Annotated in this window: 783 protein-coding genes, 15 tRNA genes, 3 other RNA genes and 1 pseudogene (1 of these 802 only partly in view); 410 read left to right on the top strand and 392 right to left on the bottom strand. The window is 67.8% G+C overall.

Annotation, left to right across the window (positions count from 1 at the left end):
• Positions 1–113 precede the first annotated feature (113 nt).
• Both ABNQ38_RS28200 and ABNQ38_RS28195 read right to left on the bottom strand, forming a co-directional pair.
• The gene (locus ABNQ38_RS28200; protein ID WP_377809093.1) at positions 114–1577 is read right to left on the bottom strand and encodes an NAD(P)H-hydrate dehydratase; all 1464 of its coding nucleotides are present in this window, start codon (positions 1575–1577) and stop codon (positions 114–116) included.
• 190 nt (positions 1578–1767) lie between these two features.
• A tRNA-His gene (locus tag ABNQ38_RS28195) sits at positions 1768–1843 on the bottom strand.
• Positions 1844–2211: 368 nt separating this feature from the next.
• On the opposite strand from ABNQ38_RS28195, the gene ABNQ38_RS28190 reads away from it, so the two are divergent.
• Both ABNQ38_RS28190 and glnA read left to right on the top strand, forming a co-directional pair.
• Complete coding sequence (locus ABNQ38_RS28190; RefSeq protein ID WP_012974531.1) at positions 2212–2550, top strand: P-II family nitrogen regulator; 339 nt, start codon at positions 2212–2214, stop codon at positions 2548–2550.
• Between the two features lie 294 nt (positions 2551–2844).
• Complete coding sequence (gene glnA / locus ABNQ38_RS28185) at positions 2845–4254, top strand: type I glutamate--ammonia ligase (protein ID WP_109050284.1); 1410 nt, start codon at positions 2845–2847, stop codon at positions 4252–4254.
• Positions 4255–4300: 46 nt separating this feature from the next.
• Here the strand turns inward: glnA and ABNQ38_RS28180 are convergent, their stop codons facing one another.
• On the bottom strand, positions 4301–4627 hold the full coding sequence (locus ABNQ38_RS28180; RefSeq protein WP_377809092.1) for a hypothetical protein: 327 nt from the start codon (positions 4625–4627) through the stop codon (positions 4301–4303).
• Positions 4628–4780: 153 nt separating this feature from the next.
• Between ABNQ38_RS28180 and ABNQ38_RS28175 the strand changes: the two genes are divergently transcribed.
• A complete protein-coding gene (locus ABNQ38_RS28175; RefSeq protein WP_377809091.1) occupies positions 4781–4975 on the top strand; it encodes a hypothetical protein in 195 nt (64 codons plus the stop codon).
• Between the two features lie 74 nt (positions 4976–5049).
• Positions 5050–5250, top strand: coding sequence for a hypothetical protein (locus tag ABNQ38_RS28170; RefSeq protein ID WP_377809090.1), 201 nt, complete (start codon positions 5050–5052; stop codon positions 5248–5250).
• 74 nt (positions 5251–5324) lie between these two features.
• Here ABNQ38_RS28170 and gatA read toward each other — a convergent pair whose 3' ends face one another.
• The 4 genes from gatA to ABNQ38_RS28150 form a co-directional block, all read right to left on the bottom strand.
• Positions 5325–6806: an Asp-tRNA(Asn)/Glu-tRNA(Gln) amidotransferase subunit GatA gene (gene gatA, locus ABNQ38_RS28165; RefSeq protein WP_377809089.1), complete on the bottom strand. Its 1482-nt coding sequence runs from the start codon at positions 6804–6806 to the stop codon at positions 5325–5327.
• Positions 6806–7093 carry an Asp-tRNA(Asn)/Glu-tRNA(Gln) amidotransferase subunit GatC gene (gatC, locus tag ABNQ38_RS28160; RefSeq protein ID WP_042691134.1) on the bottom strand — a complete coding sequence of 96 codons (288 nt, stop codon included), beginning with the start codon at positions 7091–7093 and terminating at the stop codon, positions 6806–6808. Before gatC ends, gatA begins: the two co-directional genes overlap by 1 nt.
• Before the next feature lie 88 nt (positions 7094–7181).
• Positions 7182–7499, bottom strand: a complete 318-nt coding sequence (locus tag ABNQ38_RS28155) for a hypothetical protein (protein ID WP_377809088.1) — start codon at positions 7497–7499, stop codon at positions 7182–7184.
• A gap of 117 nt (positions 7500–7616) precedes the next feature.
• On the bottom strand, positions 7617–8159 hold the full coding sequence (locus tag ABNQ38_RS28150; RefSeq protein WP_377809087.1) for a GNAT family N-acetyltransferase: 543 nt from the start codon (positions 8157–8159) through the stop codon (positions 7617–7619).
• A gap of 76 nt (positions 8160–8235) precedes the next feature.
• Here ABNQ38_RS28150 and ruvX point away from each other — a divergent pair, with 76 nt between their 5' ends.
• Positions 8236–8772, top strand: a complete 537-nt coding sequence (gene ruvX / locus ABNQ38_RS28145; RefSeq protein WP_377809086.1) for a Holliday junction resolvase RuvX — start codon at positions 8236–8238, stop codon at positions 8770–8772.
• A 23-nt stretch (positions 8773–8795) separates the two neighbouring features.
• Here ruvX and ABNQ38_RS28140 read toward each other — a convergent pair whose 3' ends face one another.
• Positions 8796–9230, bottom strand: coding sequence for a hypothetical protein (locus tag ABNQ38_RS28140; protein WP_377809085.1), 435 nt, complete (start codon positions 9228–9230; stop codon positions 8796–8798).
• A 16-nt stretch (positions 9231–9246) separates the two neighbouring features.
• Complete coding sequence (gene thyX, locus ABNQ38_RS28135; protein ID WP_377809084.1) at positions 9247–10188, bottom strand: FAD-dependent thymidylate synthase; 942 nt, start codon at positions 10186–10188, stop codon at positions 9247–9249.
• A gap of 134 nt (positions 10189–10322) precedes the next feature.
• On the opposite strand from thyX, the gene ssrA reads away from it, so the two are divergent.
• From ssrA to ABNQ38_RS28120, 3 genes are all read left to right on the top strand, one after another.
• Positions 10323–10683, top strand: a transfer-messenger RNA (tmRNA) gene (gene ssrA / locus ABNQ38_RS28130).
• A 77-nt stretch (positions 10684–10760) separates the two neighbouring features.
• Positions 10761–11258, top strand: coding sequence for an SspB family protein (locus ABNQ38_RS28125; RefSeq protein ID WP_377809083.1), 498 nt, complete (start codon positions 10761–10763; stop codon positions 11256–11258).
• Positions 11259–11270: 12 nt separating this feature from the next.
• Positions 11271–11633, top strand: a complete 363-nt coding sequence (locus ABNQ38_RS28120) for a TfoX/Sxy family protein (protein WP_377809082.1) — start codon at positions 11271–11273, stop codon at positions 11631–11633.
• Between the two features lie 37 nt (positions 11634–11670).
• Here ABNQ38_RS28120 and ABNQ38_RS28115 read toward each other — a convergent pair whose 3' ends face one another.
• Positions 11671–12366 carry a COQ9 family protein gene (locus tag ABNQ38_RS28115; protein ID WP_109050292.1) on the bottom strand — a complete coding sequence of 232 codons (696 nt, stop codon included), beginning with the start codon at positions 12364–12366 and terminating at the stop codon, positions 11671–11673.
• A 24-nt stretch (positions 12367–12390) separates the two neighbouring features.
• On the bottom strand, positions 12391–12951 hold the full coding sequence (def, locus tag ABNQ38_RS28110; RefSeq protein ID WP_377809081.1) for a peptide deformylase: 561 nt from the start codon (positions 12949–12951) through the stop codon (positions 12391–12393).
• 216 nt (positions 12952–13167) lie between these two features.
• On the opposite strand from def (ABNQ38_RS28110), the gene rpsU reads away from it, so the two are divergent.
• The 3 genes from rpsU to ABNQ38_RS28095 all read left to right on the top strand — a co-directional run bounded on the left by rpsU (position 13168) and on the right by ABNQ38_RS28095 (position 16982).
• Complete coding sequence (rpsU, locus tag ABNQ38_RS28105; RefSeq protein WP_012974546.1) at positions 13168–13371, top strand: 30S ribosomal protein S21; 204 nt, start codon at positions 13168–13170, stop codon at positions 13369–13371.
• A gap of 220 nt (positions 13372–13591) precedes the next feature.
• Complete coding sequence (panB, locus tag ABNQ38_RS28100) at positions 13592–14425, top strand: 3-methyl-2-oxobutanoate hydroxymethyltransferase (protein WP_109050294.1); 834 nt, start codon at positions 13592–13594, stop codon at positions 14423–14425.
• 55 nt (positions 14426–14480) lie between these two features.
• Positions 14481–16982: a ligase-associated DNA damage response DEXH box helicase gene (locus ABNQ38_RS28095; protein WP_377809080.1), complete on the top strand. Its 2502-nt coding sequence runs from the start codon at positions 14481–14483 to the stop codon at positions 16980–16982.
• 23 nt (positions 16983–17005) lie between these two features.
• On the opposite strand, the gene ABNQ38_RS28090 is transcribed toward ABNQ38_RS28095, so the two are convergent.
• A complete protein-coding gene (locus ABNQ38_RS28090) occupies positions 17006–17389 on the bottom strand; it encodes a 2Fe-2S iron-sulfur cluster-binding protein (protein ID WP_085089807.1) in 384 nt (127 codons plus the stop codon).
• Between the two features lie 124 nt (positions 17390–17513).
• On the opposite strand from ABNQ38_RS28090, the gene pdeM reads away from it, so the two are divergent.
• From pdeM to ABNQ38_RS28070, 4 genes are all read left to right on the top strand, one after another.
• Entirely contained in the window at positions 17514–18251 is a 738-nt protein-coding gene (gene pdeM / locus ABNQ38_RS28085; RefSeq protein ID WP_377809079.1) for a ligase-associated DNA damage response endonuclease PdeM, read from the top strand.
• Between the two features lie 77 nt (positions 18252–18328).
• A complete protein-coding gene (locus tag ABNQ38_RS28080) occupies positions 18329–19801 on the top strand; it encodes a cryptochrome/photolyase family protein (RefSeq protein WP_377809078.1) in 1473 nt (490 codons plus the stop codon).
• 276 nt (positions 19802–20077) lie between these two features.
• Complete coding sequence (locus ABNQ38_RS28075) at positions 20078–20548, top strand: Fur family transcriptional regulator (protein WP_098739505.1); 471 nt, start codon at positions 20078–20080, stop codon at positions 20546–20548.
• Positions 20518–21693, top strand: a complete 1176-nt coding sequence (locus ABNQ38_RS28070; protein WP_377809077.1) for a CobW family GTP-binding protein — start codon at positions 20518–20520, stop codon at positions 21691–21693. The genes ABNQ38_RS28075 and ABNQ38_RS28070 overlap by 31 nt, the downstream gene beginning before the upstream one ends.
• Positions 21694–21745: 52 nt before the next feature.
• On the opposite strand, the gene ABNQ38_RS28065 is transcribed toward ABNQ38_RS28070, so the two are convergent.
• Both ABNQ38_RS28065 and ABNQ38_RS28060 read right to left on the bottom strand, forming a co-directional pair.
• Positions 21746–23746 carry a M1 family metallopeptidase gene (locus tag ABNQ38_RS28065; RefSeq protein WP_377809076.1) on the bottom strand — a complete coding sequence of 667 codons (2001 nt, stop codon included), beginning with the start codon at positions 23744–23746 and terminating at the stop codon, positions 21746–21748.
• A 52-nt stretch (positions 23747–23798) separates the two neighbouring features.
• Positions 23799–24404: a gamma-glutamylcyclotransferase gene (locus ABNQ38_RS28060; protein WP_377809075.1), complete on the bottom strand. Its 606-nt coding sequence runs from the start codon at positions 24402–24404 to the stop codon at positions 23799–23801.
• Positions 24405–24534: 130 nt separating this feature from the next.
• On the opposite strand from ABNQ38_RS28060, the gene ABNQ38_RS28055 reads away from it, so the two are divergent.
• The gene (locus ABNQ38_RS28055) at positions 24535–25590 is read left to right on the top strand and encodes a DUF2125 domain-containing protein (RefSeq protein WP_377809074.1); all 1056 of its coding nucleotides are present in this window, start codon (positions 24535–24537) and stop codon (positions 25588–25590) included.
• Positions 25591–25738: 148 nt separating this feature from the next.
• Positions 25739–26506, top strand: coding sequence for a class II glutamine amidotransferase (locus tag ABNQ38_RS28050; protein ID WP_377809073.1), 768 nt, complete (start codon positions 25739–25741; stop codon positions 26504–26506).
• Positions 26507–26567: 61 nt separating this feature from the next.
• On the opposite strand, the gene ABNQ38_RS28045 is transcribed toward ABNQ38_RS28050, so the two are convergent.
• The 4 genes from ABNQ38_RS28045 to ABNQ38_RS28030 form a co-directional block, all read right to left on the bottom strand.
• Positions 26568–27779 (bottom strand): ATP-binding protein, encoded by a 1212-nt coding sequence (locus ABNQ38_RS28045; protein WP_377809072.1) that lies wholly within the window; start codon positions 27777–27779, stop codon positions 26568–26570.
• 99 nt (positions 27780–27878) lie between these two features.
• The gene (locus tag ABNQ38_RS28040; protein ID WP_376959722.1) at positions 27879–28328 is read right to left on the bottom strand and encodes a DNA polymerase III subunit chi; all 450 of its coding nucleotides are present in this window, start codon (positions 28326–28328) and stop codon (positions 27879–27881) included.
• Positions 28329–28351: 23 nt separating this feature from the next.
• Positions 28352–29860, bottom strand: coding sequence for a leucyl aminopeptidase (locus ABNQ38_RS28035; protein WP_377809071.1), 1509 nt, complete (start codon positions 29858–29860; stop codon positions 28352–28354).
• Between the two features lie 129 nt (positions 29861–29989).
• Positions 29990–31390, bottom strand: a complete 1401-nt coding sequence (locus tag ABNQ38_RS28030) for an RsmB/NOP family class I SAM-dependent RNA methyltransferase (RefSeq protein ID WP_377809070.1) — start codon at positions 31388–31390, stop codon at positions 29990–29992.
• A gap of 374 nt (positions 31391–31764) precedes the next feature.
• Between ABNQ38_RS28030 and ABNQ38_RS28025 the strand changes: the two genes are divergently transcribed.
• From ABNQ38_RS28025 to ABNQ38_RS28015, 3 genes are read left to right on the top strand one after another with little or no spacing between them, the layout of a single operon-like run.
• Positions 31765–32943, top strand: coding sequence for a murein transglycosylase A (locus ABNQ38_RS28025; RefSeq protein ID WP_377809069.1), 1179 nt, complete (start codon positions 31765–31767; stop codon positions 32941–32943).
• The gene (locus ABNQ38_RS28020; RefSeq protein WP_377809068.1) at positions 32940–33482 is read left to right on the top strand and encodes a GNAT family N-acetyltransferase; all 543 of its coding nucleotides are present in this window, start codon (positions 32940–32942) and stop codon (positions 33480–33482) included. Before ABNQ38_RS28025 ends, ABNQ38_RS28020 begins: the two co-directional genes overlap by 4 nt.
• Positions 33483–33539: 57 nt before the next feature.
• Positions 33540–34304, top strand: a complete 765-nt coding sequence (locus tag ABNQ38_RS28015) for a TrmH family RNA methyltransferase (RefSeq protein ID WP_377809067.1) — start codon at positions 33540–33542, stop codon at positions 34302–34304.
• 41 nt (positions 34305–34345) lie between these two features.
• On the opposite strand, the gene ABNQ38_RS28010 is transcribed toward ABNQ38_RS28015, so the two are convergent.
• Positions 34346–36895, bottom strand: a complete 2550-nt coding sequence (locus tag ABNQ38_RS28010; protein ID WP_377809066.1) for an HWE histidine kinase domain-containing protein — start codon at positions 36893–36895, stop codon at positions 34346–34348.
• Between the two features lie 394 nt (positions 36896–37289).
• On the opposite strand from ABNQ38_RS28010, the gene ABNQ38_RS28005 reads away from it, so the two are divergent.
• Together ABNQ38_RS28005 and ABNQ38_RS28000 are read left to right on the top strand one after the other, a co-directional pair.
• Positions 37290–37904: an NUDIX domain-containing protein gene (locus ABNQ38_RS28005; RefSeq protein WP_377809065.1), complete on the top strand. Its 615-nt coding sequence runs from the start codon at positions 37290–37292 to the stop codon at positions 37902–37904.
• 47 nt (positions 37905–37951) lie between these two features.
• Positions 37952–38860: a LysR family transcriptional regulator gene (locus tag ABNQ38_RS28000; RefSeq protein ID WP_377809064.1), complete on the top strand. Its 909-nt coding sequence runs from the start codon at positions 37952–37954 to the stop codon at positions 38858–38860.
• A gap of 3 nt (positions 38861–38863) precedes the next feature.
• Here ABNQ38_RS28000 and recN read toward each other — a convergent pair whose 3' ends face one another.
• The 10 genes from recN to ABNQ38_RS27950 form a co-directional block, all read right to left on the bottom strand.
• Positions 38864–40540, bottom strand: a complete 1677-nt coding sequence (recN, locus tag ABNQ38_RS27995; protein ID WP_377809063.1) for a DNA repair protein RecN — start codon at positions 40538–40540, stop codon at positions 38864–38866.
• Between the two features lie 8 nt (positions 40541–40548).
• Positions 40549–41364, bottom strand: coding sequence for an outer membrane protein assembly factor BamD (locus ABNQ38_RS27990; protein WP_377809062.1), 816 nt, complete (start codon positions 41362–41364; stop codon positions 40549–40551).
• Between the two features lie 126 nt (positions 41365–41490).
• Positions 41491–42216: a protein phosphatase CheZ gene (locus ABNQ38_RS27985; RefSeq protein WP_377809061.1), complete on the bottom strand. Its 726-nt coding sequence runs from the start codon at positions 42214–42216 to the stop codon at positions 41491–41493.
• Between the two features lie 220 nt (positions 42217–42436).
• Positions 42437–43528: a protein phosphatase CheZ gene (locus ABNQ38_RS27980; protein WP_377809060.1), complete on the bottom strand. Its 1092-nt coding sequence runs from the start codon at positions 43526–43528 to the stop codon at positions 42437–42439.
• Between the two features lie 115 nt (positions 43529–43643).
• Positions 43644–44009: a chemotaxis response regulator CheY gene (locus ABNQ38_RS27975; protein ID WP_012974572.1), complete on the bottom strand. Its 366-nt coding sequence runs from the start codon at positions 44007–44009 to the stop codon at positions 43644–43646.
• Between the two features lie 245 nt (positions 44010–44254).
• On the bottom strand, positions 44255–46363 hold the full coding sequence (locus tag ABNQ38_RS27970; RefSeq protein WP_377809059.1) for an aminopeptidase P family protein: 2109 nt from the start codon (positions 46361–46363) through the stop codon (positions 44255–44257).
• A 158-nt stretch (positions 46364–46521) separates the two neighbouring features.
• Positions 46522–46992, bottom strand: a complete 471-nt coding sequence (locus tag ABNQ38_RS27965; RefSeq protein WP_377809058.1) for a TerB family tellurite resistance protein — start codon at positions 46990–46992, stop codon at positions 46522–46524.
• A gap of 96 nt (positions 46993–47088) precedes the next feature.
• Positions 47089–47979: a 50S ribosomal protein L11 methyltransferase gene (locus tag ABNQ38_RS27960; RefSeq protein ID WP_377809057.1), complete on the bottom strand. Its 891-nt coding sequence runs from the start codon at positions 47977–47979 to the stop codon at positions 47089–47091.
• Between the two features lie 120 nt (positions 47980–48099).
• Complete coding sequence (locus ABNQ38_RS27955; protein WP_377809056.1) at positions 48100–49308, bottom strand: hypothetical protein; 1209 nt, start codon at positions 49306–49308, stop codon at positions 48100–48102.
• A gap of 193 nt (positions 49309–49501) precedes the next feature.
• Positions 49502–51847, bottom strand: a complete 2346-nt coding sequence (locus ABNQ38_RS27950) for an ATP-dependent helicase (RefSeq protein WP_377809055.1) — start codon at positions 51845–51847, stop codon at positions 49502–49504.
• A gap of 581 nt (positions 51848–52428) precedes the next feature.
• On the opposite strand from ABNQ38_RS27950, the gene ABNQ38_RS27945 reads away from it, so the two are divergent.
• Both ABNQ38_RS27945 and ABNQ38_RS27940 read left to right on the top strand, forming a co-directional pair.
• Complete coding sequence (locus ABNQ38_RS27945) at positions 52429–53109, top strand: LuxR C-terminal-related transcriptional regulator (protein ID WP_376956509.1); 681 nt, start codon at positions 52429–52431, stop codon at positions 53107–53109.
• 326 nt (positions 53110–53435) lie between these two features.
• Positions 53436–54107 (top strand): LuxR C-terminal-related transcriptional regulator, encoded by a 672-nt coding sequence (locus ABNQ38_RS27940; RefSeq protein ID WP_377809054.1) that lies wholly within the window; start codon positions 53436–53438, stop codon positions 54105–54107.
• Positions 54108–54171: 64 nt separating this feature from the next.
• Here ABNQ38_RS27940 and ABNQ38_RS27935 read toward each other — a convergent pair whose 3' ends face one another.
• Both ABNQ38_RS27935 and ABNQ38_RS27930 read right to left on the bottom strand, forming a co-directional pair.
• The gene (locus ABNQ38_RS27935; protein WP_377809053.1) at positions 54172–54876 is read right to left on the bottom strand and encodes an alpha/beta fold hydrolase; all 705 of its coding nucleotides are present in this window, start codon (positions 54874–54876) and stop codon (positions 54172–54174) included.
• Between the two features lie 287 nt (positions 54877–55163).
• Complete coding sequence (locus ABNQ38_RS27930; protein WP_377809052.1) at positions 55164–55712, bottom strand: hypothetical protein; 549 nt, start codon at positions 55710–55712, stop codon at positions 55164–55166.
• 265 nt (positions 55713–55977) lie between these two features.
• Here ABNQ38_RS27930 and ABNQ38_RS27925 point away from each other — a divergent pair, with 265 nt between their 5' ends.
• Both ABNQ38_RS27925 and ABNQ38_RS27920 read left to right on the top strand, forming a co-directional pair.
• Positions 55978–56415: a YccF domain-containing protein gene (locus ABNQ38_RS27925; protein WP_377809051.1), complete on the top strand. Its 438-nt coding sequence runs from the start codon at positions 55978–55980 to the stop codon at positions 56413–56415.
• A gap of 121 nt (positions 56416–56536) precedes the next feature.
• Positions 56537–57238: a hypothetical protein gene (locus ABNQ38_RS27920; RefSeq protein WP_377809050.1), complete on the top strand. Its 702-nt coding sequence runs from the start codon at positions 56537–56539 to the stop codon at positions 57236–57238.
• A 9-nt stretch (positions 57239–57247) separates the two neighbouring features.
• On the opposite strand, the gene ABNQ38_RS27915 is transcribed toward ABNQ38_RS27920, so the two are convergent.
• Positions 57248–58453, bottom strand: coding sequence for a DUF3095 family protein (locus ABNQ38_RS27915; RefSeq protein WP_377809049.1), 1206 nt, complete (start codon positions 58451–58453; stop codon positions 57248–57250).
• 272 nt (positions 58454–58725) lie between these two features.
• On the opposite strand from ABNQ38_RS27915, the gene ABNQ38_RS27910 reads away from it, so the two are divergent.
• Positions 58726–59091: a hypothetical protein gene (locus ABNQ38_RS27910; RefSeq protein WP_377809048.1), complete on the top strand. Its 366-nt coding sequence runs from the start codon at positions 58726–58728 to the stop codon at positions 59089–59091.
• Between the two features lie 60 nt (positions 59092–59151).
• Complete coding sequence (gene mutL, locus ABNQ38_RS27905; RefSeq protein ID WP_377810130.1) at positions 59152–61065, top strand: DNA mismatch repair endonuclease MutL; 1914 nt, start codon at positions 59152–59154, stop codon at positions 61063–61065.
• 36 nt (positions 61066–61101) lie between these two features.
• On the opposite strand, the gene ABNQ38_RS27900 is transcribed toward mutL, so the two are convergent.
• Both ABNQ38_RS27900 and ABNQ38_RS27895 read right to left on the bottom strand, forming a co-directional pair.
• Positions 61102–61338, bottom strand: a complete 237-nt coding sequence (locus ABNQ38_RS27900; protein WP_377809047.1) for a hypothetical protein — start codon at positions 61336–61338, stop codon at positions 61102–61104.
• Positions 61339–61462: 124 nt separating this feature from the next.
• On the bottom strand, positions 61463–62074 hold the full coding sequence (locus tag ABNQ38_RS27895) for an NAD(P)-dependent oxidoreductase (RefSeq protein WP_109052168.1): 612 nt from the start codon (positions 62072–62074) through the stop codon (positions 61463–61465).
• Positions 62075–62207: 133 nt separating this feature from the next.
• Here ABNQ38_RS27895 and ABNQ38_RS27890 point away from each other — a divergent pair, with 133 nt between their 5' ends.
• Positions 62208–62645 carry a winged helix-turn-helix transcriptional regulator gene (locus ABNQ38_RS27890; RefSeq protein ID WP_377809046.1) on the top strand — a complete coding sequence of 146 codons (438 nt, stop codon included), beginning with the start codon at positions 62208–62210 and terminating at the stop codon, positions 62643–62645.
• Here the strand turns inward: ABNQ38_RS27890 and ABNQ38_RS27885 are convergent.
• Positions 62642–64327, bottom strand: coding sequence for an alpha-amylase family protein (locus tag ABNQ38_RS27885; protein WP_377809045.1), 1686 nt, complete (start codon positions 64325–64327; stop codon positions 62642–62644). The genes ABNQ38_RS27890 and ABNQ38_RS27885 overlap by 4 nt on opposite strands.
• Before the next feature lie 355 nt (positions 64328–64682).
• On the opposite strand from ABNQ38_RS27885, the gene ABNQ38_RS27880 reads away from it, so the two are divergent.
• Complete coding sequence (locus tag ABNQ38_RS27880) at positions 64683–64916, top strand: hypothetical protein (protein WP_174470271.1); 234 nt, start codon at positions 64683–64685, stop codon at positions 64914–64916.
• Positions 64917–65011: 95 nt separating this feature from the next.
• Here the strand turns inward: ABNQ38_RS27880 and oxlT are convergent, their stop codons facing one another.
• From oxlT to ABNQ38_RS27865, 3 genes are all read right to left on the bottom strand, one after another.
• A complete protein-coding gene (gene oxlT / locus ABNQ38_RS27875) occupies positions 65012–66358 on the bottom strand; it encodes an oxalate/formate MFS antiporter (protein WP_377809044.1) in 1347 nt (448 codons plus the stop codon).
• 663 nt (positions 66359–67021) lie between these two features.
• Positions 67022–67582 (bottom strand): 16S rRNA (guanine(966)-N(2))-methyltransferase RsmD, encoded by a 561-nt coding sequence (gene rsmD, locus ABNQ38_RS27870; protein WP_377809043.1) that lies wholly within the window; start codon positions 67580–67582, stop codon positions 67022–67024.
• Entirely contained in the window at positions 67563–68888 is a 1326-nt protein-coding gene (locus ABNQ38_RS27865) for a pseudouridine synthase (protein ID WP_377809042.1), read from the bottom strand. Before ABNQ38_RS27865 ends, rsmD begins: the two co-directional genes overlap by 20 nt.
• Positions 68889–68993: 105 nt before the next feature.
• Here ABNQ38_RS27865 and ABNQ38_RS27860 point away from each other — a divergent pair, with 105 nt between their 5' ends.
• Both ABNQ38_RS27860 and ABNQ38_RS27855 read left to right on the top strand, forming a co-directional pair.
• A complete protein-coding gene (locus ABNQ38_RS27860) occupies positions 68994–69446 on the top strand; it encodes a nucleoside deaminase (RefSeq protein ID WP_377809041.1) in 453 nt (150 codons plus the stop codon).
• Positions 69447–69689: 243 nt separating this feature from the next.
• The gene (locus ABNQ38_RS27855) at positions 69690–71195 is read left to right on the top strand and encodes a PAS domain-containing methyl-accepting chemotaxis protein (RefSeq protein ID WP_377809040.1); all 1506 of its coding nucleotides are present in this window, start codon (positions 69690–69692) and stop codon (positions 71193–71195) included.
• 72 nt (positions 71196–71267) lie between these two features.
• On the opposite strand, the gene purD is transcribed toward ABNQ38_RS27855, so the two are convergent.
• Positions 71268–72554 (bottom strand): phosphoribosylamine--glycine ligase, encoded by a 1287-nt coding sequence (gene purD / locus ABNQ38_RS27850; RefSeq protein ID WP_377809039.1) that lies wholly within the window; start codon positions 72552–72554, stop codon positions 71268–71270.
• Positions 72555–72626: 72 nt separating this feature from the next.
• Between purD and xseA the strand changes: the two genes are divergently transcribed.
• Entirely contained in the window at positions 72627–74261 is a 1635-nt protein-coding gene (gene xseA, locus ABNQ38_RS27845) for an exodeoxyribonuclease VII large subunit (RefSeq protein ID WP_377809038.1), read from the top strand.
• A gap of 36 nt (positions 74262–74297) precedes the next feature.
• Here xseA and ABNQ38_RS27840 read toward each other — a convergent pair whose 3' ends face one another.
• The 3 genes from ABNQ38_RS27840 to ABNQ38_RS27830 all read right to left on the bottom strand — a co-directional run bounded on the left by ABNQ38_RS27840 (position 74298) and on the right by ABNQ38_RS27830 (position 78117).
• Positions 74298–76211: a tetratricopeptide repeat protein gene (locus ABNQ38_RS27840; protein ID WP_377809037.1), complete on the bottom strand. Its 1914-nt coding sequence runs from the start codon at positions 76209–76211 to the stop codon at positions 74298–74300.
• A gap of 58 nt (positions 76212–76269) precedes the next feature.
• Positions 76270–77325, bottom strand: a complete 1056-nt coding sequence (gene pyrC, locus ABNQ38_RS27835; RefSeq protein WP_377809036.1) for a dihydroorotase — start codon at positions 77323–77325, stop codon at positions 76270–76272.
• 198 nt (positions 77326–77523) lie between these two features.
• A complete protein-coding gene (locus ABNQ38_RS27830) occupies positions 77524–78117 on the bottom strand; it encodes a hypothetical protein (protein ID WP_377809035.1) in 594 nt (197 codons plus the stop codon).
• Between the two features lie 206 nt (positions 78118–78323).
• Between ABNQ38_RS27830 and hisS the strand changes: the two genes are divergently transcribed.
• The 9 genes from hisS to ABNQ38_RS27785 all read left to right on the top strand — a co-directional run bounded on the left by hisS (position 78324) and on the right by ABNQ38_RS27785 (position 91025).
• Entirely contained in the window at positions 78324–79673 is a 1350-nt protein-coding gene (gene hisS / locus ABNQ38_RS27825; RefSeq protein ID WP_377809034.1) for a histidine--tRNA ligase, read from the top strand.
• A gap of 95 nt (positions 79674–79768) precedes the next feature.
• A complete protein-coding gene (locus tag ABNQ38_RS27820) occupies positions 79769–82813 on the top strand; it encodes a transglycosylase domain-containing protein (protein ID WP_377809033.1) in 3045 nt (1014 codons plus the stop codon).
• A gap of 179 nt (positions 82814–82992) precedes the next feature.
• On the top strand, positions 82993–85014 hold the full coding sequence (locus ABNQ38_RS27815; RefSeq protein WP_377809032.1) for a S8 family peptidase: 2022 nt from the start codon (positions 82993–82995) through the stop codon (positions 85012–85014).
• A gap of 131 nt (positions 85015–85145) precedes the next feature.
• Positions 85146–85406 carry a hypothetical protein gene (locus ABNQ38_RS27810; protein WP_377809031.1) on the top strand — a complete coding sequence of 87 codons (261 nt, stop codon included), beginning with the start codon at positions 85146–85148 and terminating at the stop codon, positions 85404–85406.
• A gap of 225 nt (positions 85407–85631) precedes the next feature.
• Positions 85632–86228: a 50S ribosomal protein L25/general stress protein Ctc gene (locus ABNQ38_RS27805; RefSeq protein WP_377809030.1), complete on the top strand. Its 597-nt coding sequence runs from the start codon at positions 85632–85634 to the stop codon at positions 86226–86228.
• A 95-nt stretch (positions 86229–86323) separates the two neighbouring features.
• On the top strand, positions 86324–86896 hold the full coding sequence (gene pth / locus ABNQ38_RS27800; RefSeq protein WP_377809029.1) for an aminoacyl-tRNA hydrolase: 573 nt from the start codon (positions 86324–86326) through the stop codon (positions 86894–86896).
• Positions 86897–87010: 114 nt separating this feature from the next.
• The gene (ychF, locus tag ABNQ38_RS27795; RefSeq protein WP_109052149.1) at positions 87011–88111 is read left to right on the top strand and encodes a redox-regulated ATPase YchF; all 1101 of its coding nucleotides are present in this window, start codon (positions 87011–87013) and stop codon (positions 88109–88111) included.
• A 148-nt stretch (positions 88112–88259) separates the two neighbouring features.
• Positions 88260–89930, top strand: a complete 1671-nt coding sequence (locus tag ABNQ38_RS27790) for a Na/Pi cotransporter family protein (RefSeq protein WP_377809028.1) — start codon at positions 88260–88262, stop codon at positions 89928–89930.
• Positions 89931–90137: 207 nt separating this feature from the next.
• Positions 90138–91025 (top strand): putative bifunctional diguanylate cyclase/phosphodiesterase, encoded by an 888-nt coding sequence (locus ABNQ38_RS27785; protein WP_377809027.1) that lies wholly within the window; start codon positions 90138–90140, stop codon positions 91023–91025.
• On the opposite strand, the gene ABNQ38_RS27780 is transcribed toward ABNQ38_RS27785, so the two are convergent.
• Positions 90979–91446: an NUDIX hydrolase gene (locus ABNQ38_RS27780; protein ID WP_377809026.1), complete on the bottom strand. Its 468-nt coding sequence runs from the start codon at positions 91444–91446 to the stop codon at positions 90979–90981. The two genes, ABNQ38_RS27785 and ABNQ38_RS27780, sit on opposite strands and share 47 nt — an antisense overlap.
• 121 nt (positions 91447–91567) lie before the next feature.
• Here ABNQ38_RS27780 and ABNQ38_RS27775 point away from each other — a divergent pair, with 121 nt between their 5' ends.
• The 7 genes from ABNQ38_RS27775 to ABNQ38_RS27745 all read left to right on the top strand — a co-directional run bounded on the left by ABNQ38_RS27775 (position 91568) and on the right by ABNQ38_RS27745 (position 96462).
• Positions 91568–92521: a LysR family transcriptional regulator gene (locus ABNQ38_RS27775; RefSeq protein WP_377809025.1), complete on the top strand. Its 954-nt coding sequence runs from the start codon at positions 91568–91570 to the stop codon at positions 92519–92521.
• A 122-nt stretch (positions 92522–92643) separates the two neighbouring features.
• The gene (locus ABNQ38_RS27770; protein ID WP_377809024.1) at positions 92644–93894 is read left to right on the top strand and encodes an MFS transporter; all 1251 of its coding nucleotides are present in this window, start codon (positions 92644–92646) and stop codon (positions 93892–93894) included.
• A gap of 11 nt (positions 93895–93905) precedes the next feature.
• The gene (locus ABNQ38_RS27765) at positions 93906–94325 is read left to right on the top strand and encodes a hypothetical protein (protein WP_377809023.1); all 420 of its coding nucleotides are present in this window, start codon (positions 93906–93908) and stop codon (positions 94323–94325) included.
• Between the two features lie 134 nt (positions 94326–94459).
• Positions 94460–94852: an NADH:ubiquinone oxidoreductase subunit NDUFA12 gene (locus ABNQ38_RS27760; RefSeq protein ID WP_098739448.1), complete on the top strand. Its 393-nt coding sequence runs from the start codon at positions 94460–94462 to the stop codon at positions 94850–94852.
• Between the two features lie 104 nt (positions 94853–94956).
• Positions 94957–95478 carry an outer membrane lipid asymmetry maintenance protein MlaD gene (gene mlaD / locus ABNQ38_RS27755; protein WP_377809022.1) on the top strand — a complete coding sequence of 174 codons (522 nt, stop codon included), beginning with the start codon at positions 94957–94959 and terminating at the stop codon, positions 95476–95478.
• 118 nt (positions 95479–95596) lie between these two features.
• Entirely contained in the window at positions 95597–95863 is a 267-nt protein-coding gene (locus ABNQ38_RS27750; protein WP_109052141.1) for a hypothetical protein, read from the top strand.
• A gap of 164 nt (positions 95864–96027) precedes the next feature.
• Positions 96028–96462 carry a DUF2155 domain-containing protein gene (locus tag ABNQ38_RS27745; RefSeq protein WP_377809021.1) on the top strand — a complete coding sequence of 145 codons (435 nt, stop codon included), beginning with the start codon at positions 96028–96030 and terminating at the stop codon, positions 96460–96462.
• Between the two features lie 59 nt (positions 96463–96521).
• On the opposite strand, the gene ABNQ38_RS27740 is transcribed toward ABNQ38_RS27745, so the two are convergent.
• Positions 96522–97184, bottom strand: a complete 663-nt coding sequence (locus ABNQ38_RS27740) for an alpha/beta hydrolase (protein WP_377809020.1) — start codon at positions 97182–97184, stop codon at positions 96522–96524.
• 346 nt (positions 97185–97530) lie between these two features.
• Here ABNQ38_RS27740 and epsC point away from each other — a divergent pair, with 346 nt between their 5' ends.
• The 7 genes from epsC (at position 97531) to ABNQ38_RS27705 (ending at position 102816) form a co-directional block, all read left to right on the top strand.
• A complete protein-coding gene (gene epsC / locus ABNQ38_RS27735) occupies positions 97531–98316 on the top strand; it encodes a serine O-acetyltransferase EpsC (RefSeq protein ID WP_377809019.1) in 786 nt (261 codons plus the stop codon).
• Complete coding sequence (locus ABNQ38_RS27730) at positions 98313–98798, top strand: Rrf2 family transcriptional regulator (protein ID WP_014248224.1); 486 nt, start codon at positions 98313–98315, stop codon at positions 98796–98798. Before epsC ends, ABNQ38_RS27730 begins: the two co-directional genes overlap by 4 nt.
• Before the next feature lie 45 nt (positions 98799–98843).
• Entirely contained in the window at positions 98844–99995 is a 1152-nt protein-coding gene (locus ABNQ38_RS27725; protein ID WP_377809018.1) for a cysteine desulfurase family protein, read from the top strand.
• 189 nt (positions 99996–100184) lie between these two features.
• Entirely contained in the window at positions 100185–100883 is a 699-nt protein-coding gene (locus tag ABNQ38_RS27720; protein ID WP_377809017.1) for a molecular chaperone DnaJ, read from the top strand.
• Positions 100884–100945: 62 nt separating this feature from the next.
• Entirely contained in the window at positions 100946–101275 is a 330-nt protein-coding gene (locus tag ABNQ38_RS27715; RefSeq protein ID WP_109086201.1) for a ferredoxin family 2Fe-2S iron-sulfur cluster binding protein, read from the top strand.
• Between the two features lie 110 nt (positions 101276–101385).
• The gene (gene mnmA / locus ABNQ38_RS27710; protein WP_377809016.1) at positions 101386–102573 is read left to right on the top strand and encodes a tRNA 2-thiouridine(34) synthase MnmA; all 1188 of its coding nucleotides are present in this window, start codon (positions 101386–101388) and stop codon (positions 102571–102573) included.
• 168 nt (positions 102574–102741) lie between these two features.
• Positions 102742–102816: transfer RNA gene (locus tag ABNQ38_RS27705), tRNA-Met, on the top strand.
• Here ABNQ38_RS27705 and ABNQ38_RS27700 read toward each other — a convergent pair.
• The 3 genes from ABNQ38_RS27700 to ABNQ38_RS27690 form a co-directional block, all read right to left on the bottom strand.
• Positions 102773–104422 (bottom strand): recombinase family protein, encoded by a 1650-nt coding sequence (locus ABNQ38_RS27700; RefSeq protein ID WP_377810129.1) that lies wholly within the window; start codon positions 104420–104422, stop codon positions 102773–102775. The two genes, ABNQ38_RS27705 and ABNQ38_RS27700, sit on opposite strands and share 44 nt — an antisense overlap.
• Before the next feature lie 92 nt (positions 104423–104514).
• Positions 104515–104694 (bottom strand): hypothetical protein, encoded by a 180-nt coding sequence (locus tag ABNQ38_RS27695; protein ID WP_377809015.1) that lies wholly within the window; start codon positions 104692–104694, stop codon positions 104515–104517.
• A 581-nt stretch (positions 104695–105275) separates the two neighbouring features.
• Complete coding sequence (locus ABNQ38_RS27690) at positions 105276–106064, bottom strand: hypothetical protein (RefSeq protein ID WP_377809014.1); 789 nt, start codon at positions 106062–106064, stop codon at positions 105276–105278.
• A gap of 280 nt (positions 106065–106344) precedes the next feature.
• Here ABNQ38_RS27690 and ABNQ38_RS27685 point away from each other — a divergent pair, with 280 nt between their 5' ends.
• Together ABNQ38_RS27685 and ABNQ38_RS27680 are read left to right on the top strand one after the other, a co-directional pair.
• On the top strand, positions 106345–106887 hold the full coding sequence (locus tag ABNQ38_RS27685; protein ID WP_377809013.1) for a hypothetical protein: 543 nt from the start codon (positions 106345–106347) through the stop codon (positions 106885–106887).
• Positions 106888–106916: 29 nt separating this feature from the next.
• The gene (locus tag ABNQ38_RS27680) at positions 106917–107204 is read left to right on the top strand and encodes a hypothetical protein (RefSeq protein ID WP_377809012.1); all 288 of its coding nucleotides are present in this window, start codon (positions 106917–106919) and stop codon (positions 107202–107204) included.
• 222 nt (positions 107205–107426) lie between these two features.
• Here the strand turns inward: ABNQ38_RS27680 and ABNQ38_RS27675 are convergent, their stop codons facing one another.
• The gene (locus ABNQ38_RS27675; RefSeq protein WP_377809011.1) at positions 107427–107729 is read right to left on the bottom strand and encodes a hypothetical protein; all 303 of its coding nucleotides are present in this window, start codon (positions 107727–107729) and stop codon (positions 107427–107429) included.
• A gap of 486 nt (positions 107730–108215) precedes the next feature.
• Here ABNQ38_RS27675 and ABNQ38_RS27670 point away from each other — a divergent pair, with 486 nt between their 5' ends.
• The 3 genes from ABNQ38_RS27670 (at position 108216) to ABNQ38_RS27660 (ending at position 114314) form a co-directional block, all read left to right on the top strand.
• The gene (locus ABNQ38_RS27670; RefSeq protein ID WP_377809010.1) at positions 108216–110678 is read left to right on the top strand and encodes a hypothetical protein; all 2463 of its coding nucleotides are present in this window, start codon (positions 108216–108218) and stop codon (positions 110676–110678) included.
• Positions 110679–111202: 524 nt separating this feature from the next.
• On the top strand, positions 111203–113107 hold the full coding sequence (locus ABNQ38_RS27665) for a MobA/MobL family protein (protein ID WP_377809009.1): 1905 nt from the start codon (positions 111203–111205) through the stop codon (positions 113105–113107).
• Between the two features lie 217 nt (positions 113108–113324).
• Complete coding sequence (locus ABNQ38_RS27660; RefSeq protein ID WP_377809008.1) at positions 113325–114314, top strand: hypothetical protein; 990 nt, start codon at positions 113325–113327, stop codon at positions 114312–114314.
• Between the two features lie 1076 nt (positions 114315–115390).
• On the opposite strand, the gene ABNQ38_RS27655 is transcribed toward ABNQ38_RS27660, so the two are convergent.
• Positions 115391–115849, bottom strand: a complete 459-nt coding sequence (locus ABNQ38_RS27655; protein WP_377809007.1) for a very short patch repair endonuclease — start codon at positions 115847–115849, stop codon at positions 115391–115393.
• Positions 115850–116167: 318 nt separating this feature from the next.
• Here ABNQ38_RS27655 and ABNQ38_RS27650 point away from each other — a divergent pair, with 318 nt between their 5' ends.
• A complete protein-coding gene (locus ABNQ38_RS27650; RefSeq protein ID WP_377809006.1) occupies positions 116168–118582 on the top strand; it encodes a DNA cytosine methyltransferase in 2415 nt (804 codons plus the stop codon).
• On the opposite strand, the gene ABNQ38_RS27645 is transcribed toward ABNQ38_RS27650, so the two are convergent.
• The 3 genes from ABNQ38_RS27645 to ABNQ38_RS27635 all read right to left on the bottom strand — a co-directional run bounded on the left by ABNQ38_RS27645 (position 118579) and on the right by ABNQ38_RS27635 (position 121799).
• Positions 118579–119904, bottom strand: coding sequence for an McrC family protein (locus ABNQ38_RS27645; RefSeq protein ID WP_377809005.1), 1326 nt, complete (start codon positions 119902–119904; stop codon positions 118579–118581). The two genes, ABNQ38_RS27650 and ABNQ38_RS27645, sit on opposite strands and share 4 nt — an antisense overlap.
• A gap of 25 nt (positions 119905–119929) precedes the next feature.
• On the bottom strand, positions 119930–121282 hold the full coding sequence (locus ABNQ38_RS27640; RefSeq protein ID WP_377809004.1) for an McrB family protein: 1353 nt from the start codon (positions 121280–121282) through the stop codon (positions 119930–119932).
• A gap of 94 nt (positions 121283–121376) precedes the next feature.
• Positions 121377–121799 (bottom strand): helix-turn-helix domain-containing protein, encoded by a 423-nt coding sequence (locus ABNQ38_RS27635; RefSeq protein WP_377809003.1) that lies wholly within the window; start codon positions 121797–121799, stop codon positions 121377–121379.
• Positions 121800–121953: 154 nt separating this feature from the next.
• Here ABNQ38_RS27635 and ABNQ38_RS27630 point away from each other — a divergent pair, with 154 nt between their 5' ends.
• A complete protein-coding gene (locus ABNQ38_RS27630; RefSeq protein WP_377809002.1) occupies positions 121954–122142 on the top strand; it encodes a hypothetical protein in 189 nt (62 codons plus the stop codon).
• Positions 122143–122289: 147 nt separating this feature from the next.
• On the opposite strand, the gene ABNQ38_RS27625 is transcribed toward ABNQ38_RS27630, so the two are convergent.
• The gene (locus ABNQ38_RS27625) at positions 122290–123204 is read right to left on the bottom strand and encodes a GGDEF domain-containing protein (protein WP_377809001.1); all 915 of its coding nucleotides are present in this window, start codon (positions 123202–123204) and stop codon (positions 122290–122292) included.
• 254 nt (positions 123205–123458) lie between these two features.
• On the opposite strand from ABNQ38_RS27625, the gene ABNQ38_RS27620 reads away from it, so the two are divergent.
• Positions 123459–125405 (top strand): sigma-54-dependent Fis family transcriptional regulator, encoded by a 1947-nt coding sequence (locus tag ABNQ38_RS27620; RefSeq protein ID WP_377809000.1) that lies wholly within the window; start codon positions 123459–123461, stop codon positions 125403–125405.
• 46 nt (positions 125406–125451) lie between these two features.
• Here ABNQ38_RS27620 and ABNQ38_RS27615 read toward each other — a convergent pair whose 3' ends face one another.
• Both ABNQ38_RS27615 and ABNQ38_RS27610 read right to left on the bottom strand, forming a co-directional pair.
• A complete protein-coding gene (locus ABNQ38_RS27615; protein WP_377808999.1) occupies positions 125452–129120 on the bottom strand; it encodes a hydantoinase B/oxoprolinase family protein in 3669 nt (1222 codons plus the stop codon).
• 167 nt (positions 129121–129287) lie between these two features.
• On the bottom strand, positions 129288–129869 hold the full coding sequence (locus ABNQ38_RS27610; RefSeq protein ID WP_377808998.1) for a GNAT family N-acetyltransferase: 582 nt from the start codon (positions 129867–129869) through the stop codon (positions 129288–129290).
• Between the two features lie 286 nt (positions 129870–130155).
• On the opposite strand from ABNQ38_RS27610, the gene ABNQ38_RS27605 reads away from it, so the two are divergent.
• The 24 genes from ABNQ38_RS27605 (at position 130156) to lpxC (ending at position 158203) form a co-directional block, all read left to right on the top strand.
• On the top strand, positions 130156–130938 hold the full coding sequence (locus tag ABNQ38_RS27605) for a TerB family tellurite resistance protein (RefSeq protein WP_377808997.1): 783 nt from the start codon (positions 130156–130158) through the stop codon (positions 130936–130938).
• Between the two features lie 130 nt (positions 130939–131068).
• The gene (locus tag ABNQ38_RS27600) at positions 131069–132211 is read left to right on the top strand and encodes a hypothetical protein (protein WP_377808996.1); all 1143 of its coding nucleotides are present in this window, start codon (positions 131069–131071) and stop codon (positions 132209–132211) included.
• Positions 132212–132329: 118 nt separating this feature from the next.
• The gene (locus tag ABNQ38_RS27595; RefSeq protein WP_377808995.1) at positions 132330–134162 is read left to right on the top strand and encodes an ABC-F family ATP-binding cassette domain-containing protein; all 1833 of its coding nucleotides are present in this window, start codon (positions 132330–132332) and stop codon (positions 134160–134162) included.
• Positions 134159–135037 carry a DMT family transporter gene (locus ABNQ38_RS27590; RefSeq protein WP_377808994.1) on the top strand — a complete coding sequence of 293 codons (879 nt, stop codon included), beginning with the start codon at positions 134159–134161 and terminating at the stop codon, positions 135035–135037. The genes ABNQ38_RS27595 and ABNQ38_RS27590 overlap by 4 nt, the downstream gene beginning before the upstream one ends.
• Before the next feature lie 7 nt (positions 135038–135044).
• Positions 135045–135737, top strand: a complete 693-nt coding sequence (locus tag ABNQ38_RS27585) for an N-acetylmuramoyl-L-alanine amidase (RefSeq protein ID WP_377808993.1) — start codon at positions 135045–135047, stop codon at positions 135735–135737.
• Positions 135738–135798: 61 nt separating this feature from the next.
• Positions 135799–136200, top strand: an RNA gene (rnpB, locus tag ABNQ38_RS27580) — RNase P RNA component class A.
• 788 nt (positions 136201–136988) lie between these two features.
• Positions 136989–137435: a division/cell wall cluster transcriptional repressor MraZ gene (locus ABNQ38_RS27575; protein WP_244592763.1), complete on the top strand. Its 447-nt coding sequence runs from the start codon at positions 136989–136991 to the stop codon at positions 137433–137435.
• Complete coding sequence (gene rsmH / locus ABNQ38_RS27570) at positions 137435–138409, top strand: 16S rRNA (cytosine(1402)-N(4))-methyltransferase RsmH (protein WP_109052125.1); 975 nt, start codon at positions 137435–137437, stop codon at positions 138407–138409. The genes ABNQ38_RS27575 and rsmH overlap by 1 nt, the downstream gene beginning before the upstream one ends.
• On the top strand, positions 138406–139215 hold the full coding sequence (locus ABNQ38_RS27565) for a hypothetical protein (protein ID WP_377808992.1): 810 nt from the start codon (positions 138406–138408) through the stop codon (positions 139213–139215). Before rsmH ends, ABNQ38_RS27565 begins: the two co-directional genes overlap by 4 nt.
• The gene (locus ABNQ38_RS27560; protein ID WP_377808991.1) at positions 139212–141083 is read left to right on the top strand and encodes a peptidoglycan D,D-transpeptidase FtsI family protein; all 1872 of its coding nucleotides are present in this window, start codon (positions 139212–139214) and stop codon (positions 141081–141083) included. The genes ABNQ38_RS27565 and ABNQ38_RS27560 overlap by 4 nt, the downstream gene beginning before the upstream one ends.
• A complete protein-coding gene (locus tag ABNQ38_RS27555) occupies positions 141049–142524 on the top strand; it encodes a UDP-N-acetylmuramoyl-L-alanyl-D-glutamate--2,6-diaminopimelate ligase (protein ID WP_377808990.1) in 1476 nt (491 codons plus the stop codon). Before ABNQ38_RS27560 ends, ABNQ38_RS27555 begins: the two co-directional genes overlap by 35 nt.
• Positions 142521–144020: a UDP-N-acetylmuramoylalanyl-D-glutamyl-2,6-diaminopimelate--D-alanyl-D-alanine ligase gene (locus ABNQ38_RS27550; protein WP_377808989.1), complete on the top strand. Its 1500-nt coding sequence runs from the start codon at positions 142521–142523 to the stop codon at positions 144018–144020. Before ABNQ38_RS27555 ends, ABNQ38_RS27550 begins: the two co-directional genes overlap by 4 nt.
• A gap of 9 nt (positions 144021–144029) precedes the next feature.
• The gene (mraY, locus tag ABNQ38_RS27545; protein WP_098739423.1) at positions 144030–145115 is read left to right on the top strand and encodes a phospho-N-acetylmuramoyl-pentapeptide-transferase; all 1086 of its coding nucleotides are present in this window, start codon (positions 144030–144032) and stop codon (positions 145113–145115) included.
• Positions 145116–145129: 14 nt separating this feature from the next.
• A complete protein-coding gene (murD, locus tag ABNQ38_RS27540; protein WP_377808988.1) occupies positions 145130–146551 on the top strand; it encodes a UDP-N-acetylmuramoyl-L-alanine--D-glutamate ligase in 1422 nt (473 codons plus the stop codon).
• Positions 146548–147669 carry an FtsW/RodA/SpoVE family cell cycle protein gene (locus ABNQ38_RS27535; RefSeq protein WP_109052119.1) on the top strand — a complete coding sequence of 374 codons (1122 nt, stop codon included), beginning with the start codon at positions 146548–146550 and terminating at the stop codon, positions 147667–147669. The genes murD and ABNQ38_RS27535 overlap by 4 nt, the downstream gene beginning before the upstream one ends.
• On the top strand, positions 147666–148925 hold the full coding sequence (gene murG / locus ABNQ38_RS27530) for an undecaprenyldiphospho-muramoylpentapeptide beta-N-acetylglucosaminyltransferase (protein WP_377808987.1): 1260 nt from the start codon (positions 147666–147668) through the stop codon (positions 148923–148925). The genes ABNQ38_RS27535 and murG overlap by 4 nt, the downstream gene beginning before the upstream one ends.
• An 8-nt stretch (positions 148926–148933) precedes the next feature.
• On the top strand, positions 148934–149173 hold the full coding sequence (locus tag ABNQ38_RS27525; RefSeq protein ID WP_244592762.1) for a hypothetical protein: 240 nt from the start codon (positions 148934–148936) through the stop codon (positions 149171–149173).
• A 7-nt stretch (positions 149174–149180) separates the two neighbouring features.
• Positions 149181–150599: a UDP-N-acetylmuramate--L-alanine ligase gene (murC, locus tag ABNQ38_RS27520; RefSeq protein ID WP_174470220.1), complete on the top strand. Its 1419-nt coding sequence runs from the start codon at positions 149181–149183 to the stop codon at positions 150597–150599.
• A gap of 14 nt (positions 150600–150613) precedes the next feature.
• Positions 150614–151543 carry a UDP-N-acetylmuramate dehydrogenase gene (murB, locus tag ABNQ38_RS27515; RefSeq protein ID WP_377808986.1) on the top strand — a complete coding sequence of 310 codons (930 nt, stop codon included), beginning with the start codon at positions 150614–150616 and terminating at the stop codon, positions 151541–151543.
• Positions 151540–152487 (top strand): D-alanine--D-alanine ligase, encoded by a 948-nt coding sequence (locus tag ABNQ38_RS27510; protein WP_377808985.1) that lies wholly within the window; start codon positions 151540–151542, stop codon positions 152485–152487. The genes murB and ABNQ38_RS27510 overlap by 4 nt, the downstream gene beginning before the upstream one ends.
• Positions 152472–153431 carry a cell division protein FtsQ/DivIB gene (locus ABNQ38_RS27505; protein ID WP_377808984.1) on the top strand — a complete coding sequence of 320 codons (960 nt, stop codon included), beginning with the start codon at positions 152472–152474 and terminating at the stop codon, positions 153429–153431. The genes ABNQ38_RS27510 and ABNQ38_RS27505 overlap by 16 nt, the downstream gene beginning before the upstream one ends.
• 86 nt (positions 153432–153517) lie before the next feature.
• Positions 153518–154792, top strand: a complete 1275-nt coding sequence (gene ftsA / locus ABNQ38_RS27500; protein ID WP_377810128.1) for a cell division protein FtsA — start codon at positions 153518–153520, stop codon at positions 154790–154792.
• Between the two features lie 124 nt (positions 154793–154916).
• Positions 154917–156851 carry a cell division protein FtsZ gene (gene ftsZ, locus ABNQ38_RS27495; RefSeq protein ID WP_377808983.1) on the top strand — a complete coding sequence of 645 codons (1935 nt, stop codon included), beginning with the start codon at positions 154917–154919 and terminating at the stop codon, positions 156849–156851.
• A 416-nt stretch (positions 156852–157267) separates the two neighbouring features.
• The gene (gene lpxC / locus ABNQ38_RS27490; RefSeq protein WP_377808982.1) at positions 157268–158203 is read left to right on the top strand and encodes a UDP-3-O-acyl-N-acetylglucosamine deacetylase; all 936 of its coding nucleotides are present in this window, start codon (positions 157268–157270) and stop codon (positions 158201–158203) included.
• Between the two features lie 269 nt (positions 158204–158472).
• Here lpxC and ABNQ38_RS27485 read toward each other — a convergent pair whose 3' ends face one another.
• The gene (locus tag ABNQ38_RS27485) at positions 158473–158892 is read right to left on the bottom strand and encodes a bacteriohemerythrin (RefSeq protein ID WP_377808981.1); all 420 of its coding nucleotides are present in this window, start codon (positions 158890–158892) and stop codon (positions 158473–158475) included.
• Positions 158893–159102: 210 nt separating this feature from the next.
• On the bottom strand, positions 159103–161469 hold the full coding sequence (gene ligA, locus ABNQ38_RS27480) for an NAD-dependent DNA ligase LigA (RefSeq protein ID WP_377808980.1): 2367 nt from the start codon (positions 161467–161469) through the stop codon (positions 159103–159105).
• A 161-nt stretch (positions 161470–161630) separates the two neighbouring features.
• On the opposite strand from ligA, the gene ABNQ38_RS27475 reads away from it, so the two are divergent.
• A complete protein-coding gene (locus ABNQ38_RS27475) occupies positions 161631–162167 on the top strand; it encodes a hypothetical protein (protein ID WP_098739412.1) in 537 nt (178 codons plus the stop codon).
• Between the two features lie 30 nt (positions 162168–162197).
• Here the strand turns inward: ABNQ38_RS27475 and guaB are convergent, their stop codons facing one another.
• The 4 genes from guaB to ABNQ38_RS27455 form a co-directional block, all read right to left on the bottom strand.
• Positions 162198–163676, bottom strand: a complete 1479-nt coding sequence (gene guaB / locus ABNQ38_RS27470) for an IMP dehydrogenase (RefSeq protein WP_109052109.1) — start codon at positions 163674–163676, stop codon at positions 162198–162200.
• A gap of 107 nt (positions 163677–163783) precedes the next feature.
• Positions 163784–164491 carry an RlmE family RNA methyltransferase gene (locus ABNQ38_RS27465; RefSeq protein WP_377808979.1) on the bottom strand — a complete coding sequence of 236 codons (708 nt, stop codon included), beginning with the start codon at positions 164489–164491 and terminating at the stop codon, positions 163784–163786.
• Positions 164492–164574: 83 nt separating this feature from the next.
• The gene (locus tag ABNQ38_RS27460; RefSeq protein WP_109052107.1) at positions 164575–165597 is read right to left on the bottom strand and encodes a Ppx/GppA phosphatase family protein; all 1023 of its coding nucleotides are present in this window, start codon (positions 165595–165597) and stop codon (positions 164575–164577) included.
• A gap of 113 nt (positions 165598–165710) precedes the next feature.
• Positions 165711–166934, bottom strand: coding sequence for an ABC transporter substrate-binding protein (locus tag ABNQ38_RS27455; protein WP_377808978.1), 1224 nt, complete (start codon positions 166932–166934; stop codon positions 165711–165713).
• Positions 166935–167520: 586 nt separating this feature from the next.
• Between ABNQ38_RS27455 and ABNQ38_RS27450 the strand changes: the two genes are divergently transcribed.
• The 7 genes from ABNQ38_RS27450 (at position 167521) to ABNQ38_RS27420 (ending at position 176632) form a co-directional block, all read left to right on the top strand.
• The gene (locus tag ABNQ38_RS27450; protein ID WP_377808977.1) at positions 167521–168867 is read left to right on the top strand and encodes an ABC1 kinase family protein; all 1347 of its coding nucleotides are present in this window, start codon (positions 167521–167523) and stop codon (positions 168865–168867) included.
• A 91-nt stretch (positions 168868–168958) separates the two neighbouring features.
• The gene (gene queA / locus ABNQ38_RS27445) at positions 168959–169987 is read left to right on the top strand and encodes a tRNA preQ1(34) S-adenosylmethionine ribosyltransferase-isomerase QueA (RefSeq protein ID WP_377808976.1); all 1029 of its coding nucleotides are present in this window, start codon (positions 168959–168961) and stop codon (positions 169985–169987) included.
• The gene (tgt, locus tag ABNQ38_RS27440) at positions 169984–171252 is read left to right on the top strand and encodes a tRNA guanosine(34) transglycosylase Tgt (RefSeq protein WP_377808975.1); all 1269 of its coding nucleotides are present in this window, start codon (positions 169984–169986) and stop codon (positions 171250–171252) included. Before queA ends, tgt begins: the two co-directional genes overlap by 4 nt.
• A complete protein-coding gene (queF, locus tag ABNQ38_RS27435) occupies positions 171245–171709 on the top strand; it encodes a preQ(1) synthase (protein ID WP_377808974.1) in 465 nt (154 codons plus the stop codon). The genes tgt and queF overlap by 8 nt, the downstream gene beginning before the upstream one ends.
• A complete protein-coding gene (gene queG, locus ABNQ38_RS27430) occupies positions 171696–172784 on the top strand; it encodes a tRNA epoxyqueuosine(34) reductase QueG (RefSeq protein ID WP_377808973.1) in 1089 nt (362 codons plus the stop codon). The genes queF and queG overlap by 14 nt, the downstream gene beginning before the upstream one ends.
• Before the next feature lie 125 nt (positions 172785–172909).
• Positions 172910–174109, top strand: coding sequence for an enhanced intracellular survival protein Eis (gene eis, locus ABNQ38_RS27425; RefSeq protein ID WP_377810127.1), 1200 nt, complete (start codon positions 172910–172912; stop codon positions 174107–174109).
• A gap of 117 nt (positions 174110–174226) precedes the next feature.
• Positions 174227–176632: a methyl-accepting chemotaxis protein gene (locus ABNQ38_RS27420; RefSeq protein ID WP_377808972.1), complete on the top strand. Its 2406-nt coding sequence runs from the start codon at positions 174227–174229 to the stop codon at positions 176630–176632.
• A 48-nt stretch (positions 176633–176680) separates the two neighbouring features.
• Here the strand turns inward: ABNQ38_RS27420 and ABNQ38_RS27415 are convergent, their stop codons facing one another.
• Complete coding sequence (locus ABNQ38_RS27415; RefSeq protein ID WP_377808971.1) at positions 176681–177160, bottom strand: CYTH domain-containing protein; 480 nt, start codon at positions 177158–177160, stop codon at positions 176681–176683.
• A 160-nt stretch (positions 177161–177320) separates the two neighbouring features.
• Here ABNQ38_RS27415 and ABNQ38_RS27410 point away from each other — a divergent pair, with 160 nt between their 5' ends.
• The gene (locus ABNQ38_RS27410) at positions 177321–177566 is read left to right on the top strand and encodes a hypothetical protein (RefSeq protein WP_109096524.1); all 246 of its coding nucleotides are present in this window, start codon (positions 177321–177323) and stop codon (positions 177564–177566) included.
• Positions 177567–177588: 22 nt separating this feature from the next.
• Here the strand turns inward: ABNQ38_RS27410 and ABNQ38_RS27405 are convergent, their stop codons facing one another.
• Positions 177589–177744, bottom strand: a complete 156-nt coding sequence (locus ABNQ38_RS27405; RefSeq protein WP_042694949.1) for a DUF3309 family protein — start codon at positions 177742–177744, stop codon at positions 177589–177591.
• 325 nt (positions 177745–178069) lie between these two features.
• Here ABNQ38_RS27405 and ABNQ38_RS27400 point away from each other — a divergent pair, with 325 nt between their 5' ends.
• On the top strand, positions 178070–178447 hold the full coding sequence (locus ABNQ38_RS27400; protein ID WP_377808970.1) for a hypothetical protein: 378 nt from the start codon (positions 178070–178072) through the stop codon (positions 178445–178447).
• A gap of 21 nt (positions 178448–178468) precedes the next feature.
• Here the strand turns inward: ABNQ38_RS27400 and ABNQ38_RS27395 are convergent, their stop codons facing one another.
• Positions 178469–179395 (bottom strand): CDP-alcohol phosphatidyltransferase family protein, encoded by a 927-nt coding sequence (locus ABNQ38_RS27395; protein ID WP_377808969.1) that lies wholly within the window; start codon positions 179393–179395, stop codon positions 178469–178471.
• The gene (locus ABNQ38_RS27390; RefSeq protein WP_377808968.1) at positions 179392–180090 is read right to left on the bottom strand and encodes a phosphatidylserine decarboxylase; all 699 of its coding nucleotides are present in this window, start codon (positions 180088–180090) and stop codon (positions 179392–179394) included. Before ABNQ38_RS27390 ends, ABNQ38_RS27395 begins: the two co-directional genes overlap by 4 nt.
• A 131-nt stretch (positions 180091–180221) precedes the next feature.
• On the opposite strand from ABNQ38_RS27390, the gene ABNQ38_RS27385 reads away from it, so the two are divergent.
• The gene (locus ABNQ38_RS27385) at positions 180222–180692 is read left to right on the top strand and encodes a hypothetical protein (RefSeq protein ID WP_377808967.1); all 471 of its coding nucleotides are present in this window, start codon (positions 180222–180224) and stop codon (positions 180690–180692) included.
• A gap of 59 nt (positions 180693–180751) precedes the next feature.
• Here the strand turns inward: ABNQ38_RS27385 and ABNQ38_RS27380 are convergent, their stop codons facing one another.
• The 4 genes from ABNQ38_RS27380 to ABNQ38_RS27365 all read right to left on the bottom strand — a co-directional run bounded on the left by ABNQ38_RS27380 (position 180752) and on the right by ABNQ38_RS27365 (position 185544).
• On the bottom strand, positions 180752–181840 hold the full coding sequence (locus ABNQ38_RS27380) for a BMP family ABC transporter substrate-binding protein (protein WP_098739394.1): 1089 nt from the start codon (positions 181838–181840) through the stop codon (positions 180752–180754).
• Positions 181841–181936: 96 nt separating this feature from the next.
• Positions 181937–182866 carry an ABC transporter permease gene (locus tag ABNQ38_RS27375; RefSeq protein ID WP_377808966.1) on the bottom strand — a complete coding sequence of 310 codons (930 nt, stop codon included), beginning with the start codon at positions 182864–182866 and terminating at the stop codon, positions 181937–181939.
• A complete protein-coding gene (locus ABNQ38_RS27370; RefSeq protein WP_377808965.1) occupies positions 182863–183939 on the bottom strand; it encodes an ABC transporter permease in 1077 nt (358 codons plus the stop codon). The genes ABNQ38_RS27375 and ABNQ38_RS27370 overlap by 4 nt, the downstream gene beginning before the upstream one ends.
• Before the next feature lie 27 nt (positions 183940–183966).
• Positions 183967–185544 (bottom strand): ABC transporter ATP-binding protein, encoded by a 1578-nt coding sequence (locus ABNQ38_RS27365; protein WP_377808964.1) that lies wholly within the window; start codon positions 185542–185544, stop codon positions 183967–183969.
• A 275-nt stretch (positions 185545–185819) separates the two neighbouring features.
• On the opposite strand from ABNQ38_RS27365, the gene ABNQ38_RS27360 reads away from it, so the two are divergent.
• Entirely contained in the window at positions 185820–186734 is a 915-nt protein-coding gene (locus ABNQ38_RS27360; RefSeq protein WP_377808963.1) for a YgfZ/GcvT domain-containing protein, read from the top strand.
• 94 nt (positions 186735–186828) lie between these two features.
• The gene (locus tag ABNQ38_RS27355; RefSeq protein ID WP_377808962.1) at positions 186829–187380 is read left to right on the top strand and encodes a PRC-barrel domain-containing protein; all 552 of its coding nucleotides are present in this window, start codon (positions 186829–186831) and stop codon (positions 187378–187380) included.
• Positions 187381–187422: 42 nt separating this feature from the next.
• On the opposite strand, the gene ABNQ38_RS27350 is transcribed toward ABNQ38_RS27355, so the two are convergent.
• Genes ABNQ38_RS27350 through crcB form a run of 4 tightly spaced genes read right to left on the bottom strand, consistent with a single transcriptional unit; the run spans position 187423 to position 190276 of the window.
• Positions 187423–188118: an ATP12 family chaperone protein gene (locus ABNQ38_RS27350; protein WP_377808961.1), complete on the bottom strand. Its 696-nt coding sequence runs from the start codon at positions 188116–188118 to the stop codon at positions 187423–187425.
• Positions 188119–188121: 3 nt separating this feature from the next.
• Positions 188122–188808: an HAD-IA family hydrolase gene (locus ABNQ38_RS27345; protein WP_377810126.1), complete on the bottom strand. Its 687-nt coding sequence runs from the start codon at positions 188806–188808 to the stop codon at positions 188122–188124.
• Positions 188808–189875, bottom strand: a complete 1068-nt coding sequence (locus ABNQ38_RS27340) for an RluA family pseudouridine synthase (protein ID WP_377808960.1) — start codon at positions 189873–189875, stop codon at positions 188808–188810. The genes ABNQ38_RS27345 and ABNQ38_RS27340 overlap by 1 nt, the downstream gene beginning before the upstream one ends.
• A complete protein-coding gene (crcB, locus tag ABNQ38_RS27335) occupies positions 189875–190276 on the bottom strand; it encodes a fluoride efflux transporter CrcB (protein ID WP_109052084.1) in 402 nt (133 codons plus the stop codon). Before crcB ends, ABNQ38_RS27340 begins: the two co-directional genes overlap by 1 nt.
• A gap of 109 nt (positions 190277–190385) precedes the next feature.
• On the opposite strand from crcB, the gene ABNQ38_RS27330 reads away from it, so the two are divergent.
• Positions 190386–190949, top strand: a complete 564-nt coding sequence (locus ABNQ38_RS27330) for a cysteine hydrolase family protein (RefSeq protein WP_377808959.1) — start codon at positions 190386–190388, stop codon at positions 190947–190949.
• A gap of 7 nt (positions 190950–190956) precedes the next feature.
• Here ABNQ38_RS27330 and ABNQ38_RS27325 read toward each other — a convergent pair whose 3' ends face one another.
• From ABNQ38_RS27325 to ABNQ38_RS27180, 30 genes are all read right to left on the bottom strand, one after another.
• Positions 190957–191814: a dienelactone hydrolase family protein gene (locus ABNQ38_RS27325; RefSeq protein WP_377808958.1), complete on the bottom strand. Its 858-nt coding sequence runs from the start codon at positions 191812–191814 to the stop codon at positions 190957–190959.
• 120 nt (positions 191815–191934) lie between these two features.
• The gene (locus ABNQ38_RS27320; RefSeq protein ID WP_377808957.1) at positions 191935–192675 is read right to left on the bottom strand and encodes an ABC transporter ATP-binding protein; all 741 of its coding nucleotides are present in this window, start codon (positions 192673–192675) and stop codon (positions 191935–191937) included.
• On the bottom strand, positions 192668–193915 hold the full coding sequence (locus tag ABNQ38_RS27315; RefSeq protein ID WP_377808956.1) for a lipoprotein-releasing ABC transporter permease subunit: 1248 nt from the start codon (positions 193913–193915) through the stop codon (positions 192668–192670). The genes ABNQ38_RS27320 and ABNQ38_RS27315 overlap by 8 nt, the downstream gene beginning before the upstream one ends.
• A gap of 128 nt (positions 193916–194043) precedes the next feature.
• Positions 194044–194490: a hypothetical protein gene (locus ABNQ38_RS27310; RefSeq protein ID WP_377808955.1), complete on the bottom strand. Its 447-nt coding sequence runs from the start codon at positions 194488–194490 to the stop codon at positions 194044–194046.
• A 1-nt stretch (position 194491) separates the two neighbouring features.
• Entirely contained in the window at positions 194492–194896 is a 405-nt protein-coding gene (locus ABNQ38_RS27305; protein WP_377808954.1) for a hypothetical protein, read from the bottom strand.
• Between the two features lie 181 nt (positions 194897–195077).
• The gene (gene proS / locus ABNQ38_RS27300; RefSeq protein ID WP_098739381.1) at positions 195078–196391 is read right to left on the bottom strand and encodes a proline--tRNA ligase; all 1314 of its coding nucleotides are present in this window, start codon (positions 196389–196391) and stop codon (positions 195078–195080) included.
• 155 nt (positions 196392–196546) lie between these two features.
• On the bottom strand, positions 196547–197023 hold the full coding sequence (locus ABNQ38_RS27295; RefSeq protein WP_377808953.1) for a hypothetical protein: 477 nt from the start codon (positions 197021–197023) through the stop codon (positions 196547–196549).
• A gap of 17 nt (positions 197024–197040) precedes the next feature.
• Positions 197041–197940 (bottom strand): hypothetical protein, encoded by a 900-nt coding sequence (locus ABNQ38_RS27290; protein ID WP_377808952.1) that lies wholly within the window; start codon positions 197938–197940, stop codon positions 197041–197043.
• 491 nt (positions 197941–198431) lie between these two features.
• Positions 198432–199007 carry a DNA-3-methyladenine glycosylase I gene (locus ABNQ38_RS27285; RefSeq protein ID WP_377808951.1) on the bottom strand — a complete coding sequence of 192 codons (576 nt, stop codon included), beginning with the start codon at positions 199005–199007 and terminating at the stop codon, positions 198432–198434.
• Between the two features lie 21 nt (positions 199008–199028).
• Positions 199029–199283, bottom strand: a complete 255-nt coding sequence (locus ABNQ38_RS27280; RefSeq protein WP_098739377.1) for a DUF1467 family protein — start codon at positions 199281–199283, stop codon at positions 199029–199031.
• Positions 199284–199339: 56 nt separating this feature from the next.
• Positions 199340–199744, bottom strand: a complete 405-nt coding sequence (gene mce, locus ABNQ38_RS27275; protein WP_098739376.1) for a methylmalonyl-CoA epimerase — start codon at positions 199742–199744, stop codon at positions 199340–199342.
• 69 nt (positions 199745–199813) lie between these two features.
• Complete coding sequence (locus ABNQ38_RS27270) at positions 199814–201529, bottom strand: ribonuclease J (protein WP_377808950.1); 1716 nt, start codon at positions 201527–201529, stop codon at positions 199814–199816.
• The gene (locus tag ABNQ38_RS27265; protein ID WP_098739374.1) at positions 201526–202299 is read right to left on the bottom strand and encodes a type III pantothenate kinase; all 774 of its coding nucleotides are present in this window, start codon (positions 202297–202299) and stop codon (positions 201526–201528) included. The genes ABNQ38_RS27270 and ABNQ38_RS27265 overlap by 4 nt, the downstream gene beginning before the upstream one ends.
• Before the next feature lie 58 nt (positions 202300–202357).
• Positions 202358–203155: a biotin--[acetyl-CoA-carboxylase] ligase gene (locus tag ABNQ38_RS27260; RefSeq protein ID WP_377810125.1), complete on the bottom strand. Its 798-nt coding sequence runs from the start codon at positions 203153–203155 to the stop codon at positions 202358–202360.
• A 10-nt stretch (positions 203156–203165) separates the two neighbouring features.
• The gene (gene nuoN / locus ABNQ38_RS27255) at positions 203166–204614 is read right to left on the bottom strand and encodes an NADH-quinone oxidoreductase subunit NuoN (protein WP_098739372.1); all 1449 of its coding nucleotides are present in this window, start codon (positions 204612–204614) and stop codon (positions 203166–203168) included.
• Between the two features lie 13 nt (positions 204615–204627).
• Positions 204628–206154, bottom strand: a complete 1527-nt coding sequence (locus tag ABNQ38_RS27250) for an NADH-quinone oxidoreductase subunit M (RefSeq protein ID WP_377808949.1) — start codon at positions 206152–206154, stop codon at positions 204628–204630.
• 25 nt (positions 206155–206179) lie between these two features.
• On the bottom strand, positions 206180–208294 hold the full coding sequence (gene nuoL, locus ABNQ38_RS27245; protein ID WP_377808948.1) for an NADH-quinone oxidoreductase subunit L: 2115 nt from the start codon (positions 208292–208294) through the stop codon (positions 206180–206182).
• Positions 208295–208303: 9 nt separating this feature from the next.
• The gene (gene nuoK, locus ABNQ38_RS27240; protein WP_014248409.1) at positions 208304–208612 is read right to left on the bottom strand and encodes an NADH-quinone oxidoreductase subunit NuoK; all 309 of its coding nucleotides are present in this window, start codon (positions 208610–208612) and stop codon (positions 208304–208306) included.
• Between the two features lie 2 nt (positions 208613–208614).
• Positions 208615–209229: an NADH-quinone oxidoreductase subunit J gene (locus ABNQ38_RS27235; RefSeq protein ID WP_377808947.1), complete on the bottom strand. Its 615-nt coding sequence runs from the start codon at positions 209227–209229 to the stop codon at positions 208615–208617.
• A gap of 18 nt (positions 209230–209247) precedes the next feature.
• The gene (gene nuoI, locus ABNQ38_RS27230; RefSeq protein WP_042693501.1) at positions 209248–209736 is read right to left on the bottom strand and encodes an NADH-quinone oxidoreductase subunit NuoI; all 489 of its coding nucleotides are present in this window, start codon (positions 209734–209736) and stop codon (positions 209248–209250) included.
• A 118-nt stretch (positions 209737–209854) separates the two neighbouring features.
• The gene (gene nuoH / locus ABNQ38_RS27225; RefSeq protein WP_109096496.1) at positions 209855–210865 is read right to left on the bottom strand and encodes an NADH-quinone oxidoreductase subunit NuoH; all 1011 of its coding nucleotides are present in this window, start codon (positions 210863–210865) and stop codon (positions 209855–209857) included.
• The gene (gene nuoG, locus ABNQ38_RS27220) at positions 210858–212921 is read right to left on the bottom strand and encodes an NADH-quinone oxidoreductase subunit NuoG (RefSeq protein ID WP_377808946.1); all 2064 of its coding nucleotides are present in this window, start codon (positions 212919–212921) and stop codon (positions 210858–210860) included. The genes nuoH and nuoG overlap by 8 nt, the downstream gene beginning before the upstream one ends.
• Before the next feature lie 15 nt (positions 212922–212936).
• Positions 212937–214226 (bottom strand): NADH-quinone oxidoreductase subunit NuoF, encoded by a 1290-nt coding sequence (nuoF, locus tag ABNQ38_RS27215; protein WP_109052068.1) that lies wholly within the window; start codon positions 214224–214226, stop codon positions 212937–212939.
• A gap of 16 nt (positions 214227–214242) precedes the next feature.
• Positions 214243–214869 carry an NADH-quinone oxidoreductase subunit NuoE gene (gene nuoE / locus ABNQ38_RS27210; RefSeq protein WP_377808945.1) on the bottom strand — a complete coding sequence of 209 codons (627 nt, stop codon included), beginning with the start codon at positions 214867–214869 and terminating at the stop codon, positions 214243–214245.
• On the bottom strand, positions 214866–216014 hold the full coding sequence (locus tag ABNQ38_RS27205) for an NADH-quinone oxidoreductase subunit D (RefSeq protein WP_244560922.1): 1149 nt from the start codon (positions 216012–216014) through the stop codon (positions 214866–214868). Before ABNQ38_RS27205 ends, nuoE begins: the two co-directional genes overlap by 4 nt.
• Before the next feature lie 107 nt (positions 216015–216121).
• On the bottom strand, positions 216122–216751 hold the full coding sequence (locus ABNQ38_RS27200; RefSeq protein WP_377808944.1) for an NADH-quinone oxidoreductase subunit C: 630 nt from the start codon (positions 216749–216751) through the stop codon (positions 216122–216124).
• 87 nt (positions 216752–216838) lie between these two features.
• Positions 216839–217384 carry an NADH-quinone oxidoreductase subunit B family protein gene (locus ABNQ38_RS27195; protein WP_174470176.1) on the bottom strand — a complete coding sequence of 182 codons (546 nt, stop codon included), beginning with the start codon at positions 217382–217384 and terminating at the stop codon, positions 216839–216841.
• On the bottom strand, positions 217375–217743 hold the full coding sequence (locus ABNQ38_RS27190; RefSeq protein ID WP_045580751.1) for an NADH-quinone oxidoreductase subunit A: 369 nt from the start codon (positions 217741–217743) through the stop codon (positions 217375–217377). The genes ABNQ38_RS27195 and ABNQ38_RS27190 overlap by 10 nt, the downstream gene beginning before the upstream one ends.
• Before the next feature lie 314 nt (positions 217744–218057).
• Positions 218058–218134, bottom strand: a tRNA-Asp gene (locus tag ABNQ38_RS27185).
• Positions 218135–218333: 199 nt separating this feature from the next.
• A complete protein-coding gene (locus ABNQ38_RS27180; RefSeq protein ID WP_377808943.1) occupies positions 218334–218561 on the bottom strand; it encodes a hypothetical protein in 228 nt (75 codons plus the stop codon).
• A 162-nt stretch (positions 218562–218723) separates the two neighbouring features.
• Here ABNQ38_RS27180 and ABNQ38_RS27175 point away from each other — a divergent pair, with 162 nt between their 5' ends.
• Both ABNQ38_RS27175 and ABNQ38_RS27170 read left to right on the top strand, forming a co-directional pair.
• Positions 218724–219008: a hypothetical protein gene (locus ABNQ38_RS27175; protein ID WP_377808942.1), complete on the top strand. Its 285-nt coding sequence runs from the start codon at positions 218724–218726 to the stop codon at positions 219006–219008.
• A gap of 147 nt (positions 219009–219155) precedes the next feature.
• Positions 219156–219554: a hypothetical protein gene (locus ABNQ38_RS27170; RefSeq protein ID WP_377808941.1), complete on the top strand. Its 399-nt coding sequence runs from the start codon at positions 219156–219158 to the stop codon at positions 219552–219554.
• 10 nt (positions 219555–219564) lie between these two features.
• On the opposite strand, the gene ABNQ38_RS27165 is transcribed toward ABNQ38_RS27170, so the two are convergent.
• A complete protein-coding gene (locus ABNQ38_RS27165) occupies positions 219565–220032 on the bottom strand; it encodes a hypothetical protein (RefSeq protein ID WP_377808940.1) in 468 nt (155 codons plus the stop codon).
• A 174-nt stretch (positions 220033–220206) separates the two neighbouring features.
• Here ABNQ38_RS27165 and ABNQ38_RS27160 point away from each other — a divergent pair, with 174 nt between their 5' ends.
• Positions 220207–220860: a DsbA family oxidoreductase gene (locus ABNQ38_RS27160; protein WP_376956745.1), complete on the top strand. Its 654-nt coding sequence runs from the start codon at positions 220207–220209 to the stop codon at positions 220858–220860.
• Positions 220861–220932: 72 nt separating this feature from the next.
• Here ABNQ38_RS27160 and ABNQ38_RS27155 read toward each other — a convergent pair whose 3' ends face one another.
• Complete coding sequence (locus tag ABNQ38_RS27155; protein WP_377808939.1) at positions 220933–222870, bottom strand: propionyl-CoA synthetase; 1938 nt, start codon at positions 222868–222870, stop codon at positions 220933–220935.
• 186 nt (positions 222871–223056) lie between these two features.
• On the bottom strand, positions 223057–223533 hold the full coding sequence (locus tag ABNQ38_RS27150) for a DUF3574 domain-containing protein (protein WP_377808938.1): 477 nt from the start codon (positions 223531–223533) through the stop codon (positions 223057–223059).
• 93 nt (positions 223534–223626) lie between these two features.
• Between ABNQ38_RS27150 and ABNQ38_RS27145 the strand changes: the two genes are divergently transcribed.
• A complete protein-coding gene (locus ABNQ38_RS27145) occupies positions 223627–223992 on the top strand; it encodes a hypothetical protein (RefSeq protein WP_377808937.1) in 366 nt (121 codons plus the stop codon).
• Between the two features lie 9 nt (positions 223993–224001).
• On the opposite strand, the gene ABNQ38_RS27140 is transcribed toward ABNQ38_RS27145, so the two are convergent.
• Positions 224002–224439 (bottom strand): Rrf2 family transcriptional regulator, encoded by a 438-nt coding sequence (locus ABNQ38_RS27140; protein WP_377808936.1) that lies wholly within the window; start codon positions 224437–224439, stop codon positions 224002–224004.
• Between the two features lie 157 nt (positions 224440–224596).
• On the opposite strand from ABNQ38_RS27140, the gene ABNQ38_RS27135 reads away from it, so the two are divergent.
• The gene (locus ABNQ38_RS27135) at positions 224597–225529 is read left to right on the top strand and encodes an NAD(P)/FAD-dependent oxidoreductase (RefSeq protein ID WP_377808935.1); all 933 of its coding nucleotides are present in this window, start codon (positions 224597–224599) and stop codon (positions 225527–225529) included.
• Here ABNQ38_RS27135 and ABNQ38_RS27130 read toward each other — a convergent pair.
• Positions 225526–226152, bottom strand: coding sequence for a LysE/ArgO family amino acid transporter (locus ABNQ38_RS27130; RefSeq protein WP_377808934.1), 627 nt, complete (start codon positions 226150–226152; stop codon positions 225526–225528). The genes ABNQ38_RS27135 and ABNQ38_RS27130 overlap by 4 nt on opposite strands.
• A 97-nt stretch (positions 226153–226249) precedes the next feature.
• On the opposite strand from ABNQ38_RS27130, the gene ABNQ38_RS27125 reads away from it, so the two are divergent.
• The 3 genes from ABNQ38_RS27125 to ABNQ38_RS27115 all read left to right on the top strand — a co-directional run bounded on the left by ABNQ38_RS27125 (position 226250) and on the right by ABNQ38_RS27115 (position 229576).
• Positions 226250–227173, top strand: a complete 924-nt coding sequence (locus tag ABNQ38_RS27125) for a LysR family transcriptional regulator ArgP (RefSeq protein WP_377808933.1) — start codon at positions 226250–226252, stop codon at positions 227171–227173.
• Between the two features lie 60 nt (positions 227174–227233).
• A complete protein-coding gene (locus tag ABNQ38_RS27120; RefSeq protein ID WP_377808932.1) occupies positions 227234–229048 on the top strand; it encodes a M3 family oligoendopeptidase in 1815 nt (604 codons plus the stop codon).
• A 105-nt stretch (positions 229049–229153) separates the two neighbouring features.
• Entirely contained in the window at positions 229154–229576 is a 423-nt protein-coding gene (locus ABNQ38_RS27115; RefSeq protein ID WP_377808931.1) for a bacteriohemerythrin, read from the top strand.
• 100 nt (positions 229577–229676) lie between these two features.
• On the opposite strand, the gene ABNQ38_RS27110 is transcribed toward ABNQ38_RS27115, so the two are convergent.
• Positions 229677–229752 (bottom strand) — tRNA-Lys (locus ABNQ38_RS27110).
• A gap of 23 nt (positions 229753–229775) precedes the next feature.
• Positions 229776–229851: transfer RNA gene (locus tag ABNQ38_RS27105), tRNA-Lys, on the bottom strand.
• A gap of 240 nt (positions 229852–230091) precedes the next feature.
• On the opposite strand from ABNQ38_RS27105, the gene ABNQ38_RS27100 reads away from it, so the two are divergent.
• Positions 230092–231621: a class I SAM-dependent methyltransferase gene (locus ABNQ38_RS27100; RefSeq protein ID WP_377808930.1), complete on the top strand. Its 1530-nt coding sequence runs from the start codon at positions 230092–230094 to the stop codon at positions 231619–231621.
• A gap of 18 nt (positions 231622–231639) precedes the next feature.
• Here the strand turns inward: ABNQ38_RS27100 and hisE are convergent, their stop codons facing one another.
• Positions 231640–231966, bottom strand: coding sequence for a phosphoribosyl-ATP diphosphatase (gene hisE / locus ABNQ38_RS27095; RefSeq protein ID WP_098739349.1), 327 nt, complete (start codon positions 231964–231966; stop codon positions 231640–231642).
• 135 nt (positions 231967–232101) lie between these two features.
• Entirely contained in the window at positions 232102–232809 is a 708-nt protein-coding gene (gene phoU / locus ABNQ38_RS27090; RefSeq protein WP_098739348.1) for a phosphate signaling complex protein PhoU, read from the bottom strand.
• Positions 232810–233009: 200 nt separating this feature from the next.
• On the opposite strand from phoU, the gene ABNQ38_RS27085 reads away from it, so the two are divergent.
• The 5 genes from ABNQ38_RS27085 (at position 233010) to mrdA (ending at position 238417) form a co-directional block, all read left to right on the top strand.
• Positions 233010–233561, top strand: a complete 552-nt coding sequence (locus ABNQ38_RS27085) for a TIGR00645 family protein (protein WP_377808929.1) — start codon at positions 233010–233012, stop codon at positions 233559–233561.
• 364 nt (positions 233562–233925) lie between these two features.
• Positions 233926–234966, top strand: a complete 1041-nt coding sequence (locus ABNQ38_RS27080; protein WP_012974729.1) for a rod shape-determining protein — start codon at positions 233926–233928, stop codon at positions 234964–234966.
• 94 nt (positions 234967–235060) lie between these two features.
• Positions 235061–235930, top strand: a complete 870-nt coding sequence (gene mreC, locus ABNQ38_RS27075) for a rod shape-determining protein MreC (RefSeq protein WP_377808928.1) — start codon at positions 235061–235063, stop codon at positions 235928–235930.
• A 71-nt stretch (positions 235931–236001) separates the two neighbouring features.
• Complete coding sequence (mreD, locus tag ABNQ38_RS27070) at positions 236002–236514, top strand: rod shape-determining protein MreD (protein ID WP_377808927.1); 513 nt, start codon at positions 236002–236004, stop codon at positions 236512–236514.
• A gap of 16 nt (positions 236515–236530) precedes the next feature.
• Positions 236531–238417: a penicillin-binding protein 2 gene (gene mrdA / locus ABNQ38_RS27065; protein WP_377808926.1), complete on the top strand. Its 1887-nt coding sequence runs from the start codon at positions 236531–236533 to the stop codon at positions 238415–238417.
• A 13-nt stretch (positions 238418–238430) separates the two neighbouring features.
• Here the strand turns inward: mrdA and ABNQ38_RS27060 are convergent, their stop codons facing one another.
• Positions 238431–239351: a DMT family transporter gene (locus ABNQ38_RS27060; protein ID WP_377808925.1), complete on the bottom strand. Its 921-nt coding sequence runs from the start codon at positions 239349–239351 to the stop codon at positions 238431–238433.
• 124 nt (positions 239352–239475) lie between these two features.
• Between ABNQ38_RS27060 and ABNQ38_RS27055 the strand changes: the two genes are divergently transcribed.
• A complete protein-coding gene (locus tag ABNQ38_RS27055; protein ID WP_377808923.1) occupies positions 239476–240207 on the top strand; it encodes an ArsR/SmtB family transcription factor in 732 nt (243 codons plus the stop codon).
• A 55-nt stretch (positions 240208–240262) separates the two neighbouring features.
• Here ABNQ38_RS27055 and ilvC read toward each other — a convergent pair whose 3' ends face one another.
• The 5 genes from ilvC to miaA all read right to left on the bottom strand — a co-directional run bounded on the left by ilvC (position 240263) and on the right by miaA (position 246364).
• Entirely contained in the window at positions 240263–241282 is a 1020-nt protein-coding gene (gene ilvC, locus ABNQ38_RS27050) for a ketol-acid reductoisomerase (protein WP_377808922.1), read from the bottom strand.
• 188 nt (positions 241283–241470) lie between these two features.
• Positions 241471–241977: an acetolactate synthase small subunit gene (ilvN, locus tag ABNQ38_RS27045; RefSeq protein ID WP_109096143.1), complete on the bottom strand. Its 507-nt coding sequence runs from the start codon at positions 241975–241977 to the stop codon at positions 241471–241473.
• 36 nt (positions 241978–242013) lie between these two features.
• A complete protein-coding gene (locus tag ABNQ38_RS27040) occupies positions 242014–243777 on the bottom strand; it encodes an acetolactate synthase 3 large subunit (protein ID WP_377808921.1) in 1764 nt (587 codons plus the stop codon).
• Between the two features lie 329 nt (positions 243778–244106).
• Positions 244107–245318: a PLP-dependent aminotransferase family protein gene (locus tag ABNQ38_RS27035; RefSeq protein ID WP_377808920.1), complete on the bottom strand. Its 1212-nt coding sequence runs from the start codon at positions 245316–245318 to the stop codon at positions 244107–244109.
• 17 nt (positions 245319–245335) lie between these two features.
• Positions 245336–246364 carry a tRNA (adenosine(37)-N6)-dimethylallyltransferase MiaA gene (gene miaA, locus ABNQ38_RS27030; RefSeq protein ID WP_377808919.1) on the bottom strand — a complete coding sequence of 343 codons (1029 nt, stop codon included), beginning with the start codon at positions 246362–246364 and terminating at the stop codon, positions 245336–245338.
• 133 nt (positions 246365–246497) lie between these two features.
• Between miaA and serB the strand changes: the two genes are divergently transcribed.
• From serB to ABNQ38_RS27015, 3 genes are all read left to right on the top strand, one after another.
• Positions 246498–247403 (top strand): phosphoserine phosphatase SerB, encoded by a 906-nt coding sequence (serB, locus tag ABNQ38_RS27025; RefSeq protein WP_377808918.1) that lies wholly within the window; start codon positions 246498–246500, stop codon positions 247401–247403.
• Between the two features lie 67 nt (positions 247404–247470).
• Entirely contained in the window at positions 247471–247722 is a 252-nt protein-coding gene (locus tag ABNQ38_RS27020; RefSeq protein ID WP_377808917.1) for a type II toxin-antitoxin system RelE/ParE family toxin, read from the top strand.
• Positions 247719–248099 (top strand): helix-turn-helix domain-containing protein, encoded by a 381-nt coding sequence (locus tag ABNQ38_RS27015; protein WP_377808916.1) that lies wholly within the window; start codon positions 247719–247721, stop codon positions 248097–248099. Before ABNQ38_RS27020 ends, ABNQ38_RS27015 begins: the two co-directional genes overlap by 4 nt.
• Before the next feature lie 6 nt (positions 248100–248105).
• Here ABNQ38_RS27015 and ABNQ38_RS27010 read toward each other — a convergent pair whose 3' ends face one another.
• From ABNQ38_RS27010 to ABNQ38_RS26950, 13 genes are all read right to left on the bottom strand, one after another.
• A complete protein-coding gene (locus tag ABNQ38_RS27010; protein ID WP_098739335.1) occupies positions 248106–248516 on the bottom strand; it encodes a bacteriohemerythrin in 411 nt (136 codons plus the stop codon).
• A gap of 227 nt (positions 248517–248743) precedes the next feature.
• Entirely contained in the window at positions 248744–249529 is a 786-nt protein-coding gene (fabI, locus tag ABNQ38_RS27005; protein WP_098739334.1) for an enoyl-ACP reductase FabI, read from the bottom strand.
• Positions 249530–249849: 320 nt separating this feature from the next.
• Positions 249850–250302, bottom strand: coding sequence for a DUF2892 domain-containing protein (locus ABNQ38_RS27000; RefSeq protein ID WP_377808914.1), 453 nt, complete (start codon positions 250300–250302; stop codon positions 249850–249852).
• A gap of 75 nt (positions 250303–250377) precedes the next feature.
• Positions 250378–251277, bottom strand: coding sequence for a PRC-barrel domain-containing protein (locus ABNQ38_RS26995; RefSeq protein ID WP_377808913.1), 900 nt, complete (start codon positions 251275–251277; stop codon positions 250378–250380).
• A 111-nt stretch (positions 251278–251388) separates the two neighbouring features.
• Positions 251389–252033, bottom strand: a complete 645-nt coding sequence (gene ureG / locus ABNQ38_RS26990; RefSeq protein ID WP_098739331.1) for an urease accessory protein UreG — start codon at positions 252031–252033, stop codon at positions 251389–251391.
• Positions 252030–252773 (bottom strand): urease accessory protein UreF, encoded by a 744-nt coding sequence (locus tag ABNQ38_RS26985; protein ID WP_377808912.1) that lies wholly within the window; start codon positions 252771–252773, stop codon positions 252030–252032. The genes ureG and ABNQ38_RS26985 overlap by 4 nt, the downstream gene beginning before the upstream one ends.
• Positions 252730–253212, bottom strand: a complete 483-nt coding sequence (locus tag ABNQ38_RS26980; protein WP_377808911.1) for an urease accessory protein UreE — start codon at positions 253210–253212, stop codon at positions 252730–252732. Before ABNQ38_RS26980 ends, ABNQ38_RS26985 begins: the two co-directional genes overlap by 44 nt.
• Complete coding sequence (gene murI / locus ABNQ38_RS26975) at positions 253212–254054, bottom strand: glutamate racemase (protein ID WP_377808910.1); 843 nt, start codon at positions 254052–254054, stop codon at positions 253212–253214. The genes ABNQ38_RS26980 and murI overlap by 1 nt, the downstream gene beginning before the upstream one ends.
• A 155-nt stretch (positions 254055–254209) precedes the next feature.
• On the bottom strand, positions 254210–255919 hold the full coding sequence (ureC, locus tag ABNQ38_RS26970; protein WP_377808909.1) for an urease subunit alpha: 1710 nt from the start codon (positions 255917–255919) through the stop codon (positions 254210–254212).
• A 26-nt stretch (positions 255920–255945) separates the two neighbouring features.
• Entirely contained in the window at positions 255946–256251 is a 306-nt protein-coding gene (locus ABNQ38_RS26965; protein WP_376956807.1) for an urease subunit beta, read from the bottom strand.
• Positions 256252–256264: 13 nt separating this feature from the next.
• Positions 256265–256567, bottom strand: a complete 303-nt coding sequence (locus ABNQ38_RS26960; protein ID WP_109050871.1) for an urease subunit gamma — start codon at positions 256565–256567, stop codon at positions 256265–256267.
• Positions 256568–256691: 124 nt separating this feature from the next.
• Positions 256692–257573, bottom strand: coding sequence for an urease accessory protein UreD (locus ABNQ38_RS26955; RefSeq protein WP_377810124.1), 882 nt, complete (start codon positions 257571–257573; stop codon positions 256692–256694).
• A gap of 81 nt (positions 257574–257654) precedes the next feature.
• On the bottom strand, positions 257655–258308 hold the full coding sequence (locus ABNQ38_RS26950) for a LuxR C-terminal-related transcriptional regulator (protein ID WP_377808908.1): 654 nt from the start codon (positions 258306–258308) through the stop codon (positions 257655–257657).
• A 456-nt stretch (positions 258309–258764) separates the two neighbouring features.
• Between ABNQ38_RS26950 and ABNQ38_RS26945 the strand changes: the two genes are divergently transcribed.
• Entirely contained in the window at positions 258765–259433 is a 669-nt protein-coding gene (locus ABNQ38_RS26945; protein WP_377808907.1) for a LuxR C-terminal-related transcriptional regulator, read from the top strand.
• Between the two features lie 117 nt (positions 259434–259550).
• Here the strand turns inward: ABNQ38_RS26945 and ABNQ38_RS26940 are convergent, their stop codons facing one another.
• On the bottom strand, positions 259551–260123 hold the full coding sequence (locus tag ABNQ38_RS26940; protein WP_377808906.1) for a type 1 glutamine amidotransferase domain-containing protein: 573 nt from the start codon (positions 260121–260123) through the stop codon (positions 259551–259553).
• Positions 260124–260255: 132 nt separating this feature from the next.
• Between ABNQ38_RS26940 and ABNQ38_RS26935 the strand changes: the two genes are divergently transcribed.
• The gene (locus ABNQ38_RS26935) at positions 260256–260612 is read left to right on the top strand and encodes a hypothetical protein (RefSeq protein ID WP_377808905.1); all 357 of its coding nucleotides are present in this window, start codon (positions 260256–260258) and stop codon (positions 260610–260612) included.
• A 31-nt stretch (positions 260613–260643) separates the two neighbouring features.
• Here the strand turns inward: ABNQ38_RS26935 and ABNQ38_RS26930 are convergent, their stop codons facing one another.
• From ABNQ38_RS26930 to dcd, 3 genes are all read right to left on the bottom strand, one after another.
• Positions 260644–261114 carry a DUF2948 family protein gene (locus ABNQ38_RS26930; RefSeq protein WP_377808904.1) on the bottom strand — a complete coding sequence of 157 codons (471 nt, stop codon included), beginning with the start codon at positions 261112–261114 and terminating at the stop codon, positions 260644–260646.
• 63 nt (positions 261115–261177) lie between these two features.
• Positions 261178–262470, bottom strand: a complete 1293-nt coding sequence (gene murA / locus ABNQ38_RS26925) for a UDP-N-acetylglucosamine 1-carboxyvinyltransferase (RefSeq protein WP_377808903.1) — start codon at positions 262468–262470, stop codon at positions 261178–261180.
• A gap of 51 nt (positions 262471–262521) precedes the next feature.
• Positions 262522–263076: a dCTP deaminase gene (gene dcd, locus ABNQ38_RS26920; protein ID WP_042696175.1), complete on the bottom strand. Its 555-nt coding sequence runs from the start codon at positions 263074–263076 to the stop codon at positions 262522–262524.
• A gap of 165 nt (positions 263077–263241) precedes the next feature.
• Here dcd and ABNQ38_RS26915 point away from each other — a divergent pair, with 165 nt between their 5' ends.
• Complete coding sequence (locus ABNQ38_RS26915; RefSeq protein WP_377808902.1) at positions 263242–263673, top strand: GNAT family N-acetyltransferase; 432 nt, start codon at positions 263242–263244, stop codon at positions 263671–263673.
• A gap of 50 nt (positions 263674–263723) precedes the next feature.
• Here the strand turns inward: ABNQ38_RS26915 and ABNQ38_RS26910 are convergent, their stop codons facing one another.
• Positions 263724–263870: a hypothetical protein gene (locus ABNQ38_RS26910; RefSeq protein ID WP_377808900.1), complete on the bottom strand. Its 147-nt coding sequence runs from the start codon at positions 263868–263870 to the stop codon at positions 263724–263726.
• 22 nt (positions 263871–263892) lie between these two features.
• A complete protein-coding gene (locus tag ABNQ38_RS26905) occupies positions 263893–264231 on the bottom strand; it encodes a hypothetical protein (RefSeq protein WP_109050879.1) in 339 nt (112 codons plus the stop codon).
• Positions 264232–264399: 168 nt separating this feature from the next.
• Here ABNQ38_RS26905 and ABNQ38_RS26900 point away from each other — a divergent pair, with 168 nt between their 5' ends.
• Genes ABNQ38_RS26900 through ABNQ38_RS26890 form a run of 3 tightly spaced genes read left to right on the top strand, consistent with a single transcriptional unit; the run spans position 264400 to position 267264 of the window.
• Positions 264400–265383 (top strand): SDR family NAD(P)-dependent oxidoreductase, encoded by a 984-nt coding sequence (locus tag ABNQ38_RS26900; RefSeq protein WP_377808899.1) that lies wholly within the window; start codon positions 264400–264402, stop codon positions 265381–265383.
• 32 nt (positions 265384–265415) lie between these two features.
• Positions 265416–266420, top strand: a complete 1005-nt coding sequence (locus ABNQ38_RS26895; RefSeq protein ID WP_377808898.1) for a glycosyltransferase family 4 protein — start codon at positions 265416–265418, stop codon at positions 266418–266420.
• Positions 266421–266424: 4 nt separating this feature from the next.
• Complete coding sequence (locus ABNQ38_RS26890; RefSeq protein ID WP_377808897.1) at positions 266425–267264, top strand: glycosyltransferase family 2 protein; 840 nt, start codon at positions 266425–266427, stop codon at positions 267262–267264.
• Here ABNQ38_RS26890 and ABNQ38_RS26885 read toward each other — a convergent pair.
• On the bottom strand, positions 267226–268275 hold the full coding sequence (locus ABNQ38_RS26885) for a glycosyltransferase family 2 protein (RefSeq protein WP_377808896.1): 1050 nt from the start codon (positions 268273–268275) through the stop codon (positions 267226–267228). The two genes, ABNQ38_RS26890 and ABNQ38_RS26885, sit on opposite strands and share 39 nt — an antisense overlap.
• A gap of 172 nt (positions 268276–268447) precedes the next feature.
• Between ABNQ38_RS26885 and ABNQ38_RS26880 the strand changes: the two genes are divergently transcribed.
• From ABNQ38_RS26880 to egtB, 10 genes are all read left to right on the top strand, one after another.
• Positions 268448–269392 (top strand): UDP-glucose 4-epimerase family protein, encoded by a 945-nt coding sequence (locus ABNQ38_RS26880; protein ID WP_377808895.1) that lies wholly within the window; start codon positions 268448–268450, stop codon positions 269390–269392.
• A gap of 77 nt (positions 269393–269469) precedes the next feature.
• Positions 269470–271404, top strand: coding sequence for a polysaccharide biosynthesis protein (locus tag ABNQ38_RS26875; RefSeq protein ID WP_377808894.1), 1935 nt, complete (start codon positions 269470–269472; stop codon positions 271402–271404).
• A gap of 161 nt (positions 271405–271565) precedes the next feature.
• A tRNA-Thr gene (locus tag ABNQ38_RS26870) sits at positions 271566–271640 on the top strand.
• A 36-nt stretch (positions 271641–271676) separates the two neighbouring features.
• Positions 271677–271751: transfer RNA gene (locus ABNQ38_RS26865), tRNA-Thr, on the top strand.
• Positions 271752–271887: 136 nt separating this feature from the next.
• A complete protein-coding gene (gene aroC, locus ABNQ38_RS26860) occupies positions 271888–272967 on the top strand; it encodes a chorismate synthase (RefSeq protein ID WP_377808893.1) in 1080 nt (359 codons plus the stop codon).
• 7 nt (positions 272968–272974) lie between these two features.
• Positions 272975–273583, top strand: coding sequence for a hypothetical protein (locus ABNQ38_RS26855; protein WP_377808892.1), 609 nt, complete (start codon positions 272975–272977; stop codon positions 273581–273583).
• Positions 273584–273647: 64 nt separating this feature from the next.
• Positions 273648–275798: a ribonuclease R gene (gene rnr, locus ABNQ38_RS26850; protein WP_377808891.1), complete on the top strand. Its 2151-nt coding sequence runs from the start codon at positions 273648–273650 to the stop codon at positions 275796–275798.
• 343 nt (positions 275799–276141) lie between these two features.
• Entirely contained in the window at positions 276142–277758 is a 1617-nt protein-coding gene (locus ABNQ38_RS26845) for a S41 family peptidase (RefSeq protein ID WP_377808890.1), read from the top strand.
• Between the two features lie 157 nt (positions 277759–277915).
• Entirely contained in the window at positions 277916–278083 is a 168-nt protein-coding gene (rpmG, locus tag ABNQ38_RS26840) for a 50S ribosomal protein L33 (protein WP_012974790.1), read from the top strand.
• 228 nt (positions 278084–278311) lie between these two features.
• Positions 278312–279685, top strand: coding sequence for an ergothioneine biosynthesis protein EgtB (gene egtB / locus ABNQ38_RS26835; protein WP_377808889.1), 1374 nt, complete (start codon positions 278312–278314; stop codon positions 279683–279685).
• Here egtB and ABNQ38_RS26830 read toward each other — a convergent pair.
• Positions 279609–280949, bottom strand: a complete 1341-nt coding sequence (locus ABNQ38_RS26830; RefSeq protein WP_377808887.1) for a PAS domain-containing protein — start codon at positions 280947–280949, stop codon at positions 279609–279611. The two genes, egtB and ABNQ38_RS26830, sit on opposite strands and share 77 nt — an antisense overlap.
• A gap of 70 nt (positions 280950–281019) precedes the next feature.
• The gene (locus ABNQ38_RS26825; RefSeq protein ID WP_377808886.1) at positions 281020–281211 is read right to left on the bottom strand and encodes a hypothetical protein; all 192 of its coding nucleotides are present in this window, start codon (positions 281209–281211) and stop codon (positions 281020–281022) included.
• Positions 281212–281575: 364 nt separating this feature from the next.
• Here ABNQ38_RS26825 and ABNQ38_RS26820 point away from each other — a divergent pair, with 364 nt between their 5' ends.
• The 10 genes from ABNQ38_RS26820 to ABNQ38_RS26775 all read left to right on the top strand — a co-directional run bounded on the left by ABNQ38_RS26820 (position 281576) and on the right by ABNQ38_RS26775 (position 290519).
• A complete protein-coding gene (locus tag ABNQ38_RS26820) occupies positions 281576–282025 on the top strand; it encodes a pilus assembly protein TadG-related protein (protein ID WP_098739305.1) in 450 nt (149 codons plus the stop codon).
• 123 nt (positions 282026–282148) lie between these two features.
• Entirely contained in the window at positions 282149–282544 is a 396-nt protein-coding gene (locus ABNQ38_RS26815) for a CidA/LrgA family protein (protein WP_377808885.1), read from the top strand.
• The gene (locus ABNQ38_RS26810) at positions 282541–283263 is read left to right on the top strand and encodes an LrgB family protein (RefSeq protein ID WP_174474659.1); all 723 of its coding nucleotides are present in this window, start codon (positions 282541–282543) and stop codon (positions 283261–283263) included. The genes ABNQ38_RS26815 and ABNQ38_RS26810 overlap by 4 nt, the downstream gene beginning before the upstream one ends.
• Before the next feature lie 18 nt (positions 283264–283281).
• A complete protein-coding gene (locus tag ABNQ38_RS26805; RefSeq protein WP_377808883.1) occupies positions 283282–283431 on the top strand; it encodes a hypothetical protein in 150 nt (49 codons plus the stop codon).
• A 255-nt stretch (positions 283432–283686) separates the two neighbouring features.
• Positions 283687–285384, top strand: a complete 1698-nt coding sequence (leuA, locus tag ABNQ38_RS26800; RefSeq protein WP_377808882.1) for a 2-isopropylmalate synthase — start codon at positions 283687–283689, stop codon at positions 285382–285384.
• A gap of 128 nt (positions 285385–285512) precedes the next feature.
• Entirely contained in the window at positions 285513–286499 is a 987-nt protein-coding gene (gene rfaD, locus ABNQ38_RS26795; RefSeq protein WP_377808881.1) for an ADP-glyceromanno-heptose 6-epimerase, read from the top strand.
• An 11-nt stretch (positions 286500–286510) separates the two neighbouring features.
• Positions 286511–287332: a prolipoprotein diacylglyceryl transferase gene (gene lgt, locus ABNQ38_RS26790; RefSeq protein WP_377808879.1), complete on the top strand. Its 822-nt coding sequence runs from the start codon at positions 286511–286513 to the stop codon at positions 287330–287332.
• A 4-nt stretch (positions 287333–287336) separates the two neighbouring features.
• Positions 287337–288470 (top strand): class I SAM-dependent methyltransferase, encoded by a 1134-nt coding sequence (locus ABNQ38_RS26785; RefSeq protein WP_377808878.1) that lies wholly within the window; start codon positions 287337–287339, stop codon positions 288468–288470.
• A gap of 143 nt (positions 288471–288613) precedes the next feature.
• Positions 288614–289381: a peptidoglycan editing factor PgeF gene (gene pgeF / locus ABNQ38_RS26780; protein WP_377808877.1), complete on the top strand. Its 768-nt coding sequence runs from the start codon at positions 288614–288616 to the stop codon at positions 289379–289381.
• 202 nt (positions 289382–289583) lie between these two features.
• Positions 289584–290519: a ribose-phosphate pyrophosphokinase gene (locus ABNQ38_RS26775; RefSeq protein ID WP_109047245.1), complete on the top strand. Its 936-nt coding sequence runs from the start codon at positions 289584–289586 to the stop codon at positions 290517–290519.
• Positions 290520–290592: 73 nt separating this feature from the next.
• Here ABNQ38_RS26775 and ABNQ38_RS26770 read toward each other — a convergent pair whose 3' ends face one another.
• Positions 290593–290802, bottom strand: a complete 210-nt coding sequence (locus ABNQ38_RS26770; RefSeq protein ID WP_109047246.1) for a helix-turn-helix transcriptional regulator — start codon at positions 290800–290802, stop codon at positions 290593–290595.
• 93 nt (positions 290803–290895) lie between these two features.
• Here ABNQ38_RS26770 and ABNQ38_RS26765 point away from each other — a divergent pair, with 93 nt between their 5' ends.
• Together ABNQ38_RS26765 and ABNQ38_RS26760 are read left to right on the top strand one after the other, a co-directional pair.
• Positions 290896–291564 carry an XRE family transcriptional regulator gene (locus ABNQ38_RS26765; RefSeq protein ID WP_377808876.1) on the top strand — a complete coding sequence of 223 codons (669 nt, stop codon included), beginning with the start codon at positions 290896–290898 and terminating at the stop codon, positions 291562–291564.
• Between the two features lie 120 nt (positions 291565–291684).
• Positions 291685–291972: a hypothetical protein gene (locus ABNQ38_RS26760; protein ID WP_377808875.1), complete on the top strand. Its 288-nt coding sequence runs from the start codon at positions 291685–291687 to the stop codon at positions 291970–291972.
• Positions 291973–291978: 6 nt separating this feature from the next.
• Here ABNQ38_RS26760 and ABNQ38_RS26755 read toward each other — a convergent pair whose 3' ends face one another.
• The gene (locus tag ABNQ38_RS26755; protein ID WP_377808874.1) at positions 291979–292368 is read right to left on the bottom strand and encodes a carboxymuconolactone decarboxylase family protein; all 390 of its coding nucleotides are present in this window, start codon (positions 292366–292368) and stop codon (positions 291979–291981) included.
• 290 nt (positions 292369–292658) lie between these two features.
• Here ABNQ38_RS26755 and ABNQ38_RS26750 point away from each other — a divergent pair, with 290 nt between their 5' ends.
• Together ABNQ38_RS26750 and ABNQ38_RS26745 are read left to right on the top strand one after the other, a co-directional pair.
• On the top strand, positions 292659–293438 hold the full coding sequence (locus tag ABNQ38_RS26750) for a molecular chaperone (protein ID WP_377808873.1): 780 nt from the start codon (positions 292659–292661) through the stop codon (positions 293436–293438).
• A 170-nt stretch (positions 293439–293608) separates the two neighbouring features.
• Positions 293609–295786, top strand: coding sequence for an ATP-binding protein (locus ABNQ38_RS26745; protein WP_377808871.1), 2178 nt, complete (start codon positions 293609–293611; stop codon positions 295784–295786).
• Here the strand turns inward: ABNQ38_RS26745 and ABNQ38_RS26740 are convergent.
• Positions 295770–296021, bottom strand: coding sequence for a hypothetical protein (locus ABNQ38_RS26740; RefSeq protein ID WP_377808870.1), 252 nt, complete (start codon positions 296019–296021; stop codon positions 295770–295772). The two genes, ABNQ38_RS26745 and ABNQ38_RS26740, sit on opposite strands and share 17 nt — an antisense overlap.
• A 174-nt stretch (positions 296022–296195) precedes the next feature.
• On the bottom strand, positions 296196–296420 hold the full coding sequence (locus tag ABNQ38_RS26735) for a hypothetical protein (protein WP_042443767.1): 225 nt from the start codon (positions 296418–296420) through the stop codon (positions 296196–296198).
• A 416-nt stretch (positions 296421–296836) separates the two neighbouring features.
• Here ABNQ38_RS26735 and ABNQ38_RS26730 point away from each other — a divergent pair, with 416 nt between their 5' ends.
• Positions 296837–297205: a hypothetical protein gene (locus tag ABNQ38_RS26730; protein WP_244592747.1), complete on the top strand. Its 369-nt coding sequence runs from the start codon at positions 296837–296839 to the stop codon at positions 297203–297205.
• Positions 297206–297209: 4 nt separating this feature from the next.
• Here the strand turns inward: ABNQ38_RS26730 and ABNQ38_RS26725 are convergent, their stop codons facing one another.
• The 3 genes from ABNQ38_RS26725 to ABNQ38_RS26715 are packed head-to-tail and all read right to left on the bottom strand — an operon-like array spanning position 297210 to position 299883.
• On the bottom strand, positions 297210–298157 hold the full coding sequence (locus ABNQ38_RS26725) for an ATP-binding cassette domain-containing protein (protein WP_377808869.1): 948 nt from the start codon (positions 298155–298157) through the stop codon (positions 297210–297212).
• Positions 298154–299149: an HlyD family secretion protein gene (locus ABNQ38_RS26720; RefSeq protein ID WP_377808868.1), complete on the bottom strand. Its 996-nt coding sequence runs from the start codon at positions 299147–299149 to the stop codon at positions 298154–298156. The genes ABNQ38_RS26725 and ABNQ38_RS26720 overlap by 4 nt, the downstream gene beginning before the upstream one ends.
• Positions 299146–299883, bottom strand: a complete 738-nt coding sequence (locus tag ABNQ38_RS26715) for a TetR/AcrR family transcriptional regulator (RefSeq protein ID WP_377808867.1) — start codon at positions 299881–299883, stop codon at positions 299146–299148. Before ABNQ38_RS26715 ends, ABNQ38_RS26720 begins: the two co-directional genes overlap by 4 nt.
• Positions 299884–300234: 351 nt before the next feature.
• Here ABNQ38_RS26715 and nifA point away from each other — a divergent pair, with 351 nt between their 5' ends.
• The 14 genes from nifA to ABNQ38_RS26645 all read left to right on the top strand — a co-directional run bounded on the left by nifA (position 300235) and on the right by ABNQ38_RS26645 (position 312296).
• Positions 300235–302133, top strand: coding sequence for a nif-specific transcriptional activator NifA (nifA, locus tag ABNQ38_RS26710; protein WP_377808866.1), 1899 nt, complete (start codon positions 300235–300237; stop codon positions 302131–302133).
• A gap of 122 nt (positions 302134–302255) precedes the next feature.
• Positions 302256–303152 carry an adenylate/guanylate cyclase domain-containing protein gene (locus ABNQ38_RS26705; RefSeq protein ID WP_377808864.1) on the top strand — a complete coding sequence of 299 codons (897 nt, stop codon included), beginning with the start codon at positions 302256–302258 and terminating at the stop codon, positions 303150–303152.
• A 187-nt stretch (positions 303153–303339) separates the two neighbouring features.
• Positions 303340–304902: a nitrogenase cofactor biosynthesis protein NifB gene (gene nifB, locus ABNQ38_RS26700; protein WP_377808863.1), complete on the top strand. Its 1563-nt coding sequence runs from the start codon at positions 303340–303342 to the stop codon at positions 304900–304902.
• A gap of 47 nt (positions 304903–304949) precedes the next feature.
• Positions 304950–305141, top strand: a complete 192-nt coding sequence (locus ABNQ38_RS26695) for a 4Fe-4S dicluster domain-containing protein (RefSeq protein WP_014248512.1) — start codon at positions 304950–304952, stop codon at positions 305139–305141.
• Between the two features lie 5 nt (positions 305142–305146).
• Entirely contained in the window at positions 305147–305722 is a 576-nt protein-coding gene (locus ABNQ38_RS26690) for a hypothetical protein (RefSeq protein WP_377808862.1), read from the top strand.
• On the top strand, positions 305719–306543 hold the full coding sequence (locus ABNQ38_RS26685; RefSeq protein ID WP_377808860.1) for a 4Fe4S-binding leucine-rich repeat protein: 825 nt from the start codon (positions 305719–305721) through the stop codon (positions 306541–306543). The genes ABNQ38_RS26690 and ABNQ38_RS26685 overlap by 4 nt, the downstream gene beginning before the upstream one ends.
• 30 nt (positions 306544–306573) lie before the next feature.
• Positions 306574–306900, top strand: coding sequence for a nitrogen fixation protein NifZ (locus ABNQ38_RS26680; protein ID WP_377808859.1), 327 nt, complete (start codon positions 306574–306576; stop codon positions 306898–306900).
• Between the two features lie 58 nt (positions 306901–306958).
• Positions 306959–307264 (top strand): nitrogen fixation protein NifZ, encoded by a 306-nt coding sequence (locus ABNQ38_RS26675; protein WP_098739283.1) that lies wholly within the window; start codon positions 306959–306961, stop codon positions 307262–307264.
• 29 nt (positions 307265–307293) lie between these two features.
• Positions 307294–308445 carry a cysteine desulfurase family protein gene (locus ABNQ38_RS26670; RefSeq protein ID WP_377808858.1) on the top strand — a complete coding sequence of 384 codons (1152 nt, stop codon included), beginning with the start codon at positions 307294–307296 and terminating at the stop codon, positions 308443–308445.
• A gap of 41 nt (positions 308446–308486) precedes the next feature.
• Positions 308487–308696, top strand: a complete 210-nt coding sequence (nifT, locus tag ABNQ38_RS26665; protein ID WP_098739281.1) for a putative nitrogen fixation protein NifT — start codon at positions 308487–308489, stop codon at positions 308694–308696.
• 5 nt (positions 308697–308701) lie between these two features.
• Complete coding sequence (locus ABNQ38_RS26660) at positions 308702–308986, top strand: hypothetical protein (RefSeq protein WP_377808857.1); 285 nt, start codon at positions 308702–308704, stop codon at positions 308984–308986.
• Entirely contained in the window at positions 308987–310198 is a 1212-nt protein-coding gene (locus ABNQ38_RS26655; RefSeq protein WP_377808856.1) for a DegT/DnrJ/EryC1/StrS family aminotransferase, read from the top strand.
• 36 nt (positions 310199–310234) lie between these two features.
• Entirely contained in the window at positions 310235–311122 is an 888-nt protein-coding gene (locus tag ABNQ38_RS26650) for an SIR2 family protein (RefSeq protein ID WP_377808855.1), read from the top strand.
• A gap of 118 nt (positions 311123–311240) precedes the next feature.
• A complete protein-coding gene (locus tag ABNQ38_RS26645; protein WP_377808854.1) occupies positions 311241–312296 on the top strand; it encodes a lipid A deacylase LpxR family protein in 1056 nt (351 codons plus the stop codon).
• Positions 312297–312300: 4 nt separating this feature from the next.
• Here the strand turns inward: ABNQ38_RS26645 and ABNQ38_RS26640 are convergent, their stop codons facing one another.
• Complete coding sequence (locus tag ABNQ38_RS26640) at positions 312301–312945, bottom strand: DUF4337 domain-containing protein (RefSeq protein WP_377808853.1); 645 nt, start codon at positions 312943–312945, stop codon at positions 312301–312303.
• A gap of 220 nt (positions 312946–313165) precedes the next feature.
• Between ABNQ38_RS26640 and ABNQ38_RS26635 the strand changes: the two genes are divergently transcribed.
• The 10 genes from ABNQ38_RS26635 (at position 313166) to ABNQ38_RS26590 (ending at position 325498) form a co-directional block, all read left to right on the top strand.
• Positions 313166–313732, top strand: coding sequence for a septation protein A (locus tag ABNQ38_RS26635; protein ID WP_377808852.1), 567 nt, complete (start codon positions 313166–313168; stop codon positions 313730–313732).
• Between the two features lie 120 nt (positions 313733–313852).
• Positions 313853–314155 (top strand): twin-arginine translocase TatA/TatE family subunit, encoded by a 303-nt coding sequence (locus ABNQ38_RS26630; RefSeq protein WP_377808851.1) that lies wholly within the window; start codon positions 313853–313855, stop codon positions 314153–314155.
• Positions 314156–314337: 182 nt separating this feature from the next.
• Positions 314338–315468 carry an SPOR domain-containing protein gene (locus tag ABNQ38_RS26625; RefSeq protein ID WP_377808850.1) on the top strand — a complete coding sequence of 377 codons (1131 nt, stop codon included), beginning with the start codon at positions 314338–314340 and terminating at the stop codon, positions 315466–315468.
• A 267-nt stretch (positions 315469–315735) separates the two neighbouring features.
• Positions 315736–316134, top strand: coding sequence for a response regulator transcription factor (locus tag ABNQ38_RS26620; RefSeq protein ID WP_377808849.1), 399 nt, complete (start codon positions 315736–315738; stop codon positions 316132–316134).
• Positions 316131–318368, top strand: a complete 2238-nt coding sequence (locus ABNQ38_RS26615) for an exonuclease domain-containing protein (protein WP_377808848.1) — start codon at positions 316131–316133, stop codon at positions 318366–318368. Before ABNQ38_RS26620 ends, ABNQ38_RS26615 begins: the two co-directional genes overlap by 4 nt.
• A complete protein-coding gene (locus ABNQ38_RS26610) occupies positions 318365–318589 on the top strand; it encodes a hypothetical protein (RefSeq protein WP_377808847.1) in 225 nt (74 codons plus the stop codon). Before ABNQ38_RS26615 ends, ABNQ38_RS26610 begins: the two co-directional genes overlap by 4 nt.
• Before the next feature lie 9 nt (positions 318590–318598).
• Positions 318599–321403 carry an ATP-binding protein gene (locus ABNQ38_RS26605; RefSeq protein ID WP_377808846.1) on the top strand — a complete coding sequence of 935 codons (2805 nt, stop codon included), beginning with the start codon at positions 318599–318601 and terminating at the stop codon, positions 321401–321403.
• 264 nt (positions 321404–321667) lie between these two features.
• Complete coding sequence (locus ABNQ38_RS26600) at positions 321668–323332, top strand: response regulator (RefSeq protein WP_377808845.1); 1665 nt, start codon at positions 321668–321670, stop codon at positions 323330–323332.
• A 52-nt stretch (positions 323333–323384) separates the two neighbouring features.
• Positions 323385–325106 carry a PAS-domain containing protein gene (locus tag ABNQ38_RS26595; protein ID WP_377808844.1) on the top strand — a complete coding sequence of 574 codons (1722 nt, stop codon included), beginning with the start codon at positions 323385–323387 and terminating at the stop codon, positions 325104–325106.
• Entirely contained in the window at positions 325103–325498 is a 396-nt protein-coding gene (locus ABNQ38_RS26590; protein WP_377808843.1) for a response regulator, read from the top strand. Before ABNQ38_RS26595 ends, ABNQ38_RS26590 begins: the two co-directional genes overlap by 4 nt.
• Positions 325499–325605: 107 nt before the next feature.
• Here ABNQ38_RS26590 and moeB read toward each other — a convergent pair whose 3' ends face one another.
• From moeB to ABNQ38_RS26560, 6 genes are all read right to left on the bottom strand, one after another.
• Positions 325606–326763 carry a molybdopterin-synthase adenylyltransferase MoeB gene (gene moeB, locus ABNQ38_RS26585; protein WP_377808842.1) on the bottom strand — a complete coding sequence of 386 codons (1158 nt, stop codon included), beginning with the start codon at positions 326761–326763 and terminating at the stop codon, positions 325606–325608.
• A gap of 13 nt (positions 326764–326776) precedes the next feature.
• Positions 326777–327061 (bottom strand): MoaD/ThiS family protein, encoded by a 285-nt coding sequence (locus tag ABNQ38_RS26580; RefSeq protein ID WP_161958122.1) that lies wholly within the window; start codon positions 327059–327061, stop codon positions 326777–326779.
• Positions 327058–328479, bottom strand: coding sequence for a TfuA-like protein (locus ABNQ38_RS26575; protein ID WP_377808841.1), 1422 nt, complete (start codon positions 328477–328479; stop codon positions 327058–327060). Before ABNQ38_RS26575 ends, ABNQ38_RS26580 begins: the two co-directional genes overlap by 4 nt.
• Positions 328476–329804, bottom strand: coding sequence for a YcaO-like family protein (locus tag ABNQ38_RS26570; RefSeq protein ID WP_377808840.1), 1329 nt, complete (start codon positions 329802–329804; stop codon positions 328476–328478). The genes ABNQ38_RS26575 and ABNQ38_RS26570 overlap by 4 nt, the downstream gene beginning before the upstream one ends.
• Before the next feature lie 129 nt (positions 329805–329933).
• Entirely contained in the window at positions 329934–331205 is a 1272-nt protein-coding gene (locus ABNQ38_RS26565) for a hypothetical protein (RefSeq protein WP_377808839.1), read from the bottom strand.
• A 183-nt stretch (positions 331206–331388) separates the two neighbouring features.
• Positions 331389–331934, bottom strand: a complete 546-nt coding sequence (locus ABNQ38_RS26560) for a GNAT family N-acetyltransferase (RefSeq protein WP_377808838.1) — start codon at positions 331932–331934, stop codon at positions 331389–331391.
• Between the two features lie 361 nt (positions 331935–332295).
• Between ABNQ38_RS26560 and ABNQ38_RS26555 the strand changes: the two genes are divergently transcribed.
• The 4 genes from ABNQ38_RS26555 to glyS all read left to right on the top strand — a co-directional run bounded on the left by ABNQ38_RS26555 (position 332296) and on the right by glyS (position 336324).
• Positions 332296–332745, top strand: coding sequence for a hypothetical protein (locus tag ABNQ38_RS26555; RefSeq protein WP_377808837.1), 450 nt, complete (start codon positions 332296–332298; stop codon positions 332743–332745).
• Between the two features lie 132 nt (positions 332746–332877).
• Entirely contained in the window at positions 332878–333177 is a 300-nt protein-coding gene (locus tag ABNQ38_RS26550; protein WP_377810123.1) for a hypothetical protein, read from the top strand.
• A 143-nt stretch (positions 333178–333320) separates the two neighbouring features.
• Positions 333321–334217: a glycine--tRNA ligase subunit alpha gene (locus ABNQ38_RS26545; protein WP_109051634.1), complete on the top strand. Its 897-nt coding sequence runs from the start codon at positions 333321–333323 to the stop codon at positions 334215–334217.
• 4 nt (positions 334218–334221) lie between these two features.
• Positions 334222–336324, top strand: coding sequence for a glycine--tRNA ligase subunit beta (glyS, locus tag ABNQ38_RS26540; RefSeq protein ID WP_377808835.1), 2103 nt, complete (start codon positions 334222–334224; stop codon positions 336322–336324).
• A gap of 31 nt (positions 336325–336355) precedes the next feature.
• On the opposite strand, the gene ABNQ38_RS26535 is transcribed toward glyS, so the two are convergent.
• Positions 336356–336994 (bottom strand): chemotaxis protein, encoded by a 639-nt coding sequence (locus tag ABNQ38_RS26535; RefSeq protein WP_377808834.1) that lies wholly within the window; start codon positions 336992–336994, stop codon positions 336356–336358.
• Between the two features lie 5 nt (positions 336995–336999).
• Complete coding sequence (locus ABNQ38_RS26530) at positions 337000–337359, bottom strand: response regulator (protein ID WP_109051631.1); 360 nt, start codon at positions 337357–337359, stop codon at positions 337000–337002.
• 158 nt (positions 337360–337517) lie between these two features.
• Here ABNQ38_RS26530 and ABNQ38_RS26525 point away from each other — a divergent pair, with 158 nt between their 5' ends.
• From ABNQ38_RS26525 to ABNQ38_RS26515, 3 genes are all read left to right on the top strand, one after another.
• Positions 337518–337988 (top strand): putative toxin-antitoxin system toxin component, PIN family, encoded by a 471-nt coding sequence (locus ABNQ38_RS26525; RefSeq protein WP_377808833.1) that lies wholly within the window; start codon positions 337518–337520, stop codon positions 337986–337988.
• Between the two features lie 133 nt (positions 337989–338121).
• Complete coding sequence (locus ABNQ38_RS26520; protein ID WP_377808831.1) at positions 338122–338580, top strand: hypothetical protein; 459 nt, start codon at positions 338122–338124, stop codon at positions 338578–338580.
• Between the two features lie 168 nt (positions 338581–338748).
• Complete coding sequence (locus ABNQ38_RS26515) at positions 338749–339360, top strand: DedA family protein (RefSeq protein ID WP_377808830.1); 612 nt, start codon at positions 338749–338751, stop codon at positions 339358–339360.
• A gap of 82 nt (positions 339361–339442) precedes the next feature.
• Here the strand turns inward: ABNQ38_RS26515 and ABNQ38_RS26510 are convergent, their stop codons facing one another.
• The 10 genes from ABNQ38_RS26510 to gltX form a co-directional block, all read right to left on the bottom strand.
• Positions 339443–340663, bottom strand: coding sequence for an HD-GYP domain-containing protein (locus ABNQ38_RS26510; protein ID WP_377808828.1), 1221 nt, complete (start codon positions 340661–340663; stop codon positions 339443–339445).
• Between the two features lie 123 nt (positions 340664–340786).
• Complete coding sequence (locus tag ABNQ38_RS26505; RefSeq protein WP_377808827.1) at positions 340787–342022, bottom strand: SLC13 family permease; 1236 nt, start codon at positions 342020–342022, stop codon at positions 340787–340789.
• Positions 342023–342044: 22 nt separating this feature from the next.
• On the bottom strand, positions 342045–342869 hold the full coding sequence (locus tag ABNQ38_RS26500; protein ID WP_377808826.1) for an MBL fold metallo-hydrolase: 825 nt from the start codon (positions 342867–342869) through the stop codon (positions 342045–342047).
• A gap of 218 nt (positions 342870–343087) precedes the next feature.
• Entirely contained in the window at positions 343088–345313 is a 2226-nt protein-coding gene (gene purL, locus ABNQ38_RS26495) for a phosphoribosylformylglycinamidine synthase subunit PurL (RefSeq protein ID WP_377808825.1), read from the bottom strand.
• Positions 345310–345999: a phosphoribosylformylglycinamidine synthase subunit PurQ gene (gene purQ, locus ABNQ38_RS26490; RefSeq protein ID WP_109075620.1), complete on the bottom strand. Its 690-nt coding sequence runs from the start codon at positions 345997–345999 to the stop codon at positions 345310–345312. The genes purL and purQ overlap by 4 nt, the downstream gene beginning before the upstream one ends.
• 112 nt (positions 346000–346111) lie before the next feature.
• Entirely contained in the window at positions 346112–347338 is a 1227-nt protein-coding gene (locus ABNQ38_RS26485) for an ammonium transporter (protein WP_377808824.1), read from the bottom strand.
• Positions 347339–347564: 226 nt separating this feature from the next.
• Positions 347565–348935 (bottom strand): TldD/PmbA family protein, encoded by a 1371-nt coding sequence (locus ABNQ38_RS26480; RefSeq protein ID WP_377808823.1) that lies wholly within the window; start codon positions 348933–348935, stop codon positions 347565–347567.
• 120 nt (positions 348936–349055) lie between these two features.
• Positions 349056–349487: a DoxX family protein gene (locus ABNQ38_RS26475; RefSeq protein ID WP_377808822.1), complete on the bottom strand. Its 432-nt coding sequence runs from the start codon at positions 349485–349487 to the stop codon at positions 349056–349058.
• Between the two features lie 175 nt (positions 349488–349662).
• Positions 349663–351039 (bottom strand): cysteine--tRNA ligase, encoded by a 1377-nt coding sequence (gene cysS, locus ABNQ38_RS26470; protein WP_377808821.1) that lies wholly within the window; start codon positions 351037–351039, stop codon positions 349663–349665.
• Between the two features lie 28 nt (positions 351040–351067).
• The gene (gltX, locus tag ABNQ38_RS26465; protein ID WP_377808820.1) at positions 351068–352423 is read right to left on the bottom strand and encodes a glutamate--tRNA ligase; all 1356 of its coding nucleotides are present in this window, start codon (positions 352421–352423) and stop codon (positions 351068–351070) included.
• Positions 352424–352602: 179 nt separating this feature from the next.
• Here gltX and elbB point away from each other — a divergent pair, with 179 nt between their 5' ends.
• The 3 genes from elbB to ABNQ38_RS26450 all read left to right on the top strand — a co-directional run bounded on the left by elbB (position 352603) and on the right by ABNQ38_RS26450 (position 354349).
• A complete protein-coding gene (gene elbB / locus ABNQ38_RS26460) occupies positions 352603–353271 on the top strand; it encodes an isoprenoid biosynthesis glyoxalase ElbB (protein ID WP_377808819.1) in 669 nt (222 codons plus the stop codon).
• Positions 353272–353407: 136 nt separating this feature from the next.
• Positions 353408–353977 carry a hypothetical protein gene (locus tag ABNQ38_RS26455; RefSeq protein WP_098739245.1) on the top strand — a complete coding sequence of 190 codons (570 nt, stop codon included), beginning with the start codon at positions 353408–353410 and terminating at the stop codon, positions 353975–353977.
• A 147-nt stretch (positions 353978–354124) separates the two neighbouring features.
• Complete coding sequence (locus tag ABNQ38_RS26450) at positions 354125–354349, top strand: hypothetical protein (protein WP_377808818.1); 225 nt, start codon at positions 354125–354127, stop codon at positions 354347–354349.
• 58 nt (positions 354350–354407) lie between these two features.
• Here ABNQ38_RS26450 and nadE read toward each other — a convergent pair whose 3' ends face one another.
• The gene (nadE, locus tag ABNQ38_RS26445; RefSeq protein ID WP_377808817.1) at positions 354408–356105 is read right to left on the bottom strand and encodes an NAD(+) synthase; all 1698 of its coding nucleotides are present in this window, start codon (positions 356103–356105) and stop codon (positions 354408–354410) included.
• Between the two features lie 264 nt (positions 356106–356369).
• On the opposite strand from nadE, the gene ABNQ38_RS26440 reads away from it, so the two are divergent.
• Together ABNQ38_RS26440 and ABNQ38_RS26435 are read left to right on the top strand one after the other, a co-directional pair.
• A complete protein-coding gene (locus tag ABNQ38_RS26440; protein WP_377808816.1) occupies positions 356370–357350 on the top strand; it encodes a hypothetical protein in 981 nt (326 codons plus the stop codon).
• Between the two features lie 165 nt (positions 357351–357515).
• Positions 357516–357926 (top strand): nuclear transport factor 2 family protein, encoded by a 411-nt coding sequence (locus ABNQ38_RS26435; RefSeq protein WP_377808815.1) that lies wholly within the window; start codon positions 357516–357518, stop codon positions 357924–357926.
• 27 nt (positions 357927–357953) lie between these two features.
• On the opposite strand, the gene ABNQ38_RS26430 is transcribed toward ABNQ38_RS26435, so the two are convergent.
• The 3 genes from ABNQ38_RS26430 to ABNQ38_RS26420 all read right to left on the bottom strand — a co-directional run bounded on the left by ABNQ38_RS26430 (position 357954) and on the right by ABNQ38_RS26420 (position 362244).
• Positions 357954–359201: a serine hydrolase domain-containing protein gene (locus ABNQ38_RS26430; protein ID WP_377808814.1), complete on the bottom strand. Its 1248-nt coding sequence runs from the start codon at positions 359199–359201 to the stop codon at positions 357954–357956.
• A 182-nt stretch (positions 359202–359383) separates the two neighbouring features.
• A complete protein-coding gene (locus ABNQ38_RS26425) occupies positions 359384–361126 on the bottom strand; it encodes an ArnT family glycosyltransferase (protein WP_377808812.1) in 1743 nt (580 codons plus the stop codon).
• On the bottom strand, positions 361123–362244 hold the full coding sequence (locus ABNQ38_RS26420; RefSeq protein ID WP_377808811.1) for a glycosyltransferase family 2 protein: 1122 nt from the start codon (positions 362242–362244) through the stop codon (positions 361123–361125). Before ABNQ38_RS26420 ends, ABNQ38_RS26425 begins: the two co-directional genes overlap by 4 nt.
• Positions 362245–362656: 412 nt before the next feature.
• Between ABNQ38_RS26420 and ABNQ38_RS26415 the strand changes: the two genes are divergently transcribed.
• Entirely contained in the window at positions 362657–364666 is a 2010-nt protein-coding gene (locus tag ABNQ38_RS26415; protein WP_377808809.1) for a methyl-accepting chemotaxis protein, read from the top strand.
• 160 nt (positions 364667–364826) lie between these two features.
• On the top strand, positions 364827–365492 hold the full coding sequence (locus ABNQ38_RS26410; protein WP_377808808.1) for a hypothetical protein: 666 nt from the start codon (positions 364827–364829) through the stop codon (positions 365490–365492).
• Between the two features lie 97 nt (positions 365493–365589).
• On the opposite strand, the gene ABNQ38_RS26405 is transcribed toward ABNQ38_RS26410, so the two are convergent.
• The 4 genes from ABNQ38_RS26405 to ABNQ38_RS26390 form a co-directional block, all read right to left on the bottom strand.
• Positions 365590–367287: a methyl-accepting chemotaxis protein gene (locus ABNQ38_RS26405; RefSeq protein WP_377808806.1), complete on the bottom strand. Its 1698-nt coding sequence runs from the start codon at positions 367285–367287 to the stop codon at positions 365590–365592.
• A 622-nt stretch (positions 367288–367909) separates the two neighbouring features.
• The gene (locus tag ABNQ38_RS26400; protein WP_377808805.1) at positions 367910–368854 is read right to left on the bottom strand and encodes an AEC family transporter; all 945 of its coding nucleotides are present in this window, start codon (positions 368852–368854) and stop codon (positions 367910–367912) included.
• 82 nt (positions 368855–368936) lie between these two features.
• Positions 368937–369605 (bottom strand): RraA family protein, encoded by a 669-nt coding sequence (locus tag ABNQ38_RS26395; protein ID WP_377808804.1) that lies wholly within the window; start codon positions 369603–369605, stop codon positions 368937–368939.
• A gap of 845 nt (positions 369606–370450) precedes the next feature.
• Positions 370451–370525 (bottom strand) — tRNA-Gly (locus ABNQ38_RS26390).
• Between the two features lie 161 nt (positions 370526–370686).
• Between ABNQ38_RS26390 and ABNQ38_RS26385 the strand changes: the two genes are divergently transcribed.
• From ABNQ38_RS26385 to ABNQ38_RS26365, 5 genes are all read left to right on the top strand, one after another.
• Entirely contained in the window at positions 370687–371247 is a 561-nt protein-coding gene (locus tag ABNQ38_RS26385) for a prolyl-tRNA synthetase associated domain-containing protein (RefSeq protein WP_377808803.1), read from the top strand.
• A gap of 169 nt (positions 371248–371416) precedes the next feature.
• Complete coding sequence (locus ABNQ38_RS26380) at positions 371417–372379, top strand: tetratricopeptide repeat protein (protein WP_377808802.1); 963 nt, start codon at positions 371417–371419, stop codon at positions 372377–372379.
• A gap of 58 nt (positions 372380–372437) precedes the next feature.
• Complete coding sequence (locus ABNQ38_RS26375; protein ID WP_377808801.1) at positions 372438–373106, top strand: LON peptidase substrate-binding domain-containing protein; 669 nt, start codon at positions 372438–372440, stop codon at positions 373104–373106.
• A 63-nt stretch (positions 373107–373169) separates the two neighbouring features.
• Positions 373170–373400: a Trm112 family protein gene (locus ABNQ38_RS26370; protein WP_377808800.1), complete on the top strand. Its 231-nt coding sequence runs from the start codon at positions 373170–373172 to the stop codon at positions 373398–373400.
• Positions 373397–373795: a gamma-butyrobetaine hydroxylase-like domain-containing protein gene (locus tag ABNQ38_RS26365; protein ID WP_377808799.1), complete on the top strand. Its 399-nt coding sequence runs from the start codon at positions 373397–373399 to the stop codon at positions 373793–373795. The genes ABNQ38_RS26370 and ABNQ38_RS26365 overlap by 4 nt, the downstream gene beginning before the upstream one ends.
• Before the next feature lie 42 nt (positions 373796–373837).
• On the opposite strand, the gene ABNQ38_RS26360 is transcribed toward ABNQ38_RS26365, so the two are convergent.
• The 4 genes from ABNQ38_RS26360 to ABNQ38_RS26345 all read right to left on the bottom strand — a co-directional run bounded on the left by ABNQ38_RS26360 (position 373838) and on the right by ABNQ38_RS26345 (position 379037).
• Complete coding sequence (locus ABNQ38_RS26360; protein ID WP_377808797.1) at positions 373838–375352, bottom strand: UbiD family decarboxylase; 1515 nt, start codon at positions 375350–375352, stop codon at positions 373838–373840.
• Between the two features lie 196 nt (positions 375353–375548).
• Positions 375549–376271 (bottom strand): acetoacetyl-CoA reductase, encoded by a 723-nt coding sequence (phbB, locus tag ABNQ38_RS26355; protein WP_063635164.1) that lies wholly within the window; start codon positions 376269–376271, stop codon positions 375549–375551.
• A gap of 148 nt (positions 376272–376419) precedes the next feature.
• Positions 376420–377595, bottom strand: a complete 1176-nt coding sequence (locus ABNQ38_RS26350; protein WP_376956998.1) for an acetyl-CoA C-acetyltransferase — start codon at positions 377593–377595, stop codon at positions 376420–376422.
• A gap of 113 nt (positions 377596–377708) precedes the next feature.
• Positions 377709–379037 carry an alpha/beta fold hydrolase gene (locus tag ABNQ38_RS26345; protein WP_377808796.1) on the bottom strand — a complete coding sequence of 443 codons (1329 nt, stop codon included), beginning with the start codon at positions 379035–379037 and terminating at the stop codon, positions 377709–377711.
• Between the two features lie 591 nt (positions 379038–379628).
• Between ABNQ38_RS26345 and phaR the strand changes: the two genes are divergently transcribed.
• Together phaR and ABNQ38_RS26335 are read left to right on the top strand one after the other, a co-directional pair.
• Positions 379629–380279 (top strand): polyhydroxyalkanoate synthesis repressor PhaR, encoded by a 651-nt coding sequence (gene phaR / locus ABNQ38_RS26340; protein WP_377808795.1) that lies wholly within the window; start codon positions 379629–379631, stop codon positions 380277–380279.
• 222 nt (positions 380280–380501) lie between these two features.
• Positions 380502–380720, top strand: a complete 219-nt coding sequence (locus ABNQ38_RS26335) for a hypothetical protein (RefSeq protein ID WP_109865343.1) — start codon at positions 380502–380504, stop codon at positions 380718–380720.
• Positions 380721–380747: 27 nt separating this feature from the next.
• Here the strand turns inward: ABNQ38_RS26335 and ABNQ38_RS26330 are convergent, their stop codons facing one another.
• The 8 genes from ABNQ38_RS26330 to ABNQ38_RS26295 form a co-directional block, all read right to left on the bottom strand.
• Entirely contained in the window at positions 380748–381938 is a 1191-nt protein-coding gene (locus ABNQ38_RS26330; RefSeq protein WP_377808794.1) for a glutathionylspermidine synthase family protein, read from the bottom strand.
• 418 nt (positions 381939–382356) lie between these two features.
• A complete protein-coding gene (locus ABNQ38_RS26325; RefSeq protein WP_377808793.1) occupies positions 382357–382737 on the bottom strand; it encodes a hypothetical protein in 381 nt (126 codons plus the stop codon).
• 281 nt (positions 382738–383018) lie between these two features.
• Positions 383019–383094: transfer RNA gene (locus ABNQ38_RS26320), tRNA-Ala, on the bottom strand.
• A gap of 38 nt (positions 383095–383132) precedes the next feature.
• Positions 383133–383219 (bottom strand) — tRNA-Leu (locus ABNQ38_RS26315).
• 136 nt (positions 383220–383355) lie between these two features.
• Positions 383356–384297, bottom strand: coding sequence for a methyltransferase domain-containing protein (locus tag ABNQ38_RS26310; protein ID WP_109048983.1), 942 nt, complete (start codon positions 384295–384297; stop codon positions 383356–383358).
• 212 nt (positions 384298–384509) lie between these two features.
• Complete coding sequence (mepA, locus tag ABNQ38_RS26305) at positions 384510–385439, bottom strand: penicillin-insensitive murein endopeptidase (RefSeq protein ID WP_377808792.1); 930 nt, start codon at positions 385437–385439, stop codon at positions 384510–384512.
• A gap of 193 nt (positions 385440–385632) precedes the next feature.
• On the bottom strand, positions 385633–386766 hold the full coding sequence (locus ABNQ38_RS26300) for an ABC transporter permease (protein ID WP_377808791.1): 1134 nt from the start codon (positions 386764–386766) through the stop codon (positions 385633–385635).
• 86 nt (positions 386767–386852) lie between these two features.
• A complete protein-coding gene (locus tag ABNQ38_RS26295) occupies positions 386853–388646 on the bottom strand; it encodes an ABC transporter transmembrane domain-containing protein (protein WP_377810122.1) in 1794 nt (597 codons plus the stop codon).
• 233 nt (positions 388647–388879) lie between these two features.
• On the opposite strand from ABNQ38_RS26295, the gene rpmE reads away from it, so the two are divergent.
• On the top strand, positions 388880–389104 hold the full coding sequence (gene rpmE, locus ABNQ38_RS26290) for a 50S ribosomal protein L31 (RefSeq protein WP_012974887.1): 225 nt from the start codon (positions 388880–388882) through the stop codon (positions 389102–389104).
• Between the two features lie 121 nt (positions 389105–389225).
• On the opposite strand, the gene ABNQ38_RS26285 is transcribed toward rpmE, so the two are convergent.
• Entirely contained in the window at positions 389226–389654 is a 429-nt protein-coding gene (locus ABNQ38_RS26285; protein ID WP_377808790.1) for a DUF1465 family protein, read from the bottom strand.
• A gap of 266 nt (positions 389655–389920) precedes the next feature.
• Here ABNQ38_RS26285 and ABNQ38_RS26280 point away from each other — a divergent pair, with 266 nt between their 5' ends.
• On the top strand, positions 389921–390409 hold the full coding sequence (locus ABNQ38_RS26280) for an Hsp20 family protein (protein WP_377808788.1): 489 nt from the start codon (positions 389921–389923) through the stop codon (positions 390407–390409).
• Between the two features lie 102 nt (positions 390410–390511).
• Here ABNQ38_RS26280 and ABNQ38_RS26275 read toward each other — a convergent pair whose 3' ends face one another.
• The 3 genes from ABNQ38_RS26275 to ABNQ38_RS26265 form a co-directional block, all read right to left on the bottom strand.
• Positions 390512–391111 carry a PDC sensor domain-containing protein gene (locus ABNQ38_RS26275; RefSeq protein ID WP_377808787.1) on the bottom strand — a complete coding sequence of 200 codons (600 nt, stop codon included), beginning with the start codon at positions 391109–391111 and terminating at the stop codon, positions 390512–390514.
• 131 nt (positions 391112–391242) lie between these two features.
• Complete coding sequence (locus tag ABNQ38_RS26270; protein ID WP_377808786.1) at positions 391243–391905, bottom strand: hypothetical protein; 663 nt, start codon at positions 391903–391905, stop codon at positions 391243–391245.
• A 253-nt stretch (positions 391906–392158) separates the two neighbouring features.
• Positions 392159–392248: transfer RNA gene (locus tag ABNQ38_RS26265), tRNA-Ser, on the bottom strand.
• A gap of 208 nt (positions 392249–392456) precedes the next feature.
• Here ABNQ38_RS26265 and rplU point away from each other — a divergent pair.
• The 5 genes from rplU (at position 392457) to ABNQ38_RS26240 (ending at position 396382) form a co-directional block, all read left to right on the top strand.
• Entirely contained in the window at positions 392457–392774 is a 318-nt protein-coding gene (rplU, locus tag ABNQ38_RS26260) for a 50S ribosomal protein L21 (protein WP_377808785.1), read from the top strand.
• 56 nt (positions 392775–392830) lie between these two features.
• On the top strand, positions 392831–393118 hold the full coding sequence (rpmA, locus tag ABNQ38_RS26255) for a 50S ribosomal protein L27 (protein WP_109048977.1): 288 nt from the start codon (positions 392831–392833) through the stop codon (positions 393116–393118).
• A gap of 162 nt (positions 393119–393280) precedes the next feature.
• Positions 393281–394603, top strand: a complete 1323-nt coding sequence (obgE, locus tag ABNQ38_RS26250; RefSeq protein WP_377808784.1) for a GTPase ObgE — start codon at positions 393281–393283, stop codon at positions 394601–394603.
• A complete protein-coding gene (gene proB / locus ABNQ38_RS26245) occupies positions 394593–395732 on the top strand; it encodes a glutamate 5-kinase (protein ID WP_377808783.1) in 1140 nt (379 codons plus the stop codon). Before obgE ends, proB begins: the two co-directional genes overlap by 11 nt.
• 5 nt (positions 395733–395737) lie before the next feature.
• The gene (locus tag ABNQ38_RS26240) at positions 395738–396382 is read left to right on the top strand and encodes an HAD family hydrolase (protein WP_377808782.1); all 645 of its coding nucleotides are present in this window, start codon (positions 395738–395740) and stop codon (positions 396380–396382) included.
• A 22-nt stretch (positions 396383–396404) separates the two neighbouring features.
• Here ABNQ38_RS26240 and ABNQ38_RS26235 read toward each other — a convergent pair whose 3' ends face one another.
• The 9 genes from ABNQ38_RS26235 to ABNQ38_RS26195 all read right to left on the bottom strand — a co-directional run bounded on the left by ABNQ38_RS26235 (position 396405) and on the right by ABNQ38_RS26195 (position 405978).
• A complete protein-coding gene (locus ABNQ38_RS26235; protein ID WP_377808781.1) occupies positions 396405–396983 on the bottom strand; it encodes a hypothetical protein in 579 nt (192 codons plus the stop codon).
• Between the two features lie 133 nt (positions 396984–397116).
• Complete coding sequence (locus ABNQ38_RS26230; RefSeq protein WP_377808780.1) at positions 397117–398292, bottom strand: divergent polysaccharide deacetylase family protein; 1176 nt, start codon at positions 398290–398292, stop codon at positions 397117–397119.
• A gap of 15 nt (positions 398293–398307) precedes the next feature.
• Positions 398308–399750: a S41 family peptidase gene (locus ABNQ38_RS26225; protein ID WP_377808779.1), complete on the bottom strand. Its 1443-nt coding sequence runs from the start codon at positions 399748–399750 to the stop codon at positions 398308–398310.
• On the bottom strand, positions 399751–401133 hold the full coding sequence (locus tag ABNQ38_RS26220) for a murein hydrolase activator EnvC family protein (protein WP_377808778.1): 1383 nt from the start codon (positions 401131–401133) through the stop codon (positions 399751–399753).
• 188 nt (positions 401134–401321) lie between these two features.
• Positions 401322–402899, bottom strand: coding sequence for a 2,3-bisphosphoglycerate-independent phosphoglycerate mutase (gene gpmI, locus ABNQ38_RS26215; protein WP_377808777.1), 1578 nt, complete (start codon positions 402897–402899; stop codon positions 401322–401324).
• Positions 402900–402988: 89 nt separating this feature from the next.
• Complete coding sequence (gene rlmH, locus ABNQ38_RS26210; protein WP_014248610.1) at positions 402989–403447, bottom strand: 23S rRNA (pseudouridine(1915)-N(3))-methyltransferase RlmH; 459 nt, start codon at positions 403445–403447, stop codon at positions 402989–402991.
• Positions 403448–403472: 25 nt separating this feature from the next.
• Entirely contained in the window at positions 403473–403817 is a 345-nt protein-coding gene (gene rsfS / locus ABNQ38_RS26205; RefSeq protein ID WP_377808776.1) for a ribosome silencing factor, read from the bottom strand.
• A 99-nt stretch (positions 403818–403916) separates the two neighbouring features.
• The gene (locus tag ABNQ38_RS26200) at positions 403917–404534 is read right to left on the bottom strand and encodes a nicotinate-nucleotide adenylyltransferase (protein WP_377810121.1); all 618 of its coding nucleotides are present in this window, start codon (positions 404532–404534) and stop codon (positions 403917–403919) included.
• 169 nt (positions 404535–404703) lie between these two features.
• The gene (locus ABNQ38_RS26195) at positions 404704–405978 is read right to left on the bottom strand and encodes a glutamate-5-semialdehyde dehydrogenase (protein WP_377808775.1); all 1275 of its coding nucleotides are present in this window, start codon (positions 405976–405978) and stop codon (positions 404704–404706) included.
• Positions 405979–406159: 181 nt separating this feature from the next.
• Here ABNQ38_RS26195 and ABNQ38_RS26190 point away from each other — a divergent pair, with 181 nt between their 5' ends.
• From ABNQ38_RS26190 to ABNQ38_RS26120, 15 genes and pseudogenes are all read left to right on the top strand, one after another.
• Positions 406160–406903, top strand: a complete 744-nt coding sequence (locus ABNQ38_RS26190) for a sulfite exporter TauE/SafE family protein (RefSeq protein WP_174470851.1) — start codon at positions 406160–406162, stop codon at positions 406901–406903.
• A gap of 20 nt (positions 406904–406923) precedes the next feature.
• Positions 406924–407412: an RNA pyrophosphohydrolase gene (locus tag ABNQ38_RS26185; RefSeq protein WP_377808774.1), complete on the top strand. Its 489-nt coding sequence runs from the start codon at positions 406924–406926 to the stop codon at positions 407410–407412.
• 183 nt (positions 407413–407595) lie between these two features.
• Positions 407596–407910: a lipid asymmetry maintenance protein MlaB gene (locus ABNQ38_RS26180; protein ID WP_377808773.1), complete on the top strand. Its 315-nt coding sequence runs from the start codon at positions 407596–407598 to the stop codon at positions 407908–407910.
• Positions 407895–408272, top strand: coding sequence for a response regulator (locus tag ABNQ38_RS26175; protein ID WP_109048963.1), 378 nt, complete (start codon positions 407895–407897; stop codon positions 408270–408272). The genes ABNQ38_RS26180 and ABNQ38_RS26175 overlap by 16 nt, the downstream gene beginning before the upstream one ends.
• Positions 408273–408306: 34 nt before the next feature.
• A complete protein-coding gene (locus ABNQ38_RS26170; protein WP_377808772.1) occupies positions 408307–410595 on the top strand; it encodes a chemotaxis protein CheA in 2289 nt (762 codons plus the stop codon).
• Between the two features lie 9 nt (positions 410596–410604).
• A complete protein-coding gene (locus tag ABNQ38_RS26165) occupies positions 410605–411144 on the top strand; it encodes a chemotaxis protein CheW (protein WP_377808771.1) in 540 nt (179 codons plus the stop codon).
• Positions 411145–411211: 67 nt separating this feature from the next.
• Positions 411212–413761 carry a methyl-accepting chemotaxis protein gene (locus ABNQ38_RS26160; RefSeq protein ID WP_377808770.1) on the top strand — a complete coding sequence of 850 codons (2550 nt, stop codon included), beginning with the start codon at positions 411212–411214 and terminating at the stop codon, positions 413759–413761.
• Between the two features lie 34 nt (positions 413762–413795).
• A complete protein-coding gene (locus tag ABNQ38_RS26155) occupies positions 413796–414716 on the top strand; it encodes a CheR family methyltransferase (protein WP_377808769.1) in 921 nt (306 codons plus the stop codon).
• A 3-nt stretch (positions 414717–414719) separates the two neighbouring features.
• A complete protein-coding gene (locus tag ABNQ38_RS26150) occupies positions 414720–415382 on the top strand; it encodes a chemotaxis protein (RefSeq protein WP_377808768.1) in 663 nt (220 codons plus the stop codon).
• A gap of 3 nt (positions 415383–415385) precedes the next feature.
• Complete coding sequence (locus tag ABNQ38_RS26145; protein WP_377808767.1) at positions 415386–416453, top strand: chemotaxis response regulator protein-glutamate methylesterase; 1068 nt, start codon at positions 415386–415388, stop codon at positions 416451–416453.
• A gap of 504 nt (positions 416454–416957) precedes the next feature.
• Positions 416958–417638 (top strand): annotated as a pseudogene (locus tag ABNQ38_RS26140) (methyl-accepting chemotaxis protein); the annotation flags it as partial.
• Between the two features lie 51 nt (positions 417639–417689).
• Positions 417690–417995, top strand: coding sequence for an STAS domain-containing protein (locus ABNQ38_RS26135; RefSeq protein WP_109048956.1), 306 nt, complete (start codon positions 417690–417692; stop codon positions 417993–417995).
• A 5-nt stretch (positions 417996–418000) separates the two neighbouring features.
• Positions 418001–418795 (top strand): ATP-binding protein, encoded by a 795-nt coding sequence (locus ABNQ38_RS26130; RefSeq protein ID WP_377808766.1) that lies wholly within the window; start codon positions 418001–418003, stop codon positions 418793–418795.
• Between the two features lie 65 nt (positions 418796–418860).
• Positions 418861–420054 (top strand): response regulator, encoded by a 1194-nt coding sequence (locus ABNQ38_RS26125; protein WP_377808765.1) that lies wholly within the window; start codon positions 418861–418863, stop codon positions 420052–420054.
• Positions 420051–421268, top strand: coding sequence for a PP2C family protein-serine/threonine phosphatase (locus tag ABNQ38_RS26120; RefSeq protein ID WP_377808764.1), 1218 nt, complete (start codon positions 420051–420053; stop codon positions 421266–421268). The genes ABNQ38_RS26125 and ABNQ38_RS26120 overlap by 4 nt, the downstream gene beginning before the upstream one ends.
• A 102-nt stretch (positions 421269–421370) precedes the next feature.
• Here ABNQ38_RS26120 and rpsD read toward each other — a convergent pair whose 3' ends face one another.
• Positions 421371–421985: a 30S ribosomal protein S4 gene (gene rpsD, locus ABNQ38_RS26115; protein WP_377808763.1), complete on the bottom strand. Its 615-nt coding sequence runs from the start codon at positions 421983–421985 to the stop codon at positions 421371–421373.
• A 255-nt stretch (positions 421986–422240) separates the two neighbouring features.
• On the opposite strand from rpsD, the gene ABNQ38_RS26110 reads away from it, so the two are divergent.
• The 4 genes from ABNQ38_RS26110 (at position 422241) to ABNQ38_RS26095 (ending at position 425564) form a co-directional block, all read left to right on the top strand.
• Positions 422241–423401 carry an NAD(P)/FAD-dependent oxidoreductase gene (locus tag ABNQ38_RS26110; RefSeq protein ID WP_377808762.1) on the top strand — a complete coding sequence of 387 codons (1161 nt, stop codon included), beginning with the start codon at positions 422241–422243 and terminating at the stop codon, positions 423399–423401.
• Between the two features lie 125 nt (positions 423402–423526).
• Positions 423527–424003, top strand: a complete 477-nt coding sequence (locus ABNQ38_RS26105; RefSeq protein WP_098739184.1) for an Hsp20 family protein — start codon at positions 423527–423529, stop codon at positions 424001–424003.
• A gap of 92 nt (positions 424004–424095) precedes the next feature.
• The gene (locus ABNQ38_RS26100) at positions 424096–424317 is read left to right on the top strand and encodes a DUF1150 family protein (RefSeq protein ID WP_377808760.1); all 222 of its coding nucleotides are present in this window, start codon (positions 424096–424098) and stop codon (positions 424315–424317) included.
• Between the two features lie 170 nt (positions 424318–424487).
• Positions 424488–425564: a hypothetical protein gene (locus tag ABNQ38_RS26095; protein WP_377808758.1), complete on the top strand. Its 1077-nt coding sequence runs from the start codon at positions 424488–424490 to the stop codon at positions 425562–425564.
• Positions 425565–425583: 19 nt separating this feature from the next.
• Here ABNQ38_RS26095 and ABNQ38_RS26090 read toward each other — a convergent pair whose 3' ends face one another.
• From ABNQ38_RS26090 to rmuC, 4 genes are all read right to left on the bottom strand, one after another.
• Entirely contained in the window at positions 425584–425784 is a 201-nt protein-coding gene (locus tag ABNQ38_RS26090) for a hypothetical protein (RefSeq protein WP_247879685.1), read from the bottom strand.
• A 134-nt stretch (positions 425785–425918) separates the two neighbouring features.
• Positions 425919–427943, bottom strand: a complete 2025-nt coding sequence (locus tag ABNQ38_RS26085; protein WP_377808757.1) for a methyl-accepting chemotaxis protein — start codon at positions 427941–427943, stop codon at positions 425919–425921.
• 176 nt (positions 427944–428119) lie between these two features.
• Entirely contained in the window at positions 428120–428338 is a 219-nt protein-coding gene (locus tag ABNQ38_RS26080) for a hypothetical protein (protein ID WP_377808756.1), read from the bottom strand.
• An 82-nt stretch (positions 428339–428420) separates the two neighbouring features.
• Positions 428421–429878, bottom strand: coding sequence for a DNA recombination protein RmuC (gene rmuC, locus ABNQ38_RS26075; RefSeq protein ID WP_377808755.1), 1458 nt, complete (start codon positions 429876–429878; stop codon positions 428421–428423).
• 147 nt (positions 429879–430025) lie between these two features.
• On the opposite strand from rmuC, the gene ABNQ38_RS26070 reads away from it, so the two are divergent.
• A complete protein-coding gene (locus tag ABNQ38_RS26070; RefSeq protein ID WP_377808754.1) occupies positions 430026–430634 on the top strand; it encodes an NUDIX hydrolase in 609 nt (202 codons plus the stop codon).
• Positions 430635–430642: 8 nt separating this feature from the next.
• Here the strand turns inward: ABNQ38_RS26070 and ABNQ38_RS26065 are convergent, their stop codons facing one another.
• On the bottom strand, positions 430643–431878 hold the full coding sequence (locus ABNQ38_RS26065) for a ChaN family lipoprotein (RefSeq protein WP_377808753.1): 1236 nt from the start codon (positions 431876–431878) through the stop codon (positions 430643–430645).
• Between the two features lie 327 nt (positions 431879–432205).
• On the opposite strand from ABNQ38_RS26065, the gene ABNQ38_RS26060 reads away from it, so the two are divergent.
• A complete protein-coding gene (locus tag ABNQ38_RS26060; protein WP_098739178.1) occupies positions 432206–432943 on the top strand; it encodes an SDR family NAD(P)-dependent oxidoreductase in 738 nt (245 codons plus the stop codon).
• A 51-nt stretch (positions 432944–432994) separates the two neighbouring features.
• Here ABNQ38_RS26060 and ABNQ38_RS26055 read toward each other — a convergent pair whose 3' ends face one another.
• Together ABNQ38_RS26055 and ABNQ38_RS26050 are read right to left on the bottom strand one after the other, a co-directional pair.
• Complete coding sequence (locus ABNQ38_RS26055) at positions 432995–434158, bottom strand: pyridoxal phosphate-dependent aminotransferase (protein ID WP_377808752.1); 1164 nt, start codon at positions 434156–434158, stop codon at positions 432995–432997.
• Between the two features lie 55 nt (positions 434159–434213).
• On the bottom strand, positions 434214–435653 hold the full coding sequence (locus tag ABNQ38_RS26050; protein ID WP_377808751.1) for a gamma-glutamyltransferase: 1440 nt from the start codon (positions 435651–435653) through the stop codon (positions 434214–434216).
• Between ABNQ38_RS26050 and ABNQ38_RS26045 the strand changes: the two genes are divergently transcribed.
• From ABNQ38_RS26045 to ABNQ38_RS26030, 4 genes are all read left to right on the top strand, one after another.
• Positions 435652–436989 (top strand): M48 family metalloprotease, encoded by a 1338-nt coding sequence (locus ABNQ38_RS26045; RefSeq protein ID WP_377808750.1) that lies wholly within the window; start codon positions 435652–435654, stop codon positions 436987–436989. The genes ABNQ38_RS26050 and ABNQ38_RS26045 overlap by 2 nt on opposite strands.
• 162 nt (positions 436990–437151) lie before the next feature.
• Positions 437152–438582, top strand: a complete 1431-nt coding sequence (locus tag ABNQ38_RS26040; RefSeq protein WP_377808749.1) for an esterase-like activity of phytase family protein — start codon at positions 437152–437154, stop codon at positions 438580–438582.
• A gap of 133 nt (positions 438583–438715) precedes the next feature.
• Positions 438716–439483 (top strand): DsbA family protein, encoded by a 768-nt coding sequence (locus ABNQ38_RS26035; RefSeq protein WP_377808747.1) that lies wholly within the window; start codon positions 438716–438718, stop codon positions 439481–439483.
• Between the two features lie 13 nt (positions 439484–439496).
• The gene (locus tag ABNQ38_RS26030; RefSeq protein WP_247879566.1) at positions 439497–440126 is read left to right on the top strand and encodes an HAD family phosphatase; all 630 of its coding nucleotides are present in this window, start codon (positions 439497–439499) and stop codon (positions 440124–440126) included.
• A gap of 26 nt (positions 440127–440152) precedes the next feature.
• Here ABNQ38_RS26030 and ABNQ38_RS26025 read toward each other — a convergent pair whose 3' ends face one another.
• The 5 genes from ABNQ38_RS26025 to ABNQ38_RS26005 all read right to left on the bottom strand — a co-directional run bounded on the left by ABNQ38_RS26025 (position 440153) and on the right by ABNQ38_RS26005 (position 444616).
• Positions 440153–440821, bottom strand: a complete 669-nt coding sequence (locus ABNQ38_RS26025; RefSeq protein ID WP_377808746.1) for an MT-A70 family methyltransferase — start codon at positions 440819–440821, stop codon at positions 440153–440155.
• A gap of 128 nt (positions 440822–440949) precedes the next feature.
• Positions 440950–441657 (bottom strand): Crp/Fnr family transcriptional regulator, encoded by a 708-nt coding sequence (locus ABNQ38_RS26020; protein WP_246307108.1) that lies wholly within the window; start codon positions 441655–441657, stop codon positions 440950–440952.
• Positions 441654–442274, bottom strand: a complete 621-nt coding sequence (locus tag ABNQ38_RS26015; RefSeq protein WP_377808745.1) for a YgjV family protein — start codon at positions 442272–442274, stop codon at positions 441654–441656. Before ABNQ38_RS26015 ends, ABNQ38_RS26020 begins: the two co-directional genes overlap by 4 nt.
• A gap of 415 nt (positions 442275–442689) precedes the next feature.
• Positions 442690–443256 carry a cold-shock protein gene (locus tag ABNQ38_RS26010; protein WP_109047933.1) on the bottom strand — a complete coding sequence of 189 codons (567 nt, stop codon included), beginning with the start codon at positions 443254–443256 and terminating at the stop codon, positions 442690–442692.
• A 253-nt stretch (positions 443257–443509) separates the two neighbouring features.
• Positions 443510–444616, bottom strand: a complete 1107-nt coding sequence (locus ABNQ38_RS26005) for an alkene reductase (protein WP_377808744.1) — start codon at positions 444614–444616, stop codon at positions 443510–443512.
• A gap of 195 nt (positions 444617–444811) precedes the next feature.
• Between ABNQ38_RS26005 and ABNQ38_RS26000 the strand changes: the two genes are divergently transcribed.
• Complete coding sequence (locus tag ABNQ38_RS26000; RefSeq protein ID WP_377808743.1) at positions 444812–445576, top strand: histidine phosphatase family protein; 765 nt, start codon at positions 444812–444814, stop codon at positions 445574–445576.
• A gap of 39 nt (positions 445577–445615) precedes the next feature.
• Complete coding sequence (locus tag ABNQ38_RS25995; protein ID WP_377808742.1) at positions 445616–446539, top strand: NAD(P)H-hydrate dehydratase; 924 nt, start codon at positions 445616–445618, stop codon at positions 446537–446539.
• 3 nt (positions 446540–446542) lie between these two features.
• Here ABNQ38_RS25995 and ABNQ38_RS25990 read toward each other — a convergent pair whose 3' ends face one another.
• Positions 446543–447283 carry a ribonuclease T gene (locus tag ABNQ38_RS25990; RefSeq protein ID WP_377808741.1) on the bottom strand — a complete coding sequence of 247 codons (741 nt, stop codon included), beginning with the start codon at positions 447281–447283 and terminating at the stop codon, positions 446543–446545.
• A 150-nt stretch (positions 447284–447433) separates the two neighbouring features.
• Here ABNQ38_RS25990 and aat point away from each other — a divergent pair, with 150 nt between their 5' ends.
• Positions 447434–448087, top strand: a complete 654-nt coding sequence (gene aat, locus ABNQ38_RS25985) for a leucyl/phenylalanyl-tRNA--protein transferase (RefSeq protein ID WP_377810120.1) — start codon at positions 447434–447436, stop codon at positions 448085–448087.
• A gap of 147 nt (positions 448088–448234) precedes the next feature.
• Positions 448235–449821 carry a hypothetical protein gene (locus ABNQ38_RS25980; RefSeq protein WP_377808740.1) on the top strand — a complete coding sequence of 529 codons (1587 nt, stop codon included), beginning with the start codon at positions 448235–448237 and terminating at the stop codon, positions 449819–449821.
• Here ABNQ38_RS25980 and ABNQ38_RS25975 read toward each other — a convergent pair.
• From ABNQ38_RS25975 to ABNQ38_RS25960, 4 genes are all read right to left on the bottom strand, one after another.
• Complete coding sequence (locus ABNQ38_RS25975; RefSeq protein WP_377808739.1) at positions 449719–450831, bottom strand: anhydro-N-acetylmuramic acid kinase; 1113 nt, start codon at positions 450829–450831, stop codon at positions 449719–449721. The two genes, ABNQ38_RS25980 and ABNQ38_RS25975, sit on opposite strands and share 103 nt — an antisense overlap.
• Before the next feature lie 39 nt (positions 450832–450870).
• The gene (locus ABNQ38_RS25970) at positions 450871–451734 is read right to left on the bottom strand and encodes a hypothetical protein (RefSeq protein ID WP_098739165.1); all 864 of its coding nucleotides are present in this window, start codon (positions 451732–451734) and stop codon (positions 450871–450873) included.
• A gap of 216 nt (positions 451735–451950) precedes the next feature.
• A complete protein-coding gene (gene bcp, locus ABNQ38_RS25965) occupies positions 451951–452415 on the bottom strand; it encodes a thioredoxin-dependent thiol peroxidase (RefSeq protein WP_377808738.1) in 465 nt (154 codons plus the stop codon).
• Positions 452416–452459: 44 nt separating this feature from the next.
• The gene (locus tag ABNQ38_RS25960) at positions 452460–455477 is read right to left on the bottom strand and encodes a bifunctional [glutamine synthetase] adenylyltransferase/[glutamine synthetase]-adenylyl-L-tyrosine phosphorylase (protein ID WP_377808736.1); all 3018 of its coding nucleotides are present in this window, start codon (positions 455475–455477) and stop codon (positions 452460–452462) included.
• A 99-nt stretch (positions 455478–455576) separates the two neighbouring features.
• On the opposite strand from ABNQ38_RS25960, the gene ABNQ38_RS25955 reads away from it, so the two are divergent.
• The gene (locus tag ABNQ38_RS25955; protein WP_377808735.1) at positions 455577–459323 is read left to right on the top strand and encodes an AsmA-like C-terminal domain-containing protein; all 3747 of its coding nucleotides are present in this window, start codon (positions 455577–455579) and stop codon (positions 459321–459323) included.
• 51 nt (positions 459324–459374) lie between these two features.
• Here ABNQ38_RS25955 and tyrS read toward each other — a convergent pair whose 3' ends face one another.
• Complete coding sequence (gene tyrS / locus ABNQ38_RS25950) at positions 459375–460643, bottom strand: tyrosine--tRNA ligase (RefSeq protein ID WP_377808734.1); 1269 nt, start codon at positions 460641–460643, stop codon at positions 459375–459377.
• 388 nt (positions 460644–461031) lie between these two features.
• Between tyrS and bfr (ABNQ38_RS25945) the strand changes: the two genes are divergently transcribed.
• Positions 461032–461514, top strand: coding sequence for a bacterioferritin (bfr, locus tag ABNQ38_RS25945; protein WP_109445571.1), 483 nt, complete (start codon positions 461032–461034; stop codon positions 461512–461514).
• Positions 461515–461528: 14 nt separating this feature from the next.
• A complete protein-coding gene (gene bfr / locus ABNQ38_RS25940) occupies positions 461529–462008 on the top strand; it encodes a bacterioferritin (protein ID WP_377808733.1) in 480 nt (159 codons plus the stop codon).
• Positions 462009–462057: 49 nt separating this feature from the next.
• On the opposite strand, the gene parA is transcribed toward bfr (ABNQ38_RS25940), so the two are convergent.
• Positions 462058–462702 (bottom strand): ParA family partition ATPase, encoded by a 645-nt coding sequence (gene parA, locus ABNQ38_RS25935; protein ID WP_377808732.1) that lies wholly within the window; start codon positions 462700–462702, stop codon positions 462058–462060.
• Between the two features lie 114 nt (positions 462703–462816).
• On the opposite strand from parA, the gene ABNQ38_RS25930 reads away from it, so the two are divergent.
• Positions 462817–463812, top strand: a complete 996-nt coding sequence (locus ABNQ38_RS25930; protein WP_377808731.1) for an L-threonylcarbamoyladenylate synthase — start codon at positions 462817–462819, stop codon at positions 463810–463812.
• Here the strand turns inward: ABNQ38_RS25930 and gcvA are convergent.
• Complete coding sequence (gcvA, locus tag ABNQ38_RS25925) at positions 463772–464710, bottom strand: transcriptional regulator GcvA (protein ID WP_377808730.1); 939 nt, start codon at positions 464708–464710, stop codon at positions 463772–463774. The genes ABNQ38_RS25930 and gcvA overlap by 41 nt on opposite strands.
• Positions 464711–465020: 310 nt before the next feature.
• Between gcvA and ABNQ38_RS25920 the strand changes: the two genes are divergently transcribed.
• The 4 genes from ABNQ38_RS25920 to ABNQ38_RS25905 all read left to right on the top strand — a co-directional run bounded on the left by ABNQ38_RS25920 (position 465021) and on the right by ABNQ38_RS25905 (position 469696).
• On the top strand, positions 465021–465965 hold the full coding sequence (locus ABNQ38_RS25920; protein ID WP_377808729.1) for a DMT family transporter: 945 nt from the start codon (positions 465021–465023) through the stop codon (positions 465963–465965).
• Positions 465966–466033: 68 nt separating this feature from the next.
• Positions 466034–467449: an FAD-binding oxidoreductase gene (locus ABNQ38_RS25915; protein WP_377808728.1), complete on the top strand. Its 1416-nt coding sequence runs from the start codon at positions 466034–466036 to the stop codon at positions 467447–467449.
• A gap of 153 nt (positions 467450–467602) precedes the next feature.
• Positions 467603–469009 (top strand): 3-isopropylmalate dehydratase large subunit, encoded by a 1407-nt coding sequence (gene leuC, locus ABNQ38_RS25910; RefSeq protein ID WP_377808727.1) that lies wholly within the window; start codon positions 467603–467605, stop codon positions 469007–469009.
• A 132-nt stretch (positions 469010–469141) separates the two neighbouring features.
• Complete coding sequence (locus ABNQ38_RS25905; protein ID WP_377808726.1) at positions 469142–469696, top strand: NADPH-dependent FMN reductase; 555 nt, start codon at positions 469142–469144, stop codon at positions 469694–469696.
• A 22-nt stretch (positions 469697–469718) separates the two neighbouring features.
• Here the strand turns inward: ABNQ38_RS25905 and ABNQ38_RS25900 are convergent, their stop codons facing one another.
• Both ABNQ38_RS25900 and ABNQ38_RS25895 read right to left on the bottom strand, forming a co-directional pair.
• Positions 469719–471029 carry a branched-chain amino acid ABC transporter permease gene (locus tag ABNQ38_RS25900; RefSeq protein WP_377808725.1) on the bottom strand — a complete coding sequence of 437 codons (1311 nt, stop codon included), beginning with the start codon at positions 471027–471029 and terminating at the stop codon, positions 469719–469721.
• Positions 471030–471114: 85 nt separating this feature from the next.
• The gene (locus ABNQ38_RS25895; protein WP_377808724.1) at positions 471115–472134 is read right to left on the bottom strand and encodes an aspartate-semialdehyde dehydrogenase; all 1020 of its coding nucleotides are present in this window, start codon (positions 472132–472134) and stop codon (positions 471115–471117) included.
• A gap of 212 nt (positions 472135–472346) precedes the next feature.
• On the opposite strand from ABNQ38_RS25895, the gene ABNQ38_RS25890 reads away from it, so the two are divergent.
• Positions 472347–473957, top strand: a complete 1611-nt coding sequence (locus ABNQ38_RS25890) for an ABC transporter substrate-binding protein (RefSeq protein ID WP_377808723.1) — start codon at positions 472347–472349, stop codon at positions 473955–473957.
• Positions 473958–473988: 31 nt separating this feature from the next.
• Here ABNQ38_RS25890 and ABNQ38_RS25885 read toward each other — a convergent pair whose 3' ends face one another.
• Complete coding sequence (locus ABNQ38_RS25885) at positions 473989–474594, bottom strand: cysteine hydrolase family protein (RefSeq protein ID WP_377808722.1); 606 nt, start codon at positions 474592–474594, stop codon at positions 473989–473991.
• 85 nt (positions 474595–474679) lie between these two features.
• Between ABNQ38_RS25885 and ABNQ38_RS25880 the strand changes: the two genes are divergently transcribed.
• Positions 474680–475564, top strand: a complete 885-nt coding sequence (locus tag ABNQ38_RS25880) for a LysR family transcriptional regulator (protein ID WP_377808721.1) — start codon at positions 474680–474682, stop codon at positions 475562–475564.
• Positions 475565–475566: 2 nt separating this feature from the next.
• On the top strand, positions 475567–476589 hold the full coding sequence (locus ABNQ38_RS25875; protein ID WP_377810119.1) for an alpha/beta hydrolase family protein: 1023 nt from the start codon (positions 475567–475569) through the stop codon (positions 476587–476589).
• Positions 476590–476595: 6 nt separating this feature from the next.
• Here the strand turns inward: ABNQ38_RS25875 and truA are convergent, their stop codons facing one another.
• The 3 genes from truA to def (ABNQ38_RS25860) are packed head-to-tail and all read right to left on the bottom strand — an operon-like array spanning position 476596 to position 478855.
• Complete coding sequence (gene truA / locus ABNQ38_RS25870) at positions 476596–477333, bottom strand: tRNA pseudouridine(38-40) synthase TruA (protein WP_377808720.1); 738 nt, start codon at positions 477331–477333, stop codon at positions 476596–476598.
• Between the two features lie 5 nt (positions 477334–477338).
• Positions 477339–478295: a methionyl-tRNA formyltransferase gene (fmt, locus tag ABNQ38_RS25865; RefSeq protein ID WP_377808719.1), complete on the bottom strand. Its 957-nt coding sequence runs from the start codon at positions 478293–478295 to the stop codon at positions 477339–477341.
• Positions 478296–478342: 47 nt separating this feature from the next.
• Positions 478343–478855, bottom strand: coding sequence for a peptide deformylase (gene def, locus ABNQ38_RS25860; protein ID WP_098739148.1), 513 nt, complete (start codon positions 478853–478855; stop codon positions 478343–478345).
• Between the two features lie 141 nt (positions 478856–478996).
• Between def (ABNQ38_RS25860) and cobS the strand changes: the two genes are divergently transcribed.
• From cobS to ABNQ38_RS25845, 3 genes are read left to right on the top strand one after another with little or no spacing between them, the layout of a single operon-like run.
• Entirely contained in the window at positions 478997–479818 is an 822-nt protein-coding gene (gene cobS, locus ABNQ38_RS25855; protein ID WP_377808718.1) for an adenosylcobinamide-GDP ribazoletransferase, read from the top strand.
• Positions 479815–480459 (top strand): histidine phosphatase family protein, encoded by a 645-nt coding sequence (locus tag ABNQ38_RS25850; RefSeq protein WP_377808717.1) that lies wholly within the window; start codon positions 479815–479817, stop codon positions 480457–480459. Before cobS ends, ABNQ38_RS25850 begins: the two co-directional genes overlap by 4 nt.
• Positions 480460–480511: 52 nt before the next feature.
• Positions 480512–481042, top strand: a complete 531-nt coding sequence (locus tag ABNQ38_RS25845; protein WP_377808716.1) for a pyridoxamine 5'-phosphate oxidase family protein — start codon at positions 480512–480514, stop codon at positions 481040–481042.
• A 135-nt stretch (positions 481043–481177) separates the two neighbouring features.
• Here the strand turns inward: ABNQ38_RS25845 and ABNQ38_RS25840 are convergent, their stop codons facing one another.
• The 3 genes from ABNQ38_RS25840 to mtgA all read right to left on the bottom strand — a co-directional run bounded on the left by ABNQ38_RS25840 (position 481178) and on the right by mtgA (position 484165).
• Entirely contained in the window at positions 481178–482548 is a 1371-nt protein-coding gene (locus ABNQ38_RS25840) for a DEAD/DEAH box helicase (protein ID WP_109047959.1), read from the bottom strand.
• A gap of 293 nt (positions 482549–482841) precedes the next feature.
• Positions 482842–483366, bottom strand: coding sequence for a flagellar basal body-associated FliL family protein (locus tag ABNQ38_RS25835; protein ID WP_377808715.1), 525 nt, complete (start codon positions 483364–483366; stop codon positions 482842–482844).
• A gap of 124 nt (positions 483367–483490) precedes the next feature.
• Positions 483491–484165, bottom strand: coding sequence for a monofunctional biosynthetic peptidoglycan transglycosylase (mtgA, locus tag ABNQ38_RS25830; protein ID WP_377808714.1), 675 nt, complete (start codon positions 484163–484165; stop codon positions 483491–483493).
• Between the two features lie 112 nt (positions 484166–484277).
• On the opposite strand from mtgA, the gene ABNQ38_RS25825 reads away from it, so the two are divergent.
• Complete coding sequence (locus ABNQ38_RS25825; protein ID WP_377808713.1) at positions 484278–487043, top strand: ATP-dependent DNA helicase; 2766 nt, start codon at positions 484278–484280, stop codon at positions 487041–487043.
• Between the two features lie 40 nt (positions 487044–487083).
• On the opposite strand, the gene ABNQ38_RS25820 is transcribed toward ABNQ38_RS25825, so the two are convergent.
• Positions 487084–488775, bottom strand: coding sequence for a methyl-accepting chemotaxis protein (locus tag ABNQ38_RS25820; protein ID WP_377808712.1), 1692 nt, complete (start codon positions 488773–488775; stop codon positions 487084–487086).
• Between the two features lie 207 nt (positions 488776–488982).
• Positions 488983–489930, bottom strand: a complete 948-nt coding sequence (locus ABNQ38_RS25815) for an AEC family transporter (RefSeq protein ID WP_109452611.1) — start codon at positions 489928–489930, stop codon at positions 488983–488985.
• A gap of 173 nt (positions 489931–490103) precedes the next feature.
• On the opposite strand from ABNQ38_RS25815, the gene ABNQ38_RS25810 reads away from it, so the two are divergent.
• The 4 genes from ABNQ38_RS25810 (at position 490104) to ABNQ38_RS25795 (ending at position 493889) form a co-directional block, all read left to right on the top strand.
• Positions 490104–490529: a tellurite resistance TerB family protein gene (locus tag ABNQ38_RS25810; RefSeq protein WP_377808711.1), complete on the top strand. Its 426-nt coding sequence runs from the start codon at positions 490104–490106 to the stop codon at positions 490527–490529.
• A 30-nt stretch (positions 490530–490559) separates the two neighbouring features.
• Positions 490560–491447, top strand: a complete 888-nt coding sequence (locus ABNQ38_RS25805) for an NAD(P)-dependent oxidoreductase (protein ID WP_377808710.1) — start codon at positions 490560–490562, stop codon at positions 491445–491447.
• Positions 491448–491669: 222 nt separating this feature from the next.
• Complete coding sequence (cimA, locus tag ABNQ38_RS25800; protein ID WP_377808709.1) at positions 491670–493271, top strand: citramalate synthase; 1602 nt, start codon at positions 491670–491672, stop codon at positions 493269–493271.
• Between the two features lie 150 nt (positions 493272–493421).
• Entirely contained in the window at positions 493422–493889 is a 468-nt protein-coding gene (locus ABNQ38_RS25795; protein ID WP_376957219.1) for a preQ0 transporter, read from the top strand.
• 77 nt (positions 493890–493966) lie between these two features.
• Here ABNQ38_RS25795 and ABNQ38_RS25790 read toward each other — a convergent pair whose 3' ends face one another.
• The 6 genes from ABNQ38_RS25790 to ABNQ38_RS25765 all read right to left on the bottom strand — a co-directional run bounded on the left by ABNQ38_RS25790 (position 493967) and on the right by ABNQ38_RS25765 (position 503454).
• The gene (locus tag ABNQ38_RS25790) at positions 493967–494641 is read right to left on the bottom strand and encodes a ChrR family anti-sigma-E factor (protein WP_377808708.1); all 675 of its coding nucleotides are present in this window, start codon (positions 494639–494641) and stop codon (positions 493967–493969) included.
• A gap of 10 nt (positions 494642–494651) precedes the next feature.
• Complete coding sequence (locus ABNQ38_RS25785; RefSeq protein WP_376957223.1) at positions 494652–495227, bottom strand: sigma-70 family RNA polymerase sigma factor; 576 nt, start codon at positions 495225–495227, stop codon at positions 494652–494654.
• Positions 495228–495477: 250 nt separating this feature from the next.
• Positions 495478–497454 carry a molybdopterin biosynthesis protein gene (locus tag ABNQ38_RS25780; protein ID WP_377808707.1) on the bottom strand — a complete coding sequence of 659 codons (1977 nt, stop codon included), beginning with the start codon at positions 497452–497454 and terminating at the stop codon, positions 495478–495480.
• Between the two features lie 47 nt (positions 497455–497501).
• A complete protein-coding gene (locus tag ABNQ38_RS25775; protein ID WP_377808706.1) occupies positions 497502–498662 on the bottom strand; it encodes a molybdopterin-binding protein in 1161 nt (386 codons plus the stop codon).
• An 8-nt stretch (positions 498663–498670) separates the two neighbouring features.
• Positions 498671–499588: a diguanylate cyclase domain-containing protein gene (locus tag ABNQ38_RS25770; RefSeq protein ID WP_377808705.1), complete on the bottom strand. Its 918-nt coding sequence runs from the start codon at positions 499586–499588 to the stop codon at positions 498671–498673.
• An 8-nt stretch (positions 499589–499596) separates the two neighbouring features.
• Positions 499597–503454 carry a response regulator gene (locus ABNQ38_RS25765; protein WP_377808704.1) on the bottom strand — a complete coding sequence of 1286 codons (3858 nt, stop codon included), beginning with the start codon at positions 503452–503454 and terminating at the stop codon, positions 499597–499599.
• A 289-nt stretch (positions 503455–503743) separates the two neighbouring features.
• Here ABNQ38_RS25765 and ABNQ38_RS25760 point away from each other — a divergent pair, with 289 nt between their 5' ends.
• Positions 503744–505132: a PQQ-dependent sugar dehydrogenase gene (locus tag ABNQ38_RS25760; RefSeq protein ID WP_377808702.1), complete on the top strand. Its 1389-nt coding sequence runs from the start codon at positions 503744–503746 to the stop codon at positions 505130–505132.
• Between the two features lie 4 nt (positions 505133–505136).
• Here ABNQ38_RS25760 and cowN read toward each other — a convergent pair whose 3' ends face one another.
• Positions 505137–505433: a N(2)-fixation sustaining protein CowN gene (gene cowN, locus ABNQ38_RS25755; protein WP_377808700.1), complete on the bottom strand. Its 297-nt coding sequence runs from the start codon at positions 505431–505433 to the stop codon at positions 505137–505139.
• Between the two features lie 221 nt (positions 505434–505654).
• Here cowN and ABNQ38_RS25750 point away from each other — a divergent pair, with 221 nt between their 5' ends.
• Positions 505655–507139 (top strand): tetratricopeptide repeat protein, encoded by a 1485-nt coding sequence (locus ABNQ38_RS25750; protein ID WP_377808699.1) that lies wholly within the window; start codon positions 505655–505657, stop codon positions 507137–507139.
• On the opposite strand, the gene ABNQ38_RS25745 is transcribed toward ABNQ38_RS25750, so the two are convergent.
• From ABNQ38_RS25745 to ABNQ38_RS25725, 5 genes are all read right to left on the bottom strand, one after another.
• The gene (locus ABNQ38_RS25745) at positions 507134–507865 is read right to left on the bottom strand and encodes a LytTR family transcriptional regulator DNA-binding domain-containing protein (protein ID WP_377808698.1); all 732 of its coding nucleotides are present in this window, start codon (positions 507863–507865) and stop codon (positions 507134–507136) included. The genes ABNQ38_RS25750 and ABNQ38_RS25745 overlap by 6 nt on opposite strands.
• A gap of 28 nt (positions 507866–507893) precedes the next feature.
• A complete protein-coding gene (locus tag ABNQ38_RS25740) occupies positions 507894–508670 on the bottom strand; it encodes an RNA methyltransferase (protein WP_109047974.1) in 777 nt (258 codons plus the stop codon).
• A 51-nt stretch (positions 508671–508721) separates the two neighbouring features.
• Entirely contained in the window at positions 508722–509852 is a 1131-nt protein-coding gene (locus ABNQ38_RS25735; protein ID WP_377808697.1) for a UDP-3-O-(3-hydroxymyristoyl)glucosamine N-acyltransferase, read from the bottom strand.
• Positions 509853–509946: 94 nt separating this feature from the next.
• Entirely contained in the window at positions 509947–510426 is a 480-nt protein-coding gene (locus ABNQ38_RS25730) for a cupin domain-containing protein (protein WP_377808695.1), read from the bottom strand.
• A gap of 127 nt (positions 510427–510553) precedes the next feature.
• The gene (locus ABNQ38_RS25725) at positions 510554–511237 is read right to left on the bottom strand and encodes an OmpA family protein (protein ID WP_377808694.1); all 684 of its coding nucleotides are present in this window, start codon (positions 511235–511237) and stop codon (positions 510554–510556) included.
• Between the two features lie 53 nt (positions 511238–511290).
• Between ABNQ38_RS25725 and ABNQ38_RS25720 the strand changes: the two genes are divergently transcribed.
• The 3 genes from ABNQ38_RS25720 (at position 511291) to ABNQ38_RS25710 (ending at position 513500) form a co-directional block, all read left to right on the top strand.
• Positions 511291–512328, top strand: coding sequence for a DctP family TRAP transporter solute-binding subunit (locus tag ABNQ38_RS25720; RefSeq protein WP_377808693.1), 1038 nt, complete (start codon positions 511291–511293; stop codon positions 512326–512328).
• A gap of 141 nt (positions 512329–512469) precedes the next feature.
• Positions 512470–513009: a hypothetical protein gene (locus tag ABNQ38_RS25715; protein WP_377808692.1), complete on the top strand. Its 540-nt coding sequence runs from the start codon at positions 512470–512472 to the stop codon at positions 513007–513009.
• Positions 513006–513500, top strand: a complete 495-nt coding sequence (locus ABNQ38_RS25710; protein WP_377808690.1) for a hypothetical protein — start codon at positions 513006–513008, stop codon at positions 513498–513500. The genes ABNQ38_RS25715 and ABNQ38_RS25710 overlap by 4 nt, the downstream gene beginning before the upstream one ends.
• Before the next feature lie 88 nt (positions 513501–513588).
• On the opposite strand, the gene acs is transcribed toward ABNQ38_RS25710, so the two are convergent.
• Complete coding sequence (gene acs, locus ABNQ38_RS25705) at positions 513589–515529, bottom strand: acetate--CoA ligase (protein ID WP_377808689.1); 1941 nt, start codon at positions 515527–515529, stop codon at positions 513589–513591.
• Positions 515530–515943: 414 nt separating this feature from the next.
• Here acs and ABNQ38_RS25700 point away from each other — a divergent pair, with 414 nt between their 5' ends.
• On the top strand, positions 515944–516168 hold the full coding sequence (locus tag ABNQ38_RS25700) for a hypothetical protein (RefSeq protein ID WP_377808688.1): 225 nt from the start codon (positions 515944–515946) through the stop codon (positions 516166–516168).
• A gap of 74 nt (positions 516169–516242) precedes the next feature.
• On the opposite strand, the gene ABNQ38_RS25695 is transcribed toward ABNQ38_RS25700, so the two are convergent.
• The 4 genes from ABNQ38_RS25695 to ABNQ38_RS25680 form a co-directional block, all read right to left on the bottom strand.
• Positions 516243–516662, bottom strand: coding sequence for an EVE domain-containing protein (locus tag ABNQ38_RS25695; RefSeq protein ID WP_377808687.1), 420 nt, complete (start codon positions 516660–516662; stop codon positions 516243–516245).
• Between the two features lie 17 nt (positions 516663–516679).
• Positions 516680–516964, bottom strand: coding sequence for a YciI family protein (locus tag ABNQ38_RS25690; protein WP_098739117.1), 285 nt, complete (start codon positions 516962–516964; stop codon positions 516680–516682).
• 139 nt (positions 516965–517103) lie between these two features.
• Positions 517104–517733, bottom strand: a complete 630-nt coding sequence (locus tag ABNQ38_RS25685; protein WP_377808686.1) for a 3'-5' exonuclease — start codon at positions 517731–517733, stop codon at positions 517104–517106.
• A 38-nt stretch (positions 517734–517771) separates the two neighbouring features.
• On the bottom strand, positions 517772–518374 hold the full coding sequence (locus ABNQ38_RS25680; protein ID WP_377808685.1) for an NUDIX domain-containing protein: 603 nt from the start codon (positions 518372–518374) through the stop codon (positions 517772–517774).
• A 262-nt stretch (positions 518375–518636) separates the two neighbouring features.
• Here ABNQ38_RS25680 and ABNQ38_RS25675 point away from each other — a divergent pair, with 262 nt between their 5' ends.
• Positions 518637–519680 carry an SAM-dependent methyltransferase gene (locus ABNQ38_RS25675; protein ID WP_377808684.1) on the top strand — a complete coding sequence of 348 codons (1044 nt, stop codon included), beginning with the start codon at positions 518637–518639 and terminating at the stop codon, positions 519678–519680.
• A gap of 364 nt (positions 519681–520044) precedes the next feature.
• On the top strand, positions 520045–522735 hold the full coding sequence (acnA, locus tag ABNQ38_RS25670) for an aconitate hydratase AcnA (protein ID WP_377808683.1): 2691 nt from the start codon (positions 520045–520047) through the stop codon (positions 522733–522735).
• A gap of 84 nt (positions 522736–522819) precedes the next feature.
• Here the strand turns inward: acnA and ABNQ38_RS25665 are convergent, their stop codons facing one another.
• The gene (locus tag ABNQ38_RS25665) at positions 522820–525924 is read right to left on the bottom strand and encodes a PAS domain-containing protein (RefSeq protein ID WP_377808682.1); all 3105 of its coding nucleotides are present in this window, start codon (positions 525922–525924) and stop codon (positions 522820–522822) included.
• 363 nt (positions 525925–526287) lie between these two features.
• Here ABNQ38_RS25665 and ABNQ38_RS25660 point away from each other — a divergent pair, with 363 nt between their 5' ends.
• Positions 526288–527340: an amidoligase family protein gene (locus tag ABNQ38_RS25660; RefSeq protein WP_377808681.1), complete on the top strand. Its 1053-nt coding sequence runs from the start codon at positions 526288–526290 to the stop codon at positions 527338–527340.
• 24 nt (positions 527341–527364) lie between these two features.
• Positions 527365–528108 carry a gamma-glutamyl-gamma-aminobutyrate hydrolase family protein gene (locus tag ABNQ38_RS25655; protein ID WP_377808680.1) on the top strand — a complete coding sequence of 248 codons (744 nt, stop codon included), beginning with the start codon at positions 527365–527367 and terminating at the stop codon, positions 528106–528108.
• 174 nt (positions 528109–528282) lie between these two features.
• On the opposite strand, the gene ABNQ38_RS25650 is transcribed toward ABNQ38_RS25655, so the two are convergent.
• The gene (locus tag ABNQ38_RS25650) at positions 528283–528690 is read right to left on the bottom strand and encodes a hypothetical protein (RefSeq protein WP_377808679.1); all 408 of its coding nucleotides are present in this window, start codon (positions 528688–528690) and stop codon (positions 528283–528285) included.
• Positions 528691–529130: 440 nt separating this feature from the next.
• On the opposite strand from ABNQ38_RS25650, the gene ABNQ38_RS25645 reads away from it, so the two are divergent.
• The gene (locus tag ABNQ38_RS25645; protein ID WP_377808678.1) at positions 529131–530690 is read left to right on the top strand and encodes a phospholipase D-like domain-containing protein; all 1560 of its coding nucleotides are present in this window, start codon (positions 529131–529133) and stop codon (positions 530688–530690) included.
• Positions 530691–530778: 88 nt separating this feature from the next.
• Here ABNQ38_RS25645 and ABNQ38_RS25640 read toward each other — a convergent pair whose 3' ends face one another.
• The 3 genes from ABNQ38_RS25640 to ABNQ38_RS25630 all read right to left on the bottom strand — a co-directional run bounded on the left by ABNQ38_RS25640 (position 530779) and on the right by ABNQ38_RS25630 (position 532941).
• Complete coding sequence (locus ABNQ38_RS25640) at positions 530779–531564, bottom strand: OmpA family protein (RefSeq protein ID WP_377808677.1); 786 nt, start codon at positions 531562–531564, stop codon at positions 530779–530781.
• Positions 531561–532154, bottom strand: a complete 594-nt coding sequence (locus ABNQ38_RS25635) for a DUF4398 domain-containing protein (protein ID WP_377808676.1) — start codon at positions 532152–532154, stop codon at positions 531561–531563. Before ABNQ38_RS25635 ends, ABNQ38_RS25640 begins: the two co-directional genes overlap by 4 nt.
• 148 nt (positions 532155–532302) lie before the next feature.
• Entirely contained in the window at positions 532303–532941 is a 639-nt protein-coding gene (locus tag ABNQ38_RS25630; RefSeq protein WP_377808675.1) for a DedA family protein, read from the bottom strand.
• 135 nt (positions 532942–533076) lie between these two features.
• Here ABNQ38_RS25630 and ABNQ38_RS25625 point away from each other — a divergent pair, with 135 nt between their 5' ends.
• The 3 genes from ABNQ38_RS25625 to ABNQ38_RS25615 all read left to right on the top strand — a co-directional run bounded on the left by ABNQ38_RS25625 (position 533077) and on the right by ABNQ38_RS25615 (position 534608).
• The gene (locus ABNQ38_RS25625; RefSeq protein ID WP_377808674.1) at positions 533077–533748 is read left to right on the top strand and encodes an NnrU family protein; all 672 of its coding nucleotides are present in this window, start codon (positions 533077–533079) and stop codon (positions 533746–533748) included.
• A gap of 126 nt (positions 533749–533874) precedes the next feature.
• Positions 533875–534309: a CBS domain-containing protein gene (locus ABNQ38_RS25620; RefSeq protein WP_377808673.1), complete on the top strand. Its 435-nt coding sequence runs from the start codon at positions 533875–533877 to the stop codon at positions 534307–534309.
• A 32-nt stretch (positions 534310–534341) separates the two neighbouring features.
• A complete protein-coding gene (locus ABNQ38_RS25615) occupies positions 534342–534608 on the top strand; it encodes a DUF2934 domain-containing protein (RefSeq protein ID WP_377808672.1) in 267 nt (88 codons plus the stop codon).
• A 17-nt stretch (positions 534609–534625) separates the two neighbouring features.
• Here ABNQ38_RS25615 and ABNQ38_RS25610 read toward each other — a convergent pair whose 3' ends face one another.
• From ABNQ38_RS25610 to ABNQ38_RS25600, 3 genes are all read right to left on the bottom strand, one after another.
• Positions 534626–535390, bottom strand: coding sequence for a cold-shock protein (locus ABNQ38_RS25610; RefSeq protein ID WP_377808671.1), 765 nt, complete (start codon positions 535388–535390; stop codon positions 534626–534628).
• Between the two features lie 175 nt (positions 535391–535565).
• Positions 535566–535751, bottom strand: coding sequence for a hypothetical protein (locus ABNQ38_RS25605; RefSeq protein WP_377808670.1), 186 nt, complete (start codon positions 535749–535751; stop codon positions 535566–535568).
• Positions 535752–535791: 40 nt separating this feature from the next.
• The gene (locus ABNQ38_RS25600; protein WP_377808669.1) at positions 535792–536382 is read right to left on the bottom strand and encodes a hypothetical protein; all 591 of its coding nucleotides are present in this window, start codon (positions 536380–536382) and stop codon (positions 535792–535794) included.
• Between the two features lie 235 nt (positions 536383–536617).
• Between ABNQ38_RS25600 and ABNQ38_RS25595 the strand changes: the two genes are divergently transcribed.
• The gene (locus tag ABNQ38_RS25595) at positions 536618–537565 is read left to right on the top strand and encodes an EamA family transporter (RefSeq protein ID WP_377808668.1); all 948 of its coding nucleotides are present in this window, start codon (positions 536618–536620) and stop codon (positions 537563–537565) included.
• Between the two features lie 111 nt (positions 537566–537676).
• Here ABNQ38_RS25595 and ABNQ38_RS25590 read toward each other — a convergent pair whose 3' ends face one another.
• The 7 genes from ABNQ38_RS25590 to ABNQ38_RS25560 all read right to left on the bottom strand — a co-directional run bounded on the left by ABNQ38_RS25590 (position 537677) and on the right by ABNQ38_RS25560 (position 545914).
• A complete protein-coding gene (locus ABNQ38_RS25590) occupies positions 537677–540241 on the bottom strand; it encodes an ATP-binding protein (protein ID WP_377808667.1) in 2565 nt (854 codons plus the stop codon).
• Positions 540242–540401: 160 nt separating this feature from the next.
• Positions 540402–541052 (bottom strand): maleylacetoacetate isomerase, encoded by a 651-nt coding sequence (maiA, locus tag ABNQ38_RS25585; protein ID WP_377808666.1) that lies wholly within the window; start codon positions 541050–541052, stop codon positions 540402–540404.
• A 51-nt stretch (positions 541053–541103) separates the two neighbouring features.
• A complete protein-coding gene (locus ABNQ38_RS25580; protein WP_109048004.1) occupies positions 541104–541808 on the bottom strand; it encodes an ABC transporter ATP-binding protein in 705 nt (234 codons plus the stop codon).
• 12 nt (positions 541809–541820) lie between these two features.
• Positions 541821–542645, bottom strand: a complete 825-nt coding sequence (locus tag ABNQ38_RS25575) for an ABC transporter ATP-binding protein (RefSeq protein WP_377808665.1) — start codon at positions 542643–542645, stop codon at positions 541821–541823.
• Complete coding sequence (locus ABNQ38_RS25570; RefSeq protein ID WP_377808664.1) at positions 542642–543589, bottom strand: branched-chain amino acid ABC transporter permease; 948 nt, start codon at positions 543587–543589, stop codon at positions 542642–542644. Before ABNQ38_RS25570 ends, ABNQ38_RS25575 begins: the two co-directional genes overlap by 4 nt.
• Positions 543590–543602: 13 nt before the next feature.
• On the bottom strand, positions 543603–544478 hold the full coding sequence (locus ABNQ38_RS25565; RefSeq protein ID WP_377808663.1) for a branched-chain amino acid ABC transporter permease: 876 nt from the start codon (positions 544476–544478) through the stop codon (positions 543603–543605).
• Between the two features lie 269 nt (positions 544479–544747).
• On the bottom strand, positions 544748–545914 hold the full coding sequence (locus ABNQ38_RS25560; protein WP_377808662.1) for an ABC transporter substrate-binding protein: 1167 nt from the start codon (positions 545912–545914) through the stop codon (positions 544748–544750).
• Positions 545915–546353: 439 nt separating this feature from the next.
• Between ABNQ38_RS25560 and paaX the strand changes: the two genes are divergently transcribed.
• The 4 genes from paaX (at position 546354) to ABNQ38_RS25540 (ending at position 550370) form a co-directional block, all read left to right on the top strand.
• Positions 546354–547298 (top strand): phenylacetic acid degradation operon negative regulatory protein PaaX, encoded by a 945-nt coding sequence (gene paaX / locus ABNQ38_RS25555; RefSeq protein WP_377808661.1) that lies wholly within the window; start codon positions 546354–546356, stop codon positions 547296–547298.
• 131 nt (positions 547299–547429) lie between these two features.
• A complete protein-coding gene (locus tag ABNQ38_RS25550; protein ID WP_377808660.1) occupies positions 547430–547915 on the top strand; it encodes a BLUF domain-containing protein in 486 nt (161 codons plus the stop codon).
• Positions 547916–548168: 253 nt separating this feature from the next.
• The gene (locus ABNQ38_RS25545) at positions 548169–549197 is read left to right on the top strand and encodes a hypothetical protein (RefSeq protein WP_377808659.1); all 1029 of its coding nucleotides are present in this window, start codon (positions 548169–548171) and stop codon (positions 549195–549197) included.
• A 120-nt stretch (positions 549198–549317) separates the two neighbouring features.
• Entirely contained in the window at positions 549318–550370 is a 1053-nt protein-coding gene (locus ABNQ38_RS25540) for a 2Fe-2S iron-sulfur cluster-binding protein (RefSeq protein ID WP_377808658.1), read from the top strand.
• A 30-nt stretch (positions 550371–550400) separates the two neighbouring features.
• On the opposite strand, the gene ABNQ38_RS25535 is transcribed toward ABNQ38_RS25540, so the two are convergent.
• The 3 genes from ABNQ38_RS25535 to ABNQ38_RS25525 form a co-directional block, all read right to left on the bottom strand.
• Entirely contained in the window at positions 550401–552485 is a 2085-nt protein-coding gene (locus ABNQ38_RS25535) for a methyl-accepting chemotaxis protein (protein WP_377808657.1), read from the bottom strand.
• Positions 552486–552797: 312 nt separating this feature from the next.
• Positions 552798–553814, bottom strand: coding sequence for a fumarylacetoacetate hydrolase family protein (locus ABNQ38_RS25530; RefSeq protein WP_377808656.1), 1017 nt, complete (start codon positions 553812–553814; stop codon positions 552798–552800).
• A gap of 49 nt (positions 553815–553863) precedes the next feature.
• Positions 553864–554988 carry a homogentisate 1,2-dioxygenase gene (locus ABNQ38_RS25525; protein WP_377808655.1) on the bottom strand — a complete coding sequence of 375 codons (1125 nt, stop codon included), beginning with the start codon at positions 554986–554988 and terminating at the stop codon, positions 553864–553866.
• Positions 554989–555146: 158 nt separating this feature from the next.
• Between ABNQ38_RS25525 and ABNQ38_RS25520 the strand changes: the two genes are divergently transcribed.
• Positions 555147–555692, top strand: a complete 546-nt coding sequence (locus ABNQ38_RS25520; protein WP_377808654.1) for a MarR family winged helix-turn-helix transcriptional regulator — start codon at positions 555147–555149, stop codon at positions 555690–555692.
• A gap of 9 nt (positions 555693–555701) precedes the next feature.
• Here ABNQ38_RS25520 and ABNQ38_RS25515 read toward each other — a convergent pair whose 3' ends face one another.
• Positions 555702–556331, bottom strand: a complete 630-nt coding sequence (locus tag ABNQ38_RS25515) for a transferase hexapeptide repeat family protein (RefSeq protein WP_377808653.1) — start codon at positions 556329–556331, stop codon at positions 555702–555704.
• A 274-nt stretch (positions 556332–556605) separates the two neighbouring features.
• Between ABNQ38_RS25515 and ABNQ38_RS25510 the strand changes: the two genes are divergently transcribed.
• From ABNQ38_RS25510 to ABNQ38_RS25500, 3 genes are all read left to right on the top strand, one after another.
• Positions 556606–558273 carry an FAD-dependent oxidoreductase gene (locus tag ABNQ38_RS25510; protein WP_377808652.1) on the top strand — a complete coding sequence of 556 codons (1668 nt, stop codon included), beginning with the start codon at positions 556606–556608 and terminating at the stop codon, positions 558271–558273.
• 27 nt (positions 558274–558300) lie between these two features.
• The gene (locus tag ABNQ38_RS25505) at positions 558301–558498 is read left to right on the top strand and encodes a DUF2783 domain-containing protein (RefSeq protein ID WP_377808650.1); all 198 of its coding nucleotides are present in this window, start codon (positions 558301–558303) and stop codon (positions 558496–558498) included.
• Between the two features lie 124 nt (positions 558499–558622).
• Positions 558623–560038, top strand: coding sequence for a CocE/NonD family hydrolase (locus ABNQ38_RS25500; RefSeq protein WP_377808649.1), 1416 nt, complete (start codon positions 558623–558625; stop codon positions 560036–560038).
• A gap of 77 nt (positions 560039–560115) precedes the next feature.
• Here ABNQ38_RS25500 and infC read toward each other — a convergent pair whose 3' ends face one another.
• Positions 560116–560679, bottom strand: a complete 564-nt coding sequence (infC, locus tag ABNQ38_RS25495; protein WP_377808648.1) for a translation initiation factor IF-3 — start codon at positions 560677–560679, stop codon at positions 560116–560118.
• 48 nt (positions 560680–560727) lie between these two features.
• Complete coding sequence (gene thrS / locus ABNQ38_RS25490) at positions 560728–562692, bottom strand: threonine--tRNA ligase (RefSeq protein WP_377808647.1); 1965 nt, start codon at positions 562690–562692, stop codon at positions 560728–560730.
• Positions 562693–562893: 201 nt separating this feature from the next.
• Between thrS and ABNQ38_RS25485 the strand changes: the two genes are divergently transcribed.
• Positions 562894–563139: an AbrB/MazE/SpoVT family DNA-binding domain-containing protein gene (locus tag ABNQ38_RS25485; protein ID WP_377808646.1), complete on the top strand. Its 246-nt coding sequence runs from the start codon at positions 562894–562896 to the stop codon at positions 563137–563139.
• Positions 563136–563483 carry a type II toxin-antitoxin system PemK/MazF family toxin gene (locus ABNQ38_RS25480; protein ID WP_377808645.1) on the top strand — a complete coding sequence of 116 codons (348 nt, stop codon included), beginning with the start codon at positions 563136–563138 and terminating at the stop codon, positions 563481–563483. Before ABNQ38_RS25485 ends, ABNQ38_RS25480 begins: the two co-directional genes overlap by 4 nt.
• Before the next feature lie 9 nt (positions 563484–563492).
• On the opposite strand, the gene ABNQ38_RS25475 is transcribed toward ABNQ38_RS25480, so the two are convergent.
• The 3 genes from ABNQ38_RS25475 to ABNQ38_RS25465 form a co-directional block, all read right to left on the bottom strand.
• Positions 563493–564779, bottom strand: a complete 1287-nt coding sequence (locus ABNQ38_RS25475; protein WP_377808644.1) for an EAL domain-containing protein — start codon at positions 564777–564779, stop codon at positions 563493–563495.
• 128 nt (positions 564780–564907) lie between these two features.
• Complete coding sequence (locus ABNQ38_RS25470) at positions 564908–565981, bottom strand: quinone-dependent dihydroorotate dehydrogenase (RefSeq protein ID WP_109048019.1); 1074 nt, start codon at positions 565979–565981, stop codon at positions 564908–564910.
• Complete coding sequence (locus ABNQ38_RS25465) at positions 565978–566352, bottom strand: DUF952 domain-containing protein (RefSeq protein ID WP_377808643.1); 375 nt, start codon at positions 566350–566352, stop codon at positions 565978–565980. The genes ABNQ38_RS25470 and ABNQ38_RS25465 overlap by 4 nt, the downstream gene beginning before the upstream one ends.
• 344 nt (positions 566353–566696) lie before the next feature.
• On the opposite strand from ABNQ38_RS25465, the gene ABNQ38_RS25460 reads away from it, so the two are divergent.
• Positions 566697–566915: a hypothetical protein gene (locus tag ABNQ38_RS25460; protein ID WP_109048021.1), complete on the top strand. Its 219-nt coding sequence runs from the start codon at positions 566697–566699 to the stop codon at positions 566913–566915.
• A 14-nt stretch (positions 566916–566929) separates the two neighbouring features.
• Here the strand turns inward: ABNQ38_RS25460 and ABNQ38_RS25455 are convergent, their stop codons facing one another.
• From ABNQ38_RS25455 to ABNQ38_RS25410, 10 genes are all read right to left on the bottom strand, one after another.
• Positions 566930–567250 (bottom strand): hypothetical protein, encoded by a 321-nt coding sequence (locus ABNQ38_RS25455; protein ID WP_377808642.1) that lies wholly within the window; start codon positions 567248–567250, stop codon positions 566930–566932.
• A 34-nt stretch (positions 567251–567284) separates the two neighbouring features.
• Positions 567285–568811 carry a phage terminase large subunit gene (gene terL / locus ABNQ38_RS25450; RefSeq protein WP_377808641.1) on the bottom strand — a complete coding sequence of 509 codons (1527 nt, stop codon included), beginning with the start codon at positions 568809–568811 and terminating at the stop codon, positions 567285–567287.
• The gene (locus tag ABNQ38_RS25445) at positions 568808–570838 is read right to left on the bottom strand and encodes a glycosyl hydrolase family 28-related protein (RefSeq protein WP_377808640.1); all 2031 of its coding nucleotides are present in this window, start codon (positions 570836–570838) and stop codon (positions 568808–568810) included. Before ABNQ38_RS25445 ends, terL begins: the two co-directional genes overlap by 4 nt.
• A gap of 30 nt (positions 570839–570868) precedes the next feature.
• A complete protein-coding gene (locus tag ABNQ38_RS25440) occupies positions 570869–571675 on the bottom strand; it encodes a hypothetical protein (protein WP_377808639.1) in 807 nt (268 codons plus the stop codon).
• Entirely contained in the window at positions 571675–573570 is a 1896-nt protein-coding gene (locus tag ABNQ38_RS25435; protein WP_377808638.1) for a hypothetical protein, read from the bottom strand. Before ABNQ38_RS25435 ends, ABNQ38_RS25440 begins: the two co-directional genes overlap by 1 nt.
• Positions 573571–573583: 13 nt before the next feature.
• Positions 573584–574153, bottom strand: coding sequence for a hypothetical protein (locus ABNQ38_RS25430; protein ID WP_377808637.1), 570 nt, complete (start codon positions 574151–574153; stop codon positions 573584–573586).
• An 81-nt stretch (positions 574154–574234) separates the two neighbouring features.
• Positions 574235–574507, bottom strand: coding sequence for a hypothetical protein (locus tag ABNQ38_RS25425; RefSeq protein ID WP_377808636.1), 273 nt, complete (start codon positions 574505–574507; stop codon positions 574235–574237).
• A 64-nt stretch (positions 574508–574571) separates the two neighbouring features.
• Positions 574572–575390: a phage capsid protein gene (locus ABNQ38_RS25420; RefSeq protein ID WP_377808635.1), complete on the bottom strand. Its 819-nt coding sequence runs from the start codon at positions 575388–575390 to the stop codon at positions 574572–574574.
• A 327-nt stretch (positions 575391–575717) separates the two neighbouring features.
• Positions 575718–575942, bottom strand: a complete 225-nt coding sequence (locus tag ABNQ38_RS25415; RefSeq protein ID WP_377808634.1) for a hypothetical protein — start codon at positions 575940–575942, stop codon at positions 575718–575720.
• A complete protein-coding gene (locus tag ABNQ38_RS25410) occupies positions 575939–576385 on the bottom strand; it encodes a Fur family transcriptional regulator (protein ID WP_377808633.1) in 447 nt (148 codons plus the stop codon). The genes ABNQ38_RS25415 and ABNQ38_RS25410 overlap by 4 nt, the downstream gene beginning before the upstream one ends.
• 155 nt (positions 576386–576540) lie before the next feature.
• On the opposite strand from ABNQ38_RS25410, the gene ABNQ38_RS25405 reads away from it, so the two are divergent.
• Both ABNQ38_RS25405 and ABNQ38_RS25400 read left to right on the top strand, forming a co-directional pair.
• A complete protein-coding gene (locus ABNQ38_RS25405; protein ID WP_377808632.1) occupies positions 576541–577083 on the top strand; it encodes a superoxide dismutase family protein in 543 nt (180 codons plus the stop codon).
• Positions 577084–577400: 317 nt separating this feature from the next.
• On the top strand, positions 577401–578888 hold the full coding sequence (locus ABNQ38_RS25400; protein ID WP_199235238.1) for a DEAD/DEAH box helicase: 1488 nt from the start codon (positions 577401–577403) through the stop codon (positions 578886–578888).
• 87 nt (positions 578889–578975) lie between these two features.
• Here the strand turns inward: ABNQ38_RS25400 and gstA are convergent, their stop codons facing one another.
• The 7 genes from gstA to ABNQ38_RS25365 form a co-directional block, all read right to left on the bottom strand.
• Complete coding sequence (gene gstA, locus ABNQ38_RS25395) at positions 578976–579590, bottom strand: glutathione transferase GstA (RefSeq protein ID WP_377808631.1); 615 nt, start codon at positions 579588–579590, stop codon at positions 578976–578978.
• 79 nt (positions 579591–579669) lie between these two features.
• Positions 579670–580494 (bottom strand): acyl-ACP desaturase, encoded by an 825-nt coding sequence (locus tag ABNQ38_RS25390; RefSeq protein ID WP_377808630.1) that lies wholly within the window; start codon positions 580492–580494, stop codon positions 579670–579672.
• 273 nt (positions 580495–580767) lie between these two features.
• Entirely contained in the window at positions 580768–581184 is a 417-nt protein-coding gene (locus ABNQ38_RS25385) for a F0F1 ATP synthase subunit epsilon (RefSeq protein ID WP_109048033.1), read from the bottom strand.
• A 146-nt stretch (positions 581185–581330) separates the two neighbouring features.
• The gene (gene atpD / locus ABNQ38_RS25380; RefSeq protein ID WP_109048034.1) at positions 581331–582752 is read right to left on the bottom strand and encodes a F0F1 ATP synthase subunit beta; all 1422 of its coding nucleotides are present in this window, start codon (positions 582750–582752) and stop codon (positions 581331–581333) included.
• Between the two features lie 86 nt (positions 582753–582838).
• Positions 582839–583723, bottom strand: coding sequence for a F0F1 ATP synthase subunit gamma (locus tag ABNQ38_RS25375; RefSeq protein WP_377808629.1), 885 nt, complete (start codon positions 583721–583723; stop codon positions 582839–582841).
• Positions 583724–583808: 85 nt separating this feature from the next.
• Positions 583809–585338, bottom strand: coding sequence for a F0F1 ATP synthase subunit alpha (gene atpA, locus ABNQ38_RS25370; RefSeq protein ID WP_098739059.1), 1530 nt, complete (start codon positions 585336–585338; stop codon positions 583809–583811).
• Complete coding sequence (locus ABNQ38_RS25365) at positions 585338–585907, bottom strand: F0F1 ATP synthase subunit delta (RefSeq protein ID WP_098739058.1); 570 nt, start codon at positions 585905–585907, stop codon at positions 585338–585340. The genes atpA and ABNQ38_RS25365 overlap by 1 nt, the downstream gene beginning before the upstream one ends.
• A gap of 382 nt (positions 585908–586289) precedes the next feature.
• On the opposite strand from ABNQ38_RS25365, the gene ABNQ38_RS25360 reads away from it, so the two are divergent.
• Positions 586290–586685 (top strand): hypothetical protein, encoded by a 396-nt coding sequence (locus tag ABNQ38_RS25360; protein WP_098739057.1) that lies wholly within the window; start codon positions 586290–586292, stop codon positions 586683–586685.
• Between the two features lie 110 nt (positions 586686–586795).
• Here ABNQ38_RS25360 and ABNQ38_RS25355 read toward each other — a convergent pair whose 3' ends face one another.
• Together ABNQ38_RS25355 and ABNQ38_RS25350 are read right to left on the bottom strand one after the other, a co-directional pair.
• Entirely contained in the window at positions 586796–587302 is a 507-nt protein-coding gene (locus tag ABNQ38_RS25355; RefSeq protein WP_246307125.1) for a cache domain-containing protein, read from the bottom strand.
• A gap of 210 nt (positions 587303–587512) precedes the next feature.
• Positions 587513–589819: a primosomal protein N' gene (locus ABNQ38_RS25350; protein ID WP_377808627.1), complete on the bottom strand. Its 2307-nt coding sequence runs from the start codon at positions 589817–589819 to the stop codon at positions 587513–587515.
• Between the two features lie 105 nt (positions 589820–589924).
• Here ABNQ38_RS25350 and fsa point away from each other — a divergent pair, with 105 nt between their 5' ends.
• The 4 genes from fsa (at position 589925) to ABNQ38_RS25330 (ending at position 594756) form a co-directional block, all read left to right on the top strand.
• Positions 589925–590581, top strand: a complete 657-nt coding sequence (fsa, locus tag ABNQ38_RS25345) for a fructose-6-phosphate aldolase (protein WP_377808626.1) — start codon at positions 589925–589927, stop codon at positions 590579–590581.
• Positions 590582–590598: 17 nt separating this feature from the next.
• Complete coding sequence (locus ABNQ38_RS25340) at positions 590599–591321, top strand: DUF484 family protein (protein WP_377808625.1); 723 nt, start codon at positions 590599–590601, stop codon at positions 591319–591321.
• Positions 591318–592268 (top strand): tyrosine recombinase XerC, encoded by a 951-nt coding sequence (locus ABNQ38_RS25335; protein WP_377808624.1) that lies wholly within the window; start codon positions 591318–591320, stop codon positions 592266–592268. The genes ABNQ38_RS25340 and ABNQ38_RS25335 overlap by 4 nt, the downstream gene beginning before the upstream one ends.
• Before the next feature lie 307 nt (positions 592269–592575).
• Positions 592576–594756, top strand: a complete 2181-nt coding sequence (locus ABNQ38_RS25330) for a methyl-accepting chemotaxis protein (protein ID WP_377808622.1) — start codon at positions 592576–592578, stop codon at positions 594754–594756.
• 117 nt (positions 594757–594873) lie between these two features.
• Here the strand turns inward: ABNQ38_RS25330 and lpdA are convergent, their stop codons facing one another.
• Together lpdA and ABNQ38_RS25320 are read right to left on the bottom strand one after the other, a co-directional pair.
• On the bottom strand, positions 594874–596271 hold the full coding sequence (gene lpdA, locus ABNQ38_RS25325) for a dihydrolipoyl dehydrogenase (protein WP_377808621.1): 1398 nt from the start codon (positions 596269–596271) through the stop codon (positions 594874–594876).
• Positions 596272–596431: 160 nt separating this feature from the next.
• The gene (locus ABNQ38_RS25320) at positions 596432–597019 is read right to left on the bottom strand and encodes a Uma2 family endonuclease (RefSeq protein WP_377808619.1); all 588 of its coding nucleotides are present in this window, start codon (positions 597017–597019) and stop codon (positions 596432–596434) included.
• Positions 597020–597197: 178 nt separating this feature from the next.
• Between ABNQ38_RS25320 and ABNQ38_RS25315 the strand changes: the two genes are divergently transcribed.
• Positions 597198–597356 carry an entericidin A/B family lipoprotein gene (locus ABNQ38_RS25315; RefSeq protein WP_042692070.1) on the top strand — a complete coding sequence of 53 codons (159 nt, stop codon included), beginning with the start codon at positions 597198–597200 and terminating at the stop codon, positions 597354–597356.
• A gap of 158 nt (positions 597357–597514) precedes the next feature.
• On the opposite strand, the gene ABNQ38_RS25310 is transcribed toward ABNQ38_RS25315, so the two are convergent.
• The 4 genes from ABNQ38_RS25310 to ABNQ38_RS25295 all read right to left on the bottom strand — a co-directional run bounded on the left by ABNQ38_RS25310 (position 597515) and on the right by ABNQ38_RS25295 (position 600305).
• The gene (locus tag ABNQ38_RS25310) at positions 597515–597928 is read right to left on the bottom strand and encodes a DUF6481 family protein (RefSeq protein ID WP_377808618.1); all 414 of its coding nucleotides are present in this window, start codon (positions 597926–597928) and stop codon (positions 597515–597517) included.
• Positions 597929–598068: 140 nt separating this feature from the next.
• Complete coding sequence (locus ABNQ38_RS25305) at positions 598069–598278, bottom strand: cold-shock protein (RefSeq protein WP_109052004.1); 210 nt, start codon at positions 598276–598278, stop codon at positions 598069–598071.
• Between the two features lie 197 nt (positions 598279–598475).
• Positions 598476–599921: a D-glycero-beta-D-manno-heptose-7-phosphate kinase gene (gene rfaE1, locus ABNQ38_RS25300; protein ID WP_377808617.1), complete on the bottom strand. Its 1446-nt coding sequence runs from the start codon at positions 599919–599921 to the stop codon at positions 598476–598478.
• A gap of 69 nt (positions 599922–599990) precedes the next feature.
• Positions 599991–600305 carry a hypothetical protein gene (locus ABNQ38_RS25295; protein ID WP_377808616.1) on the bottom strand — a complete coding sequence of 105 codons (315 nt, stop codon included), beginning with the start codon at positions 600303–600305 and terminating at the stop codon, positions 599991–599993.
• 130 nt (positions 600306–600435) lie between these two features.
• On the opposite strand from ABNQ38_RS25295, the gene ABNQ38_RS25290 reads away from it, so the two are divergent.
• The 3 genes from ABNQ38_RS25290 to ABNQ38_RS25280 all read left to right on the top strand — a co-directional run bounded on the left by ABNQ38_RS25290 (position 600436) and on the right by ABNQ38_RS25280 (position 603122).
• A complete protein-coding gene (locus tag ABNQ38_RS25290; protein ID WP_377808615.1) occupies positions 600436–601929 on the top strand; it encodes a sensor histidine kinase in 1494 nt (497 codons plus the stop codon).
• A gap of 119 nt (positions 601930–602048) precedes the next feature.
• Positions 602049–602237 (top strand): hypothetical protein, encoded by a 189-nt coding sequence (locus tag ABNQ38_RS25285; RefSeq protein ID WP_174471096.1) that lies wholly within the window; start codon positions 602049–602051, stop codon positions 602235–602237.
• A 90-nt stretch (positions 602238–602327) separates the two neighbouring features.
• Positions 602328–603122 carry a methyltransferase domain-containing protein gene (locus ABNQ38_RS25280; protein WP_377808614.1) on the top strand — a complete coding sequence of 265 codons (795 nt, stop codon included), beginning with the start codon at positions 602328–602330 and terminating at the stop codon, positions 603120–603122.
• Positions 603123–603141: 19 nt separating this feature from the next.
• Here ABNQ38_RS25280 and ABNQ38_RS25275 read toward each other — a convergent pair whose 3' ends face one another.
• The 3 genes from ABNQ38_RS25275 to tsaD form a co-directional block, all read right to left on the bottom strand.
• A complete protein-coding gene (locus ABNQ38_RS25275) occupies positions 603142–603570 on the bottom strand; it encodes a DUF2141 domain-containing protein (RefSeq protein WP_377808612.1) in 429 nt (142 codons plus the stop codon).
• Between the two features lie 137 nt (positions 603571–603707).
• Positions 603708–604727 (bottom strand): NAD(P)H-dependent glycerol-3-phosphate dehydrogenase, encoded by a 1020-nt coding sequence (locus ABNQ38_RS25270; RefSeq protein WP_377808611.1) that lies wholly within the window; start codon positions 604725–604727, stop codon positions 603708–603710.
• Between the two features lie 46 nt (positions 604728–604773).
• Complete coding sequence (tsaD, locus tag ABNQ38_RS25265) at positions 604774–605859, bottom strand: tRNA (adenosine(37)-N6)-threonylcarbamoyltransferase complex transferase subunit TsaD (RefSeq protein WP_377808610.1); 1086 nt, start codon at positions 605857–605859, stop codon at positions 604774–604776.
• A gap of 154 nt (positions 605860–606013) precedes the next feature.
• Here tsaD and hemC point away from each other — a divergent pair, with 154 nt between their 5' ends.
• The 4 genes from hemC (at position 606014) to ABNQ38_RS25245 (ending at position 611009) form a co-directional block, all read left to right on the top strand.
• Complete coding sequence (gene hemC / locus ABNQ38_RS25260; protein ID WP_377808609.1) at positions 606014–606952, top strand: hydroxymethylbilane synthase; 939 nt, start codon at positions 606014–606016, stop codon at positions 606950–606952.
• A gap of 26 nt (positions 606953–606978) precedes the next feature.
• Positions 606979–607749 (top strand): uroporphyrinogen-III synthase, encoded by a 771-nt coding sequence (locus ABNQ38_RS25255; protein WP_377808608.1) that lies wholly within the window; start codon positions 606979–606981, stop codon positions 607747–607749.
• A 135-nt stretch (positions 607750–607884) separates the two neighbouring features.
• Complete coding sequence (locus ABNQ38_RS25250) at positions 607885–609663, top strand: COG4223 family protein (RefSeq protein ID WP_377808607.1); 1779 nt, start codon at positions 607885–607887, stop codon at positions 609661–609663.
• The gene (locus tag ABNQ38_RS25245; protein ID WP_377808606.1) at positions 609660–611009 is read left to right on the top strand and encodes a heme biosynthesis protein HemY; all 1350 of its coding nucleotides are present in this window, start codon (positions 609660–609662) and stop codon (positions 611007–611009) included. The genes ABNQ38_RS25250 and ABNQ38_RS25245 overlap by 4 nt, the downstream gene beginning before the upstream one ends.
• Before the next feature lie 132 nt (positions 611010–611141).
• Here ABNQ38_RS25245 and ABNQ38_RS25240 read toward each other — a convergent pair whose 3' ends face one another.
• Positions 611142–612974, bottom strand: a complete 1833-nt coding sequence (locus ABNQ38_RS25240; protein WP_377808605.1) for a right-handed parallel beta-helix repeat-containing protein — start codon at positions 612972–612974, stop codon at positions 611142–611144.
• A 352-nt stretch (positions 612975–613326) separates the two neighbouring features.
• Between ABNQ38_RS25240 and ABNQ38_RS25235 the strand changes: the two genes are divergently transcribed.
• Both ABNQ38_RS25235 and ABNQ38_RS25230 read left to right on the top strand, forming a co-directional pair.
• A complete protein-coding gene (locus ABNQ38_RS25235; RefSeq protein ID WP_376957413.1) occupies positions 613327–614736 on the top strand; it encodes a hypothetical protein in 1410 nt (469 codons plus the stop codon).
• Positions 614733–615683, top strand: coding sequence for a glycosyltransferase family 2 protein (locus tag ABNQ38_RS25230; protein WP_377808604.1), 951 nt, complete (start codon positions 614733–614735; stop codon positions 615681–615683). Before ABNQ38_RS25235 ends, ABNQ38_RS25230 begins: the two co-directional genes overlap by 4 nt.
• Here the strand turns inward: ABNQ38_RS25230 and ABNQ38_RS25225 are convergent.
• On the bottom strand, positions 615622–616188 hold the full coding sequence (locus ABNQ38_RS25225) for an MAPEG family protein (RefSeq protein WP_377808603.1): 567 nt from the start codon (positions 616186–616188) through the stop codon (positions 615622–615624). The two genes, ABNQ38_RS25230 and ABNQ38_RS25225, sit on opposite strands and share 62 nt — an antisense overlap.
• Before the next feature lie 268 nt (positions 616189–616456).
• Between ABNQ38_RS25225 and ABNQ38_RS25220 the strand changes: the two genes are divergently transcribed.
• Positions 616457–616585 (top strand): hypothetical protein, encoded by a 129-nt coding sequence (locus ABNQ38_RS25220; RefSeq protein WP_256379242.1) that lies wholly within the window; start codon positions 616457–616459, stop codon positions 616583–616585.
• Between the two features lie 43 nt (positions 616586–616628).
• Here ABNQ38_RS25220 and ABNQ38_RS25215 read toward each other — a convergent pair whose 3' ends face one another.
• From ABNQ38_RS25215 to ABNQ38_RS25195, 5 genes are all read right to left on the bottom strand, one after another.
• Positions 616629–617684 (bottom strand): alpha/beta hydrolase family protein, encoded by a 1056-nt coding sequence (locus tag ABNQ38_RS25215; protein WP_377808602.1) that lies wholly within the window; start codon positions 617682–617684, stop codon positions 616629–616631.
• A 25-nt stretch (positions 617685–617709) separates the two neighbouring features.
• Entirely contained in the window at positions 617710–618111 is a 402-nt protein-coding gene (gene pspC / locus ABNQ38_RS25210) for an envelope stress response membrane protein PspC (protein WP_377808601.1), read from the bottom strand.
• A 62-nt stretch (positions 618112–618173) separates the two neighbouring features.
• A complete protein-coding gene (pspB, locus tag ABNQ38_RS25205; RefSeq protein ID WP_098739033.1) occupies positions 618174–618401 on the bottom strand; it encodes an envelope stress response membrane protein PspB in 228 nt (75 codons plus the stop codon).
• A gap of 81 nt (positions 618402–618482) precedes the next feature.
• On the bottom strand, positions 618483–619154 hold the full coding sequence (gene pspA / locus ABNQ38_RS25200) for a phage shock protein PspA (RefSeq protein ID WP_377808600.1): 672 nt from the start codon (positions 619152–619154) through the stop codon (positions 618483–618485).
• A gap of 17 nt (positions 619155–619171) precedes the next feature.
• The gene (locus tag ABNQ38_RS25195; RefSeq protein ID WP_199235430.1) at positions 619172–619336 is read right to left on the bottom strand and encodes a hypothetical protein; all 165 of its coding nucleotides are present in this window, start codon (positions 619334–619336) and stop codon (positions 619172–619174) included.
• Between the two features lie 179 nt (positions 619337–619515).
• Here ABNQ38_RS25195 and pspF point away from each other — a divergent pair, with 179 nt between their 5' ends.
• Positions 619516–620556, top strand: a complete 1041-nt coding sequence (gene pspF, locus ABNQ38_RS25190; protein ID WP_377808599.1) for a phage shock protein operon transcriptional activator — start codon at positions 619516–619518, stop codon at positions 620554–620556.
• Positions 620557–620647: 91 nt separating this feature from the next.
• Positions 620648–622252, top strand: coding sequence for a malate synthase A (aceB, locus tag ABNQ38_RS25185; protein WP_377808598.1), 1605 nt, complete (start codon positions 620648–620650; stop codon positions 622250–622252).
• Between the two features lie 32 nt (positions 622253–622284).
• On the opposite strand, the gene ABNQ38_RS25180 is transcribed toward aceB, so the two are convergent.
• Positions 622285–623052, bottom strand: coding sequence for a class I SAM-dependent methyltransferase (locus ABNQ38_RS25180; protein WP_377808597.1), 768 nt, complete (start codon positions 623050–623052; stop codon positions 622285–622287).
• A 193-nt stretch (positions 623053–623245) separates the two neighbouring features.
• Here ABNQ38_RS25180 and ABNQ38_RS25175 point away from each other — a divergent pair, with 193 nt between their 5' ends.
• The gene (locus ABNQ38_RS25175; RefSeq protein ID WP_377808596.1) at positions 623246–624202 is read left to right on the top strand and encodes an acetyl-CoA carboxylase carboxyltransferase subunit alpha; all 957 of its coding nucleotides are present in this window, start codon (positions 623246–623248) and stop codon (positions 624200–624202) included.
• A gap of 128 nt (positions 624203–624330) precedes the next feature.
• Here ABNQ38_RS25175 and mgtE read toward each other — a convergent pair whose 3' ends face one another.
• A complete protein-coding gene (mgtE, locus tag ABNQ38_RS25170) occupies positions 624331–625758 on the bottom strand; it encodes a magnesium transporter (protein WP_377808595.1) in 1428 nt (475 codons plus the stop codon).
• A 379-nt stretch (positions 625759–626137) separates the two neighbouring features.
• Here mgtE and ABNQ38_RS25165 point away from each other — a divergent pair, with 379 nt between their 5' ends.
• On the top strand, positions 626138–626440 hold the full coding sequence (locus tag ABNQ38_RS25165; protein ID WP_109051981.1) for an STAS domain-containing protein: 303 nt from the start codon (positions 626138–626140) through the stop codon (positions 626438–626440).
• 78 nt (positions 626441–626518) lie between these two features.
• Here the strand turns inward: ABNQ38_RS25165 and ABNQ38_RS25160 are convergent, their stop codons facing one another.
• Positions 626519–626839, bottom strand: a complete 321-nt coding sequence (locus ABNQ38_RS25160) for a hypothetical protein (RefSeq protein WP_377808594.1) — start codon at positions 626837–626839, stop codon at positions 626519–626521.
• A 385-nt stretch (positions 626840–627224) separates the two neighbouring features.
• Here ABNQ38_RS25160 and ABNQ38_RS25155 point away from each other — a divergent pair, with 385 nt between their 5' ends.
• Complete coding sequence (locus ABNQ38_RS25155) at positions 627225–627938, top strand: phosphatase PAP2 family protein (RefSeq protein WP_377808592.1); 714 nt, start codon at positions 627225–627227, stop codon at positions 627936–627938.
• A gap of 102 nt (positions 627939–628040) precedes the next feature.
• On the opposite strand, the gene ABNQ38_RS25150 is transcribed toward ABNQ38_RS25155, so the two are convergent.
• Positions 628041–628125: transfer RNA gene (locus tag ABNQ38_RS25150), tRNA-Leu, on the bottom strand.
• 186 nt (positions 628126–628311) lie between these two features.
• Here ABNQ38_RS25150 and lipB point away from each other — a divergent pair.
• Positions 628312–629058 carry a lipoyl(octanoyl) transferase LipB gene (gene lipB / locus ABNQ38_RS25145; RefSeq protein ID WP_377808591.1) on the top strand — a complete coding sequence of 249 codons (747 nt, stop codon included), beginning with the start codon at positions 628312–628314 and terminating at the stop codon, positions 629056–629058.
• Here lipB and ABNQ38_RS25140 read toward each other — a convergent pair.
• The 5 genes from ABNQ38_RS25140 to ABNQ38_RS25120 form a co-directional block, all read right to left on the bottom strand.
• A complete protein-coding gene (locus tag ABNQ38_RS25140) occupies positions 629055–629567 on the bottom strand; it encodes a hypothetical protein (RefSeq protein WP_377808590.1) in 513 nt (170 codons plus the stop codon). The genes lipB and ABNQ38_RS25140 overlap by 4 nt on opposite strands.
• Positions 629554–630432, bottom strand: a complete 879-nt coding sequence (locus ABNQ38_RS25135; protein WP_377808589.1) for a hypothetical protein — start codon at positions 630430–630432, stop codon at positions 629554–629556. The genes ABNQ38_RS25140 and ABNQ38_RS25135 overlap by 14 nt, the downstream gene beginning before the upstream one ends.
• 90 nt (positions 630433–630522) lie before the next feature.
• Complete coding sequence (locus tag ABNQ38_RS25130; RefSeq protein ID WP_377808588.1) at positions 630523–630813, bottom strand: acylphosphatase; 291 nt, start codon at positions 630811–630813, stop codon at positions 630523–630525.
• Positions 630810–632555 carry a long-chain fatty acid--CoA ligase gene (locus tag ABNQ38_RS25125; protein ID WP_377808587.1) on the bottom strand — a complete coding sequence of 582 codons (1746 nt, stop codon included), beginning with the start codon at positions 632553–632555 and terminating at the stop codon, positions 630810–630812. Before ABNQ38_RS25125 ends, ABNQ38_RS25130 begins: the two co-directional genes overlap by 4 nt.
• A 175-nt stretch (positions 632556–632730) precedes the next feature.
• Entirely contained in the window at positions 632731–633837 is a 1107-nt protein-coding gene (locus tag ABNQ38_RS25120; RefSeq protein ID WP_377808586.1) for a serine hydrolase domain-containing protein, read from the bottom strand.
• A 187-nt stretch (positions 633838–634024) separates the two neighbouring features.
• Between ABNQ38_RS25120 and ABNQ38_RS25115 the strand changes: the two genes are divergently transcribed.
• Complete coding sequence (locus ABNQ38_RS25115) at positions 634025–634906, top strand: hypothetical protein (RefSeq protein WP_377808585.1); 882 nt, start codon at positions 634025–634027, stop codon at positions 634904–634906.
• Positions 634907–634936: 30 nt separating this feature from the next.
• On the opposite strand, the gene ABNQ38_RS25110 is transcribed toward ABNQ38_RS25115, so the two are convergent.
• The 5 genes from ABNQ38_RS25110 to ABNQ38_RS25090 form a co-directional block, all read right to left on the bottom strand.
• Complete coding sequence (locus tag ABNQ38_RS25110) at positions 634937–635824, bottom strand: FkbM family methyltransferase (RefSeq protein ID WP_377808584.1); 888 nt, start codon at positions 635822–635824, stop codon at positions 634937–634939.
• 61 nt (positions 635825–635885) lie between these two features.
• Complete coding sequence (locus tag ABNQ38_RS25105) at positions 635886–637439, bottom strand: SpoVR family protein (RefSeq protein WP_377808583.1); 1554 nt, start codon at positions 637437–637439, stop codon at positions 635886–635888.
• A 79-nt stretch (positions 637440–637518) separates the two neighbouring features.
• Positions 637519–638811 (bottom strand): YeaH/YhbH family protein, encoded by a 1293-nt coding sequence (locus ABNQ38_RS25100; RefSeq protein ID WP_377808582.1) that lies wholly within the window; start codon positions 638809–638811, stop codon positions 637519–637521.
• A 148-nt stretch (positions 638812–638959) separates the two neighbouring features.
• The gene (locus ABNQ38_RS25095) at positions 638960–640906 is read right to left on the bottom strand and encodes a PrkA family serine protein kinase (RefSeq protein ID WP_098739016.1); all 1947 of its coding nucleotides are present in this window, start codon (positions 640904–640906) and stop codon (positions 638960–638962) included.
• A gap of 955 nt (positions 640907–641861) precedes the next feature.
• Positions 641862–642317, bottom strand: a complete 456-nt coding sequence (locus tag ABNQ38_RS25090; protein ID WP_377808580.1) for a response regulator — start codon at positions 642315–642317, stop codon at positions 641862–641864.
• A 189-nt stretch (positions 642318–642506) separates the two neighbouring features.
• Here ABNQ38_RS25090 and ABNQ38_RS25085 point away from each other — a divergent pair, with 189 nt between their 5' ends.
• Positions 642507–643373: a DUF4743 domain-containing protein gene (locus ABNQ38_RS25085; protein WP_377808579.1), complete on the top strand. Its 867-nt coding sequence runs from the start codon at positions 642507–642509 to the stop codon at positions 643371–643373.
• 121 nt (positions 643374–643494) lie between these two features.
• On the opposite strand, the gene ABNQ38_RS25080 is transcribed toward ABNQ38_RS25085, so the two are convergent.
• Positions 643495–644034 (bottom strand): c-type cytochrome, encoded by a 540-nt coding sequence (locus ABNQ38_RS25080; RefSeq protein WP_377808578.1) that lies wholly within the window; start codon positions 644032–644034, stop codon positions 643495–643497.
• Between the two features lie 387 nt (positions 644035–644421).
• On the opposite strand from ABNQ38_RS25080, the gene ABNQ38_RS25075 reads away from it, so the two are divergent.
• The 3 genes from ABNQ38_RS25075 to ABNQ38_RS25065 all read left to right on the top strand — a co-directional run bounded on the left by ABNQ38_RS25075 (position 644422) and on the right by ABNQ38_RS25065 (position 646705).
• Positions 644422–645207 (top strand): 3-deoxy-manno-octulosonate cytidylyltransferase, encoded by a 786-nt coding sequence (locus ABNQ38_RS25075; RefSeq protein ID WP_377808577.1) that lies wholly within the window; start codon positions 644422–644424, stop codon positions 645205–645207.
• A gap of 83 nt (positions 645208–645290) precedes the next feature.
• Positions 645291–646157: a prephenate dehydratase gene (locus ABNQ38_RS25070; RefSeq protein ID WP_109051966.1), complete on the top strand. Its 867-nt coding sequence runs from the start codon at positions 645291–645293 to the stop codon at positions 646155–646157.
• A gap of 239 nt (positions 646158–646396) precedes the next feature.
• Entirely contained in the window at positions 646397–646705 is a 309-nt protein-coding gene (locus ABNQ38_RS25065; protein WP_377808576.1) for a hypothetical protein, read from the top strand.
• Positions 646706–646713: 8 nt separating this feature from the next.
• Here ABNQ38_RS25065 and nudC read toward each other — a convergent pair whose 3' ends face one another.
• Entirely contained in the window at positions 646714–647634 is a 921-nt protein-coding gene (nudC, locus tag ABNQ38_RS25060; RefSeq protein ID WP_377808574.1) for an NAD(+) diphosphatase, read from the bottom strand.
• Positions 647635–647810: 176 nt separating this feature from the next.
• On the opposite strand from nudC, the gene hisN reads away from it, so the two are divergent.
• From hisN to rpmB, 10 genes are all read left to right on the top strand, one after another.
• Complete coding sequence (gene hisN, locus ABNQ38_RS25055; protein WP_377808573.1) at positions 647811–648593, top strand: histidinol-phosphatase; 783 nt, start codon at positions 647811–647813, stop codon at positions 648591–648593.
• A 10-nt stretch (positions 648594–648603) separates the two neighbouring features.
• Entirely contained in the window at positions 648604–649116 is a 513-nt protein-coding gene (locus tag ABNQ38_RS25050; RefSeq protein ID WP_377808572.1) for a hypothetical protein, read from the top strand.
• 81 nt (positions 649117–649197) lie between these two features.
• The gene (locus ABNQ38_RS25045; RefSeq protein ID WP_377808571.1) at positions 649198–651054 is read left to right on the top strand and encodes an extracellular solute-binding protein; all 1857 of its coding nucleotides are present in this window, start codon (positions 649198–649200) and stop codon (positions 651052–651054) included.
• A 74-nt stretch (positions 651055–651128) separates the two neighbouring features.
• A complete protein-coding gene (locus tag ABNQ38_RS25040; RefSeq protein WP_377808569.1) occupies positions 651129–652988 on the top strand; it encodes an extracellular solute-binding protein in 1860 nt (619 codons plus the stop codon).
• A 60-nt stretch (positions 652989–653048) separates the two neighbouring features.
• The gene (locus ABNQ38_RS25035; protein ID WP_377808568.1) at positions 653049–654158 is read left to right on the top strand and encodes a microcin C ABC transporter permease YejB; all 1110 of its coding nucleotides are present in this window, start codon (positions 653049–653051) and stop codon (positions 654156–654158) included.
• On the top strand, positions 654158–655243 hold the full coding sequence (locus ABNQ38_RS25030) for an ABC transporter permease (RefSeq protein WP_377808567.1): 1086 nt from the start codon (positions 654158–654160) through the stop codon (positions 655241–655243). The genes ABNQ38_RS25035 and ABNQ38_RS25030 overlap by 1 nt, the downstream gene beginning before the upstream one ends.
• A 39-nt stretch (positions 655244–655282) precedes the next feature.
• Positions 655283–656923 carry an ABC transporter ATP-binding protein gene (locus ABNQ38_RS25025; RefSeq protein WP_377808565.1) on the top strand — a complete coding sequence of 547 codons (1641 nt, stop codon included), beginning with the start codon at positions 655283–655285 and terminating at the stop codon, positions 656921–656923.
• A gap of 68 nt (positions 656924–656991) precedes the next feature.
• Positions 656992–657990 carry a methylmalonyl Co-A mutase-associated GTPase MeaB gene (meaB, locus tag ABNQ38_RS25020; RefSeq protein ID WP_377808564.1) on the top strand — a complete coding sequence of 333 codons (999 nt, stop codon included), beginning with the start codon at positions 656992–656994 and terminating at the stop codon, positions 657988–657990.
• Between the two features lie 228 nt (positions 657991–658218).
• On the top strand, positions 658219–658974 hold the full coding sequence (locus ABNQ38_RS25015) for a hypothetical protein (RefSeq protein ID WP_377808563.1): 756 nt from the start codon (positions 658219–658221) through the stop codon (positions 658972–658974).
• 241 nt (positions 658975–659215) lie between these two features.
• Positions 659216–659515 (top strand): 50S ribosomal protein L28, encoded by a 300-nt coding sequence (gene rpmB, locus ABNQ38_RS25010; RefSeq protein ID WP_012973047.1) that lies wholly within the window; start codon positions 659216–659218, stop codon positions 659513–659515.
• A 259-nt stretch (positions 659516–659774) separates the two neighbouring features.
• Here the strand turns inward: rpmB and ABNQ38_RS25005 are convergent, their stop codons facing one another.
• Positions 659775–660398 carry a regulatory protein RecX gene (locus ABNQ38_RS25005; protein WP_377808562.1) on the bottom strand — a complete coding sequence of 208 codons (624 nt, stop codon included), beginning with the start codon at positions 660396–660398 and terminating at the stop codon, positions 659775–659777.
• 182 nt (positions 660399–660580) lie between these two features.
• On the opposite strand from ABNQ38_RS25005, the gene ABNQ38_RS25000 reads away from it, so the two are divergent.
• The 6 genes from ABNQ38_RS25000 to ABNQ38_RS24975 all read left to right on the top strand — a co-directional run bounded on the left by ABNQ38_RS25000 (position 660581) and on the right by ABNQ38_RS24975 (position 665805).
• Positions 660581–661384 carry an ABC transporter permease gene (locus tag ABNQ38_RS25000; protein ID WP_377808561.1) on the top strand — a complete coding sequence of 268 codons (804 nt, stop codon included), beginning with the start codon at positions 660581–660583 and terminating at the stop codon, positions 661382–661384.
• Positions 661385–661524: 140 nt separating this feature from the next.
• On the top strand, positions 661525–662682 hold the full coding sequence (locus ABNQ38_RS24995; RefSeq protein WP_377810118.1) for an aspartate aminotransferase family protein: 1158 nt from the start codon (positions 661525–661527) through the stop codon (positions 662680–662682).
• Entirely contained in the window at positions 662679–663632 is a 954-nt protein-coding gene (argF, locus tag ABNQ38_RS24990; RefSeq protein ID WP_377808559.1) for an ornithine carbamoyltransferase, read from the top strand. Before ABNQ38_RS24995 ends, argF begins: the two co-directional genes overlap by 4 nt.
• Before the next feature lie 167 nt (positions 663633–663799).
• Entirely contained in the window at positions 663800–664741 is a 942-nt protein-coding gene (locus ABNQ38_RS24985) for an Hsp33 family molecular chaperone (protein ID WP_377808557.1), read from the top strand.
• A 126-nt stretch (positions 664742–664867) separates the two neighbouring features.
• Positions 664868–665464: a hypothetical protein gene (locus tag ABNQ38_RS24980; RefSeq protein ID WP_377808555.1), complete on the top strand. Its 597-nt coding sequence runs from the start codon at positions 664868–664870 to the stop codon at positions 665462–665464.
• 86 nt (positions 665465–665550) lie between these two features.
• Positions 665551–665805, top strand: a complete 255-nt coding sequence (locus tag ABNQ38_RS24975) for a hypothetical protein (protein WP_109051949.1) — start codon at positions 665551–665553, stop codon at positions 665803–665805.
• Positions 665806–665950: 145 nt separating this feature from the next.
• Here ABNQ38_RS24975 and ABNQ38_RS24970 read toward each other — a convergent pair whose 3' ends face one another.
• Positions 665951–667843, bottom strand: a complete 1893-nt coding sequence (locus tag ABNQ38_RS24970; protein WP_377808553.1) for a potassium transporter Kup — start codon at positions 667841–667843, stop codon at positions 665951–665953.
• 231 nt (positions 667844–668074) lie between these two features.
• Between ABNQ38_RS24970 and ABNQ38_RS24965 the strand changes: the two genes are divergently transcribed.
• The 6 genes from ABNQ38_RS24965 (at position 668075) to ABNQ38_RS24940 (ending at position 674968) form a co-directional block, all read left to right on the top strand.
• On the top strand, positions 668075–669133 hold the full coding sequence (locus ABNQ38_RS24965; protein WP_377808552.1) for a diguanylate cyclase: 1059 nt from the start codon (positions 668075–668077) through the stop codon (positions 669131–669133).
• A 139-nt stretch (positions 669134–669272) separates the two neighbouring features.
• Positions 669273–669839 (top strand): hypothetical protein, encoded by a 567-nt coding sequence (locus ABNQ38_RS24960; protein ID WP_377808550.1) that lies wholly within the window; start codon positions 669273–669275, stop codon positions 669837–669839.
• Positions 669840–669863: 24 nt separating this feature from the next.
• Complete coding sequence (locus tag ABNQ38_RS24955) at positions 669864–670385, top strand: hypothetical protein (protein ID WP_377808549.1); 522 nt, start codon at positions 669864–669866, stop codon at positions 670383–670385.
• Positions 670386–670489: 104 nt separating this feature from the next.
• Positions 670490–673756: an error-prone DNA polymerase gene (locus tag ABNQ38_RS24950; protein WP_377808548.1), complete on the top strand. Its 3267-nt coding sequence runs from the start codon at positions 670490–670492 to the stop codon at positions 673754–673756.
• A gap of 108 nt (positions 673757–673864) precedes the next feature.
• Positions 673865–674242, top strand: a complete 378-nt coding sequence (locus tag ABNQ38_RS24945) for a VOC family protein (protein WP_377808546.1) — start codon at positions 673865–673867, stop codon at positions 674240–674242.
• Positions 674243–674272: 30 nt separating this feature from the next.
• Positions 674273–674968: a helix-turn-helix transcriptional regulator gene (locus tag ABNQ38_RS24940; protein ID WP_377808545.1), complete on the top strand. Its 696-nt coding sequence runs from the start codon at positions 674273–674275 to the stop codon at positions 674966–674968.
• A gap of 7 nt (positions 674969–674975) precedes the next feature.
• On the opposite strand, the gene ABNQ38_RS24935 is transcribed toward ABNQ38_RS24940, so the two are convergent.
• Together ABNQ38_RS24935 and ABNQ38_RS24930 are read right to left on the bottom strand one after the other, a co-directional pair.
• Entirely contained in the window at positions 674976–675599 is a 624-nt protein-coding gene (locus ABNQ38_RS24935; RefSeq protein WP_377808544.1) for a division plane positioning ATPase MipZ, read from the bottom strand.
• A gap of 11 nt (positions 675600–675610) precedes the next feature.
• Entirely contained in the window at positions 675611–677215 is a 1605-nt protein-coding gene (locus tag ABNQ38_RS24930; RefSeq protein ID WP_377808543.1) for a CHAD domain-containing protein, read from the bottom strand.
• Positions 677216–677517: 302 nt separating this feature from the next.
• Between ABNQ38_RS24930 and ABNQ38_RS24925 the strand changes: the two genes are divergently transcribed.
• A complete protein-coding gene (locus ABNQ38_RS24925) occupies positions 677518–678711 on the top strand; it encodes a phosphoglycerate kinase (protein ID WP_377808542.1) in 1194 nt (397 codons plus the stop codon).
• Positions 678712–678773: 62 nt separating this feature from the next.
• Here the strand turns inward: ABNQ38_RS24925 and ABNQ38_RS24920 are convergent, their stop codons facing one another.
• Positions 678774–679952 carry an AAA family ATPase gene (locus tag ABNQ38_RS24920; protein ID WP_377808541.1) on the bottom strand — a complete coding sequence of 393 codons (1179 nt, stop codon included), beginning with the start codon at positions 679950–679952 and terminating at the stop codon, positions 678774–678776.
• A 150-nt stretch (positions 679953–680102) separates the two neighbouring features.
• On the opposite strand from ABNQ38_RS24920, the gene ffs reads away from it, so the two are divergent.
• From ffs to recR, 4 genes are all read left to right on the top strand, one after another.
• Positions 680103–680200, top strand: an RNA gene (ffs, locus tag ABNQ38_RS24915) — signal recognition particle sRNA small type.
• Positions 680201–680304: 104 nt separating this feature from the next.
• Positions 680305–682170 (top strand): DNA polymerase III subunit gamma/tau, encoded by a 1866-nt coding sequence (locus tag ABNQ38_RS24910; RefSeq protein WP_377808540.1) that lies wholly within the window; start codon positions 680305–680307, stop codon positions 682168–682170.
• A 3-nt stretch (positions 682171–682173) separates the two neighbouring features.
• Entirely contained in the window at positions 682174–682497 is a 324-nt protein-coding gene (locus ABNQ38_RS24905; RefSeq protein WP_063635355.1) for a YbaB/EbfC family nucleoid-associated protein, read from the top strand.
• Positions 682498–682558: 61 nt separating this feature from the next.
• The gene (gene recR / locus ABNQ38_RS24900) at positions 682559–683152 is read left to right on the top strand and encodes a recombination mediator RecR (protein ID WP_109051937.1); all 594 of its coding nucleotides are present in this window, start codon (positions 682559–682561) and stop codon (positions 683150–683152) included.
• 10 nt (positions 683153–683162) lie between these two features.
• On the opposite strand, the gene ABNQ38_RS24895 is transcribed toward recR, so the two are convergent.
• Positions 683163–684494: a class I SAM-dependent RNA methyltransferase gene (locus ABNQ38_RS24895; RefSeq protein WP_377808538.1), complete on the bottom strand. Its 1332-nt coding sequence runs from the start codon at positions 684492–684494 to the stop codon at positions 683163–683165.
• 40 nt (positions 684495–684534) lie between these two features.
• The gene (locus tag ABNQ38_RS24890; RefSeq protein WP_377808537.1) at positions 684535–684972 is read right to left on the bottom strand and encodes an acyl-CoA thioesterase; all 438 of its coding nucleotides are present in this window, start codon (positions 684970–684972) and stop codon (positions 684535–684537) included.
• Between the two features lie 192 nt (positions 684973–685164).
• Here ABNQ38_RS24890 and ABNQ38_RS24885 point away from each other — a divergent pair, with 192 nt between their 5' ends.
• A complete protein-coding gene (locus ABNQ38_RS24885; RefSeq protein WP_014248877.1) occupies positions 685165–685410 on the top strand; it encodes a hypothetical protein in 246 nt (81 codons plus the stop codon).
• 3 nt (positions 685411–685413) lie between these two features.
• On the opposite strand, the gene ABNQ38_RS24880 is transcribed toward ABNQ38_RS24885, so the two are convergent.
• From ABNQ38_RS24880 to hemA, 5 genes are all read right to left on the bottom strand, one after another.
• Entirely contained in the window at positions 685414–686241 is an 828-nt protein-coding gene (locus tag ABNQ38_RS24880) for an ABC transporter permease (protein ID WP_377808536.1), read from the bottom strand.
• A 24-nt stretch (positions 686242–686265) separates the two neighbouring features.
• Positions 686266–687150 (bottom strand): ABC transporter permease, encoded by an 885-nt coding sequence (locus ABNQ38_RS24875; protein ID WP_377808535.1) that lies wholly within the window; start codon positions 687148–687150, stop codon positions 686266–686268.
• 101 nt (positions 687151–687251) lie between these two features.
• Positions 687252–688028: an Hpt domain-containing protein gene (locus ABNQ38_RS24870; protein WP_376957533.1), complete on the bottom strand. Its 777-nt coding sequence runs from the start codon at positions 688026–688028 to the stop codon at positions 687252–687254.
• Between the two features lie 134 nt (positions 688029–688162).
• Complete coding sequence (locus ABNQ38_RS24865) at positions 688163–688708, bottom strand: hypothetical protein (RefSeq protein WP_377808534.1); 546 nt, start codon at positions 688706–688708, stop codon at positions 688163–688165.
• 190 nt (positions 688709–688898) lie between these two features.
• On the bottom strand, positions 688899–690113 hold the full coding sequence (gene hemA, locus ABNQ38_RS24860) for a 5-aminolevulinate synthase (protein ID WP_377808533.1): 1215 nt from the start codon (positions 690111–690113) through the stop codon (positions 688899–688901).
• Between the two features lie 469 nt (positions 690114–690582).
• Here hemA and ABNQ38_RS24855 point away from each other — a divergent pair, with 469 nt between their 5' ends.
• A complete protein-coding gene (locus ABNQ38_RS24855; protein WP_377808531.1) occupies positions 690583–691713 on the top strand; it encodes a DUF2235 domain-containing protein in 1131 nt (376 codons plus the stop codon).
• A 102-nt stretch (positions 691714–691815) separates the two neighbouring features.
• On the opposite strand, the gene upp is transcribed toward ABNQ38_RS24855, so the two are convergent.
• The 6 genes from upp to ABNQ38_RS24825 all read right to left on the bottom strand — a co-directional run bounded on the left by upp (position 691816) and on the right by ABNQ38_RS24825 (position 697512).
• On the bottom strand, positions 691816–692466 hold the full coding sequence (gene upp, locus ABNQ38_RS24850; RefSeq protein ID WP_377808530.1) for a uracil phosphoribosyltransferase: 651 nt from the start codon (positions 692464–692466) through the stop codon (positions 691816–691818).
• Positions 692467–692574: 108 nt separating this feature from the next.
• Positions 692575–693483, bottom strand: a complete 909-nt coding sequence (locus ABNQ38_RS24845) for a diguanylate cyclase (RefSeq protein WP_377808529.1) — start codon at positions 693481–693483, stop codon at positions 692575–692577.
• A gap of 95 nt (positions 693484–693578) precedes the next feature.
• Positions 693579–694223, bottom strand: a complete 645-nt coding sequence (locus ABNQ38_RS24840; protein WP_377808528.1) for a phosphoribosylanthranilate isomerase — start codon at positions 694221–694223, stop codon at positions 693579–693581.
• Complete coding sequence (pyrF, locus tag ABNQ38_RS24835) at positions 694220–694945, bottom strand: orotidine-5'-phosphate decarboxylase (protein ID WP_377808527.1); 726 nt, start codon at positions 694943–694945, stop codon at positions 694220–694222. The genes ABNQ38_RS24840 and pyrF overlap by 4 nt, the downstream gene beginning before the upstream one ends.
• 72 nt (positions 694946–695017) lie before the next feature.
• On the bottom strand, positions 695018–695593 hold the full coding sequence (locus tag ABNQ38_RS24830; RefSeq protein WP_377808526.1) for a biliverdin-producing heme oxygenase: 576 nt from the start codon (positions 695591–695593) through the stop codon (positions 695018–695020).
• A 23-nt stretch (positions 695594–695616) separates the two neighbouring features.
• Entirely contained in the window at positions 695617–697512 is a 1896-nt protein-coding gene (locus tag ABNQ38_RS24825; RefSeq protein WP_377808524.1) for an ABCB family ABC transporter ATP-binding protein/permease, read from the bottom strand.
• A 273-nt stretch (positions 697513–697785) separates the two neighbouring features.
• Between ABNQ38_RS24825 and ABNQ38_RS24820 the strand changes: the two genes are divergently transcribed.
• On the top strand, positions 697786–700314 hold the full coding sequence (locus ABNQ38_RS24820) for a methyl-accepting chemotaxis protein (protein WP_377808523.1): 2529 nt from the start codon (positions 697786–697788) through the stop codon (positions 700312–700314).
• Positions 700315–700434: 120 nt separating this feature from the next.
• Here ABNQ38_RS24820 and ABNQ38_RS24815 read toward each other — a convergent pair whose 3' ends face one another.
• Positions 700435–701214 (bottom strand): 3-hydroxybutyrate dehydrogenase, encoded by a 780-nt coding sequence (locus tag ABNQ38_RS24815; RefSeq protein ID WP_109448610.1) that lies wholly within the window; start codon positions 701212–701214, stop codon positions 700435–700437.
• Between the two features lie 60 nt (positions 701215–701274).
• Entirely contained in the window at positions 701275–702438 is a 1164-nt protein-coding gene (locus ABNQ38_RS24810; protein WP_377808522.1) for a DUF3734 domain-containing protein, read from the bottom strand.
• Positions 702439–702787: 349 nt separating this feature from the next.
• On the opposite strand from ABNQ38_RS24810, the gene ABNQ38_RS24805 reads away from it, so the two are divergent.
• Entirely contained in the window at positions 702788–702994 is a 207-nt protein-coding gene (locus tag ABNQ38_RS24805; RefSeq protein WP_377808520.1) for a hypothetical protein, read from the top strand.
• Between the two features lie 9 nt (positions 702995–703003).
• On the opposite strand, the gene ABNQ38_RS24800 is transcribed toward ABNQ38_RS24805, so the two are convergent.
• Both ABNQ38_RS24800 and ABNQ38_RS24795 read right to left on the bottom strand, forming a co-directional pair.
• Entirely contained in the window at positions 703004–704593 is a 1590-nt protein-coding gene (locus ABNQ38_RS24800; protein WP_377808518.1) for a cisplatin damage response ATP-dependent DNA ligase, read from the bottom strand.
• Positions 704590–705681 carry a ligase-associated DNA damage response exonuclease gene (locus ABNQ38_RS24795; protein ID WP_377808517.1) on the bottom strand — a complete coding sequence of 364 codons (1092 nt, stop codon included), beginning with the start codon at positions 705679–705681 and terminating at the stop codon, positions 704590–704592. Before ABNQ38_RS24795 ends, ABNQ38_RS24800 begins: the two co-directional genes overlap by 4 nt.
• Positions 705682–705720: 39 nt before the next feature.
• Here ABNQ38_RS24795 and ABNQ38_RS24790 point away from each other — a divergent pair, with 39 nt between their 5' ends.
• Complete coding sequence (locus tag ABNQ38_RS24790; RefSeq protein ID WP_377808515.1) at positions 705721–706650, top strand: pseudouridine-5'-phosphate glycosidase; 930 nt, start codon at positions 705721–705723, stop codon at positions 706648–706650.
• Between the two features lie 115 nt (positions 706651–706765).
• A complete protein-coding gene (locus ABNQ38_RS24785) occupies positions 706766–707182 on the top strand; it encodes a hypothetical protein (RefSeq protein WP_377808513.1) in 417 nt (138 codons plus the stop codon).
• Between the two features lie 165 nt (positions 707183–707347).
• On the opposite strand, the gene ABNQ38_RS24780 is transcribed toward ABNQ38_RS24785, so the two are convergent.
• A complete protein-coding gene (locus tag ABNQ38_RS24780; protein ID WP_377808512.1) occupies positions 707348–710395 on the bottom strand; it encodes an EAL domain-containing protein in 3048 nt (1015 codons plus the stop codon).
• 441 nt (positions 710396–710836) lie between these two features.
• Between ABNQ38_RS24780 and ABNQ38_RS24775 the strand changes: the two genes are divergently transcribed.
• Positions 710837–711964: a catalase family protein gene (locus ABNQ38_RS24775; RefSeq protein WP_377808510.1), complete on the top strand. Its 1128-nt coding sequence runs from the start codon at positions 710837–710839 to the stop codon at positions 711962–711964.
• Positions 711965–712006: 42 nt separating this feature from the next.
• Here ABNQ38_RS24775 and ABNQ38_RS24770 read toward each other — a convergent pair whose 3' ends face one another.
• The 3 genes from ABNQ38_RS24770 to ABNQ38_RS24760 form a co-directional block, all read right to left on the bottom strand.
• Positions 712007–712549, bottom strand: coding sequence for a hypothetical protein (locus ABNQ38_RS24770; RefSeq protein WP_377808509.1), 543 nt, complete (start codon positions 712547–712549; stop codon positions 712007–712009).
• A 95-nt stretch (positions 712550–712644) separates the two neighbouring features.
• A complete protein-coding gene (locus tag ABNQ38_RS24765; RefSeq protein ID WP_377808508.1) occupies positions 712645–713502 on the bottom strand; it encodes a pirin family protein in 858 nt (285 codons plus the stop codon).
• 176 nt (positions 713503–713678) lie between these two features.
• Positions 713679–715112: an ammonium transporter gene (locus tag ABNQ38_RS24760; RefSeq protein WP_377808506.1), complete on the bottom strand. Its 1434-nt coding sequence runs from the start codon at positions 715110–715112 to the stop codon at positions 713679–713681.
• A gap of 672 nt (positions 715113–715784) precedes the next feature.
• Here ABNQ38_RS24760 and glgC point away from each other — a divergent pair.
• From glgC to ABNQ38_RS24730, 6 genes are all read left to right on the top strand, one after another.
• Positions 715785–717056, top strand: a complete 1272-nt coding sequence (glgC, locus tag ABNQ38_RS24755; protein ID WP_377808504.1) for a glucose-1-phosphate adenylyltransferase — start codon at positions 715785–715787, stop codon at positions 717054–717056.
• 129 nt (positions 717057–717185) lie between these two features.
• On the top strand, positions 717186–718655 hold the full coding sequence (glgA, locus tag ABNQ38_RS24750; protein ID WP_377808503.1) for a glycogen synthase GlgA: 1470 nt from the start codon (positions 717186–717188) through the stop codon (positions 718653–718655).
• A 160-nt stretch (positions 718656–718815) separates the two neighbouring features.
• Positions 718816–719217 carry a DUF6516 family protein gene (locus ABNQ38_RS24745; RefSeq protein ID WP_377808500.1) on the top strand — a complete coding sequence of 134 codons (402 nt, stop codon included), beginning with the start codon at positions 718816–718818 and terminating at the stop codon, positions 719215–719217.
• Positions 719201–719572, top strand: coding sequence for a helix-turn-helix domain-containing protein (locus tag ABNQ38_RS24740; protein WP_377808498.1), 372 nt, complete (start codon positions 719201–719203; stop codon positions 719570–719572). Before ABNQ38_RS24745 ends, ABNQ38_RS24740 begins: the two co-directional genes overlap by 17 nt.
• 347 nt (positions 719573–719919) lie before the next feature.
• A complete protein-coding gene (locus tag ABNQ38_RS24735; protein WP_377808496.1) occupies positions 719920–720462 on the top strand; it encodes a hypothetical protein in 543 nt (180 codons plus the stop codon).
• Between the two features lie 14 nt (positions 720463–720476).
• Positions 720477–721475, top strand: coding sequence for a Kiwa anti-phage protein KwaB-like domain-containing protein (locus tag ABNQ38_RS24730; protein ID WP_377808495.1), 999 nt, complete (start codon positions 720477–720479; stop codon positions 721473–721475).
• A gap of 520 nt (positions 721476–721995) precedes the next feature.
• On the opposite strand, the gene ppdK is transcribed toward ABNQ38_RS24730, so the two are convergent.
• From ppdK to ABNQ38_RS24715, 3 genes are all read right to left on the bottom strand, one after another.
• Positions 721996–724689 carry a pyruvate, phosphate dikinase gene (ppdK, locus tag ABNQ38_RS24725; protein ID WP_377808493.1) on the bottom strand — a complete coding sequence of 898 codons (2694 nt, stop codon included), beginning with the start codon at positions 724687–724689 and terminating at the stop codon, positions 721996–721998.
• 363 nt (positions 724690–725052) lie between these two features.
• A complete protein-coding gene (locus ABNQ38_RS24720) occupies positions 725053–727305 on the bottom strand; it encodes a putative bifunctional diguanylate cyclase/phosphodiesterase (protein ID WP_377808492.1) in 2253 nt (750 codons plus the stop codon).
• A gap of 256 nt (positions 727306–727561) precedes the next feature.
• The gene (locus ABNQ38_RS24715) at positions 727562–731314 is read right to left on the bottom strand and encodes a vitamin B12-dependent ribonucleotide reductase (protein WP_377808490.1); all 3753 of its coding nucleotides are present in this window, start codon (positions 731312–731314) and stop codon (positions 727562–727564) included.
• Between the two features lie 766 nt (positions 731315–732080).
• Here ABNQ38_RS24715 and ABNQ38_RS24710 point away from each other — a divergent pair.
• Positions 732081–732536 (top strand): PRC-barrel domain-containing protein, encoded by a 456-nt coding sequence (locus tag ABNQ38_RS24710; protein WP_377808489.1) that lies wholly within the window; start codon positions 732081–732083, stop codon positions 732534–732536.
• Positions 732537–732655: 119 nt separating this feature from the next.
• Here the strand turns inward: ABNQ38_RS24710 and rpsA are convergent, their stop codons facing one another.
• The 3 genes from rpsA to aroA form a co-directional block, all read right to left on the bottom strand.
• On the bottom strand, positions 732656–734362 hold the full coding sequence (gene rpsA, locus ABNQ38_RS24705; protein ID WP_042694362.1) for a 30S ribosomal protein S1: 1707 nt from the start codon (positions 734360–734362) through the stop codon (positions 732656–732658).
• 190 nt (positions 734363–734552) lie between these two features.
• Positions 734553–735209, bottom strand: coding sequence for a (d)CMP kinase (gene cmk / locus ABNQ38_RS24700; protein ID WP_377810117.1), 657 nt, complete (start codon positions 735207–735209; stop codon positions 734553–734555).
• Between the two features lie 46 nt (positions 735210–735255).
• Positions 735256–736605, bottom strand: a complete 1350-nt coding sequence (gene aroA / locus ABNQ38_RS24695; RefSeq protein ID WP_377808488.1) for a 3-phosphoshikimate 1-carboxyvinyltransferase — start codon at positions 736603–736605, stop codon at positions 735256–735258.
• A 402-nt stretch (positions 736606–737007) separates the two neighbouring features.
• Between aroA and ABNQ38_RS24690 the strand changes: the two genes are divergently transcribed.
• The 3 genes from ABNQ38_RS24690 (at position 737008) to ABNQ38_RS24680 (ending at position 739505) form a co-directional block, all read left to right on the top strand.
• Entirely contained in the window at positions 737008–737397 is a 390-nt protein-coding gene (locus tag ABNQ38_RS24690; RefSeq protein ID WP_109051898.1) for a TIGR02300 family protein, read from the top strand.
• Between the two features lie 149 nt (positions 737398–737546).
• Positions 737547–737622: transfer RNA gene (locus ABNQ38_RS24685), tRNA-Ala, on the top strand.
• Between the two features lie 257 nt (positions 737623–737879).
• Positions 737880–739505, top strand: a complete 1626-nt coding sequence (locus ABNQ38_RS24680) for a tetratricopeptide repeat protein (protein WP_377808487.1) — start codon at positions 737880–737882, stop codon at positions 739503–739505.
• Between the two features lie 97 nt (positions 739506–739602).
• Here ABNQ38_RS24680 and ABNQ38_RS24675 read toward each other — a convergent pair whose 3' ends face one another.
• Positions 739603–740454, bottom strand: coding sequence for a transporter substrate-binding domain-containing protein (locus ABNQ38_RS24675; RefSeq protein WP_377808485.1), 852 nt, complete (start codon positions 740452–740454; stop codon positions 739603–739605).
• Positions 740455–740636: 182 nt separating this feature from the next.
• Positions 740637–740711: transfer RNA gene (locus ABNQ38_RS24670), tRNA-Val, on the bottom strand.
• 222 nt (positions 740712–740933) lie between these two features.
• Between ABNQ38_RS24670 and ABNQ38_RS24665 the strand changes: the two genes are divergently transcribed.
• The 8 genes from ABNQ38_RS24665 to ABNQ38_RS24630 all read left to right on the top strand — a co-directional run bounded on the left by ABNQ38_RS24665 (position 740934) and on the right by ABNQ38_RS24630 (position 749081).
• Positions 740934–741869, top strand: a complete 936-nt coding sequence (locus tag ABNQ38_RS24665; RefSeq protein WP_377808484.1) for an N-formylglutamate amidohydrolase — start codon at positions 740934–740936, stop codon at positions 741867–741869.
• A 467-nt stretch (positions 741870–742336) separates the two neighbouring features.
• A complete protein-coding gene (gene otsA / locus ABNQ38_RS24660) occupies positions 742337–743746 on the top strand; it encodes an alpha,alpha-trehalose-phosphate synthase (UDP-forming) (protein ID WP_377808482.1) in 1410 nt (469 codons plus the stop codon).
• A gap of 38 nt (positions 743747–743784) precedes the next feature.
• Positions 743785–744795 (top strand): glucokinase, encoded by a 1011-nt coding sequence (locus tag ABNQ38_RS24655; RefSeq protein ID WP_377808480.1) that lies wholly within the window; start codon positions 743785–743787, stop codon positions 744793–744795.
• A 173-nt stretch (positions 744796–744968) separates the two neighbouring features.
• Positions 744969–745361 carry a winged helix-turn-helix domain-containing protein gene (locus tag ABNQ38_RS24650; RefSeq protein ID WP_377808479.1) on the top strand — a complete coding sequence of 131 codons (393 nt, stop codon included), beginning with the start codon at positions 744969–744971 and terminating at the stop codon, positions 745359–745361.
• A 133-nt stretch (positions 745362–745494) separates the two neighbouring features.
• Complete coding sequence (locus tag ABNQ38_RS24645) at positions 745495–746631, top strand: acyltransferase family protein (protein ID WP_377808477.1); 1137 nt, start codon at positions 745495–745497, stop codon at positions 746629–746631.
• A 253-nt stretch (positions 746632–746884) separates the two neighbouring features.
• Positions 746885–747463 (top strand): YgjV family protein, encoded by a 579-nt coding sequence (locus ABNQ38_RS24640; protein WP_377808475.1) that lies wholly within the window; start codon positions 746885–746887, stop codon positions 747461–747463.
• A 145-nt stretch (positions 747464–747608) separates the two neighbouring features.
• Entirely contained in the window at positions 747609–748187 is a 579-nt protein-coding gene (locus tag ABNQ38_RS24635; protein WP_085090362.1) for a YqaA family protein, read from the top strand.
• A 48-nt stretch (positions 748188–748235) separates the two neighbouring features.
• On the top strand, positions 748236–749081 hold the full coding sequence (locus ABNQ38_RS24630; RefSeq protein ID WP_377808474.1) for a TrmH family RNA methyltransferase: 846 nt from the start codon (positions 748236–748238) through the stop codon (positions 749079–749081).
• Between the two features lie 9 nt (positions 749082–749090).
• On the opposite strand, the gene ABNQ38_RS24625 is transcribed toward ABNQ38_RS24630, so the two are convergent.
• Positions 749091–749552, bottom strand: a complete 462-nt coding sequence (locus ABNQ38_RS24625; RefSeq protein ID WP_377808473.1) for a hypothetical protein — start codon at positions 749550–749552, stop codon at positions 749091–749093.
• A 179-nt stretch (positions 749553–749731) separates the two neighbouring features.
• On the opposite strand from ABNQ38_RS24625, the gene msrA reads away from it, so the two are divergent.
• From msrA to ABNQ38_RS24600, 5 genes are all read left to right on the top strand, one after another.
• The gene (gene msrA / locus ABNQ38_RS24620) at positions 749732–750373 is read left to right on the top strand and encodes a peptide-methionine (S)-S-oxide reductase MsrA (protein ID WP_109448555.1); all 642 of its coding nucleotides are present in this window, start codon (positions 749732–749734) and stop codon (positions 750371–750373) included.
• Positions 750374–750526: 153 nt separating this feature from the next.
• Positions 750527–751072, top strand: coding sequence for a PAS domain-containing protein (locus tag ABNQ38_RS24615; protein ID WP_109050413.1), 546 nt, complete (start codon positions 750527–750529; stop codon positions 751070–751072).
• Entirely contained in the window at positions 751069–753000 is a 1932-nt protein-coding gene (locus ABNQ38_RS24610; protein WP_377808471.1) for a DNA translocase FtsK, read from the top strand. The genes ABNQ38_RS24615 and ABNQ38_RS24610 overlap by 4 nt, the downstream gene beginning before the upstream one ends.
• A gap of 82 nt (positions 753001–753082) precedes the next feature.
• Complete coding sequence (locus ABNQ38_RS24605; RefSeq protein ID WP_377808470.1) at positions 753083–753583, top strand: DinB family protein; 501 nt, start codon at positions 753083–753085, stop codon at positions 753581–753583.
• The gene (locus ABNQ38_RS24600; RefSeq protein WP_377808468.1) at positions 753580–754194 is read left to right on the top strand and encodes a pyridoxamine 5'-phosphate oxidase family protein; all 615 of its coding nucleotides are present in this window, start codon (positions 753580–753582) and stop codon (positions 754192–754194) included. Before ABNQ38_RS24605 ends, ABNQ38_RS24600 begins: the two co-directional genes overlap by 4 nt.
• A 10-nt stretch (positions 754195–754204) precedes the next feature.
• Here ABNQ38_RS24600 and ABNQ38_RS24595 read toward each other — a convergent pair whose 3' ends face one another.
• Together ABNQ38_RS24595 and ABNQ38_RS24590 are read right to left on the bottom strand one after the other, a co-directional pair.
• Complete coding sequence (locus ABNQ38_RS24595; protein WP_377808467.1) at positions 754205–756163, bottom strand: 7TM-DISM domain-containing protein; 1959 nt, start codon at positions 756161–756163, stop codon at positions 754205–754207.
• Between the two features lie 211 nt (positions 756164–756374).
• Positions 756375–757118, bottom strand: a complete 744-nt coding sequence (locus ABNQ38_RS24590; protein WP_377808466.1) for an MgtC/SapB family protein — start codon at positions 757116–757118, stop codon at positions 756375–756377.
• 254 nt (positions 757119–757372) lie between these two features.
• On the opposite strand from ABNQ38_RS24590, the gene ABNQ38_RS24585 reads away from it, so the two are divergent.
• From ABNQ38_RS24585 to ABNQ38_RS24565, 5 genes are all read left to right on the top strand, one after another.
• Positions 757373–757567 carry a periplasmic nitrate reductase, NapE protein gene (locus ABNQ38_RS24585; protein ID WP_377808465.1) on the top strand — a complete coding sequence of 65 codons (195 nt, stop codon included), beginning with the start codon at positions 757373–757375 and terminating at the stop codon, positions 757565–757567.
• A gap of 24 nt (positions 757568–757591) precedes the next feature.
• Entirely contained in the window at positions 757592–757858 is a 267-nt protein-coding gene (locus tag ABNQ38_RS24580; RefSeq protein WP_098738925.1) for a chaperone NapD, read from the top strand.
• Between the two features lie 82 nt (positions 757859–757940).
• Complete coding sequence (gene napA / locus ABNQ38_RS24575; protein ID WP_377808464.1) at positions 757941–760442, top strand: nitrate reductase catalytic subunit NapA; 2502 nt, start codon at positions 757941–757943, stop codon at positions 760440–760442.
• A gap of 14 nt (positions 760443–760456) precedes the next feature.
• On the top strand, positions 760457–760981 hold the full coding sequence (locus ABNQ38_RS24570) for a nitrate reductase cytochrome c-type subunit (RefSeq protein ID WP_199235386.1): 525 nt from the start codon (positions 760457–760459) through the stop codon (positions 760979–760981).
• The gene (locus ABNQ38_RS24565) at positions 760978–761595 is read left to right on the top strand and encodes a cytochrome c3 family protein (protein ID WP_098738922.1); all 618 of its coding nucleotides are present in this window, start codon (positions 760978–760980) and stop codon (positions 761593–761595) included. The genes ABNQ38_RS24570 and ABNQ38_RS24565 overlap by 4 nt, the downstream gene beginning before the upstream one ends.
• Before the next feature lie 78 nt (positions 761596–761673).
• On the opposite strand, the gene ABNQ38_RS24560 is transcribed toward ABNQ38_RS24565, so the two are convergent.
• Together ABNQ38_RS24560 and ABNQ38_RS24555 are read right to left on the bottom strand one after the other, a co-directional pair.
• Positions 761674–762048 carry a hypothetical protein gene (locus tag ABNQ38_RS24560; RefSeq protein ID WP_377808462.1) on the bottom strand — a complete coding sequence of 125 codons (375 nt, stop codon included), beginning with the start codon at positions 762046–762048 and terminating at the stop codon, positions 761674–761676.
• A 10-nt stretch (positions 762049–762058) separates the two neighbouring features.
• Complete coding sequence (locus tag ABNQ38_RS24555; RefSeq protein ID WP_377808460.1) at positions 762059–762886, bottom strand: hypothetical protein; 828 nt, start codon at positions 762884–762886, stop codon at positions 762059–762061.
• 261 nt (positions 762887–763147) lie between these two features.
• Here ABNQ38_RS24555 and carB point away from each other — a divergent pair, with 261 nt between their 5' ends.
• Both carB and greA read left to right on the top strand, forming a co-directional pair.
• Entirely contained in the window at positions 763148–766396 is a 3249-nt protein-coding gene (gene carB, locus ABNQ38_RS24550) for a carbamoyl-phosphate synthase large subunit (protein WP_377808458.1), read from the top strand.
• A 96-nt stretch (positions 766397–766492) separates the two neighbouring features.
• Positions 766493–766966, top strand: a complete 474-nt coding sequence (gene greA, locus ABNQ38_RS24545; RefSeq protein ID WP_063633617.1) for a transcription elongation factor GreA — start codon at positions 766493–766495, stop codon at positions 766964–766966.
• 46 nt (positions 766967–767012) lie between these two features.
• On the opposite strand, the gene ABNQ38_RS24540 is transcribed toward greA, so the two are convergent.
• The gene (locus ABNQ38_RS24540; protein WP_377808457.1) at positions 767013–767960 is read right to left on the bottom strand and encodes a dienelactone hydrolase family protein; all 948 of its coding nucleotides are present in this window, start codon (positions 767958–767960) and stop codon (positions 767013–767015) included.
• A gap of 193 nt (positions 767961–768153) precedes the next feature.
• On the opposite strand from ABNQ38_RS24540, the gene chrA reads away from it, so the two are divergent.
• On the top strand, positions 768154–769461 hold the full coding sequence (chrA, locus tag ABNQ38_RS24535; protein ID WP_377808455.1) for a chromate efflux transporter: 1308 nt from the start codon (positions 768154–768156) through the stop codon (positions 769459–769461).
• A 31-nt stretch (positions 769462–769492) separates the two neighbouring features.
• Here chrA and ABNQ38_RS24530 read toward each other — a convergent pair whose 3' ends face one another.
• The gene (locus ABNQ38_RS24530; RefSeq protein ID WP_377808454.1) at positions 769493–770050 is read right to left on the bottom strand and encodes an Lrp/AsnC family transcriptional regulator; all 558 of its coding nucleotides are present in this window, start codon (positions 770048–770050) and stop codon (positions 769493–769495) included.
• Positions 770051–770223: 173 nt separating this feature from the next.
• On the opposite strand from ABNQ38_RS24530, the gene ABNQ38_RS24525 reads away from it, so the two are divergent.
• The 3 genes from ABNQ38_RS24525 to ABNQ38_RS24515 all read left to right on the top strand — a co-directional run bounded on the left by ABNQ38_RS24525 (position 770224) and on the right by ABNQ38_RS24515 (position 772741).
• Positions 770224–771216: a mitochondrial fission ELM1 family protein gene (locus ABNQ38_RS24525; RefSeq protein WP_377808453.1), complete on the top strand. Its 993-nt coding sequence runs from the start codon at positions 770224–770226 to the stop codon at positions 771214–771216.
• Positions 771217–771373: 157 nt separating this feature from the next.
• Positions 771374–772030, top strand: coding sequence for a 2OG-Fe(II) oxygenase (locus ABNQ38_RS24520; protein WP_377808451.1), 657 nt, complete (start codon positions 771374–771376; stop codon positions 772028–772030).
• A 78-nt stretch (positions 772031–772108) separates the two neighbouring features.
• Complete coding sequence (locus ABNQ38_RS24515; RefSeq protein ID WP_377808450.1) at positions 772109–772741, top strand: 2OG-Fe(II) oxygenase; 633 nt, start codon at positions 772109–772111, stop codon at positions 772739–772741.
• A 45-nt stretch (positions 772742–772786) separates the two neighbouring features.
• On the opposite strand, the gene ABNQ38_RS24510 is transcribed toward ABNQ38_RS24515, so the two are convergent.
• Entirely contained in the window at positions 772787–773368 is a 582-nt protein-coding gene (locus tag ABNQ38_RS24510) for a tyrosine phosphatase family protein (protein ID WP_377808448.1), read from the bottom strand.
• Positions 773369–773656: 288 nt separating this feature from the next.
• Positions 773657–774364 (bottom strand): tRNA-uridine aminocarboxypropyltransferase, encoded by a 708-nt coding sequence (locus ABNQ38_RS24505; RefSeq protein ID WP_377808446.1) that lies wholly within the window; start codon positions 774362–774364, stop codon positions 773657–773659.
• Positions 774365–774724: 360 nt separating this feature from the next.
• Between ABNQ38_RS24505 and ABNQ38_RS24500 the strand changes: the two genes are divergently transcribed.
• The gene (locus ABNQ38_RS24500) at positions 774725–774907 is read left to right on the top strand and encodes a hypothetical protein (protein ID WP_109048109.1); all 183 of its coding nucleotides are present in this window, start codon (positions 774725–774727) and stop codon (positions 774905–774907) included.
• Here the strand turns inward: ABNQ38_RS24500 and ABNQ38_RS24495 are convergent.
• On the bottom strand, positions 774901–775839 hold the full coding sequence (locus ABNQ38_RS24495; protein WP_377808444.1) for an ImuA family protein: 939 nt from the start codon (positions 775837–775839) through the stop codon (positions 774901–774903). The genes ABNQ38_RS24500 and ABNQ38_RS24495 overlap by 7 nt on opposite strands.
• A 124-nt stretch (positions 775840–775963) precedes the next feature.
• The gene (locus ABNQ38_RS24490) at positions 775964–776416 is read right to left on the bottom strand and encodes an SH3 domain-containing protein (RefSeq protein ID WP_109048111.1); all 453 of its coding nucleotides are present in this window, start codon (positions 776414–776416) and stop codon (positions 775964–775966) included.
• 274 nt (positions 776417–776690) lie between these two features.
• Here ABNQ38_RS24490 and ABNQ38_RS24485 point away from each other — a divergent pair, with 274 nt between their 5' ends.
• Entirely contained in the window at positions 776691–777515 is an 825-nt protein-coding gene (locus ABNQ38_RS24485) for an EF-hand domain-containing protein (protein ID WP_377808442.1), read from the top strand.
• 104 nt (positions 777516–777619) lie between these two features.
• Here the strand turns inward: ABNQ38_RS24485 and hemN are convergent, their stop codons facing one another.
• The 3 genes from hemN to nhaA form a co-directional block, all read right to left on the bottom strand.
• Entirely contained in the window at positions 777620–779047 is a 1428-nt protein-coding gene (hemN, locus tag ABNQ38_RS24480) for an oxygen-independent coproporphyrinogen III oxidase (protein WP_377808440.1), read from the bottom strand.
• Positions 779048–779131: 84 nt separating this feature from the next.
• On the bottom strand, positions 779132–779572 hold the full coding sequence (locus ABNQ38_RS24475) for a DUF4112 domain-containing protein (RefSeq protein WP_377808439.1): 441 nt from the start codon (positions 779570–779572) through the stop codon (positions 779132–779134).
• A 175-nt stretch (positions 779573–779747) separates the two neighbouring features.
• The gene (nhaA, locus tag ABNQ38_RS24470) at positions 779748–780950 is read right to left on the bottom strand and encodes a Na+/H+ antiporter NhaA (protein ID WP_377808438.1); all 1203 of its coding nucleotides are present in this window, start codon (positions 780948–780950) and stop codon (positions 779748–779750) included.
• 346 nt (positions 780951–781296) lie between these two features.
• Between nhaA and ABNQ38_RS24465 the strand changes: the two genes are divergently transcribed.
• Together ABNQ38_RS24465 and ABNQ38_RS24460 are read left to right on the top strand one after the other, a co-directional pair.
• Positions 781297–781554: a hypothetical protein gene (locus ABNQ38_RS24465; RefSeq protein ID WP_377808437.1), complete on the top strand. Its 258-nt coding sequence runs from the start codon at positions 781297–781299 to the stop codon at positions 781552–781554.
• Positions 781555–781793: 239 nt separating this feature from the next.
• Positions 781794–782513, top strand: a complete 720-nt coding sequence (locus tag ABNQ38_RS24460) for a TerC family protein (RefSeq protein ID WP_377808436.1) — start codon at positions 781794–781796, stop codon at positions 782511–782513.
• A 44-nt stretch (positions 782514–782557) separates the two neighbouring features.
• Here ABNQ38_RS24460 and ABNQ38_RS24455 read toward each other — a convergent pair whose 3' ends face one another.
• On the bottom strand, positions 782558–782968 hold the full coding sequence (locus ABNQ38_RS24455; protein WP_377808435.1) for a cyclic nucleotide-binding/CBS domain-containing protein: 411 nt from the start codon (positions 782966–782968) through the stop codon (positions 782558–782560).
• Between the two features lie 152 nt (positions 782969–783120).
• Positions 783121–784338, bottom strand: coding sequence for a YbfB/YjiJ family MFS transporter (locus tag ABNQ38_RS24450; protein ID WP_377808434.1), 1218 nt, complete (start codon positions 784336–784338; stop codon positions 783121–783123).
• Between the two features lie 195 nt (positions 784339–784533).
• Here ABNQ38_RS24450 and ABNQ38_RS24445 point away from each other — a divergent pair, with 195 nt between their 5' ends.
• The 5 genes from ABNQ38_RS24445 (at position 784534) to ABNQ38_RS24425 (ending at position 789198) form a co-directional block, all read left to right on the top strand.
• Positions 784534–785478: a LysR substrate-binding domain-containing protein gene (locus tag ABNQ38_RS24445; RefSeq protein WP_377808433.1), complete on the top strand. Its 945-nt coding sequence runs from the start codon at positions 784534–784536 to the stop codon at positions 785476–785478.
• A gap of 140 nt (positions 785479–785618) precedes the next feature.
• A complete protein-coding gene (fdxA, locus tag ABNQ38_RS24440) occupies positions 785619–785948 on the top strand; it encodes a ferredoxin FdxA (protein WP_098738899.1) in 330 nt (109 codons plus the stop codon).
• 367 nt (positions 785949–786315) lie between these two features.
• A complete protein-coding gene (locus ABNQ38_RS24435) occupies positions 786316–786816 on the top strand; it encodes a CarD family transcriptional regulator (RefSeq protein ID WP_014248912.1) in 501 nt (166 codons plus the stop codon).
• A 189-nt stretch (positions 786817–787005) separates the two neighbouring features.
• Complete coding sequence (locus ABNQ38_RS24430; protein WP_377808432.1) at positions 787006–788001, top strand: hypothetical protein; 996 nt, start codon at positions 787006–787008, stop codon at positions 787999–788001.
• A gap of 300 nt (positions 788002–788301) precedes the next feature.
• Positions 788302–789198 carry an RNA polymerase factor sigma-32 gene (locus tag ABNQ38_RS24425; RefSeq protein ID WP_377808431.1) on the top strand — a complete coding sequence of 299 codons (897 nt, stop codon included), beginning with the start codon at positions 788302–788304 and terminating at the stop codon, positions 789196–789198.
• A 44-nt stretch (positions 789199–789242) separates the two neighbouring features.
• On the opposite strand, the gene purH is transcribed toward ABNQ38_RS24425, so the two are convergent.
• From purH to ABNQ38_RS24405, 4 genes are all read right to left on the bottom strand, one after another.
• Positions 789243–790847, bottom strand: coding sequence for a bifunctional phosphoribosylaminoimidazolecarboxamide formyltransferase/IMP cyclohydrolase (purH, locus tag ABNQ38_RS24420; protein ID WP_377808430.1), 1605 nt, complete (start codon positions 790845–790847; stop codon positions 789243–789245).
• 271 nt (positions 790848–791118) lie between these two features.
• On the bottom strand, positions 791119–792786 hold the full coding sequence (locus ABNQ38_RS24415) for a heparinase II/III family protein (protein ID WP_377808429.1): 1668 nt from the start codon (positions 792784–792786) through the stop codon (positions 791119–791121).
• Positions 792787–792951: 165 nt separating this feature from the next.
• The gene (locus tag ABNQ38_RS24410; protein ID WP_377808428.1) at positions 792952–794247 is read right to left on the bottom strand and encodes an RsmB/NOP family class I SAM-dependent RNA methyltransferase; all 1296 of its coding nucleotides are present in this window, start codon (positions 794245–794247) and stop codon (positions 792952–792954) included.
• Between the two features lie 147 nt (positions 794248–794394).
• Positions 794395–794469 (bottom strand) — tRNA-Gly (locus ABNQ38_RS24405).
• A gap of 201 nt (positions 794470–794670) precedes the next feature.
• Between ABNQ38_RS24405 and ABNQ38_RS24400 the strand changes: the two genes are divergently transcribed.
• From ABNQ38_RS24400 to ABNQ38_RS24385, 4 genes are all read left to right on the top strand, one after another.
• Positions 794671–795462, top strand: coding sequence for an enoyl-CoA hydratase/isomerase family protein (locus ABNQ38_RS24400; RefSeq protein WP_377808427.1), 792 nt, complete (start codon positions 794671–794673; stop codon positions 795460–795462).
• A 53-nt stretch (positions 795463–795515) separates the two neighbouring features.
• Positions 795516–796250 (top strand): aspartate/glutamate racemase family protein, encoded by a 735-nt coding sequence (locus ABNQ38_RS24395; protein WP_377808426.1) that lies wholly within the window; start codon positions 795516–795518, stop codon positions 796248–796250.
• 108 nt (positions 796251–796358) lie between these two features.
• On the top strand, positions 796359–797810 hold the full coding sequence (locus tag ABNQ38_RS24390; RefSeq protein WP_377808425.1) for a DHA2 family efflux MFS transporter permease subunit: 1452 nt from the start codon (positions 796359–796361) through the stop codon (positions 797808–797810).
• Positions 797811–798065: 255 nt separating this feature from the next.
• On the top strand, positions 798066–798956 hold the full coding sequence (locus tag ABNQ38_RS24385) for a LysR family transcriptional regulator (protein WP_098738890.1): 891 nt from the start codon (positions 798066–798068) through the stop codon (positions 798954–798956).
• A gap of 500 nt (positions 798957–799456) precedes the next feature.
• On the opposite strand, the gene ABNQ38_RS24380 is transcribed toward ABNQ38_RS24385, so the two are convergent.
• Complete coding sequence (locus tag ABNQ38_RS24380; protein WP_377808424.1) at positions 799457–800071, bottom strand: Hint domain-containing protein; 615 nt, start codon at positions 800069–800071, stop codon at positions 799457–799459.
• A 189-nt stretch (positions 800072–800260) separates the two neighbouring features.
• Positions 800261–800452 carry a hypothetical protein gene (locus ABNQ38_RS24375; RefSeq protein WP_377808423.1) on the bottom strand — a complete coding sequence of 64 codons (192 nt, stop codon included), beginning with the start codon at positions 800450–800452 and terminating at the stop codon, positions 800261–800263.
• Positions 800453–800604: 152 nt separating this feature from the next.
• Between ABNQ38_RS24375 and ABNQ38_RS24370 the strand changes: the two genes are divergently transcribed.
• From ABNQ38_RS24370 to ABNQ38_RS24355, 4 genes are all read left to right on the top strand, one after another.
• Positions 800605–800874 (top strand): ribbon-helix-helix domain-containing protein, encoded by a 270-nt coding sequence (locus ABNQ38_RS24370; protein WP_098738887.1) that lies wholly within the window; start codon positions 800605–800607, stop codon positions 800872–800874.
• 172 nt (positions 800875–801046) lie between these two features.
• Positions 801047–801691: a hemolysin III family protein gene (locus ABNQ38_RS24365; RefSeq protein ID WP_377808422.1), complete on the top strand. Its 645-nt coding sequence runs from the start codon at positions 801047–801049 to the stop codon at positions 801689–801691.
• A gap of 131 nt (positions 801692–801822) precedes the next feature.
• Positions 801823–803370 carry a lysozyme inhibitor LprI family protein gene (locus ABNQ38_RS24360; protein ID WP_377808421.1) on the top strand — a complete coding sequence of 516 codons (1548 nt, stop codon included), beginning with the start codon at positions 801823–801825 and terminating at the stop codon, positions 803368–803370.
• A 122-nt stretch (positions 803371–803492) separates the two neighbouring features.
• Positions 803493–803951 carry a MarR family transcriptional regulator gene (locus ABNQ38_RS24355; RefSeq protein ID WP_109096634.1) on the top strand — a complete coding sequence of 153 codons (459 nt, stop codon included), beginning with the start codon at positions 803493–803495 and terminating at the stop codon, positions 803949–803951.
• Positions 803952–803991: 40 nt separating this feature from the next.
• Here the strand turns inward: ABNQ38_RS24355 and ABNQ38_RS24350 are convergent, their stop codons facing one another.
• Positions 803992–804981 carry a D-glycerate dehydrogenase gene (locus ABNQ38_RS24350; protein WP_174474226.1) on the bottom strand — a complete coding sequence of 330 codons (990 nt, stop codon included), beginning with the start codon at positions 804979–804981 and terminating at the stop codon, positions 803992–803994.
• 262 nt (positions 804982–805243) lie between these two features.
• Here ABNQ38_RS24350 and ABNQ38_RS24345 point away from each other — a divergent pair, with 262 nt between their 5' ends.
• Together ABNQ38_RS24345 and ABNQ38_RS24340 are read left to right on the top strand one after the other, a co-directional pair.
• Positions 805244–805777: an SH3 domain-containing protein gene (locus ABNQ38_RS24345; RefSeq protein ID WP_377808419.1), complete on the top strand. Its 534-nt coding sequence runs from the start codon at positions 805244–805246 to the stop codon at positions 805775–805777.
• 108 nt (positions 805778–805885) lie between these two features.
• Positions 805886–807121 (top strand): argininosuccinate synthase, encoded by a 1236-nt coding sequence (locus tag ABNQ38_RS24340; protein ID WP_098738883.1) that lies wholly within the window; start codon positions 805886–805888, stop codon positions 807119–807121.
• A gap of 69 nt (positions 807122–807190) precedes the next feature.
• Here the strand turns inward: ABNQ38_RS24340 and ABNQ38_RS24335 are convergent, their stop codons facing one another.
• Positions 807191–809230 carry an elongation factor G gene (locus ABNQ38_RS24335; RefSeq protein ID WP_377808418.1) on the bottom strand — a complete coding sequence of 680 codons (2040 nt, stop codon included), beginning with the start codon at positions 809228–809230 and terminating at the stop codon, positions 807191–807193.
• A gap of 290 nt (positions 809231–809520) precedes the next feature.
• Complete coding sequence (locus ABNQ38_RS24330; RefSeq protein WP_377808417.1) at positions 809521–809802, bottom strand: hypothetical protein; 282 nt, start codon at positions 809800–809802, stop codon at positions 809521–809523.
• 54 nt (positions 809803–809856) lie between these two features.
• Between ABNQ38_RS24330 and ABNQ38_RS24325 the strand changes: the two genes are divergently transcribed.
• The 3 genes from ABNQ38_RS24325 to ABNQ38_RS24315 all read left to right on the top strand — a co-directional run bounded on the left by ABNQ38_RS24325 (position 809857) and on the right by ABNQ38_RS24315 (position 812771).
• On the top strand, positions 809857–810339 hold the full coding sequence (locus ABNQ38_RS24325; RefSeq protein WP_377808416.1) for a cache domain-containing protein: 483 nt from the start codon (positions 809857–809859) through the stop codon (positions 810337–810339).
• A gap of 116 nt (positions 810340–810455) precedes the next feature.
• Positions 810456–812117, top strand: coding sequence for a methyl-accepting chemotaxis protein (locus ABNQ38_RS24320; RefSeq protein ID WP_377808415.1), 1662 nt, complete (start codon positions 810456–810458; stop codon positions 812115–812117).
• 186 nt (positions 812118–812303) lie between these two features.
• Complete coding sequence (locus tag ABNQ38_RS24315) at positions 812304–812771, top strand: Dps family protein (RefSeq protein WP_098738879.1); 468 nt, start codon at positions 812304–812306, stop codon at positions 812769–812771.
• A gap of 99 nt (positions 812772–812870) precedes the next feature.
• On the opposite strand, the gene ABNQ38_RS24310 is transcribed toward ABNQ38_RS24315, so the two are convergent.
• Positions 812871–814541: a sensor histidine kinase gene (locus ABNQ38_RS24310; RefSeq protein WP_377808414.1), complete on the bottom strand. Its 1671-nt coding sequence runs from the start codon at positions 814539–814541 to the stop codon at positions 812871–812873.
• A 183-nt stretch (positions 814542–814724) separates the two neighbouring features.
• Here ABNQ38_RS24310 and mtnA point away from each other — a divergent pair, with 183 nt between their 5' ends.
• Positions 814725–815816 (top strand): S-methyl-5-thioribose-1-phosphate isomerase, encoded by a 1092-nt coding sequence (mtnA, locus tag ABNQ38_RS24305; protein WP_377808413.1) that lies wholly within the window; start codon positions 814725–814727, stop codon positions 815814–815816.
• A 12-nt stretch (positions 815817–815828) separates the two neighbouring features.
• On the opposite strand, the gene ABNQ38_RS24300 is transcribed toward mtnA, so the two are convergent.
• Both ABNQ38_RS24300 and ABNQ38_RS24295 read right to left on the bottom strand, forming a co-directional pair.
• Complete coding sequence (locus tag ABNQ38_RS24300) at positions 815829–816047, bottom strand: hypothetical protein (RefSeq protein ID WP_377808412.1); 219 nt, start codon at positions 816045–816047, stop codon at positions 815829–815831.
• A 150-nt stretch (positions 816048–816197) separates the two neighbouring features.
• On the bottom strand, positions 816198–816464 hold the full coding sequence (locus ABNQ38_RS24295; protein ID WP_377808411.1) for a hypothetical protein: 267 nt from the start codon (positions 816462–816464) through the stop codon (positions 816198–816200).
• Positions 816465–816939: 475 nt separating this feature from the next.
• Between ABNQ38_RS24295 and ABNQ38_RS24290 the strand changes: the two genes are divergently transcribed.
• Complete coding sequence (locus ABNQ38_RS24290; protein ID WP_377808410.1) at positions 816940–817191, top strand: hypothetical protein; 252 nt, start codon at positions 816940–816942, stop codon at positions 817189–817191.
• 82 nt (positions 817192–817273) lie between these two features.
• Here the strand turns inward: ABNQ38_RS24290 and ABNQ38_RS24285 are convergent, their stop codons facing one another.
• Together ABNQ38_RS24285 and ABNQ38_RS24280 are read right to left on the bottom strand one after the other, a co-directional pair.
• Entirely contained in the window at positions 817274–818059 is a 786-nt protein-coding gene (locus ABNQ38_RS24285) for a hypothetical protein (RefSeq protein WP_377808409.1), read from the bottom strand.
• A gap of 70 nt (positions 818060–818129) precedes the next feature.
• Positions 818130–819272 (bottom strand): Do family serine endopeptidase, encoded by a 1143-nt coding sequence (locus ABNQ38_RS24280; RefSeq protein WP_377808408.1) that lies wholly within the window; start codon positions 819270–819272, stop codon positions 818130–818132.
• A 295-nt stretch (positions 819273–819567) separates the two neighbouring features.
• On the opposite strand from ABNQ38_RS24280, the gene ABNQ38_RS24275 reads away from it, so the two are divergent.
• From ABNQ38_RS24275 to ABNQ38_RS24245, 7 genes are all read left to right on the top strand, one after another.
• Entirely contained in the window at positions 819568–820527 is a 960-nt protein-coding gene (locus ABNQ38_RS24275; protein WP_377808407.1) for a hypothetical protein, read from the top strand.
• Between the two features lie 6 nt (positions 820528–820533).
• On the top strand, positions 820534–821808 hold the full coding sequence (locus ABNQ38_RS24270) for a pentapeptide repeat-containing protein (RefSeq protein ID WP_377808406.1): 1275 nt from the start codon (positions 820534–820536) through the stop codon (positions 821806–821808).
• Positions 821809–822075: 267 nt separating this feature from the next.
• Positions 822076–822357 carry an integration host factor subunit beta gene (gene ihfB, locus ABNQ38_RS24265; protein ID WP_085090428.1) on the top strand — a complete coding sequence of 94 codons (282 nt, stop codon included), beginning with the start codon at positions 822076–822078 and terminating at the stop codon, positions 822355–822357.
• A 63-nt stretch (positions 822358–822420) separates the two neighbouring features.
• A complete protein-coding gene (locus ABNQ38_RS24260) occupies positions 822421–822822 on the top strand; it encodes a lipopolysaccharide assembly protein LapA domain-containing protein (protein ID WP_098738869.1) in 402 nt (133 codons plus the stop codon).
• Positions 822823–822924: 102 nt separating this feature from the next.
• Positions 822925–823884, top strand: a complete 960-nt coding sequence (locus tag ABNQ38_RS24255) for an ornithine cyclodeaminase family protein (protein ID WP_377808405.1) — start codon at positions 822925–822927, stop codon at positions 823882–823884.
• Positions 823885–824046: 162 nt separating this feature from the next.
• Entirely contained in the window at positions 824047–825840 is a 1794-nt protein-coding gene (locus tag ABNQ38_RS24250; RefSeq protein WP_377808403.1) for a sensor histidine kinase, read from the top strand.
• Between the two features lie 246 nt (positions 825841–826086).
• Complete coding sequence (locus ABNQ38_RS24245) at positions 826087–827028, top strand: DMT family transporter (protein ID WP_377808402.1); 942 nt, start codon at positions 826087–826089, stop codon at positions 827026–827028.
• Between the two features lie 98 nt (positions 827029–827126).
• Here ABNQ38_RS24245 and ABNQ38_RS24240 read toward each other — a convergent pair whose 3' ends face one another.
• Positions 827127–827552 (bottom strand): YkvA family protein, encoded by a 426-nt coding sequence (locus ABNQ38_RS24240; RefSeq protein WP_377808401.1) that lies wholly within the window; start codon positions 827550–827552, stop codon positions 827127–827129.
• Positions 827553–827742: 190 nt separating this feature from the next.
• Between ABNQ38_RS24240 and ABNQ38_RS24235 the strand changes: the two genes are divergently transcribed.
• The gene (locus ABNQ38_RS24235; RefSeq protein WP_149197763.1) at positions 827743–828504 is read left to right on the top strand and encodes an SDR family NAD(P)-dependent oxidoreductase; all 762 of its coding nucleotides are present in this window, start codon (positions 827743–827745) and stop codon (positions 828502–828504) included.
• A 75-nt stretch (positions 828505–828579) separates the two neighbouring features.
• On the opposite strand, the gene ABNQ38_RS24230 is transcribed toward ABNQ38_RS24235, so the two are convergent.
• Complete coding sequence (locus ABNQ38_RS24230) at positions 828580–828777, bottom strand: hypothetical protein (RefSeq protein ID WP_377808400.1); 198 nt, start codon at positions 828775–828777, stop codon at positions 828580–828582.
• A 359-nt stretch (positions 828778–829136) separates the two neighbouring features.
• On the opposite strand from ABNQ38_RS24230, the gene ABNQ38_RS24225 reads away from it, so the two are divergent.
• Complete coding sequence (locus ABNQ38_RS24225; RefSeq protein ID WP_377808399.1) at positions 829137–829685, top strand: NADPH-dependent FMN reductase; 549 nt, start codon at positions 829137–829139, stop codon at positions 829683–829685.
• Positions 829686–829757: 72 nt separating this feature from the next.
• Here the strand turns inward: ABNQ38_RS24225 and ABNQ38_RS24220 are convergent, their stop codons facing one another.
• Positions 829758–830963: an aspartate transaminase gene (locus tag ABNQ38_RS24220; RefSeq protein WP_098738848.1), complete on the bottom strand. Its 1206-nt coding sequence runs from the start codon at positions 830961–830963 to the stop codon at positions 829758–829760.
• A gap of 383 nt (positions 830964–831346) precedes the next feature.
• Here ABNQ38_RS24220 and ABNQ38_RS24215 point away from each other — a divergent pair, with 383 nt between their 5' ends.
• Positions 831347–831784, top strand: coding sequence for a c-type cytochrome (locus tag ABNQ38_RS24215; RefSeq protein WP_377808398.1), 438 nt, complete (start codon positions 831347–831349; stop codon positions 831782–831784).
• Between the two features lie 99 nt (positions 831785–831883).
• Here ABNQ38_RS24215 and ABNQ38_RS24210 read toward each other — a convergent pair whose 3' ends face one another.
• On the bottom strand, positions 831884–832801 hold the full coding sequence (locus tag ABNQ38_RS24210) for a cytochrome-c peroxidase (protein ID WP_377808397.1): 918 nt from the start codon (positions 832799–832801) through the stop codon (positions 831884–831886).
• A gap of 417 nt (positions 832802–833218) precedes the next feature.
• Positions 833219–833917, bottom strand: coding sequence for a cytochrome b/b6 domain-containing protein (locus ABNQ38_RS24205; protein WP_377810116.1), 699 nt, complete (start codon positions 833915–833917; stop codon positions 833219–833221).
• A 238-nt stretch (positions 833918–834155) separates the two neighbouring features.
• Here ABNQ38_RS24205 and ABNQ38_RS24200 point away from each other — a divergent pair, with 238 nt between their 5' ends.
• Positions 834156–834392: a DUF4170 domain-containing protein gene (locus ABNQ38_RS24200; RefSeq protein ID WP_098738845.1), complete on the top strand. Its 237-nt coding sequence runs from the start codon at positions 834156–834158 to the stop codon at positions 834390–834392.
• A 77-nt stretch (positions 834393–834469) separates the two neighbouring features.
• On the top strand, positions 834470–834960 hold the 5' portion of the coding sequence (locus ABNQ38_RS24195) for a metallophosphoesterase family protein (protein ID WP_377808396.1). 40 nt of this gene lie beyond the right edge of the window; 491 of the gene's 531 nt are visible here — the first part of the coding sequence; the start codon lies at positions 834470–834472; the stop codon falls past the right edge of the window.

Here is an 834960-nt window from a genome sequence, read left to right as displayed (position 1 = left end):
ACCCCGGAGTCTGGCCCTGCCGGCGCTCTACCGCAAGGGGGCGCGCGGACGCCGTCGTCAGGGGTACCGCCAACGCTGCCTCCGGACCGCCCCCGGCCCGTCCTCGGCGGGGGTTATCCCTGCGCTTTCAACGCCTTCAGCACACCGGGCAGCGCTCCCGCCAGATCGTCGGAGATCAGGCCGGGACCGAGTGCGCGCCCGGCCTCGCCATGCAGCCAGACCGCGGTGCAGGCGGCCTCGAACCCGTCCATCCCCTGCGCCAGCAGTCCCAGCACGATGCCGGCCAGCACGTCGCCGGTCCCGGCGGTTGCCAGATCGGGCGGTGCGTTGACGTTGACCACGGCACGTCCATCCGGGGCGGCCACCACGGTGTCGGCCCCCTTCAGCACGACGACAGCACCGGAACGCGCGGCGGCGGCGCGCACCCGTGACAGCTTGTCGCCGTCCATCCCCACCGAATCGCCGAACAGCCGGGCGAATTCCCCCTCATGCGGGGTGAGGACACAGCGCTGGTCGAGCCGGTCGAGCAGTTCGTCCGTCGATTCGGCGAAGCTGGTCAGCGCGTCGGCATCCAGCACGCAGGCGCGGCGGGCGTCCAGCGCGGCCATCACCGCGGCGCGGGTCTGCACGCCCCTGCCCGCCCCCGGCCCGACCAGCACCGCATTCCTGCGCGGGTCCTGCAACAGCCGGGCGAAGGCGCCGGCATCCTCCAGCGGATCGACGATCACGCTGGCGCAGCCGGCGGCATAGACCGCGAAGGCCTCCGGCGGGCAGGCGATGGTGACCAGCCCAGCCCCGGCGCGGAGTGCGGCGACCGAGGCCAGCCGCGCCGCGCCCGTCATCCGCGCGCCGCCCAGCACCACCGCATGGCCGCGCGCATATTTGTGGCCGTCCAGCGCCGGCCAGGGGAAGCGGTGGCTCCACAGCGACGGCTCGTTGACCGCGGTCTGCGGCGCGATGCCGTCGAGCACCCGGTCCGGAATGCCGATGTCGGCGACCACCACCTCGCCGCAAAGGGTGCGTCCGGGCAGCAGCACATGGCCGGGCTTGCGGCGGAAGAAGGTGACGGTCAGTGCCGCCTGCGGCGCGGCACCGAGCACCCTCCCGCTGTCGCCATGCAGGCCACTCGGTACGTCGACGGCGACGACGGTGCGGCCCTCCATCGCCTCGACGATGGCGCGGGCAAGGCCGTCGAGCGGCCGGGTCAGGCCGGCACCGAACAGCGCGTCGACGACCAGGGGATTGCCCTTCAGGATGTAGGGATCGGCCGCCTCGATCGGGCCGGGCCAGCGCTCCGCCGCCACCGCGGCATCGCCGGTCAGGGCCGAGCGGGTGCCGAGCAGCGCCAGCCGCACCGGCCAACCGGCCTCCAACAGCAGCCGGGCGATGACGAAGCCATCGCCCCCATTGTTGCCGGGGCCGCAGAGCACGGCGGTCGGATGCGGCGCCCAGCGCTCGCACACCGCCCGGACCACGGCGGCTCCGGCAGCCTCCATCAGGGCCGGACCGGGCACTCCGGCGGCAATCGTCAGCTGGTCGGCCCGATACATCTCCGCGACGGACAGAAGCTCATCCATCCCCCACTCTCCCCGACCCTGGCTTGCCTTGCCGTTTCCTGGGCGGGCGAAGATGCGCACGCCCGCTCTACCCGTAGGCGATGTCTTCACCCGGGAAAATCAACGCCGACATGCGAAAAACGCCCGCGACGGCGGTTAAGCCGTGCGGACGTTTATAGAACAGAATTTTTCCAAGACGCGAAGAAGAAGATGGGGCGATGGATGGGACTCGAACCCACGACCGCTCGGACCACAACCGAGAGCTCTACCAACTGAGCTACCACCGCCGCCGTCAGCGTTTCCGCCGTCGGGAGCCGCGTTATGCTCCACCGCGGCTGGCCGGTCAAGCGGCTTTTTCACGAAAAGCGAAAAAACTTCTTTCGGAGCGGACCGGCACCCCTTTCTCCCGTCCGATGGGACCTTTGAACGTCGATTGGCGCGGAGCGCTTGCGCCAGTTGCACAAATATTGTTCACTCCGCTGAATCCTTCGGCAGCACCCTGCCCCATCGGACGGCATCCGACCGTCTTATGACCAGCGTCGATGCCGCCGGACCGGATCGGCCGAATGTGGCACGCTCCATGCTTACCGTCGTCGCTGTCGGCAGTGCCGTGGACGGTGCCTGCCGGCGTTGGCACCTCGTACACGAGAGACCCATGAAGAAGATCGAAGCCATCATCAAGCCGTTCAAACTCGACGAGGTGAAGGAAGCCCTTCACGAAGTCGGGATCAAGGGGATCACCGTCACCGAAGCCAAGGGCTTCGGCCGCCAGAAGGGCCACACGGAGCTTTACCGCGGCGCGGAATACGTCGTGGACTTCCTGCCGAAGGTGAAGATCGAGGTGGTGATGGAAGACTCCCTGGTGGAACGGGCGATCGAGGCGATCCAGCAGGCCGCGCATACCGGCCGCATCGGCGACGGCAAGATCTTCGTCACGCCCGTGGAGGAAGTTGTTCGCATCCGCACCGGTGAGAAGGGCGCCGACGCGATTTGATCGCGCGACGTCCTCGCCTCGACCGTTCCGACCGGCCTCCCTCCGACCAGCATCCGCCAACATGCGCCGCTTTCCCCTCTCCCTCATGCCGGCCCCGGCCGCACACCTTGCCGAACGGCCGAAGGCCGCCTATGGCGAACGTGCGACTTTTTGGGTTGGCGCGTTGTGCGGGGAAGAAAGGCGTGAGATAACGTCCGCCGCGAGCGCCGCCCTCCGCCGCCAAAGCCCCGTAGGGGCTTCGACAGCGGCTTGACGCAGCGGGATCCAACCCTCTTAAAGCGTGGAAAAAGAGACATGTCCGACATCAGCAAGGTCTTCGACCTGATCAAGGAACACGACGTCAAGTACGTGGACCTGCGCTTCACCGACCCGCGCGGCAAGCTGCACCACACCGCTCAGCACGTCTCCACCATCGACGAGGACGTGTTCGAAGACGGCATCATGTTCGACGGTTCCTCGATCGCCGGCTGGAAGGGCATCGAAGAGTCGGACATGATCCTGAAGCTGGACCCGACGACGGCCGTGATGGATCCGTTCGCCGCCCAGCCGACGCTGAACATCCTCTGCGACGTGTACGATCCGGGCACCGGCGGTTCCTATGCCCGCTGCCCGCGCGGCATCGCCAAGGCCGCCGAGCGCTACACCGCTTCGGCCGGCATCGGCGATACCGTCTTCTTCGGTCCGGAAGCCGAATTCTTCGTGTTCGACGACGTGAAGTATTCCGTCGACATGAACAAGGTGTCGTACGAGTTCGCCTCGGACGAAGGCTCCTACTCGTCGGGCAAGGACTATGAGGACGGCAACCTGGGCCACCGCCCGGGCACCAAGGGCGGCTACTTCCCGGTCGCTCCGGTCGACAGCTGCAACGACCTGCGCGCCGAGATGCTGAGCGTCCTGGCCGAGATGGGCGTTCCGGTCGAGAAGCACCACCACGAGGTGGCCGCCGCCCAGCACGAGCTGGGCATCAAGTTCGACACGCTGGTCCGCACCGGCGACAACATGCAGTACTACAAGTACGTGGTGCACAACGTCGCCCACGCCTACGGCAAGTCGGCCACCTTCATGCCGAAGCCGGTGTTCGGCGACAACGGTTCGGGCATGCACTGCCACCAGTCGATCTGGAAGGACGGCCAGCCGCTGTTCGCCGGCAACCAGTACGCCGACCTGTCGGAGCTGGCGCTGTACTACATCGGCGGTATCATCAAGCATGCCAAGTCGCTGAACGCCTTCACCAACCCGTCGACCAACAGCTACAAGCGCCTGGTCCCGGGCTATGAGGCTCCGGTCCTGCTGGCCTACTCGGCCCGCAACCGTTCGGCCTCCTGCCGCATCCCGTACGTCGCCTCGCCGAAGGGCAAGCGCGTCGAGGTCCGCTTCCCGGATCCGTCGGCCAACCCGTACCTGGCCTTCGCCGCCATGCTGATGGCCGGCCTGGACGGCATCCAGAACAAGATCCACCCCGGCGACGCGATGGACAAGAACCTGTACGACCTGCCGCCGGACGAGCTGGCCAAGGTTCCGACGGTTTGCGGCTCGCTGCGCGAGGCGCTCACCGCGCTGCGCGAGGACAACGAGTACCTGCGCAAGGGCGATGTCTTCTCGGCCGACATGATCGACGGCTACATCGACCTCCGCACGGAAGAGATGATGGCCTTCGAGACCATGCCGCACCCGATCGAGTACAAGATGTACTACTCGGTCTGATGTTGCCTCGCGGCGTCCGGCAACGGGCACTGCGGCCGGTCATGCATCATTCGAAAGCCGCTCCCGGTTCGCGCCGGGGGCGGTTTTCTTTTTTGGCCTCTTCGATCCAGGCGCTGACATCCGGCGGCGCGCATCCCCTGCGTTCCGCGCAGTCCGCCTTCGCGCAGCCGCAGGCGGGGAACAGGCAGCCATCGCCGTTCAGGTCGGTTGCCCGCACCGCAAGGTCATAGCGCACGCCGCGCATGATGGCCGGTCCGGCGGTGCTGTGGCGCTCGTAATGCTCCACGACATGGCGGACGCGGGTGAGCAGTTCGCGCCGTTGATCGTGTCCCGGATCCATGCTTACGCCCCCAATCGCGATGATTGCCGACATCTACAGGGACGCCGGAAATCCCTCTCCTGTTCCGCCATCCAAGCGCAGTACGGCGCATGGGCGACGGTGGAGCAGGGATAAGGGTCGGGAATGATGAACCGGCTTGGCTGTTGCCACAGCAGTGATCAAGTTGGGTGACCAAGACGGGAGAGCATGATGGACCGCGATAAGCTGCGCCGCGTTGCCAAGGCGCTGGGCGACGTCCGCCTTTACGAAAAGCATCACACCGGCGAACTCATCACCATGCGCCTGCGCGACTCCCTGGCCGACAACCCCGGCTATGACGAGGAGGAGGTGGACAAGAAACTGATGGAACTGGCGCGGGTGGCGCTGGAGGCGGCGGAATAGCCGGGCCGGGGGTGACGATGCGGCGGATGGCCTGTTGGTGGGAATGAACCGAGCCAACGAAGGAGCGAGCCGCCATGGCCGACGAGAAGACATCCGATATGCCGCAGAACGACCGGTCCGCCAGCGACCGTCCGGCGAGCAAGCCGGTCCCGGTGAAGCCTGCGGTCGAACCGATGAGCGACAAGGACGAAGCGCCGCCGGGCACGCCGGGGACGGGCGAGAACATCGATCCGAAGACCGGCGAGACCTATGTTCAGGGCATCGGCGGAGCGTAAGAGCCGCCACCCCCACTCCAAACGAAAAGGGCCGGCTCGCAGGAGCCGGCCCTTTCGCTGTAAATCTACCCGCGTCACGCCACGAAGGGCGGAACCGCGGTGAAGTTGGCGGCCTTCTCGACGACCTGACCGACGCGCAGCAGCGTCTCCTCGTCGAACGGGCGGCCGATCAGCTGGAGGCCGAGCGGCAGGCCGTCGGCACCGAGGCCGGCCGGGACCGACATCGCCGGCAGGCCGGCGAGGTTGATCGGAACGGTGAAGACGTCGTTCAGATACATCTGCACCGGATCGTCCATCTTCTCGCCGATGGCGAAGGGGGTGCTGGGGGCGGTCGGCGTCAGGATGACGTCGCAGCTCTTGAACGCCTCGTCGAAGTCCCACTTGATGCGCGTGCGCACCTGACGGGCCTTGTTGTAGTAGGCGTCGTAATAGCCGGCCGACAGCACATAAGTGCCGATCAGGATGCGGCGCTGCACTTCCTTGCCGAAGCCGGCGCCACGGGTGTTCTCGTACATCTCCTTGAGGTTGCCGCCCTCGACCCGCAGGCCGTAGCGCACGCCGTCATAGCGCGCGAGGTTGGACGACGCCTCGGCCGGCGCGATGATGTAGTAGGCGGCCAGCGCGTATTTGGTATGCGGCAGGCTGACCTCGACCGGCTCGGCGCCGGCCTCCTTCAGCCAGGCGATGCCCTGGTCCCACAACGCGGCGATCTCGGCCGACAGGCCCTCGACACGGTATTCCTTGGGAATGCCGACGCGCAGGCCGCGGATGTCGCCGGTCAGGGCGGCGCGGAAGTCCGGCACCGGCATATCGACCGAGGTGGAGTCCTTCGGATCGAACCCGCACATGGAGCGCAGCATGATCGCCGCATCCTCGACCGTGCGGGTCATCGGCCCGGCCTGATCCAGCGAGGAGGCGTAGGCGACGATGCCCCAGCGCGAGCAGCGGCCGTAGGTCGGCTTGATGCCGACGGTGCCGGTGTAGCCGGCCGGCTGGCGGATCGAGCCGCCGGTGTCGGTGCCGGTGGCGCCCAGCGCGGCGCGCGCGGCGATCACCGCGGCGGATCCGCCCGACGAGCCGCCGGCGACGATCTTCTTCTCCCAGGCGCCCGGCGCGCCGGGGCTCCACGGGCTGACCGTCTCGCCCTGATGGGCGGTGATGGTGGCGGAGCCCATGGCGAACTCGTCCAGGTTCACCTTGCCCAGCATGACGGCGCCGTCGCGCCACAGCTGGGAGGTCACCGTGGACTCATATTCCGGCTTGAAGCCGTCCAGGATGTGGCTGCCGGCGGTGGTGGCGACGCCCTTGGTGCAGAACAGGTCCTTCACCGCGATGGGCAGTCCGTCCATCGGACCGGCGGTGCCCTGCGCGCGGCGCTCGTCGCTGGCCTTGGCCATCGACAGGGCGGCGTCCGGGGTCTCGGTGATGAAGATGTTGAAGGGACGCACGGCCTCGACCGCGCGCACATGCGCCTCGGTCAGTTCGACCGCGGTGAATTCCTTCTTGGCGAGGCCGTCCAGGGCTTCGGCCATCGTCAGATGCGTGAGCGCCGTCATCACTCGACCACCTTGGGCACGACAAAGAAGCCTTCGGCCGTTTCCGGACCGTTCGACAGGACCTGCGCGGCATAGCCGCCGTCGGTGACCTCGTCCTTGCGGCGGCGCAGCTTCTGCGCGGCGACGCTGGTCATCGGCGGCACGTCCTTCGTGTCGACCTCGTTGAGCTGTTCCACGAAGGTCAGAATCTGGCTCAGTTCCCCAGCCAGGGATTCCAGTTCCTCGTCCGGCACCTTGATGCGGGCCAGATGCGCGATCTTGGCCACCGTGGCCTTGTCGAGCGACATGCCTCTACTCTCTTCCAAAACATTGGAAATCGGCCGCGAAGCTAGCACCCGCCGGCTTCATCCGCAACGATTGCGGCCATTCCGCCGCTCAGAAGGCGCCGGCATCGCCTTTCGCAAGCCCGGCGGACAGCGCCAGCGGGCATCCGCAGGACGGGCATTGGGTGCGCTGCAACGCCTCCACCACCCGCGCGTCGGGGAGAAGAGCGCCCAGAGTCGTCTCCACCGCGGCGATCTGGCGCTTGTGGTCGGCACTGGCGCCGCAGGCGGCATCCAGCATGGCGCCGTAATCCGAACTGGACTGCGCGGTGATCGCCTTCGCCCCACCGGCGGCAAACAGTCCGGCACCGCCGGCGACAAGTCCGGCCAGCACCGCACGCCGGTTCGCATCCGCGCCCAATTTGCTCATCCGTCCGCTCCGTCGATGGTTCGGGCCGCCCGTCCGGGGCAGCCGCGTCCACAGGCGACCGACTATACGCCTCACGTCCCGCCCCGCCAGCGGCCCAATCATTAAATATTCGGAAGGTCAGGCGGCGATGGGAGCGGCCGAACACCAGCTCGCATGATCCACGCTCAGCTTGAACAGCGCGACCGGCTGGCCCCAGGGCGTCACCCGCGTCTCCAGCGCGATGGGCGCCATGCCCAGCTTGGCATAGAGCAGCAGGGCCGGCGTGTTGGTGTTGAAGCAGTAGAGCGTCAGTTCGGGCAGGCGGTGATGGTCGAAAGCGCGGTCGATCATCGTCCGCACCAGATATTCGGCGATGCCGCGCCGGCGCAGGGCCGGATCGACACTGACATTGCCGATGCTGGCGGTGCGGCCGTCCTCGAAGGTGGCGTAGTTGGCGTAGCCGACCACACGCTCCCGCCCGTTCTCCGCCAGGGTGACGACGGTGGGATCGCGGCGGATGCCCAATGTCGCCCGGACCTGATCCGGGGTCAGCGGCCAGACCGCCTGCGGAAACAGGAAATAAAGTTCCTCGGCCGTGCGGGCAAAACCGCAGAGCGTGGGGATGTCGGCGTCGGCAAGCGGCCGGTGCGACAGGACGGCATGGGAGAGGGGACTGCTCATACTTAGAAGAGTAAGTATCTTTGAGATCAACTCAAGCGATCTTGCGGTGACAAGGCCGCGGCCCTATGGTCGGGCGATGATTCACACCCTCTCCGAACTCGCGGCCCGGCTGGGCAAAAACCAACGATTGCTTGGCCTTGACGTCGGCACCAAGACCGTCGGGCTGGCTGTGGCCGATCCCGGACTGATCGTCGCATCTCCCATCGGTACGCTGAAGCGCACCAAATTCACCCAGGACGCACGCGAGCTGGGCAAGACCATCCGCGATTACGGCATCGGCGGGCTGGTGGTCGGGCTGCCGTTGAACATGGACGGGACGGAAGGGCCGCGCGCCGAGTCGGTGCGGGCCTTCGCCAACAATCTGCTGGAGCGCTCCGACCTGCTGGGCTGGGAGGCGGAGATCGCCTTCTGGGACGAGCGGCTGTCGACCTCCGCCGTTGAGCGCTTCATGATCGGCGAGGCCGACATGACCCGCAAGCGCCGGGACGAGGTGGTCGACAAGATGGCCGCCGCCTACATCCTCCAGGGCGCGCTCGACATGCTGGCCAACCAGCGCCGCCTCGCCGCCGAAGCGGACGAGGACGACGACGCAGACTACGACGACCGGGACTGACCGCGGCCCCGGCGGAGGTCCAGTCAGGCTTGGCGCTCAGGCCGAAGCAGCGCTGCACGGCGCAGCAGCTTGGACGGGTCGACCCCCTGCACCAACATCAGGGAGCTTGCCTTGACGAGAGCGGCCGGCGTGCCGGGGGTCAGCGCCAGCGCGCGACAGTAACAGCCCTCCGCCAGATCGGCGTGGCCGGCAGCGGCCAGCGCCTCCGCCGCCGCCAGCAGGCCGTCCATCGCCATGGCGAGATCGCCGTCGAGGTTCAGCGCCCCGGCAAAAGCCTGCACCGCACCCGGCAGATCGCCCTGGCTTTCCATCACCAGCCCATAGGTGGCCCACCAGACGGCGACGCCGGGACGGGCGATGATGGCTTGGGCAATCGCCTCCTGCGCCTCGGCCCAGCGGCCGGCCTGCGCGGCGATCAGGCCTCGGCGATAGATGCTTTCGGCCTGATCCGGCGTCATCGTCCTGGTTCCCCTCTTACGACTCGCTGCGGCCGAGCTGGTCCATCAGTTCGCGCCACTCGCGCTTGGACAGGCCGCTGGCCTCCTGGCTCACCGGCTCGCCGGCCAGCAGGCGCTTCACCACGCCCAGGCCGGTGCGCGACAGGTGGGCGCCGCCCATGCGGTATTCGGTGAAGGACTCGTAGACCGCCGGGACCCAACGCTTCACCACGTCCAGCATCGCGTCGGCATAGACGCGGATCTCATACTGGGCATGGGCATCGGCGCGCAGCGACAGGAAATGCAGAAGGTTGTGGAGATCGACCTTCCAGTACCATTGCGTGTAGTAGTTCAGCGACAGGTTCATCCGCGCCAGTTCGCGCGCCAGCCCCTGGCGGGAAGGATCGATGACCGAACCGTCCTCGCGGTTGTTCAGCATCTCCTCATAATGGCTGTAGGCGCGTTCGGAATCCTCGCGCAGCAGCCGCATGACGTTGGCGGCCTCCTCGCCCTCCAGCACGTCGCCGCGGCCCTGGCGGTTGACCACGGCCTGGGCGCCCAGCTGTTCCGGCGCCGGCACGTAGAACTCGCGGTCGAGGATGGAATAGCGCGCCGAATATTCGTTCACGTTCGCGGTGCGGTGGCGAATCCACTGGCGGGCGACGAAGATCGGCAGCTTCACATGGAACTTGATCTCGCACATCTCGAACGGGGTCGAGTGGCGATGGCGCATCAGATACTTGATGAGGCCGGAATCCTCGCTGACCTTCTTGGTGCCCTTGCCATAGGACACGCGCGCCGCCTGCACGACCGCAGCATCGTCGCCCATATAGTCGATGACGCGGACGAAGCCGTGGTCCAGCACCTCCAGCGGCTGATAGAGGATGTCCTCCAGGGCCGGGACGGTGGCGCGGCGGGTGGTGGCGGTGACGGCGCGCAGGCGATCGATTTCGTCGCGCTGCTCGGGCGTGATCGGCATGGTGACTCCGGGGTTACGAAGCCGGCAGTCTTACCAGACGGCGCGCGGCACGGGAACGGGACAATCCGTCCTCATGCGGGGGAAGCTCTGCGGAGGTGCTCGATACCTACGCATTTGGCGATCACGTCACACAGGCCCTTCCCTTGCCGGGCGGGAGTGCCTATATTCGCGACGTCGGTTCGCCGACTATGGCGATAAACGCCTTGTGGAATAAGCGTTGTGGACCCGGGGGCGGTACCCGGCGCCTCCACCAACCATACACCGGACTCGTTGACCGGGGTCGTTGGGGGCGAAACAGGATCGACACGCGTAGTAAAGGCATGGTTTTCGCTCGGCATGGTTCCGCCGTTATCGGGCCGTTGCAATAGTTGCCAACGACAACGTTGCTCAGGCTCGCCTCGCTGCCTAACGGCGGCTGGTAGCCTAAACCTAATCCCCGAGGGTTAGCGCCTAAGGGTGGGGCCGTGGGCCGCCTAGCAACAGAAGGCCCACACCTCTTCCCAGCGTTTCGTGCCGGCCCTTGGCCAAGGCGGGACGCAAGACCGATCGCGTTACCAGGGACCCGCCCAAGCATGCCGAAAGAGCAGCTCCGCTATGACCGGATGGTCGAAACCGCGTTGCGCGGCGTTGTCCGCGACGCGCTGACCGAGGTTGCCGAGCGCGGCTTGCCGGGCAATCACCATTTCTACCTGACCTTCCGCACCGGCTTCCCCGGTGTCGACATTCCGGATTACCTGTCCTCGCAGTATCCGAACGAGATGACCATCGTCCTCCAGTTCCAGTATTATGGGCTGGACGTGACGGACGATCATTTCGAGGTCACGCTGAGCTTCAACAACGTGCATGAGCGGCTGGTGATTCCGTTCGCCGCCATCACCACCTTCGCCGACCCGTCGGTGAACTTCGCCCTCCAGTTCCAGCCGCTTGCCGCCGCCGAATCGGCGGAGGTCGCGACCATGCCGCCCCGTGCCGCCGTCGAGCGTGCAGAGGAAAAGGCAGAGGAAAGCGCCCCGGCCGAAGAGCCGAAGCGTGGCGAGGTCGTGGCCCTGGACGCCTTCCGCAAGAAGTAACCTTCCGAACTGATGCCCGCCCAGCCGCCCAGCGAGTATGTCGCGACACTCTACGAGATGCTGGCGCCGCTGGGCGACGTGCGTGTGCGCCGCATGTTCGGCGGCTACGGCCTGTCCATCGACGGGCTGACCTTCGCGCTAATCGCCGACGAAATTCTCTATTTCAAGGCGGATGACGTGAATCGCGCGTCCTTCGCGGAGCTGGGCCTGGAGCCCTTCCGGCCGATGCCGGACAAACCCACCACCCTGTCCTACTACCCGCCTCCCGCTTCGGCGTTCGACGACCGCGATGAACTGCTGCCCTGGGCCCGGTCGGGGTTCGAGGCGGCGTTGCGGGCGGCGGCGAAGAAGGCCGCCAAGGCAAAGCGGACATAAAGCGCCCTCTCCCGCGTCGGGAGAGGGCGTATTCCCCTCAGATATTCTCGGCCATATGGACCGTGGCGTTGCTCGCCTGGGCGCCGGTGGTGCGCTGGCGCATCTGGCGGGCGAAACGCAGCGGGTTGGGGATGAGGTTCAGCATCGAGCCGAGCTTGCCGACCGACGAGGTCGCCTTGCCCACCGCCATCACGTCGGCCAGACGGCGGTCGATGAAGGCGCGGGTCTCGGCATGGTCGTCCGACTTGTCGTCCAGCCAATAGAAGGTGGAGGAGCTGACCACCGCCGCCAGCAGCGCCCGCTTGGTGTAGTGGTTGTAGTCGGTCGAACTGTCGCCGGCGGCGAACCACATGGCATCGACCGTGCGGTAAAGCAGCCGCAGGCCGAGCGCCACATTCTGCGGCATGGCCAGATAGGACAGCTGCCGGCGCTTGGCCTCGCGGTACGGCTCCAGCACCTCGAAATAGGTGCGGACGGCGAGCGAGATGCGTTCGCGCACCTTCATCTCGGCCAGCGGCTGGGCCTCCAGCCGGTCGAGCATCTGGCGGTCGGCCCAGTCGGCGAAATGCTCCACCGCATCGGTGACGCCGCCGGGGAAGGCGCGCAACAGCGCCGACGGCTCATGTCCCGCCGTCTGGGTGCCGTCGCGCAGGGACTGCAGGCTCCAGCCGTCGAAAACGACGTTGGGCAGGCTCGCCACCAGGATCTCGTCGCGAAGCGTGTCGATGCTCATAGCAAACTCTCCCTGCGCCGGCCCTCAGGTCCGGGACGGCGCGTCGGTGTCACGAGTCGCCGCGGCCAGCGCGGCGTTGAGGTGATGCATCTCCTCGGTGCAGACCAGGAGCTGTAGATCGTCCATGCGATCAAGATAGAGCACGCCATCCAGGTGGTCGACCTCGTGCTGGACCACACGGGCATGGAAACCCGAAGCCTCCCGCTCGATCCGGGCGCCGTCGAGGCCATAACCACGGTAGCGGATGCGCTTGTAGCGCGGCACCAGCCCGCGCAGGCCCGGAATCGACAGACAGCCTTCCCAGCCCAGGACCTTTTCGTCGGTCAGCGGCTCGATCACCGGATTGACCAGCACGGTGTTGGCCACCTCCTCCCCCTCGCCACGGTCGGCGGGGACGCGGAAGACGACGATCCGGCGCGGCTCGGAGATCTGCGGAGCGGCAAGGCCGACTCCGGGCGCGTCCAGCATGGTGGCGATCATGTCGGCCGCCAGCCGGGCGACTGCCGGATCGGTCGGGTCGGCGATGGGCTCCGCGATCTTGCGGAGTACGGGATTGCCCATCCGGGCGATTGGAAGCACTGGCATGTCTCTATATCTGGAGTGCGGGCACGGCCGGGGCAACCGTTTCCTGTGGTTCCCAACAGGGCTTATGGCCGGGCTTATGCTGGTGAACCGAAGACTCTCCTTCACAAAGGCGATGGGGCGTGCTACACACTGCGCCCACACAAGGGGTGCGCCCGCCGCGCATGCCTATTTGTTGCCTTGGCGCAACATGCTTCACTTGGAAGGGTGACGGTTAACGTGCAAGTTCTGGTCCGAGATAACAACGTCGATCAGGCCCTCCGCGCGCTCAAGAAGAAGATGCAGCGCGAGGGCATTTTCCGTGAAATGAAGCTCCGCCGTAACTACGAGAAGCCCTCGGAGAAGCGTGCGCGTGAGAAGGCTGAAGCGGTGCGTCGCACCCGTAAGCTGCTCCGCAAGCGGATGGAACGCGAGGGCTATTAATCGTCGGTCGCGCTTAGCGACTGCGAAGGGCGCGTGTGATGCGCGCCCAAGACCCCTTGTGTCTTGCACCCGACCGTCCCGCGAACCTCGCGAGGGCGGTTTTGGTGTATCTGCGCCATTTTTCTTGGTTCGACTGTGCGTCGGCCAAGCGTATTGAATGGTCAGCGAGCTGGACCGCCCCCCTTCGGCCCGCTGCATCCAGCCTTGGAAAGGCCCGATCATGAGCGCTTCCAACCTCACCGCCCGCCATTCGGTCCCGGCGCTGCGCGCCCGCAAGGGGGGCGAGCCCATTGTCTGCCTGACCGCCTACACCGCCCCGGTGGCCCGGCTGCTCGACCCACATGTCGACATCCTGCTGGTCGGCGATTCGCTGGGCATGGTGGTCTATGGGCTGGACAGCACGCTTCCGGTGACGCTGGACATGATGATCGCCCACGGCGCCGCCGTGGTGCGCGCGTCGGAGCGCGCCTGCGTGGTGGTCGACCTGCCCTTCGGCAGCTATCAGGAGAGCAAGGAGGCGGCCTTCCGCGCCTCTGCCCGCGTGATGGCGGAGACCGGCGCCCAGGCGGTCAAGCTGGAGGGCGGCATCGAGATGGCCGAGACGGTCGCCTTCCTGACCGCCCGCGGCATCCCGGTGATGGGACATGTCGGGCTGACGCCGCAATCGGTGAACACGTTGGGCGGCTACAAGGCGGTCGGCCGCGATGCCGAGGCGGCAGAGCGGATCGTTGCCGACGCCCGCGCCATCGCCGAGGCCGGTGCCTTCACCCTGGTGATCGAAGGCACGATGGAGGCGCTGGCCCGCCGCATCACCGAGGAGGTGGCGATCCCCACCATCGGCATCGGCGGCTCGCCGGCCTGCGACGGTCAGGTCCTGGTCACCGACGACATGCTGGGGCTGTTCGGCGCCTTTCAGCCGAAATTCGTCAAGCGCTACGCCAATCTGGGCGAGACGGTCAGCGAGGCCGCCGCGACCTACGCCGCCGAAGTGCGGGCCCGCGCCTTCCCCGGACCGGAGCATTGCTTCGGAATGAAGAAGGCGGCGGCGGTCTAACCACCCCTACTTCGTTCTTTCTACGTTCCAGGCGTTCCGGTACAGTCCGGCCGCCATGGATGCATCCCCCCCTGCCTCGATCCCGCCCAACGTCGCCGCGTGGTTCCGGTCGCGCGGCTGGGCACCCCACCCGCATCAGGTCGCAATGGTGGAGGCAGCCGAACGGGGCGAAAGCGCGCTGCTGATCGCGCCGACCGGTGGCGGCAAGACGCTGGCCGGCTTCCTGCCCTCGCTGATCGAACTGGCGGAACGACCGCGCGAGGGGCTTCACACCCTCTACATCTCGCCGCTGAAGGCGCTGGCGGTCGATATCCAGCGCAATCTGGAACAGCCGATCGCCGAGATGCGGCTGCCGATCCGGGCGGAGAACCGCACCGGCGACACGCCGGAGGCCAAGCGCCGCCGCCAGCGTACCCATCCGCCGCACATGCTGATGACGACGCCGGAAAGCCTGGCGCTGCTGCTCTCCTACACCGACGCCGACAAGCTGTTCCGCACTCTCCGCTGCGTCATCATCGACGAACTGCATGCCCTGGCCGGCACCAAGCGCGGCGATCTGCTGGCGCTCGGGCTGGCCCGGCTGTCGCGGCTCGCCCCTGCCGCCCGCCGCGTCGGGCTGTCGGCCACGGTGGCGGAACCGGAACGGCTGCTGGCCTGGCTGTCGCGCCGCGGCCGGCATGACGGAAGCGACTCCGACGATGTGCGCCTCGTGCTAGGCCGCAGCGGCGCCCAGGCGGAGGTTGAGATCCTGACCTCGCAGGAACGGGTGCCGTGGGCCGGCCACATGGCGATGCACGCCATGAAGGAGATCTACGAGCGCGTCCGCCGCCAGCGCACCACCCTGCTGTTCGTCAACACCCGCGCCCAGGCGGAACTGGTGTTCCAGGCGCTGTGGCGGGTCAACGACGACAATCTGCCCATCGCGCTGCACCATGGCTCGCTGGCGGTGGAGCAGCGCCGCAAGGTCGAGGGCGCCATGGCGCGCGGCGAGCTGCGAGCGGTGGTCGCAACCTCTTCGCTCGATCTCGGCATCGACTGGGCGGCGGTCGACCTCGTGGTGCAGATCGGCGCGCCCAAGGGGTCGAGCCGGCTGGTCCAGCGCATCGGCCGCGCCAACCACCGGCTGGACGAGCCGAGCCGGGCCCTGCTGGTGCCTGCCAACCGCTTCGAGGTTCTTGAATGCCGCGCGGCGCTGGAGGCGGTGCACGACCACACGCTGGACGGCGAGGCGCCGCGGCCGGGCGGGCTGGACGTTCTTTCCCAGCATCTGCTCGGCATGGCCTGCGCCGCCCCCTTCCTGCCCGACGAGCTGTATGAGGAGGTCGTCTCCGCCGCCCCCTATGCCGCGATGACGCGCGACGAGTTCGACGACGTGCTGGATTTCGTCACCACCGGCGGCTACGCGCTCGGCGGCTATGACCGGTTCCAGCGTCTGAAGCTGCGCGAGGATGGCCGGATGGCGGTGGCTGGCCCGGCGGTGGCGCGCCAGTACCGCATGAATGTCGGCACCATCACCCAGGAGGCGCTGCTGCGCGTCCGCCTGAACCGCGGCCCGGTGCTGGGCGAGGTGGAGGAGTATTTCATCCAGGGCCTGACGCCCGGCGACACCTTCCTCTTCGCCGGCCAGCTGCTGAAATTCCTCGGCGTGCGCGAGATGGAGGCGCAGGTCGCCAAGGGCGGCACCGGCGATCCGAAGGTTCCAGCCTATGCCGGCGGGCGGCTGCCGCTGTCCACCCATCTGGCCGAGCGCGTGCGCGCCATGCTGGCCGATCCGCGCCAGTGGAACGGCTTGCCGGAGGATGTGCAGGAATGGCTGCGGCTTCAGCGCTACCGCTCGGTCCTGCCCAACCGCGACGGGCTGCTGGTCGAGACCTTCCCCAAGGCAGGAAAGCAGTTCCTCGTCGCCTACGCCTTCGAGGGGCGCAATGCCCACCAGACGCTGGGCATGCTGCTGACCCGGCGGATGGAGCGCTTCGGACTAGGGCCGCTGGGCTTCGTCGCTACCGATTACGTGCTGGCGGTGTGGTCGTTGCGGTCTCCCACGGATATGGACGCGCTGTTCGACCAGGACATGCTGGGCGACGATCTGGAAGCCTGGATGGACGAATCGTCGATGCTGCGGCGGACCTTCCGCAATGTGGCGCTGATCGCCGGGGTGATCGACCGCCGCCATCCGGGGCAGGAGAAGACCGGGCGGCAGGTCACCTTCTCCTCCGACCTGATCTATGACGTGCTGCGCAAGCACGATCCCGGCCATGTGCTGCTGCGGGCGACGCGGGCCGATGCCGCCGGCGGGCTCACCGACATCCGCCGCCTGTCCGATTTCCTGGCACGGGTGCGCGGGCGCATCACCCACAAGGATCTCGACCGCATCTCGCCGCTGGCGGTGCCGGTGATCCTGGAAATCGGCCGCGAGCGGGTGGACGGCAGCGCCACCGACGAACTGCTCGCCGCCGCCGAGGCCGAACTGCTGGCCGAGGCGATGCCGGAACTGGCTCCGCCGCAGCCCGCAAAAACGGAAACGGGACGCCCGCAGCAGGGACGGTTGTCGTTGTGACACCGCCCCATGCCGATCGCAGGTTACTTGCGCAGTTCCGGCTCCACACCCGGCTCGCCGCTGAACTCGACCAGAATGGTCTCGTCACGGACGATGAACTGGCAGGCCAGACGGTAGGGCGGCGGACGATGGGCGTTCTCCGCCGCCTCCAGCAGGTCCCGGTTCAGCTTGCCGTTGACGGACAGGGTGACCTTCTCCTTTTCGGTCAGATCGATGGCCATCGGGGTCTTCCCGTCCAGATAGGTCACCTTGACGAGGCAGGATCCGCACTCGCCGTCCTGGCACTGGAACGGGATCGGGATGTCGTGCTTCTTCGCCAGCGCCAGCAGAGTGCCGGTATCGCCGGCGACCGCGTAGACGGTCATGTCCTTGGGCATGTTCAGGCCGGTGAACGTCACTGTGGCCATGGGTATCCTCCGGGTATGGTTGTGGTCCGCCATGCCTCCACGGCGGCGGCCCGTCCGGCTGCAAACATCATGCCCTTAATATTTTCATGGATATTGGCCACTTCCGATGATCGTCGGTAAACGAATGTTGTCAGCTTCCTCCCAAGCTCACGGCTCCGGCTGTCAGGGCGATGACAGCCGCGCCGCACTGACCTTCCGCGGCGCCGACCTGCTGGCCGACCCGTCGGGCGCGCTGCTGTGGCCGGCGGAGGGCATCCTCGCCGTCGCCGACCTGCATCTGGAAAAGGGCTCCGCCTTCGCCGCACGCGGCCGGATGCTGCCGCCCTACGACACGCGGGCGACGCTGGACCGGCTGGCCGGACTGATCGCGATGGCGCGGCCGGCGCGCGTGCTGTGCCTGGGCGACAGCTTCCACGACCGCCGGGCGGCGGAGCGGATGGACCCGGCGGATGTCGGGCGGCTGCGCGCCCTGACCGACGCAGTCGCCGACTGGGTGTGGATCACCGGCAATCACGACCCCGAACCGCCGCAGGGCTTCGGCGGCCGGGTGGCAGAAGAGCTGTCCATCGGCCCGCTGACCTTCCGGCACGAGGCCGAGCCGGGAGCCGTCGGCGAGCTGTCGGGCCACCTCCATCCGGCCGCCGCGGTGGCGCTCGCCGGGCGGCGGGTGCGCGAGCGCTGCTTCGCCCATGACGGGGCCAAGCTGATCCTACCGGCCTTCGGCAGCTTCACCGGCGGGCTGAATGTGCTGGACGCCGCCTTCGACGGGCTGCTGGCGCCGGGGTTCGAGGTGCTGATGACGGCGCGCGGCCGGGTCTACCGTTTCCCCTGCACCCGTTTGTCGCCGGACCGCGCGCGCTGACTCTGCCGACTGCTCTGGCCGAAGCGTGAGCGCAGCCTATATCGGGTGGTCCGGAGACGTCCAACCGAGCGCCGTGCATGTCCGCCTCTCCCATCATCGTCTGGTTCCGCAACGACCTGCGCCTTGCCGACAACCCGGCGCTGACCGCCGCCGCCCAGGCTTCGGCGGAACGCGGTGCGCCGGTCATCCCGCTCTACATCCTGGAAGAGGAGACCGGCGATCCCTGGCCGCTGGGCGGAGCGCAGCGCTGGTGGCTGCATGGCAGCCTGGAGCGGCTCGCCACCTGCTGCGCCCGCCATGGCTCTCCATTGCTGCTGCGCCGGGGCGAGCCGGGGGCGGTGCTGGAAAAGCTGATCGCGGAAACCGGTGCGGACTGCGTGCTGTGGAACCGCCGCTACGCCCCCGCCCAGACCGCCCGCGACGCGGCGATCAAGGAAAAGCTGAAGGCACGCGGTGTCGATACGCGCAGCTTCAATGCCGGCCTGCTGGCCGAGCCCTGGACCGTCAAGAACAAGAGCGGCGGTCCGTTCAAGGTCTTCACCCCCTTCTGGCGGCATCTGTCGGCCACACTCGACCCGCCGCTGCCGACCCGCGCCCCCGCCGCGCTGAAGGCGCCGAAATCCGCGACGGCCAGTGACACCCTCGAAAGCTGGGATCTGTTGCCGGCCAAGCCCGATTGGGCCGCTGGCCTGCGCAAGCGCTGGGTGCCGGGGGAGACGTCCGCGCGCTCGCGCCTCGCCGATTTCCTCGACGGGCCGGTCGGGGTTTATGGAACGGAGCGCGACCGGCCGGACCATCCCGGCACGTCGGCCCTGTCGCCCTATCTGGCCTTCGGGGAGATCGGACCGCGGCAGGTCTGGCACGCCGCCCGCCATGCCGCCGACGCCCGGCCGGAACTGGCGCCCGGAGTCGAGGTCTTCCTGCGCGAGATCGGCTGGCGCGAGTTCCAGCATCACCTGCTGCACCACGCGCCGGAACTTCCCGACAGCCCGCTCGACCGCCGCTTCGCCGACTTCCCCTGGCGCCAGGACGCGGCCGGCCTGCGGGCCTGGCAGCGCGGGCGTACCGGCTATCCCATCGTCGATGCCGGCATGCGTCAGCTGTGGGAAACCGGCTGGATGCACAACCGGGTGCGGATGATCGTCGCCTCCTTCCTGATCAAGGATCTGCTGCTGCCCTGGCAGGAGGGGGAGCGCTGGTTCTGGGACACGCTGGTCGACGGCGATCTCGCCCAGAATGCCGGCAACTGGCAGTGGGTGGCCGGCTGCGGCGCCGACGCCGCTCCCTTCTTCCGCGTCTTCAATCCTGTCCTGCAGGGCGAAAAGTTCGATCCGGAGGGCGATTACGTCCGCCGCTATGTGCCTGAACTGGACCGGCTGCCGCCGCGCTGGATCCACCAGCCCTGGGCAGCACCCACCGAGGTTCTGCGGCAGACCGGCGTCAAGCTGGGCGACGATTACCCGCGCCCGATCCTCGACCATGCCGTTGCGCGCGACCGGGCGCTGGCGCTCTACAACGAGCGCAAGGGCAAGGCGGAGACGGCCGACTGACGGGCAATCTTCATCGAACGGTCACCGACACGCCCGCAAACAGTCATGCCGGGCCGCTATCCTGCCACAGCGGCCCGGTGTGGTCGCCCTGCCCGTCCCAAATGGGCCAGTGAGAAGGACGGCGACCCCTGCCCCGCGGTCGTGCCACGTCCCGGCTCTTGAAAAAGACGGCCCCAAGAAGAACAATCGCCACTCGGCAAGGCGGTCCCTCCCCCGGGGCCGCCTTTTCCCTTGGCCGGGTTGCAACAGCCGACCGAGTGTTATAAAGTAACACCCATGTCCGCGCTTCACGACCATACCCACTGCATCGCCGATGCCCTGACCCGTGCCGACGCGCTCTGCGCGGAGCGGGGGGCCCGGCTGACCGCGCTGCGCCGCCGCGTGCTGGAGCTGGTGTGGTCCAGCCACCGGCCGCGCGGCGCCTATGCGATCCTGGAGGATCTCAGCCAGCAGGAGGGTAAGGCGGCGGCGCCGCTGACCGTCTACCGCGCGCTGGAGTTCCTGGTCGAACAGGGGCTGGTCCACCGCATCGAATCGCTGAACGCCTATGTCGGCTGTGCCGCGCCGGGGGATGTCCATTCCGGGCAGTTCCTGGTGTGCGAGGCCTGCGGCGACGCCGCCGAGATCGACGATCCGGGTGTCGGCGCCGCCATCGACGCCGCGGCGGCCGGGCGCGGCTTCCGTGTCCAGCGCCCCACCGTCGAGGTGCGCGGCCTGTGCAAATCCTGTCAGGAGAATCCCCGTTGAGCGCTCCCGCCGCCCCTCCCGCCCGTCTTCCCGTCTCGGTGCTGACCGGCTTCCTCGGCAGCGGCAAGACCACGCTGCTCCAGGCCCTGCTGCGCAATCCGGCCATGGCCCGCACCGCCATCGTCATCAACGAGTTCGGCGAGGTCGGGCTCGACCATCTGCTGGTCGCCAAGGCGTCGGAGAACATGGTGCTGATGGACAGCGGCTGCCTGTGCTGCACCATCCGCGGCGATCTGGTCGACACGCTGCGCGACCTGTTCCTGAAGCGGGTGAAGGGCGAGATCCCCGATTTCGACCGGGTGGTGGTGGAGACGACCGGCCTCGCCGACCCGGCCCCGATCATCCACACCCTGATGTCGGACCCGCTGCTGGCCGCCCGCTTCCGCCTGGACGGCGTCATCGCCACGGTCGATGCGGCGCACGGCTCGCTCCAGCTCGACCGCCAGCCGGAAAGCGTGAAGCAGGCCGCCGTCGCCGACCGCATCGTGCTGACCAAGACCGATGTCGCCACCCCGGCGGCGACCGTCGCCCTGATGCAGCGCCTCGCCGCCATCAACCCGGCCGCCCCGGTCATCCCCGCCGCCCATGGCGACATCGATCCGGCCAAACTGTTCGACGCCGGCCTTTACAATCCGGAGACCAAGAGCCCCGACGTCGCCCGCTGGCTGCGCGAGGAGGCCTATCGCGACGAGCAGGCCAAGGCGCATGAACATCATGACCATGACCACCATGGGCACGATCACGGCCATCACCACGATCACGACCATGGCGACCATTGCGGTCCCGACTGTGGCCATGAGCATCATCACCATGATGCCAACCGCCATGACGATCATATCCGCGCCTTCTGCATGGTGATCGACCGGCCGATTCCCTGGAACGGCTTCGTCGATTTCATGGAGGCGCTGATCGCCCAGGCCGGCGAGAACCTGCTGCGGGTGAAGGGGCTGCTGAACGTTCAGGAAAGCGAGCTGCCCGTGGTCGTCCACGGCGTCCAGCACATGTTCCACCCGCCGGTCCGTCTGGAGGATTGGCCCAGCGACGACCACCGCACCAAGCTGGTCTTCATCACCCGCGACGTCGGCCAGCCGGTGATCGAACCGCTGTTCAACGGGCTGGTCTGGGGCGAAGAGAAAGAGGGATAAGGTCGAAGGCGGGGCGCCATACACGCTGCATGTGTGGCCCCCGCTCCCTCTTCTACCGCTCCACCACCCGGCGCAGCGGGCTGTCGCCGGCGGCCCACACCCCGCGATCCAGTGCCTTCGCCCCCTCGAACACCAACCAGCTTTGCCGTCCGTAATGCGGCAGCGGCCGGAGCAGCGCGCGCAGGGCCTCGGCATCGGTGCCCGACACCACCAGCGCCGTCCGGCCGTCCACCGCACGCGACACCCACACCCTGGCACTGCCGCGTCCGGCCAGTTCCGTCGGCACCGGGGACAGACCGCGTTGCGCCAACTCCCGTGCCACCGCAGCGTCGGTCCCCACCAGCAGCACCGGCGCGGCCTTGTCGCCGCCCTCCTTCCCGGCACCGTCCATCAACCGCCCGGCTAGCATCCGCGCCGCGTCCGCCGCGTCACCATCCGCAGCGATCACCCGCTCGGCCTGAGGGCGAAGGGTGACGTCGCGCAGGATCGGCGGTGCCTCCCCCGGCGCCAGACGGCGGAACAGGTCGAAATCTGGGTCAACCGACACAGCCGTTACCGCCGCTTTGGCGGGCAGCCGCAGCATCGCCTGCCGGCCGTCGAGACGGACGATGCGGTCCTCCACCCCGGCCGCCGTCTCCAGCCGCACCGGCACCGCCAGGGCATAGGGCGCGTCGGCCTCCTGCCGCAGGGTCAGCAGCACACCGTCCCCATCGGCGCGGGCGTCCGCCAGGGTCAGCATCGGCGCACCCCGCCGCTCGACCCATTGGCCGAACAGCCCGCCGAGGTCGCGGCCAGATGCCGCCTCGAAGGATCGGCGCAGGTCGGACCAGCCGGCAGTGCGGAAGGCGAAGCCGTTCCAGAATTTACGGATACCGGCGTCGAAGGCGTCGCGGCCGATCTCCGCCTCCAGCATGTGAAACAGCATCGCCGCCTTGCCATAGCCGACGATCTGCGAGGCATCGTGCGTCTTGGACAGGAAATCCGTCAGCGGCCGGTCGCGCTCCACCGGCAGGGCGGCATAGTCGCGCAGCCAGTCCAGCCGCATCGCCCGCGCCGCGTCGCCGCCGCGCGCCTGGGCCGCCGCATAGTCGGCCATATAGGTGGTCAGCCCTTCCGCCCAATTGCCGCCCTCGCCCACCCGGACACCGTTGCCCCACCAGTTGTGCATGATCTCGTGGGTCAGCGACTGGCTGCGGATGAAGGGCAGCGGCAGCACCGCCCGGCCGATGGCGGTCAGGCCGGGAAAACCCAGCCCGACCGGAGGCGGAACCGAGACGATATTGAAGCCGTCGAAGGGATAGGCACCGATGCGCGCGGCCCCCGCCGCGATCGCCTGCTCCGACAGGCCGAGATAGCCGTCGGCCAGCCCCGCCTGCTCCGGATGGCGGTAGAGCCGCAGGCGCAAGGGGCCGGCCGGCCGCTCCTCCACCGTCCAGGCGCCGGCGAAGACGGAGGGTTCCTCGACGCTGCGTTCCTCCGCGAACACCGCACGGTAGCCGCCGGCCTCACTCTCCTCCTCAACCAACCGGCCGGTGGCGACCGCGACATAGGGGGCGGGCACTCGCACCGACAGGCGCCAGCTTGGCGGCTCGTCGGCGGCCGAGGTCGGATCGGGCAGCCAGCCGCCCAGCCCCGGCAGGAAGGCGCCCTCGCCATCCAGCGCCAGACCGGTGCCGGCGGCGAATCCCGGCAGCCGCCCACCATAGCGGATGGTCACCGCTTCCGCCCCTTCCGGCACCACCAGCCTCAGGCGGTCGCCGCGCCGATCCACCGGAACCGGCCTGTCGCCGGCCCGCACCTCCTGCACCGTCAGCGCCGGGTCCAGCCGCAGGGACTGCGCCCCGGCCGGCAGGGTCAGCCGGTCCACCGCCTCTATCCGTCCGGCAGCCGGATCGAGCGTCAGGTCGATGTCGTGATGCAGCGGTGCGGCGCCGGCCGGGGCGACCACGCCCAGGGCAAGTGCCGCTCCCGCGAAGGCCAGAGCCGGGATGCGCAGGATCGTCATGCCCATGAAGATGGTCGCCCCGACAACGGAGCGCCAGCGCGGCGTCACGCCGCCCGGATGTTGTCCAGGATGCCGTCCGCCTCCCTGAACGACCGCCGGATCACCCCGGAACGCCACGCACCCGGTCATACAGCTTCGACAGCCGGTCGTCGCAGATGCCAAGCTCCTTCAGATGCTCGACCGTGTTGGCGAGGTAATCGATGTTGGGGCCGCGCTGGCCGCAGCAGTCGGCGATGCGGCAGACGACCGACGCCTCGTCCAGACCGCGGCAATATTGCGGATGGCTGCGGTCGACGATGAAGCAGCAGGCACTGACAGACTCCTCCCCTTCAGCAGCCCCGCCATCGCGCAGGCGCACCCGCAGCATTCTCGGCAGATAGACGCGGTTGTCCATCTCCCGCTCCCACAGGTAATCCAGCGTGGCCGGCACATCGGCCGCCGCCACCCGGAAGACGATGCCACGGCAGGAGCCGCCGCGGTCCAACCCCAGCACCAGCCCCGGCCGCTCCGGCGTCCCGCGGTAGCGGTGGGAGGCGACGCAGAAGCTGCGGTGGTATCCCGGCAGGGTCGCCGCGTGCCGCTCAACAAAGGGGAAACCGGGGTTCCACATCAGCGAGCCATAGCCGAAGACCCACAGGTCGGCGCCGGGTTCGACGGCGATGTCGTGCGTCCAGGCGGGATGCGGAAGCGATGAGTCGGGAGCCATTGAGGATCGCTGAGGAAGATCGCTGGGAAAATTCGCAGGGAAAAACGGAACCGAATCGGCAGGCACCGAGCCTAGCATGCGGGTTCCGGGGTCGCTATAACGGTACGGAGATGGAACGGATATGCCACCGATGCAACCCAAAGCCCTTTCTGCCACGCCCCGCCGCCTGCTGACCGGCCGCCGGATCGCGACCATCCTCGTGCTGATGATGGTGCTGCTGCCGGCCGTGGCCTATTCGCTGTGGTGGTGGCAGGCGGCCCGCACCGTGCGCGACGGGCTGGAGACCTGGGTCGCCGACCAGCGCGCCAACGGCGCGGTGGTGGAGCATGGCGGACTGACCGTCCATGGCTTCCCCTTCACCCTGCGGGCGGAACTGGACAAGCCTCATCTGGCCACGCGCGGCGCCGAGTGGCAGGGCGCGCGTCTGGTGGCGGAGGCAGCACCCTGGAACCCCACCCGCATCGCGCTCACCTTTCCCGGCGAACATCGCCTGTCCGTCGTCCAGCCCGGGCAGCCGCCGGTCGACATCCTGGCCCCGAATGGTGGAAACGGCGACCTGACCATGCGGATGTCGGGCACGCTGGAGCGGCTCGCCCTGCGCTTCACCGGCCTGACCGCACAGGTCGCGGGCCAGACGGTACCGGTCGCCGCGCTGGACATCGGCGCCGCCCAGCCGGAGCAGCCGCCGGCCGAACGCAGGACCGCCGGCCTGACCCTGACGCTGACCGCCGACGGGCTGACCCTGCCCGACGGCATGCCGCCGAACCTGGGCCGCGAGGTGAAGCGGACCGAACTGACCCTGCGCGTCATGGGAACCCCGCCGCGGCCGGAGCCGGCCAGCCTGTCGGCCTGGAGCCGCGACGGCGGCACGGTCGAGGTCGACCGGCTGGCGCTGGACTGGGGTCCACTGGGGGCGGTGCTGTCGGGCACGCTGGCGCTGGACGCCCAATTGCAGCCGCAGGCGGCGCTGACCGCGGAAATCCGTGGCGCCCCCGCGGTTCTCGATGCGGTCAAGCCGATGATGCGCCCGAACGAGGCGGCCATCGCCAGGACCGTGCTGACCATGCTGGCCCGTCCGACCGGCCCGAACGGCGAGCCGGTGGTCACCGCCCCGGTCACCGTGCAGGACCGGTCCCTGTTCGTCGGACCGCTGCGCGTCGCCGCCCTGCCCAAGCTCGTCTGGTGACAAAAACGGGGCAGCCCCTATCCGAACGGCGGAAATGCAACACCTGCCGGCGCGCGTGACGGTTCCGTGACCGGCGCATCTTGTTTCACACGACGCATCGGGTCAAATTGACGCAGTCCTTGTCGCGGCTGCCATGGTGCGTCGGTCGATGTGTCGGTTTCTTGCCTATTGCGGCGAGCCTGTGTTCCTGGAAACGCTGGTCTGCACGCCCTGTCATTCCCTGATCGAACAGTCGATGCACGCCGCGGAGGCGAAGACCGAGACCAACGGCGACGGCTTCGGCGTCGGCTGGTACAGCGAGCGGACCGAGCCAGGCCGCTATTGCGAGATCCGCCCGGCCTGGTCGGACGAGAATCTGCAATCGATCTGCAGCCATGTCCGCTCCCACCTGTTCTTCGCCCATGTGCGGGCGGCGACCGGCACCGCGGTCAGCCGGGCCAACTGCCACCCCTTCAAGGCCGGGCGTTTCCTGTTCATGCACAACGGACAGGTCGGCGACTGGCCTCGCCTGCGCCGCCGGGTCGAGGCGATGATCCCGGACGAGCTGTACAGCACCCGCACCGGCACCACCGACAGCGAGGCGATCTTCCTCGCCGCCCTGGGCCAGGGGTTGGAGCGTGATTCGGTCGGCGCCTTCCAGCGCGTTCTGCACGCCATCCGCGACGAGATGCGGGCGCTGGACATCACCGCGCCGCTGCGCTTCACCGCCACCTGGACCGATGGTGACCGGGTGTGGGCGGTGCGCTGGGCCTCCGACGACAAGCCGCCGAGCCTCTATTGGCGCCGCGGCGAGAATGGCCTGGTCGTGGTGTCGGAACCGGTCGATTCCCAGCGCGACCAGTGGCGTCCGGTGCCGCCCAGCGGCGGGCTGGTGGCGCGCGTCGGCACCGCGCCGGAGATGTTCACCTTTCATTGAGTCGGGAGGTCATTAAGCCGGGGAGATCGGGGAGGGAAGCCCCCGGCGCCCGCCCCTTCCCTTACAGCAGCCGGTCCTTCGGCAGCAGGATCGTCACCGCCGTCCCGCGGCCCGATGCGCTGTCCAGTTCCACCCCGCCGCCATGCAGTTCGGCGAAGCGCCGCACGATGGGCAGGCCCAGCCCGACCCCTTCATGCTGGCGCACCAGCGAGCGTTCGGCCTGGGTGAAGGGGTTGAAGATGCGACCCATCAGTTCGGTTGGGATGCCCGGCCCGTCGTCGCGCACGGTCAGCCCGACGAACTCGCCGCGATCCTCCACCGTCACCGCGACATGGCCGCCGGCCTGTGTGAACTTCACCGCATTGTCCAGCAGGTTCAGCACCATCTCGCGCAGCCGCCGGCGGTCGATGCGCATGCGGAAGGACGGGCAGGGCTGGACGGTCAGCGACAGCTGCTTGCCCATAGCCTTCGGCGCCAACATGTCGGCACAGCCGGCCAGCAGCTGCGGGATGTTGACGTCGCTTTCCTGAATCTCGATGGAGCCAGTGGAGCCGCGCGTATAGTCGAGGATGTTGTTGACCATGGTCAGCAGCGACCGGCCGCTTTCCTCGATCAGCTTCACATATTCCAAGTAATCGGGATGGCCCAGCTTGCCCATCCCCTCACCCGTCAGCACATCGGCAAAGCCGATGATAGAGTTCAGCGGGGTGCGCAGCTCATGGCTCATCACCGCCAGGAAATCCAGCTTGGCGCGGTCGGCCTTGCGCGCCGCCTCCAGCGCGTCCGACAGTTCGGCGGTGCGTTCCGACACCCGGTGTTCCAGCTCGCGGTTCTGCTCGGCGGCGCGGCGGTAGAGCTTGCGGATCTCCACCATGTTGCGGACACGGTGCAGCAGCTCCCAGGCGATGAAGGGTTTGGTCAGGAAATCGTTGGCACCCAGTTCCAGCGACTTGCGGCGGGTTTCCTGATCGGTCTGGGCGGTCAGCACCAGGATCGGCACGTAATCGCCGCCGAAGACCGGCTTCAGCCGCTCCATCAGGTCGAAGCCGCTCATGTGCGGCATGCGGATGTCGATCAGCAGCAGGTCGAACGGCTCGGCCGCACAGAGGTCGGGCACCTTGCGCGGGTCGGTCTCGCCGCGGACCCGGCTATACCCGTCGTGGCTGAGGATTTCCCGCAGCAGTTCGACGTTGGACGGGTTGTCGTCCACGATCAGGATGCTCGCGTCCTTGACCTGCTGCGCGAGCGCCGGGTCGATCTGGCTCCTGTTCATCGGAGCATGCACCTTTGAACCGTCCGCATAGGCAATCAATTTTGCCTTTGAACGGATCGAATGCAATGGAAATGAACGGACACCGTCAAAGGCCGCCGCTCAGGCACGCTTTTCCCAGCCGCCGCGGTCGGTCTGCTGCCAATAGGTCAGGCTGTGGCCGGCTGTCTTGCAGGCCTTCCAGCGCTGGCGGGCGGCCAGCACCGCCTCCTCGTCGTTGCCGTCGAACAGGTCGCAGACGAGGTCGTACCCATCCATCCGGTCGCTGACGCAGCCATCCACCGTGACCAGCACGGTGGCGCTGTTCGGGTTCTCGTCGGTGTCGGTCAGCCACACCGGCTGGCGCTCGGCGAAGCCGTCGCGCGCAGCCCCGTGCGGCAGGAAGGAACCGGGATCGTAGGTCCACAGATGCTGGTTCAGCATGTCCACCCGCTCGGCCGAGCCGGCCAACACGACGGCACGCCAGTTCCGCTCAAGAACCTTCTCCAGGATCTTGGGCAGCGCCTGTTCCATCGTGCGCCGTTGCAGGTGGTAGAAGCGGACTTCGGTCATGGCTCCGTCACGCACTCAGATGATCAACCCTCGTGGAAGTCGGCCACGAAGCGGTCGAGCAGCCGCACGCCGAAGGCGGAAGCCCCCTTCGGAACTGTGGCGCCGTCCTTCTTCGCCCAGGCCACGCCGGCGATGTCGATGTGCGCCCACGGCGTGTCGTTGACGAAGCGCTTCAGGAACTGCGCGCCGACGATGCTGCCGGCGCCGCCGCCCGAGCCGGTGTTCTTCATGTCGGCGGCCGGCGACTCGATCTCCTTGTCATAGGCGTCGCCCATCGGCATGCGCCACACCGGCTGGCCCACCTTCAGTCCGGCAGCCGTCAGGTTCATGGCGAGATCGTCGTCGTTGCAGAACAGGCCGGCATGCTCGTGGCCCAGCGCCATGATGATGGCGCCGGTCAGGGTGGCGAGGTCGACCATCAGCTTGGGCTTGTAGACGTCCTGCGCGTACCACAGGCAGTCGGCCAGCACCAGGCGGCCTTCGGCGTCGGTGTTGATGACCTCGATGGTCTGGCCCGACGCCGAGGTGACGATGTCGCCCGGACGCTGGGCGGTGCCGGACGGCATGTTCTCCACCAGTCCGACGATGCCGACGGCATTGACCTTCGCCTTGCGGGCGGCCAGCGCGTACATGGTGCCGATCACGGTGGCCGAGCCGCCCATGTCCCACTTCATGTCTTCCATGCCGGCCGCACCCTTGATCGAGATGCCGCCGCTGTCGAAGGTCACGCCCTTGCCGATGAAGGCGACCGGACGCTTGTCGTCGGCCTCCGGGTTGCCGTTCCAGCGCATGACGACGACCCGCGGCTCGCAGGCGCTGCCCTGGGCGACGCCCAGCAGGGCGCCCATGCCGAGCTTGCGCAGCTTCTTCTGGTCGAGGATCTCGACCTCGACGCCGAACTGCTCGAGCTCCTTCGTCTTCTCGGCGAGGCTTTCCGGATAGATGACGTTGGCCGGCTCCGACACCAGATCGCGGGTGAAGCGGATGGCGTCGGCCAGCGTGTCCAGCTTCTTGAAGGCCGACTTGGCCGCACCGTCGTCCTCGACCAGCAGCGTCAGCTTGCGCAGGCTGGGCTTCGGCTCCTTCTTGTCGGACTTGCGGTCGTTGGTGCGGTACTTGTCGAACTTGTAGCTGCGCAGCTGCGCGCCGAAGGCGATCTCGGCCGCGGCGGATGCCGGCGACAGGGTGGTCCCCTCCGGCAGCTCGACCAGCAGCGCGGCCTCGTCGGCGGCCTTGTCCAGCTGCACGGCGATGGCGCCGCCGGCGGACTGGAGAACCAGATCGGTCAGGTCGGCACCCTTGCCGATGCCGACCAGCAGGATGCGGTCAAGCTCGGTCCCGGCCGGGGCGAGCAGCGTCAGCGTCTCGTCCTTCTTGCCATTGAAGCGGGCGGCGGCCATGGCGCGGGCCAGCGCCCCGCCGGTCTTCTGATCCAGCTCGCGCCCGATCGGGCCGAGGCTGCGGTCGGCGGCGACGGTCACGGCGAGCACGCCGGAGGCCGGCAGGGACAGCTTGGCGAAGGAGAACTTCATCTGGTCCTCTTGAGGGGTTGGGCGAACGCGCCCGGATGGTCTCGACGGCGGAAAGCCTACCCCACCGATAAGGAGCGCGCCACCCCGGCTGTCAAGGGTGGGGAGGGGGAGATGCCCCCTCCCCCTCGCTCACGCATCGATCGCCTTGCCCAGCTCGACGGGATCGACCTCGCCCTGCTCGATGCCGACGTCGGAAACGCTCTCCTCCGACACCGTCTCCTCGGCGCGGCGTTCCAGCACGGCGGCGAAGAAGCCGTCGGTGTCGTGCTTGGCCGGCGTCAGGCGCAGGTACGGACCGTCGACCGGCGGCGGCGCGCCGGTCTCCTCCTCCGCCCAGACCTCGGCGACCGGCTTCACGATGAAGTCGTGATGGGTCTGCAGGAAGGCCTCGACCTGCGCCTCGTTCTCGTCATGCAGCATGGAGCAGGTGGCATAGATCAGCCGCCCGCCCGGCTTCACCAGACGCGCCGCGCTGTCGAGGATGTTGGCCTGGAGCGGCAGCAGTTGCTCCAGCCCCGGACCCAGCTGGCGCCAGCGGGCGTCGGGGTTACGGCGCCAGGTGCCGGTGCCGGAGCAAGGCGCATCGACCAGCACGCGGTCGAACTTGCGCTTGTGGCGCTTCACCCAGGGATCGCGCTCGCTGGTCAGCGGATGTGCCTCGATGTTGTGCAGGCCGGCGCGGCGGAACCGCTCGGCGGCGCGCTTCAGGCGCTTGTCCAGCACGTCGCAGGCGACGACCCGGCCCTTGTTCTTCATCAGCGCCGCCACGGCCAGCGTCTTGCCGCCGGCCCCGGCGCAGAAATCCACCACCTGATGGCCGGGCTTCGGCGCCACCGCCAGCGCGACCAGCTGCGAGCCCTCGTCCTGGATCTCGACCAGACCGTCCTTGAAGGCGTCGACGCTGCCGAGCGGCGGACGGCCCTTCACCCGCAGGCCCAGCGGCGACCATTGCGTGGTCTCCGCCGTGATCTGCGCCTTGGCCAGCGCCTTGATCGCGCTCTGCTGATTGGCCTTCAGCGGGTTGATGCGCAGGTCGAGCGGAGCCGCCTCCAGCAGCTTCTCCATCTCGACTCCGAAGCGGTCGCCCAGCGAGGCGCGCATCGCCGCTTCCGCCCAGTCCGGACATTCCACCCGCACCGTTTCCGGCATGTCGGGATGGTCCATCGTGTGGCTTTCCAGCTTGCCGACCATTGCCAGCTCGTCGTCGGTCAGGCGGGCCGGGGCGAACTTGCCGCCGCTGAACATCTCCAGCACCACGCCGGCGTTGCGGTTCTCCTCCAGCAGCAGATAGGCCAGGACGCGGGCGCGCGGGGTGGCACGCTCGTAGCCGCCGCGCTCGATCCACCAGCCGAGCCGGGCATGGCGGCGCAGGATCGCGTAGGCCATCTGGGCGACGGCGGTGCGGTCCTTCGAGCCGATGTAGCGGCGGTTGCGGAAATAGGCGCTCATCACCGCGTCGGCGGGGCGAGGGGTCTCGTCGATCTCGGTCAGCAGATCGATGACCGCCTGGAGGCGGGCGGCGGGTGTCATGGCGTCTTGTCCCTCGGGAATCTCACGGCGACGAACAGGACCGGCCGCCCGCATCGTCCCCCGTATGATCCGGGGCGAGAAGCGTTTTCGAACGGTCCTTCGCGTATGGGCTGTCGATACCGCGTTTGTCGCCTCCTGTCACGCCTTGCCGCCGCGCGTCTGCCCCGCTCACCCCTTGGCTCGTCCCGCCGCCCCCACCTCCCGTGACAAGCGGACGCGACCTATCCGAAAGTGCAGGTTGGGGATTGACGACTCGGGGTAACCACCGGCACAAACGGTCGGGTGATGTGACCTTGTCGTGACCGGACCGCCAGAACGGGAGACCGGTCGGGGGTCTTCGACGGACATATCGGATGCTGGTGGCGGAGTGCGCGATGGCGGCTGCGGCTGGGGTGGCGTGTGCGCGTGACGTGAGGAGAACCGCAGGCCACGGCCTGCGGATGGCGCTGATGGGAGGGCTGCTGGCGACGCTGGCGGCTTGCGCCGGCACCGCCCCGACGGTGGACGGGCAGCGGCGAACCGCCCAGCGCCCGACCTGGGATCAGGTCTCGCCCGATTTCCGCCACCTCGCCGGCTGGATCGACGACGACCACGCCCAGGCGGTCCCGGCGGTGCAGCGGACCTGCGGCTGGGTGAAGAACCAGCCGCCGGGCAAGTCGCTGGGGCAACTGCGGGCCGCCGGTACCACCGACGACTGGCGCGCCATCTGCGCCGCCGCCCGCGACCTGCCCCCCGGCGACAGCGAGGCGGCCCGCCGCTTCTTCGAGACCTTCTTCACCCCGCGCGACGTCAGCAACGGCGAGAGCGGCCTCTTCACCGGCTATTACGAGATCGAGCTGCACGGCAGCTGGACCCGGACCGAGCGCTACAACGTCCCGCTTTACCGTACGCCGCCCCGCGGCAAGAACGGCCTGCCCAGCCGCGCCCGGATCGAAGCCGGCGCGCTGAAGGGCAAGGGCCTGGAACTGATGTGGGTGGACGACCCGGTCGACGCCTTCTTCCTCGAAATCCAGGGCTCCGGCCGGGCGATCATGGCCGACGGCTCGGTGGTCGGCATCCATTACGCCGGCCAGAACGGTCACAGCTATTTCCCGATCGGCCGCCATATCATCGACATCGGCGACGCCACGCCGGAACAGATGTCCTTGCAGACGATCCGACGCTGGCTGAAGGACCATCCGGCCGAGGCCCAGCGGGTGATGAACCTCAACCCCTCCTACGTCTTCTTCAAGGTGAAGCCCGAGGTCGGCGCCCGCGGCGCCCGCAACATGGAGCTGACCCCCGGCCGCAGCCTTGCGGTGGATGCCGAGCATATCCCGCTGGGCGTGCCGCTGTGGCTGGAGGTGCGCGACGCCCCGGTTCCGGGCGGCGCCATCAACCGGCTGGTGATGGCGCAGGACACCGGCGGCGCCATCAAGGGCCCCGTGCGCGGCGACCTGTTCTGGGGCCACGGCCCACAGGCGGAGGAAGGGGCCGGCGTGATGAAGGCGCGCGGTCACTACACCATGCTGGCGCCGCGCACCCTGTCGGTCGAGACCGCCCAGCGGAAATGACCGCAGAGGACCGCATCCGGCTGGAACGGCTGACCGCCCTGCCCGACCGCGGGGCGGCGCTGGCTGCGTTGGATGAGATTTTCTTCGCCTCCACCACCCGGACCGAGTTCGCCTCCGCAGCCGAGCGCGCCGCTTTCCTCGCCACCTGGACCGGCTGGTTCGTGGATGAGGCACCACGGGACGTCTGGATGGCGGTGGCGGCTGACGGACAGGTCGTCGGCTACCTCACCGGCTGCAAGGACAGCGCCGGTTCGGTCGAACTGGCCCGGCGCATCCCGAAATACGAACTCTTCGCCGATCATTTTGCCGCCTACCCCGCCCATTTCCATGTCAATGTCCGGCCGGGCTGGCGGGAGCATGGGCTGGGGCGGCGGCTGGTCGACCGGTTTGCCGAGGATTGCCGGGAGGACGGCCTGCCCGGTGTGCATCTGGTCACCGCCGTCTTCGCCCGCAATGTCGAGTTCTACCAGCGCGCCGGCTTCACCGACGCCTGCCAGCGCGGCCCCCTGCTGTTCCTTGGGCGCCGCCTCAACACCTGACTTCCGCGGCGCTGCTGTGCTAGGCAGGGGCATCTCCCTGCCGGAAAGCCTGCCGCCATGACCCGTCCGCCCCTGCTGATCGAAAGCCCGCAGAACCCGCAGTTCAAGCTGTGGGAATCGGCGCTGGAAAGCCGTGGGCTGAAGAAGAACGGCAAGTTCCTGCTGGCCGGCCTGAAGACCGTTCCGGAAGCACTGCGCCACCATCCCGAGCGGTTCGAGCGGCTGCTGTTCACCGACCCGGCGCAGATATCCTCCTGGCGCCTGCCGCCGGGGGTGGAGCCGGTGCAGCTGGCTCCGGCGCTGTTCCGGATGCTGGATGTGTCGGGCACCGGTTTTCCGCTGCTGGTCGGCGCCGTGCCGAAGATGCCGGCCATCGACCTGTCGCAGCCGCCGCAGGGGCTGGAACTGCTGTGCGCGCTCGGCGATCCCAGCAACCTCGGCGCCCTGCTGCGCAGTGCCGCGGCCTTCGGCGTGTCGCGGGTCGTCCTGCTGGAAGGGGCGGCGCATCCCTTCCACCCCAAATGCCTGCGCGCGGCTTCGAACGCGCAGTTCACGCTGACCCTGCTACGCGGACCGCGCTGGACGGCGGTGAACGAGGCGGCGGGGCCGCTCTACGCCCTGGACGGCGGCGGAGAGGATCTGACCCGCTTCGACTGGCCGGCGGACATGCGGCTGATTCTGGGCGAGGAAGGCCAGGGCGTGCCGGCCGACTGCCCGGCGACGCGGCTGTCGGTGCCAACCACCGGGGCGGTGGAGTCGCTGAACGCGACGGTGGCGGTCAGCGTGGCCCTGTTCGCACGGTATGCGGCGGTCAAGGGGTGAAAGCGGCGGGGGGTGGGCGATGGCGGTCAGTGACAGGCGCCCTACCCCATCACCGACGCCAGCACCTGCACCACCTGATCCGACCCGTAGGGCTTTTTCAGCACCGGCACATCGGCGAACCGCTCCGGCACCGCGGCGCTCTCGCCATAGCCGGTCGCGAACACGAAGGGGATGCCAAGCTCCCGCAGCCGCTCGGCCACCGCGACCGACGTCTCGTTGCCCAGATTGATGTCCAGCACGCCGACCACCGGCGGGTCCTCGTCGATCAAGCGCAGGGCGTGGTGGACGCTGGCGGCGGTGTTGACACGGCTGGCGTCGAAGCTGAGCAGCACGTCCTCCGTCGCCATGGCGATGATCATATTGTCTTCCAGCAGAAGCACCGGGCCGCCGATGGAGAAATCGGCAGCCGGCACCGGCAGGCTGAGCAGGCTGCCGGCAGGCAGGCTGTCGGCGATGGTCACGAACCGTGCCGGGATCATGAAGCGGGCGCGCAGGCCGGACAGGGCGTAGGTCACCTCCGCCTTGCCCTGCAGATCGTGGGGGATCGAACGCTCGATCACCGTGGTGCCGAAGCCGGTGCGCGATGGCGCCCGCACCGGCGGGCCGCCATTCTCCTGCCAGTCGATCAGCAGCCTCCCGCCCTCGTCGATGGACCAGTCGGCCTCCACCCAGCCGCTGCTGTCGCTGAGCGCGCCGTATTTGGCCGAGTTGGTAGTCAGTTCATGCACCACCAGCGCGAAGACGGAGAAGGCCTGCGGCGCCAGCAGCACCTCCGGCCCGGTCAGCCGCACCCGCTCGCTCCTGGCCGACAGATAGGCGCCGATCTCCGCCACGATCAAAGCCCGCAGCGAGGCCGGCCCCCAATTGTCGGCGGTGATCTGGTCATGGGCGCGCGCCAGCGCCTCGATGCGGCCGGCGACGATGGCGGCGAACTGCTGCACCGTTTCCGCTCCGGACTCGCTCTGCCGCACCAGGGCGCGGACGAGGCTGAGGATGTTGCGGACGCGGTGGTTCAATTCGGCGATCAGCAGCTCCTGCCGCTCGGTCGCCTCCTTGCGGGTGCGCCCGGCGACATCGGCCAGCCGCAGCACCACCTCCAGCAGGGTCACCCGCAGGGATTCGGCATTGCGCTCGTCAAGCTCGGTCCAGGGCTTGGAGCGGCCATGCACCGTCTCCTTCCAGGCCTCGAAGCTCTTGCGCGGGGTCAGGCGCGGACCGTTGGGGCCATACTGCGCCGGCTTGGTCGGGTCGCCGCCCCAGGTGACGGTGCGGACCAGCTCCTTGCGGAAGAAAACCAGATAATCGCGCGGCATCCGCGACACCGGGATCGCCAGCAGGCCGCAGGCCCGTTCGGTGAAGTCGCGGGCCGGCGAATGCACCGCCCCAAGCTGGTCCGTCAGATAAATCTTGCTGGGCGGCGTCCGGTGCAGGAAACGCATGACGCCCAGCGTCTCCTCCCGCGTCGGCGTCTCGCCTTCCATATGCAGCTGGCCGTCGATGCAGCAGGCGAAGCCGTCGCAGTCGATCAACGCCCGCAACTCCGTCGCGAAGGTGACCAGACTGTCCAGCGGCGATTCGCTCTCGGCCAGCATCGACATGATGCGAACATGGGCGCGGCGGGCCTGTGCCTCCTGCTGGCTTTCCTGTTCGCGCTCCCGCCCCTCCAGCAGCAGCGAGACCATCTGGCCGAACAGCTCGGCGGTGGTCCGGCGTTCGAAGGAGAGAGAGCGGGCATGGCGGTGGTGGCAGGCGAACAGTCCCCACAGCTTGCCGTGCCGCAGGATCGACACCGACAGCGAGGCGTTCACCCCCATGTTGCGCAGATACTCGACATGGATCAGCGAGACGCTGCGCAACAGGCTGAGCGACAGGTCCAGCGGCTGCCCCATCGGATCGACCGTCGGCACGATCGGCACCGGCGGCGCATTCACGTCGGAAATGCAGCGCAGCCAGCTTCGCTCATACAGGCGCCGGGCCTGCTGCGGGATGTCGGAAGCCGGATAGCGCTGGCCGAGGAAACTGCCGATGCCGTGCACCGCCGATTCCGCGATCACTTCCCCCGCCCCGTCGTCGGCGAAGCGGTAGACCATCACCCGGTCGAATCCGGTCAGCGCCCGCATCTGGCGCGCCGCCTCGCGGCAGAAGGCGTCGAAGCCGCGGGTGTTCTGGACCCGCGCGATCATCGAGCGCAGCAGCGACCCTGAATCCTGTGACCCCTCGCCCTCGCTCGGCTCCGCCTCGATGACGATGGTGGAGCCGGACAGATGGACCGCCACGTCGCAGACCGGGGCAATGTCCGACAGATGGACGTTGAAGGCGCGCTCGACGCTGCCGTTGATGTGGGCGACCTGCAACCGGCCGCGGATGGTGTGCAACGCCTCGCCTGCAATGAAGGCGGCCAGCGGATGCCCCAGCAGATCGTCGGGTTCGACCCCCAGCCAGCGTCCGATGTTGGCGGAGACATGGACGACGATCCAATCGGCCGTGACGGCGATCAGGAAACCGGTCGGTTGGATAAGGCCCAGCTGGTGGATGGGCTCCCGGTCGCAATCGGTGAGGTCGACAGACCCCGCAGGAACCGGGCCACTCATCGAACGAAGACTTCAGACAAACGCGACCTCTAGCGGAAGCTGGACCGGCGTCGTTTGTCACGCGCAGCCAAGGGAATTCATCAACAATTTAGGCAGGAGTCTGGAACGCTGCAACGCTCCAAAAAGGCTATTCCTACGTTATAATTAAGAGCCGTTAACTTAACATAGGATAAGATTTTGGACGTGCTTACGTACGATAATGACCATCGGGCTTTGGCTGCACCGGCAGCGCTTTCGCTTCGCAAGGACTTTTCTTCAACTGCGAATAAGCACTGTTGCCGAAGGTCCGCAGCAGCCGCAAATTTCTGCAAGGCGCCCTTTCATCTTCGGCGGGCTGCCTGCAAGCCGCTCATAACGCAGGGTAACGGCCGTTCCATGACCATCGGGGTGCGCCATGACAATCCTTTCCCCTGCCGACGATTCCATTGCCTCGGACGAGCGCATCCGCATCCGCGAGGTCACGCTGCTGTCCGACGACTGGTATGTTCTGAAGAAAACCACCTTCGACTATCGGCGGAGTGACGGCAGCTGGCAGACACTAAGCCGGGAGACGTATGACCGTGGCAATGGTGCGGCCCTGCTGCTCTACGATCCGACCCGCGGCACCGTGCTGCTGACCCGGCAGTTCCGCTACCCAGCTTACGTCAACGGCCATCCGGAACCGCTGCTGGAGGTCTGCGCCGGCCTGCTCGACGACCGCAGCCCGGAGGAGGCGATCCGGGCCGAGGCGGCCGAGGAGCTGGGCGTGATCGTCCAGGCACCACGCCGGGTGTTCGACGCCTTCATGAGCCCCGGCTCGGTGACGGAGCGGCTGGCCTTCTTCGTCGCCGAATACCGCGCCGCCGACCGCAGCGAGGGGGGCGGGCTCGCCGAGGAGGGCGAGGACATCGAGGTGGTCGAGTTGACCTTCGCCAATGCCCTTGCCATGGTCGGCAGCGGGGCGATCCTGGATGGCAAGACCATCATGCTGTTGCAGTATGCCGCCCTTCACGGCCTGCTGCCGCGGTGACGGCCTCCGCCCGCCCTGCCGGACCGGGTGATTCGGACGGGGACTGGATGATCGACGACGGAAGTTTGGGCAGCGGGGATCTCGACTGGGAGGACATCCGCACCTTCCTGGCCACGGCTCGGTGCGGCAGCCTGACCGGCGCGGCCCAGCGGCTGAGATTGAGTCCGCCGACGCTGGGTCGCCGGCTGAAACGGCTGGAGGACGCGGTGGGCGGTCCGCTGTTCGACCGGCTGCCCAACCGGCTGGCGCTGACGGCGCTCGGCCGCTCCGTGCTGGACAGCGCGGCGGCCATGGGCGATGCCGCTGCGGCCTTCGCCCGCAACGCCGACCGGCTTTCCGCGACGGCACAGCCGGTGCGGGTGACGGCGACAACCTCCGTCTCCGCTTTCCTCACCCTGCATCTGGCCGACCTGCTGGCGGAGACCGGCGCCGACCTGACCATCCTCAGCACCCGCAGCGCTCTGAATTTGGCCCAGCGCGAGGCCGACATCGCGTTGCGCATGGACCGGGTGCCGGCCGAAGGCGATCTGGTCACCCGCCGGCTGGGAAGCTTCGGCTTCACCCTCTATGCGATGCGGGGGCTGCGCGACGACTGGTCCGGACGCTGGGACGGCGCGCCCGTGGTCGGGCTGCCGGAAACACGGCGGCGGCCATCGCAATCGGGATGGGTGGACGACACGGTCCGCGCCCGCGGCGCCCGCATCGTCGCCCGGCTCAGCGAACTGCCGATGCGGCTCGACGCCGCCCGGCGCGGGATGGGGCTGACGCTGCTGCCCTGCGTGCTGGGCGATGCCGAGCCGGCGCTGGTCCGCGTCGTCGATCCGCCGGCAGCGCTCAGCGAGGACGTCCATCTACTGGTCCACCGCGACCGGCGCGACGCGCCGGCCGTGGCCGCGGTGGTTGATGCACTGGTGCGGCTGTTCCGCCGCCACGCCGAGGCGCTGGCCGGGGAATAGCCGTCAGCCGCGGCCGGCGATCAGGCTGTCGGCCGCCGCACGGGCCTCGGCGGTGACGGTGGCGCCGGACAGCATGCGGGCGATCTCCTCGCGCCGCTCGTCGCCATCCAGTTCGGCGACGCCGGTGGTGACCTGCTCGCCCTTCTGCGACTTCTGCACCTTCAGATGGACGGCACCGCGGGCCGCGACCTGCGGGCTGTGGGTGACGACCAGCACCTGCAGGCCATGGCCCAGCGTTTCCAGCCGCTCGCCCACCGCGGCGGCGACGGCGCCGCCGATGCCGGTGTCCACCTCGTCGAACACCAGCGTGCCGACGGTTGATGTCTGGGCCAGCACCACCTTCAGCGCCAGCATGAAGCGCGCCAACTCACCGCCCGACGCAATCTTGTTCAGCGCGCCCGGCGGCGAGCCGGGGTTGGTCGCGACCTGGAAGGCGACGCGGTCGATGCCCGACGCGCTCCATTCCGACTCGTCCACCGGCTCGACCAGCGTGCGGAACTTCGCCTTCTCCATCTTCAGCGGCGCCAGTTCGCCGGCGACCGCCACGTCCAGCCGGCCGGCGGCCTCGCGGCGGGCGGTGCCCAGCGCTTCGGCGGCCTTGTGGAAGACGGCGCGGGCCTGTTCGGCCTCCTTCGCCAGCTTGGCCAGCAGGTCGCCCTGATCCTCGATCAGCAGCAGGCGGCCGGCCATCTCCTCACGCAGGGCGGCAAGCGCATCGACATCGACGCCATGCTTGCGGGCGGCGGCGCGCAGCGCGAAGAGCCGCTCCTCCAGCTTTTCCAGCGCCCGCGGGTCCATATCGACACTGCTGGAGACGGCCTGGAGAGAGGCAATCGCCTCCCCCGCCTCGGTCGCGGCGCGGTCGAGGGCGGCGATCACCGGATCCAGCGTGCCGCCGGCCCGGTCGGCGATGCGGCTGAGCGTGCGGATGGCGGAAGACAGGGCGCGCTCGACGCCGCGGTCGCCCGACAGGTCGGCATAGGCGGCGTTCATGCCGTCGACCAGCTTCTCGCGATGCATCAGCACCGCGCGGGTCTCCGACAGTTCCTCCTCCTCGCCGGCCTTGGGGGCGAGGGCGTCCAGTTCGGCCACGGCGTGGCGGAGATATTCCTCTTCGGAGCGGGCGCGGGCGATGTCGGCGGCGGCGGAATGGCGCGCATCCTCCACCTGCCTCCAGGCACGGTGGGATGCGGCGACCTGCGCTGCCTGGGCCGACAGACCGGCATAGGCATCGAGCACGCCGCGGTGGGTCTGCGGGTTCAGCAGCCCGTGGGTGTCGAACTGCCCATGCACCTCGACCAGTTCGGCGCCCAGCGTCTTCAACAGGCCGACGCCGACCGGCTGGTCGTTCACCCAGGCGCGGCTGCGCCCATCGGTGTTGACGGTGCGGCGGATCACCAGTGCACCGTCGCCGGAATCGGAGTCGAGACCCTGTTCCTTGAGGATGGCGAAGGCCGGGTGGTCGCCCGAAAGCTCGAACTCCGCGGTGACGGAGGCCTGATCGGCGCCGTGGCGCACCAGACCGGAATCCGCACGCGCGCCGAGGGCAAGCCCCAGCGCGTCGAGCAGGATCGACTTTCCGGCGCCGGTCTCACCGGTCAGGGCGCACAGGCCCTTGCGGAAGGACAGGCTCAGTCGCTCGATCAGGACGACGTCCCGGATCGTCAGCGACACGAGCATGGAGCGTCCTAGAACAGGGAGTTCCAGGCTCGATTGAGCCACGACTTCTCGTTTCGCTCGGGACGCAGATTGGCGTCCACCAGCAGTGCGTAGCTGTCCGTGTACCATTCGCTGCCGGGGAAGTTGTGGCCGAGCACGGCCGCGGCGGCCTTCGCCTCGTCGGTCACGCCCAGCGCCAGATAGCACTCCACCAAGCGGTGCAGCGCCTCAGGCACATGGGACGTGGTCTGGTAGTTTTCAACGACGGCGCGGAACCGGTTGATCGCGGCGGTATACTGATGCTGACGCAGGTAGAAGCGCCCGACCTCCATCTCCTTGCCGGCAAGGTGATCGTTGGTCAGGTCGATCTTCAGCTTCGCGTCGCGGGCATATTTGCTGTCGGGGAAGCGGCGGACCACCTCCTGCAGGGCGTCGAGCGACCGGCGCGTCATCCGCTGGTCGCGGCGCACGTCGGTGATCTGCTCGTAATAGCACAGCGCCCGCATGTAATAGGCGTAATCGACATCCGGGCTGCCCGGATGAAGCTGGATGAAGCGGTCGAGCGCCAGGATGGCGTCGTCGTACTTCAGATCCTGGTATTGGGCATAGGCGGCAAGAAGCTGCGCCTTGCTGGCCGCATCCGCATAGGGATGCTGGCGCTCCACCTCGTCGTAGAGCTTCGCGGCCTTCTTGTAGGATTCCTCGCGCATCGCCGCGGCGGCTTCCGACATGAGCTGGTCGGCCGGACGCTCGACATACGCGTCCTCCTTGGTGGAGGAGCAGGCGGAGAGGGCGGCGGACAGGAGGATGGCCGTCAGCGGCAGGCGGTACGGGCGAGGAAGCATCGTCGTCTTGGGCGCTTTCGAAGTTGCCCCTGTATAGCACGCCGGGGTAAGGGCGCCGCAAGCGGTAACGCGGGGGTGGGCGATATGCCCCTCCCCGCCCGCGGCGGAATTTGCATCGGAAGCGCCTTAGCCGAACAGCGCGTCGATGTCGGCCTGGCTGATGTTGCCGCTGTCGGGGGTCGCCTCGGCCGGACCGTGCAGGTCCAGGTTCTCGTCCTTCTTGGTGACGGACGGCGGCAGCGGCATCGCCTCGAACTCGCGCCTGTTCCACAGGCCCATCATCGCGTCGACCCGCTCCTCGATGAAGGACATGGCGCGGACGACCTTGGTGATGCGCTGGCCGGTCAGATCCTGGAAGTTGCAGGCCTCATAGATGCGGACGATCACGTCGACCATGTCGTTGACCCGGTCGTTGTGATAGCCCTCCGGCAGCGACGACTTCAGCTCCGACACTACCTCTTCCAGCTCTTCGGCGCAGGCCATGATGGTGTTGGTCGCGGCCTCCGTCGCGGAAACGACGGCGCTCAGTTCCTGGCTGGCCTGCTGGAACTTGTCGTCACCGGCCAGCGGATGGCGGATGGCGGCCATTTCCACCTTGGTCGCCTTGATCCGGCCGGAAATGTCGGCGATTTCCACCTGGATCTGGTCGATCTGCACCGCATCCATGGTCAGGAAGCGGTCGAGCTTGGCGCCGAGATCGCCGATGGCGCGCAGCACCTCGGTGTTGTCGGCATGAACCACCTGCGCCGGCACCGGAAGGGCCGCCGCGGCGGCGCCATCTTCGATCAGCGCCTGGAACGGGTGCCCGGATTTGCGGGCTTTCTGAAGCTCGGCCATGAAGGGCTTGGTCATCTGCTTCATCCTCGGTCCCGCCTCTCGGAAACGGCCGCCTTGTGGCCTGTGGTGGTGGATGTCTGGTCGCGCGTCGGTTCTGCGTTCTGATCGGCTGACCCATGCCCCATCCGGCCATCGGCGGGCTCAGGCGGTCAATCCGGGAAAACCCATGAGGTTCTGTCGGCTCGGCTTTGTCGGCTCAGCTGTCGGTTCGGATCTGCCGGCTTGGCGCCGGCCGTTACCCGAACAGGGCGTCGATGGCCGCCTGATCCAGCGGGGCCGGCGGTTCCGCCGCTGCGGGCGGCGGGGGCGGCGGTGCGGGCTTGGCGGCGGCCTTGGCCTTCGGGGCGGCGCCCGGCGGCTTCGGAACCGACTTCTTCGCGGGGGCGGGCGCATCGAACATGCTGTCGATGTCGGACTGGCTCGCCACCGCGGGGGCGGCTGCCGGTGCCGGGGCATCGAACATGCTGTCGATATCCGCCTGGCTGGACTTGACCGGAGCGGCCGCTGGGGCCGCAGCGGGCATCGGCGCGTCGAACATGCTGTCGATGTCGGCCTGGCTCGACTGCACCGGCGCCGGCGGCGGCGGAGGCGGAGCGGCAGGGGCGGCCGGAGCCGGACTGTCGAACATGCTGTCGACATCGGCCTGGCTGACGCCATGGCCATCCAGCTGCGGACCGTTCAGCAGATGGGCATCGGGACGGGTGTCCGTCTGCTCTTCCTTGACCATGATGCCGGCCAGCCCGTCCTCGCCCCAGATGCTGATCATGGCCATGACGCGCTGTTCGATGTAGCGGAGCGCGTTGACGACCTTGCTGGTGCGCTGGCCGGTCAGATCCTGGAAGGAACAGGCGGTGAAGATGTCGTTGACCTGGGTGTCGATGTCGCTGCAGATCGCCGGATCGGCGCCGCCGGCCCGCAGCTTGCCCGACAGATCCATCAGCCGCTCGGCGGCGTTCAGGATCTCGAAGGACGCGCGTTCGGTGGAGATGACGATGGCGTCCAGCTCGTTGGTCGCCGACAAAATCTTGTCGCCCGACCCGTCGGGGGGACGCAGCGCCGCCACTTCCCGCCTCGCCTGCTCGATCGAGGCGGCCATTTCCATCAGCTCGCGGCGCAGAACGCCGACATGCTTGCCGGCCTCCACCGCTTCGTTCTGCCGGCTCCAGGAGTCGCGGAACTCCTGAAGCATGGCGCGCACTTCCTCCGTCGCGGCCCCGAGGGACCGCCGGTGGAGCCGCCGCAGGAATGCCCTGCCCTTCGCCGATCGGGCAATGGCGTCCTCGATCTGCTCGAACTCTTCATCGGACAGCTGCGGAAGCTGCTCCAAACCGGTCCACTCCCCAAACTGGATCAGCCGGCCGCCCCGCTGACCCGGGCGGCCGAACCGGGCGCCGGACGGCAGGTGCCGTCCTTGCTACCCCCACATATCGCAAGCCCGAAGATCAACCGCCGATGACGGCCTGAATCTTCTGCTTCAGCGTGTCGGCGTTGAAGGGCTTGACGATGTAATTGTTCACGCCGGCCTGCTTGGCGGCGATGACGTTCTCGGTCTTGCTCTCGGCGGTGACCATGATGAAGGGCGTCGCCGCCAGCTTCGCGTCCGCGCGGATTTCCTTCAGGAGCTGCAAGCCGGTCATCGGCTCCATGTTCCAGTCGGAGATGATGAGGCCGAACTTGCTCTCACGCAGCTTCGCCAGCGCCGACACGCCGTCGCCGGCCTCGTCGATGTCGGTGTAGCCGATCTGGGTCAACAGGTTCCGCACGATGCGCCGCATGGTGGCGTAATCATCGACGACGAGGATCTTCATCTAGACGTCTCCGCAATAATCCGTTGCCGGTGTGTGACCGGCCGTTACGCCCACCCGGCGCGGGGGCTGCGCCGTAATCCGGGAAGTGATGCCGACTGTAGTGCCCTAACTGCCGCCAAAAGTCATCCCCTTGGGTCACACTGAAGCAGCTGGGTAAAGAACGTGTTACCACGAGCGGCAACATATTGCGGAATCAGGGGCGCCCCCAGTCTCCGGCCGACAATTGCTACAGCCGCCCGCTCCGCTCACAGGGGTGCGGTCGCCTGCTCCAGCCAGCGGCGGGCTGCATCGTCGAGCAGCGGCGACAGCGACTCGCGCACCCTTGCATGATAAGCGTCGACCCAGGCGGCCTCCGCGTCGCTCAGCAGCGCCCGCTCGATCAGCGCGCGGTCGATCGGCACCAGGGTCAGCGGCTCGAACTCCAGCATCGGGCGGTCTGCGCCCGCAATGAGAACCGGGCGCTCCGCGCCCGCCATGGGAGCTGGGCGCTCGGCCCCGGCCAGTTCACCCGACGGCTCCTCCACCGGCTGGACGACGATCAGGTTCTCGATGCGGATGCCATAGGCGCCGGTCTTGTAATAGCCGGGCTCGTTGGACAGGATCATGCCCGGCTGCAAAGCGACGGTGTTGCCGACCTTCGACACCCGCTGCGGCCCCTCATGCACCGACAGGAAGCTGCCGACGCCGTGGCCGGTGCCGTGGTCATAGTCCAGCCCCGCCTGCCACAGCGGCAGACGCGCCAGCACGTCCAGCTGCGAGCCGGTGGTGCCGCGCGGGAAGCGCGCGGTGGACAGGGCGATGTGCCCCTTCAGCACACGGGTGAAGCGGTCGCGCATCTCCGCCGCCATCGCCGGGTCGGGCTCGCCGACCGCCAGCGTGCGGGTGACGTCGGTGGTGCCGTCCAGATACTGGGCGCCGCTGTCCAGCAGGAACAGGCTGCCCGGCTCCAGCCGGCGGTCGGTCTCCGGTGTCACCCGGTAATGCACGATGGCGCCGTTCGGCCCGGCCCCGGCGATGGTGTCGAAGCTGACGCCGCGGAAGCGCTCATTCTCCCGCCGGCAGGCCAGCAACCGTTCCACCACCGCCAGCTCGGTCAGGGTGCCGGTCGGCGCCGCTTCGGAGAACCAGTGCAGGAAGCGGACGAGGGCGGCGCCGTCGCGGACATGGGCGGCACGGGCGCCGGCCAACTCCGCCGCGTTCTTGCAGGCCTTGGGCAGGGCGCAGGGGTCGCCGTCGCGCTCCACCCTGGCGCCGGCCAGATGCAACCGGTCGACGATCCAGGCCGAGGTGCAGCCCGGGTCGGCCAGCACGCGGGCGGCGCCGCGGGCGACGGCGTCGAGCGCGGCGCCGAACTCCTCCACCGACCGCACCCGCACCCGATTGCCCAGATGGGCATGGGTCTGCGGCGCCAGCTTGCGCGGGTCGAGGAACAGCTCCACCGACGCATCGGCGGACAGGATGGCGAAGGACAGCGGCAGCGGCGTGCAGGGCACATCGGCGCCGCGGATGTTCAGCAGCCAGGCGATGCTGTCCGGCTGGGTCAGCACCGCGGCGGCGATGCCCTTCTGCCCCAGCTCGTCGGCCAGCCGCGCCCGCTTGTCGGCGGAGCTTTCGCCAGCGAAGGCCACGTCCTGCGGCACCACCGGGGTGAGCGGCGCCGGCGGCTGGCCCTGCCACACCGAATCGAGCGGATTATCCTCGCACGCCACCAGCAGGATGCCGGCGCGCTCCAGGGCGGCGCGGGTCTTCTCCACCCAGCCGATGGTGTGCAGCCAGGGATCGAAGCCGAAGCGCCCGCCTTCGGGCAGCGCCGCGACGATCCAGTCGGCCAGAGGGTCCTCGATCAGATGCCTGTACTCGTACAGATCGGCCGGCACCTCGCTGCGGACCTGGAGGGTGTAGCGGCCATCGACGAAGATCGCGGCCTGCCGGGCGGTGACCACGGCATTGCCGGCCGAGCCGGTGAAGCCGGTCAGCCAGCCCAGCCGCTGGGCGCGCGGCGGCACATATTCGCCCTGATGCTCGTCGCCGCGCGGCACGATGAAGCCGTCGAGGTCGCGGCGCTTCAGCGCGGCGCGCAGATCGTCCAGCCGCTGCGCCGGACCGGGATTGGCCGTCGGCGCCTCGGCGGCGAGCTGCGCTTTCAGCGCCTGGAGCTGTTCGGCCAGGGCCGGCGGGAGGCTTTCGCCAACCAGGACGGTCCAGGCGGCGGGCTCCTCCCCCTCCGGCGCCGCCAGCACGCCGGCCAGCAGTGCGCGGACATCGCCGGGAGACCGGCCGGTCCCGGCCTCGGTCAGCAGGGTCGCAAGGGCGTCGTCGCCACGATAGGCAGCGGAGGGAATCGCGCTGGGCACGGAACCTGTTCCTCGGAAGAGTGAATCCTGTGGACACAGGCTAGGCACCCCGTCGGCCCTGCGCAAGCGGCGGGGTGGTGGCTATGCCGGTTGGGGTGGGGCCGGTTGGGGTGGGGCACGGTTGGAATGGGGCGCGGTTCCGGCCCCCACCCGATCCGTCACACCGGCAGCCCGGCGTCGTCCGGCAGCCCCAGACGCGCCAGCACGCGCTTGCGGGCCTCGCCGCGTTCGACGTCGGAGATGTGCAGCAGGCCGCCGATCCGCCGCAGCAGGCTCGATTCCAGATCGTTCAGCACGCCGTCGGCGTAGGCGACCTCCCACAGCATCTCGATGATCCAGAGGCGGTGGCCGGGCGGGCAGCGGTCCATGATGACGCTGACATAGCGGAGATAGGGCGAGACGTCCTCGGTGTCGAACACCGCGGCGGACAGCAGATCCTGCGCCTCCTCCTCGCTCAGGTTGAAGTGGCGGCGGGCGACCGCCATGATGCGGTCGCGCTCCGCCTCCGAAATGGTGTTGTCGGTCCTTGCGGCCTCGACCATCAGGGCGGCGGCGGCGGCCTGCAGGGCGTCCTCGCCCGGCTCGGCGCCGTCGTCGCCCGTGAACAAGGACCGGATGCGGTTCAACATGGTGGCTCCCCAGAAAGATTTCGGAACATCGTCCCTAGGGGAAGTCGCGACCCGGCCCTTTTGTTTCAACGGCCCCCGAATTAACGCCTCACTGGATCAGCGCTTCACCACGAGAGTGGTCCATTCCCCGACCGGAATGCGCGCGACCAGACGCAGGCCCTGGTTGCGGTGGGCCTGGATGACGTGGCGTTCCTGCCGGTTCAGCAGGCCGGCCAGCACGGCATAGCCGCCCTTCTTCAGGTGGCGGCGCAGCTGCGGCGCCATCCGCGACAGCGGGCGGGCCAGGATGTTGGCGGTGATCAGCGTATAGGGCTTGTGCCGGCCGACGATGCGGGTGTGGTAGCCGTCGCCGCCCTGGGCGCGGATCATCCCCTTCTGCCCGTTCAGCGCCGCGTTGATGCGGGTGACGCGCACCGCCTCCGGGTCGATGTCGACCGCCGTCACCGGCACGCGCCAGCGCTTGGCCACCGCCAGCGCCAGGATGCCCGAGCCGCAGCCCATGTCGAGCGCGCCGCGCCGGCCGCCGCGCGGCAGCTTCAGGCGGCGCGACAGCCGGTCGAGCGCCTGGAGGCAGCCGTTGGTCGAACCATGCTCGCCGGTGCCGAAGGCGGTCGCGGCATCTACCAGCAGCGGGATGCTGCCGGCCGGCACGATGCCTTCATGGTGGGAGCCGTGGACGAAGAAGCGTCCGGCGCGAATCGGCGGAAAGCCCTGGTAGCTGTGCGACACCCAGTCGATCGGCGGCAGGTTCTCGACAGCCAGCCGCGGCTCCTCGATGCCCAGGGCCTTGGCCAGCACGGCGACGCGGGATTGCAGCCGCGCCTCGTCCGGGGCGCCGTAGAGGGTCGCCTCCACCAGCCAGTTGCCGCCTTCCTCCAGTTCGAAGGTCGACACCGCATCGGCATGGTCGCCCACCGCCTCGGCAAAGGCGGGCGCATGGGCTTCGGGAACGACCAGCGCGATGCGCCAGAGCGGGGTTTGCGACATGACAGGGGCTTTCCGACGACGACGCGAGAACAGAAGCGGCGTTTTTAGCATCAAGCCCGAAAGAGACCAAGGATTCCGGAGACCGTCCCGTTTCGATGAAAACCCTTACCGGCCGACCTCCTAACGACCTGCCAGCCGGTCGGCGATGTCGTGCATGCCCTGGGCGCGCAGGACCGACTGGCGATGACGCAGCAGGCGGCGCTCCAGCGCCTTTTCCATGGCCGCTCCGCCGAGCGTCGCACCGTCCGCCCCCTTCAACCGGTCGGCGAGGTCATGGGTCAGCACCGCTTCCACCTTGGCGTCGCGGCGGTCGAGCGGCTGGTCGCCGGCGATGCTCTGGCGCAGGCGCTCCACCAGGACGGCCCGGCTCTGCGGCAGGCGGCCTTCCAGGACAAGGCGGCAGACCCGGCGCAGCGAGGGGGCCATCGGCGCCAGCGCCGGCACCAACGCCGGATCGGGATCGCGGTCGAACAGGGCGTCGGCAAGGGCGCCGAGTCCGGCATGCAGGCTCGGCTGTGCGCCCAGCAATTCCTTCACCGTGTCGGCGGATCCCATGATGTCGGCGATCACACCGTCGAGCAGGACCAGATGCCGCGGCTCGACATCGTCGCCCGTCAGCGCCAGCAGCATGTCCAGTTTCCCGGCGAGCGGTCCGCCGGCCTCCAGATGCTGCGACAGCAGCACGAGGAACAGCGCGTCATGGCCCTCACGCCCGACCGCTCCGTCGATGGCGCGGCTGGTGCCCGGCAGGTCGGCGGCATCGAAGTGCGGCAGCCGGCGCCGCTCGGCCAGCGCGTCGCGGGCGGCCCCGCTGACCGCCTCCACCAGCTGGCGCAATTCGCGGGCGCGGGCGGCGTGGGAAACGCCGTGGACATCGGCATGGTGGCGGGCGGCGGCATGGATGGCGGCCCCCAGCAGCGCGCCCTGCTCCTCCAGCCGGCGGAACAGCGGCCAGGAATGCAGCAGTTCGGTCGGGGTGATGCGCTGGGCGTCCAGATAGGGGCGCAGCAGCCGGCCGATCACCACCCGGCTTTCGAATCCGCGCAGGTCGTCCGGCGTGCGGCAGAAAGGCGCACCCTCCGCGGTGCCGCCCAGGGTCAGGCCCTTGCGCTGGGTCTGGGGCACCGTCTTGTGCAGGATCACCGTTTCCAGCGACAGGCCGGCGACGGTGCGGAATTTCACCACCTTCGCCTCTTCCACGCCCGTCGCCGCCAGTTGCGAGCGGGCGGCCGACAGCGCAGCCTCCTGGTCAGTATAGGCCCCCTCGATGCGCCAACGGCCTTCGCGGCGGCTCTGCACCTCGTAACTGACGCTGCCCGTTCCGAACACGGTGATTGGCCTCCGGCTCCGTTGCACCGCTGCGATCTTGGGCGGCTGCGGCCGCCGCGGCTGTGACGGCCGTCACAGTGCGGCAAGCCGTCCAATGCCGTGTCCCGGCATAGCGCACCTTGCCGGCGGGCGCAGCTTAGGATCGACCCGCCTTGCCGGCGGGCAGGCCCTGTGACTTAGCCCGCCTTGTGCCTTAGCACGCCTTGTCGGCGGGCACGACGAAGCTGTCCAACACCTTCTTGCTGCCGGAATGGTCGAAGTCGATCTCCAGCTTGTCCTCCGACACGCCGACCACGGTGCCGTAGCCGAATTTCTGGTGGAAGACCCGCGCCCCCTTGGCGAAGGGCGCATCGGGCCGCGGCCGCGGCGCCACCGCATAGGCGCCCTGGTCCAGCGTGATCGTCTTGGGCGCCGGCGCCTGACGGGTGGAGCCGCGGAACTGGAAGCCGCCGCCGAAACCGCCCGCCGACCCGCCGGCCCCGTAAGCCCCTGCCCCGCCACCGAAACCGCCGCGCCCGCCGCTGCCGGCGAACAGGCCGTTGGCCGCCTCGGCCTCCACATTGTCCTGCGGGATCTCCTCGACGAAGCGGGACGGGACGGCGCTGACCCAATTGCCGTAGAGCCGGCGGTTGGCGGCATGGCTGACATAGGCGCGGCGGCGCGCGCGGGTCAGGCCGACATAGGCCAGCCGCCGCTCCTCCTCCAGCCCGGCGATGCCGGTCTCGTCCAGCGCGCGCTGGTTGGGGAACACGCCCTCCTCCCAGCCCGGCAGGAAGACATGGTCGAACTCCAGCCCCTTGGCGCCGTGCAGGGTCATCACCGTGACCTGCTCGATGCCGGCGGCCTCGGCATTCTCCATCACCAGCGCGACATGCTCCAGGAAGCCCGGCAGGTTCTCGAACTCCGCCATGGCGGTGATCAGTTCCTTCAGGTTCTCCAGCCGCCCGGGAGCCTCCGGCGTCTTGTCCTCCTGCCACATGCGGGTGTAGCCGGACTCGTCCAGGACGGTGCGGGCAAGCTCGGTGTGCGGCACCGTCGCCATCAGCGTCCGCCAGCGGAAGACGTCCTGCAACAGCCCGCGCAGGGTGGCGCGCAGCTTCGGCTTCAGCTCGTCCGTCTCGGTCAGTGCCCAGCCGGCTTCGGTCAGCGACAGCCCACGGGCGCGGGCGGCGGTGTAGAGGCTCTGCATCGCCGCCGGACCGACGCCGCGCTTGGGCAGATTGACGATGCGTTCGAAGGCCAGATCGTCGTCGCCGGAATTGACGACGCGGAAATAGGCCAGCGCATCGCGGATTTCCTGCCGCTCGTAAAAGCGCGGGCCGCCCAGCACCTTGTAGGGCAGGCCGAGCGTGATGAAGCGCTCTTCGAACTCGCGGGTCTGGAAGCCGGCGCGGACCAGCACGGCGATCTGCGCCAGGGAGGTGCCCTTGCGCTGGAGAGTCTCGATCTCCTCGCCGACCCAGCGCGCCTCCTCCTCGCCGTCCCACACCGCCTTGACCTTGACCGGCTCGCCGCCGTCGGCCTCGGTCCACAGCGTCTTGCCCAACCGGCCCTGGTTGTTGGCGATCAGACCGGAGGCCGCCGCCAGGATATGGCCGGTGGACCGGTAATTCTGCTCCAGCTTGATAATGGTGGCGCCGGGGAAGTCGGTCTCGAAGCGCAGGATGTTGCCGATCTCGGCACCGCGCCAGGCGTAGATCGACTGGTCTTCGTCGCCGACGCAGCAGATGTTCTTGTGAGCCTGGGACAGGATCCGCAGCCACAGATACTGGGCGACGTTGGTGTCCTGGTACTCGTCGACCAGAAGATATTTGAACTTGCGGTGATATTCCGCCAGCACGTCCGGATGATTCTGGAAGATGGCGAGGTTGTGCAGCAGCAGGTCGCCAAAATCGCAGGCGTTCAGGGTGCGCAGGCGCTCCTGGTAGGCGCGGTAGATCACCACCACACGGCCGCCCGCCACATCGCCGCCGTCGGCGTCGCCGAGCCGGTCGGGGGTCAGGCCGCGGTCCTTCCAGCGCTCGATGGCGCCCAGCACCTGACGGGGCGGCCACTTCTTGGAATCGATGTTCTCGGCTTGCAGCAGCTGCTTGATCAGGCGGACCTGATCGTCGGTGTCGAGAATGGTGAAGTTCGACTTCAGCCCGACCAGTTCGGCATGGCGGCGCAGGATGCGGGCGGCCAGCGCATGGAAAGTGCCGAGCCACCAGCCCTCAGGCTCGATCCCCATCAGATGGCCGACACGCTCGCGCATCTCGCGGGCGGCCTTGTTGGTGAAGGTCACCGCCAGGATCTGGAAGGCAGCGGCGCGGCGCGTCATCAGCAGATGGGCCAGCCGGGTGGTCAGCACCCGCGTCTTGCCGGTTCCGGCGCCGGCCAGCACCAGGACCGGTCCGTCCAGAGCCTCGACCGCCGCCCGCTGTGTCGGGTTGAGCCCGTCCAGATAGGCGAAGCGCTGCGCTGCCGCCGGGAATCCCGAGGCGGGACCGGCGGCGGGAGCGGCGTGGCTCAACGGATCATCATCATAAGCGTCTGACATGGCGTCCCGGCCTGGGGATGGACGAAAAAATCGGCGGAAGCGTGCGAATGCTCTGTCGAGGCTGGAACGTATACAGCACAGAACGTCCCGGCACGACCCCCGTCAATGGCGGCATACCCCGCCCGGCGACGGGGAGCGGCACGGCCACGCTTATGCCTAATGGCAAATTTCCGGGACATAAGACTCCAACCATCGGGCGATGACGTAGTTCTGCCCGGCCGAGGCCCTTCGTCGTGAAAGTCACTCGACACTATCGTTCAGTGTCCTTACGAAGTCACGGCATGACCGTTAACGATTTCCCCTTTTCTGTCACAGACAGTTATTCCACCTGACCAGGGCAAGCTGCATTATGTCCTCATCTTGTCTTATGCAGGCTTACGGCATATGCCCATTGCTCGACGCGAAATTTACCTAAGCGAAATTTTGCGCGGCGCAAATCGGGGGTATCTATGGATCACAAGGAGGCACCCCCGAACCCTGAGGGGGAGCGGACCGGACGCAGGAGCGGAAGGTCGGGGATGCCTCCGAAGCGCCACCCGGCGCCACTTTGATCGGAACGGAACAAAAGGCGGGCTTGGACCATGGATGCCATCAACGTTTTCCTCATCGATGCCAACAAGCTTTTCCGTGAGGGCATGAAGCGTCTGTTCGAAGGCACCCCCTTCAACGTCGTCGGCGAGGCCGGCAGCCTGCGCGAGGGCCTGTCGACGCTCGGCACCGGCCAGAACCCGGACCTGATCCTCATCGACCTGCCGAGCGGCGCCGACGAGGAAGTCGAAGCGATGCGCAGCCTGCGCGAGGCTCACCCGTCGATCCGGATCGTCATTCTGACCAACGATCTGGAAACCCGCCGCCTGTCGGCCGCGCTCGGCGCCGGCGCCGGCGGCTACCTGCTGAAGGACATCGCCTGCGAGGCGCTGATGCAGTCGCTGAAGCTGGTGATGATGGGCGAGAAGGTGTTCCCGACCCACCTCGCCGAGCTGCTGGTCAGCGGCCGCACCGAGGACATGGGCGCCGAGCTGCCGACCCGCCGCAAGGGCCTGTCGCAGCGTGAGGTGCAGATCCTGCGCTGCCTGCTGAACGGCAACAGCAACAAGATGATCGCCAACCACCTGAGCATCACGGAAGCCACCGTGAAGGTTCACCTGAAGAGCCTGCTGCGCAAGATCAACGCCTCCAACCGCACCCAGGCCGCCATCTGGGCGCTGAACAACGGCATCGGCGATCAGGCCGCCGAAACCGGCGTCGCCGCCACCGTCTGATTGCCGCCAGATCCGACGGATCGGCATACCGCTCTGCCGAATGGCCCCGCCCGCCTTCCGTCCCGGCCGTCTGCCCCTTCCATCCGGGGCAGGCAGCCGGCGGAGCGGGACGTTGCCTTTTGCAGCGCTTTTCCGTTCCGCAGGCCGTCCGGGCAGCCCGCGAAGCCCCCAGCCAAGGCCCATGGCCGGCGAAGACGGCAGGCATAGAGGAAGCGGTCTAAGACCAAAAGCGAACTACAGCGTGAGAATGGACGTGCTTATGTGAACTGCGGGCCGATGACGCCATCCCGGTGTGAGATCGCCGCAACCTTCTGGAAATGCCTGCGATGAACGTGCTGATCGCCGACGATCACCTGCTGTTCCGAGACGGTCTGCGCCGACTGCTGGCGCAATTCGACGCCGACATGACGTTTTTCGAGGCGAGCACCTATGACGAGGTGCGGGCGCTCTGCGACGGTACCAGACCGTTCGACCTGATCCTGCTCGATCTGGGGATGCCCGGCTGGACCGGCTTCTCGGCGCTGGGCGACATTCATGTCAACCTGCCGAAGGCGCTTCTGGTGGTGGTATCCGGGTCGGAAAAGCGGTCCGACCTGCTGGCGGCCCTGGAAAACGGCGCTGCCGGCTACATCCCGAAATCCTCCAGCGCCAAGGTCCTGCTGGGCGCCTTGCAACTGGTGCTCGCCGGCGGAATCTATCTTCCCGAACAGGCCATCCGCGGCGCCGACCGTGTCGAACAGACGCATGGCGGCTATGGCGGGCACGGTTCCGGCGAGTCCATGGACGACAATGCCGGGATGGCCAATGCCAACGGTGACCAGTTGACGCCGCGTCAGCGCGACGTCCTCGCCCGGCTGCGCGACGGCAAATCGAACAAGCAGATCGCCCATGAACTGGGGCTGACGGAAGGCACGGTGAAGGTCCATGTCACCGCCATCCTGCGGCACCTCGGCGTCCGCAACCGCACCCAGGCAGCGCTGACCGCCCAGAGCCTGTAAGGTTCGGGACAGCCTCCCCCCGCCTTCGCCTCCCGCACATCCGGAAGAGGGAAGCCCTTCTTTCCTACCGCTGCGCCCGCTCCACGGCGGAGACCAGCGCCAGCAGGGCGCCGCGCAGCTCGGTTGCATGGGTGCGCGGGCGGATGGCGGCGGCGTCGGACACAGCGACGACCGTCAGAGTGCGACACCCCGTCAGCCCGCTTTCGAGCCGCGTGAACAATCCGGCCGGGTCGCTGCCCTGAATCAGGGTGACCGGTACCCGCACCGCCGGCAGTTCGGATTCAAGGTCCCCGAGATCGCCCGTCGGCATCGTCGGCAAGGGCCGGCCGAAACAGGCGGTCAGCGCGTTCCAGCGCCGGCGCATCGGCGATTCGGCCCCGACATCGTCGACGATCATCACGCCACCGACCTGTTCCGGGAAATCCAGCGCCGCGGCGATGGCGAGCGGCGCCGTCACCGCACCGGCGACGAGAACCGGCCGGCGCCCGCCACGCTCCACCAGCAGCGGGGAGAGCATCGCCGCTCCGGCGGCGGCTGGCACGGTCAGCCATTCCTGGCCCGCCGGAACATGGTCCAGCAGGCGCCACCACGCCCCCTTGCCGGGATGAAGAAAGATCACCCGCCGCCCGGATGGATCGCCGGCACGGTCGGCCGTGCGGTCTCCCGCCCAGGCAGCACCCACCCCGTCCGCGGTCAGACCGTTCACCGGACAGCGGGCGGTGTCTGCCCGTCCGGCGCGGACGGTGGAAGGCTGGGTGTGAAAGAACACGGTCGGGTCCCCGATGGTGGCGTTCCGCGATGGGACTGTCCCACCGCCGAACCCAACCGTAACGAAGCCGAACCGAAGTCGTCCCGTTCGATAAATCGGGCAAAACCCTGAAAAGGGGCTAAAACCCCACCCTGCCCGCAAAAGGTTTCAGCCACCGTCGAAACACGACAAAAGCAAAGCAAATTCCATGACTTGCCTGTCGGTTCCAGGCCGCTTTCGATCACAGGCGATCAGCCTGCCGATCACCGGCCCGATCACCGGCCGACACAAACAGCCATGGCGACCGGTCAATGCAGCGTCACCTCCTCCCCTTCGGGGTCGAGTGCCACCGCCAGGGGGCGGCGCAGCTCGCCGACAAGGCTGCGCCATTCCGGCGCTCCACCCAGCTGTTGCAGCAACTGCGCGGTGAAAGCGAAGACCGCGGTTTCGAGCGGCCCGTTGTCCTCCGCATGGGCATTGACGGTCAGGCAGGATTCCGCGGCGCTCTCGAAAATGGCGGCGGCGGCGCTGGCGCCCGGCCCGGGATCCGGCAGCGGGACGGCCTGCGGCTTCTCCCCGCTGACGCGCAGGCGCGACAGGTTGTCGGCCAGCAGGCGGGTGCGGATGGCGTTGTCGACGGCGGCGGCCATGGTGTAGCCGGCCTCTTCCTCGACGGTGGCGCGCAGGATGCGCAGACCCGCGATCAGTCCGCGGACCACATCGCCATTCCCGCCGCGCTTGGCCGCAGCCGCGACGGCGGTGCCGAGGATGGCGGCGACTACCGGCGAGAGCGATTCACCCTCGCCCGGCATGTTCGGCGCGTCGGCGCCGGCGTCGGTGTTCAAAGCCTCGTTCATGCGGCCTCCGATCCGTGTGATCCGGAAGGCGGCCCGCCGGCGGTGCTGCCGGCAAAGGGCCCGTCCGGATGCGTCGTCATGATGCCTGATAAGGATCTGTGGACCGTACGGATCCGGTTCAAGGCATGGATGGCATGAGGCTCCCCCTCTTTCGCGCCGCCGGACGGGGTGCCCCATCTTCGCGTCTGCCGATATCTGTCCGGCCCACCTCTAGGCGTGCCGTATGAGCGTCCCCACATCTGCGGCGAAAGAGAGGGTAACTGTCATGCCTCTGCTCAGTCTTCTCCTCAATCTGCTCTGGCTGGTCACGGGCGGCATCTGGATGGCGCTCGGCTGGGTTTTGGCCGCGGTCCTGATGGCCGTGTCCATCATCGGCCTGCCCTGGGCCCGCTCCGCCCTGACCATCGCCCATTACACCCTGCTCCCCTTTGGACAAACCGCCGTGCGCCGGGATGAGTTCCGCGGGCGCGAAGACATGGGCACCGGCGCGCTCGGCTTCATCGGCAACATCGTGTGGTTCGTGCTGGCCGGCTGGTGGCTGGCGCTCGGCCATCTGGTCGCGGCGGTGGGGCTCGCCATCACCATCATCGGCCTGCCCTTCGCCTGGGCGCATCTGAAGCTTGCGCTGCTGGCGCTGTGGCCGGTCGGAACCGAGATCGTGCCGTCGGACGGCGTCGAACGGCGGGTGACCGGCCGCATCTGATCCCCGCCTGCGGCATTTCCGACAATTTTATCGAAACCGCACGGTCACCCGCATTCCGGTGCGCAGGAGTCCCATGCCTCCCCCGTACTGCCTCTTGTGTGGCTATCCGTTGGAGAGTGCCATGTCGGTATCCATGGTGAGTGCGTCGGCCGTCGGCCAGACCTATCAGCGGCCGCAAGGGCCGGGTAAAGAGATCCGCGAGGGCGTCGACAGCCTGAAGAAGGCGGTGGAGTCCGGCGACATGACCGCCGTCCAGTCTGCCTACGAGTCCCTGTCGAAGCTGCAGTCCGACAAGCAGGGCAGCAGCGGGTCAAGCACCAGCGCCAGCACCGGTAAGGACCCGCTGTCGAAGCTGCTGTCCAGCGTGGGAGAGGCGCTGAAGAGCGGCGATATCGGTCAGGTCCAGCAGGCGATGTCCAAGAACGGCCCGTCCAGCGGTGGTCCGGGCGGCACCGGTGGCCCCGGCGGAGGTCTCGGCGGAGCGGGCGGCCCACCGCCGAACGGTCCGCCGCCGGGCGACGAGGGCGGGTCGGACGAGCTGCGCAGCACCGTCGGCAGCCTCGCCCAGTCCCTGCAATCCGGCGACGTGTCGGGGGCGCAGGACTCGCTGTCGGCTCTGTCGGATATGCTGAAGAGCGCCGCCGACAGCGACAGCGGGGCCGACAGTGGCAGCGACAGCAGTTCCACCGACTTCCTGGGCACCCTGAAGAAGAATCTCAGCAGCCTGAGCAGTTCGCTCAGCTCCGGCGACCTCTCCGGCGCGCAGAGCCTGTTCGCCAGCCTGACGCCGCGCGGCTCGCAGGGCGTCGACATCACCGCCTGACCGGCTGGATCACGACAGGGCGACGGCGGTCTCCGGTTCCGTCGCCTGCCCTGCCTTTTCCCGCGCCTTCATCGCCTTCAGCATAACCGAGGCGCGCCAGAATCCCAGCCCGGCCCCATCGACGAAATGCACGTGACGGTCTGCCGTCACGTCGCCGACCAGACAGGTGACGGTGGTCGCATCGGCCCGCGCGGTGCCGTAGCGGATCGAGCCGGCCTGCGCCGCCTGGGCCAGAAGCGCCTCGATGGCATTGGCCTCCCCCTCCGTCACGTCCAGCACCAGCCGCGGCCCGCCGGCCGATTTGCGGAAATCGGTGCGCTCCGCCATGTGGCGGCGGTAGCGCTGCGGATCGAAGTTGCCGAGCGACAGGCCCAGCCTCAGCAGCACGACCAGCAGTCCCGACCCGGCCAGCGCCTTGCCCACCCGGCGGACGCGCGTGCCCAAACCTCCCCCTTCCCGGCCACCGCGCGCCTCCATCAGCAGGGAGCGCCAGTCCGGCGGCCAGCGCGCCTCCAGCCGTTCCCCCAATCCCAGCGGGGCGGCGCCGGCGGTGGGCACGATGGCCTCGATGGCGCGCTGGACACGGGCAAGCTCCAGCAGCCCCGCGGCCCCCGGATCGACCGCATCGACGATCACACACAGCACGGTTCCGCGCCGCGGCGGCACCGGGTTCCAGCGGCAGGAGACCGACTCCAGCCCGGGCAACGGCCCCTGCTGCGGCTGCAGGCGCCAGCGCGCATCCTCCTTTACCCAGGCATCGGCCGCCACCACCCCGGCGCCGAGGAACAGGCCGAAGCTGTTGCCGTTGCCGACATCGTGCAGCGCCGCCATCACCTCCAGCCCCTGGTCGAGCAGAGCCTGCACCGGCACCAGACCGACGCGCAGCGGCACGTCCATCACCTCCGCCGACCAGTGGGCGAGCGCGGATAGTGCCGCCCGCGCCCCGTCCCCCCGCCCCGGCGGCACCGCGGCGATGGCGCCGTCGCCGCCGAACTGGCAGGCGGCAGGCTCCTGCCCGATGCGCACCGCGTCGGACAGCACCGCGACCACCCCGGCGGCGACGAAATTGACGTCGCGATGGCGTCCCTGCGTGGCCAGCAGCGTGCTGCCGGTGACGTCGGCCACCGCCAGCGACCAGCCGCCGTCGAGCGCGGCATAGCGCCGGGGATCCGACGCCTCCGCGGCGAAATCGCGGATCACCGGCAACAGAGGCATGGCGGTTCCCCCAACGGACAGCAACGGGCGGGCGGCAACGGGACAAGGTCGAAGCCTAGCATGATCGCAGCCGAAGCGGCAGGGAGGAGGAACCCCGAAAGTCACGGCCCCGTCAGCGGGGCCGGCAGTGCCAATGCGCGGTCCGGACACGGAAATTACCGGACCGAAACGAATGCTTACGCCATTAACCGTTGTTAAACGATGTGCCCCCAAAACTGTCTGAATATGTCGGTATAGTTTCAGGGTTTCGGAACAAGAGGACGTCGCTCTTCATGTCTTGGCTGTCGAAATTCTCTGGAGGCAACAAGGAGCCGGGCGGCGCGAAGTCCGCGGCCGAGCCGCGCAAGGAGCGCCCCTCCACCCCGCCGAAGATCGTCATCGACCATCACGAATATGTGCCGGAGGAGTTCGTTATCGGCTCCTTCCGCATCCGCCCCTATGACGGCGACCTGATCGCCAGGCAGAAGTTCGATTTCCGGCTGCAGTTCGATCTTGGCGGCGATCCGGTGGACGTTTCCTGCATGGGCATGGTGGTGAAGATGACGGCGGAAGCCGGCCTCGTCGCCCGCTACCAGTCGCCGCAGCCCTTCTACGAACGCAAGCTGGTCGAATACATGAAGGCCCTGAAGGGCCTTTAAGCATCCATTGCCGCCCGAAGATGGTGGTTTCGGCGCTCCGCCGGCACTATATCTATGGGCATGCCGATCCGTCTGCTCCCAGAAACACTGGTCAACCGCATCGCCGCCGGCGAGGTGGTCGAACGTCCCGCCGCCGCCGTGAAGGAACTGGTGGAGAATGCCATCGACGCCGGTGCCACCCGCATCGACGTGGTGGCGCGCGACGGCGGCAAGTCGCTGATCGCCGTCACCGACGACGGCTGCGGCATGGCGCCGGACGAGCTTGTGCTGGCGGTCGAACGCCATGCCACCTCCAAGCTGCCGGGCGACGACCTGCTCGACATCCGCTCTCTCGGCTTCCGCGGGGAAGCGCTGCCATCCATCGGCGCCGTCAGCTGCCTGACCATCACCAGCCGCGCCCGCGACGCCGACAGCGCCTGGAGCCTGACGGTCGATGCCGGCGCCAAGGGCCAGCCGCAGCCGGCGGCGCTGGCCCAGGGTACGCGGATCGAAGTGCGCGACCTGTTCGCCGCCGTGCCCGCCCGGCTGAAATTCCTGAAAGCCTCGCGCACCGAATACGACCATATCGCCGATTGCCTGGAACGGCTGGCGATGGCCCATCCCGGCGTCGCCTTCACGCTCAGCGACGGCGGGCGCGGCGGCCTGCGGCTGAGTGCGGCGCAGGGCGACCTGCTGGATGCCCGGCTGACCCGGCTGGGTGCCTTGATGGGCCGCGATTTCCAAGAGAATGCCGTCCCGGTGACGGCGGTGCGCGAAGGGGTGTCGCTGGCCGGCTGGATCGGCCTGCCGACCCTGCACCGCCCGACCGCCAAGCACCAGCACCTGTTCGTCAACGGCCGACCGGTGCGCGACAAGCTGATGGTGGGTGCGGTGCGCGCCGCCTATGCCGATTTCCTGCCGCGCGACCGCCACCCGATGCTGGCGCTGTTCCTCGACATCGACCCGCAGGAGGTCGACGTGAACGTCCATCCGGCCAAGGCCGAGGTGCGCTTCCGCGACCAGGGTCTGGTGCGCGGCCTGATCGTCGGCTCGCTGAAACACGCGCTGGCCGAGGCCGGCCACCGCGCCTCCACCACCGTCGGCCTCGCCACGCTAGGCGCCCTGCGGCCGGAACCTGCCGGCGACACCGACAGCGGCTTCACACCCTCGCCCCTCCCCTACGGCCGCTCCGGCGGCGGGTCGGGCAGTGGTTGGGGCGGCTCCTACACGCCGGCCGCCGTGCCGCGCGGTCTGGCAGAGCGCTCCGCCGCCTTCCAGGCGCCGACCCAGACGGGGCTGCCGCCGCTGCAAGGCCGCCTCAGCGGCTTCGGCAACGGCTTCGCCCCGGCGGCCCGCCCGCCGGAATACCGCGCCCCCGACCCGGCCGCCCACAAGCCGGAGCCGCCGCCCGACAGCCACCCGCTGGGTGCCGCGCGGGCGCAGGTCCACACCACCTACATCGTGGCGCAGACCCGCGAGGGCATCGTCATCGTCGACCAGCACGCCGCCCATGAACGGCTGGTCTACGAGCGGATGAAGACCGCCCTGCTGGAAGGCGGCGTGAAGCGTCAGGCCCTGCTGATCCCCGAACTGATCGAGCTGGACGAACCGTCCGCCAACCGCCTGCTGGCCCGTAGCGCCGAACTGGCAGAACTCGGTCTGGTGATCGAGGGCTTTGGCCACGGCTGCGTCATGGTGCGCGAGGTGCCCGCCCTGCTCGGCCAGTCGGATGTGAAGAACCTGATTCGCGACCTTGCCGAGGAACTGTCCGAACTGGGCGACGCCCTGTCCTTAAAGGAGCGGCTGGAGGAGGTCTGCGCGACGATGGCCTGCCACGGCTCCGTCCGCGCCGGCCGCAGCTTGAGCGTCGACGAGATGAACGCCCTGCTGCGCCAGATGGAAGCGACCCCGCACAGCGGCCAGTGCAACCACGGACGGCCGACTTACGTGGAGCTGAAGCTGGCGGATATTGAGCGGCTGTTTGGGAGGAGGTAGACCGGCAGTTCCGCTGCCGGTCCTGGTTGCCGGGCCTCACCCCTTCAGGATCATCGCGATCATGATGGCGGCAAAGCTGACGATGGCGACCGAGCCGACGATGATGCTGGCGAGCATCTGCGCCGAGACGTAGGAGCCGGCGACAGTCCCGGCGATCCGCGCCATCCCGTCGCGGCCACCCTTCGCATTCGCACCAGGGTGTCCGCAGGATGGGCAGGACGGAGCTTCGGTGGAGATCGTGTGGCCGCAGGCGGCGCAGGGGATCAGAGCCATTCCGTTCCTTCCCATGTCTTGTCTTGCCGGGCTTGATCTGCCCTTGCCGAAGACATGGGAGGGATAATGGAAGATTGCAGCCCCCTGCGCCGGACAACCTACCGGAGAGATACCCCGGCCGCGCTCAGTACCCCACCGTGAAGCGCTTGCGCTCGTGCTTCGGCGTCTCGATCTCGTCGACCAGCGCCACGGCGAAGTCCTCGTAGGAAATCCAGCTACGGCCGGTCTCGTCCGCCAGCAGCGAGTCGGAGCCAATGCGGAATTTGCCCGTCCGCTCGCCCAGCACGAACTCGGCCGACGGCGACAGGAAGGTCCAGTTAAGGGTCGGCTCGGCCTTCAGGCGGTCGAGGAACTCGGCGCCCTTGGTGGCCTCGGCCTTGTAGATCTCGGGGAATTCCGGCAGGTCGAGAACCCGCACGCCCGGTGCCACCTCCAGGCTGCCGGCGCCGCCGACCACCAGATAGCGCGGCACGCCGGCACGCTTCGCCGCACCGATCAGCGTCTCGGCATCGCTCATCAGGAACATGACGGCGCTGACCACCGCGTCATGGCCGGCCAGCAGCGGAGCCAGCGTCTCGCCGTCGTTGGCGTCGCCGGCCTTCACCGTCAGGCCGGGGGCGGCAGCCACCTTGGCCGGGTCGCGGACGATGGCGGTGACGCTGTGGCCGCGGCGGAGCAGTTCAGCCTGGATGCGGCTGCCGGCGCGGCCGGCGGCACCGATGATGGCGACGTTCATGGCAGGTGTCCTTTGACTAGGTTTCCAATGGTGACTTGATGCCGCTTTGGAAATCTGGTGTAAAGAAGGCACCTTTTCGTGACATGGTCACCCGTGCGTAACCGCCGGGGACCTCGCTTGGGAATTTACGCGGATGGACAGGACCCTGCTGGGGCTTGGCGGCAAGCGGCCGTCGGAGTTGGATCAACTGCCGGACGCCTATGCCTCAGCCTGTCCGACCCGGCAGGCGCTGGATCGGATCGCCGACAAATGGACGGTGCTGATCCTGGGGTTGCTGGAAAGCGGACCGATGCGCTTCAATCAGCTGCGCCGCGAGATCGAGGGCATCTCGCAGAAAATGCTGTCGCAGACCCTCAAAAGCCTGGAGCGCGACGGGCTGGTCAGCCGCAGGGCCTTCGCCACCGTGCCGGTCACCGTCGAATATTCCATCACGCCGCTGGGTGCCACGCTGGCCGAAACGCTGGTACCGCTGCGGATGTGGGCCGAGACCCACATCGCGCAAATGCTGGAGGCCCGCGCCGCCTATGACCGGACGGAAGACGGCGCGCCGGTCCGGCTGGACGTCGCCTAAACGTCCTCGCCGGGCTTCCCGTCCGCTTCCGTCCGCCGCAGCAGATAGTCCAGCCCGCCGACCCGGAACCAGCGATAGCCGTAGGCCTCCATCACCAGATGGTGGCGGCCTTTGGCATCGGGTTCGCTGTGGTCTTCCGACAGCAGGTTGACCAGCCGGCAGCCCTCGCCATGACCGTCCACGTCCAGGACGATCTCACGAGGCTTGTCCGACAGGTTGTGCAGGACGACCACCCCGTTGTTCCGCCAGTCGTAGCGCAGGGCCAGCACCTCCGGCCGGCCGGTCTTCAGGATCCGGAAGTCGCCCCAGCCGATTTCCGGACACTCCTTGCGCATGCGGATGATGCGCTCGGTCCAGTTCAGCAGCGATTGCGGGTCGCGGCGCTGGATGGCCGCGTTGATCCGCTCGTAGCCGAAGACGCCGCCGCTGATCACCGGGATTTCCGGCGCGTCGGACTTGGTGAAGCCGCCATGCGGTTCGTCCGACCACTGCATCGGCGTGCGGGCGCAATTCCGTTCGGGCAGCGACAGGTCGTCGCCCATGCCGATCTCGTCGCCATAGCGGATGACCGGCGTCCCCGGCAGGGTGAACATCAGGCTGTAGGCCAGCTCGATCCGCCGCCGGTCGGCGTTCAGCATCGGCGCCAGCCGCCGGCGGATGCCGCGGTCATAAAGCTGCATCGACTTGTCCGGCCCGAAGGCGGCAAACACCGCCTGCCGCTGCTCTTCGGTCAGCCGGCCCAGATCCAGCTCGTCATGGTTGCGCAGGAAGGTGCCCCATTGGGCGGTCGCCGGCCGCGGCTTCGTCACCTCCAGCGCCTTGGCGAGCGGTCCGGTGTCGGCGGTCGCCAGCGCGTAGAACAGGTGCTGGTTGACCTGGAAATTGAACATCATGTGGCAGCGGTCGCCGTCGGTGCCGAAATAGTGCAGGTCGTCTTCCGGCAGGATGTTCGCCTCCGCCAGCAGCATGGCGTCGCCGCGCCGCCACTGCACGAATTCCCGGAAGCTGCGCAGCATGCCGAACTGCTCCTTCGGCTTGGTGACCTCCGCCCCCTTCTCCGCGATGATGAAGGGCACGGCGTCCATGCGGAAGCCGGCAACACCCAGCTGAATCCAGAAGCCCATGATCTTCAGCAGCTCGGCGTGCACCTCCGGATGGGCGGTGTTCAGGTCGGGTTGGAATTTATAGAAGCGGTGGAAATACCAGGCCTTGGCTTCGCGGTCGTAGGTCCAGGTCGATTTCTGGACGCCGGGAAAGACCATACCCTGGTCGGCATTCTCCGGCTTCTTGTCGGACCAGACATACCAGTCGCGATACTTGCTGTCGGGATCGCTGCGGGCGGCCTTGAACCAGGGATGCTCGTCGGAAGTGTGGTTGATCACCAGATCGATGATCACCCGGATGCCGCGCTGTTCGCAGGCATGGGTGAATTCGACGAAATCGCCCAGCGTGCCGTAGCGCGGATCGACGGTGTAATAGTCGGCGACGTCGTAGCCGTCGTCCTTCATCGGCGAGGTCTGGAACGGCCCCAGCCACAGGCAGGTCACCCCCAGCCCGTGCAGATAGTCCAGCCGGCGCAGAAGCCCCTGGAAATCGCCGACGCCGTCGCCGTTGGCGTCCATGAAGGTCGACAGCGACAGATTGTAGATCACCGCATTCTTGTACCAGAGGTCCCGGATCATGGCCGCTCCATCGTGATGCCGATAAATGTGTTCACGCTGCCCGGCCCGATGCGGGGAGGACAGGCGGGGAACAGCGGCAAGGCCACTTTGGTTGCGGGGCAAACCGCTCTTCGGCGGTAGAGGCGTCTGCGGCAAAGTTGCAGGTCAGGCATCCGGCATCTGGCATGCAAAACTTTTTGCGGTGGCATGCCAGTTTGCTTATGTTGCAGCACAGCATGACTGGACCGTCACCGTGGGCACCCGCTGCCCGTGGGGGATGCCGTTCGGCCTTATGCACTGTTATTCCGGTCGCCTTTGTTCCTGTCCCCTTTGTTCCTGTCGACGCCCCTCCCCTCCCGATAAGGACGTTACCGCGATGATCGAGACCCAGGCCCTTCTGTTCCTCGCCCTGACCGGCATGATCGGCCACGCCGTCTACATGGCCAGCGGCCGCGGCGGCTTCACCGTGATCGAACCGGAGAAGGACGAGACGGAAGAGGAGCCGGGCATCCTGTTCTCCTCCGACCGCTTCCAGCAGGCGGCCCAAGCCGAAAACAATTCCGAAGGCAAGCCCGGCAAGGCGAAGGACCGTCCCTTCTGGATCGAATGAACGATGCGGACCGGGGCGCTCTCGCGCATCCCGGCCCGCATCCGTCAGTCAGTCTTCCGAGCGAAGCCCCCCGACCGTCTCTCTAACCGCTTCCCTTACCCGTTGGCGGTGCCGGCAGCGGCCCCGACCGGGACGGCGCGGGTTGCATCGCCATGTTCGGCGCGGCGTGCCAACTCCTCGTTCCGGGCATGGTGCCGGGCCAGCATCGGCTTCAGGACCAGCAGCGCACAGGCCGCGGCGGTCAGATCCATGGTGGCGGTGACGTACAGCACGGTCGCCCAGGTTCCGGTGGCTTCCATCAGCAGGTTGCCCAGCGGCACCAGCAGGGCGGCGACACCCTTGGCGCAGTACAGGACGCCGTAGATCTTGCCGGCATGCTTGGTGCCGAAGGTGTCGGCCGAGGTGGCGCTGAACAGGCTGTACACTTCGCCCCAGGCCAGGAAGACCATGCCGCTGAGGATCAGGAACATCATCGGGTCGTGGCCGAAGCGGCTCAGCATGATGATGCCGACGCCCTCCAGGGTGAAGGCGACGAACATGGTCGCCTCACGGCCGATGTGGTCGGAGATGAAGCCGAACAGCGGACGCGAGATGCCGTTCATCACGCGGTCCAGCATCAGGGCGAAGGGCAGAGCCGCCATGGTCAGGCCGAAGACGCTGACCGGTGCTTCCTTCACGCCCAGATCGTGGGCGATGACGCCCAGCTGGGCCACGGCCATCAGGCCGCCGGTGACGGTGCCGATGAACATCGCCCACATGACCCAGAACACCGGGGTGCGGACGGCTTCGCCGAGCGTGTAGTCGCGGCGGGTCTGCGCGACCTTGGTGGAGGCCTTGACCTGCTCCTTCTGCGGCATGCGCAGGAAAAGCGCGGCGCAGATGATGATGGCGCCCTGCACCAGGCCGAACCAGAAGAAGGCCGACTGATAGCCGCTGCTGTGGATCATCGCCGAGATCGGCAGGATGGTCAGGGCCGAACCGGCGCCGTAGCCGCCCGCCGTCAGGCCGACCGCCAGACCGCGCTTTTCCGGGAACCACTTCAGCGCGTTGTTGACGCAGGTGGCGTAGACGCAGCCGACGCCGATGCCGCCGATGGCCGAACCGACATACAGCATGGTGAGCGTGCCGGCATAGCTGTCGATGATCCAGGACAGGCCGGTGAAGAAGCCGCCGGCGGCGACGATCACCTTGGGGCCGTACTTGTCGATGAAGTAACCCTCGATCGGCGTCAGCCAAGTCTGCACGACGACGAAGATGGTGAAGGCGGTCTGGATCGATGCGCGCGTCCAGCCATGGGTCGCCTGGATTTCCGGGACGAACAGCGTCCAGGCATACTGGATGTTGGCCGCCGCCACCATGCAGACGATACCGACGACGATCTGCGTCCAGCGGACCGCATCGGTCACCGGCGCCGCGGATTCCGCCGCCGGTTGTGAATTCATATGAGCCATCGTGCCTCCCTTAAACTTGCCTGAGCCGGCGGCACGGCCCCTCTCCCGGGGACCGGCACGCCAATCACGATTGCGGAATGACCCGGACGGACCGCTCTTGCTGACGGTTCCTTTCCGGAACTCGGCGCGGATGCCGACAATCGCTCGGAGTTCGATTGTCCCGATTTAGGAATGCCAGATATGTAATCTGGTATGCCAAAACCGGGGACAAAAAAACACCGACGGACGGATCGACGCCGTAGGCATACAGTCTGATCAAGTAAAACTTACCTTACACACCACATCCGGCGAGCGGTCCACACCGGTTCTATTATCGGTTCACCCGATCGGTCGCGTGTTCTGTAAAAAGAAGCCGTGCCGGTACCTGCACGGCCCCCTCAAACGAGGGTGTGCAGTCTTAGGAGATAGATAGATGCCGCCGTTTCCATAGAGGAACCGCATCGGCGACACATAATGTTTTGCTCGGATTGTTTTGGAACTCAACAATCCGTTTCGTCTTTCCGCATGATGGAAAAACACGGGCGCCAGCCTTGGAACGCCAGGGATGCGTCCCCATCGGCGGGTGGGCGGGGTCGGCAAAAAATGGAACTCGGGGGGATCTAAGGGACTGACCCGCAACGCCAAGGGCAGGGCATGCGGGAACCGTCCATGCGGTCAGGCCGGGTGGCGGACCGTCAGGAAGGCGACGCGGGTGTCGCCATAGTGGCGCTCGTCGAGCGCCGAAAAACCGTCGGGAAGAGGCAGCGGGTCGCGGTCGGCGACCTCAACCACGGCGAGCGCGCCGTCGGCCAGCCAGCCGGCGCGCAGCAGACCCTCCAGCGCACGGGGCGCCAGCCCCTGGCCATAGGGCGGGTCGAGGAAGGCCAGCATGCAGGCACGGGGGGCCGGCGGCGGCTTGGCCGCATCGGCACGCAGAATCTGGGCGTTCGCCGTTTCGCGCAGAGCCTCGACATTGGCGCGCACGGCGTCGAGCGCCGGCCGGCCCATGTCGAGAAAGCCGCACCAGGAGGCACCGCGCGACAGGGCTTCCAGCCCCAAAGCACCGGTGCCGCAAAAGGCGTCGACGACCGCGGCGCCCTCGAACTCGGGCGCCCAGTCGGTGTGGGCCAGGATGTTGAAAATGGCTTGCCGGGTGCGGTCGGTGGTGGGGCGGGTATCGCGCCCGCCCGGTGCCACCAGACTGCGGCCGCGGTGCTTACCGCCGACGATCCGCACGCGGGCGCTCCGTCCGTCCGCCAGCCCCGCCGCCAGGACGGTCGCCGGACCTCTCGCCACCGGCCTTCGGCCCGCCCCGCGGCGCCGGACCGGCACCCTTCGGGCCAGCCCCCTTCGGACCGGTCGGCTTGGAGCCGCCCGGCTTGAAGCCGGGAGCCTTGCCGTCCCGCGGCCGGTCGTCGCGGGGCCGGTCGTCGCGAGCCCTGTCATCGCGTGAACGTGCGCCCTCGGACCGCGGGGCGTCGGACCGGGCGCCCTCCGGCTTGCCGGAACGGCCCGGCTTCGCCGAGCCACCGCCGAGCGACAGGGTGCCGCGGGTGGCCCCGCCGCGCCGCGCCGGCTTGGTCTCTTCGGTGCGGGCGGCTTCGGCCTCGTGCCGCTTGGTGGCGGACCGCGGCGCGCGCTTCGGCGCCGCCTTGGCATCGGCGTTCGCCGCCCCGCCTTTCGAGGGTGCGGCCTTCGGACCGGACTTCCCCGCCGCTTCGGCACGGGCCTTGGCGCGCTGCTTGGTGCCGGACTCGGTCGACTCCGCCCCTTCTGGCGTGCCGAAGAAGGGAGCGATCTGTTCGCGGACGACGCGCTTCGGCACCTCCTCGACGGCGCCCTCCTCCAGCTTGCCGAGCTGGAACGGACCATAGGCGACGCGGATCAGCCGGTTGACCTGGAGCCCCAGCGACTCCATCACCTTGCGGATCTCGCGGTTCTTGCCTTCCTTCAGGCTGACGGTCAGCCAGGCGTTGCGGCCCTGGATGCGGTCGAGCGCGGCCTCGATCGGGCCGTACTTCACGCCTTCGATGGTCGGCCCCTTCTCCAGCGCCGCCAGTTGCCTCTCGTCCACCTCGCCGAAGACGCGCACGCGGTAGCGGCGGGTCCAACCGGTGGCCGGCAGTTCCAGGAAGCGGGCCAGTTCGCCGTCGTTGGTCAGCAGCAGCAGTCCCTCGGTCGTCAGATCGAGACGGCCGATGGAGACCACGCGCGGAAGGTCGGGCGGCAGGCGGTCGAAGACGGTCTCGCGCCCCTTCTCGTCACGGGCGGTGGTGACCAGCCCCGACGGCTTGTGATAGCGCCACAGGCGGGCCGGCTCCGGCTCGGGAATGACCTTGCCGTCGACCTGCACGATGTCGCCGGGGCGCACCACGCAGGCCGGGCTGTCGAGCACGCGGCTGTTGACCGCGACGCGGCCCTCGGTGATCCAGCGTTCGGCGTCGCGGCGCGAGCATAGGCCGGCGCGCGCCAGTCGCTTGGCGATGCGTTCACCGCCATCATTGGCGGAATCGGATTTCTTGACAGTATCGGAGCGGTCCATGGCCGGACCATAGGGCCTGGACGCGCCGCCCGCAACACTGGTCCAGCGCCCCGGCACCGGAATCCGGTTGACGGGCTCGGCGGGCGGTTGGCACCCTGCCCGGCCATGCCCTCTCCCTCCTATATGGACCTCGCCTTCGCCGCTGCCGAGGCCGCCGCCGCGCGCGGCGAGGTGCCGGTCGGCGCCGTCGTCATCGATCCCGCAACGGGTGCCGTGCTCGCCGCCGCCGGCAACCGGACGGAGGAGCTGTGCGACCCGTCCGCCCATGCCGAACTGCTGGCGATCCGCGCCGCCTGTGCCGGGCGCGGCCAGCCCCGCCTGCCCGGCTGCGACCTGTACGTGACGCTGGAGCCCTGCGCGCTGTGCGCCGCGGCGATCAGCTTCGCCCGCATCCGGCGGGTCTATTACGGCGCCTACGATCCCAAGGGTGGCGCAGTCGACCACGGGCCGCGCTTCTTCACCCAACCGACCTGCCACCACGCGCCGGACGTCTACAGCGGAATCGGCGAGACCCGAGCCGGGAAACTGCTACGGGACTTCTTCAGGGAGCGCCGGTGAGCCGCCACCAACGGTTTGGCTCTCGGTGCGCGCATTATTGTTATCGACGCATCGGAACAGAATTTCTCAATAGCAAACGCATGCAAACACATTCACCCCACAGAAAATCTGGACGAAATTCCTCAGATCGCAGCAACCGTCGCATATAATAGGTGTAAACAAGATATGGTCTGTTAAGTGTTTGTTTAACGAATATATGCCCATGATGCGTCTGTCGCCTTCAGCCATCGGGAGTTAAAAAGAATGCTGTCGTTCCGCAAGCCCCAGGACAATCAGGCAGCCGAAGAGTTGGCTCTGCTGGGACGCCATGCGGGTGTCGGGTTGTGGGACGCCGTGATTCACAATGGCGATCCGATGCATGTGCAGAGCCGTTGGCACTGGTCGCCGGAATTCCGACGCCTCGTCGGTTTCGGCCACGACGACACGGCCGGCTTTCCCGACAAGGTCGGGTCCTGGGCAGACCGGCTGCACCCGGACGATGCCAAGCCGACCTTCGACAGCTTCATGGCCTGCCTGAACGACCGCAGCGGCCGCACCGGCTATGACGTGAATTACCGGCTGAAGGTGAAGGACGGCAGCTATCGCTGGTTCCGCGCCATCGGCGGCGTCGCCCGCGACAGCAGCGGCCTTGCCCTGCGCGCCTGCGGGTCGCTGATCGACATCGATGCCGAGCGCAACGAGTTGGAGCGGGCCAAGCTGCTCGACCGCCATGCCGGCGTCGGGCTTTGGGACGCGGTCTTCCACAACGCCGACCCGATGCATGCGCAGAGCCGCTGGCACTGGTCGCCGGAATTCCGCCGCCTCGCCGGTTTCGACCGCGACGACAAGATCGGCTTCCCCGACGGCGTCAATTCCTGGGCCGACCGGCTGCATCCGGACGATGCCAAGCGGACCTTCGACAGCTTCATGGCCTGCCTGAACGACCGCAGCGGCCGCACCGGCTACGACGTCGATTACCGGCTGAAGCTGAAGGACGGCACCTATCGCTGGTTCCGCGCCATCGGCGGCGTCGCCCGCGACGGCAACGGCCTGGCCTTGCGCGCCTGCGGATCGCTGATCGACATCCACGGCCAGAAGATGGCCGAACTGCGGCAGGCGGAACTGGACGGCGAACGCCGCAGCAGCATCGCCACCCTTGCCGAGTCTCTGGACCGCGAGGTCGGCACCGCCGCCGACCGCGCCACCGCCAACGCCCAGACCGTCGCCGCCGCGACGGAGGAGCTGTCGGCCTCGATCTCCGACATCAGCAACCGCGCCAACGAGGCGTCGGGCGCCTCGCTGAAGGCATCGGAGGAAGCGACCCGCACCAACGCCGCGGTGGAAGCCCTGGTCACCTCGGCCGAGCGCATCGGCGCCATCACCAAGCTGATCAACAGCATCGCCTCGCAGACCAACCTGCTGGCGCTGAACGCCACCATCGAAGCCGCCCGTGCCGGCGATGCGGGCCGCGGCTTCGCCGTGGTTGCCAACGAGGTGAAGTCGCTGGCCCAGCAGAGCGGCAGCGCCGCCGACGACATCGCCGCCCAGATCGCCTCGGTCCAACAGGAGGCGCTGCACGCGGTCGACGCCATCCGCCGCATCGGCACGATCGTCACCGACGTTCAGCAGATCTCCACCACCATCGCCGCCGCCGTGTCGCAGCAGGAATCGGCGACCAAGGAGATAGCCCACAGCGTCACCCGCGTGGTCCGCGACATCGAAGTGGTGTCCCAGAACATCGCCTCCACGTCGGAGCGGCTGCGGGCGTAAAGGGAAAAGACCCTGAGGAAAAAGAAAAGGGGGCGCATCGCTGCGCCCCCTTTTCTTGTCCAGTAGCCGCCTTTACCGCCCCACCGCCCGCCAGCCGATGTCGCGGCGGCAGAAGCCGCCCGGCCAGTCCAGCGCATCCACCGCCTTGTAGGCCGCCGTCTGAGCCTCCGCCACCGTCGGTGCCAGCGCGGTCACGCCCAGCACCCGGCCGCCGACCGAAAGCACCCGGCCATCCTCGGCCCGCTTGGTGCCGGCATGGAACACCGTCACGCCATCCACCGCGCCGGCCTTGTCCAGCCCGCTGATCTCGGTGTTCTTGGCGTAATCGCCGGGATAGCCGTTGGCCGCCATCACCACGCACAGCGCGGTCCGGTCGTGCCAGCGCAGGTCGATGCTGTCCAGCACCCCGTCGGCCGCCGCGACCAGCGCCGCCAGCGCGTCGGACTTCAGCCGCATCATCAGCGTCTGGCATTCCGGGTCGCCGAAGCGGACGTTGAACTCCAGCGTCTTCGGCACCGGGCCGTCCGGCGTCTGCATGATCATCAGGCCGGCGAACAGCACGCCCTTGAACGGCTTGCCTTCCGCCGCCATGCCCTTGACCGTCGGCAGGATGATCTCGCGCATCACGCGGTCCTGCAAATCGGCGGTCAGAACCGGGGCCGGGGAATAGGCGCCCATGCCGCCGGTGTTCGGGCCGGTGTCGCCGTCGCCGACCGCCTTGTGGTCCTGGGCCGACGCCAGCGGCAATGCATTCTCGCCGTCGCACAGCGCGAAGAAGCTGACCTCTTCGCCGTCCAGGAACTCCTCGACCACCACCTCGGCACCGGCGGCGCCGAAACGGCCGCCGATCAGTGCGTCGTCGATGGCCTCGAAGGCTTCCTGCTCGGTGCGGGCGACGGTGACGCCCTTGCCGGCGGCCAGACCGTCGGCCTTCACCACGATGGGGGCGCCATGCCTGCGGACATAGGCCTTGGCGGCTTCGGGATCCTTGAAGCGCTCATAGAAGGCGGTGGGCACCCCGTATTTCGCCAGGATGTCCTTCATGAAGCCCTTGGAACCCTCAAGCTCCGCCGCCGCCGCACTCGGCCCGAAGGCCTTGACGCCCAGCGCGGTCAGCCTGTCCACCAGACCCAGCACCAGCGGGCCTTCCGGGCCGACGACGACGAAGTCGATGGCGTTGCCCTGGACGAAGCGCACCAGCGCGTCGACGTCCTCCGACCCGATTGCCACCAGCGTGGCGACGTCGGCGATGCCGGCATTGCCCGGCGCGCAATAGAGCGCATCGCACAGCGGCGAGTTGGCAATGGCCCAGCAGAGCGCGTGCTCACGACCGCCCGATCCGACGACGAGGACTTTCATGGGGGGCGCTCCTTCCGCCTTGTTGCGATCTGCGCGCCTTGTATCATGGCGGCGCCCCAACTCAAGAGCGCCATGACGTCCGAAAACGCACCCCAAACCTCCACGCCGCTGATTGCTCCGGAACCGCGCCCCGGCTCCAACCTTCCGGAATTCACCGTCGGCGACCTCGCCCGCCGGCTGAAGCGCAGCATCGAGGAGGAGTTCGGCTTCGTCCGCGTCCGCGGCGAGATCAGCCAGCCGAAGAAACACAGCTCCGGCCACTGCTACATGCGCCTGAAGGACGACACCGCGGTGATCGAGGCGGTGTGCTGGCGCGGCACCATGGCGAAGCTGGCCGTCCGGCCGGAGGAAGGGCTGGAGGTCATCGTCACCGGGCGCATGACGACCTATCCCGGCCGCTCGCAGTACCAGCTGATCGTCGAGTCGATGGAACTCGCCGGCGAAGGCGCGCTCCTGAAGATGCTGGAGGAGCGCAAGCGCCGGCTGGCGGCGGAGGGGCTGTTCGATCCCGCCCGCAAGAAGCGCATCCCCTTCCTGCCCGACGTGATCGGCGTCGTCACCTCTCCCACCGGCGCTGTCATCCGCGACATCCTGCACCGGCTGAACGACCGCTTTCCCCGCCATGTCCTGCTGTGGCCGGTCGCTGTCCAGGGCGAGCGCGCCGCCGCCGAGGTGACGGCGGCCATCGAGGGCTTCAACCGCATCCAGCCGGGTGGGCGCGTTCCCCGGCCCGACCTGATCATCGTCGCGCGCGGCGGCGGTTCGCTGGAAGACCTGATGGCCTTCAACGAGGAGAATGTCGTTCGTGCCGCCGCGGCCAGCGCCATCCCGCTGATCTCCGCCGTCGGCCACGAGACCGACACCACGCTGATCGACTTCGCGTCGGACCTGCGGGCGCCCACCCCGACCGCCGCCGCCGAGATGGCGGTGCCGGTGCGCGGCGAGTTGCTGGCCCAGATCCTCGACGACGAGCGCCGGCTGCTCGCCTGCGCCTCCCGCGCGGTGGAGGACCGCCGCAACCGGGTGGAGGGGCTGGCCCGCGGCCTCGGCGATCCCCGCGCCCTGCTGGAAGGCCATGCCCAGCGGCTGGACGACCGGGCGGAGCGGCTGAACCTCGCGGCGTCCGCCCTGCTGGAGCGCCGCCGCACCCGCGTCGGCGAGCTGGCTGCCAAGCTGCGCCATCCGCGCGAGAAGCTGGCCCAGGCCGAGCAGAAGCTGGCGTCGGAAAGCCGCGCCCTCGATTCAGGCCTGCGTCATGCGGTGACCACCGCCGGCGGGCGGTTCGACCGGATTGCCGGCCGGCTGTCGCTGACCCCGGCGCGTGTGAAGCTGGCCGACGGCGAACGCCGCATCGCCGACCTGACGCCGCGCCTCGACCGCAGCTATGCCAAGGGGGTTGCCGACAAGGCGACGTCTCTGGCGTCGCTCGGCCAATTGCTGGAAAGCTACAGCTACAAGGGCGTGCTGGCCCGTGGCTTCGCCCTGGTCGAGGACCGCGACGGCCGCCCGGTGACCCGCGCCGATCAGGCGACGCCGGGTCTCGCCGTCAACATCGTCTTCGCCGACGATGCCAAGGTTGCAGCAACCGTCGATGGCGGCACGCCCAAGGTGGAAATGAAGCCCGAGGCGCAGGTGGAACCCAAGCCGGAGAAGAAGCCGGCGCCGCGCAAGCCGCGGCCGGTGCCGGTACAGGGCAGCCTGTTCTGAGACCGGGCGGCCAGGGCGGGCCGGGAGCGGAGTCCGCTATCCGCCGGCCAGTTCGTCGAGCCGTTGCCGTGCAAGGCGCAGCGGCACGCTCCAGTCCTTCGGCGCCTGTTGGCGGCATAGTGTGACGGTCGGATACCAGGGGGTGTCCGTCCGGTCGCGCAGCCAGCGCCATTCGGCGGCATAGGGCAGCAATGCACAGGTCGGGCGCCCCAGCGCCCCGGCCAGATGCACGGTGACATTGTCGATGCAGACCACAAGGTCGACGGCGGCGACCGCCGCGGCCAACCCGTCCAGATCGCCCCAGGGATCGAGGCCGGGCAGCCCGCCGATGTCGATGCCCTCCGCCGTCAAGGCGGCGATCTCCTGCGTCCAGTCGCCATATTGCAGCACCACGAGGCGGACGCCGGGCCGGTGGAGCGCATGCGCCAACACGTGCAGCGGGATGTTGCGGCTGCGTCCATGCTTGGGATTGGTGGTGTGCCAGGCGATGCCGACTGCCAGCGTGCCGGCCGGAATCGTCGCGCGAAAACCCGAAACCCTCACCGGATCGGCCAGCAGATAGGGCGCAGCGGAGCGCGGGGCGCCCCCGGCGTCCCCCAGCAGGCGCGGCAGGCTGCCCGCCGGGATTTGCGCGGCAATCGGGGCACGATCCGGGTCGGCCGCCTCGGTCCGCGTCAGGCTTGGATCGGGGGGCCAGTCACGCGCGACCACCTCCACGTCCGGCAGCGAGCGCGCGAACAGCGGAACCAGCCGCGGCTCGCATTCCAACACACAGCCGACACCCGCCCGGACCAGCAGCGGCAGCAGGCTGGCGAACTGGATTTCATCGCCGATCCCCTGCTCGCCCCAGACCAGCAGACGGTTCCCACCCAACGGCCCGCCCGTCCAGGCCGGTTGCGGGAATCGGCCGGCGACCAATAGCCAGGGCGGCACGGTCCAGCGGTCTTCCCAGGCCGCCCACCCCTCTTCGAAGCGGCCGAGGGTCAGCAGGGCCAGGGCGCGGAGCAGCCGGGATTCCCCCAGGTCGGGAGCGAGCGCCGGCACCGCCTGCATATTCGCCAAGGCTTCCTCCGGATGGCCCGCGAGCAGCAGCGCGTCACCCAGATTGCTGCGGATGCCGATCTCGTCCGGCCGCAACGCCGCCGCCCGGCGCTGGCCGGTCAGCGCGGTTTCCAGATCGTCCTGCCCCTTCAGGACATTCGAACGGTTGTTCCACAGCTCCGCTGCCGACGGATCGACCGCAAGGCCGGACTCGTAGGCCCGGCGCGCCTCTGTCAATCGTCCGGCCTCCTTGTGCAGCCTGCCCAGCCCGTTCCAGATGCCGTGATGCAGCGGGTCGAGGATCAGGGCACGCCGGAGCGTCCGTGCCGCCTCGCCGTCGGGAGCCTGCCGGCCCACCTGCAGGAGATACTCCCCCAGCAGCCGCAGCATCTCGGCGGCATCGGGGGCCAGCAGCAGGGCGATGCGGCGCTCCGCCGCCGCACCCTGCCGATCGTCGGCCAGCGCCACCGCAAGGTTGCAGCGCAGCTCGATGGCCAGCGGTTGCAGGCAGACCGCAGCACGGAGTGCCTGCGCGGCCTCGCCGGGGCGGCCCGCCTTCAAGGACCGCATCGCAAAATCGTTGAGCTGGACGATCCGGGTGGGGTCGAGGGTGGCGGCGCGGACCATCGGGTCGATGGCCTCGCCGGACCGGCCCAGCGCCTCCAGCAGGCCGCCGAGATTGGTATGGAAATCCGGCTGTGTCCCATCTCCGGCGATTGCCTGCCGGATCAGGCCGCAGCCCTCCTCCAGCCTGCCGCTCTGCCCCAGCAGGATGCCGCGCAGGTGGAGCGTCATGACATGGTCGGGAACCACGTCCAGAATCTGGCGATAGATGGCATCCGCCTCGTCGAAACGCCGCTCCTGGTGAAGGTCGAAGGCGATGAGCAGAGCTTCCTGGATCGTCGCCATGACCGTTCCGTCCTTCCCTAAATCCGCGCCCTTTTCCGCGAAACCGGTCCGTAGACCGTCACACCGCGCCGGCAAAGCTCCAGCGCAGGGTCTCGCCGCTGCGGAAGGGCAGCACGGCGTCGCCCTCGCTGACCAGGATCAGGTCGGGGGCGACCGACGGACGGCGCTCCAGCGCCACCCGCTCCTCGCTGACCGGCAGGTTGTAGAAGCGCGGGCCGTTCAGGCTGGCGAAGGCCTCCAGCCTGTCGAGCGCGCCGGCCTCGTCGAACGCCTCGGCATAGAGTTCCAGCGCGTTGGCCGCGGTGAAGCAGCCGGCGCAGCCGCAGGCCGCTTCCTTGGCCGTTACCGTATGCGGGGCCGTGTCGGTGCCGAGGAAGAACGGCCCCTCGCCGCTCGTCGCCGCCTCGACCAGCGCCACCCTGTGAGTCTCGCGCTTGGCGATCGGCAGGCAGTAGAGGTGCGGGCGGATGCCGCCCTGGAAGATATGGCTGCGGTTGATCAGCAGATGATGCGCGGTGATGGTGGCGCCGATCCGGCCGCTGGCGGCATGGGCCCGCACGAACTGTACGGCATCGGCCGTCGTCACATGCTCCAGCACGACGCGCAGGGTCGGGTGGCGCTCCAGCAGCGGGGCCAGGATGCTGTCGATGAACACCGCCTCGCGGTCGAAGATGTCGACCGACTGGTCGGTCACCTCGCCATGGATCAGCAACGGCATGCCGATTTCCGCCATGCGCTCCAGCACCGGGGCGATGCGGGCGATGTCGGTGACGCCATGGGCGCTGTTGGTGGTGGCGTTGGCGGGATAGAGCTTGGCGGCGGCGAAAACCCCGTCCTTGAAGCCCTGGGCCAGATCGCCGGCGTCGGTGCCATCGGTCAGGTAGGCGGTCATCAGCGGGGTGAAGGCGACGCCGTCCGGCAGGGCCGCCAGGATGCGCTCGCGGTAGGCCACGGCATCGGCGGCCGCCGCAACCGGCGGCTTCAGGTTCGGCATGACGATGGCGCGGCCGAACTGGCGGGCGGTGAAGGGCAGAACCGCCTTCAGCATGGCCCCGTCGCGCAGGTGGACATGCCAGTCGTCGGGACGGCGGATGACAAGACGGTCGTTCGGCATGGATCGGGTCCCGGCGCTGGTGTCGAGGGGCGGTGAGCTTGGACGACGTTCTATCGCCATCGCCGCGGCATCTCAACAGAGGCGGTCCCCAAAGCTGGAAACGCAGACTGGAAACATGAGGCGAAGTCGGCAGCCCCCCGCCGGCCGGCGTTGGCGGGGGGCTGACCGTCCTGGCCCGGACCTTACTGGCCCGAAACTTTACTGGATGGTGGTCGAGGTCTTCAGGCCGAGGATGCCGTCGATCTTCGCGGCCTGCTCCGCGGTCACCGGCTTGCCGCCGATGCCGGCGAGCTGCTGCCGGGCGTCGGCAACCGCCTTGTCGCGGGCGGCGCTGTCCTTCAGCGCATGGGCGGCCAGCATCTGCTCGTGGTACTTGCCGAGCTGGACGGTCAGCTGGTCGGTCGGCTTGGCGCCCAGTTCCTTGGCGACGGCGTCGGCCTGGGTCTTGGTCACCTCGGCCTTCGGGGTGGCCGCGACCTGCTCATGCTTGGTCTTGCCCGGTTCGGTCTTGCCGGCATCCGCCTTGGTGGCGTCGGCCTTCGGTGCCTCGGTCTTGGTGGCTTCGGTCTTGGTGGCCTCGCTCTTGGTGACAGCCTTCTGATCGGCCTTCTGGTCGAGCTTCGGAGCCGTCGTGGTGGAGTCGGTCGTCGCGGCGGGGGCCGGCGTTGCCGGAGCGGCCGGCGCGACCGTTGCCGCACCCGCACTCAGCACGGGGGCCGTCGCCATCAGGGCGACAAACGCAAAGGTCGAAACGGACGAGCGGATACGCGACCCAAAGACGGTGCCGGACATTTTGTTTCTCCATTTCGGTGAGCGATCCTCGTTACGGGATCGTGCTTAGATGAACGCCGCCCCGCTGCCGTTCATTCCACGCCCTTCCAAAAAATTTTCGAGGAGCCTGAAAATTTTTCCGGCGCCCTTTTTGGCCGCAGGTGACGGGCCCGGCGAAAGGGGCTAGAAAACCCACGCTTTTCCTATCCAAGCGCGGACCTTCTCCGATGAGCCTGATCACGCCCCGTACCCCGCCCGGAACGATGGAGCTGCTGCCGCGCCAGCAGGTGGCCTTCCAGCGCATGCTGGACACCATCCGCCGCGGCTATGAGCGGTTCGGCTTCGTCCCCGTCGAAACCCCGGTGTTCGAGACGGTCGACACGCTGCTGACCAAGTCGGGCGGCGAGACGGAGAAGCAGGTCTATTTCGTCCAGTCGACCGGCGCGATCCAGCAGGGCAACAAGCCGGAACTGGCGCTGCGCTTCGACCTGACCGTGCCGCTCGCCCGCTATGTGGCGGAGCATGAGCGCGACCTCGCCTTCCCCTTCCGCCGCTACCAGATCCAGCGGGTCTACCGCGGCGAGCGGGCGCAGCGCGGGCGCTTCCGTGAATTCTACCAGTGCGACATCGACGTGATCGGCAAGGACAGCCTGTCCGCCCATTACGACGCCGAGATCCCGGCGGTGATCCACCATGTCTTCACCGAGCTGAACTTCGGCGGCTTCACCATCAACGTGAACAACCGCAAGATCCTGCTGGGCCTGCTCGACGGTCTGGGCGTCGCCGACGCCGACACCCGCGTCCTGGTTCTGCGCGAGATCGACAAGCTGGACAAGATCGGCCAGGACAAGGTCCGCGCGAGCCTGCTGGGCCTCGGCGTGACCGAGCATGCCGCCGACACCATCCTGTCGCTGATCGCCATGAAGGGCACCAACGCCGAGACGCTGGCCGCACTCGGCGCGCTCGACATCGAGACCGCCATCTTCCGCGAAGGCGTGGGCGAGCTGACCACCGTCATCGAGGGGCTGAAGGCCTTTCAGGTGCCGGAGGGCACTGTGCGCATCAACCTCGCCATCGCGCGCGGCCTCGATTACTACACCGGCACCGTCTACGAGACCTTCCTGAACGACCATCCCGGCATCGGCTCGGTCTGCTCCGGCGGTCGCTACGAGAACCTCGCCAGCCACTACACCAAGTCGAAGCTGCCGGGCGTCGGCATCTCCATCGGGGCCACCCGCCTGTTCTACCAGCTGATGGAGGCCGGCATCATCAAGGACGCCACCCCCACCGCCCAGGTGCTGGTGACGCAGATGGACCCGGCCCTGTCGGCCGATTATTTCCGCATGGCCAGCGAGCTGCGCGCAGCCGGCATCAACACGGAAATCCAGCTGGACGGCGGCAAGATCGCCAAGCAGATGAAGTATGCCGACCGCGCCGGCATCCCCGTCGTCCTGCTGATGGGCTCCGACGAGAAGGCCCGCGGCACCGCGACCCTAAAGCATCTGGTCAAGGGCGAGCAGGTCGAGGTTCCGCTGACGGAACTGGCCGCCCGCGCGAAGACGCTGCTGGAGGGGTAGGAGGCACCCCCTTAAACCCCCGTTAACCATAATTCGCCTATCGTTCCGACCTACACCGGCCGGGTGGGTCGGGCGACAGGGGGTGCGCATCCGAGATGGCAAAGCGGTGGATGCAGGTTGGGCGCTGGGCACGGTGGGCAGCGGTCGCGGCAACGCTGGCGACCACACTGGCCGCTGCCAGCTATGCCGGCTGGCAGGAGATGCAGACCTCGCGCCTCCAGGCCCGGCTGCTCTCCGGCGTCGCCCGGTCGATGACCGTCAGCTTGCGCGAAGGCCCCAATCCGCAGGCACGCCATCCCAAGCATGGGCCGTACAATGAGCGGCTCGGCTACACCGCCCTGCCCGGCCAGCTCGACGCGCTGACCCATGACGTCTACGCAATCGAGCGGCAGGCGGTGCTGTCGCCGGCGCTCGACCGCTTCATGGCCGGCGGCGGCTTTCCGATCTACCGCGAGAAGACGCAGGCCGGGCTGACCCTGCTCGACCGCAACGGTGCGGTCATGTATTCGGCGCGCTATCCCGAACGGGTGTTCGATGGTTTCGACGATGTGCCGAAGCTGGTCGCCGACACGCTGCTGTTCATCGAGAATCGCGAACTTCTGGACGAGGACCAGCCGCGCCGCAACCCGGCGGTGGAGTGGGACCGCTTCGGCGCTGCCGTCGCCATGCTGCCGCTCCAGATGATCCGGCCGGGCCAGCGCTCCCCCGGCGGCTCGACGCTCGCCACCCAGATCGAGAAATACCGCCATTCGCCCGACGGCCAGACCGTCGGCAGCGTGGAGAAGCTGCGCCAGATGACCTCGGCCAGCGTCCGCGCCTACAGCGACGGCGAGGACACGACCCAGGCCCGCCGCCGCATCCTGGTCGATTACCTGAACTCCACCCCGCTGACCGCACGCTCGGGCTTCGGCGAGGTGAACGGGCTGGGCGACGGGCTGTGGGCCTGGTTCGGCACCGACCTCACCATCGCCAAGCGCGTCCTCAGCGACCCCGCAGGCGACCCGCGCACCCTGAAGCTGAAGGCTCTGGCCTACAAGCAGGTGCTGGCCCTGCTGCTGGCCCAGCGCCGACCCTCCCATTACCTGATCCAGGACCGCGCCTCCCTCGACCGGCTGGCCGACGCCCATCTGCGCGCGCTGGCCCAGGCCGGAACGATCGATCCCGCCCTGCGCGATGCCGCCCTGTCCATCCCACTGGCCTTCCGCGAGGAGGCGCCGACCAGCCCCGCCACCTCCTATGTCGAGCAGAAGGCGACCAACGCCATCCGCGCCCGCCTGCTCGGCATGCTCGGCGTCTCCAACCTCTATGCGCTCGACCGGCTCGACCTGACGGCGCAATCCACCCTGGACGCCGAAACCCAGGCCCGCGTGGTGGAGGTGCTGGGCCGGCTGAACGACCCCGACTATGCCCGCTCGCTCGGGCTGACCGGCGAGCGGCTGCTCGACGCCCGCAACAACGACCTGTCGAAGCTGGTCTATTCGATCACCCTCTACGAGCGCGGCCCCGAGGCCAACTACCTGCGCGTCCAGGCCGACAACCTCGACCAGCCGCTGGACATCAACGACGGGGCGAAGCTGGACCTCGGCTCCACCGCCAAGCTGCGCACGCTGGCGACATATCTGCAGATCGTAGCGGAACTGCACAGCCGTTACGCCCATCTGCCGAAGGAGTTGCTGGGAGATGTCGAGGACGAGGCGTCCGACAATCTGACCCGCTGGGCGACCTCCTGGCTTGCCGCGGCGCCCGACCGCCGGCTGCCCGCCATGCTGGATGCGGCGATGGAGCGGCGCTATTCCGCCAGCCCCGGCGAGGTCTTCTTCACCGGCGGCGGCCAGCACAGCTTCGTCAACTTCAACAAGGACGACAACGGCCGCATCCTGACCGTGCAGGAGGCGCTGCGGAACAGCGTCAACCTGCCCTTCATCCGGCTGATGCGCGACGTCGTCCAGTTCTACATGGACGAGGGAGCCGACGACGGCGCCGACATCCTGCGCACCCCCGACCATCCCGCCCGTCAGGCCTATCTCGCCCGCTTCGCCGACCGCGAGGGCACGGACTTCCTCAACCGCTTCTACAACGATTACCGCAAGCGCAGCCCGGACGAGGCGCTGGCCCGGCTGGCGACCCGCTCGCGCCCCGTGCCCCACCGGCTGGCGGTGATCTTCCGCAGCGTGCGGCCCAAGGCCGGGCTGGCGGAGTTCTCCAGCTTCCTGCGCGGCCGGCTGCCGGGAAAGGCGCTGTCCGACACCGAGCTGTCGGCGCTCTATTCCAAATACGGGCCGGACCGCTTCCCGCTGAACGATCTGGGATATCTCGCCCGCGTCCATCCGCTGGAGCTGTGGCTGGTCGCCTATCTCCAGCAGCATCCCGACGCCAAGCGGGCCGAGGTGCTGGCCGCCAGCGCCGACGAACGCCAGGAGAGCTATCGCTGGCTGTTCAAGAAGGGCATGGCCGCCCAGAACACCCGCATCCGCATCGGGCTGGAGGAGGAGGCGTTCCAGCGCATCACCGCCCAGTGGCGCAGCGTCGGCTATCCGTTCGAAACGCTGGTGCCGTCGCTGGCGACCGCCATCGGCAGTTCGGCCGACCGCCCGGCGGCATTGGCGGAGCTGATGGGGCTGATCCTGAACGACGGGGTGCGCCAGCCGACGGTGAAGATCCGCTCGCTGCATTTCGCCGCCGGCACGCCCTATGAGGCAAAGCTCGGGCTGGGGCCCTTGCAGGGCGAACGCGTGCTGCGGCCGGAGGTCTGCGCCGTTCTGCGCCGCGCCCTGATGGACGTGGCGCAGAACGGCACCGCCAAGCGCATCTGGGGCTCCTTCAAGGACCCCACCGGCGCACCGATCCCGATGGGTGGCAAGACCGGCACCGGCGACCACCGGCTGGATCGCTGGGGACCGGGCGGCGTGCTGATCGAATCGAAGGCGGTCAACCGCACCGCCACCTTCGTCTTCTACATCGGCGACCGCTTCTTCGGCACCATGACCGCCTTCGTCCATGGGCCGGAGGCTGACAATTACCGCTTCACCAGCGCCCTGCCCGCCCAGCTGCTGAAAAGCCTCGCCCCGGCGCTCCAGCCGCTGATCGACCAGGGCACCACTCGCACCGCCGACACGCGCCCGACCCCGACCGGGCTGTGAAGCAGCCCCCGAACGGTTGCAATCCAAGAAGTATCTTCCGTAAAAATATATACAGTCCGCAGACAACAGTCTTTCGCATGCCTCGCGGCGGGACCTGCGCTCAACCGTAGAAGTCCTGCCCGTACGCCCCGCCGAAGTGCGGTCTGTGGTTCGGATCCCGCTTACGGAGGCCCCCGCCAATGGCGCCACGGTTACCGCTGCACGCCCACCACATGGGCCTGGCCCCGGTCGAGTCCCCCGATCTGTCCGCCGCGCGCAGCCTTCCGGGCGGCCCCGGCACTCCGATGGATCACCGGCTCCAGCTCCGCATCGTCAACCGCGACAGCCACGGCCGCAGCCATGCCCGCTCCGCACAGGACAGCATGGCCGCAGCACCGGCAGCGGCCGAAGAGGTGCCGGTCATCGCCCGTGTCACCTCGCCGGACGACTGGGCGGCCCTTCCAGGCGTGAAATCCGCCAGCACAATCGGCAAGGCGGCCGACGGGTCGTGGATCGTCACCGGCCGCCTGCATGCCGATCAGGTCGAGGCGGTTCACGCCCACGCCGTGGTACTCAGCCTGAAGGCGGCGCAGCCGACCCACTCCGCGCTGAACGCCACCATTTCCGAGATGGGGCTGGGCACCCTCGCGGTGCCGGGATTGCCCGAACCCGCGATACCGGGCCTGCTGCCGCCCTGGGTCCAGCATGCGCACCGGGATGGCGAGGGCGTCATCGTCGGCGTGGTCGATTTCGGCTGCGACTACATGCACCGGAACTTCCGGCAGGCCGATGGGCGCACGCGCCTGCTGGCGGTGTGGGACCAGTCCGGGACGCCCAATTCGCCCTTCCCCTACGGCGCTCTCTATACGCCCGAGCAGATCGACGCGGCGCTCGCCACCGACGATCCTTACGACGCCCTCGGCTACGCTCCGCCCAAGGACGATCCCGGCAAGCCGCAGGAGAATGGCACCCACGGCACCCATGTCATGGACATCGCCGCGGGCAACGGGCTGGGATCGAAGAAGCCGGGCGTGGCGCCGAAAGCGTCGCTGATCTTCGTCGATGCCAAGCTCCCCACCCCGGTCAACTCGCCCGACCAGCTGAACCACACGCTGGGCAGCACCGTCCAGCTGCTGGAGGCGGTCAACTATATCTTCAACGCCGCCGGCAACCGCCCTTGCGTGGTCAATCTCAGCCTGGGCACCAACGGCGGCCCGCATGACGGCACGTCCCTGGTCGAACAGGGGCTGGACGCCATGGTCAACGCGGCTCCCTACCGGGCCGTGGTGATCGCCGCCGGCAATTCCCAGCAGAGCGGAACCCACACCAGAGGAACCGTCCCGGCCGGCGGCGAGTGTTCCATCGGCTTGGGCATCCCCACGCTCGGCATCGCCGGCTTCGAGACCACCTCTGCCGGCGGCGAGGTGGAGCTGTGGTATCCCGGCCGGCGGCGCCTGTCGGTGACGCTGGTCGCCCCCGACGGCACCGAGATCGGCCCGGTCGGTCCGAACGGGTCGCTTCCCTACGGCCTTCCCGGCAAACCGCCGGCCATCTTCATCGTCAACCGGCTGGACGACCCCAACAACCACGACAACGTGATCGGCATCTGGGTCGCCATGGGGGCGCCGAAGGGCGAATGGACCATCCGGCTCCGGGCGCTGGACGACGGCCCCGTCGATTATCACGCCTGGATCGAGCGGTTCGATGCCGGTCAGGCGCAGTTCCTCCAGCCGGTCGCCTCCCACATGCTGGGCTCGATCTCCACCGGCCATTCGACGATCATCGTCGGGTCGCACGATGCCCACTCCACCGGCACGCCCATCTCCTTCTTTTCCAGCGCCGGCCCGACCCGCGACGGACGGCAGAAGCCGGACCTCTCCGCCCCCGGACACCGCGTCAAGGCGGCATGGTCGCGGACGGTGACCGGCGTGGTCGAGAAGTATGGAACCAGCATGGCCGCCCCGGCGGTGACCGGATTGATCGCGCTGATCTATGCCCGGTCCATCCGCAAGGGCCTGCCGATGGACAATGCGGCGCTGCGCGAGCGCCTGATCCGCATGGTCCGCCGCGATCCGCCCGATGGAGCGGACTGGGACCCGCAGCACGGTCACGGACGGGCGTCGGCCGCCGCCATCCTGGAGGAACTGGACCACGACTCCGCCCGCAACCCGGACTTCGACGAGTGGCAAGCAGCCCAGGGCCAGGGCCGGGTCCAAGGGTGAACTGGCAAGGTGAGCCGGCAAGCCGCAACCGCCGTGCCCTTGCCCTGACGGGAGGTGGGGCTCATCATCGCTGAGACGCGGAGGGCGGTTCCGCTCCCGTCCCCTCTGCTCTCTTCCTATGGATGGCCGGCATGCCGATTGACCTCGCCTCGCTCAGGAAGCTGGAAAGCCCATCCCCGTCGATGCTGGCCCAGCCGCTGGACGACGCCCAGCGCGTCGCGGTGATCGTCCGCCTGCATGCGAACGCCGCCGCACCCGACTGCCTCTCCAGCGGCAGGCCGATAGCCCCGGGCATCGTCACCGCCGAGATCGCCGCGGCCGACCTCGCCGGGCTGGAGGCCGATCCGGCCGTGCGCTCCATCGCCCTGTCGCGCCCGCTCCAGCCGTCTTGACGCCAGCCTTCTTGACGATAATTTCACCCGCTCCGCCCCGCCGTGGCAGACTGCCGGCAACGGTTGGGACGGGTGTGAGGATGGAACAGTGAACAGCCAGCGGCGCGATGTTTCAAATGTTCCATTCCGCGCGGACCTTGACGTGCTTCGCCATTTGCCGTATGCACGCCGCGCACGCGTCGGCACCCCTGGAGGCCGGCGCCCTTTTCGTTTTGGAGCATCGTCATGACCAAGATCATTCCGCTCGGCGCTGAGACGCGCGAACGGGCCGGCAAGGGGACCGCCCGCCAGACCCGCCGTGACGGCCGTATTCCGGCCGTCATCTACGGTGGTAAGCAGGCTCCTGTCACCATTTCGCTCGAGAAGTTCGAGTTCACCCGCGTCCTGCATCAGCCGGGCTTCTTCACGCACCTGTTCGACGTCACCGTCGACGGCTCTGCCCACCGCGTCCTGCCGCGCGACGTGCAGTTCCACCCGGTGACCGACGTCCCGCTGCATGTCGACTTCCTGCGCGTTTCGTCCGACACCCGCATCAACGTGCAGGTTCCGGTCGAGTTCGCCGACCAGGACAAGTCGGCCGGCCTGAAGCGCGGCGGTGTGCTGAACATCGTCCGTCACGAGCTGGAGCTGAGCTGCCCGGCCGACAGCATCCCTGAGCACATCACCATCTCGTGCGAAGGCTTCGATGTCGGCGACTCGATCCACATTTCCTCGGTCAAGCTGCCGGAGGGTGTGACCTCGACGATCACCGACCGCGATTTCACCATCGCGACCATCGTTGCGCCGTCGGGCCTGAAGTCGGAAGAGGGCGCCGCTGCCTGATCGGGAGCGTCCGTTCTTCGAAGATGGTTACGGTGGGGGGCTTCGGCCCCCCACTTCGTTTGTGGAGCCTGGGTTTCGAATAAAGGGTGAGGGACATGCTGCTTCTGGTCGGATTGGGCAACCCCGGCAACGAGTATGCCCGCAACCGCCACAACATCGGCTTCATGGCGGTGGAGACCATCGCCCAGCGCCACCGCTTCACCCCGTGGAAGAAGCGGTTCCAGGGCCAGACCGCCGAGGGCACTGTCGCCGGCGACAAGGTGCTGGCGCTGGAGCCCGCCACTTTCATGAACCTGTCCGGCCAGTCGGTGGTGGCCGCCCTCCAGTTCTACAAGCTGAAGCCCGAGAACGTCGTCGTCATCCATGACGAGTTGGACCTGCCTCCCGGTAAGATCCGGGTGAAGAAGGGCGGCGGCCATGGCGGCCACAACGGCCTGCGCTCCATCGACGCGCATATCGGCAAGGACTACTGGCGCATCCGGCTCGGCATCGGCCATCCCGGCAACAAGGATCTGGTCAGCGGCTATGTGCTGCACGACTTCGCCAAGGCCGACCAGAGCTGGATCGACCCGCTGCTGGATGCCGTGTCCGACAACCTGCCGCTGATCGTCGATGGGCAGCCGGAGCTGTTCATGAACAAGGTGACGGTGGCGACCCAGGGCAAATAGTCCCCTGCCGGGCCTTGCCGGTTCCCGCCTTCCCCCACTTCGCGTTTGCGCTTTGGTCCCCATCGTAGGATAAAGCGCGTCAATTCCAGCATTTCCGACGGCGAGCACCCAACCATGGGCTTCAATTGCGGCATCGTCGGCCTGCCGAACGTCGGCAAGTCGACCCTTTTCAACGCCCTGACCGCCACCCAGGCGGCAGAGGCGGCGAATTTCCCCTTCTGCACCAAGGAGCCGAACGTCGGCCGCGTCAGCGTGCCCGACCCGCGGCAGGACAAGCTGGCCGAGATCGCCAAGTCGCAGAAGGTCGTCCCGACCCAGTTGGAGTTCGTGGACATCGCCGGCCTGATCCGCGGGGCGTCGAAGGGTGAAGGGCTGGGCAACCAGTTCCTCGCCAACATCCGCGAGGTGGATGCCATCGTCCATGTGCTGCGCTGCTTCGAGGACGACGACATCACCCATGTCGAGGGCAATGTCGATCCGCTGCGCGATGCCGAGGTGGTCGAGACCGAGCTGATGCTCGCCGACATGGAAAGTCTTGAGCGCCAGCTGACCAGCCTGCAGAAGAAGGCGAAGGGCGGCGACAAGGACAGCAAGATCAAGGCCGACCTGATGGAGCGCGCCCTGAAGGTGCTGCAGGACGGCAAGCCCGCCCGCGTGGTCGAGGTGTCCGAGGAAGAGAAGCCGGTGTTCAAGCAGTTCATGCTGCTGACGTCGAAGCCGGTGCTCTATGTCTGCAATGTCGAAGAGGCGTCGGCCGCCACCGGCAACAGCTTCTCGGCCAAGGTCGCCGAGAAGGCCAAGGCCGAGAATGCCGAGGTCGTCGTCATCTCCGCCGCCATCGAGTCCGAGGTCGCCCAGCTGTCCGACCCGGCCGAGAAGGCCGAATTCCTTGAGTCGATGGGGCTGGAGGAAACCGGCCTGAACAAGCTGATCCGCGCCGGCTTCAAGCTCTTGGACCTGATCACCTTCTTCACCGTCGGTCCGAAGGAGACGCGGGCCTGGACCGTGCGCCGCCACGCCAAGGCCCCGGAAGCCGCCGGCGTCATCCACACCGATTTCGAACGCGGCTTCATCCGCGCCGAAACCATCGACTACACCAGCTACGTCACCCTCGGTGGCGAGCAGGGAGCGAAGGACGCCGGCAAGATGCGCCAGGAAGGCAAGGAATATGTCGTCCAGGACGGCGACATATTCCACTTCCGCTTCAACGTCTGAAGCATGCCGACCGGGGGAACAGGGGCTTCATGGCCCCCTTCCCCCTACGCTGTCACCCAACTGTCATATTGTCGTAACAATCCGCGCACCCTACCCTTCAGTTAGGGGTGCCGCCTGACCGCATCCCCGATCCGACAGAGGGGGTGCGATGCAGGCGACACGGGTGCTGCTGGAACTCGCCGGAAATGTCGTGCTGCTCCTGTGGGGGCTGCACATGGTGCAGAGCGGGCTGACCCGCGCGCTGGGCGGCGACCTGCGCCGCATCCTCGGGGCCGGTCTGCGCAACCGCTGGACCGCCTTCCTGTCCGGCATGGGCATCACCATGCTGCTGCAAAGCAGCACCGCCACCGGACTGATGGCGACCGGCTTCACCGCCACCGGGCTGGTGTCGCTGATGCCGGCGCTGGCGGTGATGCTGGGGGCCAATGTCGGCTCCACCCTGATCGTCCAGATCCTCGCCTTCGACGTCGCCCATGTGGCGCCGGTCCTGCTGCTGGGCGGCTTCATCGCCTTCCGCCGCGGGGCGCGGACGCGCAGCCGTGATCTGGGGCGGGTCGCCATCGGGCTGGGCCTGATGCTGCTGTCGCTGCACCTGCTGCTGGCGACCATCGCCCCGGCGGAGAATGCGCCGATGCTGCGGCGGATGCTGACGATGCTGACCGCCGATCCGGTGGTGGCGGTGATGCTGGCGGCACTGCTGTCCTGGGCCGCCCATTCCAGCGTCGCCGCCATCCTGCTGATCGCCTCGCTGGCAGGCGGCGGGGTGATCGGTCCGGAAGCCGCAATCGCCATGGTGGCCGGGGCCAACCTGGGCAGCGCCGTCAATCCGGTGATCGAGGGACCGGGCGGCGACGGCCGCAACCCGGCGGCCCGGCGGCTGCCGGTCGGCAACCTGATCAACCGCCTCGTCGGCTGCCTCATCGTCGTGCCGCTGCTGGAGCCGATCACCGCCGGCCTGCAAGCCGTGTCGCCGGACGCCACGCGGCTGGCCGCCAATTTCCACCTCGCCTTCAATCTGGCGATGGCCGGGCTGTTCATCGGCCCGCTGCCCTGGTTCGCGCGAGCACTGACCCGGATGTTCCCGGAGCGGGTGGCTGTCACCGACCCGGCGATGCCGCTCTATCTCGACCGCAGCGCGCTGCGCATTCCACACCTTGCCATCGCCAACGCCTCCCGCGAGGCGTTGCGCATGGCCGACACGGTGGACGGCATGCTGCGTGGTGCCTTGGACGTGATCCAGACCGACGACCGCAAGCGGGTGCAGGAGATCCGCCGCATGGACGATGTGCTGGACCGGTTGCACGAGGCAATCAAAGGCTACCTCACCCAGATCAATGTCGAGGATCTGGACGAAAGCGACGCCAGCCGGATGTCGGACGTGCTGACCTTCACCATCAACCTCGAGCATGTCGGCGACATCGTCGATTGCAATCTGATGGAGACGGCCTCGAAGAAGATCCGGCGCAAGCTGCGCTTCTCCACCGAGGGGGCTGGCGAGATCGCCGGCATGCTGGAACGGCTGAGCGAAACCCAGCGGCTCGCCGCCGCCGTCTTCGTATCGCGCGACGTCCGTTCCGCCCGCGCTCTGATCCATGAAAAGGAGGTGATCCGCGATCTGGAGACCAGCGCCACCGAGGCGCATTTCGCCCGCCTGCGCGCCGGCCGCAAGGAAAGCGTGGAGACCAGCGCTCTCCACCTCGACATCCTGCGCGACCTGCGCCGGATCAACGCCCATCTGGTTGCCGCCGCCTATCCAGTGCTCGATCAATCGGGTGAGTTGCTGCCCAGTCGCCTCAAAAGGGGAGCAGCCCGGGCGTAAGTGTTCACGTCCCATAGAATAGCTGCGCCGCCTGAGCTTCGACCTTTTCTTGTCACCAGCGCAGCAACGTTAACACTTTCGTAACCATATAAAATTCGTCAAGCTCTTTCGCGACATGGTTAACAAAACCCTCCTGTGGTTGTTATGGCAGCGAACCCCAAGGGGGTTTTGAAGAGCCAAGGAATGGTTGTCGAGAGGGAGCGGACGGTGGCGAACACGCACGCGACGTCGAACGGACCCGCGAACGGACCCGGCACACAGGGGATATCCGACGCCGGATTCGCCGCGCGGGTGCGCGACGCCATCGACCGGCAGGAACTGTCCCTGGTTTTCCAGCCCCAGGCCGATGTCGTCACCAACCGCCTGACCGGGTTCGAGGCGCTGTCGCGCTGGCGCCTGTCCGACGGCACCATGCTGCCTCCCGATGTCTTCGTGCCGATGGCCGAGCAGGGGGAGGCGATCCACCTGCTCGGCGAATGGACCCTGCGGACGGCCTGTGTTGCGGCGACCGGCTGGCTGCGCGCCGGCTATCCCGACATTCCGGTGTCGGTCAACCTGTCGGCGCGGCAGCTCGACGATCCGGGGCTGGTGCTGAAGGTGCTGGGCATCCTGGCGGAGACCGGCCTGCCCGCCGCCAACCTGAAGCTGGAGCTGACCGAAACCAGCATGTTCAGCCAGACCGCCGAGGCACGCGAGGCGCTGCTGCGGCTGCGGGGTGCCGGGATCAGGCTGGTGCTGGACGATTTCGGCACCGGCTGGTCCTCGCTGGCGACCCTGAGGCGGGTGCCGGTGGAGGCGCTGAAGATCGACAAGCAGTTCGTCCAGGCGATGGTGGAGGACCGTGACGCTGCCACCATCGTCCAGGCGGTGGTGGCGCTGGCCCACGCGCTGGACCTGGGCGTGGTGGCGGAGGGGGTGGAGACGCCGGAACAGCGGCTCTACCTGCAAGCCTACCGCTGCGATGTTTTGCAGGGCTATTGGCTGTCGCGCCCGCTGACCGCCGACGGGGTGGACGATTTCCTGGCCGAGCGCAGCGCGATCCTGCCGCCTATCGGGTCGGGGGGCTCTGCCGCTGGGCCGCAGACATCAGGATGACCCGGCGGGTTTCGTCCCACTCGGTCAGTTCTGCGGCCTCATCGGCGGTTGCCCAGCAGGCCTCCAGCGCATCGTCGGCGCAGAGCGGTTCGCCCTCCGCACTCTCCGCCGCAACTTCGACAAGTGTGTAATGGTAGTGGACGCGCCCCTCGGCATCTGGGGTGATGGCGTCCACCACGGTGACGATCCCGGTCGGCACCACCTCCAGCCCGGTCTCCTCCCGCACCTCGCGCACCGCGGTCTCGAACACCGTCTCGCCGACCGACTGGGCTCCGCCCGGCAGGCTCCATTGCCCGATCCGCGGCGCCTTGCCCCGCCGGATCAGAAGCAACTTGTCGCCTCGCCAGACGACGGCCCCGACGCCAACCCAGGGGCGGTCGGGATATTCGCGGCTGGAACGGTCGGGCGGAATGGCGGACATGAACGGCTCCCTATCGATGTCTTGACCCAAAGGTAGCGCGGTCCGACACTGGTTCACCAGTCGCGAAGACGCAGTGCCGCGTCCTGCCGGTGTACACCCCACCCGACCGTATGGCCGCCCCATGAAACTCAACGAGATCCGCACCTTCATCGCAGTTGCCGATGCGCAGTCGGTGCAGGAAGCCGGCAACCGGCTGGGGCTGACGCAGTCCGCCGTGTCGCGGCTGATCCAGCGGCTGGAGGCGGAGCTTGGCGTCGTGCTGTTCGACCGGCAGACCAAGCCGCTGGCCTTGACCCGCGACGGCGAACTGGCACTGGCCCATGCAAGGCGCATCCTGGCGGCGGCCAGCGACTTCGCCGACGCTTTCGCCGGATCGGCCGAACCGCGCGGGCTGCTGCGGCTCGGCATGGCCCACGTGCTGACCGCTCTGGCCACCGGACGGCCGCTGGACGAGCTGCGTGCCGGCTTCCCCGGCCTGACCCTGCGGCTGCATTCGGATTGGAGCAACCCGCTGATCGAGCAGGTCCGCGCCGGCACGCTGGACGGCGCGGTGATCCTGCTGTGCGAGGGGCAGATGCCGCCCGACGACCTGCCGGTCCGCCGGATCGGCACCGAACCGGTCAACATCATTGCCTCTCCCGATGACGCATCCAGCGATCTCGCCGCCATGAACCGGCGCGGCTGGGTGCTGCAACCGAACGGCTGCCGCTACCGCGAGGCGTTGCACCAGGCGTTGGCGCCGCTCGGCTTGCAGCCGAACGTGACAGTGGAGGCCTACGACCAGAGCCTGCTGGTGTCGCTGGTGACCCGCGGCGTCGGTTTCGGCCTGGCGCCGATGGGGCTGATCGCGCCGATCCCCGATGCGGCGGCGGTGCGCCCGCTCGACCTTCCCAACTTCCAGATGTCGGTGACGATCTGGCTGATCCAGTCGCGGACGGCCGGACGCATCGCCCCGGTCTTCGACCGGCTGGAGGAGGCGCTCCGGCGCGAATTGGCGGCCGGACGCCCGCCCGAGTGCACAGCAACCAAGCATGCGATGGACGAACATCGCTTCCTGCATTCCGCTGCGGAATGACCTGATTGCCGATTATGAATTTGCCGAACTGTTGAGGCCCGCCTATCGTCGCAGGCAGAGCAGTTTCACAATACCGGCGCACAGCGACACCCCACAGCGGCGCCCGGATCCGGGAGGATGCCTTGACCACCGTTACCCCTGCACCGGCGCCCTCCTGGAGGACGCCCGCACTCGTCGTCGTCTGCGGTTGCCTGATCTCGATGCTGGCCTTCGGACCGCGGTCCAGCATGGGCCTGTTCATCGGACCGCTTTCGGAAACCCGCGGCTGGGGCCGCGATGTCTTCGCGCTGGCGATGGCGATCCAGAACATCCTGTGGGGCGCCGGCGGCCCCTTCGCCGGGGCGCTGACCGACCGCTACGGTCCGGCCCCTGTGCTGGCCGGTGGCGGGTTTCTCTATGCCGCCGGGCTGGCGCTGATGCCCTATGCCACCACCAGCGTCGAGCTGTACCTGACCGCCGGCGTGCTGATCGGGCTCGGCCTGTCCGGTGCCTCCTTCGGCATCATCATCGCCGGTTTCACCCGGCTGCTGCCGCCGGAACAGCGCAGCTGGTCGGTCGGCATCGCCACCGCCGCCGGATCGATGGGCCAGTTCCTGTTCGCGCCGATGGGTCAGGCCTTCATCGCCGGCTTCGGCTGGCAGACCGCCCTTTTGCTGCTGGCCGCCTCGATGATCGCGGTGCCGCTGCTGGCCGGCGTCTTCCCCGGCCCGAAGGGCATGACGGCGAGCGGCACCCCGGCGGTGACCGGCGCCAACATCGGCTACATAGCCGCGGTGCGTCAGGCCTTCCAGCACCGCAGCTATGTGCTGCTGGTCGCCGGCTTCTTCGTCTGCGGCTTCCAGCTGGCCTTCATCACCACCCACCTGCCGCCCTACCTGACCGCCGCCGGCATCAGCCCGACGCTGGCCGCCTGGGCGCTGGCGCTGATCGGCCTGTTCAACGTCATCGGCTCCTATGCCTCCGGCATCCTGGCGGGCAAGGTCAGCAAGCGCTACCTGCTGTGCGCCAACTATTTCTCGCGCGGAATCGCGACGGCAATCTTCATCCTGCTGCCGATCTCGTCGGTGACGGTGATCGCCTATGCCGCGGTGATGGGCCTGCTGTGGCTGTCCACCGTGCCGCCGACCTCCGGTCTCGTCGCGCTGATGTTCGGCACCCGCTACATGGGCACGCTCTACGGCTTCGCCTTCTTCAGCCATCAGGTCGGCGGCTTCCTGGGCGTCTGGCTTGGCGGCGTGCTGTATGAGCGGACGGGGTCCTACGACGTGGTCTGGTGGTTGGGCGTGGCGCTGGCGATGTTCGCAACCATCGTCCACTGGCCGATCGCCGAGAAGCCCGCCCCGTCGCTGGCGGCGGCCGAGGCAAAGGCGTAAGATATACACCCATGAGCGACAGCCCCGCCCCCTCCTCTGCCGGCCCCTCTGCCACATTTCCCATCGGCCACGGCCTTGCCGCGGCGCTGCTGGGCGGCATCCTGCTGGTCTGGGGCGGGCTGATGGGGATGTCGCTGCAACGCGCCGCGCTGCCCGACGCGACCGACGGCATGATGCTGGCGGTCTTCTCCCCCGGCACCAGCGATGCAGAGGCGATGGCGGCGATGGTGCGGGCCGGGGGCGAGCCGGTGCGGTCCACTTGGCTCGGATTCGCCTGGGTCGCCCGCGGGGTGGAACCCGGATTCGTCGGTCGGCTGAAGGCGGAGGGCGCGCTGGCGGCCTTCGGCGAGCTTCCGGTCGGCCCGACGCTAGGCGGCTGCACCGCCACCCCGGTCGATACGGCCAAGATCGCCGCAACCCGCCTGCAATAGCTCCGCTCTTTCCACCCTGTGGGCAGCTTGGGCCTCACCAACGGTGGACGCGCGTGCCTTGCGGTGTCATAGTGCGGCCCGCATTCGACCAGCCCCGTTTCCGCGGGGCCAGACTCCGGAATTCGTGAGCGACGATGAGCGAGCCGATCTCCCTGTTCACCAAACTGGCGAACATTCACATCCGTTACGTCACGTGGCGTCGGGGCGCCAAGGTCGGCAGCGACCGCTTCGGCAACGTCTATTACCGCAACAAGGACACCAAGCCCGGCACACGCGAGCGCCGCTGGGTCCTGTATGCGGGTGAGCCCGACGCCTCCAAGATCCCGCCGGAATGGCACGGGTGGCTGCACCACACCACCAAGGAGCCGCTGCCCGAGGGGTCGAGCGCCTATCACAAGCCGTGGCAGAAGGAACATCTGCCCAACATGTCGGGCTCGGTCCAGGCCTACCGTCCGCCCGGCCATGTGCTGGCCGGCGGGCAGCGCGTGCCGGCTACCGGCGATTACGAGCCCTGGACTCCGAGCTGATCCACACCGGCACCGGCCATCGGGCCGGAACGGAAAGCGGAACGGAAAGCCCGGCCCCCATGCGGGCCGGGTTTCGATTCGGGAATTCGCAGCAGGATAGCTCTATGCGCCGGAATGTGATTGAGACCGTGCTTGGCGGCGTCGTGCTCGCCGTGGCCGCCGTGTTCCTTGCCTTCGCCTACAAAAGTGCGGACCTGCGCAAGGTGCAGGGCTATGACATCACCGCCAACTTCAACAGCATCACCGGCCTGCAGGGCGGCGCCGACGTGCGGATCAGCGGCGTGAAGGTCGGCACGGTCACCGGGCTGACGCTCGATCCCACCACCTATCAGGCGGTGGTCCACCTGTCGGTCGACAATTCGGTGAAGCTGCCGAAGGATACCGCTGCGGTCATCGCCTCGGAAAGCCTGCTGGGCGGCAAGTTCCTGTCGCTGGAGCCGGGCGGCGATCCCGACGCCATCAAGCCGAACGGCAAGATCGAATTCACCCAGAGCACGCCGGGCCTGGAACAGCTGCTGGGTCAGGTCATCTTCTCGCTGCAAAGCATGAGCAAGTCGGGCGATCAGGCCAACGGCCAGCAGGGCCAGCCCCCCGGACAGGCCCCGGCCCAGCCGCCGAAACTGTGATTTCCAACCAGCCGTGATGTCCAACCCAGGGCGTGGCCGGAACCGACGGCTGCGCTCAAGCGTTCCTTCTCCAGTCCGGATGGACCTTGCAGCCGGATCACGAAGCAGGAGGAACGCGATGCGTCTGTTCCATTTGGCCGCCCTCGGCCTGGCTCTGGCGACCGCCGCCTGCGGTGCCGACATGGAAGAGAAGTCGGCCACCGGCGGACTTGGCGGCGCCGCGGCCGGTGCCGTGGTCGGCGGACCGGTGGGCGCCGTGGTCGGAGCGGCTGCGGGTGCCGGTGCCGGTGCGGCGACCCAGAAGATCGAAGACCGCAATGCCACGCAGAGCGGGTCCGGCGCCACCTACAGTGCGCCGGCGTCGCGCAGCACCGTCACGCGCTGACCCGCAATTTCCGCACAACGCACCCCGGCGGCCTCGCCACTGGACCCCGCCACTAGACGGTGACCCCGCTTCCGGGATAGAAGGCGGAGCGCTCCGGCAGAGTTCCCGCTGACAGGCTGGGTCTTGCCATGGGGTGCCGTCCGCAATTACGGAAGCGATCCGACGTGACGAGACTTTCCAATCTTCCCTGGCCCAATCTTCCCCGGCCCAATCTTCTCCGGCCGGCCCTCGGCCTGCTGGGTGCCGCGGCCCTGCTGGCATCCATGGCCGTTCAGGCCGCTCCGGTGCCGAGCCAGATGATCGAACGGCCGGCGGCCAAGCTGCAATGGCTGGACAAGGTGACCGCCCGCACCTCCACCTTCACCATGAAGGTCGGGGAGACCAAAGCGATGAGCAGCCTGCGCATCACCCTGCGCGCCTGCCGTGAGAATCCGCCGATCGAGACACCGGAATCCGCCGCCTTCCTGGAAGTGACGGAGATCAAGCCCGGAGAGCAGGCGGAACAGGTCTTCAGCGGCTGGATGTTCGCCTCCAGCCCCGCCCTGTCGGCGATGGAGAACCCGATCTACGACGTGTGGGTTCTGGGCTGCGAACAATGAGGAGGCGGGGAGGTCCGGGGGCCGCTGCCCCTCCCCCGCTCTCCCTTGCTTGATCCTGCTTACTCAGCCACCGCCGCGATGGGATTGCCCAGCGCCTTGTCCAGATAATCGTCCACCTGGGTCGCCAGATCGTCGGTGCGGTTGACGAAGAAGTGGCTGGCGCCGGGAACGACGCGGTGGTCGATCCGGATGTCCTTCTGATGCGACAGCTTGGTCACCAGCTTGGTCACCGCGGCCTGGGGCACCACCTCGTCCTTGTCGCCATTGATGATCAGGCCTGAGGACGGGCACGGCGCCAGGAACGAGAAGTCGAACAGGTTGGCCGGCGGCGAAACCGACACGAAGCCGTCGATCTCCGGACGGCGCATCAGCAGCTGCATGCCGATCCAGGCGCCGAACGACACGCCGCCGATCCAGCAGACCGGAGCGTTGGGGTTGTATGTCTGCAACCAATCCAGCGCCGCCGCCGCGTCGGCCAGTTCGCCCTCCCCCTTGTCGTAGGTGCCCTGGCTGCGCCCGACGCCGCGGAAGTTGAAGCGGAGCGCCGAATAGCCGCGCTTGGTAAACGACTGGAACAGGGTGAAGACCACCTTGTTGTTCATCGTCCCATTGTGCTGCGGGTGCGGGTGCAACAGCAGCGCGACCGGGGCGTTCGGCTGCTTGCCGTGGGTGTAACGGCCTTCCAGGCGACCGGCGGGACCGTTGAAGAGCACTTCAGGCATGGGAACGACGTTCCTGACGCGGACAAAGGGTTGTTGGAACCGCCGCGACGACCGGCCGGATTTTCATCCGGCAAACCGCCCCGGCGCACTGGCCGTCCGGCCCGTCACGGATTTTCCCGTCTTGGAGTGGGGTTTTCCGCACACAATTCTTGACCGTTTTGCTTGGTCATCATATATGCGTCTTAACGTCCTCCGGGACAACCCGCCTGACCCGCCCGATCGGCTCCAGCGCTAGCCGGACCCATCGATAAGTCCGGGTCCCTACCGGTCGGAACCGTCGAGGTTCCGGACCGGAAGGTCCTGAACCGCAAGGGTCCGACAGGCCGAAACCGGGCACGGGCGGCCGATGAGAGCGGCGGACTATACCACGGCGGGTGATGGCGTGTTCAAGCATCTTCGCGAAGAGATCGATGGGATCATGGCGCGCGATCCTGCCGCGCGGTCCCGGCTCGAGGTCGCGCTCTGCTACCCCGGCTTGCACGCCATCGTTCTCCACCGCATCGCCCGGCGCGCCCGCGACGCCGGACTGCACACCACCGCCCGCCTGATCTCGCAGATCGCCCGGTCGCTGACCGGCATCGAAATTCATCCCGGCGCCACCATCGGCCGCCGCTTCTTCATCGACCACGGCATGGGTGTCGTGATCGGCGAGACGGCGGAGATCGGCGACGACGTCATGCTCTATCATGGGGTGACGCTGGGCGGCACCTCGCTCAATCCCGGCAAACGCCATCCGACGCTGGGCGACGGCGTCATCGTCGGCGCCGGCGCCAAGATCCTGGGCGCCATCACCATCGGCCGCGGGGCGCGCATCGGCGCCAATGCGGTGGTGGTGGCCGACGTGCCGGCCGACACCGCGGTGGTCGGCATCCCGGCCAAGCCGGTGGTGACGCGCGACCGCTCCGAAACCCGCAAATTCATGCCCTACGGCACCCCTTGCGGCGACATCCCCGACCCGGTGGCCCGCGCGCTGACCGGCCTGCTCGACCAGATGACGGCGCTGCAGGCCCGTGTCGGCGAGTTGGAAGCGGATCGTCCGCCCGCTGCCCTCCCCCGTTCAACATCCACACCGCTAGAGACGGTGGCGTCCCACGCAAACGGGATGCACGAAGCGCAAGGAGAATCGCGATGAGACTCAGCACCAAGGGACGCTATGCCGTGATGGCGATGGTCGATCTGGCCGCCACCAGCCAGGGCAGCCCGGTCGCGCTGGCCGACATCGCGGAGCGGCAGGAGATTTCCCTGTCCTATCTGGAGCAGCTGTTCGCCAAGCTGCGGAAGGGCGGTCTGGTCAAGAGCGTGCGCGGCCCCGGCGGCGGCTATCTGCTTGCCCACCCGGCCGATGCGACCCGGGTGTCCGACATCATCCTGGCGGTGGACGAGCCGATCCGTACCACCCGCTGCGCCAACGGCACGCCGCAGGGCTGCCGCACCAACCGCTCGCGCTGCCTGACCCACGATTTGTGGGAAGAGCTGGGCAACCAGATCCATATGTATCTCAGCTCGGTCACCGTCGCCGATGTGGTGGAACGGCGGATCATCGGCACCAGCGGCCTGAACCTGCTGCGCCCGGCCCCGGCCGCCGACAGCGCCGCCGTCGCCGCTGCCGAGTGATCCGGCGGAGCGAGATTGGCTTTCCACGTTGAGCGTGCCTGAAAAGTGACTTCACCGCCCGTTGCCCCGTATGTTGCCCCGTTCCGGCGGACCGGCGTCTATCTCGACCACAACGCCACCGCTCCGCTGAAGCCGGAGGTCAAGGCGGCGATGGGTCAGGCGATGGATCTGGTCGGTAATCCGTCCTCCGTCCACGCCTTCGGCCGCAACGCCCGCCGGGCGGTGGAGGAGGCGCGTGCCGCCGTGGCGGCGCTGGTGGGCGTGAAGCCGGCCCAGGTGCTGTTCACCGGCAGCGGCACGGAGGCGAACAACTTCGCGCTCCGCGGCTTCCCCGGCCGCCGCACGCTGACCTCCGTCATCGAGCATGAGTCAGTGCTGGCCGCCCAGCCCGAGGCCGAGCGCTTCGGCGTGGACCGCGATGGCGTCGCCCATCTGGACGAGTTGGAACGCCGGCTGGCCGCTGCCAGCAATCCGGCTCTGGTCTCCCTGATGCTGGTCAACAACGAGACCGGGGTGATCCAGCCGGTGGCCGACGCCGCCCGGATCGCCCATGCTCATGGCGCGCTGGCCCATTGTGACGCGGTGCAGGCAGCCGGACGGATGCCGCTGTCCCTGCGCGCTCTCGGCGTCGATCTGATGACGCTGTCGGCCCACAAGCTGGGCGGACCGACCGGCGTCGGCGCCCTGATCCTTACGGAGGGGCTCGAACCCGACGCGCTGATCCGCGGCGGCGGGCAGGAACGGCGCAAGCGGGCCGGCACCGAGAACCTGCTGGGCATCGTCGGCTTCGGCGCCGCGGCCCGGCTGGCACTGGACGGGTTGGCGGAGGCCGCCGACCTTGCATCCCTGCGCGATCGGCTGGAGCGGGAGGCGCTGGCCGCCGTCCCGCACGCCCGGGCGATGGGGGCCGGTGCGGCGCGGGTCGCCAACACCAGCTGCCTGATGCTGGCCGGCCTGCCCGGCGAAACCCAGGTGATGACGCTGGACCTCGCCGGCGTGGCGGTCAGCGCCGGGTCGGCCTGCTCCAGCGGCAAGGTGAAGCCATCCCATGTGCTGGCAGCGATGGGCGAGGACGACCGGTCCGCCGCCAGCGCCATCCGGGTCAGCCTGGGCTGGACCAGCGACGACGAGGCGGTCGACCGCTTCCTGACGGCCTGGACCGCGATGGCGCGGCGAAGCGCGCCCGCGGATGGCTGATCCCGCCTGTTACCCGCCATGGCTGCGCGACCATCTGTCCCCGGTCCAGAAAGCCCTCATTCGCGCATTGCGCCGGATGCGGCTTATCGGTATGACCCCGCGGAAGGCGGCCTTCGTGACAACAGGGGCCTCATGTCGGGTAAACCATCCCATCGGCCGAACCTTTCGGCGTTTTGACGGACTGCGCGCATGACCAGCTCCAAATCCGGCCCGCCCAAATCCGGTCCGCCCGGCAACAGCAGCGGCGGCATTTCCGGCGCCATCGCCGGCGATCTGGAGCCCTGCGGCACCTGTGGCCGCTCGGTGGCGCCACGCGCCCTGTTCTGCCATGCCTGCGGCGCGGCACAGCCGCCGCGGCCGCTCGACCCCTTCACCCGGCTGGGGCTGGAGCGCCGCTTCGACATCGATCTGGAGCAGTTGTCGAAGCAGCATGCCGGCTTCACCCGCGCCATGGACCCGGAGCGCTTCGCCGCCCGCGGCCCGCGCCAGCAGGCCAACGCCAAGGCCCAGGTCGAGGCGCTGCGCAACGCCTATGAGGTGCTGCGCGATCCCATTCGCCGCGCCCATGCGCTGCTGGAGCTGATCGGCGGCACACCGGCCGATGGCGAAGTGGACGGCGACGAGGAAATCGCCGACCTCGCGGCCCGGCTGGCTCGTGCCGACGATGTGCTGGAACTGGACCGCATCGGGCTGGACCTCAACCAGCGGGTCGAGGCCTGCATCAAATATCTCGCCCCCGCCTTCCGCAAGGCGCAGACGGCGTCGACACCCGACAGTCCGCCGGCCGCCGGCGGTGCCGCCCGCATCCTGGCCAGGCTGGAACGGCTGGAGGCGCTTGCCGCCGAGGTGCGCGACCGCCGTGCCGCGCGGACGCCCCCGCGGCCGTAATTCACATTTTTCTTACAATCGCCCTTTAAATCGCTAGGCAACCGTAAAAGAACGAGGACCCCATGCCCAAGATGACCTTCATCGAGACCGACGGCACCCGCCGCGAGGTGGACGCCCCGCTCGGCCTGTCCGTGCTGGAGATCGCGCACAAGAACAGCCTGGATCTGGAAGGCGCCTGCGAGGGCTCGCTGGCCTGCTCCACCTGCCATGTCGTGATCGAGCCGGAGTGGTTCGACGTACTGCCGGACGCGCAGGAGGATGAGGAGGACATGTTGGATCTCGCCTTCGGCCTGACCAAGACCTCGCGCCTGGGCTGCCAGATCATCATGACCGAAGAGCTGGACGGCCTTGTCGTCCGCCTGCCGGGCGGCAGCAACAACGCGATGAAGTAAGCGTTCGGGGGAACCCTGTTCCGGCCGCCGGGACGGTGTTGCGCAGACGCGACGCCCGGCGGCCCATTTCCTGCCTTTTCCGGGCGCCTGCCCGCCTTATATAGCGCGCCATGAACTCCCTCGGTCTTTCCAAGCGCCCCCAGGACACCCGCGTCGTCGTCGCGATGTCCGGCGGGGTGGACTCCTCCGTCACTGCGGCCGTGCTGCGGGAGGAGGGCTATGACGTCGTCGGCATCACGCTGCAGCTTTACGACCACGGCCTCGCCTTGCAGAAGCCGGGCGCCTGCTGCGCCGGCCAGGACATCTACGACGCCCGTCAGGTCGCCGACCGCATCGGTATCCCGCATTACGTCTTGGATTACGAAGGCCGCTTCAGCCAGGACGTGATGGACGATTTCGCCGACAGCTATCTGCGCGGCGAGACGCCGATCCCCTGCGTGCGCTGCAACCAGCGCGTCAAGTTCCGCGACCTGCTGAACACCGCCCGCGACCTGGGTGCCGAAGCACTGGCCACCGGCCACTATGTCCGCCGCATCGCCGGCCCGCATGGCGCCGAGCTGCACCGCGCCGTCGATCCCGCCAAGGACCAGAGCTATTTTCTGTTCGCCACCACGCGCGAGCAGTTGGAGTTCCTGCGCTTCCCCCTCGGCGGCCTGACAAAGCCGGAGACCCGCGCTCTGGCCGAGCGCCACGGGCTGGAGGTGGCGGCCAAGCCCGACAGCCAGGACATCTGCTTCGTCCCCAACGGCAACTATGCCGAAGTGGTGGCGAAGCTGCGCCCCGGCTCCGTCGAGCCCGGCGACATCGTCCATGTCGATGGCCGCGTTCTGGGCCGCCACAAGGGCGTCGTCCACTACACGGTCGGCCAGCGCAAGGGGCTGGGCATCGGCGGTATCCGCGGCCAGGAGGAGGAGGCGCTCTACGTCGTCCGCCTGGAGCCTGCCCGCCGCCGCGTCGTCGTCGGCCCACGCCGTAACCTCGCCCGCTCGCTGGTGACGGTGCGCGACGTGAACTGGCTGGGCCCCGATCCGGCTCCCGATATGGCCGATGGCGCCGGGATCGAGGTGTCGGTGAAGCTCCGCTCCACCCAGCCGGCTTCCCCCGCCCTGTGGCGCGCCGGCCCGGACGGCACCGCGCGCGTCGAGCTGCTGGAGCCCCAGCACGGCATCGCTCCGGGCCAGGCCTGCGTCGTCTATCAGGGAGACCGCGTGCTGGGTGGTGGCTGGATTTCCGCCACCGCCGTCGGCGTGGGCGAGGACGCGGCCAAACTTGTGGGAGCGGGGGAAACGGCGGCCTGAATCAGAGGGTTATGCGACTTTCCACCGGTCGGCCAAAAAAAATCGCACCCCCCGAAAATTCCGCGTTGACAGGCCAAGTCGCCCTATCCTATATAGCGGCTCCCGGCGGAAACGACGGGACACGATGGTAGCCACGGCGGCGGAAACGCCAACAACGGCGAACACGATGGCAGCGTAGCTCAGTGGTAGAGCAGGGGAATCATAATCCCTTGGTCGGGGGTTCAAATCCCTCCGCTGCTACCATCGTTGCAGTCCTCTCGGCTGCACTGGAAGCCCCGCCCAGGTGATCCTGGGCGGGGCTTATCAGTTTTTCGATTAGCCCCAACGTCTTGACTTGGGTCTGGCCCCGCCGTTCCCCGGGATGTACATCGACGCGAGCGATCAAAGCCCGGACGGCGTTCATCGCTTCCTGCCGCGCGACATCGTTCTCGAAAGCTTCCTCGCACAGCGACTCGACCTGTTGCCGGTAGTGGTCGATCGTCGCCGTGGGGAACTCGACCACGCCGCCGGCCCTCCCCTCCATCCTGTGGATGGCTGCGAGTTCGGCCTCCGCCGCGGCCTTCTCCTCCTCGAGCGAGGCCAGCTTCTGGCGCATGGTCGTGCTCGCGACGCCGTCCGCGATTGCGTTGACGATGTTGTCGACCTGCCGCGTGAGCTTCCCGAGGCGCGCAGCGATGTCCTCGCGCCCGCGCTGCCCTTCCTTCTCGAGGCGCCGACGCTCCTCGCCGTAGACCTTCACGAAGAGAGCGACGGACGCGGACGACAGGAGGCGGCTCTTGATGCCGGCAATGACCCGCTCCTGAAGGTCGCCCACGCGGATCGTCCGGTTGTTCTCGCAGGTTCCCGACTCCCGGTACGTGGAGCAGGCGAGCTGGTCCTTGGACTTGACGGTGTAAGACCCGCCGCAGCAGCCGCAGCGGACCAGCCCGGAGAGGAGGTGCTTCGGCCGGCGGGCGTGCTCCGCTCCCCGCCTATTGGAGAAGCCGGCCTTGACCGCCTGCACCCGGTCCCACTGCTCGTCCGTCACGATGCGAAGCCCGGGAACTTCGGTAATCTTCCAGTCCTCGAGCTTGTTCAGCCGAGAGACACGCTTTCCGGTGTCGGGATCCTTGTCCATCCGCAGCCGGTTGTAGATCAGGATTCCGATATACGCTTCATTGTAGAGAATGCCGTTCCGTCGAGCGGCGTTCCCGTTGATCGTCGACGCGTTCCACTTCCTGCCTTTCGGCGAGGGAATACCGCGGCTGTTCAGATCCTTCGCGATCGCCCGGGGGCTGAACCCCAAGGCAATCTTGGTGAATATTTCTCGGATGACAGCAGCTTGCCCCTCGTTCACGAGCCGCTTGCCACAAAAAGGCTTTCCCTTGTCATCGAACATCTTCACCACGTCGTAGCCATAGCTCAGGCCGGCAGGAACCCTTCCCTCTTTCGCCCGCCCCTCCTGCCCGCGACGCACCTTGATGGCGAGATCACGCAGGAAGAGGGCATTCATCGTGCCCTTCATTCCGATGTGCAGTTCAGAAACGACCCCTTCCTGCACTGTGTTGATGACGATGCCGCGATGCTTGAGCCGCTTGAAGATCGCCGCGATGTCCTCTTGGTCTCGCGACAGGCGATCCAGTCCTTCAGTAATGACAGTATTGAAGAGGCCGGCCTTCGCATCCTCGAGCAGCTTCTGCGCCTGAGGGCGCGTCTTCAGGTGGGAGCCGGAGATCGCGTAGTCGGAGTAGACGCCCACGATCGTTCCGCCGTGCCGCTCCACATGCTGCCGACAGATATTGATTTGGTCCTCGATCGACCGCTCATGCTGATTGTCGGAGGAATAGCGTGCGTAGATCGCGGCTTTCATGCTGGTCTCGTCCTTTGAAACGTGTTCGTGTGAGCTGGATTGATGGTGTTGGTCGCAGCTCACCAGCGTTGGAAGTTCTCACGTCGAGCCCGTCAGTCGACGCGCTCGCTCTTGGCGGCCAACTCCTGTTCATGATCCTTGCGCGCGGCACCACGCGCCAGCGCCCGGATGAGGTCTTCGAGAAGCTGCTCGGCTCTGGCGGTGGAGTTGTTGTCGTTGGACTCCTGCGGGATCTCCGGAGTCGGTTGCTGGCGGGAGCGGGCGATTGTCACGGAGCGTTCCCGATCTTGAGGACTGCATGAAGGGACCCGGCACAACCGCTCCCGGACGGAACGGAAGTGCATTGTTCCGACGTCCTCGGCCATGAGCGCAACCCACAACGTGGGCGCGGGACGCTGCCGGTCCGCTCCGCTTCCCCGCCCGTCGTGACCTTTCCCTGTACGTGCATCCTGCCCCCTGTTCAGCCAGGGCGCCGGACGGAATGTCCAGCTGCTGCCTCGGCTGGGGCCATTTCGGTTCACCGTTTTTCGGCGTCCCCCGGATCGCGGAAAAAATCGGAAAGCTGGCGATGAGTCCTCTACGGCCCAATGGCCTCCCGCTTCGGTCCCGTCCAGAGTCTGGAGACAGTACGGTATCCGACCGGGGTGGTGCCGTTGGATGTCAGGTCCTTGAGTTGGCCTCCCGCCGCGTTCGGCTGATACACCCAGGTAAGCCAACGCTCTGGGGTGTCGTCTCATCTTCATTGGCACGGAGGGATCCGGCAGACGCCTGAGTGAGTACAGCTAGACACTGGCCCCGGTATGCCGGACGCGGGACGGCGCCCCATCCGATGAAGCAGGCCATTCCCGACCGGTCAGGGATCGAAGGGGTCCTCGATCTCGGAAAACGGCAGGATGCGGCAGACGCCGAGCAATGTGCGCAGAGTCGGCCTCTCGAGTTCCTGGTGCAGGCGGGCTATCTGCTTGTCGGGGACGGCGGTGACGACGCCTCCCGGCGGCGTTCCGGCGGCCGCCAGAACGTCATTGAGACGGACCAGAGCCTTGGTCGCCTTGCCGGCGTCGGTCTCGATCTCGTAGAGCCGGTGGAGCCTGCCATCGCGCAGCGCGACAACATCGACTTGGGCGAGACTCCGTTTGGCGGCGGCCTGGCCGAGTGTGGGCAGCGTCGGCGTCAGTCGGCTTCCCAGGCTGGGGTGCCGGCCACGATCACCGGGCGGCAGATAAACAGCGTCACCGAGTAGGAGGTGAACGCTGGCCAGCAGCCCCTGCAGGCGCTCATGCCGCGAAAGCGGACGTGGGAGGCCGGCGACGGTTGCCGGTGCTCCGGCTCCCGACAGTGCGACGGCACGGATAAGGGATTTGGGCTTCACCTCGATGTCGGGATAGCGTTTGCTGCGGGCTAGCGTCAGCAGCTTGGCACGTAATTCGTTGGCGATCTGTGCCGTGGTCTTTCCGGCGCGGCGCGGTCCGGAGGCGGTGGCCAGCAGTTCGGCGAGGCGATTGGCGTGGACCCAACTCCCGAGAACCTGCGGGTGGCGCAGCACCGTCAGAGCGTCATCGGCGAGGGAGCCCGGCCGATGGCGGACAGGGGCAGGCTTGGCGGGATCGACGATGGCGGAGTCCAACAGATCGAGATGAAGCATGGCAATCTCCTGCCCCATGATCTGCCGGCCGGCTGGATGCCGACGGCGGGGCAAGACGGGCGGAATGACCGCTAGAGTCCCTGTTCTGACGGATCACCCTCTTGGATCGCCACTCCGCCGAGCGGCGGCGGTGCGTTCCGAAGCGGTACCGGTGGATCAGAACGCGAATGCGGATTTTTTGGGAACCGCTCCACCGACACGATCCCATATGAGCGTCAGACCCTGCTCTTGACCGCGCCGATCCACGGATTGGCCGCCGTCGTCACGACAGGAGGTCTTCATGCGTTTTTTCTACATCCACTCCACGTCCGCTACCGTGACGGCCGAGCTGCTCAGCCAGCACGCCGCCGTGATCGCTGGCGCCCGCGTCCTGAGGGACACCAGCGTCGATCAGGCCGGCCGCGATACCCTGCTAACCCTCCTCGCCGAGGGCGATGAACTGCTCGTTCCGAGGCTCGAGCATCTCGGCGCCACCAGCGGAGTGATCCTGGCCTCGCTACGTCGCGCAATTGAGGCTGGAGTCAGTGTCACTCTGCTGCAGGACGGCCTCGACGGCGTCAGCATCCTGCGGGTCGCCGCTCTGATCGAGGCCCTGCCGGACGCGGCCAATGCGCCCCCGTCATGCCGGGCCCATCGCCCTTATGGCCGCGCGACGCCCGAGCGTATCGCTCAGATCCTCGCCCTGTCCGCGAACGGCACGCCAATCCGGGTAATCGCAGAGACGGTGGGGCTATCGGCCGGCACGGTCATGCGTGTCCGCCGCTTTCATCGGGTTCTTCCGCACACGCCGTGGTCTACCGACTGCCTGGGTAGCGCCGACTGATTCCCACCGTTCGGAGCAAGACCCGATCCATGCAGCCCAACCGTCACATCCTCATCCACCTCGACGGTCGACGCCCGACACGAACGGTCGCCGTGTCGCTCGAGCGTTGCGCCGTGATGATCCACTGCTACACCCCTGAGGGATTCTACGATTCCAGCGAAGTGCTCAACCGGCCGCCCACCCCCATCGAAGCGCGTGACGCGCTGTGCCAAGCATATCTGAGTGACCAATTCGCCGGATTGTTGCCGGAAGATCGGGCGGATGTCCTCTGGAGGCTGGCCCTCATCGCAGCGGGAGACGCACAGCCGGGTGAGTAGCGCATCCGTTAAGGCTGCTGGCGCAGTGGGTTCTCTGGTGCCGTTCAGCCGGGCGATTGAGGATAGGGCTCGGTCAGCTAACGCTGTCCGATCCCTGGCTGGAGAGAGGGCCATGCAATCGGGAGCCAGCCCTCACCCGCCGTAACCCGCGGCCTCGAGAATGTGAGGGCGTCCTGCCGGCGGCAACTATTTGTTGCGTGGACCAGTCCAGGAGCAGATCAACTATTCTTTGCCCCTGCGTCGCGGCAGCCGCTGCCGGAGGAACTCGGCCGCCGCATGCGCGGATAGTGCGCCCTGTTCCACCAGGATAGCTTCGGCCGCTTGCTGCGCCTCTTCACGCTTCTGGAAGCCCCGCTGGCTCTGGATCGATGTCCCGATGAACCCACCGGCACGTTCGCCGCTGTGAACGAGGCAGTGCCATCCATCGCTCTTGCGCGTCACAAGAGCGGTCCAAGAATCGATTCTGAACCATATCACGCCTGCAACGACATCGGTCTCCCAGCACGCGCTGTCTTCGTTTGTCACGGCTCCCTCCTTTGCCTCTTTCACGTCAATGAGCAGCGGTTCGTCCGGCACAGGTGCGGCGAGCTCATCCTTCGCCGATCCCAATTACTCGAGGAATGCGACGGCACGCCAAGCCGCTTTGCGCACATTCGACCGCATGCTGGGCCCGACAAAGTCTCCGTCTCAGGTGCGCTAGGAGTCGCGATCAACACTCGCTTGAGGTTCTCCGACCGGGGACATGTGGAGGGTCCTGCTCTGCGATGTAGCGCCTTGTGGGGAGGGAGCCGGTGTCTATTTCGGGGGCGCTCCGGCGTCGCCGGGGCCGAAATGCGAAGCGCCCGGGGTAGGACCCGGGCGCTCCATCGGTCGAAACGTGTTGCGCCACGTCCGGCTCGATCACACTCGTCGAGATAGGCCCACGCCTGTCGTCGACAAGCCCGGATGTGGCCCGAGGAGGGCACATGGGACGATCCGCGTTGCCGCGGTTCCCGCACCGGGCGGGAACGCATGGCTGATCTCAAGGAATCCGGCTGCGGTGCCACTACGCCGCCCGCACCGCACTACACCGTCAATGCCCTGCTGCCGGCCGAGGCGCAGGCAATCCTGCGGCAGGAAGCCGCCGGCTGGGCTGCAGCGGCCCTCGCTGGCCCGTCCGGGGGCGCCCGGACAGTGATCGGCATCCGGGGTGCCGCCGGCCTGGGAAAATCGACGGCTCTGCTCGAGGCCGTCCTGCCGCTGCTACGCGCCAACCTCCGGGTGGCGTTCTTCGTCCCGCGCCACAACCTCGGGGACGAGCTGGCCGACAAGGCCCTCGCCAATCTCGAGGCCGTCGCTGCAGCTGAGCGCGGGGATCTCGACCCACTGGCGCTCTGGGAGCCGCCGGCGCCCCTTCCGTCCGTCGCCGTCCTGCGTGGCCGGGAGGCGATCGACGCCGCCGGCGCGGCGGTCTGCGGCCGGGCCGCCCTCGTCAAGGAACTCCACGGGATGGGCCTGTCCGCCTACCGCAATCTGTGCGAGCGCCTCGCCGTCCAAGACGGGGCGCTGGTAACCCTCCGCTGCCCGATGGCGCACCGCTGCGCTCACTACGCCCAGTCAAACGATGAGCGAGCGGGCCTGTTCTTCGCGCCACACGCCTATCTGACGATGCCGGCGCCCAGCGGGCAGCGGAAGCCCGACGCGGTCATCATCGATGAAAGCTGGTGGCAGGTCGCCATCAAGGAGCGCAGCATCACCCTCGAGGACTGGCTGGCCAACCGGGTCTGGCTGGGCGACGCTTCCTTCGACGAAGACGACGTTACCCTCGGAACGGCCCGTGCCTGGCTCGTCAGGCGCGCCGGCCTCGCCCACCAACTTATGCTCGCCGGCACCGCCCCAGCCGACTGGCCTCGCCACGGCCTGACGGCCGACGACTGCCGGCGGGCCGCGCGGCTGGAGGGTGAAAGCGCCGCGCCGGCCATCGATCCGGCCATGGCAGACACCGCCATCGGCGCCGTCCTGGCGGCCCATACCCCCACGCCGGCCTCCCGCCTCGCCGGATTGTGGCGAGCCCTCGCCATGGAGATCGAGACCGCCCGCCCCGCGCTCCACTCCGTGACCCTGAGCGAGGCCGGTCCCACCAACGCCCGCCGGACCGTCATCGCCTGGTGCAAGCGATCCGACCTGCGCGGTGTCCCCGCCGATGCTCCGGTCCTATTGCTGGACGCCTCAATGGAACCGGAAATCGTCCGCCTGTGGTTCCCAACCATCCGCATCGTCCGGCTGGACGTCGAGCGCAAGGCTCACGTCATCGGTCTGGCCGACCGCGCGCTGGGACGATCGTCGCTGGTGGAACTCGGCGACGAAGACGGCGGCTCCGACGCCGGCCGGACCTTCGCCCGCAACAATCGGCGCGCCCTGGCCGCCCTGTTCGAGGTCGTCAGCGCGACCGCTGGGCCAACGCTGCTGGCGACGTACAAGGCCATTCTTCCGGCCCTGCGGGATCACGAGGACACTGCCGACACCATCGCCCGCGCTGTCGCCAAGGGCTCCGCCCTCTGGCACCTGGGCGGCCTGCGCGGCTCGGACGCGTATCGCGACTACACCGCCGTCATCGCCGCCGGCCGCCTGCAGCCGACCGTCCTCGCCGTCGAGACCATGGCCCGGGCCCTGTACTTCGACGCGGACACGCCGCTGGCCTTCCTGGCGGCGAACCGGCTGCCGAAGGTGGAGCGTCGGCGCCGCATGCGGGACGGTTCCGAATCCGTGGCCCTGGTCGAAGTCCACTCCGAGCCCCGCATCCAGGCCGTCATCGAGCAGTGCCGGGAGCGCGAGTTGGAACAGGTGATCGACCGCCTTCGCCTGATTCACCGGGACTGGCCCGCCCTGGTAATCGTCGTCTCCTCAGTTGTGCTTGACCTCACGTACGACGCCGTCCTGCCATGGTCTGACCTCATGCCGTCGCGCGCAGTGTCCGCTCTGGTGCGCTGTGGTGTTTTGCCGGCGAATGCGGGCCTGCGCGCCGCCGGGTTCCCGGATCTCTGGGCCAGCGCGGATGCCGCCAAGAAGGACAGCCAGCGATCGGACCAATTGGGGGACAATCCCCTATGGAAGCTCATTCAGAGAGCTTTGTCCCCCAAATGCGACGCGGCGAAGACCCTTACGGTGGACGCGACCTATCGGCGGCCCGGGGTGCGCGGCTTGCCGAGCGCCGCCAAGGCTCTCGCCGGCCTGACGGACGCTGAGACCACGGCGGTGCTGGAGGAGCTCCACGGCGGTCCGATCAAGGGCCTGCGGGTAGTGCGTCCGGTCACGGTGGAGGCCGTTCCGGGGGTTCCGGCGGGTGCGCTCGAGCCAGAGCTAGACGCCGATCCGTCCGCCATCGGCGGGATTGTCGTTCCCTTCCCAGACGCCAGCGCCGGCGCCGGCACCGGCCGTACCGGCGCTGGATCCAACGGCGGCGTCCAGCTCCGTCCGCGGAATTCCGCCGCGTAGCCGTCCATCGGACTCCCGTCCGCAGCCCATCGCTCCGCCTCTCCGGCGGGGCGACGGGTGATCGACCGGATGCCCTTGGCGTTGGGGCCGGCGCCGATCCGACGCCACGGTTTGGATGCACCCCGCCGGCAGCGCCTGGGCTTGGCGCGGAGCGATCACGCCACCCGTCTCGAGCCCTGCCGTGCGCGCCGTCGTCACCCCGGCTCCCGGGTCGGGGGGTGCGGGGGGTGTCCCCCCGCCTCATTCCGGATCGGCTTCGGGGTGGCAGCGGCGACCGGGTTGACCGGCCCGTCCCGAGACTGGAATCGCGACTTGCTCCGCTCTCCACACGCTGACTCCGGCACCCGCCCAGCCCCCATTGCGAAGGATCCGGCAGCCGCCATCTCCCCAGCCCAGAACGGGCTACGGCGGAGGGGGGAAGGCGCACTTGTGGGATTAGGCCCTGCGGGACGCCGTGCTGCGCCTGGCTCCTAATCCCCCTGTCCGCCCGAGCCCGCGCCGCTCACAGTTGGGGGAGGGGAAGGATGACCGAGCCGCGGGCCGAAGCGCCCTTCACCTGCTCGGTCGCCTTCATCGGCAAGGAGGGTCACGGCGACGCCGCCGTCGGTGTCGCCAAAGCGCACATCGACTACATCACCCGCGCGTCCGCGCTGACGGAGATCGTCGCCGTCGGCACGGTCTTGGAGGACGGGGCACCAATCGGTCGGTTGCGCCTCTTCGCCAAGGCGGAGATCGACCGCAAGGCGGCCAGCCGGAGCAACGCGCGCGTCATCGACAAGATTGTCGTCGCGATTCCCTACGAGGTCCCCGACGCCCGCCGCGGCGAGCTGCTGCGTGCCTTCATCCTAGAACTCGCCGGCGTCGACACGGTGGCCGGCCTCGGGGAAGCGGTCGCCCTTGCCGCCATCCACGGCGACCTGGCGAACCCGCACGCCCACCTCGCCCTGATGGACGGCAAGGAGCCGAAGGCCGCGGCGCGCCGGCGAACCAAGGCCTCCGGAGCGCAACGCGTCAGGCAGCGCGACGTCTTCAGGCTGTCCGAGAAGGATTCCGTGGAGCGCGTCCGGGAGACCTGGGAACGGGTCGCTAACCGGGTCCTCGAGGACCTTGGCGTACCCGCACGCATCGACCGTCGCAGCCTTGAAGCGCGCGGGATCGCACGCATCCCGACGGCCCACGAGGGGCCGAAGCGCCGCGCCCTCGTCGCGAAAGTTCACGCGGCCGAGGGACCCGCAGCCGCCGCCGACATCATTCACGTCGACCCGAGGATGGAACCCATGCGCGCCAATGCCCTTGCCGCCCGTGCCAACGAGGTCCTCGCCGCAGATGCGGCCCGGACCGCCGCCGTCCAGGACGCCGAACGCCGTGCCGCCGCCGCCGAGACCGCGGCGGAGCGCGAGCGGCAATCCCGCGCCGAAGCCGAGGCCCGGGCTGAGAGGGAGCGCGCGGCGAAGGACGCCCTGGTCGAACGCGTCGCCCGTGCGGACGCCATCCTGCGCGACACCGAGGCGGCGCTCGCGCCGGTCGCCGCGGCGGTGGCGGCGCCCATCCTGCCGGCCGACCCGCTGGCCACCAAGGTGCTGGCGACCACCCGCGCCTCCTACGCAGCCGGCGCCAGGATGGCCGACGCCAAGGCCGCCGACCGGGTCGCCAAGGCGACCACCAGCGCCAGCAGGGAGTCGGCGCGGGCCGACGACTGGGAGGCGGAGGCGCTGGAGCGCGGGCGGTTGGCCGAGGAGGCGAGCCGCACCGCCAACCGTCTGCGCCATGAGCTCGAGGACGAGCGGGAGGCCCGTGCCGATGCCGAGAGCCGCGCCGCCGACGAGGCCGCCGCCTGCGCCGCGGCCGACGCCCGGGAGGCCGCGGCGACGACACGCGCCACCGTCATGGAAGCGGAGCTTGAGGCCGCGCGTGCCGACATGGCGGTCGCCTGGCGGCGGGAGGCGTCCCAGCGGGAACGAAGCGAGCGACTCAAGGCGCGCCTGACCCACGCGCGGGGCCTCCTCGACGAAATCGACGCCCGGATGGCCGGAGTCGAGGCCAAGGAGGGCCTCCGCATCCCGGACTCGGTGCCCCTTCCCGCCCGCGTCGCTCAGATCATCGATGCCGTGCGGCGCACCGCCTACCGTCGGGGCCTGGCCGAGGGCGCGCGCCGGATGCGCCGGCGGGCCGCCACCATCGCCCACTGGCTGTGGGAGCGCCTTGTCAAGCGCCGCGAGGAGGCGGAGCAGGCCAGGGCAATCGTCGCCGCGATGGCCGCCGGCGAACTGATCGGACGGGGACCGGACTGGCTTACACTCCCGGAGTGGCAGCGGGCGCGGGCGCTTTCGAACCTCGTTCGGAACGGCGCGCTCACCGTTCCGGACTCGCCCGGACCCGCCAGGGTCATCCCGTTTCCCCGCCGCAACCGCGACGATCGGGTCCGCTGACGGCGGGCGGCAGCAGCCAACCGGCTGCTTGGCCGCTGCGGTCGTCGGAACCGACCCCGACGCGCCCGATCTCGGCGCGTGCGGTCGGCTGTCCGTCACATTCGCAATGTTCCGCATATTCGCAACATTGCGAATGTGACGGACAGCTTGGGAACGTTGTGGACGGCTCTGGGAACGGCCCCATCTCCGATCCCGAACACGAATACGGGAGGCGAGCGTGGCGAACAGAAAAGTGGTTACCCGGGAAGCGGTCGATGAGGCGATCCAAGCGCTCAAGGCGCAGGGGCGCGGCGTGTCCGCGACCGCCATCCAGGGGCTGATTGGCGGAGCGCGGCCGTCGATCAATGCCGTTCTGAGCGACATCAACGAGGAGAACTGCTGTTGCGACGTGCCGCAACCCCAAGCGGGCGCGCCGGCCATCATCGATCCATCGGACGATAAGCCGGCCGAGGTGCCGGCTGTGGTTCTGGCTCAGGCCGACGCGCTGATGGTGTCGCTGGCCCAAACCCTGACCGCGTCCATTCGCCAGGAACGGGAGCGCGCGCGCCAAGCACGGGATGCCGAGCGGGAGGTTCATAGAGCCGCTCTGGAATCCGAGCGCGCCGCCGGGGAAGCCCGCGCCAAGGCTCTGCGGGATCAGATCGATGCCCTCTCGACGTTGCGCGCCGAGATGAGGGACCAACTCGCGGAGGCAGGCGCCGAGCAGGAGACCCTCCAGGAGGTCCTCGAGGCGAAGGACGCGGAACGCCGGGAGATGGCGGCCGCCCTCGATCGGGCATACACCCTTCGCGACGAACTGACCGCCTCGTTAAACGTCGAACGCAACCGGGTGAACGAGATGAAGATGGACCTGCTGCGCGCCCAGGCCGACGCCGCCGAACTGCGGGGGCGCTTCGAGCAGCGTGGGGCCGATTTGGATGAAGCCAGGAACGAAGCCCGCGCCTGCCTGGCCCGGGCCATCCTGGCCGAGGCCAACGCCACCCGCCTCGCCGATGAGCTGAAGGAGATGCGGGCCGCCGCCAAGGAGCGGCCGGCCCCCGAGCCGGTTCCAAGGTCTAGGAAGAGCGGTGCCGGCAAGGTTCGGCCGGCCGCGCCGACCGCTGCCAAGGAGCGGGATGTCGACGCCGTCAACGCTGCCATGGCCGCGGAGGACAGCCACCCGCCGCTGCCGTTCGGCTCCGCCGGCGGCCCGGTGGCGAGCGCGTGACGTCCGTGCGAAGACGGCTGGTCCGGACCTTGCGTCCGGACCGGCCGCGGTCATCCCGTGTTCGCGGCACAGCCGATGCCACAGCAGACACACGGGCATCTTTTTCCCATGGTCTCACCGCAGCCTTCATGGCTGCGGTCTTCGCGGCGGCCCTGCTCGACGTCGTGGCCTTCGCCGTCAAGGCGGCGCATCCGGACCTGGGCGGCGGTGACGTGCACCGGAGCCGCGTGCCCAGCCGGACGACTGCGTTGCGGATCGTCCTCAAGGCGACTCTCGGCGGAATCCCGGCGCCATCGCGTGATGTGGCATCCTCGGTGACGCTCTGGGGTCGGCTGGCGAGTTGGGCGGCGTGGCGGTGCGACCGCGGCGATCCCCCAATTCTCGGAAACCGCGCATGCGGCTGCTGCCACCGCACGGGCAAAGGCACATCTGCTGCGCGTTGCCGGCCAAGTGCTCGAGCGCATCGACGTCCAGGCCATCACGGACGCCGCCGCACCGGAGACGCCCTGATAACCCGACAGGACGAGAAGGACGGCAGGTTGGCGCGCATGTTCTACCGTCCCACGCGGGCACGGTAACGCGTCGCCGCGATGCGTCCCCTGGGACGCATAGGCATCCCGACCGTCAGGCATAGGATGGGCAAACTGGAGACTGACCGGGGGGTTCTCTGCCGGGATACAGACCGCCCAGACTTCCTGCCTGCGTCCCATACTGGCCTCCTTCGGACGGCGCCATGGTTCAGGCGCAGCGGAGGCGATCGCGGCTGGCCGCGCGCAGCTTCTGGAGGCCGGCGTCGCGGGTCATGTCCGTGACAGCCCTCTCCGGTGATGCCCTCGTCCTTCACGGCCTTCGACCGCGTTGCTGTCATACGGGTTCGCCGGATCCTGTTGCAGCGACAAGGGCGCCCACCCATTGGGCAGCGTGCCCGCCCCTCTATCCGGTCGAGGTCGTGATACGGACCGCCGGTCAAGTAGAGGTGGAGCAGGTCGCCACCAACTGCCCTTAGGTCCGTAAGATCATTTTTTGGAAGAAGGAAGTCTCGCTCGCTTGGCACGGCGGGCGATTGCCCATGGCAGTCACCCAGAGGTGCCGACGATATCCATACAGCGTTCCTCAGACCGTATGAAACTTGTAAGCCTTTCCCCCAGTTCCTCTGGCCGCAGCCGCTCCGACCCTTTCAGGGCGCACTCCCAAACATTGACGACGCGCCACTCAAGTTCGTCTAGTTTCCGACGGGTTTCAGCGTCGCGTTCCACATTCCGACCAATCTTATGGCGCCAGAACTCTTCACGGGTGGCCGGCCACTTGAACAGGCGGCAGCCGTGGCCGTGCCAAAAACACCCGTTCACGAAAACAACTGTCTTCCATTTCGGGAGCACGATATCGGGGCGGCCAGGTAGATCGGTACCGTGGAGGCGGTATCGGAAACCGAGTCCGTGAAGCAGTCTGCGGACGACGAACTCAGGCTTCGTGTCGCGGCCCCGGATGCGCGACATGTTCAGGCGGCGCTGCTCTTCTGTTAGGCGGTCGGCCATGAAGGCGCTCCGAGCGGACTCGCCAGTTCTTGGGCGACAGAAGCGGTTTCGCATCGGCCCTGCCGGCAATCAGGGAGGACATTATTGACGCCCGTCTTGACGCGATACGTGGGTAAGTTGCTCATTATTGTCCAGCGGACTGTCTCTACGGAAGCTACCAACAAAGTGTAACCCGTTTCCATCCGTGTCCGTTCCTTAATGGAGCCACTGGGCGAAATACTTGATCTTAGCCCAAAAAATTGGCTTGCTTGCCGCAAAGCGGCCTGTCGTGTATGCCGCCATGAGTGTCGCGCAGAAGAACCAAGGCTTGTCTGATTTATGGATGTCATCTCCCGGTTGAAGGTCGCCATCGCGAGCCGCCCTTTGGCGTTGCGCACTATTGCCGCGGAAATCGGCGTGACCCTAAACACGCTTGAACGCCACCTCCGCGGCGAGCACGTGCGGTCGGACAGCGCCCGCAAGTACGAGGACTGGCTCGCCGGCCGTGCGACACGGAGGAAGGTCTTCCGGCAAGCGGCCGCGGCCGCTGGCGAGACGCACGTGCCCGTTCAGAAGGAGCCCGAGCCTCCGCTGCCGGCACCTCCCGAGCGGCCGCATCTGGTTGTGGACATCTTTTCCGGGTGTGGCGGACTTTCCCTCGGTTTCGACCTTCTCGGCGATGGCCAGCACTTCCGGACCGTCCTGGCAATGGATGTCGTGCCGGCGACTGTGGAGGTGATGAACCGCAACCACGCGGCGTTCCATGCGGGCGGCGGCGGCGCGGTCGCGCGCGTCGTGGACCTCACCGAATTTCTCAACGAGACGGAGGTCGTGGCTTTCTACCTAGACCACGTTGTCCGGCTGAACAGGGACGAGGCGACCCGGCGGCGACTTGACTCCCTATCGGATGGCGCCGTTCCGCAGTTCCTGTCCACGTTGCGGGCGATAGATGAGGCGTTCATCGAAGAGCTCGCGGAAGCGCGCGAGCGGCGGGCTTACAGGAATGCCTACGACGCGCTCGACAAGGGGGTGCTCGGGCAGACGTCGGTAATTGGCTTTCAGGACGCGCTCAAGCTGCCGCGCGCTGCCCGCGTTCGTCCTGCTCTACCGCCAGTGATCTGGGCGGATGTCGCGTCGGCCCGGCCCGCTGGCAGCCAACAGCGCGGGGGGGCGCGTCACGAAGTTCCCGCTGCTCTCCTGGCAGAAGCGCGGGAGCTCTGGAAGCGGGAGCTTGAGGCACTCGAAGCCAAGGAGAAGGCGAAGGGCAAGGGGCAACTCACGTCTTCGGCGCGCCGCATCAAGGCATTTGTCACTTTCGTCCGCTCCGCCGCATTCGCCGAAATCCATGAGGTTTGGTGTCGGTGGCAGGCAGCGCGCATCGCGCTCCGGGCCTCCACCTTCCAAGACGAGACCTTTGCGCGTGAATTGCGTGCGCTCTACGAGGAAACGTACCCTGTTGCAGTCCTACTCGGCGGCCCGCCATGCCAGGGGTTCAGCCGCATTGGGCGGGGCAAGATCCGCAGCCTGCGTGAGGCGCACGTCCACGTTCACGGGGACGATGAGGCGGGCGACACCCGCAACTTCCTCTACCAGCGCTACCTGCTTGTCGTGAGCGCGCTGCGTCCAAGCATCTTCAAGTTCGAGAATGTGCAGCACTTCCAGTCGACGGTCAAAACCGACGGCCGCGAGTTCTTGGCGAGCGAAATTTTGGCCGAGGCCATCGCTGAGATGTCTGAGGGCGAGGTTTCCTACGCCGTGGCCTCGCGAACGGTGGACGCCTCCAGGCACGGGGTGCCACAGACCAGACAAAGGTTCTTCATGTCTGGCGTGCGTCGGGACGTCTTCCCCAGTGATGACATCGACGACCTGCCAGCCCGCTGCCTGACCCTGCCGGCCATGGAGGATGTGCCCCTCTCCGTTGCCCTTGAGGGCCTCCCGGACGCACACATCGCCGGCGGCGATCTGCCATCGGGAGCCGCCATGTCGAGCGCTGTGGCGTTGCCGGACCACCCGGCCGCGGCAGCCCCCGTCACAGCCGCAGCGTGCTACCGGGCGTGGATCCGGCAGCACGCGCCTGGGGAACAGGAGGCGCCCGCCACCACGGACGCTCACGCCGCCCGTGCGGCTCGCGAGGACGACGCAGAGTTGTTCTCGCTGTTCGGTCCCGGAAAGCGTTGGATGGACTACCGCGTAGATGAGGCCCCGACGCTCGCCGGGTTGAGGGACGTGCTGCAGGCCCTGGCAACGCTGCCGGCGACTGCATACGACAAGATCGCGCGCGCCCTCCCGCATGGTGGTCCCAGCCTCCCGTCTCCTGAGCTTGCGCGCGAGCTTCTGGCCCAGCTCGACGGCTCCTTGGCCTTGCGGCTCCTGATGGAGCAGATCGGCGAGCGGCTTGAGGCGCCGCACCATCTCGTGACGCCGACGTACCTCTCGAAACGGGACGGGAACCACGGTGACTGGCTGGCGCGGCTGGACGGATCCCGTCCCTGCAAGACCATCGTCGCCCACATGGGCAAGGATACTTACGGCTACGTTCACCCCAGCGCGCCGCGCACCTTGTCGGTGCGTGAGGCCGCCCGCGTGCAGACGTTTCCGGACTGGTATTCCTTTGGAAGCGTAGCGCTCACCGACGCCCTGAAGATGATCGGGAACGCGGTGCCGCCGCTGCTAAGCCATATAATCGCTGCTCGGGTCGCCACGACCCTTGCGGGTCGGATTCCTGCCGCTGGCACCCTGACCGAAGCGGCCTAAGCTGACGTATGGGGCGCGGGGGCTGGCTCCGCGCGGGCCGCCCCCGCCAACGTCGTCACGATGGCGCCGCACAGGTCGCGCCGCAAGTGCTTCCCCGGTTCGTCCCGGCGCAGCAACGTCGGTACGTGTACCCCGACGACTGCCACGTGCGTGCCGGAGCCGGCCATCGTGTGCCGGAACACTTTGAGGGGTAAGCCGCCGCTGCCACCGACCAGGGGCGCGAACAGGAACCCAGCGTCGGCCCCGCCCGCGGTCATGTATGCGGTCAACTGGTAGGCGTCCTGGCGTGAGAGTTCAGGATCGCCTGAAGCTGTCCAGATGTCCTTCCACTTCGCGTCGCCTACGGCCAATCGCTCTCCGTTCCCCGTGTCCGCCAAGCGTATGGCGTAGTCGGGCTTCAGCCGCACTAGCCCGGAGCCCTTCTCCGGCGCCAGGAGGTGACGTGGGATACGGGCCGGCAACAGCCCCATGTCGGGGCCTTGGTCCTGTAGCACCCGGCGCAGAGCGCGCTCAAACAGGTCGTGCAGGGTGAAGAGAACTGCCACGGACGGGTGCCCTCCCGCGGCCACGGGATCGAGACTGCCTTGGCGCGCCAGGGAGCGGGCAAAGGCGAGGAGTGGCCCCCAATGCTCCTCCAGCGGGCGCAGGATGATGCGGTCGAACAGAGCCTCGCTCACCTCGATGTCAGCCACGCTGTGCAATTCGTTGAGCAAGCCTTTCCCGGCCCGGCGTGTCTCGGCGCGGCGTGTGCGCCGGACAACTTCGCGAACGAGCCAGCGGACGGCACGCCCGATGTCGCTGTCAGCGCTGAGCGGCGCGTGGTGGATCAATAGCTCGAAGTCGCGGCCTGGACGGGCCAACGCCACACGCCTCATGTCGATCCGGCCGCGAACCGCCGTCGACGCCTCAGTTCGTGGCATGTAGCGTCGCGGGATGCCCGTGTCGATGTGCCGTGACACGGTCTGCACTGCCCACGCGAACAGGACCTCGGCCAGCCCGCCGTCCTTCTCGCTGATGCTGGCCGCAGCCGTGGCGAATGGTCCGCGGTCGCGGTCGACGAAGCGAAGGAGGTCTACAAGAAAGGCCCGCCCCTCGTCTGCCGTGGCTCCGTCCCGTGTCTTCGGCAGGATCTCTACGGCGATCTCTCCGATGTCCACTACCCCGACGGCGTCGTTAGCGAACAGGCCGCGCCGCCGAATCTCCAAGGCATCAGGGACACCAGCGCGCTCAGCGGCTTCAACGAGTCGCTCGCGGATTCGAGCCGTGTCGAGATGTGGCGGCAGCGGTACACGCTGCCGCTCAAGCACTCGCAGAACTTTCACGCTCGCCTTTCGTGGTAGCATGGCTTCAAACCGCCCCGACGGGAGCGGTCGCGAGCCGATACTTGGCGAGCGCCTTGAGGAACTCGTTTCCGTCCCAGTTGCCCGTCGGATCCCACCAAGTAGCCGCCTGCCAGAGAGCATCAGCCTCTGTATTCATCAAATCCTCGGGAATGCCATCGGGAGGCTCGACAAGCTCAAACAGCTCCGGCCCAACTGCTGCGCGTACTCTGTTCCAGTCAGATCGGAAAAGATCAACCAAGAAAGGAATGGTTTTTGTTTGCAGTGTCTGCGCGACCGACTTCAAGCGACCATCGTCATCTGAACTGAAACCTTCTCGGATGCGAAGGTCTTCAAGTTTCGACTCCATGTAATCGGCGTGACCTATTAAGTTATCCCCGCCACCAATGTACGCGAGCCGTTGATTCATTGCCCGGAAGAACGACTGCACGTTCAGCCCGCCATATGAGGTCGGCGCCAGGTTCGGGTTGGGCGCCACAGCAATGAATTCAAATCGGCGTCGCAAGGCAAGGTCCATCGAAGCAAGGGAACGGTCCGCCGTATTCATTGTACCGATGATGGATAGGCGAGTTGGGACCGAAAGGCGCCGTCTGGAATACGCGAGCGTGACTTGCCGCTCTTCCGGGGCACCTTCGCGCTTGTCAAACTCAATCAGAGTGATGAGTTCGCCCATTACACGGGAAAGGTCGGCTCTGTTCATCTCGTCGATGACCAAGACAATGTCCTGCTCGACAAGCGACGTAGTTCCAGAGAAAATTCGCCGAAAGACGGCGGCATGCGGACTCGCGTTAATTTGTAGCGTTGTCGGCAGCCCCACCTTTTCGGCTAATTCCTGCCGTCTCTTGAGTTTCTCTGGATCGCCGCCGCCGAGGGCTAAGTCTTTATCCGTAAAGCCAGCTTCCTTAAGAACCTTCAGAGTGTAGAAGTCAACATAGTAAAATTTCTTGTCACTTACACTTGTGCTACGATTGTCATTACTCTGGAGGATTACGCCTCCGGCGTCAACATGAGTAACCTCGTACTTATCGGAACCCCGGGCCTTAGCAAGCGTATCGCCTTTCTTGAAATCAGCTGCGCTGATTGTCGCCTTGCAGAGTCTGCACGCTTGCAGGAAGGGGCCTGGGACAATGTCGTATGTGATCGCTCCAGATTCAGTTCTTCCAGGCCGAAAGCCTTCAACAAAATCCTCGTACGAATAGCTTGGGTGAAATGTAACCCAAATAATGCGCCCCTCGTTTACAAGGCGGCTATGCTCGGCTGGTATGTCTGCTTCGGCGACCCCGGGCACAAGCACTCGCACAGCTTCACGTGCGGCCTCGTACGTCTTTCCAGTTCCGGGGGGACCGGCGAATATCTTCATAATGGCTGGCATAGGATCCAACAACGACGCAAGGTTGAGGTTGCGTGATGTTATACCAGCTGATGCGTACCGTCACGCTGCTTCACGGGAAGCTTCACTTTCCCGTGCGCAAAGGTCGCAGAAGAACCTCCGCCTCGATACCCTTGGAGCCTATTGCCTTGCAGAACCGCTTCCAGCTCATCGCGGCAGGGCTAAGGTTTTCGACCTCCTTCAAGCGCTCATCCTGAAGATCGAACTCTGTCATCCCTTGCGGTGTTGAATGCCGCAGGCGTAGCTCGACCTCCTTCCCCAGAACTCCGGCGATTCGGCAGAACCGATTCCAGCCAACTGGATCAGGGCCGAATCTCTCGACCTTGCTTAGGAGCGACTGGTCCATGTCCGCTTCGGCGGCCAACTCCTCCTGCGACAAGCCGCGCTCCCTTCGAAGTTCGCGCAAAGCGGCACCAGCGGCCCGATCAAGGTCATGCTGCCCAGTGACCACATCCGACTCCCTACCTATACCGAGCCGGTTTAACATAGTGGCGTTGCATATCAAATGTCAGATACCCGAGTGCGGCCAGAGAACTTGCTCACGGCAGGCCAATACGCACACATCTGGACAGCCAGGGCTGCACCTCCAAGCCAAGGGGCTCGAGTTCAAGCCCGTCGCCGTGATGGCCTGCGACGAGGTCGTGCCGCTTCAGGAGCGCATCGAGTTGGCCTCGGAGAATCCCGAATTGGACGAGATCTTCGAGACCGAGCGCCACCTGCTCTACTTCGCCTCCCCCCGTGTATGCGACCGCGTCTGCATCACGGGCGTGGAGCCGGGCTCCGAGTTCCTCGCCGACCTGATGGAGTTCAGCAGTCGATCTCGATCATAGGACTATAACGATGGGAGCACTCCGCTGCTACCATCATGGAAAACCCCCTGATTTCCGGAAGGACGTCAGGGGGTTTTTCTTTGCGCGCTCTCAGCTTGACGCAGCGTGGACTGCGGAACGGCGACTGTGGGGACCCGGCGGCTCCCCCTATCCCGTCATCGACTTCGGCAGTGCGATCTGCGGCTCGACCTCCACACGGTTGCGGCCGGCATTCTTCGCGCGATAAAGGGCGGCGTCGGCACGGGCCAGCAGGGGTTCTATGCCGGTGTCACTGCCGGTCAGCCAGCTCAGACCCAGGCTGACGGTCAGGAACAGCTCTCCGCCGTCCTCCCGCTTCACCGGCTGGGCAGCGATTGCCTGACGCAGGCGCTGGGCGGCGGCGAAGGCGTTCACAGGCGGCGTTTCCGGCATCACCACGGCGAACTCCTCGCCGCCCAGCCGGCCGATCAGGTCGCAGGCGCGCAAGCTGTCCTTGCAGGCGCGCACCGTGCTACGGATCGCCTCGTCGCCGGTGGCGTGGCCATAGCTGTCGTTGACCCGCTTGAAATGGTCGATGTCCAGCATCACCACCGACAGCGGGCGCTCGTATCGTCGCGAGCGGGTAAACTCTTCAGCCCCCCTCTCCAGGAAGCGGCGGCGGTTCATGGCGCCGGTCAGGGCATCGGTGGTCGCCAGCCGCTCCAGGTCGCGCTGCATCGCCACGACGCGCGAGGCCGCCAGCAGGCGCGCCGCCGTCCACTTCCAATCCAGGGGTTTGCGCAGGAACTCGTCGGCGCCGGCCTCCACCAGTTCGTGGAACTGGTCGGTCATGCTGCCGGGGATCATCAGGATCAGGTAGAGGTGGCGAAGCCCCTGGGCCGTGCGCAGGTGCCAGCACAGCTCGAGCCCGGTCATGTCGGCCAGACGGATGTCCGCCATCACCACGTCGAACCGCTCGTTCGCCACCGCCTCGATGGCGGCGGCGCCGTTGTTGACCACGCTGGTGGCGTAGCCGAGCTTGTTCAGCTCGTACACCATCATGGTCAGGTGGCGCGGTGAATCGTCGACGATCAGAATCCGCAAATCGAAAGCTCCCGGCGATCCCTGCCCGTTTATGGAGCATGCGACCTTACTTGTGCAAATGTCCTTAACGTCATGCCATGGCAGGATAACCAAAAGCAGATGTCATACGCCGGTATGCCAGGATGCTGGTGGCACCCGGCCGACGGGACGACCTGATGCTTTTGCACATGTTGCCTATCGGGTCGCCCGGTTGATACTGTGCCTTTCAAATATGTTCGCGGGACAAGCGGATGATGAGTGCGGGAGGCACGACCATGGACAGCGCGCGCGCGGCCCACATCGATGAACTCGTCCGTGTCTCCACCGGCCGTGTCTCCGCAGGGAGGCCGTCCGCCCGCGATCCGATCATCGAAAACTCGTGGCGCCGCTGTGTCGCCGACCACAAGCTGGACCCCACCGTTGGGCGCGAGGCGCACATCCTGACGCAGGAGCGGTTGCGCGAGCATCGCGACGCGATGGACGAGTTCCTGCGCATGGCCCGCTTCGGGCTGGAGGCGCTGTACCGGCAGGTCGCCGGCATGGGCTATGTGCTGCTGCTGACCGACAGCAACGGCGTCACGGTGGACTTCATCGGCGACCCGACCTTCGACAATCATCTGCGCCGGGCCGGCCTGTATCTCGGATCCGACTGGAACGAGGGGCATGCCGGGACCTGCGCGGTCGGCACCTGCATCGCCACCGCCCAGCCACTGACCGTGCACCAGACCGACCATTTCGACTCCACCCACATCCCGCTGACCTGCACCGCGGCACCCGTCTTCGACAGCGGCGGCGAACTGGCCGCCGTGCTGGACATCTCCGCCCTGCATTCGCCGGAACCGAAGATCAGCCAGTATCTGGCGCTGCAGATGGTGCGCGCCTATGTCCACAAGATCGAAACGGCCAACCTCTACAACAACTTCCGCCGCGACTGGGTGGTCAAGCTGTCGGCTTCGCAGGAGTTCGCGGAGGTCGACCCAGACTTCGTCCTGGCGCTGGACGCCGGCGGCCGGGTGGTCGGCTTCAACCACAAGGCCCACGATCTGCTGACAGAGGACGGGGCGTCGCCGCTCGGCCGCTCCTTCGCCGAACTGTTCGATTGCGAGGTGGACGATCTGGTCCATTTCGTCCGCTCGCTACCGACCGAGCAGCGCACGCTGCGCCTGCGCCGCACCGGACTGCCGCTGTTCGCCCAGGCGATGCCGCCACCCGCCGTGTCGCTGCCGCGCAGCCACACGCCGGACCATGGGGGCGATCCGCTGCCGGAGCCGCTGCGCGTGGTGTCCGGCGGCGATCCGGCGTTGAAGGCGGTGCTGACGCGGGCGGCCAAGCTGGTCAACACCCGCATGAGCCTGCTGATCCATGGCGAGACCGGCACCGGCAAGGAGCATCTCGCCAAGGCCCTGCACAAGGCCAGCATCCGCCGCAACAAGCCCTTCGTCGCCGTCAATTGCGCAGCATTGCCGGAGAACCTGATCGAGAGCGAGCTGTTCGGCTACGAGCCCGGCTCCTTCACCGGCGCGACGGCGCGCGGCAAGAAGGGACTGATCCTGGAGGCCGATGGCGGCACCCTGTTCCTGGACGAGATCGGCGACATGCCGCTGTCGTCGCAGACCCGGCTGCTGCGCGTGCTGGCCGAGCGCGAGGTGACGCCGATCGGCCGGACCAAGGCGGTGTCGGTGGATGTTCGCGTCATCGGCGCCACCCACCGCGATCTGGTGGAATTGGTCAAGGCCGGACAGTTCCGTGACGATTTGTACTTTCGTCTCAATGGCGCGGTGTTCACCGTGCCGCCCCTGCGCCAGCGCGGCGACCTGGACTGGCTGATCGAACGGCTGCTGGCCGAGCGGGCGGAGCGCGACGGCATCGGCTACCGCCTGACCCCGGCGGCGCTGGCGGCCCTGCGCGGCCATGGCTGGCCGGGAAATGTGCGGGAATTGGTGAATGCGCTGGACTATGCCTGCGCGGTCAGCGACGGCGGGTTGATCGACCTCGGCGATATCCCAGAGCCGGTGCAGCACAGCGGCCTGTTCCGGGCCTGGCCCGAGGAAGAGGCGCGGACGGTGGCGACGGACGAGGACCCGGCCGCCCGGCTGCGCGAGACGCTGCGGCGCCACCATTGGAACATATCGGCGACGGCGCGCGCGATGGGGGTCGACCGCTCGACCGTCCATCGGCAGATGCACCGCTTCGGCATCGTGCCGCCGCATCGGGCGGAGTGAAGGGGGGCGGCGAGAGTCTGTCTCGACCGCCCCCCAACTTTCCCCTTTACCCGGCGGCTCCGAACCCGCCGCCGCCCGGCGTTTCAACCACCAGGGCGTCGCCCGGCCGCATCGCGGCGCTGTCCTGGGAGGCCAGCTCCTGCACGCTGCCGTCGGTGCGCTGGACCCAGGTCCGGCCGACGGCACCGTCGGCACCGCCCTTCAGGCCGAAGGGAGCGATCTTGCGGTGGTTGGCGAGGATGGCGGCGGTCATCGGCTCCAGGAAGCGCAGGCGGCGGATCACGCCGTCGCCACCGCGCCAGCGCCCTGCCCCGCCGGATCCCCGGCGGATGCGGAAGCTCTCCACCAGCACCGGGAAGCGCCATTCCAGCACCTCCGGATCGGTCAGGCGCGAGTTGGTCATGTGGGTCTGCACGGCATCGGTGCCGTTGAAGCCGTTGCCGGCGCCCGACCCGCCGCAGACCGTCTCGTAATACTGGTGCCACTCGTTGCCGAAGGTGGTGTTGTTCATCGTGCCCTGGGCCGACGCCATCACCCCCAGCGCGCCGAACAGAGCGTCGACGATGCACTGGCTGGTCTCCACATTGCCGGCGACCACCGCGGCGGGCGGGTTGGGCGACAGCATGGAGCCCGGCGGAATGACGATCTCGATGGGGCGCAGGCACCCCTCGTTCATCGGGATCTCGTCGTCCACCAGACAGCGGAAGGCATAGAGCACCGCCGCCCGGCAGACCGCCGACGGGGCGTTGAAATTGTTGGTCAGCTGGGTGCTGGTGCCGGAGAAATCGACGATGGCCGAGCGCGCGCCATGGTCGATCGACACCCGCAGCTTGATGACCGCGCCATTGTCCAGCGTCACCGCGAAGTCGCCGTCGCTCAGCACGCCGATGGCGCGGCGGACCTGCTCCTCGGCATTGTCCTGGACGTGGCGCATATAGGCGATGACGGTGGACAGGCCATGCAGGCGGACGACGCGGTGCAGCTCGCGGGTGCCCTGCTCGTTGGCGGCGACCTGCGCCTTGAGGTCGCCGATGTTCTGCGCCGGGTTGCGCGCCGGATGCGGGCCGGAACGCAGGAGTTCCACCATCTCCTGCTCGCGGAACTGGCCACTCTCCACCAGCGGCACGCAGTCCAGCAGCACGCCCTCGTCGGCGATGGTCCTGCTGTCCGGCGGCATCGAGCCGGGGGTGATGCCGCCGACGTCGGCATGGTGCCCGCGCGAGGCGACGAAGAACAGCAGCTCCCTGCCCGCCTCGTCGAACACCGGCGAGACGACGGTGATGTCCGGCAGATGGGTGCCGCCGTGATAGGGATCGTTCAGCGCGAAGCTCTCGCCGGCGGTGAAGGTGCCGCCGCGGCGCTGGATGACCGCGCGCACGCTCTCGCCCATCGACCCCAGATGGACCGGCATGTGCGGGGCATTGGCGATCAGGCCGCCGTCGCGGTCGAACAGGGCGCAGGAGAAGTCCAGACGCTCCTTGATGTTCACCGACCGGGCGGTCTTCTCCAGCGTCACGCCCATCCGCTCGGCGATGGACATGAATAGGTTGTTGAAGACCTCCAGCGTCACCGGATCGACCTTCGCCCCGCCCTTGACCCCGGCAGCCTGACGCTGGGCCGCCGGCTCCAGCCGGGTCAGCACCAGATGGTTCTTGCGGGTGACCTCCGCCATCCAGCCGGGCTCGACCACGGTGGTGGAGACCGCTTCGGCCAGGATCGCCGGACCGACGACACGGTTGCCGGGTTGCAGCTGACGGCGGTCGTAGAGCGGCGCCTCGCGGCGCTGGCCGGCGCTGTGGATGGCGACGGTGGCGAGCCGGCGCGGCAACACCGCGGTGGTGGCGGGAAGCTCCGGGTCCTCCAGAACGTCGGTCAGGCCGACCGCCTCCAGCGTCACCGACTCGACCTCCAGCGCGGTGCCGGGGGTGAGGAAGCCGTAGCGGCGGCGGTGCGCCTCCTCGAAAGACTTGGTCATCGCCACCTTCGACCCGAAGGCGACGGTCAGGGTGGTGTCGGAACCGGCGGCCTTGAGATGGACGCGGCGGTTGATCGCCTGCCGCCCGGCATCGACACCCTGGCGGGTCAGTTCCGCCCGCCCTTCGGTCTCCAGATCGGTGAACAGCATGGTCAGCCGGTCGACGACGGCGTCGCTCAGCGGGCCTTCGACCGCGCGCTCGCGGATGGCGACGGTGTCGGCCAGCCCGATGCCGTATGCGGACAGCACGCCGGCCTGCGGGTGCAGGAACACCCGCGTCATGCCCAGCGCGTCGGCGACGGCACAGACGTGCTGGCCCGCCGCCCCGCCGAAGCCGTTCAGCGTGTAGCCGGTGACGTCATAGCCGCGCTCGACCGAGATCTTCTTGATAGCGTTCGCCATGTTGTCGACGGCGATGCGCAGGAATCCCTCGGCGACCTCCTGCGGGGTCATCGTTGTGCCGAGCTTGGCATTGACGGTGGCGGCAAGTTCGGTGAAGCGGGCCTTCACCACCTCGGCATCCAGCGGCTGGTCGCCGTTGGGGCCGAAGACATTGGGGAAGAAGCGCGGCTGGATCTTGCCGACCATCACGTTGCAGTCGGTGACGGTCAGCGGCCCGCCGCGGCGGTAGCAGGCGGGGCCGGGGTTGGCGCCGGCGCTGTCCGGCCCGACGCGGAAGCGAGTGCCGTCAAAGACGCAGAGCGAACCGCCGCCGGCCGCCACCGTGTGGATGTGCATCATCGGCGCGCGCACCCGCACGCCGGCCACCACCGCGTCGAAGGCGCGCTCATACTCGCCGGCATAATGCGACACGTCGGTCGAGGTACCGCCCATGTCGAAGCCGATGACCCGGTCGAAGCCGGCCATGCCGGCGGTGCGCACCGCGCCCACCACGCCGCCGGCCGGACCCGACAGAATGGCGTCCTTGCCCTGGAAACGGCGGGCGTCGGTCAAGCCGCCGTTCGACTGCATGAACATCAGCGGCACCGGCGCGCCATCGACGCTGAGGTCGTTGGCGACCCGGTCGACGTAGCGGCGCAGCACCGGCGAGAGGTAGGCGTCGGCCACCGTGGTGTCGCCGCGGCCGACCAGCTTCATCAGCGGGCTGACCAGATGGCTGACCGACACCTGGGTGAAGCCGACCGCGCGGGCCAGCGAGGCGACCTGCCGCTCATGCTCCGGATAGCGGTAGCCGTGCATCAACGCGATGGCGGCGGCGCGGAAGCCCCGGCGATAGGCCTCCTCCAGCCCACGGCGCACGGCATGCAGATCGACCGGCTTCAGCACGCGGCCGTCGGCCATCACCCGTTCCGGCACCTCCACCACCTGGGAATAGAGCTGGTCGGGCAGGTCGATGCGGCGGGCGAAAATCTTCGGGCGGGCCTGATGGCCGATGCGCAGCTGGTCGGCGAGACCTTCGGTGATCAGCAGGACGGTCGGCTCGCCCTTGCGCTCCAGCAGGGCGTTGGTGGCGACGGTGGTGCCCATCTTGACCACCTCCACCGTGTCCGGCGGGATCGGCTGGCCCGGCTTCAACCCCAGAAGCTCACGGATGCCTTGGACGGCGGCGTCGGCATAGCGCTCCGGATTTTCCGACAGCAGCTTGTGGGTCACGACCGACCCGTCCGGCCGCCGGCCGACGATGTCGGTGAAGGTGCCGCCGCGATCCACCCAGAACTGCCACCGGGCCGGCTTGGTCTCCGCCGTTCCGGCCACCGCCGCGCTCTTCGTCTCACCCATTGTCGCACCCGCCGAATTCCATGCGCGGCAACCGCACCGCGCGTGGGCCGGAGTTTCGCGATCCGGCAGCGAATTTCAACCGCCTGAGTGGCCCGCCCCCATCGGGAAGGACGGACGCGGCGGAAAGAACACAGGATCACAGACGACCGACCTTGCAGATGTCGCCGTCAGGCGGCCAGCCGCTCCCGCGGGCGGGTGGACAGACGGGACTGAATGGCATTGCCCGACAGGATGCTGTTGAAGGCGCCGCTGCCATCCTCCAGCGCTTCCAAGGCGATGGAGAACTGGTTGGGTGCCGGCAGCTCAAACATCGAGGTGATCTCGCCGCCGTCGAGCGCCAGCCGTCCGCCGAACCGGCGGGCCAGGGCGCGCATGCGGGAGTTTTCCGCCAGGCACACCATATGGACATGGCGGATGCCGCGGTTGCGGGCGACGGTCAGGATGCGGCGGACCAGCGTGCTGCCGATACCCTTGCCCTGCAATCCCGACTCGATGCTGATACCGAATTCAGCCTGTTCGGGCCAGAGGAGGCGGTCGCCGCACAGTTCGATGGCGCCGCCCAGCACGCCGTCCTCGAACGCGCCGAGAATCACCGTCCGGCCCCAGTCGATGGCCGTGCAATGCCGCTCCACCGCCTCGTTCGACAGAGTGCCGGCGAAGCGGGCATAACGGTCCGTGCGGTCGAGGCGGAGAAGATGCGCCCGGTACTGGGGCAGTTCGGTCGGCATGATCTTGCGGATGACAGGCATGGCTCTGCTCACGGTTCTCGAAATCCGAAAACGCATTCGTGCAGAACGTTTTCCCCAGGCTCCGGCGCCGCTGTCGGCAGGCACCGTCTTATCGCGAGCGGCGCTCTCTCCGGCGCCTTTTGTTGCATTGCAACATGGCGTGGTCGGCGGGATTCGCAAGCGCTTATTAGAAATTCGCGATACCAACAATGCTGGCCTGTTGCCGGCAAGCCACAGTTGGCCTGCCCTTTTCCGGCCGCTATGCTGCGCTCACTGGTGGGGTGGCCTGTGCACAAAAGGGCATGACATGAGCATCTGGGGCAAGATCCTGGGCGGCGCGGCCGGCCTGTTCACCGGCGGTCCGCTCGGCGCCCTGCTGGGCGGTCTGGCCGGGCATGCGGTCGATCTGTGGTCGCCCTGCGGCGCGGACGAGCAACCGCGCCGCGGCATGAGCGATGCCGAGGCCGAAGCGGCCAAGCAGACCGTCGCCTTCACCATCGGCGTGATCGCGCTGGCCGCCAAGATGGCCCGGGCCGACGGCGTGGTGAAGCGGGTGGAGGTCGACACCTTCAAGCGGCTGTTCCGCGTCCCGCCGGAGGAGTTGGACAATATCGGCCGGGTCTTCGACCTCGCGCGCCGCGACACCCGCGGGTTCGAGGAATATGCCCGCCAGATCGCCAAGCTGTTCGAGGACAAGCACGCGGTGCTGGAGGAATTGCTCGACAGCCTGCTGATGATCGCCGAGGCCGATGACGAGCTGCACGAGACGGAGGTCGAGTATCTGCACGCCGTCGCCGTGATCTTCGGCTTCGACGAGGCCGATTTCCGCCGCATCGTCGCCGGTCACCATCTGGCCGGCACCCCGACGGAAACCGACCCCTATGCCGTGCTCGGCGTGGCACGTCTGGCCGCTGACGACGCGGTCAAGGCCGCGCACCGGGCCCTGGTCCGGGAACACCACCCGGACCGGCTGATCGCCCAGGGCATGCCACAGGAATTCATCGATCTGGCGACGCAGAAACTCGCGCTGATCAACGCCGCCTACGACCGCATCCGGCGCGAACGGGAAGGTGCCGCCGCCCTGTCCTAACCTGCCGAGAATCGTTGCAGATCGAGTTCATTTCAAATTGCTTTCCCATGGTCTTTATCCCGTTTCCTGACGTATCGTCCCCAGCGGGGCGGGCGACCGGTTGCCCGCGTGTTTTGGGGACGACACGACGATGCGACGCACGATCATCCGGACGGTCTTCGCCGCTGTATTGGGAACGACGATTGCCATGGGGGGCGGCGCCCAGGCGCAGATGCCGGCCCCCGCAACAACCGGCGACACCACGGTGGTGCTGGGCCAGCCGCTAACGCTGAACCTGGGAACGCCACCTGCCGGCACCGACTGCGCCACGCAGGCGGCAACGCTGAACGCGCAAGCCCTGGTCCTGGTCGCCAGCGGCCAGACCATTCCCGGCGCCCGCGCCAGCTTCGCCTGCTCCGCCAAGGGCGAACTGATGGGCACCGCCTCGACCTCCATCGCCGGCAACGGCGACGACGCGGCGAAGCGGCGGGCATCCTGGCAGACCGCCTTCAGCGGCTTCTTCAGCCTCGCCGGGACCAAGACCCTGCCGGTCGCCTTCGGCCCGGCCACCGGCGGCATGACGACCGCGCCGCAGATGGTGTCCATCCAGGGCGCCAGCGACCGCGACCTCGGGCTGGCGGCGGTGTGGTTCGCCCTGGTGGCGGCGGTGTTCCTGTTCGCCTTCTTCCGCCATTTCGGACGCACCGATGCCATCACCCCGATTGCCGGCGTGCCGATGCCGGGCAACTATCGGGCGCCCTACAGCCTCGCCCGCTTCCAGCTTCTGTGGTGGAGCGGGATCGTCACCGCCTCCTACGCCGCCATCCTGACCATCACCGGATCGATGGACACCATCACCACCGGCACCATGGCGCTGATGGGGATCGTCGGCGGCACCTCGGTCCTGGCCGCCTTCCAGGACCGCCGGCCGAGCGACGACCAGACCCGGCGCCAGCAGCACGCCGCCCTCTACATCGCTGCCGCCGCGGCCACCCCGCCCGACCGGACGGCGATGGCCGCCAGCCTGGAGCAGGTCTATCCGCCCACCCAGGGGCTGCTGCCCGATCTGCTGAGCGACGCCGCCGGCTACAACATCCATCGCCTGCAATTGCTGGCCTGGACCGGGGTGCTGGGCATCACCTTCCTCTACGAGGTCACCCGCACGCTGGGCATGCCGGAACTGTCGGCCAACCTGCTGGCCCTGACCGGCATCAGCAACGGCACCTATTTCGGCTTCAAGATGCAGGAACAGCAGGTGCCGGCCCCGACCGGCATCGCCCCGGTATCGGCCTGACGGCGGGGGCGGTTCCACCGGGCGCAACCCGCCCAACCGTTTTTCCGGGTCGCGGTGGAGGGGGACGGCGCGCTATAACCCATCCCCTTCCCTCGATTTTCCGGCGCACGAACGGTCCATGGCTCCTCCCGCACCCATCACGGCGCTCCAGGGCGTCTCCGTCACCTTCGGCGGCCGTCCGCTGTTCGACGGCATCGACCTGTCCATCGGCCGCGGCGACCGCGCCTGCCTGGTCGGACGCAACGGGTCGGGCAAGTCGACGCTGATGAAGGTGCTGGCCGGGATGATCCAACCCGACGGCGGCACCGTGTTCGTCCAGCCGGGCGCCCGCCTCGCCTATCTGCCGCAGGAGCCGGACTTCACCGGCTGCGCCACCGTCCAGGACTATGTCGTGCAGGGCCTGCCCGCCGACGAGCAGGACGAGGCGCACCGCGTCGACGCCGTGCTCGACCGGCTCCAGGTGGACGGCAACCTCGACCCCCGCACCCTGTCGGGCGGCGAATCGCGCCGCACCGCACTGGCCCGCACGCTGGTCGGCAACCCCGACGTCATGCTGTTGGACGAGCCGACCAACCACCTCGACCTCCCCACCATCGAGTGGCTGGAAGAGGAGCTGCTGTCCTTCCGCGGCGGCCTGCTGCTGATCAGCCACGACCGCGCCTTCCTGAACCGGCTGGCCAAGCGGACGCTGTGGCTCGACCGCGGCACGGTGCGCGCGACCGACCGCGGATTCTCGGACTTCGAGACGTGGCAGGCCGAGGTGTTCGAGTCGGAAGAGGCCGCTGCCCACAAGCTGGACCGCAAGATCGAAAGCGAGATGAAGTGGCTGCGCGAGGGCATCTCCGCCCGGCGCACCCGCAACATGGGCCGCGTCCGCAACCTGCTGGACCTGCGGGCCGGTCGTGCGGAGCAGATCAAGGGCGGCCAGCAGGCCAAGCTCGCCATCGCCGAGGCCGAACGCGGCGGCCGGCTGGTGATCGAGGCGACCGGCATCTCCAAGGGCTTCGACACGCCCGACGGCCGCAAGACCATCGTGAAGGACTTCTCCACCCGCATCCTGCGCGGCGACCGGGTCGGCCTGATCGGGCCGAACGGCGCCGGCAAGTCCACCCTGCTGAAGATGCTGACCGGCCAGCTCGATCCCGACGAGGGCACGGTGAAGCTGGGCACCAACCTCGACACCGCCTATTTCGACCAGCGGCGCGAGGGGCTGAACCCGGAGGACACCATCCGCAAGGTGCTGTGCCCCTTCGGCGGCGATGCGGTGGTGGTCAACGGCGTGTCGCGCCATGTCGCCGGCTACATGAAGGATTTCCTGTTCGACACCCGGCAGCTGGACAGCCCGGTCAAGGCGCTGTCGGGCGGCGAGCGCAACCGGCTGCTGCTGGCCCGGCTGTTCGCCAAGCCCAGCAACATGATGATCCTCGACGAGCCGACCAACGACCTCGACATGGACACGCTGGACCTGCTGGAGGATGTGCTCGGCGACTATCAGGGCACACTGCTGCTGGTCAGTCACGACCGTGACTTCCTCGACCGGCTGGTGACCGCCACCATCGCGCTGGAGGGCGACGGCACCGCCACCGAATATGCCGGCGGTTATTCCGACTATCTGGTGCAGCGCCCGGCCAAGGCGGCGCCCGCCGCAGCATCCGCCAAGCCGAAACCCGCCGCCCAGGCGCCGGCCGCCGCAACCAAGCCGCGCGGCAAGCTGAGCTACAAGGACCAGCGCGAGCTGGACGAGCTGCCCACCCGCATGGACAGTCTGGGGGGCGAGATCGCCAAGCTGGAGAAGGCGCTGGCCGATCCCGACCTGTTCACCCGCGACCCCGCCAAGTTCCAGAAGACGAGCGAGCAGCTGCACGCCAAGCAGGCGGCGCTGGCCGCGGCGGAGGAGCGCTGGCTGGAACTTGAGGCGATGCGCGAGGAGTTGGAAGGCGGGCGGGCATGAGCCTTGCCCACACGCTCCAGGCGCTGGTGGTGATGGCGCTGTGGGGGCTGAACTTCGTGGTGGCGAAATGGGCGCTGGCCGAATTTCCGCCGCTGTTCGTGATGTTCCTGCGCTTCGCCCTGGTGGCGGTGCTGATCATCCCCTTCTTCCGCGTGCCGCGCGACAAGCTGTGGAAGATCGCACTGCTGTCGGTCACCCTGGGCAGCATCCATTTCCCGATGATGTTCACCGGACTGAAGGGGATCGACGCTGCCACCGCCTCGCTGGCGGCACAGGCGCAGGTGCCCTTCTCCTCCCTGCTGGCGGCACTGGTGTTCAAGGACAAGCTGGGCTGGCGCCGCGGCGTCGGCATGGCTGCCGCCTTCGCCGGCGTGGCGGTGATCGCAGGAGAGCCGCGGCTGGGCGAGTCGCTCCATTCGCTGCTGCTGATCCTCGCCGCGAGCTTCGCCTTTGCGGTGGCGAGCGTGCAGATGAAGCTGATCGGGGCGGTGAACGGTTTCGCCGTCAACGGCTGGATGGCGCTGTTCGCCATGCCGCAGCTGCTGCTCCTGTCGCTGCTGCTGGAGCATGGACAGATGGCGGCGCTGGCGAACTCGACCTGGGTCGGCTGGGCGTCCATCGCCTACATGGCCGTCGCCGTCACCATCATCGCCTACGGGTTGTGGTATCCGCTGCTGGGACGCTATTCCGTCAACCAGACCATGCCCTATCTTCTGACCGTGCCGGTCTTCGGCGTGGCCAGCGGCGTGCTGCTGATGGGCGATCCGGTGACGATCAACCTCGCCATCGGCGGGCTGTTGACCATCGGCGGCGTCGCGGTCATCGTGAAGCGCCGTCCGCGCACCGTCAGCGAGACCGTCACCAACCCGACCTGATGCCGACATGAGCGCCTTCCGCCGGATCGACCGCCCCTCCCCCAACCACGGCCCCCGGGCCGACGGTGCACGGGTGGAACTGCTGATCTTGCATTACACCGGCATGCCCACCGCTGCCCATGCGCTGGAGCGGCTGTGCGATCCGGCGTCCCAAGTCAGCGCCCATTACACGGTGGACGAGGATGGCACCGTCTATGCCCATGTGCCGGAAGACCGGCGCGCCTGGCATGCCGGCCGGTCGAGCTGGCGCGGGACGGAGGACGTCAACAGCCGCTCCATCGGGGTTGAGATCGTCAATCCCGGCCACGAGTTCGGCTACCGGCCTTTCCCGCCGATGCAGATGGCCGCGGTCGCCGAGCTTTGCCTGGGCATCGTCGCCCGGCACGGCATCGCCGCCGCCGACGTGCTGGGTCACAGCGACGTGGCCCCTGCCCGCAAGGAGGATCCGGGCGAACTGTTCGATTGGCCGGGCCTCGCCGTCCGGGGACTCGGGCTCTGGCCCACGCCGTCCCGGGCAGACGACGGCCCCGCCGACACGATGGAGGTCGCCGCACTGCTGGGACGCTATGGGTACGACCCGGCCGAGCCGCGGGCGCTACTGACCTTCCAGCGCCACTTCCATCCCAACTGCCTGACCGGCATCCCCGACCGCGAGACGGTGCGGCGCCTGCGCGCGCTGCTGCGGTTGACGGGCCGGTAACGGTCGGCATCCACGATTTGGGATTTGCCCCCACGGCCGCTTCCCTATATGAACGACCGCGCCAGATGGCCGGATGGCCGCCTTCGGTTTCGACCGGGGGAGGAAAGTCCGGGCTCCACGGAAACACGGTGCCGGCTAACGGCCGGCGGGGGCGACCCTAGGGAAAGTGCCACAGAAAGCAAACCGCCGGCGTTTCGACGCAGGTAAGGGTGAAAGGGTGCGGTAAGAGCGCACCGCGGACCCGGCAACGGGGACGGCACGGTAAACCCCACCGGGAGCAAGACCGAATAGGAGCGGCCCGACCACTGTCCCCGCAACGGGACGGGCGTGGGTCAAGCGCGTTTCCGCGCCGTCGCTCGGGTTGGTCGCGCGAGGCGTCCGGGCAACCGGCGTCCCAGACGAATGGCCATCGCCTGCCCCTCGGGGCGGGATACAGAACCCGGCTTACAGGCCATCTGGCACTTTCCCATCTCTTTTGCCCTGCCCGTCCCAAATCCGATCCCCCGTCGGGGCGGCCGATCCCATGGCGCCCCATGGCAGCAGCCGTTTGCCCTCGCCCTGTCTTTCGACGGGCGGGCATGGGACGGCGTGGGCGGGAGACGGACAGTCGACGGGCGATTTCCGCTGTCATCCACAGGGCGGATGCGACCGCCCCTCCCCCGGTACCCCGCAGTCCGCCGGGCTTTTCCGCTGCCATCCCCAGGATGTGCACGGCCCCATCCACATTTTCCCCAGACTAATCCACAGCCGGTGGATAACTGTGGGGCGATTTCCCATGCTGTCCCATGCCGGACCGGGGGTTCCCACCCAAGGTTCTATGCCGTCCGAGGGGGTCGATTCGTCAGTCCGACAAACCATGCATACACAGCATTTTCTTAAAATTTTGGAACGTTCGAAGAACCTATGTGGATAACTTTATCCACATCGCGAGAGTCCAGCGGAATACTGCGAAGATTCTGAGATTTCGTACACCAACTTGCCCGGATGCCACAGCATGACCCAAAAGTCTTGACACCCCCGTCTGAATACTCGGGGGAGCGTTGACGCCCATGCCGTCCCATGCTATCCCAAGAACGCCCATTTAAGGGGGGCTCTTACCCATTCTGGTTAACACCGGGGGCGGGAGCTGAATGGGCCAAGCGGGGCTAGCGCGGAGCACCCGACCGCGCACGGGGAATAGCAGGGGGGATCACCGGGCCTATGGCCGTTTTCCTGTCCACATACGTCAACAAAGTTGACAGGAAAGGGCGTGTGTCCATCCCGGCACAGTTCAGGCAGTCGCTTGCCAAGACGTCGGCTCCCAGCACCGTCTATCTCTGGCCCTCGCTGAACCACCAGGCGCTGGAAGGCGCCGACCAGGACTATCTCGACGTCCTCTCCGAAAGCCTCGAATCCCCCGACCTCGATGCCGACGAGCGCGACATGATCGAGACCTTCATCTTCGGAAAGCTGATCCCCGTCTCCTCCGACGCCGAAGGCCGCATCGTCCTGCCCAAAGAGCTGGCGGAATTCGCCGGCATCACCGAAGAGGCCGCCTTCATCGGCCGCCGCAAAACCTTCCAAATCTGGGAACCCAACGCCTTGAAAGCCCACGAGGCGGCACTGCGCGAACAGGTCGTGCGCAAAGACATCTCCCTCAGCCAGATCGTCGCCAAGGCGTCCCGCGGCGCTGCCAGCCGGAGCGGGGAGGGCGCCTGATGACCGGCACCCGCATTCACATTCCCGTCCTGCTGGACGAGGTGATCGCCGCGCTGTCCCCGCGCGACGGAGGCCTCTATGTGGACGGCACCTTCGGCGCCGGCGGCTACAGCCGCGCCCTGCTGCAATCGGCCTCATGCCGCGTGATCGGGATCGACCGCGACCCCGCCGCGATCGAGCGCGGCCGTGCGCTGGCCCAGGAGTTCCCCGGACGGCTGGAGGTGATCGAGGGCCGATTCGGCGATATGGACCGGCTGCTCGCCGACCATGGCGTCGGGACAGTCGACGGCGTGGCGCTCGACGTCGGCGTCTCCTCCCCCCAGATCGACGAGCCGGAGCGCGGATTCTCCTTCCGCTTCGACGGCCCGCTCGACATGCGGATGGGACGGGATGGGCCGACCGCCGCCGACGTGGTCAACACCGCCGACGAATCGGATCTGGCCGACATCGTCTACCACCTGGGCGAGGAGCGGATGGCACGCCGCGTCGCCCGCGCCATCGTCGCCGCCCGCCGCGAGGCGCCGATCGAGCGCACGGGACGGCTGGCCGAGATCATCCGGTCGGTGGTGCCGAAGGGGAAGGGCGACGGGATCGACCCGGCCACCCGCACCTTTCAGGCGCTGCGCATCCATGTGAACGACGAGCTGGGCGAACTGCGGCGCGGCCTGTCCGCCGCCGAGTCGCTGCTGGCGCCCGGCGGGCGTCTCGCCGTCGTCTCCTTCCATTCGCTGGAGGACCGCGAGGTCAAGGCGTTCCTGCGGGAACGCTCCTCGCCGCCGCCCTCCCCGTCCCGCCACACGCCCGTGACCGCGGTCGCGGCGCATCACCCATCCTTCCGCCTGCTCTCCCGGAAACCCGTGGACCCGAGCGAGGCCGAAGCCCGTAACAATCCCCGCGCCCGGTCCGCCCGGCTGCGCGCGGCTGAACGTACCGAGGCGCCCGCGTTCCCGGCGTCCGGCAAGGAGGCAGCATGAAAGGCAAGACCTGGCTGTTCTGGGGTGGCCTGATCGCGGCCGCCGGTGGCGTGCTGTTCCAGACCAGCTACGACGTCCAGGATCTTGAGGAGAAGCTCGCCGGGCTGAACCGCAAGATCATTCTGGAACAGGAGTCGATCCAGGTCCTGAAGGCCGAGTGGAGCTACCTGAACGACCCCACCAAGCTGGAGCAGATGGCCCAGGCCTATCTGACGCTGCAGCCGACCGAGCCGCGCCAGTACCTGGCGATGGACATGATCCCGATGCGCCCGGCCGACGCGGTCCCGCCGCCGGCCCAGGCACTGCCCGGCGCTCCGCTGCCGCCGATGGTCCGCGCGCCCGGCACCGGCAATTCCCAGCTGGCCGCCGCCCGCGTGCCTGCCGCCCCCAACAACAACGCCGCTGCCGGAATCGTTCCGGTCAGCGCGCCGGTCGGGCTGGCGAAGCCTCTGCCGATGGAAAAGGCGCTGGAACGCGCGCCTGTCGTCGTGCCGGCGTCCCTGCCCTCCGGCGCCGCCCTTGCCGACCCGTCCCGCGCCAACCGGATCAAGCCGGCCGCCCTGGTGCCCGGCTCCGCCCGTGCGCCTACGGAGAAGTCGGCGGCTCCGGCTGCGCCGGCCGCCGCCGGCAAGCTGGCGCCCAACGCCCCGACCGCGCGCCCAACCGAACTGGCCTCCCGCCCGATCCCGGCGCCGGCGCCCGCACCTAAGGTTGCCGCCGCGGCCCCGGCCGCGCAGCAACCCTATCAGCCCAAGCCGACCGACAGCCTCGGGCTGCTCGTTGCGCGCCTGGGGGCCAATCGATGATCGGTCACGACCACGGCGGCCCGGCCGGCTACGGCCAGCCTGGTGCCAGCACCGGCAGCACCTATGTGCCGCCGCCGGCGCCCTCGCCCTTTCCCCAGCCGGCCCCGCAACCGTCCGCCAAGCCGCGGACCTCGCTGGCGGTCGCGCTGGAGCAGAGCCGTTACCGCCTGATGGTGACGGCTGCCGTGGTCACGACCGTCTTCACCGCCATCAGCGTCAAGCTGGCGATGGCCACGCTGCTCGCGGGCGGCGGCGAGCCGCGTCAGCATGTGGCGCTCGAGGTGGGCGATACCACCACCAACCGCGCCGACATCACCGACCGCAACGGCAACCTGCTGGCGACCTCGCTAGTCACCCAGTCGCTCTATGCCGACCCCAAGCTGGTCTCGCGCCCGGAAGAGGCCGCGCAGAAGCTGGTCGGCGCCCTGCCCGACCTGGATTACAAGGACGTGCTGAGCAAGCTGAGCGGCGACCGCCGCTTCGTCTGGCTGAAGCGCAACCTGACGCCGAAGCAGCAGGCCGCCGTCCACCGTCTGGGCATCCCCGGCGTCGCGTTCGAGCGGGAGGAGCGCCGCTTCTATCCGGCCGGCCCGCTGACCTCGCACATCGTCGGCTTCACCGGCATCGACAACAACGGCCTTGCCGGCATGGAGCAGGGCTTCAACAAGCGGCTGACCGAGGAGCCCGGAACACCGCTTCAGCTGTCCATCGACCTGCGGCTGCAGCATGTCCTGAAGAAGGAACTGGCTGCCACGGTGCAGGAGTTCAGCGCCATCGGCGCTGCCGGCATCGTCTTTGACGTGCGCACCGGCGAAGTGCTGTCGATGGTCTCGCTGCCCGACTTCGACCCGCAGGACCCGACCGGCCTGAACCCCGACACGCTGTTCAACCGGGCGACGCTCGGCGTGTACGAAATGGGTTCGACCTTTAAAATCTTCAACTCTGCGCTGGCCTTCGACACCGGCAAGATCCGGGTGTCGGACATGTTCGACGCCGCACATCCGGTCAAGATCGGCCGCTTCACCATCAACGACTACCACAACCTGCACCGCGCCCTGACGGTGGCGGAAGTGTTCCAGCACTCCTCCAACCTCGGTTCCGTGCGCATGGTGCAGCAGGTGGGCGTGGCAGCGCAGAAGGCCTTCATGACCAAGATGGGCTTCACCAAGCCCACCGGGCTGGAGCTGCCGGAAAGTGGCTGGCCGCTGGTGCCCAACCCGTGGCGCGAGGTCAACAGCTACACCATCTCCTTCGGCCACGGCATTTCGGTCAGCCCGATGCACACGGTGGCCGCCGCCGCGTCCGTCATCAACGGCGGCCTCTTCCACAAGCCGACGCTGCTGAAGCGCCAGCCCGACGGCGAGGTTCCGACCGAACAGGTGGTGTCGCGCCAGACCTCCGACATGATGCGGCGCATGTTCCGCTTCGTCGTCACCGAGGGTACCGGCAAGTCGGCGGAAGTGAAGGGCTATGTCGTCGGCGGGAAAACCGGCACGGCGGACAAGCAGAAGGGCAAGCATTACCAGAAGAACTCGCGCATGTCGTCGTTCCTGGGCGCCTTCCCGATGAACGATCCGCGCTACATCGTCTATGTGCTGGTCGACGAACCGCAGGCGACGGCCAAGACCTACGGCTACGCCACCGGCGGCTGGGTCGCCGCCCCGGCGGTGGGCCGCATCGTCAAGCAGATCGGCCCGCTGCTTAACGTGCCGGTGGTGGACGAGAACACGCCGGAGATCCTGAACTCCACCTACCTGAACGCCGCCGGTTCCACCAACTGGCAGCAGTCGCTGCCGCCCGTCACCGCTCCACCCCCCGCGAAGGGAAGCACCGTTGCGTCTTTCCCAACTCAGACCAAGCCGCGCTGACGCCACCCGCGGCGTTGCCGACCCCGACATCGCCGGGCTGACCGCCGACAGCCGGGCGGTCAAGCCCGGCTTTGTCTTTGCCGCCCTGCCCGGCGTGAAGGCCGATGGCCGCGCCTTCATCGCCGACGCACTCGCCAGGGGCGCCGTCGCCGTGCTGGCGCCCGAGGGCACCGAGCTGCCCACCGGTTCGACCGCCGTCCTGCTGACCGACCCGCAGCCCCGCCTCGCCTTCGCGCTTATGGCCGCCGCCTTCCATGGCGGGCGCCAGCCGGAGACGGTGGTGGCGGTGACCGGCACCAACGGCAAGACCTCCACCGTCCAGTTCGCCGCCCAGATCTGGACGCGCCTCGGCCTGCCCGCCGGCAGCCTGGGCACGCTGGGCCTGCTTGGCCCCGGCCTGCACGGCTATGGCGGGATGACGACGCCCGATCCGGTGTCGCTCCACGGCGATCTCGCCGCCGCCAAGGATGCCGGCATCGACCATCTGGCGATGGAGGCGTCGAGCCATGGCCTGGAGCAGTTCCGGCTGGACGGGGTGGCGATCAAGGCCGCCGGCTTCACCAACCTGACGCTGGACCATCTCGACTATCACGGCACGATGGAGGCGTACCGCGACGCCAAGGCGATGCTGTTCGACCGCGTCCTGCCGCCGGGCGCCGTCGCGGTGCTGAACGCCGACTCTCCGGAATTTCAACATTTTGCCACCATTTGTAACGACCGTGGCCACCGGGTCCTGTCCTATGGTCTGGCCGGCACCGAGCTTCGGGTAACCGGGGTGGAGCCGTTGGCCCATGGCCAGCGGCTCTCCCTGTCCGTGCTCGGCCGCGACGTGACGGTGGACCTGCCGCTGGCAGGTCGGTTCCAGGCCTGGAACGTGCTCTGCGCGCTGGGTCTGGTCATCGGGTCCGGCGGCGACGCCGAACGGGCGCTGGACAGCCTTTCCTTGCTGGAAGGTGTGCCGGGCCGGTTGCAGCATGTCGCGACCCATCCCAACGGGGCGACGGTCTACGTCGATTTCGCCCACACGCCGGATGCGCTGGAAACGGTGCTTCTCGCGCTGAGGTCGCATGCCGCGCGCCATCTGGTGACGGTGTTCGGCTGCGGCGGCGACCGCGATCGCAGCAAGCGGCCGGTGATGGGGGCTCTGGCGGCCAGACTGGCCGACCGTGCCATCGTCACCGACGACAACCCGCGGACCGAGGACCCCGCCTTCGTGCGGAGTCAGGTGCTGGCCGGAGCCACCGGGGATCTGGCCGGCAGGCTGGAGGAGATCGGCGACCGGGCCGAGGCGATCCGCACCGCGGTGCGGCAGCTTCAGCCCGGCGACGTGCTGGTCATCGCCGGCAAGGGCCACGAACAGGGACAAACGATCGGCACCGAGGTGCGTCCGTTCGATGACGCGGACGAGGCCCGGAAAGCCGTAGCGGAGGTTGGAGTATGAGCGGGGACAAGACGGTCCTTTGGACAGCGGATGAGGCGGCGGCCGCCACCGGTGGGCGTCTCTCCGGCCCGTCCGCCTGGACCGCGACCGGTGTCGCCATCGACAGCCGCAAGGTGGCGGCGGGCGACCTGTTCGTCGCCATCCGCGGACCGAATTTCGACGGGCATGCCTTCATCGGCGCCGCGCTGGCCGCCGGTGCCGCGGCGGCGATGGTCGATCATCTGCCGGACGGCCTCCCTGAAGGCGTGCCGCTGCTGATCGCACCGTCCGACACGCTGGAGTCGATGGCAGCGCTGGGCGTGGTGGCGCGGGCGCGTTGCGGCGCGCGCTTCGTCGGTGTCACCGGCTCGGTCGGCAAGACCGGGACCAAAGAGACGCTGCGCCACGTCCTGTCGGCGCAAGGGGCGACCTATGCCAATGAAGGCAGCCTGAACAACCATTGGGGCGTGCCTCTGTCGCTCGCCCGCCTGCCGGCCGACAGCCGCTATGGCGTGTTCGAGTTGGGGATGAACCACGCCGGCGAGCTCAGACCGCTATCGCGGCAGGTCAGGCCGCATGTCGCCGTCATCACCACCATCGAGGCGGTGCATCTGGAGTTCTTCTCCGGCGTCGAGGCCATCGCCGACGCCAAGGCCGAAATCTTCGAGGGGATGGATGCCGGCGGCATCGCCGTGCTGAACCGCGACAACGGGCAGTATGCCCGGCTGGCCGCTGCCGCCCGCCGTCAGGGACTGACCGACATCTGGAGCTTCGGCGCCCATGAGGAGGCCGACGCCCGGCTGGTCGACTGCTCGCTGCACGCGACCTGCAGCGCGGTGACAGCACTGATCCGCGGCGAACGGGTGCAATATTGCCTGTCGCAGCCGGGCCGGCACTGGGTGATGAACAGTCTGGCGGTGTTGCTGGCGGTGAAGGCGCTGGGCGCCGATGTCGCCGCCGCCGCAAGATCGCTGTCCAGCCTGCCGCCGGTGAAGGGGCGTGGCACCCGCAAGCGCATCCAGCTGTCGCAAGGCGCCTTCACGCTGATCGACGAGAGCTACAACGCCAGCCCGGCCGCCATGGCCGCAACGCTGGAAGTGCTGGGCAAGATCGACCCCGGCGCCGGCGGCCGGCGCATTGCCGTGCTGGGCGACATGCGGGAACTGGGCGAGCGCGCCGACGCGCTGCACATTGGGTTGGCCGAGCCGCTGCGCGCCGCGCATGTCGACACCGTCTATGCCTGCGGGCCGCACATGAAGACGCTGTTCGACCGCCTGCCGGCGGCGATGCGCGGCGCCTGGACCGAGACCAGCGTGGAGTTGGCCCCCATCGTGACCGGGACCGTCAAGGGCGGCGACGTCATCATGGTCAAGGGGTCCCTGGGCAGTCGTACAGGTCTGATCGTCGATGCGCTCGCGGCACTCGACAGCGGGCGCGAAAGCGAGGACAAAGCCGCCTCCCGAACCACCAACCAGCCGCAGGCGGCCGCGCAATCCGCGCCGGCCCCGCGAGGCTGACGGACCCAAATGCTCTATAACCTCCTCTTCGGTCTGGCCGACGTCTTTTCGCCGTTCAACCTGTTCCGGTACCTGACCTTCCGGACCGGCGGCGCCGTGATCACGTCGCTGGTCATCAGCTTCGTCTTCTTTCCGCGCCTGATCGCCTGGCTGAAGCGCAAGCAGGGCGAAGGCCAGCCCATCCGCGCCGACGGCCCGGAGAGCCATTTCAAGAAGAAGGGCACGCCCACCATGGGTGGCCTGATGATCCTGATCGCCATGACGGTCAGCACGCTGCTGTGGGCCGACCTGACCAACGCCTACATCTGGATCGTCCTGCTGGTGACCATCGGCTACGGCCTGATCGGTTTCGGCGACGATTACCTGAAGCTGACCAAGCGCAACACCAAGGGCCTGTCCGGCCGCTTCCGCCTGGGCTGGGAGATCGCCATCGGACTGGTCGCCTCGGCACTGATCATGTGGGTGTCGGCCCCGCCGCTGTCGGGCGGCGTGGCGGTTCCCTTCGTCAAGGATTTCCTGGTCCAGCTGTCCTGGTTCTTCGTGCCGTTCGGCGCCTTCATCATGGTCGGCGCCTCCAACTCGGTGAACCTGACCGACGGGCTGGACGGGCTGGCCATCGTGCCGACGATGATCGCCGCCGGCTGCTTCGGCCTGATCTCCTACCTGTCGGGCAACGCCATCTTCGCCAACTATCTCCAGATCCACCATGTGCCGGGCTCCGGCGAGCTGGCGGTGTTCTGCGGCGCGCTGGTCGGCGCCGGTCTGGGCTTCCTGTGGTACAACGCCCCGCCGGCCATGGTCTTCATGGGCGACACCGGGTCGCTGTCGCTGGGCGGCGCGCTGGGTGCGGTCAGCGTGGTGACCAAGCATGAGATCGTGCTGGCCATCATCGGCGGCCTGTTCGTGCTGGAGACGGTGTCGGTGATCGTGCAGGTCGCCTCCTTCAAGCTGACCGGCAAGCGCGTGTTCCGCATGGCGCCGCTGCACCATCACTTCGAGAAGAAGGGCTGGGCCGAACCGACGGTGGTGATCCGCTTCTGGATCATCGCCTCGATCCTGGCGCTGGTCGGCCTGTCCACGCTGAAGCTGCGCTGAGGGGGGCACCGGCGATGATCGACCTGTTCTATATGCAGGAGTTGCCCGTCGCGGTGATGGGGCTGGGCAAGTCCGGCCTCGCCACCGCCCGCGCGCTCCGCGACAGCGGGGCCGAGGTGCGGGTGTGGGACGACAGCCCCGCCTCCCGCGCCGCGGCGGAGGCCGAAGGCTTCGCCGTGGTCGATCTCGCCACCGCCGACCTGTCGGACCTGACCACCATCGTCTGGTCGCCCGGCATCCCCCACACCCACCCCAAGCCGCATCCGGTGGCCGAGCGCGCCCGCGCGCTGGGGATCGAGCTGATCTGCGACATCGAGCTGCTGGGCCGGGCGGAGCGCGACTGCGCCTTCATCGGCATTACCGGCACCAACGGCAAGTCGACCACCACCACCCTGATCGGCCACATCCTGGCCGCCGCCGGCCGCAAGGCCGCGGTGGGCGGCAACCTGGGCACGCCGGTGTTGACCTTCGATCCGATCGGGTCGGGCGGCACCTGCGTGCTGGAGATGTCGAGCTATCAGCTGGAGCTGACCCACTCCATCACCTTCGACATCGCGGTCCTGCTGAACATCACGCCCGACCATCTCGCCCGCCATGGCGGGATGGAGGGCTACATCGCCGCCAAAAAGCTGATCTTCCACCGCCAGACCTGGCCGCGCACCGCGGTGATCGGGGTGGACGACGAGCATTGCCGCAAGATCCACGCCGACCTCGTCGCCGCCGGCGACCAGCGCATCTGGCCGATCTCCGCCCAGGGGCCGGTGGCGGGCGGCGTCTATGCCGCCGACGGGTGGCTGGTCGACGACACCGACGGCGAGGCGGCCAAGGTCGTGGAGTTGTCCGGCCTGCCCAGCCTGCTGGGTGCCCATAACTGGCAGAACGCCGCCGCCGCCTTCGCCACCTGCAAGGCCGCCGGACTGCCGGTGCCGGCCATCGTCGCGGCGATGGCGACCTTCCCCGGCCTCGCCCACCGGCAGCAGCTGGTCGGCACGGCAAGCGGGGTGCGCTTCGTCAACGACAGCAAGGCGACCAACGCCGACGCCACCGAAAAGGCGCTGGCGACCTTCGACCCGATCTACTGGATCCTCGGCGGACAGGCCAAGGACACCGGGCTGACCGGTCTGGAGGGCTATATGGGCCGCGTCCGCCACGCTTTCCTGATCGGCGAGGCGCAGGAACAATTCGCCGCATGGCTCGACGCGCAGGGTGTTGCCTATACACGCTGTGGAACGCTGGATGTTGCGACTGCGAAGGCAGCCGGACTGGCCCTGGCGGAACGGCTGGAGGGCGCTTGCGTGCTGTTGTCTCCAGCGTGCGCGTCATGGGACCAGTTTGCCAGTTTCGAGAAGCGCGGCGAAGCCTTCGCGGTCTATGTCGCGAACATCGTCGCAGCGCATGAGAGCACCGGGGACGGCACCAGCGGGGGCGTTGCATGATCACCTTCGACCGTACCGACCAATCGATCTTCGGCCGCTGGTGGTGGACAGTCGACCGCTGGCAGCTGGGCGCCGTCGCCCTGCTGATGTTCCTGGGCACCGTCCTGATCACCGCGGCCAGCCCGCCGGTGGCCGAGCGCATCGGCATCCAGGACACCTTCTATTTCGTCGAACGCCACGTGATGATGCTGATCCCCGCGATCGTCATCATGGTCGGCGTTTCCCTGCTCAGCCCGCGCGGCGTGCGGCGGGTGGCGCTGGGCGTGTTCCTGATCTCGGTGGCGCTGGTCTATGCCACGCTGGTGGTGGGCGTCGAGATCAAGGGTGCGCGCCGCTGGATCCACATCCCCGGCCTGTCGATCCAGCCGTCGGAGTTCGTCAAGCCCGCCTTCGCCGTGGTCGCCGCCTGGCTGTTCTCGCTGTCGCGCACCAATCCGGGCTTCCCCGGCGCGCTGGTGTCGATGGCGCTTTACGGCCTCACCATGGCCGGCCTGATCCTTCAGCCCGACCTGGGCATGACCTTCGTCGTCTCCGCCGTCTGGTTCACCCAGTTCTTCCTGGCCGGCCTGAACCTCGTTCTGGTGATGGGGCTCGGCGGGCTGGGCGTGGTCGGGCTGGTCGGCGCCTATTACACGCTGCCGCACGTCACCAGCCGCATCAACCGCTTCCTCGACCCGCATGCCGGCGACAACTATCAGGTCAACCGCTCGCTGGAGGCCTTCGCCAACGGCGGGCTGATGGGCACCGGCCCCGGCCAGGGCACGGTGAAGTTCTACCTGCCCGACAGCCATGCCGACTTCATCTTCGCGGTCGCAGGCGAAGAGCTGGGCCTTATCTTCTGCCTGGGGTTGGTGGTTCTGTTCGCCTTCGTCGTTCTGCGCGGGTTCGCTCGTGTCTTCAACGACAACAATTATTTCGTTTTGCTGGCCGCTGCCGGTCTTCTGATCCAGTTCGGTCTTCAGGCGGCGATCAACATGGGTTCGTCCTTGCATCTTATGCCGACCAAGGGCATGACCCTGCCGTTCATCTCCTACGGCGGCTCTTCGCTGCTCGCTCTCGGGTTCGGCATGGGTATGGTTCTGGCACTGACACGCAAACGCTTCGGCCCAGCGGAATGAGGAGGCCGACCGACTTGAGCACGACGGGCTCCAATGCGGGCTTCCCTACGGGCTTCGACGCCAATGCCAACAAGGTGATCGTGCTGGCCGCCGGTGGCACCGGCGGGCACATGTTCCCGGCCGAGGCGCTGGCGCGCGAGCTGCTGGCCCGTGGCCGGGCGGTGACGCTGGTCACCGACAAGCGCGGCCATGCCTTCGGCGAGAACCTGCCGGAGGTGCCGGTCCATCGCATCCGCGCCGCCTCCCCCGGCGCCGGCATCGTCGGCAAGCTGAAGGCCGCGCTGCAGATGGGCCTCGGCCTGCTGGAGGCGCGGGCGCTGATGCGCCGGCTCGATCCCGCCGCTGTGGTCGGCTTCGGCGGCTACCCGTCGGTCCCCACCGTCTATGCCGCCATCCAATCGAAGCTGCCGGCCCTGCTGCACGAGCAGAACGCCGTGCTGGGCCGCGCCAACCGGATGCTGATCGCCGGGGCCAGACGCATCGCCGTCGCCTTCTCCGACATCGAAAAGCTGGGCGAGGCGCAGCGCGCCAAGATCGTCCGCACCGGCAACCCGGTCCGCCCGGCCGTCGCCGCCCGCCGCCTCTCCCCCTACGAGGCGCCCGGTGCCGCCGGCCCCGTCCGCCTGCTGGTGATGGGCGGCAGCCAGGGCGCCCGAATCTTCTCCGAGGTGATCCCCGCGGCGCTGGCCTTGTTGCCCGAGGAGATGCGCGCCCGCATCCATCTGGCGCAGCAATGCCGCCCGGAGGATCTGGAGGCCGCCCGCGACGCGCTGGAGCCGCTGGGCCTCGCCCGGCTGGAGTTGCAGACCTTCTTCCGCGACGTGCCGGAGCGGCTGGCCGCCTGCCACCTTGCCGTCACGCGCGCCGGAGCCTCCACCATCGCCGAGCTGACCTGCATCGGCCGTCCGGCGATCCTGGTGCCCTACCCGCACGCCACCGACGACCACCAGACCGCCAACGCCCGCCATCTGGCCCAGGCCGGCGCCGCCTGGCTGGTGCCGCAGCCCTCCTTCACCGCCCAGGCCCTGGCCGAGCGGCTGTCCGCCCTGCTGGCCGATCCGCAAGCGCTCGCCGCCGCGGCCCGCGCCGCCCATGGCTGGGGCACCGCCGACGCCGCCACAGCGCTGGCCGACGCCGTGCTGGCGATGCTGGACGGCGGCCCCGCCGCTCACGATCACGCCGACTCCGACCACGACCAATCCCAACACGCCCGGCGCTCATCCGCCGGTGCCAGCGCCAAGGGGGCCGCGGAATGATGAAACCCATGCGGAATCTGACCCGGCCGACGCCGCGGCCGTTGCAGGACTGGCCGGCGGACATGACTCGGACCGAGGGCGGCTGGTACAACCGTCCGGGCTGCCCGCTGGTGCCGCGCTTCCTCGCCGAAGGCGGCTTCCTGCGCGACCGCCTGTCGATGATCCATGGATCGCAGCCCCTCCCCAATGACCTGTCCGACGGGGCGGTCGACGCCACCCTTCGCCTGATGCTTCGCCGCGGAAAGTAAGCCTGACATGCGCGCCCTCCCCCTCTCGATCGGCACCATCCACTTCGTCGGCATCGGCGGCATCGGCATGAGCGGCATCGCCGAGGTGCTGCGGAATCTGGGCTACACCGTCCAGGGCTCCGACCTTGCCGAGAACGCCAACGTCAAGCGCCTGCGCGAACTGGGCATCAAGGTGTTCGTCGGCCATCGCGGCGAGAACATCGCCGGGGCCGCCGTCGTCGTCGTTTCCTCCGCCGTCAAGCGCGACAATCCGGAAGTCGTGGCCGCCCGTGCAGCATTGGTGCCGGTGGTCCGCCGCGCCGAGATGCTGGGCGAGCTGATGCGGCTGAAATGGGCCATCGCCATCGGCGGCACCCATGGCAAGACCACCACCACCTCGATGGTCGGCCATATGCTGGAGCATGCCAACCTCGACCCGACGGTCATCAACGGCGGCATCATCAACGCCTACGGTTCCAACACCCGGCTCGGCACCGGCGACTGGATGGTGGTGGAGGCGGACGAGAGCGACGGCACCTTCGTGAAGCTGCCGGCCTGCATCGCCGTCGTCACCAACATGGACCCGGAGCATCTCGACTTCTACGGCACCTTCGACAACGCACGGGCCGCCTTCGACAGCTTCGTCCAGAACATTCCCTTCTACGGCTTCGCCGCGCTGTGCATCGACCATCCCGAGGTGCAGGCGATGATCCCCCGCGTGTCGGACCGCCGCATCGTCACCTACGGCTTCTCGCCGCAGGCCGACATCCGCGCGGTGAACGTGGAGCTGGGGCCCGACGGCGCCAAATACGATGTGCTGATCTATGACCGCCACACCGGCGAGAGCCGCGCCATCGCCGGCGTGCGCCTGCCGATGTACGGGCCGCACAACGTCCAGAATTCGCTGGCCTGCTTTGCCGTCGGCAACGAGATGGGCCTGCCCGACGTGGTGATGCGCGACAGCATGGCCAAGTTCCAGGGCGTGAAGCGCCGCTTCACCAAGACCGGCGAGACCAACGGCATCACCGTCATCGACGATTACGGCCACCACCCGGTGGAGATCGCCGCCGTGCTGAAAGCGGCGCGTACCGCCGGCACCGGCCGCACCATCGCCGTCGTCCAGCCGCACCGCTATTCCCGCCTCGCCGCCCTGTTCGAAGAATTCTGCACCTGCTTCAACGACGCCGACGCCGTGATCGTCGCCGACGTCTATGCCGCCGGCGAGGCGCCGATCGAGGGTGTCAGCCGCGACAGCCTGGTCGAGGGCCTGCGCATGCATGGCCACCGCCACGTCGTCGCCCTGCACGGCCAGCAGGAACTGGCACAGGTCGTGCGCGAGATGGCCAAGCCCGGCGACTTCGTCGTCTGCCTGGGCGCCGGCAACATCACCCAGTGGGCGAACGCCCTGCCGGGTGAGCTGGCCTCCCTCTACGGCGCGACGCGATGACGGCAGCGCCCGGCATGACCGCCTCTGAAGGCCACTTGATCGAACGGATGCCCGCCGTGCGCGGCCGGCTGACCGCCGACGCCCCGCTGGCGCCGGTGACATGGTTCCGCGTCGGCGGGCCGGCGGAGGTGATGTTCCGCCCGGCCGACGCCGACGACCTTGCTGACTTCCTGGCCGCCCTGCCGGCCGAGGTGCCGGTGACGGTGATCGGCGTCGCCTCCAACCTGCTGGTGCGGGACGGCGGCGTGCCGGGCGTCACCATCCGGCTCGGCCGCGGCTTCACCGACATTGTGGCGGACGGGATGACCGTGACCGCCGGGGCGGCGGCGCTCGACCTGAATGTCGCCATGGTCGCCCGCGACGCCGGGATCGCCGGGCTGGAGTTCCTTTCCGGCATTCCCGGCACCATCGGCGGCGCCTTGCGCATGAATGGCGGCGCCTATGGCCGTGAGTTGGCCGACGTGCTGGTGTCGGCCACCGCCGTGGCGCGCGACGGCCGCCGGTTGGAGTTCAGCCATGCCGGCATGGGCTTCACCTACCGACACAGCGCGGCCCCGGAGGATTGCATCTTCACCGGTGCCGTCCTGCGCGGCGCGGCCGGCAACCCGCTGGAGATCGCCCGGCGCATGGCCGAGATCTCCGACAAGCGCGCAGACAGCCAGCCGGTCCGCTCCCGCACCGGCGGCTCCACCTTCAAGAACCCTGAAGGCCATAGGGCCTGGGAGCTGATCGACAAGGCCGGCTGCCGCGGCCTGTCCATCGGCGACGCCCAGGTGTCGGAAAAGCACTGCAACTTCCTGATCAACAACGGCACGGCCACCGCCGCCCAGCTGGAAGCGCTGGGCGAGGAGGTCCGACGCCGCGTGTTCGAGACCAGCGGCGTCACGCTGGACTGGGAAATCAAGCGCATCGGCGTTCCCGCCGAAGGAAGCACCGCCCCATGACCGAAGCCCTTCTCCACGCCCACAAGAAGCATGTCGCCGTCCTGATGGGCGGCTGGTCGGCCGAGCGCGAGGTGTCGCTGGTCAGCGGGGCCGGCGTCGCCAAGGCGCTGGAGGAGGAAGGTTACCGCGTCACCGCCATCGACGTGCAGCGCGACCTGGGTGGGCTGATGCACGCCCTGAGCAGCCCGCGCCCCGATGTGGTGTTCAACGCCCTGCACGGCCGCGGCGGCGAGGACGGGACGATCCAGGGCGTGCTGGAATTCCTGGGCCTGCCCTACACCCATTCGGGCGTCCAGGCCGCCGCCGTCGCCATGGACAAGGCGATGACCAAGCGGGTTCTGGACACCGTCGGTATCCGCTCGCCCAAGGGAATGGTGCTGTCCCGCGGGGAGATCACCGGCGGCAGCCACCCCATGCCGGCGCCCTATATCGTCAAGCCTGTGGACGAAGGCTCGACCGTTGGCGTAACCCTGGTCCGCGAGGGGCAGAACAGCCCGGTCGGCGATGCGTGGACCTTTGGCGAACGCGTGCTGGTCGAGGAGTTCATCCCCGGTCGCGAGCTGACCGTGGGCGTCATGGGTGACCGTGCTTTGACGGTGACCGAGATTGTCTTCCAGGCTCAGGTCTACGACTACACCGCGAAATACAGCGCCGGCCACGCCGTCCATACCCTCCCCGCCGCGATCCCCGAGGCCGTGGCGGAGGAGGCGAAGCGGGTGGCGGTGCTGGCGCACAACACCCTGGGCTGCCGGGGCGTGTCGCGCAGCGACTTCCGCTGGGATGACAGCCGGCCGGGAACGGACGGTCTGTATTTCCTGGAGATCAACAACCAGCCGGGCATGACGCCCCTGTCGCTGGTGCCCGAACAGGCCGCGCATGTGGGGATCACCTACGGCGCGCTGGTCGGCTGGCTCGTGGAGAATGCCGCATGTCAGCTCGCCTGATGGCCGACCCGGACTTCCGCGCCGCCGCCGGCGCGCGCGCCCGGGACGAGATGCCGACCCCGCCACGCGCCATGGCCGCGTCGGCGGAAAAAGGCAAGCGGCGCCGCGCCTGGCCGCGCTGGACCCGCTCCGCCGTCAAGGCGGCGCTGCTGCTGGTGCCGGTGCTGGGACTGGCCGGTGCCGCCGGCTCCACCTGGAAGCGCGGCAATCTGGCCGAGACGATGGAGGCGGCGCAGGAAAGCGTCATCCGCCTGACCGGCGACATGGGCTTCCGCCTGTCCGAGATCCTAGTGGTCGGCCGCAGCGAGACCGAGCGCGACGTCGTGCTCGACGCGCTGGGCGTGCGCCGTGGCGAGCCGATCCTGTCCATTGACCTTGCCGATGCCAAGCAGCGGCTGGAGGAGCTGCCCTGGGTGTCGTCCGCCTCGATCGAGCGGCGTCTGCCCGGCTTCCTCTACATCCGCCTGTCCGAGCGCCAGCCGATGGCGATCTGGCAGCATGACCGCCAGTTCACCGTCATCGACCGCGCCGGCCGTCCGCTGGCCGACGCGGCGGAACTGGCGCGCCGCGGCAACCAGCGGATCGAGACACTGCCGCAGGTGATCGGCGCCAACGCTCCGCAGCAGGTCCACACCCTGCTGTCGGCGCTGGACGGCGCGCCGACCATCGCGCCGATGCTGTCGTCCGCCAGCTGGATCAGCGACCGCCGCTGGAACCTGCAGCTGAGCAACGGCGTGACGGTGAAGCTGCCGGAAGGCAATGGCGAGATGCGCCGCGCGCTGCGCCAGCTGGAGCAGATGCACACGGCCAGCCATGTGCTGGACCGCGACATCGTCGCCATCGACCTGCGCCTGCCCGACAAGGCCGCGATCCAGACCTCCGCCACCGCCCAGCTTCCGGGCTGGGAGGACGATACGAAGAAGAAGAACGGCAAGAAATCTTAAAGCCCCGGTGACGACAGGCGCTTGCGGGGAAGCGCCCGTCGCCGGCGGACAGGAGTCGAGGAAAAGTCTTGGGGGGCATGTTCGGGATGGGATTCAACGGTGCCAAGAAGCCGAAGCGGCCGGCCCGTGGCGGGATCGTCACGGCGCTGGACGTCGGCTCGACGAAGGTGTGCTGCGTCATCGCGCGGATGGAGGAGCCCGGCTCCCTCCGCGTGATCGGCGTCGGTCACCAGATCGCCACGGGCATCCGCGCCGGGACCATCATCGACATGGAGGCGGCGGAGACCTCGATCGGCGCCGCCGTGCATGCCGCCGAACAGATGGCCGGCGAGACGGTGCATGACGTCGTCGTCAACCTGTCGATGGGCCATCCGCGCTCCCACGCCTTCACCGCCACCGTCCCGGTCTCCGGCCAGGAGGTGACGGAAGGCGACATCCGGCGCGCCATGGCCCATGCCCGCACTTTGCAGGCCGGCCCCGATCAGGCGCTGATCCACACCATTCCGCTGGGCTTCTCCCTGGACGGCAGCCGCGGCATCCGCGACCCCAAGGGGATGAGCGGCCACACGCTGGGCGCCCAGCTGCACGTCGTCACCGCCGCGGCCGGCGCCATCCGCACGCTGCACGCCTGCATCGCCCGCTGCCACCTGAACATCGAGTCCATCGTCGTCAGCCCCTTCGCCTCCGGCCTCGCCTGCTTGGTCGAGGACGAGATGGAGATGGGGGCGGCCTGCGTCGACATCGGCGGCGGCGGCACCACCATCTCGATCTTCGCCGAGGGCAATCTGGTGTGGACCGGCTTCGTCCCCCTGGGAGGCCGGCACGTCACCAACGACATCGCGCACGGGCTGGCGACTCCGCTGGTCCATGCCGAACGGCTGAAGGTGCTCTACGGCAGCGCCCGGGTGAACCCGGCCGACGAGCGCGAGATGATCGAGGTGCCGCAGATCGGCGAGGACGAGCGCAGCGGCAGCGGCACCGCCAGCCACCCGCGCTCCTTCCTGGTCAGCATCATCCAGGCGCGGATGGAAGAGATCTTCGAAGAGGTGCGCAGCGCCATCGAGCAGTCCGGCCATTCCCAGCTGGTCGGCCGGCGCGTCGTCCTGACCGGCGGCGCCAGCCAGCTGCCCAACACGCGCGAGATGGCCGCCCCCATCCTCGACAAGCAGGTCCGCATCGCCCGCCCCACCCGGATCGCCGGCCTCAACGAGGCGCATGGCGGACCGGCCTTCTCGACGGTGGCGGGCCTTCTCTTACATGCCGTCCGCAACCCGACGGAGCTGATGGTGACCGGCCAAGAGGCGGTCGCGTCAACCGGGCTCCTCGGCCGCGTCGGCCTGTGGCTGCGGGAGAATCTGTAATGATCCTTCCGGCCGCCGCCATTCACCGATTCCCGAACGGACAGACACCGGACACAACCGGGCGCCGGTCGCGGCATATCAAACATCAAACCCAACGAAAACAGGTTGTGGAGGCCTGAATAGAATGATCAACGTGACCATCCCCCAGATCGAGCCCGAACTGAAGCCGCGCATCACCGTGTTCGGCGTCGGCGGGGCCGGCGGCAACGCCGTCAACAACATGATCAAGTCGAACCTGGAAGGCGTGGACTTCGTCGTCGGCAACACCGACGCGCAGGCGCTGAAGGGTTCCTTGTGCGAGAAGCGCATCCAGCTGGGCACCGGCACCACCCGCGGCCTGGGCGCCGGCTCCAAGCCGGACGTCGGCCGTGCCTCGGCCGAGGAGCAGATCGACGAGATCGTCCAGTATCTCGAAGGCTCCAACATGGTCTTCATCACCGCCGGCATGGGCGGTGGCACCGGCACCGGTGCGGCCCCGGTCATCGCGCGTGCGGCCCGCGAGCGCGGCATCCTGACCGTCGGCGTCGTCACCAAGCCCTTCCATTTCGAGGGCGGTCACCGCATGCGGCTGGCGGAAGGCGGCATCGCCGAGCTGCAGCAGTATGTCGACACCCTGATCATCATCCCGAACCAGAACCTGTTCCGCATCGCCAACGAAAAGACGACCTTCGCGGACGCCTTCAAGATGGCCGACGACGTTCTGCATTCGGGCGTGCGCGGCGTCACCGACCTGATGGTGATGCCCGGCCTGATCAACCTGGATTTCGCCGACATCCGGTCCGTGATGACCGAGATGGGCAAGGCGATGATGGGCACCGGCGAGGCTGGCGGCGAACGCCGCGCCATCGAGGCCGCCGAGGCCGCCATCTCCAACCCGCTGCTGGACGACGTATCGATGAAGGGTGCCCGCGGCGTCCTCATCAACATCACCGGCGGCTACGACATGACCCTGTTCGAGGTCGACGAGGCGGCCAACCGCGTCCGTGACGAGGTCGATCCCGACGCCAACATCATCTTCGGCTCGACCTTCGACAGCTCGCTGGACGGCGTGATGCGCGTGTCGGTCGTCGCCACCGGCATCGACGCCGCGGCGATGAGCAACCCGCGCACCCTGCACCCGGTCAACCTGTCGCTGGTCGGCGACCGTGCCAAGAAGCCGGCCGCTCCCGGCAACCTGACCGGCGCCCCGGCTCCGGCCGCCGCCCAAGGCTCGGCTATTCCCAGCGCCGCAGCCGGCCTGCGCACGCCGCAGCCGGTCACCGCCGGCGCCGCCGCCATCCAGCACGACCCGGCCCAGCAGCAGCCGGCCCAGCAGTATGGCCAGCAGCCTGTCGAGGCTCCGAAGCCGGCCGCCGGTCCGCTGCATGGCGAGAACCAGGGCGGCCACTTCTTCGCGCCGAAGCCGGCCGACGCCGGTCCGCGCCAGCCGGTGACCGTCGGCGCCGCGCCGCTGTCGACCCCGCAGCAGCCGGTCCACCAGCAGCACGCCCCGCAGGCGCCGCAGATGCAGGGCCACCAGCAGCCGCAGCAACAGCCGCAGCAGCCGGCCCCGATGGCGCCGCAGCATCACCATGCCGCCCCGCAGGGCCATCAGCAGCACCCCGGCCAGCAGCATCCGGGCGGCCTGTCCGTCGGTCCGGCCCCGGCGCCTGCGCCGGAACCGGCGCCGGCCCGCAAGGGCAACTTCCTGTTCGGTCTGGTGACCGGCCTGGGCCGCAAGTCCGAACCGGCGCCGCAGCCGGTGCAGCAGCCCGCGCCGCAGGCCTATCAGCCGCAGCCTGCCCCGCAGCAGTACCAGCCGGCCCCCCAGGGCTATCCGCAGCAGCCCGCCTACCCGCAGCAGCAGCCGCAGGCTCCCCACCAGGGCTACCCGGCGGGCCAGCAGTATCCGGCGCCGCAGCAGCAGCCGGTCTATCCGCCGCAGCAGTCCGCTCCGCAGCATGCCCAGGCCTACCCCGCCGCCCCGCAGGCGCAGGCTCCGGCCCCGCGGGCCGACGGCAAGCCGGGCGAGCAGGAGGAGCTGGACATTCCGGCCTTCCTGCGCCGTCAGGCCAACTGAGCGGCGGGAACGTCCCGACGTAAACCGATCTTGGCCGCCTTCCCCGACGACATGTCGGATTTGGCAGCCGGCCGATCCCGGCGAAAGCCGGAGATAACCGCCGTCGCCGCAGCCTCCTAATCGCGGCGCCGGCGGCTCCACAACCTGACCGAACCTTTCGGACCCCGGTGATGCCGTCGTGCGTTACCGGGGATTTTTTATTTCACGCCACTTGCCTCAAATAACTGATTGCTTGTCTTGCGCACCACTTTTGCCCTGCAACAAACGGTAACAATGAGTGATTTGCCGATTTCCGATCCCCGGTGTTACCTATCAGCATGGTCGAAAGCGAAAGCTGCCGACGCGATGATCTCCCAAGATCAAGCGGCGCGGATCGCCGGAAACCTCTCCTTCACGACCAAGATGGAAAAGACATCGTGGCCAACAATCGCAGCAACGTGGACGGCATGTTCCAGCAGACCCTGAAGAAGTCGGTGACCATCGCCGGCGTCGGGCTGCATTCGGGCGTCATCGTCACGCTGACGATTTCGCCGGCCGATGCGAATTCCGGAATCACCTTCCTGCGTACCGACCTTTGTGGTACGGCCGCCGTAATTCCGGCGCGCTGGGACACGGTTGTCGATACCCGCCTGTGCACCGTGATCGGCAACGACCACGGCACCACCGTCGGCACGATCGAGCATCTGATGTCGGCGCTGGCCGGCTGCGGCATCGACAATGCCGTGGTTTCGCTGGACGGCATCGAGGTGCCGATCATGGACGGCAGCGCCGCTCCCTTCGTCGCCGCCATCGAGCAGGCCGGCATCGCCGTGCAGAAGTCGCCCCGCCGCTTCATCCGCATCCTGAAGCCGGTCGCCATCGGCGACGGCGTCAAGAGCGCGTCCTTCACCCCGGACGACGCGACCAGCTACAGCTTCGAGATCGACTTCGACAGCGCCGCCATCTCCCGTCAGGCCCGCGCCCTGGAGATCGATCCGGACAGCTTCAAGGACGAGATCAGCCGCGCCCGCACCTTCGGCTTCCTGCATGAGGTCGAGGGGCTGCGCAAGATGGGTCTCGCCCGCGGCGGCTCGCTGGACAACGCGGTGGTCATCTCCGGCGACACGGTGATGAACGCCGAGGGCCTGCGCTTCAAGGACGAGTTCGTGCGCCACAAGATCCTGGATGCCGTCGGCGACCTGTATCTGGCCGGTGCGCCGATCGTTGGCCATTTCCACGGCGTGCGCTCTGGCCATGCCCTGAACAACCAGTTGCTGCGTGCGCTGTTCGCCGACCGCAGCGCCTGGCGTTACGAGACGGCGGTGTCGCTGCCGGTCGCGCGCCGCGGCCTGGAGCAGCTGGCGGTCGCCTGATCGCCGCCATCTTTCCAGGATGGTTTTTCGAGAGGTCTGCCCCTGCCCTCCCCCACCGGGGAGGGCTTTTTCTTTGGCGCACTCCCCTCCCCTGCCGCTGCCGCGGCCCACGCAGAAGAAAAGCGCCCTCCCCTCTCGGAGCGGGCGCTCTGCGCAATTTGGTGGAGTTTCCCGATTTCTGATTTATTTCAGTATTTTAGGTAATTTTCTTAATGTGAAATCTGCGTGAGTGCTGAGAGTGCCCCCTCTCGCGACAGGAAGGGCGCTCCCTACCCTGCCGCCACCATCTCCGCCCCAGTGCCGGCGTATTCGCCGAAGCGGGTGTCTTCCTTCAGGATGTGCTTGCCCAGCCAGTCGGAGCAGAACAGGAACACTTCTTCGCCGCTGATACGGCTGCCACCCGCGCGGAATTCGTCGCGGTAGCTTTCGACCTGCCAGGTCAGCCGGTCGTGCAGGGCCTTGTGCGCGGCGAAGGTCGGATAGTTCAACTGCTCCATCTGCGCCTCCTCCTCCGCGAAGTGATGGCGGGTGTAGGCGATCAGATCGTCCAGGATGGCTTCGATCAGGGCCGGGTCCTGGCGGTTCGTGTCGTCATACAGCTTGTTGACGATGGCGATCAGGACGCGGTGATCCTCGTCCAGCGCGTCGTTACCCACGCTCATCCAGCGCGACCACTGAATTGGCTCCATGGCGTTTCCTTTGTCCCCTTCGTTGGCAGCCGGGCAGGCATGCGGGCGTTGACCGCCCGTCGGCGCCGTCCCGTTTTCGGGGGGTCCACCTGTCCGGCATCGTTGCGCTTCTGACTATAAGCGTTTTCTTATCTCACTCCCCCGATCCCCGTCCGTCAATCCGGTCGAACGGGGATGCGACATTTTGGCGAAGGCTGGATGTGGCGCCGATCAGCCGCCGATCCTGGCCAACCACTCGTCCTCGGTCAGGATCTCGACGCCCAACTCCTTGGCCTTCGCCGCCTTGCTGCCGGCGTCCACCCCGGCGACCAGATAGTCGGTCTTGCCGGAAACGGAGCCCGCCACCTTGGCGCCGAGCGATTCGGCGCGGGCCTTCGCCTCCGACCGGGTCATCCGCTCCAGCGTTCCGGTGAAGACCACCGTCTTGCCGGCGATGGGGGAGTTGCTGGCCTTCGGCAGCTCGGCCTCCAGCACGGTCAACCGCGCCATCAGGCCGCGGACGATGACGAGGTTGCGCTCCTCCGCGAAGAAGCCGGCCAGTTCCTCGGCCGCCACTTCGCCGACATCGGGGGTGGCGACCAGATCGAGCCAGGGCTGATCCGGCGCCTGCGCCACCGCACGCTCCATCGCCGCCCGCCAGTCGGACAGGGTGCCGTAGCGGGTGGCCAGCGCCTGGGCGGCACGGGTGTTCAACCGCTTGATGCCGAGCGAACCGATGATGGTCTCCAGCCGCAGCGCATCGTTTCCGGCATAGAAGTCCAGCTTGGACGCGCTTTCGGGATCGGCGAACCAGGCGAGGATGGTATCGGCGGTGACCGGACCGACACCGCTCAATGCGTGGAGGTCCAGCCATTCCTGGCCGGGCATCGCCTGCTCCGCCGCCAGCATGCCGTCGACCCAGCCCTGCATCGTCTTGTAGTGGCGGGCCAGCGACTTGGCCGTCACCTCACCGACATGGCGGATGCCGAGCGCGTAGATCACGCGATGCAGGTCGATGCCGTCGCGTCGCTGCTGGATGGCCTTGAACAGGTTCTGGACCGACTTCTCCTTCCAGCCCGGCCGGCCGATCAGCTCGACGCGGCCCTCAAGGGTAAAGATGTCGACCGGCGACTTGATGAAGCCTTCGTCCCAGAATTCCTCGATGATCTTCTCGCCCAGCCCTTCGATATCGAAGGCGTCGCGGGAGACGAAATGGCGCAGCCGCTCCTTCGCCTGGGCGGCACAGATCAGCCCGCCGGTGCAGCGCCGCACCACCTCGCCCGCCTCGCGGATGGCGAGGCTGCCGCAGACCGGGCAGGTCTCCGGCGCCACATAGGGGATCGAGTCGGCCGGGCGCTGCGACAGCACCACCTCCACCACCTGCGGGATGACATCGCCGGCGCGCTGCACCACCACGAGATCGCCGACACGGATGTCCTTGCGGGCGATCTCGTCCTCATTGTGCAGGGTGGCGCGGCTGACGACGACGCCGCCAACGGTGATATCCTCCAGTTCCGCCACCGGGGTCAGCGCGCCGGTGCGGCCGACCTGGATTGTGATCTCCTTCAGCCGGGTCTGCGCCTGTTCGGCCGGGAACTTGTGGGCGATGGCCCAGCGCGGCGCCCGGCTGACGAAGCCCAGCCGCTGCTGAAGCTCCAAGCTGTCGACCTTGTAGACGACGCCGTCGATGTCGAAGGGCAGGCTGGCACGCCGCCGGCCGATGCCCTCGTAATAGGCCAGCAGCTTGTCCTTGCCGTCGCACAGCTCGGCCGGGCGGTTCAATTGGAAGCCCCAGCCCTTCAGCCGCTCGCGGATGCCCCATTGGGTCTCGGCAATCGGCTCCGACACTTCGCCCAGCGCATAGCCGAAGAAGCAGAGCGGCCGGGACGCGGTGATGGAGGAATCGAGCTGGCGCAAGCTGCCGGCCGCCGCGTTGCGCGGGTTGGCGAACAGCTGCTCACCCTTCTGCGCACGGGCGGCGTTCATCGCCAGGAAATCGTCGCGGCTCATATAGACCTCGCCGCGGACCTCCAGCACGTCGGGGAAGGGCGCCGGCAGGCGGTGCGGCACATCGCGGATGGTGCGGACGTTGGCGGTGACGTTCTCGCCCTCCGCTCCGTCGCCGCGGGTGGCGGCCAGAACCAGTTCACCCTTCTCATAGCGCAGCGAGCATGACAGCCCGTCGATCTTCGGTTCCGCCACGAAGGTCAGCGGCGCATCGTCGGAGAGGCCGAGGAAGCGGCGGACACGGGCGTCGAACTCCGCCACATCCTCCGGCGCGAATGCGTTGCCCAGCGACAGCATCGGGATGGCGTGGCGCACCTTGCCGAAACCGGCGGCCGGGGCGGCGCCGACGCGCAGGCTGGGCGAATCGGCGCGGCGTAGCTCGGGAAAGCGCGCCTCGATGGCGAGGTTGCGGCGGACCAGCGCATCATAATCGGCGTCGGAGATCTCCGGCTGGTCCTGCTGGTGATAGAGCCGGTCATGATGGGCGATCTCGGCGGCCAGCGCCGCAAGCTCCGCCGCCGCCTGGTCCGGCGTCAGGGCATCGACGGCGATGCTGCGGGGATTGGGCGGCGTGTCGAACAGGTCCTGCATGGCGCGTCTCGTGACGAATCGGGGTCTTCCGGAGAAGGGCCGCGCAGGATAGCGCCTGGGAACCGGTTTCGGGAGTCTGTCGGGGCGCGGACCTCATCGGGGCGACGGCCGGCGTAAGTCCCTATATACTATGGGCACACCCTTCGGAGTCCCTTGGCCTGATGAGCAAAGCTACTGCACCGGACCTGCGCATCGACGACCGCATGATCGTCGCCGCCGCGCTGGACCGCATCCTTTACGACGACCCCGACCATTTCGCGGCGGACGACGCGCGTGCGGTGCGCCGGCTGATCCCGCACAGCCGCTCGGCTTGGCTGCGGCTGGGGTTCCGCGCCGAACGGCAGGGTCCGTCGATGAAGGGCGAGGCCGCCGGGATCGGCGACGTGCGGATGGAGGGCGACAAGAAGGTGGTGGAGGGCAGCGTCGGCGAAGCGGCGACCTGGCGCTGCGGCCAGTATAAGATCACCAACCACGGCAGCGACCTGGAAATCTGGCAGGTGATGAGCGACGAGTATGCGCCCGAGCCGAAAGGCGCCCGACTGGAGTTCGACGACCGGGGCGAACCGGAGCGGCTGACCTTTTTCCAGCCGCGGGACATCGAACTGCGGATCCCCTTCACCAGCCTCGCGGTCGGCGTGCGGCTGGGCGGGTGGCAGCCCTGGAAGATGGTGGCGGAGGGGAGCGTCGCCGCCGGGTGACTGCCGGCGGCGACGCTCCCGAAGTCACCGTCAGCCCTGCCGGTAGTTCGGCGACTCGTTGGTGATGGTGATGTCGTGGACGTGGCTTTCGCGCAGGCCCGCATTGGTGATGCGGACGAACTGGCACTTCTCGCGCATCTCGGCGATGGACGCACTGCCGGTGTAGCCCATGGCCGCGCGCAGGCCGCCGACCAGCTGGTGGATGACCGCCGACACCGGACCCTTGTAGGGGACGCGGCCCTCGACGCCTTCCGGCACCAGCTTCATGGTCGAAACCTCCTGCTGGAAGTAACGGTCCGCAGAGCCGCGGGCCATGGCGCCGACCGAGCCCATGCCGCGATAGCTCTTGTAGGAGCGGCCCTGGAACAGGATGACCTCGCCCGGGCTTTCGTCGGTGCCGGCGAACAGGCTGCCCAGCATGGCAACACTGGCGCCGCCGGCAATCGCCTTCGCCAGATCGCCCGAATACTTGATCCCGCCGTCGGCAATCACCGGGATGCCGTGCTTCTCGCACTCGTCCACCACATCCATCACAGCGGTCAGCTGCGGCACGCCGACGCCGGCGATGATGCGAGTGGTGCAGATCGAGCCCGGACCGATGCCGACCTTGACGGCATCCACACCGGCGTCGATCAGCGCCTTGGCCGCTTCGGCGGTGGCGACGTTGCCGGCGATGACCTGGGTGTAGCTGGACAGGGCTCGGGCGGCACGGACCTGATCTAGCACCTTCAGCGAATGGCCGTGCGCGGTGTCGACCACCAGCACGTCGACGCCGGCGTCGAACAGAGCCTCTGCACGGGCCAGACCGTCGCTGCCGGTGCCGGTGGCGGCGGCGACGCGCAGCCGGCCCTTGCTATCCTTGCAGGCGTTCGGATAGGCCTGCGCCTTCTCGATGTCCTTGACGGTGAGGAGGCCGATGCAGCGGTAATCCTCGTCCACCACCAGCAGCTTCTCGATGCGGTGCTGGTGGAGCAGGCGCTTGCCTTCCTCCTGGCTGACGCCCTCGCGGACGGTCACCAGATCCTTGGTCATCAGCTCGCTGACCGGCTGCTTGGGATCGGTGGCGAAGCGGACGTCGCGGTTGGTCAGCATGCCGACCAGCTTGCCGCTGCCGCGCGCGTCACGGCTCTCGACCACCGGGATGCCGGAGATCTTGTGGTAGGACATCAGCTCCAGCGCGTCGGCCAGCGTCGCGTTCGGCGTGATGGTGATCGGGTTGACGACCATGCCCGATTCGAAGCGCTTGACCTTGCGGACCTCTTCGGCCTGCTGCTCGATGGTCAGGTTGCGATGGACGACGCCGATGCCGCCGGCCTGGGCCATGGCGATGGCGAGACGGCTCTCGGTCACCGTATCCATCGCCGAGGACATCAGGGGGATGCCCAGCTCGATGGTCTTCGTCAATCTTGTCCGGGTGTCCACGTCGTTCGGCAGCACCGAGCTTTCGGCCGGAACCAGCAGGACGTCGTCGAAGGTCAGGGCTTCGCGGATTTTGGTGTCGCGCGCCATGTGTGGATCTCCCGGAAGATAAACGTGGCGCACTTATACACAAGACCATGGGCTTGTGAACCCGTGCGCACACAGCATCTGTTATGCAAGTGCGAAAAGAGTCGTAGTCAGTCGTTCACGTTGCTGCCGCGGAAGCCGGTGGCGACCACATAGGTCTCCGACGATTCCGCGCGGCTGGCCGGCGGCTTGGCGTGCTTGACGACGGCGAAGTCGCGGCGCAGCCGGTCGAGCAGGGAGCGCTCGGCCCCGCCCTGGAACAGCTTGGCGACGAAGGCGCCGCCGGGGGCCAGCACTTCCTCCGCGAAATCATAGGCGGCCTCGGCCAGCCCCATGATGCGCAGATGGTCGGTCTGCTGGTGGCCGGTGGTGGGGGCGGCCATGTCGCTCAGAACAAGGTCGGCCGGACCGCCCAGCGCGTCCTTCAACCGGTCGGCGGCACTTTCCTCGAGAAAGTCGGCCTGCATGATGGTGGCGCCGGGGACGGGGTCCATCGGCAGGATGTCCAGCCCGACGACCTTCCAGCCCTCCTTCGCGGCCTGCACCCGCTCCACCGCGATCTGGGTCCAACCACCGGGGGCGGCGCCGAGATCGACCACGCGCTTGCCGGGGGCGAGCAAGCGGAACTTCTCGTCCAGCTGCAACAGCTTGAACGCCGCGCGCGAGCGGTAGCCGCGCTTGGTCGCCTCGGCCACATAGGGGTCGTTCAGGTGGCGCTCCAGCCAGCGCTTGGAGGATTCCGTGCGCTTGCCGGCGGTCTTCACACGGACCGTGGCACGGCGTCCGCCCGGACGCGTCGACGGAGTCTTTTCGGTCATGATCGCTGCTGTTCCTCGGTCATCCGGCGCAGGCGGGAAGCCTTCCCCACCTGCCCGATCATACATCCGGTGTCGTTACCGGTTCATTCGCCGGCGGCCCCGATCAGGTCCACCAGAATTCCTTCGCGCAAGCCACGGTCGGCGATGCGCAGCCGTTCCACCGGCCAGACGTCGCACAGCGCATCCAGAACGGCGCAGCCGGCGACCACCAGATCGGCACGGTCCTGGCCGATGCAGGGATGGCGGGCGCGGCCATCGAAATCCTGCGCGACCAGATGGTCGATCACCGCGCGGGCGTGGTCGACCCGCAAATAGCTGCCGTCCACCGCCCGGCGGTCGTAACGGCACAGCCCCAGATGCACGCCGGCCAGCGTCGTCACCGTGCCCGAGGTGCCGAGCATCTGCACCTTGCCGGCGGCGACGCGGCTCTGGATGCGGTTGCGCGCCTCGAACGGGGCGATGGCGTCGGCGACCGCCTCCACCATCTGGGTGTAGTTGGCGCGGGTGACGTTGGGGCCGCCATATTCCTCGGTCAGGCCGATGACACCGCAGCGGATCGAGGTCTGGTCGAGCAGGCGCGGCGCCCTGCCCTTTTCCACCTGCAACCACATCAGTTCGGTCGAGCCGCCGCCGATGTCGAAGACGATGGCATAGGGATGGGTCGGCTCCAGCAATGCGGCGCAGCCGGCCAGCGCCAGCCGTCCCTCCTCCTGGCTGGAGATGATTTCCAGGGGGATGCCGGTCTCGCGCTCCACCGTCTCGACGAAGGCGGCGGTGTTGCTGGCGCGGCGGCAGGCCTCGGTCCCGACGGCGCGGACGGCGGTGCAAGCGCGGCGCTCGATCTTGGAACCGCAAACGCGCAGGGCCGCGATGGTGCGTTCCATCGCGGGCTCCGACAGATGGTCGTTGCGGCTCAGCCCCTCGCCCAGGCGGACGATGCGGGAAAAGGCGTCGATGACGCGGAAGCCGCCCGGCGCCGACTTGGCGATCAGCAGGCGGCAATTGTTGGTGCCGAGGTCCAGCGCGGCGAAGACCGGGCGCACCAGCGCCGACGAACGCAACCGTCCGGTGTCGTTCTGCCGCTCGCTTTGCACCTGTAGATCCACGTACCGTCCCCGCAGCACCTAAAGAGCGGAGTGTAACCCGGATCGCAGTCCGGCGGGAACCCCTCTCGACTCGGATTCCGCCGGCGGCGACCCGCAGGTCACCTCTGCGCCAGTCACTGGGCTTTCACGAAGGGACAGCTGCTGGTTTCGATCGGCAGGAAGGCTTCCGCCGCCGGAATGCTGCGGACCTGCTTGTAATAGTCCCACGGCGCCTTGCTCTCCGCCGGGCTCTTCACCTGGTACAGCTCAAGATCGTACAGCACGCGGCCGTCTTTGCGGATGCTGCCGGGTGTGCCGAAATAATCGGTCGGCATCGCCTTCATCGCGGCGGTGACCGCCTCGGACTCGGTGGTGCCCGCCGCCTTCACACCCTTCAGCCAGTGCAGGGTGGCGAGATAGGTATTGGCCTGCTCCTTGGTCGGCATCTTGCCGTGGCGCTCGAAGAAACGCTTGGACCATGTCCGGGTCTGGTCGTTGCGGTCCCAATAGAAGCCGCTGGTGACATAGAGCCCCTTGGCGAGGTCGAGACCCAGCGAGTGGATGTCGGTGATGAAGACGATATAGCCGACCAGCCGCTGGCCGGACTCGGTCAGGCCGAACTCGCCAGCCTGCTTGATGGTGCCGATGGTCTCCGCCCCCACATTGGCGAGCGCCACGACCTTGGCGCCGCTGCCCTGGGCGCTGAGCAGGTAGGATCCGAAATCGCTGGTGCCCATCGGGTGGCGCACGCCGCCGACCACGGTGCCGCCGGCCTGTTTGATCGCGTCGGTCGCCGCCTTCTCCATCGCCGTGCCGAAGGCGAAGTCGGCGGTGATGAAGTACCAGCTGGTGCCGCCCGATTGCACGACCGCCTTGGTCGTGCCGACGGCCAGCGACGCGGTGTCGTCCGCCCAGTGGATGCTGTAGGGCGAACATTGGGAGTTGGTCAGCTCGGTCGTCGTCGCGGCGCTGATCATCAGCACCTTCCTCTTCTCGCGCGCGACCGCCTGCACCGCCAGCGCGACCGAGGAGACCGGGATGTCGGTCACCATGTCGACACCGTCGATGTCGAACCAGCTGCGGACGATGTTGGAGGCCACGTCCGGCTTGTTCTGCATGTCGGCCGACAGCACCTCGACCGGCCGGCCGAGAACATTGCCGCCGAAATCCTCCACCGCCATGCGGGTGGCGAGCACGGCGCCCTTGCCGCCGATGTCGGACGCGAATCCGGCCTCGTCAGCCAGCACGCCGATGCGCACCGGCTTGGCGGTCTGGGCTTGAGCCGACACCGCGGCAGCGGACAACGCCGTCGTCGCGAGCAGCGCCGCCAGCGCGAAAGGCTTCAGCAACCGACCCATGCGATCCTCCCCATCCTCTTTTCGTGTGACGGGTGCGCACGCCGACCTGCGGCGTCCTGCCGCACCGTTCGGCTTCGTGGATAGCGGGATTTGATTTCATATGCAAACAGTATCGTTTGAAACGTATTGCCGGGGGCTTTGCCCTTTCCTGCCTTGGGACGGGGATAAAACTCCGGGCAAAACAAAAGCCCTCGCTCCGAGGTGAAGCGAGGGCTTTCGCAACGGGCATCTGCGGCCCGGATGAAGTCGCCAATCAGGCGAAAGAATTCGGAACTGAAACCTCAGTCATATCAGCCGAACAGATCGGCATAATCAGGTAAGCGCCGGTGGAGTCATGATCTTACTCACCCTCCCTGGTATCGGTCTCTACTGTTCCGCCCAAGCTATCCGCTTGAACGGTAAGGTGTTTCCGATGTTCGCTCACTTCACCTCGGTGTTGATTACTGTAAGACGAAGCCTGCGCTCCTTTCACAGAGCTGTCAAGAAAATCGCATGCTGCGTCGCAGCGCCATTCGGAGGCATTCCATCGGCAGACTCCGAACGGGCGGGGCTGGCCTTTTGCCGGAGGCGAACCCACCTTGTGGGCATGCCGGAACACGAAGAGAACACATGGGGCGGACGGGTCGCGCGGTATGCGCGGGTCGGCACCGCCGTTGGCGGGCTGGCCGCGCGGCTGGCGGGCGAGCGCGTGCTGGGAATCCGCGTGGAGCGGGAACGCCACGCGGCGGAGCTTCGGGCCGCACTCGGCGGGCTGAAAGGGCCGCTGATGAAGGTGGCGCAGATCCTCTCGACCATCCCCGACGCCTTGCCGAAGGAATACACCCAGGAACTGGCGCAGTTGCAGGCCGACGCGCCGTCAATGGGCTGGCCCTTCGTCAAGCGGCGGATGGCGAGCGAGCTTGGCCCCAGCTGGCAGTCGCGCTTCCAGAGCTTCGAGCACACCGCCGCCGCCGCCGCGTCGCTGGGTCAGGTCCATAAGGCCATCGGGCCGGACGGGCGGGAGCTTGCCTGCAAGCTGCAATATCCCGACATGGCCTCGGCCGTCGAGGCCGACCTGCGGCAGCTCGGCCTGATCTTCGCGATCTTCGAGCGCACCGACAGCGCCATCTCCACCCGCCAGATCCAGAAGGAGATCGGCGCCCGCCTGCGCGAGGAGCTGGATTACGAGCGCGAGGCCAAACATACCCGCCTCTACCGGTCGATGCTGGCCGGCACGCCCGGCGTCCATGTGCCGGACGTGGTGCCGGAGCTGTCGAGCAAGCGGCTGCTGACCATGGGATGGGTGCATGGTCGCAAGATCTTGGAATTCGTCGCCGAACATCCAGAGGCGCGCGACGAACTGGCGATGAACATGTTCCGGGCCTGGTATGTGCCCTTCTACAATTACGGCGTCATCCACGGCGACCCGCATCTGGGAAACTACACGGTCCGGCCCGACCGCTCGATCAACCTGCTCGATTTCGGCTGCATCCGCGTCTTCAAGCCGAGCTTCGTCAAGGGCGTGATCGACCTCTACAATGCGCTGCGCACCGACAATCGCGAGCAGGCGGTGGAGGCCTACCGCACCTGGGGCTTCGTCAACCCGTCGAACGAGCTGGTCGACGTGCTGAACATCTGGGCGCGCTTCGTCTATGCACCGATCATGGAGGACCGCCAGCGCAAGATCGAGGAGACCAACGGCGGCCATTACGGCCGCGAGACGGCGGGCAAGGTCCATGCCGAACTGCGCCGCGTCGGCGGCGTGGAAATTCCGCGGGAGTTCGTCTTCATGGACCGCGCCGCGGTCGGGTTGGGCTCGGTCTTCCTGCATCTGAAGGCGGAGCTGAACTGGTACCAGATGTTCCAGGGGCTGATCCGCGACTTCGACGTGAATGCGCTGGCGGCGCGGCAGAGCGCTGCGCTGGCGGCGCAGGAGTTGCCGCAGGCGGAGTAGGGCATGGGGGCAAAAGCTGGCGCTCCGGCAGGTGGCCCGCCCCCAAACCCTTTCCATCCGGCCTCCGTTCGGTCTATAGCTTGCCCCTCCCATGAAGACCGCCGATTTCGACTTCGACCTGCCGCCCGACCGGATCGCCGAGCATCCCGTCCGGCCGCGTGACGCCGCCCGCCTGCTGGAGGTGGGTTCCACCTTGCGCGACTTCATCGTGCGGGACCTGCCGACGCTGTTGCAGCCGAGCGACCTGATGGTCGTCAACGACACCCGCGTCATCCCTGCCCGGCTCGATGGCCGGCGCGGCGAGGTGGCGGTGGAGATCACGCTGCACAAGCGGTTGGGCGAGCGGGAATGGGCGACCTTCTCCAAGCCCGGCAAGCGGCTGAAGCCCGGCGACACCATCGTCATAGCCGATGACTTCAGCGCCGAGGTGATCGCCAAGGACGGTATGGAGGTGCGGCTGCGCTTCTCCGCCGGCGGGGCGGAGCTGATGGAGGCGTTGCATCGCCATGGCCGGATGCCGCTGCCGCCCTACATCCGCCGCAAGGCCGACGAGGGCGATAACGCCGATTACCAGACCGTCTTCGCCGCCCGCGAGGGTGCCGTCGCCGCCCCCACCGCCGGCCTGCACTTCACACCGGAGCTGCTGGCGGCGCTGGACGAGCGCGGCGTGCGGCGGGCGCCGGTGACGCTGCATGTCGGGGCCGGCACCTTCCTGCCGGTGAAGGTCGACGACATCGCCGACCACAAGATGCACAGCGAATGGGGTGAGATTTCCGCGGAGACCGCCGCCGCGGTGAACGAGACGCGCAAGGCCGGCGGCCGGATCGTCTCGGTCGGCACCACGGCGCTGCGCATCCTGGAGACGGCGGGCCGGACGGACGGGACGCTGGTCCCCTTCAGCGGCGACACCGACATCTTCATCACCCCCGGCTACCGCTTCCGCATCGTCGACCTGCTGTGGACCAACTTCCACCTGCCGAAATCGACCTTGTTCATGCTGGTCTGCGCCTTTGCCGGCTACGACCGCATGCGGACGGCCTATCAGCACGCCATCGACCGCAACTATCGCTTCTTCAGCTACGGCGACGCCTCGCTGCTGCACAGGACGGACCCATCATGACCGGCATCGGCTTTGACCTTCTGGCGACCGACGGACGGGCGCGGCGCGGCCGCGTGACCACCGCCCACGGCACCATCGAGACGCCGGCCTTCATGCCGGTCGGCACCGCGGCGACGGTGAAGGCGATGACCACCGACGCGGTGGCCTCCACCGGCGCCGAAATCCTGCTCGGCAACACCTACCACCTGATGCTGCGCCCGACGGCGGAGCGGGTGGCGCAGCTGGGCGGCCTGCACCGCTTCATGAACTGGGACAAGCCGATCCTGACCGACAGCGGCGGCTTCCAGGTGATGAGCCTGTCCGACCTGCGCACCATGTCGGAGGAGGGCGTCACCTTCAAATCGCACCTGGACGGCAGCCGCCATCACCTGACGCCGGAACGCTCCATCCAGATCCAGCACATGCTGGACAGCAACATCACCATGTGCCTGGACGAATGCACGCCCTTCCCGGCGACCGAGGCGCAGGCGGAATCCTCCATGCGCCTGTCGATGCGCTGGGCGCGGCGCAGCAAGGACGCCTTCGTCGAGCGGCCCGGCTACGGCCTGTTCGGCATCGTCCAGGGCAGCGTCTATCCGGAGCAGCGGGCGGAGAGCGTCGCCGCCCTGACCGACATCGGATTCGACGGCTACGCCATCGGCGGGCTGGCGGTCGGCGAGGGGCAGGAGACGATGTTCCGCGTGCTCGACTTCACCGAGCCGCTGATGGTCAAGGACCGCCCCCGGTACCTGATGGGCGTCGGCCGGCCGAGCGACCTGATCGGCGCGGTACGGCGCGGCGTCGACATGTTCGACTGCGTGATGCCGACGCGGTCGGGACGCACCGGTCAGGCCTTCGTCCGCCGCGGCACCATCAACATCCGCAACGCCCGCCACGCCCATGACGAGCGCCCGCTCGACGCGGACTGCGGCTGCCCGACTTGCCGGAGCTACAGCCGGGGCTATCTGCATCATCTGTTCAAGGCGGACGAGATGCTGGGTCCGATGCTGCTGACCTGGCACAACCTGCATTACTACCAGGACGTGATGCGGACGATGCGGCAGGCCATCGCCGACGGCAATTTCGAAGAGGTCGCCAGTGCCATGGAAGCCCGCATGAACGAGGGCGACATCGAGGCGACCGTGGACCCCATCGCCAAGCCCGGCAAGCCGCCGAAGCAGGGCCGCCCGCCGAAGGCGGGTAAAGACAATGCTCCGCCGAAAGCGGGCAAGGACAGCGCCCCGCCGGAAGCCGAGCGGGTGGCGGAGGAAAAGACCGATGAGTGAGAACATCTATGCCGGCCTGACCCAGCTCGGCGGCTCCACCGTACAGCCCAGGACGCCGGAAGAGGCGGTGCTGGAGCGGGTGCCGAACCCGAACCCCGGCACTCCCTATTGCGTGCGCTTCACCGCACCCGAGTTCACCTCGCTCTGCCCGATCACCGGCCAGCCCGACTTCGCCCATCTGGTCATCGACTATGTGCCCGGCGACTGGCTGGTCGAATCGAAGTCGCTGAAGCTGTTCCTGACCAGCTTCCGCAACCACGGCGCCTTCCACGAGGCCTGCACGGTCGGCATCGGCAAGCGGTTGGTGGACGAACTGTCGCCGGTCTGGCTGCGCATCGGCGGCTACTGGTATCCGCGCGGCGGCATCCCGATCGACGTGTTCTTCCAGACCGGCGAGCCGCCGAAGGGCGTCTGGATTCCGTCGCAGGACGTGCCGACCTACCGTGGCCGCGGCTAAGCCCGCTCCACTGTCGTCCGCCGACCCGGCGCGGCTGCGGGACGCCATCCGCGACCGCGCGCTGGCGGCAGGGTTCGACGCGGTGGGCTTCGCCCCGGCGGCACTGGGGCCGGAGGCGCGCGAGCGTCTCGCGCAGTTCGTTGCCGAGGGCCGGCACGGCGACATGGGCTGGATGGCCGAGCGCAGCGACCAGCGCAGCCATCCGCAGTCGCTGTGGGACGAGGCGCGCACCGTCATCGCGCTCGGCACCAGCTACGCCCCGCACGACGACCCGCGCCGTCTTGCGGAGCATCCCGACCGCGGCATCGTCTCGGTCTATGCCCGCAACCGCGATTACCACGACCTCGTGAAAGGCCGGCTGAAGACGCTGGCGCAATGGCTGGCCCACCAGACCAAGGCCGGCGTGAAGGTGTTCGTCGACACCGCCCCGGTGATGGAAAAACCGCTGGCGGCGCAGGCCGGTCTGGGCTGGCAGGGCAAGCACACCAATCTGGTGTCCCGCCACCATGGTTCCTGGCTGTTCCTGGGCGAGATCTACACGACGCTGGAATTGCCCCCCGACCTGCCGGCGCGCGACCGCTGCGGCTCCTGCGACCGCTGTCAGGTCGCCTGCCCGACCGCGGCCTTCCCGGCGCCCTACCAGATCGACGCCCGGCGCTGCATCAGCTATCTGACCATCGAACACAAGGGGCCGATCCCCGACAACCTCAAGCCGTTGATGGGCAACCGCATCTATGGCTGCGACGATTGCCTTGCCGCCTGTCCCTGGAACAAGTTCGCCCGCGCGACCCGCGAACCCGCCTTCCTGCCGCGGGCCGAGCTGACCGCGCCGCGGCTTGCCGATCTGGCGCAGTTGGACGATGCCGGCTTCCGGCAGGTGTTCAGCGGCTCCCCAATCAAGCGCATCGGCCGCGACCGCTTCATCCGCAATGTCCTCATCGCCATCGGCAACAGCGGCGAAGCGTCGCTGAAACCGGTGGCGGAGGCCCTGACACAGGATGCCAGCGAGGTGGTGCGCGAGTCGGCCGGGTGGGCAGCAGCGAGATTGAGCGGCGCGACGAGCACGGGCGCCTGAACGGCATTTCCTCTAAGCGCGTTCTCGTCCTCCGCTCACTCTGTTGCCGCCAACGCTGTTTCGTTGTCATATGAACAGACTCGCATCTTCGCTGCACGAAGCCCGCGCCGCGGTCCCGCCGGCCGCTGAACGAGTGGAGGCCGGTCGTCATCCTTCCTGCTCACTCTCATGAATACGGGCCGGCCCAGCCGGAGGAGCTGAGCGCCGTCGCCCGGTTGGCGCGGCTCGGCTTCGGGCTGTCGCGCGACCTGTTCGACCGCTACGCCGGCCTGTTCGGCATGGACAGCATCCGCGTCCTGCGTGTTCCACGGTCCACCGGCACCGCATTGGCCGCCTGTGCCGCCTTTTGGACGATGAACCAGTGGTTCGGCGGCCGGCCGGTTCCGGTGCAGGCCATCGCCATGGTGGCGGTCGACCCGGCCCTGCGCGGCGCCGGCCATGGCAGTGCGCTGATGCGGGCCCTGCTGAAGGAGGGGCGGCAGGCCGGGGCGGCGTTGGCGGTGCTCTGCCCGGCAACCCTTCCCTTCTATCATCGGCTCGGCTTTGGCCGCGGCGGCGTCACCTGCCGCTGGAGCGCACCGCCGTCGGCCTTTGCGCAGTCCGGGGCTGCCGCAAGCGACTTGTGGCCGGCGGACCCGCTCGACGCCGTGCCGTTGGCAATGCTCCGCCAACCTCTGCTGAACGAGCAGAGCGGCCTGCCGGAAAGGACCGAGGCGCTGTGGACGCTCGCCCTCTGCCCGGACGGCGAGCCGTCGGAGCTTTACCGCAACCAGGATGGCTACATCGCGGTGACGCCGCCCCAGGATCGGCGCCTCGATGTCGCCGACCTCTGTCTGCCCTCCTCACGGTCGCTGAAACCGGCCATGACCATGCTGGCCGGTTTCAGGGCTCAAGTGGACCGGGTGACGTGGCGCGGCGGTCCGGATGACCCGCTGGCGCTGCTTGCCGGCGATGGCGTGGCGCTCGAGTGCCGCGAGGAGTGGCTGGTCCGTCCCCTCGATGTCGGCAAGGCCCTGGAAGCGAGGGGCTACCCAGCCGACATACAAGAGCATGCTATTTTTGAAATAAATGACGATTTAATTTTTGGCAATTACGCGCGCAACCACCTTGAGGTTGTCAACTCTGTCGGAAATATCTCGAAAACAGCGCAAGTCCTTGACCCGCCGGCTCGGATCGGTACCGCCGCTTTCGCCAGTCTGTTCACGGGGCACGCAAGCGCTCGCGCCCTTTGGAGAGCTGGTTTGCTTCATGGTGAAGAAAAGATGATCAGCCGTTTGCACCGCGTATTTCGCGGCGCACCGTGCTGGATGCCCGACCGCTTCTGAAATAAGTAGGTTTCCTGACCTGAATCAAACCGGACGTTAACCGACCTGTGGTTCAATCGTCCCAATGATCGGGGAGAAGCATCGCCACTTGCGATGCCATCGGGGAGTCCATAATCCATGACGATCGGAACGCGGATCGCGCTTGGCTTTGCCGCCGTGCTGCTCCTGACGGTTGGCGTGGCGTTTGTCGGCTGGAACAGCCTGAGCACCTACGCCGAACAGGTCGGCCTGGAAGCCCATACCGCCGACCTCGACACGAGGTTGAAGTCGGTGCGGCTGGAGGAGGCGCGATTCGTCACCGAACGCGACGCCAAGGCCGCGACAAATGTTCCAGGCATGCTGGACGCCCTGCAAGCCGAAGCGCAGCAGACCCGCGCCGCCCTGACGGACGGCGAAGGACGCCGGTTGCTGGACGAGGTGCTGTCCGGCATTGACGGATACCGCGCCGCCTTCAACAATTTCGTCGCCCAGGACGGTGAGGCACACGCCCGCACCGCCAGCATGGAAATGCGCGCCCGTGCCCTGCGCGAGATCGCCGAGAAGATCGGCAAGCAGCAATCGGAGCGCTATGACCTGAATATGGCCAGCAAGCGCGACGCCGACACCGAGCTGCGCCACAGCATGGACACGGCGGAGCGCGCGAACCGCGTCATCGAACGGGTGCTGGAGGTCCGGCGCCAGCAGAGCGATCTGCGCCGCAACGCCGATCAGGCCCTGGCCGACCGGATCGTCGCGGCGCTGGACGAGCTGGTGCAGATCACCGACACCGTCGCCAAGGACCTCGTCGGCACCAATGACGAGGAATCCGCCGCCCGGATCGCCGGCGACGCCCGCGCCTACCACGACACCGTGCGCGCCCTGCACGGCAAGGGCATCGCCGCGCTGACCGAGGTCGGCGTGGCCGCCGGGCTGGACGAGGCGGCCCGCGGCGTGCAGGAGCGCGCCATGGAGCTCCAGAAGAACCAGGCCATGGTGACCGAAGCGCTGACCGAAGCCTCGAAATACGCTCAGAGCGAGGTGAACGAAGCCGTCATGCTGCGCGGTCTGGCAATGCGGCTGGTGCAGGACGCCCAATCGGCGATGCTGGCCCAGCGCGATTTCCTGCTGACCGGCTCGGCGGACGCCAAAGTCGCGGCTGCCGCCGCGGTGAAGGAGATCCTGGCGATTGCCGGACAGGCCGGCGCCGTCCTGGTCGATCGGGAAGGGCGGGCGCTGATCGCCGCCATCACCGAGGCCGCCCGCGCTTTCGACTCGGAATTTACCGCGCTGTCCTCCGCCCTCGCCAAGCAGAACGACGCGTCGGTGGCGATGGCCAAGGCATCGGCCGCGGTCAGCGGTCAGGTTGGTCGATTGGTGACTTTGCAGCGCGAGGATCGCGAGGCCGGCCGCGCCAGCGCCGGCATGGTGATCGCCATCGGTGCGGCGGTGGCGCTGCTGCTGGGCGCACTGATGGCCTGGATCATCGACCGCGCCATCACCCACCCGCTGCACGCCATGACCGGCGCCATGGGCCGGCTCGCCGAGGGCGACCTGAGCGTCGACATTCCCGGTGGCGACCGCAAGGACGAGCTGCGCAACATGGCCGCCGCCATGACCATCTTCAAGGACAACGCCCTGGAGATGCGGCGGATGGAGCGCGAGCGGGAGGAGATGCGCATCCAGATCGACGCCGACCGCCGCCGCACGATGAACGAGTTCGCCAACGGCTTCGAACATGCGGTGTCGGGCGTGGTGACCTCGCTGACCGAATCGGCCGGCTCGCTGGGCCGCGATGCGCAGGAGATGTCGTCGGACGCGGCGCTGACCACGGCGAAATCCACCGCCGTCGCCACCGCCTCGCAGCAGGCGACCGCGAATGTGCAGACCGTCGCCGCGGCGGCGGAACAGCTGTCGGCCTCCATCGCCGAAATCTCGCGCCAGTTGAACGCCAGTTCCGCCACCGCGTCGGGGGCCGCCCACAAGGCGGTGCAAACCAACAGCATCGTCGAGGGTCTATCGATGGCTGCCGAGCGCATCGGTCAGGTCGTCGGCCTGATCGGCGAAATCGCCGAACAGACCAACCTCTTGGCGCTCAACGCCACCATCGAGGCGGCCCGCGCCGGCGAGGCCGGCAAGGGCTTCGCCGTGGTGGCGACCGAGGTTAAGAACCTCGCCGGCCAGACCGCCAAGGCGACCGAGGAGATTTCCGCCCAGGTGGCGGAGATGCAGACCGCGACCACCAGCGCGGTGGAGGCCATCCGCACCATCTCCGACGCGGTGACCGCGATCAGCGGCACGGTTACCGACATCGCGCTCGAAATGGAACAGCAGGGCAGCGCCACGCGCGAGATCGCCCAGAATGTCCAGCAGGCGGCCGAAGGCACCCAGCAGGTGATGCGCAACATCGCCGAGGTGACCACCGCTGCCACCAAGACCGGCGGCGCCGCCGATGCGGTTCTGGATGCAAGCCGCACTCTCGCGACCCAGGCCGACCGCCTGCGTGGCGAGGTTCAGGGCTTCCTGAACAAGGTGCGGACGGCCTGACCGCCTCTGCTGGCCTTCCCCTTCCGGGTCGCGCCAACATGCGACCCTTCAAGCAGCGGCGGCGGACCAGCGCCGGATCGGCGCACGGGAAAGGGCGGAGTTGCCGTAGGCACGCAACGTGGTGACCTCCGCGCCGATCCAATCCGGCAGCGGCACCGTCTGGTCGGGGGTCTCCAACTCGACCTCCGCAATGACGAGGCCGGAATTCTCGCCATCGAAGACGTCGATCTCCCAGCACAGGCCGTCCTGGCAATGGCGGTAGCGGGTCTTTTCGATCACCCGGCCTTTGCAGCCGTGGAGAAGAAGCTGGCGCGCGAAATCCAGATCCAGCGGATGCTCCACCTCGTCCCGGCAAGCTCCGCGCTTCAGCGATTTGATGGTGAGGGTCGCCCGGTCTTCCGCGATGCGGACGCGGACCGTGCTGACGCCGTCGGACGGCAGGTATCCCTGGACCATTCGGATGCCATTCCGGCAGAGATGCCGGACATCCTTGCGGACGAGAAAGCGCCGCTCGATTTCCAGTGCCATGGCTAGGCCCTTCGGACGATCCTGTCGACGACCCTAGCCGAAAGTTCCCACCGGCTTCAACCTCGTTGCCCTGTGTGCAGCGCAACCGAGGCTGCATGCATCCGCATTATGCCGTGACGATCGGTCGCAACAGCCTGGAGATCGATGCTATCGTCGGAGGATGAATGCCGATCTTTCCGCCATGATTCCCTGGGCCGCGATCCCCTGGCTGATCCTGTTTGCTTTATACGGGCTGCCACTGCTGCATGTGGCCTTGTCGCGCCGGGGTGGCGGGTGGCGGCCGCCGGCCGGATCGCGCTGCCCGTTCGGACCGCGCGCCGGATGGCTGGTGATGGTGCTGATGCTGGGGCCGGTCGGATGGCTGATGTTCGCGCTCCGCCGGCCCCGCCGCCCATCGGGCAGATAGCATCAGGCCGACAGGTTGCGGATCAGATCCGGCCCATCAGCAGCAGAACGATCAGGACGATCAGCAGCACGCCGAGGATGCCGCTGGGACCATAGCCCCAGCCGCGGCTGTGCGGCCAAGCCGGAACGGCGCCGAGAAGCATCAGAATGAGGATGATGAGCAGAATCGTGCCGAGCATGGCCTTCTCCCTTATGATGGAGCATTTGTGACGGACAAGCGGAACCTCAACGGGATCCTCTGGACTTTGTTCCTGTCCGGCTCGAACGTGACGGTTCGCCACCACCAAGGAGGGATGTCGCCCCACCGGCGCTCCCCGAACGCGACACCGCCGACCTTTCGGCGAGTTCGCCCCTGTTGACGGACGGCGCGTGGCCGCTTACGCTCCAGTCCATGAACGTGCATCGCATCGACGGCATTCTGCGAATTAGCGGCCCGGTTCTCCTTTGAGAGCCGGGAATTTCGCTCGTCCAGTCCGCAGAACCGTCTGAAAGCCCGATCACGCCATGTTCAGCACCGTGAACACCAATTCCCTGAACGCCAATTCCTCGAATGCCGCCCCCGTGTCCGCTTCGGATGCGCGCATCACCGCACCCGGCCGCCGGGTCGTCTTCTCCCTGGTCGCCGATGCCGATCCCGGCACCCTGCCCCGCGTTCTGGAATATGTCGCCAAGCGCGGATTGGTCCCGCTGGCACTGCACAGCCGGCTGACCGGCGACAGGCTCGACATTGCCATGGAAATCGGCGATCTGCCCCAGGCGGAAACCGACCATGTCGGCCGTTGCCTGGGACAGATCCCGATGGTGGCGCGCGTCACCGTGACCGAGCTGGCTGCCGAAGCCGCGGCAGCCGAACGGTTTACGGAATTGGTCGCGGCAGAATAGGAAAAGAGATGAGGAAGCCGGTCAGACCGGCTTCCGCGCCTCGTCCTCGCGAGCCGCTGCGTCCGCAGCCTGCGATCCGGCTTCCTGCACATCGGCCTCCTGCGTCTCCGGCAGCGGTTCGCCGATCTCCGTGCGCATCAGTTCCGCCGCCCGTTGCAGCTTGCGGAACTGGGCGATGGAGAATGGCAGGCTGACCATATAGGCGATGCCGACGATGGAGAGCGTCCACCAGGGCTGGCTGACCATCATCGCCGCCAGCAGCCCGACGCCGGCCAGGGCCGGCACCACCCAGTGGGCCGGGACCCGCGCACCCTTGAAGGAGAAGGTCGGCAGGATGCTGACCATCAGCCCGCCGATCAGCAGGGTCCACGGCACGATGACGGCCGGATGGCCGGGGAACTCCGGACCGATCTCGAACCCCAGGATCATCGGCAGCAGGACGAGGCCAGCCCCGGCCGGTGCCGGCACGCCGGTGAAGTAGTTGTAAGCCCAGGGCGGCAGGTCGACCACGCCGAGCCGCGAGTTGAAGCGCGCCAGCCGCAGGGCGCAGCATACGGCATAGGCCATGGCGGCGATCCAGCCCAGGCTGCCGGCGCCGTTCAGCCCCCACAGATACATCATGAAGGCGGGGGCGACGCCGAAGCTGATGGCGTCGGACAGGCTGTCCAGTTCCGCCCCGAACTTGCTCTGCCCGTTCAGCAGGCGGGCGATCCGGCCGTCCAGCGCATCCAGGATGGCGGCAATGACGATGGCGATGACCGCCGGCTCCCACCGTTCCTGCATGGCGAATCGGATCGCGGTCAGGCCGGAGCAGAGCGCCAGCACCGTCAGCACGTTCGGCAACAGGTGGTTGATCGACAGCCCTTTCAGCCGCGGGTGCGGCCGGCCGGGACGGCGCGCCCGGTGCGGGCGGAAGATCTGCTGGCGGAAGACGGGCGGTCGTTTCATCGCCGCACATCCCCCTGCCGCTGCGCTTCGGTCCCGTCCAGGTCGGCCAGGATCGTCTCGCCGCCGATGGCGGTCTGGCCGACGCAGACCAGCGGGGCGACGCCGTCGGGCAGATAGATGTCGGTGCGGCTGCCGAATCGGATCAGGCCGAAGCGCTCGCCCGCCTTCACCTGCTGCCCGGCCTTGACCCACCACAGGATGCGGCGCGCCACCAGGCCGGCGATCTGGACATAGGCGATCTCGCGCCCGTCGGGCAGGCGGTGGCGGAAGGCCATCCGCTCGTTCTCGTCGCTCGCCTTGTCCAGCGCGGCGTTGACAAAGGTGCCCTTGTGGTATTCGGCGGCCACGATGGTGCCGTCGGCCGGCACGCGGTTGACGTGGACGTTGAAGACGTTGAGGAACACGCTGATCCGGGTCAGCGCCTTGTCCCCCATGCCGAGCTCCTTCGGCGGAACCGCCTGGACGATCATGGTGACGCGCCCATCGGCCGGGCTGACCAGCAGTCCGGGCCGCGTCGGCGTCACCCGGTCGGGATCGCGGAAGAAGTAGACGCACCACAGGGTGAGCACCAGGCCGATCCAGCCGAGCGGCGCCCAGACGGCGAGACCCAGGATCAGGGAGACCACCGCGAAACCGGCGATGAAGGGCCAGCCGGCACGGTGGATGGGGACGACGACGGTATCGATGGCGGACATCGCCTGCTTTCTTCGTATTTTCAGACCACAGCGAACAGCCATTCTAGCTGTGCGTTGCAAGCCTTTACAGAATTTTAGCGGCCGGAGCCCATGCTGTCGTCTCCATAGCCCCTGAAGCCGAGCGTGCCGCCTTGTCCGTTCCCGATCTGAAGACCATTCAATCGCTGGCCGAAGTGCCGGACGGCGCCCTGCCCATCAATCCCGGCTCTATCGAGATGACGCCCGAGGGCGTTCTCGGCATCGCCAGACCGCCCCGCCCCTGCAAGCTGACCTTCATGGCCGATGGCCTGCCCTTCAATGTCGCCGTGCGGCATGAAGGGCCGGAGGAGGGCGGCGGCTCGATCTGCCAGATCTGGGCCGATGTCGGCCACGTGCCCTACACCGCCCAGGCGCCTGAGCGCCGGCGCGCCCTGCTGGCGGTCCTGCGCGGGATCGAAGGGCTGCCGCATGTCCGCTTCATCGTGCAGGGCGGACAGAAGATTATCCTGTTCTCGGAAATCCGGCTGGAACACCACGCCTCGCCCGAGGACCTGTTCCACCAGACCATCCTGGTCCTGCAGGAGGCGCGTCCGTTCCTGCGTCTGCTGGGCGAGTATCTGTAAGACGGAGCAGCGCTGCAGACCGGAGGTTTCCGCCCCCGGTCCGCAGCACCATGCGGTGCTTACTTCGGAACCTTGCCCTGCACGCCTTCGACGTACCAGTCCATCTTCAGGATCTGCTCGTCGGTGGCGGTCTTGCCTTCCGGGATCACGACCTTGCCGGACTGGTCCTTGACCGGGCCCTGGAAGGAGTGGCGCTTGCCGGACACGATGTCGGCCTTGATCTGGTCGGCCATCTTCACGACGTCGGCCGGAATCGCCGGGTTGTAGGGGGCCAGCTCGACCATGCCGGTGCTGATGCCGCCCCAAGTGTCGATCGGCTTCCAACTGCCGTCGAGAACCGCCTTCACCCGGTCGACATAGTAGCCGTTCCAGTCCTCGACGATCGCGGTCAGGTGCGACTTCGGACCGAAGCGGGTCATGTCGGACGACTGGCCGACCGACCACAGCCCGCGCTCCTGCGCGGTCTGGATCGGGGCCGGGCTGTCGGTGTGCTGGACGATGATGTCGGCACCCTGGTCGATCAGCGCCTTGGCCGCCTCGGCTTCCTTGCCGGGATCGTACCAGCTGTTGACCCAGACCACGCGGACCTCGGCCTTCGGGTTCTGCTCGCGCAGCGCGATGGTGAAGGCGTTGATGCCGCCGACCACCTCGGGAATCGGGTAGGAGCCGATGTAGCCGATGATGTTCGACTTGGTCATCTTGCCGGCGATGGCCCCCACCACCGTGCGGCCCTCATAGAAGCGGCCGGAGTAGGTCGCGACGTTCTCGGCGCGCTTGTAGCCGGTGGCGTGCTCGAACTTCACGTCGGGATGGCGCTTGGCCACCTTCAGCGTCGGGTTCATGAAGCCGAAGGAGGTGGTGAAGATCAGCTTGTGGCCGCTGGCCGCGAGCTGCTCGATCACGCGCTCGGCGTCGGCGCCTTCCGGCACATTCTCGACGAAGGTGGTGGTTACCTTGTCGCCCAGCGCCTTCTCGACGGCCAGACGGCCCTGGTCGTGCTGATAGCTGTAGCCATGGTCGCTGACCGGGCCGACATAGACGAAGCCGACCTTCAGCTTCTCCTGCGCGAAGGCGGAGCCCATACCCGCGCCCAGCCCCACACTCAGCGCGATCGCGGCACCGGCCAGACCCAGCACCGTCTTGCCCATCGTCCTTCTGTTCACGTCGACGCTCCTTATTCTTGATGTCGTGAGAGTTCTTGATGTCGTGAGATATGGGCTTTGTTTCGTTTTCAAAACGACGCGTCAAGCATCGGGATGAAACAGTTTCCCCAGACAGGCCGGCGCGTTCAGGCGGATGCGGGCGACGTCCCGCGAAATCAGCACTAGGACCAGAACGGTAGCCAGATACGGCAGCATCGACAAGAGCTGCGACGGCACGTCGATGCCCAGCCCCTGAATATGCAGTTGCAGGATGGTGACACCGCCGAACAGCCAGGCGCCCAGCATGGCGCGCACCGGCTTCCAGGTGGCGAAGACCACCAGCGCCAGCGCGATCCAGCCCCGGCCCGAGGTCATGTTCTCCGCCCACATCGGCGTGTAGTCCATCGACAGGAAGGCACCGCCCAAACCGGCCATGGCGCCGCCGAACAGTACGGCGAAGAAACGGATGCGCAGGACCTTGTAACCCAGCGCATGGGCGGCCGTGTGGTTCTCTCCCACCGCGCGCAGGACGAGGCCGGCACGGCTGCGGTAGAGGAACAGATGGACCAGCGGCACGGCGGCGACCGCCAGATAGACCATGATGTCCTGGCCGAACAGCGCCTGCCCCACCACCGGCAGGTCGGTCAGGCCGGGGATGTGGAGCTTCGGCAGGCCCTCCAGCGGGATGCCGACGAAGCCCTGGCCGATCAGCGCCGACAGGCCGACGCCGAACAGGGTCAGCGCAAGGCCGGTCGCCACCTGGTTGGCCAGCAGGAACAGGGTCAGCACGGCGAACAGGGAGGCGGTCGCGGCGCCGGCGAAGGCCGCAACGAGGAAACCGGTGACGGCGCTGCCGGTCTGCACCGTGACGGCGAAGCCGCAGACGGCGCCGACCAGCATCATGCCCTCGACGCCGAGGTTGAGGACGCCCGACTTCTCGACAACCAGCTCGCCCAAGGCGGCAAACAGCAGCGGCGTCGCCGCCGCGAACATGGCGGCCAGGATCGGGCCGATCAGGGCAAGGTCGCTCATGCCGCAGCCCTCCGCACACCGAAGCGGACCCGGTAGCGGATCAGCACGTCGCTTGCCAGCAGGAAGAACAGAAGCATGCCCTGGAACACTCCGGTGATGGCCTTGGGCAGGCCCATGGCGATCTGCGCCGCCTCGCCGCCGATGAAGGACAGCGCCATCAGCAAGGCCGCCAGCAGGATGCCGACCGGGTGCAGCCGGCCGAGGAAGGCGACGATGATGGCGGTATAGCCATAGCCGGGCGAAATGCTGGCGGTGATCTGGCCGATGGGACCGGCGACCTCGCCCATGCCGGCGATGCCGGCCAGCGCACCCGACAGCAGCAGCGTCAGCCAGACGATCCGCTTCTGGTCGAAGCCGGCATAGCCGGCCGCGGCCGGGGTCAGGCCGATCACCTTGATCTGGAAGCCGATGAAGGTCCGGGCGATCAGCAGCCAGCCGCCCGCCACCGCCAGCAGGGCCAACAGCGCGCCGAGATGGATGCGGGTCCCGGCCCACAGGATCGGCAGCGTGGCATCGGCTTCGAACAGCCGCGATTCGGGGAAGGCGAAGCCGTCGGGATCGCGGAAGGGACCATGGACCAGATAGTTCAGCAGCAGCAACGCCACATAGTTCAGCATCAGGCTGGTCAGGATCTCGCTGGCGTTGAAGCGCAGCCGCAGAAAGGCCGGCACCGCCGCCCAGACCGCCCCGCCGATGGCTCCGCCGATCACCATCATCGGCAGCAGCCACCAGCCGCCCTCGCCATAGAAGGCCAGCGCCAGCCCGCCGCCGGTGATGGCGCCCAGCGTCAGCTGCCCTTCGGCACCGATGTTCCAGACATTGGCGCGGAAGCCGATGGCGAGCCCAACGGCGCACAGCACGAGCGGCGTCGCCTTCACCACCAGTTCGCCGACACCGCGGACCGAAGTCACGGGCGCGACGAAGAAGGAATAGAGCGCCTTCAACGGGTCGAAGCCCATCGCCAGGAACAGGATGAAGCCGCTGAGCAGGGTCAGCGCCACCGCCAGCAGCGGCGTGACATAGACCATGGTCTTCGACGCTTGCCCGCGCGGTTCAAGACGGATGAAGCTCATGCGGCGTCTCCGGCGCTCAAAAAACCATCAGACCGCACGCGTGATCTCCCCGTCTTCGTCCGGCGGCGTGCCGAACAGGCCGCCCATCAGCAGGCCGATGCGCTCCACCGTTGTTTCGTGCGTCGGCCGGCTGTCGGACAGGCGGCCATGGAACAGCACGGAAATCCGGTCGCTCAGCACGAACAGCTCGTCCAGATCCTGGCTGATGACCAACACCGCCGCACCCGACCGCGCCAGATCGATCAGCGCCTTGTGGATCGCGGCGGCAGCGCCGGCATCGACGCCCCAGGTCGGCTGGCCGACCACCAGAAGCTTGGGCTTCTGCAGGATTTCGCGACCGATGATGAATTTTTGCAGATTGCCGCCCGACAGCGACCGCGCCTCCGCCCGATGGCCGTGTGCCACGACGTTGAAGCCGCGGATGATCGTCTCGGCATAGGCGCGGGCGCGGGCGAAATGGACCATGCCGCCGCGCACCAGCGGCTCGCGGGCATAGCCTGACAGCAGCGCGTTCTCCGACAGGCTCAGTTCCGGCACGGCACCGCGGCCCAGCCGCTCCTCCGGCACGAAGGCGAGGCCGAGCGTCCGGCGGGCCCGCGGCCCGAGATGCCCGGCCGACGTGCCCTCAATCACCACGGCGTCGGCATCGGCGAGCAGAACCTCGCCGCTCAAGGCCGCCATCAGCTCCGCCTGCCCGTTTCCGGCGACACCGGCGATGCCGAGGATCTCGCCCGCCCGGACCTCGAAATTGACGTCCTTCAGGTTGGTGGCGAAGGGATTGTCGGAGGTGGTGGACAGGTGGCGCACCGTCAGGCGCGCAACTCCGGCCTCACCCTGCGGCGGCCGCTCGGGGGTGGACAGCTCCGCCCCCATCATCATCTCGGCAAGGCTGCGCGCGGTCTCCTGCCGCGGGTCGGCGGCGCCCACCACCTTGCCGGCGCGCAGCACGGTAGCGCGGCTGCACAGGGCGCGGATTTCCTCCAGCTTGTGCGAGATGTAGAGGATCGTGCAGCCCTCCGCCGCCAGGACGCGCAGCGTCTCGAACAGCTTGGCCGCCTCCTGCGGCGTCAGGACGGAGGTCGGCTCGTCCATGATCAGCAGCTTCGGATCCTGCAACAGGCAGCGCACGATCTCCACCCGCTGGCGCTCGCCCACCGACAGGTGGAAGACGTGGCGGCCGGGGTCCAGCGCCAGACCATAGCGTTCCGACACCTCGCGGATGCGGCCGGCGAGCTGGTCCATCGGCCCTGCATTGTCGAGACCGAGCGCGATGTTCTCGGTCACCGTCAGCGTGTCGAAGAGCGAGAAATGCTGGAACACCATGCCAATGCCGAGACGGCGCGCACCGGCCGGGTCGGGAACGATCGTCTCCGCCCCCTGCCACAGCATGGTCCCGGAATCGGGGTGCAACACCCCGTAGATCATCTTGACCAGGGTGGACTTGCCGGCCCCGTTCTCACCCAGCAGCGCATGGATCTCACCCGGTTGCAGGACGAGATCGACATGGTCGTTGGCCAGACAGCCTGGGAATCGCTTGGTGATGCCGCGCAGCTCCAAACGGGGCGGCGGAGCGTCCGGGGGGTAGGTCTCGGCGTGCGAAGGCAAGGAGGAGCAATCCGGAATAAGGTCAAACCTGTATGGCATTGCCAAAGCCGTGCCACCGCTACCAACAGAGTAATCCGGCGGCACCACCGGCCGTCAACAACCGATCCTCTGCCCAAAGGCGATGCATCTGCCGCTTTGGTCATCATGCCACAGTCGACTCGAGCAACCCAGCCCTTCACCCAGCTCATTGCCTGACGCATTGCAGTGCGGCAGGCCCTTGCCAGCCGGGCCGTTCCGCCCAACACTTCAGTCGATTGGATGATGTGGAGGCGAGGATGTCGGCGGGTTACGCAGTTCTGGACCAGCGGGGCGTGGTGGCGGTTACGGGCGAGGACCGCAAGGCGTTCCTGCAAGGGCTGGTGTCCAACGACGTGCTGCGGGTCACGCCGGACCGTGCCGCCTATGCCCTGTTCCTGACGCCGCAGGGCAAGTTCCTTCATGATTTCAACTTGGTCGAGTCGGGGGCAGAACCGGATGCCGCGCTGCTGCTGGACCCGGAGACGGAGCGCCGCGCCGACCTGCTGCGCCGGCTGAAGATGTACAAGCTGCGCTCGAAAATCGCGCTGGAGGACCGCTCGGAACAGCTTCGCGTGGTCGTCGCCTTCGGGGACGGCGCGCTGGAAGCACTGGGCCTGCCGGCCGAACCGGGTGCGGCCCGGGCTTTTGCCGGCGGCGTCGCCTTCGTCGACCCGCGGCTGCCGGCCCTGGGGGCCCGCCTGTTCCTGCCGGCCGACGGGCTTGCGGCATTGGAGGCGGTCGGTCTGGCGCCGCGCGAGGTCGCAGACTACGACCGGCTCCGCCTGTCGCTCGGGATCCCCGACGGCACACTGGACCTGATCCCGGAGAAATCGATCCCACTGGAAAGCCGGATGGACGCGCTGAACGCCATTTCCTGGGACAAGGGCTGCTACATGGGGCAAGAGCTGACCGCCCGCACCAAGTACCGCGCCCTCATCAAGAAGAAGCTGTTCCCGGTCGCCATCGACGGACCGGTGCCAGACGCCGGCACCCCGGTGACGCTGGATGGCAAGGAGGCCGGCGAAGTGCGCAGCGGCCGTGACGGCGCCGCACTCGCCTTGCTGCGGTTGGAGGACGTGCAGCGCGCGGCCGAGAACGGGCTGACCTTTCAGGCAGGGCCGGCGGCTCTGACGCCGCGCGAACCCGGGTGGGACCCTACCACGAAGGGTTAGCCGCACACCGAAAGAGTTCCCGGAAGGAGTGATCAAACGGGCGTCGCTCCTGTTGTTGTGATGTCTTCAGACACAACGACAAAGGAGCCACCCCATGCGTCGCACCCTGATCGTCACCGCCGCCTCGCTGGCTCTCATGACGGGCGTCGCCGTCGCGCAGACCACGTCGCCGACCGTGGGCAACCCGTCCTCGTCCACGTCCAGCATGTCGAACAGCGCAACGCCGGACAGCACCACCAGCACGACCAACAGCGGCATGACCAAGTCCGGTCCGACGGGCGGCCAGCTCGCCAGCGCCGACGAACTGATCGGCAAGAACGTCTATGGCCGCGACAACAACAAGATCGGCGAGGTCGACGACGTCATCCTCGACGGCACCGGCCAGGCCAAGCAGCTGGTGATCAGCTCCGGCGGCTTCCTCGGCATCGGCGAGAAGCAGGTCGCGGTCGACTACAGCGCCGCCAACTGGGATTCGCAGAACAACCGCCTGAACCTCGCCGGCATGAGCCGCGACGACGTCAAGGCGATGCCGGACTTCAAGTACGACGACACCATGACGTCGTTGAACAAGACCCGCAAGCCGGCGGAAAAGGAAACGGTCGCCCCGGGCGCTGCCCCGACGACCGGCACCACCACGGCGAAGTAAGAGCTGCCTGCGGTTTGAGGTGGGGGCATCCGCCCCCGCCCGTCATCCCCGTAGCAAATCCACAAACCGCCGACAGGCCACGATCTCCGCGCGAACGTTCGCGCGGCGTTTCGTGGCCTCTGCGTCTTCGCCCCACTGCTCGATCTGGTAGGTCTCGTCCAACTGCGAGACCTCGAACGCTTCTTCGGCGCTAAGACGGCCTTCCAGCAAAGCCAGCGCGACGATGATCGATCCGCACACACCGGTCGCGGTCTGAAGCGCCGACAGATACCAGTCGTCCGTCCGCTCCACCACCCGGCGCAGGGCGGCCAGAGCTTCCTCCGGCTGAGGCCTGGGCATCAGCCCGGCGCAGACATGCAGCGGGGCGTCATAGGTCAGCGCCGCCCAATCCAGCAGAGGCTGCCAGAGCTGGGCCTGTCGCTCCACCAGCGGCTGGGGATGTTCGGCGCGGTAGCACAGCAGGTCGGTTTCGGCATAGGCGCTGATGGCGGGGACAATATCCGCCCGCTTGGCCGGGATCAGGTCGACGGCGGTGCTCGACAGCTGCATCAGCGGCATGGAATGAGCGTCGATCTGGTCGCCCTGCGCCGCCCATTCATCGGCCACGCCCTGGGCCAGCGCCCGGCTGGGGAAGACCAGGGGCGCCTTGGCCGGGCTGCGCACCGGACGGCCGTCCAGCTCGACCCGGAAACCACCCTCGGTCTCTCCGACGCCCGCCGCCTTGTAGAAACGCTTCATCGCTTACCCTTCCAAAAGCTCCAGCACCGCGGTGGCCACGTCGCGCCCGCGGTGGACGATGCGGTCTGCCCCGGCCCGCTCCAGCTCCGGCACCGCATGGTAACCCCAGGAGACACCCACCGACCGCACCCGCGCGTTGCGGGCCATCTGAATGTCGTAGGTGGTGTCGCCGATCACAACCGTCGCCGCTTCTTCCGCACCCGTCTCCGCCAGCGCCCGCTGCACCATATGCGGGTTCGGCTTGCTGGGACCGACGTCGGCGGTCTGCAAGGTGACGAAGCGGCCGGTCAGCCCATGCCCCTTCAGCACCGCATCGAGCCCGCGGCGCGACTTGCCGGTGGCCACCCCCAGCAGCACCCCCGCCTCCTCCAATGCCGCCAGCGTGTCGAGGATGCCGGGGAACAGCGGCTCGTCCACTTCGCCGCGGCTGCGGGCGGCGGAGAAGGCGCGCTTGTAGCTTTCCGCCACCGCGACATGCAGGTCGGCATCCCGCTGCGGCAGCAGCAGGGCCACCGCCTCGAACAGCGACAGCCCGACCATGCGGCGGACATCCGCCGGGTCGGGTTCGCCCAGACCATGTTCGGCCCAGGCCCGGGTCATGGCGTCGATGATGGCGAACTGGCTGTCGACCAGCGTGCCGTCACAGTCGAACAGGGCGAGTCGAAGCGGCGATTTCCCCAGCGGAGCCATCATTCGAAATCCTCGAACGGGTCGTCGCGCAGGTTGGGTCTGAAGCCGAAATACTTCCAGGTCGCCAGCATGTGGTCGGGCAGCGGCGCCGTCACATCGATGGTCTTGCCGCCCCGCGGATGCGGCAGGATCAGCCGGCGGGCATGCAGGTGCAGCTTCTTCGCCACCTCTGCCCCGCCGGCCAGGAAGGCGCCCTGCCCGGCATATTTCCCGTCGCCCAGGATAGGCGTGCCGACGGCGGCCATATGGACGCGCAGCTGGTGGGTGCGCCCGGTCAACGGCCACATGGCGACGAAGGCCGCCTGCTTGCCGACATTTTCCTGCACCGAATAGACGGTGACGGCGCGCTTGCCCTCTTCCTTGTTCTCCGCCACCCGCTCGCCATGTGGGCTGCCTTCCTTGGCCAGCGCCAGATCGATCTTGCCCTGATAGGGCGTCGGCACGCCGACGGTGACGGCCCAGTAGATCTTGCGCACCGCACTGCCGCGGAACAGCTCCGTCAGCTTGCTGGCGGCGAAGGTGGTGCGGGCCAGCAGCAGGACGCCGGAGGTGTCCTTGTCCAGCCGATGGACAAGCTTCGGCCGCTCGTTGCCGTCGAAGCGCAGGGCGTCGAGCATGGCGTCGAGATGCTTGGAGGTGCCGGTGCCGCCCTGCACCGCCAGACCGGCCGGCTTGTTGATGGCGATCACGTCGGCGTCGCGGTAGAGCACCAGCGCCTGCAACTCGGCGATCTGCTTGTCCGACATGCTCTTGGGCTTGCTGCTCCCCTGGCTCGGTCCCCTGACCGGTGCGGCCCAGGCGGCCAGCGGCGGAATGCGCACACCCTGCTTGGCCGCCAGCCGCGTCGACGTCTCCGCCCGCTTGCCGTCGACACGGACCTGACCGGTGCGCAGCAGCTTTTGCAGGTAGCTGTGGTTCACGTCGGGGAAATGCCGCTTGAACCAGCGGTCGAGCCGCATGTCGGCCTCGTCGGCCGTGACGATGCGGGTTTCGACCTTGCTGTCGCTTTTGGCTTCGGTCGACGCGGTATCGGCGTGATCGGCAGCGGGCTTGGGAGAGTCAGTCATCAGAGGGACACCGAAACAAGAGAACGCACGGCCCACAGGCCGGCAAAGAAGCCCACCACGCTGAACAGCGTCGAGGCGAGGAAGTATCCCGCCGCCGCAGCGATCTCGTCACGGGCGACGAGGACACCGATGTCCAGCGTGAAGGAAGAGAAGGTGGTGAAGCCGCCCAGGATGCCCACCAGAAGGAAGGCGCGCAGCTCGGGCGACGGCGACCATGTCAGCGCCGCCAGTTCCGACAGTACCCCCATCACCGTGCAGCCGATCACGTTGACGATGATCGTTCCCACCGGAAAGCGGCTGCCGATCCATTGTGCGATCGCGAGCAGCATCAGGTAGCGTGCCACCGAACCGGCGGCACCGCCGACGGCGACGGCGAGCAAGGATAGGGGGGATGCGAGCACGGCGCCTCCGGACGAGCGCTGGGATAGGGAAACGGGGGTGGAGCGCCGGATTAGAGCCAGAAACCGGCGGACTTGTCACGCAATGGACAATCGCGGCAGGATCGCAGTCATGGAAAAGCTTCCCTCCAACGCCGCATTGCTGGTCATCGACCTGCAAGAGGCCATCGACGACCCGCGCTGGAGCCTGATCGGCCCGCGCAACAATCCGCAGGCGGAGTACAACGTCGCGGCCTTGCTGGCCGCATGGCGGCGGGACGGTCGGCCCATCGTCCATATCCGCCACGATTCGGTGGAGCCCGACTCCAGCTACCGCCCCGGCGGTCCCGGCCACGCCTTCAAGGAGGAGGCGAGGCCGCTGCCCGGCGAGACCGTGATCGGCAAGCGGGTGAACAGCGCCTTCATCGGCACCGGGCTGGACGAGTGGCTGCGCGACCGGGGCATCGCCACGCTGGTGGTGGCCGGCGTCATCACCAACAACAGCGTCGAGGCGACGGTGCGGATGGCCGGCAACCTCGGCTACGACGTGCGTCTGGTGGCCGACGCCTGCTTCACCTTCGCCAGGAAAGACCGGTCGGGGAGGCTGCGGACGGCCGACGAGGTCCACGACCTGTCGCTCGCCAACATGGACGGCGAATATGCGACGGTCGTGGATACGGCGGCCGTGCTGGGCTGAACGCCCCTTACGCCAGCTTCGCCTTCAGGAACTCCACCGTCCGCTTCCAGGCCAGATCGGCGGCGTCCTTGTTGTAGCGCTCGGCCGACGTGTCGTTGTGGAAGGCGTGGTTGACGCCGTCATAGACGTAAATCTGGTGTTCGACATGCGCCTTCTTCAGCGCCTCGTCGTACGCCGGGATGCCGGCGTTGATGCGCTGGTCCAACCCAGCATAATGCAGCAGCAGCGGCGACTTGACCGTGGTGACCAGCGCCGGGTCGGGGGTCGGGCCGTAGAAAGCGACGCCGGCCTTCAGGTCGGGCGCCTTGATCGCCAGCCGGTTGACCATGCCGCCGCCCCAGCAGAAGCCGACCGCTCCGACCTTCGCCGAGGAATAGCGGTAGGCCATCAGGTAGCTCATCGCCGCGATCAGGTTGTTGACCGTCTTGTCGGTGTCGAGCTGGCCGATCATGTCGCGCGCCTTGTCGGCATCCTGCGGCGTGCCGCCCAACGGCGACAGCAGATCCGGGGCAAACGCCACGAAGCCTTCGGTGGCGAGGCGGCGGGTGACGTCCTCGACATAGGCGTTCAGGCCGCGGTTCTCGTGGACGACGACCACCGCCGGAGCCTTGTCCGCCAGCTTCGGCCGGGCGATATAGCCGGACACGTCGCCGGTCGCCCCTTGGAAGGACACTTTTTCCGCCGCCAGACGGGTGTCGTCCTCGCCGACCACGGCGGCGCGGGCGTAGTTCGGCTCGATAGCCGACAGGATCGCGGGAATCGCCGCCGCACTTCCGGCCAGCGCCGCCAGCCGTTCCAGGAAGACCCGGCGCGGCAGCGGCGCGTGGGTGTATTCGTCGTAAAGATCGATGATCCGCTGGTCCATCCCCGATGCCCCTGTTTTGCCTCGTGCCGCAGCTCAGCCGGTGCGGTCGCGCATGAGAGTGGTGGCGACGCACCGGCTTGGCAACCGGGAGACGGATCCGCTTTCGGCCTATGACGCCGCTTATCGGGCTTCCGACGCCACCTCGGTCAGCGGCACCAGTTCCGACGGCTGGTATTCCACCAGCAGGCCGTCGCGCATCTCCAACACCCGGTCCATGCGGCGGGCGAGGTCCAGATTGTGGGTGGCGACCAGGGCGCCGACCTTGGCCTGACGGACGATGGCCGACAGCATGGTGAAGACATGCTCCGCCGTGTGCGGATCGAGGTTGCCGGTCGGCTCGTCGGCGATCAGCAGCGACGGGGCGTTCGCCAGCGCGCGGGCGATGGCGACGCGCTGCTGCTCACCGCCCGACAGGCGGGCCGGGCGGTGGGTGCCGCGCTGCTCCAGCCCGACCATGCGCAGAAGCTCGTCGGCGCGCTGCCTGGCGACCGATTTCGACACGCCGGCGATCATCTGCGGCAGGACGATGTTCTCCCGCGCCGAGAATTCCGGCAGCAGATGGTGGAACTGGTAGACGAAGCCGATGGAGCGGCGCCGCACCTCGGTCCGCTTGCCGTCGTCCAGATTGGACACATCGGAGCCGGCGATGCGCACCGTGCCGCCAGTGGGCCGTTCCAGCAGGCCGGCGATGTGCAGCAGCGTCGATTTGCCGGCCCCCGACGGGCCAACCAGCGCCACCAGTTCGCCACCGCCGACCGTCAGATCGACTCCGCGCAGCACCTCCAGCGTCTCGCCCGCCTGTTCGAAGCGGCGGACGATCCCCTTCAACTCAAGCATCGGCTGCATGACGGCGTCACTCATAGCGCAGGGCCTCCACCGGGTCGAGCCGGGCGGCGCGCCAGGACGGGTAGATGGTGGCGGCAAAGGACAGGCCCAGCGCCATCAGCGTCACCTGGGTCACCTCGCTCCAGTCGATCTTGGCCGGCAGGTGGGACAGGAAATAGATCTCGGCATTGAACAGGTTGGTGCCGGTCAGCCCCTGGATGACCTGCCGGATGCTCTCGATGTTCAGCGCGAAGGACACGCCGAGCGCCAGCCCCAGCAGAGTCCCGGTGACGCCGACGCTGGCACCGGACAGGAAGAAGATGCGCATCACCATGCCGCGCGTCGCCCCCATGGTGCGCAGGATGGCGATGTCGCGCCCCTTGTCCTTCACCAGCATGATCAGGCTGGAGATGATGTTGAAGGCCGCGACCATGATGATCAGCGACAGGATCAGGAACATCACGTTGCGCTCGACCTGGAGCGCGGTGAAGAAGCTGGCGTTCGACTGCTGCCAGTCGACCACCCTGCCCTTCCCTGCCACCGCCGACTGGACGGCGGACCGGGCCGCGGCGATCTGCATCGGATCGCTGACGAAGACCTCCAGCGAGGTCACGGCGTCGCCGGTGCGGAAGAAGGCCTGCGCCTCCTCCAGCGGCAGGAAGATGAAGCTGTTGTCGTATTCGAACATGCCGACATCGAAGATGGCGCCGATGGGATAGCTGCGCATCCGCGGCACGGTGCCGAAGGCGGTGACGTTGCCCTGGGGTGCGATCAGCGTGATCTGGTCGCCGACCGACAGGCCCAGGCGCTGGGCCATGCGCACGCCGATGGCGACGCGATCCTCCCCGAACTCGTCGACCGAGCCGCGGATGACGTTGTTGGCCAACGTCGGCCGCACCTTGAAGTCTTCCGCCCGCACGCCGCGGATGACGGCACCGGACGCGACGCCGCGCACCGACACCAGCGCCTGCCCCTCCACCGTCGGGGTGACGTTGACCACACCCGGCGTGTTGCGCAGCTTGCCGGCCAGGATGTCGAAGTCCGGCAGCGGTCCGCCCCGCGAGCTGTAGACGTTGAGATGTCCGTTCAGACCGAGCACTCGGCCCAGCAGCTCCGCCCGGAAGCCGTTCATCACCGCCATCACGATGATGAGCGTCGCCACGCCGAGCGCGATGCCCAGCAGCGAAAACCCCGCGATGACCGAGATGAACCCTTCCTGGCGGCGTGCCCGGAGGTAACGCATCGCGACCATGCGTTCGAAGGCGTTGAAGATCATGAGGAAATCCGGACTGCCGGTGGGAAAGACGAAAAAAGTGGCGAACCTTGGGGTTCGCCACCGGAAGATAGGATACCTTGCAAGGCGGCGCAAAGGCTGCCTTGTGGCATCGTCCGTCGGTTGGACGTTCAGATGATTTCCATCACGTCGGCAAAAGACCAGGCAGCAAACACGCCATTCGGGCTACTTGCCGCCGAAATGCGCAGCTGAACCGACTTTGCCCCGCCAGCGGTGCCGATTACGGCGTGGGCAACCGGTTGCTGTGACCATTGTGTGGTGTTGGTCGGCGGAATGTGCTGCGACGTAACGCCCACATATTGCCCGGCGGTTACGTCGTACCAACAGGTCTGCACTGAACCGTTGCCGCTTGAAAAGCTGAAGGAAAGGCCGGACGTAAGCCGGAAGGTCCGGTTTTCCGGCAACTGTATGGAATAGGTTGCCAGTGTCAGGTTTCCGGCAGCAACCATGTCGAACCGGACGGGGCTGTTGACCGTCAGGCCTGCAGTCTGGTTGGTGGAGAGACGGAAAAATCCCCATCGTGTCGCCGCGGCGGGGGCGACCGCTCGCACCGCCATGTCACTCGCCTTCGCCGGTGGTAACGTCCAGCACTGTGGAACCGTTTACACCGATTCCAGCAATGAAGCCGTTGGCCTGCCGGTCGAAAATTTCGACGGTTCGCGCCATGATGGTCAACGTATTGATACCAGTCGAGGTGAAGGTTGCAGTGAACTTGATCCGGGCATCGGACGGTCCGAGATTGGCGATCCGGACATTGCGACCGACCACCGGCAGCGAGAAGGTTCCCGTGCTGGTAGGCGTCAAGCTGATGCGTTGGCTCTCAATCGGAGCAAAAGCAAAGGCCATTGATCGATCTCCCATTGCATAATCATGTTCCACTCCCGCCATCCGCTCATTTTTGGAAAGCCGAACGGATAGAAACGGTTGCGCACCGATCCTCTCCCCCATCGGCAACGCGGTCAAACATTAGTTGCAAAATCCAATAAATTCACAGCCTTAGTTATCAAATACGCCAATTTCACGACTTAAAATGGGCCGCACTGCATCGCAGTGCCCGCAAATTTTCTCATCTGCGGTCCGCGAGTCACGCAAAGAAAAAGCGCCGGACGAAGCCGGCGCTTTTGCGATCTGAGTGACGGAGCTATCAGCCCAGCAGCTTCGCCAGCGCCGCCTCGACCGGTAGCTCTTCCTTCTCGCCGGTGGCGCGGCGCTTCAGCTCGACGACGCCGTTCTTCAGGCCGCGCGGCCCGACGACCAACTGCCAGGGAACGCCGATCAGGTCCATGTCGGCGAACTTGGCGCCGGGACGCTCGTCGCGGTCGTCATAGGCGACCTCCAGACCGGCCGATTCGAGCTTCGCATACAGCTCGGCGCAGACGCGGTCGGTCTCGGCGTCGCCGGACTTCAGGTTGATCAGACCGACATTGAAGGGGGCGACGGCGTCCGGCCAGATGATGCCGTTGTCGTCGTGGCTGGCCTCGATGATCGCACCCATCAGACGCGACACGCCGATGCCGTAGCTGCCCATCTCCACCGGGATCGACTCGCCGTTCGGACCGGCGACCACCGCGTTCATCGGCTTGGAGTACTTGGTGCCGAAGTTGAAGATGTGGCCGACCTCGATGCCGCGGGCCGACACCAGATCGGCCTCCGGAACCGGGCTGTTGGCCGGGTCGTGCTTCTCGTCCGTCGCCGCATAGATCGAGGTGATGCGGTCGAAGAAGGGCTGCAGGTCGTCCTCCATGCCGGGGGCGTCCTTCAGCACATCCAGATTCATCCAGTCCTTGTGGCAGAAGACGCCGCTCTCGCCGGTCTCGGCCAGGATGATGAACTCGTGGCTGAGGTCGCCGCCGATGGGGCCGGTGTCGGCGCGCATCGGGATAGCCTTCAACCCGATGCGGGCGAAGGTGCGCAGGTAAGCCAGGAACATCTTCTGGTAGGAGCGGCGGGCGCCGGCCGCGTCGATGTCGAAGGAATAGGCGTCCTTCATCAGGAATTCACGGCCGCGCATCACGCCGAAGCGCGGGCGGATCTCGTCACGGAACTTCCACTGGATGTGGTAGAGGTTCAGAGGCAACTGGCGGTAGCTCTTGACGAAGGACCGGAAGATGTCGGTGATCATCTCCTCGTTCGTCGGACCGAACAGCATCTCGCGGTCGTGACGGTCGGTGATGCGCAGCATCTCCTTGCCGTAATCGTCGTAACGGCCGCTCTCGCGCCACAGATCGGCCGACTGGATGGTCGGCATCAGCAGTTCCTGCGCACCGGCGGCGTCCTGCTCCTCGCGGACGATCTGCTCGATCTTGCGCAGAACCCGATAGCCCAGCGGCAGCCAGGCATAGATGCCGGCGCTGGTCTGGCGGATCATCCCGGCCCGCAGCATCAGGCGGTGCGAGACGATCTGCGCCTCGGTCGGGGTCTCCTTGAGGGTCGGCATGAAGAAGCTGGACAGCCGCATGGCTCTGCTCTCGTGTGCGAGGTGTTCGACAAGGCCGACGCGCCCGCTGTTTCGCAACGAAAGAGCGGACACGACGGCGGGTGAGCGACTTTAAGAAGGTCGCCCTCACTTGTCCACTGTAAGCCCCCCGCCGGCAGTCCCGCCTGCCTCTCTCCCTACCGGGTGCGGCAATAGGCGTAAAGGCGCTCCTCGGCGCCCGGATCGATCGGCTGGCCGTTCAGATAGAGCCGGTCGCCGACGACGCTGAGCCAGACCGCAGTGATGTCGTTGGGCAGATAGGGAACCGACGGCAGGGCGACGCCCATCCGCCGGGCAAGATCGACCGACAGCGGCAGGTCGATGGGAATCGGCGGCTGCGCACCGGCGCTTCCCGGCAGATCGGCCGGCGCCACCGCCCGGCCGTTGACATCGACGCCCGGCCGATACTCGACGTCGGCGGCCGGCACATGGCGGGTCAGCCGCTGGCACAGCGACAGGTCGATCACCGGCCGGTCGCCGGCCGGACTGCTGCGGACCGCATCGGGGGTCAGCGGAATCGGACCGGGAAGCAGCTGCGGCGACTGCGCCGGGGCCGGAACCGAGGCGAAGGAAAGCACCAGGGCTGCCAGCCCGACGCGCACGGACCGGCGCACAGGGGCTCCGCGCGGGGTCACAGCGTGTGCCGTTCGGCCACCGGGGCCGGATTGCGCATGGCCTTCCAGTAGAGCGACAGGTAGGGCATTCCTTTTTCCGCCTCCTCCTGGGTCCGCGCCGACTGGCGGATGTATTTGCCGATGAAGGGCTTGTTCACATGCTCCAGGTCGACAGCCGCCTTCAGCACCAGGAACTCGCCGATCTTGTCCGGCAGATTGTAATGCCATTTCTGCAGGCAATCGGAGGTCACACCCGGCTTCGCCTGTTCGGGCTCGGGCAGGTAAAACTCCTGATGGTGGTACTGCGAGATTTCCTTCCACGCCTGCGCCACCCGGCCCGGCTTCAGGCGCGGCAGCGCCTTCAGGATGCGGACATCGTCATGGAACAGCGGCAGGAAGCCGCGCTTTTCCGCCAGTTCGGTCAGCATCGTATGAAGGCCGGCCATCACGCTGCCCTCCGCACCGCCGCCGCCGTCGCTGCCCGTCTTTTCCTCCCGCCTTCGGCCGAACAGGGCGCTGAAGAAGCCCTTTTTCGGCTTGGACTGGCTGCTGTTGCCGCCATCCTGCCCGATTTTGCGCTCGTCCCACAGTGAGTCCCAGGCAAATTCCCAGGCCGTGAAGATGGCGTTGGAGCGGTCGTCGAGAACGGTCAGCAGATACTCCCGCCCCTCCCGCGCCCAGTCGACGTCACCGACGATGGCGCGCACCGGACGGCGGCTGAGCACGACCGGCAGAATGCCGACACGCACCAATTCCTGATAGAACTCAACGAAGGACGGAGTCTGGATGAAGGGCAGGACCGAGCATGGCTGTTGCTCAGGCGCCAGCAGCTCCATGCTTTTCTTGGTACGCTCCAACAGTTCGGCCGCCACAACCGCCGCGAACTGATTGAACCGTTCGTTTTCATTCGCGGCCATCGGCGCCTCGACTGTCGTCCCTTTCCTGCCGCCCGCCGGAGCGGGCAAAGGTCCAGCTGGATACGCGAGCAAAGCGGAAAGCCCCCCGGACAGCATGGCCCCCCGGTGGCGATCTGAAAACCCGGCTGAACGCCCGCACTGGGGAAACCCCACCACAGGAACTAAGCCGAGCAACGCTACCAAGTAAACCGTTAACGTTTTCTGGACCAGCGGCGGAAATTTCCTGTCCCAGCCGCACCGCCCGATGCCGACCCGTATCGGATGGAAAAGAAAAGGCCGCGCAGCGAATGCGGCGCGGCCTATCGAGTTTAGGGAGGAATCGCCACCAGGCGTCGGAAAGGGGGGAAGATCCCCCCTCGTCACCAGAAAAGAGTGGACCCGCGCCGTGGCCATGGCAAGCCTAAAACAAAGGCAGAGCCACTCCCTGCACAAAATACTTGCATTTTTGCCCAGGCTTTCAGCGTTTGCCGTGGTTCTGGGCGGGTTTTTGCTTATTCCTTAGGCTGATACCCGCGATAACCGGCGTCCATCGCGGCTTTCCACGGCGGGTTCAGCCCCAGCACCACCGCCTGGATCGGACAGTCGGCCTGATGGGCTCCCGGCAGGTAACCCAGGCTCATCAGGAACTCGCCGACGATCTCGCCGCCGGTGAAGCGGAAATTGCGGCCGAACAGCTTCACCCATTCCGCTTTGGACAGCGGATGGTGGGCACGCAGCCAACCGTCGAAGGACCCGTGGGTTACCCGCAGCGCGACGATGCGCCGGGCATTCTCGATCACCGCATCCACCTTCAGGCGGTTGCGGACGATCCCGGCATCGGCCAGCAGCCGCGCCCGCTCCACCTCGCCATAGGCGGCGACCCGGTCGATGTCGAAGCCGTCGAAGGCGGCACGGAAAGCACCCCGCTTCCTCAGGATGGTCAGCCAGGACAGGCCGGCCTGGTTGATCTCCAGCACCAGACGCTCGAACAGCACCCGGTCATCGCTGCTGGGAAAGCCGTATTCGCCGTCGTGATAGGGACCATGGTGGGGATGGCCGGGTGCGGCCGCGCAATAGGTCAGGCTCACCCGCCCTGCTCCTCTGTGTCGTCAGAACATGTCCCGCGCCATGTCCCGGAAGGAAACGAGGCCGGACCGCTCGATGCCGAAGATCACCAGCCACACCAGCAGGGCGACCAGCGACGTGATGATGAATTTGCGCAGAATGCGCGGCTCGACCGGTGCGGAGGAGGCCATGCCGGGTTCCGGCGTCTCCGGGGTCCTGACGCCCCAGGGCAGCACCGCGAACAGTACCACCCACCACACGACGATGTAGACGAAGGCCGCAGTCACCCAGTTGTCCATCGCCCTCTCCGCATTTCAGTCGATCAGGCCCGCAGCAGACCTGCGGCAGTCCACGATCAGGCCTGTTCCAGTTCCACCAGCGTCCCGCAGAAATCCTTCGGATGCAGGAACAGCACCGGCTTGTCATGGGCGCCGATCTTCGGCTCGCCGTCGCCGAGCACGCGGGCCCCCTGCTCCTTCATCCGGTCGCGGGCGGCCAGGATGTCCTCCACCTCGTAGCAGATGTGGTGGATGCCGCCGGACGGGTTCTTTTCCAGGAATCCGGCAATCGGCGACTTCTCCCCGAAGGGATGCAGCAGCTCGATCTTGGTGTTGGGCAGCGTGACGAAGACGACGGTGACGCCATGTGGTGGCAGGTCCACCGGCTGCGACACCGCGGCGCCCAGAGTATCGCGGTAGAGCGCAGTCGCCGCCGGCAGGTCCGGAACGACGATGGCGACGTGGTTGAGCTTCCCGATCATGCGTGTCCTCTCGATGGCTGTCCCTGGCCCGTTAGGGGGCTCTGATAAGCCTGTTATACAGTGTTTCACTCAGACGCGGACCAGATGGACCTCCGTCACCGGCTTCTTGCCGTGGGACGCATTGAAGCAGCGGCGCACGGCGATCCGTGCCGCCTCCTTCACCTGGGCGTCGTCGGCCCGCGCCGATTTGGGCAGCATCGCCACCGACTCGCGCACCGCATCGACCACGTCCAGCAGCAGGTCGCGGTCGGTCGCCTCGTCGATCAGCCCCATCACCGCCACCTGCGGCGCGGTCATCAACTCGCCCGTCGCGCTCATCACCAGCGTCACCACGGCGGCGCCGTTGTTCACCATCCGGTTGCGCGTCCGCATCATGCCGGTGTCGAGCGGCACCAGACGCTTGCCGTCCACCGCCATGCGCCCGGCCCGGACATGGGCGACCACGCGGGCGCCCTCCGCCCCGTCGAGGCGGAGGATTTCGCCATTGGCAGGCACGATGCTGTGGGGGATCTGGCAATCCTCCGCCAGGGCGGCATGGGCCTGCTGGTGGCGCTGCTCACCATGGACCGGCACGGCGATGCGGGGGCGCACCCACTGGTACATGCGCACCAACTCGTCGCGCGCCGGGTGCCCGGACACATGGACCGGGGCCTCGTCCGCCGTCACCAGCTCGACGCCCTGGGCGACGAGCTGGTTCTGCATGCGGCCGATGTCGCGCTCGTTGCCCGGAATCTCGCGGGAGGAGAAGATCACCACGTCGCCGCGCGACAGCGTCACCTGCGGATGGTCATTGGCGGCGATGCGGGCAAGGGCGGAGCGCGGCTCGCCCTGGCTGCCGGTGCAGATCAGCACCAGCTTTTCCCGCGGCAGATAGCTGGCGTCATGCTCCGACAGGAATTTCGGCACGTCGGCCAGATAGCCGGTCGCCCGTGCCGCCTCGTTGATGCGCCACAGCGACCGGCCGACCAGCGCCACATGGCGGTCATGCGCGGCGGCGGCGGCGGCGATGCTCTCCAGCCGCGCCACATTGGTGGCGAAGCAACTGACGGCGATGCGGCGGTCGCGGTAGCGGCCGAACAGCTCCATCAGCGCGTCACGGACGGTCGCCTCCGACCCGGACGCGCCGGGCACCAGCGCATTGGTGCTGTCGCCGATCAGCGCCAGCACCCCCTCGTCGCCGATGGCGCGCAGCCGTTCCTCATCCGCCGTCTCGCCGACCAACGGATCGGGATCGAGCTTCCAGTCGCCGGTGTGCAGGATGGTCCCGGCCGAGGTGCGGATGGCGAGCGCGTTCGGTTCGGGTATCGAATGCGTCATGGTGACATATTCGACGGAGAAGGGACCGACCTCCACCGTGCCGCCCAGCGGGATCTCGTGGATCGGCACCGTGCTGCTCAGGCCCTTCTCATGCAGCTTGGCGCGCAGGAAGGCCGCAGTGAAGGGCGTGCAAAAGACGGGGCAGCGCAACTCAGGCCACAGATACTGGACGGCGCCCAGATGATCCTCATGGGCGTGGGTGAGCACCAGCCCGACCAGATCGTTGCGCCGCGCCGCGATGAAGGCCGGATCGGGCATGATGACGTCGAGCCCGGGCATGGTGTCGTCGGCGAAGGAGATGCCGAGATCCACCATCAGCCATTTGCCCTGATGGCAGTAGAGGTTGAGGTTCATCCCGATCTCGCCGGAACCGCCGAGCGGGAGGAAATACAATGCGCCATCCTCCGGAACGAAGGTGTCCACCGGGGCTTCGGACAGTCCGGCGGCGGTCTTGGAGGATTGTGTCATTGGACCGTGTTGCGCTTGTGGATCAGGAGGAGACCGCGGAGCGTCAGCTCGTTGTCGGTGTGTTCGATGACATGGGTGGCCTTGGCGAAAAGAACAGCCAACCCACCGGTGGCGACCACCCGCATCGGCTCGCCGTACTCCGCCCGGATGCGCGAGACCAGCCCTTCGATCAGGCCGACATAGCCCCAGAATATGCCGGACTGCATGCAGGCGATGGTGTTCCTGCCGATCACCTCGGCCGGCGGTTGGATTTCGACGCGCGGCAGCTTGGAGGCCGCCATCTGCAGCGCCTCCAGCGACAGGTTCAGGCCCGGCGCGATCACGCCGCCCCGGTAATTGCCCTCGGCATCCACCACGTCGAAGGTGGTCGCCGTGCCGAAATCGATGACGATCAGCGGCGTCTTGTAGGTCGCGGCGGCTGCCACCGTGTTGACCAGCCGGTCGGCACCGACCTCCTCCGGACGGTCGACCAGGGCCTTGGCCCCCAGATCGACGCCGGGCTGGCCGACGATCACCGGCTCGCAGCCGAAATGGTCCTTGCACAGCCGCTTGAGGTTGAAGGTGGCACCGGGCACCACGCTGGCGATGATCGCGCCATGGATGTCGACCGGCTTCAGACCCTTCAGCGCCATCAGATGGGTCAGCCACACCATGTATTCGTCGGAGGTGCGCTTGGGATCGGTCGCCGTGCGCCAGATGCCGCGCTGGCGGTCACCGTCGTAGATGGCGAACACCACATTCGTGTTTCCGGCGTCGATCGCGAGCAGCATGGCAAAGTCCTGAAGGCGGTGAGCGTTTGAAATCGGCGGAGGCTCAAGAGTCCGGTGGTCAGGGCTCAGCGGATGGCGGCGCGAAGAACACGTCGCCGGCAGCGATCCGCTGGCGCGGTCCGCCGTCCGTTGGATCAAGCAACAGAACGCCGTCGCTGTCCAGATCGGCGAAGGTGCCGGGGATCGTCCGATCGGCCAGCCTGACCAGGATCGGCCCGCCCAACCCCTTGGCCCGCGACATCCACGCATCGCGCACGGGACCGAAACCATGGGCACGCCAGCGGCCATACCAAGCCGCCAGATGTTCCGCATAGACCTCCAGCAGCGCGCCGGGCCCCATGGGCGGAGCGCCTTCGGCGATCAGGGAGGTGGCACCGTAATCGGCGGTGGGGGGAAAATGCCGCAGGTTGATGCCGACCCCCAGCACCACCCAGGCGACCTTGCCGTCGGGCGCCGGTTCCGACTCGAGGAGGATGCCGGACAGCTTGCGGTCATGCACCAGCACGTCGTTCGGCCATTTGCAGCGTACGCCGCCAGGATCGGGCAGCACCGATTCGGCGGTTTCGGCAATGGCGAGCGCGGCCACGAACGAGACCTGGGCAGCTTCCGCCGGAGGCAGGTCGGGCCGCAGGATGGTCGTGCTGTAAAGGTTGCCTTCCGGGGAGGTCCAGGCCCGGCCCCGGCGGCCCCGGCCGCTCTCCTGCCGACGGGCCCAAACGACGGTGCCTTCCGGTGCCCCGGAACGCGACAAGGCCTTCGCTTCGTCGTTCGTGCTGCCGACGGAGTCGAAGGCCTTGACCTGGAAACCCGGAGGCAGGCGCAGACGCGCTGCCTCCGCTTCGAGCGATGACGTCATCGGTCGGATATCACCCGGCGAACAGAGCCGCCGCAGCCGCAGCCGCACCGTTCAGGATCGGCGCGGGAGCGACGAAGAACAGCAGGGTGAACAGGCTGGTCAGCACCAGGACGCCGGTCATTCCGTCGTCATCGACCTTGTCGACCACCACCGCGGGCTCATCGAAATACATGATCTTGATGATGCGCAGGTAGTAGAAGGCGCCCACGACGCTGGTCAGCACACCGATAACGGCCAGCGTGTATTCCTGGGCGGCGACGGCGGCCAGGAAGACGTAGAGCTTGCCGAAGAAGCCCGCCATCGGCGGGATGCCGGCCATGGAGAACATGAAGATCGCCATGGTCGCGGCCAGCATCGGGTTGGTCTTGGACAGGCCGGAGAAGTCCTTGATCTCCTCCAGCATCTGGCCCTTGGCCTTCATGCTGAGGATGACGGCGAAGGCGCCGATGTTCATGGCGATGTAGAGCGCCATGTAGATCAGCACGCCGCGCACGCCGTCCTGCGTGCCGGTGGTCAGGCCCACCAGCGCGTAGCCGACATGGCCGATGGAGCTGTAGGCCATCAGGCGCTTGATGTTGGTCTGCATGATGGCGACGAAGGAACCGATCACCATCGACAGGATGGCTGTCGCCACCAGAACCTGATGCCACTGGGCGGCGAGATGGCCGAACGGCTCCATCACCACGCGGGTCAGCAGGGCGATGGCCGCAACCTTCGGCGCCGCTGCGAAGAAGGCGGTCACCGGGGTCGGCGCACCTTCATACACGTCCGGCGTCCACATGTGGAACGGAGCGGCCGAGACCTTGAAAGCCAGACCGGCCATCACGAACACCAGACCGATCACCAGCCCCGGCGAGACATGGGCGCCGCCGGCGAACAGGGCGGCCACCTTGTCGAAGGAGGTCGTGCCGGCGAAGCCGTAGACCAGCGAAGCACCATACAGCAGCATGCCCGAGGAGAGCGAGCCGAGGACGAAGTACTTCAGGCCGGCCTCCGACGACTTGGCGCTGTCGCGGCGGAAGGCCGCGATGACGTAGAGCGCGAGGCTCTGCGTCTCCAGCCCGACATACAGCGAGATGAAATCGTTGGCCGAGATCATCATCAGCATGCCGAGCGTGGCGAAGATCATCAGCACCGGGAACTCGAAGCGGGCCATCTGCTCCCGCTCGTTGAAGCCCAGCCCGAGGATCACCGCGAAGGCAGCGGAGACCAGCACCAGCACCTTCATGAAGACGCCGAAGGCATCCATCACGAACATGCCGTTGAAGGTGACGACACGGCCGCTGCCGTAGCCCATCGCCAGGATGGCGGCGAGCAGCATGCAGACGATCGACAGGTAAGAGACGGGACGGGTGAAGCCGTCGCCGCGGAACACGCCCAGCATCAGCAGGGCGACGCCCGAGAGCGCCAGGAAGATCTCCGGCAGGGCCGGCCAGATGTCGGGAAACACTGCGGTCATGTCGAAGAACCCCTTACCGAGCGGCGACCGAGACACCGGACGCGGCGTGCGACGCGGCCAGTTTGGTCTGGTAGGTCTGGATCAGCTGCTCGACCGATGCCGAGGTGACGTTCAGGAAGCTGCTGGGATAGATGCCCATCCACAGGACGACGGCAATCAGCGGCACGAACACCGCGATTTCGCGCGGGGTCATGTCGAACATCGCCTTGACGTCCGGCTTGGTCAGCTTGCCGTAGACGACGCGGCGGTAAAGCCACAGCGCATAGGCGGCACCGAGGACCATGCCGGTGGCGGCGAGGGCGGCAACCCAGGTGTTGTCGCGGAAGACACCCATCAGCACCAGGAACTCGCCGACGAAGCCGGCAGTGCCCGGCAGGCCGACCGAGGCCATGGTCATGAACAGGAAGACCACCGCATATTTCGGCATGTTCTTCACGAGGCCGCCGTAGCGGGCGATCTCGCGGGTGTGCAGCCGGTCATAGACGACGCCGACGCACAGGAACAGCGCACCCGACACGACGCCGTGCGACAGCATCTGGAACACCGAGCCTTCGATGCCCTGCTGGTTCAGCGCGAACATGCCGATGGTGACGAAGCCCATGTGGGCGACCGACGAGTAGGCGATCAGCTTCTTCATGTCCTCCTGGGCGAGAGCGACCAGCGAGGTGTAGATCACGGCGACGACCGACAGGGTGTAGATCAGCGGCGCGAAATACTCGGTCGCTTCCGGCAGGATCGGAATGTTGAAGCGCAGGAAGCCGTAACCGCCCATCTTCAGCAGCACGCCGGCCAGGATGACCGAACCGGCGGTCGGCGCCTCGACGTGGGCGTCCGGCAGCCAGGTGTGGACCGGCCACATCGGCACCTTCACCGCGAAGGAGGCGAAGAAGGCCAGCCACAGCCACAGCTGCATGTTGCGCGGGAACTGGGTGGCGGTGATGGTCGGGATGTCGGTGGTGCCGGCCACATAGTACATGGCCAGGATCGCCAGCAGCATCAGGACCGAGCCGAGCAGCGTGTAGAGAAAGAACTTGAAGGCGGCATAGACGCGACGCGCGCCGCCCCAGATGCCGATGATCAGGAACATCGGGATCAGGACGCCTTCGAAGAACATGTAGAACAGAACGAAATCCAGCGCGCAGAACATCCCGATCATCAGGGTTTCCAGCGCGAGGAAGGCGATCATGTATTCCTTGAGGCGGACCTGCACCGACTCCCAGCTCGCCAGGATGCACAGCGGCATCAGAAAGCCGGCCAGGACGACGAACAGCACCGAGATGCCGTCGACGCCCATGTGGTAGTTGATGCCGAACTCGGGGATCCAGCCCGCCTTCTCGACCATCTGGTAGCCGGGATTGCGCGGATCGAAGTTGGCCCAGACCAGCAGGGTCAGGACGAAGGTGACGAGGGTCGTCCACAGCGCGATATACCGCACGTTCCGCTGAACGTCCGGGGTGTTGCCCCGGCAGAACAGCAGGATCAGCGCGACGCCCACGAGCGGCAGGAAGGTCGCGAACGACAGGATCGGCCAGCTAGCCATTGTTGTTGTTCTCCTTCGAAACCGCTCAGCCGAAGACCGACAGCCAGGCGACGAACAGGACGACCCCGATCACCATGGCAAAGGCGTAGTGATAGACGTACCCCGACTGCAGCCGGCTGGTGCGTGCCGCGATGTCGCGGGTGGCGGCGGCGACGCCGTCCGGACCCACACCGTCGATCACCGCCCCATCGCCCGACTTCCACAGGCCGTAGCCCAGGGCCTTGGCCGGACGGGTGAACAGCGCGTCATACAGCTCGTCGAAATACCACTTGTTGTAGAGGAACTTGTGGATGCCGCTGAAGGTGCTGGCGATCCGGCCCGGCAGGCGCGGCATCATCACATAGCCGATGTAGGCCATGGCGATACCGATCAGGCCGACGACCAGCGGAGCGATCGCGACCCAGCCCGGGGTGTGGTGGTGCGCAGCCTCGATGGCGTCGTGGCCGTGCAAGGTCATGATCGCCTTGCCCCAGAACTCCGCACGGTCGTGGCCGATGAAATATTCGTGGAAGCCGACACCGGCGAACAGCGCGCCCAGCGTCAGGACCGCCAGCGGGACCAGCATCACGACCGGCGACTCATGGGCGTGGTCGTAGACTTCCTTGTCCATCCGCGGCGTGCCGTGGAAGGTCATGAACAGCAGGCGCCAGGAGTAGAAGGCGGTCAGCAGAGCCGCCGCAATGCCGAGGGCGAAGGCGAAGCGCCCCACGCCGCTGCCCGAGGCGAAGGCCGCCTCCAGGATCATGTCCTTGGAATAGTAACCGGCGAAGAAGGGCAGACCGGCGAGCGCCAGATTGCCGATCCACATCACCGCATAGGTGAAGGGGATCTTGCGCCAGACGCCGCCCATCTTGCGCATGTCCTGCTCATGGTGCAGGGCATGGATGACCGAACCGGCGCCAAGGAACAGCAGGGCCTTGAAGAAGGCGTGCGTGAACAGGTGGAACATGGCGGCGCCGTAGGCGGAGACGCCGGCGGCGAAGAACATGTAGCCGAGCTGCGACATCGTCGAATAGGCGATGACGCGCTTGATGTCGAACTGGGTGAAGCCGATGGTCGCCGCGACGAAGGCGGTCAGACCACCGACCACCGTCACCACTTCGAGCGCCGTCGGGGCGTATTCGAAGACCGGGGACAGGCGGCAGACCATGAAGACGCCGGCGGTGACCATGGTGGCCGCGTGGATGAGCGCCGACACCGGGGTCGGGCCTTCCATCGCGTCCGGCAGCCAGGTGTGCAGGCCGAGCTGGGCCGACTTGCCCATCGCGCCCATAAACAGCAGCAGGCAGGCGATGGTCAGGCCGTTGAAGTCCCAGCTGAGGAAATGCAGGGTCTGGCCGGTCAGCGTCGGGGCCTTGGCGAAGATCGCGTCGAATTGGACCGAGCCGGTCAGCACGAAGATCGCGAAGATGCCGAGCGCGAAGCCGAAGTCGCCGACGCGGTTGACCAGGAAGGCCTTCATCGCGGCGGCGTTGGCCGAGGGCTTCTCGTACCAGAAGTTGATCAGCAGGTAGGAGGCCAGACCGACGCCCTCCCAGCCGAAGAACAGCTGGACCAGGTTGTCCGCCGTCACCAGCATCAGCATGGCGAAGGTGAACAGCGACAGGTAGCCCATGAAGCGCGGCTTCTGGGGATCCTCGGCCATGTAGCCGATGGAATAGACGTGCACACAGGCCGAGACGGTGTTGACGACAATCAGCATCACCGCGGTGAGCTGGTCGACGCGCAGCGCCCACTTCACGTCGAGCGTCCCGCTCTGGATCCAGGTCATCAGCTCGATCGTGCGCGGATGGCCGTGCACGGCGACATCGTAGAACAGGGTCCAGGACAGGATCGCCGAGACGATGACGGCGCCCGCGGTCACGAACTGCGCGACGCGGTCGCCCACGGTCGGCGGGCCGGCGACGACATGGTGGTCGTCGTGGGCATCGTCGTGCGCGTGGTTCAGCTCGTCGTGCGAGATGTGGTGGGCATGATCGTCATGGGCATGGGCGATCTGGGCGTGCCCGTGATCGTCATGGCCATGACCGTGGCTTCCGTGACCCGCAGCCACCGGCTCGGCCTTCGGCCCGCCGAACAGCGCGATCGATCCGGCGATGAGGAACGCCAGGAGCGGAAGGAATACGACTAGCACTTCCATGGCGCCGCCTCAGCCCTTCATCATGTTGATGTCTTCGACTCGGATCGAGCCGCGGTTGCGGAAGTAGACCACCAGGATGGCGAGGCCGATGGCCGCCTCGGCGGCGGCGACGGTCAGGATGATCATGGCGAAGATCTGGCCGACCAGATCGTGCAGGAAGGTCGAGAAGGCGACGAGGTTCAGGTTCACCGCCAGCAGCATCATCTCGATCGACATCAGGATGATGATGACGTTCTTCCGGTTCAGGAAGATGCCCAGCACACCCAGCGTGAAGATGATGGCCGAGACCGTCAGGTAATGTCCGAGACCGATCTCCATAATCACACGCCCTCCCCGGTCGAGACCTTGCGGATGGCGACCACGTCTTCCCGGCGACGGGCGATTTGGGCGCCGACATTCTGTTTGCGCACGCCCGGACGGTGCCGCAGCGTCAGCACGATCGCGCCGATCATGGCGATCAGCAGGACGATGCCCGACGCCTGGAACAGGTAGACGTACTGGGTGTACATCAGCCGGCCCAGCGCCTGGGTGTTCGACACCTGATCGAAGGCCGGGGTCGGCGCGCCGGCGACGGCGGCGACGTTCGGCGCGACGATCCAGCCACCGAGCACCGCAGCCAGTTCGGCCAGCAGGATCAGCCCGACCAGCGCGCCGAGCGGCAGCGCTTCCATCGCGCCCTTGCGCAGCTCGCGGAAGTTGATGTCGAGCATCATCACCACGAACAGGAACAGCACGGCGACGGCGCCGACATAGACGATGATCAGGATCATCGCGATGAACTCGGCCCCCATCAGGAGGCAGAGACCGGCCGCCTGGAAGAAGGCGAGGATCAGGAAAAGGACGGAGTGAACGGGGTTCCGCGCCGAGATGACCATCACACCGGAGGCCACCAGCAGCGCGGCGAACACGTAGAAGGCGATGCCTTGGAGTATCATCGTTTTTCTCGCTTCCGCTTACCGGTAAGGAGCCTCGGCCGCGAGGTTCTGGGCGATTTCCGCCTCCCAGCGGTCGCCGTTCGCCAGCAGCTTCTGCTTGTTGTAGAAGAGCTCTTCCCGGGATTCGGTGGAGAACTCGAAGTTCGGCCCCATGACCACCGCATCGACCGGGCAGGCTTCCTGGCACAGGCCGCAGTAGATGCACTTGGTCATGTCGATGTCGTAGCGCGTGGTGCGGCGGCTGCCGTCGTCACGCGGTTCGGCCTCGATGGTGATGGCGAGAGCCGGGCACACCGCTTCGCACAGCTTGCACGCGATGCAGCGCTCTTCGCCGCTCGCATAGCGGCGGAGCACATGCTCGCCACGGAAGCGCGAGCTGATGGGGCCCTTCTCATAGGGATAGTTCAGCGTGACCTTGGGCTTGAACATGTAGCGCAAGGTCAGCGCCATGCCGCCCAGCAGCTCGGTCAGGAACAGGCTGCGCGCCGCGCGGTCGAGGAACGCCATGGCCTCTTCGTCTCCTTCCTCGCCGGCGGCCGCTCCCGTTTGATGGGTTGGCTCGCCGGCACTCAAATCGACACGTCAATGGTGGGTTCGGTGCAGGCTGGCTTTTCGGCGATGCCGCTTACTTCGGCAGCCAGCCGAAGGTCACCAGGACGCCGGCGGTCAGCACGACCCAGAACAGCGACAGGGGCAGGAAGACCTTCCAACCCAGCCGCATCAGCTGGTCGTAGCGGTAGCGCGGCACGGTGGCGCGAACCCAGACGTAGGTGAACAGGCAGAACGCGATCTTCAGCGCAAACCACACGATGCCCGGCACCCAGGTGAAGGGCGCGAAGGGCAGCGGGGGCAGCCAGCCGCCGAGGAACAGGATGCTCGTCATCGCGCTCATCAGGATCATGTTGGCGTATTCGCCAAGGAAGAAGAGCGCGAAGGGGGCCGAGCTGTATTCGACCATGAAGCCGGCGACCAGCTCCGACTCGCCTTCCGGCAGGTCGAAGGGGGCGCGGTTGGTTTCCGCGAGCGCCGAGATGAAGAACATCACGAACATCGGCAGCAGCGGGATGCAGAACCAGACCTTCTCCTGGGCCCGCACGATGTCGGTCAGGTTCAGCGAACCGACGCACAGCAGCACGGAGATGATGATGAGGCCCATCGAGACCTCATAGGACACCATCTGCGCCGCGGAGCGGAGCGCGCCGAGGAAGGCGTAGCGCGAGTTCGACGCCCAGCCGGCCATCACGATGCCGTATACGCCCAGCGAGGAGATCGCGAACAGGTACAGTACGCCGACGTTGATGTTGGACAGCACCACCCCGTAGTCGAACGGGATGACCGCCCAGGCGATCAGCGCCAGGAAGAAGGTTAGCATCGGCGCGACGTAGAACACGATGCGGTTGGCGCCTTCCGGCAGGATCTGTTCCTTGGCGAACAGCTTCAGGCCGTCGGCGAAGGGCTGCATCAGACCGAAGGGGCCGACGATGCTCGGACCCTGGCGCATCTGCATCGCACCCATGATCTTGCGCTCGGCATAGGTCATGAAAGCGACGGCAACCAGCAGCGGCACGGTGATCGCCAGGATCTGCAGGACCATAATGATCAGCGGCAGGAGGAAGCCGCTCCAGAACTCAGCCATGGGTGCCAGTCCTCTCCTGAGCAGGGCCCACCAGCGCTTCCGTGCAGTTGGCCATCGTCACCGACGCCCGGCTGATCGGGTCGGTCATGTAGAAGTTGGTGATCGGCGTCACGAAGGGGGCGGCGTCCACCGGCCCCTGCGCGCCGAACGGCGCCCAGCTGGCCGGGGTCATCTCGCCGACCGCGCCGAAGATCGGGTTCGCCGCCATCAGCCGCTGACGCAGCTGGCCGTGGGTGTCGAAGGGCAGCGTGGTGCCCAGGACTTCCGACAGGGCGCGGACGATCTTCCAATCCTCGCGCGCTTCGCCCGGCGGGAAGACCGCGAGACGGGCGAGCTGCGGACGACCTTCGGTGTTGACGTAGACCGCGTTCTTCTCGGTGTAGGCCGCACCCGGCAGGATGACGTCGGCGCGGTGGGCGCCGGCATCGCCATGGTGGCCCTGATAGACCACAAAGGCATTGCCCAGCTTCGCCATATCGATCTCGTCGGCACCCAGCAGGTAGACGAAGTCGATCTCGCCCTTCGACGCGCCGTCGAGGATGCCGTGAACGTCTCGGCCGCCCTCGCCCGGCAGGAAGCCGGCTTCGATGCCGCCGACTCGCGCCGCGGCGGTGTGCAGCACGTTGAAGCCATTCCAGTCGCCGCGGAACATGCCGTAGACCTCGCCGACCAGACGGGCGGCAGCCTGCACCGCGAGACCGTCGGCGCGCTGGAAGGCGCCCATGCCGACGATGATCATCGGGTTCTTGGCGGCGCGCAGCGTCTCGGAGAACGGGTGGCTGCCGTCGACCAGTTGCTGCAGCGCGTCCGGACCGGAACCGATCACGCTGTAGGGGTAGGTCAGGTCGCGCTGCTCGCCGATGGAGGCAATGGTGACGCCGCCGGCCATATAGCGCTTGCGGATGCGGGCGTTGACCAGCGTACCTTCCCAGCGCGGGTTGGTGCCGACCAGCAGGATGACGTCGGCCTTTTCGATGCCGGCGATGCCCGAGTTGAACAGGTAGCCGGCCCGCACCGAGGTGTCGAACCGGGCACCATCCTGGCGGCAATCCAGGTTGGCCGAGCCGAGCCGCGACAGCAGCTCCTTGAGCGCGAACTGAGCCTCGACATCGACCAGATCGCCGGAGATGGCGGCGATGCGGTTGCCGGACAGGCCCTTCAGACGCGCCGCGATGGCGGTAAAGGCCTCGGCCCAGCTGGCCGGGACCAGCTTGCCGTTCTGGCGGATGTAGGGGCGGTCCAGACGCTGGCGCTTCAGACCGTCATAGGAGTAGCGGCTCTTGTCGTTCAGCCACTCCTCGTTGATGTCGTCGTTGACGCGCGGCAGGACACGCATCACCTCGGGCCCACGGGCGTCGACGCGGATGTTCGAGCCGACGGCATCAAGGACGTCGATGGTCTCGGTCTTCCGCAGCTCCCACGGCCGTGCCGTGAAGGCGTAGGGCTTGTGGGTCAGCGCGCCGACCGGGCAGACGTCGGCGAGGTTGCCCGACAGCTCGGAGCCGATGGCCTTCTCGACGAAGGTGGTGATCTCCATGTGCTCGCCGCGATAGACGGCGCCGACATCGGGAACACCGGCCACTTCATTGATGAAGCGGATGCAGCGGGTGCAATGGATGCAACGGGTCATGATGGTCTTGATGACCGGACCCATATACTTGTCCTTGACCGCCCGCTTGTTCTCGCCGTAGCGGCCGCGGTCGAAGCCGTAGGCCATGGCCTGGTCCTGCAGATCGCACTCGCCGCCCTGATCGCAGATCGGGCAATCCAGCGGGTGGTTGATCAGCAGAAACTCCATGACGCCCTTGCGGGCCTTCAGGACGGTCTCGCTGTTGGTGCGGACGACCATTCCGTCGCCGCAGGGCATGGCGCAGGACGCGACCGGCTTGGGCGCACGCTCCATCTCCACGAGGCACATGCGGCAGTTGGCCGGCACGCTGAGGCGCTCGTGGTAGCAGAAGCGCGGAATCTCGATCCCCAGCTGCTCGCAAGCCTGGAGGATCGAGGTACCCGGCTCGACCTCGATCTCGATCCCGTCGATGGTCAGTTTCGGCATGGGAACGGGAACTCCTTACTCGGCCGCCAGCGGGGCGCTGTTGCGGTAGGCCTGGATGCGCCGCTCCACTTCCGGGCGGAAGTGGCGGAACAGGCCCTGGATCGGCCAGGCGGCAGCGTCGCCGAGCGCGCAGATGGTGTGGCCTTCGACCTGCTTGGTGACCTGCAGCAGCATGTCGATCTCTTCCATGCGGGCATTGCCGGTGACCATGCGCTGCATGACGCGGCTCATCCAGCCAGTGCCCTCGCGGCAGGGCGTGCACTGGCCGCAGGACTCATGGGCATAGAAGGACGACAGGCGGGCGATGGCCTTCACGATGTCGGTGGACTTGTCCATCACGATCACCGCGGCGGTGCCGAGGCCCGACTGCACTTCGCGCAAGGAGTCGAAGTCCATCAGGACGGTGTCGCAGATCGACTTCGGCAGGACCGGGACCGACGAGCCGCCCGGGATGATGCCCAGCAGGTTGTCCCAGCCGCCGCGCACGCCGCCGGCATGCTTCTCGATCAGCTCCTTCAGCGGGATGCCCATCTCCTCTTCCACGTTGCACGGCTTGTTGACGTGCCCGGAGATGCAGAAGAGCTTGGTGCCCGAGTTCTTCGGACGGCCGAGGCCGGCGAACCAAGAGGCGCCGCGGCGCAGGATGGTCGGAACGACGGCGATGGATTCGACGTTGTTCACCGTGGTCGGGCAGGAATAGAGACCGGCCTGGGCGGGGAACGGCGGCTTATTGCGCGGCTGGCCCTTCTTGCCCTCGATCGACTCGATGAGCGCGGTTTCCTCGCCACAGATGTACGCTCCCGCACCGCGGTGGATGTAGACGTCGTAATCGTAGCCGGTGCCGCAGGCGTTCTTGCCGATCAGCCCCGCCGCGTAAGCCTCGTCGATGGCGCGCTGGACGTTGGAGCCCTCGTTGTAGAACTCGCCGCGGATGTAGATGTAGCAGGCGCTGGCGCCGATGGCGAAACCGGCGATCAGGCAGCCTTCGATCAGCTTGTGCGGATCGTGGCGCAGGATGTCGCGGTCCTTGCAGGTGCCGGGCTCGCCCTCGTCGGCGTTGATGACGAGGTAGACGGGCTTGTCGGTCACGTTCTTCGGCATGAAGGACCACTTCATGCCGGTCGAGAAGCCGGCGCCGCCACGGCCGCGCAGCCCTGATTCCTTCACCTGCTCGATGATCCAATCCCGGCCATTGGCCAGGAAGGATGCCGTGTTGTCCCAATCACCGCGCTTGCGGGCCCCGTCAAGACCGAAGTCTTGGTAGCCGTAGAGGTTGGTGAAGATGCGGTCCTCATCGCGAAGCATCGCTGTCCCCTCCCCCTCAATCGTCCGCTTGCGCGGTGGTAAAGGCCTTCAGCGTCGTCGGGCCGCCGACCGGCTCCGAGGACTGACGGCCGCTCTGCGAACCGGGCTTCGGCGTCTCGCCGCGCGCCAGCGCGTCGAGGATGCGCTCCATATGCTCCGGGGCCACGTCTTCGTAGTAATCGTCACCGATCTGCACAACCGGCGCGTTGACGCAGGCGCCCGAGCACTCGACCTCGCCCAGCGTGAACTGGCCGTCGGCCGTGGTTTCGCCCACCTCGATGCCGAGCTTCTTCTTGCAGGTGTGGACGATGTCGTCCGACCCGCGCAGCCAGCAGGGGGTGGTGGTGCAGACCTGGATGTGGTGCTTACCGACCGGGTTCTTGTTGTACATCGTGTAGAAGGTCGCGACCTCATACACGCGGATGCGCGGCATGCCGAGCAGGTCGGCCACGGCATCCATGGCGACGCGCGGCAGCCAGCCGCCATTCTGGCGCTGGGCCACGTCCAGCAGCGGCATGCAGGCGCTGGCCTGCTTGCCCTGCGGATACTTGGCGATGATGCGCTTCGCCAGCTCCAGGTTTTCCTGGGTGAAGGTGAAGCTGGTCGGCTCGGCGTGGCCGTGATCGGAAGCGGGCGCGCTCATCGATCGATTTCTCCGAAAACGATGTCCATCGAGGCGATGTTGGCGACGGCGTCGGCCAGCATGTGACCCTTCGACATGAAGTCCAGGCCCTGAAGATGGGCGAAGCCCGGCGCGCGGATCTTGCAGCGGTAGGGCTTGTTGGTGCCGTCGGACACCAGATACACGCCGAACTCGCCCTTGGGCGCCTCGATGGCGGTGTAGGTTTCGCCGGCGGGAACGTGGAAGCCCTCGGTGAAGAGCTTGAAGTGGTGGATCAGCGCTTCCATCGAGCGCTTCATCTCGCCGCGCGGCGGCGGGGAGACCTTGCGGTCCTCGATCTTGTAGGGACCGGCCGGCATCTCCTTGCAGCACTGGCGGATGATGCGCAGCGACTGCTTCATCTCCTCCATGCGGACCAGATAGCGCGCCCAGCAGTCGCCGGTCAGGCCGACCGGGACGTCGAACTCCATGCGGTCATAGACCTCGTAGGGCTGCGACTTGCGCAGATCCCAGGCGACGCCTGAGCCGCGCAGCATCGGACCGGTGAAGGCCCAGTCGAGCGCCTGCTCCTTGGTGACGATGCCGATGTCGACGGTGCGCTGCTTGAAGATGCGGTTCTCGGTCAGCAGGCTCTCGAGGTCGTCCATGAACTTCGGAAAACGCTCGGTGAAGGCCCAGATGTCGTCGAGCAGCCCGTCCGGAATGTCCCAGGCGACGCCGCCCGGCCGGAAATAGTTGGCGTGCAGGCGGGCACCCGACACGCGCTCGTAGAACTCCATGAGGATTTCGCGTTCCTCGAAGCCCCACAGCGCCGGGGTGATCGCGCCGACGTCCAGCGCGCCCGTCGTGATCGACAGGATGTGGTTCAGGATGCGCGTGATTTCCGAGAACAGCACGCGGATGTACTGAGCGCGCAGCGGCGCCTTGATCTGCAGCAGGTTCTCGATGCCGAGCACATAGGCGTGCTCCATGCACATCGGGCTGACATAGTCCAGGCGGTCGAAATACGGCACGGCCTGGATGTAGGTCTTGTACTCGATCAGCTTTTCGGTGCCGCGGTGCAGCAGGCCGATGTGCGGATCGCAACGCTCCACCACCTCGCCGTTCAGCTCCATCACCAGTCGGAGCACGCCGTGGGCGGCCGGATGCTGCGGCCCGAAATTCATCGTATAGGGCTTGATCTGCGTCTTGGTCTCCGGACCGGAGGCGCTGATCGCCCCGCTCGGAACCGTCGAGACGACGCCGGTCGCCGATTCGGTCGAAACGGTCATGCTCACGGCTTCTTGCTCCCGTCCTGGAGGGCCGCCTTCTCATCGCCGGGCAGCATGACGTTGGTCATGCCTTCCCACGGGCTGAGGAAGTCGAAGGCGCGGAAATCCTGGGTCAGACGGACCGGCTCATAGATCACGCGCTTCTGGTCCTCGTCGTAGCGGGCTTCGACGTAGCCGGTCAGCGGGAAGTCCTTGCGGAAGGGGTGCCCCTCGAACCCGTAGTCGGTGAGGATGCGGCGCAGGTCCGGATGGCTCTCGAAGAAGACGCCGAACAGGTCCCACGCCTCGCGTTCGAACCAGTTCGCGGCGCTGAAGACGGAAACGGCCGACGGGACAGGCGTGTCCTCGTCGGTGGCCAGCTTCACGCGCATGCGCCGATTGTGGGTGTAGCTGAGCAGCTGGTAGACGACCTCGAACCGCTCCGCGCGGTCGGGGTAATCGACCGCGGTGATGTCGGTCAGCTGCTCGAACCGGGTGTCCGGGTCGTCGCGCAGCGCGGTCAGCACCGCCAGGACGGCCGGCCGTTTGACCGTCACCATCAGTTCGCCGAGCTTCACCTCGACCTTGAGAACGTCGCCGCCGATCTTGGCGGCGATGACGTCCCCGAGTTCCTTCAACGCCTGTTCGGACATGGGTGGGACCCTGCCTTCCTACTTGTCTTCAGCGCGCTTGTCGTTCGTCCCGCCTCCGGCGGCCGGAAGCGGGACGGTACGCCGTGGTCAGCGGGCGATGCGATTGCCGCGCTTGATCTTCTTCTGGAGCTGGAGGATGCCGTAAATCAGCGCCTCCGCCGTCGGCGGGCAGCCGGGCACATAGATGTCCACCGGCACGATCCGGTCGCAACCACGCACCACCGCGTAGGAATAGTGGTAGTAGCCGCCGCCGTTGGCGCAGGACCCCATCGAGATGACCCAGCGCGGCTCCGGCATCTGGTCGTAGACCTTGCGGAGCGCCGGGGCCATCTTGTTGGTCAGGGTGCCGGCGACGATCATGCAGTCGGACTGGCGCGGGCTGGGACGCGGAATGACGCCGAAGCGGTCCAGGTCGTACCGGCTCATATAGGCGTGGATCATCTCCACCGCGCAGCAGGCTAGACCGAAGGTCATCGGCCACAGCGAGCCGGTCCGGGCCCAGGCCAGCAGATCCTCGTACTTCGCCAGCACGAAGCCTTTGTCCTGGATCTCGTCGGAGACCGCGCGGATGTAGGCGTCCTGTTCCGGTCCGGGCGGAATCGGCGCCAGCGGCTTGGCGACCTCTACTCCCATTCCAGAGCTCCTTTCTTCCACTCGTAAATGAAGCCGATGGTCAGGATGCCCAGGAACAGCATCATCGACCAGAAGCCGAACAGCCCGATGTCACCGAGCGCGACCGCCCACGGGAACAGGAAGGCGACTTCCAGGTCGAAGATGATGAACAGGATCGAGACCAGGTAGAACCGCACGTCGAACTTGGTGCGCGCGTCCTCGAACGGCTCGAAGCCGCATTCGTAGGGGGAGACCTTCTCGGCGTCCGGGTTCTTCGGGCTGATGACGTAGGATGCCCCCACCATCACCGCGGCCAGCGCGATGCCGATCAGCAGAAACACCAGGATCGGAAGATACTCAATGATCAGCGGAGTCGACACCGCGTTCCTCCCATAAGCCCACGACCACGGGCGCCGTTCCGGCCGGGAAATCGGCGGAAGCGCAAAGCCGTGGCAGCCATGCCTTGGATTAGCCCATCAGACGGGCCGGAATATATGCCGAGACCGTGGGCAAGGAAAGCGCTTTGAATCGCTTTTCACCACGCGGAAGGACAAGCCAGCCCCCGCGCTAGACCCTGGTAATACCACGTTTTTAAAATAGGGGAAAGCGAAGACAATATGCATGCGAAAAAGGACCCGCAATTTGCGAGTCCTTGGAGCATACTGGCGATTGACGCCGAATTTGAAAGAGATAGTGGCGCGAGTGACGGGACTTGAACCCGCGGCCTCCGGCGTGACAGGCCGGCGCTCTAACCAACTGAGCTACACCCGCGCAGAGCGACTTGTTCGAAACACCTGATCGTTACTCAGCCAAAGGCTTGTTTCGTTTGGTGTTTTTCACCGGAGCCGTTGAGGCCCCCGTCGTTCGGTGGGCGGTTTGTAGTCGCCCGGGCCGCTGCCTGTCAATCACCAAATTGCAAAAAATTCCTCTCCGGCGAGGCCTGCCGTTCGCGGGCGTTTCACCCGCACCCTCAGGGCAGGCGATGGGCGGTGCGGCGCAGCTCATCGAGCCGGTCGAAGGCCTGCAGCATACCGGCCGAGAGTTCGCGGTGGTCGACGGCATCGGGTCCACCGAAGCGGGTCAGCGTTTCCTCCAACGCGCGGGCCAGATGTTCAGCGACATCGAGATGCTCCTGCTCCAGCGCCAGTTCCAGCGCGGCGAGAATGCGGTCGCCCAGCCGCCGATCGTTCGAAGTCATGCGTTTTCCCACCCTGATCCTGAACCGCACGGCATCGCGCCGCCCCGGTCATATTGCCTCGACCATACCAGCTTCGACCCGGCTGCGCGGAGTGATTCGCATCGCTGCGACATTTCAGAGGCAGCCCTTCCGGAGCGCCCTACCCCGTGCGATAGTCGCGCCATGCCGATCCACATCTCCCCCCGTCTACGACTGACCGCCCTGCTGCCGTCCCTCGTCCTGTTCGCCGTGGGACCGGCGATGGCCGCCGCGAATGTCTCCGCCGCGCAGTCGGAAGCCAAGGAGATCGCCAAATCGATGGGCAACTGCACGCCGGCGAAGGTGGAGGTGCTGCGCTACACCGTGGGGCGGGAGGGAGCGACCACCTTCAAGGTCGGCTGCACGGAGGACAAGGATGCCTTCGTCGTCGTGCAATGCCGCTCGCGCATCTGTACCCTGTTGCGCTGAGGCCTGCCCCAGCGGTGAATTCACCGCTTGTTAACCGCGCCCGCGTGCACTGTGCGGGATCGGTCGCGGCACATGCGTAGCGATGGGAACTGCTGGATGGTGGGCACGGGCATGGTCGCAGGGTTGGGCGCGACGCGAATGGGCCGGATGCGTGGTTGGATCGCCGTTTCCCTTGCGATCCCGGCACTGGCTCTTGCCGGCTGCACCTCCCCGCTCGGGCTGGCGGCGGCCGGTGCGGATGTCGTGACACTGAACGCCACCAAGAAGACCATCGGCGACCATATCGTGTCGGCCGCCACGGGACGCGATTGCTCGATCCTGAGTTTCGAGACGACCGGCGATTATTGTCCGGACAAGGTCGAGGTCGACCGGTCCCGCGTCTACTGCTACCGCACGCTGGCCGACGTCGAGTGCCACCACATCCCCGACCCCTACCGCAACGGCAACACCGCGCTCGCCAGCCCGCCGCCGGACATCCGCACCCTGCCGCGCAAGAAGGGATGGTTCGACGACGCGACGCCTTACGCCCCCAACAGCGGTTCGTAAGGGGCTTGCCTCAGCGCACCTTCTTCGCAACGAAGGCCTTGGCAATCGCCATCATCGCCTTTTCATGATTCGGCCCGCCCGCGGGGGCATCGTGGATCGTGCCCCCCTTCGCAGCGCCCGGCCCGGCAGACTTGCCGGCAGGGACGGTCCGTTGCGGGGCCGGCTGCTCGTCCGGTTCGCGGCCCAGCTGGTTCAGCAAATTCTCAAGCGCATCGCGGCTGAGACCGGAGGCGGACGGCCGCCCTCCGCCCGCACCGCCCGCGGCAGCCGGGCGCGCGGCCGGCCTGCTGCTGGCCGGACGGCCGGCGCGTTCGATGGCGGCGGCGGCGATGGCCTTCAGGAAGGGCTGGGCAATGCCGCGCAACAGGTCGGGATCCTCGACGGCCCAGGCCATCAGGAGCTTCTGCGCATTCATCCGGCTGCCCTTGGCCGCCAGGATCGCTTCGCGCACCTTGCCGTCGACGTAGGAATTGCTCATCGGGAATCGCTCATCGGGATATGTCCGCCGGCCGCAGAATGACGGGCGGAGCCACCCCGGACTGTCGGACCAACTCGGTTAACAAACGGTTGCGGGCCGGGAGGGGGCCGATGATGGCGGGACGGAATGGAAGAAGCGGTTGCCCGATCCGGGGCAGGCGCCGATAGTGGCGGGATGCTGATCGAAACCTTCGCCGACCTAATCTGCCCCTGGTGCTACATCGGCAAGCGCCGGCTCGACCGGGCGCTGATGCAGCGGCCCAACCTGCGCCCGGAACTGCGCTGGCAGCCCTTCCAGCTGAACCCGGACATGCCGCGGGGCGGGATGTCGCGCGAGGACTATCTCGCCGCCAAGTTCGGTGGATCGGAACGGGCGCGGCAGATCCATCGGGTCGTGGAGGATACGGCGGCACGCGATGGCCTGCCGCTGGCGCTCGACCGCATCCAGCGCACGCCCAACAGCTTCGATGCCCACAGGCTGGTCCGCATCGCCGGACGCCAGGGGCTGGGCAATGCCATGGCCGACGCGCTGTTCGCCGCCTATTTCGTCGAGGGCGTCGACATCGGCGACCCCGATGCGCTGGCCAGCGTCGCTGCCGGGCTGGGACTGGATTTCGTCGAGACCCGGCGCCAGCTGTCGAGCGACGCCGAATCGGCCGCGGTGCTCGCCGCCGACGCCCTGGCCCGCCAGATGGGATTGCAGGCGGTGCCCTGCTACATCTTCAACCGCCGCTACGCCCTGTCCGGCGCACAGGAACCGGCAAGTTTCCTGCCGCTGCTCGACCTCGGCAGCGAGGAGCCGGAAAACCTGTCGGTCGTCGCCGGCTGATCCGGCAAGCGGAACGAGACCGTCGGAACGGAAAAAGGCGGCCCGAAGGCCGCCCCGTCCCTGTCCGGCATGTCAGGCCGGCGTGCTGCTGGTCCTGGCGTAGCCCAGCGTCTTCAGGGCATCGGCGATCTCCGGCAGGATGCCCGGATCGTCGATGGTCGCCGGCATCTTGTAGTCCTGGCTGTCGGCGATCTTCTGCATGGTGCCGCGCAGGATCTTGCCCGACCGCGTCTTCGGCAGGCGGTCGACCACCAGGGCACGCTTGAAATCGGCGACCGGGCCGATCTGCTCGCGCACCAGTTGGACCACCTCCTTGACGATCTCCTCATGCGGTCGGGTCACGCCGGCCTTGAGGCAGACGAAGCCAAGCGGCACCTGCCCCTTCAGGTCGTCGGCCACGCCGATCACCGCGCATTCGGCGACATCCCTGTGGCTCGACAGCACCTCTTCCATGGCGCCGGTGGACAGGCGGTGGCCGGCGACGTTGATGATGTCGTCGGTGCGGGCCATGACATAGACATAGCCGTCATCGTCGACGAAGCCGGCGTCGCCGGTCTGGTAGTAGCCCGGGTAATCGGCGAGGTAGGACTTCTTGAAGCGCTCGTCGGCGTTCCACAGCGTCGGCAGCGTGCCCGGAGGCAGCGGCAGCTTGACGCAGATGGCGCCGATGTCGCCGCGCGGAACCTCCTTCAGCTCGGCGTTCAGCACCCGCACGTCCCAGCCCGGCATCGGGCGGGTGGCGGAGCCGTACTTGATCGGAAACAGGTGAACGCCCAGCGGGTTGCCGGAAATCGCCCAGCCGGTCTCGGTCTGCCACCAGTGGTCGATCACCGGGACGTTCAGGTTGTCCTCGGCCCAGTGCAGCGTGTCGGGGTCCGACCGTTCGCCGGCCAGGAACAGGGCGCGGAAGTGCGACAGGTCGTACTTCTTCAGATAATTGGCGTCCGGGTCCTCGCGCTTGATGGCGCGGAAGGCGGTCGGGGCGGTGAACAGCGTGCCGACCTTGTGCTGCTCAATCACGCGCCAGAAGGTGCCCGGATCGGGGGTGCCGACCGGCTTGCCTTCGAAGACCACGGTGGTGCAGCCGGTCAGCAGCGGCGCGTAGACGATGTAGGAGTGGCCGACGACCCAGCCCACGTCAGACGCCGCCCAATACACTTCGCCGGGCTTGACGTTGTAGATGTTGGTCATGGTCCAGCGCAGCGCCACCGCATGGCCGCCATTGTCGCGCACCACGCCCTTGGGCTGGCCGGTCGTGCCGGAGGTGTAGAGGATGTAGAGCGGATCGGTCGCCTTCACAGCCACGCACTCCGCCGGCTCAGCCGTCGCCACCGCTTCGGCCCAATCGACGTCGCGGCCGGCGATCAGCGCCGCCGTCTCCTGCGGGCGCTGCCAGACGATGACGCTGGACGGCTTGTGGGCCGACTGCTCGATGGCGGCGTCCAGCATCGGCTTGTACTTGACGATGCGGTTCGGCTCGATACCGCAGGAGGCCGAAACGATCGCCTTCGGCTTGGCATCGTCGATTCGGGTCGCCAGTTCGTGCGGGGCGAAGCCGCCGAACACCACGGAATGGACAGCACCCAGACGGGCGCAGGCCAGCATGGCGACCAGCGACTGCGGGATCATCGGCATGTAGAGGAGGACGCGGTCACCCTTCTCTACGCCCTGGGCGCGCAGAACACCGGCGAAGCGGGCGACCTGATCCTGCAGTTCGGCGTAGGTGATGGTCTGGACGGTCTGGGTGACCGGGCTGTCATAGATGATCGCCGCCTGGGCGCCGCGTCCGCCTTCGACATGGCGGTCCACCGCGTTGTAGCAGGTGTTCAGCTCCCCGCCGGTGAACCAGCGGTAGAAGGGCGCGTTGCTGTCGTCCAGCACCTTGTCCCACGGCTTGAACCAGGAGATGTCCTTCGCCGCCTCGCCCCAGAACCCCGCGGGGTCCGACAGGGAGCGGGCATGCATCTGGTCGAAAAGCTCGGCAGTTGTGGTGCTGGCGGTCGGGGTCATGGCAGGGCGTCCCTCGTTCTATTTTGGTACTATTCGGTGCGCATTTCCTCTCGGCCGCGAAACGATCCGTTTCGCGACCTCCACAATCTGCGACAAAAGCATAAGTGCAGGCAAATGTCAGAAGGTCGGGGGTGCGACGGGCTGTCGCATTCCGGATCAGTGAAACGCTGTTCCGAAACCTGGATTTCAAAAGGAAACGCAGACCGGCCGAACGACGAGCGCGACCGATTGCTGGTGGAAGCGCCCTTTGTACAGATCGACGATTTCACGGATCAGGACCAGAGTCGCCGGGTCGCCGTCAGCCAGCAGCGTGAGGATTTTGCTGGGCTCGCGCACCAGCCGCCCGGTCTCGATGTCGCGCCAGTGGCCCGACCCGTCGGTGACGGTCAGGCCGTTGGGAAAGCGCGGCGTCACCTCGCCATTCAGGAAATCTGTCCAGTCGCGCTCGCTGACGCCGATCTCATTGCCGATGTTCCGACCAAAGAACAATTGCGCCTCGACCATCGCGCCGGCCGCATAGGCTTCACAAACAAACGCCGTCGGGGCGGGTGCCAGCTGAGCCGCGGCGGGACCGGCCAGCAGAAACAGCGAAAGCGCGGCGGAGAAGAGGCTCGGGACAATCCGCATGACGGGCCATGTGACAGGCATGGTGACGGAGCGCATCGGCGTTTCTCCATTAGGACGGGAGAGGAAGCGTGCGGCAGTGCGGTCAGCGACGCTCTGGTCAGGACGCTCCTGGACCGTTATGCATGGATCATGGCCGTCGATCCACCCATCACCGGAATCCGCCCGATCCTGACCGTCGTTCACGGCAACGGCGAACGGCTGATCGTGGCACGGCTCACCAATCTGGGCGGCGGCAGCCAGTCCAACCGCTTCGTCCTGCGCCGGGCCGACTTCCGCCCGCCCTGGGAGCAGCCGGAGAAGGGCTATTTCGGCTATGCCGAGGTCGCCCGCGCGCTCGACGCCAACGGCTGGCGCGGCTGCGCCATCGAGGCGATGGCGACCACCGACCTGGAGGAACGCCGCGCCCGCCTGCTCGCCCGCAAGAAGCTGCACCTGCAATGCGTCGAGGCGGCGATCCGGCGGGCGCAGGAAGTGGAGACGCCCAAACTGGGCTAGGTTCCGCGTTCAGCACTTCCCCAGCGCCTTCATGCGCCGGTCGAAATCCGCAGCGAGATCGGCGAGCGTCACCTTGCCAAGATGGCGGACGAGCACCGCCTCCGCCTCGCGCAGTGCCCCATCAAGGGCGGCATTGACCGCCTGCTCGACCAGACAACTCGGCTCGTCCGCGGTGGGACCGATGGCGAAGATCCCCGGCTCCCCCAATGCCCGGTGAATGTCCAGCAGGGTGATCCCGTCGAGCGGCCGTGCCAGTCGCCAGCCACCGCCATGGCCCTTTTCCGACCGCACATGACCGGCCTCGCGCAGCCCCGCCATGGTCCGGCGGATGACCACCGGATTGGTGCTCAGCATCTCGGCAATCGCCTCTGACGTCAGCGCACCGTCATGCCGGTCCATGTGGATCAACACATGCAGCATGCGGGAAAGGCGGCTGTCCTGTCTCATCGGCGATCAGTCCTTTTGGGTGTGCGCAGGGCGAGCGGTCAACTCAGGCCACTTCAAAAGTTACATGGCACATTGACCGCACCCTTTCATGTAACTTATCGTGTGTCGTGACTGGGCGCGGATGGCGCGCCCGTCCCATCCGTGGAAAGGCACAGGCATGAACGGAAACGACACGACGACCTATGACGCCATCATCGTCGGCGGCAGCTACGCCGGCATCGCCGCCGCGCTGCAACTGGCTCGCGCCCGGCGCCGGGTGCTGGTGATGGATGAAGGGCTGCGGCGCAACCGCTTCGCCAGCCACTCCCATGGCTTTCTCGGGCAGGATGGCCGTCCGCCGGGAGACATCGCCGCCGAAGCCCGCGCCCAACTGATGCGCTATCCGACGGTCACCTGGATGACCGGACGGGCCGAAAAAGCCGCCAGGACGAGCAAGGGCTTCGAGATCACCGATTCGGATGGCATCGGCCATCGTGCACGCCGGCTGCTGATCGCCGTCGGTGTGGTTGACGAATTGCCGGCGATTCCCGGTCTGACGGAACGTTGGGGCCGCTCCGTCTTCCATTGCCCCTACTGCCACGGCTACGAGCTGATGCAAGGCCGTATCGGCGTGGTCGCCGTGTCCGGGCACTCCATGCACCACGCACTGATGTTACCGGATTGGGGACCGACGACGCTGCTTTTGAACGGGGCCTTCGAACCCGACGCCGACCAGTCTGCCCATCTGGCGCGGCGCGGAGTCGCCGTCGAGCCAGCCCTCATCACCGGGATCGATGGTGACCCGTCGGAGGTCGCTCTCGCCGACGGGCGCCGAGTGCCTTTTGCCGGCCTGTTCGTGCTGCCGAGAAGCCGAGTTGCCAGCCCGCTGGCCGTACAGCTCGGGTGCGTGAGCGAGGAAAGTCCGCTCGGCACTCATATTCGCGTCGACGCGATGCAGGAGACCAGCATTCCCGGTGTCTTCGCCTGTGGCGACGCGGCACGGGCAGCGGGATCGGTGGCGCTGGCCGTCGGCGCCGGTACGATTGCCGGAACAGCGCTGCACCGGTCGCTGCTGTTCTGCGAGGACGACGCCTTGTTCGCCCACGCCTAGCCGATCAGCAGCCCCACCGCAATCGCCCACATCACCAGGGCGATGCCCCCGTCCATCACCCTCCAGGCGGCGGGCCGGGCAAACAGTGGGCGCAGCAGCCGAGCGCCATAGCCGAGCGCGAAGAAGAACAGGAAGGACGCCGTCATCGCCCCCAGGGCGAAGGCGCCCCGCGCCTCGGCGAAGCGGGCGGAGACGGAGCCGACCAGCACCACCGTGTCCAGATAGACGTGCGGATTCAGCCAGGTCAGGGCAAAGCAGGTCAGCAGCGCCGGCAGCAGCCCGCCCGGCTCCCGGTCGGCCGGGTTCAGCCCGCTGGCGCCCTGCCAGGCCGACCGGGCGCTGCACAGGCCATAGACCAGCAGGAAGGCGGCACCGGCATAGCGCATCAGCGGCTCCAGCCACGGCCAGCGCGCGCCGGCGCTGGCGAATCCGCTGACGCCAACCAGGATCAGCACGGCGTCCGACAGGGCGCAGGTGGCACAGATCGCCAACACATGCTCGTTGCGCAGCCCCTGGCGCAGTACGAAGGCGTTCTGTGCCCCGATGGCGACAATCAGGCTGAAGCCTAGGAACAGGCCCGGCAGAAAGGCGGGCAGGAAGGCAGTAGGGGAAAGGATGGTCATCGTGGCGGTTCCGGGGTCGGTGGATGCCTATCCGCTACCACCGGACCCGCCTTTGCCGTACTTAATCCTCCTTGTCCCGATTAAGCAGAGCTAATCCATGCTGGACTATCCGCTGCTGGCGGCCCTGGCGGCCGTCATCCGCACCGGCAGCTTCGAGCGCGCCGCGTGGCAGCTGCACGTCACTCCATCGGCGGTGTCGCAACGGGTCAAGCTACTGGAAGAACGGTTGGGCACCGTGCTGGTGGTGCGTGGCCAGCCCTGCACCGGCACTGCCGCCGGCCAGCGCCTGTGCCAGCATGTGGAACAGGTCGCCCTGCTGGAAAGCGAGCTGCGCGACGCCCTGCCCGGCCTCAGCCCGGCGGACGGGCCGGTCACCCTGCGGATCGCCGTGAATGCCGACAGCCTCGCCACATGGTTCGTCGCGGCGATGGCGGAGGTGCCCGGCTGCCTGTTCGATCTGGTGCTGGACGACCAGGACCACAGCGCCGAGTGGCTGCGCAAGGGCGAGGTGCTGGCCGCCGTCACCGCCAGCGCGGTGCCGGTCCCCGGCTGCAACAGCCATCCGCTGGGCGCGCTGCGCTACCGCGCCACCGCCAGCCCGGACTATCTGCGTCGCCATTTCCCCGATGGGGTGACCGCCGAAAGCCTCGCCACCGCACCCTGCCTGACCTTCAACCGCAAGGACCGGCTACAGGCGCAGTGGCTGCGTCTGGTGCTGGGCGATCACGAACCGGTGCCCACCCCGCCGACCCACTGGCTGCCCTCCACTCATGCCTTCGTCGACGGGGCGCTGGCCGGACTGGGATGGGGAATGAACCCCGATCCGCTGGTCGCCGACCATCTGGCGGCCGGCCGTCTGGTCGAGCTGGTGCCCGGCCGACCGCTCGACGTGCCGCTGCATTGGCAGCAGAGCCGCATCGCCGGCACCGCGCTGGCCGAGCTGTCGCGCGCGGTCCTGCGTGCCGGGCGGCAGGCCCTGTACCCAATCGTCGAGAGCATGGGAAGCCCGCCCGCCGCATGAGGACTTTGCCCGCGCCGCGTGCGCGCTTATATGGATCCGACAAATCTCTGGAGGGATTCGATGACCAGCAGCGCCGCCACGGCCGCAAACGACACCCCCGATCTGGGTGCGCTTCCCACCTGGGACCTGAGCGACCTCTACCCCGGCACCGAGTCGCCCGAACTGAAGGCCGACCTCGACCGGATGGAACGCGAGTGCAAAGCCTTCCGCGAGCGCTATGCCGGCAAGCTGGCGGCGCTGACCGGCGACGATCTGGCCGCGGCGATCCGCCAGTATGAGGACATCGACGAGACGCTGTCGCGCGTCATGTCCTATGCCGGGCTGGTCTACAACGGCAACATGGTCGATCCGACCGTCGCCAAATTCTACCAGTCGGCGCAGGAGCGGGTGAACGACATCTCCGCCCACCTGATCTTCTTCACGCTGGAGATCAACCGGCTGGACGAGAACGATCTGGCGGCGAAGCAGAAGGCGTCGACGGCGCTGCGCCATTACGAGCCGTGGCTGCGCGACGTCCGCCTCTACCGCGACCACCAGCTGTCCGACGAGATCGAGCGGTTGCTGCACGAAAAGCATGTGGTCGGCCGCGCCGCCTGGAACCGCCTGTTCGACGAGACCATCGCCAGCCTGCGCTTCCCGATGGGCGGTAAGGAGTTGACCTGTGCGGAGGCGCTGAACCGCCTGTCCGACCGCAATCCCGCCGTCCGCCGCGAGGCCGGCGAGGTGGTGGGCAAGGTGCTGGGCGAGAACGCGCGGCTATTCGCACTGGTCACCAACACGCTGGCAAAGGACAAGGAGATCGAGGACGAGTGGCGCAACTATCCGACGCCGACCTCCGCCCGCAACTTGTCCAACCGGGTCGAGGACGAGGTGGTCGACGCGCTGGTGTCCGCCGTCAAGGGCGCCTATCCGGACCTGTCGCATCGCTATTACACGATGAAGGCCAAGTGGTTCGGCCAGGACCATCTGGATTACTGGGACCGCAACGCCCCCCTGCCGGAGGATGCCGACCGCAGCATTCCCTGGACCGAGGCGCGCGACATCGTTCTGGGCGCCTATGGCCGCTTCTCCCCCGACCTCGCCAGCCTGGGAAAACGCTTCTTCGACAACCCCTGGATCGACGCGCCGGTCCGTCCCGGCAAGGCGCCGGGCGCCTTCGCCCATCCGACCGTGCCCAGCGTCCACCCCTATCTGCTGGTCAATTACCAGGGCAAGACGCGCGACGTGATGACGCTGGCCCATGAACTGGGGCATGGCGTCCACCAGATCCTGGCCGGCAAACAGGGCCATTTCCTGTCCGATACCCCGCTGACGCTTGCGGAAACCGCGTCGGTGTTCGGCGAGATGCTGACCTTCCGCGCCCTGCTGGCGGCGGAGACCGACCCGAAGCGGCGCCGCATCATGCTGGCCGGCAAGGTCGAGGACATGCTGAACACGGTGGTCCGCCAGATCGCCTTCTTCGACTTCGAACGCCGTGTCCACACCGAACGGCGCGAGGGCGAACTGACCTCGGACCGCATCGGCGAGATCTGGATGGCTGTGCAGACCGAAAGCCTGGGTCCGGCGCTGCGCTTCGACGAGGGCTATCGCCATTTCTGGTCCTACATCCCCCACTTCATCCACTCGCCCTTCTATGTCTATGCCTATGCCTTCGGCGACTGCCTGGTAAACTCGCTCTACGCGGTCTACCAGGACGCCGAGCAGGGCTTTGCCGAGAAGTATCTGGCGATGCTGTCGGCCGGCGGCACGCTGCGTCACAAGGAGCTGCTGGCCCCGTTCGGCCTCGATGCCTCAGACCCGGCCTTCTGGCAGAAGGGCCTCGGCGTCATCCGCGGCTTTATCGATGAACTGGAGGCGAGCGAGGCGAAGGCCTGACGATCCGGGTGGCTTGACCAACGTCAAGAGACCATGACGGTTGTGCGGGTATGGTGGCCTTCGGAGCGTCGTCTCCGAAGGCCATCTTTTTTGGAAGCGAACATCATGCTTGCGACCACCACATCCGCCGCCACCGCCACACCTGCAGCCGTCAGCACTGTCCCCATGCTCGGCTATGCGATCATGGACTGCGACCATGTCGATTCGGTCGCGCTGCTGCAGGCGGCCTGCGAGGCCCCGGCCGGCGAGCTCCGGGCGCCCTTCGCCGCCTTCGCCAAGCATCTGCGCGAGCATTTCGCCCGCGAGAACGCACTGATGACCCAGCACGGCTTCTTCGCCCTGCATTGCCACACGGAGGAGCACGCCCGCGTCCTGACCGTGGTCGCGACGATGGAGGCCGATCTGGCGGAGGGAAAGGAGAACCGTGCCCGGCTCTATGTGACCGAGCATTTCCCCGACTGGTTCCACACCCATCTGGCGACGATGGACCGGGTGACCGCGGATTTCCTGGCACAGGCGGAAGGGTGAAGATCCGGGAGAGGCATTAGGGCAGCCGCCTCTCCCACACCGAACCAATTTCCGGAAATGGAAAGGGGCCGGAACCTGCTCGGTTCCAGCCCCTTATGGATGGTGGGCGCACAAGGACTCGAACCTTGGACCCGCTGATTAAGAGTCAGCTGCTCTACCAACTGAGCTATGCGCCCATCCGTAGGAAATATTCAAGAGATGGTGGGCGCACAAGGACTCGAACCTTGGACCCGCTGATTAAGAGTCAGCTGCTCTACCAACTGAGCTATGCGCCCATCTCTTGATGCGGTGAACTTGACTGATGTCTTTGCAGAAACCAGCCGACTGTTCATCGCGCCGGCCAAGCCGTTGTCCCGGCCGGTGTGGCGCGGTTTATAACGAAGGGCTTTTGACCTGTCGATAGCAAAATCGCACCCCATGTGAATTTTTTGGCGCGCGCTTTTCGGTGGCCGGACTCCGCCCCCGGCGGCTACACCGGCGCTGTCGAAACGGCGCATCGGAACGGGGGATCGGGGATGGGCGGCTGGACCGAAGGCTATGTCGGCGGCATCGACTATATCCGCGCCGTCTATCGCGACTGGTCGCCGGCTATGCTCTGCTTCGCCCTGACGCTGCGCGGCTGGCGCTCGCCGGAGGCGCTGCGCCGCGGCAGCTTCACCATGGCGGAGCCCGGCTGCGGCCATGGCCTGACCAGCGCCCTGCTGGCCGGCGCCCACCCGGCGGCGCGGTTCGAGGCGATGGACTTCAACCCCTCCCACATCGCCGGTGTCCGCCGGCTGGCCGCCGATGCCGGGCTGGCCAATGCCGAGTTCCTCGAAGAGAGCTTCGCCGAATACGCCCGGCGCGACGGGCCGATGCTGGATGCCGTCGCGCTGCACGGCGTCTGGTCCTGGGTGAGCGCCGGGAACCGGGCGATCTTGCTGGAGGTGCTGCGCCGACGGCTGGCGCCGGGTGGCGTCGTCTTCGTCAGCTACAACGCCCTGCCCGGCACGCTGGCCCACATGCCGCTGCGCCGTCTTCTGGTGGAGCGCTGCGCCGAAGGCGACGGCCCCCTGCCCGACCGCATCGCCGCCGCGGTAGAGTTCGCGGCACGGATGGCGGCGCAGGGTGGCGGCTGGTTCGCCAACACCGACGGCGTGGTGGAGCGGATCGAACAGCTTCGCCACAAATCGCCGAACTACATCGCCCATGAATATCTGAACGGCGACTGGACCGCCTTCTACCATGCCGACGTGACGCGCGAGCTTGCAGCCGCCAAGCTGGAGTTCGCCGGTGCCGCGGTGCCGATGGAGCAGTTGGATGATCTCACCCTCTCCCCCGCCCAGCAGGCACTGGCGGGCGAGGCGCGCGACGCCGCCCAGGCCGAAACCCTGCGCGACGTGATGACCAACCGCAGCTTCCGCCGCGACCTGTTCGTGAAGGGCGGCGAGCGTCTGGGCCGGGCCGAGCGGCGCGCCCTGCTGGGACAGAGCCGTTTCGCGCTTCTGGTCGCCGCCGACGATCTGCCGGAAGGCGCATCCACCCCCGTCGGCCGCTTGCCCTTCCCCCGGGCGCTTTACCAGCCGCTGGGCGAGGCGCTGGCGGAGGGACCTCAAAGCCTGGACGCGCTGCTCGCCCGCCCGGCCCTGGCGGCGCAGGGCGAGGACGCGGTGCTGCGGGCGCTGATCCTGCTGGCCAGCCTGTCGCTGGCGGCACCGGCGATGCCCGAGGACGGCGATGCCGAACGGAAAGTTTCCTGTGACCGCTTCAACGCCGCGGTTCTGGAACGCCATCGCTTCGGTGATACGCCGGGTCAGCTCGCCTCGCCACTGCTGGGCTCCGGTGTGCCGGTGTCGCGGATCGAGGCGCTGTTCCTGCTTGCCGCCCGTCTGGGCGAGGAACCCTCAGCCTTCGCCTGGCGGCACCTGACGGCCGACGGCATCGTACTGGGCCGCGATGGCGAACGCTGCGAGGGGGATGAGGCCAACCGTGCGGAACTGGCGCGACGGCATGCGGCCTTCATGCAGCGGCGGCTGCCGGTGCTGAAAAGGCTTGGGGCGGTCTGACGGCAGGGATGCCGGCCCTCAGCGCTCCGGCGCCGTCTTCGGCAGCTTCTCGGCGATCCCATAGAGCGCCTCGCGCCGGCGGATCTCTGCGAACACGTCGTCGGGATGGATGTTCAGCGTCGCCCACAGGACCGAAAGATTATAGAGCAGGTCGGCGCTTTCGTTGATGACGCCCTGACGGTCCTCGTTCATGGCGTCCAGCGCCACTTCGACCGCCTCCTCGCCCACTTTCTTGGCGATCTTCTTCGGCCCGGCGGCGATCAGCCGCGCGGTCTTGGAGTGCGCCGGGTCCATCTGCTGGCGGTCGAGGATGGCGGCATAGAGGCGGAGCAGGTCGTCGGTCATCAGGCGGGTATTGTCTCGTGTGCGGGTGACGGAAGCATCGTTCCGCTAACGTGATCACTCCGCAACGGAATTACCATCCCCCATAGGCGCGGTGGAGCGCCGCACAACGGCTTTATGCCATGCGGCGCTCCGCTTTCAGCCCACCGGATCGTAGGAATGATCGGCCTTCGGGCGCTCTTCGAGCAGGGTCTGGCCGGTGCTGACGAAATAGACGACCTCGGCAATGTTGGTGGCGTGGTCGCCGATGCGCTCAAGGTTCTTGGCGATCATCATCAGGTGCATGTGCGCCGTGAACTGGTCCTGCGCCGCCAGGGCCGACCGTTCCACTTCCGCAACGAGGCTAGTGTAGAGGGCATCCACCTCGTCGTCGGTGCGCCAGATCCGCAGGGCGGCCTCGCCGTCATTGTCGACATAGGCGTCGATCACGGCGCTGAGCCGTTCGCGCACCAGCCGGCCGAGCTGCGGCAGCCCCGCCATCGATCCGGAGTCGGGCAGGCTGAAGATGGCGACGGCGCGCTTGGCGGTGTTGGCGGCATGGTCGCCGATACGCTCCAGGTTGCCGGCGATCTTCAAGGCCGCGATCACCTCGCGCAGATCGTCGGCGACCGGCTGGCGCAGGGCCAGCAGGCGCATGCAGTGGGCTTCGATGTCATGTTCGAAGGAGTCGAGTCGGGCATCCGACTCCACGATCTCCCGCGCAAGCTCGGGGTTGCGCTGGGCTAGGCAGATCAGAGCCTGGTCGATCTGCGTCTCCGCAGCGCCGGCCATCTGCACGATGGCGGATTTCAGCCGCTTCAGCGCGTCCTCGAACGCGGACACGATGTGCGGAGCGGAGGTCTTCATGGTCGCCAAACCCTTCCCGGCGGTCTCGTTCCAAGCCGCCACCATAGCGCCTGGACGTTACGGTACGATGACAGCGCCTATGACCAATGGCGGCTGTGCCGCACTTCGCACATGCAGGAGAAACTGTCCGATTGATTTTGCGGCGCAGCATTACGACACATGGTCCTTATCCCCTTCCCCAACGACGTGCCGAACTCGCCATGATCGAACGCCGCTTTGAACAGATCATCTTCGCCAGCCGTTGGCTGCTCGCGCCCTTCTATCTCGGGCTGGTGGTTTCGCTGGCTGCGCTGCTGGTGAAGTTCACGCAGGAGATCCTGCACATGATCCCGCATGTGCTGGAGATGAGCGAAAAGGACGTGCTTCTGGGCGTGCTGACGCTCATCGACCTGTCCTTCGCCGGCAATCTTCTGCTGATGGTCATCTTCGCGGGGTATGAGAACTTTGTCTCGAAGATCGACGTCGCCAATCATGAGGACCGGCCGGACTGGATGGGCAAGGTCGATTTCGGCGGGCTGAAGCTGAAACTGATCGCCTCCATCGTCGCCATCTCGGGCATCCACCTGCTGAAAGCCTTCATGAACCTGGCGCAGACCTCTCGCGACGAGTTGATGTGGCTGGTCATCATCCACATGACCTTCGTGATTTCCGGTGTTCTGCTGGCCTGCATGGACCGGCTGGAAGGTCATCACGGCCATGCCGCCAAGCCCGCGGAGAAAGCCGGGGCGAAATCCGCGGCCGATCATCACTGATAAGTTACGGTGTTCCTTCGTCTCGTCTGTCAAATGTCTATTGCGGCACAGCAACGACAGGGATAGACACTGCACCGTCACACCGGCCAGCAGGGTTTTAAGCGGATCGGAACGGGCTTTGCCGCAGGGCTTGGGTCCGTTGACGGATTATTAACCCTAAACCGCCACTGTGCCCATCACCAGACGCCATGCCGCGGCGGTCCCCGGTTCGCCGGAGACCCTGTCCACAGCAGGCATCAGGGCTGCCGGGCGCACTCTCCGCTTGAGCGTGCGGGCGCATTCGACTATGGAACCGTTGGCGGGCATGCTATGCCAGTCCGCCGGCTCGGCCGTCTCAACCGCTTTGATAGAGTTCGTCAGCTCCATGCTCTCCAAACTGCTCGGCGTGCTGTCCGCCGACATGGCGATCGATCTGGGGACGGCCAACACCCTGGTCTATGTCAAGGGCCGCGGCATCGTCCTGAACGAACCGTCCGTCGTCGCCATCGCCAACGTGCGCGGCAAAAAGCAGGTTCTCGCCGTCGGTGACGAGGCGAAGATGATGCTTGGTCGCACCCCCGGCAACATCCAGGCCATCCGGCCGCTTCGCGACGGCGTCATCGCCGATTTCGAAGTTGCGGAGGAAATGATCAAACATTTCATCCGCAAGGTTCACAACCGCCGCAGCTTCGCCAGCCCGCAGGTCATCATCTGCGTGCCGTCGGGCTCGACCGCGGTGGAACGCCGGGCGATCCAGGAATCGGCGGAGGCCGCAGGCGCCCGCCGCGTCTTCCTGATCGAGGAGCCGATGGCCGCCGCAATCGGCGCCGGGCTGCCGGTGACCGAACCGACGGGCTCGATGGTCGTCGACATCGGCGGCGGCACCACCGAGGTGGCCGTGCTGTCGCTGGGCGGCATCGTCTATTCGCGGTCGGTGCGTGTCGGCGGCGACAAGATGGACGAGGCCATCATCGGCTACATCCGCCGCAGCCACAATCTGCTGGTCGGCGAAGGCTCCGCCGAGCGGATCAAGAAGGAAATCGGCTCCGCCTGTCCGCCCGAGGACGGTGAAGGCCGCATCCTGGAGATCAAGGGCCGCGACCTGATGAACGGCGTGCCGAAGGAGCTGATCATCTCCGAGCGCCAGATCGCCGAGTCGCTGGCCGAGCCGGTCTCCGCCATCGTCGAGGCGGTGAAGGTGGCGCTGGAGCACACCGCTCCGGAACTGGCAGCCGACATCGTCGACAAGGGCATCGTGCTGACCGGCGGCGGCGCCCTCCTGGGCAACCTGGACTTCGTCCTGCGCCACGCCACCGGCCTGCCGGTGTCGATTGCGGACGATCCCCTCTCCTGTGTGGCGCTCGGCACCGGCCGCGCGCTGGAGGAGATGAAGACGCTGCGAAACGTCTTGGTCAGCGCCTACTGATTGGTGTATCCCTGATTGGAAGGCCTCCGGTCCCCTGCCCGCTCCGTGGCGGTGAGGACCGGAGACGGACCGCGTATCTGGACGGGAATTTCCTGTGAAGCCACGCTCATCCGGCTCCGTCATCCGCCTTGCCGCCCCCTTGCGGGCTCTCGCGCAGCGATTCTCCTTCCTTCTGCTGGTGCTGGCCTCCATCGCGCTGATGATGGTCGGCAAGATCGAGTCCGTCTCGGTGGACAGCGCACGCGCACGCGTGACCGATGCCTTCGCCCCCATCCTGGACGCCATCTCCCGCCCCGCCGCCACGGCGGCGCGCGTGGTCGAATCCGCGGTGGAGCTTGAGAACGCCTTCGATGAGAACCAGCGGCTGAAGGCCGAGAACGCCCGGCTTCTGCAATGGAGGCAGGCCGCACTGCGGCTGGAGGCGGAAAACAACAGCCTGCGCAGCCTGCTGCGGGTCCGTCCGGAACCGTCGGTCAACTACATCGCAGCCCGCGTCATCGCCACCCCCGGCAGCTCCTTCGTCCGCACGCTGGTGGTCACCGCCGGCAAGCGCGACGGGGTGCGCAAGGGTCAGGCGGCGCTCGCCGGCGCCGGTCTGGTCGGCCGGGTGATCGAGGTCGGCGAATGGTCGTCCCGCGTCCTGCTGCTGACCGACATCAACGCCCGCATCCCGGTGATCCTGTCGAACTCGCGCCAGCGCTCGATCCTGGCCGGCGACAACTCCGATCAGGCCAAGCTTCTCTATCTGCCGCCGGACTCGCCGATCCAGGTGGGCGAACGGGTGGTGACCTCCGGCGACGGCGGCCTGTTCCCGCCCGGCCTACCGGTGGGCGTGGTGACCGCGGTCAGCGAACGCGGCATCCGTGTCCTGCCCAGCGCCGACCTGTCGCGCGTGGAGCATCTGCGTCTGGTGGATTTCGGCCTGCCGAGCACCGATCTGGACCCGTCGCCAGATTCGAAGTGAAGTGGATGTGGAAGTGAGCTGGTTTTGGACGTAAGCCGGACGGACGGTCCGCCAACCGGGAGATTGCCGTCATGACGGCAACCTTCTGGCAGAAAGTGGACAAGGCCGGGCGCAACTTGGCGCCCTTCGCCGTCACGGTGATGATGGTGCTGGTCGGCATGATCCCGCTGCCGGTCCCCGGCTATGCCCCGGTCGCACCGAACCTGACGCTGGTCTCGGTCTATTACTGGACGATCCACAGACCTGACCTGATGCGTCCGGGGGTGGCCTTTCTCATCGGACTGCTTCAGGATTTCCTGATCGGCGGACCGCTGGGCGTCAATGCCCTGCTGCTGGTCGTCGCCCAATGGGCGGTCCTGAACCAGCGCCGGGTGTTCCTGGCCAGCACCTTCGCCCTGCTCTGGGTCGGCTTCACGCTGGTGATGGCGGGTGCCGTCCTGCTGCAATGGCTGGCTTTTTCGGTGCTTGACGCCGTCACGCTGTCGATCCTGCCGGCCCTGTTCCAGGGCCTGCTGACGGTGGCGGTGTTTCCTGCGGTGGGTTGGCTGCTGATCCGCGTCCATCGCGCGTTCCTGAACGGGTAAAGGGTCGACGGGTCTCATGAGTTCGATCGATCGCGACACCGACCGTTCCCGCCTGCTGGCGCGCCGCGCCCTGGTGCTGGGCGGTATAAAGCTGGCCGGCCTGTCCGCGCTGGTCGGTCGGCTCTATTACCTGCAAGTGGTCGAGTCGGCGCGCTACACTATGCTGGCGGAAGAGAACCGCATCAGCCTGCGGCTGATCGCCCCGTCCCGCGGCAACATCGTCGACCGCTTCGGCGTGCCGCTGGCGGTCAACCAGCAGAACTACCGCGTCGTCGTCGTGTCGGAGCGCACCCACAACATCCAGGAGACGCTCGACAAGATCTCCCGCATCGTGCCGCTGACCGATGGCGACCGCCGCCGCGTGCTGCGCGAACTGCACCGCAAGCGCCGCTTCGTTCCCGTCACCGTGCGCGAGAACCTGACCTGGGAACAGGTGGCGACGCTGGAGACCAACACCCCCGACCTGCCCGGCGTGTCGATCGAGGTGGGCGAGCTGCGCTATTACCCGCAGGCGGATTGGACCGCCCATATCCTGGGCTATGTCGGCGCCGTCTCGGAGTCGGAGCTGAGCGGCAACAGCGATCCCGTCCTGTCGCTGCCCGGCTTCCGCATCGGCAAGGCCGGCATCGAGAAGTTCCACGAAAAGGTGCTGCGCGGCACCGCTGGCACCAGCCAGCTGGAGGTCAATGCGGTCGGCCGCGTCATCCGTGAGCTGTCCCGCGACGAGGGCCAATCCGGGCGCGAGGTGCAGCTGACCATCGACATGGCCCTGCAACGCTTCGTGCAGGAGCGGCTGTCGCAAGAGGTCAGCGCCTCCGCCATAGTGATGGACGTCCACACCGGCGGCATCTATGCCCTGTGCTCGCACCCCAGCTACGACCCCAACCAGTTCACCATGGGCATCAGCGCCGAACTGTGGGAAGAGCTGCTGTCGAACCAGGCGACGCCGCTCAACAACAAGGCAGTGGTCGGGCAATATCCGCCGGGTTCGACCTTCAAGATGATGGCGGCGCTGGCGGCACTCGAATCGGGGGTGGTCAGCAACCGGCACACGGTGTTCTGCCCCGGCCACCTGGAGCTGGGCGACCACCGTTTCCATTGCTGGAAGCGTGGCGGGCACGGCACCATCGATTTCGTCGGCGCGCTACGCCATTCCTGCGACGTGTTCTTCTACGACGTGTCGCGGCGGATCGGCATCGACCGCATCGCCGAGATGTCCAACCGCTTCGGCCTGGGCAGTCGCACCGGCATCGACCTGCCGCACGAGCGCGCCGGCCTGATCCCGTCCATCGCCTGGAAGAAGGCGACGCTGGGCAAGAACTGGGACATGGGCGAGACGCTGGTCGCCTCCATCGGCCAGGGCTATGTGCTGACGACGCCGCTGCAACTGGCTGTCATGACCTGCCGGCTGGCCAATGGCGGCTATGCGGTCAAGCCGCACCTGACCAAGCAGATCAAGACGGTCAGCGGCGAGCAGACGGCCTGGCCCAGCATCGGTGTGAAGAAGGAGAACCTCGACATCGTGCTGCGCGGCATGACCGAGGTGACCAACGCTCCCAACGGCACCGCCTTCAAGTCGCGGATCACCGAGGTCGGCTATGAGATGGCCGGCAAGACCGGCTCCGCCCAGGTCCGCCGCATCACCATGGCCGAACGCAACACCGGCGTGAAGAAGAACGAGGATTTGCCCTGGCGCGAGCGCGACCACGCGCTGTTCGTCGCCTTCGCGCCGATCCAGGCGCCGCGCTATGCCTGCGCGGTGTTCGTCGAGCATGGCGGCGGCGGCTCCACTGCGGCGGCACCGATTGCCCGCGACATCCTGCTGGAAACCCAGAAGCGCGACCCCGGCCGCGCCGCCGTCGCCGAAACCCCGCCGACCGGCTTCGGAGAACCGCGGGGCTGAGAGGCGGATGGGGTCAGGGCCGGGCGCGGACGGGGATGGTCATCGCCGCCACTCCCAGCACGACCGCAGCACAGCCGGCGAGCATGGTCGGCTCCAGCGTCTCGCCCAGCATCAGCACGCCGATGCCAACCCCTATCGGCACCCGCAGGTAGGCTTGTGCGGTCGTCGGAACCGATCCGATGGTGTGAACGAGCCGGAAATAGAGGACGAAGGCCAGCGCGGTCGAGAAGACCGAGAGGCCGGCAAGCGCCAGCAGCGAGCCCGGCGACGGCGACAGGGTCCAGGGACGGTCGACCGCCAGACTGACCGGCAGCAGCAGCGCCGCCCCGCACAGCAGCGACCCGGCGGCCGGCATGATCGGATCCAGTCCCTTGAAAACGCGGCCGAAAATGGCTGCTCCGGCATAGCAGACGGTGGCAAGGACGATTGCTCCTTGCGCCAGCAGATCGCGGCCGATGCCGTCGACCGATCCCGTCCCGATGACCAGCACCGTCCCGCCGAGACCGGCGAGCACACCGACCGCTTTCCGCCAGCCCACGGCCTCGTGCCGGGTCAGCAGAAGGGTGATGAGGAAGGCGAAGATCGGCGTCGTCGCGTTGAGGATCGCTGCGGACCCGGCATCGACCGTCTGTTCGGCCCAGGCGATCAGGGTAAAGGGGAAAACGCTGTTCAAACAGGCCTGTAGGAGGAAGCGTTTCCACACGGCTCCTTCCCGCGGCAGGGACAGGTCGCGCCAGCGGATGACCGCCAACAGGATGCCCCCAGCGATCAGGGTCCGCCCAGCGATGAAGGTCAGCGGCGGGATCGTCTCGACGCCGATGCGGATAAAGCTGTAGGACGCGCCCCACAAGGTCGCGAGGGCCAGCAACAAGGCAAGCTCGACACGCAGATCGGGCCGCGAAGCACGTGTATCGGGGGCAGGAAGGATTGTCATGATGGCTCCGTCGGTCTTGCGAGGGGATCACCATGACAGCCAAGCCCTTGAAAGCCCGCCGCGAACGCTTCGGCCGCGGACGAAACGTCGGCGGCTGACGGAGCCGGCGAAGGGGCCTAAACTGATGAACATGACCAGCCCGCCCTTTCCCCTCGCCTCCGCCAACGGCATCGCCACCATCGCCGCGCTGATCGGCGATCCGGCACGGGCGAACATCCTCTCCGCCCTGATGGGCGGGCAGGCGCTGACCGCCGGCGAATTGTCTTGGCATGCCGGCGTCGGAGCAGCGACCACCAGCGGTCACCTTGCCAAAATGAGCGAGGCGGGATTGCTGGCGATGGAGCGCCAGGGCCGGCACCGCTATTACCGGCTGGCCTCCCCCGACATCGCCCAGGCGATGGAAAGCCTGATGGCGGTGGCGGCCGCCGGCCCGCGGCGGCACCGTCCGCCCGGCCCGAAGGACGAGGCGCTGCGGACCGCCCGCACCTGCTACGACCATCTCGCCGGACGGCTCGGCACGAAACTGGCCGACAGGCTGAACGAGCGCGGATTCGTGATCCTCGATGACGGCGGCGCCCTGGTGACGGACGACGGCCGCGATTTCCTGGGCGGCCTGGGGCTCGCAATTCCCGACACCGACGGGCACCGCAGGCCGCTGTGCCGGGTCTGCCTGGATTGGAGCGAGCGGCGGCATCATCTGGCCGGACGGCTGGGCGCGGCCCTGCTGACCTGCTCGCTGGAGCGCGGCTGGATCGCCCGCAGTCCTGACAGCCGTGCCGTGACAATCACCGAGGCCGGCGGCAAGCAGTTCGCCACGATTTTCGGCATCACGCCGGAGCATCTGGCCGCCAAATAAAAAGCGCGCCCCCGAAGGGACGCGCTTTTCAGCAAACCGACAGGCTTTCGCCGGATCAGTTCTTCGACTTGTCGACCAGACGGCGCTCGGCGATCCACGGCATCATGGCGCGCAGCTTCTCGCCGACCTTCTCGATCTCGTGCTCGGCGTTGCGGCGGCGGATCGCCTTGAAGGACGGCTGGCCGGCCTTGCATTCCAGCATCCAGTCGCGGACGAAGCGGCCTTCCTGGATGTCGGTCAGGACGCGCTTCATCTCGGCCTTGGTCTCCGGCGTGATGATGCGCGGGCCGGTGCGGTAGTCACCGTATTCGGCCGTGTTGGAGATCGAGTAGCGCATGTTGGCCATGCCGCCCTCGTACATCAGGTCGACGATCAGCTTCACTTCGTGCAGGCACTCGAAGTAGGCCATCTCGGGCGCATAGCCCGCCTCGACCAGCGTCTCGTAACCGGCGCGGATCAGCTCAGTCAGGCCGCCGCAGAGCACGGCCTGCTCACCGAACAGGTCGGTCTCGCACTCTTCCTTGAACGTGGTCTCGATGATGCCGGCGCGGCCGCCGCCATTGGCCGAGGCGTAGGACAGGGCGATGTCCAGCGCGTTGCCCGAGGCGTTCTGGTGAACGGCGACCAGCGACGGCACGCCGCCGCCACGCTGATATTCGCTGCGCACGGTGTGACCGGGGCCCTTCGGCGCGATCATGAACACGTCGAGGTCGGTGCGGGCCTCGATCAGGTTGAAGTGGATGTTCAGGCCGTGCGCGAAGGCCAGGGCGGCGCCCTGCTTCATGTTCGGGGCCAGATCGTCCTTATACAGGTCGGCCTGCAGCTCGTCCGGGGTCAGAACCATCACGACGTCGGCCCAGGCGGCGGCTTCGGCCGGGGTCATCACGGTGAAGCCGGCGGTCTCGGCCTTCTTGATGGTGGCCGAACCGGAGCGGAGCGCGATCCGCACGTCCTTCACGCCGCTGTCACGCAGGTTGTGGGCGTGGGCGTGGCCCTGGCTGCCGTAGCCGACGATGACGACCTTCTTGCCCTTGATCAGGTTGACGTCGGCATCACGATCGTAATAGACGCGCATGGAGATGATTCCTTGAATTCGCAACGAACGAAGACAGACAGAGTGCGTTTCCTGCGGCGGATTACTCCATTGAGCAAAGCCGCACGTCAAGAGAAACAATCGCTCGATGGAACGGCAAAATGCAAAGCTTCCTTGCGTTTTTGCCGCCCCAATCTTTCGCAGAATGCTGTTCTGCGGGGAATGGCGCCTTAAAAGGCCGCCGGCCCCTTCGACATGGCGACCACGCCGGTGCGGCTGGCCTCCACGAGGCCGAGCTGGGTCATCAGCCCGACGAAGTCGTCCACCTGCTCGGTGGTGCCGGTCAGCTCGAAGACGAAGCTGGTGAGCGTGGCGTCCACCACCTTGGCCTTGAAGATGTCGGCAAGGCGCAACGCCTCGATCCGCTTGTCGCCGGTGCCGGCCACTTTGACCAGCGCCAGCTCGCGCTCCACCGCCGGCCCCTCGTCGGTCAGGTCATGGACGCGGTGGACCGGAACCAGCCGGCTCAACTGCGCCTTGATCTGCTCGATGATCATCCGGGTGCCGGAGGTGACGAGCGTGATGCGCGACAGGTGGTCGGCGTTGTTCACCTCGGCCACCGTCAGGCTTTCGATGTTGTAGCCGCGGCCGGAGAACAACCCGATGACGCGGGCAAGAACGCCCGGCTCGTTGTCCACCAGCACGGCGATGGTGTGCTTTTCGATCACGTTTTCCATGAGACCCGTCCCTCCTGTTCGTTCGTCGTCAGCCGATCAGACCAGCACCATGCCGTCTTCCGGCGTGGCGTCGGACGGGCTGTCGTCCGGACCGAACAGGATCTCGTTGTGGGCCTTGCCGCCCGGGATCATCGGGAAGCAGTTTTCCTTCGGATCGACGGCGATGTCGATGATGCAGGGGCGGTCGGTGACCGCCAGCATCTTCTCGATCACCTGATCGACCTCGGCCACGGTGGTGGCGCGCAGGCCGACGCAACCCCAGGATTCCGCCAGCTTCACGAAGTCCGGCAGGGCTTCGGAGTAGCTCTGGGAATAGCGCGAGCCGTGCAGCAGTTCCTGCCACTGGCGCACCATGCCCATATATTGGTTGTTCAGGATGAAGATCTTGACCGGCGCGCGGTACTGCACGGCGGTGCCGATCTCCTGCATGTTCATCAGGAAGCTGGCCTCGCCCGACACGTCGACGACGATGGCGTCGGGGTGGGCCAGCTGGGCGCCGATGGCGGCCGGCAGGCCGTAGCCCATGGTGCCGAGCCCGCCCGAGGTCATCCAGCGGTTCGGCTGGTCGAAGGGCAGGAACTGGGCGGCCCACATCTGGTGCTGGCCGACTTCCGTCGTGATGTAGTGGTCCTTGCCGCGCAGTGCCTCGCGCAGGCGCTCCAGCGCATATTGCGGCTTGATCACCGATTCGGTGCGGTTGTAGTTCAGGCAGTTGCGGGCACGCCAGCCCTCGATCTTGCCCCACCACTCCTTCAGCGCGGCCTTGTCCGGCGACTTGGCGCGCGCCTTCCAGATGCGCAGCATGTCCTCCAGCACGGCGCCGCAGTCACCGACGATCGGAATGTCGACTGCGACGTTCTTGTTGATCGAGCTGGGGTCGATGTCGACGTGGATCTTCTTGGAACCCGGCGAGAAGGCCGACAGCTTGCCGGTCACCCGGTCGTCGAAGCGGGCGCCGATGTTGATCATGACGTCGCATTCGTACATGGCGAGATTCGCCTCGTACGTGCCGTGCATGCCGAGCATGCCCAACCACTGGTTTTCGGACGCCGGGAAGGCGCCCAACCCCATCAGGGTGGAGGTGATCGGGAAGCCGGTGGTCTTGACGAACTGGGTCAGCAGCTTGGCCGCGAAGGGGCCGGCGTTGATCACGCCGCCGCCGGTGTAGAAGACCGGCCGCTTGGCGTTGGCGATCAGTTCAATCGCCTCTTCGATGCGGGCGATCTCCGGCTTCACCTGCGGCCGGTAGGTCTTGTGCTTGACCTCCGTCGGCGGGACGTAGGTGCCGTCGGCGAACTGCACGTCCTTCGGAATGTCAACCAGCACCGGGCCGGGACGGCCGCTGCGCGCGACATAGAAGGCCTCGTGCAGGGTGCGGGCCAGATTGTTGACGTCCTTCACCAGATAATTGTGCTTGGTGCAGGGACGGGTGATGCCGGTGGTGTCGGCCTCCTGGAAGGCGTCGTTGCCGATCAGGTGGGTCGGCACCTGACCCGACAGGCAGACCAGCGGGATGCTGTCGCACAGCGCGTCCAGCAGGCCGGTCACCGCGTTGGTGGCGCCGGGGCCGGAGGTCACCAGCACGCAGCCGACCTTGCCGGTCGAGCGCGCGTACCCTTCGGCCGCATGAACCGCGGCCTGCTCGTGGCGTACAAGGACATGCTTCAGGTCGTTCTGCTGGAACAGCGCGTCGTAGATGGGAAGTACGGCGCCGCCGGGATAGCCGAAGATGATGTCAACGCCCTGATCCTTCAGGGCCTTGATGACGATCTGGGCGCCGGTCAGCTTCTGTTCGGACATCGCTCACGACCTTCTCATGTGGGCGCCTCCTCTAAGGCACCCGGTTCCTTGGACTTGTCACCGGCCGAGGCTGCTGGGCTATGCCGTCGGAACAACGGCTTAGCCCCGATGGCGGGGGCCGGGAGCGGCAAATTAGTCAAAAGCCCGGTCGCAGGTCAACCCATTTTGCGAATGTTCGCAAAGTTTTTTTGCCGCAGTTTTTCCAAATGTTGCGCATTGGCTTTGCAACATCGGCTCTGTGCCGCTTGATTCCCACCGGATACGGAAACGGCGACCGCACCGAAGTGCGGCCGCCGTTCCGAAGAGGCGACGATGAAAGGCCGAAGCCGTCAGGCGGCGATCTTCAACAGCCCGCACAGGCGGCGGATGCCCTCGCGGATCTGGGCCGGCTTGGTGACGGAGAAGGCCAGCCGCAGCGTGTTCTTGCCCGACCGGTCGGCGTGGAAGGCCGAACCGGGGACGAAGGCGACGTTGGCCTCCTTGATGGCGCGGGCCAGCAGTTCGGTGCCGTCTACACCCTCCGGGGCCTCGATCCAGACGAACAGGCCGCCTTCCGGCTTGGTCCAGGTGACGCCCGGCGGGGCGTATTCCTCGAGAGCCGCCAACATGGCGTCGCGGCGCTCCTTGTACTGAGTGCGCAGCAGCTTGAGGTGGCTGTCGAAGATCTGCGAGACGACGTCGTGCATGACGATCTGGTTGATCGTGCTGGCATGCAGGTCGGCGGCCTGCTTCATCAGGACCAGCCGGTTCACCACCTCGGGCGCCGCGTTGACCCAGCCGACGCGCATCGCCGGCACCATCGTCTTGGAGAAGGTGCCGCCGAAGATGACGTTGGTCAGCTTGCCGCCGTTGCGCTCGCAATCCAGCGCCGCCAGCAGCGGCAGATGCTCGCCGTCATAGCGCAGTTCGCAATAGGCGGTGTCCTCGATCACCGGCACGCCGGCCGCCTCGCAGGCGTCCAGGATGGCGTGACGGCGGGCCAGCGTCACCGTGGTGCCGTTGGGATTCTGGAAATCGGGGACGAGGTAGAAGAACTTCGGCTTCTGCGCCAGCGCCTCGGTCAGCGCGGTCATCTCCGGCCCTTCCCCGTCCATCGGGATCGAGAGATAGGTCGGTTCGTAGGGCGAGAAGGCCTGCAGCGCGCCGAGATAGGTCGGGCGGGTCACCACGATCTTGTCGCCGGGGCCGATCAGCAGCTTGCCGACGAACTCCAGCACCTGCTGCGAGCCGTTGGTGATGAGAACGCCGTCCAGCCCGATGTTGACGCCCTTGCCGCCCATATAGTCGCAGATCCACTCCCGCAGCGGCGTGTAGCCTTCGGTGATGGAATATTGCAGGGCGGCGCCGGCACCGGAATTGGACTGGAAGATCTTCTCGTAAGCGCGTGCGATGGCCGAGCTGGGGAACAGATCCGGATCGGGGATGCCACCGGCAAAGGAGATGATCTCCGGACGATCGATCAGCTTCAGCAGTTCCCGGATTTCGGACGCCGTCATGCCGCCCACGCGGCCCGCGAACACATGACCCCAATCAACCGACACGGTGCTTCTCCTTCGGATCAGTAATTTAGTATCGTTCTCAGGCGGTCGAGCATTGCATTTCGTACCGCGAGCGAACAAGGCAGATCGATGGTATGGCAGCTATGCTGTCCTGTATGACTTACCAGCATATCGGGCGATTTGCCAACAATCTGATGTCGGAACCACGTGACCTGCCGTTTGGCATAGCGGCGGGTCGATTGCTGGGCCAGCGCAATGGCCTCGTCGAGTGGGATTTCGCCGTGCAGAACGCGGCGGAGTTCGGGCACGCCCAGGGCTTTCAGCACCGGCAGGTCGCCGGCGAGGGCCTGTTCACGGGCGAGAGCGTCCAATCGCCGCACCTCCTCCAGCGCTCCCTGTTCCATCATCAGATCGAAGCGCCTGTCGCACTGGGCATTGAGGTCGGCTCGCGGCGGATCGAGCACTAGGATGGTGAAGCGCAGATCGGCCGGCGCGCCTTGGGCGGTCCGGCTCTGCCAATGGGACAGCGGATGGCCGGTGGCCTCCAGCACCTCCCAGGCGCGGGTCAGGCGGGTGGTGTCGCCAGGGTTCAGCTTGGCCGACGCCGGGTCGCGGGCGACCAGTTCGGCGCGGAAGGCCTCGCCGCCGATTGCGGCCAGCCGGGCATGGGCGGCGGCACGCACCTCGTCGGGAATGGGCGGCACCTCGCTCAGCCCCTGCATCAGCGCGCGCAGATAGAGGCCGGTGCCGCCGACCACCACCGGCAGCCGGCCCTCGGTCCTGGCTGCGGCGATCTCCGCCAGCGCCATCTCACGCCAGCGCGCCGCCGATCCACGTTCCGCCGCTGGCAGCACGCCATAGAGCCGGTGGGGCGCCCGCGCCAAATCCTCGGCCGGCGGTCGGGCGGTCAGCACATCCAGGTCGGCGTAGAGTTGCATGCTGTCGGCATTAATGACGGTGCCGCCGAACGCCTCGGCGATGGCAAGTGCCAGCCCCGACTTGCCCGACGCGGTGGGGCCGCCGATGACGATGACGTCGGTCAGAGGGCTGGTCAGAGGGGTGGTCAGAGGGGTGGTGAGGTCGCTCATCGCCCTTGCATGGCGTTCCGGCGCCCGCTTTGCAACACCCAACCGCATGCCGACGCCGAAGCTTCGTTGGACCCGGCACCGTGGCTGTGGTAGGCAGCGCGCAAAGGCCCTCTTTTCCTCGGGATACCCGCCGATGAACGCCGTCGCCACGCTGATCGCCCCCCGCACCGCCACACTCGACGAGGCCGCCGTCCAGACCGCCAAGGCGGCGCTGGTCGGGCTGGGCGCCGATGCCGGCGCACCGGACTGGCTGGCGCCGGGCACCGCTTGCGACCTGCCCTTCGGCAATCTGGCGCCCGAACAGGCGGAGGCGGCGATCCGGCATGCCCTGGCGGCGAATGGGACCGGCGTGGCGCTGGACATCATCGCCCAGCCGGCGGCGACGCGGCGCAAGCGGCTGCTGGTCGCCGACATGGAATCGACGATCATCGAGCAGGAGATGCTGGACGAGCTTGGCGATTATGTCGGGCTGAAGGGCCACATCGCCGACATCACCGCCCGCGCCATGAACGGCGAGATCGACTTCAAGGACGCAGTGCGCGAGCGGGTCGCCCTGCTGAAGGGCCTGAACGAGACGGTGATCGACGAGGTGTGGCAGCGCGCCACATTGATGCCGGGTGCTGCCCAACTGGTCGGCACCATGCGCGCCAACGGCGCCGTCTGCGTTCTGGTATCGGGCGGCTTTCGCTGCTTCACCGGCCGGGTGCGCAGCTGGATCGGCTTCGACGACGACCGCGGCAATGAGCTGGAGGTGGAGGGCGGCGTGATGACCGGCAAGGTGATCGAGCCGATCCTGGACAAGGACAGCAAGCTCCAGGCGCTGATGGCCTATGCCGGCGAGCATCGCGTGCCGGTGGCGGAAACCATGTCCGTCGGCGACGGCGCCAACGACCTGCCGATGCTGCTGGCCGCCGGGCTGGGCGTCGCCTTCCATGCCAAGGCGGTGGTCGCCGCCGAAGCCCGCGCCCGCGTCGATCACGGCGACCTCACCGCCCTGCTCTACGCCCAGGGCTACCGGGCGGCGGAGTTCGTGGGGTAAGGGGGAGAGCGTTCGCTAATAGCGAATTTCTGTTGACCTGGATGATTTGCGCCAGAATCATTCATCTATGAAGCTTGTCATCGAAGCCTCTGCGTTGAAGGTGCTTTTGCGGCTGCCGAAGTCCGATGCAGAGGGCCTTCGGACAAAGCTGAAGTCATTTGCTGCGGCTCCTTATGACCTTTACCCCTGGGCAAAGGCTTTCGGTGGTGGCAGAGGGCGCATCCGCCATGGCAATTGGCGAGCCGTTTACGCCATCTACGGCGACGTGATGGTTGTCACAGTGTTGAAGATCGGAAATCGCAAGGAGGTTTACCGATGAACGCGCTGCCTATCCGACCAATCGCAGAAACTCCCGACAGCGTCACGCTCAGTCGCGCGGACTTCGAAGCACTGGCTGAACTCGTTGCCGATGCCCAGGATCTCGCCGATGTGGAGGCAGTTAAGGCTCGGCTCGCAGCGGGCGAGACGGAGGCCTTCCCCTTCGAGATTGCTGAACGCATCATGGATGGCGAGCATCCGGTGACGGTCCTTCGCGAATACCGCCAATTCACTGTCCGCGGGCTGGCCGAGGCGGCAGGGATTGCTCCGTCCTCCCTTTCGGAAATCGAGAACGAACGCAAACCCGGCAGCTTCGACGCCATGGGACGCATTGCCACTGCGCTGAACGTACCGCTGGACCTGCTGGCGCGTCGATAGCGTGCGTCACGCCCACACGCCGCGCACATAGGGCGTCAGCTGCGTGTCCATCAGGATGATGTGGCGGACCAGCCAGTCGGCGGTGAATTTGTAGAGCTGCTCCGCATTCTCGTGGGTTGGGTCGATCGAAAAGCGGTTGGACAATTCACTGACCATCTTCACCGCAGCGCGGTGCATGGCAACGTGTTCCTCGAATTTTGGGTAATGCACGATCTGCATGATCCGCTCTTCGCGGGCGAAATGCTCCTTGGTGTATTCCAGCAGTTTGACCAAGATCTTGGCAACGCGGACCGGCTGGAACCGCTGAGCGGCCAGTGCTGCGTCGAGTTCGTTCAGATACTCGATCAGATGCTTGTGATCGTCGTCGATGGACGGTTGGCCGACGCTCAACTGCCGTCGCCATGTTATGGCGCCCATGACCCTGCCGCCTCCCCCCTTGCCGGCACCCCGTTAGCCCGGATTATGGCTGGTGTTACCATTGCGCCAAAACAGCCGGCGGCGTCACACGGCAATATGACGCACCCGCCAGGAGACAGGCGGAGGAAGAGGCCCGGAACGAAACAGGGCGGATGCGTCGCCGCACCCGCCCCATTTCGCATCCTGTGCCCCGCCGCTATCGGGCGGGGATCGGGAACCCGTCGTCGTCAGCCGACGATCGAATACCCGCAGTCGACATAGGTGGTGTCGCCGGTGATGCCCTTGGCGCCATCGGTGGCGAGGAAGGCGGTGGTGTAGCCGACCTCTTCGATGGTGACCAGACGGCCTTCCGGCGCGCGCTCGGCGGCCTTGTTCATCAGCTCGTCGAAATGGGCGATGCCGGAGGCGGCGCGGGTCTTGATCGGGCCGGGGGAGATGGCGTGGACGCGGATGCCCTTCGGGCCCAGCTCGGCCGCCAGATAGCGCACGCTGGCTTCCAGGGCGGCCTTGACCGGACCCATGACGCCGTAATTGTCGATGACGCGGTTGGCGCCGAAATAGGACATGGTGAACAGCGACCCACCGTCCTTCATCAGCGGCTCGGCATACCTGGCCATGCGGATGAAGGAATGGCAGGAGACGTCCATCGCCTGCTGGAAGCCCTCTCGCGAGCAATCGACGACGCGGCCGTGCAGATCTTCCTTCGGGGCGAAGGCAATGCTGTGCAGCGCGAAGTCGAGCTTGCCCCACTTCTCGCCGATCTTGTCGAAGATGGCCTTCAATTCGCCCTCGCCGGTGACGTCCACCGGTTCGAAGATCTCGGCCTCGAGCTGCTGGGCCAGCGGCTCGACGAACTTCTTGGCCTTGTCGTTCAGATAGCTGACCGCGAGGTCGGCACCCATTGCGCGGAAGGCGCGGGCGCAGCCCCAGGCGATCGACTGGTCGTTGGCGATGCCAAGAACGAGCCCCTTCTTGCCTTCGAGCGTGGCGGCGGCGGGAATGATCGTGGTCATGCGGACTGTCCTGCGGTCGATGTGACGGGAGGAGCGGCCGCAACCGTGGCGGCCTTTCGCCGGGTGCACAGACGCGGCGTTCCTTGTGCAGTGCACCATAAACGAACCGTCGCGGGTCCGCAACGTGCATTGGGCGCGAACCGCACATGCGCTTCAATCATTGCGCAGCATTGCCGCAGGCACGATCAGTAAAAGCCGAAGTTGCCCAAATTCTGTCTTTCATTGATCCATATCAAAAACGGCCTGCCAGCGTGTGACTGGCAGACCGTTTCTTGATGACATTTCTGTTATGGCATCAGGCCGCTTGGCTGATTGCCTGCTTACCGCGCAACACCCGGGCTGAAGGAGGGCGGATCGCTCGCCGGGAAGGATTCCTGGGAAGCTTCGTCGACGATCTCCTCCTCGCAGCTCTCCTGATAGATGTCGCCGGGATGGCGGGAATAGGGGTCGATGCCATGTTCGACATCCTGAGCCGGAAAGGCCGCCCGGTCATTGTGCGACCAGTCGGCCAGCATCGCCTTGCCGGGGCAATAGCCGGTCAAGCCGCGCGCAACCAGCGCGCCGCCAGCCAGCGCCATGGCGGCGCCGGTCCAGCTGGGCCGCCGCAGGCCCAGCACCGCCAGCACCACGCCGCCGGCCAGCGACGCCAGCCGTTCGTTATGGCCGACATTGATGCCGTAGCTGCCGGTGGGGCCGGGCAAGCGGTCGGCCACGTGGTCCGCTATGCCGCGCAGGTTGCGCTGGGCCGTATCGGTGATCGAAGAGAGTTCCATGTCGGTCCTCCTGAATTCGGGTCCCGGTCAGGCGGGTCCCAATCGGGGACCGTCCGCCATCGGATCGTTATCGCATCACTGTTGAGAAACCGGCGGCTGGGGGTTGGCGTTCCCGGACGGCGGCGGAGCGGCATCCGGCGCCGCCTGGGGCGCACCGCCCTGCCCCATTCCTGCGCCGGGCGTCGCCCCGCTGGAACCGGCGGCGCCGCGGGCCTGCTGCAACTCGCTGTTCAGCCGCGCCACCTCCTGCGACAGACGCTGCACCTCCTGGCGCAGCGGTGCCGCCGAGACCTCGCCGTTTCCGCCGGCCGCGCCGGCGACGGCGGCCAGCGTCGCCGAATCGCGCATCCAGTAGGGAGCGACGCCGTAATAGGTGTGAACCGCCATCGCCCACTGGCGGTCGTTCATGTTCGGACGGTTCTTGTCGTCGAACCGCGGCGCATTGGTCAGCTTGTCCTTCGGCACATTCAGGACATAGCCCTCGCCCGACGGGGTGAACAGCGCCCACGGAACCGCGAAGTCGGCCTCGCCGATGCCGAGGAAGCCGCCCAGCTCGACCACGGCATAGGCGACGCGCCCGGTGCCGGGATCGATGATCAGTTCGGAAACGCTGCCGAGATCCTTGCCGTCCGGGCTGCGCAGCTTGGCGTTCTCAAGATCGTCGGCGGCGATGGCGCGCGGGTGGGCGATGGAGTCCTGGAGCGCCGTCGCCTCGCCCAGCATGGCTTGGCAGGCGGGAGCGTTGCCCTTCTGTGCGGCGGCCTGCGCGGCCTGCTGAAGCGCGCGCAGCTGTGCGGTTTCCTGCGGGGTCACAGGCGCGGCGGAGCCGGGGCCTGCAGCCTCGAGAGCCGCCGCCTGCTGTCCCAGCCGGTCAAGCCCGGCCGCGCAGTCGTCGGCCGCCAGCACGGGCGCGGCGAAGGACAGGGTTCCCAGCGCGGCCAGCAGCAGGGCCGTTGCAGGGGTGGGGCGCGTCATCAGGGCATCCTCCGGCTTGAATCGTCTCATGCTGCATGAACAGCATGGTCAAGCCGGAGGTTCCATCAGCCAGAGAGTCACGGGCGCCGATCTTCCCCCAGTTGTGGAAGGTCAGCCCGGAAGGGGCAACCCACCGCGCTGGACGATGAAGGACTGGATGGCATCGACCCCCTCGCCCGCCTTGACGTTGGCGAAGACGAAGGGACGGTCGCCGCGCATCTTGCGGGCGTCGCGGTCCATCACCTCCAGGCTGGCGCCGACCATCGGGGCGAGATCGGTCTTGTTGATGACCAGCAGGTCGGACCGGGTGATGCCCGGCCCGCCCTTGCGCGGGATCTTATCGCCGGCCGACACGTCGATGACGTAGATGGTGATGTCCGCCAACTCCGGCGAGAAGGTCGCCGCGAGGTTGTCGCCACCCGATTCGATGAAGATCAGATCGAGGTTGGGGAACTTCGCGTTCATCTGATCGACAGCGGCGAGGTTGATCGAGGCGTCCTCGCGGATCGCGGTGTGCGGGCAGCCGCCGGTCTCCACGCCCATGATCCGTTCCGGCTTCAGCGCGCCGGAGCGGGTGAGGAACTCCGCATCCTCCTTGGTGTAGATGTCGTTGGTGATCGCCGCGACCTCCCAATCCTCGCGCATGCGCTTGCACAGCGCGTCGGTCAACGCGGTCTTGCCGGAGCCGACGGGACCGCCAATGCCGACGCGAAGCGGACCGGCGTGGCTCTTTTCGATAGCGGGGAGAGCGCTCATGAGCGAAACAGCCTCGTATATTGGGTTTCGTGGATCATCGAGGTCCAGTCGACGGCCATCGCCCGGCCGCCGAGATCGTCGAGCGGGGCCGCCAGTGCCGCCTCGGCCGCCCGGTGCGTGACGGGATCGAGTGCCGCCAGCGCCCGCTGCCCGTCGGTCTGGCCGAGCGGCACCAGACGCACGCCGGCCGATACCAGATTGGCGGAGAAGGCATGGAGATAGGCGGTCAGCGCCGGCCCTTCCGCCACGCCGATCAGGGATGCTGCCAGCGCCACCGCAACCGCATAAGCGACCGGCCGTCCGGTGCCGGCGATCACCGCATCCCAACGCGCCAGCCCGTCGAGCGGCCATGCGGCGCGGATCGCGAGCAGGAAAGCCTGCCCCTGCGCCCGCGATTCCAGCCCCATCTCGGCCGACGCACGCAGGATGTCGGCCCGCTCCACCGCCCAGGCGAAACCGGCCTCGTCGCCGGACAGCACGGCCCGGTGGGCGGCGGCAAACAGCATTCCGTCGGTCCGCCCGGCGCCATGGCGCAGGATGCCGTCGAGCCAGCCGATCATCGTCGCCCGGTCGCACACCAGCCCCTGCTCCACCGCCGCCTCGATGCCATGGCTGTAGGAGAAGCCGCCGACCGGGAAGCTGGGCGACAGCCACGCCAGCAGGCGCGTCAGGGCGTGGGTGGAGACGCCATCCAACTCAGTGCGAATGGCCATGGCCGCCGCCATGCGAATGACCGCCATAGGCGCCGCCTTCCGGCATGAAGGGCGCCGACACGTCGCGCACCTCGGCCCCCAGCCCGCGCAGCATGTCCTCGATCACATGGTCGCGGCGCAGCCGGATGGTGTCGCCGACGATCTGCACCGGCAGGTGACGGTTGCCGAGATGCCAGGCGACGCGGGCGAAGGCCTCGACCGGGCCGGGCACGCGGACCTCCATCAGATCCTCGGGCGCGGCGACCACGCGCAGGAAGCTGCCATCGCCCAGTTCCAGCCCGTCACCGTCGTCCAGCGCCACCGCCCGCGGCAGGTCGAGCAGGAAAGCACCCCCGGCATCGTCGGTCATCGCCATGCGGCGGCGGAAACGGTCGTCGAAGGCGAGCGTCACGGTGCCGGCCGCCTGCTCGGCCGGCCAATGGCCGCAGGCATGGACTCGGGTGGCGCGGCGGGCGGGATCGGTCATCAGGTAAGCCGTTCGAAGGGGGTCGGGTGGCCGAAGAAGCGGCCGGCCAGTTCGCTGACCAGCGCCGCGTCCCCGGTGGTGAAGAATTTCAGGCCCCGTTCAACCGGATCGGGCCGGTATTCGGGATGGCGGTCGAGATACTGCTCCAGCGAGCGGGCGGTCAGCGTCGGCTGGCACAGCACCTCCACCCCCGGCGGCAGCGCGCGGACGAACAGGTGGCGGACCAGCGGGTAATGGGTGCAGCCCAGCACCACCGTGTCCAGCGGCTGGCTGCCCATCTTGTCCAGCAGGACACGGACATAGCCGTTCACCGCCGGTTCGATCTCGTCGTCCGGCGCGCCGCGTTCGATCAGCGGCACGAGGTCGGGGCAGGCCTGCTGCACGACGCGGACGGACGGGGCGCGCTTGCCGATCTCCCGCGGGAAGGAGCCGGAGTTGACCGTCGCCGCGGTGGCGAAGATGCCGACGCTGCGCGGTTCCGCGAGATGGTCGGGCGGAACGGTATCGATCATCCATGGCACGCGGGTGATCGCCTCCACCATCGGCACCAGCACCCCCAGCACGTTGCGGCCGGGATGGGCCGACGGCAGCCATTCCTGCTGGAGCCGGCGCAGCGCGACGGCCGCGGCGGTGTTGCAGGCGATGACGATCAGCCGGCAGCCCTGGTCGAACAGACGATCCATCCCGGCGATGGTCAGCCGATAGATGTCGTCCTCGCTGCGCGGACCGTAGGGAGCGGCGGCATGGTCGCCGAGATAGACGAATGGCCGGCCGGGTGCCGCGTCCACCAGGGCGCGCAGCACCGTCAATCCGCCATGTCCTGAATCGAATACACCGATCACGAATAGACCCTGCCTAAGACTCCTTCTCCCCCGCCCATTTTCTAAGGGGGGAGAAGTTGGGATGAGGGGGGCGGCGCAGCCGAAGAGATCCTCGAAGCAGCTCCCCCTCACCCTAACCCTCTCCCCGGGGGGGAGAGGGAGTTAAAAATTGCGCCTCAGAACAGGAAATAGCGCTGCGCCATCGGCAGGATTTCCGCCGGTTCGCAGGTCAACAGCTGTCCGTCCGCCCGCACCTCGTAGGTCTCCGGGTCCACCTCGATGTGCGGGGTGGCGTCGTTGTGGATCATGTCCTTCTTGCCGACGGTGCGGGTGCCCTTGACGGCGATCAGCTCGCGGTGCAGGCCGAGCTGGCGTCCGACCTCCAGTTCCAGCGCCTTGGCGCTGACGAAGGTCACGCTGCTGGCCTGCATCGCCCGGCCGAAGGCGCCGAACATCGGGCGGTAATGCACCGGCTGCGGCGTCGGGATCGAGGCGTTGGGGTCGCCCATCAGCGCGGCCGCGATGGTGCCGCACTTGATGACCATGTCCGGCTTCACCCCGAAGAAGGCCGGCGACCACACCACCAGATCGGCCAGCTTGCCGACCTCGACCGAGCCGATGACATGGCCGATGCCATGCGACAGCGCCGGGTTGATGGTGTATTTGGCGATGTAGCGCTTGACCCGGAAATTGTCGTTGTCGCCGGTCTCCTGCGGCAGCCGGCCACGCTGGAGCTTCATCTTGTGCGCGGTCTGCCAGGTGCGGATCACCACCTCGCCCAGCCGGCCCATCGCCTGGCTGTCCGACGAGATCATGGAGAAGACGCCCAGATCGTGCAGGATGTCTTCCGCCGCAATGGTCTCACGCCGAATGCGGCTTTCGGCGAAGGCGACGTCCTCCGGGATGCGCGGGCTGAGGTGGTGGCACACCATCAGCATGTCGAGATGCTCGTCCACCGTGTTGATGGTGAACGGCCGCGTCGGGTTGGTCGAGCTGGGCAGCACGTTGGCGAGGCTGGCCACCCGGATGATGTCCGGCGCATGGCCGCCGCCCGCCCCTTCGGTGTGGAAGGTGTGGATGGTGCGGCCCTTGAACGCCGCGATGGTGTCCTCAACGAAGCCGGATTCGTTCAGCGTGTCGGTGTGGATCGCCACCTGGACGTCGAGCTGGTCGGCCACCGTCAGGCAGGTGTCGATGGAGTCGGGCGTGGTGCCCCAATCCTCGTGCAGCTTCAGGCCGCAGGCGCCGGCGGCGATCTGCTCCAGCAGCGCATCGGGGCGGCTGGTGTTGCCCTTGCCGAAGAAGCCGAGGTTGATCGGCAGCCCTTCGGCGGCCTGGAGCATCCGCTCCATGTGCCACGGACCCGGCGTGCAGGTGGTGGCCGAGGTGCCGGCGGCCGGGCCGGTGCCGCCGCCCAGCATGGTGGTGACGCCGCTGTTCAGCGCCTCGTCCACCTGCTGCGGGCAGATGAAATGGATGTGGGCATCGATGCCGCCGGCGGTGACGATCTTGCCTTCGCCGGCGATCACCTCGGTTCCCGGACCGATGATGATGTCGACGCCGGGCTGGATGTCGGGGTTGCCGGCCTTGCCGATGGCGGCAATGCGCCCCCCGGTGATGCCGATGTCGGCCTTGACGATGCCCCAATGGTCGATGATCAGGGCGTTGGTGATGACGGTGTCGACGGCTCCCTGGTGGCGCGAGCGCTGGCTTTGTCCCATGCCGTCGCGGATCACCTTGCCGCCGCCGAACTTCACCTCTTCGCCATAGACGGTGTGGTCGCGTTCGACCTCGACGATCAGGTCGGTGTCGGCCAGCCGGATGCGGTCGCCGGTGGTCGGGCCGTAGAGGGCCGCATATTCGGCCCGGTCGATGCGGTGCGCCATTGTCGTTCGCCCTTCCTGTCGGCCCGTCAGAGGGCGCCGTTGACCTTGCGGTTGAAGCCGATCACCACCCGGTCGCCGCCATAGGCGACGAGTTTCACACGCCGGGTCTGGCCGGGCTCGAAACGCACCGCCGTCCCGGCCGGAATGTCGAGCCGGAAGCCCCTGGCCTGCTCGCGGTCGAAGGTCAGCGCGCTGTTGGTTTCGTAGAAGTGGAAGTGCGAGCCGACCTGGATCGGGCGGTCGCCGGCATTGGCGACGTCGAGTTCGACGGTGTCGCGGCCATCGTTCAGCACGATCTCGCCGGCCGCCGGGAAGATTTCACCGGGTTTCATCGGGCATCCCCTCTCAACGGATCGGCTGGTGGACGGTGACGAGCTTGGTGCCGTCTGGGAAGGTCGCCTCGACCTGGATGTCGTGGATCATGTCGGCCACGCCATCCATCACCTGCTCGCGGGTCAGGACGGTGGCACCGTCCCGCATCAGCTCTGCCACCGTGCGGCCGTCGCGCGCACCCTCCACCACGTAATCGGTGATGAGGGCGACCGCCTCCGGGTGGTTCAGCTTGACCCCACGCTCCAGCCGCCGCCGCGCCACCATCGCCGCCATCGCGACGAGCAGCTTGTCCTTCTCGCGCCCTGTCAGGTTCATCGGGGGATTGCCCTTTCGCCACCCTGTTCGTTGCCGGCGATTATGCCACGCCGGAACGGCACGCCAAGTGCGTCGTATGACGTAGAGGGTTGAAAGTGCTGGCAAGCGGAACCTGAAGCCGCCGTCAGACCTCCCACAGCCGCGGCAGGCGGGTGGGCAGACCCGCGGCCTCTGCGCGCAAACCCGACCACAGCGCGGCATAGGCGCGGCGTACGGCGCGGGCGTCGCCGCCGAGGATGCGGACGATCAGCAGGCCGTCCAGCACGGTGGCGCCGATGCGGGCGCCCTCAAGCGGCTCGGCCAGTGCCCGGACCGCATCGAGGTGGCGGGCGGCGTCGGGAGCGGCATGGAGAAGGGTGGCACAGGCGGCGGCACCGCCGAAGCCGGCGGGATGGGCCAGCGCCTCGCCAATGTCGTCGTCCAGATGCAGGGCATCGGCCCAGAGCAGGCGGCCGTCGCGGGCAATCTCCCAGGCGTCACGGATCAGGCCGCGGGTGACCGTCTCGCCGAAGGCGGCGCGGCCGAAGACCAGCATCTCCCCGGCGATGGCGCGGCCGTCGCCCGACAGGTCGATCCGGGTCAGGCGGCGCAGGCGGGAGCCTTCGAAGACGATGGCTTCCTGCGGCACCCATTCCAGCCAGCCGCCCTCCTCCACCGACAGGGCGGTGTCGATCCGGCAGTCGGCACCGGTGGAGCGATAGACCTTCTCGGCCGCCTGGGTGGTGATCAGCGCCTTGGCACCAGCCCCGACGGACAGGGTGATGTCCATGCGGTCGCCGCCGACCATTCCGCCCGAGGTGGTGGCGAACACCGCGATGGGAAGGTCATCGCGGCGCGGCGTCGGCATCAGCACCCGCAGCGGGTCATGGTGGTAAAGCGTCGCCAGCCGGGTCTGGCCGTGGCGATGTTCGAACCGGACGGTGGCGGCGCCATGGACGGCGACCTTCTTTTCCTCGCGCGCCTTTTCTCCGCCCGCCGACTCTTCCGGCCTGCCGGCCACCGCCACCTGAACCAAGCGCCCGCTCCTCACTGGATCGTAGGGGCGCCAGTCTGCCGGAAGCGGGGCCGTTCAGGCAATGCGGACTCTTCAGCCTTCCCCGGTGAAGCAGCCGTTGCGGGCGGCGACCACCGCCACCTGGGTGCGGTTGCGCACGCCCAGCTTCTGCATGATCGCGCGCACATGCACCTTTACCGTGCCCTCCAGCACGCCAAGACCGCGGGCGATCTCCTTGTTGGAATGGCCGGCCAGCAGCAGCTCGAACACATCGCGCTGGCGCTCGGTCAGCCGGTCCAGGATGTCATCGTTGCCGCGCGGCCCTTCGGCCAGCGCTCCGTTCAGCACGGCACGCGGCAACGGCAGGAAGATGTCGCCGCTGAGCGCCAGCGAGATGGCATGCTCCAGCACCTCCGGCGGGCTGGTCTTCAGCACATAGCCGCGGGCACCCATGCGGACGCTGTCGACGATGTCGGCCACCTCGTCCGAGTTGGTCAGGATCAGGACAGGCACCTCGCCCAGAGCCTCTTTCAGACGGCGCAGCCCGGCGATGGCGCCGCCGCCCGCGTCATCCCCATCCACGCGCGGCGGGCCGGGGTCGTACAGGACAAGGGCCAGCTCGGGAGTCTGGCGGCCGACGTTCAGCGCTTCATCCAACGACCCAGCCTCCAGCACGCGCGTCCCAGGGCAGATCTCGCCGATGGACAGGGCGAAGCCATGGCGGACCATCGGCTGCTCGTCGACCACCAGAAAAATCCGCGTGGGATTGCCCGCGCTACGCGAACCACCGCGCGCTTGAAGCTCGAACTCCATCGTGTCCCCTTATTCTCAGCGGACCGCTCCTCAGTCAGGGCCAAGAACACCAAAAAGCCCCAACGGGAAAGCGGTTCATTCGCGCCGCTCCATGGCGCAGCTACCCCTAAATATCGAATGAATGGATCCACGATCATTTTCACCGCAAATCCGATCTATTGGCTGTGACTTCCCTGTTCTCACCTTGCGCTGTTGGTTAATGAACCGTATAAATCATCGCAGCATGAAGCGTAAAGCCCGCTGTTCCGAACAATATTGTTCTAATTTTCTATGTTCGGAGTCCGTGCGGACCGACCCAACCGGTCCGGTCCTTTTCCTGGACCTTCAGGCGCGGAACAAAAGGGGGATCGCCGCCGCCCGGAAAAAGGGCGGCCCAGCGGAGGATGATCGATGACGACATGGACTGTGATGCTGGTTGACCACGACCGGCTGTTTTCTGCGGCACTGGCAACGTTGATCGGCGGCGGCCCCTTCCGGGTCAGCGCCCATGCGGCCAGCGCCGACGACGCGCTCGACCTGATTGCCGACGGCGAGGAACCCGACCTGATCGTGCTGGCGCTGCAGGATGGCATGCCGGAGGAGATCGCCGGCATCCGGAGGTTGCGCGACGGCACCTCAGCCCGGATCGCCGTGCTCGCCGACACCATCGCCGACCGCAGCCTGTCGCAGTCGCTGAAGGCCGGCGCCGACGCTTATCTGAACAAGAGCATGTCGAGCGAGAGCCTGCTGCGCTCCCTGCGGCTGGTGATGCTGGGCGAGGTGGTCTATCCCACCCATGTCGCCGGCCTGCTGATGGCCGCCGCCAACGAACGCCCGCAGCACAACCCCACTCCGATTGCCATGCCGCCCAGCGGCGACCTGTCGAAGCGCGAGGTGCAGATCCTGCGCTGCCTGCTGGCCGGCCAGTCGAACAAGGCCATTGCGCGCAACCTGCACATCACCGAATCGACGGTGAAGATGCATTTCAAGAACGTGATGCGGAAGATCAACGCGCAGAACCGCACCCAGGCCGCGGTGTGGGCCATCCAGAACGGCTTGTCGCCGCTGGTGACGGCGTAGGGTCTGCCGGAGAGGGTTCCGTCAGAGAGGACGCCCCCTCCCTTCCAATTTAATCTATAGCCCCCTTCCCTCCCCCGCTTCGCGGGAGAGGGATAGGCAGGGAGCAAATCTGCGCCCTTACTCCGCCGCGTGGCGATGGCCGGCGTGGCGGCCTTCGCAGAACTCCTCGATCATCTTGCGGCAGAAGGCCGGAATGTCGTCGGGTTTGCGCGACGTGACCAACCCATGGTCGGTCACCACCTGCTCGTCCACCCAGCTGGCGCCCGCGTTGCGCAGGTCGGTCTGCAAGGACGGCCAGGAGGTCATGCGCCTGCCACGCACGCCGCCGGCATCGATCAGCGTCCAGGGACCGTGGCAGATCGCGGCGATGGGGCGGCCGGACTCCACGAAGCTCTTCACGAACTCGATCGCCTTCGGCTCCAGCCGCAGCGAATCCGGGTTCATCACCCCACCGGGCAGCAGCAGCGCGTCGTAACGTCCGGCATCGGCCTGGTCGAGCGTCACGTCGACATCGACCATGTCGCCACGGTCATGATGATTCCACCCCTGAATCTGCCCGCCCTTGGGGGCGACCACATGCACGGTGGCGCCGGCATCGCGCAGCGCCTTCACCGGCTCGGTCAGTTCCACCTGTTCGAAGCCGTCGGTGGCGAGCACGGCAACGGTCTTTCCATCGAGTTTCTGAGCCATCGAGGCACGTCCTTCGCTGAGGGTCATGCCGCAAAAACCGGATTACCCCTGGATGGTTCCCTGGGAACTGTCCCGCAATTCCCATGTTGATTGTGACATACGAGACACACATCAGCGATGGGAGCCGAACTCATGAGGTTCCAGACCCTGTTGGCCGGCCTTGCGCTGGCGGCAACCCTGCCATTCGCCCACATCGAGTCGGTCCAGGCCGCGGATCTGCGCGGTGGTGACGACCTTGTCGGGCTCGAAGTGACCGGTCTGCTCGGCGAGGAGCTGGGCCAGATCGTTTCCGTGTCGCCCAGCGCCGACGGCAAGGACATCAGCATCCTGGTCGAGGCCAGCGGCATGCTGGATGTCGGCCACCGCTTCTTCACCGTCCGCCGCTCGCAACTGTCGCCGGGCGAGGATGAGGACACGGTGACCTACAAGAAGACCGCGCAGGACGTGATCCGCCGCCTGCACACCAATACCCAGGTCGCGGAGCGCTGATCGCCAGCGCTCCGGACCCATCTCGACGCGGTCAGGCCGATTCGTCGGGGTGGCAGGGTTTGCAGCCGGTAGGCCAGGGCTCGCCCAGATCCTCCACCAACACGCGCCAGGACGGCGCATCGAGGCGGACGCAGCCGCCCCCGGCGAAATGCAGAGCGACGCCGCCCTCCACCGTCTCCATCGACAGCAGCTCCATGATGCGGCCGCGTTCCTTCAGGTCGAAGCCGCGCAGCTTGGCACCGGTGACCCCCTCCACCCGCAGGCCGCAATGGACCCGCTCATAGGGGGCCAGAACGTCGTCGTCGGCGGACGGACCGGGACGCGGACCGTCAGCGGCCTCCCAGCGGAAGCGGTTGACGACCATGACGAACCGCTTCTCGTCAGGCTGGAAGCACATGTCGCCGACCGGCAGGATGGCGTCCTGCAGGCAGGCGGAGACGACCTTCAGATCCTCCTCGTCTTCGGCGCGCAGGCGGATCGGGGTCATGGCTGGGGCCGTCATGTTCGGGGGCACCTCTCGGGAAAGGCCAACCTCAGGGGATGGCGGGAGGGGCGCCCCCGCCGTTTACTCGTCGCCGCCGTGGATGCGTTCGATCTCCGCACCGCAGGCAGCCAGCTTCTCCTCCACCCGTTCATAGCCGCGGTCGAGGTGGTAGACGCGGTTGACCGTCGTCTCCCCCTCCGCCGCCAGCCCGGCGAGCACCAGCGACACCGAAGCGCGCAGGTCCGTCGCCATCACGGGCGCGCCAGTCAGGCGCTCCACGCCGCGCACCAGGGCCGACGAGCCGTGGACCGTGATCCGCGCGCCCATGCGGGTCAGCTCCGGCGCGTGCATGAACCGGTTCTCGAAGATCGTTTCCGTGATCATCGCGGCACCCGTCGCCGTGCACATCAGGGCCATCATCTGGGCCTGAAGGTCGGTGGGGAAGCCGGGGAACGGCTCGGTCATCACATCGACGCCGTGCAGTTCGCCGTTCGCGCGCGACACGCGGATCCCGTTCTCGATCTCCTCGAAGGCGACGCCGGCCGGAGCCAGCGCCTTGACCGCCGCTTTGATCAAATCGAGACGGGTGTTCATGATGTCAAGACGGCCACCGGTGATGGCGGCGGCCATGGCGTAGGTGCCGGTCTCGATGCGGTCGGCCACCACCATGTGGCGGGCGCCGTGCAACCGGTCGACACCCTCGACCACCAGCCGGTCGGAGCCGATGCCGGTGATCTTCGCCCCCATCTTGACCAGACATTCGGCAAGGTCGGTCACCTCCGGCTCGCGCGCGGCGTTGACCAGGATGGTGGTGCCCTTGGCGAGCGTGGCCGCCATCAGCAGGTTCTCGGTCGCACCGACCGACACCTTGGGGAAGACGTATTCCGCACCGCGCAGACCGCCCGGCGGGGCCTTGGCGACGATGTAGCCAGCATCGATCCGGATGTCGGCGCCCATCGCCTCCAGGCCCTTGATGTGCAGGTCCACCGGACGCGCGCCGATGGCGCAGCCGCCGGGCAGCGACACCTTGGCCTCGCCGCAGCGAGCCAGCAGCGGCCCCAGCACCAGCACGCTGGCGCGCATCTTGCGTACCAGATCGTAGGGGGCGGTGGTGTTGGTGATGTCGCGCGCGGTGAAGTCCACGGCGCGGCCGGCGCAATCGCCGCCCGCCCCGGCCATGTGGATCGCCACGCCGTGCTGCAGCAGCAGATTGCACAGCGTGTTGATGTCGGCCAGGATCGGCAGGTTGGTCAGCGTCAGCGTCTCGTCGGTGAGAAGAGACGCCGTCATCAGCGGCAAGGCGGCGTTCTTGGCGCCACCAACGGTGATGGAGCCGTTCAGCGGGCGGCCGCCGCGGATGCGGATCTTGTCCATGGACCTGTTTCTTTCGCAGATACGCTTTTGAAGGCGTTCAGAGAGGAGCGCTCAGAGCCGGGGCAGCGTGACGCCCTTCTGCCCCATGTATTTGCCGGACTTGTCGGCGTAGGACACATCGCACACGCTGTCGCCCTTCAGGAACAGGAACTGGCACAGCCCCTCGTTCGCATAGACCTTGGCGGGCAGCGGGGTGGTGTTGGAAATCTCCAGCGTGACGTGGCCTTCCCACTCCGGTTCGAGCGGGGTGACGTTCACGATCAGGCCGCAGCGGGCATAGGTGCTCTTGCCCAGGCAGATGACCAGAACGTCGCGCGGGATGCGGAAATACTCGACCGTGCGGGCCAGCGCGAAGCTGTTCGGCGGAATGATGCAGACGTCGGTCTTGCGGTCGACGAAGCTCGAATCGTCGAAGCGCTTCGGGTCGACGATGGCGTTGTCGACGTTGGTGAAGATCTTGAACTCGTCGGCGACCCGGGCGTCGTAGCCGTAGGACGACACGCCGTAGGAAATCACGCCTTCGCGCTTCTGGGTCTCGACGAAGGGCTCGATCATGCCCTTGGTCTCGGCCATCTCGCGGATCCAGCTGTCCGGCATGATGCCCATCGCGGGGGTACTCCTTGGCGTATCGATTGGATGGAGGGGTCGTGAAGGCTGGTTTGTAGCCGAGCACGCGGCGGCGCTCAAGGAAAGGTGGACCGCTTGGCGCGCATGGACGGTTCTTTATCACGGCGCTGGTCTTCGCCGCCGCGGCGTCTAAGCTCGGCGTCCATGAGCCATAACTTCATCCTGTCCGTGACGGACACCCCCGCCCCGGCCGATTTGGCCGGAATCTACGAAGGCCTGCGCGCCTACAACGAGGCGTCGCTCGGCCGCGCCTATGACCGCCGCGACCTGGTGGTTGCCGCCCGCCATGCGGACGGCGCGCTGAAGGGCGGGCTGGTCGGCTACACCAACTGGGAATGGCTGTATGTCGACCTGCTGTGGGTGGACGACTCCACGCGCGGCAGCGGTCTCGGCGGCCGGTTGCTGGCCGCGGCGGAGGCGGAGGCCAAGACCCGCGGCTGCCGCTGGTCGCGGCTCTATACCTACGACTTCCAGGCGCCGGGCTTCTATCCGAAGCAGGGCTATGAGGTGTGGGCGGAGATGGAGGGCTACCCGCCGGGGCACAGGCAGATCTGGTTCAGGAAGGAACTGGCCTAAAGCGGTTTGGCCTGAGCGGAAGCGCCCTCTCCCCAAGTTCGGGAGAGGGACTATTCCCCCCGCTGCCGCGCCTGTTCCTTGCGCTTGCGCAGGTTCTCGCGCAGGCGGGCGGCAAGGCGTTCGTCGCGGCCCGATGCCGCCGGCTTCGGCTTCACCGGGGCCGGCGACGGGGTCGTGGTTTCGGCGGTGTCGTCCATCGGCGCGGCTCCGCCCCGGATGTCAGTGGTCGGAATGGTGCAGGATCTGGTCACGCAGCCCGGTGTCGTATTCGACGCCGGTCGCGGTCAGGATCGCGGCGGCGGGCGTGCGCTTCACGATGCCCTTACGCTCCAGAATGGTCCAGACGGCATCGTTCTGCAGGCCGGTGGCGTCCTTGGCGGCGACCACGGCGTGACCGAGATGGAAGTGATTGCCATGGGCATGCGGCAGGCCGGTGATCATGAAGCCACCCTCCTCGTCCTCGGCCGGCTTGTTCTCCAGGCGGGCGATCTCCTGCAACAGGGTCAGGGTGCGCAGCTGCAGCGGGTTCAGATTCAGCGGATTCTTCTTCGGGGGCATCGATCGTCCCATCGGTCCTGATGTGTCGCGGTCGCGCAGTAGACCGGCAGGGCGGATCGGCTGTCAAGCGTGCGAACCGGTCGATGGATGCTCATGGAAGGAGGCTGGCGCCCCAACCGCCGCTGGGGCATAAGACCGGCGGACCATCGTCACATAGGGTGTCGGACCATGACCATCCTCGTCACCGGGGCCGCCGGCTTCATCGGATCGCATGTCGCGGCTGCGCTGCTGGACCGCGGGGAGAGCGTGCTCGGCATCGACAACCTGAACGACTATTACGCGGTGACGCTGAAGGAGGCACGGCTGGCCCGGCTGACCGGCCGGCCCGGCTTCCGCTTCATCAAGGCCGACATCTCCGACCGCGCGACGGTGGAGGGTTTGTGGCCGCAGTTCGCCGATATGACCGGCGTCGTCCATCTGGCGGCGCAGCCGGGCGTGCGCTACTCCATCGAGAACCCCTATGCTTATGTTGACGCCAACGTCACCGGTCAGGTGACTTTGCTGGAGGCGGCGCGGCGCATGCCGGGCCTGCGGCATTTCGTCTATGCGTCGACCTCGTCGGTCTATGGCGCCAACCGCAAGATGCCCTTCTCGGTGGAGGACAGGGTGGACAGCCCGGTGTCGGTCTATGCCGCCACCAAGAAGGCGGCGGAGATGCTGGCCTTCACCTACAGCCATCTCTACCGGATGCCGATGACCGGCCTGCGCTTCTTCACGGTCTACGGCCCGTGGAGCCGCCCGGACATGGCGACATGGCTGTTCGCCGACGCCATCACCGCCGGCCGGCCGATCCGCGTCTTCAACGACGGCAAGATGAAGCGCGACTTCACCTATATCGACGACATCGTCGCCGGCGTGCTGGCCGCCCTCGACCGCCCCGCACCGGTGGATGAGGAGACCGGCGCCCCGCACCGGGTCTTCAACCTCGGCAACAACCGCTGCGAGGAGCTGATGCGCTTCATCGGCGTGCTGGAACAGGCCCTGGGCCGCGAGGCGGTGAAGGTGATGGAGCCGATGCAGGCCGGCGACGTGCATGAGACCGCCGCCGATATCGAGCTGAGCCGCCAATTGCTGGGCTTCGAACCGAAGACCCCAATCGAGATTGGCCTGCCTCGCTTCGTGGAGTGGTACAAGGGCTATCACAAGCTCTGACCTGCTCTTTTCTCTTCACCATCCGAGCCGCCATGACCTCCACCGCCTATTCGACCGCGCTGATCGGCGTCTTCCTGCTGTGTCTGGCCGTCGGCTGGTACCTGTCGACGCGGGTGCTGCGCTATCTTCTCGCCAGCAGCATCATGGACATCCCGAACGAGCGGTCGAGCCATCAGGCCCCCACCCCGCGCGGCGGCGGATGGGCGGTGATGCTGACGGTGGTGCCGGTCTTCGCCATCGCCGGGCTCGTCCTCGGTCGACCGCTGGAGACCGGGGCCGTTCTGCTGGGCACGCTGGCGCTGATGGGGGTGTCGTGGATGGACGACCGGCGCACCCTGTCGCCGCTGCTGCGGCTGGCGGTGCAGGCACTGGCGGTGGCGTTCGGGCTGCTGGCGCTGCCTGCGGACCAGCTGGTCTGGCAGGGCTGGCTGCCCTGGGGCCTGGACCGGGCGGCGACGGCCTTCCTGTGGCTGTGGTTCGTCAACCTCTACAATTTCATGGACGGCATCGACGGGCTGGCCGGCAGCGAAACCATCCTGATCGGCGGCGGCGTGGCGCTGGTGTCGCTGGTCATGGGCGATTTCGGCCTGACCGGGGTTGCCGGGGCGGCGCTGGCCGGAGCCGCGGCGGGCTTCCTGACCCACAACTGGCGGCCGGCGCGCATGTTCATGGGCGATGTCGGCAGCATTCCGCTCGGCCATATCCTGGCCTTCCTGCTGGCCTCGCTGGCAGCGCGCGGCGATTGGGCGGCGGCACTGATCCTGCCCGCTTACTACCTGACCGACGCCACCATCACGCTGCTGCGCCGCCTGCTGCGCGGCGAGAAGATCTGGCAGGCGCACCGCGAGCATTTCTACCAGAAGGCCGCCAAGGGCGTGGGCCGGCACGACCGCGTGGTGCTGACCATCATCGCCTACAGCCTCGTCCTGGTCGCCGCCGCGCTGGCCGCGGGGACCTTCGGGGCCTGGACGCTGGCGCCGGGGGCGGTCGCCGTCGCACTGCTGCTGGCGACGCTGACCCGCATGGCGAAGGCGTGATCCGATGACCCCCGCCTTCCTCGACCTGTCCGTCGTCCTGTACCATCCCGATCCGGAGCTGCTTGCCCGCTCGCTCGACACCATCGGTGCCGCCGCCGACCGGCTGGCGGAGGGGGCCGGCATTCTGACCCGGCTGTGGATCGTCGACAATGGCGCGCCAAAGGGTAGCAACGCGGCGACCAACCCGTTCCGGGCTCTGCTCGACCGCTATGCGGAGACCGGCCGGCCGCCGGTGACGCTGATCGCCGGGCACGGCAATGTCGGCTACGGCGCCGGGCACAATCTGGCGATCCGGCAGGGCGACGCGCCTTACCACCTGATCCTCAACTACGACATCCTGCTGGAGCCGGACGCGCTGCTGGCCGGCTGGCGGTACATGGAGGCGCATCCGCGCACCGTGCTGCTGACGCCCAAGGTGTTTGGCCCGTCGGGTGAGCAGGAGTTCCTGTGCAAGCGCCGGCCAACCGTGCTGGATCTGGGGCTACGCGCCTTCGCCCCCGGCTCCGTGAAGCGGATGTTCGCCCGGCGGCTCGACCGCTACGAGATGCGGGACGTCACCCGCGACGCCGTCGTGACCGGACTGGAGCAGGTCAGCGGCGCCTTCATGCTGTTCCGGCGCGACGCGCTGACCCGGCTGGGCGGCTTCGACGACGGCTATTTCCTGTATTTCGAGGATTTCGACCTGTCGCGCCGGGCGATGGCGCTGGGCGAGATCGCCTATGTGCCGGATGTCCGCATGGTGCATTTCGGCGGCAAGGCGGCGCGCAAGGGCGGCGCGCACATCCGGATGTTCGCCCGCTCCGCCCTACGCTTTTTCAACACCCACGGCTGGCGGCTGGTCTGACCGGCGCGACAGCCGGCAACCCGGCCGGCCGCGCGTCTTCAGCAGCAGCGGGTTCCAGGCGATCATGCGGGCGACCTGTCCAAGCGTCGCCTTGCGGTCGTGCTGAATGGCCCGGCGCTTGGCGATCATCCCCGGCAGTCCGCGCAGCGCGTCGCGGATGCCGCGGCCGATGGCGCCGGTGCGCCCGCTGCCCAGGCTGCGGAAGACCAGATAGACCACCAGCAGCGAATGGCCGAGGAAGGCCAGCGGCAGCAGCGGCAGCGGCATGTTCTTCACCATCGTCCACACCAGATTGCGGACGCCGTGATACTGGGCGAAGGTGCCGTACTGCTTGGAGACGCCGCTGCTGACATGTTCCACCACCGCGTCGCCGACCTGCACGGCCGGTCCGCCGCCGAGCCGGATGCGGAAGCCGAGGTCGACATCCTCGCAATAGCAGAAGAAATCCTCGTCGAAACCGCCGACCGCCTCGAAATAGTCGCGCCGGTACATGGCCGCCGCGGCACAGGGCGAGAAGACCGCGCCGCTGTAATAGGGCGGCTTCAGCATGCGGCGGTAGTTGACCCGCCAGGCGAAGCCGAAGATCGAATACTGGTCGCCTTCTCCGTCGATCATCCGGGGATCGTGCGAGAAGAGCTGGGTCGAGCCGAACATCGCCACGTCGGGCTGCGCATGGGCGGCGGCCTGCAGCCGCTCCATCCAGTCGCGGCGGGGGAAGGCGTCGGGGTTCAGCGTGACGATCCAGGGGACGGTGGCCCCGGCGGCGCCGACATTGTTGGCCTTGGCGAAGCCGACATTCGTGTCCATCCGCACCATGCGAAAGCGCGGATCGGCGGGCAAGGCGATGCCGTCGACATCCTTGGAGGCATTGTCGACGATCACCACCTCGAAGGCGGGATCGGTCTGATCGAGCAGACAGCCAATGACGCGATTGACGAAGTCTGCGCAATTAAAGCTGACGATGATGATCCGGCTGTGCCGATCATTTGCACCGTCGACGGTATGTGACATGTCTTGGTAGCGTCCTTATTCACGCGTCCCTCTCCAGCTTATAACCATTCCGACCCCCGACCGAAAGCTGGAAAAGGGTCTTGAGGCTTTGTGCCGTGGCACCACCCGGCCAAACCGGATACTAAGGCATGCTTGACTGCACCAACCGAATCCAGCCCGGACCGTCCTTCCCATGCGCGTTCTCCTGACCGGCGCCACCGGCTTCGTCGCCCGCCACACCATCCCGCTGCTGGCCGCCCACGGGCACACGGTGCGTGCCGCCCTGCGCACCCCGCAAGATGGGCCATGGGAGCCGGCGGCGGTCGGCGACATCGGCCCCGGCACCGACTGGACCGCGGCGCTGGCCGGCATCGACGCGGTGATCCACATGGCAGCCCGCGTCCATGTGATGCGTGACAAGGCCGCCGACCCGCTGGCGGAGTTCCGCCGCGTCAACACCGCCGGCACGATCCGGCTGGCGGAGCAGGCGGCGGCGGCCGGGGTGAAGCGCTTCGTCTTCCTCAGCAGCATCAAGGCGATGGTGGATGAAAGCCGCCCCGCCCCGCTGGACGAGGCGACGGCGCCCGATCCCCACAGCCCTTATGGCATCTCGAAGCTGGAGGCGGAACGCGGGCTGGCGGCGATCTCCGCCCGCACCGGCATGGAAGTGGCGGTGATCCGGCCGCCGCTGGTCTACGGCCCTGGAGCGGCCGGCAACATGCGCGCCCTGGTCAAGCTGGTGGCGACCGGCCTGCCGCTGCCGCTGGGCGGCATCCACAACCGGCGCAGCCTGATCTATGTCGGCAACCTTGCCGACGCGGTGGTGACGGTGCTGGAGCATCCCGACGCCGCCGGCCGGACCTTCCTGGTCCAGGATGGGGAGCCGGTTTCGACCGCCGATCTGGTGCGCGCCATCGCCGAAGCGCTCGGCCGGCCGGCACGGCTGGTCCCGGTGCCGCGCGGGCTGATGGCGCTGGGAGCGGCGTTGACCGGCACGCGGGCGGTGTTCGACCGGCTGGCCGGCACGCTGACGGTGGATGACGGCCCCATCCGCAAAAGGCTCGGCTGGCGCCCGCCCCATGACCTTGCGTCCGGGTTGCGCGCCACCGCGGAATGGTTCAAAGCTTCCCGCGGCTGATTTCCGGGCTTGAACAGCCATGGCCGGCTCCAGTCCGCCGGTTTCCACGGCCGAACGAATGAACAAGGTTTAGCGGCATGCGCATCCCGTCCGCACGGGCCTCCCTGGTTTTCCTGCACGATCTGGTGATGACCGGGGTCGCGCTGGTCGTCGCCCTGTACCTGCGGGTGGGCGGTTCCGCCTTCGGCCTGTATTCCGACGCTCTGACCATCGCGCTGCCGGTGCTGGTCGGCGTTTCGGCGGCGGTTTTCCTGCTGTTCGGGCTGTACCGCGGCATCTGGCGCTACGCCTCGATTCCCGATCTGATGCAGGTGGTGCGCGCCGTCACGGTGGCGGTCCTGTGCTTCGTGCTGGCGATGTTCCTGCTGACGCGCGCCGAACTGCTGCCGCGCTCGCTGCCGCCGATCCTGTGGCTGGTGCAGATGCTTCTGCTGGGCGGGCCGCGCTTCGCCTACCGCTTCCTGAAGGACCGGCGCTTCAGCTGGGCCGAGGCGGTGGAGGGCGTGCCGCGCATTCCCGTACTGCTGCTGGGCGTCGGCGACGCGACGGAGCTGTTCATCCGTTCGCTCGACCAGCCGGGCCAGTCGGCTTACCGCGTGGTCGGCATCCTCGACGACAAGGGACGGCGCGTCGGCCATGCCGTGCGCGGCGTGCCGGTGCTGGGCGGTCCCGACGACCTGGAACAGGTGGTCCAGACGCTGGAGCGCAAGCACGAGCGGCCGCAGCGGCTGATCGTCACCAAGGGCAATGCCGAGCTGAAGGGGTCGACCCTGCGCAGCCTGCTCGACCGGGCGGAGGCGCTGGGGCTGGTCCTGTCGCGCCTGCCCAGCCTGACCGAGTTCAAGTCGGCGCTCGGCGAAGGCAAGGGCATCGAGGTGCGACCCATCGCGCTGGAGGATCTGCTGGGCCGGCCGCAGGCGGTGCTGGACCGCGGCGCCATTTCCGGACTGGTCGGCGGGCGGCGGGTGATCGTCACCGGCGCCGGCGGCACCATCGGCAGCGAACTGGTCCGCCAGATCGCCGCGTTGGGACCGGAACGGCTGATCCTGCTCGATGCCGGGGAGTTCAACCTCTACAGCATCGAGATGGAGGTGCGGGAGAAGTTCCCCGACCTCGACCCGCGCCCGGTGATCGCGGACGTGCGCGACCGCGACCGCATCATGCGCCTGTTCCAGGAGGAGCGCCCTGCCCTGGTCTTCCACGCTGCGGCGCTGAAGCACGTGCCGCTGGTGGAGTCCAACCCGTGCGAGGGCACGCTGACCAATGTCGTCGGCACCCGCAACGTGGCCGATGCGGCCCGCGCCGCCGGCTGCCTCGCCATGGTGCTGATCTCCACCGACAAGGCGATCCGCCCGACCAGCGTCATGGGGGCGGCCAAGCGCTTCGCCGAGACCTATTGCCAGGCGCTGGACGTGCTGCCGCCGCGCGACGGGACGGAGCATGCCACCCGCTACATGACCGTGCGCTTCGGCAATGTGCTGGGCTCGTCGGGTTCGGTGGTGCCGCTGTTCACCCGGCAGCTGGCGAAGGGCGGCCCGCTGACCGTCACCCATCCCGACATGCGCCGCTATTTCATGACGGTGCGCGAAGCGGTGGAGCTGGTTTTGCAGGCCTCCGCCCACGGCGCCACCCGGGCGGAGGATCGCGGCAAGATCCTGGTGCTGGACATGGGCGAGCCGGTGAAGATCGCCGACCTTGCCCGCCAGATGATCCGGCTGGCCGGCTACCGCCCCGGCGTCGACATCGAGATCGCCTACACCGGCCTGCGTCCCGGCGAGAAGCTGTTCGAGGAAATCCTGACCGCGGCGGAGGCGCCGAGCCGCACCGAGGCAGACGGCGTGTTCCTCGCCTCCCCCCGGCTGATCGACTATGCGCTGATCAACCGCGCCGTGGGCGAGCTGGAGGCGGCAGCGCGGGCCGGCGACGGTGAGCGGGTCCTGTCGATCCTCGGCACCGTCGTGCCCGATTTCCGTGCCGAAGCGGTACTTCCGCCGGCCGCGACGCAGGCCTGATCCGGGCACTCGGTCCGGGCTCGAAAAAAAGTGAGCGACGAGGTGATTTTAAGCGCTTGCATCCCCAAAAGGCCTGTGGCATAACCCGCGCCACTTCGGGGGGCGGTCAAGCCTGAACGCCTCACCCGGACGCATCGCCCCAGCGATGATCGGTTATCGGGGCTGCCGTAGCTCAGTGGTAGAGCACTCCCTTGGTAAGGGAGAGGTCGAGAGTTCAATCCTCTCTGGCAGCACCATTCTCCCGATCTTGTCACAAGGCGCCTGCATCTGGCGCTGCCGTAGCTCAGTGGTAGAGCACTCCCTTGGTAAGGGAGAGGTCGAGAGTTCAATCCTCTCTGGCAGCACCATTACCCTCTTTTAAAACTCCCCCCTTAAAATCAGCGCATCGCTTCCTTGACCTTGCCGCCGAAAGGCCGCAAGAAACCCGCGCAAATCGACGCTACGTCATTTATCGGCGCGGGTTCGTTTCGGGAGGATGTCACCATGGCCGGCAACAGCTTCGGCACGCTTTTCCGCTTCACCACCTGGGGCGAGAGCCACGGCCCGGCCATCGGCGTCGTCGTGGACGGCTGCCCGTCGCTGCTCGACCTCGTGGCGGAAACGGACATCCAGCCCTGGATGGACAAGCGCCGGCCTGGCCAGTCGCGCTACACGACCCAGCGCCAGGAACCCGACCAGGTGAAGATCCTGTCCGGCGTGTTCGAAGGCAAGACGACCGGCACGCCCATCTCGCTGCTGATCGAAAACACCGACCAGCGTTCCAAGGATTACAGCGACATCGCCGGCAAATTCCGCCCCGGCCATGCCGACTACACCTACTGGCAGAAATACGGCATCCGCGATTACCGCGGCGGCGGCCGCTCCTCGGCGCGGGAAACCGCCTGCCGGGTCGCTGCCGGTGCGGTGGCGCGCAAGGTGCTGGGGTCCGCCATCCAGGTGCGCGGTGCGCTGGTGCAGGTCGGTCCGCACAAGATCGACCACAGCCGCTGGGACTGGGCGGAGATCGGCAACAACCCATTCTTCTGCCCCGACCCGGTCGCCGCCACCCAATGGGCCGAGTATCTCGACGGCATCCGCAAGAGCGGCTCGTCGGTCGGCGCGGTGGTCGAACTGGTGGCCTCCGGCGTGCCGGTGGGACTGGGCGACCCGCTCTACGACAAGCTCGACAGCGACCTCGCCTGCGCGATGATGACGATCAACGCGGTCAAGGGCGTCGAGATCGGCAATGGCTTCGCCGCCGCCGAACTGACCGGCGAGGACAACGCCGACCAGATGCGCATGGGGCCGGACGGCCAGCCGCAGTTCCTGACCAACAATGCCGGCGGCATCCTAGGCGGCATCTCCACAGGGCAGGACATCGTCGTCCGCTTCGCGGTCAAGCCGACCAGCTCGATCCTGACGCCGCGCCAGACGGTGGACACCGCCGGCAACGACACCGACATCCTGACAAAGGGCCGTCACGACCCCTGCGTCGGCATCCGCGCCGTGCCGGTGGGCGAGGCGATGATGGCCTGCGTCCTGGCCGACCATCTGCTGCGCCGGCGGGCGGAACGGCGGGAGTGACCACCCAATGCCCGGCCAGATGCCCAGACGCCGCCACGGACAGCGCCTGATCCCAGCCCTGGCGATGCTGGCCACCGTCGCCTTTGCCGCCATCTCTACCGTTGCTCCGGCGGCGATGGCGGACGACAAGCCGTTCCGGGAGTTCGACGAGAGCTTCAAAAGCTGGAAGCTCTACTGCCAGCTCTGGTCCGGCACACGGCAGGTCGAATGCGAGCTGTCCGCCCGCGGCGTCAACGACCGCACCGCCCGGCTGGTCTGGCTGCGTTCGACCGAACGCTGGCGCGAGGGGCTGCGCTTCCGCGTCTCCCCCGAATCGCTGAATTTGGACAGGTTGGTCCGCGTCTGGGCCGATCGGGCGGTGTTCAAGCCCGATTCCCCCTGCAAGCCCTTCCGCTTCGAAACCAACACCTGCGCGATGACCGATCCCGACCTGAACCGCCGCATGGTGGAGAAGATCGCCCCGGCGCCGGAGGTTTCCATCGTCGGCCAGTCGCCGGCCGGGGTGAAGACGGAGGTCCGCTTTCCGCTGGCCGGCTTCCGCGAGGCGCTGGAGCGCAGCGACGCCATCCGCGGGATGGTTGGCCGCAGCTGGGCGACGAGCCCCGGCCCGGAGTGATCGCCATGCGGAGTGATCCCTATATAGCCATGCCAGCGACAAGAACCGACGGATCCCCCGCCCAGTGACCGACAGCCATTTCCCCAGCAAGGACGCCATCCTCGCCTTCATCCGGTCCAGCACCACCCCCGTCGGCAAGCGCGAGATCGCCCGCGCCTTCAAGCTGTCCGGATCGGCCGACCGCGAGACGCTGAAGGATCTGCTGCGCGAGCTGGAGGCGGACGGTACGGTGGAGCGCGGGCGCAACAAGCGCATGGCCCCGCCGCAGTCCCTGCCCGCCGTCGCGGTGCTGCTGGTCACCGGTGTCGATGCGGACGGCGAGCTTGCCGCCCGGCCGCTGACCTGGACCGGCGAGGGCAACCCGCCGCGCATCTTCCTGCTGCCGGAGAGGAAGTCGCGGGGAGAGGAGAAGCCGCTGGTGGTCGGCGATACGCTGCTGGCGAAGCTTGCCCGCATCAACGACCGCCTCTACGAAGCCCGTGTCATCCGCCGCATCGACGGGGAGCGCGAGGGCCGCATCCTCGGCGTCTACCGGCCGAGCGCCGATGGCGGGCGCATCCTCCCGACCGACCGCCGCCACAAGACCGAATTCCTGGTGCTGCCGCCCAACCGCGGCGATGCCGAGCCGGGCGACCTCGTCTTCGCCGACATCCTGCCGGCCGGACGCGCCGGCCAGCCGCAGGCCCGTGTGGTTGAGCGGCTGGGCTCCACCGACGAGCCGCGCGCCTTCAGCCTGATCGCCATCCATGCCCACGGCATCCCCACCGTCTTCCCGCACGCAGCCTTGCGCGAGGCGGAACTGGCGGCGGTGCCGGCGCTGATGCAGCGGGAGGATCTGCGCGACATCCCGCTGGTGACCATCGACGGCGCCGACGCCCGCGATTTCGACGATGCCGTGTGGGCGGAGGCCGACAGCGATCCGGAGAATCCGGACGGCTGGCACCTGATCGTCGCCATCGCCGACGTGTCCTATTACGTGCGCCCCGGATCGGCGCTGGACCGCACCGCCTACGAGCGCGGCAACTCCGTCTATTTCCCCGACCGCGTCGTGCCGATGCTGCCGGAAGCGCTGTCGAATGGCCTGTGCTCGCTGCGACCGGGGGAGGATCGCGCCTGTCTGGCCTTCCACCTGTGGATCGACCGCAACGGTGTGCTGATCCGGCATCGCCTGGTGCGCGGCCTGATGCGGTCGGCGGCGCGGTTGACCTATGAGCAGGTGCAGGACTGCCACGACGGCCGGCCGGACGAGGTGACAGGGCCGCTCGCCGACGGCGTGATCGCCCCGCTGTTCGGCGCCTATGCCCGGCTCGCCGCCGCCCGTGCCAAGCGCAGCACACTGGAACTGGACCTGCCCGAGCGCCGCGTCCACATCGACGAACGCGGCCGGGTCGCCGAGATCGCCAGACGCGAGCGCCACGACAGCCACCGGCTGATCGAGGAGTTCATGATCGCCGCCAACGTCGCGGCAGCGGAGGTGCTGGAGCGGCGCACCATGCCCGGTCTCTTTCGCATCCACGACCGCCCCTCGATGGAGAAGATGGAGGCGTTACGCGGTTTCCTGGCCGGGATCGGCCACCCGCTGACCAAGAGCGCCGACCTGACGCCCGACCACTTCACCCGTATCCTGCGCAAGGTGGAAGGGACATCGCACGCAACGCTGGTCAGCGAGGTGGTCCTGCGCGCCCAGGCCCAGGCGGCCTACAGCCCGGACAACATCGGCCATTTCGGGCTGGCGCTGCACCGCTACGCCCATTTCACCTCGCCGATCCGCCGCTATGCCGACCTGATCGTCCACCGTGCGCTGATCCGCACGCTGGGGCTGGGTGTTGGTGGGCTGGACGACGAGACGCTGGGCCGGCTGGCCGAGATCGGGGACCATCTGTCCGGCACCGAACGCCGCGCCGCCACCGCCGAGCGCGACGCGGTGGACCGCTATACCGCCGCCTTCCTGGCCGACCGCATCGGGGACCGCTTCAGCGGCCGCATCTCCGGCGTCAGCCGCTTCGGGCTGTTCGTGCGGCTGGACGAGAGCGGCGCCGACGGGCTGGTTCCGGCCAGCAGCCTGCCCGACGACCGGTACGACCATGACGAGGCCGCGCACGCCCTGGTCGGGCAGCGTACGGGGCGCACGTACCGCCTCGGCAGCCAGGTCAAGGTGGTGCTGGTGGAGGCCGATCCGGTCAGTGGCAGCACACTTTTCCGGCTGGCGAACTAAGGCCTGACGGGAGGGCGACCCCAGACCCGTTGCAGAATGGCAACGCTTGAGCCGGGAGGCTGGCCGGGAGGCGACTCGTGGGCAGACCACGGTTTCAGGGTACCGCCGCCATACAAGCGTGGCCTTGGCGACACAGGGTTGGACATTCCGCAACATTGTGGTGCGGCCCGCAATTTTGTCCCGCCCGCCCTCCTGAACGAAGGTGTATCTATCACCCATCCGGGATCGGGAACATCCTCCTCCGGTCCGGCTGCAGGAAAGGGAGGCCGCGGTTCGCCCCATGGCCCAGTTCGATCACAGCGTGTGCGATCACGGCGTGTGCGATCAGAATGCACCGTCCCACGTGCCGTCTTTTCGGATCTCCGCCCTATCGGGCGCCCTGATTTCAAGTGTGGCGCGCCGCTTCAGCCGCCCGCTCCGTCATCTGGCCTTCCAGTTTTCCACCGCAGCCCTTCTTGCCACCACCGCTCTCGCCGGGACTCCGCAGGCCGCGAACACCGCGCCGCAGCCGGTGACCGAACAGGTTTTCTCCGTCGGCTTCGCCAAGATCGCCGAGGTCTATCTGGAGCCGGTGTCCTTCAACCGCCTGGGAATGGACGGGTTGAAGGGGCTGACCGCGCTCGATCCGTCGGTGACGGTGGAGCATGCCGGCAGCACCGTACGCCTGTACGTGTCGGGCGCCATGGCGGCGGAGTACGGTACCGCTGCCGATGGCGACGCCGCCGGCTGGGCGGTTCTGACCACCCGCATCATCGACCGCGCCCGTGTCTACTCCCCGACTCTGGCGAAAGCGACGCCGGAGCGGCTGTATCAGGTGGTGTTCGACGGCGTCACCGCCGATCTCGACGGCTATTCCCGCTACACCGGTGTCCAGCGCGCCAGCAACGAACGCGCCCAACGCGAAGGGTATGGCGGCGTCGGCCTCTCGCTGGACACCACATCCAACGGTCGCGTCATCGTGCATGACGTGATGCCGCACAGCCCGGCCGAGCGCGTCGGCATCGTCGACGGCGACCAGCTTCTCGCCATCGATGGTGACCTGACGACACGGATGAGCGCGGCGGACATGCGCGAGCGGCTGCGCGGTCCCACCGGCACACTGGTCACGCTGACCGTCGCCCGCGACAATGGCGCCCCCCGCCGGCTGCCGCTGCGCCGCGAGCGGGTGGTACCGAACACCGTCACCTATTCGCTGTCCGGCGATGTCGGCATCGTCAAGCTCGACCGCTTCAACGCCACCACGGCCTCCAGCCTGCGGTCGGCAGTGACCTCCATCCGTCAGACGGCGGGGCCGACGCTGCAAGGCATGGTTCTCGACCTGCGCGGCAATCCGGGCGGTCTGCTGGACCAGGCGGTCGCGGTCGCCGACCTGTTCATCCGCCGCGGCCGGATCATCTCCACCGAAGGACGCAACCCCGAAAGCCGTCAGCGCTTCGACGCCAATCCCGACGACCTGCTCGACGGGTTGCCGCTGGTGGTGCTGGTCGACGGCCGCTCCGCCTCGTCGGCGGAGGTGGTGGCGGCGGCTCTGCAGGACTCGGGCCGCGCGGTGGTGGTCGGCGCCTCCAGCTATGGCAAGGGCAGCGTCCAGACGGTCAACCGCCTTCCCAACGACGGCGAGCTGTTCCTGACCTGGAGCCGCATCTACACCCCGGCCGGCTATACCCTGCACCGCCAGGGCGTCCAGCCCACCGTCTGCACCAGCCGGGCCGGCCAGACCGATCCGGAGGCCCTGCTGTCCGACCTGCGCGAGGGGCGGCTGCGCCCGGCGCAGGTGGCGAGCTGGCGGTCCAAGGCGGCCGACGACGAGCATGCGCTGAGCGCCCTGCGCGAAGCCTGCCCGTGGAAGGAGCACGAGCCGGAATTGGACCTGAAGGTCGCCATGCGCCTGCTGGCCGAGCCGGGGCTGTACCAGCGCGCCGTCGCCACCGCCGTGGTCAACACGGTGGCGGAGCGCTAACCGCCATTTCGGGGGGCGTCGCTGTGGCAATCGCCGTCGGACGCCAGATTCACCGCCCATAGGGCTTGACATTGCGGCGTCAGACGGTATTTTCCGCCGCTACGACGCCGCCCCCGCCGGGCCGGCGGGGCACGGATTTTTTGTCGGGATCGAGATCATGGCCAAGCAGAACACCGTCCTCATCAAGCTGGTGAGCACGGCTGACACCGGTTTCTTCTACGTGAAGAAGAAGAACCCGAAGAAGACCACCGAGAAGCTGTCGTTCCGCAAGTACGACCCGGTGGCGCGCAAGCACGTCGAGTTCAAGGAAGCCAAGATCAAGTAAGTCTTGTCCGACACTGAGCTGTGCTTCAAGTGAACAAGGCCGCCTTCCAGGCGGCCTTTTCGCTTTTGGCTCCATGCATCGCCGGTGCCTTTTATCGGCCGTTGCAGATGCGGCGTCCGGTCGCAGCCGCTATTTGCGGTGACCGTTCCACCACGGATGCATGCATTCCAAAAGGGGCGTTCAGGGTGGACACTCTCCGAAGAGATCCGGATTTCGGAGGGACCGCCCGTGCCCGACACACATCCCATCCTGAGCGCAGGTCCGACCGCCGCGCAATCCCTCACCGAACGCCGGCAGTCCCTCGCCACCCGATTCCAGAAGGCGCGTGCCCGCACAGCCGAACTGGTCGCCACCCTGTCGCCGGAAGACCAGATGGTGCAGACCGTTCCGGACGGCGCACCGGCGAAATGGCATCTTGCCCACACCAGCTGGCTGTTCGAGGTCGCGGTGCTGCTTCCCTTCAGCCCCGGCTATCGGCCGGCAGACCCGGCCTTCCTCGACCTGTTCGCCGCCAACAGCAATGACGGCGTCACGCCCACCCGCGTTCTGTCGCGCCCGACGGCGGCCGAGATCATGCGCCATCGCGACCAGATCAACGCCACGGTGCTGCACCTGATCGACGGCATCGACGACGGGCTTTGGGACTCTGCCGAATCGGCGCTGATGATGGCCATCGCCCACGAGCGTCGCCATCAGGAGCGCATGCTGCTGCATATCAAGCATGCCCTGTGGAGCAACCCGCTGCGTCCGGCCTACGAGCAGGCGCCCGAACACCCGCATCTGGGTGCCCCACCCAACGGATGGCTGGAGCAGCCAGGCGGCCTCGTCGAGGTCGGCCGACCGATGCCCTTGCCCGGATTCGACCATGAGAGCCCGCGCCACCGCGTCTGGCTGGAGCCCTACCGGCTGGCCGCCCGCCCGGTGACCTGCGGCGACTATCTCGCCTTCATCGAGGCCGGCGGTTACGGCGACCGCTCCCTCTGGCTGTCCGATGGTTGGGGGGTCGCAAAGGCCGAAGGCTGGAGCGCCCCGCTCTACTGGCAGCGCGGCGACTCCGAGTCGGGCAGCCGCTGGCAAGTTTTTACCCTCTATGGCATGCAGCCGCTCGATCCCGACGAGCCGGTCTGCCATGTCAGCTGGTACGAGGCCGACGCCTATGCCCGCTGGGCCGGCAAGCGCCTGCCGCGGGAGGCGGAATGGGAAGCGGTCGCCGCCGGCTGCGACAGCATGGGCAACCTGTTGGGCACCGGCCACCGCCATCCCCGCGCCGGCACATGCCATGGCACCGGCCCCTGGCAGATGTGCGGCGACGTGTGGGAATGGACCGCCGACGCCTTCACGACATATCCCGGCTACCGCCGCCCCCACGCCGGGGACAAGACGGCTCTGGACGAGGCGGTCAATGGCCGGCTCGCCAGCAACCGCATGGTGCTGCGCGGCGGCAGTTGCCTCACACCCTTCGACCATGCCGGCCCGTGGACGCGCCATTACCTGCGTCCAGAGACCCGGCTGTCGATGAGCGGGTTCAGGCTGGCGGAGGATGTGCCGGCGCCAGCGGCGCGTCGCCGCCGGCGATCAACGCCCGCGCCTGCCCCTGAGTGACGACTCCGCGTGCTGTCAGGCGGGAGAGTAGCGCGACGGCAAGCTCGGCCTGGGCCCGCGCCTCGCCCTGGGGACCGTTGCGTGGGTGGCGGGGCAAGGCGAAGGCCTCCGCCAAACGGTCGGGCGATGCACCGGCCAGGGCCGGGTCCAGCGCTGCCGCCAGCGCGCCGAGGTCGAGCGTCGGCGGCAGCGCCGGTTCGGCGATGCCGGCCAGGGCTGCCGACCGTGCCAGCGCCGCAATTGCCGAGTCGATGCCGATGCCGACGGCGATGCAGTTGTGCAGCGCCTCCTGGATCGCCGGCCACACCGCGGCAAAGGGGCGTTCCCCCGCCACCATGGCGGTGCCGATGCCATGACGGGCCGCCGCCTCGGCCGGTACCGGTTCGATGGGGTCGATCAGCAGGGCGAGCGACACGGTCGGAAAGATGCGCGACCCGACCAGCCGGACGGTGCCGACCGCGATCACCGGACCGCCGTCAGCCTCCACCCCCGCCGTCGCCACCCAAAGCGCAACGAACGGCAGGGCGGCCAACGGTTCCTCGTCGCCAAGCGGGGTGGCGGGCTGGGCCGGGCGCAGGCTGAGCGTGCGCTTGCCGCTGAGGCCGGCGGCGTGGGCCATGCCGCGGGCGGGGAAAGACAGCAGAACACCGGCGCTGAGCCCCAGATCGGCCACCCGCGCCGACAGTTCGCCGTCTTCCGTCCGGCGCAGCACGGCGGTGACGGGAGCACCACCGCCGCACGCCCGCTCCATGGCACGGGCCAGATCGTCACGAAGCAGCGACTTGCCGATGTCGGCACCCTCCTCCACACCCAGCAGGCGGGCCGCGGCAGGGTTCAACTGCTCCACCCGCCCCTGCTCGTCGAGAATCAGCAAGGGATCGTCGGACAGGGCCAGAGCCGCCCGCAAGGCCCGGTCGATGCGCCCGCTGCCCAGCGGCCCCTCACCCAACCCGCGCTCGCCGCCGCGGGCCAGATTGACCGCCTCGGCCAAGCGCGCCAGTTCGCCGGACATCGGTTCGAGATCGACCCTGTTGCGGGCGCCCGACAGCCTGTCGGACAGGCGGTCGAGGTCGCGGAAATGGCGCGACAGTCGCGAGAAGACGAACCACACCGACAAAAGTCCGAGCCCGCAGATCGCCAGTCCGCGGGTGAAGGCGGTTCGGTCGTCCGCCGCCAACTGTGTGATCTCCACGCCCAGAAACACCAGCGCGGCCGCCGTCACGGCCAGCCCCAGCATCACCACGCGCCAAACTCCGCCCCTCATCGGGCCGTCTCCCCATCATTGCCCCCGGAGTCTAGCGGGCAGAGGGGAAACGGAGAAGCCGCACGCGTGTTCAGTGCATCGGGACGATGGTCCAGGTGCCCTCCACCTCGACCATCAGGCCGGCCAGCGCACCGCGCACCTCGCCCGACAGGCCGACCAGCAGAAGCGCCACCGCCGCGACAGCCAGCGCATTGTCCAGGAGCGACCGGGTCGGCCAGCGTCCGTTGGAACGGTCACGGGCAGGAGACGGAAAGAACGGCATTGGCAGCTCCGGTCTGGAGGGAGTGGGACTTGGTCCAGCCTACCGACGGCGATTACGAACAAGCCCTTAACCCGGTGCCGGAGAGTACCGCTTGACTCACCTTTGACTCGGCACAGCGGCGTTTCACGAAGGTTTTTAAAGTCGAGACAGCGCTTCACGCCCCCTGCGGACGCCTCTACCCTTTGCCGCCGCATCCGCGAATTTGGGTTACCGCCTTTGCGTAAAATACATAACAACTTGCGCCGCGATTTTTGCTGTCCTTCACCTGCATTTCTTGGTTTGCCTGCTTGTCGGATGATGCTAAGAGTGATGCATCCAATGAAAACACTCCTTTCCGCATAGGCAATTGCTTGGGAGGCCGGCAATGACTTTGGTCTATCGTCCCCTGCCCTATGGCGGGCACGAAGACCGGCGGACGGGTCGTCACCTGCTTCTGGTGGTCGCCCTGATCCTTGCCATCCCGACCGCGTTGGGTGCCGGCTGCACCGTCGATGCTCTGCGCAGCTATGCGGTGGAAGCCCGGCTGTCGCAGGCGGTCGATGCCGCCGCGCTGGCCGGCGGGCGCGTGATGTTCGACTCGCAGCGCGACGGACACATCCGCAGCTTCTTCGACAAGGCCTTCCCCAACGGCTTCCTCGGATCGAACCTGTCGCCCCTGACGATTGCCGAGGATGCCGCCGCCGGCACCCTGACGGTCAGCGCCCACGCCACTGTCAACGCCATCTTCCTGCGTCTGTTCGGCAAGAAAGAGGTGACGGTGGAAGCGCAGTCCATCGTCCGCCGCGGCCAGCACGTCCGCAGCAAGCTGCAATAACTCCCCCATTTTCTGAACGGGCCTCATCGCCGATTCGCGACGCTCGCATTCGCGGAATGCAGCCCGGTGATTTCGCAACTGCGGTAGAAGGGACGCACAGCGCCCCTTCCATCGGAGTCCGCGATGCTCGGAACCCTGACGCTCCTGCTGCTCTGCCAACTTGCCGGCGAACTGGCTGCCCGCCTGCTGCACCTGCCGGTTCCCGGCCCAGTGCTGGGCATGCTGCTGCTGTTCGCCGGATTGCTGCTGCGCGGCGGCGTGCCGGACACGGTGCAGGACACCGCAGGCGGACTCCTGCGCCACCTGTCGCTGCTGTTCGTGCCGGCCGGCGTCGGGGTGATGGTCCATGTCACCCGCCTGGAGACCGAGGCTCTGCCTATCGTCGCCGCCCTGTTCGGCAGCACTCTGTTCGGCATCGCGGTGACGGCGAAGCTGATGGCCTTCCTGTTGAGCCGCACCGATCCGCGGCTGGAGGAGGAACCGGCGGCAGGAGAGCCGGCCAAGGGAGATCGGGCATGAGCGCCGATCTTCACCAGATCTGGGTCTACCTGTCCGCCAGCCCGCTGGCCGGGCTGACGCTGACGCTGGTCGCCTACCAGATCGGCCTGTGGGTCTTTGAAAAGCTCGGACGACGCCCGGTGCTGAACCCGGTGCTGATCGCCGTCGTCCTGATCGCCGGAACGCTCAGCCTGTCTGGCATCGATTACCGCACCTATTTCGACGGCGCGCAGTTCGTCCATTTCCTGCTCGGCCCAGCCACGGTGGCACTCGCCATCCCGCTCTACAACCAGTTCCAAGAAGTTCGCCGCTCGGCCGTGGCGCTGGTGGTGGCGCTGCTGGTGGGATCTGCCGCCTCGGCGCTGAGCGCCGTGGCGCTGGTCTGGGCGTTCGGCGGCAGCAAGGCGACCATCCTGTCGATGGCGCCGAAATCCGTCACCTCCCCCATCGCCATGGGCGTGTCGGAGCAGATCGGCGGCCTGCCGTCGCTGACCGCGGTGTTCGTCATCATCACCGGCATCGTCGCCGCCAGCCTCGGCACCTGGGTGCTGAACCTCGTGCGGGTGAAGGACTGGCGCGCCCGCGGCTTCGGCATGGGCGTGGCGGCGCATGGCATCGGAACCGCCCGCGCCTTGCAGGTCAACGAGGTGGCGGGCGCCTTCGCCGGGTTGGGCATGGGGTTGAACGGGCTGGCGACGGCGTTGCTGCTGCCGACGCTGTACCACCTGATCTGGGGCTGACGCGTGAGGATGGAGAGGATGGAAGGGGTGGCGATGGTTGGTGCATCCCGCAGTCCGTTTTTCGCCGATCCGGGCTTGACAGCCATGCCGCACCTGCGCACAGTGCGGCCCATGAACACCATCGACCTGCAGAACGCCCTTCTTCGACTTCTCGGCCCGGCGCTTTAAGCGTCCGGGTTTGTCGCGTTCGCACACCATTTCCATCGGTCGAAGTGTCTGTTCCATGAGCGATGTTTTCAAAGGCGCCGGTATCGGCGTCGCCCGGCCGGGGCCGGGACTGCGACTTACCGACGGTCGCTGAGCCACTTCCGGCGGCTCCGCGGCCGTACCCCTCGCCGGTCCCTCCGCCTTTCAAAATCCAATCCGCCGCCCCGCCCGCACAGACTGCCGGGCCCGGGGCCGCCACTGGAGCCGAACGACGCCATGAGCACCGCGACCCAAACCAACATCCCGAGCCTGCCGAAGTCCCCGTCCAAGTACGCCCCCTTCCCCCAGGTAAAGCTGACCGACCGCCAGTGGCCGTCGCGCACCCTGGACAAGGCGCCGATGTGGTGCTCGGTCGACCTGCGCGACGGCAACCAGGCGCTGATCGAGCCGATGGGGCCGGACCGCAAGCGCGCCATGTTCGACCTGCTGCTGCGCATGGGCTTCAAGGAGATCGAGGTCGGCTTCCCCGCCGCGTCGCAGACCGATTTCGACTTCTGCCGCGAGATTATCGACGGCAACAAGATCCCCGACGGCGTCACCATCCAAGTGCTGACCCAGGCGCGCGAGGAGCTGATCCGCCGCACCTTCGAAGGCATCAAGGGGGCCAAGCGCGCCATTGTGCATCTGTACAACTCCACCTCGGAGTTGCAGCGCCGCGTCGTGTTCGGGTTGGACCGCCAGGGCATCGTCGACATCGCCGTCCAGGGTGCCAAGCTGATCAAGCAGCTGGCCGACGAGACCCCGGAAACCGAGATCGTCCTGCAATACTCGCCGGAGAGCTTCACCGGCACCGAACTGGATTTCGCCGTCGAGATCTGCGAGGCGGTGATGGAGGTCTGGCAGCCGACGCCCGAGCGCAGGATCATCCTGAACCTGCCCTCGACGGTCGAAATGTCGATGCCGAACGTCCATGCCGACCAGATCGAGTGGTTCTGCAAGACGATGAAGAACCGCGAGTCGGCGATCATCTCGCTGCATCCGCACAATGACCGCGGCACCGGCGTCGCCGCGGCCGAGCTGGGGCTGCTGGCCGGAGCCGACCGCGTCGAAGGCACCCTGTTCGGCAACGGCGAGCGCACCGGCAACGTCGACGTCGTCACGCTGGCGCTGAACATGTTCACCCAGGGCGTCGATCCGGAACTGAACATCGACGACATCAACGAGATCGTCCGCGTTTCCGAATACTGCACGCAGCTGCCGGTCCACCCGCGCCACCCCTATGCCGGCGAACTGGTGTTCACCGCCTTCTCAGGCTCGCACCAGGACGCGATCAACAAGGGGCTGAAGGCGCTGACCAAGTCCAACACCGGCAAGTGGGAGGTCCCGTACCTGCCCATCGACCCGCAGGACCTGGGCCGCAGCTATGAGGCGGTGATCCGCATCAACAGCCAGTCCGGCAAGGGCGGCATCGCCTATGTGCTGGAAAAGGATTACGGCCTGCAGATCCCGCGCCGCCTGCAGATCGAGTTCTCCAAGGTCGTGCAGCGCGTCGCCGACGAGACCGGCAAGGAACTGTCGCCCGCCGACATCCATACCGCCTTCAAGACCGAGTATCTGGACGCCGACAGGCCGCTGGAACTGGTGGAGCATTCGACCGAGCCGCGCGGTCCGAACTCCGGCGCCCGCGCCATGAGCGTGGTGATGCGCCGCAACGGCGAGATCATCACCACCAAGGGCAAGGGCAACGGTCCGATCGACGCCTTCCTGGACGCCCTGCGCCAGGGTTGCGGCACCGACCTGCACGTCGTCGACTACCGCGAGCACGCCATCGGCTCCGGCGAGGACGCCCAGGCCTGCGCCTATGTCGAGGTGAAGACCGGCGACAAGACCCTGTTCGGCGTGGGCATCGACGCCGACATCGTGACCGCCTCGCTGCGGGCGCTGGTCAGCGCCGCCAACCGCGCGACGCGCTAAGGGTTCATCGGTTGCGGCCCTCTTCCTCCGGTTCTCGCGAGCAGGAGGAAGAGGGCCATTAACTTGCCCCCACCGTCCCGTCCGCCTATAAGTCCCCACGAAACGCTAGAGCAACAGCGGACAGCGCTATGATCGTGGTCACCGGCGGGGCCGGCTTCATCGGGTCCAACCTTGTCGCGGCTCTGGCTGCGCGCGGCATCACCGACGTGGCGGTCGTCGACCGCTTCCGCGAGGGCGAGAAGTGGCAGAACCTCGCCAAGCGCGAGGTCGCGGCCCTGGTGCCGCCCGAGCAGACGCTGGCCTTCCTCGACCAGCACGCCGCCGAAATCGACACCGTCTTCCATCTCGGCGCCATCTCCGCCACCACCGAGCGGGACGTCGACAAGATCGTCGCCAACAACGTCGCGTTGACGCTGGAGCTGTGGCGCTGGTGTTCCTGGCGCGGCTGCCGGCTGCTCTACGCCTCCTCCGCCGCGACCTATGGCGACGGCTCCGCCGGTTTCGACGATGACGGCTCCTGCGACGGGCTGGCGCGGCTGCGGCCGCTGAACGCCTATGGCTGGTCCAAGCATCTGGTCGACCGCCGCATCGCCCGCGCCGTTGCCGGCGGCGACCTCGTGCCGCCGCAATGGGCCGGGCTGAAATTCTTCAACGTCTACGGCCCGAACGAAGCCCATAAGGGCGATATGATGAGCGTGATCGCCAAGCTGCATCCGCAGCTGACGGCCGGCCAGCCGGCGCGCCTGTTCAAGTCGCACAAGGACGGCTTCGAGGATGGCGGCCAGTTGCGCGACTTCATCCACGTCGACGACTGCGTCGCGGTGATGCTGTGGCTGTACGACCATCCCGACGTCAGCGGCCTGTTCAACGTCGGCACCGGCAAGGCCCGCAGCTTCAAGGATCTGGCGCTGGCGACTTTCGCCGCGCTGGGGCTGCCCCCCCGGATTGAGTACTTCGAGATGCCCGAGCATCTGCGCGGCAAATACCAATATTTCACGCAGGCGACGACGGATCGCCTGCGCGCCGCCGGGTTCGACCAGCCCTTCACCGAGCTGGAAGAGGGTGTCCGGCGCTATGTGCAGGATTTCCTGTCGCAGCCCGACCCGTATCGCTGACCGGAGTTCCTATGCTCGCCACCCTGCCTGTCGTGGCCTTCCCGACCATCGACCCGGTCGCTTTTTCCGTCGGCCCGGTCGTCGTCCGCTGGTATGCGCTGGCCTATCTGGCCGGCTTCGTGCTGGGCTGGCGTTATTGCCTGGGGCTGGCGCGGCTCGATCCCGACCGCCGGCCGAACCCCGAGGAGTTCGACGACTTCCTGACCTGGGCGGTGATCGGCACCATCCTGGGCGGGCGGCTCGGCTATGTGCTGTTCTACAACCTGCCCTATTATCTGGAAAACCCACTGGACGCGGTTCAGGTCTGGCATGGCGGCATGTCCTTCCACGGCGGCATGGTCGGCGTTCTGACTGCGATTGCGCTGTTCTGCTGGCGGCGCGGCATCTCGCCCTTCGTCTTCGGCGACATCATCGCCGCCTGTGCGCCCATTGGGCTGTTCTTCGGCCGCATCGCCAACTTCATCAATGGCGAGCTTTATGGCCGGCCGGCGCCCGATTTCGCCTATGCCATGGTGTTCCCGCGCGATCCTTTGCAGGTGCCGCGCCACCCGAGCCAGCTTTACGAGGCGGCGCTGGAGGGCGTGGTCCTGTTCATCCTCCTGGCGATTGCCATCCGCAGCCCGGCGTTGCGCAACCGGCCGGGCACGATCGGTGGGCTGTTCCTGATCGGCTACGGCCTGTCGCGCATCACGGTCGAGTTCTTCCGCGAGCCCGACCCGCAGCTGGGCTTCCTGTTCGCCGGCGCCACGATGGGGCAGCTGCTGTCGCTGCCGATGGTAGCCATCGGCCTTTGGCTGGTCCTGCGCGGCCGGCGTCATGCCATCCCGGCCTGACGCCATGTCGGACGAAAGCGCCGGTCCGGAAACGTTGGCCCGCCTTCTGGCCCGCCGCATCGTGATGGACGGACCGATCAGCGTCGGCGCCTTCATGGCGGAGGCGCTGGGCCATCCGCGCTTCGGCTATTACATGCGCCGCGATCCGTTCGGCAGCGGCGGCGATTTCACCACCGCGCCGGAAATCAGCCAGATGTTCGGCGAATTGGTCGGGCTCTGGTGCGTCGACAGCTGGGCAAGGCTGGGCGGTCCCGGCCCCTTCCATCTGGTGGAGCTGGGTCCCGGCCGCGGCACGCTGATGGCCGACGTGCTGCGGGCGGCGGCGGTGCTGCCGCTGTTCCGCGACAACGTCACCGTCCATCTGGTGGAAACAAGCCCATCCCTGCGGGAGCGCCAGCGCCAGACGCTGCACCCCATCCTGGGCGACGCGGTCCATTGGCATGACCGGCTGGACGATGTGCCGGACGGCCCGACCGTCCTGATCGCCAACGAGTTCTTCGACGCCCTGCCGATCCGTCAGGTGCAGAAGACAAACTATGGCTGGTTCGAGCGGCTGGTCGATGTCGAGCCCGCCAGCACCGAGGACGATCCGCGCTTCCGCTTCGTGCTGGAGGCCTTCGGCAGTTCCGGGAACCGGCTGGTACCGGATGCTTTGCGCGAGGCGCCCGACGGCAGCGTCGTCGAAGTTTCTCCCGCCTCGCAGGCGGTGGCGCGGCTGATCGGCACCCGGTTGGCCGCAGCCCCCGGTGCGGCGCTGGCCATCGACTATGGTTACGCCCACGGGCCGGCGGTCGGCGACACGCTGCAGGCGATGCGGCGCCATGCCTATGCCCCGGTGCTGGAAGCGCCGGGCGAGGCCGACCTGACGGCCCATGTCGATTTCGCCGCAATCGCCGCCGCGGCGCGGGAGGGCGGCGCCCAATCCTTCGGCGTGGTCGAACAGGGGGAATGGCTGACCCGGCTGGGCATCCGCCAACGCGCATCCGCCCTGGCGGCGAAGGCCCGCCCGGCCCAGGCGCAGGACATCCGCGGCGCGCTGGACCGCTTGATCGATCCCGCGCAAATGGGCAGGCTGTTCAAACTGGTCGCGTTCGCCACGCCCGGAGCCTTCGCCGATTCTCCCCCGGCCGGCTTCTGACCGGCGGACGCGGAAACCGGGTCAGAGACACCGCACCATAACCGCCAGAAACACAATCCGGGCGGACCGTGCATCGCGTCCCCTGCCCTGTCGGGCATAATTGCCGGGCACGGGGGGCCACAGAACAGGGAAGGACGGCGTTCGTGATCACACTCGGCGCGCTGAACGACATCACCCACATCCGACACGCCTTTTTCACCCGCACCGGCGGGGTGTCCACAGGGCTCTACGCCTCGCTGAACTGTGGGCTGGGGTCCAACGACTCCGCCGCGGCCGTGCATGAGAACCGCGCCCGTGCCGCCGCGCGCATGGAAGTGACGCCCGCCAACCTCATCACCTGCTATCAGGTCCACAGCCCGACCTGCGTCGTGGTGGAAGAGCCCTGGACGCCGGAAACCGCGCCGAAGGCAGATGCCATGGCGACCCGGCAGTCGGGAATCGCGCTGGGCATCCTGACCGCCGACTGCGCGCCCGTCCTGTTCGCCGACAGCAAGGCGCGGGTGATCGGCGCCGCCCATGCCGGCTGGAAGGGCGCCAAGGGCGGCGTCATCGAGGCGACCGTCGCCCGCATGGTCGAGCTGGGCGCCAAGCCGAACCGGATCGTCGCCTGCATCGGTCCCTGCATCGCCCAGCGCTCCTACGAGGTGGGGCCGGAATTCCCGACCCCGTTCGAGGAGGAGGATACCCGCAACCGCGATTACTTCGCCCCAGCGCGCAAGCCCGGCCATTTCCTGTTCGATCTGGCGGCCTACGTCACCCGCCGGTTGGGCGACTCTGGCGTCACGGTGATCCAGCGCTGCCCCAACGATACGGTGGCCGAGGAAGACCGCTTCTTCAGCTACCGCCGCTCCTGCCTTCGGGGAGAGGCGGATTACGGCCGCGGCCTTTCGGCCATCGTCCTGCAGAACTGAAACGGCGCGAACGGGTGGGCGGAACGGCCATGGTCATGCCGCCCGCGCAGGGCGGCATTCCCCAATGGGGGAAGACCCGACCGTCATGGAACGTTTACATGGGGCCGACCCTTTGTTATGGTCCGCCCCGTTTTCAAGGGGCGCCGGCGCGCAAGCGGCGAACGTGCCTTGAGCCGTTTCCCTGCAAAGAGAGCCGACCCCGATGAAGGTGCTTGCCGGCAACAGCAACCGTCCGCTGGCCGAGGCGATCTCCACCTGTCTCGGCGTGCCGCTGACCAAAGCCAGCGTCCGCCGTTTCTCCGACATGGAGGTTTTCGTCGAGATCCTGGAGAACGTGCGCGGCGAGGACGTGTTCGTCGTCCAGTCGACCTCGTTCCCGGCCAACGACAACCTGATGGAACTGCTGGTGACGATCGATGCGCTTCGGCGCGGGTCGGCCCGGCGCATCACGGCGGTCATCCCCTACTACGGCTACGCCCGCCAGGATCGCAAGACCGGCCCGCGCACGCCGATCTCGGCCAAGCTGGTCGCCAACCTGATCACACAGGCCGGCGCAAACCGCGTGCTGACGATGGACCTGCACGCTGGGCAGATCCAGGGCTTCTTCGACATCCCCACCGACAACCTGATGGCCGCCCCGGTCTTCGAGAAGGACATCCGCCAGTCCTTCGAGAACATCGGCGAGGTCACCATTGTGTCGCCGGACGTCGGTGGCGTGGTGCGCGCCCGCGCGCTGGCCAAGCGCCTGGACGCCGATCTGGCGATCATCGACAAGCGGCGTGAGCGCGCCGGCGTGTCGGAGGTGATGAACATCATCGGCGATGCCGACGGCCGCCGCTGCATCCTGATCGACGACATCGTCGACTCGGGCGGCACGCTGTGCAACGCCGCCGTCGCCCTGATGGAAGCCGGTGCCAAGTCGGTCCACGCCTTCTGCACCCACGGCGTCCTGTCCGGCGGTGCGGTCGCCCGCGTCGCCGTGTCGCCGCTGGAGCAGCTGGTCACCACCGACAGCATCCAGGCGACCGAGGCGGTGCGCGTGTCGCGCAACATCCGTCAGCTGACCATCGCCCCTCTGCTCGCCGAGGCCATCATGCGCATCAGCGAGGAGCGGTCGGTGTCGAGCCTGTTCTCGTAAGAGCGGCAGCGTTACAGGAAAGGCCCTTTCCCACCGGGATAGGGCCTTTTTTTGTTGCGCGCGTTTTGCTCCATCACCCCGCTCCCTGCCCGTCACCCAGCCCATGGAAGTCGTTCGCCGTCACTTGTCCGCCGGTGGCGGCGGCAATTCGGGCCATCACGGCGGGACGGGGAACGCGGCGGCCATGGCGGTAACGGTTGACCGTTGCCTGGCTCGTCCCGATCAGGGCGGCAAAGGCCTCTTCCTTGGTTGCGGTCCGGTTGAGCCAATCGTCAAGCGTCATACCGCAATGGTTTAGACCAGGCAGGCTTCTGCGCGCAACTGGATTTATTCCGTTGCGATGGACTTTCCGAAGCCGTTTTGGTATGAACGGCGCATGACCACAATGCGCGAACTGCGGCAGGCCGCCGGGCTGAGCCAGGAAAAGCTGGCCGAGATGGCCGGCACCTCCCAGCCACAGATCAACAAGCTGGAAACCGGCCAGCGCAAGTTGACCGTCGACTGGGCGGTCAAGCTGGCCGGGCCGTTGGGCGTCGAGCCGGCGGTTCTGCTCGGTCTCGACGGGCCGGCCGCCGCGACGGCCCAGACGGCTTCCATGCGCCCAGCCCGCCCGTCGCTTCCGCCGCTCCTCCGCACAGCACCGCTTCCGCAGGCGCAGGCTGCGGCCTCGATGCCGGTGCGGGCGGCAGCGCGCGGCGGCGTGGATCAGGAAATGTTTCTGGAAGACGGTCCCATCGACTGGATCGCACGGCCCGATTACCTGAAGAACGCGCGTGATCCCTACGCCATGTATGTGGTCGGCGACTCGATGATGCCGCGTTTCCGCCCGGCCCAACTTCTACATGTCAACCCGCACAAGCCGCCGGCGGCAGGGTCCGGGGTGGTGGTGGTCAAATGCAACAAGGCGGTGCTGGTGAAGGAGTTCGTACGGCGAGGCCCCGACATGGTGATCCTGCGCGAATACCGGCCGGCCGACCGTGAGTTTCCCGTTCCGCTGGAAGAGATCGACACCCTGCACACCGTGGTCGGCTTGCAGGAGCCCTGAGCGACATACCGCAATGGTATCGGCTTTTTCTGGATAAAATAATCCAGTTTGGACTATTTTTTCGTTCGGCGAAGCGACGGATATCTCCGGCGCCCCACAGTCGATCGAGGAGACAAGGCCATGCCCCAGCTCTATCCGCGCTTCCATCCCGGCCCGTCGGGCGGGCGGCTCGACAGCTTCAGCGAGCGCGGCGCCCACGAACTGGCCCGCCGCATCCGCACCGCCTGGGCCAACATCGGCTGGGACGTGGAGGTGCGGGTGGAGCGCATCGCCAGTGAAGAGTTGGGCGACGGCCGCAGCACCGCCCACTTCACCGTTCGCAGCGACCTGATCAACGGCCTGCCCCAGCGCCGCCTGCCCCAGCGCCGACCGGACGAGGCGGCACGGGCGCTGCCGCGTGCCGCCTGATGCGGCTCACTTCAGCCGCTCGTCCAACTCGACCTGATAACCGACGGCAAGGCGGTTGGTCTCGTTCGCCATGCCCACCACCGCAATCAGTTCGCCGAACTGCGCGTCGGTCATGCCGAGACGCCGCGCCGCCGCTTCGTGCGAGCGGATGCAGTACTGGCAGTTGTTGGTGACGCTGACCGCGACGAAGATCATTTCCTTGACCAGCGGGTCGAGCGCACCGGGCGCCATCACCTCCTTCAGGCTTTCCCAGGTCCGTGCCAGGGTCGGCGGATGGTGGGCGACCGCCTTCCAGAAATTGTTCACGTCAGGGACGTTGCGCGCCGCCTTGATGTCGTCGTAGACGGCGCGGACCTCCGGGGTGGCATCGGCCTGTTCGATCAGGGGAAGCGGCATGGTGGCGGGAACTCCTGCGGGGGACGGTGACTTGCGATAAGGCAGGACATCGTGTCGCAAGGCAACAGCCCGTCCACGTCTTTCCCCCGTCCATCGGCCAAGTTGACCGATGCTTGTCCCGCTGGTAGTAGAGACTTGCAACAGATCGCGCAAACGTTCGGACGAACAATCCGCCCGGAAGCCGCGGCGCTGGAAGAAATCCATAAGACACGAAATCCATTCGTGCAGCGTTCCCATGCGGCCCGGCCCCGGCACATGTCCGATCCGGCCCGAATGCTGGGAGGAACAGCGTGGACAGCACGGTTCTAGAGGCCGCCTTGCCGCCCCGTCGTCAGGATGGTGCCGGCATCGCAAGTGCCCCCGTTCCCAATACCCTCGATCTGGCCGCCTCATCCCAGGGCCTGCGTCTTCTGGTTCGCCTGCATGCCGAAGAACCGACCGCCGCCTTGCTGGAGACCTTGCGGCGCGACCCGGTCGGCCGCGGTCCGCTGGCGCTCGACCGCGACGACTCCCAGCAGGCCGCCGCCCTGGTGGACGAGGTGGTGAGCGATCTGCCGGACCGGATCACCCGCCGCAGCCTCGCCCCGCTGGTCGCCGATTTCGCCGCCATCCACATCAATGGCGGGCTGCGGGCCTGTCCGACCGAAGGTTCGTGGCTGGAGGAGAACCTGCGGGACGAGGCCGCCGCCTCCCTGCTGCGCTGGCGCACCGGCCTGGAGGTGGAACTGCGCCTGCCGGCGCTGGACCGGCTGCCGGACGACCATGTCGCGCCGGAACTGGCCGTTCTGGCCGCGCTGCTCGACCGCGGGCGCACGCTCGACGCCGTCCGCTTCCTCGACTGCCACCCGCTGCGCTGGATGCCGGATTTCTGCAGCCGCGTCGCAACCCGGTGCCGCGAACCCTTCTTCGCCGGCATCGCTATCCTCACAAATGCCCATCTCGACGATCTGCGGGACCGGCTGGGCGATCTGTGCGGGCTGCCCCGTCCGGCCGATGACGGTTCCGATGTCCGCCGCCGCCGACGCTGGACGGAAGGGCGCTTTCCCCGCGCCTGCACCTGCGATCCGTAAACGGCCGAACTGCGATCCGCCATCGCCGCCTTGCCTTAAAGTCAGAGTTGCCCACCCTTCGATGCTTCGGCCATGGTGACCGGAACGGGGTTCGACCAGCGGTCTGCCCAGTGGTCTGTCCTGTGCCGCCGATGGCCGGTACGGTTCCTTATTCCTGGCAATGGTTGGTGATGCCCGTTCGCAACCTCGACAGTCAGACCGACCGCAGGGGGGCCCTGCGCCTTCTGCGCCTGCTGCTGGCTGTGTCGGTCGCGTTGCCCCTCGTGCTGTTCGCCGGCATCGGCTGGCGCGAGCGGTGGGAGGCTCAGAACGAGGCCGAGCGGAACAGCAGCAAGAACGCCCTGATCCTGCACGAGCATGTGCTGAAGGTGTTCGACACCATGTCCCAGGTTCTGGACCGGGTGGACGAGCGCATCCATGGACGCAGCTGGCGCGAGATCGCCGAGTCGGAGCCGCTGCACCGCTATCTGAAGACCCTGGAAGGCGAGCTTGAGCAGATCGGCGCCATCGGCCTGACCGATCCCGACGGGTTCGTGCGCAATTCCAGCCTCGTCTTCCCCGCACGCAACAGCTACATCGGCGACCGCGCGGATTTCCGGGAGCAGCGCGAACAGGACTCCGGCCTGCTCATCGCCGGCCCTGTCGTCGACCCCACCAGCGGCAAGCCCAGCTTCGGCATCAGCCGGCGCCGCAGCAGCCCCGGCGGCCCCGATGGCAGTTTCGACGGGATGATCGCCGCCATCGTCAATCCGGACTATTTCGCCAGCTACTACCGACGGATCATCGGCACCGAAGGGGAATCCATCGCGCTGATCCGCGACGACGGTGCGATGCTGATGCGCTTCCCGACCCTCGACCCGACGCGGCCGAACGCGGCTCTGCCGACCCTGCCGGCCGACCGCGGCCTGCGCGCCGAGATCCGCCGCCAGCCGGACGAGGGAGTTTTCCGCACCGGCAACAGCATTGTGCAGGGCCTGGAGCGCGTGTTCGCCTACAAGCGGGTCGGCGCCTTCCCGATCTACGTCGTCTATGGGCTGGATGGGACGCAGGTCACCCGGTCTTGGTGGCGGAACATGGCGCTCGACGCCGCCTTTGTCGCCCCGGCAACGCTGGCGCTGGCACTCATCGCCTGGCTCGCCTACAGCCGCGCCGCCTCCGAAAACGCCGCGGTCCGGCGCTGGGCGGACGAAGTGCGCAACCGCGAAAGGCTGGAAGAGGCGCTGCGCCAGAGCCAGAAGATGGAGGCGCTGGGCCAGCTGACCGGCGGGGTGGCGCATGATTTCAACAATCTGCTGACCGCAGCACTCGCCAACCTGCATCTGCTGGCCCGCCATCTGCCGGCCGACGGCCAACGCTTCCTGGGCGGGGCGCGGACCGCACTGGAGCGGGCGGAGAAGCTGACACGGCAATTGCTGTCCTTTTCGCGCCAGGATGCCGTCAACCCGACGGTGGTCGATCTGGGCGAAAGCCTGCGCCGGATGGCCGACCTGCTGGAACGCTCCATTCGGGCGGACGTCGTGCTGGAGTGGGACATCGCCCCGGAGGCGATGGCGGTCGCCGTCGATCAGGTTCAGTTGGAAATGGCAGTGCTGAATCTGGTGCTGAACGCCCGCGATGCCATGCCCGGCGGCGGCCGAATCCGCATCGCCGCCGCGCCCGGTCCAGAGCCACGCACCGCCCGCATCGAGGTTTCCGACTCCGGTGCCGGAATGCCGCCCGACGTGATGGCCCGCGCCTTCGACCCCTTTTTCACCACCAAGGGAGTCGGCAAGGGAACGGGGCTCGGCCTGTCGATGGTCTATGGATTCGCCCGCCAGTCCGGCGGCATCGCCACCATTGATAGCCGGCCCGGCGAGGGCACACATGTGTGCATCGACCTGCCGCTGACCGACGCCCGGCCGGAGGAGCCGGCCCCAGTCCCGGCGGCCCCGGTCGCGGACATCCGCCCGTTGCGCATCCTGGTGGTGGAGGACAATCCGCTGGTGCTGATGGCGACGGTGGAAGGACTGACCCAGGAAGGCTTCTCGGTCGAGACCGCGGAAGACGGCGTCACGGCGCTGGCTCTGCTGGAGACCGACCGCAATTTCGATCTTGTGGTGTCGGACGTCGTGATGCCGGGCGGCGTTTCCGGGATCGACCTTGCCCGCCACATCCGCGAGCACTGGCCGCAGCTGCGGGTCCTGCTGGCCTCCGGCTACAGCCCCGAATCGCTGGCCACCATGGGCGCCGACACCGCATCGGTGCTGGCGAAGCCCTTCACCCCCGACCAGCTGGCGGCGCGAATCCGGTCGCTGACCCGGACCGGATCGGGCGGCGGTGCGGCGGACGGGATCAGGTCAGCGCGCTGACGAACATCGGCGTCCACAGCGCCATGCACCACACCAGGCCAAGGCACAGGCCACGGGTCAGATCGTCGAAGGTCGGCTGCTCCAGCCGGTTCAGCTTCCACATCGCGTTGACTTCGCCCGGCGTCAGCGGCCGGTCGCCGGACTCGGTGTCGGGATCGAAATCGGACTGAACCGTACGGCGATCGGTCTGCTCACGGCTGGCGGCTGCGCGCCGTTCTGGGTCGCGTGACAGCATGGCTGGGGCCTCGCGTCGATAGCGGAATGCCCAACAAGTTTGTGCCCGCCGCCGCCGGCGACCAGCCTTCCTTCCGTCCACGCCGGAATTATGTCGACATACGAAAAAAGGCCGCCATCCGCTGGACGGATGCGGCCTTTTCGCCAAGCGTCCGGCCGGATCGGCCGGAAAGGATCACTTGCCGGGACGGATCACCGGGGTGAGCTGGTCGCCCCAGTTGCCGGTCTCGTTGTGGTAGCGGGCGGTGCGCATCAGCTCGACCGTCACGCCGGCCTCAACCGCCTTGACGACGGCGTCGTTCAGGCGGTGCAGGTTGTTGGCGACGATGCGGATGGCGCTTTCCTGCTCCGGCGTCAGTTCCGACCGGTCATCCGGCGGCGCGTCCTTGAAACCCGACATGCGTTGTTCCTTCCCCTGGATTGGGACCGCCCCGGCGGGACCGGCTGCGGTCCAGAACTTGGTCATGATCTTGACCGGCCTTTCCGGCCGGTTTTCATCATGTACCACATTGTGTGCGCCGCGACAAAGAGCACGACGCGCCAAACGCTTGCGACCATTGGCCTCTTGCAACCGGCAAACCGACGGCGGGGCGGCGGCGCGATCCCATGGCGGCCGACGCCCTGACGTTGCGGCGGAATCCGCCGGCCGAAGGTCCCGTCCATGCCGGACACGCCGCCAAAGGTTGTTTTCTTACAAACAAAAGAAATAATACTTCAGCGTTGCAACAAACTCTTTGATTAACTCAATGGTTGACTATTCTCGATTGCGATGCACAGATTTCATCACGACCCAATTTTCCCTCTACGGAGATCATCTTGAAGAACGTTGCTGCCAAGGCCCTGCTCGTTGCGTCCTCGCTGTTTCTGATGCATGGCGCGGCGTTCGCCGGCCAGCAGGACTTCACGATCGTCAACAAGACCGGCTACCCGCTGAAGCACATCTACGTTTCGGAAAACAACAACAACAGCTGGGACGAGGATATCCTCGGCCGTGACGTCCTGAATGACGGCGAGTACTTCGAAGTTGCCTTCGCCAAGGCTGAGAGCACCTGCAAGTGGGACATGAAGGTCGTCTATGACGACGGCGAATCGGCGGTGTGGCAGGGGCTGAACCTTTGCCAGCTCTCCAAGCTGACGCTGAAGTGGAACAAGAACACCGGCGTCACCTCGGCCCAGACCGAGTAATCCGTCACCGGAAATTGTCGGTGCTGCGGTTCATCAGATGGATGAAGACGTCTTCCAGCGTCGGTTCCGTCGCGGTGATCCGCAGCTCCGGCAGCCCCATCCAGGGGGCGAGCGCCCGGTCCAGGGCTGAGGCGTCGGTTCCGCTGACATGCAGGCGGCTGCCGAAGACCGCCACCATCTCCACTCCCGGCTGACCCTCCAGCGCCGCGGCGATGCGGTGCAGGCCGCTGCCCGCGACCAGACGGGTGTGCAGGCCCGACCCGGCAATCACCTGATCGACCGTTCCATGCGTCATCAGCGTGCCGTAGGCGATGTAGGCGATGCGGTGACAGCGTTCCGCCTCGTCCATGTAATGGGTGCTGACCAGAACTGTCAGACCCTCGCCGGCCAGCCGGTGAATCTCATCCCAGAATTCCCGCCGCGCCTTGGGATCGACGCCCGCCGTCGGTTCGTCGAGCAACAGCAGCTTCGGCTCGTGCAGGATGCAGGCGGCCAGCGCCAGACGCTGCTTCCAGCCACCGGACAACTCCCCCGCCAACTGCGTGCGACGGTTGGACAGGCCCAGCCGGTCGAGCGCCTCCACCACCCGCCGCCGCCGGTCGGGCAGGCCATACATGCGGGCGACGAAGTCCAGATTCTCGGCGATGCTCAGATCCTCCCAGAAGCTGAACTTCTGGGTCATGTAGCCGACCTGACGCTTGATCGCCGCACTGTGCCGCCGGATGTCGAGGCCAAGGCAGGTGCCCTCCCCCGCATCGGGGGTCAACAGGCCGCACAGCAGCCGGATCGTGGTGGTCTTGCCCGACCCGTTGGGGCCGAGAAAGCCGTAGATCTCGCCGGTCTCCACCCGGATCGACACATCGTCGACCACGGTCTTGCTGCCGAAGCGCTTGACCAGACCGCGCACGTCGATGGCCGGGCCAGCATTGGCCGCCGAGCTGTCCGCCGTCATTGCCCCGCCCCTGCCGGCCGGACATCCGCCAGCCAGACATCGACCGGCAGCCCCGGGTTCAGCGGCCGGCCCGATGTCGTCTCCATCCGGGCCTCCACCCGGAAGACCAGCTTCTCCCGGCTGCCGACGCTGTAGATCACCGGCGGGGTGTATTCCGCCTGCGAGGCGATCCGTGTCACCCGTGCGGACAGGCCGGGTGGACAGGCGTCGCAACGCACCGTCAAGCCGCCGCCCGGCACCACACCCGCCAAGGTGGTTTCCGGGACGAACAGCACCAGCTTCACCCGCTCCGGCGGCAGGAGCGACACCACCGGGGAGCCGGCCGGCACCCACTCGCCGGGATTGTACAGCGTGTCCTCAACCAGGGCCGCCGTCGGGGCGACGGGAGCCAGATCGGCCAGCCGCCGCTCCGCCTGGGCAAGCGCCGCCTCCGCCTGGGTCACCGTTTCGTCGGCAGCCCGCAACTGTTCGGGCCGGGCCGGCAAGGCGGCGACCGCCAATTGGGCATCCGCCTCCGCCAGCTGGCCACGGTCGCGGTCGAAGGCGGCGCGCGCCTGATCGAGCTTGTCCGGGGACGAGACCTTGCGGGCGACCAACTCCTGCTGGCGGGCCAGTTCGGCGGTGGAGTAGCGCAGCGCCGCCTCCGCCCGCACCTTCTGCGCGGTCAGCACCGCCACCTCCTGCGCCCGCTTGCCGGTGGCGAGGTCGGCGCGCTGTGCCCGCGCCTGGGCCAGCGCCGCCGCCAGCCGGTCGCGCTCGGCCCTGGCGGTGGCACGGTCGATGGCGAAGAGCGGCGCTCCTGCCGCCACCTGTGCCCCGCGGGCGACCGACATGCTTTCCAGCATGCCGGCGCTGGGGGCGGCGATGCGCAGATACTCCCCCTCGACATAGCCATGGGCGAGCGGCGGCGTCCCGCCGGCCGCGATGGGCAGCCCCACCGCCAGAGCGATGGCCGCCAGCCCGTCCAGAAGGTTTCCGAGAAATCCGCTCATGGCGCATCCTCCCCCGCTCCTGCCCGCCCTGTCTGCTCATCTGCATCACGCACCAGCACACGGCGCAGGTTGTCGATGTGGACCTCCACCAGCGCCGCCACGTCCATGGGCGGTTCGCCATCGACCCCGTCGAAGGAGGTTCGCCACACGGCGCTCATCAGCAGCGGTGCGACGATCAGACGCACGCTGGGATCGAGCTCCATCGGACGGAACTCTCCGCTCTCCATGCCCCGCCGCAGCAGGCCCCCCAACACACCGAAGCCGCGGCGGATCACCTCGCGGTGGTAGAAGGCGGCAAGTTCAGGGAAATTGCCGGCCTCGGCGATCACCAGCCGCGGGATCACCGCCATGCGCGTCGTGGCGATCAGCCGCGCCACCATGCGCAGTAGCTGCTCCAGCACCGGAAAGCACGGCCCGCCAGCCGAGGCGACCAGCGCTTCGGCCTGGTGCAGGTTCGGCAGGATGGCGGCGCGGATCACCGCCTTGAAAAGCTCCTCCTTGCTGGGAAAGTAGAGATAGAGCGTGCCCTTGCTGACCCCGGCGCGGGCCGCCACCTCCTCCAGCCGCGCGGCGGCGAAACCGCGGTCGGCGAAGACCTCCATCGCGGCGGCGACGATCTCCTGCGGCCGGGCGTCCTTGCGGCGGCGCCAGCGCGGCGGTTCGCCGGACGCAGCCGGATCGGAGGCGAGGGCGGGACGGGAATCGGGCGGAGGACCGGATTTGCGGGAGGGCATGGCGCGCCTCTCTTTATAACTGACCAGTCAGTTATTAACATGATCCGGCCGTTCCACCAATGGCTAAAGTCATTGTGCGCCGCAATAGAATCTATGCAAAAGGTCTTGCCTTTCCGCGAGCAGTCACGGACACTTTCCACCGGCTGGCAGCGTACGAACGGAGTCGCAGCCATGCCCGGCCTGGAAGACGGGCTCCAAAACAGGACATGAACGGCATGGCCGGACCAACGGCCGCCGCGGTTTTCGGGGGGTACAGATCAAGGCGCTGACGCCGGGACCCGACGGCTTGCGATGTCTGGACTCTCCCGTCCGGCATTGGCCCGGGTCCCCAGCCGAGCGAGGGGATCGAACATGCCGAGTGCTGCCCAGTCCGCGTCATCCTCCAGCCTGGAGCTGTTGACGATCTACGAGGTCAGCAAGATCCTCGGGTCGTCGCTGGATCTGGAACAGACCCTGCGCGAGGTGCTGCGGGCGCTGTCCTACCAGTTGCAGATGCATCGCGGCCGTGTCTATCTTCAGGGCGAGGACGGGGCTCTGCGCCTCGTCGCCGCGCAGGGCCTGCCCAAGGATTCGCCGGCGCAGGAGATCGATTACAACCAGGGCGAAGGCATCAGCGGCCGCATCCTGAAGACCGGCATGCCGGCCGTCGTGCCCAACCTCGCCGAGGAGCCGCTGTTCAACAACCGCTCCGGCGGGCGCGACGATCTGGACGAGCAGGTGGCCTCGCTGGTCGGCGTGCCGATCAAGGCGGCCGGAGCCGTCATCGGCGTGCTGACCATCGACCGCATCTCCGACGACGGCCCCAGCGGCCATTTCGGCTCCGACGTCCGTTTCCTGACCATGGTCGCCAACCTGATCGGCCAGACCGTGCGCCTGCACCGCACGGTGGCGGAGGAGCGGCGCTTCATGATGCGCGAGACCTTCCGCGTCCAGAAGGAGTTGCGGCCGGTGGTGGCGCCGGTCAACGACGTGGTCTGCACCAGCCCCAACATGGTCGACGTTCTGGGCCAGGTGCACCGGGTGGCGCCCTTCAAGTCGACCGTGCTGATCCGCGGCGAGAGCGGCACCGGCAAGGAGCTGATCGCGCGCGCCATCCACAACCTGTCGCCGCGCAAGGAGGCGCCCTTCATCCGCGTCAACTGCGCCGCCTTGCCCGAATCGCTGCTGGAATCGGAGCTGTTCGGCCACGAGAAGGGGTCCTTCACCGGCGCGCAGAAGGATCACAAGGGCCGGTTCGAGCTGGCCTCCGGCGGCACGCTGTTCCTGGACGAGATCGGCGACATCTCCTCCAACTTCCAGGGCAAGCTGCTGCGCGTGCTGCAGGAGCAGGAGTTCGAACGGGTCGGCGGATCGAAGACGATCAAGACCGATGTGCGTCTGATCTGCGCCACCAACCTGAACCTCGAGGAGGCTGTCGGCCACGGCAAGTTCCGCGCCGACCTGTATTTCCGCATCAACGTGGTGACCATCCACCTGCCGCCGCTGCGCGAACGGCGAGGCGACATCGGCATGCTGGCCAAGCATTTCGTCGGCAAGTTCGGCCGCGACAACGGCCTCAATCTGGACATCGCCCCGGACGCGCTGGAGGTGCTGAACCGCTGCACCTGGCCCGGCAACGTGCGCGAGTTGGAGAACTGCATCGAGCGGGCGGCGACCCAGTGCCGCAACGGCACCATCCGCGTGCCCGACCTGTCCTGCAGCATGAATCTCTGCAACTCGTCGGTCCTGTTCCAGTACCGCACCATGGGCGCCGCCGTCGGTGGGCTGGCCCCGTCGATGAGCGGAACGCCGACGAACCCGTCGGTTGCCCCTCCCGCGCCGGGGCGTCCGCAGACGCCTGCCGTGCCGCCGGGGATGCCGCCGGCGATGCCGGCCCCCGCCAACGGGGCGGCGAATGGAGCGCCGAACGGAACACAGTGGCCGGCCTGCGCATCGGGTTGCGGGGCCGGACCGATGCCGGTCTGCGGCGCCTCGAAGCCCCTGCCGCCTTCGGCCATCGTCCCCCTGCCCACCCCCCAGCCGACGGCGTCCGCCCCGGCCGTCCCGTCCGCCCCGGCTCCGCAACCGGCTTCGGCCGGGCCCGACCTGCCGCTGGACGAACCGGAGTCGGGCCCGCTGCGCGACCGCCTGATCTGGGCGATGGAGCGGACCGGCTGGGTTCAGGCCAAGGCCGCCCGCCTGCTGGGCATGACGACGCGTCAGGTGAGCTACGCGCTGCGCAAGTACAACATCGAAATCAAGCGGTTCTAGGTCCGTAAACCGGGGAGCCGGACGTCGTCCGGCGGCACCCCCGTCGCGCACCCTGCGGTTTCGTGTTACCCTGCCGGGCCTTCGATTCGATGGCATGCTCCCCGGTCGAACGGATTTCCGTCTTGCCTTCGCTTGAGAAGCCCCTCGCCCTGCTGTTCGTCGACATTGCCGACAGCACGATGCTGTACGAGCGCGTCGGCAACGTCACCGCGGCGGCGCTGACGCAGCGGGTGCTGGCCCATCTGCGCCGGCTGGTGGATGAGAATCGCGGCGGCGTCATCAAGAGCCTGGGCGACGGGCTGCTCGCCGCCTTCCCGTTGCGCGACGACAGCGCCCGCACCGCCTGCGCGATGATCGGCATCGAGGACCAGTACGGGCTGCGGCTGCGCATCGGCATCCATTTCGGTTCGGTGATCGAAGGGGTCGGCGACCTCTACGGCGACGCCTGCAACGTCGCCGCACGGGTGCAGCAGATCGCCCGGCCGGGTGAGATCCTGGCGACTCAGGCTCTGGTGGAGGGCTTGTCACCCGACCTGCGCGGCCGGACCAAGCCGCTGAGCAATGTCGCGATGAAGGGCAAGACCACCCCGATCCCGGTCCACCAAATCCGCACCGGCGACGATGCCGAGGACGCCATCGACAGCACCACGCTCGGCTTCTCGCTGGTGTCGGAGGTCGGCCGCAGAATGGTCACCCTGCACCTCGCCTATCGCGGGCAGGACATCACGCTGAGTCAGGCCCTGCCCCGCGTCACCATCGGGCGGGAGGACAGCAGCGGCCTGCGCATCGCCTCGCGCCAGACCTCGCGCCAGCATGCGGTAGTCGACTTCACCCGCGAAAGCTTTCTGCTGACCGACCATTCCACCAACGGCACCTTCATCCGCAGCGGCGGATCGCCGCCGCTCGTGCTGCGCCGGGATGCGACCAAGCTGGTCGGCAGCGGCCTGATCGGCTTCGGGGCGGAGGCGCGCGACGAAGGGCAGGACCATGTCGTCGCCTTCCGCGCCGAACTGGCCTGACCGGTTTGTCGGCACCCCGACAAAGCCCTCTGCCCACCCCGCCATTGTCGCAATGACGACAGCGTCCGCACCCCCGACAAATCCGGACAAGCCTTTGTAATTCCTTCGCTTCTTCTTCTGGCCCCGAACTTGCTTTTCATTCTTCCGTCCAACGGTGTCGTCCGGCACGGCAGGGAAGGAGTGGATGATGAGCAACGTGGTTTCGCTCGACAGCATCTTCGGGCTGGGGGAACTGGCCCCGCCAGCCGTGATGCCGGCAGCACCCGAGGCGGCGTCCGGCTGTTCGTCGTCGTCCTGCGGTTCTTCCGACGGTCCGGCCGACATGGACCCGGCGGTGTGGGAAAAGGTGAAGAACCATCCCTGCTACTCGGAAGAGGCGCATCACTATTTCGCCCGCATGCATGTCGCGGTCGCCCCGGCCTGCAACATCCAGTGCAACTACTGCAACCGCAAATACGATTGCTCGAACGAGAGCCGGCCGGGCGTGGTCTCCGAAAAGCTGACTCCCGATCAGGCGCTCAAGAAGATCCTCGCGGTTGCCCAGGAAATCCCGCAGTTGTCGGTGATCGGCATCGCCGGCCCCGGCGACAGTCTGGCCGCCGCCGGCAAGAACACCTTCGCCACCTTCGAAATGCTGCAGAAGAAGGCGCCGGACCTGAAGCTGTGCCTGTCCACCAACGGTCTGGCCCTGCCCGACCATGTGGACACCATCGCCCAGTACAACATCGACCACGTCACCATCACCATCAACATGGTCGATCCGGAGGTCGGCGCGCAGATCTACCCGTGGATCTTCTACAAGCACAAGCGCTGGACCGGGCTGGACGCCGCCAGGATCCTGCACGAGCAGCAGATGCTGGGGCTGGAGATGCTGACCTCGCGCGGCATCCTGGTGAAGGTGAACTCGGTCATGATCCCCGGGGTCAACGACGAGCATCTGCTGGAGGTGAACAAGGCGGTGAAGAGCCGTGGCGCCTTCCTGCACAACATCATGCCGCTGATCTCCGATCCCGCCCACGGCACCTGGTTCGGCCTGAACGGCCAGCGCGGCCCCACCGCGCAGGAACTGAAGGTGGTTCAGGACGCCTGTGAGGGCGGGGCCAAGCTGATGCGCCACTGCCGCCAGTGCCGTGCCGACGCCGTCGGCCTGCTGGGCGAGGACCGCGGCGAGGAATTCACCGCCGACAAGATTGAGGCGATGGGCATCGTCGACTATGACGACGAGGCCCGCCGCAGCTATCGCGAGCATGTGGAGGCCGAACGCGCCGGCCGCAACGCCTCGAAGGCCGCGGCACAGGCCGATGTGCGCGACAGCGTCGGCACCACGGCCGATCCGATCCTGATCGCCATCGCCACCAAGGGCGGCGAGCGCATCAACGAGCATTTCGGCCACGCCAAGGAATTCCAGATTTACGAGGTCGGACCCGCCGGCGCCAAGTTCGTCGGCCACCGCCGCGTCGACCAGTATTGCGAAGGCGGCTCCGGCGACGTCGACACGCTGGACGGCGTGCTGGCTGCGATCAACGACTGCACCGCGGTGTTCGTCGCCAAGGTCGGCGGCTGCCCGTCCAAGTCGCTGGCCGACGCCGGGATCGAACCGGTCGACCGCTTCGCCTTCGACTACATCGAGGAATCGGCGCTGGCCTACTTCAAGGACTACGCCGAGCGGCTCGGCCAGGGCGTCGTCCAGTCCCGCGCCGGCCAAGACGCGGTGATCCGCACCGGGGCGCTGACCGCGCGCCGCGCCTGACCCCCTTTTCCCCCTCCACAGCCATCCCATCACCCAAGGAGAGAGCCATGGCCTACAAGATCAAGTCCGCCGAATGCACCGTCTGCGGCGCCTGCGAGGCCGAGTGCCCGAACATCGCCATCAGCCTGAAGAAGGGCACCTACGTCATCGACCCGGCCAAGTGCACCGAATGCCAGGGCCAGTTCGACAGCCCGCAATGCGCCGCCGTCTGCCCGGCCGACTGCTGCGTCCCGGCGTGATGTGAATGCCCCTCTCCCTTGGGGGAGAGGGGGAACCCCAGGAGCACCGCGCCATGCTGGACGAGGTGGATGAGGATTGGTTCGCCCGCCGCTATTACGGCGGGGATCTTCCGCCCGAAGCGGAGCGCTGCCTGCATCTGGCCGCCGCCAGCTATGCCGACAGCGGGGCGGCGCTCGCCCATCTTACCCGTGCGGCGGAGATCGCCCCCGGTCATCGCCTCGTCGACCTCGGCCATTACAAGTTCCACTTCTACAAATCCAACCTCGATCAGGCGCTGGTCTATGGCGAGCGCATGCTCGGCCATGCGATGGCGGCACTCGGCGTCAATCATACGGACTGGCGCAGCATCACACCGGCCATGGCCGATTTCCGCGGGCTGGAACCGGCGCCCCGCCTGTTCCTGTTCGCCCTGGTCGCCGTCGGCTACCTGCTGCTGCGCAGCGGCCGGATGGACGCCGGGCGGGAGGCGCTGACCAAGGTCCGCGATCTCGACCCCGACGACCGTTTCGGCGCAGGTCGCCTGATCGCCGTTGCCGACCGCCGCGAGCATGAGGACGAGCTTGAGGAGGCCGGCGCATGAGCGACGACGTCCTCGAAGCCCTGGACTGGCGCGGCGACCCGATCGACTGCACCGCCTGCGCCCACCGCGACCGCCGGCTCGACCATGATGCCGCCGTTCTGCCGCCCAGCGGCAAGCTGCCCGGTCATTGCCTGCCGCGGAAGACCTGCGTCGAGGACCGCTACGCCAAGCGCATCCAGCGCTTCTTCGAATGGAATCCGGATCTGTCGGCCGGCCATCTCGACCATCCCTATTTCGAGGTCCGGGCGAATGCCGCCCGCTTCGCCCCGATCTTCCAGCTTCCCCGGCTGATGAACGACCCGGACGAAACGGTGCGCTCCGTCCTGGCCCGGCGGCTGCCGCGCCGGCTGCTGCTGAAGCTGCGCGACGATCCCGACCGCGAGGTGCGGATCGCCGTCGCCACCCGGCTGGAGGACGCCGACCTCGCCCCGCTGATGCGCGATCCCGACTGTTCGGTCCGGCTGCGGGTGGTGCGGCGGATTCCCGACGGCATGCTGCCGGCGATGATGCACGACGAGGACCCGGAGGTGCGGGTGGAGGTCGCCCGCCGCCTTGCCATGGACTGGCTGCCCAGCCTCGCCTGGGACGACAGCCCGCGGGTGCGGCTGGTGGTGGCACAGCGGCTGCCGGCGTCGAAGCTCCACATCCTGCTGCAGGATGCCGACTGGATGGTCCGCCTCGCCGTCGCCGGACGGATCGATGCCGGACAGCTGGGCCCCCTGCTCGACGACCCGGAGGAGGAGGTGCGGGCCATCGCCCGCCAGCGCGCCGCCGGCCTCGCCGCCGGGCTCACGATCGCCAACGACCTCCCCCCCCTCTAGCGCCCCCTCAACGGACGGAGCTCCCGCGCCATGACCGACACCGAAGCAGCAGCCCCATACCGCCGGGAACGCGCCCGCAACGCCGAGGACGCCAACGAGCTGGTCGGCCCGCCGGTGCTGGAGCAGGGGTTCAAGGTCAAGGCCCTGCGCGACGTGCGCAACGACGGCACCTATCCGGGCCGGCCGGTCGGCGACTTCCTGATCCGCGAGGGCGATGTCGGCTACGTCATCTCCATCGGGACCTATCTGCAGATGTATTACGTCTATGCCGTTGATTTCTTTGAGAAACAGGTCGTCGTCGGCATGCGTGCGCGCGAGCTTCAGGTGATCGACGCCCATTGCAACGACCCCCAGTGAACCCAGCCCGGAAGCCCCAGGCCAAACCAGCTGGTCCCCACCGATAAGGAGCCTCGCGATGTCTGACGTCGAAGCCGCCGCCAAGCCCGGTTTCATCCCGCCGCGCGAACCGCTGTACGACTGGGGCCTGCGGGTCACGGTGCAGGAGGATCTGTTCAACGACGGCAGCCACCCGCAGGTGCCGGACGGTGCACTGCTGGCGCCCAGGGGCACCCCCGGCACCATCGTCCGCGTCGGCCGCACCGAGGAAGGCAGCCTGCCGGTCTATCTGGTGGAGTTCCCCGGCGGCACCGTCGTCGGTTGCCTGGAGGAGGAGATCGTCCCGGCCGACGGATCGCGGCGCGGCGTGCCCGGTGTCATGTGATGGTGCGTGATGCGATGGGGAGCGATGCGATGACGATCTACCTCGACAACAACGCCACCACCGCCCTGGCTGCGGAGGTGCGCGAGGCGATGCTGCCGCACCTGTTCGGCGAGTTCGCCAACCCGTCCAGCCCCCATTCCGCCGGCATGGCCGCCCGCCGCGCGGTCAGCGAGGCCAAGGCGCAGGTCGCGGCCCTGATCGGCGCCAAGCCGGCCGATCTGGTGATGACCGGCAGCGCCACCGAGGCGACCCACGCCGCCATCCTGGGCGCGCTGCGCGTGATCGAGGAGGCCGACCACCGCCGCGACCACATCGTCACCACCGCGGTGGAGCATCCGGCGACGCTGGCCCTGTTCGACGACCTGCGCCAGCGCGGCTGGCGCGTCACCGTCCTGCCGGTGAACCGCGACGGCCTGCCCTCGCTGGTCGATTTGGCCGCAGTGGTGACGGAGGCGACGGCGCTGGTCTCCATGATGTGGGCCAACAACGAGACCGGCGTCCTGATGCCGGTCGAAGGGGCCTCAGCCATCGCCCATGCCCACGGCGCCCTGTTCCACAGCGACGCGGTGCAGGCGGCGGGCCGGGTGCCGGTCGATTGCGGCATCGCCGACTACCTCACCCTGTCCGCCCACAAGATGCACGGGCCGAAGGGCGTCGGCGCGCTCTATGTCCGCAAGGGCGCGCCCTTCCATGCGGTGATCCACGGCCATCAGGAGCGCCGCCGTCGCGGCGGGACGGAGAATGTGCCGGGCATCGTCGGCTTCGGCGCCGCCGCGTCGCTGGCGTCCCTCTGGCTGGACGAAGCCGACCTGACCGCCTTCCTGCGCGACCGGCTGGAGCAGGGCATCCTCGCCCGCTGGCCCGGTGCGGCGGCGAACGGCGCTGGCGCCGCCCGTCTGCCCAACACCAGCAACATCCGCTTCGCCGACGGGCGTGGCCATCCGGTGGACGCTGAAGAACTGCTGATGCGGCTCGACCGCGCCGGCATCGCCGTGTCGATGGGGGCGGCCTGCTCCTCCGGCGGCAATGAGCCGAGCCATGTGCTGACCGCGATGGGGCTGAACGGCGCCGAGGCCGCCGCCAGCCTGCGCTTCTCGCTGAGCCGCTACACCACGGCGGCGGAGGTGGACGCCGTCCTGTCGGAACTGCCGGCCCTGCATGCCCGGCTGGTCGTGGTCTGAACAAAAAAACATAAATCAAACAATAGGATGGAGTGTCGGTGATGAAGGTGATGATCCGCAAGGCGTCCGAGCAGTACACGATCTACGTCGCCAAGAAGGACCTGGAGGAACCCATCGTCGAGATGGAGAAGCCGGGCCTGTGGGGCGGCTGGGTCAAGGTCGCCAACGGGTGGACGCTCGATCTGCCGGAGATGCCGGCGGAAACCCGCCTGCCGATCACCGTCGAAGCCAAAAAACGCGGCACGGAGTAACGCCCATGGCCCTGTCTCCCGAGCGCATCGACAGCATCGCCACCCTGGCCGGCCGGCTGTTCGCCGGGGGCGGCAAGCTCGACGCCGTGGTCCGCAGCGTGCGCGAGGCCAACCCGGACCTGAAGACCGTCACCGGCGCCATGGCCGCGGTGATGGCGGAGGATCCCTTCCGGGAAGAGGCGGGCTTCGACCTGCATCTGGTGGACGGCAACAACCACTGCTGGCTCATCACCGACAAGCCGGAGCTTGCCACCGGCGTCGTGATCGCCCAACGGGACGAGGACGAGTGAATGAGCGAAGCCGCCGCAGCATGGGACCCCGCAGCCTCCGGCGATGACGGGCTGGACGACTACATCCCGCTGACCGATCCGGACATCTCCGGTGCCGAGGTCGAGATGCTCGGCCGCCTGCTGTCCTCCGGGGCATTGAGCGACGGGCGGATGGTGCGGGCCTTCGAGGACGCCTTCGCCGCCTATGTCGGCCGCGACCATGCGGTGGCGGTGTCCAGCGGCACCATGGCCACGCTGCTGATGCTGAAGGGCCATGGCATCGGCGAGGGGGACGAGGTGCTGTGCAGCCCGTTCGGCTGGCATCAGGTGCAGCACGCGGTGGCGCTGTCCGGCGCCACGCCGGTGCTGGTCGACATCGACTATTGGCAGCACACCATCAACCCGGAGAAGGCGGCGGCGCTGATAACGCCGAAGACCAGGGCGATCCTGGCCGCCAACGTCAACGGCCACCCCGCGCATTGGGACGAGCTGCGTGCGCTGGCCGATGCCAAGGGGCTGATCCTGCTGGAGGATTCGACCGAGGCCATCGGCTCGACCTACAAGGGCCAGATGGTCGGCACCTTCGGCGACGCGGCGGTCTTCGACTTTTCCGAACCCGGCATCCTGCTGGCTGGCGAGGGCGGCATGATCGTCACCGACGACCGCGACCTCGCCCACCGTCTGCGCTACATGCGCCGGCGCGAGACGGAGCACCGCAACACCGTGGTCATCACCCGCACCCTGCCCTGGCAGGCGGGGATGAGCGACCTGAACGCCGCGCTCGCCCTGGTGCAGTTGAAGCGCCTGCCGGAGATCCTGACCCGCCGCAATCTGGTGATCGCCTATTACGACGCGGCGATGGCGAGCTTCGAGGGGATCAAGCCGCCCTATCGCGGGCCGGGAGCCGAGGTGGTCAACCCGATGGTCTATTGCGTCCATCTCGGCACCCGCTTCAGCGCGTCGGGCCGCCGCTCGATCATCGAGGATCTGGACACCCAGGACATCGACGCCAGCGACTACGGCCAGCCACTGCACACCCAGCAATATTACATCGAAGCGCTCGGTGAACAGCGGGCCGGGCGCGGAGCCTGCCCGGTCTGCACCAAGACCGCCGACCGCGTGCTGGCCCTGCCGCTGCACCGCAAGATCACCCGCGATCAGGTCGCCTTCATCGTGGAAACGCTGAAGGACGCCAGCGTCAACACCGGCGCCGGCGCCGCGATCTATCTCTGAAACGCCAGGCTCCAAAACGCCAGGGAGAGGCCTTCCATGATCGTCACCACGCTTGCAACCGATACCGACTCTGTCACGGTTCCGGACGCCGCCACGGCGCTGGCAGACATCGCCGCGGCATTGGCGGCGCGGCAGGCGGTGCCCTATCTCGGCCCCGGCGCCTTCGACCTGCTGCCGCCCGACCAGTGTCCGATCCCGCGCAACTCGGTGGAACTGGTGCAGCGCCTGAACGCCAAGGTCGCCGCCCCCGGCCGCATCCGCGCCAGCCTGACCGCGGTCGCCCAGTTCATCGAGACGCGCAAGCACCGCAAGACGCTGGAGACCATCCTCAACGACATCTTCCGGCAGACGGTGCCGGCCACCCCGGTACATGCCCTACTGGCGGCAATCCCGGCCCCGCCGCTGCTGGTCGATGTCTGGTACGACAATGTGCTGGACAGCCTGCTGAGCGCCGCGGCCGACCGGACCTGGGGCCAGATCCAGGGGGTGTCGCACCCGCAATCGACCGGCGAATGGGTGCGCTACTACGCCCCCGACGGCGCCGCCGCCTCCGCCGAGGCAGCGGCCGGCTGGGACACCGTGCTCTACAAGCCGTCGGGGGCGGTGACGCCGGCCGGCAATTACCTGATCTCCGACAGCGACTATGTCGAGATCCTGACGGAGATCGACATCCAGACCCCGATCCCCGCCATTGTTCAGGACCGCCGCGCCGGCCGTCATTTCCTGTATCTGGGCTGCCGCTTCGACCAGGAGATCCAGCGCACCTTCGCCCGCCAGATCGCCAAGCGCTCCTCCGACAGCCACTGGGCGGTGATCCCCGGCGAACTGTCGAAGAACGAGACGCGCTTCCTGGCACTGCACGGGATCAAGCGGATCGACCTGACGCTGGAGGAAGCGGTGGAGGGCTTGCGGACGCTGGTGTGAGGGTGCGTGGGGCATCCTCGACCGAGGCACCGGCCCCCTACCCCCAAAGAGGCCGTGCCGCATCGCAACACACATCGCCTCCGTCCGTTATCTCGCGAAACGGATGGAGCGTGCCGGAATGGTGACGAAGAGCGGCCCCACTGTGGCCGCAGCATTTACGGCCCTGCTGCTGACCGCGTCGGCAGCGATGTCGCCGGCCACCGCGCAGGAGACCACCCCTCCCCCCGGCGATGAACCCGCCACCTCCGGCCCGGCCATCGGCTTCTGGATCGACAACGACCTGTTCGGCGGCGGGACCGACCGCTACTACACGAACGGATTCCAGTTCTATTATTTCTCCGGCGCGCGGCCGACCTACGGCAACATCGACTGGCTGGCCAATGTCGTGCCCTGGATCGAACCGGGCGGGGTGCGGCGCTACGGCTTCGCTTTCGGCCAGAACATCTACACGCCGAGCGACCTGACCGCCCGCAATCCGAACCCCAAGGACCGGCCCTATGCCGGCTGGCTCTATGGCCGCGTGTCGGTGCTGAACGAGGCGCCGCGGGCGGTGGACCGCATCGACCTCGACCTCGGCATGGTCGGCCCGGCTTCGCTGGCGGAGCAGACGCAGAAGACGGTCCACAAGATCGTCGACGGCGCCACCTATCCGGAGGGCTGGAACTACCAGCTGCGCGACGAGCCGGGTGTCGTGCTGAGCTACGAGCATGTCTGGCGCGACGAGAAGCCCAACAGCCTCGGCCCGCTGGAATGGGATTTCAGCCCCCATGTCGCCGGCAGCGTCGGCAATGTGCTGACCTTCGCCGCGGCGGGGGCCAGCATCCGGCTCGGCGGCAACATGCCGCCGCCGGTCGGTGCGCTGGTGACGCGCCCGACCTCAAGCATCCCCTACCAGGACAACCCCTATTCGGAGCGGCCGGGGCGCTTTTCCTGGTACGTCTATGCCAGTGCCGAGGGCCGGGCTGTGGCGCGCAACATCTTCCTGGACGGCAACACGTTCCGCGAAAGCCGGTCGGTCGCCAAGCATCCGCTGGTCGGCAGCATGCAGGCCGGCCTGACGCTGCGCTATGGCCGCTATGGCCTGACCTATGCCCAGACCTTGCAGACGCCGGAGTTCCAAGGCCAGAAGTCGCTGACCAACTACGGCTCCCTGCGTCTGTCGGCCCAGTTCTGAGGGGTCAGAGGAAAGGCAGCGGCAGGATCAGGGTAAAGCCGTCCACCGCCATCAGCACGCCGGCCGCCGCCAGCGCGCGGCTGGCCCACAGGATGAAGCCGCGATTGGTGATGGCAAAGACAGACGCCAGCACGATGGCCAGCTGCAGCATGCCCTCGGCGAAGTCGAAATAGGGGTCCTGGGCCGCGGCATGGTCGCGCCGGACCTCCGCCGCCTTGGCCTTGGCCAGCAGATCCTTGCGGCTGTTCTTGCCGTCGTCGGCCTCCATCCGGTCGGCCGATTGGCGGTATTCGGTGGAGCGCTGCATAGCCTTGGCCTGGGCATCCGCCGGCATGCCGGCAGACAGCAGTTCCAGCTCGTCGGCGGCAAGACGCAGGCTGATCTGGCGCTGGGTCTTGGACTGGTAATAGGCGAAGCTGTCCGATGCCTCGATGGCGCTGGCCATCAGTTCCTTGCCGGCATTCGAACCGGCGACGCTGACGATGGCCAGCACCGCCGCCAGGACGGAGATGTAGATGGCGGTGGACATCTTCACCCCATGCCCGCCCTCGTCCTTCTCTTCGGCATGGTGGTGTCCCGCGGGGCGGTGCTTGGCCCGTTCCCGCTCGTGGGCTTCGTCGATCAGGTCCTTCACCTCGGCGGCTTCCATGGTCCCCTGCCCTTCGTCCGGTCCCCCGCCGTTCGGCGGATGACGAAAGAGTTAGCGAAACACTCGACGCGAGAAAAGCCCCGCTGACGTTCCGTCATCGGGGGCCGCGCGATGTCACCGCCACATTTACCTTTTCATGGGCGGGGGTGTGCTCCCGAATGTCTCGTGCGCCGACATTCGCCCCTTTCATGGGCGACCGGTTCGGGCTATGTCAGGGACCATGAACCAGTTCGCACGCCTGGCGATCGAGGCCGGCCCGCTTGCCGCCTTCTTCGTTGCCAACTCGCAGGCCGGCATCATGACCGGCACCGCGGTCTTCATGGTCGCCATCACCATCGCGCTCGCGGTGTCCTGGCGGCTGGAACGACGCATCCCGATCATGCCGGTGGTCGGCGCCGGGTTCGTGCTGCTGTTCGGCGGCCTGACGCTGTGGCTTCAGGACGACCTGTTCATCAAGATCAAGCCGACCCTGGTCAACCTGCTGTTCGCCATCGTCCTGTTCGTCGCCCATATGACGCGGCGCAACGTGATGAAGCGCCTGCTGGGCACGGTTCTGAACCTGTCGGACGACGGGTGGCGCACGCTGGGCATCCGCTGGGCGTGGTTCTTCCTGCTGCTGGCCGTGCTCAACGAGGTGGTGTGGCGGAACTTCGCCACCGACATGTGGGTCAACTTCAAGGTGTTCGGCATCATGCCGCTGACCCTGCTGTTCAGCGCCTTCCAGGCGCCGCTGATCATGCGCCACCAACTGCCGGAGGAGCCGGCGGAAAGCGGCCCGGCAGCTTGACGGCACCGCCTTTGTCACGGTTCCCGGCCTTGCCCCCTCTTGTGCGGCGCGGAAGGGGCACTCACATTGGTGGCGACCGCGACGACATTCGTTCCGACCGTTTTTCAGAGGTATTGATCGATGGGCAGTTTCAGCATCTGGCACTGGTTGATCGTTCTGGTCATCGTGCTTCTCCTGTTCGGCGCCGGCAAGCTGCCCAACGTGATGGGCGACATCGCCAAGGGCGTGAAGGCCTTCAAGGCCGGACTGAAGGACGAGGACGAGGCCCAGCCGCCCGCCGCGGCCACCACCGCCCAGACGCCGGCCCAGGCTCCTCCGGCCGCGATCAACCCGGCTCCGGCACAGCCGGCTGCACCTCAGCCGGCGCCGACCACCACGACCACCGCCCAGCCGGTCGACCCGACCCGGCCGCATCAGGGCTGAGGTCCCTTCTTTTGTGCCGCCCCACTGCCGGGCGCGACCGCATGGCGGTTTGAAGGGGCGGCAAAATACGATAAAGAGAAGGGGCTTTTCGCAGCCGGTCCGTGTTCCGCGGTCCCGGCGCGCGGAAGGCCCCTTTTTCTGCTTTCAGCCGGCCCGCCATGACGGGCAAGCGCAGGTCGACCGTGACGCTCAAGCCACCGTACCGGCAGGCTCCCACCCTGACGACACCGACTTTCAAGGACGAGATGAAGGCCAACGGCAAACCTTCCGACACTCCGCCGCCGGAGAACGAGGACATCGCCAAGCTGCTTCGCGCCTTGAACGAAGATCTGCGGGCCGATCCGCAGGACGACGACGTGGAGTATGAGGAGGAGGAGCCGGCAGCCCGCAGCCGCCTGCCGCTGGGCAAGATCGCGCTGGCCCTGGTCGCTGCCGGCGGCATTGCCGTTGGCGTAGTGTATTTCGGCTCGGGCGATCCGGCGCCGGTGACGACGGCCGCCAACAGCGGGGCGCCGATGGTGCCTGCCCCCGCCATCACCCGCGCCCCTGCCAACCAGGCGCCCGCCAACCCGGCACCCGGCGCCACGGCGCCCGCGACCGGAAGCCTGCCGACCCCGGCAACCACGCCGCCGGCCGCCGCGACGCAGCCCCCTCCGGTGCAGTCCGCGCCGGCACAGACGACCGCCGCCGCCGCCCCGCCGCCGCCGGTCGCCGCTTTGCCCGCCAGCCCGCCGCCGGTCCTGAAAGTGCCGGAGCCGCCGTCCGTCCCGGCCACCGCCCCCGCCGCGGCTCCGAAGCCGCGCGCTACGGCACCGGCGGACAGCACCCCCGCGATCCAGAAGCCGGAGTCGCCGAAGCCCGAAACAGCCAAGCCGGAAGTGCCCAAGCAGGAAGCACCGGCGGATACCGGGTCGTTGCAGGCGATGCTGGCGCCGCCCAAGGAGGCGGCAAAGCGTCCGTCCGCCGCGACGCCGGCAGCCCCCGCCCCCCCGCCCGCCGCATCCTCCGGCACTGGCGAGCCCAAGCAGGCCGCCAAGGCCGCCGCTCCGTCCACCCCTGCCACCCAGGCGCCGGCCGGGCGCTACACGGTGCAGGTCGGCAGCTTCTCGGTGACGGGGAACGCCGATTCACTGGTCCAGCGGCTTCAAGGCAACGGGTTCCAGGCCTACACGGTGGACTGGACCGACAGTTCGAACCGGTCCTGGCGCGCAGTGCGCGTCGGCGGCTACCCCGATCCTGCCGCCGCCAAGCGGGAGGCCGAGCAGTTGAAATCGAAGATGGGACTCAACCCCGTCGTCGTGACGACGCGCTGACCCCCGGCCGGGCCGGCGACGGACGCCGGCCGGTCCTTGCCCCTGCGACACCGTGTCATCTCAACGAAAGCCCGACGGCGACATTTGGTCGCGGCCGGGCTTTTTCTTTCGGACTTCACCCCCGTTCTTTGGTCGGGGGAGCCGGGAGTGCCGCTTGATCCCCGCTTCTCTTTGCTCGTACCATGGACATTCCAGGGCACGAATGCATTGCCCCGGCCGCAAATTGGGAAGCCGGCACAAGACCGGCGCACCGGAGGACGCCCAGCCATGAAGCCGACCATCCTGGTTGTCGACGACGAGCCCAGCATCGTCCTGTCGCTCCAGGTTCTCATGCAGCGCGCCGGGTTCGACGTGCGCATCGCCCGCGACGGGGACGAAGCGCTGCGCTCGGTGGAGACCTTTACCCCCGACCTGATCCTGCTCGACGCGATGATGCCGAAGCGCGACGGCTTCGACGTCTGCCAGACCCTGCGGACCAACCCGGCCTGGAAAACCCTGCCGATCATCATGCTGACGGCGCGCAGCCGCGACGTCGAACGGCAGAAGGGGCTGGCGCTGGGCGCCACCGACTACATCACCAAACCCTTCTCCACCCGCGACCTGCTGGCCACCGTCCGCCGCCATCTAGGCCTGACTGCGACCGGCAGCGCGGAGCCGGCGCCATGACCGCCCCGGCGCTCGACGGGCCGCGGCCGGAGCGGAAGACCGGCGACGCGCCGTCGCCGGCCCCGCTGCTCCGCCCCTTGCCGCGCCGCATGATCCCGCTGGCCTTCCGCGCCGCCGGTATCGGTCTGGTGGCGCTGGCGGTCGGGCTGGCGGCGGCGGTGCGCGGGTCGGACGCGTCGGACCCGCTGCTGACCTATGCCGTGGTGATGACGGCGGCCTGCGCCGCCGCGGTGTGGGGACTGTGGCTGGCGGTCGACCGCTATCTGCTGCGCGCTGCCGAGACCCTGAGCCGCGAGGCCGGGCTGATCGCCCACGGCAATGCCGAGGGGGCGGTCGGCGGCCGGGTGCCGCTGGCCCGCTATGGCGACCTGCTGCCCATCGCCCGCGCGGTGAACGATCTGTCGGACAAGCTGGCCCAGGTCCGCCGCGACATCGCCCGCACCGTCGCCGACTCCACCGCCAAGGCGGAGGAGCAGAAGACGCAGCTCGCCGCCGTGCTGCGCGACCTGCACGAAGGCGTGCTGGTCTGCAACACCCGGCACCAGATCCTGCTCTACAACCAGACCGCTCTCGACATCCTGCACCTGACCGGAGAGCTTGGACTGGGCCGCTCGCTGCTGCATTTCGTAGTGGCGGAACCGGTGACCCACACGCTGGAGCGGCTGACCCTGCGGGTGCGCGAAGGGCGGCATGTCAATCACGAGCATGGCACCACTGCCCAGTTCGTCGGCGCAACCACCGACGGCCGCATCCTGCTGGAAGGGCGGATGAGCGCCATCCTGCAGGACCCCGACCCGGCGTCGGACGAACCGCCGACAATCACCGGCTACGTTCTGACCCTGTCCGACGCCACCAGCGAGCTGGCGGCGCTGGGCCAGCGCGACTCCCTGCTGCGCGAGGCGACGGAAGGGTTCCGCGCGCCCATCGCCAACCTGCGGGCGGCGGTGGAGACGCTGTACGACGCGCCCGACCTCGGCCCCGGCGAGCGCGCCGCCTTCGAAAGCGCGATGCTGGACTCCTGCTCAAGCCTGTCGCAAAGGCTGGAGCGGGTGACCAACGCTTACCGCAATGTCGTCACCGGCAGCTGGCCGATGAGCGATATCCATTCCAACAACCTGATCACCCTCGTCGCCCACCGGGTGGGGGCCGAGTCCGCCACCACGGTGACGCTGACCGGCCTGCCGCAATGGGTGCATGGCGACAGCCACAGCCTCGTCCTGCTGTTCGCCTATCTGATCGGGCGGGTGCAGGCGCTGACCGGCGCCACCGCCTTCGATCTGGCGGCGGCCGGCCCGCAGGACGGCGACCGCTGGGTCTATCTCGACCTCGTCTGGCAGGGGCCGGCGGTGTCCAGCGCCACGCTGGACGGCTGGCTGGACCAGACGCTGCCAGACGGTCTGGGCGGCCTCAGCGCCGGCGACGTCCTGCAACACCACCGCAGCACTGCCTGGAGCGAGCCGCTGCCCACCGACGGCGCCCCAGATACCGCCTGCGCCCGGTTGCGCGTGCCGTTGCCGCCGGCTCAGTCGCCGCGCACCGCCCAGCCGCGGCCGAAGGCCGGCGTCCGGCCGGAATTCTTCGATTTCGGGCTGCTGCACCAGCCGCTGGCGACCAGCGAGCTTGGCCGCACGCCGCTGGACCGGCTGCATTACGTGGTGTTCGACACCGAGACCACCGGCCTGTCGCCCAGCACCGGCGACGAGATCATCCAGATCGCCGCGGTCCGCGTCGTCGGCGGGCGCATCCTGACCGGTGAGACCTTCAACACGCTGGTCGATCCAAAGCGGCCGATCCCGCCGGAGTCGGTCCCCTTCCATGGCATCACCGACGGGATGGTGGCGGGCAAGCCGACCATCGGCGCCGTGCTGCCGCAGTTCCGCAGCTTCGTTTCCGGTGCGGTGCTGGTGGCGCACAATGCTGCCTTCGACCTGAAATTCCTGAAGATGAAGGAACGGGCGGCGGGGGTGACCTTCGACTGTCCGGTTCTCGACACCATGCTGCTGTCGCGCATGCTGCTGGGCAATGACGGCGACCACACGCTGGACGGCATCGCCGAACGGCTGGGCATCGAGGTGGTGGACCGCCACACCGCGCTGGGCGACAGCCTGGTCACCGCCGCGGTGTTCCTGCGGATGATCGAGATGCTGCGCGAACGCGAGGTGCGGACACTGGACGACGCCATCCGCGGCGCCAACATCCTGGTCGAACTCGCCGCACGGGAGCGCGCCTTTTGAACGCGCCCGACCCGACATCGGGCCATGAGCCGGGCTCCGGCCGGTATCGCGACCGGATGATCGGCCTGTTCCTGCTGGCAGCCGCCCTGTTCAACCCGCCGCTGCTCGGCCTGTTCGGGGTGAAGGGAACGATCCTGGGGGTGCCGGCGCTCTATGGCTGGATCTTCGGCATCTGGGCGGCAGTGATCGCGCTGGCGGCAATCGCCGGCCGGGCACGCTAGGAGGACGGCATGGAGGCCGGGCTGGATTGGGCCGCCGTCCTGATCGCCGCGCTGGTCTACCTCTCCGCCCTGTTCGCCATCGCCCATTGGGCCGACCGGCGGGAAGCGGCGGGGCGCAGCGTCATCGCCTCCCCCACCGTCTTCGCCCTGTCGCTGGGCGTCTATTGCACCACCTGGACCTTCTATGGGTCGGTCGGGCGGGCGGCGACTTTGGGCATCGGCTTCCTGCCGGTCTATCTCGGCCCAACCCTGCTGATGCTGCTGGCGCCGCTGCTGTTGCGCAAGATCCTGCGCATCGCCAAGGCGCAGCGCATCACCTCCATCGCCGACTTCCTCGCCAGCCGCTACGGCCACAGCCCCTTGCTGGGCGGTCTGGTGGCGCTGACGGCCACGCTGGGCGTAACCCCCTACATCGCTTTGCAGCTCAAGGCGGTGGCCGTCAGCTTCGACGCGCTGACCGGCGGCGGACTGGGCACACCGACCGGGCCATTCCTCGACCAGGGCTTTCTGATCGCGGCAGTGATGGCGCTGTTCGCCATCGTCTTCGGCGCCCGCCAGATCGACGCGGCGGAGCATCATCCGGGCATGGTCGCCGCCATCGCGCTGGAATCGCTGGTGAAGCTGGTCGCCTTCCTGGCGGTCGGCATCTTCGTGGTCTGGGGCCTGCACGGCGGGCTCGACAGCCTGTTCGCCGCGGCGGCCGCCCGCCCGGACCTCACCCGCCTGATGGGCAGCGAGGCGGCGCTCGGCAATCCCACGTCCGGCGGCGGTCCATGGGGCGCCTGGGTCGCCACCACCATCCTGTCAGCCGCGGCGATGCTGTGCCTGCCGCGGCAGTTCCAGGTGATGGTCATCGAATCGACGGACGAGCGCCATCTCGACAGGGCGATCTGGCTGTTCCCGCTCTATCTCCTGCTGATCAACCTGTTCGTCCTGCCGGTGACGCTGTCGGGACTGCTGACCTTCGGCGGCGGGCTGGACCCCGACCTGTTCATGGTCGCCCTGCCCCTGAACGGCGGGGCGGGATGGCTGGCCCTGCTGGCCTTCCTGGGTGGGCTGTCGGCAGCGGCGGGGATGATCGTGGTCGAGACGGTGGCGCTGTCCACCATGCTGTGCAACGACCTGGTGATGCCGATCCTGCTGCGCACCCGGCCGCGGGCGCTGGCGCGCTCGGCCGATCTGGCGCCGCTCCTGCTGGCGGTGCGGCGCATCGCCATCGTGGCGATCCTGCTGTTCGGCTACGGCTATTTCCGGCTGGCCGGTTCGGCCTACGCGCTGGTGTCGATCGGGCTGATCTCCTTCGCCGCGGTGGCGCAGTTCGCCCCGGCGCTGATCGGCGGCCTTTACTGGCGGGGAGCGACCCGGCGCGGTGCCATCGGCGGCGTGACGGCGGGCGCGTTGGTCTGGGCCTATACCCTGCTGCTGCCCAGCTTCGCGCGTTCGGGCTGGCTGCCGTCCAGCTTCATCACCGAGGGGCCATGGGGAATCGCCGTACTGCGGCCCTACGCGCTGTTCGGGCTGGAAGGTTGGGACTCGCTGGCCCATTCGCTGTTCTGGACCGCACTCGCCAACATCGGCGCCTATGTCGGCCTGTCGCTGTTCGACTGGCAGGGTGCGGCGGAACGGGTGCAGGCTACCGCGTTCGTCGATGCCTTCCACTCCGTGTCGGACGGCGTGACGCCGACGCCAACCGTACAGTCCGACTGGCGCAGCGCCGCCAGCGTCGGCGACCTGACCCGCGTGGTCGCCCGCTTCCTCGGCCCACAGCGTGCCGGGCGTGCCTTCGACGGCGCCGATCCGGACGAGCCGGCCGGACCGGAGCGGCTGCGGCTGGCCGAACGGCTGCTGGCCGGCGCGATCGGCGGAGCGTCCGCCCGCGTCGCGCTGGCCTCCTCCGTCTCGGCGGGCGCTGTGGAGGAGGCGGAGCTTCTGCGGATGCTGGACGAGACCAGCGACGTCATCGCCCACAGCCGCGAACTGGAACGCAAGACGGCGGAGCTGGAACGCGCCACCGACGCGCTGCGCGCCGCCAACGAGCGGCTGACCGAGTTGGACCGGCTGAAGGACGACTTCCTGTCCACCGTCACCCACGAGCTGCGCACGCCGCTGACCTCGATCCGGGCGCTGAGCGAAATCCTGCATGACGACCCCGAACTGGACTCCGGGCAGCGGCAGGAGTTCCTGGCCGTCATCATCAAGGAGAGCGAGCGGCTGACCCGACTGATCAACCAGGTGCTGGACATGGCGAAGATCGAGGCCGGCGCGCTGGACTGGCGGATCGAGACCATCGATGCCGGACAGGCCCTGACGGAGGCGGTTGCCGCGACGGAGGCGCTGTTCCGCGAGCGCGGCATCGCCCTGTCGGTCGACATGCCGGAACGGCCGCCGCCGGTGCGCGGCGATGTGGACCGGGTGATCCAGGTCGTCGTCAACCTGCTGTCCAACGCCGCTAAATTCACCCCGCCCGGCGGACGGACCCGGCTGGTCGCCCGGCTGGAGGACGGAGCCCTGCGGGTGGCTGTGATCGACAGCGGCCCCGGCGTGCCGCCGAAGGACCGCGACCTGGTGTTCGACCGTTTCCGCCAGTCCGGCGACGCGTTGACCGGCAAGCCCGCCGGCACCGGGCTGGGACTGGCCATCGCCAAGCGGATCGTCGAGCATCTGGGCGGCCGGATCGGGGTGGAGGATGCGCCGGCCGGACCGGTCGCCGAGTCGGGCAAGGGGGCGTCGTTCTGGTTCACCCTGCCGCTGGCGGATCAAGCCTTCAGCCCGGGTGCCGGAGAGCCGCCGGTCATGGATCGAAAGATTGATTAGACTCTAATCGTTTACAATCGTCTGGCCGTGCTGCAATCCCGTGCTATCCTTTCCGGCATGTACGTTCCATATGGATCAGGGAATTTCCGCTTGCGGTCCGGCCCAGCCATGCGCCCATGGCGGCATACAACCGATGGGGTGCTATACGCCACGGCCCTTCCCGTTCGGGCAATGCGCGCTTATGGTGAGGCCCACGGATCGGCGTATGACGCGGCTCCGACGGAACGGCCCGCCTGTCCGGCGGGTTGGCGGTAGGAAGGCGGGATGGGCAAGATACTGGTTGTCGACGACGAGCGGGACGTCCAAGCGCTGATCTTGCAGCGCTTCCGCCGCGCCGTCCGTACCGGCGAACTGGAATTCCTGTTCGCCCATGACGGGCAGGAGGCGCTGGCGACCCTGCGCGCCCGGCCCGACATCGACATGGTGCTGAGCGACATCAACATGCCCGGCATGGACGGGCTGACCCTGCTGGATCATCTGCCGCAGGTGAATTCCGACATCCGCGCCGTCATGGTGTCGGCCTATGGCGATCTGGGCAACGTGCGCGCGGCGATGAACCGCGGTGCCTTCGACTTCATCATCAAGCCCATCGACTTTGCCGACCTGGAAGCCACCATCCACAAGACGCTGGAAGCCTGCCAGTCCGTGCGCCGCCTGCGCGACGCGCTTCAGGAAACCCGCACGGCGGAGGCGGCGTCGCGCGCCCAGGCCGCCCGCATGCGCCGGGTCCTGGACGGCAGCCCGATCGGTGTCGCAATCATCACCGAAGCAGGCGATCTGGTCTATTGCAACCAGCGCTGCACCGACCTGTTCGGCGTCCCCGCCGACACGCTCCAGCACCATTGCGCCCCCACCCTGTTCCGCCATGTCCAGGAACGGCTGCCGAATCGGGCAGCGGGGATCGACGCCTTATCGGTCTCGGACGAGATCCATTATGTGCGCGAGGACGGGCGCACGGTGTGGATGGCGATGTCCGTCGACCGCACCAGCTACGAGAACCAGCCGGTCTTCATCGTCTGGCTCTACGACATCACCGAGCGCAAGGTTCAGGCTGAAGCGCTGCGCCGGGCCAAGGATTCGGCAGAACAGGCGCTGGCCGACCTGGAGCGCATGCAGTCCGACCTGATCCGGGCGGAGAAGATGGCGGTGATCGCCCAGCTGATCGCCGCCGTCGCGCACGAGATCAACACCCCCGTCGGCATCGCCCTGACCGCCGCCACCCATTTGCAGACGGCGTCGGAGGGGATCATCATGACCTTCAACGGCGGCCAGCTGCGCAAGAGCGACTTCCAGGACTATGTCGGCACCGCCAGCGAGGTCTCCACCCTGCTGGTCGCCAACATCGAACGCGCCGCCGCCCTGATCCAGAGCCTGAAGCTGGTGACGGAGGGCAAGGCCAGTTCACCGCGCAGCCGTGTCGGCCTGCGCGACTACCTGTCGGACATCGTGCTGGCGGTGCAGGTGCAGCCAGCCGCCGCCGGGCATGAGCTGGTGCTGGAATGCCCGGACGGGCTGGCGCTCGACACCTATCCCGGTGCGCTGACCGAGGTGCTGCTGGCCCTGCTGACCAATACCTTCGCCCACGCCTTCGAGGCGGTGCCCGCCCACGTCGGCTTCGGTGCGAGCGAGAGCGAGCAGCCGGAGGACAGCATCCGCCGCCCGGGGAAGGTCACGGTTTCGGTCCGGATGATGGGCGACGAGCGGGTGGAGCTGCGCGTGTCCGACAATGGGCGGGGCATCCCCGCCGACATCCAGCCGCGGCTGTTCCAGCCCTTCACCACCACCCGCCGCGGTGCCGGCAGCATGGGGTTGGGGCTGTATGCCGTGTTCAATCTCGTGACCGGCAAGCTTGGCGGCGAGATCGACATCGACAGCGAGGTCGGCCGCGGGACCTGCGTGATCCTCCGGCTGCCACTGGACGCCCCCTGACCCTTTCGGATCAGTGACCGAGCCCTGCGGACGACATCTTCGGGACCCATTTATGGACGACAAAGCCGACCTGCTGCGAGCCCTGCCCCCGCTGTCGTCCTACTCCCCGGAGGAGTCGGTTGCGGCCTCGCTGGACCGGGCGCAGAACTACCATGACCAGCTGGTCGCGGCGATGCCCGGCCTGATCGTCCACCGCGACGGCATGATCCTTCATTGCAGCGGCACGCTTGCCCGCCTGCTGGGCTACGACTCGGTCGGGGAGGTGATGGCCCTGCCCGACATCATGGCGCTGATTCCGGAAGACGCCCGGATGGCGGAGCGCAACGCCTATGCCCGCTGCCAGCAGGGCCCGATCCAGCCGCTGGCCCGCCGCATCAAGCGCCATCGGGCCGACACCAGCATCCAGTGGTTCGACCAGCTGCTCGAACCGGTGGACTGGGGCGGCGCGCCCGCGGTGATGGAGATGCTGACCCAGATGCGTCCCCAGGCGGCCAACGCCGAGATCCCGCATCAGGGGCAACTGTTGCAGGCGGCCATCGACGCCATGCCCAACGGCGTGCTGATGCTGGATCGCGGCCTGCGGCTGGAGGGCGCAAACAGCGAATATTTCCGTCTGTGGGACTATCCCCCCGGCATGTTTCCCCCCGGCACCCCGGTGGCCGAAACCCTCTATTACAACCACCGGCGCGGCGATTACGGCGACGTCCCCTGCGAGGAGACCGTGGCGGAGCTATGCACCCGCTTCCTGGTCAAGGGCGTCATCAATTCCGAACGCCAGGTTCCCTCGAACGGCCGCATCCTGGACATCCGCACGGCTCCCCGGGCGGACGGCGGCTATGTCATCACCCACCACGACATCACCGACCGCAAGCGCATCGAGGATGAGCTTCGCAAGGCCAAGGAGCGGGCCGAGGCGATCCTGAAGGAGCTGCGCGAGACCCAGCAGCAGCTGATCGTCCAGGAGAAGATGGCCTCGCTTGGCCAGCTGACCGCCGGCATCGCCCATGAGCTGAAGAACCCGCTGAACTTCGTCAACAACTTCGCCGAACTGTCGGGTGAATTGCTGGACGAGCTGCTGGAACTGCTGGAGCCGCTGAACGACCATCTGGAGGGAGCGACCCGCACCGACGTGGACGATCTGGTCGACAGCCTGCAAAGCAACCTGCGCAAGATCGCCGACCATGGCCGGCGGGCCGACAACATCGTCAAGAGCATGCTGGCCCATTCGCGTGGCGGCGGCGGCGAATGGCAAAGCACCGATCTGAATGCTCTGGTGGAGGAGGCGCTGGCCTTGTCCTACCACGCCGTGCGTGCCCAGGACCGCAGCTTCAACGCGACCCTGGACCGCCGATTCGACGCGGCGGTGGGCGAGGTGAAGCTGGTTCCACAGGACATCTCGCGTGTGCTGGTTAATTTGTTCACGAACAGCTTTTACGCCGTCCGCAAAAAACAGCTGACCTGCGGCAATTCCGCTTACGAACCGGCACTGACAATCACAACCGAAACGAGAGGTTCGGACGTTTCCATAAGAATTCGCGACAATGGCATCGGCATGACTACCGCAGTGATCGAAAAGCTTTTCACTCCGTTTTTCACCACGAAGCCTACCGGTGAAGGAACCGGCTTAGGACTTTCACTCAGCTATGACATCGTGGTACATCAACACAGGGGCCGTTTCGACGTATCCAGCATCGAAAACGAGCATGCCGAGTTTACGATCACGCTGCCACGAACCGTGACGGCCATGTCGCTAGGGGAGCGCCGAAAGACATGACCCTGGGAATCCTCGTCGTCGATGACGAACCGGATATCGAGGATCTGTTTCGCCAGCGTTTTCGCGCAGAGTTGCGCCGTGGTGAACTGGCGCTTCATTTCGCCGCATCTGGCGAGGAGGCGCTTAAAAGCTTGAACACAGGCCTGCAACCGGAAGCTGTTCTTGTCCTCAGCGATATCAATATGCCGGGGATGAGCGGACTCGACTTCCTGCGGTGTCTTCGTGCGGAAGCGCCGCATGTGCCGGTGATCATGGTCACCGCCTATGGCGACACCGAAAACCGCCGCCGCGCCCTGGACATCGGTGCCACCGAACTGGTGACCAAGCCCGTCGATTTCGTTGCCCTGAAGAAGCTGGTCCAGAGCGTCATCGTCCAGAAGACGGCGGCTTAACGCCCTGCCCCGCTCCCGGTCGACTCCAGGGCTGACCCTGGGGCCGACCCCAGGGCCAACAAAGGGCCGGTCCGATTGCGGAACAGGCCACACGCCGCCGCTCTCCATCACCCCGCGCACACCGCCGCGATGTCGCTCAATTCCGGATGCGCCCCGGCCGAACAGGACGGGCAATCGGGATCGACCGGAACCGCGATTTCGTTGAACTCACCGCGCAGACCGTCATAGAGCAGCAGCCGGCCGGCCAGCGGTTCGCCGAGGCCGAGCAGCAGCTTGATCGTCTCGGCCGCCATGATGGTGCCGATCACGCCGGGCAGCACGCCCAGAACGCCGGCTTCGGCGCAGGATGGTGCATATTCGGCCGGCGGCGGTTCCGGGAACAGGCAGCGGTAACAGGGCCGCACGCCCGGTGCCGCTCCGCCGAACACCGACACCTGCCCTTCGAAGCGGAAGATGGCGCCATAGACGTTCGGCACGCCCAGCCGCAGGCAGGCATCGTTGACCAGATAACGCGTCGGCAGATTGTCCGACCCGTCGACCACCACATCGTGCCCGGCCAGCAAATCCAGCACATTGGCCGCCTCCAGCCGCGTGTCGTGCGACACCACCTCGATGGTCGGGTTGAGGTCGAGCAGGGCGGTGCGGCCGCTCTCCACCTTGCGCTGGCCCAGCCGGCTTTCGGCATGCAGGATCTGGCGCTGAAGATTGCTGCGCTCGACCCGGTCATCGTCGATCAGGGTCAGGCGCCCGACCCCGGCGGCGGCGAGATACAGCGCGATGGGCGAGCCCAGCCCGCCGGCGCCGATCAGGGCGACACGGCTGCGCAGCAGCCTGTGCTGTCCGGCCTCCCCCACCTCCGGCATGGTCAGGTGGCGGCGGTAGCGCTCGCGCTGGGCGGCGTCGAGCTGCGGCGGCACCTCAACCGGCAGGCCGTCGGCCTTCCAGGCGGAAAAGCCGCCGGCGACCGACCGCACGTCCCGATAGCCCAGCCGCAGCAAATCCTCTGCCGCGAACAGCGACCGGGTGCCGCCGGCACACATCAGCAGCAGGGGACGCGCCGGATCGGGCGCCTTCTCCTCGATCCGCAACTCCAGGAAGCCGCGCGGCAGGCGCAGCGCCCCGGCCGGGCTGCCGGTCGCCGTCTCCTCGTCCTCACGGACATCGACCAGCAGGGCACCGTCCCGTTGCAGAGCCAGCGCGTCGGCGGCGGCGACTTCCGCGATGCGGGCGCGCAGTTCGGCGAGGCGCCGGTCCTTCAAGCTCATGACGCGAGGCTCCTCAACCGCCGGCCAGGGCGACCATCAGGGTCAGGGTGGCGCCGGCCGGCAAGGCCGCTTCCAGCCCGCCCAGCCGACGGACATCGTCGCGGCCGAGATAGACATTCACGAAACGGCGCAGGTCGCCCTCGGCGGTGAACAGCCGGTCGCGGAAGGCATCCTGCCCGGCGGTCAAAGCCGCCAGCGCCTCGCGCACCGTGGCGCCCGGCACCGTCACCTGATCGCGCCCGCCGACGAAGCCGCGCAACGGGGTCGGCACGCGGATGGTCACCTCAGCGTTCGTCACGTCTGCATCTCCTCTTCCGGCATCGCTTCTCCAGCGGGCTCCTGCGGCGCCGCCTGAGCCAACGCCGCTTCCGCCTCCACCGCCAGCTGGCGGAACAGGTCGCGCACCTGCTTGGCCCGCATCAGGTCGATGCGCAGGTCCAGCAGGTCCTTGAAGCCATATTCATACGACCAGACGTCGGCCGGCGCATCAACCCGGCAGGCAGTGCTGGCGACATGCTCGGCCAGCAGTTGCTCCACCGTTTCCTTGGGCTGGCGGCTGGCGTCGCCGAAATGCAGCTCCATCACCCGCTCGACCAGCGCCGCCTCTTCGGCGGTGGATTCGTAGAGTCCGCGCAGGCGCAGCTCGTTCAGCACCGGCTTCGTCGTCCGCGCCAGGAAACGGCGCGGGACCAGCCAGAGCCGCATCGCCCGTTCGATGGCCAGCTCGGTCATCAGCTCGCTGAACTCGTCATCGGTCAGGTCGTTGCGGCGGCACCAGTCGGCCAGCGCCTCCGCCCCCACTAGTCGGCGCATGGCGCAGAAACGCCGGGTTTCCGTCCGCACCGCCGTCTCGTCCACCGTGACGCCCATCACCTCCGCGAACTGGCGGATCAGCAGGCGGCCGAGTGCGGCATTGTTGATTTCCGCGAAGTCCGGACGATGCAGGGCGGCGTGGGAGGCGATCTCCGACAGCGGGACGGTGTTGCCGCCATGGCAGACGCGGCGGTCGCGCTCGTACAGGACATCGAAATAATGGGACGCGTTGAAGTCGAACGGCGCCGGCCGCGGCGGCATGATGAGGCTGCCGAGATGGCTCAGCAGAACCTCCGCATCGCGGCGCTTCTGGTCGATCCCGCCGCTTTCCAGGAAGCGCTGCAGCCGGTCCGTTTCCTCCCCGCTCAGCCCGGCTTCGGCGAAGATGCGGTCGCGGGTGCGTTCGGTGAAGTACAGCCCCTTGGCGGCGGCAATCACCCGGTCGTGCAGGGTCCGGTCCGCCACCCCGGCGGCCAGCGCCGCCGCCATGCCGGCGCGCAGGTTCACCAGCGGCTCCGACAGCGGGAGCCAGCCGTCTTCCGGACCGGCATGGGCCAGTGCCACTTCGTCGTCGCCGGTCAGCCGGCCATCGACATAGCCGCGCGCGACCTCGCCGACCGGCACCATGCCGAAGGGATGGCATTCGGCCGCCCGCAAGGCGCCCATGCTGGACGCGCCATAGACCGCCACGCCCTTGTGCAAGGCATAGAGGATCTCCTTGTGCCAGACCGACAGAGACTGGCCGAACACCCCATCGATCAGGGCGATCACGTCCGGCCGGTGGATGGTCATCGCGCTGATGATGTCGGCCTGCGCCGCCGGCGGCAGGAACACCGCATCCGGCAGGATCGCGCGGGCATCCTCCACCGGCATGGTGGGGCCCAGGAACACACAGATCTTCATGCGACCGATCCCATTTGCGCCCCCATTTGCGCCTGAGACGCATGCGCCTTCAGAGCGTCGGCGAAAGCCAGCGGCCGGGCGCCCGGAGTGTAGAAGTCGAACTGGTAGCCTTCCAGCCCCGGCACCAGAATCCGCACCACCGGAATGCCGATCTCCGGCAGGGTCAGGTCGAAGACGAGCGCCTGCTCGATCCCGGCGCGGTGCAGCACGGTCAGCAGGACGGTGATGTCGCCTTCGAAAGTCGGGGTGGCGTGGTTCCGGTGGCGGCGCCCGTCGGTGTTGATCGGTGTCGCCTCCAGCGCCGCGATTTCGGCATTGCCATCGGCATTCTGGTTACGGACCAGATCGCGGCGGAAGAAGTCGTCGCGCGAACCGGCGATCAGGACCAGCCGTGACTGCACTGCCTCGGTCAGGGCGCGGCACATGGCGACCGCCGGCTCCAGATGGCTGCCATAGCCGCGGTTCATGCCGGTCTTGCGCATCTCTCGGTCATAGACGATTGCCATATAGCTCGGCACGCCCAGGTCCGTCGTGACGTCGAACAGCAGCGGACGGATGCCGGCCTGCTCGAACCGGTGCAGCAGGTCGCGCACGGTCGGCGCGTCGATGCTGTCCAGATCGACCCGCGGCGTCGGCCAGTTCAGCCGGTCGCCGGCATAGCGCCAGCAGGCCACGGAGTCGCGCTCGATCACCTCGTAGAGACCGGAGGCGACCGCCTCGAGGATGTGGTTGCCGCTGGCCAGCCCGTTGGTGCCCATGGCGTAGAAGCTGCGCGCACCCGGCTTGGTCCCCGGCGGCATGCTGTGCAGCCCGACCGAGGTCCAGGGAGCGGCGACCGGACGGCCGCTCATCAGGTCCCAGCCCCAGGTCCAGATCTCCGGCCGGTCGGGACGGAAGGAGCCGTGCTTGGTTCCCGGCAAGCGGTCCAGCGGGATGCGTCCGTCGGCCGGCAGGTCGTTCCACGCCGCCTCGACATGCGGCAGGCGCAGATGCTCGGCATGGTGGAACTCGATCGCCTCCATCGCGGCGGAGACCGTCGCGGCGGCGAGGCTGAAGCCCTTGCCGGCGCTGCCCGACAGGGTCGGACTGTTTGGCCGGTGCCCGATGACGGTGTGGATGCCCAGACGGTCCAGCCCGGTCACGTCGGCCAGCCGCGTGATGCCGCAGCGGGCGAAATGGGGCGAGATGCGGGCCAGCGTCTCTTCCGGCGTCGACGTGCGGTGGGTGCCGATGAAGAAGCGCTTGGTGGCGCGGTGGACGGTGTCGCCCAGGCGGATGCCGGGGAACTCCGGATAGACGGTGTCGGGCGATGCGCTGTCAGCCATGGGATGGATCAGGACTCGCGGTTCCGGCCGGTTCGGAGGGAGATGGATCGTCGCCCCGCAGGACGCGGGACGCATAAGGACAAAGAGGGGCCGGCCGTCTCCCGTGAGGATAGGCCGGCCCCGATGCGATTACGCCTCGGTCTTGGGATCGTCGCCAGCCGCTGCCGGGCCCTGCGATGCGGAGGCCGACGCCCCAGGAGTGGCCGCAGCGGACGTCGCCGAAGCGGACTGCGCCGAAGCGGAGGTTGCCGACGCGGAGGTTGCCGATGCAGACATAGCCGATGCGGAATGAGCGGAAGCAGGAGCGGCGACTGCCGAGAAGGCCGGGGCCGGGACAGCCGATGCGGACTGCGCCGCAGCCGAGAACGCCGACGCCGGAGCGGCGACCGCCGAGAAGGCCGGGGCCGGAACAGCCGACGCGGACTGCGCCGCAGCCGAGAACGCCGACGCCGGAGCAGCAACCGCAGAGAAGGCCGGGGCCGGGACAGCCGACGCGGACTGCGCCGCAGCCGAGAACGCCGACGCCGGAGCAGCAACCGCAGAGAAGGCCGGGGCCGGGACAGCCGACGCGGACTGCGCCGCAGCCGAGAACGCCGACGCCGGAGCGGCGACCGCAGAGAAGGCCGGAGCCGGAACAGCCGACGCGGACTGCGCCGCAGCCGAGAACGCCGACGCCGGAGCAGCAACCGCAGAGAAGGCCGGGGCCGGGACAGCCGACGCGGACTGCGCCGCAGCCGAGAACGCCGACGCCGGAGCGGCGACCGCAGAGAAGGCCGGAGCCGGAACAGCCGACGCGGACTGCGCCGCAGCCGAGAACGCCGACGCCGGGGCGGCGACCGCAGAGAAGGCCGGAGCCGGAACAGCCGACGCGGACTGCGCCGCAGCCGAGAACGCCGACGCCGGAGCGGCGACCGCCGAGAAGGCCGGGGCAGGAACAGCCGACGCCGACTGCGCCGCAGCGGAGGTCGCCGACGCCGAAGCGGCCGAAGCGGAGGCGGATGCCGACTGCGCGGAGGCGGAGAAGGCGGGGCCCGGAGATGCCGACGCGGAAGTGGCGGAAGCTGACGTGGCCGAGGCCGAAGAGGCAGAGGTCGCAGACGCCGAAGTGGCAGAAGCGGAGGTGGCGGAAGCGGAGGTGGCGGAAGCCGACGTCGCCGAAGCCGAGGCGGCGGTCGCAATCGACTCGACCGCCACGGCGCTGTCCAGACCGCTCTCTTTGCCCGTCAGGGAGTTGAAGGCGTCGGCAGCGGCGCTGTGGACATGGTCGGGAAGGACACCGCCGAACCCGCTCTGTGCCAGCAGGGCTTGCTTGCCCTGAATATCGAGGGCGTTCAGCTGATTACGGAATTCGCCATCGGTGGCGAGGCGCTTAATGAGGGCGAGTGCCTGTTCCTTGGCCATTTACGGGCCCCTCCTGCAATCGGTCAGCCAATAGGATTGCTGCGAATGGAATGCAACGGCTAAACCAATAGCATAGGCAATCCGCAAAAATTCTAGTGAAAATGCACAAGAATTGGCGATTGCCTCGGAAATTTTAAGTCCGGCACCGCCGCTCCCGACACCGGCAAGGTGGGGCGCACGGCTTTAGAGCAATACGCCTTCCGCAATACGCCGCCTTCCGCGCCATTCCTCGCGCGTCTGGTGCCAGACATCCGCCTCCGGCGGGTTGACCGGCTCAGGCAGCAAGGTCGACCCACGCACCTCCGCCCCCAGCTTGCGCGCCACCGTCTGCGAGGCAGTGTTGCGGGGATGGATGGTGTGGATGACTTCGGTCCAGCCGAGATGGTCGAACACCCAATCGATGGCTGCGGCAGCGCTCTCGACCGCATAGCCCCGCCCCCAGCAATCCGGCATGATCGCCCAGCCGATTTCCGGCCCCGGCCAGCCATCCGGCACCCACGGCCCGACCCGCCCGACCCAGCGGCCGGTCTCCTTCTCGATGACGGAGAACATGGCGAAGCCCTGGATCGACCAGGCGCCCGCCATCGACAGGAAACCGCGCCAGGCGACCGGACGCGACTGCACGCCACCGATGAACTCGGTTCCCTCCGGATTGGCCATCATCGCCGCCCAGCCATCGAAATCGTCCGCCTGGGTCGGCCGCAGGATCAGGCGAGCGGTTTCCAGCATCGGTTCATCCCTGGGGACCATCATCGCGCCGCCTCGATCATCAGCAAAAAGCGCAGCCATGCCGCGAGAACCCTCCTACACACCGCCCGAGGGAAAGATCGGGGCGAAAGCTTCACAACCGAAGCGTATTTATCGAAACCCGTTCGGCAACGGATGCAAGAAACATCATTCACAAGCATCGAACCGGCGTCCAGAGCGAACTGTCGGCACCACTACTGCACAGCATGACCTTGACCGAACACATTAGGCTTTCTGGGCTAGAGCGACGCCGTGAATCGGATCCCATATAATAGGGCGATGCCCGGCCGTTCCATGCGGTCCGGGCGGACAAAAAGAACAGACACTAGTACGGAGCACAACGATGTCGCGGTTTCGGATGGCGATTCTGGCCCTGGCGGCGGTAAGCGGCGCGACCCTGGCCCTCTCCGGTTTCAGCGGCGGCGCTGCAGCCCAGTCCAAGCTGGATTCCTCGGGCAAGCCCGTTTGGGACGATAGCCACAACCAGCGTCCGACCGCGGCCAGCGACCGCGCGCTGCCGGCCGGCGTGGTGACCCTGCGCACGGCGACCTCCGCCCCCGGCCTGCTCGGCGTCTATGCCGTCAACGGCCTGCCCTTCGACATCGTGGTGAGCCGGGTCGACGCCACCCAGTGCATCAACATCGTGCCGGAGGATTGCGGACTGCTCGGCACCGACATCCGCGTCGCCACCGGGACGGAGGTTCTGGTGCGCAGCGTGCGGCAGGCCGACATGACCCGTACCTATGGCGTCGTTCCGGTCTACAACTGGCACCCGGCCGTCGCCGCCAAGTAAGCCTGTCGCTATCGCAGGACCGCCGCATGCTCTCGCGGCGGTCCCGCCACCTTCCACTCCCCCGTCTATTTCCTTGACTTCCCGTCACCTGCGGGCTGAATGCGCGGGAGATCAGACGGGTTGCCAGCGATGATGTCCTTGTCCAAGATTATTCTTCTTGCGCTGGTGATCGGCGCGGTCTGGTTCGGCTGGCGCTGGGTCAACCGCGTGCAGGAGATCGGCCGCGCCCGCAGCGCCGCCCGTCGCCAGGATGCCCCCCCTCAGCACGGACGGCGCGACGGCGGAGCCGGCGGCGCGTCCGCGCGCAGCGCCGGCGCGCCTGCCCCGGCCATGGAGGCGGAAGATATGGAGAAATGCCCGGAATGCGGCGCCTATGTCGCCCCGCGCTCCGCGGTGTCCTGCGGCCGCCCGGCCTGTCCCTACGGCCGCTGACACGGTCGCCAACGGCGGGAACGCCCTCCGCCATCCCCAGACACGACGCCGTGGCGGCGCGATCTGCCGCGCTGCGGCTTGATTTGACGGTGGCGCCCGCCTATCGTGCGGCGCGTTTTCAACATTTCTATTGTGGACCGTCCATGGCCTCCCAGATCGGGACTTCCGACGGCGGAAATTCCGCCGACCGCCGCGGCCTGTCGTTCCAGGCCCTGATCCTCAAGCTCCACCAGTTCTGGTCGGAGCAGGGTTGCGTCATCCTGCAGCCCTACGACATGGAGGTCGGCGCCGGCACCTTCCACCCCGCGACCACGCTGCGCGCGCTGGGTCCCGATTCCTGGAAGGCGGCCTATGTCCAGCCGTCGCGCCGGCCCAAGGACGGCCGCTATGGCGAGAACCCGAACCGCCTGCAGCACTATTACCAGTACCAGGTCATCATGAAGCCCTCGCCGGCCAACGCGCAGGAGCTTTACCTGGACAGCCTGCGCGCCATCGGCATCGACCCGGCGCTGCACGACATCCGCTTCGTCGAGGACGACTGGGAAAGCCCGACGCTGGGCGCCTGGGGCCTGGGCTGGGAAGTGTGGTGCGACGGCATGGAAGTGACGCAGTACACCTATTTCCAACAGGTCGGCGGCATCGAATGCGACCCCGTCGCCGTCGAGCTGACCTATGGGCTGGAGCGCCTCGCCATGTATGTGCAGGGCGTGGAGAATGTCTACGACCTGGACTTCAACGGCCAGGGCGTGAAGTACGGCGACGTGTTCAAGCGCGCCGAGATCGAATACTCGAAGCATAATTTCGAGTTCGCCAACACCGACATGCTGCTCCAGCATTTCAAGGACGCCGAGGCCGAGTGTCAGGCGCTGGTGGCGCAGAACCTTGCGCTGCCCGCCTATGACCAGTGCATCAAGGCGTCGCATCTGTTCAACCTGCTGGACGCCCGCGGCGTGATCAGCGTTGTCGAGCGCGCAGCCTATATCGGCCGCGTGCGCACGCTGGCCAAGGCCTGCTGCGAAGCCTGGACGGGGGCGAAGTAAAAATATGTCTCAGATCCTGAATAACGAACTTCTCATCGAGGTATTTTCGGAAGAAATTCCGGCGCGCATGCAAGCAAAAGCTGCGCTAGATTTTCGCCGTTTGATCGTTGAGAAGCTCGCGGCGGCTGGTTTGGGCTTCCAAACTGCCGTAGAGCAGTCCACTCCTCGCCGGATTGCGCTGGTGGTGAATGGACTTCCGGACCGCACCGAAGACGTAAAAGAAGAGAAAAAAGGTCCACGCGTCGGCTCACCCGAACAGGCGGTCGTCGGCTTCCTGAAATCGGCCGGCCTCGACAGCCTCGACCAGTGCGAGCAGCGCGACACTGGCAAGGGGGTCTTCTATTTCGCGGTGACCGAGAAGAAGGGCCGCGAGACCGCCGCGGTGCTGGCGGAGGTCATCCCCGCCGCCATGGCCGAGCTGCCCTGGCCGAAGTCGATGCGCTGGGGCACCGGCACTGCGCGTTGGGTCCGCCCGCTGCACTCGATCATCGCCCTGTTCGGCGGGCGCGTGCTCGACGGCGGCTATGACATCGGCGGCACCCAGGGCCGCATTGCCTTCGGCAACACCACCCGCGGGCACCGCTTCCTGGCACCTGACGCCTTCACGGTGGAGAGTTTCGCCGATTACCGGGAGAAACTGCACGCCGCCAAGGTCGTGCTCGACCGCGAGGAGCGCAAGGCCAAGATCAATGCCGATGCCGAGGCGCTGGCCAAGGCCCAGGGCCTGACCCTGTCGCCCGACGACGTCCTGCTGGAGGAGGTCGCCGGCCTCGTCGAGTGGCCGGTCGTGCTGATGGGGTCCATCGACGAGAGCTTCATGGACGTGCCGTCGGAGGTCCTCATCACCTCGATGCGCACCCACCAGAAGTATTTCGCCGTGCTGGATGCCGACGGCCGGATGGCCCCGCGCTTCGTCGTCGTGGCGAACACCGAGACGCTGGACGGCGGCAAGGCCGTTGTCGCCGGCAACGAGCGCGTTCTGCGCGCCCGCCTGTCCGACGCCAAGTTCTTTTGGGACCAGGACCGCAAGACCAAGCTGGAAGCCCGCGTCCCGGCGCTGGAGAAGATCATCTTCCATGCCAAGCTGGGCACGGTGGCCGAAAAGGTCACCCGCGTGCAGTTGCTGGCCGCCGAGATCGCCCGCGCCATCGGCGCCGACAGCGACGCCGCCAGCCGCGCCGCCCTGCTGTGCAAGGCCGATCTGGTGACCGAGGTGGTCGGCGAGTTCCCCGAGGTCCAGGGGATCATGGGCCGCTACTACGCGCTGGGCCAGGGCGAGAGTGCCAATGTCGCCAACGCCATCGCCGACCATTACAAGCCGCTGGGTCCGTCGGACAGTTGCCCGACCGCCCCGGTTTCGGTTTCGGTGGCGCTGGCCGACAAGATCGACACGCTGGTCGGCTTCTTCGCCATCGACGAGAAGCCGACGGGCTCGAAGGACCCCTACGCGCTGCGCCGTGCCGCACTGGGCGTGATCCGTCTGGTGCTGGAGAACGGGCTGCGGGTGAAGTTGGGCGAAATCTTCGCGGCGGCGCATGGCGCCTACAAGGTTAGCGGCTTCGCCCCGGCCGGCAGCGTCGGCGGCGACCTGATGTCCTTCTTCGCCGACCGCCTGAAGGTGGTGCTGCGCGAGCAGGGCGTCCGCCACGATCTGGTGGATGCGGTGTTCGTGCTCGGCGGCGAGGACGATCTGGTCCGGTTGCTGGCCCGCGTGAAGGCTTTGCAAGCCTTCGTCGGTTCCGACGAGGGTGCCAACCTGTTGGCGGCCTACAAGCGCGCGTCCAACATCGTCCGCATCGAAGAGAAGAAGGACGGTGCGAGTTTCGACCAGCCGGTCGATGCCGACCGCCTTTCCCAGGACGAGGAAAAGGCGCTGTTCGCGGCGCTGAACGAGGCCTCGGCCACTGCGAAGCCGCAGTTGGATGCCGAGGACTTCACCGGCACCATGGCGGCGCTGGCGAAGCTGCGCGGCCCGGTGGACGCCTTCTTCGAAAAGGTCACGGTGAACGCGGAGGACAAGGACCTGCGCGCCAACCGCCTGCGCCTGCTGACGCAGATCCGCACGACGCTGAACGCGGTGGCCGACTTCTCGAAGATCGAGGGATGATGAAATCGGGGGGCGTTCGCGCCCCCCTTTTTTACAGCCCCGCCAAGGCCCGCCGGATCGCCTCGCGGAAGGCGTCGAGCGATGCGATGTCCAGCAGGAACAGCGCATGGCCGCTGGCATCACCGGCGGCGAGCGCCATGTCGATGCGCACGAACAGCACCGGATCGGTGCCGGACCCGATCACCGCCGCCGGCGCGCCGGCGCCATAGCCCGGAACCGCACCCGACAGCTCGCCGCCGATCAGGTTGGACAGGCTGGCGAGGCAGCCATTCAGGATGATGTTGCCGATCTCGGTCAGCGCGTCCTGCTCCATCTCTCCCGGCGCCTCGGCGGCGGGGTCGACGGGGACGAGGCGACCGACCAGGGCCAGCGTGCCGCGTTCGGGGAAGATCAGCAGCGCTTCGCCGGTGAAGGGACCGGTGAAGGCTCCGCGCACGGCACAGACCGGCTGGTCGCCATCCAGTTCGTCGCCGACCTCGCTGGTGATGCGGGCACGGGTCGAGACTGAGAAGGACGGCACCGACAGATGCACCTCCTCCCCCAGCATGGAGCTGAGGGCGGCGGCTGGCTCGCCCATGCCGATGTTGAACAGTTCGGCAATGGCATCGGCCTCATCGGCGTCGAGACGGAGCGGGTCGTCCGCCGATGGAACCGATCCGGGCTGTCCCATCGCCGTCACTGCCCAGCCGCGGCGAGGAAGTCGCGGATCTTGTCCGAGGTGATCGGCTTGGCGATGAAGCGGACGCCCAGCGCCTCGGCCTTGCGCTTCAGCGTGTCCTGGACGTTGGCGGTCAGCAGCCCGATCGGCAGGCCGACGAAACGCTCCTTCAGCCGTTCGGCGAGAACGAGCCCGTCCATGCCCGGCATGTTGTAATCGACGATGGCGGCGACCGGCGGCACCTCGCCGACGATCTCCAGCCCCTCCTCGCCGCTCGCCGCGGTGACGATGGTCCAGTCGGGCCGCAAGGAGGCGATAACGCTGGAAACCATGTTGCGCGCAAGTCGGCTGTCGTCGACGACGAGGATGCTGGTCATGCCGATACTTCCGTCCTAAAGAGTCCGTTCACACCTTACCGGGTTATTACCGCAAAGCGTTCCTGTCCACAACAGACGCCTCGTATCAGGCCCGACAACTTCAACCGACACAGCCCTGCAATATATCAATGCTCAGTTCCGACAAAGCCGCCTCCGACATGGTTGGCTCCCCTATCCGCCCCCCCGTCCGGGCCGTGCTCGACACCAACATCCTGGTGGCCTACGCGCTGCTGGGACGTGCCGCTGCCCGGCGCCACGATGCGATCCGCCGGTGCGTGGAGCGGGTGCGTGCCGACCGCGGCCTCGTCGGCAGCAGCGAAACGCTGGCCGAGCTGCGGGAGGTGCTGATGCGCCCCACCTTCGACCGCTACGCCGCCGCGACCGAACGCCGCGCCTTCCTGGAGGGCGTCGGTGAAGAGATGACTCTGGTCGCACCGGCCGCGGTCGGTCGGCTGTGCCGCGATCCGGAGGACGACATGTTCCTGGCCGCCGCCGTCGGCGGCTCGGTTCCCTGGCTGGTGACGGTCGACCGTCAGCTCCTGTCGGTGCGCCAGGCCGGCGCCACACGCGTGCTGCGGCCCGAGCGATTCCTGGAAGCGGTGACTGTCCAGGATGCCCCTCAGGCATAGCCCGACAGAATCCACTCGACAAACCGACCGCGATTTCTAGAATGAAAAGAGAACACATCGCAAACTGCGAGTGAACGGGATTGGCCGCCGCAGCGCTGGCGGCATCGATGGAGCGCAGGGGGCATCTGCAGCGATGAGCGTCCAACGGCTATTGTTCGACGACCTGCCGGAAAGCGAGCCGGTCCGCAAGCCGCGCCGGGCGCGGGCTTCCGCGACGGGTACCGCCCCCTCGACCATGGCCGCCCAGGTCGCCGTGGACGTGGTGCGGGAAGCCGCACCGCTGCCCCGGGCGGCAGCGATGGCGGCGAGCGTCGCGACCCTGCCGCTCGCCCCCCCGGCCCCGCCGCCTCCCCCGCCGGCGTTCGACCCGGCAGCACTGTCCAACGCGGAATTGCGGGCACTGGTGCAGGCGCTGCCCGACCAGCGGCTGGCCCATCTGCTGATCGAAGCGGCGCGCGAACTGAAGCGCCGCGCCGCCCCCGACTCCGGTGATACCGACGGCGAGGACGGAGAAGGCGCGACTGAGCCGAACCCCGCCCTGCTGCGTGCCGCGCGGCAGGCGGTGGGAGAGCTCTCGGGCGAGGATTTCTGATACGCCAGTCTCACTGCCCCAGTCTCACTGCTGGGTGCGTCCCTTCGTCAATAAAGTTTCCGAGACAAACCACACAGCTTTATGTCATGATCCCTTCCAGCCCACGCTTTATATGCCGCATCGCACAATAAAGCGGTATCAAAGCGCCGCCGGGCACGCCGAACCCACATGCGACGTCTCCCGGAGGGAGCTTTGGACTGGATTTCGTGGTTGCAGGAATGGGGGAACGCCTTTTACCCGATGGCCTTTGTCTGGGCCTTTTTTGAAGGTGAAACATTTGTAATCTTCGGCGGGATGGGCGCCAAGCTCGGTATCGTCAATCTTTACTGGCTGGTCGGGTCGGTGTGGGTCGGCAGTTTCCTGGGCGATCAGGTCTGGTTCTGGTTGGGCCGCCGCTGGGGCAAGAAGGCGCTGGCCCGTTTCCCTTCCGCCGATGCCCACGCCTGCCGGGTGCTGGGTTGGCTGGAGAAATACGGCGTCGCCTTCATCCTGGTCTTCCGCTTCCTCTACGGCGTCCGGAACATCGCGTCGGTCGCCATCGGCACCTCGGGGATGCGCTGGTCGCGCTTCCTGTTCTGGAACTTCATTGCCGCCGGCATCTGGGCCTGGAGCTTCGCCGGCGCCGGTTACCTGTTCGGTGAGGCCGCCGCCGCCATCGGCGAGGATGGACCGAAGATCCTGCTGCTGACCGGCCTTGCCATCGGCGGTCTGTGGCTCGCGATCAAGAGCATCCGCTGGGTCCGCCGCCGCGCGCTCGCCGCAACCAACGCGGCCGAGTGACGCGACACCTGAGCAGGTTGTGCTGAACAGGGCCGGGGCGGGTGGTCGTTGACCGCCCGCCCCGGCGTTCTTGCGTCAAGCCTCAGGCATCCAGCGTTTCCTGATCCTTCAGCCGCTCCCAGATCTCGCCGAACTCGACATGGCGGGCGGCGAACAACGCCAGCAGGCGCGGGTCGAAATGGACCTTCGGGTCCAGCCGGTCGTCACCGTTCAGCAGGATGTCCACCGTCTTCTCATGGCTGAATGACGGCTTGTAGGGCCGGGCGCTGCGCAGCGCGTCATAACAGTCGGCAATGGCGACGATGCGGGCGGCGAGGGGAATTTCCTCGCCCTTCAGGCCGAACGGATAGCCGGTGCCGGCCCATTGTTCGTGATGGTACAGCGCGATCTCGGCGGCCATCTTCAGCCGGTCCGATGCGACCAGGATGTCGTGACCATAGACCGGATGGCGCCGCATTTCCGCAAGCTCGCGCTCGTCGAGCCGGCCCCGCTTGTGCAGAACCGCCTGATCGACGCTCATCTTGCCGACATCGTGCAGCGCGGCGGAAAAGTGGATCTCCCGGCAAAAGGCGCGGCTGCAACCGGCCCAGGTCGCCAGAATATAGGAATATTCGTTGACCCTCAGGATGTGGTTGCCGGTGTCCTCGTCATGCACCTCGGCAGCGCGGGCCAGCAGATTGACCGACACCATGAAGGCCCGCTCCGTCTCCGCCTGGAGTTCGGCGACACGGCGGCGCTCCTTGGTCAGGGCGCGGTTGCGTTCGGTCAGCCGCTCCAGCGTCGCAGCGCGTTCCAGCGCCCGGCCGACGATGTGATTGACCGGAGCGATCATCTGCTCATGGTCGGGCAGAAAGGCCGGCGGCCCCTCCAGCGGGCGGCGGTTGATCAACTGCACCACGCCGATGGGCCGGTCACGGAACCCTTTCAACGCGAAGGCCATGATGGACCGGGTGCGGAAGCCGGTGCGCTGGTCAAAGGCGGAATTGAAGCTGTAGGGCCGGTCCGCCGGAATGGCGTAGGCATCCTCCAGCAGCAGCGTCTCGCCGGTCGCGGCGACATAGCCGACGATGGAGGCTTGGCTGACCGGCACCGAAAACAGGGTCGGCCTGGCGCGGATCACGTCGTTCTGCGCGCTGACCGCATCGAGATGACGGTGCCGCCCCTGCCCGCGCAGCATGAAGACCGTGCCGGCCTCGGCACCCGTCAGTTCGCGGCACTTGCGCAGCACCCGATCGCTGAGCGATCGCAGCGACTGGTTCGGAGCACTTTCGATAAATTCAAGGAATTGACCGACCAGACCCACAGCGCTCCCCCACCCTGGCGCACGACAATGGCGCTGCGAACAGAGTACCCCATTTGTCGCACCCGGCAGAAGGGGCTTGCAGTTCCGAAAGTCACGTGCTGATCACAGGTCACAGCCAGCCCGTCACAGCCCCATCCAGCCACCAGCCCACAGCCAGATCCCCGCCACCGCCATCGACAGCAGCGCCATCGGCACACCGCAGCGTGCATGCTCGACGAAGCCCAGCTTGACACCGGCAGCGGCAGCCCGCTCCGCCACGATGATGTTGGCGAGACTGCCCGGCAGCAGCAGGTTGCCGGCCAGGGTCGACAGCAGCGCCAGCCCGTAGAGCGCCCCTTCCGGCGGCGACGGCCAGGCGGCCAGCAGCAGGATCACCGCCGGAACGTTGCCGATGGTGTTGCTGCCTGCCAGCGACAGCGGCAGCATCACCGCCAGCCGGTCGGGAAGCCATCCTGCCACGCTCAGGTCGTTGACCAGCGCCGTCGGGATGCCGGTCAGCCCCAGCGCATGGTTGATCGCGAAGAGCGCGCCGAACAGCACCAGAAGATGCCAGTCGACCATGCCCAGCATGTCGCGGCTGGCCATGCGGCGGCTCACCATCATGATGCCGGCGATCAGCAGCACCGCATGTTCCTGCGGGATGTCGCGTGTGAACAGGATCAGCAGAACGAGCGTCGCCGCCACCGCCTTGCCCAACTGCCAGCGGTCGAGCTTCGGCGCCGCCTGCACGACGTCCACGTGCCCCTCCTGCGGCATGCCGAAACGGCCGCGCCAGACCAGCCAGACGGTCGCATAGGCGATGGCCATGGCCGCCAGCGCCGGGCCGCCGCAGATTGCCAGGAAGCGCCAGAAATCGAGATGCCCGACCTGCCCGATCAGGATGTTCTGCGGGTTGCCGATCATCGTCGCCGCCGACCCTGCATTGGCGGCGCCTGCCAGCCCGATCAGATAGGGCCGCGGGTCCAGCTTGCGCGCCTGCAAGCCCAGACACAGCATCGGCGTCATCGCGAAGACGACCACGTCGTTCGCCAGCACCGCCGACAGCCCGCCGGCGACCAGCACGATCACCGCCAGGAGCCGCGCCGGCGACTTCGCCGCCTGCGCCACCTTCAGCGCGCACCAGTCGTAGAAGCCGCTGCCGGCATATTGCGCCGACAGGATCATCAGACCCAGCAGGATGAAGATCGTCGGGAAGTCGATGGCCGACACGGCGGAGGCCGTATCCAGCGCCCCGGTCGCCAGCAGCAGGATCGCTGCGACCAGCGCGATGCCGGTGCGGTCGATGCGCAGGCCGGGAAAGCCGCCCAGCGCCATGCCCAGATAGGTGGCGGCGAACAGAATCAGGATGGTTGCGGTCATAATGCCCGATGCACAGGGAATGTCAGTCGAGGGAAATGGTGGTTCCCTCGCGCGCGGCAAAGCAATTTGCGAACTCTGCCTTGGCTGCCGCCTCGATCCGCTCCATCGTCGCGTCGTCGTGGTCGGGATCGTGGTGGAACAGGCCCAGCGTCTTCACATGGGCCGCGCGGGCGATCCGCACCGCTTCCATCCAGGTGGAATGGCCCCAGCCGATCCGTTGCAGCCATTCCTCGTCGGTGTAGGTCGAGTCGTAAAGCAGCAAATCCACCCCGTCGACAAGGTTCAGGATGCTGCGGTCGGGGTGGTCGGGTACATGTTCGGTGTCGGTGGCATAGGCGACCGACCGCCCCTGATACTCGATCCGGTAGCCGGTGGCGCCGTCGGGATGGTTCAGCGCCGCTGTGTGGATGCGCACCCCGCCCTCCAGCTTGAAGCTGTGGCCGGGCGGCACCTCCAGAAAGCTCAGGTCGCCGCCCATGGTGCGCAGCGGCACCGGGAACAGCGGCCGTTCCATCTGGCGCGCCATCACCGATTCGATGTCGGGACCGCCGTTGAGATGGCCGGAGATGACGCGAAGGCCGAAGCCCTTGGTGTAGGCCGGCGCAAAGAAGGGAAAGCCGCTGATGTGGTCGAGATGGGTGTGGCTCAGCAGCAGCGTGGCGCCGGTCACCCCTTCGGTCAGAAGCTTGCGCCCCAGCATCCGCAGCCCGGTGCCGGCGTCGATGATGATCCGCTGCTTGCCCGCCTGCACTTCAACGCAGGAGGTGTTGCCACCGAATCCCAGATGCGAAGCCATTGGGCAGGGAATGGTGCCGCGCACGCCCCAAAAGGTGACTGAAAACCCCATTCCCCGCCTCCAGGCGCGCTCATATGCCGATCCAACCCTTGGGAGCGGTGAGTTTAACGCGATTTGCCTGTCTGTACATGACAGAGCATGAACGGCACAGGGTGTCCGCCGCTCCCCAACCGGAAAAAGAAACGGGGCCGCCTCGCATGAAGCAGCCCCGTCGACCTTGATCGGTTACCTCGATCAGGCTTGGCCGTTTTCCTTACGACCCGGCCGTCTTACAGTTCGGCGGCCATGTAGGTCGGCAGCCAGCCTTCGTTCGCCTCGCGCAGACGCTTCAGCGAGACGATCTCTCCGCCGCGGCCCGACAGCGAGGTGCCGCGGGTTTCACCCAGCACGGTGACCGGAACGCCGGCCACCTTGGCCTTCTCCTGCACCGTCGCGGCGATGTCCGGACGAACGGCCAGGACGTAGCGGCCCTGGTCCTCGCCGAACAGCACGCGGACATGCTGGCCGTCGAAACCGGTCAGGTAGGCGCCGATGCCGCCGGCCAGCGCCATCTCGGCGATGGTGACGATCAGGCCGCCGTCGGCCGCATCGTGGCTCGACACAACCAGACCCTCGTGGATCAGGCCGCGGACGAAGTCGCCGTTGCGACGTTCCACCGCCAGATCGACCGGCGGGGGTGCCCCCTCCTCGCGGCTGAGGATCTCGCGCAGGAAGATCGACTGGCCGATGTGGCCCTTCGTCTCGCCCACCGCGAGGATTACATCGCCCTCGTTCTTGAAGGCGATGCCGACGGCGATCATCGCGTCCGGCATGATGCCGACGCCGCCGATGGCCGGGGTCGGCAGGATGGCCTCGCCGTTGGTCTCGTTGTAGAGCGAGACGTTGCCCGAGACGACCGGGAAGTCCAGTGCCTTGCAGGCCTCGCCGATGCCTTGAACGGCGCCGACGAACTGGCCCATGATCCGCGGCTTCTCGGGGTTGCCGAAGTTCATGTTGTCGGTGATGGCGAGCGGCAGGGCGCCCACCGCCGACAGGTTGCGCCACGCCTCGGCCACCGCCTGCTTGCCGCCCTCGACCGGGTCGGCGAGGCAGTAGCGCGGGGTGCAGTCGGTGGTGATGGCGACCGCCTTGGTCTGGCCCGGCACACGGACGACCGCGGCGTCGGCCTGACCCGACATGAAGCGGGTGTCGCCGCCGACGAGGCTGTCATACTGCTCCCAGATCCAGCGCTTGGAGGCCAGATCGGGGCAGCCGAACAGCTTGGTCAGAGTGTCGCCAAGCTCTTCGGAATAGCCGTCGAACACGCTGTCGGCAACATCCGAAGCCCTCGGCGTCGGCTCCCACGGACGGTTGTATTCCGGGGCGGCGTTGGACACCGGGGCGATCGGCATGTCGCACCAGGTCTCGCCATACATCTTGATGACGAGGTTGCCGGTGTCGGTCAGGTGGCCGATGACGGCGAAGTCCAGCTCCCACTTGTCGAAGATGGCCTTCGCCACCTCCTCGCGGCCGGGCTTCAGGATGATCAGCATGCGCTCCTGGCTTTCGGAGAGCATGATCTCATAGGGCGTCATCGCCTCTTCGCGCATCGGCAGGGTGTCGAGCGTCAGCTCGATGCCCAGACCGCCCTTGCCAGCCATCTCGACCGACGACGAGGTCAGGCCGGCGGCGCCCATGTCCTGGATGGCGACGATGGCGTCCGTCTCCATCAATTCCAGGCAGGCTTCGATCAGCAGCTTCTCGGTGAAGGGGTCGCCGACCTGCACGGTCGGGCGCTTCTCCTCCGAATCCTCGGTGAACTCGGCCGACGCCATGGTGGCGCCGTGGATGCCGTCGCGGCCAGTCTTGGAGCCGACATAGACGACCGGATTGCCGATGCCGGCGGCGGCCGAATAGAAAATCTTGTCGGTCTTGGCGACACCCACGGTCATGGCGTTGACCAGGATGTTGCCGTTGTAGGCCGGGTGGAAGTTGGTCTCACCGCCCACGGTCGGCACGCCGACGCAGTTGCCGTAGCCGCCGATGCCGGCGACCACGCCCGAGACCAGATGGCGGGTCTTGGGGTGGTCGGGCGAGCCGAAGCGCAGCGCGTTCATGTTGGCGATGGGACGCGCGCCCATGGTGAACACGTCGCGCAGGATGCCGCCGACGCCCGTCGCCGCCCCCTGGTAGGGCTCGATGTAGGACGGGTGGTTGTGGCTCTCCATCTTGAAGATGACAGCGTCGCCGTCACCGATGTCGACCACGCCGGCATTCTCGCCGGGGCCGCAGATCACCTGCGGGCCGGTGGTCGGCAGCGTCTTCAACCACACCTTCGACGACTTATAGGAGCAGTGCTCCGACCACATGACCGAGATGATGCCCATCTCGGTGAAGGTCGGGGTACGGCCCAGGATGTCCAGGGCGTTCTGGTACTCCTCGGCGGACAGGCCGAACTCCTTGGCGAGTTCGGCGGTGACCGGACGCTCCTGCGCCCTGGTAGCTTCAGCGCTCACGACAGGGCCTCCACCAGACCTTCGAACATGGGCTTGCCGTCGGTGTTGCCGTGCAGGGCCTCCACCGCGTCCTCGGGGTGCGGCATCAGGCCCAGCACGGTGCGCTTGGCATTGAAGATGCCGGCGATGTCGGACACCGAGCCGTTCGGGTTGCCGCGGGGGTCGCTGCGCGCCTCGTCACCGACATAGCGGAAGGCGACCTGGCCTTCGCCGTCCAGCCGCTTCACCGTCTCCGCGTCGGTCCAGTAGTTGCCGTCGCCGTGCGCCACGGGGAAACGGACGATCTGGCCCTTCGCGTATTTCTTGGTGAAGGGGCTGTCGGTGTTCTCCACCCGCAGATGCTGGACGCGGCAGACGAACTTCAGCGCGCCGTTGCGCATCAGCGCGCCGGGCAGCAGCCCGGCCTCGGTGATGATCTGGAAGCCGTTGCAGACGCCGAGCACCCGGACGCCCTGATCGGCCCGCGCCTTCACCTCGCGCATGATCGGCGAATGCGCCGCCATGGCGCCGGAGCGCAGGTAATCGCCATAGGAGAAGCCGCCGGGGACGACGATCAGGTCGACCTTGGGCAGTTCGGTGTCGCGGTGCCAGACCAGATGCGGCTTGGTCCCGCTGACGGCCTCCAGCGCGGCGACGGCGTCGCGTTCGCGGTTGGAGCCGGGGAAAACGACGATGGCGGCCTTCATGGGGCGGTCAAAATCCGGCGTCGTGAGGGGGAGGAGTTCGCGCCGGACACTAAAGCCGCCGCCCCGGCAAAGCAAGAGTCGGCCAAGGGGCGGCGGCGTTGTGCGCGGCGCATTACAGGGTCGGCGCGTCCTCTTCCGGGTACGCGGTGATGTGGTGCAACGACAGGTCGGCGCCCTTGTACTCCTGCTCAGGATCGAGGCGGATACCGACGGTGACGCGCAGCAGGCCGTAGACCGCCAGACCGGCGGCGAAGCCGAAGCCGGCGCCGCTCAGCGTGCCGACGATCTGGCTGAGGATCGACACGCCGCCAAGGCCGCCCAGCGCCTCCTGCCCGAAGACGCCGGCCAGCAGGCCGCCGGTCAGGCCGCACAGACCGTGCAGCGGCCAGACGCCCAGCACGTCGTCGATCTTCCAGTCGATCTGGCATTTGTTGAAGGCCCAGACGAACAGCAGGCCGGCGATCCCGCCGGTGACCAGCGCGCCCAGCGGATGCATCAAGTCGGACCCGGCGCAGACCGCCACCAGACCGGCCAGCGCGCCGTTGTGGACGAAGCCGGGGTCGGTGCGGCTGATCACCAGCGAGGTGACAATGCCGCCGACCATCGCCATCAGCGAGTTCAGCGCCACCAGACCCGTCACGCCGTCCAGCACCTGGGCGCTCATCACGTTGAAGCCGAACCAGCCCACGCACAGCACCCAGGCGCCAAGCGCCAGGAAGGGGATGTTCGACGGCGGAATGGCGATCAGCGAACCGTTGGGGCGGTAACGGCCGCGGCGGTTGCCGAGGTTCAGCACCGCGCCCAGCGCCACCCAGCCGCTGAAGGCATGCACCACCACCGATCCGGCGAAGTCGTGGAAAGGCTGACCGAAGGTCGCGGCCATCCAACTTTGCAGGCCGAAGCGGGTGCCCCACACCGTGCCTTCCAGCAGCGGGTAGAACAGCGCGATCAGCGCCAGCGTGGCGCCGGCCTGCGGCCAGAAGCGGGCGCGCTCGGCGATGCCGCCCGAGACGATGGCCGGCACCGCGGCGGCGAAGGTCGCGAGGAAGAAGAACTTCACCAGATCGTAGCCGTAGGCCGCGAAGCCGCCGGAACCCTTGCCGACCAGCGTGTGGGCGTCGGCGAAGAAGTCGATGCCGTAGGCCACGGCATAACCGACGAAGAAATAGGCGATGGTCGACATGGCGAAGTCCGACAGGATCTTCACCAGCGCGTTCACCTGATTCTTGCGCCGGACCGTTCCGACCTCCAGCAGGGCGAAGCCGCAATGCATCGCCAGCACCATCACCGCGCCCATCAGCACGAAAAGGACGTCGCCACCCGTCTTTGCCGCATCCATTTGCACAAACCTTCAGCATTTCGCCCAAAAAAGCGGCAGATTGCTAACAGATCAGGCAGATATGCGCAAGGGTCCAGCTGACGTTTGGACAGGCAGAGTGGCGGAAATGCAGCACAAAAAGCGGGCGAACCCGCTTTGGGTTGCCCGCTGTCTGCGCAAGAACGATGCCAAATGATGAAGAGACAGGCGGAGCTGCCTCCGCCCTAATCGGCTTGAACGCCGGCGCTTACATCCCGGCGATGGTCATGCCGTCGATGCGCACGGTCGGCGCATCCATGCCAAAGCGCAGCTCCAGGTCGTCGGCCGCCTCCATGTTCAGGAACATGTCCTTCAGGTTGCCGGCGATGGTGATCTCGTTGACGGGATAAGTGATCTGGCCGTTCTCGATCCAGAAGCCGCCGGCGCCACGGCTGTAATCGCCGGTGACGCCATTAACGCCCATGCCCATCAGGTCAGTGACGTAGAAGCCGTCCTTGATCTCCGCCAGCATGTCGGCCCGGCTGCGCTTGCCGGCAGCCATGTAGACGTTGGCGGGGGCCGGGCCGGGCGGGCCGGAGGTGCCGCGGGCGGCGTGGCCGGTGGTCGTCAGGCCGAGCTGCCGGGCGGACCGCAGGTCGAGCAGCCAGGTGGTCAGCACACCGTCTTCGATCAGCGTGCGCCGCGACACTTCGACGCCCTCGGCATCGAAGGGACGGGAGCGCAGGCCGCGCTTCACATGCGGGTCGTCGACGATGGTGATGGAGGACGCGAAGATCTGCTGCCCCATCCGGTCCTTGAGGAAGCTGGTGCCGCGGGCGATGCTGGGACCGCTGATGGCGCCGGTCAGGTGACCGAGCAGGCCGCGCGACACCCGCGGATCGAAGAACACCGGCACCTTGCAGCTCTTGACCCGGCGCGGGTTCAGGCGGCGGACGGCACGCTCGCCGGCCTCGCGGCCGATCTCGGCGGGATCGCGCAGGTCGGCGCCATAGACCTTGCTGTCATAATCATAGTCGCGCTCCATCCCGGTGCCGGTGCCGGCCAGGACGGAGGCCGACAAGGACTGGCGCGACACGCCGTAGGTGCCGGCGAAGCCGTTGGAGGCAGCAATCGCGATGGTCGAGCGGCTCCAGCCGGCATCGCCCCCTTCGGAATTGGTGACGCCCTCGACCGCCAGCGCCGCCTCTTCGGCGATTCGCGCGCGCTCGATCAGCGTTTCCGAGGACGGTTCCTCATCGTCGCAGATGTCGAGGTCGGGCCAGCTGCGGGACAGCTGCTCCGGATCGGCAATGCCGGCGAAGCCGTCCTCCGGCACCACGCGGGCCATGGCGATGGCACGCTCGACCAGTTCATCCAGCGCTTTGCCGCTGCGGTCGGTGGAGGAGACGATGGCCTGCCGCTTGCCGATGAACACCCTGAGGCCGAGATCGCCGGATTCAGAGCGCTCAAGCTTCTCGGTCTTGCCCAGCCGGTGGGCGAGGGACACGGACGCGCTGTCGAACAGCACGGCATCGGCGGCATCCGCACCGGCAGCGCGCGCCTTGGCGATCAGGTCGTCCAGCAAATTCAGGACCCCGGACGAATCCGTCTTGTGCTGGTCGTTCGGCGAAACGGTCATCAGGCTCTCCGGTTGGTCTCCGTCCTGTCTACCAAATGGGACGGCGACGCGGAACGGGGAAGAGGCAAATTGCCCCCTCCCCACTCCGCGCCGCCGTCGAATGCCGGTTTTGGTTGCGGATCAGGCCAGTTCGCGACGGTCGGCCGGGGCGCCCAGCGCCGGAACCTTCAGGGCGAAGGCGCCTTCGCCCAGCAGCGACTGCACCACCAGCAGGACCGTCCAGAAGGCCGGGAACTCCCAACCGCCCCCCTGCGCATTGAACACCCAGCCATTGCCGACATGCTGGAGCGTGGCGCCGATCATGATCGGCAGCAGGGCCAGCGCGATCCAGCGGGTGTAGACACCGGCGATCAGCAGCAGCCCGCCGCCGATCTCGCCCAGGATCACGAGATAGGCGAAGAAGCCTGGATAGCCGATGCTCTCGAAATAGCCGACGGTGCCGGGAATGGTGAAGGTCAGCACCTTCAGCACAAGGCCATGGGCCAGGAACAGCAGGCCAAGGCCGACGCGCAGCAGGAAGGCGGCATAGGGGGCCGTACGATTGTCGATCATGGTCAGGGTCTCCTCGATCAGGTGGGCCGGATGGGCCGCGTTTTGTCTGAGGAGGAGATTACGCTGGATCGGCCCGCGGGATAATCCGCACAGTTGGCGAAGGTTTGTTGCGACTTTAGCAACAACACTCGGACGGAGCGCCCCCTCCCGCAGCGGGAGAGGGCGAATCGGCGAATTACCCCCGCTTCCAGCTCGTACCCTGCGGACCGTCTTCGAGGACGATGCCCTTGTCGGCCAGTTCCTTGCGGATGCGGTCGGCCTCGGCAAAGTTTTTGGCCGCGCGGGCGGACTTGCGGTCGACGATCAGCTGCTCGACCTCGGCGTCGGTCAACCCTTCGGCCCCGCCAGTCGGCGCCCAGCGGAACCATGCTTCCGGATCCTGCTGCAACAGGCCGAGCTGTTGTCCGGCCGCCAGCAGCGCGCCCTTGGCCGCGGCCTTCTCGGCATCGCTCTTCGCCTTGTTCACCGCGGTCGCCAGCTCGTGCAGATGCGCGATGGCGAGCGGACTGTTCAGATCGTCCTCCAGCGCCGCCAGCACGTCGAAGGGCAACTCGGCCGGAATCGCTGCCGGCTCGCCGCGCAGAGCCTGATACCAGCGGTCGAGCGCCCCCTTGGCCTGGCGGATGCCCTCGCGGGTGAAGTCCAGCGGCTGCCGGTAATGGGCGCTCAACAGGGTCAGGCGGATCGCCTCGCCCGGGAACTCGTCCAGCAGATCGTGCACGGTGAAGAAGTTGCCGAGCGACTTCGACATCTTCTCGCCTTCGACCGTCACGAAGCCGTTGTGGACCCAGGTGCGGGCCAGCCGGTCGGTGCCGTTGGCGCAGCAGCTCTGGGCGATCTCGTTCTCATGGTGCGGGAAGATCAGGTCCAAACCGCCGCCATGAATGTCGAAGGTGGCGCCGAGATGCTCCTTCGCCATGGCGGAGCATTCGATGTGCCAGCCCGGACGGCCACGGCCCCAGGGGCTGTCCCAGCCGGGCTGGTCGGGCGTGCTCGGCTTCCACAGCACGAAGTCGGAGCTATCGCGCTTGTAGGGTGCCACCTCCACCCGCGCGCCGGCGATCATGTCCTCCAGCGAGCGGCGGGACAGCTGGCCGTAGCTCGGCATCGACGGCACGGAGAACAGCACATGCCCTTCCGCAGCATAGGCGTTGCCGCGCTCGATCAGCGTGGCGATCAGCGCGATCATCTGGCCGATATGCTGGGTGGCCCGCGGCTCGATGGTCGGGCGCAGCGAGTTCAGCGCGTCCATGTCGGCATGGAACAGGTCTGTGGTGCGCGCGGTCAGCGTATCGATCGGCTCGCCGCTGTCCCGCGCCCGGTCGATGATCTTGTCGTCCACATCGGTGATGTTGCGGACATAGGTCACCGCCGGATAGAGCCGCGACAGCAGCCGGAACAGCAGGTCGAACACCACCACCGGCCGGGCGTTGCCGATGTGGGCGGTGTCGTAGACCGTCGGACCACAGACATACATGCCGACATGGTCCGGGCGAAGCGGCTCGAAGCGCTCCTTACGGCGGGTCAGCGTGTTGTAGAGGTCCAACGGCACGGTCCGAACTCCTGGATGAAGAAAGGTTTCAGGCGGTTTCGCCGGCCAGACGCCGGAGGCTGCGCGCCCGTCCGATCAGGGGTAGCAGGTTCTTCAATTCCGGTCCATGGTCGCGCCCGGTCAGCGCGCGGCGCAGAGGAAGGAACAGATCCTTGCCCTTGCGGCCCGTCGCCCCCTTCACCGCATTGGTCCAGGCGCCCCAGGTGCCGAGGTCCCACGGCTCGTCGGGCAGCAGCGCCGCCGCCTGGGCCAGGAAACCGGCGTCCTCCACCAGCGGCGTCACCGGCGCATGGGTCACCGCCCACCAGTCCTGCGCGTCGCTCAGCCGCGCCAGATTGGGCCGCACCGCGTCCCAGAAGGCGGCATCGGCGCCCGTCAGGCCCAGCGCCTCCAGCCGGGCGGCCACCGCCTCGAACGGCGTCAGGTGCAGGATGCGGGCGTTCAGCCGGCCCAGCTCCTCCGGATCGAACTTCGGCGTGCCGCGGGCGATCTTCGACAGGTCGAACTCAGCAACCAGCTCGTCCAGCGTCAGCCGCGCCTCGATGGGATCGGAGGTGCCGAGCTTCGCCAGCAGGCTGTTGACCGCCATCGGCTCGATGCCGTCCTCGTCGCGCAGGCTGCCGACCGACAGACTGCCCAGCCGCTTCGACAGCCCCTGCCCGCCGGCATCGGTCAGCAGCGGCAGATGAGCGAAGGTCGGTACCGCCGCACCGAGCGACTCGCCAAGGGCTTCGAAGATCTGGATCTGCACCGCGGTGTTGGCGACATGGTCCTCGCCGCGGATGATGTGGCTGATGGCGAAGTCGGCGTCATCGACCACGCTGGTCAGGGTGTAGAGCGGCCGGCCATCCTCGCGGATCAGCACCGGATCGCTCAGCGCCGTGCCCTCGAACCGCACCGGCCCGCGGACGAGGTCGATCCATTCCACCGGAGTCGGGTTCAGCTTGAAGCGCCAATGGGCCTTGCGCCCCTCCCCTTCCAGCCGGGCGCGATCCTCGTCGGTCAGGCGCAGCGCGGCACGGTCGTAGATCGGCGGACGGCCCTGCGACACCAGACTGGCACGCTTGAGGTTCAGTTCCTCCGGCGTCTCGTAGCAGGGATAGAGCCGACCGGCGGCCTTCAACGCCGATGCCGCCTCGTCATAGCGCGGATAGCGGTCGCTTTCGCGGGCAAAACGATCCCAGGTCAGGCCCAGCCAGGTCAGATCGGCAGCGATGGCGTCGGCGAACTCCTGGGTGGAGCGCTCCTCGTCGGTGTCGTCAAGCCGGAACATGAAGCTTCCGCCGGTCTTGCGCGCAAACAGCCAGTTGACGAGCGCAAGGCGCACATTGCCGACATGGATGCGGCCGGTCGGGCTGGGGGCGAAACGGACGGCGGTGGACATGGCTGAACTCGATTGCAGACGGGACAGGCGGGCAGTCCTAGCACGGCCGGCGCGCCATCCGAAAGCGGTCCGCGACCGATGCATCCGCGCAACAGGTCGGGCATTGCGTCGGTTGCCACGGTAGGCGCGGGAAACGGCCTGCGTTAGCTTGGCGGCAAATCCAATCTCGGAGACATCCTATGGCGGACAAGAGCTTGCGCATCGGCGTCGTGCTGTCGGGCTGCGGCGTGTATGACGGTGCGGAAATCCACGAGGCGGTCTGCACCCTGCTGGCCATCGCCAAGGTCGGCGCGGTGGCGGTGTGCTACGCCCCCGACATTCCACAGGCCCATGTCGTCAACCACCTGACCGGCCAGGAGACCGGCGAAAGCCGCAACGTGCTGGTCGAGTCCGCACGCATCGCCCGCGGCAAGATCATCGCGCTCAGCGAGTTCTCGGCCGGCGACGTCGATGCGCTGATCTTCCCCGGCGGGTTCGGCGCCGCCAAGAATCTCAGCGATTTCGCCTTCAAGGGGGCCGACTGCTCGGTCAACCCGCAGGTGGTGGCCGCCGTCGCCGCCATGCGTGCGGCCGGCAAGCCGATCGGCGCGCTGTGCATCGCGCCGGCCATCCTCGCCAAGATCCTGGGCCAGCAGGGGGTGGAGCTGACCGTCGGCAACGATCCCGGCACCGTCGCCGCCCTGGAAGCGATGGGGGCGGTCCATCGCACCGCCACCCATGGCGAGATCGTGGTCGATCCAGGGCTGAAGGTGGTCACCTCCCCCTGCTACATGCTGGACGCCACTCTGGCCCAGATCGCCGAAGGGGCCGAGAATACTGTCAAGGCTCTGGTCGATCTGGCGAAGTAGGCAAGACAAACGCACGACGAAGGAGGTAGCGATACCTCCTTTGTCACACGCAATGTCACAAAGCTGAGCAATAATTCATTAACCGCCTTCCCACACCCTTTGCCTCAGTTTCTTTTTTATCAGGCGAGGGTTGGCGATGACCTGCATTGTGGGATTGGTGGACGGCGATCGCGTGTGGATGGGCGGCGACAGCGCCGGGGTGAACGGGCTGGACATCACCGTCCGCGCTGACACCAAAGTGTTCCGCAACGGCGACAGCCTGATCGGCTTCACCAGTTCCTTCCGCATGGGCCAGCTGTTGCATTACCGGCTGGAGGTCCCGTCCCGCGACCATGACGCCGACCTGTTCCGCTACATGGTCGTCGACTTCGTCGATGCCGTCCGCAACTGCCTGAAGGACGGCGGCTACGCCCACCGCTCCAACGACGTGGAGACAGGCGGCACCTTCATGGTCGGGTTGGAAGGCCGCCTCTTCACCGTGCAGTCCGACTATCAGGTCGGCGAGGCGGTGCGCGGCTACCACGCCATCGGCTGCGGGTCGGATTACGCGTTGGGTTCGCTTGCCTCCACCGCCGGCCAGCCGCCGGAAGAGCGCGTGCTGAAGGCATTGGAATGCGCCGAGCTGTTCAATGGCGGCGTCCGTGCGCCCTTCACCATCCAGTCCAGCCTGCGCCGCCCGCAGCTGGCGCTGACCGAAGCCGCGTAAACTCCGTCTTCGCTCCCACTCTTCGACCAAAGTCGGAAGCAACGGCAAAGGCTGCGCTCTGGCCATCCAAAGCATCGTGGCGTATGAACCCCTGTTTTGCTGCACTGCGGGGCAGGGGATAACCACAAAAATCTTTGGGTGATAGAGATGACGGATCAAGCGGTTACCGCCGATGCTTATCTTGGTGAAGACGCGAACCCGGCCGGGTTGTTGAGCAACTGGGGAAATTCGCCCTCCTTCGTCTTTCCCGCCATGCTACTGATCTTCATCATGCCGCTGGCGATCATCTTCCATCCGACCTGGGTGGTTCTGCCGGCCGTGCTGTGGACCTTCGGCATGATCGCCACGATCATCAAGCTGACGCGCGGCTGACGTCCGCAAGACTTCGAAACGGGTGTGAAGGGGGGCTGCCCCCTTCCACCCGCCCGCTCTACAGCAGATCGGTGAAGCCGCCGGCAATCGGAAAGCGCCGCAACCGCACCGTTGACCGGCGGGACACACGCGGCCCCGGCGGAGCCCCGCGGCGGCCTGCTTCCGCCCGAGCCATCAATCGCCAGACCGCAGCCACCGTCTCCGATGCATGACCGAGTGTCATGAGATCGGCCGGCGACAGCCCGCCATCGAGCAAGCCGGCCAGCAGATCGTCCAACATCTCCGCCGGCGGTAGGCCAGCCGGAGTTTCAGCTTTCATCCGGCGCATCAGCACCCGCTCCGGCACCACCAGCCCGGCTGGCCCGCGCGATACCGCCGGCTGGTTGCGGTTGCGCCAGCGCGCCAGTTCCAGCACCGCCGTCTTCGGCACGTCGGCCAGCACGGCATAGCCGCAACCCGTCTCCTCCGGCGCAAGGCCGAGCAGGCGGTCGGTGCGGTCCACGCTCGACAGCAGCAAGGCCCCCATCCGCTCCGCGAGCGCCGCCAGAGTCGCGGAACGCAGGCGGGCATGCATCCGCTCCACCGCCATGGCCGGATCGCGGCCGGCGAAAGCCGGGGCCAACAGCGAGTCGGCAGCCTTCAGCAGCGGCGCCAGCGCGACATTGTCGAGGCGGCAGCCCAGCAACTCCACGATTTCCGCCGCGTCGTCCAGACTGTCGGCCAGGGCACCGGCAAGATCAGCGTCCGGGCCGCCCGGCAGCGGTGCCCGGACCGCCAGGACCCGCTCCGGCCCCAACGCATCGACGGCGATGGCGGCAACAAGCGCCGAGTCCAGACCGCCGGTCAGACCGACCGCCACACCCGGCGCGCCGGATTTCGTTACGGCATCGTGCAGACCCAGCACCAGCGCGCCATAGAGCGCCTCAGTTCCTTCTGCCGGAGCAATCGTTTCGGCCTCGGAACTGTCCCAGCCATCATCGTCTCCGCGTTCCCACCGGGTCAGCAGAAGATGTTCGGCGAACAGCGGAGCCTGGGCGACCAGCCGCCCGCCGGGGGCAAGCGCGAAGCTGCCGCCATCGAACACCCGCTCGTCCTGCCCGCCGATCAGGTTCACGGCGGCCAGCGGCAACCCGCATTCCACCACCCGCGCGACGCCGGCATGAATCCGCTGGTCGGCACGGCCAGGAGCGAAGGGACTTGCCAGCATGGCGACCAGCAGCTCGGCACCGCTTTCCGCCAGCGTTTCCGCAACGTCGCCGGTGGTCAGGTCGCCGCCGACCAGCAGGCCGATCCGCACCCCGCGAACATTGACCGGACCCGGCATCGGACCGCTATCGAAACGATCCTCCTCCGGCCCACCGATTTCGCCGGAATCCGTTCCTGCCTGGAAACGAACCGCAGCGACTCTTCCACCATCCAGCAACAGCGCGGCATTGTGACGCTTCGATCCGTCGCGTCCCAAATCCCCAGGCACCGAATCCCCACGCCAGGGAACGCCGACCAGCAAGGCCGGCCCACCGTCGGCGGTGTCCTCCGCCAGCGCCTGCACCGTTGCCTCCACCGCGTCGAGGAAGACGGGAAGTGCGGCGAGATCCAGCAAAGGGGCACCGGACAGGCCGACTGCGGGACAGACGACCAGATCGGCACCGCGCGCCGCAGCCTCAGCCCTTACGGCGCGGAGTCGGTCGGCATTCGCGGCGAGGTTGCCGGCGGCGGGATTGATCTGGGCGAGGGCTATGGACAGGCGGTCGGTCATGATGGCTGGCTCCCTTCTTCCGGGTCCTTTGGGGACAAGGGTAGCAGCCCCTTCTCCTTGGTGAAAGCCGCGGCTCGTCGCAGCTCATCACGCAGGCGGAACAAGTGGCGGCAAGTTATCGGATGAAGTTTCACAGTCGCCGACACTTAGTAAGGAAACGAATTTGTTTCAATCATTGAAAGAAATCCATGAAATTAACAAACGGTAAAGGTTGTCGGCGTCATGCTTCGGCTTGCACACAAACAACGCGATGCGGGGGCATCCATGTACTACGCGGAGCTCAGCGGCCCGAGCGGCAAACCGTCGGTGCTGTCCACGGCTGTGCAGAACGGCTCGTCAAAGACGGCCGGCACGGTGAAGGACGCGCTGGCCAAATCGGACGCGAAAACGGTAGACGGCGACAAGGCAGACAAGAAGTCCCAGTCGCCGGCCTACACCATCAGCCAGTCGATGGAATCGCTGCTGGACAGCATGACCGGCAAGAGCGGCGCCCAGGCTGCGGGCGGGGCAGCGGGCGGGGGTGGCGCCCTGGCATCCGGCAGCGGCGTGGACCGTGCCAAGCAGGCCCAGTCGCTGATGCAGTCGGCGCTGGACCACGGCAAGGGTCTGTCCGGCATGTTCGGCAAGGGCATCGACGCCCTGAAGCAGGGGCTCGGCGACACGCTGAGCGCGCTCGGCGTTCCGCAGAACCGGATCGACGACGCCGTGAAGGGCTTCGGCGACGGGCTGAAGTCCAAGCTGGACGGCATGAACCTCAGCGACCTGTCGGTGGACATGCAGGCCACCCAGTCCCAGTGGTCGATCGAGTCGCACGGGATCGACTTGGAAATCCAGGACGGCGACCGCAGCGTCAAGATCTCCTTCGCGAAATCGACCCTGGACTTCCGCCGCGACGACCAGCGCCTGCAGGCCTCCCTGGGCAAGGGCGGCGACATGGCGCTCAGCGCCACCGGCATGACCACCACCGCCACCGGCAAGTCGACCGGCATGATCGTGCGCTCCGAGGGCTTCAGCGAGGATGAGATCAAGGACATCCTCGGCAAGCTGAACGACATGGCCGCCAAGGGCGGCGGCGACGGGATGAAGGGGCTGGCGGTGCTGAAGCCGACCACGTCGAAGGACGGCGTCACCCACCTGACGCTCGACCTGTCCAATCCGATCGCAGGGCTGTCGGCCGGGAAGGGCGGGACGGCGGCCACCGCCGCAACTCCAGCGAAGTCGCAGGGCGTCGATCTGACCGCCTGAGGCGGTCCGATGCGGTCTCCGACGCGTTCATTGTCACAGCGCCGGCCCGGATCCGTCCGGACCGGCGCTTGCCCATGAGTGATGGCTTCTTTACAAGCGGTCCCGGTGCCGGCCCGCTGGGCCGGGCGCCGTCCGACCTCCCGGAACCATCGCCCGGATGAAGACATGACCGACCGCGACACGCTGCTGGCCCTGAACCAAGCCTTCTACAGGGCCTTCACCAACCGCGACACCGCCGCGATGGAAGCCCTGTGGGCGGAAACGCTGCCCGTCTCTTGCATCCATCCCGGCTGGACCGCCCTGTTCGGGCGTGACGCCGTGCTGACCAGTTGGCGCGATGTTCTGCGCACACCCAGCGGCATCACGGTGGCGGCCCGGAACGAGCGGGTCACCCTGCACGGCGACACCGCACTGGTGGTCTGCGAGGAAACGCTGGGCGATGCCGTCCTGGCCGCCACCAACCTGTTTGCCCGAGAAAAGGGCAACTGGCGTCTCGCCCATCATCAGGCGGGTCCCATCGCCCCAGCCCGCGCCGATATCGAGATCCCGGTCAAGCCGCTGCGGCGCCTGCACTGAACCGGACCGCAGCTTCACGACAGGGCCTCAAGGCAGGCTCGCCACCTCCGGCCGCGCTTCCAGACGACGGACGAGGTCGATCACCACGTGGTCGGCGGTGACCTGATCGGGATCGCTGTTGGTCAGGGCCACAACGCCCCAGCGATGCGCCTTCGAGAAGGCGATATAGGCGTTGAAGCCGCCGGTGGAGCCGGAATGCCAATGGATCGGCGTGCCGTCCGTGGCCCAGGCGACGAACCAGCCGAGCGCCATCGCCCCGTTTCCCAGGCTGCCCGGATCGGCCAGAGAGCGGCCGTCCACCTGCACCGACTGCGCCAGCGCCAGGGTGGCCGCCACCGGCGGCGCACAGCCGTGGCCGTCCGGCCCAACGGCGGCACCGCCCGGGCAATCGCCGAGATTGGCGGAGAGCCAGCGCAGCAGATCGTCGGCCGAGGAATAGAGGCCGAAGGCGGGCAGCATCGCCGGCGCCTCCCAATCCGGTACGATCCGGCCGCGGGCATGGCCCGCCGCCTTGCGCATCCGCTGCTCGGCCGTCGGGTGCAGGGTGGTGTCGCGCAGCCCGAACCGGTCGGTCACCACCCGTTTCAGCAAGATCTCGTAAGGCTGGCCGGCTGCCGCCGCCAGCGCCTCGCCCAGCACCGACATGCCGGCATTGGAATAGCTGAAACGCACGCCCGGCGGCACCGGCAGCCGGTAATCGGACAGCCACAGCGCCAACTCGCCCCGCGACAGCGGCTTGTAGGGATTGCGCGGATCCTCCAGCCGGCTCCAGGAGAAGCGGGAGGTTTCCGGCACGTTCGGCAGGCCGGCGGTGTGGGTGGCGAGATCGCGCAGCCGGATCGGACGGCCATCATAGTCCGGCACATGGGCGACCTGCACCGCGCCGACCCGGCGCAGATGGCGCTGAAGCGGGTCGGCGGGGTCGACGCGGCCCTCCCGCATCAGGTCCGCCATGATGGTGCCGGTGAAGGGCTTGGTCAGGGACGCGATTTGGAACAGGGTGCGCCCGTCGGCCGGCCCGCCATCTGGCCGCCCGGCATCGCCACGCCCGACCACCAGCGTCCGGCCATCGCGGATGACGCCGACCACCAAGCTGCCGGTTCCGGCCACCGGCTGCCGTTCCTCCACCGCACGGGTGACCGCATCGACCAACGGGTCGGGAGCCCGGTCCAGGCCGATGGCCCCGGTCGGACCGAGCGGAACGCTCCACAGCAGCAGGCACAAAGCGCCACAAAGCAGTCCGTGCCGCAGCCCGTGTAGCAGTCCGCGCCGCATGCACACCTCCGCCCGCTCCCAATCGCGAGCCTGGAGAGTGGGCAGACGTACGGCAGACGGACAGGGCCGCGAAGGGCGATGCGGCGAAAGACGGGGCGGGAGCCGCCGGGGTACTCCCCCACTGCCCCACCGCCGCCCATCAGGTCAGGCTTGGCAGGCCGGCATCAGTTATTCGGCAGCAGCTATTCGGTGGGGATCTCGGCCCTTGGCGGACGGCGGTCCTTGACCACCGACAGCGGCACGTCGTCGGCGGCGATCTCAAGGATCGGATGGCCGTCCAGCAGCGACGGGCACCGCTTCACCTGGGTGAAGGCCAGGAAGAAGTCGGCCTTGCGCCAGTCCGGTTCGATCCCGTTCACCAGACGCAGCCAGGGCGGCAGTTCGAACCGCACCGCCAGCGTGTTGCCGCAGACGGTCAGCGTGTATTGCCGCGGCGGGGCATGGCCATCGTTCTCGCGTTCGACATACTCGATCAGTTCCTGCAACGCCTCGTGCAGGGAGTTGCCCCAGTAATCCAGTTCGAACCGGCCGTCGGCGCCGCGTACGCCCCCGACGAACTGGTTGTAATAGACGTACTGGTTCGGATGCATGGCGCCCAGCTGCCATGCGTACACCACGGCGACCACGGTCATCGCGGCGGCGAACCCCTGCCCCAGTGCCCGGCCGCCGCGCTGCGACAGAGTCCACAACCGGTCAGCGGCGATGGCGGCCATCACCACGAAAGGCGGCGCCAAAAACAGGAAATGGCGGATGCCATTGTAGACGGACGGCCGCATCAGCACGAACAGCAGGATCGGCAGGAAGCCCGCCAGCACCAGCGGGGTATAGCGGACCACGGTGAAGGCACCGGCGCGCCGCCAGCCACCGCGCGCCAGCCAGACCGCCGCCATGATCACCGCGGCCCCGACACCGATCACCACCGCCTCCGGCAGCTTCACCGCCAGATAGACCGGAAGGTACAGGGCGGGCGGGTCGTTCGAATGGACCAGTTCGCCCATGAACAGCGTCTGGATGTCGATCGGGAAGTGGGAGACGACGCGCAGCGCCTCCAGCGGGTTGCGGAACGGCCGCTGGACCACCCAGGGCCAGAACACCGCCATGATGGCGTAAGCGACCGGGATCGCCGGCCACAGGGACAGGAAGGCGCGCCGCGCATCGGCCAGCGCCCAGCGATGCCCCTCCTGCCGGGTGACCAGCGCGAAATGCAGCGCCATGGCGACCGCCAGATAGAAGCCGGCCAGCACCGCGCCGACGCGGATCGCCAGCGTCATGCCCAGCACCAGCCCGAACTTCAGCACGGCGCTCCGGCTGGGACGCGGCATCTGCTTCAGGATGCGGGTGGCGAAATAGAGCGTCCACACCATGCCGGCCGCAAAGGGCACGTCCTTGGTGTTGTTGAACATGGCGCCGTAATAGACGCCGCTCAGCGACAGCAGGGCCGCCGCGATGAAGCCGGCGCGCGGACCGGCCAGCAGCCGGGTGTAACGCCAAGTTCCGGCGATGCCCAGCACGCCGACCAGCGCGCAGAGCAGGTGCCGCGTCTCGTACTCCTCGAAGGGGGAGAAGGGCACGATCACGGCGGTGACGAGGTCGAACAGCCCGCCGTAATAGGCCAGATCCTTGAAATGGAAGGCCGACCGGTCCTGGAAGCCGCTCAGGTAATAGGACAGCAGCTTCTTGCCGTAGATGTGCTGCACCTCCTCGTCGGTGCTGATGCCATAGCTGAGGAAGGTCAGCGCCGCCAGGATCAGCACGCCCAGAAGAAGCGCGCGCGACAGCCCGTCCCACAGGGCCGCCTCGCCACGCGGCAACGCGCGGCCGGCCGCCGTGGCGGTGGAGGGTGCGGCGGTGGCGGGACGCGGGCGACGGGCGCCACTACCGGCATCCTCCCCGTCGCCGGTGTGCAGACGGGACTCGATGCTCATCGGCGCGGCTCCTGCCCCGCTGTTCCGTCGCCGAAGCTTTCGCCGACAGGGTCCAGATCATGCTCGTGCCGGCCGTCCGCCGGACCGAAGCCGTGGGCGGAGCGGACGATGAACAGCGGACGCCCCTTCACCTCGGCGAAGACACGACCCAGATAGTCGCCGATGATGCCCAGGGTGATCAGCTGGAGGCCGCCCAGAAACAGCACGGCGACCAGCAGCGATTCATAGCCCGGCACGTCGATGCCGTGGATCAGCGTGCGGATCAGACGGATCAGGATATAGACGAAGGCGACGCCGGACACCGCCATGCCGACCAGACTCCACACCCGCAACGGGAAGGTGGAGAAGGCGGTCAGCCCGTCGAAGGACAGGCGCAGCAGCTTGACGAAGCCCCATTTGGTGTCGCCGCCGGCGCGCTCGCCCTGCTCGTAGGGGATCGCGGCCTGACGGAAGCCGACCCAGGCGAAGATGCCCTTCATGAAGCGCGTGCGCTCCGGCATCCGGTTGATGACCTCGACGACGCGACGGTCCATCAGGCGGAAATCGCCGACCTCGCGCGGCAGCTTGATCTCCGACAGATGGTCGAAGACCCAGTAGAACAGACGGGCAAACAGCCGGTGCTTCAGGCTCTGCCCGACACGGGCATGGCGCACCGCGACCACCACGTCGAAGCCCTCGCGCCACTTGGCGATGAAGGCCGGCAGCAGTTCCGGCGGATGCTGCAGGTCGGCGTCCATCGGCACGATGGCGTCGCCGGTGGTGTGGCTGAGCCCGGCGGAGAGCGCCAGTTCCTTGCCGAAATTGCGGGACAGGTCGACGACCTTCACCCGAGGCTCGCGGTCATGGACGTCCAGCAGCCGGTCGACGGTGTCGTCGCGGCTGCCGTCGTTGACGCACACCACCTCCCAATCCATGCCGAGCCCGTCCAGCACCGGCACCAGCCGGGCGAACAGGGCGTCGATGTTGGGACCCTCGTTGTAGAAGGGAATGACGACCGACAGGCAGCCGCGCCGTGGACGGCCGTATCGGTCCGCCGGGGGGCGGCCGGCCGCAGGACGGGCTGGAGCGGTGCGGGCATCCGGGGAAGCCGCGGAAAGGGGCGCGTCGGGAATGGACATGGCCAGCCGTCGGATCAAAGCGTCAGGGACCGGGAGATGGGGGGATCGGCGACGACCCCGGACGGCCGCTGCGCCCTTTGGCATATATCACGATACGGGGGGATGTTCAAAATGCCTCTCCTGTGACCGCCGCGGCACAAAAAATGGACTGTTCGCCCGTGAAAGCGTCCGGACACCCGCCACCCGCAGTCCAACGAAACAGGCAAACATCCGGCGTTGCGGTTTATTCCAACGATGCGGAGCGACTGCTTTCCCCTAGCTCATTCATGGGTCTCTTCGGTTATCGGCGCGCAAGGCCGGTCCATACCGGGGCATGTGGCATGCTTCCTGAAACCAGCCTTTTGGAACAGGTCGCTATCACTGACCTTTTCAGGTTCCGCGCAGCACCCCCGTGCCGATGGAGGCCCCGGCCATGAGCCTTTTCAATCGCTTTTCCGTAGGAACGAAGATCACGGCGGCCAGCGCCGGCATTCTGGTGTTCCTGGTGCTGATCGGCGGCATCGGCGTGGCGGCCCTGTCGGAGGCTGGCGGCGCGGTGGACACCTATCGGCAGCTCGGCCAGCAGACCAACGAACTGGGGCGCATCCAGGCCCTGATGCTGGAGATGCGCCAGCAGGCCACCCGCTTCCTGCTGACCGGCGATCCGGAGGTCGGCGCGACCGTCCAGCGCACGGCGGAGGAGGCGGGGCAGACCATCGACAAGACCCGCGCTTTGGTCACCGACCCTGCCCTGTTGCAGACCGCCAACCATATGGCTCAGGAGATCGCCCAATACCAGGAGGCCTTCGCCGCTGCGATGGATTTCCAGGCCCAGCGCAGCAAGGCCATCTCCGAACTGGACGAGATCGGCCCGCGGCTGGAAAGCGCGCTGGACAACATCATGGACAGCGCCAGCACCGGGGGTGACACCGACGCTGCCTATTTGGCAGGCATGGCGTTGCGCCACATGCTGTCGGCCCGCATTTCGGCGACCCGCTACAACATTGACGGCTCTCCGGCGCTGGCCAGCCAGACCCGGTCCCAGTTCACCGATGCCGCCAGCCGTGGCGGTGCGATGATGGCGAAGCTGACCGACATGGACCGCCGCAAGATGGCGATGTCCTACACCGCCATGCTGCGCGTCTACATCACCGGCTTCAACGGCGTGGTCAAGGCGACCACCGAGCGTGACCGATTGGTCAAGGAGGTGCTGATCCCCGTCGGCGATTCCATCGCAAAGGAGGCGGAGCAGCTGACGGTGGCGAGCGTTGACGCCCAGAAGAGCCTGGGCATGGCAACCGGCGCCTTCATCGACAAGGCGCGCGGCGGGATGACGATCGCCTCCCTGATCGCGGTGGTTCTGGGGCTGGCGACGGCGCTGCTGATCGGCCGCGGGTTGTCGAGGCCGGTGGTGGCGATGACCGACCGCATGACCCGCTTGGCCGGCGGCGACCGCAGCGTCGACATTCCCGGCCTGCAGCGCGCCGACGAGATCGGCGGCATGGCCAAGGCCCTGCAGGTGTTCAAGGACAGCCTGATCGAGAGCGACCGGCTGGCCGAAGCCCAGCGCGCCGACCACGAGGCCCAGCGCAGCCGCGGCGAGCGCATCGACCGGCTGACCCAGGAGTTCGACCGGCTGGTGTTGCAGGCGCTGGGCCGGGTGTCGGCAGCGGCGACGCAGTTGCAGGCGACCGCCCAGACCATGTCGGCAACCGCGGAGCAGACCACCCGGCAGGCCGATGCGGTCGCCAACGCCTCGCTCGATGCGACCGGCAATGTGGAAACGGTGGCCGCCGCGACGGAGGAACTGACCGCCTCCATCGCCGAGATCGGCCGGCAGGTGGCGGAAAGCACCCGGATCGCCGGACAGGCGGTCGCCACCGCCGAGAAGACCGACGGCACCGTCCGCGGGCTGGTCGACGCCGCCCAGCGCATCGGCGAGGTGGTGCAACTGATCACCGACATCGCCAGCCAGACCAATCTGCTGGCGCTGAACGCGACCATCGAGGCGGCACGCGCCGGCGAGGCGGGCAAGGGTTTCGCCGTGGTGGCGTCGGAGGTGAAGAGCCTCGCCAGCCAGACCGCCAAGGCGACCGAGGAAATCGGCAGCCAGATCGCCGGCATCCAGGAAATCAGCCGGCAGGCGGCGGGCGCCATCGCTGAGATCGGCCGGGTGATCGCCGAGATCAACCACATCTCCACCACCATCGCCGCCGCGGTGGAAGAACAGGGTGCCGCCACCAAGGAGATCAGCCGCAACGTCCAGCAGGCGGCGCGCGGCACGCAGCAGGTGTCCGGCAACATCGCCGGCGTGTCGGAGGCCGCAGCCTCCACCGGCGATGCCTCGCGCGAGGTGCTGACCGCCGCCGACGGGCTGAACCACGAGGCGACCGACCTGCGCGGCTTCGTGTCGCGCTTCCTGTCCGATATGCGCGCAGCGTAAGAAACCGCATCGATCCCAAGCGGCACCATGACAGTTATGGCGCCGGCAGGACCCGAAAAGACCGGGACTTGCCGGCGCCATTGTCTTGCCGGGCAGCCCTGCTGCTCTGCACGGTTACATTCCCCTTGCGCCAGGACGCACCCTTGGGCACATAGGCCCCATGATCCTGACTCCCATCGCCATCGACGACATGCCGAAGGCCATCGCCGCCTTCGACGCCCATCTGGACGGCCATGCCCAAGCGCGCGCCGCCTTCCGCCGGATCGCCTCGACCTGGCCCGTGCGGCCGGACGACGAGCCGGGCGGTGGCGTCGACACGCCGGCACACCGGGCGGACGCGGTGCGGCTGGCCCATGCCCATGGCATCGACACGCTGGACGAGCCGCCCAGCCGCTCCTTCATGTGGGACGGCAAGGTGATCCGCACCGATGTCGAGGCAACGGTGATCGTGCATGAGGTGGCGCACTGGCTGTGCGCGGCGCCGGAGCGGCGGACACTGATCGATTACGGCCTGGGTCCGGGCCCGGAAACCACCGCCCGCAAGGAGGCGCGCGCCGACAAGCGCCTGTGCTTCGAGGACTGCATGCATGAGGAGCAGCAGACGTCGCTGCTCGGCGTGCTGTGGGAGGTCGAACTGGGTCAGCCGGGGATTCTGGCCTTCCTGGAACAGAACTGGATGGAGCATTGGGAGCGGTCGAGCACCGCCGCCTTCTTCATCCGCCATGCCGAGGAACTGTTCGCCCGCGGCCTGATCGACGCCGACGGCCGGCCGACGACGGCATGTGACTGGGCGGATGCGCGCAAGAAAGTGCTGGAAAGCGTCTGACACCTAAAGAAGCCGGACGCCGGATCGAACAACGCCCTCTCCTGCACAATGCGGGAGAGGGCGTTGTTAGTTTTACCTCACCGTTACACCCCCACCATCACGCCGCGGTGATGCGGGTGATGAAGGCTTCGATCTCGTGGTCGAGGCGGTTGAAGCTGCGCGACAGTTCCTCGGTCGTGTTCTGCACCGACCCGGCGGAATGGCCGGTGGTTTCGGCGGCCTGCTGGACCAGACGCATTTCCTGCATGACCGCCATGGTGTCGACGGCGGCGCGCTGGGACCGGGCGCTGATGTCGCGGGTGGCAGCGTCCTGCTCCTCCACCGCCGCGGCGACTGTGCCGAGGGACTCGTCGACCTGCCGGATGGTGCCGACGATGGCGCGGATGGCGCCGACCGCCGCATGGGTCGCGGCCTGGACCGCGGCGATTTCGGCGCCGATCTCCTCGGTCGCTTTGGCGGTCTGGTTGGCGAGGCTCTTCACCTCCTGGGCCACCACGGCGAAGCCCTTGCCCGCCTCGCCGGCGCGCGCCGCCTCGATGGTCGCGTTCAGCGCCAGCAGGTTGGTCTGGCCGGCGATGGACTGGATGAGGCCGACGACCTCTTCGATCTTGCGGCTGGCTTCGCTCAGCCCCTGGACGATGCTGTCGGTGCGGCCGGCCTCATCCACCGCACCGCGGGCGAGTTGCGCCGACTGGCTGATGGAGCGGGTGATCTCGTCGATGGAGGCGCGGAGCTGTTCGGCACCGGCCGCGACGCTTTCGACCTCGCTGGTCGCCTCCTGCACCGAATGGGCGACGCTGTCGCTGTGGTGGCTGGTCTGCTTGGCGTTGTCGAGCATCGAGTTGGCTTCGTTGCGCATCGACGTCGCCGACCGCACCACCTCGCCCATCATCGCCTTGACCGACGCCTCCAGGTCGTTGGCGAGCGCCGTCATCGCCTGCCGCCGCTCCTGCTCGTTGCGCAGGCGCATCGCTTCCTGCTCCCGCGAGAGTTCCTGCACGCGGACGGCGTTTTCCTTGAAGACCTGAACCGTGCGGGCCATCTGGCCGATCTCGTCGCCACGCTCCGCAGCGGGGATGTCAGCCTCCAGGTTGCCGCGGGCCAGCCGCTCCATCACGTCGGTCAGGCGCACGATCGGGCGGGCGATGTTCATGCCGATGAACAGCGCGACGCCGACCGTCACCAGCAGGGCCGCCGCGGCCACCGCCATGAAGGCCTGGGTGGTGTTGTCGACCGATGCGTTGACCTCGGCGTAGGCGTCGGTCGAAACCTTGCGCTTGTAGGTCAGATAGTCGCGGCTGGTTCCCTGCAATCGGGTGTAGGCGGCCTGGACCTCCTGCAGGAAGTCCAGCGGATCGACGCCCATCTTCAACAGGTCGAGGAAGCTGCCCACCTTCGCCAGATAGGTGGCGCTGTCGGCACCGAACCGCTCGAAGAACTTCGCCTCGTCGTCGGTGTCGGCGGTGGCGCCCTTCAGGGCCTCCGACTGGCTCTTCAGCTTGCTGAGCTGGTTGCCGAGGGCCTTCATCTCCTCTTCCACCGCCTTCGGCGAGGCGTTCGCGCTGCTGAGGATCACGGTCCGGTACATTCCGGCGTGGGCCACCGTCAGGGTATCGGTCAGCCCCTGGATTTCCGCTTCCCGGGTGAAGGAACGGTTGAACAGGGCGTCGAGTAGCGTCGACTGCTGGGTGATCGCCGACCAGCCGAGCAGCGCGATCACCAGCATGCCGATGATCGCCGTCGTCGCCGGAATGGCCATCTTGACGGGGATGTGGAAGTTGTTGAGGAGGGTCATGGGGCACCTGCGTCGGCCGGCTGTCCGTGGCGCGAACGATCCGGTATGGCATTGGGGCGGAGGAACGTGCGGCTGCCGCGCGACGCCGCTCCGGTCGATGAAGCCCTGCGGGGACGGACTCCCGCGCCGGTTCCGGGAATGGCATCGACGCGGCCTGCCCGCCGGCACGGCCATCGCTGCGCCATCTCACCCGGAAAATCTTTTGCAATGATTAACGCGATTATTTTTGTACGAGTCTTTGATCTGACACAATAGACGCCGACTTTCTTCGGCATCGAAGCGTTGGGGGTCTTGAGCATACTATGATATGCGACAGAAGAGACGGATTTATTGTTATCTGGAACGAAACCGGTCAATTCCCGCCACCGAAGCGTCGGCTTATCATATTCCGTGTTCTGGAAGATCAAGACACAGCCTTGCCGATATCAGAATGCCTAGAAATTCATACAATTAGAGGCTAACAGGATTTTTCTCTCCTATCAATGGCGGTAACGGCGGCCATACTGCCGCACGCAGCGTGGAGCACGCTACCGCCCCTCCGGATTGATCGGCGGATCTATCAAGTAAATTCAGCGTATTTGAAATTGCTTCGGCAATACCCACGGGCCATTCCGGCCCGGCGTCAGCCTGGAGACGACACCATGAAGGCGATGGAGATCGACACCGGCGACAGCAGAGTGGAGATCAGCAGAGACATCGACACCACCTCGCGCCCGGCATTGTAGCGCTCCGCGAAAACATAGGCGTTGATGCCGATGGGCAAGGCCGCGGCGGTCACGGCCGGGGCGACCCACAGCGGCGGCAGGTCGAAGACCTGGGTGGCCAGCAGCCAGGTCAGCAGCGGGTGCAGCCCGGTCTTCAACAGCGCCACCACGGTGGCCGGCAGCACCGCGCCCGAGGCCGGGCTGAGCGCCAGCGACGCCCCCAGCGTGAAGCAGGCGCAGGGAAGAACCGTCTGCGCCATCATGGTGAAGCTCTTCATCACCATGGGCGGGATCGCCAGATGGATCAAATTGGCGGCCAGCCCCAGAATGACCGATACCACCAGCGGGCTGGTCAACGTCGCCTTGGCGGCGTCCAGCGTCGCCTTCACCGGCCGCCCGGCCCGGCCGTTGCGCGCCGATCGCTGGGTTTCCGCCAGCATGGTGGCCGAGGTGAACAGCAGGGGCGATTGGAAGACGATCAGCAGCATCACCGGCACCGCCACGGTCGGCCCATAGGCCTCCATGATGATCGGCGATCCCAGCAGCGCGATGTTGGAAAAGGAGCTGGCAAGGCCGATGGGAGCGATCTGCTCCCGCCGGCCCACCATCCGCATCCACAGCCCGCCGACCAGGAAGACCGCGACCGCCGCGATGTAGAAGGAACCCAGCACCGCCCATTCCAGCGGGTCCGGGATGTCCGCCCGCGCCATGTTGGAGAACAGCAGCGCCGGCAGCGCATAGATGCCGAGGAAACGGGAAAGCCCCTGGACCATCGCAGTGCTGAAGCCACGGTAGCGCGCCGCCCAGAAGCCAAGGGCGATCAGGCCGAACATCGGCAGGACGATCTGGAAAATCAGCGACATGGACGCGGCACCATGGGGGCGGGGTCGGCAACGGCCGACAGTGCGGCCGACGATGCGGGGGCTTTCCTTTACACGGTTCCGCTCAGTCGGCGGGAACGATCTCCAGCGGCGGGACGCCCAGCACGTCCACCAGGGTGGCGCCGGCCTCGATCTGCTCGGTCCACTTGCGCTCCCGCTCCAGCAGGGCGAGGCTCTGGGTCAGGGCGGCGTCGGCGAAGGCCAGCGGCACCACGACCACGCCGTCCTCGTCGCCCAGGATCAGGTCGCCGGGATTGACCGGGACGCCGCCGATGGCCGCGATGACGTCCATCTTGCCGCCGAAATTCTTGTGCGGGCCACGGGCCACGGCACCCTTGGCGAAGACCGGTAGGCCCAGCCCGCGGATTTCGTGCAGGTCGCGGACCGAACCGTCGACAACCAGACCGCCCAGCGCACGCCGCTTGCAGCAGCGCACCACCCATTCGCCGGCCAGCGCCACGTCGTCCAGGCCGCCGCCGGCCACCACCACCACGTCACCCGGTTCCGCCAGGCTGACGGCGTGGTGAACCATGCTGTTGTCACCGGGCATGGTGACGACGGTGCGGGCCTGACCGCAGATGCGCATACCGGGGACCATCGGCTTGATCCGCGAATCCATGCTCTGACACCGGTTCATCGCGTCGGAGGCGACGCTGCTGGGAACCGACGACCATTTGGCGAGAGCGTCGGTGGACAGCGGGGGATAGTCGACAAGATAGCGCTGCATAGCCATGGCGGTTTCCTTTCCTGGTATCTGGGTCTTGGTATCCGGGCTTCGTATCCGGGTCGGGAGGTCGGGGTCGAAATCCGGAGAGGCGGAGGTCGGCAGAGGCCCCTGGTAAGGGACCGTCTCTCGATTCCGGCGGGGTTTGGACGGAGGTGGGGCGGGGGCGGAGCCGAACCGTGCTTTCAGCCATCCCGAATTCCCGCGCCGAATTCCTGACGGAACAACGGCGGTGAAGCGCTGCCGGCCGAGCGAAGGCAAATGGCCGGAACATCCTTTCACGGGAATGTTTCCGAATTTTTACCGGACTTTCCGCAGAGTGTCTTCGTTCGCCACAACCCCCGGAACCTTATGCGATTTTTATTTAGATTTTGAAGTGTACCTCCCCATGCGGTCATACGCAAGGAGGTTGACAATCTGTAAATACGTCATAGGAAATTCCGCATCCCCTTTCGGGCTATCTCAACATGACACACAGCCATAACAAGAAATTTTGGGAAAATTACAACGGACGCCGACAGCAGGCACAACTGCGGCCGTGCTGAACGGTCTTTTGCCGGAGCGATGTGAACATCATGCCGTTTCAGCCTCACCATCCGCCTACAATTGTATGACGATCAGGCTTTGACTTGCCGCAATTGAAAGCTGAAAGAATGAGATGGAGTGTCGATCCCGCGGATCAGCGATCCGATGGGCGATCATCCCGCAAGGTGTCATTCCCCTACGGAGGGCTTGCGGACCGCAAGCCGGCAAGTCCGGATGGACTGGAAACAGGAGGGAAAAATGCGAAAGGCCGGCACCCGAAGGTCCGGCCTTTTGAAATCGTATGCTCCAGCGTAAAGTCTGGAGGAAACTGGAGCGGGCGAAGGGATTCGAACCCTCGACCCCAACCTTGGCAAGGTTGTGCTCTACCCCTGAGCTACGCCCGCGCTCCATTCCATCGTCCGGCGTTTCATCGGTTCAGACCGTTGTCGCTGCCGTCCGGCGGTGTGCGGCGGACTATACTCATCGGCCGACGCAATGCAAGCGCCTTGTTTCAGTTTTTTTCACCGTCTGGACGATTTTCCGCGCGCCCGGTACAAGGGCTGTCATGGACACCGCATCGACCTCCCTTCCGGACGCCTCCCTTCCCGATGGGGACGCGCCGCTGCCGACCTCGCCGGATCAACTGCTGGCGCGGCTCGACGCGCTGGGCATCCAGGCGACCACGCACAGCCACCCGCCGCTGCACACGGTGGAGGAAAGCAAGTCCCTTCGTGGCGCCCTGCCCGGCGGCCATTGCAAGAACCTGTTCCTGAAGGACAAGAAGGATCAGCATTGGCTGGTGGTGGCGCTGGAGGATGCGAAAATCGACCTGAACCGGCTGGACAAGGCCATCGGGTCGGCGCGGCTGTCCTTCGCCTCGGCGGAGCGGCTCTGGCGCTTCCTCGGCATCCGGCCGGGATCGGTCACACCCTTCTCGCTGGTCAACGACACCGGACACAAGGTGCGCGTGGTCCTGCAGCAGGCGATGATGGAGCATGACCTGCTGAACTATCACCCGCTGCTGAACGACCGCACCACCGCGATCCGGCGGGACGACCTGATGCGCTTCATCCGCGCCTGCGGGCATGAGCCAGCAATCGTCGAGTTCGGCCGCACGCAGGAATGACCGGCCGGCGCCTCTACGCAGAGCCTGTCCACGCAATGCTTGCTTGAGCCGCCCTGCGCGCTCACATATGTCGCCAACGATGAGGATCCGGGCCGGCCGGATCGGCAACTCCATGGCCCACCGGGATGTCCTAATGGGCCAGGCATCACCAACGGGACCGAAACACGCCATGTTCTCCATGCCCCCCGCCAACGGGTCCAAGCCCGCCGCTCCCGCCGCCGGTTCCGCCCCCGGTGCCGCTGAGATCGTCAAGGACAGCACCGACCGCGCCTTCATGGCCGACGTGATCGAAGCCTCGCGCGACGTCCCGGTGATCGTCGATTTCTGGGCGCCCTGGTGCGGCCCCTGCAAGCAGCTGGGCCCGATCATCGAGAAGGTGGTGCGTGCCGCCAAGGGCGCGGTCCGCCTGGTGAAGATCGACACCGACGCCAACCCGATGATCGCCTCGCAGCTGCGCGTGCAGTCGATCCCGGCGGTCTATGCCTTCTTCCAGGGCCGTCCGGTCGACGGCTTCATGGGCGCCCTGCCCGAATCGCAGGTGAAGGCCTTCGTCGACAAGCTGGTGGCGCTGGCCAAGCAGGCCGGTGCCGGCGGCGGTGCCGACGACATGCTGGAGGAGGCCTTCGCCCAGGCCAAGGAGATGCTGGAGGGCGGCGACCTGCAGGGCGCACTCGACCTCTACAGCCAGATCTTGCAGGCCGAGCCGGAGAACGCCCAGGCCTATGCCGGCATCGTCCGCTGCCTGATCGCCGCCGGCGATCTGGAGAACGCCAAGCAGATGCTGGCCCAGGCCCCGGAAGCCATCGCCAAGGACAAGGAGCTGGCCAACGTCCGCGCAGCTCTCGACGTGGCGGAACAGGCCGCCAACGCCGGCCCGATCCCGGAGTTGATGGAGAAGGTCGCCCACGACCCGAACGACCATGCCTCGCGCTTCGACCTCGCCATGGCGCTGTTCGCCGCCGGCAAACGCGAAGCCGCGGTGGACGAGCTGCTGGAGATCTTCAAGCGCGACCGGACCTGGAACGAGGACGGCGCCCGCAAGCAGCTGGTGAAGTTCTTCGAGGCGTTCGGCCAGACCGACCCGCTGACGGTGAAGACCCGCCGCCGCCTGTCGACCATGATGTTCAGCTGACGCTTTTTCCGAAAAAAGTACGGCTGTTCCATCGGCGAAGGGGTTCTATCTGATTGGCATGACCAGAAACCCCTTCGATCCTGAGTTCAGCCAATTGCCGGCGATGATGCCGATCTTCCCGCTGGCCGGCGTCCTGCTGCTACCGCGGGCGCGGCTGCCGCTGAACATCTTCGAGCCGCGCTATCTCGCCATGGTCGACGATGCGCTGGGCAGCGGCCGTATGATCGGCATGATCCAGCCCCTCGACCCCGCCGGGCGGGAGCGTGAGCCGGCCGTCTATTCCTGCGGCTGCGCCGGCCGCATCACCAGCTTCGCCGAGACCGACGACGGCCGCTGCCTCATCACCCTGACCGGGGTCGCCCGGTTCGAGATCGGGCGGGAGGTGGAAGGTGCGCGCGGCTATCGGCGGATCGTTCCCGACTGGCGTCCCTTCCGCGCCGACCTGGAACCCGAATCCTGTGGCGACATCGACCGCAACCGGCTGCTCGGCGCCCTGAAGACCTATTTCCGGGTCCAGGGCCTGTCGGTCGACTGGAAATCCATCGAATCGACGCTGGACGAACGGCTGGTCAACTCGCTGGCGATGATCTGCCCCTTCACGCCTGGTGAAAAACAGGCGCTGCTGGAGGCGCCGACCCTGGCGGAACGTGGGAAGCTCTTGATCGGGCTGGTCGAGATGGCCATTCTCGACAGCCATGACGGGGACGGTCCGCCGCCCAAGCACTGAGTCCTTCCAATCACCGCCTTTCTTCCAATCACCGCCTTTCTTCCAATCACCACGAGACACGACATGGCGACGCCCGAGGACAAGAGCAGCGAAGCGAAAACCAACGCCCGCGTCGATCCGAAGCTGCTGGAGATCCTGGTCTGCCCGCTGACCAAGGGTCCGCTGCGCTACGACGCCGAGCGTGGGGAGTTGGTCAGCGAGCGCGCCGGTCTGGCCTATCCGATTCGCGACGGCATCCCGATCATGCTGATCGACGAGGCCCGCAGCCTGGACAAGGTGGGGGGGGCGCGATGAGTGCAGGCGCCGAGACAGGCGATGGATTCGGCACGGTCCACTGGCCGACCGAGATCCGCCTGAAGAAGGAGGAGAAGCGGCTGGAGGTCGATTTCGACGACGGCCGGACCTTCTCCTACCCGGCGGAGTTCCTGCGCGTCGTCAGCCCGTCCGCCGAGGTGCAGGGCCACAACCCCAGCCAGAAGCAGACGGTGGCCGGTCGCCGCCATGTCGGCATCATGCGGGTGGAGCCGGTCGGCAATTATGCCATCCGCATCGTCTTCGACGACCTGCACGACAGCGGTATCTTCAGCTGGAAATACCTCTACGAGATCGGCACCGAACAGGAAGCGCTGTGGGCCGAATATCTTGTAGAGTTGCAGGCCAAGGGCCTGAGCCGCGACCCGCGGCGGTGATGGACTCCCTCTCCCGACCCCGGCCGGGAGAGGGTGGCTCATTCACTTCTTCCAGATCGGTTTCCCGCTGCCCGGCAGGCCGTACAGGTCCCACTTCCGGCTGACCGCCTCGACGACCTCGTCGGTCATGTGCAGCTTCTCGCCCCATTCACGCTTGGTTTCCGGCGGCCACTTGTTGGTGGCGTCGAGGCCGACCTTGCCGCCGAGCCCCGATTCCGGGCTGGCGAAGTCGAGATAGTCGATTGGCGTGCCTTCGATCACCGTGATGTCGCGGGCCGGATCCATGCGGGTGGAGATCGCCCACATCACGTCCTTCCAGTTCCGCGCGTCGATGTCGTCGTCCACGACGATCACCCACTTCGTGTACATGAACTGGCGCAGGAAGGACCAGACGCCCATCATCACCCGCTTGGCATGGCCGGGATAGGCCTTCTTCATGCTGACCACCGCGATGCGGTAGGAACAGCCTTCCGGCGGCAGCCAGAAATCGACGATCTCCGGAAACTGCTGGATCAGCAGCGGGATGAACACCTCGTTCAGCGCCTCGCCCAGCACCGACGGCTCGTCGGGCGGACGGCCGGTAAAGGTGGAGAGGTAGATCGGCTTGCGCCGCATCGTCATGGCGGTGACGGTGAAGACCGGGAAGGGTTCGACCGAGTTGTAATAACCGGTGTGGTCGCCGTAGGGCCCCTCGTCGGCATAGTCGTCCAGGCTGACATGGCCTTCCAGGACGATCTCCGCCTGGGCCGGCACCTTCAGCGGCACCGTCTTGCACTCCACCAGCTCCACCTTCTTGCCGCGCAGCAGGCCGGCGAACTGGTATTCCGACAGGGTGTCGGGCACCGGCGTCACCGCGGCCAGGATGGTGCCTGGATCAGCTCCCAGCACGACGGCGCAGGGCAGCGGCTCGCGCTTGCCGCTGGCAGCCCAGCGGTGATGGTGCTGGGCGCCGCCGCGGTGCTTCAGCCAGCGCATGATGGTCTTGTTCTTCCCCAGCACCTGCATGCGGTAGATGCCGAGGTTGAAGTCGTCTTCGCGCTTTCCCGTCGGCCCCTTCGTCACCACCAGCGGCCAGGTGATCAGCGGCGCCGGTTCGCCCGGCCAGCAGCTCTGCACCGGCAGGCGGCCGAGGTCGATGTCGTCGCCGGTCAGCACCACCTCCTGGCAGGGAGCCGAGCCGACCGTCTTCGGCTTCATCGACAGCACGGTCTTGGCAAGCGGGATCAGGTCCAGCGCCTCGCGGAAGCCGCCCGGGGGTTCCGGCTGCTTGAGGAAGGCCAGCGTCTCGCCGACGGCGCGCAACTGATGCGGCTCGCGGTCCATGCCCCAGGCGACCCGCTCGACGGTGCCGAACAGGTTGATCAGCACCGGCATCTCGGAACGCGTGCCGTCGGCCTTGATGACGTTCTCGAACAGCACCGCCGGGCCATTCTCGGCCAGCAGACGGGTCTGGATCTCGGTCATTTCCAGCATGGTGGACACCGGCTCCTTCACCACCACCAGCCGCCCCGCCTTCTCCAGCCGGTCGATGAAGTCGCGCAACGAGGTGTAGGGCATCGCAGAATGTCCAGTGTGGTGGTGCGTCCGAAACGGACGATAACCTTCAACTCGGCGGCCGGTCCGTCAAGTGCGGTGGAGGCTGTTACAAAAACAAAAGCCCCGCCCCCACCCACAGCGGACCAGCGATCCGGACAGGGGTGGGAAAGGGGCTTCGTCACATCTCAAAAACCAGGGTACGAGACCCGGTTCGGGATCAGTACATGTGCTGGCCGCCGTTGACCGACAGGGTCGATCCGGTCATGAAGCCATTGTCGTCGTCGACGAGGTACAGCACGGCCTTGGCGATCTCCGACGCGCGGCCGAGACGGCCGACCGGGATGCGGGCGACGATCTTCTCCAGCACGTTGGCCGGCACCGCGCGCACCATGTCGGTGTCGATGTAGCCGGGGGCGATGGCGTTGACGGTGATGCCCTTGGCGGCGCTCTCCTGCGCCAGCGCCTTGGTGAAGCCGTGGATGCCGGACTTCGCCGCGGCGTAGTTGACCTGACCGTACTGGCCGGCCTGGCCGTTGACCGAGCCGATATTGACGATGCGGCCGAAACCACGCTCGCGCATGCCGTCGATGACGTTGCGGCACATGTTGAAGCAGGAGGACAGGTTGGTGTGGATCACCTTCTCCCACTGATCGTAGGTCATGCGGTGCATCACGCCGTCACGGGTGATGCCGGCGTTGTTGATGAGCACGTCGACCGGGCCCAGGTCGGACTCGATCGCGGCGATCCCCTTCTTGCAGGCGTCGAAGTCCGCGACGTCGAACTTGTAGGTCGGGATGCCGGTGCGGGCGGTGAATTCCTCGGCCGCCTGATCGTTGCCGGCATAGTTGGCGGCGACCTTATAGCCGGCATTCTTCAGGGCGACGGCAACCGCCTCGCCGATGCCGCGGGTGCCACCAGTGACGACTGCAACACGAGCCATAGTTCTTCTCCCCAGATTTAGTGATGGTTGGTTGGTTTCTTTGATTTTTTATTGTTGGGTATGGGACTCCCTCCGCAGGTCCGGCGGATGTCCCAGGCCTTCAAGCGAAGCGGGCCGCTTCCATTTGCGAAAGCGGCCCGTCCGGTCCTCAGTCGCGCTGGACGCAGAGGGCGATGCCCATGCCGCCACCGATGCACAGGGTGGCGAGGCCCTTCTTCGCATCACGCTTCTGCATTTCGAACAGCAGCGTGGTCAGCACGCGGGCGCCGGAGGCGCCGACCGGGTGGCCGAGCGCGATGGCCCCGCCATTGACGTTGACCTTGCCGGTATCCCAGCCGAGGTCCTTGTTGACGGCCAGCGCCTGGGCGGCGAAGGCCTCGTTCGCCTCGATCAGGTCGAGGTCGTCGACGGTCCAGCCGGCCTTTTCCAGCGCCTTGCGCGAGGCCGGGATCGGGCCGGTGCCCATGATCGCCGGATCGACGCCGGCGGTCGCCCAGGAGACGATGCGGGCCAGCGGGGTGACGCCGCGCTTGGCCGCGTTCTCCGCCGTCATCAGCACCAGGGCGGCGGCGCCGTCATTGATGCCCGAGGCGTTGCCGGCGGTCACCGTGCCGTCCTTGGAGAAGGCCGGGCGCAGCTTGGCCAGCGATTCCTCCGTGGTGCCGTGCTTCGGGTACTCGTCGTCCGAGACGACGACATCGCCCTTGCGGCCCTTGATGGTGACCGGAACGATCTCGTCCTTGAAACGGCCGGCCTTCTGGGCAGCCTCGGCCTTCTGCTGGCTGGCGGCGGCGAAGGCGTCCTGCTCCTGGCGGGTCAGCTGCCACTTCTGGGCGACGTTCTCCGCGGTGTTGCCCATGTGATAGCCATGGAAGGCATCGGTCAGGCCGTCGCGCAGCATGGTGTCGAGCAGTTCGGCGGAGCCCATCTTGGTGCCGTTGCGCAGATGCATGACGTGCGGGGCCATGCTCATGCTTTCCTGGCCGCCGACGACCAGGATATCGGCGTCGCCGTTCTTGATCGCCTGATAGCCGAGAGCCACGGTGCGCAGACCGGACCCGCAGAGCTGGTTGACGCCGATGGCGGTCGCCTCAACCGGGATGCCGGCGTTGACGGCAGCCTGACGGGCCGGATTCTGACCCTGGCCGGCGGTCAGGATCTGGCCAAAGATCACCTCGTTCACTTCCGCCGCGTCGGTCTTGGCGCGGGCCAGCGCTTCGCGGATCGCGACCTCGCCCAGAACATGGGCGGGAACGGCGCTGAGGGCGCCGTTGAAGCTGCCGATGGGCGTACGGGCGGCACCGGCGATGACAACCTCGGTCATTGAACGCTCCTCGAAATAGGACAGGTTTATTATAGCGCTGGTGGGACGCTCGGAGTGATTCTTACCTTAAGTCGGGCAATATGACCGGTGCAAGCTGGCCGAAGGTCGCGGCGCTAACCTGTCGCAGCAAGCCATTCGGCCAGAGGATTCCACACTCCGGTTTCGGCACCGGCGCTCACCACCATACCGATATGGCCAAGCGGCGGCCGCAGGATTCTCGCACCGGGAATCGCGGCGGGCAGCGCCAGGGCCGAGGCCGGCGGGACGATCCGGTCGCGTTCCGGGATGAGGGCGAGCGTCGGCACGCGGATGGCGCCGGGATCGACCGGCAGCCCGGCGACCATCCAGGCCCCCGCCATCGTGTCGTTGCGCCCATACCAGCCGGCCAGCGCGTCGCACGCCACCCCGGCCACCAGCGGCACCCCGTCGTTCAGCCAATCCTCCAGCGCGACGAAGGCGGTGGCAGCACGGGAGCCGGGCGCCATGCGGGCGAAGCCGGAGAATTTCTTCAGCGCCAGCAGCGGATCGAGTTGGGCGAACAGCGCCTGCAGGGCGTCGGTCGGCAGTTCGCCCCAGCGGTCCAGCACCGGGCCCCAGGGCTGGATGAAGGTCGCCACCCGGCGGGCGGTCGCCGCATCCTCCGCATGGAAGTCCCAGGGCGTCGCCATCAGCCCCAACCCGGCGAGCGAGCGCGGCCGGCGCTGCGCCAGAGCCGCGGCCAGCAGCCCGCCCATGCAGTAGCCGACCACCGGCACCGGCGCGCCGGCACTCTCAACGGCGAAGTCCAGCGCGCGTTCCAGCCGTCCGGCGATGTAGTCGGTCAGGGTGAAGCGCCGCTCCAGCGGCCCCGGCCTGCCCCAATCCAGCAGGAGCGGCCGGAAACCATGCGCCGCCAGCCAGCGCATCAGGCTCCTTTCGCGCGACAGGTCGAGGATATAGGCGCGGTTGACCAGCGACGGCACGAACAGGACCGGCCGGCCGCCTCCTCCCTGGCCGTAATCCAGCAGGCGCGATCCGCCTTCCGTCCAGACCACCGGCGGATCGGGCAGGTCGCGGCGGTAGGGGTGGCTGCGGTAGCGCTCGACCCCGGTCAGGACGGCGTCGATGCGGCGGCGGATCTCCCGGTCAACCTCCCTGGCCAGACGGTCGCCGGGCCCTGGCGCCCTTTCCTGCGCCCGGCTTTCCTGCGTTCGGGTGCCCTGCATCCGGTCCGCCCGCGCCATGTCCTCCCGTAGCGCCGCCGCCCGGCTCCGCAGGGCCGGGTTCCAGGGAAGCGAGCCGCTCCTCAAGTGCGGCAATGCGGCCGAGGAGCTGAGCAAGCTGGCCAGAGCCGCCGTCAGATGGAGCGCCAGCGGGCGCGGCCCCTGCCGTTTCACCGGTCCCGCTGCCGGATTGGGCGGAGCCTCGCCCGTCTGCCTGTCGTCCGCCAGACGCTCGCTCATCGGAAGGCTGTCCGTGTTGGGGGGAGCTGCTGTTCGGGAATGGCCAGGGGTGGGGGTCCCAGCCGGTCCCGGGCATGGAACCGCCACCGAACGCGCCGAACCCCGCCTGACCGGACCCGAACGCTCCCGCCCCCTGCCCCATCATCTGGAACATGCGGGTCATCATGTCGGCCATTTCCGGATCGGCGGCGCAGGCCGTCCATTGGTCCTGCCACAGGTCCAGGTAGCGGCGCGCCAGCGTTTCGTAGGAAGGCGGGTCAGCGGCGGACGGATCGGAGGGGCGGTCTGGATTCGACGGGTCGGCCATGGCCGGAGTATAGGGGCCGCCGGGCCGGCTTGACCAGCCCGGCATGGCCTCTTACCTGACCTTTCGGGTATCGACGGGAGGCAGCCGCTTGCGCACCGATCCCCCATCCGCACTGCCGGGCCGAGCGCAACCGCGGCGCTATGCCGCGGCGCAACGCTGGACAAATTGCTATCCCTTCGAGTAGTCCTAATGACGGAACAATTTCCGCCGCCAGTCACGTGTGTTCCGGAACTCCATGACCTGGAACGTGACCTGGAACGCGTCCCTTCTTGAAAGACTCAGCGATGGCCGACAAGGAAGACCAGAAGTCCGCTCCGATCACGATCAAGAAGTACGCCAACCGGCGGCTCTACAATACCGCCACCAGCAGCTACGTCACGCTCGACCATCTCTGCCAGATGGTGAAGGACGGGCTGGACTTCGTGGTCTATGACGCGAAGACCGGGGAGGACATCACCCGGTCCGTCCTGACGCAGATCATCGTGGAAGAGGAAAGCAAGGGGCAGAACCTGCTGCCCATCAGCTTCCTGCGCCAGCTGATCGGCTTCTACGGCGACAACATGCAGTCCGTGGTGCCGCGCTATCTGGAATATTCGATGCAGGCCTTCTCGCGCAATCAGGAGCAGATGCGCGACTATTTCCAGAACACGCTGGGCGGCATGTTCCCGTTCGGCCGGCTGGACGAGGTCAGCAAGCAGAACATGGCGATGTTCGAACGCGCCATGCGCATGTTTACTCCCTTCGGCACCCCCGGCGCCGGGGACGAGGTGCCCGGCGCGCAGCGCCCGGCCGGCCAGCCCGGCCAGGGGGGCAACGCCGCGCCCGCCGCCAATCCGGGCGGCGCCACCTTCGATGAATTGCAGAAGCAGATCGACGAATTGCAGAAGCAGATCGCCAGCATCGCCATTCCCGGCAGCAAGTCGGACACGAAGTGACGGGCCGCCGGATCCGTCCGGCAGAACAGGTCCCGGTGGACGGGACGCGAGGAAGGCGGGGTCATACCCCGCCTTTTTCATTGCGCATGCGGGACCGGGCGCGCAGGCTTGCCCCCGTGCATAGGGGGCACCTTCTCGTCCGCGGCGCCGGTCCGGCTGATTTTTCGGCCGGTTGAATTTTTGGATCGACCGGCCCGTCCAACCGCCAGGAGGGAACCGACCATGACCACCGAACTGACCGTTTCGATCACCATGGCAAGCGACGATCCGCGTGAGGTCACGCGGTTCGAAAACCTGCTGCGCGACTGGCTCAGCCATCAGCCCGGCGTGGCCGGCATGGCCATCGCCGACCGCGGCAACGATGCGGCGGCCGAAAGCATCTGGCGCGCCGCCCGCAAGGCGACCTTCGGCCCGGCACTGAAGAACCCGTTCGCGCCCTGACGGGTTGTCAGGACGGTCGTCGGGAAATCAGCCCCTGAACAGGTGCGGGACCATTGCCGCGTCCGGCCCGACACCGGCCCCGAGCCGCGGGTCGGTGGATTCCCGCACCGCCATGCCCAGGCACTTGTCGCCGACGATCCAGGCGTGCAGGACGGCGCGGGTGTCCTCCTCCCTGAAGCAGGACGGGGTTTCCAGCCAGACAGCACCATGGGCCGCGACATCCTCGCCGATGTCCGGCCCGTCGTCGGCGATCACCTCCCCATGCTGCAGCATGCGGGTCGGCGCACCGTCCAGCCCATGCAGTGCGCGCGTGGTCACCCTATCGGCCCCGGCCACGCCGCTGGGGTCCAGCGCCGCACGGCACAGGTTCGGGTGGCGCGGATACAGGTGGGACAGCACCGCCAGCAGGCCGTGGTTCGACCACAGCCAGCACCACAGCGGCGACAGCACGCTCATCCCGCTGCTGCGCAGGCGCTGGAGGAAGCCGTCGTCGGCCAGCCCGTCCCACGGATAGAGCTTCGCCAGCCAGGAGATCGGCTGCCCCTCGTCGTCGAGGAAGCGGCGGCCGTCCCAGGCGATGGAATGGAGCGGCAGCAGGCGGGTGTCGATGCCGGCCTCCGCCGCGGTGGCGGCGAGATAGACCAGTTCGCCCTCGCGCACCGGGTCGGGGGTGGCGCAGGTCGCATGCATGCGGCCGCGGCCGGGCACGCCCGTCGCCAGTTCCTCCCAGCGCTCCACCAGCGCCTCGTGCAGGCCGTTGAACTGGTTGGCGTCCGGCGCCATCGCCTCGCGCCAGTTGCGCTGGATCATCGAGGCGGCGAACAGCCCTTCGGTGGTGTCGTAGTTGCACCCGAGCAGCTTGACGCTGTCGCGCCCATCATAGGCCAGCGTCAACCGGCCGGCCAGCCCGCCCGCCCGTTCGTTGCGCCGTCCGCCGGCCCAGTAATCGACCCAGGACGCCTCCAGCATGCGTGCCAGATCGCCACGGATGCCGAGCGAGGCGAACAGCTTGTGCTCCATCACATGGCGCACGGCGACGGCGATCATGCTGTGCAGCTCGTCCGCCACGCTTTCGATCAGGTCGATCTGCGAGGCGCTGAACTCATAGACGGTGTCTTCCCGCCAGCCGGCCCCGGCCGACATGGCGCGCACACCATAGGGATATTTGCGGAGACCCGGGCGCCAGTCGGCCCGCGGCTTCATCGTCGTCCTGCGCATGCCAGTTCCGATCCCCGACCGTCAGTGCCGGCAGGCCGGGCGGCGGGCGCCCGAGGCCCGGCGTATGAAAGGCCACAGGGAAAAGGTGACGGGCGGCATGCTGGTCAACTGTCCACTGGTCAACGGTCAACTCCGGGGGAGGCCAATCCGACGCAGACGCGGATGCTCGCGACGCAATCGCTGCGACGCAAGCGCAGCCTTGCGTATGTAGCCTGCCGCGCCGCAGCGCGCCAGCACGCATCCGCAATAGCCCTCCCCCGACCGCGCGCACCGGGGCCGCATGGGAAAGGGTCAGCCACGGACCCTATCCCAGGCCGCCTGCCGCGCAACTCCAACCGTTGCGGCGAAAGGCAGCAGCGGCCCGCACCGGCGGGGACCAGTCGCCGGCACGGGACCGCGGCCTGTCGGCCGGCGCGCGTCAGATCAGCGGCGCCGACGGATGCCGTGCCAGCGAGCGCATCGCCCAAAGGGCCAGACGACCGCGGCGCGGCTTCATCGCAGCAACCGCCCGATGCAGCGGCGGCAATTGCGGAACCGCCGACAGCCCGGGGACCAGCACCGGATCGTCGTCGCGCGAGCCGCCCATGCGCTGGAGCCGGCGGGCCGACAACACGATGCGCAACACCTCTTCCTCGGACACCGTCCGGCGGGCCGGGGCGGATGCGAGGCTTGCGGCCTCGCTCAAGGCCGCCCGTTCGGCCAACAGCCCGGTCAGGCCCTTGGCAGCCGCCGTCAATGCAGCTTCATCGTAAAGGGCGAGGACAAGCGTCCTCAACCCGTGTTCCATCCGTGTGGACATGGCGGGCGCTCCGGAAAAATCGGAATGGCGTGCGATGTGGGTGCGTGTTTTTGTCGAAGCGTGCAGAAGAGAGTTTGCGGTTCGACAGGCGCGATTATCCGTGCGCGGCACCCGTTCGGCCATGCGCCCCAAGGTGGTAACACCCTGTCTGCGCCTTCCTGATGCGGAAAGGCCACAGTGGCTGTACCGATAAAGATCCCGGCGAGTTCAGCGGGGATCGAGATGAATTCGAAAGATCGGGGAATGGCCGGGAATTTTCCGCCCCGGCAGGCGTCAGAGAATGGTGGAGCCAAGGAGGATCGAACTCCTGACCTCTACAATGCCATTGTAGCGCTCTCCCAGCTGAGCTATGGCCCCACTATACTTCTCTTACTCTTCACCAACACTGAAAGTGTTGGTGCGCTTGGAGGGACTCGAACCCCCACGGCCTTTCAGCCACTAGGACCTGAACCTAGCGCGTCTACCAATTCCGCCACAAGCGCGTCCGCGTTTCTTGGGGTCACGCGGGGCGCTCTATGTACCCAGAGCTGCCGCAGCGCTCAAGTGAAAAAATGCAATCGCGTAAAAGTTTTTTCGGGAGGCCCGGCAGAGGGGCACGGGCTCCCTACTCCGCCGGCCCTACTCCGCCGGCTTGATCGCGTAGAAGCGGTAGACCCGCACGCCGGCCTCGATGGCGGCGACGCGGCGGGCCCACAGCTCGACCTCCTCCATCACCGCCAGCTTGGTCGGGGTGTCGAGCTGGAATTTCTCCAGATGCTCGACCAACCCCTGGATGGCGGACAGGATCAGGCCGCGGTGGGTGTCGGTGATGTCTTCTGCGATGCGCAGGTCGAGGTTGCGCTGGGCGAACGCATTGGCCATGCGGTCCTTGGGCCAGAGGTTCGGGGTCAGCGGCTCCTTGTCGCACCAGCTCTGCACCGCCTTGGCCCCCATCACATCCGCCTCGGCGATGTAATCGGTGATCAGCAGATGGCCGCGCGGCTTCAGCGCCAGTTCCATCCCGTCGAACATCTGCTCCTTGTCACGGACGAAGAACAGGCCTTCCTTGTAGACGATGGCGTCGACGCGCTTGGGATAGCCGAAATGCTCGGGGTTGAAGGTCTCGACCGGCGCCTTCTTCTCCAGGCCAAGCTTGAAGGAGCGGACCATGCCCTCCTTCGCCAGCAGTTCCGACGCTTCCAGCCCGGTGACCCAGCAGCCGTATTTGCCGGCCATGGTGCGGCTGGTGCCGCCCAGCCCGGCCGCGAGGTCCAGCACGCTCATCGCCGGGTTCAGGCCCAGCGGCTTGACCAGATAGGGGATGTGGTCGGCGCCGCCGGGGGTGTTGAAGCCCTCGCCCCACATCTTTTCGGCCACCTCGATGCGGGTGGCTGTCCACAGCGGCTTGCCCCAGCGGTTCATGCCCGGACCGGGAGCGGCAGGCTGCGGCTGTTCCGGTTCGGGCGCCGGCTCATCGCCTTTCTTCGCCTTCATGCCGGACAGGTCATAGCCTTCCCACCACGCATAAAGGCGCGTCTTCAGGCTCGGTCCGTGTCCGGACGCTCCGTCCTTGTCCGTCATTTCCCCATGTCCGTCATCGCCGTGGCACCCCATCCGCCGAACGACTCCCGGCACCGCCGACCATCCCCGACCGGCAGCACCCGGCGCAGCATCCTTGCGGTTGTCCGACGCACACCAGACACACCATCCACAAGAATCTCGCCGATGTCAGGTTAGACGGACGTTAATTGCATGCAAGTGGAAAAATTTCTCCGCGGAAACACGCCAACCCGTCAGCGCGCAGCCTTGGCCGGCGCCGCGGAGTCGGCCAGCGACGCCATACGGGTGCCTGCCGCGTTCAGCACGGGAGCACAGGCTGCCGGCATCTTGCGGACCACCCGCGGCTCGGGCTTGTAGCCCGGTGGATGCTCGATGGCGGGAGCGGCGCTGTCCAGCCAGGACATCAGCTCATCCCCGCAGCCGTCGCCTTCCGGCGGGGCATCCTGCTGCTCGCACTGCGGACTGCCGGCGGGGCAGCCCAGCCGGATGTGCATGTGGCCGTCATGGCCGTGCCAGGGGCGCAGCTTGTTCAGGAAGCTGCGGTCGGCCCAGCTGCGCTGGCACATCGCCAGCTTGATCGCCGGGTTGACGAAGATGCGGGTGACTCGGGCATCGTTGGCGGCGATCTGGATCATCTTCGCCTGACGGTCCGACCAGTCCTCGGTGACCCGCATGCGGTCGTAATCGACATATTTGATCTCGTCCAGCCGCTCGCGGCCGGCGCGGCCCATCGGCGGCAGGTCCAGACGCAGCCAGACGTCGGCATCCAGGCCGATCTGGTGGCTGGCATGGCCCGACGGCATCGGCCCGCCGCGCGCCTGCCCCATGTCGCCGATCAGCGCGGTGCCAAGCCCGGATAATGCCACCCGCTGCCCGAAGTCGCGCAGCATGTCGACCAGCACCGGATGTCCATAATTGCGTTGGCGCGACAGGCGGATTACCTGATAGCCGACGCCCTCCGGCGGCAGGGCACGGGCACCCGCGATGCAGCCGGCGGCATAGCCGCCGATGGACTTGGCGGCCCCCAGCGAGGGGCCGGTCACCGCCCCCCAGGCGACGCTGGTGGCATAGGCCGGTATCGGCGCCGGCTTCTTCTTGCGCGACTTGGCGTCGGCCTCGCCCGCTGCCAGCAGGGCGGCGGCCAGCCCGACGCAGGCGACCATTTTGAAGGCACGTCCGCCAAAAGCGCGAAAACCCATCTCTGCCCCCCGCATCGCCGTCGCCAGCACCGCCACTGTTACGGCTATAGCGGATTCGTGGTTAAGGAATGATGGAGGAGGCGCCCCGGCGGCACAACCGAACGGACAGGCGCAAAGCCGGGCCATCGGTGGTGCGACCCATGGCGGTTCCGGCGGCTCAATCCAGCGTCTGGCGATAGCGTTTCAGCGCCACCACCGTGACCACCGTCAGGAACAGGGCCAGCGCCAGCACCTCCGCGGCGATCTCCGCCAGCCCGTTCCCCTTCAGCAGGATGCCGCGGACGATGCGCAGAAAATGGGTCAGCGGCAGGATTTCCCCCACCGCCTGCGCCCAGCCCGGCATGCCGCGGAAGGGAAACATGAAGCCGGACAGCAGCATCGACGGCAGGAAGAAGAAGAAGGACATCTGCATCGCCTGCAACTGGTTGCGCGCCAGCGTGGAGAAGGTAAAGCCGACGGCCAGATTGGCGGCGATGAACAGGATCAGCACGGCGGATAGCAGGCCCAGGCTGCCGACGATCGGCACGTCGAACAGCAGCCGCGCCGCCACGACGATCAGCAGCACCTGGACATAGCCGACGACGACGAAGGGCACGATCTTGCCCAGCATCACCTCGAAGGGGCGCACCGGCATCGCCAGCAGGTTCTCCATGGTCCCGCGCTCCCGCTCGCGGGTGACGGCCAGCGCCGTCATCATCACCATGGTCATGGTCAGCACCACGCCCATCAGGCCGGGCACCACATTGTACTGGGTGATGCCTTCCGGATTGTAGCGACGGTGAACGCGCAGGTCCACCGGGTCGGGACCGGCTCGCAAGCTCGCCAGTGGCCCGGTCAGGTCGGGGTTCAGCGCCTGCCGGGCGATGGCGGTCAGCGCCGACAGGGCGTTGCTGGTCGCCGCCGGGTCGGTGGCATCGGCCTCCACCAGCAGGACCGGGCGGGTGCCGCGCTGAAGGTCGCGGGCGAAGCCGGGGGGGATGGTGACGGCGAACTGCACCTCCCCTTCCGCCAGCAGCCGGTCGATCTCGGCCTCCGAAGCGGCGCTGCGGGTGATGGCGAAGTAGCGGGAATTCTCCATCGCCGCGACCAGCGTCCGGGCGAAGGGGCTGGAGTCGGCGACCAGAAGCGCGGTCGGCAGCGCCTTCGGGTCGGAGTTGATGGCGAAGCCGAACAGGATCAATTGCAGGATCGGCACCCCGACCATCATGGCGAAGGTCAGCCGGTCGCGCCGCATCTGGATGAATTCCTTCACCATCACCGCCATCAGGCGGCCCGCCGATATCCGCGTCATCGCACTGCCTCACAGGGCTGGGGATGGCGCGGAGGGTAGCGCGGTCGGCCGGAGGCGTCGATGCCTCCCGATGTCCCCCGACGTCTTTAGGCCACCCCGTCCGCGCGGTCGAACTGCAATGCCGCCAGCCTTGCATAGAGCCCGCCCTGCGCCACCAGCTCGCCATGTGTGCCGGTCTCCACCACGCGGCCCTTGTCCATCACCACGATGCGGTCGGCGTTCAGCACCGTCGCCAGCCGGTGGGCGACGATCAGCGTGGTGCGGCCATGCATCAGCCGGTCGAGCGCGTCCTGCACCATCCGCTCGCTTTCGGCATCCAGCGCGCTGGTCGCCTCGTCCAGCAGCAGCACCGGCGGGTCGCGCAGGATGGCGCGGGCGATGGCGAGACGCTGGCGCTGGCCGCCCGACAGCCGCACGCCCTTCTCGCCCAGGAAGGTTCCGAACCCCTCCGGCAGCGCATCGAGGAAGTCCAGCGCGTGGGCGGCCTCGGCGGCGGCGCGCACCTCGGCATCCGACGCGTCGGGCCGGCCGTAGCGGATGTTCTCCCAGGCGTTGGCGGAGAAGACCACCGGGTCCTGGGCGACGAGGCCGAGGCGGCGGCGCACATCCACCGGATCGGCATCGCGCACATCGACTCCGTCGAGCCGCACCGAACCGGCCTGCGGGTCGTAATAGCGCAGCAGAAGCTGGAACACCGTCGATTTGCCGGCCCCCGACGGGCCGACCAGGGCCACCCGCTCGCCCGGCTTCACGTCCAGCGAGAAGCCTTCCAGCGCCGCCCAGTCGGGGCGCGACGGGTAGTGGAAGCGGACAGCGTCGAAGGACAGCGCCCCCGCCGCCGGGCTGGGCAACGGCTTCGGCGCGGCCGGGGCACGGATTTCCGACTCGATGGCGAGCAGGCCGAACAGACGCTCGGTCGCGCCTGCCGCGCGCTGGAGGTCGCCGATCACCTCGCTGATGGCGCCGACCGATCCGGCGACCACCACGGAGTAAATGACGAAGGCCGACAGCTGGCCCGGCGTGATGCGCCCCGCCACCACGTCATGACCGCCGATCCACAGGATGATGCCGACGGCGCCGAAGACCAGGACGATGACGATCACCGTCATCACCGCCCGCACCCGCACGCGGCGGATGGCAACGTCGAAGGCCTCCTCCACCCGTTTGCCGAACAGGGTGCGGTCGATGGCCTCGTGGGTGAAGGCCTGGACCGTGCGGATGGCGGCCAGCGTCTCCTCGACGAAGGAGCCGATGTCGGCGATGCGGTCCTGGCTGTCGCGCGACAGCTTGCGCACCCGCCGGCCGAAGAAAATGATCGGCGCCACCACCAGCGGAACCACCAGCGCCACCAGCCCGGTCAGCTTGGGTGAGGTGATCAGCAGCATGCCGGTGCCGCCAAGGAAGAGCAGCGCGTTGCGCAGCGCGATGGAGGCGGACGAGCCGACCACCACCTGCAACAGGGTGGTGTCGGTGGTCAGGCGCGACAGGATCTCGCCGGTCTTGGTCGTCTCGAAGAAGCCGGGCGACAGGGTCAGCACATGGTCGTAGACGGCGCGCCGGATGTCGGCGACCACCCGTTCGCCGATCCAGCTGACCAGATAGAAGCGGCCATAGGTCGAGGCCGCCATCAGCGCGATCACCGCCAGCAGCACCAGAAGCGAGCGGTCGAGCAGCGAGGTGTCACCGCCGGCGAAACCCTGGTCGATCAGCACCCGCATCCCCTGCCCCAGCCCCAGCACGGTGCCGGCGGCCACGGTCAGCGCCACCATGGCGCCCAGGATGCGCCACTTGTAGGGAAGCAGGAACGGCACCAGCCGGCGCAGGGGGCCGAGGTCGCGGCGGCGGGCATCCGCCTCGCCACGGGCAGAGGCGGCGATCATGTCGGGGGAGGGTTGGCGAGCCACGCGGTTCCCGCTTGTCTGTTGGGGTTATTGATGCGGATCGGTGGCATATAGCGCGGTGCGGCGACGCCAACAAGGCGATGGACGGGCGAAACCGCCGCAGAAACGGCCTTGGAACCCGCCGAAGACTCCGCGAACGAGGCTCGATTCCGGGGTTGCACCGGCGAAGGCGTTTTGGTATAGACGCCGCTCGCTTTGCAGGAACCCCGGCCATGAAGACTGACATCCATCCCGACTATCACGAGATCACCGTGGTCATGACCGACGGCAGCTCGTTCACGACCCGCTCCACCATGGGCAAGCCGGGCGACACGCTGCGCCTCGACATCGACCCGAAGTCTCACCCGGCCTGGACCGGTGTGCAGAAGCTGCTGGACACCGGCGGGCAGATCGCCAAGTTCAACAAGCGCTTCGCGAACTTCGGCCTCAAGAAGTAAGCGTTACCGCACTTCTATCCTGCCGATGCGAAAAGGGCGTCCGACCGGTTCGGACGCCCTTTTCGTTTATGTTTTTTCGTTTGCATATGGCGCGGCGGCTGCCTTTCACCCCACCGCAAGTTTACCCCACAGCCGCCGCGGCCGCCTCGCGCTCGACATCGGCGCGGACCATGGCGTCGAGCCGGTAGACGCGCATGTAGAGGCTGTGGCTGCGCTCGAGCAGGCTGCGCAGGCCGGACGGCAGCTCCTCGTTCTCGGGACCGCTGGGATCGGAACAGATCTCGCCGCCGGACAGTGCGAAATCCTCGCTCGCTCCCTGCTCCTTCGACATCTCGCCGGCATGAACGGCCTTCTGCGCCAGCAGCCACGCCATCACCTGGGTCAGGCGGCTGGTCACCCGCATGGATTCGTAGGAGATCTGCAGACGGACCTGCGGCGGCAGTTTCCGGTGTTCGGCCGCGTCATGATAGGCGATGTAATTCCGCGCCTCGATCAAGAGGGCCATGGTCTCGTCGTAGGGACCGTTGAAGAAGAAGGTATGCGAAGTCATGGTCGTCGGCCCCCTCCTGCGGACTTACGGCCCTAGCGTGAGCCTTGCCGCAACTGATTAACAATTGGTGACTGGGCGGTACCCGGCAACCCCAGGCGGGGCTCGGCCGGACTTTGTGAGGCCGCCCTCTTGAACGGGAAAAAGCGCCGATTATCTCTCGCTCGTCCGGCGGATGCCCATACGGGGTCCGCCACCAACCCAGCCCTCAGAGGACCGACCGACTCAGTGGTCCTCGACGGCCGTATCGCTCTTTCGGAGGATATGTCATGCGCAGCTACGACCTTTCGCCGCTGTTCCGTTCCACCGTCGGTTTCGACCGCCTGTCGCGTCTGCTGGAGACCGCGACCACCGGTGACGAGGCGGCGTCCTACCCGCCCTACAACATCGAAAAGCTGAGCGAGGATTCGTACCGGATCACCATGGCCGTTGCCGGCTTCGGTCTGGACGACCTCAACATCGTTGCTCACCAGAACTCGTTGACCGTCACTGGTAAAGCTAAGAAGGACGAGCCGACCGGCCAATTCCTCTACCGGGGTATCGCCGGGCGCGCGTTCGAGCGCCGCTTTCAGCTGGCAGATTTCATCAAGGTGACCAGCGCGTCTCTTCAGAATGGCCTTCTGCACATCGAGCTGGCGCGCGAGGTACCCGAAGCGATGAAGCCGCGGAGCATTCCGATCGTCACCGCCGCCGGCAGCCAGTCGGTGGAGGTCGAGGCGCCCGCTCCGGCCCCCGCGCTTACCCAGCAGGCGGCCTGACGCCCTGACGCGGTCCGTCCGCTCCCGAAGCGGACATGAGAACGGCGCCCCGGACCATCCGGGGCGCCGTTTGCTTTGCCGAACCGCCGCTGTGGGTGGCGCCTATTGGCCCAGCTTCGCGGTGTCCAGAACGATCATCGCCACGCCGATCTTCTGCTTGCCGGCCGGGTCCATCACCGGAACACTGGCCTCGGTCAGCATGGCGCCGGTCTTGTCGTCCTTCTCCGGGTCGGTCATGTAGAGATCGGCATTGCCGGTGAAGATCTTCTGCCATTTCGGCTCGTCGCCTTGCCAGAAGTCGGAGGTCCCGGCGGTCTGGCCGACATTCAGCCCGTGGTCGTCCATCAGAAGGATTTCGACGATCCGACCATTGCTGCCGGCGACGACCTGCTTCAACTGCTTGGACACCGCATTCGCTGAGACCTCATCGAAGGCCGGATTGGCACCTCCCGCCTTGGCCGCCGCCTTCCACTTGTTGTCCATCTCGTCGATCTTGGCCTGGGCGATGCCGGCATTTTTGCTGTTCTGCGATTTCACCGCCGCGACCACCGCCGGATCGGTCAGCCAGGGCTGAGCCTGCTGGCTGACCGCCTTCCGCACCGCACCTTCCAGGGCGGGATCCGCTGCGGACGCCATCGAGAGCGTGCCTGCGCACAGAAGGGAAATCGCGCAGCCGGCAATCCAGTATCGAGCCTGCGTCATGTGATGTCCTCCCAGTCGGTTGGCCCAGTCATGGGCGGGGCGATGGTCGGACTCCCGATGCCGGCGCCACAGCGTCGGGGCTTGTTTTTCCGTCAAACGGAAGATCCGTGATACGGATTAAATGCCGGAGATCACTGGCGCGGAAAGCTGTCCGGCGGCGCCAGCACCCACTCGGCGTAACCGGCGCGCAGCAGTTCGTAGGCGGCGACCAACCCGGCGGCCCCGGCATAGGCGGTGACCAGCACCTGCTCCGGCGAGACCTGCGCCCCGAAGACGATCAGCAAAGCGCCAAGGAAAGGCCCGCCCAACAGGAATGCCGCCAGCCACAGCGGTTCGGCCGACAGCCAGGCGCTGAGCACCGCACGGGTCCGCTGCGACAGGCGCAACAGTCCGCCGGCCTTGGCGTCGAGCGCCTCAAGGCTGCCGGCGCGCAACTCCGCCAGCCGCCGGCCATCGCCGTCGATGAAGACGACCTCCACCTTCATGCCATGGCGGCGGACGGAGGCGCGCACCGAGTCGCCGAGCCGCGTCTCCAGCAGGATCGCGTTGCCGCCCAGCGCCGGCAAAGCGTCGCGCACCTCCTCCGGCGGCTCGCCCCATTCGCGCAGCGCCGCCAGGACGACACGGGGGTCGTCGCAGGGAATCGCATCCATATGGATCACCCGCCCCTGCGGCGCCGTCACCTTCAGGACCAGCACCTGCTCCGCCGGATCGTGGGTGCCTTCGACGCGCAGGCCGCCGTCGACGACATAGGAGAAGCGCAGGCACCCATCGTGACGGCTGAGCGTGTTCATGGCGGCACCCCTCCGGTCGCATCCCTGGCGGATCGCACCGAAGGGATCTGGGCGTTGGCGTTGAGATGACCAACAAACCAGCCGGGGGAACGGCCATCGCGACCGCCCGGAGAAAAAGGGGATGCCCAACCGGAAAAGACCGGGGCGGCCGAGAGAAAGGCAGCCGAGACGAAGGCGGCCAGAAACCGGACAAGAAAAAAGCGCCTAGCCGATGCGGCTGGCGCTTTGCAATTTACTCTCTCGCGAGAGAGAATGGCGGATGGGGGGAGATTCGAACTCCCGATACCCGCGAGGGTATGCCGCATTTCGAGTGCGGTGCATTCAACCGCTCTGCCACCCATCCGCTGCCCCGTTTGGCGGGGTGGGCGGAACCTATATAAACGCCTCCAGCCGCGCAAGCCTTTTTTGCAGAAAAATGCGAAGCTTTTCGGCTGTATCCCTGTTGACTCTCAGGCCACCTTGAGTATAGATCGTCGCTCCCATGAACGGGCTTGCGCATCGAACGGTGGGCGAGAAGCCCGCCGTTTGTTTTGACATAGGCAGTGACGACAATGTTTGCAGTGATCCGCACCGGCGGCAAGCAGTACAAGGTCGCCAATGGCGACGTGATCCGTGTTGAGAAGCTCGAGGCCGATGCTGGCGCCTCCATCACGCTCGATGACGTGCTGATGGTCGGCGACGCAGGCAACACCACCATCGGCACCCCGACCGTGGCCGGCGCCTCGGTCGTTGCCGAGGTCGTCGCCCAGGATCGCGGCCCGAAGATCATCGTCTTCAAGAAGAAGCGCCGCCAGAACTACCGCCGTAAGAACGGCCACCGCCAGAACCTGACCGTCCTGCGCATCACCGGCATCAACGGCGCGGCCTGATCCGGGTCTTCCGGTCAAGCTTCCAGGCGCATCTTCAGTATTAGGAGCAACACCCCATGGCACACAAAAAGGCAGGCGGCTCGTCCCGCAACGGCCGTGACTCCGCCGGTCGCCGTCTCGGCGTGAAGCGTTTCGGCGGCGAGAACGTCGTCTCCGGCAACATCATCGTCCGTCAGCGTGGCACGAAGTTCCACCCGGGCGAGAATGTCGGTCTCGGCCGCGACCACACCATCTTCGCGATGGCCGACGGTCAGGTTTACTTCAAGCACAGCTCGAACGGCCGCACCTTCGTGAACGTCGTTCCGGCCAACGACCAGGAAGTTCCGGCCGTCGCCGCCGAGTGATCGGGCCGAGCAACCAGTAAGGTCGTTGCGCGGCCTGTGTCGCAGGCCTGCACGCTTGTGGGATAAAATCGGGGGACCGGGCGACCGGCTCCCCGATTTTCGTTTTCAGTCCGGTGCCGTCCCGCCGCCGGTTTCCCTTCCGTTTACGGGCAAGGTCCCCCGATGAAGTTTCTCGATCAGGCCAAGGTGTTCTTGAAGAGCGGTGACGGCGGCCCCGGTGCCGTGGCGTTCCGACGCGAGAAGTTCATCGAGTTCGGCGGCCCGGACGGCGGCGACGGCGGTCGCGGCGGCGACGTGATCATCGAGGCGGCGGACGGCCTGAACACGCTGATCGACTACCGCTACAAGCAGCACTTCAAGGCGCAGCGCGGCCATCACGGCATGGGCAGCAACCGCAACGGCGCGCGGGGCGAGGATGTCGTCCTGAAGGTGCCGGTGGGGACCCAGATCCTGGACGAGACCCAGGAAACCGTGCTGTGCGACCTGACCGAGGCCGGACAGCGCCGCGTCTTCCTGCGGGGCGGCGACGGCGGGCACGGCAACGCGCACTTCAAGACGCCGACCAACCGGGCGCCGCGCAAGTTCCACCCCGGCTGGCCGGGGCAGGAGCAGTGGGTGTGGCTGCGGCTGAAGCTGATTGCCGACGCCGGCCTACTTGGGCTGCCCAATGCCGGCAAGTCGACCTTCCTGGCCGCCACCACCGCGGCCAAGCCGAAGATCGCCGATTACCCCTTCACCACGCTGGCTCCCAACCTGGGCGTCGTCCGCGCCGGTGACGAAGAGTTCGTCATCGCCGACATTCCCGGCCTGATCGAGGGCGCGCACGAGGGGCATGGGCTGGGCGACCGGTTCCTCGGTCACGTCGAGCGCTCGCGCATCCTGCTGCACCTGATCGACGGCACGGCCGACGACGTCGTCGCCTCCTACCGCACGATCCGGAACGAGCTGGAGGCCTATGGCGGCAACCTCGCCGACAAGACGGAGGTCATCGGGCTGAACAAGTCCGACGCCCTGCTCGACGAGGAGATCGAGGAGAAGAAGGCGGCGCTGGAGGAGGCATCGGGCGCCGAGGTCATGGTGCTGTCGGGCGCCACCGGCCAGGGCGTGAAGCAGGTGCTGTACCGTCTGCTGACCGTCATCAAGGACTCGAAGGCCGAAGAGCCCGAGGTCATCAACGCCCCGGCAACCCGCTCCATCCCGCGCCCGCCGGTCGGCCAGAAGCTGCCCGACGACGGTGAGATGCAGTGGGACGATGAAACCGGCGAATGGGTCGGCGGCGAGGAAAACGATCTCGAGGAAGACAATCTCGAGGACGAGGATTTCGCAGAGGACGCCCTGGAAGAGGGCGAACTCGAAGAGGGTGAGGAGCTGGACGGCGAGGAGCAGGAAGGCGACTCGGACGAAGCTCTTGACGGAGAGAAGCCGGAGGGCGAAGAGGACGGTTCGGACGACGATACGGACGGAACCTCCCGCCATGGCGCTTGACGCCCCTACCCTTCTCGAATCCCGCCGGCTGGTCGTAAAGATCGGTTCGGCCCTTCTGGTCGACGGGGAAACCCGGCAAATCCGCCGGGACTGGCTCGACGCGCTGGCCGACGACGTCGCCACCTGCCGCAAGCGCGGGCAGGAGGTGGTGATCGTCACCTCCGGCGCCGTCGCCTGCGGGCGGGAGCATCTTGGCCTCGTTGGCCGGGCGCTGAAGCTGGAAGAGAAGCAGGCCGCCGCCGCCACCGGCCAGATTCGCCTTGCCCACGCCTATCAGGAAACGCTGGCCCGCCATGACGTCACCGTCGCCCAGGTGCTGGTGACGCTGGAGGACACGGAAGAGCGGCGGCGTCACCTGAACGCCCGCAACACCATCGACACGCTGCTGAAGCTGGGCGCGGTTCCTGTCATCAACGAGAACGACACCGTCGCCACCGCCGAAATCCGTTTCGGCGACAACGACCGGCTGGCCGCCCGCGTCGCACAGATGGTCAGCGCCGACACGCTGGTGCTGCTGTCGGACATCGACGGCCTCTACACCGCCGACCCGCGCAAGGACCCGGACGCCCGCCACATCCCCACCGTGCGCGAACTGACGCCGGAGATCGAGGGCATGGCCGGCGAGCCGCCCCCCGGCTACAGCAGCGGCGGCATGGTGACCAAGATCGCTGCTGCGCGCGTCGCCCTGTCGGCCGGCTGCCGCATGGTGATCGCCAAGGGCAAGCGCATGAACCCGCTGGCGGCGCTGGAGCAGCGGCCGGAGGATGGCGGCGCGCTCTGCACTTGGTTCCTGCCGTCGGCCGAGCCGACCAGCGCCCGCAAGGCCTGGATCGCCGGCCATGTCAACGCCACCGGCGTGCTTGTGGTCGATGACGGCGCCATGCGCGCCCTGTCCCACGGTGCCAGCCTGCTGCCCGCCGGCGTCAGTGCCGTGCAGGGAGACTTCGACCGCGGCGACGTGGTGATCGTCCGCACGCAGGAGGGGCGCGAGGTCGCCCGCGGCCTCGTCGCCTACAGTGCCGACGACGCCCGCAAGATCCTGCGCCACAAGAGCACCGAGATCCCGGAGATCCTGGGCTATCAGGGGCGTGACGAGATGATCCACCGCGACGATCTGGTGGTGCGGTGACCGTGATGTCGCGCACCGCGATCCGTGCCATCCTGTGGGACATCGACGGCACGCTGATGGACAGCGAGCCCTGGCACCAGCAGATCACCGTCGATGTCTGCCGCGGCTATGGCCATGAGCTGAGCGAGGAGGACTGCCGGTCGATGCATGGCGTGGCCTTCCGCGAGATCTACGCCGCCCTGCATGCCCGCCGCCCCTTCCCGATCGACCTGCATGCCTGGGCCGACGAGATCAACACCCAGTATGTCGCCAACGTCGACCGGGTGCGCCCGCGCGAGGGTGCCTTCGCCCTGGTGGAGGCCTTCGCCGCCCGCGGGCTGGCCCAGGCCTGCGTGTCGAACGGCGGGCGCATGATCGTCGACGCCAACATGCGGGCGATGGCGATCCCGCATTTCCGCTTCAGCATCGCCCGCGAGGACGTCGCCAACGGCAAGCCCCATCCGGAGCCCTACCTGTTGGCGGCGCAGATGCTGGGACTGCCGCCGGAAGCCTGCGCGGTGATCGAGGACAGCCCCACCGGCGCCCGCAGCGCCAAGGCTGCCGGCATGCTGACCATCGCCTGGCCCCAGCACCCCGCCGTGGTGTTCGACACGGTGGACCATCTGGTCGAGGATCCGGGGTCGCTGGATTGGGATGCGCTTTGCGGATGAGAGGGTGCTGCCGGCCGCGCTCTCAGTCCAACGTCCACTTTGCCATCCGCGGGAACGGGGCCAGCCCGTTGTCGCCCATGAATGCGAACATCCCCGCATAGCCGGTAAAGTCCGCCTGCGCCAGATTGATCAGGCCGGAATGGGTTCCCTGCTCGATCCAGGCCCGCATCGGGTGGGTGCCCTCATAGCCGCTGCACCGGTAGGAGCCGGGAAAGAACAGGCATTCCTGCGGCAGGCCCAGATGCTGGACCACCGCGTAGGACCAGGCCTGCGACATGAACTCGCCCTGGCGGGCGGCCCTGGTCAGGACCGGGTCGGGGGTTCCATCGCGCGCGGTCTGGTCGGCGAGGATGGCGTCGATGTCCGCCTGCACGTCACGCCCCAGCGACGGCCAGTATCGGCGCGGCAGGACGATGATGTGCCCCGCCTCGTGCAGCAGGTCGCCCGGTCCCAGCAGCGTCTCCGGATCGACATGCAGAGCCCCGGCCTGGATGTTCACACCGGGCAGGAAGCCGCCATGGGCAGCGTCGCCATACTCCACCTGCATGCCGATGCCACGCAGAAACGCGACAATGGGCTCCAGCGCTTCCGGATGAAACATCCGCCCTCTCCGCCAACTCGAAAGCCGGCGGGGATATTCTCGCAAAGGGCGCAATCGCGCAAGACATAGGCGTGCATCCGCCCGGCGCGCGTTGTCGCATTCAAGCGGATGGAGTGCGGAGCCGGTTGGCGCGCTATTTCTGGATATTGACCACAGCCGACACCGGGGCCAGCGCGATGCCACGATCCGCCAGAGCGGTCATCCAGAGATTAAGGCGCTCGATCGTCGTCGGATAGGGGGAGGCGAAACCGACGGCAGCGCCGTTGGTCTTGGCAAGCTCCTCCAATTCGCGCAGCTGGTCGTCGATGGCGCCGCGCGACAGGTCGCGGTCGATGACGCGGTCGCCCAGCGCCCGCGGCACGCCGGCCAGATTGGCGAGCGGCCCGGCGACGCTCTTGGGATTGGCGCGGGCATCGACCAGCAGCAGGCCGCGGGCCTTCAGCGCGTCGATCACCGGCTGCATCGCCGCCGGGTTGGCGGTGAACTTGCTGCCGGTGGTGCTGGTGATGCCGACATAGCCCACCGCCTTGCCCAGCGACCATTCCAGCCGCTCCATGTTGCGATCGGGGCCGAGCATCGTCAGCAGCGCATTGGGGCCGGGATCGTCGCGCGGGTAGTTCAGCGGCTCCATCGGCACCGACAGCATCACCTCGTGCCCTTTGGTGCGGGCACGCTCGACCCAATCGTCCAACCGTTCGGCGTAGGGCAGGAAGGCCAGCGTGATGCCGGGCGGCAGCTTCGCCAGCGCATTGCCGGTGGTGACGCCGCTGAGCCCGAGGTCGGACATCACGATGGCGATGCGCGGCCGCTTGTCGGTCGCCGGGAATGGTCGGGCATAGACCTGCCAGGGCTTGCGCCCGTCCTGGGCGATGCGCGGCAGCGGGCCGTTGCGGCTGTCCTCCACCAATCCCGGCACCGGGGCCGGGACCAGCGTCACCGCCGCCGCCGGAACACCCGGCAACGGCAGCGGGGCGGCATCGGTCGGCAGCGGCGGCGGAACCGCCGATGCTGCAACCTTGGGCTCCGGCGGAGGAGGTGGCGGCAGCGGGGCGACCGCCACCGTCGTCGACGGAATCGACGCCTGCCACGCGTCCCGCGTCGCCCCGCCGTTCAGCGCCAGCCAACCGGCCAAGCCGGCATAGGCGACCGCCACCACGGCGACGGCACCCAGCAGGGCTTTGGAAAGCGGCTTGCGCGGCCGCCCTGCCGGGGCGTCTCCATTGCGACGGAAACGGCGCAGCCAGCCGAGCCCGGGGCGCAGGCCCCGGACATCGAACCGCAGACGACCGAGCAGGGCGGGAGCCTTCACCGTCGTTCGCTCCGGTCAGCGCGCCGCGGAGCGCTGCTGGAACAGGGCGACGCCACGCAGCAGATCCAGCGCGCGGGCGAGCTGGAAGTCGAAGGGCGGCTCCGCCCCCTCCGCCGCCGCACCCTCGGCCGGGGCGGGAGCGGCACCCGGAGCAGGAGCAGCGCCGGGCGTCGCACCTGGCGCCGCCGGGGCGGCACCAGCGCCCGGTCCCGGAGCCGGCGCTGCCGGGTTCGGGGCGGCCGGCGTGCCGGGAGCGGCCGGGTTGGTGGTGGCCGGACGCGGCGCCTTGCTGGCGGCGTCGGGGTTGACCAACGCGCCCTTCAGATCGGCCTCGCGACGGCGGATGACGTTCCTGTCCAGATCCTCCACCTTGGCGACATGCACCTCGATGTCCGGGGTGATGCCGAGCTGCTGGATCGAGCGTCCCGACGGCGTGTAGTAGCGCGCCGTGGTCAGACGCATGGCGCCATGGCCGGGCAGCGGGATGATGGTCTGCACCGATCCCTTGCCGAAGCTCTGGGTGCCCATGATGATCGCGCGCTTGTGGTCCTGCAGGGCACCGGCGACGATCTCGGAGGCCGAGGCCGACCCGCCGTTGATCAGCACCACCAGCGGCATGCCCTTGATCAGGTCGCCCGGCTTGGCGTTGAAGCGGGTGCCCTCCTCGGCGCGCCGGCCGCGGGTCGACACGATCTCGCCCTTCTCTAGGAAGGTGTCGGAGACCGAAACCGCCTGGTCGAGCAAGCCGCCCGGATTGTTGCGCAGGTCGAGCACGAAGCCCTTCAGCTTGTCGCCCAGCTGCTGCTGGATGGCGGAGATCGCCTTCTCCAGCCCGCTCTGCGTCTGCTCGTTGAAGCTGGTGACGCGGATGTAGCCGATATCGCCTTCGGTGCGGAAGCGGACCGACTGCACCTTGATGACGGCGCGGGTCAGCGACACGGTGAAGGGTTCGCCCGCCTCGCCGCGGCGGACGGTGACCTTCAGCTCGCTGCCCACCGGCCCGCGCATCTTCTCCACCGCCTCGTTCAGGCTGAGGCCCATCACCGCCTCGCCGTTCAGCTGGACGATCAGGTCGCCCGGCTGCAGGCCGGCGCGGAAGGCCGGGGTGTCGTCGATGGGCGATACGACCTTCACCAGGCCGTTCTCCATCGTCACTTCGATGCCCAGCCCGCCGAACTCGCCGCGGGTCTGGACCTGCATGTCCTGGAAGCTTTTCTTGTTCAGATAGCTGGAATGCGGGTCGAGCGAGGTTAGCATCCCGTTGATCGCCGATTCGATCAGCTGTTCGTCGGTCACCGGTTCGACATACTCGGCGCGGACGCGCTCGAAGACGTCGCCGAACAGGTTCAGCTGCCGGTAGGTGTCCGACGAATTGCTGGACTGAGCAGTGACGGTGGCGACGCCGGCGCCCAGAAACACCAGAGCTGCCGCCGTTGCGGCGCGCTTGAACATCCTCATCTACCCTTGTCCTTTCCCCTCCGGGGCGCCGAACCCGCGTTGCGGATTGATCGGCTGGCCGTTTCGTCGCAGCTCGAAATAGAGATCCGGATTGCCATCCGGCGGCATGACCGCCAGCGGTTCCCCGCTGGCCACCTTACGCCCGACGGCCGTATCGATCCGGCCCAAACCCGCAATCAAACTATGATATCCGTTGCCGTGTTCCACGATCAAGATGAGGCCATAGCCTTTGAACGGGCCGGCGAACACGATTGTGCCGCCGCGCGGCGCCACCACGGCGGCCCCGGCCCGGGTCTGGACCGTCACGCCACGGCTGGTCGCGCCATAGCGGTCGGCCTCGCCGAAGCGGGTGGTCAGCTTGCCGGCGGCCGGCAGAACCATGCCGGAGACGGCCGGCGGGCCGTCAGGAGACTTCGCGGCCAGCTCGCGCTCGCGTGCCGCCTCCCTGGCGGCTTCATCCTTCGCGCGCTTTTCCTCGGCGGCCTTCTGCTCGGCGATTTTCTGTTCGGCGGCGCGCAGTTCGGCCAGCTTTCGTTCGGCCTCCTTGCGCTCCGCCTCCTTCTGGGCGGCGAGCCGGCGCTCGGCCTCGCGCTTTTCCGCTTCGCGCTTGGCGGCTTCCTTGCGTTCCGCCTCGCGCCGCTCGGCTTCGCGGCGGGCGGCGGCCTCGATGGCGGCGCGGCGTTCGGCCTCGATGCGCTCCATCAGCTGGCGGAGGTCTGTGGCCTGCCCCGACAAATCCGCCATGCGCTGGCCGACCTGGACGCGCTCCTCCTCCGTCTGGCGCGACAGCTCCTCGCGCCGGGCGATCAGGCGGTTCATCTCGTCCTGCTTTTCGGTCAGCGCCACCCGCGCCGCCAATGCCTTCGCCCGCTGGTCGACCAGCTTGCCACGGGTGTCTGCCAGCGCGGTCAGCGCCTGGGACAGCGCATCGGCCCGCGCCTTCAGCGCCGGCACGGCGTCGCGCAGCAGCAGGGCGGAGCGCAGGGTGTCCACGGGGCTTTCCGGTCGGGCCAGCGCAGCCTCCGGCGGGATGCGCGCCAGCCGCTGGAGGGCGGCCAGCAGGGTGGCGATCTGCTGCCGCTCGGCGTCGAGACCGGCGGAGCGCTCGCGCTCCTCCCCCTCCAGGGCGGTGAGCGAGTCTTCCAGCTGGTCGAGCGTCTGTTCCTGCCCGCGCGCCTGATCGGCCAGCGCGATCAGGCGGCCGCGCAGGGTGTCGAGTTCGGTCTGGAGCGCCTGGGACTGGCGTTCCAGCTGCTGCTGGCGCTGCTTGCCGGTCTGAAGCTGCTGCTCGACCCGCTTCAGCGTGTCTTTGGGAGCTTCGGATTGGGCGTTCGCCGGCTGGGCAAGGATCAGGCCGGCGATGACGACGAAGCCTTTAATCAACCCCTCTCCCGCTCCGGATACCCTTTCCCCCCCCGGGGAGAGGGCTGGGTGAGGGGGATGCATCGCAGAATGTAAATTGAAGCGCCAGGCTTCCCACAGCTCCGCGCCACGCGCCCCCCTCACCCCGACCCTCTCCCCGGGGGGGGAGAGGGGGCATCAAGGGCGAAGGGACCGCTCCGCGCCATCCGTTATTCCGCCGCCGCACGGGCGGCCGTGCGGACCAGCAGGTTTCGGCCGGTCATCTCGGTAGGCTTCGGCAGGCCCAGCAGGTCCAGCAGCGTCGGAGCGATGTCGGCCAGACGGCCGCTGTCGATGCGGGCGCCGGCCGGGCCGTTGACCAGCACCAGCGGAACCTTGTCCAACGTGTGGGCAGTGTGCGGGCCGCCGGTCTCGGGGTCCTTCATCAGCTCGCAGTTGCCGTGGTCGGCGGTGATCAGCATGGTGCCGCCGGCACGGCGCACCGCGGCCTCCACCTGACCGACGCTGCTGTCGACCGCCTGCACGGCCTTGATGGCGGCGTCCAGCATGCCGCTGTGGCCGACCATGTCGGGGTTGGCGAAGTTGACGACGATCAGGTCGTACTTGCCCGAATCGATGGCGCCGACCAGCTTGCCGGTCACTTCCGAGGCCGACATCTCCGGCTGCAGATCGTAGGTGGCGACCTTCGGCGACGGGACCAGGATGCGATCCTCGCCCTCATAGACCCGCTCCTCGCCACCGTTGAAGAAGAAGGTGACGTGCGGATACTTCTCGGTCTCGGCGATGCGCAGCTGCTTCAATCCGGCCTCGGAAACCACCTCGCCTAGCACCTTGGTCAGGGTTTTGGGCGGAAAGATGGTGGTCATCAGCTTCGCCAGCGCCGACGAATATTCGACCATGCCGACCACGGCGGCCAGCTTCGGCGCGCCACCCGCCGGGGAGTTGGCCACCGGGAAGCCGTCGAAATCCTTTTCGACATAGGCGGCCAGGATCTCGCGGGCACGGTCGGCGCGGAAGTTCGCCATCAGGATGGCGTCGCCGTCCTTCATGCCGGCGTAATTGCCGATCACCGTCGGCAGGATGAACTCGTCATGCTTGTCGGCGGCGTAGCTCTGCTCGATGGCCTGGATCGGGTCGGCGGCGCGCTCGCCCTCCGCCCTGGTGATCGCGGCATAGGCCTTGGCGACGCGGTCCCAGCGCTTGTCGCGGTCCATCGCGTAATAGCGGCCGATGACGGTCGCCACCTCGACGCCCGGCAGTTCGAAGACGTCGGCCATGAACTCGGCGACTTGGTCCTTCGCGCTCTGCGGCGGAACGTCGCGGCCATCGGTGAAGGCATGGACCGCCACCGGCACGCCCTCGCGCGACAGCACGCCGGCCAGCGCGGCGATATGATCCTGGTGCGAGTGGACGCCGCCCGGCGACATCAGGCCCATCAGATGGACGCGCCCGCCGGTCCTGTGCATCGTCTTGACGAGGTCGTTCAGCGCTGCGTTGCGCTCCAGATCGCCCTCGACGATGGCATGGTCGATCATCACGAGGTCCTGCATGACGACCCGGCCGGCGCCGAGATTCATGTGCCCGACCTCGGAGTTGCCCATCTGGCCCTTGGGCAGGCCGACCTCCTCCTCGCTGGCGTCGAGGAAGGCCGTCGGTTCGGCCGACCACAGGCGATCCCAGTTCGGGGTCTCGCCCAGCGCAATCGCGTTGTCGGACCGCTCCTCGCGATAGCCCCAGCCGTCCAGGATGCAGAGGACGACGGGGCGGGGTCGGTTGGTCTCGGTCATCGCGCTTACCTTTCTCGAAAGGTTGTGGTCTCGGAGTTTCGTGTTTTCAGCTCCGGCGCTTTTCCGCGCGCCGGATGCGACGCTCGGAATCAGGACCTGTGATAGGGGTGACCGGCAAGAATTTGTTGAGCGCGATAGAGTTGCTCCGCAAGCATGCCGCGCACCAGCATGTGGGGCCAGGTCATCGGCCCGAAGGCGAGCAGGAAATCGGCCCGCGCGCGCACCGCGTCGCCATGGCCGTCGGCACCGCCAATCAGGAAGGCGAGATCGCCGGCGCCGCGGTCGCGCCAGTCGCCGATCTTGGCGGCGAAACTCTCGCTTGGCAGCGCCTTGCCGCGTTCGTCCAGCGCCACGACGATGGCGCCGGCCGGCACGGCGGCGAGCAGCAGCTCGGCCTCCTGCCGTTTCAATTCGTCGGAGGAGAGGCGTTTCTTCACCTCGACCTCCTTCAGGGTGAAGGGCCAACCGAGCCGTCCGACATACTCGTCGAACAGGTCGCGGGTCGGTCCACCCCGCGACCGCCCAACGGCGGCGAGCCACAGACGCATGATGCGGCCCTCCGCCTCCGGTTCGTCAGGCGCTCAGCCGCGCCGTGCCCGACGGCGTCGGCAGTTCCAGACCCCACATCTTTTCGATGTTGTAGAAGGTCCGGACCTCCGGCTTGAACAGGTGGACGATCACGTCGCCGGCATCGACCAGCACCCAGTCGCACTGGGCCATGCCTTCCATCTCGACGCCGCGGACGCCGGCCTGCTTCAGCTTTTCGGCCAGCTTCATCGCCATGGCGCCGATATGCCGCGTGTTGCGGCCCGACGCCACGATCATGTAATCGGCGAAGGTGGTTTTCCCGGCGAGATCGATGACGGTCACGTCATCTGCCTGGTCGGCGTCGAGCGACGCCTGGATGAGCGCCTTCAAGTCCTGCGGTTGCAGGATCTGGGGAACGGCGGCTGGCCGCGGAGCGGTCGCGGCCGTTTCGGTGTGCGTGGTGATGGCTCCAAACCTCTTGCAACGGTTTCACGACCCGGCGGCCCGTGCCTGCCGGATCGCCGTCGCCGAGGCCGGGTGCAAGGGGTTGCGTAAGAACGCCCAGGCCGGCCGCCTGCGGCGCGCCAGCCCTTTTACCCCAGACACCGACACCCGCCGACGGGTGTAGCGCTGGGCGGCCTTGCCGCTCAACGCACCAAGAGAATAGGTTGGACGGGCGAAAACCGCAACGGCCACCGAGTCGAAGATTCGATTCCAGTGCTTCCAGCGTGGAATTTGCCGCAAATTGTCCGCCCCCATCAACCATACGAAGCGGGTTCTGGGGAAGCGGCGCTGAAGCTTGGCCAGCGTGTCGGCGGTGTAGCGGGTGCCGAGCGCGGTCTCGATGGCCGTCACCTCGATCCGCGGATGGGCGGCGACGGCCCGCGCCTCCGCCAGCCGTTCGGGCAGCGACGCCATGCCGGAGGCGGATTTCAGCGGGTTCTGCGGACTGACCATCCACCAGACGCGGTCGAGCCCGAGCGCCTTCAGCGCGAACAGGCTGATGTGCCGGTGCCCGGCATGGGCCGGATTGAACGACCCGCCGAGAATGCCGACGGTCAGCCCCGCATAGAGCGGACCGGAATAGAGGTGGGGCGCACCCGCCAGCCCCGAACGGGCTCCCTCTCCCGCCCCGGGAGAGGGAAGGGGCCCATGCGGAGCATGGGAAGGGTGAGGGGCGATGCGAGGATCAGGGGATCCATGTTCGGATCGCCCCTCACCCTCCCCGCCTCCGGCGGGTCCCCTCCCTCTCCCGGGACGGGAGTGGGCACTCACCTCAAGGCCGCGTCTGGCCATCGCCGCGCACGACATACTTGTAGCTGGTCAGCTGCTCCGCACCCACCGGGCCGCGGGCATGGAACTTGTCGGTGGAGATGCCGATCTCCGCCCCCATGCCGAACTCGCCGCCATCGGCGAACTGGGTGGAGGCGTTCCACAGCACGATGCCGCTGTCCACCCGGGACAGGAACCGCTCCGCCACCGCCGGATCCTCGGTCAGGATCGATTCGGTGTGGTGGGAGCTGTGGGCGTCGATGTGGTCGATGGCACCATCCACCCCGTCCACCACGCCGCAGGCGATGATGGCGTCGAGATACTCGGTGTCCCAATCCTCCGGCGCCACCGCGGTCACCCGCGGATCGACCGCCTGGACCGCCGCGTCGCCGCGCACCGCGCAGCCGGCATCCAGTAGATCCTTCACCAGAACCGGCAGGGCCTTGTCGGCGATGGCGCGGTCGACCAACAGCGTCTCGGCGGCGCCGCAGATGGAGGTCCGGCGCATCTTGGCGTTCAGGACCACCTTGCGCGCCTTCTCCAGGTCGGCGGCGGCATCGACATAGACGTGGCAGTTGCCGTCCAGATGTTTGATGACCGGCACCCGGCTCTCGTCGGCGATGCGCTGGATCAGCGACTTGCCGCCGCGCGGGATGATGACGTCGATGTAGTCGCGCATGGTCAGCATATGGCCGACGGCGGCGCGGTCGGTGGTCGGCACCAGCTGGATCGCCGCCTCCGGCAGCCCGGCCTCGCGCAGGCCCTGGGCCAGACAGGAGGCGATGGCGCGGGACGAGCGGATGCTCTCCGACCCGCCGCGCAGGATGGCGGCGTTGCCCGACTTCAGGCAGATGCCGCCGGCATCCGCCGTCACGTTGGGCCGGCTTTCATAGATGATGCCAACAATGCCCAGCGGCACGCGGACGCGCTGGATGCGCAGGCCGTTGGGCCGTGTCCATTCCGCCAGCACGCCGCCGATGGGATCGGGGAAGTCCGCGATGTCCTCAAGCCCCTTGGCCATCGCCTCGATGCGCTTGTCGTCCAGCATCAACCGTTCGCGCATGGGGCCGGACAGGTCGCGGGCATTGGCCATGTCCTCGGCATTCGCCGCCTTGATCTCGGCGGCGCGGGCGCGGATGGCCGCCGCCGCCGCCCTCAGCGCCCGGTCCTTCGACGGTCCTGGCACGGTCGCCAGCGCAGCCGCGGCGGCGCGGGCGGCGCGGCCGAGGGCGATCATCTGGTCGTGCAGGGCGTCGGTGGTGTCGAGCAGGGCGGACATGGAGGTCTCCGGACACTCTATCCGTTGAAGGGACGACGACCTTAACGAATTGTTCGGGGTTGCGAAAGCCGCGCGGTTGTGGGACTTCGGCGTTGCGGTATGGGCGGGCGTGTGCAAAACGCAACGCGCCGGCCGCGCCAGGACAAGGTTTTCGGGCCACAAGGCTTTCGGGTAGGGTGACATGCTGACGCTGCTGCTGATCGTCTCCGCCTTCTTCGCCGGCGTGCTGAACGCCGTGGCCGGGGGCGGCAGCTTCCTGACCTTCCCCGCGCTGATCCTTGCCGGCGTGCCGCCGCTGAACGCCAACGCCACCAGCACCGTCGCGGTGTCGCCCGGCGCGCTGGCCAGCGCCTTCGGCTACCGGCGGGAGCTGGGACGCATCCGCGAGGTGCACCTGCCCTCCTTCCTCGGCATCAGCCTCGTCGGCGGACTGCTGGGCGCGCTTCTGCTGCTGTGGACGCCGCAGCGGACCTTCGAGGTCATCGTGCCGTGGCTGCTGCTGTTCGCCACGCTGCTGTTCGCCATCGGCCCGACCGCCTCGGCCTGGGTCCGCCGCAACGTCACCATCGGCCACGGCACGGTGCTGGCGGTGCAGTTCCTGATCGCGGTCTATGGCGGCTATTTCGGCGGCGGCATCGGCATCCTGATCCTGGCGACGCTCGGCGTCTTCGGCCTGACCGACCTGCATGCGATGAACGGGCTGAAGTCGCTGGTCTCCGGCTGCCTCAACGCAGTGGCGGTGGCGGCCTTCGTCGCCGGCGGCGCGGTCTATTGGACGGAGGCGCTGATCATGCTGGTCGCCGCGATGGCCGGAGGCTATGCCGGCGCCTCGGTCGCCCGCCACATCCCGCCGCCGGTCCTGCGCAAGCTGGTGATCCTGGTTGGGGCGGCGATGACCGTCTATTTCTTCCTCACGAAAGCCTGACCCGAACGGAGCCCGCCGGCATGACCCTCATCGACCGTAACGCCCTGCCCTACCGTCCCTGCGTCGGGATCATGCTGCTGAACGACCGCGGCGAGGTGTTCGTCGCCAAGCGCTGTGGGTCGGAGGCCGACTGGCAGATGCCCCAGGGCGGCATCGACGAGGGCGAAGATGCCCGCAGCGCCGCCTTCCGCGAGCTGGAGGAGGAGATCGGCACGGCGAAGGCGGAGTTCATCGCCATGACCGCCGCCCCCCACCGCTACGACCTGCCCGACGATCTGCTGGGCAAGGTGTGGAAGGGCCGCTGGCGCGGGCAGGAGCAGATGTGGATGCTGGCCCGCTTCACCGGCGACGAGGCAGACATCCGGCTCGACACCGATCACCCAGAATTCGACGCCTGGAAATGGATCGACGCCGAAGAGCTGCCGGGCCTGATCGTCGCCTTCAAGCGCCCGGTCTATGAGTCCGTCCTGGCCGAATTCCGTCCGCTGATCGCGCGGGCGAAAGGCTGAAGCATTCTGCCCGGGCCTGCCCCTCCACCATGTCCCATTTTTGATTGCGGTTATCCCCAACTTCCCGCCACCGCCCCCTCCGTCCGAAGCTTGCGCTTAACGAATCCTTGAGACGCAATCTGGCAACGTCGCTGCTGCAACCGGAATGCGCAAGAATGTGCCTGCCGTAGACGGAGGGGTGGCGTGTCGCTGATCAAGTGGACGGAGGAGGATGACGGCCGGCTCCGCCTGGGCCTGCCGAGCGACCTCGATTTGCCCATGGCGCAACCTCTGCTGGACAGTTTGCGCGCCGCCTTCAAGGCCTCGGCCGATGTCACCGTCCAGGCCGACGCCGTGGAGCGCATCAGCGCCGCCTGCATCCAGGCGCTGGTCGTCGCCGCCCGCGATACGGCCGAGCGCGGGGCCGCCTTCGTCCTCGCCGCCCCGTCCGAGGTCCTGTCCGAAGCGTGCGAGGATCTGGGACTCGCCGCCTGGCTGAAGCAATGGAGCCGAGCGTGAAGAAGAAAGTGATGACGGTGGACGATTCGCGCACCATGCGCGACATGGTGTCCTTCACCCTGCGGGGCGCCGGCTATGACGTGGTGGAAGCTGCCGATGGCCAGCAGGCGATGAGCGCCATCGCCACCAACAAGGTGGATCTGGTCATCACCGACCTGAACATGCCGGTGATGGACGGGCTGACCCTGATCCGCAGGCTGCGCGCCATCCCGGCCCACCGTACCCTGCCGATCCTGATGCTGACCACCGAAGCGGACGAGAGCAAGAAGGCGGAGGGCCGGGCCGCCGGCGCCACCGGCTGGATCGTGAAGCCCTTCAACCCCGACAAGCTGGTGTCGGTGGTGCAGAAGGTCTGCGGCTGACCGCAAGCCGACGGATTCAGGGAGGGGTGCAGCCGTGGACGATCTCAGCCGCTTCAAACAGACCTACTTCGACGAGAGCGCCGAACTCCTGGCGGTCGCCGAGGCTGGGCTGCTGCGCCTCGCCCCCGGCGAAATCGACATGGACGAGGTGAATGCGATCTTCCGCGCCGTCCATTCGATCAAGGGCGGCGGCGGCGCCTTCGGCTTCAACGACCTCGTCGCTTTCGCGCATGAGCTCGAAACGGTGATGGACAGCGTGCGCAACGCCGAAATCCCGGTCAGCACCGAACTGGTCGACACGCTGATCCGCGCCAACGACGTGCTGGCCCGCCTGCTCGCCCACGCCGCCGACGAAACCGAGGTGCCGGCCGGCACCACCGACGACACCGTCGCCGCCCTCCGCCGCTTCCTGGGCAAGGCCGGGGAACCGGCGATCGAGGCGCCGGCCGCCGCCATCCAGGCTGCCGCAGGCTTCTATCCCGACGACGAGGATGACGAGGCCGGCATCTTCGGCGACGCACTCGCGGCGATCCAGGCCGCGCGCGACGACCAGCCGGCGCCTGATGCCGGCCCCGTTCCCGAAGGGAAGGTCCGCTGGACCATCGTCTTCCGTCCGAAGGCCGAACTACTGCTGTCGGGCAATGAGCCGACCTACATGCTGCGCGCCCTGCGCCGCCTGGGCGAGGCGGAGGTGGTCTGCCATCTGGACAGGCTGCCCTCCCTGCGCGACCTCGACGCCGAACTGCTGCACCTGTCCTGGACGGTGACGCTGCTGGCCGACCCACAGGTGGACCGCGCCCAGATCGACGATGTGTTCGAGTTCGTCGCCGACGACTGCGACATCCGCATCAGCGCCGAAGCTCCGCCGCCAGCGCTCATCGCCCCCGCGCTCGTTCCGTCGGTGGAGCCGGTCACGCCCGCCCCTGCCGCCAACCTGCCGGAGCCGGTTGCCCCCGCAGGCGCACCGGCCACCCCGGCCGCCACCACGTCGGGCGCGGCTAAGCCCGGCGACGGCGCCAAGCGGACGAATGGCGGCAGCGACCATGCCGGGCCGACCACCCACACCATCCGCGTCGACCTCGACAAGATCGACCGGCTGGTCAACATGGTCGGCGAGATGGTCATCACACAGGCGATGATCGCAGAGCATCTGCGCGACCTGCCGCCGGGCCAGTTCCAGGAACTGCGGGAGGGGCTGGAAGGCCTCGCCCAGCACACCCGCGAACTGCGGGAAAGCGTGATGTCGATCCGCGCCCAGCCGGTTTCCAGCGTCTTCTCACGCATGCCGCGGCTGGTGCGCGAATGCGCCGCCGTGACCGGCAAGGAGGTGATGCTGGTCACCACCGGCGAGACGACGGAGGTCGACAAGACGGTGGTGGAGAACCTCGTCGACCCGCTGACCCACATGATCCGCAACTCCATCGACCATGGTCTGGAAGGCCCGGAGGAGCGGGAGCGCGTCGGCAAGCCGCGCGCCGGCACCGTGCATCTGTCGGCCGCCCACCGGTCGGGCCGCATCGTGATCGAGGTGACCGACGACGGCCGCGGCATCAACCGCGCCAAGGTGCTGTCGAAGGCCATCGAAAAGGGCTTGGTGCAGCCGGGTGCCAGCCTGTCGGACGAGGAGATCGACCATTTGATCTTCCTGCCCGGCTTCTCCACCGCCGATCAGGTGTCGAACCTGTCCGGCCGCGGCGTCGGCATGGACGTGGTGCGGCGGAACATCTCCAGCCTGGGCGGACGGATCGGCGTCTATTCGACGCCGGGTGAAGGATCGCGCTTCGTCCTGTCGCTGCCGCTGACGCTGGCGGTGCTGGACGGCATGGTGATCTCGGTCGGGGAGGAGCGCTTCGTCCTGCCGCTGACCAACATCGTCGAAAGCCTGCGCCCCAAGCCCGCCGACCTGCATGGGCTGGTCAACAAGTGCGACGTCATGATGGCGCGCGGCGAATATGTCCGGCTCGTCCACCTGCACCGGCTGTTCGGCATCCCCAAGGCCATCGACGACGCCACCAAGGGGCTGGTCGTGCTGGTGGAGACCGAGGACGGCTCCCGCCTCGGCCTTGTGGTCGACGAGGTGCTGGGCCAGCAGCAGGTCGTCATCAAGAGCCTGGAATCCAATTTCCGCCGGCTGGACGGCGTCGCCGCCGCCACCATCCTGGGCGACGGCCGCGTCGCCCTGATCCTGGACGTGGCGGGCCTGCGCGAAATGAGCCGCCATGGTTCAGGCACTGGCAACGCCTCCGGCGGCAGCCCCCTGCCTTCCCCGTCCCTGCCCGCCCCGGCGGACAAGTCCGACCAGCATCAACGCCAAACGGTTTGAGGTTCAGCGATGAGCAGTTCCACCGCAATCGCCCCCGTCAGCTCCCGCACCGATCTCCAGCCGGCCGGCGTCGCGAACGGCAGCGAGGAGCAGTACGTCACCTTCACCGTCGGCAGCGAGGAGTACGGAGTCAACATCCTGGCAGTCAGGGAAATCCGCGGCTGGACGCCGGAAAGCCGGTTGCCCAATCTTCCCGACTATGTCCGCGGCGTGATCAACCTGCGCGGCATCATCATCCCGATCTTCGACCTGCGGGCCCGCTTCGGCGGCGGCCTGACCCAGGTGACGAAGCGCCATGTCGTGGTGGTGATGCAGGTGGGGGAGCGCACGCGCGGCATCCTGGTCGACGCCATTTCCGACATCCTCGCCATCGGCCATGACGCCATCAAGCCGCCGCCCGATGTCGACAGTGGTCTGATCGACGCCGAGTATCTCAGCGGCCTTTACACCGCCGAGAACCGGATGGTGACCCTGCTCAACGTGGGCAAGCTGTTCGTCGGCGAGCATGTCGACCAGGACGCCACCCGTGCAGCGCTGGAACCGACCTGACACCGGTTTGGCAATACCCCGGTTATGCAGCCGCAACGAGAAGCCAAAAAAAGAGGGAACGTCAGCGATGGCCACCGACGGCACGATCGCCAAATCCGGTAACTTCCTCAGCGACATGCGCATCGCCACGCGGCTGTGGCTGGTCTTCGGCCTGTTGCTGGTTCTGATCGCGGCCCAGTCCGGCACCGGCATCTATGGGTTGGACGGGCTGAACCGGCGCATCGAAAGCGTTATCGCGTCGGGCGATCTCGCCGTCTTCGCCAAGGATCTGGAAAGCCGCCTGGGTGCGGAACGGCTGCAAACCCGCGAATACATCAATCTCGGCACCACCGAGGCACTGGACCGCCTGCGCGTCCTGCGCGGGGAGTTCGAATCGGCGATGTCGGACCGGCAGGCCTTGATGAAGGCCTCGCCCCAGGCCGCCGCGTTCGCCGACCTCAGCAGCCTGCACGGCGCCTATCACGAGAAATTCGACGCGGTGCGGACCGTGCGCGAGCGCGCCGACCGGACGCTGCACGAGCGCATGGACCCGCTGGGCGCCCAGGTGACCAAGCGGCTGGAAGAGGCGGTGGCCGCGGCCGACGCCTCCGGCGATAAGGACGTCGCTTTCGGCATGCAGGAGGTGGAGAAGCGCTGGCTGCTGACCCGTTTCTACGCCAACCGCGCCATCGGCCTGCGCGATCCGGCCGCCGTCGCCCAGGTGGAGGCGGAAGGCAAGGCGATGGGCGACGGGAATGCCCGGCTGTCCGCCCTGCTACACGACAATGCCGCCCTGTCCGTGGCCCTGCGCGACGTCGACGCCCGCGCCGCCGAATACCGCACCGCTTTTCGGGAGATCGTCGCCGCCAATGACGAGGCCAAGCGCCGCACCGACGACCTCGTCACCGCCGCGGCCGCGGTCAACCGCGCCATCGATGGCATCGTCGCCTCCATCGCCGCCGGCTCCAGGGTCATCGAGCAGGAGGCCGGCAGAGAAGCCGCCTTCACCATCCGCCTGACGGTCGGGCTGGGCCTGCTGTCGCTGGCGATCGGCATCGTCGCGGCCAACCGCATCGCCGCCTCCATCGTCGGGCCGGTCACTGGGATCCGCAGGGTGATGACCGAGCTGACAGAGGGCAAGCTGTCGGTCAGCGTCCCCCACACCGGCCAGCAGGACGAGCTGGGCGACATGGCCCGCGCCGTCGACGCCTTCAAGGACGAGGCGGTGGAGGCCCTGCGCTCCCGCATCGCGCTGGAACGGGTGTCGGCCAACATCATGATGGCCGATACCGACGGCCGCATCCTCTACGCCAACGACTCGATCACGGCGATGTTCCGCCATGCCGAGGCCGACCTGCGCACCGCCCTGACCGGCTTCGATCCGAACAGGCTGGTCGGACAGAATTTCGATGTCTTCCACCGCGACCCAACCCACCAGCGCCGGCTGCTGGCCGATCTGACCCACACCCACCGCGGCTTGGTCAAGACCGGCGGCCGCACCTTCCAGGTCATCGCCAACCCGGTGGTCAGCCGCCAGGGCGAGCGGCTCGGCACCGTCATCGAATGGCGCGACCTGACCGAGGAACTGGCGATCGAGGCGGAGATCGGCGCCATGGTGGAGAATGCCGTGCGCGGCGACTTCACCCACCGCATCCCACTGGACGGCAAGAGCGGCTTCTTCCGGCTGGTCAGCGAAGGCATCAACCGCCTGTCCGGAAACATCGCCGCCGTCACCGAGGATCTGGCAACGGTGCTGGAATCCCTGTCGCGCGGCGACCTGACCAGCCGCATCGACAAGCAGTATGAAGGCGTGTTCCAGCGGCTGAAGGACGACTTCAACGGCACGGTCGGCCGTCTGTCGGAGATCGTGCAGCGCATCGACCATGCCGCCGGCTCCATCGCCGTCGGCAGCCGCGAAGTGGCGGACGGCAGCATGGACCTGTCGGAGCGGACCGAACAGCAGGCCTCCTCGCTGGAGGAGACCGCGGCCAGCATGGAACAGCTCGCCGCCACCGTGCGCTCCAACGCCGACAACGCCCAGCAGGTCAACGGCTTCGCCACCGAGGCGCGCGCCGCGGCCTCGCGCGGCGGGCAGGTGGCGACCAGTGCGGTGGAGGCGATGCGCCGGATCGAACAGTCGTCGCAGAAGATCTCCGACATCATCGGGGTGATCGACGAGATCGCCTTCCAGACCAACCTGCTGGCGCTCAACGCGGCGGTGGAGGCGGCGCGGGCCGGCGACGCCGGGCGCGGCTTCGCCGTGGTGGCGCAGGAGGTGCGGCAGCTCGCCCAGCGTTCCGCCCAGGCGTCGAAGGAGATCAAGGCGCTGATCCTGGACAGCGGCGGGCAGGTGCGCGATGGCGTCGACCTCGTGCGGTCGGCCGGCAGCTCCCTGACGGAGATCGTGTCGGGCATCGGCCGCGTCGCCGATCTTGTGTCGGAGATCGCGCGGGCGACCGCCGAGCAGGCGTCGGGCCTCGACGAGGTCAACATCGCCATCTCGCAGATGGACGAGATGACCCAGAAGAACGCCGCCCTGGTGGAGGAAAGCACCGCCGCCGCCCGCTCGCTGGAGGATCAGGCCGACCAGCTGCGCCAGCAGATGACCTTCTTCACCCTCGATCGCAGATCAGCCTGACCCGAGATCTCTTGACGATGCCCCCGGTGCCGCGATGACCGACCGCCCGCCCGCCTCACTGACCGAACCCGAGACGCTGCGGCGCCCCCCGGCCGCGCCGGCCGCGGTGTTCGGTGGCGCGCGCGAATTCCATTTCGAGCGGCACCATTTCGACCTGATCGCCAGCCTGCTCTACCAGCTGGCCGGCATCGCGCTGGCGCCGCACAAGGCGGAGATGGTCTATGCCCGGCTGGCGCGCCGCCTGCGCGAACTGCGGCTGCCCGATTTCGACGCCTATTGCGCCCTGCTGCAAAGCGACGGCGTGGCGGACGAGATCGGCTTCCTGGTCAATGCACTGACCACCAACCTGACCAGCTTCTACCGCGAATCGCATCATTTCGACTTCCTCGCCTCCACCGTCCTGCCGGAACTGCGGACGCTGAACGCCTACCAGCCGAAACCGCGGCTGCGGCTGTGGTCGGCCGGCTGCTCCTCCGGACCGGAGCCCTACACCATGGCGATGGTGCTGGTCTCCGCCATGGGGGCGGAACTGCGCCGCTGGGACGCCCGCATCCTCGCCACCGACATCGACACCCACATGGTGGAAACCGCCCGGCGCGGCATCTACCCGCTGTCGGGCGCCACCGGCATTCCGCCGGCGATCCGCCAGCGCTTCACCACGGACACCCGGCTGGACGGCGAGCCGGCTGTGGCGATGGGCGAGGAGCTGAAGCGCCTGGTGACCGTCAAGCCCCTGAACCTGCTGGAACATTGGCCGATGTCCGGCCCGTTCGACGCGGTCTTTTGCCGCAATGTCCTGATTTATTTCGACCGCCGTGGCCGGATGCAGGTGATAGAGAACTTCGCCCGGATGCTCCGCCCCGGCGGGTATCTGTTCCTCGGCCACTCGGAGAGCCTGTATGGCGTGTCGAACCTGTTCCGGCAGGCCGGTCCGACCATCTACCGGAGGGAGTGAGCGATGAACGCCGAACCCCTCCCCCGGCAGGAGCCAGCCAGCCCGACGCCCCGCAACCGCATGGGAAGCGGTCGCTACTTCAACCGGGAATTCAACGCTGACGCTGTCAAGATCGGGCTGGGCCAGCAGGCGGTCAGCGACCGTCCCGACCTGATGATCGCGACGACGCTGGGTTCCTGCGTGGCGGCCTGCATCCATGACCCGGTGCGCGGCATCGGCGGCATGAACCATTTCATGCTGCCCGACCTGCCGGCGAGCGAGCTTGAGGGGGCCGGCATGGCCGCGCGCTACGGCTCGGTCGCCATGGAGCGGCTGATCAACGCGCTGCTGGCCGCCGGTGCCGAACGCCAGCGCCTGCAGGTCAAGCTGTTCGGTGGCGGGCGCGTCATCGAATCGAGCTACGACATCGGCGGGCTGAACTGCCGCTTCGCACTGGATTACGTGCGGACGGAAGGGCTGACGCTGGCCGGCCACGATCTGGGCGGAGGCTCCGCCCGGCGGGTGCATTACTTCCCGCATAGCGGACGCGCGCTGCGCCGCCTGCTGCGGCCGGAGGCGGCGGCCGACACCGTCACCCGCGAACGGCGCTTCATCACGCACCTGAGCCATGCCCCCGAGGAGGGCGAGGTCGAACTGTTCACCCCCGCCGATCCGGAAGGGAGCTGACCCATGCCCAGACCGATCCGCGTCGTCATCGTCGACGACAGCGCGCTGATGCGTGAAATGCTGAAGGACATCCTGACCCGGGAGGCGGGGATGGAGGTGGCCGGGGTTGCCCGCGACCCCTTCGAAGCGCGCGAGGTCATCAAGGCCACCAACCCCGACGTCATCACGCTGGACGTCGAGATGCCGAAGATGGACGGGCTGTCCTTCCTGGAGAAGATCATGACCCTGCGGCCGACGCCGGTCATCATGGTCTCCTCCCTGACCCGCGAAGGGTCGGACGCCGCCATCCGCGCACTGGAGCTGGGGGCGGTGGACTGCGTCGCCAAGCCCGGCGGCTCCGAAGGACAGGGCTTCGAGGCGACGGCGATGGAGCTGGTTTCCAAGATCCGCGTCGCCGCCACCGCGCGCCTGACCATGCGCCGCCCGGCTGCTACCCATGGCGTGCTGCCGACGCCGCGGCGGGCCGGCTCGGGCAAGCGGCTGATCGCGGTCGGCGCCTCGACGGGCGGGGTGGAGCGCATCCGCGACGTGCTGGCCGCCATGCCGGCCGACTGCCCGCCCATCGTCATCACCCAGCATATGGGTCCCAGCTATGTGCCCAGCTTCGCGGCACGGCTCGACCGGCTGTCCGCCCCCACCGTGCGGGTCGCCGTCCATGGCGACCGCCCGGCCCAGGGGCTGGTGCTGATCGCCCCCGGCGACCGCCATCTCGCCATCGTCCGCGACACCGCCGGCTTCGTCTGCCACATCCAGGACACCCCTGCGGTCAGCGGCCACCGCCCGTCGGTCGACGTACTGTTCGCCTCCGTCGCCAAGGCGGCCGGCAACAACGCCGTCGGCGTCATCCTGTCCGGCATGGGCCGCGACGGCGCCATCGGCATGAAGGCTATGCACGACGCCGGCGCCTTCACCATCGGCGAGCAGGAATCGAGCTGCGTCGTCTATGGAATGCCGCGCGCCGCCAGGGAGGCCGGCGCGGTCGCGGTCGAACTGCCGCTTGCCCAAATCCCCGTCGAAATGCTGCGCGCCTTCGACGCCGTCGGCGAACGCCCCCGCACCGCCCCGACCTGACCGGGCACCCGGGTAGAGTTTCCAAGGAGCACCAGTATGTTCAAGTCCGCCGCCCACGACGCCGTCCAGACCGGCCCTCGGAATGCCGCGCCCCGGGACGTCTCCGCGACGCCGGACGGCGACGCCAAGGTCGCGGTCACCGCGGAGCTTCTGTCGACCTGGCTCGGCTTCGCCGATGTACAACGCCGCACGCTCGACATCGTGCAGGGCGAGTTGACGCGCACCTCGGACCATGTGGAGACCTCCACCCTCGACCTGTCGGAGCGCTTCCGCGAACTGGCCCGGAAGGCGCTGGAGCAGTCCGAGCGGGTGGCCCAGATCGTCGACATGGCAGGGTCGGTCGACATCGACGGCGAGCGGGTGCCGCTCGACAGGCTGGTCGTCGGCATGCAGGACGTGATCACCGACATGGTGACCAACATCGTCACCCTGTCGCGCCATGCCATGAGCATGGTCTATCTGCTGGACGACGTGCAGAAGGATGTGGCCGAGCTGGAGAAATCGATCGGCGACATCGACGGCATCAACCGCCAGACCAACTTCCTGGCGCTGAACGCGACCATCGAGGCCAGCCGTGCCGGCGAGGCCGGGCGGACCTTCGCCGTGGTGGCGCAGGAAGTGCGGCACCTCTCCCGCTCCACCGGCGAACTGGCCGACCGCATGCGCGGCACCGTCACCGCCGTGGTGAAGGGGGTGCGCAACGGCCACGACATCCTGCGCCAGATCGCCAACACCGACATGTCGCCGCAGATGCTGGCCAAGGAGCGCGTCGACAAGACGATGGACAGCCTGGTGGAGCAGACCAACCATTTCCAGTCGGTGCTGGAGACGGCGGCGTCGGTGTCGTCCGATATGTCCTCCACCATCGCGCACGTCATCACCGGCATGCAGTTCCAGGACCTGACCAAGCAGCGGATCGAGGCGATCAACGACAGCCTTGCCATCATGAGCGCCGGACTGGGAGAGCTGGAAACCCGCATCCGCGCCCAGGTGCCGCCCGCCATCGGCGCACGCGAACCGCAGGAATGGCTGAACCAGCTGATGGGCCGCTTCACGTTGAGCGAAATGCGCGAGCGCTTCGTGCGCAGGCTGCTGCTGGAAGGTACGGCCTTGGACGAAAATGGCGTGCTTGACCTCGATGCCGCAGGGGGAAGCAGCGCCGGCGGTGATATTGAACTCTTTTAGCGCGGTGCCCCCCGCCTGTACACTGAACCACATTTGCGGAAAGACGGGCCTATGGACTACGGGATCGAAGTGCGCGATCAGGAGGCGGTCATCCGCCTGCGCGGTCGCCTGACCTTCAACGACCACGCGAAGTTACGGGCACTGATCGGCGAAATGGGGCAGAACAAGCTCAAGCGTCAGGTCCTCGACCTGTCGTCGCTCGAATTCGTCGATTCCGCCGGCATCGGCATGCTTCTGATCGCGCGGGAGGAGATGGACCGCGCCGCCAAGCAGTTCATCCTGCGCGGCGCCGCCGGTCAGGTCAAACGGGTACTGACCGTGGCGCAGATCGCCAAGATCGTCCCGATCGAGGACTGATCCCGGTGATCGACGGGACAATCCAGGGCACGACACAGGAGGCGGACCAGGCCGTCGGCTGCCGCACCCGCTTCGCCGGTCTCCTGGCGCCGGGGTTGGCGGCCGACCGGTTGAACCGGCTGGCGCTGGCGCTGCGCCTGTCCCCGCTGCAGGCGCCCGCCGGACCGGCGCCGCTGGCAGTCCTGCTGGCCGGAGACGGGAGCGCCGTCCCCGAGTCCGACGCGCTCTGGCTCCCGCCCATCGCCGCCTGGATCGAGCCGCCGGCCGATACCGGCGCTTCCGATACCGCCGACCGATTGGCGCCATTCCTGGCGGAGGCGGCGAAAAGCGACCTCTACCTGAACCTGACCACGGCCACCGCGCACGACCTCCAGCTTGGCGGCAGACTGCTGGCCGCGCTGAGCGCCCGCCATCCGCTGGAGGGGGACCGCCGCGACGACGTCGAACTTGCGTTGCACGAGGCGGTCAGCAATGCGCTGGTCCACGGCAACCTCGGCGTCGCCGGCATGAAGGAACTGAGCGCCCAGGAGCTGGAGCGCTTTTCCCGCGACCTGGGCGACCGTCTGGCCGACCCGGTGCTGGCGGGCCGCCGCATCGTCGTCACGCTCCGGATCGATCCGGCGGAGGATGGCCGGCGTGTGGCGACGGTGGAGATCACCGACGAAGGCGCCGGCTTCACCCTGGGCCCGCGCGCCAACTCGGGAGCGTCGGGCCGCGGCCTCGACCTGATCGGCAACATTGCCGACGGGCTGACGATCGAGGATGGCGGCCGCCGCATCCGCATGAGGTTCCGGCTGTGACCGCGGATGGCTGGCATAATCCCGGCTGTGGAGCGATCCCGCCATCGGATGCCGGACACTCCGATGTGCAAGGTTCCGGCGACCGGCTCTGCGAATGCCGGATCCCCGACTGCACCGTTCTGGACTGCCCGATCCTGGTAGTGGACGACACCGCCTTCAACCGCACGCTGATCGGCGCCTTCCTGGCCGAGGCGGGCTTCCAGCAGGTTTCCTTCGCCGCCAGCGGGTTCGAGGCGCTGGCGATGATCGAGGCCGCCATCCCCGACCTGCTGATCCTGGACATCATGATGCCGGGAATGGACGGGTTCGAGGTCTGCCGCCGCCTGCGCGCCATGCCGGAGACGGCCGACCTGCCGATCCTGGTGCAGACCGCACTGTCGTCGGGCGAGGACCGCAACCGTGCCTTCGCCGCCGGCACCACCGATCTGGTGTCGAAGCCGCTGGAGCGCACGGAGCTGCTGGCCCGCGTGCGCATCCATCTGGAGGACCGGGTGCTGATCCGCCGCCTTCAGGCCTATCGGGCGCGGGTGGAGGCCGAGCTGTCCATCGCCCGGTCGATGCAGGAGCACCTGCAGCCCACCCCGGCGCAGAGCGCCGCCGTGGCTGCCGCGGCGGGCTGCCGCCTGCGCGCCCACAGCGTGATCTCGCCCAATCTCGGCGGCGATCTCTGGGGGGTGCTGCCGCTGGGCGGGCGGCGCTTCGGCGTCTACCTGCTGAACGTCGCCGGCCGCGGCGTCTCGGCGGCGCTGAACGCCTTCCGGCTGCACGCCCTTCTGCAGGAGCTGGGCCCCGCCCATGGCGAAGACGCCGTCGTCCTGATGACCGCGCTGAACGACCGCGCCGCCGGGCTGCTGGCGCCGGGAGAGAAGGCCACCATGACCTATGGCGTGGTGGATGGCGAGGCCGGGCGCTTCACCCACGCCTCGGCGGACGGGGCGCCGCCGATGATCCTGAACGGCGACGGCAAGCCGGCGTTCGGTGCGGCCGCTGGCCTGCCGATCGGCATCGCGCCCGGCACCCGCTACCGCAGCGACGTGATGGAGTTGCCGCGGGGCAGCGTGCTGGCGCTCTACTCCGTCGCGGTTCTGGAGGCGCTGGACGCCGGTGGGACCGGGATCGGGCTCGGCTGGATGATCGCTCGCGCCGTGGCGGAAGGTGAAGGCTTCGACACCGTGGTCCACTCGCTGGGCTCCGCCCTGGGACAGGTCGGCGGCGACGACCACACACTGCTGTGGATCGAACGGGAGGCGGCGGAATGAGCGAGTCTCCACCGTCCGACCTGCTTCCGGCCGAGGCGCGCGATGCCGTCGACGGGCTGGCCGGCGCCCGCGTGCTGATCGTCGACGACAACCGGATCAACCGTCACCTTCTGCTGGCCCTGCTGGAGCGCGGCGGCATCACCCTGATCGAGCAGGCGGAGGACGGGCAGGACGCGCTGGTCGTGATGGAGCGCTTCAAGCCGGACCTCGTTCTGCTCGACCTGATGATGCCGCAGATGGACGGGTTCGAGATGTGCCGGCGCCTGCGTGCCGACCCACGCTGGAAATCGTTGCCGGTTCTGGTGCAGTCCAGCCTGAGCCGGGCGGAGGACCGCGCCCGCGCCTTCGCCGCCGGCGCGACCGACTATGTCACCAAGCCGATCAACGCGGTGGAGTTGCTGGCCCGCGTGGGCATCCAGCTGCGCAAGCGGGCGATGTTGCGCGATCTGGAACAGTATCACAGCCGCACGGAAAGCGAGTTGGAGCTGGCCCGCGCCATGCAGGCCCGGATGCTGCCCGGCCCAGAGCGGCTGGCCGAGCTGGAGGCGGCGACCGGCATCGCCGTCCAGGCGCATTTCGCGCCCTCCTCCGAGCTGGGTGGCGATTTCTGGGGGATCGAGCGTCTGCCAGACGGCCGGGTCGCCGTCTATCTGGTCGATTTCTCCGGCCATGGGGTCGGTGCAGCGCTGAACACCTTCCGGCTGGATGCCATCTGCCGCCAGATCGGCAGCACCGACCTGACCCCGGCGGAGTTCCTGGAGACGGTGAACCGCCGGCTGTGCGGGCTGCTGCCCAGCGGCCAGTTCGCCACCATGCTGACCGGACTGATCGATCCGGTGGCCGGGGAGTTCCACTATGCGTCCGCCGCATCGACGGCGCCGATGGTCTGGCATCCCGGCGACGAGGCGCCGCGGCTGGGCGACGGCAGCGGGCTGCCGCTCGGCCTGCTCTCGTCGGTCACCTACGACGCCCGCCGGTTGCCGATGCCGCCCGGTGCCCGCCTGTTCCTCTATTCCGATGCGGCCATCGAAATCCCGATCGGTGGCGGCGAGAGCCACGAGGTTCTGGACGAGTACGGCCTCGCCACCCTGCTCGCCCGCCGCCTGCACCAGCCTGACGACGCCGGCCTGCTGTCCGGCCTGCTCGACGACCTGACCGCCACCGGCCCCATCGACGACGACCTGACGGCACTGCTGCTGACGCGCCGGCGGTGACTGCCGGGCTGTCGGCCCGGCAACACCGGAACGCTGCGGCCCCAAAAGCAAAAAGGCCGCTCCCGAGGGAGCGGCCTTTCGCGTTCGGCGGGAGCCGACCGATCAGCGCGAGTAGAACTCGATGACCAGGTTCGGTTCCATCTGGACCGGGTACGGAACGTCGGCCAGCAGCGGGGCGCGGACGAAGCGGCCCTTCAGCGCGCTGCTGTCGACTTCCAGATAGTCGGGGATGTCACGCTCGCCGGAGGCCGAGGCTTCCAGGATCAGCGCCATCTGCTTGGACTTGGCGCGCACCTCGACGGTGTCGTTGTCCTTGATGCGGGCCGAAGCGATGTTCAGACGGCGGCCGTTGACCAGGATGTGACCGTGGTTGACCAGCTGGCGCGCGGCGAACGGGGTCGGCGCGAACTTCATGCGGTAAACCACGGCGTCCAGACGACGCTCCAGCAGGCCGATCAGGTTCTCGCCGGTGTCGCCCTTGCGGCGGACGGCCTCGGCATAGACGCGGCGGAACTGCTTCTCGCCGATGTTGCCGTAGTAGCCCTTCAGCTTCTGCTTGGCCATCAGCTGCAGACCGTAGTCCGACGGCTTCTTGCGGCGCTGACCGTGCTGGCCCGGGCCATACTCGCGCTTGTTCAGCGGGCTCTTGGCGCGGCCCCACAGGTTGACACCAAGGCGGCGGTCGATCTTATACTTGGACTCTTGACGCTTGCTCATAACTCTCAGGCCTCGTTGGACACGAGTTGATGTTGTCCCGGTAGTTCCGTCCGCCCTGTTCAGGCGACGGACGGGGCGTCAAAAATTGCGCGCGCCCGCTTTCCCAGGAGGTGAAGGCGCGCACAATACCCATTGGCACGGCGGAGTCAAGCCCGACGCATATGCGGGTTCGACGGCATATCCGGAACCTCTTGCACGCCCCGCCCTTTTCCGCTCCCCTTCCCGGCGGCGCAAGCGGCAGGCAGGAATGACGCGATGGAACGGGTGGAGTGCGTGGTCGTCGGGGCGGGCGTGGTCGGTCTGGCGGTGGCACGGCGGCTGGCACGGGCCGGGCGCGAGGTGATCGTGCTGGAGGCGGCGGATGCCATCGGCACCGGCACCAGTTCCCGCAACTCCGAAGTCATCCATGCCGGCATCTATTATCCGACCGGCAGCCTGCGCGCCCAACTGTGCGTGCCCGGCCGAGACGCGCTCTACGATTACTGCGCCGCCCACGGGGTGGAGCATCGCCGCATCGGCAAGCTGATCGTCGCGACGGAGGAGGCGCAGCTGCCGAAGCTGGCGGCGATCCGCGCCCAGGCGACGGCCAACGGCGTCACCGACCTGACGGAGATCGACGCCGCCACCGCGATGCGATGGGAGCCAAACCTGCGCACCGTCGGCGCCCTGCTGTCGCCCTCCACCGGCATTATCGACAGCCATGGGCTGATGCTGGCTTTGCTGGGCGACGCGGAGGACTCAGGGGCGATGCTGGCGCTGCTGAGTCCGCTGGAGCGCTCCCACCGCACCGCGGCCGGGTTCGAGCTTGAGGTCGGCGGGGCGGAGCCGATGCGCATCGCCTGCTCCACGCTGGTCAATACCGCCGGGCTGGGTGCCTGGGCCGTCGCCCGCGGTCTGGAGGGGCTGGACGCCACCCACGTGCCGCCGCGCGTGCTGGCCAAGGGCAACTACTATGCGCTGGCCGCCGGCCGCTCCCCCTTCTCGCGGCTGGTCTATCCGGTGCCGGTGGAGGGCGGGCTGGGCGTTCACCTGACGCTGGACCTTGCCGGACAGGCCCGTTTCGGTCCCGACGTGGAATGGCTGGGCGACGTGAATGGCGGGATCGATTATGCCGTCGACCCTGCCAGGGCCGACTCCTTCTATGGCGCGGTCCGCGCCTATTGGCCGGGGCTGCCGGACAAAGCGCTGGTGCCGGCCTATTCCGGCGTGCGGCCGAAGCTGAGCGGGCCGGGACAGCCGCAGGCGGACTTCCTGATCCGGGGGCCGGGCACCCATGGGGTGGCCGGGCTGGTCAACCTGTTCGGCATCGAATCGCCGGGCCTGACCTCCTGCCTCGCCATCGCCGACGCGGTGGCCGTGGAGCTTGGCGAGGCTCCTGAGATTCTTAACCATTCCAGAGGCGCACAGGGTTCTTGACCGCAGCCGCGGCTCTCCCAATCTATAGGCATGGCGGCGCCGGCAGATGCTGGGCCGCCGACCCGCCGGGCGCCGGAAACGGGCCCACCTTCCGCAACTCGCTCCCGTCGTGAGGAGGATGCGTCGTGACGACTCGCCTTTCGCTTTTCAACAGCCCGCTGCTGCTCGGCTTCGACCAGTTCGAGCGGACGCTCGACCGGATCGCCAAGAATTCGGCCGAAGGCTATCCCCCCTACAACATCGAGCAGATCGGCGACGACGGACTCCGCATCACGCTTGCCGTGGCCGGTTTCACCTCCGATGACCTGTCGGTCCAGATCGAGGACAACCAGCTCGTCATCCGCGGCCGCCAGACCGACGACAAGTCGCGCGTCTACCTGCACCGCGGCATCGCCGCGCGGCAGTTCCAGCGCAGCTTCGTGCTGGCCGAAGGGATCGAAGTGGTGGGCTGCTCGCTCGACAACGGGCTGCTCAACATCGACCTGACCCGCCCGATGCCGGAACCGAAGGTCCGCACGATCAAGATCGAACAGCCGAAGAAGACCGCCGCCGGTGCGATGCCCCGCACCATCGACGTGTCCGCCGACGGCCGGGACGACTGATCCCCCTTTCCCGCTGTCTTCCCTGATACTCTCGCCCCCGATACTCTGCACGCGCGGCCGCCCATGACGGGGAGCCGCGGGAGACCAAGACCATGATGCACGATACCCACAGCCAGCTGCGCCAGCTGTCGACCCAGGATTTCGCCAGCTTCGGCCTGGGCGACGTCGCCTATGTCCGCCCGGTGGAGATGGACGGCGGCGCCGCCTTCGCCATCCATGCCGCCGACGGCACGCCGCTGAGCGTCGTCGCCGACCGCGAGCTGGCCTTCGCCGCCATCGTCCAGAACGACATGGAGCCGGTCAGCGTCCACTGACCGCCCGCCGCGGCGCGCCGGCAGGAGGCCCCCAGGCCTCTCGGCACGCTGCGGCCTGTTGCGCGGCAATCCGCCACATCTCGATCCTTGTCAGCCCTGACTCCTGTTGTAAGGTGCGCTCTGCGATAATCGCCGGCATGAGACGCGAGACGGCAGTGGGAGACGGTCGGTTGGACGGTGGGGCAAGCGATACGGCGGCGGACGCGAAGTCCACGCCCGATACGGAACAGCGCAAGACCTGGGACGACGAGGCCCGCGATTCCCTTCACATCCTGCCTTTGTCGGCGATCCCGCTGGAAACGCCCGGTCTTCAGCATGCGCGCCTGATCAAGAATGTCCGGCTTCAGACGGTGGTGGAAATGTTCCGCGACGCCCAGGCCGGCAGCGGTCAGGTGTCGCCCCGCCATATCCCCTCCTATTTCGAATCCTACAAGGACGAGGTCGAACGCGATCTGGTGAAGCTGGAAAAGATCGGCGCCGCCTCCAGCTTCGACGTCTATTCCTCGCGGATCGAGCTGCGGCGGCTGAACATCGACGTCAACAACGTCGAATCGCTGACCCTGTCCGACCGCAAGAAGGCGGAACTGACCAGCTACATGCGGGTCTTCACCCGCCCGCTGATGGAATATGTCTATGGCACGGAGGAGCTTCAGGTCGCCGACGTGACCGACATCATCCAGCTGTTCGCCAACCCCAACCGGGACGAGGCCCTGCGCAACCTGCGCATGATGGCCGACCGGCTGGACATCGGCCTGAACGACATCCCGAAGTTCCTCGAGGAATATGGCGACATCTTCCTGTCGCTCGCCTATTTCCGCAAATGCCTGGACGAGATCGTCCCGGAGGTTCAGCGCTTCGTCAGCTGGATGGAGGAGATCCGCAGCTCCGCCGAGGTCAAGCGCGATTCCCGCCAGATGCGCATGCTCGACGAGATCGCCCGCGACCTCACAGATATCGCGACCTCCATCACCGGCCGGTTCGAGAGCTTCGACAACCGCTCCAAGGATTTCTGGAGCGACATCAACGCCGACACCTTCCGGTCGATCCGCGAGCTGATTTCCTCGCACCACGTCACCATCGGCGGCGTGCTGTGCGGTCTGGCGGTGAAGATGAATTTGTGGAAGCACCGCTTCGCCCGCGGCGGCGGCGGCCCCAACCGCCGCATGGAATTCGTGAAGTCGGAGATCCTGCCCGGCCTGTCCCACATCAAGGTGCTGGAACAGTCGGCACGCACCGGGCACATGTAGGCCCGCTCAGGCTCCCGCATCAGTCCATCGACAGCATCTTCCCCATGCCGTTGTCCAGCAGGATGGTGGCGAACAGCGTCAGGATCGGGACAAGGAACATCAGCCCGATGACGCAGCGCACGACCAGATCCTTGCGCCGGGCGGACCGGCAGAGCGGACAGTCGTTGGGACCATGCCCGTAATCGGACCCGCAATAGGGACAGGCGGTGGTTTCGACCATGGCGAGCGGGCTTTCAGAATGGGCCGGCGGCCCTGGAACCGACGCCATTCTGAACCCGGCAACCGCCGAACCGTCATGAAATCACTGTCATGATTAGGGTCATTGTCTGACCGCAACAGGGCAGCCGCAACCGTTCAGGCGGCGCGGTCGAGCGCGGCCAGCCCGGCGACGCTGCGGCCGAACTGCGCGGCAAAGCGGTCGCGCTCGGCACCCGACAGGGTGAAGGTGACATGGAGCCGGCCGGCACCGCCGCGGTCCAGTGCCCGCACAACGGCAGCCACCGGCTCCAGCCCCGGCAAGGCAATGCGCAGCGCGCTCCCTTCCGCCAGACCGGACCATGCCTCCTGCGGCAGCCCGCTCAGCTGGGCGCCGCCCTCCGACGCATTGTCGACCGTCACCGGCAGTTCGCGCTCACCCACCGACAGCCGGCCGGGGCGGTTCAGCGGATAGCGCGGGGCGGACCGGCGGTTCACCTCCGGCGTGGCCGTGCGGATCGCTTCGATCAACACGCGGCGGAGCTGGTCGATGCTGGCGGCGACGCGGACGGACAGGCTGTTGACCTCGCTGGCGCGCTCGCCGGTGGCGTTCGCCTCCTGCGAGACGGCGGCGATGCGGGTCGCCACCTCCTGCGCGGCGTTGGAGGTCTGGACCACATTGCGGGCGATCTCGCCGGTCGCCGCCTCCTGCTCCTCGATGGCGGCGGCGACGGTGGCCGACACGGTTTCGACGCCACGCACACGCTCGGCGATGGCGCGCACGGCGCTCACCGCCTCGGCCGTGGTGGCCTGGATGGCGGCGATCTGGCTTTCGATCTCGTCCGTCGCCCTTGCGGTCTGGCCGGCCAGCAGCTTCACCTCGCTGGCGACGACGGCGAAGCCCTTGCCCGCTTCCCCCGCCCGCGCCGCCTCAATGGTGGCGTTCAGCGCCAGCAGGTTGGTCTGGCCGGCGACGTCGTTGATGAGGTTGGTCACCTCTCCGATGCGGGTCACCGCGTCGGCCAGACGCTGGATGGTCTCCTCCGCCCGCACCGAGGCGCTGACGGCGTCGCCGGTCATCGTGGTCGCGGTGTCGATCTGGGCTGCGATCTCGCGGATGGAGGCGCTGAGCTGTTCCGACGCGGCGGCGACGGTCTGGGCGTTCGACAGCGCCTGGGTCGCGGCCGCGGCGACATTCTGGCTGTTGTCGCTGACCGCGCGGGCCGATTCGGCCATGCGGGTGGCGTTGCCGGCCATCTGGCTGGTCTGGCTGGCCACCACGTCCACGGCGTTCGAGGCCTCCATCTCCACCGTTTCGGCCATGCGCAGCAGGGCTGCCTGCTTTTCGCGCTCCGACCGCTCGCGCTCCTCGTCGCGCAGGCGGCGCAGGCGCTCGGCCTCCTCCGCATTCTCCTTGAAGACACGCAGGGCCTGCGCCATCGCCCCGACCTCGTCACCGCGGTCGGCCCCGGGAATGGCGACGGTCAGGTTGCCCTGCGCCAGGGCCCGCATCGCGGCGGTCAGCTCTCCCACCGGCCGCACCACACGGCGCCGGATGCCGAACACGCCGAGCACCACAACCGCCAGCACCAGGGCCGAGACGCCCCACACCGCGGTCATGAACAGGTCCTCGCGGCCGGTGGCATAGACCTCCGTCTCGCTGTTGTAGCGGTTGGTGTCCTCGACGATGCGGTCGACGACGGCGCGGTGGGCGGCATACGCCTCGGCGATCGCCGCGTAGGAGACACGGGCCGCCGGCTCGTCCTTGCGGGCCAGCGCCGGTAGGAACTTCGTCTCCACCTCGGTCCAGAAGCGCATCACCGGCGTGTGGGAGGTCCGGGTCAGCTGGGTGAGCAGTGACGGCTCGAAGCTCTCCTTGAGCCAGTACTCATGCCGCTCGTCATAGTCCTTGCGCAGTTGCACCAGCCGCGCCCGGCGCTGTTCGACCGACGCCGGGTCGTTCATCGCCAGCGTCGCCTCCAGATAGGCTTCGATCACATATTCCGGCGGCGGCAGGATGTCGGCGATCAGATCCTTGCCCAGCACGATACGCTGGTAGATCGGCCCGCCAACCTTCAGCTCGCGGATCGCCAGCGCGCCGGTGACGACCACCGCCAGGAAACCCAGCGTGACCACCACCCCGAACAGATTGGTAAGCGCGGCAATCCGGAGGTTTTTCAACATGGTGCAACCCCTGCGCAGAGACGACGGCATGGTGTTGCTTCTCAAAATAACACTAATATGACAAGCAAAAAACTTGCTCGATTATCACCGCATAAAGAAATGATGTTTCGTTGCGCGCATTGCTCTCAGATTGTGCAGCGACTGCGCAAGGACCAACCAAAGTGCCGGGGCCGATCTCAGGTCAAGACCAAGGTGCCGACCCAGCCGACCAGGGCCAGAATCACCAGCATCACCAGCAGCGCCACGATGACGGCGTTGGTGCGGCGAATCGACCGGCAGCGCGGGCACCCCTCCTCGGCGGCGGGATAGCGGTGGGCACAGCGGTCGCAGCGGACGGTCTGTTCGGTTGCCGTCTGTTTGGTGGCTGTTTGGCCGGTTGCCGTCTGGTCACTCATCGGCGGGTTCCATCGGATCGATAAAGCTGTCAGACCGCAGGGATAGCATGCCGGCGGCTCTGCATCCATCGGTCGGAATGCCTCAATCGGCCGCAGTGGTCTCGACCGGAGACACTGCGCGCAGTTCCGTCGCCTGCGGGCGGCGCGGGCTGTGGTCCAGCGGTTCGAGCAGCGGCATCTCCGCCCCCTCCGGCGCGGCATGCAGGTCGCGGAAACGGCGCGCGCTGACCAGCACCCGCGATTCCAGCGTTCCGACCGCGCTGTTGTAGGAGCCGACTGCCTTGTCCAACTGCCCGCCCAGCCGGTCCATATGGCCGCCCAGGTCGGACAGGCGCTTGTACAGCTCGGCGCCGAGCGCGCTGATTTCGCGGGCATTGTCGGCCAGCCGCTCCTGCCGCCAGCCATAGGCGACGGCGCGCAGCAGGGCAATCAGGGTGGTCGGCGTCGCCAGAATCACGCGATGGTCGATGCCGGCCTCGATCAGTGCCGGGTCCTGCTCCAGCGCTGCCGAGAAGAAGTTTTCGCCGGGGAGGAACAGCACGACGAATTCCGGGCTGTCGTCGAACTGGTCCCAATAGCCCTTGGTGCCGAGTTGCTTCATGTGGTCGCGCACATGGCGGGCATGGCGGACCATGCCGTCGCGCCTGACCGTGTCGTCGACCGCCTGGATGCCGTCCAGATAGCCTTCCAGCGGGGTCTTGGCATCGACCACGAGGGTCTTGCCGCCGGGCAGCGTGACGATCAGGTCGGGGCGCAGCCGGCCGCTGTCGACCGAAACCTGCTCGACGAAATCGCAGTGGTCGAGCATCCCCGCCATCTCGCAGACCCGCCGCAGCTGGATTTCGCCCCAGCGCCCGCGCGCCGCCGGGGTCCGCAAGGCCCGGACAAGGTTGCCGGTTTCCGCTCTGAGCGCGCTTTGCGTCTCCACCAGCGACAGCACCTGCTGCTTCAGCCCCTCATAGGCCCCCGCCCGCGTGCTTTCCAGCTCGCGGATTTGCCGGTCCATCGCCTCCAAACTCTGGCGCACCGGATCGACGATGGCGGCGATTGCAGTCTGGCGCTTGTCGAGGTCGCCCTTCGCCTGCTCCTGGAAGCCGGCCAGCGTTTCCCGCGCCAGATCGAGGAAGCTGCGGTTGTTCTGGTGCAGAGCCTCCGCCGACAGCGCCTTGAAGCTGTCGGCCAGCGCCGCCTGCGCGCGCTCCAGCAGCGCCATCTTTTCCGCCGCCGCGGTCCGTTCCGCCTCCAGCCGGGTGGACAGCTGGGCATGGCGTTCGCGGGCGTTGGCGACCTCGCCATGCAGGCGGGCGATCTGGTGGTCGCGCGCCTCGATCTCCTCGCGCAGGTCGCCCTCGGTCCGCTCGGCGAGGTCAAGGCGGGTGGCGAACTCGGCGTGCAGAGCGGCGGCGGCCGCTTCGGCCCGGCCGGCAGCAGCGCGCAGCACCGCCCAGGCGACGGCGGCGCCCAGCAGCAGACCGGCCGCAAGCCCTATCGCCAGCGATGCGCCATCCACCACCATCCCGTTGACCAGGAACTGCGTCACCCCAAATCCCCTCACCTCTGGACTGGGAGCAGCCTATCGGAACGAATCGCGAATTGGAACAGGGCGCGAACGCGCCATGGATTGCAGCGGCCCGGCCGTCGCTTTCTCCGCTTGCCCAACCAAGGATACGGCGCCATATCGGAAGCCATGCCAGACGACACTCTCCCCGACGACAAATCCCCCGACAGCGGCACGAACGATTGCGGCCCGAACTGCGGCGGCCCGCGCGTCCGCGCCATCCCGCCCGGCGAGGACCGTGAACGGCTGATGTGCCCGGACTGCGGCTATATCGCCTATCAGAACCCGCTGATCGTGGTGGGCGCCGTGGCGACATGGGAGGATGGCCGCATCCTGCTCTGCCGCCGCGCCATCGAGCCGCGCAAGGGCTATTGGACCCTGCCCGCCGGCTATATGGAAGAGCGCGAGAGCACCCGCGACGGCGCCGCCCGCGAAGCCTGGGAGGAGGCACGGGCGCGCATCGACATCGACCATCTGCTGGCGATCTACGACATCCCGCGCATCAGTCAGGTCCAGATGATCTTCCGCGCCCGCCTGCTCTCGCCCGACGTGGAGCCCGGCCCGGAAAGCCTTGAGGTCGGCCTGTTCGAGTGGAAGGACATCCCCTGGGATGAGCTTGCCTTCCCCACCGTCGTCTGGGCATTGCGCGAGCATCGTGAGCGGCTCGGCCGCTCCGACTGCGCCCCGGCAGTCAACCCCACGCCGGACGCGCTCGCCCGGTGGGAGAAGATGCTGTAAGGGCCAAGTCAGGGTTGGGGCGGGTGCGCCACCCCGTCCACCGGGAACTTCGCCACCACCTCCTGCTCCGCCCCGTCGCGCCGGATGGTCAGCGGCAGCCAGGTGCCCGGCGCCTGCCGGCGGATCACCGCGACCAGATCGGCCGGTGCACGCACCGGCGTGCCGGCGGCGATCAGGATGCGGTCGCCGGTGCGCAGGCCCGCCGCCGCGGCCACGCTGCCGCTGCTGACCGCCCCCACCATGATCCCCTCCGGACCGGGGTCGAGCTGCACGCCCAGCCTGGGGCGCTGTGGCTCCGCATCCTCCCGTTCCGGCCCCAAGCCGAACACCGCATCGGCGATGCGGCCATCCAGCTCGTCGCAGTCGCGGTCGGCGTCCCAGGGCAACAGCACGGCCGAATCGCCGATGCCGAGATCGGCCAGCTGGTGCGGAACGCCGTCACGGCGGGCGACATGCCCCTCCCCCAGGATGCCAACCACGAGACGGCCGGTGGTGCGGCGGGTTTCGGCGATCTTCTCCGCCATCGCACGGTCCCAGACGCCCTGCGCCTCGATGAAGCGCTTGACCGCGCTGTCGGGCGCGTCGGCCGGTGCGGCGGAGCGGGCTTCGGAGCGGTCGTGCGCCGCCAGCGTCTCGGTCAGGCGGCTGCGGTAGGCCTCCGTCGGGGCGGCGGGCGTGCCGACGCCCTCGCGCTCCGCCTCCGGGATGGTGGCCCAGCCGTTGCGAGCGGTACGGCCGATCAGCGACCGTTCCACATTCAGCGCCACCACCGGTAGCCGGTGCAGGCGGGCGAATTGCAGGATCGGCAGGTAGAATTGCGGGTCGAAGCCCCAGACCGTGCGCCAGTCCGTCGCCTTCAGGAACTCGCCCTCCGTCATCCCGCCCGCCACCCAGCGGTCGAGCACCGGCTGCAGCCGGCGCGGCAGCATCTCCATGCCCACGGCAAGATCGGGGTTCAGGGCATGCAAGCCGGCAAGGGTGTGCAATTGCCAGCGATGGTGGTCCGCCTTGTCATGCTGCTCCCCCAGCAAAACCACCGGCGCCTCGGCAAGGCGGCGCAGCAGCGGCACCGGCTCCACCGCCGCACCGGCACTGTCGGCCCAGACGCCGGGCGGCACGCAGGCGACCCGCAAGGGCTCCGCAGCCCAGCCGGCCGACACGGTCATGGACAGCGCCGTGACGGTCAGCAGGACAAGGCGACGGCGCAGTAAGGACGCAAGGGGACGGAAAGGCTGGCGCGGCAAGGGCTGGCTCCGTCTTGCGGGGATTCGCCAAGGTTGGCGCTGCCGGGCGCAACGTCAATGGACAAGGTCGCCGATTGCGTCGTTCTGCCACGCCTCCCGCCGCGCCATATGCCGCCCCCGGCGCAGACCGGACAGCCGGGAGAAGCTGGCATACTGGCGGATGACAGGCGGTGATGACAGGCGGTGCGGGGGCGGGTAGGATCGCCGCAGGCGGTGGACCACCGGCGGATGAGGAGGCCTTCGATCCTCCCATCCGGAACTCCCGAGGCCGTTCCCAGGGCGTCCGCTTTCCCCGCCGACCGCAATCATTCGTGAAGCGCAGCCCCCATGCCGCACCGCAAAGTCGTCATTCTCACCGGCGCCAGCCGGGGTATCGGACACGCCACCGTCACCCGGTTCAGCAACGAAGGCTGGCGCGTGATCTCCTGCTCGCGCGAGGATGTGCCGGCCCATTGCCGCCGCGATCCCAACTGGACCCACCACATCCCGGCGGACCTGTCGGACCCCGCCAGTCGCGCCGCCTTCGTCGAGGAGGCGAACAAGGCGCTGGACGGCGCACCGCTGCACGCCCTGATCAACAACGCCGGCATTTCGCCGAAGACGCCGATCAAGGAGCGGCTCGGCTGCCTGAACGGCTCGATCGAGGGCTGGCATCGGGTGTTCGAGCTGAACTTCTTCGCCGCCCTGGTTCTGGCGCGCGGCTTCGCCGCTCCGCTATCGCGGGCGAAAGGGGCCATCGTCAACGTCACCTCCATCGCCGGCCATTCGGTGCATCCCTTCGCCGGCTCGGCCTATTCGACCTCGAAGGCGGCGCTGTCCGGCCTGACTCGCGAAATGGCGGTGGAGTTCGCGGAGATCGGCGTCCGCGTCAACGCGGTGGCCCCCGGAGAGATCGAAACGGCGATGACCGGCCCGGAATATGACGTGCTGATCCCGCGCATCCCGCTGAAGCGCATGGGCACGCCGGAGGATGTCGCCGCGGTGATCTTCTACCTGTGCGGCCCGGACTCGGCCTATGTGACGGGGACGGAGACCTTCATCACCGGTGGGCAGCATCTGTTCTGAACGAAGGAAAGGCGGGGGCCGCCGCAGCGAAGGCCCCCGCCGGAAAACGTCCTACTTCCCCGCCCGCCAAGCGATCAGCCGCCGCGCCGCCTCGGCGATGGTCACTTCCGCCCCGGCGAAGCTGAAGCGCAGGAAGCGGCGGCCACGAGCGGTGTCGAAATCGATGCCGGGGGTGCAGGCGATGCCCGTCTCCTCCAAGATCCGCTTCGCCAGCGCCTCGCTGTCGTCGGTCATGTCCGACACGTCGGCATAGATGTAGAAGGCGCCGTCGGCCGGGGCCATCTTGGTGAAGCCGGCCTTCGGCAGCTCCTCCAGCAGCAGCGCGCGGTTGCGGGCATAGCGGGCGACGTGGCCGTCCAGCTCCTCCGTGCAATCGAAGGCGGCAACCGCGGAGACCTGGCTCAGCGTCGGCGCAGAGATGAACAGGTTCTGCGCCAGGCATTCGACGGAGCGCAGCAGATCGTCCGGAACGATCATCCAGCCCAGCCGCCAGCCGGTCATCGAGAAATATTTGGAGAAGCTGTTGACCACCAGCGCCTGATCGTTGACCTCGGCCGCGGTGACCGCGTCGGTGCCATAGGTCAGGCCGTGGTAGATCTCGTCCGACACCATGCGCACGCCGTTGGCGCGACACCAGTCGGACAGCGCGGTCAGTTCCTCCCGGCTCAGCATCGTGCCGGTCGGGTTGGCCGGGCTGGCGACGATCAGCCCCTGCACCGGCTCGTCGAGCGCCTCCAGCAGTTCGACGGTCGGCTGGAAACGATGCTTCGGCCCGGTCGGCAGTTCCACCGGGATCACGCCGGCCGCAGTCAGGGTGTGGCGGTAAGCCGGATAGCTGGGCGAGGCCATCGCCACCCTGTCACCCGGATCGAAGGCGGCGAGAAAGCCCAGCTGGAACGCACCCGACGACCCGGTGGTGACGACCATGCGGCCCTCCGGCACCTCGACGCCGTAGCGGTCCTTGTACCATTTGGCGATGGCGGCGCGCAGCGGCGGGATGCCGAGCGCGCCGGTGTAGCCCAGCGGGTCGGTGCCGACCACCGCGGTGGCCGCCGCCTGCACCACGCCCTTCGGCGCGCCGCTGGACGGCTGCCCCACCTCCATATGCAGGACCTCCAGGCCGGCGGCTTCGCGCTCGGCGGCGGCGCGCATCACTTCCATCACGAAAAAGGGCGGAATGGCGCCCCGCTTGGAAACCTTGGGCTGCTTGCTCATGATCGTCCGTCTCTACCTGTCGCCGGCCTTGGGCCGGGCCATTATTGTCCGGGACTCAGTCCCGCTTGCGCTCGCTTTCCACCGTCAGCGCGAGGCTGCCGGCACGCAGGTCGTTCGCCGTCTGGCAATAGCGGATCCCGTTCTCGGTCGATACCCGGCAACCGATGAAGCTGACGCGACCGGGAATGGATTGCGGCCGGGCTGCCTGAATCTGCGGCGCGGTGGAGGTCTCCTCCAGACCGGACGGCAGGGCGACCGACAGCAGCGCCGCCGGGCCGGCGGCCGGGCCGTCGTCGCCGTTGGCGGTGCCGACCCCGGCGAACAGGGTGCGGCCGACGATGGAGTTGGCGATCAGCGCAGGCGCACCGAAATCGCCGCGGTCCACCCCCTGGGCCACCAGCATGCCGGTGCCGGGGATGCCGCGGCCGGTGCCGAAGGGCGCTCCCTGGGTGAAGGCGCAGGCGGCGCCGTTCTCGTCGGGATCGATCACCATCACGCCGGCTCCTGCGGCAGCCCCGGTGGTGGTTGGCCCCTTGCCGGTGGCGCCCAGCAGCTGGGCGGCGCGGGTGGCGCGCTCGGCCGGCGGCAGAGACGCCACCGCTTTCCAGGCCTGGACCAGGGCGGCACCGGTCTCCGGATCGCTCATGTCGGGAACATGCAGATCGGTGATGTCGAAGGGCACGGTCAGCGTGCCGCCGACGCGCGGCTGGTAGGCACGCAGCTGCGCCGGGTCGATGCCGGCGCCCTGGGCGACCGTCGCCGCGAGCGGCCCATTGTAGAAAGCGCCCACCCCCTGGCGTCGCAGGACCGACAGCGTCGCCGCCAGCTCCGGCTGGCCGACCACGGCGCCGACCGCCGGAGTGCCGCTGCCGAGGAAGCGCCGCCTCGTCTCCGAGTCGGGTGCCAGCCGCCCGCCGAAAGTGCCGAGGTCCTGCACCAGCGCGCGGCTGAGGCCGGGCGAGAACTGGGCCAGCTGTTCGGCCGGGGCGACGACCTGCTCCCACCGCATCGCACCCGCGGCAGCCTGGACGGCATACAGGCCGCGCGCCATCGCCGGCATGGCGACGCCGCCGGCACCGGCTGGGCGCGGCAGGAAATCGATGGTGCGGGCCTTCTTCGACGCCGCGTCGAACAGCACGCAGACGCCGCCGCCGGTCAGCCCGACGCGCGACGGCAGGCTGGCGGTCATCGCCAGGGCCATCGCCGCGACCGCGTCGCCGGCCTTGCCGCCCTGGGCGATGATGTCGCGCCCCACACCGGCGGCATAGGGCTCGTCGGCGACGACGAAGCTCTGCACCGTGGCGTCGGTCTTGAACTTGGTGTTGACGCAGCCCGACAGCAGTGATGCAGCTATGGCAACCGCGCCCAACCGTTGCCAGATTTGCAGGCGAGTGTGTCGCGGGCTCCGCCGGTCGTGCGCGGGGGTCCGCTGTTCCAAGCCGGAGGTCGTCACGGTGCGCAAGCCCAGCAGGCTGGTTTCGGTCGTCGCCATCATGTCCGTATGTCTGATGTCGCTGGTGTGGGGAGCGCCACCGGCGAGCGCGCAGCGCCGGTCGGAGATGCAAATCCTCAGCGACGCCGAGACGGACCATATCATCCGCAAGATGGCCCGGCCAATCTTCCAGGCGGCCGGCATCGACCCGGACTCGGTGCAGATTCTGTTGATCAACGATCCGACGGTGAACGCCTTCGTCGCCGGCGGACAGAACATCTTCATCCACACCGGACTGCTGCTGGACGTCGACAACGCCGACCAGCTGCTGGGCGTCATCGCGCACGAGACCGGCCACATCTCCGGCGGCCATCTGGTCCGCGGGGCGGAAGCGATGAACAATGCCTTCCTCGCCTCGCTGCTCGGCATGGGTCTCGGCATCGCCGGCGGTCTGGCCTCGCGCAATGCCGGCGCCGGTGCGGCTGGCGTCATGCTGGGCCAGCATCTGGCGGAGCGGAATTATCTGTCCTTCTCCCGCACCCAGGAGGCCTCGGCCGATCAGGCCGGCCTGTCCTTCCTGGAACAGTCGGGCATCTCCGCCAAGGGGATGGAGACCTTCCTGGAGAAGTTGGGCGTCAACGACCCGCTGATGAACGACCGCGACGCCGGCTATCGCCTGACCCACCCGCTGACGCGCGAGCGCATCGATGCGGTGAAGGCCTTCGTTGCCCGCTCCCGCTACAGCAATGCCCAGCTGCCGTCGGCGACGGAGGCCGACCTGCGGCGCGTCCAGGCCAAGCTTTTCGGCTATCTCGACCCGCGTGGCGCCCTGGTCCGCTACAAGGTGAACGATCCGTCGCCGGCCGCCCGCTACGGCCGCGCTTACGCCTATTTCCGCCAGGGCGATGTCAAGCAGGCGACGCCGCTGGTCGATGGGTTGATCGCCGACGAACCGAAGAACCCCTATCTCTACGAGATGAAGGGCGACCTGATGCTGCAGACCGGCCGGGCGCCGGATGCGGTGGCTCCCTATCGTAAGGCCGTGGAGATGGCCGGTTCCGATGCCGGCACGATCCGGGTCTCCCTCGCCCACGCCCTGCTGGAGCAGCATGACCCCCGTCTGGCCGACGAGGCGCTGAAGAATTTGCAGATCGCATCCAAGGGCAAGGCGCAGTCGGCCTTCCTGTGGCGGCTGACCGCCCAGGCCTGGAGCATGAAGAAGAACGACGGCATGGTCGCCTACGCCACGGCGGAGGAGGCGCTTGCCCGAGGCGATATGCCGATGGCCAAGGCGCAGGCGGAGCGGGCGGAAAAGATGCTGCCCACCGGATCGCCCGGCTGGCTGCGCGCCCAGGACATCCGCGGCCAGACCGGCGGGGCCGACAAGCCCGAGCGCTGACGGGATTCTCGGGGGCGCGCGGGTCATATGACCAAAGCGTCCTTCCGGTAACGCAACGGTCATTGAACTGTCCCGGCCACGTCATCGCCGCTTGCTATTCCGCGGACATCGAGCGCGCCTGAGTGAAACAGGGCGCGCGGTTCCGTCCACGGAGTACACCGCATGCCGTCAGTCCGCCTGCCGTCCTGGCGCCTCCCTTCCTGGCGTGGCGCCCTGCTTGCCACCGTCGCCCTGATGTCCGCCAGCCTGACCGTTACCGCCGCCCACGCGCAGGACCAGCAGGCCAAGCGCTATCCCGCCACGCTGGCCGGCCATGCGGTGCTGCCGGCCGACACGCTGGTGCAGGCGCCGGCCGACGCCGGTCCGCTGTTCGCCACCGCCGGCAAGTTCACCAATGCCGACCGCAAGCGCGTCGACACCGTGGGCACCATCCGTGCCACCTCCTTCGCCGCCGACCCGAAAGCTCCGCGTGAGACGGAGATCATGCTGCCGGTCGCAGGCCAAGCGGTGCAGGGCTTCTCCGCGGTCGTGCCGCAGCCCAATGGCGAGTTCCTGGCCCTGACCGACAACGGCTTCGGCAGCAAGGTGAACTCGGTCGATGCGCTGCTGATGGTCCACCGCGTCAAGCCGGACTGGCAGAGCGGCGCCATGCAGCGTCTGGAGACCATCTTCCTGCGCGACCCCGACCGCAAGGTCCCCTTCGCCATCGTCAACGAGAACACCGGCAGCCGCTACCTGACCGGTGCCGATTTCGATCCCGAATCGCTGGTGGTCCAGAACGACCGCCTGTTCATCGGCGACGAGTTCGGCCCCTATATCCTGGAGCTGAACCGGGACGGCGTGGTGATCGCGGTCCATGAGACAGTGATCGACGGCAAGCCGGCCCGCTCGCCCGACCATTACCGCAACAACGGCCTGCCGGCGGTGCCGGGCGCCGTCAGCTTCGAGGTCCGCCGCTCCCGCGGGTTCGAACCGATGGGCGTGTCGCCGGACGGCAAGACGCTGTACCCGTCGCTGGAAGGCCCGCTGTGGAACGCCGCCGCCAACGGCTTCGAGAACAAGGACGGCCGTGCGTACACCCGCATTCTAGAATTCGACGTCGCCAGCCGCACGTACACCGGCAAGTCGTGGAAGTACAGGCTGGAGGACAACGCCAACGTCGTCGCCGACATGGCGATGATCGACGCCGGCAGCGCCCTGGTGATCGAGCGCGACGACACCACCGAAGGGGCGAAGACCCAGGCCTGCCAGGGCGAGGTCAAGCCGGACTGCTTCAACGCGCCGGCCGCCTTCAAGCGCATCTACAAGATCGACATCGCCGGGGCGGACGCCGACGGCTTCGTCCGCAAGGTCGGCTACATCGACCTGACGGACATCGCCGACCCCGACCACAAGGCCCGCGCCGGCCAGGCCCCGGAAGGCCGCTTCGTCATGCCCCATCTCGGGCCTGAGGGGGTGAACATCGTCGATGGCGACCACATCGTCGTCGTCAACGACAACAACCTGCCCTATTCCACCGGCCGGACCATCGGCCGGGCCGACGGCGACGAGATGGCGCTGCTGTCAGTGGGCGAACTGCTGCGCGCCCGCTGACGGCCGATGGATGACGGCCGCTCGCTGAAACGTGAGGTCCGGGCAGGCGTTTTGCGCTTGTCCGGACCGGGTTGTCGGTCCAGTGTGGGCGGCCTTCGGCCCAATGTCCTTCGTGTTTCGGAGACCGTCCCCCATGCGCCCCGCCCTGCCGTTCCTGCGTTCCGCCCTGCTCGCCCTGCCCGTCGCGGCGTTTGCGCTGTCCGCCGCCATTCCGGCCCATGCGCAATCGGCGAGCTTCGACGGCAACCAGAAGGCCGCCATCGAGAAGATCGTCCGCGACTATCTGATGGAGCATCCGGAGGTGATTCTGCAGGCGGTCGACGCCATGCAGGAGCGCCAGAAGACGGCCGAGGCCGAGCAGGCCCGCAAGGCTCTGGTGGAGAACAAGCAGGAGCTGCTCCGCAGCCCGGCCGATCCGGTCATCGGCAATCCGCAGGGCGACATCACGGTCGTGGAGTTCTTCGATTACCAGTGCGGCTACTGCAAGGCGGTGCAGGCCGACACCCAGTCGCTGATCAAGGGCGATCCCAAGCTGCGCTTCGTCCTGAAGGAATTCCCGATCCTGGGGCCGGCGTCCGTCGTCGCCTCCAAGGCGGCGCTCGCATCCCGCGGGCAGGGCAAATATGTCGAATTCCACAACGCCCTGATGGCCCAGCGCGGCCAGCTGGACGAAGCAGTCATCATGCGGTTGGCCAAGTCGGTCGGTCTCGACACCGACCGGCTGAAGAAGGACATGGAATCGCCGGACGTGCTGAAGGTGATCGCCGCCAACCAGGCGCTTGCCGAGAAGCTGAACATCCGCGGCACCCCCGCCTTCGTCTTCGGTGACGAGCTGGTGCCCGGCGCCATCAAGCTGGACGACATGAAGCGGCTGACCGACGCCGCCCGCGCCAAGGGTTGAGGCGGATCATTTCATGACCGGAATGACTGAGCGGGCCAAGCCGTCCGTCGTCGTCTTCGACGTCGGGCAGGTGCTGATCGAATGGGACCCGCGGCATCTCTACCGCGAACTGTTCGACGGCTATGAAGACCTGATGGAGGATTTCCTCGACGGGGTCTGCACCCCCGCCTGGAACCTGGAGCAGGACCGCGGCCGCCCCTGGAAGGATGCGGTCGCCCTGCTGACAGAGGAGCATCCGGACTGCGCCGAGCTGATCCGCGCCTATGACGACATGTGGGAGCGCATGGTGCCCGGCCCGATCCCCGGCACCCCGGACATCCTGGCGGAGCTGAAGGCCCGCGGCGTCCCCGTCTATGCCATCACCAACTTCTCGGTCGACAAGTTTGAGCTGACGCGCAAGCGCTTCGACTTCCTGAACGGGTTCGACGGGATCATCGTTTCGGGTGAGGAACGGCTGGTGAAGCCCGATCCGGCGATCTATCGGCTGCTGATGGATCGTTACGGTCTCGATCCGAAGGAGTGCTATTTCATCGACGACAACCCCGACAATGTCGAGGCGGCGAAGTCGGTGGGAATGTCGGCGCACCTGTTCCTGGGTGCCGAGGCGCTGCGGCGGGACTTGGAGTCGTTGGGAGTGCTATGACGCGGGAGCCGACGCTCCCGCGCAAATCACTCCGCTGCCGCCTCGCGGTCGGTGGCGGAGTTGAAGGCGTAGGTCTTCCAAGTCGGCTCATAGCCGTCGTCGGCCTGGTTGCCCCAGACAGACCAGTTGGGCCGGGCGCCGCGGGCGAACATCTCCAGATAGGGGCCGGGGCTGCACGCCTCGATCAGTTCATACTGCTCGTCGGGCTTGCGGCTGTGCTCGCGCTTGCGGCTTTCGATCAGATTGACCTGGGTGCGGCCGGGCGGCAGCGTCCGGGCCTTCTTGCCGCGCACACCGAACAGGATCAGTTCGGTCACGTTGCGGAAATAGAAGCCGACGCCGCGCCCGTCCGACCCGCCATCCTTGCGCACCTTGTGCCAGATCAGGTTGGTTTTGTACTCGAACCCCCAGTTGCGCATCACCTGCAAGCCTTCCGGCAGCAAGGCGTTGGGGACCCAGAGATAGAGGTGCGCGGTCGGGGCGGCGATGTCGGCGACCGGCAGGGCGCAGATGTCCTCCACCGTCATGGTGCCGTAACGCGACAGGCGGCGGTGCTCCGGCGCCATCTTGCCGGTGCGGTTGACGAAGCGCCAGGGCGGGTCCGCCATCACGGTGGCGAAGCGCCGGTCACCGGCGAAGGCCACCAGATCCTGCGCCGGATCCGATGTCGTCTCCACCGTCTTGCTGTCGCCCATCGCTGCCTCGAAATCCTGAACAAATGCGGTACCGGAAGGGGTGCAAACTCGCACGGGGGGACTGCGCCGTCAATCCGGTCTGAACCGCGGAACCGATGCTGTCACAGCCGCCGGCGCCCGCGATCCCGTCACTCCTCCTCGCCGGCCTCCGCCATGGCGCGCAGGGCGGCCCGCTCGGCAACGTTGACGGTCAGCCCCTGGGTCTCCACACCCACGGCCCGCAGCTTGGCCAGCGCCCGTGACAGCGTTTCCGGCTGCATGCCCAGGCGGCGGGCGATCAACGCCTTGTCGAAGGGAAGCAGGAACTGCGCCGGCCCATCGCCCGGCGGGCAGACGCGCATCAGGAAGGCAGCGACCCGCTGCGGCGCCGGCTGGACCTGGAGCTGCTCGATCTGCGTCACCAGATGGCGCAGCCGGACCGACAGCGACCCCAGCATGCCGAAGGCGATGCGGTCATCCTCGCGCAGGCAGCGGGCGAATCCGTCGGCGGTCAGGGTCATCACGCGGGCGTCGGTCACCGCCTCCGCACAGACCGGGAATTTGCCGTCGGCGAACATGGCGGCCTCGGCGAAGCTTTCCGCCGGGCCGATGACATGCACCACCGCCTCGGTCCCGTCGCGGGTCAGGCGGTACAGCTTCACCCAGCCGTCGAGCAGGACGAAGAAACGGTCAGCCGTCTCGTCCTGCAGGAACAGGGTGGTGCCACGCGACACCGGCCGCACGATGGCAACGCCGCCGAGCAGCGACACCGCACGGTCGGTCAGCTTGGCAAACAGCGGGATCGCGCGCAGTGCGGCGGCGTCTTCCGCCGACAGGTTCGAATGGTTGACGGTCATGGCAGCTTCCCCTCCCCGCTTGCCGACGGAATTGGTGTTGGTGGGGCCATTGGTGTCGTCATCAATGTCGATGAGGCCGCCGACCCGGTGCCGCGCAGCAGCATCCAGCCATTGACGACGATGCCGGTGACGTCCGAGATCATCGCCGGCACCGATCCCACCAGACTGTTGTGCACGAACCAACAGGGCAAAGCCACCAGCATGGTGCCGCGGAAGCGCGCAACCTGAGTTTGGTAGCGGGCGAGGCTGATCAGCGCCATTCCCGCCGCGGCGAAGGCCGAGGGCAGGCCGGACCAGGTGAGGGCCATCACCGCGGCGATCACCGGCAGAATCAACAGATAGGCGATGCGGAAGGCCGGCCGGCCGCCGATCGCCAGCGCCGCCACCACCTGAAGCGCCGCAAGCCCGTTCAGCGCCGCCGCCGTCGGAGAGCCCACCATGGCAAAATGCAGGGCGAAACACAGGCAGGGTACCAGTTGCACCAGCAGCATGCCGGTGCGGCTGCGGAAGAAGGGCCAGAGCATGCCGCCGAGCGTTCCGCAAAATCCCACCAGCTGCGCCAGGGACCATCCACCGCCCTCAGCGGCCGGGAGCAGGACGGTCAGCAGCTCGTTCATGCCGAATCGCGCCTTCGACAGCTTGGGGCGGCAGAAGAGAGACCGGCAAGCCAGCCTAGATAAGCCGGCTGCTTCACCACTGCCGGCCGCCCCGGAGGGCGGCGCCAGAAAAGCAGACGGGAGGAAACAGAAAAGAGCGGAGAAGACACACGCAACGAACAGCCGGGCCGAACTGGAGCCACGGCCGGATCACTCACGAGCCAGGACCGCAAAAGCAGCAGAACAAAAGACAGGAACGCACGGCGCCCCCCAAGGGAGGCACCGTGCGCTGAAAGTCCGGACTCTCACCGGGAAGCCCGGAGCCAAGTCGGCTCGGGGCCTCGTCAGGCTTTTCAGCCAAGCGGAGCCAGCCGATGCGGCATGCGTCCGGAGAGGACGAACGCCGTTACGGCCGAGGCCCGGATATTCCGGAGCCTTACAGGTACTCGACCTTGCCCGCTTCCGGACCCTTCTGGCCCTGGCGAACGGTGACGCGCACCTGATCGCCTTCCTGGAGGGTCTGCATGCCCGAACGGCGCAGCACGTTGACGTGGACGAAGACGTCCTTGCCACCGGTGCTGGGCGTGATGAAGCCAAAGCCCTTATCGGCATTGAACCACTTCACGGTGCCGTCGACTTCTTCGCCACCGGCGCTGCCGCCGGCATCGTAGCCGCCGCGGTCATAGCCGCCACGGTCGAAGCCACCGGTCGTCCGCGGACGGGCCGAACGCTGAGCGGTCGACGTATCGACCGTGTGGATGGAGGCAACCTGCGGACCCTTCGGCCCACGGGCCAGGTCACAGGTGATGGTGGTGCCTTCGTCCAGCGCGTCGTAGCCGGCGGCCTGAACCGCAGAGACGTGCAGGAAGGCATCGGGCGAACCGTCCTCAGGCGACACGAAGCCGAACCCCTTGGTGGGGTTAAACCACTTCACGGTGGCGGTGACGTTGGACTTGGTGATCTCGGGAGCGCGGAAGCCCTGGCGGGGCGGGCGGTCGAACATGTGTCTTCAAGCTCATAGAGTGTGCCGAAAGTCTGTTGTCACAGGTATCCGATCCCAGGTCAAGCCTTCCAAAGGAAAGATGACCGAATCGCCGTTAATTGCCTCACCCCAGGCTCACGCATCCCCACCCGCCGGCTGCCGGCCGGACGAAAGCGGCACCGAAGTGCCGCTCCGCCCCCGCCTCCGGCACCCCAGTACCGCGACTGTCGGCGCGACTCGGACGGCTTATGCACGTCCCCCGTGCGCCGCGGTATCAGCCGGCTGGCTGGGCCAGCGCGGGATAGTCGGTGTAGCCGTGGCGGTCGCCGCCGTAGAAGGTCTTCTGGTCCGGTTCGGCCAGCGGGGCGTCGATGCGCAGCCGCTCCACCAGATCGGGGTTGGCGATGAAGGGCCGGCCAAAGGCGATCATGTCGGCATGTCCGCTGGCCGTCGCCTGGATCGCCATGGCACGGTCATAGACATTGTTGGCCATGTAGCGGCCCTCATAGAGCCCGCGCAGCTCGGCGAGATCGCCGCCGAAGCCGGGATGCGGGCCGCGGGTCACGCCCTCGATCATGTGCAGATAGGCCAGACCGTAGCCGTTCAGACGACGGATCACCGGGCTGAAGGTGCCGACCGGGTCGCTTTCCTGGGCGTCGTTGGCCGGGCTCAGCGGCGACAGGCGGATGCCGACGCGGTCGGCCCCGGCCTCCGCAATCACCGCGTCCAGCACCTCGAACAGGAAGCGGGCGCGATTCTCGACGGAACCGCCATAGGCGTCGGTGCGCTTGTTGGTGCCGTCACGCAGGAACTGGTCGATCAGATAGCCGTTGGCGGCATGCACCTCAACCATGTCGAAGCCGGCGGCCAGCGCATTGCGGGTGGCGCGGCGGTAATCCTCGACGATCCCCGGCAGTTCCGACGCATCGAGCGCCCGCGGAGTCGGGATGTCCTTGAAGCCGTCGACGGTGAAGGCCTTCATCTCCGGCTTGACCGCCGACGGTGCCACCGGCAGGGCTCCGCCCGGCTGCAGGTCGGGGTGGGAGATGCGGCCGACATGCCAGAGTTGCAGACAGATGTGTCCGCCCTTCGCATGGACGGCGTCGGTCACCAGCTTCCAGCCCGCCACCTGTTCGGCGCTGTGGATGCCGGGGGTGTAGGCATAGCCCTTGCCCTGGGGCGAGATCTGGGTCGCCTCCGCGACGATCAGGCCGGCGGTGGCGCGCTGGGCATAATATTCGGCGTTCATCGCGGTCGGCACACCGGTGGCGTTGTCGGTGCGGCTGCGGGTCAGCGGCGCCATGGCGATGCGGTTGGGCAGGGTGTAGCGTCCGATCGTCACCGGCTGGAACAGGGGGGCCGCGTCCTGGCTGTCCGTCATGTCCGATCCATTCTGCTGATTAGAAACTGGACAGGAAAGTGTGGCCCGTCATCGGCATCCGACAAGGCTCCGCTGCACCGCAGCAACCGGATGGGCGGCATGGCTGCCATACCGGATCAGGCACCCCGACGGGACCTTTCGGGCTCCCCGGCGGTTATTCCCGGCAGATTCCCTCAGCAGAAAACGGGACCGTCGATGCAGCACCCATGGCCCGACCGCCTCTGGATCGTCCGCCACGGTGAAAGCGCCGGGAACGTCGCCCGCGACGCCGCGCACGCCGCCGGACTCAGCCGGATCGACATCGCCGAACGCGACGTGGACGTTCCGCTCAGTCAATTGGGCGAGCGGCAGGCCGACGCGCTCGGCCGCTGGTTCGCCGCCATGCCGGCGGTGGAGCGGCCAGACGTGGTGCTGACCTCCCCCTACCGGCGGGCGATGCGCACGGCGGAACGGCTGCACCAGTCGGGCGGATTGCCGGTCCACCCCAACGACTTCGTCGTCGACGAACGGCTGCGCGAGAAGGAATTTGGTGTGCTCGACCGGCTGACCACCGCCGGCATCCGTCAGGAATTCCCCGAGCAGGCCGAGTTCCGCCGTCTGCTCGGCAAGTTCTATCACCGGCCGCCAGGGGGTGAGAGCTGGTGCGACGTGATCCTGCGGCTGCGCAGCGCGCTCGACACCGTCAGCCTGCATCACGGTGGCCGGCGGGTTCTGATCGTCGGGCATCAGGTGGTGGTGCTGTGCCTGCGCTATCTGCTGGAGAATCTGACGGAGGAGGAGATCCTGGCCATCGACGCGGCCGGCGACGTCGCCAACTGCTCCGTCACCGAATACCGGTTCGACGCCCAGGCCGGGCCTCGCGGCGGATTGCTGCTGCACCGCTACAACTTCGTCGCCCCGCTGGAGGAGGCAGGCGCCCCGGTCACCGCGGAGCCGGACGCCGCCATCGCCGCCCGCTAAGCCGCCATCCGTCACTTGCCACCCGCCGAGGAGGAGCGATTGGACGCCTCAACCGAGGAAATCCCCGTCACCGCCGAGCTTCTGCGTGGCATGCCTCTGCCCCAGCCGGACGGTCACGGCGACAAGGAAACCCGCGGACGGGTGCTGGTGGTGGCCGGCAGCGTTCCGGTTCCGGGCGGCGCCCTGCTGGCCGGAATCGGCGTGCTGCGGGCGGGGGCCGGCAAGTTGCAGATCGCCACCGCCGCCAGCATCGCACCCCATCTGGGCCTCGCCCTGCCGGAGGCGCTGGTCGCCGGCCTGCGCGAGACCGCCGACGGCGAAATTGCCCCCGACTCGGCCAGGGCGCTGTCCGAGCGGGCCTCGCGCTGCGACACGGTGCTGATCGGTCCGGGCATGATGAACGAAGCGGCGGTCGCCGACCTGACCGCAGAGCTGCTGACCCGCCTTGAGGTGGGTGAGGACGGGCCGTGCTTCGTGCTGGATGCCGGGGCACTGGCCGGGCTGCGCCGGAACGCGGCAGCGCTGCATCGTCATGAGGGCCGCGTGGTGATCACCCCCCATGCCGGCGAGATGGCCGGGCTGCTCGGCTGCTGCCGCGACCGGGTGGACACCGACCCGCTCGGCTGCGCGAGGCAGGCGGCGGACCAGTTGAAAGCGGTGGTGGCGTTGAAGGGAAGCTGCACCCGCATCGTCGCCCCGGATGGCCGCGCCTGGGCCTACCGCGGCGGCACGGTAGGGCTGGCGACCTCCGGGTCCGGCGACACGCTGGCCGGGATCGTCACCGGCCTGCTGGCCCGCGGCGCCAGCCCGGAGCAGGCCGCAATCTGGGGCGTCTACCTGCATGGCGAGGCCGGCAACCGCCTGACCCGCCGCATCGGCCCGCTGGGCTTCCTCGCCCGCGAACTGCTGGCGGAGATCCCGGCGGTGATGGCAGCGCTGGCAAGCGAATCGGACGGACGCTGAGCCTTACCGCACCGGGGCACCGACGCTGGCAGAGGCCGGAGCCGGCGGCAGGGCCGGGTTGGCCGGGGGCGTCATGCTGCGGCGCGGCTGCGACGGCGCCACATCGGCCGACAAGGCGGCGTCGCGGTCGCGGCAGCGGTCGACCACCTTCTGGCCGCAGGCGACGAAGCCCAAATCCTTGTTCAGGCAGACCCGTACCTCCGACACGTCGCGCCGGGAACAGATGACCGCCACCCCTTCCGCCGTCAGGCCGGGATTGGCGTCGAGGAACAGCCGCTCCACCTGGGTCGCCGGCACGGTCGGGCCCGGCGTCCTGATCGTCTCGGGGATCGTCACCTTGGTCGCGGCGGCGCGCAGCTTGGCGAAATAGTCGGTCGCGGTCAGGCCGGAGCAGGTCCCGTGCTTGCGCCATTCATGCATCATCAGGCCGACGCTGGGCATCACCGGCATGGTCTGGTCAACAACCGTCTTGGGCAGGTTGCGGTCGCGGGTGCAGGTGGCGGGATAGCTGCCGTCATTGTACTGCGGCCACAGGCCATGAATGACGAAGCCGTATTTCCGGTCGCCGCACTGGTCGGGATCGGGACCGTTCCTGTCGCGGGCACAGTAGGTCGGCGTCCAGGACAGCGACAGGATGTAGTAATCGAAGGTCCCCGGCTCCGCCCGCCTCTGCGCCCAGGAAGGGCTTGCGGTGAACAGTCCGGCAACCAGAACGGACAGAATGGCGGCGGCGGCGCTTCGCATGACGGTCTTCCCCCTGGTCTATGCTTCCCTGCGTTGCATACCATGGAAGGATGTTTCTGTCGCGGGGTCTCGACACCGGCATCACCCGGACAAATCTCATTGTGCCGAACGTTTGCGCGTTCCGTCCCGGCAGAGGGTATAGTGACCGGCATGTTCACCCTGTCCGCCCCGATTCTGCTGCGCGCCTATGCCGCCGGCATCTTCCCGATGGCCGAAAGCGCCGAATCGCGGGAGCTTCACTGGTTCGACCCGGAACGCCGCGGCATCCTGCCGCTGGACGGCTTCCATGTGGCGCGCAGCCTGCGCAAGACGCTGCGGCGCTGCCCGTTCGAGCTGCGGTTCGACAGCGCCTTCCGCGCGGTGATCGAGGGTTGCGCCGAAGCGACGGAGGAGCGGCCGAAGACCTGGATCAACGACGACATCGTTCGTCTCTACGGCGATCTGTTCGACGCCGGCTTCGCCCACAGCGTGGAATGCTGGCGCGACGGCCGGCTGGTCGGCGGGCTGTACGGGGTGGCGATCGGCGGCGCCTATTTCGGCGAGAGCATGTTCAGCCGCGAGACCGGGGCCAGCAAGGTCGCGCTTGTCCATCTGGTCGCCCGGCTGCGCGCCGCCGGCTTCGCCCTGCTCGACACCCAGTTCGTGACCGAGCATCTCAGCCGGTTCGGCGCCGTCGAGATTCCGCGCAACGAGTACCGCCGCCGCCTCGCCGCGGCGATGGAGCGCAAGACCGACTTCCGTGGCGTCGACCAGCAGGCGGCGCTGGCCGAACTGCTCGAGTCGGCAGTCACGCCACCCGGCTGAACCGGTTGGCTGACGGGGTATCCCGCCACCGGGGGTTATGCCCGGAAGCGCCGCGCCGCAGCCCCGCTCTACCACCCCCGATCCGTTGTGCGTCGCAGCGGGGGCGGCCATCCTCCGCGCATCCACCGCCATGGCTGGAAGGCGCCCATGCGCTTTTGGAACGCATCCCTGATTTCGTCTGCCCTGATCCTTGTCCTTGCCGGAGTCCTGATCGGCGCACCGTTGCTGGTGCTGAACGGCTTTCCGCTGACCTTCGACGACACGCCGGGCTATCTGGAGCCGGCCTTCAACATCCTGCACCGGGCGGCACAGCCAACCTGGACGCCTCCGCCGGACCTGTCGGTGCACGGCCTCCCGTCGGCCAACATCTTCTTCCTGCGGCCCTTCGGCTACATGCTGTTCCTGCTGCCCTTCGCCAGCGGCTGGGGCGTCTGGCTGATCCCGCTCGCCCAGGGCATCCTGGCGGCGGCGGTCCTGCGGGCGGCCCTGACCGCGGCCCTTCCAGCGGCGGGAGCACCGGACCGGCCGGGGCTGTTCCTCGGCATCGCCGCGGTGCTGGGGCTGACCACCAGCCTGTCGCTGCACGCCGCGACGATCATGCCGGACTTCCTGACCGGGCTGGCGATCCTGCTCGTCTATGTCGTCGTCGTCCGCTGGCCGGCCCTGACCGCCGTTCAGCGGCTGCTGACCGTTGCGGCGCTCACCGGAACAATCGTCTCCCATCTCAGCCATCTGGCGATCCTGGGCGGGATGATCATTCTGCTCGGGCTTTGGGCGCTGTGGCACGACCGCGCGATGCTGCGGTCGCTGGCGTGGGGGGTGCTGCTGCCGATGGTGCTGGCGGTCGGGCTGCTGACCGGTTCCAACCTGCTGACCGCCGGCCGGCCGGTGCTGTCCGAAAGCTCCCCCGTCTTCCTGCTCGCCCGGCTGATCGGCGACGGTCCGGCGCGCGACTATCTGGCCGAGGCCTGCCGCAGCCGCGATTACCTGCTGTGCGGCAGCCTGGACAGCCTGGACCGCAGCGCGCCCGGCTATGTCACCTCCGACTATTTCCTTTGGCATCCCGACGGCGCCCGCCGCCGCTTCGGCGACCAGCCCCGCTTCGTCGCCGAAGCGGCGGAGATCGCCCACAATACCATCGCCAGCCGCCCGGCCGCGGTCGCCACGCATGGGCTGGCGAATGCCGCCGGCCAGTTCGTCGAGGTCCAGCCCGACGACACCCTCAACGACCCGGTCAAGCCGCTGACCCGCCGCCTGTTCAGCCGTTTCCCGGTACCGGTCTATGCCGCCTTCGACCGGTCGCTGCAAACGCAGCAGCGCTTTCCCCGCGACGAACTGGCGCTGATCCAGGATCTGTCGCTGTCGCTCGGCGTGCTGGGACTGGCCGCGCTGGGGTTGGGGCGCTGGCGGCGGGTCGACGGACGGGTGCGGATGCTGCTTCTGGTGATCGGCATGGGATTGACGCTGAACGCCGTCGTCACCGGCGGGCTGTCGGCCGTCCATGACCGCTATCAGAACCGCGTGATCTGGCTCGTGCCCTTCGCCGCCCTGGTTCTGCTGGCGACGGCCCGCAGCCGCGATGCCAGCCGCGACCTCCTGCCCGCCGGCCGGAAGGGGCGCACAGGTTCGGGTCAGCCGACCGGGTGGAACACGCCGCCGGGCATGGGCACCGGCACCCCGGTGGTCGCCGGCAGGCTGAGCGGCAACCCCAGCCTGCTGCGCACGGCGAGATAGCCGAAGGCCTGCGCCTCCAGCGCGTCGCCGTCCCAGCCGACGGTGTCGGCGGGCTCGACGAGTACGCCCAGCCGGTCGGCCAGCATCGCCATCAGCGTGGCGTTGTGGCGCCCGCCGCCGCAGACCAGCCAGCGCACCGGCGGGGCCGGCAAGTGGGGCACGACGCGGGCGACCGACCCGGCGGTGAAGGCGGTCAGGGTGGCCGCGCCGTCCTGCGGCGACAATGCCGTCACCGGCGCCGGGTCGAAGGCGTCGCGATCCAGCGACTTGGGCGCCGGGCGGTCGAAATAGGGATGGGCCATCAATGCGGCCAGCGCCGCGTCGTCCACTTGGCCCGCCGCCGCCAGCGCGCCGCCGGCATCGAAGCGGCCATGCCCATGGCGCAGCACCCAGTCGTCGATCAGGGCATTGCCCGGCCCGGTGTCGCAGGCGACCACATCGGCTTCCCCCTCCTGCGGATCGGGACCGATCCAGCTGACATTGGCAACGCCGCCGATGTTGAGAACTGCGAGCGGGCGCGGCAGACCATGGGCCAGCGCCCGGTGGAACAGCGGAACGAGCGGTGCGCCCTGCCCGCCCGCGGCGACGTCGGCACTGCGCAAATCGTTGACCACGGCAATGCCGGTCGCCGCGGCCAGACGGGCGCCGTCGCCGATCTGGCAGGTCAGGCGCCAGTCCGGATCATGGTGGATGGTGTGGCCGTGGAAACCGATCAGTTCAACCTCCGCCGCCGCGACGCCCGCCTTGTCGAGCAGGCGGCGCACCGCGTCGGCATGGGCGTCGGTCAGGTCGCGCTCGACCTCCGCCACCGGCCCGCCGCTGACATCGCTTTTGCCGAGGCAGCCGCGCAGCCGGGTCCGGAAGCCGTCGTCGTAGGGGATGGTCAGGAAGTCCAGCGCCTCGACCCGGTCGCGGCCGTCGGTGCGCAGCAGAGCGGCGTCGATGCCGTCCATCGACGTGCCACTCATCAGGCCGACGACCGTGCGCAGCCCCTCCTTCGCTTCCATCATCCGCTCCGCATCCCTTGTGGCGATGCGGGGCAGTCTAGCTCAGCTGAGCCAGAGCTGCAGCATCAGCCGCTCGCGGCTGGCCGGCGGAGTGGCCCGGTGGTAGCAGGAGGTGTCCTCCAGGAAGCCGGTGCCGGCCGGCCCTTCCACCACCAGGATGCGGTCGCGGTCGAAGTGGGTGAACAGCTGCTCGTCGCGGACGTTGGCGGACCCCATCAGCATGCGCAGCGACTTGCCGTGATGGCTGCCGCGGACCAGCGCATGCTCCCCGGCGCCCGGCCCGACATCGGTCAGGTAGAACTGCGCCGAACAGAAATGGAAGTCGTGGACGTCGAAGTGCCAGTCGATGGTCTGGCCCAGCTGGCGGCGCTCGTCGTCGGTGGCGTCGGTGACGAAGCTCCAGAACAGGCGCGGGATGATCTTGGTAGCGGGGAAGCCCAGGAACTTGCCGGCACACTCCATCAGCAGCGGATCGCGGCAGACCCGGCGCACCGCCGGGCAGTCCAGCGGATCGGGGACGATGCCCATCACCGCGGGGGATCCATCCTCCAGCCGGCCCTTGCGGACGTCGTGGCGATAGAACATGCGGTCGTCGCGCAGCCGCCGCTGCAGGGGGGAGTGGGTGGCGAACTCCACCATCTCCTCGACCATCGACCAGGGCAGGTCGAATCCGAACGCGATCGAGTCGCGACGCAGGTCGCCCAGCGCACGCTCCACCGTCTGGCCAGCGAACAGGGTGGCCGGCAGCGGAGGCAGGGCGATGGGCGGTCCGGCCGGCGCCCGCTGGCGCGACCGGGGGGACAGGCGGCGCAGGGCACTGTAGCCGCGCCGGACCGACTCGAACCGGCCCAGCGCATAGTGAAGCTCTCCGGCGACGAGGCGCCGGGCAATGTTCGCAACGTTCATGGCGTGTGCATCCCTGGGGGCAGCCGAAGGACCAAAACCGCGGTGGGTTGCGCGGCCTCTGGTGCCGGAATGCACGAAGTGTAGGCAGGTTTGGGGCGATTCTAAAAATACCCTTGTGGCGTACGCCCACACGCCGGAGGAATAGCCGGGCCGGCGGAGCGGCTTCCCCTACGGTACACACCGGGAGAAAAAGGCGCCCCGCCCTCCCGCTTAAGGTTAGAGCGCCTGCACGGCCTTCAGAACCGCCGCGACATGGCCGGTGACCTTCACCTTGCGCCAGACGTTGCGCACCACCCCGTCCTTGTCGATCAGGAAGGTGGCGCGGTCGATGCCCATGTACTTCCGGCCATACATGCTCTTCTCGACCCAGGTGCCATAGGCCTCGCATACGGCGCCGTCGGTGTCCGACGCCAGCGTGAAGGTCAGCTCATGCTTCGCCTTGAACTTGTCATGGCTGGCGACGCTGTCCTTGGACACGCCGATCACCACCGCATCGACGGTGGAAAAGTCGGGCAATTGGTCACGGAAGCCGCAGGCCTCCGAGGTGCAGCCCGACGTGTCGTCCTTCGGGTAGAAATACAGAACCACCGGCTTGCCGCGCAGGGCCGACAGCGTGACGCTGCCCCCGCCATCGGTCGGCATGGTGAAATCCGGGGCGGGCGTTCCGACGTCTACGGTCATGGCTGCTTGACTATCCTTCTTCTTGCCGGCCGGGAAACGGGTTCTCAGGCCGGAGGCGTGGTGGCGGGTGGGGCCAGACGGCCCGCCGGCTCCTCGACCAGGGCCTTGAAGTGACCATGGGCGCGGGCGGCGACGGCACGGATTCTGTGGTCCAGTTCGGGGAAGTCAACAGCGCCAGGCTCACGCTCGTCAGGAAAGGCGGCGCGGACCAGCCCGGCCAGCAGGCTGGGCGACACCTGATTGGGGTCGAGCACCCCGGCGGTGGTCAGCCGCAGGAAGCCCTGCACCCGCCGCCACAGCCGCAGCGTCGTCTCAAGATCCTCCGCCACCTCCGGCGCCAGCGCGCCCGTCCGGGCGGCGCAGCCCAGCGCCTTGGCGGTGCCGATGTGCAGGATGTCCGGCCGCTCGTGACCATGGCGCAGTTGCAGGTACTGGGCGATGAACTCGATGTCGATCAGGCCGCCGCGGGCGTACTTGACGTTCCAGACATTGGTCGTCCCGAACTCCTTCTCGATCCGCCGCCGCATGTCGGCCACGTCCCACAGCAGCCGGTCGGCATCGCGCGGCGCCGTCAGCACCGAGCGGATCGCCGCCGACACCCGCCCGGCCAGCTCCGCATCGCCGCCGATCACCCGGGCGCGGGTCAGGGCCATATGCTCCCAGGTCCAGGCATCGGTCGTCTGATATTTCAGGAAGGCGTCCAGCGAGGTGGCGAGCGGACCGGCATTGCCCGACGGGCGCAGCCGCATGTCGACCTCGTAAAGCCGGCCATCGCCCATCGGTGCGGTGATGGCGTTGGTCAGACGCTGGGTCAGCTTGATGTAATACTCGTTGGGCGACAGCGGCTTGGCACCATCCGAAAGACGGGGGCCCCCACCGCCCCCTTGCCCCGGCGCCACGTCGTAGATGACGATCAGGTCGATGTCGGACGTGATGGTCAGCTGCCGGCTGCCCAGCTTGCCCATCGCCACCACCACCCAGGCGCCGCCGGGAATGCGGCCATGGCGCTGGGCGAACTCCTCCTCCACCCGGCGGGCCAGATCGGGGACGACGATGTCGGCCAGATCGGCCAGGAAGGCGCCGCAGCGGTCGCCATCGGTGATGCCGCGCAGGATATGCACCCCGGCGCGGAAGCGCTGGTCGTTGGTCCAACGCCGCGACAGGGTCAGCGCATCCTCGAAATCGCGGGCCGGCGCCATCACGCGGGCATGGTCGTCGGCCAGCCCGTCCTCCTTGCCCGGCAGCGGGTCGAAGAAATCCGGCGACAGCACGGCGTCGAGCAGCGACGGGTTGCGCGACAGGGTCTGCGCCATCTGCGGCGCGATGCCCATGATCTCCGCCACCAGCTCCAGCAGCCAGGGATTGGCGACGAACAGGGAGAACAGACCGACGCCGGCCGGCAGCTTGCCGAGGAAATCGTCGAAGTTCATCAGCGCCGAATCGGGGGCCGGGGTCTTGGTCAGCGCACTCAGCAGGGCCGGCGTCAGCTCCGTCAGCAGTTCGCGCGCCCGGCCGGACCGGGTGGCACGGTAGCGGCCGCGATGCCAGACCGACACCACGCTGATGACGCGGGCCGGGTCGGCGAAGCCCATGCCCGTCAACGTCTCCACCGTGCCGGGATCGGGGTCGGTGCCGGTGAAGACCAGATTGCCGGGACCGGAGAGCGACGGCGCCTCCTCGAACAGCTCGGCATAGCGGTCCTCGACCTGCCCCAGCGTCGCCAGCAGCTCCGCCCGGAAGGCGGCGGGGTCGTCATAGCCGAGGAAGGTGGCCAGATGCGCCACCCCGGCATCGTCGGCGGGAATACGGTGGGTCTGCTGGTCGTCGATCATCTGGATGCGATGTTCGACACGGCGCAGGAAATGATAGGCCCCGGCAAGCTCCTCCACCGTCTGCGGCGGCACGCGGCCGACATCGCGCAGCGCTTCGTTCGCCATCAGGGTCGGAGCGATGCGCACGCGCGGGTCGCGCCCGCCGAAGATCAGCTGCTGGGTCTGGGCGAAGAACTCGATCTCGCGGATGCCGCCGCGGCCGACCTTGATGTCGTGGCCGTTGACCGTCACCTCGCGGTGGCCCTTGTGGGCGTTGATCTGGCGCTTGATCGAGTGGATGTCCTGGATGGCGGCGAAATCCAGGTTTCGGCGCCAGACGAACGGCTCCAGGAAGCGGAGGAAGGAAGCGCCTGCCTCGGGATCGCCGGCGATGGGACGGGCCTTGATCATCGCCGCGCGTTCCCAGTTCTGGCCGACGCTGCCGTAATAAATTTCGGCCGCGGAGACGGAAACCGCCAACGGCGTCGCGCCGGGATCCGGCCTAAGCCGAAGGTCGGTGCGGAAGACGTAGCCGTCCTTGGTCCGTTCATCCATAATGCGGACAAGATCGCGTGCGAGCCTGATGAAGGTTCGCGCGAGGTTGTCCGGCTGGGGCGTCTGCACAACAGCGTCGTCGTACAGGACGATCAGGTCGATGTCGCTGGAATAGTTGAGTTCGCGCCCGCCAAGCTTACCCATGCCCAAAACGATCAGGCCCGAACCGACCCACGGTCGCTGCGGATCCGGCAGCGTCAGCGTCCCCGCCTCCCCGGCGCGGCGCAGCAGGAAATTTGCGGCCAGCTGGACCCCCGTCTCCGCCAGCTCCGACAGGGCGCCGGTGACGCGGAACAGCGGCCACGCGCCGGCGATGTCGGCCAGCGCGATCAGCAGTGCCGCCCGCCGTTTCGCCACCCGCAGGCCCGCCATCAGCCGGTCCATCGACTTTTCCTCGTCATGCCCGGCATGGAGGGCGGCGATCAGCGCGGCGAAGCTGTCGTCGAAGCCGTCCTGCATTGTACGGGCGACGAAGGGCAACTCCCGCGTCAGGCTGTGGCCGAGATACGGGCTGTTGCCGCACACCGCCTCGATCAGCGCCCGGCCAGTCTTCGAATCGGCGAAGGCTTCCGCCCAGGCGCGTGTCTCCGGTTCCGCCGCGGCGGCCTGCTGGCGCCAGCGCTCCATCCCCAGCGCCGCCTGCGCGCTGTCGAAGGGCTTCGGCAAGGGGCTTGAGAACGCGATGGGACTCGGCATGACGGCGGTCTTTCCTGCTCAAAACATGTGCAGAAAGCTGCACGTCTCGGACGGGAAGGTCAATCGGGCCGATTCTCTGTCTCTTCCTCACGGTGCCCGATGATCCGGCGTACCGCGAAGATGATCGGCCTGACGCTGACCGGGATCAGCGCCGTGGCGCTGGCAGCCGGCGGGCTGTTCGCCTGGCGCCTGGCGCAGGGGCCGGTCGCGCTCGACCCGCTGATTCCCTATGTCGAACAGGCGCTGAGCGACCGCGACGGCCGTTTCCACGTCGACATCGGCGAGCTGGTGCTGTCGCTGGAGGAGGAGGACGGGCTTGAGGGTGCCGGCCGCCGTCTCGACCTGCGCGCCCGGCGGGTGCAGGCGCTGAATGCCGACGGGACGGAACTGGCCGCGGTGCCGGAGATGGGCATCGGCTTTTCCATCCCGGCGCTGTTCCGCGGCACCCTGTCGCCGACGCGCCTCGATCTGGTCCGGCCGCGCCTGTCGGTGCTGCGCCGGGCCGACGGCAGCCTCGCCTTCGACGTGCGGTCGGATGCGCAGGCCACGCGCAAGGCCGAGGACGGCGGCCCCGATTTGATCGACGAGGCTCTGGAAAGCCTGCGCCAGCCGCCCGACATCGACCGGCCGCTGGGACTGCTGCGCCGGCTGTCGGTGACGGGAGCCGACCTGCGGGTCGAGAACCGCATGCTCGATCTGGCCTGGCACGCCACCCGCGCCGACATGGTGCTGACCCGCGATGCCGAGGGCGCGCAGGGCCGTGCCCGCGTGACGCTCGACCTCGGCAATGCCGGCGGAACGATCCCCCAGCGCGCCGTGACCGTCTCCGCCGCCGGCCGCTACAACATCGCCGACACCACCAGCGACCTGACCATGTCCGTCGACGGGCTGGAGCCGGCGGCAGTGGCGGAGTTCGGACCGGCCCTGGCGCCGCTGGCGGCGGTGAAGCTGCCGGTGTCCGGCACCGTCACGGCGCGGCTCGACCGCCGCTTCGAGCCCCTGGCGGTCGACCTGAACCTGCGCGGTGGCGCCGGCATCGTCGCCCTGCCCGCGCTGCGGCCGGAGCCGGTCGCCGTGCAGAGCCTTGCCTTGCGCGGCAAGCTGGACGTTCCAGGCCGGCGCTTGCGGGTCGAGGATTTGTCGCTGAAGGCAGGATCGCCGGACGGCGGCGAACCGCTGGCGCTGAGCGCCCAGGGCCAGTTGACCGAAACCGACCGCGGCCGCGACCTCCAGGCCCGCCTGTCGCTGACCGCCGGTGGGCGCACCGCCGGGCTGGAGGTATCGGGACAGCAGGGATTGGACAAGGACGGCCGGGCGACCGCGCGGCTGACCGGCTTCGTCCCCGCCGCTTTCGCCGATCTCGCCCCAGCGCTGGCGCCGCTGAAGGCAGCGGAGTTGCCGCTGTCGGGCATGGTGGAGGTGGCCTTCGATCCGTCGTTCCAGCCGACCGCCGGCAAGGCCGACATCGTTGCCGACCGCGGCCGGCTGCTGCGGCCCGACCTGTTCGAAGGGCCGGTGCCGGTGGACAGGGCCCGGCTGCGCCTGCATGGCGACCGCGACCGTATCGACCTGGACGGGTTCGAGGCCGTGCTGGGCGAGGCCGGCGGACCGCAGCCGCGGGTGGAGGCCACCGCCACCGCCCGGCGCGAGGGCAACCGCATGGCTGTGGAGACGCAGGCGGCGGCCAGCGGCGTGGCGCTGGACGAGCTTCGCCGCTATTGGCCGAAGATTGCCGGCCCCAATGCGCGCGAGTGGGTGACCCGCAACCTGTCGCACGGAACGGTGACGCAGGCGCGGGCGGAGGCGGCGCTGTCCGTGCCGCTCGACGGGCAAGGGAAGCCGTCGGGAGAGCCGCCCGAGCAGACGCGCTTCCTCGCCACCATCGCCGGCGAGGACATCAGCGTCCGCTATTTCCACAACCTGACGCCGGTCACCGGTGCCAGCGTGGAGGCGACGACCGACGGCAAGACTTTCACCGTCCTGACCAAGGGCGGCCGGATCGCCGATGCGAAATCGGGCGACATCGAGGTCGGCGACGGCAAGGTGGTGATCGGCGGGCTGGACATCGGCAAGGAAACGATGGACATCCGCCTGCCGGTGCAGGGGCCGGTGCGCTCGATCCTGACCCTGATCGACATGCCGCCGCTGGGCTATCCCACCAAGCTGGAAATGGACCCGGCGCGCACCCAGGGCACGGCCGAGGCGAAGCTGCATTTCGCCTTTCCGCTGCTGGCCGACCTGAAGGTGGAGCAGCTCGACCTCGACGTGACGGGCAAGCTGCGCAAGGTGGCGGTGGAGAAGGTGGCGGCCGGGATGAACGCCACCGACGGAGAGCTGTCGCTGGCGCTCGACCTCAAGGCGATGCAGATCAAGGGTACCACCAAGCTGGACGGCATTCCGGTCGCCATCGACTGGAACGAATCCTTCGACAGCGCGGCCAAGGGCCCGCGCACCCGCATCGCGGTGAAGGGCGACGCCACCGCCGACGATCTGCGCGCCCACGGCATCGATCTGGAAGACCGGGTGCAGGGCCCGTTCGGCGCCGACATCCTGTTCACGGTGGACCGCAAGCACAAGCTGCTGCTGACCGGCACCCTGAACCTGGAGAAGACCCGGCTGTCGATCGAGGAGCTGGGCTGGGCCAAGCCCGCCGGCAAGCCCGGCACCGGCAAGCTGACGCTGGAGTTCGACAAGGACCGCCCGACCCGGATCAGCAACCTGACCGTCGATGCCGGCGGGCTGAAGGCCGTCACCAATCTGGAGCTGGCCGACGGCGGCAAGCGGGTGGCGCGGGTGCAGACTCCCAGCTTCAAGCTGGGCCAGACCGATCTGCGCGCCGACCTGACCGTGCTGCCTCCGCTGAAGCCCGGCGGGCCAGCTGGAGGCCCATCATCCGGCGGCTATGCCGGGACCATCACCGGCACCAGCCTGGACGCCCGCGGCCTGACCGGCAAGACGCCGTCCGGCGAGGGCGCGGTCACGCCGCCGCCGAAAAAGCCGCCGTCACCCACCGACGACGGCCGCAAGACCCCACTGGACATTGCCATCAAGTTCGACTCGGTGGTGTTCGGCGACAACCGGCGGCTGCGGCAGGTCGCGGGATCCATGAAACGGGACGCCAGCGCCTGGACCCTGCTGGACCTCACCGGCCGCAGCGAAGGCGGCGGCGTGTCGCTGAAATGGCGGCCGGGTCCACAGGGTGCCTACGACCTCGCGATCAATGCCGAAGATCTGGGATCGGCCCTGCAGGCGATGGATCTGAACGACCGCATGCGCGGCGGACGGCTGACCCTGATCGGCCGGTCGGCCGAACCGCGGGCCGATGCCGCCATCGTCGGCAAGGCGGAAATCCGCGACTACACCCTGATCGACGTGCCGGCCCTGGCGCGCATCCTGAATGCCATCTCGCCGTCCGGCTTCGCCGAGTTGCTGGGCGGCGGCAAGGGCGTCAATTTCGGCCGCATGTCAGCGGATTTCCGCAAGGAGGGTCGTCTCCTGACCCTGAAAGACCTGCGCACCTCCGGCTCGGCGCTCGGGCTGACGCTGGAGGGCCAGATCGACCTGGAGACGGAAACCGCCAATCTCCAGGGCACCATCGTCCCGGTCTATGGCCTGAACCGCCTGATCGGCCAGATCCCGCTGCTGGGCGACGTGCTGAGCGGCGGCGAGGGCCAGGGCATCTTCTCCGCCACCTGGCATGTCCAGGGCCCGCTGTCCGACCCGGACGTGTCGGTGAACCCGCTGGCGGTGCTGGCGCCGGGCTTCCTGCGCAACCTGTTCTTCCTGGGCGGCGACGGCACCCCGACACCGGACACGAAGGCGCCGCCGGAGGCTCATACACGGTGAAGGGGAGGGGCGCCGGCAATTGCCTGCCGGCGCTCTTCTCCTGCAAAGCCTTCAGCCCACCTTCACCAGCGCGTGGCGCTTCTTGCCGGCGCTGAGCTTCACCACCCCGTCGGCGTTCAGATCCGCCGCGGTCGCCTTCGCCATCTCGTCGGCAATCGGCCCGTCGTTCAGCTTGGCCCCGCCGCCCTTGATCAGGCGGCGCGCCTCGCCTTTCGAGGCGGCCAGCCCGGCCGCCACAAGCAAATCCACCACCGGCAGGCCGGCTTCCAGATCGGCGCGGGCGACTTCGATGCTGGGCAGACCCTCGGCCGCGGCACCTTCCTCGAAGGCGCGGCGCGCGGTCTCGGCGGCCTCGAGCGCAGCCTCCTCGCCATGGGCGAGCTTGGTCACCTCGTTGGCGAGGATCTTCTTGGCCTCGTTGATCTCGGCACCCTGCAGGCTCTCCAGCCGGGCGACCTCGTCCAGCGGCAGTTCGGTGTAGAGGCGCAGGAAGCGGCCGACGTCGGCATCCTCGGTGTTGCGCCAATATTGCCAGAAATCGTAGCTGCTGAGTTTGTCGGCGGTCAGCCAGACCGCACCGGCCGCCGTCTTGCCCATTTTGGCGCCCGACGAGGTGGTCAGCAGCGGCGTGGTCAGGCCGAACAGGTCGGCGCCGTCGGTGCGGCGGCCGAGTTCGACGCCGTTGATGATGTTGCCCCACTGGTCCGAACCGCCCATCTGCAAGGTGCAGCCGTAGCGGCGCTTCAACTCCACAAAATCGTAGGCCTGGAGAATCATGTAATTGAATTCCAGGAAGGTCAGCGGCTGCTCGCGGTCGAGGCGCAGCTTGACCGACTCGAAGCTCATCATCCGGTTGATGGTGAAATGACGGCCGATGTCGCGCAGCAGCGGGATGTATTTCAGCTCGTCCAGCCAGTCGGCGTTGTTCGCCATCACCGCATCGGTCGGACCGTCCCCGAAGGTCAGGTAGCGTCCGAAGATGCGCTTGATGCCCGCCATGTTGTTGGCGATGACCTCGTCGGTCAGCAGCTGGCGCGCCTCGTCCTTGCCCGACGGGTCGCCGATCTTGGTGGTGCCGCCGCCCATCAGGACGATCGGCTTGTGGCCGGTCTTCTGCAACCAGCGCAGCATCATGATCGGCAGCAGGCTGCCGACATGCAGGCTGTCAGCGGTGCAGTCGAAGCCGATATAGGCGACGATCGGCCCCTTCGTCGCACGCTCGTCCAGCGTGGCGAAGTCGGTGCACTGGTGGATGAACCCACGATCCTGAAGGGTACGCAGGAACTCCGAGGCGGGAGCCGAGGGGGTGGTCGTCGTCATGGCCGCAATCCGGCTGTCGTTGGAATGAAGGGCGAAGGAATCCCGCGGTCTGTTAGCACGGAACGGCCCCTGCCTCAATGCGGCGGCCCCGATTGCCGCGGTTGGAACCGGCATGCCGGCCGACCTGCTCCCCCGCCCAAGCATCGCTGCACCGCCGCAAGTCAAAGCCGGTGGCGCGGGCCGGGAATTCCGCGGAAATCCTCCCTTATCGCAATTGACATTGATTCGCAAAAGAGGAGTCCGGCCCTGACTGTATTTTGGGCAAGCCGCACCACCCCAATTGATAGTGACTATCAACTACATCATTGTTTCAAATGGAGATTTTTATTGTGCGAGTCCTTCGGCTGTGCCAAGGTGCGACAAATCGTCTATTTCGGAGTATCGCATCATGCAAGGCGATCAAGGGGTCCTGGACCGTTTGAACAAGCTGCTCACCGGTGAGCTGAGCGCGGCCGACCAGTATCTGTCCCATGCCCGCAGCATGGAGGACATGGGCCTCAAGGCGCTGAGCGAGCGCATCTCACACGAGCGGGTCGAAGAGCTGGAGCATGCCGACAAGCTGATCCGCCGCATCCTGTTCCTGGAAGGCACGCCCGACGTCGCCAGCCGCGACCCGATTCACATCGGCAAGACCGTGCCGGAGATGATGCGCAACGACCTGACCCTCGAATATGAGGTAGTGGCCGCGCTCAAGGAGGCAATCGCCTATTGCGAGCAGGTGAAGGATTACGACACCCGCCGCATCCTGCTGGAACTGCTGGTCGACACCGAAGAAGACCACGCCCATTGGCTGGAACAGCAGCTTGGCCTGATCGACATGCTCGGCCTGCAGAATTACCTGCAGTCGGCCATGGGCGGCTTCCCCACCTGAGCGGAGGACGGACCATGAAGGGTAACAGCGACGTCATCGTCCAGCTTCAGATCGTCCTGAAGGACCAGCTGACGCAGATCAACCAGTATTTCCTGCACGCCCGCATGTTGAAGAACTGGGGCGTCAAGGCTCTGGGCAAGTGGGAGTATCACGCCTCCATCGAAGTGATGAAGAGCGCGGACGAGATCATCGAACGCATTCTGTTCATCGAGGCGATCCCCAACCTTCAGGACCTCGGCAAGCTTCATATCGGTGAGGACGTGGCGGAGATTATCTCCAGCGACCTCAGCGCCGAGCGTGAGGCCCGCGACCGCATCGCCCACGCCATCGCCGTGTGCGAGGAGAAGGCCGATTACGTGTCGCGCGACGAGCTGTCCGAACTGCTGGAAGAGTCGGAAGAGCGCATCGACTATCTGGAAACCCAGCTGAGCCTGATCGACGACATCGGTCTGCCAAACTACATCCAGTCGGCAATGGGCGAGTTCAAGGACTGAGGTTGAGCGGGGGCGGACTCTGCGAGGATCGCCCCCTCAAACCCACCCCTCAAGCCCGCTGCAAGATCTCTTCCGCCAGCGCCTGCATTTCGGCCGCCGCCTGGGTCTTGCGTGCGGCCTCCGTCACCGAAAACCCGGTCATCAGCGTGCCGGCATAGGCGGTGCGGTTGCCGACCTGCGCCGTCGCCAGTTCCACCGCCGGCGGGGCGACCAGTTCATGCACCTTGCCGACCAGTTCATCGGCGATGCGGGCGCGCGGCGGCACCCGATTCAGAACCAGCAACAGCCGGCGCTTCTCCTGCGCCGCCAGATCGATGGTCGGATGCACCGCCCACAGATCCATCGGGCTCGGCTGCACCGGCGCCACCACCAGCGTGGCGGCACGGACGGCGATGCGCGCTTCGGTCTGGGCATGGGGCGGGCTGTCGATCACCACGATGTGGTGGGCACGGGCCAGCTTCTCCACCTCCGCCTGGGTGCGCCAGCCGGTGATCTGCACATGGGTGAAGCCGGGCTGGCCGCCGGTGGCCTCCGACCGCACGGAATGCCAACGGGTCAGGCTGCCCTGCGGGTCGATGTCCACGGTGGCGACCTTGTATCCGAGCTGCGCCCAGGCGATGGCGAGGTGGGCCGCCAGCGTGGTCTTGCCGGCGCCGCCTTTCTGCTGCGCCACGGTGAAGACCTTGCCCGTCATGCCCGCACCCATCATGTTGTGTTGGTTGATTGCGCACCCCCCTCATAACCTTGGGCATGGCACCGGTGCAACCGCGCGAATTGACACCGGTGCTGCACGGGCTAGAAAGACGCCGTGACCGACCATTCCGCACCCGATACCGGTGAGAAGCGCCCGGCGCTGATCCCGGCCACCCCCACCGGCCTCAATCGCGCGGCCGAACTGCTGCGCGCCGGCCGTCTGGTCGCCTTCCCGACCGAGACGGTCTATGGGCTGGGGGCCGACGCCACCGACGACCGCGCCGTTGCCGCGATCTTCGCCGCCAAGGGCCGGCCGCAGTTCAATCCGCTGATCGTCCACGTCCCCGATCTGGTCGCCGCCCACTCCTGGGGCCTGTTCGACGACCGCGCCCACGATCTGGCTACGCAGTTCTGGCCCGGCCCGCTGACCATGGTCGTGCCGCGCCCGGCCAACTCCGCCCTGTCGCTGTTGGTCAGCGCCGGGCTGGACAGCATCGCCATCCGCGTGCCCAACCACCCGGTGGCCCAGGCGATCCTGCGCGCCGCCGGCAAGCCGATTGCCGCCCCCAGCGCCAACCGCTCCGGCGCCGTCAGCCCGACCACGCCCCATCATGTGCTGGAAAGCCTGGGCGACCGGGTCGATGCCATCGTCACCGGCGGCAAATGCATGGTCGGGCTGGAGTCCACCGTCATCGACCTGACAGGTCCGGACGCGGCGCTTCTGCGCCCCGGCGCCGTGCTGCCCGACGAGATGGAGCGGCTGATCGGCCCGGTCCGCCTGTCGGCCGGCGATCCGACCGCGCCGAAATCGCCGGGCCAGCTGGAAAGCCACTACGCCCCCAACGCCGCGGTGCGCCTGAACGCGTCGTCGGCGGAAGAGGACGAGGCCTTCCTGACTTTCGGCCCCGACCGCTTCGTCTTCGGCGGCACCACGCGGCTGAACCTGAGCCTGGAAGGCGACCTCAACGAGGCCGCGGCCAACCTGTTCTCCCACCTGCGCAGCCTGGACCAGAGCGGAGCCCGCCGCATCGCGGTGATGCCGATTCCCGATGTGGGTTTGGGGCTGGCGATCAACGACCGCCTGCGCCGGGCGGCGGCGCCGCGGGGATAACGGCGCCGCCGGCCTCCGCCCTGATCCAGCGGAGAAAAGCGGCCACCGCCGGCTTTTCCTCCGCCCCGCCCGGATAGACGAGGTGATAGGCGAGGCCGTTCGAAAGACGCTGGTCGAACAGGACGATAAGCCGCCCCGCCGCGAGATCGGCCGCGGCAAAACGGTCCCTGACCAGCGCTATTCCCAATCCGGCCTTGGCAGCCTCCATCACCCCGTTGCCATCGGCGAAGACCGGTCCGCGATCCGCGCCCGCATCCGGCACGCCGGAGGCTCGGAACCAGAGCGCCCAGTCCCCGCGGTGCTCGTCATGCAGAAGCCGGTGAGCCGCTGGCCCCCCTGCCGGATCGGCTGCCAGATCGGCCGGATGCCGAACCGGCGGGGCGGCGCGCAGATAGTCGGGGCTGCACACCGGAACCAGCTCGTCGTCGATCAACCGCTCGGCACATAGGCCTTCGTAGGCGCCCAGCCCGTGACGCACGGCGACGTCGACACGGTCCTGGGCGAAATCGACGAGCCGGTTTGTGACCCCGATCCGTACATCGATCCCGGGCGCGGCCGCCTCGAACCGCGGCAGACGCGGAACCAGCCATTGAACGGCGAAGGCCGGGGTGCAGGACAGCGTCAGTTCCGGTCTGCGAAGCCCTGCTGTGAGTTCGGCGGTCGCGTCCCGGATCAGGCGGAAGGCGGTCCGGATGGCCGCATGATAGGCCGCCCCCTCGGCGGTCAAGGCGAGGCTGCGCGGCTTGCGTTCGAACAGCCGCGAACCGAGCGCCGTTTCCAATTCCTTGACCTGGAGACTGACCGCGCCGGGCGTGACGTTCAGCTCCCGCGCGGCAAGCGTCATACTGAGGTGGCGCGCGGTCGCTTCGAAGGCGCGCAGACCGGCAAGCGGGGGCAAAGAAGGCGTCATGATTTAGAAAATCTCAACTGCATGCGGAAAAAGGCTCGTTTGTACCATATCGGGGCTGGACGCTAATTTTGGCTCAGCTCGATTGGGCAGGAAAGGCCGGCCAATGGCGGGATCGCGTGGGTCAAGCCCGATCATGACACGGGCACCCGAAACATGCGCTTCGGCGGCAATGGCAATTCCATCGCAAGAAACGGATCGCTGCCGGCTGACACCGCCGTGCAGGATGCCGGAACCGGCATGTCCAGCCCCGGACACACATACACACGAACATTTATAAGCCATCAATGGAGGCCGCCCGATGACCGCATCGAACCACAAGCCGATGGACCTGACCGACTGGAGCCTGCTGGTCGCGCTTTCGATCCTGTGGGGCGGTTCCTTCTTCTTCGTCGGCATCGCCGTACGGGAATTGCCGCCGCTCACCATCGTCGCCATGCGGGTCGCGCTGGCGGCCCTGGCACTCGGCGGGCTGTTGCGGATCCTGGGACTGCCGATGCCGCGGGACCGCCGGACATGGGTCGCCTTCTTCGGCATGGGGGCCTTGAATAACATGCTTCCCTTCTGCCTGATCGTCTGGGGACAGACGCAGATCGCCAGCGGCGTCGCTTCGGTCCTCAACGCCACCACCCCGCTGTTCGGCGTACTGGTGGCGCATGTCCTGACCAGAGATGAGAAGATGACCGGCAACCGGCTGGCCGGGGTCCTCGTCGGCTTCGCCGGCGTGGCGGTGATGATCGGTCCGGCGGCACTGGCCGGGCTGGGGAACGGGCTGCTGCCGCAGCTTGCGGTGCTGGGTGCCGCCCTGTCCTATTCCTTCGCCGGCATCTTCGGCCGCCGGTTCAAGGGCTTGGGCGTGTCGCCCCTGGTCACTGCGACGGGGCAGGTCACCGCCTCCACCCTGATGCTGGTGCCGGTGGCCCTGCTGGTCGATCGTCCCTGGACCCTGCCGATGCCCAGTGCGGCCGCCTGGGGCGCCGTCATCGGCATCGCCCTGCTGTCCACAGCTCTGGCCTACGTCATCTTCTTCCGCATCCTGGCTTCGGCCGGCGCAACCAACCTGATGCTGGTCACGTTCCTGATCCCGGTCAGTGCCATCCTGCTGGGTGGCCTGTTTCTCGGCGAACTGCTGGCGGTCAGGCATGGGGTCGGGATGGCACTGATCGCCGGCGGCCTCGCCGCCATCGATGGAAGGTTGTTCGCACGGCTGGGACAACACAGATCCGCATCGGCCGCCAAGGGATAGAAAATGGACGGCGAAGACGTTAGAAGGGAACGATTGTAAGCCCCTTAACCTGCTTCGGACGCCTTGCCATGACCGTCGCCGCCGCCCTCGACCAGATCCGCGCCATCGTCGGCCCGTCCGGCATCCTCACCGACGCCGCCGACATGGCCCCCTACCTTGCGGAGTGGCGCGGGCGCTTCAAGGGCAACAGCCCGGCGGTGGTCCGCCCGGCCAACACCGCCGAGGTGGCGGCGGTCGTGACGATCTGCGCCGAGGCCGGCATCCCCATCGTGCCCCAGGGCGGTAACACCAGCCTCGTCGGAGGCTCGATCCCCTACGAGGAAGGGCGCGAGATCGTTCTCAGCCTGTCGCGCCTGAACCGCATCCGCGACATCGACACGCTGAACTACACCATGACGGTCGAGGCCGGCGTGGTGCTGACCAGCATCCAGGAGGCCGCGGCCGATGCCGACCGCCTGTTCCCGCTGAGCCTGGGGGCAGAAGGCACCGCGCAGATCGGCGGGCTGATCTCCACCAATGCCGGCGGCATCAACGTCCTGCGCTACGGCAACACCCGTGACCTCGTGCTGGGGCTGGAGGTGGTGCTGGCCGACGGCCGCGTCTGGGACGGCATGCGCCGCCTGCGCAAGAACAACACCGGCTATGACCTGAAGAACCTGTTCATCGGCGCCGAAGGCACGCTGGGCATCGTCACCGCCGCGGTGCTGAAGCTGTTCCCGCGCCCGCGCCAGTCGATCACCGCCTTCGTCGCCGTGCCCAGCCCGGCCGCCGCCATCGAGCTGCTGGCCCGCCTGCGCGCCGCCTCGGGCGACGCCGTGTCGGCCTTCGAGCTGATGTCGCGCCGCTGCCTGGACTTCGCCCTGAAACACGTCGCCGGCACCATCGATCCGCTGTCGGAGCCGTCGCCCTGGTATGTCCTGACCGAGCTGACCGCCGGCACCAAGTCCGACGCCTTCCAAGAGACGGTCGAGACCGCGTTGGGCGAGGCGTTCGAGGCCGAGCTGGCGACCGACGCCACGCTGGCCCAGTCCGACGCCCAGGCCAAGCAGCTGTGGTTCATCCGCGAGGCCATCGTCGAGGCGCAGAAGTTCGAGGGCGGCTCGATCAAGAACGACGTGTCGATCCCGGTCTCCCGCGTCGCCGAGTTCATCGAACTGGCGGAAGCGGCGGTGGAGCGGGCCTGCCCCGGCATCCGTCCGACCCCCTTCGGCCATGTCGGCGACGGCAATATCCACTTCAACCTCAGCCAGCCCGAGGGCGGCGACACCAAGGCCTATCTCGACCGCTGGGACGAGATCTGCCACGTCGTCAACGAGGTGATCTTCAAGCTCGACGGCTCGATCTCCGCCGAGCATGGCGTCGGCCGCTTCAAGAAGGACGAGATGCCGGCCATCAAGGGTCCGGTGGAGTTCGACATGCTGCGCGCCATCAAGGCGACGCTCGACCCCAACGGTCTGCTGAACCCGGGCAAGATGCTGCCCTGAACACCCCCTCACCGGCCGCCCGCGTCATAATATTGCGGGGGACAGGCTTGCGACGACAGACGTAGCGCAATGCTTGTCCCCGGCACGACACAAGGCTATGGTGCGGCCTCCGTTTCTTCTGCGCCTGTCGTACCGCGAGAGAGAGTTTTTCCGATGTCCAAGCCGCGCACTCTGTTCGACAAGATCTGGGACAGCCACGTCGTGCATCGCCAGGACGACGGCACCTGCATCCTCTATATCGACCGCCATCTGGTCCATGAAGTGACCAGCCCGCAGGCGTTCGAAGGACTGCGCGTCGCCGGCCGCAAGGTGCGGCGTCCGGAAGCCACTCTCGCCGTCCCCGACCACAACGTCCCGACCACCGACCGCTCCAAGGGCATCGTCGAGGAGGAGAGCCGGATCCAGGTCGAGACGCTGGACAAGAACGCCCGCGACTTCGGCGTCCGCTACTTCCCGATGGACGACGTCCGCCAGGGCATCGTGCACATCGTCGGGCCGGAACAGGGCTTCACCCTGCCCGGCGCCACCATCGTCTGCGGCGACAGCCACACCGCCACCCATGGCGCCTTTGGCGCGCTCGCCTTCGGCATCGGCACGTCGGAGGTGGAGCATGTGCTGGCCACCCAGACCCTGCTGCAGAAGCCGGCCAAGAACATGCTGATCCGCGTGGACGGCAAGCTGAACCCGGGCGTGACCGCCAAGGACATCGTGCTGGCCATCATCGGCAAGATCGGCACCGCCGGCGGCACCGGCTACGTCATCGAGTTCGCCGGCGAAGCCATCCGCGACCTGTCGATGGAAGGCCGCATGACCGTCTGCAACATGGCAATCGAAGGCGGCGCCCGCGCCGGCCTGATCGCCCCGGACGAGAAGACCTTCGAATATGTGCAGGGCCGCGCGCTGGCGCCGAAGGCCGGCGCCTTCGAGCAGGCCGTCCAGTACTGGAAGACGCTGCCGTCCGACGAGGGTGCGGTCTATGACGCCACCGTCGTGCTGAACGCCGCCGACATCGCGCCGCAGGTCACCTGGGGCACCAGCCCGGAAGACGTGCTGCCGATCACCGCGACCGTGCCGAACCCGGCCGACATCGCCGACGAGGGCAAGCGCGCCGCCGTCGAGCGCTCGCTCGCCTACATGGGCCTCACCCCCGGCCAGCCGCTGTCGAGCGTCAAGGTCGACACCGTGTTCATCGGCTCCTGCACCAACGGCCGCATCGAAGACCTGCGCGCCGCCGCCGACCTCGCCAAGGGCCGCAAGGTCGCCGAGGGCGTCCGCGCCCTGGTGGTTCCCGGTTCGGGTCTGGTCAAGGAGCAGGCCGAGGAAGAAGGTCTGGACAAAATCTTCACCGAGGCCGGCTTCGAGTGGCGCGAGCCGGGCTGCTCCATGTGCTTGGCGATGAATGCCGACCGTCTGGCTCCGGGCGAGCGCAGCGCCTCGACCTCGAACCGCAACTTCGAAGGCCGTCAGGGCCGCGGCGGCCGCACCCACCTCGTCAGCCCGGCGATGGCCGTGGCGGCGGCGGTGACCGGCCACCTGACGGACGTACGCGATCTGGCCTGAACGGGTTCGGTCTTCCAGACCGGATGCCGTCGTGACGCGGGCGGGAGTGTAACCACTCCCGCCCGTTTTTCGTTCGGTCCCGACCTGTCATCGAGACGGTGTATCGGGCCGATCAAGGGAAAAGGGCCGATCATGCAGGTGCTCGCAATCTCCGGCAGCCTGCGTGCCGCCTCCACCAACAGCGCATTGCTGCGGGCGGCCTCAGCAGCAGCACCGGATGGCTTGACCGTCACGGTCTTTACCGGGCTGGACGGACGCGGTGTCGGCAGCCTTCCGCTGTTCAACCCGGATGAAGACGGCGACCCGCCCCTGCCGGCGGTGAAAGACTTTCGCGATTCGCTGGTCGCGGCGGATGCGGTGGTGATTGCCTGCCCGGAATATGCCCATGGCGTGCCCGGAGCCTTGAAGAACGCCTTGGATTGGGTGGTGGCGAGCGGCGAGATGGTGGACAAGCCGGTTGCGCTGCTGCATGCCTCACCGCGTTCCACCTACGCGCGGGAGGCATTGACCGAGATTCTGACGGTCATCTCGGCCCGATTGATCGATGACGCCAGTATTACCATCCCCCTGATGGGAAAAACGCCGGAGGAAGCGGCGGCAATTCTCGCACGGGCCGAGAGCGTTGCGGCATTGCGGAACGCCCTGACCGCCATCGAAACCGCTGTGGCTGCCAGCGCGGCGCGATAGGGTTCATCCTTTCCGGAGCCGCTCAATCGCCCCTGCCCCTCGCCTGCCCCATCAGCCCCTGCGGCCGATAGATCAGGAACAGCGTCAGCAGCCCGAACGCCACGATGTCCTTGTAGGCGAGCGCGAAATAGGCTGACCAAAACGTCTCCACCAGCCCCAGCAGGGCACCGCCGAGCATCGCCCCCGGCACCGAGCCGATGCCGCCGACCACCGCCGCGGCCAGCGCCTTGAAGCCGATCAGGTAGCCGGTGAAGAAGTTCACCCCGCCGTAATAGAGCGCGATCACCGCCCCCGCCGCCGCGGCCAGCCCGCCGCCGATGGCGAAGGTCGCCGCCACCGTGCGGTTGACGTCCACCCCGACCAGTTCAGCCGCCGCGATGTCGTCTGTGCAGGCGCGATGCGCCCGGCCGAAGGCGGTGCGCTGCATGATTCCCCAAAGCGCCGCATAAAGCCCGCCGGTCAGCACCAGGATCGCCAGTTGCGCGGTCAGCGCGGTGACGGTGAAGGCGCCGTCGCTCAGCAGGTCGTAGCGGCCGGTCAGCACCGGTGCCGGCCACCAGTCGCGTGCGCCATGCAGCAGCCGCACCCCCTCCTGATAGGCGATGGACAGTCCGACCGCGACGATCAGCGGCGTGTGGCTGCGCACCCCGCGCAGACGGCGGAAGACCAGCCGGTCCATCGTCCAGCCCTGCACCGCGGTGAAGCCGATCACCACCACCAGCACGCCGAGCAGGGCCGGCGGCCATGTCGCCCAGCCGGCCATGCCCAGTCCGGCCGCCGTCATCGCCGTCACCATGGCGCCGACCATCGTCAGTTCCCCCATCGCCAGATTGATCTGGCCGAGAATAGCGTAGACCAGCGTGTAGCCGAGCGCGAGCAGCCCATAGACGCAGGCGACGGTGGCGGCGTTGATGATTTGCTGGGCCAGGAACAGGACGGGTGTCCAGCGTGTCGGCGGCGGCCTTTCAGTCTCGACGGCGCCGCCGATGGCATCGCGCGGCGGCTTGATGCGCAGCCATTGCTGCAACATGGCGAAACGGATGTCGGTCAGCCAGCCGCTGCGGTCGGTCGCCACCGCCACCAGGGTGCGCCGTCCTTCCTCCATCGACGTACCGGCGAACCGGCAGGCGATCCAATGGGACTGGCTGCCGCTGCGGTAATCGACGCGCAGGACCCGCTTGTCCTCGGTATAGCTGCGGGTGGACAGGTCGGTGACACGGCCAGGTTCGAAGGCCGGGATCAGCTTCCGGCACAGCACATCCTGGTCGGCATCGACGCCGCACCCGGTGAGCATCAGCAGGACGAGGCACAACAGCGGCAGGATGCGGAGCACGGAACCGCCCGGTCAGGTGGGACGGTTCAGCCTACCGACAATTTGGAAGGGTGGGAAGCGCCGGCAACGCCCCCACCCTGCCCGCTCACTCCACCATATGATCCCGCACCAGCAACTCGGCGATCTGAACGGCGTTCAGCGCGGCACCCTTGCGCAGGTTGTCGGCGACGCACCAGAGGGACAGGCCGTTCTCCACCGTGATGTCGTCGCGGATGCGGCTGACGAAGACCGGGTTCTCACCGGCGATCTCCACCGGGGTGACATAGCCGTCGCCGGTCTGCAGGTCGATCACCGACACGCCGGGGGCGGCGCGCAGGACGAGGCGGGCCTCCTCGGCGCTGATCGGCTCCTCCGTCTCGATGTTGATCGACAGGGCATGGCCGATGAAGGTCGGCACACGGACGCAGGTGGCGGAGACCTTGATCTTGGGATCGAGGATCTTCTTGGTCTCCACCGTCATCTTCCATTCTTCCCTGGTGGAGCCGTCCTCCATGAAGCTGTCGATGTGGGGGATGACGTTGAAGGCGATCTGCTTGGGGAAGACGCTCTTGGCGACCGGATCGTTGACGAAGATGGCGCGGGTCTGGGTGAACAGCTCATCCATCGCCTCCTTGCCGGCGCCCGACACCGACTGGTAGGTCGAGACCACGACGCGGCGGATCTTGAAGCGGTCGTGCAAGGGCTTCAGCACCACCGCCATCTGGATGGTGGCACCGTTGGGATTGGCGATGATGCCGCGCTTGCGATAGCCGACCAGCGTCTCCGGGTTCACCTCCGGCACCACCAGCGGCACGTCGGGCTCCATGCGGAACTGCGAGGTATTGTCGATCACCATGGCCCCGGCGGCGGCGGCACGCGGCACATGGATGGCCGACACCTTGGCGCCGGGCGACGACAGGACGATGTCCACGCCATGGAAGTCGAACTTGTTGAGATCCTGGACCTTGAGGATCTCGTCCTCGCCATAGGACACCTCCTGGCCGATCGACTTCTCGGAGGCCAGAGCGATGACCTTGTCGGCCGGGAACTTCCGCTCGGCCAGCGTTTGCAGGATCTCGCGCCCGACATTGCCGGTGGCGCCGATGACCGCGACGGTATAGCCCATGACGGTGGTTTCCTTCTGCCGAATGTCCGCAAAGACAAGAATGGTGCCGGGGGGCGATAGGAGCTAGGCGCTTTCCCTGCGAATTGCAACCCATCCGCCGCGAAACCTGCCCTCCAGCCGGCCTACCAGCTGGGTTGACATGCCATGGAAGGCAGCGGGAAGATTCCATCCCTCAACAGTGCCCCGAACGGGCCTCCAGGGAGACTTCACGGATGACCAGCTTCAAGCGCGGCCTCATTGCGCAGACAGTTCTTGGTGCCGCCGCTCTCGCCCTCGCCGGTTTCGCCGCCCCCGCCCTCGCCGACACGCCGAAGGACGCGCTGGTGATGGCGTGGCAGTTCGACGACATCGTCAGCCTCGACCCCGGCGAAATCTTCGAGCTGTCGGGCGCCGAATACAGCGCCCAGGTCTATGACCGGCTGATCCATTTCGACGTCAACGACGTCAGCAAGATCGAAGGCGAGGCCGCCGAAAGCTGGACCGTGTCGCCCGACGGCAAGACCTTCACCTTCAAGATCCGCGACGGCATCGCCTTCCATTCCGGCAACCCGATGACGGCCGGGGATGTGGCGTGGTCCTTCTCCCGCGCGGTAAAGATGAACAAGGGTCCGGCCTTCATCCTGACCCAATTCGGCCTGACGCCCGAAAATGTCGACCAGATGGTGCGCGCCACCGACCCGAAGACCTTGGTCTTCACCACCGACAAGGTCTATGCGCCGACCTTCGTGCTCTACTGCCTGACCGCCGACGTCGCCTCCATCGTCGATTCCAAGCTGGTGAAGGGCAAGGAGAAGGACGGCGATTTCGGCGCCGGTTGGCTGAAGACCAACTCCGCCGGCTCCGGCCCCTTCATCCTGAAGCAGTGGAAGGCAAGCGAACTGCTGACCTTCGACGCCAACCCGAAATACTGGCGCGGCGCGCCGAAGCTGAAGCGCGTGCTGATCCGCCATATCCCGGAGCCGGCGACCCAGCGTCTGCTGCTGGAGAAGGGCGACGTCGATGTCGCGCGCAACCTGAAGCCGGAGCAGTTCGAGCCGCTGAAGTCGAGCGACGCCATCCGTCTGGTCCAGGCGCCGAAGGGCACGCTGTGGTATCTCAGCCTGAACCAGAAGAACGCCACCCTGGCCAAGCCCGAGGTGCGCGAGGCCTTCAAGTATCTGGTCGACTATGACGGCATGGCGGGCACCATCATGAACGGCATCGGTGCCGTCCATCAGGCCTTCCTGCCCAAGGGCTTCCTCGGGTCCGTCAACGACAACCCCTACAAGTACGATCCGGCCAAGGCGAAGGAGCTGCTGGCGAAGGCGGGCTATCCCGACGGCTTCACCGTCAGCATGGACGTCCGCAACACCAACCCGACCCAGGACATGGCCCAGGCGATCCAGGCCAGCGCCGCCAAGGCCGGCATCAAGATCGAGATCATCCCCGGCGACGGCAAGCAGGTGCTGACCAAGTACCGCGCCCGCAACCACGAGCTGATGATCCAGCAGTGGGGTGCGGACTATCAGGATCCGAACTCCAACGCCGACACCTTCGCCTCCAACCCGGACAACAGCGACAATGCCAAGTCCAAGCCGCTGGCCTGGCGCAATGCCTGGGACATTCCGGAACTGACCAAGAAGACCGCCGCCGCCATCGAGGAGCGCGACGGCGCCAAGCGCGCCCAGATGTACGAGGAGCTGCAACGCTCGGTCCTCGCCGACTCGCCCTTCGTCATCATGTTCCAGCAGACCGAAATGGTCGCCGAGCGCAAGAGCGTGAACGGCCTCGTCTGGGGCCCAAGCTTCGACACCAACTACTACTGGAAGGCCGAGAAGAAGTAAGGATGCGGGGGCGCTCGGCGCCCCTTCTCCCTCACCCCCAGGCGCGCACGTCCTCGACCACCACGGCGAGGCTGTCGGACAGGCCGGTCAGCACACCGCGCTGGATGTCGGCCGCCAGCACCACGCCGCCCTTGCCGTCCGGCAGGTCGCGGGTGGCGGTGGCCGACGCCACGACCGTCACCCGCCAGCCATGGTCCACCGCCGACCGCGCCGTGCTGCTCACGCAGTTGTGGGTCATGAAGCCGGCGACGATCATCTCCGTCCGCCCGCTGTCGCGCGCAACCGTCTGCAACTCCGTCCCGGAGAAGGCGTTGGCGAGCTTCTTGACGATCACCGGTTCCCCGTCGCGCGGGGCGACGGCCGGGACGATCTCCGCCAGCGGTCCGGTGGGGTCGAACACCGGCGCGCCCGCCGCGGTGTGGTGGACGATGTGGATCACCGGCACGCCGTTGGCGCGGGCCAGCGCCAGCAGTTCCGCGGCCCGCTCCATCGCCGCATCGACTCCCGACAGCCGCAGGGCGCCGTCGGTGTATTCGCGCTGGAGGTCGATCAGCACCAGCACCGCCTTGTCCAAGGGCGCGGGGGTGGCCGGCGCACCGACGATCTGGCGCAGGGTCCGGGCAGGAAGAGTCGTCATCGGGAGATACTCCGTGGTCGCTGAAAATCGATGACCGCGATGCTGCCCTGTTCACCGATGTGCGACCATTCGCTATGCTTGCACGATGGCTGTTCAGAAATTCACAGGCCCGCTCGATTGGGACGATTTGCGCGTCTTCCTGGAACTGGCACGTGCCGGCAGCCTGTCGGCGGCGGCACGCAGCCTGCGGCTGAGCCACGCCACGGTCGGGCGCCGGCTGACCGCACTGGAGGCAACACTCGGTCGCAGCCTGATGGAGCGCCGGCCCGACGGCTATGTCCTGACCGGGGACGGTGAAAGCGTCCGCGCCCTGGCCGAGGCGATGGACGAGCGGGCGCAGGCGATCCGCCGCCGCGAGGGCGACGCGGCCGGGCTGACCGGCACCGTGCGGCTGACCATGACCCAGGCGCTGGCCGACATCTTCCTGATCCCGCGGCTGGGAGCGTTGCGGGTGGCCAACCCCGCCCTGAACCTGGAAATCATCGTCGACAACCGCACTCTCAGCCTTGCCCGGCGGGAGGCCGATCTGGCGGTCCGGCTGGCCCGGCCGCAGCGCGGCGATCTGGTCGGGCGGCGGCTGGCGACGCTGGGCTATGGGCTGTATGCGGCGCCGGACGCGCCCGACACGCTGATCGCCTATGACGAGTCGATGGCGGAGTTGCCGGAGGCTTTGTGGCTGGACCGCCATGGCGGCGGCCGGCGCGTCGCTTTCCGCTCCAACAGCGTGCAGGGGCAGCTTGCGGCGGCGGTCGCCGGCTTCGGCATCGCCTTCCTGCCCTGCATGCTGGCGGACAGCGTGCCGGGACTGGTGCGGCACCCGCTACCCGGTCCGCCGCCTTGCTCACCATTAACCCGCGAGGTCTGGCTGCTGGTTCACCGCGACCGCCGCGACGTGCCGCGGGTACGCACGGTGATCGAGCATCTGGTGACCGTCTTCACTGCGGAGCGGGAACGGCTGGAAGGCGGTTGACGGTGCCCCGCCACCTCCACCACCCTCCTTCAGCTGTCGCCACAAAAGGCTTGTCCGCCATGTCGTTCCGCTCCCTGTGTCTGGTGGGCCTCGCCATCGTCACGGCAGTCCCCGCCCACGCGCAGTCCCGGCCCAACGACGAAGCCTTCACCAACACGGTTGTCGCAGCCGGGAAAAGCGTCACCCGCACGCAATGCGCCGAGTTTGAGGCGCGGGAAACCGCCAGTTGGGTGGAAGTCGACGGTCGCGGCGAATGCCTGCGCTATTACGCGGCCGGCCTGAAGCCCGGCTCAAATCCGATCGTCGCGGCCTGGATGCATGGCGACGTGATGGGTTCCAGGCCGCAGCAGATCGGGCATCAGGAGGGGTTGAGCGTCGCCGGCATGATCGAACAGGAACGGGTCTTGTCGGCACGCTTCGGCGTGCCCTTCATTTTCCTGGCCCGTCCGGGAGCTTATGGCAGTTCCGGCAAATTCTGGACCATGCGCCATACCCCGCGCGAGGCGGCGCTGATGAACGCCCATCTCGATCTGCTCAAGAAACGCTATGGCATCGGGCATTGGTCGCTCGGTGGAAGCAGTGCCGGAGGCACGCTGACGGCCGAATTCCTGGCCCGCCGCACCGACCTGAAATGCGCCGTCATCTCGTCGGGAGCCGCTGCCTATGAAGCCTATCTCAAGGCGCATGGCGTCAAGACCCGCTTGGCAAAGCCGGAGACTTGGTTCGACCCCTACCGCTCGCTCGACCTGATTCCCAAGGATCCGGCGCGCCGGATCTTGGTCATCGGAGATCCGCGGGAAACGAATGTGCTGTTCCGTACCCAACGACTGTATTTCGACGGCTTGGCGGCACGTGGGCACAAGGCTTGGTTGGTCCCGCTCGAACGGGCCCGGCCGCCCCGCTACCACGGTCTGGTCGATTTCGGCGAAACCGCCACCGGCCTCTGCGCCCAGGGCGTCGAAACGGACAGGCTGTTGAAGACGCTCCAATCCATGCCCGAACAGCCGGAGCGGATCAGCAATTGACCCAATTCAGTAACGCGCCGCCATGAAGTAGAGCCCGTCCGGCGGACAGGTCGGCCCCGCCTTGGCACGGTCACGGGCGTCCAGCGCACGGCGGACGTCGTCCACCGTCCATTTGCCGGCACCGACCAGTTCCAGCGTGCCGACCATGTTGCGGACCTGATGGTGCAGGAACGAGCGCGCGGCGGCATGGACGCGGATTTCTTCGCCCTGCCGCTCCACGGCCAACCGGTCCAGCGTCTTCACCGGCGACTTGGCCTGACACAGCGCAGCGCGGAAGCTGGAGAAGTCATGCTGGCCGACCAGCACCTGCGCCGCTTCATGCATCGCCTCGGCGTTCAACGGACGGGTGACGTGCCAGGCCCGGCCGGATTCCAGCGCCAGCGGTGCCCGGCGGTTGACGATGCGGTAAACATAGGCGCGGCCGGTCGAGGTCAGGCGGGCGTGGAAATCCTCCGTCACCGCCTCCACCTCCAGCACCGCGATGGGCGCCGGCTTCAGGTGGAAGTTCAGGGCGTCGCGCAGCTTCAGGCCGGTGAAGGGCTTCTCCAGGTCGAAATGGCAGACCTGTCCCAGAGCATGCACACCGGCATCGGTGCGGCCGGAGCCATGGACCCGCACCACCTCGCCCGACAGGCGTTGCACCGCCTCCTCCAGGCTTTGCTGGACCGAGGGGCCGTTGTTCTGGCGCTGCCAGCCGACGAAGGGACGGCCGTCATACTCGACGGTCAGTTTCCAGCGCTGCACGACGGTCAATCCGCGACGGGTTGGGCAACTTCGGGAGTGGAGACCGGCTGCCCGACCGCCAGCGCGAAGCCGCGCAGGAAGGCGGCACCGTCCACCGGCGCCTTGCCCGGCCGCTGCACCCTGGTCAGCCGAACGGCCCCGTCGGCGCAGGCGACCGTCAGCCGGTCGTCCAGCAGGGTGCCGGGCGCGCCGGTTCCGGAGGCGGGTTCGGCGGCCAGGACCTTGATGCGCTCACCATTGGAAGCGTCGAACCAGCAGCCGGGCCAAGGGGTCAGGGCGCGGACGTGCCGCTCGACATAGGCGGCGGGCCGGGTCCAGTCGAGCCGGCCATCCTCGCGCGTCAGCTTGGCGGCGTAGGTGACGCCGTCTTCCGGCTGCGGCACGGCGGCCAGCGTGCCGGCGGCCAGCCCGTCCAGCGCCGGGACGATCATGCGGGCGCCGAGCGCGGCCAACTCGTCATGCAGGCTGCTGGCGGTGGTGGCGGGGGTGATCGCCACCGCCTCCCGAGATAGCATGGCGCCGGTGTCGAGCCCGATGTCCATCTGCATGATTGTGATCCCGGTCTCGGCATCGCCGGCCAGGATGGAGCGCTGGATCGGAGCCGCCCCGCGCCAGCGCGGCAGCAGCGAGCCATGCACGTTGACGCAACCCAGCCGCGGCGCGTCGAGGATCGGCTGCGGCAGGATCAGGCCATAAGCGGCGACCACGGCGGCATCGGCCTTGAGATCGGCGAACTCGGCCTGGGCCTCGGCATTGCGCAGGCTCTTGGGCGTGCGCACGGGGATGCCGTGCTCCTCGGCGAAGCGGTGGACGGGCGATTTCTGCACCTGCTGGCCACGACCGGCCGGACGCGGCGGCTGGCTGTAGGCGCAGACGACCTGATGCCCCGCCTCGATCAGCGCGGCAAGGCTGGGCACGGCAAAATCCGGCGTGCCCATGAAGACGAGACGGAGCGGGGTCATCGGATGTGTATCGCCGATCTGTGTTGCGGCCGGTCTTTTACGACAGATCAGGCCGTGGCCTTCTGCATCTTCTGGACCTTCTTCAGCAGGATGTTCCGCTTCAGAATCGACAGGTAGTCGACGAACAGAACGCCGTTCAGATGGTCGATCTCATGCTGGATGCAGGTGGCGAGCATCCCGTCGGCCTCGATCTCCTGCGGTTGGTTCTTTTCATCCAGATAGCGGACGCGGATGCGCACGGGCCGGGTGACGTCGGCGTACTGTTCCGGCACCGACAGGCAGCCTTCCTCGCACACCGCCTTCTCGTCCGACGACCAGACGATTTCCGGGTTGGCGAGGCGGATCGGATTCGGCGGCTCGCCCTTCTCATGGACGTCGACGACGATGACGCGGTCGAGCACGCCGACCTGCGGAGCGGCCAGACCGATGCCGCTGGCGTCGTACATGGTCTCAACCATGTCATCCATCAGCTTGACGACGCGCGCATCCACTTCGGCGACGGGTTGCGCCTTGCGCTTCAGGATCGGATGCGGGGCGACGAGGATCGGAAGACGGGCCATGGGTGCTCGATGCTGGTAAGGGAAAGTTCAAACGGACAAAGTAGGCGGACCGAGCGTTTCGGTCAAGGAATCGGACCTATGCGAACGATGCAGAACCGCCCGCCGTGCGGGGTTGCGCCGGACGCCGGTTGGGCGTAGTCGATGCCGATCATGCCGGACGCCACCACCGCCCCCTCCCCGCCGCCGCGCTGGACACAGGACGCCGCCCTGGCGCTGGTGTTCCTGACCCGCCTGCCCCTTCCCCCCATCGGCCCGCTGAATGGCCTGCTCAGCGGCCCCTTGGCCGAGGGCGCGTCGGCGCGGGCGATGGGCTGGTTTCCGCCGGTCGGCGCGCTGATCGGGTTGGCCGGCGGGGTAGTGTACGCCGCCGCCGCCGCCCTGCACCTGCCGCCGCTGGCCGGTGCGCTGCTGGCCCTGGCGGTGACCGTCAGGCTGACCGGCGGGCTGCACGAGGACGGGGCGGCCGACGTGGCCGACGGCTTCGGCGGCGGGCGCGATCTCGCCCGGAAGCTGGAGATCATGCGCGACAGCCGCGTCGGCAGCTATGGCGTGCTGGCGCTGGTCTTCTCGGTCGGCATCCGCGCCGCCGCCCTGGCCGCCCTGCCGGTGCCAGCGGCGGTTGCGGCTCTCGCGGCGGCCGGCGCCCTGTCGCGCTGCGGGCTGGCGGCGATGGCGCGCGTTTTGCCGGCGGCGCGGCGCGACGGGCTGGCGGCGGCGCAAGGCCGGCCGGCGATGGCGACGGTGCTACTGGCGCTCCTCTTTGGCATCGCAATCGCCGCGCTGGCGCTCGGCGGGCTTGCCCTTCCCGCGCTGGCCGCCTCCCTCCTGGCCGTGGCCGCGATGGCGGCGCTTGCCCGGCGGCAGATCGGCGGGCACACCGGCGACGTTTTCGGCGCGGCGCAGCAGGCGGCGGAGGCCGCGGTGCTGCTTACCCTGTCGGCCCTGATTGGAGCAGCGGCATGACCGCGTTGAGCCTCACCCCCCTGACCGTCACCCGCTGGTGGCTGATCCGCCATGCGCCGGTCCGCAATCCGGACAACGTCATCTGCGGGTCGAGCGACCGCGAGGCCGACACCGGCAACCGCGCCGCGGCAACTGCCCTCGCGGCCGGCCTGCCCAGCGACGCCCTGTGGCTGACCAGCCCGCTGCGCCGCAGCCGCCAGACCGCCCAGGCTCTGTGGAGCCGCAACCCCCGTCTTGCCGGCACCGCCGTGGTGGAGCCGGCGCTTGTCGAGCAGGATTTCGGCGATTGGGAGGGCATCAGCCACGACACCGCGGCCCGGCGCGATGCCGAGGCGGCGGCGCGCTTCTGGGACGACCCGGCCCGCCATGCCCCACCGGGCGGCGAGAGCTTCGCCACGGTGATGGACCGTACGGCGGGCGCGCTGTTGCGACTGACCGACCTCCATGCCGGACGCGATCTGGTTGCGGTGATCCATGCCGGCACCATCCGCGGCGCGCTGGCGCTGGCGCTGGATCTGACGCCGGAAGCGGCGCTCAGGCTGCGGATCGACCCCTGGTCGCTGACCCGGATCGACCACCACCACACCGGGACGGGATCCTGGTCTGTCGGGGGAGTGAATCAGCAGGCCGGAACTTTCTGACCGCGGCGGGCGTTCCCCAGTCTCAGTTGGGCTACCGAACGAGAGGCAGACCATGGTCCATAGCACCACCGCCGGCCACGGCCACAGCCCCGACCAGGGCGACGTCAAAAAGCTCTGGGAGATGATGAAGAGCGTTCAGGTCGCGATGATGACGACGTTGGACGACAACGGCCGGCTGAATTCCCGTCCGATGGCGACGCTGTCCCATGCGGGGTTCGAAGACGGCACGCTGTGGTTCTTCACCCGCGCGCATTCCGAAAAGGTGGACGAGATCGACCGCCATTGGCGCGTCAATCTTGCCTATGCCAACCCCGAAAAGCAGGATTACGTGTCCGCCTCCGGCATCGCCGAAGTCGTGCGCGACCGCGACAAGATCCGCTTCCTGTGGCGCGACATCATGACCACCTGGTTCCCCCAGGGTCCGGACGATCCCGAGGTGGCGCTGCTGAAGGTGTCGGTCGATCAGGCCGAATATTGGGACAGCCCGTCGAGCACCATGGTCTACGCCTATGGCTATGTGAAGGCGAAGCTGACCGGCCAGTCGCCGGACCCGGGCGATCACGCCAAGATCGCGTTCCAGTAACCGCGTTTCGGTGAAAGCCGGCTGTAGATGCCGGCCTGACATGAAAAAGCCCTCCCTGCCGACCGTGAGGCCAGCAGGGAGGGCTTTTCCATTTAACGATCATTAGCTGGGCTCAAGAAGCGCCGCTAATGCTACTTACCAGCTCTTCGCACGGGCCGCCGGCTTGCCGTTGCCGTGGGCTTCACGACGGGCATGACCATGGTCCGGGCGGGCGTCGCCGCGGTGGTTGTCGTTGCGGGCATAGTCCGGACGCGGGCCGCGCGGGGCGTGCGGGCCCTTGGACTCGCCGTTGCGGTGCCACGGCTTGCCGGCGCCGCCAGCCGGACGGCCGCTGCGACCGGCCGGACGGCCGGCGCCACCAGTGGTGAAGGGACGCGTCGGCTCCAGGCCGGGCACCACATGCACCTCGAGCGTCGCCTTCGTGTAGCGCTCGATGCGGACCAGCGTCTCGCGGTCGGCGCGGGCGGCGAAGGAGATCGCAACGCCCGAGGCGCCGGCGCGGCCGGTGCGGCCGATGCGGTGGACATAGTCCTCCGCCGAGCGCGGCAGGTCGAAGTTGATGACGTGGGTGATGTCGCGCACGTCGATGCCGCGGGCGGCGACGTCGGTGGCGACCAGCAGGCGGACCTGGCCGGTGCGCAGACGCTGGAGCGTGCGGTTGCGCTTGGTCTGGTCCATGTCGCCGTGCAGGGCGGCGGCGGCATGGCCGGCGGCGCTCAGCTCCTCGGCCAGCGTGTCGGCATCACGCTTGGTGGCGGCGAAGATGATCGCCTTGCCGACCTCTTCCTGAGCGGCGAAATGCTGCAGCAGGCGGCGCTTGTGGTCGAGATCGTCGGCATGGTGCAGGCGCTGCTCGACGTTGATTGCGGTCGCCTGGCTCTCGACAGCCACACGCTCCGGGTTGCGCAGCAGGTTGCCGGCCAGCTGCGCCATGCGGCGATCCAGCGTGGCGGTGAACAGCATGGTCTGGCGCGTCGGCGGGCAGCACTTGGCGATGGTCTCGACATCGTCGAGGAAGCCCATGTCCAGCATGCGGTCGGCCTCGTCGAGGATCAGCACCTCGACCTCGTCCAGCGAAATGCGGCGACGGGCGACGTGGTCCAGCAGGCGGCCCGGAGTGCAGACGAGAACGTCGACCGGACGCGACAGCAGGCGCAGCTGCTCGCGGTAGGGCATGCCGCCGACCACGTCCACGATGTTCAGCTTCATGAACTTCGCGTATTTGCGGGCGGCGTCGGTGACCTGCTTGGCCAGCTCGCGGGTCGGGGCCAGCACCAGCACGCGCGGGGTGGCGGCGCCGTTCAGCGGCAGCTCGGCGGTGCGGGTCAGCGCCGGCAGCATGAAGGCGGCGGTCTTGCCGGTGCCGGTCTCGGCGGTGGCGAGGATGTCACGGCCCTGGAGCGCCGGCGGAATGGCGGCGAGCTGGACCGGGGTCGGGACGGTGTATTCGAACGCCTCGAGGGACTTCAGGACGAGCGGGTGCAGACCGAGTTCGGAAAACGTCAAGTTGTAACAACCTTCTCAAAGCAACACGGCACGGCCCCGCGCGCCCCTATGGCGGGCGTGGGACATACCGGCGGACTCGCCGGGAGGAGGTCGATAGAGGGAGAGGCGTCTATCCGATGCAGCGGCCATTGCGTCCCTAGAACCCTGGGACGTTTGCCCCCTAAGGGACTGCCGTTGCGCAATCACAGCGCGTCTCGCTCAAGAGACGCGCGAGCCTCCAGCGATCAAGGCGCTCTAGATATGCTATTGCGTCGCACAACACAAGCCCCATCGCCGGACGAGCCCCGCGTGCATCACTTGACGACCATGCGTTCGATGTAGATGTCGCGGAACAGGCCGGTCCCCGCCTCGTGGTTCACGGCCTCCTTGATGCGCGCCTTCAGGATTTCGGCGGAACCGGGGCCGGTCAGGGTTTCGCTGTCGATCCGGCCGACGGTCTGGAACAGCCGGTCGGCAATGCGGTCCTGATAGCGCAGGATGCGGTCGGGTTCGACCTTCGGCGCCAGAACCAGCGAGATCTGCATCTCCACCGCCCGCACGCTGCCGAGCGGCACCTCGAGCGCCGGCAGCCGTGCCAGCTGAGGCTTCGGCCCCATCCGCGTCTCGACCCGCCGCTGTTCCAGGATGCGGTCCAACGCAATGCCGCCGGCATAGGCCAGCCCGGCCAGCGTGAACAGGGCGATCAGGACGACGATCAGCAGACGGGTGGGGTTTCCCGGATCGGGCTGCGTTTCATGGTGCGTCGCCAGCTCGTCCCGCAACGGGTCGGGAGGCGGGGTCGAGAACAGGTTTCCGTGCAACGTACGATGCGTGGCCATGATCGGCCTCCTGGGTCGGCTTCCTGGGGGCGGCCTCTTGCGGTCGGCCTCCTGCGGGCCGGGCGGGAGCAGTGTGGAGCGTAGCGCGTCGGGTGTTAAGATTCGGTGGAGGGGGCGCCCTGTCTCACCGCACGCACTCGGCCAGCCCGTCCCGCCGCACCACCGCCATCCGCCGCTCGATCACTCCGGCGCGGCGGGCGACATAGGCGCTGGGCCGGGTGGGCGACCAGTTGCGCGGGCTGGGCAGCACCACCGCCAGCAGCGCCGCCTCGCGCCGGGTCAGGGCCGCGGCTGATTTGTTGAAGTGGTGCTGCGCCGCCGCCTCGGCGCCATAGACGCCGTCGTCCCACTCGACGATGTTCAGATAGACCTCCAGGATGCGGCGCTTGCTCCACAGGCTTTCGATCAGCAGGGTGAACCACGCCTCCGCCCCCTTGCGGGTCCAGCTGCGGTCGGGCCAGAGGAAGGCGTTCTTGGCGGTCTGCTGGCTGATCGTGCTGCCGCCGCGCAGCCGCCGGCCCTCCTCGTTCTCCTCGAAAGCGCCCTCGATCGCCGCCCAGTCAAAGCCGCCATGACCGCAGAAGCCGGTGTCCTCCGAGGCGATCACCGCCTCGACCAGCGCGGGAGAGATGCGCTCCAGCGGTTCCCAGTCGCGCGACAGGCCGGAGCCGCCCAGCGCCCGGATCAGCATCAGCGGCGTCGCCGGCGGCGGCACGACCCGGTAGAGCGCCGCCCACAGGATGGTGAAGGCCATCAGCCCCGCGATCCCGATCAGCGCCCAGCGCAGCAGTTTCCGCATACAGCCCCGTCTCCGCTCGGCTCCTTCGGACTTCCCTCAATGGCGGTGAAGCGGTGCGCCGTCAACATGCGGCGCTCGCTTTGCGGCACGCCACCGCCATATAGTGCCGCCGATGGACCTGACAGCCGATCCCACCCCGCTCCACAGCCTCGACGACGCGCCCGCCATGGTGGCCGGCGCGCGCCGTGTCGTGTCGCTGACCCTCGACGGCGAGGTCGAAGAGCTGTCGCTGGCCGCCGCCGCGGCGAAAGTGCGCCGCCAGCCCCCTCTGGTCTGCCACGCCCGCGCCTTCGCCCGCCGATTGGGGATCGACGCCTTCCCGGCCTTCGACGTGCTGGAACTGTTCGCCTTCGTCCACCCGGCCCGCTTCTGCGTCCCCACCCCGCGCGGCATCGCCGAGGCGCTCGACCTGCCCACCCCCGAGGGTCACGAGGCGGAGGCGCTGGCCCTCCAGCGCGCCGTGCGCCGTCTGCTGGGCGACTTGGGCGCTGCCGGACGGGAGGAGTCCTCCGATCCCGTCGCCTTCGCCTGGGAGATGGGGCGTGCCGGCTGGCCCTGGGCGGCGGCGGTGCTGGCCGCGCTCGGCAAGCCCGACGGGCCGGAGAAAGGTGCCGCCCGCTCGGGCCTGCGCGTCTGGACCCGCATCAAGGAGTGGGAGGAAGGCGCACCGCCGCCGCCGCCCGCCCAGAACCCGGTCGATCCGGACGAGGCGCGCCGCCGCCTCGCCGCCATGCTGTCGGCCAACGTTCTGGGCAAGGTGGCGGAGCCGCGGCCGCAGCAGGCCGACTATTCCAGCGCGGTGTCCGCCGCCTTCGCCCCGCGCCAGCTTCCCGACACGCCGAATGTCGTGCTGGCGGAGGCCGGAACCGGCGTCGGCAAGACGCTGGGTTATCTGGCGCCGGCCACGGTCTGGGCGGAGAAGAATGGCGGGACGGTGTGGATCTCCACCTATACCCGCAACCTCCAACACCAGATCGATGCCGAGTTGGACCGGCTCTATGCCGACCCGGCAACCAAGGCGCGCAAGGTGGTGCTGCGCAAGGGGCGCGAGAACTACCTGTGCCTGCTGAACCTGGAAGATGCGGTACGCGCCATGCCCTTCCAGCCGCACAACGCCATCGGCGTCGGACTGATGGCGCGCTGGGCGGCGGCGACGCGCGACGGCGACATGACCGGCGGCGACTTCCCCGGCTGGCTGGTCGACATCGCCGGGCGCGGGCCGACCATGGGGCTGGCCGACCGCCGCGGCGAGTGCATCTATTCCGCCTGCGACCACTACGCCCGCTGCTACATCGAGAAGAGCGTGCGCCGCGCCCGCCGCGCCGACATCGTCATCGCCAACCATGCGCTGGTGATGGTGCAGGCGGCTCTCGGCGGCGGCGAGGAACCGACGCTGCCCAGCCGCTATGTCTTCGACGAGGGGCACCATGTCTTCGACGCCGCCGACAGCGCCTTCGCCGGCCATCTGACCTGCCGGGAGACGCAGGAGCTGCGCCGCTGGCTGCTGGGCGCCGAGGAGACCGGCCGCAGCCGCGCCCGCGGCCTGAAGCGCCGGCTGGAGGACATCGTTGCCGGCGACGAGGAGGCTCTGCGCCATCTCGACGATATCCTGATCGGCGCCCGCGTCCTGCCCGCCGACGGCTGGTCGGCGCGTCTGGCCGCCGACAACCCGCAGGGCCCGACCGAGCGCTTCCTGCTGCTGGCCCGCCAGCAGGTCTATGCCCGCACCGCCGGCCAGGGAGGCCCCTACAGCCTGGAGGCCGACAAGGCCTATCCGGTGGACGGCCTTCTGGAGGCCGCGGCGGAACTGGAGCAATCCCTGGTCCGCCTGTCCGAGCCGGTCGAGGCGCTGGCCCGCCGGCTGGCCCAACGGCTGGAGGACGAGAGCGCCGAGCTCGACTCCGACCAGCGCCGCCGCATCGACGCGCTGTCGCGCAGCCTGCACCGCCGCGGCACACTGACGGTCGAGGGGTGGCGCGCCATGCTGCGCACCCTGCCGACCGAGACGCCGTCGCATTTCGTCGACTGGTTCGCGGTGGAGCGGATCGACGGCCGCGACATCGATGTCGGGCTGTACCGCCACTGGGTCGATCCGACGGTGCCCTTCGCCGAGGCGCTGGCCGGTCCCGCCCATGGGCTGGTGGTGACCAGCGCCACGCTGACCGACGGCACCGGCGACATCGGCCAGGACTGGCGCGCGGCGGAGGACCGTTGCGGCGCCAGCCACCTGCCGGCCCCGGCGATCCGCGCCCAGGTCCCCTCCCCCTTCGACTACCCGAACCGCACCCGCGTCTTCGTCGTCAACGACGTGCGCAAGGACGATCTGGGACAGGTCTCGGCGGCCTACAAATCGTTGTTCAAGGCGGCGGGCGGCGGCGGGCTCGGCCTGTTCACCGCGATCAGCCGGCTGCGCGCCGTGCGCGACCGCATCGCCGAGCCGCTGGATCAGGTCAACATCCCGCTCTATGCCCAGCATGTCGATCCGCTGGACGTGTCGACCCTGATCGACATCTTCCGCAACGAGGAGCACGCCTGCCTGCTCGGCACCGACGCGGTGCGCGACGGGGTGGACGTGCCGGGGCGCAGCTTGCGCCTGATCGTCTTCGACCGCGTGCCCTGGCCGCGTCCGGATATCCTGCACCGCGCGCGGCGCGAGGCCTTCGGCCGCCGCCGCTACGAGGACATGATCACGCGGCTGCGCCTGAAGCAGGCCTTCGGCCGGCTGGTCCGCCGCGCCGACGACACCGGGGTCTTCGTCCTGCTCGACCCGATGATGCCGAGCCGGCTGGCCGGCGCCTTCCCCGAAGGGGTGGAGATGCGGCGCGTCGGACTGAAGCAGGCGGTCGAGGAGACGGCGGAGTTCCTGCGGGGGTGGTGAGGGCGGTCCGGCGCCTCACCACCTCCCGTTCCGTGGCCCGTCAGGCGGCGCGCAGCTCGCTGAGGAAGCTGTCCATCGCCTGTTTCAGCATCGCAGCCTGCCGGGCGAGATCGTCCGACGCATGCTTGACGTTGTTGGTGGCCGCCCCCGTCTCGTTCTCCGCCTGCTGAATGCCCAGGACGTTGCGCGAAACCTCGGTCGTGCCGACCGCCGCCTGCTGGGCGTTGCGGCTGATTTCGGCGGTGGCGCCGCTCTGCTGGTTCACCGATTCCGCCATGTCGGCCGTGGAATTGCTGATTTCCTCCACCTGACCGATGATGCTGCGCATGGCGCCGACCGTCCTGCCCGAGGCCGCCTTGACCGCGCCGATCTGGTTGGTGATCTGCTCGGTCATCGCGTGGGTCTGGTTGGCGAGGTTCTTCACCTCGCTGGCGACGACGGCGAAGCCTTTGCCGGCCTCGCCGGCGCGGGCCGCTTCGATGGTCGCGTTCAACGCCAGCAGATTGGTCTGGCTGGCCACCGCATTGATCGACGCCACGATCTGATCGACCTGATCGATGGAGGCGGACAGCAGATCGAGCTGGCGCTGGGCCTCGCCAGCCCCTTCGGCCGCCAGACGGGAGCGGTCGGCGGCACGCCCCACCCGGTCGGACAGCTCGCCGATCGAGGCGGACAGTTCCTCCGACGCGGCGGCGACCGTCTGGACATTGGCGCTCGCCTGCTCCGACGCGGCGGCAACGGCGGTGCACTGGGCGCCGACCTCTTCGACGGCGGCGGCCAGCTGCGACGAGGTGGCCTGCAACTCGGTCGCGGAACTGCCGACCGCATCGACGATGGAGCCGACCCGCTCCTCGAAGGACCGGGCCATGTCCAGGGTCCCCCGGCGCTTTTCCGCAGCCGCCTGGACTTCGGCATCCTTGGCGTCCTGTTCCAACTGGCGCGTGCGGATCATGCTCTGCTTGAACACATCCACCGTCCGCGCCATTTCGCCGACCTCGTCGCCACGGCCGGCCCCAACCACCTCCGTCGTGGTGTCGCCGGTCGCCAGACGCGCCATCGCCGCATTCAGGGCGGCGACCGGACGGCGAATGCCATAGACGACCAGCAGCACGGACCCGATGGCACCGATGACAAGTAGCGCGACCGCAATCGACAGGGAGTTGAACACCGTCTGGTTGGTCTTGTCGGTCAGATCGTCGGACGAACGGTACACTCCGGCCGACACCTCATCCGACAGCTTTGCCGCCATGTTGAAGGCCTCCACCACCTGGGGGCGCCCTTCCTTTCCATAGACGGCGGCAGCCCCGGCGTGATCGGCCTTTTCCTTCGCCGCGAAGAGCTTAGGCAACGAAGACTTCACCATTGCCGTCAGTTCCGCGATCCGCGCCACCTTGTCCTTGTGTTCAGGCCTGACCAGACGGTTCATCACCGTGCTCGAATCGGCGATGGCCGCCTGAATGTCGTCCATCGCCTTGACCAGAGGCGGAAGTCCCGCGGGATCCTGAAGCAGCAGCACGTTGTTGGCCTGACGGCCGAGGTTGGCGAGGTCGCCGCGCATGCGTTCCAGCTTCAGCGAAAACGTCACGTCTCCATCGATCAGCCTGCTGTAGCGGTCGTCGATCTCACCGATCCGGTTGCTCATGTAGATCGACAGCCCCAGCGTGATCAGGCTGAGAACCGCCACCACCGCGTAGATTTTCGTGCCGATCCGGAGATTTTCGATAAGTTTCACAGCGACACCTCAGCTGACCTCTGAAAAGAGCGGTTTCCCCGCCGACTTCGGCCGACATGGCGAAAGCAATTCCAGACTCACCTAGGTTCACACGGTAAAGAATACCTTAAAGAATCGATGGGAAAATGTTCGGGCGATAAATGGACCGAGCCGCAAACAACAACAATCTCAATAAGATTACATCGCTGACTCAAGTCCGAATGCCTGTCATCCCCCTGGCGCATACACCGCCAGCAATGCAGACAGCGTGACCACGCTCAGCACCGTCGACACTAGGATGGCCGAGGAGGTGCGCTCCACATAGGTCTGGTACTGGCTCGCCACCACGAACGTCAGGGCACCGGTCGGCAGAGCGGCGAGGATCACCGCGCTGCCGGTCCAGAACGGGTCCATCGGAAACAGCGTCTGCGTCAGCACCCAGGCCAGCGCCGGGTGGACCAGCAGCTTCAGGGCGCTGATCCAGCCCGCCTCCGCCAGCCCGGCGGTCAGCCGTTGCGAGGCCAGGAACAGGCCGATGGCGAACAGCGCGCAGGGTCCGGCGGGGGAGCCCATCAACTCGCAGAATGTCGCAATCGGCTTCGGTACCGCGACGCCGGGCAGCAGCGCCGACCAGGCGAGGCCGGCGGCGGTGGACAGGATCAGCGGATTCTTCGCCAGCGCCCGGCCGACATCGCGCAGAGCCTTGCCCAGTCCGCTGCCCTGGCTGTTGGCGAACTCCATCCAGATCACCGCGATGCCGACCATGATGGCGCTCATGATGACGGTGGCCAGGATGGTGGGGGCGAGCCGGTCCGGCCCGAAGGCGGCCAGGAACAGCGGAATGCCCATGTAGCCGGTGTTGGAGAAGGCGGAGTTCAGCCCCTGCATGCATTGGATCTGCGTGCGCTCGCGGTAGACGAGGCGGCCGATCACCGCGCCCAGGGCGTAGACCAGCAGCATCGACCCCAGGAAGGCGCCGATGAACGGACCGTTGAAGATCTCCGGGATCGACCGCCGTGCCGTGCCGAGGAACAGTACCGGCGGCAGCGCCATCCAATAAACGAACTTGTTCAGCGCCTCCGACGAGGCGGCGCCGAGCAGCTTCGACTTCCCGGACAGGAAGCCGGCCAGGATGATGGCGAATACGGGAAATGCGACATTGAGGACGACGTTCATGGTGCGCGACAATAGGCAACGCCAACCGTCGCGTCGAGCGGCCGACCCCTCCACTCCCGGCATGGCACCCTTGACAGCGCGAAGGCGGCGTCGGACGCCATGCTTGACGCCGCGGAAGCGGCGTTCGAGATTGCCGACCTTACACGCGACCACTCCCCAGCGGAGACCGCCCCATGAGAAAGCCGACCGATTCCATGATCGACCACCACAGCGCACTCATCTACGTCATGGTCCTGGTGTCCGCCTGCGACGGCGACATGACCGACCTTGAACTGGAAGCCATCGGCGAGAATGTGCGCTACCTGCCGATCTTCAAGGACTACAGCGGCGATCAGGTGATGGCCGCCACCCGCGAATGCACCACCATGCTGTCCGACAATGACGGGCTGGACACCGTGCTGACCATCATCGAGCAGGCGCTGCCGTCCAAGCTGCGGGAGACCGCCTATGCGGTGGCCTGCGACATCGCCGCCGCCGACCCCAAGGCATCGCAGGAGGAACTGCGCATGCTGGAACTGATCCGCCACCGGCTGGGGGTCGACCGGCTGTGCGCCGCCGCCATCGAGCGCGGTGCCCGCGCCCGCCACATGCGCCTGTGACCCTAATCCACGTATAGTGAAAGCCTCGACATGACCGAAGAAACCATCCGCCCCGATCTCGCCGGCCAGCGCGTCGGCGTCATCGGGCTTGGCCTGATGGGCAAGCCGATGGCCCGAGCGCTCGCCCGTGCCGGCGCGGAACTGGTGGTGTCCAGCCGCAGCCCCGGCCCGGTCGCCGAACTGGCCGCGGAGGGGATGATCGCCGCCACCGGCCCGGCTGCCGTCGCCGGACAGGCGGGAATCGTCATCCTGATGCTGACCGACACCACGGCGGTGGAGACGGTGGCCGAGGCTCTGCTGCCGGTCCTGCGCCCCGGCCATCTGGTGATCGACATGGGCACCACCGCCGTCGCCGCCACCCGCGCGCTGGCCCAGCGCGTCGCCGCCGCCGGGGCGGAGTGGCTCGACGCGCCGGTTTCCGGCGGGACGGTGGCGGCCGAGGGCGCCATCCTCACCATCATGGCCGGCGGGTCCGAGGCTGCCTTCGCCCGTGCACTGCCGGTGTTGCAGGCGATGGGCCGCCGCATCACCCATGTCGGGGACAGCGGCGCCGGCCAGATCGCCAAGTCGGCCAACCAGGTCATCGTCGCCCTGACCATCGGCGCGGTGGCCGAAGCGCTGGCGCTCGCCCGGGCGGCCGGCGCCGATCCGGCCAAGGTGCGTGACGCCATCCGCGGCGGCTTCGCCGAATCCCGCATCCTCGACCTGCATGGCGGCCGCATGGTCAGCGGCGACTTCACGCCCGGCGGCCGCGTTACCACCCAGGTCAAGGATCTGAAACAGGCAGAGGAGCTGGCGCAGCAGTCCGGCATCGACCTGCCGACGCTCGGCCTGTCGCTGGAGCTGTTCGAGATGCTGGTGGACCAGGGCGATGGCGCCCTGGACCATTCCGCCCTCTACCGCCTGTTCGCCCGCTGACCCCGGCGGGTGGCCGGGGGCGGAGCGCGATGCTCCGCCCTCCGGTCGCCATCCTCCGGCCTGTCATTCCCTCCGTTGCGGCAAAGCCCCGCTTTCCGCAAGTTTCTTCTCAAAACGGTTGAGGATAAGCGCCGCATCGTCCATTCTCCCGGCTTTCCACAGGGTGGCAAAGCACGGCCGACCCCTTTGTCTTCACAGGACATCTACACAGGTCAGGCGGCGATGACGGGCGAGCGCATCTATCTCTACGACACCACGCTGCGCGACGGGGCGCAGACCCAGGATGTCGATTTCTCGGTCGCCGACAAGATCGCGATTGCCAAGGATCTCGACCGGCTGGGCATCGACTATGTCGAGGGCGGCTGGCCGGGCGCCAACCCGACCGACGACCAGTTCTTCGCCGAGGCGCCGGAGCTGACGCGCGCCACCTTCACCGCCTTCGGCATGACCCGCCGCCCCGGCCGCAGCGCCGCCAACGATCCGCAGCTGACGGCGCTGGCGCAGTCGCGCGCCAAGGCGGTCTGCATGGTCGGCAAGAGCTGGGACTTCCATGTCGACGTCGCGCTGAACATCCCGCGCGAGGAAAACCTCGACCTCATCCGCGACAGCATCGCGGCCCTGCACGCCGCCAAGGGCGAGGCGCTGTTCGACGCGGAGCATTTCTTCGACGGCTACAAGCGCAACCCGGCATATGCCGTGTCCTGCATCAGGGCGGCGTTCGAGGCCGGGGCGCGCTGGATCGTGCTGTGCGACACCAACGGCGGCACGCTGCCGCACGAGGTCGACGCCATCGTCCGCGAGGTGGTGGAGACGCACGGCATCCCCGGCGACCGGCTCGGCATCCATTGCCACAACGACACCGAGAACGCGGTCGCCAACTCGCTGGCCGCGGTGCGGGCCGGCGCGCGGATGATCCAGGGCACCATCAACGGGCTGGGCGAGCGCTGCGGCAACGCCAACCTCGTCTCGCTGATCCCGACGCTGATGCTGAAGATGGGCTACGAAACCGGCATCCGGCGCGAGGATCTGCCGATGCTGACCCAGCTGAGCCGCGCCTTCGACGACCGGCTGAACCGCGCGCCCAACCGCCACGCTCCCTATGTCGGCGCCAGCGCCTTCGCCCATAAGGGCGGGCTGCATGTCTCGGCGGTGGAGAAGGATCCGTCCTCCTACGAGCATGTGGCACCCGAGGCCATCGGCAACCGCCGCCAGATCGTCATGTCCGACCAGGCCGGCCGCTCCAACCTGATCGTGCGGCTGCGCGACATCGGCATGGCGGTGGATGCGAAGGACGACCGCCTTGCCGGCCTGCTCGATCTGGTCAAGCAGCGCGACAGCGACGGCTACGCCTACGACACGGCGGAGGCCAGCTTCGAGCTGCTGGTCCGGCGCGAGCTGGGCGAGGTGCCGCGCTTCTTCGAACTGCTGCGCTTCCACGTCACCGACGAACGCCGCTACAACGCGGTCGGCAAGCTGGTGGTGGAATCGGAGGCGGTGGTGCGCGTGCGGGTCGGCGACGCCGTGCGGATGGAGGTTGCCGACGGCAACGGTCCAGTGCATGCGCTGGACGTCGCCATGCGCAAGGCGCTGGAGCCGGCCTATCCGGCACTCGCCAAGGTCAGCCTGTCCGACTACCGGGTGCGCATCCTGGCCGCCAAGGAGGGCACCGGCGCCATGCCGCGCGTGCTGATCCGCAGCGCCCGGACCGACGGCGCCGAATGGTCGACGCTGGGCGTGTCCACCAACATCATCGAAGCCTCGATGGAGGCACTGGTGGACAGCTACACCTACGCCCTGATGAAAGGCGACGCGAAGCCGGTGTAAGGACCGGCGGTGCAAGGGCCACGCGGCACCTTCCCAGCATGGCGATGTTCTGTTAGCTAGAGCGGTTTCGGGGCGCTCGCATTCACGCGGGGCCGGCTCCGGTCATCAGCGCCCGTATTGCCGCGGGTCCGCTCTCGGAGGATCATCGCCATGCTCTGGCTCGCCGCCTATATCGGCAGCATTCTTGCCATCAACTTCGCCTTCAGCCTGTTTCCGCACCTGGATCTGGTCTGGTCCTGCTGGGCCGGCCTGATCTTCATCCTGCGCGACATGGTGCAGGTGCGCTTCGGCCACTGGGCGCTCGCCGCCATGCTCAGCGGCACCGTGCTGTCCTATCTGCTGACCGACCCCTTCGTCGCCACCGCCAGCGTCGTCGCCTTCGCCGTGTCGGAGATGATCGACTGGGCGGTCTTCACCGTCACCCGCCGCCCGCTGCGCGACCGGCTGTGGATCAGCGCCGCCCTGTCGGTGCCGGTCGACACCGCCATCTTCTTCGGCATGCTGGACGTCTGGGACCCCACCGTCTGGGCCGCCAGCTTCGCGTCGAAGCTGCTGGGCGTCTCGGTGGTCTGGCTGCTGATGCGCGCCCGCGACGGGCGTGTGGCGGTCGCGGCGTAAGGGGCTGGGTTCGAACGCTCCCGCCTTGATCCTCCCCCGCCGGGCGGGGGAGGATGGGCGGAGGTTTGGCCTCTCCTTCAGAACCGCTTCACGAACCGGTTGAACAGCCGCCCCAGCGGTCCGGTCATCCGCAGCCCGCCGATGGTGGTGGCGAGGCACAGGCAGCCTTCCGGGTCCGACACCGGCCGGTGGATCAGCGACGGGTCGCCGACGGCGATGTCGCCCGGCAGAAAGGCGCCGAACTCGTCGGAAAAACCGCCCTCCAGCACCACGGTCAGCTCGATGCCGCCATGGGTGTGCACCGGCACGCCGACGCCGCCCTTCATGCGGATCAGCTTGGTAGTCCCGTCCGGACCGGACAGCAGGTCCATGCTGCGCATGCCGGGCTGGAGGAACCGCCAGCCGCCCTCCCCCAGCCGCCCCTCGCGATCGAGCCGTCCGCGCAGGTAGCTGCGCAGGGGTTCCGGATAGCGCGACTGCTGCGCCGACGGCTTGACGGCCGGGCGGCAGGGCGCCGGCCGCTCATGGTCCAGGCGGGCCATCAGCGCTTCCAGGCAGCCGTCGGACAGCGGTTCCGGCTCCAGATCGTCCAGCAGGGCGCCGCCGACCGCCTCCATCTCCGCCACGGCGTGGCGGCAGGCGGGACAGAAGGCCATGTGGGTGGCGACGGCCAGCGACGCGCCTTCGCACAGGGCGCCGCCGGCATAGTCGATCAGCAGGGTGTCGCCGGGGTGGTGGCTCGGCCGGTTCATCGGAAATGCCTCATCCGACATCCTTCAGCGACCGGCGCAGGCGTTCCATCGCCAGACGCAGGCGCGATTTGACGGTGCCGAGCGGGATGCCGTGCTCCGCGGAAATGACGCTGTGCGGCTTGTCCTCGAAATAAGCCATGCGCAGAAGCTCGGCCTGTTCCGGCGGCAGATCCTTCAGCGCGGCGCGCAGGCGCCCGCTGCTCTCCTTCGCCTCGATCCGGCGGTCGGCGGCCTCATCGGGTTCGGGCACCAGGGCGGGATCGTCGGGGTCGATCTCCGGCCGCTGTTCGCGCCGCAACACATCGATTCGCTTGTTGCGGGCGATGGTGAACACCCAAGTGCCGGCCGAGGCATGGATCGGATCGTAGGTTTCGGCACGACGCCAGACCAACAGCATGACCTCCTGAACAAGCTCTTCCGCCGCGCCGGAATCGCATCCCAACCGGCGCAGATAGGTTTTCAGCCGTGGCGCGAAGTGGCCGAACAGAACCCCGAACGCCTGGCGGTCCCGCTCGCGCCCTACGGCAACGAGCAGGTCTTCCAGGCTGGGGGCCATGTCGGCCGCGGGGGTGTGCTGGTCCTGCATGGTCCCATTCAAGGGGAACATCGGCTTCCGCACAAGCCGGGGATAGCACCCATTCCCGGAATTCGCGGCAGCCGCCCCGTTTTCAAGACCTCTGCGTCAATCCTGCATCCCACGGGCTTTCACGCCGGGCTGTATGTCGCATCGTGACCTTCGGTACGCAACCGTCCGGCCTCTGGATCACGAAAAAACCCGGCCTGCGGCATTTTATTCGGATTCGCCGGATGATTGGGCCAGACCCTCTCTCCAGACCCTATCTGATGAACCCCATGGCGCGCAGGGCCTCGGCAACCTCCGGCATCTCCAGCGCCTCGACGAAGCGGCGGACGGCCGGGCGGTCGCGACGGGCGGCGGGGACGACGAAGTCGTAATGCTCCTCCTGCAACGGCAGGAAGCCCAAGCCATAGAGGGTCGCCGCGGTTTCGATGGCGACACCCCAGTCGGCACGGTTCTGCGCCACCGCGACGGCGACGGCGTTGTGCGATTTGGCCTGCGTCCAGTAGCCGGTCGGCCGCGCCGGCCCCAGCAGCCGGTCGGTCAGGATGCGGGTGCCGCTGCCGGCATTGCGGTTGATCAGGATGCAGTCGGCCAGACCGGCGACACCGGCCACCGCCTCCTGCGCCGTCCGCCCCTCGAACCGCGGATCGCCGCGGCGGAAGACGATGCCCTGCATGCGGCGGTAGCCGGTGACGAGGTCGAGACCCGGCGCCAGGAACGGCGTGTTGTAGGCACCGGTGGCGGGGTCCATCAGATGGACGGGGGCGATGTCGCACTCCCCGCGCCGTGCCGCCGCCAGCCCGCCCATCGAGCCGACATTCAGCGCCTTGACCGTCATACCCTCTCCGATCAGGCGGCCGAGCACGGCGTTCAGGCCGATGCACTGGCTGCCGACCACGATCAGGTCGGCAGGCGTCAGCGAACGGCCGAGCAGTTGGACCGACACCGGCGTGCCGGCCTCCACCGCCTCGGCCTGGGCGTCGATGGCGAGGAAGCCGTCGGCATGGCTGAAGGCGGTGACGGCGCCCGACCCCTTCGACAGCGGATAGGCGGCCAGCTCGTCCTCGCCGGCGCCATGGACCAGCGAGACCATGACATATTCGGTGCGCCCGCGCTCCGACCCCAGCCGCACCGGCAGGGTGGCCGCCACCTCCTCCGCCAGCGCCGGTGGCAGGCCGGCCAGGGCGCGGATCACCGGGGCGACGAAGCTGTGGAAGGTGAACATGGCCGATGTCGGGAAGCCCGGCAGGATCACCACCGGCTTGCCGCCGGTCACCGCAAGGCACAGCGGCTTGCCCGGCTTCAGCGCCACGCCATGGGCGACGATGCCGGGGTCCGACAGTCGCGCCACGATGCGGTGGGAACGGTCGCCCGCCCCCTTCGACGTGCCGCCCGACAGCAGCAGCGCGTCGCAGTCCAGCCCCCGGGCGACCAGCCGTTCCAGCGCCTCGTCCTCGTCCGGGGCGATGCCCAGCGGCACCGGCTCCCCGCCCAGTTCGGCGACGGCGGCAGCCAGGATGGCGCCGTTGCTGTCATAGACCGCTCCGGTGCGGATCGGCTGGCCGGGTGCGACGATCTCGTCACCGGTGGACAGGATGGCGACGCGGGGCCGGCGCACCACCGCGACCTCGCCCAGCCCGATGGCAGCAAGCACGCCGATCTCGCGCGAGGTCAGGATCTGGCCCTTGCGCAGAACCACCTCACCCCGGCCGATGTCGGAGCCGGCGGCGGCGACGAAGGCGCCGGGGGTAGCTGGGCGGGTCAGGGTGACGAACAGACCATCGGGCCGCTCCACCGCTTCGGTCGTCTCCACCATCACCACGGCGTCGGCGCCACGCGGCAGCATGCCGCCGGTGGCGATCACCGTGGCGGTGCCGGGCTCCACCGTCAGTTCGGGGGCATGGCCGGCGGCCAGCACCTCGTCGTTCAGGCGCAGGGCGACCGGCCGGTCCTCCGCCGCACCCACCGTGTCGGCGGCGCGCACCGCGAAGCCGTCGACCACCGAGCGGTCGAAACCGGGAACATCCACATCGGCCGTCACGTCGGCGGACAGCACGCGCCCCAACGCGGCCGACAGCGGCACCCGCTCCTCCCCCCGTGGGGACAGGTCGAGATGGCGGTGAAAACGGGCGCGCGCCTCTTCACCGCCGACCACCTCCAGGAACTGGTCCTGGCGGGCGGCCTGGGCGACGAAACGGCGGATGTCCTCGCGGCTGCGGTCGGAACTGTGCACGCGGCAAACCCTTGCTGGATAAGAGCGGCGTGATACTTCCTCGCCTCTCAGTCGAACCTGTACATGGTGACGGGAACGCCGTCCGGCACGCCTTCGCTGTCTGCGCCGATCAGGACGAAGCCGTCGGCCCGCGCCGCCGCCGCCAGTCCCGGCCAGCCGGGCGAGGCCACCGGCTCGACCCTGCCGTCCCCATCCAACCGGACCCGGTGCATGTCGAGGCAGCCGATTTCCGACACCAGCTTGCGCGCCGTCACCGCCCGGACCGTCGCATGGGGCAGATCGGCCGGCAACCCGGCAGCACGCCGCACCGCACGGCCGGCCAGCAGTTCGTAAGCCGCCAGCGCCGCCATCGGCTCCCCCGGCAGCAGCAGCACGGGCACGGCGCCGGCGACGCCCAACCCGGCGCTGCCGCCCGGCCGCATGGCGATGCCGTGCAGGTCGATGCTGCCGGCCTGGGCCAGGGCGGGCGCCGCCACATCGTCCGGGCCGGTGCCGGTTCGGCCGGCCGACAGGATCAGGTCGGCGCCCGGCCGCGCGAAGGCTTCGGCCAGGGCGTCCGGGTCGGCCGGCACCACCTCGACCGCCTCGACACCCCCGCCGTCGCGCCCGACCAGCGCCGCCAGCATGGCCGCGACCTGCTCCGGCGCGCCGGCCCTGGGACCGCCGGCAATCAGAATCCGCACCCGCGGCGCCGGCAGGACCGATACGGTGTCATGCCCCGCGGCGGCGAGCAGGCCGAGATCGCCGGGGCGCAGCCGCCGCCCGGCCGGCAGCAGCGCGTTTCCGGCGGCGGTCCAGGCGCCCTGCCGCTCCACCCCGCTGCCGGGCGCCACCGCGTCGATGGCCTCGGCGAAGGGACCGACGGCCTGCACCGCCTCATAGGGGATGACCGCGTCGCAGCCTGCCGGAAGAGGGTCGCCGGCGCTCACCGCAACCGCCGCCGTCAAGGGCACCGGGTTGTAGGAGCCGGCGCCCAGCGTGTCGGCCGCCGCCACGGCATAGCCGTCCGCCGCGGCACGGTCGGCCGGGGGCCAGTCCCCCAGCGCAGCGACGGCGTCGGCCAGCCGCAACCCGCCGCAGTCCGCCACAGGCAGGACCCTTGCGGCAGGCACGGCGACCCGGCGGTCGATCCAGTCCCAGCCATCGGTCAACGATGCACGGCGCGGGAAACCGCGGCCGCGGACATCGTAAAAGGATTTGTTGAGCATCGGCGCCGTCACAGCGCCGGCACCGTGGCGTCCTGCACGCGGTTGCGGCCGGTGCGCTTGGCGCGATAGAGCAATTGGTCGGCCATCTCCGCCAACTGTTCGGGGCTGCCTTCGGCCGATGGGATTACAGTGGCGACCCCCAGGCTGATGGTGACATAGGGGATGACCGGCGACTGCGCATGCGGGATACGGCATTCGGCGACGCTGGTCCGGAAATCTTCCGCCACGCGGACGGCGCCGGGGCCATCGGTCTCCGGCAGCAGGCAGACGAATTCCTCGCCGCCATAGCGGGCGACGAGGTCGCTCGGGCGCCGCGCACGGTCCGACAGCACTTCGGCAATCATGCGCAGGCATTCGTCGCCGGCCTGATGGCCGTAATGGTCGTTGTAGGCCTTGAAATGATCGACATCGAGGATGATGAGCGACAGCGGCAGGTGCGACCGGGCACAGCGCCGCCATTCGCGCGCCATCGCATCGTCGAAGCGGCGGCGGTTGGCGATGCCGGTCAGCCCGTCAAGGAAGGACAGGCTGCGCAGCAGGTCGGTCTGCCGCTTCAGCAGCAGATGGTTGCGCACCCGCGCCTTCACGATGGGCGGGCTGATCGGCTTGGTGATGAAGTCGATGGCCCCCACCTCCAGCCCGCGGGTCTCGTCCTCCACCTCGCTCTTGGCGGAGATGAAGATGACGGGGATGTCGTGGGTGGCGGGATCGGCCTTGATGCGGCGGCACACCTCGAACCCGTCCATTCCCGGCATCATGATGTCCAGCAGGACGAGGTCAGGCATCCGCGCCTGGACGAGATCCAGGGCCCTCTCGCCGTCGGTGGCGAAATAGATGTCGTAATCGTCCTTCAGGATTCGGCTCAGCACATGGACGTTGGACGGGATATCGTCCACCACCAGGATTTTCGGGCGGAGGTCGGCCATGGGCGCGTTCAGACCGTCGATAGCGAAAGGCCGAGGTCTCGCGCGATCCGCTGCACGATTCCAAGCGCCTTGTTGAAGTCCAGACCGTCGATGGCGGCGGACAGCCCCTTCATCGTCGAAGGCTCGACCCAGTCCGTCAGCAACGGCGCCAGCATAGCGAACTCCTCCGCCGCTGCGAAGTTACTCTCTTGCAACAAAGTTGAGAATTGGGGCAGGCGGTTCGCCAGCTGCGCCCGGCTCTCCGCCGACCGGCCTGGCATCGCCGGCCCTCGTGCCGGCCCCGTCTTGCCGCCGGGCGCCGCACGCAGCCGCCGCGCGCTTTCCAGCACGAGCGCCAGTTCGCTGCGCAGCACCGGCACCTGGGCCGCGGCCGCGACGGCATCGTCGCTGTAGGCGGCGATCTGCAACGCGTCGGCGGCGACCGACAGGCGGCGCGCACCGAGGTTGCCGGCGACGCTTTTCAGCTCATGCGCGATGGACTTGGCGGTGGCCAGATCGTTGCCGTTCACCGCCGCGGCGATCCGTTCGACGATGTTGCCATAGCCGTCGGCGAACTGGCCGATGAAACGGCGGAACAGGTCGGTGTCCCCGCCCAGCCGGTTGAGCGCATCGGCAAGGTCGATGCCCGGCAATCCATCGGGCAAGTCGGCCAGCGGTCCGGCCGGACGGCCAACCGGCATCGGCGGAGCCGCCGCGCGCGTCAGCATGGTGTCGCCGTGCAGCGGGACGGGGCCGGCACCGCAGGGCGCGCAGGGCCGCACCGCAACCAGCGGCGGCCCGATCCAGCGGGCCAGCGTGGCGAACAGCTGCGGCAGGTCGAGCGGCTTCGGCACATGGGCGTCCATTCCGTTGTCGAGGCAGCGTTGCCGGTCTTCCGGCAGGGCGCTTGCCGTCATGGCGATGATCGGCATCTGCCGTCCGCCCGGCAGCGCGCGGATCGCGGCGGTCGCGGCGAAGCCGTCCATGTCCGGCATATGCACGTCCAGCAGCACGGCATCGAACGGCTGGCCGGCCGCGCGCACGCACTCCAACGCCTCCCGCCCCGTCGATGCCGTGGCGACCGACGCGCCGGCACGCTCCAGGATCTCGAACGCCACCTGCCGGCTGATGTCGTTGTCGTCGGCCAGCAGCAGCCGGCGGCCATGCAGCGCCCGGCTGGCGTCCCAGGCCGGCCCGCTCAGCCCGCCCAACCCGCTGCCGCCGGACGGCGCCGGAACCGGGGATGGCAGGAAAGGCGCGCCATGCCCGGCCTGGGCATAAGCGACGGTCACGGCGTCGAGCAGGGTGGAGGCGGTGACCGGCTTCACCAGGAACCCGGAAATCCCGGCCTCCTCGAAGCGGGCGCCTAGCCGCTCGCGACCATAGCCGCTGATGACGATGATCATCGGGGTGCCGGCATGGACATCGGCGCGGATGCGGCGCGCCGCCTCGATGCCGTCCATCCCCGGCATCTTCCAGTCCATCAGCACCATGTCATAGGCATGGCCTGCCGCGGCGGCACGCTCCAGCTCGGCGATGGCGCTCCGGCCGTCGCAACAGGCGGTGACGGTCCAGCCGAAGCCGGTGGCGATGGCGCCCAGCACCTCGCGCGCGGTGGGGTTGTCGTCGACCACCAGCACCGTCAGGTCGCGCGGCACCGGGCGCGGGTGGGAGTCGGGCCAGCCGGCCGCAGCCCCGCCGGTTCGCCGGCCGGCCCCGCCGGGATGGCGGTCGAACTCCGCCTGGAAGCGGAAGACGCTGCCCTTGCCGGGCTCGCTCTCCACATCCATCGCGCCCCTCATCAGCCGGACGAGCCGGGCGCAGATCGCCAGCCCCAGCCCCGTGCCGCCGAACCGCCGGGTGGTGGAGCTGTCGCCCTGGCTGAAGGCCTGGAAAAGCCGGTCGCGCTGCTCCGGCGCGATGCCGATGCCGGTGTCGCGTACGGCGAACTCCAGCACCGCGCGGTCGTCCCCCTGCGCCTTGACCGCGACCGACACCACCACTTCGCCCGCCTCGGTGAACTTGATGGCGTTGCCGGCGAGGTTGATCAGGACCTGCTGGAGCCGCAGCGGATCGCCGATCAAATCCAGCGGCACGTCCGGCGCGACGGAGAACAGGACGTCGATGTCCTTTTCCTGCGCGGCCGATCCGACGATGACCGCCAGCGTCTGCAACAGGTCGTCCAGCCGGAAATCAACCCGCTCCAGTTCAAGCTTGCCGGCCTCCACCTTCGAGAAGTCGAGGATGTCGTTCAGGATGCCCAGCAGCGACTGCGCCGACACCCGCACCTTCTGCACGTAATCGGCCTGCCGGCCGTTCAGCTCGGTCTGCTGCAAAAGGTGGATCAACCCGAGGATCGCGTTCATCGGCGTGCGGATCTCATGGCTCATGTTGGCCAGGAACTCGCTCTTGGAGCGGCTCGCCGCCTCCGCCGCCAGCCGGGCGCGCTGCATCGCCGCCTCCGCCCGCTTGCGCTCGGCGATCTCGTGGAAGACCACCACGGCACCCTCGACCTTGCCTTCGGCCAGCATCGGGGAGGCCGTGTACTCCACCAGGAAGGGCGCCCCCCCCTTGCTCCAATAGGTGTCCTCCAGCCCGCGCCGGCTCTCCCCGCTCAGCAGCACCTCGGTCACCGGGCATTCCAGGGCCGGGAAATGGCTGCCGTCGGCGCGGCGGGAATGGATCAGCGCATGCAGGTTGCCGCCCAGCAGCTCCTCGTTGGAATAGCCCGTCAGCGCCGAGGTGGCGGGATTGGCGAAGGTGATCGTCCCGTCGCGGTCGATGCCGCAGATGCTGTCGGACGCCGAATGCAGGATCAGGTTCAAACGGCGGTTGGCGCTGGCGAAGGCCTCGTTGGCGGTTTCCAGCTCGCTCTTCTTGGTGTCCAGCTCGGCGTTGGTGTCGGCCAGCATGCGGCGGCCGGCCACCTCGCGCTCCAGGCTGCGCAGCGCGGTATAGGCCAGACCGGCGCAGGCCAGCACCGCCAGCCCGACCAGGATGCTGCCCCGGAGCGTACGCTCCCGCCAGGGCGCCAGCTCCGTCCGCTCCGACAGGGCGACGAACGCGACGAGCGGCAGGTTCGGCACCCGCTGGTAAGACAGGATGCGCCGGCTCCCCGGCGTCGGTCCGTCTGCCTCGAAGGTTTCGATGGCTGCATCGGCCGCATGGCGCAGCACGACGCTCCCGTCCGGGCCATCCAGCGGCTCGCTGGCGGGAAAGCGCAGCACAGGCTTTCCATCGGTACGGTACACCGCGATCGCCGCACCGGCACCGAGATCCAGGCTTTCGTAGAGCTGGCTGTAATAGTCGAGGTCGACATTGGCATGAACGACACCCTGGAAGCGTCCTTCCAGCATGATCGAACGGCTGACGGTGAAAAATTCCGTCCCCGTCTGCCGACCGGTGATGCGCTCACCGACATGGAAATCGGTCCCGTCGAGATGCGCTTTGAAAAAGCTGCGATCCGAAGCGTTGACGTGTGGTGTCGGGTATTGCCTGCTGGTCAGCACGGCGTTGCCGTTTGCAGCATCGATCCACAGCGCCGCGATTTCCGGCAGGCTGTCCACCATGTCGCGGACGGTGATCCAGGCCTCGCGATTGGTGTCCAGACCGGGCATGCCGTAATGGCGAATGAGATCCTGCGCACGGCCGATGGCGAGGTCTGCGGTGGCTACCGTCCGCCGGACATGCTCCTGCAGCAGGCGGGCGGTGGACTGGGCCTGTTCCCGGCCGTGGCGCAGCGTCTCTTCCCGGTCGGCCCAGACGACATAGCCCCAGAACCCGGCGCCGAGCAGCGCGATCAGCGCAAAGGCCGCGACCAGCAGCAGACGGGTGCGCGTGGGGGAAAGCGTGGGTGCCGCAGCGTCGATCGGGTGTCTGTCCATCATTGCAGAGTTGTCGCCGCACCGCCGCCGGCAACCGGCGCCACCCGCCGGTCCTTCCGCCTACATCGGTCGGAGTATGGTCTGGCGCCGGCTGCGTCCGCAAGCAACTTGATGTGCGCAAGGGCGACGTTCGCGACACCCGGCGCTTGCGGGGGACCCCTCCGGTACAGCCCCCCTTGCACCGCCTGCGTTCGTACAACGGCTGGGGCATCGTCCCCATATTCACGTCCGATATTTGTCATGCCCGCCCCGCCCTCTTCGCCCTCGCCTCCGCCGTGAAAGCGCCCGTCCGATGGCCGACCGCCGCCCCCTGCCGCCCAAGCCTTTCCTGCTCGCCACTCTGCTGGCTTTGGCCGCCGGCCCGGCCCTGGTCCAATCGGCCCTGGCGCAATCGGCGCTGACCGGCCCGGTGCGGTCGGACCCGATGCAGACGGTCGGCGCCGAGGTGCATGTGCGGATCGAAACCCTGCCGAAGCCCTATGCCACGCCCGCGGTCGCCAACGAGGCGGTGCTGGTGCAGCGTCCCGCCGAGCAGCCCCTGCGCGCCCCGCGCGGCTTCACCGTCACCCTGTTCCGCGACAATGTGGAGAATGCGCGCAACCTGCTGGTCCTGCCCAACGGCGACGTGCTGGTGGCCCAACAGCGGCCGGGCACCCTGACCCTGCTGCGCGATGCCGACGGCGACGGCCGGGCGGAGATGGCCCAGGTCTGGGCCGACGGCTTCGACCATCCCTTCGGCCTCGCCTTCCATGACGGGGCGGTGCTGGTCGGCGATCTGGCCGGGGTGTGGCGGCTGCCCTGGACCGCCGGGACGACCCAGGCGGGGGAACGGCGACGGCTGACGCCGGAGGGCGCCTTCGGCAAGCGCGGCGGCCATGCCACGCGCTCCATCGCGGTGGCGCCGGACGGGCGGCATTTCTATGTCGGCATCGGATCGGAGGGAAACATCGGGGTGGAGCCGGAACCGCGCGCCACCATCCAGGAATTCCGCATCGACGGCAGCGGCCAGCGCACCTACGCCGCCGGCCTGCGCAACGCGGTCGGCCTCGCCTTCAAGCCCGGCACCGGCGACCTCTATGCCGTCGTCAACGAGCGCGACGGGCTGGGCGACCAGCTGGTTCCCGATTTCCTGACGGCGGTGAAGCCGGGCGGCTTCTATGGCTGGCCCTATTCCTACATCGGCGACAACCCGCAGCCCGACCTTGCCGGGAGGCGGCCCGATCTGGTGAAGGCGGCGCTGGTGCCGGGGCTGCTGTTCCAGGCCCATTCGGCACCGATCGGGCTGGCCTTCGGCGACGCCACCCATTTCCCGGAACGCTACCGCATGGGCGCCTTCGTGTCGCTGCATGGGTCGTGGAACCGCTCGCGTCCGACCGGCTATGCCATCGCCTTCGTGCCCTTCGACACCGCGCCCTTCGACAAGAGCCGGCCCACCGGCACCTACGAGACCTTCGTCACCGGCTTCCGCGTCACCCCGGCCGCGGGGACCGCAACGGGGAGTGCCGCGGAGGGCGACGAGACCCCGAAGGTCTGGGGCCGGCCGAGCGGGCTGACGGTGACCGCCGACGGCGCCCTGCTGATCGCCGAGGACGCCTCCGGCACGGTCTGGCGCGTCGCCTACGCCGCGGCGGACAAGGAGGCCGAGAAGGAGCCGGCAGCCAGGACGCCTCCCAGGCCCTGACGGGTCAGCAGCACTCGTCCTCCAGCTGGCGCAGCATCGCCAGCCCGTCCTCGTCGTCATGCTCCTCGAACAGGTCGGCGATGTAATAGATGTTGGCGCAGAGCAGGCACAGCCCGTCGGCCTGCCGTTTCAGCGGGTCCTCGGCCACCGCCAGCTCGGCGCGGAACCGCTCCCAGAAGGCGTTGGTCTTGGCTGGGTCGTCGATGTGTATGTACAGGCGGTCGATGATGCGGCGGCTGTTGCCCTCGCAGTCAATCCCTTTGAACGAGACATAGCGGTCGGGCGCGTCGATGCTGTCCACGGAAGCGGGCTCCTCATTCCGGTTGGCAGGGGCGGGGAAGATTGGCCCGATGCTTCCCCGCCGGCATGCCTGCGATCAAGCGGCCCTGCACCAGCGGCATCCGGCCTGCGCGAATGGCGGGATCGCTGCATGAACGGAACCGTCGCCGGGGCTTGACCATGCCCGGTCCACGGACCACTCTCGCGCAACGGATGCAACCGGTGGGCGATTGGGACGGAGATATGGCGGTCCAGGACTTAGCGGTGGCGACCGGGTATTTCCGTGAAGGGCGCCGGCAGGAGGCCTACGATGCCTGCACCGCGATTCTCGACCGGGAACCGGAGACGGGAGACGCTTGGCAGCTCTCCGCCATCGTCCGCTTCCAGCAGGGGATCGGCGGCGCGGCCGATGCGGTCGCGCGCCAATGCCGTGCCTGCGCCTGCGACCCGGCCCGCGCCGAATATGCCGCCAACCTCGCCGCCATGACGAAGGCCGGCGGCGATGCCGGGGTGGCGATGGTCTGGCTGCGCCGCACCGCATTGCTGACACCGGCCGATCCCACGCCGTGGCGCCGTCTGGCCGCCGCCCGCCGGCAGGCCGGCGACCGGGCGGGCGCCGTCGATGCCATCCGCGAGGCCGCCGCCCGGCATCCGCTGCGCTCCGACCTCCATACCGAGCTCGGCGCGCTGGCCTTGCAGCAGGAGGACGGAGCCACGGCCGTGCAGGCCTTCCGCAACGCCCTCGCCCTCGCCCCCGGCGATGCCGCCGCCCTGCGCAATGCCGGCGTCGCGGCCCTGCGTCATGGCACGGCGGAGGCATCGGTGGGCTGGCTGTCCCGGCTGCTGGCGGTCGAGCCGGACCATGAGGACGGCTTCTGCGATCTGGCTCTGGCGCTGCACCGCCGGCAGATCGCAAGCGGTGGGGCCCGCTGGCGGCATCACGACCGGCGGCGGTTTCCGCCCGCTCCCGGCCGGCTGCGGATCTATTACCGGCTGAGCGACCGCGGAAACCCCAAGGAGAAGATCGCCGGCCCCTTCGCCTGTCTGGCCAATTTCCTCGACGTCTTCCGTCCGGCCGCCGACGAGCTGCGGGTGATCGCCGACAATTGCCGGGACGATACGGTGGAGCGGGTGGAGGCGATGCTGGTCCAGGCCGGCTGCCTTGGCTCCGACGGGACCGTCGTCCAGCGCACGGCGCTGGGCCATCACGGCTCCTTCCTGCATGCCAAGGCGCTGGCTCTGGCCGACCTGTCCGACCGCCAGCATGACCGTGACGCCATCGTCTATTTCCTGGAGGACGATTATCTGCATCTGCCGGGCGCCCGCGCCCTGCTGGCGGAGGGGTTGCAGATCGCCGATTACGTGACGCTGTACGACCATGCCGACAAATACGCCGACCCCGCTGCCACCGGCCTCGATGGGGTGATCGCGGCCGGCGGCGAGGAAACCTGCGTGCTGCGCCGGCCGCTCAGCCATTGGAAATTCACCGCCAGCACCACCATGACCTGGGCCTGCCGGCTGTCGACCCTGCGTGAGGACAGCGCTGTCTGGGACCGCTTCCGCATCGAACGGCGGTCCATCGACTATTGCCTGCACTACACGCTGGGAGCGGCGGGCCGTTTCCTGGCCTGCCCGCTGCCGGGCCATGCCACCCATGGCGAACCGAACTGGGCCTCGCCCGGCCGCGACTGGCCGGCGCTGGCGCGGCAAATGGAGCAGCGGCTATAGCGCCAGCCGTTTCTTCAGCGCCTCGGCCCGGTTGCGGCTGACCGGCACGCGGGGGGCGCCGGGGGCGGCCATGACGAAGGCGGCGCGGCCGTCCTGCCGCTCCACCGCGCGGGCATGGCGCAGGTTGACGATGTAGCCGCGATGGGTGCGCACGAAGGATCGGGCGTCGAGCCGCGCCTCCAGCTCCGACAGGGGAAGGCCGCAGAAGAAGGCGCCGTCGGCGGTGTGGACCGTGGTGTAATGGCCGTCGGCCTGGAGATAGACCGCATCGGCCGGGTCGAGCAGCACGATCCCCTGCCCCTTCTCCACCGGCAGCTTGACCAGCGGTTCAGGTGCCTGCGATGCGAGAGCTTGCGATGGCGGGATCTGCGCATCGGCGGCTGATGGACGCGCCGCCTCCATCAGCATCAGGGCGGTGACCGCGCCGCTCTCCCCCGCCGCGGTGGCAAGCGCCAGCGCGGTCGCCTTCACCACCAGCACCCGGCCGGGCAACGCCACCATCATCGAACAGGCCGATGCCGGGGCGGCGGGATCGGTGGCGGCGGCCATCAGCAGTTCCACCTTGGCCCGGTGGGAGGGAGGGTGCAGGTCGTGCAGATAGGCGCCGACCAGCCCGGCCGCGCGGTCGCCCAGCAGCCGCACCGCCGCCGGGTTCAGGGCCAGCACCCGCCGCGCGCTGTCCAGCAGCACCAGCCCGACATCCATGTTCTGCAACGCATAGTCCATGGACGCCCACTATAGCGGTGCTTGCGGCTTAACTCCCGCCTTTCCGCTTGTCGCCCTCGACCAGGGCGGTGACGACGCCGTGGAGGGTGCGCACCTCCTGCTCGGTCATCTCCATCCGCTCGAAGGCGTTGCGCAGGGTGCGGATCATCGAGGGGCGCTTCGCCTCGCTGGTGAAGAAGCCGGTACGATCCAGCGACGCCTCCAGCCGCTCGAAGAAGTTCACCCGCTCCGCCATCGTCGCTGGACGGGTCTGGCCGGTATGCAGGAAACGGTCGGGCGTGCGGTCGCCGGCCTGGAACCACTCGTAGCCGATCAGCAGCACCGCCTGCGCCAGATTGAGCGAGGAGAAGGCCGGGTTCAGCGGCACCGTCACCAGCGTCTGGGCAAGGGTCAGATCGTCGTTGAACAGCCCGGTGCGCTCCGGCCCGAACATCACCCCGACCTTCTGGCCGGCGGCATAGCGCTCCCGCATCTCGCCGGCCGCGACGCGCGGGGTGACGAAGCGCTGGATCATGTCGCGGGTGCGCACCGTGGTGGCGAAGACCGATTCCAGATCGGCGACCGCCTCGGCCGTCGTCTCGAAGATCTTCGCATTGTCGATGACGAGGTCGGCCCCGGACGCCGCGGCATTCGCCTTCGGGTTCGGCCAGCCGTCCCGCGGCTTGACGAGCCGGAGATCGGTCAGCCCGCAATTCAGCATCGCACGCGCGCAGGCGCCGATGTTCTCGCCGAGCTGCGGCTGCACCAGGATGACGGCCGGGCCGCCAAGGATCGATTCACGGGTGGGGTTCTGGCCGGAGGTCATGGGAACGATTGTGGTTGAACGATGAAGGGCGAAGACGGCCGGATCGCCGGCCTATTCCTGCTGCTCCGCCGGCTCCGCCTCGGCCTTCACCGGGCCGCCGTCGATGGCGGTCAGGCGCGCCTTGAGGTCGGAGACGTCGGCGAACAGGCGCTTCAGGCGGGCGAGGCCCTTGTACTGTTCGAAGGCGCGGGCGCGCGGCACGGCGGGATAGCCCATCCACACCGACTTCGGCGGAATGTTGCTGCCGACACCGGAATTGGCCGCCACCACCGCGTCGCTGCCGATCTTGATGTGGTCGGCGACGCCGACCTTGCCGGCCAGAACCACGCGGTCGCCGATCACCGTGCTGCCGGCGATGCCGACATGGCCGCACAGCATGCAGTTGGTGCCGACCTGGACGTTGTGGCCGATCTGGACGAGGTTGTCGATCTTGGTGCCGTTGCCGATGCGGGTGGCCGTCACCGTGCCGCGGTCGATGGTGGCGCCGGCGCCGATCTCGACATCGTCGCCCATGATCACGGTGCCGATGGAGTTCACCCGGCGGATCAGCACGTTGGTGCCGACGACGCGGCCGGTGGTCTTGGCCGATTCGACGCTGCCCGGCTCCGGCGTGACGAAGCTGAAACCGTCATTGCCGACGGCGGCGTTGGGATGGACGATGCAGCGCGCACCCATCTCGACCCGTTCGCCGATGCGGGCGCCGGGATGCAGCAGGCTGCCCTCGCCGATCACCGCATCGGCCCCGACCGTCACATGCGGCAGGACGACCACACCGGCGCCGATGCGGGCGCGCGGGCCGATATAGGCGAAGGGGGCGATGGAGGCATCGGGCGCCACCACGGCGTCGGGCGCCACATAGGCCTGCGGCGACACCCCCGGCTCGGCATGGACCGGACGTTCGAAGATGTCGAGCATCCCGGCCATGGCGTAGCGCGGACGCTTCACCACGATGCGGCCCTTGATGCCCTCCGGCACCTCGACCCCTTCGGCGACGACGGCGGCCACCGCCTTGCTGCCGGGCAGCAGAGCCAGCAGCTCCTTGTCCATCGCCAGCGCCAGATCCTCCGGCCCTTCCGCTTCCGACGGATGGACGGCGCGGCGGATCGTGAGGGAGCCGTCGCCTTCGACCGCGGCGCCCAGCGCTTCGGCGATCTCGGTGAGGGTACGGGGGGCCTGGGTCATGATGGGACGCACCGGTGTCAGTGTCTTGCACGGGGGCCGTCCTGGCAGACGGCGCGGCGGACCCTAACACGGGCGTCCGGCGGATGGCGAGGTGTCAGAACGCGGTACCGGGCTGCGCGTTCGCCGCCGGCCCGTCCTTGGCGCCCCCATTCTCCTTATCGGGCCGCAGCCAGCCCTTCACCCGCGCCTTCATCCGCCGCAGCAGCGGCTGGCGCGCCTGGACCGCATAGTATTTGCGCACCGTCTCCAGGATCTCCCAGGTGCCGGTGAAGCCCATCGGCAGCACCAGCGCATCGCCGGCCTTGTATTCCCGCGGGGTTCCGCCCTCCGGCGTGATGATCACCCGGCCCGACAGCAGGATGCAGAACTCGTGATAGGGCCAGTCCTTCATCGCGACGAGGCCCGGCGTGCACTGCCACACCCCCGACCGGAAGCGGCTGTAGTCGCCTTCGAAGATGTTGCGGTGAATCTCCAGCGGCTGGCCGGACAGGATGGCGCCGAAGACCGCCGGCTTGCCAACCTCGTCGTCGGCGATGCGGTGGCTGTCGATGGGAATGGGGGTGTGATCCGGCATCGGCTCTCCCGGTGGGGGTTGGGGTCGGGGGTTGGAGGGAAGGGGATCGCGCAGGGCCGAAGGCCCGTCGGCGCTCCTGCGCAACACCCCACCCCGCCGAAAGTTCCCCGGCGGATCCGAAAAAATGTCAGCCGCCCAGATTGACGATCTCCACCCGCCGGTTGGCCGCCGCCTTCGGCTGGTCGGGCAGCAGCAGTTCCCGCGCGCCCATGCCGGACGCCTCCAGCCGGTCGGCGTGGATGCGGTGGCGAGACACCAGATACTCGACCACCGCCGCCGCCCGCCGCTTGGACAAGGCGAGGTTGGCCGTGTCGCCGCCGACCGCGTCGGTGTGGCCGACGATGCGGAAGCGGGTGGTTCCGGCCGTTCCCATCACCGCCGCCACCTTGTCCAGGATCTCCCGCGATTCCGGCCGGATGACGGCGGAATTGAAGTCAAACTCGACCCGGAAGGCGGCGCGCAGTTCCGGCACCTGCATGGCGGTCGGTCCGGGCAGCGGCGGCACCGTCACCGGTCCCGGCCGCTGACCGGGGGAGGCGGCGGGGGATGTGGCCGGCGGCGGGGCGGCCGGCCGCTGCATCGCCACCGGGGGACAGTTGGGCCCGGTGGTGCCGAGCAGCGCCGCCTGGATTTCGCACTCGCTGGGGTTCGGCCCCATCGGGGTCGCCGGGCCGGGCAGTCCCTGGGCGAGGCCCGCGACGGGCGACGTCAACCAGACGAAAGCGCTGAGCATGAGGCTCAGCCGCATGGCCGCATTGTTCGGACCGCGGACGGTCGCTTCAAATTGCGCGTGGAACAGTCCTGCGTGCATCTGTACGATCCCGGTCCGTATCTTTCGTATAGGGCGCTTGGGAGGAAATAAGCATGAAATCGCTGAAGGCTCTGCTCGCCGGCATCGCGCTGGCCGCTCTGACGGTTCCGGCTCTGGTTGCCGGTGCGGCGAACGCTGCCGACTACAAGGCGGAGTACAAGCTTTCGACCGTTCTGGGCAAGCCCTTCCCCTGGGGTGTCGGCGGCGACCGCTGGGCCGAGCTGGTCAAGGAGAAGACCGGCGGCCGCATCAACATCAAGATGTATCCCGGCACCTCGCTGGTGAACGGCGACCAGACCAAGGAGTTCACCGCGCTCCGCCAGGGCACCATCGACATGGCGGTCGGCTCCACCATCAACTGGTCGCCGCAGGTGAAGGAGCTGAACCTCTTCTCCCTGCCCTTCCTGATGCCCGACCACAAGGCGCTGGATGCTCTGACCCAGGGCGATGTCGGCAAGACGCTGTTCGAGCTGCTCGCCAGCAAGGACGTGATGCCGCTGGCCTGGGGCGAGAACGGCTTCCGCGAGATCTCCAACTCCAAGCACCCCATCCGCACGCCGGCCGACCTGAAGGGGCTGAAGATCCGCGTCGTCGGCTCGCCGCTCTACCTCGACACCTTCACGGCCCTCGGCGCCAACCCGACGCAGATGAGCTGGGCCGACGCGCAGCCGGCCCTGTCGACCGGCGCCGTCGACGGGCAGGAGAACCCGCTGGCGATCTTCGTCGCCGCCAAGCTCGCCACGCTGGGCCAGAAGAACCTGACCCTGTGGGGCTACGTCGCCGATCCGCTGATCTTCGTGGTCAACAAGGAGGTTTGGGCCAGTTGGTCGAAGGAGGATCAGGAGGCCGTGCGCGCCGCCGCCGTCCAGGCCGCTACGGAAGAGGTCGCGATCTCCCGCAAGGGCATCACCGCCGAGGACGACAGCCTGCTGAAGGAGATCACCGCCCAGGGCGTCGAGGTGGTGCGCCTGACGCCGGAGCAGCAGAAGGCCTTCCAGACCGCCACCCAGCCGGTCTTCGACAAGTGGGCCAAGCAGATCGGCCCCGATCTGGTGAAGGCGGCCCAGGCCACCATCGGCGAGCGGAAATAAGCTTTAGTTCGCTTGGCTGACGGATGCGGCGCCCTGCGGGGCGCCGTTTTTTAGATCCGTAAGGCACTTGCTTGTGATGCGTGCCCAAGCGGATTGCGCTACAACTCCCCCAATGCCGAATGGTTTGCGGAGCGGGCGCATATGACGTCGGAAATGCTGCTGGCGCTGTTCAGCATCGGCGCCACCCTGCTGTTTCTGGGCATCCGCCGCGGCCTGATCCTGCGGACGGACCGGGAAATCCGCCGCTGCGGCGCCGCCCTGACCGCCGAACGCGACGCGCTGGAACTCCAGGCCAACGAGCTGGAGGCCATGCAGGCCGAAATCGAGGCGACGAAGGCAAGGCTAGTGGAGCTGTCGACCGACAAGCTGATCCTCAACCGCCGCAGCGGAAAGCGCACCGCCGCAGCGCGCCGCTTCATCCACGAGATCGGCCGGCCTGAGCCGGGGCGCAACCATTTCACCTTCCGTCTGGCGATGACCCCGGGCTTCGCCGCCCGGCCCGATGCCAAGGCCGTGGTCCACCCGGCCATCTGGCGCTTCGGGAACGAGGCGCAGGTCTGGGCCTCCGACTTTGCCGCCGCCCAGATGCTGACCCGCAACATCTTTCACGAGGGGGTGGGCGTCACCGTCTCCAGCGAGGAGGCGGACGAAGACGCTGTTGCCGGAGCCTCCGCACTATGAGCCCCGTCTGGCTTCTGGGAGCCGTCACCAGCTTGGTCATCGGCGTGCTGGCCGAGCGCATCCTCGGCATCCGCGCCCGCCGCCAATCGGAGAAGTTGACCGCGCTGAAGGAGAGGCTGAACGTCTACGCCAACTACGCCAAGCTCGCCTCGGTCCGCCGGGTGGAGGCGGAGGAAACCCTCGCCGGCCTGCACCGCGAGGCGGCGGAGATGGAGGGCGAGATTTTGTCGTTGCAGTCGGCCGTCACCGACGATGCCGCCCTGACGCCGATGGAGTTCTATTGCGTCGACCGCGTCGCCCGGTCCAGCGGCCCGCTGTGGTATGTCGCGGTGGAGGCGCTGGATGCCACCGCCCCCTGGACCGGCATCCGCACCTACGCCATTGCCGCGGAAAGTGCGGAAGACGCCCGCAAGCGGATCGTCGAGCGCCACCCCTCCCCCACCGCCTTCACCATCTCCCCCGCTGTCCCGCTGGTGCTGCCGGAGCGTTGAGGATGGTCGTGCCGTTGGGGCAAGGGCCTGACACGACAAAGAAAAAAAGGGCGCCCCACCGGAGCGCCCCTTTCCCATGAACCTGCCGTCAGGCGTTGTTCATGCGGTTGTCGATCAGGTCGGTCACCACGCCCGGATCGGCGAGCGTCGAGGTGTCGCCCAGGCTGTCATGCTCGTTCGCGGCGATCTTGCGCAGGATGCGGCGCATGATCTTGCCCGAACGGGTCTTCGGCAGGCCGGGAGCCCACTGGATCAGGTCGGGCGAGGCGATCGGGCCGATCTCCTTGCGGACCCAGGCGACCAGTTCCTTGCGCAGCTCCTCGGTCGGCGTCTCGCCGGCGTTCAGCGTGACGTAGGCGTAGATGCCCTGGCCCTTCAGGTCGTGCGGATAGCCGACGACCGCGGCCTCGGCGACCTTCGGGTGGGCGACCAGCGCGCTCTCGACCTCGGCGGTGCCCATGCGGTGGCCGGACACGTTGATGACGTCGTCGACGCGGCCGGTGATCCAGTAATAGCCGTCGGCGTCGCGGCGGCAGCCGTCACCGGTGAAGTACTTGCCGGCGAAGGTCGAGAAGTAGGTCTGGATGAAGCGCTCGTGGTCGCCATAGACCGTGCGCATCATGCCGGGCCAAGCATCGGCGATGCAGAGGTTGCCCTCGGTCTCGCCTTCCAGGATCTGGCCTTCGTTGTCGACGACGACCGGCTGGACGCCGAAGAACGGCTTGGTCGCGGAGCCCGGCTTCTGGCCGATGGCGCCGACCAGCGGGCTGATCAGGATGCCGCCGGTTTCCGTCTGCCACCAGGTGTCGACGATCGGGCAGCGGGCGTCGCCGACCACATTGTAGTACCACAGCCACGCTTCCGGATTGATCGGCTCGCCGACCGAACCCAGCACGCGCAGGCTCGCGCGCGAGGTCTTCTTCACCGGGCCCTCGCCTTCACGCATCAGCGAGCGGATGGCGGTCGGGGCGGTGTAGAAGATGTTGACCTTGTGCTTGTCGATGACCTGCCAGAAGCGCGAGACGTCCGGATATGTGGGGATACCTTCGAACATCAGCGTGGTGGCGCCGTTGGCGAGCGGGCCATAGACGATGTAGCTGTGGCCGGTGACCCAGCCCACGTCGGCCGTGCACCAGTAGACCTCGCCGTCCTTGTAGTCGAAGACATACTGGTGGGTCATCGACGCATAGACGAGATAGCCGCCGGTGGTGTGCAGCACACCCTTCGGCTTGCCGGTCGAGCCGGAGGTGTAGAGGATGAACAGCGGATCCTCGGCGTTCATCTCCTCCGGCGGGCAGTCGGCGGAGACGCTCTCCATCTCCTCGTGGTACCAGAGGTCGCGGCCCTCGGTCCAGGCGACGTTGCCGCCGGTGTGCTTGACCACCAGCACATGCTTGACCGTCGGCGCGCCGGCCACCGCCTTGTCGGCGTTGGCCTTCAGCGGCACCTTGCGGCCGCCGCGCAGACCCTCGTCGGAGGTAATGACGAAATGGCTGTCGCAATCGACGATGCGGTCCTTCAGGCTGTCGGGCGAGAAGCCGCCGAAGACGATGGAGTGGATGGCGCCGATGCGGGTGCAGGCCAGCATCGCATAGGCGGCCTCCGGGATCATCGGCAGATAGATGGTGACGCGGTCGCCCTTCTTGACGCCGTTCTTCTTCAGCACGTTGGCGAGACGGCAGACCTTCTCGTGCAATTCCTTGTAGGTGATGGCCTTGGAAACGCCGGGGTCGTCGCCTTCGAACAGGATCGCGGTCTGGTCGCCGCGGGTCGCCAGATGGCGGTCGATGCAGTTGGCCGACACGTTCAGCGTGCCGTCGTAGAACCAGCGGATATGGACGTCGTCGTTGAAGTTGACGTCCTTCACCTTGCTGTAGGGCTGGATCCAGTCGAGCCGCTTGCCCTGCTCGCCCCAGAACGCCTCGGGGTCCTTGACCGACTGCTCGTACATGCGGGCGTAGGCTTCCGCATTCACGTGGGCGGCGGCCGCGATCTCGGGCTTCACCGGAAAGAAGCTGTTGTCGGTCATGAGTGCGATTCCCCCGTGGTGCTTCCGAATTGGCCGGAAGATGATTGGAGGGCGGCGGGCCGCCGCCCGGAATTGAGCGGCATTATCCACACAAGTTGCGGGACGAACAAGCAAATCGGCCCCCGCAGGCCCCCCGACCAAAGGAGGATTGTGTCGCTGATTTTGCAGCGCGAGACTGTTTCTTCCCCAAGCATACCGAGGCATGCCAAGGCCTCCGTGACCGCGCCGCCAACCGGGCCGGAAGGGCAGCGGTCCGGCTCCGCGACCATCCGCCGCGCCGCGGCGCAGCATGAAGGGCAGCGTGCGGGGATGTCTGTCCTGTAACGGACGATCCCTTGCTTAACCCGACCTTAACCCGCCGGCAGCTATAGACTTGCTGCATTACGGTAACGATCAGCGGCGGCAAGGATCGCAATGCCCAGCACCACGAACGCGGACGATCTTCCGAAAGCCGGCGACCGCAGCGACCGTCTCGCCGGAATGGCCGACCGCACCAGCCTGATGGCCATCGACGCCACGCTGCGCACGCTCGCTGGCCCCGTCGGCGCCATCTCGGCCGCCGGCATGGCGGACATCGCCCGCCGCATGCTGCAGGCGACCAACGACTTCCACGCGGCGATGCAGGAAGCGGCCGAGTAGGTCTTTCAGTAAAGAGCTGGGTAGCAAAGAACCGGGCGGCGGAGAGCGGGGCCGTCGTCGCCCCGCTCCGCTCTTCAAGCCGGTACGCCGACCCCTGCCAGATCGCACACCCGCGCCCATTCCTCGTCGGTGACCGGGCAGACCGACAGCCGCGACTGACGCACCAGCGCCATCGACTGAAGTTCCGGATCGGCCTTGATCTGCTTCAGCGTGACGGGCGTCTTCACCGGCATCACAGGCGCCACGTCGACCATGCCGAAGCGGCCGGCCTCGTCGCTGGGGTCCGGATAATAGGTGCGGACGATCTCGACGATGCCGACGATCTCCAGCCCTTCGTTGGAGTGATAGAAGAAGGCGCGGTCGCCCACCTCCATCGCCTTCAGATTGTTGGACGCCTGGTAATTGCGCACCCCGTCCCAATGGGTCCGGCCATCGGCGACCATGCGGTCCCAGGAATATTTGAACGGCTCGGATTTCACCAGCCAGTAGGCCATCGCCAGCGCTCTCCCGCTCAGGCCTTGGGGTAGACGCGGCGCCAGGGCCGGATCGTCACGCTGTCGAACAGGCCGGCCTTGGCATAGGGGTCGCCGTCGGCAAAGGCCTGCGCGGCGGCGGCATCGGCGCACTCGACGATCAACAGGCTGCCGACCATGCCGCTCTGGTCGTCAGACAGCAGCGGGCCGGCGGCGAAGATGCGGGCGGCATTGGCTTCCAGATAGGCCAGATGCTCGGTACGGTTGGCGGCGCGGACATCGGCGGCACCCGCCTTGTCGACGCAATGGAACATGAACAGCATGCGGTTCGCTCCTTCACACGGTGGAGCGGGAGCCTAGATCGGATCGCGAAAAATCGGAATCGATTTGAAGCGCAAAGCCGATCGCAAAAATTTGAACGCAGGGGAAGCTGGGGGGAAAGCGTCGGCTGAAGCTTGCCGGTCACGCCACCACGCGCGGGCGGCGCGGCGGCGTCTTGCCGCCCTTGCAGGGGGAATAGCCGCCGGGGGCGATACGGCCCAGGCGGATGCCGGTGCTTTCGATCTCGCCGAAGCCGCCCAGCCCCATCTCCAGCGCCGCGGCCAGCGCGATGCGGCCGCAGGCCTCGGCGTCGCTGCCGGCATGGTGGTGGTGAAGCGCGATCCCCAGGAAATCGGCCAGATGGTTCAGGCGGTGTCCGGTCAGGGTCGGCCAGGCCCGGCGCGCCATCATGACGGTGCAGAGGTAGTCGCAGGCCGGTAGGTCCAAGCCATAGTCGGTCAGGGTATGGCGCAGCACGCTGACGTCGAAGGCGGCGTTGTGGGCCAGGATCAGCCGGCCCTGCACCCGCTCCCGCAGGCTCGCCCACACCTCCGGGAATTCGGGCGCGTCGGCCACATCCTCTTCCCGGATGCCGTGGATGGCGCTGTTGAAGGGGTTGAAGCGCGGTTCGCGCGGACGGATCAGATGCTCTTCCGTCCCGGTCACGCGGCCGTTCTCGATCCAGGCGACGCCGATGGAGCAGGCGCTGGTGCGGGTCTCGTTGGCGGTTTCGAAATCGATGGCGACGGCGTGGCCGGAAATGACGGTCATTGAGGTCCGATTTGTTGGCGGTTCAAATCGCCGGCAGGTCAGAGGCGGAGAATGCCGGCGAGATCCTCGGGCAGCGCGTCTTCCGCCGCCAGCACCCGCAGCTTCAGCAGGCTGGCCACCGCCATGGCGTCGGTGATGGCGCCGGCCAGCACCATGTCGATCACCTCGACGAAGGGCACGCGGCGCACGGCCAGCACCTCGGTCTCGTCGGGGGCGGACTCGCCCTGCTCCATATCCCAGGCGACGAAGGTGTGGGCCACCTCGTCGGTGATGCAGTTGGACAGGTGCAGCGTCATCAACGGCATCCAGCGCCGCGCCGTCAGGCCGGTTTCCTCGCGCAGCTCGCGCGCGGCGGATTCCTGCGGCTCGACGCCCTTGCGCCCGCCGCCCTCGGGGATTTCCCAGCTGTATTGCTTCAAGGGGAAGCGGTACTGGCCGACCAGGGTCACCGTGCCGTCGGCATGGACCGGCACCACGCCGGTGGCAAGACTGCGGGGATGAACGACGCCGTAGATGCCGGGAGAGCCCTTCGGGGTCAGAACCTTGTGTTCGACCACCTCCATCCAGGCATTCTCATATTTCGTCGTGCTGGTCAGCACGGTCCAGGGATTGCCGGTGGACTCACCGGTTTCGATCGGCACGCGAAGCCCCCTTCGTCGGTTGCGACGGGAGTATAGGGAGGCGCCCCGGCTGCCGCAATGGCCGCACAGAGCGGGCGGACAGACAAAAACCGGTAAAATTTTCCGACAATTGGCGAAAACGAAGTCGAAATCGTTAAATAATGGTTTCTTGACAGACAAATCAGGCCAACCTAATTCTAAATCACGGTGCCGAATGTCGTGGCTATACCCAAAAGTGGTAGATTGGTGATCCGCCGCTTGACCTGGAAAGGGCAGATGCGTGGTGCCGCAGATCAGTCCGCAGGATTTGGAGAGGTGGCGTAACCCCGACTGGCGCATCCGTTTGGCTGCGTGGTGGGAAGGTTACGACCTGTCCCGCCTGCCCCGCATTTCGAACCGGGCCGACCCACGCGCTCTGGTGGGCCGCCGGCAGCCCGGCCCGGTCGATGCGGTCGGCAGCGCCACACCTCCAGCGCCGTCGGGCGCAATCGCACTGCCGGCCCTGCCCACCGGCAACCCGGAACTGGACCGGCTGGCGTTGATGCAACTCGACCGTCACGGCGAGCCGGTCTGGTCGGCGGCGCGCAGCGAGGGGGCGCAGCTTCTGTGGGGCCAGGACATGACCGGGCCTGAGGAAGCGGCATGGATGGTCGATTCCGTCCGGTCCTTCGGGCTGAACCCGGCCAAGAGCGTGCTGGACCTGTCGGCCGGCCTGGGCGGCACCGCCCGCGCGCTGGTGCAAAGCTGCGACACCTGGGTGACCGGACTGGAGGCGTCGCCGCTGCTGGCGAAGCTGGCGATGGACCGGTCGAAGGCGCTGGGCCTGTCAAAGAAGGCGCCCATCGCCCATTACGACCCGGACCATTTCAACCAGGCCGGCAGCTTCGACCTCGTGATGGCCGACCGCATCCTCCACCGCGTGCGCGACAAGGACATGTTCCTCGACCGGCTCGGCGACTGCGTGAAGCCCAAGGGCGGCATCGCGCTGTACGACTATGTGATCGACGGCACCCCCGGCTCGTGGGACAGCTGGAACGGCTGGCGGGAGGAGGAGCCGATGGAGGTCTATCCCTGGACCGCAACCCGCATGGCCGACGAACTGACCCAGCGCAACCTCGACCTCCGCATTTCGGAGGATCTGACCCAGCTGCACCGCCGCCATATCGTCGACCGCGTGCGCAAGCTGGCCGACACGTTGGCTACCGCCGCGCCGCCGGCACCGGTGCTGGCCGCGCTGAAGCGCGAACTGGCACTGTGGTGGGCACGGTTGCGGGTGCTGGGCAGCGGGTTGCGTTTCGTCCGCTACGTGGCGATGAAGCCGGCGTGACATGGCGCGCCCAATGTTCATATGAGTAAAGAAAGAATCCTCCGAGCCGTCATATGATGATCGAGGGAAATGGACTGCTACCGACCGCAAGGGAGGTCGCGGCACCGCGCCCGGCATCCACACCTATGCTCGTGCTTTCTTGAAGCCATGCGTTTGATCTGCCGGGACCCCGCCCTACATCTTGCCTGGATGACGTGCAGGCGCCGGCACGGCTGTCTCAGTCCTTTGGATGATCCTCAGGTCCTTTGACCGCTCGTCCTGCGGACCGTCATCACCTGGACCGTAACCGAAGCGCTCTCCCAAGCGCCGATCAAGGCGCATGCCCGACCCAAAGGCCCCAATTCAAGAATTAAGGAGGCTTCCCGTGACCACCTTCACCGGTCAGGATTCGCTCAAGACCCGCCGCTCGCTCAGCGCAGGCGGCAAGAGCTACGACTATTTCAGCCTGAAGGCCGCCGAGGAGGCGGGTCTCGGCGATCTGTCGCGGCTGCCGTTCTCGATGAAGGTGCTGCTGGAAAACCTGCTGCGCTTCGAGGATGGGCGCACCGTCTCCGTCGACGACGTGAAGGCGGTGGCCCAATGGCTGGTCGACAAGCGGTCCGACCGTGAAATCGCCTATCGCCCCGCCCGCGTGCTGATGCAGGACTTCACCGGCGTGCCGGCGGTCTGCGATCTGGCGGCGATGCGGGAAGCGATGGCGTCGCTGGGCGGCGATCCGACGAAGATCAACCCGCTGGTGCCGGTCGATCTGGTCATCGACCATTCGGTGATGGTCGATTACTTCGGCGGCGCCGACGCCTTCCAGAAGAACGTCGATCTGGAGTTCGAGCGCAACCTGGAACGCTACGAGTTCCTGCGCTGGGGCCAGAAGGCCTTCGACAATTTCCGCGTCGTGCCGCCGGGCACCGGCATCTGCCATCAGGTCAACACCGAATATCTGGCGCAGGTGGTGTGGACCGACGGCGACCCGTCGGGCAAGCCGGTGGCCTATCCCGACACGCTGGTCGGCACCGACAGCCACACCACCATGGTCAACGGCCTGTCCGTGCTGGGCTGGGGCGTCGGCGGCATCGAGGCGGAGGCCGCAATGCTGGGCCAGCCGATCTCCATGCTGATCCCGGAGGTCGTCGGCTTCAAGCTGACCGGCCGGCTGAAAGAGGGCATGACCGCCACCGATCTGGTGCTGACCGTCACCCAGATGCTGCGCAAGAAGGGCGTAGTCGGCAAGTTCGTCGAGTTCTTCGGGCCGGGCCTGGACAGCATGACGCTGCCCGACCGCGCCACCATCGGCAACATGGCGCCGGAATATGGCGCCACCTGCGGCATCTTCCCGATCGACGCCGAGACCATCCGCTACCTGACCTTCACCGGCCGCGATCCCGACCGCGTGGCGCTGGTCGAGGCCTACGCCAAGGCCCAGGGCATGTGGCGCGAGCCGAACAGCCCCGACCCGGTCTTCACCGACGTGCTCGAACTGGACATGGGCACGGTGGAGCCGTCGCTGGCCGGTCCGAAGCGTCCGCAGGACCGCGTGCCGCTGTCGGCGGTGGCGCAGGGCTTCGCCAAGGACATGAGCGAGGCCTACAAGGCCGACGATCCGAAGAAGGCGGTTGCGGTGAAGGGCGCCGGCTACAGCCTGGAACAGGGCGCCGTCGTCATCGCCGCTATCACATCCTGCACCAACACCTCCAACCCGGCGGTGCTGGTCGCCGCCGGCCTGCTGGCCAAGAAGGCGGTCGAAAAGGGGCTGACGCAGAAGCCGTGGGTCAAGACCTCGCTGGCGCCGGGCTCCCAGGTGGTCACCGACTATCTCGCCAAGGCCGGGTTGCAGCCCTATCTGGATCAGATCGGCTTCAACATCGTCGGCTACGGCTGCACCACCTGCATCGGCAATTCCGGCCCGCTGCCCGACGCCATCGCCGCGGCGGTGGAGGAGGGCAACCTCGTGGTCGGCGCCGTGCTGTCGGGCAACCGCAACTTCGAGGGCCGCGTCAACCCGCACACACGCGCCAACTACCTCGCCTCGCCGCCGCTCTGCGTCGCTTATGCGCTGGCCGGCAACCTGAACATCGACCTGACCACCGATCCCCTCGGCACCGGCAGCGACGGCCAGCCGGTTTATCTGAAGGACATCTGGCCGAGCAACCGCGAGGTGCAGGACGCCATTGACGCCTCGCTGACCGCCGAGATGTTCCGCAGCCGCTATTCCGACGTCTTCAAGGGGCCGGAGCAGTGGCAGGCCATCGCCACGGCGGAAGGTCAGACCTACCAGTGGCAGGACGGCTCCACCTATGTGAAGCTGCCGCCCTTCTTCACCGGCCTGACCAAGACGCCGGACCCGGTGTCGGACGTGCGCGGCGCGCGGGCGCTGGCGGTGCTGGGCGATTCCATCACCACCGACCACATCTCCCCCGCCGGCTCGATCAAGAAGACCAGCCCGGCCGGCGAGTATCTGCTGAGCTATCAGGTCCGTCCGCAGGACTTCAACAGCTACGGCGCCCGCCGCGGCAACCATGAAGTCATGATGCGCGGCACCTTCGCCAACATCCGCATCCGCAACGAGCTGATCCCCGGCGTCGAAGGCGGCGAGACCAGGCATTACCCGTCGGGCGAACGGCTGCCGATCTACACCGCCGCCATGCGCTACGCCGACGAAGGCGTGCCGCTGGTGGTGGTCGCCGGCAAGGAATACGGCACGGGATCGAGCCGCGACTGGGCGGCGAAGGGCACCCGGCTGCTGGGCATCCGCGCGGTGATCGCCGAGAGCTTCGAGCGCATCCACCGCTCCAACCTCGTCGGGATGGGCATCCTGCCCTTGCAGCTCAAGGACGGCCTGACCCGCAACGACCTGAAGCTGGACGGGTCGGAACGCTTCGACATCGCCGGCATCGAACAGGACCTGCGCCCGCGCAAGGACGTCACCCTGACCTTGACCCGCGCAGACGGCACGGTGGAGACCCACCCGCTGCTGCTGCGCATCGATACGCTGGAAGAGGTGGAATATTACCGGAACGGCGGCGTGCTGAACTTCGTGCTGCGCAATCTGGCGAAGTAAGGCTGCCGGAGTGCGGATGGGACAAGGGCCGCTTCCCGGTGGGGAGCGGCCCTTTTTCCTGTCAGTGCAACCGAAGCCGGCGTCTCACGCCGCCCCGGCGCTCGCCATCATGCGGCGGAGGTCGTTGGGGAAGACCGGCTTGTGCAGGATGCGGAAGCCGCGGCGCTCGGCCTCCTCCTGGCGTTCGGAGCTGGTGTCGCCGGTCAGGATGATGCCGGGAACCGACTGGCCCAGCATGGTCTGGACGGCGCACACCGCCTCCGGACCGGTGCGGCCCTGCTGGAGCTGGTAGTCGGCCAGCACGATCTGCGGGCAGCGGCCGTCGGCGCGCAACCGCTCCAGCGCCTGATCGCCCGACTTGGCGGTCAGCACGTCATAGCCCCAGCCTTCCAGGATCGCCTTGAGGCCGAGAAGGATGATCGCCTCGTCGTCGATCACCAGCACCATGCCCTTGGCGGCCCCGGCCCCGGCGCCGGTTGCAACCGCAGCCGGCGCGGCAATCGTCCTGGTCGTCCCGCCTGCGCTTCGCCCGCCGCCGAAGGCGTTGGCGATGGCGCTGATCGCCTGTCCGCGGTCGTTGGCGGCCGCGGCATCGTTGGCGACGGACCGGCGCGCGAGCGTCGCGGCGGCAGCGGCAGTGCCGCTGGCCGGACGCGGGTTGCCCAGGATCACCCGCGGCAGCTCGACCGCGAAGACCGACCCCTTGCCCTCCCACGAGCGCACCGTCACCGGATGGCCGAGCAGCCGCGACAGCCGCTTGACGATGGCCAGCCCCAGGCCGAGGCCGCGTTCGCTGCGTTCGCCCAGCTGGGTGAACTCCTCGAAGATGTCCTCCAGCCGGTCGGCGGGGATGCCGGCGCCGGTGTCCCACACCTCCACCCGCATGCCGGACGGCGTCCGGCGGCAGCCCAGCAGCACCTTGCCCCTGGTGGTGTAGCGAAGCGCGTTTTCCACGAGGTTGCGCAGGATGCGCTCCAGATGGGCCGGATCGGTGCGGACCCAGGCCCGGGTCGGCACGGCGCGCAGTTCCAGCCCCTTCTGGGCGGCGCGCGGGCCGTATTCGGCGACCAGCCGGCCGAGCATCTGGTTCAGCCGCACCTCGACCGGCGTGGCGACGATCTTGCCGGATTCCAGCCGCGACATGTCCAGGAGACCGTCCAGCAGGCTCTTCAGCGTGTCCAGCCCCTGGCGGATGTTGTCGAGGATCGGCAGCGCCGCATGGCCCTGCAAGCGGTCGCTCAGTGCCGCGGTGAAGAGATAGAGCGACTGCACCGGCTGGCGCAGGTCGTGGCTGGCGGCGGCGAGGAACTTGGACTTGCCGTCGTTGGCCTGATCGGCCTCCTCCCGCGCACGGCGCAGTTCGGCCTCAGCCTTCTTGCGGTCGGTGACCTCGACGGCGGCGCAGGTGACGCCCTCCACACGGCCGGAAGGATCGAGCAGCGGGTCGATGGTCAGGTCGAAGAAGCGATCCTCGCCCTTGCAGCGGATGCGCACCTCTTCCCGCGCGCCGGCGCCGCTTTCCATCACCCGGCGCTTCAGCGCCATCATGCCGTCCGCATCCTCGCGCTGGCTGCACAGGTCGGCGTCGATACGGCCGATCAGCGCGTCGGGAGAAAAGCCGAGCCATTCCGAATGCGCCCAGGTGTAGCGCAGGTCGCGGTCCTGGTTGAGCACCACCACGCCGGAATTGCGCAGGCCGGTGCGCACGCGCTCCTCGGCGACGCGCAGCGCCTCCTCGGTGCGCTTGCGTTCGGTGATGTCGATGCCGGTGGCGATCAGGTGGGTGACATGCCCGTCGGCATCGACCATCGGGGTCAGGTTGACGTCCACCGTCATCTCCCGCGGAGCGGTGTCCCGGCCGGTGGCGACGCGCAGCCCGGCATCGAAGCGGGAGGACCGTCCGCCGGCGCCCAGCGCCAGCGCCTGCCGCAGCCGTTCCCGCCCGGCCTCGTCGAAGGACAGCCAGCAGATCTCGTCGAAGGGACGGCCGACGATGCGGGCAGGCGGCAGTCCGGCGGCATCGGCGGCGGCGCGGTTGACCTGGGCCACCGCCCCGTCCGGCGTCAGCACGCCGACATAGGCCGGCAGCGCGTCCAGCACGGCACGGATGTGGCTTTCCGACTGGCGCAGCGCCGCTTCGCGCGCTTCCAGACGTTCAGCCATCATGTCGAAGGCGTAGCCGAGCTGGCCGATCTCCGACGAGCGGTCGGACAGTTTGACCCGGGTGGCGGTCTTGCCCTCGCTCCAGTCGCGGGCGGCGGAAACCAGCGCATCGACCGGACGGCGGATGAACAGGGTGCCGCCGATCCAGGCGGCGGCGGCGGCGACCAGGAAGCCGGACAGCGTCATCAGCAGCCCGTCCCGGGTGGCGCGGTCGACCGCGCCCATGGCGGCGCCACGGTCGACGCCGATGCTGATGAACAGGTCGCGGATGCCGGCGGACGGCGGGGAGAAAGCAAGGATGCGCGACACGCCGTCCAGTCCGGGCAGCATGGTCACGCCGGCTTCCCGTTCCGCCAGAAGCCCCAGATAGCTGTCCGGCAGCCGTTCGCCGGCGCGGCCCTGGGTGCCCGGCAACTTCACCAGGATGGTGCCGGAGCGGTCGGCGACGGTCAGGGTGGTGTTGTCCGGCATCGGACGGGAGGCGAAGAGGGCGGTCAGCCGCGGCACGTCGAGCGACAGGGCAACCACGCCGGCCCGCCGGCCGTTGCTGTCCGAATAGGGAGCGGCGACCGGCAGTTCGCCGCCGTCGGAGCCGGAATGGGTGATCGTCCATTCGCCGACGGCGAAACGGCCCTGCGTCATCGCCCGGCGGAAATGCGGCTGGACGCTCAGAGAGGCACCGATGCGCGACGGATCGGCACTGCACAGGATGCGCCCCTCGGTATCGGTAATCGACAGGGTGCGGTAGTCGGCGGAACGGGTCGCCAGCCGCTCCAGATAGCTCTGGCAGTTGTCGATCTCGCCCCGGCGCAGGAAGTGCGCCTCGGTCACGGCGGTGACCATCAGGCGGGCGCTGTCGATAAGACGGAAATGCTCGCTTTCGACCTGCCGGAGAAGCCGTTCGGCCTGGAGCGTCACCTCGCCTTCGCGCTCCGCCCGCTGTTCGAGCACGCTGTAGATCTGGATGCCGATCGCCGGCAGGACCGCGAGCAGGACCAGGATGAAGAGGCGTGCCAGAAGGGTCATGGCGTAGACGAGGCTCCTCCGCAAAGCCGACCGGATGGAACGATGGATGCACCAGCCTGCGGCATGCCTATCGCTAACGCACTTATGGTTAAGCGCCGGTTAATTTAGAAAAGAATGGGCCGGAACAGAGGGGGGAACCCGATCGAAGGGCTGTTATCCTCTCCCAATTTGCCGCCAACTGCAGAGCATTTACATCAAAAACCAAAACGTACCACCATCGAGTGGTTATGGTCGAAAGGGATATGTTCCGCAGCCTGCTTGAATTCGCGTCGTTGCAGTGCTCAAGGACTTTTCATGCAACTGGAATTCCGACTTGGATCCATCGATGGAACAGGCTGCGGGGTGGGCTGTTGAAGCCTTGCAATGACCACACCCTTCCTTCTCCCCCCGCTCCGCACCACGTCCCAGGGCACGCCGCGCCGCGTGGGGGTGGAACTTGAATTCGCCGATCTGGACGCGCCCTCGGCCGCAGCCTGCGTGCACCGGCTGTTCGGCGGCACCGTCACCGTCGAGAACCCGCACCGATGTCTGGTGACGGAGACGCGGCTCGGCGATTTCACGGTCGAACTGGACATGCGCTCCGCCCACAAGGGCAAGGGGGGTGCGGCGATCCTCGACCCGCTGCGGCCGCTGTGGGGCAACATCGGCAGTTTGGTGATGCCCTTCGAAATCGCCGCCCCGCCGGTGACGGTGGAGCAGATGCCGGAGTTGGAGGAGATGGTCGCCCGCCTGCGCGCGCTGGGCGCCGTCGGGACGGAGGCCAGCCCGCTGTTCGCCTTCGGCCTGCATTTCAATCCGGAGGTGGCGCGGACCGATGGCGATTACCTGCTGGACATACTGAAGGCCTTCCTGCTGCTGGCCCCCTGGCTGCGGCGGGAGATCCGGGTCGATGTCACCCGGCGCCTGTCCGGTTTCATCGCCGCCTTCCCGACGCCCTATGCCGCCAAGGTCGTCGATCCCGGCTATCGTCCCAACCTGGGCGGGCTGATCGACGATTATCTGGCCGACAACCCAACCCGCAACCGCGAGCTGGACCTGTTCCCGCTTTTCGCCCATCTCGACCGCGACCGTCTGGCCGCGGCGATGGAAGATCCGCATGTCCGCCCGCGCCCGACCTTCCATTACCGGCTGCCGAACGCGCGGCTGAGCGACCCCAACTGGTCGCTTGCCGCCGACTGGAACCGCTGGGTGGCGGTGGAGCGGCTGGCCGCCGACCGCGCCCTGCTGGACGGCCTCGGCACCGAGTACCGCCGGGCAGCCGAAGCGCAGCAGCTCGACGGCTGGGCCGAGCGCATCGACGCCATGCTGACCGTCAATCCGGGAATTCACGGCGCCGGGGCGGACGCTGGGGCAGACAGGGCCGGACATGTCGATGGGGTCGATGGGGTCGACGATCCCGCCCGTCAGGCCGGCTGAGGGAGTTTTCTGAGGGAGTTTTCCATGGCAGCCATCGTCGGCAGGTCCCGGCCGCTGGTCGGCATCACCGCCTCGATCCATGGCAGCCGCATCGCCGCCATGGCCAACCGGCTTGCCCTGTGGCGGGCCGGTGCATCGTCGGTCCGCATCACCGCCGAGTCCCCCTTCCCCATCGACCGGCTGGACGCGCTGGTCGTCGGCGGCGGCGACGACATCGACGCGTCGCTCTACGGCGAATCCGCCCGCCCGCAAATCCGCATCGATCCCGAACGCGACCGGCTGGAAATGCTGGCGCTGGACTGCGCCGCCAAGATCGGACTGCCGGTGCTGGGCATCTGCCGCGGCTCTCAGATGATCAATGTCCACCGCGGCGGCTCGCTCCACGTCGACATCCACGAGGTCTATGACGAAGCGCCGCACATGCGCACCGTGTTGCCGCGCAAGCGCATCCGGATCGCACCGGACAGCAAGCTCTACCGCATCCTCGGCATCGCCGAATGCCGCGTGAATGCCCTGCACCACCAGTCGGTGGACCGGGTCGGCGACGGTCTGCGCGTGGTCGCCCGCGAACGCGCCGGCGTCGTTCAGGGAATCGAGGCGCCGAACGAGCCCTTCATGATCGGCGTGCAGTGGCATCCGGAATATCTGGTCGCCGACAGCCGGCAGCAGGCGCTGTTCCGCCGTCTGGTCGCCACCGCCGCCGGAACCGCGCCGCTGGACGAATTGGTGGAGGTTCCGTCCCGCCGGTCGGTCCGCGCATCCGGCTGATACCCGCAGCCTGAGACTGATCTTCGACTCAAACTGATCTTCACGGGCGGATTCCGTCTGCGCAACGTTACCCCGTTGCAAACCCGGTTTGGACAGATCACGAGACCGGAAACGACGCGGGCGCCGCCGGAGGGATGGCTCCGGGGCGCCCGCGCTGTTGCCGCAAGGGGAATGTTACTGGCTGCCGCCGTTGTCCGGGCCGCAGTTCGGGGTGCCCGGCGGGCAGTGGGTGCCGGTGGCGGTCTGGTTGTCGCGCGGAACATTGCTGCCGGTGTTGTTGCCCATGCCCGACGGCGCGGTGGTCACACCCGGCACCGGCGAGGTCGAGGAGCCCGACATGGTGCCGGTGGTGCCGGTCGAACCCGAGCCGCCGGTCGTGGAGCCGGCCGACGGCGAGGTGGTGGCGCCCGGCGGGGTGTGGACGATGCCGTCCGGTCCGACGTTGGTGGTGCTGCTCGGGGCGGTTTGGTATGCGCCGCTGCCCTTGAGGGCGCCGGGGTTGGCTTGCTGAGCGGTCTGCGCCATGGCCGGACCGGCCATCAGGAGAACTGCCGAAACAGCACCGATCATCAGGTTACGCATCCTCGAACTCCTTCATGGTGGCAACGCCTCGCATTTGGGCGTCTTCGGAACGGGACCGACGCCGTGTCTGGAGCCGCAACCGGCGTCCGGACAGGGCGTCCTTGTCTTTCATGGGTCTAGAACAGGGCAATCGGGGCATGATCTCGGTCGCCGCACGCTCTTTTTTTGGAAAAGGCAGACAAAAGAGGGGCAATAACGCGCCCAGCGGGTTCCTTCGGCGAGCCACCGACGCACAGCCGGCGAGGCGGGAACAACAGGCGAGCCATAGGGTTCAAGCCGCGAGGCGGATGGTCCGCGCAAAGCCTCCCGACGCGTTTTCAATGAGGGTTCCAGCCGTGCCCGACGCCTCCCAGGATGCCATCCGACAGTCCGCCCCCCATCTTTCCGCAACGACCCCGATGCCCCCCGAGCCTTCCAGTGCCATCGGAACCTCCGACCCGGTGCTCCGTCCCGGTTTGACCTGCTGGCGGACCGAGCGCGCCGGGCGGGTGGCGGTGCTGGTCGACGGCGCCGATTACTTCGTTGCCGCCCGCGCCGCCATGGAACAGGCGAAGCGGTCGATCCTGCTGGTCGGCTGGGACATCGACCCGCGCATGTGCCTGGATCCCGAAAGCCATGAGACGCTGGGCCGCTTCTTCTCCCGGCTGATGCGGTCGCGGCCCGGGCTGCATGTGCGGGCGCTGAAATGGGACATGCCCTTTCCCATCGCGCTCGACCATCCGCATGAGCCGCTGGAGCGGCTGGACCGCAGCACCGGCCACCGGCTGAATGCCCGGCTCGACGGGGAACTGCCGGTCGGCGCCGCCCAACACCAAAAGCTGCTGGTGATCGACGATGCCCTGGCCTTCTGCGGTGGGATAGACTTCTCCTTCGACCGCTGGGATACGCCGGAGCATCGCGACGACGATCCGCGCCGCCGCTGCCCGAACGGCGAGCCCTATGGCCCGCGCCACGATGTGATGATGATGGTCGACGGCGATGCCGCCCGTGCCCTGTCCGAACTGGCAAGGGAGCGCTGGCGTTGCGCCACCGGCGAGGTGCTGGAGCCCTGCCCGTCGCCCGACACCGACCGGGCCGATCAGGATCCCTGGCCGGACTGCCCCCTGCCCGACTGCACCAGCCCGATCCTGACCGACGCACGGATCGGCATCTCCCGCACCGTGCCGGAAATCGGCGAGCGGCCGGCGATCCGCGAGAGCGAGGCGCTGACCTTCGCCGCCATCGCTGCCGCCGAACGCACCATCTATCTGGAAAACCAGTACTTCGCCTCCGCCCGCGTCGCCGAGGCGCTGGCCCGACGGCTGGCCGAACCCGACGGGCCGGAGGTGGTACTGGTGGTGTCGATGGAAAGCCCGAGCTGGTTCGACCGCATGGCGATGGACACGCCGCGCTCGGTGGCCTTGCGCTGCCTGCGCGAAGCCGACCGCTTTGGCCGGCTGCGCGTCCTGACCCCGGTGACGGAGGGCGGCGGGTCGGTGATCGTCCATTCCAAGGTGGTGGCTGTGGACGGCCGGCTGCTGCGCATCGGCTCGTCCAACCTGAACAACCGCTCGATGGGCTACGACAGCGAATGCGACCTGACCATCGAGGCGCCGCAGGAGGACGGGCCAGAGCGGACCAGCGCGGAGGCTGCGATCATGGGTGTGCGCAACCGCTTGCTGGCCGAGCATATGGGCATCGACCAGACCCGGCTTGAGGCAGAAATCCAAGCGGCCGGGAGCGTCATCGCCGCCATCGACCGGCTCTGCCCGCAGTCCGGCCGCCGGCTGGCCGAACTGCCCGCCAGCGATCCCAGCCTGACCGAACAGGCTTTCGCCGCCCTGCGCATCGCCGACCCCGACGACCCGAACGAGGCCTGGGCACCGTGGAAGCGTCTGCCGCCGCAGCCGCGCTCCGCCCTGCGCGCCGCCACCGCCGCTCTGCTGACGGTCGGGCTGGCCGCCGGAGTCTGGGGCGCGATCCGGAGCGGACGCGAGAAAGCCCGCCCCGCGCGCGGCTGACCGTCACGACCGACCGTCACGCAGGGAGCGGGCCCGCTTTCCGAAATCCCCTCTCCCGCGGCGGGAGAGGGGATTTCCATGCCTGGACTTACCGCGTCTCCGCGACGCGGCCGTCGTCGGAGATGACGATCTCGACGCGGCGGTTCTGCTGGCGGCCGGCGTCCGTGGTGTTGGCGGCCACGGGCTGCGCCTCGCCCATGCCCTGGGTGACGATGCGCGACGGCGAGACGCCGCGCATCGCCAGGGCATCGCGGACGGAGTTGGCGCGGGCTTCCGACAGGCGCAGGTTGGTGGTGTCGCTGCCGGTGCTGTCGGTGTGGCCCTCGATCCGGATGGTGCGGCCGGGCTGGGATTGCAGGAACTGGGCGAGCCGGTCGATGCGCTCATAGGCGCCGGGGGTCAGTTCCGCCCGGCCGGTGGCGAACAGGATGTCGCCCAGCGTCATGACCAGACCGCGCTCGGTCCGCTGCGCCTGGAGGTCGCGCAGCTGCTGCTCCAGCTCGGTGTTGCGGGCCTGGAGGCGGTAGGTGTCGGCGTTGGCGACCACGGTCTGGGCGCCCTTCACCCCGGCCGTCTCCTGGGCGATCTGCACCCGGCGGCTGACGATGTAGGCTTGGTGATCGACCTCGGCCGCATCGGCGCCCTGGTCGCGCATCGCCTCGGCACGGCGCAGGGCCGTCTCGGCGTCGCGCAGCTGAAGCGGGGCGTTGCCGGCGACCTGCGGGTTGGCGGCGGCGAGGCTGTAATCCTGCCGCGCCTGGGTCAGGGCGGCGCTGTCGGTGGGCTGGGTGGCGCAACCGGCCAGCCCGAGGCCGAGACCCGCGAGGACGAGGCCCGAGAGAACGGGGATTCTGCGGGAAGCGAACGCGGTCATTGACGCACCTCCGGATAGCTGTAGCCCCAGCTGTTGCCGGCGCTGGCCCCGACACCCGAACCGCCCACCGTGCCGAGAGAACCGGCCGGGGCCGGCGGAACGGCGGACGGAGCCGGATAGCTGGAACCGCTCATCCCGGAACCGCCATAGCCGGACCCGCCGGACGGCGTGGTGCCGAGCGTCGACCCGCTGTAGACCGGCGCCACGTTCGGCGCGGCGGCCGACCGCGGGTTGTTGGGGATCGCGGACTTGGCCACCGCGGTGGCGGCCTGCTGAGTCACCGCGCGTTGCGAGGTCACCGTCGCCAGTTCGGCATCGACGCGGGCCTCCTCGGCGAGGCGGCGGGCGCGGGTGCGCTCGTCGGCGCGCATGGCTTTGTCGGCGGAGGCCAGCTTGTCGCGGGCGCTCTGCAACGCCACCGGGGCGTATTGCAGGGCGTTGGCGCGCTCGGCCTCCTGCACCGCCTGGGACGCGGCGCCGAGCTGGGCGGTGGGCGGCGGCACGTCGGAGGCGCAGGCGGCCATGCCGAGCGCCGCCGACAACACGGCGGCGGCTCGCCACCGGTTCGTCATTGCGGATTTGCGGGTCATCTGGTCGGTTCCTTTCGAGTCGGGCTTCACGCCGGAAACCGGGGGCGGGCCAAGAGCGTGTCCTGTTAAGCCACGCTCGTTCGGCCATGTCCTTTCGGGACGTCTCGCGCCTCAAACGCACCAGCCGGGGCGAAGGTTCCGCGCCGGTTCAGCCGCCGCTGCGCGAAATCCCGTCACGCTCCGCCCGGCGGTTGTCACGCCGGTGGCGGACCAGCCGCAGCACATAGGCGGCCAGCAGGACGATGAACAGCACCAGCGCCCCCGGCACCATCCAGTCGGCGATCCAGGGAAACCCGACCCGCACCAGATAGCCGGTGCCGGCCAGCACCAGCGACCACAGCGCCGCCCCGGCGGCGGCATAGAGCAGGAACACCGCCATCGGCAGCCCGCAGGCCCCGGCGGGAACCGAGATCAGCGTGCGCAGCCCCGGGAGAGGCTGGCACAGCAGAACGGCGACGCCACCACGCCGGGCGAACCATTCGGTGGCGCGGTGAACCTGCTCGGGCTTCACCGTCAGCCAATGGCCATGGCGGCGGAGGAAGGCTTCGAACCGCTCGCGCCCCATCCAGTGGGCCGGCAGGTACCACACCAGCTCCCCTACCGCGGACCCCGCCCCGGCGGCCAGCGCCACCAGCAGCAGGTTGAACTCCCCCGTCGCGGCCCCCATGCCGGCCAGCGGGATCACCGTCTCCGCCGGCACCGGCGGCAGCACGCGGGCCAGGATCAGCATCAGGAAGATGCCGAGATAGCCGAACTGCTGCACGATCTGGATGATCCACTCGGTCATTGGGTCCACGGGGGGTCGGGGAGAAGAAAGCCGTCTTCAGTGAACCGTGCGGACCTTGCCGGCGTTCCCCGTTTTTCCATCCCCTTGACCCCAATCAAGGCAAAGGCCGTTCGTACACGGTTCAGTGTCTCCATCATGACCGCATCCCTCGCCCTCGCCGCCGCCCTGCTGTTCCTCAGCCATGCCCTGCCGTCCTGGCCGGGGGTGCGGCCCGCCCTGATCGCCCGGCTCGGCCGCGGCGGCTTCGTGACGATCCATTCCGTCGGCTCGCTGCTGACGCTGGCCCTGTTCGTGCTGGCCTACCGCGCCGCCGACGGCGGGGATGTGGTGTTCACGCCCTTCGATTGGGCCGCCCCGCTGGTGGCGGTGGCGATGCCCGTCGTCTTCCTGCTGCTGGTCGCCCGCGTCACCACCCGCTTCGGCAGCCAGGGTGCGCCGAACCCGCCCCGCGGCATCTACCGCCTGACCCGCGCGCCGGGCAGCCTGGCGCTGCTGCTGTGGGCATGCGCGCACCTGAACGCCACCAGCGACGGGCGCCGCGTGCTGCTGTTCGGCACCATGGCGGCCATCGCCCTGTTCGCCCTGGTGAAGAACGAGATCGTGCTGCGCCGCAGCCCCACCGGCCGCGCCTACCGGGACGAGACCTCGCTTTTGCCGCTGACCGGGCCGCAGGGCTGGCGCGGAGCGCTGCGCGGACTGGCGGAGATGGGACCGGCAAGACTGATCGGCGGGCTTGCCGCTTATGGTGGAATGCTGATGCTGCACCCCCTGCTCTTCGGGGTGGATCCACTCTACTGGGTAGGTTGAGCGGGACGGCGGACCGGCGCATCTGTTGAGGACGGGACAGGAGTACCGCCTACCTCGCCCAGCCTGACCTCCGCCCCTGTGGCTCTTGCCATTGCTCCCCCCGCCATTGCTTCAGGAAGCCCCCGCATGAAAATCCGCGAGATCATGACCCGCGACGTGCAGACGGTACGGCCCGACGACAGCATCCGCCGGGCCGCGCAATTGATGGACCAGTTGAACGTCGGCATCCTGCCCGTCTGCGACGGACGGGATCTGGTCGGCGTCGTCACCGACCGCGACATCACCATCCGGGCGATCTCCGCCGGAAAGCAGCCCGACCGCTGCAAGGTGTCGGAGGTGATGACCGCCAATCCCCGCTATTGCTACGAGGACGACCCGGTCGGCAGCGTGACCCAGTTGATGGCCGGCCAGCAGATCCGGCGGGTGCCGGTGGTGGACCGCAACGACCGGCTGACCGGCATCGTCTCGCTGGGCGATCTTGCCACCGACGCCAAGAACGACCGTGCGGTCCAGGACACGCTGGAACGGATTTCCTCCCCCTCCGAGCCGGACCGGACCTGAGCGAACTCCCTCGACAACAGGAACCGACCATCATGGAACAGACATTGGGTCCGGACGACCCGCGGGTCCGTGAACGGGCCTACCGGCTTTGGGAAGAGGAGGGGCGGCCCGACGACCGCCATCTCGACCATTGGGCGCAGGCCGCCCGCGAGATCGAGGAGGAGGACCGCCGCAACTCCGGCGGTCCTCGCGTCAACAGCCCGGACGCCGGGCTGGCCGTTCCCGATGACGCCGCCGCCCGCAACCAGCGGGAAGCAGCGGCGCATCTCGGCCAGTCCTCGGTTCCGTCGGACAGCTGATCACCGGATGGAGGCGGTCACTCGATCTTGAGGCTGACCGCTTCCATGCCCTTTTCGCCCTGGCGGACGGTCATGCGCACGCGCTGCCCGTCATCCAGCCCGCGCAGGCCGGCGCTCTCCAGCGCACGGGCCGGAATGAAGACGTCGCGCCCACCGTCGTCGGGCTGCGCGAAGCCATAGCCCTTGCCGCCGTTGAACCACTTCACCGTGGCGCCCATCTCGCTGGTCGGACCGCTGGCCTGCTGCGGCCGGCGGGGGCCACCACGATCCTGGAAGCCGCGGTCCTGGCCCCGATCCTGGAAGCCACGGTCGGAGCCGCGATCCTGGTTGCGGCTCTGGAAGCCGCCCCGGTCGCCACCACGGTCGCCGAAGCCGCGGTCGCGCGGACCGCCGGCATCGCGGCGCGCACCGAAGCCGCGGTCACCGCCCCGATCCCCACCCCGGTCACCGAAGCCCCGATCGCCGCGGTCCCCAAAGCTGCGCTCGCGCCCCTGGGGACGGGCCGGCGTGGCGGTGGAGAGGTCGACGGAGTGCAGGACGCTGACCTGCTGGCCCTTGCGATCCTCGACGAGGTCGACGACCACGGTGGCGCCGTCCGGCAGCGTGGTATGGCCGGCGGGAACGACGAGCGAGGCCGGCAGCAGGGCGTCTTTGCCGCTGTCGCCGACCTTGACGAAGCCGTAGCCACGTTCGGGGTTGAACCATTTCACGGTGGCCGTCACCTGGGTGGCGACGACGTTGGGCTGGCGATAGACGTGGCTGCGGGGCGGCTGATTGTGCATGGGAAACCCGAACTCCGGCAAACAGAAGCGGCGCCCTTGCCGGTCCATCTCATGGACAGGTGGACGCCAACCCCTGACACATCGCCCGTCCGCGCGCTCTTGGCAAGTCGGGACCGCTCCGAATAAGCCGGACAGGCCGTTAAATAGCACACCCATGGGGCCCGATGGACGGATCTCAGCCCATCAGGCGGTCCATCAGGCGGTCTGGCGCCGGCGGCGGCTCGCGCGGCGGAACCGGGATCGGGCCCGGCGGTTCTCCCAGCGGCGGACGCGCCGGATCGCCCGGCACCGGCATCGTGTCATCCGGCACCGACGGTTCGCGCGGCGGCGAAGGCGGATAGGGTCCAAGTTCAAAGATCATGCGCGGTTCCTCAAAATCGTTGATAAGGCAATCGATACCATCAGCCGCCATGACCACCGGGGGCGGTCCGCGACAGGCGCCGGGCATCGTTCAGGCTGGTCATGCAACGGGTCTCGTCGCCGTCGCGGGCAGCGCTGCGGGCAGCGGTGACCAGCGATTCCACCTGGGCGTTCCGCGCCGCCTGCCCCATCAGGCCATCGCCGCCGCCGGAACCGCCCGGACCGCTGTCAGGCGGCGTCCGCGACTCGGCCTGGGGGCCGGCTTGCGAACTGGCCTGGGGACTGATGGACGGAGCGGTCGGCATGTTGCTGCCGATGGCCGGTGGTTCGACCACCGACCGGTCACCGACGGCGGGAGGCGCCACCATGCCGCCGGACTGGGCGAGCCGGTCGCTGCCGCTGCCGGACCCCGGTTCGTCGCGTGGGGTGGAGCCCGACAAGCCGGGCGTGCCGGTACCGCCACCGGGACCGGGGACGGCGACCGGCGGCGGGTCGGTCGACAGGCCGAGATCGGCGGCGAACTGGTCCACCATCGCGCCGCAACTCGCCTGGGCCGCCGCCCCGTGGGCAGCGAGGAGCCCGGCCGCCATGACGAGGGCGACGGGGCCGAACCTTGTGAAATTTGTCCGCATCGGTCGCGTGCTCCTCGGGTTTGGCCCCTTGGGTTGACCATGTCCATCCGGTCATGCCCATGACGATCCCGCTCGGGGGGCGTGTTCCGATGGAATCAACGGTCTTGGACCGGGCACGGTTCCGGCGGGCCGGCCGAAGATCTGCCCGGCCATGCATCTTGCTCATTTCGCAGGCAGTGGGCGTCGGCTGTAGAGTGCCTGTCCCCCTTCTCAACCAACGGTCCGCATTTCCATCATGATCGCCAACATGGCCGCGCTGGGCGCGGCGCTATGCTGGGCCGCGGGCGGCCTGATCGCCATCGGACCGGTGCGGGTGCTCGGCTCCATCGCCTTCAACCGCGTGCGCCTGACCATCGTCGCCGCGGCCCTGCTGGTCGCCACCACCCTGCTGGGCGGCTGGCAGACGCTGGACACCGGGGCCGCGCTGACGCTGGCGCTCTCGGGTCTGCTGGGGATCGTGGTGGGGGACATGGCGCTGTTCTGGTCGCTCAGCCGGCTGGGACCGCGCCGCAACGTGGTGATCTATGCCGCCAACGCGCCGCTAACCGCCCTGCTCGCTTATGCCCTGCTGGGGGAGGCGCTGGGGCCATGGACCGTTCTGGGCGTCGCGCTGGTCACGCTGGGGGTGATGCTGGCGGTGGCCCTGCGCTCCGGCTCCACCCACAGCTGGGAGGCGATCCAGGGCAATTTGCTGGCCGGCGTTTCGGTCTGCCTGCTGGCGGCGGTCGGTCAAGCCGCCGGCTCGATCATCGCCAAACCGGTGATGACGGCGGGCGCCGATCCGATTGCATCGGCCGCGGTGCGGGTCACCACGGCGGCCCTGATGTTCACGGCCATCGGCGTGCTGTCGGCGGTTCGCGAGGGGGTTCGCGCCGGGGTTAACGGCGGCGCGGCGGTGGCAGGTGCCGGTGGGCTCGGCGGGCTGCTGGTCCCCCGCGGGCTGACGCCGAAGCTGATGCTGCAGATCGCCGGCAACGGGCTGCTCGGCGTCGGGCTGGGGATGACGTTGCTGCTGGTCGGGCTCGCCCACGGCAATGCCGGGGTGGTCGCCACCCTGTCGGCGCTCAGCCCGGTCCTGATCCTGCCGATGATGTGGCTGTTGACCGGTCAGCGCCCGTCGCTGGGCGCCTGGGCCGGCGCCGCGGTCGCGGTTGCCGGCGTCGCCCTCATCGTCAATCGGTAGAGTGCGATCGGTTCAAGCGGACTCGCTTGAAGCGTGAATCGCACGAAATGCCAAAAGCTTAGAGCCTGTCCGATGCTTCAATGAACATTGGACAGACTCTAGGAGGGCGGCTCAGCGGGCCGTCTCCACCGCCACGCCCAGCGTGGGCAGCGCCGCCTGAAGTGCCGAGGAGGCGCGGTTGACGGCGTCGCGCAGGTCGGCTTTCAGCACCGGCTCGTCCGGCCATTGCTGCTCGCAGGCATGCTGAAGCTTGCGGGCGGTGCGCGACAGTTCCAATAGGCCGACATTGCCGGCCAGCGACACCATGGCATGGGCGTCGGCCGCGGCGGCCTTCGACGAGTCCGCCTCGCTGATGCGGTCGGTGCGCAGGGCCAGTTCGGCCAAGGTTCCGGCGATGAAGCGGGGCAGCACGTCCGCGCCCAGCGTTTCGGCCAGCGTGTCCAGCGTGGCACGGTTCAGCACCGGCGCGCTGTCCGACACCGTCGCCACCCCGGCCAGCACCGTCGCCTCTTCCACGGCATCCCCCTCCGGCAACATCCCATCCGTCCCGGCCTCGAGCCAGCGGCCGACCGCGGACAGCAGCGTGTCGCGCTCGATCGGCTTGGTCACATGGTCGTTCATCCCGACATCCAGGCAAAGCTGGAGCTGATCGGTCAGTGCGTTGGCGGTCAGCGCGATGATGGGCACGGCGCCGCGCCGCCCGCCAAGCTGACGGATCGCCGCAGTCGCCTGCAGGCCGTCCATCCGCGGCATCTGCATGTCCATCAGGACGAGGTCGAACTCGCCGCGGCGCATCGCCTCCACCGCCAGGATGCCGTCCTCCGCCACCTCGACCGTATGGCCGGCCTTGCAGAGAATGGAGGAGGTGACGATCTGGTTCATCGGCACGTCTTCGGCCAGCAGGATGCGGGCGCTGCGGGTGGGTGCCGCATCTCTGCGCTCGACGGTGGACAGCCCCGGCGCGGTGGCGACCGGCAGCGGCAGCTCGAACCAGAAGGTACTGCCCACCCCCGGGCTGCTCTGCACGCCGATATGCCCGCCCATCAGCTCCGACAGCTGCTTAGAGATGATGAGGCCGAGCCCGGTGCCGCCATAGCGCCGGGTGGTGGAACGGTCGCCCTGGCTGAAACGCTGGAACAGGTTGGCCTGATCGGTCGCCGGGATGCCGGGGCCGGTGTCGCTGACCGAAAGCCGCACATGCGCGGCCGGAACGGCCTCCCCCTCGCCGCCCCCCTGGCCCGACAGCAGCCCGGCCGACACCAGCACCGAGCCGCGTTCGGTGAACTTCACCGCATTGCCGACGAGGTTCAGCAGGATCTGGCGGATGCGCGCCTCGTCGCCGCGGACATAGCGCGGAACGGTGCCGCCCAGCGACAGTTGCAGCAGCAGCCCCTTCTGCGAGGCGGCATTGCTCATCAGGTCGCGGCAGTCGCGCAGCAGCCGGTGCAGGTCGAAGGCGCGCTCCTCCAGTTCCAGCTTGCCGGCCTCGATCTTCGAATAATCCAGGATGTCGCCGATGATCGCCAGCAGCCCGCGCCCGGCCTCGCGCTGGAGCGACACATACTGGCGCTGTTCCGCCGTCAGCTCGGTGCCGAGCAGCAGGTCGGCGAAGCCGATGACGCCGTTCAGCGGCGTGCGGATCTCATGGCTCATCGACGCCAGGAATTCCGACTTCACGCGGTTGGCCGCCTCCGCCTCGGCGCGGGCGGCGGATAGTTCCTCCTCGTAGCGTTTGCGCTCGGTCACGTCGCGCACCACGCCGACCACCACGAAGCCGCCGTCGGACCCCACCGTCGGCCGCATGCTGGACTCGACCCACAGGTAGTGACCGTCGCGGTGGCGCAGCCGGTGGGTGAAGGTGACGGGGGGCGATCCCGGCTGCAACCCGGCGAAGGCCATCGCCGCACTCTCCAGATCGTCCGGGTGCAGCAGGTTGGCCGGGGCGGAGCCGACGATCTCCGCCGGATCGTGGCCCAGAATGTCGCGCACCGACGGCGACAGGTAGTGCACCGCCCCGTCGGCCTTCATCTCCAGGATCATGTCGGTGGCGTTGTCGGCCAGCAGGCGGTACCGCGCCTCGCTTTCGCCCAACCGCCGTTCGGCGTCGTGTTGGCGCTGCTCGCGCAGCAGCAGGCCGCCCAGGAACAGGGTGCCGAGCGGGATGATGGCCAGGAGCGCCGGCGCCGTGCGCTGCCCCACCTGCAAAGCAAGGTCCCATGTGGGCAGCAGTAGCAGGGTCGACGTCGACAGCAGCGTCAGCAGCAGCCCGAAGCCCAGCAGCGGACCGACGCCCATCGCCACCCCGCGCCGCTTCGACCACATCGCGAAGCCGACGCCGGTCAGGAAGGACAGCAGCGCGTTGGCGACGCCGGCCTCCATCCCCACCCCACCCAGGAAGATGCGGTATCCGGCGACCGTCGCGGCGGTGATGGCGGAGGAGAGCGGACCGCCGAACAGCGCGCTCAGCCCGATCAGCGGAGCCCGCGCGTCGATGAAGATGCCCGGCCCGATATGGATGGGGTGGACCATCGAGAAGATGGCGGTCAGCGCCATCACCGCGCCGAAGACGATCTGGCGGGTGTACAGGCTCCAGCCGCCGGAGCGGCGGATCAGAAACGTGTAGGCAAGAACGACGAAGGCGCTCGCCGCGATGTTCTCGGCAAGATCGTACGCCATCGAAGAGAAGTTGCCCAACATCGCCCGGCCGCCGTCCTCACCCGATTTCCCGCTACCTCTATACCACGGAAGGATGTCGCGAAACCGCTAACACCAACCGGAAAAGTGTGATCTGGCGGGGACAAAGGTCGGGCTTGCCCTGCCGGCAGGTGGCGGTGCCTCAGGCCTCGGCGTCGGGCTGGCGGTCCGGAAGGGCGGCTACGAAGGCCGGCAGGGCGCGGCAGGCCGCGTCGATGCGCAACAGCGTGGGATAGCCGTCCAGCGGGCAGTCCAGGCGGCGGGCGTTCGCCATCTGCGGCACCAGCAGGATGTCGGCCAGACCGGGCTCGTCGCCATGGCAGAAGCGGCCGGTGCGCGGATCGCCGGCCAGCTGTGCCTCCAGCGCGGTCAGGCCGACGGCGATCCAGTGCCGGTACCAGCCGTCGACCTCCTCCTGGCCGTGGCCCATGGTCTTCAGGTGGTTCAGCACCCGCAGATTGTTCAGCGGGTGAAGGTCGCAGGCCACCGCCAGGGCGAGCGCTCGCACCCGCGCCCGGCCCAGCGGATCGGCCGGCAACAGCGCCGGGGTGGGATGCGTCTCGTCCAGATACTCGATGATGGCGAGCGACTGGGTCAGCACATGATGACCGTCCGGCCCGTCGACCTCCAGCGCCGGCACCAGATGTTCCGGGTTGAGGTCGGAATAGGGCGGCTTGGCCTGCTCGCCCTTGCGCAGATGGACGAAGGCCTGGTCCGGCGTCAGGCCCTTCAGGTTCAGGGCGATGCGCACGCGGTAGGCGGCGGAGGAACGGAAGTAGGTGTGGAGTTTCAAGGGGTGTGTGTCCGTTGAAGTGTCGCGGCGATGATCGGATGCGGGACCCTATCACAGCCCCAGATAGGCCTGCCGCACCCGCTCGTTGCTCAGCAGGGCGGCACCGCTGTCGCTCAGCACGATCTCGCCGGTCTCGATCACATAACCGCGGTCGGCGATGGCGAGTGCCGCATGGGCGTTCTGCTCGACCAGCAGGATGGTCGTGCCCTCGCGCTTCAGCCGCTGCACGGCGTCGAAGATCTCCGCGACCAGCAGCGGCGCCAGCCCCATGCTGGGTTCGTCGAGCAGAAGAAGGCGCGGCTTCGCCATCAGCGCGCGACCAAGGGCGACGATCTGCTGCTGGCCGCCCGACAGGGTGCCGGCGGGCTGGTCGCGCTTGACCTTCAGAACCGGGAACATCTCGTACAGCCGGTCGATGTCGTCGTCCGGCTTGCCGCTGCCCCGGCGGTAGGCGCCGAGGCGGAGATTGTCCTCCACGCTCTGCGGCCCGAACAGCTGCCGGCCCTCCGGCACCTGCACCACCCCTTCGGCGACGCGGCGCGACGCCTTCATCCGGGTGATGTCGCAGCCGTCGAAGGTGATGCGCCCGCTGCTGGCAGGGTGGACGCCGGACAAGGTGCGCAGCAGCGTCGTCTTGCCGGCCCCGTTGGCGCCGACCAGCGCCACCAGCTCGCCCTCCCGCACGGTCAGGCTGGCCGATTTCAGCGCGTGGATGCGGCCGTAATGGCTGTTGAGGCCCTCGATCTCCAGAAGCATGGGTGGCCCTCCTTACGGTGCGGCGCCGAGATAGGCGGCGATGACGTCCGGGTTGGCCCCCACCTCCTGCGGCGTGCCCTCGGCCAGCATGCGGCCCTGGTTCAGCGCGGTGATCCGGTGCGAGATGCCCATCACCATCTTCATGTCATGCTCCACCAGGACGATGGTCACGCCGCTGGCCGCGACCGTCTTGATCACCTCGTCGATCTCGCGGCTTTCTGTGGCGTTCAGGCCGGCCGCCGGCTCGTCGAGCAGAAGCAGCTTCGGCTCCGACGCCAGCGCGCGGGCGATCTCCAGACGCTTCAACGCGCCGTAGGGCATGGAGGCGGCGTCGGCGTCGACATACTTCTCCAGCCCGACATCGGCCATCAGCTGCGCCGCCCGGTCCTTCGCCTCGCGGTCCTTGCGCACCAGCGAGGGGAAGCGGAACAGCGCCGGCAGCAGCCGGGTGTTCAGATGCAGGTGCCGCCCCACCATGACGTTTTCCAGCGCCGTCATGTTGAAAAAGATCTGCAGGTTCTGGAAGGTGCGCGACATGCCGCGGGCCGCCAGCCTGTAGGGCGCCATGCCCGACACGTCGGCCCCGTCGAACAGCACCCGGCCGCCCGACGGCTTGTAGACGCCGGTCACAAGGTTGAACAGGGTGGTCTTACCCGCCCCGTTCGGCCCGATGATCGAATGGATGTCGCCGGCCGCGATGGAAAAACTGAGGTCGCCGATGGCGAGCACGCCGCCGAACTCGCGGCTGAGATGCTCCACCTTCAGGATCGGCGGGCCGACGCGGCGGGCCTGTGCGGTCATGTCCGGGGAGAGGTCTGTGGTCGCCAGCATCTTCATGCCCGCCTCCGCGCCGGGAGCAGCGCCGCCAGGGTGGGAAGCAGCCCCTTGGGCATGAACACCATCGTCGCCATCAGGATGCCGCCCAGCACGATCTGCTGGTAATCCTGGAAGATCGTCAGCGCCTGCGGCAGCAGCGTCAGCACCACCGCACCCACGACGGCGCCGAAGGTCGAGGCCATGCCGCCGAACACCACCATGGTGACCAGCTCGATGGACTTGAAGAAGTCGGCCTTGGCCGGGGTGATCAGGCCGGCATAGTGGGCGAACAGGCTGCCCGCCACGCTGGCGAACACCGCCGACAGCACGAAGACCAGCACCTTGAAGCGCGCGGTGTCGACGCCGACCACCTCGGCCGCCACCTCGGACCCGTGGACGGCGCGGAGTGCCCGGCCCATCGGGCTGTCGATCAGGTTCAGCGACAGCCAGACCACGCCGACCAGCAGCACCCCGACCACCCAGTACCAGGCCTTCTCGCCATACAGCTCGACGCCGAAGATCTTGAACGGCTCCACTATCATGCCGTCGGGACCGCCGGTCAGGCCGCTTTCGGTCCGCAGCACGATGGACACGATGATGCCGATGCCGAGCGTCGCCATGGCGAGGTAATGGCCCTTCAGCCGTAGGATCGGCTTGGCGACCAGGAAGGCCAGCAGCCCGACGAAGGCGGCGCCGGCCAGCAGCGCCACAATCGGCGGCCAGCCGTAAGTGCCGACCAGCACGCCGGACGCGTAGGCGCCGATGCCGAAGAAGCCGGCATGGCCCAGGCTGATCTGCCCGGCATAGCCGATCAACAAATTCAGCCCGACGCAGACCACGGCGTTGAAGCCGGCCAGGATGGCGATGTCGAGATAGAAGTTGTTGGGCAGGAAGGCCGGCAGGACCGCGATCACCGCGCCCAGCGCCAGAAGCCCGGTCAGCCGCCCGTGAAGGAGTGCGTTCATCGGAGATAAATCCTTACACCCGTTCGGTGCCGCGCTTGCCGAACAGCCCGTTCGGCATGAACAGGAGGACGGCCAGGATGATGACGAAGGCCACCGCATCCTTGTAGGCCGACGAGATGTAGCCGGCGCCCAGCGCCTCGGCGACGCCGACGATCAGCCCGCCGGCAACGGCGCCCGGCCCGTGGCCGAGCCCGCCCAGAACCGCGGCGGTGAAGCCTTTCAGCCCCAGCATGATGCCCATCTCGGTGTAGGAGAAGGTGATGGGTGCCACCACCGCCCCGCCGACCGCACCCAGCGCCGCCGACAGCGCGAAGGACGCCAGCACCACCCGCTTCACGTCGATGCCGACCAGCTGTGCGGCCAAGCGGTTGTGCGAGGTGGCGAGGATCGCCTTGCCGGTCAGCGTCCGGGCGAAGAACAGGCCGATGGCGACAATCAGCACGCCCGCGGTGCCCACCACCCACAGCGACTGCGGCTGCATCGAGGCGCCCATGATCTGGATCGGCGTCTCGCCCGAGAAGGCGTCCAGCCGCTTGAAGTCCTTGCCCCAGACCAGTTCGGCGACGCCGCGCAGGAAGATCGACGCGCCGATGGTGATGATGATCAGCGTGACGGTGGAGGCGTTGCGGGCGCGTTCGACCGCGAATTTCGCCACCAGGACGCCGACCAGCATGGCGCCGCCGCAGCCGATCATGATCGCCAGCGGCAGCGGCACGCCCGACGCCGTCAGGGTGGCCGACGCCATGCCGCCGATCATGATGAACTCGCCCTGGGCGAAGTTGATGACGTGGCTGGCGTTGTAGATGATCGAGAAGCCGAGCCCCGCCAGCGCATAGATCGCGCCGATGGTCAGCCCCGACAGCAGATATTGCAGCAGTTCCGCGAACATCGTTGGGTTCCTGTGATCCTATCCCGATCCGGGAGAGGGCATGGAGCCGACGGCCGCAGGCCGGACGAGCGCCGAAGGCGGTCGTAGGCGGAATGCGGCCGCGAGACTTGCGAGCGGCCTCGGGGCCCATGCGCAGCATGGGAAGGGTGAGGGTGCGGCAAGGATCCAAGTGTTCAATCCCTGGATCCCCCTCACCCTCCCCGCCTTCGGCTGGTTCCCTCCCTCTCCCGGGGCGGGAGAGGGACGCTACGCGCGACGGAGAGTTTTCGTCACTTCACCAGCGCCCAATCGCCCTGCTTGACCTCCACCATGTGGAAGGCGTCCAGCGTCAGGCCCATGTGGTCCTTGGCGCTCATGGTCACGGTGCCGCCGGTGCCGACATAGCCCTTGGTCTGCTCGATGGCGTCGCGCAGCTTGGCCTTGTCGGTACCGCCGGCGCGCTTCACCGCGTCCAGCGCGATCATCAGCCCGTCATAGGCGTGGCCGGCGAAGGTCGACACCTCGGTGCTGAAGCTGTCTTCGTAGACCTTGGTGAATTCGGTCACGACCTTCTTCTGCGGGTCGCTGTCGGCCAGCTGTGCCGCGACGACCAGACCGGCGGCCGGCAGGCGCACACCCTCGGCGGCACCACCGGCCAGACGGATGTATTCCTTCGACGCGACACCGTGCGACTGGTAGAGCGGCAGCGAGATGCCGAGCTGGCGGTAGTTCTTGGTCACCACCGCCGGCCCCTGGCCCAGGCCGAACACCAGCACCGCCTGCGCGGCCGCGTTGTTCTTGACCTTGGTCAGCTGGGCGGTGACGTCGGTGTCCTTGGCGCCGTAGGTCTCGTCGGCGACCAGTTCGATCCCGCGCTCCTTGGCGACGGCGACGGTCTGCTCGCGGCCCGACTTGCCGAAGCCGCTGTCCTCCGACAGCAGCGCCAGCTTGGTCAGCCCGCGCTTCTTCATGTCCTCCATCACCTTTTCCGCCGCCATGCGGTCGGTGTGAGGGGTCTTGAACACCCACTTCTTCACCGGCTCGACGATCACCACGGCGCCGGCCAGCGAGATGAAGGGCACGCCGGCGCGTTCCACCAGCGGCACCGCCGCCATGGTCGCCGCGGTCGTGGTGCCGCCGACGATCACGTCGACGCCGTCGCTCTCGATCAGCCGCTTGGTGAAGGAGGCCGCCTTGTCGGCGGCACCGCCGTCGTCATAGACGGTCAGTTGCACCGGCCGGCCGCCGACACCGCCCGCCTGGTTGATGCGGTCGGCATACAGCTCCAGCACCTTCTTCTCCGGGTCGCCGAGGAAGGAGGCCGGGCCGGTGGCCGAGACGATGGCGCCGATCTTGATCGGGTCCGCGGCCTGGGCGGCCCCCGGCGTCAGACCGGACACCGCCGTCATGGCCGTCATGGCGGTGAAGGCGATGGTGGCAAGCAGGCGATTGCGCATGATGTCCTCCCAATGCTGTCCCGCTTGTCGCCGGACCGGGCGGCGGCCCGATCCCGGCGCTGCGGAACGATTTGTCTCACATAATGTTTCAAACGAAATGGTTTCGAAAGAAAAATTTCGGCGGGCACAACCACAATCGAATTGCGGATGTTGCCGCCTGCCTCCCCTTTTCTTTGCGATCCCTCCGGCTTGGCGCCGGGAAACCGTCATTTCGTTTTATGACACAAATTTACTTTGAGATGCCAACCTAGTGTATCACATTAATGATTGTCAAACGGAAAGTCCGGGTTGCCTCCTATCGGCGGCGGTCCTGCTTTCCACTCCCGGCCCGCGCCGTCGTGGCACTGGCCCAACCGGCCCCGGGTTTCGTATACAACTCCGTCGCGCCCCCGCTTCGACACACGACTCAAAGCCGCATCGATAAGGACGCCCCCTCCGCATGGCCCGCCCGCGCCGCCCCGAAGACCTTGCCGCCCAGCTGACCGAGACCATTGCGCCGCGGGCGAAGTCGCTGATCATCACCGTTTATGGCGACGCGGTTCTGCCGCATGGCGGATCGCTGTGGCTGGGCAGCCTGATCGAGTTGATGGGCCTGTTCGGCATGAGCGAGCGGATCGTCCGCACCTCGGTCTTCCGGCTGTGCAAGGACGACTGGCTGACCAACACCCAGATCGGCCGGCGCAGCTTCTACCGCGTCACCGAGAGCGGGAAGGAACGCTTCGCGGCGGCAGAGCGGCGGATCTACGCCCCGCTGGCCCGCGAATGGGACCGCGGCTGGGACCTGCTGATGGTGCCGCCCAACGCGCTGGATGCCGAGACGCGGGATGCCCTGCGACGGGAACTGACCTGGCAGGGCTTCGGCGCCGCGTCGGCCACCGTCTACGCCCATCCCAACTGCGACGAGGCGGCGATGCACCGTTCGCTGGCGGAGTTGGGCGTGGCCGACAGGATCGTCCACATGAAGGCCAGCCTGGACCGGGCGGAGGGCTTCGGGGCATTGCGCGATCTGGTGCGCGGCTGCTGGGACATCGATCAGCTCGAACACGACTATGCCGCGTTTCTGGATCACTTCCGTCCGGTCTGGGCGGCGGTCGATGCCGCTGAGGCGCCCGACCCGGCCGCCTGCTTCGTCCTGCGCACGCTGATGATCCACGATTTCCGCCGCATCCTGCTGCGCGACCCGATGCTGCCGCCCGACCTGTTGCCGGCGGACTGGCCGGGACAGGAATCGCGCATGCTGACGCGCAACCTCTACCGCCGCCTCGCCAGCCCATCGGAAGCCTTCCTGATGCAGGCGGCGACCACCGCCAACGGCCCCTTGCCGGAAGCCCAGCCCGCCTTCCAGAGCCGGTTCGGCGGGCTGGAGACCATTGCCGCCAGCTAATATAAGCATTCCCGGATCGGGCAATTCCCGCGTCCTGGGAGCAGTCACACCAAAACACCACACATCAGGCCCAGAAAAAGGCGATACAGTCGACGATCGTCCCCAATCGACCGAAGGCTGGAACGCTGTCGATGCTGACCATCGTCTACCGCAGCGAGGCCATCGACCGGCTTCCCTACAGTGCGCTTGCCGACATCTGTCTGTTCAGCGCCCGCAAGAACTCTGAACAGGGCATTACCGGCTTCCTGGTCGAGTTCGGGGGCATCTTCCTCCAGGTTCTGGAAGGCGAAGCGGAGGTGGTGGACCGGCTGTTCGCCCGCATCGTCGTCGACCCGCGCCATCGCGACGTGACGCCGCTGCTGCGGGAGACTTCGGGCGAGGCCGCCGAATTCGGCTTCTGGGCGATGAATTTCGGCCCGCTCGACACGCCGACCTTCTGGCAGGCGATCTTCGGCACTCCGATGCTGAGCGAGGAATTCCGGCAACGGTCGCACGGGGTCGGCTTCGCGCGCGATGTGCTGAGCCGCGCCTACATGCACGCCTGCATCGTCGCCGATGTCGACCCCGCCGCCCGCGACATGGTGCGCGGCAACATTCCCGTCCTCGTCCGGTCCTGAACGCGGCCCTGCCCGCCGGGCATCCCGATACCCACCCCGCGATTTTTGTTGTTTGAGCGAACGAATTGATCTGGATCGATTCGTCGCTTTCCCACACTTATGTTTTTCAAAACAATGGATTAGCTGGGCATTCTTCCCGATTTAAAACGATACACATATTGTTGATATTGCATTTTTTCTGTGTCATATAAAGACCATAGGGCGCCGATGGAAATGTGAGCGCCCGCCGAAATGCCCCGGAGGAAACGCCCCCATGTCCAAGGACTACACCCCCATCGCCAACACGATGGAGCTGCCCCCCGCCACGCCGCAGCCGAACGTCTACCCGCTGTCCTGGGTGTCGCAAACCAAGAAGCTGGAAGAGGTCTATGCCGCTGCCCAGCGCGAGAACTGGGACCCGGCCAAGTTGCCCTGGGACAGCTTCGACGTGTCGCGCTACAGCTGGGAGGAGCGGGAGGCCATCGCCTACTGGTGGACCATCCTGTCGGTGTTCGACGCCTCCGCGCCGCCGGTCTTCGCCCATGCCCTGATCAAGACCTACGAGGTGCATGAGGAGGACCCCGTCCGCCGCTGCTTCTTCTCGGTCACCCGCGACGAGCAGAATCACGAGCAGATGTGCGGCCTCGCCATCACCAAGCTTCTGGAGGCCACCAGCCCGCTGACCTACGAGCCTAAGACCGATCTCGGCCGCCGGTTGCAGAAAAACGCCCACTGGCTCTACTACAATGGCGGGCGTTATTGGGACGGCTACAAGAAGGCGGTTCCGAAATACTCGCTGGCCGTGCTGTTCAGCTCCTTCCTGATGGGCGAGATCGCGGCGGCGACCATCTTCCACCAGATGGCGGCCGGTTGCAGCGAGCCGGTGTTCAAGGAGGCCTTCCGCAATATCGGCCGCGACGAGGGCCGCCACATGGCGATCTGCATGTCGGTGATGGAGCGCGACTATCCCCATCTGGCGGTGGAGGACCGCTCGATCATCACCAAGCAGATCCGCGCCGGCTACCTGTTCCTGTCCGCCGTGCTGTTCGAACCGCCGCCCCGGTTCTGGGACCTGCCCGACGACTTCATCGCCACCCAGCGCGAGGCCGAGGCCATCGCCCGCAATGCCGGCTTCCACATCCCGGATTACGAGGCGAAGAAGGAGAACTGGCGCAACGCCATGCTGAACCTCAAGGGCGTGCTGGACCGATACAACATCCCGTTCCCGGCCATCCCCGAGGTCGGCATCACCGGCGAAGAAGTCCGGGACGTCGACATGGACGAGATCATCCCGGTGTTCTGAGCAAGCCCGCCTGAACGCTCCCCTCCCCCTCCCTGCCCTTCTCAGAGGGTCAGGGAGGGGGCATCGCGCCCCCGCGTCTCCAATCCCGCCCATCTCCAATCCCGCCCAAGGATCCCGCCGGTGAGCCGCATCCGCCTCCACCCCTCGGGCCGCACGGTCGAGTGCCGTGACGGCGAGACCGTCCTGTCGGCGCTGGAACAGGCCGGCTACGCCCTGCCCAACAACTGCCGCGCCGGCGCCTGCGGCGAATGCAAGGTCAAGGTCCTCAGCGGCCAGTTCGACCAGGGCATGGTTCTGGACATGGCGCTGTCCCAGCCCGAGCGGAAGGACGGCTATGGCCTGATGTGCATGGCCAAGCCGATCTCCGACGAGCTGGTGATCGAATACGGCACCGCCGACGCCCAGCCCAAGCTGTTCCCGCCGCGCGAGAACGTGCTGTTCATCGTCACCGACCGCATCCCGCGCACGCCGCGCATCGTGGAACTGCGCCTGCGCCCGCTGGGCCAGCCGCTGCGCTACTGGCCGGGCCAGTATGTGATGCTGGGCGATGCCGCCGCCGGGGCGCCGCCGCGCTGCTATTCCATCGCCAACGCGCCCCGTCCGGACGGCGAGATCGTGCTGCAGGTGACCCGCGTCGACGGCGGCCCGACCAGCGGCTGGATCCACGACACGCTGACGGTCGGCAGCATGGTCAAGCTGTCCGGCCCCTACGGCACCTTCATCGGCGACCCGTCGGTGGACAGCCCGGTGCTGTGCATGGCCGCCGGCTCCGGCCTGGCGCCCATCCTGGCGCTGACCGATGCGGCGTTGCGCCGCGGCTACCGCCCGCCGGTGACGCTGCTGTTCTCCGCCTGCACGCGGGCCGACGTGTATGAGCTGGGCCTGCTGAGCTACTGGCAGGCCAAATACCGCAACTTCAAGGTCAAGGTGACCCTGACGCGGGAGGAGGCTGCCGGCCATCTGACAGGCCGCATCCCCGCCATCCTGCCCAGCCTGTTCCCCGACCTGTCCGGCCACGCCATCTTCACCGCCGGCAGCCCCGCCTTCGTCGAGTCCTGCGTCGCCGCCGCCTGGGCGCTGGGCGCCAGGGATGACCAGCTCCACAGCGAAGGCTATGTCTCGCAGCACATCCCGGAAACGCTGCCGGCCGACCGGCTGATGGCGGTGGGATAACGGGAAACAGGCCCCACAGGCCTTGCGGGCTCAGGCCTTGCGGACGCCGGCGATGAAGCCGTCGATCTCGCGGGTCAGGTCCTTCGACTGGCCGGCAAGCGCGGCGGCGGCGGCAAGCAGCTGGTCGGCGGCCACACCGGTTTCGCCGGCACCCGCCCGGATGTTGCCCATGCCGCCGCTGACCTCCCGCGCCCCGTCGGCCGCCCGGATCACGCTGCGGGCGATCTCCTGGGTCGCCGCCGCCTGCTGATCCACCGCCGCGGCGATCCCCGACGCGATGCGGCTGACCTGGGCGATGGTCTCGTTGATGCCATGGACGGCGGTCACCGCCTCCTGCGTCGCATCGCGGATGCCCTTGATCTGGGCAACGATGTCTTCGGTCGCCTTGGCGGTCTGGTTGGCGAGGCCCTTGACCTCCGACGCCACGACGGCGAAGCCCTTGCCTGCCTCACCGGCGCGCGCCGCCTCGATGGTGGCGTTCAGCGCCAGCAGGTTGGTCTGGCCAGCGATGGAGTTGATCAGTTCCACCACGGCGCCAATCCGTTCGGCGCTCTCCGCCAGAACGGTGACCGCCTCGTCGGCCCGCTTCACGTCGGACACCGCGGCATCGGCGATGCGGGCAGAGTCCGCCACCTGCCGGCCGATGTCCTGGACCGAGGCGGACAATTCCTCCGTCGCCGCGGCGGCGGTCTGCACGCTGTCGGCGGCAGCGCTGGCGGAGGCGGCCACCTGCTCCGACCGGCCGAGGCTCTGGTCGGCGATGCCGGTCAGGGCGCGGGCGGTCGATTCGAGTTGCTGGGCGGACGAGGCCAGCGCCCCGGTCAGGCCGCCGACGCGGACCTCGAAGCTCTTCTGCAAATCGGCCAGGGCCGCGACGCGGGCCTCCTTGGCATGCCAGTCGGCCTGCTGCTGGCGGTCAAGCTCCTTTGCCCGGACCAGTCCCTCCTTGAACACCTCGACGGCGCGGGCCATGCCGCCGGCCTCGTCGTCGCGGTCGGCACCCGGCACCGTCACCGCCAGATCGCCGGCCGCCAGCCGGTCCATGGCAACGGTGACGGCGCTGACCGGCCGGGCGATGCCGTCACCGACCTTCCAGGCCACCACGCATCCCAGCGCGACGCAGCCCAGGCTGACCAGCACGATCAGGACGGCGAGCCGGTTCGCATCGGCCATCACGCTGGATTGCGGTGCCGCCACCATGAAGGACCAGGCCCCCTCCACGCCGGAGAAGCGCACCGGCGCCAGCCGCAGGTAATGCGGCGCCCCGGCCAGCGTGACGAGGCCGTCGAAAGCGCGGCCCTCGGCGACGGCGCGGCGGGCGGCCTCCGGCAGGTCGTCGGCGGTCTTCGACAGCCTGCCGTCGTCGGGATGGGCGACATAGAGGCCGGAGCCGGTCAGCACCGCGGCGAAACCGTCGCCATATGGCTTCACCGAGCGGACAAGGTCGGTCAGGCCGCTCAGCGCCATGTCGACCCCGGTGACGCCGATCACCCGTCCCCCGCCTGCCGTCCCGTCGATCACCGGCGCCGCGGCGCTGGTCATCAGCCGCTTGGTGAAGTCGTCGAGATAGGGCTCGGTCAGGACCGGCTTTCGAGCGGCGGCGGCCGACTTGTAATATTCCTTCTCCTGCACGTCGGAGAAGGGATAGCCCTCGCTGTCGTCGGCATGGACCCCCTTGTCCCCCGGCAGCCACAGCAGGCTCATCCGGCCGGTCTTGGGCAGACCGAGAATCTCGGTCGAGCGGTCATGGTCGGCGAACGCCGCATCCCGGCCGTCGAATCCGTCGTCGGCCATGTCCACCCACACCCCGGCATAGAGCGGGTTGGCGTCCGCCACACGAGCCAGGTAGCGGTTCACCGTTTCGCGCCGCGGGGTTCCGGTGGACCGTTCGACCTCCACAAGTGCCGCAGCGGCACGGGCGGCGTCGAGTGCGGCGGACAGGTCGGCGGCGACCCGCGCGCCATGGCGGTCCGCCATCTCGGCCGCCAGGGTCTGGGCGGCCTTGTGCCCGGCATCGCGCGACAGGGTGAGCGACACCGCCGTCACCGCGGCGGCGCCCGCAGCCAGAACCGCCGCCACGCCGATGATGATCTTCGTCCTGAACCGAGCCTTCATGCCGCACGCCTTTTCCCGGTCCGCCAAGCGCTCCGGGCCAAATGTTCCGGAATAGCGCCAAGGCGGTGCCAAATAGGGGTAAGGGGCGGCACCTTATAATCGATAACGGTTGGAAGGCACGTCAATTCTCATGATTTGGCGATTGGCGGCGCAACCTTTGGATCGATTCCGGACCAGAATCCATGCCTGAGTGACCAAGCGGGCGATATTGGTGCAACTGCGAAAAAAGCGCGCTGGCGGAGCGAAGAAGCCCCGCCAGCGTCTTGTCCCACACCCAGGACAATGACCGAGCACCGGTGCGGAAGCCGCCTCTTATGGCCCGTCGTACCGCACCACCTGCTGGTCGATGGCGCCGAACACGCTGGCGCCGGCGGCGTCGAACAGCTCGATCCGCACCCGGTCGCCGAAGCGCATGAAGGGGGTCTTCGGCGCGCCATGCTCGATGGTTTCGATCATCCGAAGCTCAGCAAGGCAGGAATAGCCGACGCCGCCGGCATCGACCGGCTTGCCGGGACCGCCGTCCAGCTTGTTCGACACCGTGCCCGAGCCGACGATGCTGCCGGCTGCCAGATGGCGCGTCTTGGCGGCATGCGCGATCAGCGTCGGGAAGTCGAAGGTCATGTCGACGCCGGCATCCGGCTTGCCGAAGGGCTCGCCGTTCAGCGTCGTCACCAGCGGGCGGTGCAGCTTGGCGCCGTCCCAGGACTCGCCCAGCTCGTCCGGCGTCACTGCGACGGGGGAGAAGCTGGAGGCCGGCTTGGACTGGAAGAAGCCGAAGCCCTTGCCCAGTTCCGCCGGGATCAGGTTGCGCAAGCTGACGTCGTTAACCAGCATCAGCAGCCTGATCTGCCCGCGCGCCGCCTCGGCCGAAACGCCCATCGGCACGTCGCCGGTGATGACGGCGATCTCCGCCTCGAAATCGATGCCCCAGGCTTCGGTCGCCGCCGGGATCGGGTCGGTCGGCGCCAGGAAGCTGTCGGAACAGCCCTGATACATCAGCGGGTCGGTCCAGAAGCTGGGCGGCATCTCTGCCCCCCGCGCCTTGCGGACCAGTTCCACATGGTTGACGTAGGCCGACCCGTCCGCCCACTGGTAGGCGCGCGGCAGCGGCGCGGCCGCCAGCGCCGGGTCGAAGGGCCGGCCGGAGGACGGATCGGCGTTCAGCGCGCGATAGGCCTCCTCCAGCTTCGGCGCCAGCGCCGTCCAGTCGTCCAGCGCCGCCTGCAGCGTGCGGGCGATTTCCGGCACCGGGACGGCGCGGGTCAGGTCGCGCGACACCACGACCAGGGTGCCGTCGCGCCCGCCCGCCTTCAAACTTGCCAGCTTCATTCGTCTCTTCCCTTCCTCGGAATTCAGCGTCCGGCGGCCTTAAGGCCGCTCATTTCGCCTTCCAGCTGTCGGCGTAGCCGCCCCATTCGACGCCTTCCATCGCCTGATAGACGTCGAGCGGATCGCGGGTGTCGATCATCACCGCGACCTCGTCGGTCTCCTTGCGCTCGAACTTCTGCGCCACCTCGTAGGCCTTCGGGTGCGGCCCGTGCGGGAAGCCCGAGGGGTGGTAGGTGACCATGCCGGGATGGATGTTGTCGCGCGAGAAGAACTGGCCGCGGTGATAGAACAGCACCTCGTCAAAATCCTCGTTCGAGTGGTAGTAGGGCAGCTTCAGCGCCTCCGGGTCCGACTCGATGGGCCGCGGCACGAAGGTGCAGACGATGAAGCGCCCGGCGATCCAGGTGCTATGCGCCGAGGGCGGCAAATGGTAGCGGTGGCTCATCAGCGGCCGGATGTCGCGCCAGTTCAGCCGCACCGGGGCGAGGTCACCATGCCAGCCCACCGCGTCCAGCGGGTTGAACGGATAGGTCATGGTGCAGATCTGTCCGCGCTTCTTCACCCGGACTAGCGTCTCGCGCTCGTGCTTCTGCGCCTGGAAGGCGTCGTCCAGCGCCGGCACGTCCAGCACCGCCGGATCGAAGATGGCGTGGGTGCCGACCAGCCCCTTGTGCGGCAGCTTGTAGGCGTCGTTGGTGGCCTCCACCATCAGCACCATCACGGCCTCGTCCGTCTCCAGCCGCCAGCAGGTATTGCGCGGCAGCACGACATAGTCGCCCTCGCGCACCTCAAGATGGCCATAGTCGCAGAACAGGTGGCCGCCGCCCTGGTGGAAGAACAGCAGATCGTCGCCGTCGGCATTGCGGACGAGATGGTCCATCCTGCCCTTGAAGCGCCAAAGCCGCAGCTGGGTCGCCCCGTTGCCCATCAGGGCCGGCGCCTCCAGCGGGCAGCCGGGCATGTGGTCGACATGGTTCAGGTCGAAGGCGCGCGGGCGCAGCGGCCCGTCGAAGCTTGTCCAGCCGGTCGGCGGGTGGGCATGGTGCATCTGGGTCGCCGGGCCGAAGAAGCCCTCGCGCCCCATCTCGCGCTCGTAGGTGCCGGCGGGAAGCCGGACATGGGCCTGACGCGACGCGGTGCCCTCGACCTTCGGAAACGAAATCCAGTTCTTCATGGCGCTTCCCCACTCACTGCCGCCGGACGTTTCCGCATCGGGCGCCGGCAGGCTTGTTCCGTTGCCGCCATTTTAGTTTCGTTTGAAACTGTTGCAAGCGCCAAATTACAGCGCAGGATGGGGCACCCGCGACCCTCCCTACAGACGATGCGCCGCCGATGCCGCCTGCCCGCCGTTCCCGCACCGCCTCCCCCAGTTCCGCATCCGGCCAGACGGATTTGCCGGCGCTGCATCTGACGCGCTTCCTGCCCTACCGGCTGTCGGTGCTGGCCAACACGGTCAGCCACACGCTGGCAAAGCTGTACGAGAAGCGGTTCGGAATCACGATCCCGGAATGGCGGATCATCGCCGTGCTGGGTGGCGGCGAGACGATGAGCGCAGGCGAGATCGCCCAGCGCACGGCGATGGACAAGGTGCAGGTCAGCCGCGCCATCAGCCGCATGCTGGATTCGGCGCTGATCCTGCGCGAATCGGGCGACACCGACCGGCGCAAGGCCCTGCTGACCCTGACGCCCAAGGCGCTGGCGATCTATGCGGAGATCGTGCCGATGGCGCTGACCTACGAGGAAGAGGTCACCGACGCCCTGTCGATCGACGAGCGGGCGCAGCTCGACACGCTGCTGTCCAAGCTCCAGGCCCGCGCCGACCAGCTCGCCACCCGCCCGGCGCCGGTTGGCGCGCAGGCGGAGCCGGCGGGCGAGTAAGGAAGCCGGTCAGCCCCCCTTCACCTTGTGCAGCGGCTGGCTGGTGCCGGCATCGACGCGGCCGCGGCCGGGTTCCTCCGCCTCCAGAGCTGAGCAGGCGACCATGGTGGCGAGCGAGCGGCGGGCAAGGCGCTGGTACTCCTCCGTCCCCTCCGACTTCCAGGCGACCTCGTCGGGGCGCAGTTCGCGCATCACCTTGGCCGGCAGGCCGGCAACCAGCGTGCGCGGCGGCACGACGAAGCCGGCCTTGACGAAGGCCATGGCGGCGACGATCGACTCCTCGCCGATCTCCGCCCCGTCCATCACCACCACATTCATGCCCACCAGCGCGTTGCGGCGGACGATGCAGCCGTGCAGGACCGCGCCATGGCCGACATGGCCGTCCTCCTCGACGATGGCGTCATGGCCCGGGAAGGCGTGGAGCGTGCAGTTGTCCTGAACGTTGCTGCCCCGGTGCAGCACGATCCGGCCGAAATCGCCGCGCAGGCTGGCGCAGGGGCCGACATAGCAGCCGGGTCCGACGACCACGTCGCCGATCAGCACGGCGGAGGGATGGACGAAGGCGGTCGGGTCGATGACCGGGATCACGCCATCGATGGCATAGACGGTCGGGCGCGGCAGGGTGGGAAAGGCGGTCATGAGCGGGCGTTCCTCGGTGTCACTGTTCGGCTGTCTTGTTCGGCTGTCTGCGGCCGATCTTTTGCTGCAAGGCTACACCGCCGCAGGCTGTACGCGATACTGATTTTCAGCCATAGTGAAGATGCATGTATCGCTTCACTAGATCCCTTGCCGGGAGCGATGCCAGGGCTTGATTGGTATCAAATGAAACTGTATCGTTGGAAACAATAACAATCCGCCAACGCGCCCAGTCACGCTTTTCGCCGATCTTGGTTTCCGGGGGAGGAAACGCCCAATGCACGCGACCTTCAGCTATCCGAAATACAGCTTCACACCCTCCGACGAACAGCGCACCGGCAGCGTCCGGCGCCATCCGGTGGTGATCGTCGGCGCCGGCCCGGTCGGGCTGACCGCGGCACTCGATTTCGCGCGCAAGGGCGTGCCGGTGGTCGTGCTGGATGCCGAGGACACCGTCAGCGTCGGCAGCCGCGCCGTCTGCTACGCCAAGCGCGCGCTGGAGGTGTGGGACCGGTTGGGCGTCGGCCAGCGCATGATCGACAAGGGAGTCGTGTGGAAGATCGGCAAGGTCTTCAACGGCGACCGCATGGTCTACCAGTTCGACCTGCTGCCGGAGCCAGACCACAAGATCCCGGCCTTCATCAACCTCCAGCAATATTACCTGGAGGATTTCCTGGTCACGGAGGCCCTGAAGAGCGACCTGATCGACCTGCGCTGGCTGTCGCGCGTCGTCTCCGCCAAGCAGGGGGCCGACCATGTCGTTCTTCAGGTCGAGACGCCCGACGGCGTCCATGCGGTCGAGGCCGGCTGGGTCATCGCGTGCGACGGCGCCAAGTCGTCGGTGCGCAAGATGCTGGGGCTGGAGTTCCAGGGCGAGGTGTTCAAGGACCGTTTCCTGATCGCCGATGTGGTGATGAAGGCCGACTTCCCGGCGGAGCGCTGGTTCTGGTTCGACCCGCCCTTCCACCGCAAGCAGTCGGCCCTGCTGCACATGCAGCCCGACAATGTCTGGCGCCTGGATTTCCAGCTGGGCTGGGATGCCGATCCCGAGGAGGAGAAGAAACCGGAGCGGGTCATCCCGCGCGTCCAGGCGATGCTGGGCACCGACACGCCGTTCGAACTGGAATGGGTGTCGGTCTACACCTTCCAGTGCCGCCGGCTGGAGCAATTCCGCCATGGCCGCATCCTGTTCGCCGGAGACAGCGCCCATCAGGTCTCGCCCTTCGGTGCCCGCGGCGCCAACAGCGGCGTGCCCGATGCCGACAATCTGGTGTGGAAGCTGGCGCTGGTGCTGGACGGCAAGGCACCGGAGTCGCTGCTGGACAGCTACAGCGATGAACGGGTGGCGGCGGCGAAGGAGAACATCCTGAACTCCACCCGCTCCACCGACTTCATCACGCCGAAGAGCGAGATGAGCCACGTCTTCCGCGACGCCGTGCTGGAACTGGCGGTCGACCGGCCCTTCGCCCGCGCGCTGGTCAACTCCGGCCGCCTGTCGACCCCCACCACCTACACCGACAGCCGGCTGAACACGCCGGACAGCGACAGCTTCGCCGGCAGGATGGTGCCCGGCGCTCCCGCCACTGACGCGCCGGTGGAGCGTGACGGCCAGTCCGGCTGGCTGATGGAGGCGCTGGACGGCCGCTTCACCGTGCTCTACGCCGCAGGCGATGGGCCGGTCCCGGCGGAGGTGGCGGAGGCGCTGGGCGGCCTTGCCGCCGGGCCGCTGCCCCTGGCCTGGCACGCGGTGACCGACCGCCGCCGCGGCATCGCCGGGGAGCTGGTGGACAGCGCCGGCCGCCTGCGCGAGCGTTATGACCTGACCCCTGACAGCGTCTATCTGATCCGCCCCGACCAGCACATCGCCGCCCGCTGGCGCCGCTTCGACGCCGCGGCGCTGTCCGCCGCGCTGGACCGCGCGGTCGGCCACGCGGTCGGCCGCTGATTCCCCGATATTTCCGGAGCCCCTCCCATGGCCAAACTGATGACCGAGCAGCGCTTCGCCAGCCCGGACGACGTCTACCAGCTGCTGATCGACAGCCACCGCGATCTGACCCCCGAGCAGAGCACCCGCCTGAACGCCAAGCTGATCCTGCTGCTCGCCAACCACATCGGCGACGCGGAGGTTCTGGCCGAGGCGCTGCGCGCGGCGCGGCAGGGGATGGAGTAGAGGGAAAGGTCGGGGAGGGGGCAGTCGTCAGCCGCCCCTTCCCTTTCACCTCTCCGCTGACGCCAAGTCCAAGATGGCGTACAAAGGCGCAAGAGCCCTTCCCTTGCGGAGACTGCGCCAGCCCATGATTCCCGCCATGATCCTGCGGCGCCTGTTCGCCCCGCTCTTCCTGCTGCTGTGCTGCGGCTCCGCCCTGGCCGAAGGTCTGACGCAGACGGCGCTGCCGATCCCGGCGCGCTTCCCCGACGGCACATCCGCCACGCTGGAGGCGATGCTGCTGCGGCCGGACGGGCCTGGCCCCTACCCCATCGCCATCCTCAGCCACGGCACGCCGCGCGACGCGGCGGAGCGGGCGCAGATGACGCCCTTGCGCTACCTGCCGGAAGCACGCGAGTTCGCGCGGCGCGGCTGGGCCGTGGTGGCGGTGATGCGGCGCGGCTATGGCGGGTCGGACGGTCCCTACAGCGAAACGACCGGCCCCTGCAACAACCCGGACTATCTGCGCTCCGCCCGCCAGAGCGCCGAGGATCTGCGGCAGGCCATCCGTTACGTGGCGGCGCAACCCTTCGCCGACGCCAGCCGCATCCTGGCGGTGGGCGTGTCGGCCGGCGGGCTCGCCAGCATCGCGCTCAGCGCCGATCCGCCGCCGGGACTGAAGGCGGTCATCAGCTTCGCCGGCGGCCGCGGCTCCATCGCCGACAATCAGGTCTGCCAGGAGGACCGGTTGATCGGCGCCTTCGGCGCGATGGGCCGCACGTCGCGCGTTCCCACCCTGTGGATCTATGCCGAGAACGACCTGTTCTTCGGCCCCGACCTCGCCCGGCGCCTGTGGGAGGCCTTCACCCAGGCGGGCGGGCGGGCGGAATTCGTCGCCGCACCGCCGAATGGCAAGGACGGGCATTTCTTCTTCAGCGCCGCCATCCCGCAATGGACGCCGATGGTCGACGGCTTCCTGACGAAGACCGGGCTGGCTCCGCGCGGCACGCCGATCATGGTCTCGCTGCCAGCCCTCCCGCCGCCGCCGGAACTGTCGGCCGCCAACCGGGCCAAGTTCCCCGCCTATGTCGAAGCCGGCGGCAACAAGGCCTTCGCCGTCTCGCCCGACGGCGCCTTCGGCTGGAAGTCCGGCCTGCGCAGCCTGGACGAGGCGCAGAAGGGTGCCCTGGAAAACTGCATGTCGCACACCCAGAAGGGCTGCCGCGTCGCCTATCTCAACGACCGTCCGGCCGGCGGTGCCGCCGACATGGCGGCTGCCGCTCCAATGGCCGCCCCGATGGCCGTCGCGCCGGATGGGCCGCGCGGCACGCGCGTCAGGCTGGAGCCGCCGCCGGAACTGTCCGCCGCCGGACGCGAGAAGTTCGATGCCTATGTCTCGGCGGCCGGACGCAAGGCCTTCGCCGTGTCGCAGGACGGCGCCTTCGGCTGGAAGGCCGGCATGCCGAGCGAGGACGCCGCCCGCCGCGCCGCACTCGACAACTGCGCCAAATTCACCCGCCACACCTGCTATGTCGTGATTGTCGACGACCGGCCGCTGCGCTGAGGCGCCAGCCTCGTCACCGCAAATGAAAAGGCCCGTCCGGCATCCCGGACGGGCCTTTTTCACAACGTCACCACGGGTCAGCGCGGTGCCAGCACCATAACCATCTGACGGCCTTCGAGCTTCGGCATCTGCTCGACCTTCGCCAGCGCCTCCAACTCGTCGCGGACGCGGACCAGCACATTCATACCCAGATCCTGGTGCGCCATTTCACGGCCGCGGAAACGCAGGGTCACCTTGACCTTGTCGCCTTCCTGAAGGAAACGGCGCGCCGAGCGCATCTTCACGTCATAGTCGTTGTCATCGATGTTCGGCCGGAGCTTGATCTCCTTGATCTCGATGATCTTCTGCTTCTTGCGGGCCTCGTTCGCCTTCTTCTGCGCCTCGTACCTGAACCTGCCATAGTCGAGGATTTTGCAGACCGGCGGTTCCGCCTGGGGAGCGATCTCGACCAGATCGAGACCGGCGTCCTCGGCAGCCAGCAAAGCATCGCGCAACGACACCACCCCGATCATCTCGCCATCTGCACCGACGAGACGGACGGAACGAGCCGAGATCTCCCGGTTAACCCGCGGGCCATCGCGGGTCGGGGCGGCTTCGGACGTGATCCTGGCTATGGACGCTTCTCCATGGTCTGAGACCACGTGGAAGCCGGCCGTCCAGAGAAGCGGCCGGCGGCGTCACGCGGTCCGTTAGAATGGCGAATCGGTCACGACATCGCCGGCGGGCGATTTCGCATCCTCAAGCAGTTTAGCAACCGCCGCGTCGAGGGCAAGAATTTCCTGATCCTTGCCGCCCAGCACGCGGAGCGCGACCGTCCGCTCTTCCGCCTCACGCTTTCCGACAATCAGCATCAGCGGCACCTTCTGCAGGCTGTGCTCGCGGACCTTGAGGTTGATCTTCTCGTTGCGGGTGTCGAGTTCGACGCGCAGGCCCTTGCGCTTCAACAGCTTGGCCACTTCCTCGGCATAGCCGTCGGCCTCGCTGGTGATGGTGGCGACGGTCACCTGGACCGGCGACAGCCACAGCGGGAACTTGCCGGCGTAATGCTCGATCAGCATGCCGATGAAGCGCTCCATCGACCCCAGGATCGCGCGGTGCAGCATGATCGGACGATGGCGGGCGCCATCTTCGCCGATGTAGCTGGCATCGAGCCGTTCCGGCAGGTTCGGATCGTACTGCAAGGTGCCGCACTGCCAGGTCCGGCCGATGGCGTCGGTCAGGTGGAACTCCACCTTCGGGCCGTAGAAGGCACCCTCGCCGGGCAGTTCCTCATACTCCAGCCCGGCGTCGCGCAGCGCCTGGGCCAGCGCGCCTTCGGCACGGTCCCACAGCTCGTCGGCGCCGGTGCGGACATCCGGGCGCAGCGCCAGCTTCACCGAGATCTTGTCGAAGCCCAGGTCCTTGTAGACGCCGAGCTGCAGCTTGAAATACTCGGCCGCCTCGCTCTGCACCTGATCTTCGGTGCAGAAGATGTGGGCGTCGTCCTGGGTGAAGGCGCGCACGCGCATGATGCCGTGCAGCGCGCCCGACGGCTCGTTGCGATGGCAGGCGCCGAACTCCGCCATGCGGATCGGCAGGTCGCGGTAGGAGCGCAGGCCGTGGCGGAAGATCTGGACATGGCCCGGGCAGTTCATCGGCTTGATGCCCAGCAGCTTCTCGCCGCCGTCGGCTTCCACCTTGAACATGTTGTCGCCATACATGTCCCAGTGGCCCGACGCCTTGAACAGCGAGCTGTCGATCAGCTGCGGCGTCTTCACCTCGACATAGCCGGCGCCCTTCAGCTTGGTGCGGATGTAGTTTTCCAGCGTCTGGTAGAGCGTCCAGCCCTTCGGATGCCAGAAGACCGAGCCGACCGCCTCTTCCTGGACATGGAACAGGTCGAGTTCCTTGCCCAGCTTGCGGTGGTCGCGCTTCTCCGCCTCCTCGATCTGGTGCAGGTAGGCCTTCAGTTCCTTCTCGTCGCGCCAGGCGGTGCCGTAGATGCGCTGGAGCATCGGGTTGCGGCTGTCGCCGCGCCAGTAGGCGCCGGCCACCTTCATCAGCTTGAAGCCCTGACCGACCTTGCCGGTCGTCATGGCGTGGGGGCCGCGGCACAGATCCAGCCAGTCGCCCTGGCGGTAGATCGACACCGGCTCGCCCTGCGGGATCGCCTCGATCAGCTCGGCCTTGTAATGCTCGCCAAGCTTCTTGAAGTAGGCGACCGCCTCGTCGCGGTCCCAGACCTCGCGGACAATGGGGATGTCGGCCCCGACGATCTCGCGCATCTTCGCCTCGATCTTCTCCAGATCCTCGGGCGTGAACGGCTCGTCGCGCGCGAAGTCATAGTAGAAGCCGGTGGCGATCGACGGGCCGATGGTGACCTGCGTGCCGGGATAGAGCTTCTGCACCGCGTCGGCCAGCACATGGGCGGCGTCGTGGCGGATGACCTCGAGAGCGTCGCCGTGGTTGCGCGTGACGATCTCGATCTTGGCGTTGGTGGTGACGGTGGTGGTGAGGTCCTTCACCGTGCCGTCGATCTTGACGGCAAGCGCATCTTTGGCCAGGCGCGAACCGATGGACTGGGCAATCTCGAGCCCCGTCACCGGCCGGTCGAACTCCCGCACGCTGCCGTCGGGCAGCGTGATGGCGATGTTGGACGTCACCGAAGTCACCATTTACTAGTGTTGGTCTCACCCGCATCGGGTGCCCGGACTTGGCCGGGAACGCGAAATTTCCATCGCCGCGTGGGGGAATGTCAAGCGCGGCTGCGGAAATCAAGGCTGTCGGGCAACTCATGGCTTTATTTTTGCCACGCCCGCCGTATATCCTGTGGATATCCAGAAACCGATCATCGCAGCGGCAGGGAGGCCACGCGCATGCAGGTCCAGCTCGCAAGATGGGGCAACAGCCTGGGCATCCGCATCCCTAAGGACATCGCCAGTCAGGTGGGGTTGCGCGACGGCGCAAGGGTGGACATCAAGGCGGAGGGCGACCGGATCGTCATCACTGCGGATCGCCCCCGCTACAGCCTCGACGAACTCATGAAGGGCGTCACGCCGGAGGCGATGCGGGAAGCGTTCGACTGGGGGCCGGATGTCGGTCGTGAGGTCGTTGAGGAATGACCGAAGGGGATTGGGAACCGGAAGCCGGCAACCTCGTCTGGACTGACTTCGATCCACGGACGGGACGTGAGCAGGGCGGCCGCAGACCGGCGCTGATCGTATCGCCGCATGCATTCTGGCAAGCGACCCGTTTTGCAATCGTGTGCCCGATCACCACACGTGTCCGCCCATTCCCCAGCAGTGCCGTACTGCCGCCGGGCCCGCCGATCTCCGGCGAAATCCTGACCAGCCATTTTCGCAGCATCGACACCATGGCCCGGCCGCTGCTGTTCTCCGGCGCACGCGCGCCATCGGCGATCCTGGCCGAAGTCCGTGGAAAGCTCGCTGCGCTGATCGGCCTCTAGAAACCCCGATCACTCAGGCTTCCGGCTCAACCGCGGTTCGCCGAACAGATAGCCCTGGCCGAAATCGAAGCCGGTGTCGAGCACATCGACCAGCTGGTTCTCCGTCTCGATCTTCTCGACGATCAGGTCGATCCCTTCGGCGGCGCAGCGGTGGCGCAGCTCGCGGATGCGCCCGGCGTTGGCGGGATCCAGCACCAGCGCACGGTCCAGCTTGATGCAGCGGAACTCGTGGCGCAGCAGCCGGTCCAGGTCGATGGCGAGGTCGGTCACCTGATCCATCGAGAAGCGGAAGCCCAGCCGCGCCAGTTGCGACAGGATGCCCATCGTCACCGCTCCGCCCGCGCTCACGGCGTGCTGGCTCAGCTCGAACACCAGCTTGGGCACCAGGGCGTGGTTCTGCGCCATCATGTTCAGGAACTGGCGCATGAACTCCGCATCGGCCAGCGTCGCGGCGGAGATGTTGGCGAAGAAGCCGATGGCGTGCTGGCGCCGTTCCGTCTCGCGGATCAGCTGGACGCAACGCACCAGCTGCAAATTGTCGATGGTGGCGATCAGCCCTTCGCGCTCGGCGATGTCGAGATAACGGTCGGGCATGATCTGCTGCCCGTCGGCGGCGCGCACGCGCGAGAACACCTCATAGAAGCGATGCTTGCGCTGGGGCAGGCTGACGATGGGCTGGAGATAGACGTCGATGCGGTCGGCCTTCAGCGCGTCGCGCACCGCCTCCAGCACCGCCGCGTCGTCCATCGGGGGCGCGGCGGGAACGGCGGCGGCAGAGGGCGATGCGGAGGGGGTGGCGGAAGGCGCTGCGGACGGCGCGGGACGGCGCTCCCCACTGACGGACGGCGGACGGGGCGCGCGCCGCTCGGTCAGGCGGGCGACCAGTGACTGCAGAAGCTTCACCTCCTGCATCACCGCGTCGTACCGCACCCCACCGTCGGGCTGGGCGCCGGAATCGGCCGCAAGCCGCCGCTCCAGCAGCAGGGCCAGTTCCTCCACCCGGTCGTTCAGGCGGGCGATGCGGCGGGCAGCCTTGCGCTCGCGCTCCAACCGCGTCACCGCCTCATGGACCAGCGCGCCGGCCAGCACCACCAGCGCCCCCGCCAGCCACGCCACTAGCGGATCGGCCTCCGGACGCAGCGCCCACAGCGCCGCACCGGCCGAACCGCCGGCGATCAGATAGGCCAGCGCATAGACGAGGTGCGTCAGCAGGGTCATGGCGGGAACCAGGGTGGTGGGCGCCGCCGTGGTCGGGACGGCGGTGCCGGGGCGGAAATCGGCGGTCAGGGCCTTCACGGGTTCGCAGCCTCCGGCAGGAGCATGATGCGGACCTTGCGGGCGTTCCAACCGTGGGACCCACTGTCGGGACGCCCGCTTGACGATCCGTTAATGCTACGCCGCCGCCGGCTCCACCCTGCGCGCGATCAGCGGTGATCGGCCCCCACCGCCTCGGCCACCGACTGGAAGCCGTCGCGGCGCAGCAGCTCCGCCAGTTCGCGGCGGATGCGGTGGACCACCGCCGGCCCGGCATAGACCATCGCCGAATAGAGCTGCACCAGCGAGGCGCCGGCGCGGATCTTGGCATAGGCATCCTCGCCGGTCGCGACACCGCCGACGCCGACGATTGGCAGCTTGCCGCCGGTCAGCGCATAGATCTCGCGCAGGACGGAGGTGGAGGCCTCGAACAGCGGACGGCCGGACAAGCCGCCGGCCTCGCTGCGCATCGCCGCCGGGATGCTGTCGGGCCGGGCGATGGTGGTGTTGGAGACGATCAGCCCGTCGATGCCGGACTCCAGCGCCACCGCGGCGATGTCGCTCTTGTCCTCCACCGTCAGGTCGGGGGCGATCTTCAGCAGCAGCGGCGGATTGCGGGTCAGGCCGCAGGACGCCCGCGCCTCCAGAACCCGCTCCAGCAGGGCGCGCAGCGGGTCACGGCCCTGAAGCGCGCGCAGGCCCGGCGTGTTGGGGGAGGAGACGTTGACGACCAGATAGTCGGCCAGCGGCGCCAGCCGGCGCACGCCGATCACATAGTCGTCGGCGGCATCCACCGTGTCCTTGTTCTTGCCCAGGTTGGCGCCGACGATGCCGGACGCCCGCTTGGCCGAGTCACGGCGGCGTTCCAGCCGCTGGGCGAAGGCCTCCAGCCCCTCGTTGTTGAAGCCCATGCGGTTGATCACCGCGCGCTGCTCCACCAGCCGGAACAGGCGGGGGCGCGGATTGCCGGGCTGGGGCCGCGGGGTGACGCTGCCGGGCTCGACGAAGCCGAAGCCCAGGTTCAGCATGGCGTCGACCACTTCGGCATTCTTGTCGAAGCCGGCGGCCAGCCCGACCGGGTTGGCGAAGTCCAGCCCCCAGACGCGGGTGTGCAGCGCCGGCTCGTCCCTGCCGCGGGCCGGCGGGACCAGTCCGGACTTCAGCGCCTTGATGGTCAGGCCATGCGCGGTCTCAGGGTCGAAGCGGAACAGCAGCGGCCCGGCAAGCGGATAGAGGTCGATCACGGAACGAGGTCCTGAAGGGTGAAGGGAAAGCCGGCCGGGAAGACATGGCGCCCGTCCGGTCCCAGCGGCAGCGGATCGACCCGCAGCGCGGCGTCCAACGGCAGCGGCCCGTAGAGGTGCGGGAACAGCTGGCCGCCGCGCGACGGTTCCCAGCGCAGGGCATCGCCCAGCCGGTCGGCGTCCACCGTCAGCAGCAGCAGGCCGTCCTGGCCGGCGCGGTGCTTGGCCGCACTCTCCACCACCTGTGCGGCGGTCGAGAAATGGATGAAGCCGTCCTGGACGTCCTGGGACGAGCCAGGATAGCGGCCGGCCGGGCGGGCGGCGTCCCACTCGTCCGCGCGGCACATGTGGTGAATGATTCGGTCGGTCATGACGGTCGGACACTAACGCAATGCATGCCCAGCGGCCAGAGACCTCGAAGCCGCAGCCTGGCCGTAACGGGTCGCAGCCCGCGGATTGCGACTGGCGGCACAACGCAAGATCGACTCCCCGATTGCAATTCCGCACGCTTCGCGCGTTGCATTTTGCAAAGCACACTCGAAACTATTCGGCATTTTGCGGGTATTTTTGAAATTCGGCGGCGGCATTCGTCCCCGGATCATGGTCATTGCCCGCTCACCCCCTCGTAAATCCCCCGGAATTCCTGGATTTGGCCCAGCTCCGGCGACTGGCACCGCTTTTGCTGTGACAGAACCAAGTCAACGGAGGACCCGCCATGAACGCCATCTCCATGAGCCTGCTGAAGAAGACCTCGTCCTGCGAAACGGATCTGGGCGCGTCGGTCACCGCCATGGGCGCGCTGTGCGAGCCGGGTCAGACCGCGGTCCCGCTGAAGCCGAGCGCCACCATGCTGGCGGCGGGCGCGCGGGCCGGCGGCGTGTCGGTCGAAATCGCCTGGAAGATCTACCAGGCGATGATCCACCACGCCGACTGACCCGGCTTTTCCAGTCAGCGCCGCCCGCCTTCGAACGGCATGAAGCCCGAATCGAGCTTGGTCTCTATCCGCAGCAGATGGTCGGTCAGACGCTGCTCGACGTCCTTGAGAGTCGCGAAGGAGACATAGGTCTTCGCGACCTCCAGCTTGTATGCGGCAAGGCTCTCGCGCACCTGCGCCTGGGCCTCCTCCGCCCGGTTGCGCAGATCGTCCAGCGCGCTGTCCGCATCCTTGCGCACCCGCGCGATCAGCCAGAACAGCCCGCCCATCGCCGGCAACTCGACGGCGGTGATCCACCAGGCGAGATCCAGGCCCGCGGTCAGGGACTCATGCATCGGGGTCTCCCGTTCGTGTTGATGTGGAAACGACTCAAAGCTCCCAGTCCGCAGGGGCCACCACGGCGCCCGCACCGCGCCAGTCGGCGCGGCGCTCGGGCGGGGTGGTGCTGCGGTCGAAGCGGCAAGGTTCGGCGCCCAGGCAGCCGGCAACCGCGTCCAGCCCGTCGTCGGGCCCGCGATAGCGGCCATCCGGGCGCCAGTCGCGCATCTCGCGGATCAGCGGCGTTTGCCAGACCTGCCGGTGGGCCAACAGGCGACGGTCGGCCAGCAGGGCGTCGAAGGCCTTGATGATGCGCTGCGCCTTGGGCGTGCGGCTGTTCTTCTCGACCACGCCTGCGGCCAGCCGGTCGTCGCGCAGCCGCTTGCGCAGCAGTCCGGGCAGGAAACGGCCGAGACCGTTGATCTCGATGTGGACCGCCGGCAGATGGTTGTCGGCCAGGAAGCGGGAGACCTGCATGCATTGCTGGTCGGCCTCCGTCTCCTCCGCCCTGGGATCGACGGACAGATACAGCACCCGGTGCAGGTAGAAGCGCTCGTTCTCCCCGGCGAAGACGGCGGCGACCACGCTGCCGTCGCCGCCTTTGGACCTGCCGTCCCCCTCCCCCGCCGGCCGGGCGAAGGCCGGATCCCACCAGCAGGTGGCGGAGACCATCTTCACCCCGTCCAGCGTCAGCACCGCGCGCCCCAGCGCCTCGCGATACTCCAGCTCCGCGTCGTAGCGGCCGAGCTTTTCGACATTCAGTATCCCATCGGTGACGCTGACCGGACGCAGCAGCATCTGGCTGGTGAACTTGTTGGGACCGGTCGATTTGCGTATGCGGGCGACATGCGCCTCGCCGAAGCGCTCCTTCCAAGCGTAGCTGCGGTTGCCCTCGACATCCTCGGTGTAGACCGGCAGGACCAGCCGCTCGAACCCGTCGAGGAAGGGTGGGCTGCCGTCGTCGCTCTCCCCGGCATAGAGGCTGTCCTGCGCATGCGGCGTGCCGACATAGAGCTGAGCCCCGCCCGGCACCAGCACATACTCCAGCTCCGACAGCCGTTCGCGCAGGGCCGCGCGCTTCACCGCGGTGTCGGCGTTGCGCGGCACCTCCACGTCGTCGCAGATCACGACGTCGGCACGGCTGCCGGTGATGTTGCCGCCGATGCCGGCCGCCGCCATCGACGGGTCGCGCAGTTCCATCGGCCGCACCACGGTGAAGCGGTCGGCCGCCCACTGGTCCCGCACCGATGAGGGCGGCTTCAGGTGGCTGCAATCGGGATGGCGCTCCAGGATGCGCTTGACGTTGCGCACCATCTTCATCGCCAGCTTCAGGTCGGCGGCCAGCACCAGCAGCCGCCGGTTGGGATCGCGCAGCAGCAGCCAAGCCGCGAACAGCCCGACCAGCGTCGATTTGCCCGACCCGCGGAAGGCCATCAGCAGCATGCGCCGGCTCTGCCCGGCCATATGATCCTCCAACCAGCCAGCCATCCGCGCATGGTGGGCGGGGGTCTTCAGCTCCACCATGGCGTTCCAGCCCTGGACAAAGGCGCGGAAACCGTCATCGTCCTTTTCCTTCATGGATTCCGCCCCAGGATTTGCCAGCCGGCACCGTTCGACATTGCCGTCACCGCATGGCCCTGCGCGGTCAGCGCGATGGCCTCGCTGTCCGGCCCGCCGCCGCCGGCCTGGGTGACGGTGACGCGGTTGCCGCCAGTGTCGGACTTCTTGACGGTGACCGTGCGGCCGACCGCATGCGGGGCCGAGGGCGCCGGCAGCCGCACCTCCACCGCCCCGTTCCAGGCGCTGACCAGATAGAGCTGCTGGTTCAGGTCCGGCTCGAACAGGCCGGGAGCCTCGTGATAGCGGGCGTTGCCGGGCGGGTTGTTGCCGGCGACGATCCACCAGCCGGCACCGTTCGACACCAGCGTCACGAAGTCGTACCGGTTGCCCAGCGACAGCACCCGCCCGTCCGGGCCCGGCCCGCCGGTCTCGGTCACCGTCAGCGTGTTGGTCGACGCATCGGTGCGCTTGATCGTCACCGCATGGCCGTTGGCGTCCTCGGCCTTGGGGAGCCGCAACTCCACCGCCCCGGCATAGGCGCTGGCCAGATAGACCGAACTGCTCAGGTCCAGCGCCACCACGCCGCCGCCGGCCGGCTCGACATATTCGGTGTCGTAACGCAGCGCCTCCACCACCAGTTCGGTGATGCGGCTGCGCTGAAGCCGGTTCTTCTCCGGATAGCCGGCATTGACCGCCGTATAGCGCCCGCCGGAACGGTCGAGGATCGCCGGACCGGCGGCGGCGGAGAACAGGTTGACGACCGCCGTCTCCACCGATCCGGCATCCAGCTGCAGGTTCGGCAGGGCGCCCAGCGATTCGGCGTAGAAATTCACGATCAGCGTCTTGTCGGTGACGGCGCCGACACGGAAGCAGGCTTCCGCTTCGGGCCACAGGTTGGCCTCGCAGTCGAAGAAGGCGTTGTTGAAGCGACCCTGCTCAACGAAGAAGCCGCAGCCGCTCATCGGCGCCGACAGCGAATAGACCCGCACGGCCTGGAAGCGGTTGGCATTGGGCGTGTCGCCGGCTCCCGTCCGGGTCAGCCACACCCCATGGCGCGACGGCCGCGCCACCAGCACGCGGGCGATGTTGTTCCAGTAGCAGGGCAGGTTCGGATCGGTGTGGCCGTCGAAGACCAGCCCCACCTCCGGCTCCCACAGCGTCAGGTCGGTCAGGCTGTTCTGCACGCAAGCGCCGTCGCGTCCGAACAGCCGCACCCCGGCCTTGCCCTGCTCCAGCCGCAGACCGGACAGGGTGGCGTAGCCGTCCGGCAGATGGATCAGGTCGAAGCCGTTCGACGCCCCCCGGATCACCGACGCCTGCCCCGCCCCATACAGAGTCTGGCCATGGCCGAGCGTCAGCGTGTTGGCGATGCGGTAGCTGCCCGGCGGTACGAACACCGCACGGGCGGAGGTCAGCGCCGCCTGCAAAGGCAGCGTGTCGTCGACCAGCCCGTCGCCCACCGCGCCGAAATCCTTCACCGACACGAGATCGGCCAGCTTGTCGCGCACCGGCCGGGCGGTGGCGCCGGCACCCGGCGGCACATAGGTCGCCAGCGCCTCCTCGTCCACCGGCGGACGGATCGTGGGATTGCCGGCGCTGTCGAAGGCCAGCAGCTTGCCCCGGCGCAAGGCCCGCTCCGGCAGCAGGGGGGAGGCCGGCAGATCGCTGTCGCCATAGCGCAGCATCAGTTCCTGATCGCCCGCCACCTGCTGGAGCATGGCCGTCAGCCGGTCCAGCTCGCCGTTGAGGGCGGCAGCCGGCAGCGGCCCGCTCTCGCCGAAATCGCTGCGCCGTTCGATGGGCAGCCGCCGGCGCAGCAGCACGACGGTCCCCTCGGCCGGTGCGGCGGCGAAGGTCACCGCCCCGCCCGCAGTCGCACCGGCTCCGCTGACCGCATAGCCGGTGCTCTGGAGTGCCGCGCCCAGGAAGACCTGGAGATCCTCGGCGGCAAAGATCGGGAACGGGTAGGTAAAGACCCGCTGCATGCCGTCTGCGAGATACTGGACGCGCGGGGTTCCGCGCGGGATGAGAAGCGGCGTGGACATCGGGGGGTCTCCGGAGGATGGAGCCGTTCCTCAAAAGAACTTGCTCATGTATTCCAGTCGCTGACGGTCGGCGAGTTGCGACAACTCCAGCAGGTTGCGGCGCTTGGCATCGTCCAGCCCCTGCTGGATGGCGGCGCGCTTCAGCTGGTCGGTCGCCTGGGCGTCCTTGCGCTCGGTTTCGCTGGAGTTGGTCAGACCCAGCAGGATCGCCTCGCCCGACCCGTCCTGGGCGGTGACGCCACGCGCGCCCAACCCGGCGCGGGTCTTGCTGACCGCCTGACGCAGTGCCGCCAGCCGGCGCTGCTCGGCGGCATCCGCCGCGGCGGTCAGCTGGGCGAGCTGGGTCTGCGCATCGGTCTCCCTGGCGCGGACGGTCTCCTCCTGGCCGGCGCGCAGCTGGGCCAGCGTCTGCTCCTGTGCTCCGCGGAAATCGTCCATCTCCTTGGCCCGCGCCGCCGCCGCCGCGGCCGCCGCAGTTTCGTCCTTCTGGCGCTGAAGCTCCTGCTCCTGTTGACGCAACTCGGCGTCATGCGCCCACTGGCGGGCCTGCGCCTCGGCCTCCAGCTGGGCCTGCTGCTGGCGGGCCGTCGCCGCGGCCTGGGCGTTGCGCTCGGCCGCCGTCGCTTCCTCGCGGTACTTTTGTTCCAGCGCCGCCTGCGCGGCTGCGGCCTGCGCCGCATCCTGCTGGCGCTTGTATTCCAGTTCAGCCGCGGCCTGCTGTGCGGAAGCCTGCTGGGCTGCGGCACTGGACGATGCGGAGCCGGCATTGCGCACGGTGCCGATGACGGAGTTCGCCAGCGGCAGCGCCGTGGTCACGAGGGGAGTGATTCCACCCATCAGTCATTCACCTTCAGTTCCATGGTCACGGAAAGCAGCGTGAAAGGCAGCGGCGCATCCTGTTCGATGCGCCATAGCGGGACATCGGTGTCGTGGCGCCAGCCGAGCGCCCGTAACCGCCGGTCGCCCGACACCCGTGGCGGCACCCCGCCGGCCGGTTGCGGCCCCAGCCGGTGAAGCTGAAGTTCCTGCAACCCGCGCCCCAGATCGACGCGCAGTGCCGCTGTCTCCTCCAGCCGGAAGGTGACGGCGACCAGCCGGACGATGTCGGCCCCGGCCGCCTGCCCCAGCAGGTTGGGCGGCAACGGCTCGATCCGGTGGGTGTAGGGCAGTCCGATCTCGATTTTGCGCGCCGGCGGGTCGAGCGTGACGCTGCCGGCCTGGACGGTGGCGAGGTTGCGGATCACCCCGTCGGCGACGACGGCGACCGTCCGTCCCTCCAGATGCGCCAGCCCGCCCCAGACGGCGGTTGCCTCACCCCGCTCCGCCGTGACGGCGGTGTCGAGGTTCAGCCCGTCGTCGAACCGCTCGACGGTCCACACGCCCCGCCGCTCCACCAGCGTGTAGACCTCGTCCCCCACCGCAGCGACGGAGCGCACAGCCCCGTCGGTCTCCAGCAGGGTCCAGGCGGTGACATCCTCCGCCCGGTAGGCGGTCAGCGCCCCCAGCGTGCCGTCCTCCATCGCGACGAACAGCAGCCGGCGGTTCTGGTCGTAATCCTGGTCGCGCGGGCCGGCCATCAGATGCCGGGCCAGCAATGCCAGGTCGTTCGCCTGATAGGCGGCCTCGGTATCGGTGTAGAGGAACTCGCGGATTTCGCGCCGGTTGCGCGGCACGAACAGCGTCGCCCCCTCGACATCGCGCGGCGGGATGGCGCGGTCCATCGGCGAGCCGATGCGCGTCTGCCGGTTGACCTGCATGCTCTGCGGGGTCAGCGGGTCGCCGGTCACCATATACTCGGCGCCCGAGGTGAAGATCTGCAGATGCCGGCCGGAGAAGACGGCGCGCACCGCATTCACCTGATCGGACAGGATGCCGAACTCGATGGCCTGATCGTCCAGCCCCTCGCCCAGATCGAAATTCCAGATCTGGGCGGACCGCGACAGCCACAGCCGGTTGGGCAGGTCGCGCGACCCGCCGATCACCAGCCGGTCCTGATGGAAGGCCGCCGACACCGGCCAGCCGCGATGGGCCGAGAAGGCCTGCTCCTCCCAAGCCGTCGTCGGCTGGGTGTCGGCCAGTGCCTCCTTCACCGTGGCATTGACCTGGGTGGCCGACACCACGCCGGTCACCAGCAGCTGCCTGCCCTTGATGCGGATCCGGGTGCCGTCCTGGCGCGGATCGAAGACGGAAGCCGACGCGGTGACCGTGATCGCCCCGGTGGTGCCGGACGGCGTCAGCGTCACCGCCGGATCGCCGAAGCGGTGGAAGGGGATGCGCACCAGCTCGCCCTCGACCGCGAAGGCCCAGTCCGGCAGCGTCCAGCCGCCATCGTCGCCGCGCGTCAGCTTGCGCGGCGGCAAATCGGGATGGCAGACCAGCAGCGTGTCGGCGCTCTGCGTCCAGGTGATCTGCGCCAGTTGCGTCAACGTCCAGGGGGCGGCGACCGACGCCAGCCGGGTGCCGCCCTGGAACACGTCGATCCAGCGGTCGGTGAAGACCAGCAGATAGGTCTGCTCGGCATTGCGCTCGAACGCCACCAGCCGCCCGTCGCCACGCGCCAGCGCAGTGAAGGCGAGCCCCGACCGCCGCGTCACCCCGCCGGTCGGGTCGATGAACAGGTTGCGCAGAGCCAGCGCACCGTTGTCGTAGGCCTTGAGGTCACCGCGCCCCAGCAGGCGGCGCGACACCTCGCCGGCGGTGAAGTTAGTCTTGACCTGATGCAGCCGTCCCATCACGCCCTCTCCGTCAGGATCTCGCGTCGATCAGAGTGAAGTCCTCGAAGCCGGGCTGGCTGTCCTGCTGGGCGTCGATCTGGCGGGCGCGGCGGAATTCGCTCTCGGCCTGCTGGGCCAGCAGTTCCGCCCGCGTCGAGCTTTCGGTCAGCGGGATGCAGAACTCGGCAGCCAGCCGGGCGATCAGCACCTGATCGAAGAAGGCGGGGAAATCCTCCTCCGCCGGGCGGCCGATGTAGGACAGGGTGACGGTGCCGGCATCGCACAGCAGCGTGCGTCCGACGATGCGGTAGGACAGGCCACGCCCGCGTCCCTCGCCGCCCGCCCCCAGCGCCCGCAGGAAGCCGGCCGGCAGCTGGAAAGCGTTGGCATAATCGGCGACCGGCGGCTCGGCCAACCGCGGCAGCGTGACCTGCACGCTGGCGAAGCTCCAGGCATTGGCCGACAGCAGCGCATCGCGCGTCGGCCCGTAAAGCGCGGCGGCCACTTCCGCCTCGGCGGAGCCGTCGTCGAAGGAAGCGATGGCGGTGGCGCCGAGCTTGATCAGCGCACGGCCGCACAGGCCGATGGCGGTCAGGGCCATGGGACATGTCTCCGGGTAGCGGACGTGAAGCGAAAGGCGAGTGGGAGGCGCCGTCGGTGCGGCGCCCTTCCCTTCGGCGGATCAGTCGCTGTTGACGCTACCGAACGGCGTCAGGTTGGCGACATCGACCGCCCCGTTGGCGCTGGCCGCCACCACCAGCACGCCGGTGGCGGGGGTGGCGCTGCCGACCGCGCAGTTCGCCAGCAGCATGTCGCCCACCCGCAGCAGGTCGGCTGCCCCGTTGAAATAGCCGGCGGTATCGACGTCGGTCGCCACGTCATGCGTGGTGTAGTGCCAGAGCGTGAAGCCATTCGCGTAGGCGAGCACGCTCAAATCCTTGGACGCATAGGCCATGGATCGAAGACTCCGGATTTTGTGTGGGGGGATACGGAAGGGAGGGAGGCTCACCCTCCTCCGTTCAGCTCTCCAGGCAGCGCAGGGTGACCACGCCGCTGGTGTCGATCAGCGCGGCGCCCTGGCTCATCACGTTGTTGACGAAATGCGCCGCGCGGTCGCCGTGCCAAGTGATGTCGGTCTTCACGTCGGCACCCGCCGCGTGGCCGACCGCCGTCTTGTGGTACCAATGGCAGAGCCGGACGTTGCCGCTCAACGTCAGGCCGGAATGCGGCAGCCACAGCGTGCCGAGCCAGCGCTTGGCCTGGGTGCCGCGCCAGGGCAGCTCGTCGGAACCGACATAGTCGGCGCTGGCGAACTCCTCGATCCCCAGCAGCTGGCTCCACTGCTTCCAGCCGACGACGGCATAGCGCTGGCCGTCGTCCGGCACGTCGGCCTCGCCCATCATCTCGAAGGCGGTCAGGATCTTGGCCTTGGTCAGCCCGTCGGTGGCGCTGCCGGCATAGTTGACGGACCTGTTCAGCTCGGCGATCAGCAGTTCGTCGGTCTTGCGGCCCAGCGCATAGGCGCCGGCATTGGCGATGATCTGCCGCTCGTCGATGTTGGTCTTCAACTCGTCCAGCCGGTCGACCCAGTCGCCGGCATAGAAGTCGTACAGCGCGCACTCCACCGGCGTGTGGTCCAGGTTCATCACCGGAACCGCGCCGTGGCGCGACTTGGTGGCGGCGGCGCCCTTGCCGACCTTCTGGAAGACGGTGGAGGCACCCTGCACATTGTTCTTGCCGCGCACCGTGTTGCGCAGCTTGGAGCCCATGCGCTGGTAAGCCTCATGGACCTCGCGCTCGAACTGTTTGACGAACGCCTGTGCGATGCTGGTCGACATAGGTATATTTTCCTTTCGCGTTCCTGCGGATCCCGCGGGGAGCATGGCGGGAGGATTCGTTCCGCCACCCGGTTGTCGGGGGTGCGTGCAGGACGCAGCGCCGGCCGCGGGCGAAACGCGAAAACAAAAAGGGCCGGCCGGACTTTGGGAGTGTCCGGCCGGCCCTTTTCGGGACCGAAGCGAGGGGGGAGCTCTGGTGCTGTCGGGCGTAAGGTCCGGGGGCGGACCCGTCGCCTTGACAGGTCTGGTTTTAGGATTTTATGCGGCGGTAATCAAGGACTATTTTCATATATCCGTCCGCCGGCGACTGTCTTGCCGCCGGGACCCTCAATGCCGGACCGGTCCCGCCACCCAATGGCTGACGATGGTCTCCGCCTGGGCCGGTGAGATCTCCGGATGATGGTAGCGGTAGACAGTCACCGCCGCCTCCAGCGCATAGCGCTCCGGCTGGCCGCAGCGGCACAAGCCGGAGTAGCAGCGCTGTACCGCATTCCGGCAGGCGATGGCCTCGGCGATGGGCTGGTCGGCCTCGGGGAAACGGGGGTCGGTCATGGACGCTCCTCCTCATCCAGGGCGCCGTCGGCCGCGTCGTCCAGCGGCACCCCGTAGATTTCAAGCCGGTGGCCGACGATCTTGTAGCCAAGCTCGTGGGCGATCCGCTCCTTCATCGCCTCCAGCTCCGGGCTGGCGAATTCGATGATCCGGCCGGTGCGGGTGTCGATCAGGTGATGGTGGTGGTCCGCCGTCGCCTCTTCATAGCGGGCGCGGCCGTCGCCCAGGTCGACGCGCTCGATCACCTGCGCGTCCTCCAGCAGCCGCATGGTGCGGTAGACGGTGGCGATGGAGATGCGCGGGTCGATCTGCACGGCGCGGCGATGCACCTCCTCGACGTCGGGGTGGTCGTCCGCCTCCGACAACACCTGTGAAATGACACGACGCTGGCCGGTCATCTTCAGGCCCTTTTCCATGCACAACGCTTCCAGACGCGACGTCATAACCCCAACCCTGGTCTTTGCTTGCCGATGCCCCCATCATACTGAAAACCGTTCGCAATCCCAGAGCGGTTTCGCAGCGGCGTAAAGTCGTCACCCGCCGGCCGTCCAGGCGCGCCGGCCAACAGGCCAACACTCAAGACGGAGGATCCACCAGAATGCCCCGCACCCTGTCCCTCGCCCCGGCCCTGCTGTTCGCCGGCCTGTCGCTGGCCGCCGCTCCGGCACTGGCCCAGCAGTCCGCACCAGCCCCTGCTCCCGCCGCCCAGGCCGCCGTCGCCGACGCGCAGGGCAAGCCGCTGGGCACCGTCACCTTCACCAAATTCCCGCACGGCATCCTGGTGCATGGCCAGCTGGAAGGACTCTCGCCGGGCTGGCACGGCATCCACATCCACGAAAACGGCGCCTGCACCCCCGATTTCAAGGCGGCCGGCGGCCATTTCGCCGCCCAGGGCGCCAAGCACGGGCTGGAGGCCGAGCACATGCATTATGGCGAACTGCCGAACATCTGGGCCAACGAGGCCGGCAAGGCGGGGTTCGAGGCGATCACCCACATGGTCACCCTGACCGACGGAGCCGATGGCCTGTTCAAGCAGGGCGGCACCTCGATCGTCGTCCACGCCCAGCCCGACGATTACCTCAGCCAGCCGGCCGGCAACTCCGGCGACCGTCTCGCCTGCGGCGTCATCAAGAAGCCGTAAGCCGCCGCGCAAGCCACGGGGCGCGACCGTATGCCGCATGACAGTGGAGCCGGTTCGCGCCCTTTTTTTCCTGCCAAGCTTCCGTCTGTTCAGCCGAACCGGCGCGGCGCACCCCTGCCGCGCGCCGAGTTTGCTTGCCAAATCAAGCCACCGGCCCTATCTGTCCGGGGTCGGACGGCGCCCGGCGTCGCGCAGGACTTGCGCGCGCCTGATCGCCCGCCGCCCGACGGCTCCGCGCCAACCCGCCGCGGAGCGCGCAAGCCCGGCCGCTCCCTCCTGGCGCGGCCCCCATTCTGGTGACCAGGACCATCGCTTCCATGACTGAATTTTCCGGCCTCGGCCTGATCGAGCCTCTTCTGCGCGCCGTCGCCGAGGAAGGCTACTCTACGGCCACGCCGATCCAGGCCGGCGCCATCCCGCTTCTGCTGGCCGGCCGCGACGTTCTCGGCCTCGCCCAGACCGGCACCGGCAAGACCGCCGCCTTCACGCTGCCGATCCTGCAGCGGCTGTTCCAGAACAAGAAGCGCGTGGCCGCCAAGTCGCCCCGCGTGCTGATCCTGACGCCGACGCGCGAACTGGCGCTTCAGATCGGCGACAGCTTCACCACCTATGGCCGCCATCTGCCGATCCGCCGCACCGTCATCCACGGCGGCGTCGGCCAGAGCCCGCAGGTCTCCGCCATCGCCCGCGGCGTCGAGGTGCTGATCGCCACCCCCGGCCGCCTGCTCGACCTGATGGCGCAGAACCACGTCAACCTCGGCACCATCGAGTTCTTCGTCCTCGACGAGGCCGACCGCATGCTCGACATGGGCTTCATCCGCGACGTGCGGAAGGTGGTCGCGGTGCTGCCGAAGGACCGGCAGACCCTGCTGTTCTCCGCCACCATGCCCGACGCCGTGGTGGACCTCGCCAACAGCATCCTGACCGATGCCGAGCGCATCGAGGTGACGCCGCAGTCGACCACGGTGGAGCGCATCAACCAGCGCGTCCTGTTCGTCGACCGCGCCGACAAGCGCCGCCTGCTGGCCGATCTGCTGGAAGATTCGGCGATGGCCCGCACCATCGTCTTCGCCCGCACCAAGCACGGCGCCGACCGCATCGCCGACCATCTGAAGAAGGCCGGCATCACCGCCGACGCCATCCACGGCGACAAGTCGCAGTCGGCCCGCGTCCGCGCGCTGGAGAGCTTCCGCAACGGCGAGCTGCGGGCGCTGGTGGCGACCGACATCGCCGCGCGCGGCATCGACATCGACGGCATCAGCCACGTCATCAACTTCGACCTGCCGAACGAGCCGGAAAGCTACGTCCACCGCATCGGCCGGACCGCGCGGGCCGGCACCGACGGCAGCGCCGTGTCCTTCTGCGACCATGAAGAGGTCGGCTATCTGAAGGACATCGAGAAGACGATCCGCCAGCCGATCCCGGCCGACACCACCCATCCCTACCATGCGGTGGAGGTAGCGCAGATCCACGCGTCGTCCAAGCCGCCGCCCCGCCCCAAGGCGCCGGGCAGCAACCGCAACCAGAACAACCGCAACCAGCAGCAGGCCCGCCCCGCCGCGCCGAAGGCGGCGCCCAAGGCTGCCCAGCAGCCCGCCAAGGCGCCGCAGAAGGCCGGCAAGCCGGCCGGAGCCCCGCGTCCGGACGCCGCCCGCAACGACCAGAACCGCCACGACCGCCGCCCCGCCCCGCACGCCGTGTCGCATGGGAACAGCCATGGCAACGGCAGCGGCAAGCAGGCGCCGCGTGCGGCCGGCACCCCCGGCGGCAATACGCCGATGCGGCGCAAGCCCAACGCTGCCTGACCTCGACAGCGCGCCCACAAGGAAAAGGCCCCGTCTCCAGCGAGACGGGGCCTTTTTCATCCGGTGCTCATCCAGACCGGCCGGCGTTCAGCCCTGGGCTTCGGCGGCGTGCGCCGCCTGCACTGCCGGACGGGCGGCGACGCGTTCGGCGAAGGCCGTAAGGTTCGGGAAGGGCGACAGGTCGAACTTGATGCGCGGCAACCAGCTCAGCACCGTGTAGGCATAGGCGTCGGCGACGGTGAAGCTGTCGCCGGTCAGGTAGGCTTTGCCATCCAACTGGTGGTTCAGCACCGCCAGCTTGCCGCTCAGGACCTTGGTCGCGAATTGGCGGTGGGTGTCGGACACCACGTCGTTCAACATCGGGAAGAGCGGGACGACGCCCTTGTGCAGTTCCGACCCGATGAAGTTCAGCAGCTCCTGCACGCGGTAGCGCCCCATCGTGCCGGCCGCCGGGATCAGGCCGCTGGCAGGAACCTTGTCGGCGATGTACTGCACGATCACCGCACCCTCGGTCAGGATACCGCCCTCATCGAGCGCCAGAGTGGGCACCTGCCCCTTCGGGTTCACCGCGCGGAAATCGCTGCCGTCGGCCAGCGTCTTGGTCACGAGATCGACCTTGACCAGTTCGAAGGGCAGTCCCGCTTCGCGCAGGACGATGTGCGGCGACAACGAACAGGCGCCCGGCTTGTAATAGAGCTTCATGTCTCCGGAACCCTCTCTGGGTGATTGGCGCCGCAATGGCTACCCCAAAGAGACCGGCACCGCCAGCCTTCCCGAGGGATCAGACCGCCTGTGCCGCCAGCTTCCGCGCCTGACGGTCGATGAACCACCAGGCCCCGCGGGAGGCCAGGCTGCAAAGGCGGGTGTGCGGCTTCAACCCGCAGGCCTTGAACACCATGGCGATGGCGCGGTCGACATGCTTGCGGCGATAGCGGCCGAACGCCCGGCGCTTGTAGGCGGCGTTGTAGAGCTTGTGCTCGTAGACGGCGTCGGCCGGCGCGTTGGCCGCGTAATAGGCATAGGCCAGTTCGTCGTCCTCCGACTCACCGATGCGCGACAGCGCCACCTTCAGCCGCTGGACCTTGTTCAGCCCTTCGCGGTCCAGATACTTCTTGGCGTAGGTGTAGAAGATCTTGTAATGGCGCAGTTCGTCGGCGGCGATGTTGCGGCAGATCTCCTTCAACACCGGCTCGTCGGTCGAATCGCCGATGGCGGCATAATAGGAGCTGGTGCCGGTCTCCACCATGCAGCGGGCGATCATCTCGCCGGTGCGCGAACCACGGACCGAGGCGTCGAGGTCGATCGGCACGCGATAGCCGGCGCGGAAGCGCTCGACCGCCGCCCGGAAGTCGAAGGTCGGGTCGACCAGCTCGGCCCAGCGGCCCAGCGCCTCGCCATGCTGGACCTCCTCGACCGACCAGCCATGGGCGGCCTCCTGGAACTCAGGATCGTCGTTGAAGACGTTGCACAGATAGGCGGTGTAGTCGTCGGCGTTGAACTCCACCAGTGCCGCCGCCTTGATCAGCGGAACCAGGTCCGGATCGATCTTGCTGGCATCGAAACGGTCCCAGGGAAGCTCGTCGATCCGCCAATGCGCACGCGCCATGATCCGCTCTACCGCCTTGTTTTGGGCCGCCCTGCCGTGGCGGCCGGTTCATATCGGGAAAGGTTCGTTCCGGGAAAGGGTCGGTCGCCAGTGTCCCCGCCTTTTGCAGTCGGATGCGGCGGGGTTCATGGTTCAGGCCTTCGAATGTAATCGGTCTTCGCCGCGATGCAACCAAGTCGCAACGGAAAACGGGCGGCCTGGAAGCCCAAGCCGCCCGTTCCGTCGAAGAGATGTATGCCGTTCGCCCGAATGCAGGCCGACGGCCGCTGCCGCTCAGTGAGCGGAGCCCTGGCTCAGCGCGTCCAGCTTGGCACGCGCGACGGCCAGCTTGGACTCGGCGGCCGCCCGCTCGGCGTCGGACTTGCTGTCGTCCAGATCCTCGGACAGGTCCTTGATCTGCTTCTCGACCGCGGCGCGGTCCAGGTCGGTCAGCGCAACCGCTTCCTCGGCCAGGACGGTGCAGCGGGCCTCGGTGACCTCGGCGAAGCCGCCGGCGACGAAGACGCGGTCGACGATGCGGTCGCCTTCATAGACGTCGATGACACCCGGACGCACGGTCGAGATCATCGGCGAATGACCGGCGAGGACGCCGAAATCGCCTTCCGAACCCGGCACCACGACCATGTCCACGGGCTGCGACTTCAGCAGCTTTTCCGGCGAGACCAGCTCGAATTCGACTTTATCGGCCATGGGTTTCCTGGTGCCTCTTCATAGGAACCCCCTCCCCCGCTGACGGGAGGAGGGGGTGTGCTGATGTCGATTTCCGCCCGGCCGTCTCATGCCTCTTCACAAGGCCGATGGGGCCGGGTCGGAATGCCGCAATCCCTGGTGTGGGATCAGGCGGCGGCCAGCTTCTTGGCCTTGGCGATCGCCTCGTCGATGGTGCCGACCATGTAGAAGGCAGCCTCCGGCAGGTGATCGTAGTCGCCGTTCACGATGCCCTTGAAGCCCTTGATGGTCTCCTCGAGCGGGACCAGCACGCCCGGGGTGCCGGTGAACACCTCGGCGACGTGGAACGGCTGCGACAGGAAGCGCTGGATCTTGCGGGCGCGGGCGACGACCAGCTTGTCCTCTTCCGACAGCTCGTCCATGCCCAGGATGGCGATGATGTCCTGCAGGGACTTGTAGGTCTGCAGAACCTTCTGCACCGAACGGGCAACGCCGTAGTGCTCCTCACCGACGACGCGCGGGTCGAGGATGCGGCTGGTCGAGTCGAGCGGGTCCACGGCCGGGAAGATGGCCATTTCGGCGATCGAGCGCGACAGCACCGTGGTGGCGTCGAGGTGGGCGAAGGAGGCGGCCGGGGCTGGGTCAGTCAGATCGTCAGCGGGCACGTAAATGGCCTGCACCGAAGTGATCGAGCCCTTCTTCGTCGAGGTGATGCGCTCCTGCAGGGCGCCCATGTCGGTGCCCAGCGTCGGCTGATAGCCCACCGCCGACGGGATGCGGCCCAGCAGAGCCGACACTTCCGAACCGGCCTGCGTGAAGCGGAAGATGTTGTCCACGAAGAACAGCACGTCCTGGCCTTCCTCGTCGCGGAAATATTCCGCGAGCGTCAGGCCGCTCAGCGCGACGCGGGCGCGGGCGCCCGGCGGCTCGTTCATCTGGCCGTACACCAGGGCCACCTTGGAGCCCGGGCCGTCGAGCTTGATGACGCCCGACTCGATCATCTCGTGGTAGAGGTCGTTGCCCTCGCGGGTACGCTCACCCACGCCGGCGAACACCGACACACCGCCGTGCGCCTTGGCGACGTTGTTGATCAGCTCCATGATCGTCACGGTCTTGCCGACGCCGGCGCCACCGAACAGGCCGATCTTGCCGCCCTTGGCGTAGGGGGCCAGCAGGTCGATGACCTTGATGCCGGTGATCAGCACTTCGGCGTCCGTCGACTGGTCGACGAAGTCCGGGGCCTGACGGTGGATCGGCAGGGTACGGGCGGCGTTGACGGCGCCGCGCTCGTCGATCGGCTCGCCGATGACGTTGATGATGCGGCCGAGCGTCTCCGGACCGACCGGCACGGCGATCGGGTTGCCGGTGTCCGTCACTTCCGAGCCACGCACCAGACCGTCGGTGCTGTCCATGGCGATGGTGCGGACCGTGCTCTCGCCCAGGTGCTGCGCCACTTCCAGAACGAGGGTCTTGCCGTCGTTCTGGGTGTGCAGGGCGTTCAGGATCGCCGGCAGGTCGCCGTTGAACTGCACGTCCACGACGGCGCCCGTGACCTGCGTGATCTTGCCGACAGAATTGGTGGTGGCCATGGAGTAAAGCTCCCTAGGAACTCGGTAAGTGTCGGTATGCCGTCGCCGGCGCAAATGGGCTTGACCCTACGGGTCGGATGCCGCCGTTACAGGGCCTCGGCACCGGAGATGATCTCGATCAGCTCCTTGGTGATGTAGGCCTGGCGCGTCCGGTTGTAGGTGATCGTCAGCTTGTTGATCATGTCGCCGGCGTTGCGCGTCGCGTTGTCCATCGCGGTCATCCGGGCGCCCTGCTCGGACGCGGCGCTCTCCAGGAGGGCACGGTAGATCTGGATGGACAGGTTGCGCGGCAGCAGTTCGGCGAGGATCTGCTCCTCGTCCGGCTCGAACTCATAGAGCGGCTTCACCTCGTCGGTGGCCGCGACCGCCTCGCCGGGGACGGCGAAGGGAATGAGCTGCTGAACCGTGACGATCTGGGAGATCGCCGACTTGAACTTGTTGAAGACGACGGAGCAGACGTCGAACTCGCCGGCGTCGAACATCGCCAGCACCTTCGACGCCACCATGTCGGCGTCGCTGAAGCCGAGCCGGCGGCGGCCGACATCCTCGTAGCTCTCGACGATCAGCGAGGCGAACTCGCGGCGCAGCTGGTCGCGGCCCTTGCGGCCGACGGTCAGCACCTTGACGGTCTTGCCCTCGGCCTGCAGGCGCGTGATCTGGCGCTTGGCCTCGCGGACGATGGAGCCGTTGAAGGCGCCGCACAGACCGCGGTCGGAGCTGATGACGACCAGCAGATGCACCTTGTCGGCGCCCGTCCCGGTCATCAGCTTCGGCCCGTTGCCGCTGTCCTGCACGTTGGCGGCCAGGGACGACAGCATCCGGCCCATACGCTCCGCGTAGGGACCGCTGGCTTCCGCCTGCTCCTGGGCGCGGCGCAGCTTGGAAGCCGCAACCATCTTCATGGCCGAGGTGATCTTGCGCGTCGACTGGACGCTCGCGATCCGGTTCTTTAGGTCCTTGAGGTTAGGCATGCCGGCCCTTCAATTCCGCTCGAGGTCGTTCCGTGACCGTCTTGAAGACGGTGGGGGGCGGTTTCCCGCCCCCGCGCGCGGTCGGTCAGGCGAAGACCTTGGCGAAGCCGTCGAGGAAAGCCTTCAGCTTCTCTTCGGTCGCCGAGGTGATCTGCTTGTCGGTGCGGATCGCCGCCAGGATATCGGCGCCCTTGGCGCGGATTTCCGACAGGAACTTGGCCTCGAAGCGGTTGACGTCCTCGACCTTGATGGCGTCCAGGTAGCCCTTCACGCCGGCGAAGATCGACACGACCTGCTCTTCGACCGGCAGCGGCTGGAACTGGCCCTGCTTCAGCAGCTCGGTCAGACGGGCGCCACGGGCCAGCAGGCGCTGGGTCGAGGCGTCGAGGTCCGAGGCGAACTGAGCGAAGGCGGCCATCTCGCGGTACTGCGCGAGTTCCATCTTGATGGTGCCGGCGACCTGCTTCATCGCCTTGATCTGGGCGGCGGAGCCGACGCGGCTCACCGACAGACCGACGTTGATGGCAGGGCGGATGCCCTTGTAGAACAGGCCGGTTTCCAGGAAGATCTGACCGTCGGTGATCGAGATCACGTTGGTCGGGATGTAGGCGGACACGTCGCCGGCCTGGGTTTCGATGACCGGCAGGGCGGTCAGCGAGCCGTTGCCGTGGGCGTCGCCCATCTTGGCGGCGCGCTCCAGCAGGCGGCTGTGGAGGTAGAACACGTCGCCCGGGTAGGCTTCGCGGCCCGGCGGACGGCGGAGCAGCAGCGACATCTGGCGGTAGGCGACGGCCTGCTTGGACAGATCGTCGTACACGATCAGGGCGTGCATGCCGTTGTCGCGGAAATACTCGCCCATCGTGCAGCCGGTGTACGGCGCCAGGAACTGCAGCGGAGCAGGCTCCGACGCGGTGGCGGCGACGACGATGGAGTATTCCATGGCGCCGGCGTCTTCCAGGGTCTTGACGATCTGGGCGACGGTGGAGCGCTTCTGGCCGACGGCGACGTAGATGCAGTAGAGCTTCTTGCTCTCGTCGTCGCCCTGGTTGATCGGCTTCTGGTTCAGGAAGGTGTCGATGACGACGGCGGTCTTGCCGGTCTGACGGTCACCGATGATCAGCTCGCGCTGGCCGCGCCCGATCGGAACCAGGCTGTCGACGGCCTTCAGGCCGGTCTGCATCGGCTCGTGCACCGACTTGCGCGGGATGATGCCGGGGGCCTTCACTTCCACGCGGGTGCGGGTCACGTCGACCAGCGGGCCCTTGCCGTCGATCGGGTTGCCCAGGCCGTCCACGACGCGGCCCAGCAGGCCGCGGCCGACCGGAACGTCGACGATGGTGCCGGTGCGCTTGACGGTGTCGCCTTCCTTGATGCCGCGGTCGTCGCCGAAGATCACGATACCGACATTGTCGGTCTCGAGGTTCAGCGCCATGCCCTGCAGGCCACCCGGGAACTCGACCATTTCGCCGGCGCGGACGTTGTCCAGGCCGTGCACGCGGGCGACGCCGTCACCCACCGACAGGACCTGACCAACCTCGGCGACATCCGCCTCGGTCCCGAAATTCGCGATCTGCTGCTTGAGGATCGCAGAGATTTCTGCGGCGCGGATATCCATCAGACTGATCCCCCTGAGGCCTTCATGGCGAGTTGCAATTTGTTCAGCTTCGTTCGCACCGAGGTATCGACCATGCGCGAGCCGAACTTAACGATCATGCCGCCGATCAACTCCGGATCGACGGAGGTGTTCACCAGCACCTTGGAACCGATGGACGCCTTGAGCGCGTCGATGACGGCGTTGCGCTGGGCATCGCTCAGCGGCTGGGCCGAGGTGACCTGCGCCGTGACCTCGCCGCGGCGCCGGGCCAGTTCGGCCAGGAAGCCTTCGATCATGCCGTCGATCGAGAACAGGCGGCGGTTGGCCGCCACCAGCCCGATGAAGCGCTTGGTCAGATCGGACACGCCGGCGCTGTCCAAGACAGCGGCCATGGCCTTGCCCTGATCGGCGCGGCTGATGACGGGGCTGCGGACGAGGCGACGGAGGTCAGCGCTCTCGGCCAGGATCTGCTTCAGCGTGGTCAGATCGCTCGCGACCGTGTCCAACGCCTGGTTTTCGTCCGCAAGCTCGAACAGCGCGATGGAGTAACGCGCGGCGAGTTCGGATACGCCTGTTCCTTCGGATGCCACCTGATCCCTCGAATTGAGTTCGGTAGACGGTGAATTCGGCGGCCTTATAGGGTGTCAACCCGAGGCACAAACACCCCGGCCGCGAAAGCGAGCGGTCCAATATCACAGGAATCGCGCCCACGCAACGGGGTCTGGACAATTTGGCTGCGGCGTTTTGAGCAACTGCGGAATCATTGGTCGCAATTGCGTTCGCCGAGGACTCGAGTCCCGCTCGACTGGTCATACCGGCTGTGACTTCGATGTGGCCCTATTGCCTGTTTAATTCAAGGTTAACCAATCTGATCCACGGTCGGCCGGAACCGCGCGGGTGGGCGATCCGACCTTGGTTTCCCGTCATTTTGCCCCGCCGCAGCCGCTCCAGGCGACCAGGGACCCTTCCGCGATGACCATCCTGCCGACGACCGACACCGTTGCGACTGCCGACGCGGACACCGCCGCCGGCGCGGGTTCCCGCGGGGAAGAGCGCGGGGCGACCGTCATCCAGTTCTGCCGCGCCCGCTTTACCCCGGACGATATGGATGCCTTCGCCGCCGTGGCCGAACCGAAGATTCGCGACGGTCATTGGGTTGGTGTGCTGCGCGAGTCGGGACGCGATCATGACCGGCTTCTGGTGCTGCTGCCGGAGGTCGACCGCCCCGTCTTCCGCTTCGAACGCGACGCCAAGGGCCGCTACAGCCTGTCCTTCCACGACCGGTCGGGCTGGTACGGCATCGGCGCCGGCGACAGCGCCGCGGACTGCCTGTCGATCTGGCGCCCGCGCCGCCCGCGGGCTTTCTGACCCGCGTCAGGCCGGGCTCCATGGCCGTCCCGAAATTTCACCATGTAAAAAAGTGACGTGCGGCAACCCGCCGCACCGGTTTCACAAACACCTCAACGATACACGGCACCTCAGCGATAGACGCCGACCGCCAGCATGTATGGCTTGCCGTTCAGCACCAGACGGCGGGCGTGCATCGTCTTGCGCGCGACCTGGCCCGTCAGCGGATCGATCCATCGATAGGTGACGTCGGTCCGTCCGTCGCGCGCCACCCCGTCCAGCGCCTCGCGGATGAAAGGCTTGCCCTCGATGTCGTGCAGTTCGTTCAGGTTCGACCCGTTCAGCGTCGCGGTCCAGCCATGGGCGACCATCACGCCCTTGTCGTCCAGCAGCATCGGGTAGAGGTCGCGGTCGGTGAAAGCGCTATCATGGCCGGCAAACGCTTCGGCCGCCGCGTCCGGACCGATCCGCTCCAGCAGTTGCTGGGCACGGTCGATCATCGTCAGCGCCTCGGCGTCGGTGCCGCGGGTGCGGGCCGGAGCGCCGGCGGCGAACGCGATGACCACCAGCAGCAGAAGAACCGGCAGCACGGTCAACAGGGTTTGCCGCTGAACGCGCAGACGAAGCTTGGAGAGCATGCCGACCATCAGCCCGAACCTGTCCCTGTGACGTTTGGCTCCGCGGGTTTCATCCCGGCAGGGATGTTTCGATTCGGAACCATCCCTGCCGTGGTAATACCATGCCCCGCGCGGTGCAATGGACCAAACGTCACAGGTGCCATGCCGGATCGCCCGCGGGACTGCATCGTGTCAATTCGCCGCAGCTTGGTCCGGCCGCCTTAACCGCACCTAAAGGAAGCTGTAGGGATCGACATCGATCTGCACGCGGATGGCCGGCGGGATCTCCACCCGGTCCAGCCACTCCGCGATCAGCGGCTGCACCTGGGTGCTGCGCGGCGCCTTCATCAGCAGGCGGCGGCGGTGCCGCCCGCGCAGCAGCGCCAGCGGCGCCGGAGCCGGTCCCAATATATGGACGGTGTCGCTGCGCGGTGCCGCACGGCCCAGCGCCATCGCCACCCGCTCCACCAGCGTCGGGTCCTCGCCCGATACGATCAGCGCCGCCAGCCGGCCAAAGGGCGGCATGCCGGCCTCCAGCCGCATCTCCGCCTCCAGCTGATAGAAGCCGTCGCGGTCGCCGGCGGCCAGCGCCTGCATCACGGGATGTTCGGGCATGAAGGTCTGCAGCATCACCCGGCCCGGCCGCTCGCCGCGCCCGGCACGTCCCGCCACCTGATGCAGCAGCTGATAGGTGCGTTCCGCCGCCCGCAGGTCGCCGCCGTTCAGCCCCAGGTCGGCATCGACCACCCCGACCAGCGTCAGCATCGGGAAATGGTGGCCCTTGGCCATCACCTGGGTGCCGATGATGATGTCCAGCTCGTGCCGGCCGATGCTCTCCACCATCTCCTGGATGGCGCGCGGGCCGTGCAGGGTGTCGGACGCCATGATGGCGGCACGGGCGTCGGGGAACAGCTCCGCGACCTCTTCGGCGATGCGCTCCACGCCGGGACCGCAGGCGGCCATCGTCCCTTCCTCGCCGCAGTCCGGGCAGGCATGGGGCAAGGGCTGCTGCAAACCGCAATGGTGGCATTGCAGCTTGCGGGCGAGCCGGTGCTCCACCAGCCACGCCGTGCAGTTCGGGCACTGCATGCGGTGGCCGCAGGCGCGGCACAGGGTCAGCGGGGCGTAGCCGCGGCGGTTCAGGAACAGCATCGCCTGTTCGCCGCCGGCCAGCGTGTCGGTCAGCGCCTTGCGCAGGCTGGGCGCCAGCCAGTGCCGGGCGGGCGGGCGGTCGCGCCGCAGGTCGACCAGTTCGACATCGGGGAGCACGGCGCCGCCATGGCGGGACGGCAGCTCGATCCGGGCATAGCGGTGGCTGTCGGCATTGACCTTGGTCTCCAGCGACGGCGTGGCAGAGACCAGCACGATGGGCAGCCCACCGAGATGCGCCCGCGCCACCGCCATGTCGCGGGCATGGTAGATCGCCCCTTCCTCCTGCTTGTAGGCGGAGTCGTGCTCCTCATCGACGATGATGACGCCCAGGTCGGGATAAGGCAGGAACAGCGCCGAGCGCGCCCCGACCACCACCGGCACCTCGCCCTTGGACACCGCGCGCCAGGTGTCGCGGCGCTGCGCCCCGGTCAGCTCCGAATGCCATTCCGCTGGCGGTGCGCCGAAGCGGCGGGCGAAGCGGTCGAGCCACTGGGCCGACAGCGCGATCTCGGGCAGCAGAACCAGCGCCTGTTTGCCCTGTTCCAGCGCCGCGGAGATCGCCTCGTAATAGACCTCCGTCTTGCCCGATCCGGTGACGCCGTCAAGCAGGACCGTGGAATAGCATCCCGAGGTCACCCGCTCGCGCAGATCGTCGGCCGCCGCCTGCTGGTTCGCCGACAGGGTCGGTCCGGGCCGGCGCCAGTCCGGCCGGCCGAGCCGCGTCGGTTGCAGCATCACCGGGTCGAGCAGCCCGGCCTCGGCCAGCCCGCGCACCACCGTCACGCCGCAGCCGGCTTCCTCGGCCAGTTCCGAGGGCGTGCGCGGCGGGCCATCCGTCAGCAGCGCCAGGATGCGCTTGCGCGGGTCGGTCATCTTGAAGCCGGGCGGCGGTTCCGCATCCGGCCTGCGCAGATAGGCCAGCATCGGCTTGGGCGGCTCCAGCGCCGACGGCACGCTGACCGCCATGCGCAGGACGAAGCCCGGCGGCGTCATGGTGTAGGCGGCGACCCATTCGACGAAGCGGCGGCCGACCTCGGTCATCGGCGGCACGTCGAACCGGCGCACCACCGCCTTCAGCCGGCCGGACTCCACTGTCCCGGCGCCGGGCCCCCAGACCACGCCGATCAGCCGGCGCGGCCCCAGCGGCACCTCGACGAAATCGCCGGGAACCAGCGCCATTCCGTCGGGCACCCGGTAGTCGTAGGCCTCGCGCAAGGGCAGCGGCAGCAGCACGGCGACGCGGCGGTCCGGCCCGCGCTGCTGCGGCTTCGCCGGGAAATCTGCGGAATTTGCCGCGGAATCGCCTTCGGGCTGCCCCGTTTCGGGCGCGTCCCCAAGAAGATCCCCCTGAAAGCCCGGGGCGGAACTGGCGGAAATCGAACGCATCGGCTAGAGTGGCCTCATGTCCCGGGCACCGGGCGGGACGGCGCGTCGGTCAGCTTTCCGGCGCGGCCGGTTCCGGTCAACATCAGCAAGCATGGACCCTTCGTCATGAAGTTCTTCGTCGACACCGCCGACATTGCCGAGATCCGCGATCTGGCCGATACCGGTCTGCTGGACGGTGTTACCACCAACCCCTCCCTGATCGCCAAGTCCGGCCGTCAATTCCTCGACCTCGTGGCCGAGATTTGCGACGTCGTCAACGGTCCGGTCAGCGCCGAGGTGGCGTCCACCGACTTCGAGACCATGCTCGCCGAAGCCCACAAGATCGCCAAGATCTCCCACCGCGTCGCGGTGAAGGTGCCCCTGACCCCGGCCGGCCTGAAGGTCTGCAAGATCATCTCGTCCGAAGGGACGATGGTCAACGTCACGCTGTGCTTCTCCCCCGCCCAGGCGATCCTGGCGGCCAAGGCCGGCGCCAGCTTCGTCTCGCCCTTCGTCGGCCGCCTGGACGACATCGGCCAGGACGGCATGGGCATCATCAAGGACATCTGTGAGATCTATAACAACTACGACGCCTTCAAGACCGAGGTGCTGGTCGCCTCGATCCGCAACCCGATGCACATCGTCAAGGCCGCCCGCCTGAGCGCCCATGTCGTGACCGCGCCGGCGTCGGTGCTCAAGCAGCTGTTCAACCACCCGCTGACCGACAAGGGTCTCTCCCAGTTCGTCGAGGACTGGAAGAAGACCGGCCAGTCGATCCTGTAAGGCGGGCCGGAGCGATCATGGCCGACAGGGGCCGCGAACCGGGCCACCCCCCGCGTCAGGCGTCGACGCTCTCTTCGGAGGATGTGTGCGCTTATCTGCGGACCCACCCGGACTTCCTGGCCCAGAACGCCGATCTGGTCCACCATCTGACCCCGCCGTCGCTCGACCGCGGGCGTGGAGTGGTGGACCTCCAGGCCTTCATGGTCGACCGGCTGCGCGCCGAGGTCCGCACTCTCAAGGACCAGCAGCGCGAGCTGATCGGCACCAGCCGGGCCAACCTGAACAGCCAGAACCGCATCCATGCCGCGGTGCTGTTCCTGCTCGACGCCCAGAGCTTCGAACAGCTGATCCAGACCATCACCACCGACCTCGCGGTCCTGCTCGACCTCGATGTCGCTTGTCTGGTCATCGAATCCAACGGCACCGACATCCCCCATGTCCACCGCTCCGGCGTGCGGGTGGTGGAGCCGGGCGCCATCGCCGACCGGCTGGGCCGCGCCGACGTGGTGCTGAACACCGACATCCAGGGCGATCCCGAGATCTACGGCCCCGGCGCCGGTCTCGTCCGGTCGGAGGCGTTGATCCGCATCCAGGTCTCCAGCGAGACGCCCGACGGGCTGCTCGCCTTCGGCAGCCGCGAACCCGACACCTTCCACAGCGGCCAGGGCACCGAGCTGGTCGGCTTCCTCGCCCGCGTGATCGAGCGGGTGATCCGCGGCTGGCTGGAGCTGCCGGCGTGACCGAATCAGTTCTGGGTTTTTCAGCGAAGCCCGATGTCCAGGACGTGCTGGCCCACTGGCGGCGCTGGATGGAGAGCGAGAAGGCGGTCTCCCGCCACACCCTGTCGGCCTACACCGCCGATGTGGGAGAGTTCCTGCGCTTCCTTACCGAATTCCGCGGCGGTTCCCCACCCTCGCTCAACGATCTGGGCGACCTGAAGGCGGTGGATTTCCGCGCCTGGATGTCCCGGCTGGCGATGGACGGGCTGGTCGGGGCCAGCCGGGCGCGCAAGCTGGCGTCGGTGCGCAACCTGTTCCGTTGGCTGGATCGCAGCGGCCGGCTGCACAACCCCGCCGTCGCCACGCTGGCGACCCCGAAGGTCAAGCGCCCAGCCCCGCGTCCGCTGACCGAGATCGACGCCGACCGCCTGCTGGAGGAGGCCGAGCGCGACCGCGATGAGCCCTGGATCGGCAAGCGCGACCGCGCCCTGTTCACCCTGCTCTACGGCTGCGGCCTGCGCATTTCCGAAGCCCTGGGACTGGCCCGCAAGGACGCCCCGCTGGGCGACACGCTGCGCGTCACCGGCAAGGGGCGCAAGGACCGCATGATCCCGGTCCTGCCGGCTGTGACGGACGCAGTGCGCGCCTATATCGAGTCCTGCCCCTTCACGCTCGCGCCCGACGGCCCCCTGTTCGTCGGCACCCGCGGCGGCCGGCTGAACGCCGGCGTCGCCCAGCACCAGATGCAGAAGCTGCGCGCCCTGATGGGCATGCCGGACAGCGCCACCCCGCACGCCCTGCGGCATAGTTTCGCGACTCATCTTTTGGCGGACGGCGGCGACCTGCGCGCCATCCAGGATCTGCTCGGCCACGCGTCGCTCTCCACGACCCAGCGCTATACGGATGTCGAGAACGAGCAGCTGATGAACGTGTACCGCAATGCCCATCCGCGGGCGCGCAAGGGCTGAGGCTCACCGCCCCTAAGCGCCTGCGCATATTGGGGTATTCATTTCTACGCCTATGGCGGCGTCACGTGCCATGGGGCAGCCAGCTGAACCCCGATGCTCACGATAGAATCCCTTGATTGAAATAAAATTTCTTCCAAGGCTTTTAAACATCCTCCGCCAAATTCTTTAAATTATCTTAGAGAATAACTCGGAGATAATACTTAAGGATCACAGATGAGATTTAGACCCTTAATTCTCGTTAATCTGTCGTTAATTTTGAAGATCGACAGTTCTCCCCATTCACGCGCCGATGACGGGGGAAGACTTTATGCAGACGAAATCCATCCAATCGAAGATTGCGATGCTGTCGGGCTTCTGCCTGGCAGGCACCGTCGCCGTGCTCGTCGGCTTCGCCATCCTGTCGACGCGCTCCAGCAACGAATTCGTCACCGGGAACGTCGAACGGATCATCGAAAGCAAGACGACGGAGTCCCTGCAAAACCTCGCGGCCACCCAGGCCGGACTGCTGCGGTCGGAATTCGACACCGCGCTGAATGCCGCGCGGACGATGGCAAGCGGCTTCTCCAGCCTCGCCGACGACGGGGCGCCCGGCAATGTCCCGCCGGACCGGCGGCGTGAGGCCTTCAACGGCGTGCTGCTGTCGGTGCTGAAGCGCAACCCGCTGTTCAACGGCACCTATTCGGCCTGGGAGCCCGACACGCTCGATGGCCGGGACGAGGAGTTCAGGGGCCGCCGCGAGACCGGCACCGACGCCACCGGCCGCTTCATCCCCTACTGGAACCGCGACCAGAACGGCCGCATCGCCATGCAGCCGCTGGTCGAGTACGACAGCCGCGACCGTCACCCCAACGGCGTGATGAAGGGCGGCTGGTACATCGGCCCGCAGGAGACCGGGCGGGAAAGCGTGCTCGACCCCCTGCCCTACATCGTGCAGGGCAAGCAGGTGTTCCTGGCGACCCTGTCGGTTCCGGTGGTCATCGGCGGCAAGTTCCGCGGCGTGGCCGGCGCCGACTTCAACCTCGACTTCGTCCAGCAGCTGTCGACGAAGGTCAGCGCCGCGGTGTTCAACGGCCGCAGCCAGGTGGTCATCATCAGCAACATGGGTCTGATCGTCGCCCACAGCGCCCGGCCCGACCTGATCGGCCAGTCGATCTCCACCTTCGACGCCTCCTGGCAGGCCGATCTGGCGAACGTCCAGGCGGGCAAGCCGCATGTCGACATCGAAGCCTCCACCAACATGCTGCGCGCCTTCGCTCCCATCACGCTCGGCAACACCGAGAAGCCGTGGGCCGTGCTGGTCCAGGTGCCGAAGGACATCGTGCTGGCCGACGGCATGGCGCTGTCCTTGGCGCTGGGGGAGCGGGCCAATTCCAACATCCTCTGGCAGGTCGCCGTCGGCGCCCTGGTCGCGCTCGGTGCCGTCGCGGTGATGTGGGTGGTCGCCGGCGGCGTCGCCCGGCCGATCCGCGCCAGCGTCACCTTCGCCGAGGGCATCGCCGCCGGCCGCTTCGACCAGACGCTGGACATTCGGCAGTCCGACGAGGTCGGCGCGCTGGCCGAGGCCCTGCGCAAGATGATGGCCGAGCTGAAGCGGATGATCGACCAGCGGGCCGAAGATCAGGCCAAGGCCGATGCCGAGCGCCGCAAGGCCATGCTGCAGCTGGCCGACACTCTGGAAGCCCAGGTGATGAACGTGGTGGATGGCGTCGACCGTGCCGCCCAGTCGATGACCGGCACCGCCCAGACGATGACCGCCACCGCGACCCAGACCAGCCAGCAGGCCGGCGTGGTCGCCAACGCCTCCCAGGATGCCAGCAGCAACGTGCAGACCGTCGCCAGCGCCACGGAGGAGCTGTCGGCCTCGATCCAGGAGATCGGCGAGAGCGTCAACCGTTCCGCCCAGATCGCCCGCGAGGCGGTGGAGGCGGCCCAGCAGGCCAACGGCCAGGTCCTGAGCCTGACGGAGGCGGCGGAGAAGATCGGCACCGTGGTGCAGCTGATCCAGGACATCGCCAGCCAGACCAACCTGCTGGCACTCAACGCCACCATCGAAGCCGCCCGCGCCGGGGAAGCCGGCAAGGGCTTCGCCGTGGTGGCGCAGGAGGTGAAGAGCCTCGCCAGCCAGACGGCCCGCGCGACCGAGGAGATCGCCGGCCACGTCACCGGCATGCAACGGGTCACCGGCGAGACCGCCGGCGCCATCAGGGGCATCGGCGGCATCATCGCCCAGATCGACGAGATCTCCACCGCCATCGCCGCTGCGGTGGAGGAACAGGGCTCCGCCACCGCCGAGATCGCCCGCAACGTCCAGCAGGCCGCCAGCGGCACCCAGGAGGTGACGAAGACCATCGCCGACGTCCGCAGCGCCGCCGTCGAGGCCGGCCATTCCGCCGAGAACGTCCTGTCGGTTTCCGGCCAGCTCGCCAACGATGCCGGGCGCCTGCGCAGCGCCGTGAACGGCTTCCTGTCTACGATCCGCGCCGCCTGACCGGCGGGCGTGACGGACAGCACGAACGCCAATGCAAAAAAAGGCTCCCCCGCCAGACAGCGGGGGAGCCTTTCGTCGTTGCGGGCCTTGCGGACCGCAGATCGGATGTGCCTGGGATCAGATGTGCAGCGGACGGCCGTCCACCGCCAGTGCCGCTTCCTTGACAGCTTCCGACAGGGTCGGGTGGGCGTGACAGGTGCGGGCGACGTCTTCGGCGGACGCGCTGAACTCCATGGCCAGCACCAGCTCGCCGATCATCTCCGACACGTTCGGGCCGATCATGTGGACACCCAGCACCTGATCGGTGGCGGCATCCGACAGGATCTTCACGAAGCCGTCGGTGTTGCCGCCGGCACGCGCGCGGCCGTTGGCGGTGAACGGGAACTTGCCGGCCTTGTAGGCGACGCCCGCGGCCTTCAGCTGTTCCTCGGTCTTGCCGACGGCGGCGACTTCCGGCCAGGTGTAGACGACGCCGGGAACCAGGTCGTGGTTGACGTGGCTCTTCTGGCCGGCCAGCTGCTCGGCCAGGGCGACGCCCTCTTCCTCGGCCTTGTGGGCCAGCATCGGGCCTTCGACCACGTCGCCGATGGCGTAGATGCCCGGCACGTTGGTCTGGAAATGGCCGTCGATCTTGACGCGGCCGCGCTCCAGCTCGACGCCCACCGCCTCCAGGCCGAGGCCTTCGGTGTAGGGGCGGCGGCCGATGGCGACCAGCACGGTGTCGGCCTCGATGGTCTGCGCGGCACCGCCGGCAGCGGGCTCGACCGTCAGGGTCACGCCGGTCTCGGTCACGGACGCGCCGGTCACCTTGGTGCTGAGCTTGAAGTCCATGCCCTGCTTGGCGAAGATGCGCTGGGCCTGCTTGGACAGCTCGTTGTCCATGGTCGGCAGCACGCGGTCGAGATATTCGACCACCGTCACCTTGGCGCCCAGGCGGCCCCAGACCGAGCCCAGCTCCAGCCCGATCACGCCGCCGCCGATGACGACCAGATGCTTCGGCACCTCCGGCAGCGACAGGGCGCCGGTGGAGGACACCACGCGCTTCTCGTCGATAGCGATGCCCGGCAGCGGGGTCACGTCCGAACCGGTGGCGATGACGATCGCCTTCGACGCGGTGATGGCGCCGACGCCCTCGACCTCGACGGTGTTGGCGGCGGTGATCTTGCCGGCACCCTTCAGCCAGGCGATCTTGTTCTTCTTGAACAGGAACTCAATGCCGGTGACATTGTCCTTGACGACCTTGTCCTTGTGGGCCTGCATGCCCGGCAGGTCGAGTTCGACGCCGCCGACCTTGATGCCGAACTTGGCGAGGCCGTGGGCCGCTTCCTCGAACTTCTCCGACGCCGCCAGCAGAGCCTTGGACGGGATGCAGCCGACGTTCAGGCAGGTGCCGCCCAGCGTCCCCCGCTTCTCGACGCAGGCGACCTTGAAGCCGAGCTGCGCCGCGCGGATCGCGCAGACATACCCGCCGGGGCCGCCGCCGATCACAACGACGTCAAAAGTGCTTTCAGCCATGAGAGGCTTTCCTTTCGCCATTCTTGCTCGTTGCCAAAAGCCGTCCCATCCAGCGGGGAGGGCGCGCGGGATCATCCGCGGGGCGATTTATGCCCGCGCTCACGCCCCGTGGCAACGGGACACTTCGTCTCTGGAGGCAGGGTTGCCCAATGGACGGCGGTCAGAACCCGAGGTCGCGGTAAAGCTCCGCCAGCGGGATTTCGAGGCCGGCGGTCTCCAGCACCAGCCTCCCCTCCTCCTCCAGCACCTCGGGTGCGGCGGGCCAGAGATTGTCCGAATCGCGGCGGTGCAGTTCCGCCCGGATGGTCCGGGAGTCGAGGAACAGTATCTCGCGCACCGACGGCATGGCGGCATAGGCATGCAGCTTGGCACGCTGCGCCTTCTCCTCCGTCGGCGACAGGATCTCCACCAGCAGCACCGGGGCGGTGGTGTAGGGGATTTCCGGGTCGAAGGGCTCGCAGGTCACGGCAAGGTCGGCGACCCGGTAATTGTGCGTCGGGTCGAAATGCGGACGGACGCCGGCTTCCGACATGGCACGGCAACGGCTTCCATCCCTCTTGCCCTTCTCCCGCAACGCATCGCGCAAAGCGGCGCCCAAGGCGATCTGCAGGGTGCTGTGTGCCGGGCTTGGATGCGCCTGCCCGACGATCCCGCCATCGACGAGTTCATACCGGGCGTCGTCCCGGAACTCCATCGCCAGGAATTCCTCGACGGTCGTCAGCGGGGTGAAGCGGCGGCCGAGCGGCATGGCGGTCTCCGATCCGGACGATGGCGTTCGGGAACAGTGCCAATGTAGTCCATTCCGGCATGGAAGCGAAGGGCACCCCTTTTGCGCAAGGCCCCTCTCCTTCCGATTCCGGAAACCTTTACGGCCCCGCTTGCGTTCAAATCGGCATCACAGCGCCACCGCAACGGAGACCACCGCCATGACCACCATCAAGAAGTTCGCCCTGCTCGCCGTCCTGGGCACCCTGCTGGGCACCACGCTGGCCGCCTGCAACACCGTCGAGGGCGCCGGCCAGGATGTGCAGGCTGGCGGCCGCGCCATCGAGCGCGGCGCAGACAACGTCCAGAAGAAGATGTAATCCCGAGGCACTCGCGGCTCCGGGAAACGCCCCCCCGGAGCCGACCCCAAAAAGCAATGGCCTCCCATGCGGTTCGGATCGAACGCATGGGAGGCCATTGCTGTGCTGGACAATCGGCGCCGCGGGTCGCATCGCTTGCCGACGTCCTGCGATCCGCCTCAGCGGCTCCTGGCCTTGCGTGCAGCGTAACGGGCATCGCGGGCGGCTTTCGCTTCCGCTGCGGTCGCCACCTGACGCTTGGCCTGCTCGGCAAGCTCCTGAACCGCCAGCGCCTCGCGGGCGGCCTGCTCGGCCTGTTCGGCCTTCAACGCTTCTTGTTCGGCGGCCTTGCGGGCATCGCGGGCGGCATTGCGTTCAGCCTCGCGGGCCTCGCGGGCGACGCGGATGGCCCGCCGGGCCTCTTCGCGCTCGGCAAAGACCGGATCGTTCACACCGGGCTGCGCCTTGAACTTTTCCAACAGTGCCTTTTTCGCGCCGGCCGCGGTGGCCAGACGCTCGGAAAGCCCTGCATTCTTAAAACCGTTCATATCCATCCATTTCGTGAGGTCGGCCATGCCCACGAGGCAGGCCATCGAACAAATCCCGTACCGGGCACAAGCCGCCAAAAATGGCGATGCGGCGCCAGAGACAAGCGGTCCCGGCTGCGGCGCTCCCGAATTCCGGTACAAAAAAAGGCGGCCGAAGCCGCCCTTTCTCTTCGAACCTGCTGCGCTCAGAGCGCGCGCAGGTTCTCAGCCGCAACCTTGCCGCGGCGCGGATCGCGGATCGCGTCGAAGGACAGCTTCTGGCCTTCACCGAGGTTGCTGATGCCAGCGCGCTCGACAGCCGAGATGTGGACGAACACGTCGGCCGTGCCGTCTTCCGGCTGAATGAAGCCAAAGCCCTTGGTCGAATTGAAAAACTTGACGGTACCGATAGCCATGGGTCAGTTCCCTTCCTGGCGTTGCACTGCGCGAGTTTGCGCAGATGCATCAATTTCACTTCGGGGAAGAGACCCAAATCCGTGTGACGGATCAGAATAGCAAAGCCCAGAGCAACGTCGACCACTCACAGATAGGGCATGCATCGGAAGGTTACAAGCGACAAACGACGCTGGTCCGCCATGCGCGCCCAGTTGTCTCACCCCTTCATGCGCTTGATGGTGTTGGTCGTGCTCTGTCCCTGGACCAGTTCGGCCAGCACCACTTTTCCGCCATAGCTCTGGACGAAATCCGCCCCCACCACCGTCGCGATGGTGTAGTCGGCTCCCTTGATCAGCACGTCGGGGCGCAGGGCGTGGATCAGCGTCTCCGGCGTGTCCTCGCCGAAGATCACCACCAGATCGACGCAGCCCAGCGACGCCAGAACCGTGGCGCGCGCCGTCTCGTTCTGGACCGGCCGGCTTTCGCCCTTCAGCCGCTTCACCGACGCATCGCTGTTCAGCCCGACCACCAGCACGTCGCAGGCGGCGCGGGCCTGCTTCAGCAGCGCGATATGGCCGGGGTGCAGCAAATCGAAGCAGCCGTTGGTGAAGCCGACCCGCTTGCCGCGCAGCCGCCAGCGCTCCGCCCGTTCTGCTGCGGCGTCGCGGGTCAGCACCTTTTCCTCGCCATGGCGCCACTGCTGCTCGTGCAGGCCGGACAGCAGTTCGGCCGAGCGGACCACCGCCGTGCCGACCTTGCCCACCACGATGCCGGCCGCCAGATTGGCAAGCCGCGCCGAATCGACCAGATCGATCCCCACCGACAGCGCGGCGGTCAGCGTCGCCACCACGGTGTCGCCGGCGCCGGACACGTCGAACACCTCGCGCGCCTCGGCCGGCAGATGCACGGCATCCTCGGCGGTCACCACCGACATGCCCTGCTCGCTGCGGGTGGCGACGACAGCGCCGATGCCGCAGGTGGTGATCAGGTGGCGGGCGGCGGCGATCACCTCCTCGTCGGTGCGCGCCGGCAGGCCGGTGGACTCCATCAGCTCCTTGCGGTTCGGCGTGACGATGTCGGCCCCGCGATAGCGGCGGTAGTCGCGCCCCTTCGGATCGACCACCACGGTGCGCCCGGCCTGCCGCGCGGCAGCGATCACCGCCACCACCAGATCGTCGGTCAGCACGCCCTTGCCATAGTCGGACAGAATGACGCCGCCCACCTCGGGCAGCAGGTCGCGCACCCGCTCCAGCACGCGGTCGGCCACGGTGATCGGGACCACCGTCTCGATGTCGGTGCGCAGAAGCTGCTGCTGACCGGCGATGAAGCGGGTCTTCACCGTGGTCTGGCGCCCGTCCTCCATCACGATGGCGCCGTCGCTGACGCCCTCGCGCCGCAGCAGGGCCAGCAGATCGGTGCCGACGCCGTCGCGCCCGACCACCGAGACGAAGCGGCAGTCCGCCTCCAGCGCCACCAGATTGGCTGCGACATTGCCGGCGCCACCCAGCTTGGGCACTTCGCGGTCAACGCGCAGGACGGGAATCGGCGCCTCCGGCGACACCCGGTCCACCGAACCATAGACGAAACGGTCAAGCATCACGTCGCCAAGGCACAGCACGTTGGCGCGCGACAGGGTGTCGATGTGACGGGCAAGGTCGCTCATGGCGCCTGTCTTACCAACGCCAAAGCGGTAACGCCAGAGGACAAGTTTGCGCCGGCAGGAATGAGGGCGTCAGGAAAAAGCGGGAACGTCCCGGCGCAGATCGCCGGTTCCACGGGTGAAGGTCAGGGTGATCGCCCCGTTCACCTCCTCCGCACCGGCAGTCCCCGCGGCCAGTTCCACCATCAGGCCGGCATCGGCCAGCGCGGTTTCGAACATTCCGGCCCGGTCACCCGGCAGCGCGAAACGGACGGTCGCCATAATGTCAGAGAAGAGCGTGTGGTCGACGATCCAGCCGCCGGCTGTCCCCAACGCGTCGGCGACCGCGGTCAGCGCCGCATTGCGCTCCATGGCGACCACCGCTTCGTATTTCAGAAAGCTCCGCATCGCATGTCCTCCGGTTCCGCCGCCTTCCGACATCCGAGCCGTTGACGGTCGCTTAGTGTAGTGGATGACTGTCCGGCGCGTAAGGTCACGCGCCCTCTCCGCCGGTGCATCCGGCACACTGCGAGCCACCATGCCCCGCCCCACCGTCGCGACCAGCCTGTCGGCCAAGCTTCTGCTGCTCACCATCCTGTTCGTGCTGCTGGCGGAGGTGCTGATCTATGCTCCCTCCATCGCGCGCTTCCGGATGAGCTACCTGGAGGAGCGGCTGGCCGTTGCCCACATCGCGGCCCTATCGGTGGAGGCCGCCCCCGACCTGATGGTAACGAAGGAATTGCAGGCCAAGCTGCTGGCCTACACCGGTACCCACGTCATCGACCTGATCCAGCCGGGCGCCCGCGTCTACATGCTGTCGCGTCCGATGCCGCCGCAGGCCGATGCGGTGTACGACCTGCGCGGCACCGGCATGGGCATGCAGTTCGTCGATGCCGGCAACGCCCTGTGGCTCGCCCTTGAAGGCGCCCTGGGGGGAGCCCTGGAGGGAGCCGTGGGGCCGCAGCGCAACCGGGTGATCCGGGTGATCGACCGGTCGCCCAACGACCCGGCCCAGCGCGTCGAGGTGACGATGGACGAGCGGCCGCTGATCGATGCCATGCTCGACTTCTCGCGCCGCATCCTGGCGGTGTCGGTCGCCATCTCGCTGATCGCGGCGATCCTGGTCTATGTCACGCTGCATGCCCTGCTGGTGCGGCCGATGCGGCGCCTGACCGCCGAGGTGGTCGCCTTCCGCCGTGACCCCGACGGCGCCCCGCCGCTGGTGCCCGGCACACGCGCCGACGAGATCGGGGTGGCGGAGCGCGAGCTGGCAGCCATGCAGGGCACGGTGCGCGCCGCCCTGCGCCAGCGCGAGCGGCTCGCCACGCTGGGCACCGCGGTGGCGAAGATCAACCACGACCTGCGCGGCATCCTGTCCACCGCCTCCCTCCTGTCGGAGCGGCTGACCGAAAGCGCCGATCCGGAGGTGCGGCGGGTGACGCCGCGGCTGGTCGCCTCGCTCGACCGGGCGGTGGAGCTGTGCAGCCAGACCCTGTCCTTTACCCGCGACGGCGTCCTGCCGCTCTCTCCCGCGGGTACGGACCTGCGCCGGCTGGTGGAGGAGGTCGGTGCCGAGGTTCTCGCCACCGCCCGGCCCGACGGCGGCCGGGTGGAGGCGGACTGGGTCAACGAGGTCCCCGCCGGCACGCTGGCGCAGGTCGATGCCGCCCAGCTTCGCCGTGCTCTGGTCAATCTCGGCCGCAACGCGGTGCAGGCCGGCGCCGACCGGGTGAGCATCTCGATCCAGGCCGGGCAGGCGGACCGGCTGACCCTGACCGTCGCGGACAACGGCCCCGGACTTGCGCCGCGGGCGCGGGAGAACCTGTTCCAGCCCTTCGCCGGATCGGCGCGGGCCGGCGGAGTAGGCCTTGGCCTCGCCATCGCGCGGGAGGTGCTGCGCGCCCATGGCGGGGAGCTGCGGCTGGTGGAAAGCGACGCCGCCGGAACGGCCTTCGCCCTTGACATACCGCAATGCAATGCGGACACCGGTGCGGTAGCCGTTGCAGCGCACAAGTCGTTTGTGTCGCATTGATTCTGCCGGGTTCGTCCCGCAGAATTCCTTCAAAGCCGAAGCGTTCGCGAGCAGCCCGGCGGGGCGGGAGGCGGGCGCTTCCCCACCGCCAACGCCTTGTTCTGAAAGGACTCCGCGACGTGAAAGCCTTCTCCTTCTGGATCAACCCCATCCTCGCCGGCATCATGGCCTTCGTCGGGCTGCTCGCCTCCTCGCGCGCGGCGGACGAAGCCTTCGCGGCCGGCGGCCTGATCGTTTTCCTCGGCTGCGTGCTCTTCATCTTCGCGTCGATCGGCCGCTATTTCGACCGTCTGGGCTCCGCCCACTGACCGTCGCGCCAAGCGACCGGTAACGCGAAGGCCGGGTGAACCACCCGGGGGGCAGCCGCCCAACGAAGCGGGTGCCACATGACATGCTCTATGACATGGGCAACAACGGCGGACCCCAACGCCTTCGCGACCATCGATGTCCTGCGCCGCCGTCCCGTCATGGATTTGACGGCGGCGCTTCCCTTCTCTTCGACGCCGCGCACAATCGTCGATCTCGCCTGCGGAGCCGGACAGCTGTCCCGGCTGCTGGCGGCGCGCTGGCCACAGGCCGACGTTCTGGCGGTCGACCAGTCCCCGGCGATGCTGCGCTGGGCCGCCGACACGCCGTCGCGCGTACGCTACCAGCAGGCCGATCTCGGCGAATGGCGCCCGCACTGGCCGGTGGACCTCGTCATCTCCGCCGGCGGGCTCCACCATGTGGCCGGCCACGAACGGCTGTTCCCCGACCTGCTGCAATCGCTCGGCCCCGGCGGCGTCTTGGCCGTCGCCCTGCCCCGTCCGCAGGCCCAGATCGCCCACCGCCTGCTGCTGGAAACCGCCGCCGACGGCCCCTGGTCGGACCGGCTGCACGATGCCTGGCCCGCGGCGGAGCGGACGGAAAACCCCAGCTATGGCGCGCAGGACTATTATGACTGGCTGGCTCCCCAGGGCGCCGTGATCGACCTGTGGGAAACCGAATATTTCCACGCGCTCGACGGCGACGTGCCGCTTCTGCAGTGGCTGCACCAGTCGGCGTTGGTTCCGGTGATGGACCGGCTGGCCGGCCCCGAACTCGACGGCTTCCTTGCCGCCTACCGCCGCCGGCTGGAGACGGCCTATCCCGAACATTCCAGCGGCGGCGCCTTGATCCCGACCAAGTGGCTGTTCCTGGTGGCGCAGGTGTGAGGACGCTACCGCCGGCCCGTCACTCGACCAGCCGGATCTCCGTCGTCGCGACGCCCGCGGCTCCGACCGCAACGGCATAGTCGTCGAAGCCCGGCGGACCGAAGCTGCCACGGGCGGAACGGCTGAACCCGTGCGGCTCGGCCGGGATGCCGAACAGGCCGGTGGCCATCTCCCCATTGTTGTCGAGATCCTGGAAGGCGATCAGCCCGTAGCGCCCGGCCGGCAGGTCCGGAAACACCACCTGCACCTCGGTCCCCAGCGCCGCGGCGAAATAGCCGGCGCGCGGCGCCTTCGCCTTCTGCGCCTCGGCGCTGTCGAACAGCGCGACCATCACCTTGCCCTGATTGGGCTTGACGTTGCGGACGGTCGCGCGGAGTTCCCCGGCCGTAGCAGTTCCCGCGGCCGATCCCATGGCGGCCAGCGCCAGCAGCGTCACCGGGGCGATCATCCTTGTAGACCAACTTGTGGACCAACGCGCGAACCGTCGCCGTGCCGTCATTCCCCGTTCTCCCCTGGCGGCACCCGACCGGCCGGGTGCTCCGCGGTACAGTACGCGACCATGACGACCGCAGATCAGCCCGTCCCTTAAACGCCTTCCCCGCGGAATGGCCGCGACAGCAGCCCGTCGATGGTCTCGTCCAGCCCGGCGCCGCGGTTCAGGATGGCATCGACGGCGGCGCAGATCGGCATGTCGACGCCCAGCCTGGCCGCCAGCCCGACCACCGCGGCGGCGGTATAGACGCCCTCGGCCACCGACCGGCGGACGGCTAGGATCTCGGCCAGCGCCTTGCCTTCGCCCAGAGCCGCCCCCAGCGACATGTTGCGCGATTGCAGGCTGGAGCAAGTCAGCGTCAGGTCGCCCAGCCCCGACAACCCCATCAGCGTCTCCGCCCGGCCGCCGAGCGCCAGCGCCAGCCGGGTGATCTCCGCCAGCCCGCGGGTGATCAGCGCCGCCCGCGCATTGTCGCCGAGCCGCCGCCCCTCGACCACGCCGCAGGCGATGGCCAGCACATTCTTCACCGCCCCGCCGATCTGCGAGCCGACGACATCGTCCGAGCGGTAGGGCCGGAAGGTGCGGCTGCCCAGCGCCGCGACCAGCGCCGTGCCCAGATCATGGTCGGCACAGGCCAGCGTCACCGCCGTCGGCAGCCCGCGCGCCACTTCCGCCGCGAAGGTCGGACCGGACAGGATCGCCACCGGATTGCCGACCGGCAGCGATGCCGCCACCGCCTCGCTCATCAGCGCGTGGCTGTCCAGCTCGATCCCCTTGGCACAAACGACGACAGGCGCCCCCGGCTTCAGAACCGGCGCCATCCGCGCGGTGACGCTGCGCGCATGCTGGGCCGGCGACACCAGCAGCACCGCGTCGCAGTCGCCGAGATCGGCCAGATCGCCGGTGACCCGCAGCGCATCCGGCAGCGGCACGCCGGGAAGATAATCGCGGTTCTCGCGGCGGATGCTCATCGCCTCCACCACCGCCGGCTCGCGCGCCCACAACAAGGTCTCCCGCCCGGCCCGCAACGCCGCAAGCGCCAGCGCAGTACCCCAGGCGCCGCCACCGACGACGCCGATGCGGTTGAGGGGGGAGGGGGGCAAGGCACTCATCGATCTTCACTCACGCGTAAGAAACAGAGGGGTATGCGCACATTCGTCACGCCTTCACCCCCGCCCCCACGCCTGCACGCCCGATCACCGGCGCGGCGTTCGGGTCCAGCGGCCAGCGCGGACGGGGGGCGAAGTTCAACGGATCGCTCTCGCCCATGCGGAAGCGCTCGATGCCGGCCCAGGCGATCATCGCCGCATTGTCGGTGCACAGGCGCAGCGGCGGGGCGACGAACGGCATGCGATGCGTCTCCGCCAGCGTCGACAGGCGGCTGCGGATAGCCTTGTTGGCCGCCACGCCGCCGGCGACCACCAGGGCGCCGCCCTGCGGATGGTCCTCCTTGAAGCGGCGGATGGCGCGGGCGCAGCGGTCGGCCAGCACCTCCGCCACCGTCGCCTGGAAGGCGGCGGCGAGATCGTCGCGATCCGCATCCGACAGCACGCCGCCCGCCATGCCGCCCAACTCCTCCACATGACGCCGCACCGCGGTCTTCAGCCCGGAGAAGGAGAAATCGCAGCCCGGACGCCCCAGCATCGGCCGCGGCAACTCGAAGCGCGCCGGGTCGGTGGCGCGCGCCGCCGCCTTTTCCACCAGCGGCCCGCCGGGATAGCCCAGCCCCAGCAGCTTGGCAGTCTTGTCGAATGCCTCGCCGACCGCATCGTCGATGGTGGTGCCGAGCCGGCGATAGCGCCCCACCCCCTCCACCGCCAGAAGCTGGCAATGGCCGCCCGAGACCAGCAGCAGCAGGTAGGGAAAGGCGACATTGTCGGTCAGCCGCGCGGTCAACGCGTGGCCTTCCAGATGATTGACAGCGACGAAGGGCAGCCCGCGCGCCGCGGCGATGGCCTTGGCGGTCATCACGCCGACGATGACGCCGCCGATCAGCCCCGGCCCGCCGGTGGCCGCCACCGCATCCAGGTCGCCGAAGCCGATCCCGGCCTCGCTCATGGCGCGGCGGATCAACCCGTCCAGATGCTCGAGATGGGCACGGGCGGCGATTTCCGGGACGACGCCGCCATAGGGCGTGTGGTCGTCCAGCTGCGACAGCACGACGTCGGCGCGGATTTCGCGCGCGTCGGTGACGATTGCGGCGGCCGTCTCGTCGCAGCTCGTTTCGATTCCAAGAACGATCATGGCGCCAAATTAGCCGCCTTGGCGGTCCGGGTACAGGATGGAGTTGCGGGCGGCGCGCCTGACATTTGATCCGCAAATTTGATCCGCCTCAATCTTACGTATGGAGGGCAGACGAATCCTTGCAAAGCTGTGCGGATCCCCTAGAACACGCCCTATGACGACCCACCCGCTCCGTATCGGGACGCGCGGCAGCCCGCTGGCGCTGGCGCAGGCCCATGAAACCCGCGACCGCCTGATCGCCGCGCATCCCCATCTCGCCGCGCCCGGCGCCATCGAGATCGTCGTCTTCAAGACCACCGGCGACCGCATCCTCGACCGCACCCTGGCGGAGGCGGGCGGCAAGGGCCTGTTCACCAAGGAACTGGAGGAGGCGCTGTTCGACGGCCGCGCCGACCTTGCCGTCCATTCGATGAAGGACGTGCCAACCCAGCTTCCCGACGGGCTGGAGATCGCCACCCTGCTGCCGCGCGAGGATCCGCGCGACGCCTTCTTCTCCCGCTCCGGCGGCGGTCTTGCCGATCTGCCGGCCGGCGCCGTAGTCGGCACCGCCGGCCTGCGCCGTCAGGCCCAGGTCCTGGAACTGCGCCCCGACCTGAAAATCTTCCCGCTGCGCGGCAATGTGCAGACCCGCCTGTCCAAGCTGGACGCCGGCGAGGTCGACGCCACCCTGCTGGCGCTGGCCGGGCTGCGCCGCCTCGGCCTGACCGACCGCATCACCGCGGTGCTGGAACCGGAAACCATGCTGCCGGCGGTGGCCCAGGGCGCCATCGGCATCGAGATCCGCAGCGACGACGACGCCACCCGCGCGCTGCTGGCCCCGCTGAACTGTGCGGAGACCATGGTCCGCGTCACGGCGGAGCGCGCTCTGCTGGCCGCGCTGGACGGCTCCTGCCGCACGCCCATCGCCGCGCTGGCGATGCTGGACGGCGACAGGCTGCATCTGCGTGCCAAGGTGCTGTCGCATGACGGGAGCATCATCTTCCGGACCGAACGCCGCGGCCGGTCGGCCGATGCCGAGTCGCTCGGCAGCGATGCCGGCGCCGAGATCCGGGCGCAGCTGCCGCCCGATTTCTTCGTCGCCTCACCCCACTGATCCTTCGCTCCGGCCAGGTTTTCCGCATGACGGAAAAGCAGACCGACCCATCCCTCCGCTCCACCCGTACGCGCCTGCTGGTGACCCGCCCGGCCGAGGATGCCGAGCCGCTGGTCCGTCGGCTGGAATCGCTCGGCCATGCGGCGGCGGTGGAGCCGATGCTGTCGATGGTCTGGCTCGACGGGCCGGAACCCGACCTTTCGGACGTACAAGCGCTGCTGTTCACCAGCGCAAACGGCGTACGCGCATACGCCAAACGTACGAGCCGGCGCGACCGTCCGGTGCAAGCCGTCGGAGACGCCACGGCGCGGGCGGCGCGGGCGGCCGGCTTCGACCAAGTCGACAGCGCATCGGGCGATGTGTACGCGCTGGCCGAGCGGGTGCGCGCGATGCGCGATCCGGCCGCTGGGGCACTCCTGCATGTGGCGGGAAGCAAGGTGGCGGGCGACCTTGCCGGCCTGCTGGCGGCGGCCGGCTTCACGCTGCGCCGCAGCGTGATGTACGATGCCGTACCCGCGCTAACCCTCTCGGACGATACCGCGACATTTTTGCGTACGTCCGCACTCGACGGCGTGTTGTTTTTCTCTCCCCGAACCGCGGCATCCTTTGTTAGGCTGCTCGCCGAGGCGGGCTTGGTCGACTGTTGTCGTACGGTCGATGCGTTCTGCCTCAGCCCCGCGGTCGCGGAGGCTGCCCGTGCGTACGGCGAACAGGGAGCGATGCCGTGGCGAAGCGTACGGGTGGCGGCTCGGCCGGAGCAGGACTCCCTGCTCGATCTGTTGCCGGTCGCCGGGTAACCCCGGCGCGGTCCGGCCGTACGGCTTACGCCTCCGGTGCTTCCGGATGGTCGGGTCAGCCCTACGGGGGACGAGGGGGACCGGTCAGGGGGCTGTGACGTTACAACGAACAACAGCGAACCGAAGGTACAGCCCATGACCTCTCGTCCAGGCTCCGAACGCCCCGGCACCGACCGTGACGGCGACGGCGCCAGCACCGGCAATGCGGCGGTCGACCGCATCGTCGAACGTTTCGGCGGCATCCGCCCGATGGCCCACAAGCTGGACACCCCGGTGACGACGGTCCAGGGCTGGAAGAAGCGCGGCGCCATCCCGCTGGCGCGCCATGCCGACCTGCGCGCCGCCGCCGCCAAGCACCGCATCAAGCTGGACGACGCCGACCTGGACGCGGCGACCCCCAGCGAGGACCGTCCGACGGATGCCTCCGCGGCCGCCATCATTATCCCGCCCGCCGCTGCGTCCGTCACCACGATCGACGTGGTTCCGGTGGTCGAACCGATCCCGGCCGCCTCCCCGGCCGACACCATCCCCGGCACCATTTCCGGCGCCGACACCCCGGCCCCCGGCGCGACCGTCGGCGCGGTGACCGAGCTGCAATCCGCCGACGCCCTGATCCCGCCGGCCACGCCCATCGGCGCCACCGACAGCCTGGGTGACCTGCCGAAGAGCGACGCGGAGAAGGCCGAGGACGCGAAGGCCGACGCCATCAAGTCGGAGTCCATCAAGTCGGGCGGGACGAAGACGACCTCTTCGACCACCAGCTGGACGCCGTCCGGCACCACCGGCAGCGCGGGCTACAGCCGCAGCGCCGATGCCGAGCCGGTGCGTCCGACCATCGCCCCGACCCCGTCCTACATCGAGGAGCCGCGCTCCGGCGGCGGTTTCGCCACCGCCCTGTCGGTGGTGGCCCTGCTCGTCGGCGCCGCCGCCCTGTCGGAGCCCTGGTGGGGTCCGGCCCTGCCCGGCTGGCCGGCATCCCCGCCGCCCGCCGCCTCCGGCGCCGCCCCAGCCGATCCGGCGCTGCGGTCGCAGATCCAGCAGCTGGCCGACCGCGTCGGCAAGCTGGAGCAGCGCCCGGCCGCTGTCGCCGGCAACGGCAGCGCAAGCGTCGACGTCTCCGCACTGACCCAGCGGATCGATGCGCTGGAGAAGCGCCCGGCCGCCACCCCGGACACCGGTGCCGCCACCAGCGCCGCCGAAGCCCAGAAGGCGCTGGCAGACCGCCTCGCCGCCCTGGAGCAGAAGGTCACCGCCGCCTCCGGCAACGCCCAGGCCGCGCAGGAGCTGCGTGGCGAGGTCGATTCTCTGAAGCAGCAGGTCACCAGCGTCAACCAGGCCGTCAGCGAGCGGCAGGACGCCGCCACCGCCGCCCAGGCGCTGGTGCTGGCCGCCGGTCAGCTGCGCGCCTCCCTGTCGGGCGGGCAGCCGTTTCAGCAGGACCTCCAGGCCGTCCGTGCGCTCAACATCGCCGATGCGGGCGTGACCCAGCCGCTCGACGCCGTGGCACCCTATGCCGCCAAGGGCATCCCGACCCGCGCCCAGCTGACCGACCGTTTCCAGCCGCTGGCCGGCGAGATCGTCCGCGCTGAAATCCGCGGCGAGGGCAACAGCTGGATCGACTCGGCGGTCGGCAAGCTGTCCACCCTGGTCACCGTGCGCCGTGAGGGCGGCGGGGTGGTCGGAACCACCGCCGACGCCGTCGTCGCCCGTGCCGAGGCCGCTCTTGCCGCCGGCAATCTGGCCAAGGCGGTGGAAGAGCTGTTGACCCTCCAGGGTCCGGCCGCCCAGGCCGCCGCGCCGTGGCTGGCCGACGCCAAGGCGCGCGTGGCCGCCGATCAGGCCGCGCGCCAGCTGAACGACCGCGCCATCGCCCTGATGACCACCGCCGCCGGCGGGAAGGGGACGGCCCAATGATCCGCGCCCTCTGGTTCCTCCTCAAGGTCGCGGTGGTCATCGCAGCCGCGATCTGGCTCGCCGACCGTCCCGGCACCGTCAGCGTCCATTGGCTGGGCTACGCCGTCGAGGCGCCCTTCTGGGTCGCCCTGCTGGTCACGCTGGTGGCGCTGGGTATCGCGGCGCTGGGCTACCGCCTGCTCCGCGGCATGATCCGCACGCCGCAGCGCCTGCGCCGCCACAGCCGGGCCCGCCGCCGCGAACGCGGCTACCGCGCCCTGACCCAGGGCATGGTCGCCATCGCCGCCGGCGACGCGCCGACGGCGCGCAAGATGGCGCGCAAGGCCGACGGCCTGCTGAACGAGCCGCCGCTGACCATGCTGCTGTCGGCTCAGGCCGCCCAGCTGCAGGGCGACGAGCGCGCCGCCCGTCAGTATTTCGAAGCGATGCTGGAGCGGCCGGAAACCGCCTTCCTCGGCATGCGCGGGCTGCTGACCCAGGCGATCAAGTCGGGCGACCGGGTGGAGGCGCTGAACCTCGCCCGCAAGGCCCGCGGCCTCCAGCCCAACACGCCCTGGCTGCTCAGCACGCTCTATGACCTGGAGGCGCAGGCCGGCGACTGGGCTGCCGCCGAGGGCACGTTGCAGCAGGCGATCCAGACCGGGGCCATCCCGACCGAGGAGGGCCGCCGCCACCGGGCCGTCCTGCTGCTGGAGCGCAGCTTCGAGGCGGAGCGCCGCGGCCGCGCCGACGCCGCCCTGTCGCATGCCCAGGCGGCACACGACATGATGCCGGGCTTCGCCCCCGCCGCCGTGCGTCTGGCCCGTCTCCAGGTCGCCGCCGACCGGCTGAAGCCGGCCGCCAAGGTGGTCGAGCGGGCGTGGCGCCACGCGCCGCATCCGGAACTGGCCGACATCTACCGGACCATCGTTTCCAGCTACGACGCGCTGACCCGTGTGCGTCTGTTCCAGAAGCTGGTGCGTCAGGCTCCCGATTCGGCCGAGTCCCACCTCGCCGTCGCCCAGGCCGCCATCGATGCCCAGCTGTGGGGCGAGGCGCGCCAGCACCTGAACCGCGCCATGGAGATCGGCCCGACCCGCCGTGCCTACCACCTGATGGCCGAACTGGACCGCGGCGAGCGCCATGACGAGGAAGCGGCGAAGGACTGGCTGGCCCAGGCCGCCAACGCGCCCGAGGATCCGGTGTGGACCTGCGGCTCCTGCGGGGCGGTCAGCCACAACTGGGGCGGCCTGTGCGGCCATTGCGGCGCCTTCGACAGCCTGACCTGGAAGACCCCGACGGTGGCCGTCCCGGTGATGGAACCGACCGATATCCCCCCGGCGCTGGCCCGTCCGGCGACCGCGTAAGGGATCGTTGCAACACATGAGAAAAAGCGCCCTTCCCCACCGGGAAGGGCGCTTTTTCTTTATGGTACAGTCGCAGGCGTCAGCGGTCTCCCGTCCACTGCGCCTGCGACCTCCCTATCTGGCCTCGCGTCCCTACCGCATCCCCTCCGGGCCGACGCGGTCCAGAGGCAGTTCCTTCATCGCCAGCAGCCGGTCCAGCAAACGGCCGCCTGCCGGCGCGTTGGCCGGCGGAGCCGCTGCCCTGGCGGCGCTGGTGGAACCGGCCGCCTCCGCAACGGGAGCGGCACTCTCCAGCCGGGTGTTGTCGATGCGGTACTCGCCGCCCGACAGGCTGTTGACGAGTTGCTCCTTCGGCGACGGGCCGGCCACCACATTGCCGTCGGCGACATTGCCGTGCATCCGCCCGGCCTGTCCGGCGCTGGGCACCCATTCCAGCCGCAGGAAGCGGTCCTTGCCGTCATTCATCACCGTGATGTTGTCGGCCACCCGGTTGTTGTCGCCGCCATGCAGGAAGATCGCCGCCATCCCGGTGTTCTCCAGCAGGTTGCCCTGCACCGTCACGCCGCTGGTCATGTCGTCCAGATAAATGCCGAAGCCCTTGTAGCGGGACAGCCAGCGCCCCTGCGCGTCGGTGGCGAGGCCGCCGGTATCGCGGATGTCGTTGAAGCGGATGAAGCTGCGGGTGTCATTGCCGCTGCGGCCCAGCATCTCGACGGCGCCGGCGTCGGCGGTCTGGCGCGCGGTGTCGCGGATGCGGTTGAACTCGATGGTGTTGTCACTGTTCACCGTCTGCGGGTTCCAGTTCTTGATCGAGATGCCGTAACGGGCCGACCGCCGTATGTCGTTGTGGGCGATCAGCGTGTTGCGGATGCCGGCGCCCATCACGCCGCCGCTGAAGAAGCGCACCTCGCCGATGTCGCTGATGCGGTTGGCGAGGATGCGGTTGTCGCTGCTGCCGGGCGCCAGCACCACACCGGACCGGCCGAGATGCTCCATCCGGTTGCCCGCCACCTCGGTCCGGCTGGCGCCGTCCAGCATCACCGCGGTGCCGACCAGGGCGAAGCGGTTGCCGGCGACCCTGGCCCCGCTGCCGCCCTTCACCACCACCGCGTTGCCGTCCCACGGTACGTCGGTGAAGGTCAGCCCCTCGACCGACACGTTGCGGGCATTGTCCAGCCGCAGCAGCACCGGCTGCCGCGCCACCACGAGGTCCGCCCCGGCAGCGTTCAGCCCGGTCGGCGGCTTGACCAGCAGGCGCTTCGCCCTGGCGTCCCAGGCGAATTCGCCCGGCCGCGTCAGGAAATCGGGATGGCCGAGCAGCCTCACGGTGGAGCCGTCGCGGTAGGGATACTGCCCGTCGCCGTCGAAGCTCAGCAGCCCGCCGGGGTCGGCCGACACCACCCCCAGCAGGTCGTCGGACAGCCGTTCGCGGTCCAGCGCCTGCGCCCGCACCCCCGGCCCAGCCCAGCCGGCCTTCAGCACGCCGGGAGGCAGCCGCATCTGCCGCTTGCTCCCCTGGCTTTTGGGATCGGATTGCACCGCCTTGGCCGGGAACCAGCCGCTGCGCGGATCACCGAGGGCGAAATCGCCGCTGCGCGCCGCATCCAGCCGCTGCCCGCCGATGGACACGTCCAGCGCCGGATCGCGCGCCAGCGGCGCCGACAGCACGCCGTTGGCCGTCTGCGCGCCGCCGACCGTCTCGCCCCCCGACAGCACCGGCTGTTCACCCTCCACCGCGGCCAGCCGCAGCCCCAGCAGCGACGCATCGACCACCAGCGGGGCCGTCAGCCGATAGGTGCCGCCATGCAGCCGCACGGTCGCCGGGCCGCTTCCCTTGGCGGCGGCCAGCGCACGGGCCGGTGTGGCGAACGGACCGTCGCGCCCGTCGGTCGACGGTTGGGCAAGGCGTCCCGACCAGCGGTCGTTGCCGGTGGGCGAGACGTAGAAGGTCGTTTCCGCCGCCATGGCCGGCCCCCATCCGGCGGCAGTCAGCAGAAACGCTGAAGTCAGCAGAACCCGAGGCAGGATTTGGGCCGCTCCACTCCGAAGACGGGTATGGGAACGGAACATGGGAGAACCTCCTCCAAGACAGCGGCAGATGCCGCCGAAGGAGGGAGACTGACCCAGGCCAACGGCACCGGCAAAAGCGCGAAGGGGGTGTGCGGGTGCGAAGGGGCCACGCCCTCTGCACACCTGCCCGACCGGGACGGGACGTATAGGCTGGCTTTTCATCCTAGCCTGACCGGCCGGTCGTACCCGTTTGCCTGCGGAGTGCCCGTCTGTCCAGGCGGAGCCTACAACCGGGGACGGTTTGCCGATGATCGAAATGGCGCTGATCGCGCAGGTCCTGGTGCTGGTGCTGGTGACCGCGGTGTACCTCAGCTCCGGCAGCGCGTCGATGTTCCATCCGTTGACGCTGTACCTGATCTTCCACACCCTGGTCTTCGTCATGCGGCCGGTCCTGGTCCACACCCAGCATTTCGACGATGTCTGGCTGTTCATGGGATTCTGGCCGAGTGAGCAGCAGTTCGTCATGACGCTGGTGGTCAGTTCGGTGGCGTTGATCGCCTTCGCCGCCGCCTGCATCTGGGCAGGTCTGGTCCGGCCCGACTGGACCCCGAACGGCGAGCCGGCGCCGGTCTTCACCTTCGACCGCGTCGACATCGTCGCCTTCCTGACCACCGCGGCGCTGCTGGGTCCGCTCGCCATCTATTCGGCGGTCCAGCGCCAGGGCGGCGCCAGCTTCGACGGCACCGGCGACGTGCAGATGGAGCGCGACCCGCTGACCGGCCAGCCGATCTACACCAACACCACCGGCTACATCGCAGAGGCCCATTCGATGGGCCTGCCGCTGACGCTGGGGCTGATCTGGGTCTGCCGCTTCCACCCGCTGTCCTTCATCCCCTTCGCCGGCTTCGTCGCCTACCGCGCCTATCTGGGCTGGGGCCGCTGGGCCATCATCATGGGCATCCTCGGGCTGGTGCTGCTGATGCTGTACCGCAGCCGCACCAAATGGTTCCGGCTGTGGCATGTGCTGGCCGCCATCCCGGTGATGGGCCTGTTCACCGTGCTGGGCAACAACCGCGACGCCTTCCGCGACGTGCTGGCCGGCGACGCGCCCGCCTCCGTCCTGTTGAAGTTCAACGGCGGCAGCGGCAGCGGCCGGGCGCTCGACGCCTTGGCCGGCCAGGACCTCGCCAACTTCGACTTCCTCGCCTACATCCTGTGGGTGGTACCGAAGCAGTCGGCGACCTACACCTGGTTCACCCAGTATCTGCAACTGTTCACCGAGCCGATCCCCCGCCTGCTGTGGCCGGGCAAGCCGGTGGGCGCGCCGGTGAAATGGGTGGACCTGAACGACTATGGCGTCTTCTACAACCTGACCACCTCGCTTCCCGGCGACGGCTGGATGAGCGCCGGCTGGATCGGCATGGTCGTCACCATGGTGGTGGTCGGCCTGATCCTCGGCCGCCTGCACCGCTGGTTCTGGACCAGCGGGTTCCGCAACCGCTATGCCGTGCTGTTCTATTGCGCCTTCCTGCCGCTGTGCCTGCAATGGTTCCGCGATGGCAACATCACCATCGTGAAGTTCGGCTTCTTCTCGCTGCTGCCGATCCTGCTGTGGATCGGGCTGACCCGGGCGCTGCGCGCCTGGGGCATCCTGGACGACGACCCGCTTCGCCCGGTGGTGGCACCGCCCAACTACGTCGGAAGGAGGCCGTCATGACGCTGAGCGTCAGCGCCGTCATCGCCACCTACAACCGCGGACCGGAGCTGCGCATCGCGCTGACCCGGCTGATGAACCAGACGACCCCGCCGATGGAGATCATCGTCATCGACGACGGCTCCAGCGACGGCACCGGTGCGATGATGCGGGCGGAGTTCCCCACCGTCCGCTACGTCCGCCAGCCGCACAATGGCGGGCTGATCCTGGCCCGCAACTTCGGTTTCGTGAACACCAGCGGCGACTGCATCCTGTCGGTCGACGACGACAGCTGGTTCGAGGATCCCGACGGGCTGGCCCGCTGCGTCGCCTATCTGGAGGAGAATCCGGAGGTCGCCGCCGTCGCCTGCAACATCGAGACGCGCGACGGGCTGGTCTATTTCCCCAAGGGCGCCGCTCCGTTCGACGTTCCTTGGTATGTCGGCTGCGGTCATCTGCTGCGGCGCAGCGCCGTGGAGCGGGTCGGCCTCTACATGCCCGAACTCTACCGCCAGGGCGAGGAGAAGGACCGCTGCCTGCGGCTGGTCGGCGCCGGATACCGCGTCGTCGCCTTGCCCGAAATCATGGTCTACCACGACAAGAGCGAGAAGGGCCGCAAGCCGGGGATGGAGCGCTTCTACAACCACCGCAACGACCTGATCCGCGAGGTGGCGCGCTGCCCCGCCTCGCTGATGGCGTGGCGGCTGGCCCGATCCTGGGCCGGCAACAGCTGGAAGAACCTGCGCAACGGCCCGCGCCTGACCGATTTGAAGGTGCTGCTGGCCCTGCCGGAGATCGTCCGCATCGGGCGGAAGCACCGGGCGCCGGTCAGTGTGGAGGCCTATAACCGCTGGCTGCATCTGGCGAAGACCGCGGCTCCGGCCAGCGCCCCCCCTGTGGAAAAGCCCGTCAGCCGGGCTGCATCCCGGCCAGTTGCAGCAGAACGGCCCAGCCCAGCACGATCAGATTGACGGTCAGCGTCATCGCCATGCCCGGTGCCCGCGCGAAGGGATGCACCAGATATCCCGCCCAGAACAGCAGCCGCCCCAGCACGAACAGCCCGGTCGCCACCACCGCGGCCCCCAGCGAGGGCTGCGGCAGGGTGGCGACCAGGGCGGCCAGTGCCGGCACGAAGATGGTGGACTGCTCCACGCTGTTGGCCAGCACCCGCTGGCAGACGCGCTGGCCGCGCGACTCGGGATCCTCGATCGGGTCGAAGGCCTGGGTGCGGCCGCGCATCGCCATCACGCCGACGACCATGCCGAACAGCAGCAGCGCCGGCCACAGCGCCAGCCGCGCCCACAGCGTCATGCGTGCGCCGGGCGCGTTCAGCCCCATCGGCGGCGCCACCAGCGACAGCAGCAGGACGAACAGCAGCGCCGTCACGACGACCGATGTCCCGTTCAGCATCAAAGCGCCGCGGAGCAGGGATTTGCGCCGGCGGGGGGCGCGTTGCTGAAGGCTGCTGTCGGACATCGGGGCGGGGCTCCGTCGAAGGGCGGGGATTCGACAAAAGCGCCGTCCCTTCCCATCTGGAAAAGACGGCGCTCTGTCCTTTCGACCAATAACGGCCCAACCCGTGATTTGGATCAAGGCCCGGACGCCGCCTCGGGTGTCCCCTACCGGTGTGACCTAGGGGCGACCGCAGTGGCGGAGATGTTGTCAGTCACTCTTTTCGCTACCATGTTGTAACCATCTGCTTCACCATGTGGGTGAACGCGGGGATCTCGATGGTGGAGGGCCTATGATGGATCTCGTTCTGCTGGGTGGTGCGGTGGCGACGGCTGCAGCGTTGGCCGGTCTGATCGCCACGATGCCGACCCCCAAACCGATTCCGATCCGTGTCCGCGACCGGCGCCGCCAGCGGCGCTGATCAGCTTCCAGATCGATTGCCGGTGATGACGGAAGCCGCCGGCTTATCGTGGCGGCGTTGTCGGCCCGAGGAAGCCAACGATCAGGTCGGAGACCTGTTGGTGGATGGCATCCCGGCTTCGGCCGTCACGATCGTGGCAGATCATTCCGTCCCCAGGGTGCTCGGCCTCCAGCAGCGGGACGGCGTCGGCCTTGCAGACACTCAGAAAGCTGAAGTGGCTGGCATCGCCGATTTCAACATAGCGAGTCCGGTCGCCCGGCAGCAGAGCCGCCAAGTGGCGTGATTCCAGTTCGACCGGCATTTTCCGATCGCCCGGACCGGCACCGACGACCAGGAACGGCTTGTCGATCCCGACGAGACTGGCCGGATCGAATCCCTGCGCCAAACCCAGATCCAGCGTGACGAACGCCTCGATCCGCCCGTCCGCCATCGGTGTCGTCATCCAGGGGCGCCGTGCTGTCCCCTCCTCATCCAGTCCGCCGATCTCCGGTCCGCAGGCCGCCATCAACGGATGCACGGCGCAAGCAGCCTCATGGCGCGACGGATCGAACCGCGCGCCAGCCAGGGTGACAGCGGTCCACCCGCCAAGCGAATGACCGATCACCGCGGCGCGGTTGGGAATGACCAGCGCGGACCAGGGAGGGCTCTCATTCATCCAGTCGATGACCCGGGAGACATCACCGGGGCGCTTCCACAGCATGGTCGCACCCGGCGGAGCCATGTCGCGGCTGGTCGATCCGGGGTGGTTGGGGGCGGCGACGAGGTAGCCCTGCGCCGCCAGATCGACGGCCAGCCATTGCTGGTTGGTCCAATTGCCGCCATAGCCGTGCGAGAGCACCACCAGTCGGTGCCGGCCCGGCTGCGGCGGAGCGTCGACCCGCACCGCCATGCCTGCGAAGACTCGATTGTCGCCGACCAGGGTGGTTTCTCCCACCGCCTCGGCCGGGTACCAGACCGCGACCTCGAGCGCCCGGTACCGATCCGTCGCAGGCAGGGTCAGCCTTTGAAAGCCTACGGACGGCTGCTCGGCGCAGGCGGGCACTGCAAACCCGGCCGCCATGGCCAACCCCAGGAACACAGGAAGGACGGAACGCTTCATGTCGGTGCTCCGTCGCCAGCGGCAATCAGCGGTCCAGATCGCGGATCGCGCGGTTCAGTTCGAATTCCTTCGAGGCGACGTAGGCTTCCATCCCGACGATCCGCTTCTCCATGTCGCGGAAGCGCTGGGTCAGGCCGGCGAGCGTCCGGTCGGGCTTGGTCGACACCGTGCGCCAGAACGCCTCTTCCTCGGCATCGCGGTACAGCTGCGGCGGCCGCACCGGCAGCACGATCAGCGCGATCACATAGGCGATCACCAGCGGCACCGAAAAGAAGAACAGGGCGACCAGCATCGCCAGCCGGACGACGCCCGGCTGCACCCCGAAATAATCGGCGATGCCCGTGCACACCCCGCCCAGCACCCCGCGCTGCGGGTCGCGGTAGAGCCGGTGCGGATTCGGCGAGTCGTAGGGGGACGCGCGGTCCATGACTCCTCCCAAGAATTGAATGACACAGCCTGAAAAGGCGCGCTACCGCCGGCGAACCACCGTCACAGCTTGTTGCGCCAGTTCGGCGCCTCGGCGTCCAGCACGCGTTCGAGCTGATGGACGCGGGTCTCCAACCGGTTGGAGATTTCCCACAGTTCGGCCAGAAGCCGTTCGTCCTGCGCGGACAGCCCGCGCTGCGAGCGCCATTTGGTGATATAGTGGAAGACGATCCAGACCGGCGCCACCACCACTAGGAACAGCACCGCAAGGACGAAACCCAGGAACCCCATGGTCGTCGGGCCTTCTTATTGTCGTGAGGGGAGTGGGCGGGGCGTCATCGCCCCGCCCCGGCAGCCGGGTCCGATCCGCCGTCAGCCGTTGCGGCGGGCGGCGATGCGGGCCTTCAGCGCGGCCAGATCCTCTTCGACCTTCTGGCTCGCCTCAAGCTCGGCGATCTCCTCGGTCAGGCTCTTGGTGCGGCCGATGTCGTAGGACTCGACGCGGCCCTCCAGCTCGTCCAGGTTGCGTTCGACTTGCTCGAAGCGCGACAGCGCCTCGTTGATGCGCTCGTCATGCAGGGCGCCGCGCACCTTGACGCGGTTGGCCGCAGTCTGGGTGCGGGCGACCAGCGCCTTCTCGCGGGCCTTGGCATCGGTCAGCTTGGCCTGCAGGCGGCCGATGTCCTCGTTGGCCTTAGACAGGGCGGCTTCGACCTGCACCAGCTGTTCGGTCAGCGTGTCGGCCTGCTCGGCGACCTTCGACTTGGCGATCAGGGCGCCCTTGGCGAGATCCTCGCGGCCGGCGGTCAGCGCCACCTCGGCCTTGCGGTCCCACTCGTCGCGCTCGCGGCGCAGATCGGCGACGCGGCGTTCGATCTCCTTCTTCTCCGCGATGATCTTGACGGTGGAGGAGCGCACCTCGACCAGCGTGTCCTCCATCTCCTGGATGATCAGGCGGATCAGCTTCTCCGGCTCCTCGGCGCGGTCGAGCAGGGAGTTGAGGTTCGACTGCACGATGTCGGTCAGGCGCGAAAAGATGCTCATGATACGTGTCCCGTCAATCAGCCGAGGATGGCGCCGGCGACGATGCCGGCGAAGAAGAACAGCCAGCTTTCGGCCGGCCGGGTGGCGAGATAGTTGCGCACGCGGCGCGCCAGCGGGCGCCCCTGCGAAGCGTTGAAGCGGTCACCGCCGTAGCGGCGGCGGAAATCGCTGAAGTCGCTCATGGATGACCTCCTTGCCATGACAGAGCTATCGCAACCGCCGTGCCAATTCCGCCAAAAGGCAACCAACCCGTTGAAGCGCCTGGACATTCGGCGCTCCGGACCAGCAGGACCCATCCGTTGCCGTATCGCCATTCAGGCGATATTATCGCCAGATCGACGAACTGATGGTGAAATCTGCGATGACAGTTACTCCGCCCTCCCTCCTCGGCGAATCACCGGCCTTCCTGGCAACGCTGACCCATGTGTCGCGGGTGGCGCCGCTGGAGCGGCCGGTGCTGGTGATCGGGGAGCGCGGGACCGGCAAGGAACTGATCGCCGCCCGGCTGCATTACCTGTCGCAGCGGTGGGACCGTCCCTTCATCAAGGTGAACTGCGCGGCCCTGCCGGAGTCGCTGCTGGATTCGGAGCTGTTCGGGCATGAGGCCGGGGCCTTCACCGGCGCCACCCGCCGGCAGATCGGCCGGATCGAGCAGGCGGACGGCGGCACCCTGTTCCTCGACGAGATCGCCACCGCCTCCCCGGCCGTTCAGGAAAAGCTGCTGCGCGCCGTCGAGTATGGCGAGATCGAGCGGGTCGGCGGCCGCACCGCCACCGTCGATGTGCGGGTTGTCGGCGCCACCAACGCCGACCTGCCGGCGCTGGCCGCCGCCGGCCGCTTCCGCGCCGACCTGCTGGACCGGCTGGCCTTCGACGTGGTGACCCTGCCGCCGCTGCGCGCCCGCCCCGACGACATCCCGCCGCTGGCCGAGCATTTCGCGCTGGGCATGATCCGCGAGCTGCAACGCGCGCTGTTCCCCGGCTTCACCGATGCGGCACTCGACCGGCTGTGCGGCCATGACTGGCCCGGCAACGTGCGCGAGCTGCGCAACGCGGTGGAGCGTTCCGTCGCCGCCGCCGACCCCGACGAGCCGCTCGACCACATCGTCCTCGATCCCTTCGAGTCGCCCTGGCGTCCGGCCGCCGCCCCGACTGCCCGTCCGGAGGCAGCCCGTCAGGACACGGCGTCCCCCCAGGCGAAAGCCCCCGCTCCTGCCCACTCCTTCGACGGCGGCATCCTCGATCAGGTCCGCGCCTTCGAGGCGTCGATCCTGCGCGACGCGCTGGAGCGCAACCGCTTCAACCAGCGCCAGACCGCCGAGGCTCTCGGGCTGGGCTATCACCAGCTGCGCGGCATGCTGAAGAAGCATGGGCTGATCCCGCCGGCCCATCTGCGACCTTAGGCCGTCCCCGGACCATCCGTTTCCCGTGTTATACCGGATGCCCAACCGCCGAGAGAGCGGTTCGCCACGTTACGGGATGGGGAGCAGCACGATGGCCACCAGCATGTCCGGTCTTGAGATCCGCGGTCCGATCAACCCCGGTTTCGAGGAGATCCTGACGCCGGAGGCGATGGCCTTCCTGGCGGAGCTGGAGGGGCGCTTCGGCGGCGAGCGGCTGCGGCTGCTGGATGTGCGGACCAAGCGGCAGGCTTTGCTCGACCAGGGCCACAAGCCGGACTTCCCGCCGGAAACCCGCGCGATCCGCGACGCCGACTGGACGATCAGCCCGCTGCCCGTCGACCTGCTCGACCGCCGGGTGGAGATCACCGGCCCGGTCGACCGCAAGATGGTCATCAACGCGCTGAACAGCGGCGCCAAAATCTTCATGGCCGATTACGAGGATGCCACCTGCCCGACCTGGACCAATCTGGTCGAGGGGCAGATCAACATCCGCGACGCGGTGCGCCGGACCATCACCCACGAGGATCCCGCCAGCGGCAAGAAATACCGCCTCGGCGACAGGACCGCGGTGCTGAAGGTCCGGCCGCGCGGCTGGCATCTGGAGGAGCGCCATGTGCTGATGGACGGCGAGCCGATGTCGGGCGCGCTGTTCGACTTCGGTCTGCATGTTTTCCACAACGCCAAGGAGCTGCTGGCGCGCGGCAGCGGTCCCTATTTCTACCTGCCCAAGCTGGAAAGCCATTTCGAGGCGCGGCTGTGGCGCGAGGTCTTCCTAGTGGCGGAGGAGTATCTCCACCTGCCGCACGGCTCGATCAAGGCGACGGTGCTGATCGAGACCATCCTCGCCGCCTTCGAGATGGACGAGATCCTGTATGAGCTGCGCGAGCATTCCGCCGGCCTGAACTGCGGCCGCTGGGACTATATCTTCAGCTTCATCAAAAAGTTCCGCAAGGACCCCGCCGCCGTCATGCCCGACCGGGCGGAGGTGACGATGGCCACCCCCTTCCTGTCGGCCTACAGCCAGCTGGCGATCCGCACCTGCCACCGCCGCGGCGCGCCGGCCATCGGCGGCATGGCCGCCTTCATCCCGGTGAAGGACAACCATGAGGCCAACGAGGTCGCCTTCTCCCGCGTGCGCGCCGACAAGGAGCGCGAGGCGTCCAACGGCCATGACGGCACCTGGGTCGCCCACCCCGGACTGGTCCCGGTGGCACGCGAGGTGTTCGACGCCTACATGCCGACGCCGAACCAGATCGCCCGCAAGCGCACCGACGTGACCGTCACCGCCGCCGACCTGCTGGCGGTGCCCGCCGGGCCGAAGACCGAGGCGGGGCTGCGCAACAATGTGGCGGTCGGCATCGGCTATATCGAGGCATGGCTGCGCGGCCAGGGCTGCGTCCCGCTGTTCAACCTGATGGAGGACGCCGCCACGGCGGAAATCAGCCGCACCCAGGTCTGGCAGTGGGTCCACACCGGCACCGCGCTGGACGACGGGCGGGTTGTGACGCTGGACCTCGTCGACCGCATCGTCGCCGAGGAGCTGTCCGCCTGGGAAACCCGCGTCGGCGCCGATGCCTATGCCAAGGGCCGCTACGCCGACGCCGCCTCCCTGTTCCAGGATCTGGTGGCGCGGGAGGACTTCACCGACTTCCTGACCCTGCCGGCCTATGAACGCGTGGTGGCGGAGGGAGCGTAAAGGGAAAACGCGGCAGGGGGACGCAGCGCCCCCTAGCCCACCCGCCCCAGCCGGACCGTCAGCGGCCAGCGGATCCGCCGCTCCGTTTCCGGATCGCCCCACAGCGGCGCGATCTCCTCGGCAAAATCCTCCAGCGGATTGTCGCCCAGCGCCTTGGTCGCCGCCTTCACCCCCGACCATGTGTTCATGTAGCCGAGCAGCCGCGCCAGCGGCCACGTTGCCTCCATCGCCAGCGACGGCACCGGCAGCTCGGGAAACGGGAAGTCCATGCCGCGATAGCCCTCGATCACCTTCCAGCGGTCGGCCGGCCAGTACGGTCCCAGCGTGCCGTTGTGGAATCGCTCCACCACCGGGTCCAGCACGGGATCGTCCAGCCACTGCCGGCCGTAGCAGACCAGCGCCACCGCCGCCCCCGGCTTCGCCACCCGCCGCACCTCGGCATAGAAGCGCGCCAAGTCGAACCAATGCGCCGCCTGCGCCGCGACGATCAGGTCGCAGCAGCCGTCGCGCAGGCCGCTTTCCCCCGCCGGGGCGACGGCATAGCGGACGCGATCATGCGCGTCTGCCTGGGCGATCTGCTCGGCGCTGGCATCGGTGGCCTGGACCGCCGCAAAGTGGCCGGCCAGCGCCACGGAAAACTGCCCGTTGCCGCAACCGACGTCCCAGGCCAGCCCGCGCGCCGGCGCCGCATCGGCCAGGGCGGCGGCCAACCCGGGCGGATAGGTCGGCCGGAAAGCGCGGTAATCGCCGGCATGGCCGGAAAAATGGTCCTTGAAGGAAGGCGGGGGGAAGGAACGCATGGGATGGGATCGCCTCGATCAACCGGGACAACGATTAGGCTTGGAATTTCCCGGGCGATGAGGATAAACCCTGTGGGTTCGTCGCGGAACCCTTCCCAGGGTGACCCGCACCTTTCCGCTGTGGCGCAGGCGCGCCGGGCGTGCTACCAAGCGCGCGATTTTTCGTGCGCCTCGCCAACCACCTGTGTCCGGCATGCAGACCTTCCTGGAATTCGAAAAGCCCATCGCCGAGCTTGAAGGCAAGATCGAGGAGTTGCGGCACCTGACCAACGCCGGCGACATCAACATCGCCGACGAGGTCGCCAAGCTGCAGTCCAAGGTCGACAAGCTCCTGCGGCAGACCTACGCCAAGCTCACGCCCGCGCAGAAGGTACAGGTGGCCCGCCACCCCAACCGGCCGCACTGCCTGGACTATGTGCATGGCCTGATCGAGGACTTCACGCCGCTGGCCGGCGACCGCCATTTCGCCGAAGACCGCGCGGTCATCGGCGGTCTGGGTCGCTTCCGCGGCCGGTCCGTGGTGGTGATCGGCCAGGAAAAGGGCAACGACACCGAAACCCGCGTCCGCCACAATTTCGGCATGGCAAAGCCGGAAGGCTACCGCAAGGCCCAGCGCCTGATGGATCTGGCCGACCGCTTCAAGCTGCCGGTCGTCTCGCTGGTCGACACCGCCGGCGCCTTTCCCGGCGTCCAGGCGGAAGAGCGCGGCCAGGCCGAGGCCATCGCCAAGAGCATCGAGCGCTGCCTGCGGCTGAACGTGCCGATGGTCGCCTCGGTCATCGGCGAAGGCGGCTCGGGCGGCGCCATCGCTATTGCCACCGCCGACCGCGTGCTGATGCTGGAACATGCCATCTATTCGGTGATCTCGCCGGAAGGCTGCGCGTCGATCCTGTGGCGCAGCTCCGACATGGCGGGCGAGGCGGCCATCGCGCTGCGCCTGATCAGCCAGGACTTGAAGGAACTGGGCGTCATCGACCATGTGGTGAGCGAGCCCATCGGCGGCGCCCACCGCGACCCGGCCGAGACGATCAGGAAGCTGGGCGACTGCATTGAGGAGTCGCTGGGCGAGCTGGACGGGCTGGACGGCGTCACCCTGCGCGCCAAGCGCCGCGAGAAGTTCCTGGAGATGGGGCAGAAGGGGCTGGGCTGAGGCCCGGCCCTTTCCCGCCTCTCCATTCGTTTACCTTTTCCACCCCTCCCCGCGTTCGGCCCGCTCCTCGGTCGAGCGGGGCGGGGAATGGATAAGGCAGCGGGCGCCATCGCCCCGCACCCTGCTCCCTACAGCAGGAACACCGACGCTAGTCCGAGGAACGCCAGGAACCCGACGACGTCCGTCACCGTCGTCAGGAACACCGCGCTCGACACCGCCGGGTCCACCCCCAGCTTTTCCAGTCCCAGCGGGATCAGGGCACCGCTCAGGCCCGCCACGACCAGATTGATGATCATGGCGAGGCCGATGACGACGCCGATCAGCGGGCCGTACCAGACCAGCGCGATCAGTCCGACCATCACGGCGAAGATGCCGCCGTTGATCAGCCCGACCAGCAGTTCCTTCCCCACCACGCGCATCGCGTTGGCCGACGACAGGTCGTGAGTCGCCAAAGCTCGGACGACGACGGCCAGCGTCTGGGTGCCGGCATTGCCGCCCATCGAGGCGACGATGGGCATCAGCACCGCCAGCGCCACGATCTGCTCGATGGCGCCCTCGAACAGCGAGATGACGCCCGAGGCCAGGAAGGCGGTGCCGAGGTTGATGGTCAGCCAGCCGACACGGCTGCGGGCGATGTCGCCGATGCCGCTGAACACGCCGGTGTCGCCCGACCCGCTCAGCTTGCGCAGGTCGTCGTCCGCCTCCTCGTCGATGATGCGCACGACGTCGTCGACGGTGATGACGCCGATCAGCCGGCCGGCGGCATCGACCACCGGGGCCGAGACCAGGGCATATTGCCGGAACAGGTTCGCCACCTCCTCACGCTCCATGGTGGCGGGGATGGCATCGACCTCGCCGGTCACCAGATCGGCGATGCGCACGGCCCGGCGCTGGCGCAGCAGGCGCGACAGCGGCACGGCCCCGACCACCCGGTGCATCGGGTCGACGATGAAGATGTCGTAGAAATCCTCCGGCAGCGTGTCGGTCGCCGCCCGGACGAAGTCGATGGTCTTGCCGACCGTCCAGAATTCCGGCACTGCGACCAGCTCGCGCTGCATCATGCGGCCGGCGCTGTCCTCGTCGTAGGTCAGGTTCTCCTGAACCAGGGCGCGCTCGGCGTCGGGCAGCTTCGCCAGGATCTGCGCCCGCGTCTCCGCGTCCAGATCCTCGATCAGTTCCACCGCATCGTCGGTGTCGAGATCGGCGACGGCGTCGGCCAGTTCCTGCGGCTCGAACCGCCCGATCAGCGATTCGCGCAGGTCCGGGTTCAGGTAGGACAGCACCTCGCCGTCCAGCTCGGTGGGCAGCAGGTCGATCAGGTCGGCGCGCTCGGCCGGCTCCGCCTGTTCGATCAGGTCGGCGATGTCGGCGGCATGCAGCCCGTCCAGCCGCGCCAGCACGGCATCGCGCTCGCGGGCGCGCAGAAGGCCGGCGATCTCCTCCACGAAGTCCGGCTCGACGCCGTAGCGACGTTCTTCCTCCACCTCCTGGCCATGGCCATGGGGGTTGGCGGCGCTGTCCGTCCGCGGAACCGGTACATGGGGATCGGTGTGCATGCCGGCACCCTCCCTTCGACGATGCAATCCCCGAATGCCAAGCCGGAATGCCGGAGGTCCCGCGGCGAGGGAACGGCGGCAAGGGAAAGGCTGACACCTCCGCGACATCGGACGGCGGCCGGCGGCGTTCAGGGTTTGCGGGTTGTGGAAGCCTTCCGGCCGGTTCCGGAGACCCGCTGCACAGGAGCGGGACCGGTGTCGGCGGAAGCGACCCCGACATAGAGGCGTCGCCCCGGTTTGTCCAGCCCGCTTCGGCACCGGCCGGCCGGCTCGGTCGCTTTTGCCACCATACCCTTGCACCGCCGCAACCCTTCATGCTCCCATGGGCCGGCGGCGCATCGCAGGTACCGCATCATGGGGAGAGGGACTGGACGGGCCGATGGAGTATGCCTTCACCACTGTCGACGGTTGCGACGGCATCCTGTTGTCCGGCCGCTGCACCTATGAGGATGGCAACCGCTTCCATGACATGCTGCGCGACTGGGATTTCGCAGCCAACCCGGTGGTCCGGATCGACCTGCGTTTCGTCACCTTCATCGATTCCGCCGCCATCGGGATGATGTTCATCCTGGCCAACCGCTGCCGGGAGGCCGGCGGCCACATCGTCGCCAGCGGCGCACCCCCTCACATCGTCCGCGCGCTGCGCCGCGCCGCGCTGGACCGCTACATCGAGTTCCGCTGAAAAAGACGAAAAGCTGAAAAGACGACGGGCGGCGCCGTACCGTGCGCCGCCCGTCGTCTTTTCAGTTCCAGAGGCCGATCAGGTCGGGCTCGGCACCGCAGCGGCCGTATCGACGCCGAGCTTGGCGCGGGCAAGGCTGTTCAGCGCCTCGGTATCGGCGAAGACGTAGCCCTTTTCGATCAGCTTGGACGTGTAGCTCTTGTTGTAGAGAAACGCGGCGATGATGCTGGAAATGTTACCGGTGAAGAAGGCCAGCACCGTCAGAAGAAGTCCCATTCCCCAGTCGCCGCGGAACAGGGCGGGAAAGCCGCCGAAGAACAGTGTGGTCCAGCTGAACCCGACCAGCCCCTTCTTGGTAAGCCCCGTCTGCGGGTGCTTCATCATCACGACAGTCGCCATCAAATCCCCCATGCAATCCGTATCTTGAATGGCTTGGCGTATCGCCATCCACTCCGTCTCTCGCAGCGCAGGATATTACCACTTTCGATAAGCAGCAAGAGCAGGGCAGACAAACAGCAGGGCAATTGTTCTCTGGCAGCATCATTCAGCCGATTATATTTTCTTCATGTTATCGACGCTGATATCAAATGCTTCTTCTTTTCATGAAGAGGCCCGCTGTCTGCAATCGGGAGTGTATGGCCCGGCGCCAGCGCGAGGCATCGGCGGGAGAGGCACCCCGAAGCCGCCGACCCTGACCCGGATGGCGCTTTCCGATGCTCCATTGACCGCCCCTGTCATGGAACCGCAACACTTTCCCTCCCCCGTCCAGCAGAGGAGACGCCGTATGGAGTCTCTGCATCGCCTCGACCAGACGCTGCTGCTCTGGCTGAACCAGTTCGCCGGCCACAGCGCGGCCTTGGACATGGCGGTGCGCGGGATCGCCAACATCTATCTGGTCAAGCTCGGCCTGTTCAGCGCGGCGCTGTGGTGGCTCTGGTTCCGCCGGGAGGACACGCAGGGCGGACGCCAGCTGGTGGTGGACGCCATCGCCGCCGTGGTGCTGGCGGTGGCGGCATCCATCCTGATCCAGGCGGTGATGCCGGCCCGGCCCCGACCGCTGCACGATGCCGGCCTGCCCTTCGTCCCGCCCATCGGCCAGAGCCGCGAGGCGCTGAAGAACTGGAGTTCCTTCCCCAGCGACAATGCCGCCCTGGGCTTCGCACTGGCCGCCACCTTCGTCCGCGCCTCCCGCCCGTGGGGACTGCTGGCCTGCCTGTGGGCGGCACTGGCGATCTCCCTGCCGCGGGTCTATCTCGGCCTGCACTACCCCGGCGACGTCACCGGCGGCGCGCTGCTGGGCATCCTCAGCGCCGTGGCGGTCGCCCGGCTGCTGCCGATGGACGGCGTTCACCGGCTGGTCGCCTGGATCGAGGAACGCTGGCGCCCCTGGTTCTACAGCGGCGCCTTCCTGGCGATCTACGAGATGATGGTGCTGTTCGAGGATGTCCGCCGCGCCGCGGGCGGAGCATCGAAGCTGCTGCACGCGCTGGCCGGCTAGAACCCGGCAAGGCCCGGACACGAAAAAGCCCGCTCGGTCTTGCGACCTGCGGGCCTTTCGTCTTTCCCGTATCCCCGGGATGGTCCCATCTGCATGGGAAAGTGGTGCGGTCGAGAAGACTCGAACTTCCACGGGTTGCCCCACAGCGACCTCAACGCTGCGCGTCTACCAATTCCGCCACGACCGCATCAGGCTGGTAGTCCCCGACGCTCGCTTGCGCGCCTCATCGGGTGGAGCGGGTAGATATCAGCTTCCCGACGGTCGATCAAGCGCTACAATCATCTTCTGCGAAGAAAAATTCGGAACGGCCCTCCGGCCGGTCCAACGAGACCCTTGCCGGCACCGCCGCCCATAGCGCCAGAGACCCCATCGAATGACCTCCCCCACCAGCCAGCTTGCCAGCCAGCCCGCTAGCCTTTCCGCCAGCCAGCCCGACAGTTCCCCCCCGCGCCAGCCGATCGAGTGGCGCATCTCCGACGAGCCCGTGCCCTACCCCGATGCCATCGCCGAGATGGAGGCGCGCGTCGAGGCGATCCGCGCCGGCACGGCACCGGAACTGGTCTGGCTGCTGGAACATCCGCCGCTCTACACCGCCGGCACCAGCGCGCGCGACGAGGATCTGCTGGAGGCCGACCGCTTCCCCGTCTACCGCAGCGGTCGCGGCGGCCAGTACACCTATCACGGGCCGGGACAGCGGGTTGCCTACGTCATGCTGGACCTGAAGGCGCGCGGCGCCGACATCCGCGGCTTCGTCCGCGATTTGGAGGAGTGGATCGTCCGCACGCTCGCCTCCTTCAACATCAAGGGCGAGCGGCGCGAAGGGCGCGTCGGCATCTGGGTCGACAAGCAGCCCTATGGCGGGCTGAAGGGGCAGGAGGACAAGATCGCCGCCATCGGCGTGCGGGTGCGCCGCTGGGTCAGCTTCCACGGCATCGCCCTGAACGTCGAGCCGGACCTGTCCCATTTCGGCGGCATCGTCCCCTGCGGCATCGCCGAGCACGGCGTCACCTCCATCGTGGCGCTGGGCCAGCTGGTGACGATGGAGGATGTGGACTCCGCCCTGATCGCGGCCTGGCCGGAGGTGTTCGGCGGCCCGCTGCGGGATGGGTCGGAAGTCTAATACTTCTTGAACCCGCCGGCGGCCGGGGCAGCAGCCTGGTTGCCGGCGGGGTTCACCCGCGGGTCCTTGTTGTCCATCGACTGCACGGTGCAGTTGGTCGAATCGCCGTTGCGGAACAGGTAGATCTTCTTGCGGTCGGCCTTCTTGCCGGGGTCGTGCAGGTTCAGCCCATGGCCGAAGGCGACGCCCAGCACCTCGCCCTTGTAATAGGCGCGGAACCGCATCGGCTCGATTTCGCTGAAGCGCAGGGCGGCGCAATCCTTGCTCAGCTCCTTTTCGAAGGTGCCGGCCTTGCGCCAGTCCTCCTTGGAGCGGATCGTCATCCATTGCGACGGCAGCGCATACTGCACAATGGGCGGCGCAATGGGCAGGTTGGCCCCCGGCTGCGGCGGCGCCTGATGGCCGGGCTCCGTCCGCTCCAGCGCACCGGCCAGCGCCGGGACGGCCCCCGGCAGCACCAGTGCGCACAAGGAAAGGACCGCCAAGAAGCGCACATCAAATCCGGACATCGAACCCACGCTCCTTCCCCTCGCCCACCGCCTTCTCTTTGGCCGGTCCGCGTTCGGGCGGTGCTGGGTCCACCGCCTCTCCAAGCCGGCCGGAAAGCGTCAGCGACAGCTCCATCGCCCCGCCATCGGCAGGCGCACCCAAGGGCGACAGCGTCACCGTGCCTTCCAGACCTTGCGGCGGCGCGGCCATCGCCGCGGTCAGCATCTCCATCACCCGGCCGAGATCGTCGATGGCGACCCGGTCGGTCTCGACCGTCAAACCCTTGCCCGGCCGGATGGCGGAGCGGAGGGCGCCGAGCATGGCGGCCAGCCCCTCCCCCTTCTCCTCCACCGGCACCCGCGCCAGCGCAAGGGCTGCACCGTCCAAACGCAAGCCCGCCGTCCCATCGCACAGGGCAAGGCCGATCCCGCTCAACTCAACCGCCACCTCCTGCCGGACATCGTCTGCCAAGGGCTGCAACGCGCCGGCCGGACCATCCAGCGCCGCGACGGCTACCCGGCGCTCGGCATCGCCGAAGCGGGCGGCCAGTGCCGCCTCCGCCGCCGCGGCCTCGCTCCCGTCCATCCCGAAGGCGGTCAGCAGCCGCCCCAGATCGCGCGCCAGCGCCCGGATCGCGGAGTCCAGCCGGTCGGCAAGGTCATCGTCACCCGCCGGAGCTTGGAACGGGCGTGCCGGGGCATCCTCCACCGCCGCCGGCCCCAGGCTGAGACGGACGGCGGGGTCGTGCCCCGTTACAGTGGAGGATTTCGGAGCCGGGGCGGCCCCCGGCTTGCGGCCAGCCTTGTCCTTGGCCTTCGCCGCCTTGGCGAACACTCCGGTGAGCATGGCCTTCATCCCGGCCACATCCGATTTGCTGGCGGTCATCCCGGCCGTCGTCCCTCAACCACAAGGACCAAAACCCGCGTCCACCGCCAGCATGCCGCCATCATGGTTAGTGGAAGGCTAACGCGGGGCTCACGCCGTCGGCCGCTGCTCGAACCCGGCCATTCCCGGATCCTGCTCCGGTTCGGACACAAGGTCGCGGACGATTGCCGACGGCGGGCCGCGGCGGCAGTCCTCCAGCATGCGGTCGACCGCATCGGCGGGACCGGCGAACAGGGCCTCCACCGTGCCGTCGCTACGGTTGCGCACCCAGCCGGTCAGGCCGAGCGCGCCGGCCCGGTCGACGGTCCAGCCGCGATACCACACTCCCTGCACCTTGCCCTGGATGCGGACACGCACCGCCTTACGATCCACCGCGCTCATGCGGCGCCATCCTTTGCGGCGTTGCGCCTGCCCTGCTCCTCGTCCAGCAGGGCCTTGCGCGACAGTTTTCCGATCATGGTCTTGGGCAGCTCCTGGCGGAACTCCACGACCTTCGGCATCTCGATGGGCGACAGCTTGTCCTTCAGGAAGGCGATCAGCGCCTCGGCGGTCAGGCTCTGGCCGTCGTCCAGCCGGACATAGGCCTTGACCGTCTGGCCGCGATACTCGTCCGGCACGCCGGCCACCACGCATTCGGCGACGGCGGGGTGCAGGTAGATCGCCTCCTCCACATTGCGGGGATAGACGTTGAAGCCGCTGCACAGGATCATGTCCTTGATGCGGTCGACGATGGTGGTGTAGCCGTCCTCGTCCATGATCCCGACATCGCCGGTGTGCAGCCGCCCGTCGATCAGCGTCTGCGCCGTTTCGGCCGGGCGGCGCCAATAGCCCTTCATCACCTGCGGCCCGCGGATGCAGACCTCGCCCTTCTCGCCGGGGGGCAGGACACGGCGCGGCTCCTCCAGGCTGACGATTTCGATGATCGTGCCGGGCAGCGGCAAGCCGATGGAGCCCTTCTTGTCGCTGTGCAGCACCGCCGGGTTCACCGTCGCGACGGGCGAACATTCCGACAGGCCGTAACCCTCGACCAGTGTGCAGCCGGTGGTGCGCTCGAACGCCTCCTTCACCTCCAGCGGCAGCGGCGCCCCGCCCGACATGCAGAAGCGGATTGAGGACAGATCGTAATCCTTCAGGTGCTTGTGATGGTTGATCGCCGTGTAGATGGTCGGCACCGCCGGGAACAGGGTGATCCGCTCCTTCTGCAAGGTGCGCATCACCTGTTCCAGTTCGAAGCGCGGCAGCAGGATGATCTCCGCCCCCAGATGAAGGCCGAAATTCATCACCGCGGTCATGGCGAAGACATGGAACAGCGGCAGCACGCCCAGCATGCGCTCCTGCCCGTCTTCCGCACCGCCCTCCCCCGGCTTGCGCTCCTTGGCCGCGTACCAGGTCGCGCACTGGATGGTGTTGGCGTAGAGGTTGGCGTGGGTCAGCATCGCGCCCTTCGGCACGCCGGTGGTGCCGCCGGTGTATTGCAGAACCGCCACGTCCTCGCGCGCATCGATGGCGACCGGGCTCGGCCGGCCGTCGTTGGCGATCAGCCTGGCAAAGGGGATGTGGCGGTCGTCGCGCGGGATCGCCGCGATCTCCGCCTTCTTGGCGATGGGGAACAGCCAGTTCTTCGGGAAGGGCAGGATGTCGGCCATGCGGCAGATCACCAGCCGCTTCAGCCCGGTCTCGGCCAGCATCCGCGCCATCTTGTCATAGAGCAGCTTCAGGTCCAGCGTGACCATCAGGTCGATGTCGCTGTCGCCGATCTGATGGACCAGTTCGCGTTCGGCATAGAGCGGGTTGAAATTCACCACCGTGCCGCCGGCCTTCAGGATGGCGAAGAAGGCGACGACATAATAGGGCGTGTTGGGCAGGAACAGCCCGACCCGCGTCCCCTTCCCCACCCCGATGGCCTGGAAGCCGCGGGCGGCGCGGTCGACCAACCGGCCCAACTCGCGGTAGCTGGTGCGCTTGCCGAGGAAATTCAGGCAGGGCCTGTCGCCATGGCGGGCGACCGCTCCCTCCAGCAGTTCGGTCAGCGGCCGGACCGGGATCGGCATGGCCCAGTCCACCGTCGGCGGGTACGAGGCCAGCCATGGATAATCGGGCAGCTTGCGGGCGGCATCTCCCATCGCGCGGTTCCTCCCCCATTGGTTCCTGCTTCCGGTTGCCGGTTTCGTCCGGCACCGTCTTCTCCCCCAAGCCTACGCCGGGAAGCGGGGAATTGTCCCCTGGAGAGGAGATGGGATCGCGATACCCATGAACAAGCAGGCCATGAACAAGCGGAGGATGTGGTGCCGCGCTCCCTTATCGACTGCGCAGCCGGTGCAGCACCTCCACCGCCATCCATTCGGCGAGGTTGCCGTCCTCGCCATCCAGGAAGACGGCGACGGAGACCGGGACCGGCCCCGGCGCGTGGTAGGCTGCCGGCGTCACCCCCGGACCGCCGCCGGTGTGGCCCCAGTAGGGACCGGCCGCCGGGTCCAGCTCCACCATCATCCCCAGCCCATAGGACGGCTCGACCCAGGGACGCCCGCCCATCGGCCCGCCGACCTGCAGCCCATCGCGCATCCGCCGCAGCAACGGACCCGGCAGATACTCCTCGGTCAAACCATGAATGAGCCGGCAGGCGTCCGCCGCCGTCATCGCCACCACCCCATGCGACACCCAGCCGGGATGATAGGCCTCCGCCACCGCAGCCCCGCCGAAGGCCGGGCTCGGCCCGAAGAACAGCCCGTCGAGATCGGCGCGGTCACGCAGCAGCGACGCACTGGCGAGGCCGAGCGGCGCGAAGACCTCGCGCCCCAGAACCTCGGCGAGCGAAGCGCCGCCCGCCCGCTCCAGCAGCCGGCCGATCAGCAGATAGCCGATGTTGGAATAGGCAAAGCTGCCGACCGGCGGTCCCTCCAGTCCGTAGCGGGCCAGGAACTCGTCGCCACTCCAAGGCGCCGCACCCGCGGCGACGGCGGCGTGATAGTCGGCCTGTCCGCCATAATCGGGCAGGCCGGCACGGTGGGTCAGGATCTGTGCCACGGTGACCGATCCCGCCCGCCCGACCAGTTCCGGCAGCCAGCGCTCCGCCGGCCCATCCAGTTCGACCACGCCGCGGGCGGCCAGCCGCAGAACCGCGGCGGCGAGGATCGTCTTGGTCAGGCTGTAGACCAAAGCGCGCCGGTCGGCCAAATCCTCGCCCGTCGCCCCGCTGCCCGTCGCCCCGTCGTGCCTCCCCTTCCGCCGCAGCTCCAGCGTCCGCACCGGTTCCGCATCGGCGCCCCGGCCGCGGGCGATGGCGACGAGCGCCGTGGAAGCCGAGGCCGGGCTTGCGCTGTCCTCCTCCAGCAGGCCGGCGAGCGCCACGGTCAGCACCGCCAATCCAGGATCCGCCCCAACCGCCCCGTTCCTGTCCTTGCCCATCGCCTGTCCGCTCCCCGCCGCCGTTTCCGTTTGTCCTCACAGATAAGAAGGCCGTCGGGCGGCAAATGAAAATCCGGTCCGATCCTACTGGGGCGCCCCTCAACTGTCCCATTAACCATAGCCGGCCGCTGACGCACCCCACGAGTTGGGCTATCCTGATGCGACCGCCCGTGTGGAGGGCCGCGCCATGCCCGTGATGGACGCCGACCAGCGCCGTAAACTGGAAGATCAGCTGCTTCGCAAGGCGGAGGAAGCGGCCCGGATCCTGCGCCGGGAGGCGGAAACCGGCGATCCCGCCCATGTCGACTCGCTGGCGGAGGGGCTGGCCGGGCTGCTGAAGACCCGGGAATTCCCCAGCCTGCGTGCCGCCGAGTTCCGCGAGCTGTCCCGCGTCTATCAGCGCGGCGCCTACCAGCGCAGCGTCGATTCGCTGCTGGTCCAGGCCGAACGCTGCGGCCATCGCGGCGACGAAAAGGGGCGCAACGCGCTGCTGACCCAGGCCAAGGACCATTTTGCCAAGGCCCTGCGTTTCGGTGCCGACGACGAATTCCGCCACGGCGTCGAACGGCGCGTGCAGGCGACGCTGATGACCAGCAAGGACGGGGTGGACGACCGCACCAAGCAGGCGGCCAAACGCAAGCTCGACCAGCACGATGTCGGCGCCAGGCCGCCGAACGGGATCGAACGCCGCCGTGCCATCCGCTATGCCGATCCGGTCCTGGCGGTGGAGGCGGAGGGCCGGCGCTGCACCACGATCAACTGGTCGACCCGCGGCCTGCTGGTCGATCTGCCGCCGGAGGAGTTCGCTCATGCCGTCGGCGGCAAGCTGCGGCTGGACCTGCATTGCCCGGACATTCCGGAAACGGCCGGCCCAGAAACAGGCCGTCCGGAAACAGGCCGTCCGGACAAAACCGGCCATCGGGTCGGCGGCCGGCAGATCGCCCATGTGGTGCGTCTCGACCCCGACCGCCACGCGGTGGCCCTGTCCTTCCCCGACATCAGCACCGTGATGCTGGACCTGATGCACGCCATGAAGGAAGCCGGCATCAAGCCCGAACCGGAGCGCTGATGCGACCATCCTCAGGCCGGCGCCGTCCCCTCATCCGCCGACGAAGCGCCCGTTGTGGCCGCGCACCAGCGGATGTTCGTCCGGACCGGCGACCGGCAGCAGGCCGTTGATGCGCGCCCCCGCTTCCGCCGGCAGGCAGAACAGGTTGATCCCCATGCCGAGCCCGTGGATTTCCGTCCCGTTGTCGACCAGCCCATAGCCGAAGATCGCCTCCGACCGGCCGGCGAAATTGGCGGGATTGTGGAAGGCCGGCAGATACCAGTAGCAGGCATAGCCCAGCTCGCCGAGCAGGCGGATCAGGGCGGCCGACCGGTCGGGACGGTCGTTCTCCACATACAGGACCGGCCGGTCGCGGGCGATCAGGCCGCGCGCGCCCTCCAGAACCTCGGCCTCCATGCCCTCGACGTCGATCTTGATCAGGCGGATGCGGCCCGCCCCCTCACCGCACAGCCCGTCCAGGCGATGCACCGGCACCGGCCGGTCGCCGGCCAGTTCGTCAAGGGACAGCGCGCCGAAATTGCCGTCCGCGTCCATCGCCACCGCGGCGAGATGCAGCATGCCGTCGGCAGCCCCGGCGGCGGCCAGCAAGCCGTCGGCCCAGTCCAGCCCGTTCAGCGCCAGATTTCCGCAGAGCAGCCGGTGGTTGGCATCGACCGGCTCCAGAGCCAGCACCCGGCCGGCGGGGCCGACCAGCCGCGCCAGCGCCACCGTGTGGGCGCCGATGTTGGCGCCGACGTCGATCACCCGGTCACCGCCCCGGACGCACTGGCGGAACAGTGCGACCTCCTGCTCGAAATATTCACCGTAATAGCCGAGCGAACGCCCGACGACGCTGTCGGTCCGCCGGTACATCATCAGGCCGTGCCGCGCCTTCACCAGCCCGACCGGTCCCTCTCCACCCAGCAGATCGTCCGCCATCACCCCCTCCCGCCGCTCCATCGGCCGGAAGTGTAGCGGAGCCGGGGGAGAGGGCAAGGCATCACCCCACGCCGATCCCGCTGGGCGCGGTGACGGCGTGCTCCTTCAGGATCGCCTCGGAGATCGCCGACACCTCGATCAGCTGCACCTCGTAGCCCCACAAATTGGCGATGTGGCGCAGCACCGCCTTGGCGTCGCTCTCGTCCAGCAGCACGCCGTTGGTGACGCGATGCTGCAGGATCAGCTTGCGGTCGCCGGCGAGATCGACGTCGACGATCTGGATGTCCGGCTCCAGATAGCCCAGGTCGTACTGGCGGGCCAGCTTCTTGCGGATGTCGCGGTATCCGCGCTCGTTGTGGATGTGATCGACCAGCAGATAAGGGTCTTCGGCGTCGTCGCGCACGCTGAACAGCTTCAGCTTCCGCATCAGGTGCGGGCTGAGATATTGCAGGACGAAGCTCTCGTCGCGGAAGTTGGCCCAGGCCTCGCGCACCGCCGCCATGCCGTCGCCGCGGCCGGCAAGTTCGGGGAACCACTGGCGGTCCTCGTCGGTCGGCTTCTCGGCGATGCGGGCGATGTCCTGCATCATCGCGAAGCCCAGCGCGTAGGGGTTCAGGCCGGAGAAGCGCTTGTCGTCGAATTCGGGCTGGAACACGACGGACGTGTGCGAATGCAGGAACTCCAGGAAGGCGCCTTCGCTGATCTGGCCGGTCTCGTGCAGGCGGCTCATGATCTGGTAATGGACGTAGGTGGCGCAGCCCTCGTTCATCACCTTGGTCTGTTTCTGCGGATAGAAATACTGCGAGATGTGGCGGACGATGCGCAGCAGCTCGCGCTGCCAATGCTCAAGCCGCGGCGCCTTCTTCTCCAGGAAATAGAGGATGTTCTCCTCCGGCAGGCCCAGCAGCTTCTTGCGCTCCGACACCGACTTGGCGGGGCGCGGGCCGGCGGCGGTTTTGGGCACCGTGCGCCACAGGTCGTTGAAGGTCTGGTCCTGATATTCCTGCCGCTCGCGCTCGCGCCGCTGCTCGGTCCGCAGGTCAGAGCGCTTCTTCGGGTATTTGTGCACGCCCTGGCTCATCAGCGCATGGGCAGCATCCAGCACCCGCTCCACTGCGGCATGGCCGTAGCGTTCCTCGCAATGGGAGATGTAGGTCTTGGCAAATTCCAGATAGTCGAGGATGCCCTGGGCATCGGTCCATTGCTGGAACAGCTGGTTGTTCTTGAAGAAATGGTTGTGGCCGAAGGCGGCGTGGGCGATGACCAGCGTCTGCATCGTCATGGTGTTTTCTTCCATGATGTAGCTGATGCAGGGGCTGGAGTTGATGACGATCTCGTAGGCGAGGCCGCGATAGCCCTTGCGGTACATCATCTCGTCGCGGGCGAAATGCTTGCCGAAGGACCAGTGCTTGTACATCAGCGGCATGCCGATGGACGAATAGGCGTCGAGCATCTGCTCGGCGGTGATAACCTCGATCTGGTTGGGATAGACGTCGAGGCCCATCTCCTTCAGCGCGATGTGCTCGATGGCGTCATAGACGCGCTTGATCTTGTCGTAATCCCACTCGACGCCGTCATACAGCAGCGCCTCGGGTCTGGTGATCACAGCGGTCATTCTCGATCTCCCCCTGCCGCCCTTCTGCCCCCTGTCGGGGATGAGGGCGGTGATTTCCCTTTATCCCCTCAGGCGCCCCTTACGCTCCCGCCTTCTCGCGGGCGAACAACTCGCGGAAGACCGGGAAGATTTCCCGGCGGGAGCGGACGCGGCGCATCGCCAGCGGGCGTTCCGGGCTTTGCACCTGCTTGTAGGTGCGCCACAGCTCGGTTTCGCGGCCCAGTGCCGACAGGCCCATATTGTGTTCCGCCGCCACCTCGATGTAGGCGAAATACTGGCACATCGGCAGGATGACATCGCGCAGCAGGGTCGCCGACTTGGCATTGTCCGACGACATGTTGTCGCCGTCCGATGCCTGGGCGGCGTAGATGTTCCATTCATTGTGCGGGTAGCGCTCCTGCACCACCTTCTGCATCTCCTCCAGCGCCGTCGACACCACGGTGCCGCCGGTCTCGGTGGAGTAGAAGAAGGTTTCCTCGTCCACCTCCTTGGCCTCGTGGGTGTGGCGGATGAAGACGATGTCGACCGAGCGGTAGCGCCGCCGCAGGAACAGGTACAGCAGCATGAAGAAGCGCTTGGCCAGATCCTTCATGTGCTCGGTCATCGAGCCGGACACGTCCATCAGGCAGAACATCACCGCCTGGGCAATCGGCTTCGGCACCGATTCGAACCGGTTGTAGCGGACGTCGATCGGGTCGATGAAGGGAATCCGGCGGGAACGCAGGACGATGTGTTCCAGCTGTTCGCGCAGCGCCTGGATCTGCGTCGCGTCCTCGCCGGACTCCTCGGCCTCGCGCAGCATCTCCTCCAGTTCGCGGATCTCGTCGCGCTTCGGGCGTTTCAGCGCGATGCGGCGCGACAGGCTGTTCCGCATGGTGCGGACCAGGTTCAGGTTGGCGGGCGACCCCGACACCGAATAGCCGGCCCGCGTCAGCGTGTGCGATTCGGACTGCTTGACCTTCTGCTTCACCAGATCGGGAAGCTCCAGATCCTCCAGGAAGATGTCGAGGAACTCGTCGCGCGACAGGACGAAGCGGAATTCGTCCTCACCCTCGCCGTCGGCGCTGCCCTCATTGCCGCGGCCACCGCCGCCGCCGTCCGGGCGCTGGATGGTGTCGCCTTCCACATATTCCTTGTTGCCGGGCACGACATAGTCGCGCACCCCACCCTGGCTGGCGCGGTGGAAGGACGGTTCGCGCACGCCGCCGGCGGCGATCGTCACCTTCTCGCCGTTCTCGATATCCTGGATGCCCCGTTTTCCCGAGGCGTCGCGGACCGCCTTGACCACCTGTTCCTTGGCACGGCGCAGGAAACGCTGGCGGTTGGCCAGGCTCTTGCCCTGCGGGTTCAGGCGACGGTCGATGATGTTCATCAAGGGGCTGGCCCTCCCACCCGTTTCGTCACGCGGCCTTAGGATTCTGACAGCTTTCTATGACAGTGGGGTTGCCGCGGGGCGTTGCAACACCCCGTCCCGCGGCAATTAAGCGCCCCCTCGGTCCACCTGTCCCGACCCGCCGGCCTCAGCCCGCCTGCTTCACCCGCATGTACCACTCGACCAGCCGGCGGACCTGCCGCTCGGTGTAGCCGCGCGTCATCATGCGCGAGACGAACTCGGTGTGCTTCTTCTCGGTATCGCCGTCCTTCTTCGAGCCGAAGCTGATCACCGGCAGCAGATCCTCGACCTGGCTGAACATCCGCTTCTCGATCACCTCGCGGATCTTCTCGTAAGAGGTCCAGGACGGGTTGCGGCCGGAATTGGCCGCCCGAGCGCGCAGGGCGAACTTCACCACCTCGTTGCGGAAGTCCTTCGGGTTGGCGATGCCCGCCGGCTTCTCGATCTTGGTCAGTTCCTGGTTCAGCAGCTCGCGGTTCATCAGCTGGCCGGTGTCGGGATCCTTGAAGTCCTGATCCTCGATCCAGGCATCGGCATAATCGACATAACGGTCGAACAGGTTCTGGCCGTAGTCGGAGTAGGATTCCAGATAGGCCTTCTGGATCTCGTTGCCGATGAACTCGGCGTAACGCGGGGCGAGCTCGGCCTTGATGAACTCGACGTATTTCTTTTCCGTCTCCTCCGGGAACTGTTCGCGGCGGATCGCCTGCTCCAGCACATACATCAGATGCACCGGATCGGCCGAAATCTCGGTCGAGTCGTAGTTGAAGGTCGAGGCGAGCACCTTGAAGGCGAAGCGGGTGGAGATGCCGCCCATGCCCTCGTCGACGCCGCCCTGGTCCTTGTACTCCTGCATCGACTTGGCTTTGGGATCGGTCTCCTTGACGCTCTCGCCGTCATAGACCCGCATCTTGCTGTAGACGCTGCTGTTCGGATGCTCGCGCAGGCGCGACAGCACCGAGAAGCGGGCCAGCATCTCCAGCGTCGCCGGCGCGCAGGGCGCGGTCGACAGATCGGAGCCGTTGACCAGCTTCTCGTAGATCTTCTGCTCCTCCGCCACCCGCAGGCAGTAGGGGACCTTGATCACGCAGATGCGGTCGATGAAGGCTTCGTTGTTCTTGTTGTTCTTGAAGGTCTGCCACTCCGCCTCGTTGGAGTGGGCCAGGATCACGCCCTGGAAGGGAATGGCGCCGATGTTCTCCGAGCCGACATAGTTGCCCTCCTGCGTCGCGGTCAGCAGCGGGTGCAGCATCTTGATCGGGGCCTTGAACATCTCGACGAATTCGAGCATGCCCTGGGTCGCCCGGTTCAGGCCGCCGGAGAAGCTGTAGGCGTCGGGATCGTTCTGGCTGTAGATCTCCAGCTTGCGGATGTCGACCTTGCCGACCAGCGACGAGATGTCCTGGTTGTTCTCGTCGCCCGGCTCGGTCTTGGTGACGCCGATCTGGCGCAGCTTGCTGGGGTGGAGCTTCACCACCTTGAAGCGGTTGATGTCGCCGCCGAACTCGTCGAGGCGCTTGACCGCCCACGGGCTCATCAACCCGGTCAGGCGGCGCTTGGGGATGCCGAAGCGCTCCTCAAGCTCGTCGCCGATCTCGTCCGGGTTGAACAGGCCGAGCGGGCTTTCGAAGGTCGGGCTGATCTCCTTGCCGGCCTTCAGCACATAGATCGGGCATTTCTCCACCAGCGACTTCAGCCGCTCCGCCAGCGACGACTTGCCGCCGCCGACCGGGCCCAGCAGGTAGAGGATCTGCTTGCGCTCCTCCAACCCCTGCGCTGCGTGCCGGAAGAAGCCGACGATCCGTTCGATCGTCTCTTCCATGCCGTAGAACTCGGAGAAGGCGGGATAGACCTTGATGGTCCGGTTCATGAAGATGCGGCCCAACCGCGGGTCGCGGGCCGTGTCGACCACTTCCGGTTCGCCGATGGCCGCCAGGATGCGTTCGGAGGCCGAGGCGTAGGACATCGGGTCGTCGCGGCACAGCTGGAGATAGTCCATCAGGGACATCTCGGTTTCGCGGCGGGTCTCGTAATTCTGCGTGTAGCGCGTGAACAGTTCGTCGGCCGGGAACATTCGTCGCTCCGTCTTATCTGGTCCGATGCGCCGGGGGGCCGCCGGTGGCTGCGGCGGCAGGGCACGGCGCATGCCGCGATCCAAGGGGCACTCCAGGGAAGACGCGGACCGCGCGGGGTCCGCAGCCTCCCCGCTCAGCGATAGAAGCCAGCGGTCTGGTGTAAGGAACGGTCCTGTGAAGGCCGGGAGAGGTCCGTCTCGCGACGCGGCGACCCCCGAACGAGTCATTTTTGAATGTAATGCTCCACTTGGAGCTTTCCAGGCACTCAGGCTCCATAGCCGGAAAGCCCGCGGTGAAGCTGGCCCTGGCCATAGGACCTAGGTCCTGCGGCCGGTATGGGTGCGACGAGCGCACCTTTTCAACCCAAGCGCGTATCTGCCGTGCATGCGTCGGAAGGTTCGGCGAAAGACGTGTGACGGTGTCAGGAGAAGACGGCGTGGAACCGGCGGCAATCGTCGTTGCCCGTCCGATCGGGAAGAACTGCCCAGTGCGATGCGACCCAAGCGGGTTCCATCGGGCGCTCCTTGTCACGCCATCGGCCTCCTCAAGCAGACGCGCCGCCTCGACCAAGCACGGCGCAGGGATTTACCGTCGATGCTGAACTCCAAACCTTAACAATTTCCGGTAAGGGGCCTTGCGGTCTGCCGCAGTGTCGGCCACGGCCTCGCAACACCTCCTCCAACACTTCTTTGAGGTCATGTTGCGTCCCAATCGTCCTCATCAACAAGGCGGAAATTGGGTGAGGATGGGGCACCAACGCGGCACGGTGGAGGGTTACCGCTGGATTACCGAATTGTTTCAATGACTTGGCACGCTTGCCACGGGGTGGGAAATTTTATGGGCGGGTCTGCGACCCCCGTTTGGCGCCAGTTGCGGCAGCAATCTCCGGCGGTAGACCGGACTTTCGGACAATACCGACAGCCGTCCCGCCGAACCTCCCCTCAGCATGGCCCCTCAGGCCGGCTGCCAAGCCTTCACCCCGATGCTCAGCGCCTCGCGCAGGCTTGCAGGGGTGACAGGCTTGGCCAGCACGGCGTGGGCGCCGCTGTCGCGCGCCTGGGCTTTGCGGTCGTCATCGACGCGGCCGCTCATGAACACAACCGGCAGGCTGCTGTGGCGCGACTCGCCGCTGGTGCGCAGCGCCCGGAGGAAACCGAATCCGTCCATCGGCTGCATCTCCACATCGCACAGCACCAGATCGGGCGCGTGGGCGGCGACCAGGGCCAGTCCCGACTCGCCGTCGGCGGCCTGATGAACCGCCTTGACGCCCAGCGTGCCCAGCATCTTCGCCAGCACCATGCGGGTGAAGGATTCGTCTTCGACCACCAGGACCGACAGGGCGCCGAACGGCGTCCCCGTCTCGCCTGACGTCTTGCCTGCCGCAGCGCCCTCAGCCGACCGGTCAGTCACCACGCCCCGCCCTTTCGCTTGAGCGACCGGCCGGCGGAATGCCGCCGACGGTCATTTCGTGACCCGACCTGTGTACGATGGCAACCAGGGACGCGCAAGGTGTCCAAAAATACGAGGGTGCCCACTGTCCTGGCCCATGCGCTGGATGAACGGTTGCACCGGTCCGTCCGCCCCGCTTAGATGGGCGGCATGAGCTTCCTCGATCACATCCGCGCCTGCAACGCGCACGACCTGTCCGGCTTCCGCCCGTTCGAGCTGGACGGCCACACAGTGGGCTGGGTGCGCCATGCCCTGGCCGAGGCGCTGCCCGAGGTCGATCCCGGCTTCGTCGTCACCGCCGACCGGCTGACCATCGCGCCCGAGATCCGGGATTTCGAGGCGCGCTCCGCCCTGCTCGACCATGCCGCCGCCTATCTGGTGGAACAAGGAACGGTCAAGGCACTGCGCGGCGAATATTACCCGGTCCTGCCGCGCTGGGGGGCAGAGCCGCTGGCCCGGCTGGACCGCGCTGCCGTCGGCGCCTTCGGGATCGAGGCTTATGGCCTGCACATCAACGGCTTCGTCCGCGACGAATCCGCCGGCAATGGGGCCGGCGGCCTTCTGCTGTGGGTCGGCCGGCGCGCCAGCGACCGCGAGGTGGCACCGGGCCAGCTCGACAACCTGATCGCCGGCGGCCAGCCCATCGGCCTGACCCTGGCCGAGAATCTGGAGAAGGAGGCGGCGGAGGAGGCAGGGCTTGATGCCGAGACCGCGCGGCGCGCCGTGCCGGTCGGCGCCATCAGCTACACCATGGAGACGCCGGCCGGGCTGAAGCGCGACCGCCTGTTCGTCTACGATCTGGAACTTCCGCCCGGCCTCACCCCCGTCAACACCGACGGCGAGGTCGAGTCCTTCGACCTCTGGCCGCTCGACAAGGTGGCGGCGTCGGTGCGCGGCACCGGCGACTGGAAGTTCAACGTGACCCTCGTGGTGGCCGATTTCCTGATCCGCCACGGCTGGCTGACGCCGGAAAACGACCCCGATTATCTGGAGATCGCCCGCAGCCTGCGGCGGTAAGCCCGGCGCTTCGCCGGTCGGGCGCTACTCCGGACAAACAAAAGGCCCCGCCCTCTTGCGAGAGCGGGGCCGTTTTTTCTTCCGGCCGCGGCGGCGCCCGGTACCCTGTTACTGGAACACGTTACTGGGGCAGCGGCTGCGGGCTGTCGGCCAGCGAGCGCAGGTAGGCGACGACAGCCGCGCGGTCCTCATCCTTCTTGAGGCCGGCGAAGGTCATCTTGGTGCCCGGGGCGTAGCCCTTCGGATCGTAGAGGAACTTGTTCAGCTCGTCATAGGTCCAGGTACCACCGGTCTTGACCAGCGCGTCGGAGTAACCGAAGCCCTGCATATGGCCCTTCGGACCGCCGACGACTCCGAACAGGTTCGGACCGACCTTGGCGGCGCCGCCCTTGTCGAAGCTGTGGCAGGCGGCGCAGGCCTTGGCCACCTTCTGGCCGGCCTCCGGGCTGGCGGCGGCGAGTAGCGGCGCGATCGGCGCCGGACCGGTGGAAGCGGCACCCTTGTCGGCGGGCGCGCTGGCCCCCTCGGGCGTCGCGACGACATAGACGCTCTTTTCGAGCGGCTTCGAATGAACCAGCACCTTGGACGCGAATCCGGCCAGCATCGCGATCAGCCCGGCCAGCAGCACGGCGCCGAAAACCTTGTTCCACTCCATGCTCATTGATGAGCCCCTTGTTCCCTAATTTCAGTACACTCGGCGTTTCTCCCGCCCGCGGCTGAACGCGCCGCGGCTACCATAGCCCGCGGTCCGAAGCTTGTCATAGCCCGGCGGACCGCGAAAAAAGGTCGCATACAAATTTGTCGCAGTCACCAACCACTTAATTTGCTTGCGCATTACGCTGCATCGCAAAACAGCGGAAAGGCAGGCTCTGCGGCTCCATGGCAGCTCCCAGACCATCCCCCATGCCATCGCTCGACGCCGCCCCTTGACGCCGCCCCGGCGTCCGTGGTTCACCCGCGCCAGACAATCGTCACGAATCCGAGCGTCACGAATCCAGGCGTTCCGATTCCCTGACCCACCGGACCTTCCCACCGGAGTTTCCGCGCCATGCCGACCGCCGCCCCCGCCAGCACCTCCGTCGCCCGCCCGGCCAACCCGGTCGTGGTGATCCCGGCACGCATGGCCTCCGTCAGGTTGCCCGGCAAGCCGCTGGCCGACATCCTCGGCGCGCCGATGATCGTCCATGTGCTGCGCCGCGCCATGGAGGCGGAAATCGGCCCGGTGGTGGTCGCCTGCGCCGAGCCCGAGATCGCCCGCGCGGTCGAGGCCGCCGGCGGCACCGCGGTGCTGACGCGCCCCGACCATCCCTCGGGCTCCGACCGTATCTTCGAGGCGCTGCAGCTGATCGACCCGGAAGGGCGGCACGATGCGGTGGTGAACGTGCAGGGCGACCTGCCGACCATCGAACCGGAGAGCGTGCGCGCCGCCTTCGCCCCGCTGGCCGACCCGGAGGTCGACATCGCCACCCTGGTCGCCGAGATCACGCGGGAGGAGGAGCGGACCAACCCCAACGTGGTGAAGGCGGTGCTGGAGCTGCCGGCCGGAGCCCGCCAGGGCCGCGCGCTCTATTTCACCCGCGCCACCGCGCCGACCGGCGACGGCCCGCTCTATCACCACATCGGCCTCTATGCCTACCGCCGGGCGGCGCTGGAGCGATTCGTGTCGCTGCCGCCGTCGGTGCTGGAGCAGCGCGAGCGGCTGGAGCAGCTGCGCGCCCTGTCGAACGGCATGCGCATCGACGCGGCGGTCGTTGACGCGGTTCCGCTGGGTGTCGATACTCCCGCCGACCTGGAGCGCGCCTGCGCCCTCCTCGCCGGCCGCAAGGCCGGCTGAAACCTGATGACCTCCGGCCGCAAGGCTGGCCTGCACCTGATATATCGGTCTCATATTTAAGATCCGCCGGGGGAATTCCGCTCATGGGCACGTCCAACATCATCGCCTTCCAGGGCTTCCCCGGCGCCTATTCCGATCTGGCCTGCCGCAACGCGCGGCCGACCATGACGACGATGCCCTGCGCCACCTTCGAGGACGCCTTCTCCGCGGTGCGCGACGGACGGGCCTCGCTGGCGATGATCCCGGTGGAGAACTCCATCGCCGGCCGTGTCGCCGACAACCACTATCTGCTGCCCGAAGGCGGCCTCCACATCATCGGCGAGCATTTCCAGCGGGTGAACCACCAGCTGCTGGCGCCGAAGGGTGCCACGCTGGACAGCATCCAGACCGTGCGCAGCCACATCCAGGCATTGTCGCAGTGCCAGACCGCCATCCGCGGCCTGGGCCTGCAGGCGATCAACCATGCCGACACGGCGGGGGCCGCGAAGGAGATCGCGGCGATGAACGACCCGCGCCATGCCGCCATCGCCTCCTCTCTCGCCGCCGAGATCTACGGCCTCGACATCCTGAAGAGCGGGATCGAGGACGCCACCCACAACACTACCCGCTTCCTGATCCTTGCGCGCGAGCCGAAGCTGCCGGCGCAGGGCTCCTGCAAGACGATCACCACCTTCGTCTTCCGTGTGCGCAGCGTGCCGGCCGCGCTCTACAAGGCGCTGGGCGGCTTCGCCACCAACGGCATCAACATGACCAAGCTGGAAAGCTACATGGTCGGCGGCCATTTCACCCAGACCCAGTTCTACGCCGACGTGGAAGGCCATCCCGACGAACGCCCGCTGCGCCTCGCCCTGGAGGAGCTGGACTTCTTCGCCCGCGAGGTGAAGATCCTGGGCGTCTATCCGGCAAACCCCTTCCGCTATCAGGAAAGCCAGCGCGTCGGCGAGGACTGACCTTCTCCCGCAACGCCGCAAGTCTTTTCGCAGTTGCCGCAAGTCACGCGTCATTCCGCCGCAGTGATACGACTTAGCCTTGGCCGCGTCCGGCGGGCGCTGGGCAAGATTAGCGGAAGTTGTTATACAGGAAACACCGGCAAGCGCCGGTTCCACAAGAGTCCGACTACAACAGAACACCACGGCGGCTGACGGGTGACACCCCGCCGACGGCCATGGCGCCACGGATGGAGGTTGCCATGCTCACGATGGACGATTGTCTGGGATTGGCCAATCTGGAGACGGATGAGGTGGCGCAGATCGCCGCCCACGAACATCTCCCCTTCATGGCCGCACTGGAAAAAGGCGCTTCGCTTCTGCACGAGCCCTGGGGCGATGCCGCCGTCCGCCAGATGGTGTGGGACAATCTGTGCTGCGCCACCTGCCGCAGCCCGGCCGAAACGGCCTCCCTGATGATGCTCTACAACGACACCTGCACCCGCCACCCCAACCCCTTCGACCGCCGCCGCTCCCCCACGCGTGCGGTGGGGCCGCAGCAGCGGCATTAGGGAGGCGATCACCCCTCCGCCATCCATTCCCGGATCAGACGGTGGGCGATCGAGTCGGGCCGGGCGAGGCGGAAATTCTCGTCCGGGGTGTGGGTGCGCAGGAAGTCGCGGTCGAACCAGTGGGCGCTTTCCAGCTCGTCGTTGCCGGTGTCGATGTCGAAGCTGGTGGCCCGCGCGGTAAAGCCCAGCATCAGCGAGGACGGGAAGGGCCAGGGCTGCGACGAGCGGTACTGGATGTCCGTCACCGTCAGCCCGACCTCCTCGAACACCTCGCGGGCGACGGTGTCCTCCAGGCTTTCGCCCGGTTCGAGGAAGCCGGCCAGCACCGAATGCATGCCGGGCGGGAACCGGCTCTGCCGGCCCAGGACCGCCCGGTCGCCGCCGTCATGGACCAGCATGATCACCGCCGGGTCGGTGCGCGGGAAATGATGGGTGGCGCAGTCGGGATTGGTGCAGATCCGCACATGCCCGCCCTCTGCCGTTGCCGCCGGCGAGCCGCAGACGCCGCAGAAACGGTGGCGGGCGTTCCACCACACCATGCCGCGGGCATAGGCGCACAGCGCCGCCTCGCCTTCTGGCATCAGCGGGCCGGTGACGCGCAGATCCTCGAACCGGCCATGGCCGCGCAAGGCCGGCAGCGCGTCCGGGTCCTCGACCATCGACAGGTCGACGGTGAAGACCGGCGTGCCGTCCGTCAGGCCCCCAGTCATTAGGCCGAGAAAGATCGGCACCGCGTCCAGCCCCTCCGCCGGCAACAGGACGGCGCGGGGCGCGTCCTCCGGACCGGCGACGAAGCTTTTGGTCTGCCAGATCGGCAGGACGCGGGAGGCGGGGGCGAGCCAGGCTTCCGTCAGCCAATCCTCGTCCTTGCGGCGGAGGGAGGCGCGGTCGATGGGCGTGGCGGCGTAGATGTTGGGTCGGTTCATCATGGCCGGTCGAGGCTGCCACAAGCTGCGGCGGGCGGAAAGCCCCCGCGGCGGATGGGCTGCCCGGCGGAAACCGCGACCTCCCCTCAAGCGGCAGCGGGAGCCTTTCGGGTTTTCGCAGCGGACCCGCGCCGTTAGGATGCGGCACCCGATATCGACAAGATCCTCAAGGAGCGACCATGACCGAACCCTGCCCCGCCCCGATGGTGGCGCTCGCCCAGCGGTTGGCCGACTCCAGCGGCAGCGTGGTCCGCCGCTATTTCCGCACCCCCGTCGCCATCGACGACAAGGCCGACGCCTCGCCGGTCACCATCGCCGACCGCGAGGCCGAGCACGTCATCCGCACCATCATCGAAAGCCAGCGCCCCCACGACGGCATCTATGGCGAGGAGCACGGCACCAAGAACCTGGACGCCGAATGGGTGTGGGTGATCGACCCCATCGACGGCACCAAGTCCTTCATCACCGGCCGGCCGATCTTCGGCACGCTGATCGCCCTGCTGCACCGGGGCCGCCCGGTGCTGGGCATCATCGACCAGCCCATCGTCGGCGACCGCTGGATCGGCGTCGAAGGCCGCCCTACCACCCACAACGGCCAGCCGGTGCGCGTGCGCCCCTGCCCCGGCGGGCTGGGTGCCGCCATGTTCGGCACCACCTCTCCCGACCTGTTCCCCGGCAGCGACTACGAGGCTTACCGCCGCGTCGCCGCCAAGGTGAAGACGGCCTCCTACGGCGGCGATTGCTACAGCTACGGCCTGCTGGCGTCCGGCTATTACGACCTCGTCGTCGAGTCGGGGCTGAAGCTGTACGATTTCGCGGCGCTGGTGCCGGTGGTGACCGGGGCCGGCGGGCTGATGACGGATTGGGAGGGCAAGCCGCTCGACGCCAACTCCAGCGGCCGGGTGATCGCCGCCGGCGATCCCCAGACCCACCGGGACGCCATGACGGTGCTGGCAGGCTGAGGGACACGACATGGCCGCCATCACCCCTCCCGCCCGTTCCGTTTTCGAAACGTCCCCCGAGAAGCTGCGGCCCTTTCTGGAGGGGCTGGCGGTGCGGGTGTCGGGCGGGTCGAACTGGATGGTGCGCAAGAAGACCGTCTGCGACCTGCTGCTGGGGCTCGACGCCTTCTTCGCCCTGCCGGCGGCCGAACGCAGCGCCCTGATGGCCAATGGCGGCGCCTCTCCCGACATCGCCGTGGCCGAGGGCAAGGCCGAAGGCGGGCCGGAGGATTTCCGCAAGGTCCTGCCGCTTTATGTCGGCGCCATCCTGGAGGGGATGCGGGAGACGGTCATTGCGTCCCCGGAACAGGCGGCGATCTATCTGCTGTCGATCCATCCGGAACATCAGGCGGCGGCGGAGGGCTGGATGCTGGCCGACCCGCGCAACGGAAAGTCGGTGCGCAGGCTGATGCGGACCGACCGCCGCTATCGCCAGTTGATGGACCGCATGGCCGACCATTGGCGTGCGGCACGAAGCAACTGAGTTGAGAACCGGAATTGCGCTTGACCGGGGAGCGGGCGTGGCAATCTAACCAGAACGTCCGCTCCCCATACAGGACCGCCGATGCGCCGCCTTCTCGCCATTGCCGCCACGATCCTGACCCTGTCCGCGCCAGCAGCGGCCCTTCTCACGCCCGCGCAGGCCGCCACCCGGACCGTCACCGCGCTGAAGCAGTTCGGCGAGCCGCAATTCCAGCCCGGCTTCACCCATTTCCCCCACGTCAATCCCGACGCGCCCAAGGGTGGGTCGGTCGGGCTGGCCGAATCGCAGCCGGGCACCTACGACAGCCTGAACACGCTGATCCTGCGCGGGGTGCGGCCGCGCACGCTGGGGCTGATCTCCGACACGCTGATGGTCGGGTCCGGCTGGGAGCTGGACGCCGCCTACGCCCACATGGCGGAAAGCGTCGAGGTGCCGGACGATTACGGCTGGGCGGTCTTCACGCTGCGCCAGGGCGCCCATTGGCATGATGGCGCGCCGATCACCAGCGCCGACGTGGTCTTCACCTGGGACGCGATCCAGGCCCATGGCGCGCCCTTCATCAAGTCCTTCCTCGACCGCACCGCCAAGGTGGAGGCACTGGATGACCGCCGTTTCAAGATCACCCTGACCGGCACCGGGGAGATCAAGCCGATCATCGACTTCGCCACCACCTTCTCGCCCCAGCCCAAGCATTGGTGGACGTCGAACGGTCGCGACATCTCCAAGACGACGCTGGAGCCGGTGCTGGGCAGCGGCCCCTATCGGATCAAGACGGTCGATGCCGGCCGCTCCATCACCTATGAGCGGGTCGCCGACTGGTGGGCGAAGGATCTGCCGACCGCCCGCGGCTTCTACAATTTCGACATCGTGAAGGACGACTTCTACCGCGACGACGATGTGATGTTCGAGGCGTTCAAGGCCGGCGCCTACGATTTCCGCGGCGAATACCGGGCGCAGCGCTGGACCACCGGCTACGATTTCCCGGCCATGAAGGACGGCCGCGTCCGGACGCTGGAGGTGCCGAGCGAGTTGCCGCTGGGCGCCCAGGGCTTCCGCCTGAACACCCGCCGCGACAAGTTCGCCGACCCGCGCGTCCGCGAGGCGTTGGCCCTGCTGTTCGATTTCGACTGGATCCAGAAGAACATCCTGTACGGCCAGTACAAGCGGACGCTCAGCAACTTCCCCAACTCCGACTTCGGGGCCAAGGGTCCGCCCGGCCCGGCGGAACTGGCCCTGCTGGAGCCGTTCAAGGCGCAGCTGTCCGAACGATTGCTGACCCAGCCCTTCACCCTGCCGACCACCGACGGCAGCGGCAACAACCGCGCCCAGGTGCGCGAGGCGACCCGGCTGTTCAAGGAAGCCGGCTGGGAGGTCCGCAACGGCAAGCTGACCAATGGCAAGACCGGCGAGGCGATGGCCATCGAGTTCCTCGACGGCACCGGCGCGCTGACCCGCGTCATCCAGCCTTATGTCGAGAGCCTGCGCCGCGTCGGCATCGACGCGTCCCTGCGTCTGGTCGACACCGCCCAGTATCAGGCGCGGCTGGACGAGTTCGATTTCGACTCGATCATCGTCAACCTCGCCTTCTTCACTCCACCGGGCACCGAACTGCGCGGCTATTTCGGCTCGGCCGCCGCCGGCCTCAAGGGATCGGCCAACTATTCCGGCATCCACGACCCGGTGGCCGACGCGCTGATCGAAAAGGCGCTGACGGCGAAGGATCTGGACAGCGTGCAGGCCGCCACCCGCGCGCTCGACCGTGTGCTGCTGTGGGGGTTCTACATGGTGCCGCAATGGCACAACCCGGAAAGCTGGGTCGCCCACAAGGCGTGGCTGGCCCATCCGGCGGTCTGGCCGAAGTACGATCAGGATTATCGCAGCACCAATTTCCCGGCGACCTGGTGGGTCGATCCGGCTGTCAAGGCGGCGCAGCCTTGATGACGCCCCATTGCGGCGCTAACTCCATCGGTCTGAACGCTTTTCGTGAAAACAAGCGAGGGAGGGGATCGGGAATGACGGGTCGGATGCGGTGGCTGGGCACCGGTATGGCGGCGGCAGCGGTGATGATGGCGGCAGCGCTTCTGCCGGCATCCCCGGCCGCGGCTCAGGAAAAGGGCAGCCACGCCCTGGCCCTGTACGGCAAGCCGAAATACGGGCCGGACTTCCAGCATCTCGACTATGCCAATCCCGACGCCCCGAAGGGCGGCGAGGTCAAGCTGATGGCCTTTGGCGGCTTCGACAACCTGAACCCCTTCATCCTGCGCGGGCAGGCCGCCGCCGGGGCCGGGCTGGTGTTCCAGACCCTGACCACCAGCAACGGCGACGAGGCGATCACCGAATACGGCCTGCTGGCCGAAAGTATCGAGGTCGCGCCGGACCGCACCTGGGTCGCCTTCACCCTGCGGCCGGAGGCCCGCTTCCACGACGGCCAGCCGGTCACGGCGGACGACGTGATCTGGAGCTTCGACACGCTCAAGGAAAAGGGCCACCCGCTCTACCGCACCTATTACGCCGACGTGGTTAAGGCGGAGAAGACCGGGGAGCGAACGGTCAAATTCTCGTTCCGCGATGGCAACAATCCAGAGCTTCCAGTCATCATGGGCCAGCTGCCGGTGCTGCCCAAGCATGCCTTCGCCAACCGCGATTTCGCCACCACCACCCTCGATCCGCTGATCGGCAGCGGCCCCTACAAGGTGGTGGATGTGCAGGCCGGCCGCGCCATCACCTATGAGCGGGTCAAGGACTGGTGGGCGAAGGATTTGCCGATCAACCGCGGCCGCTACAATTTCGACCGCATCCGCTACGACTATTATCGCGACCTCGACGTCGCCTTCGAAGCGTTCAAGGCCGGCGCCTATGATTTCCGGCTGGAGAACTCGTCGAAGAACTGGACCACCGGATACAACGTTCCGGCGGTGCAGAACGGCCAGATCATCAAGGAAGAGATCAAGCACGAGGACCCGCAGGGCATGCAGGCCTTCGTCTTCAACATCCGCCGTCCGGTCTTCCAGGACCGCCGCGTGCGCGAGGCGCTGAACTATTTGTTCGACTATGAATGGACGCGGGCCAACCTGTCCTACGGCCTGTACCAGCGCACCAAGAGCTATTTCGCCAACACCGAACTGGCCTCCACCGGCCTGCCGTCCCCTGAGGAACTGAAGCTGCTGGAACCCTTCCGCGGCCAGATCCCGGACGAGGTGTTCACCAAGCCCTACGAGCCGCCGAAGACCGACGCCAGCGGCAACATCCGCGGCAACCTGCGCACCGCGCTGGGCCTGCTGAAGGACGCCGGGTGGGAGTTGAAGAACGGCAAGCTGGTGAATGCGCAGGGCCAGCCCTTCCGCTTCGAGTTCCTGCTGGTCCAGGCCGACATGGAGCGCATCGTCCAGCCCTTCGTCCGCAATCTGGAACGCGCCGGCATCGAGGCTCAGATCCGCGTGGTCGACAGCGCGCAGTACCAGAACCGCACCGATAATTTCGATTACGATATGATTATCGAGCGCTTCCCGCAGTCGTTGTCGCCCGGCAACGAGCAGCGCGATTACTGGGAATCCTCGCGTGCAGACCAGCCCGGCAGCCGCAACTCGATCGGCATCAAAAACCCGGCCATCGACAAGCTGGTGGAAACGCTGATCGCCGCCCCCGACCGCCCGTCGCTGATCGCCGCGACCCGGGCGCTCGACCGCGTGCTGCTGTGGAACTGGTACGTCATCCCGCACTGGCACGACACGGTGTACCGCGTGGCCTATTGGAACCGTTTCTCCCATCCGGCGGTTGCCCCAAAGTACGGCCTGGGCTTCCCGGATAGCTGGTGGATCGACGCGGACAAGAACGCGAAGCTCGCCAACAGCGCACGCCGCACGGGACCCTGAACGATAGTCTGGTCTAAGCTGCCATTTCCTTGAGGATTGGGGAGGGTCGGGACACCCGCGATGCTGGCCTACATCATCCGCCGCCTGTTGCTGATCATCCCCACCCTGTTCGGGATCATGGTGATCAATTTCCTGATCGTGCAGATCGCCCCCGGCGGCCCGATCGAGCAGATGATCGCCCGCGTCCAGGGCACCGCGGTGGAGGCGACCTCGCGGATCGGCGGCAGCGCCGGCGGCGATGCCAACGCCGCCCAGCGCCAGAACCAGACCGGCGGCGACAGCGGCGGCAAGTATCGCGGCGCCCAGGGGCTGGACCCCGCCTTCATCAAGCAGCTGGAGAAGGAGTTCGGCTTCGACAAGCCGCTGCACGAACGCTTCATCCACATGATGTCGAACTACATCATGTTCGATTTCGGCACCAGCTACTTCCGCGACCGCCGCGTCGTCGATCTGGTGCTGGAAAAGATGCCGGTGTCGATCTCGCTCGGCATCTGGACGACGCTGATCGTCTATCTGGTCTCCATACCCTTGGGCATCGCCAAGGCGGTGCGCGACGGCCAGCCCTTCGACGTCTGGACCTCGGGCGTCGTCATCGTCGGCTACGCCATCCCCAGCTTCCTGTTCGCGGTGCTGCTGATCGTGGTGTTCGCCGGCGGGCGCTATCTCGACTGGTTCCCCCTGCGTGGGCTGGTCTCGGACAATTGGGGCAGCCTGCCCTGGTACAAACAGGTGCTCGATTACTTCTGGCACATGGCGCTGCCGGTGTTCTCCATGGTGATCGGCGGTTTCGCCGGCCTGACCATGCTGACCAAGAACTCCTTCATGGAGGAGATCGGCAAGCAGTATGTCACCACCGCCAGGGCCAAGGGCCTGACGGAGAACCGCGTGCTGTACGGTCATGTCTTCCGCAACGCCATGCTGATCGTCATCGCCGGCTTCCCCGGTGCCTTCATCGGCATCCTGTTCACCGGCGCCATGCTGATCGAGGTGATCTTCTCGCTCGACGGGCTGGGGCTCTTGGGCTTCGAGGCGGCGATCAACCGCGACTATCCGGTGATGTTCGGCACGCTCTATTTCTTCACGCTGCTGGGGCTGATCATGAATCTGGTCGGCGACATCACCTATGTGATGGTCGATCCCCGCATCGACTTCGACTCGCGGAGGGTGTGATGACTCCGCTGACCCGGCGCCGGCTGGCCAATTTCAAGGCGAACCGCCGCGGCTTCTGGTCCTTCTGGATCTTCCTGGTGCTGTTCATCGTCTCGCTGGGGGCGGAGTTCATCGCCAACGACAAGCCGCTGCTGATCGAATACGAGAACCACTATTACTGGCCGGTCTTCCACACCTATCCGGAGACGACCTTCGGCGGCGAGTTCGAGACGGAGACCGATTACCGCGACCCGTACGTCCGCGACCTGATCGCCGCCAAGGGCTGGATGGTCTGGCCACCGATCCCCTACAGCTACCGCACCATCAACTACAATCTGCCGGTCCCGGCCCCTGCCCCGCCGTCCGCCGACAACTGGCTCGGCACCGACGACCAGGGGCGCGACGTGGTGGCGCGGCTGATCTACGGCTTCCGCATCTCGGTGCTGTTCGGGCTGGTGCTGACCGTTTTCTCCTCGGTCATCGGCGTCGCGGCCGGTGCGGTCCAGGGCTATTTCGGCGGGCTGACCGACCTGTTGTTCCAGCGCTTCATCGAGATCTGGCAGGGGCTTCCCACCCTGTTCCTGCTGATCATCCTGGCCAGCGTGGTGACGCCGACCTTCTGGTGGCTGCTGGGCCTGCTGCTGCTGTTCTCTTGGACGGCGCTGGTCCATGTGGTGCGGGCGGAGTTCCTGCGGGCGCGCAACCTCGATTACGTGCGGGCGGCCAAGGCGCTGGGGGCCGGCGACGTCACCATCATGGTGCGCCATGTGCTGCCCAACGCCATGGTGGCAACGCTGACCTTCATGCCCTTCATCCTCAACGGCTCGATCACCACCCTGACCGCGCTGGATTTCCTCGGCTTCGGCCTGCCGCCCGGCTCGCCGTCGCTGGGCGAACTGCTGGCCCAGGGCAAGAGCAATCTCCAGGCGCCGTGGCTGGGCCTGACCGCATTCTTCGTGCTGGCAATCATGCTGAGCCTGCTGATCTTCATCGGCGAGGCGGTGCGCGACGCCTTCGACCCGCGCAAGACCATCGCCCAGATGTCCACCGCGATGCCCGGAGAGGCCGCCGCAGCGACGGCGGCGCGCAAGGAAGCCGCGGAATGACGACGACCGTGAGACGATGACGACCGTGAAGAGCCCGACATGAGCCTGATGCCCCCCAACCCCGACCTGCTGTCCGTGCGGGGCCTGCGCGTCGATTTCCGCTCGGGCGCCGGCGCGACCCAGGCCGTCAAGGGCGTGTCCTTCGACATCCAGAAGGGCGAGACGCTGGCGCTGGTCGGCGAATCGGGATCCGGCAAGTCGGTGACGGCGCTGTCGATCCTGCAGCTGCTGCCCTATCCGATGGCGCATCACCCCGCCGGCTCGATCCGCTTCCGCGACACCGAGCTGCTGGGCGCCGAGGAGAAGACCCTGCGGCAGGTGCGCGGCAACCGCATCGCCATGATCTTCCAGGAGCCGATGACCTCGCTGAACCCGCTGCACAGCATCGAGCGGCAGATCAACGAGACCCTGTTCCTGCACAAGCGCCTGTCGGCCGGCGCCGCCCGCACCCGCACGCTGGAACTGCTGCGCCTCGTCGGGCTGCCCGACCCGGAAAAGCGGCTGACCGCCTACCCGCACGAGCTGTCGGGCGGCCAGCGTCAGCGCGTGATGATCGCCATGGCGCTGGCCAACGAGCCCGACCTGCTGATCGCCGACGAGCCGACCACCGCGCTCGACGTCACCATCCAGGCGCAGATCCTGGCGCTGCTGAAGGATCTGCAAAGCCGCTTCGGCATGGCGCTGCTGCTGATCACCCACGATCTCGGCGTCGTGCGCAAGATGGCGGACCGCGTCTGCGTGATGAACCAGGGCGAGATCGTCGAGCAGGCCAAGGTCGACGACCTGTTCATCCGCCCGCGCCACGCTTACACCAAGAAGCTGCTGTCGGCCGAGCCGCGCGGCAATCCGCTGTCGCCGCCCGACGATGCGGCGGAAGTGATGGCCGCAGACCGGCTGAAGGTCCATTTCCCGATCAAGAAGGGCCTGCTGCGCCGCACCGTCGGCCATATCAAGGCGGTGGACGGCGTCGATGTCGCGGTTCGCCGCGGCCACACCGTTGGCGTCGTCGGCGAATCGGGATCGGGCAAGACCACGCTGGGGCTGGCCCTGCTGCGGCTGCACGCCAGCCAGGGCGCCATCCGCTTCGACGGCACCGACATCCAGGGCTGGCAGCCGAAGCGCCTGCGCGGCCTGCGGCGCGAGATGCAGATCGTCTTCCAGGACCCCTATGGCAGCCTGTCGCCCCGTCTGTCGGTCGGCCAGATCATCGGCGAGGGGCTTGGCATCCACGGCATCGGCGACCAAAAGGAACGCGAGGCGATGGTCGCCCGCGCGCTGGAAGAGGTCGGCCTGCCGTCCGAGGCGCGCAACCGCTACCCGCACGAGTTCTCCGGCGGCCAGCGCCAGCGCATCGCCATCGCCCGCGCCCTGGTGCTGAAGCCGAAATTCGTCGTGCTGGACGAGCCGACCTCGGCGCTCGACATGTCGGTGCAGGCGCAGATCGTCGATCTGCTGCGCGACATCCAGGCCCGCCACAACCTCGCCTACCTGTTCATCAGCCACGATCTGCGGGTGGTGCGGGCGCTGTCCAGCCACGTCATGGTGATGAAGGACGGCAAGGTGGTCGAACAGGGACCGACCCAGCGCATCTTCGAGGAGCCGCGCGAGGAGTACACCCGCGCCCTGCTCGCCGCCGCGCTGAACCTGGAGGCGGTGGAGTCGCCGGCGGTGCGGACGTGAGTGGGCTTTATCCCGGACCGCTCCGCGGGTAGGGTACCGCTCCCTTCGCACAGACCGACGCCGCCGCCATGACCGACACCGCCCCGCAAGACGCCGCCCGCCTCGCCGAAGCCGTCCGGTCGGGGGACCGGCGGGCGCTGGCACGGGCGATCACGCTGATCGAATCGACGCGCGCCGACCATCGCGTCACCGCCGAAGCGCTGCTGGCGGCGCTGCTGCCCCATACCGGCAACTCGGTGCGACTCGGCATCTCCGGCGTGCCGGGGGTGGGGAAATCGACCTTCATCGAGGCGTTCGGGCTGCATGTCATCGGGCTGGGGCACAAAGTCGCGGTGCTGGCCGTCGATCCGTCGTCGCAGCGCACCGGCGGCTCGATCCTGGGCGACAAGACCCGGATGGTCGACCTGTCCCGCGATCCCGCCGCCTTCATCCGCCCCTCCCCCGCCGGTGCGACGCTGGGCGGCGTGGCGCGCCGCACCCGCGAGGCGATGCTGGTCTGCGAGGCCGCCGGCTTCGACGTGATCGTGGTGGAGACGGTCGGCGTCGGCCAGTCGGAAACCGCGGTTGCCGACATGGTGGACCTGTTCATGCTGCTGCTCCTGCCGGCCGGCGGCGACGAGCTGCAAGGTATCAAGAAGGGCATCGTCGAGCTGGCCGACCTCGTCGTCGTCAACAAGGCCGACGGCGACCTCGCCGCCACCGCCCGCCACACCGTCGCCGATTACCGCCATGCGCTGACGCTGCTGCGCCATGGCGACTGGCGGGTCCCGGTGCTCAGCTGCTCCGCCTTCAAGAAGATCGGCATCGACACGATCTGGGACACCATCGGCGAGCACAAGGCGCTCACCGAAGCCAATGGCGCCCGTGACACCCGCCGGGCGGAGCAGGCCCGCGCCTGGCTGTGGAGCGAGATCCGCGAGACGCTGATCGACCGTTTCCGTGCCCATCCGGCGGTGCGGGCTGATCTGGCGCGCCTCGAGGCGGAGGTGACAGCCGGAACCACCATCCCGGCGGCGGCGGCCCACACCCTTCTCGGGCGCTTCCTCGACCGGACGGAAACCATCTGATCCAACGGGGCATAAACCGTTCAGCTTATGTTGCACCGCAACAAATCCGTTGCACCGCACCAACCGTAGGGCTATTCTGCACCGGGCGGGAAAGGGGCGACGTGCGCCGATTCGACAGTGTCGGTTCGCCTTCGTCGCTTGGGCCGGGGTGCCCGCGGTCTCCTGGGGTTACGCCGGAGCGGCCTTTCCGTTTCCGCCAATATGCCTTGCTCTACGGGAGACAACGCCATGACCGCTCAGCCGACCCCCGCCAACGTCCTGAACCTGTTCAAGACCAACGCCCAGACCACTGCCGCCAAGTCCGCCCGCGTCGCCACGCTGGTGCAGGACGGCTACCGCCGCTGGTTCGACGGCGTCACCGCCTCGGTCAACGACGCCAGCCGCCTGGCCGCCGGGCTGGGCAAGGCCCGCAACCCCGCCGATCTGGCGGCCTTGCAGCGCGACTGGCTGTCCACCACCCAGGCCCGCGTGACTGAGAGCGTGCAGGGCTTCCTGGACGTCTCCACCAAGATCGCCGCCGAGATCACCGCCCTGCCGGCTCCGGCTGCGGAGGCTGCCCCGGTGGCCGCTCCCGTGGCGGCCCCCACCCTGGCCCCCGTCGCCACCCCGGCCCCGAAGGCCGAGGCTCCGAAGCCGGCACCGGTGGCGGCCCCGGTGATTGCCGCCCCGAAGGTCGAGGATCCGAAGGTCGAAATCGCCACCCCGGCGCCCGCCGTCGAGGCTCCGCAGGCTGCCCCCACCTCCGCCCCGGTTCCGGCGGTGACTGCGGAGACCGCTCCGGTCGCCGCCACCGTTGCCGCTCCGGCCGCCGACTCGGTCGAGGTTCCGGTGAAGGAACTGGTCGAAACGGTGAAGGCCGAGACGGCTGCCCCCGCCGCGGCAATCGCCGCCGAGGCGAAGGCCGTGGCCAAGCCGGCGCAGCGCCGCCCCGGCAAGCCGCTGGCCGCCAAGCCGGCGTCGAAGACCTCCCCGACCGTGAACTGACACCCGTCGGCACAAGATTGGCGCGGCTCGTCTCTTCGTCGGATCGAAGAGGCCGCCGCGCTTCGACTCTCCACAATCCCGCAACGACCCCGCGACGACTCGGGCTTTAACGGTTTCATCGCGGTTCCCGGCTTGACGACAGGCTTGACGACGGCGCTTTTGTTCGACTATATAGCGGCCTCCTTCGGGCGGCAGGCCGTCCGTTACCGGGTTTCATTTGCTAAAATAAAGGAACAGTCCGATGGCACGTCGGTGCTCCGTGACCGGCAAGGGCACGCAGTTTGGCAACAACGTCAGCCACGCCAACAACAAGAATCGTCGCCGCTTCCAGCCGAACCTCCAGGAGACGTCGCTGCTCAGCGACAGCCTGGGTCAGCTGGTGCGTCTGCGCCTCTCGGTGAACGCGATCCGCTCGATCGAGCACAAGGGCGGCCTCGACGCCTTCCTGCTCGATGCGAAGGACGCGGTGCTGAGCCTGGATGCCCGTCGCATCAAGCGCCGGATCTCCAAGGCGCAGGAGAAGCAGCAGGCCGCGGCCTGATCGCTTCCCCGATTCTGGGGCGCGTTTGGTGTGCTGACGCGGGGCGCTTGCCGCTCCGCTGAAGAAGTTTAGGACGCGTACAGGACGATTCCGACTCCCGGTAAGAGAGCGGCGCGCGACATCCGAAAGGGTGCCGCGCGTTTCGTCGTTTCAGGACCCGTTATTTCTGGGCCTCTCATTTCTAGGGATGTGAACCATGGAACATCTCCGGGAAGATGTTCCACGCCGTTCCATCTTCAATATTTCATCGGCTGGCGCCCTACTCCTCCAACAACCCGTCCGGATCCTCGGCATCCACCACCCGGCGGGCGATCTCATAGCCGAAGCCAGCCCGGCCCAGCGCCGCCATGTCCTTCTCCCGCTGTGCCGCGCGCTGTTCCGGACGCCGGTAGGGTCCCAGACGGCGCCGCTTCGCCAGCGCCAGCGCCGCCGTCAAATCCAGATCGGGCCCGATATCCTCGCGCAGGCTGTCCAGCGCCTTGTCGGCCTCGTCGCGGCCGATGCCCTTGCCCGCCAGCTTCTGGGCGATCAGCCGGGTGGAGGCGCCGCGGCGGTGCAAACTTTCGGTGCGCATCCGGGCATAGGTCTCGTCGTTCAGCAGGCCGCTGCGGACATAGCGCGCCAGCAGCTCGTCGATCCAGCGGGCCCCCTCCTCGCGGTCGGTGCCGTGGGCCTTGGCCGACAGGTCGACCTTGCGCATCAGCACCCGGCGCAGATTGGATGTCGAACTGGCGAAGCGCTCCAGATAATGCAGCGCCGCGTTCTCCAGATACTGCGGTGTGACTTGCTTCGGCGGCTTTCTCGCCGGCGGACCGGCAGCCTTGTTTCCGGCGGTCTTGTTCCCAGCGTTCCTGTTCAAAGGGCGCTTATCGTCGGTGTTCATGGCAGTCCCTTCGGCGGCGGCGGTTGCCGGATGGGCGGGCCGCACGTACAGTCCGTGGCCTTACTGGCGGTCCGTGACCTACCCGGCGCCCTTTCCTGGCGAAACAGTTCCGGCCCTCACTCGGCTCCCCCAAGGGGGCCGAAACCGCGGGTGCCGGTTCCCAAAAGGCAGATCGTGACGCGATGACCCTTCCCCTTCCTCCCATGCCGCGCAATGTCGGTTCCGTCAACTGGATCGGCCTGTGGACGCTCTACGCACGCGAGGTGCGGCGCTTCATCAAGGTGCACCAGCAGACCGTCTGGGCGCCGGTGGTGACGACGCTGCTCTATTACGCGGTGTTCGCCCTGTCGCTGGGGTCGGCGGTGCGGATGGTCGGCCCGACGCCTTACCTGGAGTTCCTGGCCCCCGGCCTGATCATGATGGCGATGGTGCAGAACGCCTTCGCCAACACCTCCTCCTCCGTGGTGATCGCCAAGGTCCAGGGCAACATCGTCGACATTCTGATGCCGCCGCTGTCGCCGATGGAGCTGGTCAGCGGCTTCGTGCTGGGCGGCGTCACCCGCGGCGTCGTGGTCGGTCTGGTGACCGGCCTCGCCATCTGGGCGGTGATCCCGATGCACATGCCGCATCCGGGCTTCGTCGTTTTCCATGCGGTGATGGCGTCGATGCTGCTGGCGCTGCTGGGTCTGGTCGGCGGCGTCTGGTCGGAGAAGTTCGACAACATCGCCGCGGTGACCAACTTCGTGGTGACGCCGCTGTCCTTCCTGTCCGGCACCTTCTATTCGGTCGACACCCTGCCGCCGGTCTTCTGGTGGGTCGCCCATTTCGACCCGTTCTTCTACATGATCGACGGTTTCCGCTACGGCTTCATCGGGGTGTCCGACGGGGCACGCTGGCTGGGCGTGGCGGTGATGCTGGGCGTGAATATCGGTCTGTGGTGGCTCGCCTGGCGCATGTTCAAGACCGGCTACAAGCTTAAGGCGTGAAGACGCTGCGAAAACAGCGCTTTTTCACCCCTGTCCGTTGACAGAACCCATCAATCCCCGGATATTTGCCGTTCCCGGTGGTCAGGCATGGCCGCCGGATTTTCCTTTTTTGGGAGACCAAAGCCGTGATCCCCGTCGTTATGCCCACATACGCCCGCGCCGATGTTGTTTTCGAGCGCGGTGAAGGTCCGTATCTCTACGCGACCGACGGGCGACGATTCCTCGACTTCGCCGCCGGCGTCGCGGTGAACGCCCTGGGTCACGCGCATCCCTATCTGGTTGAGAAGCTGACCGAGCAGGCGCAGAAGCTGTGGCACACCTCCAACCTGTTCCGGGTCGCCGGACAGGAGAGCCTGGGCAAGCGCCTGACCGAGGTGACCTTCGCCGACACGGTGTTCTTCACCAACTCCGGTGCGGAAGCGTGGGAATGCGGCGCCAAGGCCGTCCGTAAGTACCATTATGACAGCGGCAACCCGCAGAAGAACCGCATCATCACCTTCGAGCAGGCCTTCCACGGCCGCACGCTGGGCGCCATCTCGGCCGCCAAGCAGGAGAAGCTGGTGCATGGCTTCGATCCGCTGCTGGACGGCTTCGATCAGGTGCCGTTCGGCGATCTGGACGCCGTGCGCGCCGCGATCACGCCGGCCACCGGCGGCATCTGCGTCGAGCCGATCCAGGGCGAGGGCGGCATCCGTGCCGGCTCGGTGGAGTTCCTGCGCGGCCTGCGCGCGCTGTGCGACGAGCATGGCCTGCTGCTGTTCCTGGACGAGATCCAGTGCGGCATGGGCCGCACCGGCAAGCTGTTCGCCCATGAATGGGCCGGCATCACGCCGGACGTGATGTGCGTCGCCAAGGGCATCGGCGGCGGCTTCCCGCTCGGCGCCTGCCTTGCGACCGAGCGTGCGGCATCCGGCATGACCGCCGGTACCCACGGCTCGACCTATGGCGGCAACCCGCTGGCGACCGCCGTCGGCAACGCCGTGCTGGACGTCATGCTGGCCCCGGGCTTCCTGGACGACGTGCAGAAGACCTCGGCCCTGCTGCGCGGCCGCCTGGAGGAGCTGATCGCCAGGCATCCGTCGATGTTCCTGGAGCTGCGCGGCCAGGGCCTGATGCTGGGCCTCAAGCTGGGCCAGCCGGTCGGCGAGGTGGTGACGAAGCTGCGCGCCAACGGCCTGCTGTCGGTTCCGGCCGGCGACAATGTGGTGCGGCTGCTGCCGCCCCTGAACATCGGCGAAGCCGAAGTGAACGAAGCCGTCGGGATTCTCGACCGGACGGCGCAGGAGTGCGTGGGATGAACGGCGACAACAACACCGCCAAGGGCACGGTTCGGCATTTCCTCGACATCGACCGGATGGACGGCGCCACCCTGCGCCGCCTGCTCAACCATGCCGTCCGCATCAAGGCCGACCTGAAGAAGGACCGGCTGGCCCATTCCACCCTGCTGGCCGGCCGCTCGCTGGCCCTGATCTTCGAGAAGCCCTCGACCCGCACCCGCGTGTCGTTCGAAGTCGGCATGCAGCAGTTCGGCGGCAATGTCGTGGTGCTGAAGCCCGACGACATGCAGCTGGGCCGCGGCGAGACCATCGGCGACACCGCCCGCGTGCTGTCGCGCTTCGTCGATGCGGTGATGGTCCGCACCACCGGCGAGGAGCGGGTGCATGAGCTGGCGGCCCATGCGAGCATTCCGATCATCAACGGCCTGACCGACCAGACCCACCCCTGCCAGATCATGGCCGACCTGATGACCTTCGAGGAGCATCGCGGTCCGATCAACGGCCGGACCATCGCCTGGATCGGCGACTGCAACAACGTTGCGGTCAGCTGGGCGCACGCTGCCGTCCGCTTCGGCTTCGAGCTGCGTCTGGCCTGCCCGACCGTCTACGGCCCGTCGCCGGAACTGCTGGCCTGGGCGGAGCGCGAGGGCAGCGGCCGTCTGGTCGTCACCGACAGCCCGGAAGAGGCGGTGCGTGGGGCCGAATGCGTCATCACCGACGCCTGGGCCTCGATGCACAACACCGATGTGGACGAGCGCGCTGCCATCCTCGCCCCCTACCAGGTGAACGAGGCGCTGATGGCGCACGCCCACCCCGAGGCGCTGTTCATGCACTGCCTGCCGGCCCACCGGAACGAGGAAGTGACCGACGGCGTGATCGACGGTCGCCATTCGGTGGTCTGGGACGAGGCGGAAAACCGCCTGCACGCCCAGAAGGCCATCCTCGGCTGGTGCATGGGCGTGCTGGACTGACCGTCCACGCCCGATCCCTGCAGTCGACGCTTCGATTGGCCCTCTCCCCACCCCGGGAGAGGGCCAAACTCGCATGGGTGCCCTGCCGATCTTGATTCGGCCCTTCCGCACCCCGATCTTCGGCCCTACGCCTGCATAACCGGTCTCTGTCTTAAGGAATCTGCCCTATGGACGATCCGTCCGTCCGCCCGCTCACCGATGATTTCGTCCTGCCGTTCCAGATCGAGGCGTCGCGCCTGCGCGGCCGCATCGTCAAGCTGGGGCCGGCGATCGACGAGATCCTGACCCGCCACGACTATCCGCCCACCGTCGCCCGCTTCCTGGCGGAGACGGCGACGCTCGCCGTGCTGCTCGCCAGCATGCTGAAGTACGAGGGCATCTTCACGCTCCAGACCAAGGGCGACGGGCCGATCAGCCTGATGGTGGCCGACATCACCTCGGTCGGCGACGTGCGCGCCTATGCCCAGTTCGATCCGGAAGCGCTGGCAAAGGCCGAGCGGGACGTCGACATCGCCCCGGCCGCCGCCCTGCTGGGCAAGGGCTACATCGCCTTCACGGTGGACCAGGGCCCCGACACCGACCGCTACCAGGGCATCGTCGAGCTGTACGGCAAGACGCTGACCGACTGCGTCCAGCATTACTTCCGCCAGTCGGAGCAGATCGACACCGGCCTGACCGTCTCGGTCGACCGCGCGGCGCTGCCGGACGGCTCCTTCGGCCCCTGGCGGACCGGCGGCATCATGGTCCAGCGCCTGCCGCAGGAACAGGGGCTGACCGCGTCGGACGACGAGGACGACTGGCGCCGCGCCATGGCGCTGATGGCCAGCGTCACCGGCGACGAGCTGCTGTCGACCGACCTGCCGGCCGCTGACCTGCTCTACCGCCTGTTCCACGAGGACGGCGTGCGGGTCTATGAGGGCAACGCGCTGCGCTTCGGCTGCCGCTGCTCGCGCGAGCGGGTGGAGAACATGCTGCGCAGCCTGCCCCGCGAAGAGGTGCAGGAGCTGAAGATCGACGACGGCCGGGTCGAGGTGACCTGCCAGTTCTGCTCGACCGACTACCACTTCACCGACGCGGATCTCGACCGCGTCTATGGCCCTGCCTCCTGACCTCGCCTCCCTCTTGGGAATAGGGTCAGACAAAAACGCGTTCATGGGGGCGCGGCGTCCGCGCCGCGCCCCTTTCCTTTTCCAGTAACCCAGGTTGCCGAAAGCAGCCCAAGAACCGGAGCCCCCATGCTGTCGCGCCGCTTCACCCTCGCCGCCGGAATGGCCACCCTCCTGCTCGCCGCCTGCCAGAGCGCGCCGCCGCGGCCGGCGCCCCGTCCGGTCGACTTCTCCAATTTCGGGCCGATCGTCCTGAATGCCGGCACCGTCGACGTGGTCGACGCCTACCGTCCGGTCGGCGGCAAGCATGTGGAGGACCGCTCCGCGGTTCCGCCGGCCGAGGCGGTGCGGCGCTGGGCGGCGGAGCGCTTGCAGGCGGCTGGTGGGACGGGGCGCCTGCGCGTCACCATCCGCGACGCCAGCATCGTCGAGGTGGCGCTGCCCACCAAGAAGGGCATCACCGGCTATTTCACCAACGACCAAGCCCAGCGCTATGACGGCCGGATCGAGGTGGAGATCGCCGGCGAGGTGCCGGACACCGGCAATGGCGGCTTCCGCGGCGTGACCCGCTCCACCGTCACCCATTCCACCACCGTGGCGGAGAACATCTCGCTGGCCGACCGCGAGGCGACCTTCCTGGAGATGACCCGCCGGATGATGGACGATCTGAACGCCCGCCTGGACGCCGGCATCCGCAAGGATCTGGCGCCGATGGTCCGGCGCTGACCTTTTTGTAAGAGTTGGCCGGACGCAAGAGTTGGCCCGTCCTTTGCGGTGGGGCACCCGACGTTTCGTCAGAACGGAGGGTGCCCATGCCGAAATTCGACCTCTATGTCGTCCGGCCGCCGGAGGGATCGGCCACGATCACAGCCATCCCCGAGGAAAAACAGCAGTCGTCCCAGGCGGCGCTCCGCAATCTCAGCCGCTCCGGCTGCGTGGTGAAGTCCTTGGGCGACATAGACCTGTCCTTCGTCAAGAAGTCGGAGGCACAGATCAAGATCGAACTGGCGGTGCGGCAGATGTTCGCCGCCTCCGCCTACAAACCGCCGGTGTCTATTGTCTGGTAGTGACCGTCCGGTCTGACCATCCGGTAGCGGCATGAGGCGAGTGTCCTTCTGGCGGGGGCGGCAGAAACTGCCCCCGCCCGCCGCCCTTATCGGCAAGTTCGGCCGGTAAATTCGGCCGGCAAGACCCTGTCCGGCAAACCCAGCCCTAGATTTCCAGCTGCATGCCCAGTTCGACAACCCGGTTGGGCGGGATGCAGAAATACTCCGACGCGCTGGACGACAGCTTCGACAGGAAGATGAACAGCGGTTCCTGCCAGCGCGGCAGCCCGGACTTGCCGTGGCTGCGGATCAGCGTCTCGCGGCTGACGAAATAGGTCGTTTCCATCGGCTCGAACGGCAGTCCGGGGATGCGCTTGCTTTCCAGTGCCACCGGGATGTCCGGCTCGTCCTTGAAACCGAAATGGACGATCAGCCGGAAGAACCCGGCCGACAGCGCCTTCAGCTCGAAGCGCTGCTCGTCCGGCACATGCGGCACATCCTCGATGTCGACGGTCAGCAGGACGACGCGCTGATGCAGCACCTTATAATGCTTCATGCTGTGCAGCAGCCCCGGCGGCAGGCCGCGCGGGTTGCCGGTCAGGAACACCGCGGTGCCCGGCACCCGCTGCACCGATCCGCTCTTCAGCCGCTCCAGCAGCATGTCGAAGGGCAGCGCATCCTCGGCCAGCCGCTTGCGCACCACCTCGCGGCCGCGCCGCCACGTCGCCATCAGCAGGAAAACCGCCGCACCCACCACCAGCGGGAACCAGCCGCCCTCCTCCACCTTCACCAGATTGGCGAGGAACAGCGCCATGTCGACGGTCAGGAACACCGCCAGCGCCAGCACCGCCTGCCACAGCTTCCAGCGGCCGAGCGAGCGCGCCACCTTGTAGGCCAGCAGCGTGGTCGCCACCATCGTGCCGGTCACCGCGATGCCGTAGGCGGCGGCGAGGTTGCTGGAGGTCTGGAAGCTCAGCACCAGCAGGATGACGCCGGCCAGCAGCAGCCAGGTCAGCTGCGGCATGTAGATCTGGCCCTTCTCATGCTCCGACGTGTGCCTCACCTCCATCCGCGGCAGGTAGCGCAGATGCATGGCCTGCAAGGTCACCGAATAGGCGCCGGAGATCACCGCCTGCCCGGCGATGATGGTGGCGGCGGTGGCCAGCAGCAGCAGCGGCACCTGCGCCCAGTCCGGCGCCAGATGGAAGAAGGGGTTCTCGATGGCTTCCGGCTCGTGCAGCAGCAGGGCGCCCTGGCCGAAATAGCACAGCAGCAGCGACGGCAGCACGATGCTGTACCAGGCGCCGCGGATCGGCTTGCGGCCGAAATGCCCCATGTCGGCATAGAGCGCCTCCGCCCCCGTCACCGCCAGCACCACCGCACCCAGCAGCAGGAAGCCGTGCCAGCCATGGTTGAACAGCATCTCCACCGCATGGCCGGGCCACACCGCGCCCAGCACGCCGGGATAGCGGATGATCTGTCCCAGACCCAGCACCGCCAGCGTCAGGAACCACACCAGCATCACCGGCCCGAACAGCTTGCCGACCTTCTCGGTGCCGAATCGCTGCAGCACGAACAGCCCGACCAGGATGGTCAGCGTGATCGGGATGACATAGCTGTCCAGGGCGGGGGCGACGACATGCAAACCCTCCACCGCGCTCAGCACCGAGATGGCGGGAGTGATCAGGCTGTCGCCATAGAACAGCGAGGCGCCCATCACGCCGATCGCCATGACGACCCCGGTCCGCCGGTGCCCCGGCCGCATGCCGCGCAACGCCAGCGCGGTCAGCGCCAGGATGCCGCCCTCGCCCTGGTTGTCGGCGCGCATGATGAAGATGACGTACTTCACCGTCACCGTGATGATCAGCGCCCAGAAGATCAGCGACAGCACCCCCAGGATGACTTCGGGCGTCAGCGGGAAGCCGCCGCCCTCGGTCAGGCATTCGCGCAGCGTGTAGAGCGGGCTGGTGCCGATGTCGCCATAGACGACACCCAGCGCCCCCAGCGCGAGCGCGCGCAGCTTGGCCGCATGCTCCCGCCCATCCATGCTTGCTTCCATACCCGGTCCGCTCCGATCATTTCGACGCACAGCCATGCCTAAGGTGGCTTGGCGTGGCCGCGCAAGCACCGAATGGCGAAACGCGCCACCGGCGCGACCGATCCCCGGTGATTTTCATCCCGACGGGTTCGGAACGCCATAGCGCCGGCGCGGCACTCGGCACCGTTGCATCGGAACCGGGGCCGTGCTTCCATTCTTGCGTGCACCGTGGACAGTTCCGAGCCGGCAGCCATGTCCAACGATCTCCTGTTCGCCTCGGACGAGTCTCCCACCCCGCAGGACCCGTCCGGCGGGGCCGGCGACGCCGACCCGGCCGCTCCGCCCTGGCTGGTTCTGGTGGCCGACGACGAGCCGGAGGTGCATGCCGTCACCCGGCTGGCGCTCGCCCGCCTGCGCTTCCGTGGCCGTCCCGTCCGCCTGCTCGACTGCCCCAGCGCGGCGGAGGCGGAACGCATCCTGCGCGACACCCCGGACATCGCCGTCATCCTGCTCGACGTGGTGATGGAGACCGAGGATGCCGGCCTGCGGCTGGCCCGCCGCATCCGCGAGGAGTTGGGCAACCGCGCCATCCGCATCGTCCTGCGCACCGGGCAGCCGGCCCGCGTGCCGGAGGAGGAACTGGTCCTCGCCTATGAAATCGACGGCTACACCGCCAAGACCGAACTGACGGCACGCCGGCTGTTCACCAGCATGGTGACGGCATTGCGCGCCTATGCCGATCTGGCGGCGCTGGAACAGAAGCTTGCCGAACGCGGTCGCGCGCTGGAGGAGGCGACCATCCGCCTCAACCGCATGGCGACGCTGGACCCGCTGACCGGCGTGTGGAACCGCCGCCGCTTCCTGGAACTGGCGGCGGCGGAACTGGCGCGGGCACGGCGCTATGGCCGGCATCTCGGCGTTTTCCTGCTCGATCTCGACGGCTTCAAGGCGGTCAACGACGCCCACGGCGATGCCGTCGGCGACGCGGTGCTGCGCGCGGTGGTGAAGCGGATCCGGGCGGCGCTCCGCATTTCCGATCACATCGCGCGATCGGGCGGGGAGGAGTTCGTCGTGCTTCTGCCGGAAACCGACGATGCCGGCAGCGCCGTGGTGGCGGAACGGGTGCGCGCCGCCCTGGCCGACAGCCCCATCCTGGTGGAGGAGCGGACGATCCCCATCACCGCCAGCATCGGCGTCGCCAACTGGCTTCCCGCCGAGCCCGGCGTCGAACAGACCCTGCACCGCGCCGAACACGCTTTGCATGCCGCCAAGCAGGCCGGCCGCAACCGGGTCGAGCGCGCGCCGGGGTGACCGGGTGCCGCGCCCGGCCTTCCGTCCTGTCGACTGTGTAATATCGTTTCAGCGCCGCGATTGAACGGCGGCAAGCCAGGGGTTACTCCTATCGTTGGAAGCATGTTGGCGTATGCCATTTCCGATCGGGGGTTCGCACATGTGGCATGACTACACCAACGCGCTGATGACCGCCTTCGGACTGGCCGGGCTGGGGTTCGGCATCGGCAAGCTCGTCATCGTGCTGGGCGAACGCGCGATTGAACGCCGCCACGGGTCGGAGGGGGTGCGCGACATCATCGCCCGCCGCGCCAAGCTGGAGACGAAGCTGGAGGCCCGCCGCGGTGACCGCATCAGCGAGCTGAAGGAACTCGACGGCGCCGCCGAGGATGTGCTGCGCCGCCGCAAGGTGATGGAACGCCAGATCGAGGAGGCGCGTCAGTCCGGCGAGCGGCTGGTCCGTCTGGTCGGCGAGGAGGTCCAGGGCAGCCCCTGCTACGTCGCCATGGTGGTGAACAAATATGTCGGCACCGGCGCCGTCCAGCAGAGCCAGCATGCGCTGGTCGACCCCAGCTGGGCACAGCCGCAGATGATCGAGGTCTGGGCGCGCTCGATGGCGGAGGCGCGGACGGAGATCGAGCGGCGCTATCCGCCCGCCTTCGGCTATGCCGTGACGCGGATGCAGGAATTCCTGTCCGCCGACACCCCCGTCGCCAAGGCCAGCTGAGCCCCATCGAAAGCCGGACCCGCCATGGACAGCATGCCCTACATCTTCGCCGGCCTGGTCGGCCTCGCCTCCCTGGCGGTGTCGCTGCTGCTGGCGTTGCGCCGCCTGAAGACGTCGGAGGAACGGATCGCCACCGCGGTGTCGCGCAAGCAGGCGCAGGTGGAGCGGATCAAGAAAATCGCCCGCGTCACGCTCCAGCAGGCCCGCGACCTGCGCGACGCCCGCCGCCGCAAGGCGATGGCCGAGCTGGGCTGCGAGGATTTGGAACAGCGCCTGAAGGCCGCCGGCGCCAACGACCGCCGCATCTATGTGCTGGACGACCGCCGCACCCAGAAGGATCAGGGCTGGCTCCTGCGGGTGGTCAACATCGAATACGGCACCCGCGTCAACCCCACCCTCATTCCCACCGCGCTCGACAGCTGGAAGCGCGGCCGGCGCTTCCTCGTTTGGGCGCTGGACGAGAAGAAGGCCCGCGAAAAGGTCAACGCCCGCTACCCGGAGAACAAGGGCTTCACCGTCATGGGCGTCGAATCCTATATCGAGTGAGAATGCTCCTGGAAAGCCGCGACTTGCCACGATAATGACATAAGTCCCATTTTCAGATTATCATCCCTGCGCGCACCCATCCGCCCGCGCCGGGGAGCCTTGCCATGATCCGTTATGCCGAGTTGCAGCTCGCCACCAACTTCAGCTTTCTGGAGGGGGCGTCGCACCCTGACGAGCTGGCGATGACGGCGGCGGCGCTGGGGCTGGCGGCGGTGGGGGTGACCGACCGCAATTCGCTGGCCGGCGTGGTGCAGATGCATGTGGCGGCCAAGAAGGTCGGCATCCGGCCGCTGATCGGCTGCCGGCTGGACCTGACCGATGCCGACAGCCTGCTGGCCTACCCGACCGACCGCGCCGCCTATGCGCGGCTGTCGCGGCTGCTGACGCTGGGCAAGATGCGGGCGCCGAAGGGCGAGTGCTTCATCGCCCGCACCGATGTGCTGGCCCATGCCGAAGGCATGCTGTTCCTGCTGCTCGGCCCCGACCGCCGCGACGAGACTTTCCTGCGCGAGCTGCGCGCCTGGCGCAGCGGGCTGGCGCGCGGACAGCTCTATCTGGCGGCGAGCCACCGCTACCAGGGCGACGATGCCCGCCGGCTGCGCTGGCTCGCCGGTCTGGCGGAGGCGGAGGGGGTGCCGCTGGTCGCCACCAACGACGTGCTCTATCACGGTGCCGGGCGGCGGGCGCTGGCCGACGTGATGACCTGCATCCGCCACCACACCACCATCGACGAGGCCGGCTGGCGGCTGTCCGCCAATGCCGAGCGCCACCTGAAGCCGGCCGCCGAGATGATGCGCCTGTTCCGCGACCATCCCGACGCCGTCGCCCGCAGCCTGGAGATCGCCGAGGCCTGCCGCTTCTCGCTGGACGAGCTGCGGTACCAATATCCCGACGAGGTGGCGGAAGGCCGCGACCCGCAGGAGACGCTGGTCGCCCTGACCTGGGACGGGGCGGCCAAGCTCTATCCATCCGACCGGTTCCCCGGCGGCATTCCCGACACGGTGCGCCATACGGTGGAGCGCGAATTGGCCCTGATCGCCGAGCTGCGCTTTGCCCCTTACTTCCTGACCGTCCACGACATCGTCCAATTCGCCAGGAAGCAGGACATCCTCTGCCAGGGCCGTGGCAGCGCCGCCAACTCTGCCGTCTGCTATTGCCTGGGCATCACCTCGGTCGATCCGACCGAGGTCGACCTGCTGTTCGAACGCTTCATCTCCTCCGCCCGCGGCGAGCCGCCGGACATCGACGTCGATTTCGAACATGAACGGCGCGAGGAGGTGATCCAGTACATCTACAGGAAATACGGCCGCACCCGCGCCGGCCTGACCGCCACCGTCATCCGCTACCGCGCCCGCAGCGCCCTGCGCGAGGTCGGCAAGGCGATGGGGCTGTCGGCCGATCTGGTGGCGCGGCTGACCGGCTCGATCTGGGGCTGGAGCCGCGATGGTGTCGACGAGGAGCGCGCCCGCAAGCTCGGTGTCGATCCCGACGACCCGAGGCTCAAGCGCACGCTGGAGCTTGCCCAGGAGCTGATCGGCTTCCCCCGCCACCTGTCGCAGCATGTCGGCGGCTTCGTCATCACCCGCGGCCCGCTGTCGGATCTCTGCCCGGTCGCCAACGCGGCGATGGAGGACCGCAGCACCATCGAATGGGACAAGGACGACATCGACGCTCTCGGCATCCTGAAGGTCGACGTGCTGGCGCTGGGCATGCTGACCTGCATCCATCGCGCCTTCGACCTGATCGAACAGGTGCATGGGCAACGCTGGGCGCTCGCCACCCTGCCCCAGGACGATCCCGCGGTTTACGAGATGCTGGGACGGGCCGACAGCCTGGGAGTCTTCCAGGTCGAAAGCCGCGCGCAGATGAGCATGCTGCCGCGGCTGAAACCGAAGAAATTCTACGATCTGGTGATCGAGGTCGCCATCGTCCGCCCCGGCCCGATCCAGGGCGGCATGGTCCATCCCTACCTGCGCCGGCGCAGCGGGGCGGAGGACATCACCTACCCGATGCCGGCGCTTAAACCGGTCCTTTATCGAACGCTGGGCGTGCCGCTGTTCCAGGAACAGGCGATGAAGGTCGCCATGGTCGGCGCCGGCTTCACCGCTGAGGAGGCCGACCAGCTGCGCCGCGCCATGGCGGCCTTCCGCAAGACTGGAAAGGTCCAGTTGTTCCACGACAAGTTCATCGCCGGCATGGTCGCCAACGGCTGCGACCCCGCCTTCGCCGAGCGCTGTTTCCAGCAGATCGAGGGGTTCGGCGAGTACGGCTTCCCGGAAAGCCACGCCGCCAGCTTCGCGCTGCTGGTCTATGTCTCCGCCTGGATCAAGCGCCACCACCCCGCCATCTTCGCCGCCGCCCTGCTGAACAGCCAGCCGATGGGCTTCTACGCCCCCGCCCAGATCGTCCGCGACGCGCGGGAGCACGGCGTGACGGTGCTGCCGCCGGACGTGAACCTGTCGGGCTGGGATTGCACCATCGAACCCCAGGACCAATCCCCTCTCCCCCCCGGGGAGAGGGTCAGGGTGAGGGGGACGCACCCGCCGGACGTCTTCGGCTGCGCCGAACCCCCTCATCCCGACCTTCTCCCCAGGGGGGAGAAGGGGATCCTGGGGATAAGCCTTAACCTCCGACTCGGTCTCCGCCTGATCAAGGGCTTCACCCAGGCCCACGCCGACTCGGTCGTCCTCTCCCGTGCCGGCGGCTACAGCGACCCTTACGATCTGTGGCGCCGCGCCCGACTGCCGGTCGCGGCACTGGAAAAGCTGGCCAAGGCCGATGCGTTCCGCTCGGTCGGGCTCGACCGCCGGGCGGCGCTGTGGGCGGTGCGGGCGCTGGGCGACCAGCCGCTCCCGCTGTTCGCCCGGCTGGACGGCCCGATGGCCGAGGAACCGGAAGCCCCCCTGCCCGCCATGGCGCTCGGCGAGCATGTGGTGATGGACTACACCAGCCTGTCCCTGTCGCTGAAGGCCCACCCGCTGTCGCTGCTGCGCGACGGCCTGCCCGGCATCACCCCGGCGGAGCGGCTGGCCCAGACGCGCGACGGCCGGCGCCTGACCACCGCCGGCCTCGTCCTGGTCCGCCAGCGGCCGGGCAGCGCCGAGGGCGTCGTCTTCCTCACGCTGGAGGACGAGACCGGAATCGCCAACCTCGTCGTCATGCCCGACGCCTTCGAGACCTTCCGCCGCCCGATCATGACCGCCCGGATGCTGGCCGCCACCGGCCGGGTGCAGAACCACGAAGGCGTCGTCCATCTGCGCGTGGAATCGCTGATCGACCTGTCCCACCGGCTGGCCGAACTGACTGGCGAGCACCGGCCCGCCGTCAACGAGACTCATGCCCCCTTCCCCAAGGGCCGCAATTTTCATTGAGAGGGCCGATTGCTCCTGACATCACGCTGTCAGGAGGAGCGTGCTATCAAGGGAATGTGCCGGCACGAACCACGAACATCCCCCTTCCCTCTGTCAGGAGCCACTCCGATGAACATCCCGCACGTCGTCACCTGGTTCGAGATTCCGGTCACCGACCTCGCCCGCGCGGTCGGCTTCTACGAGACCGTCTTCGCCGCCAAAATGGTCCAGGAGCCCTGCCCCAGCGGCATGACCATGGCCATCTTCCCGGCCGAAGGCACCGCCGTCAAAGGCTGCCTGATCCAGCATGAGGCCTGCAAGCCGAGCGCCGACGGCACCACCGTCTACCTGAACGGCGGCGAGGACCTGTCCGCCCCGCTGGCCCGTGCCGAGCAGGCCGGCGCCCGCATCGTCGTGCCGAAGACGCTGATCACCCCCGAAATCGGCTATTTCGCCCAGTTCATCGACAGCGAAGGCAACCGCGTCGGCCTCTATTCGATGCACTGACCGCACCCCCCGACCGCCGGAGTCGCCGCCATGCGCCGCGCCGACCGCCTGTTCCAGATCGTCCAGCATCTCCGCAAGGGGCGGCTGGTGACGGCTGCCGAACTGGCGCGGTGCCTGGAGGTGTCGGAGCGCACCGTCTACCGCGACATGCGCGACCTCGCCTCCTCCGGCGTGCCGGTGGAGGGCGAGGCCGGCGTCGGCTATCTGCTGCGCGACGGCTACGACCTGCCGCCACTGATGTTCACCCAGGACGAGGTGGAGGCGTTGGTCGTCGGCGCCCGCCTCGCCCGCGCCTGGGTTGGCGGCGCGCTGGCCGATGCCGCCGCCCGCGCGCTCGACAAGGTGGAGGCGGTGGTGCCGGAGTCGCGGCGGCGCGAACTGGCCGACAGCCGCGTCTTCGTCCCCGACTTCTCCTTCCCCGCCGCCCTGCGCGACCGGATGGACGTGCTGCGCTGTGCCATCAACGCCAGACGCGTGGTGATGTTCGACTACCGGCGCCAGGACGGCACCCATTCCGCCCGCGCGGTCCAGCCGCTGGGCCTGTTCTTCTGGGGCCGGGTGTGGACGCTGGGCGCCTGGTGCGAGCTGCGCGAGGAGTTCCGCAGCTTCCGCATCGACCGCATGGAAACCTTGCTGCCCCTGGAGCGCCGCTTCGACGAGATCCCCGGCCGCGGCCTGGACGATTATCTCGCCCTCTGGCGCCGGGAAGGTTGCCGGCAGGGGTGAGGCCCCCTCAAACCCCGTCGATGTAGGCCAGCAGCGGCTGCCAGTCGCCGCGATGCTCGGCGGCGCGCTTGCCCGGCATGTCGAACAGGCTGAGGCCGCTTTCCGCCGCGTCGGCATAGATCTGGCTGTCGCGCAGCCGCGTCACCACCTGATGGCCGATGCCGCCCAGGAACCGGTCCAGCCGGTCGGCGGCCTTGGTGCGGGCGCGCATGCGGTTGCCGACCACCGCCACAGTGGTCTTCTTCCTGGCGATCCGCTTCAACTCGTCGAGCTTGACCAGAAAGCGCTGGGTCGCCTGCTCGTCGAAGGCGCCGGGCAACACCGGCAGCACGACGATGTCGGCCATCTTCACCAGATCCTCGATCTGCTTCGTCTTCAGCGCGGCGGGTGCGTCGATGACCAGCCGCTTGATGCCGCGCGGCGTGTCGGTGAAATCCTTGGCCCAGTCGAGCCCGACCAGGGCCGGCGCCTTCCCCGGCCGGCGCTCCAGCCAGCCGAGCGAGGAGCGCTGACGGTCCACGTCGGCCAGCACGGTGGGCAGGCCCGCCGCGGCGGACGCGGCGGCGAGGTGGGTGGCGACGGTCGTTTTGCCGCAGCCGCCCTTGATGTTGGCGACGAGGATCGTGAGCATGGCCGTGGACTCTACACCCCGGCGTCCGGCTTCGACCAGAAATGCTTGGTGTCGATGAAATCATGCCACAGGGCGACCAGCGCCGCCTCGGTGTCGGCCACGCCGCGGGCATGCCAGCCGATGACGATGCCGGCGGCGCGCGGCTCGCCGGGGGCCGAGCGGCTGCCGTCGTCGTGCAGCTCGTGCAGAAGCCGCGTCGCCGTCGCCACGTCGTTCAGATGGCCCAGCGCGTCCTGGAAGGCGGCCATCTGCTGGATGTAGCGGCGCACCGGCTTGTCGTCATACAGGCTGCGGAAGAACTCCACGGCATAGCGCAGCTTCTTCAAGGCGATGCGCAGCTGGTGGCGCTGGGCCACCGGCAGATGGGCGAAGCCGTGGCCGGCCCGCTTGGCCTTCTTGTGGCGCTTGTTCAGCAGATGGTCGGCCAGCCCGATCACCGGCTGGAACAGCCGCACCGATTCCTCGCTGACCGGCTGGTCGCGCCAGCCGCGCTTTTCCACCCAGCTGCCGACGCCGAGCAGGAAGGCGGTGTAGCGGTCGGAGCGGATCGCCTCGCGCACGCCCTCATAGGCGCGCAGGCGCTTGGCCTCGGCCGCCGCCGCCAGCGCGTCGAGATCCTCGACCGCCGAGCGGCCATGCCCGTCGGCCTTGTGGAAGGCGTCGCGCACCGGGGCCAGCAGCTCCTCGCCGAACACGTCCCAGTCGCGCGCCGGCCCCAGGCTGCCGGCCAGCCACTTGATCTCGCCGACCAGCCACAGATACTGCGCGGCTGGAATGAAGGGCCGGAACAGCGCGGTGGCCGAGCGCAGCCGGCGCAGCGCGACGCGCATCTGGTGCACGCCCTCCGGATCCTCGCCGGCCAGCGTCACCGCCTCGTTCGCCACCATGTGGGCGATGCAGGCGCGCACGATGCGCGCCACCGCCCCCTCGACCGTCGTCTCGGGATCGAGCACCAGCTTTTCGGCTTTCAGCGCCTTGTCGGCCGTGCCGTTGGCCAGCGCGTGGCCGCGCTCCGCCTTGGTCCGCATCTCCAGCCGCAGCGGGGCGGCCTGCGTCAGTTCCTGCGCCAGATCGTAGAGCGCCGCGGGCGTGCCGCTTTTCAGCTCCAGCTCCACCTCGCAGAGGTCGGTGGACCGGCCGTCGGGCAGCTCGATCCGGCCGCGGTCGAAGGCGACCTCGATCACGGCGGCACCCTCGCCCTCGCCCAGCGTCACGTCCTGCGTGGTGCGTTCGACGATGGAGGTGAAGACCGGCCGGAGTTCCGAGTCGCTGAGCGATCCCAGCAGGTCGATGGCGTCGGCATCGGCGATCAGCGTCAGGTCGGGTGCGGCGGAGGTCACCGCGCATTCCCACTCGCCGCGCCCCAGCCCGTCCTCGTCGGGGGCGGACTTGACCGTCTGGACGAAACCGTCGCCGGTCTTGCGCACCCGCAGCGTCACCTTGCGCGCGGCGAGCCGGCGCTCCTCGGTGTCGTAATAGGTGCTTTCCAGGGTCCGTGTCGCCGCCGGGCCGGTGGCCCGGTCTGCGATGGCGGAAGCGGCGCGCAGCCTGTCGAAGTCTTCCGGCTTCGCCGCCAGCTTCAGTTCCGTCTCGCGGTTGATCTCGGCCTCAGCCATCGCCTGCGCTTCAACCCCCGTTTTGCGGCCCATTGGCCTACAGTTGGGTGTTTGCACAGCCAATGGACAGGGTCAAGTTACGGAAATGTTGCAGAAGCCTGCGGTTGCGGCACCCGCCGGCTGCACGTCCGCCGCCGGTTCCTGGCTTTCGCCCGAGGCTTTAACCAGGACGTTGCAGGGTCATTATGCCCCATTTCACCCCACCCCTGGGGCGTTGCAAAGCGTACAGGCCTGTGGTTGGGTTCCCGCAAACTGAAACGGCCCGTCCCGTTGGGATCGGCCATAATTGGGGAAGTGTGACGATGACCGATTTCAACACGATCGACGATCTTGAGGTGAGCGGCAAGACGGTGCTGGTGCGCGCCGACCTGAACGTTCCGATGCAGGACGGCAAGGTGTCCGACACCACCCGCATCGACCGCCTCGCCCCCACCCTGAAGGAGCTGTCCTCCAAGGGTGCCAAGGTCGTGGTCCTGTCGCATTTCGGTCGCCCGAAGAACGGTCCGGACGCCAAGAACTCGCTGCGCAACGTGCTGGACGCTCTCAGCGCTGCCGTCGGCCAGAAGGTGGCCTTCGCCGAGGATTGCGTCGGCGAGAAGGCCAAGGAGGCCATCGCCAAGGTGCATGACGGCGCCATCGTGCTGCTGGAGAACACCCGCTTCCACGCCGAAGAGGAAAAGAACGACCCGGCTTTCGCCAAGGAGATGGCCGCGCTGGGCGACATCTACGTCAACGACGCCTTCTCCGCCGCGCACCGCGCCCATGCCTCGACCGAGGGTGTCGCCCGCCTGCTGCCGAACGCCGCCGGCCGCCTGATGGAAGCCGAGCTGAAGGCCCTGACGCTGGCGCTGGAGAAGCCGGAGCGCCCGGTCGCCGCCGTCGTCGGCGGTGCGAAGATCTCCACCAAGCTGGAACTGCTCGGCAACATGGTCCGCAAGGTCGACCTGCTGGTGCTGGGCGGCGGCATGGCCAACACCTTCCTGTTCGCCCAGGGCACCGACGTCGGCGCCTCGCTGTGCGAAAAGGACATGGCCGACCAAGCCCGCGCCATCATGGCGACCGCCAAGGAGGCCAACTGCGAGATCCTGCTGCCGAAGGACTTCGTCGTCGCCAAGGAGTTCAAGGCCGGTGCGGCCAACCGCGTCGTCGCCTTCGACGCCATCGGTTCCGACGAGATGGCGCTGGACGTCGGCCCGGCCACCGTCGAGTTCCTCGGCGTGAAGCTGCAGGGCGCCAAGACCGTCGTCTGGAACGGCCCGCTCGGCGCCTTCGAGATCCAGCCCTTCGACGCCGGCACCAACGCGGTGGCCGGTCTGGTCGCCGCCCGCACCGAGGCCGGCGGCCTGCTGTCGGTGGCCGGCGGCGGCGACACCGTTGCGGCAATGGCCCATGCCGGGGTCGAGGACAAGTTCACCTACGTGTCCGCCGCCGGCGGCGCCTTCCTGGAATGGCTGGAAGGCAAGGAACTGCCGGGTGTGGCGGCTCTGAAAAAGTAAGCGGTTCTACAGGATCGCAAAGGCGAAGGCTCCGGGTTTCGGCCCGGAGCCTTTTTGCTGTCTCACCCCTGCCCGGCCCGTTCCGCTCTGACCGTCAGCCATTCCGCCATCCCCTGATCGTCGAGCGCATATTGTCCGCGCGCCGAGCGCCACAGGATGTTCTTCTGCCGCAGAGCCTCGATGGCTGCCTGCACCGCCGGTGGCTCCACCGCGTCGCCGACCGCATCGGCATAGGCTTGCAGCGCCGGGGCGGAGAAGGGAGCGGATTGCGGCCCTTCCAATGCCAGCCGTTCGACAACCGCCTGCTGCAACGGCGTCAGCCCCGACCATGCCGTCTCGTAATCGTCCCACACCCGCCGGCGCAGCCCGGTCGCCCCATCCGCCAGCGCCCGCTTCAATTCCCCGGCATCGCCGACCAGCAGCGCCGCGTCCGACAGGATGCGCATCAGGGTTTCCGGTTGACGCCCTACCGCGTCGAAGGCCGCGAACACATCGTCCGCATCGAAGCGGTTGCCCTCGGCCAGCCGGGCGTTGATCCAGGCCGTGTAGGCATCGGTGTAGGCACGGTCGAGCAGTGGGAAGCTGCGGACGCTGGTTCCGAAGAAGGGTTGGTCGCGGTTCAGCACCAGCCGGCTCAGCTTGTCGCGGTGAGAGCCGGTCAGCACGATCATCAGATTCGGACCGTCGCGGGCATCGTCCCTGGTGTTCAGCCGGTCGCGCGCCGCCTTCAGCGCGAACATGGCGTTCAGCCCGGCCTCGGTCGTCAGCGCGTGCTGCGCTTCATCCACCAGCAGGGCGATCCGCTTGTGCGTGCGCTCCAACAGCGCCTCCAGCGCGTCGGCCAGCGTGGTCCCCTGCGCCTGCCCGATCCGGTCGATGTCGACCGAGACGCCGCCCATGCCCAGCTTGCTGAGTCCGACCGCCCGCGCTGCCTTGACCGGCAGGCTGTCGGCCCGGCGAAGCTCGGCCTTCAACGCCTCCGCGATCAGATGCGCCGGGTCGGCCGCCATGTCCGACCACAGATCGACATAGACCGCGAGGACGCCACGCCCTTCAAGCTCCGGCCCCAGATCATGGCGCAGGAATGTACTCTTGCCGGTCCGCCGCGGTGCCGCCAGACAGAGCGTCGGCTCCGCCCCGATCGGCGCGTCCCCCGTCACGATGGCGGCCAGCGCCGCCGCCAGCTTCGGGCGGTGAAACAGGAACTTCTGTGCAGGCGTGGAGGCAGGGTAGGACGGCACGGGCGGCCTCTTTAGGACCAATTATGGAGTGAAGCATAATTTATAGTCTGAAAAATAATCTTCAATAGTCCGCTGCGGACTGCGCAACGACCCGTGCGCACCAACCGTTTCCCCTTGCATCCCGCGGCGCGAATGCCCATAACAGCGGCGGGAGACTGGCGTCGGACGAGTCCCTCGCCAACCCGGTCAGGTCCGGAAGGAAGCAGCCGCAACGAGTTACGGCTCGGGTCGTTCGTCCAGTCTCCCACCCTCAGCAAAAATTGCCAGCACGAAACAGACGGCGACAGCGCGGTGCCGGGACGCTATCCTGCGGCCCGAAATTCCCCTCCCGTCGTTTCGACAGGCCAGCCGCGTGACCGATACAACCGCCGAAATCACCGCCGCTTCCGCTCCCGCCACCGGGCAGGCTTACCGGGTGCTGGCGCGCAAATACCGGCCGAAGACCTTCGACGAGCTGATCGGCCAGGACGCGCTGGTCCGCACCCTGACCAATGCCATCCAGTCCGGCCGCATCGCCCAGGCCTTCATGCTGACCGGCGTGCGCGGCGTCGGCAAGACCACCACCGCCCGCATCATCGCCCGTGCGCTGAACTGCACCGGGCCGGACGGCACCGGCGGGCCGACGGTCAGCCCCTGCGGCGTCTGCGACAATTGCCGCGCCATCGCCGAGGACCGCCACGTCGACGTGATGGAGATGGACGCCGCCAGCCACACCGGCGTCGACGACATCCGCGAGATCATCGACGGCGTGCGCTACTCGCCTGTCTCGGCCCGCTACAAGCTCTACATCATCGACGAGGTCCACATGCTGTCCAAGAGCGCGTTCAACGCGCTCCTGAAGACGCTTGAGGAACCGCCGAGCCATGTGAAGTTCGTCTTCGCCACCACCGAGATCCGCAAGGTGCCGGTGACGGTGCTGTCACGCTGCCAGCGCTTCGACCTGCGCCGCGTCGACGCCCAGGTGCTGAAAGAGCATTTCACCCGCGTCACCGCCATGGAAGGCGCCGGCATCGAAGGCGACGCCGCCTCGCTGATCGCGCGGGCCGCCGACGGGTCGGTGCGCGACGGGCTGTCGCTGCTCGATCAGGCCATCGCACTGGCCGCCGGCACCGTCACCGCGCAGCAGGTGCGCGACATGCTGGGGCTGGCCGACCGCACCCGCGTCATCGACCTGTTCGAGGCCGCCGTCTCCGCCAAGCCGGCCGAGGCGATGGACATCCTGGCCGACCTGCACCGGGTCGGCGCCGACCCGGTGGTGATCCTCCAGGACCTGCTCGATCTCGTCCACAATCTGACCCGCCTGAAGGTGGTGCCCGACAGCGCCAACGATCCCTCCCTGCCGGAGGCCGAGCGCACACGGGGCGCCAGCCTGTCCTCCAAGCTCGGCATGCCGGCGCTGACGCGTGCCTGGCAGCTTCTGCTGAAGGGGCTGAACGAGGTGCAGGCCGCTCCGGTGCCGCAGCAGGCGCTGGAGATGGTGATCGTCCGCCTGTCCTACGCCGCCGACCTGCCGACTCCGGGCGAGCTGATCCGCCAGTTCCAGGCCCAGCAGGCCAATGGCGGCGCGACTGGCGGTGGGGGCGCGCCGATGGGCCGCGGTCCCGGCGGCGGCCCCGTCGCGGTGGCCACACAGTCTACTCATGCCGTCGCCCGCTCCATGGGCTCCGCCCAGCCGCAGAGCGCTCCTGTGGCGCAGGCGGCCTCCGCCCCTGCCGCCATCCCGGAGGGCGAGGAACTGTCGCCGATGCCGCACGACTTCCGTGCGCTGGTGCAGCTGTTCTCCGACCGGCGCGAAGGCGCGCTCTACGGTTACATGATGGAGACGGTTCAGCTGGTCCGCATGGAGCCGGGCACGCTGGAGCTGAAGCTCCGCCCTGCCGCCCCGCCGACCCTGCCGGCCAAGGTCGGGCAGCTCCTGACCGAATGGACCGGTCAGCGCTGGATCGTCGCCCTGTCGGAAGGCCCGGCCCAACCGACGCTGGCCGAGCAGGACAAGGCCGAAAAGCACCGCGCCTGGGCGGAGGCGGAAGCCAACCCGGTGGTGCGCGCCGTGCTCGACACGTTCAGCGGGGCGAAGATCATCGACGTCCGCGACCTTGCGGAAGTTGCCGCGGCGGAGAGTGCAGCGGTTGCGGATGACGGCGAGACACCCGATTTCATGGTTCAGCAGCAGGACGACGGGGTCTATTACCCCCTCGACGACGAAGGAGAGTACTGACCGATGAAGAATATCGGCAACATGATGAAGCAGGCCCAGCAGATGCAGGCCAAGATGCAGGAAATGCAGGCGAGCCTGGAGCAGGTCGAAGTGACCGGCCAGAGCGCCGCCGGCATGGTCGTCGTGACCGTCAACGGCAAGAGCGAGATGAAGAAGGTCAAGCTCGACAAGTCCGTCGTCGATCCCGAGGACGTCGAGGTTCTGGAGGACCTGATCGTCGCCGCCTTCAACGACGCGAAGAAGAAGGTCGAACAGCACGTCGCCGAGGAAACCTCGAAGATGATGGGCGGCCTGAAGCTGCCGCCGGGCATCAAGCTGCCGTTCTGATCCTGACAGTCTTTTGTGAAAGTCCCCTCTCCCCGGAGGGGAGAGGCGGATTTGCACATCGATGATCGGACCTGAAATCGAACGCCTGATCCAGCTGCTGTCCAAGCTGCCGGGACTAGGCCCCCGGTCGGCGCGGCGGGCGGCGCTGCATCTGATGAAGCGGCGGGACAGCCTGCTGATCCCGCTGTCGGAAGCGATGGCGGCGGCCGGCGAATCGATCCGCGCCTGCTCCGTCTGCGGCAACCTCGACAGCCGCGACCCCTGCACCGTCTGCTCCGACCCCACCCGCGACCGCTCGGTCATCTGCGTGGTGGAGGATGCCGGCGACCTGTGGGCGCTGGAACGCACCCGCGCCTTCCGCGGCACCTATCACGTGCTGGGCGGCCTGCTGTCGGCGCTCCAGGGCGTCGGCCCCGACGATCTTAACCTCGCCGGCCTCGCCGAACGCGCCAAGGACCCGGCGGTCCGCGAGATCATCCTGGCGCTGAATGCCACCGTCGACGGCCAGACCACCGCCCACGTGGTGACCGACCGCCTGACCGAATCCGACGTGTCGGTCTCCCGTCTGGCGCACGGCGTCCCGGTCGGCGGCGAGCTGGACTATCTCGACGACGGCACCTTGACCGCGGCGCTGAAGGCAAGGCGCCCGCTGTAGTCCGGGCCCCTCAGCGCTCGAACAGCCCGACCAGTTCCACGTGGGCCGACCACAGGAACTGGTCGACCGGCCAGATTTTCACGAGACGATAGCCACCATCCACCAGCAACCGCGCGTCGCGGGCGAAGCTGGCGGGGTTGCAGGACACGCCCACCACCCGCGGCACTTTGCTGCCGGCGAGCGCCGCCGCCTGGGCCGCGGCACCGGCACGCGGCGGGTCGAACACGACGGCATCGTAACGATTGAGATCCTTGGCGCTCAGCGGGTTTTCGAACAGGTCGCGCCGCTCCGCCGTCAGCCGCAGCCCCTGCACCGAACGGCCGAGCGCCGCCACCGCTGCCTCGTCGCCCTCCACCGCATGAACCGCCGCCTGTTGCGCAAGCGGAATGGAAAAGGTGCCGATGCCGGCGAACAGGTCGGCGATGCGGCCTGCCTGCCCGACTCCCTCACGTACCGCCGCCACCAGAGCCGCCTCGCCCTCCGCACTCGCCTGGAGGAAGGCACCGGGCGGCGGTTGGATCGGAACGCCTGCGAAACGGATGAAGGCCGGCCGGCGGTTCGCCACCGGCTCCGCTGCCGCGCGGTCGGTCGGCTGCCAGGCGATGCGGGCGATGCGCTCCGGTTCGAACCCGACCAGCACCTCGCGCGCCGCACGGTCCAGGCTGCGCGGCCCGACGAGCAGCAGATCGACCCCGCCCTCCAGATCGGTCAGCACCACATCGGCGTCCCCGCCATCCGGCAGCAGACCGTTCAGCAGGGTCCGCAAAGACTCCACCAGCGCGAACAGGCGGGGCGACAGGACCTGGCATTCCTCCAGATCGACCAGCCGATGGCTCTGCCGTTCGTTGAAGCCGAACCAGACCCGCTTGCCGCGCTTCAGCGCCGCGAAGCGGGCGCGGCGGCGGGCGCCGGCGGGCGTCCGTGCCAGCGGCTCCATCCGGACATCGCCAAGCCCGACCCGCTCCAGCGCACCGCGCACCATCCCGACAGTCCAGGCGGCGTATGTCGGATCGTCCATCTGCTGGAGCGTACAGCCGCCGCAGCGGCCGAAATGGCGGCAAGGCGGAGTCTGGCGGCCGGGACCGGGTTCGAGAACCTCAAGCGGTTCGGCCCGTACGCCTTCCCCCTTCCCATCGCTGTCGGCGGCACGTACACGCACGCGGTCACCCGTCACCGTGTAAGGCACGAACAGGCGCAGCCCCTCGGCAAAGGCGATCCCGTCGCCGCGCGCGCCGACATCGGCGATGGACACCTCCATCTCCTGCACGTCACGGGGTGGCGGGGCGGTCTTGCGGGTCGGCTGGCGCCCCTTGGCGAAGGGGCGCTTGGCGGGACGCGTCATGTCGGGGGTCCGTTGGATGCGGGTCTGGAGCGCCCTCCCTTTACGCCTCCAGCAGCTTGACGCGCAACGGTTCCGGGATCGGCGTCGGGCGATGGGCAGCCTTGTCGACGATCACCGCCACCGCCTCCTGGGTGGCGATGCAGCGGTCGCCCAGGAAAATGGCGCAGCCCAGCGTGATCGAGCTGGTGCCCAGCCGCAGCGTCCGCGCACCGATGCGCACCGTATTGGGATAGAGCAGCTCCGCCTTGTATTCGATCAGGCTGCGCGCCAGCACGACGGTCCACGGAACCTCATCGGTGAAGCCGCCGACCTGGTGGATCATGGCGACGCGCGCCTGTTCGAAATAGACGCCGAGGGCATTGTTGTTGACGTGCCCGACGGCATCCAGGTCGTTGAAGCGCACGCGCTCCTCCCACCAGAAGCGGTAGAGGTCGGGGCTGGTCAGGTCGGGTTTGTTCAGGTCTGGCGTGCCGGTCATGCCGTCTTCCTTGCCGTATAGGTCAATGCATCTCCGGACTGTGGCGTATGGCCCGGAGCGGCGCAAGCCCGGCTTCCCGCCCTGCGGCCCCGGTTCGCATCCATATTTCCAGGGTGGCCCGCGAATTCCCGCGCCAATCCCCGATTGGCCGTGTTATTGGAGTCGGACCAACCCTCCGCAACGGACCGGACGATGAGCAAGGACACCACCAACCAGACGGCCGAAGCGCTGTTCGAAAAGGCGCTGTCGATCGCCGAAAAGCACCTGGACGAGGCGATCAAGGAAGGTGGCCCGCTCGGCCCCTACATCGCCGTCGCCATGATCGAGGCCGCGGTGAACGCCGCCGTGGACGAGACCAGCCACGAAGACGTCATCGACATGCTGCGCGACCTCGCCGCCCAGATCGAGGCGGACGCCGACGAGGCGGAAGAGGACTGACGCCTAGGCCGTCGTCAACGCCACTGCGGACCCTGCCTGCCGGCGCGCCTCGCGCCGGCGCAGGATCTCGTAGACGACGGCGCCCAGGACGGTCAGCGCGATCAGCACCAGCGACAGCGCGTTGACCGCCGGCGTCAGGCCGGTGCGCACCTTGGTCGCGATGTAGACGGTCAGTGTGGTGTCCAGCCCGCGCACGAACAGCGTGGTGTTGTAGTTCTCGAAGCTCTGCAGGAAGGCCAGCAGGGCCGCCGACAGGATCGCCGGCATCAGATACGGCAGCGTGATGCGCCGGAACACCTGCCCATGGGTGGCGCCGAGGTCGAGCGCGGCCTCCTCCAGCGCCGGGTCGAACCGCTCCAGCCTTGCCGAGAACAGCAGCATGGCATAGGCGGCGATGAAGCTGGATTGTGCCACCACGGTCAGGAACAGCCCGCCGCTGACCCCGAACCACTCCCGCCAGAACACCAGCGTCGAGATGCCGACGATCACCCCCGGCGTCAGCAGCGGCGACACCATCAGCGCGTAGAGGACGGTCTTGGCCCGGCTGTGCAGCCGGTCGAGCAGCAGGGCCGCCGCCAGCCCGAGCGGCACGGCCAGCGCGATCACCCCCGCCCCCACCAGCAGGCTGGTGCCCAGCGCCGCCCACATGCGCTGATCCTCCCACAGCGCCTGGAACCAGCCGAGCGTGAAGCCCATCCAGGGCGTCACGGTGGGAAAGCGGCTGCTGTTGAAGGTCGCCGCCGCCATGATGCCCAGCGGCAGGAACAGATAGCCGAAGAACAGCATCAGATAGGCGCCGGTCAGCAGGCGGCGGAAGCGGGCAGCGGTCATTGGGGCCGTCTCATGGCTTGAGGCTCACTTCGCGATATCCGCCAGCCCGACGCGGAACAGCCGCATCGCGCCGAGGATGAAGCCGATGCACAGCACCAGCAGGATGAAGGCGTAAGCCGCCCCCTGGTTCCAGTTCCCGCCTTCGAAGAACCAGTTGTAGATGATCTCGGTGAACCAGCGGCTGTTCGGCCCGCCCAGCAGGGCCGGTACGGCATAGCTGCCGGCGGCCAGCATGAAGGTCATGATGCAGCCGACGGCGATGCCCGGCTTGGCATGCGGCAGCACGATGCGGCGGTGGATGCGCAACCAGCCGGCGCCGAGATCCCGCGCCGCCTCGATCTGGTTGCGGTCCAGCGATTCGATGGCGTTGTACAGCGGGAAGACCATGAACAGGATGTAGACATAGACCATGCCGACGATCACCCCGGCGTCGCCGCCCAGAAAGCGCTGCGGCTCGTCGATGATGCCGAGCCCCAGCAGGATCGCGTTCAGCGGCCCGTTGAAGGCCAGGATGATGTACCAGGAGAAGGTGCGCAGCAGCTCGTTGATCCAGAAGGGCACGACCAGCATCAGGATCAGCAGCGGCAGCCGCCGCTTGGGCGCCACCTGCGCCAGATAATAGGCGACCGGATAGCAGACGGCCAGGGTGGTCGCGGTGACCAGCGCGCTGGCCCAGATCGTCTTCAGGAAGATCGACAGATGGATCTGGTTGGTCCACAGGGTCAGGTAGTTCCTGACCGTGAACACATCCTCCGGACCGCCGATCTTGGACGGCGGCAGCGACGGCCGGAAGGAGAAGCCGATCATCATCAGCTGCGGCAGCAGCACCAGCAGAGCCAGCCAGACCGCCACGGCCAGCAGGATCACCCCGGTCAGAACCGGGCCGTACCGGCGAAAAACCTCCGTCATTCGGGCACTGCTCCAGCCTGTGGGACCGGTTTGACGCCTAACATGGGGATTCCCGCCGGCGCAAGCGCCGCTATATGACGATGACGTTCAGCAGAGGGGTCTCAGCCCAGATTGTGCTTGGCCACCACGGCGGCGAAGTCGTCGCCGAAATGCTCGCCGACCCGGATGACGGAGACGCCGTAGGGGATTTCCTTCAGCGACGGGTGGTCGAGGTTCAGCGAGGTCAACAGCGCCATCGGCACATGCTGGGTCACGCTCATCGCGCGCAGGCCGCGGATCAGGTCCAGGCCGGACAGGCCGTCCATCACCATCGAGGCGATGACCATGTCCGGCGGCACGCGCACGGCAAGGCTGATCGATTCGATGGGGTCGGTCACCGTCATGGTGCGGAAGCCGCAGGCGGCCAGCTCCGTCCCCAGCTTCTTGGCGACGACCTTGGACGGGGTGACCAGCATGATCTCGACGTTGCGGACATCGACGTCGGTGACCTGGAACTCGTAGCGCACCGGCAGGGCGCGGATGATCCGGTTGGTCTCGGCCAGCAGCGGCTGCTCGGCGCGGTCGACCAGTTCGGAAATGCGGTCGATGAAGATCTGGGCATCGACCAGCTGCTTCTCGTCCAGCCGCTTCAGGCCGCTGAGGTAATCCTCCAGCCGGTGGGCGACGAGGCTGACGGTGGGATAACCGAAGCTGGTGCCCATGCCCTTGAAATTGTGGGCTTCCAGCCGCAGGACGCCGATGGTTTCCACATCGCTGCGCTGGCCCTTCACGCGGTCCGCCAGCGACGCGTTCATCAGCTCCAGCCGATCGCGCGCGTCGTCCACGAACTCCATGCGCAAGCGGTCTTCGAGGTCGTCGGTCGACATGTGCGAGGCCATGGAGCGGATTCCGGCTGGGGAGGGGAAAGGGGTAACCCGAAGGTACACCAAATCCTTGCGCCGAAACAGACACGGCGCGCCCCTATTCGAAAGGACGCGCCGCGCGCAACAAAACCATTGGTTTTACAGGGAGGTCAGAGCCGTGCGAGCAGCGTCTGAAACCAGGCCAGACGCTCTTCCGTCTGGGCGATGTCGCGGTCCAGCCAGGAGGCGAAATGGCCGTCGCTGCCAACATCCGCCCGCTTCAGGTCGCCCAGCCGCGCCAGTTCTGTCTCGGAGAGCGCCACCAGATTGTCGATCTGGTCACGCTGCGACTCGACATCCAGCAGATGCAGGAAGCGCAGCTTCAGCGCGATGACCAGCTTGTTCAACCCGTCGGCCGACGGCGCACGGACATTGGCGCGCATCAGCGTGTCGAATTCCGCCCGGCCGGTCTCGGTCGGGCCGAGCAGGGCGTTGTCTTCCATGCCGCTGCCGTCCAGCGCCTCGATCAGCCCTTCGTAGCGCAGCATCTCCAGCGAGGTGCCCATCAGGTCCAGCGACGGACCCATCATGCGGTCGAGGAAATGGCGGACGGAGCCGGCCAGATCGGCGTAGCGCAGCGGCCCGCCCTGGATCAGCGTGCCCAGGACGACGAGGCGCACGGCCTCCTTCGGCATCAGCGAGTTGTCACGGTACATGGCGAACCCCCTGGGCGAAGCCCCGGAAAAACGGAAAGGACGGCGCGGCAACGGCCGGTCCGCAGCACTGAAGCTGCGAACCAGTCGCAACACTACCCCACAAAGTAGGGATGCGCACGCCGTCTGTCCAGAGGGCAAAACGTCCTAATCGCCAAAAGGGTCTTTCCGGACCTGCTTCCAGCAGCTCCGCTCAGGCGGCGAGGCGCAGGTCCAGCCGGCTCCACACATCCAGCAGCGCGTCGACCAGCATGCCCATCTGCGCATCGGTGTGCAGCGGGGTCGGGGTGAAGCGCAGCCGCTCCGTCCCGCGCGGAACGGTGGGGTAGTTGATCGGCTGGACGTAGATGTTGTGCCGTTCCAACAGCTCGTCCGAGGCACGCTTGCAGCGGTGGGCGTCGCCGACCATCAGCGGGACGATGTGGCTCATCGACGGCATCACCGGCAGGCCGGCGTCGGCGAACATCCGCTTCAGCATGGCGGCGCGTTCCTGGTGATGCGCCCGTTCGGTCTGGCTGTGCTTCAGGTGGCGGATGGAGGCCAGCGCCCCCGCCGCCAGCACCGGCGACAGCGAAGTGGAGAAGATGAAGCCGGCGGCGAAGCTGCGGACGCAGTCGATCAGCGCGGTGGAGCCGGTGATGTAGCCGCCCTGGACACCGAAAGCCTTGCCCAGCGTGCCTTCGACGATGGTCAGACGGTCCATGACGCCGTCGCGCTCGGCCACGCCGGCGCCGCGGGCACCGTACATGCCGACGGCGTGCACCTCGTCGAGATAGGTCATGGCGCCGTGCTTGTCGGCAACGTCGCACAGGTCGGCGATGGGGGCGATGTCGCCGTCCATCGAATAGACGCTTTCGAACGCCACCACCTTGGGACGGCCGGGGGCGATGCCCGACAGCAGTTCGTCCAGATGCTTGGGGTCGTTGTGGCGGAAGATGTGCTTTTCGGCGCCCGAGTTGCGGATGCCGGTGATCATCGAGTTGTGGTTCAGCGCGTCCGACAGGATCACGCAGTTGGGCAGGATCTTGCCCAGCGTGGTCAGCGTCGCGTCGTTCGACACATAGCCCGAGGTGAAGAGCAGCGCCGCTTCCTTGTGGTGCAGGTCGGCCAGCTCGCGTTCCAGCAGCACATGGTAGACGTTGTTGCCGGAGATGTTGCGCGTGCCGCCGGCACCGGCGCCGACCTGGTCCAGCGCGTCATGCATCGCCTTCAGCACGCTGGCGTGCTGGCCCATGCCGAGATAGTCGTTGGAGCACCAGACCGTGACCGGACGCTCGCGCCCGTGGGAATCGCGGAAGGTCGCCGTTGGGAAATTGCCCGCGTGGCGCTCCAGATTGGCGAACACGCGGTAGCGGCCGTCCTGCTTCAGGGTCGCAATCTGGTTGCGGAAGAAAGTTTCGTAATCCATCGCGCGTTCCCGTTCGCGTTCATTCACACGGTCGGCTGCACCGGTTTCAGACTTAGGGGCTAGGCCATTCGTCCGGCGCGTCGAAGAGGATGGCATGATCCTTCCCGGCATGCCACCCGGCATTGATCGAAATCAAGCCGCCGTCGCATGAGACCTTCGCACAAGTGGCAGGCTCCCATGTCCTGCGGATGCCGCATGTCGGCGTCCCGTGGACAGGCCATCGGCACGGCGATGACTTGAATTTATCGGCAGCACTATGGTCCGAATGTCCTGGATAACCATGGCCGGGGTCCGGGAATACGTGAACATATCTGCTCCGATCCATCGGCCTGTTCCACAGACCGGACAGGGTTGCGGCGTTTGTAGCCGACATCTTCGGGGTTGCGGCCGATTTTAATAAATCTATTGAAGTTGAAAAAATGTCGTTGCCATCATCTCCCGCGCGCACTCGTGTGACGGGGAGAGGAAGATGGGCAAGCGGATCGTCCTGTGTTTCGACGGAACCTGGAACAAGCCGGGAAGCGGCAGCCAGCCCGACACGGACAACGAGGCATCGACCAACGCCTGGAAGTTCTACAAGTCGGTCCTCGGCGCCGCGCCGGACGGCACCCCACAGGTTTCCTATTACGATTCCGGTGTCGGCACCGATGAAAAGGGCGGCTTTCTCCACGACTGGTTCGACAAGGTTTTCGGCGGGGCCTTCGGCCTCGGCCTCGACAAGAAGATCAAGGACGGCTACCGGTTCCTCGCCTCGCACTACAACGATGGCGACCATGTCTTCATCCTGGGCTTCTCGCGCGGCGCCTACACCGCTCGCAGCCTCGTCGGGCTGATCCGCAATGCCGGGCTGCTGCCGGCCGACAGGCTGGGCGAGACGGACGACGCCTACGCGCTCTACCGCAAGCGGGACGACGGCCCGGACGTGGGTGAGGCAAAGCGGTTCCGCGACACCAACGGTTCGACGCTGATCCCGATCCATTTCCTCGGCGTCTGGGACACGGTGGGCGCGCTTGGCGTGCCGCTCGGCATCTGCAAGCAGCTGGATCAGGATCTGTACGGCTTCCACGACACCGAACTCAGCAGCCTTGTCCACAACGCCTTCCAGGCGCTGGCGATCGACGAGCATCGCAAGACCTTCGCCGCCAACCTCTGGGATCCGAAGGCGAAGCCGGCGCAGCGGATGGAGCAGCGCTGGTTCGCCGGCTGCCATTCGAATGTCGGCGGCGGCTATGACGACGACAGGCTGTCGGACATCACGCTGAAATGGATGATGGAACACGCCGAGGGCTGCGGCCTTGCCATCGACCCCATCTGGGTGCCGGAGGTGTCGCCCGACAACGCCCTGGGCGTCATCGTCGATTCCTATGCCCGTTTCCTGGACGGGGTCGGCGAACTGGTGCAGCCGCGCCACTACCGCCCGGTCTGCGTCCTGCCCTTCAGCGAGGAGAACCTGCACGAGTCGGTGCCGCACCGCGCCGCCAGCGATGCAGGCTACGCACCGCCCAACATCGGCTACCGCAAGGCGCTGGCGCAGTTCGGCCTTCCGCCCGTTCAGCAGCCGGCACCGGCCCCGGCACCAGCATCGACTGTGGCCGGCTGACGGCGAAGGCCCGGCGGGAAAAGGCAAAAAAACGGGGCGGCGCCGTCCTCCGGCACCCGCCCCGTTCTTGCCGTCGCGTCGGCAGTGCTTGCCCGGCGGTCCTTACTTGGTGCCGAACATGCGGTCGCCGGCATCGCCCAGGCCGGGAACGATGTAGGCGTTCTCGTCCAGATGGCTATCCAGCGCCGCGGTGAAGACCTTCACCTCCGGGTGCGCCTCGTGGAAGCGGCGCACGCCCTCGGGTGCTGCGACCAGCGCCATGAAGCGGATGTTCTGGTCGTCCACGCCGTGGCGGTTCAGCACGTCGCAGGCATGGGCGGCGGAGTTGCCTGTGGCCAGCATCGGGTCGACGACGATGAACAGCCGCCCGTCGGCCGGCGGCAGCTTCACCAGATATTCGTGCGGCTGCTTGGTGTCATGGTCGCGGTAGAGGCCGATATGCCCCTCGCGCGCCGACGGCACCAGCTCCAGCAGGCCGGCCGACATGCCGAGCCCAGCGCGCAGCACCGGCACCACCGCCAGCTTCTTGCCCAGGATCACCGGGGCGTCCATCGGCTGCAGCGGCGTCTCGATCCGCTCGGTCGTCAGCGGAATGTCGCGCGTCAGCTCATAGCCCATCAGCAGCGAGATCTCGCGCAGAAGGGTGCGGAACCCGCCGGTCGACCGCTCCTTGTTCCGCATATGGGTCAGCTTGTGCTGGATCAGCGGATGGTCGAGGACGAACAGGTTGGGAAATTCGGGCAGGGTGCGCATGGAATCCGGATCGCGGCTGACGGTAAGGTTGCCCGATCCTAGCGCGCCTGGGGGGCCGGGGCCAAGGGGGCTGACCGGGGGCTGCGGTTCGGGGGCTGCGGTTTGTTCCTACCCCCGCCCCGCCTTCGCCACCGCCGCCTTCGGTTCCGGACGGTCGATGCCGTAGCGGATCACCCGGTTGCGGCCGGAATTCTTGGCCTGATAGAGCGCGCGGTCGGCGCAGACCACCAGATCGTCGACGGTCAGGTCGGCCACCGCCTCCACCAGCCCGAAGGAGGCGGTGACCGGGATCACCCGGCCGTCGGGCAGCACCACCGGCGAGCGCATCAGGTCGACGCGCAGCCGCTCGATCACGGCATAGCCCTCATCCAGCCCGGTTTCCTTCAGGCAGACCAGGAACTCCTCGCCGCCCATGCGAAAGGCCTCGTCGAAGCTGCGGACGCCGCGGCTGATGACGGCGGCGGTGGCGGCCAGCACCCGGTCGCCGATGTCGTGGCCGTAGCTGTCGTTGATGCCCTTGAACTTGTCGATGTCGGCCAGCGCGACGCAGAAGGGCTGGCCGGTGCGGCGGTAGCGGTTGTGCTCGCGCTCCAGCGCCTCGCCCATGCCGCGCCGGGTGCGCAGGCCGGTCAGCGGATCCAGGCCGGAGGCGGCAGCGGCGAAAGCACGCTCCATCCGCCGCAGATGCAGCATGAACTCCTCGAAGCGGCCGATCACCCCCTCATACTCGGACTCGGTCGGCAGCTCGCCGCTCGACGCCTTCAGCAGGATCAATCGGGCCTGACGGTGCATCTGCTCGTGCAGGTTCGCCAGCTTCTGCACCGCCGGCTGCTGCAGCAGGTCGTCGCGGCTGGCCGCCTGGCACCAGGTCTGGAAGGAAGCCGGAGCCGACGACCGTTCCCCGCCGCGGCCGTCGCGGTAGAAAACGGCGCGCTGCCACTGGCCGATCCAGCGCAGATGCTCATCGAGCACGGCGCCAAGCGCCTCGGTTGTGGACAGGGTGGTGGAATCGCTCATGGGCGCATCCTAGCCGACGGCGCAGGGTCCCGCCATGCGATCAAGATAAGCCGAAGCATTCGTCTAAAACAGAGCGCTATTCCGGCGAACCATCCTCAAAGCGCGGCGACCGCCGAAAGGAAGGACCGGACAAGCGCCGGATCCTTGTGGCCGGGGCGGTCCTCGACGCCGGACGACACGTCGACCTCGGTAGCGCCGGTGACCCTCACCGCCTCCGCGACATTGTCCACCGTCAGCCCGCCCGACAGCATCCAGGGCCGCGGCCAGCGGCGCCCGGCCAGGATGGTCCAGTCGAAGGCGATGCCGTTGCCGCCGGGCAGCGTCGACACCTTGGCCGGCGGCTTGGCGTCGAACAGCAGCCGGTCGGCGACCTCCGCCGCCTCCAGCGCCGCGGTCAAATCTTCCGGCCCGCCGATCTTGATCGCCTTCATCACCGGCAGGGCGTAGCGGCTCTTGATCTCGACGATGCGGCGCGGCGTCTCGGCACCGTGCAGCTGGATCAGGTCGAGCGGGACCTGCCCGGTGACATGCTCCAAGAACTCGTCGTCGGGATCGACGAACAGACCGACGGAGCGCACGCCGGTCGGCAGCAGCCGCGCCAGCTCCGCCGCCATCGGCGGGGCGATGGCGCGCGGGCTGCGCGGATAGAAGACGAACCCGACATAGCGCGCCCCGCCGGCGACGGCGGCGCGCAGGCTTTCGGGCTCGCTCAGCCCGCAGATCTTGGCGGCGACGGTCATGCGGTCCCTCCCGAACTGGCCTCGATTTCGGCGACGATGCGGCGGGCGGCGGCGGCCGGGTCGGGCTCGGCGGTGATCGGCCGGCCGATGACCAGATGGTCGGCGCCGGCGGCGAGCGCCTCCGCCGGGGTCATGAAGCGCTTCTGGTCGTTGGTGGCGGCCCAGGCCGGGCGGATGCCGGGCACCATCAGGATGAAGTCGGGACCGCAGGCGGCACGCACCAGCGCCACCTCGGCCGGCGAGCAGACGACGCCGTCCACCCCCGACGCCTTGGCCAGCTTGGCCAGCCGCACAACCTGATCGGCCACCGGCACCGACTGCCCGACCGCCCCCAGATCGTCCTCGTCCAGGCTGGTCAGCACGGTGACGGCCAGGATCTTCGGCCGGTCGGCGCCGGATGTCGCCGCCGTCTCCGCCGCCGCGCGCATCATCGCCGGGCCGCCGGCGCTGTGGATGGTCATGAAGGCCGGCTTCAGCGGCAGCGCCGCGCGCACGCCGCCGGCCACCGTGTTGGGGATGTCGTGCAGCTTCAGGTCGAGGAACAGCGGCGGGCCGTCCTCGCCCACCACGGCGCGGACACCGGCCGGCCCCTGGGCGATGAAGAACTCCAGCCCCAGCTTGATGCCGCCGACGGCCCCGGCCACCTGCCCGGCGATGCGGCGGGCGGACTCGATCTCGGTGGTGTCGACGGAGCAATAGATGCGCGAGGCTGGCGCGGTCATGGGAAAGCGGTCTCCAGAACCCGGAAGAGAATGGTCCGGCACCCTAGCAAGGGATGGGGCCATACGCCAGTTTCAAGCCCTCTGATCCGCTGTCCACCGATCCGCCGTCCACGTCTCCAGCGCCGCGAACAGCCCGGCGGCGGTGGCGCAGGCGGCGGCGAGCGCCGCGGGGTCGGCAAGCTCCTCTTCCAACCGGACCATCAGCGCCTTCCAGGCCCCTGCCATGTCCAGCCCGTCCGACGCCAGGAAGCGGGCGCCGCGCCGGGCGTCATGGCCGAGCGCCCGGGTGATCCCCGGCAGCATCGCCCGCCCGCCATGGGCCGAGCCGTCCAGCACGTAGCGCGCGGCCAGCCGGGCCGGCGCGCTGTCCAGCGGCGGCAGTTCCACCATCTCCGGCAGCGCGTCCGGATCGGCGCCCAGCACCCGCAGATCCTCGCGCAGCAGCGCCAGCCGCGCCGCGCCGGGCCCCCCGGCCTCCCCCAGCCTCCGCTCCACCGGTGCGTTGAAGCCATGGAGAACGGCCAGCGCGCGGACATATTGCGGCTGCGTGATGTCCGGCCGGACCAGAGGCTGCAACACCGCGGCCTTGTCCAGCCGGTCGTGACTCTCGCGCGTCGCGGCGCGCAGCGCCTGCCTTGCCGGTCCCATGCTCTGTGCTCCCCGCTTCCGGCTCAGGTCGGCGCCAGCACGCCCGGCAGCGGCGCCGGGCCCCCGGTCGATGCCCCGACCGCTGCCTGACTGGCCTCCTGCTGCCGCGCCCACAGGGCGGCATAGGCGCCGCGGGCGGCCAGCAGGTCGGTGTGATGGCCGCGCTCGATCACCCGGCCGGCCTCCAGCACCAGGATCTCGTCGGCGTCGATCACAGTGGACAGCCGGTGGGCGATCACCAGCGTGGTGCGGCCGCGGCTGACCTCGCGCAGGTTGGCCTGGATTTCCCGCTCGGTGTGGGTGTCGAGCGCGCTGGTCGCCTCGTCGAACAGCAGGATCGCCGGGTCCTTCAGGATGGTGCGGGCGATGGCGACGCGCTGCTTCTCGCCGCCCGACAGCTTCAGCCCGCGCTCGCCCACCGTGGTCTGGTAGCCGTCGGGCAGCGCCATGATGAAATCATGGATGTGGGCCAGCCGCGCCGCCCGCTCCACCTCCGCCGGGCTGGCGCCGGGGCGGCCATAGGCGATGTTGTAGAAGACGGTGTCGTTGAACAGCACGGTGTCCTGCGGGACGATGCCGATGGAGGCGCGCAACGACGCCTGGGTCACCCCGCGGATATCCTGCCCGTCGATCAGCACCCGCCCGCCATTGACGTCGTAGAAGCGGAACAGCAGCCGGCTGATGGTGGACTTGCCGGCCCCCGACGGGCCGACGATGGCGACCGTCCTGCCGGCCGGCACGGTGAAGCTGACATCCTTCAGGATCGGCCGGCGCGGGTCATAGCCGAACTCCACCCCCTCGAAGCGCAGTTCCGCTCCGTCGACCGCCAGCGGCTTCGCATCGGGGCCGTCGGCCACCTCGCGGTCGACCGCCAGCAGCGTCACCATCGATTCGATGTCGATCAGCGACTGCTTGATCTCGCGATAGACGACGCCGAAAAAGTTCAGCGGCTGGTAGAGCTGCAACAGATAGGTGTTCACCAGAACGAAGTCGCCAAGCGACATGCTGCCGTCGACGATGCCCCTGGCGGCCATGCCCATCACCGCCGCCAGCCCCAGCGAGATGATCGCCGACTGCCCGACATTCAGCAGCGACAGGCTCTGCTGGCTGCGCACCGCCGCCTTCTCGTAGCTTTGCAGCGCGCCGTCGTAGCGGCGGGCCTCATGCTCCTCGTTGCCGAAATACTTGACCGTCTCGTAGTTCAGCAGGCTGTCGATCGCCTTGGTGTTGGCCTTGCTGTCGGTGTCGTTCATCAGGCGGCGGAACTTGATGCGCCATTCCGACACGAAGAAGGTGTAGAGGATGTAGCCCATCACCGTGACGAAGGTCGCCAGCGCGAACCAGACGCTGAACAGCTTCCACAGGATGGCGCAGACCAGCGCGATCTCCACCAGCGTCGGCACGATGGAGAACAGGGTGTAGCGCAGCAGCGACTCGATGGCGCGGGTTCCGCGCTCCAGCGAGCGGGTCAGGCCGCCGGTCTGGCGTTCCAGATGGAAGCGCAGCGACAGCGCGTGCAGATGCCGGAACACCGACAGCGCCACCCGGCGGATGGTCCGCTGGGCCACCGTGGCGAAGACGGCGTCGCGCAGCTCGGCGAAGACCAGCGAGGTGACGCGGGCAAGGCCGTAGGCGACGATCAGCCCCAGCGGGATGGTCACCGCCGCCCCCGGCCCGACACTGCCGCCGGCGCTGGCGGGGGTCAGCGCGTCCACCGCATGCTTGTAGAAGATCGGCACATAGACGTTGGCGACCTTGGCGCCGATCAGCAGCAGCATCGCCAGCACCACCCGCACCCGCGTTTCCACGGAATCCCGCGGCCAGATGTAGGGGCCGAGCGAGCGGATCGCGGCCCGCAGGTCGCCGGACGGGCGGGTGAAGGCGCTGGTGTCGGAGGTCGGCGGGAGGCTGCGGCGCATCGGATTTTTCAGTAGCCTTTACGGTGATGTCTGCGGACCTAAGGGAGACCGGCCCGCGAAGGACCGTCACCCGAATGCTGTGCAGGCGACGTAACCTAGGGACCGCTGCCGCATCGTCAAAGCCCCGGGTCACGGCTTTGACACGATTTTGCCGCGCCCCTGGGGCGCTTTCCGCGCATTTCCTTGCGCCATGGCAACGGACTGGAAACCACTTTCCTCTACCCTGCCGGGCGTATCGCGTTCGATCCGATCCGCAGACCAAGGCATTTGACCATGCAGAACGCCAGCTTCGCCGGCCGTTTCAAGGTGGGCACCCGCATCCAGGTGGGTTTCCTTCTGATCCTCGCCCTCCTCGTTTCGGTGGCCGCGCTGGGCGTCCGCTCGCTCTCGACGGTGGAGGATGGCTTCAGCCGCTATGCGTCGATCTCCGACAACTCGATCCGGGTGTCCGAGATCGACAGCGCGGTCGCCGACATGCGGCGCTTCGTGGTCAACTATTCCTTCTCCGGCAACAACGCCCTGATCGCGCCGATCCAAGCGCAGCAGAAGAAGCTGGGCGACATGCTGCACGCCGCCCGCGAGGCCACGCAGGACGCCGGACGCCGTGCCCTCATCGACCGCATGACCCAGAAGATGGACAGCTACGCGTCCAACTTCGGCCAGTTGGTGAAGCTGCGCGAACAGCGCGACCGGCTGGTGTCGGAGGATCTGATGCCGGCGGGCCTGAAGGCGCGCGAGGGGCTGAGCCAGATCGCCACCGGCGGCATCGCCAACGGTGATTTCGAATCCGCCGCCCATGCCGGTCAGGCGCTGGAAACGCTGGTCCTGGCCCGCCTGAGTGCCCAGCGCTTCCTGACGGATCCGTCGGCGAAGGCGTCGGAGGAGGTGCGCACCCGGATGGACGCCTTCATCAAGGCCGCCGGCCCTCTGGCCGGCCGTCTGACCGACCCGGCGCAGAAGCGTGCCGCGGAAGAGGCGGTGCAGATCGCCGGCCGTTACCTGGAGAACTTCAACCGCGTGGTCACGGCGGTCAACGACGCCCAGGCGCTGGCCTTCGGCACCATGGCCAAGGAGGCGGAGGAGTTCGGCGAACTGGTCGACAAGACCGTCGCGTCGCAGACCGACGCCCGCAAGGCGATGCTGACCGGTGCGCAGGACGATATGGAAAACACCTCCAGGCTGCTGATCGGCATGGCGGTGGGCGCCTTCGCGATCGGCATCCTGGTGGCGCTGGTCACCGCCCGCTCCATCGTCCGCCCGGTGGTGCAGATGACCGGCACGATGACCGATCTGGCCGCCGGCAACCTCACGGTGGACGTGCCGGCGCTCGCCAACCGCGACGAGATCGGCCACATGGCCAAGGCCGTGCTGGTGTTCAAGGAGAACGCCATAGAGAAGAAGCGGATGGACGAGGCCGAGCGCGAGCGGCTGGAAGCCGAACGCCGCGCCGCCGAGGCCCAGCGCGTCCGCGAACAGGCCATCGGCGAGGAGATCGCCAGCCTGATCGACGCGGTGTCGAAGGGCGACCTGGACCGCCGCATCGATCTCGCCGGCAAGGACGGCTTCTACAGGACCATGTCGGAGGGCATCAACCGCCTGACCGACACGGTGGAGGCGGTGATCGCCGATCTGGGCGAGGTGCTGGCGGCTCTGGCCCAGGGCGACCTGAACCGCCGTGTCACCCGCGACTACCAGGGTGCCTTCGAGCAGGTGAAGACAGACGTCAACACCACCTCGACCCGGCTGGCGGAGATCGTCGGCCAGATCACCCAGGCCGCCGAGACCATCGCCGCCGCCGCCGCGGAAGTGTCTCTCGGCTCCTCCGACCTCGCCGACCGCACCGAACAGCAGGCCTCCTCGCTGGAAGAGACCGCGGCCAGCATGGAGGAGCTGGGGGCGACCGTGCGCTCCAACGCCGAGAACGCCCAGCGCGCCAACGTGATGGCAGCCCAGGCCCGCGGTTCCGCCGAATCGGGCGGCGGCGTCGCCGGCTCCGCCATCGAGGCGATGCGCCGGATCGAGGAATCCAGCCGCAAGATCACCGACATCATCGGGGTGATCGACGAGATCGCCTTCCAGACCAACCTCTTGGCGCTGAACGCGGCGGTGGAGGCGGCGCGGGCCGGCGACGCCGGGCGCGGCTTCGCCGTGGTGGCGCAGGAGGTGCGGCAGCTCGCCCAGCGCTCCGCCCAGGCGTCGAAGGAGATCAAGGGCCTGATCCTCGACAGCGACGCCCAGGTGAAGGACGGCGTCGATCTGGTCAGCAAGGCCGGCCAGGCACTGGACGGCATCGTGTCCGGCGTGCAGCAGGTGGCGACGCTGATCGCCGAGATGGCCTCGGCCTCGGCCGAACAGGCGACGGCGCTGGACGAGATCAACTCGACCGTCGCCAACATGGACGAGATGACCCAGAAGAACGCCGCCCTGGTGGAGGAGACCACCGCCGCCGCCCAGGCGATGAGCGGACAGGCGACCGACCTGAAGTCGCTGGTCGGCTTCTTCAAGTTCGATCAGGCGGCCGGCTTCGGTACCACTGGCTTCGGTTATGCCCAGGCGCCGCGCGCGATGGCGGCGGTCCAGGCCGCACCGGCGGTCACCACCACACGCCGCGCTCCGGCTCCCACCCGCACCACCGCCAAGCCGGCGGCGAAGCCCGCCGCCCGCGGCAACGGCACGGCCCATGCGACGGTCCACGCGACGGCCAAGCCGGCCACCCGCGCCGACTCCTCCACCCGCGCCACCGCCGCGGTCCCGGTCCTGAAGCACAGCACCAGCGACGACGACGACTGGAAAGAATTCTGAGAAGGGGCGCAAACCGCCCCTGACAAACCGCCTCCGAACAGACCGCTGCATCTTGAAAAGAAAAAGGCGTCGGGCCGATGACCCGACGCCTTTTTCCGTTCCGGCAGGCTTGCTCGCCGCCTATTGCATGAACCAGCCGTGGCTGACGACCAGCGACTGGCCGGTCAGCGCGTTGGACTCGAAGGACGCGAAGAACAGGGCGGCCTGGGCGACGTCCTCGACCGTGGTGAACTCGCCGTCGACGGTCTCCTTCAGCATCACCTTCTTCACCACGTCCTCTTCGGAGATGCCGAGTTCCTTGGCCTGCTCAGGGATCTGCTTTTCGACCAGCGGGGTGCGGACGAAGCCGGGGCAGATCACGTTGGCGCGCACGCCATGCGCCGCCCCTTCCTTGGCGACCACCTTGGCAAGGCCGATCAGCCCATGCTTGGCGGTGACATAGGGCGCCTTCAGCGCCGAGGCCTCTTTGGAGTGGACCGATCCCATATAGATGATGCTGCCGCTTCCCTGCTTGTACATCGTCCGCAGGGCGGCGCGCGTGGTCAGGAAGGCGCCGTCCAGATGGATGGACAGAAGCTGCTTCCACTTGGCGAACTCGAACTGCTCGACCGGCGCCACGGTCTGGATGCCGGCATTGCTGACCAGGATGTCGATGCGGCCGAAGGCGTCGGCGGCACGGGCCATGCCGGCATCGACCTGGGCCTCGTCGGTCACGTCCATGGCAACGCCGAGAGCCCGCTTGCCCGTGGGGTCCAGGCTGGCCGCGGCGGCATCGGCGCCGGCCTGGTTCAGGTCGGCGATGACGATTTTGGCGCCCTCGCGGGCGAAGGTCCGGGCGATCTCCAACCCGATTCCGCTCGCCGCCCCGGTGATGACGGCAACTTTGTCCTGCAAGCGCATGGGTCCGCTCCTGTTCAATCGAAATGTCGGTAACGGTTGGTTCCTGGCAAAGAGGGCCGGTCAGTCCGGCTTTCCATCGTCGCGCAGCAGGTCGTGCGTGACGGGTCCGCCCAGCCGCGGCGGCATCGCCAGCCAGTCCGGGTGGGCAAGCGTGGCAAGCGTGTCGGCAAGGCCGCTTTCCCAATGCTCCCGCATGCCGGCGTTGGAGAACTCGTAGTCCTTGCTGTCGCGTTCGTAGCTTTTGCGGCGGTAGATCAGGTGGATGATGTTGACCGCCGCCCCGCAGGCGGCGTGCCGCAACGCCTCCGCCTCCGGCGTGTTCCGCAGATCCTCCGGCAGCCGGTCGAGCAGCGTCACCAGCTGGTTGCGCAGGGTCTGCTCGTAGGTGACCTTGTCGGTGTTGAAGCGGGTTCGGCTGGAATAGGTGATGTCCTTCTGCCGCTCCAGCACCTCCGACATGCCGCGCGGCACCTGGCCGCTGGCGCTCCACAGATCGACCTGGAAGACCAGCGTGTCGCGGCGCGGCTGGTCCTCCAGCACATGGTCGAGCGGCGTGTTGGAGACCAGCCCGCCGTCCCAGTAGAAGCCGCCGTCGATCTCGACGGGTGCGAAGCCGGGCGGCAGGGCGCCGCTCGCCATCACATGCTCCGGCCCGATCCGGTGGGTCTCGGTGTCGAAATAGATCGAGTTACCGGTCAGCACATCGACCGCCCCCAGCGACAGCCGGATGTCGCCCCGGTTGATCCGGTCGAAGTCGATCAGGTCCTCCAGCGTCTTCTTCAGCGGTGCCGTGTCGTAGAAGCTGGTCGGCCCGGCGAAGGGACCGGCCGCCGCCCATTCCACCGCCGGCCGCGGCCGGAAGAAGCCGGGCTGCCCGGACAGCGCCGTCCGCCACGCGCTCCACTGGTTGAGGACCGAGATCGACGGCCCGTCGGGATCGAGCCGCCGCCACAGCGCCTCCGCCCCTTCCCAGGGCGAGGGCGGAGCGATGCGGTTCCAGAACTCCGACAGCGCGGCGCAGCGCCGCTCCGGCGGGTTGCCGGCGATCAGCGCCGCGTTGATGGCGCCGATCGACACGCCGGCCACCCAGGTCGGATGGATGCCGTGCTTGAACAGCCCTTCGACGACACCCGCCTGATAGGCGCCGAGCGCGCCGCCACCCTGAAGGACGAGCGCCACCCGGTCATAGGGGGCAATAAGATCGGCAAAGGATCCGTCGCGCATCTGTGTCTTTCCCAACCAGTCAATCGATTGCAGACATCTTTCCTCGGTCGGCAAGCCAGATATGGGGCCGGAAGTGAATACGGCTACGCAGAAACATGCCTGCGAAACGGAGAATTCTTCATGACAGCCATGCCCATCTCCCTCAACCCGTCCGCGCCCTTGCGAGAACCTACATCAAGGTATTACACCACCATGAATTACTTGTAATACTCGGCGCCAACCTGAAAAGACGCCGCACCGTGCGGCGGCGGAATTCATCGCTCTTGCGCCAAATGCCGGAATTAACCTTTCGGTCGGAATTGCGTGCTGCAATCGCCCCTTATCCGTTTCCGGTTTTTTGGAGGACGCCATGTCCCGCCGCTCCACGTCCCGCCACCCCGCCACGCGCCGCCTTCTTCCGCTCGCCGCCCTGCTGCTGCTCGGCGCTTCGCTGACCGGCTGCGGCGTCGTCACCGGCGTGGCCAGCGGTGCCGCCAGCATCGCCGGCACCGCCGTCGATGTGGCAGGCACCGTGGCGGAGACCTCCGTCGACGTGGTGACCGCTCCGCTGCGGTAGGCTCCTGCCCTACCCCGCCACCATCGCCGCCAGCGTCTCCAGCCGGTCGGCCTCGTGCGCCGGCTTGTCCCAGCGGATGCGGTGGACGCGGGGGAAGCGCATGGCGAGCCCGCTCTTGTGCCGGTTCGAGGGGTGCACGCTGTCGAAGGCGACCTCCAGCACCAGCCCGGCCTCGACCTCGCGCACCGGGCCGTAGCGGCGGGTGGTGTGGTTGCGCACCCAGCGGTCCAGCTCGACCAGTTCGGCATCGGTGAAGCCGGAATAGGCCTTGCCGACCGGCACCAGCTCCTCGCCGCGCCAGACGCCGAACGTGTAGTCCGAATAATAGCTCGACCGCTTGCCGTGGCCGCGCTGGGCGTACATCATCACGGTGTCGAGCGTCAGCGCCCCGCGCTTCCACTTGAACCACGGCCCCTTCGGCCGCCCGGCGAGATAGGCGCTGTCGCGGCGCTTCAGCATCAGCCCCTCGATGCCGTTCTCCCGCGCCCCCTCCCGCAGCGCCACCAGCTCGTCCCACCGGTCGAACGGCACCAGCGGCGACAAATCCATCCGCCGCGGCTGCACCGCCTCGTACCAGCGCTCCAGCCGGGCGCGCCGCTCGACGAAGGACAGGCCGCGCAGATCCTCCTCGCCGTCGAACAGGATGTCGTAGAGCCGCACCCAGGCCGGCCCGTCGCGCAGCATCTGCGCCGTCACCGTCTTGCGGTTGAGGCGCTGTTGCAGATCGTTGAAGGGCGCCACCACCCCGTCGCGCGCCACCAGCAGTTCGCCATCCAGCACCGCGTCGAAGCTCATGTGATCGACGATGTCGGGGAAGGCGCCGGACACGTCGTCGCCGGTGCGGCTGTAGAGCCGCCGCTCTCCCCCGCGCGCCACCATCTGCACGCGGATGCCGTCCCATTTCCATTCCGCGGCATAGGCGGCGGGATCGAGCCCGGCGCGGTCCTCCTCCTCCAGCGGGTGGGACAGCATCATCGGGCGGAAGCCGGCACCGGCCCCGGTCGCCGGCCGCTCGGCCCGCCCCTCCAGCCAGGCGAACAGCTCCGCATAGGGGGCGTTCAGCCCATGCCAGACCTCCTCCACATCGTCGACGCTCACCTCCGGCCGCGCCGCCTTGCCCCATTCCGCCAGCGCCGTCTTGGCGAGCCGGGCCGAGACGCCGATGCGCAGCGCCCCGGTGATCAGCTTCAAGAGGGCGAAGCGCCCCGACGAGTCGAGCGTGTCGAGCCAGCCCTCCACCAGCCCGATCACCTGCCCGCGCTTGGCGGCCCGCAGCGCCTCCACCACCTCGTCCAGGCTGGGCGGCAGGCTGTTGGCGCGCTCAGGACGCTCCGGCCAGATCAGCGCCACCGTCTCCGCCAGATCGCCGACATAGTCGTAGGACAGCGCCAGCAGCTCCGGATCGACCCTGGTTGCCGCCAGTTCGCGGATCGCCGCCGGCTTGGCCTCGCGGAAGCTCAGCGCCCCGGTCAGCGCCGCCAGCGCCCAGCCGCGCTCCGGGTCGGGCGCGGTGGCGAAATGCTCGATCAGCAGGCGGATCTTGCCGTTGCGCGACGGCATGAAGACCAGCGCGTCGATCAGCGCGGCAAAGCGGTTCACGACGCCTCTCCTTCCCCGGCCTTCTCCGGCATCCCCTCCGAGTCCTCGTCCTCGAAGCCGATCAGCGCCAGCGCGCGGGCGCGGATGCCGCGGCCGGTGGCGTAATGGACCAGCGCCTCCTCCCGGCCATGAGTGACCCAGACCTCCGGCGCGCCGACATCCTCCAGCGTCTGGCACAGCTCGTCCCAGTCGGCATGGTCGGAGATGACCAGCGGCAGCTCCACCCCACGCTGGCGGGCGCGCTGGCGCACCCGCATCCAGCCCGACGCCACCGCCACCACCGGATCGGCCAGCCGCCGGGCCCAGCGGTCGGCCACCGCCGCCGGCGGGGCCAGCACCAGGGCCCCCTTCAACTCCTCCTTCGCCGCCACCGTCGCCGGCCTCAGCTCCCCCAGCTCCACCCCCAGACTGCTGTAGAGCCGGCACAGCGGCTCCAGCGCGCCATGCAGCCAGATCGGCCGGTCGTATCCCGCCGCCCGCAGCAGCGTGATCAGCCGCTGGCATTTGCCGAGCGCATAGACGCCGACGACATGGCTGCGCTCCGGGAACAGCGCCATCGAATGCAGCAGCTTCTGCACCTCTCCCAGATCGGGCGGATGGCGGAAGACCGGCAGGCCGAAGGTCGCCTCGGTCACGAAGACGTCGCAGGGCACCGGCTCGAAGGCCGCGCAGGTGCGGTCGAGCCGGCGCTTGTAATCGCCCGACACCACCACGCGCGACCCGGCATGCTCCATCACCACCTGGGCGCTGCCCAGCACATGGCCGGCCGGCACCATCCGCACCGTGACGTCGCCGATGCGCAGGGTCTGGCCATAGTCCAGCGCTTGCAGGTTGCCGCCCACCCCCTCGCCCATCCGCTGGCGCATGATGGCGAGCGTGCCGGACGTCGCCAGCACGCTGCGGTTGCCGGGCCTTGCATGGTCGGAATGGCCGTGGGTGACGACCGCGCGCTCCACCGGGCGCACAGGGTCGATGTAGAAGCCCCCCGGCTCGACATACAGGCCCTCGGGCAGGACCTTGATCCAGGTGTCGGGGTGCGGGCGGCCTGGATTGGACGCGCCCTGATTGGATTGGTGTGCAGCGGACATGCGTCCTAATATAGGGCATTCCAAGCGGAGACCCAGCGCATGCACCCGATCCTGCTGCCGACCACCCTGCTGCCGACGCCGGAAATCGCCGACGCGCTCGCCACGGGGCGCCCGGTGGTGGCGCTGGAATCGACCGTGATCTCCCACGGCATGCCCTATCCGCGCAATCTGGAGACCGCCCGCGCGCTGGAGGCGGAGGTGCGGACCGCCGGCGCCGTCCCCGCCACAATCGCGGTGATGGACGGGCACATCCGAGTCGGGCTGGACGACGAGGCGCTGGAACAACTGGCGACCGCCGGCCATGCCGCGCGCAAGCTGAGCCGCCGCGACCTGCCCGTCGCCCTGGCGACCAAAGCCCTGGGCGCCACCACGGTGGCGGCGACGATGATCGGGGCCCGGCTGGCCGGCATCTCCGTCTTCGCCACCGGCGGCATCGGCGGCGTTCATCGCGGGGCGGAGACCAGCTTCGACATTTCCGCCGACCTCGACGAGCTGGCCCGCACGTCGGTCTGCGTGGTCTGCGCCGGGGCCAAGTCGATTCTCGACCTGCCCAAGACGCTGGAGCTGCTGGAAACCCGCGGCGTGCCGGTCCTGGGCTTCGGCACGGAGGAATTCCCCGCCTTCTACAGCCGCCGCAGCGGCCTCTCCGTCGATCATCGCTGTGACACCGTGCAGGAGGTGGCGGAAATTCTGCGGACGAAATGGCAGCTTGGGCTGGAGGGCGGCGTGCTGCTCGCCAATCCGATCCCGGCTGCCGACGAACTCGACGCCGACGCGATGGAGGCGGCGGTCGCCCAGGCGCTGGCCGATGCGGATGCCAGGCGAATCAAGGGGAAGGACATCACCCCGCATCTGCTGGCGGCGCTGGAGGCCATCACCGGCGGGCGCAGCCTGACCGCCAACATCGCGCTGATCCGCAACAATGCCCGGGTTGCGGCAGGGGTCGCCGCCGCGCTCGCGGGCACCTAAAACCGATCGGATAGGACTACTCCCCAGGTGGTAAGGCTTTAGCCCCGGTACCGGCTTAAGACCCCGTTAACCGGCTGCGCGCAAATCTGTCGTCATCGAACGAGCGGAGGCTTCAATGCGCGCACCCAGCAGCACCTCGACCCTGGTTTCCCGGATGATTGCGATGGCCGGCCAAGGCGACGAGGCGCCGGGCGTCGCGGAGATGAAGGAGCCCGCACACGTCAAGCGCATCGTCTGGGCCTCCCAGGCGGCCAAGCTGCGCGTGTCGCTGTCGGCCCGCGGCATCCACGAGATCGAAGCCGCCGTCACCGCCGACCTGGACAGCATGGAACTGCCGGAAGTGTTCTTCACCTCCGTCGAGGTGGGCGGCCATGTGGTGACCTGCGACCTGGACGCCTCCGGCACCGCCTCCATCTTCGGGCTGATCGAGGCCCACGAATATGACGATCTGGTCGAAGAGGCCGGCGACGACGCCCTGTTCGGCGTCGATTGGGACGGCGTCTACATCACCCCGGCCCGCACGCGGCACTGAGCCCGGCGCCTCCGGCCCCAAAAGCCCCGCGTTCAAAAACGCCCCGCGGCCAGCCTGCGGGGCGTTTCGCGTTTGCATCGTCAGCCGCCGAGAGGGATGCAAGCCGTCGAAGCTTGGCGAATTCCGCAGCCCTGGGCCGCTATTCCAACCCTACGAAATCGGCCCCTACGAAATCGGCAGGAACGGCCGGTTCGCCCCGGAGGTCGGCATGCCGACCACCACATCGTCGCGAATCACCGGCAGATCGGCCCGCCGGTCCTCCCAGGCGGCCAGGAAGGCGTCGATGCGGTCGGCCGGCAGGGGGCGGCTGATGAAATAGCCCTGGATCAGATCGCAGCCCATCAGCGACAGCACCTCCCACTGGGCCGCCTCCTCGACCCCCTCCGCCACCACGCTGCGGCTCAGGTCGTGGGCGATGCGCGAGATGGACGACACCATGCTGCGTGCATCGGGCCGGCGGTGGACGTCGTCGATGAAGGCCTTGTCCAGCTTCAGCGTGCTGATCGGCAGCGTCCGCAGATAGGTCAGCGACGAATAGCCGGTGCCGAAATCATCCAGCGCGATGTGGATCCCGGCCTTCCGCAACGCGTTCAGCTTGCCGATGGCGGCGTCGAGCGAGCCGATCATCTGCGACTCGGTGATTTCCAGCTCGAGCCGGTTCGCCGGCAGGCCGGTGCGGGCCAGGATCTCCAGAACCCGCGGCACGAAATCATGCTGGGCCAGTTGGACCGCCGACATGTTGACGCTCATCGTCACGTCGCCGGCCCCGCGGCAGGCCAGTCCTGCCGCCTCGATGCAGGCGGTTTCCAGCACCCACAGGCCGAGCGGGACGATCAGGCCGGAATCCTCGCAGACCGGAATGAAGCGGTCGGGCGACACCGGCCCCAATTCTGAGTCGGTCCAGCGGACCAGCGCCTCGAAACCGCGGACCCGGCCGTCGCGCGTCGCGACCTGCGGCTGGTAATGCACGGTGAAGGCCTGGCGGTCGAAGGCCAGCCGGGCCCGGCTGAGCAACCGCATGCGCTCCACCACCTTGAGGTTCATGTCGGCGGTGAAGGTGCAGATGCGCCCGCGTCCGCTGTCCTTGGCCCGGTACATGGCGGTGTCGGCGTTCTGCAACAGATCGTCGAAGCAGCGGCCGTCCCAGGGATAGCGGGCGATGCCGACGCTGCATGTGACGAAGAACTGCTGTCCTTCGACCAGGAAGGGGGCGGCGAACGCCTGTTCCAGCCGCTGCGCCACCTCCGCCGGCTCGCCGGCCTCGTCCCCCTGGACGACCACCACGAACTCGTCGCCGCCCAGCCGCGCGATGAACAGTCCGTCGCCCGCACCCTTGCGGATGCGCAGCCCCAGCATCATCAGCAGTTCGTCGCCGGTCTTGTGGCCGAAGCCGTCGTTGATGAACTTGAAATTGTCCATGTCGAGGAACAGCAGCGCCAGAGGCCCGGCTTTGCCGGATGTCTTGGTCTCGGCGATCAGCCGGTCGATATGCTTTTCCAATGTCAGCCGGTTGGGCAGGCCGGTCAGGGAATCGTAATGGGCCAGATGGTCCAGCCATGCCTGCTGCCGCTTCTGCGCGGTGATGTCGGTGTAGGAGCCGCCCATCATCACCGGCTTTCCCCGTCCTCCTGTCCCGCCCTGCCCGTCCCCATCGAACAGGAACTTGCCGGTGGCGTAGAGCCACAGGTAATTGCCGTCGCGGTGGCGGATCCGGTACTCCACCCGGTATTCCGGCACTTCGCCCGACAGGTGGCGCTGCAACGCTTCCTCCGCCAGCGACCGGTCTTCGGGATGGATGCGGTCGAACCAGGCCGCGCGGGAATCGATGCTGGCGGCATCGACGCCCAGCAACTCCTCGACCCGGCCGGACAGGACGCGGACGTCGTTGACGATGTCCCAGGTCCAGATGATGTCGCGCGAAGCCTCCGCCACCAGCCGCATCCACCGCCCGCGTTCGCGCAGCGCCTCCTTGCTGGCGGTCAGTTCGACGACCTTGGCCTGCAACTGCCGGCGCGACTCGGTCAGCGCCTCGTTGCTCCGCTGCAACGCCGCCTCGGCCTTCCGCCGGCTGCGCAGCGTGAGGGACAGCACCAGAACCATACCGAGCAGCAGCAGAAGCACGCCGCCGACCGTCACCACCAGCCAGCGGTAGGTCTCCAGGAAGGAGAAGGGCTTGTCGACCAGCCGGTCGAGCGGCATCAGCCGCGCGGGATCGATCCCGTAGCGCTGCATCTGGCCGTAATCGGCGGCCCGGACGACCGACTGGCGCTGCTCCGCCGGCAGGCCGGCGATGGACGTGCCGTTCACCAGGGCGGCGGCCAGCCGACCGACCGAGCGGCCATGCTCCTGCCCGCTCAGCAGGCTGCCGCCGGCGATGCCATGGCCCAGCAGGAATTCCTGCAAGCCGTAGATCGGCACGCTGCTTTTCTCGCTCATCAGTTCCAGGAACTGCTCGGGCGGCAGGACCAGGCCTTCCGGGTCGGTGGCATAGGTGCCCAGCAGCACCGCGCTGTCCGGCGGCAGGGCGGCCAGTCGCTCCTTCAGCCGGGCGAAGGGCAGCGCCGGCAGGGTCTGCCGCTCCACCCCGGCGGGGAAGCGGCCGGCGGCGGCCAGCGCTTCGATCTCGGCATCCAGCCCGAGGCCCGTCTCGGTGTCGTCGTGCAGGATGAACAGGCGTTGCAGCCGCGGATTGGCGGCCATCGCCATGCGCACGGTGCCCTCGATGTCCTTGGCCTCGTCGATGCCGACGACATTGGCCTCGCGCTCGGTCAGCCGCCGCGCCGAAATCGGCAGCACGCCGCCATGCACCAGCGGCACCGGCCCGTAGACCTCGTGCCGCAAATCCAGGGCGAAGGACAGCGCGGCATCGTCGGTGGAGACGATGGCATCGACGGTACCCTTGGGGTGGCGGTAGGCGATCAGCGCCCGCAGCCGCTCGATCCCGGCGGGGTCGGGAAAGCGTTTCCAGTCGAGATAATAGGGGATCGCCAGTGCATTGGGCGCCGCAGAGGCCAGCATGTCGGAGATGCCGTCCGCCTGTCCGTCGGTCCACTCATAGCCCTGGTGGTAGGAATGCAGGACCAGCACCGTCCTGTTGGGCGGCGTCGCCCGCCCGCGCGCCGGCACCGACAGGGTCGCCAGCACAAGCAGCCCCAACAGCAGGACACTGCTGCGCATCCGTATGGAGGACCAGATGACGCTCCGTCCGGTCATGAGACACCCTTCGCTCGCCTGTCCGGCCGCCCCCGATGGCCGCGTGTCGAGCAGCCGCGGGAGGCGTAAAGAGGTATGGCCTTTCCTGACAAAAGGATAAGCAGCACAGTCACTTCAGCGCCAGAGTCATCTGCCAAGGACTTCCCTGGGATTCATGGTTAATTTTCCATAGGAGATTGGAGAAGTTACAAAATCCTCGCGCATGAGGCGCGACCGATTATTTGCGCAGGCCGTCCTCTCGTTTTGCAGCGCAAACCGCTACAACCGTCGGCCATTCTCGCACCTGCACAATAACCGCCCAGGATATCGCGGCTCCTTGCCAGCGGCCCTGCGCGCTATCACCGCAGGAAAGCGCGGCCACATCGTTGCGGAACAGAGGACAGTGCGCGGTTGTTGTCCCGGCAGCACCCCGCCCTTTCCTCCTCTTCGGGAGCCCCGCCCGTGTCCGCTGCCTCCACCCAGCCCACCCCCCGGCGCGCTGCCAGACCCCTGGCCTATACGCCGTCGGTCGAGAATCCGGGCCCCGATGAAGCGCAGGTCTTCAACGATCTGGCCGAAACGATGCTGTCGATCAGCGCCAGGACCTTCGAGGACAGCGGCCATGCCAACCGCAGCGTCCATGCCAAGAGCCACGGGCTGCTGATCGGCCGGTTGGATGTGCTGGACGATTTGCCGGCCGAACTGGCCCAGGGACTGTTCGCGAAGGCGGAGAGCTATCCGGCGATCCTGCGGCTGTCGACGACGCCGGGCGACATACTGCCCGACAGCGTCTCGACCCCGCGCGGCTTGGCGGTAAAGGTGCTGGGCGTGTCCGGCGAGCGGCTGCCGGGGTCGGAGGGCGAGGCCACGCAGGATTTCGTCATGGCCAACGCCCCCGCCTTCTCGGCTCCCGATGCCAGACGGTTCCTGTCGACGCTGAAGCTGCTGGCCGCCACCACCGACCGGGCGGAAACCGCGAAAAAGGTGCTTTCGGCCGGCCTGCGCGTCGCCGAACGGGTGGTGGAGGCCTTCGGCGGCGAAAGCGCGACGCTGAAGACGCTGGGCGGCCATCCGGAAACCCACATCCTGGGCGAGACCTTCTACAGCCAGGCCGCATTGCGCCATGGCGACCACATCGCCAAGCTATCGATCGTCCCGGTCTCGCCGAACCTGACCGCGCTGGAGAACGCGCCGCTGGACCTCAACGGCAAGCCGAACGGCCTGCGCGAGGCGGTGACGGAGTTCTTCCGCGACCACGAAGCCGTCTGGGAGCTGCGCGCCCAGCTGCGCACCGACGAGGAGCGCATGCCGGTGGAGGATGCCAGCGTGGTGTGGCCGGAGGATCTGAGCCCCTACCGCACCATCGCCCGCATCGCCGTGCCGCCGCAGACGGCCTGGAGCGAGGAGCGGTCGCGCGCCGGCGACGACCGGCTGTCCTTCAGCCCCTGGCATGGGCTGGCGGCGCACCGGCCGCTGGGCTCGATCATGCGCGCCCGGCGCCTTGCCTACGACCGCTCCGCCGAATTCCGCATGGAGCGGAACGGCTGCCCGATGCAGGAACCGGCGGCTGGCTACCGGCTGCCGGGGTAAGGCCAAAGGGGCGGGGACGGGGCCGGGACCGGCCCCCCACCCTCATTGCAGGCTGCGCTGCATCTCCTCGAAGGTGCGGGAGAAGCCGTTCAGCGGGAAATCGATGTCGCGCTTGCCCACGCGGGAGTTGACGCGGACCAGGATGGTCGAGCCGTTGCGGAACTGGTCGGCGACGCGGCCGGACACGAAGTTCGGGAACATGCACATGTTCAGCGTCGCCACATGCGATTCGATGCGCGGCTGGCGGTCGACGCGGATGGCGCAGCGGTCGATCAGACCCTGGCTGGTGGTCAGGAACAGGTGGAAGTCGTTGCCGGTCGGAATGATGCTGAGCGCGACGAAGCCGACATCCTTCCCGTCGTCGAACAGGCGGTAGATCATCAGCCGGCAGGTCTTGCTGTCGGTCATCCGGTCGATGTCGCACTGGTTGGTCCAGGCGCCCTCCGGCCCGAAGTCCGCCGCGGCCTTGGAGACGTCCGCCGCGGCGGCGGGCTTGGCCGTCATCGGGGCTACGATCATCGTCACGGCCAGCAGCGCCGCGGCGACCGCCGCCTTGATCCCACCCAACAGCCCCTTTGCACGCATCGCCCCGCCCCCGCCATCGTTCGTGTTAACACGGAATGCGCCATGATAACCGGCGGTGGCGGGGGTGCAAGGAACGAGATGCCGCGCACCAGGGATCAGATGCGCCCTTCCTCGAAGTCGCGGAAGGCCTGCATCACCTCTTCCCGCGTGTTCATGACGAAGGGACCGGCCCAGGCGATGGGCTCGCCGATGGGCTCGCCGGCCAGCAGCAGGAAGCGCGCGCCCTCCGGTCCGGCGACCGCCTCCACCCGCTCGCCGTCGCCCAGCACGATCACCCGCGGCCCGGAAAGCGGAGCTTCGCCCCCCACAGCCAGCGTGCCTTCGAACAGCACCAGGAAGGCGGTGTACCCAGCCGGCAGCGGCTCGGCGAAGGACACCGACGGCGGCAGCGCCACGTCGAAATAGCGGGCGTCGGTCGCCTCGGCCCGCACCGGGCCCGCCGTGCCGCGGGCGGTGTCGCCGGCGATGACGGTGACGGTCGCCCCGTCCTCGCGCCGCTCCACCGGGATGGAGGCGGCCGGGAACTCCTGATAGCGCGGCTCGGTCATCTTCAGCCGGGCCGGCAGGTTGATCCACAGCTGGAAGCCGCGCATCAGCCCTTCGGTCTGCTCCGGCATCTCCGAATGGATCAGGCCGCGGCCGGCGGTCATCCACTGCACGCCGCCGGTCTCGATCACGCCCTCATGCCCATGGTTGTCGGCATGGCGCATGCGGCCGGCCAGCATGTAGGTCACCGTCTCGAACCCGCGGTGGGGATGGTCGGGGAAACCGGCGAGATAGTCGGTCGGCCGGTCGGATCCGAACAGGTCCAGCATCAGGAAGGGGTCGAGCGTGCGCAGGCGCGGCGAGCCCAGCATGCGGGTCATGCTGACCCCGGCGCCGTCGGAGGTCGCCATGCCCTCGACGGCGGCAAGCACCGGGCGGACAGCGGGGGCGGCTGGCTTGGCGGACATGGCGGCAACTCCTGAGCGGACACAATGACGATGCACCACAGGTAGTCCCTCGCAGCCCCGCCGTGAAGCCGGCCCGCCCGCGCCACAGCGTTCCGCTCCGCGCAACAATCGGACACGGAAAAGGCCGCCGGAGAACCGGCGGCCTTTCGCGAGAGACCCGTGGGAAAGGGATGTTCTTAGTGGATGCTCTCGCCATGCAGGGCGAGGTCGAGACCGTCGCGCTCCACATCTTCCTCGACGCGCAGGCCCATGACCACGTCGACGATTTTCAGCAGGACGAAGGTGGCGATGGCGCACCAGGCGACGGTGTAGGCGACGCCCTGGACCTGGATCCACACGGCGGCGGCGTTGCCTTCCAGCAGGCCCAGCGTGGCCTTCGGGTCGGCCTGGAGGACGGAGGCGAAGCCGCCTTCGCTGTTGGACACCGACATCTTGGCGAAGACGCCGGTCAGGATGGCGCCGATCAGGCCGCCGACACCGTGCACGCCGAAGGCGTCCAGGCTGTCGTCATAGCCCAGCATGTGCTTGAGGCTGGTGGCCGACCAGAAGCAGACCACGCCGGCGACGATGCCGATGACGATGGCACCCGTCGGATCGACGAAGCCGGCGGCCGGGGTCACCGCGACCAGGCCGGCGACGGCGCCGGAGATGATGCCGAGGATCGACGGCTTGCCCTTGACGATCCACTCCGCGAACAGCCAGCCCATGGCGGCACCGGCGGTGGCGATGTGCGTGGCGGCCAGCGCCATGCCGGCGCGCGGACCGGCGGTCAGGGCCGAACCGGCGTTGAAGCCGAACCAGCCGACCCACAGCAGCGAGGCGCCGATCAGCGACAGCACCAGGTTGTGCGGCATGAAGGCTTCCTTCGGGTAGCCCTTGCGCTTGCCGATCACCAGCGCGGCGACCAGGCCGGCGACGCCAGCGTTGATGTGCACGACGGTGCCGCCGGCGAAGTCCAGCACGCCCAGGCCGAACAGGAAGCCCGACGGGTACCAGACCCAGTGAGCGATCGGCGCATAGACCACGATCGACCACAGCGCGGTGAAGACCAGCAGGGAGGAGAACTTCATGCGGTCGGCGAAGGCGCCGGTGATCAGGGCCGGGGTGATGATCGCGAAGGTCATCTGGAACATCATGAAGACCGGCTCGGGGATGGTCGTCGGGACACCCGACCCCGTCGCCTCGCCCAGCACGAAGGCCTTCGTGAAGTCGAGCCCGTTGAGGAACAGCCGGTCGAGACCGCCGACATAGGCGCCGGTGCCGGTGAAGGCCAGGCTGTAGCCGATGACGTACCACAGGACGCTGATCAGGCAGGTGATGGCGAAGCTCTGCATCACCGTCGACAGCACGTTCATCTTGCGGACCATGCCGCCGTAGAACAGCGCCAGGCCGGGGATGGTCATCATCAGCACCAGCGCGGTGGAGATGAGCATCCAGGCAGTGTCGCCGCCATTCAGCGCCGGAGCCGCCGGTGCGGCAGCAGCGGTGGCAGCCGCAGCCGCGGCAGCGGCGGCAGCCGCCGGATCCTGGGCAAGGGCTGCGGCCGGCATGCCGACCGCGCCCAGAGCAACCGCCATCATCGGTGCGGCCATAAGGAACAGACGGTTCATCGAGGCTCCTCTTTCTCCAAAATCGCTCCCACCCCCGGACGGCCGGCGCGGCACCGGAGGTGTTCCGCGCACAGGGCACCGCACTGGGGCGACCCCGTCCCGGTCGCCCCGTCCCCGGCAAAGACGGGGCGGCGGACGGGACCAAGGACGCCTCCACCGTTACAAGAAGCGTGCCAGTCGAAAACGGCTTGGAATCGTCAGGGTTGTCTCGGGCCGGGCCCCCCGAACGGGCACCCTCCTACGAGTCGCACCCGGTGTTTGCACAGGAAATAGGCAGATTTTGGAACCGACATTTCGCCGCAAATTCCGGGCTTTCGACCGAACGGCAGGGCCGGCAGCCCAGCTTCGCTCCGCTTTCATCCAGCATTCTGGCTGCCATTCCGGCAAATGATGAAAATTTGGGCACATCATGGCCTGCAAGACGCCCATTGCGACGGCATCGCAGCCGTCCCGGCCCAACACCCTACCTCTTTCATCCAGTCCGTTCGGAGGGGTGGTGCATACGCCCCTCTTTCCTCCTAGGACCGCGAAGAGGTATTGCGGCGGGTAAGCCGATGCGACCCTTCCGCCGCGCCTATTGGACATGGCGGCGAGATGTGGCACCGTCAACGCCTCCATATGGAATGGCCGCAGGCGAGCGGCCGCAAGAATAAGGCAAAGGGGGTAACGGCCATGCTCGACAAACGGGATCTGCGCCTCGCACCGCGACGTGCGGTGGCGCTGGTGCTGGCCGGGGGACGCGGAAGCCGTCTGAAGCAGCTGACCGACCGGCGGGCCAAGCCGGCGACCTATTTCGGCGGCAAGTACCGCATCATCGACTTCGCGCTGTCCAACTGCGTCAACTCCGGCTTCCGCCGCATCGGCGTGCTGACGCAGTACAAGTCTCACAGCCTTCTGCGCCATCTCCAGCGCGGCTGGAACGTCTTCCGCGGCGAGATGAACGAGTTCTGCGACCTGCTGCCGGCCCAGCAGCGCGTCAGCGAGACCGAGTGGTACCAGGGCACCGCCGACGCCGTGTACCAGAACCTCGACATCCTGCGCGATCACGAGCCGGAATATGTCCTGATCCTGGCCGGCGATCACATCTACAAGATGGACTACGGCGCGCTGCTGCTCGACCACATCGACCGCAAGGCCGACGTCACCGTCCCCTGCATCGCGGTCCCGCGCGAACAGGCGACCGGCTTCGGCGTCATGCACATCGACGAGGAGCGCCGCATCATCGACTTCGTCGAGAAGCCGGCCGACCCGCCGCCGATGCCGGGCCGCCCCGACATGGCGCTGGCCAGCATGGGCATCTACGTCTTCAACGCCCAGTTCCTCTACGAACAGCTGGAGCGCGACGTCGCCACCCCCGGCTCCAGCCGGGATTTCGGCAAGGACATCATCCCGCATCTGGTGAAGACCGGCGCCCGGATCGTCGCCCATGACTATGCCGACAGCGCCATCATCGACGCGCCCGACAACAGCCCCTACTGGCGCGACGTCGGCACCATCGACGCCTATTGGGAATCCAACCTCGACCTCTGCCATGTCACGCCGCAGTTGAACATGTACAACCGCGACTGGCCGATCTTCACCTATCAGGAACAGCTTCCCCCCGCCAAATTCGTCTTCGACGACGAGAACCGCCGCGGCACGGCGATCGACAGCCTGGTGTCGGGCGGCTGCATCATCTCTGGCTCCACCGTGCGCCGCTCGCTGCTGTTCAGCTCGGTCCGCGTCAACTCCTACAGCGAGCTGTACGAGGCGGTGGTGCTGCCGGAGTGCGACATCGGCCGCCATTGCCGCCTGAAGAAGGTGGTGATCGACCGCGGCGTCAGCATCCCCAACGGCCTCGTCGTCGGCGAGGACGCGGAGCTGGACGCCAAGCGCTTCCACCGCAGCGAGGGCGGCGTCGTCCTGATCACCCGCGAGATGATCGAGAAGCTGCCGAAGGAGTAAGGCGGCCTTTCGCCGCCCGTCTTCCGCGCCGATGCGGTCCGGCTCCCCACCGGCCCCGCATCGGCGCTATAGCATGCCTGCGCCCTCCGGCCTTCCGCCCCTCCTGCCTTTCATCCGAGTGCCTTCCCGATGCGCGTCCTCTACGTCACGTCCGAATGCTACCCGATGGTCAAGACGGGGGGGCTGGCGGACGTGTCCGCCGCCCTGCCGCCGGCCCTGAACGCCGCCGGCGCCGATGTCCGCCTGCTGCTGCCGGGCTATCCCGCCGTTCTGAACAGCCTGCAGAACCTGCATGAGGTCGGCGACCTGATCACCGACCTGCCCGGCTGCGACCGCGCCCAGCTGTGCATCGGCCGCACCGCCGACGGGGTTCTCGCCTATGCGCTGAAGGCGCCGTCGCTGTACGACCGTCCCGGCAACCCCTATCTCGGGCCGGACGGCAAGGACTGGGCCGACAACGCCCTGCGCTTCGCAGCATTGGCCTGGGTCGCCGCCGGCTTCGCGGCGGAGACCTCCTACGATCCCTGGTGGCGGCCCGACATCCTGCACGGCCATGATTGGCAGGCGGCGCTGATCCCCGCCTATCTGACCCTGCGCCCCGACCGCTTCGCCGGCCCCTTCCGGCCGGGCACGGTGCTGACCATCCACAACATCGCTTATCAGGGCCTGTTCGGCCCCTGGATGATGGGCGACCTCGGCCTGCCCTCCTCCAGCTTCCGCGTCGATGGGGTCGAGTATTACGGCAACATCAGCTTCCTGAAGGCCGGTTGCTTCTATGCCGACCGCCTGACCACGGTCAGCCCGACCTACGCCAACGAGATCCAGACGGCGGAGCACGGCACCGGCCTGCAGGGCCTGCTCGCCACCCGCTCCGACGTGCTGACCGGCATTCTGAACGGCGTCGATTACGCGGTGTGGGATCCGGCGACCGATCCGCATCTGCCGGCCCGCTACAGCGCCGACGATCTTGGCGGAAAGGACGCCTGCAAGGCCGACCTGCAATCCGCCTTCGGCCTGGACCGCCGGCCCGACGCCCCGCTAGCCGCCGTGGTCAGCCGCCTGACCTGGCACAAGGGCCTCGATCTGGTGCTGGAGGCCGCCGGCCAATGGGTGTCCTGGGGCGGCCAGCTGGTGGTTCTGGGCAGCGGCGACGCTTCCAGCGAGGCCGGTTTCCGCCAGCTTGCCCAGTGGCATCCGCAGTCCATCGGCGTCCGCATCGGCTATGACGAGCCGCTGTCCCACCGCATCCAGGCCGGTGCCGACCTGTTCCTGGTGCCGTCCCGCTCGGAGCCCTGCGGCCTGACCCAGCTCTATGCCCTGAAATACGGCACGCTGCCGCTGGTCCGCCGCACCGGCGGCCTCGCCGACACGGTGATCGACGCCAACCCGGCCGCCAGCGCCGATGGCAGCGCGACGGGGTTCCAGTTCGTCAACGCGACCGGCCAGGAACTGGTGTGGGCGCTGCGCCGCGCGATGAGCGTCTACCGTAAGCCCGACCGCTGGCAGGCGATGCAACGCCGCGCCATGACGCGGGACTTCGGCTGGCACGGGCCGGCGGAGGAGTATATGGAGCTGTATCGGGGTCTCGGGGAACGTTAGGCGGGGGCCGGGTCGCTACCCGTTTTCCAGCGGAGCACCAAGGGGGGTGGTTCCTCTCACGACGCCAGGGAAGAGCCCTGCCCCTGTCATCCAGCCCTAGCTTATATCTTTTTGCGATATTCAATGATGCCATATTGAAGCATATATCAGTGAGCGATATATGGTTGATGAAGCGATTGAGCGCCTTCTCGGGTATCACCAGCGGCGCTACTGGCTGGAGAATGGGTGGAGCCTGCGGTTTCGCATCTGGCAAACGCCGGTCACAGCGGAGAAGCCCCACGGCATGCGCTATTCGCTGACCCTGCACGATGTGGACGGCACCCGCCTGATGGGCTTCGACAACGCGCATGGAGTCGGCCGGGAAACGCACTTCGACCATGAGCACCGTTATGGCCGTGTGGCCGATCCGGTTCCCTATACCTTCACCGGAGCGGACGCGCTGCTGACCGATTTCTTCGCGGCGACGGAGCGCGCCTGCCGGACGGCGGGTGTCGCACTGACCATCGCGATGGAGGACACCGAGGATGACGAAGGAGAGACCGGCGATGCGGACCTTGCATGATTTGCGCGACGAGATGCTGGCGGTCGCCCAGGGCACCCGCCCGGTTCCCCCGATGCAGTCCGTGACGGATGGCAAGTCGGTGTCCGGCCTTCTCGGCGTGCTGACTCCGGCCAATCGGGCATTGATGCACCTGATCGCCACCGAACGCCCGGAGACGGTCTCCCGCCTCGCCCAACTCGCCGACCGCGCCCAGCCGAATGTCTCGCGCGCTCTGCAAGACCTAGCGAAGCACGGTCTGGTGCGGCTGGTCCGTGATGGAATGAGCATCCGGCCGGAACTGGTCGCGGCGGAAATCGACGTCGATCTGGTGCGCGGGACTTGCCGGGTGGTGCCGATGGCGGTGGCGGCAGAGTAAGGAACGGCTGCGGATTGCCGGAGCTACAGAGAGTTGCTGTTGCAACTGCTGTTCTCCGCTCGGTGCAGGTCACTAGCCACGTCCCGAACTTCTAGGCCAACGCCGCCAAGGCAGTAAAAGCGGTTTTGAGGGGCTAATACCCGAAACGCTACTGGCCTAACAACCCACTGGAAGCCGGAACGTTCGCAAGGGCGAAGCCGAAGGGGCATGCGAGATAGGTGGCTGATTCACGCCATAGTAACCCCCTGCGAAGCTTTCCAAGTGAAGGGCTAGGTTGGTTAGATGGCGAAAAATGTTGAAGGCATCTTCCATATCCATTATGTTCTATTTTTGTTCCGGAGGAAGGGATGACGACTTGGTATCGTGCTCGCTTCCTGTTCTGCTCATTTGGACCACTTTATCTGTTGCTCTGTGTCGGTTTAGCAGTGCAGCACGAATGGGGGAAGCAGGGCTTAGAAGGAAACGACATTATCGTGATGGCAATTGCAGGAGCCTTTTTTCTCCTGTCAATTTTTGTGTTCTTGGATTTACGCAATGGCTTCTCTGCCGCATCTCCCTCTCGATATGCCGTAAAGCCATTAGAATCACTTGATCAAAGCGTTCTTGGATATATGCTTTCTTATATTCCCCCGCTTATGATCGATGATCTTAGCTTACCTGCAAAGGTTGCTCCAGCCATCGTTTTTTATGTCGTTTTGATTTTGATTATGCTTCGAACCGATGCAATGTACGTCAATCCTTATTTTTTATTATTTAAATATAGGATCTTCCGCGTCGAACTCCCTAACAGCCGCTCCATAACGGTCATTACGCAGAAACAGGAGATCTTACCTGGGGAAACTGTTACATTGCACGAAATTCAACCTTCGAAGCTATACTTCTCTTCGTGATTCTGAGAGACGCCATGCCTCTGATTGACGATGCCTTTGCTGCTTTGACCGATATGCGAGTGACTCTGAATGCGCGAGACCGAATTGGTTGCCATGTACTCATATTCTCTCCCAAAACACGAGAGCGACGGGAAAATTGGCATAAAGTAGCAATGCAAGGATCTGTTGCAGATCGTATAGCGTCTTCCGCTCGAGAAGCGTTGCTCAAGTTAGAGAACCGCGCAACCGATGATCAAGCACTCGAAGAGTTTGACTTTGATGCTATGGCCGATGGCTGCATCGGTGTCATGTCTCTTGCCGATGTTCCTGCTATTGCAAATTGGCTTGACGCGATTCCAGGCGACGATTGGCCTTTAAGGTTCGACGGTGATGAACAGGTGATCGAGAAGGCACGCTTCTACGTTACACGGCTTAACTTCGCTGACGGTCGCCTCCTTACGCTTGTTCGTGGCTCCCGCGGATTAACGGTCACACTTCGAGAACAAGGGATGGTGGCTGCTATATTCAGCCGTGAGCAAAACGAGATGGTAGCTATTGATGGAGCCGTTGTGAGTTTTGACGGCGCCATCGACTTCCTTGCTTGGGAAGGAATGGTATTTATCTTGAATTTTCGAACCTTCGAGTCTGTTACTAATATTCGGGATGTGACAATTAGAAAAGCAACTGGAGCTTTAGACGATCTAGCAGCCAGATTTGGCTTAGGGAATAATATACAAGCGATAAAAGACGAGATTGGAAAACGCACTCTTCTTGCGAAAAGGCTAGCCGCCGCGCATCGACACGGCATTATCGCTGACGTTGATCCACAAAGCCTTGTGGATAGGGCTGCAGAAAAGCAACTACGGCTACGCTGCCATATGAATAATGGAAATGTACACTTTGACATTGACCATAATAACCAAGGAGAAATTCAGGACTTTGTAGACCTACTCACTGACTTTTTCCTCAAGTCCCCTGTGACAGGTCGCGAGTGGGAGGCCGTTGTAAAGCGGACACCAAAAGCCAGACGCTAATGAACAAACTGCTGATAACTTGTAGACTAAAAATCATCGCCGAAGCGCCCTCCCAAGCTGCCGCTAGCCAAACTATCCCTATACGCAATGTCGCGTACTGGCTCGATAGCTGGGGTACTCCCGACGAACGACCAGCTGCATCACCGCAGTAGGCCACACGCCCCCCCTTTCCCACGCCCCCTTAACACCGACCGCCACCCATGATAGGACTATAAGCCTCAGCCGCCCGAAGAGTGTCCTGCATGCATCGCGACTGGTGCCACGTCCCCTTGCGCCCGCCCTCCCGCGCACCCGCCCCGCCGGATGGAACAGTGAACAGCCCCCGGAAAACCGTTCCAACCTGTTCCAAACGTTCCATCCGACCGCCACCACCCATGCCCGGCGGCGGCGCGTGGAACAGTGAACAGTCCCCCGAAAACCGTTCCACGCTGTTCCACCAACCCAACCCCGCCCCCAAAACGAAACGGCCCCCTTCCCTTGCGGGAAGAGGGCCGAAGTCGTTTCAGCTACCCGAACAGGTTCAGTCGCGCTTGACCGTGTCGCTGTTCAGCGCAGCCTGCGCCGCCGCCAGACGGGCGATCGGCACGCGGTAGGGCGAGCAGGAGACATAGGTCAGACCGACCTTCTCGCAGAAGGAGATCGAGGCCGGGTCGCCGCCATGCTCGCCGCAGATGCCGAGCTTGATGTCCGGACGGACCTTCCGGCCGCGCTCGGTGGCGATCTCCACCAGTTCGCCGACGCCGGTGACGTCCAGCGACTGGAACGGGTCCTGCTCCAGGATGCCCTGGCGCTGGTACTCCGGCAGGAAGCTGCCGGCGTCGTCACGCGACAGGCCCAGCGTGGTCTGGGTCAGGTCGTTGGTACCGTAGCTGAAGAACTCGGCCGACTCGGCGATCTCGCCGGCCTTCAGGGCCGCGCGCGGGATCTCGATCATCGTGCCGGTCAGATACTCCACCGTCACGCCGGTCTCGGCCTTCACCTGCTCGGCGGCGCGGTCGATCACCGCCTTGAGGATGTCGAACTCCTTGCGGGTGATGATCAGCGGGATCATCACTTCGGGAATGACGGCCTCGCCGGTGGTCTTGGCGACCTCGGCGGCGGCGGCGAAGATGGCGCGGGCCTGCATCTCGTAGATCTCGGGGTACGAGATGCCCAGACGGCAGCCGCGATGGCCCAGCATCGGGTTCGCTTCATGCAGCTGGATGGTGCGGTGGCGCACCCGCAGCGGATCGGTGCCGGTGGCCTGGGCGACCTCCGCCATGTCCTCTTCGGTGTTGGGCAGGAACTCGTGCAGCGGCGGGTCGAGCAGGCGGATCGTCACCGGCAGGCCGGCCATGATCGTGAACAGATCGACGAAGTCCTTCTTCTGGAAGGGCTCCAGCTTGGCGAGCGCCTTGCGGCGGCCGGCCTCGTCCTCCGCCAGGATCATCTCGCGGACGGCCAGGATGCGCTCCGGGTCGAAGAACATGTGCTCGGTGCGCGACAGGCCGATGCCCTCGGCGCCGAACTTCCGCGCGGTGCGGGCGTCCAGCGGGGTCTCGGCGTTGGCGCGAACCTTCATCCGGCGGATCTTGTCGGCCCAGCCCATCAGGGTGGCGAAGTCGCCCGACATCTCCGGCTGGATCGTCGGAACCTCGCCCAGCATCACCTCGCCGGTGGAGCCGTCGATGGTCAGGATGTCGCCTTCCTTGACGGCGACGCCGCGGACCGACATCTGCTTGGTCTTGTAGTCGATGCGCAGGTCGCCGGCGCCCGACACGCAGGCACGGCCCATGCCGCGGGCAACCACCGCCGCATGGCTGGTCATGCCGCCGCGGCTGGTCAGGATGCCGCGGGCGGCGTGCATGCCGTGGATGTCCTCAGGCGAGGTCTCGATGCGGCAGAGGATCACCGACTCGCCCTTGCCGGCCATCTGCTCGGCCTCGTCGGCGGTGAAGACCACCTTGCCCGACGCCGCACCGGGGGAAGCCGGCAGGCCCTTGGCGATGATCTTGCGGTCGGCCTTGGGGTCCAGCGTCGGGTGCAGCAGCTGGTCGAGCGAGGCCGGATCGATGCGGCGGACCGCCTCGTTCTGGTCGATGACGCCCTCGTTCGCCAGATCGACGGCGATCTTCAGCGCCGCCGGGGCGGTGCGCTTGCCGTTGCGGGTCTGCAGCATGAACAGCTTGTTCTGCTGGACGGTGAACTCGATGTCCTGCATGTCGCGGTAGTGCTTCTCCAGCTTGAGGCGGACCTCGTTCAGCTGATTGAACACCTCCGGCATCACCTCCTCCATGGCGGGGAGGTCGGATTTGTTGGCGATCTTGCCGGCGACGGTCAGGTGCTGCGGCGTGCGGATGCCGGCGACGACGTCCTCGCCCTGGGCATTGACCAGATACTCGCCGTAGAAGGCGTTCTCGCCGGTCGACGGGTTGCGGGTGAAGGCCACGCCGGTGGCGCAGTCGTTGCCCATGTTGCCGAAGACCATGCACTGCACGTTGACCGCGGTGCCCCAGGCGGCCGGGATGTCGTGCAGCTTGCGGTAGGTGATGGCGCGGGCGTTCATCCACGAATCGAAGACGGCGCCGATGGCGCCCCACAGCTGCTCCTGCACATCCTGCGGGAAGGGCCGGCCCAGCTCGCGCTCGACCGCCTTCTTGTAGTCCTCGATGACCGCCTGCCAGTCTTCGGCCGACAGGTCGGTGTCGAGGTTGTAGGACTTGTCGCGCTTGTGGTTGTCGAGGATGTCCTCGAAATGGTGATGCTCAACGTCGAGCACGACGTTGGAGTACATCTGGATGAAGCGGCGGTAGCTGTCGTAGGCGAAGCGGCCGTCGCCCGACCGCTTGGCGAGGCCGGCTGCGGTCGCGTCGTTCAGGCCCAGGTTGAGGACGGTGTCCATCATGCCCGGCATCGACGCACGGGCGCCGGACCGGACCGACACCAGCAGCGGGTTGGCCTGATCGCCGAACTTGGCGTCCATCGCCGTTTCCAGCCGCGTGATGGCGGCGTTCACCTGCGCCGTCAGCTCCGGCGGATAGGAGCGTCCGTTGGCGTAGAAATAGGTGCACAGCTCGGTGGTGATCGTGAAGCCCGGCGGAACGGGCAGGCCAAGATTGGCCATTTCGGCCAGATTGGCGCCCTTGCCGCCCAGCAGGTTCTTCATCTCGGCCCGTCCTTCGGTGGCACCGGCCCCGAAGCTGTAGACCCACTTGGATTCACCCTGGCTCGCCATTGCGGATTTCCTCTCGCCCCATGGTCGTCCGGCGTGCGGGTGCTCCCCTTGTGTCCCCCGGACATTCCACCCGGCGGAAATCCGCAAGGCGGAACACCGTGGTCAGTTTGCTTGACCGCACATGCCGCTGAGTGGACCTTCTATCGCCCCAAACGTTGGGACACAAGACAGTCGCGTGGTCTAGAACAGGATGACCTGCGCTTCGCCGGCAAAGGAGCGTTGCGGCTATATCGTATTGCCCAGATCCTTGCCCGCATCTCCATTACTCCGGCGGATCCGCATAATACCGATTCGAACGGTGAATTGCGCCCGAAGTACCCCGTAAATCCAAAGAAAAACGGGACCATTTCCCCTGCAAATGTTTCAGATGCTGAAGCAGGCGGCGACCGGACATTCGACCCAGTGCTTGCCCTCCCCCGCCAGCCAGCTGACGAGCGCTGCCGACGGCATCGGCCGGGCGAACAGATAACCCTGGCCGATGGCGCAGCCTTCCGCCTCCAGCATGCGGTGCTGGGCCTCACGCTCCACCCCCTCCGCGACGACGGTCAGGCCCAGCGCCTCGCCGATCTGGATGATGGCGCGGACCAGCGGCCGGTTGGCGGCGTCGATGTCCAGCTCCTTGACGAAACTGCGGTCGATCTTTAGTTCGCCGACCGGGAAACGCTTCAGATAGCTCAGGGACGAATAGCCGGTGCCGAAATCGTCGATGGACAGGGTGACGCCCAGCGCGTGCAGGGCATCCAGCGCATCATGGACGCCGATCTCTTCCGTCATCATCAGCCGTTCGGTGATCTCCAGCGTCAGATCGTTGGCCGGGATGCCGTTGGTGGCCAGCGCGGCGCGGACCTGATCCGGCAGGTCGCCGCGGGCGAAGCGGACGGCGGAGACGTTCACCGCCAGCCCGGGCACCGGCACCCCCGCCGCGCGCCAGCGGCCGAGCTGCGCCACCGATGTCTGCAACACCCAGCTGTCCAGCCGGTCGATCAGCCCGCACTCCTCGGCCAGCGGCACGAACTCCACCGGCGATACCGCTCCCCAGCGCGGGTGGGTCCAGCGGATCAGCGCCTCTACCCGGTGCAGGCAGTTCGGCTTCAACCGCAACTGGGGCTGGTAATACAGCTCGAACGGTGCCTCGTCCTCCAGACAGCCCGTCTCCTGGCGGTCCAGCGCCTCGCGCAGCGCCGCCTCCATCTCCAGCCGGCGCACCGCCTGTTCGTTCATGTCGCGGCGGAAGAAGTGGCAGCGGTTGCGGCCCGCCTGCTTGGCCCGGTACATCGCCGCGTCGGCCTGGCGCAGCAGCGTGTCGAAATCCATGCCGTCGTCGGGATGCACGGCGATGCCGATGCTGGCGGTCGGGGTCAGCGTCAGATCGGCCACCGTCACCGGCACCGCCAGGGCGGCGAGCACCCGCTCGGCCAGCAGCGAGGCGTGTGCCGCATCGCAGCCCGGCAGCAACGCCACGAACTCGTCGCCGCCCAGCCGGGCCAGCGTGTCGCCCTCGATGAACAGCTGCTTCAGCCGGGTCGCCACCTCCACCAGCAGCCGGTCGCCGACCGCATGCCCCAGCGAGTCGTTGATGGTCTTGAAGCGGTCGATATCCAGGAACATCAGCGTCACCGGCTGCCGGGTGCGCCCGGCCAGCGCCAGCGCCGCAGTGGCGCGGTCGGCCAGAAGCTGACGGTTGGGCAGCCCGGTCAGCGTGTCGAAGTAGGCCAGCCGGTTGATCTCCGCCCGCGCCCGGTCATGTTCGATGGCGAGCGCGCACAGATGCACGCAGGCTTCCACCAGCCGGCGATGAAAGGGAGGGGCTGGGCGCGGCTCGCGGTAATAGAGCGCGAAGCTGCCCAGCATGCGGGCATCCCGCCCCTTGATCGGGTTGGACCAGCAGGCCGCCAGCCCATGGGCCAGCGTCTGCGCCTGGAACGGCGCCCAATGCGGATCGGCGGCGATATCCGCCGACATGACCGCCACGCCCCGGCTCATCGCGCTGCCGCAGGCCCCGACATTCGGCCCGATCGGAAAGCCTTCGATGATGGCGATGTAAGCGGCGGGCAGCGACGGAGCGGCCGCCACCCGCATGTGGTTTTCGTCATCGCGCAGCATCACCGAACAGGCGACATCCGGCGCGCAGGCCTCCACTTGCCGACAGAGGAAATCCAGGACCTGCTTCAGCGACCGGCCAGTCGCCACCAGCTCCAGAACATTCTGCTGCAGGCGGGCCACCGCCTCCGCCCGCTCACGTTCGTCATAGTTGCGCATCTCGCACAGAAGCAGCTCATCGTCCCCGTCGGTCAGATGCTGCCAAAACAGATCGACCGGGACCGGATCATGGCGCAGGATCCGCAGGGCGCCGGCACCGGGCGGCGGATGATCCCCCCGCGCACCGTCCCACACCGCTTGCCAGTCACGTCCGCCGAGATCGAGCAGGCTAGGCAGCGTGCGGCCGACCAGCGTCTCCAGAGGGAGGCCGGCCAGCCGGGCAAAGCCGGGGTTGGCACCGACGATGGTGCCGTCGGCCGATGTCCAGACCAAGGCAGCGTTCCATTGCGCGGCGGTTGCCCGCAACAGGCGATCGGACGGCAGACGGTCGTCCAGCGCGGTCGCGGCCGAATCCATGACCCCTGATCCCTCCGGACATGCTTCGGGAACGCCGCGTCGGCGCCCCCGGGAGAGTCAGCTAACATGAACACACGCGGCACGGTCAAGGCTCCTCACGCTTCGACCAAGCCGTTGCAGCTACACGAGAACGGTTCTAATCCACCATTGCTGGAACCGTTCGTGCACAACAAAAAGGGAGGAAGTGGCTTCCCACTCCCTCCCCATCGTCACTGGCCTTCGGATGGCGCCCCCGGCAGGAGCGCCGTCCTTGGGATCAGCTGCAGCCGGTGGTCGACCCGCAGCTGTCGCACTTCAGGCAGGTGCCGTTGCGGACCAGGGTCATGTTGCCGCACTCGCCGCAGGGGTCGCCCTCATAGCCGCGGGCGCGGGCCTCGCGGATGCGGTCGAAGCGCTGGTCGCTGGTGCTGCCGCCATAGGCCGTACCGGTGGCCGCGGTGGTGGCGACATGGCCCTGCGCAGTGGCGGCGGCGACCGCCGGGCTGGCCGACATGGCCGCCTGGGCGGACACCTGCGTGCCCGCCGACGCGGTGACGCTCACCGCCGCCGTGTCGGTGCCGGTGGCGGCGAAGGCCGCCGCGGCGCTGGCGCGCTGGACCTGACCGCCCGTTTGGCCGCCATGCAGGACGCGCAGGTTGTTGCGGACATAGCCGGTCGACGCGATGCGGCGGACGATGTCGGACGGCTGCACCTGGGTATCCGGCAGGTCACCCTGCTTGTCGCCGCTGCCGACCGTCGACGGCACCAGATCCTCCGGCGTGGCATGCGCCAGATCGGTGCGGTTCAGGTAGGAGATGGCGATCTCGCGGAAGATGTAGTCGATGATCGACGTCGCCATCTTAATGGTGTCGTTGCCGGTCACCATGCCCGACGGCTCGAAGCGCGTGAAGGTGAAGGCCTCCACGAACTCCTCGAGCGGCACGCCATACTGCAGGCCGATCGACACCGCGATGGCGAAGTTGTTCATCAGCGACCGGAAGGCGGCACCTTCCTTGTGCATGTCGATGAAGATCTCGCCCAGGCGGCCGTCCTCATACTCGCCGGTGCGCAGATACACCTTGTGGCCGCCGACATTGGCCTTCTGGGTATAGCCCTTGCGGCGGTGGGGCAGACGCTCGCGCGAGCTGCTCTTCCGCTCGACCACCCGCTCGATCACCTTCTCGACGATGCGCTCGGTGACCATCTGGGCGCGAACGGCGGCCGGCGCCTCGATCATTGCCTCGACCGCCTCGCCATCCTCCTCGTCGTCGAGCAGGGCGGCCTGCAGCGGCTGGCTCAGCTTGGAGCCGTCGCGGTAGAGCGCGTTCGCCTTCAGGCCCAGGCGCCAGGACATCAGGTAGGCGTCCTTGCACTCGTCGACCGTCGCCGTGTTCGGCATGTTGATGGTCTTGGAGATGGCGCCGGAGATGAAGGGCTGCGCCGCCGCCATCATCGTGATGTGCGATTCCCAGGACAGGAAGCGCTTGCCGATGCGGCCGCAGGGGTTGGCGCAATCGAACACCGACAGATGCTCGTCCTTCAGGAAGGGAGCCCCCTCCAAGGTCATGGCGCCGCAGCAGAAAGTGTTGGCCAGCTCGATCTGCGACTTGCTGAAGCCGATGTGGCTCAGCAGGTCGAAGCCCGGGGCGTCCAGCGTCTCGGCCGGGATACCCAGCGTCTGGGTGCAGAAGTCGGCGCCGATGGTCCAGCGGTTGAAGACGAACTTGATGTCGAAGGCGGTGGCGAGGTTGCCCTCCAGCCGCTCCAGCAGCTCGTCGGTGAAGCCCTTGGCCTTCAGCGCCTCGTGGTTCACGCCCGGAGCGTTCTTCAGCGTGCCGTGGCCGACGGCGTAGAGCGCGATCTGCTCGATCTGGTCCGGGGTGTAGCCGAGCGTCTTCAACGCCTCCGGCACCAGACGGTTGACGATCTTGAAGTAGCCGCCGCCGGCCAGCTTCTTGAACTTCACCAGGGCGAAGTCGGGCTCGATGCCGGTGGTGTCGCAGTCCATCACCAGACCGATGGTGCCGGTCGGGGCGACCACGGTGGCCTGGGCGTTGCGATAGCCGTGGGCCTCGCCCAGTTCCAGCGCCTCGTCCCAGACGCGGACGGCGGCGAGCGCCAGTTCCTGGTCCGGGCAGAGGTCGGCGACGAAGGGCACCGGCTCGACCGCCAGACCCTCATAGCCGTTCATCTCGCCATTGGCGGCGCGGCGATGATTGCGGATGACCCGCAGCATGTGGTCGCGGTTGGCCTCGAAGCCCGGGAAGGTGCCCAGTTCCTGCGCCATCTCGGCCGAGGTGGCATAGGCGACACCGGTCATGACGGCGGAGATGCCGGCGCAGTAGGCGCGGCCCTCGTCCGAGTCGTAGGACAGGCCGGACGCCATCAGCAGGCCGCCGAGGTTGGCGAAGCCGAGGCCCAGCGTGCGGAACTCGTAGGAGAGCTGGGCGATTTCCTTCGACGGGAACTGCGCCATCAGCACGGAGATTTCCAGCACGATGGTCCACAGCCGGCAGGCATGCTCGAACGCCTCGACGTCGAAGGAACCGTCCTTCAGACGGAACGACATCAGGTTCAGCGACGCCAGATTGCAGGCGGTGTCGTCGAGGAACATGTATTCCGAGCACGGGTTCGAGGCGTTGATGCGCCCCGAAGCCGGGCAGGTGTGCCACTCGTTGATGGTGCTGTCGAACTGCACACCCGGATCGGCACAGGCCCACGCGGCGTAGCCGACCTTGTCCCACAGGTCGCGGGCCCGGACGGTCTTCACCACCTTGCCATTGGTGCGGCCGATCAGATTCCAGTCGGCATCGTCCAGCACCGCCTGCACGAACTCGTTGGAGATGCGCACGGAGTTGTTGGAGTTCTGGCCGGAGACCGTCAGGTAGGCTTCCGAATCCCAGTCGGTGTTGTAGGTCTTGAACTCGATGGAGGTGAAGCCCTGGCCGGCGAACTGGATGACGCGCTGGATGTAGTTCTCAGAGACCTGATCCTTGCGGGCGGCGAGGATCGCCTTCTTGAGCTCCTTGTTCTCCTTCGGGTCCAGGCCCGACTGGGCGGCGGCCATCACCGAGGTCAGGTGCTTCTGGCAGATCCTGGAGCCGGTCACGAGTGCTGCGACCTTCTGCTCCTCGTTCACCTTCCAGTCGATGTAGCCTTCGATGTCCGGGTGGTCCATGTCCACCGTGACCATCTTGGCCGCACGGCGGGTGGTGCCGCCCGACTTGATGGCGCCCGCCGCGCGGTCGCCGATCTTCAGGAAGCTCATCAGGCCCGACGACTTGCCGCCGCCGGCCAGCTTCTCGCCCTCGCCGCGCAGGCGGGAGAAGTTGGAGCCGGTGCCCGAGCCGTACTTGAACAGGCGGGCCTCACGCACCCACAGGTCCATGATGCCGCCCTCGTTCACCAGATCGTCGGCGACGGACTGGATGAAGCAGGCGTGCGGCTGCGGATGCTCGTAGGCCGAGGCGGACGAGGTCAGCAGGCCGGTCTTGAAATCGACGTAGAAGTGGCCCTGGCTCGGGCCGTCGATGCCGTAGGCCCAGTGCAGGCCGGTGTTGAACCACTGCGGGCTGTTCGGGGCCGCCATCTGGGCGGCCAGCATGAAGCGCATCTCGTCGAAGAAGGTGTGCGCGTCGGCCTCGGTGTCGAAATAGCCGCCCTTCCAGCCCCAATAGGTCCAGGTGCCGGCCAGACGGTCGAAGACCTGCTTGGCCGAATGCTCGCCGACGAAACGCTTTTCCTTCGGCAGGGCGGCCAGCTTTTCCTGGTCCGCTTCCTTGCGCCACAGCCAGGACGGGACGGTGTTCTCTTCCACGGCGCGGAGCGCCGCGGGGACGCCGGCCTTGCGGAAATACTTCTGGGCCAGGATGTCGCTGGCGACCTGCGAGAAGTTGTCCGGCACCTCGATGCCAGTCTGCTGGAAGACGATCGTCCCATCCGGGTTGCGGATCTCGCTGGTCGCCTGGCGGAAACCGAGGCTGGCGTAGGCGTCCTGGCCTTCGTGCGTGAAACGACGCTCAATCCGCATGATGAGACTGTCCCTTGCTTGGAGCCCGCCGCGGCGCGCTCAAATGGAAATATGGTGCGACCCGTCCCGCCGAAGCGGCCGGCGGTCTTCATCCGCCGTCCGGCCCGTCAACGCAGATGGCGCCGTACAAACAGGGGGCTCGATGCCCGGCTGTCCGCCGTCGCCGCTGTGCTGCCGACCGGGGCCGCCGCTGGAGGCCGGCCGGGTCACGTGAGCGGCATCCTAGCCAGCGCGACCGAGGCAAGCAAGCCCCACTCTGCTAGATATTGTGGTTGACATCAACGAACCCCTCAAAACCTTGATCTTGTGGTGTTCAACCCGTCACTGGGGATACTGTTCCCGCCTGCCAAGCAATTTTTTCGGGGGCGGTGGCGGACCGCATCGCGGTCGTGAGGCACAAACTGTAGGCACTCAAATCACTGCCGATGCCGGATCGGACGGCGCCACGCCCCGATTAAAGCGCAAAACGTGGCCGATCACCAGTGCTTCGTTGGGGTAAAAATCAACATCTTGTTGCCTGTGCCCCATTGCACACACCACCGATTCGCTACGCCTCGACTCGCGGCAAATTGGCGGAATTCAAGGGGCGACTCGAAAAAACGGGCCGGAGGAGCCGCCGAGTCGCCGCCGACCAGCCTGTAGATCGACACGGAAGAGGGGTAAGGGCAGCCTCCCCGCAACTATTTCAAGCGTCCCCGGTTAAGGCGGGTGGAGCCAAGATGGATCCCGCGCGATCCCATAGATCCTTGGGGGAGGAGAAGCGCCCATGCTGAAGATCACCCACAAGATGTGGTTCGCATTGCCGGCACTGACACTGCTTGTCGGCATGGCGACTCCGCCGGGCGCGGCTGCCCAGAGCGTCATCATCAACGGCTCGACACCGGCCGTCGGTGCGGCGGTGGAACGCAAAACCGGCCCCAGCGTCGACCAGTTGATGGACCGCAGCGTCCTCGGTGCCGACGGGTCGAAGATCGGCACCGTCACCGACGTGATCCTCAACGACAAGGGCGAGGCCCAATACATCGTCATCCATTCCGGCGGCATTCTGGGCTTCGGCGGCAAGAACATCGCGGCCGACCTGACCCTGGCCGACCTGCGCACCGGCACCGAGGCGATCCATCTGCGCGAGGTGACGGCCGCCAGCGTCCGCGACATGCCCGAATTCCGCTACGACGACAGCATCACGTCGCTGACCCGCAGCCCGGAACCGCGGCGGCATTAGCAAAGTGGAGCGACGAAAAAGGCCGCGCCCCAACCGGGACGCGGCCTTTCTCTTACCCTTCCGGGAGATCGCTAGGCCCCCTCCCCTGCGGCGACGCAGGGGAGGTCGGCGTCAGGCGATCACTCGTCGTTCTGCTGCTTGCGCTTCAGAGCGGCGCCCAGGATGTCGCCCAGCGAGGCGCCCGAGTCGGACGAACCGAACTCGGCCATCGCCTGCTTCTCTTCCTCCATCTCGCGGGCCTTGATGGACAGCGAGATGCGGCGGGAAGCGCGGTCGATCTGGGTGACCTTGGCATCGACCTTCTCGCCGACGGCGAAACGGTCCGGGCGCTGTTCCGAACGGTCGCGGGACAGGTCCGACTTGCGGATGAAGCCGGTGTAGCCCTCGCCGACGGTCACTTCGATGCCGCCGTCCGTCACCTGCGTCACGGTGCAGGTCACGACTTCGTTCTTCTTCAGGCCGGCGGTGGCCGACTCGAACGGGTCGCTGGCCAGCTGCTTGATGCCGAGGCTGATGCGCTCCTTCTCGACGTCGACGTCGAGAACCTTGACCTTGACGCGGTCGCCCTTCTTGTACTCGGCGATCGCCTCTTCACCCGACTTGTTCCAGTCGAGATCGGACATGTGGACCATGCCGTCGATGTCGCCCGGGAGGCCGACGAACAGACCGAACTCGGTGATGTTCTTGACTTCGCCTTCCAGCTCGGTGCCGGGACCGAACTTGTCGGTGAAGGTCTCCCACGGGTTGTCCAGGCACTGCTTCAGGCCGAGGCTGATGCGGCGCTTCTGCGGATCGACGTCCAGGACCATAACCTCGACTTCCTGCGAAGTCGACACGATCTTGCCCGGATGGACGTTCTTCTTGGTCCAGGACATTTCCGAAACGTGGACCAGGCCCTCGATCCCCGGCTCCAGCTCCACGAAGGCGCCGTAGTCGGTGATGTTGGTGACGCGGCCCTTGAACTTCGCGCCGACCGGATACTTGGCCTCGACGCCTTCCCACGGGTCAGCTTCGAGCTGCTTCATGCCCAGGCTGATGCGCTGGGTTTCCGGGTTGAAGCGGATGACCTGGACCGTGACGGTCTGGCCGATCTGCAGGGCTTCCGACGGATGGTTGATGCGGCGCCACGCGATGTCGGTGACGTGCAGCAGGCCATCGACGCCGCCCAGGTCGACGAACGCACCGTAGTCGGTGATGTTCTTGACGACGCCCTGGAGGATCTGGCCTTCCTTGAGGTTGGCCACCAGCTCCGAACGGGCCTCCGCACGGCTCTCTTCGAGCACGGCGCGGCGCGACACGACGATGTTGCCGCGCGAGCGGTCCATCTTCAGGATCTGGAACGGCTGCGGGGTGCCCAGCAGCGGGGAGATGTCGCGGACCGGACGGATGTCGACCTGGCTGCCCGGCAGGAAGGCGACGGCGCCCGACAGGTCGACCGTGAAGCCACCCTTGACGCGGCCGAAGATGACGCCGGTGACGCGGGTCTGGTCGTTGAACGACTTCTCCAGCAGGGCCCAGGCTTCTTCGCGCTTCGCCTTCTCACGGCTCAGCATCGCCTCGCCGTTCTTGTCTTCCATCCGCTCGAGGTAGACCTCGACGGTGTCGCCCGCCTTCAGCTCGGGCGGCTGGCCGGCAACGGCGAATTCCTTCAGCGCGACGCGGCCTTCCGACTTCAGACCGACGTCGATGGTGACCATGTCGTTCTCGACGGCGACGACGCGTCCCTTGACGACCGTACCTTCGAGCGACTCGGCCGCGCCCAGCGACTCTTCAAGCAGAGACGCGAAGCTTTCCTTTTCGACCGTGCGGGCCAGTGACTGTGCCATTGAAACTCCTAAAGGTGGCGCGAAAGCGGCCCCGCTCCGGTCCCTCCCGCGGCAAAACGGGTGGGACCTCGACCGAACCGCCGCGCCGGGCACCACGCCCGGCGACTTGGTTGATGGTTTTCCTTGGAGGGAGTCGGACCCGTTCGCGCCGCCACCGGCGGCCCGTCAACGGAAGTCGGAAGCGGCGGCGTTACGCCGTGGGCTTCAGACCGGTTTTCGAACCGATGTGGGCGACCGCCATCGAGAACACCTGATCGGCATCGAGAGCGGACGTATCAAGCACAAAAGCGTCGGCAGCCGGACGGAGCGGGGCCACCGCTCTCTGGCTGTCGCGCGCATCACGAGCCTTCATGTCCTCCAGGACATCGGAGGATATAGCCGGAATCCCCCGTCTCTGCAACTCCTTGAGTCGCCGTTCGGCCCTGACCTCCACCGAAGCGGTAACGAACAGTTTGGCCTGGGCATCGGGACAGACCACCGTTCCGATGTCGCGCCCGTCCAGAACCGCCCCCGGCGCGCCGCCCGGCGGGTGGGTCGCGAAGCGCCGCTGGAAGTCGAGCAGCGCCGCCCGCACCTCCGGCACCGCCGCCACCTTGCTGGCCGCCTGCGCCGCCTCGTCGGTGCGCAGGGCCACCTCCCGCAGGATCGGGTGTTCGGGGTGCAGGTCATAGGCCGCATGCGCCGCCGCCGCACTGTCGGCGGGATCGCCGCCGGCCCGCAGCACCGACACGCCGACCGCGCGGTACAGCACGCCGGTGTCGAGGTGGGCGAAGCCGAAGGCATCGGCGATGCGCTGCGACAGGGTGCCCTTGCCGCTGGCGGCCGGGCCGTCGATGGCGACGACCACGGTCCCGGCCGGAGCGCCCTGGTTGGAAAGCGGCTGCGTCATGGCCTCACGCCTCCACGATCGCGGCGCCGAGCCCGTTCATCAGCCCGACGAAATCGGGGAAGCTGGTGTCGATGAAGGCACCGTCGTCGACCGACACCGGCTGTTCGGTCGCCATGCCCAGAACCAGGAAGCTCATGGCGATGCGGTGGTCCATGGCGGTAAGGACAGTGGCGCCGCCTTTCGGCGGCTTGCCGGTGCCATGGACCGTCAGGCTGTCGTCGGCGCCGACCTCGACCGACACGCCGCAGCGGGTCAGCCCCTCCGCCACCATGGCGAGGCGGTCGCTCTCCTTCACCCGCAGTTCCTTCAACCCGAGCATCACCGTGGTGCCCTCGGCACAGGCGGCGGCGGCGGCCAGGACCGGATATTCGTCGATCATGCTCGGCGCGCGATCCGCCGGCACCACGATTCCCTTCAGGGCGCTGTGCTTCACCCGCAGGTCGGCCACCGGCTCGCCCGCCTGGTCGCGACGGTTCTCGAAGGCGATGTCGGCGCCCATCTCCACCAGCGTGTCGTAGAGGCCGGTGCGGCGCGGGTTCATGCCGACGTCGTTCAGCAGCAGTTCGGAGCCCGGCCGCAACAGGGCAGCGACCGCCGGGAAGGCGGCGCTGCTGGGATCGGCCGGCACATGGATGCTGCGGCCGGTCAGCTCCGGCTGGCCGGTGACGGTGACGGCCAGCGCGCCGTCCTCCAGCCGCTCGGTGGTCACGGTGGCGCCGAAATGGCGCAGCATCAGCTCGGTGTGGTCGCGCGTCGGCTCCGCCTCGATCACCGTGGTGGCGCCGGCGGTGTTGAGGCCGGCCAGCAGGATCGCCGACTTGACCTGGGCGGAGGCCACCGGCAGGCGGTAGGCGATCGGAACCAGTTCGCCGCTGCCGACCACGGTCAGCGGCAGACGTCCGCCGGTGCGGCCGACGAAGCGGGCGCCCATCTCCTCCAGCGGCTTGGTGACGCGGGCCATCGGCCGCTTGTTCAGCGAGGCGTCGCCGGTGAAGACGCAGGTGATCGGATGGCCGGCGACCAGCCCCATCAGCAGGCGGGCGGCGGTGCCGCTGTTGCCCATGTCCAGCACCTGCGCCGGTTCCTGCAACGCACCCAGCCCGACGCCGCGCACGCGCCAGACGCCGCCCCCCTGGCCATCGTCGCTCCGCTCCGCCTCGGCCCCCAGCAGACGCATGGCAGCCGCGGTGTGCAGCACATCCTCGCCTTCCAGCAGGCCGTGGATCACCGTCTCGCCCACGGCGATGGCGCCCAGCATCAGCGACCGGTGCGAGATCGACTTGTCGCCGGGCACACGGATGCTGCCCCGGATCGCGCCGGTGGTGGTGGAGCGCAGCGGCCTTGCGTGCGTCATGGGACGGGTCCTTCGGATCGGAACGGGAAGCGGTTGTGGCCGCCGTTCCTATCACAGCCCCCGCCCCGATGCGAGAGGAGCCAAATCGCCGCCCACACCAGGGTCCCGGCCGGCACCCCGGCAACCTCCGCCTTGCGCAAATGAAAAGAGGCCGCCCGAAAGCGGCCCCGAGTTCAAGGAGGAAACCAAATGGAGGAGTTGCACGATGTGCAGGTCCGTTCTAGCGAGTTATGGTTAACGGTGTGTAAAGGCAACCCCTGCCCGGGCGGGATACCACTTTCCCGCCGGTGCTGCGACGCCGCAGCGGCCGGCTCGTTTCATCTTTTTTTTGACAAGCGCCGCGGGGCGTGGCAAAGGGCGCCTCTTGAGAACCCCCCTGATTTTTGTGACGGAGGACGTGGCGTGGCCAAACCCGAATGGGGCGTCAAGCGCATCTGCCCGAGCTGTGGCGCTCGTTACTATGACATGCGCAAGGACCCGCCGGTCTGCCCGAGCTGTGGCGCGCAGTTCGATCCCGAGGCTCTGCTGAAGTCCCGCAAGGCCCGTCCGGCCCCGGTCGACGACACCAAGAAGGCGGCTGTCGTGGCCGAGGACGAGGAAGAGGTCGAGACCGAGGCCGAGACTCCGGAGCTGGAGGATGCCGAGGACGAAATGTCGGTCGACGACATCGAGGAAGCCGACGACACCGCCGAGGACGAGGACGATGTCCTGATCGAGGACACGTCCGAACTCGGCGAGGACGACATGGACGAGGTCGTCGACGTCGAGGGCGAGGACGAGGAGGAGCGCTGACCGGCGCCCTTCCCGGTGGCAGCGGGACGGGCGCCGGGGTGGTGGAAAAAAAGCGCGAAAGGACGAATTTTCCGCTTGCATCACTCCGCTGCCTGACTATTATCCCGCTCCACCAAGGCCGGACGGAAACGACCGGCCCCCAGAGTTAAGGGGCCATAGCTCAGCTGGGAGAGCGCTACAATGGCATTGTAGAGGTCAGCGGTTCGATCCCGCTTGGCTCCACCAAATCGATCAAGGGCTCGGCGAGAAATCGCCGGGCCCTTGATGCTTTTGCTCTGGGCGTCAGATGGACCCGGACAGTGAAGCAGGGTGCCCGACCAGCACCGCCAGCCGCGCCACGGCTCGCTGTTTCCCCTGGTGGTCGAAATCGCTTGCAGAGACACTCCTCTCGCCGGGGAGACCTGCGCGATCACGCACGGGGGATAGGTTGCCGTGTGGCCTGCTTCCCCGCGAAATGTCCTCCGGCAGTTCCAGGGCGGTTCATGATGGCAGGCACGAACAACTCACACGCCAACCATGCGCAAGCGCTGGTCGAACTGGCAATGCGCGCCATGGCACGTCACAAGGCAGGTGACCTGTCAGGTGCCGAGGAGGATTACCGCGCGGTCGTCGGGCAGGTTCAGCACATCGGCCTCTATGCCGGATTCGGCGCGCTGCTGCTTCAGACCCGGCGGCGGGACGAGGCGGCCCGATGGCTGCGGCGCACCCTTGCGCTCGATCCTGCCAGAGACGCGGCCATCGAGAATCTCGGCGTCCTCCTGCACGAGCGTGGGGACAGCGGGGCGGCGGAGATGTGGTTGCGGCGGCAACTGGCACTGTTCCCGAATTCGGCGGGTGCAATGGCCAATCTCGGTATCGTCCTGACCGCAACAGGCCGTTTGCCGGAGGCCATCGCCTCGCTCCGTGCGGCCTGTCGGCGACAGCCGGACAATCCCGACCATCGGTACAATCTTGCCGTAGCGATGGACAAGGCAGACGACCGCCCGGGAGGGTTCAAGGTCTATCGGCAAGCGCTGTGTCTGGAACCAGCCCATGCCAGGGCACTGAGCAACGCCGCCCTATCCGCCAAGCTGATGAATTTGGCCGGGGAGGCGCTGGACTTGTACCGGCATCTTGCGGATCTCGACCCTCGCTCCGCGTCCGTCCGCTACGAACGGGGCAGTCTGCGCCTGCTGGCAGGCGATTGGGAAAGGGCGTGGGAGGATTTCGAGGCGCGCGCCCATATTCCGGGCTTGTCCCCCCCGATCAAATCGGCCACCCGGATCAGGCGATGGGATGGAACGCCCATGCCGGACGGAGTGCTGGCTTTGACCGGTGAGCAGGGCATTGGCGATGTCCTGACATTCTGCCGTTTCCTGCCCTTGGCGGCTGCGCGGGCAAGACAAATCGTCCTGCAGGTCCACTCCCCCCTGGTGCCCCTGCTGCAAGGGCAGATCGCCAACATGACGGTGCAGCCCTTTGGGGAGCTCATTCACGCCGATGCCGCGCTGCCGCTCCTGTCGCTGCCAAAGGTGCTGGACGTGACGCCATCGACCCTGCCCCGCAAACCCTATCTTTCCGCCCCGCCGGATCGGGTTCGGCATTGGCGCGCCAAGCTGTCCGGCGGGGAGGGACGGTCATTCGGCTTGGCATGGGCAGGAAATCCCAACTATCTGCATGACCGTCTGCGCTCCCCACGTCTGGAGCCGGTTCGCCGCCTGCTCGATACACCGGGATGGCGGCCGGTGCTTTTACAGGTGGGACCTGGGCGGAAAGATTTGGATCGGGTGTCCTTGCCGCCCCATGTTCTGGATCTCGGCGAACAGATGGCGGATTTCGCGGATACCGCGGCCATCGTCGCATCGCTGGATCTGGTGATAACGTCCGAAACCGCCTTGGCCCATCTGGCCGGCGCCATGGGGAAGAGGACCTGCATGATGGGATGGCTGCAGGCGGATTGGCGGTGGATGCCGGGCCCGGAGGGCAAATTGCTCTGGTACCCGGCGACCCGAATGTTCCGGCAAAGCGCCTTCCATCAGTGGGCTGGCGTCGTGGATCGGATACAGCGGGTTCTGACGGACTTTTCAGAAGAAACCTGGGATGTCGTTCCGGAAGCGGGCCATCGATGAGGAACTCTGGACCACGCACCCTTAACAACGTCTCGCGTCCGGCAGGATCGCCGTCCGCGCCGACGGCACGGGCGGCATCCCGCGGGACTCCTCCCGCCTACTTCAGCCAGCGATCGAACACCGCCTGATACTGGCCGGTGGCGACGGTCTGGTGCAGCCACTGGTCGACCCACAGCTTCAGCACGATGTCGCGCGGCAGCAGGAAGGCCTTCTCCGAGAAGTCGAAGGGCTGGTCCGGATGGACGGCGCACAGTTCGGGATGCAGCTTCTGCTGTAGCCGCGTCTCCACCGCGTCTGTGATCATCAGGTCGGCCTTACCGGCGACGATCTGGTCGAAGATGGTGACGTTGTCCGGATGGACCTCGATCTGCGCCGTGCGGATGTTGGCGCGGGCGAACTTCTCGTTGGTGCCGCCGGGGTTGACGATCAGGCGGACGCCGGGTTTGTCGATGTCGGCGACGGTCTGGAAGCGGTCCTTGTTCTCGCAGCGGGTGATCGGTGTCTTGCCGTCGCGCATCAGCGGATCGGAGAACAGCGCCTTCTTCTGCCGCTCCAGCGTGACGGAGACGCCGCCGACCGCGATGTCGTACTTGTCCGCCAGCAGGTCGGGCAGCAGGTTGCCCCAACTGGTCTTCACGAACTCCACCTTCACGCCCAACGCCTTGCCCATCGCTTCGGCGAGGTCGATGTCCATGCCCTCGAACTTCTGGGTCTGCGGGTTCAGGTAGGTGAAGGGCTTGTAGTCGCCGGTGGTGCCGACGCGCAGCGTACCGGCCGACAGAACGGCATCCAGGCGCGAGCTTTCGGCGGGCTGTGAAGCGGCCGATGCCGACGGAGCGGTCTGCGCCAACGCACCTGCGGACGACAGGGCGGTGACGGCACAGACCAGCACTGTGCCGACGGCTGCGGCAAGGCTCCGGCCGCTGCGGCGCAGGGTATGGACAGGCATGAAGATCCTCCCGATGCTTTGTTTGCCGACCGGATGGTACGGTGCAGGGAGGATTGTGGCGAGAGGCTGCGGTCCGGACGGAGGAAGTTCAGACATGCAGCCGCCGAAGAGGTGCGGCAGCCCCAAAAGCAGCACCAAAACGGCGAAGGCCGCGAACCCGTTCCGGTCCGCGGCCTTCAGAATGGTGGGCGGTACTGGGATTGAACCAGTGACCCCTACGATGTCAACGTAGTGCTCTCCCGCTGAGCTAACCGCCCACTGTAGCGACCAGCGGAGAAGCGCTTGGCGTCTTTCCGTCCGGCGTGGGCGGGTGTATACCGACCTCCTTGCCGACACGCAAGCCCTTTCGTGCCGCCCATCCGCTTTTTTTATCAGCCGGCGGCAGGGCGGCGGCCAACCCCATCACAGGTCCCATCGCAGATGGTCCCGTTACAGAGGTTCCGTGACACCGGGGCCGGCGTCCATTACATCATTCGATCATGGACGCCTCCTTCGACGCGCAACGCGGCGCTGGTGCCGACCCGGCCGCCAACGCTCCGCTGCTCAACGCCCCGGCCTTCGAAATTCTGGCCCCGCAGAGCCAGAGGCTGCCGCTCGTGCTGGCGTCGCCGCACAGCGGCAACGCGTATTCCGCAGAGTTCCTCGCCTCGTCCCGCCTGGATGCCCGGGCGCTGCGCAAGTCGGAGGACTGCTTCGTCGACGAGATCTTCGCCTTCGCCCCCGGCTTCGGCGTGCCGCTGATCCGCGCGCTGTTCCCGCGCGCCTATCTGGACGTCAACCGCGAGGCCTACGAGCTGGACCCGGAGATGTTCGCCGATCCGCTGCCGGCCTATGTCAACACCCGCTCCCCCCGGGTGGCGGCCGGGCTGGGCACCATCGCCCGCGTGGTCGCCAACGGCGAGGACATCTACAAGGGCAAGCTGCGCTTCGCCGAGGCGCTGGACCGCGTCAGCCGCTGCTACACCCCCTATCACAACGCGCTGCGCCAGCTGGTGGACGGCACCCGCGACGCCTTCGGCCATGTCCTGCTGATCGACTGCCATTCCATGCCGTCGGGCAGCGTCACCACCGGTGGACGGGGAAGCGGGCGCGGCGGCACCCACCCCGACATCGTGCTGGGCGACTGTTTCGGCAACGCCTGCGCCCCGGCGGTGATCGACGCGGCGGAGGATTACCTGCGCGGGCTGGGCTATGCGGTCAGCCGCAACAATCCCTATGCCGGCGGCTACACCACCCGCCATTACGGCCGGCCACGCCAGGGCATCCACACGCTTCAGATCGAAATCGCCCGCGACCTCTACATGGACGAGGCGGCGCTGACCCGCCTGCCCTATCTGGGCACCCTGGCCCGCCACATGACCGAACTGGTCGACACGCTGGGCCTGCTGCCGCCCGACGGGCTTGGTCCACGCTGACCCTCCGGTCCCATCCAACCGACCGTCAGGCCAAAAAAAGGGCCGCGGGCGGACCCGCGGCCTTTAGTCTAGGGAGGAAACGCCCAAGAAGTGCGTTACGCCAACGTCCACGCCGAGGCGCGACCGTTGCCGCACTGCACAATATGAGCGCGGAGCCTGCCGGCTTCAAGCCCAAAAAGAATTTCTCATTCATTACATCACGTTAATCGAGACAGGAGATACCGCGAACCGGATAGGGCTCAGCCAAATTTGCTGCATCGCAGCATTACCTTTCGTGAAATGGCCTGCCCTAAAGGACAGAGGGTGCCGCACCTTCGGACCGCTATCGTGAGCGTGACGGCGGGGGTTCGGAACCAAGGCCGCCCTTTGTCGTTTCGCAGTGGTCCAATACCGGGTGTCCGCCACGGCGGCCCTGAAGATGCGGACTGCGGAACGCCCTGCCGGCGGCCAATAAGGAGAAGAAGATCGTGAGCAGGCTCGTCGTCGTATCCAACCGGGTCGCCCTTATGGAAGAGGGCAAGCAGGCCGCAGGCGGTCTCGCTGTCGCCATCCTGGCAGCCTTGAAGAAGACCGGGGGCATCTGGTTCGGATGGAGCGGAACGGTCGTCGACGGCGAGTCGCAGGCGGAGCCGACCAAGACGGAGGCCGGCAAGCTGACCTACGCCACGCTGGATCTGGGCCGCCGCGATCATGAGGAATATTACAACGGCTTCGCCAACCAGACCTTATGGCCGCTGTTCCACTACCGCCTGGGGCTGATCTCGGTGAACCGGCGCACGCGCGAGGGCTATTCCAGGGTCAACGCCTACTTCGCCGACAAGCTGGAGCCGCTGCTGCGCCCGGACGACATGGTCTGGGTCCACGACTACCACCTGATCCCCTTCGGCGACGAATTGCGCCGCCGCGGCTGTTCGCAGCGCATGGGCTTCTTCCTGCACACGCCCTTCCCGCCGCCGGAACTGCTGACCGCCCTGCCCAACCACCGCGACCTGATCCGCGAACTGTGCGCCTACGATCTGGTCGGCTTCCACACCGCCACCGACATGCGCGGCTTCTGCGATTACATCCGCACCGAGACCGACGGAACGGTGGAACAGCGCGGCGCCTACGGCACGGCGATGATCCGCGCCTTCGGCCGCACCCTGATGGCGAAGGTGTTTCCCATCAGCATCGACACCCCAGCGCTGGAAAGCCTGGCCCGCACCGCCGGCCGCTCGCGCCAGGCCGAACGGCTGCGCGAAAGCCTGGTGGGGCGCCGGCTGATCATCGGCGTCGACCGGCTCGATTATTCCAAGGGCTTGCCGCAGCGCTTCGCCGCCTTCGAACAACTTCTGGAAAGCTACCCGGAGCACTGCAACCGGGTTTCCTTCCTTCAGGTCGCCCCGCCAAGCCGCGAGGATGTGCCGGAGTACATTGCCATCCGTCGCGAATTGTCGGAGATGGCCGGCCGCATCAACGGCCGATTCGCCGAATTCGACTGGCAGCCGATCCGCTATCTGAACCGCAGCTTCGGCCAGCGCGTTCTGGCCGGTTTCTACCGGCTGGCCAATGTCGGGCTGGTGACGCCGCTGCGCGACGGCATGAATCTCGTCGCCAAGGAGTATGTCGCCTGCCAGGACGCCGACAATCCGGGCGTGCTGGTGCTGTCCCAGTTCGCCGGTGCCGCCCACGAGATGGGCGAGGCGCTGATCGTCAACCCGTTCGACATCGAGGGCGTCGGCGACGCGCTGCAGCGGGCGCTGACCATGCCGCTGGGCGAGCGCAAGGAACGTCATGCCGCCCTGATGCAGACCCTGCGGCGGCAGGACATCAACTGGTGGCGCGAAAGCTATGTAGACGCATTGACCCGGGCACCGTATGACTTTCCGGTCACCTGAGCATCCGCTCGGCCCACCAACACCGCAGATCCGGATCCATGGCCGCCGACCTCTCCCCCGCCATTCCCGACACCGCCGGTAGCGCTGCTCCCATTCTGGTCGCCGACATCGGCGGCACCAATGCCCGCTTCGGCCTGATCGACGGACGCATCGTCCGCGACACCCGCGTGCTGCGCTGTGCCGATTACGCCTCGATCGAAGATGCGGCCACCGCCTATCTGACGGCGGTCGGGCTGGAGGCGGTCGGCACCCCCGGCCGGCCGCGGCGCGGCGCCTTCGCGGTGGCCGGGCCGGTTACCGGCGACCGCATCGCCATGACCAATCTGGTCTGGCAGTTTTCGGTCAACCGGGTGCGGGACGCGCTGGGGCTGGACGGGCTGGTCGTCATCAACGACTTCACCGCCGTCGCCCTGTCGGTGCCGCGTCTGGCCGAGGAGGACCGCCGACAGATCGGCGAGGGCGCGCCGCAGGCGGGTGCCGTCGTCGGCGTGCTGGGGCCGGGCAGCGGGCTGGGCGTGTCCGGTCTGGTGCCGGGCGCCAACAACCGCTGGACCGCCCTGTCGGGTGAGGGCGGCCATGTGACCATGGCGCCGATCAGCGACCGCGAGAGCGCCGTGCTCGGCCAGCTGCGCAAGAGCTTCGAGCATGTTTCGGCAGAGCGGGTGCTGTCCGGTCCCGGGCTCGTCAACCTCTACGGCGCGCTGTCGATCCTGGACGGGCGGGAACCGGCCGCCCTCACCCCCGCGCAGGTGGCCGACAACGCCCTGAACGGCAACGAGGCCCATTGCATAGAGGCGGTGGAGATGTTCTGCGCCATGCTGGGCACCGTCGCCGGCAACCTCGCTTTGACGCTCGGCGCGCGCGGCGGCATCTACATTGCCGGCGGCATCGTGCCGAAGCTGGGCACGCTGTTCACCCACTCCCGCTTCCGCAAGCGCTTCATGGAGAAGGGCCGGATGCGCGACTTCCTGGCGCCGATCCCCACCTACGTCATCACCCACGAACTGCCCGCCTTCCTGGGCCTCGCCGAGGCCGCCGGGGCGGAGTAACTCTGGGACAGCGGGGAGCCGCCCTGGGACGCTATGCCGGGAAGCAACTGGAGGGGTGCGGCCGATTGCGCATCCCATCGGTGGTTCCCCCTATTGCCCGACTTGTCGCTTGAACCGGTGGGCCGGCCTCCACATGGTTGTTCCCCTCTCTTTCGGATTTGCATCGGAACACCATGCCTGCCGACCTTCGTGTCCGTTTCCTGCACCCGTCGGGCGCCATCGGCCCCGGCAAGATCGCCCTGCTGGAGGCCATCGACCGCACCGGCTCGATCTCCGCCGCCGCGCGTTCGCTGGACATGACCTTCCGCCGCGCCTGGTTCCTGGTGGAGACGATGAACACCGCCTTCCGCGAGCCGGTGATCCGCACCAGCGTCGGCGGGCGTGAGGGCGGCGGCGCCGGCCTGACCCCGCTGGGTCAGGAGGTGGTCGCCCGCTATCGCCAGACCCAGGAGGAGGCGCGCAAGGCCGCCGAGCCGCATCTGCGCTGGCTGGACGAGGTGCTGAAAGAGACGGAGATTGAGAACGAGGGACAGGCTGCAGACTCGAATACCAATGGCACGACATAAGCCGCCGCCCGCTTCAGGTGACCATCGGCGCAAAGGGTAGCGGCCTCATGGATGAAAAAATTTCTCGAGAAAAAATCACACAATCCGTTATAGAAAATTTTGAAACCAAAGCAGAATTCTGAAAAGAAGAATAATGGAAAAATCCGTCAACATCGCATATCTTCCACGGCTTGACCATCTCCGTGCATTTGCGGCCCTTATCGTTTTATACTACCATTCTTTTCAGATTCTACCCCAATCGGCGAGTGGAAACCTGATCGAAGGTTGGGTCTACACGAAAAATCCATTACTGGCGATGGTGGTGGAAGGACACACCGGCGTCGCGCTCTTCATGGTTTTATCCGGCTTCATCTTCACATGGGGGGCGAACGGACGTGAAGTCGCTTATTTCGGCTTCCTGCGGAACCGTCTGCTGCGAATCTATCCTCTTTATGCCTGGCTTCTCCTTGTCGGCATCGCCATGACGCCGGATGCCGTCGACCCGGCCAAAATTCTCGAGATGGCGGTTCCATTCCTGAATGCTGGGAACAAGGCGACCTACGGGGTAGCCACCAGCCTGTTCTGGACAGTCGCCGTCGAGTTCCAGTTCTATCTGATCTTCCCCTTCCTGCTCTCGATCCTGAACCGGCAGGGATGCCGGCAACTGGCGTTGATGATCCTGTGCGCATTTGTCTATCGGCTCATCGCCGATCAGTTCGGTGCGAATTCCCGCTCAATCGCCTATTGGACGATCGTCGGACGCATCGACCAGTTCCTGATCGGCATGATCGCGGCCGTAGCGCTGCGCCGCTGCAACGATACTCCAAAGGGCGCCTTGTGGCTCGGGCGGGCCTTCCTGCCCGCAGTCCTATTGATGCTGACCATGATTACGGTTTTCCATCGGGCCGGAGGTTATCCGGTGATCGCCACCTGGAAGACGGTCTGGCCCACCGTCGAGGCGGCTGGCTGGGCGTTCGTCATTGTGACCTATCTGTCCGTCCGCATTTCCGGTTCCCCTGCCCTGTCGCGGATGACGGCCTATATCGGCTCGATCTCCTATTCCGTCTATCTGACCAACTTCATCGTCATCACCCAGATCGGAAAGTACGGAGACATCCTTAAGCTGGTGCCGAATCCGCACATCAATGCGCTGCTGGTCTGCACGGCCGTGGTCCTGCCGGCATCGATCGCCCTTTCCACCCTGACTTATTTCGCCATCGAACAACCGTTCATGAAGATGCGCCGGAAATACATGGTCGAACCGCCACAGCCATTGCGCATGGCCGCCTGATCCAGCCGTTCGCCCGACATGGCGATTTGGCGGCGCACCGTCCGTTTTTCTTCCATGCGCGCCATGCAGCCCTGGGCAACCGGAAGCCCGATGGTGCGGCGGGACGAGGCACCGTACATATGGCTCTGTTGCAGCTCGGCGCCAGCGTGACCGTACGGCAACAACCCGTTTTTCCCGACCTCATCCGGCATCCGGACGGGCCGCAGCCGCGGCGCCGCACCGCCGTGCCTTTGCCCGAGCCGATCCCCCCGCCATGCTGTCCCTCCCCCTGCCCGTTACGGCCGCCGACGCCTTCGGTGCCGCCGCTTTCGCCGGTTCGTGCCTGTGGCCGCTGATGAAAAAGCGCCGTGCCCTGCTGGCCGGGCAGGCCGCCACCAACCTGATGTTCATTACCCACTATGTGCTGCTGGGCGCGCACACCGCCGCGGCGCTTTGCCTGCTGGTGGTGGCGCAGGCGCTGGCGGCGCTGCCGGAAGGACGCAGCCGCTGGCAAACCGCGATCTTCGCGGCGACGGTGCCGGGCGTCGCCGCAATCGCGCTGTTCACCTGGTCCGGCCTGCCCTCGGCGCTGTCCAGCCTGGGCATCACCTTCTCCACGCTAGCGCGCTGGCAGTCGGACGCGGTGCGCATGCGCATTCTCCTGCTGGTGGCCGGCGGTTTCTGGGTCAGCCACAACGCGCTGGTGATGTCGCCCTTCGCCATGGCGTCGGACGCCTTCTGTGCCGCCGCCAACCTGCTGCGCCTGCGCGGCGCACTGCGCAAGGACGAGGCTCCGGCAGCGGTGCCGGCCGCGAATGCCAATGTGCTGCCCTCCGGCGCTGCCGCCGCCTGAACTGGCTTCACTGGAACGGGCTAACGCCTCCGGACGGGTTCTCCCTGTCCGGAGGCGGTCGAATTGGGCACTGGCGCACCGGCACCGTCGCGCCTAAAAGAGGCCTCGTGCACCGCAACGGCAGCGACGAAGGACGGCCCAATTCATGCTGAAGCGTCTTTACGACTGGACCATGGCCAAGGCCGCGTCGAAGGATTCGACCGCCTGGCTGGCCGGGGTGTCCTTTGCCGAAAGCTCCTTCTTCCCGCTGCCGCCGGACCTGCTGCTGGTGCCGATGGTCATCGCCAACCGCAAGGCGGCGTGGAAGCTGGCGACGATCTGTACGCTGGCCTCGGTGGTCGGCGGCATCGCCGGCTACATGATCGGCTATTTCCTGTACGAGACGATCGGCCGCTGGGTGATCGAGTTCTATCACCTGACCGACAAGTTCGAGCAGCTGCGCCACACCTTCGTCGAGTACGGGGCGGAAATCCTGATCATCAAGGGCATGACGCCGATCCCCTACAAGCTGCTGACCATCACGGCCGGCGTGGCGCATCTGCCGCTGTGGGTGTTCATCGGCGCCTCGATCATCTCGCGGTCGATCCGCTTCTATCTGGTCGCGGCTCTGCTGTATTTCTTCGGTCCGCCGATCCGTGCCTTCATCGAAAAGCGGCTGACGCTCGTCACCAGCGTGTTCGCGGTGGCGCTGATCGGCGGCTTCCTGGTGGTGAAGCTGCTGTAAGCCGCCAATTCTTTCCAGGCCGCCTCTTTCCAGACAGACAGGACCTCCATGCCTCCGCGCGGGCGCCCGCCCCATCCCAGCCGCGCCCGTTCCCGGACCGCCGCCCCCGCCATCTCGGCCGCACCGTCAGCCCCGGAGCCCACCGAATCGCGCAAGCTGTTCCGCGTGGCCGGGCTGGCCGCCGTCTCCGCGCTGTTCACCCATGAGCCGGAGCGGGTGGAGCGCCTGTTCTTCGACGAGCGGCTGAAACCGGCGGTCGGCGCCTTCTGCAAGGCGATGGCGGCGGCCCGCAAGCCCTACCGCATGGTGGAGGCGGAGGAGCTGGCGAAAGTCGCCGGCACGGTTCTGCACGGCGGCGTGGTGGCGCTGATGGCACCGCGGACTCTGCCGCTGTTCGACACCGAGGCCGCGCGCCGGGCAACGGAGCCGCTGCTGATCCTGGACGGCGTCGGCAACCCGCACAATCTGGGCGCCATCCTGCGCACCGCCGCCTTCTTCGGCCTGCCCCGCGTCCTGATCTCCGACCATCCAGGCCAGGCATTGCCATCCGAGGCCGCCTATCGCGTGGCAGAGGGCGGGTTCGAATGGGTGGCGCTGGAGCGCGCCCCCGCCTTGCCGGCCGTGCTGAAACGGCTGCGCGCCAGCCACCGGGTGTTCGGGACGGCGCTGGACCAGACCCGGCCGACGGTCGATGCCGGCGCGCTGACGGGATGGCGCGGCAAGCAGGGAGCGAAGCCGCCGGCGGTCGTGCTGGGCAACGAGGAGGACGGCATTCCGCCGGCCACGCTGGCGGCCTGCGAGGCGGTGCTGACCATCCCCGGCAGCGGCCGCGTCCAGTCGCTGAACGTCGCCGCCACCGCCGCTATCCTCATCCACGCGCTGGCCGCCGGGTAAGGGCTGCCTTCAGCCGAGCGCCGCGATCAGCACCACCGCCACCAGGGCGACGGACGCCAGCGGCAGCAGCTCGACGCCGTTGCGCGTCCAGCTAGGAACGGCGGCATGATGGCCGCCGGCATGGCCGTTCGCGATGTCGTCGGCCCAGCCGTGGCGCGACGGCACCGCACCGGGGGCCGACACCGCCGGGGCGGCCGGGTTCGCCATGTCGACGACGCCGTCGCCACGATGATAGTCGCCGGTCTGCCGGGCCAGCGCCGGATTGGGCCGGCCCTGCATCAGGCGGGAATCGTCCAGTTCGACCTCGACCCCGGCCGCCTCGACCCGCTCGATCACCGCAGCGGTTTCCTCCGGCGTCATCGTGTCGACAGGCAGGATGCCGCCCAGCGCCTCGGCGCTCAGCCGGTTGCCGTTGCGGCGGCCATGGTCGATCAGGGATTGGATCAGGCGCTCGTCGGTGGTGCTGGCCATGATTGCTCTCCTTTTTAAAGTTCCCAGCGGGTCACAAGCTCAAACGCGCGAAGCAGCCCGAAGGTTCACCGGCACGCCCGACTCCCGCCGCAGCCTCCCTCGCGCCATCTTGCCGCAGCCCGGCCGCCACACGACATAAGAGGTCCCTCCAACGGATCGTCATGATGGGAGACCCGACCATGCTGGGGCATTTTCTGCGCAAGCCGGCGACGCTGCCGACGCCGGAGGAGGCGCTGCCCGGCCGCAGCCAACCCGTTCCGGTTCCCGAACAGCACCATGTCAACGGTCATCGCCTGACCGGCCCCTATCCGCCGGGGCTGGAGGTCATCGACCTCGGACTCGGCTGCTTCTGGGGGGCGGAGCGCAAATTCTGGCAGGTTCCCGGCGTCTGGGTGACCGCCGTCGGCTATCAGGGCGGCCATACCCCGAACCCGACCTATGAAGAGGTCTGCTCCGGCCGCACCGGCCATACCGAGGCAGTGCGCGTCGTCTACGACCCGGCGATGGTGAAGGCGGAGGATCTGCTGCGCGTCTTCTGGGAGTCGCACGATCCGACCCAGGGCATGCGCCAGGGCAACGATGTCGGCACCCAGTACCGGTCGGCCGTCTACACCCACAGCCCCGCCCAGCAGGCGGCGGCGGAAGCGACGCTGGCGGCCTATCAGGAGCGGCTGGCCCAGGCCGGCTACGGCCCGATCACCACCGAGATCCGCGAGGCTCCGCCCTTCTACTTCGCGGAAGGCTACCACCAGCAGTATCTCGCCAAGAATCCCAACGGCTACTGCGGCTTGGGCGGCACCGGCGTCACCTGTGCCGCGTGACGAAGGGCCGGTGACATCCGGATTGCGGCGCCCCTGCCGGGCTTAGCCCTTGCGGTTGCGCCACACCGGCCCTTGCGGGTATGGTTCGGGCGGCTCTTGAAAGCTCCGGCGGCATCATCCCGCGGGAGCGCCGCCCGTCCAGCTGCGATTGTCATGACCAAGGAAAGAACCGAGCTGGCGACGCCGTATCTCAGCGGCCTGCTCGAATTCTGGCTCACCAAATCCGTCGCCGGCCGGCCGCCGGTCCCCAGCAGCATCGCCCCGGCCGACCTGCGGCCGTGGAAGGACAACATCGCCGTCTTCGAGGTGATCGGGGAGGAAGCCGGCACCTTCGTCTATTCCTATTACGGCAAGGCGCTGGCCACCGCCTTCGGCCAGTCGCGCCTGGGCGCCACGCTGGACGACCTGCCGCCGGAACAGCGGGCATTGCTTCAGCCGGAATATGAGACGGTGCGCCGCGAACGGCTGCCTGTCGCCCGTGTCCACACCGCGGTCTTCGGCGGGCGCACCCGCAGCTTCGAACGGCTGGTGCTGCCGATGTCGAGCGACGGGGTCAGCATCGACAAGCTGCTGGTCGCCGCCTACGAGATGACGCCGCGCGAGCTGGCGGCACGTCCTCCCCTGCAGTCCCTGGGGCCGGGCGGCTCCTCCTCCGGTCCCGTCCCCCTCACCGTTCAGAAGCCCGGAGCCTCGGCATGAGCCCGCGTATGCCGCATCTCGCCGCCCCGCCGACCCAGGCGGGCGTGGTGACCGCCGACGAGTTCAATCTGTGGTGCGCGCTGAACGGCCGCCCGTTCAATCTCGTCCCCAACCCGCGCCCCGACGGCCGCGTGATGTGGGATGTCGAGGTTCTGCCCGGCACGCCGCGCGCCGGGACCGTCTATTCCACCAACCTGTCGGACGAGGCGCTGGCGGTGGTCGCCGGCTTCGCCTTCCTGTCGGGCGTCGAATGGGCCTATGAGGCGCGCGACCCGGCTGAGGCCGAGGCCCCCGCAGCCCCATGCGAAGCCGCCCCGGCGGCGGAAACGGCAACCGCCATCCCCGGCCCCGCCGCAGCCCCGGTGGTGCCCTGCGCGCCCGCCGCTCCGGCCGCGCCGACGGACTATCCCGCCGTCTATTCGCTGCCCACCGTCTCGCTGCTGCAGACCCCGCCGCCGCGCCCGGTGCAGCAGCATGACGAGTCGGTGCTGGCCCGCAATGCGCGGATGCTGGAAACCGTCCTGAAGAACTTCCGCGTCCGCGGCGAGATCATGGATGTCCGCCCCGGCCCGGTCGTCACCCTCTACGAGTTCGAGCCGGCGCCCGGCACCAAGTCGGCCACCGTCATCAACCTGACCGACGATATCGCCCGCTCGATGAGCGTGGTCACCGCCCGCATCGCCATCGTCCCCGGCCGCAGCGTCATCGGCGTCGAGCTGCCGAACCCGGTGCGCGAGATGGTCTACCTGCGCGAAAGCTTCGACCACGACGCCTTCCGCAACACCACGGCCCAGCTCGCCATCGCGCTCGGCAAGGACATCAGCGGCGAACCGGTGGTGGCCGACCTTGCCCGCATGCCGCATCTGCTGGTCGCCGGCACCACCGGTTCGGGCAAGTCGGTGGCGATCAACACCATGATCCTGTCGCTGCTCTACCGGCTGCCGCCGGAGCGTTGCCGCTTCATCATGGTCGATCCAAAGATGCTGGAGCTGTCGGTCTATGACGGCATCCCGCACCTGCTGACACCGGTCGTGACCGATCCCAAGAAGGCGGTGGTCGCCCTGCGCTGGGCCGTGCGCGAGATGGAAAGCCGCTACGAGGCAATGTCCAAGCTGGGCGTGCGCAACATCGAGGGCTACAACGCCCGCATGGCCGAGATGATCGCCAATGGCGAGAAGATGCCGCGCCGCGCCCCGGCGCCGGGCGAGCCGGAGAACGTCTTCGACCTGACGCCGCAGGAACCGACGCCGCTGCCCTACATCGTCGTGATCGTCGACGAGATGGCCGACCTGATGCTGGTGGCCGGCAAGGAGATCGAGGCGGCGATCCAGCGTCTGGCCCAGATGGCGCGCGCCGCCGGCATCCACCTGATCATGGCGACGCAGCGTCCGTCGGTCGACGTCATCACCGGTACCATCAAGGCCAATTTCCCGACCCGCATCAGCTTCCAGGTCACCAGCAAGATCGACAGCCGCACCATCCTCGGCGAAGCCGGGGCCGAGCAGCTGCTGGGCCAGGGCGACATGCTGTACATGCAGGGCGGCGGCCGCATCACCCGCGTCCACGGTCCCTTCGTCTCCGATTCGGAGGTCGAGGAGATCGTCCAGTATGTGAAGGCCCAGGGCGCTCCCAACTACGTCACCGCCATCACCGAGGAGGAGGAGGAAGCCGCCGCGGTGGAAGATGAGGACGGCGGTTCGGTTGCGACCGGCGACGACCTCTACATGCAGGCCGTCAACCTCGTGGTCCGCGAGGGCAAGGTGTCGGTCAGCTTCATCCAGCGCCAGCTGCAGATCGGCTACAACCGCGCCGCCCGTCTGGTGGAGCGGATGGAGACCGAGCGCGTCGTCGGTCCCGCCAACCACCAGGGCAAGCGCGAAGTCCTGCTGTCCCACGCCGGCCTGTCGGCAAAGCGCGCCGGCGTGTGATCGACCCTCCACGCAAGCTCCTCTCCCTCCGGGGAGGGGAGGCCGGCGCCCGATGCGGGAAAAGAGGAAGCAAGAGGTTCCCATGGACCCGAAGCCCCATTTCGAAAGCCTCGCCCGCTACAACCGCTGGGCCAACCGCCGCCTTTACCAGATCGCGGCGCAGCTTTCCGACGCTCAGTTCCGCGAGGACCGCGGCGCCTTCTTCGGCTCTGTCCGCGGCACGCTGAACCATATCCTGGTCGCCGACCGGGTGTGGCTGGAGCGGATCGAGGGAGAGGGGCCGAACCCGTCGTCGCTCGATGAAATCCTCCATGACGACTTCGCCGGCCTGCGCACCGCCCGCGAGGCGGAGGACGAGCGGCTCCTGCGCGTCCTGGCAGCCACCCCGGCGGAGCGGTTCGAGTCGGCCCTCTCCTACCGCAGCATGGCCGGCACGCCACATGAGCTGCCCTTCGTCCAGGTCGTCACCCATATCTTCAACCACCAGACCCACCATCGCGGGCAGGCCCACACGCTGTTGAGCCAGTTCGGGCTGGACGCGCCGTCGATCGACTTCGTCTATTTCCTGCTGGAGACGAAATGAGCCGCCCCGTCGCCGACCTCGCGGCTCTGGAAGCCCTCTATGGCGAGCCGGCCGGCCCCTCCATCGCCAAGGAAGTGCCGGCGCTGACCCCCGGCTACCGCGCGCTGATCGAGGCGTCGCCCTTCTTCGTTCTCGCCACCAGCGGGCCGGATGGGCTGGATGCCTCGCCGCGCGGCGACGAAGCCGGCTTCGTCCGGGTGGCGGACGACCGTACCCTGCTGATCCCCGACCGCCGCGGCAACAACCGCATCGACAGCCTGCGCAACATCCTGGCCGATCCGCGGGTCGGCCTGCTCTTCCTGGTGCCGGGACTGAACGAGACTCTGCGGGTCAACGGCCGCGCCGTGATCGACACCGACCCGGCCTTGTGCGAGAGCTTCGCCGTCGACGGCAAGCCGCCGAAGTCGGTGCTGGTCGTCACCATCGAGGTGGTGTTCTTCCAGTGCGCCCGCGCCCTTCTGCGATCCCGCCTGTGGGACCCGGCGGTGCAGATCGAGCGCCGCAGCCTGCCGTCGGCGGGAGCCTTGCTGGCGGAGGCCAGCGCCGGGCGCGAAGGGGGCGACGCCTATGACCGGTCGCTGGCCGAGCGCATCCCGAAAACCCTGTACTGACCCGGCATCCCTACTGCGTGGCGAGCCTCTCGACGGCCGGCAGCGTGATGGTGAAGACCGAGCCCTCATTGTGCTCGCTCTGCACCGACAGCGTTCCGCCATGGGCGGCGACGATCTTCTGCGTCATGTAGAGCCCCAGCCCCGACCCCTTGGTTCCGCGCGACGACGAGGCGCGGAAATAGATCGAGCCGATTCGCTCCACCTCCTCCGGGGTCATGCCGAGGCCTCGGTCGGCGACGCGGATGACGATGCCGCCTCCGTCATCGAAGGCGCTCACCCGGACGGCCGTGTCCGCCGGCGAGTAGCGCAGCGCGTTCTGCACCAGATTGCCGATGGCCACCCCCAGGAAGGGTGCATCGACCAGCATCGGGCGGTCGGGAGCGTCGATCGACAGCTCCAGCCGCTCCTCCGCTGCCGTCCCCGTCAGGCCGCCCAGCACCTCGTCCATCAACTGGCCCAGCGCCACCGGTTCCGGCTTCAGCGCCAGCGCCCCCTGGTCGAGCGCATCGGAGGACAGGAAAAGATCCACCAGCTCCGCCATCTTGTGGGTGGTGCTGCGGATGCGTTGCAGGCGGGTCAGCGCCGAGGGCGACTCCACCGCGCCCGACAGTTCGATCATCTGTGCCGCGCTGTCGATGGAGGCCAGCGGGGTACGGAATTCGTGCGACAGCATCGCGACGAAGCTGCGCTGCTCCTCCGCCCGCTTGGTGGCGAAAGCCGATTCCTCCCGGGCGCGCAGCCGCTCCGCCTGAAGCCTGCCGATGCGCAGGGCCAGACCGGTGCCCAGCACCAGCACCGCCACCATCGAGGCGACCTGATAGGGATCGGCGATGAAGAAATCGGCAGGCAGCGCGCCCCGCAGGATCAACTGCGCCATGATCAGCCCGGTCAGCGACACCAGGGTGCTGGCCAGATAGAAGCGCGGGCTGAGATCGCTCGGGTTCAGCCAGGCCATGCGTGCGGTCAGCACCAGCGCGATCACCACCACGACCAGCGCCGACAGGGTCACCACCGGGTTGGTCAGGGCGTAGAGCGGTGAAACCGTCGTCGGCAATGCCAGCAGCACCAGCAGCGCCAGCCCCTGATAGCAACGGGCCAGCTTCGGCGCCCGGGTCCGCAGATCGAGGATATAAACCCACATGATCAGTGCCGTGGCAAAGCCGAGGAACCCGCTGCTGCCCACCAGCATGTTCATGAGCCATCCCGGCAGATCCGGCAGCAGGGCTGCGCCGATACCGTTGGCGAACAGGTAATAGCAGAAGACCGTGGCGACATAGGCGGTGTAGGACAGCAGCGCCCCGTCACGCAGAAGCAGGCCCAGCGCGACATAACCCAGGATCAGGATGCCCAGCACCCCCAGGAAAAACCCCTGGAACAGCAGATCCTTGGTCTGGTGGCTGACATAGGCGGGGGGAGACCACACCCGTGCCGACAGGCGGATGGCGCTGACCGAATCGACGCGCAGGTAAAGCGAGACCGGCTTTCCCTCCGGAAGGGTCAGCGGCAGGCTGTGCAGCCGGGTCTTCATCGGCCGCTGGCTGAAGGGAACGAAGTCTCCCAGCCGGACCAGCCGGTAGGCGGCAGGATCCTGCGGCCGGCCCGCGGCTCCGCCTGGCTTCGGAATGAAGAGATCGAGATGGTCGATATAGGCTTCGCCCATCTCCAGAAACCAGTCTGCCGGCGCACCGGGTTCGCGCATCAGGTCGAAGCGGTACCAATGGATGTCGCGGGTCTGGCCGACACCGCGGAAATCCTCACGCGGTTCCATTTGCCCATCGGCGTCGGCCTTCAGGATGGCGGCGAAGTCGAGCTTGCGGTCGGGATCGACCAGCCGGGCGAAATGGCCGGCCAGGGTGGCGCTGGCGGTGGCTGGCCCCAGCCGAAGCGGCTCCACGCCGGAGACCGTGGCGGCGGCTGTGCCGGAAAACCACAGAAGAAACGCCGTCAGCAGGGCGATCGGCCCTGCCATCCGACGACAAGGAGCGGATGAGGTCGGGGAACCGGCATTGCGTCTGCAAGGGCCGTTCTGCCGGGCCAAAGGGCGGCGATTCCAGCCCCGCCATTCCCTGCCGTTGTTCGCGTCCTTCATCATCGCGGGCTATCGATAAAGATAAAGTTTTAGGAAAAGATTAAGCTTGTATGCATCTCGTCCTTCTAACTCTTCTGTTTCCCGGCCGTCGTCAGATGCGCGAAGGGGACAGCTTGAACTCCACCACCGTGTCGGTGGAGGCAAGGGCGCTGACGAGCGCCATCGGATCGGGGTCGCCTCTCCCCTGAAGCACCAACTGGCATTCGAACTGGCCGCTGCCGTTGGCGAGGTGGAAGGCCCAGTCGACCACTTCGAACCCATGTTTCTTGGCCTGCGCCCGCAATTCCTCCGGCGGCGGAGCCTTGTCGCGCGGGAAGACCAGCGTCAGGTGGACCACCGACTGGTGGGGCAACAGCCGTTCGACCGGCCGCAGCAGGCTCATCACCAGGATGGTCAACAACGCCGCGGCGATGGCGACCGCATAGAAGCCGAGCCCGATGACGATGCCGATGGCCGAGGTCGCCCAGATCGATGCGGCGGTGGACAGGCCGCGGATCGACAGCCCCTCGCGCATGATGACCCCGGCGCCGAGAAAGCCGATGCCGGTGACGATGCCCTGGATCACCCGCGTCGGATCGCCGGTCAGGGCAGCCGCGTGCGGCGCCCCCTGCGTCCCAATGCCGCCATACCACATGTAGGGGTAGGCGTTGACCACCGTCAGCGCGGCCGAGGCCAGGCAGACCAGCCCGTAGGTCCGCATCCCGGCTGCCCGCCCGTGATAGCTGCGCTCGTACCCCAGCAGCAGCCCGACCGCCAAGGCTCCCAAAAGATGAAGCAGGATCAACCCGTTGGTCGCCAACTCGGCCGGCGACCAGTAGGAGCGCAGCAAATCCATGGCCCATTCCATTCCCGATCTAGGCTTCCGATGAAGACCTCCACCGCAGTCTAGCGCAGCCCGGCCGGTGGCGCCCGCGCGGCGGAAGGCGCCATTCCGTCACAGGCCGCAAATGGCCACAGTTGACCTGAGTCAATTCCCATCCACCAGAAAGTATCGATACTAAGGGCCGAGAACCAGTACCTAAGGACCAGCCGTGAGGGTTGGCACCGGGACCGGTTCGACCTGTTCCCGCTCCGACCGAGAGTGCCGCCATGAGGTCCATCACCTCCCCCGTCCTGTCCCATCCGTCCGACCGGAAGGCGACCGACTCCGCACCGGCCCCGACCCGCCGGGCCGAAGGGCTGATGTTCCTGTCGCTGGCAGTGCTGGTCTGGCCGGTGATCGCCGTCGGCACCGTCTCCGCCTACGGCTTCTCGATCTGGATGTACCAGCTCCTCACCCACTGAGCCCAGCGCTCCGCCAGGACCGACATGCCCCGCGCCCCCGAAGTCCACATCTCCAGCCTCGTCATCCAGCACAGCCCCGACCGCACCGACGCGGTGCGCGAGGCGGCGGCCTCCGTCGCCGGGCTGGAGTGGTGTGCCGCGGAGAACGGCAAGGCGGTGGTGACGCTGGTCACCGCCAGCGCGGCCGAGGTCGTCGACCGCATCGCCCTGCTGAACGCCATTCCCGGCGTTCATACCACCACCATGGTCTACCACCACTACGAACCCGCGGACGCGATCGACGCAGCCTGACGCCCCTCCCCCGGATCGTCATCCAGGCGCGCCGTTTCCGCCTTTTCCCGACCGAATTTCCTCCGAACCTGGAGTCCTCCTCATGTTTCTGTCCCGCCGCGATTACCTGAAGGCGCAAGCCGCCGCTGCCGCCGCCGCGGCGGCCGGAATCTCGCTGCCCGCGTCCGCCGCCAACATCCTGACCGGCGAAGGTGCCAAGCTGACCTGGTCGAAGGCCCCCTGCCGTTTCTGCGGCACCGGCTGCGGCGTGATGGTCGGCGTCAAGGACGGCCGCGTCGTCGCCACCCATGGCGACGTGAAGGCCGAGGTGAACCGCGGCCTGAACTGCGTGAAGGGCTATTTCCTGTCCAAGATCATGTATGGCGAGGACCGGCTGAACCAGCCGCTGCTGCGCATGAAAGACGGGAAGTTCGACAAGGACGGCGAGTTCGAGCCGATCAGCTGGGACGCCGCCTTCGACATCATGGCCACCAAGTGGAAGGAGACCCTGAAGAAGAAGGGTCCGACCGCCGTCGGCATGTTCGGTTCCGGCCAATGGACCATCTATGAGGGCTATGCCGCCTCCAAGCTGATGAAGGCCGGCCTGCGCTCCAACAACCTCGACCCGAACGCCCGCCACTGCATGGCGTCGGCGGTGGCCGGCTTCATGCGCACCTTCGGCATGGACGAGCCGATGGGCTGCTACGACGACATGGAGCAGGCCGACGCCTTCGTGCTGTGGGGCTCCAACATGGCGGAGATGCACCCCATCCTGTGGACGCGGGTTACCGACCGCCGCCTCAGCCACCCAGGCTGCAAGGTCGCTGTGCTGTCGACCTACGAGCACCGAAGCTTCGACCTCGCCGACATCGGTCTGGTCTTCACCCCCGGTTCCGACCTGGCGATCCTCAACTACATCGCCAACCACATCATCAAGACCGGCCGGGTGAACAAGGAGTTCGTCGAGAAGCACTGCAACTTCAAGCGCGGCCGCGACGACATCGGCTATGGCCTGCGTCCCGACAACCCCTTGGAGAAGAAGGCGAAGAACGCCGACAAGGCCAACGACTCCGACCCGATCAGCTTCGACGAGTTCGCCAAATTCGTCGAACCCTACACGCTGGACAAGGCGCACGAGCTGTCGGGCGTGCCGAAGAACCGGCTGGAGGCGCTGGCCGAACTGTATGCCGACCCGAACGTGAAGGTCGTGTCCTTCTGGACGATGGGCTTCAACCAGCATGTCCGCGGCGTCTGGGCCAACAACCTCGTCTACAACATCCACCTGCTCACCGGCAAAATCTCCCAGCCCGGCTGCGGCCCCTTCTCGCTGACCGGCCAGCCGTCGGCCTGCGGCACCGCGCGCGAGGTCGGCACCTTCTCCCACCGGCTGCCGGCCGACATGGTAGTGACCAACCCCGAGCACCGCAAACACGCCGAGGAGATCTGGAAGCTGCCGGAGGGGACCATCCCCGACAAGGTCGGCTACCACGCCGTCCAGCAGGACCGCATGCTGAAGGACGGCAAGCTCAACGCCTACTGGGTCATGTGCAACAACAACATGCAGACGGCCCCGAACACGGCGAAGGAGACCTTCCCCGGCTACCGCAACCCGGAAAACTTCATCGTCGTCTCCGATCCCTACCCCACCGTGACGGCGCTGGCCGCTGACCTGATCCTGCCCACCGCCATGTGGGTGGAGAAGGAGGGCGGCTACGGCAACGCCGAGCGCCGCACCCAGCTGTGGCGCCAGCTGGTCGATGCGCCCGACGGCGCGCGGTCCGACCTGTGGCAGATCATGGAGTTCTCCAAGCGCTTCCGCATCGAGGAGGTGTGGCCGGAGGAATTGCTGAACAAGAAGCCCGAGCTGCGCGGCAAGACGCTGTACGAGGTGCTGTTCCGCAACGGCCAAGTCGACCGCTTCCCGCTATCCGACCTCGACCAGAACTACAACAACCAGGAGGCCAAGGACGCCGGCTTCTACGTCCAAAAGGGCCTGTTCGAGGAATACGCCTCCTTCGGCCGCGGCCATGGCCATGATCTGGCGCCCTTCGAGCAGTACCACCAGGAGCGCGGCCTGCGCTGGCCGGTGGTGGACGGCAAGGAGACCAAGTGGCGCTACCGCGAGGGCTCCGACCCGTATGTGAAGGCCGGCGAGGGCATGCGCTTCTATGGCAACAAGGACGGCAAGGCCAACGTCTTCGCCCTGCCCTACGAGCCGCCGGCCGAAGCGCCCGACACCGACTATCCCTTCTGGCTCAGCACCGGCCGCGTGATCGAACACTGGCACAGCGGATCTATGACGCTGCGCGTGCCGGAACTGCGCAAGGCCTTCCCGAACGCCGTGGTGTTCATGCACCCTGACGACGCCAAGGATCTCAACGTCCGGCGCGGGCAGGAGGTGCGCGTCACCTCCCGGCGCGGTGAGGTTCGGGTCCGGGTCGAGACGCGCGGGCGCAACAAGCCGCCGCGCGGCCTGGTCTTCGTCCCCTTCTTCGACCACACGGTCCTCATCAACAAGGTGACGCTCGACGCCACCGATCCCATCAGCAAGCAGACCGACTACAAGAAATGCGCGGTCAAGATCACGCCCGTCGTGAACGCCTGAGGAGTGCCGGCATCATGAAGACCCGTTTCCTGATCGCCGCGCTGGCCCTGCTGGCCGGCATCCCGGCCCTGACCATCGGCGTCACCTCCGGTGTTGTCGCCGCCGACAAGCCCGTTGTAATGGCGGACGCCACCGGCACCGTGGGGGGGATCAAGGTCCCCTCTACCAACCATCCGATCACCACGGATGTCCCGGCCGAGGCGACCCACCGCGACATCACCGACGACCAGAAGCGCGTGCGCAACTACGCCGACCAGCCGCCGCTGATCCCGCATGCCATCCGCGACTATCAGATCGACCTGAACATCAACAAGTGCCTGACCTGCCACGACCGCCGCAACACGGCTGGCTCGCAGGCGCCGATGCTGTCGGTCACCCATTTCCAGGACCGTGACGGCCAGACGCTGGGCACGGTGGCGGCGCGGCGCTACTTCTGCACCCAGTGCCATGTGCCGCAGACCGACGCCCAGCCGATCGTTCCCAACAGCTTCCAAGACTTCGACTCGGTCCTGGGCCATGCCCAAGGCGGCCAGAAATGAAAATCCGCGACGCAGTGCTGTGCCTGTGGCGGCTGTTCGCCCGCCCCAGCGTCCATTTCAGCCTGGGTTTCCTGACGCTGGGCGGCTTCATCGCCGGCGTCGTCTTCTGGGGCGGCTTCAACACCGCGCTGGAGGCCACCAACAAGGAAGCCTTCTGTATCAGCTGCCACGAGATGCGCGACAACCCCTATGAGGAGCTGAAGCAGACCATCCACTTCACCAACCGGTCCGGCGTGCGTGCCAGCTGCCCGGACTGCCACGTCCCGCACCAGTGGACCGACAAGATCGCCCGCAAGATGCAGGCATCGAAGGAGGTCTGGGGCAAGATCTTCGGCACCATTGACACCCGCGAGAAGTTCCTGGACAAGCGCCGCGAGCTGGCCGAGCACGAATGGGCGCGGCTGAAGTCGAACAACTCGCTGGAATGCCGGAACTGCCACAGCGCGGACTCGATGGACATCACCAAGCAGAATCCTCGCGCCGCGAAGATGCACGAGACCTATCTGTTCACCGGCCAGAACACCTGCATCGACTGTCATAAGGGCATCGCCCACCACCTGCCCGACATGCAGGGGATCGAGCCGGGCTGGAGCATGAAGACCAGCCAGAAGTAAGGATCAGGTTGCTGCAACGGCCCCGCTTCCGAAAGGAGCGGGGCCGTCGGTGTTTCAGGGGAAACCACCGACGATGCCTCACCCCAGCATCGCCACCACCGACAGCGCCAGCAGCGTCACCAGCACCGCCTCGCCCAGCCCGACCAGCCCGCGCAGCCCCAGAGCCACCCACCAGCTCGCCCAGTCGCGGCGGTGGCGGACCTCCTTCAGCAGGCGCTCCTGGATGCCGGCGACAGTGCGGCGGGCCGACAGGCTGGCGATGCCGCCGACCAGCGCCACCAGCCCGGTGCCAAGCACGAAATACAGGGCACCCTTCCAGCCGACGAAATGGTCGGGGTCGTTCAGGTAATGCCCGGCGCCGACGACGATCCACACCGCTGCCGGCCAGACGCCGACGATCTCCGGGCCGGGCCCGTCACCTTTCGGTCCTTCTCCGCTTTGCGCGTCGCCCATCGCCGCCCCCTCAGCCACCCGGCACATGGCGGTAGGCCAGCACGCGCGTCGCTGGCCCGCCTTCCACGTCGGCCAGCGGCAGCAGCAACTCGACGAACTTCGCCCCCGGCAGCATCGGGTCGTCGCGCACCAGCAGGCAGCGCGGCTCACCGCTTTCAAGACAGGCCCGCAGGTCGGACAGCCAGCGCTGCGCCGCCTGCTCCGGGTGGCAGTCGCTCACCCGCCGCGTCGTCGGCCGCTCGGCCAGCCGGCGTTGCAGGGCACGGCCGCAGGACTTGTAGATGAAATCGCTGCCGTCGGCGGTCGGCTCCATCAGGGCGGTGCGCGGCACGCTTTCCCGCACCTGGGCGGTGTCGATCTCGCTTGCCAGCGGCATGCGGCGCTTGCGCCTCAGCCTCACCCAGTGGGTGTAGAGAATGCGGACCTGCGGCGTCTGCTCCGCATCGATCACGTCGGCCCGGCAGGGCGGCGGCAGGTCCAGCACCGGAGTCGCCACCGGCGCCGACGCAAAGGCCGCCGCCGCCGGCACCGGCTGGGAGACCGGCTGCGGAATGGGCCGCGAGGCCGCGGCGGTGACCAGCGTGTGCGCCTGCCCCGCCGGCGTATGGCCGATCCGGCCGCCATGCTTCTTCAGCATCGGCAGCGGCGCCCAGGCGGTGCAGGTGTGATAGCCCTTGGTGATGCGGCGATAGTCCTGGCTGCTGGCGGTACGGCATTCCCCCTCCACCCCGTGGCGGGCGACATGCACCAGCGTGTTGTCCTCCGACAGTGCGCGCTCGCCGCCCCACGAGACGCAGGCGGCGCAGGCGCGGCTGTCCTTGGCGAATGCGTGGCTCATCGGGGCGTATCTCCAATGGGTATGCGAAATGGGAGAAGGGGAATTGATGCGTCCCTTTCCCCCGCGGTTCAAGACCCGCATGGGGCGGCGGTGCCGTGCCCGAGATTCAGTCATGCGAGGGTGACATCCATGCCACCCCTTCCCCCCCGGCCCGGAACCCCCTATAAGGGGGCCTTGCACGACATGCCCATCCCGCTCTCCGTCTCCGGTCCCCCGGTGCCGGGGGGTTTTCGGCTGACCACATTTCAGAGAAGCGGACCCATGCCCAAACGCACCGACATCAAATCCATCTGCATCATCGGCGCGGGTCCGATCGTCATCGGACAGGCTTGCGAGTTCGACTATTCCGGCGTTCAGGCGTGCAAGGCGCTGCGCGAGGAAGGCTACCGGGTCATCCTCGTCAACTCCAACCCGGCCACCATCATGACCGACCCCGGTCTGGCCGACGCCACCTACATCGAGCCGATCACCCCGGCGGTCGTCGCCAAGATCCTGGAGAAGGAGCGTCCCGACGCCCTGCTGCCGACCATGGGCGGCCAGACCGCGCTGAACACGGCGATGGCGCTGTCCGACGACGGCACGCTGGAGCGGCTCGGCGTGGAGATGATCGGCGCCAAGCGCGACGTCATCGCCAAGGCCGAGGACCGCATCCTGTTCCGCGACGCCATGGACAAGCTGGGCCTGGAGTCGCCGAAGTCGCGCATGGTCCGCACGCTGGACGAGGCGATGGACGCGTTGGAACTGGTCGGCCTGCCCGCCATCATCCGTCCCAGCTTCACGCTGGCCGGCACCGGCGGCGGCATCGCCTACAACCGGGCGGAGTTCGAGGACATCGTGCGCGGCGGCCTGCGCGCCAGCCCGGTCGGCGAGGTGCTGATCGAGGAATCGGTGCTGGGCTGGAAGGAATACGAGATGGAGGTCGTGCGCGACGGCGCCGACAACTGCATCATCGTCTGCGCCATCGAGAACATCGACCCGATGGGCGTCCACACCGGCGACTCGATTACCGTGGCGCCGTCGCTGACGCTGACCGACAAAGAATACCAGATCATGCGCGACGCCTCGATCGCCGTGCTGCGCGAGATCGGCGTCGACACCGGCGGCTCGAACGTCCAGTTCGCGGTCAACCCGGCCAACGGCCGTCTGATCGTCATCGAGATGAACCCGCGCGTGTCGCGCTCCTCGGCGCTGGCGTCGAAGGCCACCGGCTTCCCCATCGCCAAGATCGCCGCCAAGCTGGCCGTCGGCTACCGGCTGGACGAGCTGACCAACGACATCACCGGCACCACGCCCGCGAGCTTCGAGCCGACGATCGACTATGTCGTCACCAAGATGCCGCGCTTCACCTTCGAGAAGTTCAAGGGCTCGGAGCCGCTGCTGACCACCTCGATGAAGTCGGTGGGCGAGGCGATGTCCATCGGCCGCACCTTCCAGGAGTCGGTGCAGAAGGCCCTGCGCTCGATGGAGACCGGCCTGACCGGCTTCAACGAGGTGAAGATCGGCGGGGACGAGAACCCTGACCGCACCGCCATCCGCGGCGCGCTCGCCACCCCGACCCCCGACCGCCTGCTGGTGATCGCCCAGGCCTTCCGCCACGGCTTCACCGTGGACGAGGTGCAGGCCGTCTCCAAATACGACCCGTGGTTCCTCGAGCAGATCAAGGCGATCACCGACCGCGAGGCTGCGATCCGCGCCGACGGGCTGCCGGCCGACAAGGCCGGCTGGCTCAAGCTGAAGCAGATGGGCTTCTCCGACGCCCGTCTGGCCGAGCTGGCCAAGACCACCGAGGCCGCCGTCGCCGCCGCCCGCCGCATGGCCGGCGTCACCCCGGTCTACAAGCGCATCGACACCTGCGCCGCCGAATTCGCCTCCGCCACCCCCTACATGTACTCGACCTACGAGACCGACGGGACCGGCGAGGCGGAGTGCGAATCGGACCCGACCGACAAGCGCAAGGTCGTCATCCTCGGCGGCGGTCCGAACCGCATCGGCCAGGGCATCGAGTTCGACTATTGCTGCGTCCATGCCGTCTACGCCCTGCAGGAGGCCGGCATCGAGACCATCATGGTCAACTGCAACCCGGAGACCGTCTCCACCGACTACGACACCGCCGACCGCCTGTATTTCGAGCCGCTGACGGCCGAGGACGTGGTTGAGCTGGTGCGGGTCGAGCAGCGCAAGGGCACCGTCCTGGGCTGCATCGTGCAGTTTGGCGGCCAGACCCCGCTGAAGCTCGCCGCGGCATTGGAGGCTGCCGGCATCCCGATCCTGGGCACCTCGCCCGACGCCATCGATCTGGCCGAGGACCGCGAGCGCTTCCAGAAGCTGCTGCACGAGCTGAACCTGAAGCAGCCGGCCAACGGCCTCGCCCGCTCGCTGGAAGAGGCGGAGGCCGTCGCCAGCCGCATCGGCTTCCCGGTCGTCATCCGTCCGTCCTACGTGCTGGGCGGCCGGGCGATGGAGATCGTCCACGACATGGCCGGACTCCAGCGCTACATGGGCACCGCCGTGCAGGTGTCGGGCAAGAACCCGGTGCTGATCGACAGCTATCTCCAGGACGCCATCGAGGTCGACGTCGACGTCGTCTGCGACGGCACCGACGTCTATGTCGCCGGCGTGATGGAGCATATCGAAGAGGCCGGCATCCATTCCGGCGACAGCGCCTGCGCCCTGCCGCCCTACACGCTGCCGGCCGACACCATCGCCGAGATCAACCGCCAGTCGGACGCGCTCGCCCATGCGCTGAAGGTGGTCGGCCTGATGAACGTGCAGTTCGCGGTCAAGGCCGGCACCGTCTACATCCTGGAGGTCAACCCGCGCGCCAGCCGCACGGTGCCTTTCGTCGCCAAGGCCACCGGCACCGCCATCGCCAAGATCGCGGCCCGCATCATGGCCGGCGAGAAGCTGTCCGCCTTCACGCTGAACGGCCCGACCCCGCCGCACACCGCGGTCAAGGAAGCGGTCTTCCCCTTCGCCCGCTTCCCCGGCGTCGACATCGTGCTTGGTCCGGAGATGAAGTCGACGGGCGAGGTCATGGGCCTCGACCACAACTTCGCGCTGGCCTTCGCCAAGGCGCAGCTCGGCGCCGGCGTCACCCTGCCGGTCAAGGGCAGCGTCTTCGTCTCGGTCAAGGACCACGACAAGCCGGCGCTGGCGGTGATCTCCAAGAAGCTGCACGAGATGGGCTTCCGCATCCTCGCCACGTCCGGCACCGCCAAGGTGCTGAGCGATGCCGGCGTGCCGGCGGAAACCATCAACAAGGTGGTGGAAGGCCAGCCGCACATCGTCGACGCCATGATCAACGGCAACGTGCATCTGGTCATCAACACCACGGAAGGCGCCCAAGCCCTGTCCGACAGCTTCAGCCTTCGTCGCACCGCGCTGACCTACAACATTCCGTACTATACGACGGTGGCAGGAGCACGCGCGGCGGTGGAAGCGATTGCCGCACTCCGGAACGGCAGCCTTGAAGTCGCCCCGTTGCAGTCGTACCTTAGCGGATCGTATTAAGGACGGACGACGGCGCGGCGGACCTCCTCCGCGCCGTCTTCGTCCTTGATGTCGCTTTGGACAGGTCGAACGACTGCAAGCGGTGATGGACCGAACATGGAAAAAGTTCCGATGACAGCGGCGGGCTTCAACCGCCTCCAGGAGGAATTGAAGCACCTTAAGATCACCGAACGCCCGGCGGTCATCAAAGCCATCGCGGAAGCCCGCGAACATGGCGACCTTTCGGAAAACGCCGAGTATCACGCGGCGCGCGAACGTCAGAGCTTCATCGAAGGCCGTGTGCTGGAGTTGGAGGACAAGATCAGCCGTGCCGAGGTCATCGACCCGGCCAAGCTGACCGGCAACACCGTGAAGTTCGGCGCGACCGTGACCCTGGCCGACCAGGACACGGACGAGGAGACGACCTATCAGATCGTCGGCCAGGACGAGAGCGACATCAAGAACCGCCTCCTGTCGATCCAGGCGCCGCTGGCCCGCGCCCTGATCAACAAGTCCGTCGGCGACAGCGTCGAGGTGTCCACCCCCGGCGGTTCCAAGCTGTACGAGATCGTTTCGGTCGAGTTCCGTTGACGTTTCAACCGCCCTCTCCCACCCCGGGAGAGGGCGGTTGCCCCTTTTATCCCCCAAGCTTTTCCTTGAAGAAGTCGTTCACCCGCCGGATCGCGTCCGAGCGGGCGTCTTCGTCCGTGCCGACATGGGCGGTGCCCCCGGGGGCGGTGGCGAGGTCCTTGCGCTTGCGCACCGGCGCGTCCGGCGCATCGAAGCCGTGATAGGCGTCGGGATAAACCACCAGATCCACCTTGCCCTTGACCCCGTCGCGCCCGGACAGTTCGACGCAGCTCTCCGGCGGCGTCCAGTCGTCCTTGCCGCCGACCAGCAGCAGCAGCGGGCCGTCGGGCTGCCAATCCTCCTTGCTCAATGCCGCCTTGCAGCCGGGGTAGAAAGCGACGGCGGCGCGGAAGCCGCCCTCCTCGGTCCCGGCCGGTCCATCCTCGCCGGCGCCATAAGCGACCATCACGGTGCTCGCTCCCTGCGACCAGCCGATCAGACCGATGCGGTCATGGTCCACCTCCGGCCGCTTGCGCAGGAAGGCCAGCGCCGCCCAGGCGTCGCGCTTGCGCTCCACCGTGGCGCGGACGGTACGGTCCTTCAGCGCGGTGGTGCAGACCTCCTCCACATCGCGCGGACCGAAGCTGTCTACCATCAGCACCTCGTAACCCTGCCGCTGCAGGTGAGTGGCCCACCAGACATGGCGCGGCGACACCCGGCCGTTGCGGGCATAGAGGCCGCCGCAGCCATGCAGCATCACCACCGCCGGGTGCGGACCGTTGCCGGCCGGGCGCAGCAGCCGGCCGCTGAGCATCGTCGGCGTGCCGCCGGTCAAATCCCCGTCGACGGACGGAAAGCGCACGATCTCCTCGGCATGGACACCGACCGCGGCCTGTGCGGGCGCCACCGACAGGGTCAGCCCCCCAACCGCGATCGCGCCCGCCGCGATCCCCCCGGCACCGGCATACAGCACCGCCCCCAACACAGCCGCAAGACCGCGGGTGGAAGCCTTCATTCTGCAGCGTCCCCGACCTCCGGCGCCTGCCCCGACGGCGGCGCTCGCGGTTGCAATATTAAACCTCCGCGATGCGGAAGGCCATGGGCGCCCGGCATTTGTCCCCGCGGACACGCCGTCCGCCAGCCAGCCAGCTCCCCAACCCGATGGCGAAAGCTGCCCTGCCGCCGCGTTTGAGCTAAGCTGCGGGACGATGAGCGATTCCCCCTCCCCCCTCCCGTCCTTCGGTGCCTTCTGCCTCTATTGGCTGCGGCTGGGTCTGACCAGCTTCGGCGGTCCGGCCGGGCAGATCGCGATGATGCAGAGCGAGCTGGTCGACCGCCGCCGCTGGATCGATCAGACCCGGTTCCTGCACGCGCTGAACTTCTGCATGCTGCTGCCGGGGCCGGAGGCGCAGCAACTCGCCACCTATATTGGCTGGCGGATGTATGGCGGGCGCGGCGGGCTGGTGGCGGGTGGGCTGTTCGTGCTGCCGGGCGCACTGGTGCTGCTGGCCCTGTCCTGGATCGCCGCCGCCCATGGCGACACCGGGCTGGTCGGCGCGCTGTTCGACGGCATCAAGCCGGCGGTGGTGGCGATCATCGCCGCCGCAGTCTGGCGCCTGGGCCGCCGCACGCTGAAGGGGCCGGCCGCCGTCGCCCTGGCCGGTGCCGCCTTCCTGGCGCTGGCGGTGCTGCACCTGCCCTTCCCGCTGGTGATCGGCGTCGCGGCGGTGATCGGCGGGGTGGCGGCGCGCACGGGCCGCCACTGGTTCGCCCATCCCCATCCGGCGGGCGACGACGCTTCCGCCGCCGACCTGACGGCGGAGCCTGCTCCGAAGACTGGCAGGCTGCTTGCCCTGCTGGTAGTGGGCTTGGTTCTGTGGGCGGTGCCGGTGGGGGCGGTCCTGCTGGCCTTCGGCGCCGATCCCTGGCGCGGCATCTCGGCGCTGTTCACCAAGGCCGCCTTCATCACCTTCGGCGGCGCCTATGCCGTGCTGCCCTACATCGCCGGACAGGCGGTGGACAGCTATGGCTGGCTCAGCCCGCGGGAGATGATCGACGGGCTGGCGCTGGCCGAGACGACACCGGGGCCGCTGATCCTGGTCACGCAATATGTCGGCTTCTTCGCCGGCTGGAACCGGCCGGGCGCGCTGTCGCCGGCGCTGGCGGGAACGCTGGGAGCGGCGCTGACGACCTACGTCACCTTCCTGCCCTGCTTCCTGTTCATCTTCGCCGGCGCCCCCTATCTGGAGCGCCTGATCCACAACCGTCTGGCCGCAGGGGCGCTGGCCGCCATCGCCGCGGCGGTGGTGGGGGTGATCCTGAACCTGGGCGTCTATCTGGGAATGGCGGTGCTGCTGCCGGACGGGCAGCATACGGCAGGCAGCCTGATCTGGGCCTGGACGATCATGCTGTGCGCGCTTTACGCGCTGACCCGCCGGGTGGTGGCCATCCACTGGGTGGTGACGGGGGGAGCGGCGGCGGGCCTGATCCAGGCACTCGCCGCATCTTCCTTGTAGAACGAGTTGGGGTAGACCGCGTAGGGCCCGCTCAGCGCCGGGTGGCGCGGGCGGGCGTCTCGTCCTCGACGTAATCCTCCTCGTCGTCCTCGTTCCCTTCCGGGATGTCGGGCGAATCGACGTCGATGGGAACGCCGGGGGTGTGCTTGCTGGTGCGGATCGACAGGGCCGACTTCACATGGGCGACGTTGGGCGCCGCCGTCAGCTTGGTCGTCAGGAAGCGCTGGTAGTCGTCCCAGTCCTCCGCCACGATCTTCAGGACGAAATCATATTCGCCGGCCAGCATGTTGCACTCACGCACGAGCGGCCAGCTGTTGACGAGCTCCTCGAATTTCTTTAGGTCCGCTTCGGCCTGGCTGCTGAGGCCGACCTGGGCGAACACCGTGACGCCGAACCCCAGTGCATCGGGGTTGACGTCGGCGTGGTAGCCACGGATGAATCCCGCCTCCTCCAGCGCGCGGACGCGGCGCAGGCAGGGCGGAGCGGAGATGCCGGCACGTCGGGCAAGCTCCACATTGGTCATCCGGCCGTCGTTCTGCAGATCGCGCAGAATCCGACGGTCAATTCGGTCGAGTTTGACCCGCCGCATGGTTTACTCGGTCGCTCCGGGGATGATTTGGAGAAAGGATATTACACGGGCATGGTGTCTACGCCAAGACGGAAACCCCCGCAAGGGCGAGCAACCCCGATAACGGTCTTTTCGCCGCAGCCCTCCCTCCCGGGGGCTTCCCTCCCTTCGAAGCTTCAACGATCCGGGTTCTCATGCAACCTCTGACCAGTGCGCCTCTGACCTGCTGGGTTGTGTCGGACGGCAAGGCCGGCATGGAAAACCAGTGCATCGGTCTGGCGGAGTCGCTTGGCCTGACGCCGGTCGTCAAGCGCGTGCATCTGCGCACGCCCTGGCGCCAGCTGACTCCCTACTGGCGAATCGGCAACCGATTCGCCGCCGGCCCCAAGGGCGATCAGGTGGAGCCGCCCTGGCCTGACCTGCTGATCGGCACCGGGCGGCAGTCCATCGCCGTCTCGCTGGCGGTGCGCCAGCAGTCGGGCGGCCGGACCTTCACCGTCCAGATCCAGGATCCGGTGATGAACCCGCGTCACTTCGACCTGATCGTCGTGCCGCGCCACGACAAGCTGCGCGGCGACAACGTGATGGTGACCCGCGGCGCCTTGCACCGGGTGACGCCCGCCATCCTGGCCGACGCGGCCGAACGCTTCGCCCCGCGTCTGGCGCACCTGCCGCACCCGCGCATCGCCGTGCTGATCGGCGGCGACAACGGCGTCTACCGCTTGACGCCCACCATCATGGGCGATGTGGCCGAACGGCTGGCCAACCTGACTCGCACGCATGATGCCGGGCTGATGGTCACCCCATCGCGCCGCACCGGTGCCGACAATGAGGCGATCCTGCGCGCCCGCCTGTCCGGCCTGCCGGCGGAGGTGTGGGACGGCACCGGCGAGAATCCTTACTTCGCCTATCTCGGCCTCGCCGACGCCGTGGTGGTGACCTGCGACAGCGTTTCGATGATTTCGGAGGCCTGCTCGACCGGCAAGCCGGTCTATGTGATCGAACTGGAGGGCGGATCGCCCAAGTTCCGCGCCTTCCATAACGGTCTCTACCAGGACGGTATCGCACGGCCCTTCGACGGCTCCCTGGACCATTGGGACTATGCGCCGCTGAACGAGACGGAGGTGGTGGCCGAGGAGGTGCGCCGCCGCCTGTCCGCCCACCGCAGGCGATTCGGCCTGTCGTAACGGGAGAGCGGGGTGCGGCGCGACCAATGCGCACACCCCGCCGGTACGACCGGTTTGCTGCGGAGTTCGGTCGCCGGCCATGCCATAAGCGCTGGCAAACCGGCCGTTCCGCCAAACACGGTCCGGGGCCGTCCTTCCATCCGGAACTTCCGCCGCCATGACCACTCCCGACGCCGTTTCCGCCTCTTTCCTGCGTTGCCTGGAAAACAGCCGGCTGTTCGACCAGCCCTACAATCACTGGCTGCTGTCCGAGGCGCTGCCGGAGGAGTCCGCCGACGCAATCGCCGATCTGCCCTGGGGACCGCCCCCGGTGTCCGACACTTATGGCAAGCGCGAGACCAACAACGCGTCGCGCACCTATTTCGGCGAGGAGAACCGCGGCAGGTACGCGGTGTGCGAGACGATGGCCCAGGCCTTCCAGAGCCGCCCGGTGGTGGACGCGATCCAGAAGACCTGCAACGTCGACCTAACCGGCACCAGCCTGCGCATCGAATATTGCCAGGACACCGACGGCTTCTGGCTGGAGCCGCACACCGACATCGGCGTTAAGAAATACACGATGCTGATCTATCTCTCGAAGGGGCCGAACTGCTCGCACTGGGGCACCGACGTGCTGGACGAGAACCGGACGGTCGTCGCCCGCGCGCCCTACGCCTTCAACGAGGGGCTGATCTTCATCCCCGGAAGCAACACTTGGCATGGCTTCGAGAAACGTTCAATCGACGGGGTGCGCAAATCGATCATCGTGAACTATGTCGGTCCCGAATGGCGGGCGCGGCAAGAATTGTGCTTCCCCGACAAACCTGTTGCATAAAACTTCCGCCGTGTTTAAGTGACGCCGGTTTTGGGGGGCAAAGCCACCGTCGGCACGCTCTTTGGGAGTCTCGTACCCATGTCCATGCTTGATCTGGACAAGTTCCGCGCTACCCCCCTGCAGCACGATCCCTATGATTTCCTGTGCGTTCCGGGTTTCGTGAAGCGGGAGTATCTGGAAGAGCTGCACCGCGATTATCCCAAGGTGGACAAGCCCGGCTCGATCCCGCTGGGCGTCTTCCCCCAGGGGCCGAGCTTCGACCGCATGATCGCCGAACTGAAGGGGCCGGAGGTCTGCAAGGCCTTCTCCGACAAGTTCGATCTAAATCTGTCGAAGTATCCGACCATGTTCACGGCGCGCGGCATGTGCCGGCCGACCGACGGCAAGATCCATCCGGATTCGGCCAGCAAGGTCATCACCGTGCTGATCTACATGAACCCGCCCTGGGAGGCGACCGGTGGTCGCCTGCGCATCCTGCGCTCCCAGAACCTGGAGGATTACGCCGCCGAGGTCCCGCCGGAGGAAGGCACCCTGATGTGCTTCCGCCGCAGCGACACCTCCTGGCACGGCCATTATCCCTTCGAAGGCCAGCGCCGCGCGATCCAGATGAACTGGGTCAAGGGCGGCGTCTATATCTGGCACGAACAGTGGCGCCACCGCATCGGCGCCTGGGCGAAGGGCGTCTTCGGCGGCCAGCCGGCAGGTTATTGAGGACCGGCTGTTGCAGGCACAGGCTGAGGGGCGGCATCCGTCCCCTCAGTCGATCAGATCCTCGACCTCGCGGATGCGGCCATTGTCGATCATGAACTGAACCAGTTCCGGACGCTGCTTGCCGAGCGTGCGGTGGCGCTGGCGCACGGCAGCGATCAGGTCGCCGTTGCGGCCGAGAATATCGTCGGCGAACTCGATCATGCGCAGGTTGGGCCAGGTCTGGGCCCGGATGGCGACCACAGCCCCCACCGCATCGGCCGCCGGCAGCTCGGGGCGCGCCTGGGCCAGGATCATGGTCAGCGCTGCGGTGGACCGCGATACGCCGGCATGGCAATGGACCAGCAAATGGCGGCAACCCACCGGTTCGGCCAGCAGGTCGCGGCCAAAGGCCAGGATGCGTTCCACGTCCGACCGTTCCGGCGCGATCTGGCCCTGGGTCGGCTCGATGACGTCGTGGAAACGCAGCTCCAGCCGTTCATGTTCGCCATAGTCGCCGAACTCGCTCGGCTCCGTCATGTCGGGGTCGAGGATCGACAGCACATGGCTGACCTTGCCGCCGCCGAAATTACAAAGCTCGCTGAGACCGCAGACAGTCAGGCCGAAAGGCACGAAATCGCTGGCCATCATTCTCTCGTTCGATTGCGGGGGAAGAAAATCGAAGGGATTTGCGGCCAGCATTTGGCACCGGGCGCCACGGCCCCGTCAACCCGGCCGAAGCGGGGCCAATCAAAGAATGTTGAACAGGTAGAGCAGGAGGATGACGGGGATCGGAATGCCGACCAGCCACAGCAGGATGCCTCGCACGTACCCTCTCCTTCTTCCGTTGATGACGGGCGATGCGGCCGGACGCCGCCGGCCCTCTCACCCATCATCAACGGCGCAGCCGCCGGTTGGTTGCAGCCGCGCGAACGAGCGTCAGGCCTCCTCATCCCCCTCGTCGTCGGAAACAGCCGCCGGAGCATCGGCGTCGGTCGGCAGCGCCGGACGCGGACGGCGGGTCCGCAGCTTCTTCAGCAGCAGTGAGAAGGGCTTCAGCGCAGTGTCCATGATGGTCTGGTCCCCCTCCAGCCGCGACAGCAGGAAGGCGCCGGCTTCGAGGGTGGAGACGCTGTCGCGCCGCGGCTCCTTGCGCGCCTGCCCATAGAGCGAGCGGAACTGCGGGTTCAGCACGATGCGGTGGCATTTCAGCAGCCAGGCATTGCGCCACCACAGGGTCTTGGCCTGGCTCCAGGTGCCGTCCAGGACGATGACGCCTTGCAGCTCCTCAAGGATCTCCGCACTGTCGCGCAGCGGCTGGCCATTTCTGTCGACCACCCCCACCTCCGGTCGAGGAGCGCCGCCATCCTTCACCGGACCGAGATACAGCACGCCCCAGCGCTTGGGATCGACCTCCCGCCCCAGGATGCGCTTCAGGCCCGGCCAGCTCAACCCGACCTTCACCATCGAATTGGTGAATTGCAGATGGGCGATCTGGGCGGTGCCCAGATTTTCCCGCTTCTCCTGCGGATGCTGCAGGATCAGCAGGAAGACGCCGTTGTCGATCGGCTGCACTGCCTCACAAATGCACAGGTGATTAGGCTTTAGGCAGGTCGGGCAGGATTCGGGGGCGGTGGCGCTGTGCATGGGAGGTACGCATTCCTTGAAGGGGATTGGCCGCGAATATGGGTTGGAACGACGCGGAAGGGAACACATCTCACACCGAGGCCGGCGATGCTCACCGAAGAGCGATGGCCGCCACGGCGCGTACGACAGATCCCCTATCAAGACTCCCTCGTGTCATACCTGTTCATGTGGGTTCAAGTGGCTTCGTATAAACCGTTTGTAGAGACTTAGTCGTGTGTCATGGAACTCGTGTGACGCGCTTAACAGCTGGCCTGGAACTTGCGTAGTTATTATCCAGGCAAACAGGACGACGGGTGGGCCAGGATCGGCCTTAGTCAGGCTGATCCACGGTGCCATCCGGCGCTCAGAAGGAGACCTGCCATGCTGCCCGCCCACCTTGCCGACCGCCTGCTGAAGCAGCGCCGCGATGCCGACAGCGCGGAATTCGCCCGCCAGCTGCCGCTCTACGCCCCGATGGACGCGGATGACCCACGCTGGATGACCGAGCCGGACGGGTCGGAGCAGCCCGGCCGCCGCGAGCCAGACTGGGCGACCGACTACTGACCAGCAGTCAGCCTGGAGACGGCCGGTTTGCGGTGATCCGACAAACGACCCTGTCGGTTGTCGGACATCGGCCGCCCGGCCGGCCATAGCTCCGACTCGAGTGCTGCGGTCTGCCGAAGGCCGCTTCGATCCTCTTTCCCCACATCGTGCCAGCCCTGCCCGTCCCAGGCGAGGGTCCAACAGCCTGGGCGCCCGCCACGGCAGCGCTCCAGCATGACCGACCAGCGCGGCATTCCCAGCCCCGGCGGGCCTCCAGCCGGGCGTGGTGCCGCATCCCCCTCCTCATCCAGACTGGGGACGGCATCCAGCCGCCAGCGGGTCACCGCGGCGCTGAGCCCTTCCGCTCGCTCGCCTGCCATCGGCTGGTCCGCCATCCGCCGGTTGCGCCCGCCCGATACGCCAGCGCTCGCGTCCATCAGGAATCCGGTCACCCCCGACGACTCGGCGGCAAGCTGCAGCCGCCGGCTGGTGGTCAAGTCCAGCCCTTCCAACTCGCCCAGCACCGCCGACAGGGTGGAGCAGCGCAGCGCCTCCTCCATCGCCCACAGCGCATCGACTGGCCGCACCGCTCGCACCGCGACCAGCCGGTCGGGCGTCAGCCCATAGGCCGCCAGTCCCGGGGCATACAGGTCGCGCCCGCGCAGGATCCACAGCACCGGCCTTTTCGGGGTCGCCAGCCGGGCCAGCAGCGCCACGGCGAATCCGGTGCCCGTCCCCGGGTCGTCCGCCGCCACCGCATGCAGGCAGCCCAGCGGCAGCCCACCGTCGGGCAGATGGCCGTCGACCGAATCGATGCCGAACGCCAGGGTCCGCCCCCCTTCCCCGCCCGCTCCCTCGATCCGCCGGATGCGTGCGCGCAGCTCGGCCAGCAATCCGGCACGGTCGCGCGGCGCCGCATCCGTAGATCGGGAGGGGGTCAATGGGACAGGCATGACTCGGCTCCGCTCGACAGGTATATGTTCCTGATATGTTCTATCATGAACTCGTGTCGAGGGGGAGTCTGCGACTCCTGTCTTGTTTTCGGGCCGCCTGTCCTGCAGTCAGCCGTCGCTGGGATCAGTTGGCGATTGGCGCCGCGCCAATCTTGCCGCGCGGGGCAGCCTTGATGGTCGGGCCGGCATTGTCGACGGGCTTCGCCAGGGTGGTGGAGGTGCCGCGGGTGCCGCGCGGCGTGTTGCCCTTCAGGCTCAGCAGATGCAGCCGGACATAGGCGGTAGACCCGCCAACCTTCACCGCCACCCAGTCGCTGTTGCGCACCCGGCCCAGCGTGGTGACCGCCTGACCCGACCCAAGCGTGGCGATGACGCCCGAGCCGCCCGCCGGCTGGGCATAGGCCGGCGTCGGCTTGTCCACCTGCCACTCCCCGTAGATCGGCTCAAGCCCGGTTCCGGTATCGGGCGCAGTCCGCACGGTCGGCGGATTGGGGGTCCGCTGGTACGGCATGCAGCCGGGAACCATCAGCGTGGCCAAGGCCACCATCAAGGGAAGGGTACGCAGACGCCGGATCATCGCTCACCTTGAGATGGAACGGTGCTTTGCAGGAACGGGACGAACGGAGAGGGTAAACGGGTGGGTTGTGGACCTTCGGCGCGACCATACAGGAGGCAGCCCCCTCTTCGCCACCGCAGCGCAGCCGGATTCGCTATGCGCTTTTTGAGGCGCACCTCCCGGCCTTGAAGAATTATCTCAAATCCGATCTTTTCCGACGCCGTTCCGCGCAGGAGTGCCAGGCCGCCCTGCGTATCTTGACCATCACGACGGCACCTTACGGGGGCATCCGGCCATGATCTCCTCCCTCGGCAGTTCCAACAGCGCGGCGACGCTTCAAAAATTCTTCTCCAAGGCGGACGCCGACAGCGACTCGTCGCTGTCCAAGGACGAGTTGCTGGGCGCGCTCGGCGGCACCTCGGCCGCTTTCGACAGCGGAAAACTGTCGTCCGCCGTCGACGGCCTGATCGGCAGCCTGGACAGCGACAGCAACGGCTCGCTCAGCACGACCGAGTTCAGTTCCTTCGCCAGCCAGTTCGACTATGGCAGCGGAAGCACCCTGCTGGCGGCGCAGGAGCAGGCGAGCGCGATGCAGCAGCAGTTCGCCCAGAACCTCTATTCCAGCCTGGACAGCGACAGCAGCGGCGGCATCAGCACCGACGAGTTGACGTCCGTTTTGACCTCCGCCGGCCAGTCGAGCACCGATGCCGCGTCGCTGTTCAGCAGCCTCGACAGCGACGAGGACGGGTCGATTTCCCAGGACGAGTTGAGCAGCGCGCTGAAGCAGGCCGCCGCCAACCGCCCGCCGCCCCCGCCGCCGCCCGCCAATGACACAGGCACTTCCGGCGCTTCGGACAGCGGCAGCACGTCCTCGACCGTGTCCTCCAGTTCTGCATCCTCCAGTTCCGCGGCTTCAAGCTCGGCGTCTTCAAGCTCGGCAGCCGGCGGCACGACCGGCTACGACCCGCTGGACACCAACAAGGACGGCTATGTGTCGGAACAGGAACGGATGGCCGCCTATGGCGGCATGCAGCAGCAGACGGGCGGCGTCACGTCCAACCGCCTCAGCGGCGACATGCTGCGGACATTGATGCAGGGCATCAACGAGGTTGCCGCGTAGCCTTGTGGGTTCGGATGCGCGGCACGGGGAAAGGCGGTCGGCGGGTGGCGCCGGCCGCCTTTTCTTTTGCCCGACTTTCTCCGCCCGACTTTCTCCGAATGCCGTCAAACCGCCCGGCTGTGCCGTCCGGCGCCCTTGGACAGGTGGGTGTCGAAGCGGGCCGCGACGATGCGCATCAACGGACGGGCGCTCTCCGGCACATGGATGCGCCGGCCGTCCACCACCGCGACGCCGTCGGCGACCAGATCGGCCATGCCCTCCAGTTCCGCGTCGAAGGCGGACTCGGGCAAGCCGTGGGCACGGGCGATGGCGGCGGTGTCGACCGACAGGTCGCACATCAGCCGCATGATCAGGTCGCGCCGCACCTTGTCGTCCTGGGTCAGCGCGATGCCCTTGCCGGTGGGCAGGCGGCCCTCCACGATGGCGGTGGCGTAATGGTCGAAGGGCACCGCGTTTTGAACGTAGCCCTGCGGCAGCGCGCCGATGGAGGAGGAGCCGAAGCCCAGCAGAGTCTCGGCATCGTCGGTGGTGTAGCCCTGGAAGTTGCGGCCCAGCCGCCCTTCCTCCTGCTGCACCGCCAGTTCGTCGCCGGGACGGGCGAAATGGTCGAGACCGATGGCGCTGTAGCCGGCGGCCGACAGCGTGTCGGCGATGGCGGCGAACTGCTCCCAGCGGCCGAGCGAACCGGCCAGAACCGACTCGTCGATCTTCTTCTGGTGGGTCTTCATCCACGGCACATGGGCGTAGCCGAAGACCGACAGCCGGTCGGGCGCCATCTCCAGCGCGATCTCGGCGGAGCGGGCGACGCTCTCCACCGACTGGTGCGGCAGGCCGTACATCAGGTCCAGGTTGACGCTGGCGATGCCGGCATCCTTCAGCCAGGCCAGCGCCTGCTCGGTGACGGCGCGCGGCTGGACGCGGTTGATCGCCTGCTGCACCGTCTCGTCGAAATCCTGCACGCCCAGCGAGGCGCGGTTGACCCCGGCGCGGCCCAGTGCCGCCGCCATCTCCGACGTCAGGGTGCGGGGATCGATCTCTACCGCCAGTTCGGCATCGTCGGCGACGTCGAAGCGCTTGAGCAGCAGCGCGATCATCGCCTCGAAATCGTCGGGCGCCATCATGGTCGGGGTGCCGCCGCCGAAATGGATGTGGCGCACCGCCAGACGGCCGGGAATGCGGTCGGCCACCATGGCGATCTCGCGCCGCATATGGTCGAGATACTCCGCGATCGGCTCGTAGCGGGCGACGATCTTGGTGTGGCACCCGCAGTACCAGCACATCTTCTGGCAGAAGGGGACATGCAGGTAGAGCGATCCCGAGCGGGACGGCTCGATCGCCTCCAGCCAGCCACCATAGACGTCGCCGTTCACCTGTGGCGTGAAGTGCGGCGCGGTCGGGTAGCTGGTGTAACGCGGCACCCGCAGCCCGTCATACTTGGCGAGCAGTGCGGCGTCGACACCGTGGGCGACACCATGGGAATGGGACGGGTTGGCGGGGGCCGGCGAAACGGCCAGGGCGGTGATGGCGTTCATGAGCGACAGAGTGCCGCAGCCACCCCACCCCTGCCTTGATCCACGTCAAGATCGGAAAGAGCCCCCTTTTTGGCGGCTGCCGCTTCAGCGCTTCGCGGCGGCAGCGGCCAGACGCCGTTCCAGATGCTCGTGCAGCAGGTTCATGTTCATCCGGTTGGCCTTGAAGGCGATGTCGAACACGGTGCCCAGCACCGGGACCGACCCGCCCGCCCAGTCCAGCAGCACGTTGAAGACCATGCGGGCCACCAGCGTCTTCGGCAGGTCGAAGCGGGCGGCCTCCATGATGATGTAGGCGGAAACGACCGCCGTCACCGTGTCGCCGGCAACCGGCACCACGCTGGCGATGCCGTCCAGCCCGATGGGGATGCGGGTGAAGGGAATGCGCCAGCGGGTGTCCATCAGCCGGGTCAGGCGGCGAAGCCGCTCCAGCCGCTGGAAATCGATGGGAACCGAGCCGCCCGCCCCGCCCGGCGGCGGCGGCGCTTCGGCAACGGCGTGCCGGCGTGTGCGGATGGCGTCGATCATCGCATGTCCCCCCCATCTGGCGGTCCCGCGCCCGCAGCGCGACTCCCCGCAAGGAAAGAACCCGCCAATCCCCCCAGCGGTTCCACCCTCCGGGCACAAAGTTCGCGTACCCAAAGGACACCATGCCGGCCTGCCGCCTGCGGCGATCCCATAGGCGATGCCGGTCCGGCGGATCTCAGCTTACCCGGGCCACTTCCCGCGCCCGTGCACTGCCGGCGGCATGGAGCAGCGCATAGCCGGCCAGCGCCGAGGCGAGCGAGCCGGTCAGCACGCCCAGCCGCACCGCCACCGCATGATGTGGATCGGCGAAAGCCAGCGTCCCGATGAACAGGCTCATGGTGAAGCCGATGCCGGTCAGCACGGCGACGCCGTAGATCTGGCCCCAGCTGGCACGGGCCGGCCGTTCGACCACGCCGGTCCGCACGGCGATCCACACCGCCAGGAAGACGCCCGCCTGCTTGCCCAGGAACAGGCCGAGCGCGATGCCCAGCGGCACCGGCTCCAGCAGGCTGGCAGGGGTGATGTCATCAAGCGGCACGCCGGCATTGGCGAGCGCGAAAACCGGCATGATCAGGAAGGCCACCCAAGGGTGCAGCGCATGCTCCAGGCGATAAAGCGGCGCGTCCGGCGCCCGCTTGCCGGCACGGTCCTTGACCCGCAGGGGAATGGCGAAGGCCAGCACCACGCCGGCAAGCGTTGCGTGGATGCCCGATTTCAGCACGCACACCCACAGGACCAGTCCCAGCACCAGATAGGGCGTCAGCGACCGCACCCCCGCCCGGTTCAGCAGCCACAGACCGACCGCCGATGCCGCCGCCAGACCCAGCGCCAGCGGCACCAGCCCGTGGCTGTAGAAGATGGCGATGATTACGATGGCGCCCAGGTCGTCCATGATCGCCAGCGCCAGCAGGAAGACGCGCAGGCTGCTGGGGACCCGGTTGCCCAGCAGGGCCAGCACGCCGAGCGCGAAGGCAATGTCGGTGGCGGCCGGGATCGCCCAGCCCTGCAGGGCGCCCGGTTCGGCCTGGGCGAACAGGCAATAGACCAGCGCCGGCACCGCCATGCCGCCCAGCGCCGCGATGCCGGGCAGCATCGCCTTGGCCGGGCTGGACAGCTCTCCCTCCAGCACCTCGCGCTTGATCTCCAGCCCGACCAGCAGGAAGAAGATCGCCATCAGTCCGTCGTTGATCCACAGGATCAGCGGCTTATCCAATCCGACGCCGCCGGCCGTCACCGCCACCTTGATCGCCAGGATCGCATCGTACAGCGGGGCTGCCGGCGAGTTCGCCCAGAGCAGGGCAAGCACCGCCGCAATCATCAGGACCACGCCGCTGGCGCTTTCGGTTTTCAGGAAGGTGGCGAGGCGTCTCAGCGTCATCGCGTCTCGTCTTTCCGCACAGTTGACCGAAAGGAATAAATGGCACTGCCCGGCTTCCGTTGGAAGGCGCGACTGTCGAAAAATCCCTGCCTGGATGAGCGGCAGAGCATCGCGGCGAATTGACGCGCCTGTGCATCTAAGCTGCTGCTGCCGCTCTAAATTCCGACGTCGAATACTTGAGGTGAGCCGGGCTTATGTCTTTTGATCGCTGGCGATGCCTGAGGCCAGCCGACACAATTCACCCAACAGCATCAGAAGAGCCTTGCGGCCGGTCATCCGTTGGACGATCAGCCGCAAGGCTCTGGACAAGGCCGGCAAACGGCCGCCCGTTCCGGAGGAAACGACCATGACCACACTTTACTGCGCCTGCTGCGGCAGGCCCTTCGTCCGCGCGTCCGCCCGCGGTCCGGCGCCCTTCTACTGCTCCCAGGATTGCCGGCTTCAGATGGCGATCCGCCGGCGCGCCTGGAGCGAGCGGACCGACAGCATCACGGCCACCCGACGGACCGTCGAGCGGCAGGAGGTGGAGCACGCCGACCCCGCCCCTTTCGGCCGTATCCCCGGCACGGCGGCAGGACAGCGGACCGCAGCCTTCTGGAGATGAAACGCACGGTCTCGGGATCGGCGGCAAAAGGGCGGTAAGACACCCGCAAAACACCGGCAAGCCAGGGGAGCAGACAGGCGGGAAAATGGAACTGGCCCCCTTGCAGCGGGCCGAAGCCGACCTCATGTGGTCGCGGTCACGCTGGCGCCCCGCGGTGCCGGCGTGAAACCTGCCGGTTGCACCCATCTGGCCACCGCCACCTGACTGCCGCCATCTGACCGCCGGAGCCCCGCCCCTACATGCTCGAACTCCTCTCCGACCCGAATGTCTGGGCCAGCCTTCTGACGTTGACCGCGTTGGAGATCGTGCTGGGCATCGACAACATCATCTTTATCTCGATTATGGCGTCGAAGCTGCCGCCCGAACGGCAGCACAGCGCGCGGCGCGTCGGCCTGGCGCTGGCGCTGCTGACCCGCCTGGCGCTGCTGGCCTCCATCGCCTGGGTGGCGCAGCTGACCCAGCCGCTGTTCACCGTCGCCGGCTGGGATGTGTCCGGCCGCGACCTGATCCTGATCCTCGGCGGCCTGTTCCTGCTGGCCAAGGGCACGCTGGAGATCCATCACACCGTCGAAGGCCATGAGGAGGGCGGATCGGCGCCCAAGCACGCCACCTTCACCTCGGTGGTCATCCAGATCATGTTCCTGGACATCGTCTTCTCACTCGACAGCGTCATCACCGCGGTCGGCATGTCCGACCATCTGCCGGTGATGGTCGCCGCCGTCGTCATCGCCATGGCGGTGATGCTGTTCGCCTCCGGCCCGGTCGGCGATTTCGTCAACCGTCACGTCACGGTGAAGATGCTGGCGCTGTCCTTCCTGCTGCTGGTCGGCGTGGCGCTGGTGGCGGACGGCTTCGGCTTCCACATCCCCAAGGGCTACCTGTACTTCGCCATCGCCTTCTCCACCCTGGTGGAGGCGCTGAACCTGCTGGCCCGGCGCAAGCGCAGCGCGGCGCACTGACGGCGAAAAAAGGGGGGCGCCGGCCGCGACGCCCCCTTCTACCGTCACGCCTCGGCGCGTTCGGCCATCAGGTGCTCGTAGGCGACCTTGAACAGGTCGCGGATCGACACGATGCCGACCGCGCGCTTGCCCTGGGTGATGGGCAGGTGGCGGTAATGCTTGTCATGCATCAGCTTCAGCGCGACGACCGCGTCGGCGTCGGGCGGCAGGCTGTCGGGGTTGCGGGTCATCACCGCACCGACCTCCACCGACGACGGGTCGAGATCCTTGGACAGCACCTTGTTGTTCAGGTCGCGCTCGGTGACGATGCCGATCAGGGCACCGTGGTCCACCACCAGCACCGCGCCGATGTTCCTGTCGGCCATCATCTTCGACACCGTGGCGACGGAGGTATCCTCCGGCACCAGGATCAGTTCCTGCGACTTCACGACATCTGGAACCAGCTTGCGTTTCATCGACTCCCCCGGGATCTGGTTGTTGTGGACCAGACTGTAGCCAAAGCAAACGATCGGGGAGAACAACGGCATCGCAGCAAATCCGGCGCTGATTGTCGCAGGCAGACCTTTCGAATACTTACGAAGCTTTTCCCCTCATGACGCGTTTCCCCTTATGACGCTTTGGGCGAGGCGAATGCCGACCCCGCCGACGACTGCCGCCCGGCGATCACCATGCCCAGCGCCAGCAGCAGCGCGCCCAGCACCACCACGGCAGCAGCCCCCAGCAGCACGGCATTGAAGCTGCCGGTGCGGGTCACCACCAGCCCGGCCGGCAGTGGCCCGATGATCTGCCCCAGCCCATAGGCGGCGGTCAGCGCCCCCACCACCCGGGCCGAGGCGCCGGCCGACAGCTGCCGTCCCAGCGCGAAAGCCTGGGAGACGATGCCGACGAAGGTGCTGCCGAACAACAGCGCGGAAATGACGGCCACCGTCGGCGATCCCGTCATCGGCAGCAGGATGGCGACGGCCTGGGTCAGGTGCGCCAGGATCAGCGACCACCAGCTGTTCGACCGGCGGGCGACCGCGGCCCAGAACACCCCGGCGCCCATCGCCCCCAGCCCGGCCACCATCCAGGCAGCCTCGCCCACCGCGGCGGTGCCGGGATCGGTCTTCAGGATCGACACCAGGAAGGTGGCCGACACGATGTAGCCGCCGCCTTCCAGGAAATAGGCGAGCGTCAGCAGCAGGAGCGGCGCCGACAATCCTCCCCGCCGTGCCGTACCGGCATCTCCCGCCGTCCCGGCCGTGGCGGTATGCGGCTGCGGCGGCGGGTCGCGCACCCAAAGGCCGGGCATCAGCCCAAGCACCGCGCAGATCGCCCCCAGGGCCAGCCAGTCGCCGGCCCAGCCCAGCCGCTCGCCGAACAGCGCGACGAACAGCCCGGACGATGCAATGCCCAGCCCCACCCCGGTGTAGAGCCAGCCGGCGAAGCGTTCGCCGCCCTGCCGCGTCAGCGTGTCCAGCACCATGGCGATGCCCAGGATGAAAATGCCGGCGCTCGACACTCCCGACAGGAAGCGCAGGACCAGCCAGACCGGCATCGCCTGCCCGGCATCGCCCAGCTCCAGTCCCATCGCCGCGGTGGTGGCGACGCTGACCAGCAGCGACAGCCGGTACATCGCCGTCCGCGTGGCGCCGTGCGGCACCAGCCCGGCGCCCAGCGCGCCGACGAAATAGCCCAGATAGTTCAGAGAGGCGAGCAGCCCCGCCCCGTCGGCCCGCAGCCCGGTGGCCTCCTGCATCGCCGGCAGGATCGGGGTGAAGGCGAACCGCGCGACACCCATTGCGATGGCAAGCCCGATCAGGCCGCCAACCAGCACCCGCACCATGATCCACGCCCTCTCGTTTTTTAGGCCGGCTCCTTTGACCGGGAACTGTTCGACAGAACGAACCGTCCGGCGGGCCGATTGATTTAGCTTCCATCATGACCGCGGCCCCGCCCTCATTTCCAATGAATTGTTCTGATGATAAGCTCCACTTTCAGTGATGGGTGCCATGCACAGGAAGTGGAAGGAGGCCTCGCGATGGATCTGGCCGGTTTGCGGGTGGTGAAGGCGGTCGCCGACACCGGAAGCGTCAGCCGGGCGGCGGAGGCGCTGAACTGCGTGCAGTCCAACGTCACCGCGCGGATCAAGCGGCTTGAGGAGGATTTGGGCGTCGACCTGTTTCTCCGCCTCAGCCGCGGGATGGAGCCGACGCCGGCAGGGCGGGTGCTCAGCGGCTATGCCGACCGGGTTCTGCGGCTGGTCGCCCAGGCCCGCGACGCGGTGGCGGAAGCGGCCGGGCGCGGCGGCCGGCTGGCGGTGGGCAGCATGGAATCGACCGCCGCGGTGCGGCTGCCGCCGGTCCTGGCCCGTTTCCACCGCGACCATCCCGACGTGGAGCTGACCATCACCCCCGGCCCGACCGAGACTCTGCTGGCGGACGTGCTGGCCGGACGGCTGGACGGCGCCTTCGTCGGCGGCGAGGTGGCCCACCCCGACCTGATCGCCCGGCGCATCTTCGACGAGGAGCTGGTGCTGGCAGAACCAGCCGCCGGGCTGACCACCGAGTCCGCGCGCCGCACCCTGATCGCCTTCGGCCGGGCCTGCGCCTATCGCGGCCGGGCGGAGATGGCGATGCGCGAGGCCGGGCGCGTGCCCTTCCGGGTCATGGAGTTCGGGGCGCTGGACGCCATCCTGGGCTGCGTCGGCGCCGGCATGGGGGTGACGGTCATCCCGCGCGCCGTCGTCGAGCGCAATCCCTGGCGCGACCTCCTGGCGGCCCGACCTCTGCCCGACGCGCTGGCCCGCATGCCGACCCAGTTCGTGCGGCGGGCCGACGCCATCGAAACCGCCAGCCTGCGCGCCTTCATGGAGGCGTTCTCACAAGTCCCCGGCCCGGCCATCGCTGCGAATGGCGCACTGCAGGGTGCGACAGCGTCGCCCACATCACGCGCAGGGTTGAACGGCTCGTCTGCGGCGTGCTAGGCAGGCGCGGGTTGGCCATCCGGCCCTGTGCCATGCGCGTGCCCTATTCCTGGGAAATGGTCCCGATCGGCCCCGACGGGCGATAGCGGGACCACGGACGCGCGGCTGGCACCGCGGGCCGGAACAGCGGAGAAGAGATCATGCCCTACGTCGTCACCGACGGCTGCATCAAGTGCAAGTACACCGACTGCGTCGAAGTCTGCCCCGTGGATTGCTTCTACGAGGGTGAGAACATGCTGGTCATCCACCCGGACGAGTGCATCGACTGCGGCGTGTGCGAGCCGGAATGCCCGGCCGAGGCGATCGTCCCCGACACCGACGACCGCGCGACCAAGTGGCTGGAGATGAACCGCGACTATTCCGGCCAGTGGCCGAACATCACCCGCAAGAAGGACGCGCCGGCCGACGCCGACGAGTTCAAGGGTGTGGACGGTAAGTTCGAGAAGTATTTCTCCCCCAAGGCGGGCTGAGACCGAGTGACGATGCGGCCCGGCCCCCGATCCGAGTAGGATTTTTCGAGTCGGGCCGCATCAACCGATTGCACCCGTCGATGTTGCTATGCAAAATCGACGGGGCGGCCATGGCCGGGCGATGGACAATTTCCGCCCGGTTGATTGCGCGTTCCCTTTGTAACTCGGGCGTAACATCGCTATAATGCGCGCCCGGAGCCGGCCTCCGCGCCATTGCCGGTTTTCCCATCGTTCCAGGACCTGTGGCTTTTGTGATCGTCGTGGATGGGTCCCATCCCCACGGCGCCATAATCGTCCGGGGTCCTTTTTCGTCCCTTCCACCGGGGCGGCAAAATGGCGTGATCGCGAGAAGTGAGAGCCAATCCACATGTCGAACAAGCTTGACTTCGAAGCCGGTGACTTCGTCGTTTATCCGGCTCATGGCGTCGGTCGGGTCGAAGGGATCGAGACCCACAGCATTGCCGGACTCGAGGTTCAACTCTACGCGATCACGTTCGAGAAAGAGCGCATGACGCTCAAGGTTCCGGTTACCAAGGCCCGCAACGCCGGCCTGCGCCGCCTGTCCTCCAAGGACCGGATCAAGGTCGCGCTGGAAACTCTGCAGGGCCGTTCGCGCGTCCGCCGCACCATGTGGAGCCGCCGCGCCCAGGAGTATGAAGCCAAGATCAACTCCGGCGATCCGGTGTCCATCGCCGAGGTGGTGCGCGACCTGTACCGCGGTGCCGACCAGTCCGACCAGTCCTACAGCGAGCGCCAGATCTATCAGGCCGCCCTGGAGCGTCTGGCCCGCGAGTTGGCCGCCGTCGAGAAAATCGACGAGACCAAGGCGACGGAGCGTCTGGAATCGGTGCTGTCCAAGGCTGCCTGATTTCAGGTCCCGGTTTCCGGGCACCTCATATACGTCCGTGACACGAACGGGCGCGCGGCTGCTACGTCACGCCGCGCGCCCGTCTCGTTTTTCGCCTTTGTTTCCACGGCATGACACGCCTAAACTCCGGCCGCCTTCCGGCGGACAGCGTCGGAACGACTTCGCGAACGACGCCGAAGGGAATCGAGTTTGGGTCTGCCGCCGCGCCTTGGTCTTCCCAACCGCCGGGCCAACCGACCTGCCGGCCCCAGCGCCGGCGCCCTTGTCGGTGCCCTTGAGGACGACAGCCGTTTCGCGTCGCTCGGCCGGCCGCGCCGGGTGTGGGCCATCGGCGCCATCCACGCACAGCCGGACCGGCTGGACCTGATCCATCAGGCCATCGGCCAGCGCTTCCGCCCCGGCGACCGGCTGGTCTATCTCGGCAACATGATCGGCTTCGGCGAGCAGGTGGTGGAAACCATCGACCGGCTGCTTGCCTTCCGCATCGCCCTGCTGGCGATGCCGGGCATGATCGCCTCCGACATCGTCTACCTGCGCGGCCAGCAGGAGGAGATGTGGCAGAAGTTGCTGCAACTCCATTTCGCTCCAGACCCGCGCACCGTGCTGGACTGGATGCTGCGCCAGGGCGTTGCACCGACCCTGGCGGCCTATGGCGGTCATCTCGATGCCGGCAAGGCGGCGGCACGCGGCGGGGCGGTGATGCTGGGCCGCTGGACGCGCGAACTCCGGCAGGCGGTGGCCGCGAGGCCCGGTCATGAGCAGCTGTTCAACGCGCTGCGCCGCGCCGCCTACACTGGCGGACCGGCCTCGCAGGGCGGGGCCGCGGATGACGGCTCCTCCGACGGCCTTCCGGAGGACGCTGGAGACGGCGAGGGCTGGACCGGCAGCAGCCGCGGCGGCGGAAGCCTGCTGCTGGTCAATTCCGGCATCGATCCCCGCCGCCCCCTGACCGGCCAGGGCGACGCCTTCTGGTGGGGCAGTGCCGGTTTCGCCCGGCTGGAGCAGCCCTATGGCGGCTTTAGCCGTCTGGTGCGCGGCTACGACCCCAACTGGATGCCGGAAAGCCCCGGCGTCGGTGTCGGACCGGCGACGGTGACGCTCGACGGCGGCTGCGGCCGCGGTGGTTACCTCGTCTGCGCCTGCTTCGATTCTTTCGGCGAGATGCTGGACCTTTTCCAGGCCTGACCCAACCTCAGCTTCTGTCGGATTGCTCCGCCCGACTGTAACTTCGCGCAATACCAGTGAAGAGTTTCCGCTCTCCGCCCCTCGCCGGCCACCCATGAACGGGTCGCCGGAAAAATTCCTTTGTCTCTCCGGTGATCCGCTCCCCCTACACCAGCGTATGATTCCGCAACAGGGCGCGCTCATGCTTGTTGTCTTAACCCGACGGCATCGACCGGGGGCAGGCGGCAAAGCGGCGAAGACCCGATAGTACGGGGATATGCGAAGGAACACGATGCCGCCCAGACGGGAAGGAAGGGACGGATGGCATACATCGACGATCCGGAGACTCAGCGTGCAAATCTGAGCTTCATCAAGGCATCCATGCGCGAGCCGTTGCTGTCGCGCGACCATGAATTCGACCTCGCCCGAAAATGGCGCGAGGGCAACGATGAGCGCGCCCTGCATCAGCTGGTCCGGGCATACACCCGTCTGGTGGTGGCCACCGCATCGCGTTTCCGTAATTACGGCCTGCCGATGGGCGATCTCGTCCAAGAGGGCAATGTCGGCCTGATGCAGGCGGCCAGCCGCTTCGAACCCGACCGCGAGGTGCGTTTCTCCACCTACGCCGCCTGGTGGATCCGCTCGGCCATGCAGGACTACATCCTGCGCAACTGGTCGATCGTGCGAACCGGCACCACCGCCGCGCAGAAATCCCTGTTCTTCAACCTGCGCCGGCTGCGCGCCAAGATCGATAGCGCCACCCAGAACGGCAGCGGTGCGCCCCTGACCAGGGAAGGCCGCGAGTGGATCGCCGGCGAACTGAAGGTTGAGGTGTCCGAGGTCGAGGCGATGGAGATGCGCCTGTCCGGTTCCGACCAGTCGCTGAACACGCCGGTGGCCGACGGCTCCGACGACGACTGGCAGGATTTCCTGGCCGACCAGCGCCCCTCGCCCGAGGACGTGGTGATCGGCATGCGCGACGCCAGCACGCGGTCGCAATGGCTGGCGGACGCGTTGGGTGAACTGAGCCCGCGCGAACGCACAATCATCCGCGAACGCCGCCTGCGCGAGGAAGGTGCCACGCTGGAGGAACTCGGCCGCGAGCTGGGCGTCAGCAAGGAGCGCGTGCGCCAGCTGGAGCACCGGGCGCTGCTGAAACTGCGGCAGTCGATGCTGAAGCGGGTCGAGGATTCCGACGACCTGCTGGCGGAGGCGTGAGAAAGAGCCCTCCCCCCTGAAGGGAGAGGGCTCGTTTCACCTTATCAATGCCGGAAGTGTCGCATTCCGGTCAGCACCATCGCCAGACCCTTCTCGTCCGCGGCGGCGATCACGTCGTTGTCACGGATGGAACCGCCCGGCTGGATCACCGCCGTCACCCCCGCTTCCGCCGCAGCCAGCAGGCCGTCGGCGAAGGGGAAGAAGGCGTCCGACGCAACCACCGAGCCCTTGGTCAGCGGCTCCGACAGGCCGGCGGCCCTGGCGGCTTCACCCGACTTGATGGCGGCGATACGGGCCGAATCGACACGGCTCATCTGGCCGGCGCCGACACCCACGGTGGCGCCGTTCTTGGCATAGACGATGGCGTTCGACTTGACGTGCTTGGCGACGCGGAAGGCGAACAACAGGTCGGCCAGTTCCTGTTCGGTCGGCGCGCGCTTGGTGACGACCTTCAGCTCGGCCGGATCGATGCGGCCACTGTCGCGGTTCTGCAGCAGGAAGCCGCCGGACAGCTGCTTGATCATCATGCCGGGCTCGGCCGGGTTCGGCACGTCCCTGGTCAGCAGCACGCGCAGGTTCTTCTTGGTCGCCAGCAGCGCGCGGGCGGCCTCGTCGGCGTCGGGGGCGATCACCACCTCGGCGAACAGCTTGGAGATCTCCTCGGCCGTCTCGGCGTCCAGGCTGCGGTTGACGGCGATGATGCCGCCGAAGGCGCTGACCGGATCGCACAGCAGAGCCGACTTGTAGGCCTCCAGCAGGTTCGACCCTTGCGCCACGCCGCAGGGGTTGGCGTGCTTGATGATGGCGACGGCCGGCTGCTCGAACTCCGCCACCAGCTCGAAAGCGGCGTCGGTGTCGTTCAGGTTGTTGTAGGACAGCTCCTTGCCCTGCAGCTGCACGGCGGTGGCGACACCCGGACGCTTCTCGCCGGTGACGTAGAAGGCCGCCTGCTGGTGCGGGTTCTCGCCATAACGCAGGGTCTGCGCCAGCGAGCCCGACAGGGTGGTGCGCGGCGGGAAGGTCTCGCCCAGCTGGCCGGCCAGCCATGTGGAGATGGCGGCATCGTAGGCGGCGGTGCGGGCATAGGCGCGCTGCGCCAGCTTGCGGCGCAGGGCCAGCGTGACGCAGCCGTCATGGGTCGCCAGCTCGTCCATCACCGCCTCGTAGTCGGACGGCTCGGTGACGATGGCGACGAAGTCGTGGTTCTTCGCGGCGGCGCGGATCATCGCCGGCCCGCCGATGTCGACGTTCTCGACACAGTCGTCATAGGCAGCGCCCTTGGCGACCGTCGCCTCGAACGGGTAGAGGTTGACCACCACCAGATCGATGCCGGGGATGTCGTGCTGCGCCATCGCGTCGGCGTGGATGTCGCGGCGAGCCAGGATGCCGCCATGGACGCGCGGATGCAGGGTCTTGACGCGACCGTCCATGATCTCCGGGAAGCCGGTGTGGTCGGAGACCTCCTTGACCGGCACGCCGGCCTCGGCCAGACGCTGGGCCGAACCGCCAGTCGACAGGATCTCGACGCCGCGGGCGGCGAGCGCCTTGCCCAGCTCCACCAGACCGGCCTTGTCGGACACGGAAATCAGGGCGCGGGCGATGCGGACCTTGTCGGGAGCGGGGGCATGGTTGGCTTTGGGCGGGCTCATGGCGTCATCCTGATCGCTGCGGGAATTGCATAAGGCCGCAGGCAACCGGGGAGACCCGGACAAGCACGGAAGAAGAAAAGCACGGACGACCACGGAAATGCCGCTCAGCTGTGCTTATCCGCGTCCGCCCGACCGATGCCGGCCCGGACGGACATGGATAAGCACGGCGTGAAGAGTCCCGTGGTCGTCCGTGCCCCAAAATCCCGTGTTCATCCGTGTTTCCACGCCTCTCCCGAAGGGAATAGGCCCGGCCACCGCGGATGGGCGCGATTTACGCCGCCTTGCGCTCGCGGCGCAAGGCCCATTTCACCGTCAGCCCTTCGGGTCCGCATTGTCCCTGCATCATGATCTGCCGGGTGCGGCGGGGCTCCTCCCCGCTGCCGAGATAGACGCTCTCCGCCACCTCCAGCACGGCGCCAGTCACCCGCATGCGCCAGGCATTGCCACTGGGAAGGCGCAGCAGCACCTGATCGTTGCCGCCATTGCCCTGTGTCTGAACCGGAACGACCTGGACATTGGGGTGCAGGTGGAAGCGGATGGCGTAGGGCTGCGGCTGGGGCGTGGCGCCGATCACCGGTTCCAGCGTGTCCTCGCCGCGCAGGTCCTCGCCATTGTCGGCCAGATAGACGCGGCGGCGGTGCAGCAGGCCGAAGCCCTTGCTGTAGCCGTTGTGGGTGGCCACCACCAGCATGGCGCCGTCGGATTCCTGGCGTTCACAGCTGACATGCGTCGGCCGGCGGCCGAGCCCGCCCTTCTCCAGCACCTCCGACGAGTTGGTGTCGGCGACCGCCATGGTCGAGTGGGCGGAGGTGCCGGCCAGCGCCGCGCGCCAGGGGCCGCGCTGTGACGGGTGACTGCCGCAATTGACGATCAGCCGCTCCTTGTTGACGGAAACCTCCATCGACAGGGTGCCGGCATGGGCGGTGCGGTCCAGACCGGCCGGCGGCGGCGCGCCGGTGTCGAGCAGCACCAGCGTGCGCCCGGCGAGCAGACGCTCGAAGCCGGTGTGCGGCGCGCTCTTCAGCGGACGGCCGCGGGCATCGGCCTGGGCCAGCACCGTGTCGATCAGCGCCGGCTCCTCCTCCCGCCCGCCGTTGAACAGGGCGAGGCTGCCATCGACATGGCGGAAGAAGCGCAGGGCCGGCGTCATGCGGTCGATGGCGTGCTGGAGGGTTTCCGGCACCTCCTCCTTCGCGACGCGCAGGACGGCGCGCATGTCGATCAGGTCGCGCAGCACCCGCATCTGGATTGACGGGTTGCGCTCGACATGGCCGCCATCGGGCAGGATCTGGCGGGGCAGCTCCTTGTCGAGCAGGCGCAACGCCTCCCGCGCCGCCTTGTCCTGATCGGGCAGGCAATAGCCGCCATAGAGCAGGCCCTTGATCGCGCCGATCAGCCGCTCGCCGTCCAGCTTGGCCGGCGCCACCCGCAGCAGGTGGCGAAGCTGGCGCGCCATGCTCTCGAACACCCGGGCGCGGAACTCGTCGTCGGCGGACGCGCAGTAGAAATCATGCAGACCGATCCAACTGGACAGCCGCATGCCCAGCACGTCGGGCGCCCAGCTCTGCGAATGCCAGCCGCCATTCTGGTCCAGCCAGGACCATACCAGCACCCGCGCCCGGCGCCGCGCGGTGTCGCCGCCGACCGCGCGCAGGTCGCGCAGCCATTCGAAACCGTGGGCGGCGCGCAGCCAGCCGGGGCTGACGCCCTGGGGCCGCCAGTTGGGCACGCCGTTGGGGTCGACCATGACCGGCTGGCCGGCAAAGCTCATCCGGCCGGCCAGCATGGCGTTGCCGTTGTCGGTATCGCCCGGCCAGGGATCGGGCGGGATCACCGCCAGCGCGCCCGGCGCCTTGCCGCCCAGCATCAGGGCGTAGAGGGGGTTCCCATAGGCAAGGCGCGCCATGCCGCTGCGAAACCGTCCGTTCCCGTCGCCCATCTGCGCCGACTCCTTCAGGACCGCAAGCGGCGTCGGCAGCCGGCGGAGGGTGATGATGCGGTGCGGGAGAACGCGGACGGAAGCATGGCTCGTGTCGTATCAATTCGCCGCCCGCACCGCAAGACAGGGCTGGGATTTATCCCGCGGTGCGGACCGCAAAAGGCTTCACCCCTGGCGCCGGCGCAGGCGTGCCACGAAGAAGCCGTCGATCCCGCCGAGATCGGCCAGCATGCCCGGCAGGCTGCGGACCTCCCCCGCCTCGTTGATCGGCTCCGACAGGCCGCCGAGTTCGTCGGCGGTCACAGGCCAACGCTCCACCCGCGTGTCCTGTTCCAGCAGGCGGGCGACCTGCACCTCCCCCTCCTCCGGCTGGATCGAGCAGGTGCAATAGATCAGCGTGCCGCCGGGCTTCACCAGCTCGACCGAGCGGGCGAGCAGCCGCGACTGGGCGCGGGCCAGCTTGGCGATGTCGTCGGGCGTCTTGACCCGCAGGATGTCGGGGTGGCGCCGGATCGCACCCGTAGCCGAGCAGGGCGCGTCGAGCAGCACGGCGTCGGCCGGCTCCTCCGGCTCCCAGGTGGTGGCGTCGGCGGCCAGCACATCGGCCTCAAGGCGCAGGCGCTTCAGGTTCTCCGTCACCCGTTCCAGCCGGCGGGCCGAGCGGTCGATGGCGGTGACCTGCGCGCCCCGCACCACCAGCTGCGCCGTCTTGCCGCCGGGGGCGGCGCACAGGTCGAACACCCGCTTGCCGGCCAGATCGCCGAACAGCTTGGCCGGCAGCGAGGCGGCGAGATCTTGGATCCACCATTCCCCGTCCTCGAAGCCCGGAAGCTCGGTCACCGACCCGCCGGTCGGACGGCGCAGCGATCCGGTCGGCAGCAAGGTGGCGCCCAACCGCTCCGCCCAGCCGGCGGGGTCGGACTTCACCGTGATGTCGAGCGGCGCCTCGTGCAGGTGCGCCTCGACGATGCCGCGGGTGCGGGCGGTGCCGTAGGCGGAGCGCCAGGACAGCCACAGCCAGTCCGGCGTGTTCAGCCGCCCGGCATCCTGCCGCGCCGCCATCTCCGCCCCCTCGCGCCCGATGCGGCGCAGCACGGCGTTGATCAGCCCCTTGTAGGGAGCGGCGTTGCGCGCTGCCGCCAGTTCCACCGCGGTGTCGACGGCGGCGTGGGCGGGGGTGTTCAGGAACACCAGCTGCGCCGTGCCCAGCCGCAGCATGTCGTGGATGGCCGCCTTGGGCAGGCCCGGCTTGGCGAGGCTGGCCTGGATCATCTCGTCGATCTGGCCCAGCCGGCGCAGGACGGTGGCGACCAGCAGGCGGACGAAGCCGCGGTCGCGCGGCTGCAACGCCGCCAGTTCGGGATGCGCGTCGAACGCGTCGTCGAAGGGGACGGACTTGCGCAGCACGTCGCGCAGCAAGTCGAGCGCAACGCCGCGGGCGGCGAGGGAAGTGTCGGTCATGTGTATGGATCTAGCGCGCCGGACGGCCAGTGTCGATACGGGATACCCAGCGATTTCAAAAGCCCGTTGCCGGGCCGCGGAAGCCGGAAAAGCGAAGGGCCGGTGCGTTGCCGCCCGGCCCTTTGATATTCGCTTTCACCGGAGAACTGGAGCGGGCGAAGGGATTCGAACCCTCGACCCCAACCTTGGCAAGGTTGTGCTCTACCCCTGAGCTACGCCCGCGCTCCCGTCGTCCGGGAGCCGCTTTCTACGGAAACACGGCCTCCGCCGCAAGAGGAAAATTCGCCCTCCCCTCACTTTTTTCGCGACCTCCCCTTCCACCCTTGTGGCCCACCCGTTCCGCGCCGCGGCACCGGGCAGCTTGCGTCCCGGCAGCAGGGCGCTATGGTACGCGGCCATACGGCAACGGATGGAGACTGCGGCATGGCCGGCACCATCACCCTGACCCGCGATGGAGCGGTCGCGACCCTGACCCTGTCCAACCCGGACAAGCTGAACGCTTTCGACAAGCCGATGTGGCACGCCCTGATCGGGCACCTGAGCGCGCTGGAAGCCGACGAGGGTGTCCGCGTCGTCGTCATGCGCGGCGGTCCGGGCTCCAACGGCGCCCGCACATTCTCCCCCGGCGCCGACATCTCGGAGTTCGAGAGCGAGCGCAACAGCCCGGAACAGGGCACCAGCTACGGCGACCTGATGGACGAGGGGCTGGATGGCCTGCGTGCCTTGCGCCATCCGGTTCTGGCCGCCATCGACGGCCCTTGCTGCGGCATCGGTCTGGCAGTGGCGCTGGCCTGCGACCTCCGGGTCTGTTCGGAGAGCAGCCGCTTCGGCGTGCCGGTCAGTCGGCTCGGCATCTCCATGGGGCCGACGGAGCTGAAGCTGGTGGCCGACGTCGCCGGCGGTCCGGCGGCCCTGGAAATCCTGCTGGAGGGCCGCATCTTCGGTGCGGCGGAGGCCAAGGACAAGAACCTCGTCCACCGCATCGCCGCGGATGAAGGCTTCAAGGCGGAGATCGCCGCCACGATCCAGCGCATCGCTGCCGGCGCGCCGCTGGCCGCAACCCTGCACAAGCGCTACGTCCGCCGCCTCTCCGATCCAGCGCCGCTGACCGAGGCGGAGATCGCCGAATGCTACCGCTGCTTCGGCACCGGGGATTTTCGCGAAGGCTACAGGGCTTTCCTGGAAAAGCGGAAGCCGGTGTTCACCGGGCGGTGACGTGGTAAGGCTGGCGGCCTGTTCAGGACGAGCCCATGAGGAGCCTTACCGCGATGACGATCCATCCAACCGTCCGCCCCCTGCCGCAGAAGACCATCGGTGTGCTCGGCGGCATGAGCAATCAGGCCACCGGCGAATATTACCGTCTTCTCAACGACGGGCCGAATGACCGACTGGGCGGCTGGGACAACGGCGAGATCGTCATCGTCAGCGTGAATTTCGGCAACATCGAGCATTTCGTCCGCACCGGCGACTGGAACGGCGCCGAACGCTACCTCTCCGGCAAGGTCGATGCGCTGGAGCGGGCCGGCGCCGATCTGGTCATCTGCGTGTCCAACACCGTGCACCGGGTGGTCGAGCCGATCATGGCCGGCCGCAGCATCCCCTTCATCCACATCGCCGACCCGACGGGCGAGGCGATCGCGAAGGCCGGGCTGCGGCGGGTCGGCCTGCTCGGCACCGCGGCGACCATGCGGTCCGACCTGCTGGTGGAGCGGTTCCGCGACCGTTTCGGCGTCGAGCTTCTGATGCCCGACGAGGCCGACCAGGCCCTTGTCGACCGCATCATCTTCGAGGAGCTGGTGCGGCGCGACCTGCGCCCCGACTCCAAGGCCGAGTACCTGCGCATCGTCGAGGATCTGCGCCGCCGCGGCGCCGGGGGCGTAATCCTGGGCTGCACCGAGATCTTCCTGCTGATCGACCAGCCCGACCTGCCGGGCTTCCCGGTGTTCGACACCACGCGGCTGCACACGCAGGCGGCGGTGGACTTCGTCTCCGCGGCCGGGTGATCCGCCTCCGACCGCGCTTACGCATGGCAGGGCTTTCGCATGGGCGATGGTCAATGCGGCGGGACGCCTCACATTCGTAGGGTTCCGCTCTCTGCCTGACGGTCCGTCATGTCGCGCGTCACCCCGCTGATCATCGCCTGCGCCCTGTTCATGGAGAATCTCGACTCGACGGTGATCGCCACCGCCCTGCCGGGGATCGCGCAGTCGATGGGCGAGGATCCGCTGCGGCTCAGTCTGGCGATGACCTCCTACATGCTGGCGCTGGCGGTGTTCCTGCCGGTCAGCGGCTGGGCGGCCGACCGTTACGGCGCCCGCACCGTCTTCGCCAGCGCTATCGGCGTCTTCATGGCGGGCTCCATCGCCTGCGGCCTGTCGAACGGGCTGGCGGAACTGGTGGCCGCCCGCATCCTCCAGGGCATGGGCGGGGCGATGATGGTGCCGGTCGGCCGGCTGATCCTGCTGCGCACCGTGCCCAAGGACCAGCTGGTGACGGCGATGGCGCGGATGACCCTGCCGGCACTGATCGGGCCGGCGCTGGGGCCGCTGGTCGGCGGGGCGATCACCACCTACGCCTCCTGGCGCTGGATCTTCTTCATCAACGTGCCGATCGGGCTGGTGGGCATCGCCCTGGTGTTGGCACTGATCCCCAACCTGAAAGATGAGCAGCGCGACCCCTTCGACGCCCGCGGCTTCCTGTGGAGTTCCATCGCGCTGGCAGCCTTCATGTTCGGCTTCGAGAATGTCGGACGCGACCTGCTGCCGGCCTATGCTGTGGCGATCCTGCTGGCGGTGGCGCTTCTGGCGACACTGGCCTATCTGCGCCATGCCCGGCGGGTGGCGCGGCCGGTGCTGGACCCGTCGCTGTTCCGGCTGCAAACCTATCGGGCGTCGGTGCTGGGCGGCACCCTGTTCCGCATCGGCATCGGCGCGGTGCCCTTCCTGATGCCGGTGATGCTGCAGATCGGCTTCGGCCTGACTGCCTTCGAGTCGGGCGCCCTCACCTTCGCCGGGGCGGCGGGCGCCTTGACCATGAAGGCGCTGGCCGGCCCAATCCTGCGCCGCTTCGGCTTCCGCCCGGTGCTGACGCTGAACTCCATCGTCAGCGGCGTGATCCTGGCCAGCTACGGCGCCTTCCGTCCCGATACGCCGCATCTGGTGATCCTGGGCGCGCTGCTGCTGGGCGGCTTCTTCCGGTCGCTGCAATTCACCGGCATGAACACGCTGAGCTACGCCGAGGTGCCGCAGCCGATGACAAGCCGCGCCAACACGCTGGCCAGCGTGATGCAGCAGTTGTCGATGAGCCTCGGCGTCGCCGTCGGCGCCACCACGCTTCACCTGACCGTGCAGTGGAGCGGCACGCTGACCCCGGCCTCCTTCGTTCCGGCCTTCCTGACGGTCGGGCTGATGGCCTGCGCCTCCAGCCTGCCCTTCTGGCGCCTGCCCGCCGATGCCGGCGACGAGATCAGCGGACATATCGGCCGCCGCGGTCCGGACAAGCCGGCGGGCGATGCCCGCAGCGCGACGGTCAAGGCCGCCGCCCTGACCGACGCCGCGGATTAGCAAAACGGGGGCGAACGACCGTCGCCCCGTTTCCGAGCATCGCAAACATCCCTATCCATTATACGGATATGCCCGGATCGCTGTGACTTCGGATGAGAATAACTCCGGTGATCATGATTAATTTTCGTGCGAATCGCTTTTACTAGCGCGTGCGTTCCGGGCGCGTTCCCGCTATAAACATGCATGGCGGCCATGCGCCGTCCTCAAGATAAACGGGAGGCTCCGGGCGGCTGCGCATCGGGGCGGGACAGCATGATGGATTGGGACAAGCTTCGGGTCTTCCACGCGGTGGCCGAAGCCGGCAGCTTCACGCACGCCGGTGAGACGTTGAACCTCAGCCAGTCGGCGGTCAGCCGCCAGATCAGCGCGCTTGAGGAAAGCCTGGGCGTTCCACTGTTTCACCGCCACGCCCGTGGGCTGATCCTGACCGAACAGGGCGAACTGCTTCACCGCACCGCCCGCGACGTCTTCGCCAAACTGTCGATGACCGAGGCGATGCTGACCGAAAGCCGGGAGCATCCCAAGGGCCCGCTGCGGGTGACGACGACCGTCGCCTTCGGATCGACCTGGCTGACGCCGCGCATCAACGAGTTCATGTCGATCTACCCCGACATCCAGCTGACGCTGCTGATCGACGACGACGAGCTGGATCTGGCGATGCGCGAGGCGGACATCGCCATCCGCATGAACACGCCGCGGCAGCCGGACCTGATCCAGCGGCACCTGATGTCGATTCGCTTCCACCTCTATGCCAGCCAGAGCTACCTGAAGAAAAAGGGCTCGCCCAAGACGCTGGCGGAGCTGGACAACCACGACCTGATCACCTACCCGCCCGACGTGCGGGCGCCGATCCCCAACGTCAACTGGATCATGGAAATGGGCGATCCGTCGCCCAACCGGAAACCGATCCTGCAGGTCAACAGCGTCTACGCCATCTACCGCGCGGTGGAGAGCGGGCTTGGCATCGGCGCGCTGCCCGACTTCCTGGTTGACAGCTTCTCCAAGGACGTGACGCGGATCCTGCCTGATGTCGACGGGCCGAAGGTCGACGCTTACTTCGTCTATGCCGAAGAATTGCGCCATTCCAAGCGCATCGCCGTCTTCCGCGACTTCCTGGTTAAAAAAGTGGCAGAAACTCCGTTCTGACCACGAACATTTTCAGTGATCCCGCAAGAGAATTGCCAAAAACGACAGCGCCGCTCCAACTTACCGGAGCGGCGCTGTCGTTTTTGGCATTTTTATTAGCTTCCTAAGGGACTTCTGAAGCCATGCGTGTCTTGCATGGTAGATTTATACATTTATGCCTGGAAAGTTGGCAGCAGAATGGTCAAATTTTGATCGTTGGATGTTGCGACGCAGCATCTGATGTTTCGTCCCGGAGGTCTCCCCTCCGGGGTTGGGTCCTCGGACCCAGCGTCTCCCAGACGTGAAGCCTCCCTGTTCAACTCGCCGCTAATCCATCGGGTTAGCGGCGGTTTTTTTATGTGGGCAGGGGGTGGGGTCTCATCGGGGAGAAACCGGACCACCGGGCCGACGGCCTGCCATACAGGTGTGCCTTCAACCTGCCGACGCAAAAAGGGCCGCCCCACAGGACGGCCCTCCAAGTATACTCGATACCCTGCCTTACAAGCAGACCTGCCCAGGCCTCAGGCCAGTTCGGCCGTTTCGATCTGCTCGGCGCGCTTGTTGACGTTCTTGCGGATTTGCTCCAGCGCGGCCAGCGGAATGTCGATCTTCACACAGGGTTCCTGAATGCGCGGATCGTCTCCCGGATACAGCGCCTCATACTCGGCAGCGTTGTCGTAGGCCTGGCGGTTGTCGGCTTCGAGATAGGTCTCGACTGGCAGCCCTTCGGCGTACATGCCGTCATGGCTGTCGAGTTCGATGTGGAAATACTCGATCTCCTCCATCGCATCCACCTGCCGAATCGACGAGCCGTTGATCAGCAGACGGGCCGAAACACCGTACTCGCCGATCAGCAGCGCGTGGCTGGGGGAGATATAGAGATCGCGGGACGGCATGTTCCGGGCGATGGCGTCACGGGCGATCCGCACCGGCAGATGGACCTTGCGCAGATGCTCGGTATCGAAGGACGAACCCGCCAGCAGACGCCGGCCAATCCAGCGGATCGAACGGAACTCACCGGTCACCGACGACTTGATCATATCGCCGATCTTCAGGCTTTCGACAGGCACATCGCCGAACATGGAACGAACGTAAGTGCCGCGGAGGAGGCAGGTCGGAGTCGGGATCGGAGCCATTGCGTGGGAAATCCAGTTTTGGTTTCAAAGAGCCCTTCCGCCTGCCCTCCCGGATTTTCCAGGACCGGGGACGACGGTAGTAAGCCCAGAAGGTTACTCCCCTATGCAATTCGTGGGTGGGTGAAGTTGTGCAAATTTATGACCACCCGTGACCAATTGCCTCAGCCCCTTGGATGTGACCGCCCCCCTTCACCGCTCCGGACAGCCACCGGCTTCGTTCCGTGACGGCTGCGGCATTTCGTCCCCGTCCTTCCCCACCAGCGCTTCGCGGGCAATGGCGAGGATGTTGTCCAGACGGATGACCAGTTCGTTCTCGCACAGGGCGGAACGCGCCGCCGCCGCCTCGTTCATGATCGCACGCAAGGCTTCGTTTGGTGTCATGCTGTCCCCCGATCCGATGTCGATCCCATGATGCCCGCCCGGCCCTTCGACGGCTCCCCGCTCAATGGGTCATTTTCCCTGTGAAGAACTTCACAGCACACCCCCCGCCGTTTCGCATACCCATTTATGCATCAGCAACGGAGGGCTCTCCCATGCACATGCGCAACATCAGGGTGAACGGCAAGCGGACCAGCATGAAGCTGATGCCGGTGGAGTGGGAGTCGCTTGAGGAAATCTGCGCCCGCGAGTTCATGACGATGAGCGAACTGGTGTCGAAGATCGATGCCGAACGCCAGGACTGCGACAATCTCACCGGCTGCGTCCGTGTCTATGCCCTGTGCTACTTCCGCAAGGCCGCCAACCTGTCGGAGCCGATGCCGCGCCACCGCCACACCGCGGCCGTGGCCTTCGCAGCGGAGTAACGGCGTAACGCGGCCGTTCCGTCCGGCATAAGCGGTTCGCCGAAGCAGCGCCCGCCGGGTTCTTTCCATCGGACAGGACCGCTGGCGTGGCCGCTGCCGGCACACCATGTTCGACGCAGGCCCCACTCCGGCGGCCGACTTCTCTCTTTGCGTCGACCGAAGCGGTGTGCCAATGCCGGATGCCCACCAGTTTCCCGTCTACAGCGTCGGTGAGCGGCGGGCCGATGCGGTCGTTCATGCCATCGGCGTCACCGCCGGCCTCGCCGGTTTCGTCTGGCTGCTGAATGAAGGTGTGTTTTCCGGCGCCGTGCCGGTCCATACGGCGCTGGCGCTGACCGTCTACGGCCTGGGTCTGGTGGGGATGCTGACGGCCTCGGCCGCCTACAACCTCGCCCCGCCCGGCTTCGGCAAGGCGATGCTGCGGCGAGTCGACCATGCCATGATCTTCGTGATGATCGCCGGCACCTATACGCCCTTCACGCTTGGGCTGGGCCAAGGGATCGGGTTGGGTGGCGCCGTCTGGGGCGGGGCCGCCTTCGGCGCCGCGCTGAAGCTGCGTTTTCCGGGTCGCTTCAACCGGCTGGGGCTGGCGCTCTACCTCGGACTGGGCTGGGCGGTGGTCACGGCGCTGGAACCGCTTGGATCGGCATTGTCGGCGCCAGCCCTGTGGCTGCTGGTCGCCGGCGGTCTGGTCTACACCGTCGGCGTCGTCTTCCACCTGATGGATCGCATGCCCTACAACAACGCCGTCTGGCACCTGTTCGTGCTGACCGCGGCCAGCTGCCATTTCGCCGCAATCGCAGTCGCTTTTCTTTGACTGCTTTCTTTGATTGCCGCTCCTCGGAATTGGCAGGGAGGCAGAGGACAAGCTGCAACGGATTCCGTATCTTCCGCGGATCACAGTCCCAGGAAGGCATGATGGGCCGGGCAGAGAAAAACCGAGCGGTTATGGACAAGCGCAAAAACGGGAAGCCGTTCATCGGCGGCGCAATGCTGGTGGGGGCTACGGCTGCGCTTTCGATCATGGTCGTCGGCGGGACCGCAAGGGCTGAGCCGTCCTTCGATTGCAAGGCGGCCTCCACGCCGGTGGAAAAGGCGATCTGCGCCGATCCCAAGCTGGCCGATGCCGACCGGGAGATCGCCGACCTCTACAAGACGCTGCAGGATCTGTCCGCCGCCGCCGACCGTGACCGGCTGCGGACGGAACAGCGGGCCTGGCTGACGCAGCGCAACCAATGCGCCACCGCCGCCTCCCCCGGCTCCTGCCTCGGCCCGGTGCTGGACGCCCGGCGCACCGCGCTGTCCGACTCGATGCCGAAGGCGGTCGCCGCAATGTCCGCCATCGTCGACGGCATAGCCGGCGACCCGGCCGGCGCCGCCAAACGGCTTGCCGAGATCCGCGGCGGGCTGGGCAAGGGGTGGACCGCCTACCTGCTGCGCTTCGGCCCCTCCCCCGACCGCGCGAAGGCGGAGTCGCTGCTGCGCGAGGCCATCGTCGGCATCGAGGACTCCTATGCCCGCGAGACGGCCTCCGGGGTCGATCTCGCCACCGACGATGGTTTCCTCACCGCTCTGCGCGTCGTCAGCGACGAGGTGGAGATGGCGTGGCCCTGTTCGGTGATGGAGAAGCGCGGAGCGGCGGCCTGGAAAGCGATGGAGCCGCTCTATGGCAGCAACCGCGACAATTTCGGCGCCTATCCCGCCTGCCCCGACGACAAGGCCCTGCTCGCCACCCCCGCCTGGAAGGCGGTTGACGACCTGCTCGCCCCGATGCTGGAGGCGGCTTCCAACCGCACCGGCACCATCCGCTTCGCCACCTACCGCCAGATGGGCATTGACCGCATGAAGTCGGCGGTCGATCCGCGCCTGTTCGTCGCCAATCAGGGCGCCGATCAGGGAGCCGACGCCCCGCAACTGCCCCAACTGGTCAAGGATGCCTCCGGCTGGTCCAACCCGCGCTGGATCGCGCCCGGCTGGGGCGACCGCCTGCGCAAGGCGGTGGACGGTGCGGTGACGGCCTGGACGCCGCAGATCGCCACCCGCTACGGCATTGCCGCCGCCGAAGCCCGCAAGATTGCCGAGGCGGTGGCCGCCCAGGGGCTGAATGGCAGCATCGGCCTGATCACCGACAATCTGGAGGTCCAGAAGGACACCCGCCTGCCGGACTGGCTGCGCGGCAGCTGGAGCTGGAGCGGCGGCGGAGCGGACGACGCGCCCTTCAACGCCCCCGCCGGAAAGGCGCGCATCGACGAGACCAGCATCTGCGTCGGCAGCGAATGCACGGGTTACGATGTCGCCGGCCAGGGAGAGGACGCTTTCTTCGACCCGAAGGAGGTCCCCGGCGGGGTGAAGCCTGCCGCCAACGCCGCCAAGCAGGCGGTCAGCCTCGCCCCGGTGTCGGCCGGCGGCAGCTTGACCGTCGTTCCGCTCGTCGGCGGAAACCTGCTGGTCACCGGCACTGCCAAGCCGGTGGTGCTGAAGCGGGACGGAAAGTAGGCAGGCACCGGCGCCGTCCTTCTCCCGGGAACGCGAAAGTCTTGCCTGCATCGTTCGGGTAAGCGACACTTCGCGGCGCGTGCTGCGGTTGCGGAACCGCACACGGCTTTCCGGGGGGAGGCATGGCACGGAACCTCAAGGCGCTCGGGTTGTGGCGCACCGCGCTGGTCGCCAGCGTCCGCAAGGACGCGCCGGACCTGTCGGCGCGGCAATTGGCGATCCTTCTCCAGGTTTATCTGACCGACCCGCCGCACACCGTGCGCGGTCTGGCGTCGCTGCTGAACATTTCCAAGCCGGCGGTGACCCGTGCGCTCGACCGTCTGTCGGTCCTGGGCTTCGTCAAGCGCAAGCGCGATGCCGAGGACAAGCGCAACGTGCTGGTCCAGCGCACCGTCAAGGGCAGCGTCTATCTGTCCGATTTCGCTGAACTGGTGATCGCCGCCGGCGCCGTCGCACCGGAGGACATGGCCCGCATCCAGGCCGACGAGCAGCTGGCTGCCGCCGCCAAGGCAAGGCTGGAGGCGGAGTTGCAGGAGGTGCCGGCACGGGAGGCCGCCCCGCTGGAAGCCTCCGCGCCCTGATCGGTCCCCTCCCCTGTCCGAAGGGGAGGGGAACCCCGTCTTACAGCAGCGCTTCCAGAACGCGGTCGGGCGGGGCGTGGCCGTCGCTGAAGGTCTTGATGTTGATCACCACCTTCTCGCCCATGTCGATGCGGCCCTCGATGGTGGCGGAGCCCATGTGCGGCAGCAGGACGACATTGTCCAGCCGCAGCAGCTTCGGGTTGACCGCCGGCTCATGCTCGAACACGTCCAGGCCGGCGCCGGCGATTTCGCCCTTCGACAGCATGCGGGTCAGCGCCACCTCGTCGATTACCTCGCCGCGCGAGGTGTTGACGATGTAGCAGTGCGGGCGCAGCAGCTTCAGACGGCGTTCCGACAGCAGATGGTAGGTGGCCGGCGTGTGCGGGCAGTTGATCGACACGATGTCCATCCGCGCCAGCATCTGGTCCAGGCTGGACCAGTAGGTCGCTTCCAGCTCCTGCTCCAGCTCCGGATGGACGCGGCGGCGGTTGTGGTAGTGGATCGACATGCCGAAGGCGCGCGCCCGCTTGGCCAGCGCCGAGCCGATGCGGCCCATGCCCAGGATGCCCAGCCGCTTGCCGCTGATGCGGTGGCCCAGCATGGTGGTCGGACCCCAGCCGGTCCACTGGCCGGAACGGACCAGCCGCTCGCCCTCCGCCACACGGCGCGCGGTGGCCAGCAGCAGCGCCATGGTCATGTCGGCGGTGTCCTCGGTCAGGACGCCCGGGGTGTTGGTGACGACGATGCCGCGCTCGCGCGCCGCCTTCAGGTCGATGTGGTCGACACCGGTGCCGAAGGAGGCGATCAGCCGCAGCTGCGGCCCGGCGGCCTCGATCAGCGCGCGGTCGATGCGGTCGGTGACGGTGGGCACCAGCACCTCGGCGATGTTCATCGCATCCTGCATCTGGGCAGGGGTGAGCGGCACGTCGTCCGGATTGAGCCGGGTGTCGAACAGCTCCATCATGCGCGTCTCGATGACGTCCGGCAGCTTGCGGGTGACGACAACGAGCGGCTTCTTCTTGTCGGTCATCGGTGCTGGTCCTCCCTTGCCCCGGCTGCCCGCATCTGAAGGTCTCGGCACGGGCTGCTCCGGTCCATGGTTGCCATACCAAGCGGTCGTTGGACTGTCCAGAAGTCAGTCACGAAAGGCCACCCTGCGGCAAGCCGGCCGCACCGTCCCATGGGGGTGGCATCGGGAGTGGAGGCGGGGGTGGCGGCGCTTGCCCTATCGAACGGGTGGTCTCTATAGTGCGGCCCGGTTTGCCCTCCCCTATCCCTGTTCCGGTGCCGCCATGCCTGTCCGCCGCTCCGTCCTCGCCGCTCTGGTCCTGATCGCGGGGTTGGGGGCGGGACTTTTCGCGGGCGGCTGGAGCACGGCGCTCGCCGCGGAGGGGAAGGACCCGACCCATGCGTCGGGCCTGCCGATCCCCCGCTTCGTCACCGTGCGCGTCGGCGAGGTGAACCTGCGCTCCGGCCCCAACGGCAGCTACCCCATCGAATGGGTGTTCAAGCGCAAGGACATGCCGGTGGAGATCATCCAAGAATTCGACACCTGGCGCCGCATCCGCGATTGGGAGGGGGCGGAAGGCTGGGTGCACCAGAGCGCGCTGTCGGGACGCCGCGGCGTGCTGATCGTCGGCCAGACCCGCGCGATCTATGAATCGCCGCGCGGCGACGGCGCCGTGGTGGCGCGGGCGGAGCCCGGTGTCATCGGATCGCTGAAGAAGTGCCGCGACGAGTGGTGCGAGGTCGATGTGAAGGGCTATCGCGGCTGGATGAAGCGCGCCGATTTCTGGGGCACCTACCCAGGCGAGAAGATCGAGTAGCCGGTCCCGGTCATTCGCAGAGGCAGATCGGCGCCGGCAGGGCTTGAAGGCGGGCGGGAAAGGCCGTACGGTCGCGGCCTTACCTTTCTCTACTGCAAGAGCAGTCCCATGAGCGGCGCGTCCGGCAAACAGATCAAGAAAGTGGTGCTCGCCTATTCGGGCGGCCTCGACACCTCGGTCATCCTGAAGTGGCTGCAGGAAACCTATTCCTGCGAGGTGGTGACCTTCACCGCCGACCTCGGCCAGGGCGAGGAGTTGGAGCCCGCCCGCAAGAAGGCCGAGCTTCTGGGCATCAAGCCGGAAAACATCTTCATCGACGATCTGCGCGAAGAGTTCGTGCGCGATTTCGTCTTCCCGATGTTCCGCGCCAACACGCTCTACGAGGGCACTTACCTGCTCGGCACCTCGATCGCCCGGCCGCTGATCGCCAAGCGCCAGATCGAGATCGCCAACATGGTCGGCGCCGATGCCGTCGCCCATGGCGCCACCGGCAAGGGCAACGACCAGGTCCGCTTCGAGCTGGGCTATTACGCCCTGCGCCCGGACATCACGGTCATCGCGCCGTGGCGCGAATGGACCCTGAACAGCCGCACCACGCTGCTGGACTACGCCGAGAAGAACCAGATTCCGATCGCGAAGGACAAGCGCGGCGAGGCCCCCTACTCCACCGACGCCAACCTCCTGCACATCTCCTACGAGGGCAAGGCGCTGGAGGATCCGTGGGTCGAGCCGGACGAGGACATGTACACCCGCTCCGTCGCCCCGGAAAAGGCGCCGGACACCCCGACCTACATCGAGGTCGAGTTCAAGAACGGTGACGCGGTCGCCATCGACGGCAAGGCGCTGTCGCCGGCAGCCCTGCTGACCGAGCTGAACCGCCTGGGCGGCGAAAACGGCATCGGCCGCCTCGATCTGGTCGAGAACCGCTATGTCGGCATGAAGTCGCGCGGCGTCTACGAGACCCCGGGCGGCAGCATCCTGCTGGTGGCGCACCGCGCGATGGAGAGCATCACGCTCGACCGTGGCGCCGGCCACCTGAAGGACGAGCTGATGCCGCGCTACGCCGAGCTGATCTATTGCGGCTATTGGTGGAGCCCGGAGCGTCTGGCCATCCAGGCGCTGATCGACCAGACCCAGTCGCTGGTCAACGGCACCGTCCGTCTGAAGCTGTTCAAGGGCAATGTCACGGTCGTCGGCCGCCAGTCGCCCAACTCGCTGTACCGCATGGATTATGTGACCTTCGAGCAGGACAGCGTCTACAACCAGAAGGACGCGGAAGGCTTCATCAAGCTGAACGCGCTCCGCCTGCGTCTGGGCGCGATGGCCAAGCAGAAGATCGGGTAAAGCCAGAAGATCGACCAACAAGGAACCGCTCCACCGCCCGCCAGCCGGACGGTGGAGCGGTTCCTCTGTCTATTGTGCCGCCAGCAGGTCGCGGCGGATTTCCACGGCCCGGTCGGCCGCCTTGCCGACCACCTCCTGAAGCCGTTCGAACTCGGCGCTGTAACTGCCGACGCCGAAGGTCAGCGACCGCAGTTCCACGATCAGATCCTGCATGTCGGCCTGGGGCATGCACGCCTTCACCTCGTCCCAGCCCGGCCAGCCCGGCCGCGCATCGAAGCCCAGCAGCTGGCCGCGCCGTCCGCTGACCAGACGCTGAACCTTCGGCGTGAAGGCGCTGGGCACCGCGATGGTGACGGTCAGGATCGGCTCCAGCAGCACCGGTTCGCAGGTCGGCAGGGCATCGGCCATCGCCTGCCGCGCCACCGTCTTGAACGCCATGTCGGAGCTGTCGACGGCGTGGAACTGGCCGCCGGTCAGCGCCACCGCGAAATCCACGACCGGAAAGCCCAGCGGCCCGCGCACCACCGCGTCGCGCACGCCGGCCTCCACCGCCGGGATATACTGGCGCGGCACAGCGCCGCCGACCACCGCATCCTCGAACTGGATGCCCGACCCGCGCGGCAGCGGTCGGATCTCGACATGGATGTCGGCGAACTGGCCATGGCCGCCGGTCTGGCGCTTGAAGCGGGCATGGTGGCTGGTGCCCTTGCGGATCGTCTCCTTGTATGGCACCTGCGGCGGCTGGCCTCTCACCGCGACGTTGAAGCGGCTGCGCAGCCGGTCCATCGCCAGCTTCAGATGCACGTCGCCCTGACCCCACAGCACCAGTTCGCCGGTCTCGGCCGACTGGTCGAGCGTCAGGGACGGGTCCTCCTCACGCAGCTTCTGCAAGGCCGCGGACAGCTTCACCTCGTCATTGCGGTTCTCGGCGCGGAGCGCCAGCCCATGCACCGGCGGGGCGGCGGCCGGCCAGTCGGCGGACGGGCCGAGATTGGCCTTCTCGGTCAGCCGGTCGCCGGTCGCCGCCTTCTCCAGCCGGCCGAGCGCCACGAGATCACCGGCGCAGGCCTGCGGCACCTTGGTCTGGTCGCGGCCGAACTGCTGGAAGATGCCGGACACCCGCTCAGCCCCCAGCGTCATGCCGTCGGTGACGGTGCCGCGCCAGATGCGGGCGAGGCTGAGCTTCCCGGCATGGGACCCCATCATCGTCTTCACCACCTGCGCCGCCACCGCCGCGTCGGCCGGGATGTCGATGCGGGCCGCGGTGGTGGCAACCTCCGGCCCCTCGTGCCGCAGAGCCTTCAGCAGGCGGCGGATGCCGTTGTCATTCTCCGCCGACCCGAAGAAGACCGGCACGATCAGGTCGTCGGCCAGTTCGTGCGCCAGCGTCTCGTACAGCTCGGCACTGTCGGGAGCCATGTCCTCCAGCAGCTTTTCCAGCAGGCCGTCGTCGAAATCGGCGGCGGACTCCAGCATCGCCTGCCGCGCCTCCGCCTCCCAGTCGCGGGCGCCGTCGGGCAGGGCGACCAGGTCGGACGGCTTGTGCGGGTTGAAGCGCCAGGCACGCTCGCTGACCAGATCGACCAGCCCGGTGATCTGGCCATTCTCGCGCAACGGCACCTCGCGCAACACCAGCTTGCGGGTCGAGACCTCCTGATAGGCGGCGACGACGTCGCGCACCCTGATATCGCCCAGCGTATCGATCTTGTTGATGAACAGCAGATGCGGGATGCGGTGATCGTCCAGCACCTTGAACAGCGGAGCCAGCAGCACCGCCTTTTCCGGTGCGGCCTCCGCCACGACGATGGCGATGTCGGCGGCCATCAGCGCCGCCTGTGCCTCCCCCGCCAGTTCCACCGAACCGGGGCAGTCGAGGATCGACCAGCGTTCCCCCAGGTAATCGAAGGAGGCGACGTTCAGCTCGGTGCTCATCGACCGGGCCTTCGCCTCCGGCGAGTTGTCGCCCACGGCATTGCCGTCGCGCACGCTGCCCTTGCGGGTGACGGCCCCGGCGGCGAACAGCAGGCTTTCCAGCAGTGTCGTTTTGCCGGCGAGATAGGGGCCGACCAGCGCCGCGCAGCGCGCCGTCCGGATTTGCGTATGCGGCATTCACACCTCCCGTCGAAGCTTCGGACTGTCGTGACCGGGGGACGGGGCCAGGGCGGGAAAGGGGCCGCCGGCGCCGGCCGCCGGGGCGGCCCGTTCGCGTGTGGCACTTCAGACTGGCACTTTAAAGAGCTGGCACTTCCAGAAGATGGCGTCCGGATCGGGCGACGGGCGGCGGCGGACGGGCGCTGGGAAAACGCATCGGGTCCGGAGCCGGCGGGGCGCCCGCATCGGACTTTCGATGCTCCACCCGAACGGCGCGGCTGTCGATGGAAAAAAGGGGCGGCAAACCGTCACGCGCGGGCTGTGGGAGCGACCGATGCGTCGATAAGCCGCATCTGCGCGTGGATGGCTTGTCCATACCTGCCCAGCCGCTCTCGCCGCACGGCTAATACGTTCAAATGCAAGGCGATACCGCCGGAGAGTGCACCCACCGGCCATTCATTCGCAATATTGCTATGTTGCAATGCAATATGATCGCATAGAAATGCGGCGGACAAACGCATGAAACCTTCTGCTAGTAGCCTTTCGGGAAAATGGCCGCACGCGAAGGCGATGACGGCCGGATAAAACATGTCAGGGGCGTCCGGCGTCTGCCGGCCGTCCCGCATTTCTTGGGGAAAAAGCACATGCGCCTGTGGTTTCGTTTGCTGGCGGTCGCCCTGATTGCCGTCGGGACTGCCGTTTCCGCCCCGCTGTCCAGCCCGGCCGTCGCCGAGCAGGCCAAGCCGACGCAGGAGGACGCGAAGTCCATCACCCTGAAGGCGGCGGACCTGATCGCCGCCCAGGGCCTGGACGAGGCCGCCAAGGCGTTCAACGCCGACGGTCCGTACAAGCACGGTGAGATCTACGTCAACGTCATCGACTTCACCGGCGTGTGGAAGGTCTACCCGCCGCGTCCGGCCGGCGTCGGCCAGAGCGTCATCAACGTCAAGGACCCGGACGGCCGCTTCATCGTCCAGGACGTGCTGGCCGTCGCCAAGGACAAGGGCGAGGGCTGGGTCGAGTATCGCTGGCTGAACCCCGCCAGCAACAGGATCGAACCGAAGATCACCTACGTGAAGCGCGTGCCGGGCCAGGAACTGGTCGCCTATGTCGGCATCTACAAGTGACGGTTCCCGCGTAAGGCGGTGACCGGCGGGTAAGGCCGTTGGGGGCGGAACTGTTGGGGGTGAGCATGAGCGGCGGTGTCTTTGCGCGTCTGTCCGGCCTGTCTGTGGCAGGCCGTGTGTTCGCAGCCCCCCTGATGGGGATCGTCCTGACGGTGGCGGCGCTGGTGCTGGCCGACCGCCAGTCGGAACAGGCCCTGGGCGCCGTGGACGCCATCCACCGCGAGGCGGCGGAGCAGTTGGGTCGCATCGACCGGCTGGTCGCCATCGCCTACGTCATCCACAGCGACGTGTCCCGGCATCTGGCATTGTCGGGGTCCGGGATCGAAGAAAAGAAGCTCCAGGCCATGCGCGACGCCGTCGCCGCCAACCTGGGCAGGGCGCGCGCCGCCATTGCCGAGCTGCGGGCCATGCCGCTGATCGAGGCGGAGCGGGCGATGCTGGACGAGGTGTCGGTGCGAATCGGCGCCTATGCCAAGGCGGTGGACGAGATGAACCAGATGGCGGCCATCGACCGCCTGATCGGCATCCCGATGATGGCCCACACCGACGACCAGTTCGCCGCCCTGACCGCCAAGGTGATGGAGACGCAGGCGGCCATCGGCCGCTCCACTGCCGCCGCCACCCAGGCCACCCGCGATGCCGCCGCATCGGCCCGCCGCGACTTCGCCCTGGTGATGGGCGGGCTGCTGCTGGCGATGATGGCGGCCGGGCTGCTGCTCGCCCGTTCCATCACCCGGCCCTTGCAGCGGCTGGCGAGCAACACGGCCGATCTGGCCGCCGGACAGCTCGGCACCGTGGTCGAAGGCGGCTGGATGCGCAACGAGATCGGCGCCATGGCCCGCGCGCTGGAGGTGTTCCAGACCAACGCCCGCGAGGTGGAGCGACTGACCGCCGACCAGCAGCGCCAGAAGGCGGACGCCGAGGCGGAGAAACGCCGCGCCATCCAGGAGCTGGCCGACCTGTTCGAAGTCCGGGTGGCGGAGGTGGTTCAGCTGGTCGGATCCGGCGCCCATCAGGTACGCAGCAACGCCGCCGGCATGCTGGAGCGCGCCAACAGCGCCAACCGGCAGGCTGCCACCGTCGCCGCCGCCAGCGCCCAGGCGGGCATCAGCGTCCAGACCGCCGCCGCCGCGACGGAGGAGATGTCGGCCTCCATCGCCGAGATCGGCGATCAGGTTCGCCGGTCCTTCGACATGGTCCGCGGCGCGGTGCGGGCGGTGGAGGAGACCAACGCCCATGTCGTCGGCCTGTCCGACGCCGCCCACCGCATCGGCGAGATCGTCGGCCTGATCAACTCCATCGCCGCCCAGACCAACCTGCTGGCGCTGAATGCGACCATCGAGGCGGCGCGGGCGGGCGAGGCCGGCAAGGGCTTTGCCGTGGTGGCGAGCGAGGTGAAGAACCTCGCCACACAGACCGCCAAGGCCACGGAGGAGATCGGCGCCCAGATCGCCACCATGCAGGGCGTGACCGGAGCCGCCGTCACCGCGATCAAGGGGGTGGGCGAAACGGTGGTCGGCATCGACGAGATCGTCGGCTCCATCGCCGGGGCCATGGAACAGCAGGCCGCCGCCACCCAGGAGATCACCCGCAACGTGCAGGAGGCCGCCGCCGGCACCGCCGAGGTCTCCCACACCATCGCCACCGTCTCCACCAGCGCCGGGGAAACCGGCACCGCCGCCGGCGAGGTGCTGCGCGCCGCGGAACTGCTGGACGGCCAGGCGGTGACGCTGAACCGCGAGGTGACGAACTTCATCGGCCGGCTTCGGGCGGGCTGACGGGAGCGGACGAAGAGGACGGCATGGGTCCTGGGGTTCATCGCATGCCCGCGAAGTTTGGTCGCATCGGACTTGAAACGATCCGCCTGCGCCCAAGCTCTTGTCCCGGGGCCGCGGGGGCTGAGGCCGGTTACGGCCGCGCTAGAGCCGGGGTATGATGCAGGACCCAACAACAAGGATCGAAGCATGAAGATCGACATCGGGATCTCGGACGCAGACCGCAAATCCATCGCCGAAGGGTTGAACAAGGTTCTGGCCGACACCTTCGCGCTCTACATCAAGACCCACTCGTTCCATTGGAACGTCACCGGTCCGATGTTCAACACGCTCCACACCATGTTCATGACCCAGTATACGGAGCTGTGGACCGCGCTGGACGAGATCGCCGAGCGTATCCGCGCCCTCGGCTATCCGGCGCCGGGCAGCTTCTCGCAGTTCGCGCAGCTGGCCTCGATCAAGGAAGAGGCGGGCGTTCCCAAGGCGAATGACATGATCCGCCAGCTGGTCGAAGGTCACGAGGCCGCCGCCCGCACCATCCGCGGCGTCTTCCCGCTGGCCGAGCAGGGCAGCGACGAGCCGACCGCCGACCTGCTGACCCAGCGCCTGCAAATCCACGACAAGACCGCCTGGATGCTGCGCAGCATGCTGGAGTAGTCACCGCACCGGCCGCCCTGCGGTCGGCCGCACAGGGTCAGGGCCTCGCCGTCCGGCAGGATGGGGAGGCCCTTTCCGTTTTCAGTCCGGTCCCTTTCCTTACGCTGCTGACTTGGCGTGCTGGCGGACCGGCAGGTTGGGAATGGTCAGGGTGAAGATGGTGCCACCGTCGCGCTCGATCTTCAGCGTGGCGCCGGCTTGGTGCGACAGCGCCTGCACCAGATTTAGGCCGAGCCCGCTGCTGGCGCCGCCGCGGCTTGGGCGCTTGTGCTGGCTCGGCATGCCGGCGGGCAGCCCGACGCCGTTGTCGCGCACGATCAGCCGCATGCCGTTTTCCTCGCGCTCCAGCAGCACGCGCACCGTTCCCGGATGACCATGCGGGAAGGCGTGCAGCAGGGCGTTGGACACCAGCTCGCTGGTGGCGATGGCCAGCGGCGTGGCGCGGTCGGCATCGACGATCCAGTCCTGTGCTTCCAGCTCCAGCCGGGCGGCCGTCGGATTGTCGGAACGGACCAGCCCGTCGCACATCTGGCGCAGCGCGTCGGCAAAGTTGATGTGCGCCGGCTCGGCCGAACGGTGGAGCAGCTCGTGCAGCAGGCTCATGGTCTGGATGCGGCGCAGGCTCTCGTCGAAGCCGCGCCGCGCCCTCTCGTCGATGCGGGCGGCTTGCAGGCGCAGCAGGCTGCAAATGACCTGAAGGTTGTTCTTCACCCGGTGCTGAACCTCCTTCAGCAGGACCTCCTTGTCGGTCACCGCCGCTTCCAGCTGGGCGTTGGCCCGCTCCAGCTGGGCGGTGCGCTGATGGACGTTTTCCTCCAGCGTGTCGTAGGCGTGTTGCAGGGCGTCCTCGGCCTCGCGCTCCTTCCGGGCGCGCTGTATGGCGAGCGCGCCGATCACCGCCACCGTCGCGCAGGCCGCGGCGGCGAAGGCGGCGTAAATCCACAGCCGCTCGCTCCAGCGCCGCAGGACGCTTTCGGTGGTGATGGTCACCGCGGCCGACAGGCCGGTATCGCCGATCGGACGGGTCACGGTGATGTCGTCGGCGTGGCTGACGGCTTCATCCCCGGGATTGCCGCCCGTGGTACCGCCGCCCTCCGGCTCGCGCAGCAGCGGCGTTCCATCCGGCAGCATGACGGAGATGCTGTGGCCGTAGCCGACGTCGAGCGAACGGTAGACATCGCGGAAGGCCCGCGCGTCGAGCCCCGCCACCGCCCAGCCGCGCGGCGCGGCTCCGGCACCGCTGGCGGCCGTACCGCCCGGCAGAGGCTGCGCCAGGACAACCACCGCGCGTCTGCCCATCCGGCCGCTGCCGATGGTCATGCCATTCGGCTTCAGCGCCGGCATGCCGGCGCCGGGCGCTGCATCCGGTAGGCTCGACAGCCGCAGGGCGCCCGCGGTATCGCGGATCTCCAACCCGACCACGTGGGGAGCGCTGGCCGCCAGCAGGGCCATGCGGTCGCGGGTCGCCACATCGTCGGGCAGCGGCGTGCCGGCCTGACCGGCCAAGGTCGCCGTCTGGGTCAGCAGCAGGTCGCCCGACTCGATCAGCCGGGCGGCATGCTCCGCCGCCAGCAGCCCGATGTTGCCAGCGACGCCGGTCGCCTGCTGGACCGCCTCGTTGCGGTCGCGCCAGGCGAAGACGGCCGACAGCCCAATGGTCAGCAGAACCGCGGCGGTGCAGGCGATCAGGACCAGCGCCGAACCGGGCAGCCGGTAGAGCGGAGAGGATTGGGAACGCAGCGCGCGCAACGGCATCGTGTCGGAAACCATCTGGAGATACGGCCACTTCATTCTTAGCCGGAAACGGTAACACCGCCCGGCGGGTGACGGTTCCGCCGAACGCTACCCGTGTTGAAGCGGCAGCGGCCACCACCTATTGTGGGGTGCCGACAAAGTCATCCCGCGTTGGTAAGGACTTGGCAGGACTCCGGCAGGCATGGGGAGGATAGTTTTATGCGGATCGACGGGACGGCCTATCGCACCATCTGGCCGGACGGCGAGGGTGTCGTCGCCATCATCGACCAGACCAGGCTGCCGCACGACTTCGCCGTCGTCCGCCTGACCAGCCTGGAGGAGGCCGCCCACGCCATCCGTGCCATGCTGGTGCGCGGCGCCCCGCTGATCGGTGCGGCGGCTGCCTATGGCGTGGCGCTGGCCCTGCGGACCGACGCCAGCGACCACGGGCTGGAACAGGCCTGCACCACCCTGCTGGCGACCCGCCCGACCGCCGTCAACCTGCGCTGGGCGCTGGAACGCATGCGCGGCCGGCTGGCCCCCCTGCCCGCGTCGCAGCGTATCGGCGCCGCCGAGGCGGAGGCTGCGGCCATCGCCGACGAGGATGTGGAGATCAACCGCTCCATCGGCCTGTACGGCGCGGCATTGATCCGCGCCGCGGCGGCACGCAAGACACCGGGGGAACCGGTCAACGTGCTGACGCACTGCAACGCCGGCTGGCTCGCCACCGTCGATTGGGGAACGGCGCTCGCCCCGGTCTATGCCGCCTTCGAACAGGGCATTCCGCTGCATGTCTGGGTGGACGAGACGCGGCCGCGCAACCAGGGCGCCAGCCTGACCGCCTGGGAATTGCAGCAGCATGGCGTTCCCCACACCGTGATCGCCGACAATGTCGGCGGCCACCTGATGCAGCATGGCAAGGTCGATCTGTGCATCGTCGGCACCGACCGCACCACCGCGACCGGCGACGTCTGCAACAAGATCGGCACCTATCTGAAGGCGCTGGCCGCCCACGACAACGGCGTGCCCTTCTATGTCGGGCTGCCCTCGCCGACCATCGACTGGACCATAGCCGACGGTGTGCGGGAGATTCCCATCGAGGAGCGCGACGGCCGCGAGGTGAGCGAGTTGACCGGCCGCACCGCCGATGGCCGGATCGAGACGGTGCGCATCACCCCCGACGGCAGCCCGGTGGCGAATTACGCCTTCGACGTCACGCCGGCACGGCTGGTGACCGGCCTGATCACCGAACGCGGCGTCTGCGCCGCTTCGCGCGAAGGGCTGCTGGGGCTGTTTCCGGAGCGGGGGTGAGGGGCGATGGGATCAGGGGCGGCGGTTGGACAGCAGCCGCCGCAGCAGCGGCCACCCCAACTGGCGCGGCCTGTCTTCCGCATTCTTGGCATCAAGCCACTGATCGGCCAATTCACGGACCTGCCAGTCACCGAGATAACGGTCGCAGTCGATGGCGGTATAGAGTCGAACCCGCTCTTTTCCCAGCCTTTCAAAATAGGCAAGCGCTCTTTGGCGGTCGATGTCTTCCATAGGCCCCAATGAAACGGAGATTGCGGGACGGCCGGTTCTGACCTTTGCTGATCCTCCGGATATTGGGAGCAGCCTGCCGCCGTTGCAACTGTCCGTTCGTCGTTGTTCCATCCCCCGGAAGGTGAATGGACCGTCCCCATCGGTGGCCAGCTAGCGGCGGCCGGGGTCGAAGCAGTCGGTGTCGAGACGGCCGGTGTGCACGACGTCGGCGGACAGCGGAATGCCGGCCCGCGCGGCAGCTTGCTCCAGCGAAGCGCGGTCGGACCAGTAGAGCCGGCCGCCGACCTCCGCCAGGGCGCCCCGCTGCCGGATCACCCACAGGCCGCTGAACGCCATCTTGACGATCCGCCCCATCGGAGAGTCGGACGGCGAGCGGAGCGGCCGGTTCTTGTCTAAGTCGCTATCGTCGATTGTCATCTCTGGTCTTCCCAGTGTCAGCCTTTCGGCATTGGACGTCTGCACACCCGCCGCCGGAGCCGATCTCTGTCTTCCCCAAGGGGTAATGAATGAGGTCCTAAAGGGTTTCCTAGCCAACTCACAAGAAGTTTTCATCGAAAAATTTCAAACTATTTGTAGACGCCCGTACACAATTTATGTGGTCTTACCACACCATTTGGTAACCATAATTCTAATAGTGTTATTTCTGGTGTTGGACACTGGAATTGGCGTACACGCTGCGCCGCATGGTCCATGCCGCACGTCCGCCCAACCTTCCGCACCGGCTGCAATCCAAAAGGAGTGGAGCACCACAAGCGGACGAGTCAGATACCCCTAAATGGTCACAGCAAGGACCGGCGCCACTCACCAAACATAAGCTTGACCGCCTGTTCCCGGCCTGACGGCAGGGTGGCGGTCGGCTTATCGACGTGCCTGTGTTCGAAGGAAGAGACCGATGAAGACCACCATGCGGACATTCACCACCGGGGCGATGGCGCTGCTGATCGGCGCGACCCTGCTCGGCGGCTGTTCGAACCTGAACCATCGCGAGAACCGCGCGCTGACCGGCGGCGCCATCGGTGCGGCCGGCGGTGCAGCCATCGGTGCCGTCACCGGCGGCAGCGCCGTCTATGGCGGATTGCTGGGCGGTGCCGCCGGCGCGGCGGTCGGCGCCTTGACGGCGGACGAGGGCAGGCACCGGCGCTGAGCGCCCAGGGGTTACTAGGGGATGCCCCAGAGGATGCCGAGGGGGGCGCGGGACGGTCGATCCGGCCCCTGCCCTCCTCTTCCTACTCCTCCTCGTCGTCCTCGAACTGGTCGAGGCTGAGGGAGCGGACCTCGGTGCTCGGGTTCGGGGCCGGCGGGGCAACCGGCGGCATGTTGCTCGGACGGGCGGCGGCCAAGCGGTCGGCAGACGGGCGGGCAGCGGCGCGGCCGGGCGGCAGATGGGCGTTGGGGCCCTTCAGCGGACTGTTCAGCGTGCCGCGCGGGCCGATGCTGGGTTCGTCGCCGAAATCGGGCAGCGGCGGGATGCGGTCCATCACCCGCCGGATCAGGGCGGCGATGCGGTCGGCCTCGCCGCGCAGGGCCTGCCCGCGCTCCCCCTCATAGAGCGGGTCGTCCAGGAACTTGCGGATTTCCAGGACGCCGCGCAACTCCACACCGCACATCTCATGGGTGCCGATGGGCAGGGCCTTCACCCGCGCGAAGCTGGCGAAGAAGGCGGCGCTGCCCTCCACGAACTGGACCACCATGCGGGCGTGCAGACGCTCCAGCGCGGTGGTCATGGGGTCGATCAGATCCTCCATCTCCTCCGGCGCCGCGTCCAGCCGCTCCTGGGTCAGGGCGGCCAGTGCAAAGAAGTCGCGCACCCGCCGGCTGAAGCGGCGATAGCGGGCCAGCCCGCCGACCGACACCCGCTCGCGCGCCGTCTGGGCCAGTTCGGCCGACTGCTTCAGCATGGCGTCGAGCCGCATCAGCAGCGTCGCGATCTCGCGCTGCCGCTGGGCCGCGCTGCGGCCGGACGTGGGCGCCGGCGGAGCGGCCGGGCGGCGGGGAGGGTTCGAACGCATCATGCCGGTACGGGGTGGCTCCTCGACGGTCCATTCACTTTGGCCAACGTTGGGGGACAACGCTGGGGTGGAGTCAACGCTGGGTTCGGACGGTGACCGACTTTTGCCCGCCCTCGCGCATCACCGTCAACTGCACCGGCGTGCCGACGCGCAGAAGGCCGATGCGGTTGCGGAAATCGGTGGCGCTGCGCACCGGCCGCCCATCGACCGCGATCACCACGTCGCCGCTGCGCAGACCGCCGCTGTCGGCCGGCGATCCGCGCTCGATCTTGGCGATCAGCGCGCCTTCGTCGCCCTTCAGGCTCATGCTTTCCGCAAGGTCGGGCGTCAGGTCCTGGATGGCGACGCCCAGACGGCCGCGCCGCACCTCGCCATACTCGCGCAGCTGTTCCACCACCGACCGGACGATGCTGACCGGCACCGCGAAGCCGATGCCGACCGAGCCGCCGGCCGGGCCGATGATGGCGGTGTTGATGCCGATCAGCTCTCCCTGGAAATTGACCAGGGCGCCGCCGGAATTGCCTGGGTTGATCGAGGCGTCGGTCTGGATGAAGTCCTCGTACCCTTCGATCTTCAACCCGCTGCGGCCCATTGCCGAGACGATGCCGGAGGTCACCGTCTGCCCGAGTCCGAACGGGTTGCCGATGGCGACGACGAAGTCGCCGACCTTGGTGCGGTCCGAGTCGCCGATGGACAGCGCGGCCAGCCCGTCGGCCTTGATCTGCAAAAGCGCGATGTCGGTGGCAGCGTCGCGGCCGATCAACTTGGCGCGCAGGCGGCGGCGGTCCTTCAGGGTGACCGCGATCTCCTGCGCGTTCTCCACCACATGGTTGTTGGTGACGACATAGCCGTTGCGGGCATCGATGATCACGCCCGACCCGGCGCTGACCTGCGGCTTGGACTGCGGCATATGGTCGGGCATGTTGAAGAAGCGGCGGAAGAACGGGTCGCGCAGCAGCGGGTTTTCGGCCTGGGGCGCTTGGCTCAGCACCGAGATGTTCACCACGGCCGGCGTCACCTGCTCCAGCATCGGGGCGATGGTGCCGCCGCCGACCGCACCCAGCGGCAGCGCCGCTTCGGCCGGCGAGACACCGAGACCGATGGCGGAACCGATCCGGCCCAGCGCCGAGTCGGCCGGTGCCACCAGCGCGCCGCCGGTCAGCGCCGCGATCCCGACCGCCGCCGCAAACATCACCGGACGCACCGCCGTCTTCATGGACTGAACCTTTCCTGCTGGGAATTTCTTGGGAGAATTGGCCATAGACCGGGCTGATTTGGGATAAAACCGAAGTCTGTTCAAGCCTGTCGGCCGTCCGACGGCGTTCAGAGCCGAGCCCGCCTCCATGGCCGCGCCCTCTATGGCCGTGCCTTGTCCGCCAAATCCGCTGCATCGATGATAACGTGGTGGCGTCGGAAACTCCCGGTAAAGAAATACGGTGGTATAGCACGGCGGTCGGCGCGGCCCCGTAGATGCCGGGAAGGCGCGGCTGTCGAGGAACGGGTTGAGCGCTATGAGCGGCGGGTCACTGCTCGAACTGACCGAGCAAGAGTATCTGCAGATGGAAGAGGCCCTGTCGCAGACCGCGCGGGGGCGGGCCTTCCTGCGCATGCGCGACCGGCGCAGCCGCGTCGTCGCCTCCGACGAGTTCCACCGGCTGGTGGACAGGCTGGGCACCCAGGTCGACCGGCTGAGCGGCACATCGTCCAGCGCCTTCACCGCCTTCGCCCCCGGCGAAGATCCGCGCATCCAGCAGGAGCTGACCGCCATCACCCAGGTGGTGCGCGAGGCGCGCAGCGACATCGCGGCCCTGAAGGCGACCGACACCGGGTCCAACCGCATCGAGGCGGCGACCGGCGAGTTGGACGAGATCGTCGCCGCCACCGAACGCGCCACCACCGACATCCTGAACGCGACGGAGAAGATTCAGGAAATCACCATGTCGATCCCGCGCGACGACGCCGATCTGGCGGAACGGATCGACGCGGTCGAGGCGTGGTGCATCGAGATCATGACCGCCTGCTCCTTCCAGGACATCACCGGCCAGCGCACCACCAAGGTCGTCAACACGCTGCGCTACATCGAAGAGCGCGTGAACACCATGATCGAGATCTGGGGCGTCGAGCGGCTGGCCGCCGATCCCCAGCAGCATGCGTCGGGCGAGATGTCCTCGCACCGCAAGCTGGGTGACACCCGGCCGGACGCGCATCTGCTGAACGGTCCTCAACTGGGTGGGCCAGAGGTCAGCCAGGATGCCATCGACGCGCTGTTCGACAGCGTGCCGGGGGTTGCGGAGCGGGCCGAGCCGCTGCCGGCCGATGTGGAGCCCTCCCCACCCCCGCCGCCTCCCCCTCCGCCCCCGCCTCCTGTCGCGAAGCCGGCTCCGCCCCCCCCTCCACCGCCTGCCGATCCGGGCGGCGGCGATGGCGTCGGCCCGATCTCGCAGGCCGACATCGACGCCCTGTTCGCGTGACCGGCCATGGCGCAAGACGGCAAATCCCGCATCCGCCTGACCCAGGACCAGCTCGACCGGGTGTGCGAGCGTCATGTCCGATTCGCCGAAGGGCGTCCGAACGGTGCCCGCGCCAATTTGCCCTTCTTCGACCTGTCCGGCCTGTCGCTGGCCGGCCGCAACCTGACGGGCGCCCATCTGGCCGGCGCCATCCTGCGCGACGCCGACCTGCGCGGCACCGTGCTGGACCATGCCGACCTGTATGGCGCCGACCTGCGCGGAGCCGACCTGTCGGAGGCGCGGCTGTTCCGCACCGACATGCGCGGCGCCAACGTGCGCGGCGCCAAGCTGGACGGCGCCACCATGGTGGAAGTCGACCTGCGCGACGGCAGCATGGTCAACCGCAACAGCGCCGGCGAACTGAAGGTGGTGGGCTTCGACCCCGGTCCCGCCGACATGGCGTCGGCCCGCCTGACCAACGCCGACATGGCGCGGGCCAAGCTGTCGGGCAGCTTCGCCCAGGCGGCTGACTTCACCAACACCCGGCTGTCCGGCGCCCGGCTGGACCGCACCGACCTGCGCGGGGCCAACTTCTCCGGTGCCGATCTGCGCGGGGCCGACCTCAACGGCTCCGACCTGCGCGGCGCCATCCTGGAGGGGGCGAGCCTGGACGCCGGCGGTCTGGAACAGGCGATCCGCACCGACGAGCAGGCCGTTGCTGCCCGGCAGGCGCCGCTCCAGGCCGCGGCGACGGAGCCCGAACCGGAGGAATCCGTCGCAGACGAACTGCCGGCCCTGCCGGTGGACCAGCTGGACAGCATGCTGCGCCAGCACATGATCTGGCTGGGCACCAGCGGCAAGCAGGGCTGCCAGCTCGACCTGACCGGGCTGAACCTGGAAGGGGCGAACCTGACGGGCAAAATCCTGACGCTTGCCAAAGGCAGCGGCGCCCGGCTGCGCCACGCCCGGCTGAACGGCGCCCAGTTGCAGGCCGCCCAGTTCGACGGTGCCGACCTGCGGTCCGCCGATCTCAGCCGCGCCGACCTGCGTGGGGTGAAGCTGGACCGCGCCATCCTGATCGACAGCCGGCTGGACGGCGCCAATCTGGGCATGCTGCTGGTCAGCGCCGGGGCCAAGGTGATGCGCGCATCGCTGGTGCGGGCGAGGCTGGCCGGCGCCTCGCTGACCGAGACCAACCTGAAGGGCAGCGACCTGACCCTGGCCGACCTGACGGGCTGTGACCGCTCGTCGGCGGTGCTGGAGGGCGCCATCCTGGAAGGGACGCGGCTGAGCGGAGCCTGAGCCGGTGCCGGGTTTTCTTTCGCGAAGCCGTTGATTGCTTTCAAATTTCCGTCACGATCCATGCCGGAGATTGCCGCCGGGCGCCCTGATCGGGACAGGCTCTTTGGTGGCAAAACACCTTCCACCGTTCGGAAAAACGATTGTGTCGTAACGGCTTAGCACCGCGGGTGGGGCTTGACGCCTTATTCGCCCGGTGGCACGCTGCTGTCCAAGCGCGGCGCAATCCGACCCAATGTGCCCGCATCGAATGGGGGAACGTCAACGGTCATGACCAAGTCGGAACTGATCCAACGGCTGGCGGAGCGGAACCCGCACCTGTACCAGCGCGACATCGAAAAGATCGTCGGCACCATCTTCGACGAGATCACCGAGGCGCTGGCGCGGGGCGACCGGGTGGAGCTGCGCGGCTTCGGCGCCTTCTCCATCAAGAAGCGGGACGCGCGCACGGGTCGCAACCCCCGGACCGGGGAATCGGTTGACGTCGGCGAGAAATGCATTCCTTTCTTCAAGACCGGCAAGCAGCTTCGCGAGCGTCTGAACACGGAGTGAGCGCCGGTCCGGCCATGTCTCAGCGCCGTATTCCGGCCGTATCACTCTCAAGGAACCTTAGCCTTGCGCCATCTTTCCTGGATCGTCACCATTCCCGTGGCCCTCGTCGCGATCCTGTTCGCGATCTCCAACCGCGGTATCGTGACCCTGTCGCTGTGGCCACTGCCCTTCACGCTCGAAACGCCGGTGTATCTGGCAACGCTGATCGCGCTGGTGGTGGGCTTCGTGGCCGGCGGCTTCATTGTCTGGAACAGTCAGCGCCGCCATCGCCGCCGCGCCCGCCGCGAGGGCAACCGGGTGCTGTATCTGGAGCGTGAGCTGAAGGAGGCGCAGGCCCGCGCCGCCGCCGCCGAGAAGCGTCTGGCCGAAAGCACCCGCCCGGTTTCCGGCCCGGTTTCGGGCACGCTGCCCGGTTCCACCCTGCCTGTCGCGGCCGCCCAGGGCAGCGCGCCGACCGTTCACTGAGCGTCATCGGGGCCAAGGGCCATCGATTAACCTTGTCAGTTGAGGGGTTCCGCCTCTTTCCATCGGGACGGAACGCCATGCCGGCCGGCGGGAGGGGGTTCCATGCGCACCGTCAGCGGCGCCGAGCTTCGATCCGTTCTGCACCACCGCATGCTGGTCGAACGCCTGCGGCAGACCTTCCGCGCCGGCGTGGAAGCCCCGCCGGCCCACTACCATCGGGTCGAGACCTATGGTGCCAGCGACGCCGCGCTGCTGCTCGCCCCCGCCTGGCAGATCAATCAGGCAATCGGGCTGCGCATCGACACCGTCTTTCCCGACAATGCCGGCGGCGACCTGCCGCGGACCCAGGGCGTCTATCTGCTGGTCGACGGCAAGACCGGTGTGCCCCAGGTTCTGATGGACTCATCCGCCACGCTCGGCCGGCGCAGCGGTGCCGCGTCCTCCGCACTCGCCGCCTCTTATCTGGCGCGGCCGGATGCCGACCGGATGCTGGTGGTCGGCACCGGTCCGCTGGCCCTTGAGCTGGTGGAGGCACACACCGCGGTGAGGCCGCTCCGCCATGTGCTGGTCTGGGGGCGCGATCCCCAGAAGGCCCGCAAGCTTGCCGCCCGTTTCCACCGGCCGAAATTCCGCATCGAGGCGACCGCCGACCTCGAAGGGGCGGTGCGTGGCGCCGACATCGTCGTCTGCGCCACCGCGTCGCACAGCCCGCTGATCCGTGGCGACTGGCTGCAGCCGGGCCAGCATCTGGACCTGCTGGGCGGCGTGACGCCGGAGATGCGGGAGGTCGATGACGAGTGCATCCGTCGCGCGCGCGTCTTCGTCGATTGCCGCGACCGCACGCCGGCCGAGGCCGGCGACATTGCGCAGCCGGTGGCCTCCGGCGTGCTGACCACTGCCGACATCGCCGGCGACCTGTTCGAACTGGGCCGCGGCGAACGGGCCGGAAGGCGTTTCTACGACCAGATCACCCTGTTCAAGTCGGTGGGCACCGCCCTGGCCGACCTGTGCGCCGCCCGGCTGGCGACGGAGATGGTGCTGCACAACGATTCGATCCGCTGAAGCCGTTCGGCCGCCAAGCCGGTGTTGCCGGGCCCAAGCGTAACCTTGAGTCTACGAAAGATAAGGTTACTGGCAACTAACCCTGCGCTACTATTCCACGATTCTGCCTATCCGACTGACAACCTGTATGGCGATCCGCATCGAAGGGAAAGGAACGGCCGATTGAATGGCCTCGCCCTCCCCCCGCTTTCCGACGAGTCCACCGGTTCCGAACGCACTGCTGCGGACGGCGCGCTGCCTTTCCGCAAGCCGAGGCTGGAGGCCGCCATCGGGTGGCTGGCCGCCTGCGGCTTCCTGTTCCTCGCCGTGGTCACCGTGGTCGTCGGGGTGCAGTCGCGCGAACGGGCTATCGATGGAGCGCAGGAACGCGCACGGGCGGCTGTCCGCGTCCTGGCGGAACATGCCGCCCGCCTGTTCGACGCCGCCGACCTGCTGGTGGAATACGCCGCCCAGGAAAGCGCCGGCCGGCCCTGGACCGACGTCGCGGGGTCGCGCGCGCTGTGGGACAAGCTGAACGCCCAGCGCGCCCGGCTGCCCTTCCTGGACGCCATCTGGCTGAACGATGCGACGGGATTGCTGCGACTGACGACGGCAGCCTTCCCGGCTCCCTATTCCGATGCGTCCGACCGCGAGATCTTCCTGTTCCACCAGCGCAACGCGCAGCAGGGCCGCTTGGTCGACCAACCCCATGTCGGCCCCCGCATCATCGGCCGCGTGACCAACAAGGCCACCTTCCTGCTCAGCCGCCGGCTGTCCGAACCGGACGGCGGCTTCCGCGGCATCGCCTCGGTCACCATCGATCCGTCCTACCTGTCCGGCTTCTACAAGGAGTTGGACCTCCCGCACGAGCCGGTGACCATCCTGGTGCGGGCCGGCAGCCTCGACGTGCTGGTGCGCGAGCCCGACAGCTCTGCCGAGCCCACTCCGCTGTCCGACACCGCCCGCCGGGCAATCGAGCTCGAGCCAGACGGCGGCGTCGTCCGCGACGCCGCCACCATCGTCGCCCACCGCCGGGTCGACAGCTGGCCCGTCCATGTGGTCGTCCGGCTGGATCTGGCACCGATTCTGGCGTCCTGGCAGCGGTTGATCGCTCCCTATGCCGGGTTGGCGGCGGCGGCGGCCATGGCGCTGGCCGCCCTGTCGGTCTTCGGCTTCCGGCAGGCCGGTGCCGCCCGGCAGGTTCAGCGCGAGCTGGAGCGGCGGGTGCGTGACCGCACCGCCTCGCTGGAGCGGACCATCGGTGAGCGCGACGCGGTGCTGGCGCAGAAGGATTTGCTGATGCGCGAGGCCAACCACCGCATCAAGAATAGCCTGCAGGTGGTCTCCAGCCTGCTGAGCCTTCAGGGGCAGGCGGTCGGCGATGCGCAGTTGAGCGAGCACCTGCTGGAAGCCGGACGCCGCGTCCAGGCCATCGCCGACATCCACCGTCTGCTCTACCGCGTGGACGACGTCCATTTCATCCCCTTCCACGACTATCTGACCGAGCTGTGCCGGGATCTGGAACGCTCCGCCCGCTCCGAAGGCGGCAACTGGCGGCTGGAGCTGGTGGTGGAACCGGTGGAGGTGCCGACCGACCATGCGGTGCAGCTGGGCCTGCTTGCCAACGAACTGGTGATGAACGCCATCAAGCACGCCTACCGGCCGCTTGCCTCCACCATGGTCGGGGTGGCAGCGGGATCGCAGGCCGGCGCTCCTGATGGAGCCCCGGAAGACACGAACGTCATCGTCGTCGGGCTACGGCGGGACGGCGAGACCTTGCAGATGATCGTCGGCGACCGCGGTGTCGGCCTGCCGCCCGATTTTGACTGGCGCCGCAGCCGCAGCCTGGGCATGCGGCTGATCCACACCCTGTCCAAACAGCTGGACGCCATCCTGTCGATTGAGAACACCGATCCCGGCGTGCGCTTCACGATCAGCCTGCCGCACCGCTTCGCCGTTGGCGGCAGCCCGGAATAGGCTGTCCTACCGAGGAAGAGTCCGAACTTCGCAACTTCCGAACCACCACCCGTCATACGGGAGTATAATAACGTCTCATTCTCGTATTTTGCTTGCGCCGGCAAGGTTTCCTTCGGAGGATCGTTGTCGCGGCGCTGGCCGCAGGTGGTCCGACCGCAGATGGTCCTGACGGATCCATGTTTGCGCTAACGGCCTCCTGCGAGCCGGACCGGACCATCCGCCAACGGCTTGCCAGGGACGATGACCGTGACCGTCTCCGCCTCTTCCATGGACGCCGGCTCCCGCCTGCGGGCGCCGTCCAACCGGCTTCTGCTCGGCGCCGGCTTCATGCTGCTGTCGGCACTGCTGTTGGGAATCGGCAACACGGCGGTGCGGTGGGCCTCGACGGTGATGGACCCGCTGGAGGTCGTGTTCTTCCGCAACCTGTTTAGCCTGCTGTGGATGCTGCCCTGGGCGCTGACGGCCGGCGCGCCCGCCTGCCGGGCGGTGCTGACGGAGCGGCGGCTCGGCCCCTATGTGACGCGGGCGCTGACCACGCTCTGCGCCATGAGCGCCTGGTTCTACGCCATCTCCCAAATCCCGCTGCCCACCGCGACGGCGGTCAGCTTCGCCATCCCGCTGTTCGTGGCAGCGGGAGCGGCATTGCTCCTGGGCGAGCGGGTGCGGACACGGCGCTGGGCCGCGGTCTGCGCCGGCCTGATCGGCGTAATCATCGTGCTGAGGCCGGGAGCGGCGCCGATCGATCTGGCCTTTCTGGCCCTGTTCGTCCATTGCGTCGCCGCGGCCGGCACCGTCCTGCAGATGCGGCTGCTCAGCCGGAAGGACAGCTCTCCAGTGATCGTCACCTTCCTCGGCCTGCTGGTCACCCCGATGGCCCTGGTGCCGGCGCTGTTCGTCTGGACCTGGCCGAGCTTGGTCACGCTGGGCTGGCTGGCGCTGCTGGGCGGCATCCTGACACTGGGGCAATTGGCGATGACGAAAGCGCTGTCGCTGGCCGAATCTTCGGCGATGATGCCCTATGATTATGCCCGGCTGCCCTTCACCGCCATCGTCGCCTGGATCGTCTTCGGCCAGACCATGGACCTGTGGGGCTGGATGGGTGCCCTGGTGATCGCCGGCTCCGCCCTCTACACCATGCACCGCGACGCGGCGGACGGCCGCAAGATGGCGCGGTCGAAGCCCGACTAAAGTGCGATCGTTTCAAGCGGAATCGCATAAAGCGTGAATCACGTGGAAAACCAAAAGCTTAGAGTCTGTCTGGAGCTTCGATAAGCACCAGACAGACTCTAACCGGCGCTTTCCGACTCTCCGCCCTTTTCGGCGCGCAGGACCTCCTTCGCCCGCAGCCAATGGCCCGGGGTCAGGTTGGTGCGCACGGTCTGCACGGCGGCTGCCAGCACCGCAGCGTCATCAGTGAAACCGGCGATCAACAGCCAGTCCGGCACCGCATCCACCGGCAGCACGAAATAGGCCAGCGCCGCCAGCAGGATCGCCTTGGCCCGGTACGGGGTCGCCGGATCGGTCGCGCAGAAATAGGCGGCCAGCAGCTCCTCCAGGAAGGGTACGCGATGCAGGTTGGCCCGCAGCTTCTGCCAGAAGCGGCGGCGAACCAGCCGTTCGTCCCGCTCGACCCGGTCGGGATCGGAAACCGTCAGCGCGGTGCCGGTGCCCAGAGAGCGGCCAAGGGAGGGAGAGACGGACGATGCGGTCATGGACGCGAGAATCCCTTTGGGAATTGGCCCTTTTGCAGATGGCAGAGGGCATCGTCGTCGGCATGATGCCTCTCACCATACGGTGTGGTATGGTTCGGCGGCCATCTGGTAAACAACAAGTGCGATCGCATCCTGTTGGACACAAGGCCGGCGCCATGCGCGGACCGGTCACAATTAAGGAGGAGATGCCATGAACATCCAGGGACTGTCCGCAATCGTCACCGGTGGCGCCTCGGGCATGGGGGCAGCGACGGCACGCCATCTGGCCGGGCTCGGCGCCAAGGTGACCGTGCTGGACGTCAACGAGGACGCGGTGCTGAAGACCGCGCATGAGATCGGCGGGCTGGGTCTGGTCTGCGACGTGACCGACGGCGCTTCGGCCGAGCGGGCGCTCGATCAGGCGCGCTCGGCCCATGGGCCGGCCCGCATCGCGGTGAACTGCGCCGGCATCGCACCCGCCCAGCGCATCGTCGGCCGCGATGGCCCGATGCCGCTGGAGAATTTCCGGTCGGTGATCGAAGTCAACCTGATCGGCAGCTTCAACATCCTGCGGCTGGCTGCGGCCGACATGGCCAAGCTGGACCCGTTGGACAGCGGCGAGCGCGGCGTCATCGTCAACACGGCCTCGGTCGCCGCCTATGAGGGGCAGATCGGGCAGGCCGCCTATGCCGCGTCGAAGGGCGGCATCGTCGCCCTGACCATCTGCGCCGCCCGCGATCTTGCCCGTCATGGCATCCGCGTGATGACGGTGGCCCCCGGCCTGATCGGAACGCCGATGCTGCTGAACATGCCGCAGGAGGTTCAGGACAGCCTCGCCGCCACCGTCCCCTTCCCCAAGCGCTTCGGCAAGCCGGAGGAGTATGCCCGCCTCGTGCAGCACATCCTGGAGAACGAGATGCTGAACGGCGACGTCATCCGCCTGGACGGCGCCATCCGCATGGCGCCGCAGTAAGGATATCGCAATCGATCAGGAACGGCTCCCCCCACCGGGGTCGGGGCCGCTCCTGTAACCGTCGCTGCGATGCTTTCAGACTTCCGTCATGGCGGCTTCGTCGGCGCGCTCCGCCTCGCCCAGCAGGTCGATCAGTACGGTGGTGCAGTTCTGAAGCCGCTGGTCGGCGGTGGCGGTCGCCATGTCGCGGCCGGTCATCTCCTGCCATTCCTGCAGCATCAGCGCCAGATGTTTCCGGACGTGATCGTCCCGATCCAGTCGCCGCGTCGCCATGTCGCCTCCCCTTTTTTCCGATCCGTCAGAACCGAAGCCCGAATCCGATAGCCGCGCCCAGTGGCGCGCCCTACCCTTTGTGTGGCCTCTAAATAGGTAGCCATCCAGCCCATCAACAGTCGCAGCCCAAGATGGTCACAGCCGGCACCCACTGTACCCTTTCGGGCTTGCCCTGATGGCAATGCGGCCATGGCCTGTTGGAAAACTGCGACCCGTTGGAAAGCCGGGCCTGCATCGACCATTTCAGCGCCACTGGAGACATCCATCGGATCCATTGACTGGACCGGACTTGGCAAAGGCTCGTAAGAAATCATTCTGTTAGAGAACACGTGGACGAACGGAAGAAAGGCAACCGCTTCATGACCGATGCAACGGTGCGTGCCAAACTGCTGGGCCTGCCCGGCAGCCTGCGCAGCAACTCCAACTCGCTGGCAATCCTGCGCGGACTGCAGGACGCCCTGCCGGCCGGCGTCAGCATGGACATCCGCGACCTGCGCCTGCCGCTCTACGACCAGGACATCGACACGCCCGACGCTCCGGCGGAGGTGCATGCCTTCCGTCAGGCCATTGCCGACGCCGACGGCGTGCTCATCGTCACGCCGGAGTACAATTACGGCATGCCGGGCGTGCTGAAGAACGCGTTGGACTGGGCCTCACGCCCCTACGGCAAGTCGGCGCTGATCGGCAAGCCGGTGCTGGTCATCTCCAACTCCCCCGCATTCACCGGCGGGGTGCGGGCTCATCAGCAGGTGAACGACACGCTGCTGGCGCTTCCCGCCAAACTGTTGGCCGGCCCGCAGGTCGTCGTCGGCAGCGTCGGCGAGAAGATCAAGGACGGCAAGCTGGCTGACGAAGCGGTGCTGAAGTTCGCACTGAGCGCCATCGACAGGCTGTGCGCCGCGAAGTAACGCCCCAAAAGGAAAAGGGCCGGCACCCTTGGCGGCGCCGGCCCTTTTCTCATTCAGCTCTCGCGACCGATATCAGTCGCGCAGGTTGCCGCAGGCGCGCTGGATGCGCTTGCACGCCTCTTCCAGCGCTTCCGTCGAGGTCGCGTAGGAGATGCGGAAGTGCGGGGCGAGGCCGAAGGCCGAACCCTGGACGACGGCAACGCCTTCGGACTCCAGCAGGTAGGTGACGAAATCCTCGTCGGTCTCGATCACCTTGCCGTCCGGGGTCGTCTTGCCGATGGTGCCGGCACAGGACGGATAGACGTAGAAGGCGCCTTCCGGCTTCGGGCAATGCAGGCCCTTGGCCTGGTTCAGCATCGACACCACCAGATCGCGGCGCTGGCGGAAGGCCTCGCCACGCTCCTTGATGAAGTCCTGCGGACCGTTCAGCGCCTCGACGGCGGCGGCCTGGGCGATGGAGGTCGGGTTGGAGGTCGACTGGCTCTGAATGACGCCGATGGCCTTGATCAGTTCCTTCGGGCCGCCGGCATAGCCGATGCGCCAGCCGGTCATCGCGTAGGACTTCGACACGCCGTTGACGGTCAGGGTGCGGTCGTACAGCGACGGCTCGACCTGGGCCGGGGTGACGAACTCCAGGTCGTCATACAGCAGGTGCTCGTACATGTCGTCGGTCATCACCCAGACATGCGGATGCTTGACCAGCACGTCGGTCAGCGCCTTCATCTCGGCGCGGGTGTAGGCCGCGCCCGACGGGTTCGACGGCGAGTTCAGGATCAGCCACTTGGTCTTCGGCGTGATCGCCTTTTCCAGATCGGCGGGCTGCAGCTTGAAGCCCTGCTCGGCCGGGCAGGAAACGGCAACCGGCGTGCCTTCCGCCAATTCGACCATGTCCGGATAGCTGACCCAGTAGGGCGCCGGGATGATGACCTCGTCGCCCTGGTTCAGCGTCGCCATCAGGGCGTTGTACAGCACCTGCTTGCCGCCGACGCCGACGGTGATCTGCTCCGGCGTGTACTTCAGGCCGTTCTCGCGCTCGAACTTGGCGCAGATCGCCTTCTTCAGAGCGGGTGTGCCGTCCACCGCGGTGTATTTGGTGTCACCGGACTCGATCGCCTTGATGGCGGCGGCCTTGATGTTGTCGGGGGTATCGAAGTCCGGCTCGCCGGCACCCAGGCCGATGACGTCGCGACCGGCCGCTTTCAGTTCGCGGGCCTTGTTGGTCACGGCGATGGTCGGCGACGGCTTGATGCGGGACAGGCGGGACGCGATGATCGACATGGCGATGGGCCCCCTCAGGGCTATGGAGACGGTGTGGCGGAGACGTCGTCGAGACGCCTGCCCCTCCGGGTGGAAGGCGCGAGGCCGGACCTTACTTCCGCTCTACCCCGGTTGCAAGGCCGGTTGGCCGGTGAAAGCCGCATGGTTCGGCGGTTTTTCCGCCCTGTGGCGGTGCCGTACCGGATCGCGTCCGCGCGTATTCCCGCCCCTCCACGGGTCGAACCCGCAGCAGCGGCAAACTCCACTCTCTATCCTTCTCAGCATTATTTCTTACAGCACAAATGAACGCCATGACGGCACTGCACCGTCATGCCCGCTTCACTTGACAGCTTCGGCGTTGCGGTGTGTAAGGTCTGGCGTTGGGGACAAAATTCAACGAAGGGATGAGAACCGTGTTTTCCCGTATCGTGCTTGCGGCGTCGGCCGCGCTGATGCTGACCGGCGGCGTTGCTCTGGCCCAGGACGTGATCCAGACCCGCAAGGCCGGGTTCGAGGACTACAAGAAGGCGATGGGCGAGATCAAGGACGCGGTGGGCAAGGGCGACCTCGCCGCCATCGGTCCGGTCACCGATCGCATCGACGCCTTCGCCGCCAAAATCCCCAGCCTGTTCCCGCCCGGCTCCGACAAGGGCAAGACGGCGGCCAAGGAAGTCATCTGGGCCAACTTCCCGGATTTCACCGCCAAGGCGCAGGGCCTCCAGGCCTCCGCCCAGGCGCTGAAGGTCGCCGCCGCTTCCGGCGACAAGGCTGCCACGGCCAAGGCATTCGGCGTGATGGCCGACAGCTGCAAGGCCTGCCACCAGCGCTACCGTTCCGAATAAGCGGCTCTCCCGACGGAAAAGCCCTTCCCCACCGGCGTGAGGAAGGGCTTTTTCTTTGGCCGGGGTTTCTTCGGGATATGCCGTACTTGAAGACGGGCCTTACTTGAAGACGGGTTGCGGCGTGGCCGGGGTGCTGGCCGGCATCAGCGGGTAGTCGACACGCGGCTGCTGGCCGGTCAACGCGGTCAGGAAGGCGGTGATCTTGTCGATCTCCTGGTCGGACAGGGTGGCGCCGAGCTGGCTCGACCCCATCACCGCGACTGCCTGGCGCAAGTCCCACACCTTGCCGGAATGGAAATAGGGGGCGGTCAGCGCGACGTTGCGCAGGGTGGGCGCGCGGAAGACATACTCGTCGTCGGCGGTCTTGGTGACGGCGAAGCGGCCTTTGTCGCCCGGCGGCAGGATCTCCGCCCCCGGCTTGGTCACGACGCCGAAGGGGAAGTAATCGTGGCCACCGACATTGACGCCGTTGTGGCAGCCGGAACAGCCCTTGTCGATGAACAGCTCCAGCCCGGCCTTCTGGGTGTCGGTCAGCGCGTCGGCCTTGCCCTCCAGATACTGGTCGAACGGAGCGGCGGGGGTGGTCAGCGTCGCTTCGAACGCCTCGATCGCCATGGCGACATTGTCGAAGCTGACCGGGTTCTTCTCGTTCGGGAAGGCGTCGGCGAATTTGGCCTGATAGGCGGGAATGCTGTTCAGCACCGCCATCACGCGGTCGGGCGTGCTGTTCATCTCCACACCGGCCTGGATCGGCCCCTTCGCCTGGGCCTTCAGGTCTTCGGCGCGGCCGTCCCAGAACTGGGCGACGTTCAGCACGGCGTTCAGCACCGTCGGCGCGTTGCGCGGCCCCTTCTGCCAGCCATGGCCGACCGAGGTTTCCAGGCCGTCGACGCCGCCGAGCCCCAGATTGTGGCAGCTGTTGCAGGAGAAGATGCCGCTGGCCGACAGGCGCGGATCGAAGAACAGCATCTTACCCAGTTCGATCTTCTCGCGGGTGACCGCGTTGTTGCGGACCACGGGCAGGGTGGCGGGCAGCGGCTTGAACAGCTCGCGCGCGGCCCATCAGGGCGTCGCCGCCCGCAGCCGGCGGACCTGCGGCCGGCGCGGTGCCGGCGCTGGCGGCAAGGATGCCCAAGGCGGCGGTGGCGGCGACCAGAAGGCCTTTCAATCCGGCGGTCGGCCGGTATCCGGTGTGTGCGTGCATGACTGGCAGTCCCCCGGCCGGCCGATATCCCACCGCAACCTGAAGCTTCATCCAGGCAAAGGTCGATCGATCCGGGAAATCGGGCCGGCATCATTGGTTTCGTGGCGTTTTGTGCGGATCAATCTAGAGTCATTCTAGACTGGAAGGCGTCGAGACCCAGACGGCGCATTGTCGCACACAACCAATGGCATATATCGCAGCGTACAGACCGGCAGGACCGGCCGGCGGCTTCAGCCGGCGGCGCGCAGCACCAGGAAGACCAGTCCGGCGGACGCCGCCAGGATCGCCAGCGCCAGCGCCGCCGGGGCACGGCGCGGCTCCGTCGCCGCCAGCCGAGCCGGCAGGGGCTTGCGGCCGGTGAGCATGGGACGGATCAGATTGTCCTTCCTGACCAGCAGGTAGAAAAACACCGCGGCCACATGCAGCCCGATCAGCACGAAGATGCCGTTGGCGAGCAGCCGGTGCAGCGAACTGAGCAGCGCCACCGTGGCGCCGGACACCAGCGGCACCAGCGGACCGTCGACCAGGATGTCGTCGCTGGTGAACAGGCCGCTGCCCGCCTGAACCAGCAGCACCAGCAGAAGCGCAACCACCATCAGCGCGCCCAGCGGGTTGTGGCCCAGGGTAAAGGCGGCTTCCCCACCCGTGCGCGAGCGCTTCAGATAGTCCCGGATCGCCCCCGGTCCCTTCACGAACTCGGCGAAGCGGGCGGTCTGGCTGCCCACCACGCCCCAGACCAGCCGAAACAGCACAAGAATCAAAACTGTTTCACCTGCCAACATATGAACGGCAAGCACACCAAGCTCGGCCGACAGAATCGCGACCATCACCGCGGCGACAAGCGCCCAATGAAACAGGCGGGTCGGCAGGTCCCAAACCCGCAGCTCCCGCCGATGTTTCTCCCGAGTCGCGGTATGACCACTTGCCATCGCTCGATCCTCGCAGTGTTCGGCCATGTTTTCGGCCCCCGTCATCTGCGGCAAATGGACGGATTCTTTATCCTGATCCTGAAAATGCCGCGGTCCCGTGGTGGCAAAGGTCGGTGGATGTGTCAACAGGCTTGAAGCGCCGCCCGGACGACGGATATGAGAATGCGACGCATCAGCCGGCCTGCCGGCGCAAAGACAGCCAGAACTCCCCAATCACCCCGGTTATAAGGACCCCGCCATGCCCGACAAACAGCTCCTCCACCTCGTGTTCGGCGGCGAACTCGTGCGTCCGGACTCGGACCAGTTCGTCGATCCGTCGAAGCTGCACATCGTCGGCATCTTCCCGAGCTATGAGGACGCCTACAAGGCATGGCGCGGCGCCACCGGCCAAACCATCGACGACGCCCACACCCGCTACTACATCGTCCACCTGCACCGCTTCCTCGACCCGGCGGCAGGCGATCACAAGCACTGAGTTGGGATCCGGCGGCGCGCCCAACGGAGGATCCTAATTGCGGGAACCGCCGGCGGCGCGCCGGCGTTGACCGGTCGATGACCGTATACTTCACCAGCGACACCCATTTCGGCCATGGCGGCGCCCGCGGCCGTTTCCGCCGTCCCTTCGAATCCACCGCCGAGATGGACGCGGCGATGGAGGCGAACTGGAACGCCACCGTCGGCCCCGGCGACGAGGTCTGGCACCTCGGCGATTTCGCCCTGCACATGAAGCCCGACGCCATGGCTGCCCTGCTCGGCCGGCTGAACGGCACCAAGCATCTGATCGCCGGCAACAACGACGGCCCGGAAACGCTGGCGCTGCCCGGCTGGGCCAGCGTCGGGCATTACGCCGAACTGACGCTGGACGGCATCGATCTGGTGATGTGCCATTACGCCTTCCGCACCTGGAACGGCATGCACCGCAAGGCGCTGAACCTGCACGGCCACAGCCATGGCCAGTTGAAGCCGCAGCCCCGGCAGATCGACGTCGGCGTCGATGTCTGGAATTTCCGCCCGGTCACCCTGGCCGAACTGACGGTTCTCCG

Source organism: Azospirillum sp. A29 (assembly GCF_042604625.1).
GTDB lineage: Bacteria > Pseudomonadota > Alphaproteobacteria > Azospirillales > Azospirillaceae > Azospirillum > Azospirillum palustre.
Note: the sequence above shows the minus strand (reverse complement) of the source record. Positions and strands in the feature narration are given on the sequence as shown.

Excerpts from the sequence above, each read along its gene's own strand:
- ABNQ38_RS24950 (WP_377808548.1), top strand. The coding sequence starts at position 670,490 with ATGATCCGTTATGCCGAGTTGCAGCTCGCCACCAACTTCAGCTTTCTG.
- ABNQ38_RS25955 (WP_377808735.1), top strand. The coding sequence starts at position 455,577 with ATGATCCGGCGTACCGCGAAGATGATCGGCCTGACGCTGACCGGGATC.
- ABNQ38_RS27420 (WP_377808972.1), top strand. The coding sequence starts at position 174,227 with ATGACGATCGGAACGCGGATCGCGCTTGGCTTTGCCGCCGTGCTGCTC.
- ABNQ38_RS27410 (WP_109096524.1), top strand. The coding sequence starts at position 177,321 with ATGAATGCCGATCTTTCCGCCATGATTCCCTGGGCCGCGATCCCCTGG.
- ABNQ38_RS25235 (WP_376957413.1), top strand. The coding sequence starts at position 613,327 with ATGATCGAAATGGCGCTGATCGCGCAGGTCCTGGTGCTGGTGCTGGTG.
- ABNQ38_RS28155 (WP_377809088.1), bottom strand. The coding sequence starts at position 7,499 with ATGAGCAAATTGGGCGCGGATGCGAACCGGCGTGCGGTGCTGGCCGGA.
- ABNQ38_RS26995 (WP_377808913.1), bottom strand. The coding sequence starts at position 251,277 with ATGACGCGCCCCACCCCTGCAACGGCCCTGCTGCTGGCCGCGCTGGGA.
- rlmH (WP_014248610.1), bottom strand. The coding sequence starts at position 403,447 with ATGCGTCTGTGGCTCGCCGCCGTTGGGCGGTCGCGGGGTGGACCGACC.
- ABNQ38_RS26645 (WP_377808854.1), top strand. The coding sequence starts at position 311,241 with ATGGTGACGAAGAGCGGCCCCACTGTGGCCGCAGCATTTACGGCCCTG.
- ABNQ38_RS27340 (WP_377808960.1), bottom strand. The coding sequence starts at position 189,875 with ATGACTGACTCTCCCAAGCCCGCTGCCGATCACGCCGATACCGCGTCG.
- ftsA (WP_377810128.1), top strand. The coding sequence starts at position 153,518 with ATGGGATTCAACGGTGCCAAGAAGCCGAAGCGGCCGGCCCGTGGCGGG.
- ABNQ38_RS27680 (WP_377809012.1), top strand. The coding sequence starts at position 106,917 with ATGCAGCCCAACCGTCACATCCTCATCCACCTCGACGGTCGACGCCCG.
- ABNQ38_RS27895 (WP_109052168.1), bottom strand. The coding sequence starts at position 62,074 with ATGAACGTCGCCATCATCGGTGCCGCCGGCCGCGCCGGCAGCCGCATC.
- tgt (WP_377808975.1), top strand. The coding sequence starts at position 169,984 with ATGACCGGCATCGGCTTTGACCTTCTGGCGACCGACGGACGGGCGCGG.
- ABNQ38_RS24370 (WP_098738887.1), top strand. The coding sequence starts at position 800,605 with ATGCACATGCGCAACATCAGGGTGAACGGCAAGCGGACCAGCATGAAG.
- ABNQ38_RS26985 (WP_377808912.1), bottom strand. The coding sequence starts at position 252,773 with ATGGCGGTCATTCGCATGGCGGCGGCCATGGCCATTCGCACTGAGTTG.
- ABNQ38_RS24360 (WP_377808421.1), top strand. The coding sequence starts at position 801,823 with ATGGACAAGCGCAAAAACGGGAAGCCGTTCATCGGCGGCGCAATGCTG.
- ABNQ38_RS28010 (WP_377809066.1), bottom strand. The coding sequence starts at position 36,895 with ATGAGTGGCCCGGTTCCTGCGGGGTCTGTCGACCTCACCGATTGCGAC.
- ABNQ38_RS27165 (WP_377808940.1), bottom strand. The coding sequence starts at position 220,032 with ATGAGCAATTCCTACGTCGACGGCAAGGTGCGCGAAGCGATCCTGGCG.
- ABNQ38_RS27205 (WP_244560922.1), bottom strand. The coding sequence starts at position 216,014 with ATGAATTTCGGGCCGCAGCATCCGGCCGCCCACGGCGTGCTCCGACTG.
- ABNQ38_RS26035 (WP_377808747.1), top strand. The coding sequence starts at position 438,716 with ATGCGCCCCGCCCTGCCGTTCCTGCGTTCCGCCCTGCTCGCCCTGCCC.
- ABNQ38_RS25915 (WP_377808728.1), top strand. The coding sequence starts at position 466,034 with ATGACCGTCGCCGCCGCCCTCGACCAGATCCGCGCCATCGTCGGCCCG.
- ABNQ38_RS25415 (WP_377808634.1), bottom strand. The coding sequence starts at position 575,942 with ATGACCGACCCCCGTTTCCCCGAGGCCGACCAGCCCATCGCCGAGGCC.
- ABNQ38_RS24865 (WP_377808534.1), bottom strand. The coding sequence starts at position 688,708 with ATGTACCGTGACAACTCGCTGATGCCGAAGGAGGCCGTGCGCCTCGTC.
- ABNQ38_RS27945 (WP_376956509.1), top strand. The coding sequence starts at position 52,429 with ATGGATGCCATCAACGTTTTCCTCATCGATGCCAACAAGCTTTTCCGT.
- def (WP_098739148.1), bottom strand. The coding sequence starts at position 478,855 with ATGGCCCGTCTTCCGATCCTCGTCGCCCCGCATCCGATCCTGAAGCGC.
- ABNQ38_RS26660 (WP_377808857.1), top strand. The coding sequence starts at position 308,702 with ATGGCCCTGTCTCCCGAGCGCATCGACAGCATCGCCACCCTGGCCGGC.
- ABNQ38_RS24785 (WP_377808513.1), top strand. The coding sequence starts at position 706,766 with ATGCGCGCACCCAGCAGCACCTCGACCCTGGTTTCCCGGATGATTGCG.
- ABNQ38_RS25720 (WP_377808693.1), top strand. The coding sequence starts at position 511,291 with ATGAAATCGCTGAAGGCTCTGCTCGCCGGCATCGCGCTGGCCGCTCTG.
- ABNQ38_RS25550 (WP_377808660.1), top strand. The coding sequence starts at position 547,430 with ATGCTGACCATCGTCTACCGCAGCGAGGCCATCGACCGGCTTCCCTAC.
- ABNQ38_RS28025 (WP_377809069.1), top strand. The coding sequence starts at position 31,765 with ATGGCGGCTGCGGCTGGGGTGGCGTGTGCGCGTGACGTGAGGAGAACC.
- rfaD (WP_377808881.1), top strand. The coding sequence starts at position 285,513 with ATGATCGTGGTCACCGGCGGGGCCGGCTTCATCGGGTCCAACCTTGTC.
- ABNQ38_RS26825 (WP_377808886.1), bottom strand. The coding sequence starts at position 281,211 with ATGCCGTTCTTTCCGTCTCCTGCCCGTGACCGTTCCAACGGACGCTGG.
- ABNQ38_RS24640 (WP_377808475.1), top strand. The coding sequence starts at position 746,885 with ATGCTGTCCCTCCCCCTGCCCGTTACGGCCGCCGACGCCTTCGGTGCC.
- thrS (WP_377808647.1), bottom strand. The coding sequence starts at position 562,692 with ATGGTGACTTCGGTGACGTCCAACATCGCCATCACGCTGCCCGACGGC.
- aroC (WP_377808893.1), top strand. The coding sequence starts at position 271,888 with ATGGCCGGCAACAGCTTCGGCACGCTTTTCCGCTTCACCACCTGGGGC.
- ABNQ38_RS26820 (WP_098739305.1), top strand. The coding sequence starts at position 281,576 with ATGACTTTGGTCTATCGTCCCCTGCCCTATGGCGGGCACGAAGACCGG.
- ABNQ38_RS24975 (WP_109051949.1), top strand. The coding sequence starts at position 665,551 with ATGCCGAAATTCGACCTCTATGTCGTCCGGCCGCCGGAGGGATCGGCC.
- ABNQ38_RS24380 (WP_377808424.1), bottom strand. The coding sequence starts at position 800,071 with ATGGCTCCGATCCCGACTCCGACCTGCCTCCTCCGCGGCACTTACGTT.
- ABNQ38_RS24995 (WP_377810118.1), top strand. The coding sequence starts at position 661,525 with ATGCCCACATACGCCCGCGCCGATGTTGTTTTCGAGCGCGGTGAAGGT.
- ABNQ38_RS24530 (WP_377808454.1), bottom strand. The coding sequence starts at position 770,050 with ATGCGGCGGGTCAAACTCGACCGAATTGACCGTCGGATTCTGCGCGAT.
- ABNQ38_RS24385 (WP_098738890.1), top strand. The coding sequence starts at position 798,066 with ATGGATTGGGACAAGCTTCGGGTCTTCCACGCGGTGGCCGAAGCCGGC.
- ABNQ38_RS26365 (WP_377808799.1), top strand. The coding sequence starts at position 373,397 with ATGAGTGCAGGCGCCGAGACAGGCGATGGATTCGGCACGGTCCACTGG.
- ABNQ38_RS27670 (WP_377809010.1), top strand. The coding sequence starts at position 108,216 with ATGGCTGATCTCAAGGAATCCGGCTGCGGTGCCACTACGCCGCCCGCA.
- ABNQ38_RS27940 (WP_377809054.1), top strand. The coding sequence starts at position 53,436 with ATGAACGTGCTGATCGCCGACGATCACCTGCTGTTCCGAGACGGTCTG.
- ABNQ38_RS26385 (WP_377808803.1), top strand. The coding sequence starts at position 370,687 with ATGGACACCGCATCGACCTCCCTTCCGGACGCCTCCCTTCCCGATGGG.
- ABNQ38_RS27655 (WP_377809007.1), bottom strand. The coding sequence starts at position 115,849 with ATGGCCGACCGCCTAACAGAAGAGCAGCGCCGCCTGAACATGTCGCGC.
- ABNQ38_RS27715 (WP_109086201.1), top strand. The coding sequence starts at position 100,946 with ATGCCCAAGATGACCTTCATCGAGACCGACGGCACCCGCCGCGAGGTG.
- ABNQ38_RS25545 (WP_377808659.1), top strand. The coding sequence starts at position 548,169 with ATGTCCAAGGACTACACCCCCATCGCCAACACGATGGAGCTGCCCCCC.
- ABNQ38_RS25535 (WP_377808657.1), bottom strand. The coding sequence starts at position 552,485 with ATGAAGGCTCGGTTCAGGACGAAGATCATCATCGGCGTGGCGGCGGTT.
- ABNQ38_RS25655 (WP_377808680.1), top strand. The coding sequence starts at position 527,365 with ATGGCAGCCATCGTCGGCAGGTCCCGGCCGCTGGTCGGCATCACCGCC.
- ABNQ38_RS26150 (WP_377808768.1), top strand. The coding sequence starts at position 414,720 with ATGAACGCCGAACCCCTCCCCCGGCAGGAGCCAGCCAGCCCGACGCCC.
- murB (WP_377808986.1), top strand. The coding sequence starts at position 150,614 with ATGACCGCCTCTGAAGGCCACTTGATCGAACGGATGCCCGCCGTGCGC.
- ABNQ38_RS24220 (WP_098738848.1), bottom strand. The coding sequence starts at position 830,963 with ATGTCGATCATCGCGTCCCGCCTGTCCCGCATCAAGCCGTCGCCGACC.
- ABNQ38_RS26370 (WP_377808800.1), top strand. The coding sequence starts at position 373,170 with ATGGCGACGCCCGAGGACAAGAGCAGCGAAGCGAAAACCAACGCCCGC.
- ABNQ38_RS24280 (WP_377808408.1), bottom strand. The coding sequence starts at position 819,272 with ATGAAGACGGCGGTGCGTCCGGTGATGTTTGCGGCGGCGGTCGGGATC.
- ABNQ38_RS24390 (WP_377808425.1), top strand. The coding sequence starts at position 796,359 with ATGTCGCGCGTCACCCCGCTGATCATCGCCTGCGCCCTGTTCATGGAG.
- miaA (WP_377808919.1), bottom strand. The coding sequence starts at position 246,364 with ATGAGCGACCTCACCACCCCTCTGACCACCCCTCTGACCAGCCCTCTG.
- ABNQ38_RS28115 (WP_109050292.1), bottom strand. The coding sequence starts at position 12,366 with ATGAGCATCGACACGCTTCGCGACGAGATCCTGGTGGCGAGCCTGCCC.
- ABNQ38_RS27590 (WP_377808994.1), top strand. The coding sequence starts at position 134,159 with ATGAGCCTTGCCCACACGCTCCAGGCGCTGGTGGTGATGGCGCTGTGG.
- ABNQ38_RS24875 (WP_377808535.1), bottom strand. The coding sequence starts at position 687,150 with ATGACGGAGGTTTTTCGCCGGTACGGCCCGGTTCTGACCGGGGTGATC.
- ABNQ38_RS28090 (WP_085089807.1), bottom strand. The coding sequence starts at position 17,389 with ATGGCCACAGTGACGTTCACCGGCCTGAACATGCCCAAGGACATGACC.
- ABNQ38_RS27040 (WP_377808921.1), bottom strand. The coding sequence starts at position 243,777 with ATGTCCGAACAGAAGCTGACCGGCGCCCAGATCGTCATCAAGGCCCTG.
- ABNQ38_RS25880 (WP_377808721.1), top strand. The coding sequence starts at position 474,680 with ATGGCTGTTCAGAAATTCACAGGCCCGCTCGATTGGGACGATTTGCGC.
- rsmH (WP_109052125.1), top strand. The coding sequence starts at position 137,435 with ATGACCGGCACCCGCATTCACATTCCCGTCCTGCTGGACGAGGTGATC.
- ABNQ38_RS24570 (WP_199235386.1), top strand. The coding sequence starts at position 760,457 with ATGAAGACCCGTTTCCTGATCGCCGCGCTGGCCCTGCTGGCCGGCATC.
- ABNQ38_RS26980 (WP_377808911.1), bottom strand. The coding sequence starts at position 253,212 with ATGACCGATCCCGCCCGCCGCGCCACCCGAGTCCATGCCTGCGGCCAT.
- ABNQ38_RS28200 (WP_377809093.1), bottom strand. The coding sequence starts at position 1,577 with ATGGATGAGCTTCTGTCCGTCGCGGAGATGTATCGGGCCGACCAGCTG.
- ABNQ38_RS27200 (WP_377808944.1), bottom strand. The coding sequence starts at position 216,751 with ATGTCCGAACAGGCGTTGAAGGAACTCGGGGACGTCATCGCCGCCAAG.
- ABNQ38_RS24970 (WP_377808553.1), bottom strand. The coding sequence starts at position 667,843 with ATGGAAGCAAGCATGGATGGGCGGGAGCATGCGGCCAAGCTGCGCGCG.
- gatA (WP_377809089.1), bottom strand. The coding sequence starts at position 6,806 with ATGACGGCGCTCACGCATCTGACGATGGCCGAAGCCCTGGACGGCCTC.
- nuoE (WP_377808945.1), bottom strand. The coding sequence starts at position 214,869 with ATGAGCGCGCCCGCTTCCGATCACGGCCACGCCGAGCCGACCAGCTTC.
- ABNQ38_RS26280 (WP_377808788.1), top strand. The coding sequence starts at position 389,921 with ATGCGCAGCTACGACCTTTCGCCGCTGTTCCGTTCCACCGTCGGTTTC.
- ABNQ38_RS25230 (WP_377808604.1), top strand. The coding sequence starts at position 614,733 with ATGACGCTGAGCGTCAGCGCCGTCATCGCCACCTACAACCGCGGACCG.
- ABNQ38_RS25175 (WP_377808596.1), top strand. The coding sequence starts at position 623,246 with ATGCAGACCTTCCTGGAATTCGAAAAGCCCATCGCCGAGCTTGAAGGC.
- ABNQ38_RS24450 (WP_377808434.1), bottom strand. The coding sequence starts at position 784,338 with ATGGTGCGGGTGCTGGTTGGCGGCCTGATCGGGCTTGCCATCGCAATG.
- ABNQ38_RS25000 (WP_377808561.1), top strand. The coding sequence starts at position 660,581 with ATGACCCTTCCCCTTCCTCCCATGCCGCGCAATGTCGGTTCCGTCAAC.
- ABNQ38_RS25790 (WP_377808708.1), bottom strand. The coding sequence starts at position 494,641 with ATGAACCGGCCGAGCCACCACCCCGGCGACACCCTGCTGATCGACTAT.
- ABNQ38_RS26725 (WP_377808869.1), bottom strand. The coding sequence starts at position 298,157 with ATGACGGCGGACAGCTCGGCGGCCAATGCTGGCCCGGCCATCGACGTG.
- ABNQ38_RS24940 (WP_377808545.1), top strand. The coding sequence starts at position 674,273 with ATGCGCCGCGCCGACCGCCTGTTCCAGATCGTCCAGCATCTCCGCAAG.
- ABNQ38_RS25255 (WP_377808608.1), top strand. The coding sequence starts at position 606,979 with ATGACGGAAAAGCAGACCGACCCATCCCTCCGCTCCACCCGTACGCGC.
- ABNQ38_RS27160 (WP_376956745.1), top strand. The coding sequence starts at position 220,207 with ATGCTGATCGAAACCTTCGCCGACCTAATCTGCCCCTGGTGCTACATC.
- ABNQ38_RS26350 (WP_376956998.1), bottom strand. The coding sequence starts at position 377,595 with ATGACCGAGGTTGTCATCGCCGGTGCCGCCCGTACGCCCATCGGCAGC.
- ABNQ38_RS24845 (WP_377808529.1), bottom strand. The coding sequence starts at position 693,483 with ATGAGCGATTCCACCACCCTGTCCACAACCGAGGCGCTTGGCGCCGTG.
- ABNQ38_RS27010 (WP_098739335.1), bottom strand. The coding sequence starts at position 248,516 with ATGGGCGCCATAACATGGCGACGGCAGTTGAGCGTCGGCCAACCGTCC.
- ABNQ38_RS27750 (WP_109052141.1), top strand. The coding sequence starts at position 95,597 with ATGCGTCTGTTCCATTTGGCCGCCCTCGGCCTGGCTCTGGCGACCGCC.
- ABNQ38_RS27080 (WP_012974729.1), top strand. The coding sequence starts at position 233,926 with ATGCTCTCCAAACTGCTCGGCGTGCTGTCCGCCGACATGGCGATCGAT.
- murC (WP_174470220.1), top strand. The coding sequence starts at position 149,181 with ATGCGCGCCCTCCCCCTCTCGATCGGCACCATCCACTTCGTCGGCATC.
- tyrS (WP_377808734.1), bottom strand. The coding sequence starts at position 460,643 with ATGACGACGACCACCCCCTCGGCTCCCGCCTCGGAGTTCCTGCGTACC.
- ABNQ38_RS25590 (WP_377808667.1), bottom strand. The coding sequence starts at position 540,241 with ATGGCGTACGATCTTGCCGAGAACATCGCGGCGAGCGCCTTCGTCGTT.
- ABNQ38_RS27135 (WP_377808935.1), top strand. The coding sequence starts at position 224,597 with ATGAACGGAAACGACACGACGACCTATGACGCCATCATCGTCGGCGGC.
- ABNQ38_RS24760 (WP_377808506.1), bottom strand. The coding sequence starts at position 715,112 with ATGAACCGTCTGTTCCTTATGGCCGCACCGATGATGGCGGTTGCTCTG.
- ABNQ38_RS25620 (WP_377808673.1), top strand. The coding sequence starts at position 533,875 with ATGAAAATCCGCGAGATCATGACCCGCGACGTGCAGACGGTACGGCCC.
- ABNQ38_RS24330 (WP_377808417.1), bottom strand. The coding sequence starts at position 809,802 with ATGTTTTATCCGGCCGTCATCGCCTTCGCGTGCGGCCATTTTCCCGAA.
- atpA (WP_098739059.1), bottom strand. The coding sequence starts at position 585,338 with ATGGATATCCGCGCCGCAGAAATCTCTGCGATCCTCAAGCAGCAGATC.
- leuC (WP_377808727.1), top strand. The coding sequence starts at position 467,603 with ATGTCCAAGCCGCGCACTCTGTTCGACAAGATCTGGGACAGCCACGTC.
- ABNQ38_RS25920 (WP_377808729.1), top strand. The coding sequence starts at position 465,021 with ATGACCGCATCGAACCACAAGCCGATGGACCTGACCGACTGGAGCCTG.
- ABNQ38_RS25690 (WP_098739117.1), bottom strand. The coding sequence starts at position 516,964 with ATGCTGTTCATGTTCCATTGCGTCGACAAGGCGGGTGCCGCCGATGTC.
- ABNQ38_RS25140 (WP_377808590.1), bottom strand. The coding sequence starts at position 629,567 with ATGTCCGGATTTGATGTGCGCTTCTTGGCGGTCCTTTCCTTGTGCGCA.
- ABNQ38_RS27640 (WP_377809004.1), bottom strand. The coding sequence starts at position 121,282 with ATGAAGATATTCGCCGGTCCCCCCGGAACTGGAAAGACGTACGAGGCC.
- ABNQ38_RS27370 (WP_377808965.1), bottom strand. The coding sequence starts at position 183,939 with ATGAGCTTCATCCGTCTTGAACCGCGCGGGCAAGCGTCGAAGACCATG.
- ABNQ38_RS26930 (WP_377808904.1), bottom strand. The coding sequence starts at position 261,114 with ATGACGGCCCCAGCCATGACCCCGATCCGCCTGCGCGCCGAAGACGAG.
- ABNQ38_RS25815 (WP_109452611.1), bottom strand. The coding sequence starts at position 489,930 with ATGAACGTCGTCCTCAATGTCGCATTTCCCGTATTCGCCATCATCCTG.
- ABNQ38_RS27360 (WP_377808963.1), top strand. The coding sequence starts at position 185,820 with ATGTCGGCGGGTTACGCAGTTCTGGACCAGCGGGGCGTGGTGGCGGTT.
- queA (WP_377808976.1), top strand. The coding sequence starts at position 168,959 with ATGAAGACCGCCGATTTCGACTTCGACCTGCCGCCCGACCGGATCGCC.
- ABNQ38_RS25650 (WP_377808679.1), bottom strand. The coding sequence starts at position 528,690 with ATGCGTAACCTGATGATCGGTGCTGTTTCGGCAGTTCTCCTGATGGCC.
- ABNQ38_RS26765 (WP_377808876.1), top strand. The coding sequence starts at position 290,896 with ATGACCACAATGCGCGAACTGCGGCAGGCCGCCGGGCTGAGCCAGGAA.
- ureC (WP_377808909.1), bottom strand. The coding sequence starts at position 255,919 with ATGGCGCACCGCATCGACCGGGCCGAATATGCGGCCCTCTACGGCCCG.
- ABNQ38_RS25270 (WP_377808611.1), bottom strand. The coding sequence starts at position 604,727 with ATGAGTGCCTTGCCCCCCTCCCCCCTCAACCGCATCGGCGTCGTCGGT.
- ABNQ38_RS25625 (WP_377808674.1), top strand. The coding sequence starts at position 533,077 with ATGACCGCATCCCTCGCCCTCGCCGCCGCCCTGCTGTTCCTCAGCCAT.
- ABNQ38_RS27685 (WP_377809013.1), top strand. The coding sequence starts at position 106,345 with ATGCGTTTTTTCTACATCCACTCCACGTCCGCTACCGTGACGGCCGAG.
- ABNQ38_RS24805 (WP_377808520.1), top strand. The coding sequence starts at position 702,788 with ATGTCCCGCCGCTCCACGTCCCGCCACCCCGCCACGCGCCGCCTTCTT.
- ABNQ38_RS25890 (WP_377808723.1), top strand. The coding sequence starts at position 472,347 with ATGACCAGCTTCAAGCGCGGCCTCATTGCGCAGACAGTTCTTGGTGCC.
- ABNQ38_RS28080 (WP_377809078.1), top strand. The coding sequence starts at position 18,329 with ATGTCCGCCTCTCCCATCATCGTCTGGTTCCGCAACGACCTGCGCCTT.
- mrdA (WP_377808926.1), top strand. The coding sequence starts at position 236,531 with ATGAGTTCGATCGATCGCGACACCGACCGTTCCCGCCTGCTGGCGCGC.
- ABNQ38_RS26335 (WP_109865343.1), top strand. The coding sequence starts at position 380,502 with ATGACCACCGAACTGACCGTTTCGATCACCATGGCAAGCGACGATCCG.
- ABNQ38_RS25795 (WP_376957219.1), top strand. The coding sequence starts at position 493,422 with ATGCTCTGGCTCGCCGCCTATATCGGCAGCATTCTTGCCATCAACTTC.
- ABNQ38_RS25565 (WP_377808663.1), bottom strand. The coding sequence starts at position 544,478 with ATGTTCGCGGAACTGCTGCAATATCTGCTGTCGGGGCTGACCATCGGC.
- fmt (WP_377808719.1), bottom strand. The coding sequence starts at position 478,295 with ATGACCCCGCTCCGTCTCGTCTTCATGGGCACGCCGGATTTTGCCGTG.
- ABNQ38_RS25110 (WP_377808584.1), bottom strand. The coding sequence starts at position 635,824 with ATGGCGGACGATCTGCTGGGTGGAGAGGGACCGGTCGGGCTGGTGAAG.
- ABNQ38_RS27345 (WP_377810126.1), bottom strand. The coding sequence starts at position 188,808 with ATGGCTCCGCTGGGGAAATCGCCGCTTCGACTCGCCCTGTTCGACTGT.
- ABNQ38_RS27395 (WP_377808969.1), bottom strand. The coding sequence starts at position 179,395 with ATGAAACGACCGCCCGTCTTCCGCCAGCAGATCTTCCGCCCGCACCGG.
- lgt (WP_377808879.1), top strand. The coding sequence starts at position 286,511 with ATGCTCGCCACCCTGCCTGTCGTGGCCTTCCCGACCATCGACCCGGTC.
- ABNQ38_RS26620 (WP_377808849.1), top strand. The coding sequence starts at position 315,736 with ATGAAGCCGACCATCCTGGTTGTCGACGACGAGCCCAGCATCGTCCTG.
- ABNQ38_RS27860 (WP_377809041.1), top strand. The coding sequence starts at position 68,994 with ATGCCCTCTCCCTCCTATATGGACCTCGCCTTCGCCGCTGCCGAGGCC.
- ABNQ38_RS26400 (WP_377808805.1), bottom strand. The coding sequence starts at position 368,854 with ATGTCGCTGATTTTCCAGATCGTCCTGCCGATGTTCGGCCTGATCGCC.
- ABNQ38_RS25050 (WP_377808572.1), top strand. The coding sequence starts at position 648,604 with ATGGCCGCCATCACCCCTCCCGCCCGTTCCGTTTTCGAAACGTCCCCC.
- ABNQ38_RS27250 (WP_377808949.1), bottom strand. The coding sequence starts at position 206,154 with ATGGCTAGCTGGCCGATCCTGTCGTTCGCGACCTTCCTGCCGCTCGTG.
- ABNQ38_RS25600 (WP_377808669.1), bottom strand. The coding sequence starts at position 536,382 with ATGCGGACAAATTTCACAAGGTTCGGCCCCGTCGCCCTCGTCATGGCG.
- glgC (WP_377808504.1), top strand. The coding sequence starts at position 715,785 with ATGCTCGACAAACGGGATCTGCGCCTCGCACCGCGACGTGCGGTGGCG.
- ABNQ38_RS24465 (WP_377808437.1), top strand. The coding sequence starts at position 781,297 with ATGACCACACTTTACTGCGCCTGCTGCGGCAGGCCCTTCGTCCGCGCG.
- ABNQ38_RS24595 (WP_377808467.1), bottom strand. The coding sequence starts at position 756,163 with ATGGCAGGGCCGATCGCCCTGCTGACGGCGTTTCTTCTGTGGTTTTCC.
- ABNQ38_RS24335 (WP_377808418.1), bottom strand. The coding sequence starts at position 809,230 with ATGCCGCATACGCAAATCCGGACGGCGCGCTGCGCGGCGCTGGTCGGC.
- ABNQ38_RS27760 (WP_098739448.1), top strand. The coding sequence starts at position 94,460 with ATGAGCGAGCCGATCTCCCTGTTCACCAAACTGGCGAACATTCACATC.
- ABNQ38_RS25630 (WP_377808675.1), bottom strand. The coding sequence starts at position 532,941 with ATGACCGAGTGGATCATCCAGATCGTGCAGCAGTTCGGCTATCTCGGC.
- ABNQ38_RS24205 (WP_377810116.1), bottom strand. The coding sequence starts at position 833,917 with ATGGCAAGTGGTCATACCGCGACTCGGGAGAAACATCGGCGGGAGCTG.
- thyX (WP_377809084.1), bottom strand. The coding sequence starts at position 10,188 with ATGCCGATCACGCCCGAGCAGCGCGACGAAATCGATCGCCTGCGCGCC.
- rpmA (WP_109048977.1), top strand. The coding sequence starts at position 392,831 with ATGGCACACAAAAAGGCAGGCGGCTCGTCCCGCAACGGCCGTGACTCC.
- ABNQ38_RS25505 (WP_377808650.1), top strand. The coding sequence starts at position 558,301 with ATGGCCAAACTGATGACCGAGCAGCGCTTCGCCAGCCCGGACGACGTC.
- ABNQ38_RS25025 (WP_377808565.1), top strand. The coding sequence starts at position 655,283 with ATGAGCCTGATGCCCCCCAACCCCGACCTGCTGTCCGTGCGGGGCCTG.
- ABNQ38_RS28060 (WP_377809075.1), bottom strand. The coding sequence starts at position 24,404 with ATGGCTCCCGACTCATCGCTTCCGCATCCCGCCTGGACGCACGACATC.
- ABNQ38_RS25635 (WP_377808676.1), bottom strand. The coding sequence starts at position 532,154 with ATGACCCGCAAATCCGCAATGACGAACCGGTGGCGAGCCGCCGCCGTG.
- ABNQ38_RS25975 (WP_377808739.1), bottom strand. The coding sequence starts at position 450,831 with ATGATGGAAGCGAAGGAGGGGCTGCGCACGGTCGTCGGCCTGATGAGT.
- ABNQ38_RS26295 (WP_377810122.1), bottom strand. The coding sequence starts at position 388,646 with ATGATCGCCGCCTCTGCCCGTGGCGAGGCGGATGCCCGCCGCCGCGAC.
- ABNQ38_RS26165 (WP_377808771.1), top strand. The coding sequence starts at position 410,605 with ATGAGCAGTTCCACCGCAATCGCCCCCGTCAGCTCCCGCACCGATCTC.
- ABNQ38_RS25465 (WP_377808643.1), bottom strand. The coding sequence starts at position 566,352 with ATGACCGACCGAATCATTCACCACATGTGCCGCGCGGACGAGTGGGAC.
- ABNQ38_RS25740 (WP_109047974.1), bottom strand. The coding sequence starts at position 508,670 with ATGACCTCCGGCCAGAACCCCACCCGTGAATCGATCCTTGGCGGCCCG.
- ABNQ38_RS28120 (WP_377809082.1), top strand. The coding sequence starts at position 11,271 with ATGCCCGCCCAGCCGCCCAGCGAGTATGTCGCGACACTCTACGAGATG.
- ABNQ38_RS25240 (WP_377808605.1), bottom strand. The coding sequence starts at position 612,974 with ATGGCGGCGGAAACGACCTTCTACGTCTCGCCCACCGGCAACGACCGC.
- chrA (WP_377808455.1), top strand. The coding sequence starts at position 768,154 with ATGAGCGATTCCCCCTCCCCCCTCCCGTCCTTCGGTGCCTTCTGCCTC.
- meaB (WP_377808564.1), top strand. The coding sequence starts at position 656,992 with ATGACCGACACCGCCCCGCAAGACGCCGCCCGCCTCGCCGAAGCCGTC.
- ABNQ38_RS25040 (WP_377808569.1), top strand. The coding sequence starts at position 651,129 with ATGACGGGTCGGATGCGGTGGCTGGGCACCGGTATGGCGGCGGCAGCG.
- ABNQ38_RS24675 (WP_377808485.1), bottom strand. The coding sequence starts at position 740,454 with ATGCCTGTCCATACCCTGCGCCGCAGCGGCCGGAGCCTTGCCGCAGCC.
- ABNQ38_RS26050 (WP_377808751.1), bottom strand. The coding sequence starts at position 435,653 with ATGATGGCGACGACCGAAACCAGCCTGCTGGGCTTGCGCACCGTGACG.
- ABNQ38_RS27840 (WP_377809037.1), bottom strand. The coding sequence starts at position 76,211 with ATGGCGACGATCCAGGAAGCTCTGCTCATCGCCTTCGACCTTCACCAG.
- ABNQ38_RS26830 (WP_377808887.1), bottom strand. The coding sequence starts at position 280,949 with ATGAGGGGCGGAGTTTGGCGCGTGGTGATGCTGGGGCTGGCCGTGACG.
- ABNQ38_RS24680 (WP_377808487.1), top strand. The coding sequence starts at position 737,880 with ATGATGGCAGGCACGAACAACTCACACGCCAACCATGCGCAAGCGCTG.
- ABNQ38_RS27465 (WP_377808979.1), bottom strand. The coding sequence starts at position 164,491 with ATGACCGAAAAGACTCCGTCGACGCGTCCGGGCGGACGCCGTGCCACG.
- ABNQ38_RS25310 (WP_377808618.1), bottom strand. The coding sequence starts at position 597,928 with ATGGCCTGCCTCGTGGGCATGGCCGACCTCACGAAATGGATGGATATG.
- ABNQ38_RS24235 (WP_149197763.1), top strand. The coding sequence starts at position 827,743 with ATGAACATCCAGGGACTGTCCGCAATCGTCACCGGTGGCGCCTCGGGC.
- ABNQ38_RS27740 (WP_377809020.1), bottom strand. The coding sequence starts at position 97,184 with ATGCCTGAAGTGCTCTTCAACGGTCCCGCCGGTCGCCTGGAAGGCCGT.
- hemC (WP_377808609.1), top strand. The coding sequence starts at position 606,014 with ATGACGACCCACCCGCTCCGTATCGGGACGCGCGGCAGCCCGCTGGCG.
- ABNQ38_RS24965 (WP_377808552.1), top strand. The coding sequence starts at position 668,075 with ATGTCCAACGATCTCCTGTTCGCCTCGGACGAGTCTCCCACCCCGCAG.
- rpmG (WP_012974790.1), top strand. The coding sequence starts at position 277,916 with ATGGCCAAGCAGAACACCGTCCTCATCAAGCTGGTGAGCACGGCTGAC.
- ABNQ38_RS26070 (WP_377808754.1), top strand. The coding sequence starts at position 430,026 with ATGCCAGACGACACTCTCCCCGACGACAAATCCCCCGACAGCGGCACG.
- ABNQ38_RS25045 (WP_377808571.1), top strand. The coding sequence starts at position 649,198 with ATGCGCCGCCTTCTCGCCATTGCCGCCACGATCCTGACCCTGTCCGCG.
- ABNQ38_RS26960 (WP_109050871.1), bottom strand. The coding sequence starts at position 256,567 with ATGAACCTGACAGGGCGCGAGAAGGACAAGCTGCTCGTCGCGATGGCG.
- ABNQ38_RS27150 (WP_377808938.1), bottom strand. The coding sequence starts at position 223,533 with ATGCGCTCCGTCACCATGCCTGTCACATGGCCCGTCATGCGGATTGTC.
- gltX (WP_377808820.1), bottom strand. The coding sequence starts at position 352,423 with ATGTCCACCGCCGTCCGTTTCGCCCCCAGCCCGACCGGCCGCATCCAT.
- ABNQ38_RS25750 (WP_377808699.1), top strand. The coding sequence starts at position 505,655 with ATGGCGGTCCAGGACTTAGCGGTGGCGACCGGGTATTTCCGTGAAGGG.
- ABNQ38_RS28150 (WP_377809087.1), bottom strand. The coding sequence starts at position 8,159 with ATGAGCAGTCCCCTCTCCCATGCCGTCCTGTCGCACCGGCCGCTTGCC.
- lipB (WP_377808591.1), top strand. The coding sequence starts at position 628,312 with ATGACCTCCCCCACCAGCCAGCTTGCCAGCCAGCCCGCTAGCCTTTCC.
- ABNQ38_RS26175 (WP_109048963.1), top strand. The coding sequence starts at position 407,895 with ATGGAGCCGAGCGTGAAGAAGAAAGTGATGACGGTGGACGATTCGCGC.
- greA (WP_063633617.1), top strand. The coding sequence starts at position 766,493 with ATGGAAAAAGTTCCGATGACAGCGGCGGGCTTCAACCGCCTCCAGGAG.
- ABNQ38_RS26040 (WP_377808749.1), top strand. The coding sequence starts at position 437,152 with ATGCCGTCAGTCCGCCTGCCGTCCTGGCGCCTCCCTTCCTGGCGTGGC.
- ABNQ38_RS25710 (WP_377808690.1), top strand. The coding sequence starts at position 513,006 with ATGAGCCCCGTCTGGCTTCTGGGAGCCGTCACCAGCTTGGTCATCGGC.
- ABNQ38_RS27325 (WP_377808958.1), bottom strand. The coding sequence starts at position 191,814 with ATGGACCAGCGGATCATCGATCTTTACGACGAATACACCCACGCGCCG.
- ABNQ38_RS24340 (WP_098738883.1), top strand. The coding sequence starts at position 805,886 with ATGAGCGGCGCGTCCGGCAAACAGATCAAGAAAGTGGTGCTCGCCTAT.
- nuoI (WP_042693501.1), bottom strand. The coding sequence starts at position 209,736 with ATGGCGTTCCTCGACCGCGCGGCGCGCAGCCTGTTCCTGACCGAGCTG.
- ychF (WP_109052149.1), top strand. The coding sequence starts at position 87,011 with ATGGGCTTCAATTGCGGCATCGTCGGCCTGCCGAACGTCGGCAAGTCG.
- ABNQ38_RS27690 (WP_377809014.1), bottom strand. The coding sequence starts at position 106,064 with ATGCTTCATCTCGATCTGTTGGACTCCGCCATCGTCGATCCCGCCAAG.
- ABNQ38_RS25500 (WP_377808649.1), top strand. The coding sequence starts at position 558,623 with ATGATTCCCGCCATGATCCTGCGGCGCCTGTTCGCCCCGCTCTTCCTG.
- fsa (WP_377808626.1), top strand. The coding sequence starts at position 589,925 with ATGAAGTTCTTCGTCGACACCGCCGACATTGCCGAGATCCGCGATCTG.
- ABNQ38_RS26630 (WP_377808851.1), top strand. The coding sequence starts at position 313,853 with ATGGGCAGTTTCAGCATCTGGCACTGGTTGATCGTTCTGGTCATCGTG.
- pspA (WP_377808600.1), bottom strand. The coding sequence starts at position 619,154 with ATGAGCATCTTTTCGCGCCTGACCGACATCGTGCAGTCGAACCTCAAC.
- ureG (WP_098739331.1), bottom strand. The coding sequence starts at position 252,033 with ATGAGCGCTCTCCCCGCTATCGAAAAGAGCCACGCCGGTCCGCTTCGC.
- ABNQ38_RS24715 (WP_377808490.1), bottom strand. The coding sequence starts at position 731,314 with ATGCGGATTGAGCGTCGTTTCACGCACGAAGGCCAGGACGCCTACGCC.
- ABNQ38_RS24790 (WP_377808515.1), top strand. The coding sequence starts at position 705,721 with ATGCACCCGATCCTGCTGCCGACCACCCTGCTGCCGACGCCGGAAATC.
- lpdA (WP_377808621.1), bottom strand. The coding sequence starts at position 596,271 with ATGGCTGAAAGCACTTTTGACGTCGTTGTGATCGGCGGCGGCCCCGGC.
- nuoG (WP_377808946.1), bottom strand. The coding sequence starts at position 212,921 with ATGCCGAAACTGACCATCGACGGGATCGAGATCGAGGTCGAGCCGGGT.
- ABNQ38_RS24525 (WP_377808453.1), top strand. The coding sequence starts at position 770,224 with ATGCAACCTCTGACCAGTGCGCCTCTGACCTGCTGGGTTGTGTCGGAC.
- ABNQ38_RS26555 (WP_377808837.1), top strand. The coding sequence starts at position 332,296 with ATGTCGCGGTTTCGGATGGCGATTCTGGCCCTGGCGGCGGTAAGCGGC.
- ABNQ38_RS26185 (WP_377808774.1), top strand. The coding sequence starts at position 406,924 with ATGACCCTCATCGACCGTAACGCCCTGCCCTACCGTCCCTGCGTCGGG.
- paaX (WP_377808661.1), top strand. The coding sequence starts at position 546,354 with ATGGCCCGCCCGCGCCGCCCCGAAGACCTTGCCGCCCAGCTGACCGAG.
- ABNQ38_RS26770 (WP_109047246.1), bottom strand. The coding sequence starts at position 290,802 with ATGACGCTTGACGATTGGCTCAACCGGACCGCAACCAAGGAAGAGGCC.
- ppdK (WP_377808493.1), bottom strand. The coding sequence starts at position 724,689 with ATGGCGAGCCAGGGTGAATCCAAGTGGGTCTACAGCTTCGGGGCCGGT.
- ABNQ38_RS27720 (WP_377809017.1), top strand. The coding sequence starts at position 100,185 with ATGACCAGCTCCAAATCCGGCCCGCCCAAATCCGGTCCGCCCGGCAAC.
- phoU (WP_098739348.1), bottom strand. The coding sequence starts at position 232,809 with ATGAAGACCTCCGCTCCGCACATCGTGTCCGCGTTCGAGGACGCGCTG.
- ABNQ38_RS27790 (WP_377809028.1), top strand. The coding sequence starts at position 88,260 with ATGCAGGCGACACGGGTGCTGCTGGAACTCGCCGGAAATGTCGTGCTG.
- ABNQ38_RS26010 (WP_109047933.1), bottom strand. The coding sequence starts at position 443,256 with ATGTTCGACCGCCCGCCCCGCCAGGGCTTCCGCGCTCCCGAGATCACC.
- pdeM (WP_377809079.1), top strand. The coding sequence starts at position 17,514 with ATGTTGTCAGCTTCCTCCCAAGCTCACGGCTCCGGCTGTCAGGGCGAT.
- bcp (WP_377808738.1), bottom strand. The coding sequence starts at position 452,415 with ATGACCGTAGACGTCGGAACGCCCGCCCCGGATTTCACCATGCCGACC.
- ABNQ38_RS25510 (WP_377808652.1), top strand. The coding sequence starts at position 556,606 with ATGCACGCGACCTTCAGCTATCCGAAATACAGCTTCACACCCTCCGAC.
- ABNQ38_RS25035 (WP_377808568.1), top strand. The coding sequence starts at position 653,049 with ATGCTGGCCTACATCATCCGCCGCCTGTTGCTGATCATCCCCACCCTG.
- rpsA (WP_042694362.1), bottom strand. The coding sequence starts at position 734,362 with ATGGCACAGTCACTGGCCCGCACGGTCGAAAAGGAAAGCTTCGCGTCT.
- ABNQ38_RS27390 (WP_377808968.1), bottom strand. The coding sequence starts at position 180,090 with ATGTCCGCCATCGATACCGTCGTCGTCCCCATCCACCGTGCCGGCTGG.
- ABNQ38_RS27780 (WP_377809026.1), bottom strand. The coding sequence starts at position 91,446 with ATGTCCGCCATTCCGCCCGACCGTTCCAGCCGCGAATATCCCGACCGC.
- ABNQ38_RS24870 (WP_376957533.1), bottom strand. The coding sequence starts at position 688,028 with ATGGCCTCGCACATGTCGACCGACGACCTCGAAGACCGCTTGCGCATG.
- ABNQ38_RS24650 (WP_377808479.1), top strand. The coding sequence starts at position 744,969 with ATGCCTGCCGACCTTCGTGTCCGTTTCCTGCACCCGTCGGGCGCCATC.
- ABNQ38_RS27820 (WP_377809033.1), top strand. The coding sequence starts at position 79,769 with ATGGCAAAGCGGTGGATGCAGGTTGGGCGCTGGGCACGGTGGGCAGCG.
- hisN (WP_377808573.1), top strand. The coding sequence starts at position 647,811 with ATGACCGAACCCTGCCCCGCCCCGATGGTGGCGCTCGCCCAGCGGTTG.
- ABNQ38_RS25825 (WP_377808713.1), top strand. The coding sequence starts at position 484,278 with ATGGACCTGACAGCCGATCCCACCCCGCTCCACAGCCTCGACGACGCG.
- recR (WP_109051937.1), top strand. The coding sequence starts at position 682,559 with ATGATCGGACCTGAAATCGAACGCCTGATCCAGCTGCTGTCCAAGCTG.
- oxlT (WP_377809044.1), bottom strand. The coding sequence starts at position 66,358 with ATGAATTCACAACCGGCGGCGGAATCCGCGGCGCCGGTGACCGATGCG.
- ABNQ38_RS26695 (WP_014248512.1), top strand. The coding sequence starts at position 304,950 with ATGGCCTACAAGATCAAGTCCGCCGAATGCACCGTCTGCGGCGCCTGC.
- ABNQ38_RS24505 (WP_377808446.1), bottom strand. The coding sequence starts at position 774,364 with ATGCACAGCGCCACCGCCCCCGAATCCTGCCCGACCTGCCTAAAGCCT.
- ABNQ38_RS27100 (WP_377808930.1), top strand. The coding sequence starts at position 230,092 with ATGGGCGGCTGGACCGAAGGCTATGTCGGCGGCATCGACTATATCCGC.
- ABNQ38_RS24275 (WP_377808407.1), top strand. The coding sequence starts at position 819,568 with ATGAGCGGCGGGTCACTGCTCGAACTGACCGAGCAAGAGTATCTGCAG.
- ABNQ38_RS26410 (WP_377808808.1), top strand. The coding sequence starts at position 364,827 with ATGATCCTGACTCCCATCGCCATCGACGACATGCCGAAGGCCATCGCC.
- ABNQ38_RS27595 (WP_377808995.1), top strand. The coding sequence starts at position 132,330 with ATGGCTCCTCCCGCACCCATCACGGCGCTCCAGGGCGTCTCCGTCACC.
- ABNQ38_RS26670 (WP_377808858.1), top strand. The coding sequence starts at position 307,294 with ATGACGATCTACCTCGACAACAACGCCACCACCGCCCTGGCTGCGGAG.
- ABNQ38_RS27990 (WP_377809062.1), bottom strand. The coding sequence starts at position 41,364 with ATGCTTCCTCGCCCGTACCGCCTGCCGCTGACGGCCATCCTCCTGTCC.
- ABNQ38_RS26560 (WP_377808838.1), bottom strand. The coding sequence starts at position 331,934 with ATGCTGGAAACCGCTCGCCTGATCCTGCGGCCGACCCAGGCGGACGAT.
- ABNQ38_RS27320 (WP_377808957.1), bottom strand. The coding sequence starts at position 192,675 with ATGAGTGACGCCGTCATGCAGCCGATGCTTGAGTTGAAGGGGATCGTC.
- ABNQ38_RS26535 (WP_377808834.1), bottom strand. The coding sequence starts at position 336,994 with ATGGGACAGCCCGGATCGGTTCCATCGGCGGACGACCCGCTCCGTCTC.
- ABNQ38_RS25460 (WP_109048021.1), top strand. The coding sequence starts at position 566,697 with ATGAACGCCATCTCCATGAGCCTGCTGAAGAAGACCTCGTCCTGCGAA.
- ABNQ38_RS24605 (WP_377808470.1), top strand. The coding sequence starts at position 753,083 with ATGGACCCGAAGCCCCATTTCGAAAGCCTCGCCCGCTACAACCGCTGG.
- ABNQ38_RS24720 (WP_377808492.1), bottom strand. The coding sequence starts at position 727,305 with ATGGATTCGGCCGCGACCGCGCTGGACGACCGTCTGCCGTCCGATCGC.
- nuoN (WP_098739372.1), bottom strand. The coding sequence starts at position 204,614 with ATGACCGCAGTGTTTCCCGACATCTGGCCGGCCCTGCCGGAGATCTTC.
- ABNQ38_RS25115 (WP_377808585.1), top strand. The coding sequence starts at position 634,025 with ATGCCCGTGATGGACGCCGACCAGCGCCGTAAACTGGAAGATCAGCTG.
- ABNQ38_RS25745 (WP_377808698.1), bottom strand. The coding sequence starts at position 507,865 with ATGGACTATGCGTTGCAGAACATGGATGTCGGGCTGGTGCTGCTGGAC.
- ABNQ38_RS24615 (WP_109050413.1), top strand. The coding sequence starts at position 750,527 with ATGACCAAGGAAAGAACCGAGCTGGCGACGCCGTATCTCAGCGGCCTG.
- ABNQ38_RS24300 (WP_377808412.1), bottom strand. The coding sequence starts at position 816,047 with ATGGAAGACATCGACCGCCAAAGAGCGCTTGCCTATTTTGAAAGGCTG.
- ABNQ38_RS25520 (WP_377808654.1), top strand. The coding sequence starts at position 555,147 with ATGCCGCCTGCCCGCCGTTCCCGCACCGCCTCCCCCAGTTCCGCATCC.
- ABNQ38_RS24270 (WP_377808406.1), top strand. The coding sequence starts at position 820,534 with ATGGCGCAAGACGGCAAATCCCGCATCCGCCTGACCCAGGACCAGCTC.
- ABNQ38_RS26000 (WP_377808743.1), top strand. The coding sequence starts at position 444,812 with ATGCAGCACCCATGGCCCGACCGCCTCTGGATCGTCCGCCACGGTGAA.
- ABNQ38_RS27930 (WP_377809052.1), bottom strand. The coding sequence starts at position 55,712 with ATGAACGAGGCTTTGAACACCGACGCCGGCGCCGACGCGCCGAACATG.
- ABNQ38_RS26530 (WP_109051631.1), bottom strand. The coding sequence starts at position 337,359 with ATGACCAGCATCCTCGTCGTCGACGACAGCCGACTTGCGCGCAACATG.
- ABNQ38_RS26915 (WP_377808902.1), top strand. The coding sequence starts at position 263,242 with ATGAGCCATAACTTCATCCTGTCCGTGACGGACACCCCCGCCCCGGCC.
- ABNQ38_RS25320 (WP_377808619.1), bottom strand. The coding sequence starts at position 597,019 with ATGCCGCTCGGCCGCCGCTTCACCCCGCTGACGACCGTCGAGGAATTC.
- ABNQ38_RS26500 (WP_377808826.1), bottom strand. The coding sequence starts at position 342,869 with ATGGGGTTTTCAGTCACCTTTTGGGGCGTGCGCGGCACCATTCCCTGC.
- ABNQ38_RS25030 (WP_377808567.1), top strand. The coding sequence starts at position 654,158 with ATGACTCCGCTGACCCGGCGCCGGCTGGCCAATTTCAAGGCGAACCGC.
- ABNQ38_RS27355 (WP_377808962.1), top strand. The coding sequence starts at position 186,829 with ATGCGTCGCACCCTGATCGTCACCGCCGCCTCGCTGGCTCTCATGACG.
- ABNQ38_RS25070 (WP_109051966.1), top strand. The coding sequence starts at position 645,291 with ATGGGCACGTCCAACATCATCGCCTTCCAGGGCTTCCCCGGCGCCTAT.
- def (WP_377809081.1), bottom strand. The coding sequence starts at position 12,951 with ATGCCAGTGCTTCCAATCGCCCGGATGGGCAATCCCGTACTCCGCAAG.
- ABNQ38_RS27505 (WP_377808984.1), top strand. The coding sequence starts at position 152,472 with ATGTCAGCTCGCCTGATGGCCGACCCGGACTTCCGCGCCGCCGCCGGC.
- ABNQ38_RS26135 (WP_109048956.1), top strand. The coding sequence starts at position 417,690 with ATGGACTACGGGATCGAAGTGCGCGATCAGGAGGCGGTCATCCGCCTG.
- ABNQ38_RS28020 (WP_377809068.1), top strand. The coding sequence starts at position 32,940 with ATGACCGCAGAGGACCGCATCCGGCTGGAACGGCTGACCGCCCTGCCC.
- obgE (WP_377808784.1), top strand. The coding sequence starts at position 393,281 with ATGAAGTTTCTCGATCAGGCCAAGGTGTTCTTGAAGAGCGGTGACGGC.
- ABNQ38_RS25130 (WP_377808588.1), bottom strand. The coding sequence starts at position 630,813 with ATGAGCGCGGTGGATCGTAAGGCGGTGCGTGTCCGCATCCAGGGCAAG.
- ABNQ38_RS26505 (WP_377808827.1), bottom strand. The coding sequence starts at position 342,022 with ATGACCGCAACCATCCTGATTCTGTTCGCCGCCACCTATCTGGGCATG.
- ABNQ38_RS26380 (WP_377808802.1), top strand. The coding sequence starts at position 371,417 with ATGTTCTCCATGCCCCCCGCCAACGGGTCCAAGCCCGCCGCTCCCGCC.
- ABNQ38_RS24930 (WP_377808543.1), bottom strand. The coding sequence starts at position 677,215 with ATGGCTGAGGCCGAGATCAACCGCGAGACGGAACTGAAGCTGGCGGCG.
- ABNQ38_RS26235 (WP_377808781.1), bottom strand. The coding sequence starts at position 396,983 with ATGTTTCATCCGGAAGCGCTGGAGCCCATTGTCGCGTTTCTGCGTGGC.
- cimA (WP_377808709.1), top strand. The coding sequence starts at position 491,670 with ATGACGGGCGAGCGCATCTATCTCTACGACACCACGCTGCGCGACGGG.
- ABNQ38_RS27400 (WP_377808970.1), top strand. The coding sequence starts at position 178,070 with ATGTTCAGCACCGTGAACACCAATTCCCTGAACGCCAATTCCTCGAAT.
- ftsZ (WP_377808983.1), top strand. The coding sequence starts at position 154,917 with ATGATCAACGTGACCATCCCCCAGATCGAGCCCGAACTGAAGCCGCGC.
- ABNQ38_RS27965 (WP_377809058.1), bottom strand. The coding sequence starts at position 46,992 with ATGTTGAACCGCATCCGGTCCTTGTTCACGGGCGACGACGGCGCCGAG.
- ABNQ38_RS26080 (WP_377808756.1), bottom strand. The coding sequence starts at position 428,338 with ATGAGTGACCAGACGGCAACCGGCCAAACAGCCACCAAACAGACGGCA.
- ABNQ38_RS27195 (WP_174470176.1), bottom strand. The coding sequence starts at position 217,384 with ATGGGAGTAGAGGTCGCCAAGCCGCTGGCGCCGATTCCGCCCGGACCG.
- ABNQ38_RS28005 (WP_377809065.1), top strand. The coding sequence starts at position 37,290 with ATGACAATCCTTTCCCCTGCCGACGATTCCATTGCCTCGGACGAGCGC.
- ABNQ38_RS26680 (WP_377808859.1), top strand. The coding sequence starts at position 306,574 with ATGACCGACACCGAAGCAGCAGCCCCATACCGCCGGGAACGCGCCCGC.
- ABNQ38_RS24730 (WP_377808495.1), top strand. The coding sequence starts at position 720,477 with ATGCCTCTGATTGACGATGCCTTTGCTGCTTTGACCGATATGCGAGTG.
- ABNQ38_RS25480 (WP_377808645.1), top strand. The coding sequence starts at position 563,136 with ATGACCGAAGGGGATTGGGAACCGGAAGCCGGCAACCTCGTCTGGACT.
- ABNQ38_RS25105 (WP_377808583.1), bottom strand. The coding sequence starts at position 637,439 with ATGACCGCTGTGATCACCAGACCCGAGGCGCTGCTGTATGACGGCGTC.
- ABNQ38_RS27610 (WP_377808998.1), bottom strand. The coding sequence starts at position 129,869 with ATGCCTGTCATCCGCAAGATCATGCCGACCGAACTGCCCCAGTACCGG.
- ABNQ38_RS25430 (WP_377808637.1), bottom strand. The coding sequence starts at position 574,153 with ATGGCCCTGACCGCCATCGGCCTGTGCGGCCGTGCGCTGATCAAGCTC.
- msrA (WP_109448555.1), top strand. The coding sequence starts at position 749,732 with ATGCTGGGGCATTTTCTGCGCAAGCCGGCGACGCTGCCGACGCCGGAG.
- dcd (WP_042696175.1), bottom strand. The coding sequence starts at position 263,076 with ATGGGCATCATGCCGGACAGCTGGATCCGCGAGATGGCCGAGACCAAG.
- ABNQ38_RS24455 (WP_377808435.1), bottom strand. The coding sequence starts at position 782,968 with ATGAAACGCAAGCTGGTTCCAGATGTCGTGAAGTCGCAGGAACTGATC.
- ABNQ38_RS27805 (WP_377809030.1), top strand. The coding sequence starts at position 85,632 with ATGACCAAGATCATTCCGCTCGGCGCTGAGACGCGCGAACGGGCCGGC.
- gatC (WP_042691134.1), bottom strand. The coding sequence starts at position 7,093 with ATGTCGCTCGACAAGGCCACGGTGGCCAAGATCGCGCATCTGGCCCGC.
- ABNQ38_RS24610 (WP_377808471.1), top strand. The coding sequence starts at position 751,069 with ATGAGCCCGCGTATGCCGCATCTCGCCGCCCCGCCGACCCAGGCGGGC.
- ABNQ38_RS26635 (WP_377808852.1), top strand. The coding sequence starts at position 313,166 with ATGAACCAGTTCGCACGCCTGGCGATCGAGGCCGGCCCGCTTGCCGCC.
- upp (WP_377808530.1), bottom strand. The coding sequence starts at position 692,466 with ATGCGCACCCTGCCCGAATTTCCCAACCTGTTCGTCCTCGACCATCCG.
- ABNQ38_RS24510 (WP_377808448.1), bottom strand. The coding sequence starts at position 773,368 with ATGATGGCCAGCGATTTCGTGCCTTTCGGCCTGACTGTCTGCGGTCTC.
- ABNQ38_RS27920 (WP_377809050.1), top strand. The coding sequence starts at position 56,537 with ATGTCGGTATCCATGGTGAGTGCGTCGGCCGTCGGCCAGACCTATCAG.
- ABNQ38_RS26965 (WP_376956807.1), bottom strand. The coding sequence starts at position 256,251 with ATGAAACCCGGTGAAATCTTCCCGGCGGCCGGCGAGATCGTGCTGAAC.
- ABNQ38_RS25120 (WP_377808586.1), bottom strand. The coding sequence starts at position 633,837 with ATGGGCAAGGACAGGAACGGGGCGGTTGGGGCGGATCCTGGATTGGCG.
- ABNQ38_RS26015 (WP_377808745.1), bottom strand. The coding sequence starts at position 442,274 with ATGAACGAGCTGCTGACCGTCCTGCTCCCGGCCGCTGAGGGCGGTGGA.
- ABNQ38_RS25575 (WP_377808665.1), bottom strand. The coding sequence starts at position 542,645 with ATGAAGATGCTGGCGACCACAGACCTCTCCCCGGACATGACCGCACAG.
- ABNQ38_RS27525 (WP_244592762.1), top strand. The coding sequence starts at position 148,934 with ATGCGGAATCTGACCCGGCCGACGCCGCGGCCGTTGCAGGACTGGCCG.
- ABNQ38_RS26875 (WP_377808894.1), top strand. The coding sequence starts at position 269,470 with ATGCGCATCCCGTCCGCACGGGCCTCCCTGGTTTTCCTGCACGATCTG.
- glnA (WP_109050284.1), top strand. The coding sequence starts at position 2,845 with ATGTCCGACATCAGCAAGGTCTTCGACCTGATCAAGGAACACGACGTC.
- ABNQ38_RS26905 (WP_109050879.1), bottom strand. The coding sequence starts at position 264,231 with ATGCCCCCGAAGAAGAATCCGCTGAATCTGAACCCGCTGCAGCTGCGC.
- serB (WP_377808918.1), top strand. The coding sequence starts at position 246,498 with ATGAACGCCGTCGCCACGCTGATCGCCCCCCGCACCGCCACACTCGAC.
- murA (WP_377808903.1), bottom strand. The coding sequence starts at position 262,470 with ATGGACAAGATCCGCATCCGCGGCGGCCGCCCGCTGAACGGCTCCATC.
- ABNQ38_RS26330 (WP_377808794.1), bottom strand. The coding sequence starts at position 381,938 with ATGCGCAGGACGACGATGAAGCCGCGGGCCGACTGGCGCCCGGGTCTC.
- ABNQ38_RS26550 (WP_377810123.1), top strand. The coding sequence starts at position 332,878 with ATGTCCTTGTCCAAGATTATTCTTCTTGCGCTGGTGATCGGCGCGGTC.
- ABNQ38_RS28075 (WP_098739505.1), top strand. The coding sequence starts at position 20,078 with ATGTCCGCGCTTCACGACCATACCCACTGCATCGCCGATGCCCTGACC.
- ABNQ38_RS26405 (WP_377808806.1), bottom strand. The coding sequence starts at position 367,287 with ATGACCCTCCTCAACAACTTCCACATCCCCGTCAAGATGGCCATTCCG.
- ABNQ38_RS25290 (WP_377808615.1), top strand. The coding sequence starts at position 600,436 with ATGCCCCGCCCCACCGTCGCGACCAGCCTGTCGGCCAAGCTTCTGCTG.
- ABNQ38_RS26810 (WP_174474659.1), top strand. The coding sequence starts at position 282,541 with ATGAGCGCCGATCTTCACCAGATCTGGGTCTACCTGTCCGCCAGCCCG.
- ilvC (WP_377808922.1), bottom strand. The coding sequence starts at position 241,282 with ATGCGCGTCTATTACGATCGTGATGCCGACGTCAACCTGATCAAGGGC.
- ABNQ38_RS26045 (WP_377808750.1), top strand. The coding sequence starts at position 435,652 with ATGTCCGTATGTCTGATGTCGCTGGTGTGGGGAGCGCCACCGGCGAGC.
- ABNQ38_RS24520 (WP_377808451.1), top strand. The coding sequence starts at position 771,374 with ATGACCACTCCCGACGCCGTTTCCGCCTCTTTCCTGCGTTGCCTGGAA.
- ABNQ38_RS27775 (WP_377809025.1), top strand. The coding sequence starts at position 91,568 with ATGAAACTCAACGAGATCCGCACCTTCATCGCAGTTGCCGATGCGCAG.
- ABNQ38_RS27415 (WP_377808971.1), bottom strand. The coding sequence starts at position 177,160 with ATGGCACTGGAAATCGAGCGGCGCTTTCTCGTCCGCAAGGATGTCCGG.
- ABNQ38_RS26740 (WP_377808870.1), bottom strand. The coding sequence starts at position 296,021 with ATGCTGTCACGCGACCCAGAACGGCGCGCAGCCGCCAGCCGTGAGCAG.
- bfr (WP_109445571.1), top strand. The coding sequence starts at position 461,032 with ATGCAAGGCGATCAAGGGGTCCTGGACCGTTTGAACAAGCTGCTCACC.
- ABNQ38_RS27020 (WP_377808917.1), top strand. The coding sequence starts at position 247,471 with ATGAAGCTTGTCATCGAAGCCTCTGCGTTGAAGGTGCTTTTGCGGCTG.
- ABNQ38_RS26945 (WP_377808907.1), top strand. The coding sequence starts at position 258,765 with ATGACGACATGGACTGTGATGCTGGTTGACCACGACCGGCTGTTTTCT.
- ABNQ38_RS25445 (WP_377808640.1), bottom strand. The coding sequence starts at position 570,838 with ATGTCCACGCCGCTTCTCATCCCGCGCGGAACCCCGCGCGTCCAGTAT.
- ABNQ38_RS24830 (WP_377808526.1), bottom strand. The coding sequence starts at position 695,593 with ATGGGACCGGCAAGGCAGGCGCTGCGCGCCGCGACGCGCGAGAGTCAC.
- ABNQ38_RS24895 (WP_377808538.1), bottom strand. The coding sequence starts at position 684,494 with ATGACGCGTCCCGCCAAGCGCCCCTTCGCCAAGGGGCGCCAGCCGACC.
- ABNQ38_RS27120 (WP_377808932.1), top strand. The coding sequence starts at position 227,234 with ATGACCAGCAGCGCCGCCACGGCCGCAAACGACACCCCCGATCTGGGT.
- ABNQ38_RS25340 (WP_377808625.1), top strand. The coding sequence starts at position 590,599 with ATGGCCGACAGGGGCCGCGAACCGGGCCACCCCCCGCGTCAGGCGTCG.
- ABNQ38_RS24345 (WP_377808419.1), top strand. The coding sequence starts at position 805,244 with ATGCCTGTCCGCCGCTCCGTCCTCGCCGCTCTGGTCCTGATCGCGGGG.
- ABNQ38_RS27310 (WP_377808955.1), bottom strand. The coding sequence starts at position 194,490 with ATGGCGGTGCGAGCGGTCGCCCCCGCCGCGGCGACACGATGGGGATTT.
- ABNQ38_RS24460 (WP_377808436.1), top strand. The coding sequence starts at position 781,794 with ATGCTCGAACTCCTCTCCGACCCGAATGTCTGGGCCAGCCTTCTGACG.
- ABNQ38_RS28170 (WP_377809090.1), top strand. The coding sequence starts at position 5,050 with ATGGCCGACGAGAAGACATCCGATATGCCGCAGAACGACCGGTCCGCC.
- ABNQ38_RS27830 (WP_377809035.1), bottom strand. The coding sequence starts at position 78,117 with ATGTCCGGCACCGTCTTTGGGTCGCGTATCCGCTCGTCCGTTTCGACC.
- ABNQ38_RS28190 (WP_012974531.1), top strand. The coding sequence starts at position 2,212 with ATGAAGAAGATCGAAGCCATCATCAAGCCGTTCAAACTCGACGAGGTG.
- aceB (WP_377808598.1), top strand. The coding sequence starts at position 620,648 with ATGGCCACCAGCATGTCCGGTCTTGAGATCCGCGGTCCGATCAACCCC.
- ABNQ38_RS26020 (WP_246307108.1), bottom strand. The coding sequence starts at position 441,657 with ATGACCGTCAACCATTCGAACCTGTCGGCGGAAGACGCCGCCGCACTG.
- ABNQ38_RS27475 (WP_098739412.1), top strand. The coding sequence starts at position 161,631 with ATGAGCAAAGCTACTGCACCGGACCTGCGCATCGACGACCGCATGATC.
- ABNQ38_RS26545 (WP_109051634.1), top strand. The coding sequence starts at position 333,321 with ATGGCCTCCCAGATCGGGACTTCCGACGGCGGAAATTCCGCCGACCGC.
- ABNQ38_RS24350 (WP_174474226.1), bottom strand. The coding sequence starts at position 804,981 with ATGACCGACAAGAAGAAGCCGCTCGTTGTCGTCACCCGCAAGCTGCCG.
- ABNQ38_RS24365 (WP_377808422.1), top strand. The coding sequence starts at position 801,047 with ATGCCGGATGCCCACCAGTTTCCCGTCTACAGCGTCGGTGAGCGGCGG.
- ABNQ38_RS25350 (WP_377808627.1), bottom strand. The coding sequence starts at position 589,819 with ATGCGTTCGATTTCCGCCAGTTCCGCCCCGGGCTTTCAGGGGGATCTT.
- ABNQ38_RS25180 (WP_377808597.1), bottom strand. The coding sequence starts at position 623,052 with ATGCGTTCCTTCCCCCCGCCTTCCTTCAAGGACCATTTTTCCGGCCAT.
- cobS (WP_377808718.1), top strand. The coding sequence starts at position 478,997 with ATGCCGATCATGCCGGACGCCACCACCGCCCCCTCCCCGCCGCCGCGC.
- mce (WP_098739376.1), bottom strand. The coding sequence starts at position 199,744 with ATGATCGGGAAGCTCAACCACGTCGCCATCGTCGTTCCGGACCTGCCG.
- ABNQ38_RS27615 (WP_377808999.1), bottom strand. The coding sequence starts at position 129,120 with ATGGGTGAGACGAAGAGCGCGGCGGTGGCCGGAACGGCGGAGACCAAG.
- ABNQ38_RS27730 (WP_014248224.1), top strand. The coding sequence starts at position 98,313 with ATGAGACTCAGCACCAAGGGACGCTATGCCGTGATGGCGATGGTCGAT.
- ABNQ38_RS27620 (WP_377809000.1), top strand. The coding sequence starts at position 123,459 with ATGGACAGCGCGCGCGCGGCCCACATCGATGAACTCGTCCGTGTCTCC.
- ABNQ38_RS27535 (WP_109052119.1), top strand. The coding sequence starts at position 146,548 with ATGATCACCTTCGACCGTACCGACCAATCGATCTTCGGCCGCTGGTGG.
- ABNQ38_RS26890 (WP_377808897.1), top strand. The coding sequence starts at position 266,425 with ATGACCCCCGCCTTCCTCGACCTGTCCGTCGTCCTGTACCATCCCGAT.
- ABNQ38_RS25095 (WP_098739016.1), bottom strand. The coding sequence starts at position 640,906 with ATGTTCCCGGCCGACGAACTGTTCACGCGCTACACGCAGAATTACGAG.
- ABNQ38_RS26475 (WP_377808822.1), bottom strand. The coding sequence starts at position 349,487 with ATGATCGACAATCGTACGGCCCCCTATGCCGCCTTCCTGCTGCGCGTC.
- ABNQ38_RS24515 (WP_377808450.1), top strand. The coding sequence starts at position 772,109 with ATGTCCATGCTTGATCTGGACAAGTTCCGCGCTACCCCCCTGCAGCAC.
- ABNQ38_RS27765 (WP_377809023.1), top strand. The coding sequence starts at position 93,906 with ATGAGCGACAGCCCCGCCCCCTCCTCTGCCGGCCCCTCTGCCACATTT.
- ABNQ38_RS25080 (WP_377808578.1), bottom strand. The coding sequence starts at position 644,034 with ATGAGCATGGAGTGGAACAAGGTTTTCGGCGCCGTGCTGCTGGCCGGG.
- nuoL (WP_377808948.1), bottom strand. The coding sequence starts at position 208,294 with ATGGAAGTGCTAGTCGTATTCCTTCCGCTCCTGGCGTTCCTCATCGCC.
- ABNQ38_RS24590 (WP_377808466.1), bottom strand. The coding sequence starts at position 757,118 with ATGGATTTGCTGCGCTCCTACTGGTCGCCGGCCGAGTTGGCGACCAAC.
- ABNQ38_RS27700 (WP_377810129.1), bottom strand. The coding sequence starts at position 104,422 with ATGAAAGCCGCGATCTACGCACGCTATTCCTCCGACAATCAGCATGAG.
- ABNQ38_RS24890 (WP_377808537.1), bottom strand. The coding sequence starts at position 684,972 with ATGACCGGCACGCCAGACCTGAACAAACCCGACCTGACCAGCCCCGAC.
- ABNQ38_RS26145 (WP_377808767.1), top strand. The coding sequence starts at position 415,386 with ATGCCCAGACCGATCCGCGTCGTCATCGTCGACGACAGCGCGCTGATG.
- ABNQ38_RS27635 (WP_377809003.1), bottom strand. The coding sequence starts at position 121,799 with ATGTTAAACCGGCTCGGTATAGGTAGGGAGTCGGATGTGGTCACTGGG.
- ABNQ38_RS26160 (WP_377808770.1), top strand. The coding sequence starts at position 411,212 with ATGGCCACCGACGGCACGATCGCCAAATCCGGTAACTTCCTCAGCGAC.
- ABNQ38_RS25895 (WP_377808724.1), bottom strand. The coding sequence starts at position 472,134 with ATGGGCTATACCGTCGCGGTCATCGGCGCCACCGGCAATGTCGGGCGC.
- purH (WP_377808430.1), bottom strand. The coding sequence starts at position 790,847 with ATGAGCCCGCCCAAAGCCAACCATGCCCCCGCTCCCGACAAGGTCCGC.
- ABNQ38_RS26595 (WP_377808844.1), top strand. The coding sequence starts at position 323,385 with ATGGACGACAAAGCCGACCTGCTGCGAGCCCTGCCCCCGCTGTCGTCC.
- ABNQ38_RS26195 (WP_377808775.1), bottom strand. The coding sequence starts at position 405,978 with ATGTCCGCCCTGCTCGACACCACCGACGCCCTGCACGACCAGATGATC.
- ABNQ38_RS25125 (WP_377808587.1), bottom strand. The coding sequence starts at position 632,555 with ATGGGAGATGCCGCCCGCAAGCTGCCCGATTATCCATGGCTGGCCTCG.
- ABNQ38_RS27280 (WP_098739377.1), bottom strand. The coding sequence starts at position 199,283 with ATGGACAACTGGGTGACTGCGGCCTTCGTCTACATCGTCGTGTGGTGG.
- ABNQ38_RS24560 (WP_377808462.1), bottom strand. The coding sequence starts at position 762,048 with ATGGGCGACGCGCAAAGCGGAGAAGGACCGAAAGGTGACGGGCCCGGC.
- napA (WP_377808464.1), top strand. The coding sequence starts at position 757,941 with ATGTTTCTGTCCCGCCGCGATTACCTGAAGGCGCAAGCCGCCGCTGCC.
- hisE (WP_098739349.1), bottom strand. The coding sequence starts at position 231,966 with ATGACCGACGACCTGCTCCGCCTCTATGCCGCCATCCTCGACCGCCAG.
- ABNQ38_RS24885 (WP_014248877.1), top strand. The coding sequence starts at position 685,165 with ATGAGCAAGGACACCACCAACCAGACGGCCGAAGCGCTGTTCGAAAAG.
- ABNQ38_RS27060 (WP_377808925.1), bottom strand. The coding sequence starts at position 239,351 with ATGACAATCCTTCCTGCCCCCGATACACGTGCTTCGCGGCCCGATCTG.
- ABNQ38_RS27265 (WP_098739374.1), bottom strand. The coding sequence starts at position 202,299 with ATGCTGCTCGCGATCGACGCCGGAAACACGAATGTGGTGTTCGCCATC.
- ABNQ38_RS25425 (WP_377808636.1), bottom strand. The coding sequence starts at position 574,507 with ATGGCCTATGCGTCCAAGGATTTGAGCGTGCTCGCCTACGCGAATGGC.
- ABNQ38_RS25455 (WP_377808642.1), bottom strand. The coding sequence starts at position 567,250 with ATGCATGAGTCCCTGACCGCGGGCCTGGATCTCGCCTGGTGGATCACC.
- ABNQ38_RS24475 (WP_377808439.1), bottom strand. The coding sequence starts at position 779,572 with ATGATCGACGCCATCCGCACACGCCGGCACGCCGTTGCCGAAGCGCCG.
- ABNQ38_RS26435 (WP_377808815.1), top strand. The coding sequence starts at position 357,516 with ATGACCGACCGCGACACGCTGCTGGCCCTGAACCAAGCCTTCTACAGG.
- mreD (WP_377808927.1), top strand. The coding sequence starts at position 236,002 with ATGACGGCAACCTTCTGGCAGAAAGTGGACAAGGCCGGGCGCAACTTG.
- nuoH (WP_109096496.1), bottom strand. The coding sequence starts at position 210,865 with ATGGCTGAGTTCTGGAGCGGCTTCCTCCTGCCGCTGATCATTATGGTC.
- ABNQ38_RS25730 (WP_377808695.1), bottom strand. The coding sequence starts at position 510,426 with ATGCCGGATCACACCCCCATTCCCATCGACAGCCACCGCATCGCCGAC.
- ABNQ38_RS25400 (WP_199235238.1), top strand. The coding sequence starts at position 577,401 with ATGACTGAATTTTCCGGCCTCGGCCTGATCGAGCCTCTTCTGCGCGCC.
- ABNQ38_RS25980 (WP_377808740.1), top strand. The coding sequence starts at position 448,235 with ATGCGCTTTTGGAACGCATCCCTGATTTCGTCTGCCCTGATCCTTGTC.
- ABNQ38_RS26940 (WP_377808906.1), bottom strand. The coding sequence starts at position 260,123 with ATGGCTCAGAAACTCGATGGAAAGACCGTTGCCGTGCTCGCCACCGAC.
- ABNQ38_RS24735 (WP_377808496.1), top strand. The coding sequence starts at position 719,920 with ATGACGACTTGGTATCGTGCTCGCTTCCTGTTCTGCTCATTTGGACCA.
- ABNQ38_RS26785 (WP_377808878.1), top strand. The coding sequence starts at position 287,337 with ATGTCGGACGAAAGCGCCGGTCCGGAAACGTTGGCCCGCCTTCTGGCC.
- ABNQ38_RS25660 (WP_377808681.1), top strand. The coding sequence starts at position 526,288 with ATGACCACACCCTTCCTTCTCCCCCCGCTCCGCACCACGTCCCAGGGC.
- acs (WP_377808689.1), bottom strand. The coding sequence starts at position 515,529 with ATGACCGACAACAGCTTCTTTCCGGTGAAGCCCGAGATCGCGGCCGCC.
- ABNQ38_RS27145 (WP_377808937.1), top strand. The coding sequence starts at position 223,627 with ATGGCCGTCGATCCACCCATCACCGGAATCCGCCCGATCCTGACCGTC.
- ABNQ38_RS24645 (WP_377808477.1), top strand. The coding sequence starts at position 745,495 with ATGGAAAAATCCGTCAACATCGCATATCTTCCACGGCTTGACCATCTC.
- rpsD (WP_377808763.1), bottom strand. The coding sequence starts at position 421,985 with ATGAGCAAGCGTCAAGAGTCCAAGTATAAGATCGACCGCCGCCTTGGT.
- ABNQ38_RS26615 (WP_377808848.1), top strand. The coding sequence starts at position 316,131 with ATGACCGCCCCGGCGCTCGACGGGCCGCGGCCGGAGCGGAAGACCGGC.
- ABNQ38_RS27485 (WP_377808981.1), bottom strand. The coding sequence starts at position 158,892 with ATGGAGCCAATTCAGTGGTCGCGCTGGATGAGCGTGGGTAACGACGCG.
- ABNQ38_RS24795 (WP_377808517.1), bottom strand. The coding sequence starts at position 705,681 with ATGTCCGCTGCACACCAATCCAATCAGGGCGCGTCCAATCCAGGCCGC.
- ABNQ38_RS25775 (WP_377808706.1), bottom strand. The coding sequence starts at position 498,662 with ATGCTCAACAAATCCTTTTACGATGTCCGCGGCCGCGGTTTCCCGCGC.
- ABNQ38_RS27585 (WP_377808993.1), top strand. The coding sequence starts at position 135,045 with ATGAGCGCCTTCCGCCGGATCGACCGCCCCTCCCCCAACCACGGCCCC.
- ABNQ38_RS26480 (WP_377808823.1), bottom strand. The coding sequence starts at position 348,935 with ATGACCGTTTCGCCGAACGACCAGCACAAGACGGATTCGTCCGGGGTC.
- ABNQ38_RS26720 (WP_377808868.1), bottom strand. The coding sequence starts at position 299,149 with ATGAGCGGATTTCTCGGAAACCTTCTGGACGGGCTGGCGGCCATCGCT.
- ABNQ38_RS26030 (WP_247879566.1), top strand. The coding sequence starts at position 439,497 with ATGACCGGAATGACTGAGCGGGCCAAGCCGTCCGTCGTCGTCTTCGAC.
- parA (WP_377808732.1), bottom strand. The coding sequence starts at position 462,702 with ATGACGGGCAAGGTCTTCACCGTGGCGCAGCAGAAAGGCGGCGCCGGC.
- ABNQ38_RS24230 (WP_377808400.1), bottom strand. The coding sequence starts at position 828,777 with ATGGCGACGCGGCGACTGGATCGGGACGATCACGTCCGGAAACATCTG.
- ABNQ38_RS26055 (WP_377808752.1), bottom strand. The coding sequence starts at position 434,158 with ATGAGCAAGCAGCCCAAGGTTTCCAAGCGGGGCGCCATTCCGCCCTTT.
- ABNQ38_RS26520 (WP_377808831.1), top strand. The coding sequence starts at position 338,122 with ATGAGCGTCCAACGGCTATTGTTCGACGACCTGCCGGAAAGCGAGCCG.
- ABNQ38_RS24580 (WP_098738925.1), top strand. The coding sequence starts at position 757,592 with ATGCCCCGCGCCCCCGAAGTCCACATCTCCAGCCTCGTCATCCAGCAC.
- ABNQ38_RS25715 (WP_377808692.1), top strand. The coding sequence starts at position 512,470 with ATGACGTCGGAAATGCTGCTGGCGCTGTTCAGCATCGGCGCCACCCTG.
- ABNQ38_RS26060 (WP_098739178.1), top strand. The coding sequence starts at position 432,206 with ATGCCGCACCGCAAAGTCGTCATTCTCACCGGCGCCAGCCGGGGTATC.
- ABNQ38_RS25250 (WP_377808607.1), top strand. The coding sequence starts at position 607,885 with ATGACCTCTCGTCCAGGCTCCGAACGCCCCGGCACCGACCGTGACGGC.
- ABNQ38_RS24665 (WP_377808484.1), top strand. The coding sequence starts at position 740,934 with ATGGACGCCTCCTTCGACGCGCAACGCGGCGCTGGTGCCGACCCGGCC.
- gpmI (WP_377808777.1), bottom strand. The coding sequence starts at position 402,899 with ATGACCGAGACCAACCGACCCCGCCCCGTCGTCCTCTGCATCCTGGAC.
- ABNQ38_RS24415 (WP_377808429.1), bottom strand. The coding sequence starts at position 792,786 with ATGGGCGACGGGAACGGACGGTTTCGCAGCGGCATGGCGCGCCTTGCC.
- ABNQ38_RS26450 (WP_377808818.1), top strand. The coding sequence starts at position 354,125 with ATGACGGATCAAGCGGTTACCGCCGATGCTTATCTTGGTGAAGACGCG.
- ABNQ38_RS28015 (WP_377809067.1), top strand. The coding sequence starts at position 33,540 with ATGACCCGTCCGCCCCTGCTGATCGAAAGCCCGCAGAACCCGCAGTTC.
- ABNQ38_RS24540 (WP_377808457.1), bottom strand. The coding sequence starts at position 767,960 with ATGAAGGCTTCCACCCGCGGTCTTGCGGCTGTGTTGGGGGCGGTGCTG.
- ABNQ38_RS26685 (WP_377808860.1), top strand. The coding sequence starts at position 305,719 with ATGAGCGACGACGTCCTCGAAGCCCTGGACTGGCGCGGCGACCCGATC.
- ABNQ38_RS24880 (WP_377808536.1), bottom strand. The coding sequence starts at position 686,241 with ATGACCGCTGCCCGCTTCCGCCGCCTGCTGACCGGCGCCTATCTGATG.
- nhaA (WP_377808438.1), bottom strand. The coding sequence starts at position 780,950 with ATGACGCTGAGACGCCTCGCCACCTTCCTGAAAACCGAAAGCGCCAGC.
- rfaE1 (WP_377808617.1), bottom strand. The coding sequence starts at position 599,921 with ATGAGCGACCTTGCCCGTCACATCGACACCCTGTCGCGCGCCAACGTG.
- ABNQ38_RS26900 (WP_377808899.1), top strand. The coding sequence starts at position 264,400 with ATGACCATCCTCGTCACCGGGGCCGCCGGCTTCATCGGATCGCATGTC.
- ihfB (WP_085090428.1), top strand. The coding sequence starts at position 822,076 with ATGACCAAGTCGGAACTGATCCAACGGCTGGCGGAGCGGAACCCGCAC.
- mutL (WP_377810130.1), top strand. The coding sequence starts at position 59,152 with ATGCCGATCCGTCTGCTCCCAGAAACACTGGTCAACCGCATCGCCGCC.
- purD (WP_377809039.1), bottom strand. The coding sequence starts at position 72,554 with ATGAAAGTCCTCGTCGTCGGATCGGGCGGTCGTGAGCACGCGCTCTGC.
- ABNQ38_RS26715 (WP_377808867.1), bottom strand. The coding sequence starts at position 299,883 with ATGCCCTCCCGCAAATCCGGTCCTCCGCCCGATTCCCGTCCCGCCCTC.
- pyrF (WP_377808527.1), bottom strand. The coding sequence starts at position 694,945 with ATGACCGCGCCAGCCTCGCGCATCTATTGCTCCGTCGACACCACCGAG.
- ABNQ38_RS27055 (WP_377808923.1), top strand. The coding sequence starts at position 239,476 with ATGAACATGACCAGCCCGCCCTTTCCCCTCGCCTCCGCCAACGGCATC.
- ABNQ38_RS25605 (WP_377808670.1), bottom strand. The coding sequence starts at position 535,751 with ATGATCTTTGAACTTGGACCCTATCCGCCTTCGCCGCCGCGCGAACCG.
- phbB (WP_063635164.1), bottom strand. The coding sequence starts at position 376,271 with ATGGCTCGTGTTGCAGTCGTCACTGGTGGCACCCGCGGCATCGGCGAG.
- ABNQ38_RS26300 (WP_377808791.1), bottom strand. The coding sequence starts at position 386,766 with ATGACGCGGATATCGGCGGGCCGCCTGATGGCGGTGATGGTGAAGGAA.
- ABNQ38_RS27175 (WP_377808942.1), top strand. The coding sequence starts at position 218,724 with ATGCCGATCCACATCTCCCCCCGTCTACGACTGACCGCCCTGCTGCCG.
- ABNQ38_RS26855 (WP_377808892.1), top strand. The coding sequence starts at position 272,975 with ATGCCCGGCCAGATGCCCAGACGCCGCCACGGACAGCGCCTGATCCCA.
- ABNQ38_RS25330 (WP_377808622.1), top strand. The coding sequence starts at position 592,576 with ATGCAGACGAAATCCATCCAATCGAAGATTGCGATGCTGTCGGGCTTC.
- glyS (WP_377808835.1), top strand. The coding sequence starts at position 334,222 with ATGTCTCAGATCCTGAATAACGAACTTCTCATCGAGGTATTTTCGGAA.
- ABNQ38_RS24310 (WP_377808414.1), bottom strand. The coding sequence starts at position 814,541 with ATGGTTTCCGACACGATGCCGTTGCGCGCGCTGCGTTCCCAATCCTCT.
- ABNQ38_RS25685 (WP_377808686.1), bottom strand. The coding sequence starts at position 517,733 with ATGACCGTCATTTCCGGCCACGCCGTCGCCATCGATTTCGAAACCGCC.
- ABNQ38_RS27925 (WP_377809051.1), top strand. The coding sequence starts at position 55,978 with ATGCCTCTGCTCAGTCTTCTCCTCAATCTGCTCTGGCTGGTCACGGGC.
- ABNQ38_RS25850 (WP_377808717.1), top strand. The coding sequence starts at position 479,815 with ATGACCGCGTTGAGCCTCACCCCCCTGACCGTCACCCGCTGGTGGCTG.
- aroA (WP_377808488.1), bottom strand. The coding sequence starts at position 736,605 with ATGACGCACGCAAGGCCGCTGCGCTCCACCACCACCGGCGCGATCCGG.
- ABNQ38_RS24285 (WP_377808409.1), bottom strand. The coding sequence starts at position 818,059 with ATGATGCGTTCGAACCCTCCCCGCCGCCCGGCCGCTCCGCCGGCGCCC.
- ABNQ38_RS25135 (WP_377808589.1), bottom strand. The coding sequence starts at position 630,432 with ATGACCGCCAGCAAATCGGATGTGGCCGGGATGAAGGCCATGCTCACC.
- ABNQ38_RS24495 (WP_377808444.1), bottom strand. The coding sequence starts at position 775,839 with ATGCCTGTCCCATTGACCCCCTCCCGATCTACGGATGCGGCGCCGCGC.
- ABNQ38_RS25435 (WP_377808638.1), bottom strand. The coding sequence starts at position 573,570 with ATGGGACGGCTGCATCAGGTCAAGACTAACTTCACCGCCGGCGAGGTG.
- ABNQ38_RS25305 (WP_109052004.1), bottom strand. The coding sequence starts at position 598,278 with ATGGCTATCGGTACCGTCAAGTTTTTCAATTCGACCAAGGGCTTTGGC.
- ABNQ38_RS25075 (WP_377808577.1), top strand. The coding sequence starts at position 644,422 with ATGCCGACCGCCGCCCCCGCCAGCACCTCCGTCGCCCGCCCGGCCAAC.
- ABNQ38_RS27015 (WP_377808916.1), top strand. The coding sequence starts at position 247,719 with ATGAACGCGCTGCCTATCCGACCAATCGCAGAAACTCCCGACAGCGTC.
- nudC (WP_377808574.1), bottom strand. The coding sequence starts at position 647,634 with ATGATGAACCGACCCAACATCTACGCCGCCACGCCCATCGACCGCGCC.
- ABNQ38_RS27605 (WP_377808997.1), top strand. The coding sequence starts at position 130,156 with ATGAGCATCTGGGGCAAGATCCTGGGCGGCGCGGCCGGCCTGTTCACC.
- ABNQ38_RS25640 (WP_377808677.1), bottom strand. The coding sequence starts at position 531,564 with ATGACCGCGTTCGCTTCCCGCAGAATCCCCGTTCTCTCGGGCCTCGTC.
- ABNQ38_RS25905 (WP_377808726.1), top strand. The coding sequence starts at position 469,142 with ATGCAGGTGCTCGCAATCTCCGGCAGCCTGCGTGCCGCCTCCACCAAC.
- ABNQ38_RS25805 (WP_377808710.1), top strand. The coding sequence starts at position 490,560 with ATGACCGAAGAAACCATCCGCCCCGATCTCGCCGGCCAGCGCGTCGGC.
- ABNQ38_RS25220 (WP_256379242.1), top strand. The coding sequence starts at position 616,457 with ATGATGGATCTCGTTCTGCTGGGTGGTGCGGTGGCGACGGCTGCAGCG.
- ABNQ38_RS24240 (WP_377808401.1), bottom strand. The coding sequence starts at position 827,552 with ATGACCGCATCGTCCGTCTCTCCCTCCCTTGGCCGCTCTCTGGGCACC.
- ABNQ38_RS27405 (WP_042694949.1), bottom strand. The coding sequence starts at position 177,744 with ATGCTCGGCACGATTCTGCTCATCATCCTCATTCTGATGCTTCTCGGC.
- ABNQ38_RS25355 (WP_246307125.1), bottom strand. The coding sequence starts at position 587,302 with ATGCTCTCCAAGCTTCGTCTGCGCGTTCAGCGGCAAACCCTGTTGACC.
- ABNQ38_RS26005 (WP_377808744.1), bottom strand. The coding sequence starts at position 444,616 with ATGACGGACAGCCAGGACGCGGCCCCCCTGTTCCAGCCGGTGACGATC.
- ABNQ38_RS24710 (WP_377808489.1), top strand. The coding sequence starts at position 732,081 with ATGCTGAAGATCACCCACAAGATGTGGTTCGCATTGCCGGCACTGACA.
- ABNQ38_RS28050 (WP_377809073.1), top strand. The coding sequence starts at position 25,739 with ATGTGTCGGTTTCTTGCCTATTGCGGCGAGCCTGTGTTCCTGGAAACG.
- ABNQ38_RS28175 (WP_377809091.1), top strand. The coding sequence starts at position 4,781 with ATGATGGACCGCGATAAGCTGCGCCGCGTTGCCAAGGCGCTGGGCGAC.
- ABNQ38_RS24840 (WP_377808528.1), bottom strand. The coding sequence starts at position 694,223 with ATGACCGTCGCCGCCAAGATCTGCGGGCTGAGCGAGCCCGAAAGCCTG.
- ABNQ38_RS24780 (WP_377808512.1), bottom strand. The coding sequence starts at position 710,395 with ATGACCGGACGGAGCGTCATCTGGTCCTCCATACGGATGCGCAGCAGT.
- ABNQ38_RS24815 (WP_109448610.1), bottom strand. The coding sequence starts at position 701,214 with ATGCGCTTGCAGGACAAAGTTGCCGTCATCACCGGGGCGGCGAGCGGA.
- mepA (WP_377808792.1), bottom strand. The coding sequence starts at position 385,439 with ATGGTCGCCTGCGTCGGGCTGGCCGCCGCCCTGCTGGCAGCGGGCGAG.
- ABNQ38_RS26240 (WP_377808782.1), top strand. The coding sequence starts at position 395,738 with ATGTCGCGCACCGCGATCCGTGCCATCCTGTGGGACATCGACGGCACG.
- ABNQ38_RS24820 (WP_377808523.1), top strand. The coding sequence starts at position 697,786 with ATGCAGAACGCCAGCTTCGCCGGCCGTTTCAAGGTGGGCACCCGCATC.
- ABNQ38_RS27170 (WP_377808941.1), top strand. The coding sequence starts at position 219,156 with ATGCGTGGTTGGATCGCCGTTTCCCTTGCGATCCCGGCACTGGCTCTT.
- panB (WP_109050294.1), top strand. The coding sequence starts at position 13,592 with ATGAGCGCTTCCAACCTCACCGCCCGCCATTCGGTCCCGGCGCTGCGC.
- ABNQ38_RS26360 (WP_377808797.1), bottom strand. The coding sequence starts at position 375,352 with ATGCCCTACACCTCGTTGCGCGACTTCATCGACCGGCTGGAGAAGGCG.
- ABNQ38_RS26590 (WP_377808843.1), top strand. The coding sequence starts at position 325,103 with ATGACCCTGGGAATCCTCGTCGTCGATGACGAACCGGATATCGAGGAT.
- ABNQ38_RS26880 (WP_377808895.1), top strand. The coding sequence starts at position 268,448 with ATGCGCGTTCTCCTGACCGGCGCCACCGGCTTCGTCGCCCGCCACACC.
- ABNQ38_RS24955 (WP_377808549.1), top strand. The coding sequence starts at position 669,864 with ATGGACAGCATGCCCTACATCTTCGCCGGCCTGGTCGGCCTCGCCTCC.
- ABNQ38_RS25405 (WP_377808632.1), top strand. The coding sequence starts at position 576,541 with ATGCCCCGCACCCTGTCCCTCGCCCCGGCCCTGCTGTTCGCCGGCCTG.
- ABNQ38_RS26275 (WP_377808787.1), bottom strand. The coding sequence starts at position 391,111 with ATGACGCAGGCTCGATACTGGATTGCCGGCTGCGCGATTTCCCTTCTG.
- pth (WP_377809029.1), top strand. The coding sequence starts at position 86,324 with ATGCTGCTTCTGGTCGGATTGGGCAACCCCGGCAACGAGTATGCCCGC.
- guaB (WP_109052109.1), bottom strand. The coding sequence starts at position 163,676 with ATGGCGCGCGACACCAAAATCCGCGAAGCCCTGACCTTCGACGACGTC.
- ABNQ38_RS24960 (WP_377808550.1), top strand. The coding sequence starts at position 669,273 with ATGTGGCATGACTACACCAACGCGCTGATGACCGCCTTCGGACTGGCC.
- ABNQ38_RS26935 (WP_377808905.1), top strand. The coding sequence starts at position 260,256 with ATGAGGTTCCAGACCCTGTTGGCCGGCCTTGCGCTGGCGGCAACCCTG.
- ABNQ38_RS27560 (WP_377808991.1), top strand. The coding sequence starts at position 139,212 with ATGATCGGTCACGACCACGGCGGCCCGGCCGGCTACGGCCAGCCTGGT.
- ABNQ38_RS25005 (WP_377808562.1), bottom strand. The coding sequence starts at position 660,398 with ATGAACACCGACGATAAGCGCCCTTTGAACAGGAACGCTGGGAACAAG.
- ABNQ38_RS25990 (WP_377808741.1), bottom strand. The coding sequence starts at position 447,283 with ATGCGAAGCGCCGCCGCCGCCATTCTGTCCGTTCTGGTTGCCGGACTG.
- ABNQ38_RS26345 (WP_377808796.1), bottom strand. The coding sequence starts at position 379,037 with ATGAGCGAGCGTCTGGCGGACGACAGGCAGACGGGCGAGGCTCCGCCC.
- ABNQ38_RS25695 (WP_377808687.1), bottom strand. The coding sequence starts at position 516,662 with ATGGCCTACTGGCTGGTGAAATCCGAGCCGTTCAAATATTCCTGGGAC.
- ABNQ38_RS24770 (WP_377808509.1), bottom strand. The coding sequence starts at position 712,549 with ATGCGTGCAAAGGGGCTGTTGGGTGGGATCAAGGCGGCGGTCGCCGCG.
- ABNQ38_RS25420 (WP_377808635.1), bottom strand. The coding sequence starts at position 575,390 with ATGTCGACCAGCATCGCACAGGCGTTCGTCAAACAGTTCGAGCGCGAG.
- ABNQ38_RS25525 (WP_377808655.1), bottom strand. The coding sequence starts at position 554,988 with ATGAAGAACTGGATTTCGTTTCCGAAGGTCGAGGGCACCGCGTCGCGT.
- ABNQ38_RS26270 (WP_377808786.1), bottom strand. The coding sequence starts at position 391,905 with ATGAACACGCTCAGCCGTCACGATGGGTGCCTGCGCTTCTCCTATGTC.
- mtnA (WP_377808413.1), top strand. The coding sequence starts at position 814,725 with ATGCGGATCGACGGGACGGCCTATCGCACCATCTGGCCGGACGGCGAG.
- ABNQ38_RS27900 (WP_377809047.1), bottom strand. The coding sequence starts at position 61,338 with ATGGCTCTGATCCCCTGCGCCGCCTGCGGCCACACGATCTCCACCGAA.
- ABNQ38_RS24425 (WP_377808431.1), top strand. The coding sequence starts at position 788,302 with ATGGCATACATCGACGATCCGGAGACTCAGCGTGCAAATCTGAGCTTC.
- ABNQ38_RS26325 (WP_377808793.1), bottom strand. The coding sequence starts at position 382,737 with ATGTCCACACGGATGGAACACGGGTTGAGGACGCTTGTCCTCGCCCTT.
- ABNQ38_RS27155 (WP_377808939.1), bottom strand. The coding sequence starts at position 222,870 with ATGACCCCGACCGCCAGCACCACAACTGCCGAGCTTTTCGACCAGATG.
- ilvN (WP_109096143.1), bottom strand. The coding sequence starts at position 241,977 with ATGGAAAACGTGATCGAAAAGCACACCATCGCCGTGCTGGTGGACAAC.
- bfr (WP_377808733.1), top strand. The coding sequence starts at position 461,529 with ATGAAGGGTAACAGCGACGTCATCGTCCAGCTTCAGATCGTCCTGAAG.
- gstA (WP_377808631.1), bottom strand. The coding sequence starts at position 579,590 with ATGAAGCTCTATTACAAGCCGGGCGCCTGTTCGTTGTCGCCGCACATC.
- ABNQ38_RS28035 (WP_377809071.1), bottom strand. The coding sequence starts at position 29,860 with ATGAAGTTCTCCTTCGCCAAGCTGTCCCTGCCGGCCTCCGGCGTGCTC.
- ABNQ38_RS27910 (WP_377809048.1), top strand. The coding sequence starts at position 58,726 with ATGTCTTGGCTGTCGAAATTCTCTGGAGGCAACAAGGAGCCGGGCGGC.
- ABNQ38_RS26285 (WP_377808790.1), bottom strand. The coding sequence starts at position 389,654 with ATGACTTCGCATACCTTCTTCTTCAACGGTCCCTACGACGAGACCATG.
- ABNQ38_RS25845 (WP_377808716.1), top strand. The coding sequence starts at position 480,512 with ATGGTCCATAGCACCACCGCCGGCCACGGCCACAGCCCCGACCAGGGC.
- recN (WP_377809063.1), bottom strand. The coding sequence starts at position 40,540 with ATGCTCGTGTCGCTGACGATCCGGGACGTCGTCCTGATCGAGCGACTG.
- ABNQ38_RS25770 (WP_377808705.1), bottom strand. The coding sequence starts at position 499,588 with ATGGCCGACCTCCGCCCGAAAATCCTGGTGGTGGACGATATCCCGTCC.
- ABNQ38_RS27455 (WP_377808978.1), bottom strand. The coding sequence starts at position 166,934 with ATGGGTCGGTTGCTGAAGCCTTTCGCGCTGGCGGCGCTGCTCGCGACG.
- ABNQ38_RS27985 (WP_377809061.1), bottom strand. The coding sequence starts at position 42,216 with ATGACCAAGCCCTTCATGGCCGAGCTTCAGAAAGCCCGCAAATCCGGG.
- ABNQ38_RS26910 (WP_377808900.1), bottom strand. The coding sequence starts at position 263,870 with ATGGACGACACCGCCGAAACCACGACCCCGTCGCCGGCCCCGGTGAAG.
- ABNQ38_RS28055 (WP_377809074.1), top strand. The coding sequence starts at position 24,535 with ATGCAACCCAAAGCCCTTTCTGCCACGCCCCGCCGCCTGCTGACCGGC.
- ABNQ38_RS24290 (WP_377808410.1), top strand. The coding sequence starts at position 816,940 with ATGAAGACCACCATGCGGACATTCACCACCGGGGCGATGGCGCTGCTG.
- ABNQ38_RS27650 (WP_377809006.1), top strand. The coding sequence starts at position 116,168 with ATGGATGTCATCTCCCGGTTGAAGGTCGCCATCGCGAGCCGCCCTTTG.
- ABNQ38_RS27975 (WP_012974572.1), bottom strand. The coding sequence starts at position 44,009 with ATGAAGATCCTCGTCGTCGATGATTACGCCACCATGCGGCGCATCGTG.
- ABNQ38_RS27960 (WP_377809057.1), bottom strand. The coding sequence starts at position 47,979 with ATGTCGCAAACCCCGCTCTGGCGCATCGCGCTGGTCGTTCCCGAAGCC.
- hemA (WP_377808533.1), bottom strand. The coding sequence starts at position 690,113 with ATGGATTACGAAACTTTCTTCCGCAACCAGATTGCGACCCTGAAGCAG.
- ABNQ38_RS24825 (WP_377808524.1), bottom strand. The coding sequence starts at position 697,512 with ATGCGCCGCAGCCTCCCGCCGACCTCCGACACCAGCGCCTTCACCCGC.
- ABNQ38_RS26155 (WP_377808769.1), top strand. The coding sequence starts at position 413,796 with ATGACCGACCGCCCGCCCGCCTCACTGACCGAACCCGAGACGCTGCGG.
- ABNQ38_RS26575 (WP_377808841.1), bottom strand. The coding sequence starts at position 328,479 with ATGAAGATCTGTGTGTTCCTGGGCCCCACCATGCCGGTGGAGGATGCC.
- ABNQ38_RS25735 (WP_377808697.1), bottom strand. The coding sequence starts at position 509,852 with ATGACCCAGGCCCCCCGTACCCTCACCGAGATCGCCGAAGCGCTGGGC.
- ABNQ38_RS25160 (WP_377808594.1), bottom strand. The coding sequence starts at position 626,839 with ATGGCGACTGTCGTGATGATGAAGCACCCGCAGACGGGGCTTACCAAG.
- ABNQ38_RS28125 (WP_377809083.1), top strand. The coding sequence starts at position 10,761 with ATGCCGAAAGAGCAGCTCCGCTATGACCGGATGGTCGAAACCGCGTTG.
- ABNQ38_RS24810 (WP_377808522.1), bottom strand. The coding sequence starts at position 702,438 with ATGCGCGACGGATCCTTTGCCGATCTTATTGCCCCCTATGACCGGGTG.
- ABNQ38_RS25295 (WP_377808616.1), bottom strand. The coding sequence starts at position 600,305 with ATGCGGAGCTTTCTGAAATACGAAGCGGTGGTCGCCATGGAGCGCAAT.
- moeB (WP_377808842.1), bottom strand. The coding sequence starts at position 326,763 with ATGAGCTTGAAGGACCGGCGCCTCGCCGAACTGCGCGCCCGCATCGCG.
- ABNQ38_RS25560 (WP_377808662.1), bottom strand. The coding sequence starts at position 545,914 with ATGCGCAATCGCCTGCTTGCCACCATCGCCTTCACCGCCATGACGGCC.
- ABNQ38_RS27855 (WP_377809040.1), top strand. The coding sequence starts at position 69,690 with ATGCTGTCGTTCCGCAAGCCCCAGGACAATCAGGCAGCCGAAGAGTTG.
- leuA (WP_377808882.1), top strand. The coding sequence starts at position 283,687 with ATGAGCACCGCGACCCAAACCAACATCCCGAGCCTGCCGAAGTCCCCG.
- ABNQ38_RS24625 (WP_377808473.1), bottom strand. The coding sequence starts at position 749,552 with ATGGCCAGCACCACCGACGAGCGCCTGATCCAATCCCTGATCGACCAT.
- pspC (WP_377808601.1), bottom strand. The coding sequence starts at position 618,111 with ATGGACCGCGCGTCCCCCTACGACTCGCCGAATCCGCACCGGCTCTAC.
- queF (WP_377808974.1), top strand. The coding sequence starts at position 171,245 with ATGAGTGAGAACATCTATGCCGGCCTGACCCAGCTCGGCGGCTCCACC.
- nadE (WP_377808817.1), bottom strand. The coding sequence starts at position 356,105 with ATGACCGACCGCCTGTCCATAGCCCTCGCCCAGATCAATCCCGCCGCC.
- ABNQ38_RS25410 (WP_377808633.1), bottom strand. The coding sequence starts at position 576,385 with ATGACGTCGCGTCTGGAAGCGTTGTGCATGGAAAAGGGCCTGAAGATG.
- ABNQ38_RS27140 (WP_377808936.1), bottom strand. The coding sequence starts at position 224,439 with ATGAGACAGGACAGCCGCCTTTCCCGCATGCTGCATGTGTTGATCCAC.
- hemN (WP_377808440.1), bottom strand. The coding sequence starts at position 779,047 with ATGAACGCCATCACCGCCCTGGCCGTTTCGCCGGCCCCCGCCAACCCG.
- ABNQ38_RS25785 (WP_376957223.1), bottom strand. The coding sequence starts at position 495,227 with ATGCAGGACCAGCACACCCCCGCGGCCGACATGGCCCCCAGCCTGGAA.
- elbB (WP_377808819.1), top strand. The coding sequence starts at position 352,603 with ATGGCGGACAAGAGCTTGCGCATCGGCGTCGTGCTGTCGGGCTGCGGC.
- epsC (WP_377809019.1), top strand. The coding sequence starts at position 97,531 with ATGAGAGCGGCGGACTATACCACGGCGGGTGATGGCGTGTTCAAGCAT.
- proS (WP_098739381.1), bottom strand. The coding sequence starts at position 196,391 with ATGCGGCTGTCCAGCTTCTTCATGCCGACCCTCAAGGAGACCCCGACC.
- terL (WP_377808641.1), bottom strand. The coding sequence starts at position 568,811 with ATGAAGGAAAAGGACGATGACGGTTTCCGCGCCTTTGTCCAGGGCTGG.
- ABNQ38_RS26760 (WP_377808875.1), top strand. The coding sequence starts at position 291,685 with ATGCCCCAGCTCTATCCGCGCTTCCATCCCGGCCCGTCGGGCGGGCGG.
- ABNQ38_RS26515 (WP_377808830.1), top strand. The coding sequence starts at position 338,749 with ATGCGACGTCTCCCGGAGGGAGCTTTGGACTGGATTTCGTGGTTGCAG.
- hisS (WP_377809034.1), top strand. The coding sequence starts at position 78,324 with ATGAGCCTGATCACGCCCCGTACCCCGCCCGGAACGATGGAGCTGCTG.
- ABNQ38_RS24225 (WP_377808399.1), top strand. The coding sequence starts at position 829,137 with ATGACCGATGCAACGGTGCGTGCCAAACTGCTGGGCCTGCCCGGCAGC.
- ABNQ38_RS27450 (WP_377808977.1), top strand. The coding sequence starts at position 167,521 with ATGCCGGAACACGAAGAGAACACATGGGGCGGACGGGTCGCGCGGTAT.
- atpD (WP_109048034.1), bottom strand. The coding sequence starts at position 582,752 with ATGGCCACCACCAATTCTGTCGGCAAGATCACGCAGGTCACGGGCGCC.
- pspB (WP_098739033.1), bottom strand. The coding sequence starts at position 618,401 with ATGGGGTTCCTGGGTTTCGTCCTTGCGGTGCTGTTCCTAGTGGTGGTG.
- ABNQ38_RS25225 (WP_377808603.1), bottom strand. The coding sequence starts at position 616,188 with ATGTCCGACAGCAGCCTTCAGCAACGCGCCCCCCGCCGGCGCAAATCC.
- ABNQ38_RS25440 (WP_377808639.1), bottom strand. The coding sequence starts at position 571,675 with ATGGGTGGAATCACTCCCCTCGTGACCACGGCGCTGCCGCTGGCGAAC.
- ABNQ38_RS25195 (WP_199235430.1), bottom strand. The coding sequence starts at position 619,336 with ATGAGCGACTTCAGCGATTTCCGCCGCCGCTACGGCGGTGACCGCTTC.
- ABNQ38_RS25385 (WP_109048033.1), bottom strand. The coding sequence starts at position 581,184 with ATGGCCGATAAAGTCGAATTCGAGCTGGTCTCGCCGGAAAAGCTGCTG.
- ABNQ38_RS27260 (WP_377810125.1), bottom strand. The coding sequence starts at position 203,155 with ATGACGTCATCGCTCGAAGCGGAGGCAGCGCGTCTGCGCCTGCCTCCG.
- ABNQ38_RS24945 (WP_377808546.1), top strand. The coding sequence starts at position 673,865 with ATGAACATCCCGCACGTCGTCACCTGGTTCGAGATTCCGGTCACCGAC.
- ABNQ38_RS24655 (WP_377808480.1), top strand. The coding sequence starts at position 743,785 with ATGGCCGCCGACCTCTCCCCCGCCATTCCCGACACCGCCGGTAGCGCT.
- xseA (WP_377809038.1), top strand. The coding sequence starts at position 72,627 with ATGACGTCCGAAAACGCACCCCAAACCTCCACGCCGCTGATTGCTCCG.
- ABNQ38_RS25580 (WP_109048004.1), bottom strand. The coding sequence starts at position 541,808 with ATGCTTCTGGAGATCGAGGGCCTCAACAGCCATTACGGCCGCATCCAC.
- mraY (WP_098739423.1), top strand. The coding sequence starts at position 144,030 with ATGCTCTATAACCTCCTCTTCGGTCTGGCCGACGTCTTTTCGCCGTTC.
- ABNQ38_RS26100 (WP_377808760.1), top strand. The coding sequence starts at position 424,096 with ATGATGCACGATACCCACAGCCAGCTGCGCCAGCTGTCGACCCAGGAT.
- ABNQ38_RS25725 (WP_377808694.1), bottom strand. The coding sequence starts at position 511,237 with ATGCACGCAGGACTGTTCCACGCGCAATTTGAAGCGACCGTCCGCGGT.
- nifB (WP_377808863.1), top strand. The coding sequence starts at position 303,340 with ATGAGCAACGTGGTTTCGCTCGACAGCATCTTCGGGCTGGGGGAACTG.
- nifA (WP_377808866.1), top strand. The coding sequence starts at position 300,235 with ATGCCGAGTGCTGCCCAGTCCGCGTCATCCTCCAGCCTGGAGCTGTTG.
- ABNQ38_RS28095 (WP_377809080.1), top strand. The coding sequence starts at position 14,481 with ATGGATGCATCCCCCCCTGCCTCGATCCCGCCCAACGTCGCCGCGTGG.
- ABNQ38_RS27865 (WP_377809042.1), bottom strand. The coding sequence starts at position 68,888 with ATGGACCGCTCCGATACTGTCAAGAAATCCGATTCCGCCAATGATGGC.
- ABNQ38_RS25885 (WP_377808722.1), bottom strand. The coding sequence starts at position 474,594 with ATGACGACTCTTCCTGCCCGGACCCTGCGCCAGATCGTCGGTGCGCCG.
- ABNQ38_RS27235 (WP_377808947.1), bottom strand. The coding sequence starts at position 209,229 with ATGATACTCCAAGGCATCGCCTTCTACGTGTTCGCCGCGCTGCTGGTG.
- ABNQ38_RS27270 (WP_377808950.1), bottom strand. The coding sequence starts at position 201,529 with ATGACACAATCCTCCAAGACCGCCGCCGGACTGTCCGAAGCCCCGGTG.
- ABNQ38_RS27565 (WP_377808992.1), top strand. The coding sequence starts at position 138,406 with ATGAAAGGCAAGACCTGGCTGTTCTGGGGTGGCCTGATCGCGGCCGCC.
- ABNQ38_RS25700 (WP_377808688.1), top strand. The coding sequence starts at position 515,944 with ATGCCCAGCACCACGAACGCGGACGATCTTCCGAAAGCCGGCGACCGC.
- ABNQ38_RS27375 (WP_377808966.1), bottom strand. The coding sequence starts at position 182,866 with ATGAGCGACCTTGCCCTGATCGGCCCGATCCTGGCCGCCATGTTCGCG.
- ABNQ38_RS28040 (WP_376959722.1), bottom strand. The coding sequence starts at position 28,328 with ATGACCGAAGTCCGCTTCTACCACCTGCAACGGCGCACGATGGAACAG.
- ABNQ38_RS24325 (WP_377808416.1), top strand. The coding sequence starts at position 809,857 with ATGCGCCTGTGGTTTCGTTTGCTGGCGGTCGCCCTGATTGCCGTCGGG.
- ABNQ38_RS24765 (WP_377808508.1), bottom strand. The coding sequence starts at position 713,502 with ATGTCCGCCAAGCCAGCCGCCCCCGCTGTCCGCCCGGTGCTTGCCGCC.
- ABNQ38_RS24600 (WP_377808468.1), top strand. The coding sequence starts at position 753,580 with ATGAGCCGCCCCGTCGCCGACCTCGCGGCTCTGGAAGCCCTCTATGGC.
- ABNQ38_RS25360 (WP_098739057.1), top strand. The coding sequence starts at position 586,290 with ATGACCATCCTGCCGACGACCGACACCGTTGCGACTGCCGACGCGGAC.
- ABNQ38_RS27890 (WP_377809046.1), top strand. The coding sequence starts at position 62,208 with ATGGACAGGACCCTGCTGGGGCTTGGCGGCAAGCGGCCGTCGGAGTTG.
- ABNQ38_RS26395 (WP_377808804.1), bottom strand. The coding sequence starts at position 369,605 with ATGGCTATGCAGCGCTATCTTGTCGACTATCCCCCGCTGTCCACCGAC.
- ABNQ38_RS25570 (WP_377808664.1), bottom strand. The coding sequence starts at position 543,589 with ATGAACGCACTCCTTCACGGGCGGCTGACCGGGCTTCTGGCGCTGGGC.
- ABNQ38_RS24565 (WP_098738922.1), top strand. The coding sequence starts at position 760,978 with ATGAAAATCCGCGACGCAGTGCTGTGCCTGTGGCGGCTGTTCGCCCGC.
- ABNQ38_RS25835 (WP_377808715.1), bottom strand. The coding sequence starts at position 483,366 with ATGGCCACGCATCGTACGTTGCACGGAAACCTGTTCTCGACCCCGCCT.
- ABNQ38_RS26895 (WP_377808898.1), top strand. The coding sequence starts at position 265,416 with ATGACCTCCACCGCCTATTCGACCGCGCTGATCGGCGTCTTCCTGCTG.
- ABNQ38_RS25765 (WP_377808704.1), bottom strand. The coding sequence starts at position 503,454 with ATGATGGACAGACACCCGATCGACGCTGCGGCACCCACGCTTTCCCCC.
- ABNQ38_RS24295 (WP_377808411.1), bottom strand. The coding sequence starts at position 816,464 with ATGACAATCGACGATAGCGACTTAGACAAGAACCGGCCGCTCCGCTCG.
- ABNQ38_RS27125 (WP_377808933.1), top strand. The coding sequence starts at position 226,250 with ATGCTGGACTATCCGCTGCTGGCGGCCCTGGCGGCCGTCATCCGCACC.
- ABNQ38_RS28045 (WP_377809072.1), bottom strand. The coding sequence starts at position 27,779 with ATGAACAGGAGCCAGATCGACCCGGCGCTCGCGCAGCAGGTCAAGGAC.
- ABNQ38_RS26425 (WP_377808812.1), bottom strand. The coding sequence starts at position 361,126 with ATGAGCATCGAGTCCCGTCTGCACACCGGCGACGGGGAGGATGCCGGT.
- ABNQ38_RS24410 (WP_377808428.1), bottom strand. The coding sequence starts at position 794,247 with ATGACCGACACTTCCCTCGCCGCCCGCGGCGTTGCGCTCGACTTGCTG.
- ABNQ38_RS26025 (WP_377808746.1), bottom strand. The coding sequence starts at position 440,821 with ATGGGCGACAGCAAGACGGTGGAGACGACATCGGATCCGGCGCAGGAT.
- fdxA (WP_098738899.1), top strand. The coding sequence starts at position 785,619 with ATGCCCTACGTCGTCACCGACGGCTGCATCAAGTGCAAGTACACCGAC.
- ABNQ38_RS26375 (WP_377808801.1), top strand. The coding sequence starts at position 372,438 with ATGACCAGAAACCCCTTCGATCCTGAGTTCAGCCAATTGCCGGCGATG.
- murG (WP_377808987.1), top strand. The coding sequence starts at position 147,666 with ATGAGGAGGCCGACCGACTTGAGCACGACGGGCTCCAATGCGGGCTTC.
- ABNQ38_RS24200 (WP_098738845.1), top strand. The coding sequence starts at position 834,156 with ATGCCCGACAAACAGCTCCTCCACCTCGTGTTCGGCGGCGAACTCGTG.
- ABNQ38_RS26415 (WP_377808809.1), top strand. The coding sequence starts at position 362,657 with ATGAGCCTTTTCAATCGCTTTTCCGTAGGAACGAAGATCACGGCGGCC.
- nuoK (WP_014248409.1), bottom strand. The coding sequence starts at position 208,612 with ATGGAGATCGGTCTCGGACATTACCTGACGGTCTCGGCCATCATCTTC.
- glgA (WP_377808503.1), top strand. The coding sequence starts at position 717,186 with ATGCGCGTCCTCTACGTCACGTCCGAATGCTACCCGATGGTCAAGACG.
- ABNQ38_RS24490 (WP_109048111.1), bottom strand. The coding sequence starts at position 776,416 with ATGATCCGGCGTCTGCGTACCCTTCCCTTGATGGTGGCCTTGGCCACG.
- rpmB (WP_012973047.1), top strand. The coding sequence starts at position 659,216 with ATGGCACGTCGGTGCTCCGTGACCGGCAAGGGCACGCAGTTTGGCAAC.
- ABNQ38_RS26885 (WP_377808896.1), bottom strand. The coding sequence starts at position 268,275 with ATGTCACATACCGTCGACGGTGCAAATGATCGGCACAGCCGGATCATC.
- ABNQ38_RS25485 (WP_377808646.1), top strand. The coding sequence starts at position 562,894 with ATGCAGGTCCAGCTCGCAAGATGGGGCAACAGCCTGGGCATCCGCATC.
- ABNQ38_RS28140 (WP_377809085.1), bottom strand. The coding sequence starts at position 9,230 with ATGACGCCGGATCAGGCCGAAAGCATCTATCGCCGAGGCCTGATCGCC.
- murD (WP_377808988.1), top strand. The coding sequence starts at position 145,130 with ATGATCGACCTGTTCTATATGCAGGAGTTGCCCGTCGCGGTGATGGGG.
- mnmA (WP_377809016.1), top strand. The coding sequence starts at position 101,386 with ATGAACTCCCTCGGTCTTTCCAAGCGCCCCCAGGACACCCGCGTCGTC.
- tsaD (WP_377808610.1), bottom strand. The coding sequence starts at position 605,859 with ATGATCGTTCTTGGAATCGAAACGAGCTGCGACGAGACGGCCGCCGCA.
- ligA (WP_377808980.1), bottom strand. The coding sequence starts at position 161,469 with ATGCAGGACCTGTTCGACACGCCGCCCAATCCCCGCAGCATCGCCGTC.
- ABNQ38_RS24855 (WP_377808531.1), top strand. The coding sequence starts at position 690,583 with ATGGGCAAGCGGATCGTCCTGTGTTTCGACGGAACCTGGAACAAGCCG.
- ABNQ38_RS26735 (WP_042443767.1), bottom strand. The coding sequence starts at position 296,420 with ATGTCGGGTTTCAAGGACGCGCCGCCGGATGACCGGTCGGAACTGACG.
- ABNQ38_RS24215 (WP_377808398.1), top strand. The coding sequence starts at position 831,347 with ATGAGAACCGTGTTTTCCCGTATCGTGCTTGCGGCGTCGGCCGCGCTG.
- ABNQ38_RS27000 (WP_377808914.1), bottom strand. The coding sequence starts at position 250,302 with ATGGAACTCTCTTCGATCACCGATACGGCCCAGCGCAACCTGCGCGGC.
- ABNQ38_RS26310 (WP_109048983.1), bottom strand. The coding sequence starts at position 384,297 with ATGACGGACAAGGACGGAGCGTCCGGACACGGACCGAGCCTGAAGACG.
- mlaD (WP_377809022.1), top strand. The coding sequence starts at position 94,957 with ATGCGCCGGAATGTGATTGAGACCGTGCTTGGCGGCGTCGTGCTCGCC.
- ABNQ38_RS24905 (WP_063635355.1), top strand. The coding sequence starts at position 682,174 with ATGAAGAATATCGGCAACATGATGAAGCAGGCCCAGCAGATGCAGGCC.
- ABNQ38_RS28180 (WP_377809092.1), bottom strand. The coding sequence starts at position 4,627 with ATGTCGGCAATCATCGCGATTGGGGGCGTAAGCATGGATCCGGGACAC.
- ABNQ38_RS27550 (WP_377808989.1), top strand. The coding sequence starts at position 142,521 with ATGAGCGGGGACAAGACGGTCCTTTGGACAGCGGATGAGGCGGCGGCC.
- ABNQ38_RS25390 (WP_377808630.1), bottom strand. The coding sequence starts at position 580,494 with ATGGCGCGTGCGCATTGGCGGATCGACGAGCTTCCCTGGGACCGTTTC.
- ABNQ38_RS25970 (WP_098739165.1), bottom strand. The coding sequence starts at position 451,734 with ATGAACGTTGCGAACATTGCCCGGCGCCTCGTCGCCGGAGAGCTTCAC.
- ABNQ38_RS25155 (WP_377808592.1), top strand. The coding sequence starts at position 627,225 with ATGGAGTCTCTGCATCGCCTCGACCAGACGCTGCTGCTCTGGCTGAAC.
- ABNQ38_RS25760 (WP_377808702.1), top strand. The coding sequence starts at position 503,744 with ATGGCCGACCGCCGCCCCCTGCCGCCCAAGCCTTTCCTGCTCGCCACT.
- ABNQ38_RS26805 (WP_377808883.1), top strand. The coding sequence starts at position 283,282 with ATGGAAGGGGTGGCGATGGTTGGTGCATCCCGCAGTCCGTTTTTCGCC.
- ABNQ38_RS24985 (WP_377808557.1), top strand. The coding sequence starts at position 663,800 with ATGGACGATCCGTCCGTCCGCCCGCTCACCGATGATTTCGTCCTGCCG.
- ABNQ38_RS28000 (WP_377809064.1), top strand. The coding sequence starts at position 37,952 with ATGATCGACGACGGAAGTTTGGGCAGCGGGGATCTCGACTGGGAGGAC.
- ABNQ38_RS25515 (WP_377808653.1), bottom strand. The coding sequence starts at position 556,331 with ATGACCGCCTTTCCCACCCTGCCGCGCCCGACCGTCTATGCCATCGAT.
- ABNQ38_RS26455 (WP_098739245.1), top strand. The coding sequence starts at position 353,408 with ATGACCTGCATTGTGGGATTGGTGGACGGCGATCGCGTGTGGATGGGC.
- pyrC (WP_377809036.1), bottom strand. The coding sequence starts at position 77,325 with ATGCCGAACGACCGTCTTGTCATCCGCCGTCCCGACGACTGGCATGTC.
- ABNQ38_RS25165 (WP_109051981.1), top strand. The coding sequence starts at position 626,138 with ATGGAGTATGCCTTCACCACTGTCGACGGTTGCGACGGCATCCTGTTG.
- ABNQ38_RS24500 (WP_109048109.1), top strand. The coding sequence starts at position 774,725 with ATGCTGCCCGCCCACCTTGCCGACCGCCTGCTGAAGCAGCGCCGCGAT.
- ABNQ38_RS27815 (WP_377809032.1), top strand. The coding sequence starts at position 82,993 with ATGGCGCCACGGTTACCGCTGCACGCCCACCACATGGGCCTGGCCCCG.
- ABNQ38_RS25665 (WP_377808682.1), bottom strand. The coding sequence starts at position 525,924 with ATGACCCTTCTGGCACGCCTCTTCATCCTGGTCCTGCTCGCGGTCCTG.
- ABNQ38_RS27115 (WP_377808931.1), top strand. The coding sequence starts at position 229,154 with ATGCTTGCGACCACCACATCCGCCGCCACCGCCACACCTGCAGCCGTC.
- ABNQ38_RS26650 (WP_377808855.1), top strand. The coding sequence starts at position 310,235 with ATGATCGTCACCACGCTTGCAACCGATACCGACTCTGTCACGGTTCCG.
- ABNQ38_RS27665 (WP_377809009.1), top strand. The coding sequence starts at position 111,203 with ATGACCGAGCCGCGGGCCGAAGCGCCCTTCACCTGCTCGGTCGCCTTC.
- ABNQ38_RS26565 (WP_377808839.1), bottom strand. The coding sequence starts at position 331,205 with ATGGCCAAGGAACAGGCACTCGCCCTCATTAAGCGCCTCGCCACCGAT.
- ABNQ38_RS27915 (WP_377809049.1), bottom strand. The coding sequence starts at position 58,453 with ATGCCTCTGTTGCCGGTGATCCGCGATTTCGCCGCGGAGGCGTCGGAT.
- ABNQ38_RS26090 (WP_247879685.1), bottom strand. The coding sequence starts at position 425,784 with ATGGTCGAAACCACCGCCTGTCCCTATTGCGGGTCCGATTACGGGCAT.
- rplU (WP_377808785.1), top strand. The coding sequence starts at position 392,457 with ATGTTTGCAGTGATCCGCACCGGCGGCAAGCAGTACAAGGTCGCCAAT.
- ABNQ38_RS24925 (WP_377808542.1), top strand. The coding sequence starts at position 677,518 with ATGACCGATTTCAACACGATCGACGATCTTGAGGTGAGCGGCAAGACG.
- ABNQ38_RS26485 (WP_377808824.1), bottom strand. The coding sequence starts at position 347,338 with ATGGATGCGGCAAAGACGGGTGGCGACGTCCTTTTCGTGCTGATGGGC.
- nuoF (WP_109052068.1), bottom strand. The coding sequence starts at position 214,226 with ATGCTTCGCGATGAGGACCGCATCTTCACCAACCTCTACGGCTACCAA.
- ABNQ38_RS24255 (WP_377808405.1), top strand. The coding sequence starts at position 822,925 with ATGCGCACCGTCAGCGGCGCCGAGCTTCGATCCGTTCTGCACCACCGC.
- ABNQ38_RS26420 (WP_377808811.1), bottom strand. The coding sequence starts at position 362,244 with ATGTCCATTCCCGACGCGCCCCTTTCCGCGGCTTCCCCGGATGCCCGC.
- rpmE (WP_012974887.1), top strand. The coding sequence starts at position 388,880 with ATGAAGACTGACATCCATCCCGACTATCACGAGATCACCGTGGTCATG.
- ABNQ38_RS26675 (WP_098739283.1), top strand. The coding sequence starts at position 306,959 with ATGTCTGACGTCGAAGCCGCCGCCAAGCCCGGTTTCATCCCGCCGCGC.
- ABNQ38_RS25960 (WP_377808736.1), bottom strand. The coding sequence starts at position 455,477 with ATGCCGAGTCCCATCGCGTTCTCAAGCCCCTTGCCGAAGCCCTTCGAC.
- ABNQ38_RS24630 (WP_377808474.1), top strand. The coding sequence starts at position 748,236 with ATGCCTCCGCGCGGGCGCCCGCCCCATCCCAGCCGCGCCCGTTCCCGG.
- ABNQ38_RS24395 (WP_377808426.1), top strand. The coding sequence starts at position 795,516 with ATGACGATCCATCCAACCGTCCGCCCCCTGCCGCAGAAGACCATCGGT.
- ABNQ38_RS27885 (WP_377809045.1), bottom strand. The coding sequence starts at position 64,327 with ATGATCCGGGACCTCTGGTACAAGAATGCGGTGATCTACAATCTGTCG.
- ABNQ38_RS25085 (WP_377808579.1), top strand. The coding sequence starts at position 642,507 with ATGAGCTTCCTCGATCACATCCGCGCCTGCAACGCGCACGACCTGTCC.
- ABNQ38_RS25065 (WP_377808576.1), top strand. The coding sequence starts at position 646,397 with ATGCTCACGATGGACGATTGTCTGGGATTGGCCAATCTGGAGACGGAT.
- ABNQ38_RS25615 (WP_377808672.1), top strand. The coding sequence starts at position 534,342 with ATGGAACAGACATTGGGTCCGGACGACCCGCGGGTCCGTGAACGGGCC.
- ABNQ38_RS24585 (WP_377808465.1), top strand. The coding sequence starts at position 757,373 with ATGAGGTCCATCACCTCCCCCGTCCTGTCCCATCCGTCCGACCGGAAG.
- pspF (WP_377808599.1), top strand. The coding sequence starts at position 619,516 with ATGACAGTTACTCCGCCCTCCCTCCTCGGCGAATCACCGGCCTTCCTG.
- ABNQ38_RS26190 (WP_174470851.1), top strand. The coding sequence starts at position 406,160 with ATGCTGACGCTGCTGCTGATCGTCTCCGCCTTCTTCGCCGGCGTGCTG.
- ABNQ38_RS25245 (WP_377808606.1), top strand. The coding sequence starts at position 609,660 with ATGATCCGCGCCCTCTGGTTCCTCCTCAAGGTCGCGGTGGTCATCGCA.
- ABNQ38_RS27180 (WP_377808943.1), bottom strand. The coding sequence starts at position 218,561 with ATGACTTCGAACGATCGGCGGCTGGGCGACCGCATTCTCGCCGCGCTG.
- proB (WP_377808783.1), top strand. The coding sequence starts at position 394,593 with ATGGCGCTTGACGCCCCTACCCTTCTCGAATCCCGCCGGCTGGTCGTA.
- ABNQ38_RS26110 (WP_377808762.1), top strand. The coding sequence starts at position 422,241 with ATGGAACGGGTGGAGTGCGTGGTCGTCGGGGCGGGCGTGGTCGGTCTG.
- ABNQ38_RS25530 (WP_377808656.1), bottom strand. The coding sequence starts at position 553,814 with ATGAAGCTGGCAAGTTTGAAGGCGGGCGGGCGCGACGGCACCCTGGTC.
- ABNQ38_RS26690 (WP_377808862.1), top strand. The coding sequence starts at position 305,147 with ATGCCCCTCTCCCTTGGGGGAGAGGGGGAACCCCAGGAGCACCGCGCC.
- ABNQ38_RS25275 (WP_377808612.1), bottom strand. The coding sequence starts at position 603,570 with ATGATCGCCCCGGTGACGCTGCTGGCGCTGGCCGCCATGGGATCGGCC.
- ABNQ38_RS26120 (WP_377808764.1), top strand. The coding sequence starts at position 420,051 with ATGAGCGAGTCTCCACCGTCCGACCTGCTTCCGGCCGAGGCGCGCGAT.
- ABNQ38_RS24485 (WP_377808442.1), top strand. The coding sequence starts at position 776,691 with ATGATCTCCTCCCTCGGCAGTTCCAACAGCGCGGCGACGCTTCAAAAA.
- ABNQ38_RS26570 (WP_377808840.1), bottom strand. The coding sequence starts at position 329,804 with ATGGCTGACAGCGCATCGCCCGACACCGTCTATCCGGAGTTCCCCGGC.
- ABNQ38_RS27380 (WP_098739394.1), bottom strand. The coding sequence starts at position 181,840 with ATGGGCAAGACGGTGCTGGGTCTGGCCGGTGCCGCGATCGCGCTGAGT.
- ABNQ38_RS25015 (WP_377808563.1), top strand. The coding sequence starts at position 658,219 with ATGACCGCTCAGCCGACCCCCGCCAACGTCCTGAACCTGTTCAAGACC.
- ABNQ38_RS24935 (WP_377808544.1), bottom strand. The coding sequence starts at position 675,599 with ATGCTCACGATCCTCGTCGCCAACATCAAGGGCGGCTGCGGCAAAACG.
- ABNQ38_RS25280 (WP_377808614.1), top strand. The coding sequence starts at position 602,328 with ATGACATGGGCAACAACGGCGGACCCCAACGCCTTCGCGACCATCGAT.
- fabI (WP_098739334.1), bottom strand. The coding sequence starts at position 249,529 with ATGACCACGATCATTCCCGCCGCCGCCACGCTCGAAGGCAAGAAGGGG.
- ABNQ38_RS24435 (WP_014248912.1), top strand. The coding sequence starts at position 786,316 with ATGTCGAACAAGCTTGACTTCGAAGCCGGTGACTTCGTCGTTTATCCG.
- ABNQ38_RS27810 (WP_377809031.1), top strand. The coding sequence starts at position 85,146 with ATGCCGATTGACCTCGCCTCGCTCAGGAAGCTGGAAAGCCCATCCCCG.
- ABNQ38_RS27315 (WP_377808956.1), bottom strand. The coding sequence starts at position 193,915 with ATGATCTTCAACGCCTTCGAACGCATGGTCGCGATGCGTTACCTCCGG.
- mgtE (WP_377808595.1), bottom strand. The coding sequence starts at position 625,758 with ATGCACACCGATCCCCATGTACCGGTTCCGCGGACGGACAGCGCCGCC.
- ABNQ38_RS24635 (WP_085090362.1), top strand. The coding sequence starts at position 747,609 with ATGCTGAAGCGTCTTTACGACTGGACCATGGCCAAGGCCGCGTCGAAG.
- ABNQ38_RS27510 (WP_377808985.1), top strand. The coding sequence starts at position 151,540 with ATGACCGAAGCCCTTCTCCACGCCCACAAGAAGCATGTCGCCGTCCTG.
- ABNQ38_RS24745 (WP_377808500.1), top strand. The coding sequence starts at position 718,816 with ATGGTTGATGAAGCGATTGAGCGCCTTCTCGGGTATCACCAGCGGCGC.
- ABNQ38_RS24355 (WP_109096634.1), top strand. The coding sequence starts at position 803,493 with ATGGCACGGAACCTCAAGGCGCTCGGGTTGTGGCGCACCGCGCTGGTC.
- ABNQ38_RS26430 (WP_377808814.1), bottom strand. The coding sequence starts at position 359,201 with ATGCGGCGCGGACTGCTACACGGGCTGCGGCACGGACTGCTTTGTGGC.
- ABNQ38_RS27290 (WP_377808952.1), bottom strand. The coding sequence starts at position 197,940 with ATGGCCGCGAATGAAAACGAACGGTTCAATCAGTTCGCGGCGGTTGTG.
- ABNQ38_RS26755 (WP_377808874.1), bottom strand. The coding sequence starts at position 292,368 with ATGCCGCTTCCCCTGATCGAACAGGCCGATGCCACCCCGGAGGTCCGC.
- ruvX (WP_377809086.1), top strand. The coding sequence starts at position 8,236 with ATGATTCACACCCTCTCCGAACTCGCGGCCCGGCTGGGCAAAAACCAA.
- ABNQ38_RS25610 (WP_377808671.1), bottom strand. The coding sequence starts at position 535,390 with ATGCACAATCAGCCGCCCCGCAGCCACGTCTATCGCCAGCCCAACGTC.
- ABNQ38_RS27350 (WP_377808961.1), bottom strand. The coding sequence starts at position 188,118 with ATGAAGCGTTTCTACAAGGCGGCGGGCGTCGGAGAGACCGAGGGTGGT.
- mtgA (WP_377808714.1), bottom strand. The coding sequence starts at position 484,165 with ATGCGGAAACTGCTGCGCTGGGCGCTGATCGGGATCGCGGGGCTGATG.
- ABNQ38_RS26745 (WP_377808871.1), top strand. The coding sequence starts at position 293,609 with ATGCCCGTTCGCAACCTCGACAGTCAGACCGACCGCAGGGGGGCCCTG.
- ABNQ38_RS26815 (WP_377808885.1), top strand. The coding sequence starts at position 282,149 with ATGCTCGGAACCCTGACGCTCCTGCTGCTCTGCCAACTTGCCGGCGAA.
- ABNQ38_RS24315 (WP_098738879.1), top strand. The coding sequence starts at position 812,304 with ATGAAGATCGACATCGGGATCTCGGACGCAGACCGCAAATCCATCGCC.
- ABNQ38_RS27085 (WP_377808929.1), top strand. The coding sequence starts at position 233,010 with ATGATCGAACGCCGCTTTGAACAGATCATCTTCGCCAGCCGTTGGCTG.
- ABNQ38_RS27330 (WP_377808959.1), top strand. The coding sequence starts at position 190,386 with ATGGAAAAGCTTCCCTCCAACGCCGCATTGCTGGTCATCGACCTGCAA.
- ABNQ38_RS27130 (WP_377808934.1), bottom strand. The coding sequence starts at position 226,152 with ATGACCATCCTTTCCCCTACTGCCTTCCTGCCCGCCTTTCTGCCGGGC.
- ABNQ38_RS25810 (WP_377808711.1), top strand. The coding sequence starts at position 490,104 with ATGAGAAAGCCGACCGATTCCATGATCGACCACCACAGCGCACTCATC.
- purQ (WP_109075620.1), bottom strand. The coding sequence starts at position 345,999 with ATGAAGGCCGCCATCGTCGTTTTCCCCGGCTCCAACCGCGAACGCGAC.
- ABNQ38_RS24555 (WP_377808460.1), bottom strand. The coding sequence starts at position 762,886 with ATGAGCCACGCATTCGCCAAGGACAGCCGCGCCTGCGCCGCCTGCGTC.
- ABNQ38_RS24980 (WP_377808555.1), top strand. The coding sequence starts at position 664,868 with ATGCTGTCGCGCCGCTTCACCCTCGCCGCCGGAATGGCCACCCTCCTG.
- ABNQ38_RS26440 (WP_377808816.1), top strand. The coding sequence starts at position 356,370 with ATGTACTACGCGGAGCTCAGCGGCCCGAGCGGCAAACCGTCGGTGCTG.
- ABNQ38_RS27600 (WP_377808996.1), top strand. The coding sequence starts at position 131,069 with ATGCGACGCACGATCATCCGGACGGTCTTCGCCGCTGTATTGGGAACG.
- ABNQ38_RS24375 (WP_377808423.1), bottom strand. The coding sequence starts at position 800,452 with ATGACACCAAACGAAGCCTTGCGTGCGATCATGAACGAGGCGGCGGCG.
- ABNQ38_RS25215 (WP_377808602.1), bottom strand. The coding sequence starts at position 617,684 with ATGAAGCGTTCCGTCCTTCCTGTGTTCCTGGGGTTGGCCATGGCGGCC.
- ABNQ38_RS26600 (WP_377808845.1), top strand. The coding sequence starts at position 321,668 with ATGGGCAAGATACTGGTTGTCGACGACGAGCGGGACGTCCAAGCGCTG.
- ABNQ38_RS26655 (WP_377808856.1), top strand. The coding sequence starts at position 308,987 with ATGAGCGAAGCCGCCGCAGCATGGGACCCCGCAGCCTCCGGCGATGAC.
- ABNQ38_RS25375 (WP_377808629.1), bottom strand. The coding sequence starts at position 583,723 with ATGCCTAACCTCAAGGACCTAAAGAACCGGATCGCGAGCGTCCAGTCG.
- ABNQ38_RS26605 (WP_377808846.1), top strand. The coding sequence starts at position 318,599 with ATGGAGGCCGGGCTGGATTGGGCCGCCGTCCTGATCGCCGCGCTGGTC.
- ABNQ38_RS26085 (WP_377808757.1), bottom strand. The coding sequence starts at position 427,943 with ATGTTGAAAAACCTCCGGATTGCCGCGCTTACCAATCTGTTCGGGGTG.
- nifT (WP_098739281.1), top strand. The coding sequence starts at position 308,487 with ATGAAGGTGATGATCCGCAAGGCGTCCGAGCAGTACACGATCTACGTC.
- ABNQ38_RS24400 (WP_377808427.1), top strand. The coding sequence starts at position 794,671 with ATGGCCGGCACCATCACCCTGACCCGCGATGGAGCGGTCGCGACCCTG.
- ABNQ38_RS27880 (WP_174470271.1), top strand. The coding sequence starts at position 64,683 with ATGATCGAGACCCAGGCCCTTCTGTTCCTCGCCCTGACCGGCATGATC.
- ABNQ38_RS26225 (WP_377808779.1), bottom strand. The coding sequence starts at position 399,750 with ATGAGGATGTTCAAGCGCGCCGCAACGGCGGCAGCTCTGGTGTTTCTG.
- ABNQ38_RS26775 (WP_109047245.1), top strand. The coding sequence starts at position 289,584 with ATGAAGGTGCTTGCCGGCAACAGCAACCGTCCGCTGGCCGAGGCGATC.
- argF (WP_377808559.1), top strand. The coding sequence starts at position 662,679 with ATGAACGGCGACAACAACACCGCCAAGGGCACGGTTCGGCATTTCCTC.
- carB (WP_377808458.1), top strand. The coding sequence starts at position 763,148 with ATGCCCAAACGCACCGACATCAAATCCATCTGCATCATCGGCGCGGGT.
- ABNQ38_RS24740 (WP_377808498.1), top strand. The coding sequence starts at position 719,201 with ATGCGGACCTTGCATGATTTGCGCGACGAGATGCTGGCGGTCGCCCAG.
- ABNQ38_RS25315 (WP_042692070.1), top strand. The coding sequence starts at position 597,198 with ATGACCACCATCAAGAAGTTCGCCCTGCTCGCCGTCCTGGGCACCCTG.
- ABNQ38_RS24445 (WP_377808433.1), top strand. The coding sequence starts at position 784,534 with ATGGATCTGGCCGGTTTGCGGGTGGTGAAGGCGGTCGCCGACACCGGA.
- ABNQ38_RS26640 (WP_377808853.1), bottom strand. The coding sequence starts at position 312,945 with ATGGAAGCCGCCGAGGTGAAGGACCTGATCGACGAAGCCCACGAGCGG.
- ABNQ38_RS25595 (WP_377808668.1), top strand. The coding sequence starts at position 536,618 with ATGATCGCCAACATGGCCGCGCTGGGCGCGGCGCTATGCTGGGCCGCG.
- ABNQ38_RS28030 (WP_377809070.1), bottom strand. The coding sequence starts at position 31,390 with ATGACACCCGCCGCCCGCCTCCAGGCGGTCATCGATCTGCTGACCGAG.
- ABNQ38_RS27950 (WP_377809055.1), bottom strand. The coding sequence starts at position 51,847 with ATGTCAGACGCTTATGATGATGATCCGTTGAGCCACGCCGCTCCCGCC.
- phaR (WP_377808795.1), top strand. The coding sequence starts at position 379,629 with ATGGCCGACAAGGAAGACCAGAAGTCCGCTCCGATCACGATCAAGAAG.
- aat (WP_377810120.1), top strand. The coding sequence starts at position 447,434 with ATGTTCACCCTGTCCGCCCCGATTCTGCTGCGCGCCTATGCCGCCGGC.
- ABNQ38_RS26525 (WP_377808833.1), top strand. The coding sequence starts at position 337,518 with ATGGTTGGCTCCCCTATCCGCCCCCCCGTCCGGGCCGTGCTCGACACC.
- ABNQ38_RS25100 (WP_377808582.1), bottom strand. The coding sequence starts at position 638,811 with ATGAACATCATCGACCGTCGCCTGAACCCGCAGGGCAAGAGCCTGGCC.